The sequence below is a fragment of the Lachnospiraceae bacterium JLR.KK002 genome (assembly GCA_036941025.1).
In the GTDB taxonomy this organism is placed as follows: Bacteria; Bacillota; Clostridia; order Lachnospirales; family Lachnospiraceae; genus Petralouisia.
This window is the reverse complement of record JAYMNP010000001.1, coordinates 1,209,938-1,877,500: the sequence shown is the minus strand read 5'-3', so window position 1 is coordinate 1,877,500 and position 667,563 is coordinate 1,209,938. Positions and strand designations below refer to the sequence as shown.

Below are 667,563 nucleotides of genomic sequence, written 5' to 3'. Positions count from 1 at the left end.
TGTTTACAAGCTGTGGGACCGCGGAAGCGGAACCGCGTACTTTTTGTAGAACGGTCCGGCGAGTTGCGCTGTCCGGCGAGGTTAAGCACTGAAGGTGCGGAGCCGCAGGGAAACCGGGTCTTAAAAGGGCCACAGTCAGACAGCGCAGACCCGAAACCGGGTGATCTATCCATGTCCAGGCTGAAGCTTCTGTAAGAGGGAGTGGAGGGCCGAACGCACATCCGTTGAAAAGGGTGGCGATGAGGTGTGGATAGGGGAGAAATTCCAATCGAACCCGGAGATAGCTGGTTCTCCTCGAAATAGCTTTAGGGCTAGCCTCATGAGAGTCTTGCGGAGGTAGAGCACTGAATTTCCTAGGGGGCGTCAAAGCTTACCGAAGAATATCAAACTCCGAATGCCGTAAAGATGGTTCATGGGAGTCAGACTGTACGAGATAAGTTGGACAGTCAAAAGGGAAAGAGCCCGGACCGCCGGCTAAGGCCCCCAAGTGCGTGTTAAGTGGGAAAGGATGTGGGATTTCAAAGACAACCAGGATGTTGGCTCAGAAGCAGCCATGCATTCAAAGAGTGCGTAACAGCTCACTGGTCGAGAGGTCCTGCGCCGAAAATGTCCGGGGCTGAAACACGCCGCCGAAGCCGCGGGATGTAGTAATACATCGGTAGAGGAGCATTGCCGCCACGAAGAAGCAGTACCGGAAGGAGCTGTGGAGAGGCGGGAAGAGAGAATGCCGGAATGAGTAGCGAGAGGAAGGTGGGAATCCTTCCGGCCGAATATCCAAGGATTCCAGGGTAAAGCTGATCTGCCCTGGGGAAGTCGGGACCTAAGGCGAGGCCGAAAGGCGTAGCCGATGGACAACAGGTTGATATTCCTGTACTGCGGGATAACAGAACTGTGGGGACGTATGCGGGAAGCATGAGCCGGGAACGGAAAGCCCGGTGCAAGCAGAAGAGGTGGCGGGGAGGCAAATCCCCCCGTTAAGCCGAAGCTGTGATGCGGAGCGAAAGAAAGTAGCGAAGCATGTGGAGCGCGTACCGGGAAAAGCCGCTATTGTTTATCCTGTACCCGTACCGTAAACCGACACAGGTGGATGGGGAGAGAATCCCAAGGCCGACGGGAGAAGCATTGTCAAGGAACTCGGCAAAATGGCCCCGTAACTTCGGGAGAAGGGGTGCCTGCGGAAGCAGGCCGCAGAGAAAAGGCTCAGGCAACTGTTTAGCAAAAACACAGGTCTATGCAAAACCGGAAGGTGAAGTATATGGGCTGACGCCTGCCCGGTGCCGGAAGGTTAAGAGGAGGGGTTAGTATTTGCGGTGCCCTTCAGGGTATCGCGGTGCGAAGCTCTGAATCCAAGCCCCGGTAAACGGCGGCCGTAACTATAACGGTCCTAAGGTAGCGAAATTCCTTGTCGGGTAAGTTCCGACCCGCACGAAAGGCGTAATGATCTGAGCACTGTCTCGACAATGCACCCGGTGAAATTGAAATGCCAGTGAAGATGCTGGCTACCCGCGCCAGGACGGAAAGACCCCATGGAGCTTTACTCCAGTCTGGTACTGGGATCTGGTGCTGCATGTACAGGATAGGTGGGAGGCTAAGAAGCAAGGGCGCCAGCCCATGCGGAGCCGCTGTTGGGATACCACCCCTGCAGTACCGGGTTTCTAACCAGCCGCCGTAAGCCGGCGGTGGGACAATGCCAGGCGGGGAGTTTGACTGGGGCGGTCGCCTCCGAAAGGGTATCGGAGGCGCTCAAAGGTTCCCTCAGGATGGACGGAAACCATCTGGAGAGTGCAAAGGCAGAAGGGAGCCTGACTGCGACACCGACGGGTGGGGCAGGTACGAAAGTAGGACTTAGTGATCCGGTGGCAGAACGTGGGATTGCCATCGCTCAACGGATAAAAGCTACCCTGGGGATAACAGGCTTATCACTCCCAAGAGTTCACATCGACGGAGTGGTTTGGCACCTCGATGTCGGCTCATCGCATCCTGGGGCTGCAGCAGGTCCCAAGGGTTGGGCTGTTCGCCCATTAAAGCGGTACGCGAGCTGGGTTCAGAACGTCGTGAGACAGTTCGGTCCCTATCCGGCGCGGGCGAAGGAGATCTGAGAGGAGCTGTCCCCAGTACGAGAGGACCGGGATGGACGGACCACTGGTGCATCTGTTGGCACGCCAGTGCCATGGCAGGGTAGCCAAGTCCGGACGGGATAAACGCTGAAGGCATCTAAGCGTGAAGCCCCCCTCAAGATGAGATGTCCCATTCGAAAGAAGTAAGACCCCTTGGAGAGTACGAGGTAGATAGGGCAGGAGTGGAAGTGCAGCAATGGATGGAGCTGACTGCTACTAATCGGTCGAGGGCTTGACCAGAGGAAGAAAGAAGGAAGAAGATGTAAGACGGGAAGAAGAGATGTAAGGGCTGTAGGCTGTATGGGTTTTTCAGGGTACAGAAAATATATTGACAAAAGCAGGATGTTCCACGTATAATAATTGTTACGTGGAATATTATATAGATACAGGGGAATCATACAGCGGCAGTATCGCGGTCTCCAAAACCGTTCACGGGGGTTCGAATCCCTCTTCCCCTGCTTTAGAAGTCTGTGTCAGTTAATAGAATATGACTGACAGCAGACTTATTTTTTTATTCTATAGGAAGGACTGTGTTACTGTGAAGTGTTAAATCGTATAGCTTTCCTGTTTCTGCCTGAATATTTCAGGATTTATCACATTATTTCTTTTCAGTAATATACTATTCATATAAAGACAGGAGTGTAAAGGTATTGTTATGGAGGAAAGGAAAAATGTGATAAAAAATACCTGTGATTTCGCAGGTATCAGGCCGATTATGATGGATTTACCCTGGCCGGAGATTCAGGTCAGGGCGCAGAATCAGATTTATGCAAATCTGCTGAGTGTTGATTACTGTGGAGCCACATCTGAAATGTCGGCGATTACCCAGTATATCAACAATGAAAATCGGTTATCCTGCGGAAACTGCCCTCTGGCCAGAACCGTTCTTGGAATTGCCATGGCAGAAATGATGCATTTGCAGAAACTGGGCGAACTGATTTTTCTTCTGGGGGGAACTGTGGATTTTGTTGCCCGGCAGCCCAATGGCAGGAATGTTATGTGGACGCCGGGATATCTGAACATACCGGAAAACGGCAGGAAAATGCTTCTGGCTGATATTGAAGCGGAAAAGTCAGCCATTAATCAGTACAGAATGCATATAAAGGTCATCAATGACGATTGTGTCAACAGAGTTCTGGAGCGTATCATCAAAGATGAAGAATACCATATTATGATTTTACAGAATTTGCTGAAAGAATAAATGGTTTTCTGTCAGTTTTTGTAATAGAAAACTGCAAGCTGGGTCCGGTCCCGCAGGCCCAGCTTCTCCAGAATGGAGCTCAGATAATTCCGCACGGTTCCCTCACTCAGGCAGAGCTGTCCGGCAATTTCCCGGTTGCTGCAGCCCTGAGCCACCAGCTCAATAATTTCCAGTTCTTTGTCGGTAATTCCTTTTGCAGCGTAATTATAAGGAGCAGATTCCAATCCGGAAATGAAATCAGGAAGACGGGTTACGATTTCATTTCCGAACACGTTCTGGCCTTTTACCACTGCTTTCAGAGAGGGCAGAAGGCTTTCAAAATCCTGTTTCAGGATATATCCCTTTGCACCCAGTTTTAATGACCGGACGATATATTCATCATCCAGAAACGTGGTCAGAAACAAAATTTTTGCCTCCGGATCACGTTTCAGAATCACTTCTGCGGCTTCAAGGCCGGTCATTTCATCCATGCGGATATCCATAAGCAATACCTGCGGATGGTATTTTTCGTAGAGGGTTACCGCCTCCCGGCCATTATTTCCAATTTCCAGTACCTGAATTTCTCCGGAGGCTTCCAGAATGGTTTTCAGGGACAGAGAAACAAACGGGTCGTCATCTACAATGATAATATTCATGCGAAATCCCTTTCTTTCTATACTTTCAATTATGTTACTATCCGCGGGGCAGAGAAACAAAAATCCGAAATCCGTTTTCAGTGGAAATGGATATATTTCCGTTCAGAGTGTTTACCCGCTCCTGCATATTTGAGATACCAATACCGGAACTGCCAGTTCTGGCATTGGTGCCGTTATCCTTTATCATAAGCTGGTACAGGCTTGGATGTTCCCGCAGTACAATGGAAATTTCCCTGCCGTTGCTGTGCCGGGCAGTATTGGACAATGCCTCTTTGATAACCGAAATAAAGCAGTATTTTACCGGAGCGGGAATGTAGGGGCCCATATCATAGTTCAGGCTGATCTGATAATCAGGGAAATCGGAAATCAGTCCGGAGACAGAGGCTTCCAGGTCAATGGAATCGTCGTGGAGGTCATGGACGCTTTCCCGCACAGAGGTCATGGTCAGTGACAGGGTATTGCCCAGTTCTTTCAGCGGCTCCTTCAGATTTTCCTGATGATTGATGGCAGACAGAGCGCCGGACTGAAGAATGGAGCGGGAAAGCATATGTCCCACATTATCATGAATTTCTCTGGCAATCCGATTGCGTTCCTTTAAAGTGGCAATGTGTATTTCATGATTCTGCTTTTCAATCAGGTCCCGGTTCTTCTGCCGGAGCAGCAGATGGTATTCCGTAGAAGAATCCCGCAGCAGGCGGAATTCCCGCTCCAGTTCCAGAAGTCTGGCAGTTTTGCGGGCCATGAACCATGCAATCAGAAACAGAAGGAGGGTTGCCCAGGGAAGTATGGCAGGTTCCTTCCGGAAAGAGAGAAAAGGAAGCAGCCCGGCGGTAAAAATTACTGGTATACGGTTCAGGGATACTGCCAGTTCGTAAAAAAGGAGCGGCAGGAAACAGCCAAAAGCGGGATATATCAGACTGAGGCTTCCCAGAACCATCCAAAGCAGCACCAGCAGAACGCGGAAATGTGCCGGGAGCTGTGAGAGGGACAGGCAGTCCAAATTGCAGAAACTGCAGAGGCAGATAAAACTTATGGCAGTCAGCAGCGCCAGTATGGATGACAGGCGTTCCAGGGGCCACTGGAACCTGAGAAGCAGAGTGCAGCCGGTCAGAAGAATCAGTTTATCAGAAAGTGTGGTCATAATAGTTCCTTTCAGCAGCCTGGCATAGCAGGCAATTGCGAAACTATTAAATTATCAAAATTTCATGTACAATTCCTATACTTTCCATGAAATATTTTCATCATACAAAAAGCCGAAATGCCGGACGCACCGAACATTCCAGCGAGCCTTTGACTACGAAAGAGCATGTCAGCAAAGGCTTCCATTCTCTTTTAAGTCTCGCTTCCATGGTGCTGAAATGCATTTCTCACCTTTTGTATGAGAAAATATTTACATTCGAATTTTTCAAATTGCACATGAAATTGGTATAATTATATGAGTTTCGCAATTACCTGGTCTGGCTTATGCCAGACCAGGAATTTACAGTGTTTTTCTGATTATACTACATTCGGATTGAATTTTACAGGGGCCGGGGAAAAATGTGACATTTGTAATGGAAGAAGGTGACAGGAGACACTACTGTATGACGGGAAAGTCTGCTAAAATGAAAAATGTGAAAGGGAGATTTCACGTAAATCAGAATGAAAATCGTAAAAAGGAGATTTCATATGAAATCAGACAGAATAATATGGAGGAAATGCCGATGGGAAAAAAAGTGGTGGAAATAGAAAATCTGGTAAAACGGTATCGGGAGCTGATTGCCCTGGACCATTTGAATCTTGCGGTGGAGGAAGGTGAGATTTTCGGCCTGCTGGGCCCCAATGGTTCCGGGAAAACCACGGCCATTAACTGTATTCTGGCTCTTTTGTATTTTGACAAGGGCAGCGTAAAGGTTTTTGGACAGGAAATTCAGCCGGACAGCTATGAGATTAAGAAACAGATTGGGGTGGTGCTGCAGAATGTGGCAGTGTTTGAGGAACTGACCGTGCAGGAAAATATTGACTATTTCTGCGGCCTGTACATACAGGATAAGAAGACCAGAAAACAGTATGTGGAAGAAGCCATTATCTTTTCCGGTCTGGAGGATTTTCGTAAATTTTACCCGAAAAAGCTGTCAGGGGGACTGCTCAGGAGACTGAATATCGCCTGCGGAATTGCCCATAAACCCAGATTGATTATTATGGATGAGCCTACGGTGGCTGTGGACCCTCAGAGCCGGAACCGGATTCTGGAAGGGATTCAGAAGCTGAACCGGGAGGGAGCCACGATTATTTATACCTCCCATTATATGGAAGAGGTGGAACAGATCTGCAGCCGGATTGCCATCCTGGACAAAGGCAGATGTGTGGCCACGGGAACCAGAGACGAGCTGAAATCCATGATTCGGATGGGAGAAAAGATTCACATGGAGGTGCTGGAATTGCAGCCGTTTCAGATTGAGGAAATCAAAGAGCTGCGCCATGTGTATCAGGTGGAATATCAGGATGGAATGCTGGAAATCCGCTGCAGCGGCGGAAAGCATAACCTGGTGCATATTCTGGATTATTTCGGCAGCCGGAACATTGGATTCGGCAGAGTGTATTCGGAACTGCCTACCCTGAACGATGTATTTCTGGAGATTACCGGAAAAGAGCTGCGGGACGCTGCGGAGACAGCCTGAGGGTTCGTCAGGCAATTGTCCGTGAGAGTCCATATTGGAAAGGAGAAAGCAAATGTTTTTCAGATTATACAAGTACAGTCTGCTTCGGTCGTCACGGGACCGGCTGACCATATTCTGGAACCTGATATTTCCTGTTATGCTGGGAAGTCTGTTTCAGCTGGCTTTTGGAAATTATACGGAAAAAGAGGTACTGTTCCATCAGATTCCGGTAGCCTGCGTGGAGGAAGAAGGGGCAGATGAGAATTTTTCAGAGCTTCTGAAGGTGCTGGAAACAGACAATGAACTGATACAGGTACAGAAAACGGATAAGAAAAAGGCAGAGCAGCTTTTACGGGATGAAAAGGTGGAAGGTATTTTTCTTAACAGGGGAGAAGCCGGACAGGAGGACAGAGGAATTTCTCTGATAGTGACGGAAGAAGGGATGAATCAGACTATTTTAAGCTCCATTCTGGAGCAGTATGAGCGTACCTGCGCCACACTGACTGCCATTGGGAGGGAATACCCTGCCGGAATTCAGGAAGCGGCGGCGCTGCTGAAAGAAGACTGCCGGTATCTGAAAGAAGGAAATGTGGGAAAGGCGTCCGCTAACAGCGTTCTGGATTATTTTTATTCCCTTCTTGCCATGAACTGCCTGATGGGGGCGACTACGGGACTTGTCTGTGCAGTGGAATTTAAGGCGAATTTAAGCGTGCTGGCGGCCAGACGGATGGTGGCAGGCTGCAGCAGATTTCGGATGCTCTGGCCGGATCTGGCGGCAAAAATAACCGTTCAGTTTGTGTATATTACCTTTTCCATGGGATATCTGATGTTTGTATTAAAGGTTCCTCTGGGAGAACAATGGGGATTTTTGCTGCTGACAGAATTTGTGGGAAGCGTACTGGGTATTTTTATTGGGTTTTTTATCGGGGTGGCAGGCAGAATGCAGTACAGCATGAAAGAAGCCCTGTGTATTCTGATTATGATGGTATCCAGTTTTTTCAGCGGGCTGATGACAGACGGAATCCAGAGGGTAATAGAACGGTATGTTCCGTTTTTTGCCCGTATCAATCCGGCTTCTCTCATTGCAGGTGCTTTTAACAGCCTGAATATTTATGACACTTATGGGCGGTATCTGGAATCTGTGGGAACCATGGCGGTGATGATTCTGGTTCTGGCCGCAGGATCTTTCATGTTGGCAGGGAGGGAACGATATGCAGGTATTTAAAGCATTTTTTCGGATTTTATACAAAAATAAAACGTCGCTTTTCATGTATATTGCCATTTATCTGGCCCTGACTCTGATTATCAGCAATGTGCTGCAGGAAAAAAGCCAGACAGAATTTACAGGAGTTTCTCTGGATGTGGCATTGGAGAACCGGGATGGAGGAAGCCTCGGAAAAGCGCTGGAAACATATCTGGAAGCCAGACACCGGCTTACGGATATTCCGGAACAGAAAGAAGATTTGCAGGACGCCATGTACTATCGGGAACTGGACTATGTTCTGACAATTCCGGAAGATTTTACAGAGAAGTTTCAGAATGGAGATACGGAAGAACTGCTGGAGGGATTTATGGTGCCCGGCAGCAGCAGCGCTTACCTGATTGAACAGGACATCGAAAGCTACCTGAAAACCGTTTCCATGTATCTGAAGGCGGGCAGCGACGTACAGCAGGCAGCTTCCTTAAGCATCCGGGATTTGGAAAAGAAAGCCCAGGTGGAATTTCTGGAGGAGGATGGAACCAGTACAATTCCCGGCGGATTTTACTTTTTCCAGTATATTCCCTATGTATTTCTGATTATGATGATTCTGGGCGTGGGAAATGTCATGAAATCCTTTAAAAATAAAGATTTGGAAGCCAGAAACAAATGTTCTTCCATTTCTTTTCTGAAACAGAATATGCAGATTTTTCTGGGATGTATGGTCTATATGGGGCTGGTGTATGTCATCTTTATGGGAATGGCCTGTCTGAATACGGGAGATTATATTTTCACATTGCAGGGATTTTTAAGCGCTGTCAACGCGCTGGTGTTTGGGATTTGCGCATTGAGTGTGGCCTGGTTTGCAGTGCAGTTTGCCAGGAATACGGCTGCATTAAACGTGTTGAGTAATATTTTCGGTCTGGGATTCAGTTTTCTGGGAGGCGTGTTCGTGTCCCTGGATATGATGGGAGAACGGGCAAGACAAATCGCCAGATTTACCCCTTCCTACTGGTATGTGAAAGCAAATGAAGATATTCTGAGTGTGGAAGATTTTACCGGAGCAGGATTGGTGTACCGTTCATATCTGATGGTATTGATGTTTGCGTTTGTCTTTTTTTCCGCGGGGCTTCTGGTTCATCGGATGAAGCTCAGAAGCAGGTAGAGCAGACAGATGCCGGATTTGAACAGCTAAAAAGCAGAAAGGGGCTGCCGGGAAACCGACAGCCTCATTTTATTCTATAGGAAAGACTTTGTCACGCTAACGTGTGAAAGTATCTTTCCTATAGAATAAAAAAGCTCTTATCGCACTGCGGCGGGTATGAAATCTGTCGCAAAGCGACCCGCCGCAGGCGGAGAATCCTGCAAAGCAGGATTCTTTCTTGTGTCCGGCTATTTCCGGAAACCGGCCCGTTTCCGCAGGGTGGGGTCCAGAATCCGTTTGCGGATGCGCAGGCTTTCCGGTGTGACTTCCAGAAGCTCGTCGGTTTCGATAAATTCCAGGGCCTGTTCCAGACTTAAGATTCTGGGAGGCGTCAGAGTCAGGGCCTCGTCCGCACTGGAGGAGCGGGTGTTGGTCAGGTGTTTCTTTTTGCAGACATTCAGCTCAATATCTTCCGGTTTGGCGCTCTGGCCGATTACCATGCCTGCATAGACTTTTTCTCCGGGGCCGATAAAGAGGGTTCCCCGGTCCTGCGCGCTGAACAGGCCGTAGGTTACGGATTCTCCGGACTCAAAAGCGATGAGAGAGCCCTGCTTCCGGTAAGCGATATCGCCTCTGTATGGCTCATATCCGTTGAAAATGGTGTTGATGATACCATTTCCTCTGGTGTCTGTGAGAAATTCGCTGCGGTAGCCAATCAGGCCGCGGGAGGGGATGTTGAATTCCAGTCTTGTATAACCGCCGCTGATGGGCCCCATATTCTGAAGCTCCCCTTTTCGCTGGCTTAATTTCTCAATGACTGCTCCGGTAAATTCATCGGGTACGTCCACATAGGCCAGTTCCATGGGCTCCAGTTTCTTTCCGTTTTCATCTTTGTGGTATAAAACTTCTGCTTTACTTACTGCAAATTCATAGCCTTCCCGGCGCATGTTTTCAATGAGCACGGATAAATGCAGTTCACCCCTGCCGGAAACTTTCAGGCTGTCCGGACTGTCTGTTTCTTCCACCCGCAGAGAAACATCCGTATTCAGTTCCCGGAACAGACGGTCCCTGATATGGCGGGAAGTGACAAATTTCCCTTCCTGGCCAGCCAGAGGGCTGTCATTTACAATGAAATTCATGGAAATGGTAGGCTCGGAAATCTTCTGGAAATCAATGGCGCAGGGATTCTCCGGGGCGCAGATGGTATCGCCGATGTGGATGTCCGCAATGCCGGAAATGGCCACGATGGAGCCGATGTTTGCTTCCGTAACGTCCACTTTATTTAATCCGTCAAATTCATAGAGTTTGCTGATACGCACCTTTTGCAGCTTGTCCGGTTCGTGGTGGTTGACAACCACAGCGTCCTGATTGATTTTCAGACAGCCGTTATCTACTTTTCCCACGCCGATACGCCCCACGTATTCGTTGTAGTCAATGGTGCTGATTAATACCTGGGTACTGGCTTTTGGGTCTCCTTCCGGCGCCGGGATATATTCCAGAATGGTCTCAAATAAGGCAGTCATGTCCTTTTTTTCATCATTTAAATCTTTCACCGCATAGCCGTCTCTGGCAGAAGCATAGATAAAAGGACAGTCAAGCTGTTCGTCGGAAGCATCCAGATCCATAAATAATTCCAGTACTTCGTCAATCACATCGTCGGGCCTTGCTTCGGGCCGGTCAATTTTATTGATACATACAATGACCGGAAGGTCCAGAGCCAGAGCCTTCATCAGCACGAATTTGGTCTGAGGCATGGCTCCTTCAAAGGCATCTACCACAAGAACCACTCCGTTGACCATTTTCAGCACACGTTCCACTTCGCCGCCGAAATCCGCATGGCCTGGGGTGTCAATAATGTTGATTTTGGTGTTCTTATAAAAAACAGCGGTATTTTTGGAGAGGATGGTGATGCCCCGTTCTCGTTCAATATCATTGGAATCCATAACCCGCTCCTGTACCTCCTGGTTGGCCCGGAATACGCCGCTTTGTTTGAGCAGTTCATCCACCAGGGTGGTTTTGCCATGGTCTACATGGGCAATAATGGCAATGTTACGGATGTCCTCTCGTGTTGTCTTCATAAAATAATCCTTCTTTCTTATTGTCTGTGCACCTGCCGGCGCATAAAATGTCTCTCGCTATTTTACCACATAATTCGTATTTGGCAAGGAAAAATCCATTTAAAATCCAGGAAAATACATTTCCGCAACTGTGTTGGAAAAACAGATTGAGAAAACAGGGTAAAATGGGTATAATAAAAAAGCGATGGCAATAATATGAGGTGAAATTCTCAGGGTTCTGACAGGCCGGGGATGGTGAATGGAGCGATGTTAAGTTATGGCAGATAAGGCAGATAAAACTCCTCTGCCTTTGAAAAAGCAGAGGAGTTGAAATATCTGATAAGGTCTTTTAACGGTACGGGAATATCAGTATTTTGTAAAACTGCAGCCAGAGGGCGTGACCGTGGCTTTGTAAGTCTCGAACCGGTGAAGGTTCTGATTGAAATATGAAATATCAAACACAATGGACGAGTCAAAGGTAATGGTAAAGAAGTCGTCCGGGTTAAAGGATTCAATAGCGAACCAGAGGGTGGTATCAACGCTTCCCATGGCAACGGGAACGAAACTGCCTGCGTTGTTATTCCACAGGTAGGTTTTATAAATTTTTCCGCCGGTGGTCAGGGTAGCGGGAACCGGGTAAGTGGAGCCTGCGCTGGATAACATATACTGCTGGTTTCCGCGGTTCTGAATCATTACCTTGGCATTATCTGTAAAACTGCCCACATTTGTAATACGCATATTCAGAATTCTGGATATGTTCAGCGTATTGCATACCGTACAGATTTCATTCTGATCCCATACATGGGCGCCCAGTCCGCCTTCGGTGGCGCCGCATCGCTGACAGGTGGCGGGCCGCTGACAGGTGGCAGGAGACCAGCTGTGGCCCAGTGCTACGCCCCGGCCTGCGCCGCAGGTTGTACACAGGTCCGGTTCCGTACATGTGGCGTAACCTCTCCATTTATGTACATGCTTTACTGTGATTTTAGCAGTCAGCTTCTTTTTGCCTACTTTGGCAGTAATGGTGGCTGTGCCTTTTTTGAGCCCTTTTAATGTGGCTTTGGATTTATTGGAGCCGGTTTTTTTCGTGATTTTAACTACTTTGGAATTGCTGGATTTCCAGGTTACTTTTTGTGTGGGATTTTTCACAGTGAGAGTGAGGGTTTTTCCTTCCTTTACCGTCGCCTTCTTTTTGCTGAGCTTTGGAGCGGCAGCCTCTGCCTGCAGAGGAGTCTGCAGCATGGAAATAACTGGTACCGCCAGAACAAGTGCAAAGCAGAAGAACAGAATTCGCCAGAAGGGTCTGTGTTGCTTCATATGATGACACTTCCTTTCCTGAGAATTTGTCGTTTCAGATTCGGGTGCTGCGCTCATACCATATATTGCTGTTGTAAATGAATTAATCCACCAATATGTAGTACAAAGCAGGTGTGGTGCACCCATTTGGCATCCTGAACTTTATAAAAATATTATAATTGCGCGTGCGCAATTTGTCAACATATAATTGCGTTTACGCATATATTTTTGTGAAATCTGGAGTATATTATGGAATCAATAACAGAAAGATTGTCCTGTTTAATGGAAAGAAAAAATATAAAAGCGGTGGAGCTTGCGCAGGCAGTTGCTGTTAATACATCTACCATCAGCCGGATTTTAAAAGGCACTCAGATGCCGACCAGCGATACCCTTTACAAGTTTGCGCAATATTTTAATGTCACCATGGAATACCTGATGACCGGGGAAAATTCTGTGCAGGAAAATTGCGTTTCCGCAAATTATTCCCGGAAGGAAGCACAGTTGCTGGAATATTATAATATTATGGGAAAAGAGGACCAGGAGGAGCTGATGGTAATCGCCAGAATGAAGGCCGCAAAAAGAGTCGGAGACCGAATATAAATTTTTCTTGTATTGTAAAATCAGGTCTGTTATAATGAAATCTGTGACAATAGCTTTTTATCATACAGGAAGTCCGGAAGAATTTCCTGTATGATAATCAGGTTTTCCGAAGAGAGGAAAACTGCACTCAGATATAGATAGAGGAGGATTTGGCATGAGTGACGAGAATAACACATTTGATAACGGTTTTCAGGGAAATCAGCCCCAGCAGAATTATCAGGCGCCGGATTATAAACCGCCCGGTTCCGGATTCGGAATTGCTTCCATGGTCTGCGGTATTCTGGCTTTGATTACCTGCTGTATGTGGTGCACCTGTATTCCGCTGGCAGTGGTATCTATTGTACTTGGTATTCTGCAGATTCAGAAAGGTACGGCCAAAGGGATGGCAATTGCAGGAATTGTATGTTCTTCCATCGGGCTGATTCTGTTTATTGCGCTGACCGTATGGGGCAATTATCTTGAAAGCACCGGATTTTATCAGGAGTTTATGCAGGAATATATGCAGCAGATACAGGAACTGCAGGGACTGTAATTTTTGGTATTGACAGTAAAACGGGCAGCCTGTATAATATGTAGCAGTTTCAGAAAATGAGATATTCAAAGACCATGACGAAGACAGTAGGACAGCATTCCAACGTCACAGCGAGCCGGGCGGGTGTGAGCCGGTATCAGTAGAGGCTGTCTGAATATCACTTTCAGTCGCTTTGCTGAACTTCCCGTGTCAGATGAGAACTGATAAGGGAACAGTAGGGAAAGACGGGATATTCCTCCGTTACGGGAATCGCGTATGCTGGCTGAAATTCTGTTTTTGAGCCAAAGTACGGTGTAACAGGTGGTAAACGATGCTATGGCCTCGTCCTTTTACAGGGCGGGGTCTTTTTTATCCACAGGAAAGCAGTCTTTACAGGACTGTTTCCTGTGGATAAAAAAAGTCTGATATGCGCAGCGCGCGGAGAGGAAATCTATTGCTGCGCAATCCGCTCGCGCGCGGAGAATGCACAGGATGCATTCTTTTTTATCGAAAGGAGAACTGACTCATGTACAGCAAAGTAGAAAAAAATCTGAGCTTTGTGGAAAGAGAAAAACAGACGGAAAAATTCTGGAAAGACCATGATATTTTCCGAAAAAGTATGGAAAACAGAAAGGACGGAGAGACCTATACCTTTTATGACGGGCCGCCCACGGCCAACGGAAAACCTCATATCGGCCATGTGCTGACCCGCGTCATCAAGGATATGATTCCCAGGTATCAGACCATGAAAGGGAAGATGGTTCCCCGGAAAGCAGGATGGGATACCCATGGCCTTCCGGTGGAGCTGGAGGTGGAAAAACTGCTGGGACTGGACGGAAAAGACCAGATTGAAGCCTATGGGCTGGAGCCTTTTATAGATAAATGCAAGGAAAGTGTCTGGAAATACAAAGGCATGTGGGAAGATTTCTCCGGTACCGTGGGATTCTGGGCCGATATGGACGCCCCTTATGTGACCTATCACAATGATTTCATTGAATCGGAATGGTGGGCCCTAAAAGAAATCTGGAACCGGAAATTACTCTACAAAGGTTTTAAGATTGTGCCTTATTGTCCCCGGTGCGGAACCCCTCTGTCTGCTCAGGAAGTGGCTCAGGGGTATAAAACCGTAAAAGAACGTTCCGCTATTGTAAGATTTAAAGTAAAAGACGAAGACGCTTATTTCCTGGCATGGACCACAACTCCCTGGACTTTGCCTTCCAATCTGGCCCTCTGTGTAAATCCGGAGGAAACCTACTGTAAAGTAAAGGCGGCAGACGGAATTATTTATTATATGGCGCAGGCTCTGCTGGATAAAGTGATGGGAACGCTGCTGGATAAAGAACAGCAGGAATCCGGAGCAAAACCATACGAAGTGCTGGAAACTTATAAGGGAACCGATTTGGAATACCGGGAATATGAGCCCCTGTATGAAGGAGCGAAAGAAGCAGCCGAAAAGCAGCATAAGAAGGCTCATTTTGTAACCTGCGACAGTTACGTTACCATGACAGACGGTACGGGAATCGTGCATATTGCCCCGGCGTTCGGTGAGGATGACTCCAAAGTGGGGAGAAAATATGACCTGCCTTTTGTACAGTTTGTCAATGGAAAGGGAGAACTGACAGAGGGAGCGCCCTTTGCAGGTACTTTCTGTAAAAAAGCGGACCCCATGATTTTACAGGATCTGGAAGACCGGAAACTGTTATTTGACGCACCGAAGTTTGAGCATGAGTATCCTCACTGCTGGCGCTGTGATACGCCGCTGATTTACTATGCAAGAGAATCCTGGTTTATTAAAATGACCGAAGTGAAAGAGGATTTAATCCGCAATAACAATACCATCAACTGGATTCCGGAAAATATCGGCAAAGGCCGGTTCGGAGACTGGCTGGAAAATGTACAGGACTGGGGAATTTCCAGAAACCGTTACTGGGGAACTCCTCTGAACATCTGGGAATGTGAATGCGGCCATATGCATTCCATCGGAAGCATTGCGGAATTAAAAGAGATGTCAGAAAACTGTCCGGAAGAAATAGAGCTGCACCGCCCTTATATTGACGCAGTGACCATCAAATGCCCCGAATGCGGGAAGGAGATGCATCGTGTACCGGAAGTGATTGACTGCTGGTTTGACTCCGGAGCCATGCCCTTTGCCCAGCATCATTATCCATTTGAAAATAAGGAAGTATTTGAACAGCAGTTCCCGGCAGATTTTATTTCCGAAGCAGTGGACCAGACCAGGGGATGGTTTTATTCCCTGCTGGCAGAGTCTACTCTGCTGTTTAACAAAGCCCCTTATGAAAATGTAATTGTTCTGGGCCATGTACAGGATGAAAACGGTCAGAAAATGAGCAAATCCAAAGGAAACGCCGTTGACCCCTTCGAGGCGCTGGAAACTTACGGTGCAGATGCTATCCGCTGGTATTTCTATATCAACTCCGCACCCTGGCTGCCTAACCGGTTCCATGGAAAAGTGGTGCAGGAAGGACAGAGCAAATTTATGGGAACTCTGTGGAATACCTACGCGTTCTTCGTACTGTATGCCAATATTGATGATTTTGACGCCACAAAATATGGGCTGGAATATGGTAAATTATCTGTGATGGATAAATGGCTTCTTTCCAGACTGAATACCATGGTGGAACAGGTGGACGGCCATCTTGGTAATTACCGGATTCCGGAAGCCGCACGGGCACTGCAGGAATTTGTGGACGATATGAGCAACTGGTATGTGCGCAGAAGCCGGGAGCGGTTCTGGGCAAAAGGCATGGAGCAGGATAAAATCAACGCTTACATGACGCTGTATACGGCGCTGGTAACAGTCAGCAGGGCAGCGGCGCCCATGATTCCCTTTATGTCAGAGGATATCTACCGGAATCTGGTGTGCAGTATTGACAGTTCCGCGCCGGAAAGCGTGCATCTCTGCGATTTCCCGGAGGCTGACAGGAGCCTGATGGATGAAGGCCTGGAAAAAAACATGGAAGCAGTATTAAAGATTGTGGTGATGGGAAGGGCCTGCAGGAATACTGCAAACATCAAAAACCGCCAGCCCATCGGCACCATGTTTGTCAAAGCGCCGGAGGAACTTCCGGAGCTGTTTACGGATATTATAAAAGATGAGCTGAACATCAAAAAAGTGGCCTTTACGGAGGATGTGAGCAGCTTCACAGATTATACGTTCAAGCCTCAGCTTCGCACCGTAGGACCAAAGTACGGGAAATTTTTAAAGCAGATTCAGCAGGCTCTGGGGGAATTAAACGGCAATCAGGCCATGGCGGAACTGAAATCCAAAGGAAGTATTACCCTTGACAGCGTAAATGCAGACGTTGTATTATGTGAGGAGGACCTTCTTATTACTATGACTCAGCAGGAAGGCTATGTGACAGAAGGAGACAATGAGGTGACTGTTGTACTGGACACCAGCCTGACGCCGGAGCTGATAGCAGAGGGCTTTGTCCGAGAACTGATCAGTAAGATTCAGACCATGCGCAAAAAGGCAGGGTTTGAGGTAATGGATAAGATTCACGTTTTCTACCAGGCAGAAGAAACCATAGATAAAATTTTCAGAGAGTTCGGCGGACAGATTCAGTCCGAGGTGCTGGCTGTGGATATTACCGGGTCTGAGATAAAAGGCCATTCGGAAACATGGGATATCAACGGAGAATCTGTGGTACTTGGAGTGGAAAAGGTGTGACTTTTAAGACGGAGGCACCAGAGAGGAAGGAGATAGCAATGCAGAACAAGATGTTTGAAAAGGAAAAGTTTATTCAGGAGATTAAGGACAACGTAAAGAATCTTTACCGCAAGACGCTGGAGGAGGCTTCACAGCAGGAGGTATACCAGGCCGTATCTCAGGCAGTGAAGGAAGTGATTATCGACCAGTGGCTGGCAACCCAGAAAACCTTTGAAAAGGAAGACCCGAAGATTTTATATTACATGTCCATGGAATTTCTGATGGGCCGGGCTCTGGGAAATAACCTGATTAACCTGACTGCATACAAGGAAGTAAAAGAAGCACTGGAAGAAATCGGATTTGATCTGAATGTGATCGAAGACCAGGAGCCGGATCCGGCATTGGGAAACGGTGGTCTGGGAAGGCTTGCAGCATGTTTCATGGAATCTCTTGCAACTCTGGGCTATGGAGCATACGGATGCGGAATTCGCTATCGCTATGGACTGTTCCGCCAGAAAATTAAAGACGGATTTCAGATGGAAGAGCCGGATAACTGGCTGAAAGACGGTTATCCCTTTGAAATGCGCCGGCCGGAGCATACCTTCCAGGTAAAATTCGGAGGCTATGTGCGCTCAGAAGGAGACGCCAACGGTAAAACCAGATTTATCCATGAAGGATACCAGTCTGTCCGTGCGGTTCCCTACGATATGCCGGTGGTAGGTTACAACAACAATATGGTCAATGTGCTGATTGCATGGGATGCGGAGCCGGAAAAGTATTTTGAGCTGGACGCATTTGACAAGGGCGATTATAAAAAGGCAGTGGAGCAGGAAAATCTTGCCCGGAATCTGGTGGAAGTGCTCTATCCCAATGACAATCATATTCAGGGAAAAGAACTGCGCTTAAAGCAGCAGTATTTCTTTGTATCTGCCAGCGTACAGCGTGCAGTGGCCCGCTATAAAAAATATCATACGGATTTGCACAAACTGCCGGAAAAAGTGGCAATTCAGTTAAATGATACCCACCCGACCGTGGCAGTGGCAGAACTGATGCGGATTCTTCTGGACGAGGAAAATATGGAATGGGAGGAAGCATGGGCAATTACCACCAGAACCTGCGCATATACCAACCATACCATTATGTCCGAAGCACTGGAAAAATGGCCCATTGAGATTTTCTCCAGACTGCTGCCCAGAATTTATCAGATTATTGAGGAAATCAACCGCCGGTTTATCCTGGATATTGAGAAGAAATTCCCGGGAGACCGTTATAAAGTTCAGAAGATGGCGATTATTTACGATGGCCAGGTAAAAATGGCTCATCTTGCCATTGCAGCAGGCTGTTCCGTCAACGGTGTGGCAAGACTGCATACGGAAATCCTGAAAAACCAGGAGCTGCATGAGTTCTATCAGATGTTTCCGGAGAAATTTAACAATAAGACCAACGGAATTACCCAGAGAAGATTCCTGTATCATGGCAATCCGCTGCTGGCCGAGTGGGTCAACAAGTATATCGGAAACGACTGGGTAACCAATCTGCCCCACCTGTCCAGACTGGCAGTTTACGCTGACGACGAAAAGGCACAGCAGGAATTTATGAACATCAAGTACCAGAATAAACTGCGTCTGGCAGCTTATATCCGTGAGCACAACGGAATCAATGTGGACCCGCGTTCCATTTTTGACGTACAGGTAAAACGTCTCCATGAGTACAAACGCCAGCTTCTGAATATTCTGCATGTGATGTACCTGTACAATAAAATCAAAGAACATCCGGAAATGGATTTCTATCCCAGAACTTTTATTTTCGGGGCAAAGGCAGCGGCAGGCTACCGTATTGCCAAGCTGACCATCAAACTCATTAACAGCGTGGCAGAAATCATCAACAATGACGCTTCCATCAACGGAAAGCTCAAAGTGGTATTTATTGAAGACTACAAGGTATCTACCGCAGAATGGATTTTTGCAGCGGCAGATGTGTCGGAGCAGATTTCCACCGCCAGCAAGGAAGCCTCCGGAACCGGAAACATGAAATTTATGCTGAACGGTGCCGTTACACTGGGAACCATGGATGGTGCAAACGTGGAAATTGTAGAAGAAGTGGGCGAAGAAAATGCCTTTATTTTCGGAATGAGCTCTCAGGAGGTCATTGAACATGAGCAGAAACGGGATTATGCCCCCATGCAGATATTCAACAGCGACCAGGATATCCGCCAGGTACTGATGCAGCTGATTAACGGAATGTATTCCCATAATGATACGGAACTGTTCCGTCCCCTGTACAATTCTCTGCTGAATACCCTGGATACCCAGTATGCGGATACCTATTTCATTCTGAAAGATTTCCGCTCCTATGTAAAAGCACAGGAAGAGGTGGAGCAGGCATACCGGGACGAGAAGAGATGGGCCAGAATGGCCATGCTGAATACGGCTCATTCCGGCAAGTTTACTTCTGACCGTACCATTCAGGAATATGTGGATGATATCTGGCATCTGGACAAAGTAAAAGTGGAACTGCCGAAATAAGAACCTATGAATAAATTACAGATAAAACATTCCCTGCTGCTGTTTCTGACTGCCTGTATCTGGGGCGTGGCTTTTGTGGCTCAGAGCGTGGGAATGGATTACGTGGGGCCGCTGACCTTTAACTGCGTCCGGTCCCTCCTGGGCGGCGCGGTACTGATTCCCTGTATCTGGTTTCTGGAAAAATACGGCAGCCGGGGCAGAAAGTCTGAAAACAGAGAACCGTGCCGGTCGGGACAGCCATTGGAAAGTAAGGTACAGTCGGGCATTACAGAAAAAATTTCTGACAGCAGGAAACTGGCAGCAGGAGGAATCCTCTGCGGCATTCTGCTGTGTCTGGCCACTAATTTCCAGCAGGTGGGAATTGCCTACACCACAGTGGGGAAGGCAGGATTTATCACTGCCTTTTATATTGTGCTGGTTCCCATTCTGGGGCTGTTTTTCCATAAGAAGTGCGGATGGACGCTGTGGGCCGGTGTAGTTCTGGCGCTGACAGGACTGTATTTTCTGTGTATGTCAGGTTCCGCCGGACAGAAGGTACAGGAACGGTTAATTACAGGCATTCCCATTGGAAAAGGAGATTTTCTGGTATTTATCGGAGCGCTTCTGTTTTCAGTGCATATTCTGGTGATTGATTATTTTACGGAACGGGTGGATGGAGTAAAAATGTCCTGTATTCAGTTTTGGGTCTGCGGGTTGCTGTCGGGAATCGGGATGTTTCTGACAGAAGAGCCACGTCTGGCAGATATTCTGGCAGCCTGGCAGCCCGTTCTGTACGCGGGGGTACTGTCCTGCGGAGTGGCCTATACCCTTCAGATTGTGGGGCAGAAGGGCATGAATCCCACGGTGGCGGCCCTGATACTCAGTCTGGAATCCGTGGTTTCCGTACTGGCAGGCCTGATACTGCTGGGACAGCATATGACCTGGCAGGAAACAACCGGGTGCGTGCTGATGTTTGCAGCCATTATTCTGGCGCAGATTCCCGGAAATTCCGTATCACGAAAGAAAGACCGGGAACCGGAGTCTGTACAAAAGTGAACGGAGGACAGAATCAACAGGAAGCAGCCGGAAAGAGAGGGTAAAATGAAATCAGGAAGAATGTCCCACAGAATAAAAAGAAAAACCGCTCTGCTGCTGGCTTTTGCCCTGCTGGGAAGCACGGTCCTGGCAGGCTGCCAGGACAAAGAAGCATTGGAAAACCAGCAGGCATACCGGCAGCTTGGCATTAATAAACTGAGCGAAGGAAGTTATGAGGAAGCGGTGGAGGCCTTTCAGAAGGCTCTGGACCAGTCTCAGGCAGTGGTAGGAGATATGGAAATTGATATCTGCTATTATAAGGCCACAGCCCAGTACCGGGCCGGAGACATCGAAGGGGCTCTGACCACCTGCAAGGCCCTGATTGATTATAATAAAAAGGACGCCAAAGCCAGTTATCTGCGGGGCTGCATTTATCTGAAAGAAGGGGACCAGGAAAAGGCCATGAAAGATTACCGGAACGCTTTTGAGAACAGCGGCGGTTATGAAATCTATGTGTCTGCCTGGGAGAATCTCCGGAATGCAGGCTGTACGGCAGAAGCGGAGGAAGTGCTGAAAGAAGCATTGAAACAGAAGCCGGAAAAAGCTGCGGATTACCGGGAACGGGGCCATATTTATCTGCTGCAGGGCGATTATGAGCAGGCGAAAAAGGAGCTGGACCAGGCCATCAATCAGGAGGATGTGAAAGCATTGCTTTATATGGCCCAGGTATATGACGCAGAGGGCAATTCCAGTCAGGCCGACGCCCTGTATGAAAGCTATATTTCCAAAAATAATTCCGATGTGTCAACCCTTGTATCCCTGGGAGACGCCCAGATGGAGGCAGGTAATTACAGCCAGGCGCTGGATTTTTACCAGCAGGCATTGTCGGTGGAAAATCCTCCCAACGAGCAGCAGATTCGGCGCAATGAAGTCATTGCCTGTGAACAGATGCTGGATTTTGAGGGAGCCAGAGAAAAAATGTTGGCCTATCTGAAGGATTATCCGGAAGATGAACAGGCTCAGAGAGAATATGTGTTTCTGCAGACCCGGTAAGAACAGGAGGCTGCCGTACTGAAATCAGTGCGGCAGCCTCCTGTTTAATTTATCTTCCGGCAGGACTGGCGTTCCACCAGCCGGCAGGGAAGCTGTATCTTCATGGCAGTGGCCGGCTGCAGTTTCAGAATATTAAATACAATATTGGCGCCGAAGCTGCCCATGTCGTAAGCAGGGGCATGAATGGTGGTCAGAGGCGGAGCAGTAAATGCCGACAGACTGGTGTCGTCGAAGCCCATCAGAGAAATGTCATCCGGCACATGAATATTTCTGGCAGTCAGAGCCCGGAGCGCACCGATGGCAATGGGGTCGCTGGAGGCAATGACGGCGCCGGGCAGGTTCCCCTGGTCCAGCAGCCGGTTCATCATCTGATAGCCGGATTCTATGGTGAAAGAACCCTCCAGAATCCAGGATTCACAGTCCACACCATGTTCCCTGCAATAATCGGTAAACAGAGTTTTCCGTACATCCGGAAACAGGGAGCCGTCTGCCAGGTATTCTTTTCCTCCCAGAAAACCGATTCTGGTATGGCCGAGGGCAGTGAGGTAATCAAGACCTGTCTCCATGGCATGTTGGAAATCCAGTGTAATGGTGGATATGGCAATATTTTCCACCGGCATGTCCAGAAAGATAATACTGGAAGTCATTTCACGGAAACGCTGAATTTCGTCTTTACTGAATTTTCCCACACAAATCAGAGCGTCCACATTTTTCAGGGCGTCCATATAGTTTACATCTGCCTTGTAGGTGCGCACCACATGAATGCAGTTCTGCATACAGAAATCCTCAATCCCCTGGCGAATCAGCAGATAGTAATTGTCCTCCATTTCCTGCTGGGGAGAAAACCACTGGACAATGCCAAGAGTATAGACGGATTTGCCGGAAGCACGGGATTTTTTCCTGTAATTCAGGCTGTGGGCCGTGTCCAGCACCTTCTGCCGCGTTTCAGGAGAGACGTTCAGCGTGGTATCGTTGTTGAGTATTCTGGAAACAGTAGCAGGAGAAACCCCTGCAGATACTGCAATATCTTTGATGGTTGTCATAAATTCCTCCAAACAATATATCATAATTATTCTGATATCAGTATAACAAAAAATCAGTAAAAAGGGAATTGCAATTTTAGTAAATTTACTAAAAATATTCCAGAACAGGTTCTGGAGATATGAAAAATCCAGGAGAAATACGTTCCGGAAAGTTTGCAGTAACTTTTTGTAAAATATTTACTAAATATATTGACTGTTTACTAAAAAGCATATATAATCATAACATGCATACAAATAAAGCAGGGTTCCGGTGTTCCGAAGTATATCCTCAGAACACCGGTTCCGGAGAGGCAGATTTAAAAATAAGTAAAGGCGGGGCATTATCATGAAAGAAACAAAAGTATTACTGGAAGAATTTGCAGCAAAGCAGCATCAGGAACGTCTGCAGGAGATATATGTGGACACAGGGGTACTGGACTGTCAGAACCGGCGTTATCAGGATGCAATTCACAAGTATGAAGAACTGTACGGAGCAGGGCCGGTGGAACTGTTCAGCGCACCGGGGCGAAGTGAAGTGGGAGGCAACCATACGGACCATCAGCATGGAGAAGTGCTGGCGGCTTCCATCAATCTTGACGCCATTGCAGTGGTAAGCAAATCTCAGGAGCCTGTGATCAAACTCCTGTCTGACGGGTATCCCATGATTACCGTGGACCTTTCCAGCCTGGAAAAAAACAATGGGGAGGAAGGAACTTCCGCAGGGCTGATTCGGGGTATGGTGTACGGTCTTCAGAAAAACGGCCATAAAACCGGAGGATTTCAGGCATATGTGACCAGCGACGTGTTAAACGGTGCAGGCATGTCAAGTTCCGCAGCCTTTGAAGTTCTGGTGGGAACCATCATTTCCGGCCTGTATAACGAAATGTCCATCAGTCCGGTGGAAATTGCGCAGGTGGCACAGTATGCGGAAAATGTATATTTCGGAAAGCCCTGCGGCCTCATGGACCAGATGGCATGTTCCGTGGGCGGGCTGATACATATTGATTTTGCAGATCCGGAACATCCTGTTGTGGAAAAGGTGGAAGTGGATTTCAGCGCTTACAACCACAGTCTCTGTATTACGGATACCAAAGGTTCCCATGCGGACCTGACGGACGAGTATGCGCTGATTCCCCAGGAAATGAAGCTGGTGGCTGACTTTTTCGGAAAAGGGTTTCTGAGGGAAGTGAAAGCGGAAGAATTTTATAAAAAAATTCCGGAAATCCGCAGAACATGTGGCGACCGTCCCGTACTGCGGGCCCTTCATTTCTTCGAAGAAGACAAGCGGGTGGAAAAGGAAGTTTCCGCACTGAAAAAAGGGGATTTTCAGGGATTTCTGGATACGGTGCAGGATTCCGGGAATTCTTCCTTCAAATATCTTCAGAATATCTATACCAATAAAGATGTGCAGAACCAGAGTGTTTCCATGGGCCTTGCAGTCAGTGACAGTATTCTTTCCGGCCATGGAATCAGCCGGGTGCATGGAGGCGGATTTGCCGGAACCATTCAGGCATTTGTGGCAGATGATTTTGTGGAAGAATACCGGAAAACACTGGATGGACTGTACGGAGAAGGTTCCTGCCATGTGCTGAAGGTAAGGCCTTTCGGCGGAATAAAAGTTCTGGACTGAACAGGAATCTGTGAGTATTGTCTGAAATAAGGAGGGAATTCTTATGATAAATGAAGCAATTAAAAAACTGGTTTGTTATGGACTGGAGCGGGGACTGATTGGGGAAGAAGACATTATTTATACCACCAATCAGCTTCTGGAAACCCTTAAAATAGAAGAATATGAGGAACCGCAGGAAATTTATCGGAATGTGGAACTGGAGCCGGTATTAAAAGAACTTCTGGACTATGCGTATGAGCATGGGGTGCTGGAAGAAAACGGTGTGGTATACCGGGATTTGTTTGACACGAAGCTGATGGCAAAACTGATGCCCCGGCCCAGTGAAGTGATTGGGAGGTTCTGGGATATTTATTACCGGGACGGTGCCAGGGCAGCCACTGATTTCTACTATCAGTTAAGCCAGGACAGCGACTATATTCGCCGTTACCGGATTGCAAAAGATGTAAAATGGAAAGCGCAGACTCCTTACGGAGAACTGGATATCACCATCAACCTTTCCAAACCGGAGAAGGACCCGAAGGCCATTGCAGCGGCGAAAAATGCGAAACAGAGCGGATATCCCAAATGTCTGCTGTGCGTGGAAAATGAGGGGTATGCGGGACGCATCAACCATCCTGCAAGGCAGAATCACCGGATTATTCCTGTGACCATTCAGGACAGCCGCTGGGGATTCCAGTATTCTCCCTATGTATATTATAACGAGCACTGTATCGTATTTAATTCTCAGCATATACCCATGAAAATTGAACATGGGACTTTCTGCAAACTGTTTGATTTTGTAAAACAGTTCCCCCACTACATCGTGGGCTCCAATGCAGATCTGCCCATTGTGGGAGGCTCTATTTTAAGCCATGACCATTTCCAGGGAGGGAGCTATGAATTTGCCATGGCCAAAGCTCCGGTCGAACGGGAATTTACAGTAAAAGGCTTTGAGGATGTAAAGGCCGGCATTGTAAAATGGCCCATGTCCGTGATCCGGATTGCCGGAGAAGATACGGAGCGCCTGATTGGACTGGCAGATAAGATTCTGACATCCTGGAGAGGATATACGGATGAAGACGCATTTATTTTTGCAGAGACAGACGGGGAACCCCATAACACGATTACGCCTATTGCAAGAAAACGGGGAGATTTATACGAACTGGATCTGGTGCTGCGCAATAACATCACCACAGAAGAACATCCTCTGGGCGTATACCATCCTCATGCAGAACTGCACCATATCAAGAAAGAAAATATTGGCCTGATTGAGGTAATGGGCCTGGCGGTGCTTCCGGCACGTCTGAAAGACGAAATGGAGCGGCTGGCAGAGGCCATTGTAGAGAAAAAGGATATCCGTGCAGACGAAATCCTTGCAAAACATGCAGACTGGGTGGAAGAATTCCTTCCCGCATACGGAGAAATCACAGAGGACAATGTGATGGATATACTGCAGAAGGAGATTGCCCTGGTGTTCAGCCAGGTGCTGGAACATGCAGGGGTCTATAAGAGAAACGAAGAAGGTCAGAAAGCCTTTGACCGGTTTGTGGAAAGCCTGAACAGGTAACAGGGGAGTGAGACATTTACAATATGCGGGCTATGTGCCTGTGGGGATGACAATGGTTTTAACTGTAATACGGTTTTGGGCAGGAGCGAATCAGGCTCCTGCCTTTGTTTTCTTATAGGAAAGAACTTGTCACGCTAAAGTGTGAAAGTGTCTTCCTATAAGAGAAAAGTAATATGCGCACTCGTGCAACAGGTATTAGTCGCTAAAGCGACTGCACTCGGCGCAGCAAACCGTCCAGATCCCTCATTCATGAGGGATTCAGGGAGCTGATGCGGACCTGTCCGCTTCGGTCCTGAATTTAGTGGCAGCTTTCCGAACCGCAGCCGTGATTTCCGCAGTCATGACCGTCTTCGTGGGAGTGATGGCTGCATACGGTGTCGGGGTCATAGACGAGCTGTCCCTTTAAGAAAGATTCTACCTGAGCGTCAGCGTCTCCGGTAGCTCCGGGATAAAGTTCAATTCCGGCTTCTGCCAGGGCATTTCTTGCGCCGCCGCCAATTCCGCCGCAAATCAGTACATCCACGCCGCCGCCGAATAAAAAGCCTGCCAGAGCGCCGTGGCCCTGTCCGTTGGTGTCCACAATTTCGGAAGAAACAATCGTTCCGTTTTCCACTTCATACACTTTAAACTGGCTGGTGTGTCCAAAATGCTGGAATACCTGTCCATTTTCGTAAGTAACTGCAATTTTCATAATAGATTCTCCTTTTTTTCTGTTCTGACAGTTTTTCAGGCAGTTTTGGCCGGGACAGAGCTGATAACTGCCGCCTGAGATGGTAAGGGGAAATCCTTCCACCAGGAAACGGGCCAGCTTCCGGCGTGCCTGTGTGTACAGGGCCTGTATGGTAGTGCGTCCGGTATTCATCTGTGCGGCAGCTTCCTGCTGGGTGAGCCCCTGATAATCCAGCAGGCGGATTACCTCATATTCTTCAATACTGAGCTGCAGTCCCCGGCAGTCTGCAGAATGCGGGGGATTTCCCGCGTAAAAACAGGTGCAGGCCGGCATACGGCATACACGCCTTGGTTTGCTGGGACGTGCCATAATGATTTCCTCCTGAGTTCTGTCTGATAAGAACAGTATACAGAAGTTATTAACATATGTCAATAATTAGTCGCCGGAAACTTTTTAGATGAAATTTATTGCTGCGAAATCCTCTCGCGCGCGAAGAATGCGCCTGCGCAGCAAACCGTCCAGGTCCCTCATGATGAGGGATTCAGGGAGTTGAAGCGGACCTGTCCGCTTTGTTCTTTACATAGGGCCGGAATATTGTTATACTTTTATGCAACCCAACCCTTCATTTGTATTCTGCAGGATTCTGCGGGAAACACATTGCCGAGCAAAGGAGGAATATTATGCCGGAACCATTTAAAATAGAAGAAATAACAGAAAAACTGATTCTTGTGGGAGTGAGTCTGCAGGAAGATGACGATACGGAAGATTCCCTGACGGAACTGGCGGAACTGGTGGAAACAGCCGGCGGGCAGGTGGTGGGAGTCACCGTACAGAACCGGGAATCCATACATCCTGGTACCTATGTGGGAAAAGGAAAGCTGCAGGAGCTGCAGCAGATGATACAGGAACTGGAGGCGGACGGAATTGTCTGCGACGACGAGCTGTCCCCGGCCCAGCTTCGGAATATGGAAGATGTGCTGGAATGCAAAGTGATGGACCGGACGCTGGTGATTCTGGATATTTTTGCGGCCAGAGCTTCCACCAGCGAAGGAAAAATACAGGTGGAGCTGGCTCAGTTAAAGTATCGGATGAGCCGCCTGACAGGCCTTGGAATCAGCCTGTCCCGGCTGGGCGGCGGCATCGGTACCAGAGGGCCAGGTGAGAAAAAGCTGGAAATGGACCGGAGGCTGATTAAAAGCAGGATTGCCCAGTTAAACCGGGAACTGGTACAGGTGCAGAAGCATCGGGAGATTACCAGAGGGCAGCGGGAACACAACCAGACAAAAGTGGCGGCCATTGTGGGATATACCAATGCAGGGAAATCCACCCTGCTGAATCATCTCACCCATGCATCGGTGCTGGAAGAAGATAAGCTGTTTGCCACGCTGGACCCCACCACCAGAAATCTGAAGCTGGACAGCGGACAGGAAATCCTGCTCACCGATACGGTAGGATTTATCCGGAAACTGCCCCATCATCTGATAGAAGCATTCCGGAGTACCCTGGAAGAAGCCAGGTATGCGGACATTATTCTGCATGTGGTGGACGCTTCCAGTCCTCAGAGGGAAAAGCAGATGGAGATTGTATATGAGACACTGCGGAATCTGGGCGTATCGGGAAAGAAAACCATAACCCTCTTTAACAAACAGGATAAAGTGGAAGAGCAGGAGGGGCAGAAGGATTTTCAGGCGGACAAATCCCTGAAAATTTCTGCCAGGTCCGGTCAGGGACTGGAAGAACTGAAAGAAGCTCTGGAGGAAATTCTGCGGGAGGACAAACGTCTTCTGGAAGGCGTGTTTCCCTATGACCAGGGAGGTCATATTCCCGTTATCCGCAAATACGGCGAACTGCTGGAGGAAGCATATCAGGAACAGGGCATTTATGTAAAAGCATTTGTTCCTGCGGAGCTGTATCAAAATCTGGAGAAACATATGCTGGTTTCGGATAAACAGACCGGAGAGATGTCATGATGAAAATTATCATCTCCCCCGCAAAGAAAATGAAGCAGGACAGGGACACGCTGGCATACGACGGGCTGCCGGTGTTTCTTAAGAAAACAGAAAAGCTGAAAACTTACGTGCAGAGCCTCACGTACCAGGAAGCGAAAACTCTGTGGAAATGCAATGACAGGATTGCGAAGCTGAATTTTGAACGGTTTGCCGGAATGGAGCTGGAGAGGGACCTGACGCCTGCTCTGCTGGCCTATGAAGGCATCCAGTATCAGTATATGGCTCCGGCGGTATTTGAAGACCAGTCCCTGGAATACGTTAAAAATCATCTCCGCATTCTGTCAGGCTTTTACGGGGTCTTAAGGCCCTTTGACGGAGTTGTGCCCTACCGGCTGGAAATGCAGGCCAGGATTCAGATGGGCCGGTACCGGAATCTGTATGATTACTGGGGCCGGGATATCTGCCAGGAGGTTTACCGGGAAACAGATTTTGTGCTGAACCTGGCTTCCAGGGAATACAGCCGCTGCCTGTGTGAATATCTGACGTCACAGGATTTGTTTCTGACCTGCCGGTTCGGAGAATTAAAAGACGGAAAAGTGGTGGAACAGGGAACGCAGGTGAAGATGGCCCGCGGGGAGATGGTGCGTTTCCTGGCCGGAAACCGTGTGGAGCACCGGGAGGGAATCAAAGAATTTCAGGGCCTGGGCTATCGGTATACAGAAGAATTTTCCGATAAAAATACATATGTATTTCTGAAGGAGAAAAAGGATGACAGACATGATTAGAGTAGAAAACCTGAGGAAAAACTTTGGAGAATTCTGTGCCCTGGACGGTGTGGACATGCATGTGCCGGGCGGGAGCATCTATGGGCTGGTGGGGCCGAACGGCGCCGGAAAAACCACGCTGTTGCGGCATATTATGGGCATTTACCGGCAGGACGAGGGAAGTGTTCTGGTGGAGGGAAAGCCCGTATATGAACAGCCGGATGTGAAAAAGGATATGATTTTGATTTCGGATGACCTGTTTTATTTCCAGCAGGCAGACACACTGGAAATGAAAGGGTTTTACAAAGGGATTTATCCCGGTTTTGACGAAAAACTCTTTGAAAAGCTGCAGGAAGTGTTTCGGAATATTGATGTAAAGCGCAGAATCCGGAAGCTGTCAAAGGGTATGCAAAAGCAGGTGTCTTTCTGGCTTGGGCTTTGCAGCAGTCCCGGGATTCTGATTCTGGACGAGCCGGTGGACGGTCTGGATCCTGTCATGCGCAGGCAAATCTGGAATCTGCTTCTGGCTGAAAAAAAGAAACGGGGCATGACGGTACTGGTGTCCTCCCACAATCTGCGGGAGCTGGAAGAAGTATGTGATTATGTGGGAATCATGCATCAGGGCAGAATCCGGATGGAACGCTCTCTGCAGGAACTGCAGGGATGCGTGTCAAAAGTTCAGACAGCATTTGAACAGGGAATGCCCATATTGCCGGAAACCTTTCAGGTGCTTCATATGTCCAATCTTGGGCGGGTGTATACCATGATTGTAAAGGGGGATTCCGAAAAAGCCAGAGGAGAGCTGGAAAAGCTGCATCCGCTGTTTGTAGATGTGCTGCCTCTGACTCTGGAGGAAATTTTCATTTATGAGATGGGAGGGGCAGATTATGGGATTCAGGAAATTCTGCTTTAACAGTACCATATTCCGTAAAAATGTCAGGAGTTACTGGCCGATATGGTTTTCCTGGCTTCTGGTATGTCTGTGGATACTTCCGGGCTATACCTGGCTGCAGATACATGCGTATACGGAAGCGGGGGCACTGGAACAGGCCAGGCAGGAGGCGGAAAAGCTGCGGTATGCGGTGGAAAGCCTTTCTCCCGCCATTTCCCCCTGGCCGGTATTTTTATTTGGGGCTGTCAGCGGAATCGCGGTATTTTCCTACCTGTACCAGTCCAGGAGCGCCAATATGATACACGCGCTGCCGGTGCGGCGGGAAGCCCTTTTTCTGACAAATTATATTTCCGGGCTGCTGTTTTTGCTGATTCCTCAGTTCCTGGCATTTGTGGTAACTGTATTCGTGTGGTTTGGACATGGGATTACCCATCTGGAATATCTGCTTCGATGGCTGGGACTGGCAGCGGGAGAAGCCTTTCTGGCCTACAGTCTGGCTGTGTTTGCGGCCATGCTTACGGGACAGGCTGCTGTTGGGGCAATCTGTTACGTGGCCCTGAATTATCTGTATAAAGGAGTGGTCAGCATTGTCAGCGCCACCATGGGAATGCTGGTGTACGGCATGAACCGGGAGACAGGAGAATCCTGGGGGGACTGGCTGTCGCCCATATCTTTTCTGCAGAAAAATATACAGCTTGCCGTACGGGAGAACAATCAGGAATTTGCCATACCGGAGATTCAGGGCACGGACTGTCTGTTCTGGTACGGACTTCTGGCATGTCTGCTGACAGGAGCGGCTCTGGCAATATACAGGAGCCGGAATCTGGAGGCGGCATCGGATGTGGTTGCCATTTCCTGGCTGAAACCGGTGTTCCGCTGGTGCGGCGGAATTGCGGCCGGAGGATTCTGTACGTACATGGTGTGGGGAATGCTGTTTCCAGACAGGTTTGGAAATCTGTTCCGGTTTGTACTGCTGTTCGGCAGCGTGACGGCGGCCGGAGGATTTTTTCTCTGTGAGATGATAATCCGCAAAAAATTTCTGGTGTTTACCGGAAAACGTCTGAAAGAATGCGGTCTGTTTCTGGCGGTTCTGGTATTGTTTCTGGTGTGTGTGGAAAAGGATGTGTTAAAGCTGGAACAGAAGGTGCCGGAAGAAGAGGAAATTTCAGGTATTTATCTGGAAGGAAGTTACCGGATGTATCTGGAAAAACCGGAGGAAATCCGCAGGTGTCTGGAGGTTCATCAGTGTGTCATCCAATCCAGGAAGGAATTTGAGCAGTATTTTCAGGAAAATTGCCGGGACAGAGAGAAACGTTCTGCAATGAAATGGAGTCTGACGTATCGGCTGAAAAACGGCAGAAGCCTGACCCGTTCCTATGATCTGCCCCTGGAGGACTGTTATGTGGAAGATTCAGAGGGAGCCATGGGAAAACTGTTTGCCCTGGAATACAATCCCCGGAAATATCTGGAATACTATTTTTCTGCCGCACCGGAACAGCTGAAACTGACCGGAGAGAGCAGTTTCCATCATATTAACGGAAAAGGAGAATATCGGAGCCATGAGTTGTCGGAGGAAGAAGAGGAAAGAATGTATCAGGCTCTGAAAGAGGATATCCTGTCCGGCAATTATCGGATTTATCCCTGGGAATATAAGAAGCGGGATACGGAAAATTATGCGGATTTCCTCGCATTCAGTTACAGACTGCCCAAAGGAACCAGAACCTTTCAGGAAATGGGAGAAAGTTTTTACACCGGAAAATACCCGGAGTACATCACAGTGCCTTTGACCAGAGGCTGTGAGAAAACCATAAACCTGCTGCGGGAGCTTGGGATACTGGATGGGAATGAGCATATTATGACAGAACGGGAATTTCAGAATATAGCAGAAGATATGGAATTTTGAAATTCCATATCTTCTGCTATATTTCATGCAGCCGGAAAAATTACAGTAATGCGTACCATTTCGATAATTTCATCCTGCAACAGCCTTTTTACCATTTCAGCAGTGCGGCTCCCCAGGTGAGTCCCGCTCCGAATCCTGACAGGAGAAGAATATCTCCGGGAGACAGTTTTCCTGCTTTGTGCACTTCGTCCAGCAGGATGGGGATACTGGCGGCAGAAGTATTTCCGCAGTGCGCTACATTCGCGGGGAATTTTTCCGGAGGAAGTTTTAATTTCCGGGCAATGGAGGCGATAATCCGGTAATTGGCCTGATGAAGCAGGAAATACGTCACCTCGGAAAGGGCCATACCGGCCTGGGCCAGAAGTGCCTGAATACATTCCGTTTCTTTTTTTACAGCAAATTTAAAGACTTCCTGACCGTCCATATACAGATAATCCAGGGACTTGTCAGTGGAAATCCAGGGGTTGTTGCTGGTGCGGTTTTTGCATACCAGCACATGGCTTCCCCTGCCGTCGGAGCCCTGCAGAGAAGCAATCATTCCGTTTTCCGCGGCTTTTACCACTGCCGCACCGGCGCCGTCTCCGAAGAGAACGCAGGTGGAGCGGTCAGACCAGTCCAGAAGTTTGGACAATGTTTCCACGCCGATAATCAGGGCAGTGCGGTAAATACCTGCCTGAATATAAGCATCCACCGTGTTCAGGGCATACAGAAAACCGGAACAGGCGGCATTTATGTCAAAAGCAGCGGCGTGGCAGGCTCCCAGTTCTTTCTGTACCAGACATGCGGCGGCCGGAGTGATATAATCGGAAGAAACCGTGGCCACTATAATTAAATCCAGCTCCTGCGGAAGAATATCTGCGTCTTCCAGAGCCTCCCTGCCTGCCTGAACGGCAAGGGAAATGGTGGTTTCAGTTTCTGAAGATACCAGATGACGCTCCCGGATACCGGTCCGGCTCTGAATCCACTGGTCGCTGGTGTCCATTATGGCGGAAAGATTCTCATTTGTTATAATTTTCTCCGGAAGGCAGCTTCCGGTTCCGATAATTTTTGCTCTCATAATTGTTTCCTTATCTATATAGTTTGATAATCAAAATAATATACAATCACTATAAACGTCAGAGGGAGATTTGTCAATGGGAAAACGCAATAAAATGCCGTTTTGATTTCCTGTAAATGATACTGTAAAAACTGCGAATCATACCATGCGGCTCAAATCGAAATTTTTATTTGCTATAATAATCTGACTGCAAAATATAAATTTTTATGAAAAGCAGGATATCGGTAAAAGAAGACCGGAAGACAGCAAAAACGAGAGTAAGGGATACGGCATATGCGGTTTTCCCCATCAGGAAGGGCGAAAAAGATGAACAGAATTTTTTCACAGGAAGAAATAAATACCGGGCGGCAGAGGGAGTTTGATTATCTGAAAGGGATTTTTATGGTGCTTATATACCTGATTCATGCCTTTCAGGCGACGTTGTCCGAGGAGGATTTCATAACTCAGGGAATCTATATGTTTGCGACAATGTCCGGTGCGGCTGTTTTTATCTTCGTTTTGGGAGTCGGGACTGTTTACAGCAGGGAGACAGCACCGGCGGCATTTGTAAAAAACGGTATACGCATGGTGATTTATCAGTATCTGAACAACATTTTGTATGTGGCTGCGCTGCTGCTCCCTTATCCTTTCGTATACAAAACTCTGTCGGAAACCGGGAGAGAGAATGTCCGGTTTCTGGCGGAACTGTACATTCAGTATACCAATATCTTTTTTATTACCGGAATCATATATTTTGTACTGGCACTGTTTCAGAAACTGAAGATGAAAGCTGTCTGGTATATAATCATCGGTGCGGCAGTCAGCATGGCAGCTCCCTTTCTTTATGGAACGCCTGTGAATGTGCCGGTATTTGGGTATGTGATAAAACTCCTGATTGGAGAAGCAGATTTCGTTTCTTTTACGCCCCTTTATTTTCTGTCCTATGCGCTGTTCGGCGTTGCTTTCGGCAAAATTCTGCGTCATGTGAAAGATAAAGCGCGGTTTTACCGATTGCTGGCCATTCCCTGTGTCCTGCTCGTCATCGCATGGTGGGTACAGGTATTTGGGAAATATGGTTCGGACATATCAGAAATGCGGAGGGTGCTGGGCGACGCATATACACAGCCGGACCCCTGGCATGTGGCGGCAGGCATGGCGCATATTATTCTGCTTGCCATAATCTTTTTCTTTATGGAAAGAATCGGCAGTAAGGATAGGGAAACGGGCAGATCAGGGAACCCTGTTGCCAGGCAGATTCTGTATTACAGCAAACATATTTCCAAATATTATGCGCTGCATATAATTGTATTTTTTATTGCTCTTGGAATGAACGGGTATGAGAGCTTTAAAAGTTATGAATGCTGGCTTCTTGCGCTGCTGTCAATGATTGTGACAGAATTTCTGGTAAGAGGATATAATGCGCTCAGAGAGAAGAAATCCGCTTCAACGCCCTGAATCTCTCGTTCATGAGGAACCTGGCGTTTTGCAGACAGAGGCTCCCGGTACATTTATTGTGCCGGAAGCCTCTCTTTGATTCCGGGACAATCAGAAACGTCTGTTTCCAGACACATTTTGCCTGTATCTGCATACTATAGAGGAAAATACCTGTTTGTGCCGTAAACAGGCACAGAAAGGAGAAATCATGGCAGTTACAATAATTCTGGACGCCGGGCACGGGGGCTATGATAACGGGGCTTCCTATAATGGAAGGAGAGAAAAAGACGATACTCTGCGGGTAGCTCTTGCAGTGGGAGAAAAACTGGAAAACGCCGGGTACAATGTGCTGTATACAAGAACCACAGACCGTTACGACTCGCCTTTTGAAAAGGCTCAGATTGCCAACCGTTCCGGAGCGGATTATTTTATTTCTTTCCACCGGAATTCCGGAGCCACGCCAAATACTTACAACGGGACACAGGCGCTGGTATATGAGACAGGTACGGAGGCGGAAAGACTGGGAAGGACCATCAATGATCAGCTTGTTAAATTTGGATTTAAGGATTTGGGAGTGGTGGAGCGCCCTGGTCTGGTGGTGCTCAGAAGAACACAGATGCCGGCTGTGCTGATGGAACTTGGGTTTATCAACCACGATGGAGATAACCAGATGTTTGACCAGCGTTTTGATGAAATGGTGGACGCCATTGTGACAGGGGTGGAACAGGCAATCCCCCTGACCGGATCTTCCGGAAAATACGGAGTGCAGGTGGGCCTGTACCGTTATGAATCCAATGCGGAATATATGAGAGAACAGCTGGAAAGCCAGGGATATCTGGCCACCGTACGGCGGGAAGGGCCGTATTATGCGGTGGTTGCCGGAAGAGAAGACAGTCTGGATGATGCCAGGGCTCTTCAGAACCGGCTTCGGCAGGACGGATATGATACGCTGGTAGTCAATATGGAATAGTGAAACAGATTATTCTAAACTTTTTATAAAATCGGCAAAATCATATTTACAATTCCGGAAGATTTCTGTATGATAAACATATCTTTTGTTCAACGTACCGAAATCTCTGTACGGAATTTCCAGATATAAATTGTAAAACATGATTCGTTTCCGGATTTATTTCAGATACCTGACGCGAGAATGCTCCCCTTCTGTAAAACAAGGAGAGAAAAATGAAAATAGCGTTTTGGAGTGAAGAGGAACAGACAGCAACCGCCTGGCATACGGGGCTGGTGGCCTGTGCCTGCGCGTTAAAGTATCCTCTGTGTGTTGCAGTAGTTCCCGGCGGTTACAGCGGGGAAGAGCTGGAGCAGGATTTCCTGCGAGGGGAACGGAGTCGGACGCAGCTGGAGCAGGCAAATGGATCTGCCGGCGGCCGGAGACCTCAGGGGCTGTCTGCGGACAGCAGTTTTCTTACAGGCAGTCAGAAAGAAGACTGCCTGCTGGCAGCCGAACAGCAGGAGTATTTTCTGGCAGGAGGTCTGGACTGTCTGCTGAGCATGATGCCGGAAGAACTGACTGCACCGGTCATCCGGGGCAATATGCGCCAGATTCTGGCAGGAAGCCTGTACTGTCTGCCCGGAAGCCGGAGAAAGGAACGGGAATGGTGGCAGGAAGACCCTCTTTTTACAGGGCTGAAAAGAGTGCTGGATGCAGTGGAGCATTGTTTTGATGTTATGTTTGTGGACTGCGGCAGCAGGAAAGATGACGTTGCCCGGAATCTTCTGTCAGAAGCTGACGTCTGTGTGCTGAACATGAATCAGGAATCGGAATTAATCGGGGAATATTACAGGAATCCGCCCAAATTCCGGGGGAAAACCTTTTTTCTGATAGGCAATTACTTTGAGAACAGCCTGTATACAAGGAAGAACCTGGAGCGGATTTACCGGGTGGATGAAGATATGCTGGGAGCTGTGCCCTATCATCCCTGGCTGCAGGCGGCCGGAAGAACCGGCAGGGCCGGAGCAGAGGTTCAGAAATACCTTGGGAAGAATATCAGGGGGAAAAGCGTGTTTTTTGAGCAGGAACTGGCGAGAACGGCCAGACTGATTTTAAAACTGGCGGGAGTGATTCAGTAAGTACAGTTTCCGTTCCTGTTACGGATTTCCTGTATGAGAGAAAATCCGTAACAGATGAAAACAGACTTTTTAACAGGTTTCCGGTTCCGGATAGGTTTCTCCAAAGGTTTCAACTGTAACTTTTTTCAGCACCTGGGGTTCCATGGGCCGGTCGGAATAATCTGTTGCGGTTTCCGCAATCCCGTTGACAACTTCCATCCCTTCTGTGATCTGTCCGAATGCGGCATAGGCTCCGTCCAGATGGGGAGAGTTCTGGTGCATGATGAAGAACTGGGAACCTGCCGAATCAGGAGCCATGGTACGTGCCATGGAAAGGACTCCGGCATTGTGTTTTAAATCATTGTCAAAGCCGTTCTGGGAAAATTCTCCCCGGATACTGTAGCCGGGGCCGCCGGTTCCGGTGCCTTCCGGACATCCGCCCTGAATCATAAATCCTCTGATTACACGGTGGAAGCAGAGACCGTCATAATAGCCCTTCTGAATAAGGCTGATAAAGTTATTTACAGTGTTGGGGGCAGTCTGCGGAAAAAGTTCCGCTTTCATAATGCCGCCGTCTTCCATTTCAAAAGTTACAATTGGATTTTGAGCCATAGTCGTTACCTCTTTTCGAAATATAGTATATCTGTCAGTCTTACATCTGATATTATACCTGGAATTGCTGTTTTCGTAAAGAGTAAATCCTGTCGACAAGAAGTGCGAATATTTTCAGAAAGCCAATGGTATTCTTTTAGAAAAATTTATACTTCATCGATGTGCCGTCGATATACGAAAGGGGACTAATACTCATGGCAGATAAAATATTTGAAAACAATCAGGTTACAATCACAGGTGAAATCGTTTCAGATTTCCAGTATAGCCACGAGGTGTTTGGGGAAGGCTTTTATATGGTAGAAGTATCGGTAAACAGGCTGAGTAATTTTGCAGACATTATCCCGATGATGATTTCCGAACGCCTGATTGACACACAGAGCAGTTACATAGGGCAGTACATCCGGGTGGATGGACAGTTCCGCTCCTACAACAGACACGAGGAGAAAAAGAATCGTCTGGTACTGTCCGTATTTGTAAGAGAACTGGAATTTGTAGATGAGATTCCTGAGGGGGAGAAAAGCAATCAGATTTTTCTGGATGGATATATCTGTAAAGATCCCATTTACCGGAAAACACCTCTCGGAAGAGAGATTGCAGATTTACTCATAGCAGTGAACCGCTCTTATGGGAAATCCGATTATATCCCATGTATCTGCTGGGGAAGAAATGCCAGATACGCCTCCGGATTTGAAGTGGGTGGTCATGTGCAGGTATACGGAAGGATTCAGAGCAGGGAATATGTGAAGAAACTTTCAGAGACGGAAGTGGAACACAGAGTTGCCTATGAAGTATCTGTAAGTAAAGTGGAATATATAGAATAATTGAAAAAAGATAAAAATATAAAATAAAAAACAGTTTATACATAACGAAAAGACGTTATTAACAGACATAGATTTGACAAAAATTTGCATTTTCCAGTGGTTTGTGTTATTTTAAGAAAAGATTTGGAGCAACTGCTTTGCACCGTTACGATTTGCATTGTAAGAAAGGAAAATGACATGTGTAAGAAAAAAGTTACTGTTTATTGCGGTAATGGGAAAGGTAAAACGGCAGCGGCCCTTGGATATGCCATACAGTCTGCAGGCCAGGGGAGAAATTCCATCATCATTCAGTTTATGAAAGGAAAAAAAGAAAAAGAGACAGAACAGCTGCTGAGCCGGCTGGAACCGGAAGTAAAGTTTTTCTCCTTTGCAAGATTTGAGAAAGATTTTTCGGAGCTTTCCAGTGAGGAGCAGCAGGAAGAGAGCATGAATATACGCAACGGGTTTAATTTTGCCAGAAAAGTTCTGGTTACAGGAGAATGTAATCTGCTGATACTGGACAGTTTTCTGGAACTTCTGGACAACGGAATGATTTCCGCAGAAGAGCTGGATAATCTGATGAACGCAAGTTCGGAGGATACGGAGATTCTGTTTACCGGAAAACATATGAACGACGCGCTGCGTAAATATGCGGAAAAAATTTATGAAATCCATGCAGATTGATGACATCGCTGTTGACATTATGACTGGAAAATGCTATATTAGCGTTAGCAGAACATATGAATAGATAGAGGTTGCGTGATTCATGAGTAGCTTATCGGATGTGACAGGCACAGAGGATGATAACTGAAAGGGAAGAACGCCGAAAGAAGTTCTTTTCCTGAAGAGAGATTCTTGGGCATATAGTGAATAATTATATGACTGTCATCAGTGGATGGAGTGCTATCATGGATTATAAGCAGAGAACAGGGTTTTTTGCAAATGTCAGAATCTTTAAGCCGACTTGTCCAGTCGGCTTTCTTTATCTTACAGGAAATACCTTTTCCGCTAACGTGTGAAAGTATTTTCTGTAAGGCAAAAAACAATTATCCCACTCAGTGGGGGAATCCCGCAGACGAAGTTTTTCATCAATTTAAGGAGGAAAGTATATGGCACTTTTTAAAGGCGCAGGCGTAGCGCTTGTTACACCAATGAAGGAAAATCTGGAAGTGGATTACGATAAACTGGCGGAAATTCTGGAAGACCAGATTCAGAATGAAACAGACAGTATTATTATTACAGGAACCACCGGAGAGGCATCCACCCTGACCGTGGAGGAACATCTGGAAGTAATACGGGCTGCAGTTGCCATTGTGGATAAACGGATTCCGGTGATTGCGGGAACCGGTTCGAACTGTACCCGGACAGCCGTGGAACTTTCCTACCAGGCTCAGCTTGTGGGTGCGGACGGACTGCTGGTGGTAACCCCCTACTATAACAAAGCCACCCAGAAAGGGTTGATTGAACATTATATCCGGGTGGCAAAATATGTGGATATTCCCATTATCATGTACAATATTCCGGGCAGAACAGGCTGCAGGATTGAAGCGGAAACAGCGGCTTTCCTGAACCGGGAAGTGGAGCATATTGTGGGAATGAAAGACGCCGTAGGAGATATTTCCTATACACTGAAACTGATGGAGCAGACACAGGGAGATTTTGACGTCTATTCCGGTGAGGATGGGCAGGTAATTCCTCTGCTTGCCTGCGGTGGAATCGGGGTAATTTCCGTTCTCTCCAATATTGCCCCCAAATTCACCCATGATATGGTAATGAATTATCTGAACGGAAACCACAAGGAGGCACTGGAAATGCAGATAAAAGCTCTTCCCCTGGTGGATGCCCTGTTCTGTGAGGTGAATCCAATTCCGGTAAAAGCAGCAATGAATCTGATGGGATGGAATACAGGTTCTCTGCGGGCACCTTTAAGCGAGATGGAGCCTGAGAATGTGAAAAAATTATCAAAGGCTATGAAAGAATTTGGCATTCCGCTGGCCTGACATTTTTAAGAGCTGTCCGTTTGCAGGGCAGCTCAGTTTTATGCAGCAAAGGGTCTGCCCCGGCTCGCGGGGTTGATGTTTATTGCTGCGCAATCCGCTCGCGCGCGGAGAATGCGCATAGCGCATTCTTTTTTATATACACAGGAGGAAAACAGAAATGGTAAAAATGATTATGCATGGCTGTAATGGCAGGATGGGACAGGTAATTTCTTCCATCTGCCAGGAGGACAGCGATATTCAGATTGTGGCAGGTATTGACCCGTATGATGGAATTGAAAATTCCTATCCGGTGTTTCAGAGGATTGAAGACTGCAAAGTGGAGGCCGATGTGGTGGTGGACTTTGCGGCAGCTTCTGCAGTGGACAGCCTGCTTAAGTATTGTGTGCAGCATCAGCTTCCGGTGGTTTTATGTACCACAGGGTTAAGCGAGGAACAGAACAGGAAAGTGGAAGAGGCAGGCAGGAAAACTGCCGTACTGAAGTCTGCCAACATGTCTCTGGGGGTAAATGTCCTGATGGAGCTGCTGCAAAAGGCAGCCAGGATACTGGCGCCGGCAGGTTTTGATATGGAAATTGTGGAAAAGCACCATAATCAGAAAGTGGACGCGCCCAGCGGAACAGCGCTGGCACTGGCAGATTCCATCAACGAAGCACTGGAAAATGCGTATCAGTATAAATATGACCGTACACAGGAAAGAAAGAAGCGGGAAAAAAATGAAATCGGCATTCAGGCAGTCCGGGGCGGCAGTATTGTGGGGGAACATGAAGTGATTTTTGCCGGACTGGACGAGGTCATAGAAATCCGCCACACTGCTTATTCCAAAGGAATTTTTGGAAAAGGCGCAGTGGAAGCGGCAAAGTTTCTGGCAGGAAAACCGGCAGGAAATTATGACATGAAAGATGTGATTGAAGCAGGATAATTTACCCTATGTCAGGCACAGGCGGGCGGTAAGACAGTTCTTTGGAAACTGTGCCAGACAGCAGGGACAGAGAACAGATAAAGTGAGAAAACAGGGAGAACAGTAAATGGAAACAGGAGAAATCAGGTATTTAAAAGGGCTGGCAAAACAATATCCTACGATTCCGGCAGCAGCCACGGAAATCGTGAATCTGCAGGCGATTCTCAGCCTGCCCAAAGGGACAGAGCATTTTATTACGGACATTCACGGGGAATACGACCAGTTCCAGCATGTAATGAAAAATGGTTCCGGAGCAATCAAACGGAAAATTGAAGAAGAATTCGGCAACAGCCTTTCTGTGGCAGAGAAAAAAAGCATTGCCATTCTGATTTATTATCCGGAATTAAAATTAAAGCAGGTGTTAAAACAGGAGGAAAATCTGGAGGACTGGTATAAGGTGACTTTGTACCGCCTGATCCGCATCTGCAAGGGCGCTTCCTCCAAATACACCCGTTCCAAAGTACGCAAGGCTCTGCCAAAGGATTTTGCCTATGTAATCGAGGAACTGCTCACCGGGCGGCCGGATGTGACAGACCAGGAAGCATATTACAACGAAATCATCAATTCCGTTATCCGCACCGGAAGAGCCTCGGAGCTGGTAGTTGCGTTCTGCAATTTAATCCGGCGGCTGATTGTGGATCACCTGCATGTGGTGGGAGATATTTATGACAGAGGCCCCTATCCCAATCTGATTATGGACACCCTGATGGAACATCATTCCGTGGACATTCAGTGGGGGAATCATGATGTGCTGTGGATGGGGGCGGCTGCAGGAAATCCTGCCTGCATTGCAAACGTCATCCGCATTTCAGCAAAATACGGAAACCTGAATACGTTAGAGGACGGGTATGGGATCAATCTGATTCCGCTGGTAAGGTTTGCGCTGGACAAGTATGCAAAAGACCCCTGTGACGTTTTCCACCTGGATTACCGGGAAGACGAATACGATGTGAAAGATGTGCAGTTAGATGAAAAAATGCACAAGGCCATAGCCATAATCCAGTTCAAACTGGAAGGCCAGCTTATGAAAAAACATCCGGAATTTCAGATGGACCACCGGCTGCTGCTGGACAAAATGGATCTGGAGAAGGGAACCGTAGAGGTAGAGGGAAAAACCTATCCGCTGAAAGATACCTGCTTCCCCACCATAGATATGAAAAATCCCTATGAGCTGTCTCCGGAGGAAGCAGATGTGGTGGACCGTCTGGTGACTGCTTTTATCAACTGTGAAAAACTTCAGAAGCACATCCGGTTTCTGTTTACCAAGGGAAGCCTGTATAAAGTATACAATGGAAACCTTCTGTATCATGGCTGCGTTCCTTTCAATGAGGACGGAACCTTTAAGAAAGTGCGCATTTACGATGGAGAATACAGCGGTAAGGCTTTATATGACGTGCTGGAACACTATGCCAGGAAAGGATATTATTCCATAGACAAAACAGAGAAGCAGAAAGGGCTGGACATTCTGTGGTTCATCTGGCAGAACGCCAATTCCCCGGTATTTGGAAAATCCAAAATGACCACCTTTGAACGGTATTTTATTGCAGACAAAAAGACCCATAAAGAGCCTAAAAATCCCTATTACCGTCTGCTGGAGCAGGAGGAAATTGTCAGTAAAATTCTGCATGAATTCGGACTGGAAGACGAGGACTCCCATATTATCAACGGCCATGTGCCGGTGGAGACAAAGCGGGGAGAATCTCCGGTGAAATGCAATGGAAAGCTGCTGATTATTGACGGAGGTTTTTCCAAGGCCTATCAGCCCAAAACGGGAATTGCAGGCTATACCCTGATTTACAATTCCTACGGTCTGCTGCTTGCCGCCCACGAGCCTTTTGAATCAGTGGAAAAAGCAGTGCAGAACGGAAGCGACATTCATTCCCATATGATGCTGGTACAGCATGTGAATCTGCGAAGAACCGTAGCCGACACCGATGTGGGCAAGGAAATCAAAGAAAATATCATAGAACTGGAAAAACTGCTGTGTGCATATCGGGAAGGGACCATTGTGGAGCGGCAGTAAATCATATGCCGGAAGCCGTAAATTTTTTCACGGCTTCCGATTTTTCTGTTCTTCGGGTGTGCTGACCCCAGGAAAAAGAAAATCTGGCAGGTATTGACATTTCAGAAATGTGTGGTATACTGTAGAAAATTAAATAAATTGCATACAGGTGTCAAAATAATATGTAAAACATATATTATTTTGGTGAAAAGGGAAAATGGGTGTGAATCCCATGCGAACTCGTCACCGTAATAAGGGAGCAGAAGCCGATATACCACTGGGAAACTGGGAAGGTGGCTGATGTGATGATTGTTAAGTCGGGAAACCTGCCTGGATGTTGTACAGAAATATATTATTTCAAGCCACGAGTGACTGGTTGTACGCTTGGGTTTGCAGAGAAATGTCTGCAGATCTGTGATAAAATGTATGAATCCTTTACCGTAGTTTTTTATGGTAAAGTTTTTTATTACAGAAATTTTTTAAGGAGATTCTGTAATGTGAAAATGTGATGTGCAACTCGCGTGTGAGAAATGCGGGCTGCACATTTTTTATTTTACAGGAAATATCGTGTTACTGTGAAGTGGTAAAGTATATAGGTTTCCTATAAGATAAAGCCCTCCGGGCGAGATGCGCAGCTCGCGGAGAGGAAATCTGTTGCTGCGCAATCCGCTCGCGCGCGTCAAAGTGTGCACCCTCTCAAGAATGAGGGGCCAGAGGAGCTGAAGCGGAATTGCCCATTTTGTTTTGTAAAGCGCTTTTGCAAAAGATGCTGCCGCAAAGCGGCACAGAATATCGGAAAGGATATTCTGCATAGATACTACCATTTTGGTAACAACAGGAAAAGGAGAGAAAAATGAAAAAGAAATTTTTGGTTGCCTTACTGGCGGGTGTGATGACCTGTTCCCTGGCTTTGGCAGGCTGTTCAAAGGAAACTTCGGAGACTGCCGAAAATACGAATCAGACAGAAGCAGACAATAAAACGCCGGAAGAGAAAAAGGCAGATACGGAGCAGACAGAAGCCAATAAAAAAGAGCCGGAAGAAGGAAAAGAGGAGGCAAACACGGATCAGGCTGCTGCCGATGAGGCTGCCGCCCTGATTGATGCAATTTATGTGCAGGAGAGGACTGGAAATACGGACGAACAGTGTACTCAGGCAAAAGCTGCCTGGGATGCCCTGACAGATGAACAGAAAGAACTGGTGGAAGGTGAAAATGCAGATCCCGATTATTTTGGCAGAGATACTGGAGATGCCTCTGCAGATGATACGAGAAATCAGGATGACATTGGTGAAAATGAAATTCTGGCAGTCAGCTTCGGAACCTCCTTTAACAGCAGCCGCGTGGATGACATCAAAAGCATTGAAGACGCACTGCAGGAAGCAAATCCCGACTGGTCCGTAAGAAGGGCTTTTACCGCACAGATTATTATTAACCATGTACAGGCCCGTGACGGAGATCATATTGACAATATGGAACAGGCGTTGGAACGTGCGGTGGCGAACGGAGTAAAGAATCTTGTAATACAGCCTACCCATCTGATGCACGGGGCAGAATATGATGAGATGATGGAATCCGTGGAAGCATATCGGGAGAAATTCGAAACGGTAAAAGTGGCAGAGCCTTTGCTTGGTGAAGTCGGAGAAGATGCTTCTGTAATCAATGAAGATAAAGAGGCCGTTGCAAAAGCCCTTACGGAAGCGGCAGTGCAGGATGGCGGATACGACAGCCTGGAAGCGGCAAAAGAAGACGGTGCGGCTTTCGTATTTTTGGGCCATGGCACTTCTCATACGGCAAAGGTGTCTTACAGCCAGATGCAGTCCCAGATGGGAGCTCTTGGATATGAGAATGTATTTATCGGAACCGTAGAAGGGGAACCGGAAGATACCTCCTGTGAGGCAGTGATTGAGGCAGTAAAGCAGGCGGGGTACAAAAAAGTTATTCTCCGTCCCCTGATGGTTGTGGCAGGCGATCATGCCAACAATGATATGGCAGGAGAAGATGAGGATTCCTGGGTCAGTATGTTCAGGGCGTCCGGTGATTTCGACAGTGTGGAGACACAGATTACAGGTCTTGGCTCCATTGAAGCCGTTCAGAAACTTTATGTGGAGCATACGACAGTTGCAATGAATGAACAGTGAGATTGAGGGATTAAGATGAAGAAATATGTGGGAATCATGGTTCTGTTTCTTCTGTCCGCATTGGCTGGCGGCTGCGGAGATACGGAACGTGTGAAAGAAAATCATTCGGAAACCGTGTCAGAACAGGTACCGGAAACATCTTCAGAAGTTCCGGCTGAATCAGATGCGGAAGAACTGGCGGACGGGACATATCTTGCGGAGTTTAAAACAGACAGCGGTATGTTTCACGTAAGCGAGGCCTGTGACGACAGAGGAACCCTGACCGTAGAGAATGGGAAAATGACCATACATATCTCCCTTGCCTCCAAAAATATCGTAAATCTTTATCCGGGAACTGCCGATGACGCCGGGAAAGAAGGAGCAGAACTGCTTATTCCCACAGAAGATATGGTCACATACAGCGATGGCATGACGGAGAAGGTGTATGGCTTTGATGTGCCTGTTCCGGCGTTGGAAAAGGAATTTGACCTGGCGCTGATTGGAACAAAGGGGAAATGGTATGACCACAAAGTCAGTGTTTCAAATCCGGTTCCCCTGGAAAATAACACGGAGGGAAAAGATGGGAAGGCGCAGGAAAATGGCACGCAGGCCAGAAGAGCGGAAGATTTTGAAGACGGTACCTACAGTGTGGAAGTTACTCTGGAAGGCGGAAGCGGAAGAACGGAGATTTTATCGCCTGCAGCACTTACAGTAACAGATGGAAAAGCGCTGGCAACCGTACAGTGGAGCAGTCCGGACTACGATTATATGATTGTGGAAGGAGAAAAGTATTTTCCGGTCAGTACGGAAGGCGGATCTGTGTTTGAATTTCCCGTTTCCGGATTTGATATACCAATGGAAGTTATTGGAGATACGGTGGCAATGAGTAAGCCCCATGAAATAGAATACACGCTGACATTTCATTCAGAAACAGTGAAAAAAGGATAACTGTATGGAGATATGATGAGAGGAAGAAAGAAATTAATATTACTGCTCTTTGCAGGACTGCTGTGGCTGTCAGGTTGTGGCGGTCCTTCCTCTGCTTCCAAACCGGAACCTGCCGAAAGGGCGGAAGAAAAATCAGAGTCGGAAGCGGGGGAAACCGGACCGGTGCTGGTACATGAAGGCAGTATGGAACTGGATTATGCTGAAAATTTTACCGTGGATTATTACGAGGACGGATATACTCTGCTGACCACGACCATGGACGGTGCCCGGTTTCTGATAGTACCGGAAGGCAGAGAAGTACCGGAGAATACGGATATCATAGTTGACGGTATGCAGACCGGGAATCAGGAGCCGGTGATATTGAAGCACCCTGTAAAAGATATTTATCTGGTGGCGTCCTCCGTGATGGATATGTTCCGTGAGCTGGACGGGCTGGATGCAATCCGGTTTTCCGGCCAGAAAGAAGAGGGCTGGTATATTGAAGAGGCTCGAAAGGCAATGGAACAGGGCGATATTCTCTATGCAGGCAAATATAACAGGCCGGATTATGAGCTGCTTGTGTCGGAGCACTGTACCCTTGCCATAGAAAACATGATGATTTCCCATGCCCCGGAAGTGACGGAGAAGCTGGAAGAGTTTCATATTCCTTCAGTGACGGATTATTCCAGTTATGAGCCCCACCCCCTTGGCAGAGTGGAATGGGTGAAGTTTTACGGTGCCCTGTTGGGAAAAGAGGAAGAAGCAGAACGGATATTCGCGGAGCAGCAGGTGATTCTTGAAAAAGTAAGCGCGGCCGAAAAAACGGACCGAACCGTGGCCTTCTTTTTTATCACTTCCAATGGAATGGTACAGGTACGCCAGTCTTCGGATTATGTGCCGAAAATGATTGAACTGGCAGGAGGAAAGTATATTTTTGATGACCTGGGAGATCCGGAAAACAGGCGTTCCACCCTGAACATGCAGGTAGAGGAATTTTATGTCGGTGCGAAAGACGCTGATTTCCTGATCTATAACAGTTCCATAGACGGCGGCGTGTCCAGTGTGGAAGAACTCCTGGATAAGTGTGAGGTTCTGGCAGATTTTAAAGCGGTAAAAAAAGGAAATGTCTGGTGCACCACCAATGATATGTATCAGCAGTCCCTTTCGGTTGGCTATTTGCTGGAAGATATCCATAAAATGATTCAGGGGGAAAAAGAGGATATGCATTATCTTTTTCGTCTGCCGGATGGGAAAATTCATTAGCATGAGAAAATTCATTAGCATGAGAAAATTCGTTAGCATGAGAAAATGCAAATTTTTCTGCAGAAACAGAAAAGAATCAGGAGATTGGTATTGTGACTGGCAAATCTGAAAAACATTCCGGGAATTCCTGTATACTTGGAAAACGGAATCATGGTAAAAGAAACAGAACGTACAGATATATGATGGTTTTTCTTCTTCTGGGAATTGGGGCATTGCTTTTTTTTATTCTGAATATCTGCATTGGGAGCGTCAGGATTACATTGTCGGAGCTTGCCGGACAGAAAAGCAGTGAGACAGTGACCAGAATTTTATGGGATATCCGGCTACCAAGGGCAATGGCGGTTCTGATTCTTGGAGGAGCTCTTTCTCTTGCGGGATATCTGTTACAGACATTTTTTAATAATCCCATTGCGGGGCCTTTTGTGCTGGGCATTTCTTCCGGTGCAAAAATGATGGTGGCTCTTGTCATGGTTTTTCTCATGGGAAGCGGCGTCCGGGTGTCGTCCCTTGCCATGATTTCTGCCGCATTTGCCGGAGCCATGTTGTCCATGGGATTTGTCCTGCTGATGTCCCGCAAAATTAACAATATGTCAATGCTGGTGGTCAGCGGCGTTATGATTGGGTACATATGTTCTGCTATTACGGAGCTGGTGGTGACTTTTGCGGAAGATGCGGATATTGTAAATTTGCACAACTGGTCCAGAGGCAGTTTTTCCGGCATGACATGGAGCAGCGTGGAAGTGATGGCGGCAGTGGTTTCTATCACTGTATTTGCTGTTTTCCTTATGTCCAAGCCCCTTGCCGCCTATCAGCTGGGGGATGCCTATGCCAGGAATGTTGGAGTGAATATCCGTCTTCTCCGGATATGCATTGTGATTTTTTCAAGTATTTTATCGGCATGTATCGTAGCTTTTGCAGGGCCGATTTCCTTTGTGGGAATTGCCGCGCCTCATCTGGTTAAGAAACTTTTGAATACGGCGGAACCCATCTTTATGATACCTGCCTGTTTTCTGGGCGGAAGCGTGTTCTGCCTGTTATGCGACTTGCTTGCCAAAACGCTGCTGGCTCCTACGGAACTGAGTATCAGCACCGTAACCGCCATTTTCGGCGCGCCGGTGGTTCTCTGGATTATGATAAAAAGACGAAAAGAAAACCATGTATAAGTAAAGGAAAAACCATGAAAGATTATTATTTTTCCACAAAGAAGATGTGTGTGGGGTATGACGGAAAACCGCTGATTAAAGAGGTGGAAATCGCGTTGCCGAAAGGAGAAATTTTAAGCCTGATTGGACCGAACGGAGCCGGTAAATCCACAGTATTAAAAAGTATTGTGGGGCAGCTGCCTCTGATTGCAGGAGCAATATATCTTGGCGGTGATAAGTCAGAAGAACTGAAAGGGGGAGAACTGGCAAAAAAAATGTCGGTGGTGCTCACCCAGAAGGTGAGAGCAGAGATGAAAAACTGCCGGGATGTGGTGGCAACGGGCAGATATCCCTATACCGGATGGTTTGGCGTTCTGTCGCAGGAGGATGAACGGATTGTGGATGAAGTGATGGAACTGACCCATATTACGGATATCTGTGAACAGGAATTTGATAAAATCAGCGACGGGCAGAAACAGCGTGTGATGCTTGCAAGAGCCATCTGCCAGGAACCGGAGCTGGTGATACTGGACGAGCCCACATCTTTTCTGGATATCAGATATAAGCTGGATTTTTTATCCATATTGCAGGAACTGAGAGAAAAAAAAGGGCTTACGGTGATTATGTCTCTGCATGAACTGGATCTTGCAAAGATTGTCTCTGATAAAATACTCTGTCTGAAGGGAGGATACGTGGAACGGTATGGTACGCCGGAAGAGATTTTTGAATCAGATTTTATTGAAAGGCTTTTTGATTTGAAAAAGGGGAGCTTCCTGGGAAATGAAAAACTTTCCGCATATATCAGACAGATAAGCGCAGGGCCCTGAAATAAATGGAAGAAGGGATGAAAAAATACTGGAAAAGAGGTACGGCAATATGAATGGAATATTATACGGAGTTGGGGTAGGGCCCGGAGATCCGGAACTTATGACGTTAAAGGCGGTGAAACTGATTAAAGAAAACAATGTGATAGCCCTGCCGGGGAAAAATCCAAAGGAAACGGTGGCATATCAGATTGCCTCGGCGGCAGTTCCGGAGCTTGCGGAGAAAGGGCTGATTCCTGTGTATATGCCCATGACTCACGATAAGGAAGAACAGAAGAAATGTCACAGAGCAGGCGCAGACCGTGTGGAGACATATCTGAAACAGGGACAGAATGTGGTATTCCTTACGCTGGGGGACTCTGCTGTCTATTCTACGTTTACCTATATTCAGCAGATTGTGGAAGAAGACGGATTTCAGACCAGGCTGGTCAGCGGAGTTCCCTCTTTTTGTGCGGTGGCAGCCAGGATGAACATGCCGCTGGCCATATGGAATGAACAGATCCATATTTTTCCGGCTGTCCACAATCTGTCGGAAAGGCTACCTGATTCGGGAACCTGTGTCCTGATGAAATCAGGCAGTAAAATGAGTCAGGTAAAGGAGATTTTAAAGAAGAGCGGACGGGACGCGGTTATGATTGAAAACTGCGGGACAGAAAAAGAGCAGGTTTATTTTCATGTGGATGATATACCGGACACGGCAGGATACTATTCCCTGATTATTTCAAAGGAAACGGAGCAGATATGATTGTATTAAAAAATCTGACTAAAAAGTTTGATCAGTTTACCGCAGTAGATTCTGTCAGCATGATCATTGAAACAGGAGAATTTTTCGGGCTGCTTGGTTTAAACGGAGCCGGAAAAACCACCACGATTGGTATGCTGTCCACACTCCTTCTGCCCACGCAGGGGGAAATTTTTATAGACGGGGAGCTGCTCACGCGAAAGAGAACTGATTTGAAACGGAAGATCAGCGTCATTACACAGGAATATTCCATGCGCCAGGACATGAACATGGATGAGATTATGGAATATCAGGGGCGGCTTTATTATATGCCGAAAAAGGAAATCCGCAGAAAGAGCGAAGAACTGTTGGAATTCTGCGGGCTGACCCGTGACCGGAAAAAGACGGTCCGCAAGCTGTCCGGCGGGATGAAGCGGAAGCTGATGGTGTGCAGGGCTCTTCTGACGGACCCTGAGATATTGCTGCTGGATGAGCCGACGGCCGGGATGGATGTTGTGTCCCGGAGACAGATGTGGAACCTGTTAAAGCAGTTAAATGGAAGAAATCTGACCATCCTGCTGACCACACATTATATGGAAGAAGCGGAAAAGCTGTGTGCCAGAGTGGCTATGATGAGCCATGGGAAGATAGAAGAAATCGACACGCCTGGACATTTTATCTGTGGGTTGGGACAGTTTGCCGTGGATGAAACTGCCGGAGACAAAGGAGTAAGCCATTATTTCCATACAAAGGAAAAAGCGCTGGAATTTGCTGCCCGGACAGATGGCAGTGTTCAGTTGCGGGATACCACATTAGAAGATGTATTTGTGGAACGGGCAAAAAGAGAAGGGGTCAGGTGAAAAATGGGAATAATTACAATTTTATGGGAAAAGTGGGTGGAATTCCGCAGAGATTTTTACAAAATCACGTTGGCAGCCATGATTGCGCCTCTTATGTATCTTCTGGTTTTTGGCCTGGGAATCCAGACCATGTCCCACGGAAAGCCATATCTTCACTATCTGATACCAGGGGTTGTGTCGCTGACCACCATGAATGGCAGCTTCAATGCCATTGCCCAGAACCTGAATGTTCAGAGGCTCTATGAAAAAGCCTTTGACCAGGTTATGATTTCTCCGACGCCTTTGTGGCAGTTTATGGCAGGGCAGATTATTGCAGGCTCTGTCCGGGGACTTTATGCAGGCGGTATCATTTTACTGCTGGTATGGCCAATACATACCGGTTTGATTTTTAACGGATTTTCATTTTTGATATTGTTTTTAAACGGTGCGGTCTTTTCAGCTCTGGGCGTGGTGGTTTCCTTTCTGGCAAGAAATCATGCGGATGTGCCGAGATTTTCCAATTATCTGATTATGCCCATGGCTTTTTTGTGTAATACGTTTATTTCAACAGAAAATATGCCGAAGGGAATTCGGAACGTGATAGGCGTTCTGCCATTGTCAGAAACCAGCGGTCTGGTGCGCCACATTGCTTACAGCGAAAGCTGGGATCCGCTGGGGATTCTGATACTGCTTGTGTATCTGTCTGTTTTAACAGCAGCCGGATTATGGTTTGTTTATCGGAAACAGAATCTTTAGCGGGAGTGTGAAAGGAAACTATGTCTGAAAAAGTATTTATGAGAGGTAAGAAATATGGCAGAAGGAGCATGGTTTGGGCTGTGCTTGCTCTTGCTCTGTTTTTTTTATGCGGATTTGCCCCGAAGGACGGGGAATACAGCGTGTCCCTGGATATAAGCGGCGGCAGCGGAAAAGCCTCTGTTACGTCTCCAACCCTGCTCACCGTGGAAAACGGAACACCCGTTGCCCGTATCCAGTGGAGCAGTCCCAATTATGATTATATGATTGCAGACGGGATTACTTATTATAATCAGAGCGAAGAGGGTATGAATTCTGTTTTTGAGATACCGGTTCTTTGCTGGGATGAAGAAATGGACGTTATTGCAGATACCACTGCCATGGGGAATCCTTTAGAAATTCATTACCAGCTTTTCTTTTACCGGGATTCTATAGGGAGCAGGAGCGAGCTGCCTCAGGAGGCAGCAAAAAGAGTGCTGTGTGTGGCTTTTGCAATTATTGTAATCGGCGGTGTGCTGAACTATGTTGTGAAAAAGAAGATTTCACAAAGTAATTGAAATTTCTCAGGAAGTATATTAGAATAAAAACTGATAGCGGGCAGCGAAACCTGATTCGCTGCCTTTATAACACGTAGAAGAGGAAACAGGCGGAGGTTTAAGTATGTACCCAATCGTAAAGAAGAGAAAGCTGGCAGATAAGATTTTTCTTATGGATGTTAAGGCGCCCCGTGTGGCCAGATCCTGTCTGCCGGGACAGTTTGTAATTGTGAAAATGGATGAAGAAGGCGAGCGAATCCCTCTTACTATCTGTGATTATGACCAGGAAGCAGGAACCGTTACCATTGTTTTCCAGATTGTGGGAGCATCCACACAGCGGATGGAAACGCTGGAAGAAGGAGACGTATTTCAGGATTTTGTGGGGCCGCTGGGATGTGCCTCCGAACTGACGGAAACTCCTGTGGAAGAACTGAAACAGAAAAAAATTGTATTTATTGCCGGAGGCGTGGGAACTGCCCCGGTGTATCCTCAGGTAAAATGGCTTCATGAACAGGGCGTAAGCTGTGATGTCATCATGGGCTCCAAGACAAAAGACCTGCTGATTCTGGAAGAGGAAATGAGAGCAGTGGCGGGAAATCTCCATGTGACCACCGATGACGGAAGCTATGGATTCCACGGAATGGGCACCAATCAGTTAGAAGAGCTGGTTCAGAATGGAAATACATACGATTTGTGTATCGCAATCGGCCCTATGATTATGATGAAATTTGTCTGCCTCCTGACGAAAAAGCTGGAGATACCCACCATTGTTTCCCTGAATCCCATTATGGTGGACGGAACGGGCATGTGCGGCGCCTGCCGCGTAACGGTGGGAGACCAGGTGAAATTTGCCTGTGTGGACGGTCCGGAATTTGACGGCCATCTGGTGGATTTTGACCAGGCCATGAAACGCCAGCAGATGTATAAGACAGAAGAAGGAAGAAGCATGCTGAAGCTCACGGAGGGAGATACCCACCACGGCGGATGCGGACATTGCGGAGGTGACAGATAATGGATGTATGGAAGAAAGTTCCGGTAAGAGAGCAGGAACCACAGGTACGTGCCACAAATTTTGAGGAAGTGTGCCTTGGATATAATAAAGAAGAAGCCATGGAAGAGGCAGAGAGATGTCTGAACTGTAAAAATGCCCAGTGTGTCAAAGGCTGTCCGGTAGCCATTGATATTCCTGGATTTGTGGGCCAGATTAAAGAAGGCAGATTCGAGGAGGCTTATCAGACCATCAGTAAATCCAGCGCCCTTCCGGCAGTGTGCGGACGTGTCTGTCCGCAGGAAAGCCAGTGTGAAGGAAAATGTGTCCGGGGCGTAAAGGGAGAGCCGGTTTCCATCGGAAAGCTGGAGCGGTTTACCGCAGACTGGGCAAGGGAGAATAACATCAAACCTCAGCCTGCAACAGAGAAAAAAGACCATAAAGTGGCAGTGATCGGCTCCGGTCCGGCGGGACTGACCTGTGCCGGGGACCTGGCAAAAATGGGCTATGACGTAACCATATTTGAGGCCCTCCATGAGCCGGGCGGCGTGCTGATTTACGGAATTCCGGAATTCCGTCTGCCCAAAAATGATGTGGTGGCAAAGGAAATTGAAAATGTAAAATCCCTGGGTGTAAAAATTGAGACAAATGTGGTAATCGGAAAAGCGGGCACCATTGATGAGCTGATGGAAGAAGAAGGCTTTGAAGCGGTGTTTATCGGTTCCGGCGCAGGGCTGCCCAAATTTATGGGAATCCCCGGCGAGCAGGCCAACGGCGTCTTTTCCGCCAATGAATTCCTCACCAGAAATAATCTGATGAAGGCGTTTAAGGAAGAATATGATACCCCTATTATGAAAGGGAAGAAGGTTGCGGTAGTAGGCGGCGGCAACGTGGCCATGGACGCAGCCAGAACGGCTCTCCGGCTGGGTGCGGAAGTATATGTGGTATACCGCAGAAGCGAAGCGGAGCTTCCGGCCCGTGTGGAAGAAGTGCATCATGCGAAAGAGGAAGGCATTATTTTTAACCTGCTGACCAACCCGAAAGAAATTCTGGTAGACGACAACGGCTGGGTCAGGGGTATGACCTGTGTTCGTATGGAGCTGGGCGAGCCTGACGAATCCGGCAGAAGAAGACCGGTGGAGGTTCCGGATTCAGAATTTGAACTGGAGCTGGATACGGTGATTATGTCTCTGGGAACTTCTCCCAATCCGTTGATTTCCTCCACCACCAAAGGGCTGGATGTGAACCGCTGGAAATGTATTGTGGCAGAAGAAGAAAACGGGGCAACCAGCAAGCCCGGCGTATTTGCAGGCGGCGACGCGGTAACGGGAGCCGCAACGGTAATTCTTGCTATGGGCGCAGGAAAAGCTGCCGCAAAAGGTATTGACGAATATCTCTCCGGTAAGTAAAATAGAATAGCCGGAATAGGGATTGCCAGGTTCTGGCAGTCCCTGTTTCCTGTCAGAACTCGCAGAAGAGTTTTTATACAAAAATTCAGGAGGAAAATAATAAGTATGAAGGATGTAACAATTACAGACAATATCATATATATTGGCGCAGACGACAAAGATCTTGATTTATTTGAAAGCCAGTATGTGATTCCAAACGGAGTATCCTACAATTCCTATGTAATTCTGGATGAAAAAACCGCGGTTATGGATACCGTGGACGCCAGAAGGAAAGACGAGTGGCTGGAAAATCTGGAAAAAGCTCTGGCAGGAAGGACCGTGGATTATCTGGTGGTTTCCCATATGGAGCCGGATCACGCGGCCAATGTGAAGATTCTTGCAGAGAAATATCCGGACATGAAGGTAGTGGGCAATGCCAAAACCTTTCCGATGATTCAGCAGTTCTTTGAAATGGATTTATCTGACCGTTCCCTGGTGGTAAAAGAAGGAGATACTCTGAATCTGGGTACCCATGAACTGACTTTCGTGATGGCCCCCATGGTACACTGGCCGGAAGTGATGGTTTCCTATGAGAAATCAGAGAAAATTCTGTTCTCCGCAGACGGATTCGGAAAATTCGGCGCGCTGGATACGGAAGAAGACTGGGCCTGTGAAGCCAGAAGATATTATTTCAATATTGTGGGGAAATACGGTGCGCAGGTACAGGCTCTGCTGAAAAAGGCAGCAGCTTTGGATATCGCCATGATCTGCCCTCTGCACGGCCCGATATTAAAAGAAAACCTGGCTTATTATATTGAAAAATACAATATCTGGAGCAGTTATCAGCCGGAAGATGAAGGAATTCTGGTGGCTTATGCCTCCATTCACGGAAACACCAAAAAGGCGGCCATTAAGATGAAAGAAATCCTGGAATCAAAAGGAGCGAAAAAAGTGGCCATTACCGATTTGTCCAGAGACGACATGGCGGAGGCAATTGAAGATGCGTTTCGTTATGACAAAATGGTGCTTGCGGCAGCCAGCTATGACGGAGGGGTATTCCCCTGCATGGAAGACTTCCTGCACCATTTAAAGAGCAAGAATTTCCAGAAGCGCACCGTTGCTCTGATTGAGAACGGAACCTGGGCTCCGGTGGCAGCCAGAACCATGAGAGCTGTTCTGGAGCAGATGAAAGACATTACCATCTGTGACAAAGTGGTTTCCATTAAGTCGGTGATGAAAGAGGCTGACATTCCGGAAATGGAAGCCCTTGCAGAGGAACTGACAGGAAAATAGTATTCTGCTGCAGGCTGCGGGAGCGGGAACAGGAGAAATTATGAATTTATTTGATATTGTGGGGCCTGTGATGGTAGGGCCGTCCAGTTCCCACACAGCGGGAGCGGTGCGCATCGGCCATATTGGCCGGCGGCTGCTGAACGAGCCGGTGGCAAAAGCGGAAATCTGCCTGCACGGTTCTTTCCTTGCGACGGGGAAAGGCCATGGAACGGACCGTGCACTGATAGCAGGATTATTGAAAATGAGTACGGACGACGAACGAATACCGGACAGTTTCGCCTGGGCGGACAGAATGGGGCTTGCATATTCCTTCCGGGGAATTGAACTGCGGGACGCCCATCCCAATTCCGTTTTGATGAAGCTGACCGGAACAAAAGGACGGTATCTGGAAGTCGTGGCTTCATCCCTGGGCGGCGGAAGGATTAAAGTCTGTGAGATTGACGGAGTGGAAGCTAACTTCTGCGGAGACTATCCCACGCTGATTGTACGGAATCAGGATGAGCCGGGACATGTGGCGGAAGTTACTTCCATGCTGGCCCATAAATCCGTCAATATTGCAACCATGCAGCTATACCGGGACAAGCGGGGCGGAAATGCGGTGCTGGTGCTGGAATGTGATAAGGAAGTTCCCAGGGAATCCATAAAGTGGCTGGAAAAATTAGAGGGAATCCACAAGGTTACCTATCTGAGCCTGGAAGAAGAAAAGGAAGAACAGGAAGAAAAAGAAGAAAAAGGGTGAAAGAAAAACAGAAGAAAGGGTAAAATGCAAACACACATCTTTCACCCTTTGCGTTTGCGCCTCAGACGAAAATGCAGGTATTTTCGCCTGAGACCTGGTGCAAATCATGAGTTTTCACTCGCTGAATGAAATTATAACTGCCGCCGCAGAACAGAAAAAGCCCTTTTTCCGTATTGTGATGGAAGATGATATGTCAGAACGCATGGTATCAGAGGAAGAAACTTTCTCTGCCATGCGGCATATGTATGATACCATGGGCAGGGCGGATGAATCTTACGACGGAACACTGAAATCTGCCAGCGGCCTGGTGGGAACGGACGGGCAGAAACTGGAGGAAGCCTTAAAGGCCGGGAATACCATTTCCGGCAGCTTTATGAGCCAGGTCATGATACGGGCACTGAAAATGGGAGAATCTAACGCCTGTATGAAGCGGATTGTGGCGGCGCCCACCGCAGGCTCCTGCGGGGTGATGCCGGCAGTTTTTCTCACGTATCAGGACTGTTTTGGCGTATCCGGTGAAAAGATGACGGAGGCCATGTTCACTGCCGCAGGCATTGGAACCGTCATTGCGGAGCGGGCGTTTATTGCAGGAGCCACGGGAGGCTGCCAGGCAGAAATCGGAAGCGCCAGCGCCATGGCCGCCGGAGGCCTTGCGTACCTGATGGGCGGCGGGGAACAGGAAATTATCCATGCCGCCGCTATAGCGCTGAAAAATCTCCTTGGCCTGGTCTGCGACCCGGTGGCAGGGCTGGTGGAAGTGCCCTGCGTGAAGCGGAATGTGATTGGAGCCGTAAACGCTGTTACCAGCGCGGATATGGCCATGGCCGGGATTACCAGCCGGATACCGCCGGACGAAGTAATCGACGCCATGCGCACCATAGGGATGGCTCTGCCCTGTTCCCTGAAAGAAACAGGAGAAGGGGGCCTTGCGGCCACGCCCACGGGACTGAAAGTGATGGAAGAACTGGTGAAGCCGGAAAGAGACAGAAACAGGCAGTAACAGCAAAGACCTGTCATGCGAAAGCATGAAAGTCCGTTCCTGCAGAAGAAAAAATATGCGCAGCTCGCGGAGATGAAATGTATTGCTCCGCAATCCGCTGGCGCACAGAGAATGCGTTATGTGCATTCTTTTTTTTGTTTAAAAATATTTAAAAGTATTTAAAAATATTGAAGTCATATACCCGGCGCCTTCGTTATAGATAAATGACAGGTAGTGAAGAAACGAAAGGAGGCGGATAGAATCGGTAAAGAAGAATATTTTGGTTACCTGCTGGATACATACGAAAGACTGGTGTATTCCATCTGCTTTAAGATGACGGGCAACCAGTTTGACGCGGAAGATCTGACACAGGAAACTTTTTTATCTGTTTATAAAAATCTTGCCACCTTTCAGAAAGATTATGAAAAGGCCTGGATATGCAAGATTGCAACCAACAAAGGGCTTGATTTTTTAAAAAGCGCAAAAAGGCGCAGCGAGCCGAAAGAAGATACGTATTTTGAAGAACTGAAAGACGACGGGGAAAGTCCGGAGGAGGCTTATTTAAGGCGGGAATCAAAAGAATATGTTTACACTGTCTGTCAGAGCCTGAAAAGTCCCTATAAGGAAATTGCCACGGAACATTTTTACCGGGAGAAAACAGCCAGGGAAATTGCGGAAGAGTCAGAGAAAGGAATCAAAACGGTCCAGACGCAGATTTACCGGGCAAAAGCCATGATTCGCAAAATAATGGAAGGGAGGGCTGCCGGATGACGAGAAACCATACGGAAGAAGGAACTTATACCGAAGGGACGGAACGGACATCGCATACACCTGCAACAGTGCATATTTCCAGGGACCTGTTCTGCGACTGGCAGGAGGGAAAACTGAAAGAGCCGGAAGAAACAGATTTTTTCACCCATATCGGTGCCTGTACCTTCTGTGCGGAGCGGTTTGGAAGCTGGATGGAAGAAGGGTTCCCGGAATATGAGGATTCGGAGCTGATTTCAGACGGGAAGCCGGAAGAATGCAGGAAATTTGCACAGAGTATGCAGGAAGAGCCGCCCCGGTATTTAAAAGAAGAGATTTTAAACAGAACCCGGCAGCTTGACGTGCAGGCGTCTGTAAAGCTGAAAGAGACTTCCAGACAGGTACAGCTTATGATTTACAGTCTGAAAGTGGGGCTGGCGGTGGCCGCTTCTATCTTTCTGCTGACGATAACGGCCAATGTACAGAATTTGGAGCCGAATGTATTGGAAAATCACCGGACGGAACAGACACAGGAGAGCCGGGAGAGAGAAGAAGGCGTTGTGGGCAAACTGAGGCGCCACAGTAAAGAAATCACCGGGCTGCTAAATGATATCAGCAGCGGATTATTCCGTATAGAAATGGATGGTTCTGAAAATGAAAGAAATCAGGAGGTAACAAGATGACAAAGAAGAAAAACGGATTTTTAGCCTTTTGCTTTTCCCTGATACCAGGGGCGGGTGAAATGTACATGGGATTTATGAAACAGGGGGCCAGTATTATGGCAGTGTTCTGGATACTGATTTTCCTGGCGGCATTTTTAAGCATTGGGCCGGTACTTTTCATACTGCCGATTCTGTGGTGCTACAGCTTTTTTAATGTGCACAATATCCGGGGAATGTCAGATGAAGAATTTTATGCACTGGAAGACGATTATCTGTTTCATCTGGAGCGGATGCTTCCGCTGGAAAAATGGGACAGAAAACGGAACAATATTCTGGCTGCAGTGCTGATTATCATTGGAGCGGCCATGCTGTGGGACTATATGATGGATTATCTGCGGTGGCTGATTCCAGGTGAAATTTACTGGAATATTATGGACAGCGTTCCCAGAGTATGCGTAAGCATATTGCTGATACTGGGCGGACTTTACCTGATTCGGGGTAAGAAAAGAGAACTGGAGGAAAAAGACGGGAAGCAGGAGGAGCTGATGAAATGAGAACCAGAAGAGTTGGAAGCATTACATGTGGAATCCTGATGATACTTTTTGGAATTTTGTTTATGGTGCATATGTTTTATCCGCCCCTGTCTCTGGAAATTATCATGAAGCTGTGGCCTCTGATACTCATTGCACTGGGCGGAGAACTGCTCGCCTCCAATATGAAGAAAGGAGAGGGGCAGGAAGAAATACTCAGATACGATAAAGGGGCCATTTTCCTGGTGTTTCTTCTGGCCTGCTTTGCAGCAGGTATGGGGATTCTGGAATACTGTATGAACTTTTATGCACAGTACGGAGTGGTTTACTACTGATAAAATATTCGCGAAAAAGAGAGCTGGTAATGCTGCGGCAGGCCAGTTCTTTTTTATCTTACAGGAAATACCATGTCACACTGAAGCATGAAAGTATTTCCTGTAAGACAAAACAATTATGCGCAGCTCGCGGAGAGGAAGTTTATTGCTGCGCAATCCGCTCGCGCGCGGAGAATGCGCTGAACGCATTCTTTTTTCAGAAAATACCATGTCACGCTAAAGCATGAAAGTGCGCTCTGTACCTCATTTTTTCAAATCTTTGATTTTCTGTTGTTAAAATCCTACAAAAACCAACATGCAAAACTGTGTATAATCTACAAAGTAACAACAAAAGTGAAAAATGATATTGCATTTTTTTGAGAATGGAGTTATACTTGCCATATCAGATGAAAACGTTACCGGGAAAGTTACCGGAAAGGTTACCGGCAAAGATTTCAGTAAGGTTTTCAGAAAAAACACAAATCAACAGGAGGATGTAAAATGAAAAAGAAATTAGTATCATTGATGCTGGTGGCAGCTATGGCAGCAACTATGGCAGCCGGCTGCGGAAGCAACAACGGAAACAAAAACGATGCTGCTGACAACAGCGGAAGCACCACAGAAGAGAGTACAGACGACAGTCAGGAAGAAAGCAAGGATGACAGCCAGGCAGCCAGCGGGGACGGCGCTGTGTATTATCTGAACTTCAAGCCGGAACAGGCAGATCAGTGGAAAGCTCTGGCAGAGACTTATACCGAGCAGACAGGTGTTCCTGTAACGGTAGAGACAGCAACTTCCGGAACATATGAGTCCACACTGAAATCTGAGATGGCAAAAGAAGAAGCACCCACACTGTTCCAGGTAAACGGACCGGTAGGACTTGCTTCCTGGGCAGATTACTGCTATGACTTAAAAGAAAGCGCACTGTACAAGAACTTAAAGAGCGATGATTTCGCACTGATTGCTGATTCCGGCGAAGTACAGGGTATTGCATATGTTATTGAAACATACGGACTGATTTACAACAAGAAGCTGCTGGCTGATTACTGCGCACTGGACGGAGCAAAAATCAAAGACGCTTCCGAAATCAACAGTTTTGCAAAATTAAAAGAAGTAGCAGATGATATGCAGGCAAAGAAAGACGATTTGGGAATCAACGGTGCATTTACTTCCGCAGGTATGGATTCCTCCTCTGACTGGAGATTCAAGACTCATCTGGCCAACCTTCCGATTTATTATGAATATCAGGCAGACGGTATTGAAACTACCGACGCAATCAAAGGAACCTATCTTGACAACTACAAAAATATGTGGGATCTGTACATCACAGACTCTACCGTAGAGCCTACCATGTTATCCAGCATGACCGGTGAAGATGCAGCAGCAGAATTTGCAATGGGTGAAGCAGTATTCTATCAGAATGGTACATGGGCTTACAACGATATCAAAGACAACGAAGTAGCAGACGAAGACCTTGGTATGCTTCCAATCTACATCGGCGTAGAGGGAGAAGAAAATCAGGGGCTCTGCACCGGTTCTGAGAACTACTGGTGTGTAAATAAAAACGCTTCTCAGGAAGACATCGACGCAACACTGGCATTTGTAGAATGGGTTATCACATCTGATGAAGGACGTACTTCCTTCCGCGATGAAATGGGATTCGTAACTCCGTTCTCCACCTTTACCGATGAATATCAGCCGGCAAATCCGCTGGTAGCAGCTTCTCAGGAAGATATCGACGCAGGACACGCAACCGTTGCATGGTGCTTTACCACAATGCCTTCTGAAAACTGGAAAAACGGTGTAGGAAGCGCATTACTTGAGTATGCACAGGGCACCGGCGAATGGGATGCAGTAAAGACAGCGTTTGTTGACGGATGGGCAGCAGAAGTCCAGGCAGTAAGCGAATAAGATTTCACTGCAAAACATATCAGAAAAAGAAATACGGGGGTGGTAGGCGCCACCCCCATTTTCAGAACATGGGAGGTAATTTATGCAAAAATCACTTAAAAAATATTTTCCTGTTTTTGCACTGCCGACTCTGGTAGCATTTACAATTGGATTCATAGTTCCTTTTCTTATGGGTATCTATTTATCATTTTGTAAGTTTACGACAGTTACCGATGCAAAATTTGTAGGTATCAGTAATTATTTTAAAATATTTACAGACAAAACATTTGGGCACGCACTCTGGTACACTGCCGCATTTACAATTGTGTCCGTGTTATTGATTAACGTACTGGCATTTGCAATTGCGATGCTTTTAACAAAGGGAATTAAGGGAACAAATATTTTCCGAACCGTATTTTTCATGCCGAACCTGATTGGCGGTATCGTTCTTGGATATATCTGGCAGTTATTGTTAAACGGTATTCTGGCACATTTCCAGAAAACCCTGACTTATAATTCAGCCTATGGATTCTGGGGTCTGGTTATTCTGATGTGCTGGCAGCAGATTGGTTATATGATGATTATCTATATTTCCGGTATCCAGAATATTCCGGGAGAACTGATTGAAGCAGCAAAAATTGACGGTGCCACCAATGCTCAGATTTTAAAGAACGTAACCATTCCAATGGTAATGCCTTCCATTACCATCTGTACCTTTTTAACACTGACCAACGGATTTAAGCTCTTTGACCAGAACCTGGCGCTGACCAACGGAGAACCTTCCAATATGTCAGAACTGCTGGCGCTGAATATTTTCAACACCTTCTACGGCCGGTCAGGATTTGAAGGCGTGGGCCAGGCAAAAGCAGTAATATTCTTTATTCTGGTAGCATTGATTGCCGTTGGACAGAACTATCTTACAAGACGTAAGGAGGTGCAGCAGTAATGGGTGTAAGAAAAGCAAAACACGGATGGATTTATACCATATTTTTCAGTTTACTTTCTGTTGCATGGGTATTTCCGATTGTGCTGGTGCTGATTAACTCTTTTAAAAAGAAAGTATATATCAGCCGGAAGCCCTTTGCGATTCCCACAGACAAAATGTTTGTAAAATGGGATAATTATGTCAATGGTATGGAGAAAATCCATTTCTTTGACGCATTTAAAAATTCCCTGTTTATCACCGTATTTTCCGTAGCGGTTATTATTTTATGTACTTCCATGTGCGCATGGTACATATCCAGGGTAAAATCTAAATTTTCTTCCGGAATGTACTATTTATGTCTGTTTTCCATGATTGTACCGTTCCAGATGGTAATGTTTACGTTATCAAAATTAGCAAATATGTTGCATTTATCCAGCCCGGTTGGTATTATATTAGTATATCTGGGATTTGGAGCCGGTCTGGCGGTGTTTATGTTCTGCGGATTTGTACGTAGTATTCCGCTGGAAATTGAGGAAGCAGCCATGATTGACGGCTGTACCCCCGTTCAGACATTTTTCCAGATTGTATTTCCGATTTTAAAACCCACCTGTATCACCGTGGCAATTCTTCAGGCAATGTGGATCTGGAATGACTATCTGCTCCCGTATCTGGTACTGGACATCAAACGCTGGAAGACCATTCCCATTGCCATTCAGTACCTGAAGGGTGGATATGGTTCTGTGGATATGGGCGCCATGATGGCAATGCTGGTGCTGGCGATTATCCCGATTATCGTATTTTACATGGCATGTCAGAAACACATTATCGAGGGTGTTGTGGCAGGTGCGGTAAAAGGCTAGATTTAAGATAAGGTGGGAAATGATATGTTGACCATAAAAGATATTGCAAGAGAATCCGGATATTCGGTAAGTACCGTGTCCAGAGTGCTGAACAACCGCAGGGATGTGAGTCCGGAAGCTAAAAAAAGAATTACGGAAATCGTGGCAGCGCGTCATTTTGTGCCCAATAACAATGCCAGACATCTGAAACAAAACAGCAGCAAGGCCATTGCAGTGCTGGTAAAAGGTACTTCCAACATGCTTTTTGCCAGTATTGTGGAGGCCATACAGAAAAGAGTGGAGGCCACCAGATATACGGTGAGCATCAATTATATTGATGAAAATGATAACGAAGTGGAAGAGGCTGCGATTGTCTGCCGGGAACACAAGCCGCGGGGTATGTTGTTTCTGGGAGGCAATCCCAGATTCTTTGAGCAGTCATTTCAGAAAATAAATGTTCCATGTGTCCTGGTTACCAATCAGGGGGCGGATCTGGGATTTGATAATTTATCCAGTGTGTCCACAGATGATGAAGCGGCAGGGGAATATGCCATAGATCATCTCATCGGGCAGGGGCATAAAAGAATCGGAATACTGGGGGGCGATTTTTCTCTGTCCCATACCAGCAAGCAGAGATATTCCGGGTGTGTCAGAAGTTTTCAGAAACATCAGATTTCCTTTGAGGAACAGAAGTATTATGAGAAATCAAGTTTCTCGTATGAGAGTGCTTACGGGGCCATGAAACGCCTTCTGAAGAAGGCAGAAGACATCACTGCTGTATTTGCCATGAGTGATGTGACGGCCATTGGGGCAATTCGTGCCATTATTGACAGCGGCCGGCGCGTGCCGGAAGATATTTCTGTCATGGGATTTGACGGAATTACCATGGCGGAGTATTATAATCCCAAACTTACCACCATTCAGCAGCAGTATCAGGTTCTGGCGGTAAGGAGTGTGGAAATATTATTACAGAATATAGACATGGAACCTGTGCCTGTCCATGAGATCATTCCGTTTCATCTGGTACAGGGAGAAAGTGTAAAAACGATAGATTCATCCGGGGAAACTGAGACAGGCAGACCGGATGGCAGTAAACAGATTTGATAACAGGAGGTACGCGTGATGCGTAGTAGTGGAGTTTTAATGCATATTTCATCTCTGCCCTCTCCCTACGGGATTGGAACACTGGGAAAAGAGGCGGAAAAATTTGTGGACTTTCTGGTGAAGGCAGAGCAGAGTTACTGGCAGGTGCTGCCCATCTGCCCTACCAGTTACGGAGATTCTCCCTATCAGTCTTTTTCCAGTTTTGCCGGTAATCCTTATTTTATAGATCTGGAAAAGCTCTGTAAAGAAAAACTCCTCACCCGAAAGGAATGCCAGTCTTATGAGTGGGGAAGGGATATTACCAGGGTAGATTACGGAATTCTCTATGTAAACCGTTATGCGTTATTACATAAGGCTTTTGACCGGTTCCGGAAAAATATACCGGAGGATTATGAAGGATTCTGTCAGGAACAGGCAGACTGGCTTAATGATTATGCCCTGTTTATGGCGCTGAAAGACGCCCATGAGGGAACAGCCTGGAGTGAATGGGAGGAAGACCTGCGGCTGCGCCGGGAAGAAGCGCTGCAGAAAGCCGGCGAAGAACTGGAAGAAGCGACAGAGTTCTGGAAAGTGCTGCAGTATCTTTTTTACAAACAGTGGAACAGCCTGAAAGCATATGCCAATGAAAGGGGAATCCGGATTATCGGAGATGTGCCCATTTACGTGGCCATGGACAGTGCGGATGTGTGGGCAAATCCCTCTCAGTTTTACCTGAACGAGAATCTGGTGCCCATTGATGTGGCGGGATGTCCGCCGGATGCATTTTCGGATGACGGTCAGTTGTGGGGTAATCCGCTGTTTCGCTGGGATGTGATGGAACAGGACGATTACCGCTGGTGGAAGAAGCGGCTGGATAAAATGTCAAAACTCTTTGACGTGGTGCGTATTGACCATTTTCGGGGCTTTGAGTCTTATTATGCCATTCCTTTCGGAGATAAAACAGCCAAAAACGGAGAGTGGAGGAAAGGCCCTGGTATTAAACTGTTCCGTTCCATTGAAAAGGAACTGGGCAGACTGGATATTATTGCAGAGGATCTGGGATTCCTGACAGAGGCGGTTCATGAAATGCTGGAGGAATCCGGCTATCCGGGCATGAAGCTGATTCAGTTTGCTTTTGACAGCAGAGAGGACGGAGACTATCTGCCCCATAATTACAATAACAATTCCGTAGTCTATGCAGGAACCCATGATAATGATACTATTCTGGGATGGATGAAGACCGCGCCCAGACCCTGTGTGGCCTTTGCAAAAGATTACCTGAATCTGAATAAAGACGAGGGGTATCACTGGGGGGTAATGCGGGGCGTCTGGTCCAGTGTCAGCGATACTGCCATAGTGACCATGCAGGATTTACTGGGAATTGGAAGTGAGGGAAGGATGAATACCCCTTCCACCCTGGGCTGTAACTGGATGTGGCGTATGAAACCGGGAGCTGTTGACAGCAAACTGGTGAGGCGCATTTGCAAACAGGTGGAGCTGTATGGCAGAGCGCCGAAGCAGGCCGGAGCTGCTGAGTAAAGTCAGCAGAGAAAGCAGACAGGATATGTATTATTTTATTGTAAATGTGGCTTCCAGAACAGGGAAAGGCAGAAAAATCTGGAGGAGACTGGAGGCAGAACTGAAAGAGAGGAAGGTGGCTTACCGGGCCTTCCTCACAAAATATAAAGGCCACGCCGGAGAACTGGCGGAAAAACTGACGGAGAAATATCAGGAAGAAGTGATTTCTCTTGTGGTGGTGGGCGGCGATGGTACGGCAAATGAAGTGGTGAACGGAATCCGGGATTTTGCCGGTATACGATTTGGCTATATTCCCACGGGTTCCGGCAATGATCTGGGCAGAGGGCTGGGTCTTCCAAAAGACCCGCTGGCTGCCCTGAAACGGATTCTGGAGTCTCAGGAACTGTATGAAATGGATATCGGAAAGGTATCCTGGGGCAGGAATCCGGAGAAAAGTGCATATTTCAACATCAGTTCGGGGATTGGCATGGATGCGGAAGTCTGCAGACGTGTCAATGCCGCCGGAATGAAAGTGTTTTTAAACAGGCTCCATCTGGGAAGGCTGTCTTATTTTATTCAGACCATACTGACACTGGCAGAACTGCCGGATGTTCAGGCAAACCTTCAGTTTGACCAGGGAGAGAAAAAGAGAATCCAGGGGCTGATTTGCATGGCTGTGATGAATCACAGATGTGAAGGCGGCGGTCTTCCCATGGCGCCGCAGGCTTCGGATCAGGACGGCAGGTTATCTGTCTGTTATATTTACGGGGTGGGAAAATTGCGGGCCCTGTTTCTTCTGTTTACCCTGCTCAAAGGGAAACATGTGGGATTTCAGGGAATAGAGGTGGCTGACTGCGAATCCTGTACCCTGTGGCTGCAGGAGCCCATGACCGGCCATATGGACGGAGAAGATCTGGGCGATCCGGTGCGGCTGCGGTATGAATGCCTGCCGGGTGCGCTGAAAGTTATGAAATGAGCCGGTATTTTACCTTAATCTTTGTACAAATTTTAGCATTCCATGCAAACCTTCTGCATATACTGATAACAGTAGAACAGGAGGTTTTTTTATGGAAAATATTAATACCGGTACATATAATATTTACAAAGACATCAGTGCCAGGACGAATGGAGACATTTATATCGGGGTGGTGGGGCCGGTGCGAACAGGCAAATCCACTTTTATCAAACGATTTATGGATGTGATGGTGCTGCCGGAAATGGAAGATGTGCACAGCAGGGAGCGGGCTACCGACGAACTGCCTCAGTCGGCTCAGGGCAAAACCATTATGACTACGGAGCCGAAATTTGTGCCGAAAGAGGCTGCAAAAATCAAACTGAACGAGGATCTGGAAGTGAGCGTCAGACTGATTGACTGCGTGGGATTTATGGTAGACGGGGCAACCGGGCATATGGAAGAGGGCGCGGAACGTATGGTAAAAACTCCCTGGTTTGACTATGAGATTCCCTTTACCCAGGCAGCGGAAATCGGTACTCAGAAAGTAATCCGGGAGCATTCCAATATCGGGATTGTAATTACCACGGACGGTTCCATTACGGAACTTCCAAGGGAAAGCTATATTCCTGCGGAAGAAAAAACCGTTGCAGGTCTGAAAAAAATCGGAAAACCGTTCATCTTACTGCTGAACACCCAGAAGCCTTACGGAGCGGAGAGCCAGAAGCTGGCGGAAGAACTTTCGGAAAAATATGGTGTTTCCACTCTTCCGGTGAACTGCGAGCAGCTCAGAAAAGATGATATTTTTCGGATTCTGGAAGGGATTCTCTATGAATTTCCCATTGAACGGGTGGATTTTTTCCTGCCGAAGTGGGTGGAAATGCTGGATAATACCCATAAAATCAAAGAAAATGTTATCCAGAATGCCATGCAGATTTTAAAGAAATTTACTTATGCCAAAGATGTACGGAATACGGAGCTGGTACCGGAAGGAGAATATGTACGGAGAATGAAGCTGGATAAGGTGGAATTGTCCAGAGGATGCGTACAGATTGTAATTGATATTGACCAGAAATATTATTATGAGAATATGAGCGAGCTTACCGGGGTTCCCATATCCGGCGAATATCAGCTGATTTCCATGATTCGGGAATTATCCGCCATGAAAAAAGAGTATGATAAAGTGGGAAGCGCCATGGAAGCGGTGAAACAGAAAGGGTATGGCGTGGTAACGCCCCAGCTTACGGATATTGAAATCGAGGAACCGGTGCTGATTCGCCACGGCAATAAATTCGGGGTGAAAATCAAAGCGCAGTCTCCGTCCATACACATGATTAAAGCCAATGTGGAGACGGAAATTGCTCCGATTATCGGAAGCGAGGAACAGGCTCAGGACCTGATTGGGTATATCAAAACTTCCAGAGAACAGGAAGAAGGAATCTGGCAGACCAATATTTTCGGGAAATCCATCGGAGAGCTGGTGGAAGACGGAATCCGCAGCAAGATTACCATGATGGACGACGAAAGCCAGGTGAAACTGCAGGATACCATGCAGAAAATTGTCAATGACAGCAATGGGGGACTTGTCTGTATTATTATATAAGATATATAAGAGAAATTTGTTTTTGAGAAAATGGTCTTTTTATTCTGCAGGAAGAGATTTTCAGGCGTTAGCGTGACACGGTATTTTCTGTAAAATAAAAAAGGGACACGGCAGCAGGGCCAGTGTCCCTTTTTGCGGAAAATGCTCCGTCTGTCTTTGGACAAAAGCATTTGTGCGACAGTATTGTCTGATCAGAATACCTGTAACTGTCTGTTGAATGCATTGATGTAAATACTGTGAATTTCCTGTTCTGCTTTGACATCGTTGCTGAGTTTTATGGATTCGTTTAATTTTCTGGATAAATCGAGATGAGCTTCTGCAATGATTTTGATATTACGGTTTGTTTCATTTTCAAGGATAAGACTGATTTTAGAAATTTTCTTTTCCAGAGAAGGTATTTTTGCAATTTCTGTTTCCAGAGAAGAAACTCTCTCATCCAGAGAAGAAACTTTTTCATCCAGAGAAGAAACTTTTTCATCCAGAGAAGAAACTTTTTCATCCAGAGAAGAAACTTTTTCATCCAGAGAAGAAACTTTTTCATCCAGAGAAGAAACTCTTTCATCCAGAGAAGAAACTTTTTCATCCAGAGAAGAAACTCTTTCATCCAGAGAAAAAACATGTCCTTTTACCGTCTGCATATCATCATACAATGCCTGCAGCAATTCTGTATTTGTCATATGGCCCCTCCTTTCTTAGTATTTCCTGTAGTATACCATATGGGAAAAAGAAAGTCCAGGGGAAATCAGAAACACAGATTTATCTGTGTTTCTGCTGTTACTGTTCACACCTTACAGGTGTGAACAGTAACGACATCCGGTCATTTAAAGTCACCTTTGGTGAGGGGCCGGATGTCCGGCAGCCACTACTTCTTTGGCCGGACACCGTGCAGCGTGATGCACGGTGTCGTGTGAACGGCAACTTTCTGCTATACATTTTCCGGAAAGTTCAGTATAATAGGGAACAGGTTATAGATTACCTGAAACAGAATGGAGGAAGACATGAAAATTACATATATTCATCACAGTGCTTTCTGTGTGGAAACAGAGGGCCGGGTACTGGTTTTTGATTATTACAGAGGAGATTATATCCCTTCCTGCGTATATCATGGGAATATGCCGGAATTTCCCGCGGACACGCCCGTTTATGTGTTTGCCAGTCATGAGCATGGGGATCATTTCGATGTGGAAGTACTGAAATGGAAAGAAAAGTATCCCAATATCCGCTATATTTTTGCCAGGGAAATAAAGAGAAAACTGGGCAGTGCCTTTCTGCGCCGGCTGGGTGTGGCGGAGAATATAAAAGAAAGTATCACATATGTGAAACCGGGGGAAACGCAAAGGACAGATGATATAAAGGTAGAAACACTGCTGTCCACAGACAGCGGCGTGGCATTTCTGGTAACGGTTGCCGGAAAAACCATTTACCATGCAGGGGATCTGAACTGGTGGAGGTGGGAAGGGGAACCGGAGAAAGACAATGATTATCAGGAAAAGACCTATAAGGAGCAGATAAATCTGATTTCAGGCAGGAAGATTGATCTGGCTTTTGTGGTAATGGACCCAAGACAGGAAGAAGACCGATATCTGGGGATTGATTATTTCAGAGAACATGTACAGGCAGAATACATTGTGCCCATGCATATGTGGAAACATTATGAGCTGGTGCAGGAATATGTGAATCTCCCCCGGAACCGGGAGAGCAGGGAACAGATTCTGGGCGTGGAACGGGAGAATCAGGAAATCCTGCTGAAGGAAATATAAAATCGGAGGAAACATATGGAAGTAAAAATATATACGGACGGAGCTGCAAGGGGGAATCCCGACGGGCCGGGAGGTTACGGGGCAGTTCTGACTTATCTGGATGCTTCAGGAAAACTGTATAAAAAGGAAATTTCAGCCGGATACCGGAAAACAACCAACAACCGCATGGAACTGATGGCGGTAATCCGCAGTCTGCAGGAGCTGACAAGGCCCTGTCAGGTAGAGCTGTATTCAGATTCCAGATATGTGGTGGACGCCTTTAACCAGAACTGGATTTGGAGCTGGCAGAAAAAGGGCTGGAAAAAATCTGACGGGAAGCCGGTAAAGAACATAGATCTCTGGCAGGAGCTGTTACAGGCCATGGCGCCTCATAAAGTAAAATTTATATGGGTAAAGGGCCATGACGGACATGTTATGAATGAACGCTGTGATGAACTGGCGACTTCCGCTGCAGATGGAGACCATTTACTGGAGGATACTTGAAAAACTGTGTTTCATATGATATTATATGCCCTGAAGACGAAAGGCGCAGGACAGATTTGACAGGAGGTGTTTCTATGGCATTTTTAGCCAGTTTTATACAGACAGCAATAAAATTTATTCTGATGGCGGCAGTAGCCGGATGCGGACTTTTCTTTGGAAAAAAACTGCGCGACAGAAAAGATGCGAAGACTGCGGCAGAAGAGCTGACAGCGAAAGAGAAATAGACAGTGGAGGAAATTGGTTGTGAAGAAGTATGGAGTAAATGAACTGCGCAGGATGTATCTGGAATTTTTTGAGAGCAAAGAACATCTGGCAATGAAAAGTTTTTCCCTGGTGCCCCACAATGATAACAGCCTGCTGCTGATCAATGCGGGAATGGCGCCCTTAAAGCCATATTTTACAGGGCAGGAGATTCCGCCCCGGAAACGGGTGACCACCTGTCAGAAATGTATCAGGACCGGAGATATTGAAAATGTAGGTAAAACAGCAAGACATCTTACTTTTTTTGAGATGCTGGGAAATTTTTCCTTTGGGGACTATTTCAAGCACGAAGCCATTGCCTGGAGCTGGGAATTTCTGACGGAAGCGATTGGCATGGAGCCGGAGCGTCTGTATCCTTCTATTTACGGGGAAGATGACGAGGCATTTGAAATCTGGACGAAAGAAGTGGGAGTTCCGGCAGAAAAGATTACCCGTTTTTATCGGGATGAAAATGGAAAATGCGATAATTTCTGGGAACACGGGGCAGGACCCTGCGGACCCTGTTCCGAGATTTATTACGACAGGGGAGAGGCTTATGGCTGCGGCAGCCCGGACTGTAAGGTGGGCTGTGAGTGCGACCGCTTCATGGAAGTGTGGAATAATGTATTTACCCAGTTTGACGGGGACGGACACGGTAATTACGAAGAACTGGCCACCAAAAATATTGACACAGGCATGGGACTGGAACGTCTTGCGGTGGTGGTGCAGGATGTGAATTCCGTGTTTGATATTGATACCATGAAGGCGATTCGGGATAAAGTATGCGAGGTATCCGGCAAAACGTACCGGACAGACGCCATGGACGATGTGTCCATCCGTCTGATTACAGACCATATGCGTTCCGCCACCTTTATGATTTCCGATGGAATCATGCCTTCTAACGAAGGGCGCGGCTATGTGCTGAGGCGTTTAATCCGGCGGGCAGCCCGTCATGGCAGGCTCCTTGGGATTGGCGGAAAGTTCCTTGCTACCTTAAGTGCAACCGTGATTGATGAGAGCAAAGACGGTTATCCGGAACTGGAAGAAAAGAAGGAATTTATCTTTAAGGTTCTGACTCAGGAAGAAGAAAAGTTTGACAAAACCATCGATCAGGGCTTAAGTATCCTGTCAGAAATGCAGGAAGAAATGAAGGCGGCAGGAACCTGTGTGCTGTCGGGCGAACATGCGTTTAAGCTGTATGACACTTATGGATTCCCGCTGGATCTGACCCAGGAAATTCTGGAAGAAAAAGGATTTTCCATTGATGAGGAAGGATTCCAGGCCTGCATGGAAGAACAGCGCAATAAGGCCAGAAGTGCGCGGAAAGAGACAAACTATATGGGTGCGGACGCCACGGTATACGACGAGATAGATATTTCCGTTACCTCTGAATTTACAGGATATGACCATCTGGTACACACTTCGAAGATTGCGGTGCTGACTACGGAGACAGAACTGACAGAAGCGCTGTCAGACGGTGACCGCGGAACCATAATTGTAAAAGAGACTCCGTTCTATGCCACTATGGGCGGACAGAATGGAGATACGGGCGTAATCCGGGCGGGAGAAAATGAATTCCGTGTGGAAGATACCATCCATCTGCGGGGCGGCAGAATCGGCCATGTGGGTGTGGTAACTGCCGGAATGTTTAAGACAGGAGATGCGGTGGAACTGTCTGTGGATGCAGACAGACGTGCTCTGACCGGCAGAAACCACAGTGCCACTCATTTGCTTCAGAAAGCGCTCAGGGAAGTGCTGGGAACCCATGTGGAGCAGCATGGCTCCGATGTGAACGCGGACAGGCTCCGGTTTGATTTTTCCCATTTTGCCGCTATGACGCCGGAGGAAATTGCCCGGACAGAAAATATGGTAAATGAAAAAATAGCATCCGCTCTGCCTGTGGTGACAGAGGTAATGAGTCTGGAGGAAGCCAAAAAGACAGGCGCCATGGCACTGTTCGGCGAGAAATACGGTGATTCCGTCCGGGTGGTTAAAATGGGAGATTTTTCCGTGGAGCTGTGCGGCGGAACCCATGTGGAGAATACCAGCAGTATCAGTGCCTTTAAGATTATTTCCGAGTCCGGCGTGGCAGCCGGAGTGCGCCGCATCGAGGCGCTGACTTCCAGAGCCGTATTTGAATACTATGACAGACTGGAAAGAACCGTTCACGAGGCTGCCAGAACAGTGAAAACCAATCCTGCAGGTCTGGTGGAAAAGCTGGAGCATTTAATGGCGGAAATGAAGGCGCTGCAGAGCGAAAATGAATCCTTAAAGAGCCGTGCGGCCCAGGATGCTCTGGGAGACGTTATGAATCAGGTTACAGAAGTAAAAGGCGTGAAGCTCCTTGCCGCCAGCGTTTCCGGCGTGGATATGAACGGACTGCGTGACCTGGGCGACCAGCTGAAAGAAAAACTGGGAGAAGGGGTGGTAGTCCTTGCTTCCGAAAAAGACGGTAAGGTGAACCTGATTGCCATGGCTACGGACGGCGCCATGAAGCAGGGCGCCCACGCTGGCAACCTGATTAAAGCCATTGCCGGAAAAGTGGGCGGTGGCGGCGGCGGACGTCCCAATATGGCTCAGGCAGGAGGAAAGAATCCTTCCGGAATACCTGATGCCATAGCAGAAGTGAAAACTGTTCTGGAGGGTCAGATGTAACAGCATTGCTGTGATGGAAAATTTTCCATAAAACAGTTGACTTACTAAAAATATCTGTTATAATTAATAGCAGTGCAATAAAATGACCCAAACAGTTGAATATGCACAATACGCAACTGGAGGGAGGTTAGGTGTGAGACTATGTCAAATGTGATCGTTAAAGAAAACGAGACTTTGGATAGCGCTTTACGCAGATTCAAAAGAAACTGTGCAAAAGCTGGTATTCAGCAGGAAATTCGTAAAAGAGAACATTACGAAAAGCCAAGCGTAAGACGCAAGAAGAAATCCGAAGCGGCAAGAAAGCGTAAATATAATTAAAAGTTAAAAGACCCCTGTATCATCTGGCAGCAGATGATACAGGGGTCTTTTGTGCTTAACGCAGTACGTTCAGCATACTGCGTATGTTCCGGGGCACCGCAAATGGCGCGTTGGCGCGTCGGTTTCAGTTATCTGCCCCAGGCTCTTTCAGAGCTTCTCCGATGTCAAGGGCAATACAGAGGGACTGCTGTTCAATTTCTGCCGGAACACAGGATTCTTCCAGATTAATGCATACATAAGAAGATTCTGGATTGCGGTATGTCATCTGCCAGAAAGGATATTTGATAATTCCAGGCGTGTTTGCGCCAACTCCAAGCTCCAGATATAACATATTCTGTTCTTTCCGGCTGTGTATAAAGTCCTGATACCGGGCTGCCGCCCTGTGCCAGCCTTCGTCCTCCACAAAGGTACCGTCCGCCCGCAGATTCATGGTCATGGGTGCGCCGCAGATGGGGCAGAAAGGAACCAAATCCGATGGAACACGCATATTCTGCTGGCGGGTAACCATTTTTTGAATCACCGTTTCATTGTCGTATGTTTTATTGTGGCAGGGTACGGAACACTGCCACAGTCCGTAGTCCCCCTGAGTATAAAACAGCCTCTGCTTATCAAAACCGGCTTTCTGGAAACAGTGATCCACATTCGTTGTCAGAACAAAATAATCTTTGCCTTTTATCAGATGATACAAGTCATCATATACAGATTCGGGAGGATTCTGATAACGGTTGATATATACATAGCGGCTCCAGTATGCCCAGTATTCTTCCGGCGTTTCATAGGGATAAAAGCCTGCCGAATACATGTCCTTCAAACCGTATGCTTTTATAAAGTCAGAAAAATTATCCTCAAACCGTTTACCCGAATAAGTAAATCCTGCAGATGTGGACAGCCCGGCTCCGGCGCCAATCAGAATAGCGTCTGCATGTTGGATTTTACGTCTGAATTCCGTAAGCTTTCGGGTTTCCGGCATATGTTTCCTGCCGTTGCCGGCGGTTGTTGCTGCTGTGTTCTTAAAATACATGAAAAATCACCTCCGGAAGATTTCCTTTTTGTTCACAGGACAGAAATTATTCCTCCTGATTTTTAATTTTTGCGGATTGTTTTTCCCGCCTGCAGAAATATAATACAATCGCAGAGACAAAAGTTAAAGTACGCACTTATATATGCCATAGTTACCGGAAAGAAACCATTGAGAAGAAATGGGGGGACAGCGTATAAACAGAAAAGCAGCAGGGTCTGCCTCAGCGAAGCGAGGGTACTCGCACGAAGGGTATTATGCCGCCGGGGCGACCGTGCCCGGCGCGTCAAATCCTCCAGGTTCCTCAGGATTGAGGGATTCAGGGAGCCTCTGCGGACCAGTCCGCTTTTTTAGTCATATTCCCGCAGGCCTGTACATATATATGAAATCAGGAAGCGAGGAGGACAACTTATGGAGGAAATTATCAGTGTATTTCCATCAATTCTGAAAAATCTCTGCCGGAGAAGTTTTGAAGAAGGCAGAGAGCCGGAGGAATTCCGGCTGCGTATCGGGAGACCTGTGATGGTGCTGGACCAGAGCGGAGAGTGGTACTGGAGCAGGGACGGGCAGACTGTTCAGACCTGCTCCGGCGGCAGTTATATCTGGAGCGAACAGGATATGAAAGAAACTCTGTCCAGAATGAGCCAGTATTCCATGTACGCACTGGAAGAGGAAATCCGCAACGGGTTTTTTACCATACAGGGCGGACACCGGGTTGGTGTGGCAGGAAAAGCAGTCTGTGAACATGGGAAAATTCTTACCATCCGCAATATATACAGCCTGAACGTCCGTGTGGCAAGACAGAAAAAAGGATGCGCGGAAAATGTAATCCCATGGCTGGTACAGGAGGGAAGTATTTACAATACACTGATACTTTCACCGCCGGGAGCCGGGAAAACCACCATGCTCCGGGATTGTATCCGTTTGTTGTCAGAGGGGACGCCCCGGCTTCCGGGACAGAAAGTGGGAGTGGTGGACGAGCGCAGCGAGTTGGCAGCCGGATTTTCGGGCATACCCCAGAATGATCTGGGAAGCCGCACCGATGTACTGGACGCCTGTCCCAAAGCAGAAGGAATGCGGCTTCTGGTGCGCAGCATGTCTCCCCGGATTCTTGCAGTGGATGAGCTGGGCAGCAGGGAGGATTATCTTGCAGTGGAGGAGGCCCTTCACTGCGGCTGCCGGATTCTGGGCACCATGCATGTGGGCAGAATAGAGGAATTGAGGGAAAAGCTGTATTTATCCCAGTGGCTGGAGCGGGAGTTTTTTGAGCGTTTTGTATTTTTGAGTCCGGGACAGAAAGGGGAGAGAAGGTTTTCCGTGTATGACGGAAAGCTGCGGAAATTATGTTAAAACTGACAGGGAGCCTTCTGGTGATTGCAGCGTCTCTTCTGTATGGCTGGAAAGTGAATGAAGAACTTCGGGAGCATGTGGACCAGCTGGCGGGCATGAAGGAAATGTTTCTGATGTTGCAGGGAGAGATTTCCTATGCCAGGACGCCGTTAAAAGAAGCATTCCGGCAGGTGGCGTCCCAGGGAAAGGAGCCTTTTTCTTCCTTTTTGCAAAAAGCTGCGGAAGGTCTGGACGGGACAGAGGAAGGTATGGGAAAGTTCTGGAGCAGGCTGGTGGACCAGGAAGCGGAAAACTTTTATTTTACCAGAGAAGAATTCGGGCTTTTCAAACGGGCAGGGGAGAATTTTGGATATCTGGATACCGGAATGCAGTTAAAGAATCTGGAACTTTATATGGAGCAGACGGAAGGTCTGCTCCGAAAAGCCCAAACGGAACTGGAGAACAGGCAGAAGGTGGCCAGAATCCTAAGCCTGTCCTGCGGCCTGTTTCTGGTAATTCTGCTGATTTAGCGGTACGGAGGAAGCTATGAGTATAAGTTTGATTTTTAAAATTGCAGCAGTCGGAATACTGGTTACTGTGCTGAGTCAGGTATTAAAGCACAGCGGCAGGGAAGAACATGCCTTTCTGACCAGTCTGGCGGGATTATTGATTGTACTGTTCTGGATTGTGCCTTATATCTATGAATTATTTGAAACCATGAAAAACCTGTTTGCTCTGTGAGGCAGGAAAGAGGACGTATCAGTAATTCGGGAATGCAAAAAACCGGTGCAGGAGCAGAAAATGGATATTTTGAAGATTGCAGTTCTCGGCATTGTGGGAACCTTGCTGGGAATTATGTTAAAAGAGCAGAAAAAAGAATATGAACTGTTTGCCACCCTGGGAGTATCCCTGTGTATTTTTTATTTTATTATGTCCAAGCTGGAACTGGTGCTGGCTGTAATTAACCGGATGCAGGATTATGTGAAACTGGATACGGGATATCTGGCAATCCTGATAAAAATGATAGGAATTACCTATGTGGCGGAGTTTTCCTCCAGCCTGTGCAAAGATGCCGGATACCAGACGGTAGCAGGCCAGATAGAGATGTTTGGGAAGCTGTCCATACTGGTAATCAGTATGCCGGTACTTCTGGTACTGCTGGAAACCATAGGGGAGTTTTTGAGTTGAAAAGGCTGGGGTGATGGGATTGAGTAAAAAAGTATGGCTGTGTATGCTGTGTTTTTTCTGGTGGATTTTTTTGCCATGCCGGGAGGTGTGCGCTGCAAAAACCTGGGAGGAGCCGAAAGAATTTTCAGAGGCGGGAACCGGAGAAAAGGCGGAGATGTTCTGTGACAGGGAAACCACAGAGGCGGCGGAGGAATATTACGGTATGGAGACCGGAGAAGGACAGGAACTGGAAGAAGCACTGGACTCATACCTTGCAGAACTGGATTTTTCAGAAATAGATTCCGTATTGAAAGGACAGGAAAGCACCAGGAATCTGGATTTCCAGGAACTGGTCCGGAAGCTGATTGCCGGGGAAGAACTGGAAAAGGGATGGCTGCTGAAAGAAATTTTCCGGGCGGTATTTGCGGAAGTGGCGGCCTTTCGGAGTACAATGGTTCAGATTATGCTGCTGTGCTTCGTATTTGCCATTCTCTGTAATTTTGCAGACGTATTTGAAAACCCCGCAGTGACAGAACTGAGTTTTTACATGGTTTATATGCTGCTGTTTGTCCTTCTGATGAAATCTTTTTTTATTCTCCGGGATGTGTCCGACGAGGTTATTGAGGAAATGATGGTTTTTCTGAAAGTGATGATACCCACGTTTACCATGAGTATGACATTTTCCGGTCAGATTACTACTGCAGCAGGATTTTATGATCTGACGTTTCTGCTGATTTACGGAATGGAATGGCTGCTGCGGATGCTGATACTTCCGGCAGTGCAGATTTATATGGTGCTGGAGCTGATGAACTACCTTACAGAGGAAGAATTTCTCTCCCGAATGACGGAACTTTTAAAATCCGGTATTGTATGGGTGATGAAACTGCTGTTTACCGTTGTGGTTGGAATCAATGTGGTACAGAATCTGCTCACTCCGGTCATAGACACCTTTAAGAGCAACCTGATTGCCAAAACAGCGGGTATGGTGCCGGGGCTGGGGGCTTCCATCAGTGCAGTGACAGAAATCATGGTAGGTTCCGGAATTATTATCAAAAACGGGATTGGACTGGCGGCTGTGCTGGTACTGCTTATGCTCTGTGCCGGGCCTCTGATTAAAACAGGCGTTATGACCTTTCTGTATAAGCTGCTGGCGGCTGTCATGCAGCCGGTATCTGACCGGCGGATGACAGGCTGTATCAGCAGTGCGGGAGAGAGCGGCAGGCTGCTGGGCAAAGTGGTGGTAACCACCACCATGATGTTTCTGGTGGCTGTGGCCATGGTTACAGCGGCCACTACATTCCGCTGTTAGCAGTATCTGTTCGGGCTGATACATCTGCCGGAAAGGATGATAATATGGACAGTATTTATGGATGGATTAAGAATATCATATGTTTTTATATTTTTATCACGGTTATACTTCATCTGCTTCCCAAAGAGAATTACCGGAAATATGTGCGTTTTTTTACCGGAATGCTGCTGGTTATACTGGTGATGAATCCGGTGCTTTCTCTTCTTGGCAAAGAAGAAGTGGTTATTCGGAAAATCAGCCAGGCGGGATTCTTCCAGGAACTGGACAATCTGAAGATGGATACGGAGCATCTGGAGCAGAGCCAGAAAAAGGTTTATATGCGGGAATATGAGCGGGCCATCGCCCTGGATGTCAACGGAATGGCGGTCCGAAAACAGCTGAATCCCCTGCAGACAAAAGTCCGTCTGTCCGGAGAATATCAGGTGGAGTCCATTGCTCTGGAGGTGGAATATAATCAGGAAGATGATTTCTTTTCGGAAGAATTTATGTCCGGAGCAGAAAGTCAGGGCAGTGCAAAGGTGCGGGAATTCCGGAGAGAACTGATGGAGTTTTATCAGTTAGAAGAGGGGCAGATTGAAATTGCCCTGCAGGGAGGATGAAAAGGATGAAAAAAAAGGAATGGTTTTCTCCGGAAAAATTAAAGGGAATTCCGAAAAATCAGCTTTTAATCGGAGGTCTGGCGGGAATTCTTCTGCTGGTTATCGCTCTGCCCGCCGATACGAAAAAGCAGCAGGAAGCAGAGCTTCCCCAGGGAGAGGATAAAAAGGCGGAACAGAAGGCTGCAGATTACAGCAACTATGAGAAGGAACTGGAGCGGAAGCTGGAAGAGATTCTGGCGGAAATGGAAGGGGTTGGGAAGGTGGAGGTAATGATTACTCTTAAAGATAGCGGGGAGCAGGTGCTGGAAAAAGACATATCCCGGAACAGTCAGGAAGTCACCGAGGAAGGGGAGGTGAAGCGCAATACATATGAAAGCCAGTATCAGGAGGAGACAGTATTTGTGAAAGAATCCGGAAACGAGGGACAGCCCTTTATTGCAAAAGAATCTGTGCCGGCGGTGGAGGGGGTGCTGGTAGTGGCGGAGGGAGGCGGGAACGGAAAAGTGACGAAAAATATTTCCGATGCAGTTTTAGCATTATTTCCGGTGGAAGTACATAAAATTAAGGTAGTTAAGATGAATTGACAGGAGGGTATCAGTTTTGAAGAAAGTATTTAAAAAGAACCAGATTATCATTACGGCTCTGGCTCTTATGATTGCGGTAGCGGGCTATCTGCAGTATACCGGAAGTCAGAGCGACAGCGACGTGGCCAAAGAGGCCAGTACAGACACCAAAGAAACTACATATGAAATATCCGATGAAGATATGTACAGCGCGGAGGATATTTTTACAGACACAGAGGCCAGCGAGGAAACTTCTGCAGACGCGCAGGATGCGGCTCTGGGCATTCAGACCGGAGAGGATATTGCAAAAGCAAATGGTCAGAGCAGTGATGTGGATAATCCCGGTGAGGCGGTGCTGACCAGCAGCGGAGTGAACAATGTGAATTTTGCTTCGGAAGTAAAACTGAACCGGGAGCAGGTGCGTTCCCAGAATAAAGCGTCGCTTCTGGAAATCATCAACAATGCGGCTATCGGTGAGGAACAGAAGCAGGAAGCCATCAACGCCATGATTAATATGACAGACATTGCAGAGCGTGAGGCGGCTGCGGAAATGCTGCTGGAAGCAAAGGGATTTACCGATGTGGTGGTAAGCATCACCGACGGGAAAGCAGATGTGGTCCTTAATATGGGAGAGGTGACCGACGCAAAACGGGCCCAGGTGGAAGACATCGTAAAACGGAAAACAAATGTGGAAGCGGAAAATATTATTATTACGCCCATTCAGAATTCTTCCGCGGGAACAGGAGTACAGACAGAGACCGGAGAAGGGACGGGAACAGACGCCGGAGCAGGACAGGAAGAAGGAGCAGGAACTCCGGAAGGAAGCACTCAGACGCCGGCGGGAGAAGAATAATTACGCTTACAGGATGCATGTAACAGTTCAGCCTTCGGCAGAACTGTTGCTGAATCCGGCCATTTAAAGTTTGCTTCGCGAAGAGCCGGATTCATTCCTGGCATAATTTATGCTTTCTTACGGACTTTGCAGCGGAGTGCAAAGTCCTGGGCTGAACCATTACAGATTTTCAGCAGTCTGTCAGGAAAGCCTTTGCACTCTGTCCGATTATTTGTTATAATTATGACAGGAGTATTGTCAGAAAAGTGTTTGCGGTATCCTGATTCCACAGAATACAAAGGAGAGCAGGTGATTATATGTCAGAGAAAGAAATGCTGAAAATATCTATTGAGGAATTCTCCAGGCTGCAAAGTTACATGCTGCTGGCCGAGAAAAATTCTGAATCCTATAAAGCCATGAAGATAAGATACGTGGAATTAAAAGTTTTCCTGATGTCTTCCGGTATAAATCTTATCGAACTGGACAGAGTGAAAGAATAGAGAGGATAAAATGAAACGAATTTTTTTGATTGTACTGGACAGTGTGGGAATGGGAGCAATGCCGGATGCAGCAGCATTCGGGGACGAGGGAAGCAATACTCTGAAAGCGGCTTCCAAAAGCCGGTATTTTTCCATGCCGAATATGGCGGAACTGGGATTGTTTAATATTGATGGTGCAGACTTTGGGGAGCCGGTGAAGGCTCCCCTGGGTGCTTTTGCCAGGATGACGGAGGCCTCCAGGGGGAAAGATACCACCATCGGACACTGGGAGATTGCGGGAATCATTTCAAAACAGCCATTGCCCACCTACCCGGAAGGATTTCCGGCGGAAATCACAGAGGAATTTTCCAGAAGGACAGGGCGGGGCCTGCTCTGCAACCGGCCTTATTCCGGCACGGAAGTCATCCGGGATTACGGACAGGAACACATGAAAACAGGAGATTTGATTGTGTATACCTCCGCGGATTCCGTCTTTCAGGTGGCGGCCCATGAAGATGTGATTCCGGTGGAAACCTTGTATGAGTACTGTCAGACAGCCAGAGAACTGCTGACGGGAATTCACGGAGTAGGAAGGGTGATTGCAAGACCCTTTGAAGGAGAGCCGGGAAATTTCCGGCGTACCGTAAGACGCCACGATTTTTCTCTGGAGCCTCCGGCTGTTACCATGCTGGACCAGCTGAAAGAAACAGGCCGGGAAGTGCTGGGCGTAGGGAAGATTTATGATATTTTTGCAGGAAAAAGCGTGACAGATTCTGTAAGAACCGCAGGAAATGAAGATGGAATTGAGAAGACGCTCCGGTGGATGGACCGGGAGTTTGAGGGGCTGTGTTTTGTCAATCTGGTGGATTATGACATGCTTTACGGCCATCGGAATGATGTGGACGGATATGCCAGGGCCCTGACATATTTTGATCAGCGGCTGCCGGAACTTCTGAGAAAACTCCGGAAAGAGGATATTCTGATGATTACAGCGGATCATGGCTGCGACCCGTCCACTCCTTCTACGGACCATTCCAGAGAATATACGCCTCTGGTCATGTATGGAGCTGCTGTTTTGTCAGGCAGAAATTTCGGCACCAGACCCACCTTTGCCGATATCGGAGCAACGGTTCTTTCATACTTTGGAATAAATGGCACAGAAAAGAGAATCCAGGGAGAGAGTTTGTTCTGATGAAACGAAAATCTTATGAAATAGACATGTGCAGCGGCCCCCTGTTTTCAAAAATCCTGCTGTTTGCCGTGCCGCTGATGATTTCCAGTATTCTGCAGCTTCTGTTTAATGCGGCAGACATGGTGGTGGTGGGAAGATTTGCGGGAAGCACCGCCCTGGCGGCGGTGGGGGCCAATGCTTCCCTTATCAATATGCTGACCAACCTGTTTATCGGGTTTTCCGTGGGAGCAAACGTGCTGGTTGCAAGATTTTACGGAGCGAAAAGAGAGGAGGATATCAGCGAAACGGTACACAGCGCCGTTGTACTGAGCCTGGTCTGCGGCCTGGGGCTGATGGTGTTCGGCATGGCGGTTGCGCCCCGGATTCTGGTGCTTATGGGAACGCCGCATGATGTGCTGAGCCAGGCGGTTCTGTATATCCGAATCTATTTTGCGGGAATGCCGGTGATTTTGCTGTATAATTTCGGAAGTTCAGTTTTAAGGGCGGTGGGAGATACCCAGCGGCCTTTATATTATCTGTTTGGGGCGGGTGTAGTCAATATCATTCTGAATCTGATATTTGTGATTGGATTTCATCTGGGCGTGGCCGGAGTGGCGCTGGCCACTGTGATTTCCCAGGTGGTATCGGCAGGCCTGATTCTGCGCTGTCTGATGCATATGGAGGGCGGCTGCCGGGTGGAATGGAAAAAGCTGCGGATGAAAAAGGAAAAAGTCATGCAGATTGTGCGCATCGGCCTTCCGGCAGGGCTGCAGGGAACGATATTTTCTCTGTCCAATGTGCTGATACAGTCTTCGGTCAATTCCTTTGGCTCCGTGGCCATGGCGGGCAATACGGCGGCTCAGAATATCGAAGGGTTTATTTATATGGCCATGAACGCCTGCCACCAGACAGCTCTGAGCTTTACCAGCCAGAATTTTGGTGCGGGAAATTATAAACGGATTGGAAAAGTGCTGCTGGAATGTCTTACCATGGTAACTGCAGTGGGGATTGTCATGGGCTGGTCGGCATACCTGTGTGGGAATCAGCTTCTGGGCATTTATTCTTCGGATGCAGGGGTAATTGAGGTAGGTCTGCTGCGGCTGTCAGTAATCTGCACCACCTACTGTCTCTGCGGAATCATGGATGTAATGGTGGGAGAACTGCGGGGACTGGGCTATGCGTTTCTGCCCATGATTGTATCTCTGCTGGGAGCCTGCGGGTTCCGTATTCTCTGGATTTTTACGGTATTTCAGAGTCACCGCAGCCTGTGGGTGCTGTATATTTCCTATCCGGTATCCTGGGTGCTTACCGGGGCAGTCCATATGGTTTGTTATATTTTTGTACGCAGGAAGCTGTTCAGGCTTCAGAAGGGAGACATATGATTGCAGGTGCATATATGGTTCCTCATCCGCCGCTGATTGTACCGGAGGTGGGCAGAGGGCAGGAAAAGAATATTCAGAATACCATAGACGCATACCATGAGGTGGGACGCAGTATCGGCCGGTTAAAGCCGGAGGTTATTGTGCTGATTTCACCCCATCAGACCATGTATGCGGATTATTTTCATATATCGCCGGGAACAGGCGGGAGAGGGGATTTTGGCCGGTTTCAGGCAGGACAGGTGAAAATGCGGGTGCCTTATGATACGGAATTTGTGGAACACCTCTGCAGAAAGGCCAGAATTGCAGGCCTGCCTGCCGGGACTGAGGGAGAGCGGAGCAGAGAACTGGACCACGGAACCATGGTGCCCCTGTATTTTGTGAATCAGTACCGGACGTCGTACCGGCTGGTTCGGATGGGGCTGTCCGGCCTGCCCTTATCGGTGCATGATCAGCTTGGACAGAAAATATGGGAGACAGCGGAGGAACTGGACAGACGGACGGTGCTGATAGCCAGCGGGGATCTTTCGCACAGGCTGAAACCGGACGGGCCTTACGGATATCAGAAAGAAGGGCCGGAATATGACCGGCGCGTGATGGAGATCATGGGAAAAGGAAACTTTCCGGAACTGCTGACATTTGACGAGTCTTTCTGTGAACGGGCAGGAGAATGCGGACACCGCTCTTTTGTCATGATGGCAGGGGCTTTGAAGCAGGTAAAGGTTACGCCCCGGCGCCTTTCTTATGAAGGGCCTTTCGGGGTGGGATATGGTATTTGTGCATATGAGGTGATGAAGGATGGAACAGAGAGTTAAGGAAGATGATTATGCAGGTCTTGCACGGAATGTAATCGAAACTTATGTCCGTACAGGCAGGAAGCCGGCGCTGCCTGCAGGGCTGCCGGAGGAAATGTGTCATAACAGGGCGGGGGTTTTTGTCTCCATTAAAAAAGCGGGACAGCTTCGGGGCTGCATTGGAACCATTCAGGCAGTGTATGGCTCCATAGCCGAGGAAATTGTGGAAAATGCCGTCAGTGCTTCAGTCCGGGACCCCAGATTTAATCCGGTCAGGGAGGAAGAACTGGAGCAGCTTTCCATCAGTGTGGACGTACTGGGAGAATTGGAGCCGGTCACTTCTTTGGAGCAGCTGGATGTGAAACGGTACGGCGTGGTTGTGACAAAGGGCCGCCGCCGGGGGCTTTTGCTGCCCAATCTGGATGGTGTGGATACGGTGGAGCAGCAGGTTGCCATCGCCAGGCAGAAAGCAGGCATAGGAAGTGACGAAACGGTGGAGCTGGAGCGGTTTGAGGTGGTGCGCCATGTGTAAAAAGGAGGAATCCGGTTTATGAAAGAGGCGGTTTGTCAGGTGTGTTTTCACGGCTGCAGGCTGGCGCCCGGCCAGTGGGGCATGTGCGGTGCAAGGAAGAATGTAAACGGAGCGGTGGTTTGCGGCAATTACGGGCGAATTACTTCTCTGGCGCTGGATCCCATCGAGAAAAAGCCGCTGAAGATGTTCCATCCGGGAGCCAGAATACTCTCAGTGGGCAGTTTTGGCTGTAATTTAAAATGTCCTTTCTGCCAGAATCATCAGATTTCCATGGCGGGAGAAGGAGAAGCGGAGACTATGGTTCTTTCTCCTCAGGCTCTGGTGAAACGGGCAATGTCCTGTCAGAGGGAAGGAAATATGGGTCTGGCATTTACCTACAATGAGCCTCTGGTGGGCTGGGAATATGTGCGGGACGCCGCCAGGCTCAGTAAAGCCGCCGGCATGAAAAATGCGCTGGTCACCAACGGGACAGCTTCTGCGGACGTGCTGCAGGAGCTGCTTCCGTTTATGGATGCCATGAACATTGATTTGAAATCTTTCCGCAGAGAAACTTATCGGAAGCTGGGCGGAGATCTGGAGACGGTGCAGCGGTTTATCATACAGGCCGCTGCTGCCTGCCATGTGGAACTGACTACGCTGATTGTTCCGGGACAGAACGACAGTGCGGCGGAGATGGAGGAAGAAGCCCGGTGGATTGCTTCCATAGACAGGAAGATTCCTCTCCATGTGACCCGGTTTTTCCCCCGGTATCAGATGTCAGACCGAAAGGCAGTTTCGGTACGGCAGGTGTACCGCCTGGCGGAAACGGCGGGAAAATATCTGGATTATGTATTTACGGGAAATTGCTGAACTGCTGAACAGTTCAGACAGGTGACAAAGGCCGGTGAAGTGTGATATAATCGGTGCTGAAACAGAAATGGAGGAGCATACATTATGGCAAAAGAATTATTAAAGAGAAGCCAGGTGGCAAAAGAAGACACCTGGGCGGTAGAGGATTTATACGAATCGGCGGAGCTGTTTCTGGAAGACGCTGGCCGGCTGGAGCAGATGATAGAAGAATTAAAGGATTTCACTGAGGATTATCTGACAGAGACAGGAGAACATCTGCTGGAATATTTTAAAAAGCTGGAACAGACTACGATTCTTCTGGAAAGAACCATTACCTGGTCAGAGCGGAGCAAAGATGTGGATACCGCAGATGACAATTACCAGGCCCTGAGCGGAAAAATAATGGGAATTTACCACAAATACGGGACGGTGACTGCCCCTGCAGATACCTGGATTGCAGCCATGGAGGAAGAAAAAATACAGCAGTTTTACCGGGAAACACCGGAACTTGCCGGTTACAGAGTGACTATTGACGATTTGCGCAGATTAAAAGACCATACCCTGTCTCCGGAGATGGAAGAACTGCTGGCAGCTTCGCGGGAGATGGGTACTGCTGTGGACAAGTCCTACAGCCTTCTCACCAATGCGGATTTTGAACATCCAACGGTAAAAGATGCAGAGGGAGAACTGGTAAAAGTCAGCACCGGACGGTTTATTCCTCTGCTGGAAAGCCAGGATGTACAGGTGCGCAAAGAGACTTTTCAGGCTTACTATGCCCGGTATGAGCAGTATAAGAATACCTTTGCCTCCCTTTACGAAGGCAGGGCCAAAGGCAATTATTTTTACGCAAAAGCCAGAAAGTACAATACTTCCATGGAAGCGGCAGTGGACGCCAACAATGTGCCGAAAGAAGTGTATTACAATCTGATTGAAGCTGTCCATGAAAACATCCATTACATGCATGATTATATGGCATTGCGTAAAAAACTCATGGGCGTGGAAGAACTTCACATGTATGACATTTATGTACCCATGGTTCCGCAGGAGACGGAGCATGTTCCCTTTGAACAGGCACAGCAGGAAATCCTGGAAGCCCTTAAAGTACTGGGAGAAGATTATGTGGGCGTGCTGAAACAGGGATTTGAAAACCGGTGGATTGACAAATATGAAAATGAAAATAAAAGGGGCGGCGCCTATTCTGCCGGATGTTATGACCTCCATCCCTATGTGCTGATGAATTATCAGAACAATATGGATTCGGAATTTACCCTTGCCCATGAAATGGGACATGCGCTGCATTCCTGGTATTCTGCAAAACATAACAATGTGTTTGACAGTGATTACAAAATATTTGTGGCGGAAGTGGCTTCTACCTGCAACGAGGCGCTGCTGATGCATTATCTTTTGAACCATACCGAAGATAACAGGAGAAAAGCCAGTCTCATCAATTATTTTCTGGAGCAGTTCCGCACCACCCTGTACCGTCAGACCATGTTTGCGGAATTTGAGCTTCTGACCCATGAGATGGTGGAAAAGGGCAAAGCTCTGACAGCAGAATCATTGAAAAAGCTCTATTATGACCTGAATGTGCAGTATTACGGAGAAGCTGTGAAGGCAGATGAAGAAATTGCCATTGAGTGGGCGAGAATCCCTCATTTTTATTATAATTTCTATGTATATCAGTATGCCACCAGCTTTGCGGCGTCCATGGCCCTCAGTAAAAAGATTCTGGAAGAAGGGCAGCCGGCTGTGGAGCGTTATCTGAAATTTTTAAGCGGCGGATGCAGCAAATCCCCCATTGACCTTCTGAAGGATGCAGGGGTGGATATGACCACCAAAGAGCCCATTCAGGAGGCACTGAAAACGTTTGGTGAACTGATTGGAGAAATGGAGGAACTGTTTTGCCGGATTTAGAAAAAGAAATAGAAAAGCGACGTACCTTTGCCATAATCTCCCATCCGGATGCGGGAAAAACCACCCTGACAGAGAAGTTTCTTCTTTACGGAGGCGCCATTAATCTTGCAGGTTCCGTGAAAGGAAAGGCAACTGCCCGCCATGCGGTATCAGACTGGATGGAGATTGAAAAGGAGAGGGGGATTTCCGTTACCTCTTCCGTGCTGCAGTTTAACTACGACGGTTACTGCATCAATATTCTGGATACGCCTGGCCATCAGGACTTTTCAGAGGACACGTACCGGACGCTGATGGCTGCAGATTCTGCCGTGATGGTGATTGACGGTTCCAAAGGTGTGGAAGCTCAGACCAGAAAACTGTTTAAGGTATGCGTAATGCGCCATATCCCCATTTTTACCTTTATCAACAAGATGGACCGGGACGCTAACGATACCTTTGAACTGCTGGATGAAATTGAAAAGGAGCTGGGAATTGCCACCTGTCCCATTAACTGGCCCATAGGCTCCGGAAAGAATTTTAAGGGTGTTTATGACCGGAATACGAAAAAGGTCATGACCTTTGCCGATACCTTAAAAGGCACAAAAGAAGGAGTAGAAAAGGATATTGCCCTGGACGACCCTTCTCTGGCAGCGGAGATTGGGGAGGACTATAAGGCGGTGCTGGAAGAAGAAATTGAACTGTTGGACGGAGCCAGTGCGGAGTTTGATATGGAACTGGTGTCAAAAGGAGAACTTTCTCCGGTATTTTTCGGTTCTGCTCTGACTAATTTCGGTGTGGAGACCTTTCTGCAGCATTTTTTGCAGATGACCAGCTCTCCCCTGCCCAGAAAAGCGGATACCGGAACAATCAATCCCTTTTCTCAGGATTTTTCTGCCTTTGTATTTAAGATACAGGCAAATATGAATAAGGCCCACCGGGACAGAATCGCCTTTATGCGTATCTGCTCCGGGAAGTTTGAGGCGGGCATGGAAGTATTTCATGTACAGGGAAATAAAAAAATGCGCCTTTCCCAGCCTCAGCAGATGATGGCTCAGGAGCGGAAGATGGTGGAAGAGGCTTATGCGGGAGATATTATCGGCGTGTTTGACCCCGGTATTTTTTCCATTGGCGACACCATTCTCACCGGGGGAAATAAATTTGAATTTGAGGGAATCCCCACCTTTGCGCCGGAGCATTTCGCCAGAGTGAGACAGCTTGACACCATGAAGCGCAAGCAGTTTGTCAAAGGAATTACCCAGATTGCCCAGGAAGGAGCCATTCAGATTTTTCAGGAGTACCATACGGGAATGGAGGAAATCATTGTGGGCGTTGTGGGCGTTCTTCAGTTCGATGTGTTGAAATACCGTCTGGAAAACGAATACAATGTGGATATCCGTCTGGAAAATCTTCCATATGAGCATATTCGCTGGATTGAAAATAAGGATATCGACATGGAAAAACTGACAGGAACCTCCGATATGAAAAAGATTCAGGATTTGAAAGGAAATCCTCTGCTGCTGTTTGTAAACAGCTGGAGCGTGGGAATGACGCTGGACAGGAACGAAGGGCTGATATTGTCGGAATTCGGACGAAATTAAGAATAGAATATGTGAAGGGCTGCGGCAAAACAGCTGCTGTGTACGGAGTATGGTATACAGGCTGCATGTGCCGCAGCTTCTTTTTATTTTACAGGAAATTGCCGGCAACTTATGTACGGAATCCGGCAGCATATGTGTCTGGCCATTGATAAGGGGGATATAAAGGGTATAATAAAAGGCAGAAAGGCGGTGGCATATTGAAGATAGAAATTCTGGTGGATGAAAAGGCAGAAGACTTAACCGTATCTGTTACCTGCAGACATCTGACGCCCGATGTGGAAAAAATTTTGATTGCATTGCGGATGATAAATCATCAGCTTACTGCAAAAAAAGACAATGAGATTTACCTGCTGGATATGGAACAGGTCATCTATATTGAAAGTGTGGACAGAAAATGCTTTATCTGCACGCCGGACGAGGTGTATGAGACAGAAATTCGCCTGTATGAGCTGGAACAGCGGCTGGAGGAATACGGGTTCTTCCGGGTGAGCAAATCATTTCTGATTCAGCTGCGGCAAATCCAGTCTCTGAAAGCTGACATTAACCGGAGAATCCGCGTTACCATGTCGAACGGGGAGCAGATTATTGCTTCCAGGCAGTATGCGCAGGAACTGAAGAAACGGCTGGGGGTGATATAAATGGAAGAAAGAAAAACCATATTTGATTATCTGGCGCAGGCGCTGACGGTATTTGGATTTGCAATGGCAGTTCTGAATGTGTTCTGCCTTCTGTTCGGGGAATCTGCAAAAGAAGTTTCAGCCATGTTTGCTTTGGGCAGGAAAGGGATTCCGGCGGAAATCGTGTTTCAGTTCGCAGCGGTGTCTGTGCTGATTACGGTTTTCAGGTTCGTGTTTTTTACAGATGTCTTTATTCGGAACATGAAGGTCTGGCTGCGGGCTGTCTGTATGCTGGCTCTGGTTGTTATGACAATTGCTGTTTTTGCAGTAACCTTTCAATGGTTTCCTGCGAATCTGTGGCAGCCCTGGGCCATGTTTTTCCTGTGCTTCGGCCTGTCGGTTTCGGGAAGTTATGGGGTGATGTCAGTAAAAGAAAAAACAGAAAACAGGCGTCTGGAAGATGCCCTTAAGCGATTAAAGTCGAAGGAGGGAAGGCAGAATGAGCAATGAATCGGCGCACACAGTTACTGTCAGGAACCTTTCCCACAGTTTTGGTGAGAACAGGATATTGCAGGAGGTAAATTTTGAGATACGAAAAGGGGAAATTTTTGGATTGCTGGGCCCTTCCGGAGCAGGCAAAACCACTCTGATTAAAATTCTGACAGGACAGCTCAGACAGACCGGAGGGTATGCGGAACTTTTCGGGCGTGATACGGAGAAATTAAGGCCTCAGGAACAGGCGAAAATCGGTATTATGATGGAGCACCTGGGATTGTATGAGCGGCTGTCCGTTTACGACAATCTGGCATTTTATGCGGATATCCACCGTGTGCACCGCAGCAGAGTTGATTCACTGCTGAAAGAGGCGGGCCTGTATGAGGCGCGCCGCAGAGCAGTCCTGAAACTGTCCAAAGGCATGAAAAGCAGGCTGTCACTGGCAAGAGCTCTGCTGAGCCGGAGGGAACTGCTGTTTCTGGATGAGCCAACTTCCGGGCTGGACCCTGTCACAGCAAAAGAAATCCATACCATACTGGAAGAACAGAAGGAAAAGGGAACGACGATTTTTCTTACCACCCACAATATGTTTGAGGCGGAAAGCCTCTGCGACCATGTGGCTTTGCTGAGTGAAGGCAGGATAATCGAATATGGCCGTCCGGCGGAAGTATGCAGAAAATACAATCACGTAAACCGGCTCCGGATTACCTTAAGAAACGGAGAACAGGTTTTGCTGAGCAATGGCAGAGATTCGGCCGTTCCGGTAAAGGAATATTTGGAAAAAAATATGATTCAGGCTATTCATTCTACGGAACCCACGCTGGAGACTGTTTTTATCGAACTGACGGGAAAGGGGCTGAATGAATATGAATAATATAGCAGCAATTTTTAAAAAGCAATGGAAGGATACTCTGAAAAATAAAACGATTTTCATCCAGTTTGTCATGTTCCCGATTCTTACCCTGGTTATGAGCCGCACCATAGTGATAGCAGGAATGCCGGAAAATTTCTTTGTAAATCTCTTTGCCACCATGTATATGGGTATGGCGCCTCTTACGTCCATGGCGGCAGTACTGGCGGAAGAAAAAGAAAAGAATACCCTCCGCGTACTGCTTATGTCCAATGTAAAACCATATGAATATCTGCTGGGAACCGGAAGCCATATCTGGTCTGCCTGTATGGCAGGGGCAGCTGTAATCTGTGCTGCCGGAACCTTTCGCCTGCCGGAGCGTTTTTTCTTTCTGGCAGTGCTGGCAGTGGGGATTCTGGCCTCATTGCTGGTGGGCGCCGCAGTGGGTGTCCGGAGTAAAAATCAGATGATGGCCGCATCTCTGTCCGTTCCGGTCATGATGATTTTTTCCTTTCTGCCCATGCTGTCCATGTTCAATCCCGACATTGAAAAAATAGCAAAATTTGCTTATTCGGAGCAAATCAGCAGAATGCTGAATCATGCTGGCTCTCTTCAGCCTGGAATGGAGGGAGTATGTATTATCGGGGCAAACCTGATGCTGTTTGCAGGGATGTTTGTCCTTGCATACCGTGGCTGCGGGCTGGAATCAAAAACCCCGCAGTAAGCTGACGGGGTTTTTGATTCTCGCGGGCTGAACTGTTACCTCATTTTGTTTGCGACAGAGTCTACTGGAATACTTTAAATTCATAGCCCTGGGCTCTGGCCTGGTCAATGAAATCTCCCAGTATCTGTGTGTTTGTTTCTGACTCGGCGTGCAGCAGATAAATAGCGCCGGGGTGCAGGCAGTCCATAAGTTTCTGAAGACTTTCTCCTGGGGCCGGCTGGTTGTTTACATCATAGTCCAGGTAGGCAAAGCTCCAGAATACACTTTTGTAATTCAGGTTATTTAAAAGTGCCGCAGACTGTTCGCTGAATTTGCCGGCCGGATAGCGGAAGAGGTGCATGTCGTAGTCAAACTGTTCTTTGATGTAACTGTGATTGCCTGTAACTTCTTCCGTCTGCTGCTCGATGGTCTGGGAAGGCAGGCCTGCGGCCGGATGGGTGACGCTGTGGTTGCCCACTTCATGCCCTTCGTCAATCATGCGCTGAACCAGATCAGGATTCTGTGATGCGAATGATTTCGTTACAAAAAATACGGCATGTACATTTTTTTCTTTTAAAGTATCCAGAATCCGCGGGGAACAGCCATATTCGTAACCTTCGTCAATGGTGAGGTAAATGACCTTTTTCTCCGGTTCATCCACAATAAAATGTGCATTGCACTTTCCGTATTTTTCCTGATACTGCATACAGCCCGCAGGACGGTTCCACTGGTCTTTGTCTCCGCCCTGGCCCCAGTCCAGACAGGTGGTATCCAGTCCGTTCAGGTCAAGCTGCTGATTCTGCAGTACAATCCCTTTTTCTGTGGGCCTGATGTCAAATCCTTCCGGGTTGTCCAAATCTGCCAGTGTGAAAGGCATTTTCGTATCTTCCGGTTCCTCCGGGGCCTGGCTGTCCGGAGATTCGGAAGTACTGTCTTTCTTTTCGGCGGCTTCTTTTTCCTTTTCTTTTTGCTCAGCGGCTTCTTTTTCCTCCTGCTCTTTTCGGGCCTGTTCTTCCAGCTTCTGCTGTTCCCGCTTATTTGCGGAATTTACAGCGCCGGTAATACCCACGATAACAGCAAGTATTACAGCCACTGCCGCAATGCAGGCCAGTATGCGGAGTTCCTGATTTCTTCTTCTCCTGCGTCTTTTTCTTCTTTTCTGCATAAAATGTTTCTCTGCCTTTCCATATAAAATTAACGTTTGCCCCGGAGCCGGGGCAGGGTTTCGGAATGAAAGCGAACCAGTCCGCTTTATTCTCTTACAGGAAATACTATCTTACACTAATGTGTGAAAGTATCTCTCGCTGATAACAACTCTATTGTATACAATTGCAGGAAAAAAAACAATTGAGAATTTCTTAATAAGTGATTGAAACACCTGCATCTTATCTGGCAATTAGTCAGTTATGGAAGTTCTTCATCGTCGGCCATGCGGTAACCCACGCCTACTTCCGTGAAAATATAAACAGGCTGGGCCGGATTTTTCTCCAGTTTGCGGCGAATATTGGCCATATTTACCCTTAAAATCTTGTTGTCAGACTCGGCATAAGGCCCCCATACATTGTTCATAACTGCGGAATAAGTCATAACTTTGCCGGAATTCTGAGCCAGAAACGCCACTATTTTGTATTCAATTGGTGTGAGGTGTATGTCTTCCCCATGGATGGTAATCGTCCGTTTGAAAAAATCAATTTTAAGGCCTTTTGCCTGATATGGATGCTGAGGGAGTCCGTTGTCACTGTTTACCTTGTTGCTGTGCCGCAGGGAAGTACGGATGCGTGCCAGAAGCTCCGAAGTTCCGAAAGGCTTGGTAAGATAGTCATCGGCGCCGGCGTCCAGAGCCCGCACTTTATCGTCTTCCAGCGTACGGGCGGAAACTACAATAACAGGAGCTCCGGACCAGGTGCGGAGATTGCGGATAATCTCCATGCCGTCCATGTCCGGAAGTCCCAGATCCAGAAGATAAATGTCGGGGCAGAGAGAAGAAGCAAGAGAGAGGGCTTCCTCTCCGGTGGTTGCACAGACAACACGATAATTATGAGAAGTCAGTGTCCTGGATGTAAAATCGCTGATACTTTTTTCATCTTCAATGAGAAGTACGGTAAATTTGTGCATTACATTTCCTCCTTTGGCAGTGTAAAAAGAAATTCAGCGCCTTCTGCGTGATTTTCAGCAGAAATGCTGCCTTTATGTGCAGTAACGATTGTCTTGCAGATAGACAGTCCGATACCCATGCCTTTTCGTATGTCTGCGGAAGAACCTTCGGAATAGGTGCCGTCGAAGATGTGCTCAAGCTGGTTTTCCTGCAGGCCTACCCCATAATCAATTACGCGGAAACAGACAATCCGGGGATGATTTTCCACAATCAGGCGGACCGGTTTACTGCTTTCGGAATGGGTGATGGCATTTTCAAGGAGATTGAGTAAAACCTGTTCAATCAGCATGGCGTCCATGGAAACCATAAGGATTTCCGAGGGGACTGTCACATCAATTTCAGCATCAGGAAACCTTTTCTGTATGCGGGTTACGGACTCGGCCACCACCTCATCCACAATTTCCGGAGATGTATTCAGCCGGGAAGTACCGGTCTGGATTCTTGTAACGGACAGCAGATTTTCCACCATGTTCAGCAGCCAGACGGCATCGTCATGGATGTTGCGGATGAGTTCCTGCCATTCCTGAGGGTCAGAGTTGCCACTTTCCGCCTCAATGGATGAAATGGAGCCCAGAATGCTGGTCAGCGGAGTGCGGAGATCATGGGAAACTGCACGGAGAAGATTGGCGCGCATTTTTTCCTTTTCAGCTTCCATAAGCTGTTTTTCATGAAATGCAAGGATTTTTGTCTGTTGTTTCAGGTGGGTTGTGGTAATACTGGTAATAGAAGCAAGAGTCAACATGCACATAAAGGTAAAAGGGTAATCCTGAAGCGTAAAATCTATCCGGAAATATGGATAGGAAAAGAAACAATTGATTAAAATAATACTGAGGAAAGAAGCAAAAATCCCATAAAAATACCCGTTTGTGTACCGTGCAACAGAGATAATGCCAACAATATAAAACAGGGCAATATTTGCCGGATTCTCAGAGACAAAATAAAACAGAAGGAACGTCAGCCCGGTGGTAAAAAACAGAAGTCCGATGGTAACAGCAAAATCGTGGAACAGTGGTCTCTTGAAATTTTTCTTCATCTGGTAACCTCGATTATTCTGGATTTGATATATTGTTTGTCATTTACTGTACCATGAAGCCGGAAAGTATTCAAGGAGGAAAAAATTTTTTAACAGTTTTTTAGCAAAAAGTATGTCAGTCAGTACAAAAAGTGTGGTAAGATATACCATAATGGCAAACAGCAGGAAGCACGGATGGTAATCGGGGAGAGAATCTGACCTTTTGTTTTCCATGGAGCTGTAAACAGTTACCAAATCAAAACCCGGCTGCGGGAATAAAATTAATATTCAGGAGGAAGAAAAGATGGCAGTATTGGAAATTACAACAGATAATTTTGAACAGGAAGTATTGAACAGCGACGTACCGGTACTGGTGGATTTCTGGGCAACCTGGTGCGGTCCCTGTCAGATGCAGGGCCCGGTTATCGAACAGGCAGCGGAAGAATTTCCCGGAATAAAAGTGGGCAAGCTGAATGTGGACGAGCAGGGGGAACTGGCGCAGAAATACGGCGTTATGAGTATTCCCACACTGATTGTTTTTCAGGAAGGACAGATTGCGAAAAAAGCGGTGGGCTTCCATTCTCTGGAGGAAATCAGAAAAATCCTGGCTTGACGGAACAGAAAATAAATCTTATAATAAAGAGCAGTTACAGACAGTAACTGTTCTTTTTTCTTCAGGAAAAGCGGCGCGATTCTGCCGCAGCCCTGTCTGGCTGTTGTTTCAAATCAGTAATGAAAGCATAAAATTTCCGGAAAACAGTTGACAACTTCCCCAAACTATACTAATATGGATTCAAACGAACATAAGTTCGCAGAGAAGGAGAATGAAAATGGCGAAAGAAGATAAAAAAGAGGATAAATTAAAAGCGCTGGATGCCGCGATAGCGAAGATTGAGAAGGATTACGGGAAGGGCTCCATTATGAAGCTGGGCGAATCCGTGGCCAATATGAATGTGGAATCTGTTCCCACCGGCTGTCTCAGCCTGGATCTGGCATTGGGTGTGGGCGGCGTACCGCGAGGAAGAATTATTGAAGTGTACGGGCCGGAATCCAGCGGTAAGACGACAGTGGCCTTACATATGGTGGCGGAAGTACAGAAGCAGGGCGGTATCGCAGGATTTATTGATGCGGAACATGCGCTGGATCCGGTGTATGCAGGGAATATAGGGGTGGATATTGATAATCTGTATATTTCTCAGCCGGACAATGGAGAGCAGGCTCTGGAGATTACGGAGACTATGGTGCGTTCCGGAGCAGTGGATATTGTGATTGTGGATTCTGTGGCGGCTCTGGTACCGAAGGCGGAGATTGACGGAGATATGGGAGATTCCCATGTGGGTCTGCAGGCCCGGCTGATGTCCCAGGCCCTCCGTAAGCTCACAGCCGTTATCAGCAAGTCCAACTGTATTGTCATTTTTATCAATCAGCTTCGTGAAAAGGTGGGCGTCATGTTTGGAAGCCCTGAGACCACCACAGGAGGACGGGCGCTGAAGTTCTATTCCTCCATCCGGCTGGATGTGAGAAGGGTGGAGGCTTTGAAACAGGCCGGAGAATTTATCGGCAACCGCACCAGAATCAAAGTGGTGAAGAATAAAGTTGCGCCTCCCTTTAAAGAGGCGGAGTTTGACATTATGTTCGGTCAGGGCATATCAAAAGAAGGAGATATTCTGGATATCGCCGTAGACTGCGGCATTATCAACAAGTCCGGCGCATGGTTTGCCTACAATGGAGCGAAAATCGGGCAGGGCCGGGAAAATGCCAAGCAGTATCTGCGGGAACATGAGGAGGTCTGCCGGGAAGTTGAGATAAAAGTGAGAGAACAGGTACTGGCCGGGGAAGAAGAACCGGAAGAAAAAGCGGAAAAGGCGGACGAGAAGAAGGCCGGAAAGGCAGGAAAGACGGCGAAGGAAGAAAAGCCGGATACCGGAAGGGCGGTGAAGGAAGAGAAGCCGGATACCGGAAAGGACAGCCAGAATGCAGATAGCGCAGGTAACTGAACTGGATAATAAGCGGATTCGAATCTTTCTGGAAGATGGAACGGATTTTGTGCTGTATAAAGGGGAAGGGAGAAAGTACGGAATCAGAGAAGATGCGGAACTTTCCAAGGAACAGTATGAGGAGATATATCAGGAGATTCTGGTGAAAAGGGTCAGAAGGAGGACCCTTCATCTTCTGGAAAAGACGGACCGTACGGAGGCCCAGCTCAGAATGAAGCTCCGTCAGGGGTTTTACGGGGAGGATCTGATTGACCACGCGATTGAATATGTAAAAGGGTTTCACTACCTGGACGATACCCGGTATGCCCGGAATTATGTGAGGAATCAGAAGGACAGAAAAAGCCGCAGAAAAATCCGGGCAGAGCTGGCGGAAAGGGGGATTGGGAAGGAACTGGCGGAACAGGCGCTGGACGAGGAATACGGACAGGAAACAGAGCGGGAACTGATTTTAAAGTGGGTGGAAAAGAAGCACTATTCCGGTGAACAGGCAGATTTGAAAGAAAAACAGAAGATGTATCAGTTTCTGATGCGGAAAGGTTTTCATTCGGATGACATTTTGCATGTATTAGACTACTTGACATAAAGCCGAAAAAAGTATAAAATCAATATGTTGTAATTCATGTTCATAGATTGCAGAGGATTCCTGTAATTTATTGTATATGACATATTAGAAACGGATGATAGTTTACTATATGTACAATGAAAATTTAATAAGGAGGTGCTCCTGTGCCACAAATTTTAATCGCTGTAGTAGTCACGTTAATTTTTGCAGTACCTGTTACTTACTTTTCAACGGTTTCCTACCGCAAACGTGTAATTGAGTCCAAAATCGGAAGCGCGGAAGAAAAGGCAAGAGAAATAATAGATGAAGCTGTAAAAACTGCAGAGACCAGAAAGCGTGAATCTTTGCTGGAAATCAAGGAAGAGTCTATTCGGACGAAGAACGACCTTGATAAGGAAATCAAAGAGCGAAGGAACGAGATTCAGCGCAACGAGCGGCGGATTATCCAGAAGGAAGAAAATCTGGATAAGAAATTAGAAGCCATCGAGAAAAAGGAATCGGGGTTTGCAGCAAAAGAAGAAGAAATTAACAGACAAAAAGCAGAAGTTGCAAGGCTACACGAAGAACGCGTACAGGAACTGGAGAGAATCTCTGGATTAACCTCTGAACAGGCGAAAGATTATCTTTTAAAAATGATTGAAGATGATGTGAAGCTTGATACTGCAAAATTAATCAAGGAAATGGAAATCAAAGCAAAAGAAGAAGCAGGTAAGAAGGCGAAGGAATATGTGGTAACAGCCATTCAGAAATGTGCTGCGGACCATGTGGCGGAAACTACGATTTCTGTAGTTCAGCTTCCCAACGATGAGATGAAAGGAAGAATCATCGGCCGGGAAGGAAGGAATATTCGTACGCTGGAGACGATGACAGGCGTAGATTTAATTATTGACGATACGCCGGAGGCAGTCATCCTGTCCGGGTTTGACCCGGTTCGGCGGGAAGTAGCCCGTATTGCTTTGGAAAAACTGATTGTGGATGGACGTATTCATCCTGCGAGAATCGAAGAAATGGTTGAGAAAGCTCAGAAAGAAGTGGAGACCATGATTCGGGAGGAAGGGGAAGCAGCAACGCTGGAAGTTGGAGTGCACGGAATCCATCCGGAACTTGTAAGACTTCTCGGAAAGATGAAGTTCCGTACAAGTTATGGACAGAATGCACTGAAGCATTCCATTGAAGTAGCTCAGTTGTCCGGTTTACTGGCAGCAGAAATCGGTGTGGATGTGAGAGTGGCCAAAAGAGCCGGCTTACTCCATGATATCGGTAAATCTGTTGACCATGAAATGGAAGGTTCACATATTCAGATTGGTGTGGATTTATGTAGAAAATACAAGGAAAGTCCAATCGTGATTAATGCAGTGGAAGCTCACCACGGAGACGTGGAAGCAGAATCTTTGATTGCGTGTCTGGTACAGGCAGCCGATGCAATTTCAGCGGCAAGGCCGGGCGCAAGAAGAGAAACATTGGAAACATATTCAAACAGATTGAAACAGTTAGAAGATATTGCTAATGGTTTTAAAGGTGTTGATAAGTCTTTTGCTATTCAGGCAGGCAGAGAGATTCGGATTATGGTAGTTCCTGATCAGATTAATGATGCGGATATGATTTTGTTAGCGCGCGATATTTCAAGACAGATTGAAAATGAACTGGAATATCCGGGCCAGATTAAAGTCAATGTAATTCGTGAATCCCGTGTAACTGATTACGCGAAATAGAAGCTACACAGTTTTAAGAGATGGACAAACCTGCAACGGCCTGCTTTATTTTAGTATAAGCGGGAAGGCCATACCGTCTCCGGCTGCGGAGAAAGGAGCCTTTTTGTCCGGTAGCTTGCATATACAGACCGTCAACATGTTGTTGGCGGTCTTTTTATGCACACGGGTGTCCAAAGGAAATATGTCAGCTAATGCTGGGCAATCCGCTTGTGCGCGGCAAAGTATGCAGAAAGTTCTGAAAGGAGAGATAATTTATGAAACAGCCGTTAATAAAAAGAAAAGAAAGAGTACTGGAACATAAGGGAGCTATTCTGGATATATATTCTGATTATATGGAACTGCCCGACGGCAAAGTGGAAAAGTGGGATTATGTGGAACACAGAAACGGAGCCGCTGCAATAGTGCCGGTACTGCCTGACGGCAGAATTCTGATGGTCCGCCAGTATCGGAATGCACTGGAGCGTTTCACGCTGGAGATTCCTGCGGGAGCCAGAGATTCCAGAACAGAGCCGACAATAGAATGCGCATCCAGAGAACTGGAGGAGGAAACGGGTTATCGCTGTGATAATCTGGAATTCCTGCTGTCCCTGCGGACTACTGTGGCATTCTGCAACGAACTGGTAGATATCTATGTGGCGGAAAACCTGGTACCTTCCAGACAGCATCTGGACGAAGGAGAGTTTATAGATCTGGAACCCCATTCTCTGGAAGAACTGTGCGGGCTGATTTATCAGGGCGTGATACAGGATGGCAAGACAGTGGCCGGAATTATGGCTTATAAAAATAAGTACAATAAGTAAGCTTTGGTTTCTGCGGGATTTTTACTGAAAGCCGTTCTGTAAACTGGTCATTGTTGATACTTTTTTTCCGGGGACTTGCATAAAATAAGCGTAAGACAGGAAAAAGATTGGAAAGTTTATGAAAAAACTGTGGCGTATGTCCTGGCAGCAGAAAGGAATTTCAGAGCATGAATCTCTGTGGATAAAAGTTATGAAAATAGCGCTGCTGGTATCTTTTGTGGCGGGGATTTTTGCGGCAAATCTCATGGGGCATGATATGATTTCCAATGCAGGAGTGCTGAATGACTATTTTATTGAAAAGTTTCAGTATACTCAGGTGAACGGGGAGAATCTTTTTTTCTATATTGTGGGGGAACGTCTTCCGCTGTTGTTTTTGCTCTTTGTTCTGCTGTTTACGGCATTGGGAATACCAGGAGGAATACTTGTGCTGGGATGGCAGGGATTTTCCATTGGTTTTATGCTTTCTATTGGAATTGCAAAATATGGCGTGAAAGGAATCCTGCTGGTTCTGGGAGGACTTTTCCCTCAGTATCTCTTTTACATTCCGGTTTATGTGTTCTGTTTCTGCCTGGCAGTATTTATTCGACAGCGCTTTTGCCGGGGGAACGAGGGCGGTTTTCCGGAGCGTAAGCTGATGTACGGGATGGGACTGCTGGCCATGGGAGCTTTGCTGGCAGTATTTCTCACCGGGATTTTTCTGGAAAGTTATGTGAATCCCATGATTCTCAGGCAGATTTTAAAAATTTTCTGAACAGATTTTTACTACATATTGAAACAGTCAAAAAGTGGAAAACGACATCTTGTACTGCCTCTGAAAAGGGCAAAAAAGGAGAAAAAATGGCAATTGATTTTCCTCCCGAATATGATTATAATAGGAGAGCAAGCGCCCATAAGAAGCCATAAGACGAGGTAGACAGGTATGATATGTGAGATTCAAAAATTTGTTCAGTATATGAGAGAGATTCGGAAAACTTCTGATAACACGGTGGTTTCCTATGAGCGTGATTTGAGAAAGATGAATCAGTTTTTTCAGGAGCAGGGCATTGAACAGGTAAATCAGATTACTGCTACGGGACTGAATTCCTATATTCTGTTTCAGGAGAGACAGGGAAGGAAGCCCTCTACCATTTCCAGAAGCGTTGCGGCCCTGAAAGCGTTTTTTCATTATCTGCAGAAAGAGGGATATCTGGCAGAAGATATTGCTGAAGAGTTAAAGGCTCCCAGAGTGGAGAAAAAAGTGCCGGCTGTACTGACAAGAGAAGAAACGGTACGGCTGTTAGAGGAAGCAAAGGGAAGGAGCCCCAAAGAACTCCGGGACAGCGCCATGCTGGAATTGCTGTATGCCACCGGGATTCGGGTATCGGAACTGATTTCACTGAAAGTATCGGATGTAAATCTGCAGATGGAATATATCACCTGCCGGGATGGAAGCAGAGAACGGATTGTCCCCTTTGGAACGGTTGCAAAACAGGCGCTGGAACGATATTTGCAGGAAGGGCGTCCGGCCATGACAGATACAGGCAGCCCGTATCTGTTTACTAATTGTTCCGGTCAGGCCATGAGCCGTCAGGGATTCTGGAAACTGGTGAAATCTTACGGGAGAAAAGCAGGAATTACCGGAGAATTAACGCCTCATACATTGCGCCATTCCTTTGCGGTTCACCTGGTCAGCAACGGTGCGGATTTGCATTCGGTAAAAGAAATGCTGGGACATTCGGATATTTCAACCACGCAGATGTATGCGCGGATGACACAGAATCGTGTCCGGGAGGTATATGCCAGGACACATCCCAGAGGATGATTAAAAATAAAATAAAAGGAAAGAGGGCTGTTGTAAAACAGCCCCCTTTTGTGTATTATACGTTCATTTCTGCAATCTGATAAATCAAATCTTCCGATTCTGCCCATCCCAGGCAGGGGTCTGTGATGGACTTTCCATAGACATGTTCCCCCACTTTCTGGCAGCCAGGTTCCAGATAGCTTTCAATCATGACGCCTTTGACAATTTTTTTGATTTCAGGAGAAATCTTACGGTTGTGCATGATTTCCTTTACAATCCGAATCTGCTGCTCGTACTGCTTGTTGGAGTTGGAATGATTGGAGTCAATGATGGCGGCGGGATGCTGAAGTTCCATTTTATCATACATCTGAATCAGGCGTTCCAGATCTTCATAGTGGTAATTGGGAATGCAGACGCCGCGTTTGTTGACAGCTCCCCGCAGAACCACATGAGTAAGGGGATTTCCAGTGGTGCTCACTTCATAGCCCCGGAATACAAAATGATGGGGATGCTGGCCTGCATATACGGAATTGAGCATTACGGAGAAATCGCCGCTGGTGGGATTTTTCATTCCGGCAGGCACGTCGAAGCCGCTGACGGTGAGACGATGGTGCTGGTCTTCTACAGAGCGGGCGCCGATGGCCACATAGGACAGCAGATCTTCCACATAAGGCCAGTTTTCAGGATAGAGCATTTCATCTGCGGAGGAAAGGCCGCTTTCTTCCAGAGCCCGGATATGCATTTTGCGCATGGCAATCAGGCCGGCAAGCATATCCGGCCTTTTTTCCGGATCCGGCTGGTGGGCGATACCTTTATAGCCTTCTCCTGTGGTACGGGGTTTGTTGGTGTAAATCCGGGGAACGATAACGAGGCGGTCCGCTACCTTTTCCTGTACTTTGCACAGGCGGCTGATATAGTCGCAGACAGAATCTTCATTGTCAGCGGAACATGGGCCGATGATTACCAGAAATTTATTGGATGCTCCGGTAATAATGTCACGAATCATCCGGTCACGGCCTTGTTTTGTCTGAACCGCCTGTTTGGATAAGGCATATTCCTGTTTGATTTCTTCCGGAGCCGGAAGTTTTTTTAAAAATGAAAAACTCATGGGTGTCGTCTCCTTTCTCATTGTCTGATGTTATCCGGATAATTGCAAAACTGTTAAGTTTTGCAGTCATCTGTGTCTGGTGCTATTGCCTGTCAGAAAAGTATTTTTCCTTAATTAATTCCACCGGCATTTCCTGTCCGGTCCAGCATCGGAAGGCTTCCGCACCCTGGTACAGCAGCATATACAGCCCGTTCAGGCAGGGGCAGCCCTGTGTTCTGGCCTGTTTCAGAAGTAATGTTTCTTTGGGGTTGTAAATAATATCGGATACGATTAAATTACCGTGCAGCATGGAAGCATCCGGAATGGGACTGACAGAGCAGTCCGGAGACATGCCCACACTGGTGGCATTGGTGAGGATGGCGCTTTCGGAAATGCTTTCTGCCAGCAGAGAAGAGTTATCCATATCCATAAGCCGGATATGGCAGCCTGTTTCCTCTGCGGTTCTGGAACAGAATGCCGCCGCTTTGTCCCAGGAACTGTTTTTCCGTTTGAACATGTCAATGGCGGACACGCCGTCCAGCGCTGCCTGAACGCAGATGGCAGCGGCAGCGCCTCCTGCGCCCAAAAGAGTCATTTTTTTCCCGATGATGTGGTGGCCTTTTTCAGAAAGGGAACGCATATAGCCTGCCCCGTCTGTGGTGTGGCCTGTCAGGCGGTGATTTTTTACGATTACCGTGTTGACTGCGCCGGCCAGGCGAGCCGCCGGAGTCAGTTCGTCTAACAGAGGCAGAATATGTACTTTTAAAGGCATAGTCAGATTAAATCCGCAGATTCCTGCCGTATTCAGTCCTTCCACGGTGGTTTTTAAGTCTTCCGGCTTTACGTCAAAGGCAAGATACACATAATCAAGGCCAAGCTGACGGAAAGCCTCATTGTGCATCTGGGGAGAAATACTGTGGGCCACCGGACTGCCCAGCAGGGCGGTCAGTTTTGTGGTTCCTGTTATTTCATAATTTCCATTCATAGTATCACCTGTTATTTTATAAAATAGTTCCATTCCCAGGGTACCTGCGAACAGTAACATTAAGTATGTAACAGTTCAGATAAGCTGTCCTGTCTGAACTGTTACTTAAGTATCTTAATGGATAATAAAAAATATGTCAATGACTTGCACCTTTTGTTTTTGTAGGGTATACTTAGTTCCGAAGTAATCAGAAAGAGGAATCGGCGATGAGAGAACAGCAGGAAAACAGAAAGAAAAAGCAGATTTCCGGAGCCGGAAGGCCTCTGGTCTGTGTTCCCATTGTGGAGCAGAGCAGAGAAGGGATTCTGGCGTCTGCCAGCCGGATTGCAGAAAAAGGGGCGGATATGGCAGAGTGGCGTCTGGACTGGTGTGAAAAGGCAGTCCTGAACTGGAGCGAAGCGGAAGGAATTCTGAGAGAACTTTCGGAAGTCTGCCGGGATATGCTTCTGCTTTGTACCTTCCGCAGTAAAAATCAGGGCGGGCAGATGGAACTTGCAGAAGAAGATTATATTCGGCTGTTGTATCAGATTGGAGAGAGCGGTTTCGGAGATATACTGGATGTGGAGACAGGAGAGTTGTCTGACCCGGAGAAAGTTATCCGGGAACTGCACAGACATGGCGCCTGCGTTCTGGCGTCACAGCATTATTTTTCCCATACACCGGAAACAGATAAGATGGAACGGGAACTGTATCATATGAAAGAGCTGGGAGCTGATGGGGCCAAGCTGGCAGTGATGCCCCGGAAGAATACGGATGTATTGCATATAATGGAAGCAACCATGCATGTGAAAGACAGGTATCCCTCGTATCCTCTGGTAACCATGGCCATGGGAAAGGAAGGACTTCTTTCCAGGATTGGAGGCCAGATTACCGGTTCCTGCATTACCTTTGGAACAGTGGGGAAAACTTCTGCACCGGGCCAGATTCCTCTGGAGGATCTGACGGTGATACTTGATAAAATTACAGAAAATCTGGAGTGATGAAATGAAGCGCAATATATATATGACCGGATTTATGGGCACAGGCAAAACCACGGTCTCCCGTATACTGGAAAAAGAGACCGGATTTGAAATGGTAGATACGGACGAAGTGATTGCCGGACAGCAGAACAAATCTATAAGAGAAATATTTGAATCAGAGGGAGAAGGGTATTTTCGGAATCTGGAAACAGAGCTGCTGCGGGAGCTGGGAGCGACGGGCGGAAAAATTGTATCCTGCGGAGGAGGAATCGTGCTGCGGGAGGAAAATGTCCGGCTGATGAAGGAAAGCGGCGTGGTTGTGTTGCTGACTGCCAGACCTGATACCATATTTTCCAGAGTGCGCCGGGGAACGGATCGTCCGGTGCTGAACAGGAACATGAGTCTGGAATATGTGGAGAAGCTGCTGGAAGAAAGAATGCCGTATTATCAGGCGGCAGGAGAGGTAATAATAACCACAGATAACAGAACTCCGAGAGAGATTTCCGGAGAAATTAATAAAATTTTGAAAAATGGAAAAATTTCTTTTGATTTTTAAGAAAAAGTATGTTACAATATCAGAGTTCCGAAAAACAACTGAAAAGCACCCATAGTTTAACGGATAAAATACCAGATTCCGGTTCTGGGGCTGGGGGTTCGATTCCCTCTGGGTGCACTGAAACTTTTAGTCGCTGCATTTTGTGATTCAGACAGAATGCAGCCGAATCATATAGATAAGAAATAAAGGAGCAGATATGAGCGATTCTTTGAATAAAAATAACAATGAACAGTCCGAAAACGGAGTTGAAAATAAAAGTGATTTTCTGAAAAAAAATGGTAAGATGATTTCCGTGGGAGCAGTGGTAATTGCGCTGGGCGTGGTAGTAGGAGTCACAATGCTCAACGGGAAAGGGAAAGAGGAGAAAAAGGAGCCTCCGAAAGTACAGCAGGAGGAGGTACAGAAGACTCCGGAGGAACAGGAAGAAAAAACGGACGAGTATACGATGGACGTGCAGCCGGAAGTGAAGGAGCTGGTGTCCACTTATTATAATGCCTATGCGGCAGGAGATATTGAACAGCTTCAGACTGTGACACAGAATCTTTCCGATATGGAAAAAAGCTATATTAAAATGATGAATGAATATGTGGAAAGCTACAGTGAGATCACCTGTTACAGCAAGGATGGTCTGGACGAAGGTTCTCACATGGTATCTGCTACTTTTAATATGAATTTTCATAATGCGGAGGGCGGACTTCCCGGTATGGATTTCTTCTATGTAAGAACCGGGGAAGACGGAAAACTTTATATCGACAACCGTTACTGTTCTTTTAACCGTCAGATGAAGGAGCAGGAGACAGAAGCGGAAATTAACGCGTTAATCAGTGAATTTGAAGGCGGGGAAGATGTACAGAAACTCCGTGCAGAGTTCCAGAGCAAGTATGAAGCTGCCGTAGCGGCAGATGAGAATCTGAAAACAATGGAGAACACTGTGAAAGAGGCAATTGTAGGATGGAAAGATTCCTATAATCCGAATGAAAATCAGACAGAAGTTGCCTCCGGAGAAAATAATGAGCAGCCGGAAGAAGCAACGCCGGAAGAAGGGGAAAATCAGGAGAATCCGCCTGCTGACAGTCAGCCGGAAGAGACTCCGGAAGCTGCGCCGGAAGAATCTCAGGAGCCGGAGGCTCCGCAGGAAGACAGTACGCCTGAGATTAATTATGTGCCGGAAGGAACCGTTCTTACTGCCAACAACAGTTATAATATCCGTGTGTCCATGAATGAATCTGCAGAACTGGTCGGAACTACAGCTCCTGGCGACAGTATCAAAGTAATTCTGAGTTATGCAGAGGGCTGGACCAAGGTGGAATGGAAGGAAAAGACAGGATATATCCGGACTGATTTGCTGTTGAATAATTAAATGTTCATGTCCGGTGAGGTCGGCGATTTTCAGTCACCAACTATATAGAAAACAGAGAGAATTGCCTGAAAGGGTAATTCTCTTTTTTCTTCTACAGGAAAGAACTTGTCACGCTAAAGCGTGAAAGTGCCTTTCTGTAGAAGAAAATTAAGATGCGCAGTTCGCGGAAAGGAAGTTTATTGCCAGGCAATCCGCTCACGCGCGGAGAATACGCTGTGCGCATTCTTTTTATCATATCAAAACAAAAGCCTGTATAAAATAAGCAAAATGTTTCAATCTAATAGGAAAAACAGCGTAACAGAACATACGGAGCTGTTACAGCAGATCAGGAGGAAACCATGCGTAATTATCAGGAGATAAATGTTTTGAAAGAAACCAGAAAGAATGCGGCCATGGCCGTAAACGCCATTGATGTACTGATGGGAAAAATTTACAATCAGGAGTTTGCTTATGAACTGACGTCACAGAGAAGCCGGTTTCAGGATTTTGAAAGAAAAGCGGAGGCCGGATTATGGGAGCACGGGCTGACGCCCAGGGAGTCCGGACTGGAAAAAGCCATGCTGTGGGGCGCCATACAGGCCAATACCATGCTGAATATCAGCACCCCTCATGTGGCGGACATGATGATACAGGGGAATACAAGGGGAATTACAGATTTGCTGAAAGTGAAGCATAACAATAAAAATACCGGAAGTTTTGCCAATGAACTGGCGGAAGAACTGATGGATTTTGAAGAAGAAAATATAGAGCGGTTAAAAAGATTTTTATAAAGGTGTGGGGATAAGCAATGTCAGAATCAGTCAGAATTAATAAATATCTCAGCGAGGCGGGAATCTGTTCCAGAAGAGAGGCGGACCGCCAGATTGAGAAAGGGAATATTACTATCAACGGCAGAACAGCCGTAATGGGAGATAAAGTCTGTCCGGGCGATGTGGTTATGTTCGGAAGGAAGAAAGTAACCGGGGAAGAGAAGCCGGTGCTTCTGGCAGTAAATAAGCCCAGGGGGATTGTCTGCACTTCGGAAAAACGGGAGAAAGACAATATTGTGGATTATGTGGGTTACCCCGCAAGGATTTATCCCATCGGCAGACTGGATAAGAATTCCCATGGTCTGATTTTGATGACAAATCAGGGAGAACTGGCCGACGCAGTGATGCGAGGCAGGAATTTCCATGAAAAAGAATATATTGTGAGGGTGAACCGGGAAGTGACAGAAGACTTTATACGGAACATGTCTCAGGGTGTTTACCTGAAAGAGCTGGAAACAGTTACCAGGCCCTGTCATGTGGAAAAGCTGGGAAAACGGACATTCCGGATTATTCTGACCCAGGGGCTGAACAGGCAGATACGGAGGATGTGCGAACATTTCCAGTACCGGGTGGTGGATTTGAAGCGGGTGCGGATTATGAATATTATGCTCGGAGATTTAAAGGAAGGGGCATACCGGGCCGTAACCGGGGAAGAATGGAAAGCATTGCAGGAACTGGCTTTCTCCGGGCAGTCAAAGATTCTGTAGCAGGTCAGGCGCCGCTGCCTGTCTGGCAGGAGATTATGGTGGCAGTGTTTTCAGAAAAAGGGAAAGGACAGAGAAAGATGGACAGAACGCAGGCAGAAGCAAGAATACAGGAGCTCCGAACAAATCTGGAATATCACAGCAACCGCTATTATAATCTGGACAGTCCGGAAATCACCGATTACGAATACGACAGCATGATGCGGGAACTGAAAGGGATGGAGCAGGAATTTCCGAATCTGGTTACAGAAGATTCTCCTACTCAGAAAGTAGGAGGCGCTGCAAAACGGGAGGCCGGGGTGCTGGTAAGGCATAATGTCCCCATGCTGAGCCTGCAGGATGTATTTTCCAGAGAAGAAGTGGAAGCATTTGTAGAGGAAATGCAGGAACAGCTGGAAGAACCGGAATTTGTGGTGGAATATAAAATTGACGGACTTTCCATGGCTCTCCGCTATGAAGAAGGGGAATTGAAGCTGGCAGTGACCAGAGGAGACGGCATCAATTTCGGAGAAGATGTAACGGTAAATGCCGGCGTTATTTCCGATGTGAAGAAAAAGTTAAAAGTTCCCGTGGAATATCTGGAAATCCGGGGCGAAGTATATATGAGAAATGAGGCATTTGAGAAAGTCAATGAAATGCAGGAACTGAACGGGAAGAAACTCTTTGCCAATCCCAGAAACTGCGCGGCAGGTACGCTGCGACAGCTGGACAGCAAAATAACCAGAGAACGGGGCCTGTCCATGTTTGTGTTCAATATTCAGCAAATCCGGGGCATGGAGATTAAAACTCACACCCAGGGCTACGAATATCTGAAACAGAATAAAATTCCGGTGATAGACGATTACCGTGTCTGCCGGACGAAAGAAGAAGTCTGGGAAGCTATCTGCGCCATCGGGGCGAACCGGGGAAATCTGGGCTATGACATTGACGGAGCCGTAGTGAAATTAAATTCTCTGGCAGACCGGGAGAAGCTGGGAGCCACCTCCAAAGTTCCCCGCTGGGCCGTTGCCTACAAATATCCGCCGGAGGAAAAAGAAACCACACTTCTGGATGTAGAACTGTCTGTGGGGCGAACCGGAAGAATTACGCCTACCGGGATTTTTGAGCCGGTGCGGCTGTGCGGAACCACAGTATCCCGCGCCACCCTCCACAATCAGGATTTTATTGATGAGCTGGATATCCGGATTGGAGACCGGATTCTGGTATATAAATCCGGGGAAATTATACCGAAAGTCCGGAAAGTGCTGAAAGAAAAGCGGCCGGAGGGAGCGGCGCCCTATCGTCTGCCGGAAGTCTGTCCCGTCTGCGGTGCCAAAACCCGGCGGGAAAAGGATACGGCAGATATCAGATGTACCTCTCCGAACTGCCCGGCCCAGCTTGAGCGGCGCATAATCAATTTTGTGGGCAGAGACGCCATGGACATTAAGGGATTCGGAACGGTATATGTGGAAGAACTGGTGCGCCTGGGCTACCTGAAGGATGTGGCGGATATTTATACTTTGAAGGAACACCGGGAAGAACTGATTGAACAGGGCATAATCGGAAAAGAGAAAAATACCGACAAGCTGCTGAATGCTATTGAAAAATCCAAAGAAAATGAGGCATATCAGCTTCTGACCGGATTCGGCATTCCAAATGTGGGAAAGGCTGCGGCAAAATCCATTTTAAAGGAATTTAAGTCTGTTCAGGAACTCAGCCAGGCAGACAAAGAATCATTGCAGCAGGTGAATGATATCGGGGAAGTGAGCGCCAACTGCATTCTGGATTTTTTTGGAGATGAGACAAACCGCAGAATCATAGCGCGGATGGAGCAATATGGGGTGAATATGGAATCCGGCGGGCAGACCGGGGGCAGCCGGTTTCAGGGTATGACCTTTGTGATAACCGGTACCCTGCCGGGGCTGGAGCGGAAGGAAGCTGCGGCGCTGATTGAGCAGCAGGGCGGAAAAGTGTCCGGCTCCGTGTCCAAAAAGACCAATATGGTGCTGGCCGGGGAAAAGGCAGGGAGCAAGCTGGCAAAAGCCCGGGAGCTGGGCATAAAAGTCATATCAGAAGAAGAATTTCTTGCCATGCTGCCGGAATAATTCAGAATATACAAAAACGGGAATCATAGAGAAAGAAGGGAAAATTATGCCAATCAAAGTGCAAAGTGACCTGCCGGCGAAGGAAACGCTGGAGCGGGAAAATGTATTTACCATGGATGAAAACAGGGCCATTCACCAGGATATCCGTCCCATCGAAGTGGGAATACTGAATTTAATGCCTTTAAAAGAAGAGACAGAACTGCAGATTCTGCGGGAACTTTCCAATACTCCCCTGCAGGTGGACGTAACCTTTGTGATGGCGGGAAGCCATGAATCACGCAATACTTCCAGCAGCCATCTGAATAAATTCTATCACACCTTTGAGGAAATCCGGGAGCGGAAATTCGACGGATTTATTATTACGGGAGCGCCGGTGGAACAGATAGAGTATGAGGATGTGGACTACTGGGAAGAATTTAAGGAAATCTGTGCCTGGACCGAGACAAATGTAACCTCCACCATGCACCTGTGCTGGGGAGCCCAGGCCGGCCTTTATTATCATTATGGCATTCAGAAAGAAATGCTGAAACAGAAAATGTTCGGTCTTTTTGAACATCGGGTACGGAATCGGAAAATCCCTCTGGTCAGGGGCTTTGACGATTATTTTCTGGCGCCTCATTCCAGGCATACCCAGGTACGCAGAGAAGATATTGAAAAAGAGCCGGAGCTGACCATTCTGGCGGAATCAGAAGAAGCGGGGGTTTTCCTGATTATGGACACCACCGGAAAAAAAGTATTTGTGATGGGCCATCCGGAGTACGACAGGATTACTCTCCATACGGAATACATACGGGATAAAGAGAAGGGGCTGGATATCCAGGTTCCGAGGAATTACTATCAGGGGGACGACTGTACCGTCCGGCCCAACCTGCAGTGGCGGGCCCACGCCAATACCCTGTATACCAACTGGCTGAATTATTATGTCTATCAGGCAACTCCTTACGAGTATACTTCAGTGCCTGAAAGTATTAAGAAAGAATAAAAGAGTCAGAATATCTTTGCAAAACCCGGAAACTCTGCTATAATAAAAAAATGAATAAGTTTAGGAGGCGTGAACAATGGCTGAAGACAGAAAGGCATATATGATAAAAGACGATAATCTGGGCGAGGTGCGTATTGCAGATGAGGTAGTTGCAATTATTGCAGGACTGGCGGCTACTGAGGTGGAAGGCGTAAGTTCCATGGCCGGAAATATTACCAACGAGCTGGTAAGCAAGCTGGGAATGAAGAACCTCTCCAAAGGAATCAAGGTGGAAGTGAAAGAAAATGTGGTGAAAGTGGACGTTGCACTGAATATCCGGTTCGGATATGCCATTCCGGAGGTTTCCACCAAGGTGCAGGAGCGGGTGAAATCTGCCGTTGAGAACATGACAGGTCTGGAAGTGAGCCATGTCAATGTGCGCATTGCCAGTGTCAATATGGAAAAACAGAAGCAGTAACCGTGCGGCAGGAACCATTCCTGTATGAAAAGTGAAGGAAGACATATAATATCATAAGGGTGTCATCAGACACCCTTTTCGTGGGTACAGCCCTGATATGGCCGCCGGTCTGTCATCCGGCAGGATGGAAGCCGGCAGGTATTGGGAAAGGAAGCATATGAGCCGAAGAGAGATAAGAGAGCAGATATTCAAACTGTTGTTCCGGGCGGAATTTTATGAAGCGGAAGAACTGCCGGAGCAGCTGCAGTTGTTTTTGGAAGAACCGGACAGAAAAGAAGAAAAAGATACCCTTTACATTCAGGATAAATTTGAACAGATTCTGGCTCGTTTATCCGGGATTGACGAGATGATTAATCAGGTGGCCCAGGGCTGGAAGACCAGCCGGATGGGAAAAGTGGATCTGACCTTAATCCGCCTTGCGGTATATGAAATGAAATATGAGGAAGATGTCCCTGTGGGGGTGGCAATCAATGAAGCCGTGGAACTGGCCAAAAGCTACGGCACCGATGATTCGGCCTCCTTTGTCAACGGGATTCTTGCAAAACTGGTATGACGAAGCATGTATATACCGTAGGCCAGGTGAACGCCTACATCAAAAATATGTTCGACCAGGATTTTATGATGAACCGGATTTATGTGAAGGGAGAAGTTTCCAACTGTAAGTATCACACTTCAGGGCATATTTATTTTACCCTGAAGGATCATACGGGAGCTATTAACGGTGTGCTGTTTGCCGGAAACCGGAAGGGCCTTTCATTTACCATGAGAAACGGGGACAATGTGATTGCTCTGGGTTCCGTTTCTGTTTACGAGCGGGACGGAAAATACCAGCTTTATGCACGGGAAATTCTGCCGGACGGAGAAGGACTGCTGTACCGGCGTTTTGAACAGCTCAAACAGGAGCTGGAAGAGATGGGCATGTTTGCCCCGGAATACAAACAGCCCATTCCAAAGTATATCCGGACGCTGGGTATTGTGACAGCCCCCACCGGAGCGGCCATCCGGGATATTCAGAATATCAGCAGCCGGAGAAATCCCTGTGTACAGACCATTCTTTATCCGGCGCTGGTACAGGGAGAGGGAGCAGCGGCCAGTATTGTCAACGGCATTCATGCACTGGAACAGTTGGGTGTGGATGTGATTATTGCAGGACGGGGCGGCGGTTCCATGGAAGATTTGTGGGCCTTTAATGAAGAAATCGTGGCAAGGGCCATATTTGAATGTTCCGTTCCTGTTATTTCGGCAGTGGGCCATGAGACGGATACCACCATCGCTGATTATGTGGCGGATTTGCGGGCGCCCACTCCTTCTGCGGCTGCGGAACTGGCGGTTTATGATATCCGGGAGCTGGAAGGGCTGCTGCTGTCTCTGCGGCTGGCTCTGAACCGGGGCATTACGGACAGGCTGGAACGATCAGAAGAGCGACTGAGGCAGTACGAGAGCAGAATCCGTCTGCTGAGCCCTCAGAGACGCCTGAATGAAAAGCGGCAGACTGCCGCTGATCTGGAAGACAGGCTCCGCATGAGGATGGAACATGTTCTGATGCAGAAAAAGCATGAGATGGAACTTTCCGCAGAACGACTGGAAGCACTGTCTCCAATCCGGAAATTAAGCCAGGGATATTCTTTTGTGGCGGATGAAGCAGGCCGGGGTATTTCAGATGTGGAACGATTGGACAGGGGAGACACCCTGTACATTCACATGCTGAACGGAAACGTGACCGCGGAAGTAACAGAAATTGAACGGGAGGGCATATGAGCCGGACAGAGAAAAAAGAACCGTCCCTGGAGGAAACCTTTCAGGAACTGGAACAGATTATAGAAAAAATGCAGGACCGGGAAGTGACGCTGGAGGAATCCTTCACCCTGTACGAACAGGGGATTCACAAACTCCGTTACTGCAATGAGAAAATAGATTATGTGGAAAAGAAAATGCTTGTCCTGGATGAACAGGGTGAACTGAGGCCTTTTGACGGGCCGGAGCAGGAAACAGGCAGTACATAAGAACTGTGAAAGAAAGCACAGGCGGCCATGAAGCCTGTTTCAGGGCAGGAAGGTTGTGGCGGCGGAAGGATTTTCAGAAAGGACAGGACAGATATGGATATAAAAGCAGAAATTGCAGTCCGGACAGAACAGATTGAAGCTGTAATCAGAGCGTATCTTCCGGAAGAAGAAGGCCTGCAGAAAACGGTGATATCAGCCATGAATTACAGCCTGCTGGCAGGCGGAAAACGTCTGCGGCCCATGCTGATGCAGGAAACTTACCGCATGTTCGGCGGCAGGTCCAAAGTAGTAGAGCCTTTTATGGCGGCAATAGAGATGATACATACCTATTCTCTGGTACATGATGATCTGCCCGCCATGGATAACGATGAATACCGGCGGGGGAAAAAAACCACCCATGCACAGTTTGGGGAAGCCATGGGAATTCTGGCCGGCGACGGACTGCTGAATTACGCTTTTGAAACTGCGGCGAAAGCCTTTGAGACAGAACCGGGAAATGCCCGTATCGGAAAGGCCTTCCAGGTCCTTGCCGGGAAATCCGGGATTTACGGAATGCTGGGCGGACAGTGTGTGGATGTGGAGATGGAAGGAAAGCCTGTGACAGAAGAAACACTGCAGTTTATTTACCGCCTGAAAACCGGGGCGCTGCTGGAAAGCGCCATGCTCATCGGCGCCATACTGGCCGGAGCCACCGGAAGCGAACAGCGGCAGGTGGAGCAGGCGGCCGGAGAACTGGGTATGGCTTTTCAGATACAGGACGATATTCTGGATGTGACCGGCAGCACGGAGGTTCTGGGCAAGCCCACGGGCAGCGATGAAAAGAATCATAAGACTACTTATGTGACCCTTTGGGGGATTGAGAAAGGGAAAGCGGAAGTAGAAAGGCTTTCCAGACACAGTGTGGAATTAATCAATACGCTGGTAGTGAAAAATGAATTTCTGACAAATCTGATGCTGGAACTGATACAACGGGAAAAATAGCCTGATGAACGGGTGATAAGTAACGATACAGGAGAAGGAAGGGGATTATCTATGGTATTGGAGAAAATAGAGGAACCCAACGATATAAAAAAACTGGAAGAATCAGAGTTACCGGTACTGGCAGAGGAAATCAGAGAATTTCTGATTCGGCAGGTTGCGGAGCATGGCGGTCATCTGGCGTCCAACCTTGGGGTGGTGGAGCTTACGATGGCCCTGCACCTGTTTTTTCAGTTGCCGGAGGATAAAATAATCTGGGATGTGGGACACCAGTCCTATACCCATAAACTGCTGACGGGCCGGAAAAAGGGGTTTGACAGTCTGCGGCAGTTCGGCGGCATGAGCGGATTTCCCAAACGGAAAGAAAGCAGATGTGACAGTTTTGATACGGGACACAGTTCCACTTCCATTTCAGCAGGGCTGGGCTATGCGGCGGCCAGAGAACTGACCGGAGAAGACTACAGGGTGGTTTCTGTTATCGGGGACGGAGCACTGACCGGAGGAATGGCCTATGAAGCCTTAAACAATGCTTCCAGGTTAAAGACGAATTTTATTATTGTGCTGAACGACAACAAAATGTCCATTTCAGAAAATGTGGGAGGCCTCTCCAGACATCTCATCAATCTGCGTACGGCGGACGCTTATCAGGGGCTGAAGACAGGGGTGACCAATTCCCTGAACAAAATACCCGTATACGGGGAACGCATGGTGGAACAGATTCGCAGAACCAAAAGCGGCATCAAGCAGCTTCTGATACCGGGAATGCTGTTTGAAAATATGGGAATTACCTATCTGGGCCCGGTGGACGGACATGATATCGGCGGAATGCTGCGGGTATTCCGGGACGCTTCCAGAGTGGACGGGGCGGTGGTAGTTCATGTGCTCACCCAGAAAGGGAAAGGCTATGTTCCGGCAGAACGCCATCCTGCCAGATTTCACGGAACGGAGCCCTTTCATATTGAAACGGGACTTCCTCTGAAGAAAAGAAACAAAGCCAATTACACCGACGTTTTTTCCACAGTTATGCGCAAACTGGGAGAACGGGATGAGAAGGTAACTGCCATTACAGCGGCTATGGAAGACGGAACAGGCCTCAAACGGTTTCACAATATGTTCCCGGAACGGTTTTTTGATGTGGGAATTGCGGAGGAACATGCAGTGACCTTTGCGGCAGGGCTGGCAGCAGCGGGAATGAAACCGGTAGTGGCAGTGTATTCTTCCTTTTTGCAGAGGGCTTACGACCAGATACTCCATGATGTGTGTATCCAGGATTTGCCGGTGACTTTTGCCATAGACCGGGCGGGGCTTGTGGGCAGCGACGGAGAAACCCATCAGGGGATTTTCGATTTGTCCTGGCTTTCTTCTGTTCCAAATATGAGTGTTATGGCTCCCAAAAACAAGTGGGAGCTTTCCGACATGGTGAAATTTGCAGTCAGTTACGGACATCCTGTTGCCATCCGTTATCCCAGAGGAGAAGCCTGGGCAGAGCTGAAAGAATATCGGGCTGAAATTGTCCGGGGAAAAAGCGAAGTGATTTATGAGGAAAGCCAGATTGCACTGCTGGCGGTGGGAAGCATGGTGAAAACAGCCTGTCAGGTCCGGGAAAATCTGAAAAAGCTGGGGTATGGCTGTACTCTGGTGAATGTGCGGTTTGTGAAACCTCTGGACAGGGAACTGCTGGAGCGGCTGACTGCTTCCCATGAGCTGCTGGTAACCATGGAAGAAAATGTTCTGAGCGGCGGATTCGGAGAACATGCAGTCCGTTATCTGGAAACGGAAAAAGGGCCGGAACATGTTCCGAAATTCCTGAATATCGCCATCGAGGACGTATATGTGGAGCATGGAAATGTGGAACTTCTGCGGCAGGAACTGGGTCTTGACGCTGCTTCCGTCACAGACAGAATCACAGAAGCAATGGAAAGGCTGTAACAGGAAAGAGAGACGGTAAATATGAAAGAGAGACTGGACGTACTGCTGGTACAGCGCGGGTTTGCTCCTTCCAGAGAAAAGGCAAAGGCCATGATTATGGAAGGGAATGTATTTGTGGCAGGTCAGAGAGAAGACAAGGCGGGCACTTCTTTTGATGTAAAAGCAGAAATTGAAGTGCGGGGAAATACCCTCAGATATGTGAGCAGGGGCGGATTGAAGCTGGAAAAGGCCATGAAACAGTTTCAAATCAGCCTCGCAGACAGAATCTGTATGGATATCGGAGCTTCCACCGGCGGATTTACAGACTGTATGCTGCAAAACGGAGCTGCAAAGGTGTACGCGGTGGACGTGGGATACGGACAGTTTGCATGGAAGCTGCGGCAGGATGAGCGGGTAGTCTGTATGGAGAAAACCAATATCCGGTATGTGACGCCGGAGGATATCGGGGACGTACTGGATTTTGCCTCGGTGGATGTTTCCTTTATTTCCCTTACCAAAGTCCTTCCCCCGGTCAGAGAGCTGCTGAAAGACCAGGGCGAACTGGTATGTCTCATCAAGCCCCAGTTTGAAGCAGGAAGGGAAAAAGTCGGGAAAAAGGGCGTAGTCCGGGACCCCAAAGTGCAGGAGGAAGTAATCAGGAAAGTCCTGGACGCTGCAGAAGAACTGGGATTCGGAATCCGGAATCTGGACTTTTCGCCCATTAAGGGGCCGGAGGGAAATATCGAATATCTGGTACATATGCAGAAAGGTCTGAACAGTCAGGAGGCGTCTGTGGATGGAGCCGCTGTGGTGGCACTGGCCCATAAAACACTGGACGAAAAAGTATGAAATATTTTTATGTGATTGCAAATTCCGGAAAAGACAGGCAGTTAAAACTCACAGAGAAAATCTGCAGTTTTGTGGCGGAGCACGGAGGCGTCTGCGGATATCAGGCAAATCAGGGGCCTGACGGAGATTTGTTTGACCAGGAACAGATTCCGGAAGAGACGGAATGCATTCTGGTGGTGGGAGGAGACGGAACCCTCCTGAGTGCTGCCAGAACCATGGCAGACCGGAAAATACCTCTGATAGGGGTGAATACGGGCCATGTGGGCTATCTCTGTGAACTGGAAGCAGACACGGTGATTTCCGGCGTGGAACGCCTTCTGACCGAAGACACATATACTGTGGAACATCGTATGCTGCTGGCAGGGCGTTGCATGACGGAAGACGGAGAAGGAGAGGAATGGCGGGCGCTGAACGATATTGTGATTCACCGCTGTGGCAGGCTGCAGGTGGTGGATTTGATTATTTCCGTCAACGGGCAGTACCTGAATACCTACAGTGCGGACGGCATGATTATTGCCACGCCCACCGGTTCCACCGCCTACAGCATGTCGGCGGGAGGCCCCATTGTGGACCCCAAGGCCAGCCTTCTGCTGATAACCCCTATCAGTCCCCATTCCCTCAATGCCAAAAGTATTGTGCTGGACGGGGAAGATGAGATTACCATTCAGGTTGCCAGAAGGAACGAGGAGCAGAAAGAAAGCCTGGAAGTCAGCTTTGATGGGGAACCCGTGGGAACACTCCGGGCAGGAGAGGAAATTAGAATAAAAAAGGCTCAGGCCTGCACCAGAATACTGAAACTGAGCCAGCTCAGTTTTCTGGAGCGTCTTCGGAAAAAATTGCAGGGATATACCTGACAGGAGGGAGCCATGAAGTCGAAACGCCAGGCAAAAATTCTGGAAATTATTTCAAAATACAGCATTAAGACACAGGAAGAACTCTCCGAACATCTGGAGCAGGAAGGATTTCATGTAACGCAGGCCACCGTATCCAGGGATATCCGGGAACTGAAGCTGACCAGAGTGGCAAACGGTACAGGGCAGCAGAAATATATTTCTCTGCGTGAAAAACATACGGATTTAAGTGAAAAATATACCAGGATTTTCCGGGAGGGATTTGTGTCCATGGATATGGCCCAGAATATTCTGGTGATTAAAACGGTTTCCGGTATGGCCATGGCAGTTGCAGCGGCTCTGGACGCCATGGACTGCCATGAGATTGTAGGCAGCATTGCAGGAGACGACACCATTATGTGTGCGGTGCGTACCCTGGAGGATACGGAATCTCTGATGAAGCGTCTGCGGAAAATGACAGAGAACTGAGCGGCAGAAAAAGGACCGGAAAAATTACCTGAAAATTACGGAGAATTAAAAGGAGAAAGGGATATGTTGGTAAGTCTGCATGTGAAAAATCTGGCCCTGATGGAGGAGGCAGAGGTGGAATTTGGAAATGGACTGAACATTCTGTCCGGCGAAACGGGAGCCGGAAAATCCATTATCATCGGTTCCATCAATCTGGCTCTGGGAGAAAAGGCGCCGAAGGAGATGCTGCGGGAGCAGGCAGAATATGCCCTGGTGGAGCTGATTTTCCGGGTGGAAAATGAAGAACAGAGAAAGCTGCTGGAGGAGATGGATATTTTTCCGGAAAATGAGGAAATTATTATGTCAAGAAAAATTACTGCCTCCCGGAGCGTGGGGAAAATCAACTCAGAAACTGTTTCCGCTTCCCGTATGCGGCAGGCGGCGGCACTTTTGATTGATATTCACGGACAGCATGAGCACCAGTCTCTGCTTCAGAAGAAAAAACATCTGGAAATCCTGGACGAGTACGGAAAAGAGCAGTTAGCCTCCAAAAAGCAGCTTTTAAAACAGCGTTATCAGGAATATCAGAAGTTGCTGGAAGAACGTCAGCAGGCCCTTTCCGAGGGAGAAGGAAGAGAGCGGGAGTTGTCTTTTCTGGAATATGAAATTCAGGAAATTGAAGATGCTGCCCTGGTAGCCGGAGAAGATGAAGAACTGGAGCTTTCTTATCGGAAAATGGCCAATAGCCGCAAAATTATGGAAGCGGCGGGAACTGCCTATGAAATGACAGGGGGCGGCGGAAGCGCCACGGAACAGCTTGGACGGGCATTGCGGGAACTGCAGACCGTGTCGGATTTTGACCCTCACCTGGAAGGGCTACGGGAACAGCTGGAAGAGGTGGACAGTCTGCTGAATGATTTCAACCGGGAATTGTCCGGTTATATTTCCCAGGAGGAATTTGACGGAGAAACTTTTTCCCAGGTGGAAAAACGCCTGGATGAAATCAATCATCTGAAAGATAAATTCGGCGGAAGTATCGAAGCAGTCCTGCAGGCAAAAGAGGAAAAGAAGCAGAAATACCATCGACTGAAAGACCATGAAGCATATCTGGCCGGATTGGAGGAACGTCTGGAAAAAGCGGAAGGAGCCCTTCAGAAAACCTCGGCGGAAGTGTCAAAAATCCGGAAAAAATATGCAAAAAAACTTGTAAAGCAGGTAAAGGAAGCGCTGGTGGATTTAAACTTCCTGGATGTGGAATTTACCATGGAATTTCAGGAAACCAAAGGTTATACATCTAACGGGACAGATGACGCGGAGTTTCTGATTTCCACCAATCCGGGTGAGTCGGTAAAGCCTCTGGGCAGGGTGGCTTCCGGCGGTGAACTGAGCCGGATTATGCTGGCCATCAAAACTATCCTGGCGGAAAGCGACCGGATTGAAACGCTGATTTTTGATGAAATCGACGCGGGAATCAGCGGAAGGACAGCCCAGATGGTGGCTGAGAAAATGAATGTAATCGGCAAAAATCATCAGATTATCTGTATTACCCATCTTCCTCAGATTGCAGCTATGGCAGATTACCATTTTCTGATTCGGAAGGATGTCATCAATCACGTAACGGTTTCCAATATTTCCCTGCTGGATGAACAGGAAAGCATTACGGAACTGGGACGTATGCTGGGCGGTGTGAAAATTACCGATAAAGTGATGGAAAGCGCCGGAGAAATGAAAGAACTTGCCCGGAAAATCAAGAGCTGAACGTAAGAAAATTTATCCGGAAAAATAAAAGCAGAAAAATAAAAAACTTTATCCGGAAAAATAAAAGCAGAAAAATAAGAAAAATTTATCCGGAAAGTTAAAAAATCCCAGATTTAAAACAGCAGAATTTCACATACTAAAAAAGGATTTCAATTTGAATAAGATTGAAGTCTTTTTTTGAGAGGATGTGAAAGGATGAAAGAAAACGGAAGGAACAGACTGGCGAAATTTCAGAAATGGATGGTGCGGGGAAGTCTGACGGCAGGGCTCTGCTGGGGAATCTTTTTTTCCTGGTATTCTATTAAGGAAGCCATTCCGGATAAAATCTGGATGGAACAGGGAAAAGAAGAAAATTTTGATTTCCATCTGCCCATTACCGGAGAAATGGACCAGGAAGGTCTGGAGGTTTTTGGAAATCAGTCTCCGGAGGTGGAAGCAGACAGAATCCGGCTGGATTTAAATGAAAGTTTTTCTCTGAAATCCAGGAATCAGGGAAGTTATTCCATGAGCTGCAGGCTGTTCGGCCTGTTTCATATAAAAGAAGTAGCAGTTGAGGTAATCGAGAAAGAGCAGGTGGTGCCCTGCGGTATTCCCGTGGGAATTTATGTGAAAACCGACGGGATTCTGATTATTGGAACAGGAACGGTAACCGGAAGCGATGGAATGAATTATGAGCCGGCGGAGAATCTGGTGAAAAGCGGAGATTATGTAAAGACAGTAAATGACCAGGTGGTGGAAACCAGGGAAGACTTAATTGAGAAAATCAACCAGTGTCAGGGAAAATCTGTGATACTGGGCGTTTTGCGCGGGGAAGAATATATTCAGTTAAAGCTGCAGCCGGTACAGACTTCGGAAAATGAATATAAGCTGGGTATCTGGGTGCGGGATGACCTGGCAGGTGTGGGAACATTGACATTTTATGATGAAGAGGGGGATTACGGCGCGCTGGGACATCCGGTCAGCGATTTGGATACCGGGACAAAAGTTAATATGGGAGAGGGGACTCTGTATGAAGCGGAAGTGGCAGGCATTACAAAGGGAGAAAAAGGGAATCCCGGAGAAATTGCCGGAGTTATCACATATCTTGACCAGTATCGGCTGGGAACCGTAGAGGAAAATACCAATGTGGGTATTTACGGTAATCTGGAAAAGATACCTGAAACAGTGAGTCAAAGCCCTTATTATCCCATTGGCCTGAAACAGGATATTGAAAAAGGAGAAGCCACCATTATTTCCACTGTTTCCGGGGAGCGGCGGGAATATTCCATTGTCATTACCGACGTGGATTATAACAGTGAAAATAAGGGAATTCTGTTTCAGGTGACAGATGGAGAACTTTTAAGTCTGACCGGGGGGATTGTGCAGGGGATGAGCGGAAGCCCCATTATCCAGAACGGAAAAGTCATAGGCGCAGTCACCCATGTGTTTGTCCAGGACGCCTCCAAAGGATACGGGATATTTATTGAAAATATGATACAGCATTGAGCCAGGTAAAGGTGAAAACTCCATGCGTCTCTGCTGCCAGCAGCAGGAAACGCATGGAGTTTTCAGGTTTATGTGGCTCGATGGCAAAGCCAAAAAGCCTGAGAATCCAACGAAGAAGGGTTATATCTTTGCCGGATGCCACAATGGCAGGAAGACATACAATTTCAGAACTGCAGTAACAGAGTTTTTATGGAATATTCAAAGAGGAATTCATCTGCAAATACTGTTTTTTATCTAACTGATAAACTAAATCAGGCAGCTAAGGGTTATTCTATCCGGAAACGTCGGTGGTAAGAATGATGGAGATACGCAGACGGTATGAATAAAATCCTTTGTTGTGCTTCCAGAAAAAATAGTTATAATGAGAAGTAGAAAATGTAAAGTTCATATGGGAACGGGCGGTGTCCCGTTCCTGCTGGAATTATGAGTTGGTAATAATGCAGATGAAAAATATACAGCTCAGTTATTCTGACAATCTCGTCTGTGAATATATCGGTTCACAATTATCTGCCCGCTGTAACATTTCGCGGACATTTGCTTGTTATACTATGTAAAAAAGCAGAGGAGTGTGGATATGAAAAAGATCTTGCTGGTAGAGGATGACGACCTTTTAAATAAAACGCTGACTTACAACCTGATCTCTGAGGGTTATGATACCGTATCAGCTCTGAATGCCGGCACAGCCGCCGAGTTATTGGCGCAGACGGAATATGACCTGGTACTTCTGGACATTAACCTGCCGGATGGCAGCGGCTATGACCTGTGCAGGCTCATAAAGCCGGAGAACCCTGACACGCTGGTTATTTTCCTGACTGCCAACGACCAGGAGAGCGACCAGATCCGGGGGTATGAAGTGGGGGCTGTGGATTATATTACCAAGCCCTTTTCCATTGGGGCGTTGCTGCGGAAAATACGGGCCATGTTCGCTATGCTGGAACACCGGGGGCTGGCAAAGGATTTCTATGATGATGGCAGGCTGTTTCTGGACTTTTCAGAACAGACAGCTTCGTTGAATGGGAAGCCTCTTACCCTTTCCCCCATGGAGTATAAGATGCTGTACCTGTTCTGCAAAAACCCCAAACAGATTCTGACCAGGCAGCGCCTTCTGGAGCGGCTGTGGGATGCGGAGGAAAACTATGTGGACGAACACACACTGACAACCTCCATCAGCCGTATCCGGGGCAAGATTGAGGCGGATGGCGATACTTATATCAAAACGATTTACGGGATTGGGTATCAGTGGATGGGAGGCGAGAGAAAATGAATCCGGGGCGAATCTCTGTAAAAAGGATATTCCTGTTGCTTAGCGGCGGTATGGTAGTTTCCATGCTGGCCATCTGCGCGGTTTTCTTTGTGGTGACAGGACAGATATGGATGCTGATTGTCGGTATATTACTGATGCTCTGCGCCCTTGCATGGATGTTCCTTCTGACGGCTGCTTTCAGCAAACGGCTTTCCATATTTACCAGGGAGCTCTGCCGGGCAATGGACCAGATGATAAGCGGAAGCGGAGAGCCTGTGCGCGCCGGGGACAGTGAAACACTCTTTGCCCGTATCAGCTACCGTCTGACCCGGCTGTATGGGATCATGCAGGAGAACCGGCGGAAGGTGGATGAGGAACGGCAGGAGCTGCAGATGCTGGTGTCAGATGTTTCCCATCAGGTAAAAACACCGGTGGCAAATCTGAAAATGGTGACGGACACGCTGCTTTCAAAGCCGGTCACAGAGGAAGAACAGCTGGAGTTCCTGAAAGGCATCCGGAATCAGACGGACAAGCTGGAGTTCCTTTTTCAGGCTCTTGTGAAAACCTCACGCCTGGAAACCGGGGCGATCAGACTGGAAAAGAAAGACGCCCCGCTGATCGATACGTTGGCGATGGCCTTAAGCGGCATCGTATATGCGGCGGAGAAAAAGAATATATCCGTAACGGTGGACTGTCCGGAGGATCTCATCCTTTCCCATGACAGCAAGTGGACGGCGGAAGCCGTGTTCAACCTGCTGGACAATGCAGTGAAATATACCCCGGCCGGAGGAGCCATCCGAATTTCAGTAGAGCAATGGGAAATGTATGTAAAGCTTAGTGTGTCCGATACCGGCAAGGGTATCCCGGAGAGTAATCAGGCCGCTATTTTCCGGCGCTTTTATCGTGAGGAAGAAGTACACGAACAGCAGGGCGTGGGCATCGGCCTGTATCTGACCCGCGAGATCGTAACGAGGCAGGGCGGCTATATCAAAGTGGTTTCGGAGCCGGACAGGGGTTCGGAATTTTCCATTATGCTCCCTACAAGATAATTTTTTGAAATGTCCGAGTCTTGTAACATTTCAGCCGCATTTTTTATGCCGCTTCGGACATTTCTGTGACATTTGGATTTTATAATGTCCTTATCAACAGGCAGAAAGCCTTGAAACACCACAAGGGTATACCTGTATGTCCTGAAAAACAGGACAGAGATAAGGAAAGGAGCATTTGATTATGAATGTATTACAAACAATCGATCTGAAAAAGTACTATGGCAGTGAGCCAAACATTACCCGCGCCCTGGATGGCGTCAGCCTTTCTGTGGAACAGGGTGAGTTTGTGGCGATTGTCGGAACGTCCGGCAGTGGGAAATCCACCCTGCTTAACATGATGGGCGGGCTGGATACGCCCACTTCCGGCAATGTGATTGTCCGTGGGGATGAGCTGGCAAAAAAGAATGACGAGGAGCTGACTATTTTCCGCCGCCGCAACATCGGCTTCATCTTCCAGAACTATAACCTTGTCCCGATTCTGAATGTGTATGAGAACATTGTCCTGCCTGTGGAGCTGGACGGAGATGCGGCAGACAAGAAGTTCATGGATGAGATCGTGGGGATGCTGGCATTGGAAGATAAACTGCAGAATATGCCGAATAACCTTTCCGGCGGACAGCAGCAGCGTGTCGCCATTGCCCGGGCTCTCATCACCAAACCGGCCATCATCCTGGCCGATGAGCCCACCGGAAATCTGGATTCCAGGACCAGCGCCGATGTGCTGGGGCTTTTAAAGCGTACCAGTATGGAGTTTAACCAGACCATTGTCATGATTACCCATAATAACGAGATTGCCCAGCTTGCTGACCGGATCATAAGGATTGAGGACGGCAGGATCGTAGAGTAAGGAGGTGGCAGACTATGACATGGCCTTTTGAGAATGATACCAGCGCTATCATTAAAAAATTAGCGACTGCTCAATTAAAGAAAGAGCGTTTGAAGAAAATTTTTACGGTTACTGCAATTTCATTGGCAACATTTTTGATGGCATCCGTATTGCTCCTGGTTTCTGGAATTATTACAGTGAACCAAAATGGCGGCAATAACATAACGGGGTCTTATCATGCGCTTATTTCCGGCATAGAAAAAGAACAATATCAGAAATTGTCTGATGATGTGCGGGTGGATCTATGCGGATTCACAGCGTCCATTGGCAGCGTGAAATCCGGAAATGACCGCCTTAATATTTCGTATTGCAACAAGGATGCACTTACATTAAATGGGCTGTCTGTTTCTGAGGGAAAAATGCCGGAGAAAGCGAATGAGATCCTGATTGAACAGGAATATTTAATCCGGCAGAAGATAAATGCTAAAATTGGAGATACCATCCGGCTGCCAGACCCAAACAACGGCCAGGAAAAATCCTTTCTTATAACAGGATACCTGAAGACAGGGGCGAAAGGCACTGACCGTTCCTTATATGCGGCTATGGTTTCTGAAGAATACTTCTCAGAAATGGATGGATGGGATCACTTTTCACCGGCAGTCATGCTCCGTGTAAATTTAGATGCGGGCTCTGGGGATGTAAAAAGCTTAATATCGCAGATAGCGGCTGATGCAGGCTGTAAAGCGGCTCCTTCTTATAATGAAGCGTATCTGAATCTTAGCCAGCCTTCGGCATGGATGGTTCTGGCGGCTATTGCCGGGCTGGTTGTGATCGTGATCGCTGGTGTTTTGGTAATATACAACATTTTTTATATTTCCATCATCAATTCCATTAAAGAATATGGACAGCTCCGCACAATAGGGATGACAGCAAAACAGATTCAAAGGCTTGTTCTCAGGGAGGGGACTTTGCTGATGCTGCCTGCAATTCCGATTGGACTGATTGCGGGAATTGCAGCGGCTTATCTTTTAATTCCACATGGATTTGGGTTATGGAATGTGCTATGGATATGCCCGGTTGTTGTTGCGTTGACCTATGCCACTGTGCGCCTGTCCATCAAAAAGCCTGCGAAAATAGCTGCAGCCGTTTCACCCATAGAGGCTTCCCGCTATGAACAAAATAAGGGGCCGAAAGGTAAACATAGGCAGCACAGGCTGACGCCGGGGTCTTTGGCAGTCAACCAGGTTTTGCGTTATAAGAAAAAGAATATACTGACAGCCGCCTCCCTTGTCCTGACTGGCGTCCTGCTGTTAGGCTTATCCTCTGTCCTTTCTTCGATCAATGCAGAAGATATGTCTTTATCCGGATTTGCAAGAGGACAGTTCGTTTTAAAGATCTCGAATCAGGAGCTGATGGAAAATCCTTTGGAGATTCTGCAGGGATCAAGCCCTTTTACGGAGGAAGTGGAAAAAGAACTCTCGCAATTACCAGGTGTGCAAAAGATCATGAACGACCAGCATCTCCCGGTTTCCTATGACCTGCAGGCCCTGGAATCAGATGCTGAAATCGTGGGATTTGAGAAAGCAGATATGGATTTGCTGCAAAGCTGTCTCTTAAATGGAAACCTGTCAGATTATGGGCAAATGGCATCTGAGGATCAGATGGTGATTGGCAGGCCGAATGACTTTGAGAAGTATTTTGGCATTTATCCAAAAGTCGGCTCCTCTGTAATGCTGAAGATTTTTGATGGGCAGCATACGGAGAACCTGGAATTTGAGATTACGGCAGTCCTTGACGAAAGTAAGATTGGAAATCATGGCGATAAAATAGATATGCTGTTATTGCCGGTTGATTCCATGCAGAAAATCGCACACAGCAATCTGACATATCAGTATGTGATCCGTGTAGAGGATTCTTTGGAACAGCAGGCAGAAAACGAAATAGACCAGATTGTATCCGATAACCCGCGGCTGAGTGTGGATTCCCTTTCTGCTGCCATTGCCCAGAATGAAAACTTCCTGCAGGGGACACAGTTCGCCCTTGCAATAGCCATTGTTTTGATTGGCTGTTTTTCCGTGATGAATCTGTTGAATACAACTTTGACGGGAATTATCGTAAGGCGCAGGGAATTTTCCCTCATGCGTTCCGTGGGAATGTCCCAAAAACAATTATCCGTGATGGTCCATAAAGAGGGACTGATCGTAGTCGGCATGGGACTTGTATTATCTGTGATCATTGGCGGAGGGATTGGATATGTTCTTTGCTCATTTTTGAAAAACAGCCTGATGAGCTATTTGAATTATCAATTTCCATTGGGTATTACAATCCTGAATTGTGCGGTTATTATTTTATGTAGTGTGCTGATTACAACAGGGGCCTTAAAGCAGCAAAGCAAGTCATCCATGATGGAAGCTTTGCGATAATAGAAGGAGGTGGCGTACCATGACATGGCCTTTTGAAAATGATACCAGCGCTGTTACCCATAGGTTATCAAATGCCCGTATTGGACAGAACCGTTTCAGGAATCGTCTGATTGGGATCATTATCTTTATGGCGGCAGCCATTATGGCGTTTGTTTCTTCTTATGCATATAACATTACAAATGAATATGCGGCATCAACTGCATATCAGGGAATTTTCCAAAACCTTTCACAGGAGAATATCTCTTTGCTGAAAGAAGATCCCCATATTCAAAAAGTGGGTGTATATCAGTCTGTCGGCATGACGGAACAGGTAAATGGCATCACAATGGGTATGGTATGTTCTGATGAAACAACCATGCAGCTCTCCAACATCACACTGTTGGAAGGACGTATGCCCCAGGCAGCGGATGAATTGCTCGTGGAAAGGGGATATATAGATGCCCTGACTCTAAAAGCGGGGATCGGCGACACAATATCCCTTCATTATCGCAATCAGGCAAGCCGTCAGTTAGAAACTAAAGATTTCCGGATTACAGGTTTTATTCAGACAACCGCTGAGAATGACAGGGACAGGGTTGCTTATAACGCTATTGTTTCACAGAATTTTGTGTGGGAAAACCCTGCTCTTTCCACTGGGCCGGTGGCAGCTATGGTTTCTGTCCATGATACTGCAAAATATACCAATCAGGAATTAAAAGAGCTGATACGGACGATTGGCTTGGATTGTGGGATCTCTGCAGACAATATTCAGGTAAATAATTTATACATTGACAGCAATAACATGTCAAAAGAGACGGTACTGACGGTTTTGCTCGTTGGGTTGGTCTTAATCGGTGTATGTTCCCTGGTTGTCTACAATATATTTTACATTTCGGTTATAAATAATGTAGCTTCCTTTGGGCAGCTGCGCACGATTGGTACTACGAAGAAGCAAATCAGACAGATTATTTCACGGGAAGGAAACTATCTTGCGCTTCATTTCATTCCGTTTGGATGTATGGCAGGCGCGATGTTATCTTTTTTGATAGACCGGAGTGCTTTTCAGCTGCTTCCAGATATTGTGATTGCATTTTTATCAGGAATCGCTGTATTTATTTGTGTAAGGCTGTCTGTTTTAAAACCGGCAAAGATTGCCATGTCAGTTTCACCTGTGGAAGCATTCCATTATAGCGGTTATAGCGGAACAAAAAAGAGGAAAAAGAGCGGGAAGCATCTTACGCCGTTTTCACTTGCGGCTATGAACCTGTTCCGTAACAGGAAGAAAAGTATATTGACCTTTATTTCACTGGCTTTGAGCGGAATGATGTTTATAGGGATTTCTTCCCTGCTATCCTCCCTTGATCCTGAGCAAAGGGCGAAACAGGCCTTCCCTTATGAGGGAAGTTATGTGGTGGAATTGAACCGGGCGCTGGTCACGCCTACGTTTTCCCTCACTCAGCTGCAGGAAAACAATCTACTGACAGATGAATTGAAAAATGATATTTTGTCAATTGACGGGGTAGATGAAATTATCTGCCAGCAGGAGATATGCGTCGGGATAGATGGAATGGAAACGGCAATCCGGAGTATGAACACAGAGGATTATAAGGAATTAAAGAACAAGATAATGATCGGGGAATTGCCGGGTTATGACCATACAGGGGAAAACTCCCTTATCATTAACATGGGCAGTCCGGAATTAGAATACCTGCATAAGAGCTATGAGGTGGGCGATACCGTCACTTTTTCACAGGCAGGAAACAGCCTTACTTATACCGTATCTGCGATTGTTTTTGACAGGGACAGATCTGTCAGCTTTATCCTTCCGGCAGGTGAAATGGAACAGATGGTTCCCTATAATGCAAGCAGTGCGTTTGTGATCCGGGCAAAGACAGACAGTTATGCTGGAATTGAGGATGAATTACATTCATTGGTTTTGGCAAGCGATACTTTGCGCCTTAAAACATTAAAAGATATGACGATGCAATACAAAAGCGTGTTCAGCACAATTTCCATTGCGGCATATGCGCTGTTAGCGGTCATTGTCATATTTAGTATTATCAACCTGGTCAATACCAGTATGACAAATATCATTTCCAGAAGGAAAGAAATGGGATTGTTCCGGGCGGTTGGCTTAAGCCACAGACAGCTTTATCATATGATAGGATTTGAAAATGCATTTCAAACGGTTGGCAGTTTTGCCGCTTCCCTTATCTGTGGTCTGGGAATTGGAAAAGCAATATGCTCTGCCATAGGGAATGTGCCTGGATTCAGCTTCGTAAATTATACTTTTCCTGTAATACCGGTTTTCTTATATGTCCTGTTAGTTTTTATGCTTCAATTGGCCCTTACAAAATGGGCTGGCCGATATTGCAGAAAAAATAGTGTCGTAGAGCAGCTTCGTGTGACGGAATAGGAGGTGTAGGACATGACATGGCCTTTTGAAAATGATACAAGCGCCATTGTGAAAAAACTTGCAAAGCGCAGCCTGGCAAGCGAAAAGCGCCGGAACCGGATGGTGGTAATTGCCGTCGCCCTGGCGGCGTTCCTGGTTTGCTTGTCAGCGGTGATATCCGTTTCGATTGTGCAGATCCAGCGTAATCAGGTGGCCGACACCTATGAGGCGGTCTTCACCGGCGTGGAGACGGACCATGTGGCGGCGCTGAAAGACCTTCCGGAGCTTGCCCGCGTGGGTGAATACTATTTACTGGGGCAGGAGCATTCGGAGCAGGGATACAATGCATCCTATGTGTACTGCGACAGCGATATGGTGTATATTGCCCGCAGCCAGATGGAGCTGGTAAAAGGAGAACTCCCGGCAAAGGCGAATGAAGTCGCGGTCAGCGAATATTTTCTCTCCGCTTACGGTTCCAATGCCAAAATCGGTGAGACGGTCCGGTTGGATACCGAGAGCTTTCATGGCGACTATACCGTGACCGGAATCCTGTCTAATGTGGGAGAAAAGGAAGCGAATCTATGTGCCATTGCCGTTTCCAAAGCGGCCTTGACGCAGTGGGCCGGATTTGACCCTGCAGGATACCGTGCCTATGTGCATTTCAAAAATGACAGGCAGTTTGACCAGGAGACCATGGCTGCCCGTTGCCGGGAGATTGCCGCGCAGTTTGGCTCTGCGCATGTAGGGATGAACAGCAATTATTTTGCTTCTAACTCAAAGTCTATTGACTTTGTGACTGTTTTTGGTATAGCCGCCCTTGTGCTTGCCGGCGGATATGTAGTCATCCAGAGTATTTTCCGTATCTCTGTGAACGATAAAATACAAAGCTATGGACAGCTCCGCACCATTGGCGCAACACCCAGACAGATCCGGCGCATCGTGAAAAAGGAGAGCGGTCGGCTGGGCGGTATTGGAATCCTGATGGGTGTCCTGCTGGGTGTGGGCGGCGGCCTGCTCCTGTTTCCCAAAGGTTTCCATGGAGGTTATTATGGGGTAGCCGTACTTCTGACCGTGATGGTCTGCTGGTTCATGGTATCCATATCAGTTCACAGACCGGTCAAAATAGCTGCCAATATTTCACCGTTGGAGGCAATGCGTTTTTCCGCAGGTCAGGAAAAGGTACACAACAGAAAGAAACACCGGAAATTAAGTCCCATATCCATGGGATTTGCAAATTTTGGGCGCGACCGCAAGAAGTCAGTGAGCATTGCAGTATCCCTGAGCCTGGGCGGGATCCTTCTTCTGGTGGTATCCTCCATGGTTCTGACACGCTCGCCGGAGCAGGCTGCAAGGCTGTTTTTCCCGGACGGGGATATAAAGATATATCTGTCTTCAGAGCAGCCGGAGGAAGAGATTATGGCTGCAGGCAATCCGCTGAATGAGGAATTGCGGCAGGAGATCCTTTCTGTGGACGGGGTGACAGATGTGCTGGCCACCCGCCGGTCTCTGCACGGCAAATTTAGGACTTCCGAAAGTGCTGAAGCCGGTATGTGCGACATGCTGACGGACGCAAACTGCATGGATGTAGAAGCTGCGCTGGTATCAGGCGCCATGCCGGCGGATACCCACAGCGTCCTTTTGAGTACGGGTTATCAAAAGCACCATGCCGATATGGATGTCGGGGCCGCCATGGAGCTGACCCTGGGCCAGAAAACCGTGACAGTTACCATATCCGGACTGTTCGATGCGTCGAAGGCAGCAAACGGACATGGTGCGCTTGCCATGGATTCGGCAGCCCTGTTCGCACCAGAGGAGTTGTTTCATGAGATACATCCTGAAATCGGAAGCTTTGACTACTCCTGGAGTATTGTGAATGATCCCCAAAAAGCAGAGTTTGTGGAAAGCAGGCTTAAGGAGCTGGTATCAGGCCGCAGCAATCTTGGAATGGATACGATAGACGCACATATCGAATATGAGAAAATGCAGAGCAGCATTATTTTTGGAAGCCTGCAGGCTCTTTCCTGGCTGATCTTCCTGTTCGGCGTTGTCAACCTGATCAATACGACGCTTTCCAACCAGATGTCTAGAAAGCGGGAGAACAGTATCCTGCGCTCCGTTGGCCTGACCGGGAAGCAGCTGTGCCGGATGAGTATCACCGAGGGGATGTGCCATGCGCTTTTTGCGGTGCTTACTGTTTTAATCCTGGGGCTGCCGATTTCCATGGCAGTCTGTGGGTCAGTCAGTAAGAAATCCTTTGCCGGCGCAGTTGTCCCATACCAGTTCCCGTTCCTGCAAATGGGGCTGTTCCTCATGGTGCTGTTTGGCATGGAGGTGGTCCTGTCTGTATGGATGGTGCGCAGGCAGAAAAAGCAATCCCTGGTTGAGCAGATAAGGGCGCAAAGTTAAGCATTTCGCGGCAACAGATAAACATTTCACAGCAATTAAATTGTTTTGGCATTTCGGACAGGTTATCATAAAATGTCAGTCTATGACAACGGCAAAAGTTTTTCTTTTGCCGTTGACGAATAATGGCGAGGAGGTGGCGCATTGATCCGTATTGCAATCTGTGATGATGAAAAACACATGTCCGATCATATAAGGGCAATGGCCTCCGATTTTTTCCGTAAAAAGTACAGGGAGATTCAGCTTCGGACATTTTCAAGTGGCGAAGAGCTGCTAAGCTACGACGGGCAGATCGACATCCTGTTTCTGGACATCCAGATGAAGGGCATGGACGGCATAGAAACGGCAAGGAAGCTGAGGGATTCTAAGTTCCGGGGATTCCTGATCTTTATCACGGTACTGAAAGAGATGGTGTTTCAGTCTTTCGAGGTAGAGCCTTACGATTATCTGGTCAAGCCGGTGGAGGAAAAACAGTTTGAAAAGACGATGGAGCGCCTTTACACTTCCATGCAAAATGCCAGCGAAGACAGCCTGCTGGTGCAAAAGGGATATGAGGGGCGCATTATCCGGGAGGAGGAGATTGTTTTCTGCGAGATCATAGACCGGAAAATATATCTGAACCTGGCTTCCGGCGAGGTTGTTGATTATTATGAGCGGATCGAAAATCTGGAAACGAAGCTGGGCAGCCATTTTTTCCGGTGCCACAGGAGCTATCTCATCAACCTGAAGCATTTAAAAGGATATAAAAACGGGACTGCCTGTATGGATAACGGCAAAGAGGTTCCCGTATCACGGCTGCGGAGTAAGGAGTTTTCCAGTGTTGTTCTGCAGTATATGAAGAATATGTAAGGTTTTTTTACATATGGGGGCAGGTAGCATGGCTGAGTATTTAGATTTTTTTAATGTATATATAATGGGCGCTGTCGAGATGTCCTTCCAGTTTTATTTCCTGGCAAAAATTTTGAAAAAGAAAATGTGGCCTCCTTTTTATTTCCTGTTTGCAGTAGGTGCAGTGATTGTCGATCATTTTCTTGCGACAGGCATGATAATCAGATTTGTGGTGTTTGTATTTCTGCTTACAGCATATGGGATTTTTGTCTGCCATGGGGATTTTAAGTCTTCCCTTCTGTATGCGGCTCTGACGACTGAGATCATGCAGCTATGCTATGGAATTGCGAAATCCCTGATCAGCCTTTTATGCCCGCTTTTGCCTACTGTTTTCCCTGATACGGCAGGTATCGCATTCATGCTGACCAGTGAAGCGGTGTCACTGGCCCTGACCGTTTTTTGTTATTATATGATGTACCGTTATTTTTCCGACTATACTACAGTGGAAATGCAGCAAATGTTTCTGGTTTTCATCCCCATTTTGATGATATTCATTATGAGCGAGTACATCAATATGGTAGAATTTGAATTCCAGATTAAAATCCTGGCGGAAGACGGACCTTTTGAGTATCTGCTTAACCACTGGCAGTTGCTTGCCCTGCATCTTTTAGGGCTTGCCGGTCTGTTCTGCATCCTGTTTTCCTATAAGAAACTGCAGCAGAGTTTTTGTTTAAACACTGAAATTTCACTGCTGGAACAGCAGGAACATTCCTTGAACCAGTATGTGGAGGAAGCGAAAACCCGTTACGATGAGACAAAGTCCTTCCGCCATGACATCAGAAACCACATCGCAGTGGTAAAAAAGCTCCTGCAGAATGGGAAACTGGAGGAAGCCATAACCTATATGGAGGATCTGGACGATATGGCGGAAAAAATGTCATTCCCCTGCAGTACCAATAATCCGGTAGTGGATATTCTGGTGGGGAACAAACTGGGGATTGCAAAAAGCATGGGGATCGATGTGGACTGTTCCCTCCTTCTGCCATACCCCTGTGGCATCCGGGATATTGATATCTGTATTGTCCTGTCAAATGCACTGGATAATGCAATCCATGCAGTAAAAAAACTGGGTGCCGGCATAGAAAAGTATATCCGTGTGTCCGGGCGGATCCAGGGGGATTTCCTTATGATGGAAATTCAGAACAGCTTCCATGGGAAAAGCGCGTTCAAAAAAGGGACAGGTCTGTCGAATGTAAAAAAGGTGGCTGAAAAATATGGAGGCGCCATGAGTATAGAGACACAGGGGCATGTATTTGTCCTCCATGTGCTGCTGATCATTCCACAGCATCCAGAAAGCAGCACACAGCAAATGGATTAAAATGCTGCTTTCTACAGCCGAAAAAAGAAAAAGGAAGATGCCAGTCAACTTAAGGAAGATATCTGACAATATCAATTTGAAGGAGGAAGGCAAATGCGAAGCATTTTTATTAATGCCTTCCGACGAGTTGGCAGGTGCCGCTATGCGGCGCGTGCCGTTACCATGTGAAAGGAGGAACACGCTAATGGCAATGCAGATTCATGGAAATTATGATCATTCCGGCGCCGACTACGCAGAGCAGGTGAAGGAAAAAATGACCGCCGAGAGGGCGGAAAAGGCAAAGGAGGCAGAGAAAGCTGCAGAGGAGAAAAACTCCGGCAGGCTGTCCGAACCAAAGGACGAGTACATCAGCAGTGAAAAATCGGGGCAAAAGCCTACGGGACTGTACCGGGTAGGCCAGGACGAGAACGGAAACCGGAAGATCTTTTTTGATGACCCGAAAGCTGGCCATGCAAAGGAACAGGATGGCCGTTCCGAGAAAAGCGAAGATGGCAAAGCACCGAAGGTAAGCGGAGACAGCCAGGGAAAGCCGGCGGAGAAATGTATCACAAATACGGATAAGGTTGACAGGGAGATCAAGAAGCTGAAAGAGAAAAAGCAGCAGCTGGAACAGCAGATCCAGTCTGCTTCCGGAGATGAAAAGAAAATCCGGGAGCTGGAGAAAAAGCTGGCGCAGGTAGAAAACGAGTTAAGCCAGAAGGACAATGATACATACAGGCGGCAGAATGCTTCTGTATCAGAATAAAAGAGACTTAAGTTTTTAGTGTGGTATCAGTACCGGAAGATGGTGGCAAATGCGCACTGTTTTCCGGTATTTTTGGAATGGCGGCATCTTTCATGGTAATACATTAAAATAAAATCTTCTTTTAGATTTTATTGTAGAAGACTCGCAAAGCGTGGATTCTATTGTATGGGTTTCCTGGAAAGGATTATATCAGGAAAAATTTAGGAGGGACAATTATGCATACGAAAACAATGGAAGGTCTTGCAGGGGCAAGTACGAATATGAAGTTACTGAATACCCCCTTCCGTGTCTATAAAGACGCAGAGCGGAGAGGCGATACAGCCGTTATGGAGCGGGCGATGGGGTATGTCGGGGACTTTGCAGAGAAGGCAGAGGACTATCAAAAGAAAGCAGAAAAAGGAATGAAGGAGGACGCAAAGGAAGCGAAGGAAAAAGCGAAGATGGAGCAGGAAAATGCCATCAGGAAGCGCAAGGAAGAGCGCGAGGAGCAGGAAAAGAGGATAGCGGAAAGCCGGAATGAGGATACAGATACCGTAAGCATCAGTGAAAGTGGAAAGGCCGCATTGGACAAGAAGACGGATTCGGTTCAGACTGGTGCAGACAATGGCGTATCTATCGAAGAAACAGCGGATGCTGTTAAGACAGAGCCTGTAATCTATACGAAAACCGGAGAAGCATTGAAACCGGAATCCGGTACGAACCTTTCTGTTTCGGTATAGGGATCAATGCGTTAGGCTGCAGCCTTGGAAAGGAAATAAAATGAATAAGAAAAAATTAATTCGTATGGTGTCGATTTATTCGGTGATATATACAGCAATTACATTGTTAAGCAGCGTTTTGTATCTTTGTAACGGCGTCTATGAAGACCCAAGCGGTAACTGGCACGAATTAGACAGGGCTATCATTCTCCTGATCGGGATAGCGGCATTTGAACTATGCACGAATCTGCCTGTTAAGCCATTGGCTCTCAGATATTTGATTGCATATATTCCCTCTCAGCTGTTGGCGTTTGCCTATGTCTGGTTCAGCGGATTGCGGGAACCCTTGGCGAAAACAGCATACAGGGATATCTGGATTAACTTTACGAGTCTTTTTGTGCTGTTATGTATCATCAATACTGTCATTTATATTTTTAAGAAAAAGAGAGGGCAGAAAGGGGAAAAGGAATGACAGAAGCTGTTCAGAAATTTATTCCGATTTTTGTAGGGGCGCTTCTTATACTGCGCGGCCTGTTTTGGATTGTTGACGGAAAACATGGAAACAAGAGAAGCTATTTCTTTGGCATAGCAGCCATTATGGTAGGAATCATTATGTTTACAACCGTGCTTTTTCAGGTTTTGTAATTTTGTAATTATTAGAGAGGAGAATGGTAATGAGTAAATACAACGCATTATGGGAATATGTGCAGAAAAGCGGAAAGGAATCATTTCAGCTGACCTTTGAGGAGATTCAGGAGATCGCGGGGATACCGATTGACCATTCATTTCTGAAATATAAGAAAGAACTTGCAGAATATGGCTGGCAGGTCGGGAAGATATCCATGAAAGAACAGACAGTGTGTTTTCATAAGGTTGGCTGACTGCCTCCGTTTTCTGGGAAACACAAATTACAACCGGTATCCAGGGAGGTAATCATATGGCAGATATGCTGGTTAAACTATACAATATTCCCTGTTCACACGACATAGAAGAAAATTTATTCAAGAGTGGTATCAGAATCAAAAAAGCATTAGCGCCTGACAGGAGCAAAATCATCGCTTTCGCCAGGACATGTGCAAAAGATGACTATTCAGATGAAGTGCGGGCCGCTTTTTCAAATAACCCTGCCACCTGTTATATTGCGACCAGAGAAAAGGAACTTATCGGTTTCGCATGTTATGAAGCGACAGCCAGAAATTTTTTCGGCCCTATGGCCGTGCTGGAAAGTGAAAGAAAAAAGGGTGTGGGGAAAGCCTTACTGTTAAAGGCGCTGGAATCCATGCGGGAACTTGGCTATGCGTATGCCATTATTGGATGGCCCACAAAATCCGCTGTTGATTTTTATAAAAAATGCGTAAACGCAATTCTGGTTGACGAAAAAGCTTCGGGTGTATATAAACGGATGATTGAGGTTGATGAATAGAACGAGGAGTGGAGGCTTTGAAAGCGAATAAGACAATCGGTGATTTGAAAAAAAGAAGTCAACATAAGAAATGCTTGTGGAGGTATGAAAAGTGTATTATTTACTGGTGCTAAATTTAATTATGCCATTTGTAATGGTTTCAGTGGGATATACCTTTAAGAAACATCCTGCATCCGACATGGATCCAAATAATGGATATAACACACCAACTTCACGAAAAACAAGGGAACATTGGGAGTATGCACAAAGTATTGCGCCCGATATTTTTATATCTTTCGGAAAAGCTTTGGGGCTAACCGAGATTGTATTAAGCGTAGCGATGTATTTATTTCATATTTTAATTCATGAGATTTTATGTGTTGGAGTTTTTTTAGGACTGGGGTTCCTGTTTTGGGCATTTTATAAAACTGATTTGAAAATAGAAAAGAAATTTACGTAAGAGATACATCAGAGTTATAAAATAAAACAGAAAAAGTGAAAAATTAGAATCGGGATTTGCATCGGAGGGATATGGAATGAATGACATGAATGAAAAAATGATAGACGCTATCATAAAAAAGGCAGAAGCTCTGTGCCCTGATTCCCTGGCACTGATCGGTGTGTATGGCTCGGTCATTACCGGAGATGAGTACGAAAAATCCGATCTTGATTTGATGATCCTGATCAATGACGAAAAGGGACAGGTTCTGGCTGACGGATTTATTATAGATGATGCCGATATCGGATATGACCTTTATTGTACCAACTGGGATATGCTTGAAAATGATGCGCAGTGTGACCATGCACATTTATCCAAACTGTTCGACTCGGTGATTGTCTATTGCAAGGATAAAAGTGCATTGAAAAGGCTGGATGGGATCAGAAGAAAGGCGGCAGAGCTGCTTGCATCGGATAGGCGGTATGAGAAGGCAGACCAGGCGTATAGCAATGCAAAAAAGATGCTTGCAGAGGTATATCTTGCCCAATCTTTATCGAAAGCCAGAAGCTGTGCAGGAGCGGCTATTGAATTTATAGAAAATGCTGTCATGCTGCATAATGGTCGGTATTTCAGAAAAGGAACGAAAAGTGCTTTGGATGAGCTGAAACAGCTTGGACTTCCTTTTGACCTTGAAACCAGGATTCTTGCCGTCATTCAGGCAGAAACAGTGGAAAAGATACGGGCAGAGCTGACGGAAGTCTTCGTTTTGGCAGATGGGTATCTACAGGTTCCGAAGAAAAAGGAACTCCCTTCTGCAGAAAACCTGCGTGGAACATATGAGGAAATGTATTCTAACTGGAAAAACAAGATGACCGAGGCGGCAGGCAGAGACGATGTGTATTCTTCCTTTATGAATTTATTGTCTTTACAGTGGATGTTCTATGAGATTGCAGAATGTATCGCAGTGGATGGCTTTGAAATTATGGATAAATTTAGCCCCCAAAATCTGGAGGGGAATGTGGATGTCTTCGATCAGGCTCTGAATAAGTATCTTGCAGAATATGAAAAAGTGGGAATTTGCCCAAGGCATTTTGAGAGCATGACAGAATTTATTGAGAGTTGCAGCAGAGAAATTTCTGAAGAAATATAAAGAAAAATCGAGGAGAAACAACAATGGTCATTAAAACGGAAAATCTAATGTTAAGAGAATTTACTCATGAGGATTTTCCAGCATTATTTGAAATCTTTTCAGACCCGGAAACCATGCGACACTATCCCAAACCTTTTGATGAGAACCGTACAAAGGATTGGATTGAATGGAATCTCCAGAACTACGAGGAATATGGATTCGGTCTGTGGGCTGTTGTTTTAAGAGAAACGGATGAATTTATCGGCGACTGCGGGCTGACAATACAGAATATTGATGGAGAATCCCTGCCTGAAATAGGGTATCACATTCAAAAGAATCATTGGAGGAAAGGTTTTGGAAGTGAGGCCGCAAGCGCGGTTAGAGATTGGGCATTTATGAATACAGAATACGATTGCCTATATTCTTATATGAAATATACAAATATTGGTTCATGTTCTACTGCCATTGCAATCGGTATGAGGAAAGTGAAAGAATATCCTGATGAAAAGAATGGGATATCATATGCATATGCCATAAAGCGTGAAGAATGGGAAAAATTAAAATGGTAAAATTCCGATTTATCAGGAATTTGCCGAGAACGAGAAACTGGAATTTCTGCAAGATTTTCGCACTGCAAGGAGAAATTGTGATGGCGGGATACACAAATAAGTTGAAACTTACGTTATGGGTTTCTGTCGTATATGTTTTATCGTTTATATGCTATGTACCTACATTGTTAGAACAGAGTGGAATTATCATTCCCAATGGATTATTGTACTTAAAATACTTATATGTGTGTATTCCCGCTATGGCTGCTACTTTTCTGCTGATTTGCGAGCAGAACATCAAGGTATACTTTACGCGAATGTTTTCAGGGAAAATAACAATCAAATATATTTTAACAGGGGTTATATGTATGGCTGCAGGTATATTTGGTTCTTATTGCTATTCGTTCATCGTGAAAACTGACGTATTTAAAAATACATATTCGACAGTAATATCACTATTAACAAGCTGTATATACCTGCTGATAACAGCTTTTGCTGAAGAAATAGCATGGAGAGGATTTCTGCTGGAACGACTTCCTTTTAAGAACATTAAAAGTGTTCTTTTTGTCGGCGCCGTTTGGGCAGCGTGGCATTTACCAATGTGGATCATCAGAAATTCATTGGGCATGGAACAAATTGTTTGTCTTTGTATATGGACATTACTTGTTTCCGTTGTTTTGGGAATAACCTATTATCAATGCAGAAATATATTGCTGATTGCCATTATGCACGCAGCTTTTAATATCTGTTATTTAGCGCCAATACAATATAACATTGTTGTATTAGCGACCATAATTTTTGTTGGTACTCTATTGTATCACCACTTTACAACTATTATAAATAGCGCTCCTTTTGCTGAACAAGGTATTTTAAGGCTCTCATAAGGGCAGATGATTTTATTATACTTTCGCTCTTTTTCACGAAAGTGGCAAAAAATACCTCCTGCCTGATCCGCTCGCTGAGCACAAACCTGAAATCCTGTGCGCTTTCCCTACGGTACTTTGAAAATGCTTCATCCTGATATGGCAGCAGTTTCATCGCACAATAAGCTATGTTGATCAGATTAACCAGCATTTCAATCCCTTTCCGGCTGCGCACCATATAGCTGCATAGTGACCAGAAGGTTTTCTGTTCGTAATAGCTGACTTCTATCTTCCATCTGAATGAGTACAGGAACAAGGGGATGTAATCCATCCATGCACTCCCCGTCTGGTTCAGGGGGGTCTTTTCCTGCCATGCACAAAAAATCTGCAGCTGTGTGGGGAAAACCGTACTGAAGAACAGGCGCCTGGAACCGCCTTCCTTCTCTGTGGCTGTCACATAGGCAAAAACTTCCCTTGTGCCGAAAATATTTGTAAGGACACGGCGCATCCCAATATAATAACCGCCTATTTTTTCATCCGAAAGTGTAAAATCTTTTTCCGCCGAAAGACGTTTCCCATGTTTTGCAGGCCTGCCCCTTTTTCCGGTCGGCTGCGGGGCAAGGTCATAAAGGACAGAGTCATACCTTGCATTTCCGATTAGGCCAAGGTTTGGGTATTCATCCACGACAGAAACCAGATCCCCTTTTGTATACCAGCTGTCGCATAGGATAATGACATTCGCCTTTTCCTGTAATTCAGGCATGGCCTGGCGTACCATGGAAGCAGCCAGCTTTAATTTTGACTCTTCTTTCTGCCACATACGGTAGGAAAGCGGAAACGCCTGGTAAACAATCTTGCCTTTATCCCACATTGGCACACAGAGCATGACACTTACAAAGCAGTGCCCATTCAGGTAGCCGCTGCCGTTGTGCGCGGAATGGTCAAAGAGTTTTGAGACATCCTCAAATTTCTTTCCATATTTGGGAACAATGGTATCATCCATGCATAAAAAAACGGGCTGCGTCTCTAAGGATTTCGGGATTAGTTTCAATGCCATAGATGCTGTTGCATTCATAAACCTGGAATAATCCACTTTGGCATAGGAGCAGGCATAGTAAAAGGCATTCAGGGATTTATCTGTTAGCTTTGACAGGAAATGTCTGTAAAGGAAACGGATGGAATCCGCTGACTCCAGTGTCAGTATGGACAGCAGGAGCAGGACCAATGTCTCGGCTGTAGGAATGGAACAAGCCTCAAAATAAATGTAAAAATAATGATAAAGTCTACCAATTATAGTTTTTTCGTTGTATAATAAGTCTGTCGTACAGGATCACTTTCTTTCGTATTTTTTTGTTTGCAAACTTATTATACATCAGAAAGTCCTGTATGACATTTTTTTTATGGAAAAGTTGTAAAGTGGTGTATTGTATAAAAAATCAGGCAAAAAATTATTCACTTGGTAACTTCCTGCTTGTCAGGGAGCTGCATATGAAAAAGAAAATGGTGCTGATTGGAGGGCTGTATAAGGTGCAAAAAGGGCAATCGTGCTTTTGGATCAGGATTTCTACAAACATCTTGGCATGATAAAATCATCGGAAGTCGGCACATGGGTTAAAAATAGCAAATAAAACGCACTCGTGGAGAAATCGAAAGTTGACGCCGATGAAAATGAATGAAAGGAGAGAACACCTATGCTCAATGCAGGAAGCAGGATAGTAAATAATTGGATATATCCTATTGACAAAGGCTATGTACTGATTGATACAGGGTATGAAAGCGGATTTGCACATTTTAAAAAGCAATTGGCAAAGATGCAAATAGCCCCTCAACAGATACGATATATTTTTTTGACACACGCTCACGATGACCACGCAGGTTATCTGAATGAAGTACTTTCGGAATGCCCTGACCTCCAAATCGTTATGAGCGACAAAGCATTAGAAAGATTATATAGAGGGCAAAACTCTTTTCATGGCGGTTGCACAACTAAGATTGCCTTGTTCTTTTGTTATTTAATGAAGTTCGTTGGCAAAGGTAAGCATTTGTTTCCCTCAATAAAACAAGAATATCAATGTAGATGTATTCAAGTGACCGAACAAAACCGTAAGCAAGTGGAACTTTTACTGCAAGGAAAAATTATTGATACTCCCGGTCATACCTCCGATTCCATATCGCTTTTACTAAATGACGGTTCTCTATTCTGTGGTGACGCTGCTATGAACGGCTTGCCAAGTTTACATAGAATAACCATTTGGGTAGAGGACAAAACGGCTTTTCTGAAATCTTGGGAAACAATCATTGCACTTAGACCAAATCTAATATATCCGGGACATGGCAAGCCGTTTGAATATGAAGACCTTAAAATAAATCTAAAACGAACAAAAAATATAGAATTGTTACCGATTCAATAACTTCCAGTTTGAACCAAAAGATTGGCCGTGCTGTAATCCCCCTGATTAAAAAAATTTGGAGGAATACAAATATGCAGGAAAATTTAATATGAAATAAATTCTATATCGTATCAAATCAGGATAGTGAAAGAATGTGATTTAAATAGTTTGTTATTGGTGAAAAGTGATGCTTCCATACATGCCGATAGATTTCAGCAACAGAATAACGGAAAAGCAGTTTATTTTGGCGCGTTTGTCAATAACTGCGCGATTGGATATGTGTTGTTATCGCTGGATAATAAAGAAGATGTCATGCCATATACAAACCAAGAAAAATGTGCAGATATGATTGATTTGCTGGTAATAGAGCCCTTAAGAAATTATGGCATTGGAACCCGACTGTCGTTGGTATGTGAAGAATATTGCAAAGAGGCCGCAATTCCCTATTTAGGACTTGATGTAAATCCAACGGACAATTCTGCGGCAAAGAGATTGGATGAAAGATTAGGATATCATGCGGTCGGTGAACTACACTTAGACGGTGTATACGAATATACCGATGAACAGGGCAATCAAGGAAAGTATGAAGATTGGTGCATAGATATGATAAAACGAGTATAACGTCAAAATCGGAATTTGCGAGGGAAAATGTATGATTAGAATAAGACCATATAAAGCTTCAGATGTAGATACAATATTATCATGGTGTCAGGATGAAAAAGTATTTTATCAATGGACAGCAGGTATACTCGGTAATTATCCGATAACGCAAAAGGAATTTTGTTTTGTTGAATCTCTAATGCCGTTTACTGCATTTGATGATACAGGAATCGTTGGCTTTTTTACACTAAGAAACCCTGATGAATCATTGGATGAACTACGTTTTGGATTTGTTATTGTAAATCCTCACAAGAGAGGAAAAGGCTATGGAAAAGCTATGCTTCGGCTGGGTCTGAAATTTGTATTTGAAATATATGGAGCAAAAAAAGCATCATTGGGCGTTTTTGAGAATAATCTCCCGGCTTATTATTGTTATAAAGCAGTCGGTTTTAGCGATACAGTTCTTGATACGACAGAAACATATTGTGTTCTGGGTGAAGAATGGAAGTGCAAAGAATTGATTATCGAAAACAGATAAATTCCTGTTTGTCAGGAAGTCACATATTATATTGCAGAAACAGGAAACAGATAGAAATTTGGAGGGAGTGCTTTGAAAAAGCGAGAGTTTATTTATATAGCAGTTTTGACTTTGATCATTACGTTTATGGATATAACAGGTATTCCAAGCGCGTTTTTTGTCCATATTCAAGTTGCGGACATAGAGCCTGTTTACTTTACGCTTATGGTAAATTTCCTGCTCATAGGAGCGGTAGCCTATTTGTTTTTAAGGACATTTGTTCCTACATGGGACTTGGGATTTAGGAAAAAGGGCCTGGTCGATGGGCTTAAAAGATACGGAATCATTGGAGCGCTGGTTGCGGCAGTGGGTTTTCTTGCTTTTTATGTGGGATTATCACCTTTTGACCGTCAGCCATCTATTGAGAAGGTGCTTATCGAAGGTGTTGTGTATTATATTGGCGTGGCAATCATTGAAGAACTCTATGTGCGGGGCTTGTTGCTGAATCTTATTGAAAAGATGTTGGTAAAAAGTAAAAACAGCACTTTGATTGCGGTTGTGTTGTCGTCCGTGATTTTTGGGGCTGGACATATATTTGGTGTGCTAAACCAGCCGCTGCCTGTAATCGTAAGCAAGGTTGTGTGGACGATAGGCATGGGTATGTTCTTTGGAATGGTATATAAGAAAACAAATAATTTATGGTTACCGATTATGCTCCACTTTATGATCAATGTCTGCGCTTTGCCTTATTGCTTTTCGAGTATAAACGGATATGCTGATTTGACATTATATATTGTTGTGCCCGTATATATAATTTTGGGAATATACAGTTTTATAGAGCTAAAAAAAGAAGCGTGAAATTCCCGTTGTAGGATAAAGGAGGAGCGGTTCCATGAACGATTTAAAAGAATTAGGTAAACTGATGAAAGAGCACTCTGTCATGATTGTTGTAACATTGGCGGCGATGGTTGCAGGTGCGATTTTAGGGCAGTTGCGTTTTATCAGGGGGTGGTTAGGATGAAGGAAGCAGCAAACAGGGGAAAAGGAAAAACGCTCCTGATTTCAGCCGGCATAGAAATCATGCTTATTATCTGTATTGCGGCAGCGAATCTCAATCCAACGCCCATACTATATTTTATTTTTTACAATCTCCTGTATGGGCTGGTATTCGGCCTTTTCATTCCGCTGTACTGTTTGTATAAGGAAACACCCTACGGGCATCCCTTTATGCCAGGGTCTGCCCCAGCGCAAGCGAGGGTATTCGGCAATAATAAGGAAAATGGGATGCCGGCCTCTGGCAGAGTATTGGCAGAAGTCGGTTTCAAAAAGCCGGGCATACGGCAATGGGGTGTTTTGGCTGCCTTTGTGGTATTTTCCGTTGGAGGGCAGCTTATCCCGAAGATGGCTGTCGGTGAGCAGATCCCCTGGCACTTGTTGCCTATGGGAATTGTGCCGCTGATTATGACCACGTTTTTTGAGGAATTTTTATTCCGCGGATTTGTACAGAGCCGGATAGACCGGCAATTTGGGTGGGTACCGGCAATTCTGGTTTCCGGGGCAATGTTCTCCCTTTACCATTTGGGCTATCCGGGATTCCGCACCTTGGAGGATATTCTTCTGTTGTTTGCAGTAGGGGTCGGATTTGCGGCTGCATACAAGATATCTGGTAATAACCTGATTGTATCCTTCTTCGTGAACCTACCGAATGCTTTTGTTACTTACATATTGAAATATGAGCAGTTTCCCGTTATGCGTGCCAGTTCCACCATAGCGGCGGCTGTCACATTGGTGTTGATTGGGCTGATTCTTTTATTATATCGAAATGCAGATCAAAGGAGGCAATAGAATATGGAACTTGTAAAACTGACACACGAAAATCTTGATAGGGAGCACATCTGCTGTGCGATCTCGGGTAACAAGGATATTCAGGTCATGTCCAAAAAGAACTGGCTGAAAGACAGGCTGGACGAGGGGCTTGTATTCCTAAAAGGCAATGTCCGGGGAAAGTGCTTCATTGAGTATATCCCCGCGGAATACGCATGGGCGCCCATTGAAGCGCAAGGCTATATGTACATTGACTGCCTGTGGGTATCCGGACAGTTCAAGGGGCATGGATACTCGAACCTGCTGCTGGATGCGTGTATCAAGGACAGTAAAGAGAAAGGAAAGAAGGGGCTTGTAATCCTGTCCTCCAGGAAAAAGATGGGATTCCTTTCTGACCCGAAATATATGGGCTATAAGGGCTTTCAGACAGCGGATACGGCAGAGCCTTATTTTGAGCTGATGGTTCTGCCTTTTGAGGAGGGCGCACCTCTTCCCTGCTTCCGGGACAGCGTGGGCAGGCAGGAAGATATGCCGGAGGGATTTGTGCTGTATTACACAAATCAATGCCCTTTTACGGCAAAGTATGTACCGATACTGGAGGAGATGGCAAAGGCCAGGAATGCAGTGTTCCAGTCCGTACATATCCAGACCAGGGAGGATGCGCAGAATGCCCCTTCGCCCTTTACCACCTTTTCCCTTTTCTATGACAGGCAGCTCGTGACCCATGAAATTCTGTCGGAGAAGAAATTTGATAAAATCTTAGCAGATAAAGGAGTGTGAAAAATGATTCAATTAGTCAGACCAACAGAAGCGATGAAAGAACAGGCCATAGAGTTCAGACAGGAATTTTTTGAACATGGAGAATTTGTCATCAACGGAAGTGAATTATTTGATAAAACGGATGATTACACAGAATGGTGCAAATCCATAGATGCAAACACGAAAGAAGAGACCGTTAATCCGAATTGGGTTATAACGGACACATTCTTTGCTGTCGATGATGGTAGAATTGTGGGAATCATTGATTTCAGGCATACGCTGAACGACTTCCTGAAGGATCTCGGCCATTGCGGTTACAGCGTCCGTCCGTCAGAAAGAAGAAAAGGCTTCGCTACGGAAATGCTGCGGCAGTTATTGGAGGTTGCCAAAAAGACTGGGATGAACGAGCTGTATCTTTCTGTGGAAAAGAAGAATGAACCTTCGGTTAAAACAATCATTCGGAATGGAGGAGTCTATGAACGCAGCTTTGAAATTGATGGAGAACAGGCGGATATTTACAGGATTGCCCTGCCGGAATAGACATACTGGTATAACGGATACGGCAGAGCTGCAAGCTGCCTGGAGAGAAAAATGATAGGATTAAAAAGAGGAAGCGTAAAGCTTTTATCCCATCAGGAGGAATGGGATAAAAATGCCGAAAATGTAATTTGGGAATTGAAGCAACTGTTGGGAAATGCCGCTGTTGACATCCAGCATGTGGGAAGCACTGCGATTCATTCCATTTATGCAAAACCAATTATTGACATTGTGATTGGCCTCCGTGATTTGAATGATATTTCACATTATATGCAACTGTTGGAAGAACACGGTTTTATTTTTCGCGGGGAAGATGTTGCCGGGCAAATGCTGTTTGTAATGGGTGATTTTGAAAAAGATACGCGCACACATCATATTCATGCAGTCAAATGGAATGGGACAGAATGGAAAAACTATATCAATTTTCGGGATTATCTGAATTGCCATCCTGATAAAGCAATGAGATACGATGCCTGTAAGAAAAAACTGGCGTTACAATTTCCGGATGACCGAAAAAGCTATACAGAGGGCAAGCAGGAATGCATAGAATGCCTGCTGAAAGAAGCATATGTATGGAGACAACTGCAGGATACATAGAGAACACAAAAAGACGATGAAGGAGGTAAAAACAATGCGTCATATTTATATTCGTGGAATCATTGGATTGATCTGGCTGGTTGCAGCCATTGTATGCGGGGTATCCGGAAACTTCCCAATGATGGGGCTTTATCTGGTATTGGCAGGTGTATTCCTGTACTCCGCCTATGCGACATGGAAAAAAGAGAAGGACGGCAAAGGAGGAAAGTAAGATGGGAGAAACGCTCCTGACTGTTCAAAATTTAAGTGCGTGGTACAGTGAAGAGAAAAGGATACTTTCGGGGTTTTCTTTTTCGCTGGCGAAGCATGAAGTGGCAGGCCTGATCGGTCTGAACGGAGCCGGGAAAACCACATTTCTGAAGGTGCTTTCCGGCCTGCTCCCTACTTTCCGTTCAGACGGCATCTGCTTTGGCGGCGCTCCTGTGGATTTTCGGAGTCATGACTTTAAGCTTTGCCGCTATACGGTGTTTGCCGAGGATAATTCTTTTTCGTATTTTACTTTCCGGGAATACCTGGCCTATGTATGCGCTGCCTATGGGAAAGAGGTGGCTGATGTGTCGGAGCTGGTACAGGGCTTTCACTTTGAAGAATATACAGATACCCTGTTACGGGAGCTGTCAACCGGGAACCGGAAAAAAGCATTTCTGATCACGGCTTTTGCCCTGAAACCCAGACTGCTCCTTTTGGACGAACCGGTCAATGGCCTGGATTTCCAGAGTACGGAATATCTGTACCAGCAGATTTTGGGCTATAAAGAGTATGGGACTGTGCTGTTTTCTTCCCATATCCTGGAGAGCATCACGCTGACCTCTGACCGGGTTTTTGTCCTGGAAGATGGTAAGATCCGGCAGACTTTTGAAGGCGGGCAGATCAATGCCGCAGATATCCGGGAGGCACTGCATGATGAAAATGACAGGTAAAGCCTTTGCCAAAAAACTGTTTGGGGCAAAATATGAACGGCTCTCACGGACGCTTTTGATTGATGTGATCATATTTTGGGGGCTGTATATCGCAGGCTTTCAGGTGCAGGTTGCGGCATCTGTACGGATCCTGATGATAAGCACCTTTACAGCCGGCGTGATGTGGCAGGCTTTTTCTTCCAGAGATAACACTGTGGAGCTGAAACATATGCTGATGCTGCCAGGGCATGGTCGGGAATTTGTATTTTCCTATGTGGCGGTGCTGGGAGGCTATACGGTCCTTACAAAGACAGGGCTGCTTTTGGCGGTTCTGCTGGCTGTTTCTGCATGGAAGCCTATAGAGATGATAGGAATGGCCATCAGTATGCTTCATGCGGTCCTTATGGCTGCCGCAGCCTATTCCCTGAGAAAATATTGGTATGTGGGAGGGCTTTGGGCCGCTGCCATAGTGTCCGCCATTCTGTTTTTAGGAAACAGATCATGGTTTGGATTGTTGCTGCTTGCGAATAGTTTTATTGCTATTCTGATTTTGTGGAAGGCAGACGGATACGCTTTTTATCAGGGGGAGAGTGAGAAAAGCCATGCTATTAAGCAACGGAAGAGAGGTTCTTTATGGCGGTACTTTTTCCGGCATCTGAGCTGCCACAGGAATTATCTGGCCAATACCGCTGTGATGTGGTGCGTAGCCATTGTAATGCCGTATTTTTTAAGAGAAATGGCCGGGCTGTTTGTTGTCCCGGTGGGGTTTGCGATTCTATCCTTAAATACCCCTATTTGCATCCTGCTGTCCTGCGACTGTGACCTGGAGCAGGCGGTCCGTTTCCTGCCCGGACAGAAACGACGCTTTTGCATCCCATACTGCCTGTTTATTTTTTCCTGCAATATGGCTGCAGATGTGATATTCCTCTGTAGCTGGCAGATACAAAACGGCGGTGTCACTGTTCGGATGATTGCCGGGGCTGTTTTCTTTGCCCTGCAGAGTGCGGCGCTGTCTGTGCTCCTGGAATGGTTTTATCCCATCCGTGGCTGGAAGATTGAAAGCGACCTGTGGCATCATCCCCGGAAATATGTGGTTCCGGTGGTAATGCTGCTGCTTGCGGGAGCTGCCTCGGCCTGGCCGGTACTGCTGTATGTCCTGCTGGCTCTGTTGGCTGTGGAAATTGCAATTTTACTTTTTATACCCAAAGGGCACTCGTGAATGCAGGCCCGTTCGGGCGGGCGGACTCCGTCCGTCAAGGTATATGTCGGAGGCATCCGGAGTGATGGATAAAAATGAATGAAAAAAAGATATTATATGTAGAAGATGATTTAAGTCTGATTGAAGGCCTGAAATACACACTTGAGAAAAATGGTTTTCTGGTAGATAATGCCCGTACTGTAATGGAAGCATATCAATTCTTCCGGGCAGGCCAGTATGACCTTCTGCTGCTGGATGTCACGCTGCCGGACGGGACAGGCTTTGATATCTGTAAAGAAGTAAGAAAAACCTCTACTGTCCCGATCATATTCCTGACAGCTTCGGATGAAGAGATCAGCATTGTAAAAGGATTGGACATGGGCGGGGATGATTACATTACCAAACCCTTTAAATTGGGGGAGGTCCGTTCAAGGATCAACGCATTGCTGCGCCGTTCGGGACAGCAATTTCATAAGAGTGATACGATTCTGGAATCCGATGAGATCCGGATTGACCTGTCTGAGCGGATCTGCTGGAAAGGGGAAACGGAGATCCCTTTAACATTGGTGGAATATAAGCTGCTCTGCCTGTTTTTGAAGAATCCAGGCCGCATCCTGCCAAGGGAACTGATCTTAGACCGCCTTTGGGACGGGAACGGCAGATATGTGGATGACAATACCCTTTCCGTCTATATACGCAGGCTGAGGAGGAAGATTGAAGATGACCCGAATTCCCCCACAAAGCTTCTGACGGAAATTGGGTTTGGCTATAAATGGGCCGGGGAGTAAAGAGATATGAAGATAATGGGAAAAGAAACAAGGAGGATGCTGTGCTGCCTGCTTGCTATCTGGCTGGCTGCGGCAGCAGGTTTCACGGTCCTTTTATCCTATATGACGAATGATTACCAGAAAACAATGGTGGAGCATGATTATGGGACGGCAGGGTATCTGGTCAACCACCCGGACACAAATGTGGCAGCCGCGTTTACGAAAGACAAAACGGACTCTGACCTGGAGGCCGGAAGGCGGATCCTTAAGGAAGCAGGCTACCATGGAAATGCAGATCCCAGACTGATTCCTGCCGTATATGCTTACCGAAAGCATACCGCCGCCTGGATCGGAGGTATGCTTTTTTGCGTTTTTCTGGCTGTTTTTCTGACAGTCTGGATCTACATCCGGAAACAAAACAAAGCGATAGCAAAGGCAGATGCTGTGCTCACCCGGTTCCTTTCAGGGGATACGGGACAGAGGATTGACAGTGAGGAAACCGGGGACTGGTACAGCCTGTTCCACAGGATCAATGAGCTTGTCTCTATCCTCTCTGCCCAGGCAGAACATGAAAAACAGACGCGCGAATTTCTGCAGGGTATGATTTCAGATGTTTCCCACCAGTTAAAGACGCCCCTGGCGGCGCTTAAAATGTATGATGAGATTATGGTGCAGGAGGGTACGGACAGGGAGACAATCCAGGAATTTACTCAGAAATCCCTGCGGGAAATACGCCGGGTGGAAGATGTAGTTTATACGCTCTTAAAAATAGCCAGGCTGGACGCAGGCACGGTCAGGATGGAAAAGGCGGAGGAAAACATGGAAATGCTCCTTACGGATGTGACGGAACGCTTTGAGACATTTGCCACTCAGGAAGCGAAAGAAATTGTGTTATCCGGGAGCAGCGATGTTTCCTTTTACTGCGATGCCCTCTGGATGTCGGAAGCTTTGGGGAATGTGGTAAAAAATGCGCTGGAGCATACCAAAAGAGGCGGGAAAGTAGTAATCAGCTGGGAGAGGACGCCCCTTCTTACAAACATTGTAGTGGAAGACAACGGAACAGGGATCCACCAGGAGGATATCCATAATATCTTCAAACGGTTCTACCGGAGCCGCATTTCCCAGGATACCCATGGGAGCGGCCTGGGGCTGCCGCTGGCAAAATCCATTGTGGAAGCCCATCAGGGGACGATTTCCGTAACCAGCAGGGTCGGCAAGGGCAGCAGATTTGTCTTAAGCTTTTTTACCATACAGGAAACGACCTTCCCTGTATGATAAAACCCTCCGGGGATGCGCACTCACGCGAAGAGGTAGTATGCCGCAAGCGGCCGCGCTCGGCGCAAGAATGTGCAAAAGCACATTCTATCTTCATCTTACAAAAGAGTAAGATGAAATTCATGTGAAAGTAAGACCCATCGGGTATGATAATGCTCGAAAGGCAGGTAATGAATATGAATATTCTTGAAGTACAAAATCTATGCAAGACCTATGGAAAAGGGGAAGCGGAAGTTCGGGCGCTTGACCATGTTTCCTTCTCCGTGGGCAAAGGAGAATTTATCGCAATCGTAGGCGAATCAGGATCCGGAAAAAGCACACTTTTAAATGTGGTGGGGGCTTTGGATAACCCGACATCCGGAAAAGTGCTGATTGATGGCAAGGACATTTTTTCCATGCCCGAAAAGAAACTTACGGTGTTCCGCCGCCAGAATATCGGGTTTATCTTCCAGTCCTTTAACCTGATCCCGGAATTGAATGTAGAGCAGAACATTACATTCCCATTGCTTCTGGACTATCAGAAACCGGATCAGAAGTATGTGGAGGAGCTGCTGGAGATTCTGGGATTAAAGGAGCGAAGGAAACACCTGCCCAGCCAGCTTTCCGGAGGACAGCAGCAGAGAGTGGCAATCGGGAGGGCGCTGGCGGCCCGTCCTGCCATCATCATGGCGGATGAACCTACCGGGAACCTGGATTCCAGGAACAGCCAGGAGGTCATCACCCTCTTAAAATCCATGTCGGCCAAGTACAGACAGACCATCCTGATGATTACCCACAATGAGAACCATGCGGATGCAACGGACCGGGTACTGCGCATGACGGACGGAAGGCTGAGGGATTTGGGGGTGGCGGCGAGATGAGAAGTTATCTTGGGCTGATACCCCAGTATGAAAAGGTCCACCGCAAAAATAACCGGATCTCCGTGCTGTGCATCACGCTTTCGGTATGCCTTGTAATGGCAATTTTCAGTATGGCGGACATGGCGATGCGCTCCCAGAAGAATTATTTCATTAAGACTAATGGCGAGTACCATGCGGCGCTCCATGATGTGGAGGCGGAGACAGCAGAACTGGTATCGGCAAGGGTTGACGTGGCTTTATCAGGATGGGTCTACCAGGGCAGTACGGGGATGCTGTCCGGCAAAGCCGTCAGTTTTGTGGGGGCAGATGAAAAAACAATGAAATCCCTGACCGAAATGGATATGACGGCCGGGGCATACCCTTCCCTGCCGGACGAGGCGTTGCTGAATGAAAACGCCATGGAGCAGATGGGTCTGTCCATCGGCGATTATGTGACGGTTACGGTTCCGGACGGCTCACAAAAACAGTACCGGATTACCGGAACCCTTGCGGATATGGGCTCCATGTTGAAAGCGGATATCTGCGGGATGGCGCTGAGCGAGGAGGGCTTCCTTGCCATTGCAGATGAAAACGCGGCAGATGGAACCACCTACCGCATCCAGTTTAAGAGCGGCGCCCATATTCAGGAGGCCATAAAGGAGATCAAGAGCCAGTTTGGCTTTTCTGACGGTCAGATCTCAGAAAATACCGCTTTGTTGGGGCTGATGGGACAAAGCGAGAGCAACATCATGCAGGCCCTCTATCTGATTGCAGCGATCCTGGTTTTCCTTGTTTTGATTGCGGGAACGGTGATGATCTCCGCAAGCTTTAACACCAATGTGTTGGAGAGAACACAGTTTTATGGGCTGCTGCGCTGTCTGGGGGCATCCAGGAAACAGGTAAAGCATTTTGTGATCCTTCAGGGGCTTCGGCAGAGTGCGAAGGGCGTCCCTATTGGCCTGCTGGCAGGCCAGATTGTGACATGGGCCGCCTGCCTGTTGCTCAAATCCATCAGCGGAGACCGCTTTTCAGAGGTCCCGTTATTTGAATTCAGTATCGCCGGCATATTGGCAGGGATTGTGGTGGGCTTCCTGATCGTCCTCCTTGCTTCCCTTTCCCCGGCGAAAAAGGCTTCCAGGGTTTCCCCTGTCACGGCAATCAGCGGAGGCTCCCAGCTGGCACAGAATAAGCGTGCGGCAAATACAAAGCTGTTCCATGTGGAAACAGGCATGGGCATGTTCCATGCGTTGTCCGGGAAAAAGAATTTATTCCTGATGACCTGCTCCTTTGCCATCAGCATCATGCTTTTCCTTGCTTTCCAGGTGATGGTCGTCTTCCTGGGCCAGGGCATGCCTGCATTAGCCCCGTGGGCGGGGGATGTATCTGTGACAGCCGCTGCAGGGCTGGAAACTTCTGTCATAGAAGAAATCGAAGCCGTTGATGGTGTGAAGCGTGCTTTTGGCAGAATGGAATACGGCGGCTTATCTGTTTCCTTCGATACCGAAAACGGAACGGCCACGTTGGTTTCCTATGAAGAGAATCAGTTCAAATGGGCAAAAGAGGAACTGAATGGGGGAAATATCGATGCGGTTTCGGGGGGAACCGGGGATATCTTAGTGTCCTACCGGGATGGCATGCAATGGAAGGCCGGGGACACCGTGACGCTCCATACGCCTTTTGGGGAGAAACAGGTGAGAATTGCGGGAATCCTGTCTTCTACAAATGCGTCAAGTGAAGCGGGAAGCCTTGGATACATCATATGCACAGAACAGCTGTTTACGGAGAGCATCGGCGCGGCAGGCTATTCGGCTGTGGATATACAGCTTGCAGGCAGCGGCACGGATGAGACAGTATCGGCAATACGGAGCCTGCTTCCATCTGATGTCTCCATTGCAGATAAACGGCTGTCAAATTCGGAATCCCAGAGTTCCTACTATACAGGTGCGGTGTTTATTTACGGGTTTCTGCTTATCATTGCGCTGATCACCGTGTTCAATATCTTTAACAGTATGAATGCCAGCGTGGCGGCGAGAACCAGACAGTATGGCGTGATGCGTTCCATTGGAATGGGAGCCGGGCAGCTCTATAAGATGATTGCTGCAGAGGCAGCCACCTATGCAGTCTTAGGATGTGCCACCGGATGTGTACTGGGATTGCCGTTGAATAAGATGATGTTCCAGTTCCTGATTGCAGATAAATGGGGAACAACATGGCAGCTTCCGGTTGCCTCCCTGCTGCTGATCGTCATGCTATGTTTTGGCTCTGCGGCGTTGGCAATCCGGCGGCCAATCAAAAGAATCGGGCAATTGTCCATTATGGATACCATAAAGCTGCAGCAGTAACACATGGATACTGACTAAAAATTTTGAAATGTCCGAGTTTTGTAACAATTCAGGCTGTTTTTAAGCTGACCGAATGATTGGCTCGGACATTTCTGTGACATTTGGGTTTTACAATGTCCTTACCATAAAAAAATAGTATGGGGATTTGAGGGAGAACCGCCTGGAAATAGGGTGATAAGAATCGTCCTCATGTGTAAAACGGAGGGATGCGTATAGAGGAAAATCAGAAATCTTCTTCTCCTTATTCCCGCGGGCAATGAGCCAGGCGGTCGTGCTTGCACGGACAGTTGGCGAATGCCGCGAGGGTCAATTACCGGCAGCTTGCTGCAAGGTAATTGGCTGCATATCTGGACATTCCCAATATGCAGTTCCCTATAACTGAATAATTGGCAGCCTGTTCAGAAAGCATGAATAATCAAGAACTCCGGCGCCCGGTATCATACTGAGCGTCGGAGTTCTTTTTTATTCGGTTTCAGCGATGAACGCCAGCCATTTGGAACCATAAGTATCCAGATAAAAGCGATTGCCATACTCATTTTCAACAAAGCGGTCTTTTACATGGTACCATCCCTGCAGTTCCTTTCTTATTATATCTGCAAACGGCATGGTTCGCCCATCGGGAAAGGTCATAAGCTTGTCGGCGGCATTCACCAGCAGCCATCCATATGAGGCAGACCATACCGGTCTTCCATGAAAAGCCGGCAATGCCTGCAGTGGAATTGGCTGCCTGGGATCCTGGCTCTGAGTTTCAGTGCGTCCCAACAGGAAATCGGTGGTAACACCATAGAGCTCAGCCATATGCTCAAGCTTATCTATAGAAGGAGATTTCCGTTCTCCTTCCCATGCACTGAGGGTCGGCTGGGAAATGCCAAGTTTTTCAGCAGCCTCCGTAATCTTTAATTTATTGATTTGTCTTGCTGTTTTGAACTGCCTTGGCATCTGTTGCCCTCCGTTACTTCCCATTTTTGATTTGCCAATGTCCTTTCGTATCAGAGCCGATCCGTTGGATGACACCTTTGTCTTTAAGGGATTTAATTCTTGAAGAGACTGTTTTTCGGCTCACGCCCAGTTTTTCAGCCAGGACAGCATAGGTGTAGGCAGGATCTTCGAGCAGCAACGATAAAAGTTTCTGTTCTGCCTCAGTCACCTTCTCAGTCACCTTCTCAGTCACCCCTTCAGTCACCTTGTCGAGAGAAGTGCGCACGATTCGGTTTTCAGCGGCAATGAATTGAATCATAATATCGCCAGGATGAATCGTGTATTCCGGTAGTGGCGAGCCGTCCTCTTCGCAAGCCTGACAAATTTTTTCGATACCGCGTCCCCAGCTTTCGATGAGGCCAGCCAAATAGTATACATTAGCAATAGAGGGGTTATATGGACGGGACGCATGTTTGGACATTAAACTGTCGATGGTCCGGTTTTCCGGCAGCTTTCCACAGTTTGCAATATAAAGACGGTCATCATAAACACTGATTTGGATGGGCGTGCAGGATTCATATTGCTTGTGACATAAGGCGTTCAGCAAAGCTTCCCTCAGAGCTGCATCCGGGACAAAGTATCGTTCTATTCTTTGTATCCCCTCGTAGGTGATTTTTGCTTTCATAAATTTGAGATGAAGGACTTCAATGATTTTATCAATCTGCTCCAAAATGGACCATGGACTTCATCCTGATAACGAAGGTCAGCATCTGTTTCAAAAAATCCGATCTTGGTGTATGAGCCAAGCTGCCACTTGTCGGGATCTTTGCTAAACAAGAGCATGGCAGCATTTGTATAGTGCCCGGCATTGGTCAGGCGGAGTTTTTCCATCAAATCTGCCTTTGATTCAGACAGAACGCTTTCGTCAATCCTTCCTTTTTTTGCAGCCAGAGTTTTGAATTTCTGAACCAGGGCATCATCAATATCGTCAATGGTGAAACCGGGAGAGACTGTCCGAAAACTCGGATAATTTAACCTAAAGAAACACCACTTTACAACTATTATAAATAGCGCTCCTTTTGCTGAACAAGGTATTTTAAGGCTCTCATAAGGGCAGATGATTTTATTATACTTTCGCTCTTTTTCACGAAAGTGGCAAAAAATACCTCCTGCCTGATCCGCTCGCTGAGCACAAACCTGAAATCCTGTGCGCTTTCCCTACGGTACTTTGAAAATGCTTCATCCTGATATGGCAGCAGTTTCATCGCACAATAAGCTATGTTGATCAGATTAACCAGCATTTCAATCCCTTTCCGGCTGCGCACCATATAGCTGCATAGTGACCAGAAGGTTTTCTGTTCGTAATAGCTGACTTCTATCTTCCATCTGAATGAGTACAGGAACAAGGGGATGTAATCCATCCATGCACTCCCCGTCTGGTTCAGGGGGGTCTTTTCCTGCCATGCACAAAAAATCTGCAGCTGTGTGGGGAAAACCGTACTGAAGAACAGGCGCCTGGAACCGCCTTCCTTCTCTGTGGCTGTCACATAGGCAAAAACTTCCCTTGTGCCGAAAATATTTGTAAGGACACGGCGCATCCCAATATAATAACCGCCTATTTTTTCATCCGAAAGTGTAAAATCTTTTTCCGCCGAAAGACGTTTCCCATGTTTTGCAGGCCTGCCCCTTTTTCCGGTCGGCTGCGGGGCAAGGTCATAAAGGACAGAGTCATACCTTGCATTTCCGATTAGGCCAAGGTTTGGGTATTCATCCACGACAGAAACCAGATCCCCTTTTGTATACCAGCTGTCGCATAGGATAATGACATTCGCCTTTTCCTGTAATTCAGGCATGGCCTGGCGTACCATGGAAGCAGCCAGCTTTAATTTTGACTCTTCTTTCTGCCACATACGGTAGGAAAGCGGAAACGCCTGGTAAACAATCTTGCCTTTATCCCACATTGGCACACAGAGCATGACACTTACAAAGCAGTGCCCATTCAGGTAGCCGCTGCCGTTGTGCGCGGAATGGTCAAAGAGTTTTGAGACATCCTCAAATTTCTTTCCATATTTGGGAACAATGGTATCATCCATGCATAAAAAAACGGGCTGCGTCTCTAAGGATTTCGGGATTAGTTTCAATGCCATAGATGCTGTTGCATTCATAAACCTGGAATAATCCACTTTGGCATAGGAGCAGGCATAGTAAAAGGCATTCAGGGATTTATCTGTTAGCTTTGACAGGAAATGTCTGTAAAGGAAACGGATGGAATCCGCTGACTCCAGTGTCAGTATGGACAGCAGGAGCAGGACCAATGTCTCGGCTGTAGGAATGGAACAAGCCTCAAAATAAATGTAAAAATAATGATAAAGTCTACCAATTATAGTTTTTTCGTTGTATAATAAGTCTGTCGTACAGGATCACTTTCTTTCGTATTTTTTTGTTTGCAAACTTATTATACATCAGAAAGTCCTGTATGACATTTTTTTTATGGAAAAGTTGTAAAGTGGTGTAAAGAAATAAAGATTGATATACTCTTTGAGTTTTCAATATAAAAATGAAGGATGTTCCGGAAACGGACCTGAATTATTATGGGGTTGCTATCTGTGGGGCGAAAAAGAAGGTGAACAAATTGACGGGAAGTATGGCGCTGCTGAGATAAAGGGCATACAAAAGCTAACCGCCGCAGATGACTTACCACCGTATGCGGCGGTCTGCTGTTTCCACAGGCAGGTCTGACAGCAGAAAACCACCTGGAAAGCTGGGGAATCAGCGAAAATGGAGAAAGAAGGTTACTTGACGGTTCTTTTTTGCTTTCCATTCCCCCAAAATAGTCGTTTCGTGATATCGGGTGAAAAACGGGTAATTTTTATGGCATAATTCAGTGGATGTTATTACTTTGGCAGGAACGATATTCTGCCGAAGTAATAGAAAACGGAAAGGGGCATCAGCCTGTGAAAATGAGAACGGAATACACCTGCCCTTTGGAACTGGTGCATGACCTGATCAAAGGGAACTGGAAATCGATTATCTTATGGCGGCTGCGTCCAGGGGCTACATCTCTGGCGAAGCTGGAACGGGACATAGATGACATTACACAGAAAATGCTGTTAGAGCAGTTAAAGGAATTGATGAATTATGGCTTTGTGGAAAAGAAATCCTATCGCTCCATGTGGAATATTCTTTAACAGATGGCATGGGGGAGATGCTGGAGGCATTAAGGATTATGCAGTATAATGGCGGGCATGGGACGCAGTTCAATGAAAATGGAATCCCTGTTTATTCTTTACCCTTTACGGTGGAGGATGCGCCGCAGGGAACGGTGTCGATTGCCATTGTCCTGGAGGATAAGGACGCATACCCGGTCACGGGGGATTTGCACGGATACACTGGCTGGCGGCAAACATAACCCGTTTTGAAATCAAGAAGAATGAAAGTCAGACGACGAATGATTTTGTGCAGGGCCGGAATATCTGGACGAGCGTGCAGGGCGGAGGGCAGTCTGCGGAGCTTTCCTGCTTTTATGGCGGGATGACACCGCCGGATAAGCCGCACATATATGAATTTCATGTGTATGCTTTGGATAGGATGCTGGATTTGGAAAAAGGATTTCTGCTGAACGAGCTTTACCGGGAAATGGACGGTCACATCTTAGCGTTTTCTTCTTTGATATCTTTAATTGAATATGTTATAATATATTTTATTTAATAAAACATATTCAGGAGGTAGAATGGAACAAATTTCATTAAAGATAGGAGAGCGGCTGAAAGAGATTCGCAACACAAGGCAGCTCACGCTGGATGATGTTGCGGAACTGACTGGCGTGAGCAAGCCCATGCTGGGACAGATTGAGCGGGGGCAGTCCTCGCCCACCATCAACATATTATGGAAGATTTCAACAGGGCTGAAAATTCCATTATCCTTTTTCTGTAAACAGGAAGAAGCGGAATACACGGTCGCCGGGCTTGATGGGGAAAATGTGATCACGGAGGAAAACGGAGGGATGCGGGCTTACCCGCTGTTTCCCTTTGACCCAATAAGGAATGTGGAGGCATTCTATATTGAGCTTGACGCAGGGGTGCAGCACGAATCGCTTCCCCATGTGACGGGCGTGGAGGAATATGTTTTTATGGTGCATGGGACATTGAAAATGGCAATAGGCAGGAAGAAAGTGGTGTTGCAGGAAAAACAGTCCATACGGTTTGGGGCTGATATTTCCCATGCATACCACAATGTTTCAGATAAAGCCTGCGCCGCCTATAATGTGATATTTTATCCGAACAGTTAAAGGAGGAAACGAAAAATGTATGAATTGGTACAGGTCAGTGAGAAATGCTATTACATAAACTGTCCGGCGAAGATAGGCGTCTATGTGGCGGACAGTGAGAATGTCTATCTGGTTGACAGCGGAAATGATAAGGATGCGGGGCGGAAAGTCCGGCAGATACTGGATAAGAACGGATGGCATCTGGCGGCGATTCTGAATACCCATTCCAATGCAGACCATATCGGCGGCAACAAATACCTGCAGGGGCAGACGGGCTGTAAGGTGTATTCCGGTGGCATAGAGGCGGCTTTTATCAAATATCCGGTACTGGAGCCGTCTTTCCTTTACGGCGGTTATCCGTGTAAGGATTTACGACATAAGTTCCTGATGGCGCAGGAGAGTGATGTGACGGATTTTTCAGATGAGAGCTTCCCGAAGGAGGTTGGGGTGATACCCCTGCCGGGGCATTTCTTTGACATGGTGGGGTTCCGTATGCCGGATAATGTGGTGTTCCTTGCAGACTGTATCAGCAGCAGGGAGACGCTGGACAAATATGCGGTTTCCTTCATCTATGACGTGGGTGCTTATCTGGAAACACTGGATAAGGTGGAGCAGATGGAGGCGGCCATGTTCGTCCCCGCCCATGCGGAAGCCTCGGCAGATGTGAAAGAGCTTGTCTGCTATAACAGGGATAAGTTGCAGAGCATCGCGGAGCGGATTCTGTCAATCTGTGAAGAACCGATATGCTTTGAGCGGATTTTGCAGGAAGTGTTCAGAGGCTATGGGCTTTCCATGAATTTTGAGCAATATGTGCTGGCTGGCAGCACGGTGCGGTCTTACCTTTCGTGGCTGAAAGATACCGGGAAAATGACGACTGAATTTCGGGACAGTATGCTGCTTTGGCAGAAAGCATAATTTTATAATCCGGAAACAGTCCGGGAGGCTTACAGGCAAAGCAAGGAAAATCTGAAATCCTATATGCAGCGCCAGTACTTTGATTATCGGTGCAGGGGCTTTACCAGGAATGATCATTACGTTTTTGGGGACTGCATTAATAGACAATATGATTCGGGGCCTGGTGCAAGCAGGATTGCACGAAGAGGTTTTTGGATATTCCCATTCAGTTTTCTTTTTTGTGGGATGAATATTTTTACTTCAGCTACATTCACTGTGTTGTCAAATGGGAAGCTGTCAGCGGTATTATCCTTCCAGCGGACATTTGAGCTGATATTTGTGCTGTTGCTGATACTGCCGGAATTTATGGGAGTGACGGGGGTGTGGCTGGCAGTACCGATTGCGGAGTTGCTTACAATGGTGGTGGCTTTTCTTTATCAGATATGCCTTTAGGGAGCATATATGCGTGTTGGTGTTCATTACGGGCATCGAGGATTATGTGTTTGACGCACCTGACCCTGACATGATCTGTTGGAACAGGGAAAAGAGCGGCAGGCTCGTCTTCGAAAACCAGATTGGCAGCCTGCAGGAACACATGGAGGAGATGGAGCGCGTCTATTCCGACATACGGGGCATGAAGCATGACATGAAGAACACCCTTGCGTCATCCAGCGCCTTTCCGCAGGGGAAGGGGGCGGATGCCTTTATCCGTATAAGCTCCCTGCAGAAAGGGAACCTGCCTATCCTGAAAGTGGAGAACAGCTTTGACGGGCGGCTGGTACGGAGGCGGCAGGCGTCACAGTGGGCAAAAGAGGCCGTATATTCCGATTCCGTTCTGGCAAAATCAGGGGCTGCGGCAACAGCAAATGCCGCTTATGAAGCAAATTTTGTTATGGCGGATAATGGCTTAATCTGATATGGGACTGTCCGGACTTATAGGAAGACAATTGCGCAGATGGCGATGATAAGGATCATGCCGCCGAAAATGACAGTTTTTTTCTCTTCATAGCCGCACTTTACGCAACCTGGTGTTTCCTGAAGCCCAGCCTTGCAAGGGGCAGCATAACCGCAGTCAGGATTGCATACAGGATGGCCCGCATGGAAAGGGCGTCAAGAACCAGTCCGCCGATCTGGAAGGAAACATATTTACCGATTTCCGGCATGACAGAACGGTACGGCAGCAGGAACAAAGTCAGGTTGTATGCCCCGGTTGTCCCGTTGGGGGAGAGGAACAGCGGGATAAAAAGCACGGGTACGAGTACGACCAGCACAAGGTAAGGGCTTTTCATTTTGGCAGACAGCAGCAGCGTCAGCCCAATCATGGCAAGCAGTACCAGATAAATAACGCCCAGGTTGATCAGGGCCGCCTGCAGGAAGGTGAACGGGTATGGGATTGTGAGGCCGGCGATCTGTAAAGGCAGATTCCATCCATCTGCCCCGAAAGCCGCAAGGGGCAGACCGAAAGCGACGATAACATGCAGCGTAAATGCAAGGATGCCAAACAGCACAGATGATATTATTTTTGCTGTTATCAGCCTGGTCTTGCCATATTTGCCGGACAGGATGACAGCATCCGTGCCGGCCTGGTATTCACCGGAAAAGACAGGCGCTATCACAATGAGGACAGCCAACAGGGCGAACATCAGCAGCTCAAAGCTGTTCATGATGATTTCCCAGCCTTCGTGATATCCGTATTGCAGGGGCGTTTCCACCTTACTGCTCATATTGCCCCAGTATTCTTTCTGCTGGGATGAAAGCTCCCTTGAGGGTGTGTTCAGGAGAGATTCTACCTTTTCATTCCTCGCCTGGTAAAACTTAGCCCCGTTTGTCAGATCCAGTTCGGGCAGCTTATTAAGGCCGGAATTTTCGCCGGGGGAATCGTATGCGGAGGCGATCATGCTAAGCTGTTTTTCCCTGGGAGCCACAAAGTTCCAGTATGCGTCGCCGATCAGGAACTTTTCGCTTCCGTCATAACCTACATTGTCGGGCTTCTCAAAGAGCTTTTGATATTCTGTGATTGTTTTTTCCACATATTCGTCTGTAATCGGGACGGATATATTCTGATACTGGTCTTTTGTGTAAGCAATGCCCTTAAGGCCTTTGATTACGCCATCCTGGTTATAGGTCTGGTACTGCAGGATGGGCAGCCCGAACAGGAATGCTGTTAATAACAGGCTGACCGCCATGACGATCATGGTGGATTTTTTTCGCAGGATTTTTAAGAATTCATATTTCATCAGCATAATTATCGCTCCTCTCACAAGGTATCGGCACGCGCCGCTTCGCGTCACCTGCCATGTCGTCGGAAGGCATTCCGGAAATGCTTCGCATTTGCCTTCCTCCTCTCTGTGCGTCTTCTCCGAAATGATACAGGAACAGATCCTCCAGGCTCGGTTCTACAGTGGCTGCGTCTGTCGCCGGCGCTGTATCGCTCACAATACGCAGCCGGACCATATTGTTTTCGTGGTGCAGATTTACAACAGAAAAATTCCGGCTGTATTCCCCGACTTCCCGGTTGTCAGTCAGGATTTCCCAGACTTTCCCTTTGATGTGGTCTGTAACTGTTTCCATGGGTTCGCCAAGCAGGAACTGCCCGCTTTTCATCATTAGGATGTAGTCGGCAATATAGGAAACGTCTGATACAATATGCGTGGACAGGATCACAATTTTCTCTTTTGCAAAATCGGATATGAGGTTGCGGAAACGGATTCGCTCTTTGGGGTCAAGCCCGGCAGTGGGTTCATCCAGTATCAGAATCTGGGGATGGTTCAGCTCCGCCTGGGCGATTCCCAGCCGCTGCTTCATACCGCCGGAATAGGATTTGACTTTTTTGTCTGCTGCATCCTGCAGGTTTACCATATGAAGCAGATGCTCTGTCCTTTGTTTCGCCGTTTTGGTGTCAAGCCCTTTTACCGCTGCCATATACAGCATAAATTCACGGGCGGTAAAATCGGGATAAAAGCCGAAATCCTGCGGCATGTATCCCAGGTGGGAGTAGTACCGCTCCCCCAGTTCCTCAATGCTTTTGCCGTTCAGGCGGATGCTGCCGGAAGAGGGCTTTAAAACGCCGCATATCATTCTCATAAGTGTTGTTTTACCGGCGCCGTTTGCTCCGAGCAGTCCGTATACTCCGGGTGAAAGGCTTGCATTTACATGATTCACAGCACATTTTGTTCCGTACTGCTTACATAAATTTTTTAATTGTAACTGCATACAATAATCCTCCTGATATATTTTACACAGGCAATCGAGCAGGGAATAGTTGCCCTGTGACTGCTTTCCCATAAGATAAAAATAAGGTGGCTTATGCTTAATAGCATAAACCACCTGTCTTAGCCTGAACTTTTCCCTGTCTTAACTTCACCTTAAGATACCTCTATGCCGTCCGGCAATCATAAGGAAATCTTAATTTGCAGCTTCTCCGTTTTTACATGGAACATGGATGATAAATTCTGTTCCAGTACCCGGCTGGCTTTTGACTGTGATCTCACCGCCGTGAAGCGTTACAATCTGATTCGCTATGGCAAGTCCCAGTCCGCTTCCTTCCGGCTTTTCTTTTGTGTTTGTCCCTCTGTAATACCGCTCAAACAGCTTTGATTGTTCTGCTTCGCTCAGTCCATTTCCGTTATCACGGACAGACAGCAGAATACTGCCGTTTTTGTCTGTGTCAAGTGTAACGCTTACTGTTGTCTCAGCAGGGTTATGTGTGAGGGCGTTCAGAATCAGATTCGTAACGGCGCGCCGAAACAGAGCAGAATCAATATGGGCATACAATGCTGGCACATTACTCTCAAATGCAATATCCCGGTCTGAAAAAGCAGGATCATTGACAATATCAATGACCCATTCTTTGACGCAGCGTGTAATAAGAATTTTTTGAGGATGGTACGGTATAGCGCCGGAATCAAGCTGCCAGGTCAGTTTCAGATCATTGATCAGGTTTTCGGTATAGTTAATATTCTTCAGGATAACAGCGCCGTATTCCTGTACGGTCTCTTTCTCCTTATCCGAACTGTCGGCCAGCAGTTCTGCATAGCCCTTGATGGGGGAAAGGGGCGTTTTCAGGTCATGGGTAATATTTGCAATCCATTCCCGGCGCGTTGTTTCTGTTTCCTGGCTTATTTGGTCGGCGCGGTGTATGTCCCTGTCCATTTTGTTCAGGGCGCTGTAGATTTCGCCGAACATCCCGTTTTCCTGTAATGGCCGGTAGGAGCGGAGGGAAATATTTTTGATGCCCCTTGTAATGCCTGACAATTTCCGTGAGAGCCAGAAACCGTAAACAAGCACGATGATGATAAGGGTGCCTGAAGCAGCAAGAATAATTATTCTTGCTACGGGGGAGAGCCTTGAAACCCTGCTGCCGTTGTAATGCAGCATATACTTTCCTATATCATAAGGAAATCCGATACAATAGCTGCAGGCTTCTTCGGAGTCTTCCAGACTGTTTACAAATACCGTATATCCGTTTTGATAGTCGCTGGAGCCAAGAACCAGCAGTTCGGAAGCGGAATATTTTTCAGGATACCCGGCAGGTTTGTTGTAGGAGAAAATCTCCTGACCGGATTCATCCAAAAACTGAATCCACAGGCCATATTCGTCTAATCGGTCAAGACCGATCTGTTCTATAGAGAGTTCTCCGTCCTCATAGGTTGTCCAGGAAGAAAAATTGTCTGTAAAGGTCTGCGGCCAATGGGCGAGGCTCATTCCTTCCGGTTCCGGGATGGAGAACATATAATAGAACAGGCCGATTGCCGTGACAATGCCGGCCAGTAATGTCATGGAGAGGAGCAGGACCATCCGGAAAAAGGGGTTGAAATTCTTTTTACTTTTCATAAGGATTTACCAGTTTATAGCCTAATCCTTTCATTGTGATAAGATACCTGGGAGCAGCAGGATCGGTTTCCATTTTCTCGCGCAGGTGCCGGATATGGACCATGACCGTATTATCGCAGCCAAAGCTGTCCTCGTTCCAGACCGCTTCATATAAGCGCTCGCGGCTGATTACCCGCCCTTTATTTTCCGCCAGGTATTGCAGTATCTCAAACTCCCTGGCAGTCAGTTCCAGATCCCGGCCGTCTTTGAGCGCCCTACAGCCATCTGTATCAATCGTCAAGGCTCCGATTTCTATTGTCCGGCCGGCGCAGGGGCTTTGCCTGTATTCCATGCGGCGCAGCTGTGCTTTCACCCTGTAAGCAATTTCCCTGGGGCTGAAAGGCTTGGTAACATAATCGTCGCCGCCCACAGCCAGGCCAAGGATTTTATCCAATTCATCATTTTTGGAGGAAAGGAACAGGATGGGGCAATGGGAAAACTGCCGGATCTGCCTGCACACTTCGTAGCCGTCAATATCCGGCAGCATAACATCTAAGATAATCACATCCGGCTGTATTTCTTTGCAGGCATTTATCGCCTTTCTGCCTGTATCAATTTTTATGACAGCGGGAAAGCCCTCAATACTTAAAGCCTTTTCGAGCAGATCCAGAATATCCGGTTCATCGTCCACGACCATAATTTTATATTCATTCATTGCAGGTAATCTCCTTTGGTCTGTTTTCTTTGCTTTTTGCGCTTTTCAATCTTCCGTCTGCAGGCTTTTTGGCGCTTTTGTTTAGTATACTTCGTTTGTCCGAAGGATACAGGCAGATGAAAATTTTTTGAAAGATTCAGGGGCAGAAATGGCAGTATTCTGACTTAAAGCTAATCAAACAGATTTAATTGGACAGGGCTGTTCTTTTCTTCAAAGCGACACAGGTACTCAAAGATTTTTGAGTTATCATGCAGGATACCATTGTCCCCGCATATTTGATGAAATAATTTCATAAGTTCGTTGCTTTTTGGGCTGCTGATTTGATATTGCGCACCGTAAGTACGTATATACTTCTCTTTCATATGTGGAAACAACCGGTCTAACTGGTTATAGAAATATTCCCGGTTTCCCTCGCGGAGCGTCAGACCCATTCCAAAGCAGATTACGCCATAAACCCTTGCTTCCACGCAATATTCTAAAATCCCCCGGATGTTTTCTTCCGTATCATTGATGAAGGGAAGAATCGGGCAAAGCCAGACAACCGTTGGGATACCCGCTTCATTCAGCTTTTTCAAAGCGTTGGCCCGCTCTTTTGTTGTACTTACGTTTGGCTCAATTTTTCTGCACAAATCTTCATCGCAGGTGGTCAGCGTCATTTGCACGACACATTTTGTTTTCTCATTGATCGCTTTCAACAAATCCAAATCCCGCAATATCCGGTCGGATTTGGTGATCAACGTGAAGCCGAAACCATATTGTTCTGCCAAAGCCAATGCTTTGCGGACATTCCCGATTTTACTTTCAAGGGGTATATAGGGGTCTGTCATAGAGCCTGTACCCAGCATACATTTTGCCCGTTTCCGTTTCAGTGCATTTTCCAGAAGCTCAATGGCGTTTGCCTTGATTTCAATGTCCTCAAAATCGTGTTCCATATGATAGCATCTGCTTCGTGAGTCGCAGTAAATACAACCGTGGGAGCAGCCGCGATATAGATTCATTCCGTTTTTGGCTGATAAGATACTTTTCGCATTTACAAAGTGCATAACTGTCTCCTCGCCTCAAAATCATTTTATCCCATAGCGTAAAATGGTTTTGGCCCTATGTCAATACTTTGGACAAAAAAAGTTGAAAAGTTATGCTGATTTCCCTGGTTCCTCATCCTCCTTTTGCCGGGGTGTCAGATAGCCGACAGCGCTATGGAGCCGCTTTACTACGATGGAGCGCAGGCCCTGCTCTGCCATATGCCTCTGCACCCTCCTGTGATAGAAATTATTTGTCCTCCCTGTGCTGTTGTTCATTCCACAGCATCCGGAAAGCAGTCCACAGCAAATGGATTAAAATGTTACCTTCTGTAACCGAAAAAAGAAAAGGAAGCAGAGAAAGCCGGGAAATCAGGAAGCTGAAGGAAAAAAAGCAGCAGCTTAAGAGGCCTGCGGGAACCTTTACAAAGAAAAATGTTGAAAATTTTTATCAGGGAGGATAATATTATGGTAATTACAGGAGTGAGTAATTACAACAGTGTTTCTAAAAGCGCATATGCTTTATCAGGAAAGGAAGCAGCAAAGAAGGAGGAAACAAAAGAAACAGCAGCTACGCAAAAAAGCGCTGAAACAGCAAAGAATAGCAGCAATGAGGAATACCTTAAAAATTTGCAGAAGCAGGTACCCTATATGAAGTTACAAATCGGGTATGGGCTTAACACAAATAATGATGGCAAAGTGAATGTTTTGGATGTCAGCCCTAAGCTCCTGGAGAAGATGCAGAATGATCCAAAGGCAGCAAAGGAATATACACAGCGGTTAAAAGATATTGAAGCGGCTACGAAATGGCTTGATAATTATAAAAAATCAATAGGGCATACCGTAATTGTCAGGCATGGGTATGTTGATGAAAACGGCAATTTTTCTAATTTTTCCATTTCGGTAAGAAAGGATGAGCTGAACGAAAAACTCCGCAAAGAAGCGCAGGAAAACGCCGAAAAGCGGATTGAGAAGACGCGTGAAAATGCCCGTAAAAAAGCAGATCAGCTTTCGGAGAATATGGAGAAAAAGGCAGAGGAGGCAGAAAAAGAGCAGGACAGAACAGGCATTATTGTTGTCAAATCAGATGCAAATCAGGATAAAGCAGAACGGTTGCTGGCAGAAAAACTGGAAAATGCGAAGGACGGAAGAATACTGCTTGATAATGATGATATGCAGAAAGTTATTGAAGCGGCAAGGGAACATGACGAAAGGCAGGTGGAAAAACAGGGCAATCGCGCAAATGAGACAGGCGCAAATCTGGATTTGAAGATATAAGGAGACAGGGATATGAATATAAACGGTAACAATATGAGATGATTTTCCGGGGATTCCCGGATGTAATCAATAAGTACCTGAATACGATTCCTTCCGAACAGCGTAATTCTGCAGCCTGGACTTTACAGAGAATGGCAGGTGACTATGAGACAAGAATGGAAAAATTAGTAAGAAAATAATCCGATGGAAGCCAGGAGACGCTTTTGATACAGACATTTTAGACCGGTTTGGCAGGACGCCTGGCGGGGCAGATGTCAGGGAAATGATTACAAGTCCGGCTCTGAGGAGGATGGAATGGAGAAAGTGTTATCCATGCTGAATGGTATATTTCGTAATAAATGATTTTCATTTCATATAGCTTCAGTTTGTGGGACAAAGGAGAAATTCAATGAACGATTTAAAAGAATCTATGGGAAGAAAGTATTATATAGATAATTTAAGATGGCTGGCAATCCTGTTGCTTTTTCCATTCCATGCGGCACAGATTTGGAGCGGAGGCGAATACAGCGGGTTTTACATATGGTCACACACAAACACCGCTCTTTATGTGTTTTCAACTGCCGTGTACCCGTGGTATATGACTTTTTTGTTTGCTATTGCAGGTATGAGCTGTAAATATTCTCTTCTGAAAAGGACAAACAAACAATTTGTTGTGGAGCGAATAAAAAAATTAGTCATTCCATTTTTCTTTGGACTGCTTGTACTTGTTCCTGTAATGACCTATACTGCAGAAGTATTTTTTAATGGGTATACAGGCACTTACTGGCAGCAGTATGAATTGTTTTTTACAAAGAAAACCGATTTAACAGGATATCATGGAGGTTTTACTCCCGCGCATCTTTGGTTTTTACTTTATTTGTTTGTTATTTCTCTGACGGCGTTACTGATTGTTCGCCTGCAAAAGAAATGTTTTCCAGGATTCAGGGCTGGCAGCCTTTCATATTTCTTTATTATTTTGCTGTTTGTACCGGAGTGGTTTTGCCTGTATGCCCTGAACACAGGCGGGAAAAGTCTGGGGCAATTTATGCTGCTGTTTTTGTTCGGATACTATATCCTTTCGGAGGAAAGTATTCTGGAAAAATTGCAGAGGTACAGGTTTGTAAGCCTTTTACTTTTCGCAATGTCAGGCAGTCTGTATACTTATTTGTACTGCCTGGAAAATATCCGAAACATATGGATGGATGGGCTTTACATATTTTACGGATGGATGGGGATTATTATGTTGACTGGCATAGGACGGTCAAAGCTGAACTTTCATAACCGGGTCAGCATTTATTTAACCCAAATGTCTTTCCCTGTTTACATTCTCCATATGCCAGTTCTGGTGGTTGCAGGTTTTTTTGTCCTGAAATTGCCTGTTGGTGTTGCAGGACAATTTTTACTGATTGTTTTGGTTTCGTGTATTGCAACATTTTTAATATATGAAATCGTAAAAAGAATACCTGTTTTACGGTTTTTTCTCGGAATGACGAAACAGGAATTATGAAAATACTTTCGTTGATTTAACAGATAACTTCTCGTTTGTCAGGAAGCCATACATTAAAAGAAATCGGCATTTGAAAATATGGAAAAGGAGCACATCTGCTGCGCAATCTCCATGTACCGATACTGGAGGAGATGGCAAAGACCAGGAACATTGCGTTTCAAACCGTACATATCCGGACCGGAGAGGATGCGCAGAATGCCCCTTCGCCCTTTACCACCTTTTCTCTTTTCTATAACGGGCAGTTTGTAACCCATGAAATCCTGTCGGAGAAGAAATAGTATATGCAGCCATGAGAGCAGCCGCGATATAACTTCATTCCGTTTTTGGCTGATAAGATACTTTTCGCATTTACAAAGTGCATCAAATGAATGATATTTTATACAGCATTTTGCGGCAGCAGCTCAGCATTTCGCGGCAAATAGATAAACATATTACTTTCCTCAGGCGAAAAAGAAAAGAAATGTCTGTAAAGATTGGAGAAAATAAAAATGAGCAGAAACAGAGATGGTTTTGGGACAGACATTGAAGCAGTTATAACAAGTTTTAATCAGGGAACGATGATTCTTGAAGCCGTTGAATCCGTATGTGCCCAGACATTATTGCCGCAGAAAATTATAATCATAGATGATGGTTCCACGGACGAATGTTCCATCCGCGTATTAAAAGATATTGAAAAAAAGTCTGATTTACCGGTTCCTGTAATGATACATTATCAGGAAAATGGGGGAGTATCTTCTGCAAGAAATGCAGGTATTAAGAAAGCGCAGGCGCCGATGGTACTGGTATTGGATGGCGATGACAGACTGAAGCCGGAATATACGGAGTATGTGAGCCGGTTGCTTCGTGACAATCCATCCATGGTGGCAGCATCTTCCTGGATGCATACATTTGGCGTTTTAGATTCTGTGGTCTGTCCTTCCGGAGGGAACATAAATTCATTTTTATCCCGAAACTGTTGTCCGGCAACACATATTCTTCGCCGGGATATATTTGAACAATGCGGAGGATATGATGAATCTATGCGTTCCGGTTTTGAGGACTGGGATTTCTTTTTAAGCATGTTGGAAACTTCTCCGGAATCATGGATTGGGATTGTGGATAAACCGCTGATTCAATATCGTACAACTCCTGTTTCATCAAATATAAAAAGTATGGATAAACGGCTGGAACTTATGGGTTTTATAATCGAAAAACATGTTGGCAGCTATCATACCCATATTTCAGACGCACTGCTGGGAATAGAAGCCATATCAGATTTAAGATTATATAACTGGGAAAATGAAGTAGCCCACGCAATAGCGAATCACCGGGAATTAAGCCAGTCATCAAAAGACTTTTTAAATAATCCCACATATGGTGACGGCGGGATGGCTTCGGCTGTTCGGATTGCCGGCTTATGGGAGAATTCGAGATGAGGATGAAAAAGAAAGGACCGGTCGGATGAATTATAACATAATAAGGCTTATGGACCGGCCGGAAATAAAGGAAAAAGCTGCAGAGTGGTTTCATGAAAAATGGGGCATTCCGTCAGAGGCCTACAGGGAAAGCATGGAGGAGTGTCTGCTGAAAAAAACTTCTGTTCCCCAGTGGTATGTTGCAATGGAGGAGGACAGAATTATCGGCGGTCTGGGAGTGATTGAAAATGATTTTCATGACAGGAAAGACCTTGCTCCAAATGTCTGCGCAGTTTATGTGGAAGAAGATAAACGGTGTAAGGGAGTGGCAGGCGCTTTGCTGGACTATGTTTGCAGGGATATGAAAGAGAAGGGAATTGCAGTTTTATATCTTGTGACGGATCATACTTCTTTTTATGAACGGTATGGATGGGAATTTCTGTGCATGGTACAGGGAGATGGTGAAACGGACATGAGCAGAATGTATATCCACGCCTGAACAGTTCAGCTTCCAGCTTCTGCCCATCCTTTAACATTTCAGAAATACGCCCTTTGTACAGAAAAAGTTTCCTGTCAGGTGATTTTATTGCCTGAAGTATCGGAACAGTCCATTGAAAGACAGCAAATCCTCCTGTTATAATATAGAAAATCAAACGACAGGAGGACACATCTGTGAATAAACTCAATTTATCGGATAATATTATCCGGCTCCGCCATGAAAAGAAGCTGACTCAGGAGGAACTGGCGGATTTTATGGGAGTGACCAAAGGCTCTGTCTCCAAATGGGAAAAAGGCATTAATACGCCGGATATTCTGCTTCTGCCCCGGCTGGCGGCTTTTTTCGATGTGACGGTGGATGAGCTGATTGGATATGAAGCGCAGCTTTCCGGCGAACAGATACGGTATCAGTACGGGCAGCTTTCCGGAGATTTTGCAGCCCTTCCTTTTCGGGAAGCGCTGGAGAAAACCAGGTCCCTTGCCCACAGATATTATGCCTGCTATCCTCTTTTGCTGCAGCTTTCCGTTCTGTACTGGAATCATTATATGCTGGCAGAAACAAAAGAAGAACAGAGCCGGATTTTGCAGGAGGCTGCGGGATGGTGCGACCGGATTATGGAAAATTCCGGTGATGTGGGCCTTTGCAGCGATGCGCTGGTATTAAAAGCAGGGCTGAATCTTCAGCTTGGAAAAGCGGTGGAAGCCGTTGAGGCGCTGGAACCCTCTGCAGACCCCGGCCGCCTTGCAGGGCAGAACGGAACTCTGCTGGTGCAGGCTTATCAGATGTCCGGAGAACATGAAAAGGCCAGAAGCTACGCTCAGGCAAAATATTATCTGGATCTGGTAAATCTGACCGGCGATGCCGTTCTTTCCCTTTCGCTGAATGAACATAATCTGGAACAGTGTGAGGAAACGATTCGGCGTGTGAAGGGGATTCTGGAGCTGTATCATCTGGAGGAGCTGAACCCCAATCTGGCGGCGCAGTTTCATTACCAGTCTGCGGTAGTCTTCGGGATGAACGGGAAAGATAAAGAGACGCTGGAAGCTCTCCGCCTGTTTGAAACATGTGTGAACAGACTTTTACAGGCAGAACGGATAGAACTTCACGGCGACGATTATTTTGATTTGCTGGATGCATGGATAGACCAACAGCCCCTTGGAAACATGGCGCCCAGGGACAAAAGTTTTATTAAGAAAAGCCTTGGGGAAGCTCTGTCCCATCCGGCTTTTGGCAGGATAAAGGATAAGGATGAATTTCATTATCTGCTCCGCAGACTGACGGAGGGAGGTGAAACGAATGCCTGACGTAAAGGAATTTCTGCCTTTTCTGATTCCCCTGATAATCGTTGAGTTTGTATTGCTTGGGGTTACCCTTTATCATATTCTGACTCATAAGACATATAAACGGGGCAGCAGGGGGCTGTGGATTGCAGTTGTGCTGATTGGAATGGAATTTATAGGGCCTGTTCTGTACTTTCTGCTGGGAAAGGAGGATGCTTAAATGGATATGCTGACCCTTTCCCATGTGGCAAAAAGATTTGGAGAAAAACAGGTGCTTAAGGATGTTACCTTTTCTGTGCCGGAGCACACGGTGTTTGGTTTTGTGGGAAAAAACGGCGCAGGAAAAACCACCGCCATGAAACTGATTCTGGGCCTGCTTGCCGGTGACGGAGGAGAAATAACCGTAAATGGAATGTCAGTCCGCTATGGAAATACACCCACCAACCGGTTTGTGGGATATCTGCCGGATGTGCCGGAATTTTATTCCTGTATGACCCCTTTTGAATATCTGCGGTTTTGCGGGGAGATTTCCGGTATGTCTTCAAAGGAGATAAGAGCCCGCAGTGAGGAATTGCTCTGTCTGGTGGGACTGGAACATGAAAACCGCCGAATCAGAGGATTTTCCAGAGGTATGAAGCAGCGGCTGGGCGTGGCGCAGGCTCTGTTCGGGCGTCCCGGGCTCTTAATCTGCGATGAGCCCACCTCTGCGCTGGACCCGGCGGGACGCAGGGAATTGCTGGATATTCTGACAGATGCAAAGGAGCAGACAACGGTGGTGTTTTCCACTCATATTCTGTCAGATGTGGAGCATATCTGTGATGAAGCCGCATTTCTGCACGATGGAAAAATCGTCCTTAAGGGGACCATTGAGGAATTGCGGACAGCCAGGAAAGCAGCGGCAATGGAACTGGAACCGGAACAGCCGGAAGATACCCGGAGACTTTTGTCCGTATTTCCTTATCTGAAATCCACAGGCAAAAGGAATGTCCTGCTGGAGGATGAAAAACATCTGCCCCAAATCCTGCATTTTCTTGCAGACCAGAACATATCCGTTCTGCGAATCGAGCGGCAGGAAACGTCTCTGGAAGAACTGTTTATGGAGGTGGTGGGAAAATGAGAGCATTTCTGAAAAAAGAATGGATGGAATTATGCCGCAGCGGCCGTCTTCTGGTACTGCTTCTGATTTTCCTGTTGTTTGGGATTATGAATCCGGCATTGGCAAAGATGACGCCCTGGCTGATGGAAACCCTTTCCGATTCCCTTGCAGATACGGGGCTGACAGTCAGTAAGGTGACCATAGACGCCATGGATTCCTGGGTGCAGTTTTATAAAAATATTCCTGCGGGGATGGTGATAGTGATTCTGTTTTGCAGTAGCAGCTTTACCGGGGAATATCAGAAAGGAACCCTGATTCCTGTGGTAACAAAAGGGTTGTCCCGCCGGAAAATCCTGCTGGCGAAAGGGCTGTCCGTGTCTGCCCTGTGGACTGTGTCGTATTGGCTCTGCTTTGGGATTACGTATGGATATAACGCATATTTCTGGGATAACGGGATTGCAGAACATCTGTTTTTTGCCGGGGCCATGATCTGGCTGTACGGAATATGGGTGCTTGCATTTCTGATATTTTTCTCAACTGTGGCAGCCGGCAGCACCCAGGTGCTTCTGGGAACCGGAGGAGTTATTCTGGGAACTTATATACTGAGCATGTTTCCCAAATTTGCTGATGTTCTGCCCGCAAAACTCATGGACGGTATGTCTCTGCTGCAGGGCGTAAACGTTCCCGGTGATTACGCCGGGGGCCTGGCGGCGGCAGTATGCATGATTCTGCTCTGTCTGGTGCTGGCAACAGTCTGCTTTGACAGAAAGGTGCTGTAGGAAATTTTACAACAGGACTTTACACCGGACAGGCATTTTGGTATAATATGGGCAGTTATAAAATATGAAGAAAAGAGATGACGGGAAATGATGGTTTTTATAATCGGAGGCGTGGTACTGGTTGCAGTGATTGTTGCAGTGATATCTTCTGTGGCCGGGGCAGTGGCCGGAGTTGTGGATGAAGATACGGAAGATTAAAATTTCTGAATACTGCATACGGAAATGATGGGAATTATCGTTAGCAAATTAATGGTAATTCCTTTCTTTATCTTACAGGAGAACGATTTTGAAAGAGCATATCATATATAAGATTCAGCCGGGCAGCATAGCGGAGGAACTGGAACTGGAACCGGGAGACGTGCTGGTGTCCGTCAATAATCATGAAATAGAAGATGTATTTGATTATCACTATTACACCAATGAGGAATATCTTACCGTTGTAATCCGCAGGAAAGACGGAGAAGAATGGGAGCTGGAAATCGAAAAGGAATACGAAGAAGATCTGGGCATTGTGTTTGAAAACGGTCTGATGGACGATTACAAATCCTGCCATAACAAATGCATTTTCTGCTTTATTGACCAGATGCCGGAGGGAATGCGTGATACCCTGTATTTTAAGGATGACGATTCCCGCCTGTCTTTTCTTCAGGGGAATTATGTGACCCTTACCAATATGAAAGAACATGACCTGGAGCGGATTATTGCTTATAAACTGGGCCCCATCAATATATCGGTGCAGACCACCAGTCCGAAGCTGCGCTGCAAAATGCTGAATAACCGTTTTGCAGGAGAAGCCTTAAAGAAAATAGACTGGCTGTATGAGGCCGGAATTCCCATGAATGGTCAGATTGTCCTCTGCAAAGGCGTGAATGACGGAAAGGAACTGGAGAAAAGCATTACGGATCTGATGAAATATATGCCGGTGATGGAGAGCGTATCGGTGGTTCCGGTGGGACTGAGCAGATATCGGGAGGGACTGTATCCCCTGGAGCCTTTTACAAAACAGGACGCCAGGCAGGTTCTGGAACTTATTCATCATTATCAGAAGATATGTTTTGAGACTCAGGGACTGCATTTTATCCATGCCAGCGACGAGTGGTATCTGCTGGCAGAGCAGGAACTTCCTCAGGAAGAGAGCTACGATGGCTATCCGCAGCTGGAAAACGGTGTGGGAATGCTGCGCCTGCTCCGGCAGGAATTTGCGGAAGCCCTGGCAGAAGCCGGAAGAAAAGGACTGACGGAGTCCCGAAAGACGGGCAGAACAGAGAAAATCACCATCGCAACAGGAGTGCTTGCGGCTCCCACCCTGCAGGAACTGGCAGAAGCGTTTCATCAGGTCTGTTCGGCAAAAGAGATACAGGTCATTCCCGTTGTGAATCATTTCTTCGGAGAGCAGATTACGGTTTCCGGGCTGCTGACGGGACAGGATATTATTGCTCAGTTAAAAGGCAGAAATATGGGCGACAGGCTGCTTTTGCCCTGCAACCTTCTGCGCAGCGGCGAGGAGATATTTCTGGACGATGTTACATTGTCCCAGTTGGAAAATGCTTTACAAGTGGAGACAGATATTGTAAAATCAAGCGGACAGGAGCTGGTGTCGTGTTTGATGAGAGAAGTTAGGAGAGTGAAATGAGTAAACCAGTAGTTGCAGTAGTAGGACGGCCCAATGTGGGTAAATCTACGCTGTTCAATGCTCTGGCCGGAAAGCGTATTTCCATTGTGCAGGATACGCCGGGCGTGACCAGAGACAGAATCTATGCGGATGTCACATGGCTGAATACAGAGTTTACCCTGATTGACACAGGGGGGATTGAGCCGGAAAGCCAGGATATTATACTGTCCCGAATGCGGGAGCAGGCTCAGATTGCCATTGATACGGCGGATGTGATTCTTTTTATGACGGATGTGCGTCAGGGCCTGGTGGACGCGGATTCCAAAGTTGCCGATATGCTCAGGCGGTCCCAAAAACCGGTGGTGCTGGTGGTAAATAAAGTGGACAGTTTTGAAAAATTCATGCCGGACGTCTATGAGTTTTATAACCTGGGAATCGGAGATCCGGTGCCTGTTTCAGCCGCTTCCAAACTGGGAATCGGCGATATGCTGGATGAAATTCTGAAGCATTTTCCGGAAGACGTACAGGAGGCTGCGGAGGATGACAGGCCCAGGGTTGCCATTGTGGGCAAGCCCAATGTGGGAAAATCTTCTCTGATTAACCGTCTGGTGGGAGAGGAACGGGTGATTGTGTCGGATATTGCGGGAACCACCAGAGACGCCATAGATACGGAAGTAATCTGGCAGGACCGGGAATATGTGTTTATTGATACGGCAGGCCTCAGAAGAAAGAGTAAAATCAAAGAAGAACTGGAGCGGTTCAGTATTATACGTGCGGTGACGGCCGTGGAACGGGCGGACGTGGTGGTAATTGTCATTGACGCCACCGAAGGCGTGACCGAGCAGGACGCCAAGATTGCCGGTATTGCCCATGACCGCGGGAAAGGTATCATCATTGCGGTAAATAAATGGGACGCTGTCGAAAAGGATGATAAAACCATTTATAAACATACGGAGCGAATCCGGGAAGTTCTGAGCTTCATGCCCTATGCGGAAATTCTTTATATTTCGGCCAAAACAGGACAGCGTACCCGGAAGTTATTTCAGATGATTGACGTGGTGCTGGAGAATAATTCCATGCGGGTGGCTACGGGCGTGCTGAATGAGATCATGTCGGAAGCAGTAGCCATGCAGCAGCCCCCCTCTGATAAGGGCAAAAGGCTGAAGCTGTTTTATATTACGCAGGTTGCGGTAAAACCGCCCACCTTTGTGATTTTTGTAAATGACAAAGAGCTGATGCATTTTTCCTATACCAGATATCTGGAAAACCGCATCCGGGATGCTTTTGGCTTCCAGGGAACTTCGTTAAAATTCATTATTCGGGAAAGGAAGGATGGATAAAATGGTTGTAAACAGGATAATCTGTCTGGTTATGGGTTATATATTCGGTCTGTTTCAGACAGGATTTATTTACGGAAAACTGCAGCATATTGATATCAGGGAGTATGGCAGCGGTAATGCGGGAACTACCAACACTCTGCGGACGCTGGGATGGAAAGCCGGCCTGATTACTTTTTTCGGAGATGCGGGCAAGGCGATTTTATCCATGCTGCTGGCCTGGATTCTGTTTCATGAAAAATATCCGGGACAGGTAAATCTTCTGGAAATGTATGCGGGCCTTGGAGCCGTACTGGGGCATAACTTTCCATTTTATATGAAATTCAAAGGTGGAAAAGGCATTGCCTGTACCGCAGGATTTCTGATTACTTTTTATCCCCCTCTGGCAATCCTCTGCCTGCTGGTTTTTGTAGTGACGGTTGCAGTGACAAGATATGTGTCCCTTGGCTCCATTCTGGTATCTGTCTGCTTCTATATACAGCTGATTGTGTTCGGCCAGCTGGGATATCTGTGGGTGGATGCGGAACTGCTGCCGGAGGTCTATGTGGTGGGCGCGGTTTTCACCATTCTGGCAATCTGGCGCCACCGGGCCAATGTGAAGCGTCTGCTGAGCGGAACAGAAAATAAATTTTCCATCAGCAATGCGGGCAGCCTGAACAAAAACAGATAAATTTTTACAGGAACTCAGGATAAATGAAGACGAAGAATCTCGCACAGGCGGGATTCTTTTTTCTTCTATGGGAAATGCCTTCGGATTTCCCATAGAAGAAGTACATATGCGCAGCCTTATTTTGTTTTTAAGGAGGAACAGGAATGCTGGAACCGGGATTCATTCTGGTAAACCGATATGAAATACGAAAGATACTGGGAACAGGAGGTTCTTCCTGCGTTTATCTGGCATATGACAGGGAGAAATGCCGGAACCGGGCCGTCAAGGAGCTGGACAGGCCCCGGAACGTCTCCGTACATACTATGGAACATCAGGAAGCAGAGCTGATACGGAAGCTGCGATATCCTTATTTTCCGGAAATTGAAGAAGTGACAGAGCAGGGGGAGAAGTATTATATTGTTATGGAATATCTGGAAGGGGAAACTCTGGCTCAGCTTCTGGAGCGGCTGGGACCTCAGCCCTGGCGGCAGGTGGTTTCCTGGGCAAAGGATTTGTGTCTGGTGCTGGATTATCTCCATCATTGCCGGCCTCCTGTGATTTACCGGGATATAAAGCCGGCCAATATTATGCTGCAGTCCGGCGGAAACCTGCGGCTTCTGGATTTTGGAGCGGCTCTGGAACTTGCGGGACAGGAGGATTCGGTCAGTCTGGGAACCAGAGGTTATGCGGCGCCGGAACAGCTTGCCGGGGAACCGGTGGACGCCAGAACGGATATTTACGGTCTGGGAGCCACCATGTACCATCTGCTTACAGGAAAAGACCCCTGCCGGTTTCCCTGCGGGCAGTATTCCATCCGCCGCTGGAACCGCAGACTGCCCCGGAAGCTGGCCCGAATTGTCCGGAAATGTACCCGTTTCCGGCCAAAGGATCGGTACAGTTCCTGTGGGGCACTGCGGGCTGACCTGTTACCATGGGTTTGAAACATACACCGGAAAACTTTGCAAATGGAAGAAAGTTATGGTACAATAATCAGGTTAAAAACAGAACATGTGTATCAAAATTTTGAAATAAAGTAAGGAAGGAAAACAAAATGGCAAAGAATCAGGAATACGGTGCCGGGAATATTACCGTATTGGAGGGACTGGAAGCGGTAAGAAAAAGGCCGGGCATGTATATCGGAAGTGTGTCCCGCAAGGGTCTGAATCATTTGATTTATGAAATTGTAGACAATTCTGTGGATGAACATCTGGCAGGATTCTGTGATACCATATATGTAACGCTGGAGGCGGACGGTTCCTGCACCGTGGAGGACAATGGCCGGGGAATTCCCGTGGGAATGCATGAAAAAGGCATGTCTGCGGCACGACTGGTATTTACCACCCTCCATGCAGGAGGGAAATTTGACAACGACGCCTATAAGACCAGCGGCGGCCTGCATGGCGTAGGTTCTTCCGTGGTAAATGCATTGTCCACATATCTGGATTTGGAGGTATATCTGGGAGGGAAGATATATCATGACAGATATGAGCGGGGCAATCCGGTTCTGGAACTGGAACAGGGGATGCTGCCGGTAACCGGGAAAACAAAAAAGACGGGTACCAGAATCAATTTTCTGCCGGATCCGGAAATTTTTGAAAAAACACGTTTCAGGGAAGAAGATGTAAAAAGCCGCCTGCATGAAACTGCCTACCTGAATCCCAGACTGACCATTATTTATGAGGACAGGCGCGGGGAAACTCCGGAACATCTGGAATTCCATGAGAAAGAGGGAATCAGCGGCTTTGTGAAGGATTTGAACCGAAAAGCAGAAGCAGTGCATGAGGTGGTGTATTTTAAAGGGGAGAATGAAGGAATTACGGTGGAAGCAGCCTTTCAGTACATTAATGAATTTCATGAAAATGTGCTGGGTTTCTGCAATAATATTTACAACGCGGAGGGCGGTACCCACCTGACGGGATTCAAGACCATCTTTACCACGGTCATTAACAATTATGCCAGAGAACTGGGCATTTTGAAGGAAAAAGATTCCAACTTTACCGGAGCGGACGTGCGCAACGGACTGACGGCAGTGATTTCCATCAAACATCCCAGTCCCCGGTTTGAGGGCCAGACCAAGACAAAGCTGGACAACCAGGACGCGGCCCGTGTCACCGGAAAAATAACCGGGGAAGAAATACAGCTTTATTTCGACAAGAATCTGGAAAACCTGAAAAAGGTCATTGCCTGTGCGGAAAAAGCGGCCAAAATCCGTAAGACAGAGGAAAAAGCCAAAACAAATCTGCTGACAAAACAGAAGTTTTCCTTTGATTCCAACGGGAAGCTGGCCAACTGCGAAAGCCGGGACGCCTCCATCTGCGAGATTTTCATTGTGGAGGGAGATTCTGCAGGAGGCTCTGCCAAAACGGCCAGAGACCGGAATTACCAGGCAATCCTGCCCATCCGGGGCAAGATTCTGAACGTGGAAAAAGCCAGTATCGACAAAGTGCTGGCCAATGCGGAAATCAAGACCATGATAAATGCTTTTGGCTGCGGATTTTCCGAGGGCTACGGCAATGATTTCGATATTTCCAGGCTGCGTTACGACAAGATTATCATCATGGCGGACGCGGATGTAGACGGAGCCCATATTTCCACCCTGCTTCTGACGCTGTTTTACCGGTTTATGCCGGAACTGATTTTTGAAGGGCATATTTACATTGCCATGCCCCCTCTGTACAAAGCCATTCCGTCCAGAGGAGCGGAGGAGTATCTGTACGATGATGTTGCGCTGGAGAAATACAGAAAACGTCATAAGGGGCCTTTTACCCTTCAGCGGTATAAAGGTCTGGGAGAGATGGACGCGGACCAGCTGTGGGAAACCACGCTGAATCCGGAGACCAGAATTCTGAAACGGGTGGAAATCGAGGACGCCCGGATGGCGTCGGACGTAACGGAAATGCTGATGGGAACGGAAGTTCCGCCACGGAGGGAATTTATTCATGAACATGCCCACGATGCGGAGCTTGACGTATAAGCAGATTTGTTTCTCTTATAGGCAAGACCTTGCCAAGCTAAAGCGTGAAAGTGTCTTCCTATAAGAGAAAACCATTATGCGCACTCGTGCGAATAGAAGATGTCACTACGTGACCGTCCTAAGGTATCCCCCAGACAGGTCTGGTACCCCTTAGGACAAATCCGCACTCGGCGCGTCAAAGTGCGCAGGTCTACGCTCCGCTTCGGTCCGCGCTAAACGGACATCCACAGGATGTCCAGCGCCCCTCAGGACTGAGGGGCAGGGGAGTTGAAGTGGGTTTGCCCACTTTGTTCGGAAACGGACAGTCTGCGTAGCTGTTGAAAAGTCAGGAGAAAGGAATTACCATGCAGGAAAAGGAACAGATTATCCGAACGGAATATTCGGAATTAATGCAGAAATCATACATTGACTATGCCATGAGCGTGATTATCGCCAGGGCACTGCCGGACGTGCGGGACGGATTAAAGCCGGTGCAGCGCAGAACCCTCTACGATATGCATGAACTGGGGATTCGCCATGACAGGCCATATCGGAAGTGCGCCCGTATCGTGGGGGATACCATGGGTAAATACCATCCCCACGGGGACAGTTCCATCTATGAAGCCCTTGTGGTGATGGCGCAGGACTTTAAGAAAGGACTGCCTCTGGTGGACGGTCACGGGAATTTTGGCTCCATTGAGGGGGACGGAGCGGCGGCCATGCGTTATACGGAGGCCCGTCTGCAGAAAATTACCCAGGAAGCCTACCTTGCAGATCTGGACAAGGACGTGGTGGATTTTGTGCCCAACTTTGACGAGACGGAAAAAGAGCCTTCCGTGCTCCCGGTAAAGGTGCCCAACCTCCTGATTAACGGAGCGGAAGGAATTGCCGTGGGTATGGCCACCAGTATTCCGCCTCATAATTTTTCCGAAGTAATCGACGGTGTAAAAGCCCTTATGAAAAATCCTGACATTACCACCGCAGAATTGATGGAGTACATTAAGGGGCCGGATTTTCCCACCGGAGGGATTGTGGTAAATCAGTCGGATTTGCTGCAGATTTATGAGACAGGTACGGGAAAAATAAAAATCCGCGGAAAAGTGGAAGTGGAACAGGTAAAAGGCGGCAGGCAGCGTCTGGTGATTACGGAAATCCCCTATACCATGGTGGGAGCCAATATCGGAAAATTCCTGATGGATGTGTATCATCTGGTGGAAACACGGAAAACCAGCGATATCGTGGATATTTCCAATCAGTCTTCCAAAGAGGGGATTCGCATTGTACTGGATTTGAAAAAGGGAGCGGATGCGGAGCAGCTCTGCAATATGCTTTATAAAAAAACGAGGCTGGAGGATACCTTCGGCGTCAACATGCTGGCAGTGGCAGAGGGGCGCCCGGAGACCATGGGAATTGTGCCCGTTCTCCGCCATCATGTGAATTTCCAGTATGAGCTGGCCACCAGAAAATACAAAACACTGCTGGCGAAAGAGCTGGAGAAAAAAGAAGTCCAGGAAGGTTTAATCAAAGCCTGCGACGTGATTGATCTGATTATTGAAATCCTCCGGGGCTCCAAAAACATCAAAGACGCCAAAGAATGCCTGATGAACGGAAATACGGAGCATATAGAGTTCCGTTATAAAGGCTCCGAAGCAGACGCCCGGCAGCTCTGCTTTACGGAACGACAGGCCACTGCAATTCTGGAAATGCGTCTGTATAAATTAATTGGCCTGGAAATTGAGGCACTGATGAAAGAGCATGAAGTTACCCTTTCCAATATAGCAAAATATGAGGAAATTCTGGGCAGCCGCGCATCTATGGCCAAAGTAATCATCAAAGAATTAAACCGGTTTCAGAAAGAATACGGGCGGGCCCGCAAAACTGCCATTGAAAATGCAAAAGAAGCGGTATATGAAGAAAAGAAAGTGGAAGAAATGCCGGTTGTGGTTCTGATGGACCGTTTCGGCTATGTAAAAACCGTGGATATGCCAGCTTATGAGCGGAACAAAGAAGCGGCAGACGGAGAAAATAAATATATTATTTCCTGTATGAACACGGACAGGCTTTGCATTTTTACGGATAAAGGCCAGCTCCATACGGTAAAAGTTCTGGATTTGCCCCATGGAAAGTTCCGGGACAAGGGAACGCCTCTGGATAACGTGAGCAATTATAACAGCAGCGAGGAAGTCATGCTTCTGGTCAGCAGCCTGAGCAGCCTGCGGGGCAGGAAACTGCTGTTTGCCAGCAGCGGCGGAATGCTCAAGCAGGTCAGAGGGGAAGAATTTGACGTGTCCAGGCGTACTGCGGCAGCCACGAAATTAAACGAAGGAGAGAAACTTCTTCTGGTACGGATTCTGGAAGAAGAAACAGAGGAAACCATTGTTATGCAGACAGAGAAAAACATGTTTCTGCGTTTTATGGCTTCTGACGTGCCGGAAAAGAAAAAAGGCGCTGTGGGCGTCCGGGGTATGAAAATCGACGAAAAGGACAGGCTGACAGATGTGTACCTGCTGGGGCAGGAGGAACATACCATTACGGTAAGGGAAAAGGAAATTGCACTGCACAGGCTCCGGGTGGCCGGCCGGGACGGGAAAGGCGTGAAGAAATAGACTGGCACATCATGTAATAACACTGGAAATTTCCGGGCAAATATGATAAAATCTTAGCGTTAGTATGAATCAGGCGTCTGAAAACGCAGATTCGGAAAGTGATAAGAAAATACAGGTGGGGACATGGAAAAAGAAACAGATGTTATAATCGCAGGCACAGGAGCAGCGGGGCTGTTCTGCGCACTGCAGCTGCCGGAGAGTAAGAAAGTAACAGTCATCACCAAAGATGAAGCCGAAAACAGCGATTCCTTTCTGGCGCAGGGCGGAATCTGCGTTCTGCGGTCAGAAGATGATTTTGACGGATACTTTGAAGATACCATGAAGGCAGGTCATTACAGGAACAACAGAGATTCCGTGGCAATGATGATTCGAAGTTCCGGTAAAATCATTGATTTACTGATGAACTACGGAGTAGAATTTGAGCGCAGGAACGGAGAACTGGTATATACCAGGGAAGGAGGCCATTCCAGGCCCAGAATTCTGTTTCACGAGGATGTTACCGGGAAGGAGATTACCGGGAAACTTCTGGCTCAGGCCAGAAAACGCGAAAATATTACGATTTACGAGCATACGGAAATGATAGACCTGCTCTGTAAGGATAATATTTGTTATGGTATTGTGGCAGTGGACAGTCGGGGCGAACTGGTACCGGTGCGCGCCGGACATACGGTACTTGCCTGTGGCGGTATCGGTGGACTTTACCGTCACTCTACGAATTTTGCCCACCTGACCGGAGATGGGATTGCCCTTGCTCTGCGCCATAATGTACAGCTTCAGGATGTGAATTTTGTGCAGATACATCCTACTACCCTGTATTCAGAAAAGCCAGGCAGGAGATTTCTGATTTCCGAGTCTGTCCGGGGAGAAGGAGCGGTGCTTTATAATGCAAACATGGAACGGTTCGTGGACGAGCTTCTGCCAAGAGACGTGGTTACAGCAGCTATTGAGAAGCAGATGAAAGCAGACGGGAAGCCCTATGTATGGCTGTCCATGGAACGGATTCCCAAAGAAGATATTTTCAGCCATTTTCCCAATATTTACCGGAGATGTCTGGAAGAAGGGTATGATGTGACCAGAGAATGCATTCCGGTGGTGCCGGGACAGCATTACTTTATGGGAGGCATTCGTTCCGATCTGGAGGGCAGAACTTCCATGAAAGGTCTGTATGCAGTAGGTGAGACAAGCTGCAACGGAGTGCATGGAGCCAACCGGCTGGCCAGCAATTCCCTTCTGGAGAGCCTGGTATTTGCAAGGCGGGCCGCTCTCGACATTGAATCGGAGGAAGTATCACCGGATGGAACATACAGGGGAACAGGCCCTGCGTTCAGACAGGTCTCCATAAATCAGGAACAGGAAGAACTGTTTCGGCCTGAAAATTACAGGGACAGAAAGAAACTGCGGCAGGAGAACCGGGAACTGGTGCAGAAAGAAATAGAGAGGATGAGAAAAGAGTATGAACAACAGCATAACCATGAAATTAAATGCGGATGAACTGATTTTACAGGCATTGCGGGAGGATATTTCCAGTGAGGATGTGACCACCAATGCCGTGATGCGGGAAGCGCAGAAAGGAGAAGCACAGTTAATCTGCAAACAGGACGGGGTGCTTGCAGGACTCTTTGTGTTTCAGCGTGTATTTGAGCTGCTGGATGAAACAGTTTCCGTGGTATTCCATTTTGCAGACGGCGATAAAGTGAAAAAAGGAGATCTGATTGGAGTGGTGACAGGAGATATCCGGGCCATTCTGTCCGGAGAGCGGACGGCGTTGAATTTCCTGCAGCGCATGAGCGGAATTGCCACTTATACCAGTTCCATTGCCGTTTTGCTGGAAGGAAGTAAGGTAAAATTGCTGGATACCAGGAAAACTACGCCGAACATGCGCATTTTTGAAAAATATTCCGTTAAAATCGGAGGAGGCTATAACCATCGTTACAACCTTTCTGACGGAGTTCTGTTAAAGGACAACCATATCGGCGCTGCAGGCGGCGTGAAAGAAGCGGTTCAGATGGCAAAAGAATATGCGCCCTTTGTACGGAAAATAGAAATCGAATGCGAGACTGTGGAAATGGTACGGGAAGCAGTGGAAGCGGGAGCTGACATTATTATGCTGGACAACATGACCGTGGAGGAAATGCAGAAAGCCATTGCGGTAATTGATGGAAAAGCAGAGATTGAATGCTCCGGAAATGTGACCAGAGAAAATATTGCACATTATATCTCCCTTGGAGTGGATTATATTTCCAGCGGAGCACTGACCCATTCCGCTCCCATTATGGATATTTCTCTGAAAAACCTCCACGCAGTATAAAGGAAAGAAAATGGAACAGGAGAGCAGATTATCGGACCGGATTGCAGACAGCGTTCTGTCCATGATTACAGTGGAAAAAAGATTTTTGCCGGGAAGCAAACTGCCTAACGAGAACGTGCTGTCGGAAGAACTGGGGGTGAGCCGCACCACTCTGCGGGAAGCCGTACGGATTCTGTCCACAGAGGGAGTTCTGGAAATCCGCCGGGGCCGGGGAACCTTTGTACGGGAAGATTTTAAAATCAGCCGGCCGGAAGAGATGTCCTCTCTGAATAAAGCCAGAGTGAAAGCCAGGGATTTGTATGAAATGCGCCTGATTTTTGAACCGGAAGCCGCTTATTATGCGGCTTTACGGGCAACGGAAGAAGAAATTCAGCGGATTCTGGCACTGGGGGCTGAGATTGAGCGGCGTATACGCCAGAGAAAAGACCGGACAGAAGTGGAACAGTCTTTTCACAAATCCATTGCGAAGGCAACCCATAATGAATTTATGAATCAGCTTATGCCCGTGATTTATGAGGGAATCAACAAGGGAGTGCGGCTGTCAGAATTCCATGAAGAAGCGGTGCAGGCCACACTGACAGACCACAAAATTCTGATGGATTTTCTGAAAGAGCGAAATGGAGAGGGGGCAAGAAATGCCATGCGCATTCATATCCTCCATGCCATGGAACAGCTTCCCATGGAATGAAACCGGTATCTTGTGCCGGCGTGTGAAAGGGGCCGTTGGAAACGGCCCCTTTAGGTTGCTTTTTAATATTATAACTGCTGAAATTCTGCTGCCGTCAGATTCTGATTTCCCTGTAAGAGTTTGTGGGCCTGCAGTGTTTTGGAAATGGTTTCCAGCAGAAGAGGAATATCAATGGGTTTGGTGAGATGGGCGTCCATGCCGCTTTCCCTGGACATCTGCTTGTCGCTCTCGAAAGCGTCTGCTGACAGGGCAATAATGGGAATACTGGACAGAACCGGATCTTCCAGCCTGCGTATGGCTTTGGTAGCGTCCCATCCGTTCATACCGGGCATCTGAATGTCCATCAGGACCAGATCATAATCTCCCGGAGAGGACTGGCCCACTTTTTCCACGGAAATACTGCCGTCGGTGACCGTCTCCACATGAAATCCCATGCCCTGGAGGATTTCCGATTCAATTTCCAGATTGGCCATATTATCGTCTACCAGCAGGATTTTTTTGTTCAGCAGGTTGGCAAATCCTTCTTCCGAATCCTCGGAGGAAAGGGGATGAGCCTGTACCCGGAACCGGAGGGTGATGGTGAAAGTACTGCCTTCTCCCGGTTTGGTGTCAATCTGAATATGACCGCCCATCATTTCCACGAGATTTTTTACAATGGCAAGGCCCAGTCCTGTGCCGTGAATACCGCTGAATGTGGTATTTTTTTCACGTTCAAAGGGTTTGAAAATATGTTTCAGGAAATCCTTATGGATACCGATACCGTTATCGCGGACGGTAAACTGGTAAACTGCGTAGCCGTTTGGGAATTTCTCCAGTTCCGCGACAACCAGATCCACCTTACCGCCGGTTTCCGTATAGGTAATGGCATTGTTGGTCAGGTGCATGAGGACTTGTTTCAGTTTTTCCTGGTCGCTGTAAATATCCGCATGTCTGACGTCTGCGGTATACAGATTGAAGGTAATATTTTTGTCTGCCGCCAGGGGGAGCTGATGTTCATGGGCGTCCTGTACAATATCGCACAGATTGCATTCAGATTCCGTAACGCGGGTATCATTGGACTCAAACCATGAGATTTCCAGTACCTTTTCAATCAGGCTCAGAAGCTGTCTGCCGGAATGTTCAATTTTATTCAGATAATTTTCCGTAGCCTCCCTGTCGTCCATATGTTTGCGGGCGAGAGTAGTAAAGCCGAAAATTGCATTCAGAGGCGTCCGCATGTCATGAGACATGTTGGAAAGGAATGTATTTTTGGCAGTAATTGCAAGATTGGCATTTTCCAGCGCGTGTTCAAATATTTTTTTCTGTTCAATTTCCCGCCTGATTTCTTCGTCGATTCTCCGGTAGCCCATTACAATCTGGGAAATATGGTCTTTGCTGCTGACATTTACAATGCGAAGCTGCAGATATTGTATTTCTTCTTCCCGCAGGATGCGGTAATTGACATAATACGTCTTGTTATTGGCAAGTTTTTTACGGATATATTCCGGTGCGGTCACTTTGGTGACAATTTCCCGGTCTTCCGGATACACCCAGGTACTGATGTAATCAGCGGCATACCAGCCGAATTCTTTCACCTGAAACTTCTTCTCGAACTGGCGTTCTGTCCGCTCGCTCAGGCGATAGGGCAGGATTCTGTTGGTGTCCAGGTCGGCATAGAGGATGGATTCATAATTGACACTGAGTCCCTCAATGACTTCCAGACGGCGCAGATGTTCCTGATTGATCAGTTTCCGTTCCTTGTCATATTCTTCAATCAGGGTCTGCAGTTTCTGCTCCCTCTGGTTGGTTTCATTTAATAAAATTGTCCGCTCAGTAATCTGCCGCTGTCTTTTTTCCGTGGCGTCGCCCAGAAAAACGTAGAAAATTCCTCCAATGGAGTCTGTATGTATGTAATGGCCGTAATCTTCAATCCAGCGGATACTTCCGTCTTTGCGGATAATCCGGTATTCCACATAATCCAGATCATACTGGCTGTCGGCAATCTGTTCCTGGATACTCTGTTCCACCATATCCAGGTCTTCGGGATGTACGATGCCCTGGAAAGAATTATTCGTCAGTTGTTTGAATTCTTTCAGCGTTTTACACTGGAAAATCCGCAGCAGCGCCTTGTTGGCATAGATAATTTCCTCTTTGCCTTCCGCATGGTAGATTAGAAAACCTCCAGGCATTTCGTCCATAAAGTTTATCACTTCGTAAGCAGTCCGGGCATTCTGAGAATCCAGTAAATCAGGAAATTCCGTATGTCTTCCTTTTTCCAGCAAATCTTCTGTGTCAATATCATGATTTTCCGGGATGCTCAGCAGATTCAGGATGTGCTCAATTAAGTTATGATTCATTTTCTGTTTATTCATGCTAACTCTCTCCCTGAATTTGTAATCCAAAACCATTCCATATTTTAGCATGTATTACCGGGAAAGTCAATGAAACGAGAAACATTATACAACTGTATTGACAGCAGACAACTATGAAGGTATAATGAGTACATCAAAACAGTATTTTCTGATAAGATAAAGAAAAAAGAGAGAAAGAGGTAGAGAAGATGAGAAGTGACAATGTGAAAAAAGGAATGCAGCAGGCGCCCCACCGTTCCCTGTTTAACGCGCTGGGATTTACCAGAGAGGAAATGGACAGACCGCTGGTCGGAATCGTAAGTTCCTACAATGAGATTGTTCCGGGACACATGAATCTGGACAAAATTGTAAATGCGGTGAAACTGGGTGTGGCAGAAGCCGGAGGAGTTCCGGTGGTATTTCCGGCCATTGCAGTCTGCGACGGAATTGCCATGGGGCATACAGGGATGAAATATTCTCTGGTAACCCGTGACCTGATTGCAGATTCCACAGAGTGCATGGCGCTGGCCCATCAGTTTGACGCACTGGTGATGGTTCCCAACTGCGACAAGAACGTGCCGGGGCTGCTGATGGCGGCTGCAAGAATCAATGTACCCACAGTATTTGTGTCCGGAGGCCCCATGCTGGCAGGCCATGTTAAGGGCAGAAAAACCAGTCTTTCTTCCATGTTTGAGGCGGTGGGCTCCTTTGCGGCAGGCACCATGACGGAAGAAGACGTCTGTGAATTTGAGGAAAAGGCATGTCCCACCTGCGGTTCCTGTTCCGGTATGTATACGGCCAATTCCATGAACTGTCTGACAGAAGCCCTTGGCATGGGCCTTCCGGGCAACGGAACCATTCCGGCGGTGTATTCTGACCGTCTCCGTCTTGCCAAACATGCAGGTATGGCAGTAATGGAGATGTACCGCAAAAATATCTGCCCCAGGGATATTATGACAAAAGAAGCTGTTTTAAATGCTCTGACCGTGGATATGGCCCTGGGATGCTCCACCAACAGTATGCTTCATCTTCCGGCCATTGCCCATGAGATTGGTTTTGATTTTGATATTGGATTTGCAAATGAAATCAGTGAAAAGACGCCGAACCTCTGTCACCTGGCTCCGGCAGGCCCCACCTATATGGAAGACCTGAATGAAGCCGGAGGCGTGTATGCAGTGATGAATGAACTGGCGGAACTGAATCTGTTACATATGGACTGTATGACAGTAACAGGAAAAACCATCGGAGAGAACATCAGCGGCTGCGTCAACCGGAATCCGGAAGTGATAAGGCCCCTTGACAATCCTTACAGCAAAACAGGAGGCCTTGCGGTATTAAAAGGAAATCTTGCGCCGGAAGGAAGCGTGGTAAAACGTTCTGCAGTAGCGCCGGAAATGATGGTGCACGAAGGCCCCGCCCGTGTATTTGACTGTGAGGAAGACGCAATTGCAGCTATCAAAGGCGGGAAAATCGTAGCCGGAGATGTGGTGGTAATCCGCTACGAAGGGCCCAAAGGCGGTCCGGGTATGCGTGAAATGCTGAACCCCACCTCTGCCATTGCAGGTATGGGACTGGGTTCCACCGTTGCGCTGATTACAGACGGACGTTTTTCCGGGGCCAGCAGGGGCGCTTCCATCGGCCATGTGTCACCGGAAGCGGCAGTGGGCGGAACCATCGGACTGGTGGAAGAAGGAGATACCATCAAAATCAATATCCCGGAAATGAAACTGGAACTGGATGTGCCGGAGGAGATTCTTGCAAAACGGAGAGCAGAATGGACGCCCAGGACTCCCAGGGTGACGGAAGGCTATCTGGCAAGATATGCCCAGATGGTTACCTCAGGGGCAAAAGGCGCAGTTATGAAAAAAGAACTGTAAAGGAGACGATATGCTGAGAATCGGATGTCACCTGTCCTCGGCCAGAGGTTTTCTGGCCATGGGAAAAGAGGCGGCGCAAATCGGAGCCAACACCTTTCAGTTTTTTACCAGAAATCCCAGAGGAGGAAAGGCAAAAGAACTGAATCCGAAAGATATTGCCGCTTATCTGGAATTTGCAGAGGAACACGGAATCGCACGGATTCTGGCTCATGCGCCTTATACGCTGAATGCATGTGCCAGGGAGGAAGGGCTGCGCCGGTTTGCGTACGATATCATGTGCGACGACCTGGCCCGGCTGGAGTATTTTCCGGAGGCCATGTATAATTTCCATCCGGGCAGCCATGTGAAACAGGGGGCTGAACGGGGCCTGGAGCTGATTGCCGATATGCTGAACCGGATAAATGAGAAGGGATATCATGCCACGATTTTGCTGGAAACCATGGCGGGAAAAGGTACGGAGATGGGACGGAATTTTGAAGAACTTCGGGGCATGATTGACCGGGTGGAGGACAGCAGCCGCCTGGGAGTCTGTCTGGACACCTGCCATGTGTATGACAGCGGTTATGATATTGTAAATCATCTGGAAGAAGTAATAGAGGAATTCCGTTCTGTCATCGGTCTGGAGCGGCTGAAAGCCATACATCTGAACGACAGTATCTACGGACTGGAAAGCCATAAAGACCGCCATGCGAAAATCGGAGAGGGAAAGATTGGACTGGAGACTTTCAGAGCCATTGTCACCCATCCTTCCCTGCGGGAACTTCCGTTCTTCCTGGAGACGCCTAATGATCTGGAAGGATATGGAAGGGAAATTGCACTGCTCAGGAAAATTTGTAACAGTTTTGAACAGGGCTTGACTTCCTGAATTTTCCCATGTTATTCTTGGAATCAGAATAATGTTTTCCAGGAAAAGGGAGGAAGGAAGTTGATGAAACAGAAGAAAAAATCTCTGATTCTGCTGGTTTTTCTGTTCATGCTGCCTCTGGCAGCGAAGCTGTCCGGCGGCAGCATGAAGGAAGTACACGGGGCGGCGCAGGAAAGATACTATTACAGCCAGCTTACAGAAGAAGCAAAGAAGTTCTACGACGCCATGTATCAGATGTATGAGCAGGGCATTTTTAAAACAGGAACCGGAGATTACGATCTGGCAGCCAGTCAGAGTGTCACAGCAGAACAGCTGGAAAGTTACGCAAGCGGAAACAACAGTCTGCTATTGGCCATGGGAGCTGCCAGAGATGCATTTTGCGCAGATTATCCGGATATTTTTTATGTGGATTTTTCCTGTCTTTCTCTGCGGGTGACCAGAGACGGGGGAGGAAATTATCATGCCTGGCTGGGTTCCGGCAGAAGCAGCGACTATTATGTAAAAGGATTTGAAAACAGTCAGCAGGTGGAAGAAGCCATTGCCGCATATGAGAGCAGAATCGGCGAGATTGTGGCAGGGGCTCAGAGCCTTTCTGTGGCAGAAGGGGAGAATCTCACAGAACAGCAGGTGAAATATGCCCATAACGAAATCATTAATCATACCACATATCGGCTGGAAAATACCTGTAAAAAAGAAAATGCAGGACATATCCGGACCGCTTACGGGGCTCTGATAAAAGGGGAAAGCCTTTGTGAGGGATATGCAAGGGCAATGAAATCTGTGCTGGACCGCCTGGGGATTCCCTGTGTGCTGATACAGGGCATGTATCAGCTTGCCAGAGACCAGGGCGAGCTGCACATGTGGAATTATGTGCAGGTGGACGGCAGGTGGTACGGAGTGGACGCCACCATGGACGACCCGATTACGCCTGTGCCAAATGAAAACGGAGACGGACTGGACGGCGGAGAAAGAACCATGTACCTGCTTGCAGGAGCAGATGTTATGGGCAGGCGCCATGTGCCCAATGGGATTATGTCAGAAGCAGATTTTGAATTTACCTATCCTGCACTGGAAGGCCAGGGGCCTTTATTTGAGGAAGTGGTGAATGAGAACGGTCTGAAAGTCAGTTACAGCGAAGGAATGCACGATGGCCTGTCTGCCGGAATATTTAAAGTGAGCTATCAGGGTATGGGGGCGGCAAAGTCCATGGAAACCGGCAATTATATCCTGATGAAAGAGACAAAATATTACGAAGAATCGAAGCGGTGGGAGTATGGAAAGTGGGCTTATTGCCTTCCGGATGTATACCCCAGTATGGATGATACGGAGACAGAGCTGACCATGTATGTGCCCAGTGCCCAGTTTGTGGAATTTGCGGTGACCCGTGAAAATCCTGGCAATTACGACGGGAACAATGGCGGCAGCCTGGAGAATCTTGCCTTTCATGGAGATCCCCTGTTGTTTGAGGCAGCTTCTGAACAGCTTTCCAATCCTGACGGAACTTATACGCCGCCTCCATATGTACGGAAAGCAGAACCGGTAATGACTGCCAATCTGGATATTGGAAGAACCCATCATCTGAAAATTACATACGATGATACGTTAAAACTTGCCGACGGCGCCGCAGAAGCAGGTATTACACTATCTGTGAAAGAGGCAGATACTTCAGCCATGCAATATTGCAAAGTTGAGAACTTTACCTGGGACGGAGACAGAACAGTAGAGCTGGATTTTACGCCCAGTAATATGTGGCTGGATAATTTTATCACATATCACTTCGGCCTTACCGGCCTGGTGGGGACAGACAGCGGGAAAGTACCGAATCCCTTCAGTTATTCATCTTCTTACAGAAGCTGTATCTGTGCATATCGTTCCAGAGGATATTTTTATAATCTCTGGGGAAGGCCTTCCCTTCTGGAACAGGCCGACCTTTCCGCCAGAAACTGGGAAAGCTGGGAGACAGAAGACGGAACAGGTCTTACGCCTGAAATGGTGACGGGCCTCACCCTTGTGGCAACTACCACGACTCAGGCTCAGGCAGACGCCATGAACAGTCTGGCAGAAAGCACCTTTCCAGGAGAGCAGGTGTTAAAAAGCGAGACATATAATATTAATTTTCTCACCTGTAAAAAGAATATAGTAAAACTGGGAGACTCTGTCCGGGTTTCCGTCGGATTTCCCGCAGGATACGGGCCTTCTGACGAAGGGGTGACCTTCAAAGCCTGCCATTTTATCAAAAACAAAGCGGGAAAAATTATCGGAGTGGAAGAAGTACCCTGTACCGTTACACGATATGGTCTGATCATTACATGTAAATCGTTCAGTCCCTTTGCCGTTATGGCGGTGAAAGGCGAAGGCTCCGGCGGAACCCCGGCCAAATCGGTGATTGTGAGCAATACTCCGGGAGGCAGCATAACAGGAGCGGAAGAAGGAATTGTCACACTGCAGCCGGGGGAAAGCCGTACGTTTACCATTCAGGCAGCAGACGGATATGTGATTGACCAGCTTGTAGCGGGCAGCGTCTGGCAGGAAATTACAGATGAGAAATCCATGACGGTGGAAATAAATTATAACTCTCTGGAATCCGGGGATGTGGTGGATGCGGCATTTGCGGCTGAAAGCGTCAGAGCCAGAGAAGCCCGGCGTGGAGAGGCGCCGGTACAGCCCAGACCAGTTCCGGCAGAAATCCGGTTTTCATCCCGGCAGATTGCCATCGGCGAAGGGCAGGGATTTGAACTTGCTCCTGAGATTAGGGAGAGGGAAGGAATTCATACTTACCAGTGGTATAAAAACGGTGAGCCTCTGACCGGGAAGACAGGGAGAAAACTTACCGTTTCTTCCGCTTCGAAAAAAGACTCCGGGAACTATACCCTGGTGGTTTCCTCTGCTTCCGGCGCGGCAAAAGTTACTTCTGCAGATGAAGGATGCAATGTGACAGTACAGGTGCCAAAACAGCCCGGCGCTCAGCCGGGAATGAGTGCTCAGCCGGATACCCTTAAGAAAGTGACAGGCGTAAGTGTTTCCTCTGACGCCACCAGTCGGACGAAACTGAAATGGAATACCGTATCCAATGCCCAGGGATATGAAATATTCCGCTACAATCCTTCCAAAGGAAGATTCGTAAGGATTAACACGGTTACCGGGAACTCCTATACGGACAGAAAGAAAACAGCAGGAAAAATGTACCGTTATAAAGTCAGGGCGTACGGAAAAAGTGAGGGCAGAACGTATTACGGCCCTTATTCCAGCGAGGCAAGAGGTATTGTAAAGCCAAAATCCCCTGGAAAGGTGACGGTGAAACGTCTTTCTTCCAAAAGCGTGGAGCTTTCTTTCAGGCCGGTGAAAAATGCAAATACCTATCAAATCAGCCAGTATAATAAGAGCAGCAGAAAATACAAACTGGCTTACCGGGTGAAATCGAAAAAGCTGTACAAATATAATGCCAGGACGAAAAAATGGAAGTATCTGAAAAGAGTAAAAACAAAGGGCGGAAAACTGGTGTGCAGCATTACAGGGCTGAAGACCTCGGACAAAAATCTGAGATTCCGGGTACGGACGGAATGCGCCGGATATAAGTGCAAAACCAGGTACAGTGCATGGAGCAGAACGGTTACCGTAAAATAGCCGGAGTGTGAAAAATGAAAAGAAGAAAAAAATTATTATATCAAAGGACAGCAGGCTGCCTTATGCTGGCGGCAGTCTGTGTTCTGTTCCTGGCCTGTTCCGGAGATTTTCGGGCCGGCCGGCCGCTGCAGAAGGAAAATGACCGGCAGGAAGAAAGGGCTTCTGCAGAGCCGAAATCAGATTCTGCTCCGGAAGTCCTGGAGCCGGAAGTGAATAACGCCACAGAAGCCCCGGAGCCGAATCCTGTTCCTTTTGCAGGAGATTTACTGGAAACCGGCTCCGCCCCGGAATCCGGCAGGATTCCGGAACTTTCAGATGTGCAGGCAATGACAGCCGGGGAGATTCTGAATACAGCCGGAGTGCCCCAGGACACACTGGACAGCTTTTTTTACAGCAGAGAGCTGTCCGAAGAAATACGACAGCGGATTTCAGGAATTTCCTGGCAGGAAAATGAAAATATTTCTCTGGAAGAGCTGCGCTATCTGCGGGTCCTTCATATGGGCCTTGACGGGGAAACCCATGTTGGGGAACTGATTGTCAATCAGTCCATTGCTGAGGATATTCTGGAGATTATGCTGGAACTCTATCATCAGTCCTATCCCATTGAGAAGATGATTTTGATTGATACATACGATGGGGACGATGAAAGTTCCATGTCCGACAATAATACTTCCGCGTTCAACTACCGGGAAATTGCAGGTTCTTCCCGGCTGTCCGGACATGCACTGGGCCTTGCCATTGACATTAATCCAAGATATAATCCTTATGTGAAGCATACCTCCGATGGAGAACTTCTGGTAAGTCCCTTAAACGGAACGGAGTACGCCGACAGAAGCCGGGAGTTTGCCTGTAAGATTACAGAAGGGGATTTATGCCTGCGTCTGTTTCAGGAGCATGGCTTTACCTGGGGCGGAAGCTGGAATTCAGTGAAGGATTATCAGCATTTTGAAAAGTAAAAAGATGAAAAAAACACTTGCAGTTTTTTGAAACACATGTTAGAATAATTTCCATGTAAAAGCGAAGAAGGTGTTCAGTAGAGAACTGTACTGCTTGCAGAGAGAGAGGATCACCGGCTGTAAGTCCTCTTAAGAGAAGGCAGGAATCGAATTTCCCACCGGAGCTGCATATCTGAAACATGTTTCAGAAGTAGGATATGACGTTGTCTGCACGTTACGCAGAGAGAGAGTCCGGTCGCCTGTATGCAGAAAGAAGGGAGACTGGAAACCAGGGTGGTACCGCGGAACATTTCGTCCCTGTGCATTTTGCACAGGGATTTTTTTATCTTAATTAGGAAGGACCGTGTCATGCTAAGGCGTGAAAGTATTTCCTGTGAGATAAAAAAATTATGCGCACTCGTGCGAATAGAAAATGTCACTATGTGACGTCCTGAGGTATCCCTCAGGCAAGCCTGGTACCCCTTAGGACAAATCCGCACAGCGTATGCGTTTTACATTGATATAAAAAGGAGAATGATTATGAAAGAAAAGCTGGAACAGATTAAGGCAGAAGCAGTCCGTGAAATTCAGAATTCTGACGGACTGGCCAGATTAAATGACGTGAGAGTTGCATTTCTGGGGAAAAAGGGAGAACTGACGGCCGTTTTAAAGGGCATGAAAGACGTACTTCCCGAAGAACGCCCCATGGTGGGGCAGCTTGTCAATGAGACAAGGGAAAGTATTGAGAAACTGATTGAGGAGACGAAGGCGAAACTGGAAGCAGCAGAACGGGATCTGCGGTTAAAACAGGAAGTAATTGACGTAACCCTTCCGGCCAGGAAAAATCCGGTGGGACACCGCCATCCCAATACCATTGCGCTGGAAGAAGTGGAACGTATTTTTATCGGCATGGGCTATGAAGTGGTGGAAGGCCCGGAAGTGGAATATGATTATTACAATTTCGAGGCATTGAATATTCCGGCCAACCATCCGGCCAAGGACGAGCAGGATACCTTCTATATCAACGATAAGATTCTGCTTCGTACCCAGACCTCTCCGGTCCAGGTACGGGAGATGGAAAAAGGGAAACTGCCCATCCGCATGATTGCACCGGGCCGGGTATTCCGTTCCGATGAAGTGGACGCCACCCATTCCCCCTCTTTTCATCAAATCGAAGGGCTTGTGATTGATAAACACATTACCTTTGCAGATTTGAAAGGAACGCTGGCAGAATTTGCAAAGCAGCTTTTCGGAGAAGAGACAAAAGTAAAATTCCGGCCTCATCATTTCCCCTTTACAGAGCCCAGCGCGGAAGTGGATGTGACCTGCTTCAAATGCGGCGGAAAGGGCTGCCGGTTCTGCAAAGGTTCCGGCTGGATTGAAATCCTGGGCTGCGGTATGGTACATCCGAGGGTGCTGCGTATGAGCGGCATTGACCCGGAAGAGTACTCCGGATTTGCATTTGGTATGGGACTGGAACGGATTGCACTGCTGAAATATGAGATTGACGATATGCGTCTGCTGTACGAAAACGACGACCGTTTTCTGAAACAGTTCTGAACCTGTCAGGATATATTATTGAAAATTAGGTAATTGCGAAACAAGTTCAAAATCTTGATTCCAATAGGGCAAAGGCCCGGTTGAGCCGGACTTACAGGAGGTGGATGTGGATAACAAGGATTTTAAGACATGAAAACAAAGCAGATAAGGATATCTGCCCGTGAAATGGTATGCGGTATGTAAGGTTATGCAATCAGAGGTTTTAAACTGCGGATATATTCATGCCTGTGCAGTTTATCAGCCACCATTACAGTAATAAGCTGGGTAATCCCGGCGAGAAGCAGGTCAGCATGAAGCGTTTTTTCATTCTGCGTTTTACGTCCGGCAACACAGAAGCTGTCCTTGAAATGGTTGATTGATTTCTCAACGTTTACCCTGAGCTTATAGGTGGAATCCCATTCGGCCGTACCACGAAGCGTACCAGGATAGGCGCGCAGGTTTTTCTCGGGATAAATATAAAACATCCTGCCGCAGGGGGATTCAGTACAGGGATTTTCACAGTGGCAGACACGTTTTGATTTCTTTGTAAGTTTGTTCCACTCCCATTTCATTTTCGGGCATACAAACTTCATGGTTGGCAGCCCGCAGCGGAGATGGGATTTGCTTCCTTCCCGTTTCATTGGAAGGGATGGGTCTTTGGGGCAGCAGGGGATGCCGTCCTTATTCAGCGGGCAGTCGGATTCCGGAAGGGAGATTCTGCCGTTGAGGGGAATGTAAGCTTTCTCAAAGGAAGCTTCCTGTAACAGGTATTTGTAGATTTCAATGGAATCAAATGCGGCGTCTCCCAGAAAAGTTTTCGGATTGATAAGCGGATGCTTCCGAAAGAAATCTTTTAAAGTGGGAACCAATGCCCTGGAATCGGCAAGACTCTTATCTTCATCCGGGGAATCAGATTTTTTTCCAACAATGATGTCAGGATGAGCCGCAAGAAAGTCCTTGTTATAAAAGGAAATATCCCGGACAATGCCGAGTCCGTTGGTAATAATACCGAATTTATAAGCATAACAGAAATGCCCGTTAATGTACATCTGCTGAATGGCTGGACTGGCGGCAGCATGGGAAGGCATGGAGCCGTAGGCGGCTTTATAAGGGTCAAAGGAATCGGCCATCCCTTTTGCTTTTTTGAAGGCTTTCAGCTGTTTGATGATACGGTTGGCATATTTGGGATTGTTTTCTGTAACCCATGCCTCAATGCCGGAGGTATCAAAGAGAAGCATGGAAGCTTTCTGTGTATCAATAGAATGGCATATCGGTTCGGTCAAGTCAACAAGATGGTCGAACATGGATTGTAAGTCCGATAAAAACTCCTGTTTGAAGCGGGTGAATTTAGAGGCATCCGGGACAACATCAAACCCGCAGAAGTCCCGCAGTTCCTGAGAGTATTTCAGGAATACAATCAGCAGGGATGTTGTTGGGATTGAGAAGATAAGCTGTAATAACAGAGCCCTGAGCATTGGATAAAGCAGATGCTTACGGGGCCTGCCAGTGGCGGCATGGAAATGAGAAATAAAGGACACTGGGACCATTTCATCTAAGTTGATGGTATTTTCGAGAAGTGCAAGGAACTGATATTTATCATTATCAAATTTATTTTGGCAATCGGTAAAAATATCTGCCAAAGAGAGCTGTTTGTATGGTATCATGTAGGTACAACTCCTTTCTGGTGGATGGTTGATTGTTACTCGACATCTCAATTTTACCACAAACCAGTGAGGAGTTGTTTTATTTTGTAACAAAAAGAATCCCGTATTTATGTGGGTTCTGGCGTTTCGCAAACGCCTATTATTGAAAATCAGAGAAAGGAATCAATTATTATGAATACATCATTATCATGGATAAAGGCATATGTTCCGGGACTGGATGTAACTCCTCAGGAATACATGGACGCAATGACCCTTTCCGGCTCCAAAGTGGAAGGTTATGAAAAGCTGGATGCGGATCTGGAAAAAATCATCATCGGACAGATTAAAAAAATAGAAAAACATCCCGATGCAGATAAACTGGTGGTCTGCCAGGTGGATGTGGGCGCCGGGGAAGATGTGCAGATTGTTACCGGAGCCCCCAATGTAAAAGAAGGCCAGAAAGTTCCCGTAGTGCTGGACGGAGGACGGGTGGCAGGAGGCCATGACGGAAAGAAAACGCCTGGCGGCATTAAAATCAAAAAGGGAAAATTAAGAGGCGTGGTATCAAACGGTATGATGTGCTCCATTGAAGAAATGGGCTCTGACCGGGAAATGTATCCGGAAGCGCCGGAAGAAGGTATTTATATTTTCGGAGAAGATGCAATTGTGGGAGAAAGCGCCATTCAGGCGCTGGGCCTTGACGACGTGGTGTTTGAATATGAAATTACATCCAACCGGGTGGACTGTTTCGGGGTTCTGGGACTTGCAAGGGAAGCAGCGGCCACATTCGGCAGAGAATTTCAGCCTCCGGCGGTGACTGAGACCGGCAACAGCGAAAATGTGAAGGATTATATCAAAGTTACCGTGGAAGACGCGGAGCTCTGTCCCCGGTACTGCGCACGGGTGGTAAAAAATATCAAAATCGCTCCCTCACCGGAATGGATGCAGCGGCGTCTGGCTTCTCAGGGGATTCGTCCCATCAATAACATCGTGGATATTACCAACTATGTGATGGAGGAATACGGTCAGCCCATGCACGCCTATGACCTGGACACCATTGCCGGCCGGGAGATTATCGTAAGGCGGGCATCCAAAGAGGAGAAATTTGTCACTCTGGATGGTCAGGAGCGCACCATGGATGAGTCCGTACTGATGATCTGCGACGGAGAAAAAGCTGTGGGTATTGCCGGAATTATGGGCGGTGAAAATTCCATGATTACCGACGATGTGCAGACCATGCTGTTCGAGGCAGCCTGCTTTGACGGTACCAACATCCGCCTTTCCAGCAAAAAAATCGGTCTGCGCACGGACGCTTCCGGCAAATTTGAGAAGGGGCTGGACCCCAACAATGCACTGGACGCCATCAACCGTGCCTGCCAGTTAATCGAAGAACTGGGAGCCGGAGAAGTAGTGGGCGGTGTAGTTGACGTATACGGCAAAGTAAAGGAAGGCAGAAGAATTCCTTTTGACGCGGATAAAGTCAACCGGCTGCTGGGAACACAGATTTCAAAAGAAACCATGATTGGTTATTTTCAGAAGATAGATTTGGGTTACGACAGGGAGAAAGACGAAGTGCTGGTGCCTTCCTGGAGGCAGGATCTGGAATGTCTGGCGGATATGGCGGAGGAAGTGGCAAGATTTTACGGATATGACAATATTCCTACCACACTGCCCAACGGGGAAGCCACCACAGGAAAACTCTCCTTTAAGCTCAGAGTGGAGGAAGTGGCAAAAAATGTGGCGGAATACTGCGGATTCAGCCAGGGCATGACTTATTCCTTTGAGAGCCCGAAAGTTTTTGACAAACTTATGATTCCCAAAGACAGCGAACTGCGTAAAACAGTGGTGATTTCCAATCCGCTGGGAGAGGATTTCAGTATTATGCGCACCATTTCCCTGAACGGAATGCTCACTTCTCTGTCCACCAATTACAACCGCAGGAATAAAAATGTACGCCTGTACGAGCTGGGAAATATTTATCTGCCGAAACAGGTGCCGCTGGAAGAACTGCCGGAAGAACGGATGCAGTTTACCCTGGGCATGTACGGAGAAGGAGACTTCTTTACCATGAAAGGCGTGGTGGAGGAATTTTTTGAAAAAGCGGGATTAACAGAGAAAATAACCTGCGACCCGGATTCCGGAAAACCTTTTCTCCATCCGGGCCGGCAGGCCAATATCCGGTATCATGGAAAGGTTCTGGGATATCTGGGAGAGATTCATCCCCAGGTGGCGGATAATTATTCTATCAAAGACCGGGTGTATGTGGCCGTGATTGATATGCCGGAAATTGTAAAAATGGCCGGTTTTGACCGGAAATACGAAGGAATTGCCAGATTCCCGGCAGTGAGCCGCGATATCAGTATGGTGATGAAGAAAAACATTCTGGTGGGAGAAGTGGAAAAGATATTTGACGCTAAAGGAGGAAAATATCTGGAAAGCTATGAACTGTTCGATATTTACGAAGGAGCCCAGATTAAAACCGGTTATAAATCCGTGGCATATTCCCTGACTTTCCGGGCAAAAGACAAGACGCTGGAAGAAGCAGATTATGCGCCGGCCATGGAGAAGATTCTGAAAACTCTGGAAGAACTGGGTATTGAACTGAGGAAGTAGACTTTATGGACGTAAAAGATTTTTATTATGAGCTGCCCCCGGAACTGATTGCCCAGGACCCTCTGGAGGACCGTTCCGCCTCTCGTCTTCTTGTACTTCACAAAGAGACGGGGGAACTGGAGCATACAGGGTTTCGCCGTATTGCAGATTATCTGAATCCAGGGGACTGTCTGGTACTCAACAATACCAGGGTAATTCCTGCAAGGCTCTTTGGAGAACGGGAAGGAACCCATGGCAGAGTCGAGATTCTGCTGCTGAAAAGAAAAGAAAACGATATATGGGAAACACTGGTAAAACCGGGAAAAAAAGCCAGGCCCGGAACCAGAATTTTCTTTGGCGGAGGGTTGCTGACAGGAGAAGTGCTGGAAATCGCGGAAGAGGGCAACCGTCTGATTCAGTTTACCTATGAGGGGATTTTTGAGGAAATTCTGGATCGGCTGGGCCAGATGCCTCTGCCGCCCTACATTACCCATCCTCTCCAGGACAAAAACCGTTACCAGACCGTTTATGCCAGAGAGGAAGGCTCTGCGGCGGCGCCCACGGCCGGACTGCATTTTACACCGGAACTTCTGGAGGAAATCCGCAGAAAGGGAATTTCCATTGCGGAAGTCACTCTCCATGTGGGTCTTGGCACCTTCCGGCCGGTGAAAGCAGAACAGGTGCAGGATCACCATATGCATTCTGAGTTCTATCAGATTGATGAAACAGCGGCCAGAATCATCAATGAGACCAGACAGCGAGGCGGCCGGATTATCTGTGTGGGAACCACAAGCTGCCGCACCATTGAATCTGCGGCAAAGGCACTGCAGGCAAAAAAACAGCAGGAGAGTAGAGTATTTCCGAACGGAACCGTTGTAGCGCCAGTCAGCGGCTGGACCGATATATTTATCTATCCCGGCTATCAGTTCCAGGTGCTGGACGGCCTGATTACCAATTTCCATCTGCCGGAATCCACACTGGTCATGCTGGTGTCGGCCCTTGCGGGGAGAGAGCATGTGCTACATGCCTATGAAACAGCAGTGCGGGAAAAGTACAGATTTTTCAGTTTCGGAGACGCAATGCTTGTGGTATGAGAAAAAATGGGTGGAGGAAAGCCCGCGAAAGTACAGGAATACTGTGGTTTCGCGGGCTTTTGGCATCCGATTACCAGTTAAAATCCGTTTGAGTCTTTCTGTCAGTTTCATTACAGTCAATTTTTTGCGAGGAGAGACTGCAAAAACAGTTTCTCAATTTAACCTCCCAGGGCAGCGCACGAAATCAGTGAGTTGCCATAACAGCAAAAAAGAGCAAAAATCAAAAAAATCGGCCTGCATTTTGTATATTTCAGCCACACACGAACAAACAGAACCTTTTATATTCTGATTCCTGACCGGGCACACGGGAAATCAGAAAATTCTAAAGGAAAAATGCCAATTGCTTAAGAAGGTATTTCAGGATATAATATCGACAGATGTTATAAGCGCCGAAGTGCGTATAAATTACCATACCATATCACGGAGTGATTATAGTATAATATCGACAGATGTTATAAGCGCCGAAGTGCGCATAAATTACCATACCATATCACGGAGTGATTATAGTATAATATCGACAGATGTTATAAGCGCCGAAGTGCGCATAAATTACCATATCATATCACGGAGTGATTATGGTATAATATTGTTAAACACGACATTGCCCATAAATAAGCTGAAGGAGGATGGTTGTGGACACGGAGATAAAAAGAGCAATCAACGCGGCAGATATGGATCACAGTATGATGAAAAGGCGAAGCGTCTGCTGGGGAATAAAATCATTCTGGCGCATATCCTGGTAAAGACAGTAAATGAGTTTCGGAAAATGGAACCGGAAGATGTTGTGCCATATATTGAAGGGGAACCATACATCAGTGCAGTTCCGGTTGAGCCGGGACAGACCAATGCGGCAAAAGGAAAAAACGGACAGCGGATTGTGGGGCTGAATACAGAAAGTGCGGAAATCAATGAAGGGCTTGTAAGGTTTGACATCGTCTTTTATGTACGGATGAAAGACGGAATTTCACAGATTATCGTGAACCTGGAGGCACAGAAGGACATTTCTTCAGGATACCATATATGGAACAGGGCGGTATTTTATGTGAGTCGGCTGATTTCTTCTCAGAAAGAGAGGGATTTTGTAAAAACCCATTATGACGACATAAAACCTGTTTACAGCATCCGGATTTGCATGAACATGGAAGAAAATAGCATGGATTACGTGCATCTTACAAATGACAGGGTTCTGGGCTCCAGTCAGTGGAAAGGCGGGCCTGATCTGCTGAACATTGTGCTGATAGGCATAACCGGTAAACTTCCGGAACATGATGAAAACTATGAACTGCACCGTCTTTTGAGCGCCATGCTTTCCATAGAGCTATCCACGGATGAAAAGCTGGGGATAATGGAAACAGAGTATAATATCCCTATAAATGATAAAATGAGAGAGGATGTGAACGCAATGTGTAATTTGAGCCAGGGAATCAGGGAGAAAGGCAGAGCTGAGGGCAGAGCCCGGGGAGGAGTGGAAAAGGAAGAAAAAATTATTTTAAATATGTACACGAATCATTTTACGTTGGAACAGATTGCACTTGCAACAGGCAGAAGCATAGAGGATATCAGAGTTGTCATTGAGAAAAAAGAGTATGAACTGGTGTAATTTGAAACTTTCAGTGAAAAAAACATATATAAAAACAATTTAAAGTGTATATTTTTAAATGGATGATAGTAATCGAACATTATAAATCGAACGTTTTAAATTGACAAAATTGTTCGATTTTTGTATAATATAAACAGGAAGTGACTGTACTATATTTTGCAGGGAGGGTTTTCTTATGGTTGTTACTGCAACAGAATTTAAGAGTAATCTGGGGAAATATCTGGAATTGGCCGCAAGGCAGGATATCTTTATTACAAGAAATGGGAAAAATATCGCACGTCTAACCAGCCCCGCTATTGACAGGCTGGCTATATTGGATAACCTTGTGGGAATTATCCCGGAGCAGGATGCAGCAGTGGAAGATGTGGAAAGAGAGGAACGGTTGGCGAGACAATGAATCTTTTGATTGATACAAATGTGATAATGGATATTTTGGGAAAGCGGGAACCCTTCTTTCAGAATTCTTATGCTGCTTTGCGGAAGGCCATAAAAGCAGAAACAGAATGTATGGTTTCAGTTTCTGCGGTTACGGATATTTTCTACCTGCTTCGCAGGTCATTGCACTCGGCAGAACGGGCAAGGGAACAGATTGAGCAGTTGTCCCGGCTTGTCACTTTTGCCGATGTACAGGGAATGGATGTCCAGACAGCACTCATGCGGGAGATGCCCGATTTTGAGGACGCAGTAGTGGATGCAGTAGCAGAAAGAAACAACTCCAGTTATATTTTAACGCGCAATGTGAAAGATTTTTCAAAATCCGTAATCCCGGCAATTACGCCAGCCGATTTTTTGAACATCTGACAGATTTGTATATTGAGGCCAGACAGCCTTTATTGCTGAAACAGACAGAAAGGAAGGGAGCTTATGAAGAAAAACAGAGTGAGAACGCTCTTTGCCTGTCTGCTGGCAGTCCTTTGCCTCACCACACTGGAATGTATGCCGGTGTATGGGGCAAAACTTCCGGCTCTTAAGGTGAAGGGAACCCGGCTTGTGAATGAAAAAGGAAAAACGGTTCAGCTCAGAGGGGTGAGCACCCACGGGCTTTCCTGGTATCCGGAATATGTGAATCAGAAAGCATTTTCCTATATGAAAAAGAACTGGAATATCAATGCGGTGCGTCTGGCCATGTATACCGGTGAATACAACGGATACTGTACCGGAGACAGCGCCAACCGCAAGGCACTGGAGAAACAGATAGACCAGGGCGTGAAATATGCCGCAAAAGCGGGGCTGTATGTGATTATCGACTGGCACATTTTAAGCGACGGAAATCCCAGGACTTATGAAAAAGAAGCAGTGGCTTTTTTTAAGAAAATGGCGTCGAAATATAAGAATTATACCAATGTGATTTATGAAATCTGCAATGAACCCAACGGGGGAACTTCCTGGGAAGATATTAAAACCTATGCCGGGAAGGTGGTAAAGGCCATCCGCTCCAAAGACAAACATGCAGTGATTCTGATTGGAACGCCCAACTGGTCCCAGGACGTGGATGCGGCCGCCCAAAGTCCGGTTAAAGGGAAAAATCTTATGTATACCCTGCATTTTTATGCAGGGACCCATGGGGAATACCTGCGGCAGAAGGCTCAGACAGCCCTGGACAGGGGACTGCCTCTGTTTGTATCGGAATTTGGCATTTCAGACGCCTCAGGAAATGGCGCCCTGAATAAAGAAGAAGGCAGCCGATGGATGAAATTTCTGAAAAGCAACAAAATCAGCTATATGGGCTGGAACCTTTCCAACAAAGGAGAAAGTTCCGCCCTGATTAAATCTGCCAGCCAAAAAACTTCCGGCTGGAAAAGCAAAGACCTGACCCCCTGGGGAAACTGGCTGGTAAAACAGATGAAACAGAAATGATATGACAGCAGCCATGACACCGTACGAAAGAAAAGATGTTAAAAAATTTCTCCCAGATACAGTTCCCGGTAGTAATCCAGCTCATCGGCGATAATTTCATCCAGTACCCGCATACCCAGCAGTTCTACCGGGGCTTTATCGTCGGTGAGGATTAAATTGCCGGATTCTCGCAGCGTTATCTGGCCGGAAACCGTTTCCATCATATCAGAAAGAGCCTCATCTGTCAGGCTCTTTCTTCCTGTCTCAAAAGTGTTCAAAACGTCAGGAGACTGAAACGCAAAAACCTCACAGTTGGTACCTCCGCTTACAGGGGCGGTATAAACGTGTTCAAATACGGAGCCTATGGTATCGCAGAGATAATCATTGATGGAGTGTTCGGAGCCGGATTTCATATTCATATTCACCACCATTACCCCGTTCGGAGCCAGATGTTCCCGAACCTCCGTAAAAAATTCCACGGAGGACATCTGAAAGGGAATGGTAATGTCCTGATAGGCGTCCACCATAATCACATCATAGGTTTTCTCAGAAGCGGCAAGATAAGAACGTCCGTCGTAGACAGACACCCGGACAGAATCCGGCAAATCAAAGTATTCTGCTGCCAGATCCGCAATTTTCCGGTCAATTTCCACGCCTTCTATGGAACAGCCCGGAAAATATTCGCTGCAGTATTTGGCAAAGGTTCCGGTGCCAAGCCCCAGGATGAGAATGTCACCGGGATTATCGGCAGAAATGCCCGCCATCAGCGGCGCGGCCAGGGCATAGTCATAATACATGCCGGTCAGCCTGGAATCCTTCATCAGAATGGACTGAACACCGAACAGTACGTTGGTGGACAGAATCACAGAAGAGTCCGATTCCTTTACCTGCAGATAATTATAAATAGATTCATCCTCCAGCGTAATATCCTGTTCCCAGAATGCAAAGCTGTAGCTGGAAGAAGTAAATCCCAGCACCAGAATCAGCACGATGGTCATCATGCATGTTATCATTTTCTTCCGCATGGAGACAAAGTAAACAATGCTGATAAGGGCCAGAACACCGGAAAAGATTAAAAAGGTCACGGCGGTTCCCACGGAAGGAATGGTCACAAAAGTGGGCAGAAATGTGCCGATAATGCTTCCGATGGTATTCAGCGCCCCAAGTTCACCCACGGTTTTTCCATTGTTGTCAAGGCTGTTTACCGAGTACTTTACCAGAGAAGGGGTAACCGTCCCAAGAAGTACGCAGGGAAAGGCAAACACAGCCAGACAGGCAAAAAGAGCAGCCCATACCAGAAAATTACTGGTGACAAATGCCGCAAGGAGCAGGGAAATCCCGCCAATCAGATACCTTCCGGCAAAAGGAATCAGTGCAATCCAGACAGAGGCCAGAAGAAGCCTTCCATACAGCCTGTCCGGAGAAGAAGTCCTGTCTGCCAGTCTGCCGCCCCATACATTTCCCAGGGCCATGGCAATCATGATGACGCCGATGATTACCGTCCATACAATCTGGGAAGAGCTGAAATAAGGAGCCATCAGGCGGCTTGCGCCCAGTTCCACAGCCATTACGGACATGCCGGAGAAAAATTCTGTGACATACAGAAAATATTTGTTACCTGAAATATTTTTTTGAATCATAAGCTACCACCTTTATGGGTTATTTTATTCTATAGTTCCGTCCAGCGCATGGCGCCGGCTGAACTGTTACTACCTATTTTAACATAACAGAAATAAAAATAGCAAAAATTTTAAAAATGTTGTATAAAAGAACAGAAACGGTTCATACTATTACCATCCGAACAGGACAAAGCCCCCACTTGTCCTGAACGGTAAAAGCAGAATGCTTTGAACCAAAGATAAGGTTAAATACTTATCCTCCCCTTTTTAAAAAACTCCCGTAAGGCACAGCCTTGCGGGGGTTTTTTATCTTACAGGAAATACCCTGGGCACGCTAATCCGGGAAATTTATAAAAAATACCTTTGAAAAACCCAGGGAAATGGTTTATACTATGATAAGTATGTACAGGACAGGTACAGAATAAGTGGTAAAGGATGGTATTTAATATGGCATTATTAGAACAGTGGAAAGATATTGCATACAATCAGGAAACCAACAAAGGAGAACTTCAGAGATTCTGGCAGAGATATTTTCTTCTGGAAAAAGGTGTGTATGAGCAGTTACTGGAGAATCCGGATCAGCCGGTAGAAGGAACCGTAAAGGAACTGGCGGAGAAATACGAACTGTCCATTATGGATATGACAGGATTTCTGGACGGTATTAATGACAGTCTGATTACCCCGAATCCCATTGAAGAAATGGAAGAAGACACCAGGGTAAGTCTGGCATTTGATAAGGAGAAGCTCTACAAAAATATGGTGGATGCAAAGGCAGACTGGCTCTATGAGCTTCCCCAGTGGGAGAAAATCTATGATGAAGAAACCAGACACAGACTGTATCTGGAGCAGAAGAAGTCCGGTACGATTATAAAAGAGGAAAAAATTTATCCCAACGACCCATGTCCCTGCGGCAGCGGAAAAAAATACAAAAAGTGCTGCGGAAGAAATAAGTAAAAATCCCTTTACAGATGAAGAAAAAAGGATTATAGTAATAGAGAACTGAATCAGAAAAGGCGCTGACAGGAAGAGTAAGCTGCGAAATGCCGGGTTTCTTCTATATATAATATAAGAAAATATAATATGAGAAAGAATGATTATATTAGGAAAGAACAGGCAGAGAGAACCGTCGAAGAACAGAAGAACTGTTCGGGAGCTGGAAACGGTTTGGCAGGAAGCAGCCGAAGACCGCCCTTGAGCTGGCATAAGCCCGGTGACTCCGTTACCGTCGGAATGAGAGGTTCTGTTTCTGTACTTTATTGAGCATAATCAGTTCAATAAGTATACTTTATAGGACAGAACAAGCAGGGTGGAACCGCGTATATTACGTCCCATGCAGTATTTATATACTGCATGGGATTTTTTTGAAAGGAGAATTCTTATGTGTAAAATGAAACGATGGATGGAAACCTTAACAGATGTGGTGGAAATGACCAGGAAAGAATATGTGCTGACAATCACCACCAGCCTGCTGGGCGGAATTATTATAGGTTATATCTTTGCGCCCCGGCGTATCAAATATACCACCGTTGGCTGCCACAATGGCAGCAAGAACAGATACAACGGAAACGGGAACGGATACAAAGGGGATTTGCCGGAAGAATGGGACGAACCGGACGAGGAAGACGACGTAATTCATTTCAATTAGATGACAAAGGAGAATACAGAATATGAAAATCACATTAAAAGATGGTTCCGTAAAGGAATACAGTGAAGAAAAAAGTGTGTATGACATAGCCCTGGATATCAGCGAAGGACTGGCCAGAATGGCCTGCGCCGGGGAAGTGGACGGAACGACCGTTGACCTGCGGACTGTCATTGACAGAGACTGTGAGCTGAATATTTTAACTCAGAAAGATGCGGAAGGAATCCGCACGGTCCGCCACACCTGTTCCCATGTTCTTGCGGAAGCTGTCAAACATTTATTTCCCAATGCGAAACTGGCTATCGGCCCTTCCATAGACGAAGGATTCTACTATGATTTCGAGGCGGAGCCCTTTTCCAGAGAGGATCTGGACAATCTGGAAAAAGAAATGAAGAAAATTATCAAAGCAGGAAACCGGCTGGAGAAATTCACCCTTCCCAGGGCGGAAGCCATTCAGTTTATGAAAGAAAAAGAAGAACCCTACAAGGTGGAACTGATTGAGGATTTGCCGGAGGATGCGGAGATTTCCTTTTATAAGCAGGGGGAAGGATTTACAGATTTATGCGCCGGCCCCCATCTGATGAGCACTAAACCCATTAAGGCATTTAAGCTGATTTCCTCCTCCATGGCATACTGGAGAGGAGATTCCGATAAGGCCCAGCTTCAGAGGATTTACGGCACTGCCTTTGCCACAAAAGAGGAGCTGAACGCTTATCTGGAACATCTGGAGGATATTAAGAAACGGGATCACAATAAACTGGGCCGGGAGATGAAGCTGTTTACCACCGTGGACGTGATTGGCCAGGGCCTGCCACTGTTAATGCCGAAGGGAGCCAAAATTGTCCAGACCATGCAGCGGTGGATTGAGGATCTGGAGGACAATGAGTGGGGCTATATCCGTACCAAAACCCCGCTGATGGCAAAATCTGATTTATATAAGATTTCCGGCCACTGGGACCACTATACCGATGGGATGTTTGTACTGGGAGAAGAAGAAAAAGACAAAGAAGTGCTGGCTCTGCGTCCCATGACCTGTCCGTTCCAGTATTATGTATACAAGGCAGAACAGCATTCCTACCGTGACCTGCCCCTGCGTTACGGAGAGACCTCCACTTTGTTCCGTAACGAGGATTCCGGAGAAATGCACGGGCTGACCCGTGTCCGCCAGTTCACCATTTCCGAGGGCCATCTGATTGTAAGACCGGACCAGATGGTGGCAGAATTTAAGAACTGTATTGCATTGGCAAAACACTGTCTGTCCGTGCTGGGTGTGGAAGAAGATGTGACATACCACCTGTCCAAATGGGACCCGGAAAACCAGGAGAAATATATCGGCGAGCCGGAAGTCTGGGAAGAAACCCAGCAGCATATGCGTGATATTATGAATGAACTGGGCATAAAATATACGGAGGATGTGGGAGAAGCAGCATTTTACGGGCCGAAAATCGACATCAATGCCAGAAATGTCTACGGCAAGGAAGATACCATGATTACCATTCAGTGGGATGCATTGCTGGCAGAGCAGTTTGACATGTATTATATTGACCAGAACGGGGATAAAGTCCGTCCCTGTATCATTCACAGAACCTCCATGGGCTGCTATGAGCGGACGCTGGCATGGCTTATTGAAAAATATGCCGGCAAATTTCCCACCTGGCTGTGCCCGGAACAGGTGAGAGTGCTGCCGATTTCTGACAAATATGAAGCATATGCGGCAGCAGTGGAAAAAGAATTAAAGGCAAATGGCATTCTGTGTACCACAGACAACCGTTCTGAGAAAATCGGTTACAAAATCCGGGAGAGCAGGCTGGAAAAAGTTCCCTATATGCTGGTAGTGGGACAGCAGGAAGAAGCAGACGGGACCGTATCTGTCCGCAGCCGTTTTGCAGGGGATGAAGGCGTGAAGCTTCTGGGAGATTTCATCAGCCAGATTTGCCGGGAAATTCGTACAAAAGAAATTCGGAAAGAAGAAATGGCAGAAGAACAGAAAAAATAAAAATGCCGGCCGGATAACTTTTAAACAGCAGGCAATGTATAAATCATTTTGAATTTTCCAATACTAATACAGCGGATACTGAGCCTGGACGCCAGATTCGCAGGATTGTTGTGAGTAAGAAAGGAGATTTAAAATGACTCAGTTAAAATGTTCTGTAAAAAACTGTATGTACAACGAGGAACATCTCTGTTCCAAAGGAGATATCACCATTGGCGGACGTGATGCTTCCAGACCAAATGAGACCTGCTGTGAAAGTTTTCGGGAGAGAACGGACAGCATGACAAATGCAGTGACAGGCAGCCCCAGCAAAGACATCAGCGTAAGATGCCAGGCAACCAACTGTGATTTTAATGAGAACTGCCAGTGTAATGCAAAAGAAATCGGGATTGCAGGAAGCAACGCCTGCAGCTGCGGAGAAACGGAATGTGCCAGCTTTGACTGTCATTGCAGATAACGAACGGTTGCGTGGGCCCCTCCTCATGTCAGACTGTTTAATAATTTATTAAATTTCGAAAAAAATACTTGTAATATGGAAAAGCAGGAAGTAGAATAAGTCTGGAGCGAAAAATTCAGAATTCTTCTTCCTGTTTTAAACTCAGGAGAAATGCAGGGCCTGCCGGAGGAAGATAACAGATTTGCTTTATGGAGGACAGAAATGAGAAAGAAATCTCATATATCACTGGCGAAATATATTGTAGACAGTCTGGAAGAACAGGAGCTGATGAAACATAAAAAAGCATTTTATCTGGGCAGTATCCTGCCGGACTGCAAACCGTCTTTTATTACGGTAAAGCATGAAATGGAAGGAACGTTTCCAAAGGTACAGCATAATCTGGAAGAACTGGTGGAGAGACAGCGGAAAGATCAGATAAACATGCGGGTATTTTACCGGAATCTGGGAGAAGTCATTCATTACATTGCGGATTACTTTACCTTTCCCCACAATCCCCACTACCCCGGAACCTTGCGGGACCACTGCATTTATGAGGAACAGCTGAAAAAAGGCCTGAAAGAATATATTCAAAGTGGAGAGGCAGAACGGAACAGTGCATGGATTCATGCGTCTGTCAGCTGCCTGAACAGTACGGGAGACATTTGCAGATTTATTCAGAATGCTCACGAAATTTATGTGAAGCGGAAGAATTCTGTCGAAGAAGACTGTCTTCATATCGTACTGCTGTGCCATCAGGTGGTGGCGGCGGTTCTCCGGCTGATTAAAGGGGACGAAATCCCCTGCGTACTGCCCGCAGCCAGTTAGAAAACAGGAGATATGTCGAATAAAAGCAGTTCGTGTCGAAATGTCCTGTAAAAAAATGACGATTTTAGTTTGCTTTTTTCCCGTGAACATAATACAATAGAGAAGGGGAAAGAGGAGCTATAGAAGATGAACCATCTATCGGAGCTAAAGAGAGAGATCGAAATTGTACGAAAGGAATTGGATGTAGCCGTCCAGGGCAATGAGTGGGCGCCGGAATGTTATCAGGTGAGCGTGCGGCTTGACGCACTCATTGAAGACTACATGCAATACGAAGAGAAAATTCGGCTGTTGAGCTACAGCTGAATCAGGGGGACAACAGAATATGGAAATGCCGGCAGCAGCCGGCGCCATTCGAGGAGAATGGGCAGCAGGGCCGGGGACGTACCGGCCCTTTTGCTGTGCGGGACAAATTGTCACAGGAAATTGTCATAAAAAATCAAAAAAATATTGACATATGACGAAATATGATAAAGAATATGAAGTAGGATAATTAAGAAAATGAGGACAGGAATATGGGAATTGGAAAGACAAAAAGAAAGCTCGTAAAATCAGTTGCAGAATTAAAAAATGCCGACTATTCCAGTGAACCGGAGCTGAGTGAGATTTATCAGCGTCTGGTCAGCGGAAGAGAACAGTTTTCAGATGTTCTCAGGAAAAATATCCGTGCGGTGATGCAGATCAGTTCCCTCGATCTGACCATGCAGCATGAGACTGATAAGATTCTGGAAATTTCCCGGAATGTTGCGAAGGCTACCGAAGTTATTTTCGGAGCTTCCGCCGGACAGGGCACAGCGGAAGGGCATAATTCTCTGGAAGAACTGACGAATACGATTATACGGGTTTCGGAAGATATGGAAGAAGTATATCGGAAGATTGAAGAAGGGCAGGCGGAACTGACCTCCATTCGGGATCTTTCCAGCAATGCCATTGAGATTTCCAGGGAAATGCGCAGGGATATGGATGATCTGCTGGAAGTTATCAATAATATGAACGAAGTAATTGCAGGAATAGAAGCGATTTCCATGCAGACGAACCTGCTGGCTCTGAATGCTTCCATTGAGGCCGCGAGAGCAGGCAAATTCGGCAGGGGATTTGCAGTGGTGGCAGATGAAATCCGTGCTCTGGCTGAACAGACCCAGAAACTGACAGGAGATATGGGAGAGTTTGTGGAAGGAATTCGGGGAGCATCCAGAAAGAGTGCCGGCAGTACCACCAACACCATAGAAGCCCTTGGAACCATGACAGAGAAGATTGGAAACGTATGGGAAATTAATGAAGAGAATCAGAATCGTGTGTCGCAGGTCAGCGAATCCGTCACTTCTCTGGCGGCAGTCAGTGAAGAAATCAGCAGCACCATGGCGGAAATGGAGAATCAGTTAAGAAACAGTACGGACTTCATGCAGGAGATTGGAAAAGAACTGATGAAGGCCACCGAGCCGGTGGTAGAGATTGAATCTACCCTCGATGATGCGGTGAAACAGATGGGCAGGATGGCTGAAGACGCATTCTTTCATCTGGAGAACCGGGAGTTTGCCGATTATATTCAGACAGCCATTACCGCTCACAGAACCTGGATTACCAACCTTAAGAAAATGGTATCCGAGCGGGTGATTGTGCCTCTGCAGCTGGATTCCTCCAAATGTGGGTTTGGACACTTTTATTACTCCATCACGCCGGATATACCGGAAGTACGGGAGATTTGGGATGCCCTTGGAGAGAAGCATCAGAAGTTCCATGGATTCGGCTCAGATGCCATACAGGCGTTGTTTAATGAAGATTATGCCAGAGCGGAGCAGATTTGCAGAGAAGCGGAAGAATATTCCAGAGAACTGATATCCGATATGGAAAAGATACAGCGGATTGCAGAAAGTTAATTACTGCGGGAATACATACAGGGAAAGAAAATGAAGTTTTATTTTCTTTCCCTGTTTTTTTAGTTGGCAAATTCTTTATTTTCCCTTTATTTTAAAGGTTTTCAGAGGGATTTTCCATTCCGGGACTCCTTCAGGCACGGAAATTTTCTATTGCTTTTTTCCCTGTGATGGGCTAGAATGGAATAAAAGTGGAGAGAAGTGGTAGAAAAGGGCGTTAAGTGGTGGATAAGTGGATAAAAATGTGGAAAAGTCCCATGAAACGACAAACCGCCCGAACCTGACTGTCAGAAGGTGATTTCTATGTTCATGGGTGAATACAATCACACAGTGGATGCAAAGGGCAGACTGATAGTCCCGTCCAAATTCAGAGAATTGCTTGGAGATGAATTTGTAGTGACAAAGGGACTGGACGGATGCTTATTCGTGTATTCCGGGGAAGAATGGAAACTCATCGAAGAAAAGTTCAGGGAAGTATCACAGTTCTCCAAAGAAGCCCGTAAATTTGCAAGGTTCTTCTTTGCAGGCGCAGCAAGCTGTGAAGTGGACAGGCAGGGGCGCGTACTTCTTCCGGCAGTTTTAAGAGAATTTGCCGGAATTGAGAAAGAGGTTGTTCTGGCAGGCGTTTTGAATCATATCGAAATCTGGAGCAAAGACAGATGGCAGGAGAACAATGAATATGACGATGTGGGAGAAATAGCAGAGCATATGGCAGGCCTGGGACTCAACCTTTAATCCCGGCCATCAGGAAAGGAAGCCCATGGAATTCAAACACAAATCCGTACTCTTAAAAGAGACAATTGAATATCTGAATATCAGACCGGACGGAATTTATGTGGATGGAACACTGGGCGGCGGCGGACATGCTTATGAAATCTGCAAACGTCTGTCTCCGAAGGGCAGGCTGATTGGAATTGACCAGGATGAAGACGCCATAAAGGCGGCCAACCGAAGACTCTCGGAATTTGAAGACAGAGTACAGATTATCCGCAGCAATTACCGTCAGATGCGGGGTGTTCTGGAATCCTGCGGCATCGGACAGGCGGATGGTATTCTGCTGGATCTGGGAGTGTCCTCCTATCAGCTGGACGACCCGAAACGCGGTTTTACTTACCGTGTGGAGGAAGCGCCGCTGGACATGCGTATGGACAACCGGCAGCAGTTTACAGCCGGAGAACTGGTGAATACTTACAGTGAAATGGAGTTATACCGGGTAATCCGTGATTATGGAGAAGATAAGTTTGCCAAAAATATTGCAAAACATATTGTGGCAGCCAGATCCAGGAAAGAAATAGAGACAACAGGAGAGCTGACTGAGATTATCAAAGCAGCAATTCCGGCAAAAGTACGAATGAACGGAGGACATCCGGCAAAACGTACGTTTCAGGCAATTCGGATTGAACTGAACCGGGAACTGGAAGTACTGGAGGAATCCCTGGGAGACATGACAGACATGCTCAGTCCCGGAGGGAGAATCTGTGTCATTACCTTTCATTCTCTGGAAGACCGGATTGTGAAGAATTTTTTCAGGAAAAGTGAAAAGCCGTGTACCTGTCCGGATGATTTTCCGGTATGCGTATGCGGGAAGGAATCGTTGGGGAAGGCAGTAACCAGAAAGCCTGTATTACCATCCGAAGAAGAAATTGAGTATAATCCGCGCGCAAAGAGTGCAAAACTCAGAGTATTTGAAAAGCGTCAGGATATCAGGCAGAAAAGATTGGAGTGAAAACAGTGAGGCAGCAGGGAAATGCAACACATAAGGAAAAAACTGTAAGCTATATAGATGGAAATACCGTAAGGAAAGTACAGCCAAACCCAGGAAGACGGAGTGAGGAAACCCATCAGCAGTTTGTGGAACAGCAGAAGCTGGACCGGGAACAGCGGGAACGGAAACGGGCTCTGCGGGCAACAGCCAGGAGGAACCAGGAACGGGCCCTTCAGATGAGTCCGGGCTATGTGCTGTTTCTGGCAGCGGCTACCATGATTATGGTGGCAGTATCCGGCGTTTATCTCTATCTGCAGGCGGAACTTACCGGAAGAATCCGGCATGTGGCGTCTCTGAAGAGTGAGGTGCTGAATCTGAAAACAGACAATGATGCAGAGCAGAAGAGGATTGACAAATCAGTAAATCTGGAAGAAATCCGTAACAGGGCTACAGGAGAACTGGGAATGATTTATCCGTCCAAAGACCAGATTATTTATTTTGAGGTAGACAGTACGGATTATATGAATCAGTATCAGGATATTCCGGCAGAATAAAAGTAACGAATTCCAATACCCGCAAAGAAGGTAAGAACTATTGGCAGAGAGAAAGAGAAGACCCGGAAAAAAGAAAGAACCTGCAAAATTTTCCAGAAGAATGAAAAAGAAACTGCTGGTGATGTTTTCAGGCGTTATGGCAATGCTGTTTGCCCTGATTGGAAGACTGACTTATATTGAGCAGGTGAAAGGCGAAGAATATGAGAAGCAGGTATTGAGCCAGCAGGGCTATGAGAGCCAGAGTATTCCCTTTCAGCGAGGGGAAATCCTGGATTCCAAAGGTACTGTACTGGCCAGCAGCGTGGATGTGTACAATGTGATTCTGGACTGCAAACTAATCAATGAAGAAACATATGATCTGGAAACCAGGAAGAAAGTAAAGAAATATGTGGAACCCACGGTTGAGGCGTTACTGCAGTGTTTTCCGGATGTAACAGAAGAAGAGGTAATGGCTGCTCTGACAGAGAAGGCAGACAGTCGTTATTTTGTTTTGCGTAAAAAACTTCATTACGAAGAAATCCGGGAATTTCAGGAGCTGGAATCCAAAGTAGATAAAAAAGGGAAAAAGGTAAATCCCAATGTACAGGGGGTATGGTTTGAAAAAGAGTATCAGAGAGAGTATCCCTATGGTAATCTGGCCAGCAAAGTGCTGGGCTTTACCACTTCAGGGAATGAGGGAATCGGCGGCCTGGAAGATTACTACAACGGCACGTTAAACGGGATTAACGGACGCCAGTACGGATTTCTCAACTCGGACAATAATTTTGAGAAAACCATTAAAGACCCTGTCAACGGAAAAACTCTGATTCTCACCCTGGATTTGAATATACAGAAGATTATTCAGGAGCGGATTGCGGAATTTCAGGAAGAACATCGGGATGAAGAACACGAAGGTCCGGGCAGCAGTCAGACAGGTGTAATTGTGATGAATCCCCAGAACGGCGAAATTCTGGCCATGTCGGACAGCCTTGTGTACGATTTGAATAATCCCAGAGATTTATCTCTTTATTATACGGAAGAAGAAATCAATGGATTCAGTGAAAAACAACAGCTGGATAAACTGAATGAAATATGGCAGAATTACTGTATTACCTATACGTATGAGCCAGGTTCCACCACAAAGCCCTTTACCGTGGCTACCGCACTGGAGACCGGAAAGACAAGAGAGTGGTATGACTGCGACGGTATGGAGAAAATCGGCGGCCATGAAATCCATTGTGTGTTGCGTTCCGGCCACGGGCCTCAGACCATGGAGCAGTCGCTGATGAATTCCTGCAATGACGCCATGATGGCCATGGCCTTTGAAGTTGGAAAAGAGGCATTTTACAAATATCAGAATATCTTTAATTTCGGCCTGCGCACCAATATAGACCTGCCGGGAGAAGCCAGGACAGATACGCTGATTTATACGGTAGATAATACCAATGATACCTCTCTGGCCACCAATGCGTTCGGACAGAATTTCAACGTAACCATGGTGCAGCTTGCATCCTCCTTTTCCTCCCTGATTAATGGGGGCTATTATTATCAGCCCCATCTGGTGAAGAAAATTGTGGACGACAACGGAAATACCGTACAGTCTTTTGAAAAGACTGTTTTAAAACAGACCGTGTCCGGGCAGACCAGCGATACCATCAAAGGTTATTTGTACAAAACCGTGTCGGAGGGCACCGGAAAAAGCGCCAAAGTTGCAGGCTATTCCATGGGAGGCAAGACCGGGACAGCCCAGAAAGGCAACAGAGACGATAAGAAATATGTAGTGTCTTTTATCGGATTCGCTCCGGTGGAAAATCCGGAGGTACTGGTCTATGTGGTAATTGACGAGGCAAATGTGGCGTTGGAGAAACAGAGCAGCGCCCTTGCCACAGAGCTGGCAAAAAGAATATTTACAGATATTCTTCCTTATATGAATATATTCCAGGACGAAGAAACAGAGAACCCGGAAGGAGAAAGCCAGGAAGGAAACGAAGGAGAACCGGGCACATCGGAAGGAACCGGAACGGAAGAAGGCGGAACGGAAGGAGAACCGGTTCAGCCGGAACATCCGGGAGGAGATGAATATCCGTCGGAAGGAGTTCCGGAGGCCATGCCGGAAGGCGGCGACGAGGCGCCGGCAGAAGAATAGAAGGGCAGAGAACTGCGAATGATAAAAATGGTACATAACCTCATGAGAACTGTAATAGATTATAGTAATTGTAAAGGTGAGGTTACTGTATGTTCCGTAATAAAACATTTAACCGTAAGAAATTACTGGTTGTTTTTACCATGGTTATGCTGATTTTGTCCATTCTGGTGGGAAGACTGGTATATCTGATGATTTTCTGCTCGGAATATTATGGACAGAAAGCGGAGGATCTGCATGAGAGGGAACGGGATATCAAAGCAGCCAGGGGCAAAATTATCGACGCCACAGGAACTGTGCTGGCCACCAACCGGACGGTCTGCACCATTTCCGTAATTCACAGTCAGATAAAGGAGCCGGAAGAAGTAATCCGGGTACTTACAAAGGAACTGGAGATGGAAGAAGCGGCGGTACGAAAGCGGGTGGAAAAAGTAAGTTCCATTGAGCGGGTGAAGTCCAATGTGGACAAAGAAACAGGAGACCGCATCCGCAATTATGGACTGGCCGGGGTTAAAGTAGATGAAGATTACAAGCGTTATTATCCTTACAGTACGCTGGCCAGCAAGGTTCTGGGATTTACCGGAGGAGATAATCAGGGGATTATCGGTCTGGAGGTAAAATATGAAGAGTATCTCAAAGGGAAAAACGGTAAGATTCTCACTCTGACAGATGCAAGGGGCATTGAGATTGAAAATGCCGGAGAGCGGCGACAGGAGCCGGTAGATGGATATAATCTTCATGTAAGTCTGGATTACAATATTCAGATGTACTGTGAACAGGCTGCAAAAAAAGTAATGGAAGCCAAATCGGCGGACGGGGTATCGGTTATTGTGATGAAACCGGATAACGGCGAAATTCTGGCCATGGTGAATGTTCCGGAATTTGATTTGAACGACCCGTTTACGCTGCCGGAAACAGAGGATGGTGGAACATCAGAAAATACCGAAACAGGTAAACAGGATTTATTGAATCAGATGTGGCGGAATCCCTGTATCAACGACACTTACGAGCCAGGCTCCGTATTTAAGATTATCACCACAGCCTCGGCCTTTGAAGAAGGGGTGGTATCTCTGAGTGACCATTTCTTCTGTCCGGGATACAAACTGGTGGAGGACCGGAGAATCCACTGCCATAAAAGAACCGGCCATGGCTCCGAGGATTTTACCCAGGGAATTATGAATTCCTGTAATCCGGTATTTATTGAACTTGGCCTGCGTCTGGGCGTGGATAATATATACAAATATTTTGAACAGTTCGGACTTCTGAGCAGGACCGGGATAGACCTTCCGGGAGAGGCAGCCACCATTATGCACGATAAGAAAAATGTGGGGCCGGTGGAACTGGCAACGGTATCCTTCGGACAGTCCTTCCAGATTACTCCCATTCAGCTTGCAACCACCGTTTCTTCCTTAATTAATGGAGGAAACCGGATTACACCTCACTTCGGTGTATCTGTGAAAGATGACCAGGGAGAACTGATTGAAACGCTGCAGTATGATGTGCAGGAGGGAATTGTCAGCAGTGAAACTTCTCAGGTACTGCGCACGGTACTGGAAAAGGTAGTAGCGGAAGGAAGCGGAAAAAGAGCTTTTATAGAAGGATTTTCCATCGGAGGCAAGACAGCAACCTCTCAGACTCTTCCCAGGAGCGCCAACAAATATATTTCTTCTTTTCTGGGGTTTGCCCCGGCGGAAGATCCCCAGGTACTGGCACTGGTTGTGATTAATAATCCTCAGGGAATTTACTACGGAGGCACCATTGCCGCCCCGGTGGTAAAAGAGATATTTTCCAATATTTTACCTTATCTTGGTATTGAGAAAGCAGTGAATCCGGAGAAAGAGGAATCGGAAAATGGCGGGCAGGAGACACTTGAATAATGCGGGGAAAGGTTTTATAATAAGCAGGATTGCAGAAACGCCCCTGAGAACGGGCATGTTTCAAAGATACGATAAAAGAAAGATACGGTGGGCATAAAGCATCGTAAAACAAAGAGGTGTAGAGAAAATGGAACAGAGAGTAATAGTTCCGGTGCTGATTGCGTTTGCAATTACGGCTGTACTGGGTCCGGTAGTAATTCCGATTTTGAGAAAGTTAAAGGTAGGGCAGACAGAACGGGAAGAATTAAAATCCCATCTGAAAAAAGCGGGAACCCCTACGATGGGAGGTCTTATGATACTGGCAGGTATTATTGTAACTTCCCTGATTTATATGAAAGATTATCCGGGCATACTGCCCATACTGTTTGTGACAGTGGGATTTGGCATTATCGGTTTTCTGGATGATTACCTGAAAGTGGTATTGCGGCGTTCTGACGGTCTTTTGCCCTGGCAGAAAATGGCAGGCCAGATTCTGGTGACGGTGGTATTTATTTTCTATATGAACCGGTATACGGAGGGAGCCAGTAAAATGCTGCTTCCATTTACCGGCGGATTTGAACATGGAATTTATCTGGATTTGGGATGGCTGGCAGCTCCCGTTATGTTTCTGGCCATTCTGGGAACGGTAAACGGGGCCAACTTTACAGACGGCCTGGACGGCCTGGCTTCCAGCGTGACGGTGCTGATTGCAACCTTTTTTTCTGTGGTGGCTATCGGAACCGGCAGCGGTATTGAGCCTGTGACCTGTGCGGTGGTAGGGGCTCTGCTGGGTTTTCTTCTGTTTAATGTGTATCCGGCCAGCGTATTTATGGGGGATACCGGTTCTCTGGCACTGGGCGGATTTGTGGCTTCCACTGCCTATGTGCTGCAAATGCCTGTTTTTATTCTGATTGTGGCTCTTATTTACTGGGTAGAATTACTGTCGGTTATGATACAGGTGACGTATTTTAAGAAAACAGGCGGAAAGCGTATTTTCCGTATGGCGCCCATACATCATCATTTTGAACTTTGCGGATGGTCTGAAACGAGAGTAGTGGCGGTATTTTCCATTATTACTGCCATACTGTGTCTCATTGGACTGCTGGCTCTTTAGGAGGGATAGGATTGAACCTGAGTGGAAAGAAATTTTTGGTTGCGGGAACCGGAATCAGCGGAATTGCAGCGGCAGAGCTTCTGGTGAAACACGGTATTCCGGTGGTATTATATGATGAAAACAGTCAGCAGAAGGAAGCAGAAGTCCGCGGGAAATCCCCGGTACTGCGGGAAATCCCCATTTTGCTGGGAGAACTGCCGCAGCATGCGCTGGAAGACTGTGATATTGCAGTGTTAAGTCCTGGAATTCCCACCGACGCTCCTCTTGTGGAGCGTATGAGAGCCGGAGGGCTGGAACTGTGGGGCGAGATTGAGCTGGCCTGCGCTTTTGAGCGGGGGCGGATACTTGCTATTACCGGAACCAACGGAAAAACCACAACCACTTCTCTGCTGGGAGAAATTTTAAAACATGCCGGTCTGGATGTAAAAGTGGTGGGAAATATCGGGGTTCCCTATACAGGCCTGGCGGCAGATACCAGGGAGGAATCTGTAACAGTGGCGGAAATCAGCAGTTTTCAGTTAGAGACCATTCATAAATTCTGTCCCCAGGTGTCTGCGATTCTGAACCTTACGCCGGATCATCTGAACCGTCATCATACCATGGAGAATTACTGCCGAATCAAGGAGCGGATTGCTGAGAACCAGAACGAAAGCCAGTTCTGCGTTCTGAATTACGAAGATGAAAGGCTGCGGAAATTTTCGGAGCAGGTAAAAGCCAGAGTTATTTTTTTCAGCAGCAAAAGAAAGCTGGAGGAAGGCTTTTATCTGGAGGGAGAAACCATTTTCCGGGCCTGGGACGGGATGCACAGGCCTTTGTGCAGCGTTCGGGAACTTCAGCTTCTGGGAAACCATAATTACGAAAACGTAATGGCTGCTGCAGCCATGGCAACCGCAGCAGGAGTTTCATCTGAAAAAATAAAAGAAGTTCTGGTTACTTTTACAGGAGTAGCGCATAGAATAGAATATGTGGGAACCAGAAAAGGGGTTCGTTTCTATAATGATTCCAAAGGTACCAATCCGGACGCGGCCATTCAGGCCGTCCGGGCTATGAAATGGCCGACCCTTCTGATTGGCGGAGGTTACGATAAAGATTCTGAATATGATGCGTGGATTCATGCCTTTGATGGAAAAGTAAAGAAGCTGGTGCTGCTGGGAGCTACCAGAGAAAAAATCAGAGATACGGCAGTCCGCCTTGGATATCCCCAGAAGGATATTATCTTAACGGATAATCTGCAGGAAGCTGTGAGCGCATGTGCAGAGTATGCAGACAGCGGGGATGCGGTACTGCTCTCTCCGGCCTGCGCGAGCTGGGGAATGTTTCGGAATTATGAAGAACGCGGCGATATGTTCCGGGAACTGGTAAAGGCCCTGGAGGAGTAACAGTGAAATCGTAAGTCAGGAGTGCCGATATGGGTAGAGAAAGAAAGACGGACAAAAGACAAAAAAATATCCGCTATTTTGACTATACGCTGTTGTTGATTGTGTTTTTTCTGATATGCTTTGGTCTTGTCATGTTGTACAGCACAAGTGCTTATAACGGGCAGTTAAAATTTAAAGATGGTGCATATTATCTGAAAAAGCAGCTTGTGGCAGATATTTTAGGTGTCATTGCCATGCTGATTGTGGCGAGAATTGATTATCGTGTCTGGAAAAATTTCTGGCTTCTTGCTTACATAGCGGCCTTTGGTCTCTGTACGCTGGTACTTTTTATAGGAGATACCATTCAGGGCGCAAAACGATGGCTGGATTTGAAGGTGGTCAGTTTTCAGCCTTCCGAGCTGGCAAAACTGGCAGTCATTGTGTTCCTGGCCACGATTATCAGCCAGATGCCCCGGCAGATGGGGAAATTTTCTTCTCTGATAAAAGTAATGGTAATTGTGCTGCCCATGGTTGCCATTGTGGCTACTGAGAATTTAAGTACAGCTATTATCATACTGGGAATCGCCATTTCCATGGTGTTTGTGGCCAGCCCCAAATATATGCAGTTTTTTGTTGTGGGAGCTGCAGTGCTTATTTTCGGCGCCGCTTTTATCATGCTGGAGTCTTATCGTGCGGAGCGTCTGCAAATCTGGCTGGACCCGGAAAGCCATGCGAAAGGCTATCAGACATTGCAGGGCCTGTACGCCATCGGTTCCGGCGGACTGTTCGGCAAGGGACTCGGCGGCAGTATGCAGAAACTGGGATTTGTGCCGGAGGCCCAGAATGATATGATTTTTTCCATTATCTGTGAAGAGCTGGGCCTGTTTGGAGCTGTCAGCGTGATTTTACTGTTTGTGATTATTATCTGGCGTTTTATGGTAATTGCCAGCAATGCCCAGGATTTGTACGGGGCGCTGCTTGTAACGGGAGCCCTCGCCCATATTTCCATACAGGTTATTCTGAATATTGCCGTTGTGACCAACACCATACCAAATACAGGAATTTCCCTGCCCTTTATCAGCTATGGAGGAACCTCGGTGGTGTTTCTGCTGGCAGAAATCGGGCTGGTGCTAAGTGTTTCCAGGGGAATTCATCTGGAACAGGAGTAATATATGGGAAAAGGAAAACGAAAAAAGAAGAGATGGCAGTCTGCGGGGCTGACCTTCCTTATCATTCTGTTGCTGTTTGCCATCGGCGCGCTGATTGTCCTGAAAGTATTTACCGTGGAAAAAGTAAAGGTTACAGGAAATGAGCATTATCCGGATGAAACAATCCGGGAATGGATGCTGGATGATGAATACTGCTGGAACAGTCTGTATGTGTATTTTAAGTATAAATTTGTGGAACCAAAGGAAATGCCTTTTGTGGACAATATGGAGATTTCTCTGAAATCTCCCCACACCCTGGAAATTACAGTCCAGGAAAAGGCATTGCTGGGACGGGTCTATATTGATACTCTGGGGCAGAATGCCTATTTTGACAAAGATGGATTTGTGGTGGAAATGTCCTCGGAGGTAATTGAAGGAGTGCCGAAAGTAAGCGGACTGGATGTGGAGCAGATTGTACTGTATGAAAAACTTCCAATTAAAGGGAAAGATATTCTGAAAAATCTGCTGTCCCTGACACAGATGCTGAAAAAGTATGAGCAGGTACCGGATAATATCAAATATGGAGAAGAAGGAAACTATGTTCTGAATTACGGTGATATTACGGTTCTGATTGGACAGGCCCGGAAACTGAACGAAAAGGTAGTGCGGCTTTCTTACGTATTGCCGCAGCTGCAGGGAAAAAAGGGAACCCTTCATCTGGAAGGGTGGACGGAAAATACCACTGATATTACCTTTGAAGAAGCAAAATAGTATAGCCTGTATTGCGAACTCATTCATGCTGGCATGATTCGTCCGCAGTACAGTCTATGGCTGAACTGTTAGAAAAAATTTTGCAAATTTGTAAAATGTTATTGATTAATTCCCGAAAAAATTATACTATATAGTATAAGAGTTTAAAGTGGGATTAAATAGAAAGTGTTCATATAGAGGACAAAAGGAGGAAGAACCTTGCTTGAAATAATGACGACAGAGGCGGATTCCAGTGCAAAAATCATCGTAATCGGTGTGGGAGGGGCTGGAAATAATGCAGTCAATAGAATGATTGAGGAAAATATAGGTGGTGTTGAGTTTATTGGAATCAATACGGACAAGCAGGCATTGACGCTCTGCAAGGCACCTACTCTGATTCAGATTGGCGAGAAGCTCACCAAAGGGCTTGGAGCGGGAGCTCAGCCGGAGATTGGAGAAAAGGCCGCAGAAGAGAGTATTGACGAACTGACTGCCGAGATTAAAGGTGCGGACATGGTATTCGTTACCTGCGGAATGGGTGGCGGAACCGGAACAGGAGCAGCGCCGGTGGTTGCAAGGATTGCAAAGGAAATGGGCATCCTGACCGTGGGAGTTGTGACAAAGCCTTTTAAATTCGAAGCAAAGGCCCGTATGGTCAATGCACTGGGCGGCATTGAGCGTCTGAAGGCCAGCGTGGATACTCTGATTGTGATTCCCAATGACAAGCTGCTGGAAATCGTGGACAGACGGACCACCATGCCGGATGCGCTGAAAAAGGCTGATGAAGTGTTACAGCAGGCAGTACAGGGCATTACGGATCTGATTAATGTACCTGCCCTGATTAATCTGGATTTTGCAGATGTACAGACTGTTATGAAGGATAAGGGAATGGCACATATCGGTATTGGTATGGCCAAAGGTGATGATAAGGCTACGGAGGCTGTGAAACTGGCAGTGGCAAGTCCGTTGCTGGAGACTACCATTACCGGTGCGTCTCATGTAATTATTAATATTTCCGGTGATATTTCTCTGATGGATGCCAACGATGCGGCCAGCTATGTGCAGGATCTGGCAGGAGATAATGCAAATATTATTTTTGGTGCGAAATTTGACGAGGCCATGGCAGACGAAGCAATTATCACAGTGATTGCAACCGGACTGGAGGATGCGGCAGCAGCGCCGAAGGTAATGTCAGGCATGAAGTATTCTCAGACGACTGCTACCAGAATGCCCACCACAGCAAGAACTGCTTCCGGCAATCTTGGTACGGTGGCACGTCCGGCCAATCCTTATGGAACCACCCAGTCTTCTGCCGCCGGCAGCAATCTGGGGGTTACCGCTTCAACACTGGGGATTCAGAGGCCCAGAAAACCGGAGAGCAGTGTGCCGGAGCGGGATATTAAGATTCCGGAATTTTTGAAGAATACAAGAAAATAAAAAGTACATAGCTGTTTTGAGGCTGGCTGCAGGCGTAACCTGAGACAGCCGGAAGAACACAGTGAAACAGAAACCGTTGCATGTATGCAACGGTTTTTTTATCTTACAGGAAAGACCTTGTCACGCTAACGCATGAAAGTGTCTTCCTGTAGAAGAAAATTAAGATGCGCAGCTCATGGAGAGGAAATTTATTGCCAGGCAATCCGCTCGCGCGCGACAAAGCGCCCAGGTCCCTCAAGAATGAGGGATTTAGGGAGTTGAAGCGGACCTGTCCGCTTTTTTATACATAACGCAAGGATTGTATAAAATTGTTAAAAAAATAACAATTCAGTATTGACAAATATTTAACAATCTGTAAAATAGATAATAAGAAGTGTATTTTTTTCAGTACAATCCTGTATCAGGTGCGCAGCCACCAGTCAGCGGTTGTAAGGGTAACTGTAATATTGAAATATCAAATCAAAATAAGACAGGGGGATTTTACCATGGCGACAGAAAGAGATGATATGTACCTGCCGGAAAGAGATTTTGTAGAACAGGCGAATATTCAGAGCCGTGCAGAGTATGAGAGAATGTGGAAACAGTCCATTGATGATCCGGAGACATTCTGGGGTTATATTGCCAAAGATTTTCACTGGTTCCGGCCCTGGGTAAAAGTATACCGGGGAGAACCGGAAATCGGAGACAATGAATGGTTCATAGGCGGAAAAACAAATATTTCCTATAACTGCCTGGATGCCCAGATTGAAAAAGGAAGAGGAGATAAGATTGCGCTCCTGTTTCAGGGCGAGCCGGAAGCGGACTGCAAGCAGTTTACCTACAAAGAGCTGCTGAAACATGTATGTCGTTTTGCAAATGTACTTAAGAAAAACGGTGTGAAAAAAGGTGACCGTATTGCCTTGTATCTGCCCATGATCTGGCAGCTTCCTGTGGTTATGCTGGCCTGTGCCAGAATCGGTGCGGTACATACGGTGGTATTCGGCGGATTTTCTGCCGAGGCTCTGGCAGACAGGATGCTGGCCTGCGGCGCCAAGAAACTGGTGACGACAAATGGTTACTGGCGGGGAGGAAAGAAAATCAATGCCAAGGCAAATGTGGACCGGGCATGTATGCTGTGCGCCAGCGCAGGTCTTACTATTGACGATGTATTTGTAGTAGACCGTATGGTGGACTTTGACGTGCCTTATATTGTATATCGTGATACCTCTCTTTCCAAAGAGCTGATGCTGGAAGAAATTTCTGATTTCTGCCCGGCAGAGAAAATGGACGCGGAAGACCCGCTGTTTATTATGTACACCTCAGGTTCCACCGGAAAACCAAAAGGAACCCTGCATACTACGGCAGGTTATATGGTGTATACTTATACCACATTTAAATATATTTTTGATTATAAAGAGGATGATGTGTTCTTCTGTACCGCGGATATCGGCTGGATTACAGGCCATTCTTACATTGTATACGGGCCCCTTTTAAATGGAGCGACCACGGTGCTGTATGAGTCCATCCCCACTTATCCGGAGCCGGACCGGTTCTGGCACATTATTGACAAATTTAAAGTAACTACGTTCTATACTGCTCCAACGGTAATCCGCTCCCTGATGAATAAGGATATAAAATGGGTGGAGAAACATGATCTTTCCAGTCTCAGGCTGCTGGGCTCTGTGGGAGAACCTATCAATCCGGAAGCATGGCAGTGGTATTATCACCATATAGGCCATGATCACTGCCCCATTGTGGATACCTGGTGGCAGACAGAAGCAGGAGGTATCCTGATTTCTGCCATTCCGGGGGCCATGGGGCTGAAACCGGGAAGTGCCGCTCTGCCGTTTTTCGGGGTAAAACCGGTAATTCTGCGTGCAAGAAATTCCGGTGATGAGCCGGCGGTAGAAGCAGATGTAAATGAAAAAGGCGAGCTGTGCCTGGAATCCAACTGGCCAGGAATCATGCGTACCCTTTACGGAGAGCCGGAGCGCCATATCACCGGATATTATACCCAGCAGCCCGGATATTTCTTTACCGGCGACGGTGCATACAAAGACGAAGACGGATATTTCTGGATTACCGGAAGAATTGATGATATTGTAAATATTTCCGGGCACCGTCTGGGTACCGTAGAAGTGGAGAAGGTGCTCTGTTCCCATCCGGGCGTGGTGGAAGCGGCAGTGGTGGGATATCCCCATCCGGTAAAAGGAGAAGACCTGTATGTTTATGTGGTTACTTCTGCAGAATGGGAAGGAAACGACACATTGCGTGATGAGCTGAAAAACCTGGTAAGACAGGAAATCGGGCCCATTGCCACACCGGGTAAAATCCAGTTTGTGCAGGAAATGCCCAAGAACCGTTCCGGTAAGATTGTGCGGCGGATTCTTCGTAAAATTGCCGCCGGGACAGGAAATGAAATTGATACTTCCATGCTGAATATTCTGGCGGAGCCAGGTATTGTAAAAATTATAGACGACAACCGTATTGTGTAACAGTGGAAAAAGACTCCGCAGTGAATAGAAGCGGCCTATAAGGAAAGACTGTAACAATTATGAAGATTGTCCAGGTAAACGGAAAATAAAAAATGCCATGCAAAAGGTTCGCCGATTGCATGGCATTTTTTTATCAGGAGACGTTATGTTACCGTGAATTGTTAAATCATATAGATTTCCTGTAAGATAAAGCCCTTCGGGCAGGATGACTGCTTTATTCTGGCCGAATCCCATAAATTATCCTGTCGGTTTCTGTAAAAGAATTTTTCCAAAAGAGGACAATGGTTTGACAAAAAAATCTCCGGTTTCGTTTTATACTGTACGGTATCAGGCTCAGCCTGCAGGAAGAACAGACAAGGAGGGAGCAGGTGAAATATGAACTGTATGCAGACGTCTGGTTTCTGACAAATTTTGTCATGGACAGCCTGGCTCTTACTCTGGCGGGAAAACTGATGAAGCAGCGGATTCGTCCCGGAAGACTGCTGCTGGGCAGCTTTGCAGGAACAGCCGGCTCCATGATCCTTTTTCTCAGTCTGGCGAATTATACCATGTACCAGCTCTGCGTCCATTTCCTGATAAATCCTCTGATGGTGTATCTGTGTTATGGGAGCAGAAAGAAAAAGGAATTTTTATGTCAGTGGGCGATTACCTATGTGGCATTTGTACTGCTGGGAGGTGTGTTGTCCTGGAGTATGCAAAGGGGAAAAGGAAGCGGATATTTTGTGCTCTGTCTGGCAGGAGCGCTGCTGTTCCTTGGTACAGCGGGGAAAATACTGGGACATGTAAAACGGGAAAAAGAAACTCTTTATGACCTTCTTCTGGTAACCGGAGAAGGGAATCTTTCTGTAAAGGGTTTTTACGACACGGGAAATCTGCTGACGGACCCTCTGGGCAACCGGCCGGTACATATTATAAAACGGGAACTTCTGCAGGCTCAGATACAGCGGGAACAGCTTCCCACAAGGCTGATTCCTTTCCATTCGCTGGGACAGGAATCAGGGCTTCTGGAGGCTGTGACACTGGAGGGAATGTACATTGTCAGAGAAGGATGTCCCCGATACCTGAAAAAACCCGTATTCGGTCTTGCAGATGAAAAGCTGTTTCAGGATGACAGATGTGATGTGATATTAAATGGGAAAGCCATGGAAAGTTAAAGGAGGAAGATTATGTACATAAAAATTGCAATACCGCGGCACTTTCAGTTAAAGCTGATACCCAGCCTGCGCAGTCTGCTGATGATGAAAAAAGGGGATATCCACTATATCGGAGGGGCGGAAATTCTGCCTCCGCCTCTGGAAGCACGGGAAGAAAACCGCTGTATCCAGATGCTGGACGGAGAGGAATCGGAACGTGCCAGAAGCATACTTATTGAGCACAATCTGCGGCTGGTGGTGTACATAGCCAAAAAATTTGACAATACAGGTATTGGAGTGGAAGATTTGATATCTATTGGGACTATCGGCCTGATTAAGGCCATCAACACCTTTAATCCCACCAAAAATATCAAACTGGCCACCTATGCTTCCCGCTGTATCGAAAATGAAATCCTGATGTATCTCAGACGGAACAATAAGACCAGAATGGAGGTTTCCATCGACGAGCCGCTGAACGTGGACTGGGATGGAAATGAGCTGCTTCTGTCAGATATTCTTGGGACGGACGAGGATATTATATACCGCGATATTGAGACAGAGGTAGAGAAGAATCTTCTGAAAAAGGCAGTGGCGAAACTTTCCGAGCGGGAACGGGCCATTGTGGAGCTGCGGTTTGGTCTGAACCACGCCCAGGGAGAGGAGATGACCCAGAAAGAAGTTGCAGACCTGCTGGGAATTTCCCAGTCCTATATTTCCCGCCTGGAAAAAAAGATTATGAAACGTCTGAAAAAAGAAATCGTAAAATTCGAATAAATGTGGTAAAATTTATCATGAGGAGGGGCCCGCTTGCGGGAAGAGCCCTTATGATGAACCGGAGGGGCCCGCTTGCGGGAAGAGCCCTTATGATGAACCGGAGGGGCCCGCTTGCGGGAAGAGCCCTTATGATGAACCGGAGGGGCCCGCTTGCGGGAAGAGCCCCGGTGGTATAAATCAAAAATTTTACAAAGGAGATGGTGATTTGAAACTTGAATTTTTGGGGGCAGCCCATGAGGTGACAGGAAGCTGTCATTATGTGCAGATGGGAGACGTCCATCTGCTGGTGGACTGCGGAATGGAGCAGGGAGCGGATTTGTATGAAAATCAGGAGATTCCGGTCAATACGGCCGAAATTGACTATGTACTGATTACCCATGCCCATATTGACCATTCCGGTCTGCTGCCACTGTTGTACAGCCATGGATTTCGGGGGAAAGTCTATGGTACCAGAGCAACTGTGGAACTGTGTAATATTATGTTGAAAGATTCGGCCCATATTCAGATGTTTGAGGCGGAATGGAAAAACCGGAAGGCAAAGCGTGCAGGAAGGCCTCTGGTGGAGCCCATGTATACCATGGACGATGCAGTGGGGGTACTGGAGCATTTTATTCCATGCGAATACGGGGAGATTATTACCCTTTGTCCGGAAATTACCATTCGCTTTGTGGATGCGGGCCATCTTCTGGGTTCTTCCAGTATTGAAATCTGGGGAACTGAAGAAGGAAAACAGGTAAAACTTGTTTTTTCCGGTGATATCGGCCACGGCAACAAACCATTAATCCGGAATCCCCGATACATTCGGGAGGCTGACTATGTGATTATGGAATCCACCTATGGGGACCGTCTCCATCAGAATCCGCCGGATTATGCAACAGAGCTTGCACAGGTGTGCAAGGATGCATTTACCAGAGGCGGAAATGTGGTGATTCCGGCCTTTTCCGTGGGCAGAACACAGGAAATGCTGTATTTTCTGCGGAAAATCAAAACAGAACACCTGCTGCCGGAATTTGAGGATTTTGAGGTGTATATAGACAGTCCGCTGGCAGTGGAGGCTACCAGTATTTTCCATAAAAATGTAAAAGAATGTTTCGATGAGGAAGCGCTGGAGCTGGTGCGCAAAGGGAAGAATCCCATCAGTTTTCCGGGACTTAAGGTAGCCGTAACCAGCGACGAATCCAAAATGATTAATTTCATTGAAAAACCCATTGTGATTATTTCCGCATCCGGTATGTGTGAAGCGGGACGGATTCGCCATCATTTGAAACACAATCTCTGGCGCAGGGATTCCACCATTCTGTTCGTGGGTTATCAGGTGCCGGGAACCCTTGGAAATATGCTGCTGAACGGAACGAAAGAAGTGAAACTGTTTGGTGAAACCATTGAAGTCCATGCCAGAATCCAGAATCTGGCGGGAATCAGCGGTCATGCGGATCAGCAGCATTTGCTGGAATGGGTGAAAGCCTTCGGGGAAACACCGAAACGTGTGTTTGTAGTGCATGGAGAAGACAGCGTGTGCGATACCTTTGCAGCTCTGGTGACGAAAGAAACGGGGCTTGCGGCCACAGCTCCCTACAGCGGAGACATTTATGATCTGGAAAAAAATGTCTGTGTGGCAGAGGGAAGCCGGGAAAAGAAAGTGCAGAAAGCAAAAGAGTCCCGTGGAGTTTCCAATGTTTTTACAAGGCTTCTGGCGGCCGGCGAGCGCCTGTTGGCGGTTATCCGCAAATCAGAAGGGCGGCCTAACAAAGAACTTGGAAAATTCGCAGATCAGATTAACTCTCTCTGTGATAAGTGGGAGTAATGGAGAGATAATTTTTCATATTTTTTAATGCAGATTTTTCCAGTCTGCTTACCTGGGCCTGGGAGATGTGGATTTCTTCCGCCACTTCCATTTGTGTTTTGCCTTCAAAGAACCGGAGTTTGATAATGTAATTTTCACGCTCATTTAACCGTTTCATGGCGTCGCTTAAGGAAAGTTCTTCCACCCAGGTATCTTCTTTATTCTTTTTGTCGCTGATCTGGTCCATTACATAAAGGGTGTCTCCTCCGTCCGTGTAGACCGGGTCATAGAGGCTGACAGGACACTGAATGGCGTCCAGAGCAAATACAATGTCTTCTTTGGGGATATCAATTTCCTTTGCAATATCTTCTATGGTGGGCTCGCGGGAGAGTTCTTTGGACAGCAGCTCTCTGGCGTGGATTGCTTTGTATGCAGTATCCCGCAGGGAGCGGCTTACCCGGATGGAATTGTTGTCCCGCAGGTAACGTCTGATTTCTCCGATAATCATGGGAACTGCATAGGTGGAAAATTTCACACCGATATCCGGATTAAAATTGTCGATGGATTTGATTAACCCGATACATCCGATCTGGAACAGATCATCCACATTTTCATTACTGTTGGAAAAGCGTTTGATTACGCTTAAGACCAGTCGGAGATTGCCTTTGATATAAGCCTCGCGGGCTTCCAGATCTCCCGCTTTGATGCGGGAAAACAGGTCGCTTTTTTCTTCCTCTTTTAATACGGGGAGTTTTGCAGTGTTGACTCCGCAGATTTCTACTTTGTATGCAGCCATGATGTTACCTCCGGAAAGTTTTGATGTATTAAAAGAATGCGCGTAATTTGCTACTTTTATTCATGAAATTTTCATGGTATAATATCGTCAGATATTATACGCGCCGAAGTGCGCATACGTTACCATACTTTATCACGAAGTGATTATGGTATAATATCGTCAGATATTATATGCGCCGAAGTGCGCATACGTTACCATACTTTATCACGAAGTGATTATGGTATAATAAACGTAAAGGGCAGAGGAAAATGGAAGGGCTGTTTGTACCGTGGGCAGCGGCAGACGGGCCCTGGGACATTCGACGAGTGAAAACTGAAGAATTTGTTGTTAGGAGACAGATAACGATGAAAGATGCCATTGATAAAAGAAATGAACGGGAAAAAATTGCCAGGAGTATTGTAAAACGCAGAAATATTGTTTATATTTCTAAAGAAGAGCTGGAACGCAGACAGCAGGAGGAATCCAGACAGCAGGACAGAGAGACAGCGGAAGAACTTGCAAGGCGGCTGCGGGATGATGAAGATAAGAAAAAGGCCATGGAGATAGAGCGGCTTCTGGCTGAACAGAAAATGCTGGAAAAACAACTGGCAACAGGAATGGATGCTACCGGGAAACATCCGATGGATGACATAACACAGGAAAGAGTAGAGGCGATATTAAGTGAAAAAAGCAAGCAGTTGCAGGATATTATATCTGCCAGCAGTATTGCACTGGCACAAAAAAGTGAGCCGGTGGAAATACCTGTACCGGAAGAAAATCAGGGGAATGACGCCGGAGCAGAAACAGACAATGCGGAATCTGACAGTTCAGTTCCGGAAGGAGCTTCCGGAGAAACTGCACCAGATGGAGAAATGGGGCAGAAAGAAGCTGTTCCGTTAGAAGAAGAAATACAGGAGCTTCCGGCTGAGGAATATCAGGAAGAAATTCCGGCCGGAGAACAGGAAGATATGGGCACGGCAATTCCGGGGCCGGAAGAAATGCAGGAACCGCCAGAGAGCGGGTTTGATGAAGGACCGGGGCAGACAGATGAAAGCGAGGCGGAAGCATGAAACAGTTAAAGGACAGAGAGGAATCAGCCCGTGAAAATGAGACGGACAGGAAGCACACCCCTTTGAGCGAAACCTGGTCACAGGACGCGCAGGATGAGCTGGAAGATTTTATTGAACAGCAGGGAATTTATATTCGTCAGTAAGGTATGTGCGTTATGTCTGTCCGGGCGTCGCGGAATCCGGAGGGTTCACTGCCGGAAGTGAGAAAGGCTTTGGGAGAGATTCCGTAAAATTTGCGGAATGCCCGAAGAAATGTGGAATAATCGGAAAAACCGCACAGAGAAGAAGCCTTTAAAATGGGTGTGCCCTCCTGAATCAGGTCTTTGGCATGTAGCAGGCGTTTTTGCTGCACATAGGCATGAAGGGTGTATCCGGTATGCTCTTTGAACTTGTGCATCAGATAATATTTACTTACAAAAAACTGACGTGACAGGGTCTCATTGGACAGGTCTTCTGCCAGGTGCAGGTTGATGTAAGACAGAATATCGGCAATCTGTCTGTCATACCGGGAAGCGGAAAAGTCCGGCTGACATGTTTCCGGCAGGAAAATACGGTTCAGATATACCATAAACTGCAGGAAATATGCCTGGCTCAGAGCTTCATGGCCGAATTCTCTGCTGGCGAGAGATGATTCAAGCTGCTGCAGAATGGTCTGTATGTCTGCCTGCAGATGATGATTCAGCCGAATCAGATTGAACCTTTTTGCGGTTGCTGTAGTAAAGCAGCGGGACAAATCGCAGGAACGGTCTTGCTGCTCTCTGATAAATTCCGGCTGCAGCCAGATGACAATGCGTTCATAGGTGACGCCTGCGTCAATCACAGGCTTGTGAATGTCATGGTTGTTGACCAGAAGGATGTCCCAGGGCTTCAGGTCGTAAGCCTTACCTTCCACGAAATAGGTGACGTTGCCGGATAAAAATATAATAATCTTGTTGAAATCATGGTAGTGGAATTCAAATTCCTGATTTTTTTTATCTTTTAAATGAAACAGACGGAAATTCTGATGAAGATATCCGGTCTGTTTTTCTTTTGCTTTCTCTGAGTTATGATGCATGATTTGTCCCTCCTCCCGCAAGCGGGCCCCTCCTCATGATAATCATCAGGAGTTTTCAAAAATCATCAGGGGTTTTCAAAAATCATCAGGGGTTTTCAAAAATCATCAGGGGTTTTCAAAAATCATCAGGGGTTTTCAAAAATCATCAGGGCTCCTCCTCATGATAAATTATACAGCACTTTTTGCAGTGTTTCAAGCAATAAATTTACTGTTATATGCAAAAAGAATGAGTTAAAATAGTTACAGTTTACATGGCAGTGGTATGAATCGGCAGGTTTTGGCATATGCTGAACAGAAAAGAAAGGGTGGAATGTATGGACAGTATTACAATGAAAAAATACCATGGTCTCGGAAATGATTATCTGGTACTGGACCCCAATAAAAATGATATGGTGCTGCAGACAAGAAATATAGAAATGCTCTGCCGGAGGAATTTCGGCGTGGGTGCAGATGGTCTGCTGTATGGCCCCATTATGGAAGATGGAAAAATAAAAGTACGTATTTTTAATCCGGATGGTTCCGAGGCGGAAAAGAGCGGAAACGGCGTACGGATTTTTGCAAAATACCTGTTGGATGAGGGATATGTGAAGGACAGAAAGTTCAGCCTGAATACGCTGGCAGGAGATGTGGAAATTGAATTTGTGGAAGAAGACGGAAGTATGATGCGGGTAAATATGGGAAAGCCGGTGTATGCGGGAAAGGAAATGCCACTGACCGGCCTGCAGGGTGAGATTGTAAATGCTCATCTGAGATTCCATGACAATGATTACAATACCACCTGTCTGTCTGTGGGGAATCCCAACTGTGTGATTATGATGGAGGAAGTGACGCCGCAGAAAGCCAGGGCATTGGGGCCTTATGTGGAAGGGGCGGAATATTTTCCCAATCGTACCAATATGCAGATATGCAAAGTAATTGACCGGGAAAATATTGCCATTGAAATATATGAGCGCGGTGCAGGCTATACGCTGGCTTCCGGAACCGGAGCCTGTGCGGCGGCGGCAGCGGCAAAGAGGATGGGCCTTGTAGACAATAAGGTAACAGTGCATATGCAGGGCGGAGACCTTCTGATTGAGATGGAAGAAGACGAAACCATTTATATGACCGGAAGTGTGGGAACCGTGGGTACATTTACACTGGCGGAGAATTTTTTTGCCTGACCGGAAGAGGGGAGTCCGCTGAGGAGAAATATGCATATGCATTGAAGCTGCAGGAATCGAAAACAGCAAAGAATGCTTTTGGAAATAAGCTGTTGCAAAACGCAGGTTATATACAATGTATGGGTGAGAACTGTGAGTTTTACGCCATATTTCGTATATGACAGCTATTTTGCGGCAGCTTCTTTTCAGAAAAAATACAATTAATAGGAAGAAACGCAAAAAAGTGGGTGACATTTTCCCCGCTTTTTGTTATGATATAGGAAATTAGTTACATTTATGGAATCCGGCCCTTTGGATGATGAAAAGGGGGCTGTTCCGGGAGCAATAAGAGTTACAGGAGAGAATTTATGGAAAAGATATTGGATGTGATCAGCAAACAGGTGATGGAGGCCTTAAAGACCTGCGGTTACGATGAAAAATACGGAAAGGTTACCTTGTCGAACCGTCCGGACCTCTGCGAATACCAGTGCAATGGTGCCATGGCTGCCGCCAGGGAGTATAAATGCGCTCCCTTTCTGATTGCGGACAAGGTGGCAGAGCAGTTACAGAAAAATGGAATGTTCGAATCGGCAGAATCAGTAAAACCGGGATTTCTGAATCTGAAACTGAGCCCGGAATATCTGGCAGAATATCTGCGTCAGATGGAAGGGGACGGACAGCGGCTGGGCTGCAATAAATGTGAACATCCCAAAACCATTCTGATAGACTATGGCGGACCAAATGTGGCAAAACCCCTCCATGTGGGCCATCTGCGTTCTGCCATTATCGGGGAAAGTGTGAAGCGGATCGGCCGGTTTATGGGCCATAATATGATTGGAGACGTACATCTGGGGGACTGGGGCCTGCAGATGGGGCTGATTATCACCGAACTGAAAGCGCGGAAACCGGAGCTTGTGTATTTTGATGAAGATTACACGGGGGAATATCCCCCGGAGCCACCTTTTACCATTTCTGAACTGGAGGAAATCTATCCTGCTGCCAGCGGGAAATCCAAAGAGGACGAAGCCTATAAGGAAGCGGCCATGGAAGCAACTTATGAACTGCAGCATGGCAGGGCAGGCTACAGAGCTTTGCTGAATCATATTTTAAATGTGTCAGTCAGTGATTTAAAGCGCAATTATGAAAATCTGAACGTATCCTTTGAGCTGTGGAAGGGAGAATCCGACGCCCAGCCCTATATTCCGGATATGGTGGAAAAGATGAAGAAAGACGGATTCGCCTATATCAGCGAGGGCGCGCTGGTGGTGGACGTGAAGGAAGATACGGACACCAAAGAGATTCCCCCCTGTATGATTTTAAAATCAGACGGAGCCTCTTTGTATAACACCACCGACCTTGCCACCATAGTATGGCGTATGCAGGACTACCATCCGGATGAAATCATCTATGTGGTGGACAAGCGGCAGGAACTGTATTTTACACAGGTATTCCGCTGCGCCAGAAAAACAGGACTGGTGGGGCCGGAGACGGAACTGACATTCCTGGGCTTCGGCACCATGAACGGGAAGGATGGGAAACCATTCAAAACCAGAGAAGGAGGCGTTATGCGTCTGGAATATCTGGTGTCCGGTATCAATGAGGAAATGTACAAAAAGATTGCGGACAATCATACCGTGGAGGAAGCGGAAGGCCGGGAAACTGCAAAAACAGTGGCCCTTTCTGCCATCAAGTACGGGGATTTATCCAACCAGGCCTCCAAAGACTATATTTTTGATATCGAGCGTTTCACTTCTTTTGAGGGAAATACAGGGCCTTATATTCTCTATACCATTGTGCGTATGAAGTCTATCCTGAAGAAATATCAGGAATCACGGGAACTGCCGGAACATGCAGGAATCCTTCCTGCTCATTCGGACAGCGAGAAGGCGCTGATGCTGGAACTCAGTAAATTTAACGGTATGATGGAAAGTGCCTTTGAAGAAAAAGCGCCCCATAAGGTGTGCGCGTATATTTACGACCTTGCAAACGCTTTTAATCATTTTTATCATGAGACAAAAATTATGGCAGAACCTGACGAAATGATACAGGCAGGTTATATAAAATTATTGGAGCTGACCAGGAAAGCACTGGAAATCTGCATTGACGTACTTGGCTTTGAAGCTCCGGAAAGGATGTAGGAATATGAAGAAATATGATGTAACGGCACTGGGGGAACTGTTGATTGATTTTACTTATACCGGGGAATCCGAACAGGGGAATTCCCTGCTGGAGGCAAATCCGGGCGGAGCTCCCTGCAATGTGCTGGCACTGCTGAATAAATGCGGAAGAACCACGAACTTTATCGGCAAGGTGGGAAAGGATCAGTTCGGTTATCTGCTGCGGGATACTCTGGAGGAGCTGAAAATCGGCACGGACGGTCTTTGTTTTGACGAGGAAGTAAAAACCACCCTTGCCTTTGTAAAGACCTTTGAAAACGGCGACCGGGATTTTGCATTTTACCGGAATCCGGGGGCGGATATGATGCTGACGGAAGATGAAGTGGATGAGGAACAGATTAAAAACAGCAGGATTTTCCATTTCGGAACCTTGTCCATGACCCATGAAGGGGTGTGCGCAGCTACGGAGAAGGCAGTGAATGTTGCAAAAGAGAACGGGGTTCTGATTTCCTTTGACCCGAATCTGCGGATTCCGCTCTGGAAGGATCTGAGTGTTGCAAAAGAGAAGATGGAGTACGGTCTGAGCAAATGCGACGTATGTAAAATTTCCGAGGAGGAAGTGGAATTCCTTACAGGAGAGAAGGATATTGAAAAAGGGGCGGCAATTCTCCGGGAGAAGTTCCCTGTAAAGCTGTTCCAGGTAACAGCGGGAGCAGAGGGGAGTTATGCCTTCTATAAAGATATGATGGTATATAAACCCAGCTTTAAGTTAGGGGGAACCATTGAGACCACCGGAGCGGGAGATACGTTCTGCGGAAGTATTCTTTACGGACTGCTGTACCGGGACATTGACAGCCTGACAAAAGAAGATCTGGAACAGATGCTGACCTTTGCAAATGCGGCGGCTTATCTGGTTACCACCAGGAAGGGAGCCATCCGTTCCATGCCGGAGACGGATGATGTACATAAAATTATCAACGAAAATGCATAAGTAGTGCAGTCAGGGAGCAGTTATGATTACGATTAAAGAAATTGCATCGATATTGGGGATCAGCCCTACAACCGTGTCAAATGTTGTAAACGGTCATACAGAGAAAATGTCGCCTGCCACAAGGCAGAGAATTGAGGAGGCACTGGTACAGTACGGATTTCAGAAAACTGTTCACCGGGAAGAGTACGGAAAGGCATTGAAGCTGATATCGGTGGATTTCTGTCTTCGATATAAAGAAAGTGTTTTTACAGACCCGTTCTGTGCGGAGCTTTTGAATGCCATATGCATGAAGCTGCAGGAATACGGCCGGTATCCGGTGTGCGGAATTCCAAAGGATGAGCAGGATATTTTTCATAAGCTGCAGGCCCGTAATATAGAAGGGGGTATTGTGATTGGATTTGACCCCTGGGAATGTCAGGAATTCGCAAACAGAGTGGGAAAGCCTCTGGTGTACATTGACTGCGGGGAAGGAGACTACGACAATGTGGGAATTGCGGATTATGAAGGAGGGAAGCGGATAACGGAATTTATGCTGAAGCAGGGGCATCGGAAAATCGCTTTTTTCTGTGATAAGAAAAATCCGGTATCCAGTACCTTTGAGCGGTTCCGGGGTTACTGCGACGCTCTGGAAAGTTATGGCATTTCCTACAGCAACAAAGATTACTATTATCTGCCTGCCGGCAGGAATCTGAGGCGGGAGGCGCTGCGTAACTTTGCTCTTAAAGCAAAAGAGGAAGGGTACACGGCGATATTCGTGGTATCTGATTTGCTGGCCAATGAAGCCATCAGTATTTTCTTCGGAGAAGGGCTGAGAGTGCCGGAGGATATTTCTGTGGCGGGATTTGACGATAATATCTATGCCCGGCTGAGCAGGCCCATGCTGACCACGGTGCGCCAGTCGGTGAAGGAAAAGGGGGAGGAGGCAGTAAAACTTCTGGTGCAGAGAATCCGGGGAGAAGAAATTATTGCCAGGTCATTTAAGCTCCCGGTGGAGCTGATTGTAAGAGAAAGCATCCGGAATATCAACTGAATCATAACTGTTCTGTCAGTTTGGAAAGGGGCTGTCACAAAATAGCCGCTATATACAGGATATGGCATTCAGACTCGGTGAGTCTTATCCATATATTGTATATAGCAGCTATTTTTTTACGACCTTTTTATGGTTCCGCAATCTGTCCGCGCGCAAAAAGCTGTCATGCCCGCTTTTTTTATATAAAATATACATAAACTAATTCTAAAATTTGTATAAAAAAACGGTTATGCACATAATATGTTGCAAAACAAAACATAACTAAATAAAATTAGCAATGCAAAGAGCAAGGTTCCAACAGAAAATTTGTTTAAAAAGACGAGGAGGTAAAAAATGGCAAAGAAAAAGAAAAAAGTAATGGCATTATTCCTTGCTGTGACAATTGTCTCAGGGCTTTTGCTTGGCGGCTGTGGCAGCAAAAAGGATGATGCGGACGGAAAGGTTGTGATTGAGCTGGTCCACTACAAACCGGAAGCAGTGGACGTATTTGAAGCACTGGAAGAAAAATTTAATGCGACTCACGACAACATTAAGCTGGTGATTGATTCACCGAATGATGCCATGGTTATTTTGAAAACCAGATTTATCCGGGAAAACAACCCTGATATTATCGGGATTGGCGGAGATATCAACTACTCCAATTTCCTGGATGCCAAAATGTTGATGGACATTTCCGATTTTGACGGTCTGTCAGATATTAAGGAAAACTATCTTGCTACGAATAAAGAGCTGGAATATGTGCCTCAGGAAGGTGTTTACGCAGTGCCTTATATGGCAAATGCGGCAGGCGTTCTCTACAACAGAGATATGTTTGAAGAACACGGATGGCAGATTCCCACCACATGGGAAGAATTCAATCAGCTCTGTGAAACCATTCAGGCAGAAGGAATCCAGCCACTGTATTTCGGATATAAGGATACCTGGACCTGCCTTGCGCCGTGGAACGCCATTGCAGTAGATCTTTGCAGCACGGACATTGCATATCAGGTAAACAGCGGCAACGCCACATTTTCAGAGGCATATGAAGAAATTGCGGTGAAAGACAAGGAGCTTCTGAAATACGGACAGTCTGATCCGGTGGCATACAGCTACAACGATGCATGTACTGCTTTTGCAAGAGGGCAGTCAGCCATGTACGTGATTGGTAATTATGCAATCCCTCAGATTAAATCTGTTAATCCGGAAATGAACATTGATTCTTTTGTATTTCCGGCAAGCAGCAACGCAGAAGAAAACATCCTGAATTCCGGTAACGATCTGATGTTCTGCATAATGGAAGACTGTGAACATAAAGAGGAAGCCTATGAAGTATTAAGATTTCTGTTGGAAGACGAAAATATTCAGGATTACCTGAATGACCAGAGTGCAGTACCGTGTAAGAAAGGTGATTTTGAGATTGCTCCGGAACTGGACGGCATGAAAGAGTACATAGAAAATGGAATCGTTGCAGACTATCAGGACCACCATTATCCCAGTGAAATGGCAGTAGACGCCATGATTCAGACTTATCTGTTCGACGACAGCAGCAATGCACTGGACACCTTCCTTACCAGATTTGATAAAGAATGGGTAAGATATAACAAGGACATTATCAGTAAAGTGCAGGAATATCAGGAAAAGGGGGAATAGACCATGGGAAACGAAGGAAAGAGAGATAAGTTGTGGACGAAAAACGATAAGATTTTTCTTGGAATGCTGATTCCTGTGTTGATTCTGTTCTTTCTGTTCAACACCCTTCCATTATTAAAAGGTTTTTACTACGGTCTTACCAATTACAAGGGATACGGTGATTTTGACATGGTAGGCCTTCGGAATTTTAAAGACCTGTTTACGGATTTGCGTGTGGGAAAATCTTATCTGTTTACGTTTAAATATGCGGTAGTTATGACTATTGCAGTCAACATCATCAGTTTAATCCTTGCTTTGGGATTAAATCGTGAAATACGGGGAAAGAGTGCGTTACGAGGAATATATTTTGTACCGAATATATTGGGAGGACTGGTTGTAGGTTATATTTTCAGCTTTGTATTTACATACATCCTTCCGGCAGTGGGAGAAGCAACCGGAATCGGATTTCTCCAGAACAGTATGCTTGCAAGCACCAAAACAGCATGGATTGCCATTGTGATTGTAGGTGCATGGCAGGGAATAGCAATGAATACGATTATTTACATATCAGGACTGCAGACCGTTCCGGCAGAAGTTTATGAGGCGGGAATGATTGACGGTGTCAGCGGATGGAAAAAATTCTGGAGCCTTACCTTCCCGTTGATTCTTCCGTTCTTCACCATCAACCTGGTGCTCTGTATGAAAAATGCGCTGATGGTATTCGACCAGATTATGTCTTTGACAAAGGGCGGCCCGTCCCAGAGTACGGAATCCATTTCCTACCTGATTTACAACAATGGTATGAGCGGCGGACAGTTCGGATTCCAGAGTGCAAATGCATTTGTATTCTTTGTAGTAATCGTAGTGATTTCGTTCCTGCAGATGAAATTCTTAGGAGGTAAGGAGGAGCAGTTATAATGGGAAAAAAAGAAAAAGGAAGCGAAGGAGCAGTTGGCGGCAAGGCCGTGAATAATATCATCAATGTACTTTTGGCAATTGGCTGTCTTACCATATTATTTCCTCTTTATATGACAGTAATCATTGCGTTTAAAAAGCCTTCGGAAATGACAAATGACGTGGCAGGAGCATTGGGATTTCCTTCAAGCTGGAGTTTCAGCAATTTTGCAGAAGCGATGCGGGTAACGGATTTCTGGCGCTCTCTGGGCAACAGTTTACTGCTTACCGGAGCAACGGTAATTATCTGTATCCTGCTGCATTCTCTGGCAGGTTATGTGATTGGAAGAAAGATGGCAAAGCTGAAAGTGTTTAAGGTGTCTTATTTCTATATTGTAAGCGGTATGTTCGTACCTTTTGCAGTATTGATGATGCCTCTGGTAAAACAGACTTCTCAGATAGGAATTGCAAACAGATTCGGTGTTGTGGTGCTGTATGTGGTATTCTTCATGCCCATGAATATTCTGCTGTACTCCGGGTATCTGAAAAACATTCCGATTGCCCTGGAAGAAGCGGCATGTGTGGACGGTGCAGGCGTCTGGCAGACATACTGGAAGATTATTTTCCCGAATATGAAGCCCATGCACGCCACAGTAGCAGTGCTTACTGCAATGAGCACATGGAATGATGTTATGACTCCGCTGGTTATCATGTCAGGAAGCGATGTCAATACCCTTCCGCTGGCACAGCTGAATTTCCAGTCACAGTTCGGAACCAACTACAACCTGGCATTTGCATCTTATCTGCTGGCATTGCTGCCAATTCTGGTTTTCTATATCATTTGCCAGAAACAGATTATCAACGGTGTTGTAAACGGTGCAGTAAAATAAAAACAGAATAAAGGAATATACGGTATGGACTTAAAAAACAGCTATTACGAACTTTATGGAAGAAATGAAATTACCGAATACCGCTGGGGACAGTTAATGTCCATCCTGGAACATGCCGCAAAAACCCGTCCGTCTGCCCTGAAAAAGGCAGACGGGAACGGGAATGACTGGTATCAGTCGGAAAAAATGGTTGGCATGATGCTTTATGTGGACCGGTTCAGCAACAATCTGGAGGAATTCGAGAAACGGATTGACTATATTGCAGAGCTTGGGATTACTTATGTGCATTTCATGCCTCTTTTAAAATCCAGGGAAGGCAACAACGACGGAGGTTATGCGGTATCAGATTACCTGATGGTGGACGATAAATTCGGAACCATGAAGCAGTTGGAACGGGTGATGAAGCTCTTAAAAGCCAGAGGAATCCGCACCTGTATTGATTTTGTACTGAACCACACGGCAAAAGAGCATCTCTGGGTACAGAAGTACAGGGAAGGGGATCACGATTATGACGACATGTATTTTATGTTTGACGATGATACCATTCCCGGAGAATATGAGAAGACCATGACAGAAATTTTTCCGGGAGTGGCTCCTGGAAATTTCACCTGGTATCCGGATATCCAGAAATATGTGATGACCCGGTTTTATGAATTCCAGTGGGATTTGAATTACAGAAATCCGCAGGTATTTAACAAAATCGTGGAAGTCATGCTTACCCTTGCCAATAAAGGCGTTGACATTTTCCGGCTGGATGCGATACCATATATGTGGAAAGAACCGGGAACTTCATGTATGAATCATCCCAATGTACATAAACTGCTGGGCATGATGTACGAGATTGTACAGCAGGTGTGCCCAGGCGTGGTATTTCTGGGAGAAGCCATTGTGGAGCCTTATGAGATTGTAAAATATTTCGGCAATCAGGAGATGAAGGAATGCAACGTGATGTACAACGCTTCCTTTATGGTATTGCTCTGGAATTCCCTGGCTACCAGAGACGTGCAGTTGATGGAGCGTTCTCTTTCCATTGATTACGGAATTCCGGACAGCGGCACATGGATTAATTATGTGCGCTGCCACGACGACATCGGATGGGGATTTGAAAAGGAGATTTTAAAGAGCCTGGGGCTGGACCCGGAGCTTCATAAGCAGTATATTATACAGTTTATGGAAGGAAGATTTCCGGGAAGTTTTGCCACAGGAGAACTGTATGAATATAATCCGGTGACGCAGGACGCCAGAAACAGCGGAACACTGGCTTCCATGTGCGGGCTGGAGCAGGCTCTGCGGGAGAAGCACATGTACAAGGTGGAGCTTGCGGTAAAAAGGATTCTGCTGCTCCATGCCATGGTGATTTCCTATACGGGAATTCCGCTGCTTTACAGCGGCGATGAAATCGGACAGCTCAATGACTGGAGTTATAAAGAGGTGCCGGAACATGCGGCAGATTCCCGCTGGCTTCACCGGGGGAAGATGGACTGGGAGGCAGCGGAAAACAGAAGGGATTTCAGTACGGTACAGGGACAGATTTTTACAAAAATCAGAAATATGATTGAAATCCGCAAGTCCAGTGAATTATTCGGCTCCGGATACCGGGCCGTTCCGGTGGATACGGGAAATCCGGCAGTGTTCTGTTTTCACAAGGCAGACAAAATGCTGGTGCTTGCAAACTTTTCGGAGCAGGAACAGTGGGTGGATTCCAAATCATTTGACTGGTTCGGCCTGCCAGGAGAAATGCAGGATCTGATTACCGGAAGGTATGTCAGGTCTTACCATAACCAGATACAGTTAGGGCCCTATGAATATCTCTGGCTTGTCTGACATTCCGGCAGAGAAAGCAGCCTGAATCCATGTTTCGGTTTCCGTGTGACCGTTACCTGTAATTACGATTAGAATAGAAAGGTAAGTTAATTTATGGCAATTATAATCAAAGACAATGTATTTACCCTTCAGACCAGAAACAGCACATATCAGATGAAAGCAGACAGCAAGGGCGTCCTTTTGCACACTTATTATGGAAGCAAAACGGATGAGACAGATTATTCCTATATGATATCCATGGCTGACCGTGGATTTTCCGGGAATATTTATGAAGCCAGGGAAGACAGAACATATTCCCTTGATTTTCTGCCTCAGGAGTTTCCGGTACGGGGAAGCGGAGATTATCGGATAAACTGTATGTATGCGGATTTGGGAACCGGCGTCAGAGACTGCCTGCTGTTTTTTGACAGTTACCGGACGTTCCATGGAAAATACGGGCTGGAAGGCCTTCCGGCCATGTTTGCCTCTGAAGATGAGCCGGTTGACACACTGGAAATTATTTTAAAGGACAGTCAGGAAGAATTTTATGTCCATCTGTACTACGGAGTGTTTGAAGAACACGATATCATCACCAGAGCGGCAATGGTGGAGAACAGAACGGACGGGGAGGTGCGGCTGTCAAAGGTTCTGTCTGCCTGCCTGGATATGGATTCCAGCGGAATGGATATGATTCATTTCTACGGACGCCATGCCGGAGAGCGGGAAATGGAGCGGGTGCCTCTGTTTCATGGTGTTACGGAGCTGAGAAGCACCCGCGGCACTTCCAGCCACCAGCATAATCCTTTTGTGATTCTTGCGGAAAAGAATACCACGGAGGAGCTGGGAGCCTGCTATGGATTCTCATTGCTGTACAGCGGCGGCTTCCATATGCATGTGGAAGTGGATCAGTTCCATCAGACCAGACTGGTCATGGGCATTGACGATTCTGTGTTTACCTGGAGCCTGCAGCCGGGGGAATGTTTTACCACACCGGAAATTGCCATGGCTTACAGCAGTCAGGGACTGTCTCAGCTGTCCCACTGCTATCATAACGGTTTTCAGAAAAACTTAATCCGCAGTAACTGGAAAGACAAAAGACGTCCCATTCTGGTAAATAACTGGGAGGCAACTTATTTTGATTTTAATGCGGAAAAAATTCTGAAAATTGCCAGGGAAGCGGCAGAACTGGATTTGGACATGCTGGTGCTGGACGACGGATGGTTTGGAAAACGGGACGATGATTATTCCGGCCTTGGGGACTGGTATGTGAATGAAAAGAAGCTGGGCTGTTCCATGAAGGAACTGGTGGATAAGGTCAATGATATGGGCCTGATGTTCGGCTTATGGTTTGAACCGGAAATGATTTCCGAGGACAGTGATTTGTACCGGAAGTATCCGGAATGGGCCATGGTGGTTCCGGGCAGAAAGCCTGTTCGGGGAAGATCACAGCTTGTGCTGGATATGAGTCGTGAGGATGTGAAAAATTATATTAAGGAACGGTTATTTGATATACTGGATTCTGCCAATATTCAGTATGTAAAATGGGATATGAACCGCTCTGTGGCGGCTGCCTACAGTGCGCTTCTGCCCAGGGAGCGGCAGGGAGAACTGCGCCATCGGTATGTACTGGGTCTGTATGAGGTAATGGAAGCCATGCTGGAGCGGTATCCGGATTTGCTGCTGGAGGGCTGCAGCGGCGGCGGCGGCAGGTACGATGCCGGAATGCTCTATTATGCGCCTCAGATCTGGTGCAGTGACAATACAGACGCAATTGAACGTCTGAGTATTCAGTACGGAACGTCTTTTGGTTATCCCATGTCTTCCGTATCTGCTCATGTGTCTGTATGCCCGAACCATCAGAATGGAAGGGTAACGCCTTTTCAGACAAGGGGAATCTGCGCCATGCAGGGAACCTTTGGATATGAGCTGGATTTAAGTAAAATGACAGAGGATGAGAAGACGGAGGCAAGAGAACAGATACGCACATTTAAGAAGCGTTACCGCTTATTCCAGTTTGGGGATTATTACAGAATTACCTCTCCCCTGGAAAACCGTGATTTCACTGCCTGGGAATATGCGGATAAGGATGGAAAAGAAGCATATCTTGGTGTGGTTTATACCGATTTGCACGGAAATCCGGCTGCCCAGTCTGTGAAATTCCGGGGACTGCGCCCGAAAGGGGTTTATTCCATGTGGAAAAACAATGAACCTGCAGGGACTTTTACCGGGGCTGCACTGATGAACGGCGGAGTTCTTCTGCCGGTTCCGGTGGAAAATTATGATTCCTGCCAGATTTATATTCGTCTGAAGGAAGCAGAAACAGAATAAGTGTAAAATATACAGGTAACAGGGATACTGCAAAACGGGAGTGCGGTATCCCTGTTTTTTCAGGCAGAAAAGGCCACGCAACAGATTGTTGCTGGCGTATTCGGCAAAAACGTGGTAGGATGAAAAAAATAAATCGGGAAAGAAAGGGAGAGAGTATGAGCCGAAAAGAGGAAAATCATCCAGTGCAGGAAACGCCGGAAAAAAGTCAGGAACAGGAAGTGGTACAGAGTCTGGGAGAGAAAATAAAACGTTTTCGGGAACAGAAACCATATACCCAGTCGGAACTGGCGGAGCAGCTCTCAGTAACAAGGCAGGCAGTGTCAAACTGGGAGCGGGATAAGACCCTGCCGGATGTGTATACCCTGCAGCAGATAGCAGCTTTGTTCAGCATGACGCTGGATGAATTTATGGAAGGAACCAAAGAGTCGGAAGTGACCATGCCGAAAACACCGGGCCGCCTTGCGGCAGCCACCGGGGCGGTAATATTCGGATATCTGGTTGCCGGCGGAATGACGGGACATCTGTATGTGGATTGTGTGGTAATTATGGTAATCATCGGCGTCTTTATCCAGTTATTTCTGCATTTGTTTTTTTCAGGCAGCGTAAAAACAGGGAATTTTTCCATGCTGGCAGGGTACGACGGCAAAGTGGAATATAATCTGGAAGAAGTGAAAAAAGTGCTGATTCAGATGGATGTTCATATTGGCTGTATTTCTTTCGGAACCATATTGTTGTTTGGAATCTCCGCATTTCTGGAAGAAAGCAGATGGGAACTGACAGAGATCATTCTGATTTTTGCCTATTGTGTGGATTTGTGCGTGGTACCGGTATTTTACAATTACCGCAGTATAGACAGAATACTGGTAAGAGAGCTGGACAGACGTATTGCAAAGGCGGGATACTTTTCTGTTGTCTGTTTTCTCGTACAGGTGCTGGGCTTTGTGGCTGTTACTTTTGCAAAAACAGAGCTGCGCAATATGCAGAATAATTCCCCGGAATCTGTGGGATATATAGGATGGACCCTTCTGTTTCTGGTGATTGTCGTAGCAGAGCTGCTGTACGAACAGCGCCGGGCAAAAAAGAAAATTACGGAAACCGGAAGTTACCGTCCGGGAGCTGTATTCTGGCTGAGTACAGCGCTGGCCGGGGCAGTGACAGTTCTGATGTATTTCGGGTAGGATTCTGCTACAGGAACGAACCTGCCGGTTTTCGTGCAAATTATGGGGATAGTAATTGAGAAGGAGATGGTTTATAATAAAAAGAAAAGGAGGGTGAAGAACATGGATGCAGCGAGAAATATTGAATTTTTCACGGTGGATGATATTTATGCACTGCCGGAAGGAGTACGTGCGGAACTGATTGACGGGCAGATTTACGATATGGCTTCTCCTGGCAGGATACATCAGCAGATTCTTGGATTTATGTACAGGAAAATAGCGGATTATATTGACGCCCATCACGGAGAATGCGAGGTGGACATTGCTCCCTTTGCAGTGTTTCTGAACAATGACAACCGGAATTATCTGGAGCCGGACATCAGTGTGATCTGTGATAAAAGCAAACTGGATGACAGGGGCTGCAACGGGGCGCCGGACTGGATTATTGAAATTGTGTCTCCTTCCAGCCGGACCATGGACTATTACCGAAAGCTGTTTAAATACCGAAATTCCGGCGTCAGGGAATACTGGGTGGTGGATCCTGAGAAAAAAATAATTACAGTTTATAATTTTGTAAAAGATACCATGGAAGAATATGGATTCGGAGAACAGGTACCAGTCAGTATTTATCAGGGATTCAGCCTGGAAATACCTGATTCGATGCCCTGAAGATTCAGGTGTTTTCATACCGGAATCCAGGAAGAAGACTGCGGACGGAAAGAATGTGAAAATTTCATAAAAAGTGACATGCATATTTGATGAAAAAAAGCGGAAAATAAATGCGACAGGCAATGATTTATATGACAGATTTCACATTGCCTGATACAGACAAGCGAAAGGAGATTCCCATGAACCAGATTTCAGAAAAAGAATTATCCGCTTTAAATGATTTGCTTACCGGCGAGGAGCTTCTGATTAAAAAGTTTCAGGTGCTGGCAGATAACAGCACGGATTCGGAAATGAAGGCGAAATTTACTGAAATTTCCAATGAGCATAAGGAACATTTCCGTTCCCTGTATTCCCAGTTAAGCTAAGCATATGAAAAGGAGAGAGACCATGCAGCAGTCATTTTATTCAGAAAAAGAAATGTTTGCGGATGCACTGACCGCAGAAAAAACAGCCACCACACTGTACAATACCTTTTCCAACGAATGCGTTCACGACAATGTGAGAAATGCCATTCTGGACTGTCTGGAAAAAGAACACAACATTCAGAACGAGGTATTTAATATGATGCATGAGAGAGGTTATTATCCAACTCCCTCTGCCGAGACCCAGAAAGTAGACGAAGCAAAACAGAAATTTGGACAGTGTATGCAGAACTTTTAGGAAAAATGCCGGAACAGGGAAATCGTGTTCCGGCATTTTTCTGATTCGCAGCAGAGGACTTCTCAGCTTTGTTCTTGCTATTTAAAACTATATATTGTATAATGGTTACTGTTTAAACGGTGCCATGCACTATGCGGCAGTAATGCCGGACACCGGAACCGTAACGTATCGTATGCCGAAAGGACAGAGTCCGGCAAAAAGGAGGCAGAGTTATGTATCAGCCTGATGAGGCGGTAAGCGAGCTGATTCATGAGCAGGCTACAGAAGAACAGCAGGAAAGAATGCTGCAGAATCAGCAGAGGAAGCTGGAACAGGACAGACGGGAGTTTGAGCGGGAGAAGAAGGAATTTTATTTCAGGAAAAAAATGGATGAAAAACGCCTTGCAGAAGAATCCCGGCTGTTTCAGATGAAATGGAAGATACTGGAGAATGAATTAAAGAAAGTTGCAAAAGAAAAGCAGGAGATAGCCAGGGAAAAAGAACAGTATGGCGGAAATTTTGGAGGATTTCATTCCCAGGCGGTGTTTGACAGTTCTGAAGCGGAAATGTTTTTCTCCGGTGTGAACAATGAGCTTGCATTAAAGAAACGCTATAAAGAACTGATTAAGATTTATCACCCGGATAATCTTGCAGGAGACACAGGTACTCTGCAGATGATTAACAAAACCTATGATATCCTGAAGAAACAGTTTTCTGCATAGGATCCGGAGAACAGGAGAGGTGAAGCGGGCCTGCCCGCTATGCTTGCAGAGATATGTCAGGAGGAACAGACATGAAAGAGCAGGAAATAAGGAACATTCTGCAGGAGTATCAGACCCCTGCATATGTGTTTGATCTGGATGCGCTGGCAGAGAGGCTGAAAAAAATTTCATCGGTTCTGAAACAGGGACATATGGATTTGTGCTATGCCATGAAAGCCAATCCTTTTCTGACAGGGGCCATGGAGCCTTTCGTGGAACGGTTTGAGGTATGTTCGCCGGGAGAATTCCGGATTTGTGAGCGGGAACAGCTTCCCATGGAACGCCTGGTGATTTCGGGCGTTAATAAGGAACCGGAAGATATACTGAGGATTGTGAAAAACTGCCAGGGCAGAGGAATTTTTACCATTGAGTCACTGCGGCAGATGGAACTGTTAGCAGAATGCGCCCGGAATACAGGGTATCATCTGAACGTACTTGTTCGTATCAGCAGCGGCAACCAGTTTGGCGTGGACAGAACGCTGGCTGTTAAAATATTTGCAGAGCAGGAAAAATATCCGGAGCTTATTTTTCAGGGGATTCAGTATTATTCCGGCACCCAGAAAAAGAATCTGGCTTTGATAGAACAGGAACTGAAAAGCCTTGATGATTTCTGCCAGGAGGTACGTGAACAGGGGCATTCTGTGAAGGAACTGGAATACGGGCCGGGATTTTGGGTACCTTACTTTCAGTCTGATGCGGAAGAATCTCCGGAGAGGCTGCTGGAAGAATTCCGGAAGCTGGTTCAGAATATGAGATTTGGAGGGAAAATCACATTGGAAATGGGAAGATTTCTGACCGCGGACTGCGGCAGCTTTCTGACCTCCATTGTGGACCGGAAAGACACACAGGGACAGATTTACGGAATTGTGGACGGAGGAATCCATCACCTGAATTATTATGGGCAGACCATGGCCATGAAACTTCCCCATGTGCGGCATATTTCCTGCGGAAGTCCGCCAGTAGATGCCGGCACCGGTTCAGCAAAAGAACAGACAGAAGAAAAATGGAATCTGTGCGGTTCTCTCTGTACCACTGCGGATGTGATTGTAAAACAGTTTCCACTGACCGGAGGGAAAGTGGGAGATGTGCTGGTTTTTGAGCGGGTGGGGGCTTATTCTGTCACAGAGGGAATCAACCTGTTTCTGAGCAGGGATTTGCCAAAAGTGCTGTTTTATTCCCAGGCACAGGGCGCGCGGCTGATACGGGATTCTCAGGCTACGGACAGAATCAACAGCGGGAACCTTTAACATATATATGGATTACTGAGAGGCCATTCAATTGTCAGAATACATGACAGAAAGGAAAAGATATGGAAAAATTACTGGAGATTTTGGAGGACATCCAGCCGGATGCCGATTTTGATACCTGTGAAACACTGATTGATGACGGAGTTCTGGACTCATTTGCCATTTTGTCTATTGTAAGCGAACTGCAGGAGGAGTTTGGAATTTCCATTACTCCTGCGGATATTATACCGGAGAATTTCAATTCTGCGAAAGCGTTGTGGGCAATGGTAGTAAGACTGCAGGACGAATAGGGCGGAGGCAGTCTTATGTCATTGATTTCCATGGAATTTTTAGTGTTTGTGGTTCTGGCCGCAGCGGGGTATTATCTGATTCCCCGCAAATACCAGTGGATGTGGCTGCTGGGATTCAGCTATGTTTATTATCTCAGCGGAGGAATCCGGGCGGCCTGTTTCCTGGCATTTACCACAGTGACTTCCTGGCTGGCCGGCATTGGAGTGGAGAGTGTTTCCGAGCGGATTTCAGACCGGAAAAAGGCCGGGAGGAAGAAGAAGCAGATAACAGCATGTGCCCTGATTCTGAATTTTGGAATTCTGGGAGTGCTGAAATATACTAATTTTGCCATTGGCACGGTCAGTCATCTGACGGGTGCGGACTTTGACATGATGCAGCTTTTGCTGCCTCTTGGAATATCCTTTTATACCTTTCAGTCCATGGGGTATATTCTGGACATATATTGGGGCAGGACGAAAGCGGAACATAATCTGTTCCGTTTTGCTCTTTTTGTATCCTTTTTTCCGCAAATTCTGCAGGGCCCCATCGGCAGGTTCAGCACTCTGGGCAGCCAGCTGTATGAGAGCCATTCCTTTGACCGGAGCAGGACAGAGCAGGCCGTACTGCGGATTTTGTGGGGCTACTTTAAGAAAATGGTGATTGCGGACAACGCGGTAATCTTTGTCAATGCTATTTTTGACCATCCGGATATTTACGATGGACTTGGAATCATTGGTGTGTTAGGATACAGTATACAGCTTTACTGTGATTTTTCCGGCGGCATGGATGTGGTAATCGGAATCGGAGAACTGTTCGGCATAAAGCTGGATGAGAATTTCCGGCGGCCTTATTTTGCAGTTTCCATTACGGATTTCTGGCATCGGTGGCACATTACCCTGGGAACCTGGATGAAAGATTATGTATTTTATCCTGTGTCCCTGTCCGGCTGGATGAAGAGTTTTTCCGGATTCGCCCGGAAAACATGCGGAAAACAGACCGGGCGAACTCTGCCCATCTGCCTTGCCAATATCATAGTCTTTCTGGTGGTTGGAATCTGGCACGGGGCCGCCTGGAAATTTATCATCTACGGACTTTACAACGGACTGATTATTGCGTTCAGCGGCCTGATGGCTCCCTCTTACCGGAAATGGAAGAAAGCGTTTCATATTTCCGGGGACAGCCGGGGATTTCATCTGTTTCAGATTGCAAGGACTTTCCTGCTGGTGAATATCAGCTGGTTTTTTGACCGGGCAGAGGATGTGCCCACCGCTTTGCTTATGATGAAAAATACCCTGACCCATTTTGACCTGCATCAGATTCTGGAGCCGGGAATTGAGATTGGGGAAGCCAGCGGCACCACTTATACCCTTATAGCCATTGGAGTGGTTCTTTGCGGGTGCCTCCTTGTATTTGCGGTGAGTCTGATGGAGGAACAGGGCAGAAAACTGTCGGAAATTTTTGAGAGACAGAACTGGCTGGTGAAATCGGCAGTTTATCTGTGTCTGATTCTGGCGCTGCCTGCACTTGGACAGCCTTCCGGAGAGGCAGGAGGATTTATATATGCGCAGTTTTAGGAAAATTGCAATACCGGCAGCGGTGATTCTGCTTCTGACAGTGGTGAATCTGGGATTGAATTACGCCCTGATACCCGCCAGTTATGTGAATTTTATGATTTATGAAGGAGTAAGCCAGGCTCATGACACGGTATTTCTGGGAACTTCCCATGGATTGAACGGAATCAGCCCCAGAATAGTGGAGGAGCAGACAGGAGAGAAAGCCATCAATCTGTGTATGGGCGGAGAATATCCCAGAGATGCTTATTATCTTCTGAAAATGGTCTGTGAAAAAAGCATACCGAAAACCGTAGTATATGAACTGGATTTCGGCTACTGGTGTACGCCGGAAGGACAAAGGGGAGATTTTAACCGTGCCTATTATGAAATGCCCTGGTCTTTTACGAAAGCAGAGTATTTTCTGAATAAGGAATGGAAGCTGGATTTCAGGGCAGCCCTGTTCCCCTGGTTCTACTATCGCGGGCAGTTTCGGGATATGAAAGAAATTATAGCCCGTAAGCGGAGCCCGGAGTATCGGAACCGGGAAGAATCTCTCTTTCAGTGGGATGGATACGGTTACATGGACGGATTTATGCGCAACCGTCCCATACCGGGAGAGAAGCCGGAAAAAAATCTGGTACTCTGGGATGAGAAGGAAAAAAACGAAGATTCTTTTCGGTATTTTGAGAAAATGGCAGCTTTCTGTGAGAAAATGGGAATCCGCCTGGTAGTTCTGACCACTCCGGTTCCCGGAGAGGTTCTGGATAAATATGGGGAAAATTTTCAGGAGGCAGATAACTTTTTCACGGAATATCTGGGGAAAATGGGGATTGATTACTGGAATTATAACCGTCCTGGAACAGAAATTGAGAACTTTGATGACAGTCTGAATGCTTTTACGGACTATGAGGGGCATATGAGTGCAGGGCAGGCGGAAGCGTTCAGCGTACAGTTGGTGGAGGATTTTTTATGAAAAAAGCAGCAGGTATAGTAAAGGAAAGTACCGGCAAAATTCTGGGGATTATGGTACATGATTTTAAAAAAATATTTACCAATCCCATAGCGGCTGTTGTGGCTGTGGGGGTGCTGATTCTGCCTTCCCTTTATGCCTGGTTTAATATTAAGGCAAGCTGGGACCCTTATGGAAGTACCAATAATCTGGCTATGGCTGTGGCGAATGTGGATGAGGGAACCACGATTCAGGGAGTGGAGATGAACATTGGCGACAGCATTATTGAGAGCCTTACAGGAAACGATCAGATTGGGTGGAAATTTACGAATCAGGAGGAGGCCATTGCCGGGGTAAAAAGCGGCAAATACTATGCTGCGGTGGTAATCCCGGAGGATTTCAGCCAGGACATGACCAGTGTTCTGAGAAAAGATATTACAAGACCTCAGATTGAGTATTATGTGAATGAAAAGAAGAACGCCATCGCACCGAAGATTACGGATAAAGGGGCCGGAGCCATTCAGCAGCAGGTGAACGAGACCTTTATTTCCCAGATTGTGACCGTGATGGGAGATACGGTGATGAAGATTGCGGAGAGGGTTTCTGAAACTGAAGGAAAAATAGACGAGAAACTCTTTGAGCATGTGTCGTTATCCGATAATATTGTATCGGTGGAACACGCCATTGAGACCATGAAGAATCTGAATGTGTCCATAGACAGCCTGGTGGGGACCATAGATGCCTTTGGCGATACTTCCAAAGCCATGGACAGTCTGGTGGAATCCTTAAGAACCACCATTCAGATTACGGATGAAAGTCTGTCAAATCTGCAGAACAGCCAGGAGGACTTTCAGAAGAGTGAATCACTGGAACATATTTCCGGCGCTACGCCCGGCGTTTATGATACGGTTCTGGAATCCATAAACAGCAATCTGGATAATCTGATCAGCCGGCTGGAAGTTCTGGAGAAAAATCTGGATGAGGACGCTCAGTCAGCCATTGAATTGTTGTCAGCCATGAAAAATCAGATTGCAGGAATCAAAAATATCAATAGCGGACTGATGGATATTTTAAAGGGAAATTCCTTTTTGTACAACCTCCAGGGGGTAAAGGAGCTGGTCGGAAAACTGGAAAGCGCCAATGCTTCCCTGACAAAGGCGGAATCTTCCATTGACCGGGCGGTTCAGCTGCTGAATGAGGATAAGGATGTGTCAGAATCCGTCCGTCAGCTTCGGGATGAACTGAATGAGGCGGCAAATGCCATGCACTCTGCCCTGGAAGGATACCGGAATCTGGCGCGGGGAGAAATCGAAAACATTGTATCGGATATGAACAGCAGGCTGGCTTCTGTCCGCTCGGAACTGGCTTCTGTAAAATCACTGGCGCCTATTGCAGATAATACTATTAAAAGCGCAGGTACCGCCATGGATTCCCTGGGCAGTTCCATGGATTCTGTGGCAGAGGTGCTGAAAAATTCCAAAGAGCTGGTTTCTTCCGGAATTACCAGTCTGGAAAACGTGAAAGAAATCCTGAAAAAGGTACAGGACAGCTCCGAAAAGAGCCTTGTGGACAGTCTGAAAGAATTCCTTCTGGAGAAATTCGGAGTAAATCTGGACGAATACGACAATACGCCGGAAGCTATCGGCAGTTTTCTGTCTTCTCCGGTGGAACTGAAAACAGAAAAAATTTATCCCATTGCCAATTACGGCTCCGCGCTGTCCCCGTTTTATTCCATCCTTGCCATGTGGGTGGGAGGACTGGTGCTGGTTTCCATTCTCAAATGCAAGGCCAGGGAAGATGAAACTCTGGCAGTCAGCAAGTACAGGCCCTTTGAGCTGTATATGGGGCGTTATCTGATTTTTATGATATTTGCAATCCTCCAGAGCGTGATTATCTGTCTGGGTGATCTGTACTGGCTGAAAATTCAGTGTATCCATCCCGGTCTGTATATTTTTGTGGGAGTTGTGGCAGGCATTGTATTTTCCAATGTGATTTATACCCTGACCATTACCTTTGGAGATGTGGGAAAAGCCATTGCAGTGGTGCTGCTGGTACTGCAGGTGGCCGGAGCAGGCGGAACCTTCCCCATAGAAGTCACGCCCAGCTTTTTCAATAAGATTAATCCGTTTCTGCCTTTCACCCATGGCATGAACGCCATGCGGGAGGCCATTGCGGGATTCTATGGAAATACATACATTGTCAGCCTGCTGAAACTGTTTGTGTACTTTCCCATTTTCTTCCTGTTTGGTACGGTATTCCGTACTCCTCTGATAAAGCTGAACAATTTCTTTGAGGAACATCTGGAAGACACGGGAATTATGTAAAGCAGGGAGGATTCTGTATGAAGTGGAAAAAATATACCATTCAGACCACCACCCAGGCAGAGGATTTTATCAGCAGTATGCTGGCGGATCTGGGTGTGGAAGGGGTGCAGATTGAAGATAATATTCCCTTATCGGCAGAGGATAAGGAAAAAATGTATATTGATATTCTTCCGGAGCTGCCGCCGGATGACGGAAGTGCCAGAGTAAGTTTTTTTCTGGAGGAAGGAAAGGACGACGGGGCGCTGCTGGAACAGGTGAGAGAAGAACTGGAATCTCTGCGGCTGTTTGTGAACCTGGGCGAGGGAACGATTACCCAGGGAGAGACAGAAGACAAAGACTGGGTGAATAACTGGAAACAGTATTTTAAAGCCTTTACCATTGAACATATCCTGATTAAGCCCACCTGGGAGCCCTGGCCGGAGGAGTCAGACAGCCGGATTACCATTGAAATAGACCCCGGAACTTCTTTTGGAACAGGAAGACATGAGACCACCCAGCTCTGCATCCGGCAGTTATGCCGCCATATGAAGGCGGGGGACCGGATACTGGATGTGGGCTGCGGAAGCGGCATTCTCTCGCTGGTCAGCCATAAACTGGGAGCCTCCCATGTAACCGGAACAGACATTGATTCCCTGTGTATACAGGCTTCCCTTGACAACTGGCGGCTCAACCGTCTGCCGGAGGAAGGCAGCCGGTTTTTGCACGGGAACCTGATAGAGGACAGGAAACTGCAGGAACAGGTGGGAGGGGATTATGATATTGTGGCGGCAAATATTCTGGCCGATATTATTATTCCCCTGACGCCGGTGATTCCCCGTCATCTGAAAAAGGGCGGTATTTATATTACCAGCGGTATTATTGACTTTAAAGAAGAAGCGGTAAAAGAAGCCATTCAACATGCAGGACTGACCGTTCTGGAAGTGAACCGTCAGGGAGAGTGGGTCAGCATTACCGCAGAAAACAGGTAGACAGGAGAGAGATATGTTTCAGTTTTTTGCAGGGCCGGAGCAAATCGGGGAAAAGGAAGCCTTTATTACGGGCAGCGATGTGAATCATATTCGGAATGTGCTGCGTATGAAACCGGGCGAACAGATACGGGTCAGCGACCAGCAGGGCAGGGATGTTCTGTGCGAAATCCGGAAGACGGAAGGGGAGAAAATTACCCTTGAGATTTTAAAATCCTGTGAGGGTACGGAGCCGCCGGTGAAAATCACCTTATTTCAGGCGCTGCCCAAGGGAGATAAAATGGATTTGGTGATTCAGAAAGCCGTGGAACTGGGGGTCAGTGAAATTATTCCGGTGGCCATGGGCAACTGTGTGGTGAAGCTGGATGAAAAGCGGGCGGAGCACAAACGCATCCGCTGGCAGGCCATTGCGGAAAGCGCGGCAAAACAGTCAAAGCGAAGTGTCATTCCGAACGTGTGCCCGGTACATTCTTTTGCCGAGGCGGCGGAGTATGTGCGGACCATGGAGGTACGCCTGCTTCCCTATGAGCAGGAGCGGGGTATGGCCCACACCAGAGAGGTGTTCCGAACCATCGAAAAAGGGGCGTCCATTGGAATTTTTATCGGGCCGGAAGGCGGATTTGCCTCCGGAGAAATTGAGGCGGTAAAGGATTATATGGAAATTATTTCACTGGGGAACCGTATACTGCGGACGGAGACAGCGGGAATGGCAGTTCTTGCCATGCTGCTTTATGAAATGGAGGATTAGAATGGGAGCATATTTTGATAATGCGGCCACGACCCGCTGCTGTGACGGGGCAAAAGCACGAGTCATTCAGGCATTGTCGGAAGACTATGGCAATCCATCCTCCCTGCATGTCAGGGGCATGGAAGCAGAAAACCAGATTCGGAAAGCCAGGGAGCAGATTGGCAGGACTCTGAAATGTAAGGAGTCGGAACTGATTTTTACTTCCGGCGGAACAGAGTCCAATAATCTGGCCATTCTGGGCGCGGCAATGGCAAACAGACGCAGAGGTATGCATTTGATTACCACGGAAGTGGAACATCCGGCGGTATCTTCGCCCATGAAATTTCTGGAAGAACAGGGCTTTACCGTTACCAGGCTGAAGGTGGACCGGGACGGGCTGATTTCCCTGGAAGAACTGGAACATGCCATCCGGCCGGACACCATTCTTGTATCTGTCATGTATGTGAATAATGAAATCGGAGCTGTGGAGCCTGTAGAGGAGGCGGCCAGGGTGATTCACAGCAGGAATCCGGAGACTCTGTTTCATGTGGACGCCATTCAGGCCTATGGAAAATATATGATTTATCCCGGAAGAACGGGCATTGATCTGATGTCGGTCAGCGGCCATAAAATTCACGGGCCCAAAGGGGTGGGGTTTTTATATGTGAAAGAAAAAACCAGAATAATACCGGTGATGTACGGCGGAGGACAGCAGAAAAATATGCGTTCCGGTACAGAAAATGTGCCCGGAATTGCAGGTCTGGGACAGGCCGCCCAGGAAGCATACGAAGACTTTTCCGGGAAGCAGGCATATCTGTATGGGCTGAAGGAGAGATTTCTGGCAGGGCTGGCAGGGCTGGAGTGGGCCCATGTGAACGGGAGGACCGGCCGGGACAGCGCTCCTCATATTATCAGTCTCAGCGTGGACGGAGTGCGCAGCGAAGTATTACTGCACGGGCTGGAGGACAAAGAGATTTACGTGTCTGCCGGAAGCGCCTGCGCATCCAATAAACCCGCCCCCAGCAGTACCCTTCAGGCCATCCATGTAAAACGGGAATATCTGGATTCCACCATACGAATCAGCTTCTGCAGAGAGAATACTCCGGAAGAGGTGGACGAATGCCTGGATGTCCTGAAAAGTCTGGTTCCCGTACTTCAGAGATATACCAGACATTAGTCTGCAGATTTATGACGCAGTTGGATGGGAGGAACATATGTTTAAAGCATTTTTAATCAAATACGGAGAAATCGGCATTAAGGGGAAAAATCGTCATCTCTTTGAGGCCGCACTGGTGCAGCAGATAAAATATGCCCTGAAACCGGTAGAGGGAGAATTTTCCATTACCAGAGAACAGGGCCGGATTTATGTGGAAGCGCTGGGGGATTATGATTATCAGGAAACTCTGGAACATCTTCAGCGGGTGTTTGGGATTGTGGGTATCTGTCCCGTGGTGATTACCGAAGACGAGGGATTTGAAAAGCTGGCGGAGGATGTGATTTCCTGGCTGGACAGACGTTATCCGGATAAAAATATGACCTTTAAAGTCCACACCCGCCGGGCAAGAAAAAATTATCCTCTCTGTTCCATGGAGGTAAACGCAGCGCTGGGAGAACGGATTCTGGAAGCTTTTCCGGAAATGAAAGTGGACGTGCACCATCCGGATATTCTGGTAAATGTTGAAATCCGAAAGAAAATCAATCTCTATTCGGATGTTCTGCCGGGGCCGGGCGGAATGCCTGTGGGCACCAACGGAAAAGGTATGCTGTTATTGTCCGGAGGCATTGACAGCCCTGTGGCCGGATACATGATTGCAAAACGAGGGGTTAAGATTGACGCTGTTTATTTCCATGCGCCGCCTTATACCAGCGAACGTGCAAAACAGAAAGTAGTGGATCTGGCCAGGATTGTGGCAAAATATGCAGGCCCCATCTATCTGAAAGTGGTGAATTTTACCGACATTCAGATGTATATTTACGAGCAGTGCCCCCATGAGGAACTGACCATTATCATGCGGCGTTATATGATGCGGATTGCAGAGCATTTTGCGGAAGAGACAGGTTCCCTTGGGCTGATTACCGGGGAGAGTATCGGACAGGTGGCCAGCCAGACCATGCAGTCGCTGGCAGCTACGGACGAAGTATGCAGATTTCCGGTATACCGGCCGCTGATTGGCTTTGACAAACAGGAGATTATTGCAGTTTCAGAGAAAATCGGCACTTACGAGACTTCCGTTCTGCCTTATGAGGACTGCTGCACCATTTTTGTGGCAAAGCACCCGGTAACAAAACCCAGTCTGAAAGTAATCAGGCGTTCGGAAACTCATCTGAAAGAAAAGATTGATGAAATGGTACGGACTGCCATTGAGACAGCAGAGACGATTGTGGTGGAATAAATGTTTATTTCCGCGAGCAGTGAACCATGCAAGTTGCATACCCCGTCAGCTTGCTGCGGGTTTTTTCCCGTACAAAAACCCCCATGGATTCATGGGGGACGTCGGTATCATTCAGATTAAACCAGATATGGTTTTAACGCTTCCATAATGTCGTCCACTTCTGTTTCCGCATGGATTGCCAGATCAATGGGCTTGGAAAGGTCAAGGCTGAAAATACCCATAATAGATTTTGCGTCAATCACGTATCTTCCGGAAATCAAATCGAAATCGAACTCAAACTGAGAGATGGCATTTACGAAAGATTTCACCTTATCAATAGAATTTAAAGAAATCTGAACTGTTTTCATGTAAGAACCTCCTTCATGATGGTACCTGCGGAACAATAATGTTCTGTAAATACAGGTAAATATTTGAAATATTTTCTATTATACTACCGTCTTTCATGGGAAAAGTCAATAACACCGTAACCAATTTCACAGATAAATGCAACAGGTTTTTCGGCAGTTTGACGTTGGAAAAGGCCTGTCGGCAGGGAAAAAAGAAAGGTTTTTGGAATATGAGAAAAGTAGCGCTGCATAATCTGGGATGTAAAGTGAATGCATATGAGACAGAAAGTATGCGCCGGATTCTGGAAGAAGCCGGATATGAGATTGTCCCATTTGAAGAACAGGCAGACGTCTATGTCATCAATACATGTTCTGTGACAAATATGGCTGACCGGAAATCCAGACAGATGATTCACCGGGCCAGAAAAAGGAATCCGGGAAGTGTGGTGGTGGCGGCAGGCTGTTATGTACAGACGGCAGAGGAACATGTCCGGGAAGACGGGGCTGCTGATATTTTAATAGGAAATAATAAGAAACATGAACTGGCAGATTTGCTGGAACATTTTTTTGCAGAGCGGGAAAAGCAGAAAGAAAGTATGATGCCTGCGCAGGAGGAAAGAAATGCTTCCTGCGTGCTGGTGGAAAATATTGCAGAGGACAGAATCTATGAAGAATCCGGCGTGAACCGGGCCGGAGAGCATACGCGGGCATTTGTAAAAGTACAGGACGGCTGTAACCAGTTCTGCAGTTACTGCATTATCCCCTATGCCAGAGGGCGGGTCAGAAGCAGGAATCCGGAACATACACTCCGGGAAGTGGAAGCCCTGGCTGCCAACGGATACCGGGAAGTGGTGCTGACAGGCATTCATCTGAGTTCTTACGGGACAGACCTGAACCGGCAGGATACTCCGGCCAGGGAAGAAATCAGCCTGCTGGCGCTGGTTCAGAAAGTCCATGAAATAAAGGGAATTGAACGTATCCGGCTGGGGTCTCTGGAGCCGAAAATTGTAACAGAAGATTTTGTCCGGGCGCTGTCAAAGCTGCCGAAAGTCTGCCCTCATTTTCATCTGTCCCTGCAGAGCGGCTGTGACGCCACCTTAAAACGGATGAATCGGAAATATACCTGTGAGGAGTATGCAAAAGGGTGTGGGCTGCTGCGGAAATATTTTACCCATCCGGCCATTACCACGGACGTAATTGTGGGTTTTCCGGGAGAGACAGAAGACGAATTTGCAGTTACAAGAAAATTTCTTAAAAGTATCGGATTCTTTGAAATCCATATTTTCCGCTATTCCCGCCGGGAGGGAACGCCTGCGGCCGGAATGGAACATCAGATACCGGAGCAGGTGAAAGCAGAGCGCAGCGACGCACTTTTTACAGACCTGTCCCGGATGAACCGGGAATTTCTGGACTGGTATTCCGGCCGGGAGGTGGAAGTTCTGATGGAAGAAGAAATTTCTGTGGAAGGAAAAAAGTATTTTCTGGGCCACACAGGGGAATACGTGAAAGCAGCGGTACATTTGCCGGATGGAGCATCCCGAAATCTGGCAAATAAGCTGGTGAAAGGCCGGGTGGCGTCGGTGCTGACGGAGGATGTGCTGCTGCTGGAGTTTATGGAGGAAGAATAATCTGAAAAATTTATGGAAGGAGAGAACGGCTGCAGGTATCGCTTTTGCAGCCGGAACAGAACAATGGAAAGAGAAAAATTAGGTTCCCGCCTTGGATTTATTTTACTGTCCGCAGGCTGCGCAATCGGAATCGGCAACGTATGGAGGTTCCCCTATGTGGCCGGTATGTATGGAGGAGGCGTCTTTGTGCTTTTCTATCTGTTTTTCCTGATTATCATGGGCGTTCCGGTCATGACCATGGAATTTGCTGTGGGCCGGGCCAGCAGGAAAAGCATTGTCCGAAGTTTTCAGGAACTGGAAAAACCGGGACAGAAATGGCATCTGAATGGTTATCCTGGAATGGCAGGCAACTATCTTCTGATGATGTTCTACACCACGGTAACCGGATGGATGCTGTACTATTTTTACCAGATGCTCACCGGAAAATTTCAGGGAAAAGACGCCGGACAGGTAGGACAGATGTTTCAGGATATGCTTTTAAGCCCGCAGATTCTGGGTTCTGCCATGGTAATCATTGTGGCCGCAGGAATATTCATCTGTTCCATGGGCCTGCAGAAAGGTGTGGAAAAGATTACCAAGGTTATGATGAGTATGCTGCTTGCCATTATTGTTCTTCTGGCAGTCCATAGCTGTACGCTGGAAAATGGTCTGGAAGGGCTGAAATTTTATCTGCTTCCTGATTTTCAGAGAATGCAGGAAGTGGGCATCTGGGAAACGGTTACCGCAGCCATGAATCAGGCGTTTTTCACCCTGAGCCTTGGAATCGGCGCCATGGGAATATTCGGCAGCTACATTGATAAAAGCCACCGGCTCCTGAGCGAATCGGTAAATATCGCCCTTCTGGACACCTTTGTGGCTCTTGTTTCCGGTCTGATTATTTTCCCCGCCTGCTTTTCTTTCGGCATCAGCCCGGATATGGGACCGCGCCTGATTTTTGTCACGCTGCCCAATGTATTTAACGGAATGGCCGGCGGACGCGTCTGGGGTACGCTGTTTTTCATCTTTATGACGTTTGCGGCCTTCTCCACCATACTGGCTGTATTTGAAAATATCATTTCCTGCGGTATGGATTTATTTCACTGGAGCAGAAAGAAGTCCTGCCTGATTAATCTGGGGGCAATTATCCTTCTGTCTCTGCCCTGTGTATTCGGCTATAATCTGTGGTCTGATTTTCAGCCTCTCGGCGCAGGCAGCACGGTTCTGGATCTGGAAGATTTTCTGGTAAGCAACCTGATACTGCCCATCGGTTCCCTCTGCTATCTTCTGTTCTGCGTGACACGGTTCGGCTGGGGCTTTGAAAATTACAGAAAAGAAACCAATACCGGTAACGGTCTTAAGCTGCCCCGGTGGATTCGTCCTTATCTGACGTTTATCCTGCCTGTGCTGATCCTGTTTCTGATTGTAAAAGGACTCCTGGGAAATTAACCGGGAGCCCTGAAAGGGGAGATATGGATTCCATGGACAATTATGTAAAAAAATAAAAATTGTTCTTGACTTTCCAACCTGTAATATGTATAATGAATTTGTTGAGTTTTGAAGAACAAAGTCAAAGTCAAAGTATGGCTCGTTGGTCAAGCGGTCAAGACGCCGCCCTCTCACGGCGGAAACAGGGGTTCGATTCCCCTACGAGCTGCTAAGCTATAATTGAATAGCCCAACCCGATAAAACGCCGGGATACCTGATAATGGTATTCCCGGCGTTTTGTTGGAATTTTGCCGGAATTATGAACCGGACAGATGTATTCGCAGGTTTTCCGCCCTTCTGGTCTCCGGAAGCGGGCAGGCTGTCTGTGGCCTGTTCAAAGGGCATAGGCTGAACTGTTGGAATGGAGACGGTAAATTGTCCTCAGGCACATTGACTTTTCTGCAAAAATATATTAAAACAATAATAAAGAGGCAGATACCTTATTTGCCGAAAACAGAAGGTAACGAGGAAATAAAATGGCAAGTATCAGAGAAGTAGCACAGGAAGCAGGAGTAGGAGTGGGAACCGTGTCACGCGCCCTGAATGGTTCCGGGTATGTTTCGGCCGAGACAAGGAAAAAAATTGAAAAAGCAGCCAGGAAGCTGAACTATACGCCTAATGAGCTGGCAAGAAATCTCTATCATAATAAAACAGGAATCGTGGGAGTGATCGTGCCTGATCTGGATCATCCCTTTTTTGCTTCCCTGGTGAAATATATTGAAATGGAATTATATGAACAGGGATACAAAACCATGATTTGCAATACGGTAGGCATCAGCAGCCGGGAACAGGAATATCTGGATATGCTGGGGCGGAACATGGTGGACGGGATTATCACAGCTTCTCATGGTCTGGAGGTGGAAGAATACCGCAGGCAGGTGAAGCCTATTGTCTCTATAGACCGTGATCTTGGGCCTCAGATTCCACTGATAGGCTGCGACCATGCAAAGGGCGGGAGACTGGCGGCGGAACTTATGATTAAGGCCGGGCGAAAGAAAATATACCTGGTTTCCGGAATTTCGCCGAATGTTACGGCAAATGACAGATACCTTGCATTTATGCGGAAAATGGAAGGAACAGGAGTCACGGTTCTCAGGGAAGTAATGGAATGGAATATATTTCACTGGGATGCACATTATAAAATGGCGGAAGAAATTTTTAAGAACTATCCCGATATTGACGGAATTTTTGGAGGGGATCTGGCCGCCATTGCCTGTCTGAACATGGCACAGAAAAGAGGGCTGCGGGTACCGGAAGATATTTCGATTATTGGATTTGATGCCACAACGCCTTCCAATATGGTATATCCCCGGCTGACTGCAATTCGGCAAAATGTAGAATTATTGGCTGAAGTTTCGGTGAATACCCTGCTGGACATCGTGGAACAGCGGAAAAATGTGCCTCATCGTCTGATTCTGGACGTGGAAATCCAGCCTGGAGGAACAGCATAATCGAAATTTTTAGTGAAATTGTAAAAAAACCATAAACAAGATTTAGTGAAAATAGTTAAGAAAGAAGATTTTGTATAAATTGCACAATACAAAATCTTCTTTTTTGTTGTCAGAGGAAAAAGGGCCGAAAGATAATTGACAAATTTCTCATAGTGTACTACAATCCATATATGGAACGGGTTCCATAATGATAAGAGAAAAAGAAAAAATAGATATTATAAATTTAATATTATATTATATGGAACCGGTTTTATATACAATAAAATTCTGACAGGTACACAGAGAATTTATTCAGTGAAGGAAAGGAGGAGACAGATGAATACGGGAGATTATACAATGCTGGAGATATTTGCAGAAGCATTGCAGTCGGGCGGAAAAATCCGTTTGCTTTCCGGAGGAGGCAGACAGCAGGAGGTTTTTGCAAAAAGCAGAAATCTGTCGACATTAAAGCAGAGTTCCGTTCCGGAGAACTGTCAGGAAATACCGGTGGAATCCGGATATTACAGATGGCTCAGAATACCGGTGGAGCAGGAAACAGAGTATGAAATCCTCTGCGAAGGATGTAGGGTTTCTCTCTGTTATCTCAGCGGCTGCGAACATATTCTGGAAACCGGGGTCTGTTATCTGGAACAGGAAAAGGAGAACGGAAGATTTATAAAAGGCAGTCAGAAGGAACAGTATGATTCCCCTGTACGGGAGGCATATCACTTTTCCCCCTGGAAAAACTGGCTCAATGATCCTAACGGGCTGTGCTGGTTTCAGGGATATTACCATTTGTTTTTCCAGTTCAATCCCCACAGCCAGCAGTGGTCTCAGATGTACTGGGGTCATGCGGCAAGTAAAGATCTGGTTCACTGGGTTCATCTTCCGGTTGTGCTGGAGCCGCAGGAAGAGATACTGAAGAATCCGGAACAATTCAAAGGAGGCGCATTTTCCGGCTCTGCCGTAGTATATGGAAATGAAGCGGTATTTTTTCTGACCCGGAGCAGCGGTCCTCATATTGACAGTGCGAAAACACTACAGCAGCAGTGGATGGCAAAGAGTGGAGATATGCTGCATTTTACGGAAGAAAAGCTGGTGATTGACAGGCCGCCTCAGGGAGCGTCTTTTGATTTCAGAGATCCAAAAGTAATACGGGCAGAAGGAAAATGGTATATGGTTCTGGGAAGCGCTCTGGAAGAAAAAGCGGCTGTTTTGCTGTATGAATCCGAAGATCTGGAACACTGGAGTTATTTCGGTCCGCTGCTTGTGGAACAGGAAAACGGTATCCGCTGTATGGAGTGTCCCGATTTTATGGAGTTGGACGGGAAAGCTCTGGTAATCGGAGCATTGATGCAGCATCGTGATGCCGGAGGCAGATATCAGATGTGCAGATATTATACAGGGGAGTTTCAAAACGGTATATTTACGGAAGAAGACAGAGGATGGTTTGATTTCGGCGGCAATTGTTACGCAATGCAGAGTTTTGAGCACGAGGGCCGCAGAATCAGCATTGGATGGATTGCTGATTTTTATGAGGAACATCTGGAACTTGAAAACGGAGCCTGCGGAAGCATGACGATTCCCAGAGAAATGCATATCCGGGGCAGCCGATTGTATCTTACGCCGGTTAAGGAAATGGAATCTCTGAAAGCAGAGTGCCTGTACCGGGGACATGGAGAGAATGTCTGTCTGGAAGAAATTCATCCCAATGTGTATAAGGCAGAACTGGAATTTGAGAATAACATTCCATTTTCTGTCCGGCTGGGCGGAGATACGGCACGGAAGATTCTGCTTGTTTATGATGAGAAAGGACTGCATCTGGAAACAAAAGGGGTAAAAAGCGAACATGTTCTGTTTCCGGCGGAGGTGGATAAAGTGGAAAAGCTGGAAATTTTTACGGACCGCAGGACGGTGGAAATTTATGTAAATGACGGCGAAGCAGTGGGAACAAAATTATTTTATGATATCCGGGACAGCGGGTGTTTTATATTGCATACGGAGATGCCGGCATGTATTAAAAAGGTGGAAATATTCCGCATGAAATCCATATGGGAGTGACCGGATCGGTGTGCATGGAACAGATTCAGATGGATGGAACAGTATTTTCCAAATGGAATTCATCGGCGGAAAAACGAAAAAGGAGAGGAAAGATGCGAAAAAGAGTAATTGCGGCATTACTTGCAGCTGCAGTGGCGTCAGGTATGTGTACCCTTACCGGCTGCGGCGGAGCGAAGGAGCGGGTAAACGAAGACGGGGAATCGGTAATTACCGTATGGAGCCCCAGTGACGAGCCGGCGATTGAAGAATGGTGGGTGGAGAAAATTGAAGCCTTCAATCATGCCCACGAGGGGGAAATTGAGCTGCGCAGGGAAGCCATTGTACGTGCGGATTCCTATGCATATGAAGATAAGGTCAATGCGGCCATAACCTCCAACGATTTACCGGATATCCTGTATGTGGACGGACCGAATGTATCTATTTATGCGGCAAATGAAATAATTCTTCCCCTGGATGATTTCTTTTCCGAGGAAGAATGGAGTGATTTTTTTGATTCCTCCAGACAGCAGAATACTTATGACGGAAAAATTTATGCGGCAGGTGCAACGGAAAGCTCCGTGGCATTGTACTACAATAAGGATATGCTGGATGAAGCAGGGATTTCCGTGCCGGAGCGCAAAGAAGATGCCTGGACCTGGAGTGAATATTATGATGCGGCAAAAAAACTTACAAAAGACGGAGTAGTGGGAACCAATATTATTATGGATAAGGGAGAAGGCCTCTCCTATGTGCTGGAACAGTTCTGGATTTCCAACGGGACGGATTTTGTCAATGAAGACGGAAGTTCCGCCAATGGATGGCTGAACAGCCCGGAAGGTGTGGAAGCGGCAGAATTTTTAAACAGCCTGATTCGGGATGGGTATGCCAATATTGACCCTGTTCAGAAGGAATTCCATAACGGTAAAGCGGCAACCATGCTGGGCGGTTCCTGGGAAGTGGCAACGCTGGAAAAGGATTATCCGGATTTGAACTGGGGCGTTACCTGGTTTCCGGTGGCCGACGAAGACGGGGTTCTTACTTCTCCTACCGGCGACTGGGCAGCGGCTGTTACAAAAAATGTTCAGGACATGGATGCTGTCAGAGAGGTGATGCGTTTTCTGTTTTCAGAGGAAAATGTAACTACTTATGCGCAGGCGATTTCAAAGCCTCCTACCAGGATTTCCAGTTATGACGTATTGACGGAATACAATGAGTATCCTCGCTCCATTTTTAAAGAACAGCTGATGGAAACCGGGCATCCAAGGCCGAGAACGCCTTCTTACAGCGTACTGACGGCAGAATTTGCAGAAGCAATGCTGAATATTTTTACCGGCGTAGATGCGCAGGAAGCCCTGGATGCAGCCGCAGCAGCCACAGATAAAGATTATAAAAAATATTATGGGAAAGATTAATACAGAAGGGGGATTGGCTATGAAGAAATCCATCAATAAAGTAAGTGAAAGAAGAGCGGCGTATCTTTTCGTGATTCCGGCCGTAGCTTTGCTGGCAGCATTTTTAATTTATCCGTCTCTGCAGACCATTCGGTATGCCTTTACGGATTATAATATTATGCGTCCGGATCGGATTGTGTTCTGCGGGTTTAATAATTTTGCAGAACTGTTTCAGGATGAAGATTTTTGGATTGCGGTAAAAAATACCCTTTATTTTACAGTTCTGGTGGTGCCGTTTCAGACGATTCTGGCATTGGCCCTGGCTCTTTTGATTTCCTCCAGGAGAAAAGGCGTGTCTGTGTTTCGGGCAGCGTATTTCAGCCCGCAGGTAACTTCTATGGTAGTTGTGGCAATCCTCTGGACGGTCATGTATAATTCCAGCCCGGACAGCGGTTTGTTAAATGCGTTGCTGGTAAAGCTGGGACTGGAACCCTGCGGATTTCTGAACGACCCGAAAACGGCGATGAATTCCATTATTTTTATGTCTGCATGGCAGGGTGCCGGATACCAGATGATGATCTTCCTGGCCGGACTGCAGGGGATTTCCAGAGAGCAGTATGAAGCGGCTTCCATCGACGGTGCGGGGAAAATACAGAGCTTCTTCTATGTGACTCTTCCGGGTCTTAAGAGCGTTATTCAGTATGTGGTAATGATTACCGTAATCCAGGCTATGAAACTCTTTACTCAGCCTTATGTTATGACAAAAGGCGGTCCTCAGAATTCTACCCGTACGCTGGTGTATTATATTTATGAACAGGGCTTCCAGAAGCGGAATTTCGGATACGCCTGTGCGGTGGCGGCTGTTTTCTTTGTAATTGTTATCAGCCTTTCACTGGGAATGAAGAAAATTATCAAAGCGGAATAGATTTGGGAGGAGGATTCTTATGACGAAGAGAAAAACATTTGAAAATATTGTGTTTTATCTTGGCAATACATTGGTTGCACTGATTTTTGTATCGCCTCTTATATGGATGATTTCGTCTTCCTTAAAGCCGGAATCGGAGATTTTTAAGGGATTGAATTCAATGTCCACCTTTTTCCCAAAAGGGGCTTCCCTTAACAATTATATAGAAGTATTTCAGAGAATCAATATGTGGAAATTTATCGGGAACAGCCTGTTTTATGTGTTGATTATTATTGTCCTGGACCTTCTGGTGAATTCCATTTGCGGGTATGCGCTGGCGAAATTTGAATTTCGGGGAAAAAGTCTCCTGCTGACCCTTGTTATCAGTCTGATGGTATTTCCGGCAGAGGCGATTATGCTTCCCATGTATCGGGAGATGGCGGATTTGGGCTGGATTAATTCCTGGGCCTCTCTGATTGTACCTTTTGTAGCAAAATGTTTCAGTATCTATATGTTCCGCCAGTTTTTTCTGGGCATACCGGATGAATTGCTGGAAGCAGCTTCCATCGACGGCTGCGGTCCGGTACGGACATTTTTCAAAGTGGTAATGTCCATATCAGGAACTGTGTATGCCACGATTTTTATTCTGGATTTTGTGGCTCACTGGAATGACTTTATGTGGCCGCTGCTGGTAGTGACGGGAGAAGAAAAACGTACCATTCAGCTGGCAATCCAGACCTTTTTCGGTTCCAAACCCATCAATTACGGGCCCATTATGGCGTCCCTTACTATTTCTGCCATTCCGATGCTGATTATGTTTATCTTCCTGCAGAAATACTATGTGGAAGGTATTGCATCTACAGGAATTAAGGGCTAAAAGAAGTTTTCCTGCAAAGTCCATAAGAATATCACAAATCATAACGGAGGGAATCATGGAAGGAGCGTTTCATTTGGAAGGCAGAGTATTTCGGATTTTGGAAAAAGCATTTGCACTGATAAAACTGAATTTTTTGTGGATGGTATGTTCGCTTCCTCTGATAACAGGAGGGGCCGCCCTCTGCGCCCTGCATGTCATGGCAGTAAAGATTCTGAAAGATGAGGAGGGTTATGTGTTTCGGGGTTTTTGGAAAGTGTATCGGGAAAAGATGAAATTGTCTCTGAAATTATGGATTCCTTTTTTTACCGGAGGAGTTGTCCTGTGTCTGGATTATCTGTTCTGGAGGAATACTGAAGGAGATTTTGCCGGAGCTATGAGGGGATTTATCTGTGTTTTGTCCGGTCTGTGGTTTGTGCTGGCAATTTATATCTTTCCCCTTGCTGCGAGAATGGATACAAAGGCAGGAGTGACCTGGCGCAATGGGATTTTGCTGATGTTTAAGTATCTGCCTCAGTCTCTGTATCTTTTGTTTTTTACGGTTCTGTTTCTTACTGCCGGACTTCTGTGGACGCCTGTATTTTATGTGGTTTTGCTGGCCGGAGGTTCGCTGCTGGCAGTGGTTCATGGGAAGATGCTGCTGTGGATATTTGAGAAAGAAAAGATTTTATAAAACAAGTCACAGATCGCCTGCCAGGCAGGCTTTGCTGCTGCCGCAGCGCCTGTCTGAGGCTTAAGGTGAGCTCCGCTCATAACCGGCAAGACCTGTTCATTCATGTATTTACCATGAGGGGAAAACCACGAAGTGGGAAGAACCCTGATGGTTCCTCCTGTAAGAATCTCGTACACAGAATGCAGTCTATGGCTGAACTGTTACAAAAAATGGAAATATCCTGTATTTTCCCTTGCATTTGATTCCGTTAAGTGCTATCATAAGTACGATAACATGATAAACTCAGACTTGAGAGTGGGCTTTTGTCCACTCTCAATTTTATGCACAGGGCCCGCAGAAAAAATCTGACGAATGTGTGCCCGGAAGCTGAGTGGAAAGAAGGTGTGGAAATGTCAGGAAAGAAAACTTACGAGCAGCGTACCGAAGAACTGCTGCTTCCGATTATAGAAGAGTATCAGTTTGAACTGGTGGATGTGGAGTATGTGAAGGAAGGCGGAAACTGGTATCTGAGAGCCTACATTGATAAAGAAGGCGGAATTACCGTGGACGACTGTGAAATTGTCAGCAGACGAATGAGCGACTTGCTGGATGAGCAGGATTTTATTGAGGAATCCTATATTTTTGAAGTGAGCTCTCCGGGGCTGGGAAGGCCTCTGAAGAAAGAGAAGGATTTTAAGAGAAGTCTGGGGAAAGAAGTGGAAATCAGGACTTACCGGGCTATCGAGAAAGAAAAAGAATTTTACGGCGTCTTAAAATCATATGATAAAACTACGGTAACCATAGAAGTGGAGAATCAGGAAGAAAAGGTGTTTGCAAAGACAGACATTGCATTAATCCGTCTGGCTTTCGATTTTTAATACAAACGTTTCAGGAGGGTAAAAGAAATGAACAATGAATTATTGGAAGCGTTGAACATACTGGAGAAAGAAAAAGATATCAGCAAAGATACTTTGCTGGAAGCAATAGAAAATTCGCTGATTACCGCATGTAAAAATCATTTTGGCAAATCAGACAATATCAAAGTCGACATCAATCCGGAAACCTGTGAATTCCATGTGTATGCGGAAAAAACAGTGGTGGAGGAAGTGGAAGACAGCGTGATGGAAATCAGCGTTGCCAATGCCAGAATGATTGATTCCAAATATGATGTGGGAGATATCGTCAATATTGAGGTAAAATCCAAAGAATTCGGACGTATTGCCACTCAGAATGCCAAGAATGTGATTCTGCAGAAGATTCGGGAGGAAGAGCGCAAGGTGCTCTTTGACCAGTATTATGGAAAAGAAAAAGATGTGGTAACCGGAATTGTACAGCGGTATGTAGGGAAGAACATCAGTATCAATCTGGGCAAGGTAGACGCTATTTTAAGTGAAAACGAGCAGGTAAAAGGCGAAGTATTCCAGCCTACGGAGAGGATTAAGCTCTATATCCTGGAAGTAAAATCAACCTCCAAGGGTCCGAAAATCCTGGTGTCCAGAACCCATCCGGAACTGGTGAAGCGTCTGTTTGAGTCGGAAGTGACAGAGGTAAAAGAAGGAATTGTGGAAATCAAAAGCATTTCCAGAGAAGCCGGAAGCAGAACCAAGATTGCAGTCTGGAGCAATGACCCGGATGTGGACCCGGTAGGGGCCTGTGTGGGGCTGAACGGAGCCAGGGTAAACGCCATTGTCAATGAACTGCGGGGAGAGAAAATCGACATTATCAACTGGAGCGATAATGCGGCAATGCTGATTGAAAATGCGTTAAGCCCTGCAAAAGTAATTTCCGTTATTGCAGATGCGGAAGAAAAGACAGCCAGAGTGGTGGTGCCGGATTACCAGTTATCTCTGGCAATCGGAAAAGAAGGGCAGAACGCAAGACTTGCCGCAAGGCTGACCGGATTTAAGATTGACATTAAAAGTGAGACTCAGGCAAGAGAAGCCGGAGACTTTATGGATTATGAAAATGAATATGAGGAATACGAAGAAGATTATGAAGCCGGCGATTACGATGAGGCGGAAGAATATTACGAGGAAGATCCTGATTTAGAATATGAAGAAGAATCCGGGTATGAGGGAGAGTCAGGATACGAAGAAGATTCTGAGTATGAGGGAGAATCCGGATATGAAGAAGATTCTGAGTACGAGGGAGAATCCGAATATGAGGGAGAATCTGAATACGAAGAAGAGGGGAATAAAAATGACTAAAAAGATTCCCATGCGCCAGTGTGTGGGCTGCGGTGAAATGAGAAGCAAGAAGGAACTTCTGCGGGTCATCCGAACCGGAGAAGATGAAATTCTTCTGGATGTCACCGGAAAGAAGAACGGGAGAGGCGCCTATCTCTGTCCCGGCAGAGAATGTCTTGAAAAGGCTCTGAAAGGAAAGGGACTGGAACGTTCTCTGAAAATATCCATACCGGAAGAAATAATCGAAAATCTGACAAAGGAGATGGAAGCCATTGCAGCAAGATAAGATTCTGTCCATGCTTGGGCTGGCGGCGAAAGCGGGGAAAATAGCAAGCGGAGAGTTTTCCACAGAAAAGGCGGTGAAATCCCATCAGGCATTTCTTGTGATTATTTCTGCGGAAGCTTCGGAAAATACGAAAAAAATGTTTCGAAATATGTGTTCTTATTATCATGTTCCAATGTATCTGTACGCTCCGAAAGAGACATTGGGCCATGCCATCGGCAAACAGTATCGCGCCAGTCTTGCAGTATTGGATGAAGGATTTGCCGCAAACCTGATAGAAAAGTTGAAAATAGCAGATGTAACGGAATAACGGAGGTAGTAACATATGGCAAAAGTCAGAATATATGAAATTGCAAATGAATTGAACATACAATCTAAAGACGTAATCGAATTTCTGAAGGAGAAAAATATAGTAAAAAAGACGGCAAGCAGTGCCATAGAAGATGATGTAATTGATATGGTAAAAAAGAAATTTAACGGGGGAAAAGCAGACAGTCCGAAAACGGAAACAGAAAAGAAAAAAGAAGAATCGTCCAAAAATATCCAGGCGAAAGGGGCAGCGCCTGAGAATGAAACGAAAAAAGGAGATGCAGCCAGACCAGTGAAAGCAGAAGCCGATAAACCGGAAACAGGAAAACAGGAAACAGAACGTCCCAGAAAAAAATCCAGTATCACTGCTGTGTTTAATCCCCAGAACAGCAAGACTGCACCGAGACGTCCGGCAAGGCCGCAGGGAGAGAGAAATAACCGTCCGCAGGGAGAGCGGGGAGCAAGACCGCAGGGAGAGAGAAATAACCGTCCGCAGGGAGACAGACCGGTAAGGCCCCAGAACGGAGAGAAAAATATTCGGGCTCAGGAAGAACGGGGAGCAAGACCGCAGGGAGAGAGAAATAACCGTCCACAGGGAGACAGACCGGCAAGACCGCAGGGAGAGAGAAATAACCGTCCGCAGGGAGAGAGAAATAACCGTCCGCAGGGAGACAGACCGGCAAGACCGCAGGGAGAGCGGGGAACAAGGCCGCAGGGAGAGAGAAATAACCGTCCGCAGGGAGACAGACCGGCAAGACCGCAGGGAGACAGAAACAGCAGGTCCCAGGGAGACCGGAATAACCGTCCGTTCCAGAACGGACGTCCCGGACAGAAAAATCGTTTTGAGCAGGAAATTCATAAGATGAATCAGAATGCGCCATCCTCCTCCATGGAAGAAACCAGAGGGAAGGAAAGCCGGGAGCGTGACAACCGCAAGGGCGGCAATCAGCGGCATGAAAAAGAGCTGATGGGCAGGAAAAAAGAACGGTTTGACAATCTGGAAAAGAAAACCAGAGGCAAAAAGCCTCAGCAGCCCCAGCAGCCTCAGAAGAAAGAGGAAGAGACGATTAAGACGATTACCATTCCGGAAAAACTTACTATCCGGGAGCTGGCGGACCGCATGAAAATCCAGCCTTCTGTGATTATCAAAAAACTGTTTTTACAGGGCAATATCGTAACCGTGAACAGTGAAATTGATTTTGCGGCAGCAGAAGAAATCGCGCTGGAATTCAACTGTATCTGCGAGCAGGAAGAAAAGATAGACGTAATAGCGGAACTGCTGAAAGAGGAAGAAGAAGACGTGTCCGTTCAGGAAAAACGTCCTCCGGTTGTGTGTGTTATGGGACACGTGGATCATGGAAAAACATCCCTGCTGGATGCAATTCGCGATACCCATGTGATTGACCGGGAGGCAGGCGGCATTACCCAGCACATCGGCGCTTATATGGTAGAGTGCAACGGGGAAAAGATTACGTTTCTGGACACACCGGGACACGAGGCATTTACCGCAATGCGTATGCGAGGGGCCAATGCAACAGACATTGCCATCCTGGTAGTGGCTGCAGACGACGGTGTTATGCCCCAGACGGTGGAAGCCATCAGCCATGCCAAAGCGGCAGGCGTGGAAATTATCGTGGCAATTAATAAGATTGATAAGCCCAGCGCCAATGTGGAACGGGTGAAACAGGAACTGGCAGAATATGAGCTGATTCCGGAAGACTGGGGCGGAAGTACTATTTTTGTACCGGTATCCGCACATTCCCATGAGGGAATTGACACACTGCTGGAAATGATTCTGCTGACAGCGGAAATCTGTGAGTTAAAGGCAAATCCCAGCCGGAATGCACGAGGTCTTGTGATTGAGGCCCAGCTTGATAAAGGCCGGGGTTCTGTAGCCACCATTCTGGTTCAGAAGGGAACTTTGAAGGTAGGGCAGCCGGTAGCCTGCGGAAGCTGTTACGGAAAAGTAAGAGCCATGATTGACGACAAGGGCAGGAGAGTGAAAGAAGCAGGGCCTTCCACACCGGTGGAAATATTAGGATTGAATAATGTGCCCAATGCCGGGGAAATCTTTGTATGTACAGATTCGGAAAAAGAGGCCAAGAGCTTTGCGGATACTTTTATTTCCGAGGGACGGGAGAAAATGCTGGAAGAGACAAAATCCAGAATGTCTCTGGATGATCTGTTCTCCCAGATTCAGTCCGGAAATATCAAAGAACTTCCCATTATTGTGAAAGCGGACGTACAGGGTTCCGTGGAAGCGGTAAAGCAGAGTCTTGTAAAACTCTCCAACGAAGAAGTTGTGGTAAAAGTCATCCATGGAGGCGTGGGGGCTATCAACGAGTCCGATGTGAGTCTTGCTTCTGCTTCCAACGCCATTATCATTGGATTTAACGTGCGTCCTGACGCCACTGCAAAAGCGACGGCAGAGCGGGAAGGCGTGGATATGCGTCTGTATAAAGTAATTTACAATGCCATTGAGGATGTACAGGCGGCAATGAAAGGTATGCTTGACCCCGTATTTGAAGAAAAGGTGCTGGGCCATGCGGAAGTGCGCCAGATATTCAAAGCCTCCGGAGTGGGAAATATTGCCGGCTCCTATGTGCTGGACGGTGTGTTCCAGAGAGGCTGCAAGATACGTATTTCCAGAGGAGAAGAACAGATTTTCGAAGGGAATCTGGCATCTCTGAAGCGGTTTAAGGATGACGTGAAGGAAGTAAAAGCGGGCTATGAATGCGGCCTGGTATTTGAGGGCTTCAACGATATTCAGGAACTGGATGTGGTAGAAGCATATACCATGGTGGAAGTGCCCCGTTAGAAAGGCAGAATATGAAAAAGAACAGCATTAAAAATACAAGAATCAACGAGGAGGTCCTGCGGGAGCTGAGCAACATCATCCGGGGGGAAATCAAAGACCCCAGAATCAACCCCATGACCTCTGTGGTGGCAGTGGAAGTGGCTCCGGATTTAAAAAGCTGCAAGGCGTATATCAGCGTACTGGGAGACCAGGATTCACAGACCAGTACGCTGGCCGGCTTAAAAAGTGCGGAAGGCTATATCCGCAGCAAACTGGCCCGGAATATCAACCTGAGAAATACGCCGGAAATCCGGTTTGTACTGGACCAGTCCATTGAATACGGCGTGAGCATGTCGAAACTTATTGACGATGTGAACAGACAGCAGGAACCGCAGCGATAGACACAGACAGGGAGAACACAGCAATGAAAGATTTAGCGTCAGAACTGGCTCAGGTAAAAACAGTTGCCGTTGCAGGACATGTGAGGCCGGACGGGGACTGCGTCGGCTCCTGCCTGGCAACCTATAATTACATCACCACCTGGTTTCCCCGGACGGAAGTGGATTTGTATCTGGAGCCCATACCCAATATTTTTAAATTTCTGCATCATGCGGACCGGATATGCCATACCTGCGAAAGCGATAAAGTCTACGACCTCTGCATTGTGCAGGACTGCGGGGATACTGCCCGTCTTGGGGCAGCGGTAAAATATTTCAATACGGCAAAAAAGACCATCTGTATTGACCATCATGTGAGCAATGACAGCTTTGCAGACGAAAATTATATTTTTCCGGAGAAAAGTTCCACCTCGGAACTGATTTTTGAACTGCTGGAGGAAGACAGGATTACAAAGGAAATTGCGGAATGCATTTATGTGGGTATTGTGCATGACACCGGGGTATTCCAGTATTCCAGCACTTCCCCGCAGACCATGAACGTTGCGGGAATTCTCATGGGAAAGGGTATCAACTATACGAAAATCATAGATGAAACCTTCTATACCAAAACCTTTGAGCAGAATAAGATTCTGGGACAGGCCCTGTTAAACAGCAGGCGTTATCTGGAAAACCAGGTAATTGCCGCAGCAGTCACGAGAGAAGAAATGGAGAGGTATCATGTCCTTCCCAAACATCTGGACGGGATTGTCAGCCAGCTTCGGGTGACAAAAGGCGCGGAAGCCGCCATATTTCTCTATGAAAATGAAGACGGTTCCTGGAAAATCAGTATGCGCTCCAACGAAAGAGTGGATGTGGCGGAAATTGCCGTGAAATTCCAGGGGGGAGGACATGTCCGGGCAGCCGGAGCCACCATGGAAGGCAGCAGCGAGTCAGTCATCGAAAAGCTCTGTGAAGAAATGAAAAAACAGCTTCAGAGCGGAGATGCGCAGGGAGCAGTCAGAACATGATAAACGGAATCATTAATGTATACAAGGAAAAAGGATATACATCCCACGATGTGGTGGCAAAACTCCGGGGAATTTTGAGGCAGAAAAAGATTGGCCATACGGGAACGCTGGACCCGGAAGCGGAAGGAGTGCTTCCGGTCTGCCTTGGCAGAGCCACCAGGGTCTGCGACATGCTGACAGAGAAAGACAAAGTGTATGAGGCCACACTGCTGCTGGGAAAGACCACGGATACCCAGGACATGACAGGGACGGTTCTGGAGGAAAAAGAGGTAACCTGTCCCCCGGAACAGGTGATGGAAGTAATCGCAGGATTTACAGGAACACAGCGGCAGATTCCTCCCATGTATTCCGCTCTGAAGGTCAACGGCAGAAAGCTCTGTGATCTGGCAAGGGCGGGGATTGAAGTGGAGCGGAAACCCAGGGAGATTACAGTATTTTCCATTCAGGTTCTGAAAGAGGAACTTCCCAGGGTGCGGCTGCGGGTGCATTGCTCCAAAGGAACCTATATTCGGACGCTGTGCCACGATATCGGACAGAAACTGGGCTGCGGCGGATGTATGGAAGCATTGCTGCGTACCAGAGTGGCGGATTTTAAAGTACAGGATGCCGTCCGGCTGGCGGAAGTGGAAGCTCAGGTACAGGCAGTCAGGGCACATGACCCTCAGAAAGAGCTGACCAGGGAAGATTTGCCGGGACTGGTAAAAAATACGGACTGTGTATTTCTTCCATATCCCTGTTCCTCGGTGCAGAAAGAATTTTCCGGACTGTTATACAATGGAAACGCACTGAAACCGGAGTGGCTGACAGAATGGCACGAAGAATATCGTCAGACCATCCTGCGTCTTTATGATGAAAAGCAGTCATTTGCTGGTATTTACCGCTGGGATGAAAAAAGAAAAGAACTGAAGCCGGTCCGGATGTTCATGGACCTGCCCTGAGGGCGGTTTTTACATGGAAAGGCAAAGTGAGCATTGCCCTGAGGAGGAAACGAACATGGAATACATAAAGCAAAGTATCACTTTTGAAATCAAGGAGCCGACGGTACTGTCTCTGGGAAAGTTTGACGGACTTCACCGGGGACATGAACTGCTGATGGATTATATGGCAAAAAGAAAAAAGGAGAATCCGGGATTAAAGGCAGTGATTTTTACTTTTGACATACCGCCGGGGAAACAGATTCAGAATACACCGGTCCAGGTACTGACCACCAATCAGGAAAAAGTGAAACTTTTTGAGAGTATCGGCATTGATTATCTGATTGAATGTCCTTTTACAGAAGAAATTATGCGCATGGAGCCGGAGGAATTTATAGAACGGATTGTGACAGGGCTTCACGTGAAATATATGGTGGTGGGAACGGATTTCCGGTTTGGCCACAAACGCCGGGGCGATTACCGGATGCTGGAAGCGTATGCTTTCCGGTATGGATATGAAGTGGAAGTGGTGGACAAAATGCAGGAGGAAGGCAGAGATATCAGCAGTACTTTTGTCCGGGAGGAAATTGCCGGAGGAAATATGGAGAAAGCAAACCGGCTGCTGGGATATGAATTTTTTGTGGAAGGGCAGATTCTCCATGGAAAGAAGCTGGGGAAGCCTGTGCTGGGTATTCCCACTATCAACCTTGAGCCCCCGGCGGACAAGCTGCTGCCGCCTTTTGGCGTATATCTTACCGTGACAGAATATTGCGGAGCGGAATATCCGGGTATTACCAATGTGGGGTGCAAGCCCACCATTGAGGGAGAGAACCCGGTGGGAGTGGAAACCCACCTTTTTGACGTATCGGAGGATATGTACGGAGCGCAGGTCAAAGTGAAATTTTTAAGCCGGGTGCGGGAAGAACGCAGGTTTGACAGCCTGGAAGTACTGAAATCTCAGATGGAGCAGGACATCTTATACGGAAGGAAATATTTTGATACACATTGTATCATCCGCGGAAATTAACCGGATGATACCGGAGGAAGCAGAACCCCGCGGCGGGATGTTCGGCAGCGGGAATGAAAAAGGGAGAATACCATGGAATTAATAGTAACATTGCTTGGAGGTCTTGGACTGTTTTTATTCGGTATGAGCTTTATGAGCCAGGGCCTGCAGAAAGCGGCAGGAGCCAGGCTCAGGAGCATTTTGGAGGCCATGACGAAAAATAAAATTATCGCGGTGCTGTTCGGAGCCCTGTTTACAGCGATTATTCAGTCCTCAGGCGCCACTACCGTTATGGTGGTCAGCTTTGTAAATACCGGAATTATGACGCTGGCCCAGTCAGTGGGGATTATCTTTGGAGCCAATATCGGTACCACGATTACGTCTCAGCTTGTAGCCTTTAACCTGACGGGAGTTGCTCCCGTGATTCTTTTTGTAGGCGCGGTCTTTATGATGTTCGGAAAGCGGCCTATGGTGAAAAAAGTCGGAGAAGTTATTCTGGGGTTCGGCGCACTGTTTCTGGGAATCAGTATGATGAAAGACGCCATGTCCGGTCTGCGGGAATATCAGAATGTACTGAATATTCTGGCCAGTCTGGATAACCCGATACTTGGAATTCTGCTGGGAACGGTAATTACGGTTGTTGTTCAGAGTTCCTCGGTAACAGTCAGCATTCTGCTTCTGATGGCCAGCCAGGGCCTGGTGGCTCTTCCGGTCTGCTTTTATGTGGTTCTGGGATGTAACATCGGTTCCTGTACGCCGGCAGTGCTGGCCAGCCTGGACGCCAAAAAAGATGCAAAGCGGGCGGCACTGATTCATGTGATGTTCAATGTGTTCGGCATGGTGATTATCGGCATTCTGCTGGCATTTGGCATGAAGCAGTTTGAATCTTTTATTTTACATATTTCAGGTGCGGATGTGGGACGATGCGTGGCAAATGCGGATTCCCTGTTCAAAATTTTCCAGACCATTATCTTTCTTCCGGTTTCCTCTCAGTTTGTATCGCTGACCAGGCGGCTGATACCGGGAGAAGATGTGGAAAACAAAGAATACCAGCTTCTCTATATCGGAAAACAGAATATTTTCTCCCCCTCCACAGCAGTGGTGGAAACCACTCAGGAAATCGAGCGGATGGGAACCATGGCCCGGCAGAATTTAAATCTTGCCATGGAAGCATTTTTTGAGGGAAATGAAGAAAAGATTGCCAGAGTTTACAAGACGGAAAAGCAGATTGATTTCCTGAGCCATGAGCTGACGGATTACCTGGTAAAAATCAACCAGCTTCAGCTTCCCGTTGTGGATGCGAAACGAATCGGCGGCCTGTTCCATGTGGTCAGCGATATTGAGCGAATCGGGGATCATGCGGAAAATATTGCGGATTTTGCAGTGAAGTGTCTGGAGGAACATCTGGATTTTACCAGGAAAGGCGCCAGGGAAATTCAGGAAATGCACCGGAAAACCATGATAATCCTGGAAAAGGCCATGGAAATGTTTGTGACGCTGGATGAAAAGAACCTGCAGGATATTCTGGAACTGGAGGATGACATTGACCATATGGAGCGCGAACTGCAGCAGAACCATGTGAAGCGGATGGCCAAAGGAAAATGCTCTCCCATGTCCGGTATAATTTTTACGGATCTGGTAACAGGGCTGGAACGTGTGGCAGACCACGCCACCAACATTGCTTTTTCCATTCTGGATAAGGACCCGGAGGAGAAAACGGACTGAGCGGATACTGTTTTGTGGATAACTGACACCCTGCGGAGACGGAACATGGATAAGGACTGTGAATTTCTACAAATATTACATAAATATTACGACAATCTTGACAATGTAATTTTCAGTTGATATAATTGCAAATGAACAGGACAGGCAGTCGGGGAGCAGGAGAGAGCTGTCATGTCCGGAGAAGTATGAAGATAAGCAGGTAACTGAAGATAGAAAAATGTCCGGGAGGTCAGAGATGAAGAACAGATTCAGGAAAGCAATCGCAGCATGTATGTCAGGAGCAATGATTTTTGGTATGGTTCAGATACCGGCAGAAGCAGCAAATGTGGACGCGGGAGTGACTGCCATGCTCAGTGCGAGCCTTACCACGGATTCGGATGCCGCCGGGGAAGAACCCCAGGTTCCGTCAACTGTATGCGGCTATACCAACCTTGGAATTGCACAGGTGGAGAATCATCTGAATATTCGTGAAGGGGCCGGAGAAGAATATGATCTGGTAGGAAAATTACCGGTAGACGCCGGATGTGAGATATTATCCCAGGAGGGAGAATGGTTTCAGATTCGCTCCGGAAAAGTAACCGGATATGTGAAAGGCGAGTTTCTGCTGACCGGACAGGAGGCAGCGGCCAGGGCGGATGAAGTGAAATCCATTGTTGCAACTTCCGTAACTCAGACGCTGAATGCGAGAGTGGAGCCCAATACGGACTGTTCCATCTGGACCATGATTGCAGAAGGCGAAGAGCTGCAAATGCTGGAAGATCAGGGCGAATGGCTGAAAGTAGATGTGGACGGTGACGAGTGTTATGTGGCCAGAGAATTTGTGGAACTGTCAGAGCAGCTTCCCAAGGCAATGACCATGACTGAGATTCGTTATGGGGAAGGAATTTCCGATGTGCGTGTGGATATGGTTCAGTATGCATGTCAGTTTGTGGGCAACCGTTATGTATGGGGCGGCACAAGTCTGACCAACGGTGTGGACTGTTCCGGATTTACCATGCGGATTTATGAGAAATATGGTATTTATCTGCCCCATTCCTCCAGCGCCCAGTCAGGATATGGAACCAGAATCAATCCTTCTGAAGCAAAACCGGGAGACCTGTTCTTCTATGGAAACGGAGGAGGAATTAACCACGTTGCCATGTATATCGGAAACGGACAGGTGGTACATGCAAGTTCAGCGAAAACGGGAATTAAGATTTCCAATGCATTCTACCGTACGCCCATTTGTGCTACGAGACTGATTAGTGATTGAGAATAATAAGTATGTGCTTTTTTGTTTCACATATAATAAAATAGAGCCATAAGGCTCTATTTTATTATACATAAAAAATAATCAGGCTTACCGGATAAACATATCAGCAGTAAGAAAAATGCAAATCCCGGATTGTGAGAAATTGTAGGAGGTAAAAGAAGATTATGAGTTTTTGGGGGCTTTTCTGCAGTAATACCTTTGGGCTGACAATAAGTGTGTTATTTATGCTCTGGACCTCCATGTTGCTTTTGGAGCGGAAACCATATCAAATAAGAGAGCGCAAAGTGAAAATAATTGCTTTTACTATATTATTTATCTGTGTCTGGGCATTGACAGGGACAGTTTTTTATAAAATGGGTATTTTTCGATGGGGGTATAATGCAGGACAAATCCTGTTTACCTATATGGGAATGACGGGAGCAATGTTTTATTTATATTTTCTCTATCGGGAAAATCTGCTGGCTTGTTGGATTTCGGCTGTTTTTTTAGAAATGTTGGAATCTTTTGCGGTACACATAGGGATTTTATTTTCACCTGATATGATTTTTCATTTGGATATTTTGGAAGAACGGTTCATATATTATTTTTTTCTGTATGTATTAACACCACTCATAGAGATTATCTGGGTGCTGCTTCTATATAAAACCGGAGTTGGGAAAATGTTCCGACTGTGGATGGAACGGAAAGAATCGAAAAAGCTAAGTATTATTTTTATCAGCTTATACCCGATTTTGTCTGAAATACTTTATTTTATGGTGCAAATGGGAGAACGGGTTGGTAACGATAATGCAGTGGTTTCTCTGTTATATCTGCTGATTGTTTTTATTATTTTTGGTTATGCAGGGCGTCAGGAAATGCAAAAGAAGCAAATTCAGACTCAGCAGATTAGTATGCAGCAGCAAAATGCTTATATTGAGAGTCTGGAAAAACTGCAGAATGAAATGCGAAGATTCCGTCATGATTATAAAAATATGATGTCTGGCATGTACCTTCAGGCAAAAGAGGGAAATATGGAAGCAGTGCAGAATTTTATCCAGGATATGACAAGTGATTTTGATTATCAGGTGGGGGAACAGATACGAAGATTGACACAGCTTGGAAATATCCATATGCCTGAGGTAAAAGGGCTGCTGTTGGGGAAAATGGAAAAAATGCACCAGGAGCAGATTTCCTGTGAACTGGAAGTATTGCGTCCATTTGAAAGAACACGGCTGAGAACCACTGACCTGTGCAGATGCCTGGGGATACTGATTGACAATGCTATTGATGAAGTACAGGGGAAAAAAGGTAAGAAGCCAAAACCGCAGGTACATATTATGATTAGCAGACAGGAAGAATGCACAACATTTCAGGTAAGAAATCCATTGTATTCAAACGTTGATTTTCACAAAATCTGGCAGCAGGGTTATTCTACCAGAGGGGCGGACAGAGGAATTGGCCTTGCAAGTTATAAAAATATTTTACAACATTATGAAAATGTCTTCTCTCTGACAACAGTAAGGGATGGCTATTTTATTCAGGAGTTAAAGATACAGGAATAAGAAGTGTGAAAAGTTGTGGAGGAAAAATATGCTTCCGGTTTATATTTGTGAAGATGATGGGATGATACTCGCTGCACAGAGAGAGTTTTTGGAAAAACAGATTATGATCGAAGGATATGATATGCAGATTGCTCTGTGCAGCAGGCATCCCCAGGAAATTATTGAAGCGGTGGCAGCGCATCCAAAGAGAGGGATTTATTTTCTGGATGTGGAGCTTAAGGATGAGGCGATGGATGGATTTATGCTGGGACAACAGATTCGAAAGTTTGATACCAGAGGCTTTCTGATCTATGTGACTTCCTTTCCGGATCTGGCATTTGAGACATTTCGTTATCACCTGGAAGCGCTGGACTATATAGTAAAGGGCAATACTGAAAAAATGCTGGCTGGAATGCACAAAAACCTTGCGATTATTACGGAGCGGATGTGTAAGGAGCAGGGAGAGCAAAAGGAATACTTTACGGTAAAGGTGCTGGATATTGTCAGGCATATTCCGGTGGATGAAATTATGTTCTTTGAAACGAGTGTCCGTACACACAGAATAGAACTTCATGGGAAGAATGAATGTATTGATTTTATTGGCAGTATACAGGAGCTGCAGGAGCAGTTTGGGGAGCATTTTTTAAGGGTTCACAGGTCATATCTGGTGAATGTAAATAAGATTCAGGAGTTAGATTTAAAGCATCGGGAAATTCTTATGGAGAACGGAGAAAAATGTCTGTTTTCCAAAAGTATGAAAGGGGAGTTGCTGAGCAGAATTTAGCTGACAGCGTTTTACAGGCCGTTTCAGGCAGTATGGCATATCATTCAGGCAGAACTCGGCAAAAAGGTGATAAAACATGATACGATACTTCCATCATAATTACTCTGGAACAGAAAACAGGGCAATTATAAAGAAAATATTCAGAAAGAGGGTTATGTTATGGAACAAAACGTATTACTGGATTTATCACATATTTCCAAACGCTATAAGACGGAACTGGCGCTTAAGGATATCAATATTACCCTTCATAAAGGTGAAATTCTGGGATTTTTAGGGCCGTCGGGCGCTGGAAAAACTACCACGATTAAAATAATCACAGGACAGTTAAGACAGACATCCGGAGAGGCGAAAATTCTTGATACGGATACGGTTAATATTGATGAATCAATTTATGAAAAAATCGGCGTGGTTTCTGATCAGAGCGGAATTTATGAGAAAATGACAGTATGGCAGAATTTAAGTATGTTTGCAAAAATATGGCGTGTTCCCAGGGGAAGAGTGGAGGAAGTCTTACATCAGGTGGAATTGTATGAACATCGGAAAAAGCCGGCAGGTAAACTTTCCAGAGGGCAGACGCAGAGACTTGTTCTGGCCAGGGCAGTGCTTCATAAGCCAAGAATTTTATTTCTGGATGAGCCCACAAGCGGATTAGATCCATCGACTGCGGTAGCTGTTCATAAAATGTTGCTGGGACTGAAAAAAGAAGGTATGTCAATTTTTCTGACCACACATAATATGGAAGAAGCCACAAAACTTTGTGACAGAGTTGCACTTTTATATCAGGGGAAAATTGTCGAGTGCGGCTCGCCCAAAGAACTTTGCCTGAAATATAATCAAAATAAAAAATATCATCTGCTTTTGAATAATCAGGAAGAAGTCATCTTAGAGCAGAGTCCTCAAAATATTGCAAAAATTTCAGAATGGATGCAGAGAGATGAAATACAGTGTATTCATTCCTGTGAGCCAACACTGGAACGTGTATTTTTACAGGTAACAGGGGCATCCCTTGGATTAGCCAGTATGTGAGAGGAGTTTTAAGATGAATAATATCAATAAATTAGCAGCAGTTGCACAGATTAAATGGATTTGTATCAGCCGCAATACGGCGATTATGATTGGGCCCCTTCTGACTGTGGCCATGGTATGGATGTTCAAAATTTTATATGGTATCAATTCAGGAGGTGAGTTGTCACCGGTTCTGGTGTCTTTGATCCTGAGTCTGGGAATTTCCCTTAATTTGTGTATGGATGGATTCCTGATGGTAGGAACTGCCATAGCAGAAGAGAAAGAGAAACATACGTTACGGGTTTTAATGACGTCATCGGTCACGGGAATGCAGTATTTTATCGGAAGTATTCTGTTTCCGTTTGTGCTGATGAACATAATCAATATTGTGGTATTGGTGATTAGTGGTATTTCCATGAGCCAGGTATCGGTTGCGGTTTTCTTACTGGTCAGTGCAGCAGCCTCCCTGATCAGCTGCGTAATGGGAATGATTGTCGGTCTCTGCGCCAGAAATCAGATGAATGCAAATCTGATTTCCTATCCATTGATGATCGTGTTTATGATGATTCCAATGTTTGGAAATCTTTCCGAAAAATTGCACCATATCTCAGGATTTTTGTTTACCGGGGTGCTGACAGAGATGGCGAGCGGATTTGCAGAAGGAATGTCATATACGTTAAAACCTCTGGATATCGCAGTGCTTGTGGGAGAATTGATAATCAGTATTCTTGTATTTTTAGTACTTTATCGAAGAAATGGATATGAAAAGGACTGATGCAATTCAGACAGGGTAGATTCTTTGATTTCGTCAATATCTGTAATACTTACTATTGATAATCATTATCATTTAGAGTATAATGGCTTTGAGCATAAGAGAATATCTGAAAGAAAAAAGAAGCGAGGAACAGTATATGACAATTGTAGACGGAATCATAGACGGTACCTATATTGTAACGGATATTTCCATAGAAGGCCCCATTATGCGGCGGCTGGAAGCACTGGGCATTAACAGCGGAACGAAGCTGCGTCTGATGAACCGGAAGCGGAACGGAACCGTCATTATCAAAGTGCGGGGTACCCGCTGGGCAATCGGAAAAGATATTGCAGGAGGAATTCTGGTGAATCCTGCGGAAGGGGAGGAAGCAGATGGAAGTCATTAGAGTTGGATTTGTGGGAAATCCCAACTGCGGGAAAACCACGCTGTTTAATGCATATACCGGGGCAAATCTGAAAGTGGCCAACTGGCCCGGCGTGACAGTGGAAAAAGTGGAAGGAGAAACCGTTTACAAAGGTCAGAAGCTGAAACTTATTGATTTGCCGGGAATTTACAGTCTTACGTCTTATTCTATTGAAGAAAAAGTTTCCAGACGGTGCATTATGAAACATGAAGTGGACGTGATTGTCAATGTTGTGGATGCATCGGCCCTGGAGCGGAATCTGTATCTGACCATGCAGCTTCTGGAGCTGGGCAAACCGGTGATTCTGGCATTGAATATGATGGATATTGTGGAAGAACGGGGCATGGAAATTGACTTGCACCGCCTGCCGGAAATGCTGGGCGGTATTCCTGTGGTACCTGTTTCCGCCAGAAAAAGAAGCGGGCTGGATGTACTGCTCCATGCGGCGGTACACCATTATGAGGAAATGCACCGGCCGGAAATTGTCACTTACCGGAAGGATATAGAGGAGAAAATCCATTTGCTGGAGCAGGCTCTGGAAGAGTCATATCAGATTCCGGAAAATGCCCGCTGGTATGCCATCAAGCTGCTGGAACAGGATGAAGAAATTACTTCTCTTTATCCGGTGGAACTGCCGGAAGTACTGGACAGAAGCTATGAAAAGGATATTATCAATCAGAAGTACGATTACATAGAAGAAGTGATGGAGGACACCCTGTTTTATAAATCAGAAAAGGCGGCTTTTACAGATAAGGTGGACGGGATACTGACCCATCCCATATGGGGAATGCCCATTTTCTTCGGCGTGATGGCGGTGGTATTTTTCCTGACTTTTTTTGTGGGGGATACTCTGAAAGGCGGATTCGAGGTGCTTCTGGAATCCGCATCCAACGGTATGCTGCACCTGCTGGAGCGTATGCATGTGGCCCCCTGGATGATTTCGCTGGTTGTGGACGGAATCATTGCGGGAGTGGGAGGGATTCTCACATTTCTGCCCAACATTTTTATTTTGTTTCTGGCCCTTGCGCTGCTGGAGGACAGCGGATATATGGCAAGAGTTGCCTATGTGATGGATGGGCTGATGGGCTCTCTGGGCCTTTCCGGAAAAGCATTTCTGCCTATGGTTCTGGGATTTGGCTGTACGGTTCCTGCCATTATGGCCACCAGAGCGCTGGAAAAAGAATCTGACCGGAGACGGACCATATTGATTACACCGTTTATGTCCTGCTCCGCAAGGCTTCCCATCTATGTGCTGTTTGCGGGTATGTTTTTTGGCAGATATGCTTCCCTGGCTGCAATATCCATGTATTTTCTGGGAATGGCTGTTGCCATAGTAATTGCTCTGGTGATTCATCGGGTGGAAACTCACACGGAACATCACACCCTTTTGATTGAGCTGCCGGAGTACAAGACGCCCAATGCCAGAACCATTGCAGTTTATGTATGGGAGAAAATCAAGGATTACCTGACGAAAGCGGGAACCACGATTTTTATTGCTTCCATTATCATCTGGTTTTTGCTGAACTTTGGAATTCACGGTATGACAGAGGAAGTATCGGAGAGCTTCGGAGCGGTGCTGGGACACTGGCTGGAGCCCGTACTGGCTCCGGCAGGCCTGGGCATGTGGCAGATTGGCGTGGCTCTGATTTCCGGGATTTCCGCAAAAGAGGTGGTGGTCAGCAGTTTCTGCGTGCTGTTTGGCGTCAGCAATGTAAATTCCGCAGCGGGCATGGCTGCCCTGACAGGCCAGCTTGCGGAAGCGGGATTCGGCCCTCTGAACGCATACTGCATGATGATTTTCTGTCTGCTCTATGTGCCATGCGCGGCCACTATCGGGACCATCAAAAAGGAAACAGGTTCTCTGAAATTTACGCTGAAAATGCTTCTGTTCCAGCTTGGGGTTGCCTGGATTATGGCAGTACTTGTGTACCAGGCGGGTTCCCTTTTGTGAAAAATGGAGAAATATCGTTACTGTTCACACCCTACGGGTGTTCCGGTAACGGCATCCGGCCCAAAAAGTAACGAAATATCGTATTTTCTGAAATACAAAAGAAAATTCTCTTGCAGGAAAGAACCATACAGTGTTAAAATGTTGTCAAACAAAAAAAGAGAGAGGTAAAGACCATGTTCGCTGATGAAAATGTGATTAGAATCAAACACGATGTACTCTATGAAGTTGCAAAACTGGCATTTGCCGGGGAACTGGACGCCAAACGGGATCACATTGCTCTGGAACTGATTCCCGGACCCACACCGAAGTTCCGCTGCTGTATTTACAAAGAGAGAGAGATCATCCGGCAGAGAGTCCGCCTGGCAGAAGGCAAAGCGCCGGGAGCTGTGGATGACGGAAACGTAATCCAGGTGATCAGCTCCGCCTGTGAGGATTGTCCCATTTCCAGTTACACCGTTACGGAGAACTGCCAGAACTGTATTGGAAAGGCATGTATCAATGCCTGCAAATTCGGCGCAATTGAAATGGGCAGGGACCGTTCCCATATTGATGCGTCCAAATGCAAGGAGTGCGGAAAATGTGCGCAGGCCTGTCCCTACAACGCCATTGCCCATCTGAAACGTCCCTGCAAGTACAGTTGTCCCGTAGACGCCATTACATACGACGAGCACGGAATTTCCATTATCGACAAAGAAAAGTGCATTCGATGCGGAAAATGTATCCATAGCTGTCCCTTTGGGGCTATTGGCTCCAAAACCTTTATTGTGGATGTGGTGGAAGCGCTGAAATCCGGCAAAAAGGTCTATGCCATGGCAGCTCCTGCAACAGAAGGCCAGTTTGGCGCGGATATCACCACAGCAAGCTGGAAGAAGGCCATGAAAGAACTGGGCTTTGAAGATTTCTACGATGTAGGTCTCGGCGGAGATATGACAGCCGCTTATGAAGCGGAAGAATGGGCGGAAGCATATCAGGAAGGGAAGAAGAAAGTAACCTCCTGCTGTCCGGCATTTGTAAATATGGTACGTCTCCACTATCCTCAGCTGGCAGACTGCGTATCTGCTACGGTTTCCCCCATGTGCGCCGTATCCCGCCTGATTAAGGCTAAGGAGCCGGATGCTGTAACCGTATTTGTCGGGCCCTGCCTTGCCAAGAAGTCAGAGGTTGTGGACCAGAAGATTCCGGGAAATGCGGATTATGTGCTGACTTACAGTGAAATCCGTGCCATTATGAAGGCCAGGGACGTGAAGCTGGAGCCATGCGAAAACGACGACCAGATTTCGTCTGTTTATGGCAAACGGTTTGCAAATTCCGGCGGAGTGACCGGAGCAGTGCTGCAGAGCCTGAAAGAGTCCGGCCATGAAATCGACGCGAAAGTCTGCAAAGCCAACGGAGCGGCAGAATGTAAGAAAGCGCTGCTTCTCTTAAGAGCTGCGAAACTGCCGGAAGATTTTGTGGAAGGCATGATCTGCGACGGTGGCTGCGTGGGAGGTCCGAGTGCATTCAATGACCAGATATCATCCAGAAAGAACCGCGATACGCTGATTTCTCAGGCGGACAGCCGGGGAATCCATGAGAATCTTGGAAATTACGATATGGACAGTTTCTCCATGCATCGGGAATAAAAGAATCTGAAAACGGAACCGGAAGGTACCCTGCCTGTGGAATGAGCCACAGACAGGGTACCTTTTTTATTCTATAGGAAATTCCTCTGGATTTCCTATAGAATAAAAGACAATTATCACACTGCGGCGGAAAAGAAATATGTCGCTAAAGCGACCCGCCGCAGGCGGAGAATCCTGCTTTGCAGGATTCTTTGTTCTCTTACAGGAAAGACCCTGTCACGCTAATGCGCGAAAGTATCTTCTTATAGAATAAAAAATAATATGCACAACCAAACTGGAGAGAGAATCCTGCATAAAAAGATTCTTTTTTTATGGATATATTGCCGAAATCAGAAAAAATCCTGAAAAAAATCAGGAAAAATCTTCCATTTTGAAAAAAAAAATGTATAATTAGGACTATAATAGGAAAGAAGTCCTGATTATTGTGAGGGAAGGAGGGGAGATATTTATCAGACACATAAATTTTGTGTTGTTTTGAGGTAAGTAATTATTATTAAGGAGGTATGGGAAATGAAAAAGTCAGGAAGAAAATTACTGGGAGTCTTGCTGGCGGCATCCATGACTGTGGCAGCGGTATTTCCGATACAGAGCGTCATGGCAGCGGAAACTGGCAGAGAAGCGGAACATGTGGAAAAAAAGGAATCATCAGAGGAAAAATGGATGGAGGAAACCCCGGAGAAGGTACAGCAGCCTGCAAAGCAGCAGGAAGAGGCAGGAAGCGGAGTTTTCGAAGAAATTCAGATGGAAGAGACAGAGTCAGTCGTGCCTCTGTCTATGGAAGAGACAGAGCCTGTCATGCCTCTGTCTGACGGATACGATATTAACCAGCCGGTAATCGAAAGGTTTGAGCTGGAAGAAAACGGCCGGACACTGACAGAAAAAGATATCCTTCATTTTAAGCTGTGGGCTTACGATGCGGACAGTGATATCAGTTCTGTATATGTTGAAGCAGGTGGCCGCAGAATAGATTTACAGAAAAGTGAGGAAGAAAAACTGTATACTGCAGAGTATCCCTGCAGTTCTTTCAAAAATGGAACAGTTAGTATCACTGAAATCCGGGTGGAAGACAGGGCGAAAAATTATACAGAGGCAGATGTGCATGACGATAATTACAATTGTCTTTACTATGTTATAGTACAGAATACAAAACCTGCAGAAAAAGTTTCTGTCACTGATTTTCAGATTCAGACCAGTGCTTCCGGTGAAGACGGGGCATTAGTGCCAGGCGATACAGTAACCTGTTCTGCCCGCGTGACCTGTGAAAACGGAAAGGTGAGAGATGGACGAATGAAAATTGGTACCATTGGGGCCAAAGTATACCATACAGAAGAAATGAGCATGACTTACAACGAAGAAAGTCAGACTGTGACAGGTATATATACTATAAAAGATACCACGTATCCTTCCGAATGGAGCTGGGAATATATCACGGTTACCACGCAGTCCGGGAAAGGCAGTAAAGTTCGTCCGGATAAAAGTTTGAAGTTTACAGTAGTTCAGGAAAATTTTGATCTGGAAGACCCGGTGATTGAGAGTATCACCCTTGACAAAAACGGAGAGATGGTAACAGCCGGGGATAAAGTTACCATTACCGTAAAAGTAAAAGAAGAAAACCCGCGGAGTTTGGGGCGTGTGTATTATACATCAGCAGATGATTACAGAAAGAAAGGCTATACCAGTCTGTACTGGAAAGAAGAACTGGGAGCCTATCAGGGGATAATTCCTATTACAAAGGAAACCTACCCGGGCAGATGGAATATCACAAATCTGGAAGTCAGGGATATACATGGACATACAACTCGTCTGAAAGATTTTCAGGAAGATTTTGAGACAGTATATCCCTGGTATTATACCGTAGACCCGGATGGGTATTATGAGGATAATAAGGCGCCGGTGATTAAAAGCATCACCCTTGATAAGAATAACCAGTGGGTTCAGCCGGGAGATACCCTGACTCTGACCGTGAAAGTGGAGGAGGAACATCCTTCCCGGAATGGATATGCATATTTCTATCCTCAGGTATCGAATGTTTCAGGATATCAATATGTGGATTTGCAGTTTCATCCCGACACCATGGAATATACGGGGACGATTCCCATTACAGAAGATACCTATCCCTGTGAATGGATGATGACGGATCTGCGTATAGAGGACCAGAACGGATACAGGACCAATGTATCACAGTACATAGAGGACTGGTATGCAACGTATCCATTTTACTACCGGGTGAAAACCAGAGATACCTACCGGGAAGATTACCGGGATGTAACATTTACGTTTTATGGTCTGGCGCTTCAGGAAGACGGCAGTTATCAGGATTACGTCGCGATTCCCGGCCCCACCGTGGAGAAAGTGGGACGGAGAACCACACTGAAGGAACTGGGTGTGTCCTTTCCGCAGGCGCCTGAGGGCGTAACTGCCACATGGAGACGTAATTCCGGGGCGGTAACGGAGGATACAGAACTGCTGTTTGGGGATAATGGGCATATGAATGTTAGTTTTTACGCTTCGTATGACAAAGACTGTGCCAATGTATCTCTGACCTATATGACAAAAGACCAGGGAATCAAAACAGCAATAGTACCTGTCTTTGTGGAGCGGGAAACCACCTGCCGGGAAGTGCTGGAGCAGTTAAAGCTGCCGGAGGATGCCAGTGAAACAGGGTTTTCCGGATTCCGTCTGGGAGAAGGACAGGATGAAAATTCACAGATATGGGGCGTTGGCTGGATGTCAGCAGAAGCGGAGTATAATAACTGTCAGGTATCCTGGCGTACCAGATATCAGGGCAGCGATGGAATGGGAGCAGAGAAAGGGGTTGTAAAATCTTATGAAAAAGGCATGACCGTTAAGGACGCCCTGGCAGAGCTGGAGCCACCGGAAACAGCGGAAGGAATGGAGTTTGAGGGCTGGGTTCTGACAAAGGGAACGGAAGATGATATACTCTCCTCCCCCATGACGGAGCTGGAAGTGACAGCAGTTTACCGGGGAAAAACCACGGTGGATGTGTTATATACTTACCGGGGAGAGGACGGGAAGCTGGCCACCGGAAACAGGCTGATGTTCCTGAACGGGGAAAACCTTTCCGACGCGGCAGTCCAGGGAGAAGCCACCAGTGTGTTTAAGGAAGTGAACCACCTGAAAGGCCTGATGCTGTCCGAATGGGAAGGCGATATGGAAGTGAATCAGGGAAGATATAAGAGCATCCGGTTCCGGGCAAAGTATTACAACTGTGTGGTAATCCTGAAGTTCCCGGATGAAAGCTGCCAGTATATTGTGGTAAACAGGGGGGCCAGGTATACCCTGCCCACGGAGAATGAGAAATACACGGACCTGCTGTGGGAAGGATGCGAAAAAGGCGAAACCGTGGTGATTACAGAAGACCGGGAGTTCCTTGCATGTGCCGGAAAGTTAAAAGACGGAACGGAAGAAGGCCCCCTGGGAGTGAAGCTGCCGGAAGAGGAAATCAGCCGGATTGTGGCGGAAATCGAACAGTCAGGGTCAGGGGAAACCATAACCATAGACATGAAGCAGGCCACAGTGGTGCCAAAAGAGGTGCTGGAAGCCATTCAGGGGAAAGAAGTACAGATTGTCCTTGACATGGGAAGCTACAGCTGGACCATCGGAGGGACGGAAGTGGCGGCAGCAGAGCTGAAGGACATTGATCTGGAAGTAAAGGCGGATACGGGTGCGGTGCCCACAGGCCTGATTAATGAACTTGCAGAGGGGAAACCCGCCACCCAGCTTACCTTAACCCACAACGGGGAATTCGGGTTCCGTGCGGATCTGACTCTGAATATGGGAAGTGAGAACAGCGGAGGGACCGGCAACCTGTACTATTATGACAGCGCGGGAAAACTGATTTTCCGGAATGCGGGGCAGATCGGAGAAGACGGAAATATCAGCCTTTCCTTCTCCCATGCATCGGACTATGTGGTGGTAGTTGACCGTCCGGAGAACGGGAAAGACAGTGCCCGTTCAGAGGAAAAGGGAGAGAAAACCTGGAAAGAGAGAGAGAACGCAGAGATTAAGAAGAAAGAGAATCCGGTTACGACAGACAGCGGAACAGATGAAGACAACAGTAATACCAGTAAACGAAAAAGCCCGAAAACAGGAGAATAGAACATGATAAAATCAGAGAAGAAGAAAATCCTGTCGGCACTTCTGGTCATTGCTTTTGGCGTGTCAGTGTTTCTGGCAGGTTATTACGGAGAATATGCAGGGGATACCATATCCCCTGCTGCCACGCTGGATTTGTCACAGGATTCCGTGGCGGATGAAGTAAAGTACAGGGATGAATCCGGAGAAATAAAGATTGATTTTGAGTTGCTGCAGGCCCAGAACCCGGATATTTATGCCTGGATTACCGTTCCGGGAACCGGTATAGACTATCCGGTGCTGCAGAAAAGCGGCACGGAAGATATTTACGATAATTATTATCTGGACCATAAGGCGGATTTGTCGGAAGGATTTCCGGGCGCTATCTATACTCAGCCTGTAAACAGCAGAGATTTTAAGGATTCGGTTACGGTTCTGTATGGACATAATATGAAAAACGGAGGGATGTTCAGCAGCCTTCATGAGTTTGAGGACAGTAAATTTTTTGAGGAGAACCGACAGGTCATTATTTATACGCCGGATGATACTTTGATTTATGAAATCTTTGCGGCGGCAGATTTTTCGGACGTGCTGATTCCCTATGAGTATGATTTTACCGAGGATTCCGAAATCCGGAGATATCTGGAGGATGTGGAATCATGCAAAGTGAATTTCAGACATGAAACGGAGGTGGTAAGCAGCGATAAAATTCTTACTCTGTCAACCTGCTACAGCGGACGGGATGAAAACCGGCTTCTGATTCAGGCAGTGCTGGCGGAAGAATCATAGGTGCAGGGGGAGGATACTGCACCGGACACAGATACTTTATGTTGTTCCAGGATTTTTGAGTTATGTATACTTAGTTAAAGGAGGTATAAGGAATGAGGAAAACAGGGAGAAAATTACTGGGGGTTATACTGGCGGCGTCCATGACCGTGGCGGCAGTATTTCCAATGCAGGGCGCCATGGCGGCCGGAACTGACAAAGAAGTGGAACGTGTGGAAACAGGGAAATCATCCGAAGAAAAAGTGATGATGGAAACCATGGAGGATGTAAGGCTTCCGGGAGAACTGCAGGAGCAGGCAGAGAAAGAAATGCCCGAAGCAGTCCTTACAGAAGAAACAGAGCCTGTCATGCCTCTGTCTGACGGATATGATATTAACCAGCCGGTAATCGAAGGCTTTGAATTTGAAGAAAACGGTCAGACACTGACAGATGACGATACCCTTCATTTTAAACTGTGGGCCTATGACGCAGACAGCGATATCAGTTCTGTGTATGTTGTGATGAGCGGCCAGAGAATAGAATTACAGAAAAGCGGAGAAGAAAAACTGTATACTGCAGAGTATCCATGCAGTTCTTTCTGGAGCGGAGAACACCATGTTACGGAAATCCGGGTAGAAGACCGGGCGAAAAACTATGTGGACGGAGATATATATGATGATAATTACAATTGCCGTTATCATGTTACCATAAAGGTAAAACCGACAGAAGAAAAGGTTTCCGTCACTGATTTTCAGATGAAGACCAGTGCTTCCGGTGAAGATGGAACATTGAAACCGGGGGATACGGTAACCTGTTCTGCTCGTATGACCTGTGAGGGCAGTAAGCTGAGGAATGCAAAGATGAGATTTGGCACTGTTGGGGCCAAAGTTTATCATGCAAAAGAGATAAACATGACTTATAATGAGGAAACTCAGATCATGACAGGCACGTATACGGTGGAACATACCACGTATCCTTCCGAATGGCTCTGGGAATATATCTATGTTTATACTCAGTCCGGAAGAAGCTATGTTTTTCGTTCGGAGGAAAGTTTGAAATTTACAGTTGTTCAGGAGAACTTTGATACGGAAGCTCCGGTTATTGAAAGTATCACCCTTGATAAAAACGGAGAGATGGTAACAGCCGGGGATAAAGTTACTGTTACTGTGAAGGTAAAAGAAGAAAACCCGCAGAGCTGGGCGCGTGTATATTGTAAATCAGCAGAGGATTATACGAAATCATCCTATACCAGTCTGTACTGGAAAGAAGAACTGGGAGCCTATCAGGGGGAAATTTCTGTTACAAAGGCGACATATCCCGGCAGATGGAACATCAAAAATCTGGAAGTCCGGGATACGAATGGACATACAGCCTGTCTCAAAGATTTTCAGGAGGACTTTGAGACAGTATATCCCTGGTATTATACGGTAGACCCGGAGGGATACCATGTGGATAATCAGGCGCCGGTGATTAAAAGCATCACCCTTGATAAGAATAACCAGTGGGTTCAGCCGGGAGATACCCTGACTCTGACCGTGAAAGTGGAAGAGGAACATCCTTCCTGGTATGGATATGCATATTTCTATCCTCAGGTATCGAATGTTTCCGGATATCAATGTGTGGATTTGCAGTTTCATCCCGACACCATGGAATATACAGGGACGATTCCCATTACAGAAGATACCTATCCCTGTGAATGGATGATGACGGATCTGCGTATAGAGGACCAGAACGGATACAGAGCCAACGTATCGCAGTACATGGAGGACTGGTATGCAACGTATCCATTTTACTACCGGGTGAAAACCAGAGATACCTACCGGGAAGATTACCGGGATGTAACATTTACGTTTTATGGTCTGGCGCTTCAGGAAGACGGCAGTTATCAGGATTACGTCGCGATTCCCGGCCCCACCGTGGAGAAAGTGGGACGGAGAACCACACTGAAGGAACTGGGTGTGTCCTTTCCGCAGGCGCCTGAGGGCGTAACTGCCACATGGAGACGTAATTCCGGGGCGGTAACGGAGGATACAGAACTGCTGTTTGGGGACAATGGGCATATGGATGTTAGTTTTTACGCTTCGTATGACAAAGACTGTGCCAATGTATCTCTGACCTATATGACAAAAGACCAGGGAATCAAAACAGCAATAGTCCCTGTCTTTGTGGAGCGGGAAACCACCTGCCGGGAAGTGCTGGAGCAGTTAAAGCTGCCGGAGGACGCCAGCGAAACAGGATTTTCCGGATTCCGTCTGGGAGAGGGATATGAGGAAAACTGGCAGATATGGGGAACTGTCCGTTTTTCGGCAGAAGCGGAATACAATGGCTGTCAGGTATCCTGGCATACCAGATATCAGGGAAGCAACGGAATGGGAGCAGAGAAAGGGGTTGTAAAATCCTATGAAAAAGGCATGACCGTAAAAGATGCCCTGGCAGAGCTGGAGCCACCGGAAACAGTGGAAGGAATGGAGTTTGAAGGATGGATGCTGCTCACAGGCAGCGAAGAGGAAGTACTGTCCGGAGAAATGACAGAACTGGAAGTGGCAGCAGTTTACCGGGGAAAAACCACGGTGGATGTGTTATATACTTACCGGGGAGAGGACGGGAAGCTGGCCACCGGAAACAGGCTGATGTTCCTGAACGGGGAAAACCTTTCCGATGCGGCAGTCCAGGGAGAAGCCACCAGTGTGTTTAAGGAAGTGAACCACCTGAAAGGCCTGATGCTGTCCGAATGGGAAGGCGATATGGAAGTGAATCAGGGAAGATATAAGAGCATCCGGTTCCGGGCAAAGTATTACAACTGTGTGGTAATCCTGAAGTTCCCGGATGAAAGCTGCCAGTATATTGTGGTAAACAGGGGGGCCAGGTATACCCTGCCCACGGAGAATGAGAAATACACGGACCTGCTGTGGGAAGGATGCGAAAAAGGCGAAACCGTGGTGATTACAGAAGACCGGGAGTTCCTTGCATGTGCCGGAAAGTTAAAAGACGGAACGGAAGAAGGCCCCCTGGGAGTGAAGCTGCCGGAAGAGGAAATCAGCCGGATTGTGGCGGAAATCGAACAGTCAGGGTCAGGGGAAACCATAACCATAGACATGAAGCAGGCCACAGTGGTGCCAAAAGAGGTGCTGGAAGCCATTCAGGGGAAAGAAGTACAGATTGTCCTTGACATGGGAAGCTACAGCTGGACCATCGGAGGGACGGAAGTGGCGGCAGCAGAGCTGAAGGACATTGATCTGGAAGTAAAGGCGGATACGGGTGCGGTGCCCACAGGCCTGATTAATGAACTTGCAGAGGGGAAACCCGCCACCCAGCTTACCTTAACCCACAACGGGGAATTCGGGTTCCGTGCGGATCTGACTCTGAATATGGGAAGTGAGAACAGCGGAGGGACCGGCAACCTGTACTATTATGACAGCGCGGGAAAACTGATTTTCCGGAATGCGGGGCAGATCGGAGAAGACGGAAATATCAGCCTTTCCTTCTCCCATGCATCGGACTATGTGGTGGTAGTTGACCAGCCGGAGAACGGGAAAGACAGTGCCCGTTCAGAGGAAAAGGGAGAGAAAACCTGGAAAGAGGGAGAGAACGCAGAGATTAAGAAGAAAGAGAATCCGGTTACGACAGACAGCGGAACAGATGAAGACAACAGTAATTCCAATAAGCGAAAGAGTCCAAAGACCGGAGAATAAAAATGTTTCATTATGCATTTTTATCAGGGAGGTATAAGATATGAAAAAAACAGGGAAAAAATGGCTGGGAATTTTTCTGGCAGTTTCCATGGCTCTGACGGCAGTGTTTCCCATGGAAGCTGCATTAGCAGCCGAAGCAGAAAGAAAAATGGAACGTGTGGAAAAAAAAGAATCATCAGAAGAAAACAGGATGATGGAATCTGTGGAAGAAATACAGCAGCCTGAAAAGCAGCGGGAAGAGGCAGAAAAAGAAGTTTCGGAAAATATTCAGATGGAAGAAACAGAGTCTGTTATGCCTCTGTCAGCCGGTTATGACATTAATCAGCCGGTCATTGAGAAATTTGAACTGGTGGAAAACGGGCAGACAGTTACGACAGATGAGACGGTGCACTTTAAACTGTGGGCTTACGATGCGGACAGTGGTATCGAATCCGTTACGGTTTACCTGAATGGATATGGTTATGATTACCGTGAAATAGAAGTAAAGTTACACAAAAGCGGAGAAGGAAATCTGTATACCGGGGAATATCCCTGTACCAGACGTGGGGGAAACAGTGTTCATGTCACCAGGATTCAGGTGGAAGATAAAGCCGGTAATTATGCGGAAGAGGAAACCAGGAAGGATGGCTGTTTTCTTTACCGGTTTGAGGTAGCGTATCCGGAACCGGAAGTAAATAACGAAAAAGTTTCCGGGTCCGATTTCCGAATAGAGATAACATCATCAGGAGATGACGGAAAGTTACGGCCGGGAGATAAGGTAACGTTTAGCGCCCGTTTGACCTGTGAAGGCGGAGAACTGACCGGGGAAGGAGATATGTTTATCAAAATGAAGGCCAATACTGTCAGTCACAGTGATTACATAAAAATGAATTGGGATGCTGACAGTGGAACCATGACAGGTACTTATACCGTTACAGAGGATACCTACCCGGCAGAATGGTTCTGGGAGAAGATGACGGTATGGACAAAATCCGGAATATCTTACTGCTTTTATCCAAACAGAAATGAGCCGGATGCAAATTTAAAGTTTACGGTAGTCCAGGAGACATATGATACACAGCGGCCCATAATTAAGAGTATAAACATTGATAAAAACGGACAGATGGTGAAAGCCGGGGATAAAGTTACCATAACGATAAAGGTGGAAGAAGAAAACCCAAGAGATGAGGCGGAGATACTGTTTCGTCCCAGTGGTACAGGTATTATTTATTATCATAACAGTCTGACCTTAAATCGGAAAACTATGGAATATACAGGGCAGATTGATATTACAGATGAGACATATCCCTGCAAATGGGAACTGGAGAGACTGGAGCTGTCTGACCGTAAAGGGCATAATGCAATGCTCTCGGATATTCAGGAAGACTGGGAAACGAACTGCCCCTGGTACTATACCGTGGACCCGGAAGGATACCGGCCAGACAGGGAAGATCCGGTCATCGAAAGCATAACCATTGATAAAAAGGGCCAGTGGGTGCTGCCTGGCGATACTGTTACCCTGAAGGTAAAAGTGAAGGAAGACCATCCGGCTCAAACTGCCAGGGCACGTTTTTCTCCTCAGGTGGCGAATGTTTCCTCTAATGCGGATATCAGTCTGAAGTATAATCAGGATACCGGAGAATATATTGGAACCACTTCCATTACAGAGAATACCTATCCCTGTGAATGGATGCTGACGGAACTGTCCATATCGGATACCAAAGGAAACGAAGCCTCTCTGCGGGATTTCGACAAATTCTGGGAAATAAACTGTCCCTGGTATTACCGGGTAAAAACAGACAACACCTATCGGGAAGATTTTAAAGACGTTACAGTTACGGTGCTTGGATTTGTACGCCAGGAAAATGGAAGTTATCGGTATAACAGGCTGATATCTTCCAGGACTGTGGAAAAAGTGGGACGGAGAGCTTCCCTGAAAGAACTGGGGGTATCATTGCCCCAGGCTCCGGAAGGCATAAATGTAACCTGGACACGAAACAGCCAGATTGGCTATGGGCCGGAGGTGGATGAAAACACAGAACTGATATTTGCCGGTACGGACCCTGTGGACATCAGTATTTATGGCAATTATGACAGGGATTGTGCCAATGTGTCCCTGACCTATATGACAAAAGAACAGGGAATCAAAACAGCAATGGTACCTGTTTTTGTGGAAGCGGGCTCCACCTGCCGGGAAGTGCTGGAGCAGTTAAAGCTGCCGGAGGATGCCAGTGAAACAGGGTTTTCCGGATTCCGTCTGGGAGAAGGGCAGGATGAAAATTCACAGATATGGGGCGTTGGCTGGATGTCAGCAGAAGCGGAGTATAATAACTGTCAGGTATCCTGGCGCACCAGATATCAGGGAAGCGATGGAATGGGAGCAGAGAAAGGGGTTGTAAAATCTTATGAAAAAGGTATGACCGTTAAGGACGCCCTGGCAGAGCTGGAGCCACCGGAAACAGCGGAAGGAATGGAGTTTGAGGGCTGGGTTCTGACAAAGGGAACGGAAGATGATATACTCTCCTCCCCCATGACGGAGCTGGAAGTGACAGCAGTTTATCGGGGAAAAACCACGGTGGATGTGTTATATACTTACCGGGGAGAGGACGGGAAGCTGGCCACCGGAAACAGGCTGATGTTCCTGAACGGGGAAAACCTTTCCGATGCGGCAGTCCAGGGAGAAGCCACCGGTGTGTTTAAGGAAGTGAACCACCTGAAAGGCCTGATGCTGTCCGAATGGGAAGGCGATATGGAAGTGAATCAGGGAAGATATAAGAGCATCCGGTTCCGGGCACAGTATTACAACTGCGTGGTGATTCTGAAGTTCCCGGATGAAAGCTGCCAGTATATCGTTGTGAACAAAGGTGAGAAGTTTACCCTGCCCACAGAAAATGAGAAATACACGGACCTGCTGTGGGAAGGATGCGAAAAAGGCGAAACCGTGGTGATTACAGAAGACCGGGAATTCCTTGCATGTGCCGGAAAGTTAAAAGACGGAACGGAAGAAGGCCCCCTGGGAGTGAAGCTGCCGGAAGAGGAAATCAGCCGGATTGTGGCGGAAATCGAACAGGCAGGGTCAGGGGAAACCATAACCATAGACATGAAGCAGGCCACAGTGGTGCCAAAAGAGGTGCTGGAAGCCATTCAGGGGAAAGAAGTACAGATTGTCCTTGACATGGGAAGCTACAGCTGGACCATCGGAGGAACGGAAGTGGCGGCAGCAGAGCTGAAGGACATTGATCTGGAAGTAAAGGCGGATACGGGTGCGGTACCCACAGGCCTGATTAATGAACTTGCAGAGGGGAAACCCACCACCCAGCTTACCTTAACCCACAACGGGGAATTCGGGTTCCGTGCGGATCTGACCCTGAATATGGGAAGTGAGAACAGCGGAGGAACGGGAAACCTGTACTATTATGACAGTGCGGGGAAACTGATTTTCCGGAATGCGGGGCAGATCGGAGAAGACGGAAATATCAGCATTTCCTTCTCCCATGCATCGGACTATGTGGTGGTAGTTGACCGTCCGGAGAAAGGGAAAGAGAGTTCCAAATCAGAGGAAAACGCTGAGAAGACCGGACAGAAAAGAGATATGGCAGAGATTAAGAAGAAAGAAAATCCCGTTACCACCGACAGCGGGGAGAAAGAGGACAGTGATTCCGGTAAGCGGAAGAGTCCGAAGACAGGAGAAGCATAATTTTATGCGAAAGGCGCAGAGCTTGTTACCAAAGGCTTTGCGCCTTTTCATTATATATATCCTTGACAAATATATCGTTATCTGATATATTTAATATATCGAGTAGCGATATATCAGAGATTGATAAGTGAGAAACAGGAGGTGGAACCGTGGCAGAAAAGCAGACTGCAATGACAGAAGCAGTCTATTATATTCTTTTATCCCTGCAGCGGCCCAATCACGGCTATGGAATTATACAGAATACGCTGGAACTGACCGGAGGAAGGCTGGAGCTGGGAGCCGGAACCCTTTATGGGGCTCTCAGTACTCTGATGGATAAACAGTGGATTCGGCTGTACAGCGAAGATAAGAAGTCCAGGAGAAAGAAACAGTATATTCTGACGGAGCAGGGATTGCTGGCTTTGCAGCAGGAGGTCAGAAGGCTGGAAGAATTAGTGGAAAACGGCAGACATGTATTATCCGTAAATGCTGCAGATCTGGAGATTCCAGAAGAAAGGTGCCTGCCGGCAGCAGAGGTAATTCCGGGAGGAATATCATGAGAAAATTCAGATTATATTATGACAAGGAAAAAGAGGAAGCCTGGCTGAATAAAATGAGCGGCCAGGGCTGGGCCATGACAAATTTTTTTCTGGGAGCTTTTACTTTTGTGCCATGTGAACCCGGAGCCTATACTTATCGGATTGATTTGCCGGAAATTTCCGGAATGTTTGGCAGACGAAGGGAAGCGAAGAGAGAATATATTGAGTTTGTGGAATCCACAGGGGCAGAATATGTGTGTTCCTGGGCAGTCTGGGTAATTTTCCGGAAAGAAACAGCGAAGGGAGAATTCAGGTTATATACAGATGCGGAATCCCGAATCCGGCTGTATCGGCGTATTCGGCTGCTGTTTCTGATATTTTTCCTGTATGGCGTGGGGATATCAGTAACTAATACCTGCAGTTTCCGGAAATATATCAGTGAATCTCTGGCATCCGGAACATGGAATTTTTTTACCGACGGTGATTTTTTCTGGCTGCCGCCTCTGGCGGCCAGCTATGCTGTCATGGTGCTGTTCCTGTTTTTGACACTGCGTCTCACAGGAAAAATACATCGCCTCAGACAGGAAAAAATTTTCCCTTGACAGAAAGCATAATATGTATTATTGTATTATACGAATAGTACAATAATACAAAAAGAAAGGAATAGATATGAAAGAATTACTACAGGTGCGGGATTTAAAAAAGACGTTTAAAATATCCGCAAAACAGCAGAAGATTCAGAAAACAAAAGAAAAGATTAAGGTAGCGGTCAATCATCTGACCTTTACCGCGTATCAGGGAGAAGTATTTGGGCTCCTTGGCTCCAACGGTGCAGGAAAGACCACCACACTGCGCATGATGGCTTCTCTGATTACGCCGGATGAAGGGGATGTGCTGGTGGACGGAACCAGCGTGGTGAAACATCCGGCGGAAGTCCGCAGCAAGATTGGATTTCTCACCAGCGAACTGAAACTGGAAGAATTTTTTACCCCCAATTATCTGTTCGATTTCTTTTCAGAACTCCATGGGGTGGACAGAGAAACAGCCGCAAAGCGGAAGAGGGATCTGTTTGACCGGTTTCAGATTTCGGAATTTGCAGAAGTGAAAGTAGCCAATCTTTCCACAGGTATGAAGCAGAAGGTGTCTCTGGTAATTTCCATTGTACATAATCCGGATATTATTATTTTCGACGAGCCTACCAACGGACTGGACGTACTGACAGCGAAAGTGGTAACGGATTTCCTGCTGGAACTGAAAGAACAGGGCAAGACCATTGTGGTATCCACCCATATTTTCAGTCTGATTGAAAAAATCTGCGACCGGGTGGGCATTATCATTGACGGAACCATGGTGGTCTGTGATACACTGGAACATTTAACGGAAGAAAAATCTCTGGAAGAAAAATTCTTTGATATTTATGCAGAAAGAGCAGGTGAGGCCATATGAAAAGCAATATGATGACCGTGATGAAGAAGGAACTGACACGATTTTTTACCGACAGACGAATGGTGCTTACCACGCTGCTGATGCCAGGCCTTATGATTTATCTCATGTATTCTCTGATGGGTCAGGGATTTTCCTCCCAGTACGGCGAAGCTGAGGACTTTAAGGCCAGGGTAAAGGTAGAATCTCTGCCGGACAGCATGAAATCCATGTGGAACCAGGATATCCCTCTGGAATATACGGAACTGTCGGGAGCGCAGGAAAAGGAAGCAATTCTGGAATCCCTGTCAGAAGGAGAGAGTGCATACCATCTTCTGGTGTCTTTCCCGGAAGATTTCGATACCATGATAGCAGAATATGAGGTGTCTTCCGGACAGCCTGCTCCGGCAGTGGAGGTTTATTACAATTCCAGCGATACGGATTCCCAGTCAGCCTATACCATGATGATACAGCTCCTGGACGGCTACGAATCTGCCCTTGCCAATAAATTTGACGTCAATCCAGGAGAAGGGTATGATTTGGCCTCGGAGGAAGACCTGGCCGCTCAGATGTTTTCCATGATTATTCCCATGCTGATGATGGCCTTTCTGTTCAGCGGCTGTATGGCCATTGCGCCGGAATCCATCGCCGGAGAAAAAGAGAGGGGAACCATTGCCACTTTGCTGGTAACGCCCATGAAACGAAGCCACCTTGCTCTGGGGAAAATAGTGAGCTTAAGTTTTATCGCGCTTCTGAGCGGCCTTTCCAGTTTTCTGGGCACCATGCTGTCGTTTCCAAAACTGATGGGAGACGGGGGAACAATTAACGCGGACGTTTATGGCATACAGGATTATCTGATGCTGCTTCTGGTGATTCTGTCTACGGTTCTGGTGATTGTGGCAATTGTATCCATTGTGTCTGCCTTTGCCAAAAATGTAAAGGAGGCTTCCGGATGGGTAACGCCCATTATGATTATTTCCATGCTTCTGGGAGTGACTTCCATGGTGGAAAGCCTTTGCAAAACAGAGCCGGTATGGTTTTTAATACCTTTGTACAACAGCGTACAGTGCATGAACGGAATCTTTTCACTGAATATGAATATGGTAAATATTGCTGTGACAGTGGCGGCCAATATCTGCTATGCCGGAATCGGAGTTTTTGTTCTGACGAAAATGTTTGACAGTGAAAAAGTCATGTTTTCCAGATAGAAAAATCAGTTTTATGCATAGTTTGAAAAAACTGAGCCATACTACTGAATAAAAAAGAGGAAATAGTATGGAATCTGTCTGGAAGAAAAATATTGAAATTCCCCGCAGGGGAAGACTGGAAAAGGGACTTCACACGAAAGTGGCAGTCATAGGGGCCGGCATGGCAGGGCTTCTGACAGCTTATCTGCTGCAGGAACAGGGCGTGGAGACAGTGGTGCTGGAAGCAGGGCGTATTGCAGGCGGACAGACCTGCAATACCACCGCCAAAATCACATCCCAGCATAACCTGATTTATGGATATTTACGGGAAAAATTCGGCGCCGAAAAGGCGGGAATGTATGCCCATGCCAACCAGCAGGCTATTGAGAACTATGCCCGTATCATAGAAAAAGAACGTGTGGACTGCCAGTTCCTGCGGTGCCCCTCCTTTCTCTATACCAGAGAAGAAAGCCGGAGAGGAGAACTGGAACAGGAGGTGGAGACAGCAAAGTCCCTGGGGATTGCAGCATCCTTTGTTACGGACACAGAACTTCCTTTTCCGGTGGAGGGAGCAGTGCGGTTTGAGAATCAGGCCAGATTTCATCCTCTGGAGTTTATCAGGAAAATAAGCGAAAAAGTAACAGTCTATGAGGAATCCAGGGTAGTGCGCCTGGAAAATAACTGTGTGTTTACCGAACGGGGAATGGTGGAAGGGGAGCATGTGGTGTTTGCAGTCCACTATCCCTGGCAGGTTGTGCCGGGATATTATTTTCTCAGAATGCATCAGGAGCGGAGTTATGTGGTTGCTCTGGATATATCAGAATGGGAACCGATGGAAGGCATGTATCTGGGTCTGGAACCGGAGGGGTATTCTTTTCGAACCATGGAACAGGACGGGAGGAGGATTCTTCTTCTGGGCGGCGGGGGACATCGCACCGGAGAGAACCAATCCGGCGGAAAATATGAGCTGCTCCGCAAAAAGGGCAGAGAGTGGTTTCCGGGCAGCCGGGAAATTGCCTGCTGGTCTGCGCAGGACTGTATGCCCATGGATAAAGTTCCCTATATCGGATATTTTTCCTCCGAAATTCCCAACTGGTATGTGGCCACAGGATTCGGAAAATGGGGAATGACGTCATCCATGGCAGCGGCGTCCATAATTTCTGATATGATTACCGGGAAAACCCATGAAGACGAAGAAGTTTTTGCACCCCGGCGCTTTCCGGTGGCGGCATTGTCTGAAAATTTTACGGAAAATGCCATTCAGGCTGTGAAAGGCCTGTCAAAACAGGCCATTTCCATGGAAAAATTTCCGGGTAAATGCCCTCACATGGGATGTAAACTGGAAGAAAATCCGGATGAACACACCTGGGAATGCCCCTGCCATGGTTCCTGTTTTACGTCAGAGGGAAAGCTGATAAACGGGCCGGCCCAACATGGACTGGAAGATACTGCAAAACCATCCGAATAGATATCATTTGCATGAGCCAAAAAAGCTGCCGCAATTTTGCGGCAGCTTTTTTTTATCTTATAGGAAATACCGTGTTACTGTGAAGTGTTAAAGAGTATAGATTTCCTATAAGATAAAGCCTTCCGGGCGGGATGTGCAAGCGCATTCTTTTTTATGTTCTTTCTTTTACAGCAGTTTCCTGGTTATGGCTTCCGCAGTGGCAGTTCTGGCTGCGGCAAACAGCTCCGGATTGCGTTTACAGAATACATAAAAAAGGCATTCAATCAGGAAAAGCTGTCCCACTTTGGCGGCCACAGACCCGGACTGGAGCGGACTTTCGTTATAACCGCAGAGCAGGATTACATCTGCAAATTCTGCTGCACGGGATTTGGGAAAGTGGGTAATCAGTATAATGGGTATGTTTCTGGTTTTGGCAATACTCATAATGTCTTCCATATCTTTGGTGGAGCCGGAATAGGAAAAAAACAAAATTGCATCCCTGGAGGTTGCCAGCGCAATATTCATGGCCTGCATATGGGAGTCTGAAATATGGATAAAACGTGAGGAGGCTGTGGAAAAGCGCGCCCAGGCTTCCATGGCCATAACCATGCTGCCTCCCTGGCCCAGACAGAATATCCGGTCTGCGCAGGAGAGCAGATCCACGGCTTTTGACACATCTCTTTCATCCAGAAGTTCCAGCGTTTCATTCAGGGAAAGTACATTGGAAGCGTGCAGCTTGTGAAAAACGCTGTTCATTGTATCTTCCGAGGTAATGGTCTCCGGGGAGTCGGAAGGATCCCCCAAATCGGTGACATAAGCTGCTTTTGCCAGCGCCAGTTTAAAATCATTGTACCCGGACAGTCCCAGACCGTGGCAGAAACGGGTGATAGAGGCTTCGGAAACGCCGCTGTTTTCTGCCAGTGTGGAAATGGAAAGGTACTGGGCCCTGGAAGTGTTGGTAAAAATATAGTCTGCCAGCTTTTTGCCGGAGCGTGTGAGGGAATGATACTGTTCCGTGATGTATTCCAGAATATTGCCGTTCAAAATATCGCCTCCTTGGGGGTGGTCAGGGGGAGAAGCCGTCCAGGACAGCAGCCCCCAGCATACCTGCCTGATTGCCCAGTTCTGCTTTTCTGATTTGAATATGGCGGAAGCTGGGTATCAGATTCCGATACAGTTTTTCCTGTACCTGCTGCAGTACGAAGGACTGCTCCATTACACCGCCTCCCAGAATCGCGCAGGATGGGTTGAGGGTATGGACAATGGAAATCAGGCCATATACAATTTCCATAATCCAACGGTCAATTACCTGCTGGACCGGCGGTTCCTGCCGGCGTTCAAATATGGCTCTTCCATTGGAAAGGGCAGGATCCAGCTCCATGGCAGCCTTTACCAGGGCGGTGGTGGAAGCATAACGCTCATAACATCCGGAAAAAATATCTGATTCCGGATTCCTGTCCTGAGGATGGACGATAATTCCTCCGAATTCTCCGGCGGAACAACTGCATCCGGAGCAGAGAGTTCCATTGATGAAAATGGCGCCGCCCACGCCGGTTCCGTAAGTCAGACAGACGAAATCTTTCTGCCCGCGTCCCGCTCCGAATACAGCCTCTCCGATGGCTGCCGCATTCACATCATTCTGCACAGCGGCGGGAACCTGGAATTCCTGTTCCATAATATCTTTTAACATGGTTCCGGTGTAGCCCGGAATATTTTCATTGGCGTAAATAATGCAGCCTTTGTCCGGGTCTACCTGTCCGGCAGTGCTGATACCGATTTTTTCAAAAGAATATGTCTTCTTATATTTCCGAATAATTTCCATGGCCCGGTTTACCACATGAGGGCCGCCTTTTGCGGCTTCTGTGGCTGTTTCACGGATTTCGGATAAAGCTCCGTTCTGATACAGGCCGGATTTGATGGCAGTGCCGCCGATATCAAGTACCATTGTGGACATACTGAGTCCTCCTTGTGTGTTCGCATATTTTAATATACGGATACGCCCCTGTGAATGACCTGTTTCAGAGCAAGGGTTTCGTCCAGCAGGGCCAGGTTGGCGTATTTGCCTGGCGTCAGGCTGCCGTAGTCTTTCCAGAGTCCAATGGCTTTTATCGGATTGGCAGCCGCACATTTCACTGCGCTTTCCAGAGGGATATCCATGTCTTTCACAGCAGTGCGCAGGCAGTCCATCAGGTTTGTCACAGAGCCGGCAATCGTACCGTCCTCAAGTACAGCCAGATTGCCGCTGACTTTTACGGTCTGGCCGCCCAGATCGTAGGAACCGTCTTCCATGCCGGCAGCCCGCATACTGTCGCTGATTAAGATAATTCTGTCATCACTGAACAGTTTGAACGTGGCGCGGACCACGGAAGGATGGATGTGCACACCGTCGCAGATCAGTTCCGCCATACAGTGTTCCTGTTCCACAGCAGCTCCGATGGGGCCGGGAGCCCGGTGGGTGAGGGGAGGCATGGCGTTGTACGTGTGGGTAAGCTGTGAAGCGCCCAGAGAAAATGCCTCTCTGGCCGTCTCATAATCAGCAGTGGTATGGGCCAGAGAAATATTGATGGTTCCGCTGTTCTGGCGGATAAATTCCATGGCGCCTTCTGTTTCCGGCGCTACTACAACGGTGCGGATACAGCCTCCGGAAATATCCTGCAGGCGTTTCAGCATGGCAGTATCGGCCCGATGGATGTAAGCCGCATTCTGAGCGCCCTTTTTTTCCAGACTGATAAAGGGGCCTTCCATATACAGTCCGCAGAAATCTGCACCGTCCGGACAGGAGAAGTCCCTGGCTGCCTGACAGATCTGAGAAAGGACTTCCTCAGACATGGTCATGGTGGCAGGAGTGATGGAAGTAACTCCCTGGCGCAGTTCGTACCGGGCAATGGTACGGAATGCTTCGGTGGTTCCGTCACAGCAGTCCCTGCCCATGCAGCCATGGAAATGAATATCCGTCAGTCCGGGAATCACATAGCTGCCGCAGGCGTCCGTAACGGTTTCTTCCCCCGGCGCAGCCTGATATTCTTCTTCCGATACCATTCGGTCGCCGCAGATATAAACAGTTCCGAGAGAAAATACACCTTCCTCCTGAAATACCTGTCCGTGGATAATTTTGTGTTTTACAGTCATAATGGTCTGCCTTTCTGTTATAAGATATCGGGACACTGCGACAGGGCTCCCTCATCGGCCACCAGAGTTACATTGCTGTGGAACTGCAGGATGGAAGCGGGAACCTGAGGCGTTACCGGGCCGAAAAATGCAGTTTTTACAATTTCAGCTTTGTCCTCTCCGGAAACCAGCACCAGAATACTGCGGGCGGACATAATGGTCTGTATACCCATGGTATATGCCTGGCGGGGTACGTCTTTTTCAGACGCGAAAAACCGCATGTTTGCCTGAATGGTCCGTTCGGATAAAGTTACGCAGTGGGTTTCTTTGGCAAAGGAAGTATCCGGCTCATTGAAACCGATATGGCCGTTGTGCCCAAGCCCCAGAAGCTGGAGATCCACGCCTCCCACAGAATGGATGATTTCATTGTAATTTCTGCAGGCGGCGTCGCTGTCGGCTTCCGTACCGTCCGGCAGGAAAGTTCTGCTCTTGTCAATATTTACCTTTTCAAACAGATGCTTGTTCATAAAGTAAAAGTAGCTCTGGTCGTTGTGGCGGGGAAGCCCTTTGTACTCATCCAGATTTACGGTAGTGATTTCCGAAAAATCCAGATCCCCCTGATTGTACCATTCCACAAGCTGGCGGTAGGTGCCAATCGGCGTGGAACCGGTGGCCAGGCCCAGGACACAGTTCGGTTTCGTAATAATCTGTGCGGAAATAATGTTAGCCGCTTTGCGGCTCATGGCGTCATAGTCTTTTGTTCTGTAAATTCTCATGATAACCCCCATTTGATTTTGAAAACAGGTGAAAAGTTTATAAGTATCTGCCGCCATTATACCATACCTGTCACGTTCTTTCAATGAAATAGATAAAAAAATGTTAGAAATTTTCAAAATTAAAATAAAATGAAAAATATTTTCAAAAATCTATTGACAAATGGTGCGACTAACTATATTATGAAATTACAAAATACATAACATGAGCTACCTGAGATAAAGGTCATGTGTAAAAAAGGAGGATGAATTATGAAGTATCGTAAAATCCTGGCACTGGCGTTAAGCTGTGTGATGGCGTTTTCTGTTGCAGCCTGCGGAAGCAACGGCGGAAACAACAAGAAAGAAGACACCACTCAGAAGGAAGACAGCAGTGACCAGAAGGAAGACAGCAGCCAGGCGGATGACAGCGAAGGCGACGAGGGTGCTGCAGCGTCCGGAGACAGCACAGACATTACACTGTGGACATATCCCATTGGAAACTGGGGAGATTCCGCTACCGTGGACGGTCTGATTGCAAACTTTAACAAGGCTCATCCGGACATCAATGTAACTGTGGAATATCTGGACTATACCAATGGCGACGACCAGATTAACACTGCCATTGAAGGAGGAAAAGCACCGGATCTTGTAATGGAAGGACCGGAACGTCTGGTGGCAAACTGGGGAGCAAAAGGGCTGATGGTAGACCTTTCCGATTTGTGGACAGACGAAGCCAAAGAAGCAATTTATGATTCTGTGGAAAATGCATGTCAGAACAATGACGGTGTATTCTATGAATACCCCCTGTGTATGACTGCACATACCATGGCAATCAACAAAGACATCTTTGAGAAAGCAGACGCACTCCAGTATCTGGATGCGGAAAAAGGAACCTGGACAACTGAGAACTTCCAGAAAGCGGTAGAAGCAGTTGCAGCTTCCGGCCAGACACAGGTTGGAGCAGTTTACTGCGGCGGCCAGGGCGGCGACCAGGGAACACGTGCACTGATTAACAACCTGTATGGCGGAACCTTTACCAATCCGGAGCATACGGAATATACCGCAGGCAGTGATGAAAATATCAAGGCACTGGAACTGTTAAGCGGAATGGAAGGAATTACCTTTGACGCATCAATTCAGGGCGGCGATGAAATCAACCTGTTCTGCAATGGTACGCTGGCAATGGCATTCTGCTGGAACGTATCTCAGGAAAAGAACAATGCGGAAAATCTCAGCTTTGATGTTCTGCCCATGGCATTCCCCACAGAGAGCGGCGACCCGCAGCTTTGCGGCGGTATCTGGGGATTCGGTATTTTTGACAACGGCGATGCAGCTAAGATTGAAGCAGCAAAAACCTTTATTGACTTTATGGCAAATGACGAAACACAGGTTGTGGAAAGTGTAAAAGCATCCAGCTACTGGCCGGTAAAAGACCTGGGCAATATCTATGAAGGCGATGAGCTGATGACAGAGTATTCCAAATTCATCCCGTTTATGGGCGACTACTATCAGGTTGTCGGCGGATGGGCAGAAGCACGTACCGCATGGTGGAATATGCTGCAGAAGATTGGAACAGGGACCGATGTGAAAGAAGCGGTAGATGAATTTGTAAGTACCGCCAATGCAGCAGCAGCGGCCGGCGCGGCAGAATAGGAAGCAGTGCAGAGATTCTGATATTTTGAATGGAATTTGCGCCCCTTCCCGAAGAGTGAATATCTGAGGGAAGGGGTGTTTTTTATCTTAACAGGTAAGACCTTGTCACGCTAAATCATGAAAGTGTCTTTCCTGTAAGATAAAAACAAAGATGCACACGCAAATGCAAAGGAAATATGTCGCCAGGGCGACGCATTTGCGGCGCAGAATTTCGTAAAACGAAATTCTTTTTTATAAAATTTTGAAGGATGTGGAAAGGGGGAACTTTTAATGAAAAAGAAGAATCCCATGAGCAGGGCGCTGGTGCGCCGGGAAACAATCGCAGGCTATGCCTTTATGATTCCCAGCCTGATTTTCTTTCTGGGCTTTGTCATTTATCCTATGGTACAGTGCGTATTTACCAGTTTTTTTGATTCGACCATGAATCGCGCGGATGTTTTTGTAGGGCTTGCCAATTACAAAGAACTGTTTCAGGATGAAATTTTTATGGGGGCATTGAAAAATACCTTTATCATCGTGATTGTTTCCGTTCCGGTTACCTGTATTTTCTCTCTTTGGGTAAGTTCCGTTATCTATGATTTAAAAGGGCCGGTATGTTCGGCGTTTCGCTGTATCTTTTATCTTCCGGTGGTAACGGGCTCTGTTGCGGTAACGGTGGTATGGAAATGGATGTTCAATAACTATTACGGTATCTTTAACTATGTGGGAACCAGTACGGGACTGTTAAAACAGAATATTAACTGGCTGGGAGATGAAAGATTTGCTCTTGGGTGCATTATCCTGATTCTTCTCACCACCTCTGTGGGCCAGCCCATCGTGCTGTACGTATCGGCGCTGAACAATGTGGACCAGTCTCTGGTAGAAGCTGCCGAAGTGGACGGCGCCACGAAAATGCAGTGTTTCTGGAAAATCAAATGGCCCCAGATTATGCCCACCACGTTGTACATACTGGTTATTACAACCATCAACAGTTTCCAGTGTTTTGCACTGATTCAGCTTCTGACCAGCGGCGGGCCGAACCACAGCACTGATACCATTATGTATTACATTTATTACAATGCATTTAAACTGTATCGTTACGGTTATGGAAATGCCATGGGTGTAATCCTGGCAATTATCATCGCAGTTCTTTCCGCCGTACAGTTTAAGATGGCCAAATCAGAATAAGGGAGGAGGATGTATTATGGATAAAAAATTAAACCGGACCGGCGGATACAAAGTGGTTTCCGTGATTATTATCGCGATTTTTGCTCTTGCATTTGCATTTCCTCTTTACTGGATTATTACAGGCTCCTTTAAAACACCTGCCGCCATCAATTCCACAACACCTCAGTGGTGGCCTCAGGAATGGGTTATGGATAATTATCAGAAACTGTTCAGCCGTCAGGTAGCGCCTCTGTGGGAGATTCACATTCCCTTTACAGATACCAGCTTCGCAGGGCCGGAGGTACCGGCAGCCATGCGCTGGCTTCTGAACACCGTGTTTATGGCCGTGGCGTCCATGATTCTTACCTGTATTACCGCGGCTATGGCGGGATATGCGCTGGCAAAGAAACGTTTTGTGGGACGCACCATCATGTTTTCACTGATTGTGTGCGCCATGGCGCTGCCGAAACAGGTAATTCTGATTCCGTTGCTGCGGGAAATGTCTTCTCTGGAACTTTATAACACCATCTGGGCGGTAATTTTCCCAATTGTGGGATGGCCCTTCGGCGTATTCCTGATGAAGCAGTTTGCGGAAGGCATACCGGGAGAAATGATGGAAGCGGCCAGAATTGACGGGGCAGGAGAGTGGAAAACCTTCTATACCATTGCCCTTCCCCTGATTAAGCCGGGAATCGGCGCGCTGGCAATTTTCACCTTTATCAATTCATGGAACGATTACTTTATGCAGTTGATTATGCTGAGCAGTACCGATACACTGACCATTTCTCTTGGTATCGCCAAGCTGCAGGCAGAAAATGCCACGGACTTCGGGCTGATTATGGCGGGCGCATCCCTGGCGGCTATTCCGATTATTATCGTATTCCTGGTGTTCCAGAAATACTTTACAAAAGGAATTACCATGGGTGCGGTAAAAGGATAGAAGTCCAGAGAGAACGCAGGACGATTGGAAGGACAGGGGGCGACGTATTGATTTATACAGAACTGGACAGTCTGAAACGCTATCTTGGACTGGGAAAATGTCTGGACAGGGCCATTGAGTATCTGTGCAGCCATCCGCTGGAAGAACTGGACACGGGCCACTATGAGATTGACGGTAATCTGATTTATCTGAACGTGTTTGAATACGAGACCATTCCGGAGGAACAGGCATTTTTTGAAGCCCACGAAAGGTATGCGGATATCCACATAACCATCACCGGAGAAGAACTGGTGGGTGTTTCGGAGCTTTCCGCAGTTACAGTAAAATCTTTGAATAAAGAAGCAGATCTTATGGAAGTTGGAGGTGCGGTGGAGCACTATATGCATCTGAAACCGGGAAAGGTACTGATTACCCTGCCGGAGGATGCCCATAAAGTGAAACTTGCGGTCAAAGAACCCTCCAAAGTAAAAAAGGCAGTAGTGAAAGTATATACAGGATAGGTTGACAGTTGACAGAACAGCTTTGAGGAGTGAGGGAAAAAATGAAAAATACAGAAAAATATCAGGGAATCATCCCGGCATTTTATGCCTGCTACGATGAACATGGCAATATAGACGGAGAGCGGGTGGAACTTTTAACCAGATATATGGTCAGAAAAGGTGTGAAAGGCGTCTATGTGGGCGGTTCCTCCGGAGAATGCATTTACCAGAGCGTCGCAGACCGGAAACTGACGCTGGAACACGTGATGAAAGCAGCAGAAGGAAAACTGACAGTAATTGCCCACGTTGCCTGCAACAACACAGCGGACAGCCGGGAACTTGCAGCACATGCGGAAAGCCTTGGAGCAGACGCCATTGCGGCAATTCCTCCCATTTATTTCCATCTGCCGGAATATGCCATTGCGGAATACTGGAATGATATCTCTGCCGGGGCGCCCAATACGGATTTTGTCATCTACAATATTCCCCAGCTTGCAGGCGTTGCACTGACCATGCCCCTGTTTCGGGAAATGAGGAAAAATCCGCGGGTAGCTGCAGTAAAGAACAGCTCCATGCCTGTTCAGGACATTCAGATGTTCAAGGCAGAAGGCGGAGAAGATTTTGTGGTGTTTAACGGACCTGATGAACAGCTTGTTTCCGGTCTTGCCATCGGGGCGGACGGAGGAATCGGCGGTACCTATGGAGTTATGCCGGAGCTTTATCTGAAAATAGAAGAACTGGTGAAAGCAGGAAATCTGGAAGAAGCCAGAAAGGTGCAGTATGCGGCAAACGAAGTGATTTATGCCATGTGCGCCTGCCATGGAAACATGTACGGCGTAATTAAGGAAATTCTGAAAATCCGGGAGGGGCTGGATTTGGGCGGTGTAAGGAAACCCCTTCCGTCCCTGATTCCGGAAGATGCAGAGCAGGTCAGAACGTGTGTGGCTCTGATTGACAAGGCAATGGAACAGTACTGCCGGTAGATATGTATACAACTGCGCACGGGATGTCAGGCAACATTCCGTGCGCAGAAGCATTTGGATTAAAAATGCAGAAACAGTGAGTCAGGAGGAAACAGCAGTGAAAAAAGAAGAAATTTTTGAAAAAATAAAAGGAAAAGTGATTGTATCCTGTCAGGCAGTGCCGGGAGAACCTCTGTATGTGGAGGAAAAATCCATTATGTATCTGATGGCCAGGGCTGCAAAACAGGCCGGAACACCGGCCATCCGTACCAGCAGCATCCGGGATGTGCTGGCCATCAAAGAAGAAACCGGGCTTCCGGTCATTGGGCTGATTAAAGTACAGTATGAAGGATTTGAGAGTTATATCACCCCGACCATGAAAGAAGTGGACGAACTGGTGGAAGCCGGCTCGGACGTCATTGCCCTGGACTGTACGGAGCAGAAGCGGGGAGACGGAAAAACGGTCAGTGAATTTATCCGGGAAGTCCGGGAAAAATATCCGGAAGCTGTTCTGATGGCAGATATTTCCACCTATGAAGAAGGGGTAAATGCCTGGAAGCTGGGCATGGACCTTGTAGGAACCACCATGAGCGGTTATACTTCCTACACACCGAAACTTCCGGGACCGGATTATGAACTGGTTCGGAAACTGTCTGATACCCTGGATATTCCGGTCATTGGAGAAGGAAGGGTGCATAGTCCCCGGCAGGCGGTGGAAATGCTGGAAGCCGGAGCCTTTGCAGTAGTGGTAGGCGGTGCAATTACAAGACCTCTTGAGATTGCTCAGCGGTTTATCCAGGCAGTGGAAGGAAGGCAGGCATGATAAAACATATTGTTTGTTTTGGGGATTCCAATACCCATGGTTACTGTGCCCGGACAGGAGGAAGGTTTGGAGAAGAGCAGCGGTGGACCTGTCTTCTTCAGAACAAACTGGGGGAAGAGTATCTTATTATAGAAGAAGGATTAAGCGGACGTACCACCTGCTTTTCAGACCCCATACATGAAGGATTGAACGGGCTGGAGTATATTTATCCCTGTCTGATGAGCCATGAACCTGTGGATTTGCTGGTAATTATGCTTGGAACCAATGATACGAAAGAGCGGTTCGGTTCTTCCGCTGCCTGCATCGCCCTGGGGCTGAAGCGGCTGGTGGAAAAAGCCATTGCGACGGTGGACTGCTGGCGCGGAGGAAAGGCAAATATCCTGATTGTGACTCCTCAGAATATTCACCGGAATTATGCCCATACGGAAATTGCGGAAACCATGGGGAGCGGATGTGCAGAAAAATCAGAGAAACTGGCGGAAGAATTTCGGAAAATAGCGGAACTGACGGGATGCCATTATCTGGACGGAAATAAGGTAATTTCGGCTGAACCCAATGACATTGATTATATGCACCTGACTGAGGAAGGACACCGGCAGTTTGCAGAAGCCCTTGCAGAAGAAATTGTAACAATTACGGAAACGTCCTGAAGGACTGACGGAGAAAAGGAGGAAAACCATATCATTTATCCATTCAGGAGTAAGCGTGCCCATGTCAGATATCGGGAGAAAAAAGAATCCATCGTCGGTTAGCAGGCGGTGGATTCTTTTCTGGCAGAAATCAGTAACAGGGCAGCTCGTCTGAACTGTTACTGAAATCACAAAATTTTCACACAATTTTAGCACTCACCTATTGACAGTGCTAATAAATAGTGTTATATTACATATAGAACAAAACAGAGGCAGCCGGAAGAACAGAAAAACCTGCTTTTGTTTTGGAATAAAAGAACAGTAATCACAAATAATAAACAGAAGTATCTGTAAGGAGGAAGGACCTATGTTAGTACCCAGTATTTTTAATAACAGTCTCAGCAATGATTTTTTCGGTGATTCTTTTGACCATATGTTCCGGGATGCATTCCGCTCGCCCTTTGAACGGGGCAACAGCCTTGCATGTATGTCTACCGATATACAGGATTTGGGTGACAGATATCAGATGGAAGTAGAGCTGCCGGGATATGAGAAGAAAGATTTGAAGGCAGATTTGAAGGACGGATATCTGACCATTTCCGCAGAGCGCAATGAGAGTAAGGAAGAAAAAGACGATAAGGGCAGATTTGTACGCCGGGAGCGCTACATGGGAAGCTGCCAGAGAAGTTTCTTTGTGGGAAAGAACGTAACACAGGAAGATATTCATGCCAGCTTTGAAAACGGGGTTTTAAAACTTGTATTTCCGAAGAAGGAAGCTCCCGCAGTGGAGGACAAAAAGTATATTACAATTAAATAAATCTGCATTTGATAAAATATTGTAGAATCCTGATTTAACAGACCACATTTCTTTTGCCATAGAAGAAATGCGGTCTGTTTTATTTTTTGTAACAGTTCAGCCCAGGACTTTGCGCTTGCTGCAAAGTCCGTGAGAATGTGTAGTGGTTGAGAAGAATCTGGCCTCTTTGCCGAAGGCAAACCGGAACAGGCCGGATTCAGTAACTATGAAGCCGAAGGCTGAATAGTTACAAATTTTTTTATTTTCTTGCAGGAAACCCTTTTTATTGGAGTAAAATCGTTGTATAATACTTTATTGAGCGCCAGTAATCAGGAAAGGAGAAAACAGAAATGGATATGGAGATTAAGGAAGAAGATTTGCGGGAGATGTTCGAGGTTTCCAAACAGGAACTGGAAAAAGGATTCAGGGAAAAAGACCTGGGGGCCATTCATGACGCGGCAGTGGGTCTGGCAGAAATTACCTATATGCTGGATTTTTTTAATGTGGAAATATAACAGGAATATAAAGGAGAAAACATGAGCAAAGTGAGAACAAGATATGCGCCGAGCCCAACCGGGAAAATGCATGTGGGTAACCTTCGTTCCGCACTGTATGAATTTTTGATTGCAAAACATGCGGGCGGAGAATTTATGCTCCGGATTGAGGACACGGACCAGGAGCGTTTTGTGGAAGGAGCCACGGAGATTATTTACCGCACCATGGAGCAGGCAGGGCTTGTCCATGATGAAGGCCCGGACAGAGACGGGGGATTCGGCCCCTATGTCCAGAGCGAGCGGATGAAAACAGGAATTTATATGAAATATGCGGAGGAACTGGTGAAAAAGGGCGAGGCATATTACTGTTTCTGTGACAGAGAGCGTCTGGAATCTCTGAAAACAGAGATTGTGGAAGGCAAGGAAATCATGATGTATGACAAGCACTGCCTGTCTCTGTCAGAAGAAGAAGTAAAAGGGAATCTGGCAGCCGGAAAGCCCTTTGTGATTCGTCAGAATATTCCCAGGGAAGGGACCACCACCTTTCACGATGAACTGTACGGAGACATTACTGTGGAAAATGCGGAACTGGATGATATGATTTTAATCAAGTCGGACGGATACCCTACCTATAATTTTGCAAATGTGGTGGACGACCATACCATGCATATCACCCATGTGGTGAGGGGAAATGAATATCTGTCCTCCGCACCCAAGTATCAGCGGCTGTATGATGCTTTTGGATGGGAGTCCCCGGTATATATCCATCTGCCCCTGATTACCGACGAAAATCACAAAAAGCTGTCCAAACGAAGCGGCCATGCCTCTTTTGAAGAACTGCTGGAGCAGGGTTTTATCCCGGAAGCAGTGGTGAATTTTATTGCCCTTTTGGGCTGGAGCCCTGAGGAAAACAGAGAAATCTTTTCTCTGGAAGAACTGATACGGGATTTTGATTACCGCAGAATAAGCAAGTCTCCGGCAGTGTTCGATATGGTCAAATTAAAATGGATGAACGGGGAATATCTGAAAGCCATGGAGTTTGACCGGTTTTATGAACTGGCAGAGCCTTACCTGAAAGAGTCGGTTCATAAACCTTATGATTTGAAGAAGATTGCGGCTATGGTAAAGACCAGAATCGAAGTTTTTCCGGATATTGCGGAACATGTGGATTTCTTTGACGCCGTACCGGAATATGAAATTTCCATGTATGCCCATAAGAAAATGAAAACCACCCCGGAATCTTCGCTGGAGGTGCTGCGGGAGCTTCTGCCCGTTTTTGAAAAGCAGGAGGACTATTCCAATGACGCCCTGTACGATACTCTCTGCGGATATGTGAAAGAAAAAGGCTGCAAGAACGGATATGCCATGTGGCCCGTGCGCACTGCGGTTTCCGGAAAGCAGATGACGCCGGGAGGAGCTACGGAGCTTATGGAGGTTCTGGGCAGAGAGGAATCAGTGGCAAGGATTCAGGCAGCCATTGCAAGACTGGAAAAGGAATTATAATCTATGAGTCTGAACAAATCTCAGACCCAGGCAGTCAGACATACCGCCGGACCGCTGCTTGTACTGGCAGGTCCGGGGTCTGGCAAGACCAGGGTTATCACGGAGCGGACAAAATACCTGATTACAAATCAGCACGCAGACCCGTCCCATATTCTCGTAATCACATTTACCAGAGCGGCAGCAACAGAAATGAAGGAACGGTTTTACCGTCTCACAGGCGGGAAAAAGTATCCGGTTACGTTCGGAACCTTTCACGCCGTCTTTTTTCATATTCTCAAACACGCCTATGGATTTCACGCAGGGAATATTATCCGGGAAGAACAACGTTTTCAGTTTATGGGGGATATTATACGGCATATGCATCTGGAATATGAAGACGAAAAAGAATTTATGGGGGATTTGCTGGGAGAAATCAGTCTGATGAAAAATACCGGAATTGCTCTGGAGCATTATTATTCCAAAACATGCGCCAAAGAAATTTTTGAGCAGATTTACCGGAACTATGACGACAGGATGAAGCAGCACCGCCTGATTGATTTCGACGATATGCTGGTGTACTGTTATGAACTGTTCGACCAGAGGAAGGATATTCTGTCAGCCTGGCAGCGGAAATATCAGTATATTTTAATTGATGAGTTTCAGGATATCAACAAACTTCAGTTCGATATCGTGAAAATGCTGGCGCTGCCGGAAAATAATCTGTTTGTGGTAGGAGACGACGATCAGTCCATTTACAGGTTCCGGGGTGCAAAACCGGAACTGATGCTGGGATTTACACAGGTATATCCGGAGGCCGGGCAGGTGCTTCTTGATGTAAATTACCGCTCTGGAAAATCCATTGTAGATGCATCCCGGCGGCTGATTTCCCATAATACCCGGCGGTTTGAAAAAAACCTTCAGTCCGGCGGAAATCAGGATGCCACAGTACAGTATTACCTCTGGGAAAATCAGCAGGAGGAGGGAAAAGGGGTGGTTGAACAGATTTTACAGGATGTGAAAGCCGGGTACGGTTACAATGATATGGCGGTTCTGTTCCGCACCAATACCCAGCCCCGCATCTTTATGTCCCGGCTTATGGCGTACAACATTCCTTTCCGCACCAGAGATAATATTCCGAATCTTTATGAGCACTGGATAACCAGAGATATTCTGACTTACATACGTCTTGGGCAGGGAAGCCGGAGCCGGAAGGACATGCTTCAGATTATGAACCGGCCCAACCGGTATATCACCAGAGACAGTCTGCCGGAAGACACGGTGGCGTTTGACGTGTGGGCAGATTATTTTTATGAGAAAAAGCAGCACTGGGTTGCAGAACGGATTGAACAGTTAGAAGCGGATTTGCGTGTTTTAAGCAGAATCGGGCCTTATGCTGCCATCAATTATATCCGAATGGGAATCGGATATGAGGAATTTCTGGAGGCTTATGCGCAATACCGCAGAATCAGCGGAGAGCATTTGCTGGAAGTGCTGGATGAACTTCAGGGCGGTGCCAGACAATTTTCCTCTTATGAGGAGTGGTTTGACCATATGGAGGAATATACGAAGGAACTGCAGCGGCAGAAACAGCAGCAGGAACTGCTGACAGACTGCGTTTCTCTGGCCACCCTGCACAGTGCCAAAGGGCTGGAGTACGAAAAAGTACATATCCTGGATGTGAATGAAGAACTGATGCCTTATAAGAAAGCTGTTCTGGATATGGAGCTGGAGGAGGAACGCAGAATGTTCTATGTGGGAGTTACCAGAGCCAGAAAAGAACTCTGTATTCACAGTGTCAGGAACTACAATGGCAGGGAACTGGATGTTTCCCGGTTTCTGGAAGAAATGCAGCCGGAAGAATCTTCCCGGACTTCTTAAAATGAAAAACATGCGGCATAAGTTATGAATTGCTCTGTCATAACTTATGCCGCATGGCCTCTGTCAGTCTTCACCCAGGAGAGAATCCCATTCTGCTTCATCCAGAAGTTCGTCAAACCGGTCGGTGACTGCCTCGTATTCGTTGTCATCTTCGATATTTTCCAGAGAAGGATTGCCGTCGTCATCTTCGTGATAACGGTAAATGAACACTTCTCCTTCTTCATTGTCATTGCCGTCTTTGTCCAGCGGGAGAAGTACAATGTAATCCTGGTCTTCCAGTTCAAAAATCGTAAGAATTCTGCATTCCACTTCGGAATCGTCGTCCAGAGACAGAGTCACAAGTATGTCGGAATCATCGTCTTCCATTCCGTCAGTTTCGGGGCTGGTGTTGGGCTTTTCACTCATAATTTACCTCTTTTCTTTTACTTTCCCTGTAAAGTTGCTGCTATATAATTGCCTGAATATAAAGTTCCGGATGTCTGGACAAATCCAGATATTTCTCTGCCGGAGTGCTGATGACCGGCCGGGACAGATACTGTTTGTTAATGAGGATGATTTTGCCGGAGGAACCATCGTTTAACAGCACCGTGTTGCCAATATAGGTATTGATAATATTCGTCAGGAAAGGAAGCAGATACGCAGACTCATATCGTTCAAAGCCTTTGCGCTCAAAAGTGGCAATCACTTCAAAGGGACAGATTCCCTTCCGGTAACAGCGGTTGCAGGTCATGGCGTCGTATACATCGGCGATGGCGATGATTTTGGCAAAGTCGGCGATGGCATTTCCTTTCAGCCCGGAAGGGTAGCCGGAACCATCGCAGCGTTCATGGTGCATGAGAACCGCGGAGCGGACCCGTTCGTCCAGATTGAAATCGGCAAGAATCTCCATGCCGTACCGGGGATGCTGTTTTACCTGTCTGAATTCTGCCGGAGTCAGCGTATCGGGCTTGGAAAGAATGTTCGGGTCAACTTTGCACTTTCCGATATCGTGCAGCAAACCGGCCAGAGTCAGAATTTCCAGATCTTCATCGGAAAATGAAAGCCATTTACCCATCATACGGCTGATAATGGCCACATTGATACTGTGGGCATAAGTGGTGTCGTCAATCTGGCGCATGTTGTGCAGCATATCAAAAACAGAAAGAGATGTGAGGTGGTCGGTATACAGGCTGCTGATTTGCTCCAGAAGGGCGCCTGAGTCAAGAACCTCGGTTTTATTTATCAGATTTTGAAAAGAATTCTCCAGAAATTTGGTTTTTTTGGAGTAATCGACCTTAAACATGTGGAACTTCCGGCTCCGTTTTACTTTCTGGGAATAAGATTCCGTATCGTTATCCTGGGCAAAATCTTCCACAGAAGCATCGGTAATGTCTTTTTCCGGGATAATCTGGACGTTCTCAATTCCGTAGAACTCCAGATAGGAAATTCTCTGGGTAGTCATCACCGTACGGGCAGGAAACAGAAGCTGGCCTGTCTTACTGTAAACAGGAGCAGCAGTAACCATTCCTGCGGACAAATCTCTGGTTGCTAATTTTATCATTACCATTTCCCCCTTTATCCTGTTAGCAGTGAGAACGCCGGTTACAGAGTCCGGACTGTTCTCTCCTTAATAGAATATCATATGCAGGGAAAAATTTCTACCGTCAAATTGGAAAGTTATCAGAAATCTGAACAGATAAAAAACAGGATTGACAAAGAAAATTTTTGTGCTATACTTTGAATATCAAAATATTTGAAAATTAAAAGGAGAATGAAAGATGTTAGAGAGAATAAAAGAACTGATTGCTGAGCAGTTAAACACAGAAGCAGGAAAGATTACACCGGAAGATTCCTTCAAGGACGACCTGGGAGCAGACTCCCTGGACTTATTTGAGCTGGTGATGGCACTGGAAGACGAATATTCCGTGGAAATCCCTTCAGAGGATCTGGAGAAACTGGCGACTGTGGGAGATGTGGCAGAGTATCTGAAAGAAAAAGGCGTGGAATAAGAGGTGTGGCAATTGAAGACAGAGATTACAGAGCTGTTACAGATAGAAGTACCCATCATCCAGGGCGGTATGGCCTGGGTGGCAGAACATCATCTGGCGGCCGCTGTGTCGGCGGCCGGAGGACTTGGCATTATCGGCGCTGCAAACGCACCGGCAGACTGGGTGCGGGGAGAAATCCGCAAAGCCAGAGAACAGACAGACCGGCCCATCGGGGTAAATGTAATGCTTTTAAGCCCTTATGCGGATGAGGTGGCGCAGGTACTTGCGGAAGAAAAAGTTCCGGTGATTACCACCGGCGCCGGGAATCCGGGAAAATACATGGAAATCTGGAAAGAGGCCGGGAGTAAAGTGATTCCGGTGGTAGCCAGCGTGGCACTGGCCAGAATGATGGAGCGCGGCGGTGCGGATGCAGTGATTGCAGAGGGAACCGAGTCCGGCGGCCATATTGGAGCCGCCACCACCATGACGCTGGTGCCCCAGGTTGTGGATGCGGTGAAAATTCCGGTGATTGCAGCCGGAGGAATCGGAGACGGAAGAGGCATTGCGGCAGCCTTTATGCTGGGCGCTCAGGCAGTGCAGATTGGAACCCGGTTTGTGGTGGCAGAGGAATCCATCTGCCATCCAAATTACAAAGAGCGGATTATCAGGGCAAAGGATATTGATTCCGCAGTGACCGGAAGAAGCCATGGACACCCTATCCGCCAGCTCCGCAATCAGATGACCAGAGATTACATACAGAAGGAGCAGGAGGGAGTCCCCTTTGAAGAACTGGAACTGCTCGCCGCAGGCTCTCTGCGGAATGCGGTGATAGACGGGGATGTAAAACACGGGACTGTAATGGCAGGCCAGATTGCAGGACTGATTAAGAAAGAACAGAGCTGCCGGGAAATGATAGAGGAAATGATGGAAGAAGCCGCAGCTTTGATGCAGGGGGCAGGAAAATGAGAAAAATTGCATTTGTATTTCCGGGACAGGGCGCCCAGTATACCGGAATGGGCAGGGATTTTTATGAAAATTATGACAGGGCGAAGGAAGTGTTTGCCATTGCCGGAAAAGTGTCCGGCATGTCCATGGAGGAGCTGATCTTCCGGGAAAATGAGAAGCTGCACGTTACGGAATATACACAGGTTGCCATGCTTACCGTAGAACTTGCAATATTGAAAGTGCTGGAAGAACAGGGGGTTTCCTCTTCTGTAAATGCAGGTTTAAGTCTGGGCGAATATGCGGCCCTGACTGCTTCTGGCGGACTGTCGGTACATGACGCTCTGAAACTGATTGTAAAGCGGGGCAGGCTGATGCAGGAGGCAGTGCCCGCAGGCGGAGCCATGATGGCGGTTATGGGCGCAGACAGCAGTCTGGTGGAAAAAATCTGTGAGAAGACAAAAGGGATTGTATCCGTAGCCAATTACAACTGTCCCGGACAGATTGTGATTACCGGACAGGAACAGGCTGTGAAGCAGGCGGCGAAAAACCTGCAGGAAGCAGGAGCGAAACGGTGTATCCCTCTGAACGTCAGCGGACCGTTTCATTCCGAATTACTGGCGGAAGCAGGAAAGAAGCTGGCGGCAGAACTGGAAAAGGTGGAAATCAGAGAATTGAAAACGCCTTATATTTCCAATGTGACCGCCGGTTCTGTCAGTGATAAAGATGAAGTGAAGGGGCTGCTGGAGAAGCAGATTTTCGCTCCGGTGCGCTGGCAGCAGAGCGTGGAACTTATGGTGTCGGAGGGTGTGGATACGTTTATTGAAATCGGTCCCAAAAAGACCCTTTCCGGATTCCTGAAAAAAATTGCGCCCCATGTGGACAGTTATCATGTGGAAACGGTGGAAGACATGGAGCGGCTGCTGGAAATGCTGCGGACAGAAGGATGAGGACAGACAGAAAGGCAGGAGGGAACCCATATGAAATTAGCAGGACAGACAGCTCTGGTAACAGGAGGCTCCCGCGGGATTGGCAGGGCCATTGCAAAAGCGCTGGCTGCCGAAGGAGCCCATGTGGTGATAAATTATAATGGCTCTCAGGAACAGGCAGAGCAGACCAGAGCGGAAATTCAGGCCGCAGGAGGGAGCGCGTCGCTGTTTCAGTGCAGCGTGGCAGATCCGGAGGCTGTGGAGCAGATGATAAAGCAGGTGGTGTCAGAATATAAACGTCTCGATATTCTGGTAAACAACGCAGGAATTACCAGAGATAACCTGATTCTGAAAATGACAGAAGCAGAGTTTGACGAAGTGCTGGACACGAATTTAAAAGGGGTGTTCCATACCTGTAAGCATGGGGCCAGGCAAATGCTGCGCCAGAAATCTGGCAGTATTGTGAATATTTCTTCCATTTCCGGAATTATGGGAAATGCGGGACAGACCAACTATGCGGCTTCCAAGGCCGGGATTATCGGACTGACCAAATCCCTGGCCAGAGAGCTTGCATCCAGAGAAATCCGCGTCAATGCAGTTGCACCTGGATTTATTGAAACGGAGATGACGGAAAAACTGCCGGAAGCAGCAGTGGAAGCCGGAAAAGCCCAGATTCCTTTCCGGAGGTTCGGAACAGCGGAAGAAGTGGCAAAGGTGGTCTGCTTCCTGGCCTCTGAAGACGCCTCTTATCTGACCGGGCAGGTCATCCAGGCAGACGGCGGCATGGGAATGTAGGAGAAGATGAAAGAAATAAAAGAAATGAAAGAGATGGAAATGAACCGGATGGAGATGAACAAAGACAGATAGAAATGGAAGGAGACGGAATGAAACGAGTTGTAGTAACCGGAATGGGCGCCATTACCCCCATCGGGCTGAATACGGAAGAATTCTGGGACAGTTTAAAAGCGGGAAAAACAGGATTTGGTGAGATTACACAGTTTGATACCGCAGATTTTAAAGTAAAGGTGGCTGCCAGCGTCAGAGGATTCGAAGGAAAGAATTATATGGATGTAAAATCTGCAAAGCGCATGGAGCTGTTCTGCCAGTATGCGGTGGCTGCGGCAAAAGAAGCGCTGGAACAGTCCGGCATTCAGATGGAGCAGGAAGACCCGTACCGGGTGGGATGTGCCATTGGCTCCGGTGTGGGAAGCCTTCAGGCCCTGGAGAGGGAACATAAGCGTCTGCTGGAAAAGGGGCCGGGCAGAATCAATCCCCTGCTGGTGCCTCTGATGATTACCAATATGGCCGCCGGAAATGTTTCCATTCAGTTCGGTCTGAAAGGAAAAAGTATCAATGTGGTGACAGCCTGCGCCACGGGCACCCACTCCATTGGAGAAGCATTCCGCACCATACAGGTGGGAGATGCGGATGTGATGGTGGCCGGAGGAACGGAAAGCGCCATTACCCCCATTGGAATCGGCGGATTTACCGCGCTGACCGCATTGTCATCCAGCAACGATGTGAACCGCTGCTCCATTCCTTTTGATAAAGAGCGCAGCGGATTCGTCATGGGAGAAGGAGCCGGCGTCGTGGTTCTGGAGGAACTGGAACATGCCAGAGCACGGGGGGCGGCCATTCTGGCGGAAGTAGCGGGCTATGGCGCAACCAGCGACGCCTTCCACATTACTTCTCCGGCGGAAGACGGTATGGGAGCGGCCATGGCCATGAAGCAGGCCATGGCAGACGCGGGGATTGCACCGGAACAGGTGGAATACATCAATGCCCACGGAACCAGTACCCATCACAATGATCTGTTTGAGACCAGAGCCATCAAACAGGCTTTTGGAGCCTATGCGTATGAACTGGACATCAATTCCACCAAGTCCATGATCGGACATCTGCTGGGAGCAGCCGGGGCGGTGGAAGTGATTGCATGTATTCTGCAGATGCGGCATGAATATATCCATGCCACAGTGGGACTGCAGGAGTCAGAAGCAGAACTTGATTTGAATTACATGAAGAATAACGGAAAAGACCGGAAGTTTCAGTATGCCTTAACAAATTCTCTGGGATTTGGCGGGCACAACGCCAGCCTGATTCTGAAAAAATTCAGTCAGCAGGATTCCTGAAAAGGAAATGGTAAATGAGCGAAAAACAGGGAGTGGAGACAGCAGCATGGAATTTGATAATCTTGTAAAACTGATTCAGACAGTTTCGGAGTCTGAACTGACCCGTTTTTCCTATGAGGAAAAAGGGATTGTGATTTCAATGAAAAAAGAAAAGCAGCAGACACTGGTTGCAGTGGATGCAAAAGCAGGCGGAGCCAGAGCAGCAGAGGTTCCAGAGGCGGAAGCTGTTTCCGCCGGGAGCAGGCCTTCCGATATTTCCTCCGAAGGAAATATTGTGAAATCTCCGCTGGTTGGGACGTTTTACAGCGGGCCGGAGCCGGAGGCAGAGCCTTTTGTGAAAGTAGGGGACCATGTATCCAGAGGCCAGACCCTTGGAATTGTGGAAGCCATGAAACTGATGAATGAAATTGAAAGCGACTATGAGGGCGTGGTAAAGCAGATTCTGGTATCCAACGAGGATGTGATAGAATTTGGCCAGCCGCTGTTTGTAATCGGCAGATAAAACAGGAAGGAAAGACAGGAGGAACTGTGATGTCACTTATGGGAACCAGAGAGATTATGGAAATTATTCCTCACCGGCAGCCTTTTCTGCTGCTGGATACCATAGAGGAACTGGAGCCGGGAATACGCGCACTGGGGAAAAAATGCGTTACTTATAACGAGCCTTTTTTCGCAGGGCATTTTCCGGGAGAACCGGTGATGCCGGGGGTACTGATTGTGGAAGCTCTGGCACAGACCGGCGCGGTGGCCATTTTAAGCCAGCCGGATTTTCAGGGAAAAACCGCATATTTCGGGGCCATTAATAAGGCCCGGTTCAAACAGAAAGTGGTGCCGGGAGATGTACTGATGCTGGAAGTTGAAATTGTGAAACAGAAAGGGCCGGTGGGCATCGGGAATGCAAAAGCCACGGTAAACGGCAAAACCGCCGTGGCAGTGGAACTGACATTTGCCATTGGATAACAGCCGGATATAAGATATTAGCATAAAAGTTAAAGGAGCATTTTATATGTTTCAGAAAATATTGATTGCCAACAGGGGAGAAATTGCAGTGCGTATTATCCGTGCCTGCCGGGAGATGGGAATTCTCTCTGTGGCAGTATACTCAGAGGCAGACCGGGAAGCGCTGCATACCCAGCTTGCAGACCAGGCGGTCTGCATTGGAAAAGCCTCCCCGGCGGACAGCTATCTGAATATGGAGCGCATTTTAAGCGCGGCAATTGCCACAAAAGCCCAGGCCATCCATCCTGGGTTTGGCTTTTTGTCCGAAAATGAACATTTTGCGGATATGTGCGAAACATGCGGTATTTCATTTATCGGCCCCTCCGGAGATATGATAGGGAAAATGGGAAACAAATCCCAGGCCAGGGCAACCATGATGGACGCCGGGATTCCGGTGGTGCCGGGGCCAGGAGAGTCGGTATATGAGGCGGAGCAGGGGCTGGAAATCGCAGAGAAAACAGGATTTCCTGTGATGATTAAAGCATCCTCCGGAGGCGGCGGGAAAGGTATGCGTGTGGCTTCGGACCGGGAAGGGTTTGTCCAGGCTTTTCAGCTGGCCCAGCAGGAATCCGTCAGCGGGTTCGGCGACAATACCATGTATATCGAAAAATATATGGAGGAGCCCAGGCATATTGAAATCCAGATTCTGGCGGATAAATACGGTACCGTGCTCTGGCTGGGAGAACGGGATTGCTCCATTCAGAGACGCCACCAGAAACTGCTGGAAGAATCGCCCGGTGCGGCCATAGATGAGGATTTGCGGGAACGTATGGGGAACACAGCTGTGCTTGCAGCCAGGGCCGTGGGGTATGAGAATGCGGGAACCGTTGAATTCCTGCTGGATAAAGAGAAAAATTTTTATTTTATGGAAATGAATACCAGAATTCAGGTGGAACATCCTGTGACGGAAATGGTGACAGGGGTGGATCTGGTGAAAGAACAGATTCGGATTGCGGCAGGAGAGAAACTGAAGCTAAGGCAGGAGGATATTACGCTGAGAGGCCATGCCATTGAATGCCGCATTAACGCGGAGAATCCGGAGCAGAATTTTATGCCCTGTCCGGGAACGGTAAAAGATCTGCATTTTCCCGGAGGAAACGGTGTGAGAATTGAATCGGCCCTCTATAACGGATATACCATTCCGTCTTACTATGATTCCATGGTGGCGAAAGTAATTGTCCACGGGGAAGACCGGGCGGACGCTATTCGGAAAATGCGCAGCGCCCTTGGAGAAGTGGTGGTGGACGGAATTACTACCAATCTGGATTTTCAGTATGATATTCTGAATCATCCGGTTTTTCAGTCCGGGAATGTCAATACAGGTTTTATACAGAAATATTTCGATAAATAAAATTAAAATTTAATAAAATCAGGAATAAATAAAAGGAGGCGGGTGACAAATGCTGAAATTCAAGAAAACCGGAACGGTTCTGATGTCCGAAAAAGAACCATCGGTACCGGAAGGCCTCTGGATAAAATGTGACGGATGCGGAGAACTTCTCTACAAAGAAGATGTGCGGCAGAACCATTACGTGTGCTATAAATGCGGAAAATATTTCCGGATTACCACGAAAAAACGTCTGAGAATGGTGGTGGATAAAGGGACTTATGAAAAGTGGGACGAAGGGCTGGAACAGAAAGACCCGTTACATTATCCGGATTATCAGAGTAAAATCCGGTCTCTGCAGGAAAAACTGAACATTGACGAGGCAGTTACCTGCGGCGCGGGTAACATCCACGGGGAACGGGCAGTAATCTGTGTCTGTGACGGAAGGTTTCTCATGGGCAGCATGGGAGCTGTCACAGGAGAAAAAATCACCAGGGCTGTGGAGCGTGCCACCAGAGAAAAACTTCCGGTGATTATTTTTACCTGTTCCGGCGGCGCCAGAATGCAGGAAGGTATGGTATCTCTCATGCAGATGGCCAAAACCTCCGGGGCCCTGAAACGCCATGCAAAGGCAGGACTTCTCTATATTTCCGTACTGACGGACCCCACCACCGGAGGGGTAACCGCCAGCTTTGCCATGCTGGGAGATGTGATTCTGGCTGAACCGGGGGCTCTGGTGGGATTTGCAGGGCCCAGGGTTATAGAGCAGACCATCCGGCAGAAGCTGCCCGAAGGATTTCAGCGGGCGGAATTTCTGCTGGAACACGGCCTGATTGACGGAATTGTGGAGCGGGAAGAACTGAAAGACACCCTTGCCAGGCTCATTGTCATGCACCGGCAGGTGGAGCCAAAAGAAGGGCTAATCCCAAATCGGAGAAAAAAAACGGAAATCCAGGAAGAAAGCCGTTCCCAGGAAAAAGTATCTGCCTGGGAGCGGGTACAGCGGGCCAGGGCTCAGGACCGTCCCGGTGCAATGGATTATATAAGGGAAATTTTTAAGGATTTTCTGGAACTCCACGGAGACCGCCATTTTGCAGACGACGGAGCTGTTGTGGGCGGAATCGGGTATTTCGACGGGTGTCCTGTAACTGTGATTGGGCAGCAGAAAGGGAAAACCACCAAAGAGAATATCACCCGTAATTTCGGAATGCCTTCCCCGGAGGGCTATCGGAAAGCATTGCGTCTGATGAAACAGGCGGAAAAATTCCGACGTCCCATTATCTGCTTTGTGGATACGCCAGGAGCTTTCTGCGGCATGGAAGCGGAAGAGCGGGGCCAGGGGGAAGCCATCGCCAGAAATCTTTTTGAAATGTCCGATCTGACGGTGCCGGTTTTAAGCATCGTTATCGGCGAAGGAGGCAGCGGCGGCGCTCTGGCGCTGGCAGTGGGCAATGAGGTATGGATGATGGAAAATGCCACCTATACCATTCTGTCCCCGGAGGGATTTGCGTCCATTATGTGGAAAGACGCAGGGAAAGCTCCGAAAGCTGCAGAACGGATGCGGGTGACAGCGGAAGAATTAAAAGAACTTGGAATCATTGAAAAAATCATCCGTGAGCCTCAGCCGGCAAATCCGCAGAATGTTGGGAAAATTGCAGAGGCAATGCAGGAGGAAATCCGCAGATTTCTTCATCAGTATCTGCCTATGGAACAGGAGGAGCTGGCAGGACAGCGGTATGAAAGATTTCGGAGGATGTAACCATGAGCAGAACATTGAAAATCGGTGAACTGGAAGTGCCCGTTCCTGTGATTCAGGGAGGTATGGGCGTGGGCGTCAGCCTGTCCGGGCTGGCAGGAGCAGTGGCCGGATGCGGCGGTGTGGGCGTTATTTCCGCAGCCCAGATTGGATATCAGGAACCGGGGTTTGACCAGTCCCCCATTGAGACTAATCTGAAAGCCATTGAAAAACATGTCCGTCAGGCCAGAGAACTGGCAAAGGGAGGCGTAATAGGCGTAAACATTATGGTGGCAACCAGAAAATACGGGGAATATGTGCAGGCCGCAGTGAAGGCGGGCGCGGATCTGATTATCTCCGGCGCAGGGCTTCCCGTTAATCTGCCCTCTCTGGTGGAGGGAGCCGGAACGAAGATAGCCCCCATTGTGTCCTCGGTGAAATCAGCTTCCGTTATCTGTAAATTATGGGACAGAAAGTACCGGCGCTGTCCGGATCTTGTGGTCATTGAAGGCCCCAAAGCCGGAGGCCATCTGGGCTTTTCCGAAGAAGAACTGGAAACCATTACGGATGCATCCTATGAACAGGAAATACAGGGCATTATGGAAGTGGTTCAGACATACGACAAAAAGTACGGGCGTCATATTCCGGTGGTGTCCGCAGGAGGAATTTACGAAGGAAAGGATTTGCGTCATGCACTGGAGCTGGGCCTGGACGGGGTACAGGCGGCTACCCGGTTTGTCACCACTTATGAATGCGACGCTGCAAAAGAATATAAACAGGCCTATATACAGGCGGAAAAAGAGGACATTCAGATTGTCAGAAGCCCCGTGGGAATGCCGGGACGGGCCATCCGCAATGCATTTGTCGTTCAGTCTGAAAAAGACCGGCCGGAGGAACGCCGGAAAAACCCCCGGAGCTGCCGTCAGTGTCTGGAAAACTGCAATCCCGCTGAGATTCCCTACTGTATTACGGAAGCTCTTATAAATGCGGTAAAAGGCAATCTGGAGCAGGGACTGATTTTCTGCGGTGAAAATGCCTGGCGGGCCCGGAAACTGGAGCATGTGTCAGAAATCATGAAAGAATTTGCAAATGCGTAAAAAGTAAAACTCCCGGAAAAAGCCCTTTCCAAATCTTTGAGAAGTTGCTATAATACAGAAGTAGACAGAAACAATTGTTCCAGAATCGGTTCTCCCGCAGTGAATAAAGAAGGCAGAACGAAAGAGACAGGACAGTTACAGAGAAGAGGAAGACATCAAGGGAGGCACATATGAATTTTCAAATCTGTTCCGGAAATCAGGAAAAAGCAGGCGTAACAAAGCAAAAGGATACCATTTCGTTTTTCGTTCAGGCAGCAGGGAATTCCGTCTGCAATCTGCTGTTATATCCCAAAGATGACAGTCCGGTCCGGAAAATTTCCATGGAAGTGCAGCATAATGATGATACAGTATATACAATTGGAATTCGCGGACTGGACTGGAAAAATTATGATTACAATTATGAAATAAACGGGGAAGAGGTGACAGACCTCTATGCCCGCAGAATTACCGGGCGGGAAATCTGGGCAGATGAGGCCCGCAGGCCCGGAGAACAGAAAGCGGAACCCTTTGTCCCGGAAAAAGAAAGAAAGAGGATGAAGGAGGAACTTCCGCCGGCGGACCATGTTTCCCCGGAAAAGCAAATCCGGGAAGAAAGTCCGGGAAAAATTAAAAGTTCTTTTTATTTTTCTGATTTTTCCTGGAAAGATAAGGAATGCAGAAGAATTAAAAAAGAAGATATGATAATTTACAAACTCCACGTACGCGGCTTTTCCATGGGTATGCAGGGAAAGGACAGACGCCGGGGAACTGTGGAAGCAGTGGAGCGGAAGCTGGATTATCTGAAGGAACTGGGGATTACCACACTGCTCTTTATGCCTTTGTATGAATTTGAAGAAATTATCATGCTGGATAAGACCAAGGTGCAGGAACACCCCAGAGATCTGATTAATTACTGGGGATATACGTCCGGAAGCTACTTTGCCCCCAAAGCGTCGTATCTGGGCAGAAATCACGACCCGGATAACCTGAAACGGCTGATTCAGAAAATACACGAGAAGGAAATGGAATGTATTCTGGAATTTTACTTTCCGGAAAAGACAAACCCTCATTTAATTATTGATGTTCTGCGTTACTGGCACAGGGAATATCATGTAGATGGATTCCGATTGATGGGGAGCCCGGCAATGGCGGAGCTGGCGGCTCTGGACGGCAGGCTCAGCGGCTGCAAACTTTTCCATGAGAATTTCAGAGAGGAGCTGGCGGAGGACAGCCGGCGGTTCGGGCCTCTGCTGTTTACTTATAACGAAGGATTTCTCTATGGCGTGCGCAGGAGCCTGAATCACCAGGGAGGCAGTATACATGAATTTGCCTGTCAGATGCGCAGGCAGCAGGAACATCAGGGCTTTGTGAATTTTATAGCGGAGAATAACGGGTTTACCCTGTGGGATTCTTTTTCCTATGAACATAAGCATAACGAGCAGAACCGGGAGGAAAACCGGGACGGAAATGACTGGAACTGCAGCGGCAACTGCGGACAGGAAGGAATCAGCCGTAAGCGTCAGGTGAATGAACTGCGCAGGCGCCAGGTGAAGAACGCCCTGGCAGTCCTGTTCTTTGCCCAGGGGATTCCCATGCTCTGGATGGGGGATGAATGCGTCAACAGCCAGCAGGGCAACAACAACGCCTATTGCCAGGACAATGAAACGGGCTGGAAGGACTGGAGACGTTCTGCAGTGGGAAAACAGATGACTGCTTACGTCAGCCAGCTTTCCGGAATCCGGAAGAATTATTCCATGCTGCGCAGTCCCCACCCCTTTCAGCTTCAGGATTATCAGAACAGAGGATGTCCCGATTTGTCCTATCACAGCGACGGAGCCTGGAAAATGGATTTTGACCGGAATCAGGGCTTTGTGGGCATGTTTTATTCCGGAGCCTATGCAGGGATGGAAGAAAGCCTGTATGTGGCATATAATTTTCAGCGGGTTTCTCAGAAATTTGCTCTGCCCGGCGGCATGAAATGGAAGCTGCTGTTAAACACTGCAAAAGAACCGGCGGTGCTCCGGGAGCCGGAATATCTCACGGATATCCGGGAAATTCAGGTGGAGCGCCAGTCCGTCTGCCTGCTGAGCGGGACGGAATCGGCGGAGGAGATTCTGCCAGAACAGGAGCTTTCTGTAAAGCAGTCTGGCCGGGAGAAGACGAAAATAAAAACAAAGGGCCAGGGAAAATAAATGGAAGAACGAAAATTTGGTATCAGCGGATTTACCCTGAAATGGATTGCCATGGTCTGTATGCTGACGGACCATGTGGGAGCAGTCCTTTTTCCCCAGTATATACAGCTCAGAATCATTGGAAGGCTGGCTTTCCCCATCTACTGCTTTCTGCTGGTGGAAGGGGCGGTCCATACCAGTGATATACGCAGGTATGAGCTGCGGCTTCTGGCCTTTGCGGCATTGTCGGAGATTCCCTTTGACCTGGCCTTTTACAGCGGCTTGAGTTTCAGCCATCAGAACGTGTTTTTTACGCTGTTTCTGGGCCTGGTTGTAGTGGAACAGTATCAGAAAAACCGTACAAAATTAAGTTCGCTTTTCATTTTTCTGACAGCTATGGTTCTGGCAGAAGTCCTGAGAACGGACTACGGCGCGGCAGGTATTGTATTTATTCTCTGTTTTTATCTGCTTCACCGGCATTTTTTTGCCGGACAGGCCGTTTTTGCAGCCATGAATTTCCTGATGTACGGATTGAGTGTTCAGGCGTATGCAGGGCTTGCCGTAATTCCCATGCTTTTGTATAATGGAAAGAAAGGGCCGTCCATGAAATACTTCTTTTATCTTTTCTATCCGGCCCATTTGCTGGCGATACGCCTGATATGTGTTTATGTATTGTAATCTGTGAACAGACAGGAGTGTGAGAAAGAGATGAAAGCCTGGCAGCATTTTAAAACCATTACCCGCCACAAGCTGCTTGTAATGAAGGGATGTTTCCGCGTGGGACTGTACAGACAGGGACTGCTCCATGATCTGTCAAAGTATACCCCTGTGGAATTCCTGGTGGGGTGCAGGTATTTTCAGGGGAATTTAAGCCCGAACAACATTGAGCGGAAGGAGAAAGGCTATTCGTCCTCCTGGCTGCACCACAAGGGCAGGAACAAGCATCACATGGAATACTGGATTGATTACGGAGCAGGAGAGAACCGGGGCATGACAGGCATGAAAATGCCCATAAAATATGTGGTGGAAATGTTTATCGACCGTATGTCGGCGTCAAAGAATTATCTGAGAGAGGACTACACGGACAGAAGCCCTCTGGAATATTATGAGAACGGAAAAGCGTATCACATGCTCCACGAGGATACCAGGAAGCTGCTGGAGCATCTTTTGCATATGCTGGCGGAACGGGGAGAAGATGCCACTTTCCGCTATATTAAGCAAGTGGTACTGAAGAAAAAGGATTACGGCAAAAGCCGGTAATCTTCTACAGAAACTGATTTTTTTCCGGCTGATAATGATAATCAATGGCAGCCAGAGGCCCGGTAATTTCCTCCTGGGAAATGTTATGACTTTTGCAGAATTCCTCCAGGGACGGATAGCGGTCTCTCAGGTGGGTATTGATAAAACTTAATAAAATAACGGGATCTTTCGGCAGATTCATAGCGGCCTCCTTCTGTAACATTCTGCGATAATCTGATGGAGGAAAGTATAACGTTTTTTTCCGGAATTGGCAAGAGATTTCTTTTTTCCGGTTGGAAAGGCACTTCAAAGGCTGATTTTTCATAGTATGTAATAAATCAGCTTAGAGGTGCTTTTTTGAAAACATTTTTAATGCCGCTGAATGCCGAGGAAGAAACCTATTATCTGAAAAAAATGAAAGAGGGCAGCCTTGAAGCTAAAAATACCCTGATCGAACGAAATCTGAGACTGGTAGCGCATATTTCCAGAAAATACCAGAACGGGGAAGAAGATATGGAAGATCTGATTTCCATAGGAACCATCGGGCTGATTAAAGCCATTTCCACTTTTAACCATGAGCGGGGAAACCGGCTGGCCACCTATGCGGCCCGGTGTATTGACAATGAGCTGCTCATGTATTTCCGGGGAAAAAAGAAGACCTCCAGAGAAGTGTCGCTGTATGAGCCGATTGGAACAGACAAAGAAGGAAACCAGATTAATCTGATGGATGTGGTGGAGAGCATGGACCGGGATATTTTCGAGATCATTGAACTGAAAGGGAATACCAGGAAGGTCTATGAAATGATTCCGAAGGTTTTAAACGGAAGGGAACGGGAAATTATTGAATGGCGGTACGGACTGTACAATCGAAAACCGGTCACACAGCGGGAGATTGCAGATAAACTGGGAATTTCCCGTTCTTATGTAAGCAGGATTGAGAAACGGGCACTGGAAAAATTAAAAGAATGTTTTGAGTAGTAACAGTTCTTTTCAGAATCCTCTTTTCAAAGACAGGAAAACGTGATATGATATACTCATCTTTTTTCAAAGGGTGTATCTGCCCAAATTCCCGAACCAGTACAAAAGGAGGTATTTTTGTACAGTATAGTATCAACGGCCATTGTCCGGGGCATACGGAGCGTTCTCGTACAGGTGGAAGCAGACGTATGCGACGGATTGCCCGTATTTGAGATGGTGGGCATTCTGTCCGCCGAGGTGAAAGAGTCCAGAGAGCGAGTGAAAGCAGCCATCCGCAACAGCGGAATCCGTCTTTCACCCAAAAAAGTTACCGTAAATTTTTATCCGGCCGACGTCCGGAAAACAGGGACCGGGTTTGACCTGCCGGTGGCCCTTGCGGTGCTGGCCGCCCATGGCAGGATTCCAGGCGAAATTCTGGAAGGGATTCTTTTTGCCGGAGAAATCGGCCTGAACGGGGAACTGCGCCCCACTGCCGGAATTCTTCCCATGGTGCTGGCTGCCAGGGAAGCCGGGAAGCATACGGTCTGCGTGCCCAGGGGAAACGTGCGGGAGGCGGAAATCGCAAAGGGAATCACCATCCTGCCCGGAGACAGTCTGAATCAGGTACTGGCAATGGTGGAAGAATTTCACCGGAATCCGGAAAAGTTTTCCGGTGTCCGCAGTATGGAAGAAATATCAGAACCGCCGGGCGAAACACTCTGGGACTTTTCCGCTCTTCATGGACAGAAGGTTCTGAAACGGGCCTGCGAAATCGCCGCAGCCGGAAGACATAACATGCTGATGACAGGCCCGCCGGGAGCGGGCAAGACCATGGCGGCCAGGGCAGTATCTGCCATTCTGCCGTCTCTGCTTGAAGAAGAGGGGCTGGAGCTTGCCAAAATATACAGTGTCAGCGGTCTGTTCGGGCAGCGGGAAGGAAGGTTTTGGACAAGACCTTTCCGAAGTCCCCACCATACGGTAAGCATAGCGGGTCTGGCCGGCGGCGGAACAGTTCCAAAGCCGGGAGAACTCAGTCTGGCCCATAAAGGCGTATTGTTTCTGGATGAACTGACAGAGTTCAGACGGGAGGTACTGGAGGTGCTGCGCCAGCCGCTGGAAGAAGGTGTGATACGTCTGGTAAGGCAAAGCGGCGCCTATGAGTTTCCTGCTGACGTTATGCTGATTGGGGCTATGAATCCCTGTAACTGCGGCTATTACCCGGACCGAAATAAATGCAGGTGTTCATCTGCTGTTCTGGAACGCCATTTTGGCAAACTCAGCAGGCCTTTTCTGGACCGCATGGATCTGACAGTGGAGGTGAAGCGGCCTGAACTTTCGGAAATTACAGGCGGGCAGACGGAGGAATCTTCGGAATCTGTCAGAATGAGGGTACAGGAAGTGCAGGAGATTCAGAGAAGACGTTTTGGAGACAGCGGAATCCTGTATAACAGTCGAATCCCGGTTTCCCACATGAAAGAATTCTGCCCGCTGGATACGGGAGGAGAAAAACTGCTGCAGGAGTCTTTTGACAGGATGGATTTGAGTGTCCGGGGGTATTACCGTACCCTTCGGGTGGCCCGCACCATTGCAGACATGGACCATGCCGATACAATCGGCCGCCTGCATATTATGGAAAGCCTGCTGTACCGCAGTATGGGCTGGAAGGTGTGGGAAAGGGAATGAAGACAGAAGCATATCATAACAGGTACGAATACTGGCTGGCAGGACTGCTTTGCCTTCCGGGGAAGAAGAAAATCCGGCTGCGGGAAATGGCCGGCGGGGCAGAAGGGCTTTACCGGATGAAACAGGCGAGCCTTCGGAAACTGCCTGGACTGACGGAACGGGAAAGAGCAAAACTGGAGCAGGGGCAAAGCGCTCCGGAGGAAGAACTGGAAAAAATGCGGACATACTGTATACGGCAGGATATCCGGCTGATTCTGCATCAGGATTCGGAATATCCTGCCCGCCTGGAGCAGATTTACAATCCGCCCTACGGTCTGTACTGCCGGGGGACTCTGCCGCCGGAATCTGCACTGGCTGTGGCTGTGGTGGGAGCCAGAGCCTGCTCCGCCTATGGCAGACAGGTGGCGGAACAGGTGGGATATCATCTGGCCGGACAGGGGGTCTCCGTAGTCAGCGGCATGGCTGCCGGCATTGACGGAGCCGGTCAACGGGGCGCTTTGCAGGCAGGAGGGAAATCCTATGGAGTTCTGGGCTGCGGTGTGGATATCTGCTATCCCGCCGGCAACCGGCAACTGTACGAGGCCCTTCCGGCCCAGGGAGGGCTGATTTCCGAATATCCTCCCGGCACCAGGCCGCTGGCCTGTTTTTTTCCTCAGAGGAACCGGATTATCAGCGGTCTGTCCGATGTGGTACTGGTGGTGGAGGCGCGGGAAAAGAGCGGCGCGCTGATTACCGGGGATTTTGCACTGGAGCAGGGAAAAGAGGTCTATGCGGTGCCGGGCAGAGTCGGAGATGCCCTGAGCCAGGGGACCAATCGGCTGATTGGACAGGGGGCCGGAATTTTCCTGTCCTGGGAGGACTTTCAGAAAGAACTGGGCCTTTTTCCAAATTTTTTAGAATCTTCTGTCAAAATAAAAAAATTATCACTTGAAAAATCAGAAAGGTTGGTGTATAGTTGTCTGGATTTGAGTCCGAAGAATCTGGACGAGCTTATGGCAGAAACCGGATATTCCCTGACAGAACTTATGGAAAATCTGGAATCTCTGAGAGAAAAAGGATGTATACTGGAAGTATACAGGAACTGCTATATCCGAAGGGCAGAATGTAAGTGACCATAAAAGGAGCAGACAAATGGCAAAGTATCTGGTAATCGTGGAATCACCTGCAAAGGTGAAGACAATTAAAAAATTTCTGGGAAAAAATTATGAAGTGGCAGCCTCCAACGGGCATGTGAGAGATTTGCCCAAAAGCCAGCTTGGAATTGATGTGGAACATGATTATGAACCGAAATATATTACCATTCGAGGAAAAGGGGATATTCTTGCCGGACTTCGCAAAGAAGTGAAAAAAGCAGAAAAAATATATCTGGCAACGGACCCTGACCGGGAAGGGGAGGCAATTTCCTGGCATTTATCCAAAGCGCTGAAGCTGGAAGATAAAAACGTATACCGTATCAGTTTTAATGAAATCACCAAAAACGCAGTGAAGACGTCCCTGAAGCAGGCCAGGGAAATAGACATGAATCTGGTGGACGCCCAGCAGGCACGGCGTATGCTGGACCGTATGGTGGGTTACCGGATCAGCCCTCTTTTGTGGGCCAAGGTGAAACGGGGGCTGAGCGCCGGAAGAGTGCAGTCTGTGGCTCTGCGCATGATCTGTGACAGGGAGGAAGAAATCAACGCCTTTATTCCGGAGGAATACTGGACGCTGGAAGCACAGTTTGCAGTTCCGGGAGAAAAAAAGCGTCTGACCGCCCGGTTTTACGGAGATGAGAGCGGGAAGCTGACCATCCGTTCCGGTGAGGAAATGGAGCAGCTTCGGAAGAAACTGGAAAAAGAACAATACCAGGTGCTGGATGTGAAAAAGGGAGAGCGCACAAAGAAATCACCTCTGCCGTTCACCACCAGCACGCTTCAGCAGGAAGCGGCCAAAAGGCTGAATTTCTCCACTCAGAAAACCATGCGGCTGGCTCAGCAGCTATATGAAGGGGTAGATATCAAAGGGCAGGGGACCGTAGGTGTTATTACCTATCTGAGAACAGACTCTGTGCGGGTATCGGAAGAAGCCGACCAGGCTGCAAGAGCGTATATCGGGTCTTCCTACGGAGAGAAATATGTGGCCAGCGGAGAGCAGGAGCGGAAAGGCTCCGGTAAGATTCAGGACGCCCACGAAGCAATCCGGCCTTCTGACATCACCAGAACCCCGGTGATGATTAAGGAATCACTGAGCAGGGACCAGTTCCGGCTCTATCAGCTTATCTGGAACCGGTTTGCTGCCAGCCGGATGAGCAGTGCGGTGTATGAGACCACCTCCATTAAAATCGGAGCCGGAGATTACCGGTTCCATGTGTCTGCTTCCCGGATTATCTTTGAAGGTTTTCTTTCCGTCTATACCAGCGACGAGGACGAAAAGAGCGAGAACAATGTGCTGCTGAGGTCTGTGGATAAAGATACGAAGCTGGATTTGAAAGAACTGGAAGAAAAGCAGCATTTCACCCAGCCGCCGGCCCATTTTACAGAAGCCTCTCTGGTCAGGGCGCTGGAGGAGCAGGGCATCGGGCGTCCCAGTACCTATGCGCCCACCATCACCACTTTGCTGGGCAGACGGTATGTGGTGAAAGAGAACCGGAATCTCTATATTACAGAACTGGGAGAAGTGGTGAATTCCATTATGCTGGAAGCATTTCCCACGATTGTGGACGAACGGTTTACGGCCAATATGGAATCTCTGCTGGATAAAGTGGCAGAGGGAGCCATTGACTGGAAGGCAGTAGTCAGTAATTTCTATCCGGATCTGGAAGAAGCGGTACAGGCAGCGGAGAAAGATCTGGAAAAAATTAAGATAGAAGATGAAGTTACGGATGTGGTCTGTGACCTGTGCGGCCGGAATATGGTAATCAAATACGGGCCCCATGGAAGATTCCTGGCCTGTCCCGGATTTCCGGAATGCCGCAATACGAAACCTTATCTGGAGAAAATCGGCGTGGCCTGTCCGAAATGCGGAAAAGACGTGGTGCTGAAAAAGACAAAAAAAGGAAGAAAATATTATGGCTGCGAGGATAATCCGGAATGCGATTTCATGTCCTGGCAGAAACCTTCCGCAGAAAAATGTCCGGAATGCGGCGGCTATATGGTAGAAAAGGGAAATAAGCTGGTATGTGCGGACAGCCAGTGCGGATATGTAACGGAGCGGAAAAAGCAGGAAGAACCCTGAAAACCCTGAAAAGCGCGGAACATTGACAGGAATAGTTAGAAAATATAAAATTCTGCTAAAGAAAACGGAAAAATTAAAAGAAACTTATTGAATTTTGTCGGAAAGCATGGTAGAATTCAAAATATATGTAGGTGTTGTTTTGAATCAGGAGGAGTATTATGAGCGTCCAGTTGTTAGACAAAACCAGGAAGATCAATAAACTGCTGCATAATAATAATTCCTCGAAAGTAGTCTTTAACGATATTTGTGAAGTTCTGACAGAGATTTTGGAATCGAATATTCTGGTAATCAGTAAGAAAGGGAAAGTGCTGGGGGCCAGTCGGGAAGATGGAACGGAAGAAATTAAAGAACTGATTGCGGACGAGGTGGGAGGATTTATTGACCTGTTATTAAATGAGCGGCTGCTTGGGATTTTATCCACCAAGGAGAACGTAAATCTGGAGACATTGGGATTTGTTTCTGAAGATGTACGCAGGTACCGGGCGATTATCACCCCCATTGATATCGCCGGGGAAAGGCTCGGAACACTGTTTGTATACCGGCTGGAGAACCAGTATGGCATTGATGATATTATTTTAAGTGAATATGGAACCACTGTGGTAGGACTGGAGATGATGCGTTCTGTCAATGAAGAAAGCGCGGAAGAGAACCGGAAGGTGCAGATTGTGAAATCTGCCATCGGAACCCTTTCTTTTTCGGAGCTGGAGGCCATTACGCACATCTTTGATGAAATGGAAGGCAGGGAAGGAATTCTGGTGGCAAGCAAGATTGCCGACCGGGTGGGAATTACCAGAAGCGTAATTGTCAACGCACTCCGGAAGTTTGAGAGCGCCGGCGTGATTGAGTCCCGCTCTTCAGGGATGAAGGGTACTTACATCAAGGTTTTGAACGACGTGGTATTTGATGAGCTGGAGAAAATCAAAAAACAAAATATGAAACATAACTAAAGGGAATTAGTTGTTTTGTGAAAAGGGATTTGTAGAATTGGCTATAAGTCCTTTTTGTGCGTGTAAATATACGAAAACATCAGATTGCGGAAGACAGAACAGGAGAATATCAGGAGACGGCATACAGTCGACAGCTTTTTACAAAAAATACTGCAAATAGTAGCTACAATGACAGAAATACACAAGATGGTGTAAAAAATGCGCAAAAACAACAAAAAAGTGCTTGCATTATTATTAGGATAATTTATAATAAAGAAGAATAGTATTCTAATGATAGTCTGGAAGCGTATGAGATACCGGAAGATGGAAGGAGCAATATCATGATAAACAGCGGTATTTATGATTATATTGACGTAATGAACAAGGCGGCGGATGCTGCCTGGCTGAGAGAGACGGTAATCAGTCAGAATATTGCCATGGGAGATACACCGGGATACAAACGACAGGATGTGAATTTTGAAGGCGTTCTTGAGCGGGAGCTTGGGAAGATGAAGTATGTGTCTCTGGATGAGAAGGTGAGCGACCTGAATAAAGGCCATATGGATCACCTGGACGCCCCGGTTTATACGGATATTGAGAATTATTCCTACCGTCTGGATGAAAACAGCGTGGATCCGGAACAGGAGTATGCGGAACTGGCGTCAACCAGAATCCGGTACAATGCCCTGGTGGATTCCATGACCAGTGAATTTAACAAAATCAAAAGCGTAATCAAGTAGGAAGAGAATAGCAGAGACAGGAGGAAGAGGTATGTCGTTATTTCAGTCTTTTAATATCAACACATCTGCGCTGACTGCCCAGCGGTTCCGCATGGATGTGATTTCAGAGAATGTTGCCAACGCCACTACCACAAGAACAGAGGACGGGACGCCCTATACCCGCAAAATTGTTACGTTTCGTGAGAAGAAGGTGACGCCTTTCAGCAAGGTGCTGAGCAATACCAGGGAATCATACCTGGGAAACGGTGTGAAGGTATCACGTGTTTCCGAGGATACGGAAAGTGAATATGTGATGAAGTATGATCCGGCGCATCCGGATGCGGATGAGAACGGATATGTATCTTATCCGAATGTAAATATTATAACAGAGATGACCAATATGATTGATGCCAGCCGGGCTTACGAGGCGAATCTGACAGCCTTTGAGACGAGCAAGGCCATTGCTCTGAAGGGACTGGAGCTTGGCAAATAGCAGATGAGGATGATTAACAGGGAGGTTCTAAGATGGATATATCAGTGTTGAGCAATATAGGCTCAGAGTATATTAAGAATGCAGCCATGGAGAGCGGGAACCTGACCGTGGGCGACAAAGGGTTTGACAGCCTGCTTAAGTCGGCCATGGACATGGTAAATGAAACCAATGACCTGCAGAACCAGGTAGAAGAGGCCCAGATGCAGTTTATGCTGGGATATTCGACCAATACCCATGATTTAAGGGACATACAGACGAAGTCCGAGATTGCCCTGAATTATACCACAGCAGTCAGGGACAAGATGATAGAGGCATATAAAGAAATTATGAATATGCAGATTTAACAGTTGATTCTGGACAGTTAAATACATAGAATGGATGGGTAGGAGAGTTACATGCAGGAGAAGATTAGAGAGGTTCCCAAAAGGATCCTTGACTGGTGGAATAAGTTTTCAGTCAAACAGAAAACATTAATCGCAAGTATTGCAGTTGCGGTAATCGTTGGTCTGGTCATTGTCACGAAAATACTGACAACGCCCACCATGGTGCCCATAAGAACCTGTGCGGACACGAAGGAAGCAGGTCAGGTACAGGAACTGCTGAAAGGAGAATCAATTTACTATGAGGTTTCAGATGACGGTCTGGAATTTCAGGTAAAAGCTCAGGATAAGGCCAGAGCAGCCATTTTGCTTGGGCAGAATGGAATCCCGGCGACTTCCTATGATTTGGAGAATGTATTTTCCGGCGGTTTCAGTCAGACAGAATCTGACAAGGGCAAACGTTACCAGCTGTATATGGAAAAACAGTTAGAAGAGGATTTGCAGGAGCTGGACGCTGTGAATTCCGCTACTGTGAATCTGAGCATACCCACGGACGACGGGACAGTGCTGGCATTGCAGGAAGATTCCTATGCGGCGGTTACTCTGACCCTGTCAGGGGATATGGATGAGGATACGGCGGCAGGCCTGGCAAAATGGATTGCCACAGCCATCGGGAATAAGGGTACGGATGACATTACCATTATGGACAGTACCGGAAATATGCTGTTCTCCGGCGGGGATTCCGCCACAGCCATGGGAAATGCAAGTACGCAGCTTGCCTATAAGACCAAGGCAGAGAGCGCAGTGAAAAGTCAGGTTAAAGACATTATGATGGGCACAAATGTGTTCAATAATGTTTCTGTTGGCCTGAATCTGAATGTGAGCTTTCGGGATACCAAGGATACCACACACAGAACATATACGGAAGACGGAACCGAACACGGACCGGTAACCAGCAGAAGGCTGTATGAGGAAGAGAGTTCAGGGGGTGAGGGAGGTGTTCCCGGAACAGACCCCAATGATGACGATACAGGGTATATGCTGGAGGATGGTGCAACTTCTAACCGGACAGTTACCGAGACAAATGAAAATTATGCCAACAGTGAGCAGATTATTGAGATTACCGGGGGCGTGGGAGAAGTGGATTATGAAAATTCTTCCATTACAGTAGTGGCCAGCCAGTATCGTAATTACAATGAAGATGCGCTCAGGGCCAGCGGCCAGTTAGACGATATGACCTTTGATGAGTTTGTGGCTGCAAACCGTGAAAGAGTGAGAATGGAGTTAGACGAAGATTACGTGCAGATGGTAGCGCGGGCTACGGGATTTCCGGCAGAAAATGTTATGGTTGTGGGATATGAGGTACCTTTCTTTGAATATTCCGACAGCGGTAACCGGGGAATTGTGGATTATCTGCCGGTGGCCATTGCCATTGCCATTATGGCCATGCTGGGATATGTGGTCTTCCGAAGTACCAGGAGAGAGCAGGAGGCAGTGGTGGAGCCGGAGCTTTCCGTTGAGACACTGCTGGCTTCCACGAAAGAAGCGGAAGAGGAATCACTGGAAGATATTGGATTTTCCGATAAGTCTGAAACCCGCATCCTGATAGAAAAATTTGTAGATGAAAATCCGGAAGCCGTAGCTTCACTGCTGCGGAACTGGTTAAATGAGGAGTGGGAATAGAGTTATGGCAAATTCAGAAGAATATAATGGCGTCCAGAAAGCGGCAATTTTGCTGATCGCACTGGGACCGGAAAAATCAGCCTCCATATTCAAACATCTGAAAGAGGAGGAAATTGAGGAACTTACCCTGGAAATTGCCAATACCAGAAGTATATCGCCTCAGACAAAAGAAGATGTGCTGAATGAGTTTTACCAGATTTGTCTGGCACAGCAGTATATTGCAGAGGGCGGTATCGGTTATGCGAAGGAACTTCTGGAAAAAGCACTGGGTGAAGAAAAAGCTCAGGGAGTGATTTCCAAACTTACAGCTTCCCTGCAGGTACGTCCGTTTGAGTTTGTTCGTAAGACAGACCCGGCACAGCTTTTGAACTTTATACAGGATGAACATCCGCAGACCATTGCAATGATTCTTTCCTATCTGTCTGCCGGCCAGTCAGCCATGATTATCGGCTCTCTGGTTCCGGAAAAACAGGCGGATGTGGCAAAACGTATTGCGTTGATGGACAGAACTTCTCCGGATGTTATTAAGGAAGTGGAGCGCGTATTGGAACGAAAACTTTCTACTCTGGTAAATCAGGATTACACAATTGTGGGTGGCGTGGATGCGATTGTTTCTATTTTGAACACCGTAGACCGTTCTACCGAAAAACATATTATGGAAACTCTTGAAATTGAAGAGCCTGAACTGGCAGATGAAATCCGCAAGAAGATGTTCGTATTCGAGGATATTCTTCTTCTGGACGACCGGGCTATCCAGCGTGTGCTCCGGGATGTGGATAACAACGACCTGGGTGTGGCTCTGAAAGCGGCAAATGAAGACGTACAGAATGTGATCTTCAAGAATATGTCCAAACGTCTGGCTACCATGATTAAGGAAGATATGGAATTTATGGGGCCGGTGCGTATGAAGGACGTGGAAGAAGCACAGCAGAAGATTGTAGGTATTATACGTAAACTGGAAGATTCGGCAGAAATTGTAATCTCCAGAGGCGGAGGTGACGAGATCGTTGTCTAATCTGTATAAGCAGCGGTATATCGTTGCCAATAACACAGACAGAAGAATTATTAATTCAAATACCAGAATTGAAGAGCGGATGCAGGCGTTAAGAGAAGAAATGGCCAGAAATCTGGTTCTTCAGGAGTCCCCGGACGGATTTGTGGAGGGGCTGCCCATGGAGCAGGTAGAAGTGGTTCCGGAAGTTACGCCGGAAGAACTTCTGCAGAAGGCTCAGGAGGAGTCAGAGGCCATTCTTGCAGAAGCCAGAGCAAAAGGGGAGGCTATTCTTGCGGAAGCCGGTGAACAGGCCGTTTCCATTCGGAAGCAGGCGGAGGAAACCGGTTATGAGACCGGGTACGGGAATGGATTTCAGGAAGGAAATGAGAAGGCTGAGCGGGAACTGGCGCAGAAAAGCAGCCAGTTAGAAGATGCCCGGCGGCAGATGGAGGAAGAATACCGGCAGAAAATTGATGAACTGGAACCTTATCTTGTGGATATCGTGGCAGATGTATTTGAAAAGATATTTCATGTACAGTTTGATGACAGTAAGGAAATCCTGATTTATCTGATACAGCAGGCGATTTTGAGCACGGAGGGGACGAAAGACTTCCAGGTGAGGGTAAGTCTGAAAGATTATGAATTTGTGGAGAATCATAAAGCGGAAATTACAGAACAGGTGGGGAGCGCCGTTCATGTGGAAATCATGGCAGATGCTGCACTGAAAGAGCGTCAGTGCATGATTGAGACGGATTCCGGAATTTTTGACTGTGGTTCAGATGTCCAGCTCGATAATCTGATAAAAGCACTGCGGTCATTAAGTTTGTGAGGAAGAGATATCGTGACATATAATTTGGATAAGTATTATCAGCTGGCAGACAAAAATTATTACAGACATCTTGGAAAAGTAGTTAAAATTGTAGGACTTACGATTGAATCTGTGGGACCAAACGCCAAACTGAACGACCTGTGCCGGATTATTATTGATAAGAACAGGGATATTTCGATTATGGCAGAAGTAGTGGGATTCCGGGATAAGAGACTGCTTCTTATGCCTTATGAGAGTGTAGAAGGACTGGGCGTAGGATGTATCGTAGAGAATACGGGACATCCTTTGTCTGTTTATGTAGGAGACGAACTGCTGGGCCATACACTGGATGGTATGGGCAGACCCACGGACGTGGAAAAACTGACGCTGCGGGAGGAATATCCTGTGGACGCGGCTCCGCCGGACCCTATGGAACGTGTGATTATAGGTGAAGTGCTTCCGCTGGGAGTGAAAGCGGTGGACGGACTGATTACCGTGGGCAAAGGTCAGAGAATTGGAATTTTTGCCGGTTCCGGCGTTGGAAAAAGTACCCTGCTGGGTATGTTTGCCAGAAATACCAGGGCGGATATCAATGTGATTGCCCTGATTGGCGAGCGCGGCAGGGAAGTAAGAGAATTTATTGAACGGGATATGGGAGAAGAAGGAATGCGGCGTTCTGTTGTAATTGTGGCAACTTCTGACCGGCCGGCTCTTCTCAGAAGAAATGCGGCCAAGACAGCCACAGCCATTGCAGAGTATTTCAGAGACCAGGGGAAAGATGTCCTGCTGATGATGGACTCCCTGACACGTTTTTCCATGGCCCAGAGAGAAATAGGTCTTGCCTCCGGGGAACCTCCGGTAACCAGAGGATATCCGCCCAGCGTATATTCCGAAATGCCGAAGCTTTTGGAGCGTGCGGGCAACTCTGACAGAGGCTCCATTACCGGACTCTATACGGTTCTGGTAGATGGAGATGATTTTAACGAGCCCATTACAGATACTGCAAGAAGTATTCTGGATGGACATATTATGTTAGACCGAAGACTGGCACACCGGAATCATTATCCGGCCATAGATGTGCTGCAGAGTATTTCCCGTGTCATGAGTTCCATTGCGGACAGCAATCACAAAGAGGCTGCGGGGAAATTAAAAAATGTTATGGCAACCTATCAGGAAGCAGAAGATTTAATCAATATCGGTGCTTATAAGTCGGGTTCCAATCCGAATATTGATTATGCCATTGAGAAAATTGATGCGGTAAACAGTTTTTTGCTGCAGGAAACCCATGAGAAATTTTCTTTTGAGGAGATTTTAAATATGCTGGAAGGTCTGTTTTAACAGCGGAAGCCAAATATAAAGGAACTGGTAACAAATGGCAAAGTTTACATATAAAATGCAGAATATTCTCGATATCAAATATAAACTGGAGACGCAGGCAAAGACTTCTTTTTCTCTGGCGGCAGCCAGGCTGAACCGGGAAGAGGAAAAGCTCGACAGGCTGCACCAGCGCAGAAAAGATTATGAGGAACAGGCCAGAGAACTGGTAAAAGACAGGCTGGATTTTCAGGAAATCAAAGTGAACCGCGTTGCAATTGAGACCACAAAGGGTGATATCCGCAATCAGGTAGTGGCAGTCCATGTGGCAGAACGCAACCTGGAGCAGGCAAGAAAGCATCTGCAGGATGTGATGACAGAGCGGAAGACCCATGAAATCTTAAAAGAAAAAGCCTTTGATGAATTTAAGAAAGAACTGGAAAAAGAAGAGAGCAAGGCGGTGGATGAACTGGTAAGTTTCACTCACAATCATGCAAAGGAAGAATAAGGTGGTGTTTATATGGCAGAAGAAGTAATGGATCAGCTCGGAGAAGAAACAGGCGCTCTGGATAAAAAGGCAAGAAAAAAAGCGGAAAAGGCAAGAAAGAAAGAAGAGAAAAAGCAGAAAAAAGCAGAAAAAAAGCAGATGCAGGATGAAGCGCCGGAGGAAGAAGAAAGCGGCGGCAGCAAAATTGCGGTTGTGGCTGCCACAATTGTTTTCATTTTAATCTGGCTGGCGATTCTGGCACTTATTATAAAGATGGATATCGGCGGGTTCGGTTCTACCGTCCTTCAGCCTGTGCTGAAGGATGTCCCGGTCATCAACAAGATTTTGCCGGAGAGTGCGGATGAGCCGGTGGTAGACGCCCAGTATCCTTATACCACGCTGGATGAGGCAATCAACCGCATTAAGGAGCTGGAAGTGGAGCTGTCCGACAGCCAGTCCCAGTCCCAGGGGAATTCCGATTATGTGGCCCAGTTAGAAGCAGAGGTGGCCAGACTGCGGGAATTTGAGAATGAACAGTCAGCCTTTGAGGAAGAGAAAACCAAATTCTACAAAGAGGTTGTGTTCAATGAAAAGGCGCCCGATATATCTGAATATCAGGCATATTATGAGAGTATTGACCCGGCCAATGCCGAAGTATTGTATAAACAGGTAATACAGCAGCAGGAGGCAGACGCTGAAATTCAGGAGTATGCCAAGACTTATTCGGAAATGAAGCCAAAACAGGCGGCGGCAATTATGGAAGCCATGCAGGATAACCTGAAACTGGTGGTGAAAATTCTGCAGAACATGGAAACAGATGCCAGAAGCAAGATTCTTGCAGCAATGGATGCAGAAGTTGCCGCAAGGATAACCAAAATGATGGAGCCATGATATCGCCCGGCGATATCCATGATTTCATATAATTTTAACAGAAAGGAGGAGGAATATGACCAGCAGTAAAGTATCACAGCTTGCAGCCCTGATGAGGAATTCGGAGCTGATGAGCACCAGAAAAACTTCACAGCAGGGAAATGACCCTGTGTTTGGCGCACTGTTAAGCCAGACGGCAGGCGGGAATCAGCAGAACCTTTCCCCATGGAAGGAAAATGCGATTCAGCCCCCCAGAGCAGAACTGTCCAATCAGACAGCTTTTGTAAAAGAGACTGCCGCAGCCGGATACAGAGATAATTCTGTTAAGGGGAATACTTCTGATATTCAGAGCAAACTGCCTGGAGATGCCCAGGAGAAACTGTCGGCTTTTGAGGAAAAAGTAACAGAGACGGTGGCAGAAGAACTGGGAGTTACGGAGGAAGAAGTCAGAGAAGCCATGGAGGCTCTGGGTATGACGGTATTTGATCTGGCGGACCCCGCGCAGCTTGCAGCTCTGACCATGAAACTGACGGGTATGGAAGATCCCGGAGCATTGCTGCTCGATGAGAATTTTCAGCAGCTTATGGGAGATATGGAAGAACTGTTTCAGAAACTGCCGGTACAGTTAAATCTCACGCCGGAAGACATGGCGCAGCTTATGGAACAGATGGAGGCTATGGAAAATGTCAGCCCGGAAGAAGAACTGACTGTGCAGATGCCGGAATCGGAAGCAGCAGAGCCGGACGGTGATTTGACGGGAACAGTTCCGGAGCAGTCAGAACAGAATGCAGACGTAATTCGAACCATATCTCAGGAAGCAGCCCAGGAGCAGAAAGTACAGAATCCGGATGGAAAAGAACAGGCAGGAAATGAGCCGGCCGCAGACAGCCGCACCACAGAAGAAACCGGAGCAGTAACTGCTCAGACTCAGGAGGAATCCGGGGAAGGGAATGCGGAAAAGAGTCCGGAAAAATCCCTTTCGGAAATGACCCAGGACGGGAAAGACACAGAGAAAGCAGAATCCGGAAAGAGCCATATTACTTACCAGACCACGACTCAGACCGTGAATCAGGGCCAGACAGTGGAAGTTACCCAGACCGTAGTTCAGACCAGAATTAATGTGGAGGACATTATGCGTCAGGTCAGCCAGATGACCAGAGTTATGGTCAGCCAGGCGGAATCTTCCATAGAAATGCAGCTGAATCCGGCCAATCTGGGAAAAGTGTATCTGCAGGTTGTTTCCAGAGAAGGCGTAATCACCGCTCAGCTTGCGGCTCAGAATGAAGCGGTAAGAGAAGCGCTGGAAAGCCAGGTTGCAGTGCTGAAAGAAAATATGAACCAGCAGGGCATTAAAGTGGAAGCTATTGAAGTGACCATTGCAAGCCATGAATTTGAGCGTAATCTGGAACAGAACCAGCAAAGCCCCGCACAGGAGCAGCAGGAGGAAAATGCACGGAAATCTTCCAGAAGGAATATCAACCTGAACAGTCCGGAGGATCTGGAAGGAGCAATGACAGAGGAAGAAGACCTGGTGGCAAAAATCATGACGGATCAGGGGAACAGTGTGGATCTGACAGCATAGGATACATCACAGGCCTGACAGTGTAGTGAAACAAAAAAAAGAAAGGAGAGATTTTATGGCAGTTACAGTACCGGTTAAAAACGGTGAAATTGTAAATGGTTATGATCCCACAAAAGAAGCGGAAGAAGCCAAAAAAGAGAGAAGCGGCGGATCATTGGGAAAAGAAGCATTTTTACAGCTCCTGGTAGCCCAGATGAAGTATCAGGATCCCCTGGAACCCACTTCTAACACAGAATACATTTCCCAGCTTGCGACATTCTCCTCTCTGGAAGAAATGCAGAATATGCGTGCTTCTCTGGAGGCATCACAGGCAACAGGGCTGGTTGGAAAAACCGTAATTATGGGAGTGGAGACCAGCGGAGTTACAAATTATATATCCGGAAGAGTGGAACAGGTCCGCAGAGAAGGCAGTAAGACCTATCTGTCCATTGACGGTTCCTGGTATAATCTTGACGACCTTGACACGGTTGTGGATGATGAATATATGGAAGCAACCCTGATAGGGGAAGATTTTGAAAAAGCGCTGGCTACCATGCCGGATGTCAGCAAATTATCTGTTGCGGATAAGGAAAAACTGGCTGCAATCACAGCCGCGTATAACAGTCTTACCGCTTACCAGCAGAATTATATTGAAAAATATTGCAAAGATGCATACAATAAGTTTAAGGCGTTAGTGGCAAAAATGAATGAGATCAGCCCGCCGGAGCCTGACAAGCCCGATGGTTCAGGCGATAAGGATGACAGCGGTTCCACAGAAGGAACAGAGGGAACAGGAAGTACGGAAGGAACCGGAACTACCAGTTAACAGGGATGGCGCCTCTGAGTGAATCAGAGGACAGCAGGGAAGCTGAAGAACGGAGAGATATCATGAATAAAATTTCAAATCAATTCTCTTCCATTGAACAGATTACAGATCAGTATCTGAAACAGAACAGTCAGAACACAGTTGCTGCTGAAGGAGAACTTTCCTTTGATGATATTTTAAAGCAGAAACAGTTTGTGGACGAAAGTTCTGTGCTGAAGTTTTCCAAGCATGCTTCCATGCGTCTGCAGAGCAGGAACATAGAACTTTCCACAGAGCAGAAGGAACGTCTGGAAACAGCAGCGGAAAAAGCAGAAGCGAAGGGAATGAAAGAGTCCCTTGTTATCGTTGACTCCTATTCGTTTATTGTAAATGTGCCCAATAAAACTGTGGTTACAGCAATGGACCATACAGAGTCTGACGAAAATGTATATACTAACATTGACGGAGCCGTAATTATCTAGCCGGACCCATGAAGGAGGCAGAAGACCCTGGAATGACAGAAGGGGTCATGCGGCAGCGGTTATTCTGTGAATGCAGGATAACTGCATCCAATAAGAATCAGGAGGTCATTTCGTTATGATGAGAGCATTGTATTCTGGAGTGTCAGGGTTAAAGACACACCAGACCAAGATGGACGTAATTGGTAATAATATTGCAAACGTAAACACTGTTGCATTTAAGTCATCCAGCACTGCATTCAGTGAAATCATGTATCAGAACATGTCCGGTGCATCCGGTGCGACTGCTACCAAGGGCGGTGTCAATGCCAAGCAGATCGGTCTTGGTGTAACCACCGGTTCCACATCCATCAATATTACCTCTCCGGGAGCAACTCAGACCACCGGAGATGGCTGGGATCTGAGAATCACCGGAGACAGTTTCTTTATTGTAAATAACGGTACGGAAAACCTGTTTACCAAAGCCGGAGCATTTTATATTGACGGAGCCGGCAACCTTGCCACCAAAGCCAATGGTTATAACGTAATGGGATGGCAGGTAGACCCTCAGACAGGGGATATCCGGAAAGATACGGTTTCCGTACTGAATATTATGAACGAGAAGAATCAGACTTCTCCGCCTGAGGCAACTACCCTGGCAACAGTCAGCGGCGTTCTGGATACCAATAACAAACAGGTAAACTCCGGTGACGGTTATGTGCTGAGTCTGAATTTCTATGATGGGCTGGGTTACAGCTATAATGCGAAATTTGCAGTAAAAACCATCAATGGGGATGAGAAAAACTATTCCGTAGAGCTGACAGACATTACAGATTCTACCGGACGTTCCATTCTGAATGAATATGCTGCAAATCAGAATATAGATATGACAGAGGCAAGAAGAAGAATTTTCGGCCCGGAAACTCCCCAGCAGATTACAAGAAAATATAAGATGGCGGCAGAGTTCAGGAACGAGAATGGTACCATAGTAGATAAAAATGGTGTTACGCTTCAGTATGCAGAGAGAGACGGGCAGAAATTATATGAAAGCGCAGACGGTTCCGTATCCTATTCCGTTACGGATGTATTCGGTATCACAGGAGATGCTCTGACAAATTTCAACGGAACATTTACTCAGGTGGGAGGTTCCGGCGTGTTTGAATACCAGGATACCATCAATGGATACGTGCTGGATTACAATGAAAACGGTCTGAATCCCGGAACTTTTAACTATATTGGAAATGCCGGGAATTCTACCGTAGGAATTAACCTGGCAACGATTGGTACTCAGTTCCAGAACATCAATGTGGATTTCAGTACTTCCACCTGTTATGAGAACGGAAATAACTGTACGCTGGATATGCTCAAAGGGGATGAAAAGGGAATTGACGGAACAGGCAGGAAGCTGGGAGCACTGACCGGACTGCAGGTACAGGAGGACGGAAGAATTTTCGGTACATATGATAATGGCAATACCACTCTGCTGGGACAGATTGCAGTGGCAACCTTTGCTAACCCCTCCGGACTGGAGAAACTGGGTGACAACTGCTACCGGACCACTCTGAACTCCGGTGAGTTTGACGGAATCGGTCAGGATATTACCGCAGACGGCGGCAAGATGACCAGCGGTGTTCTGGAAATGTCCAATGTGGACCTTTCCACAGAGTTTACGGAAATGATTACCACCCAGAGAGGTTTCCAGGCGAACTCCAGAATTATCACAACTTCTGATACGCTGCTGGAAGAACTGGTGAATCTGAAACGATAATAAACTTATAAAATAAATATGACGGGGAACTGTGTTTCATGGTTCCCCCATATAATGAATCGGTGAAAGGCAGGTGAGGCTCCATGATAGAAGTGACGAAACTGAACGGAAGTACCATTCTGATCAATGCGGAACTGATAGAAAGCGTGGAGGAAACACCGGATACTGTCCTTTCTTTTGTGACAGGGAAGAAATTAATTGTAAAAGAAAGTAGACAAGAAGTAAAAAATTTAGTAATATTATACAAGAGAGAAATTATGACAACGGGTCTTCCCTGGTTGGCAAAAGAATAGCCTGTAGAACAGACAGGTGAAATTACGGATAGAATATATTTCATGGATGAAAAGGGCAGGTGGCTAAATTGGATATAGCGTCTTTATTGGGTATTATACTTGGAATTGTGTTGTTTGTGTTTGGAGTTATACAGGGTGGAGGTGACCTCCTCAGAGACTTCTGGGATGTGCCTTCCGTTATCATTACCATCGGAGGTTCGCTGGCGGGTACGCTGGCTGCTCACAAACTTCCGGATTTTATCAACGGGTTAAAATCCATTACTCTGACATTTAAGGATACCAAATCGGATGTAAGCGAAGTAATTAAGAATATTATTGATTTATCAAACATAGCAAGAAAAGAAGGACTTCTGGCACTGGAAGAAGCAGCCAACGGCATTGAAGACGAATTTCTGAAAAAGGGTGTTATGCTGGTGGTTGACGGTACGGACCCGGAACTGGTACGAGGCATTATGGAAGCGGATCTGGTCAGTGTGGAAGAACGTCATAATGTGAATATTAATTTCTGGAAGACATGGGAAGGTCTTGGACCTGCCTGGGGTATGATTGGTACCCTGATCGGTTTGATTAACATGCTTGCAAAGCTGAGCGACCCGTCTTCCATCGGACCCAGTATGGCGGTTGCTTTGGTTACCACACTGTATGGTTCTCTGATTGCCAACTGGCTCTGTAACCCTACAGCGGCGAAACTGAAAGTTAATAATGATGAAGAAATTCGAATAAAGGAAATTACCGTGGAAGGGCTTTTGTCAATTCAGGCGGGCGAGAACCCCCGTGTAATTGAGGAAAAATTAAAATCCTTCCTGTCCCCGAAAATGCGTGAAGGCATGACGGAGCAGGGCGGAGGTGAAGAATAATGGCAAAGAAGAAGAAAAAGGATTCCGGCGGAGGAGCTGCCAACTGGATGAATACCTTCGCAGATCTGATGAATCTTTTGCTGTGCTTTTTCGTGTTGTTGTTCTCCATGTCCTCTGTGGATGTGGATAAATTTGAAGCGTTGGTGCAGTCTCTGGAGCACAGTTTCAGTATTCTGCCTCAGGGAGGTTCCTCCATAGGCGATGGCCAGATGGTGGCGGCCGGTGTCAATCAGCTTCAGCTGCTGGATCAGTATTATAAGGAAGCTGCCAATTCAGCCAGCAAAGAAGATGGGGAAGACAACGAGGAAGAAGAAAAGGATCCGGAACAGGCTTTGAAGGAAGAGATGGCGGAAGCCGGACTGAAAGAGTCGGAAGAGATGGCGGAACAGATTGAGCAGATGGCGGAAGAACAGGGAGTTGCCGGTCAGATGGAAATTGATTCCAATGCCCAGTTTGTGCGTATTACCCTGAACGGAGCGTTGCTGTTTGATTCCGGGCAGTCTCAGATCAGAGAAGATGCTCTGCCGCTGGTGGATAAACTATCACTGATATTGGAAAGTTATGACAGTAGTCTGATTGATATAGAAGGGCATACGGATAATGTGCCCATAAGTAATGAGAAGTATGAGAATAATGATGTGTTGTCTGCATACCGTGCATTTGCAGTGAAAGATTATGTATTGGGTAAGACTGCGCTTGAGGCAGGAAAAATCAATGCCACCGGATGCGGGGAATACAGTCCCGTGGCGGATAATGCAACACCTGAGGGACGGGCAAGGAACCGAAGGGTAGAGATAAAGATATACAATTCGTATAATTCAAATTAGAAAGGAAAGACAGCAATGAAGAAGAATTTAATGAGTGTTTTAATTCTGGCACTGGTAGTTGCGAATCTGATTTTAACAGCAATCCTGATGATTTCCGTTGTGCCTCAGTCAAAGAAAGCAAATGAGCTCATTACCAAGGTGTGTTCCGCCATTGATCTGGAGCTGGAGGGCGGCAAAGATAATTCCTCCCTTTACATACCCATGGAGCAGTGCGATACCATCAAAGTTTCCGAGGGGGCAAATCTTACCATCAATCTGAAGAAGGATGACAGCGGAGAGGAGCACCATGCGGTGATTTCCGTGGCCCTTGTTCTGGATACGAAAAATGACGGATATGAGAAGTATGTCAAAGAAGGTGTGATTGCACAGGAAGACATTATTAAGAGTGAAGTGAATAAAATTGTAGCCGGTCATACCATAGATGACCTGAGGGAAAATCAGGCAGCGGTACAGGATGAGATTCTGAGCCGCCTGCGCAGACTGTACGAATCTGACTTTATTGTAAGTGTGGCATTCCCGACCTATAATTATGAATAAGACAGTATGGATCAGCGGTGAAAGATTAAAATTGCAGTATAAATGTCAGGTGGTGAGTGAGGATGGGCGAGGTCTTATCCCAAAATGAGATAGACAGTCTGCTGAGTGCTTTGAGCAACGGTGAGCTGGACGCAGATGAGATTAAGGATACCGGGGAAAAGCAGGTAAAGGATTATGACTTTGCAAGGCCTGCGAAATTCTCCAAGGAACATCTCAGAACGATGGAGATTATATTCGAACATTATGGAAGACTGCTTTCTACAAATCTTCCGGCATATCTGAGAAAAAATATTCAGGTGGAAGTTATGAATTCGGAGGCAGTTACCTATTCGGAATTTTCAAATTCCATGTCCAATCCGGTACTTTTGGGGATTGTGAATTTTGCACCGATGCCGGGCAGCATTATTATAGATCTGGCTTCCAATCTGGGATATGCCATGGTAGACCGAATGCTGGGCGGTATGGGAGTTCCTCTGGAACGCAGCCGTGATTTTTCAGAAATTGAGTTGCTGATTATTGAGCGTATTATGAATGTGTGTATCAATCTTCTCCGGGAGCCCTGGGAAAATGTGCTGGAGATACATCCAAGGCTGGAGCGAATCGAGACGAACTCCCAGTTTGCACAGTTTATTTCTCCCAGTGAAATGATTGCGATTATCACAATTAATATGAAAATCGGAGATGTGGAAGGTCTGATGAATGTCTGTCTTCCCTATATGACGCTGGAAGACGTGATGGATAAGCTGAATACCAAATTCTGGTTTTCCACCATGCAGGCCCGCGGCGAACAGGAATATACGGAGGTTATTGAGTCCATTATTTCCAAAGCGCCCATGCCGGTGAAAGCAGTTCTGGGAAAGAGCGCTATTTCAGTAAGTGATTTCATCAATCTTCAGGTGGGCGATATTATCCGTCTGGACCGGAAAGTGGAAGATGAATTGGATGTATATGTTGGAAATATTAAAAAATTTACTGCTTTGCCTGGTGCATCTGGGGAACAGTATGCAGTAAGAGTTACATCAGTAATCAGAGAGGAGCAGTGAGATTATGGATGGAATGGATGGAGTTTTATCACAGGAGGAAATTAGTGCTCTGTTGAATGATGATGCAGGTATGGATGCAGCCGTTTCCGGAACGGAAGGGCTCGAAGACCTGACCCCGGATGAAATTGACGCCATAGGCGAGATTTCCAATATCAGCATGGGGACAGCAGCCACCACTTTATTTTCTCTTGTAAACAGGAAAGTGGATATCTCCACACCGGTAGTTACCTTTGCTACCTGGGATGATATCGTGGAGGCCTATGAGAGACCCTGTGTATTTATCAGAATTGCCTATACCGTGGGACTGGATGGGAGCAATCTTCTGGTATTAAAGGAACATGACGTGAAAATTATCACGGATTTGATGATGGGAGGAGACGGCACAAATCTGGATGGTGAGCTTGGTGAACTGCATCTGAGTGCAATCAGCGAGGCTATGAACCAGATGATGGGAAGCGCTGCCACATCTCTGTCATCCATGCTGAATAAAATGATTGATATCAGTCCCCCGTCTGCAGATCTGGTAGATTTAAAAGATACTCTGAACGGAGAGGAAATTGATGAATTTCTGGCCGGCCGGTTTGTAAAGATTTCTTTCAAAATGGAAATTGGGGATCTGGTAAACAGTGAGATTATGCAGCTGTATCCATTTTCCTTTGCAAAGGAAATGTGTTCCGGTGTGGCGCAGACAATGGAAGCAGATACTTCCTCAACTTCAGCGGAAGCGCCTGCACCTGCGCCGGAAGCACCTGCACCTGCGCCTGCACCTCAGCCGGTGGCAGCGCCTCAGCCCATGATGGGGCAGCCGATGATGGGCGGGCAGCCCATGATGGGACAGCCGATGATGAGCGGGCAGCCCGTGATGGGAATGCCGATGATGGGAGATATGTCTCAGATGTATGCTCAGCAGCCGGTTAATGTACAGCCTGCTCAGTTCCAGGCTTTTGCAGGTGATTTCAATCCGATTACTCAGCAGGAAAACATTGGACTGATTATGGATGTTCCGCTGGATGTAACGGTGGAACTTGGAAGAACCAGCAAGTCCATTCATGATATTCTGGAATTTGCTCCGGGAACTATCATAGAATTGAATAAGATTGCCGGGGAACCGATTGATGTGTTAGTAAATGGTAAATACGTTGCCAAGGGCGAAGTCGTAGTACTGGAAGAAAGTTTTGGCGTGCGTATTACCGAAATTATAAATAACTAATAAAAAAGTGATATCAAGGAGAAAAAGATATGGCAAAGAATATTTTAATTTGTGATGACGCAGCGTTTATGAGAATGATGATCAAGGACATTCTTACCAAGAATGGCTACAATATTGCAGGAGAAGCTGAGAATGGTCTGAAAGCAGTGGAAAAGTACAATGAGACCAAACCGGATCTGGTACTGATGGATATTACCATGCCGGAAATGGACGGAATTCAGGCTTTGAAGCAGATTAAAGCTGCAGATCCTTCCGCATGTATTATTATGTGTTCCGCAATGGGACAGCAGGCAATGGTTATTGAAGCCATTCAGTCCGGTGCCAAAGACTTTATTGTAAAACCGTTCCAGGCAGAACGTGTATTGGAAGCTGTGAAAAAAGTAGTTGGATAAGATGATTTTGCTGGAAATTTCCTCAGGATGGGAAAGTTTTTTCCAATTGATCGGCGTGCTTCTGGTATTTCTTCTGGTATTGGCGCTCACCTGGGGAGTGACCAGGTGGATTGCCGGATATCAGCAGGGAATGATGGCAGATAAGAACATACGGGTCATTGAAACATTCCGGGTAAACAATAATAAGTTTATTCAGATTATTCAGGTTGGGAAAAAATATCTGGTCATTTCCGTCTGTAAGGATACCATCAATATTCTGACGGAGCTGACGGAGGAACAACTGGTCTGGATGCCTTCCCCGGAAGGGAAAAATCCGGTTAATGTGAATGAGAATTTTCAGGAAATATTGAATAACCTGAAGAAAAAAATTCCCAGGAAGTAGGCAAAACACTATGAGAAAGCTGAAAAAAATATATTGCGGGACTTCCTTTGCCTTTGGCACAGTTACGCTGATTCTTATGCTGTTTTTATGTTTTGGGCAAAGCGCATATGCGACAGGAAGTGCAGCGGATGCCAATCAGCAGATTACGGACACCACCAGGCAGGAGACGGGAGAGCTTACCACTCCCAACACTCAGAGGGCAGAACCGGGAACTACCAATGGGCTGACATTCAGCTGGAATAATGAAGAGGGGAATTTATCCGGTAATATCAGGATTTTGCTGATACTTACAGTGATTACACTGGCGCCGTCCATTCTGATTATGCTGACCTCCTTTACGAGAATTATTATTGTACTGCATTTTGTGAGGACTGCAATTGGAACCCAGACGGTTCCTCCCAATCAGGTGCTGGTAGGTCTGGCGTTATTTTTAACGCTGTTTATTATGAACCCTGTATTTTCAGAAATTAATGAGACAGTGATTCAGCCTCTGGAGGCCAATGAGATTAATCAGGAAGAGGCCATGGAGCGAATCGAAGCTCCAATCCGCCGGTTTATGTACAAAGAAATGCAGCGAAAGGATTTGAAGCTGTTCTGTGATATTGCGGAAATTGACATGACCGGTATGGATTTAAGCGAACCGGAGACGCTGGAGCCTATTCCCATGCATGTGGTAATTCCAGGTTTTATTGTCAGTGAACTGCGGACAGCATTTATTATTGGTTTCCTGATTTATATACCGTTTATTGTGATTGATATGGTAGTGGCTTCCGTGCTGATGTCCATGGGTATGATGATGCTGCCTCCTACTACGATTTCCATGCCCTTCAAAATACTGCTGTTTGTTCTGGCAGACGGATGGGATCTGGTAATCGGAAATCTTGTAAAGACATTTTATTGAGTACAACCACTTGTGGAAGCAAGTGGTTGCGAAGTGTAGAGGTGAAAACATATGATTACAGAAGGACAGGTGCTGGACATTGCCAGAGAAGCATTGTTTTTGATTATCAAAGTATCTGCACCGTTGCTGCTGATTTCCCTGATTGTCGGTCTGATTATCAGTATTTTCCAGACGGTGACTTCCATTCAGGAGCAGACTCTGACCTTTGTACCCAAGATTATCGCTGTCTTTTTGGGAATGATGCTGTTAGGCGGGTGGATGTTGGAGAATCTGACAGGCTTTATGACGGAATTATGGAATAATTTCGGTCTGTATCTGCGTTAGGTTGAGACAGTATGATAAACTATGAGTTTACAGTATATACATTTGAATATTTTCTGATGATATTGGTAAGGGTTGCATCATTTACCTTTGTTGCTCCGTTTTTTGGCATGAATAATAGTCCGGGCCGGGTGAAAATCGGGCTGTCGGTGTTTGTGGCATTGATTTTATATCAGGTGATACTGCCGAAAGAATCTTTGGAATATGCCGGAACAATCGAATTCGCCATCATCGTTCTGCGGGAAGGAATTACAGGATTGCTTATTGGATTTGCAGCAAATATTTGTAATTCCATTATTGTATTTTCCGGTAAAATTATTGATATGGAAATCGGCCTTGCAATGGCGAATATTTATGACCCTACTACCCGTACACAGTCCGGTCTGACCGGAACCATGTACAATTATTTTATTATGCTGCTTCTGGTGATTACGGATATGCATCACTATATTCTCCGGGCTCTGATTGATACTTACCAGTTGATTCCCATTAACGGAAGTGTTTTTGACTGGGAACATCTGATGGGCACCATGACCATGTATATTGCAGATTTAATGGTAATCGGATTCCGTATTGTACTTCCCATTTTCGCCACCAGTATGATTCTGAACTGTATTCTGGGAGTTATGGCAAAGGTAGCGCCTCAGATGAACATGTTTGCGGTGGGAATGCAGTTAAAGGTTTTGGTTGGGTTTTCCATTTTGTTTGTAACAATTATACTGCTGCCTGATATTTCAAATTTTATCTTCAGGGAAATGAAAAGAATGATTGTTTCTGTAGTTGAAGGAATGTATTAGCGTGAGAGAAGAATTCTGTTTTTTGATGGAATATGACCTCCAGTGGTTTGCAAAAGACGGAAATGGCGGGGAAAAGACAGAGCCCGCCACAGCCAAGAAACTGCAGGATGCCAGAAATGAAGGCCAGGTGGCCAAAAGCCAGGAGCTGAACAGCGCCTTAAGCCTGATTGCATTATTTTTAATGCTGAAAGTATTTATTTCCTCTATTGGCGAAAGTTTATTTCGCAATTTTTCTGTGTATTATAATAAGATACCGGATGTGATTGACGACAGTGTGGGCGGTCTGTCAGATCATGCCGCTGCTGTGATTATCAACAATACGATTCTGACAATTATGAAAGTCCTCGGACCTATATTTGCCATAGGATTTGCTGTTGCACTTGTCAGCAATATTTTTCAGGTGGGATGGAAGGTGACTACGAAGCCCATGCATCCCAAATTTAACAAATTAAATCCCCTCAATGGTTTTAAGCGGATTATTTCCAAAGATTCTCTGTTTGAGCTGTTGAAGTCTGTTGTAAAGGTAAGTTTGATTGCCTATGTGGCTTATTCGGCCATCAAAGACCATCAGGATGAACTGTTTCTGCTGTATGATATTCCGCTGATGCAGGTGATTCTGCTGGTGGGAACCATTGTGATTGATGCCGGGCTGAAAATCAGTCTGGTGTATCTGCTGGTAGGAATTGCCGACTGGATTTATCAGAAGCATAAATTCAAAGAAGACATGAAAATGACCAAGCAGGAAGTAAAAGATGAATATAAAAATACCGAGGGAAATCCGGAAATCAAGGGAAAGCAGCGTTCCAGGATGAGGGAGGCCTCTCAGCGGCGTATGATGCAGAATCTTCCCAATGCAGACGTGGTAATTACCAACCCCACCCATTACGCGGTGGCAATCCGGTATGATGCCAGTCAGTATTCCGCTCCTGTCGTAGTGGCAAAGGGTGAGGATTATCTGGCCATGAAGATTAAGGAAGCGGCCAGGGAACATCAGATAGAAATTGTGGAAAACAAACCGCTGGCAAGGATGCTTTATGCCAATGTGGATGTTGGCGAAGAAGTTCCGCCGGAATTGTATCAGGCAGTAGCGGAGGTACTGGCCTTTGTTTACAGCCTGAGGGAGAATAGATAAATGAGACAGATGAGACGAAAGGAGAAAACAGCATGAAAAAAGCTGATATGGGGGTTGCACTGTACCTGCTGGTTGCAATCATATTCTTTATTGTGCCGATTCCCTCGATTCTATTGGATATCATGCTGGCATTTAATATATCCATAGCATTGGTAATATTAATGAATGCCCTGTTTGTAAAAGAAGTGCTGGATATGTCCTTTTTTCCAACCCTCCTTTTGTTCACGACCCTTTTTCGTATTTCGCTGAACGTTTCTTCCACACGTCTGATTTTAACCACAGGGGATCCGGGTAATGTTGTGCGTACCTTCGGCCAGTTCGTAGGTGGAAGCGATTTCATTATCGGCGCCATTATCTTTGTGGTTATGATTTTAATTCAGTTGATTGTTATCAACAAGGGTTCGGAACGTGTATCAGAAGTAACAGCCAGATTTACTCTGGACGCCATGCCTGGTAAGCAGATGGCCATTGATGCGGATTTGAATACAGGTGCCATCAGTGACAAACAGGCGATAGAACGAAGAAATAAAATTCAGCAGGAGTCCAGCTTTTTCGGAGCTATGGATGGTGCGACCAAGTATGTAAAGGGAGATGCGAATGTAGGTATTCTCATTACCCTGATTAACCTGGTGGGCGGAATTGCCATGGGGATGCTCCGTCAGGGTATGACAATCGGCGACGCCCTGAATGAATATGGAATCCTTACCATCGGTGACGGTCTGGTCAGCCAGATTCCTTCCCTTCTGATTTCTCTGGCAACCGGTATTCTGGTTACCAAGGCTTCCAAGGAAGCAGATTTCGGAGATACGCTGATTCATCAGTTATTTGGAATTCCAAAAGTATTGTATATTGTAGGCGCGGTACTGATTTTCCTTGGCATTGTAACGCCTCTGGACTGGAGACTGTTTATTCCCTTTGGAATTGCTTTTCTGGTTGCAGCCAGAAATATGGATGCCAGCCTTGGGATGGAAGCCATCGAAGAAGAAGTGGATATGGCGGAAGAACAGGCGGAGGAAATACGCCGGCCGGAAAATGTGGTATCCCTTCTCCAGGTGGATCCCATCGAGCTGGAATTCGGATATGGTATCATACCGCTGGCTGATGTGAATCAGGGAGGCGACCTGCTGGATCGTGTGGTTATGATTCGAAGGCAGATTGCTCTGGAGCTTGGCACCGTTGTACCGATTATCCGCCTCAGAGATAATATCCAGTTAAATCCCAATCAGTACATTATTAAAATTAAGGGAATTCAGGTTACGGAGGGAGAAATCCTGTTTGACCATTATATGGCCATGAATCCGGGATTTGTGGAAGAAGAAATTTCCGGTATTCCTACTTTTGAACCTTCTTTCCATCTGCCGGCTCTGTGGATTACGGAGAGTCAGAGAGAACGGGCCGAGAGCCTGGGCTATACAGTGGTGGATCCGCCTTCTATCATTGCAACCCATCTGACGGAAGTAATCAGGATGCATATTGATGAGCTGCTGTCCAGACAGGATGTACAGAATCTTGTCAATAATATTAAGGAAACCAATCCGACTCTTGTGGACGAGCTGATACCCAAGCTGCTGGGCGTGGGCGAGATTCAGAAAGTGCTTCAGAACCTGCTGCGGGAAGGTATTTCCATCCGGGATTTGCTTACCATTTTTGAAACCATGGCAGATCATGCGGCCACAACCCGTGATACGGACGTACTGACAGAATATGCAAGGCAAAGTCTGAAGCGGGCAATTTCCAGCAAATATTTCCCTGCCAACGAAGTGACCAGTGTGATAACGCTGGATCCCGCTCTGGAACAGGAAATTATGGGTGCGGTAAAGCAGACGGAACAGGGGGCATATCTGACCCTGGACCCGGAAAAGACAAAAGCCATTATGGCCTCTGTGGAAACAGAGACAGCCAAGCTGGAGAATCTTGGGAAGAATGCAATTATCATAACATCGCCCATTGTGCGTATGTATTTTAAGAAACTGACAGAAGATTACTTCAGGGATTTAATTGTAGTTTCCTATAATGAAGTGGAATCTAATATAGAATTACAATCAGTAGGGATGGTGAGCCTTTCATGACGATAAAGAAATTTCAGGGGAGAACAGAAGAAGAAGCCACTGCCAGGGCAAGAGAGGAGTTTGGACCTCAGACAGTGATTATGAATGTGAAAGAGATAAAGCCAAAAGGGTTTCTGCGTTCTTTCAAGACTCCCTTGTATGAAGTGACGGCAGCCATAGAGGAGGATCAGCAGGCAGGAGCCAGAATTCCGGCGCACATGCCTTCGGTAACACCGTCTATGCCCGCATCTCCGGTGTCGCCCATATCTTCTGTATCTGCTGTGCCGTCAGGAATGCCCATGACCCAGACGCCGCCCCTGGTTCCGGGGACTTCCGGTTCTGTGCCGGCTTCCCCTCCCGGTAATATCAATATTGCGGCAGACGAGCCAATTTCCATACCGAAGCCGGAACCATTAAAGGAAGTATTTGCAAAAGTGGAAAATACCTGGGCTTCTTCCATGGGTGCTCAGGAGGCGGAAGAGAAGAGAAAGGACAGTGCCATGGAGAACAATCTGGAAGAGAAGCTGGAAAGTCTGCAGTCTCTTCTGGAGAAAAAGCTGGCGCCTCAGCCGGAGCCGGAAAAAGAACTTCCCAAAGAAGCTCCGGTGGATGAGAATTTTAAGTTTATCAAAATGATTTACAGTATTCTGCTGGATAATGAAGTAGATGAGAAATATGTAAATCAGATTATGGATGAAGTGGAAAAAGTGATGAAGGGCGGGGCCAGTGTGGATTTGATCCTGTCCAGTATTTATCAGAAAATGATTCTGAAGTTCGGACAGCCTCAGCCCATTGAACTGTCCGGCCGGAAACCGAAAGTAGTATTTTTTATCGGTCCTACGGGAGTGGGAAAAACCACTACCATTGCCAAGATAGCGTCGCGGTTTAAAATGGAAAAGGGAAAGAAAGTAGCCCTGCTCACAGCAGATACCTATCGAATCGCGGCGGCAGAGCAGCTTCGTACTTATGCAAATATTCTGGATACTCCGCTGGATATCGTGTATTCTTCCGAGGAGCTGAATGAGAAACTGAGAAATTCCGAGGAATATGACCTGGTGCTTGTGGATACCGCAGGGTTTTCCCATAAGAATGCGGACCAGCGGAATGAAACAAGGCATCTGATTGACAGAATACCGGGGGAATATCAGAAAGAAACGTATCTGGTACTGAGCGCTACCACCAAATACAGGGATTTGCTTGATATAGCGGACGTCTATAAGGAAAATTTTCATTTTAAATTAATTTTTACCAAACTGGATGAAACAAGTTGTCTCGGAAATATTCTGAATATGAAACTGTATACGGGAGCAGATTTATCCTACTCCACGTACGGACAGAATGTTCCGGAGGATATTGAAGTTTTTAATACGCAGAAAATTGTAAAACTTCTGCTTGGAGGAAAATGACATGGACCAGGCGGAGCAGTTAAGAAATATTGTAAAAAAGAATCAGCAGTCCACCCGCAAAGCCCGCATTTTTACAGTAACCAGCGGAAAAGGCGGGGTAGGGAAATCGAACGTGGCAGTAAATCTGGCAGTCCAGATGCAGAAACAGGGAAAGAAAGTGATTATCTTTGATGCGGATCTGGGGCTTGCAAATGTGGAAATCATGTTCGGAGCCATTCCCAAATATAATTTAAGTGATTTGATTTACCGGGGAAAGACCATACAGGAAATCATTACTCCCGGACCTCTGGATATCGGTTTTATATCAGGAGGTTCCGGTATAACCGGTGTGAATAACCTGTCCAAAGACCAGTTGAAATTTCTGGTGCGGAATCTGTCGGAACTGGATGAACTTGCAGATATTGTACTGATAGATACCGGGGCCGGCATTTCGGACCATGTACTGGAATTTGTTATGGCCAGTCCGGAAATTTTGCTTCTTGCCACTTCCGAGCCCAGTTCCCTGACGGATGCCTATTCTCTGCTGAAGGCTTTGCACCGCAACCCTGAATTTCGCCAGGCTCAGACAAAAATAAAGGTTATTTCCAACCGGGTAGTTACAGAAGAAGAGGGAACGGGAATTTACGAAAAGCTGAATGCAGTGGTAGGGCAGTTTTTACAGGGAAATCTGGAATATCTGGGTATGATTCCCCAGGACAATGCCATGGAAAAGGCGGTCCGTCAGCAGCAGCCGGTGAGTATTCTCTATCCGGATGCAAAATCCAGCAGAGCATTTGAAGTCCTGACCGGCAATCTTCTGGAGGGAACCACAGCCCCGATTCGTGAAAAAAGAGGAATTATGCAGCTCTTTTCACGTTTTATTTACAGAAAAGGCCAGGCATAAAAAAGTTAAGTCAGAGGTGCATCATGAATTCTAATATAGTCAGACCGGGAGACAAAGTTGAGATTCGGATTCTGCAGCAGGTAGAACAGGGAAAGAAGCTGGGAGAACAGCCTCCTGTATATTACAGTATTGTGGAAAATATACGGGACGATGGTTTTTTTGAAGTGCTGGTCCCTACGAAAGAGGGGAAGACGCAGGCTCCCCCCGGCGGCGTCAGGCTGGAATTTCGCTTCTATGCCAGAGGAGGCCTGTATCGCTGTGTGGCCCATATTAAGAACCGTTATATCCGGGAAAATCTCTATCTGCTGCTGATAGAACCCAGAAGCCCTCTGGAAAAGTTCCAGAGACGGGAGTATTACCGTTTCGAATGCGTGATGGATATGCAGTACATGATGATTACCGATGAGGAAGCTGAAATAGAAGATATCACGAAATTAAAAGAGCATCATAGATTAAACTATCCGGAAGATCTGGCGCGGGAAGCCATTGCAGTGGATATCAGCGGGGGCGGTCTGAGATTTGTGGCAAATATGCCGGGAACGAAAGGAGATTATCTGGTCCTTTCTCTTCGGCTGGAAAATGAAAGTATGAATTATCTTCTGGAAATCGTCGGAAAAGTCCTGCTTTGCCAGGAAATTGAATCCGGAGATAAAGAGAAGAAATACGAATACCGCATCAATTTTCTGATGCGGGATCAAAAAGAGCGGGAAAAGATTATTAAATATATTTTTGAGCAGGAACGTAAAAGCAGACAAAAAGGATGATGTTATGAAAAAAAATATTTTAGTGGTTGATGATTCTGCACTTATGAGAAGGCTTATCTGTGATATAATTAACACAGAAAGTACATTTCAGGCAACGGATGTCTGTAGAGATGGCCTGGAGGCATATGAAAGACTGAAAACTACCGGCTATGACGCTGTGATTCTGGATGTGAATATGCCCCGGATGGATGGTCTGGAATTACTGGAGAAACTACAGCAGGACAAAATTAATGCTACCGTTATTATGGTAAGCACTCTGACCGTTAAGGATGCGGACGTGACCATTCGCGCCATGGAACTGGGGGCCATTGATTTTGTCACCAAACCGTGTAATATTATTGAAGCAAAGGGAGAAGAGTTTAAAGGAAGTCTGCTGAGGGTTCTGAAAGCAGTTATCAGATCGGATAACGCAAGAAACGCTCTCGGAGTATCTTCCAGGCCGGAGGAGAAGCCGGCGCCGGTGAAAACCGTACAGATTCCCAAAAAACCGGTTGGAAGAGGCAGAAATAAACTGGTGGCTCTGGCATGTTCTACCGGAGGGCCCAAGGCACTGCAGAGTGTAATCCCCTATCTGCCGGAAAATATGGATGCTCCCATGGTGCTGGTGCAGCACATGCCCGTAGGATTTACCAGATCCATGGCGGAACGTCTGAATGACGTCAGCAAAATTGAGGTAAAGGAAGCAAAAGAGGGAGACGTTCTGGAGAAAGGGTGCGTTTATGTGGCACCCGGCGGAAAGCATATGGAGGTTCAGAAGAAGCCTGATGGCTCCCATGTGGTCCGTCTGAACGATCAGCCGCCCATCGGCGGACTGCGTCCCTGCGCAAATGTGACTTATGAGTCTCTGCGTACAAGCGGATACGATGAAATTGTATGCGTGGTGCTTACCGGTATGGGGGCGGACGGAACCGGAGGAATCCTTTCCCTGAAACAGAAAAAAAATATTCATGTCATTGCCCAGGACGCTCAGTCCTGCGTGGTATATGGAATGCCCAAGGCAATTGCAGAGGCCGGTGCTGTAGATGAAGTAGTTCCCTTGACAGAAGTTGCACAAACGATAATAAAGAATGTGGGGGTACAGTAGTATGGATGTAAGCCAATACCTTGAAATTTTTATTGATGAAACAAACGGACATCTGCAGAACCTGTCAGATTGTATTATGAGTCTTGAAAAAGACCCGGAGAACATGGATACCATTAATGAGATTTTCCGTGCGGCTCATTCTCTGAAAGGAATGGCAGGTACCATGGGCTTTAAACGTATGCAGCGTCTGACCCATGATATGGAGAATGTTTTTCAGGAAGTCCGCAGCGGCAATATGAACGTAACCAGCGGTCTGGTGGACGTATTGTTCCAGTGTCTGGATGCCATTGACGCGTATCTGGAGAATGTAAAAGAGAGCTCGGAAGAGGGCACAGACGATAATGAGGCCATTATTCAGGAACTGAATGACATTCTGGCAGCAGGAACCGGAGCGGCGCCTGCAAAAGAAGAAAAAACGGAAGAAAAGCCGAAGGAAGCAGCTTCCGGCGACCGTTTTCAGAAAAAATACATGGACATGGAATTTTCCGAAAAAGAGAAAGAGGAACTCCGTGTATCAGAAGAAAAGGGCATGAAACTGTACGGCCTTACGGTATATATTCAGGAAGAATGTCTGCTGAAGGCGGCAAGAGCTTTTCTGGTGTTCAAAGCAGTGGAGGATTTCGGAAATATTATTGCATATAACCCCACTTCTCAGGATATTGAAGATGAAAAATTCGGATTTGATTTCAGTTTTTATCTTGCCAGCGAGGCAGAACTGGATAAAATAAAAGAAGTGTCAAAGGCTGTCTCTGAAATTGAGGAAGTAATCGGTGAGCAGGTGGCTTATCGGGAACTGACAGCCGCGGCAGCCAAAAAGGAAGAAGCAGAAGCCGCAGCGGCCAAAGAAGCGGAAAATGCCAGAAATGCGGAAAGTGCGCAGGTACCGGCAGCAGCTCCTGCACAGGCCAAACCACAGGCTCAGGCCCAGTCAGGCAAGAAACAGAATGGCGGCAAGCCTGTAACCAACCGTACGGTCCGCGTGGATATTGAGAAACTGGACGCATTGATGAATCAGGTCAGCGAACTGATTATTGCCAAGAATTCCCTGGTATCTATAGGATCTACTTCTGACGGAGGCATGGGAGGGTCAAATTCCCAGGCATTCCATGAACAGATTGAATATCTGGAGCGGATTACCACAGGACTTCATGAATCTGTCATGAAGGTGCGTATGGTGCCCATTGAAAGTGTTGTTCAGAAATTCCCCCGTATGATTCGGGATCTGTCCAAAAAACTGGACAAGAAGATGGAACTGTATATGACCGGTGAAGATACGGAACTGGACCGTACCGTAGTGGATCAGATTGGGGATCCTCTGCAGCATCTTTTGCGTAATTCGGCAGATCATGGTCTGGAGAGTGCGGAGCTCCGTAAAAAGAGAGGAAAACCGGAGAGCGGTTCCATTCATCTGAATGCTTTCCAGGAAGGAAATAACGTAATTATTGAAGTAAGCGACGACGGTAACGGTATTGATACGGAAAGTGTTAAGAACAAAGCCATTGAACGGGGCCTGATTACACCGGAACAGGGAGCGGCCCTGAGTCAGAAAGAAATTATAGATTTCCTGTTTATGCCCAGTTTCTCCATGGCAAAACAGATTTCCGACGTGTCCGGCCGGGGCGTGGGTCTGGATGTGGTAAAGTCCAACATTGAAGCATTGGGCGGCGATGTGGAAGTGAAGAGTATTCTGGGAGAAGGCTCCAAATTTACCGTACGCCTTCCGCTGACTCTGGCAATTATCCAGGCTCTGATGGTGGAAGTGAGAAATGAAAAATATGCCATTTCCCTGGGCTCTATTGAGACTATCGAAGAAATTATGGCAGATGAAATCAAGTTTGTTCAGGCAAAAGAAGTGATACATATTCGCGGCATGGTAATCCCTCTGATTCGTCTGGATCAGCTGCTGGATTGCGAGCCGGATGATGAAGAACGGGAAAGCCTTACCGTAATTATTGTCCGGAAAGGCGATAAATTTGCAGGACTTATTGTGGATGAGCTGAACGGCCAGCAGGAAATCGTTATCAAATCCCTGGGCAAATACATTAACAACAGTACCAAGATTATCAGCGGCGCAACTGTGCTTGGTGATGGTGAAGTGGCGTTGATCCTGGATGTTAATACATTATTTTAGGGGGTGTTGATATGGCGAATAATATTTCTGTGGTAGAAGACGGCAAAAAACAGTTTATCGTAGTGAAAATCGGCAGTGAACAGTATGGAATAGATATCAGTTATGTAGATAATATTGTCCGTATGCAGAAGATTACCAGAGTGCCGAAAGCACAGACCTATTTTAAGGGAATTATCAATCTGCGCGGGGAAATTGTACCGGTAATGAGCATTCGTACCAGGATGGATCTGGAGCCGGATGTATTTACGGATGTTACCAGAATCATTATTCTGAAGCTGGAAGAGCACGGAGTGCTTGGACTTATTGTAGATGAAGTGAAAGAAGTGGTAACCCTTGGTCCGGATGAAATTGACAAAGTAGCTTATGATGCCAGAAACAGCAAAAGCAACTTTATCAATGGTGTTGGAAAGCACGGAGAGGAACTGATTTCCCTGTTTGATACCAACAGCATCATTGATGAATCAGAAAATGTATAGTTGGATGGAAAGAGGCTGTTGCAGCAAACCCGTATTCTGGCAGCAGCCTGTTCGTAATTAAGGAGAAATGGAGAATAGCGGTCATGGCTAAATTTAGTTTGGATCAGGTAAATGAAATGTATTTTGACGTGCTGAAAGAAATCGGCAATATTGGTGCAGGCAACGCTACCACCGCAATTTCAAATATGCTGAACCTGAAAGTAAATATGGAAGTTCCCAAAGTGGAATTTCTGACTTTTCAGGAACTTCCCACCGCGATTTCTGCGGAGGAAGAAACAGTGGTGGGCATTTATCTGGAAGTGGAAAGCGATATCGGCGGAAGCATGATGTTTCTGCTGAAAATGGAATCTGCCCGTTATCTGGTAAATCATCTGATGGGAAGACCGGATGATTATGCGGAAGAATTCAATGAGATGGATCTGTCCGCAATCAAAGAAATAGGAAATATTATATCCGGCTCCTATTTATCAGCTTTGTCTACGATGACAAATATGGTAATCACATCTTCCGTCCCATATCTTGCCATTGATATGGCAGCGGCTATCTTAAGCGTGCCTGCCATTCAGTTTGGACAGTATGGGGATAATGCACTTCTGATACAGACGGAGTTTGGAGACGATGTAAAAATACAGGGATTTTTTATTTTAATGCCAGATGTAGATTCCTATGATAAAATTTTAACTTCATTGGGGATTGCACTGTAAAAGGAGCAAGGAGTTATGGCTACAATTAAAGTTGGAATGGCAGATTTGAATATTTGCAAGGCACCGGATATGATTACCACTCTGGGACTGGGATCATGTATTGGAATTGCAGTCTATGATCCGGTTTTAAAACTTGGGGGACTGGCACATATTATGCTTCCTGACAGTACACAGATGAGGAATAATGCAAATATTGCCAAATTTGCAGATACAGGAATAGAGGAACTGATTAAGCGTATGGTTGCGGCAGGAGCCAATAAGCGGCGCCTGGTCGCAAAAATCGCAGGCGGGGCAAAGATGTTCCAGGTAAGCGGCCTTTCCACTATTGGTAATGTGGGGGAGCGCAATGCCCAGGCTTCAAAGGCGAAGCTGAAACAGCTTGGGATTCCGCTGCTGGCAGAAGATACCGGGTTGAATTATGGCCGGACCGTTGAATTATATCCGGCAACCGGGGAATTTTATATTAAGGCAGTGGGTAAAACATTAAAGATTATTTAAAGGGTGACAGGATATGAAAACGAAACAGGTACCAATAATTATTACCTTGATAGCCGGACTCGTAACTTGTATTATCGGCTTTATGGAACAGATGGAAATGGGACAGTTTGTAAAAATATGGATTATCGTTTTAGTATCCTTTTATATCCTTGGATGTATTGCAAAACTGGTGTTGGACAGAAACTTCAGGGAAGAAGCAGAAGAAGCCACGGAAGAGGCAGCGGAGGAAGAAGAGTCAGAGAATCCGGAAGAAGCAGAGGATTCGGAAACTCAGGAAGATTCCGCAGAGGAAGAAGAAATACAATAGACGCACAGTTTGGAAACTTGTTGTATTTGATCACGCAGGAAAGCCTGTAAAGGCGTTACCTGCAGTCTTGGGGGCTTTGGATGAACGCGGCAGAAAGAGAACGATTGTGGGCAGAATTTTTAAAAAAGCCCGCGGCAGAACTGAGAGAACAGATTATTGTGGAATATGCACCGCTGGTTAAGATAGTGGCGGGGCGCCTGAGTATGTATCTGGGATACAATGTGGAATATGACGATCTGGTAGGGTATGGAATTTTTGGCCTGATTGACGCCATTGATAAATTTGATATAAAGAAAGATGTAAAATTTGAGACATACGCCAGTCTGAGAATCAGAGGTTCCATTCTGGATCAGATACGGAAAATGGACTGGATTCCCAGAACGGTACGGCAGAAACAGAAGAAAATTGATGAAGCTGTCAAAAAGATAGAGACAAGAACCGGCAGGAATGCACTGGACGAGGAGATTGCCGAAGAACTGAAATTGAGCGGAGAAGAACTGCTGAACTGGCAGTCCCAGCTTAAAGTTACAAATATGGTTTCTCTGAATGAATATCTGGAACAGGGAATGGAGCCTGCCATGGACGCAAGAGGCAATTCCCATTTTATTCAGCCGGAAGATGCTGTTGCGGAGGATGAACTGAAAAAAGTTCTGGAACAGTCTCTGGAGGTTCTCACGGAAAAAGAACGCAAAGTAATTACCTTATATTATTATGAGGATTTAACTTTAAAGGAAATAAGCAACGTATTGGAGGTGTCGGAATCCCGGATATCACAGCTTCATACAAAAGCATTGATGAAGATGAAAAAAACAATGGGACCCTACATGAACATATTAACGGATTAGGTGGTTGATGCTATGGAGAGCAAAAATGGGTATTTCAAATTAGATGTAAGAGATGTGGGAGTATTCCTTCAGGTATTTCCGCCGGAAGAAGGAGGGAAAATCCCGGAATACAAAGAGGTAGTAGCATATCTGGAAAGCAAAGGTTACGGCATGTTTGATGCAAAAGAACTGAACCGTATTCTGAGCCTTACGGATGGCGTACAGGAAATTTATGCAGGTGCATGGAACGGGCTTCATGAAAATGAGCATATGGAAGTAAATATTTCCCTGGATAAAATGCTGGTGTTCTGCCGTTTTTATCCTCCTTCCAATAATGGAAAGCTGCTGTCGGCAGAAGAAATTGTTGCGAATCTGTCCGCTCATAATATTACGGTGGGGCTCAATCAGGAGGAGATTCAGCGTTTTCTGAAAGACCGCCGCTACTGTACCAATTATATTATGGCAAAAGGGATCCCGCCGGTAAATGGCAGGGATGCTAAAATTGAATATTTCTTTAATACAAACCACAATCTGAAGCCCAAAAAGAATGAAGACGGGTCTGTAAATTATCATGAACTGAATACCATCAGCCGTGTGGAGCAGGGACAGGTGCTGGCAAAACTTCATCCTGAAGTGCCGGGGAAGCCAGGAAAAGATGTATTTGGCGGTGAGATTCAGGCAAGGCAGGCAAAGACCCTCAAGCTGGAATTCGGCAATAATATCACCTTGTCTGAAGATAAAACGGAGATTTACTCCGGTGTGACGGGACATGCCAGTCTGGTCAATGGCAAAGTATTTGTGGAAGATGTATTTGAGGTGCCGGCCGATGTGGATACTTCCACAGGAAATATTGTCTATGACGGTAATGTTACCATTAAGGGAAATGTAAAAAGTGGTTTTTCCGTGACTGCCAAAGGCGATATTGTGATTGAAGGCGTAGTGGAAGCTGCTTATCTGTCTGCAGGCGGGCAGATAATTGTAAAGCGCGGAATTCATGGCATGGGCAAAGGAAGAGTTCAGGCCAGTGACAATATTATCACAAAATTTATAGAGAACGCCACTGTAATTTCCGGAGGCTATGTGGAGACGGGCTCAATTCTTCACAGTCAGGTGTCGGCAGGAACCGATATCCGTGTAGGGGGCAAGAAAGGCTTTGTAAACGGAGGCGTCATTCGTGCCGGCAATCTGGTGGAGGCTCAGACCATCGGTTCTACCATGGGAACGCAGACTAAGATTGAAGTAGGAGTAGACCCGGAAATAAAAGAACGATATGGGGAGCTTCAGAAGAGTATTATTCAAATCAGTAAAGAACTGGAACAGATGCGTCCCATTCTCGTTAATTTTAATGAAAAAATGCAGAAGAAAGAAAAGTTAAGCGTGGAGCGGATTCAGCAGGTCCAGACAGTCGCCAGATCCTTTAAGGAGAAGCAGCAGCTTTTGAATTCACAGCGAAAAGAGCTGAAAGAACTTCACGACCAGATTCAGATGTCCCACAATGCCAAGATAAAAGTAAAAGGCAGTATTTATCCGGGTGTGTCTGTAAATATTTCTGAGGTAAGCATGAACATTAAAAGTGAAAGAACGTTCTCGAAATTTATCAAGGAGCATGGTGAAATTGTAGTGCGTACTTTATAAAAGGAGTGTGGGAATATGTCAATCCGGCCAGTAGAATTCAGCGGTGTGGTTCAGAGAAGTCAGGATATAAGCACGGTGAAGCAGAATGAGGACAACAAGTCCATGTTACAGCAGCAGAATGTGCAGACCCAGTTTGCAAAGGACACGGCACATCACATGCAGCAGGTAACTCATGCCAATGATTCTGACAATCCGAAAAAGAAATTTGACGCCCGTGAAAAGGGAAGCAATGAGTATGAAGACCGCCGGAATAAAAAGAAAAAGGCGGGGGAAAAAAACAGCGGAAAGGTAAGCGTTAAAACCACAGGTGGTTTTGATATGAAAATATAGGTGGGTACAGGTATGTCAACAATAGAAATTGTTTTACTGGTAATTGGTGTCGTAATGATGGTTGCAAGTTTCTTTGTTACAGAAAAACTCTCAAATCAGGATCTGGATAAAGTCGCTGAGCTGAGTACGGAGGAAATGCGGCGCATTCTTGAGCGAAGTCTGACAGATGCCCAGGTAAAGGTGGACAACATGGTGGACCAGGTAATCGACCATTCCATTGAGAAATCCATGGAAGTAGTAGAGCGGGCGCTGGATAAGGAAACCAATGAAAAAATGCGTGCAATTACGGAATATTCCGATACTGTGCTGGAGTCCATTCACAAAACCCATAACGAAGTAATGTTTCTCTACAGTATGCTGAACGATAAACATTCTGAGCTTACGAAATATGCAGGAAATCTTGCACAGCTTGCCATCAATCTGGAAGAACTGCAGGAAAATATCCAGAACACGGTTGCCCATTCCGATGATATTCTGAACAGGGTCCAGGAATCGGCAGAGGCTCCGGTTTTGAGTGCGGCAGAACCGGATTTGCCTGACATACCGGGAACAGAACCGGCAGAAGAGCCTGCCGGAGAGCTGTCAGACGAAAATATGAACCATAATCAGAGAATTCTGGATATGTACCGGGCAGGAAAAACTGACGTAGACATAGCAAAAGAGCTGGGGCTCGGCGTAGGTGAAGTGAAACTTGTAATCGGTTTATTCAGAGAGGAAGATTTATAATATATGAAATTAAAATATTATTTGCGAGGACTGGGAGTAGGAGTAATCTGCACTGCCATTATTATGGGAATTGCTCTGTCAGGAAATAAAAAGGAAAAACTGACTGACGCGGAAATCATAGAGCGTGCCAGACTTCTGGGAATGGTTATGGAAGAAGATTCCGGCGGAAAATCTTCAGAAAAAAAGGAAACAGAATCCCTGCAGAATGAAGAGAATAAAACGCCTGAAACTCAGGAAAGTAAAGAAAAAGAGAAAGAAACATCTGATAAAAAAGAAGAAAAAAACGATGACGGAACATCTGACAGTGCGAAATCGGAAGATGAAAAGCAGGAAGGAACGTCTGATAACAATAATTCTGCATCGGAAGACGGACAGGCTTCCGATGGTACGCAGAATATGGTAGAATTTGAAATTAAACAGGGAGAGTTTTCCGATGTAGTCAGCCGGAAACTGTTTGAGGCAGGGCTGATTCCAAATGCAGAGGACTTTAATACTTACATGACACAGAAAGGTGTTGACGATTCGCTGCGTGTGGGGGTCCATATGATTCCGGCCGGAGCTACTGCAGATGAAATCATAGAAATTTTGCAGGGAAAACCCCAATAGGACTTGCAAGTAAATTTTTCCTGTGATATAATCTGTAAGATCACATATGGTTTTCTCCGAAAAACAGACAACTGTGTGTGAAACATCTGTTCTTCCGAACGGATGGCTGCATAAAAATCACATATGTGGATTCCAGAGCCGGTGCCCTGTCGGTAGCTTTGGGGGAAGAAGCATATGGAAGAATCTAACCAAATGGAGGTAAAAAATGGGCGTTATTTCAATGAAACAGTTATTAGAAGCAGGTGTTCATTTCGGACATCAGACAAGAAGATGGAACCCTAAGATGGCTCCCTATATCTACACAGAGAGAAATGGTATTTATATCATTGATTTGCAGAAATCTGTAGGAAAAGTGGACGAGGCATATAAGGCAGTGTCAGGTATTACTGCTGAGGGCGGTACCATTCTGTTTGTGGGAACCAAGAAGCAGGCACAGGATGCCATTAAGGCTGAGGCAGAACGCTGCGGCATGTTCTATGTGAACGAGAGATGGCTGGGCGGTATGCTTACCAACTTTAAGACTATTCAGAGCCGGATTGCAAGATTAAAGGCAATCGAAACTATGGCAGAAGATGGAACCTTTGATGTGCTTCCCAAAAAAGAAGTTATTGCGTTAAAGAAAGAATGGGAAAAATTAGAGAAGAACCTTGGTGGAATCAAAGACATGAAACGTATTCCGGATGCAATCTTTATCGTAGACCCCAAGAAAGAAAGAATTTGTGTTCAGGAAGCTCATACGCTGGGAATTCCGTTGATTGGTATTTGTGATACAAACTGTGATCCGGAAGAACTGGATTATGTGATTCCAGGAAATGACGACGCAATCCGTGCAGTGAAGCTGATTGTTTCCAAGATGGCAGATGCGGTTGTGGAAGCAAATCAGGGAACAATTGAAGAAGAGACAGAAGAAGTTTTGGAAGAAGCAGCAGAAGAATAAGAAGATTGATTTAAATATTTCAGAGGACAGACAATATTGCCTGTCCTCAATTGTGGATAAACAGACCGGGATACTGTCCTGTATCCTGCAGACCTGTATATGGAGGAAACGAAAATGGCTATTACAGCAGCAATGGTAAAAGAGTTAAGAGAAATGACCGGTGCAGGCATGATGGACTGCAAAAAGGCTTTAAATGAGACAGACGGTGATATGGATGCCGCAGTAGAATTTTTAAGAAAAAACGGACAGGCAAAGGCTGAGAAAAAGGCCGGCAGAATTGCAGCGGAAGGTCTCTGTACCGTTGTGGTAAAAGATGATAAAACCGCAGCAGTTGTGGAAGTAAATTCTGAGACAGACTTCGTAGCAAAAAATGATACGTTCAGAGCATTTGTGGAATCGGTTGCAACTCAGGCAGTAAATTCTGATGCGGCGGATCTGGATGCATTTATGGCAGAAGCATGGAATGAGGATTCCGGTAAGACCGTAAAAGACGCTCTGGTGGAAAAGATTGCAGTTATCGGGGAAAACCTGAATATCCGCAGATTTGAGAAGGTTACCGCAGAAAACGGCTGTGTGGTTTCCTATGTTCATGGCGGCGGAAGAATCGGCGTTATTATTGAGGCAGAGACTTCTGTTGTCAATGACACTGTGAAAGAAGCACTGACAAATCTTGCAATGCAGACAGCAGCACTTTCTCCCAAATATGTTTCCAGGGATGAAATCAGCGCAGAATATATTGCTCATGAGAAAGAGATTCTTCTCGCACAGATTATGAATGATCCCAAAGAATCTCAGAAACCGGAGAAAGTCATTTATGGTATGATAGAGGGACGTGTCAACAAAGAACTGAAAGAAATCTGTCTGGTAGACCAGGTATATGTAAAGGCAGAAGACGGAAAACAGACCGTAGGAAAATATCTGGAAGCGGTTTCCAAAGAAGTTGGTTCACCTGTTTCCGTTAAGAGATTTGTACGTTTTGAGACCGGTGAAGGCCTGGAGAAGAAACAGGAAGATTTTGCAGCTGAAGTTGCAGCGCAGATGGGCATGTAAGCGAAGTTTGCATTTGAAATAACTGTATAAAAATTATAAGGCTCCGAATGCCTTGTAATCACGCATTTTCAAGTGATTATGAGGGATTCGGAGCCTTTTTCTATTCAAAAAAAGGTCAAGATGGAAATACCGTCTTTTACCGTTAAAAACCGTCTAAAATCACTTCAAATTGAGTATTACTCAACAGCTTTGTTGAGTAAATTGGATACTCACAATCTTCGGCGAAGTTTACTCAATTATCGTAATCCATTAAAACTCATTTTCTCAAATCCTTCATAATATTAAAAAATTTAAGGAGATTAATTATGGCAAATACAGCGTTAGGAGCAGAAAAAGAGAAAGCGATTATTTTTATCAGCGATGCACATGAAAAATTCTACTACGAAAAATTGAAAGAGGTCAGGTATCAGGACGTATACCACAAGGCACTTGTATATTGTCTTGGTATCAGTGATGACACAAGAAGGAACATTTACAGTATCTATGATTTTAAGACAGGCTGTGTAAAAACAGAGTGCCTGCATGAAGGCTGGCAGACCAGCGGGAGCGTGAAAGTAGTCAGGATGGCGTATAACCTTTACTGCAACGGTACGCCGAGTGTCCTTGATTATGATGATGCGGAGGAACAGGTGGACGAGTGCAGACGGTACACAGTGGAAGAACTGTTCTGCTGTGCCTATGCGCCCTATTTTTGGCAGGCGATACAGATACGCTATCCGGAATACGCAACGTATAACCATGATCTGTACGCCATGTTCGGAGGACGGGATTGATGTTAAAAGTCAGGCTTATGGGAACGAAGAACGATATTAAGTGGTTCGGGAAGATTTTACAGAGGAACCCGAAAATCGAAGTGACGGAGTTTTCCGATATGTTCCCAAACAAAGGGACAAAGAAATATTACAGGACTTATGTGGAAGTCAGGAAAAGCAACGTAAAAGAAAACCAGTAGAAAGCAAAGGAGAATTATCATGTGTAAAATAATCGCAATCGCAAACCAGAAAGGCGGAGTCGGCAAGACCACCACCACAAGCAACTTAGGCATCGGGCTGGCAAAACAGGGTAAGAAGGTGCTTCTGATTGATGCGGACGCACAGGGCAGTCTGACCGCAAGTTTAGGCTTTACAGAGCCGGACAGTCTGGAAGTCACGCTTGCAACCATTATGGGGAACTTAATCAATGACGAGGAAGTAGAGCCGGGAGAAGGCATTCTCCACCATGAGGAAGGGATAGACTTAATGCCGGGGAACATCGAGCTTTCCGGTCTGGAAGTTTCCCTTGTGAATGTGATGAGCCGGGAAACAGTACTCCGGTCATACATAGAGATTGTGAAGGAGAGCTACGATTATATCTTGATTGACTGTATGCCTTCCCTCGGCATGATTACCATAAATGCCTTTGCCAGCGCCGACAGCATCTTGATACCCGTACAGGCGGCATATCTGCCCGTCAAAGGCTTGCAGCAGCTTATTAAGACGGTCGGTAAGGTAAAGCGGCAGATTAACCCGAAACTGGAGATTGAGGGGATTCTGCTTACAATGGTGGACAGCCGGACGAATTACGCAAAGGACATCAGCTCCATGCTGAAGGAAGCCTATGGAAGCCGGGTGAGGATATTTGCCAATGTTATTCCCATTTCCGTCCGGGCGGCGGAGATTTCAGCGGAGGGCATCAGCATTTATAAGCATGATCCAAAGGGAAAAGTGGCGTCAGCCTATGATTCTCTGACAAAGGAGGTGCTTGCAGATGGGCAGTAACGCAAAATCGGGAAGCGCAGCAAAGATTACGCTGGAAAAATTTGATGATTTATTCGGCGGGAGTGCCGCACAGGAAAGCGGCGTTGAACAGATTATCAATGCGCCGCTGGCAGAGCTTTATACGTTCAAAGACCACCCGTTCCGGGTGGAAGATGACGAGAAGATGGAGGAAACAACAGAGAGTATCCGGCAGTATGGGGTGCTTGTGCCGGGGATTGCAAGACCGAGGGCAGGCGGCGGCTATGAAATCATAGCCGGACACCGCCGCAGGCGTGGCTCGGAGCTTGCCGGAAAGACGGAAATGCCTGTGATTGTCCGCAATTACACCGATGATGAAGCTACAATTATCATGGTGGATTCCAATATCCAGCGGGAGGACATCTTGCCAAGCGAAAAGGCGAAAGCCTACAAGATGAAATATGAAGCCATGAAGCATCAGGGGAAGAAGTCAGGGAAGAACACCCTTGATGAAGTGGGCGAAGCTGCCGGGGAGAACGCCAAAAAGGTTCAGCGGTATATCTGGCTCTCCCGCCTGTCCGATGAACTCCTTGTTATGGTGGATAATAAAAAGCTCGGCTTCTCACAGGGCGTGGATATTTCCTTTCTGACGGAAGAAGCGCAGCAGTGGGTACAGGTTACTATTGAGGAAAAGGGCTGTAACGTCAGCATGGTGCAGTCGGCAAAAATCAAGGAATATGGCAAGACCGGGGAGCTTACCCTTGCGATGGTGCGCCTGATACTGACGGAGGAAAAGCCGAAGGAACGGAAAGTGACACTGAAAGCGGATAAAATCAGCGAATATTTTGCGGAGGACTGCAGCAGTGAGGAAATAGAGGGCATCATCATTCAGCTATTGGATGAATGGAAGAAAAGACAATAGGAAGGAGGTCGGGCAGAATGGATGGCGGTTTGAAATTCGATTACTATTACGGTGCGGAAGCGGAACAGTTTTCCTTTTACAGAGTGCCGAGGCTGCTGATTAAAGACAGGCGTTTCAAAGGCTTATCCAGTGATGCGAAACTCCTTTACGGTCTGATGCTTGACAGGATGGCATTATCCATGAAAAACGGCTGGTTTGATGATGAGAACAGGGCGTATATCCATTATACGGTTGAGAACATCATGGAAGATTTGGGGTGCGCCAGAGCCACCTGTGCAAAGGTGCTTGCGGAGCTTGACAGCAAAAAAGGGATTGGTCTGATTGAGAAGAAAAGGCAGGGATTGGGAAAGCCGGACATCATATATGTCAAGAACTTCGTCCTTTCAGAGCCGCCCGCAGGTGGGGAAGGCACAGCGGCAGAACCCGCAGGCACTGATGTTTCCACAGAAGTTCAAAAACTGAACTTCAAGAAGTACAAGAATCAGGATTCCAGAAGTTCAGAAATTGAACTTCTGGAAGTTCAAAAAACAGACTTCAAGAGTTTCAAAAAGCAGACTTCTGGAAGTTCAGAAAACGAACCTCTGGAAGTTCAAAAATCGAACCCTAATTATAACAATACTAATTATACTGATCTGAGTTATACCAATCCTATCAATCAATCGGATAGGGAAACAGAAAAACAGGAACCGGGCAAGCCGGATAATGGTATGATTGATGTGATGGATAATGCCACTGCCTACATGGAAATTATTCGTGACAATATTGAATACGAGCATCACATGAAATATGGGGACTGGCAGGATAAGGGGCTGTATGAGGAACTGTATGAGGTTATCTGCGAGATTGTGTGCGTGAAGCGTAAGACGGTAAAGGTCAACGGGGAAGATTACCCTTATGAGCTTGTAAAATCAAAGTTCCTGAAGCTGAACAGCTCCCATTTGGAGTATGTTATCGGGTGCATGAGGGAAACCACAACCAAGATAGCCAACATCAGGGCGTACATGGTGACTGCCCTCTACAATGCGCCTAACACCATGAACCACTATTACCAGCAGTTGGTGCAGCATGATATGTATGGCGGCGGTTGGGAAGAAAAAGGGATGTTCCAGCCCAAAGTGGAAGGAGATGGATAAATGGAATCCATGAGGGATATTGACCGGGTAATGGAACGGGAGATTGCAAAGGGGAGCTGCCCGTTAAGGTTTGTGAGGATAGAATTTGGCAGTTCCCCTTATCAGGAGATTGCGTCAAGGGAAAAGCTGCTGGAGGTGCTGTCCTATCTGCTGCGGATTGGCGATTATGGCAGGTTTGCCGGGAAAGGGACAGGGAATAATGTTTACATGGACTTAAAAGGCAGGAAACCAGCTTTTAAGCGTACCCGATCCTTTATTGACCGGAATACCCTCTTTTCCACAATCCGCAGGTACGGAAAGAAAATAAAGCCGGATTTTGATGGGCATACTTATCTGGAAACAGTGCAGTGCTTCTTTGGACTGCCGGAAGGGGAACAGGATAAATACAGGGTAACATATGACGGGCAGGAAACATTTGCTTTCCCTATGTCGGATAAATATATACTCGGACTTTACACGCACTGTATCTCCGCAAGGCGGGCGGCATCGGCGGATGTGGGTATTCCCGGCACAGGCTTTTCAGAAAAAGAACAGGGGATTGCAAGCCTTGAGGGTGTGCGTGACGTGCTGTTCCAGTGCCTTTTGTTTGACACGATAAAATGCGGGGAGGGCGTATTATATGCTGACCTCTGCACGATTTACTGTTTAAAAGAGAATAAATAACTTTTGGACTTTTTGTCCAGAAGTGGATCAGGAGGATGCGCTATGGCAGAAATATATATTACGGAAGAACAGCGGGCAAAATGCCGGAAAGTGGCGGATGCGTTTGCGGAACTGTATGAGCTGACCGATGTGATGGTGGCGGATGCCGGGAGATTTGGCTTTGTCCGTCTGCAATGGTTCAGTGAGGGCGAGGGCTTTGATTCGGCAATGGCATTTTCGGATTGTCTGGAGCTGTTTGAGGAACTCTGGCGGATATGGTATGAACATGAAGTCTTAACGCCTGTTCTGGGTACGCCGCTTGCGGAGCTTGACTATGACGAGATATTCCAGACGCTTTCCAAAGACAGGCAGGAGGAAATCTTGGAAAAGAAGAAATATTTCATTTCCCGGTGTGAAGATGCTTTCCGTTAGGCGGCAGATATTTTTTACAATTCCGGGGCGTTTTCTGTTAAAATAGACCGTATCAGGATAAAGGCAGGAGTGGTGTGTTTGGGAAACAGGAAGCGCCTGAAAAGGGCAGACAGGACATATAAAGACTTAAAGCAGAAGCAGAAAGCTAAAATAGCAGACTGTATGTTTGAAAAGACCTGTGATTATTACAGGGAGCATGGCAGGATGCCGGAAGGAGAGGACTGTGAAAAAATTGCGGGGCAGATTTACCAGAGGGTAAAGGGGATAGCGGAAAAGGCTTCTTTTGATGAAATATACAGCCTGTACCTTTACCGTCTGCCACGTTATGAAACGAGAATAGCGGAGAACGGGCTTCCGGAAAAGAAAGAGAAAAAGAAAGAAGATGCCGACAAGCCGAAAGTAAAGCAGATAGGCAGGAGCAAAAAAGTATGCCCGAACTGCGGAAGGAAGATGAAGCAACAGTTTACCGGCTTGCAGCATTGTAAATGCGGCATAAGCTGGAAAAAGGACATCGGATATTTTGAGCGTACCGGGGATATGGTTTTCGCTCTGGAACGGAGGAAAGCAGGGAAAAAGACAAAGCAGTGTCCGGTGATCCGGTACAGATAATTAAATATCAGAAACAGCGTGAGGGCAGTTATAGACCGTAAACAGCGGTTTGTAGCTGCCTTTTTTGCGTTTATAAAACTTTTGGACAAAAAGTCCAGAAGCGGAAAGGAGAAAGAAGGAAAATGAAACACAAAAAAGTAGCAGCAGCCCTTTCTGCGGCGGTGGCAGGCGCATCGGTATTAGCCGGAATCCTTTATGCGGCGGGGAAAAGAAAACCGAAAAAGGGGCGGGAGCCGGACTTACAGGAAGAAGGTCTGACGGAAGGGAAGCTGCGGGAGTGCCTTCTCCGTCTGTTCCGGCTGTATGAGGACAGTGAGTTTGATGATTCTGCGGAGTTTTTGGGCAATGGGAGTGATCCGAGGGAATATGAGGCGGAGAACTATTCCAGCCAGTTATTCCCTTATATCAAAAGGAACATGAAGGACGTGATGATGATGGAGGGGGATGACGGTACGGGGAAAGAACCCTTCGCCATGACGGACGTGCTTTTCTGTTATCCAGCCTGCAAGATAGGCTGTGAGATAAGGGAACTGTTTTCAGACAACTTTGTCCTGTGCCTTCAAAGCGAGATGTGGATACTGGAAAACGGGGAGTTTGCGTCTGTCTACTGTGTCAGTATTGGAAAGGACGGAGGGCGGCTCAGTTACCGCTTTGTGGATACCTACATCAAAAATCCGGGGGATATTCCTATCTGCTTTGAAGATTTGGAAAGCGGTTTTGCAGAGATAATTGAAGCTGAAAAAGAAGGGAGAGAACCTTATCTGCCATAACCCGGTCAGGAAGGAGAGCTTATGAAATATTTAATCCACAGGCTGTACGTCCCACCCTGACGGGGGTACAGCAATAAAAAAAGAAGGAGGGAAACCATGCAGGAGGAAGTGACACAGAAAACCATTGCCCTTGTGTTCAAATCTTCCCGGCTGACTGCCGACGTGCTGAAAAAGGCTATGAAAATGTATCTGGAACACCATAAACAGGGAAAGCAGATGCCGCATGGGAAAATATCAGTGAAAGAGCTGGTCGGTCAGGGTATGGGCGCTTCGAGCATTGAGGTGACGGATAACAACATTAAGTCCTTTGAGAGAGTGGCAAAGAAATACAACGTACAGTTTGCTGTAAAAAAGGATAAGACGGAAAAGCCGCCGAAGCACATCGTATTATTCAAGGGCAAAGATGCCGACGTAATAACGCAGGCATTTAAGGAGTTTGTAAAAGTTAATGAGAAAAAGCATAACCGCATCTCCGTAAAGGAGAAGCTGGCGCAGTTCCGGGAGCAGTTAGGAAAAGACAAAAACCGGGAGAGGGCAAGGGAACACCAGAAGGACAGGGGGCAGTCATTATGAGTAAAATCGTAGAGGGCATTGCCAAAGACCTAAAGTCAGTCCCTGAAAAGCTCAAGGCAAAGACGGGGAATGTTGACAAAAAGAAACTTTTCCTTATGAACCTCCCCTATGCGCTTGCCGGGTATTTCTGCGACAAAATTGCGTGGCTGTGGCGGGTATCGCCGGGGCAGGATGCTTCCGCAAAGGCGATGGCGGTCATGGCGGGGATGGAGGACTTATTTTCCAACCCGTTACCAAGTTTCCACCCAAAAGATTTGCTGATAGGGATAGGGTGTGGCATTGCGCTCCGCCTTATAGTGTATTTCAAAGCCAAGAACGCCAAGAAGTTCCGGCATGGCATGGAGTACGGTTCTGCAAGGTGGGGGACAGCAAAAGATATTGAGCCTTATGTCGATCCGGTGTTTGAGAACAATGTTCTTCTCACAGAAACGGAAAGGCTGATGATGTCCGGCAGACCAAAACAGCCGAAATATGCGAGGAATAAAAATATCCTTGTTATCGGTGGTTCCGGTTCGGGCAAGACGAGGTTTTTCGTAAAACCGAACCTGATGCAGATGCACAGTTCCTATGTTGTCACTGATCCGAAGGGGACAGTGTTAGTGGAGTGCGGAAAAATGCTCTTAAAGAACAATTACCGGGTGAAAGTGCTGAATACCATTAACTTTAAAAAGTCTATGCACTATAACCGTGCGACTTGTTCGTCGCTGAAAAGGCGGCGCACAGCGCTGTTTTTAATCAGTTCTGTGAACTGATAATTCGAGAGGTGGAATGATAGGGTAACGCCTTGAAACGCCTCCCCTGATACTCCGGCATGCGTCATCACTCTGTGATGAGGTGTGAAGCCCGGTAAAGTCGGCAGAAAGGTGCCGTAACAGATAACGCTGACGAAACCTGTCCAGAGGTGGACAGCGCACCCCATATGCCGGGGGTCTATAAAATACCTAAGGTGAGAATGGCAGCAATGCCTGACGAAACTCCCGAATGTAAAGGTCTAAAAGTGCCACATACAGAAATGTATGTGTGGGTTCATGCCCAGACAGTGCGGTCTAGTAGGAATGGTTGTTACGAACCACCGTGATGTGTTACAGGCACATGCAAGCTGTCAGGCTTAGAGGGAACACCTAAGGGTATATATGCACAGATAGAATTATCGGAACAAGGAAAGGCAGAGAGTCCTATGGATAATCCGGCGAAGAACAATAAGCGGATGAATCTCTGCTGAAAGGTCGTGGTCGAACTGTCGATGTTGCCTGCGAAAAAGAGGGCGACGGAGGAATGGCCACAAGTCAGGCAGAAAATCAGCAGTACACACTCTCTAATCATGCAGTCGAGTAAGAATAAGAAATTGTCACTCGAATCAATGAAATGGGGTGATGTACATGACACAAAAAGCTAAAAAAAGAAGCAAACTGCGCCATGCGGAATACTACGACATGCAGAACATCTTTGATGAACTGTATGCAAAAAGCAAAGATGGAGAAATATTCAATAATCTCGTGGAAATCATTGCGGCGCCAAATAACATCATGCTTGCTTTCAGAAATATTAAAAGCAATGATGGGAGCCATACCGCAGGCACAGATGGGAGAACGATAGAATCCCTGGCAGATATGTCAGAAGAAGATTTCGTCTCTCTTATTCAAAAACAGTTTACAAGGTATGTGCCAAAAACAGTAAGGAGGGTAGAGATTCCCAAACCAAACGGGAAATTTAGACCGTTGGGTATACCGTGTATCATAGACAGGATTGTACAGCAATGTATATTGCAGGTCATGGAGCCAATCTGCGAAGCAAAGTTTTATGAACATTCATACGGCTTCAGACCTTGCAGGAGTGCTGAAAACGCTGTCTCCTACGCTTACGGACTGGCTCAAAGGAATAAGCTCCACTATGTGGTAGACGTGGATATAAAGGGTTTCTTTGACAACGTAAATCATAGAAAGCTGTTACAACAGATATGGACGCTGGGTATACGGGATACCAAACTGATTCAGATAATCAAAGCAATGCTGAAAGCGCCAATTCAAATGCCAGATGGAGAAATCTTATATCCAGACAGGGGAACCCCTCAGGGCGGCATACTTTCCCCGCTGTTAGCCAACATTGTCCTGAACGAACTGGACTGGTGGATAGCGTCACAGTGGGAGGGTATGGCAGACCATATGAAGTCTCCTTGTAAGGTCACATATTATCCGAATGGGGCAGAGAAAAAGTGCAACAGCTACACGGCGCTCAAAAAGAGCAATCTCAAGGAAATGCGTATAGTCCGGTATGCAGATGATTTTAAAATCTTTTGCAGGAACCGTAAGGACGCTGACAGAGCATACCATGCGGTTAAGGACTGGCTGCTAAAGCGGCTCAAACTGGAAATTTCTGATGAAAAATCAAAGGTCACAAATCTCAGGAAAAGAGACAGTGAATTTCTGGGGTTCCGTATGAAGCTGATAAGGAAACGCAGGACATGGGTAATCAGTTCAAATGTCTGTGACAAGGCAATGTCGCATATGCAGAAAGAACTCTCAAAAGCAATTATAGAGATTCAAAACAGCAAGACAGCAAGTAATATAAAGAGCAACATTCACGAATACAACGCCAAAGTCATAGGTATGCAGAACTATTATTGCATTGCTACGAGGATAAATCTGAATTTCAGCCGAATGGCTCATGTGAATAACGGTCGTTTTCTCCATCGGATAGATGGATATAAAAAGCAGGGCGAGCTAAACAACAAATATTTAAAAAACCGGTATGGAAAATCGAAGCAAATGCGCTGGATTGGAGATACACCAGTAGTACCTCTGGCATATGTGCAGTTTAAAATACCAATGCGCAAGAGCAGGAAAATCAATCCATATACTCCGGACGGAAGAATGGAAATCCACAGCAATCTGAAACTGAATGTTGAAGATATGCTCTGGCTCATGCGCCACCCGGTAACAGGAGAAACGGTACAGTTCAATGATAACCGAATCTCTCTCTATGCCGGGCAGGAAGGTAAATGTGCAATCACTGGGGAACAACTGGAAGTGATTCACTGTATTTGTTACAGGAAATCAAATGAGTGTAAAAATGGCAGAGACAGTTACCGTAATCTGTTGCTTTTATCGCCTGCCGGATATGAATTTATCTCAACAACAGACAGTATAAAGTTCGCTACACTGACAAAGAAGTATGAATTGAATAAGGCACAAATTACTAAGGTAAACAAACTGCGTGTTACCGCAGGGTTGGCAGAAATGTCAATGTAAATCGTAACAAACTGATTTAGCTAATGTGAAAAAGTGAGTGTGTATCACTGCTGAAACTATGCTTGATGGGGCGCCGGATGCGGTGAAAGTCGCATGTCCGGTGCTAGCCGGGGGAAAAGCTGGAGATAACATCAAAGGCTTACCTATCGGAACCTCTCGTTTATATCCGGAGCGAGAAGGACATTTTGAAACTTGTAAACACAATCATTTTAAACACCAAAGGGGAGGGGCAGCAATCCGGCGAAGATTTTTGGGTGAAAGCCGAAAAGCTCTATTACACCGCACTGATCGGGTACATCTGGTATGAGTGCGTGGAGGAAGAACAGAATTTCACTACTCTGCTTGACATGATAAATGCCAGCGAAGCAAGGGAGGATGACGAGGAATTTAAAAATCCCGTTGATTTGATGTTCGATGAGCTGGAGGAAAGAGAGCCGGAGCATTTTGCAGTAAAGCAGTATAAAAAATACAAACTGGCGGCGGGCAAGACAGCGAAAAGCATCTTAATTAGCTGTGGCGCACGTTTAGCCCCCTTTGACATCAAGGAGCTGCGTGACCTGACAAGCTATGACGAGTTGGGGCTTGATATGTTAGGGGATGAAAAGACAGCGCTGTTTGTCATTATCTCCGATACCGATGACACGTTCGTGCGCCCAGATAGGGCATTTTGCATTGCAGATTATTGGTACTGTTCCGCATGATAACGCGGGAGGTCGCCTGCCTGACCGAAAGGCGAAAGCTGACACGGGAACACAGCACGGCAGGGAAGCGGTAAGTTGCCCAAAGGCAATCGGGCACGACTGAACCGCAAGACCAAGTGGATATGAGGTTTAAGTTGGATTTACTGAATGTGAGTTTCAAGTTTCTGTTGCGTCCAGACGGAGGAAAGTGCCTGTAACCTCTGACGTGTGGCGTTTGCTACTTGAACGTTAGTAAACGGTTATCACAATCACACGTGACAAGCAGGAGAACCTGTATTAACGAAACGAAAGCAGAGCCGACAATCCACATTTACCAAGGCAGAGTGCTAACTGGGGATACCCTAAACAGGAATGCCATGAACTGGCTATGGCGCAGAGCCTGAATATCCTGCATGGGTACGGAACGCCCGTAGTAGTCCGAGAACCCTGAACTGACAGGGATAGCCGTAAAACCGGAAGCGGTAACGCCGCTCACATGGCGAAGGGGCGTAGTCAATGCGTACTAAAATCAAAAATTGATTAGGGAGGAAAACCTCATAATGAAACCAACAATGGAGATTTTAGCAAGAATCAATAAGAACTCAAACCGTAACAAAGAAGAAGTATTCACCAAGTTATACCGTTACCTGTTGCGTCCTGACATCTATTATGAAGCGTACAGGAATCTGTATGCCAATAATGGAGCGGCAACAAAAGGGGTAAACCATGACACAGCAGATGGTTTCAGCGAAACAAAAATCGCAAAAATCATAAAATCGCTGGCAGATGAAACCTATCAGCCTAAGCCGGTACGCCGAACTTACATTGAAAAGTCAAACAGTAAAAAGAAGCGGCCGCTTGGGATACCCACATTCACAGACAAGCTGGTACAGGAAGCCCTTAGAATGGTACTGCAAGCCGTATATGAACCTGTTTTTCTAAACTGCTCACACGGATTCAGACCAAACAGAAGCTGCCATACTGCCCTGACTGAATTAAAAAAAGAATTTACCGGGGCAAGATGGTTCGTTGAGGGTGACATTAAAGGCTGTTTTGATAACATTAACCACACTGTATTAGCAAGCCTGATTAACAGTAAAATCAAGGACACACGGCTGATTAAGCTGATACACAAGTTTATGAAAGCGGGATATATGGAAGATTGGCGCTACTATGGTACATACAGCGGAACTCCACAGGGCGGGATTATCTCACCGATACTCGCCAATATTTATCTTCATGAGCTGGATAAATTTGTGATGAAGCTAAAAGCTGATTTCGATGTTTATGAAGAAAAAAACTACACGCCGGAATACCGGGCATTGTTAAGCAAACAGACGGTAGCCCGAAGGCACATCAACGAATCAAGCGGTGAGGAACGGCAGAACTGGATTAATGAATACAAACGTATCCATAAACTGGTGCTGAAAACTCCTGCTAAATCGCAGACCGATAAGAAAATCAAATATATACGGTATGCGGACGATTTTTTAGTCGGTGTGAATGGAAGCCGTGAAGACTGTGTGGAAATCAAGCGAAAACTTGCCGAGTTTATCGGACAGGCACTGAAAATGGAATTAAGTGATGAAAAGACGCTTATTACCCACAGCAATAATTATGCACGCTTCCTTGGCTATGACATTCGTGTAAGGCGTGACGCAAAAGTAAAGCGTGTCGGCAAAATGAAACACGCTAAACGAACAATGAGCAACAAAGTTGAACTTGTGGTTCCTCTTTCGGATAAAATCCACAAATTTATCTTTTCAAAAGGCATCGCAATACAGGAACTTAATGGAAATTTACGTCCAGTCCACCGGGCGGAACTATTGCATCTTTCAGACCTTGAAATAGTGTCAAGCTATAACAGCGAGTTGCGGGGGATATGCAATTACTACAGTCTGGCGAGCAATTTCAACAGATTATGCTATCTGGCATACCTGATGGAATATAGCTGCTTGCGAACCCTTGCCAATAAGCATAGAAGTTCTGTACCTAAAATGATAAGAAAGTTTAAGGACGGCAAAGGCGAATGGGGTATCCCATATGAAACAAAGCAGGGGCTGAAAAGATGTTATTTTGCCAAATATGCTGACAGTAAAAACGTGAAGAACCCTACCGATAGAATTACCTATGCAACGCAGATATACAGAATGTCGGTAAATACGTTTGAAAAGCGACTAAAGGCACACACTTGTGAATTGTGTGGCACAACCGAAAGTGACTGCTATGAGGTTCATCACATCAACAAACTCAAAAATCTGAAAGGAAAAGAGGATTGGGAGCGTGCGATGATAGCCAAACGGCGAAAAACTCTTGTAGTATGCAAACAGTGCCATATCAAGATTCACAACCAATGAGTTTTTTATTGACCAAGCAAAGACGGAGCCGTGTACAGCGAGAGTTGTAAGCACGGTTCTGAGGGGGGACTGTGCAGACCTACCCTAGAAATACGGCAAGGCGGCACTTTCCTACCCTACAATTTTATTGTGTCTATCATGTATACGCAGCTTTTCAACCTGCTCTGTGACAGGGCGGACGATGTGTATCATGGCAGGCTGCCCGTCCATGTGCGCTGCTTGCTCGATGAGTTTGCCAATATCGGGCAAATACCAAAATTTGAGAAGCTGGTTGCCACAATCCGGAGCCGGGAAATCAGCTTCCATTATCTTGCAGTCAAAGTCGCAGCTTAAAGCGATTTATAAGGACAATGCCGACACCATTGAAGGGAATTGTGATACCACCTTATTCCTCGGAGGGAAGGAAAAGACCACCTTAAAAGAGATGGCGGAAATTTTAGGTAAGGAAACGATAGACCTTTACAATACCTCTGACACAAGGGGTACGTCGCAGTCCTACGGTTTAAATTATCAAAAGACCGGAAAAGAGCTTATGAGCCAAGATGAGATTGCGGTTATGGACGGAGGGAAGTGCATCATGCAGCTTAGAGGGGTTAGACCGTTCTTCTCCAATAAGTTTGACATCACGAAACACAAGCAGTACCGGCTTCTGTCCGATTTTGACGACAAGAACGCTTTAGACATCGAAAAATATGTAAAGAACCTGTGCAGAGCAAGAGTCAGGGACAATGACACCGTTGATGAGGTGGAGGATGCGGGCGTGATTGAAGCATGACAACTGAATATGGAAAAAACTGAATATGGAACCCGTCAACCAGTCACAGAACTTCTGGACAAAAAGTCTAAAAGTTACGGAAACGGAGTTTTGAATGTATTTGGGAAAGGACAAAACAAAGCGTCCGGCATAGCCAATCGCCAAACTGAATATGCCGGATGCCCGCAGGGTTCTTCCTAAAGGATTGCCCTGTCTTTATCTTACCATAAGGCAGGGCATTTTAACACGAAAAACTCTTTCAGAAACCAGACAAAATAATTTTTGAGAAAGAAAGAGGTAGAAACATGGCATTTTTTACAACAGCGGTAACAGGATTAAAGACAGTCGTAACAGCAATCGGCGCAGGCGTGGGCGTATGGGGCGTCATCAATTTGCTCGAAGGATATGGGAATGATAATCCGGGTGCAAAGAGCCAGGGAATCAAGCAGCTTATGAGTGGAGGGGGCATTATCATTGTGGCGCAGACGGTGATTCCACAGCTTTCCAGCCTGTTTTCATAAGATAAATGGGCGGCATCATAGACAAAATCACTGATTTCATAAAGGAGATGCTGCAAGGGTGGGTGCTTAACAACCTTGATACCATGTTTTCCGAAGTGAATTGTTAGTAAAGTGGGTTTTGCCAAAAACAAGAGGAATAAAAAGCTGGTGTGCAGGTGGTTCTTATAAAATGAATATGGTAAAATTTTATAAGAAACGAGGTAAAGCAATATGGAGAAGAAAATTTATATCACAGAGGAAGAACGGACAAAATGCAAAAAGGTGGCTGAAGCGTTTACGGAGCTGTACGAAATGGCGGACATTGTAGTGGTTGATGTCGGCAGATACGGTTTTGTGATGCTGAAATACTATATGCCGCCGCATGGATTTGAAGAAGATGCGACTTTTACGGATAGTAAAGCATTGTTTGAGGGATTATGGCAGGAATGGCTTGATATGAAGCTGTATTTTATGGCAAAAGGCACTTCTTTGATGGAAATAGGGTATAAAGGCGTATTCGAGAGCCTTTCAAAAGAAAAACAGTTGGAACTTATCGGGCGGAAAACTTACTTCGCAAGAATGGCGGGGATAGATATGTAAAATGGTGTTTTTGAATAAGTGATAGATAGGGAGATGGATTCCGTAGGCGCAGGCATTGTGGAAATGTCGTATAACTGGCTGCGTTCATGAAACTGTGGGAAACCCTGTTTGCAGGATGTGGGAAAGCTGCTTTTGCTTTTCCACAGGCTGTGAATGGGGTTTTCCATAGTTTCATAGCCAGTTATGCACATTTCCATGATGTGTCTTTAGATACTTGCTATTGTCTGAATCTGTACTTATAATTGTAGATGCGTTTAGGAAATTCTTAATAAATTTTTATGCGGTATTTTGAGATTTCAAAGCTAAAAGCAGGTATACTTTTAGTGAGAAATTGTCGTTTCTTAGAAGGAAAGGGATATGTGTATGTCTGAAAAAATATTAGTTGTCGATGATGAACATGATATTGCAGATTTACTTGAGGTTTATCTGCGAAATGAAAACTATACGATTTATAAATACTATTCTGCCAAAGAAGCATTGGCTTGTATTGAAAGCAAAGAAATTGACCTTGCCATTCTCGATATTATGCTGCCGGATATTAACGGATTTTCTATTTGTCAAAAAATCCGTGAAAAACATACTTATCCGATAATAATGCTGACAGCGAAGGATGAAGAAACGGATAAGATTACAGGCTTGACTTTGGGGGCGGACGATTATGTGACAAAGCCGTTTCGCCCGCTTGAACTGATTGCCAGAGTGAAAGCGCAGTTAAGGAGATATAATAAATACTCTCCAACGCAAAAACAGGACATGCCTGCTACAGTGTTGACTTATAAGAAACTATCGCTCAATACACAGACTTATGAATGTGTGCTGGATGGGGAGATAGTACCTCTGACACCTACAGAATTTTCTATTTTGCGTATTCTGTTGGAAAAACAGGGCGTGGTGGTAAGCCTTGAGGACTTGTTTCATTCTGTATGGAAAGATGAGTATTACAGTAAAAACAGCAGCACAATTACTGTGCATATCCGGCATCTGCGGGAAAAGTTGAAAGATACGGCGGAAAAGCCAAAATATATAAAAACAATATGGGGAGTAGGTTATAAGATTTAGCCTTTGCTCCCAGACAAGGAGATAATATGAAGAAAAATGAAAAAACGGGTTTGCTTGTACCATTATTATTCGCTGTTTACCTGCTACTTTTAATATGGATTATTTTATTTAAGCTTGAATTTTCAATTAGTGTATTAAAAACAAGCCGAAGCATAAACTTGATACCGTTTTATTATGAAAATGAGATTGGAATGGGATTCCATTTGAAAGAAGTTTTAGAAAACGCAGTGATATTTATTCCACTTGGCATTTATTTGTGCATGTTAAAGCATGATTTCAGTGTAAAAGTAAAATTCATTTTTATTTTGATGACAAGTTTGATACTGGAAATATCCCAATATATTTTGGCAGTTGGACGGACGGATGTGACGGATCTGATAACAAATACTTGTGGCGGAATGGCTGGTGTTGGTCTGTACTGGCTGTCTGTAAAGGCATTTCACAATAAAAAAAGATTAGATTTCATCATTATGGTTCTTGCTGCTGTTGCTACAATAGTAGTGATAGGTCTTTTGGCAATTCTGTTAATTGTAAATTGACGGGGGTGATTTCTTTGAAAGAACAGAGTTTTCCAATCAGAAAGAAACTGGAATTTCGTCTTTTGGTTATTTTGCCTGCATATGTAATCGCTGGCATTATTATATTGATGTTGTATCAGGTTACTTTTTCCAGCTTTAAAAATCCAATTATGGAATGGATATACTGGCGGTTGGATGTCATATATTTCTTTTATCTCTGTATTGGTTTGTCTGGCATTTTTTGCCATTATTGGAGAAAACCGTGGGATTATCTGGATGAAGTGATTGCTGCCACACAGACAGTATATGAGCAGAACAGTCATACCATTGAATTGTCGGAACCACTCCGGGAACTGGAACAGCAGATGAATCAGATTAAAATGTCCATATTGCTTAGCCAGAAAGCGGTAAAAGAAGCAGAGGACAGAAAAAATGAACTGGTTATGTATCTGGCTCATGACATTCGGACACCTCTGACAGCAGTGATTGGTTATTTAAGCCTGCTTGACGAAGCACATGATATGCCTGAAACTCAAAAAGCAAAGTATGTGGGCATTGCGCTTGATAAGGCGGAACGACTGGAAACATTGATAAACGAATTATTTGAGATTACAAGATACCATACGGAAACAGTACAGATAAAGAAAACACTGGTTGACTTATATGCTCTTTTGGCACAGGTAATAGAGGAATTCTATCCTTCCCTTTCAGCAAGGGGGAATCGTGTCAATGTTTCTATTGAGGATAATCTGAATATAACCGGTGATCCTGAAAAGCTGGCAAGAGTATTCAATAATCTTTTAAAAAATGCAGCCGCTTACAGTTATCCTGATACGGAAATCAGTATATCTTCAGAGAGAAAAGGGAAGAATGTTGTAATTATTTTCCGAAATCATGGACAAACAATTGCGGCAGAGCAGTTATCGGGCATCTTTGAAAAATTCAACCGCTTAGATGAAGCCCGGCTGTCTGATACAGGAGGGGTAGGTCTTGGTCTTTCTATCGCAAGAGAGATTATCAACCTGCATGGCGGTGAAATCATAGCGCAGAGCGAAAACGAAACAGTTACTTTTACCATTACTCTTCCTGCTGATTCTTAGGAAAATTTATGTTTGATATTAGGAAGTTCTTAGGATTATTCCAGTTTAAAATTTGAGAATGCAATGCCCCTGTTTGGTACAATCATTACTGAACAGGGGTATTTGCCTTTGAAAACAGGCTTGGAAAAGGAGTGACGTAATGGAACTGAAAATTGAACATTTAAGTAAACAGTTTAAAGACAAAAAGGCTGTTGATGATGCCTGCATTACTCTGACACCGGGAGTGTGGGGATTGCTTGGCGCTAATGGGGCAGGAAAAACTACCCTTATGCGTATGATTGCTGACATTATGACGCCTACCAGCGGGGCAATTTATTATGATGGCGCTGATATCCGCAAAATGGGAGAGTCTTATCGGAACATATTTGGTTTTTTACCGCAGGATTTTGGATATTCCCGTGATTTCTCGGTAAAAGATTACCTTGAGTATGTAGCGGCGCTTAAAGATGTTCCGGCAAGGGAAACTACAAAGAAAATCAATTACCTTTTGGACATACTTACGCTTTCTGATGTAAAAAGGAAAAAAATTGCAAAGCTGTCCGGAGGAATGAAGCGGCGTGTCGGTATTGCACAGGCAATGTTAAATGATCCGAAAATCCTTGTTATGGACGAACCAACGGCAGGGCTTGATCCCGGAGAGAGGGTACGCTTCCGTAACTTTATTTCGGAATTTTCACATGACAGAATTGTGCTGATTTCTACCCATATTGTTTCTGACATTGAGTATATTGCGACAAGAAACGCCATTATGAAGGCAGGAAAAATTGTGGATATAGGAACAACAGATGAGCTTGTGAAAGAGATTGAAGGGAAAGTCTGGACGTGCTCCGTACCAGCCGGGGATTTGAGCAGTTATGAGATGCGGCTTAGAGTTATCAATCAACGTGGTGAAGATAACGGGCAGGTATCCATTCGGTATTTATCCGAAACACCTGAAATTTCCGGAGCAGTTGCTGTATTGCCTCGGCTTGAGGATTTATATCTTTGGTATTTTCCACAGGAAAATCTGGAAGGGGAGGGAAAATAATATGCGCTTATTTCGTTTAGAAGTGAAACGGATTATAATGTCACGCTGTACTTTGGTATTGATTGCTGTTGCTATTTTGATGTCTGTTATATCGGCATATCTGCCGATTAGTTTTGAATCTATTAACCGTCCGGGAGAAAATGGCGAAGTCATTGAGTTAGATGGCTTGCCTGCAATTAAGTTTAAGAGAGATTACTATGCAAAAACAGCAGGGGATATTACGTCGGAGAAGCTGGCGGAAGCCCTGCGGGTATATCAGTCGTGCGTAAAGGAATATGGCACACTGGATGATGTGCCGCTGGACGTTTATATTGAAAATATTATGGCAATACGCCCTATGCTGAAAGGATTAAGCGAAGCCTTTGCTGATCCGAAAACAGGCATCGGGGCAGAACTTATGGATATTGCCCCGGATGAAGTGGAACAGTATTTTTATGAGAGGTGCGCTTCTCATCTGGATCATGTTATGAACCTTGAGCAGAAAGAATATCCGACAGCCGGGCAGTTTGCCGCAGATGAGTATGCAAAGCTGAAACAGCCATTCTATCTGTTTCCCGGTATGAGCAGGGATGCTTTTGACTATACAACATTGTATATTTTAGTTTTGTCAATCCTTTGTACCGCTATTGCAGCTCCGATTTTTGCAAATGAATATCAAACCGGGAGTGACAGTATTTTACGTTGTACCAAATACGGGCGCATGAAATTAGCTGTCACAAGGATTTTAGCAGCCAGCAGCATATTCATAGTAATTTTTGTTTTGGGAATGTCAATTCATTTGTTAATCCTGAACCTTGCGTTTGGCACAGATTGTCTGGAAACTTCTTTCCAAATGTTGTTTTCCGTCATCAACCTGCCAGATATGAACCTGGGGCAGCTCCAGATTGTTTTGGTACTGGCTGGATTGATTTCAGTATTGGCAGTCATCAGCTGTACATTTTTCCTCTCTGCCAAATGTAAGGATTCATTAACAGTGCTGTTGATTTCTATGGTAATACTGTTTTTGCCTATATTCGCTTATGGGGCTTTAGGTGATACATGGATTGGAGGAATTTTGCCGTCCGCAGGCATTGGTATGAAAAATAATTTTCTTTATCAGCTCTGCGATTTTCATTTTCTGCATATTGGGGGAATGAGTTTTTGGACACCATATGTCATTCTCATATCGGCAGTGGTTGAAATTCCTGTCTTTATGTTTTTGGCAGTCAGATTTTATTGCAGACATCAAGTAGTATAGTGAGAGAAAAATTCAGTTAAAGACAGCGGAGTGGAAAAGAACATTTTTTAAAGGAAAACACAATTTAATCTGCCGTATGACAATTTATATTGTTGTACGGCAGAGGTGCTTTTATTGAATGTTCAGAGGTGAAAATAGAGGAATAGGATAATGATGAAAATAAAATCCCAAATATATAAGAACAGGTTAAGGACATTCATAAAAATAAAAGGTATGTTACACACATCAAGGTGTACTGTGAATCAGATTAAAACTGAATTACAGCACACCTTTTTTAATGTCGAATTTTGACCATTTTTGGATTTAATAGAGGTTTTGCTTTTGTAAATTTTCCTGAAAAATTGATTGCTGTTGTGCTACATAGATATGTTTTTACTGTTTCATGGAGGGCTGTTTTTTCAGCATGGCTAATTGTGTATCCCATACTTGTTTCATCAGCTTTTTCACTTCCTCCACATCGGCTTTATACACATTTCCTGTGGCATTCATTCGCTTTGCAATCTGGTTCAGGTTGCCGCTGATTTTTCCGAGTGTAGCATTGTATTCCCGTAAATCCGAATAGTCAATGTCATAGACAAAGCCGTATAAAATCAGGCGGCGCAGGAAGGTGGATTTGCTTTTCATGCCGGAGATTTTTACTTTCTGTTCCAGTATGTATTGCTCCTTGTCGCTTAGATATATTTTCAGCTCATTTTTGCGCTCACGGTTTGCCATTTTTGGTTTTTTCTCCTTATCAGTTTTTTAATGGGATTTTACAAAAATAAATGCCCTCATACATGGGGCATTCGTACAAAAAAATCAAAAACTTAGGCAGGGCAGTTTGTGATTTTTTGAGCGCAAAGGGGGGGTAGGGGGATATGCCCCCTACAAGCCAATTTTTCCAAGTTCCCGCTTCGGGGGAATTTGAAAAATTGGAGCCTGTGAGGGAACACAGGCAGTGCTTGCTATTCTTGTCCGGAAAGGGTTTTATCTTTCCGGCTTTTAGAGAAAAACTTGGAAATTTTTTTAGCAATGCCCCCATAGAGGGAGCATTACTTTATCTACAATTAACATCAGAAACAGCGGAGAAAGGGGGTGAAAAAGTGTTAGACCATGCATTCCAGCGGCGGCGTGAAATTGAGCGTATGCTGCTGTCAGGAAAGAGGCTGACGGTATCGGAACTTATGGGTAGATACTGCGTGGGCAGGAAGTCAATCAGCAGGGATTTTGAAGTCATAGGCGAGGAACTTCCGGTCATTTCAAAAAAAGGATATAACGGCGGCTATTTCCTGATGGACGGCGTTGGGAAAAACCAGAATACGCTTTCGCATGAACAACTGGAATGCCTGGAAAAACTCGCTGTTGGATGTACGGGGAAAGACAGGGAAACCGTCCTGTCAATCATACATGAATTTGGGCCGTACTGTGAAAGGAATACATAAAAAAACCGGGCAGTTTTCAAGCCCCAAAATGAAGGGAGGCGCAGCATGAACACGGCACACCGGAGAATGGAAATCATCAGCATTTTGTCTGTCAAAGGGCATATCACGGCAAGGGAGCTTGCGTGGGAATTGGGCGTTACGATACGCACGATACACCATGATATTTTCGCATTGACTTTTGATTACCCGATTTATACAAAGCCGGGTTGTGGCGGCGGGGTTTTTATCACGGAAAACTACAAGCCCTATACCAATACCCTTACAGAAACAGAGCTTGAAACACTGTGCAGGCTGTACGGGAAAGCGGAGGGGAAAGAGAAAGAAATCCTGTTCCGGATTATCCACAAGTACGGGGCGGACAAGCTGGAAATTTGACCGGACGTATAGATATATCTTATTTGGGATGCGGACTTAAAAGGCATCGCTTACTGACAACTGAATATGGACAATCCTGCAAGACGTATGAAACAGCCGAGCTGTGCCAAAGCACGCCATGACCGCCTGTACTGGACAGGCAAGAGCGAGAAATGTTTTAAAGCAAACAAGGTGTGGGAACCTTGCGCCATGACACTGTTTCCTGATAATGATACTTCCGTAAAACGGTCACAAAGATGATGGTGCGATTCCAATGTGGGCTTCTCTCCCAGAAGCTACTTGTAGGATATAATTTAATCATGGTAAAAATGGTAATGGATTTTTAACAGATAATGAGAATAAATTGAGCATATTAAAAATTGATAAATTTTTCTAAAAGGTAATTGCAATTTATACAAACTTATAATATTATTATATCTCACTATAATGATTTGGAGGTACATGAAATGGAAATGTATGATATTAGAACAATTACTCTTGCACAGTTTAGACAGTTAATTGCCGATGGTGATGATAAACATGATAACCAAATACGTGTTACAAAGAGTGGGATGGTTTATTTATCAGACATAGTTGGGGCCGATCAACTTGATAATATTGCTTTTAGATTTGAAACATTTGATGCATACAATGATTATATTGGGAAAGCTGCATCAGAGGATGATAGTCATGTAAAACCACTATTTAATGCATTAAAGGGGAATTGGGAAAAGGGCTGTATTCATACTTATGTAGATGATTTTAGAATTTATGATTATGGAAATTATTGTGAATAAGTTATCTTTCTAATAATATATTGATTGTGTGGTAGGTGTTTGCTCCACTAACTATTTTACTCATACAGCGCAAGGGCAGTTATGAACCTGTAAAGGTTTGTAGCTGCCTTTTTTGCGTTGCGGAGATTTTGAATGGAGGGCTGCATGAATGTATTTGAAGCGATAAGGGAAAACGGCATTACCGCAAGGCAGGCGGCGGAGCATTGTGGGATAAAGATAAACCGCAGTGGCATGGCGGTCTGCCCGTTCCATAAAGACAAAAATCCGAGCATGAAGATTGATAACCGCTATTACTGTTTCGGATGCGGGGAAAAGGGCGATGCCATTGATTTTGTGGCGAAGTATTACGGGCTTGGGAAGAAGGAAGCAGCATTGCAGATTGCGTTGGATTTCGGTATCAGTTTTGAGGATAACAGGGGCAGGAAGTCGCCGCCAAAGCGGAAACGGAAGTTATCACCGGAGCAGAGGTTTGAGAGGGCGGAAAAGAAGTGTTTCCGTGTGCTTTCCGATTACCTGTGCTGTCTGAGGGAATGGAAAAAACAGTATGCGCCGCAGGAGCCGGACGGGGAATGGAACCCATTATTCTGTGAAGCGTTGGAAAAGAAAGATTATATTGAGTACCTGCTGGATGTTTTATTGTACGCTCCGCTACCGGAGCGTGTGCAGTTAGTAGCGGATTATGGAGAGGAAGTGTTGAAAATTGAAAGAAGACTGGAACAGTGTGCCGTCGGAGCAGAGGGCGGCATTGGAAAAGACAATGGAGAAAATGGAGCGGGCGTCACAGCCGGAAACATGGTTTGACGGGAGCAAAGTCAATGACGTGCTTTTCTGTGAGGATTTCCTCGCAGGGCATCCTATGAAGTGCATACACGGCACTTTTTTTGACGTAAACGGGGTAATCGGGGATGCGGAGCAGATTAAAGCGGAGATATACTACAAGATTGCGCCGTATGTCACATCAGGCATCGCAAAAAAGGCGACAACGCTCCTGGATGCGCTGCGGATCAGGTGCTACTCGCCGCCGATACCCTACCAGACAGACCGTATCCATGTGGCGAACGGAACTTATTTTCTGTCGGGGGATTTCTCCGCACAGAAGGAGTTCTGCATGAACAGGCTTCCGGTGAAGTATCTGCCGGGTGCGCCGGAACCTTCACGCTGGCTTGCCTTTCTTGGACAGTTATTAGTGCCGGAGGATATTATCACGTTGCAGGAGTTTATGGGCTATGTTCTGCTGCCCACGACAAAGGGGCAGAAAATGATGATTGTCATAGGGAAAGGCGGGGAGGGCAAGTCACGCATCGGCAGGGTGCTTCGTGCTTTGCTCGGTGACAGCATGAACACAGGCAGCATACAGAAAGTGGAGGTTGACCGCTTCGCACGGGCAGACCTTGAATGGAAACTGCTGATGCTTGATGACGACATGAAGCTGGAGGCACTGCCGCAGACGAACAATATCAAATCCATAGTGACGCTGGAAGATAAAACGGACTTGGAGCGCAAGGGGAAACAGAGCGAACAAGGGTATTTATGCGTGAGGTTTATCTGTTTCGGGAATGGCAACCTCGGTTCACTGTATGACCGTTCTTACGGCTTTTTCCGCAGGCAGATTGTCCTTACCGTCAAAGAGCGTGAGCCGGACAGGAAAGACGATCCGTTCCTCGGCGAGAAGCTGATTGCTGAAGCGGAAGGGATATTTTTATGGTGTCTTGAGGGGCTGCACCGCCTGATTGACAACGGGTACAGCTTCACCATAAGCAAACGGGCGGAGGACAACCTGACAAAAGCCATGCAGGACGGGAACAATATCATCGTATTCATGCAGTCGGAGGGCTATATCAGGCTTGAGAAAGGCACACACGCCACGTCAAAGCAGCTTTACAGCGCCTACAGCCAGTGGTGCGGGGACAACCTCGAAAAGCCGTTAGGGGAGCGCAGTTTTTCTAACTTCCTGCGGCAGAATGAGAAGCAGTACGGGCTTGACTATACCCATAATATCGCACTCGGCTCCGGCAAGACCGCAAGGGGATTTAAAGGTATCCATGTAAAGGTGCGGACAGGGGAAAGCGGGCATTAAGACGAAAAAGACGCAAAGACGGGCAAAATCCGAAATCCTTTTTTATATATACATACGCTTATGCAGGAGCCTGTTTCCTATATATAATAATTTTTATTTTCGAACTTGAAAAAGAAGTGTCTTAGCGTCTAAACATAGGAAATACAAGGCTTTGGGGGCATTTTGGAAGCGTCTTTATTGCGTCCTTTCAAAGCGCCTGATACCCGGCAGAGGAAATTTCACACCTTGCCGGGCTTTTATTTTACACGGCAGGACGCAGAAAGCGTCTGATACTGGATTGATTGGAGGGAATATATTTGAATAAAACAAAACTGATAGTGACAAGGGTATTTGACAGCAGGAGAACGGCGCAGGATGCGTTTGTGAGGGCGATATTAAATTCCGACAAAGAGGAAAAGTGCTTGCAGGCATGGGGGGATTCCGATATAATAGAAACCAGAGAACCACTTTGCAGTTCACCAGCTTTTTCCGGGAAGGGAGAAGCGAATGGGTAGGACTACATACAAAACAGCACCAAAAGGCGGGTTATATACCCGATTGTCCGTTGATGACGGCATCACGGACAGGGAAAGCAATTCCATAACGAGCCAGAAGCAGATGCTCATGCAGTACGCACAGTACCACGGGATAGAGGTCGTGGAAACCTACGTTGACGACGGTTGGAGCGGCACGAATTTTGAAAGACCGGATTTTAAGCGCATGATTGAGGATATTGAAAGCGGGAAAATCAACACGGTCATCACGAAAGACCTCTCACGTCTTGGGCGTGACTACTTGCAGACAGGTTATTATACCGAAGTATATTTCCCCGGCAAGAAGGTACGCTATATCGCAATCAGCGACGGGATTGATACTGCTACGGGGTACAATGAGATGGCTCCGTTCAAGAACCTGTTTAACGATTTTTACGCACGTGACATCTCAAAGAAAATCCGCAGCACCATGACCACGAAGGCAAGGGCGGGCATCTACCACAGCACCGTGCCGCCGTTCGGCTACCGGAAATCGCCGGAGGACAGCCACAAGCTGATACCGGATGCGGAAACAGCGCCGATTGTAAGGCGGATGTATGAGCTGGCTGTGCAGGGCAAAGGCTACAAGGCAATCGGCAACGTTCTGAAAAGGGAGCGCATACCGATACCCGCATACTGGCATCATGTAAGGGGCGAACGGACGTGGGCGGGCTTTCAGGGCGAGGGGCATATCTCCAACTATATGTGGAACGAAACCACGATAAAATGGATACTCTCGCACGAGGTCTACATCGGGAGCCTTGTGGCGCAGAAACAGTCAAAGCTGTTCAAGGTCGGCAAAAATTATGTGAAGCCCAAAGACGAGTGGGTGGTAGTTAAGGACATCTTCGAGCCGATTGTGGATTTGGAACTGTGGGAGCGTGTGCAGGAGGTCAACGGGAAGCGCAGGCGGATGTGCAAGGCAAAAAGGGAGCCGAGTATCTTTTCCGGCATTGCCTACTGCCCAGACTGCGGCAGGCGCATTTCATTCTTCCCTGAAAAGACGAGCAAGAGCAACCCGGAAAAGACCTATTTCGGTTCATGCCAGAACTACAAGGCGAACGGGCCGGACGGATGCACGCCGCACCGTATCAAAGAGCAGGACTTGTACGATATTGTCCTCAAAGACATCAGGGAATGGGCGGCAATGGCACTTGCAGACGAGCAGGCAGTCCTTGGCAGGGTTATGGAACAGCAACAGATTAACAGTACCGTGGATTATGGTTTGGTTGAGGGGAAAAGGCGAACCATTGAGAAAAGGCTTGGGGAAATAGAGAAAGTCATAAGCAGGCTGTATGAGGATTACGCACTCGGCAGGCTTGCGGGGGCAAGTATAGACAACCTTATGCCGAAGTACCAGAGGGAGCAGGAAGAACTTAAAAAACAGCTTTCCGCATTGCAGGAACAGTCGGCAGAGCATGACGCTACAGAGCAGAATGCGGAAAAGTGGATAAGTCTGATCCGGCAGTACACTGACCTGAAGGAATTAAATTCTTGTATCATCAATGAACTTATCACAAAGATTTTAGTAGGCGACAAACGCCGGGTAAATGGTGAGAAAGTTCAGTCTATCGAAATCCATTACCGTTTCATCGGAAATCTGACCGACAGCGGGAATGGGGAAACAATTCAATAAAAAATCCAGTTAAAAACAATTTAGCTGTAAAAACCGACTTTATCGGGTATTTACAGATGTCAATGATAAGGTCGGCACGATTGCGGGGGAGGTCAGCAAGACACCAAGCACTTGGAACTCCGGCATATTCAGCATGATACGGACGTTATCGGAAAACGTGGTAGTCCCCATAGCAGGCATGATTATCAGTTTTGTGCTGATCTATGAGCTGATAACAATGGTAATCGACAAAAACAATATGCATGACTTTGATACAAGCCTGTTCTTCCGTTTTTTATTTAAGGCTTGTATCGCTGTCATGCTGCTTTCCAAGACTTTTGATATAGTCATGGCGGTGTTTGACGTGGGAAGCCATGTGGTGACACAGGCGGCATCTTCCATATCAGGCTCTACAAGCCTTGACGTACAGGCTACCCTTACCACCATGTTCAATAACCAGATTGACACAATGGGGATAGGGGAGCTTATCGGTCTTGGTCTGGAAACTATGGTCATCAGCTTATGTATGAAAATCATGTCCGTCCTCATCACCGTCATTCTATACGGGCGCATGATTGAAATATACCTTTATGTGTCAGTTGCGCCAATCCCGGCAGCGACAGTTACCAACCGGGAATGGGGTACAATCGGGACAAATTATTTAAAAGGGCTTGTCGCACTTGCGTTTCAGGGGTTCTTTATCATGGTGTGCGTGGCGATCTATGCTGTGCTTGTGGCAAGCGTGGCAGTGGCAGGCAATCTGCACAGCGCATTATGGTCGGTTGCGGCATATACCGTAATCCTCTGTTTCAGCTTATTCAAGACAGGCTCATTATCAAAATCAATTTTCAATGCCCACTAAACACAGCGTATTTATGGAAGCTGGCGGTTTGGCGGGCATTTCCCACGAAAGGAGCAGACTATGGCAATATCCGTACCAGTGCCAAAAGACCTGAGTGGAATCAAGACAAAAGTAGCGTTGAACCTCACCAAAAGGCAGATTATCTGCTTTTCGGGGGCTGCCCTTGTGGGAGTGCCTTTATATTTCCTTACCAAAGGGGTATTGGGGACACAGGGGGCGGCGCTTATCATGGTGGGCGCAATGCTGCCATTCTTCTTTTTGGCAATGTATGAAAAAGACGGTTTCCCGGCAGAGAAGATTTTATACTTCATGCTCCGGCAGAAGGTACTCACGCCGGGAATCAGACCGTATAAATCGGAAAACCTCTACAAGCAGTTGGAGGAACGGGAAAAAATCAGGAGGGAGGTATGTTTCCTTGAAGAAAAAGCAAAAGGCGGGGGCGGCAAAGCCAAAACCGCAGGAAAATAAGCGGATGCCGGAAAAGGCGGGGCTGACCTTATCGGAAAAGAAACGCCTTGCGGAGCTGAAACGTGCGCTTGCCGGGAACAGCAAAGAGCAGGCGAAGCCGGACACCGCACAGAAAACCATTACATTCAAAAAAATGTACCGGGACGGCATCTGTCAGGTGGCGGACAGTTATTACACGAAAATGGTGGAGTTTTACGACATCAACTATGACTTGCTGGAGGTGGAGGATCAGGCGGATATTCTGGAGGAATACAGCAAGCTGATTAACTATTTCGATCCGTCCATAAAGTTCCAGTTGTTCCTGTTCAATAGGCAGGTCAGCGAGCAGGCTCTTGCGGAGCAGTTTGACATTGCACTGCAGGAGGATGATTTTGACGATATTCGTGATGAATACACGCAGATGTTAAAGCACCAGTCGGCAAAGGGCAATAACGGTATCATCAAGTCAAAGTACCTGATTTTCGGCGTGGAAAGCGCCGGGTACAGGGAAGCAAAGAGCAAGTTAGGCAATATCGAGAAGGACGTGGTACACAATTTAAACAATATCGGCACAAACGCCAGAGGTCTTGACGGGAAGGAAAGGCTGCGTATCCTGCATGAGTATTTCAATCAGGGTACAATGGAGCCTTTCCGGTTTTCGTTTAAGGAGCTGTCAGAATCCGGGAAGTCAGTTAAAGATTACATTGCGCCGCCGGGATTTGATTTCCGCTATCCGAGCCGCTTTAAGTCTGGCAGCATTTACGGGAGAGTGTCTTACCTTGATATGATTGCGCCGAAGTTTACGGACGAGATGGTTAAGAAGCTGCTGGATATTGATGACAACCTCACCCTTACCATGCATATGCAGACCATTGATCCGGTGGAAGCAATCAAGATGATAAAACGTGCGCTCACCGATATTCAGAAAATGAAAATTGAGGAGCAGAAAAAGGCAGTAAGAAGCGGTTACGATATGGATATACTGCCTACGGACATCGTGACTTATGAGAAGGACACGCTGGAACTGCTTGACGATTTGAACACAAGCAACCAGAAACTTATTAAAATGACTTTCCTCATTACCTGTTATGGGCGGACGAAGCGGGAACTGGAGAACCTGACGCAGAGGGTGTCCGGCATTATCCAGCAGGCGAACTGCAACCTCAGATGTTTGCAGTATTTACAGGAACAGGGGTTAATGGCGAGTGCGCCGATTGGGTGTAACGATGTGGGTATTGAAAGAAACCTTACCACAAAGAGCGCCGCTGTCCTTGTGCCTTTCTGCACACAGGAGCTTTTCATGCCTGCGCCCGCCATTTATTACGGTCTGAACGCACTTTCTAACAACATGATTATGGCAGACCGGAAAAGGCTGCGTACACCGAATGGGGTGATTTTAGGCACACCCGGCAGTGGTAAATCGTTCAGCGCAAAGAGGGAGATTTTATCCTGTTTCCTTATCACAAAGGACGATATTATTGTCTGCGATCCAGAGGGCGAGTATTTTCCGTTAGTGCAGGCACTTCATGGGCAGGTGGTAAGGCTTGCCACCAACTCAAAGGATTATTTAAACCCGATGGATATTCAGCTCTCCCATAAGGGGGACAAGGAAGCGTTGAAATTAAAGAGCGATTTCCTGATTACCCTGTGCGATCTGATTGCCGGGGGAAAGGACGGTCTGGAAAATGACGAGAAGGGCATCATTGACACCTGCATCAAGCATATCTATGACGGGTATTTCAAGCACCCGAAGCCGGAGAATATGCCCATACTGGAAGATTTGTATAATGCGCTGTTAAAGTATGAGCCGAGGGACGTTGCGCCGGAGATGCAGAGAGAAGCGAAGCAGAAGGCGGTGCGGATTGCCAACAGCCTTGTATTGTATGTGCATGGCTCGCAGAATTATTTCAACCATCGTACCAACGTTGACGCACACAACCGGATCATGTGCTTTGACATTCGGGACTTGGGAAACCAGTTAAAAGAGATAGGGATGCTGATTGTGCAGGATGCGGTCTGGAACAGGGTGTCGCAGAACCGGGAACGGAAAGTTGCCACAAGGTACTACTGTGACGAGTTCCATTTGCTCTTAAAAGAGAAGCAGACAGCCATTTATTCAGTGGAAATCTGGAAAAGGTTCCGGAAATGGGGCGGAATCCCGACAGGCTTGACGCAGAACGTGGGCGATTTTCTGAAATCGGAGGAAATCGAGGGCATCTTGGGGAACAGCGATTTTGTGTACCTGTTAAACCAGAACGCCAAAGACCAGCATATTCTGGCGGATAAGTTGGGATTGTCGGAGAAACAGCTCATGCACGTCACCAATTCCGAGCCGGGAAGCGGTCTGATACTGTTTGACAACGTGGTTATCCCCTTCGTGGATAAGTACCCGGCAGATACAAAGACCTTTGCGATTATGAATACGAAGCCGGAAGAATCCGTAACAAAGGGGGATGAGGACAGTTAATGGCAGAAAAGAAAGGGAAGAAAAAACAGGATACCGTCTACCGTAAAGAAGCAAATGCGGAGTTTCATAAGGGAGCTGACAATGCTTTTACGGGCGGCGGCAATGCTGCCTATCAGCCGAGGGATTCCGGCACAGGGAAACCGGGGCGTGGTTCGGGCGGCAAAAGGCAGACGGAAAAGAGTATGCAGGCACAGCAGGAAACTTTTGGACAAAAAGTCCAGAAGTCCAAAGAGAGCCAGACGGGAAAAAACAGCACGTTTACAGAGAATAAAAGCGTGGATTCCCTAAACAGCGATGCCGGACAGCGTAAACCGAACCATGCTTCAAAGGTTCAGGCAAAAAAGCAGATGTACCGGAACACTTCTGGACAAAAAGTCCAAAAGTCCGAAGCGAAGCCGGGGCAGGAAGAAAAACCGGATTTTGTAAAGGAAAGCAGTGGATTTACCGGGCAGGAGAATTTTAACCAGACGGAGGACAGAGAGAAGCAACAGCCAGATGCGGAAGATTACCACCGGAGGGACACTTACAGGCAGTCGCAGAAAAAGGGGAAATACCATAAAAAGCGGGTGCAGAGGGAACACCGGAATAAAGGAAGTACGAAGGAAAAAGCGGAAAATAAAACCTTTACGGAAGAATCTTTTACGGAGAATACCGGGAATCTGTTTCAGGGGGAAGGGGATTCTGAATTTACCGGAAGTAAAAAGCTGCAAAAGAAACAGCGGCAGGCAGAAAAAGCCGCAAAAAAAGTACAGAAGGCAAGGGCGAAGCTGCCAAAGACAAGGGAATACACCTTGCAGAGAGTGTTTGACGAGAAAACCGGGAAGGGAAAATATGTGGTTGTCCCTCTGGATAAAGAGAAGCCATTCAAGCAGGAGGGCATACCCAAAACCACCATGCGCCGGATGCAGAATGAGAGCCGGAATTTCGTGCATGGGAAAATCGCTGAAACGGAGAAAGAAAATTCAGCGGTGGAGGGCGCACATAAATCGGAGCAGAAAGTGGAAGCGGTTTATTCTTTCGTCAAAAGGCAGGTAAAAGGGAAAGAGCAGAAACAGCGGGCGAAAGTGGCAAAGCTGGAAAAGAAGCAGTTTAAAAAGGAAGTCAGTTTCCAGTACCAGAAATTCTTGGAAGAAAACCCGCAGATGCAGAAAAAAGCCTTGCAGAAGCGGTTACAGAAACAGCGCATCAAACGGGAGTACATCAAGGCGAGGAAGAAAGCAGCGGCAGGAAAAACAGCGGAGCAGGCGTTTGAAAAGACGAAAAACGGTGCGGTCACTGTGGCGAGGAAGTTACAGGAGTTCGCGAGGAAAAACGCCGGACTGCTTGTGACAGTGGGCATCATGGCGCTGCTCCTTATGATGATTATGGTTTCCGTATCGTCCTGTGGGGCGATGTTTGCGGATACGCAGTCCACGATTTTAGCAGCGAGTTATTTAAGCAAGCCGAAAGAGATTGACGCCGCTGATTTACAGCTTACCCGTCTGGAGCTTGACTTGCAGAATGAGATTGACCGGGTGGAAACGGATTATCCGGGGTATGATGAATATTCCTATAATCTTGGGGCAATCGGGCATAACCCGTTTACCCTTATCGGCTATTTATCGGCAGTCCATACGGAATTTACCGCAAGTGAGGTGGAAAGCGAAATACAGGCTCTTTTTGATGAGATGTATACGCTCACACTTACGCCGGATACGGAAACGAGGACAAGGACAGTCACAAAGACAGGAACGAGGACGGTCACTGATCCGGTCACAGGGGAGGAAACAGAGGAAGAATATGAGTATGAGGAGGAAGAAGAATATGAGGTCAGTATCCTCAGAGTGACGCTTACGGTCATACCGTTAGAGAACCTTGTTGCCGGGAAAATGGATACGGAGCAGGCGGAGATTTTCGCCATGTACCGGGAAACAAACGGTCTGCTTCAGGAGTTCGCATCGCCGCTTAACCTTTACTGGTATTACTATGTGTCAAGCTATTACGGATACCGGAAAAATCCAGCCACAGGGAACGAGGAATTTCACCGGGGCGTGGATATAGCTGTACCGACAGGCACAACCGTTTATGCCGCCCATGACGGTACGGTGACAGCGGCGGCGTATGACAGCCATTACGGGAATTATGTAGCGATTGAGATAGACGGTTACACAACCAAGTATGCCCACATGGACAGCATCAGCGTGAGTTCGGGGCAGGAAGTGGAAAAAGGGGCGGTCATCGGCACAACGGGGAATACCGGGAGCAGTACAGGAAGCCATTTGCATATCGAATGTTTATATGACGGGGAGTATTATAACCCGTTATTTTATTTCGATGTGGGCGAAGGCACGCTTTACGGGGAAACGCCGGGAGGTCTGCCGGGGAACGCCATACCGCCGGATGCCTACGATGACGCATCGGTGCAGGCTCTTATGGAGGAAGCCGCAAAATACCTCGGCTACCCTTATGTGTGGGGCGGCTCAAACCCTTCCACAAGTTTTGACTGTTCCGGCTTTGTCTGCTGGGTATTTACCAACAGCGGGGTGCATAACCTTCCACGAACTACAGCACAGGGGATTTATGACCAGTGTACTCTGGTTTCCGCATCGGACGCAAAGGCGGGGGACATCATATTTTTTACCGGGACTTACAATTCTGCCGGGGCGGTGAGCCATGTGGGGATTTACTGCGGCAACGGAACAATGATTCACTGCGGAGATCCAATCAGCTACGCAAGCATCAACTCGTCTTACTGGCAGAGTCATTTTTACAGTTTCGGAAGATTAAATTAAGGAGGCATTGTCTGATGATAATTAAGTTTGACAATATGAGAATAAAGTAAGACATTTTCATAAAAAAGCGTGACAATATCTGTTACAGTAAATGATTGATAAAAAAGTATGACAACCACAACGGGAAAATCATAAAAAAGCCTGACAATAGCAGGAAAAATATCATATGTGGCAATGTCATAAATCGGAAAGTGGAACCGTCACGCTGACCAGCTTGGAGTGCAGAGCATTTCAGGCTTTTCTATTGTCAAACTATTTTATCACAAAGGCACTTGTGAATGTAAGACTTTTTTATGAAAGGACAGGCATTTATGACAAAGGAACGCATTGAAAAGGAGCTTTCCAAAGTGGATGCGCAGCTTGAATCCTTGCAGGCGAAAAAGAAGGATTTGGAAGAACAGAAGCGCATGGCGGAAAGAACAGAAAAAATGGATATTATCGAAAAGCATAAAATCTCGTCCGAGAAGCTGCAATTACTCATTAAATTCAGCGAGGACGAGATTTTGAAGTTATTGGAAGAAAAAGAAAATGCAAAGGAGATGGCAGGAAATGAAGAAAAAGTTATCAGCTAGGGCGGCGGTGTCGCTGCTCTTGTCGGCATTATTGTTCTGTATGCCCGTAGGGGCGTTTATGGCGAACAGCGGGAATACGGTAGATGTCTATGCGGAGGGTGCGCTTACAGAGGAAAGCGGCGAAACGTCAGAGAAAGGCAGTACCGAAGCGGAAACAGAGGAAAGCACTGAAACAGAGGAAAATACGGAAACCGGAGAAAGTGAAACTGGGGAAACAGAATCCGAATCCGGCGAGAATGAAGGCGAAGCAGAATCCGGTGGCAGTGGGGAAGGTACGGAAGGCGGAACAGTATCCGGGAATGAAGTTCCGGAGCCGGAATGTACCTGCAAAGAAAAATGCACACAGTATTCCGCTGATAAAGATTGTGAGGTCTGCAAGGGGGATTTCAGCTTATGCGAATATGTGAACCCGAATGTAAAAATCACAATCTCCACTCCCTCCGGCTGGCACAATGACACCACAAAGGTACATATCTCCGTTGAAGATGTGGCACATTCCGGCAACTTCTCCATAAAGACGGTGCAGGCGAAAGTGGCGCAGAATGGGAGCTGGACGGACATCACAGAGGATATGTATGTGGAGATTTCAGAAAATGCCACCGTCTATGTGCTTGTGACAGACCAGAGGGGCAAGACCTATGAGAAAAACCGCTATATCAGGTGCTTTGACTTCACGAAGCCTACCTTAAACGCTGCGGTCAGTGACGGATTGTTAAGCGTACAGGCGCACGATATGGATTCCGGCATCAAGGCGGTGTATGTGAACGGGTATGAATTTACGGAGCTTACCAATGGCGTGTTGAATATCCGCCTGCAGCAGTTTGACGCAGGCTACCAGTATTTCACCATTTCCGCAATGGACAATGCCGGGAATATGTCAGAAGTCTATAAGACAGCGAACCCGTATTATACCGATCCGGAAAAGGCGGACGGGAATGAGAAGAACCCGGCAGAGCAGCTCCCGGTGAACGCACAGGCAACCAAGCCTTCCTCCGCTACCGCACAGGTAACGGAACATACCAAAACGGACAGTGACGGGAACACCGTTTCCGAAAACAGCCTTGCAGAGCAGAAAAAGCAGGCAATGGCGGAAGCGGCGGCATCGGAGAAGAAAGAGGAAGCCGGGGAGAAGGAGAAAAGCGAAACGGGGAAGGAATTTTATACAATCCAGACCGCATCGGAAAAAGTATTTTACCTTATCATTGACCGGGACGGGGAGGAAGAAGTGGTTTATTTCCTGACGGAAGTTACGGAAAATGACCTGTTGAACGTGACAGCGGACAACAGCGACACCTTACCGCAAAATTCCGCCGCACTGGAATCCGCAATCCCTGTGACGGAGGGCGCACTTCCCAATAATAACGGGGAACAGGAAACGGAAGAAGAAGCTGCGGAAGAAGCGGCAGAGGACGGGGAGGAAAATACCGAAGAACCCGAACCGGAGCCGGAGAAAACAGGGGAAAACCCGGCGGCAACCTATATCATTCTTGGGCTTGTGGCGGTTGTAGCCATTGGCGGCGGCTATTATTTCAAGGTAGCAAAGAAAAAGAAAGAGGAATTTCTTGACGAGGACGATGATGAGGAGGAAGAAGAATACGAAGATGATGAGGAGAATGAGGAAAAAGAGGATGATTTCTTTGAGGATGACGGGGAGGAGTAGACGGCGATATGGCAGAAAAGAAATATTCAGTTATTCTGGCTGATCCCCCTTGGCATTACTATGTACATTCTAAAAAAGATGCGGGAAGAACCGCAGAAAGCCACTATTCCACCATGAACATTGAAGATATAAAGGCACTTCCGGTAGCTGGCATTGCGGACAAGGACTGCGCCTTATTTCTTTGGGTGACATTCCCATGCCTTTTGGAAGGTTTGGAAGTGATAAAAGCATGGGGGTTTGCTTATAAGACGGTAGCGTTTGTATGGGTAAAACAGAATAAAAAGAGTGAGTCGCTTTTTTGGGGTATGGGGTATTGGACACGCAGTAATGTAGAGATCTGCATACTGGCAACAAAGGGCAGACCAAAGCGTGTCCATGCAGGGGTACATCAGGTAGTAGTATCCCATATCGAAGAACACAGCAGGAAGCCGGAAGAAGTACATCACCGGATTAATCAGCTAATGGGTAGTGTGCCCAAAATAGAACTTTTTGCCCGGAGAAAGGCAGAGGGGTTTGATGTGTGGGGAAATGAAGTGGAATGTGATATTGAGTTGATAGGAGGAAAAGAAAAATGCAGTTAGTGATAGCGGAAAAACCGAGTGTAGCAAGGAGCATTGCGGAGGTAATCGGCGCAGCAGAGAACCATGACGGATATATGGAAGGGAATGGTTATGTTGTGAGCTGGTGCGTAGGGCATCTGGTGGAGCTGGCACAGCCGGAAAGCTACGGGGAGCAGTGGAAAAAATGGACGTATGAGAGCCTGCCCGTCAAGCCGGAAACATGGCGGTATGAGGTGAAGCCGGACACGAAAGCGCAGTATGACGTGCTTTTCCAGTTGATGCACAGGGAGGACGTTTCGGCTACGATCTGCGCCACTGACGCCGGACGGGAGGGAGAGCTTATCTTCCGCCTTGTGTATGAAATGGCAGGCTGTGACAAGCCGATCAAACGCCTGTGGATTTCCTCAATGGAGGAAAGCGCCATTCGTGAAGGGCTTGAAAATTTACAGCCGGGGAGCGATTATGACAACCTGTACCATTCCGCACTGTGCAGGCAGGAAGCGGACTGGCTTGTGGGCATCAACGGTACAAGGCTGTTTACGGTTTTATATGGCGGAAAGGTTTTAAAGGTGGGGCGGGTGCAGACACCCACCCTTGCGATGTTAGTAGACCGGGAAGCAAAGATTATGAATTTCCAGAAGGAAAAATATTACATGGCACATATTCTGATGGACGGGATGGATGCCGCCACCGGGCGTATTGATGATAAAAATGAAGCGGATGAGATTGCGGGGGGTTGCCAAAACGGGCAGGCTCTCACCACGTCCGTTGTGAAAGAGGAAAAAACGGTTATGCCGCCGAAGCTCTATGACCTTACCACGCTCCAGAGGGATGCGAACCGCTTGTTTGGATTTACCGCAAAGCAGACCTTAGAGTACACACAGAGCCTTTATGAGAAAAAGTTAGCCACATATCCGAGGACGGACAGCCAGTTCTTATCCGATGACATGGGGCAGACCGCAGAGGGCGTGATTGAAGCAGTGTTCAGTTCCCTGATGTTTGAGGAAAACAAGGTTTCCAGACCAGACATAAAGCGGATTCTGAACAGTAAAAAGGTGACAGACCACCACGCCATTATCCCCACAATGGAGATAGCGAAAGCTGACCTTGCGGCACTGCCGGAAACGGAGCGTAAAATCCTGTCTTTAGTTGCGAACCGCCTGTTATGCGCCACCGGGGAGAAACATCTGTATGAAACAGTCAAAGCGGAGTTTTCCTGCAATGGTCATACTTTTGCGATTTCCGGGAAGTCCGTCACGCATAACGGGTGGAAGTCCTTTGAGGATGCCTTTAAGCGTTCCTTTAAAATCTCCGGGAATCAGGAGGAGGAAAAAGAGGAAAAGAAGCTGCCGGAACTGTCGGAGGGACAGGCATTTGACGGTGTGCAGACGAAAGTAAGCGAGCATTTCACTTCCCCGCCGAAGCACTTTACGGAAGATTTATTATTATCGGCAATGGAACGTGCCGGGGCGGAAGATATGGGCGAAGACGTGGAGAGGAAAGGCTTGGGTACGCCTGCGACAAGGGCGGACATCATTGAGAAGTTAGTCAGGGACGGGTTTGTGAAGCGTGAGAAAAAGCAGATCATACCAACAGAGGACGGAATGAAGCTGGTTACGGTGCTGCCGGATGTGGTGAAGTCCCCGAAACTTACCGCCGATTGGGAAAATGCCCTGACACTGGTAGCGAAAGGGGAGCTTCCTATGGAAGACTTCATGGCGGACATTGAAAACATGGTGTCGGAACTGATACACACTTACCATGAGGTCAGTGACGAACAGAAAAAGATGTTCGCACAGGAACAGGCGGCTCTTGGGGTATGCCCGAACTGCGGCGGTCAGGTGGTAAAAGGAAAATTCGGCGCTTACTGCGTGAAAAAATGCGGTATGAACGTGAGCCGGGTAATGGGTGCTGCCCTTACCGATGTACAGGTGAAGGATATGCTTGCCGGGAAGAAAATCCTGTTAAAAGGGTTAAAGAGCAAGGCGGGCAAGCCCTATGATGCCTATATTATTCCGAGTGGGACGGAAGAATACCGTTACACCAAAGACGGGGCAGAAAAAAGCGGGGTACAGTTTAAGTTTGTCATGGAGTTTCCGAAAAAGAAATCTTCTGGCGGGAAGAAAAAATAGTAGGGAGGAAGAAAGATGTTTACAACCGGGGATAAGCTATTAAACGTGATGAAAGAGGAAGAAATTAGTATTATGGAGCTTTCCAGAATGTCGGGAGTGCCGGAGAGGACAATCATGGATATTCTGGCGGGCATCAGAGAGCCGGAGCTTGGCGTGGTGTGCAGGATTGCGGACGGGCTTGGCATCTGCGTCCATGAGCTTCGTGCCGATGAGGAACAGTATGCCATATCTGTACAGAAAGATACCCTTGCAAAGCTGATTGTGGTCAGTGAGATAAACGGTGTAGAGCTGGAGGAACTGATACATACCATTTTGGAAAAAGGCATTGAGGAACATGGTTTCTATGAGTGATTGATAGTAAGTTGTAGGGTGCGTTAAGTACCCTACAACTGAAATATGAAATATTCTGAGAAGAAATTGAGTTACAACTGATAGGGTGGTATAATTTCCATAATATATTAGCTAAAAATAGATATAAATATTATGGGAGGTTATATGTTAGAAGGATATTTGAGTGGACTTGAGGAAAATGAAATACGTTTTATTTCAGAGAATCATAAGGATTTTAAGATTATAGTAGATGAAGAACACTTTTTTTGCTTGCAACATGAAAGGATAGAGAAGGATATTGTTGAGGGCTATCTTTTTAATAATTATAATTTTAAAATGTTCGGTTGTATATATAATGGGAGAAGCATCTCGTGTAAAGGATATATTTATTCGAGCGGTAATAATCCGCCAGACAATCTTTCACAATTTGATAGAATTATGTTTACAGGAAAGCCAATAGATGTATTTGCTGGTGGCAGTGCTAATGTGATGAAGAAGATTGATGACGGGATAGACTGGAATGAACGCTTATATGCAAAAGAACCTCGATATTGGAATGAAATAAATACAAAATATCCGGCAATAGTTAATGGGATATTATGCGAAGTAGGAATTGACTACTCTATTTATTATAATGACAGGTGGGGAGAACGTAATATAGGCACTTGTACGCCACGATTTTATATTGATTTTAAAGAATCGGTTGGAACTGATATAATACCAGACTGTTATTTGTGGGTATTTGATTTTATGAAATTTTTGAGTTTCCGCCGAAATATAAAGTTTGATGATATTAAGATTTATAAGAGAAACAGCGATAAAAAAATTGAAAAAACAGGGATTGTTTATTTCAGAACGATAGATAGAGGTGAGTATACAAATTCTGATTTGAATACAATTCTTACAAGAGATATTGGAGATAAATTTGGAGAACTTTTTCAATATATTGCAGAGAGGCGTCAAAGAGATACTTCGGATGAGTTATTTGTTCCAGATAATGATACAGAGTATAAGGAATTAAGCCATACAAGTTTTTTGGAATGTGCTTTAAGTTTTGAAGGAGAGTATGACCGTACACAAGAAACAAAAATAGAAACTAATGCAGAGTTCCAGCAAATAAAGCAATTAGCAAATGATGTGGTGATTGACGAGTCCTGTAAATTAGTGGATCAAGAGGAAAGCGATTCTTTAAAAGAAGAATTATTGGAATATATAAAAAAGAGGTTTGAAAGTGCTGCTGAAGAATTAAAAGAACAGCAAACATCAAGAAAAAAGAAAGACAAAATTATAAAATATGCAAAGAAATTATTAGATGACCTTGATAAAATTGATTTTTCTTTAGAAGAACAATTTAATAATGTGTTAAAGAAGTATGCAGATATTTTAAATGATTATAAGAAAATGTTAGCACAGCGAATGAAAATTCGTTTTGAAGGAAACATCAATTTAGGTCAGATATTTTCTAAGATGCGAAATGAAATAGGACATGGACACCCGAAAGACATAGAGGATATTCACGCCTATACATTTCAGTTAGCCAGATGTATGATATATGTTATGATTTTAGATAATACTGGAATTTCACATGATGCAATAAAGCGAGTAATTCATAAGATTTTTTAGAAAATAGGATTTAAAGATAGAAAATGCACTTAGGAGAAATCTTAGGTGCTTTTCTTATATGAAAAATCCGAGGAAAGGAGCATACAAAAATTGAATAAAGTTTACCGTCACTGGTGGCAATGGCTTATGAACGAACCATAGCCACCTTTTTTATTGCCCAAAAACAATAAACAGGAAATGGAGGTTTACCATGAGAAAATATGACGTAATTTCCGCACTCTCCGAAGAAACATCAAAGAGGGTGGCGAGAAATGAAGAAAGCTGGAAGAAATATCTGAACACAGCATCAAGGCTCTACAAATACCCGTTCAAAGACCAGCTCCTTATCTATGCCCAAAGACCAGATGCCACAGCCTGCGCTTCCATAGAGATATGGAATGAAAAAATGCACTGTTGGGTAAACAAGGGCGCAAAGGGGATTGCGCTTCTGGATGAAGATGGGAGTCCCTACACCGGACTGCGGTACGTCTTTGACATATCGGACGTGCATAAGGCAAGGCGCATCGGGCGTTTCCCCCAGCTTTGGGAGATGCGGGAGGAACATCAGGAAGCGGTTCTGAACCGTCTGGAAGGGATTTACGGGGATACCAACAAGGAAGCGGGATTTGTGGACAGGATCAGGGAGATTGCTTCCCGGCTTGCGCAGGACTGTTATGGGGAGCTTGCTTCAGATATGGAATATCTGAAAGAGGGAAGTTTTCTGGAGGAACTGGACGAACTGAATATCGCTGTTCGTGTCCGGGAAACGCTGGCGGACAGCATCGCCTACACCGTCTTAAAGCGGTGCGGCATGGAAGATGCAGAGCTGGCAGAGGAAATCCAGTTCCCCTATATCCATGAGTTTAATACAATCGAAACCCTGTCACATATCGGTGACAGCATATCCGATTTATCCAAGCCTGTGCTTATGGAGATTGGCAAAGCAATTGGGGCGTATGACAGGGAAATCGCCGGAAAGGAAGCATCAAGAAATTTTGCCGAAAAAGGACTTGCAAATACCTCTGACACACGCTATAATGCTTTAAAGCATGAAAGCGAAACGGAGGACGTACAACTTACCACACAGACCGGGAACGCCGGGGAAAGGGGAAATAATAATGAATCTGACCTACGAGAAGAACGGGGATTACATGATACCGATGTTGAAGATGGACGAGCAGCCGGAGGGGACGCTCACGAAATACGGACTGATGAGGAAGAACTACTTACAGGAACACAAGAAGGGGATTTACACCGGGCTTCTGCTGAAAGGGAAGCTGAAAGAGCATCTTCTGACCATTCAGGAGCAGGCGGAGCAGAGGATGGAATTACTGACCGGGCAGATGATGAAGCAGGAGGGAGTGACGGAAAAACTCAAGGCAGAGAACCAGATGCTCTGGGTTCAGAAGATGAACAACATCAGGCACTCGGCGGAGGAAATCGTACTGAAAGAGCTGGTATACAGCCTGTAAGTGAAGAAGCGACTGAAAAAACTGAAAATAAGGATTTACCAGAGCCGGACAGTGGAGAACCATTGCCCGGTCTTTCTTTGTCTGAAATAGAGAAAGGCATCTTGCGGTTTGATGAATTTATGGTGCATAAATGCCCGGACATTGCCGGGGTAATGCTTTTCGAGCCGGATAAGGATAAACAGACGGAATATATCAAAAACAGTTACAGGCACAAGGAATTTACCGAGTTTTATGTAGGGGAGGAAAGAGCCGGGTACAGGGCGGACGAAAACGGTCTGACGGTCTGGAAGGGGAGCTATTTAAACCGGACAGCGGAAGCAACTATATCATGGGAAGCTGTGAGGGACAGCATCGCCTTTTACATGGAAAAGGGCGAATATCTGAAAGAGGGGCAGATACCGCAGTGGGAAGAACCGAAGGAAACGCAAAGTTACCAGCAGCTTAGTTTATTCCCCACGATAGAGGAACAGATCGGCACGATAGAAGCGGCGCAGGCAGGAGAGAAATATACCATGCCCGCCGCTTTTTCTCTGCCAGAGGAGCAGCTTGAAGCCATTTTACGCACAGGGGGCGGACGGGATAACAGCAGGAGCCGCATTTATGCCAAGTACCAGCAGGGCAAAACGCCGGAGGAAATGGCGGAGTTTCTGAAAAATGAGTACCGTACTACGGGGAAAGGCTTTGATTTTGGCAGCAATCCCATATCCGTCTGGTTCAATGAATCCGGCATGAGCATCGGCTATGGGATGTCCGCAAAGGAAAACCCGGCTGCGGTGATGGGCTGGCAGGAAATAGAGGGCGTTGTCCGTTCTATGGTGGAGAATGGCTCTTACATGGGCGCAAATGAAGTGTTCCTTGTGGATGCGGTGGAACGCCAGAGGGTGTCAAATGACCTGTTCAATTTCTTCCGGGACGGCATCGGGGAAATCCCGGAGAACATACCGATTAAGACTTACAACCACCCGGAGAGCATGACAAACCTCTGCGAGCTTTTATCCACGCAGGAGGGGCGTGATGTCATCGCCGGGGAGCTTTCCCACGCAAAAGAGCAGATTGAAGCCGGGGAAAAGCAGATCAGGTGGCGGTATGTAAAAAAGCCGGAGCATCTGCTTTCAGAGATTGCGGATTTAAGCACAGAGAAAACGGAATACCCGGTACAGGACAGCGTGGAGGTGCTGCATGAGGATTTTATTACACAGGACGAGATAGATAACCGTCTGACGGGTGGAAGTGGCTATCATCATGGGAATTTCCGTATCTATGAATATTTTATGGAGGGGCATGACAGGAAGGAAAATATAGCTTTCCTAAAAAATGAATACGGTACAGGCGGCGGTTCTCCCGCCTTAACTGGTTCAGACCGGAGCGATGAATGGCACGATTCCAAAGGAATCAAATTGGGGAAAGGCAGAATAGGCGATTCATACACAAAAGTGCTTTTAACATGGAACGTGGTGGAGAAGCGCATCAGGGAACTTGTCAATGCGGATAAATACCTTACGCCGAAAGGGAAGGAAGCCTTCGCACAGTACAAAAAAGAGCAGGCGGAGGAAGCCATGCGCCGGGAGCAGGAAAAGCTGGAGCATGGTGTCCGGGTGGAGTGCAAAGATGCCATAGAAAAAGCGATTGCGGAGAAATTTGACGGTTACACACTTCCGGGGGATACCGCAGAGGGCGTTATCCGGCAGTACGGGAAGGAACGGGTAGAGATTGTCCTTGCCAACACAATCACGCACTTATCCCATGACGGGCGTTTTTCCCCAAACAATAAAGAATGGGCGAAAAGCCTTGTGCCTTCCGCTGACTGGCAGACAAGGGATTATATCGTCACTTCACACCCGGCTGTTTTGGACGGTTTTACCAATCAGGCAAGGCGGTATATAGAGCGTGACAGAGAACCGGAAAAAATGGCTGTACCGGAGCAGGAAGCGGAAATTTCCGGGGACAATATTCAGAGTCCCGAACCAGAAAATAAATCCAGTGAAAGTGAGAAAGCACTGGCTGAAAGGCTTGCGGAAATGTCCGTAGTGGTAAAAATCTGCGGTGCGCTGTCCATGAAAGATGTGGTCGGCTGGAACGAGGATACCGGGGCGGTTGCCATAGAGGACGCTGACAGGAGGTTGGAGGGCAGGGCAGTTTATGACACCCTGTTTCTGGAAGCCGCCGATTATGTACTGATGCAGTCAATAAGCGGCAATGCGGAAAAAGCGGTGGAGATGGATGCCCTGCTGAAGGAAGCACAGAAGTATGCGGCACGTTATGAGAACGAGCCGGGACAGCAGAGGGAGGGACACGCTGCGGAAGTATCTGAAGCAGAGTCGGCAGGAGAGCGCCGGGAGGAAAATCACCCGGATGCAGAGCCGGAAAAACGGACAGAAGAACCGGAACAGGAAGAAACAGTACGCTTTACGGTTACGGAAACTTCGGATGCCTTTACAGAGCCTTATGCGGTATGGGACAGCGAAACACAGGATTATTATGTGACAGGCGATGGCACAGTGCCGACATTTGACACACCGGAGGAAGCGGATGTTTTCTGCCAAAATCTCAACGGAGATTTACAGGGGAAAGAAGCAGAAAATATTGTTACAGAGCCGGGAACTGTTTCAGAAGCAAAAGATTCTGCTGAAAAAGATGATTTTTCCGACATTGACACACAGGCTGTCCGGGAAGGTCTGGAAAAAGCCGGGATTGTGGACGGGCATTTAGTAGATGAAACCGCCTTAGAAAACGATCCGTTTATCCGGCAGGTCATGGGTGATGTGGAAACGCTGACCGGGGGCAACCCACCAGAGCCGGAAAAAGTACCACAAAAAGAGCCGGAGATTGATAAAACAGTCGCAGTCAATTACCGTATCTCTTTCAATGAAGCGGAGAATACCAGGAAAGGATTTGCGCCGAAAGAGAAATTCCGGCAGAACGTGGAAGCCATACGAACCCTTGAAAAGATTGAAGGGGAACGCCGCACTGCCACACCGGAGGAACAGGAAGTCTTAGCAAAATATGTGGGGTGGGGCGGTCTTGCCGATGCCTTTGATTCTTCCAAAGCGAACTGGGCGAATGAGTATCAGGAATTAAAGAACCTGTTATCCCCGGAGGAATACGCTTCCGCAAGGGAAAGCACGTTAAATGCCCACTACACAAGCCCGGTCATCATTCAGGCAATCTATGAGGCAGTGGGGAAAATGGGATTTACCAGAGGGAACGTGTTAGATCCCGCCGCAGGCATTGGGAATTTCTATGGCTGTCTGCCGGAGGAAATGGCGGGGAGCAGGCTCTACGGGGCGGAGCTGGACGGGATTACCGGGCGCATCGCAAAACAGCTTTACCCTCATGCGGATATTAAAATCACCGGATTTGAGAATACAAATTATCCCAATGACTTTTTTGACGTGGCGGTGGGAAATGTGCCTTTCGGACAGTATAAAGTGTCTGACAGGCAGTATGACAAGCATAACTTTTTAATCCACGATTATTTTTTCGCAAAGACTTTGGATAAAGTGCGTCCGGGCGGCATTGTTGCCTTTGTCACTTCAAAGGGAACGATGGATAAGAAAAACCCGGAGGTGCGGAAATACCTTGCACAGCGGGCGGAGCTTTTAGGGGCGGTCAGGCTCCCGAACACAGCCTTTAAGGAAAATGCGGGTACGGAGGTCACTTCGGACATTCTGTTCTTAAAGAAGCGTGACCGGGTATTAGACATTGAACCGGACTGGGTGCATCTGACGGAAAAAGACGGTATCGTGATGAACCAGTATTTCGCAGACCACCCGGAAATGGTGCTTGGAAAAATGGAGATGGTTACCGGGGCGCATGGCATGGAGAGCGCCTGTCTGCCGGATGATTCCCTTCCCCTGTCGGCACAGCTTAACCATGCGCTTTCCTATGTGGAGGGCAGCATCGAGCAGGCGGATTTTAACGAGATTGAAGATGAACTGGCAAGGGAGAACATACCCGCCGATCCGGATGTGAAGAATTACAGCTATACCGTAGTGGACGATAAAGTGTATTACCGGGAAAATTCCATTATGAAGCCTGTGGACGTTTCGGAGAAAGCGGAGCAGCGCATGAAGGGCATGGTGGCAATCCGGGACTGCACGCAGGAATTGATAAACTTCCAGTTGGAAGAATACCCGGATGATATGATTAAAAACAAACAGACGGAGTTGAATCAGTTATACGATGATTTCTCCAAGAAATTCGGTCTTATCAGCTCACAGACCAATAAAAGGGCGTTCAATCAGGATTCCAGCTACTGCCTGTTATGTTCCCTTGAAAATCTGGACGATGAGGGGAAGTTTATTGGCAAGGCGGATATGTTCTCGAAACGTACCATTAAAAAGCAGGAAGTTGTGACGAGCGTGGACACAGCCAGCGAAGCGCTGGCGGTATCACTTAGCGAGAAGGCGGGCGTGGATTTAGCCTATATGTCGGAGCTTGCGGACAAGAGCGTGGAGGAAATCACGAAGGAGCTTGCCGGAGTAATCTTCCAGAACCCGGTCACAGAGGAATGGGAAACCGCAGACGAGTATTTAAGCGGGAACGTGCGGGAGAAGCTGTCAGTAGCGAGAACCTTTGCGGAAAACCACCCGGAATATGCCATTAACGTATCCTCACTGGAAAGCGTACAGCCGAAGGAGCTTGACGCATCGGAGATTGAGGTGCGTATCGGCGCTACATGGATTTCCACAAAATATATTGAGGACTTCATGCGTGAAACTTTTGAAACGCCGGAATACCTGTTTGACCGTAAGACAATGGGCGTACAGTTTTCAGGCGTGACCGGGCAGTGGAACGTAAAAGGGAAAAATGCAGACAGGGGAAATGCCCTTGTCAATATGACCTACGGAACAGGCAGGGCAAACGCATACAGGATTTTAGAAGATTCCCTGAACCTTCGTGACACCCGTATCTTTGATGTGGTTACGGAGGACGGGAAGGAAAAGAGAGTCCTCAATAAAAAAGAAACCATGCTTGCAAGCCAGAAGCAGGAAGCCATAAGGGAAGCATTTAAGGACTGGGTATTTCGTGATCCGGAGCGCAGGCAGGATTTATGCGCAAAGTATAACGAGCTTTTCAATTCCACAAGACCGAGGGAATATGACGGTTCGCACTTAAAATTCCCCGGAATGACGCCGGACATCGTACTCAGACCGCACCAGCTTAACGCTGTGGCGCATCAGTTATACGGGGACAACACGCTCCTTGCCCATTGCGTGGGTGCGGGAAAGACCTTTGAAATGATTGCGGCGGCAATGGAAAATAAGAGGTTGGGATTGTGCCAAAAGAGCTTATTTGTCGTGCCAAACCATTTGACGGAGCAGTGGGCGAGTGACTTCCTGCGCCTGTATCCGGGGGCGAATATCTTAGCGGCAACCAAGAAGGATTTTGAACCCGCAAACCGGAAAAAGTTCTGCTCCCGGATAGCGACAGGGGATTATGACGCTGTGATTATCGGTCACAGTCAGTTCGAGAAAATCCCGCTTTCCACCGAAAGGCAGATGGCGATGATTGAAAGGCAGATAACAGAAATTGAAATGGCAATCGAAGCCCTCAAAGCGGAGAATGGCGAGCGTTACTCCATTAAACAGATGGAAAAGACAAAAAAATCACTTTCTACCAGATTAAGCCGCTTAAACGATTCCAGCCGGAAAGACAATGTTGTGACCTTTGAACAGTTGGGCGTGGATCGGCTGTTTGTAGATGAAAGCCATAACTATAAGAACCTCTTTTTATACACAAAGATGAGGAATGTGGCGGGCATCGCACAGACGGAAGCGCAGAAATCTTCGGATATGTTTGCCAAGTGCCAGTACATGGACGATGTGATATGTTGTGAACTGTAGATGTAAACATTTCCGACAAACGCAGTATTTTAGCGGAAATGAGCATCTGCTAAAATACAACATATGCGGCTGGCTCATTTGTGGTGAATGGAAACTTGCAGATGTTGTGGTAAGGGAAGAAGGTGGTAAATTCTTTTATTCGTATCTGTAAACAGTTTAGCACAAAGAAAGGCGGGTGTATATGGAGATTACATATCATTGGGAAGGCGACTATCTGATTCCCGACCTCAAACTTTCGGATACAACAGAATATCATATCGGAAAATATGGAAGAATGAGGCAACAGTTTTTGAAGGAGAATCATGGAGGCATTTATTCATATATGATTTTGTCAGAAACCTTATGGAAGCATCTTGCGGAAATTGATGAAGAATGTAATGAGATGATGGACAGGCTTGTAAGGCAGATGGCTAAGAAAGAGGGAGTGACGGAGCAGTTAAAATCCGATGACTGGCTCTGTTGGCTTCAAAAAATGAACAGCATCAGGAGCAGGGCGGAGGAAGTGGTGCTGCACGATCTGATCTATTCCCTTTAATTTTGTTCTGGCTTTAAGTTTTGTAGCATGAGGCGCAGAAGATGTCAAGACACCGGCTCCGCCTCGCCTGCGGCGGTCTTGACATCTTCTGCGCCTCATGCTATGGAGTGGTTAAGGGGGAACAAAGTTCCCCCATTGCATTAAAAATGCCGATGGCGGTATTCTGAAAAAATCAAAATTGGGGATTGACAGGAATTAAAAAATAGCTTATTATTGACAATAAGAAATGGGTTTTCACCGTACATCTTGCTACGGCTTGCTCGTTTCTTTTTTTTACTGCCAAAATATCATACAGATATTTCCTGCCATTTTCAGCATGGTTAATCAAAAGCCGGGCATGGAAGATATTGTATCTGACAAGCGTATTTTCCTCATAGACCGGGAGGGCAAAACGGACATCATACCTGTACCAGCCGTATTTTGCGTTTTTATTGTGTTTTTTCTTACGATTTTCTTCAAAAGCTGGGTTAGATGCTATCTGTATCAGTTCCGGTATCGCAGTAGCGGCATTTGCCTTCGCTTTTGCATTTGCACCCATAAGGCTTTTACGGCTCTCTGATTCCGTGTATTCTTCCGGCAGTTCACTCCCGATAAAAATATGCTCTGCATTTTCAGCGATTTCGTAATAGTCTCCGACATATCCTTCGAGATACTGCTTTACATCATCCCAGTCAATCTGACGCTTGCCCTTGAAACGGATATCGTTAATCAAGACCAGCTTTTTACCGTCCGCATCGGTTATGATATTTACATTCCTGTTTTCAATCATCTCTTTTGTTTCCTTTCTTCTTTTTCCTTGATTTGTAGACATTAAACTGGTTCTTGCACTTCTGGCTGCAAAACTCATTCCCCTTCCTGCTTGCGACAAAGGCTTTCTTACAGTGTTTGCACATGCGCATATCACTGTCCTTATCCGTAAGCATGAATGAGAAGCACATCTGCACCATGACGAGCAGGGAGTGAAAATCCCATACGATAACGGGCGAATCCTTTTCAAGCGCGATCCGGTAAGTCGGGGATATGCCGCCGAAAGCGGAAATGCCCTGACGGTACAGGCTGCGCGTCTGTTCATCAATGGTATCATAATCCATGTAATAAAGGAAACTTGTCATAAAGGTAAATGCCCAGTCGGTAAATTCCTTTACAAGCCAGTCGTACCTTTCTGCATATTCTTTCTGCAATCCCATTGCCACAGCCTGCGGCGCATTCCCCATAGCCATTGTAATTGCAATACCCTCACGGTCAGTTACAGACCAGCCTGATTCTACGCCGTTCTTTCTGAAATCCGGCTTGTCAAAAGGGTAAAAATAGGCGAGATAGTCCTCTGTAGGGAGGGATTCTTCCTTTATAAAGTGGTTTTTGGGAAGATACACCGATTCATAAGTAATGAAATCTGCTGTTGTCGGCAGGGCGGTAATAAAGCCGAGAAAACCATATTTTTTGATAAAGTCAAGTACAGCTTCCTTCAATTCTTCTTCCGGTACTTTGTGCATGGCGGCAAGCCCAACATTTATGGCATCAATGACAAGCTGTTCCGCTTCCTGCATGGGATGGTACATTTCCGGTTTGGCATCTCTGGAAACCGTTATGTAGAGGTTACTGTCACTGCCTGTCTTATATTCATAGCTGCTGTACCGAATCCACGGTGCGCTGGTGTGTTCAAATAAATTCTTCATAAAATCCTCATTTCTAAGCGTTTTGTTGCAGGGACGGCAAGAAATCCGCAAATGTAATTACCTGTCTGCTCCGTTCAATCCTGCCACATCATCTGATGTAATATTTCTTCTATTATAAGCAGTTACTCGTTATCGGTCAAGCTGTCTGATGCTCTTTTTCTTCCGCACTCCATTTTCCAAGAAATATTTTTCGTCAAGCGTCATCGGCAGGTTGTTTTCTTGCCTGTATGTGAGTATGCCGCCGTAAAGTTTCCGTATCTTTTTCAGGGCAGTTTCCCTAATACCCCTGATATTCCGGTCAGACTGTCCGATACTTTCCGCATACTCCGTTGCGGAATAATCACGCAAAAACAGATAATAGAGCATATTTTTGAGGTGCGGCTTTAGTTCCTTCAATATTTCCGATAAATCCGCATCCGTGACAAGCTCATGCATTGTTTCCGGGTGGTCAAATATAATATCGAGGAAATTGCCCGCAAGCATGAGCCTTCTTAAAATCATGTCATAGGAAGGCTTGTCGGAAGCATAAAACTCATCCGCGCCCCATTCCAATGGGACAGCGGAGCGTCCTGTCTCATGGTCTCTTTCTTTCCGTTCCCTGTTTGCGTCCAGTTTATCCCACCAGTACAGCACATTTTCAAAGTCGGCTTCCGTCCTTGCGCTTTCCTCAATACGCTGGATCGCAAGGGCGCGGGCTTCACGGTGGAGCATATCCCCGTCCGCTTCCGTTATGAAATTCTGCTCCCTGAATGCCGGAAGTTCAGCGTATTTTGGCATTTATGGTCAGTCCTTTGCAAAAAAATAATATTTTGTAGCTGTTTTTTTCCAAAACACTTCCGTTTTTATAGCCGTTTTTCTCCTATTAGTGAAAGAGTAATTCTTTTTGAATAAAAATCAGTTACACAAAAGGAGGGGCAGGCTATGAGGCACGGATAAAACAAAAATCCGGTTACTAAGTACGGAAGTCGGAGTCTTAACGGTTCCACGAACAATTATAAGGGAAATGTGTGTGAAGCGCAAGAAAGGATTGCATGATGGAGGCAGTAAAATTGAATAATGATATGGCAAAGTCCAGCCCTTCTGCGGCTGGCTTTTTTTACCGCAGGATCGGCGGGACACTTTTCAAGGTCAGAGTATATACAGGTTCGGGGTACGCCGATACGCCTGACGAAAAAATTGACGAAAAAATATCCCGTCTAATCTGCAACGAAATGATGACAGGAGGCGGAAACTGTGGTATGATGGATTCACCACAGATGAGCCAGCCGCTGGAAAGGAGTTCGGAATGAACAACAGGACGGCTGGGGACAACAGAATAACAGCTCTTTATGAGCGGCTCTCAAGGGACGATGATCTTGCGGGGGACAGCAACAGCATAGTCAACCAGAAAAAGATGCTGGAGGATTATGCAAAAAATAACGGGTACACGAACACGGTGCATTTTACGGATGACGGATTTTCCGGCGGCAGTTTTGAAAGACCGGGATGGAAGCAGATGTTAAGCCGGATTGAAAACGGCGACATCGGCACAGTCATAGTAAAGGACATGAGCCGTGTCGGGAGGGATTACCTTCAGGTAGGATTCTACACCGAGGTATTCTTCCGGGAAAAAGGTGTCCGTTTTATTGCTGTTTCCAATGGTGTTGACAGTGACAACAACACCAGCAGTGAATTCGCCCCTTTTTTGAATATCATGAATGAATGGTATCTGCGTGACTGCAGCAGGAAGATTACCGCAGTTTTGCGGGCAAAAGGGAAAGAAGGAAAACCAATCACAAGCAATCCGCCATACGGATATGTGAAAAGCCCTGATGATAAAAACCTTTGGCTTGTCGATGAAGAAGCGGCAGAAGTTGTGAAAAAGATTTTCCGTCTGACCGTGGAGGGCATGGGACCGTACCAGATTGCAAAGCGGCTTATGGCAGAAAAGGTGGAGAAACCGTCATATTATCAGGCGACAAGGCAGAGGGGCAATTTCAAAACCATGTGCGATTTTGAAACTCCCTACAACTGGACGGGCGGATCGGTGGTGCGGATACTGGAAAGACCGGAATATATGGGCGACACAGTGAACTTCCGCAGCCATAAGGAATCCTACAAGGATAAGAAAGCGGTTAAAAACAGCAGTGAGGATATCCTTATTTTTCAGGATACCCATGAACCAATCATAGACCGCAGGACTTGGTATCTGGTGCAGGAATTAAGAAAGACGGTGCGGAGAGTGGATACCAGCGGGGAAGGAAGCCTGCTGACCGGAAAGCTCTACTGTGCGGATTGCGGCGGGAAGATGCACTACCGCAGAAGCACGACAAGGGCAGGCAGGGACTGGCGCGGGATTCCGAACGGAGAAGTCCAGCACACATCCGCAGGTTTTAATTGCAGCACCTATAACAGCAGCAGAAAAAAGTATAAACAGGTGTGCTGTTCCCATTCCATAAAAGAGGATACGGTAAAACAGCTTATCCTCGAATCAATTCAGTATGCCTTAAAAAGCGTCCGCATGGACGAGGCGGCATTTATAAAAAGTATGCGGAGCGCATCAGAGGTCAGGGACAAAGGCGAAGTGAAAAAGCTGAAAACAGACCTTGCGAAAAAAGAGAAGCGCTTTGCAGACCTTGACTTACTGATTAAAAAGGTGTATGAGGACAATGCAATGGGGAAGCTGCCGGACAGACGGTATGAGATGCTTTCTTCCGATTACGAGAAGGAACAGCAGGAGATTGAGAGTTCTATAAGAGAAATTCAGGAAAAACTCATGCAGTTTGAAGATGATACGGACAGAACGGAGGAATTTCTCTCCCTTGTCCATAAGTACACCGACATTCAGGAGCTGACGCCTGCCATCGTCAATGAATTTGTGGACAAGATCATGGTTCATAAAATAGAGAAAACAGACGGCGACCGTATACAGGAGATTGAGATTTTCTTAAATTATATCGGGAAGGTGGAGCTTCCGGCACAGGAACTTTCGGAGGAAGAAATGGCGGAGGAAGAAAAGAAGCGGAAACGCCGCCAGTACAGGAGGGAATACCAGAAAGCCTACCGGAAAAAGCACAGACCGGAAATCCGGCGGCTGATTGAGGATGCAAATGCGGCAGATAAACAGAGACAGATAGCGGAAGCCGAACAGTCAGCAGATGAACTTCTGCATACGGATGGTACGGAACAGGTTGCGGCTATGGTGGCAGGGGAAAACAAGATTATTATAGAGAGCAGCCTTCCGACCAAAGAGGAAGTGAAAGCAAAATATGGCAGATAATTTGATGAACAACAACTATGAAAGTGAGGATTTTGATATGGCAAAGATTAGAGATTATAACATGAACGGAACAATTATTTTAGGTGTGGATGCAGGATATGGGAACTATAAAACGGCGAGATGCTGTTTCCCGACTTCCGTAATCAGGAATAGCCAGCCGCCTGTCTTTACGAGGGATTATCTGGAATATAACGGCGGCTACTACACCATAGGCGAGGGACACAAAAATTTGTTGCAGAGAAAAGCGCGGATGATGACAATTATATCCTTACCCTTGCCGCCATTGCAAAGGAACTGAAAGCGAGGGGGCTGTCAGCCGCAAAGATACATCTTGCGGTGGGACTTCCGCTGAAATGGGTGCAGGTACAGCGTGATTCGTTCCGTGAGTATATGATGCAGAACCGCCATGTTGATTACAAGTATGCAGGAAAGCGTTATACGGTTGACATCGTGGATTGTACGGTCATGCCGCAGTGTTATGCAGCGATAGCGGAAAATCTGCCCGATTTTAAGGGTATGCACATGATAGCGGATATCGGAAATGGGACAATGAATGTGATGATACTCAATAATGGCAAGGCAAGCGAGAGCAAATCGTGGACGGTAAAGCTGGGGGCAAATGAATGTTTTATGGCAATCCGCAATCTTATACTGGACAGGAAAGCGGAGGAACTTCCGGCAGAGATCATCGAGAATTATCTCAGATATGGCAGCACTGATATAGGAGATGAATACAAGTCACTCATGGAGGAAGCGGCAAAGAGCTATGTGGATAAGATATTTGCAGAGCTAAAGGTACATGGGTATAACCCCAATCTTATGAAACTGTATATTATGGGCGGCGGTGCAAAGGTTGTGGAACTTGTGGGAGATTATGACAGCGATAATGTCACTTTCAACCACGATATACGGGCAAATGCCAAAGGCTACGAATATTTCTGTTATATGAAGCTGCGCAGGCAGAAAGCAATGGCATCAGCCGGATAAGGGGGCATCCGAATGAAAAGTAAAAACCACAATATCCGTTTTAACATGGAAAAAGGGGATGAGTGCAGGGCGTGGGAACTCCTGCACTCCCCACAGGTACGGCAGATGTTTAAGTCACAGAACAGATTTGTGATAGAGGCGGTCAATGATTATTACGACAGATGTGTGGCAATGAAGAATGATCCCTATCTGGAAACGAGGGAGAAAGAGGATGCTTTTGCGGAGCGCATCGTGGAGGTAGTGGAAAAGAAAGTGATGTCTAATCTTCCGGCGCTGTTCGGGATGTATATGGCGCAGATGCAGGTTTTTCCATTATCCGTTCCTATGGGGGCATATTCGGTGGCGCAGGGCGGTATGGTGTACGGACAGGCGCAGACAGGAGCCTTGTCCAGTGGCACGAATCCCCAAAATATGGCAACGCAGGATGCGGAAGATACACAGGGGCAGGATAAACAAGAGAGTGTCACAGAGCCACCGGACAATGAATTGATTGATTTTGACGCATTTTAATATAAATATAGATAGGGCTACGGTAAGCGGATTTATCGTAGCCTTATTTTTATGAAATGAAACGTAAATGTAGCTACATTTTTATAGTAACAGGAAGAAATGTAGCCGAAAGGCTACAAAACAAGGACAAAGGGCAGGAATAAAAGGCTGCATAATAAAGGGCAGGCATTTAAGCCCGCAAAATAAGGGAAAAGAGCAGCCGAAAGGCTGCAAATAAGGGCGTAAATATAGCCGTCTGTTTTGAGACTGACATATTGGGTTTCAGACAGGCGGCTTTTTTATGCCCTGAAAAGACTTGTTTTGGAAACGACTTCGGAGGTGTCTGGGGAGTGTCGGCGGGTAATTTCCGGGGAGGGCGAAAGCCCTTCCCTAAGCCCTCGGCGTTTGAGAGCGAAATACACCCTCCGCACAAACCTTCGGTTTATGCTCCGGGGATTTCGCCCTTGCAGGGGGCAAATTTGCGTCTGCGCAAATTTATAATCCAAAAGAGACGGACTGTATTTATTCCCGCGAGTAATGAGCCAAGCAGCCGCGCTCGCGCGGATATTTGGCGAATGCCGCGAGGGTCAAATACCCCGCCCCTTGGGGCGGAAAGAACAAGCTAGGTCATGCCCCGTAGCTTGCTGCGGGGTATTTGACTCATGCCGTCCAGAGGACGGGCGCATGGATGGCGCTTCTGCCTACGGCTACATTTCAGGGCAGATGTGAAGCATCGTCAGAGGGACTACACAAAATGAAGCCCCTCTGTGGCTGTCAGAAAGCGACCGCCATAAACTGCCCGTATCCGGGCATCGGTTCGCAGCCAGCCGTCTGATAACGGCTGCTCACAAAAATCTGCCAAAAGAAAGGAAAATCGTTTATGAGGAGAAATTCATTTATAGAAATGGCAAAGCTACATAACTTATCGGGGCGCATCACTTATATTTCCAGCCATGCCAAACAGGAATATTTGTATGAAGTCTATGCCACGGAGCCGGACAGGGCGTTCTGGCGGGAACTTGCCAAATGTAATCAGGAAGAATTTGAAAAAAGTGGGACGAATGGGAAATGTATAGAGGCGAGCGAACTGATGATCGCTCTGCCGGAAAGTTTTATCAGCTATGACCATGAGTATCTACTGAAAAAGATGGTTGACGAATTTAAGGAACTGTATGGTGTGGAATGCTTTGCCGCGCTCCACCACAATAAACAGAAAACAAACCTGCATATCCATATGATATTTGCGGAGAGAAAGCGGCTGGAACAGCCGGAGGAAAAAACTGCCAGCCGGAATATGTTTTATGACGAGCAGGGAAAACATGTCAGGACGAAGAAAGAGATTCTTGACGGGGACGGAAATATCCGTAAAGGTTGTAAAATCATCAAAAAAGGCGAAGTATACGAGCGTAAGATTTTTACCATAAAGGGCAGCCGTTTTAAGCAGGAATCCTTTCTGGACGAAGCAAAAGTACTTTATACGGATTTAATCAACCAGATGGTGATTGACGATAAGGATCGGCTCAGCATATTTGACAAAAACGGTCCGTACCTTGCGACAAAGAAAGTCGGCAAAAATAACCCGAAAGCGGAGGCGATAAAAGCAGACAATGAAATCCGCATGGAATGGAACAGGGCTGTTGACCGTGCAATTGTGAGCGACGTATCGGAGATTGAGGTTGTGGAACTGAAAAAGACGGAAATCATGGACAGGGTAAAGGAATCCGTGGAGCAGAACGGAAGTAAGCCGGAGCTGTTCGGGGAAATTGTCAGGGAGGCTATTGAGCTGTTAGAGAAGCTGATTGCAAAAGTTATGCGGAAGGTAATGGATTTTGTGGAAAAAGGTATCGGCAAAGTTACCGATGCCCAAAAGGAAACACCGAAAGAAATGGAAATTCATATCCATACAAAAGATGAGCCGGTGGTTCAGCCGGAAAGGAAGAAGATACCGTTTCCTGTTAATCCACAGCGTAAAGTTAAAGCAGATGTACGAAATGAAACAGAACAGCCACAAAATACTGCGACAGCAAAAAAATCCGTCATTGAGCAGATTAAACCAGAACAAAAATCTGCTCCTGTCGGAACAAAGCGGCTGGAAACAGAAAGACAGCCACAGCCCAAGCCTTCCATACTTGCAAGTAAATATCCCCGTCTGAAAGAGATTGACCGTAAGCTTAAAGACCAGAATAAGGCAATTTTTGAGCGTGAGAAAAAGCGGGATAAACTGAAAAGGGAATTATCCGAATTCACAGGTATTTTTAAGGGCGGCAGACGGAAGGAATTACAACAGGAGATTGACAGTATCGACAACCAGATTTCCGATATGAAAAAGAGGCTTTCTTCTATTGTGAAGGAATATAAATTTGACTCTATGCAGGCATTCTATAAAGAATTTGAAGCCGCAAAGAAAGAGAATCTTGAGTATCAGGCGGCTTGTGCGGAGTATGAGAAAATCTACGGAGAAAAAATGGCAGATTCCATGAGTATCAGAGACAGGCTTAGGCAGAAAGAGCAGATAGTAAAAGAAAGAGAAGCGAATAGGGGGCATCAGGCAAGGCAGAACGAAAAAGATGCAAGGCAGACAAGAATGGGCAGATAATACCTTCATCTATCTGGTAGCTATACGTGTATTTAGGTTTCAATTGAAGATGGGATAATAGAATAAACAGCAGCGTTGCCATGAGCAGACAAAATCGCTGTTGCTGATAGAGGAATTTGAAACAGCCTATTATAAAGGTATCACCGGAATTAGACAGTTATTGGTATACCCGTTCTGAATGTGAAAAAATGTAGACATGGGAATGTTTTTTGGATATAATTAATCAAAAAGAGCGATGTTTTCGGAATCTTTCGGTTGATGGGGGAATACTGCTATTCTTATTTTGCTTTGAAAGTCTTTGACTTTTAAAGCATGGATGGTCATGCGATTCTCCACAAAGACGAGAAGTTAAAAACGATTGGGAAGTCCACCCATGAATGCGGGGAAGATGTATGGAAGCGATAGAATTAAGCCAAACTGACCGTCAGCTTTTGCTGTATGATATTTTTTTCAGAAGCCAGCAGGTGGAATATGAGGATATTACATCAAGGCTTCCAATTGGCAAAAAAATGGTGCAGCGCGATATTAAGACATTGACAGACGCCGGTCTGATACGGATAAAATATTCTAAAAAATATAAAGCATACATACATGATTCCATGCATCCACCGTCTTTTCATGAAAATGCAAAAGGAAGATATCGTATACATTTGATGAAGCTGCGGAGAATTGCAACACTGATGAAGGAACTTTGTATGGATACAAGTTCTTATTATGACGTAGACGGGGACACATATTTTTCCTGCAAAATATGTTATTATGAGTTGTTTCCGGAAGCGAACGAGCGGATGAGGCAGAGGGATTTTGAACAGTTGAATAAAATTGGCTATCCGATCACCTATGATAATTACGAGCGGCGCTACAAAATGTGGGAGGGAAGCTATTTAAGAGACGATTTTGGCGTATTTTTAAAAGACGGGAAATTAATGCGCCATATGGGGTTCGATTTATATTGAGCGACACTACTCTGTCCGTCTGCGAAAAGCTGCTATGCTATGATTGATGATAAGCGCTGTGGAAAAAGTGTTAAATGTTTATAAAAACGGTTGGAAAGGGGAGAGAGTTATGGAGCAGAAGAGGAACCGGATTACGATATACCGCGGAAGTCATCAGATTGGCGGCTGCGCAACGGAAATCCGCACGGATCACCACCGCGTTATAATTGATTTTGGAGCAAATCTTCCAAACAGCAAAGATGAAAGCGCCATGGGGGATGAGACGCTTGCCCGGACTATTTTTAACGGCGAGCCTTGCGACGGCGTATTGTTTACGCATTATCACGGAGATCATATCGGACTGTATAAAAAAATCCCGCAGGATATTCCGCTCTATATTGGATCTACAGCTAAGAAGCTTTTGAAGATACTCACGGAAAAACTGGATTTCATTCCGAAAGAAGAAGCGAAAGGACTGCCGCGTATCGAAAGCATAAAGAGCTATTTTCCCGGGCAGAAGCTGGAAGCGTTCGGCGATATTCATGTAACGCCTTTTATCGTTGACCATTCCGCATTGGACTCCTATATGTTTTTCATTGAAACCGGCGGAAAGAAAATCTTATTTACGGGAGATTTCCGCGAACATGGCATTATCGGAGAGAACAATACGCTTGAAAAGATGGTGCGGACATACATAGGCGAAATAGATATTTTGATTACCGAGGGAACGATGCTCTCACGTGTTGATGAAACAAAACAAAACGCAATCCTTACGGAATCGGAGTTGGGAAAGTGTGCGCGGGAGCTGTTTCAGGCAAATAAGGAATCCGTGATTTTAGTGTCCTCAACCAATCTGGACAGTATTATGGAATTTTACCACGCCCTTCCCTGGGGAATGGATTTTGTCTGTGATGCGTACCAGGCGAAGCTGATATTGGCGGCGATGGCGGACAAAGGGAAATATTATAAGAAATACAGGCCGGAGATGATTCATGGAAAGCCGAGAAGGCTGTACATTGTCGGCAATGATATGGAAGGGCTTGGGGCAGAGGAGAACTGTTACAAGGCGGATTTTTCCATTCTGCGCAGAAAAGGATTTACGATGCTTGCAAGGGAGAGCAATCCAAGGTTTCAGAAAATTATGGAACATTTTTCTGATCCGCTTATTATTTATTCCAAGTGGACAGGATACCTGGAAGGAAAATATGCCGATCCAAAGGTGAAAGAATTTATCGGAAACCATCGGATGGAAAAGCTGCACACCAGCGGACACGCTTATGTGGAAACAATAGAAAAACTGATACGCCTGACGAATCCAAAGGTTATCATTCCCATGCATACGGAATGTGCGGAAACTTTTGGAACAATGCCGGAATTTGTAGCGTATCGTGACAGGGTGAAAGCGCTTCAGGACGGGGAATCCTATTGCTTCTGAATCAGTTAAGCGGTACTGTTTTATTCCCGCGAGCAATGAGCCAAGCAGCCGCGCTCGCGCGGATATTTGGCGAATGCCGCGAGGGTCAAATACCCCGCCCCTTGGGGCGGGAAGGACAAGCTAGGCCATGCCCCGTAGCTTGCTGCGGGGTATTTGACTCTATGGATAACTGCATCAGCCTGCGTTTATAAGAAACACAGAAAGGATTTGCATGAAAATACATGAAATATTAACTGAATACATCATAAGAGATTATTATACTCCCAACATTAAGGCAGAAGTAATATTGGATATGATACTGACTCCTGTGATCGGCGAAATTTTGACAGTAATCGGACGGAGTAATACAGATTTGGGAATCAATGGAAAGATGCGGCTGCTTGCAAAGGAGTTCCCTATGTTAAAATCAAAGTCCTGCGCCAAAACCAGCGGCAAATACCGCACCTGCAATGCGGATTATCTGATGTGCGATAAAAAATCCGTATATTTTGTGGAATTAAAAACAACACAGCAAAGCCTTGACGACGGCCAGATGAAAAATTACCAAAATTACCTTGTGCGTTGCAAAAATAAAGAATTTTCTAGTGTTCCAGGAGCAGAGTTTATTGACTTATTAAACCATGTAAGTAAAACAGGATACCCGGACAGCAGTGAAAAGAAAACGTGGGGAATCACAAAAGATGATTTAAAAAGGTTATTTAAGGCGATTGTTTGGTATCAGGAGTATAGGGGATATGGGAAAAAGGGGAAAAAAATTCCGTTAAGAGAGGATTGGGCAAAGGAGAAAACCTGCCATGTTGATGAGGCAATTGCTTATTTAAAGGAAAACAGGGCAGTTTCATCGAAAAAGTATCTTCTCACTGCCGGGCAGATGCTTGATAATATGGAAGATGGTGGATGGTGGGACTGCGGGCAGATAAAATTGCTTTATCTTATGCCTGAAACGCTTTCGGAAAAAGAAATATCAGAATATTATCGAAAAGGTATTATCTTTGTGACCTTTCAGGAAATTATGGAACAGGCACGCGGGATTTATATGGAGATAGAGAAACAAGAGTTAAAAGACTACTGGAAATGGGTTATGGAAATATTGAAACAATGTGGTTTGTATTGATTCCAGACAACAATCAGTACAGGATTCTCCGATTTAAAACAGCAAAAAGGACAGTTGGAAAACGGATATTTCCAGCGTCCTTTTTTATTTCCGAAACTATATGGGGACATTCCGAAAAGTGGGCGACAATATATTGTCCTTTTGTTGAAATCCATATGCTATACTTGTGCCATAAGATATGCTGAACCTTGAAAATTAAATAAAGAACGCGGCCATAAGAATAAAATTGTAACAGTGTATTAGAGCAGGAGGATGTATATGAAAGAAACGATTAAAAATGAGATTTTGAAACGGTATGAAATTTTGTTTGAGCAGGGGCTGACTACAGATGCCAAAGACTGGGTGAGGGACGGGAAGGTCCTGATCAGCAACACATTACTAAACAGGTACCCATCCGGCAAGATGGAATTGTGGGGCATAATATTCACGCTCAATGAGAAACCAGAGTATGCTCCTTATGTGGAAGAGATTGAAGCGGAGAAGAATGTGACAGTTTACATGGGTATTGTAACCCGTACCACGATTGGCACGCTGCTTTCTCTTATGTTTGTGTCGGCGGAAGAATCAGAGTGGAAAAGAGAAAGGGAGTTTATGGAACAGGATCAGATTCACTATGCCTTTGTTTTCAACATTGAGGAGGAAATGTGTGAACTTGGTTCTATCCGATATGAAGTGGCGGCAGGCGGTTTGGTAAGGGTAGATTGAGGAGGATTGAAAGATGAATGATTTAAAAAAGAACGTAAATTTACCGTTACTGTACGAAGTAAGAAAAGATGTATTTGTAAAATTAAGAAATGCGGAATGCGGAGAGCGTTGCTTCTCCCTGATGCATCATATGGATCTGCTGACGCGAATCGCAAGAAAAGAAGGTCTGCTGGCATTGGAAGGCGCAGTGAAAGAAATTCCTTCAGAGATTGGATTTTATCAGGATATACAGTCCGCAGTTTTTTATATTTGCGACGGAATACAAGGAGAAGACGTCATAGAAATCCTTTCTGCGCGTTATTGGATAAAAAATTTACGGGGGGAAGATGCGTTGCTGTATTTTATGATAATTTTATCCATCATAAGAATTCAGGACTGCACACCTCCTCATCTGCTGGAAAGTCTGCTTATGTCATGTCTTCCCGACGGCGTTGCTGAAAAATATACAGAGTATAAAAAACAGTATCAGGCGGAGAGACAGGAGGAGACGCCTTTGGAACACTTACTGAATAGCGAGCCTGATATTGGAGAGGGGGGAATTTTAGTTGTAAAAAGATTATTGGAAGAGAAGATTGAACTTGCTGGTGTTCGGGCTTTAAAAGGCGTGATTTGCGAGGCCAAGGATAATTGTTTGGAAATTTCCCTGAAAGGGCTGTCTGTTCATGCCAGAAAGAGACTTTTTTCCGTCATTTCGGATTATAAAGCAGAAGAATATGCAAATAATTGCTATTACATGGGGCCTGTCCGGCAGATAGACATTATGGCGTCTATGTCCGAGCTGATTGCCCTGTTTGAAAATAGGGGGTTTTTATGATAGATTTTGGCAGATGGATTTATTCAAAAGATATTGCGGCATGGGCTGCCAAAAATACTGCTCTTAATTTGGAAGAGCAGATTGCATGTATCTGCGCCGCGCCCCACAGAACGCTGGAAGAAAAACTGGAAGGCATAAAAGAATTAAAATCCGAACATGATGGAGAGGCGCTTTGGGATCAGATTGAAAATATGAAAACGGTTTTGCATAGAAGCCGTTCAGATACGAGGGTATATGCATATTTATTTGGCATTGAAATATTTTTCCGTGGAGAAAAAGAGGGGTTTTTGCCAAGTACGATATTCAAGAGCGCGGGGGAAGCGGTAAAGGGAATTTGCTATCATATTGAAAAAGCAGCCGAAGAAGAGCATTTGGAAAGAAGAAACTGGTGCGGCGTCGTCAGGGTATTCCGAAGATCCGGTAAATCCCCGCATGGTTATGTTCCCATAAAAAATACGGTTGTCCGTCATGACGGAGAGGTGATTTATGTTCAAAACATTTACAGTAAGGACGGAGGCCATATGTCTGAAGGAATGGACATGGGTTACTTTGACGCTGTAAAAGTTCCATACCCTTCAGGAACTATTCTTTCAATCTCCCAAAATCCATATATTCCGGAATTGAAGGGAGTTCTTGTAAATATGACAGAACCAGACGAGGAAAACTTCCCGGATGAGCGTTATGATCAATGGCTGATTTATCCAACGCGGCAGCATAGGGATCAGACCCATGGAATTGGGTTCGTCAATTTAAGGGATGATTATATGCCTTTTGAAAACAGCCCGGATTTTATGTTCCCATATAAGCAGTTGATGACTGTTTACGAGGGTAATTTGAAAGAAGATGAAACATGGCTGTCTGAATGCAGCGCGCTGATTCGGGCGGATAAGAATTGCATCAGAAAAATATTGTGTGACCGTGATCCAAAAGAATGCCGGTACATAGTCATGAATGACGAACGGCTGAGATATGTCAGAGAACTGTCTGCGAAACAGAGGTGAATGACGACGGGAAAAGTAAAGTTGTATTTCAATCAAAAATGGAGGATTTTCATGAAAAAGAAAACAGTTAAAAACCGATATGGCGTACAGGTTGGCGATATTTTTAGAAGGCATTGCTGCCATGAGGATGTCAGATATTATTTCTTTTACCAGGTCATTGCCCTGCGTGGAGAAACACAGGTTGTGGTAAGGCAAATTGGAAGAAAAGTCATTGCATTTGACAGGTTTTATGAAAGAGTTGTCCCGGTTCAAAATGCATGGGCATCAGATGAAATCCTTGTACGGAAAGTACATGCGGTCGAAAAAGTGCCCGATGCAGAGCCAAAGACGTTTGAAGACAATATATGCAGTATTATGATTAAAGTATCATGTAACGGTTGGTCAGGCTATGCTCATTTAGACAAACAACCGGAGAAGGAAATGTATCTGGAATGGTGTAATGGTCCCTGTCTTTCCTATCTGTTTGAGAAATATAACCCTGAACTTGCAAAACAGCTTAACCTGTACAATGGTTCGGGTGTTTTTGCCGCAGACAGGCCATTTAAATCATGTGACGATGACTGCCGTGCCGTCATTCGCTATCCTGATGGCAGGCAGCAGGAAACGACATTAAGTGTTCTGCTGCACTATGCGGAATATGTGGAAGAGAAACGGGATAGGAATGGTTAAATTTACCTGAATTTGTACAGATAAGAGAGAAATTATCAGATGAATGGATGGAATCACAGAAAAGTGCGAAAAAAGCAGCGTAGGAATGGAGAAAAGTATGGGAAAGGTTTATGGTGGAATTATTGGTGCGGCGGTAGGGGACGCATTGGGCGTGCCTGTTGAATTTATGTCCAGAGAGGAGCTTGCAAAATCCCCCGTTACCGGGATGCAGGGCTATGGGACGCATAATCAGCCGATGGGAACATGGTCGGACGACACAAGCCTGACATTGGCATTGACGGATAGTATCGTGCGAAGACAGACTGTTGATTATTATGATATCATGGATAAATTTTCGGAGTGGCTTCTTTATGGCGCATATACGGCAACAGAAGAGGTATTCGACGCGGGCGGCGCAACAAGCAGGGCGATTATGAACTATGGACGCGGCATGAATCCGTTAGAATGCGGCGGGATGTCTGAGTATGAAAATGGAAACGGTTCTTTAATGCGGATTTTGCCTGCTGCGTATTATCTGGAAAAACAATCAGGTATTTTACTGAGTGAACAGATGGAGATTGTGCATAACATTTCGTCTCTGACCCACAGACATCCAATCAGCCTGATTGGATGCGGAATCTATGTCAATGTCGCTTTGAAATTATTGTCAGACAGTTTGCCGTTAAAGGAAGGAATCAGACAGGGAATGGAAGAAGCTTTTCAATACTATATAAGCGAAAAGTGGGAAGATATATCTGTATATGACCGTCTGAAGGATATAAAAAGCTTTGCGGCCCTGCCGGAGGCTGAGATCAGGAGCAGCGGCTATATAGTTGATACCTTGGAGGCGGCGGTGTGGTGTCTGGTAAACACATACTCTTTTCGGGAATGTATCTTAAAGGCCGTTAACCTCGGGGATGATACAGACACGGTTGGAGCGGTTGCCGGCGGTCTGGCCGGAATCTATTATGGAGCAGACAACATCCCGCAAGAATGGCTGGCGGAGATATTGAAAAGAGATGTTATAGAAAGATTATGTGCAGAACTGGAATGTTTGCCTCAAAAAACAGGCTGGGTCAATGATTCACTTAATTAAGAAAGAGAGAACATATGGAAACAATAAGTATACTGATACAAATGATAATTTTGCTGCTCTTTGCAGCGGCAGGTTTGGGGCTTATGTTATTTCCCATTTTATTTGATGTTGATGTGAAAAATAAAACCGGAAAAGGATTTTTGAACCGATGGATGACAGGGATTGAATTCATTTGCCTGATCGGATGTTTTGATCCGTCTTCTGACAGTTTTTATGGGAATTTAGGATGCCTGTTTCTGTCAACGGCAGTATCTGTCATGCTTGCATGGAAAAAGGCAAAGAAGCTTCATTTTGAAAATCCAAAAGCTCTTGGGGCAGTTTTGGCACAGATTTTCTCACCGGTCAGTTTACTGTTTCTTGTCATCATGATTGGCAGGTTGATGGATAAGTTGAAGAAAGACAGAAAAAGATGAGCAGTTATGTAATCAGCGACATCCACGGCTGTTATAATGAGCTTCGCTCCATGCTTGAAAAAATCTGTTTTTCTGAAACAGACTTCTTGATTCTTGCGGGAGATTCTATCGACAGGGGAAAACAGAGTTATGAGATTTTATGCTGGATGGAACAGCGTCCGGCAAATATTCTGTTTTTGCGGGGAAATCATGAGGAGGAATTTGTATCTTATATAGATCTGATGCTGACGGTTGACCGATCAGAAGAATTAAATACGGATTTTTCCTCCCATGCGGATACCGCGGCATTATATGAATCTGTGAAATATCTGTTCCGCAAAAAGGAACTACCCATGGCATACTTTGACCTTTATGGCACGATAGGTATTCTATTGGAGCAAAACCGTGTTACGCTGAATGACTTGTGCGGATGGTCGGAAATGATTCGAAAAATGCCTTATTATAAAAAATTAGAAGCTGCGGGCAGAAAATATGTTGTGGTCCATGCCGGATATGCTGAAAATTTGGAAGATATTTGTGGACATTTTGAAAGTCTGGAACAATTTTATCTTTACGCAAGGGAAGAAAGCTTCCAATCAGGCGGCATACGGCATGGAACCATTATTGCCGGACATACTCCCACTACCGTCAAAAAAAGTTTTGCCTATAACGAGGGAAATGTCTTCTGCTGTTACAATGCCGGGAAGGACTGTCTTTTTTACGACATTGACTGTGGCTGTGCGTTTCGGTACAGAGAATTGGGGGCAAAGCTCGCCTGTATTCGGCTGGAAGATGAAAAAATATTTTATCTATGAGTCTGTTCGTTTGTGGAATATAGCGTGAGAAGAACTTCTAACTGCCTGTGGCATGGCAGTTAGAATAAATTGAAAAATCAGGAGGAAAGTTATGGGAAAGAAAAAAGTGAAAAATCGATACGATGTGCAGGTAGGAGATATTTTTAGTAAGAATAGTGAGAATAGTAGTTATTCTATCTTTCTTCAGGTAGTTGCATTGCATGGGGAAACGAAGGTAGACGTGCGTGAGCTCCGGCAGAGATGCATTGAGTTTGACGGTCATTATAAAGGCATTGTGCCTTTGCCGGATAACTGGGTGTGGGATCGGGAGCGTATTTTGACGGTACGAGAAAGGGAAGGTAAACTCGGTGTGGTTTTTAAGAATGTTTTTGGGTATCAGTGGGTTGAATTGGACAGAACCGAAACACATATGTATATGGAACTGCACGAAGACGATGATTGTCCTTTTTATTTTCGGGACTATTGTCCTGAAATTGCAGAACAGCTTGACCTGAAAACAGGTTCGGGCGTTTATGCAGTAAGTAAACCGCTTGAACTTGAATGGTTCATTAATGACGATGATTGCCACGCCATAATCCGCTATCCCGATGGGCGGGAAGATGAAACTGTTTTCCGGGAACTGATGCGTTACGATAAAGTATCGCAGGAGCAGGGGAATTGGATAGAACTCTTCCAAATGGCTAAAGATTTTGGGTACTTGTGGAATGAACAGGAACAGATTATGGTGGGAAAATTGATAAGCAGACTGAATAAGAGTATAAAAGATAAGTGACGGGCTGCGGGAAAATCATTGAATAGTATATGCCATATTCATGGTCTTGTAGGGCAATCTTACTGCAGATTAGTTCATGCAGCAGATTGCCTGTTTTTTCTGTCAGATTTTGTAATTCTTTGCTAAGTTTAGCAAATATCAGATTACTAAAGTTTTTTCTTTATCGTTGTTATTTTGCAATATTTTTACCCATGAACGCGTCAAAAGTTTACAAACACACTTGACAATATCTCTCTGAACTGACCGGAGGGAAGGGCATCACATTTGCAACGGGCACACCAATCAGCAACAGCATGACGGAACTCTACACCAATATGCGTTATCTCCAGTACAACACCTTACAGCGATTGGGGTTAGGGCATTTTGACAGTTGGGCGGCATCATTCGGGGAAACCCAGACAGCCATAGAACTTGCGCCGGAGGGAACTGGATATAGGGCAAAAACAAGGTTTGCCAAGTTCTTCAATCTGCCGGAGCTGATTGCGCTATTCAAGGAAAGCGCAGACATTCAGACGCCGGATATGTTAAAGCTGCCTGTGCCGGAAGCAGACTATGAAAATATCGTGTTAAAGCCGAGCGAATACCAGCAGGACATGGTTCAGTCCCTTGCGGACAGGGCGGAGGCAGTGCGTGACCGTAAAGTAGATCCTTCACGAGATAATATGTTAAAGATAACCAACGATGGAAGAAAGCTGGCGTTAGACCAGCGGCTCATCAATGATATGCTTCCCGATGAAGAAAACTCCAAAGCCACAACCTGTGTGGAGAAGGCGTTTGAGATTTGGGAGCATACAAAAGAGCAGAAATCGGCGCAGCTTATCTTCTGCGATTTATCTACACCGAAGGGAGATGGGACATTCAACGTATATGAGGACATCAGGGATAAGCTCATGGCGAAGGGAGTACCGGAGCAGGAGATAGCTTTTATCCATAACGCCAATACGGAAACAAGGAAAGCGGAGCTGTTTGCAAAAGTAAGAAGCGGGCAGGTTCGTTTTTTGTTAGGCTCAACCGCAAAAATGGGAGCCGGGACAAACGTACAGGACAGATTGATTGCGTTACACCACCTTGATGTGCCCTGGCGTCCGTCCGATGTAGGACGGATTTTGCGGACATTCAAAATAAAAAAGAATGTGGAGGTAACAGACAATGGCAAAATCATTATTTGAGGAACTGGGCGGCAAATACGAGCGGCAAGGAGATTACTTAATACCGTGCTTGACTGTACCCGCCGAAGAAGAACAGCCGATAGGCACATGGGGACAGCGGCATCTAGACTATTTGAAGAAGTACCGCAGGGTTACATACACCAATCTTCTCACAAGCGGCAGGCTCAATGCTTACCTTGCCGACATTGACAGGCAGGCGCAGGAACGCTTTGAAAGGCTCATAGAGGGCATGAAACAGGCACAGGGTATCACGGAACAGCTAAAGGAAGAAAACGCCTTAGAATGGACAGGAAGAATGAATAACATAAGGGGTTGTGCGAGGGAGATTGTGAATGAGGAAATAATCTACACATAACGGATTAGCGGCAGAGGGTTAAAGCTCTGTCGTTTTTCTTTTTCGGAGAGTTATGATTAAACGATGTGAAATCTCTTGCAATAGGATATATCATTTCTTGCTATAAGAAGCATAAACACTGGATAAGATTACTCCAATAATCTGAATTAAAATTGTTGACTTGAATTTTCCGATTGTTATAAAACGGTTATTTTTATGTGTTAGGCTTTTTTCATAGTAATAAATCTATTATTCACAGGAGGCTATTAATAATGGAAAATTTAATACTAGAAACTCAAAATTTATGTAAAGAGTTTGGCAGTCAAAAGGCAGTCGATAATATCTCTTTGCAGATAAAAAGAAACAGTATTTATGGCTTACTTGGTCCAAATGGTGCAGGAAAATCGACTATCTTAAAAATGCTTGTAGGACTTTTGCATCCTACAAGTGGTTCAATTTTATTTGATAATGGACAATGGAAAAGAAGTTCCTTATCTCAAATAGGTGCATTGATTGAAGCTCCTGCTTTATATGGAAATCTTACTGCAAGAGAAAATCTTTTGGTGCATACAAAACTTTTGGGAATACCAGATACCAGAATTGACGAGGTTTTGCAAATCGTCGATTTAAAAGATACTGGGAAGAAAAGAGCATCACAATTTTCGTTAGGAATGAAACAAAGACTTGGAATTGCGATTGCATTATTAAACAATCCTAAATTGTTAATTCTTGATGAACCTACAAATGGGTTAGACCCTTTTGGAATACAGGAACTAAGAGAACTTATATCATCTTTTCCGTCTAAAGGGATAACCGTTGTTTTGTCAAGTCACATTTTGACCGAGGTGGCACAAGTTGTTGATGAAATCGGCATTATTAGTAAAGGAAAGTTATTATATCAAGGCGTGCCTAATTCGCAAGAAAATCTGGAACAGTTTTTTACTGATGTTATTCTGAAAGGTGGGTGCGTATAATGAAAAGTATGTTTTCTGAATTAATAAAATATAAAAGAACATTTACTGCCAAACTGATAATTTTTATACCAGTGTTTTTTGCGGTTTATTCTATTGTAATAAATTATATTATTGAAAATAATGCTCAAGCTGCTAGTAATGCAACTGTCGCTTCGAGTTGGAATGTCTTTTTAGCATTAGTTTTTAACTGGTGGTCTTTCCTTTTTCTTCCTCTTGGAATGGGGCTGTTTGGTGGTCTGGTAGCTCTGCAAGAAAAAAAGGCTGGAAATTATAGGGTACAGCGTTCGCACGACATATCACCTTTTAAAATATGGATAAATAAAGTCTTTGGTATGGCTATTATTTCTTTTATGTCCAGTATTGTGCTGATTCTATCAATCATAGTTTCAGGGTTATTAACAGAAAAAGGGGCGATGCCATTAAGGCAGATTATTACTGCGGGTCTATTATGCTGGCTTGTTTCTCTTGTTCTTATTCCTATACAATTATGGATTGCTACAATGAGTGATTTTCTTTTAAGCATTGGGATAGGTATTTTAGGAACATTCTTAGGTGTAATGGTGGCTCCGACTTCGTATTGGATAGTTTGTCCATGGAGTTATGCAACAAGGCTAATGTGTCCGATTATAGGCGTACATCCAAATGGTGTTGTTCTGGACTCATCAAATCCTTTATTAGATACATCAGTTATACCGCTGGGAATTATAGTGTCAATTGTAGTATTAACTTTGGCTGTATGCTTAACAGGATTTTGGTTTAGCAGAAAGGAGCTATAATGAAGTTATTATCTTCCGAATGGTTAAAAACCAGACATACATTAATACGTTGGCTTATTTTCTTTTTACCGATTTTTATGTCGGCTTGTATTATAATTTACTTAGCAAACCGAAACAGTATAGCCATTGATACGATATATCAAACATATTTTATTATATGTTCCGCTATATTGATTCCAATAGAAACAGGTATTTTAACGGGGTTTTATGTTCAGGAAGAAGAACTTGCAGGAAATTTTAATGGCGTATTAAGTACAGGAATACCAAGGAGAAAAATTTATGTTGGTAAATTTGTGTTTTCAGTAGTATCCTTGACAATAAGCTACGCTTTAACTACACTAATTATCTGTATAGGATTAAGCATTGTGTTGCCGCAAGGATTTAATACGCCATTATTTTTGACGGCTTCATTATTATCCTTGATAGGAACACTTCCAATTTTAGCAATTCATTTGTGGATTAGCTTTGCTTTTGGAATCGGAGCATCTGTTGGGGTTGGTATTTTGGGAATTTTGGTTGCAGTGTTAATGGGAACAACTAATTTAGGAAATAATATATGGTATTTCTTACCGTGGACTTATCCAGTAAAAATGTCAATGTTTCCATTAGCACTGCTAGCACCATCTTCCCAAATGATAGCGAATAAAATTATTATACAATTTATTCTATGCATATCATTGAGCCTTGTACTGAGTATCCTGTTTTTGCTGTTCGGGATTATTTGGTTTGAAAAATGGGAAGGGCGGAAAAATGTAGAATAAATTCTGATGAAAGTGAGTGATAGCCTTGAGCAAAATTTTGATTGTTGATGATGAAACAGATTTGGTGTCATTATTGGAAAAACATTTAAATAAAAAAGGACACGAAGTTTTAACAGCTTATGATGGGCAAAGAGGAATTGAGTTGGCGAGGGAAAATCCAGATTTGATTATTCTTGATATTATGATGCCTAAAATAGATGGTTTTGAAGTGTGTCGGGCAATAAGGAATAGCGTACCTTGTCCAATTTTGTTTTTAAGTGCCAGACAATCCGAAATTGATAAAATCAAAGGTTTTTCACTTGGCGGAGATGATTATATTACAAAACCGTTTGGAATTAGAGAACTTATGGCAAGAATTGAGGCAAATTTACGTCGTGAAGAACGTACTCAATTTATAAATGCAGAAAACAAACGTACAAAATTTCATTTTGGCGAGTTAGTTTTGGATATATTAGGCAAAAACGTAAATATACGTAATATGAAAATTCCATTAACCAAAACGGAATATGAGATAATAGAATTTCTTGCTCTCCATGCAGGACAAGTCTTTACAAAAGAACAAGTTTATGAACAAGTTTGGGGATATGATGGTACTGGAGATAATACTACCGTTGTGGAAAGAATAAAAAGAATCAGAAGCAAAATTGCAGAAGTAGACCCAGACACACAGTATATTTCTACTGTATGGGGAATTGGGTATAAGTGGAATAAAGAGAGGTGATTTGACAAAATGAAAAATTGGTCATTAGTATCACAATTTCGAATAACGCTTATATGGATTATCTTGTCAACCATACTAGCCTCGTTCGTCACTTATATTCTCGTTGCAGTAATATTTATGTATGGTATAAGTAGCGAGAAAATTTATCCTGCTGATTATTATGAAAGTCAAATTCCTCTTGTTGAAGATTATGTAAGAAGCCATTCTGATAAAGGTATAAGCTCTTTACAACAGGAGGATGTAAGTGAACTGATTACAGGAGATACTATTTATTATCAATTTACAGATAAAAATGGAAAAAAGCTATACGGAACATATAGTAATGATATTTTTGATTCTAAAGAAACGATGTACCAAAAGATAAATTCTACATTTATAAAGGACAAATATTATATTCACACTATTCCTATTATTACTGATATCGGGAACATAGACGGTGCTGTTTCAATCATATATTCTTTGGATATGTCAACGATAAACAATGCAAATCCGTGGATGCCTGTGGTCTTAGTATTTATTATTTGCTCTCCATTTTTATATATGGTTTTATTTACACTTATATTTTCAAGGAATTTTGCTAAAAGTGTTATAAAACCTTTGAAAATTCTCACAAAGGGTACAGAACAGATAAAGAATAGTAACCTTGATTTTGAACTTGATTATCATGCAAATAATGAACTTGGTGCATTGTGCGAATCTTTTTCGGCTATGCAAAATGCACTCAAGAACTCTTTATCCGCACAATGGAAAATGGAACAAGAGAGAACAGAAAATGTACAAGCCCTGGCACATGACTTAAAATCTCCATTATCTATAATCAAAGCATATACAGAAACGTTGATAGATGATACAGAAATAGATGTTGAGCAAACAGAATATCTTTCTGTAATAAAAGAAAATACCGAAAAAAGCATAGTATTGGTTAATCAAATGCAGTACACAACGGAACTCACTTTGCCAAATGTAAATATAGAGAAAGATTCTATAAATTTGGAAGAATGGTTGCAAAAAAAGAGAGCCGAATACGAATTACGGGCAAAAGATAAAAAGGTTTGTATTTCATTGAAAATGGCTTCTGATATCCCTGCCACTATATTTACTGATAAGAACAAATTAGAAAGAATTTTAGATAATGTTATTTCCAATAGTATAGAATATGTTCCCGTATCGGGGAGAATAGAGATAAATGTTGAAGCTGATGAAACATATATTTATTATGCTGTTTTGGATAATGGGGATGGCTTCAGTTCAAAAGATTTAAATAAAGCTTTAGAACGATTTTATCGTGGAGATGAAGCACGTTCAAGTAAAGGCTCTCATTCTGGATTAGGATTATATATTGTAAAGCAGTTATCAGGCCTTCTAGGAGGCTCTGTTGAAATATCAAATCCACAATCTGGAGGAGCTTGTGTGAAATTTTGGCATACTTATTAAAAATGCAGGGAAGAAAATACAATGAGAGAAATACACTGGATATATTGCCCGAATTGTGGCAATAAGACTCGTGACAGACTTAGGGAAGATACTATTTTGATGAATTATCCTCTTTACTGTCCGAAGTGCAAGCGAGAAACTTTAATTAACGCAAAGAAATTACAGATTATTGTCATCACAGAGCCAGACACATAGATGCGGAGCCGATGAACTTGTGAAATAGAATCACAGTTTGTCGGCTCTGTTTTGTTTCATAAGGCTTGAAGGCGAAAGCCCACCATATAAAAAAACGGTGTATTGGTGGGCGGTATTGCTATGCCCGAAAAGACTTAACAGACACTCTCCAGACCTGTTTTAAAGTTTGGAGGGATTTTAGTACCATATAAGTGTAAGAGATAAGGCATATCAATAGTGCTTTACCTTCTGCACTTATTTTTTTATGATAAGGGAGTAATTGGTCTGGCGAAGCGATTTTTGGATTAACCACATCCGTCATAAAAACCGTCAACCATCCCTTATTATAAGCAGTCGTTTAAGCAGGTTGAAACCCGTAAGGTGCTTTCGTGTAACGAACTAAAATGAGTGGTAATAAGTGTGGATGGGACAATTACAGATTTATTTTGGAGGTTACAGATGATAAGTGTAGGAATTGATGTGTCAAAAGAAAAAAGTACCGTATGTATCTTAAAGCCTTATGGTGAGGTTGTGAGCAGGCCTTTTGAAGTCTGTCATGTGGAGAAAGAACTGTCCGAACTGACTTCCATGCTGCTGCGTCTGAATGATGACATCCGTGTGGTCATGGAAGCTACTGGGATCTACCATCTGCCTGTATTAAGCTATCTGAAAGAAAAAGGGCTGTTTGTGGCAGTGATTAATCCATTTGAGATGAAGGAATACCGCTGTCAGGGGTTAAGACGTGTGAAAACGGATAAGCAGGATGCCATTACAATCTCTAACTATGGGATTGACCATTGGTACAGGCTGAAGGACTATGAGGCAGAAGAAAGCGTCTATGCGGAGCTGAAGCTTTTGGGAAGGCAGTACCGTCACTATATGCGGATGCGTGTGGAGAGCGTGTTGGAACTGACTCATCTTCTGGACTATACGATGCCTGGGATCAAAACGCTGCTGAAAGGCTGGAATGAAACAAATGGGAAAGATAAGCTGGGGGATTTTGCGGAAGAATACTGGCATTATGACAATATCACGAAGAAACCGGAGGAACAGTTTATAGAGAGCTATCTGAAATGGGCAAAAGAGAAGGGATACCATCAGAGCCAGGATAAAGCCGTCAAGATCTATGCACTGGCAAAAGAAGGCATCCCCACAGTACCCTCCGATACCCCATCGACCAAAATGCTGGTACAGGAGGCAGTACGGGTGTTACGAGAAGTCGATAACACTCTGATGACCATTCTAACACAGATGCAGGCATTAGCCAAGAGTCTGCCGGAATATCCGGTTGTCAGGGCAATGGGAGGTGTTGGAAATGTCCTTGCGCCTAAATTGATTGCAGAGATTGGGGATGTGAGAAGATTCCATAGCGGAAAAGCCCTGATAGCCCACGCAGGAATCGACGCGCCGCCCTATCAGTCAGGGCAGTTTATGGGGACAGAGAGGAAAATATCCAAGAGAGGTTCTTCCAGCCTGCGAAAGATTGGATATGAAGTGATGAGATGTCTGAAAACCCATAAAGAGCCAGCAGACGCAGCAGTGTATAGATTTATTTTGAAGAAAGAAAAAGAAGGAAAGTCAAAACGTGCAGCAAAAATAGCGGGATTAAATAAATTCCTTAGGATTTATTATGCACGTGTGATGGAAGTATACCAGAAGTAAAAAGAACTAAAACAGCGGATACGGCAGACCGGATTTTCCACCGGTCTAATTGTCGTAGGAAAAATTCATACGAAAAATATATTTAAAAACCTGCTAAAAAGTCTTGACTTTTGTTAGCAGGTTTTTATGTCCTTTTTTCGGGCAGTAAACTATCTGCTCATGCAACGCAGAATTTATCCATACATAGCATATCGGGGAATGGCAGGAAGCCAGTTAAAAAAATCCCTGTTTATGCAACGCTACTTCTCACCATGAAACCAGAAGTAGAATCTCCACTTAACAGAATATGTATCTCCTATAACCGTAGAGGTCACAGAACCTTTGCGGTTTTTCTTTTGTCGTTTTTTATCGGAATGTGCCGCAGGGCTGTTTCCGCTGCTGGCTGTCGTTCGCCACCTTTCCAATCAGGATTTTTTACATTTTCAAAAATTCAGATTGGAGGAAATAAGAAATGGCATATAACCACGGACGTGAGGACAGGAAATGGTGTATCTGGAAAGAAGCCGAGGAAAAGGTGCTGCGGGAGTGCGGTGTTGATGAAGCGGTCATTGAGCAAATCCGTATTGAGGACAGGGTAGACTTTAATTCCAACAGGCGGTTTTACCGATGGACGAGCGACTTCGGGGAATACCTTGAGGGAATGGCGGATGCCGAACAGCAGGCGGAGCCGAATACCGTTGAGGACTTACTGGACGAGATTGAGGACGAGAAACTGTATCAGGCATTGCTTACGGTGGACAAGCATACCCTGCTCATTCTCCTGCTGAAAATGCAGGGGTATTCCACAAGGGAGATTGCGGCGGTGGTAGGGCTTACCGAAAGGGCGGTCTATAAACGCCTTGAAAGGCTCCGCAAAAAATTAAAGCCTATTTTTTATCCTTTCGGGGAAATTTAAGCATCCCCACGGGCTATTGGGTGGGAGGGCAATCCTCTCACTCAATTTTTTTCGGGAGGAAAGAAAATGGCATACGGGGCAAAGACATATACGCTTCGGGAGGAATCCACGGAAAGCGGAGCAAGGTATTTTATCAGCTTTAAGGACGGGCAGGGGGAATACCATGAACTGGAAGTATCAAAACAGCTATTCTTTGAATTTCGGCAGATGGAGCGCAGGAACAGGAACTTGCAGCAATGGAACCAGCGGCACAGGGAATTTAACGAGGTATGGGATGAAACGCTTTACAGACGTGCGTTAAGAGTGCCTAAAACGCTTGATGAAAGAATGATTGAAAAAGAACGGAACGAACTGTTTTACAAAGCGGTTGCCCGACTGCCAGAGATACAAAGGCGGCGTTTCCTGCTCTACTACGAGTATGATTTCAACTTTTACCAAATCGGCGAAATGGAGCATTGCACCGCTTCCGCAATTCAGAAATCCGTTTCAGTTGCGAGGGAAAAGGTTAAGGCAGAAATGAGGAAGTATCTCCAACCGTGACCGTTACCGCCCGAAAAAGAAATCTGCTCTTGATTGGCGTGGGACTGGCGGCATTACATACTCTCATTTTTTTCGTGGGAGTAAATCTTTTTAAGGAGGTTTATTTTTATGTGCAACAAAACCAAAGACACCGCCCGAAAGGAGGAATCCCATGCAGAAGCTTCAGACGGTCAACGCCGACACGCTCCTTTATGAGCCGCTTGAGAAACCGTCCTTTGTGGTGGACAGTCTGATACCCACGGGTTTAACCCTGTTCTGCGGCTCACAGAAAATCGGCAAGAGCTGGCTCATGTTAAAGCTCTGCCTCTGCGTGTCGCAGGGAATCTCTTTGTGGGATATGCCGACACAGGAGGGCGATGTGCTTTACCTCTGCCTTGAGGACACATTCTGCCGTATCCAGGACAGGCTGTTCCATTTGACGGATGAAGCGAGTGGGCGGCTTCACTTTGCGGTGGCAAGCGATAAGCTGTCAGACGGTCTTATCGTGCAGTTAGAAGATTATCTGAAAGAATATCCCGACAGCAGGCTCATTGTGATTGATACCTTGCAGAAAATCCGCACCGCATCCAAAGACAACGCCTATGCCAGTGATTACGGGGATATTTCCCTTATCAAAGACTTTGCCGACAGGCACTCTCTGGCGGTCATTGTCGTACACCACATCCGAAAGCAGAATGACAGCGACGTGTTCAACAAAGTGTCTGGCACGACGGGATTGACAGGAAGTGCGGACGCAACCTTTGTTCTGGAACAGGAAAGCCGTGCGTCCAATGCCGCCAAGCTGTATGTGACGGGCAGGGACACGCCCTATCAGGAGTTCACGCTCCGTTTCCGTAATTGCAGTTGGGAGCTTGTGGAGCGTAAGGAGCAGGAGCAGCTTGCCAAAGAAGCGATACCAGACATTCTCTTTCGGTTAGTGGATTTCATGCAGGGCAGGGAGGAATGGACTGGAACGGCAACGGAGCTTCTGGAACAGATGGGGGAAACGGGAACGCCGCCCAACATCATGACGAAGCGGCTCAACGAATACCTCGCCAGTTTCCTCAGCGAAAACAATATCCGTTACGGCTACCACAGGAAGAAAGGGTGCAGGGAGATTTCCCTCACAAGGCAGTCGGGTGACGGTGGTGACGGTGATGACGGTTAGATTGGGATACCCCCTTCCATTGTCACCGTCATAGCAAATATTTGTAAAATCGGCGGTTCTGCCCTGCGGGAGAACACCCCGTAAACGCAAAGTGCAGGCGTGGGCATTACTCGCCCTCTTCGGCTCGTAAAGCCACCCCTGCGGTCAGAAAAATCTACCGATTTTTCCGACTGCGTTTACAGGGTGTAACACACTACACTTTGCCCTGCAAAGTCGTGTGCCAGACGTTCCCTCTGGACTCCCTTAAAGCAGGGCTTACGCCCTGCCCATCCTCTGCCTTGCGGCTTCGGATGGAAGAATGTGCGGTGACAGTCGGCGGCTCCCGTGGAGGTATCCCAAAAACACCGTCATCACCGTCACCCACCGTCACCTTTTGGGAGATTACCCGCCGAAAGAAAGGAAGATGATGAACTATGCCTTATGCAATCCTGCGTTTCCAGAAACGCAAGGCAGGCGGCGTTGCTGCTTGCGAACGCCACAACGAGCGGAAGAAAGAAGCCTATAAAAGCAACCCAGACATTGACGTGGGACGCTCCAAAGATAACTACCATCTTGTGAATCCGCCCCGTTACACCTACAAGAAAGAGATAAACCGAATGGTAGCCGAAGCGGGCTGCAAGGTGAGGAAAGACAGCGTGATGATGGTGGAAACGCTCATGACCGCTTCGCCAGAATTTATGAACCAGTTACCGCCCGAAGAACAGAAAGCATATTTCCAGACGGCTCTTGACTTCATTTCGGAGCGTGTGGGGAAGAAAAATATCCTCTCCGCAGTCGTCCACATGGACGAGAGGACACCCCATATGCACCTATGTTTTGTTCCGCTTACGCCCGACAACAAGCTGTCAGCGAAGTCTATCTTAGGCAACCAGAAATCCTTATCCGAGTGGCAGACCGCCTATCATGAGCGTATGTCTGCACGGTGGAACGAATTAGAGAGAGGTCAATCTTCAATGGAAACCAGACGGAAGCATATCCCCACATGGCTCTATAAACTGGGCGGCAGGCTTGATAAACAGTATGAGGAAATCGTGTCTGCCCTCTCCGACATCAACGCCTTTAACGCAGGGAAAAAGCGTGACAAGGCTCTGGAACTGATTGCGGCGTGGCTCCCAGACGTGGAGAAATTCTCTAAGGAAATCGGCAAACAGCAGACGTATATCGACAGCTTGAAAGAGAGAATTGGGCAGGAATCCGACTATGCGGGGCGTATGCGTGATGAAAAGTATGAGCAGGAATTAAAGGTACAGAAAGCCAACCAGAGGATATTTGAATTGCAGAAAACCAACCAGCAGATGGAAAAGTTATTGAAAAAAATACCGCCAGAAGTATTAGAAGAATTGCAGAAAAGCAATCGGAATAGAGAGAAAGAAAGGTAGGAATGTGAATGAAGAAACAGGATTTTAAGGTATTAAAGACCGCAGATTTATATCCGTTTCCCGATAACCCGTTTCATGTTGTGGAGGACGAAATGCTGTCAGAATTAGCAGAGAGTATCAAAGAGTTTGGCATTGTAACGCCGATTATCACACGCCCGAAAGAGGACGGGAACGGATATGAGATCATTGCAGGACAGCGGCGTGTCCGTGCTTCGGAGCTTGCAGGGATAAACACAATCCCCGCTTTTGTCCTGCCCTTAGACCGTGACCGAGCCATTATCACTCTTGTAGACAGCAACTTACAGCGTGAAAATATCCTGCCATCGGAGCGGGCGTTTGCCTACAAGATGAAATCCGAAGCCATGAAGCGGCAGGGCTTCCGCACAGACTTAACCTCGTCACAAGTTGGGACGAAGTTGCGGACAGACGATAAAGTGGCGCAGGGCTTCGGCGTTGGCAGGATGACCGTGCAGCGTTTTATCCGATTGACGGAGCTGATACCGCCGATTTTACAGATGGTGGACGAGGGGAAAATCGCCCTCACGCCTGCGGTGGAACTGTCCTTTTTGAAGAAAGAAGAGCAGGAAGACCTATTCGCCACAATGGAGAGCGAGGAAGCAACGCCCTCACTCTCACAGGCACAGCGGATGAAAACCTTGAGCCATAGCGGGTGGCTTGATATGGATATGATATTTTCCATTATGACCGAGGAAAAGGGAAACCAGAAAGAAACCGTGAAAATCGGCATGGAGCGGTTAAAGAAATACTTCCCGAAAGGCACAACGCCGAAGCAGATGGAGGACACTATCATCAAACTTTTAGAGCGTGAATTGCAGAGGAAACGGAACAGGGACAGCCGCTAAGCTTCTCTTTTCGGGAGGTAAATATAAGACACTGGAAGAAAAAAGACAGCCAGATAAGACAGAGAGTTGAGGTAGAAAATGAAAGAAATCCAGTACGAGATTGTAAAAGAAATCGCCGTATTGTCTACGAGCGGCAGCGGCTATACAAAGGAAATCAACTTAATTTCATGGAACGGGAACGAGCCGAAGTATGACATCCGCAGCTTCTCCCCGAACCGTGAGAAGTGTGGCAAGGGAATCACGTTGACCGCTGATGAAGCGGCGGCTCTCCTTAAAGCATTGCAGAAAGAAGTAAAGAGTGAGGATTGATTGTGTCTGATTTGGCAGAGCAGGGGGATTTTATATACTCCCCTGCCCTGTCTGGAAAGGAAGATTTGAATATGGGCGAGGATAAGACAGCGAACAAAAAGAGAAAGCGTATCATGCCAAAAGCACAGGTGCAGGTAATTATCAGTCGGGAATATGTCGGCACACAGACCGTTGCGGAAGCATTTATCCCGATTATCTCCGAGGATATACGGAGGGAGATTGCCAAAGATGACACCTTCGACAATGAGGGTATATCCGCTTAGAATGTACGCAATGGAACATGAAACCTATTAGAACAAAGACGGAGGTTTAACAGTATGGCAGGAATCAAAGAAGAAAAGAAAATATATTTAGTCGGCATTTACTGCCGCTTGTCAAAGGACGATGGCACGGATAACGAGAGTGCGAGCATTGCCACACAGAAATCCATCCTCACAGATTATGTAAAAAAGCAGGGCTGGCACTTGGCAAAAACGTATGTGGACGACGGTTATTCTGGTACGAATTTTCAAAGACCGAGCTTCCAGAACATGATTAAGGATATTGAAAACGGGCTGATAAATTGCGTGATTACGAAAGATTTATCCCGTCTGGGGAGGAATTACCTTGACTGCGGCTTATATCTGGAAGTCTTTTTCCCAGAGCATAATGTGAGGTATATAGCGGTTAATGACGGCGTGGACACGCTCAATAAATCGGCGATGGACATTACCCCATTCCGCAATATCCTAAATGAAATGTATTCTGCTGATGTGTCGGTCAAGATTAAATCGGCGTACCGTGCAAGGTTTCAGCAGGGGAAATTCATGGGGACATATGCACCCTACGGCTATATCAAAGACCCCGCCGACCATAACCACCTGCTGATTGATGATAAGGTTGCCCATGTGGTAAGGGAGATATTTGACCTTGCACTTGCAGGAAACGGAATCTCTAAAATCCGCAAGTACCTTAATAAACAGCACGTTTTACGCCCTGCCGCTTATGCGGCGGAGCAGGGGGCGGCAGGTTATGAACGGTACTTTGAGGACAACGAAGAAAACCGCTATATTTGGAGTGAGAACAGCGTGAGGGGCATTTTAAGAAGCCCAATATATGCGGGAAACCTTGCAGGCTACAAGCGGATTGCCGCCAACATGAAAAGCAAGAAACGCCCCTCTAAGCTGCCCGAAGAGTGGGAAGTGATACCCGATACCCACGAGGGGATAGTGACGCAGGAGGAATTTGATACCGTACAGCAGCTTATCACAAGCCGCAGACTGCCAGAGAACAAGGGCGGCTTTGAAAATATCTTTGCAGGCGTTATCAAGTGTGCGGACTGCGGCTACGCTTTGCGGGCTATGAGCGCCAACAGGAGAAAACGCCCCGACATCATCGACTGCGTACAATATACCTGTAATAATTATGGCAGGTATGGCAACGTCATGTGTACCGCACATGCCATTGAAGCGAGGGACTTATTCAATGCTGTCCTTGATGACATTAACCGTTTTGCGGATATGGCGGTGAATGACGAGCGGGCGGTGAGGGCAATTGAGAAGCGGCTCACGGAAACAGACCAGAGCAGGGCAAAGGCACTGGAAAAGGAACGGAAGAAACTAAACAAACGTCTTGCGGAGCTTGACAGGCTGTTTTCCTCTCTCTATGAGGATAAGGTCATGGAGCGTATCACCGAGCGGAATTATGAAATGATGTCGGGGAAATACCAGAAAGAACAGCTTGAAATCGAAGCGAGATTGAAAGAGGTAACGGAAACTCTTAATGAAAGCTACGAGAAATCGCAGGGAATCCGTGACTTCCTCTCCCTTATCCGTAATTATCAAGGCTTAAAAGAACTGGACGCAACAGTCATAAATGCACTGATAGACAAGATACTTGTTTCGGAGCGTGAGAAGTCAGCAGACGGAACAGTGAAGCAGGAAATCAAGATTTACTATAAATTCATCGGCTTTGTCGGTGAATTACATATCACACCCACAAAGCGGTGGACAGCGTTGCCACCAAAGAATTGTATGGTGTGCGGTGTTGAATACGTTCCCGGCTCCGCTATCTCAAAATATTGCCCGACATGTGCGAAAAAGGTGCAGAGGGAGAAATCAAACGAGAGCAAACGCAGGAGTAGGGAACAAAAAAGGATGGTATGTATTGAACTGTCCGCAAAAAATGACCGACTGACATTGAACAGCAGGAAGGGCGGATTTTAAGACAGGGCAACATGAATGACAAGGTGAAAATATTCCGGTATGTAACAGAAGGTACGTTCGATTCGTACAGTTGGCAGCTTATCGAAAACAAGCAGAAATTTATAGGTCAGATTATGACGAGCAAATCCCCGGTCAGAAGCTGTGAGGACATAGACGAAGCGGCTCTCACTTATGCCGAAGTGAAGGCTCTGGCAACGGGCAATCCCTACATAAAAGAAAAGATGGATTTAGATATTCAGGTATCCAAGCTAAAGCTGTTAAAGGCGAACCACACCAGCCAGAAGTACCGTTTAGAGGACAACATCGTGAAGCATTACCCGGTGCAGATTGCTTCCATGAAGGAACGCCTTGCGGGGTATCGTGCCGACATTCAGACCTACGCACAGAATAAATTCCCGGACAAGGACACTTTCTCCATAAAAATCGGAAACCGGGTATATACGGACAAAAAGGAAGCCGGGGCAGCACTGATTGATATGTGCCGGAGCGCAAAACAGCCGAATATGGCGGTCACAATCGGGGAGTATCAGGGATTTAAGATGAGCGTTTCCTTTGATTCGTTCTTTTCCAAGTTTACGGTGAACCTAAAGGGCAGCATCACCCATGAGGTGGAAATCGGCACTGATCCGTTGGGAAATTTGCAGAGGTTAAGCAACGCCTTAGAGGGTATGACCGGGAAAATGGAAGCGGTGGCGCAGAAACTGGAGAACGTGGAGCATCAGCTTGAAACCGCAAAAGTGGAGGTCACAAAGCCATTCGCACAGGAAGCGGAGCTTGCGGAGAAACTGGAACGCCTGACAGAATTAAATGCCCTGTTAAACATGGATGAAAAGGGCGGCGATGGGATTGATATGGACGATGAGCCGGAAATTGACGGGGAACAGGAGGAACTGGACACAGAGGAAATGGGGCGTGATGCGGAAGCTGTGGCGGATGCGCCTTTTAAGCCGCAGATGAACCGGGCAGTATCGGAAAAGACAGCGGAGCATGGGAAGGAGAAGATGCTGGCAGACAGTCCGAGAGGGCGCATTTCCGTAAAAGAAAAACTTGCCGAGATGCGGGAGAAGGCATACGGGCAGAAAACGCCGGAAAAGCCGGACATCTCAAAGGGTAAAGGAAAAGAAGAAAGTTTATAAGGAGGACAAAAATGGAAACAGCAGAACAGAACACAAAACAGGTCATGGAGGAAAATGACGCATTAAAGCAGTTCATGGAGCTGCTTAACCAGCAGAACATGAAAGAGCAGTCACAGGATTTTATGGGGATTTTCTGGTATGTGGCGGGTATGCAGGTACAGCTTTCCGCAATGGTGGACGAGTTACAGGGTGTCCGGGAACAGCTTTCACAGATGCAGGAGAAACAGCCGAAGTCCGTTACGGAGAACCTTATGGAGAAAATATCCCACCTTCAGGAGAAAGTCACAAGCCTGTCGGAACGTCTGACAGCGGTAAGAAACCGTCTGGTGGAAACAGCAGCGCAGGCGGTCAACGCTTTTAAGGAAAAAGGCAGGGCGGAGATGTGCAAGGTTCTCCAGAAAGGAATCTCCGGCATGAAATCCATGCTTTCCGGCTACCGGGAGCGTCTGGTTGACGTGATGACGGACTGTGAAAAGACAGCAAACCAGATTGACAGCATCGGGGACGAACTGAAGCAGATCGGGAACAGCGTTTCCAACGTGGGCAGGCTGTTAGCCGGGAAAGGCACGAAAGAGGTATCGGACGAAAAGCCGGGTGTCGGTCTGACAAGGGCAGTCAACACGCCTGTAAAAAAGGCGGTGGAGAACCTGCGGAAGAAGATTGACGGGGCGGATAAAACATTTGAAAAGCTGGATCGGCTCTCTGCCCGTCTGGATGCCGGGAAGGAAGCGGAGAAAGGAGGGCGGGTGTCCGTAAAGGATAAGCTGTCGCAGATGAAGGAAAAGGCGGGACAGCAGAAAAAAGCGCCGGAGCCGGATAAGGCAAAAAGCAAAGAGGAATGTTTATAAAAATATCAGCAAATAAAAATATCCAAAGCGGGGGCAGACAGGGAAACTTATCTGCCCTCTGTTTTTATGGAGGAAAAGGAGAGATAACCATATGGCAGATGCAAGAACTGAAAAACAGAAAGTAAAAGAGATAACGGACAGGCTGGAGGAAGGCTTGAAGGAGCTGTTTGAAGGGGAGAAATATAAAAGTTACCTGAACACTATGTCAAAATTCCACAATTACAGCGCAAACAATATCCAACTTATAGAGATGCAATGCCCGGATGCGACATACGTTGCCGGGTACAAGGCATGGCAGAGGAATTTTGAACGCCATGTAAACAAGGGCGAGAGGGGTATCCGTATCCTTGCGCCTGCGCCTTATAAAATCAAAGAGGAACAGGAGAAGATTGATCCGGTAACGAATGAGCCTGTGCTTGACCGGGACGGGATGCCCGTCATGGAGGAAGTGGAGATAAAGATACCCGCCTTTCGTGTCGTGACAGTGTTCGATTATTCCCAGACGGACGGGAAAGAGCTTCCCGGACTTGGCGTGAATGAACTGCATGGGGATGTGGAGCGTTATCAGGATTTTATGGAAGCATTGGAGAGGGTTTCCCCTGTCCCAATCCGATATGAGGAAATGGAGGGTGACAGAAAAGGATATTTTATTGATTTAAGCCGCCCTATCGCCATTAAAGAGGGCATGAGTGAAGCGCAGACCGCAAAGACCGGAGTCCATGAAGTGGCACACGCAAAGCTCCATGCAAGGGAAGCGGAGCAGGATGCAGAGAAAGCAGTTTATAAAGACCGGGAAACGAAAGAGGTGGAAGCCGAGAGCGTTGCCTACACCGTATGCCAGCATTTCGGGATTGACACGTCCGATTATTCTTTCGGGTATATCGCCGGGTGGAGCAGCGGAAAAGAGATGCCGGAGCTGAAATCTTCCCTCGACACCATACGCCGGACTTCCTCAGAATTGATAAAAGGGATTGAAGCGCAGCTTCTGGAGATTGAAAAGGAACGTGCCGCAGAACAGTCACAGGAGGACATTTTGCTTTTAGTTGCGAATACAGACCGTTCCGAATATGACCTTTTGAATGTTAAAGGTATGGAGAGGGCGGATTTACTTAATACGCTTCTTTCCATGAAAGATGATGACAGGCAGAATGTGGAAGCCTACCTTGAAAGAGCCGGGGCATGGGTAACGCTGCTTGCCAATGAACGGAGCGAGGAAGTAGAAGAATACCATTTAGACTATGCCTATGATACGGATACCCATGAGATAACGGATTTTAAGGCGTTGCAGGAAGAACGGGAAAGGGCGAATGTTCCGATTGAATATGGCGATGTGATTGTGAGAATCTCCACACCGGACAGCGGGGAATATGAAACCATAAAAATTGTAGATATGCAGTCAGAAGTGGCAAATGTTTTATATGCCATACCATTTTTGGAAGAAAATGAGTGGAATGGAAATGTTCTGGATTATCTGCAGGAGAAAGGTTTTGAGTTTGTGCCGATTATGAGAAGCGGCGGCTTGAATGACGGTTATCCGCAGTTCTATGATTTTGATGTGGATATGAGCGAATGGGAAGTGCATACTGCTTCGGAGCTTCCGGCAACGGTACAGGCGGAGCAGCTCATTAACCGCATGGAATTTCACAGGTCGGTATATGACAGCGATGAGCGCAATCTGATTATGAACCATGCGTATAAGTTGGATGATATGTATAAGACCACTTCCCTTGCACATTCCCTTGCGGAGCAGAAAGACGATCTACCTCTGCTTTGGGAAACAATCAGGGTAGCAGAGGAAGAAATTGACGCTCTCCCGGACGGTATGGTGGGATTGTCGCAGATGCACGAATACGGGTATTCTTGGGATGAAATGCTCCCTCTGACAAAGGACAGGGCAACGGAGTTGTTCAGGGAGGATGTGTCGGTGTACCAGCTCCACGCAGACGGTTCAGAAACGCTTGTGGAGGACAGGGCGGCATTGCAGGAGCATGACGGGCTGTTCGGCGTGGAAAAAGGGGACTGGAACGCTTATAAGGAATACCAGTCCATGAAGCAGGAATTGGAGGACAGCGAGCCTAACCGGGAAGCACAGCTTTTATATGGCAATGAGGGAAGGTATGGCATCTACCAGCTTAAAGATTCAGCGGAAACAAGGGATATTCGCTTTATGGATATGGATTACCTTGAAAAAGAAGGTATTCCGGTTTCCAGAGAGAATTACACCCTTGTCTATACCGGGGAGCTTACGGAGGGCATGAGCCTTGAGGATATTTATACCAAGTTCAACATAGACCACCCGGCAGATTTTACCGGGCATTCCCTTTCCGTAAGCGATGTGGTGCTGCTGCATCAGGACGGGGAAAACACAAGCCATTATGTGGATTCCGTTGGTTACAGGGAGATACCGGAGTTTACAAAGGAGCTTTCGGTATCGGCGGAAATCAGCACAGAAATTTTGGAGGGAGCAGCGGCAGAAAATACAGCGGCGGAGCCGGACGATGACAAGGTTTCCTATTATGTTATTGAGGATTTATCCACATGGGCGGAGAACAGCCCGGAAAAAAGTAAGTTGGAGCGTTTTGACAGCCTTCCGGAAGCGGTGGCAAAATTTGCGGAGTACCAGGGAGAAGATGTGGAGGACAAACCGGATATGGCAAGGGCAACTTTCGGCTTCAATGTCAATGGTAGCGAGTTTGACCTGATCCACGTCAGGAACCATGAAAACTGTCTGTCACTGGATTTTACGCACAGCAAAGCGGCAGAGGAAAGCAGCCGCTTCATGGACGATTTGCAGACTTTATATCATGAGGTCGGTTTTGACAAGGTAAGGGTACACCGGGAAATGTCACAGGAGGAAATAAAGGATTTTGTAAAACAGCGGTTTGAGCATCAGTTAAAGGGCAGCGGTCTTGATGATATTTCCCTCTACATGGACAGGTTTGATACCCTTTACGGACAGGGGAAAATGGAACATCTCATGCCGACAGCTAACCAGAAGCGGATAGTGGAAGATGTACCGTTCATGGAGTGGGAAAACCCGTATATAGATACCAGCGTCAGGGAAGTGGACAGGACAGAAACAGAGCTTGCCTTCCGGCTTGCAGACCGTTATATCAGTATTCAGGAAGCCAGCGAAGGGTATGATTATACAATCTATGATATGGATTACCGGGAACTGGACGGTGGCGTGTATGACAACCCGGACATAACAATCCGGCAGGCTTTGGACGAGATTGTGGCGGACTTGAAAGAGCCGACACATAGGAGTGAACTGGAGGGAAGTATCCGTACCGATGATGAACTGATACCGATTGATTATGATGGATTGATGGAAAAAGCGGAGCAGGCGGCAAAAGAGCATCTTGAGGAACGGATCAGAAACGAAGTGCCGGAAGCTATGGAAAGCAAGGTCATAGCGGATTTTAAAGCCAAAACTGAGGAATTATTTCATGGCATCAACGGGCAGACACAGGAAGATATAGAACTGAATGTTTACGCCTATTTACAGTCCAAGATTGACGAGTATGGAATGGATATAAAACTTGTGGATATGGCGATATCCGGGAGCAGGTGCAGAGGTTTAGAGGGAGCTGGTTCTGACCTTGATGTGGTAGTGGAGTATCGGGGTGGGGAAAACGAAGATGCCTTGTTCAACGCCTTTAACGAGGACGGTTTTAAAATCGGCGGCGTTAAGGTAGACATCAATCCCATTACAGAGGGCAAGACAGGGACGCTTGGGGAGTATCTTCCGGGCGTGGAAGCCTACCTTGAGGAAAAACGTGCCGCCATGCAGGAGAAAGCCGCAGAACAGGCACAGGAGGAAAAACGGACGGTTGTAACCCTTACAGTGGCAGAGTGTGGGGAGTTCCACAATTTCGGAGAGTACCATGAGGATATAGCGGGTGTGGAGGAAGCAATCGCCATTTTCAACCGGATACCGCCGGAGAGGATGAACGGTATCCGAAGCATCGGCATCAATATCCATACAGAAGGGACAGAAAGCTATGAGGACACGCAGATGGATATTGTTTCGGGCAGAGTTGCGGATTTGGAGATTCTGGATTATGTGCCGGAGATTACGGACAACCCGAAGGCGGTGGAGGTCATTGCGGAGCTGATCGACAAGCTGTCGGACATCGAAGTGCGGGGGTCTTTGGAAAAGTGGCAGGCGGCTTTCCTTGCTGCGGAGATAGACCAGCTTTTCTACGATTATGATACCATTCAGTATAATCATACAGTGGAGGACAGGAAAGCGCAGATAGCGAACATCACAGAGGATATCAGGAACGGGAATACCGGGTATCTGAGTGATTTCCTCAATGTGCTCATTTCAGACAGTATCAGAGAGGGCGTGACGGATATTTTCGGGAAAGGGACGGAGCTTGATGACAGCGAGGGCGTACAGACCGCAAGGAAAGCAAAGGAGCTGTTAGACAAGCTGGCGGAATATAAGCCGCTTGCAAAGATTGAGGAACTGGAAGAATGTAACTATAACATGATTGATAACGTCTTGAACAATGAGAAACCGAAAGAGGAAAAGCAGACAGGCAGAATTTCCATAAAGGAAAAGCTGGCGGAGAAAAAAGCGGTTATTGAGCAGAGGGATAAGGCAGAAAAAGAAATCCCAGAAAAGGGAACGGAAAAAAAATCAGAGAGGGAGATATAAGAGATGGATAAATTTACAGTGGAAGAAATCAATTTGATGTGCGTGTTTGAGGGGCAGGACAGAAAGGGCATGACTGCCGATATAAAGAACGCAATCCCCCACATACAGGACAGAGATATGGTGGAGCTTGCAGAGCAGGTCGTTGGAAAACTGGAAGCCATGAGCGATGAGGAGTTTGCAGGGGTAGCACTGGAAGCAGCGGAGTGATTAACGCAAATCTTTTATAGCATTATTCGACATAACGTGCTATAATCCTCTTAGTCAGATTAGAACGAGTAGGGATAGTCTGCGGTTGTCCTTTCTGGAAACGGAAAGGAGGTCGGTATGAACACACTTGAGATACTTACACTGCTGTTGGTCATTTTTGCAGCATTAACATACTTAGACAACAGAAACAACCGCAAGTAACGGAAAAGGCTATCCTCTACTGCGAATAGGGGATAGCCTTGTAGTCCGTTGTTTTTCTAACGTATTATAAGTTTCCGATTGTACAACCGTCGGACACGCTAATATCCTTCGGCTTCTAAGATGATTATAAACCAACACTGCGAATTTTGCAAGAGGGTTTAGGAAATGGGGGGTGCTTCGGCACTCCTATTTTTTTGTGGATTTGTAGACTATATTACATGAAAACAGTGCTATTGGCAATAATTTTGTTGATGTGTAAAGAAAGAGTGTGATTGGAAGCGGCAATGCAAAATAATTGAAGGAGTAAGAAAAAAGCAGGTTGAACAATATTTAATAGAATTGTGTGGGGTCTTATGATAGAATAAATAGCGTTGAACAATTCAATAAGTTGAAATTTGTTTTTTCAAATTATATATAATGTGAGGTAGGATAATGACATCTACAATTAAAAGCCATATATTGTCCACCTTAGAGGGTGGAGGATTTCAGGATTTATGTGATACTCTTTTGTGTGCAGAGGGATATGAAGGTATTTTTTCTTTGGGAATGAAAGCAGGAAGCTTAAAGACTACAATAGGAAATCCAGATACTTATTTCCGAAGCAAATCGGGAAAGTATATTTTTGTGGCATATACCACAGAGCAAACAAACATAAATAAGAAAATCAAAGAAGATGTTGAAAAATGTTTAGATCAAGAGAAGACAGGTGTAGATGTAAAAGATATTGAGAAAATAATCTGTTGTCATACTTCATCGACGTTAAAAGCTGGTGATGATCAAGCATTAAGAGAATTGTGCGGTTCTTATGGCGTAGAATTGGAATTGTATGGAATAGATAGGATTGCAGATAAGATTTATAGAAATTATCAATATATTGCAAAGGATAAGTTAAATCTATCAATAGATAGCAATCAAATATTTCCAAGGGAAGAATTTATTAAACGATATGATAGTTCAAATGGAAGAACTGCTCCCTTGACAACTACCTTTTTGTATCGTGAGAAGGAGAAAAAGGAAATTCTTGAAGCTCTGGAAGAGAAAAAAATAATAGTTATTTTAGGGAAAGCTGGTGTTGGAAAAACACGCTTAGCCTTAGAAATTGTGAAAGAGTATCAAGAAAAGAATAAATGTAAAATTCTCTGCATTAAATGTAATGATCAACCTATAATGGATGATTTGTCACGCCACATTTATACAGCGGGAAAATATCTTATATTTGTAGATGATGCAAATGAATTGGTAGGATTATCACATTTGGTTGAATATGTTATAAGAGATGATAAAAGATATGATATTCGTATTATTGCTACAGTTAGGGACTATGCAAGTAAATCTGTCATAAATGAAACAGAGAAGTTAGCAGATATAAAATGCTTTGCTGTTTCAAAATTTACAGATCAGGAAATACGGGATTTTGTAAAAACGAATCTGAGAATAGAAAATAGTGATTATATAGAACAAATTGTGCGTATTGCAAGTGGAAATCCACGCATTGCACATATGGCAGGGAAATTGGCGAAGGAAAAAAATGATTTACGGTCGATTGCTAATATGGAGGAGTTGTATAAAAGCTATTACAGTTCCTTTCTGGAAACTACTACTATTTTAACAAATATAAGACTTTGTCTGACTGTTGGAGTTACTACTATCTTTAATACCATAGATTTAGAAAATTTGGACAGAATACAAGATATTCTTGATATGATAGGAATGACAAAAGAGGAATTTACTACTAACATTCATTCTCTGCATAGTATGGAATATGTAGAAATTAAATCTGAAAGAGTAGCACGTATTTCTGATCAGTGCCTATCAAATTATATGTTGTATTATGTTTTTTTTGAAAAAAGGCTGATTGCTTTCTCTGGTGTTTTAAGAGCTGGATTCTGGAAATATAAAAAAAGTACGATTAAAACTGTTGATATACTTTTAAATGTTTTTTATTCTGATAAAATGAAAGAGTACTTAACTGAAGAAATAAGCAAGGTTTGGGATGAGCTTAAAACAGATGATAAAGTATTTGAAGAATTTGTAAAAGCATTCCATATTTTTAAACCAGAAGAATCTTTATTGTATGTGAGTGAAAAAATTGAGCAAGCTGAAAGTGCCACTATTGATATCCGTTTATTAGAAGATGAGGAAAAGAAATGGAATGTAGATATAAAGGATAGTATACTTCAGTTGTTGAACGGATATAAAAAGAACTATGGTTTAGTTGAGGCAGTAGAACTGGCGATAAGGTATTGCATGAAAAGGCAGGACGCTGTGAAATTGGTTTATAGTCTTTTTAAATCATATTATAGTATCAATAAGTATTCTTATTATGAAGATTACTATGTTCAGAATCTTATAATTGATAAAATAAGAGAAAATTTGGATTATCCTGTTATAAAAAAATTGTTTTATAAGATGTCCAGCCATTATTTATCACTGTATTTTGATTGTGTAGAAATAGAAAGGGATAATGTGTTTACCTCATATCGAATTGGAGTTGCTTTGACAGAAGGTTGTAAGCAATATCGGTCTAAGATATGGATGGAGATTATTTCTTTGGCAAACGATAAAGAAAATTTGGAGGATATTGTTTACTTATTATGTGCTTATCCTAATTTGTATGTAAATAAAAGTGAATTTTCAGATGAATTGGAATTTGACTGGAAGAATATAAGTCTGGTTTTGGAACGTATAAGGGTATATATGGAGCCATTTCGCTTTGCATATATATGTTCAAGATTTTTTAGAATGTCAGAGATGCACTCCGTTGAATTAACTGAAAAATATAGTGAAGTATTTAATACAGAGGAGTGGAATATATATAAAGTATTATCCAATCAATTCTATAGAGATACTTCGAGTTATGAGGAAAGAAAAGCTATATTTGAATCGAATATAAGAAGATGTTACGAAAGATACTCTGCTGACCAGATGGACAATTTGGTGCAATATATTAGCAATATTATCGGAATAATAGGCAGTAGAAAGGCGGATATGGGTGAGGGGATAACAACTTTCTGCACATTCCTAGCACATAATAAAGAAAAGCTATGGGCGTTTGTTTTGGCTTTCTTTAAATTTGGAGAAAACATTGAGTTCCGGTCAGAAGCTCTAGTTGCTCCATTGTTGAAATATTTTGACTGTAAGAAAGTAAAGGATAGTATCTGGAATGCCTCGTTTCCAATGAAAAAACAGTGGCAGTTTACATATTATGAAATGATTGCTGAAAATGAAGTAACACAAGATGATTATAGACGGTTGATGGAGCTTGTAACGGAATCGAAAGTTGTATGTGAAAAAGAAAAGTTTGAAATCAATCTGAGGTTACTGGATAAATTTAAAAAATATTCTCCAAATATATATGTTAGTATTACAAAAGCTTTATTGAATGAAGTGGAGAATAATACAAGCTTATGCAGAAGATATTTTTCTAATTTGTTTGATGCCAACTATTATACTCCTAAAGAGGTATTGAATATTTATCAAGATGCGACAGAAGAACTAAGGCATATATATTTAAAATGTTTACTTGGGTGTAGTTACATAGATTATAGAGGTATATTCCTTAGTGGATTTATATTACAAGATATAGAGTGGGTAAAGTGGTATGCCAGATATATTCAGGAAACGCAAGAAAACTATTCAGTAAATGATGAAGAATATAGAATGGAAACTTGCTGGAAGCTGAGAAGTTTTTTAAATATATTTGATCTGTTTTTTGATGAATTACTTTGTGATAGGAGATTTTATTGGCATAGTAGAAGCTATTTTCGAAAGCTTCTTTCATTTGATGGAAAAAAAGAATTAGACAGCAGAAAGGAACAATGGATTATCCATTATATAAGGGAGAATTCTAATAGTGAAAATCTAATAGAGTTGTTTGGAATTTTGCAAGAAATAAAGAAAGAGATAAGAAAAAAAGCCATTTTATGCTTTTTGGAATGTAATTCAAATTTTGAATTATTCAGTCGTTTAAGTTTAGTGTCTAATTCATGGACTGGAACTTCCAGTTTGACAGATAAAATTATATTTTGTGAGGAATTGTTATCTGAAATATCTGGAGTACAGTTTTTGAAACATAAAAAGCGAATTAGAGATGAAATTGCAAAGTGGAAGGCGGTTAGAAATAGAGAAGAAGTGGACGAAATTCTTATGGAATTATACCGATAGATGGATTACTAATTTTAGAGTTGAAGAAAAGAGCAGGATTCCGCCGCCTTCGGCATTGTGGGCAGTGTGTATAACTCCCCGTCTTATGGAGCTGTGGGCAACACTGTTTGCAGGATGTGGGAAAGCTGCTTTTGCTTTTCCATATGCTGTGAATAGTGTTGTCCATAGCGGAATGGGGAGTTATGCACACTGTCCACGATGCTTTTTTTTGCTTTTAAAGCCTTTTTAGGGCAAGATATTACCGGGCAGGGCTGTTGTCCCGGTCTGGCTGTTCTTGTGCGTTTTTTGGCTGTTCTGTGCGCCCTAAATACTGGTTCAGGTTCTCCAGTTTCCGGTTCAGCGATTTCAGCTCTTTGTCACAGTTTTTGTAAGTGGCGGTCAGTTCCTTCTTCTGTGCGGTCAGCTCCTGATATTCTGCTTTCAGCTTGTCAATATTCAAACCTTTTAAGGAGATGCCCGCCTGTTCCAGCATACGCCTTGCGCCGCCATAAAGAATGATCTGGCTCTCATGCTTGCGGAAATATGCGTCAGGGTTTTTCGATTTCTTATAGGCAATATTGTAAGACTTGTTGGCTTTGTATTGTTCCGCATATTTGATGATTTCCGCAAGGTCTTTCATACGGTTTTCCAGTTTCCGTACAGTCTGTTTTGCTTCCTTTCCAGTGGCGGAAGTGGCGGCGATTTTCTGTTCCAGTTCTTTTATGGAGCCAACCTCGTTGTATGCCTGTGCTGCAATCTTTAAATTCTCAACCACCGCCCACCTTTGCAGTCCCGGACTGTTCTGGAATTTTTCATCAGAGGTGTCAATCAATCTCTTATCCGCATAATCTCTTTTCGGGATAACCGCTTTCCGTTCCCGTTTCAATTCTATCCGTTCTTTGATGCGTTCCTTTGTATATTCTCTGCCGAGTGACTTTACACTGCCACGCACAAAACGCTCTTTGCCAAGTGGACGGAAAGAGATAAATTTGGGGGCATCTTCCCCAAAGGCTTCGCCTTTTACTTCATAGCCTTTTGCCCGCATCAGGAGCAGAAATTCTTCATAGGTGGAGGATGCTTTGATGGCAGCATTGATGTCTTTTCTTATCTGCGTTTTCCATGCTGTACCATTCTTGTCTGACTGCCATTCATTGTATTTTTTGCCACGCTCCCCACCGGGAATTATGACGGAAAGGTTATGCTCGCTGCACAGCTCGTCACTTAGTTTCCGGATGCGGTAATAGCTTTGCTTGCAGTCATGATATTTATTATGTTCCATGTTGTCGGCGGCACAAAAAATGATGTGGTTATGGACGTGACCTTTATCAATATGGGTGGTGACAACATAAGAAAATTTTCCCTCTAAAACCTTGTCGGCAAGTTCTTTCCCTATCTGGTGCGCTTCGTCAAAACTGACCTCACCGGGAGCGAAAGCCTGTATCAGATGATAGGCTTTGTTGGGGCTGTTTTCCCGGCAGTGGTCTAAAGTATATTTGAAGTCAATCGCTGCGGTTTCCGGCGCACAGGCATAGGAAGAAATGTAGATGCTTTCGTCCGTTTTATCCGGGTTGCATATGTAGGCTACCGCTTTATCAACGGTTGCTGTGATAGCATGGATTTTTGTGTATGCCATACCTGTTTCATCAACTCCTTTACTTCGTCCATATCTTCCTGATAGACGTGGTTTGTGCTGTTAATTCTTTTCGCAATTTGGTTCAGGCTGGAGCTGATCCGTCCAAGCTCCGTATTGTATTCTCTTAAAAAACTGTAATCCACGTCATAGACGTATCCGTATAAAATTAGCTTCCGGATGAAAGCCGATTTGCTTTTCATGCCGGATAGTTTAAACTTTTCGTCAAGGATATACTGCTCTTTATCATCTAAGTGAAATTCATTCCGGTTGGTTCGTGTCCTGTTTGCCATTTCTGCATCGTCCTTTCTAAATTTGGGCATAAAAACCTGCTAACAAAAGTCAAGACTTTTTAGCAGGTTTTTAAATATATTTTTCGTATGAATTTTTCCTACGACAATTAGACCGGTGGAAAATCCGGTCTGCCGTATCCGCTGTTTTAGTTCTTTTTACTTCTGGTATACTTCCATCACACGTGCATAATAAATCCTAAGGAATTTATTTAATCCCGCTATTTTTGCTGCACGTTTTGACTTTCCTTCTTTTTCTTTCTTCAAAATAAATCTATACACTGCTGCGTCTGCTGGCTCTTTATGGGTTTTCAGACATCTCATCACTTCATATCCAATCTTTCGCAGGCTGGAAGAACCTCTCTTGGATATTTTCCTCTCTGTCCCCATAAACTGCCCTGACTGATAGGGCGGCGCGTCGATTCCTGCGTGGGCTATCAGGGCTTTTCCGCTATGGAATCTTCTCACATCCCCAATCTCTGCAATCAATTTAGGCGCAAGGACATTTCCAACACCTCCCATTGCCCTGACAACCGGATATTCCGGCAGACTCTTGGCTAATGCCTGCATCTGTGTTAGAATGGTCATCAGAGTGTTATCGACTTCTCGTAACACCCGTACTGCCTCCTGTACCAGCATTTTGGTCGATGGGGTATCGGAGGGTACTGTGGGGATGCCTTCTTTTGCCAGTGCATAGATCTTGACGGCTTTATCCTGGCTCTGATGGTATCCCTTCTCTTTTGCCCATTTCAGATAGCTCTCTATAAACTGTTCCTCCGGTTTCTTCGTGATATTGTCATAATGCCAGTATTCTTCCGCAAAATCCCCCAGCTTATCTTTCCCATTTGTTTCATTCCAGCCTTTCAGCAGCGTTTTGATCCCAGGCATCGTATAGTCCAGAAGATGAGTCAGTTCCAACACGCTCTCCACACGCATCCGCATATAGTGACGGTACTGCCTTCCCAAAAGCTTCAGCTCCGCATAGACGCTTTCTTCTGCCTCATAGTCCTTCAGCCTGTACCAATGGTCAATCCCATAGTTAGAGATTGTAATGGCATCCTGCTTATCCGTTTTCACACGTCTTAACCCCTGACAGCGGTATTCCTTCATCTCAAATGGATTAATCACTGCCACAAACAGCCCTTTTTCTTTCAGATAGCTTAATACAGGCAGATGGTAGATCCCAGTAGCTTCCATGACCACACGGATGTCATCATTCAGACGCAGCAGCATGGAAGTCAGTTCGGACAGTTCTTTCTCCACATGACAGACTTCAAAAGGCCTGCTCACAACCTCACCATAAGGCTTTAAGATACATACGGTACTTTTTTCTTTTGACACATCAATTCCTACACTTATCATCTGTAACCTCCAAAATAAATCTGTAATTGTCCCATCCACACTTATTACCACTCATTTTAGTTCGTTACACGAAAGCACCTTACGGGTTTCAACCTGCTTAAACGACTGCTTATAATAAGGGATGGTTGACGGTTTTTATGACGGATGTGGTTAATCCAAAAATCGCTTCGCCAGACCAATTACTCCCTTATCATAAAAAAATAAGTGCAGAAGGTAAAGCACTATTGATATGCCTTATCTCTTACACTTATATGGTACTAAAAACTGCTGTAAATTGTTCGGTTTACAACAGTCTGGTTTCGTATCTGTTCAGTTGTTTTGGATAGAATTATCCATGTGCTATTGTAGCAAATCTGCGGATAAAGGTCAAGGACTGGCAGAGAAAAAACGGAAAGAAAATCAAAGAGGGTTAGGGACACTTCCCTATGGAAATTTCATCAAACGGACGGTAGGACGGAATGATGAATTTCGCCCATGTGTCCGGACATGGGCAGTGCTTGCTATTCTTGTCTTTCGACACTCCCAGAGGGTGTGTCGGTACTTAACCAGTATCACAAAATAAAATTGTTTCATAGTTCCAAATATTTAAAACTTTTACTTGAATTTTTAATGTGGATGATGTAAAATAGCAATATGAATTTGGAACAGATATATTCAGAGGACGAGATACGAGTACAAATTTTTAAAGCCTTGGCAGATAAAACACGTTTGGATATTATAAGGATTCTTAGAAACAGGGGTGAAGAAATGAACTGCGGTGAGATTGGAGAATATATTGATATTCCCAAGTCAACAGCATCGTATCATTTTAAGACGTTAAGGGAAGCAGGTCTGACCGCAACAAGAAAAGAATCATTGAACAAATATGTATCGTTAAGGCTGGATATGTTTGATAAGTATCTACCGGGATTTCTTGACACTCTTTGAAAGATATGTGTCAAGAAATTTTTTGAACTAATAGTTCCATAATTCCAAAACTATAAAATAAAATTAGGAGGAAGATAAGATGATTATTGATAGTCATGAGCATTTAATGCTGCCCATAGAAATGCAAATTGAAAAACTGAATCAGGCGGGAGTGGATAAAGCTATATTATTTTCGACTGTACCGCACCCGGAGCGAGCAAAAAATCTGGCAGAGTTGCGAGGAGAAATGAACATACTATATAAAGTATTGGCTGGTGCAAATAATAAAGAAGCAAATAGAGAAAGAATGATAAAAAATAATAATGAGCTGGCTATGCAGATGAAAAAATATCCTGAAAGATTTTTCGGTTTTGGTGCAGTGCCTTTGGGTATGAGCGAACCAGAAACTTCTTCATGGATAGAAGAGAATATATTGTCTAATGAATTTAAAGGTATTGGAGAATTTACTCCCGGTTCTGATGAACAGATTAGGCAGCTTGAAGTAATTTTTCAAGCAGTAAATAATTTTAGTAATTTACCAATATGGGTTCATACATTTAATCCTGTCACTATATCAGGCATACACATTTTAATGGAACTTTGTGAAAAATATCCCTCAGTGCCAGTGATTTTTGGACATATGGGTGGATCGAATTGGATCGATGTGATAGATTTTGCAAAAAGCCATAAATACGTGTACTTAGATCTTTCCGCAGCATTTGCTTCAATTGCAACTAGAATGGTTATTTCTGAGTTGCCTGAAAGATGTCTTTACAGTTCAGACGCACCGTATGGAGAGCCTTATTTGTACAGGCAACTAATAGAATTTGTTAGTCCTTCACAGGAGGTTGCCAATATGGTATTGGGAAATAATATATTGCAATTATTGAGTGAATGAAATTAAGGAAAGCTGGTGTTTGTGATGGGCAAAGTAATGATTTTATCTTTTACAGATGATGAGGAAGATATTTATAAGCGGATATTGCAAATCATAAATGGCAGTAAAAATTTTGAACAATGCAGTGCTTTTCAGAATATAAAACTAATTCAAGCTGGAAAATTATGGATAGATTATATGCAAAGAAATGTTTGTGTTAATAACATTGAAATTGAACTTACCTATATTGAATTTGAAATTTTATATCTATTAGCTGGCAATCCTGGCAGGGTGTTTAGAAAAGAGCAGATATATGATATTGTTTGGAATGAAGCATATGCTGGTGATTACAATATCGTTATGAGTCATATCCATAATATAAGAGAAAAGATAGAGGATAATCCAAGCAAACCGATTTACATACAGACGGTTTGGGGCGTAGGCTATCGGTTCAATAAAAATCTAAACAGTGGTTTGTAATGTAAATATTGCAGACTGCTGTTTGTTGGTTGGAAGATAGTTTATGAATTATAGCTACCTTTTTGGTAAGTATATACCTAAAAAGTGCGTTCTTGTATTGACAGCGGCAGAATGTTATTTTTAAGTCTGAAATAAGAAGGAAAGGATATGGGATGATGAAAAATATAGAAATTGGCTCAATTCGTCCGCCGTCAGAGAGTGAAAGCCTGCTTGTCCGAGTGACCAGAGGATGCCATTGGAATAAGTGCTATTTTTGTGGACTATACAAATCTATGAATTTTTCCATGCGTCCGATTGAAGATACCATACAGGATATTAAGGAACAGGCGGCATTATATCAGGGAAGAAAATTCAAATCATGTTTTTTGCAGGACGGGGATGCGCTGGTATTAAAAACGGATTATCTGCTCCGTATTTTGGATGCGCTAAATAAGTATTTTCCTGATTTGGAGTATATAACTTCCTATGCTCGTGCTGACAGTATCACACGAAAAAGTCCGGCAGAATTACAGGAACTTCGGCAAGCGGGACTAAATCATCTGTACTGCGGTATGGAAACCGGATCGGATAAGATATTACAGCTTATCAACAAAGGCTTCCATGCAGATACCGTTGTGGAAAGCGGGTGTATGGCAAAAGACGCTGGCATGATTTTATCAGAGTTTATATTGCTTGGGATTGGTGGAAAAGAGCTTTCAAAAGAAAATGCAATCCAGACAGCGGAAGCACTTAATGTGATTCAGCCGGATTTTATTCGTGTCCATGCAACGGGAATAAAACCGGAGTCTAAAATGTGGGAGTTTGTTCAGGGAGGTTCTTTCACATTACAGTCCGAAGAAGAAATAATGATAGAGCAAAAATTATTCTTGGAGAAGCTGCTTGAAATGGACAGCTATTATGTGAATGAACATATCGTCAATTTGTTGTTGGAGGTCAGGGGAAAGCTGCAAACGGATAAAATGGAAATGCTGTCTGCCATAGATAATTTTTTAGGCTTGCCGGAAGATGAAAAACTTTTATTTATTGTAGGCAGGCGGCTCAATATTTTCTTTTTGCTGGACGATTTGAAAAATCCGGAATTATATCGAAAAGCACAGGAATGTATGGAGCAGATTTTACAGAAAAATCCGCAGGTAGATTTCACCAGACTTTGTAATTATGTCAGGCAATCACAGATTTAGGATAATAAGAGAACCCGCATAGCTGTTTCAAGTTTGCTGTGCAGGTTCTTTTTTGTCATAAGGATAGTCAATAAAATAATTATTTTTTGCTTTGGGAAGGACAGCATACGGGCTGTATATCCAATCCGTCCAAATATGCTGTTCCCCAATCACACATGGCGTTCAGTACAGGTATGATGCTTTTCCCAAAGGCAGTAAGAGAGTAGATTGTTTTAGGCGGTTTTTCAGGAATCACTTCTCTGTTTATCATGCCGCAATCTTCTAAATCATGGAGCTGACCGGAGAGCATTTTGGGGGTTGCATTTGGGATAAGGCGTTGCAGTTCCATGTAGTGTAATGGCTGTGATTTTAAATGCCACAATACCAGCGGTTTATATTTCCCTCCAATCAGGGACAGGGTAGCTTCTACGGGACAGTTAAATTGTTTTTGTTCTGCTTTCATTTTGGTTCTCCTAACTGCAAGGGTGCTATCTTTTTTGAAAGTATCTATCAAAAAAGTGCAATCTTGCGGAATTATATTTCAGCGTTACAATAGAGTTGTCAGTTGGTTTGGCATACTAAATATAACATAAGAAAGGACTTGATACTATGGATTTTTTAAACATTGCAAAACAGCGTTTCTCTGTACGCAGCTACACAGATCAGGCGGTGGAAAAGGAAAAACTGGATAAGATTCTGGAAGCTGCCCATGTAGCTCCAACCGCCGCAAACCTCCAGCCTGTGCATCTGATTGTGGTGCAGAGCAAAGAAGGACTTGAAAAGATAGGACAGGGGGCAAACCTCTATGGTGCGCCGCTGGCAATCATCGTCTGCGCTGACCATGAAAAGGCTTGGGTGCGCCCGTTTGATAAGAAGCAGACAGGTGATATTGACACCTCTATTCTGACAGACCACATGATGCTGCAGGCAACGGAATTGGGGCTTGGCTCTGTATGGATTTGCTATTTCAAGCCGGATGTTATCAGAAAGGAATTTGGACTTCCTGAAAATCTGGAACCCGTCAATATCCTTGCGGTTGGTTATTCGGATGAAGAAGTCGCTGATCCGGAACGCCATAAAGATATGCGTATTCCGATAAGCCAGTTGGTATCCTACGAAAATCTGTAATAGGAGCGATTGCAAATATTTAAACATGACAGGCAGTGCGCACAGCGTACTGTCCGTTGTGCTTTATGGATGTCTTTCAGAAATATGCGCATAGGTTTCTTCCAGAATCCATTGAATGTGTTCGTCCTGAATACTGTAAAAGACCTTTTTACCGTCCTTGCGGGAACGGACTAACCTTGCAATGCGAAGTTCGTGTAGCTGGTGGGATATGGCAGATTCGGTGACTTCGATTTTCTTTGCAAGCTCGCTCACACAATATTCCTGCTTCATCAGATGCCAAAGTATTTTCATTCGGGTGTAATCGCCCATTGCTTTGTGTAATTCTGTTAATTGTTCCAGTTCGGAAGAATTGGGGACAGAAAAAATTGTTTTGTTTGTTTGATTCATAGTGTTGCTCCAATCTTATGTATACCCTTTCGGGCATTCCGTAATCCATACTCCTTCGGAGTGGGCGTTGCACGACAAGGTATAAGCTGTTTGACAGACCATAGGTATATGGGTATCATAATTTTATCTGGAAGGGGGTGGTTAAATGCCACACTATAACTTACCTCACAATCATGGACAGAATATTGAGAAAGTCCTAGATAAGATTCCACCTGCAGAACGGTTCAGAGATATAGCGTTTTTGTTCCAGCAGTTAGACGATCCTACAAGGCTGCGGATTTTGTGGCTGTTATGCCATTGTGAGGAATGTGTCTGTAATATAGCGGCGGCTGTTGATATGAGCGCACCTGCTGTGTCGCACCACCTTCGGGTTTTAAAGAAAAGCGGGATTATATCAAGCCGGAGGGAAGGAAAGGAAGTATACTACTCCCTGTCTAAAACGCCGCAGGCAAAATTGCTGCACCGTTCCATAGATGCCTTGTTTGAAATCTCCTGTCCAACCGATATTTAAGAAAATGCGCTACCTTGTGGGGTGTAGCGCATTTCTCGTTGTTCTTTTTAAATTGACTTTATTCAGAAACGGGTGATACTTTTACCCGCATTGCCCGGATTGCGTTCAGGATTGCAATAACGGAAACACCAACATCGGCAAATACCGCCGCCCACATATTGGCATATCCTAAAGCTCCTAAAATCAACACTAAAAACTTAATTCCCAAAGCAAATACAATGTTCTGGTTTGCGATGCGGATTGTCTTTCGGGCAATCTTCATAACTGTGGCAATTTTTGACGGCTCATCTGTCATTAAGACCACATCTGCGGCTTCGATAGCGGCATCAGAGCCAAGACCACCCATAGCGATACCGACATCTGCCCTTGCCAGTACGGGGGCATCATTGATTCCGTCTCCGACAAAGATAAGTTTGCCTTTTTCTGTTTTTTCCCTTAACAGTGCTTCTACCCGGTCAACTTTGTCGGCGGGGAGCAGCTCAGTATAAGCCTGATCCAGTCCAAGACGCCCTGAAACTTTCTGCCCTACTGCGTCAGCATCTCCGGTCAGCATAACCGTTTTCCGTATGCCGGAGGATTTGAGCTGGCGGATTGCAGACGGAGCGTCCTGCTTGATTTCATCTTCTATGACAATAGAACCGGAATATGTTCCGTCACAGGCGAGATAAATCACTGTTCCAACAGCGCCGGAAGGCTGGTAGCGGATATGTTCCCGTTCCATGAGTTTTGCGTTTCCCGCAAGGACTTTCTTTCCGTCTATGACTGCCTGTACACCATGACCTGCAATCTCCTGAACATCAGATATGCGGTTTTGTACGATTTTTTTGCCATAGGCTTTTTTGATAGAAGCAGAAATAGGGTGGTTGGAGTAATCCTCTGCGTATGCGGCAAGCTCTAAAAGCTGTGATTCGTCCATGCCAATAGGATGGATTTCACTGACTGCAAAAGAGCCTTTTGTGAGTGTGCCTGTCTTATCAAATACAACCATTTCAGCATGAGCTAAGGATTCCAGATAATTACTGCCTTTTACAAGGACACCGATTTTCGATGCGCCGCCGATGCCGCCAAAGAAACTTAACGGGATAGAGATTACCAGCGCACAAGGGCAGGAGATTACAAGGAACGTCAAAGCACGATAAATCCATATGCTAAAGGACTGACCAGTGATAACAGGCGGCAATATGGCAAGAGCCAAAGCTGCAAATACCACTGCCGGGGTGTAGTAACGTGCAAAACGTGTGATAAAATTCTCTGTCTTTCCTTTTTTATCGCTTGCATTTTCTACTAAATCAAGAATTTTTGCTACGGTGGATTCTCCGAACTCTTTTGTTGTGCGGATAGATAAAATACCTGTCTGGTTGATGCAGCCACTGATGACTTCCGCACCCGGAGCAACTTCACGAGGCATGGATTCTCCAGTCAGTGCAGAGGTATCCAAAGCAGAAACGCCATTTATAATGATACCGTCCAGAGGGATTCGCTCGCCGGGTTTTACAACAATGGTATTTCCAATAGAAACTTCTTCTGGATCAACCTGTACCAGTTTCCCGTCCCGTTCCACATTTGCGTAATCCGGTCGGATGTCCATTAGGCTTGCAATGGATTTACGGGATTTGGAAACCGCATAAGACTGAAACCACTCCCCTACCTGATAAAACAGCATAACTGCTACGCCTTCTGAATGTTCCCCTAAAATCAGTGCGCCAATCGTTGCAATCGTCATCAGGAAATTTTCGTCAAATACCTGACCGCTTAATATGTTTGTAATGGCTTTCCAGACAATATCCCAACCGATTATTACATAACAGGCTAAGAATATGCCCATTTCCACCTGCTCTGGAAGATGGAGCAGACTGCCTGCAAGAAACAGGACTGCCGCTGCAATAATGCGGATCAATAAATGTTTTTGTTTTCGTGTCATTAGAATACTCCTTTCATAATTCAGGCATTTTAGGCGTTTGCGAAACGCCAGAACCCACATAAATACGGGATTCTTTTTGTTACAAAATAAAACAACTCCTCACTGGTTTGTGGTAAAATTGAGATGTCGAGTAACAATCAACCATCCACCAGAAAGGAGTTGTACCTACATGATACCATACAAACAGCTCTCTTTGGCAGATATTTTTACCGATTGCCAAAATAAATTTGATAATGATAAATATCAGTTCCTTGCACTTCTCGAAAATACCATCAACTTAGATGAAATGGTCCCAGTGTCCTTTATTTCTCATTTCCATGCTGCCACTGGCAGGCCCCGTAAGCATCTGCTTTATCCGATGCTCAGGGCTCTGTTATTACAGCTCATCTTCTCAATCCCAACAACATCCCTGCTGATCGTATTCCTGAAATACTCCCAGGAACTGCGGGACTTCTGCGGCTTTGATGTTGTCCCGGATGCCTCTAAATTCACCCGCTTCAAACAGGAGTTTTTATCGGACTTACAATCCATGTTCGACCATCTTGTTGACTTGACCGAACCGATATGCCATTCTATTGATACACAGAAAGCTTCCATGCTTCTCTTTGACACCTCCGGCATTGAGGCATGGGTTACAGAAAACAATCCCAAATATGCCAACCGTATCATCAAACAGCTGAAAGCCTTCAAAAAAGCAAAAGGGATGGACGATTCCTTTGACCCTTATAAAGCCGCCTACGGCTCCATGCCTTCCCATGCTGCCGCCAGTCCAGCCATTCAGCAGATGTACATTAACGGGCATTTCTGTTATGCTTATAAATTCGGTATTATTACCAACGGACTCGGCATTGTCCGGGATATTTCCTTTTATAACAAGGACTTTCTTGCGGCTCATCCTGACATCATTGTTGGAAAAAAATCTGATTCCCCGGATGAAGATAAGAGTCTTGCCGATTCCAGGGCATTGATTCCCACTTTAAAGGATTTCTTTCGCAAGCATCCGCTTATCAATCCGAAAACTTTTCTGGGAGACGCCGCATTTGATTCCATTGAAATCTACAAATACCTGTTACAGGAAGCTTCCTTTGAGCAGGCTTACATTCCCCTCAACGGCAGAATCTCCCTTCCAAAATCCGACTGCCCGCTGAATAAGGACGGCATCCCCTGCTGCCCCAAAGACCCATCCCTTCCAATGAAACGGGAAGGAAGCAAATCCCATCTCCGCTGCGGACTGCCAACCATGAAGTTTGTATGCCCGAAAATGAAATGGGAGTGGAACAAACTTACAAAGAAATCAAAACGTGTCTGCCACTGTGAAAATCCCTGTACTGAATCCCCCTGCGGCAGGATGTTTTATATTTATCCCGAGAAAAACCTGCGCGCCTATCCTGGTACGCTTCGTGGTACGGCCGAATGGGATTCCACCTATAAGCTCAGGGTAAACGTTGAGAAATCAATCAACCATTTCAAGGACAGCTTCTGTGTTGCCGGACGTAAAACGCAGAATGAAAAAACGCTTCATGCTGACCTGCTTCTCGCCGGGATTACCCAGCTTATTACTGTAATGGTGGCTGATAAACTGCACAGGCATGAATATATCCGCAGTTTAAAACCTCTGATTGCATAACCTTACATACCGCATACCATTTCACGGGCAGATATCCTTATCTGCTTTGTTTTCATGTCTTAAAATCCTTGTTATCCACATCCACCTCCTGTAAGTCCGGCTCAACCGGGCCTTTGCCCTATTGGAATCAAGATTTTGAACTTGTTTCGCAATTACCTATTCAGGCATTTTCGTTTTGAAAAAACACCGGATGCCAGAAATGACAGCCGGTGTCCGGTTCGTGCCGCATCATGCCCGTCAAAGAACACGATACTTTTGACAGATGCCACCTAACGGTTATGCCTGAGTTTTTATGCTTTTACCGTTACGTCCGGCTCGATTTTTTTAATCAGTGCCTTTGCTTCATTCAATATGGTGTCAAACCTGTCATCGGGTGCTTCCAGTACCATTTTTTGACCGAGGAAGTTGACGGATACACTGGTTACACCGTCAATCTTCTGTACTGCGTTCTGAATCTTATCTGCACAGTGACCGCAATCCAAGTCGATAAGTTTGATTGTTTTTTTCATGGGAATAATCCACCTTTCTAAAATGTTTTTGTTGGTTTGGCATGGCTGAACAATTAAAGAAATGTTTAATCGTTCAGCGCAAAGTATAGCCACCAATCGGCTATAAGTCAATGGTTTTGAAGTCGGTATTCCTCTTTGGAGCATAAAACCTCCTGATTGGATTTTTGCAAAAAAAGAAATTTCTTTTCGGATAAAAAAAGCTCCTTTTCAGAGCGGACAAAAGGAAAATCGGGTGTTTATAATGATAAACGGTAACAGCCCAATTCCCTACGGGGGAGGGGTACAACAAACTGTTACAAATATAGAAAAGAAAGAAGGGATAATTTTGCAAAAGGAGCAATTTGACATTACGGGTATGACCTGTTCCGCCTGCTCTGCAAGAATTGAGAAAAGCGTGGCGAAGCTGCCGGGAATACAGGAGGTATCTGTAAACCTGCTAAAAAACAGTATGGTTGCTTCTTATGATGAGTCTGTTTTGGATACGGAGGGAATTGTGCAGGCAGTTGAAAAAGCCGGGTATGGGGCATTTCCCAAATCGGTTCAGAATAAGAAGCAGACTGTAAATGCTTCTACGAAGCGAACAGCGCAACCGGAAGCAAACACAGCACAGAAAGAATATGCGCAGATGAAAAAGCGGCTGCTTCTGTCGGCGTTGTTTACCATTCCATTGTTCTACATATCTATGGGGCATATGATGGGGTGGATACTTCCGGAGGGGCTGCTCGGCATGGAAAATGCGATGAGTTTTGCATTTACGCAGTTCCTGTTGCTGATTCCGGTAGTGTTTATCAACTTTAAATATTACCGTATGGGTTTTAAGACGCTGTTTCATGGTTCACCGAATATGGATTCCCTGATTGCCATTGGCTCTGGGGCGGCAATCGTCTATGGCATCTATGCCATTTATAAAATCGGCATAGGGTTCGGTCATGACGATATGGAAACCGTACACAGCTTTATGATGGATTTGTATTTTGAATCCGCTGGTATGATTCTGACACTTATAACATTGGGTAAGACGTTAGAAGCTCGTGCAAAAGGAAAGACCTCAGATGCCATTACAAAACTGATGAACCTTGCGCCCAAGACCGCCACAGTGGAGAGGGACGGAATGGATATACAGGTTCCGGTAGAGGAAGTACAGGCAGGAGAAATTTTAGTTGTAAAAGCGGGGGAGTCCATTCCGGTAGACGGGGTTATCGTGGAAGGTGTTTCTTCTGTGGATGAATCAGCCCTGACAGGGGAGAGCATACCTGTGGAAAAGCAGACCGGGGATAAAGTAATCGGTGCAACAATCAATAAATCCGGTTATTTTAAAATGCAGGCTACGAAAGTAGGGGATGATACTACACTGGCACAGATCGTGCGGCTTGTGGATGAAGCAACCAGTTCCAAAGCGCCTATCGCAAAGCTGGCGGATAAGGTCAGCGGGGTATTCGTTCCAGTGGTTATCAGCATTGCCTTAATTGTGGTTATAGTATGGCTGCTTGCAGGATATGGATTTGAATTTGCCCTTTCTATTGGTATCTCTATTCTCGTTATATCCTGTCCTTGCGCACTTGGATTGGCAACACCTACCGCAATCATGGTAGGCACAGGGAAGGGGGCATCAAATGGCATTTTGATTAAGTCGGCGGAAGCTCTGGAGGTAGCGCATAACATTGATACGGTTGTTTTGGATAAGACCGGGACAATCACACAGGGAACGCCTGTAGTAACGAATGTGCTTATAAAAGAGGGAATTTCACAAAATGAACTCCTGCAGGTTGCCGCTTCTCTGGAAAAAATGTCGGAACACCCACTTGCGGATGCGATTGTGGAGGAAGCAGAAAAGAATGCTTTAGGTTTTCTGCCTGTAAATAACTTTAAGCAGATTCCGGGACAGGGGATTATGGGAGAAATCCAAAATGTTATCTGCCTTGCCGGAAACCGCCGCCTGATGTCAGCACAGGGCATAGAGGGAGGTGCGCTGCTCCAGCTTGGAGAAGAAATGGCTGTGGACGGAAAAACACCATTATTCTTTGCGAGGGGCGGACAGCTTATCGGTGTGGTGGCTGTGGCAGATGTGGTAAAGCCTACCAGTAAACAGGCAATACAGGAATTATCCGGCTTGGGAATGGAGGTTGTCATGCTTACCGGGGACAATGCTAAAACTGCGGAAGCAATCAGAAAGCAGGTGGGCGTAGACCGGGTGGTTGCCGAAGTGTTCCCGCAGGATAAGGAAAAGGAAATCCGGCGTTTACAGGAAAAGGGCAGGAAGGTAGCTATGGTTGGGGATGGCATCAATGATGCGCCTGCGCTTGCAAGGGCAGATGTAGGAATTGCTATCGGGGCAGGTACGGATGTGGCGATTGAATCAGCGGATATTGTATTAATGAAAAGTGACCTTTTGGACGTGTCCACCGCTGTCCAGTTAAGCAAGGCGGTTATCCGCAACATCAAGCAAAACCTGTTTTGGGCGTTTATCTATAATATCATTGGTATTCCGGTTGCGGCGGGGGTATTTTACCTGTCCTTCGGCTTGAAGTTAAACCCAATGATCGGAGCCTTTGCAATGAGTTTCAGCTCTGTCTTTGTGGTATCAAATGCCCTGCGGCTTCGCTGGTTCAAAGCAAAGCATCTTGCAAGACCGGAACAGGAAGAAACATATAACAGCAGTCAGATAATTTTATCAAAAAAAGGTGAAGGAGAAAAGAACATGGAAAAATTATTGAAGATTGAAGGAATGGTTTGCGGAAACTGTGTAAAACACGTTTCTAAGGCGTTAATGGAGATTGAGGGCGTTTCAGATGTCACAGTGCAACTGGAAGCAAAAACGGCATTGGTACAGATGCGCTATGTGGTATCAGAGGACAGGTTGAAAACAGCAGTTGAAGATGCTGGCTATCAGCTTATAAGTGTTCAGTAGCCGGGTTGTCTATGAAAGCGAAAAAAGGAAATGTCACCCATAAACTGAAAATTGCGAAAGGTCAGTTAGACGGTATCCTGCAAATGATAGAGGAAGATCGTTACTGCGTGGATATATCAAATCAGCTTTTAGCGACACAGGCATTATTAAAGAGTGCTAACCAACAGATTTTACAGGCACATATCCGTAACTGTGTCCGGGAAGCCTTACAGACCGATGCGGAAAACCCGAAACTAGAGGAAGCGTTGCAGCTATTGGAAAAAATGGTGCAATAGAGCAGATATTTCCGATTGGAGCAAAAGTCCTTCGGATAAGAGCAGACAAAAGGGATTGACTTTTAATATACTCTATATGGTTAGGCATGGCTATCACATATACAGAGTATATGTGACCGCAGGCAGTCGCCAAAAACAAGCAAGCTTGTTCTTGGCTCGTTGCTTATGCGAGATATAGATATAAGGAGGAAACATGATGAAACAGTCACTTGATACAAGGACAAAATTATTGACGAAAAGTCCGTTTCCCCTCATGCTGGAGCTTAGTATACCTGCGGTTCTTGGCATGGTGGTTGTAGGGCTTTATAACATGATGGATTCCATTTTTGTAGGGCAGATGGTAGGCGCAGCGCAAATGGGGGCGGTATCCGTATCTTATCCGTTTACGCTCATCAATGCGGGTTCGGCGGCGATGTTGGGGGTAGGCTCTGCTTCGGTGCTATCTCGTGCGATTGGAAAGAAGGATCAGGACACCATAAAAAAGATTATGGGAAATCTGATTGCAATGGTGCTTCTGCTGTCTGTTATTTACACTGTGATAGGTATGGTATTTACCCGCCAGCTTTTATCTCTGGCAGGCGCAAGCGACAATATCCTGAACTATGCGGAAAAGTATCTGCGTATTGTGTTTGCGGGAAGCCTGTTTGTGAACTTCTTCCAGAGTGCGAATATGGTCATTCGTGGGGAAGGGCAGCTTAAAAAGGCAATGGCTATTATAGCAAGCGGGGCAATCCTGAACATTATCCTCGATCCGATTTTTATTACGGTTTTAAAGCCTTACGGGTTGGGAGTGGAAGCGGCTGCTTACGCAACAATTTTTTCACAATTTATTCAGGCGGTGATTACACTATGGTATTTCAAGAAGAAAAGCGTAAATGTAAAAATCGGACGGATACATATTGACGGAGAATTACTGCCGCAGGTTCTGGCGGTTGGGGTTTCCGCTTTGCTGATGCAGGTTTTGACACTGGTACAGCAGACGGTGATTTATCGTGTGGCATCTGTGTATGGCGGAGAAAACTCGCAGATATTGTTAGGAGCTGCACTGCGTTTCTGGAACTTCTCGTTTGTTCCTCTTTGGGGTATCAGTCAGGGATTTCAGCCAGCCGCAGGGACAAACTACGGTGCGAAAGATTATGACCGGGTAAAGAAACTGACAGGTGTATTCATTACGGCGGCAACAGTGTTGTCCTTACTGTTCTACATTCCGGTTGAATTATTCCCGGATAAGGTGCTTTCTATGTTTATTACAACACCGGGCGTGGCGGCTTCAGGGGCAACGAATTTCCGGATCATGTTCAGTACCTATATTTTACAGGGTAGTTTCCTGATTGCGGTAACGCTGTTCCAGTCGTTAGGAAAGGCAAATAAGGCTACTTGGCTGGTATTGTTCCGGCAGATTATTTTGTTTATCCCGCTTTGTGTGGTTTTGCCGATGATTGGCGGCATGGGGATTCGTGGTGTCTGGCTTGCGATTGCCCTGACCGATGCGGTTCTGGTTGTGATTACGGTTTTGATGATGCTTTCAGAGTTTCGCAAGATGCCGGAAACAAAATAGAGTGAGGAAATGTATATTGAGCCGATACTTTGTTTGATAAGGTATTGGCTCTTTTCTTTGTTTGCACAATCGGTGGAGATAGAATATAATTCTAATTGGAGTGTAAATCCTACCGATTGGAGCAGTATATTATGAAGAAAAGATATATAATAGAGGATGCCAGAAAACATCTGGCGGAACAGATTAACAGTATAGAAGGAATAGAGAGGACTGCCATGCAGGAAAACTTAGTGAAAAACACAAAAGGGCTGTCTGCGGTTATTCCAAAGGATAATGACGGATATTGTACGGTCTATAAAATGGATTGTGCCGATGGTTTAGGACTGATGACCGTTTATCAGGTTTATCCGGGCATACAGCTTATTTACAATGATTTTGAAGCAACAGGCTGTGAATGGGAAGGTACGCTTGGGAAGAATATATTGGAAATCAACCATTGCAGAGAAGGGCGTGAGGGAAGCAAATTGTTAAGCGGTTCCTGTCTGTATCTTGGGGAGGGTGATATGTCCATTCATACTATGGATAACTGTGCTTCCGAAATGGCGTTTCCATTAAAGCATTACCGGGGAATTTCCGTTGTTATCAATTTGGAGCTGGTATCAGAATATCCGCCGCAGACTTTGGCAGAAAGCGGAATTGATATATTGGAATTTAAGGAAAAGTTTTGTGCAGATGGAAACTGCTTTATTATGCGGGCGAAGGATGAAATCGAGCATATCTTTTCGGAGCTTTATTCTGTGCCGGACTGTCTGCAAAAGCCATATTTTAAGCTAAAGGTGCAGGAACTTCTTCTTTTCCTCTGTATGGTGGACGTAACAAAAGAGAAACAGCGGGAAATGTATACTTCGCCGCAGGTGGAGATTGTCAAGGAAATCCATAAAAAGTTAATTTCCAACTTGCAGGAGCGTTTTACGATTGAGGAGCTTTCCAAAGAATACCTTATCAATACAGCTACTTTAAAAGCCACATTTAAAGGGATTTATGGACAGCCTATCGGAACTTACATGAAAGAATACCGCATGAAACAGGCGGCTGTGCTTCTTCGGCAGACGAAAAGCACAATAGCGGAGATCGCAAATCAGGTGGGATATGAGAACCAGAGCAAATTTTCAACAGCTTTTCGGGATATATTGAAGATAACACCTGCAGAATACCGCAAACAAAATGCCAGTGAATAAACTGGAATGAGAAGCAGCATAGCATAATGGGAAGGGAGGTCGTTTTGGAGGTCAGAATGAAGATAAGACAAGTTGGTTTATCAGTGTTAGGCAGGTGGTTATAATGGGTAAGGTGATGATACTGTCTTTTTCGGAGGATGAGGAAGAAGTCTGCCAGAGAATGTTGCAGATTATAAGCGAAAGCCCCCGCTTTGAAGGCTGTAATGTGCTTCAAGTGGAAAAACACCTTAGTATCGGAGAAATGAAGCTGAACATAGCAGAGAAAAATGTGGTCATACATGGTGCGGAGGTTATGCTTACCAATAGGGAGTTTGAAATACTGTATTTGTTAGCGCAGAGTCCCGGCAGGATATTCAGCAAAGAGCAGATCTATGATATTGTCTGGCAGGAGCCATATTCCGGCGATTACAATATTGTCATGAGCCATATCAGCCACATAAGGGAGAAAATAGAGGACAATCCGGGCAAGCCGCTTTACATACAGACCGTATGGGGCATTGGCTATCGGTTCAACAAAAATTTAAGCAGCAGTCTGTGATGTGAAAACAGATTGCTGCTTATTTTTTGTCCTGTACGCCTAAGAGGTATTCGCAGGATACATGGAAGAACTCTGCCAGAGCCACCACTTCATAATCCGGGACAAACCTTGTCCCTTTTTCAATCCGTAAAACAGTCAGGTCGCTAAACTCATATCCGGCAAGCTGGAGCTGCTCGGCAAGGGCTTTCTGTGACAACTTCCTTTCCGTCCGCAGTTCCATAACCCTTTGACCGATTAGGTTTTTGGAGTTGTTTTCCTTATTCCAATAGATTTTAATATCCTACCACCAACTTTCTAAAGATGAAGTCCCTTACCATTGATTTTACGAAATATTGTTGATAATATACTTCTAAAGATGAAGTGTAAGGGAATTATCTTGTAGAAAGAGAATTAGGGATTGATAATACTGCCTGTAAAATACAATAATATTTTTAACAGAGAAAGGTGGAAACAAGCATGAATGAAGTTTTTGAAACATTGTCGGATGTCTTTGAGGAGCTGCGCAGCGAATCGGAGGACAGGGAGTATTCCGTCCAGACGGAGGAAGCAAAAGCAGCCAGCCGGGAACTGAAAAAGAAGCAGAAGGCATTTGAAGCATATCTTTCCAAGCTGCCGAAAGAGGACAGGGAGTTTTTGGAGGGCTATATGGATGCGGTGGATCATGCCCATTACAAGGAGGAACAGCGGGCATATTATCAGGGATTTGTGGACTGCGTACAGGTTCTTGACGGACTTGGCATTATAAAAAAGAGTATCCGTATAAAAGAGTTTCTTAAAAAATTCAGCAGATAGACAAAGAGGTGGCTGGCAGGGCAGAAGGCGAGCCACCTTTTTTGCATGGTTCAGAAAAATCCAGAAATACTCACGAAAAAATTCAGATGTTGGGGATATTCTATTCTTTGGGATGTTTGTATGTCCGAAGATAGGCTTCCACAATAGCGAGTATCGTTGTAATTTGTTCTTCCGTACATTGTGACAGATAGACCAGCAGACGCTTGTAGTCAAGGTTGTCTGCCGGGGCGTCCGGATAGAAAAACGGATCGGCGGAAATATGTAAGGCTCGTATGAGCTGCCCTAGCTTTTCAATGCTTGGCACGTTTCCATGATTTTCGATTTCCTTGATATAGCGGGAGGAAACGCCGGATTTTTCAGCCAGTTCTTCATAGGTCAGCTTCTGGTCGGTTCTAGCCTTCTTCAGACGGAATCCCATTTCCTTGTCAATTTTCTTTTTTCTTGCCATATATGCACCTCCATGTATAGTGTATATTGCACATTTCGCTTTGAAAATGCACTAATAAATCACTTTATCAGAGGGGCATAATGCACACATAAGAATAAAAAGACTTTGGATATTGCATATAAAAAAACGCAGTATCCAGAGGTTTTTTGCGTGGCTTTTATCCTTTGGGTACGTTTAGGGGAATTTATGTGTTCTAAACGGTCTGAGGGATATTTTTTTGACTTTATGAACCTGTCCGGCTTCTGGCGTGGAAAGGCTCTTTTATAAGGTGTTTTACAGGCAGTAAGACAGGATACACCCTGACAAGTGAATTATGCGCTCCCGTAGCATGTGGAAAAAACAGAATAACAGATATGAATAACGTCCAGCGGGCATTTTGCCTGTCCGGGCGTTTTTTATATATTAAAAATTTTCGTAAGAAAAATTTTGTCCACCCGAACATTCGCCATGCCCCGTTGGGGAGATATAGGCGGAAGGGGAAAGGCTCATGCCTTTGTCACGTCACAACGGGGGAGGAGGTGAACTCGTATGAAGAAACCTTCTTTCCACGATGAAATGACAATCCGGCATCAGTTTGACCGTCTGTGTCAAATGTCGCTCAAAGGTGAAGCCGCCAGCTATTACAGATATATAGAATACCGCAGGCGGCATGAAGCCATGTTTTCTGAACTGTCTGAAAAGGAGTTGAACCGGTTGTTTGTTATGGATGAGTATGGAGTGGAAAACAGTCATTTCACAGTGTATGGATATGACATTGAGGTGAAAGATGCCCTGATTGCGGAAGCATTACAGGCTCTCTCAGAACGGAAGCGGAATGTGATACTGCTTTCTTATTTTCTGGAGATGAGTGATGCGGACATCGCAAGGGAGATGAACCTTGTCCGCAGCACAGTCCATGAACACCGGACACGCTCGCTTGAGATTTTAAAGAAGATTATGGAGGGAAAAGCGGATGAAAAAGAGATGTAAGAGCAGAGAAGAAAAAAATTTGTTGCCTTTCCATATCATTAAGGCAGCATCAGAGGGTGACGTAATGGCAATCAATACAGTGTTAAAGCATTATGAAGGATACATAATTTCCCTGTCCACCCGGAAGATGTATGACGAGGGAGGGCGGCTTCATTATTGTGTCGATGAAACACTGCGCCGGAGGCTTGAAACAAAGCTAATCACAAAGATACTGGCGTTTGAAGCGGTATAAAGGGCGGCTTGCTGCCCTTTTCCATAGCTGACAGGATTTACAGCGGTGTACCTTGAAAATTGAATACTGTATTGCATACAGGACGTGAGGATATGCAGAGCCACTAAGCAGATGCGCCATGACGTACCTGCCCTGTCTTTTAACGGGGTGAAACGTGAGGAAATGTTGGAACAGGACATTGAAGCAAAGGTAAGGAGCGAGTGAGATCGGGCAAAATATGTAGCAGTTACATGGGGCGATGAAGCATATCTATGATAATGATACTTCCGGGTTGCGGGGAAACCGCAATCCGGTCAATGAAATGACGGTGCAAGACCGATGTGGGCGGTGTAATGAGCCACCACCTGTATTGCAGTTTTTATCTGCTAATAAATGGAGGAAGCGTATTTTTATTGGTAGATATATAATTACCGGGGAAGGAGGAAAAGATGGGATGTGAGAAAACATTATTGTCAGTCAGTGAATTTTGTGTATATGTTGGCATAGGGAAAACTAAGGCAAGAGAAATGCTTGCTAATCCCTGTTGCAAATATGTGGTTCGTATTGGTCGAAGGGTATTTGTACATAAAGAATTATTTGATGAAGAACTGAGAAAAAGTGCAAAATTTCAACTAATTATGTGATTTGAAAAATTCCTCTTGAAATTGCGTCATTATTATGCTACACTTAAAACGAAGGAGATGAGAAGATGCCTAAAATAATACCAATCAGGGAATTAAGAGATACAACAACAATGTCTGAGTTATGTCACAGCACAGAAGAACCTATTTTTATAACCAAAAATGGTTATGGTGATATGGTAATCATGAGTCTGGAAACGTTTGAGAAAAACTCAGGTATGAGTGATTTTTATTCAGATGTTAAGTTTCGTAAAGGAAAATACTCTGATTTGCAAAATAAATAACAGGCATCGAAATTCTTTGGAGTTTTAAGGATTGCTGATAATTTGAGCTTTTCGAGATTGTGAATGAACGATTGCGAGAGGATGAGAATTATGGGTAAAGACTTAAAGGGCAAAGAGTTAGGTAGAGGGCTGTCCCAAAGACCAGACGGAAGATATATGGGTAGAGCGCAGGTGGAAGGAAAGTCAATTGTATTATATGATTGGAAGATAAAAGAATTAAAAAAGAATCTTGCAATAGCCATTGATGAAGCCAAACGGAGTAATTTGATGCCGGATATGGATGGCAAAAAGGTTACTTTAAGTGAATGGTTTGAAGAATGGTATTCTAAATACAAGGCACCAACTTTGAAAAATGGTGGTTCACCTTCCTACAAGCGAAAATTTTTGAATTACTATGGAGTGCGTATTGGTACAAAACCTTTGGCGGATATTAGACAACTCCATGTTCAGACTGCGATTGCGGATATGCTGGAAGCAGGGCGCTCAACTAAGTCCGTCAGAGAAGCAACAGGAATTTTGCAGAATTGTATTGAAGCTGCTATCGCAAACGGATTGATGAGATTAAATCCAGTAGTTGGTGTGATAATACCTAAGTGTGAGAAAGTCGAGCGCAGGGTACTTTCTGTAGAGGAACAGGAAATTTTCTTAGAGTACCTTGAACGAACGAAAAGTTGGTATGAGGAAATGTATAAATTCATGCTTCTAACGGGTATGCGGGTAGGTGAGATCGGTGGTCTTCGCTGGGAGGATATTGATTTTGCCGGAAAGTTTATCTATGTAAAAAGAACATTGTCTTATGACTATGCAGATGGGAAAAAGACAATGAGAATGACTTCACCAAAGACAGAAAATTCTGTCAGAAAAATTCCGTTCTTTGGAGAAACAAAAAGTATTCTTGAAAGACAGATGGAAAAAATTAAAAGGAAACGAGAGGATTTGGGTGAGCGATGGCGTCAACCGGAGGAATTTGGAAATCTGGTATTCCTGACATCTATGGGTTCACCGATTGGGCGTTACAGCGTAGAGAGTGATATGAGGTATATTACAAGCCAGATAAATGATATGTACCGTATGGAGGCACTGTATGGATCTGCTGTACAAAAAACTTTTGAGCGTATACACCCACATGCTTTACGTCACACTTTTGCAACCAGATGTTTTGAAAAGGGAATGACACCAAGAACGGTACAGGAAATTATGGGACACGCAAATTATAATACAACGGTTTCATATACCCATGTGTTGGATGACATAAAAGCAAAAGAAGCCTTGCGTGTAGGGGATTTCCTGCAGAATAATAACAATAAGGAAACGGTTGAGTATGAGAGTTTGGTAGGTATTATATAGGAAGATTCTCTACTCAAGAAAATTGAGTAATTTTAGTATGAATCAGTGCGTGTGCAGTGATTCAAATGCAGATAGTGCTTGAAAAATAGGGATTTTAGATAAAAATATATAACCTGTTTTTCAAACTTCGCAAAACAGATGAATCAGTAAACTTCTGAATGAAAATGATTCACGAACCCCTGAAAATCCCATAGAATGGGCATTTTCAGGGGTTTTTTGCGTTCTGAATATTCTAACGCTTCGGAGCCACCGTTTTATCGCTTGAGAGCCATTTGATTTTGGTATTCTAATGCTTGAGAGCCACCACAACATCTAGTACAATGTTTCTTTGATAACCATATGCTTTTTTCTTCCATTTTTTTATAAAATATGCAATAATATCTTAACAGGAATTGGTTCAAATTGGAGGGAATATTATGCGTGGTTTTCAAGCTGCTTCTTTTACTTTGTCTGATAAGGCAGAAACAATATTAAAAAATTTCAGCACCAGCTATTCCCTGCCATCATGTATTGTGACCCGATCCAAAATTATATTGATGGCCGCGGAGGAGAAAAACAATACCCAGATCGCAGAAGCGCTTGGAACCACCTATTCGACTGTCAGCATATGGCGGAATCGTTTTTATAACAACATAGACCTTATTGCCCAGACGGAGGAGTATGACGGACCGGATGGTGATAAAAAGCTGTCTGATGTCATAAAGTCTGTGCTTTCAGATAAACAAAGACCCGGAAAAGAGCCTGTATTCACCCCGGAACAGATCATGCTCATCAATGAACTGGCGTGTAAAAACCCAAAAGACTTTGGCTGTGAGCTGAGCTGCTGGAATCTTGCATCCCTTGCGAAAGAAGCTGTCAGGCAGGGTATCGTGGGATCCATTTCTGTCGCAAGTGTACAGAGGTTCCTTAAATTTGCGGGTATCGCACCATGGAAAAACCGTTACTGGCTCAACTCCCCGGAAAGGCACGATAACCCGGAATCCTTTAAAAAAAATTGAAACAATCTGCGGCATCTATCTTCAGGCTTCGGAACTTGCTGAATGCGGTACGGAAGTATATTCCACGGATGAAATGACCGGGATCCAGGCATTGGAGCGCAAATATCCGGACAAGCCGGTACGCCCGGGCAGCCCGGCGCTGCATGAGTTTGAATACATCCGTCATGGCACTATAAGTCTGATCACATTCCTGCGTGTTGCAGATGGCAGGATCCAGTCACCGTATCTGAACAGCACACGAAATGAGGAAGATTTCTGCAATGCTGTGGGGCAGCTTATATCAGAGGATGCAGATAAAAACTATATCATTATCTGTGATGGTCTTAATACCCATAAATCCGAAGGACCTGTAAAGTTGGTTGCACAGAAATGTTCCATTACGGTTGATCCTGGTATTAAGGGAAAGAAAGGCATACTGGAGAGCATGAAAAGCAGGGAAACTTTCCTTATGGATGAAAGCCACAGGATTCGTTTTGTATATACGCCGAAGCACAGTTCCTGGGTGAACCAGATAGAAATCTGGTTTGGTATCATCAATCGGAAGCTTTTGAAAAAAGGCAGCTATAAATCCGTAGAGGAAATGGCTCAAAGCATCCTTAATTTTATTAAACAATACAATTTAACAGCCAAAGCATTTAACTGGAAATATGCTGGTTAAAAACAGCCTTGATAGTATATGAGCATCAAAAAAACGCTGTACTAGTGGTCTTTGATATTTGATTTTATATAGGATCTCCTATAGATTTTGATAGAAAGCCTGGTGCTTTTAATAAATCTATAGTAAGCGCAAAATATCCTGACGGAGTGACAAGGGTTTAATTAGTGTCTGCTGATTAGGTTTAAAACACTTGATTTTACCGACTTTTACCGCATTTTATGGTATAATACCTGCAAGGATTTTGATAAAATCAAACCGTTTTTCTTGCAGTTATTCTGCATATTTTATGTATAAAGGGGCTAAATCAATGTACAAACCTATTAACAAGTTACACCACTCGTTTCTCGATTTCAACCAGCCTATGGGACTCCACATGAACTCGGATAACCGCTGGATCAAACTGGCTGACCGAATCCCATGGGATGAATTTGAAGTAAAATATGCCAGACTGTTCCCGAGTGGTACGGGTAATGTTGCCAAGCCATTTCGGATGGCGTTAGGAGCCCTGATCATCCAGACCAAGTTCCAGTATTCTGATCGTGAACTCGTGGAACAGATCACAGAGAATCCATATCTGCAGTACTTTATCGGACTTCCCGGCTATCAGGAAGAAGCTCCGTTTGATGCAAGCACACTGGTTCTTTTTCGCAAACGCATTTCTGCTGAAATGCTGATGGAAGTAAATGAGTATCTTCTTGCTCACAAAGATGATGACAACAATACACCACCATCTTCCGGAAACTCCGGCGATAATGACGCTTTGAAAGAAGACACAAACAAAGGAACACTGACACTGGACGCAACCTGTGCACCGGCAGACATCCGTTATCCCCAGGATATTTCACTCCTGAACGAAGCAAGGGAGAAACTGGAAACCATCATTTACCGTTTTTGCAAATCCTATGGTCTTCCACTGCCAAGACGCTATAGAAGACGTGCCAGAAAAGATTATCTTTCATTTGCCAAAAGTAAAAAACATAGTGCAAAGAAAATCAGGAAGGCACTGCGCAAACAGCTTGGTTACGTTGCAAGAGACATCGGATATCTGGAAAAGTTCATGAGCGACGGATATGCGATGACAGATAAAGAAATTAGTTTGTATCTGACTATCATCACGCTGTACGAGCAGCAGAAGTACATGTACGATAACAAAGTACACTCAGTGGAACATCGTATCGTAAGCATCTCGCAGCCATGGCTTCGTCCTATTGTCAGGGGGAAAGTAAAAGCCCCAGTTGAATTTGGTGCAAAGTTTGATCTAAGCCTTGACAGTGAAGGATACGGACGCATCGAAAAAATATCGTTTGAAGCATATAACGAGAGCACCTGCCTGATTGAAGCGGTAGAACGCTTCAAGGAACGCACCGGTTATTATCCGAAACGTGTGCTGGCAGATCAGATATACCGGACCAGAGAAAACAGGAGTTATTGCAAAGAGCATGGGATCCGTCTGTCAGGACCAAAACTGGGCAGACCAAGTGCTGCAGTAAAAGTTGATAAAAAACAAGAGTATCAGGATAATACTGACAGAATCGAAGTGGAACGTACTTTTAGCTTAAGCAAACGCTGCTATGGCATGGACTGTATTACCACCAAGCTGGAGGAAACGCAGTTAACTTCTGTCGCATTATCTGTATTTGTGATGAATCTATTCAAGATTCAGAGGCGAATACTTTATGCTCTTTTGTATCTGATCCGATTTTGGTGTAACTGGAGCAGATGTAAGAGTTGGAAGTTGCAAATATTTGCTTAATCAGCAGACACTAATTCGGCTTCATAATGGATAGTGGAAATGCAGGCATCTTACCCTATGCATTGTGCCAGAGTTCTGCAAACGCAAGCATTTCACTATACCTATGGAGGTTCAATATATGCCAGCAAAGCCAGTCAAAGCGAAAGAGCAGTACCGTCTGGTCATGGAATGCCGCTCCAGCGGCCTGACGGACCACCAGTGGTGCAGGGAGAAAGGCATCTGCCCAGGCACATTCTACGGCTGGGTGCGCAGGCTCCGCCAGAAAGGATATCAGGACATACCGGAGCCAGTTCACAGCCAGCGTGTAAGCACAAAACAGGAAATCGTCAGGATAGAGCCTGACATCCGGCAGGGCCGGGATGTCTCCCCGCCCCTTTTGGAGACTGCGTATCCGGCATTCCCGGTTCCGGCCATGGAACTATCCGTAGCCGGTATGGTACTGCGCATCCCCAACGGGACAGATCCGGCGCTGCTGAGAGAAACCGTCCGCCTGATCGGAGGCGGATCATGTCAGGAGACATTTCAGCTGCGGACGAAATCTATATCGTCTGCGGCTACACGGATATGAGGCGTTCCATCGACGGCCTCTGCGGGATCGTGCAGGAAAAGCTCCACATGGATCCCCGCCGCAGCGCCCTGTACCTTTTCTGCGGGAAACGCTGTGACAGGATCAAGGCCCTTTTATGGGAAGGTGACGGGTTCCTGCTCCTTTATAAGAGGATGGAGGCGCAGGGGCGCTTCCGGTGGCCCAGGGACTCCCAGGAGGCAAGGGGCATTTCCTGGAAGCAGTTCGACTGGCTCATGTCAGGACTGGAGATAGAACAGCCCAAAGCGTTCAGGCCGCCTGAAAATGAGCGGGATATCCCTCCGCCCAAAGCCTCCTGACAGCACCGGCGGGTTTCTCAAAAAAAGCTGAATATCCCGAAAAACAAGGTCTGCCAGGCTTCACTCCAGATGCTTTCCATGGTACAATAAAAGCATCAGAAGAGGAGGCAGGGATAGATGGCAAAAGACCCGAAGGACTCCAGAATCATGGAGTATAAGGACACGATCAGCCAACTGAATATGACAATCAGAAGCCAGAATGAGCTTATCGATTCCCTGCGCCAGACCATTGCTTCTGATAATGAAGCAATGGCGGTCCTGAATGAAAAGGTCGATTATCTTACGAAAAAACTCTTCGGCACATCCAGTGAAAAGTCTGAAAATGTGGAAGGACAGCTCAGCCTTTTCAATGAGGCTGAACAGGAGGCATCCCCCGCAGGGGAACAGGCGGAAGAAGGCATTGTCAGAGAACATGCCCGCAGGGCAAAGAGCACCCATGCGGATATCTTTAAGGGTGTGCCTGCGAGGGATGAGGTCATCCCCCTTTCCGAAAAACAGAGATACTGTGCGGAATGCGGAGCGGAAATGGAAGCCATCGGGAAGGAGTTTGTCCGTCGGGAATTCCGTTTCACCCCTGCCAGGGGCGAAGTAGTCAATATCTACCGGGAGACGGCAAAGTGTCCGGTATGTTCCACGGCCCCGGCAATGGCGGAAGCCGTAAGGTTCGCCAGGGCTCATGTGCCGGAGGCGCTGATCCCCCACAGCTATGCGTCCGCATCCGTCGTTGCATGGACGATGTACCAGAAATATGCCAATTCCATGCCCCTGTACCGCCAGGAGCAGGACTGGAAACAGATGGGCGTCATCCTGAGCAGGGCGACGCTTGCAAACTGGATCCTGTACTGCGCCGGGAATTATTTTTCTCTGCTGTATGGCTATTTCCGCCGGGAACTTATAAAGAGGCAGTTCCTGATGGCAGATGAGACAAGAGTCCAGGTGCTGAAGGAACCGGAGCGGAATGCGGAGACAGACTCGTTCATGTGGCTGTTCCGGACCGGGGAGGACGGCCTGCCGCCCATCATCCTCTACCGGTATACGCAGACCAGGGCAGGGTTGAATGCGGCAGACTTCTTAAAAGGTTTCAAGGGCTATCTGGAGACGGACTGCTACCAGGGCTACAATGGCCTGCCGGATGTGAAGCGGTGCTGCTGCTGGGCGCACCTGCGCAGGTACTTTGTGGAGGCAGTTCCGAAAGGGAAGGAGCTGGATTACGGCAATCCTGCCGCCCAGGGGGTGCAGTACTGCAACAAGCTGTTCGAGTATGAACGTCAGTCCCATGAGAAAGGACACAGCCACGAGCAGCGGAAAGAATACCGGATCCAGAAAGAGATGCCAGTGCCGGACGCTTTCTGGGAATGGGTCTCACAGCAGTCCCCGAAAAAAGGGACGCGCTTTGAGAAAGCGGTGAACTATGCCCAAAATCACAGAGAGCAGTTCATGACATACCTTGAGGACGGCAGGTGCAGCTTTTCTAACAATCTGAGTGAGAATTCAATCCGTCCGTTCACGGCAGGCCGCCGCAACTGGCTGTTCAGCGATACCCCCAAAGGTGCGGATGCCAGTGCCATGGTTTATACCATGGTTGAGATGGCCAAAGCCCATAACCTGAATATTTATAAATATCTGAAATATCTGCCTGAGCATCTGCCGGAGACCAGGATGGCGGACAGCGAACTATCCAGGCTGGCCCCATGGAATCCGGAGGTTATTGGCAGATGTTCTGGTACAATGTAGAGTAAAATGCTTGCAGTTCCTACAGTCCATTATGTAGGGGCTGTTTTATTTTGTCCATTCGTAGGATTATTGAGCGCTTACAAGAAATCCAGTACAAGATGGTAAAGGAAATCGCCGTGTTGTCGGCAAGCGACAGCGGCTACACAAAGGAAATCAATTTAATCTCATGGAATGGGAAAGAGCCGAAGTATGACATCCGCAGCTTTTCCCCCAATCGTGAGAAGTGCGGAAAGGGAATTACCTTGACTGCTGATGAAGCGGTTACGCTCCTTAAAGCATTGCAGGAAGAATTGAACAGCGGGGATTGATTGTATCTGATAGGCAGGGCGGGAGTATTTTTATATACTCCCCTGCCCTGTCTGGAAAGGAAGATTTGAGTATGGGCGAGGATAAGAAAGCAAACAAAAAGAGAAAGCGCATTGTGGCAAGACAGCCAGTGCAGATGATTGTCAGCCGTGAATATGTCGGCACACAGACCGTTGCCGAAGCATTTATCCCGATTATCTCCGAGGACATCCGAAAGAGCATTACGGGAAATGACACCTTCGACAATGACGGGTTATACGCTTAGAATGTACGCAATGGAACATGAAATTTAGTAGAGCAAAGAAGGAGGTTTCACAGTATGGCAGGGATAAGAACGGGAAATATGATTTATAATGTCGGCATTTACTGCCGCTTGTCTAAAGACGATGGCACGGAAAATGAGAGTGCGAGCATTGCCACACAGAAATCCATCCTCACGGATTATGTGAAAAAGCAGGGCTGGCACTTAGCAAAAACGTATGTGGAAATGTAGACCGCTTATTTGATACAAAGGGAATGAACAGAATATTGATTTTGTCAAGATTAGTTGACACATTTTCCTCAAGGATTTTGTATCCTATGCTGCTTCTTTCAGGGAATCATAGTATCGCTGCCGTTTTATCATGGGAGGAAGGCCTCCATTAGAGGAACAGATCCTCCGGTTATTCCAATAGCTGATGAAATATCTCCAGATCAGGGTTTTCAGTTCATCCGTGCTCATCTTCTCTGTATCGTAACGGTCATAGAGTAGTTCAGATTTCATTCTGGCCCACATGCTCTCGCAGCGGGCGTTATCATGGCATCTGCCGCCTGCACTGTTCATGCTCTGCCGTATGCCATACTTCCGGATTACATCCCGGTAAAGCTGGCTCGTGTACTGGCTTCCCCTGTCACTGTGGATAATTGCCCCATGGATGTCCGGATATGTCTTCGCCGCGTTTTCCAGTGTCCGCGCACATAATGGAGCTTTCATATTAGTATCCATCGCCAGTCCAACCACGCTGGAATCGAAGCAGTCAAAAACAGCCGAAACATACAGCTTTCCATCGCTGGCTTTGATCTCTGTTATGTCTGTTACACACTTGACCAGCGGCTTCTCTGACTTAAAATCACGTTTTAACAGATCTTCTGATTTCCGGGCTTGCCGATCCGCTTTCGTGATTCCGTTTGGTTTGCGCCTGGGATGGTGGCTGATGCCGATATCCTCCATGACACGGTAAACAGTACGTTCGCTGGGAATATCCACATTTTCAGGCTGTTTTAACATTAATGCCTGATACATACGGATCCGGCCGTAGGTGTCATTACAATCATCTTCCTCAAGGATTTCCATCATGGCGTCTGCCAGGGGCTGATACTTCCATGGGCGGTCTTTATTTGCAAGGTACTGGTAGAATCCCTGCCTGCTGACATGAAGGGTTCTACAGTAAAAGAAGATATCCCCTTTTAATTTGCCGTCTTTGGTTTTAAGAGCAATGAACTTCATTCTTTCGTTTTTGCTGACCTCAGACGGCTCGCGGCGAAAAAAGCGCTGGCTTCCTCCAGAAAGTCATTTTCCTTCTTCAAACGGCGGATTTCTTTTTCCTGTTCCTTAACCAGCTGGCGGAGCTGAAGAAGTTCCTGGTTAAGGGTCATGGCGCTTTGCGGAGTTTGTGAACCTGCCCCAAGGTCGAGGCTGCCAGGGCGGTTGGCCCGTACCCAGCCATACATGGTATTCTTTTGATTTTGTCAAGATTAGTTGACACATTTTTCTCAAGGGTTTTGTATTCTATGCTGCTTCTTCCAGAGAATCATAGTATCGCTGTCGTTTGATGATGGGAGGAAGCCCTCCATTAGCAGAACAGATCCTCCGGTTATTCCAATAGCTGATGAAATATCTCCAGATCAGGGTTTTCAGTTCATCTGTGCTCATCTTCTCAGTATCATAGCGGTCATATAACAGTTCTGATTTCATTCTGGCCCACATGCTTTCACAGCGGGCATTATCATGGCATCTTCCACCCGCGCTGTTCATGCTTTGTCGGATGCCATATTGATTGATTGCGTCCCGATAAAGCCGGCTGGTGTACTGGCTTCCCCTGTCACTGTGGATAATTGCTCCGCGGATGCCTGGATACGCTTCCGCCGCGTTTTTCAATGTCCGCACACATAACGGAGCTTTCATGTTTGTATCCATTGCCAGGCCAACCACGCTGGAATCGAAGCAGTCGAAAACAGCGGAAACATACAGCTTTCCATCGCTGGCTTTGATCTCTGTTATGTCTGTTACGCACTTGGACAGCGGTTCCTCTGACTTGAAATCACGTTTTAACAGATCTTCTGATTTCCGGGCTTCCCGGTCTGCTTTCGTGATTCCGTTTGGTTTACGCCTGGGATGATGGCTGATTCCAATATCCTCCATGACACGGTAAACAGTACGTTCGCTGGGAATATCCACATTTTCAGGCTGTTTTAACATTAATGCCTGATACATGCGGATCCGGCCGTAGGTGTCATTACAATCGTCTTCCTCAAGGATCTCCATCATGGCATCTGCCAGAGCCTGGTACTTCCATGGGCGGTCTTTATTTGCAAGGTACCGGTAAAATCCCTGCCTGCTGACACGAAGGGCTCTGCAGTAAAAAGAAAGATTTCCTTTTAATTCGCCGTCTTTGGTTTTAAACGCAATAAACTTCATTCTTTCGTTTTTGCTGACCTCAGACGGCTCGCGGCGAAAAAAGCGCTGGCTTCCTCAAGAAAGTCATTTTCCTTTTTCAAACGGCGGATTTCTTTTTCCTGTTCCTTAACCTGCTGTCGGAGCTTTAAGAGTTCCTCATTAAGCGTCATGGCGCTTTGCGGGGTCTGTGAACCTGCCCCAAGGTCGAGGCTGCCAGGGCGGTTGGCCCGTACCCAGCCATACATAGTATTCTTTGGTACCCCCAGTTCTTTGGCGGCTTTTGCTTGTCCGATTTCCTTTGCGAGTTTCACTGCCTGTACTTTGTATTCATGGTCGTATTGCCTGTTTTCTGCCATTTTTGTTCACTCCTTATTCTCTTGATTATATCTCAAATCCTTGAGAATGGGCTGTCAACTTTTTTTATACCATATCATGTGGAGTGGCTTGGGCAGAAAGAAAATCCGGCCGGGAAAGGATGGGCGGCGGGAGCTGGCTATGGGGAGAAAATCCTCTCCATCCTGAAAGGCATCCTTGGCACGGCGGGAGGCTCACCAAAGCCTGCTCCCGCAGAGACCGAAGCCTGGTACCGCGTCCGGAAGTCGTGGGCGGACGCATCCTCGCAGAAAGGGGCGTTCAAGTCGCTGGGGAACGCCAAGAAGTGTGCGGACGAAAATCCGGGGCATTCCGTGTTTGATGAATCGGGGAAGGCGGTGTATACCAGGGCGGCGGCATTCCAGCCGTACCTTGTGCGGGTGTCCATCCCCGACCTGAACATCCGGGAAGCGCCTGGGACGGATAAGCCCAAGACCGGGAAGGTGACTGGTATGGGTGTATTTACCATTGTTGAGGAAGCGGACGGGAAAGGCGCATCCCGGTGGGGGCTGCTGAAATCCTACCGGGAAAAGAGAAACGGATGGATTTCGCTCGATCACGCCAGCCGGATATAAATACAGACAGCAGGGCCCGCGGCATTTTCCCATGTGCCGCGGGCCCGTTTTTTAGTGGGTGTAAACTACACAGGAAACGGATGGAAAGTTTGTGCATCTTATGGCGCAGATATGAGTGGATAATCTGCGGAATCTGATTTAACATGGCACTACCCCAAAGGGCGCTGCCGGGAACGGCGGCAGAAAAATAAAGGAGGCACACGCCTATGAAAAAACAGTTTATGGAAACAGCCCGCCTGCCACGCAGGGGGCGGCGGAAGGAGGGATGCTGATGTTCACTGCGAAAGAACGCACACTTCTCACTTCCCCTTACTTCCGGCTCATCCGCCAGACGGATGACTTCTTTGAGGTCCAGTCCAGATGCACCAAACACTGCTGGATCGTCCAGAAACTTTCCTATGACCGGTATCCGGTCCGCATCTACCACAAGCACACGAAGGGGACGGCCTACTACCATAGGCACGGCCATGCCAGCACGGTATCCTCCGCCGTCCGGCAGATCAAGAGCCACGATGTGTGGCAGCTAAACGGGAGGCGCGCCATGGCGTAAAGCCCGGCGCGAATAGTGACAAGCCCGCGGCACATAAAATGTCGTGGGCCATTTTTTGATTTCAGGGGGTTCAGTTCCCCCGTTTCCGTGGCCTATATGTGAAAGCTATTTTTCCGCACGGCGGGAGGCGCAGAAAAAATGCCGATGCAACCGTCCGATTCCCGTCCCTGCGGTGGCATATGGCAGGAGGTGTGTTTTTCATGACGGAGGAACAGAAAAGGAAGGTTTCAGACCTGCGGCGGGCAGACATGGGATATACGGAGACGGCAAGGCTGGCGGGCGTGTCCAGGGACGCGGTGCGCAGCTTCTGCAGGAGGAACGGCCTGGCGGGGCAGGCGGCGCAGGACGGGCAGGAGGACGCCCAGGCGCAGGAAGGCATCTGCCGGGAATGCGGGAAGCCGCTGCAGCAGACGGCGGGCGTGAAGCGGCGGGCGTTCTGCTCCAGGGAGTGCCGGGAGAAGTGGTGGCACGGGCATCCGGAGCAGATAAGGCAGAGGGCGGTGTATTCCTTCACCTGCGCCGGGTGCGGGGAGCAGTTTGACGTCTATGGGGATTCCAGGAGGAAATACTGCTCCCACGGGTGCTATATAAAAGCCAGGTTCGGGGGAGGCGGCGCAGATGAGTGAGGGGGAATTCCGCGCGGAGATGCGCTACCGGATGTCGCTTGCCGTGGCGCGGGCGATGCTCGAAGAAGGCGCCATCACCAAAGAGGAATATTCGGAAATTGATACAATACTTTTGCAGAAACACCGGCCAATTCTGGGTACATTATTAGCCGGAAAAACCTTGCAATAAGTGCGGTCTGGAGTGATGAATGGTAGCGGAAAGGAGTGGTTTCTATTGAAGAAAATCAGAAAAATCGAGCCGGCCCTCCCCGCACTGGCAGGGCGGAAAAAGGTGGCCGCCTATGCCCGTGTTTCGAGGGACACGGAGCGGCTCATGAATTCCGTTTCTGCACAGATAAGCCATTACAGCGCGCTCATCCAGAACAATCCGGAATGGGAATACGCAGGGGTGTACGCGGACTGCGGGATATCCGGGACAGGGACGGCCAGGCGCGGCGAATTCTTAAGGATGCTCGCCGACTGCGAGGCGGGCAGGATCAACATCATCCTGACGAAATCCATCAGCCGCTTCGCAAGGAACACGGTCGACCTTCTGGAGACGGTCAGGCATTTGAAGTCCCTCGGCATCGAGGTGCGGTTCGAGAAGGAACACATCAATTCGCTTTCAGAGGATGGGGAGCTGATGCTCTCGCTCCTGGCGTCCTTTGCACAGGAGGAGAGCCGGAGCATCTCGGAAAACGTGAAGTGGGGAGTCAGGCGGCGGTTCCAGTCCGGCGAGATCGGGACGGCGAACAAGCACATCCTCGGATACCGATATGATGAGGATGAGAAAAAATATGTCATCATACCGGAAGAGGCGGAAGCAGTCCGCTGGATGTTCCAGATGTACATTGACGGCGTTTCCTTCCGCCGGATTGCGGAGAACATGAACAGGGTGGGCATCCGCACCACTCTTGGCAACGATTTCCAGGAAGCCTCGGTGCGGCAGCTCATTTTCAACGAGGTCTATGCCGGCGACATCCGGCGGCAGAAATGCTACATGGCGGACCCCATCACCAAGGCAAAGGTAAAGAACGGCGGGGAGCTGCCGCAGTATTACATGGCAGACTGCCATGAAGCCATCATTGACCGGGAAACCTACGCAAAGGTCCAGGCGGAGATGGAACGGCGGGCGGGGCTTGTCAATCCCGCCTACCCTTTTACAGGGAAGATGAAATGCGGCGTCTGCGGGCAGCCGTTCACACGGAAGAAAGGGACCATAAGGGGGAAGACCTATGTACACTGGATATGCCGCTCCAAAAAGGAGACGGGCATGAGCTGCACCAGCGTGAATTTCAGCGAGGAAGAGCTGGAGCGGATTTCGGCGCGGACGCTTGGAATGGATGAGTTTGACGGGGCTGTGTTTGAAAAGGCTGTCCGGGGCATCACCGTCATGGAAAACGGGGACCTGGAATTCCATCTCACCGGCGGGGAGACGAAAGTCTGGAAGAACCTGCACCTGGACCCGCCCAGGCACATCGCCACGGTCACGGACTGCTTCCAGGGGAAGATACGGTGCGCCGCCTGCGGGAATACATACCACCGGGTGAACGGCGCGGGGAAGTGGGTGTACTGGTACTGCATCGGCAAGAAAAGGAAGAATGTGGAGTGCCATAACCCGAACTACACCGATTACAAGCTGAGGCAGGTTTCCGCGCACATGATGGGGCTGGAGGAATTTGACGAAGCGGAGTTTGAAAAGCAGATAGAGGAAATCACGGTATTTCCGGATGGCAGCCTGGAATTCAATTTTTATGGAGGGAGGAAAGAGCGATGGCAAAGAGCGTGATCACGATACCGGCCACGGTGAACAGGCACACGGCGGCGCCGATAGGCAGCTACAAAAAGCGCAGGGTTGCGGCTTATGCCCGTGTTTCTACCGACCATGAGGAGCAGCAGAGCAGCTACGAGGCGCAGGTGGACTATTACACGAACTACATCAACGGGCGCGAGGATTGGGAATTCGTATCTGTATATGCGGACGAAGGCATAACCGGCTGTAACACGAAAAAGCGCGACGGTTTCAACAAAATGGTGGAGGACGCGCTTTCCGGCGCCATCGACCTCATCATCACCAAGAGCGTCTCCCGCTTCGCAAGGAACACGGTGGACAGCCTCACGACCATCCGGAAGCTGAAGGAGAACAGGGTGGAGTGCTACTTCGAGAAAGAGAACATCTGGACGTTCGACGGCAAGGGCGAGCTGCTCCTTACCATCATGTCCTCGCTGGCGCAGGAGGAGAGCCGGAGCATCTCGGAGAACTGCACCTGGGGGCAGAGGAAGCGGTTCGCGGACGGCAAGGTCACGGTGCCGTTCAAGCGGTTCCTGGGTTACGACCGGGGCGAAGATGGAAACCTCGTCATCAACGAGGAACAGGCGGAGACCGTCCGCAGGATTTACGGCCTCTTCCTGCAGGGGCGCTCGCCCCACGCAATCGCAAAGCTGCTGACGGCGGAGGGCATCCCATCGCCCGGTGGCAAGGAGGCATGGTCTTCCAGCACGGTCAAAAGCATTCTTACCAACGAAAAATATAAAGGCGACGCTCTCCTGCAGAAGGTGTACACGGTGGACTTCCTCACCAAGCAGAAGAAGGTAAACGAGGGCGAGGTGCCGCAGTATTATGTGGAGAACAACCACCAGGCCATCATCAGCCCCTCCGTGTTCGAGGGGGCGCAGCACCAGATGGCGGCCAGGCATTCCGGGAAGAACCGGGCGGGCAGCATGGGCGTATTCTCCGGCCGGATAAAATGTGCGGACTGCGGGGGCTGGTATGGCTCCAAGGTGTGGCATTCCAACAGCAAGTACCGCAAGACCATCTGGCAGTGCAACCACAAGTTTGACGGCGGGGAGAAATGCGGCACGCCCCACCTTGACGAGGAAACCATCAAACAGCTTTTCCTGAAAGCGGCCAATGCCATCTTTGCAGAAAAGGACGGGGTGCGGGAGGATTACGATTCCATAAAAGACACGCTTTTCGGCACCGCGGAGCTGGAGACGGAGCGCCTGCGGCTGCAAGAGGAGATGAACGTGGTGGCGGAGCTGATTGAACAGTGCGTGGCGGAGAATGCCCGCGTCGCCCTTGACCAGACGGAGTACCAGAAAAAGTATGACGGGCTGGCGGGGCGGTTCAACAGGGCGAAGGGGCGGCTTTCGGAAGTCAGCCAGGCCATCACGGAGCGGCAGGCGAAGCGGGAGAAGATCGGGAGGTTTGTTTCCGCCCTGGAAAAGCGGGACGGCCCGCTCACGGAATTTAACGAGGACGACTGGTACAGCCTTGTGGAGTACGCCACGGTGTACAGCAGGGAGGACATCCGCTTCACTTTCAAGAACGGGATGGAGATAAAGGCATGAGAATATAGTCCCCCGGAGCAGGGAAGAAAACGGCTCCGGGGGATTCTGTGTGGTTAATGTTTATGCTGCTATTTGTGTGGGATCATGCTTTGATGGGAAAGCTGATTTCTGCATCATTCTTTGGCTTTATCTGGAATACCATCCGCCACTGCACTTCTGACACAGGCTCAAAATGCAGGGAGGAAGCTGCCATCCGTTTGTCAGGAGCGGCATTTTTCCCGGCCATAAAAACTGCTGTGGGGCCGTCTGGCCCGCCCGGCGGCCCTTGGGCATCACCCATTCTTGGGTGGTCACCTTCTGCGCAGTCGCGGATGCAAAAAAGGCTGCGGTCTATTTCTGGTGCAATGCTGTAAGAGAGTATCTGGCAGTATTCTGGGTAAACCACACCTTTCGCTCCAATTTCTGCGAAGCTGTTCCTGATCTGTTCGCAGCCATGTAGTGTCAGAGTGTATTCCTGACCGGTTATGGGATGGGCTGTCTTTACCGTTTTGCTATCGCAGGAAACGCCAGAGGAAAAATGCCCCGCAGTGATGGAGATTAAGTTTGCCTGGAAAGCAAGTGATATTTTCTGAGGGGACAGTATCGGTTCTCCGTCCCAGTCATAGCAAAGCCGTTCAAAATACCAGCAGCATTCCCTGTCGCAGGCATAAGCATCCATCCATTCCTCCGCAGTTTTGTTATTTTCAAAACCGTCTTCGCTGGCAGGTACATTCCCCATCTGAATTACATTTTCCGGATACCATCTCAGGCTGCTGCTCATGTGGCGCACCAGTGGCGTACCATCAAGGCATATTTCTACGGCAAATTCCCTGCTTCCGGGGTTGTCCGCATCTATCTGCTCAAATTCTTCTGGGGTTTTTAGGGACATCCGCCGCTCATAATCCCATTTTTTCAGGAATGCCGCCATATCTTCTATCGGGATTTTTGCGCATACATCGAGGGCGGCGCCTGCTTTGCCTACATAGACTGCTGGGATAAGTATTTCCTGTTCTCCCCAAAGAAAAGAGTGATTGACAGGGAGGGCTGTCAGCTTGGTTTCAGGCGAGCCTTTCCCCCATATATTGTTATCATGGTATACGTCCATTCCGTGTGCCTCCTTAAGTGTTCAATGAAGCAATTATACCACGGATGCCAGGATATTTCCAAAGCTTTTGATTTTTTATGGGAAAAATCACGGAGTATAGGAAAAATCGTGGAGTATGGGGAAAAATCACGGGGTATAGGAAAAATCATGGAGTATGATAAAAAATCGCGGGGTATCGGTAAAAAATCATGGGGTTTAAGGAAAAATCAAATTGTATCAAAGACAGCGTTTACATAGACGACGGTTATTCTGGTACGAATTTCCAAAGACCGAGCTTTCAGAGTATGATTAAGGACATTGAAAACGGGCTGATAAATTGCGTGATTACAAAGGATTTATCAAGGTTAGGGAGAAATTATCTTGACTGCGGGCTGTATCTGGAAGTCTTTTTTCCCGAAAATAACGTGCGGTATATAGCGGTCAATGACGGCGTGGATACCTTGAATAAATCTGCTATGGACATCACGCCATTCCGCAATATCCTAAACGAAATGTACTCTGCCGATGTGTCGGTCAAGATAAAATCGGCATACCGAGCGAGGTTTCAGCAGGGGAAATTCATGGGGACGTATGCGCCCTATGGGTATATCAAAGACCCTGCTGACCACAATCATCTGCTGATTGACGATAAGGTGGCGCACGTTGTAAGGGAGATATTCGACCTTGCATTAGCGGGAAACGGACTTGCAAAAATCCGTAAACACATCAATAAACAGCACGTCTTACGCCCTGCCGCTTATGCGGCGGAGCGTGGGGAAACAGGCTATGAACGGCATTTTGAGGATAATGAGGAAAACCGCTATATATGGAGCGAGAACAGCGTAAGGAATATTTTAAGAAGCCCGATATATGCAGGAAATCTTGCAGGCTACAAGCGGATTGCCGCCAATATGAAAAGCAAGAAACGCCCCTCTAAGCTGCCCGAAGAATGGGAAGTGATACCAGACACCCATGAGGGGATAGTCACGCAGGAGGAATTTGATACTGTCCAACAGCTTATGACGAGCCGCAGGCGGGAAAAGAATAAGGGTGGCTTTGAGAATATTTTTTCAGGCGTTATCAAGTGTGCGGACTGCGGATATGCTTTGCGGGCTATGAGCGCAAACAGGAGGAAACGCCCCGATATCATCGACTGCGTACAATACACCTGTAATAATTATGGCAGGTACGGCAACGTCATGTGTACCGCACACGCCATTGAAGCGAGGGACTTATTCAACGCCGTGCTTGCAGAAATTAACCGTTTTGCGGATATGGCGGTGAATGACGAGCGGGCGGTGAGGGCGATTGAGAAGCGGCTCACGGAAACAGACCAGAGCAAGGCAAAGGCAATGGAGAAAGAGCAAAAGAAGCTGAACAAACGCCTTGCGGAACTTGACAGGCTGTTTTCTTCTCTTTACGAGGATAAGGTCATGGAGCGTATTGATTTTGTCAAGATTAGTTGACACATTTTCCTCAGGGATTTTGTATCCTATGCTGCTTCTTTCAGGGAATCATAGTATCGCTGCCGTTTTATCATGGGAGGAAGGCCTCCATTAGAGGAACAGATCCTCCGGTTATTCCAATAGCTGATGAAATATCTCCAGATCAGGGTTTTCAGTTCATCCGTGCTCATCTTCTCTGTATCGTAACGGTCATAGAGTAGTTCAGATTTCATTCTGGCCCACATGCTCTCGCAGCGGGCGTTATCATGGCATCTGCCGCCTGCACTGTTCATGCTCTGCCGTATGCCATACTTCCGGATTACATCCCGGTAAAGCTGGCTCGTGTACTGGCTTCCCCTGTCACTGTGGATAATTGCCCCATGGATGTCCGGATATGTCTTCGCCGCGTTTTCCAGTGTCCGCGCACATAATGGAGCTTTCATATTAGTATCCATCGCCAGTCCAACCACGCTGGAATCGAAGCAGTCAAAAACAGCCGAAACATACAGCTTTCCATCGCTGGCTTTGATCTCTGTTATGTCTGTTACACACTTGACCAGCGGCTTCTCTGACTTAAAATCACGTTTTAACAGATCTTCTGATTTCCGGGCTTGCCGATCCGCTTTCGTGATTCCGTTTGGTTTGCGCCTGGGATGGTGGCTGATGCCGATATCCTCCATGACACGGTAAACAGTACGTTCGCTGGGAATATCCACATTTTCAGGCTGTTTTAACATTAATGCCTGATACATACGGATCCGGCCGTAGGTGTCATTACAATCATCTTCCTCAAGGATTTCCATCATGGCGTCTGCCAGGGGCTGATACTTCCATGGGCGGTCTTTATTTGCAAGGTACTGGTAGAATCCCTGCCTGCTGACATGAAGGGTTCTACAGTAAAAGAAGATATCCCCTTTTAATTTGCCGTCTTTGGTTTTAAGAGCAATGAACTTCATTCTTTCGTTTTTGCTGACCTCAGACGGCTCGCGGCGAAAAAAGCGCTGGCTTCCTCCAGAAAGTCATTTTCCTTCTTCAAACGGCGGATTTCTTTTTCCTGTTCCTTAACCAGCTGGCGGAGCTGAAGAAGTTCCTGGTTAAGGGTCATGGCGCTTTGCGGAGTTTGTGAACCTGCCCCAAGGTCGAGGCTGCCAGGGCGGTTGGCCCGTACCCAGCCATACATGGTATTCTTTGGAACCCCCAGTTCTTTAGCGGCCTTTGCTTGTCCGATTTCCTTTGCCAGTTTCACTGCCTGTACTTTGTATTCATGGTCGTATTGCCTGTTTTCTGCCATTTTTGTTCACTCCTTATCCTCTTGATTATATCTCAAATCCTTGAGAATGGGCTGTCAACTTTTTTTATACCACATCATTCCCATATTTGGCGGGATGGGCCAGCAGCGTGGAGATGAAGGAACTGCGCACTTCTATGGATTTTATCCGGAAAACGGCAGGAACATTTATTGACGGCATGGTGGAGAACATCCAGATGCTGCAGAAAGAAAAAGCGACAGAACGGGAACTGGCAGAAGATGATTTCGTATTCCAGTTTGCCCCTCTTGGAGAGGATATAAAAAAATTCTACCTTGTAGATAATGTCGGGCGGGTGGATTTTCTAAGGCTGTTACATGACTTTGCTGACCAGAATGGGGGGAGTAGAAACCCGGAGCAGTTCTTAAAAGCTCATGGGGTACACATGGATTTGTGGCGGGATTCGGAAGATACGGGGAAAAACCAGAAGATGCCGGACTTTTATGATGCCCTGTATACGGATGCAGGCCATATCGTGGATGCGGCAGAGTTTTCTATTTTGGTGCAGGTGGAGATGATGATCAGCCGTGCGGAGTACGGGCATACCGCTTTGGGGAAGGAAGCGCATAACCTGGCTGTCTTATATGCCTATAAGCTGGACAATCCAAGGGATACAAGGGAGCTGGTGAATAAACTTGCGGAGGCTGTGGAACATCCAGAAGCGCATAATATCCGGGAAATCATGGAGGACGCACAAGCCGAGATTGACTTCCTGCCCGACAATCAGGTCGGACTTATGCAGATGCATGAATTTGGCTACCGCAATGATTCCGTCCTGCCGCTTACGATGGAAAGGGCTGTTGCGCTGCACAATGCAGGGCTGCATATCTACAGCCTGCAGAAAGATGGGAGTTCCATTCTGATGAATACAGAAGATGATATTAGTGAAACAGGGGAAGATGGCATGTTCGGTATTGACGCAAGGGCGTGGGAGAGTTACCAGGTAATGGAGTCTGTGCGTGAGGAACATGCAGGGCAGGGGCATTTGGACGAAGATTTGCTGTTCAGCGACAGCCAGGACCGCTACGCCATCTACCAGATCAGGGACGACGGCAAAGGCAGAGAATACCTGTTTATGGGTACGGAATATCTGAAAGGGCAAGGCTTTTCGGTAGAATATGAAGATTACCAAATGGTTTACAGTGATGTGCTTGGGGAAAATGAAACGCTGGATTCCCTGTATGAAAAATTCAACATCGGGCGTCCGTTGGATTTTAAAGGCCATTCCCTTTCCGTCAGTGATGTAGTGGCCATAAAAAGGGACGGGGAGGTTACGGCGCATTATGTGGATTCCTTTGGGTATACGGAACTGCCGGAATTTTTTCATCAGAAGGAGAAAACCATAGAGCAGGAAATAGGAGCAGAACCACAGGAAAGCGGCCTGCAGGAGCCGCAAAACAGTGATTTAAACAAACCGCATGAAAAAGTTTATCCGCCGCTTTATACGCATACAATTACCTACGCAATGGAGCATAGGCGAGCGGATGATTACCTGGAATCAAGAAAGCTGAATCTGGACTGCAAAAAAGCGGTTGAGGACGCAATCCGGGAGAACTTTGACGGGATGCACTTGGCGCATGATGCCGCTAAGGGAGTCTTGGAGGAATATGGCGCAGAACGTGTGGTATTCATCCTTGCCAACACCGTACAGCATTTGGAATATGACGGGCGGTTTTCTATTGGGAATAAGGCATGGGCAAAGGGATATGGGATACCGGAAAACATAAACCGGGGGATGGACATGAACGCTGACTATGTGGTAAACAGCCACCCGGCGGTACTGGACGGGTTTATCGGGCTGGCAAGGGATGCGATAAGGGAACAGGAATTAGTGATGGAAGAAAACGTGCAGATTAATGAGGAAACGAAAGGGTTTATTGCAACCGGGCATTTCGGCACATGGCATACGGTAGAAGCAAAGGAGATCAGCGGCGAGCTGTTTTACCGGATGGAGCATGAGGAATATGGGGATTCCGTTGCCTCTATTATCGTCAATCAGAATGGGGAGCTGGTGGCAGAGGACTTGGAGCATGGATTTGACCAGGGGGCAATGGAAGCCATTGGCGAGTATTTTTCGGAAAAAGGAATAGAGATGAAGCCGGAACCGCCATTCATTGCACAATACTATGTCATACAGAATGCCGAGGGCGGCAAAGCGGAAAGGGCATATCAGTATTTTTCAGATATGGATACGGCAGTTACTGCTTATCATGAGATTCCAAACCATGTGGACAAGCGGCTTGGCATGGAGAGCAGCGAGCAGCCGCCCTCCAGGATGTCCCTGATTGAGTGCAGGAATGGAATCGAAACACTCACAGACATAGAAAAATATTCCCTGAGTGGAAAATGGGTGCGTGAGGAAACGATGTCGGCATTACAGAAAGCAAAAGAATATCTCGACAATTATGATGCTGAAATTGCATACCAGACAGGAAAAGGCTATTTTTCCATCCAGACGGTTTCAGACGGCTATGATTATACGATTTATGGCAAAGATTTCCGGGAGATTGACGGAGGCGTGTATGATAACCCAGATATATCCATCGGTGAAGCGATGGAAGCAATCCTTTCTGATGAAGGAATCTCCATGACGGCATGTAAGGTTATGGATTATGAGGAATTGCAGGAGAAGGCAGAAGCAGCCGCACAGGAAGATCTGCAGAAGGCACAGGCGAAAGAAACGGAGAAGGGGAAGCTGCCGCTGGTTTCTGATATGACAGAGCCGGAGCCTGCATTAAACAGTCAGAGCCGGGCAGGGACTGAGGAAACCGTACTCTGTTATGCCCAGGCGCAGATTGATGAAATGGGGCTGTCGGAGGAAGTGGAGCTGCTTGGTGCAAGGGTATATGGGAGCCGAACCAGAGAAGGGCTGTACCATGAAGGCTCGGATATAGATGTTGTGGTGTCTTACAGCGGCAATCTGAAGGAGGATGCTTTTTTCAGTGCGCTCCATGAGGATGGATTAAAGATAGCAGGAATCCCGGTTGACATCAATCCAATCTCTACGGAAAAGACGGGGACATTGGAGGAATATCTGGAAAATGCGGAGAAATATCTGGATGAAAAGCAAGGCTATATGGAGATTCCTGAAAGTAATGGGCGGGCAGACCGGAAACAGTCTATAACATTTTATGTGGCAGAGTGTTCAGAATTTCATATATTGGGGGAATTTCATGAGCGTCTGGAGACATTGCAGGAAGCTATGGAATTATATGAGAAAATTCCGGCAGAGCGGATAAATGGCATAAAAAGTATCGGATTTTGCCTGGAGGATGACAGCATTTATGATGGCACGACTTATGACCTTATGGTGGCGGGAGAAATTCAGACAGAATTTATCAATGAAATTCCTCATTACAGAGAAAGCTCGCTGGTGCAGAAAGCGATTGCGGATATGGAAGCAATGCTTTTGGAACAAAGGACGGGGCAGGAAGTATCAGCTCCGGAAGAGAAAGCAGCGCTTCCGCAACAGACAATGCCAGAGGTAAAGGAAGGAAAAGCTGTTCAGATGGAAGAAAACAGGAATCCAGCCACAGAGGTACGGAAATCTGTTGGAGATACAGAGGTATCGGAAAAGCAGCCTGCAGAACTGAAAAAAGCGGCTGAAAATGCCCCCAAAACAGACAGGGACATATCCGGCGTCAGTAAGAAACAGTCCGTCCTAAATGCCCTCCGGGAACGGCAGGCAAGGATGAAAGTGTGGGAGAAGGAAAAGCCGGGGCAGGAAAAACAGGGGCAGAAAGCACAGGCAAAGAGGAAAGGAGAACCGGAATTATGATGGTGAGGTTTGAGGAAAATGAATATTTCCTGATAGCAATGTTCCAAAAGGAAAGCAGGCAGGCAACTATAGAGGAAATACATAACGTGATCCCCTACATCGGCAGGGATGAAGAAATGCTTGCACTTATTAACAGCACACTGGAAAAGCTGTGGTTCCTTACGGATGAAGCATTTTTAAACATGGATTTGGAACCGTACAAAGAGGAACCGGTGGAGGATGAATGATGGATGTGAACCAATTTGCACTCTACCAGCTTAAAAACATCCTGGAAAACAGGCAGATACGGTTCCGTCCTTACAGTATACTGCAGGAAAAGGGAATCCAGATACAGTATAAGAACTATGAGCAGGAGTACCTGGCACGGATGCAGCCGGGAGACGAACCGGAACAGATCCGCAGGCGTTTCAATGAGAAACTGCCACGGACATTTCATGGGCATTCGATCAGTGTCAGCGATGTGCTTGTGTTGAATAAGGACGGTGTTGTGACTTCCTACTATGTTGAGAAAGATGGGTTTACCGTTATAGCCGGATTTATCCGGATGGGTTCATCCGGCGCACTTGTGTCGGTTGATACGTCAGATTTCCATATCGAAGGGAAAGAAGGGAGCTGGCACGCTTTTGACAGCATTACCATAGACGGCAGGCAGTTCTTCCTGATGGAGCATGAAACCTATGGAAAAGAGGTGGCATGGGTTGTGCTGGATGAAGAAGGAAAAATAATTGTAGACCATACATATCAGGGCTTTGACCAGACGGCCTTACAGCAGATTAAGGATTACCACAATCCGCCGCAGCTTACCGCAGAGCTGCAAAAACAGGAAATACCCGATGGGAATATCCAGACGCAATCTGGCAATGCAATGGATAAGCCGCTGCTTGAAAACTGGCAGAGATATATGGAGAATGGGGAGTATCTCCGCAGTTCTGAGATAGAGGAAGAACAGAACTACAACATGATTGACGGCAGACGGAACAATATGTCCCCCAGAGGGAAGAATGGCAGGGCGTCCGTCCTGGAAAAGCTGCGCCGCAAACAGGCGGAGATCGCAAAGCGGTATGGAAAACCTGTGCAGCAGATGGCAATGGCAGAGGATATAGAGCGCAGACGGAAGTAAGGAATGGAGAAGTGTCTGGCGAACGCTGCCGGATGCTTCTCTCTTTTTATGTCTTGAACAATAGGGATTTTCTCTGTATAATAAAACCATAGCAGGCAGGGCATAGCCGATTTGCCAGGCCAATTGGCAAAAACCAGAACTGGGGTGATATTATGCAGGGTGAAACATTACAGGAAGAACCAGAAGAAAAAACAGCAGAGAAAAAGGAGGCGTTTGCAAAATATACGGCGAAAGACAGTGTTTTTTCAACGCTTTTCCGGGATAAGAAGTACCTGATGCAGCTATACCGTGCGCTCCACCCAGAGGATGCGGAGACGACGGAAGATGCGCTTACGGACATTACAATAAGGAATGTACTCACGAATGGACTCTATAATGACCTGGCTTTCAGGGTTGGGGATAAAATCATGTTTCTGATTGAGCATCAATCTTCATGGACGATGAATATCATTATACGAGTGCTGATGTATTTAGTGCAGATTTACCATGATTACTTTGAGGAACAGGGTGCAGACTTATACGGGAACAAGAAGGTTCATGTCCCAGAACCGGAGTTATACATGATTTTTACAGGAGAGCGTGCCAGCAGGCCGGAAATGATCTCACTTTCCAAAGAATTTTTCGGCGGGAAGGAATGTGCCATTGAAGTAAAGGTGAAAGTGCTTTACGGTGGCAAAGGGAATGACATTATCAGCCAGTATGTAAATTTTACAAAAGTATATAATGAACAGGTGAAACAGTATGGGAGGAGCCGGGAAGCTGTCACGGAAACCATCCGCATCTGTAAGGACAGGGATGTGCTCCGTGAGTTTTTGGCAGGCAGGGAAAAGGAGGTTATATCTATTATGATGGCTTTATTTGATGAAGAAAGGATCATGCGTACCCATGTTGCGAGCGAAAAGAAAGAAACAGCAAGGAAAGCGGCGGTAAAGATGTTGAAGGCCGGGAAAATAACGGTAGATGAAGTTGCTGAATATTTTACCGATCTTTCAGCGAGGGATATTCAGGAAATTGAAAAAGAATTGTTTCAAACAATCTAATATCTGTCGGCCAACAGACACAAAAGAAAGAATATATAGAATCCCCGGCTGCAAATGAATACAGCCGGGGTTATTCATATGGAGGGCAAAGTGAAAGAATCAGAACTGATAGGAAAAGTACATTCTGCGGTCTATCACCAGTGCCAGCAAAGGGGATATGCTGCTCCTGCAGATGTGCTGGTTGATATAGGAGTCCTGCCTAAGCAGAAATATGAGGACTGGAGATCCGGGAAAGTACGGTATCTGGAAGCGGTGTGTACGTGTAATTTAAAGAAACTTTCTTTTATTATGAAACAGATCCGTTCCTATGCAAAGAAAACGGATCTGAAACCGTCATTCTGCTATTACAAGCGGTGGGGCGTGAAGAAAAAGCATGGGCATAAGCCGGTAATACCCTTACGGTTCAGCAAAAGCGGAAATCCGGAGATTGAAAAAGCATACGCGACACACTATGTGGATTTAGGACGGACAGGGCAGTTGAAGAAAGAAAAGATGGAGAAAGCGGCAGCTGCAAACCAGGCTGAAATATCGGATAAGACACAAGATATGCCGGTAAATATTTCAGACAGCAGAAGCGGGGCGTAAAACCGGGGAGAAGGAATGGAAAAAGAATCTGACAAAAAATATGAAACCATGAAGAAAATCATGGATGCTTTAGAGGATATTTTATGCTCCTACCAGGGCAGGGGGCATATGTTCGTGTATGTTGACCTGGATTCCCTTGCACTTTTCACAAGCCTGATTGCATACGGCCGGGTACAGGTAGAAAATTACAGATATGACTATGACGGTAATATCAGGGAGGACGAAGAAGCCGGACGAATTTACAGGGAGCTTGCCCCGCAGACAAAATGGCATGTGGGGCAAGGAACACAGATAGAACTGATACGGATGAATGCATTGAAGCAACTTTCATCCTTGGGTATGCCGACGTATCAGGGACAGATTTATTATGCAGATACAGGCTCTGTCCTGATATGTGGGGAAATCCTGACCTATGAGATTTTCCAGTTGTTTACAGATATGCCGGAAGTGAAGAAATTATATGTTTTCCCTTATCCGTTCCGGGAGGGATGGAAAAAGCCGCTCTATTTTTCTTTTGAGCCGACAGAAGCGGCACGGGAGGAAATGAGGAAATATGTGGAGAAAAAATTGGATGAAATGCTTCATATAATGAGAGAAAAAAGTGAAAGCCTTGACGGAATAATCCCTAAAGTGAATGAAGATATTTTTTAATTATATTCATTTCGTTGGGAAAAAGACAGCCGCAAAATTCTTTGTAATCCTGCGGCTGTTTTTCTGTTCAGAACGGTTAAGAAATGTCAGCGCTTTTTTGTTTTTCCGGCTGTCTGGTGTTCGGATGTCCCAAAATCTTATCAACATTGGAGCAGACAGTATTCAATTCTTTTTGGTAATCCCGGTAGTAATGGTAGGTTTTCAGTGCCTCTTTTTTCTGTTGGAGCAGCTTGTCCTTTTCTGCTTTCAATAGCTTCATGGAGGGGAGTTTCCTGTCTGCGGACTGCTCTTTTAAAAATTTTCGTGCCGCTTCATAGAGTGCGATTTCCGTCGGATGCTCCTGCCGGAATTGCCCTTTATTCTTTGTTTTCACAAACTTTTGGTAGACAGGTTTATTGGCAAGGTATTGGCCTGTGTAATGGATCTGCTCATTTACCTTCCGGAGATTGTCTTCCACAGACTTCAAATCTTTTCGGGAAGTGGAAGCATGGTTTTTAATTTCTGAAAAAGAATCTTCCAGGGAATCCCTTGTATCATACCCATTCTCCTATATATAAGCGACAGTTTTAGCCATCTCTTTCAGGTTGGAAAGTTTCACATTGTTAGCGTAGGCGGCATTCTGCTGTGCCTTTACGCAATCCTGCAGATCAACCACCAGCCGCAAATCTGACTTGATAAAAAGGATTGATAGAGATTCCTCATACAGTAGATTGGATGGCTGATTTGCATCTTCTTTCGGTTTTGTATTATATTTTTCCGTATCAACTGTTTTCTTTTTGTTTTCTTTACTCTCTGCATTTTCCTTAAACAGCTCCCAGAGGTAATCTTCTTCATAATGTGTGCCGAGCATCCTTCCGGTGATATACTTGTTTCGCTCCGGGTGAAGGTAGCTGAACCTGCCACGGCTGACCTTCAGCCGGATATTATATTTTTCCAAAAGCAATGTCTGAAAATCTTCCTGGTTGCAGGAAACGGCTGCGGTATCTTCGATTGCAGACCGTAGGAAATCTTTCTGCGTCTGGAATATCGTTTTTCGCGGCGCAAGTCCGTCTGCACGGAGCTGTCTGTTACGTTCATCCAGTTTTTTTGCCCTCTGCGTCCTGCATGGTATTCCCGGTCTGTGATTTTCTTCCCTGCCGGGGCAAGCAGATCCACTTGGTGCAGACGTTCCCGGCGGCATATATCCATGAGCGACTGCTTTAAGTGGATCAGGTAATCTTTGGTAACATGATGCTTATACCCGGCACGGGAATCGCATGGGCGTTCCATGAAGTCCTGACGTTCCACATCAAATTTACGCAGGCTGTTGATTACGATATGCACATGGATGTTGCCGCTCTCATTATGCCCGTCCATGTGGGTACAGACAAGAGCCTGATGTCCGGGGAAGTTCTTCTTTTCATATTCCATTCCGATCTGCTGTGCCTGTTCCCCGGTCAATCCATTTTCTGTTACATCCTTTGGATCGAAACTGATGATATAATGGTGGGATTTGATTTCATCATAGGATTCGTTTTTGTGGTATAGGGCATTTAGTTCCCTGCACTCCATGTCGAATGTGAACGGATCACAGTTTAGGCCGTCCATGATATATTCCTTACGTGGGATCAATTCACCATTTTCATCAAATATCGGTTTGTTGGTATCTTCATCGTGTTCAAACATGAGATAACGCTGTATCTCTGCATAACTGGCATTTTTACTCGCTATGTGTTTCAGGATTGCCATGAGAATGCCCTCCAGAAACCGCCTGGAAATCTCCCGCCATCTTCAAAACTTCATATTTCATTTCATAGATTCTGGCCACACTCTGGTCTATTGCCTTACGCATTTCCTGTGAATGGATGCCGCCGCTGTTAAAGTGCCTTGCAATCTGGTTTAAGTTGCTGCCGATTTTCCCAAATTCAGCAACCAGCTTTTTCAACTCCGGCAGGTCTGCCACAATCTCATATTTCGCTGTGACCTTCTGCTTCATAATTTGTTTTCGGACATATTCAGCCAGTGGAAGGTGCGCAGCTTTAGCACTTTCATAGACGATGTCATATTCCGTATCGGTAAGGCGGAGCATGATTTGGTGTTTGTGTTGTAATTCCTTGTCTTTCTTTGGTCTTGCCATTGCATAGTTCCTTTCTGTGAAAATTGTAAGAATGATATTTCTTTCCTAATTATAGGGACTAAAAAGAGTTCCTATAAAATAAGCCGATTAGGGAACGCCAATGGGAAACGAAAAAAGGATTTTTTATAGAAATGTTTAGATTTCTCCGTGATTGGTACAATCACGCTGCGACTATTTTTAATAGGAGCCAACCTGCATATTTGGAAAATATGCCAGAACCGAGGGCATGGGGGCGCTGGATGTCCGGTGGACATCCGTTTAGCGCAGACCGGAGCGGAGCGTAGACGGAATCCCCATCAAGTTTGCCGAGTAAGCAAAATCCACGAAGTGGGTTTTGAGTAACTCAGGCGAATCTTGCTCTGGTTATCCCGATACGGGATAACTCTTTGAAATAGGAACGAAAAGCAGGACGGGATATTATGTTATGAAGGTGGAATGTAATAATATAAATCTGTTAATGTGTAAATTGATTTGATATATGATGAAATCTAAAATCTAGTTGAAAGGAAGGAGTGGGTATATATGCTTTTTACGCATTTCTGATAATTTGATATAAGCATTAGACATTTACGGGAAATTATAATATGATAATAGGAAAAACGAACAGAGGTCTGGAAAGTACCCTTCATTGGAAACAGTGGATCATGTGGCTTGTGCAAAATATGGGCAATGGATAAAGAGGTGAAGAATGATGTTTAGCAATAAGGATTTAAAGAGGATGATTGTCCCGTTGTTTCTGGAACAGCTTCTGGTAATATTGGTTGGCCTGGCAGATACTTTTGTGATTAGTTTTGCCGGGGAGTCTGCGGTGTCGGGGGTATCTTTGGTCAATTCCTTTAACACGATTTTTATTTTCCTGTTTACGGCGTTGGCTTCGGGTGGAGCTGTTATTGTCAGCCAGTATATTGGCGGGAAAAAGCGGGAAATGGCGGGAGAGTCTGCCAGCCAGCTTTTCATGGCTTCCATTCTTTTTTCATTGGGGATTATGGCTGCCGTCCTGCTTTTTGGGTATCCGCTGATGAGGTTTCTGTTCGGAAAAGTGGAACAGGATGTGATGGAAGCCTGCCTGGTGTACCTGCGGATTTCTGCCTATTCTTATCCGGCTCTTGCCGTTTATAATGCCGGCGCAGCGCTTTTTCGGAGCATTGGCAAAACAACTGTGACGATGTATCTTGCAGTTATTTCTAACCTGATTAATATCATTGGAAATATTTTCGGTGTATTTGTCCTTCATGCGGGAGTGGCGGGGGTAGCATATCCCTCCCTGATTGCAAGGACATTTTCAGCAGTGGCAGTGACAATCCTTTGTTTTTGGAAAGAAAACAGTGTCCGTTACAGATGGAGGTGGATTGGCTGTTTTAATTTCGGGCTGTTAAAAAAAATATTAAGGATTGCTGTGCCAAATGGCGTGGAACAGGGGATTTTCCAGTTTGTCAAGGTGGCTCTGAGCAGTGTCGTGGCGCTGTTTGGCACATCACAAATTGCTGCGAATGGAATTGCACAGAGCATCTGGTCTTTGGCTGCCCTAGTTTGTGTGACGATGGGGCCGGTGTTTATTACGGTAATTGGACAATGCATGGGAAGCAGGGACACGGAGCAGGCAGAGTATTATTTCCGAAAACTTTCAAAGATAACAATTCTGATGTCTGTTGTGTGGAATGCGGCCGTGTTTGCCCTTACGCCTTTTGTCATGAAGTTTTATGATGTGGCTGAGGAAACCAAAACGCTGACGGTCATGCTGGTTTTGATCCATAATATTTTTAACTGTGCTGCCTTTCCCTTTGCGGATCCGTTGGGGAAAGGAATGCGCGCAGCCGGGGATGTGAAATTTACAATGGCGGTGTCATTAATTACAACGATTGGCGCAAGGCTTATTTTTTCGCTGTTATTTGCCATTGTTATGGATATGGGCGTGATTGGCATTGCATGGGCAATGTGCATGGACTGGTGCGTCCGCGCTGTGGTTTTTTACATTCGCTTTCAAAAAGGAAAATGGAAACAATTCCGGCTGATTTAAGGCTTGGGGTTCATTGATTTCAGGCTGGAAGCATGTTAATATAATGGATAGGAATTGTATTTCATTATAAGAAATGGGGATGGCTATGGAACTGCGTGTTTTAAAATATTTTTTAGCTGTGGCAAGGGAGGAAAATATTACAAAGGCCGCAAATCTTTTGCATATCACCCAGCCTACGCTTTCCAGACAGATGATGCAGCTTGAGGAAGAACTTGGGATCAAGCTTTTCCGCAGGGGCAGGCATAATGTATTGCTGACGGAGGAAGGGATGCTGCTTAGGCGCAGGGCGCAGGAAATTGTGGACTTGACGGAAAAGACAGAAAAAGAACTGGTGCATGGTGAAGAAACAGTGTCCGGGGAAATATCCATTGGCTGTGGTGAAACACAGAATATGAAACCGTTAGCGGAGATGATTTCTTCTTTTCAGGAAGAATATCCAGAGGTGGTGTTCCATATGTACACTGCCATTGCAGATGATGTGACAGAACGATTGGAAAACGGCATCCTGGACATGGGACTTTTATTGGAACCGGTAGAAATCAGCAGGTATCATTTTGTAAGGATGCCCCTGCAGGAAAAATGGCATGTCCTTATGCGCCGGGACTGTCCGCTGGCAGAGAAAGAAAAGATAACGCCGCCTGATCTGGCAGGTATGCCGCTCATTATTGCAAAGCGGCAGTCGGTACGCAATTTACTGGAAAACTGGTTTGGTGATGCGGCAGAAAAAATCCGGGTGGCATCGACATGTAATCTTTCCCATAATAATGAATCTCTGATGGTAGAGGGAGGAATGGGACTGGCTTTGATGATGGAGTATACTTGCGACCATGAGAGCCTGTGCTTAAGGCCGCTGGAGCCAGAGATTGTCAGCGGATGCGTATTAGTCTGGAAAAAGAACCAGACACTTTCTCCCGCAATGGCACGGTTTATTGGATATGTGAAAAAATATTTTTCGGTGTGACAATCGTTGGGCCGGTAAAGGACTGTAAGGAAAAATTACAGTTCTTTTTAGTACCATATAAGTGTAAGAGATAAGGCATATCAATAGTGCTTTACCTTCTGCACTTATTTTTTTATGATAAGGGAGTAATTGGTCTGGCGAAGCGATTTTTGGATTAACCACATCCGTCATAAAAACCGTCAACCATCCCTTATTATAAGCAGTCGTTTAAGCAGGTTGAAACCCGTAAGGTGCTTTCGTGTAACGAACTAAAATGAGTGGTAATAAGTGTGGATGGGACAATTACAGATTTATTTTGGAGGTTACAGATGATAAGTGTAGGAATTGATGTGTCAAAAGAAAAAAGTACCGTATGTATCTTAAAGCCTTATGGTGAGGTTGTGAGCAGGCCTTTTGAAGTCTGTCATGTGGAGAAAGAACTGTCCGAACTGACTTCCATGCTGCTGCGTCTGAATGATGACATCCGTGTGGTCATGGAAGCTACTGGGATCTACCATCTGCCTGTATTAAGCTATCTGAAAGAAAAAGGGCTGTTTGTGGCAGTGATTAATCCATTTGAGATGAAGGAATACCGCTGTCAGGGGTTAAGACGTGTGAAAACGGATAAGCAGGATGCCATTACAATCTCTAACTATGGGATTGACCATTGGTACAGGCTGAAGGACTATGAGGCAGAAGAAAGCGTCTATGCGGAGCTGAAGCTTTTGGGAAGGCAGTACCGTCACTATATGCGGATGCGTGTGGAGAGCGTGTTGGAACTGACTCATCTTCTGGACTATACGATGCCTGGGATCAAAACGCTGCTGAAAGGCTGGAATGAAACAAATGGGAAAGATAAGCTGGGGGATTTTGCGGAAGAATACTGGCATTATGACAATATCACGAAGAAACCGGAGGAACAGTTTATAGAGAGCTATCTGAAATGGGCAAAAGAGAAGGGATACCATCAGAGCCAGGATAAAGCCGTCAAGATCTATGCACTGGCAAAAGAAGGCATCCCCACAGTACCCTCCGATACCCCATCGACCAAAATGCTGGTACAGGAGGCAGTACGGGTGTTACGAGAAGTCGATAACACTCTGATGACCATTCTAACACAGATGCAGGCATTAGCCAAGAGTCTGCCGGAATATCCGGTTGTCAGGGCAATGGGAGGTGTTGGAAATGTCCTTGCGCCTAAATTGATTGCAGAGATTGGGGATGTGAGAAGATTCCATAGCGGAAAAGCCCTGATAGCCCACGCAGGAATCGACGCGCCGCCCTATCAGTCAGGGCAGTTTATGGGGACAGAGAGGAAAATATCCAAGAGAGGTTCTTCCAGCCTGCGAAAGATTGGATATGAAGTGATGAGATGTCTGAAAACCCATAAAGAGCCAGCAGACGCAGCAGTGTATAGATTTATTGTCTGTATAATGGGGTTAAAACCCTCGCCTTTAGGCGAAACCTTTAGGTAAACCCCATAGCTTCAAGTTTAGAAAAGGTGAAAACAGAGATACTAAACTTGAGGTGAAAAAAATGGAAAATTACAGAAAGTCAGCACATTGCACATACGATATCAAGTACCATTTAGTCTGGATAACAAAATATCGAAAACCAGTGATAACAGGAAAAATAGCGATAAGAACAAGAGAACTCATCAGAATCATCTGCCAGAGCAATGAAGTAGAAATACTGGCAGGACATGTTGGAAATGACCATATCCATCTGTTGGTATCCGTTCCGCCGCATTTGTCAGCGAGTAAGTTGGTACAGTATATAAAAGGGAATACGTCGCGAAAATTGCAGATGGAATATAAAGAATTAAATAAGCAATTCTGGGGTCAACACTTGTGGGCAAGAGGCTATTTTGTAGCAAGCAGTGGAAATGTAACAGATGAAATCATCAAGGAGTATATCAAGAATCAAGATCTGCAAGAGAGGAGCAATTCTGATAACTTTGAGATAGGATAAAAGTAATGGGATACCGATAACTTGCAGCATGCACAACTTTAGGCTGCTTTAGCAGCATGTTGAACCTACCGGCTTTAGCCGGTAGTGGTTCAGTTTGAAGAAAGAAAAAGAAGGAAAGTCAAAACGTGCAGCAAAAATAGCGGGATTAAATAAATTCCTTAGGATTTATTATGCACGTGTGATGGAAGTATACCAGAAGTAAAAAGAACTAAAACAGCGGATACGGCAGACCGGATTTTCCACCGGTCTAATTGTCGTAGGAAAAATTCATACGAAAAATATATTTAAAAACCTGCTAAAAAGTCTTGACTTTTGTTAGCAGGTTTTTATGCTATGGTTCTGTCATTCAAAACAGGCATTTCTGAAAATTCAGTATAGGTATTAGACATAGTCAAAAAAGTTTTGTATGATGGAAACATAATAAGAGAAGGAGGTCATCCAAATGAGCAAAAAGTATGAAAGCCTTGCAGGGACGATTGTGGAAAAAGTGGGCGGCAGCGGGAATATCAGCGCCGTGCGCCATTGCCAGACAAGGCTCCGTTTCACTCTGAGAGATACCGAAAAAGCGGATAAAGAGGGTATCGGGAACCTGGATGGGGTGGCGCAGGTAGTAGAGAGCGGCGGTATGTTTCAGGTTGTCATAGGTATGCATGTGGCAGAGGTGTTTGAGGAAGTAGAAAAACTGGTTCCGAACAGGGAAGGGCAGGAAGAACCGGACAAAGGGAATGGCAAAAAATGTCGCCGGTAGACTATGTGATTGATTTTGTGTCCAGTGTATTCCAGCCGATTGTCCCAGCGCTTTCCGGAGCCGGTATGCTGAAAGCGCTGATGGCATTGCTTACCGTATTCCATCTGGTAAATTCAGATTCGCAGACTTATTACATATTAAATTTCTTTGCAGACGCAACCTTTGCGTTTCTCCAATCCTTCTGGCCTATACAACGGCAAAAAGGATGAAATGCAGCGCAATTCTGGCTATGTCTGTGGCAGGCATTATGTGCCATGCAAATTGGATGGCATTAGTAGCCGCAGATGAACCGGTAAAATTTTTTGGTGTGATACCGTTCTATCTGGTATCTTATACATCAACCGTTATCCCGGTTATCCTCGTTATTATTGTACAGTCTTTTGTAGAGAAATGGCTGAATAAAGTGATCCCAAAGGCAGTAAACCTTGTATTCGTTCCGATGTTTACATTTCTTATTATGGGAACGCTGGCGCTGTTGGTTTTAGGGCCGGTAGGAGATTATGTTGGCGAAGGCCTTGCGCTGGTTTTTGACTGGCTGAGTACAAATGCGAGTTGGGCGCCTGCTGCGCTGATTGGGGGACTGTTCCCTGTTATGGTTATGTTTGGCATTCACCATGCGGTTGCGCCGCTTGGAAGTATGCAGATGGCAAGCCTTGGCTTTGACAGTATTTTTGGGCCGGGATGCGTATGCTCTAACATTGCACAGGGAGTTGCCGCGCTGGTTGTCGGTTTGCGTACAAGAGAATCCAAAACAAGGCAGCTTGGCTTGTCTGCCGGCGTTACGGCGCTGATGGGAATTACAGAGCCAGTATTGTATGGATTGAACCTGCCGAAGAAATATCCTCTTATTTCGGCAATGATAGGCGGGGGCTTAGGCGGTCTGTATGCCGGAGTTACACATACACACCGTTTTGCGACAGGCTCTTCCGGGATTCCGGCAGTGCTCCTTTATATCGGTGATGATACCATGAGCTTTTTTTGGAATATCATCATTTCGCTTTTGATTACGGCAGTATCTACGGCAGCCATTACATTTATTCTTTCGTTAAAATTTGAAAAGAGTGTGGAAATACAGGCACAGGAAACAGCAGCCATTGAAAATGAAGAAAAAATACGGTATACGCCCCGGTAAATGGAAAGATAGTTGAAATGGGGGATATTCCAGACCCGACATTTTCAGAAGGGGTTTTGGGATGGACAATGGGGATTTATCCAGAAGATGGCATTGTGCGGGCGCCTTTTACTGGGAAAATAGTGCAAGTGTCAGATACTGGCCATGCAATCGGCCTTGAAGGAAACGATGGCATGGAACTTCTGATACATGTCGGCGTTGATACGCGGCATGGGATTTGATCCGAAGGTAAAAGAAGGGGATGAAGTAAATGCTGGACAGGAGCTGCTTGTTTTTGACCGGAAGGCAGTGGCGGATGCCGGACACCCTGATGTCGTGGTAGTGATTGTGTTGAATGCGGATGATTATACAGCGGCAGAACTTGTGGCGGAAGGGACAGTAGTGGCAGGAACAAAGATCATACAGTTGAAAAAATAGGAGGTTATTATGGGCAGGTTTCCAGAGAATTTTTTATGGGGCGGCGCTACGGCTGCCAATCAGTTTGAAGGAGGAATCCAGGAAGGAGGGAAGGGGCTTTCTGTTCCGGACGTTATGACAGGCGGGACAAAAACAACTCCCCGGCATGTGACAGACGGCATACTTCCTAAGTACCATTATCCAAGCCATGAGGCGGTAGATTTTTACCATCGTTATAAAGAAGATATTGCCCTGTATGGTGAAATGGGTTTTAAATGTTTCCGAATGTCCATTAATTGGAGCAGGCTGTTCCCAAACGGGGATGAAAAGGAACCAAAACAAGAAGGGCTTGCTTTTTACAGGAATGTCTTTTTAGAATGTCAAAATATACTTTCAGATAGTCCTCAAGCTGCACCATCAGACCGTCCGAGAGCTTACAGCTCGCCACGGCGAAATGGAGCTTCCTGTTGGCTTCATCGGTCAGACGGAATAATCTGTCCTGTATGCGGAAAAAGGTATCCTCCAGACAGAGGTACAGCACATCCCCCGCCTTTGTGGGCATGTCCCAAAGGGGAAGCCCCTGCGACACGCAAAGACAGAGCTTGAGCATGAGCCAGCTCTTGCCGATTTTCTGTGAGCCGCAGAACAGCGACAAGCCCGTGGGGATAAGACCGTCCACCACAAAGGACGGCTTTTCAAGCGGCTCGTAAAGGAGCGTTTCCGCTTCCACCAGATTCAGCTTCTGCATGGGCTTCCTCCTTTCGGCGTTTTCGTTTGGTTTTACTGCACATAGGCGTGACCTCCTTGAATAGATTTACCCCTGCAATGAAGCAAGGGTATGTAGCACAGCCAGTCCATACAGTTCCACGCTTTCCCTAAAGCGGCGTTTTCTCTGTCAGTGCTATGCACGGATTGAGCAACGGGCAGGCTCATATCGTGGCTCTGCTGTCCGTTGCGGCAGGTATCCCTCTGGCGGCTGCTATGGAATTTTCAAGGAGCAAATCTATCGCTGTCATTTTGCGGTAATAAAAAAGGGCGGGAGGTTTTGACCTCTCACCCAACAGCCCGCAGGGGGATATATTTTTAGACATGGTATTCTGATTTTTTGAAAAAGTAAAAGCACCTGCCGCTTAACCGTTTTTCTCGGTCAGTAACAAGTGCTTTAAAAGTATTCAGATATCTTGAGTTTCCGCAAACTGCACTGAAAAAATGAATATGCCTATTAAAAGTACCAATCTGCCATTTTTTGAATGCAGTCGAGAGGCAGCATCTGCGAGTAGAGGTACCGGAAATAAGCCCCGCCGGAACCGGACTGTGGGAGAACTATTCTTTTCTCTATTCAGACGGCCAGCTTAAGGCAAAGCTGACGGTAAGCCGGACGCTTCGTCCGAAACCAGAGCCTGATGCCCTCTTTCGCATACGAGAGTATGCCGATGATGCCTTTTGCCAGCCGGTAATAGCTGAAGCCCACTTTCTCCTTTATGGGAGCAGCCGTTTTTATGATGGAGACTTTAAGGGCATTCGTCTCCGGCTTCATGGACAGGTGTGCCAGGAATGCCATGCATAAGGTGATATAAAAATTTAAAGCGTTGATGGCTTTGAGTCTCCGTACCCTGAAATGCTCAAAGCGAAATACCTGTTTTTTGCAGCGGAAATACTCCTCAATGCGCCATCTGGAAAAGTAGAGCTTTGCAATCCGGATGACATCTTCCCTGGAACTGATTTTTTTATTTGTAGCCAGCATCATGGGATGCTCCGTGATACCGTAGACCAGGACAAGGTAGATGTCCTTTCTGGAAGCCGTGATCTGCACTTTCACATGGGAAAGATAGGCATCATGGTTTTTGCCTTTATAATAAAGCGGCATTTTGATCTTGCCCTTGCGCTGTTCCCGAAGATGTGTCGCCGGGATCCATTTCCCATGGAAAAGGAGTTTGCGCTTTGTCGTAAGGCGGATGACGTAGTCCTGTTCCAGCCCATGGAGTTTCAGGAACATCTTGTTGTCATCGTATCCCCTGTCCATGACGAAAGTGGCCTTTCCGAACAGGGAGGCTGCCTGTTCCATTGCTGAAAAAGTCACATCATTGATGGATGTGAAGTCTTTCTCTTTCGAAGAATGGACCTTAGAGAGGATACTGACGGGATGGCCATTCTTCGTAAGGGCGCAGGCTTCTGTGACATGGTAGCCTTTTTCATAGACGTTCTTTGTGTCCGTGCTTTTGGAGCCATCCCTGACGAGGCCAGGGGATTCAAACTTGCGGCCATCCGGTTTCACGATATCGCTGTCATCGATATGGACGACAGGTTCATCCGGAATCCATTTGCGGATGGTGTAAAGGTATGATTTCTGCGCTTTTCCAGGAATCCCTTTATTCAAATGCCTGGTGAGCCGCTCTACGGAATTGACTTTTTTGGAACGTTCGTGGAGCTGGTCTACGATGTCGGTCAACAGGCAACTTCCGGAAGCGAGGATGCCGTAAGTCATATCGGCAATAAACTTTTTGTCCGGTTTTGAAAGCTTTTTGGAAATTTTATTAGAAAAAGTTAAAATTTCCCGTTTCAAAGTGTAGGTATTTGATGTAAAATGAGCCATAAGGAATCCTCCTCTTTTTTGTTTAGTGGATAATTGTTGTGGCGACTTTATTTTACATCAAAAAGGAAGAAGATTCCTTATATTTTAGGCATTTTACAAAAATTGTAGATGGTGATATGTGGATAATTGGACTTTTGTGGATAGAACTGCGGAAACTCAAGGAAAATAAGGGTGGCGTACAAACGTAAAAAATGTTAAAATAATTATGGTTCATCTGTGCAGGGATGCGGCTTTCCCAGGAAGGCTTTCGCATGACACTTTTTTCGATAGCGTAGGCTTAGCGGTGTTATCATGTCGAAGCAGATGAACCTTTTGTAAAATGGAGTGGTAAGATGGTAATCGAATTAAAGTATTCCGGCACAAACACATATCTTGTCCGGGGAACGGATGGCAGCATCCTTTTTGATGCAGGGTGGGCAGGTTCTTTTCCACAGTTTTGCAGGGTGCTTGGCGAGGCGGGGGCGACAGTGCAGGAAATTCGGTATTTGTTTATTTCCCATTTCCACCCGGACCACATGGGAATCGCGCAGGAAATTGCCGGCTGCGGCGTGAAAATCGTGGCGGCTGACGTGCAGCGGGCGCATATCCATGACGCGGACAGGGTATTTGCAAAGGAAGGGAACCGCCTTTACCGGCCGATTGTGGATGAGGATGTACGCGTCATTTCCTGTGGGGAAAGCCGTCTTCTTTTGAAGGAATGCGGGATTGCAGGAGAAGTGGTGCATACGCCGGGGCATAGCGAAGACAGCATTTCCTTATGCCTGGATGAAGGGGCGTTCTTTGTAGGCGACCTGAATCCCCTGTATGAGTTGGAGATTCACAAGGGGACTCAGATTGAGGAGAGTTGGGATAAATTGCTGGCAAAAAAGCCTGTCAGGGTGTACTACGGCCATGCGAAAGCGGCAAAGTTAAGCGGGGAGCGAGGGATGCCGAAAAAAGAATCCGGGCATTCCAAAGATATGTTTCAGCTTGTAAAAAAGATTATGAAATACATAGACAAGGGTTATACGCTTTTGGATATTGACAGGGCGACGGGAGCGGACAAATCATTTGTGGAGGATGTGGCGAGAATGTATCTGACGCATCAGAATATAAGCGTACAGGGAATTTTGGACAGGATTGAGATTAAGGGAAAATAGCCGGCGTACAAAAGTGGAAATATGGATATGGCATATGATTTAAAGTTCAGAGCCAGATTTAAGGAGGACAAACTTTATGCAGGAGATTAAATGGGCAGTTTTAGGCACAGGTGTAATTGCAAATGAAATGGCGGTTGCACTTAGGAAAAACGGGAAAAACATTTATGCCATTGGAAATAGAACTTATAACAAAGCAGTTGCCTTTGCAGACAAATATGGAATTGAAAAAGTGTATGAAGATTATAACGATATGTTTTCAGATCCGGAGATTGATGTGATTTATATTACCACTCCACATAATACTCATGCAGGATTTATGAAAAAAGCTATTGCCAATGGGAAACATATGCTTGTTGAGAAGTCGATTACATTAAACAGCAGTGAGCTGGATGAAGTAATTACATTGGCAAATGAAAAGGGCGTTATCATTGGTGAAGCCATGACTATTTATCATATGCCAGTATATAAGAAATTGAAAGAAATACTTGATTCTGATAAATTAGGAAAAGTCAACCTGATAACAATGAATTTTGGAAGTTTCAAGGAATACGATATGAGCAATCGGTTTTTCAATAGAAATCTTGCGGGAGGTGCAATGCTTGATATTGGGGTTTATGCACTTTCATTTATTCGATGGTTTATGGACGAAAAGCCAACGAGACTTTTATCGCAGGTAAAGTCTGCGCCAACAGGAGTGGATGAACAGGCTGGATTGTTGCTTATGAACGGAGAAGGACAGATGGCGTCGGTTATGCTGTCGCTTCATTCAAAACAGCCAAAGCGCGGAATAATTTCCTGTGAAAAGGGCTACATTGAAATTATGGAATATCCCAGAGCGTGGGAGGCGACGATTACCTATGTAGAGTCTGGAGAGACAGAAGTGCTCAGGGAAGGCGAAAATGCAGACGCTTTAGCATACGAGCTGGCAGATATGGAGAGGGCCATCTCAGGAGATGCGGAATGTATGCATCTTGAATATACCAAAGATGTGATGGATATGATGACAGCTTTTAGAAATGAATGGGGATTTAAGTATCCGGAAGAAGAATAAACTCTTTTTCAGAATTTGATACTTATTTTATTCTGCCGGCCATGGCAAATGCTGCAGCTTACATATGGCAGGATTGTCGTCAATGATGAATATTGGCAAAGAAATTATGGATGCAATAATAGCATAAAACCGATTATTTTCCGATAGAGTGGATAGATAAAGACGAAAGAAACGGGAGAGGGGCATATATGAAGCTGAAATGGGCGGTGGCCGCCATGACAGGGATTCTGTTGGACGTCCTGTGCATTTGGCTGGCTGCCATTATATAGTTCCAGGGATATGCGACCGGGACAGGGAAGACTTTTTGGGATTGCAAACTGGTTTATTGCGAATGAGACTGTAAAAGATATTTGCGACAATTAATAACAGGAATGAGATGAGGTGCAGGCATTGAACAACAGAGTGTATGAGTATGAGTCACTGATTTATGAAGCGGAGAAGAAAGGGGCGCTTATGTCATTTTTCCCTATGATATCAGGAAAGAGTTTGGACGGGGAAGGGTGAAGGTACATGCCACGTTTGACGGGGAACCCTATGATGGCAGTGTTGTAAATATGGGGGTAAAGAACGCTGACGGGAGTGTGTGCTATATTATCGGCGTGCGTAAGGATATTCGTTTCCGGATAGGAAAGCAGCCGGGGGACAGGGTTCTGGTGACGGTCAGAGAACGGGCATGACAGTGCCTGACAATTTACATGTTGTTCTGTAAAATCAATCATTAACCGGGATTTGTACTGCAGGTTTAGTCTGGAGGATATTATGAATATTGAACATTTGAAGGATAAGGGAGTTGATATTGCAGTCGTTTCCGGTGACGAGGTGGTAATTGCTGATACGCAGTCGGCTCTGGATTTGGCAATGACTGTGAAGTATGAGACAGGTGCGGAGCGGATTGATTCTGTATGGGAAGGCATCTCTTCTGGAGGTGCTTTTCTTTTGTCTTACAGGAAATACCGTGTCACGCTAACGCATGAAAGTATTTCCTGTGAGACAGAATAATTATGCGCACTCGCATGAATGGAATGATGTCGTTAAAGGGACCATGCCCGGCGCGTCAAAGTATCCAGGTCTACGGTCTGCTTCAGTCCGCGCTAAACGGACATCCACCGGATGTCCAGCGCCCTGAAAGTGGACCGTATCGTTCTCTTTTTTTATATAACTGGTGTCAGATGTAAAAATTTATGGTATCATAAAGGAAACAGAGAACCTGAGAATTATGGAGGTGTCAGAATAATGAAGTTAGCGGATATATCACATGGGCCGGACTGGATTGTATGGGCTGCATTCATCGTATTTGCAATACTTTCCGCAGTCTTAATTTCGGGACATGGAAGCGGACTGATTTCCGGTTATAATGTAGCCACAAAAGAAGAAAAAGCAAAATATAACGAAAAACGCCTGTGCAGAACAATGGGAACCGGAATGGCTGTAATAGCTTTTTGCATTCTTACTTCTGGTTTGTTTGAAAATGTGCTGCCGGCGAGTTTTGTATATGTCTTAATTGGCGTTATTATTACCGACGTCGTTATAATTCTCATTCTCAGCAATACAATTTGCAGAAAATGAGAATTTCCGGTTCATAACAGGCAGTTTTTGATGACTGTCCGGATAGTGGTTGACAAGCGGGAACAGTAACTTATATAATATTTCACCACTTTACAACTTTTCCATAAAAAAAATGTCATACAGGACTTTCTGATGTATAATAAGTTTGCAAACAAAAAAATACGAAAGAAAGTGATCCTGTACGACAGACTTATTATACAACGAAAAAACTATAATTGGTAGACTTTATCATTATTTTTACATTTATTTTGAGGCTTGTTCCATTCCTACAGCCGAGACATTGGTCCTGCTCCTGCTGTCCATACTGACACTGGAGTCAGCGGATTCCATCCGTTTCCTTTACAGACATTTCCTGTCAAAGCTAACAGATAAATCCCTGAATGCCTTTTACTATGCCTGCTCCTATGCCAAAGTGGATTATTCCAGGTTTATGAATGCAACAGCATCTATGGCATTGAAACTAATCCCGAAATCCTTAGAGACGCAGCCCGTTTTTTTATGCATGGATGATACCATTGTTCCCAAATATGGAAAGAAATTTGAGGATGTCTCAAAACTCTTTGACCATTCCGCGCACAACGGCAGCGGCTACCTGAATGGGCACTGCTTTGTAAGTGTCATGCTCTGTGTGCCAATGTGGGATAAAGGCAAGATTGTTTACCAGGCGTTTCCGCTTTCCTACCGTATGTGGCAGAAAGAAGAGTCAAAATTAAAGCTGGCTGCTTCCATGGTACGCCAGGCCATGCCTGAATTACAGGAAAAGGCGAATGTCATTATCCTATGCGACAGCTGGTATACAAAAGGGGATCTGGTTTCTGTCGTGGATGAATACCCAAACCTTGGCCTAATCGGAAATGCAAGGTATGACTCTGTCCTTTATGACCTTGCCCCGCAGCCGACCGGAAAAAGGGGCAGGCCTGCAAAACATGGGAAACGTCTTTCGGCGGAAAAAGATTTTACACTTTCGGATGAAAAAATAGGCGGTTATTATATTGGGATGCGCCGTGTCCTTACAAATATTTTCGGCACAAGGGAAGTTTTTGCCTATGTGACAGCCACAGAGAAGGAAGGCGGTTCCAGGCGCCTGTTCTTCAGTACGGTTTTCCCCACACAGCTGCAGATTTTTTGTGCATGGCAGGAAAAGACCCCCCTGAACCAGACGGGGAGTGCATGGATGGATTACATCCCCTTGTTCCTGTACTCATTCAGATGGAAGATAGAAGTCAGCTATTACGAACAGAAAACCTTCTGGTCACTATGCAGCTATATGGTGCGCAGCCGGAAAGGGATTGAAATGCTGGTTAATCTGATCAACATAGCTTATTGTGCGATGAAACTGCTGCCATATCAGGATGAAGCATTTTCAAAGTACCGTAGGGAAAGCGCACAGGATTTCAGGTTTGTGCTCAGCGAGCGGATCAGGCAGGAGGTATTTTTTGCCACTTTCGTGAAAAAGAGCGAAAGTATAATAAAATCATCTGCCCTTATGAGAGCCTTAAAATACCTTGTTCAGCAAAAGGAGCGCTATTTATAATAGTTGTAAAGTGGTGTAATATTTGTAACATCAGGAAAAAGGGTTGAATATGCAGACTGAGACATCTCATATTTCAACTATGCAAGCAGGGGGTACATTGAAATGAAAAGCATTCGAACCAAAATCACTTTAAGTCTTATTCTGACGGTTCTGATTGGGCTGGTTACATCCGGAACTTCAAGCATCATGCTGAACTATAACAATACCATGTCCACAGTGGAACATATGATGAGCCAGACTGCAGTTCTGGCGGCAGGACGGGCGCAGCAGGAGCTGGCGGCATATAAGAACGTGGTCATGGAAGTCGGGTGTATTCCGCAGCTATCAGACCCGGAAGTGCCGGTGGAAGAAAAACAGGCCATTATCGACGAGCGCGTTTCCATGCATGGTTTTCAGAGAGGAAACATTGTGGGCGCGGATGGTATCAGTATCTTTGATGGAAATGATTACTCAGACCGTGAATATGTGCGGCAGGCCATGGACGGGAATATTTTTGTGTCAGAGCCTTTAATCAGCAAGATTACAGGTGAACTGTCCATTATGGTGGCAGCGCCTTTATATGACGGAGGAAATTATGGAGAATCCATTGTGGGCGTCGTATATTTTGTTCCCCACGAGACTTTTCTGAACGATATTGTATCCGCTATTCAGCTTGGTGAAAACAGCAGAGCTTACATGATTAATAAATCCGGCAACACAATTGCAGATATTACGCTTGATACCATTACGGTTCAGAATATAGAAGCGGAGGCACAGAACGACTCTTCACTGAAGGAACTGGCAGCGATTCATGCCGAAATGCGCCAGGGGAAAAACGGATTCGGAGAATATACAAGCGGAGAATATACAAGCGGAGAAGATAAGATGTTTGCGGCCTATGCCCCTGTGCTGGATACGGACGGCTGGAGTATTGCAGTGACCGCACCTCAGCTTAATTATCTGGCGTCCACGCGGGATGCAATGGTTATCAACATTGCAGTAATCGTGGTTTCCATACTGCTTTCCGTTATTGTTGCTCTGACCCTGGCACTCAATATCGGTAAACCGATGAAAGCCTGTGTAAACCGCATGAAGCTCCTGGTAGAGGGCGATTTGGACACGCCAATGCCCAGGATTAACAACAGAGATGAAACAGGCGTGCTTGTGAAATCCACCGAAGCCCTGGTAGAAGGGCTGTGCACGGTTATCAACGATATCAGTTATCTGCTCAACGAGATGGCAAACCAGAATCTGGATGTCCATACGGAACATGAAGAAGTATATGTGGGCAGTTTTCGGAATATTCTGCTCTCCATGCGGAATATGAGAGTGGAACTGAGCGGCGCCATGCGTCAGGTAAACCATTCTGCCGAGGAGGTGGCGAATGCCAGCAACCAGTTATCCTCAAGTGCGCAGACACTCAGCCAGGGAACTACGGAACAGGCCAGCTCGGTACAGGAACTGGCAGCGCGGGTCAGCGTGATTTCTGAAGAAGTTAAAAATACAGCCAGCGGAGCGCTGGATGTGAGAGGCCAGACCCATCAGACCGGCGAAGAAGTATTCCTGTGTAATCAGAAAATGCAGAATCTGGTAGATGCCATGGAAAAGATTCAGAGCAGTTCCGAGGAAATTGAAAAGATTCTTAAGACAATAGACGATATTGCATTCCAGACCAATATACTTGCGCTGAATGCAGCAGTGGAGGCAGCCAGAGCGGGAAGTGCGGGAAAGGGATTTTCTGTTGTTGCCGAGGAAGTACGCAGTCTTGCCGGTAAATCTGCGCAGGCGGCTAAAAATACATCGGAACTTATTGCCAATTCTACGGATGCGGTACATATCGGTACGGAAATTGCTCAAAATACAGCAAATGTCCTGCTGGGCGTCGTAAACAGTATTCAGTCTGTGGTTGATTCCATAGACCATATTGCAATCGTATCCAATGAGCAGTCAGAGTCGGTTGAGCAGGTTTCCGAAGGTATCAATCAGATTTCGGTTGTTGTACAGAGCAACAGTGCTACCGCCGAGGAAGGAGCAGCCGCCAGTGAACAGCTTTCCGCTGAGGCTGCCTGTCTGAAAGAACTGGTAGAACAGTTTACCCTTGCTTCAGAATAGCGGTAAATGCCGGAACGCTGACTCTTTCACTGATAAGTTTTTCGCTGAAAATATTTCCTGAGACTGATGGAGGAAAACAGTATGAACTGGGAAGAAGCCAGAGAAATCATAGAAGAATTAAAAAAGAGAACCAGGACTTATGCATATTCCCTGGTCATTGACCCCGAAACGAAACCGGATTTGTCGGACAGTAAGTTCGGCGGCCTGCCCTGGTGGGATATGGAGAAAGAATATCCCACAGACAGCGAAGGCAGGAAACTGATGCTCCTGGCCCAGATTAATCTGGAGCAGATGTTTTGGAATCCGGAGGGGGACGAGCTGCTCCCGGAAACGGGAATGCTGCAGTTTTTTATCGCATTGGATGATGTATACGGGATGGATTTTGATGAACAGGATGCCCAGAAGAATTTCAGGGTGGTTTATCATGAGACCGTAAATGAACAGGTGACGGAAGAACAGGTCAGAAGTCTGGGAATTCCGTCATGTACAGATGATAATCCGGATGAATTTTCGCCCATCTTCAGGGAAGTGGCTCTGAAAATAACCGGAGAACAGGTGTTTATGGGAGGAGAAGATTATCGGTTTGTCACGCTCTTTCGGGATATTGCTCAGGAAAAATTCGGAAAACAGTGTGAAGGCCAGTCCCTGTATCAGATTCTGGACGGTGAGGCCCGGAAAAAAGTATGGGAAGAATTTTCAAACGAAAATCACTGGCTGCTGGGCTATCCTTATTTTACCCAGACAGACCCAAGAGAGTATGAGGAAAGGTATCGCTATTACGATACCCTGCTGTTCCAGATGGATTCCGATTACGGCGGGGATGAGGATTATATTTTATGGGGAGACGCAGGGGTGGCCAATTTCTTTATTAACCGGGAAGATTTGAAAAAGAAGGATTTCAGCAAAGTCCTGTACAACTGGGATTGCTGTTAAAGGATGCAAAATGAAAGAGCGTATAAAAAAATACCTGCCTGCGGCCGGAACATTACTGGTGATATGTCTGCTGGGCTTTCTGGCAATCTGGCTCAAAAAAGAGAAAGAACAGCCTGAGGTGAGGGAAACGGTAAATATCTATACAGATAAGAAAAGTCTGTATGCAGGTTCGGCAAACTGGCTGGAGCAGAATTTATCTGAGGAAGACAGGCAGGCAATGGTACGGGCATTTACCATTTATGAACAGAAAGTTCATACGTTTCTGCAGGGGCCGAAGTCCTGGAGCGAAGGAATTCCCTGGTCAGGAGAATGGTGCCAGTTCAGTGTAGAAGGAAACCCTTTTGGAGGATTCGGGTGCGGCCTGTGCTGCATGGCCAATATCTATAATACCTTATCTCCCTATGAAGTTTCCCCCTGGGATATGTTTGAATATGCAGTCTCATCTTCCTCTTATGCGCCGGATGGAAGGTATGGGGCCATAGACTGGAAAGAAATGCGGCATGTTCTGCGAAAATGCGGCGTGAGATGTAAGCTGTACCGAAAACCGGAAACCTATGAAATGTTCCAGGAACAGATGAAAACATTAAAATCAGCGGTAGTGCTGATTACCAGTGCAGAGGATGACACTTACTGGCAGAATACCCCCGGACATTATGTGAATATCTGGCTGTATCAGGAAGAAGATGATACGGTATTTCTGGCGGAGCCGGGAAATCCAGAAAATAATCGTTCCAGAATTCCCCTTCGCTATATTTATGATGCATTGAAAACAGTCAGCAGATTTCAGTATCTGGCGGTAGAAGGTTATCTGGAAGAAGACAACCAGTGGAAAGCTCACGGAATTGATGAGAACTGGAACCGTCCTTCAGAATTGCAGTGAGATGGGAGTAACATATGAAGAAAAAATGGATTATGACGGCTGCCATAATTATTCTGGCAGCACTGACCGGTGGATGTCAGAACAAATCCTCCGGCAGCAGGAAAACAGAAACTTCTGACAACCGGCAGGAAACCACCGATACAAAGCAGGAAGGCGTCGTAGACCTGCTTGTATGGGGAGGAGAAGAAGACGAAGCACTCTTACAGGAAATGTTTACAGACTTTCAGGAGGCATACAAAGACCAGGCAGAATTTGAAATTACTTTCGTAGCGGAAAGTGAATCAACCTGTAAAGATACTCTGATGAAAGATCTGGAAGAAGGGGCAGATGTATTTGCCTTTGCAGATGATCAGCTGAACACACTGGTAGCTGCCGGAGCATTGGAGCCTGTGGAACAGGCAGAACAGATAAAGGCGGCGAACTCCCCGGAATCGGTGGCGGCAGCCTCAGTGGGCGATACCCTGTATGCATATCCCATGACAGCGGATAACGGGTATTTTTTTTATTATAACAAAAAATATTTTTCTCCGGAGGACGTGGCTTCCCTGGATAAAATGCTGGAAATTGCAGCGGCAAATAATAAGAAGATTACCATGGACTGGTCCTCTGCCTGGTATGTATATACTTTCTTTGGAAATACGGGGCTGGAGGTAGGGCTGAACGAAGACGGGATTACCAATTACTGTACCTGGAACGGAACAGAAGGCCCTGTGAAAGGTGTGGACGTTGCAAAGGCAATGGCAGACCTGGCAGCCCATCCGGGATTTGCGCTGCTGAGCGACAGTGATTTTATGACAGGTGTGCAGAACGGCAGCGTAATAGCAGGGATTAATGGCGTATGGAATGCGGTAGGCGTGGAAAAAGCCTGGGGAAATGATTACGGAGCCGCAAAACTTCCGGTCTATAACTGCGGAGAAACGCAGATTCAGATGGCCTCTTTTTCCGGATATAAACTGGCCGGGGTCAATGCTTATTCCAGACATCATGACTGGGCAGAAAAACTGGCGGAGTGGATTACCAGAGAGGAGAACCAGAGAATCCGTTTTGAAAAGCGGGGACAGGGCCCTTCCAATATAAAAGTGGCGGAATCAGAGGAAATTCATGCTTCACCGGCAATTACCGCCCTGCTGGAACAGTCAGAATTTTCCTGCCTGCAGCGGATTGGCGGCAATTACTGGGAGCCGGTAACCGAATTTGCCGGGAAACTGGCTGAGGGGAATCCGCAGGGAGAAGATTTACAGACATTGCTGGATAAAATGGTGGAAGGAATCACTGCCCAATAAGGTATGGTCAAAGGAGAGTCGAATGAAGAAAACGCTCAGTATTAAATATCTTTTAATGCTGCCCGTTGCACTGCTTGGAATTGTGGCAGTTATATCCAATGCACTGGCAGTAAACAACATCAGGAATGTGAACAATAATGCTGCAGACATTTCTGATAATTATATGATGGGAAAGTCTGCTCTGGAAGAAATCCACCAGGATGTGCAGACCATACACCGGCTGGCATTGTCCCATATTGTGGCCACCGATTATCAGACCATGATTACTGTGGTCAGTCAGATAAAAGAAAAAGAAGCCGCGCTGGACGGGAAGCTGGAACAATACAGTGAATATGTGACGGAAAATGATAACACTGCTTATCAGAACCTGCTGGAAAATTATGATTCTTTCAAACATGCACTGGTACTTCTTGTATGTGCCAGCGCCGACAGAAAAACGGCGGAAGCCTATGGCTGTGCGAACGGCGATGTGGCAGCTTTTGGAACCGCCATGGAAGAAAATGTGAATGAACTGAATCAGTCTGTCAACCAGCGGACTGCTCTGGCCAGAAAGCAGCTGGAGTCCGTATATAAAACATCCATGCTGATCAGCGTGATTTCCGTCACTATCTGTATCCTGCTGATACTGACGACAGTTGTTGTAATTGTGCGGAGAGTGGTAACTCCCATTACCCATGCGGAAAAAGAAATTTCTGATATCATCCGTGATATTGACACTGCTCAGGGAGACCTGACCAGACGTATTACCATTGTGTCTAACGATGAAATTTCAGCCCTTGGGATGGGAATTAATACGTTTATGGAAAAGCTGCAGAATATCCTCCATGTAATACAGGGCAGTTCCAGGAAAATTGATGATGTGACAGGGGAAGTACTGGAACGGACCAGAACTTCCAATGCCAGCGCCACGGATTTGTCAGCTCTTGCAGAAGAACTGTCAGCCACCATACAGCAGGTGGCAAACAATGCGTCGCTAATCAATGCCAGTGCGGAAGAAATGAAACGCGATGTCACGGAAATGGCGGAAGAATGTAATGAAATCAATGAATACTCCATGAAAATGAAAGAACGGGCAGATACCATGGAACATTCTGCTCAGACAAATATGAATACCACCGGAGCAAAAGTAAAGGAAATTCTGGAAGTATTAAATGAAGCCATTAAGGAGAGCAAAAGCGTAGACCAGGTAAACAGCCTGACCAACGATATTCTGGAAATTTCCGCCCAGACCAATCTGCTGGCACTGAATGCCTCCATTGAAGCAGCCAGAGCCGGAGAGGCTGGCAGAGGATTTGGGGTGGTGGCAGATGAAATCCGCCAGCTTGCAGATTCCAGCAGGGAAACGGCAAATCATATTCAGGAAATCAACGGCATAGTCATCCATGCGGTACATAACCTGTCTGAACATGCACAGAATCTGGTAAATTACATGAATGAATCCATTCTGGTGGAATTCCGTGAATTTGTAAATTCCGGCAAGCAGTATAAAAGTGACGCGGATTATATCAAACATAACATGGATGATTTTAACGAAAAGACAGATAAACTGCTGACCGCCATGGTGGAAATTGCTGACTCCATCGCCACCATTACCAGAGCAATTGATGAAGGTGTTACGGGAATCAGCGGAGTGGCAAGGAGCACTCAGGCACTGGTGCAGGATATGGAAACTATTACCAGCCGCATGGACATCAATCAGGAAATTGTGGGAGAATTGCAGAAAGAAACGGATGTCTTTACAAATCTGTAATAACTGGTTATGAAAAAACGCGTAGATATAACCTGAAGGAATACATATCAAAAATAATTCGTATGGCTGCCGGGAAAACAACGGGCGGAATCTATTGACAAACCGATTTAATATGCTAAACTTATTAGTAATCGCGCAGGTGAAAGAAACCACCTCAAAATATCTGTGAACAGAGACAGCGCGGAAAGGAAAAGGCAGGTTTTGTACATGGAAACACAGGCATTATCAATTCTGGTTGAGAATACACCCAATGTACTCAGCCATGTATCCGGTTTATTCAGCCGGAGAGGATATAATATAGACAGCATATCTGCCGGGGTAACGGCAGATCCCAGATTTACCAGAATAACCATTGTTTCAAGCGGCGATGAGCTGATACTGGAACAGATAGAAAAGCAACTGGCCAAACTGGAAGATGTGGTGGATATTAAAAAGCTGGAAAGCGGCAGTTCCGTATGCCGGGAGCTGATTCTGATTAAAATCCGTGTAAAAAGCACGGAGCGGCAGGCAGTGATTTCCCTGGCGGAAATTTTCAAGACAAAAATTGTGGACGTAACCAATGATTCCATGATGATTGAACTGATTGGAAGCCAGAGCAAGCTGGAGGCTTTTCTGGAATTGCTGGAAGGATATGAAATCCTGGAACTGGCCAGAACGGGAATCACCGGACTGACAAGAGGTTCTTCGGATGTCAAAATGTTTGACTGATACAGGGCAGCAGATATTATCCGCGTCTGTGAAATACATGGTATGGAGCAGATACGATATTATAAATTATTTCAGGAGGATGAGAAAATGGCAAAAATATTTTATCAGGAAGACTGTAACCTTTCTTTACTGGAAGGAAAGACAATTGCGATTATCGGGTATGGCAGCCAGGGACATGCCCATGCATTAAATTTAAAGGAATCCGGATGCAACGTGATTATCGGACTGTATAAGGGAAGCAAATCCTGGGCAAAAGCAGAGGCACAGGGCTTTGAGGTACTTACCGCAGACGAGGCAGCGAAGAAAGCAGATATCATTATGATTCTCATTAACGATGAACTGCAGGCTGATATGTATAAGAGAGATATCGAGCCCAATCTGGAAGCAGGCAATATGCTGATGTTTGCCCATGGATTTAATATCCATTTCGGAGCAATTGTACCTCCGAAAGATGTGGATGTTACCATGGTTGCACCGAAGGGGCCCGGACATACCGTAAGAAGCGAGTATCAGGAAGGAAAAGGCGTTCCCTGTCTGGTTGCAGTGGAACAGGATGCTACCGGAAAAGCACAGGATCTTGCGCTGGCATATGCACTGGGAATCGGCGGAGCAAGGGCCGGAGTTCTTGAGACGACTTTCCGTACGGAAACAGAGACAGACCTGTTTGGTGAACAGGCAGTGCTGTGCGGCGGTGTCTGCGCGCTGATGCAGGCAGGTTTTGAAACGCTGGTGGAAGCAGGATACGATGCGAGAAATGCATATTTTGAATGTATTCATGAGATGAAGCTGATTGTGGATTTGATTTACCAGTCCGGATTTGAAGGAATGAGATATTCCATTTCCAATACTGCCGAATATGGTGATTACATTACAGGGCCGAAGATTATCACAGAAGATACCAAAAAGGCCATGAAGAAAATCCTGTCAGATATTCAGGATGGAACGTTTGCAAAAGATTTCCTGCTGGATATGTCTCCGGCAGGACGCCAGGTTCACTTCAAGGCAATGCGTAAGCTGGCAGCAGAACATCCCGCTGAGGCAGTAGGCAAGGAAGTGCGTAAACTCTATAGCTGGAACAACGAAGATGATAAACTGATTAACAATTAAACAGGAATATATACTTTTGTAAAAAGGGCTGCCGCAAAGCCGCTGTATACAGGACATGCCATTCAGACCGTACATGGCCTCATCCGTATCCTGTATATAAGCTGCATATTGCGGCAGCTCATTTTTTCATCTTACAGGGTCTTCTACACTTTGTTCGATTCTAAATGATAGCCTTCATAAAAATCAATAAAATGTTCCAGGGACTTTGAAATTCTGGCGTCTTTCTTATAGGCAAAGCCCACAAACCTCCTGGGAATGGCAGCGCCAAGGGGAATTTCCACAAGTGCTCCGGTTTTCAGTTCATTCTGGACGAAATCCCGGATGACGCAGCCGATGCCAAGACTGATTTTGGACATTTCAATCAGAAGGTCCATATTGGAGACCTCGATTATATCCTGAATCAGCATATGGCTGTTCTGAAAATAGTCGTCAATATACTGACGGGTCATATTTTCCCTGTCCAGAAGCAGAAGGGTGGAACTCTGCAGAAGAAAAGGCTTTTCCACGCCGCGGGTTTTCAGGTTGTGCAGATAATCTCTGGTGGCCACAAAAATATCTTCGATTTCCCGGATTGGATAGAAATTCATGTTTTTCAAAAATTCAGGCTTGCCAATAAGACCAATGTCCAGCCTTCCGTCTTCCAGAAGTTTCAGCGTCTGATTGGTGGAATGGCAGGCAATGGAAATATTGATATGAGGATATTTTTTGATAAAATCCTTCAGATAAGGAAGCAGGATATATTTGCATAAGGTAGAGCTCACGCCGATGGTCAGATTTCCCACCCCAAGGGCAATAGAGCGGCGCAACTTGTCTTCTCCCAGAGTGAGGGTCTCAAAGGCTGATTTTACATGGGTATACAAAAGTTCCCCTTCCGGGGTCAGGAGAACTCCTCTGGAACTGCGCTCAAACAGCTTTACCCCGATATTTTCCTCCAGTTTCTGTATGGATTTGCTGATAGCCGGCTGGCTGATATAGAGCTCTTTTGCCGCTTTGGAAATATTGCCGGTATTGGCAACAGCATAAAAAATACGGTAAGATGAAAGATTCTGTTCCATGAATGTCAGTCCTTTCCTGTTCTTTGATCTGATGGGACAGGTCCCCTCTGTTTTGCCATAACTGTACATTATAATGATTATACTTAATATGTATTTCTATTATACTACGGAATATGCTAAAATAGCAAGCAGAAAGAAAGGAACAGGAGGATTGAAATATGGGAATGACGATGACGCAGAAAATTCTGGCAGCAGCAGCGGGCCTTCCGGAAGTAAAGGCAGGGCAGCTGATAGAAGCGGAACTGGATCTGGTGCTGGGAAATGACATTACCGCACCGGTGGCGATTCATGAAATGGATAAGTTTACAACAGAAGGTGTATTTCATAAAGACAGGATTGCTCTGGTTATGGACCATTTTGTGCCCAATAAGGATATCAAATCCGCACAGCACTGTAAATGTGTCCGGGAATTTGCCTGCAAACATGATATTACCAATTATTTTGATGTGGGAGAAATGGGAATTGAGCACGCCCTTCTTCCTGAACAGGGACTTACTGTGGCAGGGGACGTGATTATCGGCGCAGATTCTCACACCTGTACCTATGGGGCGCTGGGCGCCTTTTCCACAGGAGTGGGAAGTACGGACATGGCAGCGGGAATGGCTACCGGAAAGGCATGGTTCAAGGTTCCTTCCGCCATTAAATTCAACCTTACCGGCAAGCTGCCCCGATGGGTCAGCGGAAAAGACGTGATTCTGCATATTATCGGTATGATTGGCGTAGACGGAGCTTTATATAAATCCATGGAATTCACCGGAGACGGTATTGGCAGCCTGTCCATGGACGACCGGTTTACCATTGCAAATATGGCTATTGAAGCAGGAGGAAAGAACGGCATTTTCCCGGTGGATGAGAAAGCAGTTGCCTATATGAAAGAACATTCTGACAGGGAATTCAGGATATACGAGGCAGATGAGGATGCGGAATACGAAGAAACATATACCATTGATTTAAGTACCCTGAAACCTACCGTGGCATTTCCCCATTTACCGGAAAATACAAAAACCATTGACCAGGTGGGAGACATTGCCATTGACCAGGTTGTGATTGGCTCCTGTACCAACGGACGGCTGGATGATCTGCGCACAGCGGCGGAAATATTAAAGGGAAAGAAAGTGGCAAAGGGAGTGCGCTGTATCGTAATTCCGGCCACCCAGCGGATTTATCTGGATGCAATGGAAGAAGGACTTATCCGAACGTTTATAGAATCCGGCGCCATTGTAAGCACACCTACCTGCGGACCGTGTCTTGGAGGTTACATGGGCATTCTGGCAGAGGGAGAACGCTGTGTGTCCACCACCAACCGCAATTTCGTAGGACGTATGGGACATGTGGATTCCGAAATATATCTTGCAAGTCCGGCAGTAGCCGCAGCCAGTGCGGTAACCGGTAACATTTCAGCACCAGCAAAACAGGAGGGAAAATAAAATGAAAGCCAGCGGAACAGTATTTAAATATGGAGACAATGTGGATACGGACGTGATTATTCCGGCAAGATACCTGAATTCTTCAGACCCGAAAGAACTGGCCACCCACTGTATGGAAGACATTGACAAAGACTTTGTAAACAAAGTCCGGCAGGGAGATTTGATTGTGGCAGATAAAAATTTCGGATGCGGTTCTTCCAGAGAACATGCCCCCATTGCCATCAAAGCTGCAGGTGTGAGCTGCGTGATTGCGGAAACATTTGCAAGAATTTTTTATCGGAACGCCATTAATATCGGTCTTCCCATTATTGAATGCCCGCAGGCAGCACAGGGAATTGAAGCGGGAGATGAGGTAGAGGTTGATTTCGACAGCGGAATCATTACCGATAAAACAAAAGGAACTACCTTCCAGGGACAGGCGTTTCCTGAATTTATGCAAAAAATTATCAAAGCGGAAGGGCTGATTAACTACATCAATCAGAAAGCATAGAAAGCGGCTTTCTCATCGGATGAAATCAGTTACAGACATGGGCCGGAACAGATTACGGAGTAAAATTCCGGCCCGTCAGCATGTGCAGGTCTACGCTCCGCTTCGGTCCGCGCTAAACGGACATCCACAGGATGTCCAGCGCCCCTCAGGATTGAGGGGCAGGGGAGTTGAAGCGGGCTTGCCCACTTTGTTCCAGATACCGGATATACTTTTCAGAAATTTCCGTCTGGCTGTAGACTTCAGCATATTCACGGGGGGAATAGTGCTCGAGATAATTGGTCTGGAAATTTCTGGAAATTCCGTATTTTTTTGCAAGATCCACAGCTTTATTGTAAGCAATTGCAGCTTTTTCTTCATTGTGGTAGATTCCTACCATATAATTTCCATTGATATGTATCTGTACTTTATAACATTCCTCTCCGGAGGCGGCAATTTTTGTCACACCGTAATATTTATTGATTACAATAATATTGGAATAGCGGTAATCTGTGGCATCCCCATTGGCAAAATAGTAATCCCGTCCCGCCACAGCATAATTTTTAATGCCGTACCGGGAAAGAATATTCACCTGCATTCCATAGTCGCTCACAAAAAGATGTCCCTGACGGCGCATGATTTTGTGGCTGGAATAATAAAACAAATCGTCAATATCGAATTTTAATTCGTCCCATCTGGAAATATAGTAAATGAAATAATTATTCCTCAAATAAACAGGATTTTTAAAATAAATGAGATTATCCCGAAAATTCAACAAAGAAATCACTTTATCAAAACTTAAAATAGTTGGTAGTGAGAAAGCGTCTTCGAAAGAGACAGAAGTGTCCTGCAGAAGACCGGATGCTTCGCAGTAGGCAAGATTTGCTTTCTCCTCGGTATCAAAGCTGCCCAGAGATATATGCTTGCCATGATAAGTGATACTGGCGCGATAGTAAGCAGTTCCGTTTTTTTTGTAAGCAATATAGACACCTGGCAGCATAATACCCTCCATAAATCATATTTCCATGTATTTTTTTCGGTAAAAAATACAAAATAAGTATATCACAAAAATGCAGAAACGCAAGTTTTTGGGATGCTGGAAAATAATGGTAAATTATGGAACAGTCAAATGGAAAAGAGGAACGATTATGTTGACAATTCAAAACTTACTAAAGAACGTATATTGTTGTATTCGAAATATATCCAAAAAGTCCTATCGGAATTGTGCAGTTCTTGTTTCCGGATTTTCGGTATTTGCAATGATTTCTCTGAATGCCCATGGATTTGGCGGTGCAGGTAAAAGCAGGAGCGCGGTGGAATGCAGCAGCATAAAGGGGCCGGAGGAGGAAACTCAGACAGAAAATCTTCAGGAACCGGAATTGTTGCTGCAGGCAGAAAATACGGATGAAACCGGCGTGTCTGCCGGGAATGGCAATTCCGGGGAGGCTGAGCCTGTAACAACAGGAAATTTTGCAGCTTCCTGCAAACGGGCAGTGGAATCAGAACAGAGTAAAATAAAGGATGCACAGAAAGCACGCATTGAGAAACGCGAGGTAATGGCAGTATGCGCCAGTATCCAGCCGGTTCACAATGAAATACAGCAGGTGCCGGTGAATCCTTATGGAGATATTATTCTTACAGAAGAAGACTATGACGCTCTCCTTCGGATTGTACAGGCAGAAGCAGGAGGAGAAGATGAGCAGGGGAGGATTCTGGTGGCTGAAGTGATTCTGAACCGGGTTCTTGCAGAAGAATTTGAATCTTCCGTCTATGAAGTGATTTTTGAGCGAAGCGGCGGAAGTCCTCAGTTTGCACCTACCGCTGACGGAAGATACTATTCCGTGGAAGTAACACAGACTACGGTGGATGCTGTGGAGAAAGCCATATATGGAGAAGATTTTTCCCAGGGGGCATTGTTTTTTTCTGCCCGCAGAAAAGCAAATCCCTATGATATGGCTTGGTTTGACAATAATCTGACCTGGCTGTTTCAGTATGGAGGACATGAATTCTATACGCTTCCCTGAACTTTCAGGCAGAGATTGACAGAGCAGAGGAAAACTTTTATAATGAGGGGTGTCCCGGAATTGCCGGGGCGCCCCTGAACTGTTGATGACAATAAAGAATGATAAAGGATGGAAAGAGCATGTTATATGTAAGTACAAGAAATAACGATGAAAAAGTATCTCCTTCACAGGCAATTTTAAAAGGTCTGGCAGAAGATGGAGGATTATTTGTGCCGGAGCAGATTCCCGCATTGGATATTCCGATGGAAAAACTGACAGAAATGACGTATCAGGAGACCGCATATGAAGTAATGAAGCTGTTTCTTACAGATTTTACGGAGGAAGAACTGAAAACCTGTATACAGAATGCCTATGATGAAAAATTTGATACGGAAGAAATTGTACCGCTGGTAAAAGCCCAGGATGTCAGTTACCTGGAATTATTTCATGGAGCCACCATTGCATTTAAGGATATGGCCCTTTCCATTCTGCCTCATCTGATGATAACGTCAGCCCGGAAGAATCAGGTGAAAAATGATATTGTGATTCTGACCGCCACCTCCGGCGATACAGGCAAAGCTGCTCTGGCAGGATTCGCGGAAGTAAAAGGGACGAAAATCATTGTATTTTATCCCAAAGACGGCGTCAGCCCGGTACAGCAGAGACAGATGGTTACCCAGAAGGGAGACAACACCTTTGTGGTTGGTATTAATGGGAACTTTGACCAGGCCCAGACCGGTGTGAAACAGATGTTTTCTGACAGGGAGCTGGGAAAAGTTATGGCAGAAGCCGGCTACCAGTTTTCTTCCGCCAACTCCATCAATATCGGACGTCTGGTCCCCCAGATTGTGTATTATGTGTATGCCTGTGCCAGAATGGTAAAATCAGGGGAAGTCAAAAACGGAGAGTTGATAAACGTGGTGGTTCCCACCGGAAATTTCGGAAATATCCTGGCTGCGTTCTATGCCAGAAATATGGGACTCCCCATTGGAAAGCTGATTTGTGCTTCCAATGAGAATAAAGTACTGTATGATTTTTTCCGTACGGGTACATATGACAGAAACCGGGAATTTATCCTGACTTCTTCCCCCTCCATGGATATTCTGATTTCCAGCAATCTGGAACGTCTGATTTACCGCATTGCAGGAAACGATGCGGAGAAAAACCGCGCCCTGATGAAAGAACTGCAGGAAACCGGAACTTATGAGATTACAGAGGAAATGAAAGAACTGCTTGCGGCATTTTATGGAAATTATGCCAGTGAGCAGGAAACAGCAGCAGCGATTCGGGAAATATATCAGAATACAGGATACATTATCGACACGCACACAGCAGTAGCGGCAGCCGTATATCAGAAATACAAATCAGAGACAGGAGACACTGCAAAAACAGTGATTGCATCCACTGCAAGTCCCTATAAATTCGCAAGAAGCGTTATGACAGCCATTGACAGTTCATATGAAGGCAGGCCGGATTTTGAGCTGATTGACGAGCTGGAAACGGTATCCGGAGTAAAAGTCCCCCAGGCTATTGAGGATATTCGGACTGCCCCGGTCAGACATAAAACAGTCTGCGAAGTGGAAGAGATGGAGTCTGTGGTAAAAGAGTTCCTGAATATATAATACGGAACAGAAGGGTATTTGGTATTTGCGGTGCGTCAGAGCATACGCAGTATGCTGAACGTATCGCGTTTAAGCTATTTCCTGTAAGATAAAAAAGAATCCTGCAAAGCAGGATTCTTTTTATGCACAATATTATGATGTTACAGAGAAAATAAAATTAACGGTTCCAAAAGAATAGATGACCGGCAGCAGATAACAGGGAGATTCTGTTGCAAGTACCGTATTCTCATGGGCAGCAGGGGGCTGTAAATGTAATTCCAGTGTATAATCATTTGACATATTTACAGAAAAAAGACCGTTATGTAAATTCAAAAAATCCTCCATGGAAGCACTGACATATTCATCAAATTCATTAAATTCTTCGTCCACGTATCTGCTGGCAAATGCAATTGCTGTTTCCGGGTCCATATCCAGCGCGGACATAAAAGCAAAAGAACCGTCTACCATCTGTGAAACACAGAAGCTGGTGGGAACTTCAGGTAAAGTCATAATATTCAAAGGTGTGAAATCTTCCCCGATAAAGCGTACCAGATTATTAAAAAGGAGCGTAAGATAAGAAATAATATTCTGTGTGTTTGGCAGCTCCTCAGGAAGATAAAGGCTGGAAAGAAGTTTATCCACCAGGTTTTTCTGTTCTTCCATCATATCCAGTTCATAAATTTCATATTCAGATTTATACTCTGTAATCAGATTTTCCAGTTCTATATGCGTCAGTATCTTCTGATCTACCAGAATCTGTCCCAGCAACATATAATTCGGGAGTTGAATGGTCAGCAGTTTGTCCACCTGTTCCGGAGTAAGATAACCCAGTTCCATGGCAAGTTCTCCAAAACGTTTATCGTAATGGGTCTGTGTAATATAGACGTCTGCGACTTCACTTGCTGACATATATCCGGAATGAATTGCCAGTGTACCGAATTTTTTGTGAGTAGAGGACTGAATTTTCAAAGCCTCTATCAGCTGTTCAGGAGTGATAACCCCTTTATTAAGCAAAAAATTACCAAAAAACTGCGTATGCATAACTCTTATCTCCCTTCAAAACGCCCTTTTAAAATTTCTGCAATCGCAGAAGAAGAGAAAGGCTTCTGTACAAAATCACGTGCTCCTTCTAAAATAGCATTTTTCAGCTGGGTCTGAGTACCCACAGAGGAAACAACCACAATATAGGCTTTGGGATCAAAACCGCGAATGTCGCGAATCGCTTCCACGCCGTCTTTTACAGGCATAACAATATCCAGAAATGCCAGATCCGGCTGTTCTTCCTTATACCGGTCAAATGCCTCCTGTCCGTTAGAAGCCTCTATAAAATTGTCATAGCCGCATTTTTTGATGATATCCTTTAACTGTTTTCGTGCCAGAACGGAATCATCGCAGATTAATATTTTTACATTTTCCATTCGAATCGCTCCTTGCTGATTGATTTATATATTATGATTCTACACCAACTGATGGTAAGTTTCAATCTTTTCTTTTAATAAATACCGTTTGCAATCCTTTTCGACAGCGTATATAATATTTTATTATTACCATTATATACTGATAAGAAGGGAAAAGCAACAATAAAGAAAGGAATTATACCATGTTGGTACTATTTGATGCAGTCATTTTCATTTATGGAGTTTATACGGTTTATTCTGCTGTCAATATGAAACAGACAGGGAAACTCAGCAGCTGGTTTACCGGCGGAACGGCTGTTTCCGCCATTCGGGACGAAAAGGGATACATAGATTACATTTACGGAAGAACCATCGTTATGGGGGCAATGGCGTCACTGTTTGGTCTTGCAGGATTCGTAAATGACTGTGTAACACCTGTTCCCGCTGTAATGCGTGCCATGATTCTGCTGTTTCTGACAGTATGTATCTGGTTTTATATTTCCATAAACCGTGCAAAACGCAGATTCTGGTAGTCAGCGTTCACCCATGGGAATGTATTCCCGGTGTTCCTGTACGTTTTTATAGGCAGGACGCATGATTTTGCCGTTGTAGTTCAGTTCTTCCAGACGATGGGCGCTCCAGCCGGAAATCCTTGCAATGGCAAAAATAGGCGTATAAAGCTCCAGAGGCAGATTCAGCATACTGTAGGCAAAGCCGGAGAAAAAGTCCACGTTGGGGCTTACGCCTTTGTAGATTTTCCGCTCTCTGGCAATAATCCGGGGAGCCAGGCGTTCCACTGTGGAATAGAGATCAAATTCCTCATCGCGGCCCTTTTCTCTGGAGAGGCGTTCCACGAAGGTACGGAACAGCTCCGCACGGGGGTCTGACAGGGAATATACCGCATGGCCCATACCGTAAATCAGGCCTGCATGGTCGAATGCTTCTTTATGAAGGAGCGCTGTCAGATAAGCCGCGATTTCCTCTTCGTCTTTCCAGTCATGGATATGTTCTTTCATATCTTCAAACATTTTTACCACCTTGATATTGGCGCCTCCGTGTCTGGGGCCTTTCAGGGAACCAAGAGAAGCGGCAATGGCAGAATAGGTATCCGTACCGGAAGAAGATACCAGATGGGTGGTAAAGGTGGAATTGTTTCCGCCGCCATGCTCCATATGGAGAATCAGGGAGATATCCAGCAGTTTTGCTTCCAGGGGCGTATATTTGCTGTCCGGCCGCAGAATATGCAGAATGGTTTCCGCTGTGGACAGTTCCGGTCCCGGTGTGTGGATGAAAAGGCTGGCGCCGTCGTGGTAATGGCGGTAAGCCTGATAACCGTATACGGAAAGAAGCGGAAACAGGCTGATCAGCTCCAGACACTGGCGCAGAACATTTGGTATGGAAATATCGTCTGCCCGGTCATCATAGGAATACAGAGTCAGAACGCTTCGGGCAAGGGTATTCATCATATCCTGGCTGGGAGCTTTCATAATAATGTCTCTGACGAAACTGGTGGGAAGAGAGCGGTAGGTTGCAAGGAGTGTGCAGAAATCTGCCAGTTCCTGCTGAGACGGAAGTTTTCCGAATAAAAGGAGATAAGTGCTCTCCTCAAAACCGAAATGAGCATTGTCGGAAAGTCCCCGGATGATATCCTTCACATTGTATCCGCGGTAATACAGTTCTCCGGGTGCCGGGACAGATTTCCCGTTTTCCATTCTGGTGGAACATACGTCTGAAATTTCCGTAAGCCCTACCAGAACGCCTTTTCCGTTTAAATCCCTCAGACCTCTCTTTACATCATATTCCGAAAAAAGATCCGGATTAATAGTGGCAGCCTGCTGGCTTAATTCGGCCAGACGGAGGATTTCCGGTGTGATTTCGCAAAATTTGTTTGTGTTCATAAAAGCCCCCTTTGTATGGTATGTTAAAAAGTATTATATTATCATATCATATATTTTCACATTGACACAAGAAAAATCATGCAATTTTACGAAAAATTCATAGTTTAAAATAAAAATTTATTTATTTTTGCGGTTTTTAGTACCATATAAGTGTAAGAGATAAGGCATATCAATAGTGCTTTACCTTCTGCACTTATTTTTTTATGATAAGGGAGTAATTGGTCTGGCGAAGCGATTTTTGGATTAACCACATCCGTCATAAAAACCGTCAACCATCCCTTATTATAAGCAGTCGTTTAAGCAGGTTGAAACCCGTAAGGTGCTTTCGTGTAACGAACTAAAATGAGTGGTAATAAGTGTGGATGGGACAATTACAGATTTATTTTGGAGGTTACAGATGATAAGTGTAGGAATTGATGTGTCAAAAGAAAAAAGTACCGTATGTATCTTAAAGCCTTATGGTGAGGTTGTGAGCAGGCCTTTTGAAGTCTGTCATGTGGAGAAAGAACTGTCCGAACTGACTTCCATGCTGCTGCGTCTGAATGATGACATCCGTGTGGTCATGGAAGCTACTGGGATCTACCATCTGCCTGTATTAAGCTATCTGAAAGAAAAAGGGCTGTTTGTGGCAGTGATTAATCCATTTGAGATGAAGGAATACCGCTGTCAGGGGTTAAGACGTGTGAAAACGGATAAGCAGGATGCCATTACAATCTCTAACTATGGGATTGACCATTGGTACAGGCTGAAGGACTATGAGGCAGAAGAAAGCGTCTATGCGGAGCTGAAGCTTTTGGGAAGGCAGTACCGTCACTATATGCGGATGCGTGTGGAGAGCGTGTTGGAACTGACTCATCTTCTGGACTATACGATGCCTGGGATCAAAACGCTGCTGAAAGGCTGGAATGAAACAAATGGGAAAGATAAGCTGGGGGATTTTGCGGAAGAATACTGGCATTATGACAATATCACGAAGAAACCGGAGGAACAGTTTATAGAGAGCTATCTGAAATGGGCAAAAGAGAAGGGATACCATCAGAGCCAGGATAAAGCCGTCAAGATCTATGCACTGGCAAAAGAAGGCATCCCCACAGTACCCTCCGATACCCCATCGACCAAAATGCTGGTACAGGAGGCAGTACGGGTGTTACGAGAAGTCGATAACACTCTGATGACCATTCTAACACAGATGCAGGCATTAGCCAAGAGTCTGCCGGAATATCCGGTTGTCAGGGCAATGGGAGGTGTTGGAAATGTCCTTGCGCCTAAATTGATTGCAGAGATTGGGGATGTGAGAAGATTCCATAGCGGAAAAGCCCTGATAGCCCACGCAGGAATCGACGCGCCGCCCTATCAGTCAGGGCAGTTTATGGGGACAGAGAGGAAAATATCCAAGAGAGGTTCTTCCAGCCTGCGAAAGATTGGATATGAAGTGATGAGATGTCTGAAAACCCATAAAGAGCCAGCAGACGCAGCAGTGTATAGATTTATTTTGAAGAAAGAAAAAGAAGGAAAGTCAAAACGTGCAGCAAAAATAGCGGGATTAAATAAATTCCTTAGGATTTATTATGCACGTGTGATGGAAGTATACCAGAAGTAAAAAGAACTAAAACAGCGGATACGGCAGACCGGATTTTCCACCGGTCTAATTGTCGTAGGAAAAATTCATACGAAAAATATATTTAAAAACCTGCTAAAAAGTCTTGACTTTTGTTAGCAGGTTTTTATGGATTTTACGGTAAAAATAGTTTAGAATGGGGATAGTCCGGCATGGACGGGAAGGAGAGCAGAATGAAGTATCGGGAACTGATTGTTCAGGCGGCTGCCGCGAAAGAATCTGCCTATGCACCCTATTCAAATTTCCGTGTGGGTGCCGCGCTGCTTGCAAAAAGCGGCAGAATTTATACAGGCTGCAATATTGAGAACGTGAGTTTTTCGGCTACAAACTGTGCGGAGCGCACTGCCATATTCAAGGCGGTATCCGAAGGGGAACGGGAATTTGAGGCCATTGTTATCAATGGAGACAATCATGATTATCTGGCTCCCTGCGGAATCTGCAGACAGGTTCTGGCAGAGTTCTGCGATTTCGACACATTTTCGGTGATTCTGGCCAATGATGAGGAGGATTACCGCGTCATGACTCTGGGTGAACTGTTTCCGGGCCCTTTCCGGAAAGAAGACCTGAAGCCATGCGAACCGGCATAAATAACATTTTTTTACACGGAAAGACAAAAAAAGATTGACAGGGAAATGACAAAGGGATATGCTATATAGTAGTGAAGTTTAAATTTAAGGAGGAAATGAAACAATGGCAACAAAGGCATATTATCCAAGAACAGAGATCGGGCCCAATAAGGTTGGTTTTTCAAAGACCCGTTCTATTATTGAAGCCGCATTTTACGGCAACAATGTAGTGAAGGTAAATACCCTGAAGGAAGCATATGAGCTTGCGAAGAATTCTCCGGGAACTGTTGTAACAGACATGCCTGTATACAGAGGCGAAGAATTTGGTCTTGAGCCGGATGCGAAGGTATTGCTGTTCAATGACGGTTCTATCACAGGACGTTATGCGCCTGCTAGAAGAATTACCGGCAAGCCGGGTGTTAATACCACGGAACTGGATAAGATTCTGATGGATGCAGTTTATGATACCAGATGGAAAACCATGTATCATGCGGAAGTATTTATCGGTCTTGATCCGGAATTTATGGTAAAGGCACATCTGCTGATTCCGGAAGGAGAAGAGAACCTCCTTTACTCCTGGATGCTGAACTTCCAGTATATGTCTGACAATTATGTAAAGATGTACAAATCATCCAAACTGTATGAGAACGAGCCGGATATTTACATTTTCTCTGATCCTCAGTGGGTTGGAACAGATAAGACTGACATTTCAGACCCCAACTGCCTGTGCTATTTCAATACGGATACCAACTGCGCAGGAATCCTGGGTATGAGATATTTCGGAGAGCATAAGAAAGGAACACTGACACTGGCATGGGCCCTTGCGAACAGAAACGGTTACGCTTCCTGCCATGGCGGACAGAAGGAATATACACTGGAAGATGGCTCCAAGTATGTTGCCGCAGTATTCGGATTATCCGGTTCCGGCAAATCTACTCTGACACATGCAAAACACAACAACAAATATCCGTCTATCAAAGTGCTTCACGACGATGCATTTATCATCAATGCAGAGACATGTTCTTCCGTGGCATTAGAGCCTACTTACTTTGACAAGACCGCAGATTATCCCACTGCATGTGAGGACAACAAATTCCTGCTGACAGCTCAGAACTGTTCCGCAACTCTGGATGAGGACGGAAAGGTCGTTCTGGTAACAGAAGATGTACGTAACGGTAACGGACGTGCCATCAAGTCCAAATTATGGTCACCGAACCGTGTGGATAAGATTGAAGCTCCGGTAAATGCAATCTTCTGGATTATGAAAGACCCCACCATTCCGCCGGTAGTAAAATTAAAGGGAGCTTCCCTTGCTTCCGTTATGGGTGCAACCCTTGCAACCAAGCGGTCCACTGCCGAGAGACTTGCAGCAGGCGTAGACCCCAACGCACTGGTGGTAGAGCCTTATGCGAACCCATTCCGTACTTATCCGCTGGTAAACGATTATGAGAAGTTCAAATCTCTGGTGGAAACCAAGAATGTAGACTGCTACATTATCAATACCGGTGAATTTATGGGCAAGAAAGTTCAGCCGAAGGATACCCTGGGTGTTCTGGAAGCTATCGTTGAAAAGAAAGCAGATTTCAAACCATGGGGACCGTTCTCCGATATTGAAATCTTTGAATGGGAAGGATTTGTTCCGAATCTGTCTGACAAAGATTATATTGAGCAGTTAAAAGCACGTATGCAGGACAGACTGAATTATGTGACAAACCTTGACGAAGCAGAAGGCGGATTTAACAAGCTGCCGGAAGACGCTGCTGCCGCAATTAAGAAAGTGGTAGACGAGGCAAATACTTTATAAAATCAGAATGTTTTTTTAACTCCCACAGGATATTATTTCCTGTGGGAGAGTGTGTATTAGAAGAAATGTATGTAAACTGTAAAGAAAATGTAACGATTCAGAAATGTGTTGGAGAATGAGAATGAAAAAAAGTAAGAGAATCATTTCGATTATGCTTTGCTTTCTGCTGGCTGTTTCACTCTTTCATGTGAATACCGGTGAGGCTCAGGCGGCAGGAGCAGGAAATTACATATTACAGGTGAACAAGGGAACAAATGTGGTAACTGTATACCGGAAAGACGGAACTCCGGAGCGGGCATTTGTATGTTCTGTGGGAACTGCCACACCCCTTGGAACTTTTTATACCCCCAATAAATACAGATGGCATGAACTGGACGGGCCTTCCTATGGACAGTATTGTACCCGTATTGTGAACGGCATTCTGTTTCATTCCGTGTGGTATTACCGGAACGGTGATTATGCATCCCAGTCTTATGTGCAGTACAATAAACTGGGTTCAACAGCCTCTCACGGCTGTGTCCGTCTGACCGTAGCGGATGCAAAATGGATTTATGATAACTGCCCGCTGGGAACTGAAGTCAGGATTATCTACGGTTCCTCTGCCAATGACCCCCTGGGGAAACCGGCATCCATTAAAGTACCCAATACAGGAACCGGCTGGGACCCCACGGACCCCATGGCAGGCAACCCCTACAGCTCCGCAATGCCTTCTATTGATACCAGCGGCGCCTCCAGAACAGTATCCTATGGAAGTAATTTTAATCCACTGACAGGAATTGTGGCAAGAGACTCCCTTGGAAATGATATCAGCGGTAATCTGGCTTATGCCGGAAAAGTAAATACCAAAAAGCTGGGCGACTATAAAATCACCTACCGGGTCACAGACGCCCTGGGAAGAAACGCTTATGCAGACGTGGTGTATACCGTTGCCGATACCGGAAAGGCTAAAATTTCCGGTGTGAAGAAAACTCAGACCAAAGAATATAAATCAACCCTGAAATTAAAGAAAAATGTGAAGGCAACTACTGCATCCGGAAAGAATCTGACAAAGCAGATTAAGATTAAGGTGATTTATCCGGGCAGCAAAAAAGAGAAAACATATAAGAAGAGTACTCTGAAACTGACAAAGCTGGGAACATATAAGATTAATTATTATGTAACCCATCCGGATAACAAACAGGTGACGAAAGTAACTTCCACCGTTAAGGTGAGAGATACAAAGAAACCGAAGTACAGCGGCATTGTTTCTGCGAAAACTGTGGAATACGGCTCCGTACTGAATCTGAAATCCGGTGTCAAAGCAAAACTGGTTTCCGGTAAGAATATGACCTCAAAAGTGGAAGTCAGAGTGAAAGCACCCAACAAAGAGAAATTTAAGAAGCTGAGCAGCAGTCAGTATACGAATTACAGATTTACTCAGACAGGCATTTATACGGTAAGATATACCGTAAAAAATCCAAACAACAAGAAAGCCGTTGCAGTAAAAGAAATGACCGTAACAGTAGTTGACACTGCGGCTCCTGTTATTTCCGGAGTTACGGACCAGAACGCGGAAATCGGAACTGCTCTGAATCTGCGGGCAGGCGTGACGGCAGCTTTGATATCAGGTCAGGATGTAACGGCAGGAATTCGGCTGAACGTGACCACTCCGGCAGGTGTTTCCAGTGAATTTACCGGAACAGACTATACTTTTGAACAGGCGGGAACTTACACGGTAGTATATACAGTGGCAAATCCGGCTAACAGCCAGGCTGCCGTACAGGCCGTAAAACGTATTACGGTTACAGACAACCGGACTCCAGTTATCAACATTGATGCCAATAAGCTCAAAACCATTGAAGCCAATGCAGCTTACAATGTATATGAGGGCGTCGGAGCGGTTCTGGGCCAGACAGCCATTTCCGGTGTGACAGCTCAGATTATCGACGCCAGCGGTCAGGTGCTCAATATCATTGATGGAGCAGGAATGGCAGTATTTGCCGCACCTGGAACCTATACGATTACCTATACTGTGGCAAATCCGAATAATCCTGCAAAACTGGGAACCGCTCAGCTTACCCTTACGGTAACTGCACCTGCAGCGGATACAGCTCCTCAGACAGCACCCGCCAGTCTGGAGCCTGAGCAGGAAGAAGTTCAGCCTGAACCGAAAGAACCGCAGGATGAAACTCAGCCTGAACCGGAACAGCCAAGGGATGAAATTCAGCCTGAATCGGAACAGCCGGAAGATGAAAATACAGTTCCGGCGGGGTCAGGAACTGCAGATGAATCCCCGGCAGGGGCAGAACCTGAAGCTGAAATGTAACTTTATGGAAAATTTTGTGAAGGAAACATGAAATTAACATTAATTTTTAGTTGCGAATCAGGACATAATAAGGTATAATCAGTTTAGATTTGAGAGTATTTCCTGGAATGTTCGATACCCTGCTATTTTGAACCTACATTTACTTTTATGGGATTCTTATATTGCCAATTGGATGTCAGGCCGTCATTGAGCAGCGGAAGGCAGAAGAGAGGCTGCGGTTACCCACCTGGCTTTGCTAGGAGTCAAAATTGCAGGAAACGGCATTTTGGGGTACTTTCAGAAAAAATTTGAATGTACAAAAGAATTTTACAAAAGCGGATAAGCGCATAAGTTTCAAAAGAAAACATGCTCACTTTTGCGGAAGTGGCTGTTGGGAAGTACGAAGGACAGAAAATAACAAAAGATTCCTGAGGTACGAAAGATAAAAAGTACAAAAGAGGAAGGGCTGCTTTGAAGAAAGGCAGCCTTTTCGCTTGAAGACAGGCAGTCATTTTGGAATTTTAAAAGGGACAGGAATGTTACATGGAAAAGAGATATTCTGTAAATAAAAAAAGTCTCAGGAAAGCGGCTCTGGCGGTGGTAATTCTGATGCTGGCAATTATTTTTATCCGGTTTGCTGTGGGTGAAAAAGTGATTCCGGAATACAGCAGCGAATATGTGGCAATGGCGGAACTGCCTTCCCAGTTGAGTTTTACATATTATGAAGAAGCAGAATGGAAGGATAAAATAAAAGAAATAAACGGGGGAAAGAACCTGAATGGGAAGCTCACTTTCGGAAAGCTGGAAAAGCTGCTGGAGCAGCTTTCCGTACAGGAGTATGTGACCTGTCCGAAGGGATTTTTCTGGAAGCAGGTGTCACGTTCCGAGTGGAACGGCGTATATGAACAGATACTGGATTTACTGGATACGGAAGGGCGTGTATCTGCAAAAAACCTGGTATTTCTGATGGATGAAAAAGAAGAACAGAATGAGGACGGAAGTTCCCGGAGGCTGACGCAGAAAGGCTATTATGAGGTGGCAGAGGGCATCAATTATTTCCATGCATACGACATGTATCAGGTCTATGTGATGGGAAACCGGATGATTGGAATCAGCAGTGAATGCAAAGGGCCGCTGATGCTGAAAAATGTATTTGTACATACCAGCGGTGAGGAAAAAGCAGAGCTGTTGTTTGAACATCAGAAAATTTCTCTGGACATTGCCGGACTGACAGAGAACATCACAAATACCATCTGTGATCTGGAATGGACAGACGGCAGGGTGACGTCAATCTATAAAAAAGAAGATTTGATTTCCGGCAAAGTCCTGAGCTTTAACGAGGAACAGATTGAGATTTCCGGTTATGGAACACTGGAGCATAACGGTGCATTGAAAATATACAAAACGTATGGTACAGTAGAGGAACTGGATGAATCCAAGCTGGTAATCGGAAATCTGAAGGCAGATTTTGTGGTGGCTGATAAACAGGTGTGCGGTATTATTCTGAAAGAACCTGCTTCTATTGAAATTGTCCGGGTTCTGCTGCTGAATGAAGAAGGAACCCCCTACCACGAAGATCCTGTATTTGTGACAGATGCGGGCGGTACCCTTACCATTGGAGACAGAACTCAGCCAATCGAATCAGGACAGCCGGTAAAAGCAGCCGAATTTTTTGAAAAAGATTCCGATTATCTGAAAATCGCACTGGAAAATGAAAATGGACGCATCTATTTTTCCGATGCATCCGGCACTCATACTTCCCTGGGGTATCAGGGTACTATGGAAATCCGGAAATATCCGGAAGGATACGGAACCGTCAATGAACTGTCTCTGGAACAATACCTGTACGGAGTAGTGCCCAGCGAGATGCCTTCTTCCTATGAGAGGGAAGCATTGTGCGTTCAGGCAGTCTGTGCCAGAAGTTATGCATGTATTCAGCTTATGAAAGGCGATTATGCCGCACTGGGCGCCCATGTGGATGACAGTACCAGTTATCAGGTATATAATAAGCAGGAAGGCAATGAACAGACAAAACTTGCAGTGGACGACACCGTCGGAGAAGTGATAAAATATCAGGGAGAAATTGCAGAGGCCTACTTTTTTTCCACTTCCTGCGGACATACGGGAAATATGGGACTGTGGAATACGGAAGAAGGCGGGAAATACGGATATCTGCAGGGAATTTCTCTGCTGACAGACGACAGTGAGCCAGGTCTTGAGGGAGAAGAAAATTTTGCGGAATTTATTAAAAGCAGCGAAGTAAACGCCTACGACAAAGACAGCCCCTATTTTCGCTGGCAGGCAGAAGTATTTCTGAGTAAAAGCGCAGAAGCTATAAATAAAGCAGTAGCAGAGCGGGCCCAGGCCAGTCCGGGAAATGTACAGATTCTGAAACAGGACGGTTCGGAGGGAACCGTTGCGGAACTTCCGGGCTTCGGCGGGGTAAAAGAGCTTTCCGTGGCAGAGCGGGGCGCCGGAGGAGGAATCCGGACCCTGTGCGTGTCCTATGAAAAAGGAACCGTAAATCTGCTGACAGAATATAATATACGCTGCGTACTGGGAGCTGCTGCCGTAAATTTAAAGAATCAGGCCGGAGAGACTCTGGATATGCAGCTTCTGCCCAGTGCTTACTGTACCCTCACTCCGGTTCAGGACGGATATGTGCTGTACGGCGGAGGATATGGCCATGGAATTGGTATGAGCCAGAACGGCGCCAACGGAATGGCAAAAGAGGGTATGAGTTATATTGAGATTCTAATGAAGTTTTATCAGAATATTACCATAGAAAACATATATAATGAGGAATAGAGATGTTTTGGAAAATAGTAGCAGGAGTAAAAGCCTTTCTGGAGGAATGCAGAAAAGATAATATCAGCGCATATGCAGCACAGTCGGCATTTTTTATTATCATGTCTCTGATTCCCTTTGTCATGCTGTTTATATCTCTGATACAGTATACTCCGGTAACGGAAAGCATGGTGATGGAGACCATAAACCGGCTGATGCCCGATTATATCGCACCGTTTCTGATTGGAATTATCCATGAGGTATACAGTAATTCCGTGGGAATTGTATCTGCTGCGGCAGTGATGGCGGTATGGTCTGCGGCCAAAGGACTTCAGTGCCTGACCAATGGGCTGAACAGCGTATATGATATTGAAGAAACCAGAAACTGGCTTCTGTTGCGGTTTCGTGCGATTCTTTATACCCTTATGCTGGTGGTTGCCATTGTGGCGTCTCTGACACTGATGGTATTCGGTAACAGCCTGCAGCATCTGATTGTGAAGTATCTGCCCATTGTGGCGGATATTACACAGGGGATTTTAAAACTCCGCTCCCTGATCCTTCTTGCTGTTCTGATGCTGTTTTTTGCAATGCTGTTTAAAATGCTTCCCAATCGGAAAACAGAAGTCAGAAATCAGCTTCCGGGCAGTCTGCTGGGTGCAGTGGGCTGGTCCCTGCTGTCTTTCGGTATCTCCGTTTATGTGGACTATTTTAACGGATTTTCCATGTACGGCAGCCTGACCACCATTATCCTGTTAATGCTGTGGCTGTATTTCGGCGTATACATTCTGCTGGTATGTGCAGAACTCAACAAAGCTTATGAAGAATATCAGATACAAAAGAGGTAATGACATTTCATTCCGGATGTGATAGACTATAAAGAACGACAGTTTGGGAGGAAGTCATATGGCGTCAAGACCAGAAAATACGACAAAAAGAAAAACAGGCGGAAAGACTGCGGCAGGAAAGAAAAACAGCAGCCAGGAGGTATCATTTGGAAGTGAAGTGGTCCTTCTGGTTCTGTTGGCTGTCTGCATCATATTGTTTATCAGCAACTTTGGAATCGGCGGTTTCATTGGAGCAAAGGTAAGCGCTTTCTGTTTCGGCCTGTTCGGAATGATGGCTTATCTGTTCCCGGTATGTCTTTTTGTGGGAGCAGCCTTTTTTGTGTCTAACCGAAATAACAGAGTTGCTGTCATAAAACTTGTGGCAGGCGTGGTATTTATTTTATTTTTATGCCTGTTTATGGAGCTGATTGCAGGAGAATCCGGCGAATACCAGGTACAGAAGTCTTTTCAGTATGCGGCGGAACATAAAAACGGAGGCGGAGCACTGGGCGGGCTTCTGGCTATGTTGCTCTGTCCTGCCATCGGAAAACCAGGCGCTTATATTGCAGATGTTATCGGATTAATTATTGCCCTGGTGCTGCTTACGGAACGCTCATTCCTGGGCGGCGTGAAAAAAGGGAGCAGGAAAGTATATGATACCGCCAGAGAGGATGCGGCAAGGCGCAGAGAGCAGAAAGAACTGCGCCGGGAAGAACAGAATCAGAGGCGGACAGACCGAAAAGTAGAAGGCGTTGCTCTGGATACCAGGATTCTTCCGGTGTCTCCGGAACGCTCTGATAATATCAGCGAACTGAAACTGCCGGTGGAAACAGAGGCATTTTCCAGAGAATTAAAAGAGAAACTGTTTTCTGACAGAGGAAAGGAAAAACAGGGAAAAGCCACATCTTATTCCGTATTGCAGGGGAACAGCTTTCAGAACCATATGCCCCTGGATGAAGAAGTTCACAGCAGTCCGGTCAGAAATGTGGTGGGATGGGATTCACCGGAAGCTCCCTCCACGGCGTCTATTCTGGAAATGCCTGTAAAAAGAGAAACGAATCATCCCCAGGAACTTTTCTCAGAACCGGTAGTGGTAGAGAAGATTCACCGAAGCCCCAGAAGAAGCAGAAAAATATCTGAAATACCGGAATTATCAGAGGCCATGGAGCAGAATACCCGGACAGATACGTCAGCCGGAGAGATACTTCTGACGGGAGAAGAACCGCTGGTAATCAATTCCGAACCGTCTTTTGCAGAAGAGATGTTTACAGAAGTGAATGATGCATCCGCTTCTGCAGATGAGATGTCTGCAGGGTTAAATGATGCATCCGCTTCTACGGATGAGATGTTTGCAGGACTGAATGATACATCCGCTTTTACAGATGAGATGTTTGCAGGGCTGGAATCTGCCATTATATCAGGAGCTTCTCAGACATCTGAAGATGTCCGGGCGGAAGAACTGACGGCGCCGGAATCGGAGGTTATCCCGGCATCTGTACCGGATGAACCGGAAGTACCGGAACCGGAAGTACCGGAACCGGAAGCTGTGCCGAATGAACCGGAAATATCGAAACCGGCCGCGCAGCCGCAGGAAATGGCTTCTCCGGCCAAAGAGTCTCTTTTGCCGCCTCCCAAACAGGAATATATATTTCCTCCGGTTTCTCTGCTGAAAAAAGGAACCGGAAGCCAGGGAGATTCCAGGAAGCATTTACAGGAGACGGCCCTGAAACTGCAGCAGACTCTGAAGAATTTCGGCGTCAATGTGACCATTACCGACGTAAGCTGCGGGCCCAGTGTGACCCGTTATGAAATGCAGCCGGAAATGGGTGTGAAAGTCAGCAAAATTGTAAATCTGGCAGACGATATCAAGTTAAATCTGGCAGCGGCGGATATCCGTATCGAAGCCCCCATTCCCGGAAAAGCGGCAGTTGGTATAGAGGTGCCCAACAAAGAAAATGTCATGGTGCGGTTCCGGGATATGGTAGAGACAGAAGAATTTCAGAATCATCCCTCCGGTATCTGTTTTACTGCGGGAAAAGATATCGGCGGACAGGCAGTGGTGGCGGATATTGCCAAAATGCCCCATCTGCTGATTGCAGGAGCCACCGGTTCCGGAAAATCCGTATGTATCAACACCATAATTATGAGTATTCTCTATAAAGCGGATCCGGATGATGTGAAGCTGATTCTGATTGACCCCAAAGTGGTGGAATTAAGCGTATATAACGGAATTCCCCATCTGCTGATTCCCGTGGTCACAGACCCGAAAAAAGCGGCCGGAGCCCTTCACTGGGCAGTAGCGGAAATGATGGACCGATATCAGAAATTTGCAGACTGTCAGGTAAGGGATTTGAAGGGCTATAACCAGAAAATAGCTGCACTGGAACATGTGGAAGATGAGACCAAACCCACAAAGCTGCCTCAGATTGTAGTGATTGTGGATGAGCTGGCAGACCTTATGATGGTGGCGCCGGGAGATGTGGAGGATGCAATCTGCCGGCTGGCACAGCTTGCAAGAGCGGCCGGCATTCATCTGATTATCGCTACCCAGCGGCCCTCGGTGGACGTTATCACTGGTCTGATTAAGGCCAACATGCCTTCCCGAATCGCTTTTTCCGTATCTTCCGGTGTGGATTCCCGAACCATACTGGACATGAACGGAGCGGAAAAACTGCTGGGTAACGGAGATATGCTGTTTTATCCCCAGGGTTACCAGAAGCCCTTACGTGTCCAGGGGCCCTTTGTGTCGGACTCTGAAGTGGAAGAAGTGGTGGATTTCCTGAAAAAGCAGGGCACTGTGGCATATAATCCGGAAGTGGAGGCAAAAATGAATACGGTTTCCGCAGGATCAGGAGCCGGTCCGGGAGGCGGGAACGAAAGGGACGCTTATTTCGTGGAAGCCGGAAAATTTGTAATTGAAAAAGAAAAGGGCTCCATCGGAATGCTCCAGAGAATGTTCAAAGTCGGTTTTAACCGGGCGGCAAGAATTATGGACCAGCTTGAAGAAGCAGGAGTGGTAGGGCCGGAAGAAGGCACAAAACCAAGGAAAGTACAGATGACCATGTCAGAATTTGAGACATATGTGGAAGAACATGTATAGAAATTACAGGAGGAAAACATGAAAACAGATATTCAGATTGCACAGGAAGCAGAAATGATTCACATCAGAGATGTGGCGGCCAGACTGGATATTCCGGAAGATGATTTGGAATTATATGGAAAATATAAGGCCAAGCTGTCGAATGAATTAATCGAAAAAGTAAAGAATAAAAAAGACGGAAAATTAATTCTTGTGACGGCTATCAACCCCACTCCGGCAGGAGAAGGCAAAACCACTACCAGTATAGGCCTGGGCCAGGCATTTGGCAAAATGGGGAAAAAAGCAGTTCTGGCACTGCGTGAACCTTCCCTGGGACCCTGTTTTGGCATTAAGGGCGGAGCAGCGGGCGGCGGTTATGCGCAGGTAGTCCCCATGGAAGACCTGAATCTGCATTTTACCGGAGACTTCCATGCCATTACTTCTGCCAATAATCTTCTTGCGGCTTTGCTGGACAACCATATCCAGCAGGGAAATCCTCTGAATATCGACCCCCGGCAGGTAGTATGGAAGCGCTGCCTGGACATGAATGACCGTGTATTGCGCAATATTGTGGTAGGTCTCGGAACGAAAATGGACGGGATGGTGCGGGAAGACCATTTTGTAATTACCGTGGCCTCTGAGATTATGGCAGTATTGTGTCTTGCAGAGGATATGGCTGATTTGAAAAAACGTCTGGGCAGAATGATTGTGGCCTATACATTTGAAGGAAAACCTGTGACAGCAGATGATATTCAGGCTACCGGTTCCATGGCAGCCCTGTTAAAGGACGCTTTAAAACCCAACCTCATCCAGACACTGGAACATACGCCGGCCATTGTGCACGGAGGACCTTTTGCCAATATCGCTCATGGCTGCAACAGTGTCCGCGCTACAAAGACAGCTCTGAAACTGGCCGACTATGTGGTGACAGAAGCAGGCTTCGGAGCCGATTTGGGGGCAGAAAAATTTCTGGACATTAAATGTCGTATGGCAGGTCTGAAACCGGATGCCGTAGTACTGGTGGCAACGGTGCGGGCATTGAAATACAATGGCGGCGTACCGAAGGCTCAGCTTTCTGAGGAGAACCTGGAGGCACTGAAAAAAGGAATTGTAAATCTGGAAAAACACATTGAGAATTTACAGAAATATGAAGTACCCGTAGTCGTAACACTGAATTCTTTCGTTACAGATTCTGAAGCGGAAACAGAATTTGTGGAGCAGTTCTGCAAGGAGCGGGGTTGTGAATTCGCCCTGTCGGAAGTATGGGAAAAAGGCGGAGAAGGCGGAATTGCTCTGGCAGAAAAAGTGCTGGAAACCCTGGAAACAAAAGAGAGCCGGTTCCATCCTCTGTACGAGGACAGCCTTTCTCTGAAAGAGAAAATAGAAACTGTTGCCAGAGAAATTTACGGTGCGGACGGAGTTACTTACGCCCCGGCAGCGGAAAAAGAATTAAAACGAATTGAAGAACTGGGCATGGGTAATTTCCCGGTATGTATGGCAAAGACTCAGTATTCCCTGTCTGACGACCAGACGAAGCTGGGAAGGCCCACAGGATTTACCGTAAATGTCCGGGAAGTATATGTATCTGCCGGAGCCGGATTCGTAGTGGCAGTTACCGGCGCCATTATGACCATGCCGGGACTTGGAAAAACCCCGGCGGCATATCAGATTGATGTGGATGACCAGGGAGTTATTACCGGATTGTTCTGAGAAAACGCTGATTTAATCAGCGTTTCCCAGGAGGCAGTTTCAATGGTACGGCAGTGAAAGAAAGGAAGAAGCATGGCAGTAATTATAGATGGAAAAAAGATTTCTCAGCAGATAAAAGATGAATTAAAAGAAAAGGTGGAACGGCTGCAGGCGGAAGGGAAAACAGGATCTCTTGCAGTCATTCAGGTAGGTGCGGATCCTGCTTCCGCCGTCTATGTGCGGAATAAGAAAAATGCCTGCGCTTATATCGGCATTGATTCTCTGGCTTATGAGCTTCCGGAAGAAACCGGGGAAGAAGAACTGCTGAAGCTGATTGATGAATTAAATCATAAGAAAGAAGTAAAGGGTATCCTGGTGCAGCTTCCCCTTCCCGGCCATATCTGCGAGGACAAGGTGATACAGGCCATCAGCCCGGAGAAAGATGTGGACGGTTTTCATCCGCAGAATGTGGGAAAACTCACCATTGGAGAACCGGGATTCGTCTCCTGTACCCCGGCCGGAATTATTCAGCTTCTGAAACGCTCCGGTGTGGAAGCAGAGGGGAAACACTGCGTGGTCATCGGAAGAAGCAATATTGTGGGAAAACCCATGGCCCTTCTGATGCTGCGGGAAAACGCCACCGTAACCATTGCCCATTCCAGAACCAGGAATCTTCCAAAACTCTGCAGACAGGCAGACATTCTGATTGTGGCGGTGGGAAAACCGCGGCTGATCGGTGCGGAATATGTAAAGGAAGGTGCAGTTGTGATTGACGTGGGCATTCATCGTGATGAACATAATAAATTATGCGGAGATGTGAAATTTGAGGAAGTGGAACCCGTTGCTTCTGCCATTACCCCAGTGCCGGGAGGCGTGGGCCCCATGACCATTGCAATGCTTATGAGTAACTGCGTACAGAGCATAGAAGCGGGGCAGAAAGAATGAAATGTGCAAATTGCGGAGCAGAACTGAAAACCGGATGTGTATATTGTTCCGTGTGCGGGGCAGAAGCCCAGATTGTATCGGATTACAATCTTCTGGAAGATGATTTTCTGCGGGGACTGCTGCAGGAAAAAAAGAAAAAGATAGCAGGCCATAAATCTTCCGGAAAAGGAAAGAAGAAAACAGCAGGCAAAGGCAAAACCGGCGCTTCCGGGAAAGGCAGATCCGGACACAGAAAGAAATATCCCACATGGGCGATTCTTGCACTGGTGATTCTGGCAGTTCTGGTGGCGGGAATTGTGCTGCTGATGACTTATGCCCGAAGTAATTCCTATGAATATCAGATGAAAAAAGCAGAAGATTACCAGAGCAGAAGTGATTACCGCAAGGCGGAAAAATACCTGCGGCGGGCTTTACAGCTCCAGACAGACAGCCTGGATGCGCGTATGCGTCTGGCAGAAGTCTGCCAGGCACAGGAACAGAATGACAGTGCACGGAAACTTCTGCTGGAAGTGCTGAAACTGGATGAAGACTGCCTGGAAGCATATGAACAGTTAATTCAGATTTACGCGGAACAGAAAGATTATAAGGCCATCCAGAGTTTGGGCGATAAAGTAACAGATGGGGAAATACGTGAGCTGTTTGCGGAATATCTGCCGGAGCCTCCTCAGGCTGATCCGGAAGGAGGCATTTTCCAGGGAGAAATCTTTGTGGAACTCACCGCAGAAAATGGTTGTGAAATCTATTATACCACAGACGACACAGATCCGGAACAGGGCAGGAAATATCACACGCCCATTCTGATGGAGCCGGGGAAAAATATCAGGCTCCGGGCCGTTGCCCGCAATCAGTTCGGCCTCTGCAGCCAGGAACTGGAAGAAGAATATCAGATAAAGAAACAGAAGCCCAATCCTCCTCAGGTGGCTCCTTATGGTGGGAGTTTCTATACGCCGGAAACCATCGTGGTACAGGTACCGGAGGGCTGCAGGGTATACTATACCTGGGATGATACGGTGCCCACACAGGAATCTCAGCAGTACAGAGAACCCATTCATATACCGGAAGGCAATAATGTGCTGTCCCTGATTCTGGTAGACAAATATGGAATGGTTTCCGATGTGCTGCGATGCAACTATATTTACATGCCGGAATAAAACGTATAAAAGAGGCTGCCGCAAAATATAAAACTATTTTGCGGCAGCCTCTTTTTCCATGAAAATACAGATACAAACTTGCCTTTGAGGCCCAGTTGTTATATGATAAATATATACTTTAATAAGGATGTGGCATATGAAAGATTTAAGTGAAATTCGGAAAGAAATAGATGAAATTGACCGCCGGATTGTGGCTCTGTATGAAGAACGGATGAAACTGACCACAGAGGTGGCAGAATACAAAATATCCACCGGAAAACCGGTGCTGGACAAAACACGGGAAAGGGAGAAGCTGGCCAGAGTAAAAGAACTGGTTCAGACAGAAGAAAACTGCTACGATGTGGGAGAACTGTTTGAGCAGATTATGGCTCTCAGCCGGAAGCGCCAGTACCAGATGCTGATACAGCACGGACAGGGCCAGGAGACCGGTTTTGTTCCGGTGGACAGACTGCCCTTTACCAGCCATAAGGTGGTATATCAGGGAACCGAGGGGGCCTACAGCCAGATTGCCATGAAGGCTTATTTCGGAGAGGAGACGTACGGTTACCATGTGGATACCTGGCGTGACGCCATGGAAGCCATAAGCAGTGGAGAAGCAGATTATGCAGTCCTGCCCATTGAAAATTCCTCTGCCGGAATTGTAGGAGAGAATTTTGATTTACTGGTGGAATACGGCAACTTCATTGTAGCGGAACAGACCATCAAAGTAGAACACGCGCTGCTGGGGCTTCCCGGCAGCAGCCTTTCTGATATTACCTGTGTGTATTCCCATCCCCAGGCCCTTATGCAGAGCGTGGACTTTCTGGACGAGCATAAGGACTGGAAACGGATAAAAGCAAAGAATACGGCAATGGCGGCCAAAAAGATTCTGGAAGACGGCCGAAAAGACCAGGCGGCCATAGCAAGTGCGGTGACAGCGGATATTTACGGACTGGAAATTCTGAAAGACCATATCAATTACAGTGAGGAAAACAGCACCAGATTTATCATTGTTTCCGGCAGAAAAATCTGTCGGAAAGGAGCGGATAAAATCAGTATCTGTTTTGAAATATCTCATGAAAGCGGCTCCCTTTACCACATGCTTTCCCATATGATCTTCAACAACCTGAACATGGTAAAAATTGAATCCAGGCCCATTAAGGATAAGAGCTTCGAGTACCGCTTTTTTGTGGATATGGAAGGAAATCTCAGGGACGGCGCCGTACAGAATGCGCTGAAAGGACTGCAGGAAGGAGCCCTTTCCATTAAAGTACTTGGGAATTATTAAAGAGACAGAGGGATGAGAAATGAAACATACGGAAAAACTGATTTTGTACCGGGGATTTGAACAGGGTAAGATTCTGGAGGATTTTACCTGGATTATGGAGCATTACCGGGAGGATACCTGTTCCGGAGAAGAATTACGGGCTTTGTGTTATGAATGTATGCATCGTCTCACTGAGCTTTCCGCCAGCCATGGATTCGAGGGAAATCTCTGGCAGAATTACCTGACTTTCCTGCTGGTAAATCATGAAAATGCCTACAGTACTTCCTGTGAAATCAAAGGCAGGATTACCGGCAGCATTAACGAACTGGCCCTCCATGATTTTGCAGTCTTCAAGGAACTGTTCGACTTTGATTTGCAGGAACTTCAGAAAGAACTGGAAATTCCGGAATTTGCCATTCTGCAGAATTATAAAAGAGCCGACCGGGACGGAAAGGTGTTCAACCACAGAATCCGGGACAGGATCTGCGCACTGAGCATCCGTCTGAAGCAGACAGGCACAGTAGAAGAATTTAAGGATGAAGTGACGGAATTTTACCGGGAATTCGGTGTGGGCAAACTGGGATTACATAAAGCATTTCGTGTGGAACATGAAGACCGTCAGGTAAAGATTGTACCCATTGCCAATATTGCCCATGTCCATCTGGACGATCTGGTGGGGTATGAGGTTCCGAAACAGAAGCTCATTGATAATACGGAGGCTTTTGTGAAAGGCAGGAGGGCCAATAACTGCCTGCTGTTCGGAGATGCCGGAACGGGCAAATCCACCAGTATAAAAGCAATTATCAACCAGTATTACGACCAGGGCCTCCGGATGATTGAAATATACAAACACCAGTTTCAGGATTTAAACGATGTAATTGCCCGGATTAAGAATCGAAATTATAAATTTATCATATATATGGATGACCTGTCTTTTGAAGAATTTGAAATCGAATACAAATATCTGAAGGCAGTCATCGAAGGAGGTCTGGAGAAAAAACCGGACAACGTTCTGATTTACGCCACCTCTAACCGGAGACATCTGGTGAGAGAGAAATTCAGTGATAAAGCGGAGCGGGACGATGAACTGCACACAAACGATACGGTACAGGAAAAGCTGTCTCTGGCTTCCAGATTCGGCGTTACCATTTATTTCGGAAAACCGGATAAAAAAGAATTTCAGAAAATTGTAAGAAGTCTGGCCCGGAAACATCAGATTCCCATGGCCGAGGAAGAACTGCTGGCAGAAGCAAATAAGTGGGAGCTGAGCCACGGAGGGCTTTCCGGCAGAACCGCCCGGCAGTTTGTTGATTACCTGCTGGGAAAGCAGTAAGTCAGAAGCCGCGGCCCCGGAGGCCCGGCAGAAAGGAACAGATATGAAGATTACCACATTTGCAGCAATTTACATTGGCTCATATGAAGTGAGTCTGAAAATATTTGAGATTTCCGCAAATCGGAAAATACGTTCCATTGATTATGTGCGCAGCCATGTGGAACTGGGACGGGACGCCTTTGGAAAAGGCGTTATCGGGTATGAACTGGTAGAGGAACTCTGTCAGATTTTAAAGGAGTTCCATACCATTATGGATGGATATAAGGTAGACGATTATGAGGCATGTGCGGGAAACGTATTCCGGAATGTGAGCAACGCACCCTTTATACTGGATCAGATTCGTCTCCGCACCAGAATCGAAGTGACAGTTCTCAGCAATTCCGAACACAGGCTGATGGATTATAAATCTCTGGCCATCCTGCCCAAATTTGAAAAAATGATTCAGAAAGGGGCGGCAGTGGTCAATGTAGGGGGCGGCAGTATGCAGATTACCCTGTTCCGCAAGGGGACAGCCATTACCACCCAGCATATTGAACTGGGCATTATGCGGATTCGGGAAAAGCTGTCCAAAATTGAAAATCTGGTTTCCCATTATGAAACCCAGATTCAGGAGCTGATTGACAAAGAGCTGGAAATTTTCAAACGGATTTACCTGAAAGACCGGGAAATGAAATATGTAATTATTATGGGAGATTACATCGAAGAAATGACAAAGGGATTTTCCAAAAAGGAAGAGGACGGCACCATAGAAACCGAACGCTTTATTAAAATGCTGAATAAATGGTACCGGAAATCCACCGAGGAAATTTCTCTGGATTTGAATCTGGCCAACGAACACGATCCCCTGATTATCCCCTCGGTGGTGCTGTACAAACGCCTCAGTGAAGAACTGAATGCAAAATATATCTGGGTGCCCGGAGTAAATATCAGCGACGGAATCGTCTGCGCCTATGCGGAGAAAAAGCGCATGATTTATTTTGAGCACGATTTTGAAGAAGATGTGCTGGCCGCCGCCCGGAATCTGGCGGAACGCTATCAGGGCTATTCCAGCCACACGGAGGCAGTCCTTGCCATGACAGTTGCCATTTTTGACGCCATGAAAAAAGTGCACGGCATGGGCAAAAGGGAGCGGCTGCTGCTGCAGGTGGCGGCAATTCTTCACGATTGCGGCCGCTATATCAGCCTGGTAAATCAGGCCGAGTGTTCTTATCAGATTATCATGGCCACCGAGATTATCGGCATGACCCATATGGAGCGGGAAATTGTGGCAGGTACCGTAAAATACAATTCTCAGCCCCTGCAGCCTTACAGCAGCGTAAGCGATAAAATGGACCAGAAAGGCTATATGACCGTGTCCAAGCTGACAGCTATTCTCAAAATTGCCAATGCCATGGACCGGAGCCATAAACAGAAGTTCCGGAATATCAAAGCTGCTTTACAGGACCGGGAACTGGTGATAACAGTGGAATCCTCGGAGAGTATTGTGCTGGAAAAGGGCCTCTTTTCCGCTTATGCAAATTCTTTTGAAGAAGTTTTCAGTGTAAAACCAAGGATACGAGAAAAGAAAGTGTTTTAAGGGAGGATATGGAAATGGACAAAGAAAAGGATTATCTGAAACCGGAATATTACGAAAACCGGGAACTGAGCTGGCTGAAATTTAATTACAGAGTGTTGAACGAAGCCAGAGATAAAAATATTCCCCTGCTGGAACGGTTAAAATTTGTAAGTATTACCTCATCGAATCTGGATGAATTTTTCATGGTCCGGGTGGCTTCCCTGAAAGATATGGTTCATGCAGGATATAAAAAGACCGATATTGCAGGAATGACTGCAAAAGAGCAGCTTGAAGCCATCAACAAAGATACCCGTTCCCTGGTGGAAATGCAGTACAGCACCTATAACCGTTCTCTGGTTCCGCTGCTTCACAATCATGGGATTGAGATTATTTCCGCTTACGAAGAACTGGATGAAGTTCAGGGAGAATATGTGGACCGCTATTTTGAGGAAACGGTATATCCGGTGCTGACGCCCATGGCCGTAGACGCCTCCCGGCCTTTTCCGCTGATTCGCAACAAGTCTTTAAATATCGCCGCCCTTCTGAACAAAAAGGGAGATAAAAAAGAAGAACTGGAATTTGCCACCGTACAGGTGCCCTCGGTACTTTCCAGAATCGTGCAGATTCCCTCTCAGGATGAAGGCAGTAAAACTTTCATTCTGCTGGAACAGATTATCGAGCGCAATATTCACCGGCTGTTTCTGAATTACCATGTGGTATGTGCCTGGCCTTACCGGATTATGCGGAATGCAGACCTTACCATTGACGAGGACGAGGCGGAGGATTTGCTGCAGGAAATTCAGAAACAGTTAAAAAAGCGCCAGTGGGGAGAAGTCATCCGTCTGGAAGTGGAAGATAAAATAGATAAACGTCTTCTGGGAATACTGAAAGAAGACCTTCATATTGCCCAGGAGGACATCTTTAAGATAAACGGTCCGCTGGATCTGACCTTTCTGATGAAGATGTACGGAATCGAAGGAGCGGATGATCTGCGTTATGAGCCTTACCAGCCTCAGCGCGTGCCTCAGATTGTGCCGGGAGAAGATATTTTTGCCGCCATCCGGAAGGGAGATATTCTGCTGCACCATCCCTACCAGACTTTTGACCCGGTGGTGGATTTTATAAAACAGGCTTCTCTGGACCCGGACGTGCTGGCCATCAAACAGACCCTGTACCGGGTCAGCGGAAATTCCCCAATTATTGCCTCTCTGGCTCAGGCTGCGGAAAACGGGAAACAGGTATCCGTGCTGGTGGAATTAAAGGCCCGGTTTGATGAGGAAAATAATATTGTATGGGCAAAGAAACTGGAAAAAGCAGGCTGCCACGTAATTTACGGGCTGGTGGGCCTGAAAACCCACAGTAAAATTGCGCTGGTGGTACGGAAAGAGGAAGACGGAATCCGCAGGTATATCCATCTGGGAACAGGAAACTACAACGATTCTACTGCCAAATTATATACGGATCTTGGCATGTTCACCTGTTCCGAAGCCATCGGAGAGGACGCCACAGCCGTGTTTAACATGCTGTCAGGATATTCCGAGCCCCCTTCCTGGAATAAACTGGCAGTAGCCCCCATCTGGCTGCGCAAGCGTTTTCTCAAACTGATTAAACGTGAAATCAAACATGCACAGGCAGGCAGAGAAGCATTTATCCGGGCGAAAATGAATTCCCTCTGCGACCGGGACGTCATCGGGGCACTGTACGAAGCCTCCGCAGCCGGAGTGAAAATAGATCTGGTAGTGCGCGGCATCTGCTGCCTGAAAGTGGGTATTCCGGGAATCAGCGAAAATATCACTGTGCGCTCCATTGTGGGAAATTTCCTGGAACACAGCCGGATTTTCTGGTTCCACAACGACGGGCAGGAAGAAATCTATATGGGCAGCGCCGACTGGATGCCCCGGAATCTGGACCGAAGAGTGGAGATTCTGTTTCCGGTGGAAAATGAAACACTGATGGAGCAGATACGCCATATTCTGGAACTCCAGCTTGCAGACAATATGAAATCCCATATTTTACAGCCCGACGGCAGATATGAGAAAATAGACAAGCGAGGGAAAAAGCTGGTAAATTCACAGCAGCAGTTTTGTGAGGAGGCAAAAAAAGCCCTTCCGAAAACAGTAAATGTTTATCAGGAAAGAGTGTTTATTCCGGCAGAACCAATGGAATAAAAAGCAATACGACGTTTTATTTCCGGCTCATTGTTCGAAAGAATAAATTCAAAAAGAGAGTGGAGGAGATCTTATGGAACACAAAATTTTGTTTACAGATCTGGATGAAACATTATTAAATCATGACAAGAGCATTTCAAAAGAAAACCGGGCCGCCATTGCCAGAATGCTGGAACTGGGCCATGATTTTGTGCTGATGACGGGGCGTCCCATTGCCACAGGACGGCTGGCAGTGAAAGAACTGAACCTGTCCTTTCCCAGATGTTATATGGTCGCTTACAACGGAGCGGTAGTTTATGACTGTGTGGCGGACCGGGTGCTGGCAGAGCGCACCCTGCCCATGGAAGTGGCAAAAGAAATCATTCTGGCCGGAAAAAAATCCGATATTTATGTACAGACGTATGAACAGGACACCATTCTGGCAGAACACCATGGCAAAGAACTTGATTTCTACCTGCGGAACGCCAGAATGAGATACCGTCTGGTGGACAATATTTTCGTAAGTCTGGAGCAGGAACCCCATAAGGTAATGCTGATTGATGTGGACCACCCGGAAAGGCTTCAGCAATTTCAGACAGACCATCCGGAACTCAGAGAACGGAGCAACTGCTTTTTCTCCTACAATGAATATCTGGAATACTGCCCCAAAGATACCGATAAAGGCAGCGGCCTGAAGTATATCAGCAAATTCCTGAATGTTCCTATTGAACATACGGTGGCAGTGGGAGACGAACGCAACGATATTCCCATGATTCAGGCAGCTCATGTGGGCGTTGCGGTGAAAAACGGCCATGAAGAACTGAAAGGTGCGGCGGATTATGTGACAGAGTATGACAATGAGCATGGAGCTATTGCTGAAATCATTGAAAAATTCATCCTGAACGAGTCTGCATAATCCGGTAAAGGGGGATTGGAATGAGACTTTTCAAAAGGAACATGACAGCATCGGCAGGACTTTTCCTGCTTTTGGGCCTGCTGTTTCTGCGTATGGGGATTCCGGTGCACGCAGCAGGAAGTAAAACTTTAAGGGCTGGTGAGCAGATTACCTTAAGGGCTGGCAGCAGCAGTTCCACCTATCAGTGGCAGGTCAGCGATACAGCAGTGCTCGCCCTGGGAGAAAACGGCAGACAGTTCTGTAAATTTACAGGACTGCAGGCCGGAACAGTCACCGTAACAGTGACTTATTCCAAACTGGAATGGGACAGCAGCAAAGCGGATATATGGGGCAATATTACGGGAGACTTTGTACCCCGGCGCAAAACCGAAAGCTGGAATGTTACCGTACTGGCAGCAGGCAGCGGAGGCGGCAGCGATGCAGTACCTGACAAAGACTGGCCGGATCCGGTTACCAGCCCGTCCGGGACTGTGGGCGAGTCTGTAGCCGGAACCCTGGAAGACAGTGCTCTGAACAGAAGGACAAACTGGGATTATCAGGGCCTGCTGGCAGTAAAGCGAAATGGCCTGTGGGGATTTGCGGATCGAAATCTGAATCTGGTGATTCCGTTCCAGTTTACCAATGCACAGGATTTTGAGAGCAACCATTTCGGGAAAGTATGGGTGGGGAATCAGCCCTATTACGTGAACGAAAAGGGAGAATATATTATCCGTCTTACGCCGGGGGTGTTTTACAATGCAGAAGTAAAAGATACGGTAATCCGCCTTGTAGCTCCCGCCGGCATGAATTCCGGGGCCAGTATCCCAACGGAATACTATGACTGTACGGGCCAGCGGATTACGGAAGAAGAATATAACAGCGCATCCCATGCTTACAGCGAGAGGCTGGCGGCAGCAGGAGGCATGACCCGCTACAGGGAAGGGGATACTGTCGGCAACTGGGCATTTACCAGAAGTAATGGAGATGGAACTGCAACGAAATGGACCATGAAATCTCCCGCCGGTCTGAATGCAGAAGACAATTCCTCCCGCAATTTTCGGGAAGGGCTGCTGGTAGTGGAGAATTCCGAAGGCCTGAAAGGGGCAGTAGATAAAAAAGGTGATTTTATTCTGAACTGTGAGTATCTTCTGCTGTGCGATTCCTCCGGAGGATATCTGGTGGGACGGAAAGAAGGACAGCCCCGGACGGAATTCACAGTGGTGAGAAATCCCCTGTATCCCAGAATTACGGTAAGAGGTATGGAAGCTCAGGCCCCTTCCGGCAACGGAGAAACTAATTTTTCCATTTCACAGCTTATGTCATCAGCCTCCCTGCCCGCAGCAGCGGAAATTCAGGTCCATACGGACCGTGCGGAAGGTCTTATCCTTTCTCCTCCTGTTTCCGGGGACGACGGCAGAACCTGGTCTTTTATTCTTGCTGATACGACAGGTATTCAGACCACATATCTCATTGAAATGACACAGGTACTGGAAAGGATTACACTGGACAGGACCAGCCTTACTCTGGAAAAGGGGACCAGCCTTACTCTGCACGCAGCCTGCAATCCTTCGGGAATTACCGGAGTACCCTTTACATGGACGTCTTCCCATCCACAGGCAGCGGCAGTATCACCGGAAGGCGTTGTCAGTGCAGCGGGAAAAGGAAAAGCGGTGATTACCGTAAGTGGGCTGGGGCTGACTGCTTCCTGTGAAGTGACGGTTACGGAACAGGAACCGGAAGAAACCGATAACGGTGAGCAGGAACCTGGCGAAGACGAAGATACTGGCGAAGATTCTCCCGAACAGAAAAAGCGAAAAGACGGGGAGCTGGTAACCACAGGAAAGATTACATGCAGGATTATCAGCACAAAAAAGAAAACTGCAGAATTTAAAAAGACCTCTGTGACTTCCGGCACTGTGTCCATTCCAAAGACAGTTACCATTGACGGAATGAAATACAAAGTCATAAAAATCGGCGACAGTGCTTTGAAAGGAAAGAAAAAAATCACAAAAGTCACCATCGGGAGCAATGTGGAAATCATAGGGAAACAGGCATTTTCGGACTGTTCCGGATTAAAAACCGTCACACTCCCGACAAAACTTACCGCCATAGGGGACAGAGGATTTTACAAATGTACATCCCTTGGCAGTATTGTGATTCCATCCAAAGTAAATAAAATCGGAGCCTCGGCTTTTTACGGAGATAAAAAATTAAAGAAAATCACAGTAAAATCCACAAAACTTACCACTAAAAATGTGGGTGCAAAAGCATTTAAAGGTACAAACAGCAAAGTTACTGTCCGGGTTCCCGGAAAGAAACTGTCTGCTTACCGGAAACTGTTCAAATCGAAGGGAATGAGCGGAAAAGCCATGTACCGGAAAAACTGAAATATTTACAGGAGGAAACATCAATATGGCCGAATATTCTGCCGGCAGGATTGACCTGCATACCCATTCCACAGAATCGGACGGAACCCTTACGCCGGAAGAACTGATGGAACATGCAAAAGAAACAGGGCTTACCGCCATTGCGCTTACAGACCATGATACTACAGACGGTATTGCCAGAGCCCGTCCTCTGGCTGAAGAACTTGGCATTGAACTGGTGCCGGATATAGAACTCTCCACTGATTATTCCGGCACAGAAGTGCACATTCTGGGCTATTATATTGATGAAAACAATCCGGAGTTCTCTGCAAAGCTCCGGGAATTCGTGGACAGCCGGGACAGCCGGAATGAGAAAATGACAGCGTTCCTGCAGAAGGAAGGCTTTAACATTACCATGAAGGAACTTTATCGGGAAAATCCCGGCAGTGTAATTACACGGGCTCATTTTGCCAGGTACCTGGTAGAACATGGCTTTGTCAAAGACCGGGAAACCGTATTCCGCAAATACCTGGGAGATAACTGCCGCTGTTATGTACCCCGTGAGAAAATTACTCCTTTTGAGGCTGTCCGTCTGATTCAGACAGGAGGGGGACTTGCGTTTTTCGCCCATCCTGTTCTGTGTCATATGAATCATGACAGACTGCGGTACTTTATCCGGAAACTGAAAGAAGCCGGACTGTCGGGCATCGAGGCTGTTTATTCCATGAATGAACCGGGAGATGAGCGCAATCTGCGAAAACTTGCTGCTGAATATGACCTTTTAATCAGCGGCGGTTCCGATTTCCATGGCAGCAACAAGCCTTATATTCATCTGGGCACCGGAAGGGGTAATCTTTGTATTCCTTATGAAATACTGGAAAAATTGAAAAAACGCTTGACGGAATCACCAAAACGTGGTAAAGTTACAGAGTTGTAAGAAGAAAGTAGAGTATCCGCTCTCACCTTAGCACAATTGGGTGACTAATGGTCTATATCTGATAATCAGTCATGTATGTTCAGTGGCTGTGGTGTCTGAATATAATTGAAGTGGATAGTCTGTCTGTCCACTTTTTTAGTATGTAAATTAATTTTTGGAGGTGCGCGGCCATTAGTGAATTAATGATTAATGAACAAATCAAAGATAAGGAGATTCGTCTAATCGGAGAAGACGGAGAACAGCTTGGCATTATGCCGGTCAGGGAAGCCATGAAGATTGCTCAGGAAGCAGAGCTTGATCTGGTAAAGATTGCCCCGACTGCCAAACCGCCCGTATGTAAGATTATCGACTACGGCAAGTACAGATACGAGCTGGTAAGAAAAGAAAAAGAAGCCCGGAAGAAACAGAAGACTGTTGAAATAAAGGAAATCCGTCTGTCACCCAATATTGAGACAAACGATCTGAATACAAAAATTAATGCAGCCAGAAAATTTATTTCAAAAGGTAATAAAGTAAAAATCACTCTGCGGTTCCGCGGCAGGGAGATGGCACATATGCAGAGCAGCAGACATATTCTGGACGACTTTGCAGAACATTTAGCAGAAATTGCTACAGTGGAAAAAGCACCAAAACTGGAAGGACGCAGCATTAGTATGGTACTGACAGAAAAGAAATAACCGGATATTAAGGAGGAAGTTAAAATGCCAAAAATGAAAACAAGCAGAGCAGCAGCAAAACGGTTTAAAAAGACAGGAAGTGGAAAATTAAAAAGAAATAAAGCCTATAAGAGCCATATCTTAACGAAGAAATCTCCCAAGAGAAAGAGAAATCTGAGAAAATCAGCTATTACAGACGCAGCTAATGTTAAGAATATGAAAAAGATTTTACCGTATTTGTAAGAATGAGTTAAGGAGGAAGCAGACATGGCAAGAATTAAAGGCGGTTTAAACGCCAGAAAAAAACATAACAGAGTATTAAAACTGGCAAAAGGATACAGAGGGGCTCGCTCCAAACAGTATCGTATAGCAAAACAGTCTGTCATGAGAGCCCTGGCGAGTTCTTATGCAGGAAGAAAAGAAAGAAAGAGACAGTTCCGCCGTCTCTGGATTGCACGAATTAATGCCGCAGCCAGAATCAATGGAATTTCCTACAGCCAGTTTATGCACGGACTGAAGCTGGCAGGCGTGGATGTAAACCGTAAAATGCTGGCAGAGCTGGCAGTAAACGACGCAGAAGGATTTGCAACTCTGGCAGAACTGGCCAAAAGCAAAGTAGCGTAATTTGCTTTACAGGCACGGGTAACTGTGCTATAATATTTTCCGGCGGGTTCTGAAAGCCCGCCGGAACTTTGAGACAGCCCATATTCAGTAACCGGATGACTCCGACCCTTACTTAATATCTCAGATACGGAATTTTGAATGTTCAGAACCGGAAAGGGCGATAATAATAGTTGAGGAGGTTATCATAAGATGATAGCAAAAGAAAAGAAACAGGCAATTATTGCAGAATACGCAAGAACACCGGGAGACACCGGTTCACCTGAGGTTCAGGTTGCAATTCTGACAGCAAGAATTCAGGAATTAACAGACCATTTGAAAGAGAATCCCAAGGATCATCATTCCAGACGCGGACTTTTAAAAATGGTAGGTCAGAGACGTGGTATGCTCAGCTATCTGAAAAAGACAGATATTGAAAGATACCGTAATTTAATTGAACGTCTGGGAATCAGAAAGTAATTCCTTTTCAAGATAGAGCGGTTATCCGCTCTATTTTATCTTATGCTAAATTAAAGGAGAAAAATATGTATAAACAGTTTACCATGGATTTGGCAGGAAGAACCCTGCGCGTAGATATCGGACGAGTTGCAGCCCAGGCAAACGGCGCAGCCTTTATGCATTACGGTGATACCGTTGTACTGTGTACTGCAACCGCCTCAGACAAACCCAGAGAAGGAATTGATTTCTTTCCCTTAAGTGTGGAATATGAAGAAAAACTGTATTCTGTCGGAAAAATTCCGGGAGGATTCAACAAACGTGAAGGGAAGGCCTCGGAAAATGCAATCCTGACCTCCCGTGTAATTGACCGCCCCATGCGCCCCTTATTTCCCAAAGATTACCGGAATGATGTGACACTGAATAATCTGGTTATGAGCGTGGATCCTCAGTGCCGGCCGGAACTGGTGGCCATGCTGGGTTCTGCCATCGCAACCAGCATTTCCGATATTCCTTTTGCAGGTCCCTGTGCAACCACACAGATTGGTATGATAGACGGAGAATTTGTGATAAATCCATCTCAGGAACAGTGGAAGAACGGAGATTTGAACCTGACGGTTGCCTCCACCAGTGAGAAAGTCATTATGATTGAAGCCGGGGCCAATGAGATTCCCGAAGACAAAATGATTGAGGCAATCTACAAAGCCCATGAAATCAATCAGACCATTATCGCCTTTATCAACGAGATAGTGGCAGAGGTTGGAAAAGCAAAACATGAGTATACAAGCTGCGCGGTACCGGAAGAACTGTTTTCCGCCATCCGGGAACTGGTACCTCCGGAAAAGATGGAAGAGGCTGTTTTCACCGATGAAAAACAGGCACGGGAAGAAAATATCCGGAAGATTACCGAGCAGTTAGAAGAGGCATTTGCAGAAAAGGAAGAATGGCTGGAGGTTCTGGGCGAGGCAATTTACCAGTATCAGAAAAAGACAGTCCGCAAAATGATTTTAAAAGACCACAAACGTCCGGACGGACGGGCCATCGACCAGATTCGTCCTCTGGCGGCAGAAACAGACCTGATTCCCAGAGTACATGGTTCCGCCATGTTTACCCGCGGCCAGACCCAGATCTGCGATGTGGTAACCCTTGCCCCGCTGTCCGATATGCAGCGCATTGACGGGCTGGATGAAAATGAAGTAAACAAGCGTTACATGCATCACTATAACTTCCCTTCCTATTCCGTAGGAGAGACAAAACCCGGCAGAGGGCCGGGACGCCGGGAAATCGGCCATGGCGCACTGGCAGAACGTGCCCTGATACCGGTACTTCCCACAGAAGAAGAATTCCCCTATGCAATCCGGGCAGTGTCAGAGACTTTTGAATCCAACGGTTCCACCTCCATGGCTTCCACCTGCGCTTCCTGTATGGCATTGATGGCTGCAGGAGTACCCATTAAGAAAATGGTGGCAGGCATTTCCTGCGGTCTGGTAACCGGGGATACCGACGACGACTATATTGTACTCACAGACATTCAGGGTCTGGAAGACTTTTTCGGCGATATGGACTTTAAGGTAACGGGAACCCATGAAGGTATCACAGCCATCCAGATGGATATCAAGATTCACGGACTGACCAGGCCCATCGTGGAAGAAGCCATCCGCAGAACCAGAGAAGCAAGACTCTACATTATGGATGAGGTAATGTCCAAAGCCATTTCCGAGCCCCGGAAAGAGGTGGGAGAATATGCGCCCAAGATTGTCCAGGTTCAGATTGACCCGGCAAAAATCGGCGATGTGGTTGGCCAGAGAGGAAAAACCATTAATGCCATTATTGAGCAGACCGGCGTAAAAATCGACATCAGCGACGAAGGTGCCGTATCCATCTGCGGCACGGACCGGGATATGATGGATAAGGCGGTGAAACTGATTGAAATTATCACCACAGACTTTGAGGCCGGACAGATTTTCGTGGGAAAAGTTATCAGTATCAAAGAATTCGGCGCATTTCTGGAGTTCGCCCCCGGAAAAGAAGGAATGGTTCACATTTCCAAAATTTCCAGAGAGCGGATTAACCGAGTAGAAGATGTACTGACGCTGGGAGATATGGTAAAAGTAGTCTGCCTTGGAAAAGATAAAATGGGAAGAATCAGCTTCTCCATAAAAGATGTTCCGAAACATAAATAATTCCTGTGCAAACAGTCATTTTTCTTTTAACTATGAAGAATGACTGTTTTTTTGTATAAAAATATTCTTTGTTCTTATTGCCGGAATATTATCTCATAAGGCCAGAAGAACTGTTCAAAAAGAATGTAGATTATCCTGGTAATCTATGGTAAGATAAAGCCGAATGAAAACAGAAAGAAAGAGAAATCATAACAATGAATGTAAATATAACATTTACAGCGCAGTACGAGCATGGGAGGACATTATGGGAAAAGAAGATTACAGAAAAGCACTGAAAGCGGGAAAGAAAGATTATCAGGCCAGGCTGCTCCGTGGGGAAAAACCGATTTTAAAGGTGCTGGATGATTTTCTGCCGGAACGGGGGTCTTATTCTGAGACGCCTCTTGGTCTGGTGCAGGTTCCCATAGAACAGATTGAAGGGACGAAGACATTCGGAAGGAGCAGCTCTTTTGCAGGAAATTTTATGCCTATTCTGCGGGAAGACACAGAATTTGCGGCAAAATGGATAAAATTACTTGATTCTCATGTGGAGGAAGGTATCCGTGAGCCAATCAAGGTTTATGAATACATGTATAAATTTTATGTGGTAGAGGGAAATAAACGGGTCAGCGTAATGAAATATTCCGGCGCTGTCTCTATTCTGGGAAATGTAACCAGGATTATCCCAAAACGCAGTGAAGAAAAAGAAAATAGAATTTATTATGAATTTCTGGATTTCTACCGGTTAGCCCCCATTAACTATATCTGGTTTACCCAGGAGGGCGGATATGCAAAGCTGCAGGAAGCAGTAGGAAAAGGGCCGGATGAAGTCTGGAGCGAAGAAGATCTGCTGAAATTCAGCTCTATTTATACCAGATTTACGGCTGAATACCAGGCAAAAGGTGGAACTAAGCTGAGAAATTCACCGGGAGATGCATTTCTGTCATTTATTACCCTCTATGGCTATGACGTCATTGAGAATAAAACCACCAGTGAAATGCAGGAACTGGTGGCAAAGAGCTGGGAAGAATTTGTACTCCTGGGAGAAGAATCCGAGATAGATTTGAAGATGAAACCCAATCAGAAGAAAAAATCACTGTTTGATCTGCTTCATCTGCCTTCACTGGCTCCTGGGAAGTTAAAAATTGCCTTTATCTACGAAAAAACGCCGGGGACCTCTGCCTGGACGTACGCCCATGAACTGGGTAAACTGCATCTGGAACAGACATTCCCGGAAGAAGTACAGACCATCTGTTATGAAAACGGAACTACGGAAAATATTGACCGCCTGCTGAATGAGGCCATGGAGGAAGGCTGCGATTTGATTTTCACCACCACGCCGCCCTTTGCTTCGGCCAGTGTGAAAGCCGCCATTGACAATCCCAAAGTGCGGATTCTGAATTGTTCTCTGAATACATCCCATCGGTATATCCGCACGTATTATGCAAGGATGTATGAGGCAAAATTTCTGATGGGCGCCATTGCCGGAGCAATGGCTGAGAACAACCGGCTGATGTATATTGCGGATTACCCCATTTACGGCTCCATAGCAAATATCAATGCCTTTGCCATCGGAGCGAAAATGACCAATCCCTGGGCAAAAGTGTACCTGGAGTGGTCAGCCAAAAAAGATATGGATATTGAAGAACGCATACGGGAAAGCGGTTCCACCTGTGTTTCCGGGCGGGATATGGTAATACCGGAGGAGGCTTCCAGATTTTTCGGCCTTTACCATATAAACAACGGTTATCCCAGGAATTTTGCCATGCCCCTGTGGCACTGGGGGAATTTCTATGAGCAGCTTATATGGGCCATTATGGACGGAACCTGGAAATACGACGATGACCCTTCCACCAAGAAAGCCATCAATTACTGGTGGGGCATGGAAGAAGGGGTGGTGGATGTGGTATTTTCCAAATATCTGCCCAATGAGCTGAAGCGTCTGGCAGACCTGTTAAAATCCGCAATCTGTTCGGAAGTATTCAATCCCTTTTCCGGTATTTTATACTCCCAGACAGGTACGGTATTGAATGACCCGGAGGGAAGCCTTTCTCCGGAGGAAATCATGACCATGGACTGGCTGGCGGATAACGTAATCGGCTCCATACCCAAAAAAGAGGAACTGAAAGACCAGGCAGAGCCGGTGATGAAACAGCAGGGTGTAAAAAAGAAAGAAGGTTAATCTCAGAATGAAGATACTGGCAATCGCAGATGAAGAGTCAAAGAGTTTATGGGAATATTACGATAAGAGTAAACTGGAAGATGTGGAGCTGATTATTTCCTGCGGAGATCTGGACCCCCATTACCTGTCCTTTCTGACGACTCTTTCTTCTGTGCCGGTACTTTATGTACATGGAAACCACGATGACAGGTACGACCGGGTTCCGCCGGACGGCTGTATCTGTATCGAGGACCAGATTTACGTCCACAAGGGCATACGGATTCTGGGGCTGGGAGGTTCCATGCGTTACAACGCCGGAAAACACCAGTATACTGAACGACAGATGAAGCAGCGGGTGGCAAAACTGCGGTTCCAGATTTTCCGGAAACGGGGTTTTGACATTCTGGTAACCCATGCTCCCGCCTATCAGCTCAACGACGGACGGGATCTGACCCATCAGGGGTTCCAGGTTTTCCGGAATCTGCTGGAAAAATACAGGCCCAGGTTTTTTCTCCACGGCCATGTGCATCTGTCCTACGGCGGAAACCATAAACGTTATGACAAATATGAAGACACTCATATCATCAATGCATTTGAGAAATGTATCTTTGATTTTGAAGACGAGAATCCGAAGGATTCCCTGTCCGGATGCTGAGGAACAAAAAAGAGTCTGTCAGGAGAATGTCTATGAATCATATTACAGAACTGAAATTCCGTACGGAAAATCAAATACCCCGCAGCAAGCTGACGGGGTATGCCTTAGCTTGTTTCTGGCAAGTTCGCCCCAAGGGGCGGGGTATTTGACCCTCGCGGCATTCGCCAAATATCCGCGCTAGCGCGGCTGCTTGGCTCATTGCTCGCGGGAATAAAGAAGAACTGCTGCTTGGTTTTGCAGCTGATTTTCCTTATATTGCGTCCTGTGCAAAACTGGATAACTATCCATGCGGCTATGTTCCCTGGCACAGAGCAGTGGAGCTCTTTTATATGGAAACAGGAGCGGTAGAATATCATACTCCGAACGGGAAAGTGACAGTTCCCGCCGGATTCGGAGGATTTGTCAATTCCAATGTACTCCATATGACCAGACCTCTGTCCCGAAAGGAGAAAAATACCCAGCTTCTCCATATTTTTGATTCGTCTTTCATCTCAGGAACTCCGGGAAGCAGAATTGAACAGAATTATGTCCTGCCTGTCACAGCCTCGCAGAAGATGGCGTTTTTTCTTTTCCGTCCGGATATTCCAGTCCATGCAGAGGTGCTGGAAAAGATACGGAAGGCCTTTGCTTTTTCTGACTGTGAGATTGGCTATGAAATAAAAATCAGGGAATCCTTATCAGAAATCTGGCTTATTATCTGTGAATTATTCCAGGAACAACCGGAAGCGGAAACGGATATCACGTCAGACAGAAACGATGAACGTCTGAAAAAAATGATGATTTACATCCATGAACATTACCAGGAGAAAATTTCTGTTTCTGAGCTGGCAGCCGCGTATATCTGAGCGAACGGGAATGTTTTCGGCTGTTTCGCAATTACCTTCATATGACTCCTGCAGAATATATCAGAAATTACCGTTTGCAGGCAGCCTGCCAGATGCTTGCAGAAGGTCAGGAATCCATCACGGATATCGGTCAGGCCTGCGGGCTGGGAACAGGCAGTTATTTCAGTAAAATTTTCCGTGAATATGCAAATTGTACCCCGGCGGAATACAGAAAGAACTTAAAGTGCCGGAACAGACAGAACCACCGGTAACAGACTGGCAGAATTCTGCAGGTAAATGTCTGAAACGGGATAGATAATTTTGGAATTTTCCTTTATCATCAGACTGTAACCATTGATATGACGCAACAGCAAAGAAGGAGAATTTATATGTATTACGAAACAGGAGACTTTCTGGAAACAGCCGTATTTTTCTGACTACGATGACGTACAAAAGAGACAGGAAATTTTACAGGAATTACTGGGAGGTATGGGGAAGAATGTAGCCATTGACACACCCTTTCACTGTGATTATGGGAAAAATATTTTTCCGGGTGATAATGTTATCATAAATATGAACTGTACCTTTGTGGATAATAAACCCATACGAATCGGCAGTCAGGTGCTGATTGCTTCCAATGTGCAGATTTATACTTCTTCTCATCCAGTCCTGCCTGCTGAAAGGTTCCATCCGGACTGGGAAAAAACAGGTGCCACTTTTTTCAGGACCTATGCCCGTCCTGTGGAAATCGGAGACAATGTCTGGATTGGAGGAGGAAGTATTATTCTTCCGGGAGTAACCATTGGGGAAAACAGTGTCATCGGCGCCGGAAGTGTGGTGACCCGCCCGGTTCCTGCCAATTGCGTGGCAGCAGGAAGTCCCTGTAAGGTAATCCGATGTTTCCAGGAAGAACAGCAATAAGAACAAAACCGTTTTACTGTGTTGTCCGGGAGGAAAAAACGGAGCTTTTACAATCCCTGAAACTGTAGAACAAGTAGGAGATGACGCATTTTATTGTCTGTATAATGGGGTTAAAACCCTCGCCTTTAGGCGAAACCTTTAGGTAAACCCCATAGCTTCAAGTTTAGAAAAGGTGAAAACAGAGATACTAAACTTGAGGTGAAAGAAATGGAAAATTACAGAAAGTCAGCACATTGCACATACGATATCAAGTACCATTTAGTCTGGATAACAAAATATCGAAAACCAGTGATAACAGGAAAAATAGCGATAAGAACAAGAGAACTCATCAGAATCATCTGCCAGAGCAATGAAGTAGAAATACTGGCAGGACATGTTGGAAATGACCATATCCATCTGTTGGTATCCGTTCCGCCGCATTTGTCAGCGAGTAAGTTGGTACAGTATATAAAAGGGAATACGTCGCGAAAATTGCAGATGGAATATAAAGAATTAAATAAGCAATTCTGGGGTCAACACTTGTGGGCAAGAGGCTATTTTGTAGCAAGCAGTGGAAATGTAACAGATGAAATCATCAAGGAGTATATCAAGAATCAAGATCTGCAAGAGAGGAGCAATTCTGATAACTTTGAGATAGGATAAAAGTAATGGGATACCGATAACTTGCAGCATGCACAACTTTAGGCTGCTTTAGCAGCATGTTGAACCTACCGGCTTTAGCCGGTAGTGGTTCAGTTCTGCAAATATCTGACAGACGTCACGATTACAGGCAAAGTGAAACAGATACCATTCCTGCAAGTGTTACGGAGCTGGGGAATGACGTATTTGGAGAATGCATAAACCTGTCTGCCATTCATGTAGCAGAAGCAAACAGGAATTATTCTTCGGAAGATGGTATTCTGTATGATAAGGGAAAAACCATTCTGCTGTTCTGCCCAAAAGCAAAGATTAAGCTGGAAGAAGTCCGCATTACGGTTCCGGATACTGTGCATAACATTGCGGAGTACGCCTTTGACCATGGCAGCGGCTGGCAAAAACATGTAACGCTGGTCTGCTATGAAGGGTCCCCGGCACAGAAATATGCAGAAGAACATGAAATGAAATTTGAAGCGTCAAGGGCTGTAACACGATAAATGCGGAAACAGCGGACACCATTGTCTATGATGCGGCAGAATCTGCAACTTTTTCTACCCGTACAAAGGAAGAAGTGGGACAGAAATACGGAGAAGCCCTTTATGCAGGGGAGCGTTATGAAAATACAAAAGAATCTTCCTGGTATGAGTCGATGTATTCCCTGAAAAATCCATACGATGCCGGAAAACTGACCGAAGATACGCACAGGGCAATGACAGCCATGACAAACTTCTACCGCTGGCTGGCGTGGAACCGCTGCAGATTTCTTCTGCCCATTCAGAGCAGTTGCAGACAGAAGCGCTGATACGGAATTTTGAGTTCAGTCATACGGTGCGTTCTCATTGAATATTGAACTGACGAAAGGGGATGGAACACTTACCTGCACAAGTTCCAGTAAAAAAATGCAGCAGTAAATAACAAAGGAAGAATAACCATTAAAGGAACGGGAATTGCCATTATCACAGTAAAGGCGGCAGAAACAGAAAACTATTATGCAGCAGAAGTAAAAGTGACAGTAAAGGTCAGTCCTGCCAGGCAGACATTAAAATCACTCAGAACCAAAAAGGGAAAAAAACTGACAGTAAGCTAAAAAAAGATGGGAGGGCAATTATAAGACCGTTTCCCAGACTATTTCAAAGCTGAAAACAGGAAAAAAATATTATGTAAGGGTGCGTTCTTATTACTGTTTTTCCTGTTTCCGTCTGAGCCAGTCTTCATCGTTTTCATAAAAAGGCGTCTGTTCCGGAAAATTCCGCGCAATCAGTTCTTCAATATGAAAAGATTCATCCATGGCGGGATAGAGCAGGAAATCTGAAGCAAACAGAATGAACCATATCCCCAGGAACGGAAATAAAATAACAGACCAGGGAAGCAGCAGTCCAATAACAGTCCAGTAGAGAATCTGAAGCAATGCGCAGCCCAGAGTTTTCCGGAAAAAACGAATCATAAACAGCAGGCTGTTCTGGAACCGCTGTTTTCCGCTCTGTTCAAATAATGCAATCTGAGGCCAGTACAGAGAAAAAAACATGATAATCAGTGTCAGGCCCACAAAGTACACCGCAAGGGTCCCGAATCCCGGAAACCGGGAAGCCCAGAAGAATGTAGCCAGCATAAAAATATAAAAACCCAGCAGCAGGCAGAACAGAATACCGGGAATTATGGACTGACGCCAGTTCTGTCTCAGGGCGCGTCTGTAATTGTCCGTCCATTTGCCGGGCGCATCCCGCAGGCTTCGCAGCAGAGCGTCATGCATACAGGACAGAGCAGGGCCGGCAAAGGCGCCGCCGAGTATACAGGCCGGAATCAGAATTAAAATACTGGATGAAAGCAAAGACAGCAGGACTCCAAGCATAAACGGTAGAAATCCCAGAATAGTCAGAAGGTTTGCCAGAAAAAAGCGTCTGCCATCCCGGCTTAACAGTTCCTGAAACCGCGGTAATCCGGTCAGCCTCTGTCCGGTTCCTTCCGGCAGCCAGAGTACTGTTGTCATCCACAAGAACAAAACGGTCATCTGTATTTTCCACTTCAAGACTGTGACCCACCGTAAGATGCTTCAGATTTTCCACAGGTTCTTTTTCAGGGAGAGGGCTGGCACAGCCTGCCAGCAGAAAAGCCAGAAAACACAGAACAGCAAAATAACGTAATTTCATGAATCCACCTCCTGTTCGCCAGATTTGGTTCCGGCAATCTCACGCGTTGTTCCGCCTTCGGCATACGTAACGGGAAGACAGACAAGAGGAGGCCGGAACATTCTGTTTTCCTGCAGCAGCAGTTCCACACACATTTCAGCAATATCGGGAAGCGGCTGTACGATAGTAGAGCAGACGTATTCCTTATCACCAAACATGCGTATTCCGTCATAACCAATCACCTGCACGTCTTCAGGAACTTTCTGGTTCAGCCTGCGCAGGATTTTCAGCACAGACCAGGCCAAATTGTCGGTAACGCAGAAGATTCCGTCAAAGGCCAGTTTTCCGTCTGTAATATGGTCTTTCAGAAACTGTTCGAAACCTTCCAGAGAATCCCCGTCATTTAAAATTTTTGCTTCGTATGAAAGGCCGCGGGCCAGACAGCCGTTTTCAAATCCGGATTTCCGTTTATTTGGCTCATTGCTCAGGGAAGAACCAATCCGCAGAAATGCCACATGTCTGCAGCCAAAATCTGCAAGTTTTTCGGCAGCAAGCTGGCCTCCTGCAAAATTGTCACTGGCCACACAGGGAATTCCATGTCCCATGGAACGGTCGACAGATACAAAGGGAATGGTTTCATCTACAGTAAGATTCGGATTATAGGTAAGGCCGATAATACCATCCACTTTGTTTTGCCGGGCCATGGCAATGTATTCCTGCTCCAGATTTAAATCAAAATCAGTAGTGCAGAGTAACATCCGGTAATTGCGTTTCAGCAATGCAAGATTAATATGGTAAACCAGAGAAGCAAAAAATGGATTCCGGGTATTGGGAATCAGAAGAGCAACAGTATATGTCCTGCTTGCTTTCAGTCCCTGTGCATAACTGTTGACCTGATAGTTCAGTTTCCGGATAGCCGCCTCCACGCGAACGCGGTAGGATTCACCCACCGGCAGTCCGTTGACTACTTTGGAAACGGTACCCAGAGCAACGCCGGCTTCTCTGGCTACATCTTTCATGGTGGGAACGGGATTTTCTTTTTTCATAAGAGCCTCCTTTGATATGTTTCTGGATGTTAATAAAACAAGTGTTTCTTTTATGATGATATTATAATGGATATTTTTCTGTTTGTAAAGTGCATTTGCAGAAAATTTCATGAAACGTTACATATATTATTAAAACTGTAAATGTATACAAAAGAGCTATAAAAAAACTGTAATTAATCACTAAAATTATAGATATTCACAATGAAATAGAGAAAAAAAGATTGACTAACGCAACGCAAAATAATATATTTCAAATACAGATTGAATAACGTTTCACGAATACGGTGCGCATAAAAAAGAAAATTTGAATTCAATTTCATGAAACAAACCATCTGAAACAGAAAGGAGAGAGTAAATTATGAAAAAATTAAAGCCGGATATGGCAGCAGTTTCGGCGGTTCCTTTAAATGGAAAACCGTTGAAAAAGCGAATTATGGACAACTGGCAGTTGTATGCAATGCTCCTGATTCCTGTGGTACTGACCATTATTTATAAGTACATACCCATGTATGGAATCCAGATTGCCTTTCGGGATTACAAGGCCAGCCAGGGAATGTTCGGAAGCGAATGGGTAGGTCTGAAATGGTTCCAGCGGTTCTTTTCCGCTCCTACCTGTGTAAGAATGCTTTCCAATACTCTGCTGCTGAGTCTTTACAGCCTGTTATGGAGTTTTCCGATTCCCATTTTTCTGGCATTGATGCTGAATCAGGTAAGGTTTCAGCGGTTTAAACGAACCACTCAGACAGTGCTTTATGCACCTCATTTTATTTCCACCATGGTAATCTGCGGTATGATCCGCATCTTTTTAAGTCCCTCCGGCGGACTTTTAAATCTGATTCTCGGAAGCAGCGTTGATTTTCTGACAGAATCTTCCGCCTTTCGTACTATTTATATTGCTTCCGGTATCTGGCAGGATGCAGGATGGGGGATTATCGTTTATATGGCTACCTTTTCCAATATTGATACATCCCTGTATGAGGCGGCAAAAGTAGACGGTGCTTCCCTGTTTCAGAGAATTATCCATATTGATATCCCGGAGCTGAAGTCCATCATGGTGCTGAATCTGATTATGAGCGCCGGAAATCTGATGAATGTGGGATTCGAAAAGGTATGGCTTCTGCAGACAGATTTGAACAAGGCTACCAGCGATGTAATTGCTGTGTATGTGTACCAGCAGGGTATTGAAAACGCCAAGTACAGTTATTCCACTGCAGTAGGGCTGTTTAACACGGTGGTCAATATTATTCTTCTGATTGCAGTCAATAAGATTGCGGGCAAATTGTCCGAAGATACAAGTTTTGTATAGGAGGTGCGAGATGAAAGCGAAAACAAAAACAGGAAAATTATCCGGGTTTTCAGAACGAACCAGCGATATTATTCTGGTGGTGATATGTGTCATTATTTTGTTGATTGTTGCTTATCCTCTGTATTACGTGCTGGTAGCGTCAGTGTCAGATCCTTATGATGTATATGCAGGAAAAACATTTCTTTTGCCCAGCAAATTTACATTAGATGGATACAAAGCAGTATTTGCAGACCCCAATATCCTGACGGGACTGTTAAACAGCTTTAAGTACACCATTATCGGCACGGTATTTTCTGTGGTAATGCTGTATCTGACCGCATATCCCCTCAGTGTGAAGAACCTGCCCGGCAGAAAATTTTTCAGCATTTTCTTTATTATTACCATGTACTTCGGCGGAGGCCTGGTTCCTACCTACCTGATTGTAAAGGAAACAGGGCTGATTAACAACATGTGGGCGCTGTTCCTGCCGGGAGGCGTTGCGGTGGGAAATATGATTATCATGCGGAACTTCTTTGAGAACAGTATTCCCAGAGAAATGATTGAAGCAGCAGAAATTGACGGTGCTTCCAAATGGACGACCTTTATCCGCATTGTTGTGCCTCTGAGTCGTTCGATTATGGCAGTTATGGTAGTATTTTCCATGGTTACTTACTGGAACGACTGGTTTACGTCCATGATTTATCTTCCTTCCCCGGAAAAAGCGCCGCTGCCGCTGGTACTTCGGAATATTCTGATTAAAAGCTCTGCCAGTGCAAGCCAGGCAAGCACCATATCCGGCGGTTATGCCGAACTGAACAAAATGACAGAAATGATTAAATTTTCATCCATCATTATTGCAGCGGCCCCCATGCTGATGATTTATCCGTTTGTACAGAAGTATTTTGAAAAAGGTTTTATGGCAGGGGCAGTAAAAGGCTGATTGGGGAATACGGAATGAATTCGTATGACTGGTATCAAGTAGAAAGGAAGCCATATTATGAGAAAAAAAGGATTGCGGAAAAAGTTTTTATCCTGTATGCTGATGACTGGAATTGGACTGTCCATGGTATCATGCGGCAATGATTACGGAAATCACGAGAAAGGGGTTGCCAATACGGACACATCCCAGACAGATTTTTATATTATGGGAGGGATGGGCGCTCTGAGTACCAGCTATGATAAGAAGCCGGTGCTGAATCAGCTTCAGGAAGAAGCTGGAATTCATATCGAATGGAACACCATGAGCGAATCTCTGTCAGAACAGGTTAATATCCGGATTGCAGGCGGAGATCTGCCGGATGCGTTTATAGGGGTCGGATTCAATAACTATGATATTTCCCGTTACGGAGACGACGGAACCTTTATTGATTTGTCACCCTACCTGACGGAAGAATATATGCCCAATCTGTGTAAGATTCTGGAGGAAAATCCGGATATCCGCCGGGCAATCACCATGGACGACGGATATATCTATGGCCTCCCCTCCGGAGAGCGCATGGGTACTGCAGGAATTGGGGCAAAAGAAGATTACAGTATCTACACGATTCCCCAGTTTTCCATGATAAACAAAGCGTGGCTGGATGATCTGGGTCTGGAAGTGCCTACCACTCTGGATGAACTTCATACGGCTTTAAAAGCCTTTAAAGATAATGATATGAGCGCCAGATATTATGGAAATGATCCGGGCAGCACCATTCCCATGAGCACAGGATTCGACCAGTGGTGCTGGGGGCAGAATATTTTCTATGCGGGCTTTGGCTTTACCAACTGGCCCAATGACGTGTGCAACGATCTTGTGCTGAATGACGACGGAAAAGTGGAATTTATCTGCACCTCGGACAAATACAGGGATGCTCTGACTTATTTCCATGACTGGTATGCGGAAGGCCTGATGGATGTGGAAATGTTCAGTCAGGATGACACCCAGTTGATTTCCAAATGTTCCCAGGGTTATGTAGGCGTCTCCACCTGGTGGTATATCGAGGAACTGATGGGCGATTATGCGAAAGATTATGTGTTCCTTCCTATTCTGGACGGGCCGGATGGCACTCACAATGTAACGGTGCGCACCGGAGGCCCCACCAGCAGCGGAAATCTGAATATTACCAAAGCCTGCAAAAGTCCTGCAAACCTGCTGAAATTTTTCGATAAATGGTATGAGCCGGAAAATGTAATGCAGCTTCACTATGGCCCCATAGGGACGTATTTTACAGAGCAGGATGAAAATGGCGTATGGCTGAGCATCACCGACGAGGAATCTCAGGAGAAATTCGGAAAGGGAACCGGAGAACTGCGAGGGGAACAGGAAGTATACGGGCCAAAACTGATTCTCAGCAATTATTATCTCACTACTTTTAAAATGGAAGACCGGGCCATTGAGCGACTGACAGATTTGAATGAATTCTGGATGCCCTTCGTAGACAGTGCCGTAACCTATCCGGTAGACTGTGTATTTACAGGGGAGGAGCTGGACGACATTGACTGGTACAAAGCTGATTTTGAAAGCGCAGTATCTGAGCAGGAGGGGTTGTGGCTGAAAAACGGCGGGCCCACGGACGCAGAATGGGAAGCCTATGTGGAAAAATTAAAGAAAAAATGTGGTATGGATAAACTTCTGAAAGTATATCAGGACGCATACGACCGGTATGCCGGCGTTGAGAGCGAGGAAAAAGAATAAATACAGGAGGGTTTCGAAGGTATGAGCCAGATTTTACGTGATGCACGCAGGTATGAAAAAATAACGGAACGGAAAAACAGGGAAGTGGAAAAACCGGGATTTCATTTATCGGCAAGAACAGGATGGATGAACGACCCCAATGGATTTTCCTTTTATCAGGGAAAGTATCATCTGTTTTACCAGTATCATCCTTATAATTCACACTGGGGTCCCATGCACTGGGGCCATGCAGTCAGCAAAGATTTGCTGCATTGGGAATATCTTCCGGCAGCTCTGGCCCCGGATACCGTATATGACGAAGCAGGATGCTTTTCCGGCAGCGCCGTGGAACTTTCAGACGGCAGGCAGCTTCTGATGTATACCGGGGTGCATAAGGAAATTCAGAAAGATGGAGAGCAGCGTGATGTACAGACCCAGTGCCTGGCCATTGGAGACGGAAGAGATTATGAGAAGTATCAGTATAACCCGGTCCTGAATGAAAAGGACCTTCCGGACGGGGGCAGCAAATATGATTTCAGAGACCCGAAAATGTGGAGGGCAAAAGACGGAACTTTCCGGTGTGTGGTTGGAAACTGCGCACCGGAAAGAGATGGGCAGATTCTTCTTTTCAGCAGCAGAGATGGCCTGGACTGGAAGTACGAAAAGGTTCTGGCCGCTAACCGGGGCCGATTTGGAAAAGCCTGGGAATGCCCTGATTTCTTTGAACTGGACGGAAAGCATGTGCTGCTTACAAGCCCCATGGATATGCTCCCTCAGGGACTGGAGTATCACAATGGCAACGGAACTCTCTGTCTGATTGGAACTTATGATGAACAGGAAGAAATTTTCAATGAGGAACAGAATCAGGCCATTGATTACGGCATTGATTTTTATGCGCCCCAGACCCTTTCCGCACCGGATGGAAGAAGGATTATGATTGGCTGGATGCAGAACTGGGATACCTGTAACCTTCATTCCCCGGAACAGCCCTGGTTTGGCCAGATGAGCCTGCCCAGAGAACTTTCCGTAGTGAACGGAAGACTGATTCAGAAACCGGTACGGGAATTGGAAAACCTGCATGGGGAAGAAATAAAGTATGAAAATATTATTTTTTCCGGACTTACAAAACTGGAAGGTATTCAGGGCAGGAAAATTGACATGGAACTGTCCGTCCGTCCTCTGGATGAGGAAAATATGTACCGGAAATTTGCAGTCCGGTTTTCACAGAATGAGATTTATCATACTGCTGTCAGCTTCCGGCCCCTGGAATCCATTGTAAAAATAGACCGGAAATTTTCCGGAAGCAGGAGGGCGATCATCCATCAGCGGCGCAGCCGGATAAACAGCAGGAACGGAGAAATCAAACTGCGGATTATCCTAGATATGTTCAGTGCGGAAGTGTTTATCAATGACGGAGAACATGTGATGACGACAACCATGTATACAACAAAAGAAGCGGACGGTATTTCTTTCCTTGCTGACGGCGTGGTCACCATGGATGTGGTGAAATATGATTTGCAGACGGAGGAAATGAAATGAAAAAAACGGATGTGACGGCGTTGGGAGAACTGCTGATAGATTTTATTCAGAATGATGCGAACTGTCAGGGAAATCCCATATTTGAAGCAAATCCGGGAGGAGCGCCCTGCAATGTGCTGGCAATGCTTGCCAGGCTTGGCCATTCCGTGTCTTTTATCGGAAAAGTGGGTAAGGATTCTTTTGGAAGCTGGTTAAAAGACGTGATTCAGGATGTGGGAATCAATGCAGAACACTTATATCTGGACGACAGGGTACATACCACTCTGGCAATGGTACATACTTTTTCTGATGGGGACAGAGATTTTTCCTTTTACCGGAATCCCGGAGCTGACATGATGCTAACAGAATCAGAAGTGCCGGAACATGTTATACGGGATTCGAAAATTTTCCATTTTGGGACATTGTCCATGACCCATGAAGGCGTGCGGAGGGCAACGAAAAAAGCAATCCGTATTGCAAAGGAGTCCGGCGCACTGATTTCCTTCGACCCAAATCTGCGGCCGCCTCTGTGGGAGAACCTGGAGGATGCCAGAACTCAGGTGATGTACGGGCTGGAACAATGCGATATCTTAAAGATTTCAGATAATGAAATCCAGTGGCTGACGGGGAGAGAGAATTATACGGAGGGAGTGAACCGGATAGAAGGGCATGTCCGGATTCCGCTGATTCTGGTTTCCATGGGCAAAGCGGGGAGCCGGGCTTATTACAAAGGGGAAATGGTGGAATCGGCGCCGTTTTTGCAGGAAAATACCATTGAAACCACAGGTGCGGGGGATGCGTTTTGCGGGTGTGTCCTGCATTATATCCTGGAACATGGGCTGGATAAATTAACGAAAACAGATTTGACGGAAATGCTTACCCTGGCAAACAGCGCCGCTTCTCTGATTACAACCAGGAAAGGGGCTTTGCGGGTAATGCCGACGGAGAAAGAAATTTTACAGAACATGTCCCTGCGAAGATAAGAAATATAAAAAGCAGGGCCCAGGAAGTTTATATTATCTGTAAAGAAAAAGCCGCAGGACCGTAAACCGGCAAAGCAGTTTGCAGTTCTGCGGCTTTTTTTCGCATGGATGAACATGCTTTTCAGAGAATGGCATGGTCCGTATTAACCCTGACATGATCCAATGCAATAAATTCAAAATCGTCACAGTCAAGCCCATGGGGTTCCGGAAAATCCTGTTCCAGATGCTGGTCAAGGCCGCGTCCTGGAAATAGGCGGCAAATGCTTCCATAATCTCGTTTGCATGGGAACCGGTAAATGAAAATGTAAACCTTATTTCCTGATTCATTTTTCTCCTCCTCATTTTTACGTTTTGTATATCAGATTTATTATATTATTTCTGTAACGAAATATCAATGCTCTGGCTGCATAAAATTCTTCTTGCAATATACCCCTACAGGGTATATAATGTCATTGGAAAGGAGGGAACGATAATGGAAGATGAGAAAGAATTATGCAGCTGCCGCAGAACGAAAGAACGTTCTGAAAAAGAATATAAAGATTTAATTAACCGGTTAAACCGAATCGAGGGGCAGATTCGGGGAATCAAAGGAATGGTGGAAAAAGACGCTTACTGCCCTGATATTCTGATTCAGGTGGCGGCTGCCAATGCGGCCTTAAACAGTTTCAATAAAGTCCTGCTGGCAAATCATATTAAGACATGCGTTACCAGGGATATCCGGGAAGGGCGGAAGGAAACTGTGGATGAGCTGCTGGCAACCCTGCAGAAACTGATGAAATAAATCCTGGTCAGACAGGAAGAACAGAGGTGATAAATATGGAACAGTATACAGTAACGGGAATGAGCTGTGCTGCCTGCAGCGCCAGGGTGGAAAAGGCAGTTTCAAAGGTACCTGGCGTCAGTTCCTGTTCGGTCAGCCTTTTAACCAGTTCCATGGGCGTGGAAGGAACAGCTCTGGAACAGGACATTGTAAAAGCAGTGGTGGACGCGGGATACGGTGCGGCCCGGAAAGGAGCCCCATCCGGGACAGAACAAAGCAAAAGCCGTTCCGGAGAAGAACTGCTGAAAGACCGGGAGACGCCCCTGTTGAAACAGCGGCTGCTGGCCTCCCTGGGTTTTTTACTGGTACTGATGTATCTGTCCATGGGACATATGATGTGGAACTGGCCGCTGCCGGCATCTCTGGCCGAAAACCATGTGGCTCTTGGCCTTATGCAGCTTTTACTTACCGTGATTATTATGGTAATCAATCAGAAATTTTTTATCAGCGGATTCAAAAGCCTGCTTCACAAATCCCCCAATATGGACACACTGGTGGCCCTGGGAGCCGCGGCAGCCTTTGGATACAGTACCTGGGCCCTGTTTGCCATGACCGCGGCTCAGCAGAAGGGAGACATGGCAGGAGTAATGACTTATATGCATGAATTTTACTTTGAATCGGCAGCCATGATTCTGACATTGATTACCGTGGGAAAAATGCTGGAAGCCCAATCCAAAGGAAAGACCACAGATGCATTAAAGAGCCTGATGAAGCTGGCGCCCAGAACAGCCACCGTTCTTAAGGACGGAAAGGAAACGGAAGTTTCCATTGAGCAGGTGAAAAAGGGCGATATTTTTGTGGTGCGTCCCGGTGAAAATATTCCGGTAGATGGCATTGTGCTGGAAGGCAGCAGTGCTGTAAATGAAGCTGCCCTGACCGGAGAAAGTATTCCCTGCGACAAAACTGTCGGAGACACCGTATCGGCTGCCACCGCCAATCAGTCCGGATTTCTGAAATGCCAGGCTTCCAGAGTGGGAGAAGATACCACCCTGTCACAGATTATTCAGATGGTAAGCGATGCGGCTGCCACCAAGGCCCCCATTGCCAAAATAGCCGATAAAGTATCTTATGTATTTGTACCGACAGTGATTGGAATTGCAGTTCTCACCCTGCTGGTATGGCTGCTGGCAGGAGAAACGGTGGGCTTTGCACTGGCCAGAAGCATTTCCGTGCTGGTAATAAGCTGCCCCTGCGCACTGGGGCTGGCCACGCCGGTAGCTATTATGGTGGGCAATGGAATGGGTGCAAAAAACGGCATTATGTTTAAGACAGCCGTATCTCTGGAAGAAACCGGGAAAATGGAAATTGTGGCACTGGATAAAACTGGAACTATTACCAGCGGAGAGCCGAAAGTAACAGATGTAATACCTGCCGACGGCATTTCAGAACAGGAACTTCTCAGGGCTGCCTGCGGACTGGAGCAGAAAAGCGAGCATCCTCTGGCCAGAGCTGTACTGGAATATGGAAAGGAACAGGGAATTCCGTTTCCGGAAGTATCGGATTTTCAGGCATTGCCCGGAAACGGCCTGTCCGGCGCCTGGCAGGGAAATGTTATCTGTGGAGGAAATTACAGTTTTGTCAGCAGTCAGGCTGCAATTTCAGACACGTTAAAGCAACAGTCCGAAGAACTGGCGGAAGCCGGGAAAACACCTCTCTTTTTTGCCGAAAACGAGCAGACAATCGGCATGATTGCCGTTGCGGACGTGATGAAGGAAGACAGCCCTCAGGCCATCCGGGAACTGAAAGCCATGGGCATACATGTGGTAATGCTGACCGGAGATAATCAGCGCACTGCTCAGGCCATCGGCCGTCAGGCAGGAGTAGACGAAGTGATTGCCGGAGTTCTTCCCGACGGGAAGGAAGCTGTCATCCGCAGCCTTCAGGAAAAGGGAAAGGTGGCCATGGTGGGAGACGGTATCAACGACGCTCCGGCTCTGACCAGAGCAGATATGGGAATCGCCATCGGCGCAGGAACGGATATTGCCATCGACGCGGCAGATATTGTTCTGATGAAAAGCAGGCTCAGAGATGTTCCGGCCGCCATACGTTTAAGCCGGGCAACCTTAAAAAACATCCGGGAAAACCTGTTCTGGGCATTCATTTATAACATAATCGGAATTCCCCTTGCTGCAGGCGTCTGGATTCCCGTATTCGGATGGCAGCTCAATCCCATGTTCGGGGCGGCGGCCATGAGCCTGTCCAGTTTCTGTGTGGTAACCAACGCACTGCGTCTGAACATGCTGCGGATTCACGACTCCGGAAAAGACAGACCCCTCAGGAAAACGGGACAAAAAGAGTCCGAACACCACATCCCGGCCCAAAACGGGAAAGAAACAGAATGCAACAACAGAACCTGTAATATAAAGGAGGAACAGAATATGGAAAAAACAATGAAAATCGAAGGAATGATGTGCGGACACTGTGAAGCGGCAGTAAAGAAATGCCTGGAGGCATTTCCGGAAGTAACAGAGGCAAAGGTCAGCCATGAGGCAGGCACCGCAGTGATAACACTGAATGGAGTCGTTTCTGACGAAGCCCTGACAAAAGCAGTGGAAGAAAAAGATTATAAAGTAATTTCCATCCGGTAAACAATAACCTGTATCATCCCCCCGTTATCCTGGCCTGCTCGTGTTTTCACGCCCCTGTGTACATCCCTGCCATGAAAGCAGTTACTTTCATAGTTAAAAATGCACAAAAACAGGCAGGCAGCTCCTTGTACTTTTTGACAAAAATAAATTTTTTCCAGAAAATCCCTGACAAAAAACAGATAAAATGGTAATATAGTACTATAAGACTCTGACATATGGTAACAGATCATAAATCAGGCAAGGGGTGAACAGGATGAAATCATTAGTCAACGAAACCGTTTCCCATGACAAATTCGGCGCAGGAACAATTGTGGAAGAAACTGACCTCAAAATCCGGGTGCAGTTTTCCGGGACAGAGCAGCCGAAAATTTTTGCTTTTCCCATTGCTTTTGAAAAATTCCTTGTGCTGGAAGACAGAAATCTGCAGAAGGAATGTCAGAAACTGGCCCGGAAGAAACGGGAAGAACTGGAACGGGCAGAAGCAGAACGTCTCGCCGGTATCAGGCGTCTTGTGGATGAAAACCGCAGGGAACGGATGGAAGCACTGAAAAAGAAACGACACACAGGCAGAGGAAGGCCAAAAACCACCGGAACTGACGCTGTCAGACAGAAAAGTGATAAGACAACGTAACAGGTATCTATAAATACAGAAGAAATTCTGAAAATTATCATCTTGCTGCAAAGCAGTAACTGTTGCCAGAGCAATAAAAGAATCCGGTCTTACCGGATTCTTTTATTGCTTTTCTGTCGTTGAAAGAGTTATAATAGAAAAAAATATTAAAAAGCACAGCGCAGGCAGAAAAGGACATGCCGCAGATTTAGCTGAACAGAGGAGCAGTTTTATGGACGACAGGGCATATGAAAACAAAATCCAGGAACAGGAAATGTTACTGGAAAGTATTTATAACACCATTGAATTCGGTATTATACGATATGTGGTAAAAAGCGAGGATGATTATGAAATATTGTCCATGAATCAGGCGGCATTACATATGCTGGATTATGAGACAATGCAGGAATGTGCTGACGATGGTTTTTACGGGGTGGCAAGCCATGTGTCAGAAGAGGACAAGCCCAAAATCATATCTCTGACAAAATCGCTGCAAAAGCCGGGAGATATGGTAAAATTTGAATATCAGGCAAAAAGTAAATTCGGGGATACCCGTTGGATTTCTGCCAGTTCCCAGTTCCTGAAACTGGATAAAAATCAGAATCCGGTCATTCAGCGTACCATGACGGATATTACAGAAAAAAAGACGCTGGAACTGCAGCTTCGGCAGGAGCGGGAGGTCTATCAGCTGGCTCTGGAAAGCAGTGCGGATATTCTGTATGAATATGATATGAAAGACGACTGTCTGATCATGTATATGCCTTACACGGATAAAAACGGAACAAAGCATACCAGACGGGAAATTATTGCAGATTACCGGAACAAGGTAATTGCCGGAGAAGCCGTTCGGGCAGAAGATGTTTCCAAACTGAAAAAACTCTTTGTGGGCAGTATGGAAGATAACATGGAGGTTCAGCTCAAAACAGAAGAAGGCGTCCGCTGGTACCGGGTATCCGGCAAGAAAGTATTTGAAAACGGCCAGGCTGTCAGAATTGTAGGCACCATGCACGACATTCATGAGGTAAAAGAAGTGCAGAGGGAAAACCAGAACAATCTGGAAGAACTGAGAATCAACCGTCTGGCCATCAATTCCCTGAGCAATTCCTACACGGGCATTCATTATGTAAATCTCCATTCAAACACTTACTATGCAGTCCGGATACCGGGACATTTAAGAAGCATGATTCCAAAACGTGGCGATTACACGGATGTGATTTATCACTATATTGAAACGCAGGTGGCCTTTGAAGACAGGGGAAAAGTGAGCAAATTTGTGGATCCGGAATATCTGATACAGCGGCTAAGCCCCGGAAACAGCCATATTGAGACAGAATACCGCTGTGTCAGAAAGGAACAGAATCATCCGGTGTGGAACCGCCTGGAAATCAATCTGGTTTCCTGTAAAAACAATATACCGGAATATGTCACCATCAATTTTCTGGATATCACCGGTGAAAAACGCAGAGCGCTGAAACGACAGTATGATAATGCCCTCCTTGGGTATGCCATTTCCGATTCCTATGATTCCATTTTTGAGATTGGACTGGATCACGACACCATTTACCGGGTAATTTTTGACGGAAAAGAAGTTTCACGTAAAAAATATACCAGACACTTTACGGAGATGATACAGGAAAATCTGCAAAATCTTGTACATCCGGATTCCAGAGAAGAATATCTCCGGATGATGAATCTGGAACGTCTGCGCGCCCAGACCGATGAAAATTACAGTGAACTGCTGATGCAGAACGGGGAAGGAGGATATGAATGGATTTCTCTGACTCTGCGTACGGTAACCAGAGATAACAGCAGAAGGATGCTTCTGTTTACCAAAAATGTGGACGCCCGCAAGAGGAAAGAACTGGAAGCCCTGGAGCGGGAGCAGAAAAGCCGGGAAGCCATTATGGAGGCCTATGAGGCAGCAAACCGTGCCAATGAGGCCAAGAGCCAGTTTCTGTCCAGAATGTCCCATGATATCCGCACTCCTCTGAATGCGATTATCGGAATGACAGCTATTGCGGGAACTCATCTGGACGATACGGACAGGATTCAGGATTGTCTGGGCAAAATTTCATCTTCCGGCAAACTTCTTCTGAATCTGATTAATGAAGTGCTGGATATGTCAAAGGTGGAAAACGGCAATATTTCTTTGAATGAGGAAGAATTTAATCTCTCCGATATTATCCAGAATATTCTGGAAGTGGTAAAACCCAATCTGGCAGAAAAATCCCAGGAAATCAAAGTGGATATCCGTTCTCTGCAGCATGAGGAAGTAGTGGGAGACACCCTGCGGCTGCAGCAGGTATTTATGAACCTGCTTTCCAATGCCATAAAATACACACCGGAAGGCGGTCTGGTGTCACTGCATATCCGTGAGCGGAAATCTACGGTAAGCAGTGCGGGCTGTTATGAATTTATTTTTGAAGATACGGGAATCGGTATGGCGCCGGAATTTATTCCGAAGCTGTTCGAGCCTTTTGAACGGGCCGAAGACTCCAGAGTCAGCAAAGTACAGGGTACCGGTCTCGGCATGGCGATTACCCAGAGTATCGTACATATGATGAACGGCACCATTCAGGTGGAAAGCGAACTGAACCGGGGTACCCGCATTACCGTCACCATTTTTCTCAGACTTCAGGACAGGGAACTGGAATCTGTTGCGGAACTGGAGGATTTATCCATACTGGTGGTGGATGACGATGCGGACATCTGCGAACATACCTGCGTTATGCTGGAAAATATCGGTATGCACGGAGAAAGCGTTTATTCCGGTACGGATGCGCTGCAGCGCGTGGAAAAAGCCCATCTGCGAAACGACGATTATTTTGCAGTAATTATGGACTGGAAAATGCCGGGTATGGATGGAATTGAAACGACGCGGGCCATCCGGAGCCTGGTTGGGCCTGAAGTTCCGGTCATCATTCTCTCTGCATACGACTGGTCCGAAATCGAGGCGGAAGCCAGGGAGGCAGGCGTAAACGGATTTATTTCAAAGCCTCTGTTCCGCTCCAGACTGGTATACGCCCTGAAAAAATTCCTTCCGGGCAATGAGGAAGAAGACAATACCGGAGAGACAGAGCAAATCCACTTTGAGGAAAAAAGGATTCTTCTGGTGGAAGACAATGAGCTGAACCGGGAAATTGCAGAAGAAATCATCGGGACAACGGGCGTGGCAATTGAGAGCGCTGAAAACGGAAAAGAAGCGGCAGACCTGGTAAGTTCCAGACCGGAAGGATATTATGACCTTATCTTTATGGATATCCAGATGCCGGTTATGGACGGATATGAAGCCACAAGGACAATTCGTGAGCTGGAAAAGCAGCGGAACCGGAGCGTTCCCATCGTTGCCATGACTGCCAATGCTTTTATGGAAGATATCCAGAAATCAAAAGAAGCAGGCATGAACGCACATCTGGCAAAGCCTCTGGATATTCGGCAATTAATGGAAACATTGAAGGAGTGGCTATCCCCGCCGGAAAGTATGTGCATGAAAAAAAGTGGTTTTTAAATTTCAGGCAAATTTATATTTTTTCTGAAAATGAACAGAATATAAGTTGTATATTCTGGATATCATATAAAATATACAAAAAAAAACTTCTATTTTTTCGCATATTTTTAATGTAATTTTCGAAAAATGTGTTACAATAACTTATAGCGATGCTTAAAATACCGGGGAGGTCCGTACATGGAAGAGAATGCAGCCAGTGGATTACGCGAGCAGCAGTTAAGACGAAAACGAATTAAAAAAATGAAGTCTACGATTGTTGCAGGAATCGTAATCTGGATTTTAACAACGAGCATATTGACGGTTACCCTGTTTGTAAAGCTGCTTCATATGGAAAACAGACTGGACGAGCTTGCAAAGTCTGTGATTTCCGTTGAACAGGTAGTGGAAAACCAGCAGGAAAAGAGTGCAGCATCTCCAAAAGAAACTGCGGAAACTCTGGACACGGTAAAAAACGGGACGGAAGAAGATAATCTTCTGAAGGAAGGCCAGACGCAGAAAGTCTATCTGACCTTTGATGACGGCCCAAGCGAAAGTACGTCCCGAATCCTGGACATTCTGAAAGAGAAAAATGTAAAAGCGACTTTTTTTGTAATCGGACAGGAAGATGCGGAATCCAAAGAACTGTACCAGCGGATTGTGGCTGAGGGGCACACGCTTGGAATGCATTCTTTTTCACATAAATATAATGTAATTTATGAATCTCTGGAGGCATTTTCAGAAGATATGGCACATTTGCAGTCCTATCTGGCGGAAGTGACGGGAGTTACACCGGAGATTCTGCGGTTTCCGGGAGGAAGCAGCAATCAGGTGAGTAATACGGACATGAAAGAATTTATCCGTTTCCTGAAAGAAAAGGGCATTACCTACTATGACTGGAACGTAGCCAGCGGAGATGCTACCAGTCATGCTTATACACCGGAAGAACTGGTGCAGAATGTTATGAATGATGTGGGAAGATATGAGACATCCATTGTACTGATGCATGACTCATCTGCGAAATCAGGTACCGTAGAGGCGCTGGCGCCGATGATCGACCAGCTGCGGGAAATGGGTGCCGAACTGCTCCCCATTGACGAAAATACAACGCCCATACAGCAGATACCCGCTGACAGTGTTGATTAACAATAATTTATGGAGGTACATATATGAGCTTTTTTAAGGAATTTAAAGATGACTTATCTCAGGCAGTAAACGAACTGCTTCCTGGGGAAGAAGAGTTAAAAGCAGCCACTCCCGAACAGCCGGATCTGGTGGTAAATACTCTGGAACAGGAAGTAGACGTGCAGTCTGAATTGAAAAAATTAGAGGGCCTGTTTGAAAAAGTGGACGAGACTGCAGCCAGACGTGCAGAAAAGCCGGTTGTTCCTGCAGTGGAGAAGCACGTCGAGGAGCCAAAGCCAACCATCCAGGAAGCAATTCAGGAAAAACAGAAAGAAACCGTAAAGCAGAAACCTGCAGCAGCAGAGAAGCCGGAACATAAGGAGGAAACAATTGTGAGTACAGAAGCTGTGAAAGAAGAAAATGTAGTAAATGAGGGTACCGGAGCGGAAGAAGTAATTGCAGAGACAAAGGGCATAGGCACACTGTCAGACGAAGTGTCAGACGAAGTAACAGTTATTACAGAAGGAACATCTCTGAAAGGTGATCTGGAATCTATCGGCTCTTTTGAACTGAGAGGAAAAATTGACGGAAATGTCCGCTGCAACGGAAAAGTGACAATTACCGGAAGTCTCCAGGGAAATGCAGAAGCATCTGAATTCTTCGCAGATGCTGCAAAAGTAGAAGGAGAAATTTCCACCACCGGAACCGTTAAGATTGGCCTTGGCTCTGTGGTAGTCGGAAATATTACCGCAAGCAGCGCAGTCATTGCAGGGGCAATCAAAGGGGATATCGACGTACAGGGTCCTGTTGTGGTAGATACTTCCGCAGTTGTAATGGGAAATATCAAATCACGTTCCGTACAGATTAACAACGGTGCAGTCATCGAAGGTTTCTGCTCTCAGTGTTATGCAGATGTGGATATGGAGACTTTTTTTGAAAAGAAATAAGGAAGGCATCCAATGAAAAGAATATTATTGAAGTTAAGCGGGGAAGCGCTGGCCGGTGAAAAACATACCGGTTTTGATGAAGCTACCGTTATGATAGTGGCAAAACAGGTAAAACAGCTGGTGGACGCCGGTACGGAAGTTGGAATTGTAATTGGCGGCGGTAATTTCTGGCGGGGAAGAACCAGTGAAAATATTGACCGTACCAAAGCAGACCAGATTGGTATGCTGGCCACGGTGATGAACTGTATTTATGTGTCTGAAATATTCCGCTCTGCGGGAATGATGACTCAGGTTCTGACGCCTTTTACCTGCGGCGCTTTTACAAAACTGTTCTCCAAAGACAGAGCTGACAAATATCTTTCCGGAGGGATGGTATGCTTTTTTGCAGGAGGAACCGGACATCCTTATTTTTCAACGGATACAGCTACGGTGCTCCGTGCCGTGGAAATTGAGGCAGAAGGTATTTTCCTTGCAAAGGCTATTGACGGCGTATATGACAGTGACCCCAAAATCAATCCTGCGGCTGTAAAATACGATGAGATTTCCATTCAGGAAGTGATTGACCGCCAGCTTGCAGTGATAGATTTGACGGCGTCCATCATGTGTATGGAGAATAAAATGCCCATGTATATCTTCAGTTTAAACGAGGAAAACAGTATTGTGAAAGCAATCAGCGGGGAGTTTTCCGGAACAAAAGTTACAGTATAGCATAAAATCGGGAGGGTTCTTATATGGATGAAAGATTACAGCAATATGATAACAAAATGCAGAAATCTTTTGATAATCTGCTGGCGGAATTTGGCTCTGTTCGTGCAGGACGCGCCAATCCCCATGTGCTGGATAAACTGAAGGTGGATTACTATGGAACGCCTACCGGGCTTCAGCAGGTGGCAAATATTTCCGTACCGGAACCAAGAATGCTTCTGATTCAGCCCTGGGAAGCAAGTATGGTACGCGTGATAGAAAAAGCAATTCTTACGTCTGACCTTGGAATCAACCCTACCAATGACGGAAAGGTGATTCGCCTTACATTTCCGGAGCTGACAGAGGAACGGAGAAAAGAACTGGCAAAGGATATAAAGAAAAAGGGCGAGTCTGCAAAAGTTGCTGTCCGCAATATCCGAAGAGACGCTAACGATTTTCTGAAGAAACTGGGGAAATCCAGTGATATTTCCGAAGACGAAGTGAAAGAACTGGAAGAAAAGGTGCAGAAACTGACAGACAAATATGTGGCTGATATTGATAAGGCAGTAGAAGAAAAATCAAAGGAAATTCTTACAGTATAAATCCGCCTGCGAGAGAGTTCGCAGGCGAACTCTTTTTTATCTTACAGGAAAGACCTAAGATAAAAATTAAGATGCGCACTCGTGCGAACGGAAGGTGTCACTACGTGACCGTCCTAAGGCATCCCCCAGGCAAGCCTGGTACCCCTTAGGACAAATCCGCACTCGGCGCGTCAAAGTGGGCAGGCCCACTTTGTTGCCACAACTCAAGGAGGTAGCTATGGAAGTTCCACAACATGTAGCAATTATTCTGGATGGAAACGGAAGATGGGCCAGGCAGCATGGTATGCCGAGAAATTACGGACATACCCAGGGGGCCAAAAATGTGGAAACCATCTGCCGGGAAGCCTGGAATATGGGAATAAAATATCTGACTGTTTATGCTTTTTCCACGGAAAACTGGAGTCGTCCCAGGGATGAAGTCAGCGCTCTGATGAAGCTGCTGCGCAATTACATGAAAAACTGCATGAAAACCGCAGAAAAAAATCATATGCGGGTAAGAGTTATTGGAGATATTTCCAGGCTGGAGCCGGATTTACAGGAGAGTATCCGCAGGCTGGAAGAATTCTCCAAAAACCAGGATGGTCTGAATTTTCAGATTGCCATCAATTACGGCAGCCGGGACGAAATGCTGCGGGGTATGAAGCAGATGCTGTCAGACTATCGGGAAGGGAAATTTGAACTGGAGGAACTGGATGAAAAAATGTTCGAGAACTATCTGGACACCAGGGATATTCCCGCTCCGGATTTGCTGATTCGCACCAGCGGGGAATTGCGTCTGTCCAATTATCTTCTCTGGCAGCTCGCATACAGTGAACTCTATTTTACGGATGTTGCCTGGCCTGATTTTACAAAAAAGGAATTAGAAAAAGCTGTTCAGGACTATAATAAAAGAGACAGACGTTTCGGCGGAGTTGCAGAAACGGAAGCAGAAGAGGCAAAAGCAGATAAAGGAGGAGCAGAAAGTGTTTAAAACACGGTTGTTGAGTGGTATTATCCTGGTAATTGCCGCACTTGTTCTTATTACGACAGGAGGATTTGTATTGCTTTCGTGCCTGGCAGTTATTTCCGTGATTGGATTATACGAACTTTACCGGGTATTCCATATGGAAAAATCTCTGCCGGGACTGGTGGGATACGGAGCTGTGCTTCTCTGTTATCTGGATTTGGGTTTCCCCTTTTTTCCGGAATTCGGCGTATTTGTCCTGGGTCTGCTGATTCTGCTGATGGCCGTTTATGTATTCTCCTTTCCAAAATACCAGGCAAATCAGGTATTTGCCGGATTTGTCGGCGTATTTTATGTGGGAGTCATGTTATCCTGCATTTATCAGACAAGAGTGCTTCCGGCAGGCGCTTATATTGTCTGGCTGATTTTTCTCTGTTCCTGGGGATGCGATACCTGCGCCTACTGTGTGGGGGTGCTGACTGGAAAACATAAGATGGCTCCGAAACTGAGTCCCAAAAAATCCGTGGAGGGTGCAGTGGGCGGTATAGTGGGTACCATCCTCCTTACGCTCTTATATGGTACGGTATTTCAGAAGCAGATGAACCTTTCTACCGGACATATTTTTATTCTGGCCGGAATTACCGCAGCGGGCGGCGTTATTTCCATGATTGGAGACCTGGCGGCGTCCGCCATTAAGCGTAATTATGAGATTAAAGATTATGGAACACTGATTCCTGGTCACGGAGGTATTCTGGACCGTTTTGACAGCGTAATTTTTACCGCACCAGTCATTTATTATATGGCACGGTTTCTGATATCAGGATAGCCAGGCGAAAGAGGTAGGTTATGAAAAAAATTGCAATATTAGGATCCACCGGTTCCATAGGGACGCAGACCCTTGAAATTGTCCGGGAGCAGAAAGATATTCAGGTAACAGCTCTGGCCGCCGGGAAAAATATCCGGCGTCTGGAAATGCAGATTCGGAAGTTTTCTCCGGAAGTAGCCGCGCTCTGGGAGGAAGAAGACGCCCAATCCTTAAGGGAACTGGTAAAAGATCTTCCGGTCAGGATTGTATCCGGTATGGAAGGGCTTCTGGAAATAGCTGCAATGCCCGGAACGGAAATTCTGGTCACAGCCATTGTTGGAATGCTGGGAATCCGGCCAACCATTGCGGCTATTGAAGCCGGAAAAACCATTGCTCTGGCCAACAAAGAAACACTGGTAACAGCCGGTCACATTATCATGCCGCTGGCCAGAGAAAACCATGTTTCCATTCTTCCGGTAGACAGTGAGCACAGTGCCATTTTCCAGTCCATGCACGGAGAACGGGAACATGGAAATGAGATTCAGAAAATACTTCTTACCGCTTCCGGCGGACCCTTTCGGGGCAAAAAGCAAAAGGATTTGGAGAAGGTGCAGGTGGAAGATGCATTAAAGCATCCCAACTGGTCCATGGGAAAAAAGATTACCATTGACTCTGCCACCATGGTAAACAAAGGGCTGGAGGTTATGGAGGCAAAATGGCTGTTCGACGTGAAGCCGGAACAGATTCAGGTGGTGGTGCACCCCCAGAGTATTATTCATTCCATGGTGGAATATAAGGACGGTGCGGTACTGGCGCAGCTTGGCACCCCGGATATGCGTCTGCCCATTCAGTATGCATTATATTACCCGGAACGAAGGAATTTATCGGGAAAACATCTTGATTTTTACCAGCTTTCCGGACTCACTTTTGAAAAACCGGATATGGAGACCTTTCCCGGCCTGAAACTGGCTTACCAAGCCATGGAGCGGGGCGGCAATCTGCCCACCGCCTATAATGCGGCAAATGAAAAGGCCGTGGCTCTGTTTCTGGAGCGAAAAATTTCTTTTCCGGAAATTCCGGAACTCATAAGTACCTGTATGGAACAATGTAATTTTGCGGAAAATCCCTCTGTGGAAGAAATTCTTGCAACGGAAGCAGAAGCGTATGCGCTGATAGAGAGCAGGTGGTAATATGAATATTATAATCGCAATTATTATTTTCAGTATTATTATTTTATTCCATGAACTGGGCCACTTCCTGCTGGCCAAATGGAACGGTATCAAAGTCAATGAATTCTGTCTGGGCATGGGGCCCACACTGGTGGGATTCACCAGAGGAGAGACAAAATACTCTCTGAAGCTGCTGCCTTTTGGCGGCGCCTGCATGATGGAGGGAGAAGACGGAGAGAGCCAGGATGAGAAATCTTTCAACAGCAAATCCGTCTGGGCCCGAATCAGCGTGGTGGCCGCAGGACCCGTTTTTAACTTTATCATGGCATGGATTTTCGCGTTAATTGTGGTAGGAATCATAGGATATGACCGGCCGGTACTGTCCGGAGTCATGGAAGGATTTCCCGCAGAAGAAGCAGGGCTTCAGGCCGGAGACGAAATTATCTCCATGAACGGCCACCGCACCCATTTTTACCGGGAAGTCAGTCTCTATTCCGGCTTCCATCCGGGAGAAACCGTGGATTTGGTCTATGAGCGGGACGGGGAACGCCATGAAGTAACTTTGTCCCCCAAACTGGATGAGGAATCAGGCAGGGAGCTGATTGGTCTCAGCGGCCGTCCCCTGGACCGGGAAAAGGGAACGGTATTCCAGGTAATTCAGAACAGTTTTTATGAGGTGCGGTACTGGATCTGGAATACACTGGAAAGCCTTCGTATGCTGTTTACCGGAAAGGTGGGCATGAAAGATTTATCCGGCCCGGTAGGCCTTGTAAAAATAATGGGAGATACTTATGATAATAACCAGACCAGCGGCGGAACCGGGCAGGCCATTTTAAGCATGGTGAATTTCTCTATTTTCCTGTCCGCGAACCTGGGAATCATGAACCTTCTGCCCATACCGGCCCTGGACGGAGGACGACTGGTATTTCTGCTGATCGAAGCCATCCGCCGGAAGAAAATATCTCCGGAAAAAGAAGGTATGGTACACTTTGTAGGACTGATGGCACTGATGGCACTGATGATATTCGTCATGTTCAACGACATTAAAAATATTTTATAGTACGGGAATTTTTGTATTCCCTGTACTTGCCGGACGTCAGAGGAGAACTGGTTATGAAAGAGACAATTATGCGGAAACACACAAGAGAAATTACCATTGGCAATCGGATAATCGGAGGGGAAAATCCCATTCTGATTCAGTCCATGACAAATACCAGAACAGAAGATGTCAAAGGAACCATTGCACAGATTCAGCATCTTACAGCGGCCGGATGCGATATTATCCGATGTGCGGTGCCCACCATGGAGGCTGCAGAAGCTCTTGTTGAAATCAAAAAGGGAATCACCATCCCTCTGGTGGCTGACATACATTTTGATTACCGGCTGGCCATTGCCGCCATGGAGCACGGAGCCGATAAAATCCGTATCAATCCGGGAAATATCGGCTCCAGGGAACGGATTCAGGCTGTGATTGACAGGGCAAAAGAGCGAAACATCCCCATCCGTATCGGAGTCAACAGCGGTTCTCTGGAAAAAGAGCTGGTGGAAAAATACCATGGCGTGACAGCAGAAGGCCTTGTGGAAAGCGCACTGGACAAAGTACATCTGGTAGAAGACCTGGGATACGACAATCTGGTCATCAGTATCAAGTCTTCCGACGTACTGATGTGCGTCCGGGCCCATGAACTGATTGCAGAAGAAACCGATTATCCCCTTCATGTGGGAATTACCGAATCCGGCACCATAACCAGCGGAAATATCAAATCTGCACTGGGTCTGGGTCTGATCTTAAGCCAGGGAATCGGCGACACCATTCGGGTATCTCTTACCGGAGACCCGCTGGAGGAAATCAAATCTGCCAAAATTATTCTGCGTACCCTGGGACTGCAAAAAGGCGGCATTGAAGTGGTTTCCTGCCCTACCTGCGGACGGACGCAGATTGATTTGATATCACTGGCAAATCAGGTGGAAGATATGGTCAGCGATATCCCTCTGAATTTGAAAGTGGCAGTCATGGGCTGCGTGGTAAACGGACCTGGCGAGGCCAGAGAGGCAGATATCGGAATTGCCGGAGGGATTGGAGAAGGTCTTATTATCAAACATGGAGAAGTCATTAAAAAAGTAAAAGAAGAGGAGCTGCTTTTGGCTCTCCGGGATGAATTACTGCATTGGAGTGAATAAACATGAGCAAGCTGTTTTTTGATGTATTTCCGGATTTAAAGGTTCCCTCAGAAATGGAAAAACTCATGACAGAGGTGGAGGTTACAAAAGTTTCCTCCAATCGTCAGAGAGACCGGCTCCGGGTTTATCTGCTCAGCAGCAGACTGATTGGAAAATCCAATATTTACCGTCTGGAATCGGATATCCGAAAACAGCTTTTTCCCAACCATGAGCTTTCCATAAAAATCATTGAAAAATTCCGTCTTTCCGGCCAGTACAGTCCCCGAACGCTGATGGAGGTTTACCGGGAAAGTATCCTGGAAGAATTTCGCGCTTACAGCCTGCTGGAATACAATGTACTGCGTATGGCACAAACAGAATTTCCGGAAGAACAGAGGATGCGCCTTATTTTTGAGGATTCTGTGATTGCAAGACAGAAATCAGAAGAAATTGTGGAGATTCTGGAAAAAATCATCTGTGAACGCTGCGGGCTGAGCGTGGATATTCAGGTGGATTACCGGGAACCGAAAGAGAACAGGCACCTGAAAAACAGCGATATACAGATTCAAAATGAAGTAAAAAATATTCTGCGCCATGCTGCTTCGGAATCTGCGTCCGCCTCCCGCTCTCCGGACGGGGATATACCGGAAGACATACCGAATCCAAAACAGAAACCCGGCGGGCCTGCACCGGAAAAGCAATCTGCCGGAAAGAAAAAAGAAGGATTTTCCGGAAATATGCCGCCCGAAAGAAAAGGAAATTCCTATGGGAGATTTAAGAAGTCGGACAACCCTGATGTGGTATACGGACGTGACTTTGAGGATGAAATTATCGCCATCGAACAGATTATAGGCGAAATGGGCGAGGTGGTTGTCCGAGGGAAGGTGCTGAGTCTGGATACCAGAGAAATCCGGAACGAAAAAACCATTATTCTCTTTTCCATTACAGATTTTACTGATACCATTATGGTAAAAATGTTCGCCGGAAATGAGGCAGTTCCTGCTATTACCTCAGAGGTAAAAAAAGGGGCTTTCCTGAAAATCAAAGGCGTTACCACCATCGACAAATTTGACGGAGAGCTTACCATCGGCTCTGTTGTGGGAATGAAAAAAATACCGGATTTCACCTCCATCCGTATGGATACCAGCCCCCAGAAACGGGTAGAACTTCACTGCCATACAAAAATGAGCGATATGGACGGCGTTTCCGAGGTAAAAGACATTATCAGACGGGCCATGAAATGGGGCCATAAAGCCATTGCCATCACGGACCATGGCGACGTACAGTCTTTTCCGGACGCCAACCATGCTGTTTCCCCGGAAGATGATTTCAAAATACTTTATGGGGTGGAAGCCTACCTGGTGGATGATTTAAAGCAGATTGTGGAAAACCCGCAGGGCCAGAACCTGGAAGATACATACGTGGTATTTGATTTGGAAACCACGGGATTTTCCCCCATAAACAACCGGATTATCGAAATCGGCGCTGTAAAAGTGTCCGGCGGAAAAATTACGGAGCGATTTTCCACTTTCGTAAATCCCCAGGTACCCATTCCCTTTAAAATCGAAGAACTGACCGGAATCAAAGACGATATGGTATTGTCCGCCCCTGCCATAGAGGAAGTATTACCGGAATTTCTGGAATTCTGCCGGGGCGGCGTTATGGTAGCCCACAACGCCGGATTCGACATGAGTTTTATCAGTAAAAACTGTGAACGCCAGAATCTTCCCTGTGAATATACGGTCATTGACACGGTGGCGCTGGCACGGGTATTGCTGCCCCAGTTAAATCGCTTCAAACTGGATACCGTGGCAAAGGCATTAAAAATTTCTCTGGAAAATCACCACCGGGCCGTGGACGATGCAGCCTGTACTGCGGAAATTTTTGTGAAATTTGCGGCGATGCTGAAAGAACAGGGAATATCCACACTGGAAGAAGTAAACGCGCTGGGCAGTACTTCGGTGGAAAATATCAGAAAGCTCCCCAGCCACCATGCCATTATCCTGGCCACCAACGATACCGGAAGGATTAATCTGTACCGTCTGGTATCGGCAGCCCACCTGACGTATTTCCACCGGCAGCCCAGAATTCCCAAAAGTGAATTTCTCAAATACCGGGAAGGACTTCTGATAGGTTCCGCCTGTGAGGCCGGAGAATTGTATCAGGCCATACTGAGGGGGCATTCGGAAGAAGAAATCGCCAGACTGGTGCGTTTTTATGATTATCTGGAAATCCAGCCGCTGGGAAATAATGAATTTATGCTGCGGGGAGAAGACCCGGCCGTTGCTTCGGAAGAAGAATTAAAAGATATTAACCGCAGAATTGTAACGCTGGGAGAAGAATTTCACAAACCCGTGGTGGCAACCTGCGACGTACATTTTCTGGACCCGGAAGACGAAGTATACCGCCGGATTATTATGGCAGGCAAAGGATTTAAGGATGCCGACAATCAGGCGCCCCTGTATCTGCGTACCACAGAGGAAATGCTGGCGGAGTTCGATTATCTGGGCAGTGAAAAAGCCGAAGAAGTGGTCATTACCAATCCAAACCGGATTGCCGACATGTGTGAAAAGATTTCTCCGGTACGTCCGGATAAATGTCCTCCTGTTATTGAAAATTCCGACCAGATGCTCCGGGATATCTGTTACAATAAAGCTCATGAAATTTATGGGGAAGAACTTCCGCCCATTGTGCAGGAACGTCTGGAGCGTGAATTAAACTCCATTATCTCCAACGGATACGCAGTAATGTATATTATTGCCCAGAAACTGGTATGGAAATCCAATGAGGACGGTTATCTGGTGGGCTCCCGCGGTTCCGTAGGATCCTCCTTTGTGGCTACCATGGCGGGAATAACAGAGGTAAATCCCCTGGCTCCCCATTATTACTGCAAAAAATGTCATTACTGTGATTTTGAATCGGAGGAAGTCAGAACATACGCCGACGCCGGACGGGCCGGATGCGACATGCCCGACAAAAGCTGTCCGGTCTGCGGAGAACCCCTGATGAAAGAGGGGTTTGATATCCCCTTTGAGACATTTCTGGGATTTAAGGGCAATAAAGAGCCGGATATTGATTTGAATTTTTCCGGAGAGTATCAGAGTAAGGCCCATGCATACTGCGAAGTGATTTTCGGATACGGACAGACTTACCGGGCCGGAACCATCGGAACCCTGGCTGACAAAACAGCATTCGGGTATATCCGGAATTATTACGAAGAGCGGGGCGTCCGGAAACGGAACTGTGAAATCGACCGGATTGTACAGGGCTGCGTGGGGATTCGCCGCACCACCGGACAGCATCCGGGAGGGATTATCGTACTTCCTCTGGGAGAGGAAATCCATTCCTTTACCCCCATCCAGCATCCGGCAAACGATATGTCCACCGATATTGTCACCACCCATTTTGACTATCATTCCATCGACCATAACCTGCTGAAACTGGACATACTGGGACACGATGATCCTACCATGATTCGTATGCTGGAGGATCTGACCGGCATTGACGCCAGACAGATTCCCCTGGACGACAAAAATGTCATGTCCCTGTTCCAGAGCACCCAGGCTCTTGGAATTACACCGGAGGATATTGGCGGCTGCAAACTGGGCTCCCTTGGGATTCCGGAATTCGGTACGGAGTTTGTTATTCAGATGCTGATTGACACCAATCCCCAGTCCTTTTCCGATCTGGTGCGGATTTCCGGTCTGTCCCACGGAACAGATGTTTGGCTTGGAAACGCTCAGACCTTAATTCAGGAGAAAAAAGCCACCATTTCCACGGCAATCTGTACCCGTGACGATATTATGACCTACCTGATTGGTATGGGGATGGAAAGTGAACTGAGCTTTACCATTATGGAAAGCGTCCGCAAGGGCAAAGGCCTGAAACCGGAATGGGAACAGGCCATGACAGAGCACAATGTGCCGGACTGGTATATCTGGTCCTGCAAAAAAATCAAGTACATGTTCCCAAAAGCCCATGCGGCGGCCTATGTTATGATGGCATGGCGGATTGCCTACTGTAAAATTTTTTATCCGCTGGCCTATTATGCGGCATTTTTCAGTATCCGCGCCACTTCGTTCAGTTATGAGCTGATGTGCCAGGGAAAAGAAAAGCTGGAATATTTTATGGCAGATTTTGACCGCAGGAAAGAATCTCTGACCAAAAAGGAACAGGACACCGTAAAAGATATGAAAATCGTACAGGAAATGTACGCCAGAGGCTTTGAATTTCTGCCTTTGGATTTATTCTCCGCACAGGCCCATATGTTCCAGATTGTAGACGGGAAACTGATGCCGGCCCTTGACAGTATCGAGGGCCTGGGCGATAAGGCGGCGGAGGCGGTGGTGGAAGCGGCAAAAGACGGGCCTTTCCTGTCCAAAGACGATTTCCGCCAGCGCACCAAAGTATCCAAAACGGTGATTGACCTGATGGGAGACCTTGGAATTCTCGGAAACCTGCCGGAATCCAATCAATTATCACTGTTTGATGATTTATCATGAGGAGGGACCCGGCCTGCCGGGAGGAGCCCTGATGATGTAAATTTATCATGAGGAGGGAAAGTTATGACGTATGAAGAATTTTTTTCAAAAGTAAAAGAAACATTTATGGATGCAGATGTGAGCAATATTACCGAGCATCTGGCTTATCAGTTTAACATCACCGGAGAGGCAGAGGGTATATTTTATGTGGAGGTAAAAGAAGGCAAACTGTATGTGGAGCCTTATGACTACCACGACAGAGACGCCATGTTTACCTGTTCGGCGGAAAACCTGATGAAAATTGCCCAGGGAAAACTGGATCCGATTCTCGCAGTGACATTAAAGAAACTGAAAGTGGACGGAAATATCGACAAAGCCCTGAAGCTGAAAAGCCTGATTGGCGGAAAGAAGAAATAACCGGCACAGAAACATAAAAACCAGTTCAGACCAGGGAGGTATGTCAAGGAATGGGTCATGTGGGATTTTCTTATATGGGACTGATATTTCTGCTGATGCTGTTTATTCCCAATCTTATCTGGATGAAAAAAATTCCGCAGGGTTATACATCGGAACAGGAGAATAAATGTTTACTGTTTCTGGAAAGATTGAGAGAAATAATGAAGAGATAATCACGGGACTGTCATATTGTGCATAAACACAGTATTTTGCAGTTGTTTCCCTACAGAATCAGGGTGCAAAAGCACTTTTTGTGCAGCGCACCCTTTTTGACATCCTAATCCTGCTGAAAAAATGGCAGATTATTCTTTAAATTGAATATAATTTTCTGCCATTTTTGCAATCCGTGCCAGTGCATAGACTTCAATGCCCTGAGCTGTCAGTTTTTCCCGGCCGGGCTGGAAAGATTTTTCAATCAGAACCCCAAGTCCGGCAATGGTGGCATGGGACATGCGGATGAGACGGATTGCAGCGGTTGCCGCTTCGCCGTTTGCCAGAAAATCATCCACAAGAAGTACATGGTCATCGGCTGTAATATATTTTTTGGAAAGAGTCAGTTCATAATTTGTCTCCTTGGTAAAAGAAGTCACAACAGTCTGGTATAAATCCTGATTCAGAATCTTGGAAGGCTGTTTTTTCAGGATTACCATAGGAACCCCCAGGGCAAGAGACGTCATAATTGCCGGAGCAATTCCGGAACTTTCGATGGTGGCAACTTTTGTAATCCCTTTATCTTTAAAATGTTCCGCAATCTCTTTTCCCATTTCCTGCATTAATGCCGGGTCTACCTGATGATTGATAAAACTGTCTACTTTTAAAATATGTTCATTTACGGCGGTACCGTCCTGTCTGATTTTTTCTTCCAATAATTTCATAATCATTTCACCTCTGAAAATTAGTTATCTGTACATAAGTTATCATAATTTATATTGATTCTGTGAGAACTCAAGACTCTGAATATATTATAAAGGAAAAAATACCATATTACAATAAAAAGGAGAACATAACGTGAAAATCACTTTATTAGCAGTTGGAAAAATAAAAGAAAGTTTCTATCGGCAGGCCATCCAGGAATTCCAAAAGCGCCTTGCCCGGTACTGTAAACTGGAAATCATTGAGGTTGCAGACGAAAAAACACCGGAACATGCCAGCGCTGCAGAAGAAATTCAGATAAAGGAAAAAGAAGGCCAGCGTCTTATGAAGCATTTCCGGGAAGACGCCTTTATCTGTGCGCTGGCAATAGAAGGAAACATGCTGGATTCTCTGGAACTTTCGGAAAAGATAGAAAAACTGGGCGTGTCGGGAAAAAGCCATATCATATTTGTTATCGGAGGATCTCTGGGACTGTCAGAACAGATTTTGCAGAAAGCAGATTTTCTGCTGAGTTTTTCCAGGATGACCTTTCCTCACCAGCTTATGCGGGTAATTTTGCTGGAACAGATTTACCGAAGCTACCGTATTCTTGCGAAAGAGCCATATCATAAGTAAGTGCGAAAGGGAACAGAGATTCAGGCAGGAGAAAGAGAATAAAAGTTGTATTTTTAACCCCATGGGAGCAGGTGGCTTTCCATGGGGTGTTTTAGTCTAAGATGGGTATATTTTGTGCTTATAGCTTATCTGGCGGGATGTATTCTATCAGGTCGTGCAGGTCGCATTCCAGAACGTAACATAATCGTTTTAAAATATCAATATCCAGACGCTGTATTTTCCCATCCCTGTAATTCCGTAGTTGTGTTCTCTGCATTTCCGTGCGGAAAGACAACTGATTCAGGGAGATATTTTTTTCCTCTAATATTTCTGCTAAATGGATTTTTATATCGCCATAACCATCCGAACTGGCCGGGAGCTGGCGCAAGGGGTTTTCTTTTTTAGGCATTGTCCGTACCTCCGATGTCTATTATATTTTATCCACAATATTATTGTAAGATTCTGGAATATATGGTATATTTATATACGGGGTATATATATGCTCAATGCGAAGATGAAAAAGAAGTACATGAAATAAAAAAGCAAAGGAGTGTTGTCTATGTTAATGAAAGAATTGCTGGAACAGGAGAACCATCCTGTGGAATATCCCTGTGCAATTGGTACAGTCCATATTCCAAAAGAGAGAAATATTTATAACGTCTTGCGGAAGAAGTATTACCGTCTGGCAGAAGAAGCGGTAAGGCAGTTTTCTTCCTTTTATAGTGACTATACGAACTGCAATGACATTCTGCAGAAAACATCATCAGATTTTCAGAAAAGTATCTGCCCGGTGATAGATGAAATGAAAAAAGAACTTATCAGCATGGAACGCTATGACTGGGATTACGATACGATTTACCAGTATGCAAATGAGAAGGGCTATCTGAATCCCTTTTATGCGGCATCCGATTCTGTCTGTGAGAAAATTATATCCGTAAATGAGGATTTGGAAGCGCAGAAACAATACCGTCAGGAGCGGAAAGATAATCGTGCCAGATGGGAAGGCGGCAGTTATGGCGGGACAGTAATAGATAATTATGCACATCAGGCCAGCCTTGGAATGAGGAACGTTGCAGAAGGCATGGGGCATAGCTTCGTGAATGCAATAGGTAATTCCTTCAGTAAGATGGCAGCTAATTCGGAATTAAAGCAGATATTTTCTGACCCGAAAACAAGGGAAACAATACAGAACGGCGTCTTTGAATCTGCTTTTGCCTTACATCATGTATTGATACATCTTATTTCAGAAACAAAGGAAGATATTGTATGGGGAGTCCCGTCAGAGAATGACATGGAAACCGCACAGCGATTACTGAATAATATAAAAAGCGGGGCAGTCCCAAAAGAGAAAACGGACCAAATCTATCAGGAAATTCTGGCATTGCATCCATACAGCCTTGATTTATTTGAAACCATGCTTGCGTCATTTGGGGATGAAAAAGGAGAGCTGGGCATACTGGCAGATTATTATGGCGTTGACCTGCAATCATCTAAGGATAATCAGGCACTCCAATATGTAAAAGACATTCAGGGAGAAACAGAAGAAGATTCTGTAATAGCAAAAGAAAAACTGATGGAATACTGCATGAATTTAAGCCTGCCAGTGACAGACGAGCTGGAATGCATGAAATATATCAATAAAAGGCTGGAAGACTTTGACCTGTTGTACCGGACGGTAGATGATATCGTCTGCACTACCAGGGATTCTGCTGATTTTGCCCGTAAAGAATTACAGGCAATACAGGATTTCTTTGAGGAAATTACTCCGCCCACATCAGAATCACTTCTTGACTATGAGGAAGATTTGCTGGAAAAGAAATCTGTGTTTGAAGAGCAGTTCTGTTCCGAGCTGAAGCCAAAATATTTAGATAAAATCAATAGATATTTAGCGGATTTTGATAAAAAATTTTGTTCCACCGGTCTATTTAAAAAAGCAGACCGGAAACAGGCGGGAAAAGACAGACTTCTGAAAGCAATGAAAAAAGCAGATACTTCTTCTTTGGAGAAAATTGAGGAAGCCTTTCAGAAGATGGAGCTGTTATTGCCAAAACTGGGATTGGGACAGGAAGATACCACGGAAGCAGTACAGTATTTGGAAAAGAAAAAAGATAAATTCTTAAACCCGAAGAGCGGCATGGATGTCATCAAAGGGTTTGGGAAGCTGTTTAAAAAATAAACTTGCAAATGGAGTGAGGAAGCATGAAAAAAGTACTTGGGATAATTGTCGCCATTATTGGAGTTATGGTGGTTCTGTGGCTTCTGTCATATGTCATTGAATTTGTATGGGAGCTATTTTGGGTAATTGTAGTATTTTCAGGGATTGCGTATGTAGTAAAAAAATTTAAGTAAATTGTTATGAAAAATATAGAGATATGAAATGAGAAGATTAAAAAAAGGATTCTGTTTTATAGTAGTATTGTCTGTTGCTTTTATATTACAGGCATGTGGCAATAAAGGAGAGAAGTATGTTGAGCAGTATATTAAGGAAGGAAAATATAATGAGGTTCACATTCTTGTAAATGAGTTCGACATAGAGAAAACAGGGAAAATGGGAGATTTGATTGCTGATGTAGATAATTATAATGATGTAGTGTCTTTGCTCCATGGACAGAGTTCAGAAAATGATTTGGAGGAAGCAAAGAGACAGATACTGGGGTTTAACGGAAGCTACAAAAAATACTCATCTTTTGAGGAAGATGTGGAAGAACTGGAAAACCGTATTGTCGAGCTGGAAAATCACAGGAATGAAATAGAGGAAATCATTCAGAAAATTCAGGACAGTTATGATAGCGGAAATTATGAATCTATGGGTAAGGTAATTACGGAGTATAAAGAAAATGAAATGCTAGTATAGCGAATATTAAATTGTTGATAGTTTAAATAGTTGCTGCTTCATCGGGATTAATTTCATCCATTTTATATGTCCAATGATAAACGATTGGATCGGCATTGATCTCATCGAAGTAGCGGTATATCCGCTCCGACAGTTCCTCCTTTGAATTGACGCGGATGCCTTTTAACATCTGCTTTGTCATTTTGCTGAAAAAGCTTTCAATCATATTCAGCCATGAAGTGTGTGTCGGGGTAAATACAAACAAAAAACGGCCTTCGGGTAACGTTGCAAGAAACTGTTGGGTTTCCTTTGAAGTATGGGCTGAGTGGTTGTCCAGTATCAGCCGTATTGTGTCACCCTCCGGGTATTTTACATCAAGAATCTTTAGAAACTCGATAAAATCAGAACTTTTGTGTGTCTGGCTGACCAATGGAATTGCCTCCCCTGTCAAAAGGTCAATACCTGCAGGCAGTGACAGCGTCCCAAGCCGCACATACTCATAATCCCGGCGGACATAACCTTTTTCCTCTGTCGGGGTATGGTCGGGATATTTGTTGGCAACAGCCTGGATGCCGGGTTTTTCATCATATGAAACAGTATGTGTCAAATGCCCGTTTTCCGGTATGATGATATTCCCATCAATGCCAAACTGCATCTCGACCTGCTTATAGACCAGGAGGACGTCATGCATCTTATTCTCAAAATCAGGGTCTTTCCGTTCAAGATAATACTTGATCCTGAATGGTTTTATATCCATCTTTTTGAGATATTTTTGGAGCCATGGTTTGGTAACTGTCTTTAAGCGTGGATAGCCGGCTTCTTCAGCATATGCCTGTATATGTCTGTGCAACGCAGCCAGTGTCCATAATTCTGCAGCATAGCCAGGGTCACAGGGTTTTTGGCAGGCTATACTGACAATCCATGCTTTTGCATCGTCAGTAATCTCAACTGGTCTGCCGGAACGCTCGTCATCAAATATGGCAAGGTTAATTCCATTGTTAAGATAACGGTCAATACAGCGCCGGACGGTATTCACACTAATGCCCAGGCCGTCTGCGATAGCCTTGTCTGTCCTGGCTTCGGATTTCCATAGCAATATTCGGGCACGGTCAACAACCTGCGCCTGGATAGTTCTGGCTTTTATCAATGATTTTAGGTAATCACGTTCTTCATCTGATATTGTAATGCTATAAGATAACGCTGGCATAATCAGCCTCCATAAATTATATTTATTAAGTCTATTATACCAGATACCGAAACTATCAACAACTTAATTTATGATATACTAGTAGCAGATACATCCATGGAACAGAGTGAGCGGTTGGAACAGTTAATCATTCAATATGAAAGTTATCAGAAAAAAGAAAGCGAAGAAGGGGCAGTCGACTTTCAACCGGAATGGGTTGGCGGCGTATCAAGTCAGACAGAACTGGAACAAAATCAACCAAAAGATTCGATTGATACGGAAATGGATATTGTGGAGTGAAACAGCCAGAGGAGGGATTTAGATATGAAGAAGGTTTTGCCTATTATCATTGTAATAGCGGTACTTTTAATCATTGGAAAAATTATAATGTCAGGAGAAGCCAGTGAGTTAGAAAAAAATATCATCAGGAGTGTGAAGCAGGGGAATTACTATGCTGCATTGGAGGACGCAGAAGATATTGAATTTAAGGGAGAAAAAATGTCCAAAAAAGTATCCAGGTTAATTGAGGATCTTAAACTTTATGGAGCCGCTCAAAAAGAAATGGAAAAATATTCTGAAATGAATTTGGGAAAAGTAAAAACTATTTTGGACGAAATGAATGGAAATTACAAAGATTATGATATATTTGAAGCTGATATAGAAAAATTAAAAGAGAAAGTAGAAACTCTGGAGGAATATGGAAACGAAGGGCTTGAAGTAGCTAAAGAAGTGGGAGCATTGATAGAGGATGGAGAGATAGAAGAAGCCAGGGGAAAAATCAATGAATATATGGCAGATGAAAGATATGAATATATGCCGGAAAGTCTGCAAAGTACATTTTATGATTATATGCTTCAGATAAATTTCAGATAAGCAGATTTTTGTAAGATATATATTATCTCTATGCATGAAATTTTATATGGGAGTGATATCCAGGTACGCAGGAATTTTTCCGACAATATAAAAAATTGGAGAGAGGTGAGAGTATGAGATGAAAATGCAGGAATTGTGGGAAGACTGCCACAACAAATTCAGAAAGCGCAAAGCCAACTGGCGGAAACTGTAAGAAAGATAAAAATGGGAAAATGAAGCCGCATGATTGGGTGAAAGTGAAGGCTTAAAGCAATGTGAAATACATATTATTACCCTGAAAACTATCAGGAAAGGGGTGATATATATGCACGCAGGAATCTTTTTAGGCGCATGTGTCATTACAGTAGGCGTACTGGTGGCACTGGAAACAGTAAACGCATAACAATATAAGAGTTTGGAAAACAGGCAGATGGCAGAAATGTTATCTGCCTTATTTTCGTGCAAAAAGGAGCATACCAATGGAAAAATTATCAACAGAATCCATGACAGTGGAGCGGAAAGGCATTTTCGATAAGAACCATAAAAAACGGTTTGAGCTGACCTTCACCTGCAAAGACAGAAAGCCGGAGAAAAGTATCTTAATCATTGGCTTAAACCCTGCCAGTACAGATGTCAGCATTTTAGACACGACCACCACATTTATCTTAAACAACTTAATCCCCATGGGATATACCACAATGACAGTCTGTAACCTTTACGCAGACCTTTTTTCGAAGCGTTTAAAGCCCTCAGAAGTGGCGAACAACACAGAGAACCGGAAATACCTTGAGGAAGTGTTAAAACGTGGTTTTGACGCTGTCCTGCTTGGATATGGTAATACGTTCCTGACAAATAAATTTGTGAAAGAAGAAAAAGAACATCTGTTAAAACTTCTGAAACCTTATAAAGAAAAAGTAGTGGACATTGTAGACAACAAAGGAGAATATGAAAGGCTCAAAGCCACACATCCACTGATGGCAGGAAGATATTTTCCCAACAGATGGAAATTACGCCCATTTGAATTTGCGGAAAAGAATACACTGAAAGAAGCCGGGAATGGAAAGCTGCCAGAAAAAGCGGGAGAAGACAGGGAGAAAAAGCTGCCGGGTAAAATAAAGAAACCGGAAAAAGAGAAAAAGGAGAAGAAACAGGATGAAAAAGACAATCCGAATCAGGACGGTGAGCCAGTGGCATTTGCTGAAGCAGATAAACAGGTATCTGGGGAAGAAACAGATACCGGAGGAAGTGATAGTGAGAATTTACTACATACTCCACGCTAAAGAGCTGGGGAAAGATGGATTCATTGTTTTATGCTTAGACAGAATAAAAGATGACTGTCTGGAAGTGGAAGACACTGTCGGGATGTACCCAAACAAAATCAGGATAGAGGAGAAAATAGACGAAATTCCAATAAGAAGCCGAAAAGGAAAGACAAAAAGCTGGTACATAACCCATGTAAAAATGAAAAGCCAGAAGATTCAGCTCATCTATACAACAAAAGGGCAGGATGATTACAGGAGGGATGGAACATGGTAAGGATTTTATTCCAGAGCTGGGAGCGTTTTTTTAATTATGTAAAGCACAAAGAAAAGACAGAGCCGGAAACAGGATGGAGCTATACTGACTGTCAGTTTCACACGGACTATCTGAAAACGGAGGAATGGGCAGGGTTTCGTAAGATACTGCCTGCCGCCGATTACGAAACATTCACCGCAAACGGAAGCACCATAGAAGTAAGGTCGTTCCAGATACAGAAAGGAACAGTCAGGATGATTTTTTATGCGGCGGGAGCGGAAGACCGGGAGGGTCGTTATCAGTGCATGGGGTATGGAATTGTGGAAGAAAGAGCCGAAACAGATGATAATGCCCATTTTGTATCAATGGCAGAAGAACAGAAAAAAGCCAGAGTATTTTATTGTATCGGTACAGAACGGGATTACTGGGACAATTACCCTGTCCTGCAGATGGAATTACCGGAACAGATATTAACCTATCTTGTTTCCCAGGTTGAGATACTGGACAGCAATTATGGGGCGGAACGTGACGTGATGGGAGGCATGGGAGGGTTCTGCACTGTGATTCCGAAAAGTGATGAAGCCGCAGAAGAAGCATACAAAGAGATTTTAAAAGAGCATTATATCCAGGAATCCATGTATGAATACCTTGATACGGTTACGGTTGACGGTACGGAATGGGTGGAAGCCTTATATTTAACAAACAATGATTACGGAATAATATTGATTTATCAGAAAGGAATCGAAGCATGATTTTAGGGTTTTTAGCAGTTGTTGGAAGTGCGGTAGCGTCCAGTGTGGTGGTAGAATCCGTGACAGCCGGAGTTGGATTGGGAATCTCCATCTATACAGCGTCGAAGTGTGTGAAGCAGGGGAGCAGGACACGGAGAAAATAGGATTGTAAAAATAAATTGTAGAAACTGTGGTGATAACGGAAGATAAAGTTATTGCCACAGTTTTGTTACATTATCATTTTTTTTAGTTTTTTGTGTAAAAACAGGGCGAAAGAAAGATATAGAAATCAAGCAGACAAGTATAGTAAAATAAATAATATGAATCATATAAGCGAGGAGAAAAATTATGGATGAGAGTAGTGAAAAAAAATCTTTTACAGCATTTTTAGAAAAAATATTGAGAAAAAAATATGGAGATGGGTTTGCAGAGGATATACCATCAAATTCTGATAGCATCAAAAATTTAAAACGTGACCTAAAAGGAAAGCTGGGAGGTTTAGGCTATAAGGATATATTGAAGAATGAGCTTTATCTACAAGGAAACAAAAAGATTTTCCCGGAATACATATTGGCTTTTTTTGAAGTGCTATTATTACTTCCATCGGGAAAAAAGAATTGTTTGGGAAGTAAAATAAAAAATGGAAGATTTGATAAGATAACCGAAGATGAGATAGAAAACTTTGCAGGGCAAATGCGGGAATCCTTTCAGTCATACGGAAAATCCATAGTTGTTGAAGGATTAGACAGTAATAGAAAAAAAGAACTGGACGATATGATTGATGAAGCCGAGGATTTGGATGAGATTGAAAACGACTGGGATAATGCTGTGGAAGAAGAATATGTTTACCGTAGATGGGAACTATTGAGCAAAGCAAATATGTATGCAGAGGAAGTTAAGGCAGCCCTGGAAAATAAGAAAAAAATTATGCTGGCAGAGAAGCGCATGGGAACAATGGTTCAGGAGAGGATAAAAGAACTACTGGATTTGCCAGAGGTTTTAAATAGAAAAATAGATATTTTGGTAGATTATAAAAGTGATATTGATGGGCTAAAAGATAATTATTTTACACTGCCATCAAATCATTTAACAACCGTACAGGAGGCAGAGAAGTCCCAGCGGTATTATTTTAGCAGCGGAGAAAAATTATTTTTGTTAGAGCAGTTTGAACTATATTTAAAGACTTATTTAGAAAACTGGGAGAAACTTTTAGAAGATTATAAAAAAGAATTTGAAACTGCTGAAGAAGAATATTTCGCCGAAAAGAGGGAGCATTTACCGAATATGTTTGAAATATTTACAAGTGTCATTTTAAATCTGTACACAAAAGAGAAAGAAACAAACAGGGATGAAAAAAGTTTATTTTAATAAAGGTAAAATATGATACTACGATATAAAAAAAGTATTGGCTCATTGGCTGATACTTTTTTTGTAAATTTTTTTTGCCAGGGGTTCAAAAAATTGAAAAAAAAGTGAACCGTGATTTTTGAAAGTCACTATGGTATTTTATAGTCGTAACGTTACAGAAGGCAGTCTTCAGGCTGTGAAAAATTGCATAGTTTATCCGGAAAGCTACGAATCGAAATCATTTAATGGAGGGAAACCTACGTGAGAAATTTTAATGAGCTTCAAAAGGAAGTAACGAAAGCATTTCAGGTACTGGTTGAACCTGGCAAATTTGCAGAGGTGAGAGTATTAAATACCAACAAAGGAACCATATCGGGGTATTATAATGATGTAGAAAAACTGATTCAGCACATTCAGCGTTATGATGGCAGTTACAATATTTATCTGACCATGAATGCTTTATGTGATGGTATCCAAGCCAGAAGCATGAACCGTTTACAAAATTATGCGAAGAGTACAACTAACGATAAAGAAATCTGTTGCCGCAGGTGGGTGTTGATTGATTTAGACCCGGAGCGTCCTGCAGGAATTTCCAGCACAGACGAAGAATTAGATTTGGCTGTAGGATTAGGGGAGAAAATCCAGAAGTATTTGACGGACAATGGATTCCCTGAACCCGTAGTGGCATTGAGCGGAAATGGATACCACTTGCTATATCCGGTTGATATGCCCAATGACGAGAGAAGCACAACACTGATAAAAAATTTTTTAAAGGCACTTGACCATAAATTTTCTACGGAAAATGTAAAAGTCGACGTAGTTAATCACAATGCAGCCAGAATAACGAAGATGTATGGCACGGTGGCCTGTAAAGGTGACAGTACGGAAGAAAGACCCCATAGGCGTTCCAGAATAATATCAGTACCGGAAGATATTACGAATGTATCAGTTGCTTTGATGGAACGTGCAGTACAGGAAAAGCAAAGTAAAGAGAAAAAAATACAAAATCAAAAATTTGGCAGCACCGGTGTTAGCAGAAAAGAAAGAAACAATGATGTTTTTTCTCTTGAAAAATGGATGAAATCCCACGAGATTTCCGTTGCGAGGACAAAGCCAATCGAAAATGGCACCTGTTACATCCTGGAATCATGCCCATGGAATCAGGAACATTCGACAGATAAGGGGGCATATATCATTCAGTTTGAGAATGGCGGGATTGCGGCTGGCTGTCACCATGACAGTTGCAAGGAAGAAAACTGGCAAACACTCTGGCGTTTGATGGAGGGAAACAGACCCGTACCCTCTGTGAAGAAAACAAATACCGAAAATCAACTCCCGGAAAAGGAGAGCCAGATAGACGTCCTTCTCAGGATGATAGAAGAACAGGGACATATCCCTTTTCGGAGCATTACAGGGGAAGCCTTTATCCAGGTTCCGCAAAAGGGGGGTTTTGTGAATTATCCCCTTAAGTCTGAACTTTACCAGATGTGGCTGAGGAACCTGTATTTTCAGACATATAAGCGTGGAAGCAGGGGCGATATGATTCAGACGGTGATTGAAACGCTTATCTCAAAGGCATTTTTTCAGGGGAAGGAATATCCCGTATATAATCGTTTCGCTTTATATGAGGGTTGTATGTACTATAATCTGGCTGATGAAGAAGCTACCGTGCTTTGTATCAACGAATCGGGGATAAATACCTGTAAAGAACCTCCTGTCAGGCTGATAAAGAGGAAAACTTTACTTCCACAGCCCATGCCGCAAAAAGGGGAATCTTTTTTAAAACTGATGAAAAAGTATTACCACTTTGCCAGTTCCGCAGACCGGATTCTCCATAATGTCATATTGGTTGTCAGGCTGATAACAGGGATTGAACAACCTATCGTTATTTACAAAGGCTCCAGAGGTTCTTCTAAAACCACTTCCATGGAAATGGATAAACGCTGTTTGGATATATCCAGCAATAATGTAACGGTAATGCCGAAAAATGAGGAAGATTTTTTGCTGCTTTTAGAATCACAGGATATTGTGTGTCTGGACAACATGGACAGTATTACCAGGGCACAGGCAAATATTTTCTGTCAGGTAGTGACGGGGGCAACAGCAGTTAAAAGGAAGAAGTATTCAGACAGTGAATTGTGTGAGATAAATATAAGGTCTACCGTCTATATGAATGGAATCCATCTGCTTTCAGACCGTTCGGACTTCCTCGACCGCTGTGTGTTTTTGAATATGAAAACCATTTCCGCAAAAGTCCGCAGAAGCAAAAAAGATGTTATGGAGGAATTTGAAGCAGAAAAGCCTTATATACTCTATGGCATGCTTGAGTGTATTTCCAGGGCTATGCAAATCCTGCCTTCGATTGAAGTAACCATAGATGACCGTCTTATCGACTTTTTAAAATGGGGATGTGCAGTATCGGAGGCATTGGGATATGGACAGGAAAAATTTCTGGAAGCATATCAGAAGAACCGTATCAGGCTGAATGCGGAACTCTTGGAAGAGGATGAAGTAGCCAGTGCAGTAATGGATTACATTGAGGAAGCCGGGGAATTTAAAGGAACAATGAGTGAATTAAGCGCAGAGATTTCCGATATGCTTTACGAAAAAGGGATATATGCAAATAATAAGATAAAGCAGCCAAACCACTTGTCAAGGCGGCTGAAAGAGCTGCAAACAGGACTTTCAAATGTGGGAATTTCTGTTGAGATTGGAAAAAAGAATGGAGCACGTTTTGTAAAAATCTGTAAAAAAGAGATGGGATAAGACCGTAAAGGCGATAAGGGCGGTAAAAACAGAAAAAAGAAAACGTGACAACTACATGAATAAAAATGGATTAAAAATTCTCTGGCAAAAGACCGTCCTTACTGTCCTGATTGTCCTGATAAGAAAATAATTATGCTTATGTATTGGAGGAATTTAAAAAGTGAAACAGTTAAAAGAAAATGAGTGGCTGGAACTGTTTATATCCATGCTTTCACAGCTTATTGTTGAATTTTATCTAAAAGAAGAGTTGTAAATAAATATCTGTGAGCCAAATGGTTTACCGACAGATTCCATTTTTCAGGGAAAACGTAAATCATTTGGCGAATGGGTATACCTTTTCGTATAAGTTTGGTCAGGAGGTTTTTCTTCCGTGTTAAGAAGACAGACAGAATATATATTATAACTCTGAACCATGAAAGAAAGAGAGGAAAAGATTATGAGCCATACAGAACAAAAAGCAACCGCTGCCATTTACTGCAGGGTAAGCACCAGGGAGCAGGCGGAAGAAGGCTACAGTATCGGGGAGCAGGAGCGTCTGATAAGGGAATACTGCATGAAACAGGGCTATGAAGTCTACAAGGTCTTTTCTGACGCAGGAATCAGCGGGAAAGACATTGCCCACAGGCCGGCCATACAGGAACTGTTAAAGGAAGCAGGAGAAAAGAAGTTTGATATCGTGATGTCATGGAAAATCAACCGTTTAAGCCGGAAACTGGAGGACGCCATAAAGATTGTGAACACGCTGGACAGGTACGGGATAGCTTACCGCTCTTATTCCGAGCCTTTTGAATCCGATACACCGGCAGGGAAAATGCAGTTCCAGATGATGGCACTGGTGGGGGAGTTTGAGCGAAATACCATTGCACAGAATGTAAAGATGGGGATGAAAGCCAAAGCCCGTGCAGGGGAGTGGTGCGGAGGGATTGCGCCTTTGGGCTACCATTGGGTTCCCATGGAGGGAACGGAAGATTTGGCAAGGAAAAAATCACGCCTTGAAATTGATGAAAAAGAAGCGGAGGTCATTAAAATCATTTATGGGATGTATGCGTCCGGCAAAGGCTATAAGGCGATTGCAAACTACCTGAATAAAAAAGGGTATCAGACCAAACTCGGAAATACATTTTCTGTGGCACAGCTCCGCACCATACTTACCAACCCGGTCTATATTGGGAAAGTTCGTTTTAATGTGCGACGGGACTGGAATGAGAAAAGGCGCAACAATATCAACCCCGACCCGATTATTGCTGATGGAATCCATGAAGCCATCATAACAGAGGAGCAGTGGAACCAGGTGCAGTTCTTAATCAGCCAGAAATCAGGAAAACCGTCCCGTATCTATGATGGGGAATACCCGCTGACGGGGATACTGAAATGCCCCGAATGTGGCGCAGGAATGGTGATTTCAAGGGTAATCAATAAAAAGGCGGACGGAAGCAGACGGGAGCTGACCTGTTATGCCTGTGGGAACTGGAAGAATAAAGGAAGCGCAGTCTGCCACAGCAATATGATACGGGTGGAGAAAGCCAATGACTTTGTCTACCGGAGGATGGAGGAAGTCTTAAATGATGACAAAGTGTTTCAGGAAGTCTTTTCAAGGGTAAACCGGGAACACGAAATCAGAAAGAAAAATGCTTATAAAGAGCAGGATTTACAGGAGAAAGAACAGGAAAAACTTTCAAAGCGCATGATGAAGAACCATGAAGCCTATGAAGACGGTGTGATTACCAGAGAGGAATTTTTAATGAGGAAACAGGAATTAGGCCGGCAGATGGAACAAATCAGGGAGCATACCAGTGAGAACCATCTTATTCTGCTGGAAGAAGGGCGCAAAGAGATACCAGAGGAAGCAGTGAGGGGAATCTTAAAGAACTTCAGCAAAGCCTTATCCGCTGATATAAACCGAACTATACGGAAGCGGTTACTGCACCTGCTGATAAAGGAAATCACCATAGACAGGGACAGGAACATAGATTCCATAAAACTGAAACTTTCTGACGAGTTAATCAGGTTCTTACAGAACAATGGCGGCACACCACCAGACGGTGCGCCGTCTGTTTTTATGTTTCAGGAATTTGGGATAACGTCACTGGAACTGGAACTTGTGATATAGGAAAGCGGTACAAAGATGAAAAAGGAAAGAGAGGGCAACAGAAGATGAACCATGATTTAAACCAGTATCTTATCAGGGAATATGAAAAGCTGGACTCCGAAATGGAACAGAGGGAATTTACAGAAACCATGCGTTTCCTTATGATGGCGAAAGAGAAAGACTTTTCCGATTATTATTCCAAAAAGAGCCTGACGGGACGGGAATTTTATTCTGTGACGGACACACTCTATGAGCTGAACAACCTCTGGATGCTTTCCGGATTTATCCGCCAGAACCAGCAGGTTTTATTGCGGGAAACCCAGGAGGGTACAGAATACCGGAAGGAACCGGATTTTACAGAAATCTGCAGGATTGGGAAAGACACTATGCTGTCCCGGATGTTCCAGGTTATGGGGAAATTCCATCTGGATGAATATGTGGCAAAAGATACAGACTATACCATAATTACCCGCAGGGTAAAGGCATATGCAGTTACAACAGGCAGTGGGAAAACCGTACCACAGATTATGCTGCAGGGAAACCGGGTCAGAAAATGGGGATTTGAAGCAGGGAGCAGTGTACGTATAGAGTGCTTCCCCAATAAGCTGGTTATCCTGAAAGAATAAAAACCATAAAAGCAGGGGCATGGATGATTGTAATTTAGCCGGAGAATGTGTATAATAGAACCATAAGAAAAGCAGCTTTATGGAAGATACAGTTTCCCGGCAAGGAGTGACAGAAAGCAGGTAAGACAATATGAATGGCAATGAAAAAGAGCAGATAGAAAATATAGAAGACAGCCAAACAAGCTGGGAGGAATTAGGCATATCCAATGATTTCCTGTTTGGGAAAGTCATGCAGAACCCGGAGCTGTGTAAAGAATTACTGCAGAGGATTCTGCCGGATTTAAAGATAGACCACATAGAATACCCGGAGTTGCAGAAAAGCATTGAGCAGGACAGGGACGCCCACGGAGTAAGGCTGGATGTGTATGTAAAGGACGATAAGGAAACAGTTTATGACATAGAAATGCAGGTAAGCAATACAAAGGAGCTTCCCAAAAGGAGCAGATATTATCAGAGCATGATAGATTTACAACTCATTGATAAGAAACAGTATTACAAAAGGCTGAACCGGAGTTACATCATATTTATCTGCCCGTTTGATTTATACGATAAAGGGCGTCATATTTATACCTTTGAAAATATCTGTAAAGAAGATAACAGCATATCAATGGGAGATGAAACGGTAAAAATATTCCTCAACACGGAAGGGATACAGGATGATGTCAGTAAAGAACTAATGGCATTTCTGGATTATGTGGCGGGGAGGAAAGCGGATGATACAGAAGATTCTTATGTAAAAAAACTGGAAGAAGCGGTAAAAGAAGCAAAAAGAAACAGGGAATGGAGGCATGAATATATGACATTGTTAATGCGTGACCAGGAAAATGTGGAAAAAGGAAGAGAACAGGGAATATTGGGAATGATATCAGCATTGAGGGATTTAGATATACCAGATAGTATGATATTGCAAAAATTACAAGAAAAGTTTTTATTGACCAAAGAGGAGGCGCAGGAATATTTAAGGTGTTGATTTGTAGGCAGGACATATCATTGTTCTGCCTGTTTTTGAATAATACTATGAGATTTTTTCGCACTTAGATATGTTATGGAGAGCCATATCATAAGTAAAATGATATCAGGCAATCCTCTGGAGTAAAATGGAGGCATGATTGTCAGCCTGATTGTCAATGCCTGTTCCTGCCAGATAATCAATAGTAGAGGACTTATTGCGCAGTGTCACAGTTGCTCCGGCAGGAATAGAGGTAATAAACATGCCAGTTAGTTCTGTGCGTACCGTATTTGCAAGTTCATCTGAATAAGTTCCGAAAAATGATAAGGGATTTTCCAGGCCATTGACTGCCACCGCATAAGCAATATTCAACAGTCCGGCGGTGGGGCGGACTAGTGTACTGACCTGTTGATATTTAGCATTACTACCACCTCATCAAGAGGCAGAAGTAAATACAGGGTATAAGGAACTGAGCTTTATTCTGGCATCAGTAGTCCGGAACTGCCAGTTGACCTTTGCCGCCACTGTATTCCGCTCCGTTTCCCATGCGGACAGTTCTTTGCGTAACAGTCCTGTTTCAGCGATGCGGCGGCTGAGACATTGCCTGGTCATTACATTAAGCTCTATTTCTGCAATGTCCAGCCAGCTCCCATGCTTTGGCGTATAATGTATCTCCAATTTTTTTATGATGCGTCTTGCTTCTTCAGGCGGATACCGTTTGTACAGGGAAGCTGCTTTATGTGTGTTCAGATTATCCATCACAAGGACGATCTTCTCGGCATCAGGGTACATGATGTCCACCAGATACCTGATTTCCTCTGCCCAGTCGACGGCTGTACGGTGTTCCCGGACACTCACATGGTGCATCCCTCCGAGCGGTTCCACGAAGGCAAAGATGCTGACCGTACCATTGCGGACATATTCCGAATCGGTTTTCCGGTCACTTCCGGGAATCATTGGCAAAGGCTCCCTGGACTCTCCCAAAAGCTGATATGGTTTTTCGTCCATACACACAACCGGACGATTTTCATCATAGGGGCGTTCGTAAACATCAGGGATATCCTCCATGCAGGCTATGAATTCCGGGTCTTCTTTTGACGGGATGCACCAGTAGTCGTTTTTGTGAGGTCGAAGTTTGTTTTTTTTAGGGCATTGCGGATTGCCTCCCTGCCCACAGGGGTTTCCAGAACCACTTTGGATTTTTCCTCAAGCAGACGGATTGTCCACCGGGAGTGCCCTTCTGGAACGGGGCCGCAGGCAAGTTCAATCAGCCGGGCCTCTGTACGCCCGTCAACCTTGCGCCTTGCATTATCTGAATTTATGTTCCTTTTAAATTCAGTAACTGCGTCAATGCCGCCATTGATGTATTTCGTCACAGTATTGGTGACGGTTGCCATACAGACACCATTGGACTTTGCGCTTTGTTCATGAGTTAAAACTTTTCCATGCGCCTCGTCCAGATCAAGAATAACCTGGCATCTGCTGCGGATAGTTTTTGAAGTTTCCTTCTTACGGATAACAGATTTCAACTTTCTAAATTCTTCTTCTGTGAGATGGATATTATACTTTTTAGGTCTTGCCATAGGAATCACCGCCGTTTCTTTTATTATATATCAAAACAGCTGTGGTTACCAGAATTATTTGATTAAATATCAACAGGTCAGTACACTAGTACAATGTTTCTTTGATAACCATATGCTTTTTTCTTCCATTTTTTTATAAAATATGCAATAATATCTTAACAGGAATTGGTTCAAATTGGAGGGAATATTATGCGTGGTTTTCAAGCTGCTTCTTTTACTTTGTCTGATAAGGCAGAAACAATATTAAAAAATTTCAGCACCAGCTATTCCCTGCCATCATGTATTGTGACCCGATCCAAAATTATATTGATGGCCGCGGAGGAGAAAAACAATACCCAGATCGCAGAAGCGCTTGGAACCACCTATTCGACTGTCAGCATATGGCGGAATCGTTTTTATAACAACATAGACCTTATTGCCCAGACGGAGGAGTATGACGGACCGGATGGTGATAAAAAGCTGTCTGATGTCATAAAGTCTGTGCTTTCAGATAAACAAAGACCCGGAAAAGAGCCTGTATTCACCCCGGAACAGATCATGCTCATCAATGAACTGGCGTGTAAAAACCCAAAAGACTTTGGCTGTGAGCTGAGCTGCTGGAATCTTGCATCCCTTGCGAAAGAAGCTGTCAGGCAGGGTATCGTGGGATCCATTTCTGTCGCAAGTGTACAGAGGTTCCTTAAATTTGCGGGTATCGCACCATGGAAAAACCGTTACTGGCTCAACTCCCCGGAAAGGCACGATAACCCGGAATCCTTTAAAAAAAATTGAAACAATCTGCGGCATCTATCTTCAGGCTTCGGAACTTGCTGAATGCGGTACGGAAGTATATTCCACGGATGAAATGACCGGGATCCAGGCATTGGAGCGCAAATATCCGGACAAGCCGGTACGCCCGGGCAGCCCGGCGCTGCATGAGTTTGAATACATCCGTCATGGCACTATAAGTCTGATCACATTCCTGCGTGTTGCAGATGGCAGGATCCAGTCACCGTATCTGAACAGCACACGAAATGAGGAAGATTTCTGCAATGCTGTGGGGCAGCTTATATCAGAGGATGCAGATAAAAACTATATCATTATCTGTGATGGTCTTAATACCCATAAATCCGAAGGACTTGTAAAGTTGGTTGCACAGAAATGTTCCATTACGGTTGATCCTGGTATTAAGGGAAAGAAAGGCATACTGGAGAGCATGAAAAGCAGGGAAACTTTCCTTATGGATGAAAGCCACAGGATTCGTTTTGTATATACGCCGAAGCACAGTTCCTGGGTGAACCAGATAGAAATCTGGTTTGGTATCATCAATCGGAAGCTTTTGAAAAAAGGCAGCTATAAATCCGTAGAGGAAATGGCTCAAAGCATCCTTAATTTTATTAAACAATACAATTTAACAGCCAAAGCATTTAACTGGAAATATGCTGGTTAAAAACAGCCTTGATAGTATATGAGCATCAAAAAAACGCTGTACTAGTATATCATAAATTAAGTTGTTGATAGTTTCGGTATCTGGTATAATAGACTTAATAAATATAATTTATGGAGGCTGATTATGCCAGCGTTATCTTATAGCATTACAATATCAGATGAAGAACGTGATTACCTAAAATCATTGATAAAAGCCAGAACTATCCAGGCGCAGGTTGTTGACCGTGCCCGAATATTGCTATGGAAATCCGAAGCCAGGACAGACAAGGCTATCGCAGACGGCCTGGGCATTAGTGTGAATACCGTCCGGCGCTGTATTGACCGTTATCTTAACAATGGAATTAACCTTGCCATATTTGATGACGAGCGTTCCGGCAGACCAGTTGAGATTACTGACGATGCAAAAGCATGGATTGTCAGTATAGCCTGCCAAAAACCCTGTGACCCTGGCTATGCTGCAGAATTATGGACACTGGCTGCGTTGCACAGACATATACAGGCATATGCTGAAGAAGCCGGCTATCCACGCTTAAAGACAGTTACCAAACCATGGCTCCAAAAATATCTCAAAAAGATGGATATAAAACCATTCAGGATCAAGTATTATCTTGAACGGAAAGACCCTGATTTTGAGAATAAGATGCATGACGTCCTCCTGGTCTATAAGCAGGTCGAGATGCAGTTTGGCATTGATGGGAATATCATCATACCGGAAAACGGGCATTTGACACATACTGTTTCATATGATGAAAAACCCGGCATCCAGGCTGTTGCCAACAAATATCCCGACCATACCCCGACAGAGGAAAAAGGTTATGTCCGCCGGGATTATGAGTATGTGCGGCTTGGGACGCTGTCACTGCCTGCAGGTATTGACCTTTTGACAGGGGAGGCAATTCCATTGGTCAGCCAGACACACAAAAGTTCTGATTTTATCGAGTTTCTAAAGATTCTTGATGTAAAATACCCGGAGGGTGACACAATACGGCTGATACTGGACAACCACTCAGCCCATACTTCAAAGGAAACCCAACAGTTTCTTGCAACGTTACCCGAAGGCCGTTTTTTGTTTGTATTTACCCCGACACACACTTCATGGCTGAATATGATTGAAAGCTTTTTCAGCAAAATGACAAAGCAGATGTTAAAAGGCATCCGCGTCAATTCAAAGGAGGAACTGTCGGAGCGGATATACCGCTACTTCGATGAGATCAATGCCGATCCAATCGTTTATCATTGGACATATAAAATGGATGAAATTAATCCCGATGAAGCAGCAACTATTTAAACTATCAACAATTTAATATTCGCTATACTAGTAAACTATAATCTATTCGGTAAATACCTTCTGTGTGGACTATAATTTCTGCTGTGTTTGGGGTGAAGGAAAAGTCACCGGATTGAAAAGCCAGTAAAAAATTAACATTTTCCTCCGGAGCAATCTCCTGGTAACCTCCCTGCATGACAGCATTAAAATAAGCTGGCTGTAGATTGGATTCGTTCTTCGGACAGCAATGACAACAGCATGATTTATGACTCATTCTAATTGTTCCTCCTGATTCTTTATAAAAACCTGAATATTAAAAATATTTGAATGTATTTGTCAGATTATGGCGGTTTTATCTTATTTTATGCATATTACCGCTGTTTGTGCAGATAAAAAAGAGTCCACCTTACTCTGTCAGAAAAGTTTGTTGAAAATTAATTCCATCTGTCAGGCTGATATTGTATAACAGAGCCAATGAGTCTACGTCTGATTACAGGAAATATCCGTTCCACCTGGGCATTCAGCAATCCCCATTAGGATATATGGAAAGATTCAGATTATGAAAATAATTGTTCATAAGAGATTCGGAGAATCATTGCTATTTTTCCGGTAATAGGGTATGATGTAATCATAGTTTTACTTGCTAAATGCTATATTTACTCAGGAAAGGCACGGGTATACCAATGAAAAAGACAGGTATTTTCAAGCAGCTTCTTTTGCCTATGATACTGATTGTATGTGTACTGGCAATCTGCTTAACAGGAATTATTGGAACTATTTTTGTAAAATCCTATAAAAATCAAATCTATGGAAGGAGCCAGGACAAGTCGCAGCTGGTAGCCGGTGAGATTGCCACGTTTCTGGACGGTGCCTACGGTATTACAGAAGAATTATCTGTAAATCCCAGTATTCTCACCATGGAAACCAATATGCAGACAACGATTCTTGAGGAATGTGTCAGGCGCAATCCTTATCTGGAACTGCTTTACATACAGGGAACGGACGGTATGCAGACGGGACGTTCCTCCGGCGAACTGGCAGACCGTTCCGGCAGATGGTGGTTTCAGCAGACTGTGGAGGAACAGAAACCTTTTATCTCAAAGTCCTATTATTCCGTAAATACCGGAATGCCATGCGCCTCCATATTTTTTCCCATGTATCAGGAGAATACCTTTATCGGAATTTTTGCGGTGGATTTAAAACTGAATTATCTGCAGAGCCTGATAGAAGAATTCTCCGATACGGAGCATGGAGAATATTCCTTTGTCATTGATGGAGAAGGCGTTGTGGTGGCCCACCCGGACAGCACCCAGATAGAAGAACTCTACAATTACAAACAGATGACCAAAACCGTCTCCTGCAAGGATAAGGCGGGGCAGCCGGAGGTTGACGGGGAAGGCAATATTGTGACAGAGGAGCAGACGATAACGGTTTCCAGGGATTACCAGGAAATTATTGCAGAAGTTATGTCTGGAAATACAGGAAGCGGCAGGATTACAAACGAAGGAGAACATTACATTGTAAGCTATGCGTCTATTCCGCTCAAAGGGGAATCCGATACCTGGTCCGTAATAACCCTCCACAGAGAAAAATCAGCAATGGCCCCGGTGCATCGCATGATTGCTGTTGCAGCAGCAGTGGCCCTTTTTATGATTGCAGCAGCAATTTTAGTAACTGCATTGCTGGCACGCAGGCTGACCAGACCGATTGTATCCATTACAGAATTAATTCAAAATGCCTCTGACGGGGATTTTACCGTACAGGCAGAAGAAAGTATTGAGAATGAAATCGGTGTGCTTTCCAAAAATTTTAATAAAATGACAGGAAAAATATCGGTAATTCTGAAAAAGAATGCGGTGATTGCCGGAGAAGTTGTGGAAAGCGCAGGACATTTAAAACAAATTGAAAAGGAAATGGACCACACCGGTCAGGCAGTCCGGGAAATACTGAATGGCTCGGAGGAACAGGATGCAGATGTGAGAGAAGTCCTCACACAGGAAAGAATCCTGGGGGCAAAATTCGGGCAATTGCAGGAAAAGAGCAGATTCCTTCTTGAAAATGCACAGGATACCATTGTTTCCAGCGAGAAGGGAATACAGGGTGTGACAAGGCTTCAGCAACAGAATGAAGAGGCTTCCAGGGGAATGGCCGAAGCATATGACAGGATTATGGCACTGGAAGAACAGTCCCGGAAGATTTCAGGAATTTTAAATACCATCAACAACATAGCTTCCCAGACAGAGCTGCTTGCCCTGAATGCGTCCGTAGAGGCTGCACGTGCAGGAGAACATGGCAGAGGCTTTTCCGTAGTGGCAGAATCCATAGGAAAACTTGCTTCAGATTCATCGGCAGCAACAGATGACATAGAAAAAATCATTGCAGAACTGTGCGGAGAAATCTCCGATGTGGTTGCAGATATCGAATCCATCCGTGCAGGCGTGGATGGACAGGCGCAGGCGGCTAAACAGGTACAGGGAACATTTTCCGATTTCCGTATGCTGGCAGAGCGGACAAAAGAATCCGTCAGCAGCATGGAGGAGCTTGTGGAAAACATGCACCAGTGCGACCGCATGGTGGTATGTGCTGCTGAGAGAATACAGAATATTTCCGCCAATACGGCAGGACTCACAGAACAGGTGGCAGAATCCATAGCAAAACAGGCAAAGGGAATTGCAAAAGTAACCGCAGGTATTGAAAATCTGTCAGAGGTTTCTCAGGAAATGAAACAGGAAATGACAAAGTTCAGAATATAAACTGAAAAATGATGTAACACCGGCCTGTGAAATTATGGAATACAGAGAGACAGCACCACGCTGCACAGTGTCCTGCCAAAGAAGTAGTGGCTGCCGGGCAATCCGGCCTCTCACCGAAGGTGACTTTAAATGGCCGGATGCCATTACCGGAACACCCGCAGGGTGTGAACAGTAACTGAACTGTTACCAGACAACATTAAAATTAAACTTTCCCGTTGCTACATGAAAGATTTTCCTGTATAATAGTTTACTGAGAAATACCGTCAACAAAAGTAGTCGTTACAGACAGGAGGAACAAGAATGTCTCAGAGAAAAGATATCCATAAAGTGCTGATTATCGGTTCCGGTCCCATTGTTATTGGACAGGCGTGTGAATTTGACTATTCCGGTACACAGGCGTGTAAGGCACTGAGAAGTCTGGGTTATGAAATCGTATTGGTAAATTCCAATCCTGCCACCATTATGACAGACCCGGAAACTGCCGACGTTACTTATATTGAACCTTTGAATGCAGAACGAATGGAACAGATTATTGCAAAAGAAAGACCAGATGCATTGCTGCCAAACCTTGGCGGGCAGTCGGGTCTTAATTTATGTTCAGAACTTGCTAAAACAGGCGTTCTCGACAAATATAACGTACAGGTCATCGGCGTACAGGTAGACGCCATTGAGCGGGGGGAAGACCGTATTGAATTTAAGAAAACCATGGACAGCCTTGGCATTGAGATGGCACGAAGCGAGGTGGCTTACTCCGTGGAAGAAGCCATGGAGATTGCAGACAAACTGGGATACCCGGTGGTACTCCGTCCGGCCTATACCATGGGCGGCGCAGGAGGCGGCCTGGTATACAATGTGGAAGAACTGAAAACCGTCTGTGCCAGAGGACTGCAGGCCAGCCTGGTAGGGCAGGTGCTGGTGGAAGAATCCATTCTGGGCTGGGAAGAACTGGAGCTGGAAGTGGTAAGGGATGCAGACAACAACATGATTACCGTATGCTTTATCGAGAATATAGACCCTCTTGGCGTGCATACGGGAGACTCTTTCTGTTCCGCACCCATGCTCACCATATCGGAAGAAGTACAGAAACGGCTGCAGGAGAAATCCTACAAAATTGTGGAATCCATTCAGGTCATCGGCGGCACCAACGTACAGTGGGCCCATGACCCCAAAACAGACCGGGACATTGTAATCGAAATCAATCCCAGAACCTCCCGTTCTTCGGCTCTGGCTTCCAAGGCGACCGGCTTCCCTATCGCGCTGGTATCCGCCATGCTGGCCACAGGGCTGACCCTTGCGGACATTCCCTGCGGAAAATACGGCACGCTGGACAAATACGTGCCCGACGGAGATTATGTGGTAATCAAATTTGCCCGCTGGGCTTTTGAAAAATTCAAAGGTGTGGAAGATAAGCTGGGCACCCAGATGCGGGCAGTGGGAGAAGTCATGAGCATTGGAAAGACTTTCAAAGAAGCCTTCCAGAAAGCCATACGCAGTCTGGAAACCGGACGCTACGGACTCGGCCATGCAAAAGACTTTGATAAAAAATCAAAAGAAGATTTATTAAAACTTCTTATAACTCCTTCCAGTGAACGGTATTTCATTATATATGAAGCATTGCGGAAAGGAGCTGCACCGGAAGAAATTCACGAAATCACCAGGGTAAAACATTATTTTCTGGAGCAGATGAAAGAACTGGTGGAAGAGGAGGAGGCCCTTGCAATAGAAAAAGGTCATCTTCCTTCCGATACTGCTTTGATTAAAGCCAAGAAACATGGATTTTCTGATAAATATTTAAGCCAGATTTTAGAAATACCGGAGGCAGATATCCGGGAAAAACGGATTTCTCTGGGCATGGAAGAAGCCTGGGAAGGCGTACATGTCAGCGGAACCAAAGACAGCGCCTACTATTATTCCACCTACAATGCCGAAGATAAAAATCCGGTCTCGGAAGGAAAGCCCAAAATCATGATTCTGGGCGGCGGTCCCAACCGGATTGGCCAGGGAATTGAGTTTGATTACTGCTGCGTCCATGCTTCTCTGGCATTGAAAAAGCTGGGATTTGAAACTATTATTGTAAACTGCAACCCGGAAACCGTTTCCACCGATTACGACACCTCCGACAAGCTGTATTTTGAACCGCTGACGCTGGAAGATGTGTTAAGTATCTATAAAAAAGAAAAGCCTGCAGGTGTGATTGCCCAGTTCGGCGGTCAGACGCCTCTGAATCTGGCGGCAGACCTGGAGAAAAACGGCGTGAAGATTCTGGGAACCGCTCCCTCTGTCATCGATCTGGCCGAAGACCGGGATTTGTTCCGGGCCATGATGGACAAACTGGAAATCCCCATGCCCGAATCAGGCATGGCAGTCAATGTGGAGGAGGCCCTTCACATTGCAGAAGAAATCGGCTATCCGGTCATGGTACGTCCTTCCTACGTGCTGGGCGGACGGGGCATGGAAGTAGTTTATGATGCGGACAGCATGGAAGGCTATATGAACGCCGCTGTGGGCGTAACCCCGGACAGGCCCATTCTGATTGACCGTTTTCTGGGCCATGCAACAGAGTGTGAAGCAGACGCCATCAGCGACGGACGCCATGCATTTGTACCTGCAGTGATGGAACACATCGAGCTGGCAGGAGTACATTCCGGTGATTCCGCCTGCATTATTCCCTCCAGACATATTTCTGAGGAAAATGTGGCCACTATCAAGGAATATACAAGAAAAATTGCAGAGGAAATGCATGTGCAGGGACTGATGAACATGCAGTATGCCATTGAGAACGGCAAAGTATTCGTTCTGGAAGCCAATCCAAGAGCCTCCAGAACCGTACCGCTGGTGTCCAAGGTCTGCAATATCCGTATGGTGCCTCTGGCCATTGATATTGTAACCGCAGAACTGACCGGAAATCCTTCTCCGGTACCGGAACTGAAAGAACAGAATATTTCCTATTACGGCGTCAAAGAATCTGTCTTCCCCTTTAATATGTTCCAGGAAGTGGACCCGGTGTTAGGGCCGGAAATGCGCTCCACCGGCGAGGTTCTGGGACTTTCCGAATCCTACGGAGAAGCATTCTTCAAAGCCCAGGAAGCTGCCCAGATGAAACTCCCTCTGGAAGGAACCGTCCTGATTTCCGTCAGCAACAGAGACAAGCCGGAAGTGGTGGAGATTGCCCGGAAATTTGCAGAAGCAGGCTTTCATATCATCGCTTCCAAAAACACCTGTAAACTCATTCGCGAGGCAGGCATTGAAGCGGATATGGTACACAAGCTCCAGGAAGGAAGGCCCAATATGCTGGACCTGATTACCAACGGCAAAATTGATCTGATTGTGAATACGCCCATCGGCCAGGACCGAAAAGCGGACGACAGCTACCTGAGAAAAGCCGCCATTAAGAAAAAGATTCCCTACATGACCACCATGGCAGCGGCAAAAGCTACGGTCAGCGGAATTCTTTCCCTGAAAAAGCATGGCAGCAGCGAAGTGCGGTCCCTGCAGCAGCTCCATGGAAACCTGAAAGAATCCTGATTGACTAATTATGGGAATTGTTTTATAATACATTCATCTATGCATACAGGAGGCTCTTATGATAAAAAGCATGACCGGCTTTGGACGCTGCGAGCTTGCAGACGAGGCCCGCAGAATCACGGTGGAGATAAAGTCGGTGAATCACCGGTATCTGGATCTTGCCGTCAAGATGCCGCGGAAAATGAATTTTTTTGAAAATAATATCCGCAATCTCCTGAAAAATTATATCCAGCGGGGAAAAGTGGATGTTTATATTACTTATGAAGACTGTACGGAGAACCAGATTACCTTAAACTATAACCAGGATCTGGCTGAAAAATATGTAACGTACATCCGGCAGATAGGAGATACCTTTTCGCTGCCCTGCGACCTGAGTGCCAGAGAACTTTCCCAGTGTCCGGAAGTCCTCACCATGGAAGCTCAGGCAGTGGACGAAGAAGAACTGTGGAAACTGTTAGAACAGGCGGTCACAGAAGCTGCGGAGCAGTTTGTGAAAACCCGTATCCGGGAGGGTGAACAGTTAAAGAAAGATTTACTGGGGAAACTGGAGCTGATGTCAGAATATGTGGAACAGATTGAACAGCGTTCCCCGGAGATTCTGGCAGAATACCGGCAGAAACTGACCGATAAGGTCCGGGAACTTCTGTCGGATGCCCAGATGGATGAGAGCAGAATCCTTACGGAGGTCACCATTTTTGCCGACCGAATCTGCACGGATGAAGAAACCGTCCGTCTGAAAAGCCATATCAGCAGTACCAGAGATACTCTGACAGAAGGCGGAAGCGTGGGAAGAAAGCTGGATTTTATTGCCCAGGAAATGAACCGGGAGGCAAATACCATTCTTTCCAAAGCCAATGACCTGACTGTTTCCGATATTGCCATCAATCTGAAAACAGATATTGAAAAAGTACGGGAACAGATTCAGAACATAGAATAAAAGGAATTGCACGCAATGAAAACGAACAGTAAAACAGGTATTTTGACTGTGGTATCCGGCTTTTCCGGAGCCGGAAAAGGAACCATTATGAACCGGTTATCAGAAAAATATCCGGATACTTACGCGCTGAGTATTTCAGCTACCACCAGAGCCCCAAGACCGGGAGAAACCCATGGAAAGGAATACTTCTTTGTATCGGAAGAAGAATTCCAGTCCATGATAGATAATCACGCATTACTGGAGTACGCTCAGTATGTAAACCACTATTACGGAACACCCGAAGCATATGTGAAGCAGCAGTCAGAGGCGGGAAAGGACGTTATTCTCGAAATAGAAATCCAGGGCGCTCTGAAAGTAAAGGAAGCCCGTCCCGATACATTGCTGCTGTTTGTCACACCGCCGGGAGCGGAAGAACTGAAGAACAGGCTGACAGAGAGAGGAACGGAGACAGAAGACGTAATCCGTTCCCGTTTGAGTCGTGCATGGCAGGAAGCTCAGGGAGTGGAAGCATACGACTACCTGATCATCAACGACGATCTGGAAACATGTGTGGAACAGGTACACACCATGATACAGAATGAACATGCCCGTGTGGCCCGAAACCACGCATTGATTGAACGAATCAGGACAGAGTTAAAAGGCTTTGCGAAAGGAGAATGATATTATGATGCTGCATCCGTCTTACACAGATTTAATGAAAGTGGTAAACAGCAACGTTGAGATTGGAGAGGAGCCGGTGGTAAACAGCCGTTATTCCATTGTACTTGCAACTGCAAAAAGGGCAAGGCAGATCATCGGAGGCGAAGACCCGCTGATTGACAACCCCTCCAATAAAAAACCTTTTTCCATTGCGGTGGAGGAATTATACAGCAGTAAGGTGAAAATTGTGGGCGAAGAAGATGACAGTGAGGATTCGGAAATCTGAAACGCTCCGGCAAAGATTACCACATTGTTCTGCCAGCTGACAGAACGGTGTGGTAATCTTTATAGAAGAAATGGAGAAGAACATGAGAATTTTATTTGTTTCTCTGGGATGTGATAAGAACCTGGTAGATACGGAATATATGACAGGAACATTATCAGAAGCAGGCCATACCTTTACGGACGAGGAAGAACAGGCGGAAGTTATCATTATTAATACCTGCTGTTTTATTAACGACGCCAAAGAAGAAAGTATCAATACCATTCTGGAACTGGCAGAATATAAAGAAGCCGGAACCTGTCAGGCACTGCTGGTAACAGGCTGTCTGGCCGAACGGTACCGGCAGGAAATCATACAGGAAATTCCCCAGGTGGACGCAGTGCTGGGTACCGGCTCCGGGCAGGAAATCGCAGCGGCAGTGGACGCAGTGCTGGAAGGGAAAAAATATGAATCCTACCGGCCTCTGGAAAACCTGCCCGTACTTTCCGGAAAGCGTTTTCTGACCACCGGAGGCCACTATGCCCACCTGAAAATAGCAGAAGGCTGTAATAAAAACTGCAGTTACTGCATTATTCCAAAGATTCGCGGCCGATACCGGAGCGTACCCATGGAACAGCTTCTGGCCCAGGCAGAGAAATTTGCAGACCAGGGCGTAAAGGAACTGATTCTGGTAGCTCAGGAAACCACTTTATACGGTCTGGATTTGTATGGTGAGAAATCACTGCACCGGCTGCTGGATGAACTGAATAAAATTCCCGGTATTCAGTGGATTCGCATTATGTACTGTTATCCGGAAGAAATTTACGAGGAACTGATTCAGGCCATAAAGCGAAATCCAAAGGTATGCCATTACCTGGATATGCCCATTCAGCATATCAGCAATGAAATCCTGAAGCGGATGGGACGGCGGACCACCAGGGAAGAACTCACGGAAAAACTGACTCATCTGAGAGAGGAAATTCCTGACATTGCCCTCCGGACCACCCTGATTACCGGATTTCCGGGGGAAACGCAGGAAATGCACGAAGAACTCATGTATTTTCTCAATGAGATGGAATTTGACCGTCTGGGGGCATTTACCTATTCTCAGGAAGAAGATACTCCGGCGGCAGAATTTCCGGACCAGATAGAAGAATATCAGAAATCCATCTGGAAAGAAGATATTATGGAGCTGCAGGAGGAAATCATTTTTGATAAAAATGAAGAAATGAAGGGCCGGGAACTGTGGGTGATGATTGAGGGAACCGTAGAGGGAGAAAACGTCTGTGTGGGAAGAACTTACCGGGACGCACCGGAAATTGACGGCTACATCTTCATCAATACGGAGGAAACACTGGTGACCGGAGATTTTGTAAAAGTAAAAGTAACCGGAGCACATGAATATGATTTAACAGGAGAGGTGATTGTATGAACTTACCAAACAAATTAACAATTTTACGAATGATTCTGATTGTTCCTTTTGTAATCTGTATGCTGGTTCCAGGGCTGGGCCAGGCAGGCGTGTACGCTTCCGTCGTACTGTTTGTCATTGCCAGCCTGACAGACCTTATGGACGGAAAAATTGCAAGAAAGTATGATTTGGTGACAAATTTCGGGAAATTTATGGACCCGCTGGCTGATAAACTTCTGGTAGCGTCCGCATTAATCTGCCTGACTGCCAACGGCAGCCTTGCAGCCTGGATTTCCATTATTATCATCAGCCGGGAATTTATCATCAGCGGATTCCGTCTGGTAGCCTCCGACAACGGAATTGTAATTGCGGCAAGCTACTGGGGAAAATTTAAAACCACCTTTCAGATGATTATGATTGTAATGCTGATTTTAAATTACGACAATGACATTTACCGCATCTGTGCAACTGTTATCACATATATTGCACTGATTCTGACCCTTGTTTCTTTAATTGATTATATTGTCAAGAATAAAGACGTTCTGAAAGAGCAAAAATAATGACAGACTTTGCAGCAAATGCAAAGTGCCGTGTTGAACTGTTACTAAAATAATCATTATTTTAAATTTTACAGAAAAGGGTGATGAAACATGACAGCAGAACTGATTTGTGTGGGAACAGAATTACTTCTGGGCAATATTGTGAACACCAACGGAGCTTTCCTTTCGGAACAGTGCGCCATGCTGGGGCTTTCCGTGTATTATCAGAGCGTGGTGGGTGACAATGCCGGGCGCCTGGAGTATTTGCTGCGTACGGCAAAAGAACGTTCCGATGTAATCATTCTGTGCGGAGGCCTTGGGCCCACCAGAGATGACCTGACGAAAGAAACAGCCGCAGAAGTTATGGGGCGGAAGCTGGTGGAGGATGAAAGAGCCAGACAGGAAATACAGGAATTCATGAGCAAAAGAGGCAATGAAATTACCGAAAATAACTGGAAACAGTCGCTGGTTCCGGAAGGCTGCAAAGTACTGTATAATGCCAACGGGACAGCGCCGGGCATTATCATGGAAGATGCGGATACCTGCATGATTCTCCTTCCGGGACCGCCCAACGAGCTGATTCCCATGTTTAAAGAACAGGTATACCCATATCTGCGCGCCCTGCAGCCGGAAGTCATCTGTTCCAGAATGGTCAAGTTCTGCGGTATCGGAGAAAGCGCGGCTGAGACAAAAATACTGGATTTAATTGACGCACAGAAGAATCCGACCGTGGCGCCCTACGCCAAAACAGGGGAAGTACATCTGCGCCTTACCGCAAAAGCAGAAACAGAAGCAGCGGCTCTTGATTTGATTGCACCGGTGGAACAGGCTCTGAAACAGCGGTTTGGAGATCTGATTTACACGGACGACCCTCAGGTGACTCTGGAGCAGGCCATAGGGGAACTGCTGAAAAAACATCATCTCACCGTCACTACGGCAGAATCCTGTACCGGTGGGCTGCTGGCCGGCAGACTGGTGAATGTGTCCGGCATTTCGGAAAACTTTAAAGAAGGCTATATTACCTATTCCAATGAGGCCAAGGAAAAACTGCTGGGCGTTTCCCATCAGACGCTGGCATGTCACGGTGCAGTCAGCCCTGAAACGGCAGAAGAAATGGCCAGAGGCGGGCGGAAAGCGGCAGGCGCCGATATCTGCGTGGCTGTAACCGGAATCGCAGGGCCTGAAGGAGGCACCGAAGAAAAGCCGGTAGGTCTGGTATATATCAGCTGCTGCTGTAAAGGAACGGTTTATACGGAGAAAAATCTGTTCAGCGGCAGCCGGAGCAAAATCAGGGAGTATTCTGTGGCAAGTGCACTGACCCTTCTTAGGAAGGCAATTTTAAACGAGGTGAAGCAATGAGAATCATAGCAGGAAGCGCCCGGAGCCTTCCCCTGAAAACCATTTCGGGCATGGAAACAAGACCCACCTCAGACCGTATCAAGGAAACCTTATTCAATATGCTGAACCCGGAGCTTTTGGACAGCAGGTTTCTGGATTTGTTCGCCGGGAGCGGACAGATGGGGCTGGAGGCAGTCAGCCGGGGCGCAGAGGCTGCGGTTTTTGTGGAGAACAATAAGAAAGCAGCCTCCTGTATTGAGGAAAATATACGGTTTACCAGGTTTACGGACCGGTGCACGCTGCTGATAAAAGATGTTCTTTCGGCAATCCGATGGCTGGAAGGCAAAGAACCTTTTGACCTTGTATTCCTGGACCCGCCTTACGGAAAACATCTGGAAGAAGACGTCCTGCAGGCCCTGAAGGAATCATCGCTGATTACCGAATCTTCACTGATTGTAGTGGAAGCCGCTCTGGATACGGACTTTTCCCGGGCAGAATCCATGGGCTATACCATTACAAAGGAAAAAACTTACAAAACCAATAAACATGTATTTCTGCGGTTGAAGTAAGAAGCTATGGGGGAAACAGATGAAAAGAGCAATTTATCCGGGCAGTTTTGACCCGGTAACCTTTGGACACATTGATATGATAGAGCGTTCCGCCCAGATTGTGGATGAACTGGTGGTGGCAGTTTTAATCAATAGTGCAAAAAATCCATTGTTTTCTGTACAGGAACGTGTTAGTATGTTAGAAGAGATTACAGGCCATATTCCGAATATCAGAATCACGTCTTTTAACGGGCTTCTGATAGATTATGCCAGGGAAGTAGATGCTTCCATTATTGTCCGCGGTCTCAGGGCTGTCACTGATTTTGAATATGAACTTCAGATTGCCCAGACCAACCGTATTGTGAATTCCCGGATTGACACGGTATTTTTAACAACCAGTCTGGAATATGCCTATCTGAGCTCTACCATCGTGAAGGAAGTTGCTTCTTACGGGGGGGATATTTCTCATTTTGTACCGGAGCAGCTTATAGACAGAATTTATGCAAAATATAGCTGAATGTAAGGAGCGTTACATATATGAGTAACAAAATCGAGCAGATTATCGACGAGATTGAAGATTATATTGAGAACTGTAAATACCAGCCTTTTTCCAACAGCAGGATTGTGGTGGACAAAGATGAAATCGAAGATTTGTTATCAGAACTCCGCAGAAGAATGCCCGATGAAATCAAGCGTTATCAGAGGATGATCAGCAACAAGGAAGCCATTCTGGCAGACGCCCAGGCCAAGGCGGACGCCATTATCGCCCAGGCTGAAGTACATACCACAGAACTGGTCAGCGAACATGAAATTATGCAGCAGGCCTATGCCCAGGCAAACGAAGTGGTATTAATTGCCACCAACCAGGCGCAGGAAATTCTGGATAACGCCACGAATGATGCAAATAATATCCGTATGGGAGCCATTCAGTACACAGATGATATTTTAAAAGGCCTGGAAAGTATTATCGGACATGCCATGGATACCACCAAAGCCAGAACAGATAATCTTTTAAATTCTCTGCAGGAATGCTACAGTGTGGTAAATGCCAACCGTATTGAACTGTCGCCGGCAGGCGGAGATCCGGATTCCGGAGCCAATGAAAGCGAAGCCGTTCCGGAGCTTCAGGTTACGGAAATATAAGTATCAGCGGACAAGCAGGAAAGCCAGCACAAAGGCAGTAACCGTTCCGAACAGTTTCATCCGGATATAGGGAACCATGGAAAATCCCGTTTCTTTTACCATGGAGGCCGTCTGAGCAAAGCCGGAAAGACCGCCGAAGGCGGTAAACGCCATCATCAGAGGATATGCAATCTGAACAGCCATATGCTGTTCGGCAGTACAGGAGATTCCGTTGGTAATTTCCGTAAATCCGATGAAAATACATGTTAAAACCGGATTTGACAAAGGCAGCAGCATGGTCATCCGGGCCAGTATGGCAAAGAGCATAATGTAGCCTCCCAGCTTTGCCAGTGTTTCAAATCCGTTCATAATGCCGGCATCTATGATTTGAAAGTTCATGGATGTCGCTTTTTTTGAAGAATTACCGGTAACCGGAGATTCAAATCTGCGCCGGCTGTTCAGCATCATATAAAGGATCAGCGGCGGCCCGTACAGAATCAGATAACTTGCTGTCCTTAAATCCGGTCTGCCCAGGCAGTCATTCAGAATGAAGCTGCTGATAAACATGGGACTGATATTGTTGCAGACACAGAACAGACGCTGCCCCTCCTCTCTGGTCATTTTCCCTGCAAGCACCAGTTCCGATGTGATTTTGCTGCCCATGGGGAAGCCGAACAGCAGTCCGGCCGCAAGAGGATAAATACCGGCGCTGCTTACCGGAAACAGATGTTTCAGCCCCCGGTGCAGCACCATGGTAAATCTGTCCAGTATTCCGGAGTGAATCAGAATGTAGGAGAGAATGGAAAAAGGCAGCAATGTGGGCAGCATTTTCTCATACCACAGATTCAGCCCCAGGGCAGCGGCATTTACCGATTCCTGAGGAAATATTAAAATGTAAAGTAAAAATCCGATTAAAATAATAATGTACATGATTTTTTTCATAGTTTATTCTATGAACCAATAAAATAAATATACCAAAGCAGGAGGCGAATATGAGAGTTTGTGAACAGTTAAAGCCGGAAAGAGTTTTTGCATATTTTGAAGAAATCTGCCAGATTCCCCATGGCTCCGGAAATACAAAAGCCATCAGCGATTACTGCGTATCCTTTGCCAGAGCCCATAATCTGAACTGGATACAGGATGACAGCAATAACGTCATTATTTTCAAAAACGGTTCCGAGGGTTATGAAATGTCTGAGCCCATTATCATACAGGGCCATATGGATATGGTATGCGAAAAGGAAAACCATGCGGACATTGATTTTGAAAAAGAAGGCCTGCGGCTGTATGTGGACGGCGATTTTCTGAAAGCAGAGGGAACCACCCTGGGCGGGGATGACGGAATCGCCCTGGCCTACGCCTTTGCCATTCTGGAAGACGATACCCTGCCTCACCCGCCGCTGGAAGTGGTCTTTACCGTAGACGAGGAAGTGGGAATGCTGGGTGCGGAATCCATTGACCTCTCCATGCTGAAAGGAAGAAAACTTCTGAACATTGATTCCGACGAAGAAAGCATTTTCCTGACCGGATGTGCGGGAGGACTGCAGGCAGACTGCATGATTCCCGTTACCCGGACATCGTCACAGGGATTCCTTTATGAAATCAGAGTGGCTGGACTGCAGGGAGGCCATTCCGGCAGCGAAATCCATAAAGAGCGCGGGAATGCCGCTGTACTCCTTGGACGGATATTAAACGGAATACGGGAAGAACTTCCCTTTTCCCTGGAAACATTGCAGGGGGGCCTGAAAGATAATGCTATCCCGCGGGAAGCCGGATGTACCATCCTGTTACCGGATGCCTCGGACAAATCAGAACTGGAAAGGCTGGTTTCCTCCTGGCAGGAAGTGCTGAAACATGAATACCGCAGTTCCGATCCAAAGGTCAGCGTTCAGTGTACCGAAATGGAGCAGAAGCAGACAGAGGTTCTGGACGCATCCTCTCTGACCAAAGTGCTGTTTTTCCTCCGTACCATGCCCTGGGGCGTGCAGCATATGAGTCCGGAACTGGAAGGACTGGTGGAAACCTCTCTGAATCCCGGTATTATGAAGCTGGAACATGAATCATTTTCCCTGTGCTTTTCCGTAAGAAGCAGCGTCACCAGCAGAAAATATGAGGTGACGGAACGACTGGCCTTTCTCACTGAATTTCTGGGAGGCGAAATCAACATAAGCGGTGATTATCCTGCATGGGAATACCGGGCAGATTCCCCCATGCGTGAACAGATGGCGGCCGTTTACCGGGAATTGTTTCAGGAAGAACCGAAGATTCAGGCCATTCATGCCGGACTGGAATGCGGTATTTTTTCCGGAAAACTTGAGAACCTGGACTGCATTTCCCTTGGCCCCGATAATTTTGATATCCACACACCTCAGGAACGGTTAAGCATTTCCTCCGCGGAAAGAGTATGGAAGCTGCTTCTGGAATTTTTAAAACGTTCCCGGTAATTTCCCTTATAAGGAATATGGAAAACAATCCGGATACCACACAGGGGAACAGGAACATAAACCAAATATCCTCGTAAAAGGAAGACTATGAAAAAGCAGGTATGTATATGGTTACTGATTCTTACAGCAATGGTCTGCCTGATTACGGTCCTGACCGGACATATCCGGCAGATTGCGAAGATTACCCACCTTCTGGCGGGGGAAGATACCAGAGAACTCCTGCGGCAGCAGCAGGTCCCTTCCGAACAGTTTGAGGACTTCTGTGCCTTTGAAAAAGATACGAACTACACCCGTTACGATTATTTGCTGAGTTATCTTTTTACAGAAAAACAGGAAAAAAGCCAGCTGGAAGATTACCTGAACCTTCTTTATGAATATCAGCCTGAGAGAATCCGTGCTCTGGAACAGGCAGAACAGGCCATTTGGGAAGACCTGCGGTATTTTCCCGTTCCCCTGTCGGCAAGGGACAGTTCTCTGACCACCTCCTTCGAGAATTCCTGGATGTTTGACCGAAATTTCGGAGGAAACCGGGGCCATGAAGGAACCGATATCATGGCCTCTCTGAACCTGCGGGGCCATTATCCTGTCATCAGCATGACAGACGGCGTCGTGGAAAAAATCGGATGGCTGAAACTGGGAGGATACCGAATCGGAATCCGTTCTCCCCATGGCGGCTATTTTTACTACGCCCATCTCCATGATTATGCCAGGGACTTTCAGGAAGGGGACGAGATAAAGGCCGGAGAACTGCTGGGCTTTATGGGAGACAGCGGCTATGGAGAGGAAGAAGGCACTGTGGGAAAATTTGCAGTCCATCTTCATATGGGTATTTACATTGACGATGGAACGGGAAAGGAACTCAGCATTAACCCTTACTGGGTATTAAAATGGCTGGAGGATAAACGTCTGAACTATCAGTTTTCCTGAACCATTTCCACCGGAGAAACAGAAAGGATGTGCCATGCAGATCAGACTGGACAAATATCTTGCGGACATGGGAATCGGCACCCGCAGCCAGGTAAAACAGTACATACGCAAAAAGCAGGTTCTGGTAAACGGAATGCTTCCGGCAGGACCGGAACAGAAGATAATCCCGGATACGGACACGGTGTCCTTTCAGGGGCATGATATCCCTTATACCAGATACGAATACTTTCTGTTTTATAAACCCCAGGGCTGCGTCAGTGCAGTGAAAGACAATGTGCACAGAACAGTTCTTGAATATTTTC

The 667,563-nt window shown here is 46.1% G+C and carries 605 protein-coding genes, 3 tRNA genes, 1 rRNA gene, 1 other RNA gene, 21 pseudogenes, 2 riboswitches and 1 other annotated feature (2 of these 634 only partly in view); of the genes and pseudogenes, 555 read left to right on the top strand and 76 right to left on the bottom strand.

From position 1 onward, the window contains the following. From VSQ32_09035 to VSQ32_09025, 3 genes are all read left to right on the top strand, one after another. A 23S ribosomal RNA gene (locus VSQ32_09035) occupies positions 1-2,357 on the top strand; it begins 551 nt to the left of the window's first position. Positions 2,358-2,504: 147 nt separating this feature from the next. Further along, positions 2,505-2,575, top strand: a tRNA-Trp gene (locus VSQ32_09030). 197 nt (positions 2,576-2,772) lie between these two features. Further along, complete coding sequence (locus tag VSQ32_09025; protein MEH2943003.1) at positions 2,773-3,318, top strand: ferritin-like domain-containing protein; 546 nt, start codon at positions 2,773-2,775, stop codon at positions 3,316-3,318. An 11-nt stretch (positions 3,319-3,329) separates the two neighbouring features. Here VSQ32_09025 and VSQ32_09020 read toward each other — a convergent pair whose 3' ends face one another. Both VSQ32_09020 and VSQ32_09015 read right to left on the bottom strand, forming a co-directional pair. Then, positions 3,330-3,953, bottom strand: coding sequence for a response regulator transcription factor (locus tag VSQ32_09020; GenBank protein MEH2943002.1), 624 nt, complete (start codon positions 3,951-3,953; stop codon positions 3,330-3,332). Positions 3,954-3,990: 37 nt separating this feature from the next. Continuing rightward, on the bottom strand, positions 3,991-5,094 hold the full coding sequence (locus tag VSQ32_09015; protein MEH2943001.1) for a histidine kinase: 1,104 nt from the start codon (positions 5,092-5,094) through the stop codon (positions 3,991-3,993). Positions 5,095-5,656: 562 nt separating this feature from the next. Here VSQ32_09015 and VSQ32_09010 point away from each other — a divergent pair. The 3 genes from VSQ32_09010 to VSQ32_09000 are packed head-to-tail and all read left to right on the top strand — an operon-like array spanning position 5,657 to position 8,955. Next, positions 5,657-6,613, top strand: a complete 957-nt coding sequence (locus VSQ32_09010; protein ID MEH2943000.1) for an ABC transporter ATP-binding protein — start codon at positions 5,657-5,659, stop codon at positions 6,611-6,613. A gap of 52 nt (positions 6,614-6,665) precedes the next feature. Then, positions 6,666-7,817 (top strand): ABC transporter permease, encoded by a 1,152-nt coding sequence (locus tag VSQ32_09005; protein MEH2942999.1) that lies wholly within the window; start codon positions 6,666-6,668, stop codon positions 7,815-7,817. Next, positions 7,804-8,955 (top strand): ABC transporter permease, encoded by a 1,152-nt coding sequence (locus VSQ32_09000; GenBank protein MEH2942998.1) that lies wholly within the window; start codon positions 7,804-7,806, stop codon positions 8,953-8,955. The genes VSQ32_09005 and VSQ32_09000 overlap by 14 nt, the downstream gene beginning before the upstream one ends. Before the next feature lie 227 nt (positions 8,956-9,182). Here the strand turns inward: VSQ32_09000 and typA are convergent, their stop codons facing one another. After that, positions 9,183-11,012, bottom strand: a complete 1,830-nt coding sequence (gene typA / locus VSQ32_08995; protein ID MEH2942997.1) for a translational GTPase TypA — start codon at positions 11,010-11,012, stop codon at positions 9,183-9,185. 345 nt (positions 11,013-11,357) lie between these two features. Next, a complete protein-coding gene (locus VSQ32_08990; GenBank protein MEH2942996.1) occupies positions 11,358-12,305 on the bottom strand; it encodes an Ig-like domain-containing protein in 948 nt (315 codons plus the stop codon). Between the two features lie 228 nt (positions 12,306-12,533). On the opposite strand from VSQ32_08990, the gene VSQ32_08985 reads away from it, so the two are divergent. From VSQ32_08985 to VSQ32_08960, 6 genes are all read left to right on the top strand, one after another. Further along, entirely contained in the window at positions 12,534-12,884 is a 351-nt protein-coding gene (locus tag VSQ32_08985) for a helix-turn-helix transcriptional regulator (GenBank protein ID MEH2942995.1), read from the top strand. 154 nt (positions 12,885-13,038) lie between these two features. Next, positions 13,039-13,416 (top strand): DUF4190 domain-containing protein, encoded by a 378-nt coding sequence (locus tag VSQ32_08980; protein MEH2942994.1) that lies wholly within the window; start codon positions 13,039-13,041, stop codon positions 13,414-13,416. 505 nt (positions 13,417-13,921) lie between these two features. Beyond that, positions 13,922-17,086 carry an isoleucine--tRNA ligase gene (gene ileS, locus VSQ32_08975; protein MEH2942993.1) on the top strand — a complete coding sequence of 1,055 codons (3,165 nt, stop codon included), beginning with the start codon at positions 13,922-13,924 and terminating at the stop codon, positions 17,084-17,086. 38 nt (positions 17,087-17,124) lie between these two features. Then, complete coding sequence (locus tag VSQ32_08970) at positions 17,125-19,590, top strand: glycogen/starch/alpha-glucan phosphorylase (protein MEH2942992.1); 2,466 nt, start codon at positions 17,125-17,127, stop codon at positions 19,588-19,590. Positions 19,591-19,596: 6 nt separating this feature from the next. Then, positions 19,597-20,625 carry a DMT family transporter gene (locus VSQ32_08965; GenBank protein MEH2942991.1) on the top strand — a complete coding sequence of 343 codons (1,029 nt, stop codon included), beginning with the start codon at positions 19,597-19,599 and terminating at the stop codon, positions 20,623-20,625. Positions 20,626-20,670: 45 nt separating this feature from the next. Continuing rightward, complete coding sequence (locus tag VSQ32_08960; GenBank protein MEH2942990.1) at positions 20,671-21,657, top strand: tetratricopeptide repeat protein; 987 nt, start codon at positions 20,671-20,673, stop codon at positions 21,655-21,657. Between the two features lie 44 nt (positions 21,658-21,701). Here VSQ32_08960 and VSQ32_08955 read toward each other — a convergent pair whose 3' ends face one another. Beyond that, positions 21,702-22,700 (bottom strand): LacI family DNA-binding transcriptional regulator, encoded by a 999-nt coding sequence (locus tag VSQ32_08955; protein MEH2942989.1) that lies wholly within the window; start codon positions 22,698-22,700, stop codon positions 21,702-21,704. Positions 22,701-23,025: 325 nt separating this feature from the next. On the opposite strand from VSQ32_08955, the gene VSQ32_08950 reads away from it, so the two are divergent. Together VSQ32_08950 and galT are read left to right on the top strand one after the other, a co-directional pair. Beyond that, positions 23,026-24,309, top strand: coding sequence for a galactokinase family protein (locus VSQ32_08950; protein MEH2942988.1), 1,284 nt, complete (start codon positions 23,026-23,028; stop codon positions 24,307-24,309). Between the two features lie 43 nt (positions 24,310-24,352). Then, entirely contained in the window at positions 24,353-25,855 is a 1,503-nt protein-coding gene (gene galT, locus VSQ32_08945) for a UDP-glucose--hexose-1-phosphate uridylyltransferase (GenBank protein MEH2942987.1), read from the top strand. A gap of 298 nt (positions 25,856-26,153) precedes the next feature. On the opposite strand, the gene VSQ32_08940 is transcribed toward galT, so the two are convergent. Beyond that, positions 26,154-26,894 carry a NifB/NifX family molybdenum-iron cluster-binding protein gene (locus VSQ32_08940; GenBank protein MEH2942986.1) on the bottom strand — a complete coding sequence of 247 codons (741 nt, stop codon included), beginning with the start codon at positions 26,892-26,894 and terminating at the stop codon, positions 26,154-26,156. A gap of 311 nt (positions 26,895-27,205) precedes the next feature. Here VSQ32_08940 and hflX point away from each other — a divergent pair, with 311 nt between their 5' ends. From hflX to VSQ32_08920, 4 genes are read left to right on the top strand one after another with little or no spacing between them, the layout of a single operon-like run. Continuing rightward, complete coding sequence (gene hflX, locus VSQ32_08935) at positions 27,206-28,495, top strand: GTPase HflX (protein MEH2942985.1); 1,290 nt, start codon at positions 27,206-27,208, stop codon at positions 28,493-28,495. Next, positions 28,495-29,259 carry a peroxide stress protein YaaA gene (gene yaaA, locus VSQ32_08930; protein MEH2942984.1) on the top strand — a complete coding sequence of 255 codons (765 nt, stop codon included), beginning with the start codon at positions 28,495-28,497 and terminating at the stop codon, positions 29,257-29,259. Before hflX ends, yaaA begins: the two co-directional genes overlap by 1 nt. After that, a complete protein-coding gene (locus VSQ32_08925) occupies positions 29,252-30,151 on the top strand; it encodes an ABC transporter ATP-binding protein (GenBank protein MEH2942983.1) in 900 nt (299 codons plus the stop codon). The genes yaaA and VSQ32_08925 overlap by 8 nt, the downstream gene beginning before the upstream one ends. Further along, positions 30,126-32,033, top strand: coding sequence for a hypothetical protein (locus VSQ32_08920; GenBank protein MEH2942982.1), 1,908 nt, complete (start codon positions 30,126-30,128; stop codon positions 32,031-32,033). Before VSQ32_08925 ends, VSQ32_08920 begins: the two co-directional genes overlap by 26 nt. Before the next feature lie 88 nt (positions 32,034-32,121). Here the strand turns inward: VSQ32_08920 and VSQ32_08915 are convergent, their stop codons facing one another. Then, complete coding sequence (locus VSQ32_08915; GenBank protein MEH2942981.1) at positions 32,122-33,090, bottom strand: beta-ketoacyl-ACP synthase III; 969 nt, start codon at positions 33,088-33,090, stop codon at positions 32,122-32,124. A gap of 306 nt (positions 33,091-33,396) precedes the next feature. Here VSQ32_08915 and VSQ32_08910 point away from each other — a divergent pair, with 306 nt between their 5' ends. From VSQ32_08910 to VSQ32_08900, 3 genes are all read left to right on the top strand, one after another. Beyond that, entirely contained in the window at positions 33,397-34,524 is a 1,128-nt protein-coding gene (locus VSQ32_08910) for a hypothetical protein (GenBank protein ID MEH2942980.1), read from the top strand. A gap of 187 nt (positions 34,525-34,711) precedes the next feature. Beyond that, entirely contained in the window at positions 34,712-35,473 is a 762-nt protein-coding gene (locus VSQ32_08905) for an N-acetylmuramoyl-L-alanine amidase (protein ID MEH2942979.1), read from the top strand. Positions 35,474-35,685: 212 nt separating this feature from the next. Beyond that, a complete protein-coding gene (locus VSQ32_08900) occupies positions 35,686-36,591 on the top strand; it encodes a hypothetical protein (GenBank protein MEH2942978.1) in 906 nt (301 codons plus the stop codon). Between the two features lie 69 nt (positions 36,592-36,660). On the opposite strand, the gene VSQ32_08895 is transcribed toward VSQ32_08900, so the two are convergent. Further along, complete coding sequence (locus VSQ32_08895; protein MEH2942977.1) at positions 36,661-37,182, bottom strand: peptidylprolyl isomerase; 522 nt, start codon at positions 37,180-37,182, stop codon at positions 36,661-36,663. Positions 37,183-37,376: 194 nt separating this feature from the next. On the opposite strand from VSQ32_08895, the gene VSQ32_08890 reads away from it, so the two are divergent. The 30 genes from VSQ32_08890 (at position 37,377) to spoIVA (ending at position 68,513) form a co-directional block, all read left to right on the top strand. Then, positions 37,377-38,003, top strand: a complete 627-nt coding sequence (locus VSQ32_08890) for a single-stranded DNA-binding protein (GenBank protein ID MEH2942976.1) — start codon at positions 37,377-37,379, stop codon at positions 38,001-38,003. A 177-nt stretch (positions 38,004-38,180) separates the two neighbouring features. Next, positions 38,181-38,666 (top strand): cob(I)yrinic acid a,c-diamide adenosyltransferase, encoded by a 486-nt coding sequence (locus tag VSQ32_08885; protein ID MEH2942975.1) that lies wholly within the window; start codon positions 38,181-38,183, stop codon positions 38,664-38,666. A gap of 57 nt (positions 38,667-38,723) precedes the next feature. Beyond that, positions 38,724-38,896, top strand: a riboswitch (Lysine riboswitch). A gap of 195 nt (positions 38,897-39,091) precedes the next feature. Next, positions 39,092-39,982, top strand: coding sequence for a 4-hydroxy-tetrahydrodipicolinate synthase (dapA, locus tag VSQ32_08880; protein ID MEH2942974.1), 891 nt, complete (start codon positions 39,092-39,094; stop codon positions 39,980-39,982). 157 nt (positions 39,983-40,139) lie between these two features. Continuing rightward, positions 40,140-40,901 carry a 4-hydroxy-tetrahydrodipicolinate reductase gene (gene dapB, locus VSQ32_08875; GenBank protein ID MEH2942973.1) on the top strand — a complete coding sequence of 254 codons (762 nt, stop codon included), beginning with the start codon at positions 40,140-40,142 and terminating at the stop codon, positions 40,899-40,901. A gap of 106 nt (positions 40,902-41,007) precedes the next feature. Beyond that, the gene (locus tag VSQ32_08870) at positions 41,008-42,963 is read left to right on the top strand and encodes a fructose-bisphosphatase class III (GenBank protein MEH2942972.1); all 1,956 of its coding nucleotides are present in this window, start codon (positions 41,008-41,010) and stop codon (positions 42,961-42,963) included. A 129-nt stretch (positions 42,964-43,092) separates the two neighbouring features. Next, positions 43,093-43,291, top strand: a riboswitch (cobalamin riboswitch). Between the two features lie 504 nt (positions 43,292-43,795). Then, positions 43,796-45,079: a sirohydrochlorin cobaltochelatase gene (locus tag VSQ32_08865; GenBank protein MEH2942971.1), complete on the top strand. Its 1,284-nt coding sequence runs from the start codon at positions 43,796-43,798 to the stop codon at positions 45,077-45,079. Between the two features lie 15 nt (positions 45,080-45,094). Further along, complete coding sequence (locus VSQ32_08860; protein ID MEH2942970.1) at positions 45,095-46,006, top strand: iron transporter; 912 nt, start codon at positions 45,095-45,097, stop codon at positions 46,004-46,006. A 12-nt stretch (positions 46,007-46,018) separates the two neighbouring features. Beyond that, positions 46,019-47,248, top strand: a complete 1,230-nt coding sequence (locus tag VSQ32_08855; GenBank protein MEH2942969.1) for an ABC transporter substrate-binding protein — start codon at positions 46,019-46,021, stop codon at positions 47,246-47,248. 179 nt (positions 47,249-47,427) lie between these two features. Beyond that, on the top strand, positions 47,428-48,411 hold the full coding sequence (locus VSQ32_08850) for an iron ABC transporter permease (protein MEH2942968.1): 984 nt from the start codon (positions 47,428-47,430) through the stop codon (positions 48,409-48,411). 14 nt (positions 48,412-48,425) lie between these two features. Beyond that, on the top strand, positions 48,426-49,217 hold the full coding sequence (locus VSQ32_08845; GenBank protein ID MEH2942967.1) for an ABC transporter ATP-binding protein: 792 nt from the start codon (positions 48,426-48,428) through the stop codon (positions 49,215-49,217). Positions 49,218-49,266: 49 nt separating this feature from the next. Next, positions 49,267-49,959, top strand: a complete 693-nt coding sequence (gene cobI / locus VSQ32_08840; GenBank protein ID MEH2942966.1) for a precorrin-2 C(20)-methyltransferase — start codon at positions 49,267-49,269, stop codon at positions 49,957-49,959. Continuing rightward, on the top strand, positions 49,956-50,795 hold the full coding sequence (locus VSQ32_08835) for an ABC transporter ATP-binding protein (GenBank protein MEH2942965.1): 840 nt from the start codon (positions 49,956-49,958) through the stop codon (positions 50,793-50,795). The genes cobI and VSQ32_08835 overlap by 4 nt, the downstream gene beginning before the upstream one ends. A gap of 3 nt (positions 50,796-50,798) precedes the next feature. Beyond that, positions 50,799-51,530, top strand: coding sequence for an ABC transporter permease (locus VSQ32_08830; GenBank protein MEH2942964.1), 732 nt, complete (start codon positions 50,799-50,801; stop codon positions 51,528-51,530). A gap of 20 nt (positions 51,531-51,550) precedes the next feature. Then, on the top strand, positions 51,551-52,084 hold the full coding sequence (locus VSQ32_08825) for a hypothetical protein (GenBank protein ID MEH2942963.1): 534 nt from the start codon (positions 51,551-51,553) through the stop codon (positions 52,082-52,084). Between the two features lie 103 nt (positions 52,085-52,187). Then, complete coding sequence (locus tag VSQ32_08820; GenBank protein MEH2942962.1) at positions 52,188-53,075, top strand: sulfide/dihydroorotate dehydrogenase-like FAD/NAD-binding protein; 888 nt, start codon at positions 52,188-52,190, stop codon at positions 53,073-53,075. Continuing rightward, on the top strand, positions 53,075-54,460 hold the full coding sequence (gltA, locus tag VSQ32_08815; protein MEH2942961.1) for an NADPH-dependent glutamate synthase: 1,386 nt from the start codon (positions 53,075-53,077) through the stop codon (positions 54,458-54,460). Before VSQ32_08820 ends, gltA begins: the two co-directional genes overlap by 1 nt. Positions 54,461-54,565: 105 nt before the next feature. After that, positions 54,566-55,732 carry an FprA family A-type flavoprotein gene (locus VSQ32_08810; protein MEH2942960.1) on the top strand — a complete coding sequence of 389 codons (1,167 nt, stop codon included), beginning with the start codon at positions 54,566-54,568 and terminating at the stop codon, positions 55,730-55,732. Positions 55,733-55,772: 40 nt separating this feature from the next. Further along, positions 55,773-56,471 (top strand): L-serine ammonia-lyase, iron-sulfur-dependent subunit beta, encoded by a 699-nt coding sequence (sdaAB, locus tag VSQ32_08805; protein ID MEH2942959.1) that lies wholly within the window; start codon positions 55,773-55,775, stop codon positions 56,469-56,471. A gap of 106 nt (positions 56,472-56,577) precedes the next feature. Then, positions 56,578-57,471 carry an L-serine ammonia-lyase, iron-sulfur-dependent, subunit alpha gene (gene sdaAA / locus VSQ32_08800; protein ID MEH2942958.1) on the top strand — a complete coding sequence of 298 codons (894 nt, stop codon included), beginning with the start codon at positions 56,578-56,580 and terminating at the stop codon, positions 57,469-57,471. Positions 57,472-57,684: 213 nt separating this feature from the next. Continuing rightward, the gene (locus tag VSQ32_08795) at positions 57,685-58,221 is read left to right on the top strand and encodes a sigma-70 family RNA polymerase sigma factor (GenBank protein ID MEH2942957.1); all 537 of its coding nucleotides are present in this window, start codon (positions 57,685-57,687) and stop codon (positions 58,219-58,221) included. Then, positions 58,218-58,880, top strand: a complete 663-nt coding sequence (locus VSQ32_08790; protein MEH2942956.1) for a hypothetical protein — start codon at positions 58,218-58,220, stop codon at positions 58,878-58,880. Before VSQ32_08795 ends, VSQ32_08790 begins: the two co-directional genes overlap by 4 nt. Then, entirely contained in the window at positions 58,877-59,413 is a 537-nt protein-coding gene (locus VSQ32_08785) for a hypothetical protein (protein MEH2942955.1), read from the top strand. The genes VSQ32_08790 and VSQ32_08785 overlap by 4 nt, the downstream gene beginning before the upstream one ends. Next, complete coding sequence (locus VSQ32_08780; GenBank protein ID MEH2942954.1) at positions 59,410-59,724, top strand: DUF5668 domain-containing protein; 315 nt, start codon at positions 59,410-59,412, stop codon at positions 59,722-59,724. The genes VSQ32_08785 and VSQ32_08780 overlap by 4 nt, the downstream gene beginning before the upstream one ends. A gap of 480 nt (positions 59,725-60,204) precedes the next feature. Then, the gene (locus tag VSQ32_08775; protein ID MEH2942953.1) at positions 60,205-61,614 is read left to right on the top strand and encodes an ABC transporter substrate-binding protein; all 1,410 of its coding nucleotides are present in this window, start codon (positions 60,205-60,207) and stop codon (positions 61,612-61,614) included. Between the two features lie 82 nt (positions 61,615-61,696). Next, a complete protein-coding gene (locus VSQ32_08770) occupies positions 61,697-62,539 on the top strand; it encodes a sugar ABC transporter permease (GenBank protein MEH2942952.1) in 843 nt (280 codons plus the stop codon). Next, the gene (locus tag VSQ32_08765) at positions 62,539-63,378 is read left to right on the top strand and encodes a carbohydrate ABC transporter permease (GenBank protein MEH2942951.1); all 840 of its coding nucleotides are present in this window, start codon (positions 62,539-62,541) and stop codon (positions 63,376-63,378) included. The genes VSQ32_08770 and VSQ32_08765 overlap by 1 nt, the downstream gene beginning before the upstream one ends. A gap of 24 nt (positions 63,379-63,402) precedes the next feature. Continuing rightward, positions 63,403-64,461 (top strand): LacI family DNA-binding transcriptional regulator, encoded by a 1,059-nt coding sequence (locus tag VSQ32_08760; protein ID MEH2942950.1) that lies wholly within the window; start codon positions 63,403-63,405, stop codon positions 64,459-64,461. 18 nt (positions 64,462-64,479) lie between these two features. Beyond that, positions 64,480-65,979 (top strand): 4-alpha-glucanotransferase, encoded by a 1,500-nt coding sequence (gene malQ, locus VSQ32_08755; protein ID MEH2942949.1) that lies wholly within the window; start codon positions 64,480-64,482, stop codon positions 65,977-65,979. Next, positions 65,942-66,934, top strand: coding sequence for a diacylglycerol kinase family protein (locus VSQ32_08750; GenBank protein MEH2942948.1), 993 nt, complete (start codon positions 65,942-65,944; stop codon positions 66,932-66,934). The genes malQ and VSQ32_08750 overlap by 38 nt, the downstream gene beginning before the upstream one ends. 91 nt (positions 66,935-67,025) lie before the next feature. Then, on the top strand, positions 67,026-68,513 hold the full coding sequence (spoIVA, locus tag VSQ32_08745) for a stage IV sporulation protein A (protein MEH2942947.1): 1,488 nt from the start codon (positions 67,026-67,028) through the stop codon (positions 68,511-68,513). Positions 68,514-68,704: 191 nt separating this feature from the next. On the opposite strand, the gene VSQ32_08740 is transcribed toward spoIVA, so the two are convergent. Continuing rightward, on the bottom strand, positions 68,705-69,190 hold the full coding sequence (locus tag VSQ32_08740; protein ID MEH2942946.1) for a hypothetical protein: 486 nt from the start codon (positions 69,188-69,190) through the stop codon (positions 68,705-68,707). A 321-nt stretch (positions 69,191-69,511) separates the two neighbouring features. Here VSQ32_08740 and VSQ32_08735 point away from each other — a divergent pair, with 321 nt between their 5' ends. From VSQ32_08735 to rpsU, 5 genes are all read left to right on the top strand, one after another. Further along, positions 69,512-70,273, top strand: coding sequence for an MBL fold metallo-hydrolase (locus VSQ32_08735; protein MEH2942945.1), 762 nt, complete (start codon positions 69,512-69,514; stop codon positions 70,271-70,273). Positions 70,274-70,288: 15 nt separating this feature from the next. After that, positions 70,289-70,756 carry a ribonuclease HI gene (rnhA, locus tag VSQ32_08730; GenBank protein MEH2942944.1) on the top strand — a complete coding sequence of 156 codons (468 nt, stop codon included), beginning with the start codon at positions 70,289-70,291 and terminating at the stop codon, positions 70,754-70,756. A 74-nt stretch (positions 70,757-70,830) separates the two neighbouring features. Continuing rightward, complete coding sequence (locus VSQ32_08725; GenBank protein MEH2942943.1) at positions 70,831-70,980, top strand: hypothetical protein; 150 nt, start codon at positions 70,831-70,833, stop codon at positions 70,978-70,980. A 19-nt stretch (positions 70,981-70,999) separates the two neighbouring features. Next, positions 71,000-73,651, top strand: coding sequence for an alanine--tRNA ligase (gene alaS, locus VSQ32_08720; protein MEH2942942.1), 2,652 nt, complete (start codon positions 71,000-71,002; stop codon positions 73,649-73,651). Positions 73,652-73,792: 141 nt separating this feature from the next. After that, positions 73,793-73,969 (top strand): 30S ribosomal protein S21, encoded by a 177-nt coding sequence (rpsU, locus tag VSQ32_08715; GenBank protein MEH2942941.1) that lies wholly within the window; start codon positions 73,793-73,795, stop codon positions 73,967-73,969. A 124-nt stretch (positions 73,970-74,093) separates the two neighbouring features. Here the strand turns inward: rpsU and VSQ32_08710 are convergent, their stop codons facing one another. After that, positions 74,094-74,939, bottom strand: a complete 846-nt coding sequence (locus VSQ32_08710; protein MEH2942940.1) for a Sir2 silent information regulator family NAD-dependent deacetylase — start codon at positions 74,937-74,939, stop codon at positions 74,094-74,096. Positions 74,940-75,398: 459 nt separating this feature from the next. Here VSQ32_08710 and spoIIIAA point away from each other — a divergent pair, with 459 nt between their 5' ends. From spoIIIAA to VSQ32_08615, 19 genes and pseudogenes are all read left to right on the top strand, one after another. After that, positions 75,399-76,337: a stage III sporulation protein AA gene (gene spoIIIAA / locus VSQ32_08705; GenBank protein MEH2942939.1), complete on the top strand. Its 939-nt coding sequence runs from the start codon at positions 75,399-75,401 to the stop codon at positions 76,335-76,337. Then, the gene (locus tag VSQ32_08700) at positions 76,331-76,846 is read left to right on the top strand and encodes a stage III sporulation protein AB (GenBank protein MEH2942938.1); all 516 of its coding nucleotides are present in this window, start codon (positions 76,331-76,333) and stop codon (positions 76,844-76,846) included. The genes spoIIIAA and VSQ32_08700 overlap by 7 nt, the downstream gene beginning before the upstream one ends. Positions 76,847-76,862: 16 nt before the next feature. Further along, on the top strand, positions 76,863-77,057 hold the full coding sequence (spoIIIAC, locus tag VSQ32_08695) for a stage III sporulation protein AC (protein ID MEH2942937.1): 195 nt from the start codon (positions 76,863-76,865) through the stop codon (positions 77,055-77,057). A gap of 60 nt (positions 77,058-77,117) precedes the next feature. Continuing rightward, positions 77,118-77,504: a SpoIIIAC/SpoIIIAD family protein gene (locus VSQ32_08690; GenBank protein ID MEH2942936.1), complete on the top strand. Its 387-nt coding sequence runs from the start codon at positions 77,118-77,120 to the stop codon at positions 77,502-77,504. Between the two features lie 19 nt (positions 77,505-77,523). Next, the gene (locus VSQ32_08685; GenBank protein MEH2942935.1) at positions 77,524-78,792 is read left to right on the top strand and encodes a stage III sporulation protein AE; all 1,269 of its coding nucleotides are present in this window, start codon (positions 77,524-77,526) and stop codon (positions 78,790-78,792) included. 44 nt (positions 78,793-78,836) lie between these two features. Continuing rightward, positions 78,837-79,391: a stage III sporulation protein AF gene (locus VSQ32_08680; GenBank protein MEH2942934.1), complete on the top strand. Its 555-nt coding sequence runs from the start codon at positions 78,837-78,839 to the stop codon at positions 79,389-79,391. A 5-nt stretch (positions 79,392-79,396) separates the two neighbouring features. Further along, positions 79,397-79,975 (top strand): stage III sporulation protein AG, encoded by a 579-nt coding sequence (locus VSQ32_08675; protein MEH2942933.1) that lies wholly within the window; start codon positions 79,397-79,399, stop codon positions 79,973-79,975. 16 nt (positions 79,976-79,991) lie between these two features. Continuing rightward, positions 79,992-80,807, top strand: coding sequence for a SpoIIIAH-like family protein (locus VSQ32_08670; protein MEH2942932.1), 816 nt, complete (start codon positions 79,992-79,994; stop codon positions 80,805-80,807). Between the two features lie 296 nt (positions 80,808-81,103). Then, the gene (locus tag VSQ32_08665) at positions 81,104-81,286 is read left to right on the top strand and encodes a hypothetical protein (protein MEH2942931.1); all 183 of its coding nucleotides are present in this window, start codon (positions 81,104-81,106) and stop codon (positions 81,284-81,286) included. A 10-nt stretch (positions 81,287-81,296) separates the two neighbouring features. Then, entirely contained in the window at positions 81,297-82,457 is a 1,161-nt protein-coding gene (locus VSQ32_08660; protein ID MEH2942930.1) for a phosphopentomutase, read from the top strand. Continuing rightward, positions 82,457-83,818, top strand: a complete 1,362-nt coding sequence (locus tag VSQ32_08655) for an MATE family efflux transporter (GenBank protein MEH2942929.1) — start codon at positions 82,457-82,459, stop codon at positions 83,816-83,818. The genes VSQ32_08660 and VSQ32_08655 overlap by 1 nt, the downstream gene beginning before the upstream one ends. Beyond that, positions 83,815-85,141 (top strand): annotated as a pseudogene (gene amrA, locus VSQ32_08650) (AmmeMemoRadiSam system protein A). Before VSQ32_08655 ends, amrA begins: the two are co-directional and overlap by 4 nt. 18 nt (positions 85,142-85,159) lie before the next feature. Next, positions 85,160-85,990 carry an AmmeMemoRadiSam system radical SAM enzyme gene (gene amrS, locus VSQ32_08645; protein ID MEH2942928.1) on the top strand — a complete coding sequence of 277 codons (831 nt, stop codon included), beginning with the start codon at positions 85,160-85,162 and terminating at the stop codon, positions 85,988-85,990. 84 nt (positions 85,991-86,074) lie between these two features. Further along, positions 86,075-87,883 carry an oligoendopeptidase F gene (gene pepF, locus VSQ32_08640; GenBank protein MEH2942927.1) on the top strand — a complete coding sequence of 603 codons (1,809 nt, stop codon included), beginning with the start codon at positions 86,075-86,077 and terminating at the stop codon, positions 87,881-87,883. Then, the gene (locus tag VSQ32_08635) at positions 87,871-89,460 is read left to right on the top strand and encodes a peptide chain release factor 3 (GenBank protein ID MEH2942926.1); all 1,590 of its coding nucleotides are present in this window, start codon (positions 87,871-87,873) and stop codon (positions 89,458-89,460) included. The genes pepF and VSQ32_08635 overlap by 13 nt, the downstream gene beginning before the upstream one ends. A 197-nt stretch (positions 89,461-89,657) precedes the next feature. Then, on the top strand, positions 89,658-90,098 hold the full coding sequence (locus VSQ32_08630) for a LytTR family DNA-binding domain-containing protein (GenBank protein MEH2942925.1): 441 nt from the start codon (positions 89,658-89,660) through the stop codon (positions 90,096-90,098). Then, positions 90,099-90,587: a hypothetical protein gene (locus VSQ32_08625; protein ID MEH2942924.1), complete on the top strand. Its 489-nt coding sequence runs from the start codon at positions 90,099-90,101 to the stop codon at positions 90,585-90,587. Continuing rightward, positions 90,577-91,446 carry an ABC transporter ATP-binding protein gene (locus tag VSQ32_08620; GenBank protein ID MEH2942923.1) on the top strand — a complete coding sequence of 290 codons (870 nt, stop codon included), beginning with the start codon at positions 90,577-90,579 and terminating at the stop codon, positions 91,444-91,446. The genes VSQ32_08625 and VSQ32_08620 overlap by 11 nt, the downstream gene beginning before the upstream one ends. Next, complete coding sequence (locus VSQ32_08615) at positions 91,439-92,146, top strand: ABC transporter permease (protein ID MEH2942922.1); 708 nt, start codon at positions 91,439-91,441, stop codon at positions 92,144-92,146. The genes VSQ32_08620 and VSQ32_08615 overlap by 8 nt, the downstream gene beginning before the upstream one ends. Before the next feature lie 61 nt (positions 92,147-92,207). Here the strand turns inward: VSQ32_08615 and VSQ32_08610 are convergent, their stop codons facing one another. The 3 genes from VSQ32_08610 to VSQ32_08600 all read right to left on the bottom strand — a co-directional run bounded on the left by VSQ32_08610 (position 92,208) and on the right by VSQ32_08600 (position 95,313). Next, positions 92,208-93,290: a polysaccharide deacetylase family protein gene (locus VSQ32_08610; protein MEH2942921.1), complete on the bottom strand. Its 1,083-nt coding sequence runs from the start codon at positions 93,288-93,290 to the stop codon at positions 92,208-92,210. Between the two features lie 239 nt (positions 93,291-93,529). Continuing rightward, the gene (locus VSQ32_08605; GenBank protein ID MEH2942920.1) at positions 93,530-94,240 is read right to left on the bottom strand and encodes a response regulator transcription factor; all 711 of its coding nucleotides are present in this window, start codon (positions 94,238-94,240) and stop codon (positions 93,530-93,532) included. Then, positions 94,240-95,313: an ATP-binding protein gene (locus VSQ32_08600; protein ID MEH2942919.1), complete on the bottom strand. Its 1,074-nt coding sequence runs from the start codon at positions 95,311-95,313 to the stop codon at positions 94,240-94,242. Before VSQ32_08600 ends, VSQ32_08605 begins: the two co-directional genes overlap by 1 nt. Positions 95,314-95,596: 283 nt before the next feature. Between VSQ32_08600 and trxA the strand changes: the two genes are divergently transcribed. The 7 genes from trxA (at position 95,597) to xerD (ending at position 102,164) form a co-directional block, all read left to right on the top strand. Further along, a complete protein-coding gene (trxA, locus tag VSQ32_08595) occupies positions 95,597-95,905 on the top strand; it encodes a thioredoxin (GenBank protein ID MEH2942918.1) in 309 nt (102 codons plus the stop codon). Between the two features lie 217 nt (positions 95,906-96,122). After that, the gene (recA, locus tag VSQ32_08590) at positions 96,123-97,289 is read left to right on the top strand and encodes a recombinase RecA (protein ID MEH2942917.1); all 1,167 of its coding nucleotides are present in this window, start codon (positions 96,123-96,125) and stop codon (positions 97,287-97,289) included. Beyond that, positions 97,267-97,872, top strand: coding sequence for a regulatory protein RecX (locus VSQ32_08585; GenBank protein MEH2942916.1), 606 nt, complete (start codon positions 97,267-97,269; stop codon positions 97,870-97,872). The genes recA and VSQ32_08585 overlap by 23 nt, the downstream gene beginning before the upstream one ends. Positions 97,873-98,015: 143 nt before the next feature. Then, positions 98,016-99,563 carry a ribonuclease Y gene (rny, locus tag VSQ32_08580; protein MEH2942915.1) on the top strand — a complete coding sequence of 516 codons (1,548 nt, stop codon included), beginning with the start codon at positions 98,016-98,018 and terminating at the stop codon, positions 99,561-99,563. Positions 99,564-99,817: 254 nt separating this feature from the next. Continuing rightward, the gene (locus VSQ32_08575; protein MEH2942914.1) at positions 99,818-100,363 is read left to right on the top strand and encodes an NUDIX hydrolase; all 546 of its coding nucleotides are present in this window, start codon (positions 99,818-99,820) and stop codon (positions 100,361-100,363) included. Between the two features lie 118 nt (positions 100,364-100,481). Then, on the top strand, positions 100,482-101,114 hold the full coding sequence (locus VSQ32_08570; GenBank protein ID MEH2942913.1) for a stage II sporulation protein M: 633 nt from the start codon (positions 100,482-100,484) through the stop codon (positions 101,112-101,114). Between the two features lie 168 nt (positions 101,115-101,282). Further along, positions 101,283-102,164, top strand: a complete 882-nt coding sequence (gene xerD / locus VSQ32_08565; protein ID MEH2942912.1) for a site-specific tyrosine recombinase XerD — start codon at positions 101,283-101,285, stop codon at positions 102,162-102,164. 55 nt (positions 102,165-102,219) lie between these two features. On the opposite strand, the gene VSQ32_08560 is transcribed toward xerD, so the two are convergent. Together VSQ32_08560 and aroE are read right to left on the bottom strand one after the other, a co-directional pair. Next, complete coding sequence (locus VSQ32_08560) at positions 102,220-103,272, bottom strand: 3-deoxy-7-phosphoheptulonate synthase (protein MEH2942911.1); 1,053 nt, start codon at positions 103,270-103,272, stop codon at positions 102,220-102,222. Between the two features lie 61 nt (positions 103,273-103,333). Then, positions 103,334-104,215, bottom strand: coding sequence for a shikimate dehydrogenase (gene aroE, locus VSQ32_08555; protein ID MEH2942910.1), 882 nt, complete (start codon positions 104,213-104,215; stop codon positions 103,334-103,336). A gap of 206 nt (positions 104,216-104,421) precedes the next feature. On the opposite strand from aroE, the gene aroD reads away from it, so the two are divergent. The 37 genes from aroD (at position 104,422) to VSQ32_08370 (ending at position 140,774) form a co-directional block, all read left to right on the top strand. Continuing rightward, entirely contained in the window at positions 104,422-105,195 is a 774-nt protein-coding gene (aroD, locus tag VSQ32_08550) for a type I 3-dehydroquinate dehydratase (GenBank protein MEH2942909.1), read from the top strand. 4 nt (positions 105,196-105,199) lie between these two features. Next, positions 105,200-105,730 (top strand): shikimate kinase, encoded by a 531-nt coding sequence (locus VSQ32_08545; protein ID MEH2942908.1) that lies wholly within the window; start codon positions 105,200-105,202, stop codon positions 105,728-105,730. A gap of 45 nt (positions 105,731-105,775) precedes the next feature. Further along, positions 105,776-105,847 (top strand) — tRNA-Arg (locus tag VSQ32_08540). A 79-nt stretch (positions 105,848-105,926) separates the two neighbouring features. Beyond that, entirely contained in the window at positions 105,927-107,090 is a 1,164-nt protein-coding gene (locus tag VSQ32_08535) for an SH3 domain-containing protein (GenBank protein MEH2942907.1), read from the top strand. A gap of 338 nt (positions 107,091-107,428) precedes the next feature. Then, positions 107,429-107,860: a hypothetical protein gene (locus VSQ32_08530; GenBank protein ID MEH2942906.1), complete on the top strand. Its 432-nt coding sequence runs from the start codon at positions 107,429-107,431 to the stop codon at positions 107,858-107,860. 17 nt (positions 107,861-107,877) lie between these two features. Beyond that, positions 107,878-108,606: a pseudouridine synthase gene (locus VSQ32_08525; protein MEH2942905.1), complete on the top strand. Its 729-nt coding sequence runs from the start codon at positions 107,878-107,880 to the stop codon at positions 108,604-108,606. 77 nt (positions 108,607-108,683) lie between these two features. After that, a complete protein-coding gene (gene ligA / locus VSQ32_08520) occupies positions 108,684-110,687 on the top strand; it encodes an NAD-dependent DNA ligase LigA (GenBank protein ID MEH2942904.1) in 2,004 nt (667 codons plus the stop codon). A gap of 46 nt (positions 110,688-110,733) precedes the next feature. After that, complete coding sequence (gene metA / locus VSQ32_08515) at positions 110,734-111,669, top strand: homoserine O-succinyltransferase (protein ID MEH2942903.1); 936 nt, start codon at positions 110,734-110,736, stop codon at positions 111,667-111,669. 76 nt (positions 111,670-111,745) lie between these two features. Continuing rightward, positions 111,746-112,126 (top strand): Asp23/Gls24 family envelope stress response protein, encoded by a 381-nt coding sequence (locus VSQ32_08510; protein ID MEH2942902.1) that lies wholly within the window; start codon positions 111,746-111,748, stop codon positions 112,124-112,126. A gap of 157 nt (positions 112,127-112,283) precedes the next feature. Further along, positions 112,284-112,679: a transcription antitermination factor NusB gene (nusB, locus tag VSQ32_08505; protein ID MEH2942901.1), complete on the top strand. Its 396-nt coding sequence runs from the start codon at positions 112,284-112,286 to the stop codon at positions 112,677-112,679. Beyond that, positions 112,676-113,884, top strand: coding sequence for an exodeoxyribonuclease VII large subunit (gene xseA, locus VSQ32_08500; protein MEH2942900.1), 1,209 nt, complete (start codon positions 112,676-112,678; stop codon positions 113,882-113,884). The genes nusB and xseA overlap by 4 nt, the downstream gene beginning before the upstream one ends. Then, entirely contained in the window at positions 113,881-114,129 is a 249-nt protein-coding gene (gene xseB, locus VSQ32_08495) for an exodeoxyribonuclease VII small subunit (GenBank protein ID MEH2942899.1), read from the top strand. The genes xseA and xseB overlap by 4 nt, the downstream gene beginning before the upstream one ends. A 93-nt stretch (positions 114,130-114,222) precedes the next feature. Next, positions 114,223-115,110, top strand: coding sequence for a farnesyl diphosphate synthase (locus VSQ32_08490; GenBank protein ID MEH2942898.1), 888 nt, complete (start codon positions 114,223-114,225; stop codon positions 115,108-115,110). Positions 115,111-115,161: 51 nt separating this feature from the next. Further along, the gene (dxs, locus tag VSQ32_08485) at positions 115,162-117,036 is read left to right on the top strand and encodes a 1-deoxy-D-xylulose-5-phosphate synthase (protein ID MEH2942897.1); all 1,875 of its coding nucleotides are present in this window, start codon (positions 115,162-115,164) and stop codon (positions 117,034-117,036) included. 21 nt (positions 117,037-117,057) lie between these two features. Next, the gene (locus VSQ32_08480) at positions 117,058-117,864 is read left to right on the top strand and encodes a TlyA family RNA methyltransferase (GenBank protein ID MEH2942896.1); all 807 of its coding nucleotides are present in this window, start codon (positions 117,058-117,060) and stop codon (positions 117,862-117,864) included. Beyond that, positions 117,861-118,718, top strand: coding sequence for an NAD(+)/NADH kinase (locus VSQ32_08475; GenBank protein ID MEH2942895.1), 858 nt, complete (start codon positions 117,861-117,863; stop codon positions 118,716-118,718). Before VSQ32_08480 ends, VSQ32_08475 begins: the two co-directional genes overlap by 4 nt. Positions 118,719-118,730: 12 nt before the next feature. Then, the gene (gene argR, locus VSQ32_08470) at positions 118,731-119,183 is read left to right on the top strand and encodes an arginine repressor (GenBank protein ID MEH2942894.1); all 453 of its coding nucleotides are present in this window, start codon (positions 118,731-118,733) and stop codon (positions 119,181-119,183) included. A 63-nt stretch (positions 119,184-119,246) separates the two neighbouring features. Further along, positions 119,247-120,920 carry a DNA repair protein RecN gene (recN, locus tag VSQ32_08465; GenBank protein MEH2942893.1) on the top strand — a complete coding sequence of 558 codons (1,674 nt, stop codon included), beginning with the start codon at positions 119,247-119,249 and terminating at the stop codon, positions 120,918-120,920. Positions 120,921-121,115: 195 nt separating this feature from the next. After that, complete coding sequence (gene spoIVB / locus VSQ32_08460) at positions 121,116-122,405, top strand: SpoIVB peptidase (GenBank protein ID MEH2942892.1); 1,290 nt, start codon at positions 121,116-121,118, stop codon at positions 122,403-122,405. Between the two features lie 574 nt (positions 122,406-122,979). After that, positions 122,980-123,669, top strand: coding sequence for a response regulator transcription factor (locus VSQ32_08455; GenBank protein MEH2942891.1), 690 nt, complete (start codon positions 122,980-122,982; stop codon positions 123,667-123,669). Beyond that, positions 123,666-124,697, top strand: a complete 1,032-nt coding sequence (locus tag VSQ32_08450) for a HAMP domain-containing sensor histidine kinase (protein MEH2942890.1) — start codon at positions 123,666-123,668, stop codon at positions 124,695-124,697. Before VSQ32_08455 ends, VSQ32_08450 begins: the two co-directional genes overlap by 4 nt. A gap of 181 nt (positions 124,698-124,878) precedes the next feature. Further along, the gene (locus VSQ32_08445; protein ID MEH2942889.1) at positions 124,879-125,544 is read left to right on the top strand and encodes an ABC transporter ATP-binding protein; all 666 of its coding nucleotides are present in this window, start codon (positions 124,879-124,881) and stop codon (positions 125,542-125,544) included. Positions 125,545-125,558: 14 nt separating this feature from the next. After that, positions 125,559-127,946 (top strand): FtsX-like permease family protein, encoded by a 2,388-nt coding sequence (locus VSQ32_08440; GenBank protein MEH2942888.1) that lies wholly within the window; start codon positions 125,559-125,561, stop codon positions 127,944-127,946. A gap of 19 nt (positions 127,947-127,965) precedes the next feature. Next, the gene (locus VSQ32_08435; protein MEH2942887.1) at positions 127,966-130,341 is read left to right on the top strand and encodes an FtsX-like permease family protein; all 2,376 of its coding nucleotides are present in this window, start codon (positions 127,966-127,968) and stop codon (positions 130,339-130,341) included. 12 nt (positions 130,342-130,353) lie between these two features. Next, positions 130,354-132,726, top strand: coding sequence for an ABC transporter permease (locus tag VSQ32_08430; protein ID MEH2942886.1), 2,373 nt, complete (start codon positions 130,354-130,356; stop codon positions 132,724-132,726). A 141-nt stretch (positions 132,727-132,867) separates the two neighbouring features. After that, positions 132,868-133,572: a LytTR family DNA-binding domain-containing protein gene (locus tag VSQ32_08425; GenBank protein MEH2942885.1), complete on the top strand. Its 705-nt coding sequence runs from the start codon at positions 132,868-132,870 to the stop codon at positions 133,570-133,572. 28 nt (positions 133,573-133,600) lie between these two features. Next, entirely contained in the window at positions 133,601-134,929 is a 1,329-nt protein-coding gene (locus VSQ32_08420) for a GHKL domain-containing protein (GenBank protein MEH2942884.1), read from the top strand. A gap of 184 nt (positions 134,930-135,113) precedes the next feature. Next, the gene (locus VSQ32_08415) at positions 135,114-135,674 is read left to right on the top strand and encodes a hypothetical protein (protein MEH2942883.1); all 561 of its coding nucleotides are present in this window, start codon (positions 135,114-135,116) and stop codon (positions 135,672-135,674) included. A 215-nt stretch (positions 135,675-135,889) separates the two neighbouring features. After that, positions 135,890-136,393, top strand: coding sequence for a hypothetical protein (locus VSQ32_08410; protein MEH2942882.1), 504 nt, complete (start codon positions 135,890-135,892; stop codon positions 136,391-136,393). A gap of 40 nt (positions 136,394-136,433) precedes the next feature. Then, positions 136,434-136,844 (top strand): DUF6608 family protein, encoded by a 411-nt coding sequence (locus VSQ32_08405; GenBank protein MEH2942881.1) that lies wholly within the window; start codon positions 136,434-136,436, stop codon positions 136,842-136,844. Then, positions 136,841-137,017 (top strand): hypothetical protein, encoded by a 177-nt coding sequence (locus tag VSQ32_08400; GenBank protein MEH2942880.1) that lies wholly within the window; start codon positions 136,841-136,843, stop codon positions 137,015-137,017. The genes VSQ32_08405 and VSQ32_08400 overlap by 4 nt, the downstream gene beginning before the upstream one ends. Positions 137,018-137,046: 29 nt before the next feature. After that, entirely contained in the window at positions 137,047-137,253 is a 207-nt protein-coding gene (locus VSQ32_08395; GenBank protein MEH2942879.1) for a hypothetical protein, read from the top strand. 56 nt (positions 137,254-137,309) lie between these two features. Then, positions 137,310-137,795 (top strand): GNAT family N-acetyltransferase, encoded by a 486-nt coding sequence (locus tag VSQ32_08390; protein MEH2942878.1) that lies wholly within the window; start codon positions 137,310-137,312, stop codon positions 137,793-137,795. A 91-nt stretch (positions 137,796-137,886) separates the two neighbouring features. Then, entirely contained in the window at positions 137,887-138,234 is a 348-nt protein-coding gene (locus tag VSQ32_08385) for a hypothetical protein (GenBank protein ID MEH2942877.1), read from the top strand. A gap of 76 nt (positions 138,235-138,310) precedes the next feature. Further along, positions 138,311-139,363, top strand: coding sequence for a nucleotidyltransferase domain-containing protein (locus tag VSQ32_08380; protein MEH2942876.1), 1,053 nt, complete (start codon positions 138,311-138,313; stop codon positions 139,361-139,363). 23 nt (positions 139,364-139,386) lie between these two features. Then, the gene (locus VSQ32_08375; GenBank protein ID MEH2942875.1) at positions 139,387-139,911 is read left to right on the top strand and encodes a GNAT family N-acetyltransferase; all 525 of its coding nucleotides are present in this window, start codon (positions 139,387-139,389) and stop codon (positions 139,909-139,911) included. A gap of 80 nt (positions 139,912-139,991) precedes the next feature. Next, entirely contained in the window at positions 139,992-140,774 is a 783-nt protein-coding gene (locus VSQ32_08370) for a CPBP family intramembrane glutamic endopeptidase (protein MEH2942874.1), read from the top strand. Here the strand turns inward: VSQ32_08370 and VSQ32_08365 are convergent. Beyond that, entirely contained in the window at positions 140,725-141,948 is a 1,224-nt protein-coding gene (locus tag VSQ32_08365) for a transposase (protein MEH2942873.1), read from the bottom strand. The two genes, VSQ32_08370 and VSQ32_08365, sit on opposite strands and share 50 nt — an antisense overlap. Before the next feature lie 496 nt (positions 141,949-142,444). On the opposite strand from VSQ32_08365, the gene VSQ32_08360 reads away from it, so the two are divergent. The 16 genes from VSQ32_08360 to VSQ32_08285 all read left to right on the top strand — a co-directional run bounded on the left by VSQ32_08360 (position 142,445) and on the right by VSQ32_08285 (position 155,297). Continuing rightward, complete coding sequence (locus VSQ32_08360; protein ID MEH2942872.1) at positions 142,445-143,164, top strand: MBL fold metallo-hydrolase; 720 nt, start codon at positions 142,445-142,447, stop codon at positions 143,162-143,164. A 123-nt stretch (positions 143,165-143,287) separates the two neighbouring features. Then, positions 143,288-143,764, top strand: coding sequence for a GNAT family N-acetyltransferase (locus VSQ32_08355; GenBank protein MEH2942871.1), 477 nt, complete (start codon positions 143,288-143,290; stop codon positions 143,762-143,764). Between the two features lie 31 nt (positions 143,765-143,795). Further along, positions 143,796-144,281 carry a GNAT family protein gene (locus VSQ32_08350; GenBank protein ID MEH2942870.1) on the top strand — a complete coding sequence of 162 codons (486 nt, stop codon included), beginning with the start codon at positions 143,796-143,798 and terminating at the stop codon, positions 144,279-144,281. A 72-nt stretch (positions 144,282-144,353) separates the two neighbouring features. Continuing rightward, positions 144,354-145,118: a type II CAAX endopeptidase family protein gene (locus VSQ32_08345; GenBank protein MEH2942869.1), complete on the top strand. Its 765-nt coding sequence runs from the start codon at positions 144,354-144,356 to the stop codon at positions 145,116-145,118. A gap of 34 nt (positions 145,119-145,152) precedes the next feature. Further along, positions 145,153-145,281, top strand: a complete 129-nt coding sequence (locus VSQ32_08340) for a hypothetical protein (GenBank protein MEH2942868.1) — start codon at positions 145,153-145,155, stop codon at positions 145,279-145,281. Next, on the top strand, positions 145,278-146,105 hold the full coding sequence (locus VSQ32_08335; protein MEH2942867.1) for a CPBP family intramembrane glutamic endopeptidase: 828 nt from the start codon (positions 145,278-145,280) through the stop codon (positions 146,103-146,105). Before VSQ32_08340 ends, VSQ32_08335 begins: the two co-directional genes overlap by 4 nt. Positions 146,106-146,108: 3 nt before the next feature. Further along, positions 146,109-146,864 carry a YoaP domain-containing protein gene (locus VSQ32_08330; protein MEH2942866.1) on the top strand — a complete coding sequence of 252 codons (756 nt, stop codon included), beginning with the start codon at positions 146,109-146,111 and terminating at the stop codon, positions 146,862-146,864. 3 nt (positions 146,865-146,867) lie between these two features. Continuing rightward, positions 146,868-147,383: a GNAT family N-acetyltransferase gene (locus VSQ32_08325; GenBank protein ID MEH2942865.1), complete on the top strand. Its 516-nt coding sequence runs from the start codon at positions 146,868-146,870 to the stop codon at positions 147,381-147,383. A gap of 51 nt (positions 147,384-147,434) precedes the next feature. Then, on the top strand, positions 147,435-147,977 hold the full coding sequence (locus tag VSQ32_08320; GenBank protein ID MEH2942864.1) for a GrpB family protein: 543 nt from the start codon (positions 147,435-147,437) through the stop codon (positions 147,975-147,977). Between the two features lie 34 nt (positions 147,978-148,011). Then, positions 148,012-148,188: a hypothetical protein gene (locus VSQ32_08315; GenBank protein MEH2942863.1), complete on the top strand. Its 177-nt coding sequence runs from the start codon at positions 148,012-148,014 to the stop codon at positions 148,186-148,188. Position 148,189: 1 nt separating this feature from the next. Next, positions 148,190-148,897, top strand: a complete 708-nt coding sequence (locus VSQ32_08310) for an ABC transporter ATP-binding protein (protein ID MEH2942862.1) — start codon at positions 148,190-148,192, stop codon at positions 148,895-148,897. Then, positions 148,878-150,095, top strand: a complete 1,218-nt coding sequence (locus VSQ32_08305; protein ID MEH2942861.1) for a hypothetical protein — start codon at positions 148,878-148,880, stop codon at positions 150,093-150,095. Before VSQ32_08310 ends, VSQ32_08305 begins: the two co-directional genes overlap by 20 nt. Before the next feature lie 74 nt (positions 150,096-150,169). Then, entirely contained in the window at positions 150,170-150,862 is a 693-nt protein-coding gene (locus VSQ32_08300; protein MEH2942860.1) for a response regulator transcription factor, read from the top strand. Positions 150,863-150,868: 6 nt separating this feature from the next. Beyond that, positions 150,869-152,116, top strand: coding sequence for a HAMP domain-containing sensor histidine kinase (locus tag VSQ32_08295; GenBank protein MEH2942859.1), 1,248 nt, complete (start codon positions 150,869-150,871; stop codon positions 152,114-152,116). Positions 152,117-152,292: 176 nt separating this feature from the next. Further along, on the top strand, positions 152,293-152,976 hold the full coding sequence (locus tag VSQ32_08290; protein ID MEH2942858.1) for an ABC transporter ATP-binding protein: 684 nt from the start codon (positions 152,293-152,295) through the stop codon (positions 152,974-152,976). Next, positions 152,973-155,297, top strand: a complete 2,325-nt coding sequence (locus tag VSQ32_08285) for an FtsX-like permease family protein (GenBank protein MEH2942857.1) — start codon at positions 152,973-152,975, stop codon at positions 155,295-155,297. Before VSQ32_08290 ends, VSQ32_08285 begins: the two co-directional genes overlap by 4 nt. Positions 155,298-155,759: 462 nt before the next feature. Here the strand turns inward: VSQ32_08285 and VSQ32_08280 are convergent, their stop codons facing one another. The 4 genes from VSQ32_08280 to VSQ32_08265 form a co-directional block, all read right to left on the bottom strand. Then, entirely contained in the window at positions 155,760-156,236 is a 477-nt protein-coding gene (locus VSQ32_08280; protein ID MEH2942856.1) for a helix-turn-helix transcriptional regulator, read from the bottom strand. Positions 156,237-156,249: 13 nt separating this feature from the next. Then, entirely contained in the window at positions 156,250-156,945 is a 696-nt protein-coding gene (locus tag VSQ32_08275) for an ATP-binding protein (protein ID MEH2942855.1), read from the bottom strand. Next, positions 156,897-157,106 (bottom strand): hypothetical protein, encoded by a 210-nt coding sequence (locus VSQ32_08270; GenBank protein ID MEH2942854.1) that lies wholly within the window; start codon positions 157,104-157,106, stop codon positions 156,897-156,899. Before VSQ32_08270 ends, VSQ32_08275 begins: the two co-directional genes overlap by 49 nt. A 170-nt stretch (positions 157,107-157,276) precedes the next feature. Beyond that, positions 157,277-158,500: a transposase gene (locus VSQ32_08265; protein ID MEH2942853.1), complete on the bottom strand. Its 1,224-nt coding sequence runs from the start codon at positions 158,498-158,500 to the stop codon at positions 157,277-157,279. Between the two features lie 269 nt (positions 158,501-158,769). Between VSQ32_08265 and VSQ32_08260 the strand changes: the two are divergent. The 7 genes and pseudogenes from VSQ32_08260 (at position 158,770) to VSQ32_08230 (ending at position 162,292) form a co-directional block, all read left to right on the top strand. Further along, a pseudogene (locus VSQ32_08260) lies at positions 158,770-158,877 on the top strand (DUF2000 family protein). Between the two features lie 292 nt (positions 158,878-159,169). Further along, positions 159,170-159,447: pseudogene (locus tag VSQ32_08255) on the top strand (helix-turn-helix domain-containing protein). Further along, positions 159,421-159,923, top strand: a pseudogene (locus VSQ32_08250) (YbhB/YbcL family Raf kinase inhibitor-like protein). The pseudogenes VSQ32_08255 and VSQ32_08250 overlap by 27 nt, the downstream one beginning before the upstream one ends. Before the next feature lie 22 nt (positions 159,924-159,945). After that, the gene (locus tag VSQ32_08245) at positions 159,946-160,503 is read left to right on the top strand and encodes an XRE family transcriptional regulator (GenBank protein ID MEH2942852.1); all 558 of its coding nucleotides are present in this window, start codon (positions 159,946-159,948) and stop codon (positions 160,501-160,503) included. A 15-nt stretch (positions 160,504-160,518) separates the two neighbouring features. Next, entirely contained in the window at positions 160,519-161,397 is an 879-nt protein-coding gene (locus VSQ32_08240; protein ID MEH2942851.1) for an MBL fold metallo-hydrolase, read from the top strand. Positions 161,398-161,571: 174 nt separating this feature from the next. Beyond that, positions 161,572-161,829: pseudogene (locus tag VSQ32_08235) on the top strand (MATE family efflux transporter). A 13-nt stretch (positions 161,830-161,842) separates the two neighbouring features. Further along, on the top strand, positions 161,843-162,292 hold the full coding sequence (locus tag VSQ32_08230; protein ID MEH2942850.1) for a hypothetical protein: 450 nt from the start codon (positions 161,843-161,845) through the stop codon (positions 162,290-162,292). Between the two features lie 100 nt (positions 162,293-162,392). Here the strand turns inward: VSQ32_08230 and VSQ32_08225 are convergent, their stop codons facing one another. The 5 genes from VSQ32_08225 to VSQ32_08205 form a co-directional block, all read right to left on the bottom strand. After that, complete coding sequence (locus tag VSQ32_08225; protein MEH2942849.1) at positions 162,393-163,619, bottom strand: ABC transporter permease subunit; 1,227 nt, start codon at positions 163,617-163,619, stop codon at positions 162,393-162,395. Further along, positions 163,603-164,589 carry an ABC transporter ATP-binding protein gene (locus tag VSQ32_08220; protein ID MEH2942848.1) on the bottom strand — a complete coding sequence of 329 codons (987 nt, stop codon included), beginning with the start codon at positions 164,587-164,589 and terminating at the stop codon, positions 163,603-163,605. The genes VSQ32_08225 and VSQ32_08220 overlap by 17 nt, the downstream gene beginning before the upstream one ends. 192 nt (positions 164,590-164,781) lie before the next feature. Then, positions 164,782-166,209 carry a HAMP domain-containing sensor histidine kinase gene (locus VSQ32_08215; GenBank protein MEH2942847.1) on the bottom strand — a complete coding sequence of 476 codons (1,428 nt, stop codon included), beginning with the start codon at positions 166,207-166,209 and terminating at the stop codon, positions 164,782-164,784. Next, positions 166,199-166,903 (bottom strand): response regulator transcription factor, encoded by a 705-nt coding sequence (locus tag VSQ32_08210; protein MEH2942846.1) that lies wholly within the window; start codon positions 166,901-166,903, stop codon positions 166,199-166,201. Before VSQ32_08210 ends, VSQ32_08215 begins: the two co-directional genes overlap by 11 nt. A 170-nt stretch (positions 166,904-167,073) precedes the next feature. Next, positions 167,074-167,946: a radical SAM protein gene (locus VSQ32_08205; GenBank protein ID MEH2942845.1), complete on the bottom strand. Its 873-nt coding sequence runs from the start codon at positions 167,944-167,946 to the stop codon at positions 167,074-167,076. A 444-nt stretch (positions 167,947-168,390) separates the two neighbouring features. Between VSQ32_08205 and VSQ32_08200 the strand changes: the two genes are divergently transcribed. The 18 genes and pseudogenes from VSQ32_08200 (at position 168,391) to VSQ32_08115 (ending at position 187,887) form a co-directional block, all read left to right on the top strand. After that, the gene (locus tag VSQ32_08200) at positions 168,391-169,200 is read left to right on the top strand and encodes a DUF6033 family protein (GenBank protein ID MEH2942844.1); all 810 of its coding nucleotides are present in this window, start codon (positions 168,391-168,393) and stop codon (positions 169,198-169,200) included. Positions 169,201-169,588: 388 nt separating this feature from the next. Then, on the top strand, positions 169,589-170,686 hold the full coding sequence (locus tag VSQ32_08195; GenBank protein ID MEH2942843.1) for an acyltransferase family protein: 1,098 nt from the start codon (positions 169,589-169,591) through the stop codon (positions 170,684-170,686). Between the two features lie 110 nt (positions 170,687-170,796). Beyond that, positions 170,797-170,964, top strand: a pseudogene (locus VSQ32_08190) (YoaP domain-containing protein). 210 nt (positions 170,965-171,174) lie between these two features. Further along, positions 171,175-172,101 (top strand): glycosyltransferase family A protein, encoded by a 927-nt coding sequence (locus VSQ32_08185; GenBank protein MEH2942842.1) that lies wholly within the window; start codon positions 171,175-171,177, stop codon positions 172,099-172,101. 25 nt (positions 172,102-172,126) lie between these two features. Next, positions 172,127-172,579: a GNAT family N-acetyltransferase gene (locus VSQ32_08180; GenBank protein ID MEH2942841.1), complete on the top strand. Its 453-nt coding sequence runs from the start codon at positions 172,127-172,129 to the stop codon at positions 172,577-172,579. 173 nt (positions 172,580-172,752) lie between these two features. Further along, the gene (locus VSQ32_08175) at positions 172,753-173,883 is read left to right on the top strand and encodes a helix-turn-helix transcriptional regulator (GenBank protein MEH2942840.1); all 1,131 of its coding nucleotides are present in this window, start codon (positions 172,753-172,755) and stop codon (positions 173,881-173,883) included. Next, entirely contained in the window at positions 173,876-174,079 is a 204-nt protein-coding gene (locus tag VSQ32_08170; GenBank protein MEH2942839.1) for a PLDc N-terminal domain-containing protein, read from the top strand. Before VSQ32_08175 ends, VSQ32_08170 begins: the two co-directional genes overlap by 8 nt. Next, positions 174,080-174,976: an ABC transporter ATP-binding protein gene (locus tag VSQ32_08165; protein MEH2942838.1), complete on the top strand. Its 897-nt coding sequence runs from the start codon at positions 174,080-174,082 to the stop codon at positions 174,974-174,976. Continuing rightward, a complete protein-coding gene (locus VSQ32_08160) occupies positions 174,973-175,734 on the top strand; it encodes an ABC transporter permease subunit (protein ID MEH2942837.1) in 762 nt (253 codons plus the stop codon). The genes VSQ32_08165 and VSQ32_08160 overlap by 4 nt, the downstream gene beginning before the upstream one ends. A gap of 283 nt (positions 175,735-176,017) precedes the next feature. After that, complete coding sequence (locus VSQ32_08155) at positions 176,018-177,367, top strand: DUF512 domain-containing protein (GenBank protein ID MEH2942836.1); 1,350 nt, start codon at positions 176,018-176,020, stop codon at positions 177,365-177,367. Beyond that, complete coding sequence (der, locus tag VSQ32_08150; protein ID MEH2942835.1) at positions 177,364-178,686, top strand: ribosome biogenesis GTPase Der; 1,323 nt, start codon at positions 177,364-177,366, stop codon at positions 178,684-178,686. The genes VSQ32_08155 and der overlap by 4 nt, the downstream gene beginning before the upstream one ends. Position 178,687: 1 nt before the next feature. Further along, positions 178,688-179,353, top strand: a complete 666-nt coding sequence (gene plsY / locus VSQ32_08145) for a glycerol-3-phosphate 1-O-acyltransferase PlsY (GenBank protein MEH2942834.1) — start codon at positions 178,688-178,690, stop codon at positions 179,351-179,353. A gap of 143 nt (positions 179,354-179,496) precedes the next feature. Then, positions 179,497-180,273: a serine/threonine-protein kinase gene (locus VSQ32_08140; GenBank protein MEH2942833.1), complete on the top strand. Its 777-nt coding sequence runs from the start codon at positions 179,497-179,499 to the stop codon at positions 180,271-180,273. 110 nt (positions 180,274-180,383) lie between these two features. Further along, positions 180,384-182,306 (top strand): DNA gyrase subunit B, encoded by a 1,923-nt coding sequence (locus tag VSQ32_08135; protein MEH2942832.1) that lies wholly within the window; start codon positions 180,384-180,386, stop codon positions 182,304-182,306. Between the two features lie 344 nt (positions 182,307-182,650). Beyond that, positions 182,651-184,891 carry a DNA topoisomerase (ATP-hydrolyzing) gene (locus VSQ32_08130; protein MEH2942831.1) on the top strand — a complete coding sequence of 747 codons (2,241 nt, stop codon included), beginning with the start codon at positions 182,651-182,653 and terminating at the stop codon, positions 184,889-184,891. A 123-nt stretch (positions 184,892-185,014) separates the two neighbouring features. Then, positions 185,015-186,382 (top strand): L-aspartate oxidase, encoded by a 1,368-nt coding sequence (locus VSQ32_08125; GenBank protein MEH2942830.1) that lies wholly within the window; start codon positions 185,015-185,017, stop codon positions 186,380-186,382. Beyond that, on the top strand, positions 186,345-187,199 hold the full coding sequence (nadC, locus tag VSQ32_08120; protein MEH2942829.1) for a carboxylating nicotinate-nucleotide diphosphorylase: 855 nt from the start codon (positions 186,345-186,347) through the stop codon (positions 187,197-187,199). Before VSQ32_08125 ends, nadC begins: the two co-directional genes overlap by 38 nt. Positions 187,200-187,209: 10 nt before the next feature. Further along, positions 187,210-187,887 carry a FadR/GntR family transcriptional regulator gene (locus VSQ32_08115; GenBank protein ID MEH2942828.1) on the top strand — a complete coding sequence of 226 codons (678 nt, stop codon included), beginning with the start codon at positions 187,210-187,212 and terminating at the stop codon, positions 187,885-187,887. 68 nt (positions 187,888-187,955) lie between these two features. Here the strand turns inward: VSQ32_08115 and VSQ32_08110 are convergent, their stop codons facing one another. Further along, positions 187,956-190,238 carry an ATP-binding protein gene (locus VSQ32_08110; protein MEH2942827.1) on the bottom strand — a complete coding sequence of 761 codons (2,283 nt, stop codon included), beginning with the start codon at positions 190,236-190,238 and terminating at the stop codon, positions 187,956-187,958. Between the two features lie 188 nt (positions 190,239-190,426). Here VSQ32_08110 and ilvD point away from each other — a divergent pair, with 188 nt between their 5' ends. From ilvD to pheS, 5 genes are all read left to right on the top strand, one after another. Beyond that, complete coding sequence (gene ilvD, locus VSQ32_08105; GenBank protein MEH2942826.1) at positions 190,427-192,094, top strand: dihydroxy-acid dehydratase; 1,668 nt, start codon at positions 190,427-190,429, stop codon at positions 192,092-192,094. 10 nt (positions 192,095-192,104) lie between these two features. Then, on the top strand, positions 192,105-192,959 hold the full coding sequence (locus VSQ32_08100) for a deoxyribonuclease IV (protein MEH2942825.1): 855 nt from the start codon (positions 192,105-192,107) through the stop codon (positions 192,957-192,959). 63 nt (positions 192,960-193,022) lie between these two features. Next, positions 193,023-196,583 (top strand): transglutaminase domain-containing protein, encoded by a 3,561-nt coding sequence (locus VSQ32_08095; protein MEH2942824.1) that lies wholly within the window; start codon positions 193,023-193,025, stop codon positions 196,581-196,583. A gap of 14 nt (positions 196,584-196,597) precedes the next feature. After that, positions 196,598-197,539 (top strand): M15 family metallopeptidase, encoded by a 942-nt coding sequence (locus VSQ32_08090; protein MEH2942823.1) that lies wholly within the window; start codon positions 196,598-196,600, stop codon positions 197,537-197,539. 55 nt (positions 197,540-197,594) lie between these two features. After that, positions 197,595-197,841: a binding site (T-box leader), on the top strand. A 217-nt stretch (positions 197,842-198,058) separates the two neighbouring features. Then, positions 198,059-199,078 (top strand): phenylalanine--tRNA ligase subunit alpha, encoded by a 1,020-nt coding sequence (gene pheS, locus VSQ32_08085; protein MEH2942822.1) that lies wholly within the window; start codon positions 198,059-198,061, stop codon positions 199,076-199,078. A 247-nt stretch (positions 199,079-199,325) separates the two neighbouring features. Here pheS and VSQ32_08080 read toward each other — a convergent pair. Beyond that, positions 199,326-200,721: pseudogene (locus VSQ32_08080) on the bottom strand (transposase). A gap of 171 nt (positions 200,722-200,892) precedes the next feature. Here VSQ32_08080 and pheT point away from each other — a divergent pair. From pheT to VSQ32_08050, 6 genes and pseudogenes are all read left to right on the top strand, one after another. Beyond that, on the top strand, positions 200,893-203,313 hold the full coding sequence (pheT, locus tag VSQ32_08075; protein ID MEH2942821.1) for a phenylalanine--tRNA ligase subunit beta: 2,421 nt from the start codon (positions 200,893-200,895) through the stop codon (positions 203,311-203,313). Between the two features lie 5 nt (positions 203,314-203,318). Continuing rightward, positions 203,319-204,386 carry a tRNA preQ1(34) S-adenosylmethionine ribosyltransferase-isomerase QueA gene (gene queA / locus VSQ32_08070; GenBank protein ID MEH2942820.1) on the top strand — a complete coding sequence of 356 codons (1,068 nt, stop codon included), beginning with the start codon at positions 203,319-203,321 and terminating at the stop codon, positions 204,384-204,386. Between the two features lie 632 nt (positions 204,387-205,018). Further along, positions 205,019-205,986 (top strand): annotated as a pseudogene (locus tag VSQ32_08065) (hypothetical protein). A gap of 175 nt (positions 205,987-206,161) precedes the next feature. Beyond that, positions 206,162-206,383, top strand: coding sequence for a type II toxin-antitoxin system prevent-host-death family antitoxin (locus tag VSQ32_08060; protein MEH2942819.1), 222 nt, complete (start codon positions 206,162-206,164; stop codon positions 206,381-206,383). Beyond that, positions 206,380-206,787 (top strand): PIN domain-containing protein, encoded by a 408-nt coding sequence (locus VSQ32_08055; protein MEH2942818.1) that lies wholly within the window; start codon positions 206,380-206,382, stop codon positions 206,785-206,787. Before VSQ32_08060 ends, VSQ32_08055 begins: the two co-directional genes overlap by 4 nt. Before the next feature lie 63 nt (positions 206,788-206,850). Then, entirely contained in the window at positions 206,851-207,843 is a 993-nt protein-coding gene (locus tag VSQ32_08050; GenBank protein MEH2942817.1) for a glycoside hydrolase family 5 protein, read from the top strand. Between the two features lie 38 nt (positions 207,844-207,881). Here the strand turns inward: VSQ32_08050 and VSQ32_08045 are convergent, their stop codons facing one another. Then, the gene (locus VSQ32_08045; GenBank protein ID MEH2942816.1) at positions 207,882-209,462 is read right to left on the bottom strand and encodes a fused MFS/spermidine synthase; all 1,581 of its coding nucleotides are present in this window, start codon (positions 209,460-209,462) and stop codon (positions 207,882-207,884) included. Positions 209,463-209,888: 426 nt separating this feature from the next. On the opposite strand from VSQ32_08045, the gene VSQ32_08040 reads away from it, so the two are divergent. From VSQ32_08040 to VSQ32_07940, 21 genes are all read left to right on the top strand, one after another. Continuing rightward, positions 209,889-210,395 carry an SEC-C metal-binding domain-containing protein gene (locus VSQ32_08040; GenBank protein ID MEH2942815.1) on the top strand — a complete coding sequence of 169 codons (507 nt, stop codon included), beginning with the start codon at positions 209,889-209,891 and terminating at the stop codon, positions 210,393-210,395. A gap of 424 nt (positions 210,396-210,819) precedes the next feature. After that, entirely contained in the window at positions 210,820-211,086 is a 267-nt protein-coding gene (locus VSQ32_08035; GenBank protein MEH2942814.1) for a hypothetical protein, read from the top strand. A gap of 22 nt (positions 211,087-211,108) precedes the next feature. Further along, positions 211,109-213,079 (top strand): threonine--tRNA ligase, encoded by a 1,971-nt coding sequence (gene thrS, locus VSQ32_08030; GenBank protein ID MEH2942813.1) that lies wholly within the window; start codon positions 211,109-211,111, stop codon positions 213,077-213,079. Between the two features lie 133 nt (positions 213,080-213,212). Then, positions 213,213-213,533: a DUF1540 domain-containing protein gene (locus VSQ32_08025; GenBank protein ID MEH2942812.1), complete on the top strand. Its 321-nt coding sequence runs from the start codon at positions 213,213-213,215 to the stop codon at positions 213,531-213,533. 201 nt (positions 213,534-213,734) lie between these two features. Continuing rightward, positions 213,735-214,337 carry a zinc dependent phospholipase C family protein gene (locus VSQ32_08020; GenBank protein MEH2942811.1) on the top strand — a complete coding sequence of 201 codons (603 nt, stop codon included), beginning with the start codon at positions 213,735-213,737 and terminating at the stop codon, positions 214,335-214,337. 512 nt (positions 214,338-214,849) lie between these two features. After that, complete coding sequence (locus VSQ32_08015) at positions 214,850-216,211, top strand: methyl-accepting chemotaxis protein (GenBank protein MEH2942810.1); 1,362 nt, start codon at positions 214,850-214,852, stop codon at positions 216,209-216,211. Between the two features lie 300 nt (positions 216,212-216,511). After that, on the top strand, positions 216,512-216,943 hold the full coding sequence (mraZ, locus tag VSQ32_08010; GenBank protein ID MEH2942809.1) for a division/cell wall cluster transcriptional repressor MraZ: 432 nt from the start codon (positions 216,512-216,514) through the stop codon (positions 216,941-216,943). A 25-nt stretch (positions 216,944-216,968) separates the two neighbouring features. Further along, positions 216,969-217,934 (top strand): 16S rRNA (cytosine(1402)-N(4))-methyltransferase RsmH, encoded by a 966-nt coding sequence (gene rsmH, locus VSQ32_08005; protein MEH2942808.1) that lies wholly within the window; start codon positions 216,969-216,971, stop codon positions 217,932-217,934. A gap of 5 nt (positions 217,935-217,939) precedes the next feature. After that, a complete protein-coding gene (locus VSQ32_08000; GenBank protein ID MEH2942807.1) occupies positions 217,940-218,467 on the top strand; it encodes a hypothetical protein in 528 nt (175 codons plus the stop codon). A gap of 40 nt (positions 218,468-218,507) precedes the next feature. Continuing rightward, the gene (locus VSQ32_07995; GenBank protein MEH2942806.1) at positions 218,508-220,592 is read left to right on the top strand and encodes a penicillin-binding transpeptidase domain-containing protein; all 2,085 of its coding nucleotides are present in this window, start codon (positions 218,508-218,510) and stop codon (positions 220,590-220,592) included. 89 nt (positions 220,593-220,681) lie between these two features. Further along, a complete protein-coding gene (locus VSQ32_07990; GenBank protein MEH2942805.1) occupies positions 220,682-222,466 on the top strand; it encodes a penicillin-binding transpeptidase domain-containing protein in 1,785 nt (594 codons plus the stop codon). 127 nt (positions 222,467-222,593) lie between these two features. Further along, positions 222,594-223,559, top strand: a complete 966-nt coding sequence (gene mraY, locus VSQ32_07985) for a phospho-N-acetylmuramoyl-pentapeptide-transferase (protein MEH2942804.1) — start codon at positions 222,594-222,596, stop codon at positions 223,557-223,559. Positions 223,560-223,570: 11 nt separating this feature from the next. After that, on the top strand, positions 223,571-224,938 hold the full coding sequence (murD, locus tag VSQ32_07980; GenBank protein MEH2942803.1) for a UDP-N-acetylmuramoyl-L-alanine--D-glutamate ligase: 1,368 nt from the start codon (positions 223,571-223,573) through the stop codon (positions 224,936-224,938). A gap of 29 nt (positions 224,939-224,967) precedes the next feature. Beyond that, a complete protein-coding gene (locus VSQ32_07975; GenBank protein MEH2942802.1) occupies positions 224,968-226,086 on the top strand; it encodes a putative peptidoglycan glycosyltransferase FtsW in 1,119 nt (372 codons plus the stop codon). Positions 226,087-226,089: 3 nt separating this feature from the next. Further along, a complete protein-coding gene (locus VSQ32_07970) occupies positions 226,090-226,836 on the top strand; it encodes an FtsQ-type POTRA domain-containing protein (GenBank protein ID MEH2942801.1) in 747 nt (248 codons plus the stop codon). 198 nt (positions 226,837-227,034) lie between these two features. Then, the gene (gene ftsZ / locus VSQ32_07965; protein ID MEH2942800.1) at positions 227,035-228,252 is read left to right on the top strand and encodes a cell division protein FtsZ; all 1,218 of its coding nucleotides are present in this window, start codon (positions 227,035-227,037) and stop codon (positions 228,250-228,252) included. A gap of 485 nt (positions 228,253-228,737) precedes the next feature. Beyond that, a complete protein-coding gene (acs, locus tag VSQ32_07960) occupies positions 228,738-230,726 on the top strand; it encodes an acetate--CoA ligase (GenBank protein ID MEH2942799.1) in 1,989 nt (662 codons plus the stop codon). A gap of 368 nt (positions 230,727-231,094) precedes the next feature. Continuing rightward, positions 231,095-231,880, top strand: coding sequence for a sigma-E processing peptidase SpoIIGA (locus VSQ32_07955; GenBank protein MEH2942798.1), 786 nt, complete (start codon positions 231,095-231,097; stop codon positions 231,878-231,880). A gap of 12 nt (positions 231,881-231,892) precedes the next feature. Then, positions 231,893-232,633 (top strand): RNA polymerase sporulation sigma factor SigE, encoded by a 741-nt coding sequence (gene sigE, locus VSQ32_07950; protein MEH2942797.1) that lies wholly within the window; start codon positions 231,893-231,895, stop codon positions 232,631-232,633. A 50-nt stretch (positions 232,634-232,683) separates the two neighbouring features. Continuing rightward, on the top strand, positions 232,684-232,809 hold the full coding sequence (locus tag VSQ32_07945) for a hypothetical protein (GenBank protein MEH2942796.1): 126 nt from the start codon (positions 232,684-232,686) through the stop codon (positions 232,807-232,809). Between the two features lie 29 nt (positions 232,810-232,838). After that, complete coding sequence (locus VSQ32_07940) at positions 232,839-234,437, top strand: MBL fold metallo-hydrolase (GenBank protein MEH2942795.1); 1,599 nt, start codon at positions 232,839-232,841, stop codon at positions 234,435-234,437. Here the strand turns inward: VSQ32_07940 and sigG are convergent. After that, complete coding sequence (sigG, locus tag VSQ32_07935; GenBank protein MEH2942794.1) at positions 234,409-235,212, bottom strand: RNA polymerase sporulation sigma factor SigG; 804 nt, start codon at positions 235,210-235,212, stop codon at positions 234,409-234,411. The two genes, VSQ32_07940 and sigG, sit on opposite strands and share 29 nt — an antisense overlap. Positions 235,213-235,556: 344 nt before the next feature. Here sigG and VSQ32_07930 point away from each other — a divergent pair, with 344 nt between their 5' ends. Further along, entirely contained in the window at positions 235,557-236,261 is a 705-nt protein-coding gene (locus tag VSQ32_07930) for a hypothetical protein (GenBank protein ID MEH2942793.1), read from the top strand. Further along, positions 236,258-236,404, top strand: a complete 147-nt coding sequence (locus tag VSQ32_07925) for a hypothetical protein (protein MEH2942792.1) — start codon at positions 236,258-236,260, stop codon at positions 236,402-236,404. The genes VSQ32_07930 and VSQ32_07925 overlap by 4 nt, the downstream gene beginning before the upstream one ends. On the opposite strand, the gene VSQ32_07920 is transcribed toward VSQ32_07925, so the two are convergent. Then, a complete protein-coding gene (locus VSQ32_07920) occupies positions 236,398-237,315 on the bottom strand; it encodes an AraC family transcriptional regulator (GenBank protein ID MEH2942791.1) in 918 nt (305 codons plus the stop codon). The two genes, VSQ32_07925 and VSQ32_07920, sit on opposite strands and share 7 nt — an antisense overlap. 314 nt (positions 237,316-237,629) lie before the next feature. Between VSQ32_07920 and dapF the strand changes: the two genes are divergently transcribed. The 23 genes from dapF (at position 237,630) to thiI (ending at position 263,769) form a co-directional block, all read left to right on the top strand. Continuing rightward, the gene (dapF, locus tag VSQ32_07915; protein MEH2942790.1) at positions 237,630-238,475 is read left to right on the top strand and encodes a diaminopimelate epimerase; all 846 of its coding nucleotides are present in this window, start codon (positions 237,630-237,632) and stop codon (positions 238,473-238,475) included. Between the two features lie 347 nt (positions 238,476-238,822). Continuing rightward, entirely contained in the window at positions 238,823-240,592 is a 1,770-nt protein-coding gene (argS, locus tag VSQ32_07910; GenBank protein ID MEH2942789.1) for an arginine--tRNA ligase, read from the top strand. A gap of 4 nt (positions 240,593-240,596) precedes the next feature. Further along, positions 240,597-241,562 (top strand): carbohydrate kinase, encoded by a 966-nt coding sequence (locus tag VSQ32_07905; GenBank protein ID MEH2942788.1) that lies wholly within the window; start codon positions 240,597-240,599, stop codon positions 241,560-241,562. 22 nt (positions 241,563-241,584) lie between these two features. Further along, positions 241,585-242,592, top strand: a complete 1,008-nt coding sequence (locus VSQ32_07900; GenBank protein ID MEH2942787.1) for a LacI family DNA-binding transcriptional regulator — start codon at positions 241,585-241,587, stop codon at positions 242,590-242,592. A gap of 333 nt (positions 242,593-242,925) precedes the next feature. Continuing rightward, positions 242,926-244,221: an extracellular solute-binding protein gene (locus tag VSQ32_07895; protein MEH2942786.1), complete on the top strand. Its 1,296-nt coding sequence runs from the start codon at positions 242,926-242,928 to the stop codon at positions 244,219-244,221. A gap of 3 nt (positions 244,222-244,224) precedes the next feature. Beyond that, a complete protein-coding gene (locus tag VSQ32_07890) occupies positions 244,225-245,118 on the top strand; it encodes a sugar ABC transporter permease (GenBank protein MEH2942785.1) in 894 nt (297 codons plus the stop codon). Beyond that, positions 245,118-245,984, top strand: a complete 867-nt coding sequence (locus VSQ32_07885) for a carbohydrate ABC transporter permease (GenBank protein MEH2942784.1) — start codon at positions 245,118-245,120, stop codon at positions 245,982-245,984. Before VSQ32_07890 ends, VSQ32_07885 begins: the two co-directional genes overlap by 1 nt. Before the next feature lie 24 nt (positions 245,985-246,008). Then, positions 246,009-247,808 (top strand): amylosucrase, encoded by a 1,800-nt coding sequence (locus tag VSQ32_07880; protein ID MEH2942783.1) that lies wholly within the window; start codon positions 246,009-246,011, stop codon positions 247,806-247,808. Between the two features lie 93 nt (positions 247,809-247,901). Then, positions 247,902-250,115: an alpha-galactosidase gene (locus VSQ32_07875; protein ID MEH2942782.1), complete on the top strand. Its 2,214-nt coding sequence runs from the start codon at positions 247,902-247,904 to the stop codon at positions 250,113-250,115. Between the two features lie 155 nt (positions 250,116-250,270). Further along, the gene (locus tag VSQ32_07870; protein MEH2942781.1) at positions 250,271-251,293 is read left to right on the top strand and encodes a helix-turn-helix transcriptional regulator; all 1,023 of its coding nucleotides are present in this window, start codon (positions 250,271-250,273) and stop codon (positions 251,291-251,293) included. Positions 251,294-251,395: 102 nt separating this feature from the next. After that, the gene (locus VSQ32_07865) at positions 251,396-251,941 is read left to right on the top strand and encodes a Uma2 family endonuclease (protein MEH2942780.1); all 546 of its coding nucleotides are present in this window, start codon (positions 251,396-251,398) and stop codon (positions 251,939-251,941) included. A 179-nt stretch (positions 251,942-252,120) separates the two neighbouring features. Further along, positions 252,121-252,306, top strand: a complete 186-nt coding sequence (locus VSQ32_07860) for a hypothetical protein (GenBank protein MEH2942779.1) — start codon at positions 252,121-252,123, stop codon at positions 252,304-252,306. 22 nt (positions 252,307-252,328) lie between these two features. Next, entirely contained in the window at positions 252,329-252,601 is a 273-nt protein-coding gene (locus VSQ32_07855; GenBank protein ID MEH2942778.1) for a spore coat protein, read from the top strand. 212 nt (positions 252,602-252,813) lie between these two features. After that, complete coding sequence (locus VSQ32_07850) at positions 252,814-253,302, top strand: molecular chaperone DnaJ (protein MEH2942777.1); 489 nt, start codon at positions 252,814-252,816, stop codon at positions 253,300-253,302. Positions 253,303-253,373: 71 nt separating this feature from the next. Continuing rightward, a complete protein-coding gene (locus VSQ32_07845) occupies positions 253,374-254,588 on the top strand; it encodes an alanine racemase (protein ID MEH2942776.1) in 1,215 nt (404 codons plus the stop codon). Between the two features lie 62 nt (positions 254,589-254,650). Beyond that, on the top strand, positions 254,651-254,878 hold the full coding sequence (locus tag VSQ32_07840; protein MEH2942775.1) for a phosphopantetheine-binding protein: 228 nt from the start codon (positions 254,651-254,653) through the stop codon (positions 254,876-254,878). A gap of 15 nt (positions 254,879-254,893) precedes the next feature. Next, positions 254,894-256,432 (top strand): MBOAT family O-acyltransferase, encoded by a 1,539-nt coding sequence (locus tag VSQ32_07835; protein ID MEH2942774.1) that lies wholly within the window; start codon positions 254,894-254,896, stop codon positions 256,430-256,432. Continuing rightward, positions 256,419-257,384, top strand: coding sequence for a hypothetical protein (locus tag VSQ32_07830; protein MEH2942773.1), 966 nt, complete (start codon positions 256,419-256,421; stop codon positions 257,382-257,384). Before VSQ32_07835 ends, VSQ32_07830 begins: the two co-directional genes overlap by 14 nt. Further along, positions 257,381-259,684: a YhgE/Pip domain-containing protein gene (locus VSQ32_07825; protein ID MEH2942772.1), complete on the top strand. Its 2,304-nt coding sequence runs from the start codon at positions 257,381-257,383 to the stop codon at positions 259,682-259,684. Before VSQ32_07830 ends, VSQ32_07825 begins: the two co-directional genes overlap by 4 nt. 17 nt (positions 259,685-259,701) lie before the next feature. Then, positions 259,702-260,652, top strand: a complete 951-nt coding sequence (gene prmA, locus VSQ32_07820) for a 50S ribosomal protein L11 methyltransferase (protein MEH2942771.1) — start codon at positions 259,702-259,704, stop codon at positions 260,650-260,652. 13 nt (positions 260,653-260,665) lie between these two features. Continuing rightward, positions 260,666-261,397, top strand: coding sequence for an RsmE family RNA methyltransferase (locus VSQ32_07815; protein MEH2942770.1), 732 nt, complete (start codon positions 260,666-260,668; stop codon positions 261,395-261,397). A gap of 1 nt (position 261,398) precedes the next feature. Next, positions 261,399-262,553, top strand: coding sequence for a cysteine desulfurase family protein (locus tag VSQ32_07810; GenBank protein MEH2942769.1), 1,155 nt, complete (start codon positions 261,399-261,401; stop codon positions 262,551-262,553). A 37-nt stretch (positions 262,554-262,590) separates the two neighbouring features. Beyond that, entirely contained in the window at positions 262,591-263,769 is a 1,179-nt protein-coding gene (thiI, locus tag VSQ32_07805) for a tRNA uracil 4-sulfurtransferase ThiI (GenBank protein MEH2942768.1), read from the top strand. A gap of 116 nt (positions 263,770-263,885) precedes the next feature. Here the strand turns inward: thiI and VSQ32_07800 are convergent, their stop codons facing one another. Further along, entirely contained in the window at positions 263,886-264,116 is a 231-nt protein-coding gene (locus VSQ32_07800) for an HPr family phosphocarrier protein (GenBank protein MEH2942767.1), read from the bottom strand. A 209-nt stretch (positions 264,117-264,325) separates the two neighbouring features. On the opposite strand from VSQ32_07800, the gene mtaB reads away from it, so the two are divergent. The 36 genes from mtaB to VSQ32_07620 all read left to right on the top strand — a co-directional run bounded on the left by mtaB (position 264,326) and on the right by VSQ32_07620 (position 311,238). Beyond that, positions 264,326-265,723: a tRNA (N(6)-L-threonylcarbamoyladenosine(37)-C(2))-methylthiotransferase MtaB gene (gene mtaB, locus VSQ32_07795; protein ID MEH2942766.1), complete on the top strand. Its 1,398-nt coding sequence runs from the start codon at positions 264,326-264,328 to the stop codon at positions 265,721-265,723. A gap of 63 nt (positions 265,724-265,786) precedes the next feature. After that, positions 265,787-267,148: a sodium-dependent transporter gene (locus tag VSQ32_07790; protein ID MEH2942765.1), complete on the top strand. Its 1,362-nt coding sequence runs from the start codon at positions 265,787-265,789 to the stop codon at positions 267,146-267,148. Positions 267,149-267,284: 136 nt separating this feature from the next. Continuing rightward, a tRNA-Glu gene (locus VSQ32_07785) sits at positions 267,285-267,356 on the top strand. A 307-nt stretch (positions 267,357-267,663) separates the two neighbouring features. Further along, the gene (locus tag VSQ32_07780) at positions 267,664-268,638 is read left to right on the top strand and encodes a LacI family DNA-binding transcriptional regulator (GenBank protein MEH2942764.1); all 975 of its coding nucleotides are present in this window, start codon (positions 267,664-267,666) and stop codon (positions 268,636-268,638) included. Between the two features lie 315 nt (positions 268,639-268,953). Continuing rightward, positions 268,954-270,678, top strand: coding sequence for a glycoside hydrolase family 32 protein (locus VSQ32_07775; protein MEH2942763.1), 1,725 nt, complete (start codon positions 268,954-268,956; stop codon positions 270,676-270,678). Positions 270,679-270,770: 92 nt separating this feature from the next. After that, positions 270,771-272,069: a sugar ABC transporter substrate-binding protein gene (locus tag VSQ32_07770; protein ID MEH2942762.1), complete on the top strand. Its 1,299-nt coding sequence runs from the start codon at positions 270,771-270,773 to the stop codon at positions 272,067-272,069. A gap of 19 nt (positions 272,070-272,088) precedes the next feature. Then, positions 272,089-272,973, top strand: coding sequence for a sugar ABC transporter permease (locus tag VSQ32_07765; GenBank protein ID MEH2942761.1), 885 nt, complete (start codon positions 272,089-272,091; stop codon positions 272,971-272,973). 19 nt (positions 272,974-272,992) lie between these two features. Then, the gene (locus VSQ32_07760; protein ID MEH2942760.1) at positions 272,993-273,829 is read left to right on the top strand and encodes a carbohydrate ABC transporter permease; all 837 of its coding nucleotides are present in this window, start codon (positions 272,993-272,995) and stop codon (positions 273,827-273,829) included. 55 nt (positions 273,830-273,884) lie between these two features. Beyond that, on the top strand, positions 273,885-274,499 hold the full coding sequence (locus VSQ32_07755; GenBank protein MEH2942759.1) for a YesL family protein: 615 nt from the start codon (positions 273,885-273,887) through the stop codon (positions 274,497-274,499). Positions 274,500-274,888: 389 nt separating this feature from the next. Next, positions 274,889-275,356: a ribosome maturation factor RimP gene (gene rimP / locus VSQ32_07750; protein MEH2942758.1), complete on the top strand. Its 468-nt coding sequence runs from the start codon at positions 274,889-274,891 to the stop codon at positions 275,354-275,356. Positions 275,357-275,383: 27 nt separating this feature from the next. Continuing rightward, the gene (gene nusA / locus VSQ32_07745; protein ID MEH2942757.1) at positions 275,384-276,685 is read left to right on the top strand and encodes a transcription termination factor NusA; all 1,302 of its coding nucleotides are present in this window, start codon (positions 275,384-275,386) and stop codon (positions 276,683-276,685) included. Continuing rightward, positions 276,678-276,950, top strand: coding sequence for a YlxR family protein (locus VSQ32_07740; GenBank protein MEH2942756.1), 273 nt, complete (start codon positions 276,678-276,680; stop codon positions 276,948-276,950). The genes nusA and VSQ32_07740 overlap by 8 nt, the downstream gene beginning before the upstream one ends. Beyond that, complete coding sequence (locus VSQ32_07735) at positions 276,937-277,257, top strand: ribosomal L7Ae/L30e/S12e/Gadd45 family protein (protein MEH2942755.1); 321 nt, start codon at positions 276,937-276,939, stop codon at positions 277,255-277,257. Before VSQ32_07740 ends, VSQ32_07735 begins: the two co-directional genes overlap by 14 nt. A gap of 15 nt (positions 277,258-277,272) precedes the next feature. Next, positions 277,273-280,074: a translation initiation factor IF-2 gene (gene infB / locus VSQ32_07730; protein MEH2942754.1), complete on the top strand. Its 2,802-nt coding sequence runs from the start codon at positions 277,273-277,275 to the stop codon at positions 280,072-280,074. An 11-nt stretch (positions 280,075-280,085) separates the two neighbouring features. Further along, positions 280,086-280,454 carry a 30S ribosome-binding factor RbfA gene (rbfA, locus tag VSQ32_07725; protein MEH2942753.1) on the top strand — a complete coding sequence of 123 codons (369 nt, stop codon included), beginning with the start codon at positions 280,086-280,088 and terminating at the stop codon, positions 280,452-280,454. 23 nt (positions 280,455-280,477) lie between these two features. Further along, positions 280,478-281,458, top strand: a complete 981-nt coding sequence (locus tag VSQ32_07720; GenBank protein MEH2942752.1) for a bifunctional oligoribonuclease/PAP phosphatase NrnA — start codon at positions 280,478-280,480, stop codon at positions 281,456-281,458. Further along, positions 281,455-282,396 (top strand): tRNA pseudouridine(55) synthase TruB, encoded by a 942-nt coding sequence (truB, locus tag VSQ32_07715; GenBank protein MEH2942751.1) that lies wholly within the window; start codon positions 281,455-281,457, stop codon positions 282,394-282,396. The genes VSQ32_07720 and truB overlap by 4 nt, the downstream gene beginning before the upstream one ends. A gap of 55 nt (positions 282,397-282,451) precedes the next feature. Further along, positions 282,452-283,399 (top strand): bifunctional riboflavin kinase/FAD synthetase, encoded by a 948-nt coding sequence (locus VSQ32_07710; GenBank protein ID MEH2942750.1) that lies wholly within the window; start codon positions 282,452-282,454, stop codon positions 283,397-283,399. 72 nt (positions 283,400-283,471) lie between these two features. Next, complete coding sequence (locus tag VSQ32_07705) at positions 283,472-285,103, top strand: Na/Pi cotransporter family protein (GenBank protein ID MEH2942749.1); 1,632 nt, start codon at positions 283,472-283,474, stop codon at positions 285,101-285,103. A gap of 235 nt (positions 285,104-285,338) precedes the next feature. After that, positions 285,339-286,355 (top strand): NlpC/P60 family protein, encoded by a 1,017-nt coding sequence (locus tag VSQ32_07700; GenBank protein MEH2942748.1) that lies wholly within the window; start codon positions 285,339-285,341, stop codon positions 286,353-286,355. Between the two features lie 659 nt (positions 286,356-287,014). Beyond that, positions 287,015-287,896, top strand: a complete 882-nt coding sequence (locus tag VSQ32_07695; GenBank protein MEH2942747.1) for a GHKL domain-containing protein — start codon at positions 287,015-287,017, stop codon at positions 287,894-287,896. Positions 287,897-287,924: 28 nt separating this feature from the next. Then, positions 287,925-288,659, top strand: coding sequence for a LytTR family DNA-binding domain-containing protein (locus VSQ32_07690; GenBank protein ID MEH2942746.1), 735 nt, complete (start codon positions 287,925-287,927; stop codon positions 288,657-288,659). 159 nt (positions 288,660-288,818) lie between these two features. Next, complete coding sequence (locus tag VSQ32_07685; protein MEH2942745.1) at positions 288,819-289,685, top strand: ABC transporter ATP-binding protein; 867 nt, start codon at positions 288,819-288,821, stop codon at positions 289,683-289,685. A gap of 13 nt (positions 289,686-289,698) precedes the next feature. Then, positions 289,699-290,439 carry a hypothetical protein gene (locus VSQ32_07680; GenBank protein ID MEH2942744.1) on the top strand — a complete coding sequence of 247 codons (741 nt, stop codon included), beginning with the start codon at positions 289,699-289,701 and terminating at the stop codon, positions 290,437-290,439. A gap of 88 nt (positions 290,440-290,527) precedes the next feature. Then, entirely contained in the window at positions 290,528-290,824 is a 297-nt protein-coding gene (locus VSQ32_07675) for a FeoA domain-containing protein (protein MEH2942743.1), read from the top strand. Continuing rightward, positions 290,811-292,793, top strand: a complete 1,983-nt coding sequence (gene feoB, locus VSQ32_07670) for a ferrous iron transport protein B (GenBank protein ID MEH2942742.1) — start codon at positions 290,811-290,813, stop codon at positions 292,791-292,793. Before VSQ32_07675 ends, feoB begins: the two co-directional genes overlap by 14 nt. Positions 292,794-292,966: 173 nt before the next feature. After that, positions 292,967-294,415 (top strand): 4Fe-4S dicluster domain-containing protein, encoded by a 1,449-nt coding sequence (locus VSQ32_07665; GenBank protein ID MEH2942741.1) that lies wholly within the window; start codon positions 292,967-292,969, stop codon positions 294,413-294,415. Positions 294,416-294,925: 510 nt separating this feature from the next. Beyond that, on the top strand, positions 294,926-298,534 hold the full coding sequence (locus tag VSQ32_07660; GenBank protein ID MEH2942740.1) for a hypothetical protein: 3,609 nt from the start codon (positions 294,926-294,928) through the stop codon (positions 298,532-298,534). A 3-nt stretch (positions 298,535-298,537) separates the two neighbouring features. Further along, a complete protein-coding gene (gene srtB / locus VSQ32_07655) occupies positions 298,538-299,299 on the top strand; it encodes a class B sortase (protein ID MEH2942739.1) in 762 nt (253 codons plus the stop codon). 92 nt (positions 299,300-299,391) lie between these two features. Then, positions 299,392-302,967, top strand: coding sequence for a hypothetical protein (locus VSQ32_07650; protein MEH2942738.1), 3,576 nt, complete (start codon positions 299,392-299,394; stop codon positions 302,965-302,967). Positions 302,968-303,007: 40 nt separating this feature from the next. Further along, entirely contained in the window at positions 303,008-306,643 is a 3,636-nt protein-coding gene (locus tag VSQ32_07645; GenBank protein MEH2942737.1) for a hypothetical protein, read from the top strand. 149 nt (positions 306,644-306,792) lie between these two features. Further along, complete coding sequence (locus VSQ32_07640; protein MEH2942736.1) at positions 306,793-307,182, top strand: PadR family transcriptional regulator; 390 nt, start codon at positions 306,793-306,795, stop codon at positions 307,180-307,182. Continuing rightward, positions 307,179-307,763 (top strand): DUF2812 domain-containing protein, encoded by a 585-nt coding sequence (locus tag VSQ32_07635; protein MEH2942735.1) that lies wholly within the window; start codon positions 307,179-307,181, stop codon positions 307,761-307,763. The genes VSQ32_07640 and VSQ32_07635 overlap by 4 nt, the downstream gene beginning before the upstream one ends. 67 nt (positions 307,764-307,830) lie before the next feature. Continuing rightward, positions 307,831-308,607 (top strand): ATP-binding cassette domain-containing protein, encoded by a 777-nt coding sequence (locus VSQ32_07630; GenBank protein MEH2942734.1) that lies wholly within the window; start codon positions 307,831-307,833, stop codon positions 308,605-308,607. After that, on the top strand, positions 308,604-309,791 hold the full coding sequence (locus tag VSQ32_07625; GenBank protein MEH2942733.1) for an ABC transporter permease subunit: 1,188 nt from the start codon (positions 308,604-308,606) through the stop codon (positions 309,789-309,791). The genes VSQ32_07630 and VSQ32_07625 overlap by 4 nt, the downstream gene beginning before the upstream one ends. Positions 309,792-309,858: 67 nt before the next feature. Further along, complete coding sequence (locus VSQ32_07620; protein MEH2942732.1) at positions 309,859-311,238, top strand: FAD-dependent oxidoreductase; 1,380 nt, start codon at positions 309,859-309,861, stop codon at positions 311,236-311,238. Between the two features lie 165 nt (positions 311,239-311,403). Here the strand turns inward: VSQ32_07620 and VSQ32_07615 are convergent, their stop codons facing one another. From VSQ32_07615 to nagB, 4 genes are read right to left on the bottom strand one after another with little or no spacing between them, the layout of a single operon-like run. Then, positions 311,404-312,261 (bottom strand): MurR/RpiR family transcriptional regulator, encoded by an 858-nt coding sequence (locus VSQ32_07615; protein ID MEH2942731.1) that lies wholly within the window; start codon positions 312,259-312,261, stop codon positions 311,404-311,406. A 22-nt stretch (positions 312,262-312,283) separates the two neighbouring features. Beyond that, positions 312,284-313,171, bottom strand: a complete 888-nt coding sequence (locus VSQ32_07610; protein MEH2942730.1) for an ROK family protein — start codon at positions 313,169-313,171, stop codon at positions 312,284-312,286. Between the two features lie 29 nt (positions 313,172-313,200). Then, positions 313,201-314,346, bottom strand: coding sequence for an N-acetylglucosamine-6-phosphate deacetylase (gene nagA, locus VSQ32_07605; GenBank protein ID MEH2942729.1), 1,146 nt, complete (start codon positions 314,344-314,346; stop codon positions 313,201-313,203). 17 nt (positions 314,347-314,363) lie between these two features. After that, on the bottom strand, positions 314,364-315,101 hold the full coding sequence (gene nagB, locus VSQ32_07600) for a glucosamine-6-phosphate deaminase (protein MEH2942728.1): 738 nt from the start codon (positions 315,099-315,101) through the stop codon (positions 314,364-314,366). 249 nt (positions 315,102-315,350) lie between these two features. On the opposite strand from nagB, the gene VSQ32_07595 reads away from it, so the two are divergent. From VSQ32_07595 to VSQ32_07545, 11 genes are all read left to right on the top strand, one after another. Continuing rightward, a complete protein-coding gene (locus tag VSQ32_07595; protein ID MEH2942727.1) occupies positions 315,351-316,733 on the top strand; it encodes an extracellular solute-binding protein in 1,383 nt (460 codons plus the stop codon). Between the two features lie 270 nt (positions 316,734-317,003). Beyond that, complete coding sequence (locus tag VSQ32_07590) at positions 317,004-317,900, top strand: sugar ABC transporter permease (GenBank protein MEH2942726.1); 897 nt, start codon at positions 317,004-317,006, stop codon at positions 317,898-317,900. Between the two features lie 16 nt (positions 317,901-317,916). Next, a complete protein-coding gene (locus VSQ32_07585; GenBank protein MEH2942725.1) occupies positions 317,917-318,819 on the top strand; it encodes a carbohydrate ABC transporter permease in 903 nt (300 codons plus the stop codon). A 47-nt stretch (positions 318,820-318,866) separates the two neighbouring features. Further along, on the top strand, positions 318,867-319,319 hold the full coding sequence (locus VSQ32_07580; GenBank protein MEH2942724.1) for a YhcH/YjgK/YiaL family protein: 453 nt from the start codon (positions 318,867-318,869) through the stop codon (positions 319,317-319,319). 41 nt (positions 319,320-319,360) lie between these two features. Next, a complete protein-coding gene (locus VSQ32_07575) occupies positions 319,361-320,281 on the top strand; it encodes a dihydrodipicolinate synthase family protein (protein ID MEH2942723.1) in 921 nt (306 codons plus the stop codon). A 97-nt stretch (positions 320,282-320,378) separates the two neighbouring features. Then, positions 320,379-321,083, top strand: a complete 705-nt coding sequence (locus VSQ32_07570; protein ID MEH2942722.1) for an N-acetylmannosamine-6-phosphate 2-epimerase — start codon at positions 320,379-320,381, stop codon at positions 321,081-321,083. After that, positions 321,080-321,733 carry an SGNH/GDSL hydrolase family protein gene (locus tag VSQ32_07565; protein MEH2942721.1) on the top strand — a complete coding sequence of 218 codons (654 nt, stop codon included), beginning with the start codon at positions 321,080-321,082 and terminating at the stop codon, positions 321,731-321,733. Before VSQ32_07570 ends, VSQ32_07565 begins: the two co-directional genes overlap by 4 nt. Before the next feature lie 346 nt (positions 321,734-322,079). Continuing rightward, positions 322,080-322,529, top strand: coding sequence for an Hsp20/alpha crystallin family protein (locus VSQ32_07560; GenBank protein ID MEH2942720.1), 450 nt, complete (start codon positions 322,080-322,082; stop codon positions 322,527-322,529). Positions 322,530-322,858: 329 nt separating this feature from the next. Then, entirely contained in the window at positions 322,859-323,023 is a 165-nt protein-coding gene (locus VSQ32_07555; protein ID MEH2942719.1) for a hypothetical protein, read from the top strand. Between the two features lie 21 nt (positions 323,024-323,044). Next, positions 323,045-324,505: a glutamate--tRNA ligase gene (gene gltX / locus VSQ32_07550; protein MEH2942718.1), complete on the top strand. Its 1,461-nt coding sequence runs from the start codon at positions 323,045-323,047 to the stop codon at positions 324,503-324,505. A gap of 3 nt (positions 324,506-324,508) precedes the next feature. Further along, entirely contained in the window at positions 324,509-326,362 is a 1,854-nt protein-coding gene (locus VSQ32_07545; protein MEH2942717.1) for an ATP-dependent helicase, read from the top strand. A 63-nt stretch (positions 326,363-326,425) separates the two neighbouring features. On the opposite strand, the gene VSQ32_07540 is transcribed toward VSQ32_07545, so the two are convergent. Both VSQ32_07540 and VSQ32_07535 read right to left on the bottom strand, forming a co-directional pair. Next, on the bottom strand, positions 326,426-326,767 hold the full coding sequence (locus VSQ32_07540; GenBank protein ID MEH2942716.1) for a DUF1292 domain-containing protein: 342 nt from the start codon (positions 326,765-326,767) through the stop codon (positions 326,426-326,428). A gap of 40 nt (positions 326,768-326,807) precedes the next feature. Further along, positions 326,808-327,902: an HD-GYP domain-containing protein gene (locus VSQ32_07535; protein MEH2942715.1), complete on the bottom strand. Its 1,095-nt coding sequence runs from the start codon at positions 327,900-327,902 to the stop codon at positions 326,808-326,810. Positions 327,903-328,119: 217 nt separating this feature from the next. On the opposite strand from VSQ32_07535, the gene acpP reads away from it, so the two are divergent. From acpP to VSQ32_07470, 13 genes are all read left to right on the top strand, one after another. Next, positions 328,120-328,350, top strand: coding sequence for an acyl carrier protein (gene acpP / locus VSQ32_07530; protein ID MEH2942714.1), 231 nt, complete (start codon positions 328,120-328,122; stop codon positions 328,348-328,350). A gap of 12 nt (positions 328,351-328,362) precedes the next feature. After that, positions 328,363-329,295 carry an enoyl-[acyl-carrier-protein] reductase FabK gene (gene fabK / locus VSQ32_07525; protein MEH2942713.1) on the top strand — a complete coding sequence of 311 codons (933 nt, stop codon included), beginning with the start codon at positions 328,363-328,365 and terminating at the stop codon, positions 329,293-329,295. Next, complete coding sequence (fabD, locus tag VSQ32_07520; GenBank protein ID MEH2942712.1) at positions 329,292-330,221, top strand: ACP S-malonyltransferase; 930 nt, start codon at positions 329,292-329,294, stop codon at positions 330,219-330,221. Before fabK ends, fabD begins: the two co-directional genes overlap by 4 nt. A 30-nt stretch (positions 330,222-330,251) precedes the next feature. Further along, positions 330,252-330,995, top strand: coding sequence for a 3-oxoacyl-[acyl-carrier-protein] reductase (gene fabG, locus VSQ32_07515; protein MEH2942711.1), 744 nt, complete (start codon positions 330,252-330,254; stop codon positions 330,993-330,995). 89 nt (positions 330,996-331,084) lie between these two features. Next, on the top strand, positions 331,085-332,329 hold the full coding sequence (gene fabF, locus VSQ32_07510) for a beta-ketoacyl-ACP synthase II (GenBank protein MEH2942710.1): 1,245 nt from the start codon (positions 331,085-331,087) through the stop codon (positions 332,327-332,329). Between the two features lie 46 nt (positions 332,330-332,375). Continuing rightward, the gene (accB, locus tag VSQ32_07505; protein MEH2942709.1) at positions 332,376-332,831 is read left to right on the top strand and encodes an acetyl-CoA carboxylase biotin carboxyl carrier protein; all 456 of its coding nucleotides are present in this window, start codon (positions 332,376-332,378) and stop codon (positions 332,829-332,831) included. A gap of 29 nt (positions 332,832-332,860) precedes the next feature. Continuing rightward, positions 332,861-333,289, top strand: coding sequence for a 3-hydroxyacyl-ACP dehydratase FabZ (gene fabZ / locus VSQ32_07500; protein ID MEH2942708.1), 429 nt, complete (start codon positions 332,861-332,863; stop codon positions 333,287-333,289). A 46-nt stretch (positions 333,290-333,335) separates the two neighbouring features. Then, positions 333,336-334,679: an acetyl-CoA carboxylase biotin carboxylase subunit gene (locus tag VSQ32_07495; GenBank protein ID MEH2942707.1), complete on the top strand. Its 1,344-nt coding sequence runs from the start codon at positions 333,336-333,338 to the stop codon at positions 334,677-334,679. Between the two features lie 49 nt (positions 334,680-334,728). Further along, complete coding sequence (locus tag VSQ32_07490) at positions 334,729-336,414, top strand: acetyl-CoA carboxylase carboxyltransferase subunit alpha (protein MEH2942706.1); 1,686 nt, start codon at positions 334,729-334,731, stop codon at positions 336,412-336,414. A 2-nt stretch (positions 336,415-336,416) separates the two neighbouring features. Beyond that, complete coding sequence (locus VSQ32_07485; protein MEH2942705.1) at positions 336,417-337,487, top strand: nitronate monooxygenase family protein; 1,071 nt, start codon at positions 336,417-336,419, stop codon at positions 337,485-337,487. 170 nt (positions 337,488-337,657) lie between these two features. Next, a complete protein-coding gene (locus VSQ32_07480) occupies positions 337,658-339,658 on the top strand; it encodes an alpha-amylase family glycosyl hydrolase (GenBank protein ID MEH2942704.1) in 2,001 nt (666 codons plus the stop codon). After that, positions 339,659-340,315 (top strand): TraX family protein, encoded by a 657-nt coding sequence (locus VSQ32_07475; protein MEH2942703.1) that lies wholly within the window; start codon positions 339,659-339,661, stop codon positions 340,313-340,315. Positions 340,316-340,345: 30 nt separating this feature from the next. Then, positions 340,346-340,897 carry a DUF5662 family protein gene (locus VSQ32_07470; GenBank protein ID MEH2942702.1) on the top strand — a complete coding sequence of 184 codons (552 nt, stop codon included), beginning with the start codon at positions 340,346-340,348 and terminating at the stop codon, positions 340,895-340,897. Between the two features lie 4 nt (positions 340,898-340,901). Here the strand turns inward: VSQ32_07470 and VSQ32_07465 are convergent, their stop codons facing one another. Further along, positions 340,902-341,078: a DUF4250 domain-containing protein gene (locus VSQ32_07465; GenBank protein MEH2942701.1), complete on the bottom strand. Its 177-nt coding sequence runs from the start codon at positions 341,076-341,078 to the stop codon at positions 340,902-340,904. Between the two features lie 155 nt (positions 341,079-341,233). Between VSQ32_07465 and sigK the strand changes: the two genes are divergently transcribed. From sigK to VSQ32_07120, 69 genes and pseudogenes are all read left to right on the top strand, one after another. Continuing rightward, the gene (gene sigK / locus VSQ32_07460) at positions 341,234-341,854 is read left to right on the top strand and encodes an RNA polymerase sporulation sigma factor SigK (protein ID MEH2942700.1); all 621 of its coding nucleotides are present in this window, start codon (positions 341,234-341,236) and stop codon (positions 341,852-341,854) included. A gap of 117 nt (positions 341,855-341,971) precedes the next feature. After that, a complete protein-coding gene (locus VSQ32_07455; protein ID MEH2942699.1) occupies positions 341,972-343,516 on the top strand; it encodes a YifB family Mg chelatase-like AAA ATPase in 1,545 nt (514 codons plus the stop codon). After that, positions 343,513-344,628 carry a DNA-processing protein DprA gene (dprA, locus tag VSQ32_07450; GenBank protein MEH2942698.1) on the top strand — a complete coding sequence of 372 codons (1,116 nt, stop codon included), beginning with the start codon at positions 343,513-343,515 and terminating at the stop codon, positions 344,626-344,628. The genes VSQ32_07455 and dprA overlap by 4 nt, the downstream gene beginning before the upstream one ends. A gap of 19 nt (positions 344,629-344,647) precedes the next feature. Further along, positions 344,648-346,729 (top strand): type I DNA topoisomerase, encoded by a 2,082-nt coding sequence (gene topA / locus VSQ32_07445; GenBank protein ID MEH2942697.1) that lies wholly within the window; start codon positions 344,648-344,650, stop codon positions 346,727-346,729. Between the two features lie 158 nt (positions 346,730-346,887). Then, on the top strand, positions 346,888-347,676 hold the full coding sequence (gene codY, locus VSQ32_07440; GenBank protein MEH2942696.1) for a GTP-sensing pleiotropic transcriptional regulator CodY: 789 nt from the start codon (positions 346,888-346,890) through the stop codon (positions 347,674-347,676). 320 nt (positions 347,677-347,996) lie between these two features. Continuing rightward, a complete protein-coding gene (gene flgB, locus VSQ32_07435; GenBank protein ID MEH2942695.1) occupies positions 347,997-348,395 on the top strand; it encodes a flagellar basal body rod protein FlgB in 399 nt (132 codons plus the stop codon). Positions 348,396-348,426: 31 nt separating this feature from the next. After that, a complete protein-coding gene (flgC, locus tag VSQ32_07430) occupies positions 348,427-348,867 on the top strand; it encodes a flagellar basal body rod protein FlgC (protein ID MEH2942694.1) in 441 nt (146 codons plus the stop codon). 32 nt (positions 348,868-348,899) lie between these two features. Further along, positions 348,900-349,211: a flagellar hook-basal body complex protein FliE gene (gene fliE / locus VSQ32_07425; protein ID MEH2942693.1), complete on the top strand. Its 312-nt coding sequence runs from the start codon at positions 348,900-348,902 to the stop codon at positions 349,209-349,211. A 51-nt stretch (positions 349,212-349,262) separates the two neighbouring features. Beyond that, positions 349,263-350,870, top strand: a complete 1,608-nt coding sequence (fliF, locus tag VSQ32_07420; GenBank protein ID MEH2942692.1) for a flagellar basal-body MS-ring/collar protein FliF — start codon at positions 349,263-349,265, stop codon at positions 350,868-350,870. A 4-nt stretch (positions 350,871-350,874) separates the two neighbouring features. Further along, positions 350,875-351,885, top strand: coding sequence for a flagellar motor switch protein FliG (fliG, locus tag VSQ32_07415; GenBank protein ID MEH2942691.1), 1,011 nt, complete (start codon positions 350,875-350,877; stop codon positions 351,883-351,885). Next, positions 351,878-352,693: a FliH/SctL family protein gene (locus tag VSQ32_07410; GenBank protein ID MEH2942690.1), complete on the top strand. Its 816-nt coding sequence runs from the start codon at positions 351,878-351,880 to the stop codon at positions 352,691-352,693. Before fliG ends, VSQ32_07410 begins: the two co-directional genes overlap by 8 nt. A 12-nt stretch (positions 352,694-352,705) precedes the next feature. After that, entirely contained in the window at positions 352,706-354,010 is a 1,305-nt protein-coding gene (fliI, locus tag VSQ32_07405; GenBank protein ID MEH2942689.1) for a flagellar protein export ATPase FliI, read from the top strand. Between the two features lie 34 nt (positions 354,011-354,044). Beyond that, a complete protein-coding gene (gene fliJ / locus VSQ32_07400) occupies positions 354,045-354,494 on the top strand; it encodes a flagellar export protein FliJ (protein ID MEH2942688.1) in 450 nt (149 codons plus the stop codon). Between the two features lie 12 nt (positions 354,495-354,506). Beyond that, positions 354,507-355,364, top strand: a complete 858-nt coding sequence (locus tag VSQ32_07395; protein ID MEH2942687.1) for a hypothetical protein — start codon at positions 354,507-354,509, stop codon at positions 355,362-355,364. Positions 355,365-355,419: 55 nt separating this feature from the next. Then, positions 355,420-356,925: a flagellar hook-length control protein FliK gene (locus VSQ32_07390; GenBank protein MEH2942686.1), complete on the top strand. Its 1,506-nt coding sequence runs from the start codon at positions 355,420-355,422 to the stop codon at positions 356,923-356,925. A gap of 55 nt (positions 356,926-356,980) precedes the next feature. Continuing rightward, complete coding sequence (locus tag VSQ32_07385) at positions 356,981-357,730, top strand: flagellar hook capping FlgD N-terminal domain-containing protein (protein MEH2942685.1); 750 nt, start codon at positions 356,981-356,983, stop codon at positions 357,728-357,730. 62 nt (positions 357,731-357,792) lie between these two features. Beyond that, positions 357,793-358,191 (top strand): TIGR02530 family flagellar biosynthesis protein, encoded by a 399-nt coding sequence (locus tag VSQ32_07380; GenBank protein ID MEH2942684.1) that lies wholly within the window; start codon positions 357,793-357,795, stop codon positions 358,189-358,191. A 115-nt stretch (positions 358,192-358,306) separates the two neighbouring features. Next, positions 358,307-359,935, top strand: coding sequence for a flagellar hook-basal body complex protein (locus VSQ32_07375; GenBank protein MEH2942683.1), 1,629 nt, complete (start codon positions 358,307-358,309; stop codon positions 359,933-359,935). 83 nt (positions 359,936-360,018) lie between these two features. Then, entirely contained in the window at positions 360,019-360,228 is a 210-nt protein-coding gene (locus VSQ32_07370) for a flagellar FlbD family protein (GenBank protein ID MEH2942682.1), read from the top strand. 68 nt (positions 360,229-360,296) lie between these two features. Further along, positions 360,297-361,085 (top strand): motility protein A, encoded by a 789-nt coding sequence (locus VSQ32_07365; protein MEH2942681.1) that lies wholly within the window; start codon positions 360,297-360,299, stop codon positions 361,083-361,085. After that, positions 361,085-361,912, top strand: a complete 828-nt coding sequence (locus VSQ32_07360; protein ID MEH2942680.1) for a flagellar motor protein MotB — start codon at positions 361,085-361,087, stop codon at positions 361,910-361,912. Before VSQ32_07365 ends, VSQ32_07360 begins: the two co-directional genes overlap by 1 nt. A gap of 15 nt (positions 361,913-361,927) precedes the next feature. Then, entirely contained in the window at positions 361,928-362,449 is a 522-nt protein-coding gene (locus VSQ32_07355; protein ID MEH2942679.1) for a flagellar basal body-associated FliL family protein, read from the top strand. Positions 362,450-362,511: 62 nt separating this feature from the next. Then, positions 362,512-363,492, top strand: coding sequence for a flagellar motor switch protein FliM (gene fliM, locus VSQ32_07350; GenBank protein ID MEH2942678.1), 981 nt, complete (start codon positions 362,512-362,514; stop codon positions 363,490-363,492). Between the two features lie 13 nt (positions 363,493-363,505). Continuing rightward, complete coding sequence (fliY, locus tag VSQ32_07345; protein ID MEH2942677.1) at positions 363,506-364,702, top strand: flagellar motor switch phosphatase FliY; 1,197 nt, start codon at positions 363,506-363,508, stop codon at positions 364,700-364,702. 29 nt (positions 364,703-364,731) lie between these two features. Then, positions 364,732-365,094 (top strand): response regulator, encoded by a 363-nt coding sequence (locus VSQ32_07340; protein ID MEH2942676.1) that lies wholly within the window; start codon positions 364,732-364,734, stop codon positions 365,092-365,094. A 1-nt stretch (position 365,095) separates the two neighbouring features. Further along, complete coding sequence (locus tag VSQ32_07335) at positions 365,096-365,476, top strand: flagellar biosynthetic protein FliO (GenBank protein MEH2942675.1); 381 nt, start codon at positions 365,096-365,098, stop codon at positions 365,474-365,476. Positions 365,477-365,486: 10 nt separating this feature from the next. Beyond that, entirely contained in the window at positions 365,487-366,377 is an 891-nt protein-coding gene (gene fliP, locus VSQ32_07330; GenBank protein MEH2942674.1) for a flagellar type III secretion system pore protein FliP, read from the top strand. 51 nt (positions 366,378-366,428) lie between these two features. Next, entirely contained in the window at positions 366,429-366,701 is a 273-nt protein-coding gene (gene fliQ / locus VSQ32_07325; GenBank protein ID MEH2942673.1) for a flagellar biosynthesis protein FliQ, read from the top strand. A gap of 11 nt (positions 366,702-366,712) precedes the next feature. Next, positions 366,713-367,495, top strand: coding sequence for a flagellar biosynthetic protein FliR (gene fliR, locus VSQ32_07320; GenBank protein MEH2942672.1), 783 nt, complete (start codon positions 366,713-366,715; stop codon positions 367,493-367,495). A 25-nt stretch (positions 367,496-367,520) separates the two neighbouring features. Next, a complete protein-coding gene (gene flhB / locus VSQ32_07315) occupies positions 367,521-368,627 on the top strand; it encodes a flagellar biosynthesis protein FlhB (GenBank protein ID MEH2942671.1) in 1,107 nt (368 codons plus the stop codon). 32 nt (positions 368,628-368,659) lie between these two features. Beyond that, positions 368,660-370,696 (top strand): flagellar biosynthesis protein FlhA, encoded by a 2,037-nt coding sequence (gene flhA / locus VSQ32_07310; protein ID MEH2942670.1) that lies wholly within the window; start codon positions 368,660-368,662, stop codon positions 370,694-370,696. Next, complete coding sequence (flhF, locus tag VSQ32_07305; protein ID MEH2942669.1) at positions 370,693-372,081, top strand: flagellar biosynthesis protein FlhF; 1,389 nt, start codon at positions 370,693-370,695, stop codon at positions 372,079-372,081. Before flhA ends, flhF begins: the two co-directional genes overlap by 4 nt. Position 372,082: 1 nt before the next feature. Beyond that, positions 372,083-372,964, top strand: a complete 882-nt coding sequence (locus VSQ32_07300) for a MinD/ParA family protein (GenBank protein ID MEH2942668.1) — start codon at positions 372,083-372,085, stop codon at positions 372,962-372,964. Positions 372,965-372,987: 23 nt separating this feature from the next. Next, positions 372,988-373,728 (top strand): flagellar brake domain-containing protein, encoded by a 741-nt coding sequence (locus tag VSQ32_07295; GenBank protein MEH2942667.1) that lies wholly within the window; start codon positions 372,988-372,990, stop codon positions 373,726-373,728. A gap of 4 nt (positions 373,729-373,732) precedes the next feature. Continuing rightward, positions 373,733-374,812 (top strand): chemotaxis response regulator protein-glutamate methylesterase, encoded by a 1,080-nt coding sequence (locus VSQ32_07290; GenBank protein ID MEH2942666.1) that lies wholly within the window; start codon positions 373,733-373,735, stop codon positions 374,810-374,812. Position 374,813: 1 nt separating this feature from the next. Further along, complete coding sequence (locus VSQ32_07285; GenBank protein MEH2942665.1) at positions 374,814-376,943, top strand: chemotaxis protein CheA; 2,130 nt, start codon at positions 374,814-374,816, stop codon at positions 376,941-376,943. Positions 376,944-376,954: 11 nt separating this feature from the next. Beyond that, the gene (locus VSQ32_07280) at positions 376,955-377,419 is read left to right on the top strand and encodes a chemotaxis protein CheW (GenBank protein MEH2942664.1); all 465 of its coding nucleotides are present in this window, start codon (positions 376,955-376,957) and stop codon (positions 377,417-377,419) included. An 83-nt stretch (positions 377,420-377,502) separates the two neighbouring features. After that, positions 377,503-378,123 carry a chemotaxis protein CheC gene (locus VSQ32_07275; GenBank protein ID MEH2942663.1) on the top strand — a complete coding sequence of 207 codons (621 nt, stop codon included), beginning with the start codon at positions 377,503-377,505 and terminating at the stop codon, positions 378,121-378,123. A 15-nt stretch (positions 378,124-378,138) separates the two neighbouring features. Beyond that, positions 378,139-378,621: a chemotaxis protein CheD gene (locus tag VSQ32_07270; protein ID MEH2942662.1), complete on the top strand. Its 483-nt coding sequence runs from the start codon at positions 378,139-378,141 to the stop codon at positions 378,619-378,621. A gap of 13 nt (positions 378,622-378,634) precedes the next feature. Then, complete coding sequence (locus tag VSQ32_07265; protein ID MEH2942661.1) at positions 378,635-378,928, top strand: hypothetical protein; 294 nt, start codon at positions 378,635-378,637, stop codon at positions 378,926-378,928. 80 nt (positions 378,929-379,008) lie between these two features. Continuing rightward, a complete protein-coding gene (locus VSQ32_07260) occupies positions 379,009-379,773 on the top strand; it encodes a FliA/WhiG family RNA polymerase sigma factor (protein MEH2942660.1) in 765 nt (254 codons plus the stop codon). 12 nt (positions 379,774-379,785) lie between these two features. Continuing rightward, positions 379,786-381,387, top strand: coding sequence for a FapA family protein (locus VSQ32_07255; protein MEH2942659.1), 1,602 nt, complete (start codon positions 379,786-379,788; stop codon positions 381,385-381,387). 15 nt (positions 381,388-381,402) lie between these two features. Further along, complete coding sequence (locus VSQ32_07250; protein ID MEH2942658.1) at positions 381,403-381,717, top strand: hypothetical protein; 315 nt, start codon at positions 381,403-381,405, stop codon at positions 381,715-381,717. A gap of 12 nt (positions 381,718-381,729) precedes the next feature. Beyond that, positions 381,730-382,443 (top strand): DUF6115 domain-containing protein, encoded by a 714-nt coding sequence (locus VSQ32_07245; GenBank protein ID MEH2942657.1) that lies wholly within the window; start codon positions 381,730-381,732, stop codon positions 382,441-382,443. A 3-nt stretch (positions 382,444-382,446) separates the two neighbouring features. Further along, complete coding sequence (locus tag VSQ32_07240) at positions 382,447-383,049, top strand: hypothetical protein (protein ID MEH2942656.1); 603 nt, start codon at positions 382,447-382,449, stop codon at positions 383,047-383,049. Positions 383,050-383,254: 205 nt separating this feature from the next. Beyond that, positions 383,255-383,986, top strand: coding sequence for a 30S ribosomal protein S2 (gene rpsB, locus VSQ32_07235; GenBank protein ID MEH2942655.1), 732 nt, complete (start codon positions 383,255-383,257; stop codon positions 383,984-383,986). A 114-nt stretch (positions 383,987-384,100) separates the two neighbouring features. Then, positions 384,101-385,036: a translation elongation factor Ts gene (gene tsf, locus VSQ32_07230; GenBank protein ID MEH2942654.1), complete on the top strand. Its 936-nt coding sequence runs from the start codon at positions 384,101-384,103 to the stop codon at positions 385,034-385,036. A 305-nt stretch (positions 385,037-385,341) separates the two neighbouring features. Next, positions 385,342-385,809 carry a DUF6075 family protein gene (locus tag VSQ32_07225; GenBank protein ID MEH2942653.1) on the top strand — a complete coding sequence of 156 codons (468 nt, stop codon included), beginning with the start codon at positions 385,342-385,344 and terminating at the stop codon, positions 385,807-385,809. Further along, the gene (locus tag VSQ32_07220) at positions 385,809-385,988 is read left to right on the top strand and encodes a hypothetical protein (protein ID MEH2942652.1); all 180 of its coding nucleotides are present in this window, start codon (positions 385,809-385,811) and stop codon (positions 385,986-385,988) included. The genes VSQ32_07225 and VSQ32_07220 overlap by 1 nt, the downstream gene beginning before the upstream one ends. A 19-nt stretch (positions 385,989-386,007) precedes the next feature. Then, complete coding sequence (locus tag VSQ32_07215; protein ID MEH2942651.1) at positions 386,008-386,793, top strand: AAA family ATPase; 786 nt, start codon at positions 386,008-386,010, stop codon at positions 386,791-386,793. Beyond that, on the top strand, positions 386,783-387,673 hold the full coding sequence (locus VSQ32_07210) for a ParB/RepB/Spo0J family partition protein (GenBank protein MEH2942650.1): 891 nt from the start codon (positions 386,783-386,785) through the stop codon (positions 387,671-387,673). The genes VSQ32_07215 and VSQ32_07210 overlap by 11 nt, the downstream gene beginning before the upstream one ends. Positions 387,674-387,690: 17 nt before the next feature. Then, the gene (locus VSQ32_07205; protein ID MEH2942649.1) at positions 387,691-388,806 is read left to right on the top strand and encodes a DUF6017 domain-containing protein; all 1,116 of its coding nucleotides are present in this window, start codon (positions 387,691-387,693) and stop codon (positions 388,804-388,806) included. Beyond that, positions 388,807-389,469 carry a hypothetical protein gene (locus tag VSQ32_07200; GenBank protein ID MEH2942648.1) on the top strand — a complete coding sequence of 221 codons (663 nt, stop codon included), beginning with the start codon at positions 388,807-388,809 and terminating at the stop codon, positions 389,467-389,469. 42 nt (positions 389,470-389,511) lie between these two features. Further along, positions 389,512-389,880, top strand: a complete 369-nt coding sequence (locus tag VSQ32_07195) for a hypothetical protein (GenBank protein MEH2942647.1) — start codon at positions 389,512-389,514, stop codon at positions 389,878-389,880. Between the two features lie 78 nt (positions 389,881-389,958). Next, positions 389,959-390,489: a hypothetical protein gene (locus VSQ32_07190; GenBank protein ID MEH2942646.1), complete on the top strand. Its 531-nt coding sequence runs from the start codon at positions 389,959-389,961 to the stop codon at positions 390,487-390,489. A 122-nt stretch (positions 390,490-390,611) separates the two neighbouring features. Beyond that, positions 390,612-391,259, top strand: coding sequence for a hypothetical protein (locus VSQ32_07185; protein ID MEH2942645.1), 648 nt, complete (start codon positions 390,612-390,614; stop codon positions 391,257-391,259). 96 nt (positions 391,260-391,355) lie between these two features. Continuing rightward, positions 391,356-391,832 carry a PcfB family protein gene (locus VSQ32_07180; protein MEH2942644.1) on the top strand — a complete coding sequence of 159 codons (477 nt, stop codon included), beginning with the start codon at positions 391,356-391,358 and terminating at the stop codon, positions 391,830-391,832. Further along, positions 391,829-392,578 (top strand): annotated as a pseudogene (locus VSQ32_07175) (type IV secretory system conjugative DNA transfer family protein). The gene VSQ32_07180 and the pseudogene VSQ32_07175 overlap by 4 nt, the downstream one beginning before the upstream one ends. A gap of 633 nt (positions 392,579-393,211) precedes the next feature. Continuing rightward, positions 393,212-395,080, top strand: coding sequence for a group II intron reverse transcriptase/maturase (gene ltrA, locus VSQ32_07170; GenBank protein MEH2942643.1), 1,869 nt, complete (start codon positions 393,212-393,214; stop codon positions 395,078-395,080). A gap of 161 nt (positions 395,081-395,241) precedes the next feature. Next, a pseudogene (locus VSQ32_07165) lies at positions 395,242-395,727 on the top strand (type IV secretory system conjugative DNA transfer family protein). Between the two features lie 593 nt (positions 395,728-396,320). Then, positions 396,321-398,117: a reverse transcriptase domain-containing protein gene (locus tag VSQ32_07160; protein MEH2942642.1), complete on the top strand. Its 1,797-nt coding sequence runs from the start codon at positions 396,321-396,323 to the stop codon at positions 398,115-398,117. 117 nt (positions 398,118-398,234) lie between these two features. After that, positions 398,235-398,892 (top strand): annotated as a pseudogene (locus tag VSQ32_07155) (TraG/TraD/VirD4 family protein). 284 nt (positions 398,893-399,176) lie between these two features. Then, positions 399,177-399,392 (top strand): Maff2 family protein, encoded by a 216-nt coding sequence (locus VSQ32_07150; protein MEH2942641.1) that lies wholly within the window; start codon positions 399,177-399,179, stop codon positions 399,390-399,392. A gap of 210 nt (positions 399,393-399,602) precedes the next feature. Then, positions 399,603-399,971, top strand: a complete 369-nt coding sequence (locus VSQ32_07145) for a hypothetical protein (protein ID MEH2942640.1) — start codon at positions 399,603-399,605, stop codon at positions 399,969-399,971. 363 nt (positions 399,972-400,334) lie between these two features. Next, positions 400,335-401,030 carry a VanR-ABDEGLN family response regulator transcription factor gene (gene vanR / locus VSQ32_07140; protein ID MEH2942639.1) on the top strand — a complete coding sequence of 232 codons (696 nt, stop codon included), beginning with the start codon at positions 400,335-400,337 and terminating at the stop codon, positions 401,028-401,030. Between the two features lie 26 nt (positions 401,031-401,056). After that, entirely contained in the window at positions 401,057-401,569 is a 513-nt protein-coding gene (locus VSQ32_07135) for a VanZ family protein (protein ID MEH2942638.1), read from the top strand. Positions 401,570-401,583: 14 nt separating this feature from the next. Continuing rightward, positions 401,584-402,648, top strand: a complete 1,065-nt coding sequence (locus tag VSQ32_07130; GenBank protein ID MEH2942637.1) for a HAMP domain-containing sensor histidine kinase — start codon at positions 401,584-401,586, stop codon at positions 402,646-402,648. 139 nt (positions 402,649-402,787) lie between these two features. After that, positions 402,788-403,675, top strand: coding sequence for an ABC transporter ATP-binding protein (locus VSQ32_07125; protein ID MEH2942636.1), 888 nt, complete (start codon positions 402,788-402,790; stop codon positions 403,673-403,675). Position 403,676: 1 nt separating this feature from the next. Beyond that, positions 403,677-404,912 (top strand): ABC transporter permease subunit, encoded by a 1,236-nt coding sequence (locus VSQ32_07120; protein ID MEH2942635.1) that lies wholly within the window; start codon positions 403,677-403,679, stop codon positions 404,910-404,912. A 372-nt stretch (positions 404,913-405,284) separates the two neighbouring features. Here VSQ32_07120 and mobC (VSQ32_07115) read toward each other — a convergent pair whose 3' ends face one another. Next, a complete protein-coding gene (gene mobC, locus VSQ32_07115) occupies positions 405,285-405,626 on the bottom strand; it encodes a plasmid mobilization relaxosome protein MobC (protein ID MEH2942634.1) in 342 nt (113 codons plus the stop codon). A 368-nt stretch (positions 405,627-405,994) separates the two neighbouring features. Here mobC (VSQ32_07115) and VSQ32_07110 point away from each other — a divergent pair, with 368 nt between their 5' ends. The 20 genes and pseudogenes from VSQ32_07110 to VSQ32_07015 all read left to right on the top strand — a co-directional run bounded on the left by VSQ32_07110 (position 405,995) and on the right by VSQ32_07015 (position 432,944). Beyond that, positions 405,995-406,333: a hypothetical protein gene (locus VSQ32_07110; GenBank protein MEH2942633.1), complete on the top strand. Its 339-nt coding sequence runs from the start codon at positions 405,995-405,997 to the stop codon at positions 406,331-406,333. A gap of 45 nt (positions 406,334-406,378) precedes the next feature. Further along, positions 406,379-406,708 carry an HTH domain-containing protein gene (locus VSQ32_07105; GenBank protein ID MEH2942632.1) on the top strand — a complete coding sequence of 110 codons (330 nt, stop codon included), beginning with the start codon at positions 406,379-406,381 and terminating at the stop codon, positions 406,706-406,708. Between the two features lie 446 nt (positions 406,709-407,154). Beyond that, on the top strand, positions 407,155-407,484 hold the full coding sequence (locus tag VSQ32_07100) for a hypothetical protein (protein MEH2942631.1): 330 nt from the start codon (positions 407,155-407,157) through the stop codon (positions 407,482-407,484). A 144-nt stretch (positions 407,485-407,628) separates the two neighbouring features. Then, positions 407,629-408,285, top strand: a complete 657-nt coding sequence (locus VSQ32_07095; GenBank protein ID MEH2942630.1) for a CHC2 zinc finger domain-containing protein — start codon at positions 407,629-407,631, stop codon at positions 408,283-408,285. After that, positions 408,242-409,561 carry a DUF5906 domain-containing protein gene (locus VSQ32_07090; GenBank protein ID MEH2942629.1) on the top strand — a complete coding sequence of 440 codons (1,320 nt, stop codon included), beginning with the start codon at positions 408,242-408,244 and terminating at the stop codon, positions 409,559-409,561. Before VSQ32_07095 ends, VSQ32_07090 begins: the two co-directional genes overlap by 44 nt. A 296-nt stretch (positions 409,562-409,857) precedes the next feature. After that, positions 409,858-410,055: a hypothetical protein gene (locus VSQ32_07085; GenBank protein ID MEH2942628.1), complete on the top strand. Its 198-nt coding sequence runs from the start codon at positions 409,858-409,860 to the stop codon at positions 410,053-410,055. Further along, positions 410,048-411,709, top strand: coding sequence for a recombinase family protein (locus VSQ32_07080; GenBank protein MEH2942627.1), 1,662 nt, complete (start codon positions 410,048-410,050; stop codon positions 411,707-411,709). Before VSQ32_07085 ends, VSQ32_07080 begins: the two co-directional genes overlap by 8 nt. 46 nt (positions 411,710-411,755) lie before the next feature. Then, positions 411,756-412,550 (top strand): annotated as a pseudogene (locus VSQ32_07075) (CD0415/CD1112 family protein). A gap of 60 nt (positions 412,551-412,610) precedes the next feature. Beyond that, entirely contained in the window at positions 412,611-413,018 is a 408-nt protein-coding gene (locus VSQ32_07070) for a PrgI family protein (GenBank protein MEH2942626.1), read from the top strand. Beyond that, complete coding sequence (locus VSQ32_07065; protein MEH2942625.1) at positions 412,966-415,464, top strand: conjugal transfer protein TraE; 2,499 nt, start codon at positions 412,966-412,968, stop codon at positions 415,462-415,464. The genes VSQ32_07070 and VSQ32_07065 overlap by 53 nt, the downstream gene beginning before the upstream one ends. Further along, entirely contained in the window at positions 415,464-418,235 is a 2,772-nt protein-coding gene (locus VSQ32_07060) for a peptidoglycan DD-metalloendopeptidase family protein (GenBank protein ID MEH2942624.1), read from the top strand. The genes VSQ32_07065 and VSQ32_07060 overlap by 1 nt, the downstream gene beginning before the upstream one ends. Positions 418,236-418,546: 311 nt before the next feature. Then, a complete protein-coding gene (locus VSQ32_07055) occupies positions 418,547-418,807 on the top strand; it encodes a cell envelope biogenesis protein TolA (GenBank protein MEH2942623.1) in 261 nt (86 codons plus the stop codon). Further along, positions 418,785-420,467, top strand: a complete 1,683-nt coding sequence (locus VSQ32_07050) for a DUF4366 domain-containing protein (protein ID MEH2942622.1) — start codon at positions 418,785-418,787, stop codon at positions 420,465-420,467. The genes VSQ32_07055 and VSQ32_07050 overlap by 23 nt, the downstream gene beginning before the upstream one ends. 8 nt (positions 420,468-420,475) lie before the next feature. Continuing rightward, on the top strand, positions 420,476-421,048 hold the full coding sequence (locus VSQ32_07045) for an MT-A70 family methyltransferase (GenBank protein ID MEH2942621.1): 573 nt from the start codon (positions 420,476-420,478) through the stop codon (positions 421,046-421,048). Continuing rightward, complete coding sequence (locus VSQ32_07040) at positions 421,039-423,159, top strand: DNA topoisomerase 3 (GenBank protein MEH2942620.1); 2,121 nt, start codon at positions 421,039-421,041, stop codon at positions 423,157-423,159. The genes VSQ32_07045 and VSQ32_07040 overlap by 10 nt, the downstream gene beginning before the upstream one ends. A gap of 15 nt (positions 423,160-423,174) precedes the next feature. Continuing rightward, positions 423,175-423,510, top strand: a complete 336-nt coding sequence (locus VSQ32_07035; GenBank protein ID MEH2942619.1) for a helix-turn-helix transcriptional regulator — start codon at positions 423,175-423,177, stop codon at positions 423,508-423,510. A gap of 144 nt (positions 423,511-423,654) precedes the next feature. Further along, positions 423,655-425,112: a hypothetical protein gene (locus tag VSQ32_07030; GenBank protein ID MEH2942618.1), complete on the top strand. Its 1,458-nt coding sequence runs from the start codon at positions 423,655-423,657 to the stop codon at positions 425,110-425,112. A 1,028-nt stretch (positions 425,113-426,140) separates the two neighbouring features. Then, the gene (locus tag VSQ32_07025; protein MEH2942617.1) at positions 426,141-426,563 is read left to right on the top strand and encodes a TnpV protein; all 423 of its coding nucleotides are present in this window, start codon (positions 426,141-426,143) and stop codon (positions 426,561-426,563) included. A gap of 119 nt (positions 426,564-426,682) precedes the next feature. Beyond that, on the top strand, positions 426,683-432,409 hold the full coding sequence (locus VSQ32_07020) for a DUF3849 domain-containing protein (GenBank protein ID MEH2942616.1): 5,727 nt from the start codon (positions 426,683-426,685) through the stop codon (positions 432,407-432,409). A 181-nt stretch (positions 432,410-432,590) separates the two neighbouring features. Continuing rightward, on the top strand, positions 432,591-432,944 hold the full coding sequence (locus VSQ32_07015) for a TnpV protein (GenBank protein MEH2942615.1): 354 nt from the start codon (positions 432,591-432,593) through the stop codon (positions 432,942-432,944). Between the two features lie 172 nt (positions 432,945-433,116). Here the strand turns inward: VSQ32_07015 and VSQ32_07010 are convergent, their stop codons facing one another. The 3 genes from VSQ32_07010 to VSQ32_07000 all read right to left on the bottom strand — a co-directional run bounded on the left by VSQ32_07010 (position 433,117) and on the right by VSQ32_07000 (position 435,397). Then, entirely contained in the window at positions 433,117-433,713 is a 597-nt protein-coding gene (locus VSQ32_07010) for a hypothetical protein (GenBank protein MEH2942614.1), read from the bottom strand. Further along, complete coding sequence (locus VSQ32_07005) at positions 433,706-434,620, bottom strand: hypothetical protein (GenBank protein ID MEH2942613.1); 915 nt, start codon at positions 434,618-434,620, stop codon at positions 433,706-433,708. Before VSQ32_07005 ends, VSQ32_07010 begins: the two co-directional genes overlap by 8 nt. 129 nt (positions 434,621-434,749) lie before the next feature. Next, a complete protein-coding gene (locus VSQ32_07000; protein MEH2942612.1) occupies positions 434,750-435,397 on the bottom strand; it encodes a sigma-70 family RNA polymerase sigma factor in 648 nt (215 codons plus the stop codon). Positions 435,398-435,669: 272 nt separating this feature from the next. Here VSQ32_07000 and VSQ32_06995 point away from each other — a divergent pair, with 272 nt between their 5' ends. The 39 genes and pseudogenes from VSQ32_06995 to VSQ32_06805 all read left to right on the top strand — a co-directional run bounded on the left by VSQ32_06995 (position 435,670) and on the right by VSQ32_06805 (position 478,242). Next, positions 435,670-435,909, top strand: coding sequence for a hypothetical protein (locus VSQ32_06995; GenBank protein MEH2942611.1), 240 nt, complete (start codon positions 435,670-435,672; stop codon positions 435,907-435,909). After that, complete coding sequence (locus VSQ32_06990) at positions 435,906-437,879, top strand: recombinase family protein (protein ID MEH2942610.1); 1,974 nt, start codon at positions 435,906-435,908, stop codon at positions 437,877-437,879. The genes VSQ32_06995 and VSQ32_06990 overlap by 4 nt, the downstream gene beginning before the upstream one ends. Beyond that, complete coding sequence (locus VSQ32_06985; GenBank protein MEH2942609.1) at positions 437,869-438,177, top strand: hypothetical protein; 309 nt, start codon at positions 437,869-437,871, stop codon at positions 438,175-438,177. The genes VSQ32_06990 and VSQ32_06985 overlap by 11 nt, the downstream gene beginning before the upstream one ends. Continuing rightward, positions 438,144-438,866, top strand: a complete 723-nt coding sequence (locus VSQ32_06980; GenBank protein MEH2942608.1) for a ParM/StbA family protein — start codon at positions 438,144-438,146, stop codon at positions 438,864-438,866. Before VSQ32_06985 ends, VSQ32_06980 begins: the two co-directional genes overlap by 34 nt. 12 nt (positions 438,867-438,878) lie before the next feature. Next, a complete protein-coding gene (locus VSQ32_06975) occupies positions 438,879-439,376 on the top strand; it encodes a hypothetical protein (protein MEH2942607.1) in 498 nt (165 codons plus the stop codon). A gap of 859 nt (positions 439,377-440,235) precedes the next feature. Beyond that, positions 440,236-441,951 (top strand): MobA/MobL family protein, encoded by a 1,716-nt coding sequence (locus VSQ32_06970; GenBank protein ID MEH2942606.1) that lies wholly within the window; start codon positions 440,236-440,238, stop codon positions 441,949-441,951. Positions 441,952-442,343: 392 nt separating this feature from the next. Next, positions 442,344-442,907: a hypothetical protein gene (locus VSQ32_06965; GenBank protein ID MEH2942605.1), complete on the top strand. Its 564-nt coding sequence runs from the start codon at positions 442,344-442,346 to the stop codon at positions 442,905-442,907. A gap of 109 nt (positions 442,908-443,016) precedes the next feature. Then, on the top strand, positions 443,017-444,321 hold the full coding sequence (locus VSQ32_06960; GenBank protein MEH2942604.1) for an MBL fold metallo-hydrolase: 1,305 nt from the start codon (positions 443,017-443,019) through the stop codon (positions 444,319-444,321). Between the two features lie 463 nt (positions 444,322-444,784). Next, a complete protein-coding gene (locus VSQ32_06955; GenBank protein ID MEH2942603.1) occupies positions 444,785-445,435 on the top strand; it encodes a hypothetical protein in 651 nt (216 codons plus the stop codon). A 258-nt stretch (positions 445,436-445,693) separates the two neighbouring features. Continuing rightward, positions 445,694-446,140 carry a hypothetical protein gene (locus VSQ32_06950; GenBank protein MEH2942602.1) on the top strand — a complete coding sequence of 149 codons (447 nt, stop codon included), beginning with the start codon at positions 445,694-445,696 and terminating at the stop codon, positions 446,138-446,140. 13 nt (positions 446,141-446,153) lie between these two features. Beyond that, the gene (locus tag VSQ32_06945; protein ID MEH2942601.1) at positions 446,154-446,954 is read left to right on the top strand and encodes a FliG C-terminal domain-containing protein; all 801 of its coding nucleotides are present in this window, start codon (positions 446,154-446,156) and stop codon (positions 446,952-446,954) included. After that, positions 446,951-447,955 (top strand): hypothetical protein, encoded by a 1,005-nt coding sequence (locus VSQ32_06940; protein ID MEH2942600.1) that lies wholly within the window; start codon positions 446,951-446,953, stop codon positions 447,953-447,955. The genes VSQ32_06945 and VSQ32_06940 overlap by 4 nt, the downstream gene beginning before the upstream one ends. A 51-nt stretch (positions 447,956-448,006) precedes the next feature. Beyond that, positions 448,007-448,624, top strand: coding sequence for a hypothetical protein (locus VSQ32_06935; GenBank protein MEH2942599.1), 618 nt, complete (start codon positions 448,007-448,009; stop codon positions 448,622-448,624). 97 nt (positions 448,625-448,721) lie between these two features. Further along, positions 448,722-449,699, top strand: a complete 978-nt coding sequence (locus tag VSQ32_06930; GenBank protein MEH2942598.1) for an ADP-ribosylglycohydrolase family protein — start codon at positions 448,722-448,724, stop codon at positions 449,697-449,699. 14 nt (positions 449,700-449,713) lie between these two features. Further along, entirely contained in the window at positions 449,714-450,112 is a 399-nt protein-coding gene (locus VSQ32_06925; protein ID MEH2942597.1) for a hypothetical protein, read from the top strand. Further along, on the top strand, positions 450,109-450,906 hold the full coding sequence (locus VSQ32_06920; GenBank protein ID MEH2942596.1) for a metallophosphoesterase: 798 nt from the start codon (positions 450,109-450,111) through the stop codon (positions 450,904-450,906). The genes VSQ32_06925 and VSQ32_06920 overlap by 4 nt, the downstream gene beginning before the upstream one ends. Positions 450,907-450,997: 91 nt before the next feature. After that, positions 450,998-451,678 (top strand): hypothetical protein, encoded by a 681-nt coding sequence (locus VSQ32_06915; protein MEH2942595.1) that lies wholly within the window; start codon positions 450,998-451,000, stop codon positions 451,676-451,678. A gap of 224 nt (positions 451,679-451,902) precedes the next feature. Then, positions 451,903-452,847, top strand: a pseudogene (locus VSQ32_06910) (helicase SNF2). Next, on the top strand, positions 452,828-453,202 hold the full coding sequence (locus VSQ32_06905) for a TnpV protein (GenBank protein ID MEH2942594.1): 375 nt from the start codon (positions 452,828-452,830) through the stop codon (positions 453,200-453,202). Before VSQ32_06910 ends, VSQ32_06905 begins: the two are co-directional and overlap by 20 nt. A 251-nt stretch (positions 453,203-453,453) precedes the next feature. Further along, entirely contained in the window at positions 453,454-454,155 is a 702-nt protein-coding gene (locus tag VSQ32_06900; GenBank protein MEH2942593.1) for a lantibiotic protection ABC transporter ATP-binding protein, read from the top strand. Next, positions 454,155-454,931 carry a lantibiotic immunity ABC transporter MutE/EpiE family permease subunit gene (locus VSQ32_06895; protein ID MEH2942592.1) on the top strand — a complete coding sequence of 259 codons (777 nt, stop codon included), beginning with the start codon at positions 454,155-454,157 and terminating at the stop codon, positions 454,929-454,931. The genes VSQ32_06900 and VSQ32_06895 overlap by 1 nt, the downstream gene beginning before the upstream one ends. Then, entirely contained in the window at positions 454,931-455,692 is a 762-nt protein-coding gene (locus VSQ32_06890; GenBank protein MEH2942591.1) for a lantibiotic immunity ABC transporter MutG family permease subunit, read from the top strand. Before VSQ32_06895 ends, VSQ32_06890 begins: the two co-directional genes overlap by 1 nt. Positions 455,693-455,717: 25 nt before the next feature. Further along, positions 455,718-456,413: a response regulator transcription factor gene (locus VSQ32_06885; protein ID MEH2942590.1), complete on the top strand. Its 696-nt coding sequence runs from the start codon at positions 455,718-455,720 to the stop codon at positions 456,411-456,413. Between the two features lie 117 nt (positions 456,414-456,530). Then, the gene (locus VSQ32_06880) at positions 456,531-457,847 is read left to right on the top strand and encodes a HAMP domain-containing sensor histidine kinase (protein ID MEH2942589.1); all 1,317 of its coding nucleotides are present in this window, start codon (positions 456,531-456,533) and stop codon (positions 457,845-457,847) included. 21 nt (positions 457,848-457,868) lie between these two features. Further along, a complete protein-coding gene (locus tag VSQ32_06875) occupies positions 457,869-458,042 on the top strand; it encodes a cysteine-rich KTR domain-containing protein (GenBank protein ID MEH2942588.1) in 174 nt (57 codons plus the stop codon). A gap of 438 nt (positions 458,043-458,480) precedes the next feature. Beyond that, complete coding sequence (locus tag VSQ32_06870) at positions 458,481-459,683, top strand: IS110 family transposase (GenBank protein ID MEH2942587.1); 1,203 nt, start codon at positions 458,481-458,483, stop codon at positions 459,681-459,683. A gap of 451 nt (positions 459,684-460,134) precedes the next feature. Beyond that, positions 460,135-460,578 carry a sigma-70 family RNA polymerase sigma factor gene (locus VSQ32_06865; protein MEH2942586.1) on the top strand — a complete coding sequence of 148 codons (444 nt, stop codon included), beginning with the start codon at positions 460,135-460,137 and terminating at the stop codon, positions 460,576-460,578. 66 nt (positions 460,579-460,644) lie between these two features. Next, on the top strand, positions 460,645-461,118 hold the full coding sequence (locus VSQ32_06860; GenBank protein MEH2942585.1) for a sigma factor-like helix-turn-helix DNA-binding protein: 474 nt from the start codon (positions 460,645-460,647) through the stop codon (positions 461,116-461,118). A 151-nt stretch (positions 461,119-461,269) separates the two neighbouring features. Continuing rightward, entirely contained in the window at positions 461,270-462,265 is a 996-nt protein-coding gene (locus tag VSQ32_06855; GenBank protein MEH2942584.1) for an AAA family ATPase, read from the top strand. A 413-nt stretch (positions 462,266-462,678) separates the two neighbouring features. Continuing rightward, positions 462,679-463,644 (top strand): MobV family relaxase, encoded by a 966-nt coding sequence (gene mobV / locus VSQ32_06850; protein MEH2942583.1) that lies wholly within the window; start codon positions 462,679-462,681, stop codon positions 463,642-463,644. Between the two features lie 8 nt (positions 463,645-463,652). After that, a complete protein-coding gene (locus VSQ32_06845; protein ID MEH2942582.1) occupies positions 463,653-464,507 on the top strand; it encodes a ParB/RepB/Spo0J family partition protein in 855 nt (284 codons plus the stop codon). A 78-nt stretch (positions 464,508-464,585) separates the two neighbouring features. Then, positions 464,586-464,816, top strand: a complete 231-nt coding sequence (locus VSQ32_06840) for a PC4/YdbC family ssDNA-binding protein (protein MEH2942581.1) — start codon at positions 464,586-464,588, stop codon at positions 464,814-464,816. Positions 464,817-464,887: 71 nt separating this feature from the next. Beyond that, positions 464,888-465,079 (top strand): stage II sporulation protein R, encoded by a 192-nt coding sequence (locus VSQ32_06835; protein MEH2942580.1) that lies wholly within the window; start codon positions 464,888-464,890, stop codon positions 465,077-465,079. 54 nt (positions 465,080-465,133) lie between these two features. After that, positions 465,134-467,020 (top strand): recombinase family protein, encoded by a 1,887-nt coding sequence (locus VSQ32_06830; protein MEH2942579.1) that lies wholly within the window; start codon positions 465,134-465,136, stop codon positions 467,018-467,020. After that, positions 466,984-468,156, top strand: a pseudogene (locus tag VSQ32_06825) (helicase). The gene VSQ32_06830 and the pseudogene VSQ32_06825 overlap by 37 nt, the downstream one beginning before the upstream one ends. An 11-nt stretch (positions 468,157-468,167) precedes the next feature. Then, complete coding sequence (locus VSQ32_06820) at positions 468,168-469,004, top strand: DUF6674 family protein (protein MEH2942578.1); 837 nt, start codon at positions 468,168-468,170, stop codon at positions 469,002-469,004. Positions 469,005-469,095: 91 nt separating this feature from the next. Continuing rightward, entirely contained in the window at positions 469,096-473,670 is a 4,575-nt protein-coding gene (locus tag VSQ32_06815) for a YodL domain-containing protein (GenBank protein MEH2942577.1), read from the top strand. A gap of 3 nt (positions 473,671-473,673) precedes the next feature. Then, positions 473,674-473,877: a transposon-transfer assisting family protein gene (locus tag VSQ32_06810; GenBank protein MEH2942576.1), complete on the top strand. Its 204-nt coding sequence runs from the start codon at positions 473,674-473,676 to the stop codon at positions 473,875-473,877. A 633-nt stretch (positions 473,878-474,510) separates the two neighbouring features. Beyond that, positions 474,511-478,242, top strand: a complete 3,732-nt coding sequence (locus VSQ32_06805; GenBank protein ID MEH2942575.1) for a hypothetical protein — start codon at positions 474,511-474,513, stop codon at positions 478,240-478,242. 238 nt (positions 478,243-478,480) lie between these two features. Here the strand turns inward: VSQ32_06805 and VSQ32_06800 are convergent, their stop codons facing one another. The 3 genes from VSQ32_06800 to VSQ32_06790 all read right to left on the bottom strand — a co-directional run bounded on the left by VSQ32_06800 (position 478,481) and on the right by VSQ32_06790 (position 481,503). After that, positions 478,481-479,854, bottom strand: a complete 1,374-nt coding sequence (locus VSQ32_06800) for a relaxase/mobilization nuclease domain-containing protein (protein ID MEH2942574.1) — start codon at positions 479,852-479,854, stop codon at positions 478,481-478,483. After that, the gene (gene mobC / locus VSQ32_06795; GenBank protein ID MEH2942573.1) at positions 479,803-480,144 is read right to left on the bottom strand and encodes a plasmid mobilization relaxosome protein MobC; all 342 of its coding nucleotides are present in this window, start codon (positions 480,142-480,144) and stop codon (positions 479,803-479,805) included. Before mobC (VSQ32_06795) ends, VSQ32_06800 begins: the two co-directional genes overlap by 52 nt. Before the next feature lie 156 nt (positions 480,145-480,300). Continuing rightward, entirely contained in the window at positions 480,301-481,503 is a 1,203-nt protein-coding gene (locus VSQ32_06790; GenBank protein MEH2942572.1) for an IS110 family transposase, read from the bottom strand. Between the two features lie 639 nt (positions 481,504-482,142). Between VSQ32_06790 and VSQ32_06785 the strand changes: the two genes are divergently transcribed. The 4 genes from VSQ32_06785 (at position 482,143) to VSQ32_06770 (ending at position 484,947) form a co-directional block, all read left to right on the top strand. Then, positions 482,143-482,430 carry a metalloregulator ArsR/SmtB family transcription factor gene (locus VSQ32_06785; protein MEH2942571.1) on the top strand — a complete coding sequence of 96 codons (288 nt, stop codon included), beginning with the start codon at positions 482,143-482,145 and terminating at the stop codon, positions 482,428-482,430. A 79-nt stretch (positions 482,431-482,509) separates the two neighbouring features. After that, positions 482,510-483,307 carry an amidohydrolase family protein gene (locus tag VSQ32_06780; protein MEH2942570.1) on the top strand — a complete coding sequence of 266 codons (798 nt, stop codon included), beginning with the start codon at positions 482,510-482,512 and terminating at the stop codon, positions 483,305-483,307. 24 nt (positions 483,308-483,331) lie between these two features. Beyond that, positions 483,332-483,766 (top strand): winged helix-turn-helix domain-containing protein, encoded by a 435-nt coding sequence (locus VSQ32_06775; protein ID MEH2942569.1) that lies wholly within the window; start codon positions 483,332-483,334, stop codon positions 483,764-483,766. Positions 483,767-483,918: 152 nt separating this feature from the next. After that, positions 483,919-484,947: a radical SAM protein gene (locus VSQ32_06770; GenBank protein ID MEH2942568.1), complete on the top strand. Its 1,029-nt coding sequence runs from the start codon at positions 483,919-483,921 to the stop codon at positions 484,945-484,947. A gap of 79 nt (positions 484,948-485,026) precedes the next feature. Here VSQ32_06770 and VSQ32_06765 read toward each other — a convergent pair whose 3' ends face one another. After that, positions 485,027-485,389: a helix-turn-helix domain-containing protein gene (locus VSQ32_06765; GenBank protein ID MEH2942567.1), complete on the bottom strand. Its 363-nt coding sequence runs from the start codon at positions 485,387-485,389 to the stop codon at positions 485,027-485,029. Positions 485,390-485,535: 146 nt separating this feature from the next. Between VSQ32_06765 and VSQ32_06760 the strand changes: the two genes are divergently transcribed. Continuing rightward, a complete protein-coding gene (locus VSQ32_06760) occupies positions 485,536-486,054 on the top strand; it encodes a nitroreductase family protein (protein MEH2942566.1) in 519 nt (172 codons plus the stop codon). A gap of 63 nt (positions 486,055-486,117) precedes the next feature. Here the strand turns inward: VSQ32_06760 and VSQ32_06755 are convergent, their stop codons facing one another. Continuing rightward, positions 486,118-486,441 carry a metalloregulator ArsR/SmtB family transcription factor gene (locus VSQ32_06755; protein ID MEH2942565.1) on the bottom strand — a complete coding sequence of 108 codons (324 nt, stop codon included), beginning with the start codon at positions 486,439-486,441 and terminating at the stop codon, positions 486,118-486,120. Between the two features lie 145 nt (positions 486,442-486,586). Here VSQ32_06755 and VSQ32_06750 point away from each other — a divergent pair, with 145 nt between their 5' ends. Continuing rightward, entirely contained in the window at positions 486,587-486,952 is a 366-nt protein-coding gene (locus VSQ32_06750) for a metalloregulator ArsR/SmtB family transcription factor (protein ID MEH2942564.1), read from the top strand. 58 nt (positions 486,953-487,010) lie between these two features. Here the strand turns inward: VSQ32_06750 and VSQ32_06745 are convergent, their stop codons facing one another. Next, a complete protein-coding gene (locus VSQ32_06745; protein ID MEH2942563.1) occupies positions 487,011-488,873 on the bottom strand; it encodes a heavy metal translocating P-type ATPase in 1,863 nt (620 codons plus the stop codon). A gap of 169 nt (positions 488,874-489,042) precedes the next feature. Here VSQ32_06745 and VSQ32_06740 point away from each other — a divergent pair. Next, positions 489,043-490,438, top strand: a pseudogene (locus VSQ32_06740) (transposase). A gap of 352 nt (positions 490,439-490,790) precedes the next feature. On the opposite strand, the gene VSQ32_06735 reads toward VSQ32_06740, so the two are convergent. Next, positions 490,791-491,009: a heavy-metal-associated domain-containing protein gene (locus VSQ32_06735; GenBank protein ID MEH2942562.1), complete on the bottom strand. Its 219-nt coding sequence runs from the start codon at positions 491,007-491,009 to the stop codon at positions 490,791-490,793. Positions 491,010-491,334: 325 nt separating this feature from the next. Between VSQ32_06735 and VSQ32_06730 the strand changes: the two genes are divergently transcribed. From VSQ32_06730 to VSQ32_06710, 5 genes are all read left to right on the top strand, one after another. After that, positions 491,335-493,917, top strand: coding sequence for a heavy metal translocating P-type ATPase (locus VSQ32_06730; GenBank protein ID MEH2942561.1), 2,583 nt, complete (start codon positions 491,335-491,337; stop codon positions 493,915-493,917). Between the two features lie 11 nt (positions 493,918-493,928). Then, positions 493,929-494,192, top strand: coding sequence for a metal-sensing transcriptional repressor (locus VSQ32_06725; GenBank protein ID MEH2942560.1), 264 nt, complete (start codon positions 493,929-493,931; stop codon positions 494,190-494,192). Positions 494,193-494,388: 196 nt separating this feature from the next. Next, positions 494,389-495,750 carry an MATE family efflux transporter gene (locus VSQ32_06720; GenBank protein ID MEH2942559.1) on the top strand — a complete coding sequence of 454 codons (1,362 nt, stop codon included), beginning with the start codon at positions 494,389-494,391 and terminating at the stop codon, positions 495,748-495,750. 131 nt (positions 495,751-495,881) lie between these two features. Beyond that, on the top strand, positions 495,882-496,928 hold the full coding sequence (locus VSQ32_06715; GenBank protein MEH2942558.1) for an AraC family transcriptional regulator: 1,047 nt from the start codon (positions 495,882-495,884) through the stop codon (positions 496,926-496,928). Positions 496,929-497,031: 103 nt separating this feature from the next. Continuing rightward, complete coding sequence (locus VSQ32_06710) at positions 497,032-497,466, top strand: winged helix-turn-helix domain-containing protein (protein MEH2942557.1); 435 nt, start codon at positions 497,032-497,034, stop codon at positions 497,464-497,466. Positions 497,467-497,485: 19 nt separating this feature from the next. Here VSQ32_06710 and VSQ32_06705 read toward each other — a convergent pair whose 3' ends face one another. Further along, positions 497,486-497,743: a helix-turn-helix transcriptional regulator gene (locus tag VSQ32_06705; GenBank protein MEH2942556.1), complete on the bottom strand. Its 258-nt coding sequence runs from the start codon at positions 497,741-497,743 to the stop codon at positions 497,486-497,488. A 179-nt stretch (positions 497,744-497,922) separates the two neighbouring features. Here VSQ32_06705 and VSQ32_06700 point away from each other — a divergent pair, with 179 nt between their 5' ends. After that, the gene (locus VSQ32_06700) at positions 497,923-498,258 is read left to right on the top strand and encodes a hypothetical protein (GenBank protein ID MEH2942555.1); all 336 of its coding nucleotides are present in this window, start codon (positions 497,923-497,925) and stop codon (positions 498,256-498,258) included. A 100-nt stretch (positions 498,259-498,358) separates the two neighbouring features. Here VSQ32_06700 and VSQ32_06695 read toward each other — a convergent pair whose 3' ends face one another. Further along, a complete protein-coding gene (locus tag VSQ32_06695) occupies positions 498,359-498,706 on the bottom strand; it encodes a helix-turn-helix transcriptional regulator (protein MEH2942554.1) in 348 nt (115 codons plus the stop codon). A 528-nt stretch (positions 498,707-499,234) separates the two neighbouring features. On the opposite strand from VSQ32_06695, the gene VSQ32_06690 reads away from it, so the two are divergent. From VSQ32_06690 to VSQ32_06625, 14 genes are all read left to right on the top strand, one after another. Beyond that, positions 499,235-499,675 carry a sigma factor-like helix-turn-helix DNA-binding protein gene (locus VSQ32_06690; protein MEH2942553.1) on the top strand — a complete coding sequence of 147 codons (441 nt, stop codon included), beginning with the start codon at positions 499,235-499,237 and terminating at the stop codon, positions 499,673-499,675. Beyond that, the gene (locus tag VSQ32_06685) at positions 499,659-499,907 is read left to right on the top strand and encodes a helix-turn-helix domain-containing protein (protein MEH2942552.1); all 249 of its coding nucleotides are present in this window, start codon (positions 499,659-499,661) and stop codon (positions 499,905-499,907) included. Before VSQ32_06690 ends, VSQ32_06685 begins: the two co-directional genes overlap by 17 nt. Positions 499,908-500,335: 428 nt before the next feature. Beyond that, positions 500,336-500,530 (top strand): excisionase, encoded by a 195-nt coding sequence (locus tag VSQ32_06680; GenBank protein ID MEH2942551.1) that lies wholly within the window; start codon positions 500,336-500,338, stop codon positions 500,528-500,530. Positions 500,531-500,595: 65 nt separating this feature from the next. Beyond that, complete coding sequence (locus VSQ32_06675; GenBank protein ID MEH2942550.1) at positions 500,596-500,811, top strand: type II toxin-antitoxin system Phd/YefM family antitoxin; 216 nt, start codon at positions 500,596-500,598, stop codon at positions 500,809-500,811. Positions 500,812-500,901: 90 nt separating this feature from the next. Next, positions 500,902-502,158 (top strand): tyrosine-type recombinase/integrase, encoded by a 1,257-nt coding sequence (locus VSQ32_06670; protein MEH2942549.1) that lies wholly within the window; start codon positions 500,902-500,904, stop codon positions 502,156-502,158. A 416-nt stretch (positions 502,159-502,574) separates the two neighbouring features. After that, a complete protein-coding gene (locus tag VSQ32_06665) occupies positions 502,575-503,156 on the top strand; it encodes a helix-turn-helix domain-containing protein (GenBank protein MEH2942548.1) in 582 nt (193 codons plus the stop codon). Between the two features lie 73 nt (positions 503,157-503,229). Then, on the top strand, positions 503,230-503,814 hold the full coding sequence (locus VSQ32_06660) for a transposase (protein MEH2942547.1): 585 nt from the start codon (positions 503,230-503,232) through the stop codon (positions 503,812-503,814). 307 nt (positions 503,815-504,121) lie between these two features. Further along, entirely contained in the window at positions 504,122-505,567 is a 1,446-nt protein-coding gene (locus VSQ32_06655; GenBank protein MEH2942546.1) for an IS5 family transposase, read from the top strand. A 118-nt stretch (positions 505,568-505,685) separates the two neighbouring features. Next, positions 505,686-506,135 (top strand): IS66 family insertion sequence element accessory protein TnpB, encoded by a 450-nt coding sequence (locus tag VSQ32_06650; GenBank protein ID MEH2942545.1) that lies wholly within the window; start codon positions 505,686-505,688, stop codon positions 506,133-506,135. After that, positions 506,075-506,452, top strand: a complete 378-nt coding sequence (gene tnpB / locus VSQ32_06645; GenBank protein MEH2942544.1) for an IS66 family insertion sequence element accessory protein TnpB — start codon at positions 506,075-506,077, stop codon at positions 506,450-506,452. Before VSQ32_06650 ends, tnpB begins: the two co-directional genes overlap by 61 nt. A 117-nt stretch (positions 506,453-506,569) precedes the next feature. Continuing rightward, positions 506,570-508,186, top strand: a complete 1,617-nt coding sequence (locus VSQ32_06640) for an IS66 family transposase (protein ID MEH2942543.1) — start codon at positions 506,570-506,572, stop codon at positions 508,184-508,186. 98 nt (positions 508,187-508,284) lie between these two features. Beyond that, the gene (locus tag VSQ32_06635) at positions 508,285-508,494 is read left to right on the top strand and encodes a PC4/YdbC family ssDNA-binding protein (GenBank protein MEH2942542.1); all 210 of its coding nucleotides are present in this window, start codon (positions 508,285-508,287) and stop codon (positions 508,492-508,494) included. A 71-nt stretch (positions 508,495-508,565) separates the two neighbouring features. Beyond that, on the top strand, positions 508,566-508,757 hold the full coding sequence (locus tag VSQ32_06630) for a stage II sporulation protein R (protein ID MEH2942541.1): 192 nt from the start codon (positions 508,566-508,568) through the stop codon (positions 508,755-508,757). A 54-nt stretch (positions 508,758-508,811) separates the two neighbouring features. Next, the gene (locus tag VSQ32_06625) at positions 508,812-508,985 is read left to right on the top strand and encodes a hypothetical protein (GenBank protein ID MEH2942540.1); all 174 of its coding nucleotides are present in this window, start codon (positions 508,812-508,814) and stop codon (positions 508,983-508,985) included. An 84-nt stretch (positions 508,986-509,069) separates the two neighbouring features. Here VSQ32_06625 and VSQ32_06620 read toward each other — a convergent pair whose 3' ends face one another. Genes VSQ32_06620 through VSQ32_06605 form a run of 4 tightly spaced genes read right to left on the bottom strand, consistent with a single transcriptional unit; the run spans position 509,070 to position 511,504 of the window. Further along, the gene (locus tag VSQ32_06620; GenBank protein ID MEH2942539.1) at positions 509,070-509,978 is read right to left on the bottom strand and encodes an IS3 family transposase; all 909 of its coding nucleotides are present in this window, start codon (positions 509,976-509,978) and stop codon (positions 509,070-509,072) included. Continuing rightward, a complete protein-coding gene (locus VSQ32_06615) occupies positions 509,975-510,202 on the bottom strand; it encodes a hypothetical protein (protein MEH2942538.1) in 228 nt (75 codons plus the stop codon). Before VSQ32_06615 ends, VSQ32_06620 begins: the two co-directional genes overlap by 4 nt. Before the next feature lie 58 nt (positions 510,203-510,260). Beyond that, complete coding sequence (locus VSQ32_06610; protein ID MEH2942537.1) at positions 510,261-511,169, bottom strand: IS3 family transposase; 909 nt, start codon at positions 511,167-511,169, stop codon at positions 510,261-510,263. Beyond that, entirely contained in the window at positions 511,166-511,504 is a 339-nt protein-coding gene (locus VSQ32_06605; protein MEH2942536.1) for a transposase, read from the bottom strand. The genes VSQ32_06610 and VSQ32_06605 overlap by 4 nt, the downstream gene beginning before the upstream one ends. A 78-nt stretch (positions 511,505-511,582) precedes the next feature. On the opposite strand from VSQ32_06605, the gene VSQ32_06600 reads away from it, so the two are divergent. The 6 genes from VSQ32_06600 (at position 511,583) to VSQ32_06575 (ending at position 516,601) form a co-directional block, all read left to right on the top strand. Then, on the top strand, positions 511,583-512,095 hold the full coding sequence (locus VSQ32_06600; protein MEH2942535.1) for a hypothetical protein: 513 nt from the start codon (positions 511,583-511,585) through the stop codon (positions 512,093-512,095). A gap of 271 nt (positions 512,096-512,366) precedes the next feature. Next, positions 512,367-512,645, top strand: coding sequence for a hypothetical protein (locus VSQ32_06595; GenBank protein ID MEH2942534.1), 279 nt, complete (start codon positions 512,367-512,369; stop codon positions 512,643-512,645). A gap of 200 nt (positions 512,646-512,845) precedes the next feature. Continuing rightward, positions 512,846-513,271 carry an RNA polymerase subunit sigma-70 gene (locus VSQ32_06590; GenBank protein ID MEH2942533.1) on the top strand — a complete coding sequence of 142 codons (426 nt, stop codon included), beginning with the start codon at positions 512,846-512,848 and terminating at the stop codon, positions 513,269-513,271. Continuing rightward, positions 513,264-513,440 carry an SHOCT domain-containing protein gene (locus VSQ32_06585; GenBank protein MEH2942532.1) on the top strand — a complete coding sequence of 59 codons (177 nt, stop codon included), beginning with the start codon at positions 513,264-513,266 and terminating at the stop codon, positions 513,438-513,440. The genes VSQ32_06590 and VSQ32_06585 overlap by 8 nt, the downstream gene beginning before the upstream one ends. Before the next feature lie 45 nt (positions 513,441-513,485). Further along, positions 513,486-515,039, top strand: a complete 1,554-nt coding sequence (locus tag VSQ32_06580; protein MEH2942531.1) for a recombinase family protein — start codon at positions 513,486-513,488, stop codon at positions 515,037-515,039. Further along, positions 515,024-516,601, top strand: coding sequence for a recombinase family protein (locus VSQ32_06575; protein MEH2942530.1), 1,578 nt, complete (start codon positions 515,024-515,026; stop codon positions 516,599-516,601). The genes VSQ32_06580 and VSQ32_06575 overlap by 16 nt, the downstream gene beginning before the upstream one ends. Before the next feature lie 82 nt (positions 516,602-516,683). Here VSQ32_06575 and VSQ32_06570 read toward each other — a convergent pair whose 3' ends face one another. After that, positions 516,684-517,685 carry a hypothetical protein gene (locus tag VSQ32_06570; protein MEH2942529.1) on the bottom strand — a complete coding sequence of 334 codons (1,002 nt, stop codon included), beginning with the start codon at positions 517,683-517,685 and terminating at the stop codon, positions 516,684-516,686. A 230-nt stretch (positions 517,686-517,915) separates the two neighbouring features. Here VSQ32_06570 and VSQ32_06565 point away from each other — a divergent pair. After that, a pseudogene (locus VSQ32_06565) lies at positions 517,916-519,109 on the top strand (recombinase family protein). A gap of 47 nt (positions 519,110-519,156) precedes the next feature. Here the strand turns inward: VSQ32_06565 and VSQ32_06560 are convergent. Both VSQ32_06560 and VSQ32_06555 read right to left on the bottom strand, forming a co-directional pair. After that, complete coding sequence (locus VSQ32_06560) at positions 519,157-520,065, bottom strand: IS3 family transposase (GenBank protein MEH2942528.1); 909 nt, start codon at positions 520,063-520,065, stop codon at positions 519,157-519,159. Next, positions 520,062-520,400 (bottom strand): transposase, encoded by a 339-nt coding sequence (locus VSQ32_06555; protein MEH2942527.1) that lies wholly within the window; start codon positions 520,398-520,400, stop codon positions 520,062-520,064. The genes VSQ32_06560 and VSQ32_06555 overlap by 4 nt, the downstream gene beginning before the upstream one ends. A gap of 113 nt (positions 520,401-520,513) precedes the next feature. Here VSQ32_06555 and VSQ32_06550 point away from each other — a divergent pair, with 113 nt between their 5' ends. From VSQ32_06550 to VSQ32_06525, 6 genes are all read left to right on the top strand, one after another. Then, positions 520,514-524,194 carry a DUF3849 domain-containing protein gene (locus tag VSQ32_06550; GenBank protein MEH2942526.1) on the top strand — a complete coding sequence of 1,227 codons (3,681 nt, stop codon included), beginning with the start codon at positions 520,514-520,516 and terminating at the stop codon, positions 524,192-524,194. Next, complete coding sequence (locus VSQ32_06545; GenBank protein MEH2942525.1) at positions 524,191-524,421, top strand: transposon-transfer assisting family protein; 231 nt, start codon at positions 524,191-524,193, stop codon at positions 524,419-524,421. The genes VSQ32_06550 and VSQ32_06545 overlap by 4 nt, the downstream gene beginning before the upstream one ends. Then, a complete protein-coding gene (locus VSQ32_06540; GenBank protein MEH2942524.1) occupies positions 524,421-525,314 on the top strand; it encodes a YodL domain-containing protein in 894 nt (297 codons plus the stop codon). The genes VSQ32_06545 and VSQ32_06540 overlap by 1 nt, the downstream gene beginning before the upstream one ends. Before the next feature lie 152 nt (positions 525,315-525,466). Continuing rightward, positions 525,467-526,354, top strand: coding sequence for a hypothetical protein (locus tag VSQ32_06535; protein MEH2942523.1), 888 nt, complete (start codon positions 525,467-525,469; stop codon positions 526,352-526,354). Positions 526,355-526,408: 54 nt separating this feature from the next. Continuing rightward, the gene (locus VSQ32_06530) at positions 526,409-526,939 is read left to right on the top strand and encodes a hypothetical protein (protein ID MEH2942522.1); all 531 of its coding nucleotides are present in this window, start codon (positions 526,409-526,411) and stop codon (positions 526,937-526,939) included. A gap of 15 nt (positions 526,940-526,954) precedes the next feature. Further along, positions 526,955-527,590, top strand: a complete 636-nt coding sequence (locus tag VSQ32_06525; GenBank protein ID MEH2942521.1) for a hypothetical protein — start codon at positions 526,955-526,957, stop codon at positions 527,588-527,590. A 76-nt stretch (positions 527,591-527,666) separates the two neighbouring features. Here the strand turns inward: VSQ32_06525 and VSQ32_06520 are convergent. Next, positions 527,667-529,318 (bottom strand): annotated as a pseudogene (locus VSQ32_06520) (relaxase/mobilization nuclease domain-containing protein). Continuing rightward, positions 529,290-529,706 carry a plasmid mobilization relaxosome protein MobC gene (gene mobC / locus VSQ32_06515; protein MEH2942520.1) on the bottom strand — a complete coding sequence of 139 codons (417 nt, stop codon included), beginning with the start codon at positions 529,704-529,706 and terminating at the stop codon, positions 529,290-529,292. The pseudogene VSQ32_06520 and the gene mobC (VSQ32_06515) overlap by 29 nt, the downstream one beginning before the upstream one ends. Before the next feature lie 688 nt (positions 529,707-530,394). On the opposite strand from mobC (VSQ32_06515), the gene VSQ32_06510 reads away from it, so the two are divergent. The 9 genes and pseudogenes from VSQ32_06510 (at position 530,395) to VSQ32_06470 (ending at position 537,294) form a co-directional block, all read left to right on the top strand. Then, the gene (locus tag VSQ32_06510; GenBank protein ID MEH2942519.1) at positions 530,395-531,723 is read left to right on the top strand and encodes an MATE family efflux transporter; all 1,329 of its coding nucleotides are present in this window, start codon (positions 530,395-530,397) and stop codon (positions 531,721-531,723) included. Positions 531,724-531,808: 85 nt separating this feature from the next. Then, positions 531,809-532,684: a LysR family transcriptional regulator gene (locus VSQ32_06505; protein MEH2942518.1), complete on the top strand. Its 876-nt coding sequence runs from the start codon at positions 531,809-531,811 to the stop codon at positions 532,682-532,684. Positions 532,685-532,992: 308 nt separating this feature from the next. After that, complete coding sequence (locus VSQ32_06500; GenBank protein ID MEH2942517.1) at positions 532,993-534,138, top strand: IS110 family transposase; 1,146 nt, start codon at positions 532,993-532,995, stop codon at positions 534,136-534,138. Positions 534,139-534,199: 61 nt separating this feature from the next. Further along, entirely contained in the window at positions 534,200-534,634 is a 435-nt protein-coding gene (gene tnpA / locus VSQ32_06495; GenBank protein ID MEH2942516.1) for an IS200/IS605 family transposase, read from the top strand. A gap of 85 nt (positions 534,635-534,719) precedes the next feature. Continuing rightward, positions 534,720-534,836: pseudogene (locus tag VSQ32_06490) on the top strand (IS110 family transposase). A 240-nt stretch (positions 534,837-535,076) separates the two neighbouring features. Further along, complete coding sequence (locus VSQ32_06485) at positions 535,077-535,382, top strand: PTS transporter subunit EIIB (protein MEH2942515.1); 306 nt, start codon at positions 535,077-535,079, stop codon at positions 535,380-535,382. A gap of 205 nt (positions 535,383-535,587) precedes the next feature. After that, complete coding sequence (locus VSQ32_06480) at positions 535,588-536,514, top strand: PTS transporter subunit EIIC (GenBank protein ID MEH2942514.1); 927 nt, start codon at positions 535,588-535,590, stop codon at positions 536,512-536,514. Positions 536,515-536,531: 17 nt separating this feature from the next. Next, a pseudogene (locus tag VSQ32_06475) lies at positions 536,532-536,931 on the top strand (PTS glucose transporter subunit IIA). A gap of 9 nt (positions 536,932-536,940) precedes the next feature. After that, positions 536,941-537,294, top strand: a pseudogene (locus VSQ32_06470) (family 1 glycosylhydrolase). Positions 537,295-537,301: 7 nt separating this feature from the next. Here VSQ32_06470 and VSQ32_06465 read toward each other — a convergent pair. Both VSQ32_06465 and VSQ32_06460 read right to left on the bottom strand, forming a co-directional pair. Further along, positions 537,302-537,658, bottom strand: a pseudogene (locus VSQ32_06465) (AAA family ATPase). A gap of 591 nt (positions 537,659-538,249) precedes the next feature. Then, complete coding sequence (locus VSQ32_06460; protein ID MEH2942513.1) at positions 538,250-539,503, bottom strand: transposase; 1,254 nt, start codon at positions 539,501-539,503, stop codon at positions 538,250-538,252. Positions 539,504-539,835: 332 nt separating this feature from the next. Between VSQ32_06460 and VSQ32_06455 the strand changes: the two genes are divergently transcribed. The 13 genes from VSQ32_06455 to ilvC all read left to right on the top strand — a co-directional run bounded on the left by VSQ32_06455 (position 539,836) and on the right by ilvC (position 553,545). Further along, a complete protein-coding gene (locus VSQ32_06455) occupies positions 539,836-540,642 on the top strand; it encodes an MBL fold metallo-hydrolase (GenBank protein MEH2942512.1) in 807 nt (268 codons plus the stop codon). 76 nt (positions 540,643-540,718) lie between these two features. Then, the gene (locus VSQ32_06450; protein ID MEH2942511.1) at positions 540,719-541,693 is read left to right on the top strand and encodes a Gfo/Idh/MocA family oxidoreductase; all 975 of its coding nucleotides are present in this window, start codon (positions 540,719-540,721) and stop codon (positions 541,691-541,693) included. 500 nt (positions 541,694-542,193) lie between these two features. Beyond that, complete coding sequence (locus VSQ32_06445) at positions 542,194-542,370, top strand: DUF1905 domain-containing protein (GenBank protein MEH2942510.1); 177 nt, start codon at positions 542,194-542,196, stop codon at positions 542,368-542,370. An 82-nt stretch (positions 542,371-542,452) separates the two neighbouring features. Continuing rightward, positions 542,453-542,692 carry a hypothetical protein gene (locus VSQ32_06440; protein ID MEH2942509.1) on the top strand — a complete coding sequence of 80 codons (240 nt, stop codon included), beginning with the start codon at positions 542,453-542,455 and terminating at the stop codon, positions 542,690-542,692. Between the two features lie 111 nt (positions 542,693-542,803). Further along, complete coding sequence (locus tag VSQ32_06435; protein ID MEH2942508.1) at positions 542,804-543,259, top strand: DUF3784 domain-containing protein; 456 nt, start codon at positions 542,804-542,806, stop codon at positions 543,257-543,259. A 310-nt stretch (positions 543,260-543,569) separates the two neighbouring features. Further along, positions 543,570-544,793: a transposase gene (locus tag VSQ32_06430; GenBank protein ID MEH2942507.1), complete on the top strand. Its 1,224-nt coding sequence runs from the start codon at positions 543,570-543,572 to the stop codon at positions 544,791-544,793. A 102-nt stretch (positions 544,794-544,895) separates the two neighbouring features. After that, positions 544,896-546,884, top strand: coding sequence for a methyl-accepting chemotaxis protein (locus tag VSQ32_06425; GenBank protein ID MEH2942506.1), 1,989 nt, complete (start codon positions 544,896-544,898; stop codon positions 546,882-546,884). An 81-nt stretch (positions 546,885-546,965) separates the two neighbouring features. Continuing rightward, positions 546,966-547,817, top strand: coding sequence for a YwqG family protein (locus VSQ32_06420; protein MEH2942505.1), 852 nt, complete (start codon positions 546,966-546,968; stop codon positions 547,815-547,817). Between the two features lie 10 nt (positions 547,818-547,827). Then, positions 547,828-548,697 (top strand): hypothetical protein, encoded by an 870-nt coding sequence (locus tag VSQ32_06415; protein ID MEH2942504.1) that lies wholly within the window; start codon positions 547,828-547,830, stop codon positions 548,695-548,697. Positions 548,698-548,711: 14 nt separating this feature from the next. Further along, positions 548,712-549,980 carry an extracellular solute-binding protein gene (locus VSQ32_06410; GenBank protein ID MEH2942503.1) on the top strand — a complete coding sequence of 423 codons (1,269 nt, stop codon included), beginning with the start codon at positions 548,712-548,714 and terminating at the stop codon, positions 549,978-549,980. Positions 549,981-550,002: 22 nt separating this feature from the next. Next, on the top strand, positions 550,003-551,730 hold the full coding sequence (locus tag VSQ32_06405; protein ID MEH2942502.1) for a methyl-accepting chemotaxis protein: 1,728 nt from the start codon (positions 550,003-550,005) through the stop codon (positions 551,728-551,730). Positions 551,731-551,937: 207 nt separating this feature from the next. Next, positions 551,938-552,438 (top strand): acetolactate synthase small subunit, encoded by a 501-nt coding sequence (ilvN, locus tag VSQ32_06400; protein ID MEH2942501.1) that lies wholly within the window; start codon positions 551,938-551,940, stop codon positions 552,436-552,438. An 87-nt stretch (positions 552,439-552,525) separates the two neighbouring features. Further along, entirely contained in the window at positions 552,526-553,545 is a 1,020-nt protein-coding gene (ilvC, locus tag VSQ32_06395; protein MEH2942500.1) for a ketol-acid reductoisomerase, read from the top strand. Positions 553,546-553,688: 143 nt separating this feature from the next. On the opposite strand, the gene VSQ32_06390 is transcribed toward ilvC, so the two are convergent. Then, positions 553,689-554,600, bottom strand: a complete 912-nt coding sequence (locus tag VSQ32_06390) for a LysR family transcriptional regulator (protein MEH2942499.1) — start codon at positions 554,598-554,600, stop codon at positions 553,689-553,691. Positions 554,601-554,758: 158 nt separating this feature from the next. Here VSQ32_06390 and leuC point away from each other — a divergent pair, with 158 nt between their 5' ends. Next, complete coding sequence (gene leuC / locus VSQ32_06385) at positions 554,759-556,027, top strand: 3-isopropylmalate dehydratase large subunit (GenBank protein MEH2942498.1); 1,269 nt, start codon at positions 554,759-554,761, stop codon at positions 556,025-556,027. Position 556,028: 1 nt separating this feature from the next. Continuing rightward, a complete protein-coding gene (gene leuD, locus VSQ32_06380) occupies positions 556,029-556,517 on the top strand; it encodes a 3-isopropylmalate dehydratase small subunit (GenBank protein ID MEH2942497.1) in 489 nt (162 codons plus the stop codon). A 145-nt stretch (positions 556,518-556,662) separates the two neighbouring features. Here the strand turns inward: leuD and VSQ32_06375 are convergent, their stop codons facing one another. Beyond that, on the bottom strand, positions 556,663-557,493 hold the full coding sequence (locus VSQ32_06375) for a hypothetical protein (GenBank protein MEH2942496.1): 831 nt from the start codon (positions 557,491-557,493) through the stop codon (positions 556,663-556,665). 148 nt (positions 557,494-557,641) lie between these two features. Here VSQ32_06375 and VSQ32_06370 point away from each other — a divergent pair, with 148 nt between their 5' ends. Further along, positions 557,642-558,517 (top strand): cell wall hydrolase, encoded by an 876-nt coding sequence (locus VSQ32_06370; GenBank protein MEH2942495.1) that lies wholly within the window; start codon positions 557,642-557,644, stop codon positions 558,515-558,517. A 119-nt stretch (positions 558,518-558,636) separates the two neighbouring features. Next, on the top strand, positions 558,637-560,118 hold the full coding sequence (gene thrC / locus VSQ32_06365) for a threonine synthase (GenBank protein ID MEH2942494.1): 1,482 nt from the start codon (positions 558,637-558,639) through the stop codon (positions 560,116-560,118). Between the two features lie 132 nt (positions 560,119-560,250). On the opposite strand, the gene VSQ32_06360 is transcribed toward thrC, so the two are convergent. Continuing rightward, positions 560,251-561,138 (bottom strand): chemotaxis protein CheX, encoded by an 888-nt coding sequence (locus VSQ32_06360; protein ID MEH2942493.1) that lies wholly within the window; start codon positions 561,136-561,138, stop codon positions 560,251-560,253. Between the two features lie 5 nt (positions 561,139-561,143). Next, complete coding sequence (locus tag VSQ32_06355) at positions 561,144-561,515, bottom strand: response regulator (protein ID MEH2942492.1); 372 nt, start codon at positions 561,513-561,515, stop codon at positions 561,144-561,146. A 182-nt stretch (positions 561,516-561,697) separates the two neighbouring features. Between VSQ32_06355 and VSQ32_06350 the strand changes: the two genes are divergently transcribed. Then, positions 561,698-562,027: a hypothetical protein gene (locus VSQ32_06350; GenBank protein MEH2942491.1), complete on the top strand. Its 330-nt coding sequence runs from the start codon at positions 561,698-561,700 to the stop codon at positions 562,025-562,027. On the opposite strand, the gene VSQ32_06345 is transcribed toward VSQ32_06350, so the two are convergent. Then, positions 562,028-563,392, bottom strand: coding sequence for a citrate/2-methylcitrate synthase (locus VSQ32_06345; GenBank protein MEH2942490.1), 1,365 nt, complete (start codon positions 563,390-563,392; stop codon positions 562,028-562,030). A gap of 397 nt (positions 563,393-563,789) precedes the next feature. Here VSQ32_06345 and VSQ32_06340 point away from each other — a divergent pair, with 397 nt between their 5' ends. From VSQ32_06340 to VSQ32_06190, 31 genes are all read left to right on the top strand, one after another. Then, positions 563,790-564,992, top strand: a complete 1,203-nt coding sequence (locus VSQ32_06340; protein MEH2942489.1) for an IS110 family transposase — start codon at positions 563,790-563,792, stop codon at positions 564,990-564,992. A gap of 191 nt (positions 564,993-565,183) precedes the next feature. Next, positions 565,184-565,597: a cytidine deaminase gene (locus tag VSQ32_06335; protein ID MEH2942488.1), complete on the top strand. Its 414-nt coding sequence runs from the start codon at positions 565,184-565,186 to the stop codon at positions 565,595-565,597. Between the two features lie 103 nt (positions 565,598-565,700). Next, a complete protein-coding gene (locus VSQ32_06330) occupies positions 565,701-567,380 on the top strand; it encodes a phosphoenolpyruvate carboxykinase (ATP) (GenBank protein MEH2942487.1) in 1,680 nt (559 codons plus the stop codon). A 121-nt stretch (positions 567,381-567,501) separates the two neighbouring features. Then, positions 567,502-569,685 carry a L,D-transpeptidase family protein gene (locus VSQ32_06325; protein MEH2942486.1) on the top strand — a complete coding sequence of 728 codons (2,184 nt, stop codon included), beginning with the start codon at positions 567,502-567,504 and terminating at the stop codon, positions 569,683-569,685. Between the two features lie 96 nt (positions 569,686-569,781). Then, a non-coding RNA gene (gene ssrS, locus VSQ32_06320) (6S RNA) lies at positions 569,782-569,961 on the top strand. A gap of 246 nt (positions 569,962-570,207) precedes the next feature. Continuing rightward, positions 570,208-572,472 (top strand): SpoIID/LytB domain-containing protein, encoded by a 2,265-nt coding sequence (locus VSQ32_06315; GenBank protein MEH2942485.1) that lies wholly within the window; start codon positions 570,208-570,210, stop codon positions 572,470-572,472. Between the two features lie 2 nt (positions 572,473-572,474). Further along, on the top strand, positions 572,475-573,296 hold the full coding sequence (locus tag VSQ32_06310; GenBank protein ID MEH2942484.1) for a YihY/virulence factor BrkB family protein: 822 nt from the start codon (positions 572,475-572,477) through the stop codon (positions 573,294-573,296). A 58-nt stretch (positions 573,297-573,354) separates the two neighbouring features. After that, a complete protein-coding gene (locus VSQ32_06305) occupies positions 573,355-576,375 on the top strand; it encodes a DNA translocase FtsK 4TM domain-containing protein (GenBank protein MEH2942483.1) in 3,021 nt (1,006 codons plus the stop codon). 18 nt (positions 576,376-576,393) lie between these two features. Next, positions 576,394-578,064: a formate--tetrahydrofolate ligase gene (locus VSQ32_06300; GenBank protein ID MEH2942482.1), complete on the top strand. Its 1,671-nt coding sequence runs from the start codon at positions 576,394-576,396 to the stop codon at positions 578,062-578,064. A gap of 72 nt (positions 578,065-578,136) precedes the next feature. Beyond that, entirely contained in the window at positions 578,137-578,988 is an 852-nt protein-coding gene (gene folD / locus VSQ32_06295) for a bifunctional methylenetetrahydrofolate dehydrogenase/methenyltetrahydrofolate cyclohydrolase FolD (GenBank protein ID MEH2942481.1), read from the top strand. After that, on the top strand, positions 578,985-580,139 hold the full coding sequence (locus tag VSQ32_06290; GenBank protein ID MEH2942480.1) for a chitobiase/beta-hexosaminidase C-terminal domain-containing protein: 1,155 nt from the start codon (positions 578,985-578,987) through the stop codon (positions 580,137-580,139). Before folD ends, VSQ32_06290 begins: the two co-directional genes overlap by 4 nt. Before the next feature lie 136 nt (positions 580,140-580,275). Next, entirely contained in the window at positions 580,276-581,406 is a 1,131-nt protein-coding gene (locus VSQ32_06285) for a prephenate dehydratase domain-containing protein (protein ID MEH2942479.1), read from the top strand. 19 nt (positions 581,407-581,425) lie between these two features. Next, a complete protein-coding gene (locus tag VSQ32_06280; GenBank protein ID MEH2942478.1) occupies positions 581,426-582,718 on the top strand; it encodes an ATP-binding protein in 1,293 nt (430 codons plus the stop codon). A 43-nt stretch (positions 582,719-582,761) separates the two neighbouring features. Next, the gene (locus VSQ32_06275) at positions 582,762-584,294 is read left to right on the top strand and encodes a phosphatase (protein MEH2942477.1); all 1,533 of its coding nucleotides are present in this window, start codon (positions 582,762-582,764) and stop codon (positions 584,292-584,294) included. A 14-nt stretch (positions 584,295-584,308) separates the two neighbouring features. Next, positions 584,309-586,441, top strand: coding sequence for an RNA degradosome polyphosphate kinase (locus VSQ32_06270; GenBank protein MEH2942476.1), 2,133 nt, complete (start codon positions 584,309-584,311; stop codon positions 586,439-586,441). Between the two features lie 73 nt (positions 586,442-586,514). Next, positions 586,515-587,336, top strand: coding sequence for an HAD family hydrolase (locus VSQ32_06265; protein MEH2942475.1), 822 nt, complete (start codon positions 586,515-586,517; stop codon positions 587,334-587,336). 20 nt (positions 587,337-587,356) lie between these two features. After that, positions 587,357-589,702 (top strand): leucine-rich repeat protein, encoded by a 2,346-nt coding sequence (locus VSQ32_06260; protein ID MEH2942474.1) that lies wholly within the window; start codon positions 587,357-587,359, stop codon positions 589,700-589,702. 25 nt (positions 589,703-589,727) lie between these two features. Beyond that, the gene (locus VSQ32_06255) at positions 589,728-590,618 is read left to right on the top strand and encodes a PHP domain-containing protein (GenBank protein ID MEH2942473.1); all 891 of its coding nucleotides are present in this window, start codon (positions 589,728-589,730) and stop codon (positions 590,616-590,618) included. A gap of 182 nt (positions 590,619-590,800) precedes the next feature. Then, a complete protein-coding gene (gene infC, locus VSQ32_06250) occupies positions 590,801-591,295 on the top strand; it encodes a translation initiation factor IF-3 (GenBank protein ID MEH2942472.1) in 495 nt (164 codons plus the stop codon). Between the two features lie 24 nt (positions 591,296-591,319). After that, positions 591,320-591,517: a 50S ribosomal protein L35 gene (gene rpmI / locus VSQ32_06245; protein MEH2942471.1), complete on the top strand. Its 198-nt coding sequence runs from the start codon at positions 591,320-591,322 to the stop codon at positions 591,515-591,517. 24 nt (positions 591,518-591,541) lie between these two features. Then, entirely contained in the window at positions 591,542-591,898 is a 357-nt protein-coding gene (gene rplT / locus VSQ32_06240; GenBank protein ID MEH2942470.1) for a 50S ribosomal protein L20, read from the top strand. A 189-nt stretch (positions 591,899-592,087) separates the two neighbouring features. Continuing rightward, a complete protein-coding gene (rpsO, locus tag VSQ32_06235) occupies positions 592,088-592,354 on the top strand; it encodes a 30S ribosomal protein S15 (GenBank protein ID MEH2942469.1) in 267 nt (88 codons plus the stop codon). Between the two features lie 65 nt (positions 592,355-592,419). Beyond that, positions 592,420-594,513 (top strand): polyribonucleotide nucleotidyltransferase, encoded by a 2,094-nt coding sequence (locus VSQ32_06230; protein ID MEH2942468.1) that lies wholly within the window; start codon positions 592,420-592,422, stop codon positions 594,511-594,513. A gap of 244 nt (positions 594,514-594,757) precedes the next feature. After that, positions 594,758-596,674, top strand: a complete 1,917-nt coding sequence (locus VSQ32_06225) for a BMP family ABC transporter substrate-binding protein (GenBank protein MEH2942467.1) — start codon at positions 594,758-594,760, stop codon at positions 596,672-596,674. A gap of 7 nt (positions 596,675-596,681) precedes the next feature. After that, the gene (locus VSQ32_06220) at positions 596,682-597,308 is read left to right on the top strand and encodes a metallophosphoesterase (GenBank protein MEH2942466.1); all 627 of its coding nucleotides are present in this window, start codon (positions 596,682-596,684) and stop codon (positions 597,306-597,308) included. Positions 597,309-597,637: 329 nt separating this feature from the next. After that, positions 597,638-598,153, top strand: coding sequence for a hypothetical protein (locus VSQ32_06215; GenBank protein MEH2942465.1), 516 nt, complete (start codon positions 597,638-597,640; stop codon positions 598,151-598,153). 41 nt (positions 598,154-598,194) lie between these two features. Beyond that, positions 598,195-598,404, top strand: a complete 210-nt coding sequence (locus VSQ32_06210; protein ID MEH2942464.1) for a helix-turn-helix transcriptional regulator — start codon at positions 598,195-598,197, stop codon at positions 598,402-598,404. Positions 598,405-598,621: 217 nt separating this feature from the next. Continuing rightward, positions 598,622-599,053: a sugar O-acetyltransferase gene (locus VSQ32_06205; protein ID MEH2942463.1), complete on the top strand. Its 432-nt coding sequence runs from the start codon at positions 598,622-598,624 to the stop codon at positions 599,051-599,053. 207 nt (positions 599,054-599,260) lie between these two features. Continuing rightward, the gene (gene tnpA, locus VSQ32_06200; GenBank protein MEH2942462.1) at positions 599,261-599,695 is read left to right on the top strand and encodes an IS200/IS605 family transposase; all 435 of its coding nucleotides are present in this window, start codon (positions 599,261-599,263) and stop codon (positions 599,693-599,695) included. 56 nt (positions 599,696-599,751) lie between these two features. After that, positions 599,752-600,186 carry a hypothetical protein gene (locus VSQ32_06195; protein MEH2942461.1) on the top strand — a complete coding sequence of 145 codons (435 nt, stop codon included), beginning with the start codon at positions 599,752-599,754 and terminating at the stop codon, positions 600,184-600,186. A 74-nt stretch (positions 600,187-600,260) separates the two neighbouring features. Next, positions 600,261-600,491 (top strand): hypothetical protein, encoded by a 231-nt coding sequence (locus tag VSQ32_06190; GenBank protein MEH2942460.1) that lies wholly within the window; start codon positions 600,261-600,263, stop codon positions 600,489-600,491. Positions 600,492-600,866: 375 nt separating this feature from the next. Here VSQ32_06190 and VSQ32_06185 read toward each other — a convergent pair whose 3' ends face one another. Then, positions 600,867-601,697: a hypothetical protein gene (locus VSQ32_06185; protein ID MEH2942459.1), complete on the bottom strand. Its 831-nt coding sequence runs from the start codon at positions 601,695-601,697 to the stop codon at positions 600,867-600,869. 135 nt (positions 601,698-601,832) lie between these two features. Further along, positions 601,833-602,861 (bottom strand): LacI family DNA-binding transcriptional regulator, encoded by a 1,029-nt coding sequence (locus VSQ32_06180; GenBank protein MEH2942458.1) that lies wholly within the window; start codon positions 602,859-602,861, stop codon positions 601,833-601,835. Positions 602,862-603,219: 358 nt separating this feature from the next. Between VSQ32_06180 and VSQ32_06175 the strand changes: the two genes are divergently transcribed. The 20 genes from VSQ32_06175 to VSQ32_06080 all read left to right on the top strand — a co-directional run bounded on the left by VSQ32_06175 (position 603,220) and on the right by VSQ32_06080 (position 630,138). Next, on the top strand, positions 603,220-604,167 hold the full coding sequence (locus VSQ32_06175) for an ABC transporter permease subunit (protein ID MEH2942457.1): 948 nt from the start codon (positions 603,220-603,222) through the stop codon (positions 604,165-604,167). A gap of 10 nt (positions 604,168-604,177) precedes the next feature. Beyond that, the gene (locus VSQ32_06170) at positions 604,178-605,086 is read left to right on the top strand and encodes a carbohydrate ABC transporter permease (GenBank protein MEH2942456.1); all 909 of its coding nucleotides are present in this window, start codon (positions 604,178-604,180) and stop codon (positions 605,084-605,086) included. Positions 605,087-605,143: 57 nt separating this feature from the next. Beyond that, complete coding sequence (locus VSQ32_06165) at positions 605,144-606,823, top strand: sugar ABC transporter substrate-binding protein (GenBank protein MEH2942455.1); 1,680 nt, start codon at positions 605,144-605,146, stop codon at positions 606,821-606,823. Positions 606,824-606,844: 21 nt separating this feature from the next. Then, on the top strand, positions 606,845-608,341 hold the full coding sequence (locus tag VSQ32_06160) for a glycoside hydrolase family 32 protein (protein MEH2942454.1): 1,497 nt from the start codon (positions 606,845-606,847) through the stop codon (positions 608,339-608,341). Beyond that, positions 608,338-609,303 carry a carbohydrate kinase gene (locus VSQ32_06155; protein ID MEH2942453.1) on the top strand — a complete coding sequence of 322 codons (966 nt, stop codon included), beginning with the start codon at positions 608,338-608,340 and terminating at the stop codon, positions 609,301-609,303. Before VSQ32_06160 ends, VSQ32_06155 begins: the two co-directional genes overlap by 4 nt. A gap of 472 nt (positions 609,304-609,775) precedes the next feature. Then, the gene (locus VSQ32_06150; protein ID MEH2942452.1) at positions 609,776-610,084 is read left to right on the top strand and encodes a metal-sensing transcriptional repressor; all 309 of its coding nucleotides are present in this window, start codon (positions 609,776-609,778) and stop codon (positions 610,082-610,084) included. Between the two features lie 35 nt (positions 610,085-610,119). Then, positions 610,120-612,711 carry a heavy metal translocating P-type ATPase gene (locus VSQ32_06145; GenBank protein MEH2942451.1) on the top strand — a complete coding sequence of 864 codons (2,592 nt, stop codon included), beginning with the start codon at positions 610,120-610,122 and terminating at the stop codon, positions 612,709-612,711. A 253-nt stretch (positions 612,712-612,964) separates the two neighbouring features. Then, positions 612,965-613,342: a hypothetical protein gene (locus tag VSQ32_06140; protein MEH2942450.1), complete on the top strand. Its 378-nt coding sequence runs from the start codon at positions 612,965-612,967 to the stop codon at positions 613,340-613,342. A gap of 211 nt (positions 613,343-613,553) precedes the next feature. Further along, positions 613,554-616,829: a response regulator gene (locus VSQ32_06135; GenBank protein MEH2942449.1), complete on the top strand. Its 3,276-nt coding sequence runs from the start codon at positions 613,554-613,556 to the stop codon at positions 616,827-616,829. Between the two features lie 177 nt (positions 616,830-617,006). Then, positions 617,007-617,951, top strand: a complete 945-nt coding sequence (locus VSQ32_06130) for a polysaccharide deacetylase family protein (protein MEH2942448.1) — start codon at positions 617,007-617,009, stop codon at positions 617,949-617,951. A gap of 23 nt (positions 617,952-617,974) precedes the next feature. Further along, positions 617,975-618,877, top strand: coding sequence for a polymer-forming cytoskeletal protein (locus tag VSQ32_06125; GenBank protein ID MEH2942447.1), 903 nt, complete (start codon positions 617,975-617,977; stop codon positions 618,875-618,877). A 12-nt stretch (positions 618,878-618,889) separates the two neighbouring features. Next, positions 618,890-619,585 carry a UMP kinase gene (gene pyrH, locus VSQ32_06120; GenBank protein ID MEH2942446.1) on the top strand — a complete coding sequence of 232 codons (696 nt, stop codon included), beginning with the start codon at positions 618,890-618,892 and terminating at the stop codon, positions 619,583-619,585. Between the two features lie 23 nt (positions 619,586-619,608). Then, a complete protein-coding gene (gene frr / locus VSQ32_06115; protein ID MEH2942445.1) occupies positions 619,609-620,163 on the top strand; it encodes a ribosome recycling factor in 555 nt (184 codons plus the stop codon). Between the two features lie 217 nt (positions 620,164-620,380). Beyond that, the gene (locus VSQ32_06110; protein ID MEH2942444.1) at positions 620,381-621,133 is read left to right on the top strand and encodes an isoprenyl transferase; all 753 of its coding nucleotides are present in this window, start codon (positions 620,381-620,383) and stop codon (positions 621,131-621,133) included. After that, the gene (locus VSQ32_06105; protein MEH2942443.1) at positions 621,126-621,932 is read left to right on the top strand and encodes a phosphatidate cytidylyltransferase; all 807 of its coding nucleotides are present in this window, start codon (positions 621,126-621,128) and stop codon (positions 621,930-621,932) included. Before VSQ32_06110 ends, VSQ32_06105 begins: the two co-directional genes overlap by 8 nt. A gap of 20 nt (positions 621,933-621,952) precedes the next feature. Then, entirely contained in the window at positions 621,953-623,101 is a 1,149-nt protein-coding gene (gene dxr, locus VSQ32_06100; GenBank protein ID MEH2942442.1) for a 1-deoxy-D-xylulose-5-phosphate reductoisomerase, read from the top strand. 1 nt (position 623,102) lies between these two features. Next, positions 623,103-624,140, top strand: a complete 1,038-nt coding sequence (gene rseP, locus VSQ32_06095) for an RIP metalloprotease RseP (protein MEH2942441.1) — start codon at positions 623,103-623,105, stop codon at positions 624,138-624,140. Positions 624,141-624,193: 53 nt separating this feature from the next. Further along, a complete protein-coding gene (gene ispG, locus VSQ32_06090; protein MEH2942440.1) occupies positions 624,194-625,261 on the top strand; it encodes a flavodoxin-dependent (E)-4-hydroxy-3-methylbut-2-enyl-diphosphate synthase in 1,068 nt (355 codons plus the stop codon). Between the two features lie 2 nt (positions 625,262-625,263). Then, positions 625,264-629,742 (top strand): PolC-type DNA polymerase III, encoded by a 4,479-nt coding sequence (locus tag VSQ32_06085; GenBank protein MEH2942439.1) that lies wholly within the window; start codon positions 625,264-625,266, stop codon positions 629,740-629,742. A gap of 63 nt (positions 629,743-629,805) precedes the next feature. Beyond that, entirely contained in the window at positions 629,806-630,138 is a 333-nt protein-coding gene (locus tag VSQ32_06080; GenBank protein MEH2942438.1) for an SCP2 sterol-binding domain-containing protein, read from the top strand. Positions 630,139-630,479: 341 nt separating this feature from the next. Here the strand turns inward: VSQ32_06080 and VSQ32_06075 are convergent, their stop codons facing one another. Next, complete coding sequence (locus VSQ32_06075) at positions 630,480-631,052, bottom strand: xanthine phosphoribosyltransferase (GenBank protein MEH2942437.1); 573 nt, start codon at positions 631,050-631,052, stop codon at positions 630,480-630,482. Between the two features lie 133 nt (positions 631,053-631,185). Here VSQ32_06075 and rlmH point away from each other — a divergent pair, with 133 nt between their 5' ends. After that, positions 631,186-631,665, top strand: coding sequence for a 23S rRNA (pseudouridine(1915)-N(3))-methyltransferase RlmH (gene rlmH, locus VSQ32_06070; protein ID MEH2942436.1), 480 nt, complete (start codon positions 631,186-631,188; stop codon positions 631,663-631,665). Positions 631,666-631,783: 118 nt separating this feature from the next. On the opposite strand, the gene VSQ32_06065 is transcribed toward rlmH, so the two are convergent. Beyond that, complete coding sequence (locus VSQ32_06065; protein ID MEH2942435.1) at positions 631,784-632,053, bottom strand: helix-turn-helix transcriptional regulator; 270 nt, start codon at positions 632,051-632,053, stop codon at positions 631,784-631,786. A 150-nt stretch (positions 632,054-632,203) separates the two neighbouring features. Here VSQ32_06065 and VSQ32_06060 point away from each other — a divergent pair, with 150 nt between their 5' ends. Together VSQ32_06060 and VSQ32_06055 are read left to right on the top strand one after the other, a co-directional pair. Then, positions 632,204-633,820 (top strand): hypothetical protein, encoded by a 1,617-nt coding sequence (locus tag VSQ32_06060; protein ID MEH2942434.1) that lies wholly within the window; start codon positions 632,204-632,206, stop codon positions 633,818-633,820. A gap of 201 nt (positions 633,821-634,021) precedes the next feature. Then, positions 634,022-634,498: a hypothetical protein gene (locus tag VSQ32_06055; protein ID MEH2942433.1), complete on the top strand. Its 477-nt coding sequence runs from the start codon at positions 634,022-634,024 to the stop codon at positions 634,496-634,498. A 22-nt stretch (positions 634,499-634,520) separates the two neighbouring features. Here VSQ32_06055 and VSQ32_06050 read toward each other — a convergent pair whose 3' ends face one another. Then, positions 634,521-635,684, bottom strand: a complete 1,164-nt coding sequence (locus tag VSQ32_06050; GenBank protein ID MEH2942432.1) for an IS630 family transposase — start codon at positions 635,682-635,684, stop codon at positions 634,521-634,523. A gap of 96 nt (positions 635,685-635,780) precedes the next feature. On the opposite strand from VSQ32_06050, the gene VSQ32_06045 reads away from it, so the two are divergent. From VSQ32_06045 to VSQ32_05990, 12 genes are all read left to right on the top strand, one after another. Then, a complete protein-coding gene (locus VSQ32_06045) occupies positions 635,781-635,963 on the top strand; it encodes a hypothetical protein (protein ID MEH2942431.1) in 183 nt (60 codons plus the stop codon). A gap of 24 nt (positions 635,964-635,987) precedes the next feature. Then, positions 635,988-636,536: a hypothetical protein gene (locus VSQ32_06040; protein MEH2942430.1), complete on the top strand. Its 549-nt coding sequence runs from the start codon at positions 635,988-635,990 to the stop codon at positions 636,534-636,536. A gap of 226 nt (positions 636,537-636,762) precedes the next feature. Further along, positions 636,763-636,918: a hypothetical protein gene (locus VSQ32_06035; GenBank protein MEH2942429.1), complete on the top strand. Its 156-nt coding sequence runs from the start codon at positions 636,763-636,765 to the stop codon at positions 636,916-636,918. A 76-nt stretch (positions 636,919-636,994) separates the two neighbouring features. Next, entirely contained in the window at positions 636,995-637,795 is an 801-nt protein-coding gene (locus VSQ32_06030) for a DUF1643 domain-containing protein (GenBank protein MEH2942428.1), read from the top strand. Next, positions 637,767-638,051 carry a hypothetical protein gene (locus tag VSQ32_06025; GenBank protein MEH2942427.1) on the top strand — a complete coding sequence of 95 codons (285 nt, stop codon included), beginning with the start codon at positions 637,767-637,769 and terminating at the stop codon, positions 638,049-638,051. The genes VSQ32_06030 and VSQ32_06025 overlap by 29 nt, the downstream gene beginning before the upstream one ends. Next, a complete protein-coding gene (locus tag VSQ32_06020; protein MEH2942426.1) occupies positions 638,045-638,782 on the top strand; it encodes a hypothetical protein in 738 nt (245 codons plus the stop codon). Before VSQ32_06025 ends, VSQ32_06020 begins: the two co-directional genes overlap by 7 nt. Continuing rightward, positions 638,779-638,925: a hypothetical protein gene (locus VSQ32_06015; protein ID MEH2942425.1), complete on the top strand. Its 147-nt coding sequence runs from the start codon at positions 638,779-638,781 to the stop codon at positions 638,923-638,925. Before VSQ32_06020 ends, VSQ32_06015 begins: the two co-directional genes overlap by 4 nt. 184 nt (positions 638,926-639,109) lie before the next feature. Beyond that, complete coding sequence (locus VSQ32_06010; protein MEH2942424.1) at positions 639,110-640,129, top strand: hypothetical protein; 1,020 nt, start codon at positions 639,110-639,112, stop codon at positions 640,127-640,129. 240 nt (positions 640,130-640,369) lie between these two features. Then, on the top strand, positions 640,370-642,874 hold the full coding sequence (locus tag VSQ32_06005) for a hypothetical protein (GenBank protein MEH2942423.1): 2,505 nt from the start codon (positions 640,370-640,372) through the stop codon (positions 642,872-642,874). A 436-nt stretch (positions 642,875-643,310) separates the two neighbouring features. Beyond that, positions 643,311-644,984, top strand: coding sequence for a recombinase family protein (locus tag VSQ32_06000; GenBank protein MEH2942422.1), 1,674 nt, complete (start codon positions 643,311-643,313; stop codon positions 644,982-644,984). Positions 644,985-645,028: 44 nt separating this feature from the next. Beyond that, positions 645,029-645,589 (top strand): hypothetical protein, encoded by a 561-nt coding sequence (locus VSQ32_05995; GenBank protein ID MEH2942421.1) that lies wholly within the window; start codon positions 645,029-645,031, stop codon positions 645,587-645,589. 130 nt (positions 645,590-645,719) lie between these two features. Next, positions 645,720-646,559, top strand: a complete 840-nt coding sequence (locus VSQ32_05990; protein MEH2942420.1) for an Rpn family recombination-promoting nuclease/putative transposase — start codon at positions 645,720-645,722, stop codon at positions 646,557-646,559. 105 nt (positions 646,560-646,664) lie between these two features. Here VSQ32_05990 and VSQ32_05985 read toward each other — a convergent pair whose 3' ends face one another. From VSQ32_05985 to VSQ32_05975, 3 genes are all read right to left on the bottom strand, one after another. Continuing rightward, a complete protein-coding gene (locus VSQ32_05985; GenBank protein ID MEH2942419.1) occupies positions 646,665-646,910 on the bottom strand; it encodes a hypothetical protein in 246 nt (81 codons plus the stop codon). A gap of 63 nt (positions 646,911-646,973) precedes the next feature. After that, positions 646,974-647,642, bottom strand: a complete 669-nt coding sequence (locus tag VSQ32_05980) for an IS630 family transposase (GenBank protein ID MEH2942418.1) — start codon at positions 647,640-647,642, stop codon at positions 646,974-646,976. Continuing rightward, complete coding sequence (locus VSQ32_05975; GenBank protein MEH2942417.1) at positions 647,612-648,121, bottom strand: helix-turn-helix domain-containing protein; 510 nt, start codon at positions 648,119-648,121, stop codon at positions 647,612-647,614. Before VSQ32_05975 ends, VSQ32_05980 begins: the two co-directional genes overlap by 31 nt. Before the next feature lie 189 nt (positions 648,122-648,310). Here VSQ32_05975 and VSQ32_05970 point away from each other — a divergent pair, with 189 nt between their 5' ends. The 14 genes from VSQ32_05970 (at position 648,311) to VSQ32_05905 (ending at position 663,911) form a co-directional block, all read left to right on the top strand. Further along, positions 648,311-648,892, top strand: coding sequence for a helix-turn-helix domain-containing protein (locus VSQ32_05970; protein ID MEH2942416.1), 582 nt, complete (start codon positions 648,311-648,313; stop codon positions 648,890-648,892). Positions 648,893-648,965: 73 nt separating this feature from the next. Further along, positions 648,966-649,550: a transposase gene (locus VSQ32_05965; protein ID MEH2942415.1), complete on the top strand. Its 585-nt coding sequence runs from the start codon at positions 648,966-648,968 to the stop codon at positions 649,548-649,550. A 123-nt stretch (positions 649,551-649,673) separates the two neighbouring features. Then, on the top strand, positions 649,674-650,837 hold the full coding sequence (locus tag VSQ32_05960) for an IS630 family transposase (protein MEH2942414.1): 1,164 nt from the start codon (positions 649,674-649,676) through the stop codon (positions 650,835-650,837). A 662-nt stretch (positions 650,838-651,499) separates the two neighbouring features. Beyond that, positions 651,500-653,569 (top strand): methyl-accepting chemotaxis protein, encoded by a 2,070-nt coding sequence (locus VSQ32_05955; protein MEH2942413.1) that lies wholly within the window; start codon positions 651,500-651,502, stop codon positions 653,567-653,569. A 300-nt stretch (positions 653,570-653,869) separates the two neighbouring features. Then, the gene (gene carB, locus VSQ32_05950) at positions 653,870-657,094 is read left to right on the top strand and encodes a carbamoyl-phosphate synthase large subunit (GenBank protein ID MEH2942412.1); all 3,225 of its coding nucleotides are present in this window, start codon (positions 653,870-653,872) and stop codon (positions 657,092-657,094) included. Between the two features lie 58 nt (positions 657,095-657,152). Continuing rightward, entirely contained in the window at positions 657,153-658,031 is an 879-nt protein-coding gene (locus VSQ32_05945) for a YicC/YloC family endoribonuclease (protein MEH2942411.1), read from the top strand. Positions 658,032-658,046: 15 nt separating this feature from the next. Continuing rightward, positions 658,047-658,691: a guanylate kinase gene (gmk, locus tag VSQ32_05940; GenBank protein ID MEH2942410.1), complete on the top strand. Its 645-nt coding sequence runs from the start codon at positions 658,047-658,049 to the stop codon at positions 658,689-658,691. A gap of 7 nt (positions 658,692-658,698) precedes the next feature. Beyond that, complete coding sequence (gene rpoZ, locus VSQ32_05935) at positions 658,699-658,956, top strand: DNA-directed RNA polymerase subunit omega (GenBank protein MEH2942409.1); 258 nt, start codon at positions 658,699-658,701, stop codon at positions 658,954-658,956. Positions 658,957-659,038: 82 nt separating this feature from the next. Further along, complete coding sequence (gene rimO / locus VSQ32_05930) at positions 659,039-660,364, top strand: 30S ribosomal protein S12 methylthiotransferase RimO (GenBank protein MEH2942408.1); 1,326 nt, start codon at positions 659,039-659,041, stop codon at positions 660,362-660,364. Then, entirely contained in the window at positions 660,361-660,903 is a 543-nt protein-coding gene (gene pgsA, locus VSQ32_05925) for a CDP-diacylglycerol--glycerol-3-phosphate 3-phosphatidyltransferase (protein MEH2942407.1), read from the top strand. Before rimO ends, pgsA begins: the two co-directional genes overlap by 4 nt. A 90-nt stretch (positions 660,904-660,993) precedes the next feature. Beyond that, positions 660,994-662,241 carry a competence/damage-inducible protein A gene (locus tag VSQ32_05920; protein MEH2942406.1) on the top strand — a complete coding sequence of 416 codons (1,248 nt, stop codon included), beginning with the start codon at positions 660,994-660,996 and terminating at the stop codon, positions 662,239-662,241. Next, entirely contained in the window at positions 662,238-662,789 is a 552-nt protein-coding gene (rsmD, locus tag VSQ32_05915; GenBank protein MEH2942405.1) for a 16S rRNA (guanine(966)-N(2))-methyltransferase RsmD, read from the top strand. The genes VSQ32_05920 and rsmD overlap by 4 nt, the downstream gene beginning before the upstream one ends. Positions 662,790-662,808: 19 nt before the next feature. Beyond that, positions 662,809-663,285 carry a pantetheine-phosphate adenylyltransferase gene (gene coaD / locus VSQ32_05910; GenBank protein ID MEH2942404.1) on the top strand — a complete coding sequence of 159 codons (477 nt, stop codon included), beginning with the start codon at positions 662,809-662,811 and terminating at the stop codon, positions 663,283-663,285. A 20-nt stretch (positions 663,286-663,305) separates the two neighbouring features. Continuing rightward, the gene (locus VSQ32_05905) at positions 663,306-663,911 is read left to right on the top strand and encodes an ATPase (protein MEH2942403.1); all 606 of its coding nucleotides are present in this window, start codon (positions 663,306-663,308) and stop codon (positions 663,909-663,911) included. A 3-nt stretch (positions 663,912-663,914) separates the two neighbouring features. On the opposite strand, the gene VSQ32_05900 is transcribed toward VSQ32_05905, so the two are convergent. After that, on the bottom strand, positions 663,915-664,820 hold the full coding sequence (locus tag VSQ32_05900) for a hypothetical protein (protein MEH2942402.1): 906 nt from the start codon (positions 664,818-664,820) through the stop codon (positions 663,915-663,917). A 62-nt stretch (positions 664,821-664,882) separates the two neighbouring features. On the opposite strand from VSQ32_05900, the gene VSQ32_05895 reads away from it, so the two are divergent. The 3 genes from VSQ32_05895 to VSQ32_05885 form a co-directional block, all read left to right on the top strand. Next, positions 664,883-666,334 carry an aminoacyl-histidine dipeptidase gene (locus VSQ32_05895; protein ID MEH2942401.1) on the top strand — a complete coding sequence of 484 codons (1,452 nt, stop codon included), beginning with the start codon at positions 664,883-664,885 and terminating at the stop codon, positions 666,332-666,334. An 87-nt stretch (positions 666,335-666,421) separates the two neighbouring features. Continuing rightward, positions 666,422-667,261, top strand: coding sequence for a M23 family metallopeptidase (locus VSQ32_05890; GenBank protein MEH2942400.1), 840 nt, complete (start codon positions 666,422-666,424; stop codon positions 667,259-667,261). Between the two features lie 34 nt (positions 667,262-667,295). Further along, a protein-coding gene (locus VSQ32_05885) for a pseudouridine synthase (GenBank protein ID MEH2942399.1) crosses the window boundary here: on the top strand, positions 667,296-667,563 show its start. The gene runs 518 nt beyond the window's last position; only the first 268 of its 786 coding nucleotides appear in the window; the start codon lies at positions 667,296-667,298; its stop codon lies beyond the right edge, outside the window.

Coding starts and splice junctions, on each gene's coding strand:
- VSQ32_09025 (MEH2943003.1), top strand. CDS start 2,773: ATGGAGGAAAGGAAAAATGTGATAAAAAATACCTGTGATTTCGCAGGT.
- VSQ32_09020 (MEH2943002.1), bottom strand. CDS start 3,953: ATGAATATTATCATTGTAGATGACGACCCGTTTGTTTCTCTGTCCCTG.
- VSQ32_09015 (MEH2943001.1), bottom strand. CDS start 5,094: ATGACCACACTTTCTGATAAACTGATTCTTCTGACCGGCTGCACTCTG.
- VSQ32_09010 (MEH2943000.1), top strand. CDS start 5,657: ATGGGAAAAAAAGTGGTGGAAATAGAAAATCTGGTAAAACGGTATCGG.
- VSQ32_09005 (MEH2942999.1), top strand. CDS start 6,666: ATGTTTTTCAGATTATACAAGTACAGTCTGCTTCGGTCGTCACGGGAC.
- VSQ32_09000 (MEH2942998.1), top strand. CDS start 7,804: ATGCAGGTATTTAAAGCATTTTTTCGGATTTTATACAAAAATAAAACG.
- typA (MEH2942997.1), bottom strand. CDS start 11,012: ATGAAGACAACACGAGAGGACATCCGTAACATTGCCATTATTGCCCAT.
- VSQ32_08990 (MEH2942996.1), bottom strand. CDS start 12,305: ATGAAGCAACACAGACCCTTCTGGCGAATTCTGTTCTTCTGCTTTGCA.
- VSQ32_08985 (MEH2942995.1), top strand. CDS start 12,534: ATGGAATCAATAACAGAAAGATTGTCCTGTTTAATGGAAAGAAAAAAT.
- VSQ32_08980 (MEH2942994.1), top strand. CDS start 13,039: ATGAGTGACGAGAATAACACATTTGATAACGGTTTTCAGGGAAATCAG.
- ileS (MEH2942993.1), top strand. CDS start 13,922: ATGTACAGCAAAGTAGAAAAAAATCTGAGCTTTGTGGAAAGAGAAAAA.
- VSQ32_08970 (MEH2942992.1), top strand. CDS start 17,125: ATGCAGAACAAGATGTTTGAAAAGGAAAAGTTTATTCAGGAGATTAAG.
- VSQ32_08965 (MEH2942991.1), top strand. CDS start 19,597: ATGAATAAATTACAGATAAAACATTCCCTGCTGCTGTTTCTGACTGCC.
- VSQ32_08960 (MEH2942990.1), top strand. CDS start 20,671: ATGAAATCAGGAAGAATGTCCCACAGAATAAAAAGAAAAACCGCTCTG.
- VSQ32_08955 (MEH2942989.1), bottom strand. CDS start 22,700: ATGACAACCATCAAAGATATTGCAGTATCTGCAGGGGTTTCTCCTGCT.
- VSQ32_08950 (MEH2942988.1), top strand. CDS start 23,026: ATGAAAGAAACAAAAGTATTACTGGAAGAATTTGCAGCAAAGCAGCAT.
- galT (MEH2942987.1), top strand. CDS start 24,353: ATGATAAATGAAGCAATTAAAAAACTGGTTTGTTATGGACTGGAGCGG.
- VSQ32_08940 (MEH2942986.1), bottom strand. CDS start 26,894: ATGGCACGTCCCAGCAAACCAAGGCGTGTATGCCGTATGCCGGCCTGC.
- hflX (MEH2942985.1), top strand. CDS start 27,206: ATGCCGGAACCATTTAAAATAGAAGAAATAACAGAAAAACTGATTCTT.
- yaaA (MEH2942984.1), top strand. CDS start 28,495: ATGAAAATTATCATCTCCCCCGCAAAGAAAATGAAGCAGGACAGGGAC.
- VSQ32_08925 (MEH2942983.1), top strand. CDS start 29,252: ATGATTAGAGTAGAAAACCTGAGGAAAAACTTTGGAGAATTCTGTGCC.
- VSQ32_08920 (MEH2942982.1), top strand. CDS start 30,126: ATGGGATTCAGGAAATTCTGCTTTAACAGTACCATATTCCGTAAAAAT.
- VSQ32_08915 (MEH2942981.1), bottom strand. CDS start 33,090: ATGAGAGCAAAAATTATCGGAACCGGAAGCTGCCTTCCGGAGAAAATT.
- VSQ32_08910 (MEH2942980.1), top strand. CDS start 33,397: ATGAACAGAATTTTTTCACAGGAAGAAATAAATACCGGGCGGCAGAGG.
- VSQ32_08905 (MEH2942979.1), top strand. CDS start 34,712: ATGGCAGTTACAATAATTCTGGACGCCGGGCACGGGGGCTATGATAAC.
- VSQ32_08900 (MEH2942978.1), top strand. CDS start 35,686: ATGAAAATAGCGTTTTGGAGTGAAGAGGAACAGACAGCAACCGCCTGG.
- VSQ32_08895 (MEH2942977.1), bottom strand. CDS start 37,182: ATGGCTCAAAATCCAATTGTAACTTTTGAAATGGAAGACGGCGGCATT.
- VSQ32_08890 (MEH2942976.1), top strand. CDS start 37,377: ATGGCAGATAAAATATTTGAAAACAATCAGGTTACAATCACAGGTGAA.
- VSQ32_08885 (MEH2942975.1), top strand. CDS start 38,181: ATGTGTAAGAAAAAAGTTACTGTTTATTGCGGTAATGGGAAAGGTAAA.
- dapA (MEH2942974.1), top strand. CDS start 39,092: ATGGCACTTTTTAAAGGCGCAGGCGTAGCGCTTGTTACACCAATGAAG.
- dapB (MEH2942973.1), top strand. CDS start 40,140: ATGGTAAAAATGATTATGCATGGCTGTAATGGCAGGATGGGACAGGTA.
- VSQ32_08870 (MEH2942972.1), top strand. CDS start 41,008: ATGGAAACAGGAGAAATCAGGTATTTAAAAGGGCTGGCAAAACAATAT.
- VSQ32_08865 (MEH2942971.1), top strand. CDS start 43,796: ATGAAAAAGAAATTTTTGGTTGCCTTACTGGCGGGTGTGATGACCTGT.
- VSQ32_08860 (MEH2942970.1), top strand. CDS start 45,095: ATGAAGAAATATGTGGGAATCATGGTTCTGTTTCTTCTGTCCGCATTG.
- VSQ32_08855 (MEH2942969.1), top strand. CDS start 46,019: ATGATGAGAGGAAGAAAGAAATTAATATTACTGCTCTTTGCAGGACTG.
- VSQ32_08850 (MEH2942968.1), top strand. CDS start 47,428: ATGATGGTTTTTCTTCTTCTGGGAATTGGGGCATTGCTTTTTTTTATT.
- VSQ32_08845 (MEH2942967.1), top strand. CDS start 48,426: ATGAAAGATTATTATTTTTCCACAAAGAAGATGTGTGTGGGGTATGAC.
- cobI (MEH2942966.1), top strand. CDS start 49,267: ATGAATGGAATATTATACGGAGTTGGGGTAGGGCCCGGAGATCCGGAA.
- VSQ32_08835 (MEH2942965.1), top strand. CDS start 49,956: ATGATTGTATTAAAAAATCTGACTAAAAAGTTTGATCAGTTTACCGCA.
- VSQ32_08830 (MEH2942964.1), top strand. CDS start 50,799: ATGGGAATAATTACAATTTTATGGGAAAAGTGGGTGGAATTCCGCAGA.
- VSQ32_08825 (MEH2942963.1), top strand. CDS start 51,551: ATGTCTGAAAAAGTATTTATGAGAGGTAAGAAATATGGCAGAAGGAGC.
- VSQ32_08820 (MEH2942962.1), top strand. CDS start 52,188: ATGTACCCAATCGTAAAGAAGAGAAAGCTGGCAGATAAGATTTTTCTT.
- gltA (MEH2942961.1), top strand. CDS start 53,075: ATGGATGTATGGAAGAAAGTTCCGGTAAGAGAGCAGGAACCACAGGTA.
- VSQ32_08810 (MEH2942960.1), top strand. CDS start 54,566: ATGAAGGATGTAACAATTACAGACAATATCATATATATTGGCGCAGAC.
- sdaAB (MEH2942959.1), top strand. CDS start 55,773: ATGAATTTATTTGATATTGTGGGGCCTGTGATGGTAGGGCCGTCCAGT.
- sdaAA (MEH2942958.1), top strand. CDS start 56,578: ATGAGTTTTCACTCGCTGAATGAAATTATAACTGCCGCCGCAGAACAG.
- VSQ32_08790 (MEH2942956.1), top strand. CDS start 58,218: ATGACGAGAAACCATACGGAAGAAGGAACTTATACCGAAGGGACGGAA.
- VSQ32_08785 (MEH2942955.1), top strand. CDS start 58,877: ATGACAAAGAAGAAAAACGGATTTTTAGCCTTTTGCTTTTCCCTGATA.
- VSQ32_08780 (MEH2942954.1), top strand. CDS start 59,410: ATGAGAACCAGAAGAGTTGGAAGCATTACATGTGGAATCCTGATGATA.
- VSQ32_08775 (MEH2942953.1), top strand. CDS start 60,205: ATGAAAAAGAAATTAGTATCATTGATGCTGGTGGCAGCTATGGCAGCA.
- VSQ32_08770 (MEH2942952.1), top strand. CDS start 61,697: ATGCAAAAATCACTTAAAAAATATTTTCCTGTTTTTGCACTGCCGACT.
- VSQ32_08765 (MEH2942951.1), top strand. CDS start 62,539: ATGGGTGTAAGAAAAGCAAAACACGGATGGATTTATACCATATTTTTC.
- VSQ32_08760 (MEH2942950.1), top strand. CDS start 63,403: ATGTTGACCATAAAAGATATTGCAAGAGAATCCGGATATTCGGTAAGT.
- malQ (MEH2942949.1), top strand. CDS start 64,480: ATGCGTAGTAGTGGAGTTTTAATGCATATTTCATCTCTGCCCTCTCCC.
- VSQ32_08750 (MEH2942948.1), top strand. CDS start 65,942: ATGGCAGAGCGCCGAAGCAGGCCGGAGCTGCTGAGTAAAGTCAGCAGA.
- spoIVA (MEH2942947.1), top strand. CDS start 67,026: ATGGAAAATATTAATACCGGTACATATAATATTTACAAAGACATCAGT.
- VSQ32_08740 (MEH2942946.1), bottom strand. CDS start 69,190: ATGACAAATACAGAATTGCTGCAGGCATTGTATGATGATATGCAGACG.
- VSQ32_08735 (MEH2942945.1), top strand. CDS start 69,512: ATGAAAATTACATATATTCATCACAGTGCTTTCTGTGTGGAAACAGAG.
- rnhA (MEH2942944.1), top strand. CDS start 70,289: ATGGAAGTAAAAATATATACGGACGGAGCTGCAAGGGGGAATCCCGAC.
- VSQ32_08725 (MEH2942943.1), top strand. CDS start 70,831: ATGGCATTTTTAGCCAGTTTTATACAGACAGCAATAAAATTTATTCTG.
- rpsU (MEH2942941.1), top strand. CDS start 73,793: ATGTCAAATGTGATCGTTAAAGAAAACGAGACTTTGGATAGCGCTTTA.
- VSQ32_08710 (MEH2942940.1), bottom strand. CDS start 74,939: ATGCCGGAAACCCGAAAGCTTACGGAATTCAGACGTAAAATCCAACAT.
- spoIIIAA (MEH2942939.1), top strand. CDS start 75,399: ATGGAGGAAATTATCAGTGTATTTCCATCAATTCTGAAAAATCTCTGC.
- VSQ32_08700 (MEH2942938.1), top strand. CDS start 76,331: ATGTTAAAACTGACAGGGAGCCTTCTGGTGATTGCAGCGTCTCTTCTG.
- spoIIIAC (MEH2942937.1), top strand. CDS start 76,863: ATGAGTATAAGTTTGATTTTTAAAATTGCAGCAGTCGGAATACTGGTT.
- VSQ32_08690 (MEH2942936.1), top strand. CDS start 77,118: ATGGATATTTTGAAGATTGCAGTTCTCGGCATTGTGGGAACCTTGCTG.
- VSQ32_08680 (MEH2942934.1), top strand. CDS start 78,837: ATGGACAGTATTTATGGATGGATTAAGAATATCATATGTTTTTATATT.
- VSQ32_08675 (MEH2942933.1), top strand. CDS start 79,397: ATGAAAAAAAAGGAATGGTTTTCTCCGGAAAAATTAAAGGGAATTCCG.
- VSQ32_08665 (MEH2942931.1), top strand. CDS start 81,104: ATGTCAGAGAAAGAAATGCTGAAAATATCTATTGAGGAATTCTCCAGG.
- VSQ32_08660 (MEH2942930.1), top strand. CDS start 81,297: ATGAAACGAATTTTTTTGATTGTACTGGACAGTGTGGGAATGGGAGCA.
- VSQ32_08655 (MEH2942929.1), top strand. CDS start 82,457: ATGAAACGAAAATCTTATGAAATAGACATGTGCAGCGGCCCCCTGTTT.
- amrS (MEH2942928.1), top strand. CDS start 85,160: ATGAAAGAGGCGGTTTGTCAGGTGTGTTTTCACGGCTGCAGGCTGGCG.
- pepF (MEH2942927.1), top strand. CDS start 86,075: ATGGCAAAAGAATTATTAAAGAGAAGCCAGGTGGCAAAAGAAGACACC.
- VSQ32_08625 (MEH2942924.1), top strand. CDS start 90,099: ATGGAAGAAAGAAAAACCATATTTGATTATCTGGCGCAGGCGCTGACG.
- VSQ32_08620 (MEH2942923.1), top strand. CDS start 90,577: ATGAGCAATGAATCGGCGCACACAGTTACTGTCAGGAACCTTTCCCAC.
- VSQ32_08615 (MEH2942922.1), top strand. CDS start 91,439: ATGAATAATATAGCAGCAATTTTTAAAAAGCAATGGAAGGATACTCTG.
- VSQ32_08610 (MEH2942921.1), bottom strand. CDS start 93,290: ATGCAGAAAAGAAGAAAAAGACGCAGGAGAAGAAGAAATCAGGAACTC.
- VSQ32_08605 (MEH2942920.1), bottom strand. CDS start 94,240: ATGCACAAATTTACCGTACTTCTCATTGAAGATGAAAAAAGTATCAGC.
- VSQ32_08600 (MEH2942919.1), bottom strand. CDS start 95,313: ATGAAGAAAAATTTCAAGAGACCACTGTTCCACGATTTTGCTGTTACC.
- trxA (MEH2942918.1), top strand. CDS start 95,597: ATGGCAGTATTGGAAATTACAACAGATAATTTTGAACAGGAAGTATTG.
- recA (MEH2942917.1), top strand. CDS start 96,123: ATGGCGAAAGAAGATAAAAAAGAGGATAAATTAAAAGCGCTGGATGCC.
- VSQ32_08585 (MEH2942916.1), top strand. CDS start 97,267: ATGCAGATAGCGCAGGTAACTGAACTGGATAATAAGCGGATTCGAATC.
- VSQ32_08575 (MEH2942914.1), top strand. CDS start 99,818: ATGAAACAGCCGTTAATAAAAAGAAAAGAAAGAGTACTGGAACATAAG.
- VSQ32_08570 (MEH2942913.1), top strand. CDS start 100,482: ATGAAAAAACTGTGGCGTATGTCCTGGCAGCAGAAAGGAATTTCAGAG.
- xerD (MEH2942912.1), top strand. CDS start 101,283: ATGATATGTGAGATTCAAAAATTTGTTCAGTATATGAGAGAGATTCGG.
- VSQ32_08560 (MEH2942911.1), bottom strand. CDS start 103,272: ATGAGAAAGGAGACGACACCCATGAGTTTTTCATTTTTAAAAAAACTT.
- aroE (MEH2942910.1), bottom strand. CDS start 104,215: ATGAATGGAAATTATGAAATAACAGGAACCACAAAACTGACCGCCCTG.
- aroD (MEH2942909.1), top strand. CDS start 104,422: ATGAGAGAACAGCAGGAAAACAGAAAGAAAAAGCAGATTTCCGGAGCC.
- VSQ32_08545 (MEH2942908.1), top strand. CDS start 105,200: ATGAAGCGCAATATATATATGACCGGATTTATGGGCACAGGCAAAACC.
- VSQ32_08535 (MEH2942907.1), top strand. CDS start 105,927: ATGAGCGATTCTTTGAATAAAAATAACAATGAACAGTCCGAAAACGGA.
- VSQ32_08530 (MEH2942906.1), top strand. CDS start 107,429: ATGCGTAATTATCAGGAGATAAATGTTTTGAAAGAAACCAGAAAGAAT.
- VSQ32_08525 (MEH2942905.1), top strand. CDS start 107,878: ATGTCAGAATCAGTCAGAATTAATAAATATCTCAGCGAGGCGGGAATC.
- ligA (MEH2942904.1), top strand. CDS start 108,684: ATGGACAGAACGCAGGCAGAAGCAAGAATACAGGAGCTCCGAACAAAT.
- metA (MEH2942903.1), top strand. CDS start 110,734: ATGCCAATCAAAGTGCAAAGTGACCTGCCGGCGAAGGAAACGCTGGAG.
- VSQ32_08510 (MEH2942902.1), top strand. CDS start 111,746: ATGGCTGAAGACAGAAAGGCATATATGATAAAAGACGATAATCTGGGC.
- nusB (MEH2942901.1), top strand. CDS start 112,284: ATGAGCCGAAGAGAGATAAGAGAGCAGATATTCAAACTGTTGTTCCGG.
- xseA (MEH2942900.1), top strand. CDS start 112,676: ATGACGAAGCATGTATATACCGTAGGCCAGGTGAACGCCTACATCAAA.
- xseB (MEH2942899.1), top strand. CDS start 113,881: ATGAGCCGGACAGAGAAAAAAGAACCGTCCCTGGAGGAAACCTTTCAG.
- VSQ32_08490 (MEH2942898.1), top strand. CDS start 114,223: ATGGATATAAAAGCAGAAATTGCAGTCCGGACAGAACAGATTGAAGCT.
- dxs (MEH2942897.1), top strand. CDS start 115,162: ATGGTATTGGAGAAAATAGAGGAACCCAACGATATAAAAAAACTGGAA.
- VSQ32_08480 (MEH2942896.1), top strand. CDS start 117,058: ATGAAAGAGAGACTGGACGTACTGCTGGTACAGCGCGGGTTTGCTCCT.
- VSQ32_08475 (MEH2942895.1), top strand. CDS start 117,861: ATGAAATATTTTTATGTGATTGCAAATTCCGGAAAAGACAGGCAGTTA.
- argR (MEH2942894.1), top strand. CDS start 118,731: ATGAAGTCGAAACGCCAGGCAAAAATTCTGGAAATTATTTCAAAATAC.
- recN (MEH2942893.1), top strand. CDS start 119,247: ATGTTGGTAAGTCTGCATGTGAAAAATCTGGCCCTGATGGAGGAGGCA.
- spoIVB (MEH2942892.1), top strand. CDS start 121,116: ATGAAAGAAAACGGAAGGAACAGACTGGCGAAATTTCAGAAATGGATG.
- VSQ32_08455 (MEH2942891.1), top strand. CDS start 122,980: ATGAAAAAGATCTTGCTGGTAGAGGATGACGACCTTTTAAATAAAACG.
- VSQ32_08450 (MEH2942890.1), top strand. CDS start 123,666: ATGAATCCGGGGCGAATCTCTGTAAAAAGGATATTCCTGTTGCTTAGC.
- VSQ32_08445 (MEH2942889.1), top strand. CDS start 124,879: ATGAATGTATTACAAACAATCGATCTGAAAAAGTACTATGGCAGTGAG.
- VSQ32_08440 (MEH2942888.1), top strand. CDS start 125,559: ATGACATGGCCTTTTGAGAATGATACCAGCGCTATCATTAAAAAATTA.
- VSQ32_08435 (MEH2942887.1), top strand. CDS start 127,966: ATGACATGGCCTTTTGAAAATGATACCAGCGCTGTTACCCATAGGTTA.
- VSQ32_08430 (MEH2942886.1), top strand. CDS start 130,354: ATGACATGGCCTTTTGAAAATGATACAAGCGCCATTGTGAAAAAACTT.
- VSQ32_08420 (MEH2942884.1), top strand. CDS start 133,601: ATGGCTGAGTATTTAGATTTTTTTAATGTATATATAATGGGCGCTGTC.
- VSQ32_08415 (MEH2942883.1), top strand. CDS start 135,114: ATGGCAATGCAGATTCATGGAAATTATGATCATTCCGGCGCCGACTAC.
- VSQ32_08410 (MEH2942882.1), top strand. CDS start 135,890: ATGCATACGAAAACAATGGAAGGTCTTGCAGGGGCAAGTACGAATATG.
- VSQ32_08405 (MEH2942881.1), top strand. CDS start 136,434: ATGAATAAGAAAAAATTAATTCGTATGGTGTCGATTTATTCGGTGATA.
- VSQ32_08400 (MEH2942880.1), top strand. CDS start 136,841: ATGACAGAAGCTGTTCAGAAATTTATTCCGATTTTTGTAGGGGCGCTT.
- VSQ32_08395 (MEH2942879.1), top strand. CDS start 137,047: ATGAGTAAATACAACGCATTATGGGAATATGTGCAGAAAAGCGGAAAG.
- VSQ32_08390 (MEH2942878.1), top strand. CDS start 137,310: ATGGCAGATATGCTGGTTAAACTATACAATATTCCCTGTTCACACGAC.
- VSQ32_08380 (MEH2942876.1), top strand. CDS start 138,311: ATGAATGACATGAATGAAAAAATGATAGACGCTATCATAAAAAAGGCA.
- VSQ32_08375 (MEH2942875.1), top strand. CDS start 139,387: ATGGTCATTAAAACGGAAAATCTAATGTTAAGAGAATTTACTCATGAG.
- VSQ32_08370 (MEH2942874.1), top strand. CDS start 139,992: ATGGCGGGATACACAAATAAGTTGAAACTTACGTTATGGGTTTCTGTC.
- VSQ32_08360 (MEH2942872.1), top strand. CDS start 142,445: ATGCTCAATGCAGGAAGCAGGATAGTAAATAATTGGATATATCCTATT.
- VSQ32_08350 (MEH2942870.1), top strand. CDS start 143,796: ATGATTAGAATAAGACCATATAAAGCTTCAGATGTAGATACAATATTA.
- VSQ32_08340 (MEH2942868.1), top strand. CDS start 145,153: ATGAACGATTTAAAAGAATTAGGTAAACTGATGAAAGAGCACTCTGTC.
- VSQ32_08335 (MEH2942867.1), top strand. CDS start 145,278: ATGAAGGAAGCAGCAAACAGGGGAAAAGGAAAAACGCTCCTGATTTCA.
- VSQ32_08330 (MEH2942866.1), top strand. CDS start 146,109: ATGGAACTTGTAAAACTGACACACGAAAATCTTGATAGGGAGCACATC.
- VSQ32_08325 (MEH2942865.1), top strand. CDS start 146,868: ATGATTCAATTAGTCAGACCAACAGAAGCGATGAAAGAACAGGCCATA.
- VSQ32_08320 (MEH2942864.1), top strand. CDS start 147,435: ATGATAGGATTAAAAAGAGGAAGCGTAAAGCTTTTATCCCATCAGGAG.
- VSQ32_08315 (MEH2942863.1), top strand. CDS start 148,012: ATGCGTCATATTTATATTCGTGGAATCATTGGATTGATCTGGCTGGTT.
- VSQ32_08310 (MEH2942862.1), top strand. CDS start 148,190: ATGGGAGAAACGCTCCTGACTGTTCAAAATTTAAGTGCGTGGTACAGT.
- VSQ32_08305 (MEH2942861.1), top strand. CDS start 148,878: ATGATGAAAATGACAGGTAAAGCCTTTGCCAAAAAACTGTTTGGGGCA.
- VSQ32_08300 (MEH2942860.1), top strand. CDS start 150,170: ATGAATGAAAAAAAGATATTATATGTAGAAGATGATTTAAGTCTGATT.
- VSQ32_08295 (MEH2942859.1), top strand. CDS start 150,869: ATGAAGATAATGGGAAAAGAAACAAGGAGGATGCTGTGCTGCCTGCTT.
- VSQ32_08290 (MEH2942858.1), top strand. CDS start 152,293: ATGAATATTCTTGAAGTACAAAATCTATGCAAGACCTATGGAAAAGGG.
- VSQ32_08285 (MEH2942857.1), top strand. CDS start 152,973: ATGAGAAGTTATCTTGGGCTGATACCCCAGTATGAAAAGGTCCACCGC.
- VSQ32_08280 (MEH2942856.1), bottom strand. CDS start 156,236: ATGCCAAGGCAGTTCAAAACAGCAAGACAAATCAATAAATTAAAGATT.
- VSQ32_08270 (MEH2942854.1), bottom strand. CDS start 157,106: ATGGAAAAACTCCGCCTGACCAATGCCGGGCACTATACAAATGCTGCC.
- VSQ32_08245 (MEH2942852.1), top strand. CDS start 159,946: ATGGAACAAATTTCATTAAAGATAGGAGAGCGGCTGAAAGAGATTCGC.
- VSQ32_08240 (MEH2942851.1), top strand. CDS start 160,519: ATGTATGAATTGGTACAGGTCAGTGAGAAATGCTATTACATAAACTGT.
- VSQ32_08225 (MEH2942849.1), bottom strand. CDS start 163,619: ATGCTGATGAAATATGAATTCTTAAAAATCCTGCGAAAAAAATCCACC.
- VSQ32_08220 (MEH2942848.1), bottom strand. CDS start 164,589: ATGCAGTTACAATTAAAAAATTTATGTAAGCAGTACGGAACAAAATGT.
- VSQ32_08215 (MEH2942847.1), bottom strand. CDS start 166,209: ATGAAAAGTAAAAAGAATTTCAACCCCTTTTTCCGGATGGTCCTGCTC.
- VSQ32_08210 (MEH2942846.1), bottom strand. CDS start 166,903: ATGAATGAATATAAAATTATGGTCGTGGACGATGAACCGGATATTCTG.
- VSQ32_08205 (MEH2942845.1), bottom strand. CDS start 167,946: ATGCACTTTGTAAATGCGAAAAGTATCTTATCAGCCAAAAACGGAATG.
- VSQ32_08200 (MEH2942844.1), top strand. CDS start 168,391: ATGGTAATTACAGGAGTGAGTAATTACAACAGTGTTTCTAAAAGCGCA.
- VSQ32_08195 (MEH2942843.1), top strand. CDS start 169,589: ATGAACGATTTAAAAGAATCTATGGGAAGAAAGTATTATATAGATAAT.
- VSQ32_08185 (MEH2942842.1), top strand. CDS start 171,175: ATGAGCAGAAACAGAGATGGTTTTGGGACAGACATTGAAGCAGTTATA.
- VSQ32_08180 (MEH2942841.1), top strand. CDS start 172,127: ATGAATTATAACATAATAAGGCTTATGGACCGGCCGGAAATAAAGGAA.
- VSQ32_08170 (MEH2942839.1), top strand. CDS start 173,876: ATGCCTGACGTAAAGGAATTTCTGCCTTTTCTGATTCCCCTGATAATC.
- VSQ32_08165 (MEH2942838.1), top strand. CDS start 174,080: ATGGATATGCTGACCCTTTCCCATGTGGCAAAAAGATTTGGAGAAAAA.
- VSQ32_08160 (MEH2942837.1), top strand. CDS start 174,973: ATGAGAGCATTTCTGAAAAAAGAATGGATGGAATTATGCCGCAGCGGC.
- der (MEH2942835.1), top strand. CDS start 177,364: ATGAGTAAACCAGTAGTTGCAGTAGTAGGACGGCCCAATGTGGGTAAA.
- plsY (MEH2942834.1), top strand. CDS start 178,688: ATGGTTGTAAACAGGATAATCTGTCTGGTTATGGGTTATATATTCGGT.
- VSQ32_08140 (MEH2942833.1), top strand. CDS start 179,497: ATGCTGGAACCGGGATTCATTCTGGTAAACCGATATGAAATACGAAAG.
- VSQ32_08135 (MEH2942832.1), top strand. CDS start 180,384: ATGGCAAAGAATCAGGAATACGGTGCCGGGAATATTACCGTATTGGAG.
- VSQ32_08130 (MEH2942831.1), top strand. CDS start 182,651: ATGCAGGAAAAGGAACAGATTATCCGAACGGAATATTCGGAATTAATG.
- VSQ32_08125 (MEH2942830.1), top strand. CDS start 185,015: ATGGAAAAAGAAACAGATGTTATAATCGCAGGCACAGGAGCAGCGGGG.
- nadC (MEH2942829.1), top strand. CDS start 186,345: ATGAACAACAGCATAACCATGAAATTAAATGCGGATGAACTGATTTTA.
- VSQ32_08115 (MEH2942828.1), top strand. CDS start 187,210: ATGGAACAGGAGAGCAGATTATCGGACCGGATTGCAGACAGCGTTCTG.
- VSQ32_08110 (MEH2942827.1), bottom strand. CDS start 190,238: ATGAATAAACAGAAAATGAATCATAACTTAATTGAGCACATCCTGAAT.
- ilvD (MEH2942826.1), top strand. CDS start 190,427: ATGAGAAGTGACAATGTGAAAAAAGGAATGCAGCAGGCGCCCCACCGT.
- VSQ32_08100 (MEH2942825.1), top strand. CDS start 192,105: ATGCTGAGAATCGGATGTCACCTGTCCTCGGCCAGAGGTTTTCTGGCC.
- VSQ32_08095 (MEH2942824.1), top strand. CDS start 193,023: ATGAAACAGAAGAAAAAATCTCTGATTCTGCTGGTTTTTCTGTTCATG.
- VSQ32_08090 (MEH2942823.1), top strand. CDS start 196,598: ATGAAAAGAAGAAAAAAATTATTATATCAAAGGACAGCAGGCTGCCTT.
- pheS (MEH2942822.1), top strand. CDS start 198,059: ATGAAAGAAAAGCTGGAACAGATTAAGGCAGAAGCAGTCCGTGAAATT.
- pheT (MEH2942821.1), top strand. CDS start 200,893: ATGAATACATCATTATCATGGATAAAGGCATATGTTCCGGGACTGGAT.
- queA (MEH2942820.1), top strand. CDS start 203,319: ATGGACGTAAAAGATTTTTATTATGAGCTGCCCCCGGAACTGATTGCC.
- VSQ32_08060 (MEH2942819.1), top strand. CDS start 206,162: ATGGTTGTTACTGCAACAGAATTTAAGAGTAATCTGGGGAAATATCTG.
- VSQ32_08055 (MEH2942818.1), top strand. CDS start 206,380: ATGAATCTTTTGATTGATACAAATGTGATAATGGATATTTTGGGAAAG.
- VSQ32_08050 (MEH2942817.1), top strand. CDS start 206,851: ATGAAGAAAAACAGAGTGAGAACGCTCTTTGCCTGTCTGCTGGCAGTC.
- VSQ32_08045 (MEH2942816.1), bottom strand. CDS start 209,462: ATGATTCAAAAAAATATTTCAGGTAACAAATATTTTCTGTATGTCACA.
- VSQ32_08040 (MEH2942815.1), top strand. CDS start 209,889: ATGGCATTATTAGAACAGTGGAAAGATATTGCATACAATCAGGAAACC.
- VSQ32_08035 (MEH2942814.1), top strand. CDS start 210,820: ATGTGTAAAATGAAACGATGGATGGAAACCTTAACAGATGTGGTGGAA.
- thrS (MEH2942813.1), top strand. CDS start 211,109: ATGAAAATCACATTAAAAGATGGTTCCGTAAAGGAATACAGTGAAGAA.
- VSQ32_08025 (MEH2942812.1), top strand. CDS start 213,213: ATGACTCAGTTAAAATGTTCTGTAAAAAACTGTATGTACAACGAGGAA.
- VSQ32_08020 (MEH2942811.1), top strand. CDS start 213,735: ATGAGAAAGAAATCTCATATATCACTGGCGAAATATATTGTAGACAGT.
- VSQ32_08015 (MEH2942810.1), top strand. CDS start 214,850: ATGGGAATTGGAAAGACAAAAAGAAAGCTCGTAAAATCAGTTGCAGAA.
- mraZ (MEH2942809.1), top strand. CDS start 216,512: ATGTTCATGGGTGAATACAATCACACAGTGGATGCAAAGGGCAGACTG.
- rsmH (MEH2942808.1), top strand. CDS start 216,969: ATGGAATTCAAACACAAATCCGTACTCTTAAAAGAGACAATTGAATAT.
- VSQ32_07990 (MEH2942805.1), top strand. CDS start 220,682: ATGTTCCGTAATAAAACATTTAACCGTAAGAAATTACTGGTTGTTTTT.
- mraY (MEH2942804.1), top strand. CDS start 222,594: ATGGAACAGAGAGTAATAGTTCCGGTGCTGATTGCGTTTGCAATTACG.
- VSQ32_07975 (MEH2942802.1), top strand. CDS start 224,968: ATGGGTAGAGAAAGAAAGACGGACAAAAGACAAAAAAATATCCGCTAT.
- VSQ32_07970 (MEH2942801.1), top strand. CDS start 226,090: ATGGGAAAAGGAAAACGAAAAAAGAAGAGATGGCAGTCTGCGGGGCTG.
- acs (MEH2942799.1), top strand. CDS start 228,738: ATGGCGACAGAAAGAGATGATATGTACCTGCCGGAAAGAGATTTTGTA.
- sigE (MEH2942797.1), top strand. CDS start 231,893: ATGTACATAAAAATTGCAATACCGCGGCACTTTCAGTTAAAGCTGATA.
- VSQ32_07945 (MEH2942796.1), top strand. CDS start 232,684: ATGATGAACCGGAGGGGCCCGCTTGCGGGAAGAGCCCTTATGATGAAC.
- sigG (MEH2942794.1), bottom strand. CDS start 235,212: ATGGCTGCATACAAAGTAGAAATCTGCGGAGTCAACACTGCAAAACTC.
- VSQ32_07930 (MEH2942793.1), top strand. CDS start 235,557: ATGAAAGATGCCATTGATAAAAGAAATGAACGGGAAAAAATTGCCAGG.
- VSQ32_07925 (MEH2942792.1), top strand. CDS start 236,258: ATGAAACAGTTAAAGGACAGAGAGGAATCAGCCCGTGAAAATGAGACG.
- VSQ32_07920 (MEH2942791.1), bottom strand. CDS start 237,315: ATGCATCATAACTCAGAGAAAGCAAAAGAAAAACAGACCGGATATCTT.
- dapF (MEH2942790.1), top strand. CDS start 237,630: ATGGACAGTATTACAATGAAAAAATACCATGGTCTCGGAAATGATTAT.
- argS (MEH2942789.1), top strand. CDS start 238,823: ATGGAAAAGATATTGGATGTGATCAGCAAACAGGTGATGGAGGCCTTA.
- VSQ32_07905 (MEH2942788.1), top strand. CDS start 240,597: ATGAAGAAATATGATGTAACGGCACTGGGGGAACTGTTGATTGATTTT.
- VSQ32_07900 (MEH2942787.1), top strand. CDS start 241,585: ATGATTACGATTAAAGAAATTGCATCGATATTGGGGATCAGCCCTACA.
- VSQ32_07895 (MEH2942786.1), top strand. CDS start 242,926: ATGGCAAAGAAAAAGAAAAAAGTAATGGCATTATTCCTTGCTGTGACA.
- VSQ32_07890 (MEH2942785.1), top strand. CDS start 244,225: ATGGGAAACGAAGGAAAGAGAGATAAGTTGTGGACGAAAAACGATAAG.
- VSQ32_07885 (MEH2942784.1), top strand. CDS start 245,118: ATGGGAAAAAAAGAAAAAGGAAGCGAAGGAGCAGTTGGCGGCAAGGCC.
- VSQ32_07880 (MEH2942783.1), top strand. CDS start 246,009: ATGGACTTAAAAAACAGCTATTACGAACTTTATGGAAGAAATGAAATT.
- VSQ32_07875 (MEH2942782.1), top strand. CDS start 247,902: ATGGCAATTATAATCAAAGACAATGTATTTACCCTTCAGACCAGAAAC.
- VSQ32_07870 (MEH2942781.1), top strand. CDS start 250,271: ATGAGCCGAAAAGAGGAAAATCATCCAGTGCAGGAAACGCCGGAAAAA.
- VSQ32_07865 (MEH2942780.1), top strand. CDS start 251,396: ATGGATGCAGCGAGAAATATTGAATTTTTCACGGTGGATGATATTTAT.
- VSQ32_07860 (MEH2942779.1), top strand. CDS start 252,121: ATGAACCAGATTTCAGAAAAAGAATTATCCGCTTTAAATGATTTGCTT.
- VSQ32_07855 (MEH2942778.1), top strand. CDS start 252,329: ATGCAGCAGTCATTTTATTCAGAAAAAGAAATGTTTGCGGATGCACTG.
- VSQ32_07850 (MEH2942777.1), top strand. CDS start 252,814: ATGTATCAGCCTGATGAGGCGGTAAGCGAGCTGATTCATGAGCAGGCT.
- VSQ32_07845 (MEH2942776.1), top strand. CDS start 253,374: ATGAAAGAGCAGGAAATAAGGAACATTCTGCAGGAGTATCAGACCCCT.
- VSQ32_07840 (MEH2942775.1), top strand. CDS start 254,651: ATGGAAAAATTACTGGAGATTTTGGAGGACATCCAGCCGGATGCCGAT.
- VSQ32_07835 (MEH2942774.1), top strand. CDS start 254,894: ATGTCATTGATTTCCATGGAATTTTTAGTGTTTGTGGTTCTGGCCGCA.
- VSQ32_07830 (MEH2942773.1), top strand. CDS start 256,419: ATGCGCAGTTTTAGGAAAATTGCAATACCGGCAGCGGTGATTCTGCTT.
- VSQ32_07825 (MEH2942772.1), top strand. CDS start 257,381: ATGAAAAAAGCAGCAGGTATAGTAAAGGAAAGTACCGGCAAAATTCTG.
- prmA (MEH2942771.1), top strand. CDS start 259,702: ATGAAGTGGAAAAAATATACCATTCAGACCACCACCCAGGCAGAGGAT.
- VSQ32_07815 (MEH2942770.1), top strand. CDS start 260,666: ATGTTTCAGTTTTTTGCAGGGCCGGAGCAAATCGGGGAAAAGGAAGCC.
- VSQ32_07810 (MEH2942769.1), top strand. CDS start 261,399: ATGGGAGCATATTTTGATAATGCGGCCACGACCCGCTGCTGTGACGGG.
- thiI (MEH2942768.1), top strand. CDS start 262,591: ATGTTTAAAGCATTTTTAATCAAATACGGAGAAATCGGCATTAAGGGG.
- VSQ32_07800 (MEH2942767.1), bottom strand. CDS start 264,116: ATGAAAACAGTTCAGATTTCTTTAAATTCTATTGATAAGGTGAAATCT.
- mtaB (MEH2942766.1), top strand. CDS start 264,326: ATGAGAAAAGTAGCGCTGCATAATCTGGGATGTAAAGTGAATGCATAT.
- VSQ32_07790 (MEH2942765.1), top strand. CDS start 265,787: ATGGAAAGAGAAAAATTAGGTTCCCGCCTTGGATTTATTTTACTGTCC.
- VSQ32_07780 (MEH2942764.1), top strand. CDS start 267,664: ATGGCAAGTATCAGAGAAGTAGCACAGGAAGCAGGAGTAGGAGTGGGA.
- VSQ32_07775 (MEH2942763.1), top strand. CDS start 268,954: ATGAATACGGGAGATTATACAATGCTGGAGATATTTGCAGAAGCATTG.
- VSQ32_07770 (MEH2942762.1), top strand. CDS start 270,771: ATGCGAAAAAGAGTAATTGCGGCATTACTTGCAGCTGCAGTGGCGTCA.
- VSQ32_07765 (MEH2942761.1), top strand. CDS start 272,089: ATGAAGAAATCCATCAATAAAGTAAGTGAAAGAAGAGCGGCGTATCTT.
- VSQ32_07760 (MEH2942760.1), top strand. CDS start 272,993: ATGACGAAGAGAAAAACATTTGAAAATATTGTGTTTTATCTTGGCAAT.
- VSQ32_07755 (MEH2942759.1), top strand. CDS start 273,885: ATGGAAGGAGCGTTTCATTTGGAAGGCAGAGTATTTCGGATTTTGGAA.
- rimP (MEH2942758.1), top strand. CDS start 274,889: ATGTCAGGAAAGAAAACTTACGAGCAGCGTACCGAAGAACTGCTGCTT.
- nusA (MEH2942757.1), top strand. CDS start 275,384: ATGAACAATGAATTATTGGAAGCGTTGAACATACTGGAGAAAGAAAAA.
- VSQ32_07740 (MEH2942756.1), top strand. CDS start 276,678: ATGACTAAAAAGATTCCCATGCGCCAGTGTGTGGGCTGCGGTGAAATG.
- infB (MEH2942754.1), top strand. CDS start 277,273: ATGGCAAAAGTCAGAATATATGAAATTGCAAATGAATTGAACATACAA.
- rbfA (MEH2942753.1), top strand. CDS start 280,086: ATGAAAAAGAACAGCATTAAAAATACAAGAATCAACGAGGAGGTCCTG.
- VSQ32_07720 (MEH2942752.1), top strand. CDS start 280,478: ATGAAAGATTTAGCGTCAGAACTGGCTCAGGTAAAAACAGTTGCCGTT.
- truB (MEH2942751.1), top strand. CDS start 281,455: ATGATAAACGGAATCATTAATGTATACAAGGAAAAAGGATATACATCC.
- VSQ32_07710 (MEH2942750.1), top strand. CDS start 282,452: ATGGAATACATAAAGCAAAGTATCACTTTTGAAATCAAGGAGCCGACG.
- VSQ32_07705 (MEH2942749.1), top strand. CDS start 283,472: ATGGAATTAATAGTAACATTGCTTGGAGGTCTTGGACTGTTTTTATTC.
- VSQ32_07700 (MEH2942748.1), top strand. CDS start 285,339: ATGAAGAACAGATTCAGGAAAGCAATCGCAGCATGTATGTCAGGAGCA.
- VSQ32_07695 (MEH2942747.1), top strand. CDS start 287,015: ATGTTCCGACTGTGGATGGAACGGAAAGAATCGAAAAAGCTAAGTATT.
- VSQ32_07690 (MEH2942746.1), top strand. CDS start 287,925: ATGCTTCCGGTTTATATTTGTGAAGATGATGGGATGATACTCGCTGCA.
- VSQ32_07685 (MEH2942745.1), top strand. CDS start 288,819: ATGGAACAAAACGTATTACTGGATTTATCACATATTTCCAAACGCTAT.
- VSQ32_07680 (MEH2942744.1), top strand. CDS start 289,699: ATGAATAATATCAATAAATTAGCAGCAGTTGCACAGATTAAATGGATT.
- feoB (MEH2942742.1), top strand. CDS start 290,811: ATGGAAGTCATTAGAGTTGGATTTGTGGGAAATCCCAACTGCGGGAAA.
- VSQ32_07665 (MEH2942741.1), top strand. CDS start 292,967: ATGTTCGCTGATGAAAATGTGATTAGAATCAAACACGATGTACTCTAT.
- VSQ32_07660 (MEH2942740.1), top strand. CDS start 294,926: ATGAAAAAGTCAGGAAGAAAATTACTGGGAGTCTTGCTGGCGGCATCC.
- srtB (MEH2942739.1), top strand. CDS start 298,538: ATGATAAAATCAGAGAAGAAGAAAATCCTGTCGGCACTTCTGGTCATT.
- VSQ32_07650 (MEH2942738.1), top strand. CDS start 299,392: ATGAGGAAAACAGGGAGAAAATTACTGGGGGTTATACTGGCGGCGTCC.
- VSQ32_07645 (MEH2942737.1), top strand. CDS start 303,008: ATGAAAAAAACAGGGAAAAAATGGCTGGGAATTTTTCTGGCAGTTTCC.
- VSQ32_07635 (MEH2942735.1), top strand. CDS start 307,179: ATGAGAAAATTCAGATTATATTATGACAAGGAAAAAGAGGAAGCCTGG.
- VSQ32_07630 (MEH2942734.1), top strand. CDS start 307,831: ATGAAAGAATTACTACAGGTGCGGGATTTAAAAAAGACGTTTAAAATA.
- VSQ32_07625 (MEH2942733.1), top strand. CDS start 308,604: ATGAAAAGCAATATGATGACCGTGATGAAGAAGGAACTGACACGATTT.
- VSQ32_07620 (MEH2942732.1), top strand. CDS start 309,859: ATGGAATCTGTCTGGAAGAAAAATATTGAAATTCCCCGCAGGGGAAGA.
- VSQ32_07610 (MEH2942730.1), bottom strand. CDS start 313,171: ATGTCCACAATGGTACTTGATATCGGCGGCACTGCCATCAAATCCGGC.
- nagA (MEH2942729.1), bottom strand. CDS start 314,346: ATGACTGTAAAACACAAAATTATCCACGGACAGGTATTTCAGGAGGAA.
- nagB (MEH2942728.1), bottom strand. CDS start 315,101: ATGAGAATTTACAGAACAAAAGACTATGACGCCATGAGCCGCAAAGCG.
- VSQ32_07595 (MEH2942727.1), top strand. CDS start 315,351: ATGAAGTATCGTAAAATCCTGGCACTGGCGTTAAGCTGTGTGATGGCG.
- VSQ32_07590 (MEH2942726.1), top strand. CDS start 317,004: ATGAAAAAGAAGAATCCCATGAGCAGGGCGCTGGTGCGCCGGGAAACA.
- VSQ32_07585 (MEH2942725.1), top strand. CDS start 317,917: ATGGATAAAAAATTAAACCGGACCGGCGGATACAAAGTGGTTTCCGTG.
- VSQ32_07575 (MEH2942723.1), top strand. CDS start 319,361: ATGAAAAATACAGAAAAATATCAGGGAATCATCCCGGCATTTTATGCC.
- VSQ32_07565 (MEH2942721.1), top strand. CDS start 321,080: ATGATAAAACATATTGTTTGTTTTGGGGATTCCAATACCCATGGTTAC.
- VSQ32_07560 (MEH2942720.1), top strand. CDS start 322,080: ATGTTAGTACCCAGTATTTTTAATAACAGTCTCAGCAATGATTTTTTC.
- VSQ32_07555 (MEH2942719.1), top strand. CDS start 322,859: ATGGATATGGAGATTAAGGAAGAAGATTTGCGGGAGATGTTCGAGGTT.
- gltX (MEH2942718.1), top strand. CDS start 323,045: ATGAGCAAAGTGAGAACAAGATATGCGCCGAGCCCAACCGGGAAAATG.
- VSQ32_07545 (MEH2942717.1), top strand. CDS start 324,509: ATGAGTCTGAACAAATCTCAGACCCAGGCAGTCAGACATACCGCCGGA.
- VSQ32_07540 (MEH2942716.1), bottom strand. CDS start 326,767: ATGAGTGAAAAGCCCAACACCAGCCCCGAAACTGACGGAATGGAAGAC.
- VSQ32_07535 (MEH2942715.1), bottom strand. CDS start 327,902: ATGATAAAATTAGCAACCAGAGATTTGTCCGCAGGAATGGTTACTGCT.
- acpP (MEH2942714.1), top strand. CDS start 328,120: ATGTTAGAGAGAATAAAAGAACTGATTGCTGAGCAGTTAAACACAGAA.
- fabD (MEH2942712.1), top strand. CDS start 329,292: ATGAGAAAAATTGCATTTGTATTTCCGGGACAGGGCGCCCAGTATACC.
- fabG (MEH2942711.1), top strand. CDS start 330,252: ATGAAATTAGCAGGACAGACAGCTCTGGTAACAGGAGGCTCCCGCGGG.
- fabF (MEH2942710.1), top strand. CDS start 331,085: ATGAAACGAGTTGTAGTAACCGGAATGGGCGCCATTACCCCCATCGGG.
- accB (MEH2942709.1), top strand. CDS start 332,376: ATGGAATTTGATAATCTTGTAAAACTGATTCAGACAGTTTCGGAGTCT.
- fabZ (MEH2942708.1), top strand. CDS start 332,861: ATGTCACTTATGGGAACCAGAGAGATTATGGAAATTATTCCTCACCGG.
- VSQ32_07495 (MEH2942707.1), top strand. CDS start 333,336: ATGTTTCAGAAAATATTGATTGCCAACAGGGGAGAAATTGCAGTGCGT.
- VSQ32_07490 (MEH2942706.1), top strand. CDS start 334,729: ATGCTGAAATTCAAGAAAACCGGAACGGTTCTGATGTCCGAAAAAGAA.
- VSQ32_07485 (MEH2942705.1), top strand. CDS start 336,417: ATGAGCAGAACATTGAAAATCGGTGAACTGGAAGTGCCCGTTCCTGTG.
- VSQ32_07480 (MEH2942704.1), top strand. CDS start 337,658: ATGAATTTTCAAATCTGTTCCGGAAATCAGGAAAAAGCAGGCGTAACA.
- VSQ32_07475 (MEH2942703.1), top strand. CDS start 339,659: ATGGAAGAACGAAAATTTGGTATCAGCGGATTTACCCTGAAATGGATT.
- VSQ32_07470 (MEH2942702.1), top strand. CDS start 340,346: ATGAAAGCCTGGCAGCATTTTAAAACCATTACCCGCCACAAGCTGCTT.
- VSQ32_07465 (MEH2942701.1), bottom strand. CDS start 341,078: ATGAATCTGCCGAAAGATCCCGTTATTTTATTAAGTTTTATCAATACC.
- dprA (MEH2942698.1), top strand. CDS start 343,513: ATGAAGACAGAAGCATATCATAACAGGTACGAATACTGGCTGGCAGGA.
- topA (MEH2942697.1), top strand. CDS start 344,648: ATGGCAAAGTATCTGGTAATCGTGGAATCACCTGCAAAGGTGAAGACA.
- codY (MEH2942696.1), top strand. CDS start 346,888: ATGAGCGTCCAGTTGTTAGACAAAACCAGGAAGATCAATAAACTGCTG.
- flgB (MEH2942695.1), top strand. CDS start 347,997: ATGATAAACAGCGGTATTTATGATTATATTGACGTAATGAACAAGGCG.
- flgC (MEH2942694.1), top strand. CDS start 348,427: ATGTCGTTATTTCAGTCTTTTAATATCAACACATCTGCGCTGACTGCC.
- fliE (MEH2942693.1), top strand. CDS start 348,900: ATGGATATATCAGTGTTGAGCAATATAGGCTCAGAGTATATTAAGAAT.
- fliF (MEH2942692.1), top strand. CDS start 349,263: ATGCAGGAGAAGATTAGAGAGGTTCCCAAAAGGATCCTTGACTGGTGG.
- fliG (MEH2942691.1), top strand. CDS start 350,875: ATGGCAAATTCAGAAGAATATAATGGCGTCCAGAAAGCGGCAATTTTG.
- fliJ (MEH2942688.1), top strand. CDS start 354,045: ATGGCAAAGTTTACATATAAAATGCAGAATATTCTCGATATCAAATAT.
- VSQ32_07395 (MEH2942687.1), top strand. CDS start 354,507: ATGGCAGAAGAAGTAATGGATCAGCTCGGAGAAGAAACAGGCGCTCTG.
- VSQ32_07390 (MEH2942686.1), top strand. CDS start 355,420: ATGACCAGCAGTAAAGTATCACAGCTTGCAGCCCTGATGAGGAATTCG.
- VSQ32_07385 (MEH2942685.1), top strand. CDS start 356,981: ATGGCAGTTACAGTACCGGTTAAAAACGGTGAAATTGTAAATGGTTAT.
- VSQ32_07380 (MEH2942684.1), top strand. CDS start 357,793: ATGAATAAAATTTCAAATCAATTCTCTTCCATTGAACAGATTACAGAT.
- VSQ32_07375 (MEH2942683.1), top strand. CDS start 358,307: ATGATGAGAGCATTGTATTCTGGAGTGTCAGGGTTAAAGACACACCAG.
- VSQ32_07370 (MEH2942682.1), top strand. CDS start 360,019: ATGATAGAAGTGACGAAACTGAACGGAAGTACCATTCTGATCAATGCG.
- VSQ32_07360 (MEH2942680.1), top strand. CDS start 361,085: ATGGCAAAGAAGAAGAAAAAGGATTCCGGCGGAGGAGCTGCCAACTGG.
- VSQ32_07355 (MEH2942679.1), top strand. CDS start 361,928: ATGAAGAAGAATTTAATGAGTGTTTTAATTCTGGCACTGGTAGTTGCG.
- fliM (MEH2942678.1), top strand. CDS start 362,512: ATGGGCGAGGTCTTATCCCAAAATGAGATAGACAGTCTGCTGAGTGCT.
- fliY (MEH2942677.1), top strand. CDS start 363,506: ATGGATGGAGTTTTATCACAGGAGGAAATTAGTGCTCTGTTGAATGAT.
- VSQ32_07340 (MEH2942676.1), top strand. CDS start 364,732: ATGGCAAAGAATATTTTAATTTGTGATGACGCAGCGTTTATGAGAATG.
- VSQ32_07335 (MEH2942675.1), top strand. CDS start 365,096: ATGATTTTGCTGGAAATTTCCTCAGGATGGGAAAGTTTTTTCCAATTG.
- fliP (MEH2942674.1), top strand. CDS start 365,487: ATGAGAAAGCTGAAAAAAATATATTGCGGGACTTCCTTTGCCTTTGGC.
- fliQ (MEH2942673.1), top strand. CDS start 366,429: ATGATTACAGAAGGACAGGTGCTGGACATTGCCAGAGAAGCATTGTTT.
- fliR (MEH2942672.1), top strand. CDS start 366,713: ATGATAAACTATGAGTTTACAGTATATACATTTGAATATTTTCTGATG.
- flhB (MEH2942671.1), top strand. CDS start 367,521: ATGGAATATGACCTCCAGTGGTTTGCAAAAGACGGAAATGGCGGGGAA.
- flhA (MEH2942670.1), top strand. CDS start 368,660: ATGAAAAAAGCTGATATGGGGGTTGCACTGTACCTGCTGGTTGCAATC.
- flhF (MEH2942669.1), top strand. CDS start 370,693: ATGACGATAAAGAAATTTCAGGGGAGAACAGAAGAAGAAGCCACTGCC.
- VSQ32_07300 (MEH2942668.1), top strand. CDS start 372,083: ATGGACCAGGCGGAGCAGTTAAGAAATATTGTAAAAAAGAATCAGCAG.
- VSQ32_07295 (MEH2942667.1), top strand. CDS start 372,988: ATGAATTCTAATATAGTCAGACCGGGAGACAAAGTTGAGATTCGGATT.
- VSQ32_07290 (MEH2942666.1), top strand. CDS start 373,733: ATGAAAAAAAATATTTTAGTGGTTGATGATTCTGCACTTATGAGAAGG.
- VSQ32_07285 (MEH2942665.1), top strand. CDS start 374,814: ATGGATGTAAGCCAATACCTTGAAATTTTTATTGATGAAACAAACGGA.
- VSQ32_07280 (MEH2942664.1), top strand. CDS start 376,955: ATGGCGAATAATATTTCTGTGGTAGAAGACGGCAAAAAACAGTTTATC.
- VSQ32_07275 (MEH2942663.1), top strand. CDS start 377,503: ATGGCTAAATTTAGTTTGGATCAGGTAAATGAAATGTATTTTGACGTG.
- VSQ32_07270 (MEH2942662.1), top strand. CDS start 378,139: ATGGCTACAATTAAAGTTGGAATGGCAGATTTGAATATTTGCAAGGCA.
- VSQ32_07265 (MEH2942661.1), top strand. CDS start 378,635: ATGAAAACGAAACAGGTACCAATAATTATTACCTTGATAGCCGGACTC.
- VSQ32_07260 (MEH2942660.1), top strand. CDS start 379,009: ATGAACGCGGCAGAAAGAGAACGATTGTGGGCAGAATTTTTAAAAAAG.
- VSQ32_07255 (MEH2942659.1), top strand. CDS start 379,786: ATGGAGAGCAAAAATGGGTATTTCAAATTAGATGTAAGAGATGTGGGA.
- VSQ32_07250 (MEH2942658.1), top strand. CDS start 381,403: ATGTCAATCCGGCCAGTAGAATTCAGCGGTGTGGTTCAGAGAAGTCAG.
- VSQ32_07245 (MEH2942657.1), top strand. CDS start 381,730: ATGTCAACAATAGAAATTGTTTTACTGGTAATTGGTGTCGTAATGATG.
- VSQ32_07240 (MEH2942656.1), top strand. CDS start 382,447: ATGAAATTAAAATATTATTTGCGAGGACTGGGAGTAGGAGTAATCTGC.
- rpsB (MEH2942655.1), top strand. CDS start 383,255: ATGGGCGTTATTTCAATGAAACAGTTATTAGAAGCAGGTGTTCATTTC.
- tsf (MEH2942654.1), top strand. CDS start 384,101: ATGGCTATTACAGCAGCAATGGTAAAAGAGTTAAGAGAAATGACCGGT.
- VSQ32_07225 (MEH2942653.1), top strand. CDS start 385,342: ATGGCAAATACAGCGTTAGGAGCAGAAAAAGAGAAAGCGATTATTTTT.
- VSQ32_07220 (MEH2942652.1), top strand. CDS start 385,809: ATGTTAAAAGTCAGGCTTATGGGAACGAAGAACGATATTAAGTGGTTC.
- VSQ32_07215 (MEH2942651.1), top strand. CDS start 386,008: ATGTGTAAAATAATCGCAATCGCAAACCAGAAAGGCGGAGTCGGCAAG.
- VSQ32_07210 (MEH2942650.1), top strand. CDS start 386,783: ATGGGCAGTAACGCAAAATCGGGAAGCGCAGCAAAGATTACGCTGGAA.
- VSQ32_07205 (MEH2942649.1), top strand. CDS start 387,691: ATGGATGGCGGTTTGAAATTCGATTACTATTACGGTGCGGAAGCGGAA.
- VSQ32_07200 (MEH2942648.1), top strand. CDS start 388,807: ATGGAATCCATGAGGGATATTGACCGGGTAATGGAACGGGAGATTGCA.
- VSQ32_07195 (MEH2942647.1), top strand. CDS start 389,512: ATGGCAGAAATATATATTACGGAAGAACAGCGGGCAAAATGCCGGAAA.
- VSQ32_07185 (MEH2942645.1), top strand. CDS start 390,612: ATGAAACACAAAAAAGTAGCAGCAGCCCTTTCTGCGGCGGTGGCAGGC.
- VSQ32_07180 (MEH2942644.1), top strand. CDS start 391,356: ATGCAGGAGGAAGTGACACAGAAAACCATTGCCCTTGTGTTCAAATCT.
- ltrA (MEH2942643.1), top strand. CDS start 393,212: ATGACACAAAAAGCTAAAAAAAGAAGCAAACTGCGCCATGCGGAATAC.
- VSQ32_07160 (MEH2942642.1), top strand. CDS start 396,321: ATGAAACCAACAATGGAGATTTTAGCAAGAATCAATAAGAACTCAAAC.
- VSQ32_07150 (MEH2942641.1), top strand. CDS start 399,177: ATGGCATTTTTTACAACAGCGGTAACAGGATTAAAGACAGTCGTAACA.
- VSQ32_07145 (MEH2942640.1), top strand. CDS start 399,603: ATGGAGAAGAAAATTTATATCACAGAGGAAGAACGGACAAAATGCAAA.
- vanR (MEH2942639.1), top strand. CDS start 400,335: ATGTCTGAAAAAATATTAGTTGTCGATGATGAACATGATATTGCAGAT.
- VSQ32_07135 (MEH2942638.1), top strand. CDS start 401,057: ATGAAGAAAAATGAAAAAACGGGTTTGCTTGTACCATTATTATTCGCT.
- VSQ32_07125 (MEH2942636.1), top strand. CDS start 402,788: ATGGAACTGAAAATTGAACATTTAAGTAAACAGTTTAAAGACAAAAAG.
- VSQ32_07120 (MEH2942635.1), top strand. CDS start 403,677: ATGCGCTTATTTCGTTTAGAAGTGAAACGGATTATAATGTCACGCTGT.
- mobC (MEH2942634.1), bottom strand. CDS start 405,626: ATGGCAAACCGTGAGCGCAAAAATGAGCTGAAAATATATCTAAGCGAC.
- VSQ32_07105 (MEH2942632.1), top strand. CDS start 406,379: ATGAACACGGCACACCGGAGAATGGAAATCATCAGCATTTTGTCTGTC.
- VSQ32_07100 (MEH2942631.1), top strand. CDS start 407,155: ATGGAAATGTATGATATTAGAACAATTACTCTTGCACAGTTTAGACAG.
- VSQ32_07095 (MEH2942630.1), top strand. CDS start 407,629: ATGAATGTATTTGAAGCGATAAGGGAAAACGGCATTACCGCAAGGCAG.
- VSQ32_07090 (MEH2942629.1), top strand. CDS start 408,242: ATGGAGAAAATGGAGCGGGCGTCACAGCCGGAAACATGGTTTGACGGG.
- VSQ32_07080 (MEH2942627.1), top strand. CDS start 410,048: ATGGGTAGGACTACATACAAAACAGCACCAAAAGGCGGGTTATATACC.
- VSQ32_07070 (MEH2942626.1), top strand. CDS start 412,611: ATGGCAATATCCGTACCAGTGCCAAAAGACCTGAGTGGAATCAAGACA.
- VSQ32_07060 (MEH2942624.1), top strand. CDS start 415,464: ATGGCAGAAAAGAAAGGGAAGAAAAAACAGGATACCGTCTACCGTAAA.
- VSQ32_07055 (MEH2942623.1), top strand. CDS start 418,547: ATGACAAAGGAACGCATTGAAAAGGAGCTTTCCAAAGTGGATGCGCAG.
- VSQ32_07050 (MEH2942622.1), top strand. CDS start 418,785: ATGAAGAAAAAGTTATCAGCTAGGGCGGCGGTGTCGCTGCTCTTGTCG.
- VSQ32_07045 (MEH2942621.1), top strand. CDS start 420,476: ATGGCAGAAAAGAAATATTCAGTTATTCTGGCTGATCCCCCTTGGCAT.
- VSQ32_07040 (MEH2942620.1), top strand. CDS start 421,039: ATGCAGTTAGTGATAGCGGAAAAACCGAGTGTAGCAAGGAGCATTGCG.
- VSQ32_07035 (MEH2942619.1), top strand. CDS start 423,175: ATGTTTACAACCGGGGATAAGCTATTAAACGTGATGAAAGAGGAAGAA.
- VSQ32_07030 (MEH2942618.1), top strand. CDS start 423,655: ATGTTAGAAGGATATTTGAGTGGACTTGAGGAAAATGAAATACGTTTT.
- VSQ32_07025 (MEH2942617.1), top strand. CDS start 426,141: ATGAAAGCGAAACGGAGGACGTACAACTTACCACACAGACCGGGAACG.
- VSQ32_07020 (MEH2942616.1), top strand. CDS start 426,683: ATGGTGCATAAATGCCCGGACATTGCCGGGGTAATGCTTTTCGAGCCG.
- VSQ32_07015 (MEH2942615.1), top strand. CDS start 432,591: ATGGAGATTACATATCATTGGGAAGGCGACTATCTGATTCCCGACCTC.
- VSQ32_07010 (MEH2942614.1), bottom strand. CDS start 433,713: ATGATTGAAAACAGGAATGTAAATATCATAACCGATGCGGACGGTAAA.
- VSQ32_07005 (MEH2942613.1), bottom strand. CDS start 434,620: ATGAAGAATTTATTTGAACACACCAGCGCACCGTGGATTCGGTACAGC.
- VSQ32_07000 (MEH2942612.1), bottom strand. CDS start 435,397: ATGCCAAAATACGCTGAACTTCCGGCATTCAGGGAGCAGAATTTCATA.
- VSQ32_06990 (MEH2942610.1), top strand. CDS start 435,906: ATGAACAACAGGACGGCTGGGGACAACAGAATAACAGCTCTTTATGAG.
- VSQ32_06985 (MEH2942609.1), top strand. CDS start 437,869: ATGGCAGATAATTTGATGAACAACAACTATGAAAGTGAGGATTTTGAT.
- VSQ32_06975 (MEH2942607.1), top strand. CDS start 438,879: ATGAAAAGTAAAAACCACAATATCCGTTTTAACATGGAAAAAGGGGAT.
- VSQ32_06970 (MEH2942606.1), top strand. CDS start 440,236: ATGAGGAGAAATTCATTTATAGAAATGGCAAAGCTACATAACTTATCG.
- VSQ32_06965 (MEH2942605.1), top strand. CDS start 442,344: ATGGAAGCGATAGAATTAAGCCAAACTGACCGTCAGCTTTTGCTGTAT.
- VSQ32_06960 (MEH2942604.1), top strand. CDS start 443,017: ATGGAGCAGAAGAGGAACCGGATTACGATATACCGCGGAAGTCATCAG.
- VSQ32_06955 (MEH2942603.1), top strand. CDS start 444,785: ATGTGCGATAAAAAATCCGTATATTTTGTGGAATTAAAAACAACACAG.
- VSQ32_06950 (MEH2942602.1), top strand. CDS start 445,694: ATGAAAGAAACGATTAAAAATGAGATTTTGAAACGGTATGAAATTTTG.
- VSQ32_06945 (MEH2942601.1), top strand. CDS start 446,154: ATGAATGATTTAAAAAAGAACGTAAATTTACCGTTACTGTACGAAGTA.
- VSQ32_06940 (MEH2942600.1), top strand. CDS start 446,951: ATGATAGATTTTGGCAGATGGATTTATTCAAAAGATATTGCGGCATGG.
- VSQ32_06935 (MEH2942599.1), top strand. CDS start 448,007: ATGAAAAAGAAAACAGTTAAAAACCGATATGGCGTACAGGTTGGCGAT.
- VSQ32_06930 (MEH2942598.1), top strand. CDS start 448,722: ATGGGAAAGGTTTATGGTGGAATTATTGGTGCGGCGGTAGGGGACGCA.
- VSQ32_06925 (MEH2942597.1), top strand. CDS start 449,714: ATGGAAACAATAAGTATACTGATACAAATGATAATTTTGCTGCTCTTT.
- VSQ32_06920 (MEH2942596.1), top strand. CDS start 450,109: ATGAGCAGTTATGTAATCAGCGACATCCACGGCTGTTATAATGAGCTT.
- VSQ32_06915 (MEH2942595.1), top strand. CDS start 450,998: ATGGGAAAGAAAAAAGTGAAAAATCGATACGATGTGCAGGTAGGAGAT.
- VSQ32_06905 (MEH2942594.1), top strand. CDS start 452,828: ATGGCAAAATCATTATTTGAGGAACTGGGCGGCAAATACGAGCGGCAA.
- VSQ32_06900 (MEH2942593.1), top strand. CDS start 453,454: ATGGAAAATTTAATACTAGAAACTCAAAATTTATGTAAAGAGTTTGGC.
- VSQ32_06895 (MEH2942592.1), top strand. CDS start 454,155: ATGAAAAGTATGTTTTCTGAATTAATAAAATATAAAAGAACATTTACT.
- VSQ32_06890 (MEH2942591.1), top strand. CDS start 454,931: ATGAAGTTATTATCTTCCGAATGGTTAAAAACCAGACATACATTAATA.
- VSQ32_06880 (MEH2942589.1), top strand. CDS start 456,531: ATGTATGGTATAAGTAGCGAGAAAATTTATCCTGCTGATTATTATGAA.
- VSQ32_06875 (MEH2942588.1), top strand. CDS start 457,869: ATGAGAGAAATACACTGGATATATTGCCCGAATTGTGGCAATAAGACT.
- VSQ32_06870 (MEH2942587.1), top strand. CDS start 458,481: ATGATAAGTGTAGGAATTGATGTGTCAAAAGAAAAAAGTACCGTATGT.
- VSQ32_06865 (MEH2942586.1), top strand. CDS start 460,135: ATGGCATATAACCACGGACGTGAGGACAGGAAATGGTGTATCTGGAAA.
- VSQ32_06860 (MEH2942585.1), top strand. CDS start 460,645: ATGGCATACGGGGCAAAGACATATACGCTTCGGGAGGAATCCACGGAA.
- VSQ32_06855 (MEH2942584.1), top strand. CDS start 461,270: ATGCAGAAGCTTCAGACGGTCAACGCCGACACGCTCCTTTATGAGCCG.
- mobV (MEH2942583.1), top strand. CDS start 462,679: ATGCCTTATGCAATCCTGCGTTTCCAGAAACGCAAGGCAGGCGGCGTT.
- VSQ32_06845 (MEH2942582.1), top strand. CDS start 463,653: ATGAAGAAACAGGATTTTAAGGTATTAAAGACCGCAGATTTATATCCG.
- VSQ32_06840 (MEH2942581.1), top strand. CDS start 464,586: ATGAAAGAAATCCAGTACGAGATTGTAAAAGAAATCGCCGTATTGTCT.
- VSQ32_06835 (MEH2942580.1), top strand. CDS start 464,888: ATGGGCGAGGATAAGACAGCGAACAAAAAGAGAAAGCGTATCATGCCA.
- VSQ32_06830 (MEH2942579.1), top strand. CDS start 465,134: ATGGCAGGAATCAAAGAAGAAAAGAAAATATATTTAGTCGGCATTTAC.
- VSQ32_06820 (MEH2942578.1), top strand. CDS start 468,168: ATGGAAACAGCAGAACAGAACACAAAACAGGTCATGGAGGAAAATGAC.
- VSQ32_06815 (MEH2942577.1), top strand. CDS start 469,096: ATGGCAGATGCAAGAACTGAAAAACAGAAAGTAAAAGAGATAACGGAC.
- VSQ32_06810 (MEH2942576.1), top strand. CDS start 473,674: ATGGATAAATTTACAGTGGAAGAAATCAATTTGATGTGCGTGTTTGAG.
- VSQ32_06805 (MEH2942575.1), top strand. CDS start 474,511: ATGACATCTACAATTAAAAGCCATATATTGTCCACCTTAGAGGGTGGA.
- VSQ32_06800 (MEH2942574.1), bottom strand. CDS start 479,854: ATGGCATACACAAAAATCCATGCTATCACAGCAACCGTTGATAAAGCG.
- mobC (MEH2942573.1), bottom strand. CDS start 480,144: ATGGCAAACAGGACACGAACCAACCGGAATGAATTTCACTTAGATGAT.
- VSQ32_06790 (MEH2942572.1), bottom strand. CDS start 481,503: ATGATAAGTGTAGGAATTGATGTGTCAAAAGAAAAAAGTACCGTATGT.
- VSQ32_06780 (MEH2942570.1), top strand. CDS start 482,510: ATGATTATTGATAGTCATGAGCATTTAATGCTGCCCATAGAAATGCAA.
- VSQ32_06775 (MEH2942569.1), top strand. CDS start 483,332: ATGGGCAAAGTAATGATTTTATCTTTTACAGATGATGAGGAAGATATT.
- VSQ32_06770 (MEH2942568.1), top strand. CDS start 483,919: ATGATGAAAAATATAGAAATTGGCTCAATTCGTCCGCCGTCAGAGAGT.
- VSQ32_06765 (MEH2942567.1), bottom strand. CDS start 485,389: ATGAAAGCAGAACAAAAACAATTTAACTGTCCCGTAGAAGCTACCCTG.
- VSQ32_06760 (MEH2942566.1), top strand. CDS start 485,536: ATGGATTTTTTAAACATTGCAAAACAGCGTTTCTCTGTACGCAGCTAC.
- VSQ32_06755 (MEH2942565.1), bottom strand. CDS start 486,441: ATGAATCAAACAAACAAAACAATTTTTTCTGTCCCCAATTCTTCCGAA.
- VSQ32_06750 (MEH2942564.1), top strand. CDS start 486,587: ATGCCACACTATAACTTACCTCACAATCATGGACAGAATATTGAGAAA.
- VSQ32_06745 (MEH2942563.1), bottom strand. CDS start 488,873: ATGACACGAAAACAAAAACATTTATTGATCCGCATTATTGCAGCGGCA.
- VSQ32_06735 (MEH2942562.1), bottom strand. CDS start 491,009: ATGAAAAAAACAATCAAACTTATCGACTTGGATTGCGGTCACTGTGCA.
- VSQ32_06725 (MEH2942560.1), top strand. CDS start 493,929: ATGAAAGCGAAAAAAGGAAATGTCACCCATAAACTGAAAATTGCGAAA.
- VSQ32_06720 (MEH2942559.1), top strand. CDS start 494,389: ATGAAACAGTCACTTGATACAAGGACAAAATTATTGACGAAAAGTCCG.
- VSQ32_06715 (MEH2942558.1), top strand. CDS start 495,882: ATGAAGAAAAGATATATAATAGAGGATGCCAGAAAACATCTGGCGGAA.
- VSQ32_06710 (MEH2942557.1), top strand. CDS start 497,032: ATGGGTAAGGTGATGATACTGTCTTTTTCGGAGGATGAGGAAGAAGTC.
- VSQ32_06700 (MEH2942555.1), top strand. CDS start 497,923: ATGAATGAAGTTTTTGAAACATTGTCGGATGTCTTTGAGGAGCTGCGC.
- VSQ32_06695 (MEH2942554.1), bottom strand. CDS start 498,706: ATGGCAAGAAAAAAGAAAATTGACAAGGAAATGGGATTCCGTCTGAAG.
- VSQ32_06690 (MEH2942553.1), top strand. CDS start 499,235: ATGAAGAAACCTTCTTTCCACGATGAAATGACAATCCGGCATCAGTTT.
- VSQ32_06685 (MEH2942552.1), top strand. CDS start 499,659: ATGAAAAAGAGATGTAAGAGCAGAGAAGAAAAAAATTTGTTGCCTTTC.
- VSQ32_06680 (MEH2942551.1), top strand. CDS start 500,336: ATGGGATGTGAGAAAACATTATTGTCAGTCAGTGAATTTTGTGTATAT.
- VSQ32_06675 (MEH2942550.1), top strand. CDS start 500,596: ATGCCTAAAATAATACCAATCAGGGAATTAAGAGATACAACAACAATG.
- VSQ32_06670 (MEH2942549.1), top strand. CDS start 500,902: ATGGGTAAAGACTTAAAGGGCAAAGAGTTAGGTAGAGGGCTGTCCCAA.
- VSQ32_06665 (MEH2942548.1), top strand. CDS start 502,575: ATGCGTGGTTTTCAAGCTGCTTCTTTTACTTTGTCTGATAAGGCAGAA.
- VSQ32_06660 (MEH2942547.1), top strand. CDS start 503,230: ATGACCGGGATCCAGGCATTGGAGCGCAAATATCCGGACAAGCCGGTA.
- VSQ32_06655 (MEH2942546.1), top strand. CDS start 504,122: ATGTACAAACCTATTAACAAGTTACACCACTCGTTTCTCGATTTCAAC.
- VSQ32_06650 (MEH2942545.1), top strand. CDS start 505,686: ATGCCAGCAAAGCCAGTCAAAGCGAAAGAGCAGTACCGTCTGGTCATG.
- tnpB (MEH2942544.1), top strand. CDS start 506,075: ATGTCAGGAGACATTTCAGCTGCGGACGAAATCTATATCGTCTGCGGC.
- VSQ32_06640 (MEH2942543.1), top strand. CDS start 506,570: ATGGCAAAAGACCCGAAGGACTCCAGAATCATGGAGTATAAGGACACG.
- VSQ32_06635 (MEH2942542.1), top strand. CDS start 508,285: ATGGTAAAGGAAATCGCCGTGTTGTCGGCAAGCGACAGCGGCTACACA.
- VSQ32_06630 (MEH2942541.1), top strand. CDS start 508,566: ATGGGCGAGGATAAGAAAGCAAACAAAAAGAGAAAGCGCATTGTGGCA.
- VSQ32_06625 (MEH2942540.1), top strand. CDS start 508,812: ATGGCAGGGATAAGAACGGGAAATATGATTTATAATGTCGGCATTTAC.
- VSQ32_06620 (MEH2942539.1), bottom strand. CDS start 509,978: ATGAAGTTCATTGCTCTTAAAACCAAAGACGGCAAATTAAAAGGGGAT.
- VSQ32_06615 (MEH2942538.1), bottom strand. CDS start 510,202: ATGTATGGCTGGGTACGGGCCAACCGCCCTGGCAGCCTCGACCTTGGG.
- VSQ32_06610 (MEH2942537.1), bottom strand. CDS start 511,169: ATGAAGTTTATTGCGTTTAAAACCAAAGACGGCGAATTAAAAGGAAAT.
- VSQ32_06605 (MEH2942536.1), bottom strand. CDS start 511,504: ATGGCAGAAAACAGGCAATACGACCATGAATACAAAGTACAGGCAGTG.
- VSQ32_06595 (MEH2942534.1), top strand. CDS start 512,367: ATGTTCACTGCGAAAGAACGCACACTTCTCACTTCCCCTTACTTCCGG.
- VSQ32_06590 (MEH2942533.1), top strand. CDS start 512,846: ATGACGGAGGAACAGAAAAGGAAGGTTTCAGACCTGCGGCGGGCAGAC.
- VSQ32_06585 (MEH2942532.1), top strand. CDS start 513,264: ATGAGTGAGGGGGAATTCCGCGCGGAGATGCGCTACCGGATGTCGCTT.
- VSQ32_06575 (MEH2942530.1), top strand. CDS start 515,024: ATGGCAAAGAGCGTGATCACGATACCGGCCACGGTGAACAGGCACACG.
- VSQ32_06570 (MEH2942529.1), bottom strand. CDS start 517,685: ATGGACGTATACCATGATAACAATATATGGGGGAAAGGCTCGCCTGAA.
- VSQ32_06560 (MEH2942528.1), bottom strand. CDS start 520,065: ATGAAGTTCATTGCTCTTAAAACCAAAGACGGCAAATTAAAAGGGGAT.
- VSQ32_06555 (MEH2942527.1), bottom strand. CDS start 520,400: ATGGCAGAAAACAGGCAATACGACCATGAATACAAAGTACAGGCAGTG.
- VSQ32_06550 (MEH2942526.1), top strand. CDS start 520,514: ATGAAGGAACTGCGCACTTCTATGGATTTTATCCGGAAAACGGCAGGA.
- VSQ32_06545 (MEH2942525.1), top strand. CDS start 524,191: ATGATGGTGAGGTTTGAGGAAAATGAATATTTCCTGATAGCAATGTTC.
- VSQ32_06540 (MEH2942524.1), top strand. CDS start 524,421: ATGGATGTGAACCAATTTGCACTCTACCAGCTTAAAAACATCCTGGAA.
- VSQ32_06535 (MEH2942523.1), top strand. CDS start 525,467: ATGCAGGGTGAAACATTACAGGAAGAACCAGAAGAAAAAACAGCAGAG.
- VSQ32_06530 (MEH2942522.1), top strand. CDS start 526,409: ATGAATACAGCCGGGGTTATTCATATGGAGGGCAAAGTGAAAGAATCA.
- VSQ32_06525 (MEH2942521.1), top strand. CDS start 526,955: ATGGAAAAAGAATCTGACAAAAAATATGAAACCATGAAGAAAATCATG.
- mobC (MEH2942520.1), bottom strand. CDS start 529,706: ATGGCAAGACCAAAGAAAGACAAGGAATTACAACACAAACACCAAATC.
- VSQ32_06510 (MEH2942519.1), top strand. CDS start 530,395: ATGATGTTTAGCAATAAGGATTTAAAGAGGATGATTGTCCCGTTGTTT.
- VSQ32_06505 (MEH2942518.1), top strand. CDS start 531,809: ATGGAACTGCGTGTTTTAAAATATTTTTTAGCTGTGGCAAGGGAGGAA.
- VSQ32_06500 (MEH2942517.1), top strand. CDS start 532,993: ATGATAAGTGTAGGAATTGATGTGTCAAAAGAAAAAAGTACCGTATGT.
- tnpA (MEH2942516.1), top strand. CDS start 534,200: ATGGAAAATTACAGAAAGTCAGCACATTGCACATACGATATCAAGTAC.
- VSQ32_06485 (MEH2942515.1), top strand. CDS start 535,077: ATGAGCAAAAAGTATGAAAGCCTTGCAGGGACGATTGTGGAAAAAGTG.
- VSQ32_06480 (MEH2942514.1), top strand. CDS start 535,588: ATGAAATGCAGCGCAATTCTGGCTATGTCTGTGGCAGGCATTATGTGC.
- VSQ32_06460 (MEH2942513.1), bottom strand. CDS start 539,503: ATGGCTCATTTTACATCAAATACCTACACTTTGAAACGGGAAATTTTA.
- VSQ32_06455 (MEH2942512.1), top strand. CDS start 539,836: ATGGTAATCGAATTAAAGTATTCCGGCACAAACACATATCTTGTCCGG.
- VSQ32_06450 (MEH2942511.1), top strand. CDS start 540,719: ATGCAGGAGATTAAATGGGCAGTTTTAGGCACAGGTGTAATTGCAAAT.
- VSQ32_06440 (MEH2942509.1), top strand. CDS start 542,453: ATGAATATTGAACATTTGAAGGATAAGGGAGTTGATATTGCAGTCGTT.
- VSQ32_06435 (MEH2942508.1), top strand. CDS start 542,804: ATGTCCAGCGCCCTGAAAGTGGACCGTATCGTTCTCTTTTTTTATATA.
- VSQ32_06425 (MEH2942506.1), top strand. CDS start 544,896: ATGAAAAGCATTCGAACCAAAATCACTTTAAGTCTTATTCTGACGGTT.
- VSQ32_06420 (MEH2942505.1), top strand. CDS start 546,966: ATGAACTGGGAAGAAGCCAGAGAAATCATAGAAGAATTAAAAAAGAGA.
- VSQ32_06415 (MEH2942504.1), top strand. CDS start 547,828: ATGAAAGAGCGTATAAAAAAATACCTGCCTGCGGCCGGAACATTACTG.
- VSQ32_06410 (MEH2942503.1), top strand. CDS start 548,712: ATGAAGAAAAAATGGATTATGACGGCTGCCATAATTATTCTGGCAGCA.
- VSQ32_06405 (MEH2942502.1), top strand. CDS start 550,003: ATGAAGAAAACGCTCAGTATTAAATATCTTTTAATGCTGCCCGTTGCA.
- ilvN (MEH2942501.1), top strand. CDS start 551,938: ATGGAAACACAGGCATTATCAATTCTGGTTGAGAATACACCCAATGTA.
- ilvC (MEH2942500.1), top strand. CDS start 552,526: ATGGCAAAAATATTTTATCAGGAAGACTGTAACCTTTCTTTACTGGAA.
- VSQ32_06390 (MEH2942499.1), bottom strand. CDS start 554,600: ATGGAACAGAATCTTTCATCTTACCGTATTTTTTATGCTGTTGCCAAT.
- leuC (MEH2942498.1), top strand. CDS start 554,759: ATGGGAATGACGATGACGCAGAAAATTCTGGCAGCAGCAGCGGGCCTT.
- leuD (MEH2942497.1), top strand. CDS start 556,029: ATGAAAGCCAGCGGAACAGTATTTAAATATGGAGACAATGTGGATACG.
- VSQ32_06375 (MEH2942496.1), bottom strand. CDS start 557,493: ATGCTGCCAGGTGTCTATATTGCTTACAAAAAAAACGGAACTGCTTAC.
- VSQ32_06370 (MEH2942495.1), top strand. CDS start 557,642: ATGTTGACAATTCAAAACTTACTAAAGAACGTATATTGTTGTATTCGA.
- thrC (MEH2942494.1), top strand. CDS start 558,637: ATGTTATATGTAAGTACAAGAAATAACGATGAAAAAGTATCTCCTTCA.
- VSQ32_06360 (MEH2942493.1), bottom strand. CDS start 561,138: ATGCATACGCAGTTTTTTGGTAATTTTTTGCTTAATAAAGGGGTTATC.
- VSQ32_06355 (MEH2942492.1), bottom strand. CDS start 561,515: ATGGAAAATGTAAAAATATTAATCTGCGATGATTCCGTTCTGGCACGA.
- VSQ32_06350 (MEH2942491.1), top strand. CDS start 561,698: ATGTTGGTACTATTTGATGCAGTCATTTTCATTTATGGAGTTTATACG.
- VSQ32_06345 (MEH2942490.1), bottom strand. CDS start 563,392: ATGAACACAAACAAATTTTGCGAAATCACACCGGAAATCCTCCGTCTG.
- VSQ32_06340 (MEH2942489.1), top strand. CDS start 563,790: ATGATAAGTGTAGGAATTGATGTGTCAAAAGAAAAAAGTACCGTATGT.
- VSQ32_06335 (MEH2942488.1), top strand. CDS start 565,184: ATGAAGTATCGGGAACTGATTGTTCAGGCGGCTGCCGCGAAAGAATCT.
- VSQ32_06330 (MEH2942487.1), top strand. CDS start 565,701: ATGGCAACAAAGGCATATTATCCAAGAACAGAGATCGGGCCCAATAAG.
- VSQ32_06325 (MEH2942486.1), top strand. CDS start 567,502: ATGAAAAAAAGTAAGAGAATCATTTCGATTATGCTTTGCTTTCTGCTG.
- VSQ32_06315 (MEH2942485.1), top strand. CDS start 570,208: ATGGAAAAGAGATATTCTGTAAATAAAAAAAGTCTCAGGAAAGCGGCT.
- VSQ32_06310 (MEH2942484.1), top strand. CDS start 572,475: ATGTTTTGGAAAATAGTAGCAGGAGTAAAAGCCTTTCTGGAGGAATGC.
- VSQ32_06305 (MEH2942483.1), top strand. CDS start 573,355: ATGGCGTCAAGACCAGAAAATACGACAAAAAGAAAAACAGGCGGAAAG.
- VSQ32_06300 (MEH2942482.1), top strand. CDS start 576,394: ATGAAAACAGATATTCAGATTGCACAGGAAGCAGAAATGATTCACATC.
- folD (MEH2942481.1), top strand. CDS start 578,137: ATGGCAGTAATTATAGATGGAAAAAAGATTTCTCAGCAGATAAAAGAT.
- VSQ32_06290 (MEH2942480.1), top strand. CDS start 578,985: ATGAAATGTGCAAATTGCGGAGCAGAACTGAAAACCGGATGTGTATAT.
- VSQ32_06285 (MEH2942479.1), top strand. CDS start 580,276: ATGAAAGATTTAAGTGAAATTCGGAAAGAAATAGATGAAATTGACCGC.
- VSQ32_06280 (MEH2942478.1), top strand. CDS start 581,426: ATGAAACATACGGAAAAACTGATTTTGTACCGGGGATTTGAACAGGGT.
- VSQ32_06275 (MEH2942477.1), top strand. CDS start 582,762: ATGAAGATTACCACATTTGCAGCAATTTACATTGGCTCATATGAAGTG.
- VSQ32_06270 (MEH2942476.1), top strand. CDS start 584,309: ATGGACAAAGAAAAGGATTATCTGAAACCGGAATATTACGAAAACCGG.
- VSQ32_06265 (MEH2942475.1), top strand. CDS start 586,515: ATGGAACACAAAATTTTGTTTACAGATCTGGATGAAACATTATTAAAT.
- VSQ32_06260 (MEH2942474.1), top strand. CDS start 587,357: ATGAGACTTTTCAAAAGGAACATGACAGCATCGGCAGGACTTTTCCTG.
- VSQ32_06255 (MEH2942473.1), top strand. CDS start 589,728: ATGGCCGAATATTCTGCCGGCAGGATTGACCTGCATACCCATTCCACA.
- infC (MEH2942472.1), top strand. CDS start 590,801: ATGATTAATGAACAAATCAAAGATAAGGAGATTCGTCTAATCGGAGAA.
- rpmI (MEH2942471.1), top strand. CDS start 591,320: ATGCCAAAAATGAAAACAAGCAGAGCAGCAGCAAAACGGTTTAAAAAG.
- rplT (MEH2942470.1), top strand. CDS start 591,542: ATGGCAAGAATTAAAGGCGGTTTAAACGCCAGAAAAAAACATAACAGA.
- rpsO (MEH2942469.1), top strand. CDS start 592,088: ATGATAGCAAAAGAAAAGAAACAGGCAATTATTGCAGAATACGCAAGA.
- VSQ32_06230 (MEH2942468.1), top strand. CDS start 592,420: ATGTATAAACAGTTTACCATGGATTTGGCAGGAAGAACCCTGCGCGTA.
- VSQ32_06225 (MEH2942467.1), top strand. CDS start 594,758: ATGGGAAAAGAAGATTACAGAAAAGCACTGAAAGCGGGAAAGAAAGAT.
- VSQ32_06220 (MEH2942466.1), top strand. CDS start 596,682: ATGAAGATACTGGCAATCGCAGATGAAGAGTCAAAGAGTTTATGGGAA.
- VSQ32_06215 (MEH2942465.1), top strand. CDS start 597,638: ATGGAAACAGGAGCGGTAGAATATCATACTCCGAACGGGAAAGTGACA.
- VSQ32_06210 (MEH2942464.1), top strand. CDS start 598,195: ATGACTCCTGCAGAATATATCAGAAATTACCGTTTGCAGGCAGCCTGC.
- VSQ32_06205 (MEH2942463.1), top strand. CDS start 598,622: ATGGGGAAGAATGTAGCCATTGACACACCCTTTCACTGTGATTATGGG.
- tnpA (MEH2942462.1), top strand. CDS start 599,261: ATGGAAAATTACAGAAAGTCAGCACATTGCACATACGATATCAAGTAC.
- VSQ32_06195 (MEH2942461.1), top strand. CDS start 599,752: ATGTTGAACCTACCGGCTTTAGCCGGTAGTGGTTCAGTTCTGCAAATA.
- VSQ32_06185 (MEH2942459.1), bottom strand. CDS start 601,697: ATGACCGTTTTGTTCTTGTGGATGACAACAGTACTCTGGCTGCCGGAA.
- VSQ32_06180 (MEH2942458.1), bottom strand. CDS start 602,861: ATGAAAAAAGAAAATCCCGTTCCCACCATGAAAGATGTAGCCAGAGAA.
- VSQ32_06175 (MEH2942457.1), top strand. CDS start 603,220: ATGAAAAAATTAAAGCCGGATATGGCAGCAGTTTCGGCGGTTCCTTTA.
- VSQ32_06170 (MEH2942456.1), top strand. CDS start 604,178: ATGAAAGCGAAAACAAAAACAGGAAAATTATCCGGGTTTTCAGAACGA.
- VSQ32_06165 (MEH2942455.1), top strand. CDS start 605,144: ATGAGAAAAAAAGGATTGCGGAAAAAGTTTTTATCCTGTATGCTGATG.
- VSQ32_06160 (MEH2942454.1), top strand. CDS start 606,845: ATGAGCCAGATTTTACGTGATGCACGCAGGTATGAAAAAATAACGGAA.
- VSQ32_06155 (MEH2942453.1), top strand. CDS start 608,338: ATGAAAAAAACGGATGTGACGGCGTTGGGAGAACTGCTGATAGATTTT.
- VSQ32_06150 (MEH2942452.1), top strand. CDS start 609,776: ATGGAAGATGAGAAAGAATTATGCAGCTGCCGCAGAACGAAAGAACGT.
- VSQ32_06145 (MEH2942451.1), top strand. CDS start 610,120: ATGGAACAGTATACAGTAACGGGAATGAGCTGTGCTGCCTGCAGCGCC.
- VSQ32_06140 (MEH2942450.1), top strand. CDS start 612,965: ATGAAATCATTAGTCAACGAAACCGTTTCCCATGACAAATTCGGCGCA.
- VSQ32_06135 (MEH2942449.1), top strand. CDS start 613,554: ATGGACGACAGGGCATATGAAAACAAAATCCAGGAACAGGAAATGTTA.
- VSQ32_06130 (MEH2942448.1), top strand. CDS start 617,007: ATGGAAGAGAATGCAGCCAGTGGATTACGCGAGCAGCAGTTAAGACGA.
- VSQ32_06125 (MEH2942447.1), top strand. CDS start 617,975: ATGAGCTTTTTTAAGGAATTTAAAGATGACTTATCTCAGGCAGTAAAC.
- pyrH (MEH2942446.1), top strand. CDS start 618,890: ATGAAAAGAATATTATTGAAGTTAAGCGGGGAAGCGCTGGCCGGTGAA.
- frr (MEH2942445.1), top strand. CDS start 619,609: ATGGATGAAAGATTACAGCAATATGATAACAAAATGCAGAAATCTTTT.
- VSQ32_06110 (MEH2942444.1), top strand. CDS start 620,381: ATGGAAGTTCCACAACATGTAGCAATTATTCTGGATGGAAACGGAAGA.
- dxr (MEH2942442.1), top strand. CDS start 621,953: ATGAAAAAAATTGCAATATTAGGATCCACCGGTTCCATAGGGACGCAG.
- rseP (MEH2942441.1), top strand. CDS start 623,103: ATGAATATTATAATCGCAATTATTATTTTCAGTATTATTATTTTATTC.
- ispG (MEH2942440.1), top strand. CDS start 624,194: ATGAAAGAGACAATTATGCGGAAACACACAAGAGAAATTACCATTGGC.
- VSQ32_06085 (MEH2942439.1), top strand. CDS start 625,264: ATGAGCAAGCTGTTTTTTGATGTATTTCCGGATTTAAAGGTTCCCTCA.
- VSQ32_06080 (MEH2942438.1), top strand. CDS start 629,806: ATGACGTATGAAGAATTTTTTTCAAAAGTAAAAGAAACATTTATGGAT.
- VSQ32_06075 (MEH2942437.1), bottom strand. CDS start 631,052: ATGAAATTATTGGAAGAAAAAATCAGACAGGACGGTACCGCCGTAAAT.
- VSQ32_06065 (MEH2942435.1), bottom strand. CDS start 632,053: ATGCCTAAAAAAGAAAACCCCTTGCGCCAGCTCCCGGCCAGTTCGGAT.
- VSQ32_06060 (MEH2942434.1), top strand. CDS start 632,204: ATGTTAATGAAAGAATTGCTGGAACAGGAGAACCATCCTGTGGAATAT.
- VSQ32_06055 (MEH2942433.1), top strand. CDS start 634,022: ATGAGAAGATTAAAAAAAGGATTCTGTTTTATAGTAGTATTGTCTGTT.
- VSQ32_06050 (MEH2942432.1), bottom strand. CDS start 635,684: ATGCCAGCGTTATCTTATAGCATTACAATATCAGATGAAGAACGTGAT.
- VSQ32_06045 (MEH2942431.1), top strand. CDS start 635,781: ATGGAACAGAGTGAGCGGTTGGAACAGTTAATCATTCAATATGAAAGT.
- VSQ32_06040 (MEH2942430.1), top strand. CDS start 635,988: ATGAAGAAGGTTTTGCCTATTATCATTGTAATAGCGGTACTTTTAATC.
- VSQ32_06030 (MEH2942428.1), top strand. CDS start 636,995: ATGGAAAAATTATCAACAGAATCCATGACAGTGGAGCGGAAAGGCATT.
- VSQ32_06020 (MEH2942426.1), top strand. CDS start 638,045: ATGGTAAGGATTTTATTCCAGAGCTGGGAGCGTTTTTTTAATTATGTA.
- VSQ32_06015 (MEH2942425.1), top strand. CDS start 638,779: ATGATTTTAGGGTTTTTAGCAGTTGTTGGAAGTGCGGTAGCGTCCAGT.
- VSQ32_06010 (MEH2942424.1), top strand. CDS start 639,110: ATGGATGAGAGTAGTGAAAAAAAATCTTTTACAGCATTTTTAGAAAAA.
- VSQ32_06000 (MEH2942422.1), top strand. CDS start 643,311: ATGAGCCATACAGAACAAAAAGCAACCGCTGCCATTTACTGCAGGGTA.
- VSQ32_05995 (MEH2942421.1), top strand. CDS start 645,029: ATGAACCATGATTTAAACCAGTATCTTATCAGGGAATATGAAAAGCTG.
- VSQ32_05990 (MEH2942420.1), top strand. CDS start 645,720: ATGAATGGCAATGAAAAAGAGCAGATAGAAAATATAGAAGACAGCCAA.
- VSQ32_05975 (MEH2942417.1), bottom strand. CDS start 648,121: ATGGCAAGACCTAAAAAGTATAATATCCATCTCACAGAAGAAGAATTT.
- VSQ32_05970 (MEH2942416.1), top strand. CDS start 648,311: ATGCGTGGTTTTCAAGCTGCTTCTTTTACTTTGTCTGATAAGGCAGAA.
- VSQ32_05965 (MEH2942415.1), top strand. CDS start 648,966: ATGACCGGGATCCAGGCATTGGAGCGCAAATATCCGGACAAGCCGGTA.
- VSQ32_05960 (MEH2942414.1), top strand. CDS start 649,674: ATGCCAGCGTTATCTTATAGCATTACAATATCAGATGAAGAACGTGAT.
- VSQ32_05955 (MEH2942413.1), top strand. CDS start 651,500: ATGAAAAAGACAGGTATTTTCAAGCAGCTTCTTTTGCCTATGATACTG.
- carB (MEH2942412.1), top strand. CDS start 653,870: ATGTCTCAGAGAAAAGATATCCATAAAGTGCTGATTATCGGTTCCGGT.
- VSQ32_05945 (MEH2942411.1), top strand. CDS start 657,153: ATGATAAAAAGCATGACCGGCTTTGGACGCTGCGAGCTTGCAGACGAG.
- gmk (MEH2942410.1), top strand. CDS start 658,047: ATGAAAACGAACAGTAAAACAGGTATTTTGACTGTGGTATCCGGCTTT.
- rpoZ (MEH2942409.1), top strand. CDS start 658,699: ATGCTGCATCCGTCTTACACAGATTTAATGAAAGTGGTAAACAGCAAC.
- rimO (MEH2942408.1), top strand. CDS start 659,039: ATGAGAATTTTATTTGTTTCTCTGGGATGTGATAAGAACCTGGTAGAT.
- pgsA (MEH2942407.1), top strand. CDS start 660,361: ATGAACTTACCAAACAAATTAACAATTTTACGAATGATTCTGATTGTT.
- VSQ32_05920 (MEH2942406.1), top strand. CDS start 660,994: ATGACAGCAGAACTGATTTGTGTGGGAACAGAATTACTTCTGGGCAAT.
- rsmD (MEH2942405.1), top strand. CDS start 662,238: ATGAGAATCATAGCAGGAAGCGCCCGGAGCCTTCCCCTGAAAACCATT.
- coaD (MEH2942404.1), top strand. CDS start 662,809: ATGAAAAGAGCAATTTATCCGGGCAGTTTTGACCCGGTAACCTTTGGA.
- VSQ32_05905 (MEH2942403.1), top strand. CDS start 663,306: ATGAGTAACAAAATCGAGCAGATTATCGACGAGATTGAAGATTATATT.
- VSQ32_05900 (MEH2942402.1), bottom strand. CDS start 664,820: ATGTACATTATTATTTTAATCGGATTTTTACTTTACATTTTAATATTT.
- VSQ32_05895 (MEH2942401.1), top strand. CDS start 664,883: ATGAGAGTTTGTGAACAGTTAAAGCCGGAAAGAGTTTTTGCATATTTT.
- VSQ32_05890 (MEH2942400.1), top strand. CDS start 666,422: ATGAAAAAGCAGGTATGTATATGGTTACTGATTCTTACAGCAATGGTC.